This is a genomic window from Formosa undariae (assembly GCF_042427615.1).
Lineage (GTDB): Bacteria > Bacteroidota > Bacteroidia > Flavobacteriales > Flavobacteriaceae > Formosa > Formosa undariae.
Genome location: NZ_JBHMEZ010000012.1, coordinates 173014 through 866975, shown reverse-complemented (window position 1 = coordinate 866975; position 693962 = coordinate 173014). Strand labels below are relative to the sequence as shown.

General features: G+C 33.8%; 556 protein-coding genes, 4 tRNA genes, 1 rRNA gene and 1 pseudogene (1 of these 562 running past the window's edge). 330 read left to right on the top strand and 232 right to left on the bottom strand.

All coding sequences use genetic code 11. The annotated features are described in order from the left end of the window. Positions 1-219 precede the first annotated feature (219 nt). Positions 220-327, top strand: a 5S ribosomal RNA gene (gene rrf / locus ACFFVB_RS14600). A gap of 744 nt (positions 328-1071) precedes the next feature. Here the strand turns inward: rrf and ACFFVB_RS14595 are convergent. Further along, positions 1072-2532, bottom strand: coding sequence for a RagB/SusD family nutrient uptake outer membrane protein (locus tag ACFFVB_RS14595; RefSeq protein WP_382383859.1), 1461 nt, complete (start codon positions 2530-2532; stop codon positions 1072-1074). 33 nt (positions 2533-2565) lie between these two features. After that, positions 2566-5814: a SusC/RagA family TonB-linked outer membrane protein gene (locus tag ACFFVB_RS14590; RefSeq protein ID WP_382383857.1), complete on the bottom strand. Its 3249-nt coding sequence runs from the start codon at positions 5812-5814 to the stop codon at positions 2566-2568. A gap of 1316 nt (positions 5815-7130) precedes the next feature. On the opposite strand from ACFFVB_RS14590, the gene ACFFVB_RS14585 reads away from it, so the two are divergent. The 7 genes from ACFFVB_RS14585 to ACFFVB_RS14555 all read left to right on the top strand — a co-directional run bounded on the left by ACFFVB_RS14585 (position 7131) and on the right by ACFFVB_RS14555 (position 17424). Further along, on the top strand, positions 7131-8264 hold the full coding sequence (locus tag ACFFVB_RS14585; RefSeq protein ID WP_382383855.1) for an efflux RND transporter periplasmic adaptor subunit: 1134 nt from the start codon (positions 7131-7133) through the stop codon (positions 8262-8264). 3 nt (positions 8265-8267) lie between these two features. Next, a complete protein-coding gene (locus tag ACFFVB_RS14580) occupies positions 8268-11465 on the top strand; it encodes an efflux RND transporter permease subunit (RefSeq protein WP_382383853.1) in 3198 nt (1065 codons plus the stop codon). Next, positions 11455-12771 carry a TolC family protein gene (locus ACFFVB_RS14575; RefSeq protein ID WP_382383851.1) on the top strand — a complete coding sequence of 439 codons (1317 nt, stop codon included), beginning with the start codon at positions 11455-11457 and terminating at the stop codon, positions 12769-12771. Before ACFFVB_RS14580 ends, ACFFVB_RS14575 begins: the two co-directional genes overlap by 11 nt. A gap of 265 nt (positions 12772-13036) precedes the next feature. After that, positions 13037-15265 (top strand): NADP-dependent isocitrate dehydrogenase, encoded by a 2229-nt coding sequence (locus tag ACFFVB_RS14570; protein ID WP_382383849.1) that lies wholly within the window; start codon positions 13037-13039, stop codon positions 15263-15265. 98 nt (positions 15266-15363) lie between these two features. Next, positions 15364-16182, top strand: coding sequence for an N-acetylmuramic acid 6-phosphate etherase (gene murQ / locus ACFFVB_RS14565; protein ID WP_382383847.1), 819 nt, complete (start codon positions 15364-15366; stop codon positions 16180-16182). Next, a complete protein-coding gene (locus tag ACFFVB_RS14560; protein WP_382383845.1) occupies positions 16172-16402 on the top strand; it encodes a DUF6095 family protein in 231 nt (76 codons plus the stop codon). The genes murQ and ACFFVB_RS14560 overlap by 11 nt, the downstream gene beginning before the upstream one ends. Before the next feature lie 392 nt (positions 16403-16794). Further along, the gene (locus ACFFVB_RS14555) at positions 16795-17424 is read left to right on the top strand and encodes an outer membrane beta-barrel protein (protein WP_382383843.1); all 630 of its coding nucleotides are present in this window, start codon (positions 16795-16797) and stop codon (positions 17422-17424) included. A gap of 1245 nt (positions 17425-18669) precedes the next feature. On the opposite strand, the gene rplS is transcribed toward ACFFVB_RS14555, so the two are convergent. From rplS to ACFFVB_RS14535, 4 genes are all read right to left on the bottom strand, one after another. Then, positions 18670-19023: a 50S ribosomal protein L19 gene (gene rplS, locus ACFFVB_RS14550; protein WP_382383842.1), complete on the bottom strand. Its 354-nt coding sequence runs from the start codon at positions 19021-19023 to the stop codon at positions 18670-18672. A 124-nt stretch (positions 19024-19147) separates the two neighbouring features. Beyond that, on the bottom strand, positions 19148-19825 hold the full coding sequence (gene trmD, locus ACFFVB_RS14545) for a tRNA (guanosine(37)-N1)-methyltransferase TrmD (protein WP_382383840.1): 678 nt from the start codon (positions 19823-19825) through the stop codon (positions 19148-19150). Positions 19826-19968: 143 nt separating this feature from the next. Continuing rightward, a complete protein-coding gene (locus tag ACFFVB_RS14540; RefSeq protein ID WP_382383838.1) occupies positions 19969-20595 on the bottom strand; it encodes a tRNA (guanine-N1)-methyltransferase in 627 nt (208 codons plus the stop codon). 406 nt (positions 20596-21001) lie between these two features. Then, positions 21002-22408, bottom strand: a complete 1407-nt coding sequence (locus tag ACFFVB_RS14535; protein ID WP_382383837.1) for a trypsin-like peptidase domain-containing protein — start codon at positions 22406-22408, stop codon at positions 21002-21004. Positions 22409-22557: 149 nt separating this feature from the next. On the opposite strand from ACFFVB_RS14535, the gene dapF reads away from it, so the two are divergent. From dapF to ACFFVB_RS14515, 4 genes are all read left to right on the top strand, one after another. Then, positions 22558-23337 carry a diaminopimelate epimerase gene (gene dapF / locus ACFFVB_RS14530; RefSeq protein ID WP_382383835.1) on the top strand — a complete coding sequence of 260 codons (780 nt, stop codon included), beginning with the start codon at positions 22558-22560 and terminating at the stop codon, positions 23335-23337. Next, positions 23331-23855: a GNAT family N-acetyltransferase gene (locus ACFFVB_RS14525; RefSeq protein WP_382383833.1), complete on the top strand. Its 525-nt coding sequence runs from the start codon at positions 23331-23333 to the stop codon at positions 23853-23855. The genes dapF and ACFFVB_RS14525 overlap by 7 nt, the downstream gene beginning before the upstream one ends. Beyond that, positions 23855-24898, top strand: coding sequence for an endolytic transglycosylase MltG (gene mltG / locus ACFFVB_RS14520; RefSeq protein WP_382383832.1), 1044 nt, complete (start codon positions 23855-23857; stop codon positions 24896-24898). The genes ACFFVB_RS14525 and mltG overlap by 1 nt, the downstream gene beginning before the upstream one ends. Positions 24899-25122: 224 nt before the next feature. Further along, entirely contained in the window at positions 25123-25791 is a 669-nt protein-coding gene (locus ACFFVB_RS14515) for a peptidoglycan-binding protein LysM (RefSeq protein WP_382383830.1), read from the top strand. A 3-nt stretch (positions 25792-25794) separates the two neighbouring features. Here ACFFVB_RS14515 and ACFFVB_RS14510 read toward each other — a convergent pair whose 3' ends face one another. From ACFFVB_RS14510 to dnaA, 3 genes are read right to left on the bottom strand one after another with little or no spacing between them, the layout of a single operon-like run. Continuing rightward, a complete protein-coding gene (locus tag ACFFVB_RS14510) occupies positions 25795-26511 on the bottom strand; it encodes an SAM-dependent methyltransferase (protein ID WP_382383828.1) in 717 nt (238 codons plus the stop codon). A gap of 45 nt (positions 26512-26556) precedes the next feature. Beyond that, positions 26557-27009, bottom strand: a complete 453-nt coding sequence (locus ACFFVB_RS14505) for a low molecular weight protein-tyrosine-phosphatase (RefSeq protein ID WP_382383827.1) — start codon at positions 27007-27009, stop codon at positions 26557-26559. Positions 27010-27021: 12 nt separating this feature from the next. Continuing rightward, positions 27022-28449, bottom strand: a complete 1428-nt coding sequence (gene dnaA / locus ACFFVB_RS14500) for a chromosomal replication initiator protein DnaA (RefSeq protein WP_382383825.1) — start codon at positions 28447-28449, stop codon at positions 27022-27024. A 182-nt stretch (positions 28450-28631) separates the two neighbouring features. On the opposite strand from dnaA, the gene ACFFVB_RS14495 reads away from it, so the two are divergent. Next, positions 28632-29030 carry an acyl-CoA thioesterase gene (locus tag ACFFVB_RS14495; RefSeq protein WP_382383823.1) on the top strand — a complete coding sequence of 133 codons (399 nt, stop codon included), beginning with the start codon at positions 28632-28634 and terminating at the stop codon, positions 29028-29030. A 2-nt stretch (positions 29031-29032) separates the two neighbouring features. On the opposite strand, the gene ACFFVB_RS14490 is transcribed toward ACFFVB_RS14495, so the two are convergent. The 3 genes from ACFFVB_RS14490 to ribD are packed head-to-tail and all read right to left on the bottom strand — an operon-like array spanning position 29033 to position 31256. Continuing rightward, a complete protein-coding gene (locus tag ACFFVB_RS14490) occupies positions 29033-29641 on the bottom strand; it encodes an IMPACT family protein (protein ID WP_382383822.1) in 609 nt (202 codons plus the stop codon). Between the two features lie 3 nt (positions 29642-29644). Next, entirely contained in the window at positions 29645-30259 is a 615-nt protein-coding gene (locus ACFFVB_RS14485) for an HAD family hydrolase (RefSeq protein ID WP_382383820.1), read from the bottom strand. Further along, positions 30252-31256, bottom strand: a complete 1005-nt coding sequence (gene ribD, locus ACFFVB_RS14480) for a bifunctional diaminohydroxyphosphoribosylaminopyrimidine deaminase/5-amino-6-(5-phosphoribosylamino)uracil reductase RibD (RefSeq protein ID WP_382383818.1) — start codon at positions 31254-31256, stop codon at positions 30252-30254. The genes ACFFVB_RS14485 and ribD overlap by 8 nt, the downstream gene beginning before the upstream one ends. A 27-nt stretch (positions 31257-31283) precedes the next feature. Here ribD and ACFFVB_RS14475 point away from each other — a divergent pair, with 27 nt between their 5' ends. The 7 genes from ACFFVB_RS14475 to ACFFVB_RS14445 all read left to right on the top strand — a co-directional run bounded on the left by ACFFVB_RS14475 (position 31284) and on the right by ACFFVB_RS14445 (position 39100). Then, a complete protein-coding gene (locus ACFFVB_RS14475) occupies positions 31284-31766 on the top strand; it encodes a GNAT family N-acetyltransferase (protein ID WP_382383817.1) in 483 nt (160 codons plus the stop codon). Further along, entirely contained in the window at positions 31763-32635 is an 873-nt protein-coding gene (prmC, locus tag ACFFVB_RS14470; protein WP_382383816.1) for a peptide chain release factor N(5)-glutamine methyltransferase, read from the top strand. The genes ACFFVB_RS14475 and prmC overlap by 4 nt, the downstream gene beginning before the upstream one ends. Continuing rightward, positions 32632-33213: an LOG family protein gene (locus ACFFVB_RS14465; RefSeq protein ID WP_382383814.1), complete on the top strand. Its 582-nt coding sequence runs from the start codon at positions 32632-32634 to the stop codon at positions 33211-33213. Before prmC ends, ACFFVB_RS14465 begins: the two co-directional genes overlap by 4 nt. A gap of 2 nt (positions 33214-33215) precedes the next feature. Further along, positions 33216-35216, top strand: a complete 2001-nt coding sequence (gene ligA, locus ACFFVB_RS14460) for an NAD-dependent DNA ligase LigA (RefSeq protein WP_382383813.1) — start codon at positions 33216-33218, stop codon at positions 35214-35216. Between the two features lie 86 nt (positions 35217-35302). Then, positions 35303-36082, top strand: a complete 780-nt coding sequence (locus tag ACFFVB_RS14455; RefSeq protein ID WP_382383812.1) for a hypothetical protein — start codon at positions 35303-35305, stop codon at positions 36080-36082. A 430-nt stretch (positions 36083-36512) separates the two neighbouring features. After that, positions 36513-37292 (top strand): hypothetical protein, encoded by a 780-nt coding sequence (locus tag ACFFVB_RS14450; RefSeq protein WP_382383810.1) that lies wholly within the window; start codon positions 36513-36515, stop codon positions 37290-37292. 1025 nt (positions 37293-38317) lie between these two features. Next, positions 38318-39100, top strand: a complete 783-nt coding sequence (locus tag ACFFVB_RS14445) for a hypothetical protein (RefSeq protein WP_382383808.1) — start codon at positions 38318-38320, stop codon at positions 39098-39100. An 87-nt stretch (positions 39101-39187) separates the two neighbouring features. Here ACFFVB_RS14445 and ACFFVB_RS14440 read toward each other — a convergent pair whose 3' ends face one another. Both ACFFVB_RS14440 and ACFFVB_RS14435 read right to left on the bottom strand, forming a co-directional pair. Next, positions 39188-40102 (bottom strand): bifunctional metallophosphatase/5'-nucleotidase, encoded by a 915-nt coding sequence (locus ACFFVB_RS14440; RefSeq protein WP_382383806.1) that lies wholly within the window; start codon positions 40100-40102, stop codon positions 39188-39190. A gap of 10 nt (positions 40103-40112) precedes the next feature. Next, complete coding sequence (locus ACFFVB_RS14435) at positions 40113-40871, bottom strand: 5'-nucleotidase C-terminal domain-containing protein (protein ID WP_382383804.1); 759 nt, start codon at positions 40869-40871, stop codon at positions 40113-40115. A 69-nt stretch (positions 40872-40940) separates the two neighbouring features. Between ACFFVB_RS14435 and ACFFVB_RS14430 the strand changes: the two genes are divergently transcribed. From ACFFVB_RS14430 to ACFFVB_RS14365, 14 genes are all read left to right on the top strand, one after another. Further along, positions 40941-41459, top strand: a complete 519-nt coding sequence (locus ACFFVB_RS14430) for a DUF6913 domain-containing protein (protein WP_382383802.1) — start codon at positions 40941-40943, stop codon at positions 41457-41459. Between the two features lie 4 nt (positions 41460-41463). Then, on the top strand, positions 41464-42342 hold the full coding sequence (dapA, locus tag ACFFVB_RS14425) for a 4-hydroxy-tetrahydrodipicolinate synthase (protein ID WP_382383801.1): 879 nt from the start codon (positions 41464-41466) through the stop codon (positions 42340-42342). Positions 42343-42521: 179 nt separating this feature from the next. Further along, complete coding sequence (locus ACFFVB_RS14420) at positions 42522-43322, top strand: outer membrane protein assembly factor BamD (protein ID WP_382383799.1); 801 nt, start codon at positions 42522-42524, stop codon at positions 43320-43322. A 4-nt stretch (positions 43323-43326) separates the two neighbouring features. Further along, positions 43327-43653, top strand: a complete 327-nt coding sequence (locus ACFFVB_RS14415) for a DNA-directed RNA polymerase subunit omega (protein WP_038530833.1) — start codon at positions 43327-43329, stop codon at positions 43651-43653. A 10-nt stretch (positions 43654-43663) separates the two neighbouring features. Then, entirely contained in the window at positions 43664-44875 is a 1212-nt protein-coding gene (gene coaBC, locus ACFFVB_RS14410) for a bifunctional phosphopantothenoylcysteine decarboxylase/phosphopantothenate--cysteine ligase CoaBC (RefSeq protein WP_382383798.1), read from the top strand. Further along, the gene (gene porD / locus ACFFVB_RS14405; RefSeq protein WP_382383796.1) at positions 44868-45755 is read left to right on the top strand and encodes a type IX secretion system protein PorD; all 888 of its coding nucleotides are present in this window, start codon (positions 44868-44870) and stop codon (positions 45753-45755) included. Before coaBC ends, porD begins: the two co-directional genes overlap by 8 nt. Positions 45756-45816: 61 nt before the next feature. Beyond that, positions 45817-47469, top strand: coding sequence for a DNA repair protein RecN (gene recN, locus ACFFVB_RS14400; RefSeq protein WP_382383794.1), 1653 nt, complete (start codon positions 45817-45819; stop codon positions 47467-47469). A gap of 11 nt (positions 47470-47480) precedes the next feature. Beyond that, the gene (locus ACFFVB_RS14395) at positions 47481-47741 is read left to right on the top strand and encodes a hypothetical protein (RefSeq protein ID WP_382383792.1); all 261 of its coding nucleotides are present in this window, start codon (positions 47481-47483) and stop codon (positions 47739-47741) included. 69 nt (positions 47742-47810) lie between these two features. Then, positions 47811-48638, top strand: a complete 828-nt coding sequence (locus tag ACFFVB_RS14390; protein ID WP_382383790.1) for an enoyl-ACP reductase FabI — start codon at positions 47811-47813, stop codon at positions 48636-48638. A gap of 71 nt (positions 48639-48709) precedes the next feature. Next, a complete protein-coding gene (locus tag ACFFVB_RS14385; RefSeq protein WP_382383788.1) occupies positions 48710-49714 on the top strand; it encodes a glycosyltransferase family 2 protein in 1005 nt (334 codons plus the stop codon). 2 nt (positions 49715-49716) lie between these two features. Then, a complete protein-coding gene (locus tag ACFFVB_RS14380; protein WP_382383786.1) occupies positions 49717-50679 on the top strand; it encodes a CdaR family protein in 963 nt (320 codons plus the stop codon). Then, positions 50676-51266 (top strand): dephospho-CoA kinase, encoded by a 591-nt coding sequence (gene coaE, locus ACFFVB_RS14375; RefSeq protein ID WP_382383784.1) that lies wholly within the window; start codon positions 50676-50678, stop codon positions 51264-51266. Before ACFFVB_RS14380 ends, coaE begins: the two co-directional genes overlap by 4 nt. 77 nt (positions 51267-51343) lie before the next feature. Beyond that, positions 51344-52918: a sensor histidine kinase gene (locus tag ACFFVB_RS14370; RefSeq protein WP_382383783.1), complete on the top strand. Its 1575-nt coding sequence runs from the start codon at positions 51344-51346 to the stop codon at positions 52916-52918. A 5-nt stretch (positions 52919-52923) separates the two neighbouring features. Then, positions 52924-53637 (top strand): response regulator transcription factor, encoded by a 714-nt coding sequence (locus ACFFVB_RS14365; protein WP_382383781.1) that lies wholly within the window; start codon positions 52924-52926, stop codon positions 53635-53637. Between the two features lie 141 nt (positions 53638-53778). Here the strand turns inward: ACFFVB_RS14365 and ACFFVB_RS14360 are convergent, their stop codons facing one another. The 7 genes from ACFFVB_RS14360 to ACFFVB_RS14330 form a co-directional block, all read right to left on the bottom strand. After that, complete coding sequence (locus ACFFVB_RS14360; RefSeq protein WP_382383779.1) at positions 53779-55368, bottom strand: aspartate:alanine exchanger family transporter; 1590 nt, start codon at positions 55366-55368, stop codon at positions 53779-53781. 314 nt (positions 55369-55682) lie between these two features. Beyond that, positions 55683-56591 (bottom strand): tRNA (adenosine(37)-N6)-dimethylallyltransferase MiaA, encoded by a 909-nt coding sequence (gene miaA / locus ACFFVB_RS14355; RefSeq protein ID WP_382383777.1) that lies wholly within the window; start codon positions 56589-56591, stop codon positions 55683-55685. Between the two features lie 4 nt (positions 56592-56595). Beyond that, positions 56596-57468, bottom strand: a complete 873-nt coding sequence (locus ACFFVB_RS14350; protein ID WP_382383775.1) for an ion transporter — start codon at positions 57466-57468, stop codon at positions 56596-56598. A 67-nt stretch (positions 57469-57535) separates the two neighbouring features. Beyond that, positions 57536-58912, bottom strand: coding sequence for an exonuclease domain-containing protein (locus ACFFVB_RS14345; RefSeq protein ID WP_382383887.1), 1377 nt, complete (start codon positions 58910-58912; stop codon positions 57536-57538). Between the two features lie 17 nt (positions 58913-58929). After that, entirely contained in the window at positions 58930-59595 is a 666-nt protein-coding gene (locus ACFFVB_RS14340; protein ID WP_382383773.1) for a YggS family pyridoxal phosphate-dependent enzyme, read from the bottom strand. Positions 59596-59681: 86 nt separating this feature from the next. After that, positions 59682-60572, bottom strand: a complete 891-nt coding sequence (locus ACFFVB_RS14335) for a 3-hydroxybutyryl-CoA dehydrogenase (protein WP_382383771.1) — start codon at positions 60570-60572, stop codon at positions 59682-59684. Positions 60573-60629: 57 nt separating this feature from the next. Beyond that, on the bottom strand, positions 60630-61589 hold the full coding sequence (locus ACFFVB_RS14330; RefSeq protein WP_382383769.1) for a Gfo/Idh/MocA family protein: 960 nt from the start codon (positions 61587-61589) through the stop codon (positions 60630-60632). Positions 61590-61712: 123 nt separating this feature from the next. Here ACFFVB_RS14330 and ACFFVB_RS14325 point away from each other — a divergent pair, with 123 nt between their 5' ends. After that, positions 61713-62354, top strand: a complete 642-nt coding sequence (locus tag ACFFVB_RS14325; RefSeq protein WP_382383767.1) for a protein-L-isoaspartate(D-aspartate) O-methyltransferase — start codon at positions 61713-61715, stop codon at positions 62352-62354. Here the strand turns inward: ACFFVB_RS14325 and ACFFVB_RS14320 are convergent. The 3 genes from ACFFVB_RS14320 to smpB are packed head-to-tail and all read right to left on the bottom strand — an operon-like array spanning position 62351 to position 64946. Beyond that, positions 62351-62905, bottom strand: a complete 555-nt coding sequence (locus tag ACFFVB_RS14320; protein ID WP_382383765.1) for a hypothetical protein — start codon at positions 62903-62905, stop codon at positions 62351-62353. The two genes, ACFFVB_RS14325 and ACFFVB_RS14320, sit on opposite strands and share 4 nt — an antisense overlap. Positions 62906-62917: 12 nt before the next feature. Beyond that, complete coding sequence (locus ACFFVB_RS14315; protein WP_382383763.1) at positions 62918-64456, bottom strand: M61 family metallopeptidase; 1539 nt, start codon at positions 64454-64456, stop codon at positions 62918-62920. A gap of 31 nt (positions 64457-64487) precedes the next feature. Beyond that, positions 64488-64946, bottom strand: a complete 459-nt coding sequence (gene smpB / locus ACFFVB_RS14310) for an SsrA-binding protein SmpB (RefSeq protein WP_382383761.1) — start codon at positions 64944-64946, stop codon at positions 64488-64490. A 308-nt stretch (positions 64947-65254) separates the two neighbouring features. Between smpB and ACFFVB_RS14305 the strand changes: the two genes are divergently transcribed. Further along, complete coding sequence (locus ACFFVB_RS14305) at positions 65255-65683, top strand: hypothetical protein (RefSeq protein WP_382383759.1); 429 nt, start codon at positions 65255-65257, stop codon at positions 65681-65683. Positions 65684-65894: 211 nt separating this feature from the next. Here ACFFVB_RS14305 and clpB read toward each other — a convergent pair whose 3' ends face one another. Then, the gene (gene clpB, locus ACFFVB_RS14300; RefSeq protein ID WP_382383757.1) at positions 65895-68504 is read right to left on the bottom strand and encodes an ATP-dependent chaperone ClpB; all 2610 of its coding nucleotides are present in this window, start codon (positions 68502-68504) and stop codon (positions 65895-65897) included. A 111-nt stretch (positions 68505-68615) separates the two neighbouring features. On the opposite strand from clpB, the gene ytxJ reads away from it, so the two are divergent. Then, positions 68616-69026 (top strand): bacillithiol system redox-active protein YtxJ, encoded by a 411-nt coding sequence (gene ytxJ, locus ACFFVB_RS14295; protein ID WP_382383755.1) that lies wholly within the window; start codon positions 68616-68618, stop codon positions 69024-69026. A gap of 85 nt (positions 69027-69111) precedes the next feature. On the opposite strand, the gene ACFFVB_RS14290 is transcribed toward ytxJ, so the two are convergent. Next, positions 69112-70140 carry a TlpA family protein disulfide reductase gene (locus ACFFVB_RS14290; protein WP_382383753.1) on the bottom strand — a complete coding sequence of 343 codons (1029 nt, stop codon included), beginning with the start codon at positions 70138-70140 and terminating at the stop codon, positions 69112-69114. A gap of 303 nt (positions 70141-70443) precedes the next feature. Continuing rightward, complete coding sequence (locus ACFFVB_RS14285) at positions 70444-72990, bottom strand: ATP-dependent Clp protease ATP-binding subunit (protein ID WP_382383885.1); 2547 nt, start codon at positions 72988-72990, stop codon at positions 70444-70446. 259 nt (positions 72991-73249) lie between these two features. Between ACFFVB_RS14285 and gyrA the strand changes: the two genes are divergently transcribed. Together gyrA and ACFFVB_RS14275 are read left to right on the top strand one after the other, a co-directional pair. After that, complete coding sequence (gyrA, locus tag ACFFVB_RS14280; protein ID WP_382383751.1) at positions 73250-75820, top strand: DNA gyrase subunit A; 2571 nt, start codon at positions 73250-73252, stop codon at positions 75818-75820. 46 nt (positions 75821-75866) lie between these two features. Further along, positions 75867-77114: a tetratricopeptide repeat protein gene (locus tag ACFFVB_RS14275; RefSeq protein ID WP_382383749.1), complete on the top strand. Its 1248-nt coding sequence runs from the start codon at positions 75867-75869 to the stop codon at positions 77112-77114. A 662-nt stretch (positions 77115-77776) separates the two neighbouring features. Here the strand turns inward: ACFFVB_RS14275 and ACFFVB_RS14270 are convergent. The 3 genes from ACFFVB_RS14270 to ACFFVB_RS14260 are packed head-to-tail and all read right to left on the bottom strand — an operon-like array spanning position 77777 to position 88249. Next, positions 77777-79684 carry an OmpA family protein gene (locus tag ACFFVB_RS14270; RefSeq protein ID WP_382383748.1) on the bottom strand — a complete coding sequence of 636 codons (1908 nt, stop codon included), beginning with the start codon at positions 79682-79684 and terminating at the stop codon, positions 77777-77779. Between the two features lie 11 nt (positions 79685-79695). Next, a complete protein-coding gene (locus ACFFVB_RS14265; protein ID WP_382383747.1) occupies positions 79696-80661 on the bottom strand; it encodes a PorP/SprF family type IX secretion system membrane protein in 966 nt (321 codons plus the stop codon). A gap of 10 nt (positions 80662-80671) precedes the next feature. Next, positions 80672-88249: an HYR-like domain-containing protein gene (locus tag ACFFVB_RS14260; RefSeq protein ID WP_382383745.1), complete on the bottom strand. Its 7578-nt coding sequence runs from the start codon at positions 88247-88249 to the stop codon at positions 80672-80674. Positions 88250-89015: 766 nt separating this feature from the next. On the opposite strand from ACFFVB_RS14260, the gene ACFFVB_RS14255 reads away from it, so the two are divergent. From ACFFVB_RS14255 to ACFFVB_RS14240, 4 genes are all read left to right on the top strand, one after another. Continuing rightward, positions 89016-89507 carry a SixA phosphatase family protein gene (locus ACFFVB_RS14255; protein WP_382383743.1) on the top strand — a complete coding sequence of 164 codons (492 nt, stop codon included), beginning with the start codon at positions 89016-89018 and terminating at the stop codon, positions 89505-89507. Between the two features lie 100 nt (positions 89508-89607). Then, on the top strand, positions 89608-91671 hold the full coding sequence (ppk1, locus tag ACFFVB_RS14250; RefSeq protein WP_382383741.1) for a polyphosphate kinase 1: 2064 nt from the start codon (positions 89608-89610) through the stop codon (positions 91669-91671). 1 nt (position 91672) lies between these two features. Then, positions 91673-92581: a Ppx/GppA phosphatase family protein gene (locus ACFFVB_RS14245; protein ID WP_382383739.1), complete on the top strand. Its 909-nt coding sequence runs from the start codon at positions 91673-91675 to the stop codon at positions 92579-92581. Between the two features lie 98 nt (positions 92582-92679). Further along, positions 92680-93210, top strand: coding sequence for a porin family protein (locus tag ACFFVB_RS14240; RefSeq protein WP_382383738.1), 531 nt, complete (start codon positions 92680-92682; stop codon positions 93208-93210). A gap of 360 nt (positions 93211-93570) precedes the next feature. Here the strand turns inward: ACFFVB_RS14240 and ACFFVB_RS14235 are convergent, their stop codons facing one another. The 4 genes from ACFFVB_RS14235 to ACFFVB_RS14220 form a co-directional block, all read right to left on the bottom strand. Next, the gene (locus ACFFVB_RS14235; RefSeq protein WP_382383736.1) at positions 93571-94770 is read right to left on the bottom strand and encodes a glutamate-5-semialdehyde dehydrogenase; all 1200 of its coding nucleotides are present in this window, start codon (positions 94768-94770) and stop codon (positions 93571-93573) included. Between the two features lie 9 nt (positions 94771-94779). Beyond that, on the bottom strand, positions 94780-95508 hold the full coding sequence (proB, locus tag ACFFVB_RS14230; RefSeq protein ID WP_382383883.1) for a glutamate 5-kinase: 729 nt from the start codon (positions 95506-95508) through the stop codon (positions 94780-94782). A 43-nt stretch (positions 95509-95551) separates the two neighbouring features. Beyond that, the gene (gene proC, locus ACFFVB_RS14225) at positions 95552-96358 is read right to left on the bottom strand and encodes a pyrroline-5-carboxylate reductase (protein WP_382383735.1); all 807 of its coding nucleotides are present in this window, start codon (positions 96356-96358) and stop codon (positions 95552-95554) included. A gap of 354 nt (positions 96359-96712) precedes the next feature. Then, on the bottom strand, positions 96713-97054 hold the full coding sequence (locus ACFFVB_RS14220; RefSeq protein ID WP_382383733.1) for a hypothetical protein: 342 nt from the start codon (positions 97052-97054) through the stop codon (positions 96713-96715). Positions 97055-97395: 341 nt separating this feature from the next. Here ACFFVB_RS14220 and ACFFVB_RS14215 point away from each other — a divergent pair, with 341 nt between their 5' ends. From ACFFVB_RS14215 to ACFFVB_RS14170, 10 genes are all read left to right on the top strand, one after another. Then, positions 97396-97809: an HYC_CC_PP family protein gene (locus ACFFVB_RS14215; RefSeq protein ID WP_382383731.1), complete on the top strand. Its 414-nt coding sequence runs from the start codon at positions 97396-97398 to the stop codon at positions 97807-97809. Between the two features lie 109 nt (positions 97810-97918). Further along, positions 97919-101671, top strand: coding sequence for an efflux RND transporter permease subunit (locus ACFFVB_RS14210; protein WP_382383730.1), 3753 nt, complete (start codon positions 97919-97921; stop codon positions 101669-101671). After that, positions 101668-102906, top strand: a complete 1239-nt coding sequence (locus tag ACFFVB_RS14205; RefSeq protein ID WP_382383729.1) for a TolC family protein — start codon at positions 101668-101670, stop codon at positions 102904-102906. Before ACFFVB_RS14210 ends, ACFFVB_RS14205 begins: the two co-directional genes overlap by 4 nt. An 11-nt stretch (positions 102907-102917) precedes the next feature. Next, on the top strand, positions 102918-105215 hold the full coding sequence (locus ACFFVB_RS14200; RefSeq protein WP_382383727.1) for a multicopper oxidase domain-containing protein: 2298 nt from the start codon (positions 102918-102920) through the stop codon (positions 105213-105215). Between the two features lie 59 nt (positions 105216-105274). Next, a complete protein-coding gene (locus tag ACFFVB_RS14195) occupies positions 105275-105817 on the top strand; it encodes a DUF3347 domain-containing protein (protein WP_382383725.1) in 543 nt (180 codons plus the stop codon). 15 nt (positions 105818-105832) lie between these two features. After that, a complete protein-coding gene (locus ACFFVB_RS14190) occupies positions 105833-106417 on the top strand; it encodes a helix-turn-helix domain-containing protein (protein WP_382383723.1) in 585 nt (194 codons plus the stop codon). Between the two features lie 69 nt (positions 106418-106486). Continuing rightward, positions 106487-109282, top strand: a complete 2796-nt coding sequence (locus ACFFVB_RS14185; RefSeq protein ID WP_382383721.1) for a heavy metal translocating P-type ATPase — start codon at positions 106487-106489, stop codon at positions 109280-109282. A gap of 17 nt (positions 109283-109299) precedes the next feature. Beyond that, positions 109300-109782, top strand: a complete 483-nt coding sequence (locus ACFFVB_RS14180; RefSeq protein WP_382383720.1) for a DUF305 domain-containing protein — start codon at positions 109300-109302, stop codon at positions 109780-109782. A 3-nt stretch (positions 109783-109785) separates the two neighbouring features. After that, positions 109786-111540, top strand: a complete 1755-nt coding sequence (locus ACFFVB_RS14175) for an efflux RND transporter periplasmic adaptor subunit (RefSeq protein ID WP_382383718.1) — start codon at positions 109786-109788, stop codon at positions 111538-111540. A 157-nt stretch (positions 111541-111697) separates the two neighbouring features. Beyond that, on the top strand, positions 111698-111958 hold the full coding sequence (locus tag ACFFVB_RS14170) for a hypothetical protein (protein ID WP_382383716.1): 261 nt from the start codon (positions 111698-111700) through the stop codon (positions 111956-111958). A gap of 60 nt (positions 111959-112018) precedes the next feature. Here ACFFVB_RS14170 and ACFFVB_RS14165 read toward each other — a convergent pair whose 3' ends face one another. The 3 genes from ACFFVB_RS14165 to ACFFVB_RS14155 form a co-directional block, all read right to left on the bottom strand. Beyond that, positions 112019-112462: a DUF2541 family protein gene (locus tag ACFFVB_RS14165; protein ID WP_382383714.1), complete on the bottom strand. Its 444-nt coding sequence runs from the start codon at positions 112460-112462 to the stop codon at positions 112019-112021. An 84-nt stretch (positions 112463-112546) separates the two neighbouring features. Further along, the gene (locus tag ACFFVB_RS14160) at positions 112547-113296 is read right to left on the bottom strand and encodes a C40 family peptidase (RefSeq protein ID WP_382383712.1); all 750 of its coding nucleotides are present in this window, start codon (positions 113294-113296) and stop codon (positions 112547-112549) included. A gap of 65 nt (positions 113297-113361) precedes the next feature. Then, entirely contained in the window at positions 113362-114540 is a 1179-nt protein-coding gene (locus ACFFVB_RS14155; protein ID WP_382383710.1) for an acetyl-CoA C-acyltransferase, read from the bottom strand. A gap of 126 nt (positions 114541-114666) precedes the next feature. Here ACFFVB_RS14155 and ACFFVB_RS14150 point away from each other — a divergent pair, with 126 nt between their 5' ends. The 5 genes from ACFFVB_RS14150 (at position 114667) to ACFFVB_RS14130 (ending at position 120415) form a co-directional block, all read left to right on the top strand. Further along, the gene (locus ACFFVB_RS14150) at positions 114667-116718 is read left to right on the top strand and encodes an HD family phosphohydrolase (RefSeq protein WP_382383709.1); all 2052 of its coding nucleotides are present in this window, start codon (positions 114667-114669) and stop codon (positions 116716-116718) included. A gap of 91 nt (positions 116719-116809) precedes the next feature. Further along, positions 116810-116893, top strand: a tRNA-Ser gene (locus tag ACFFVB_RS14145). A gap of 53 nt (positions 116894-116946) precedes the next feature. Beyond that, positions 116947-117021, top strand: a tRNA-Pro gene (locus tag ACFFVB_RS14140). A 593-nt stretch (positions 117022-117614) separates the two neighbouring features. Continuing rightward, the gene (locus ACFFVB_RS14135; protein WP_382383707.1) at positions 117615-119039 is read left to right on the top strand and encodes a DUF1254 domain-containing protein; all 1425 of its coding nucleotides are present in this window, start codon (positions 117615-117617) and stop codon (positions 119037-119039) included. 533 nt (positions 119040-119572) lie between these two features. Next, the gene (locus tag ACFFVB_RS14130) at positions 119573-120415 is read left to right on the top strand and encodes a T9SS type A sorting domain-containing protein (RefSeq protein ID WP_382383706.1); all 843 of its coding nucleotides are present in this window, start codon (positions 119573-119575) and stop codon (positions 120413-120415) included. A gap of 284 nt (positions 120416-120699) precedes the next feature. Here the strand turns inward: ACFFVB_RS14130 and ACFFVB_RS14125 are convergent, their stop codons facing one another. Further along, positions 120700-124776 carry a hybrid sensor histidine kinase/response regulator transcription factor gene (locus ACFFVB_RS14125; protein WP_382383705.1) on the bottom strand — a complete coding sequence of 1359 codons (4077 nt, stop codon included), beginning with the start codon at positions 124774-124776 and terminating at the stop codon, positions 120700-120702. Positions 124777-124968: 192 nt separating this feature from the next. On the opposite strand from ACFFVB_RS14125, the gene ACFFVB_RS14120 reads away from it, so the two are divergent. From ACFFVB_RS14120 to ACFFVB_RS14055, 14 genes are all read left to right on the top strand, one after another. Then, positions 124969-126165 carry a glycoside hydrolase family 88 protein gene (locus tag ACFFVB_RS14120; protein WP_382383703.1) on the top strand — a complete coding sequence of 399 codons (1197 nt, stop codon included), beginning with the start codon at positions 124969-124971 and terminating at the stop codon, positions 126163-126165. A 16-nt stretch (positions 126166-126181) separates the two neighbouring features. Beyond that, positions 126182-129142 (top strand): SusC/RagA family TonB-linked outer membrane protein, encoded by a 2961-nt coding sequence (locus tag ACFFVB_RS14115; protein ID WP_382383701.1) that lies wholly within the window; start codon positions 126182-126184, stop codon positions 129140-129142. A gap of 30 nt (positions 129143-129172) precedes the next feature. Further along, positions 129173-130795, top strand: a complete 1623-nt coding sequence (locus ACFFVB_RS14110) for a RagB/SusD family nutrient uptake outer membrane protein (RefSeq protein ID WP_382383700.1) — start codon at positions 129173-129175, stop codon at positions 130793-130795. A gap of 61 nt (positions 130796-130856) precedes the next feature. Further along, the gene (locus tag ACFFVB_RS14105; RefSeq protein ID WP_382383699.1) at positions 130857-132299 is read left to right on the top strand and encodes a sulfatase family protein; all 1443 of its coding nucleotides are present in this window, start codon (positions 130857-130859) and stop codon (positions 132297-132299) included. A gap of 32 nt (positions 132300-132331) precedes the next feature. Beyond that, the gene (locus ACFFVB_RS14100) at positions 132332-133771 is read left to right on the top strand and encodes a hypothetical protein (protein WP_382383697.1); all 1440 of its coding nucleotides are present in this window, start codon (positions 132332-132334) and stop codon (positions 133769-133771) included. Then, positions 133761-134753 (top strand): glycoside hydrolase family protein, encoded by a 993-nt coding sequence (locus ACFFVB_RS14095; RefSeq protein ID WP_382383695.1) that lies wholly within the window; start codon positions 133761-133763, stop codon positions 134751-134753. The genes ACFFVB_RS14100 and ACFFVB_RS14095 overlap by 11 nt, the downstream gene beginning before the upstream one ends. 33 nt (positions 134754-134786) lie before the next feature. Continuing rightward, positions 134787-136370: a sulfatase gene (locus ACFFVB_RS14090; protein WP_382383693.1), complete on the top strand. Its 1584-nt coding sequence runs from the start codon at positions 134787-134789 to the stop codon at positions 136368-136370. A 44-nt stretch (positions 136371-136414) separates the two neighbouring features. Further along, positions 136415-137836 (top strand): sulfatase, encoded by a 1422-nt coding sequence (locus tag ACFFVB_RS14085; RefSeq protein ID WP_382383691.1) that lies wholly within the window; start codon positions 136415-136417, stop codon positions 137834-137836. Positions 137837-137916: 80 nt separating this feature from the next. Further along, a complete protein-coding gene (locus ACFFVB_RS14080; protein ID WP_382383689.1) occupies positions 137917-140172 on the top strand; it encodes a hypothetical protein in 2256 nt (751 codons plus the stop codon). Between the two features lie 52 nt (positions 140173-140224). Then, positions 140225-141001: a sialate O-acetylesterase gene (locus ACFFVB_RS14075; RefSeq protein WP_382383688.1), complete on the top strand. Its 777-nt coding sequence runs from the start codon at positions 140225-140227 to the stop codon at positions 140999-141001. A 3-nt stretch (positions 141002-141004) separates the two neighbouring features. Then, positions 141005-142639: a right-handed parallel beta-helix repeat-containing protein gene (locus ACFFVB_RS14070; protein WP_382383687.1), complete on the top strand. Its 1635-nt coding sequence runs from the start codon at positions 141005-141007 to the stop codon at positions 142637-142639. A 24-nt stretch (positions 142640-142663) separates the two neighbouring features. Beyond that, complete coding sequence (locus ACFFVB_RS14065; protein WP_382383686.1) at positions 142664-145366, top strand: glycoside hydrolase family 2 TIM barrel-domain containing protein; 2703 nt, start codon at positions 142664-142666, stop codon at positions 145364-145366. A 313-nt stretch (positions 145367-145679) separates the two neighbouring features. Beyond that, the gene (locus ACFFVB_RS14060) at positions 145680-149672 is read left to right on the top strand and encodes a CBM96 family carbohydrate-binding protein (protein WP_382383684.1); all 3993 of its coding nucleotides are present in this window, start codon (positions 145680-145682) and stop codon (positions 149670-149672) included. Positions 149673-149684: 12 nt separating this feature from the next. Beyond that, the gene (locus ACFFVB_RS14055; RefSeq protein ID WP_382383682.1) at positions 149685-151196 is read left to right on the top strand and encodes a sialate O-acetylesterase; all 1512 of its coding nucleotides are present in this window, start codon (positions 149685-149687) and stop codon (positions 151194-151196) included. A 172-nt stretch (positions 151197-151368) separates the two neighbouring features. Here ACFFVB_RS14055 and ACFFVB_RS14050 read toward each other — a convergent pair whose 3' ends face one another. From ACFFVB_RS14050 to ACFFVB_RS14040, 3 genes are read right to left on the bottom strand one after another with little or no spacing between them, the layout of a single operon-like run. Further along, entirely contained in the window at positions 151369-152274 is a 906-nt protein-coding gene (locus tag ACFFVB_RS14050; RefSeq protein WP_382383681.1) for a succinylglutamate desuccinylase/aspartoacylase domain-containing protein, read from the bottom strand. Between the two features lie 52 nt (positions 152275-152326). Next, positions 152327-153379, bottom strand: a complete 1053-nt coding sequence (locus ACFFVB_RS14045) for an ATP-grasp domain-containing protein (protein ID WP_382383680.1) — start codon at positions 153377-153379, stop codon at positions 152327-152329. A gap of 2 nt (positions 153380-153381) precedes the next feature. Continuing rightward, a complete protein-coding gene (locus ACFFVB_RS14040) occupies positions 153382-155232 on the bottom strand; it encodes a peptidase MATCAP family protein (protein WP_382383678.1) in 1851 nt (616 codons plus the stop codon). 338 nt (positions 155233-155570) lie between these two features. On the opposite strand from ACFFVB_RS14040, the gene ACFFVB_RS14035 reads away from it, so the two are divergent. The 6 genes from ACFFVB_RS14035 to ACFFVB_RS14010 all read left to right on the top strand — a co-directional run bounded on the left by ACFFVB_RS14035 (position 155571) and on the right by ACFFVB_RS14010 (position 164122). Next, on the top strand, positions 155571-156005 hold the full coding sequence (locus ACFFVB_RS14035) for a hypothetical protein (RefSeq protein ID WP_382383676.1): 435 nt from the start codon (positions 155571-155573) through the stop codon (positions 156003-156005). An 835-nt stretch (positions 156006-156840) separates the two neighbouring features. Continuing rightward, a complete protein-coding gene (locus ACFFVB_RS14030) occupies positions 156841-157905 on the top strand; it encodes a hypothetical protein (RefSeq protein WP_382383675.1) in 1065 nt (354 codons plus the stop codon). A gap of 49 nt (positions 157906-157954) precedes the next feature. Next, the gene (locus ACFFVB_RS14025) at positions 157955-159262 is read left to right on the top strand and encodes a sensor histidine kinase (RefSeq protein ID WP_382383674.1); all 1308 of its coding nucleotides are present in this window, start codon (positions 157955-157957) and stop codon (positions 159260-159262) included. Between the two features lie 10 nt (positions 159263-159272). After that, on the top strand, positions 159273-160019 hold the full coding sequence (locus tag ACFFVB_RS14020) for a LytR/AlgR family response regulator transcription factor (protein ID WP_382383672.1): 747 nt from the start codon (positions 159273-159275) through the stop codon (positions 160017-160019). A gap of 155 nt (positions 160020-160174) precedes the next feature. Beyond that, positions 160175-162937, top strand: a complete 2763-nt coding sequence (locus ACFFVB_RS14015; RefSeq protein ID WP_382383671.1) for an outer membrane beta-barrel protein — start codon at positions 160175-160177, stop codon at positions 162935-162937. Between the two features lie 189 nt (positions 162938-163126). Next, positions 163127-164122 (top strand): redoxin domain-containing protein, encoded by a 996-nt coding sequence (locus ACFFVB_RS14010; protein WP_382383669.1) that lies wholly within the window; start codon positions 163127-163129, stop codon positions 164120-164122. Between the two features lie 30 nt (positions 164123-164152). Here ACFFVB_RS14010 and ACFFVB_RS14005 read toward each other — a convergent pair whose 3' ends face one another. Further along, on the bottom strand, positions 164153-165529 hold the full coding sequence (locus tag ACFFVB_RS14005; RefSeq protein ID WP_382383667.1) for a DUF8696 domain-containing protein: 1377 nt from the start codon (positions 165527-165529) through the stop codon (positions 164153-164155). A 305-nt stretch (positions 165530-165834) separates the two neighbouring features. On the opposite strand from ACFFVB_RS14005, the gene ACFFVB_RS14000 reads away from it, so the two are divergent. After that, the gene (locus ACFFVB_RS14000; protein WP_382383666.1) at positions 165835-167031 is read left to right on the top strand and encodes a glucuronyl hydrolase; all 1197 of its coding nucleotides are present in this window, start codon (positions 165835-165837) and stop codon (positions 167029-167031) included. 103 nt (positions 167032-167134) lie between these two features. Here ACFFVB_RS14000 and ACFFVB_RS13995 read toward each other — a convergent pair whose 3' ends face one another. Then, the gene (locus tag ACFFVB_RS13995; protein ID WP_382383665.1) at positions 167135-168217 is read right to left on the bottom strand and encodes a substrate-binding domain-containing protein; all 1083 of its coding nucleotides are present in this window, start codon (positions 168215-168217) and stop codon (positions 167135-167137) included. 147 nt (positions 168218-168364) lie between these two features. Between ACFFVB_RS13995 and ACFFVB_RS13990 the strand changes: the two genes are divergently transcribed. The 11 genes from ACFFVB_RS13990 to ACFFVB_RS13940 all read left to right on the top strand — a co-directional run bounded on the left by ACFFVB_RS13990 (position 168365) and on the right by ACFFVB_RS13940 (position 183632). Then, complete coding sequence (locus ACFFVB_RS13990) at positions 168365-169192, top strand: SDR family oxidoreductase (protein ID WP_382383664.1); 828 nt, start codon at positions 168365-168367, stop codon at positions 169190-169192. Between the two features lie 21 nt (positions 169193-169213). Further along, positions 169214-170389 (top strand): mannonate dehydratase, encoded by a 1176-nt coding sequence (uxuA, locus tag ACFFVB_RS13985; RefSeq protein WP_382383662.1) that lies wholly within the window; start codon positions 169214-169216, stop codon positions 170387-170389. 1 nt (position 170390) lies between these two features. Continuing rightward, entirely contained in the window at positions 170391-171806 is a 1416-nt protein-coding gene (uxaC, locus tag ACFFVB_RS13980; protein WP_382383660.1) for a glucuronate isomerase, read from the top strand. 1 nt (position 171807) lies between these two features. Then, positions 171808-172785: a TRAP transporter substrate-binding protein gene (locus ACFFVB_RS13975; RefSeq protein ID WP_382383658.1), complete on the top strand. Its 978-nt coding sequence runs from the start codon at positions 171808-171810 to the stop codon at positions 172783-172785. 1 nt (position 172786) lies between these two features. Continuing rightward, positions 172787-173275 (top strand): TRAP transporter small permease, encoded by a 489-nt coding sequence (locus ACFFVB_RS13970; RefSeq protein WP_382383656.1) that lies wholly within the window; start codon positions 172787-172789, stop codon positions 173273-173275. A 2-nt stretch (positions 173276-173277) separates the two neighbouring features. Next, the gene (locus tag ACFFVB_RS13965; RefSeq protein ID WP_382383654.1) at positions 173278-174582 is read left to right on the top strand and encodes a TRAP transporter large permease; all 1305 of its coding nucleotides are present in this window, start codon (positions 173278-173280) and stop codon (positions 174580-174582) included. Positions 174583-175292: 710 nt separating this feature from the next. Then, positions 175293-178301: a SusC/RagA family TonB-linked outer membrane protein gene (locus ACFFVB_RS13960; protein WP_382383653.1), complete on the top strand. Its 3009-nt coding sequence runs from the start codon at positions 175293-175295 to the stop codon at positions 178299-178301. Between the two features lie 12 nt (positions 178302-178313). Then, positions 178314-179930, top strand: coding sequence for a RagB/SusD family nutrient uptake outer membrane protein (locus ACFFVB_RS13955; protein ID WP_382383651.1), 1617 nt, complete (start codon positions 178314-178316; stop codon positions 179928-179930). A 212-nt stretch (positions 179931-180142) separates the two neighbouring features. Beyond that, a complete protein-coding gene (locus tag ACFFVB_RS13950) occupies positions 180143-180850 on the top strand; it encodes a FadR/GntR family transcriptional regulator (RefSeq protein WP_382383650.1) in 708 nt (235 codons plus the stop codon). A gap of 331 nt (positions 180851-181181) precedes the next feature. Beyond that, entirely contained in the window at positions 181182-182444 is a 1263-nt protein-coding gene (locus ACFFVB_RS13945) for an NRAMP family divalent metal transporter (protein WP_382383648.1), read from the top strand. A 93-nt stretch (positions 182445-182537) separates the two neighbouring features. Then, positions 182538-183632 carry a type I phosphomannose isomerase catalytic subunit gene (locus ACFFVB_RS13940; RefSeq protein WP_382383647.1) on the top strand — a complete coding sequence of 365 codons (1095 nt, stop codon included), beginning with the start codon at positions 182538-182540 and terminating at the stop codon, positions 183630-183632. Between the two features lie 187 nt (positions 183633-183819). On the opposite strand, the gene ACFFVB_RS13935 is transcribed toward ACFFVB_RS13940, so the two are convergent. From ACFFVB_RS13935 to recF, 3 genes are read right to left on the bottom strand one after another with little or no spacing between them, the layout of a single operon-like run. Beyond that, positions 183820-184116 (bottom strand): DciA family protein, encoded by a 297-nt coding sequence (locus ACFFVB_RS13935; RefSeq protein WP_382383646.1) that lies wholly within the window; start codon positions 184114-184116, stop codon positions 183820-183822. A gap of 2 nt (positions 184117-184118) precedes the next feature. Beyond that, complete coding sequence (locus ACFFVB_RS13930; RefSeq protein WP_382383644.1) at positions 184119-184532, bottom strand: hypothetical protein; 414 nt, start codon at positions 184530-184532, stop codon at positions 184119-184121. Positions 184533-184543: 11 nt separating this feature from the next. Next, positions 184544-185629, bottom strand: coding sequence for a DNA replication/repair protein RecF (gene recF / locus ACFFVB_RS13925; RefSeq protein WP_382383643.1), 1086 nt, complete (start codon positions 185627-185629; stop codon positions 184544-184546). Positions 185630-185758: 129 nt separating this feature from the next. Here recF and ACFFVB_RS13920 point away from each other — a divergent pair, with 129 nt between their 5' ends. Beyond that, positions 185759-186547, top strand: coding sequence for a YfgM family protein (locus ACFFVB_RS13920; RefSeq protein ID WP_382383641.1), 789 nt, complete (start codon positions 185759-185761; stop codon positions 186545-186547). A 6-nt stretch (positions 186548-186553) separates the two neighbouring features. Next, complete coding sequence (ribH, locus tag ACFFVB_RS13915; protein ID WP_382383639.1) at positions 186554-187039, top strand: 6,7-dimethyl-8-ribityllumazine synthase; 486 nt, start codon at positions 186554-186556, stop codon at positions 187037-187039. A gap of 59 nt (positions 187040-187098) precedes the next feature. Here ribH and ACFFVB_RS13910 read toward each other — a convergent pair whose 3' ends face one another. Next, on the bottom strand, positions 187099-188442 hold the full coding sequence (locus ACFFVB_RS13910) for a serine hydrolase domain-containing protein (protein WP_382383638.1): 1344 nt from the start codon (positions 188440-188442) through the stop codon (positions 187099-187101). A gap of 198 nt (positions 188443-188640) precedes the next feature. Here ACFFVB_RS13910 and ACFFVB_RS13905 point away from each other — a divergent pair, with 198 nt between their 5' ends. The 3 genes from ACFFVB_RS13905 (at position 188641) to ACFFVB_RS13895 (ending at position 190015) form a co-directional block, all read left to right on the top strand. Beyond that, positions 188641-189195 carry a YeeE/YedE family protein gene (locus tag ACFFVB_RS13905; RefSeq protein ID WP_382383636.1) on the top strand — a complete coding sequence of 185 codons (555 nt, stop codon included), beginning with the start codon at positions 188641-188643 and terminating at the stop codon, positions 189193-189195. A gap of 4 nt (positions 189196-189199) precedes the next feature. Further along, positions 189200-189613 (top strand): YeeE/YedE family protein, encoded by a 414-nt coding sequence (locus ACFFVB_RS13900; protein ID WP_382383635.1) that lies wholly within the window; start codon positions 189200-189202, stop codon positions 189611-189613. A gap of 63 nt (positions 189614-189676) precedes the next feature. Next, entirely contained in the window at positions 189677-190015 is a 339-nt protein-coding gene (locus ACFFVB_RS13895) for a DUF4870 domain-containing protein (protein WP_382383633.1), read from the top strand. Between the two features lie 71 nt (positions 190016-190086). On the opposite strand, the gene ACFFVB_RS13890 is transcribed toward ACFFVB_RS13895, so the two are convergent. Further along, positions 190087-191220 carry a histidine decarboxylase gene (locus ACFFVB_RS13890; RefSeq protein WP_382383632.1) on the bottom strand — a complete coding sequence of 378 codons (1134 nt, stop codon included), beginning with the start codon at positions 191218-191220 and terminating at the stop codon, positions 190087-190089. A gap of 153 nt (positions 191221-191373) precedes the next feature. On the opposite strand from ACFFVB_RS13890, the gene ACFFVB_RS13885 reads away from it, so the two are divergent. Next, a complete protein-coding gene (locus ACFFVB_RS13885; RefSeq protein ID WP_382383631.1) occupies positions 191374-191832 on the top strand; it encodes an Lrp/AsnC family transcriptional regulator in 459 nt (152 codons plus the stop codon). A gap of 48 nt (positions 191833-191880) precedes the next feature. Here the strand turns inward: ACFFVB_RS13885 and dnaN are convergent, their stop codons facing one another. The 6 genes from dnaN to ACFFVB_RS13855 form a co-directional block, all read right to left on the bottom strand. After that, a complete protein-coding gene (gene dnaN / locus ACFFVB_RS13880; RefSeq protein WP_382383630.1) occupies positions 191881-192999 on the bottom strand; it encodes a DNA polymerase III subunit beta in 1119 nt (372 codons plus the stop codon). Between the two features lie 78 nt (positions 193000-193077). After that, positions 193078-194745 (bottom strand): gliding motility-associated ABC transporter substrate-binding protein GldG, encoded by a 1668-nt coding sequence (gene gldG, locus ACFFVB_RS13875; protein WP_382383629.1) that lies wholly within the window; start codon positions 194743-194745, stop codon positions 193078-193080. Beyond that, a complete protein-coding gene (locus ACFFVB_RS13870) occupies positions 194738-195226 on the bottom strand; it encodes a hypothetical protein (protein WP_382383627.1) in 489 nt (162 codons plus the stop codon). Before ACFFVB_RS13870 ends, gldG begins: the two co-directional genes overlap by 8 nt. Next, the gene (gene gldF, locus ACFFVB_RS13865) at positions 195223-195942 is read right to left on the bottom strand and encodes a gliding motility-associated ABC transporter permease subunit GldF (protein WP_382383625.1); all 720 of its coding nucleotides are present in this window, start codon (positions 195940-195942) and stop codon (positions 195223-195225) included. The genes ACFFVB_RS13870 and gldF overlap by 4 nt, the downstream gene beginning before the upstream one ends. 42 nt (positions 195943-195984) lie before the next feature. After that, on the bottom strand, positions 195985-196281 hold the full coding sequence (locus tag ACFFVB_RS13860; protein ID WP_382383623.1) for a putative quinol monooxygenase: 297 nt from the start codon (positions 196279-196281) through the stop codon (positions 195985-195987). 3 nt (positions 196282-196284) lie between these two features. After that, on the bottom strand, positions 196285-197121 hold the full coding sequence (locus ACFFVB_RS13855) for an SAM hydrolase/SAM-dependent halogenase family protein (RefSeq protein ID WP_382383622.1): 837 nt from the start codon (positions 197119-197121) through the stop codon (positions 196285-196287). Positions 197122-197232: 111 nt separating this feature from the next. Here ACFFVB_RS13855 and ACFFVB_RS13850 point away from each other — a divergent pair, with 111 nt between their 5' ends. From ACFFVB_RS13850 to ACFFVB_RS13840, 3 genes are all read left to right on the top strand, one after another. Continuing rightward, positions 197233-198186 carry a PhoH family protein gene (locus tag ACFFVB_RS13850; protein WP_382383621.1) on the top strand — a complete coding sequence of 318 codons (954 nt, stop codon included), beginning with the start codon at positions 197233-197235 and terminating at the stop codon, positions 198184-198186. Positions 198187-198587: 401 nt separating this feature from the next. Next, positions 198588-199043, top strand: coding sequence for a c-type cytochrome (locus ACFFVB_RS13845; protein WP_382383620.1), 456 nt, complete (start codon positions 198588-198590; stop codon positions 199041-199043). A 236-nt stretch (positions 199044-199279) separates the two neighbouring features. Next, entirely contained in the window at positions 199280-200227 is a 948-nt protein-coding gene (locus tag ACFFVB_RS13840; RefSeq protein ID WP_382383618.1) for a phosphoribosylaminoimidazolesuccinocarboxamide synthase, read from the top strand. Here the strand turns inward: ACFFVB_RS13840 and ACFFVB_RS13835 are convergent. Then, positions 200213-201334 carry a heparan-alpha-glucosaminide N-acetyltransferase domain-containing protein gene (locus tag ACFFVB_RS13835; RefSeq protein WP_382383616.1) on the bottom strand — a complete coding sequence of 374 codons (1122 nt, stop codon included), beginning with the start codon at positions 201332-201334 and terminating at the stop codon, positions 200213-200215. The genes ACFFVB_RS13840 and ACFFVB_RS13835 overlap by 15 nt on opposite strands. Positions 201335-201528: 194 nt before the next feature. Here ACFFVB_RS13835 and ACFFVB_RS13830 point away from each other — a divergent pair, with 194 nt between their 5' ends. After that, positions 201529-202902 (top strand): alanine/glycine:cation symporter family protein, encoded by a 1374-nt coding sequence (locus ACFFVB_RS13830; protein WP_382383615.1) that lies wholly within the window; start codon positions 201529-201531, stop codon positions 202900-202902. Between the two features lie 73 nt (positions 202903-202975). Here ACFFVB_RS13830 and ACFFVB_RS13825 read toward each other — a convergent pair whose 3' ends face one another. After that, positions 202976-203770 carry a gluconate 5-dehydrogenase gene (locus tag ACFFVB_RS13825; RefSeq protein ID WP_382383614.1) on the bottom strand — a complete coding sequence of 265 codons (795 nt, stop codon included), beginning with the start codon at positions 203768-203770 and terminating at the stop codon, positions 202976-202978. A gap of 389 nt (positions 203771-204159) precedes the next feature. Here ACFFVB_RS13825 and ACFFVB_RS13820 point away from each other — a divergent pair, with 389 nt between their 5' ends. Genes ACFFVB_RS13820 through ACFFVB_RS13805 form a run of 4 tightly spaced genes read left to right on the top strand, consistent with a single transcriptional unit; the run spans position 204160 to position 207342 of the window. After that, on the top strand, positions 204160-205221 hold the full coding sequence (locus ACFFVB_RS13820) for a YHYH protein (protein ID WP_382383612.1): 1062 nt from the start codon (positions 204160-204162) through the stop codon (positions 205219-205221). Further along, positions 205211-205861 carry a DUF6702 family protein gene (locus tag ACFFVB_RS13815; RefSeq protein ID WP_382383611.1) on the top strand — a complete coding sequence of 217 codons (651 nt, stop codon included), beginning with the start codon at positions 205211-205213 and terminating at the stop codon, positions 205859-205861. The genes ACFFVB_RS13820 and ACFFVB_RS13815 overlap by 11 nt, the downstream gene beginning before the upstream one ends. Next, positions 205848-206648 (top strand): YHYH protein, encoded by an 801-nt coding sequence (locus tag ACFFVB_RS13810; RefSeq protein WP_382383610.1) that lies wholly within the window; start codon positions 205848-205850, stop codon positions 206646-206648. The genes ACFFVB_RS13815 and ACFFVB_RS13810 overlap by 14 nt, the downstream gene beginning before the upstream one ends. Then, entirely contained in the window at positions 206620-207342 is a 723-nt protein-coding gene (locus ACFFVB_RS13805; RefSeq protein ID WP_382383609.1) for a toxin-antitoxin system YwqK family antitoxin, read from the top strand. Before ACFFVB_RS13810 ends, ACFFVB_RS13805 begins: the two co-directional genes overlap by 29 nt. A 74-nt stretch (positions 207343-207416) precedes the next feature. Here ACFFVB_RS13805 and ACFFVB_RS13800 read toward each other — a convergent pair whose 3' ends face one another. Continuing rightward, positions 207417-208454 carry a LacI family DNA-binding transcriptional regulator gene (locus tag ACFFVB_RS13800; RefSeq protein ID WP_382383881.1) on the bottom strand — a complete coding sequence of 346 codons (1038 nt, stop codon included), beginning with the start codon at positions 208452-208454 and terminating at the stop codon, positions 207417-207419. 230 nt (positions 208455-208684) lie between these two features. Between ACFFVB_RS13800 and ACFFVB_RS13795 the strand changes: the two genes are divergently transcribed. The 9 genes from ACFFVB_RS13795 (at position 208685) to ACFFVB_RS13755 (ending at position 222465) form a co-directional block, all read left to right on the top strand. After that, positions 208685-209731 (top strand): PfkB family carbohydrate kinase, encoded by a 1047-nt coding sequence (locus tag ACFFVB_RS13795; RefSeq protein ID WP_382383608.1) that lies wholly within the window; start codon positions 208685-208687, stop codon positions 209729-209731. Between the two features lie 43 nt (positions 209732-209774). Next, positions 209775-210992, top strand: coding sequence for a 6-phosphofructokinase (locus ACFFVB_RS13790; protein WP_382383607.1), 1218 nt, complete (start codon positions 209775-209777; stop codon positions 210990-210992). A gap of 18 nt (positions 210993-211010) precedes the next feature. Continuing rightward, positions 211011-211679 carry a bifunctional 4-hydroxy-2-oxoglutarate aldolase/2-dehydro-3-deoxy-phosphogluconate aldolase gene (locus tag ACFFVB_RS13785; protein ID WP_382383606.1) on the top strand — a complete coding sequence of 223 codons (669 nt, stop codon included), beginning with the start codon at positions 211011-211013 and terminating at the stop codon, positions 211677-211679. Between the two features lie 275 nt (positions 211680-211954). After that, positions 211955-212028: transfer RNA gene (locus ACFFVB_RS13780), tRNA-Arg, on the top strand. A 603-nt stretch (positions 212029-212631) separates the two neighbouring features. Beyond that, a complete protein-coding gene (locus tag ACFFVB_RS13775) occupies positions 212632-216111 on the top strand; it encodes a PPi-type phosphoenolpyruvate carboxykinase family protein (RefSeq protein WP_382383604.1) in 3480 nt (1159 codons plus the stop codon). Positions 216112-216501: 390 nt separating this feature from the next. Then, entirely contained in the window at positions 216502-219282 is a 2781-nt protein-coding gene (locus ACFFVB_RS13770; protein WP_382383602.1) for a hypothetical protein, read from the top strand. A 441-nt stretch (positions 219283-219723) separates the two neighbouring features. Next, positions 219724-220704, top strand: coding sequence for a TRAP transporter substrate-binding protein (locus tag ACFFVB_RS13765; protein ID WP_382383600.1), 981 nt, complete (start codon positions 219724-219726; stop codon positions 220702-220704). 1 nt (position 220705) lies between these two features. Beyond that, positions 220706-221170: a TRAP transporter small permease gene (locus ACFFVB_RS13760; RefSeq protein ID WP_382383599.1), complete on the top strand. Its 465-nt coding sequence runs from the start codon at positions 220706-220708 to the stop codon at positions 221168-221170. Further along, positions 221170-222465, top strand: coding sequence for a TRAP transporter large permease (locus ACFFVB_RS13755; RefSeq protein WP_382383597.1), 1296 nt, complete (start codon positions 221170-221172; stop codon positions 222463-222465). Before ACFFVB_RS13760 ends, ACFFVB_RS13755 begins: the two co-directional genes overlap by 1 nt. A gap of 197 nt (positions 222466-222662) precedes the next feature. Here ACFFVB_RS13755 and ACFFVB_RS13750 read toward each other — a convergent pair whose 3' ends face one another. The 9 genes from ACFFVB_RS13750 to ACFFVB_RS13710 form a co-directional block, all read right to left on the bottom strand. After that, positions 222663-223490 (bottom strand): hypothetical protein, encoded by an 828-nt coding sequence (locus ACFFVB_RS13750; protein WP_382383596.1) that lies wholly within the window; start codon positions 223488-223490, stop codon positions 222663-222665. Positions 223491-223572: 82 nt separating this feature from the next. Further along, entirely contained in the window at positions 223573-224802 is a 1230-nt protein-coding gene (locus ACFFVB_RS13745) for an aromatic amino acid transporter (RefSeq protein WP_382383594.1), read from the bottom strand. A 341-nt stretch (positions 224803-225143) separates the two neighbouring features. Next, positions 225144-225575 (bottom strand): DUF6789 family protein, encoded by a 432-nt coding sequence (locus tag ACFFVB_RS13740; protein ID WP_382383593.1) that lies wholly within the window; start codon positions 225573-225575, stop codon positions 225144-225146. A gap of 106 nt (positions 225576-225681) precedes the next feature. Then, entirely contained in the window at positions 225682-226221 is a 540-nt protein-coding gene (locus tag ACFFVB_RS13735) for an RNA polymerase sigma factor (RefSeq protein ID WP_382383591.1), read from the bottom strand. Between the two features lie 367 nt (positions 226222-226588). Further along, entirely contained in the window at positions 226589-227557 is a 969-nt protein-coding gene (locus tag ACFFVB_RS13730; protein WP_382383590.1) for an alpha/beta fold hydrolase, read from the bottom strand. A gap of 9 nt (positions 227558-227566) precedes the next feature. Beyond that, positions 227567-228547 carry an alpha/beta fold hydrolase gene (locus ACFFVB_RS13725; RefSeq protein WP_382383589.1) on the bottom strand — a complete coding sequence of 327 codons (981 nt, stop codon included), beginning with the start codon at positions 228545-228547 and terminating at the stop codon, positions 227567-227569. A 113-nt stretch (positions 228548-228660) separates the two neighbouring features. Next, positions 228661-229407, bottom strand: a complete 747-nt coding sequence (locus ACFFVB_RS13720) for an SDR family NAD(P)-dependent oxidoreductase (protein WP_382383587.1) — start codon at positions 229405-229407, stop codon at positions 228661-228663. Positions 229408-229470: 63 nt separating this feature from the next. Next, a complete protein-coding gene (locus tag ACFFVB_RS13715) occupies positions 229471-230034 on the bottom strand; it encodes a TetR/AcrR family transcriptional regulator (RefSeq protein ID WP_382383586.1) in 564 nt (187 codons plus the stop codon). 148 nt (positions 230035-230182) lie between these two features. Beyond that, positions 230183-231103 (bottom strand): AraC family transcriptional regulator, encoded by a 921-nt coding sequence (locus ACFFVB_RS13710; RefSeq protein WP_382383585.1) that lies wholly within the window; start codon positions 231101-231103, stop codon positions 230183-230185. A 1220-nt stretch (positions 231104-232323) separates the two neighbouring features. On the opposite strand from ACFFVB_RS13710, the gene ACFFVB_RS13705 reads away from it, so the two are divergent. Next, on the top strand, positions 232324-232896 hold the full coding sequence (locus ACFFVB_RS13705) for a DUF6515 family protein (protein WP_382383583.1): 573 nt from the start codon (positions 232324-232326) through the stop codon (positions 232894-232896). A gap of 246 nt (positions 232897-233142) precedes the next feature. Here ACFFVB_RS13705 and ACFFVB_RS13700 read toward each other — a convergent pair whose 3' ends face one another. The 7 genes from ACFFVB_RS13700 to ACFFVB_RS13670 form a co-directional block, all read right to left on the bottom strand. Further along, positions 233143-233808: an SMI1/KNR4 family protein gene (locus ACFFVB_RS13700; protein ID WP_382383582.1), complete on the bottom strand. Its 666-nt coding sequence runs from the start codon at positions 233806-233808 to the stop codon at positions 233143-233145. A gap of 314 nt (positions 233809-234122) precedes the next feature. Beyond that, positions 234123-234797 (bottom strand): hypothetical protein, encoded by a 675-nt coding sequence (locus tag ACFFVB_RS13695; protein ID WP_382383581.1) that lies wholly within the window; start codon positions 234795-234797, stop codon positions 234123-234125. An 18-nt stretch (positions 234798-234815) separates the two neighbouring features. Continuing rightward, positions 234816-235187, bottom strand: a complete 372-nt coding sequence (locus ACFFVB_RS13690) for a hypothetical protein (RefSeq protein ID WP_382383580.1) — start codon at positions 235185-235187, stop codon at positions 234816-234818. A gap of 106 nt (positions 235188-235293) precedes the next feature. After that, complete coding sequence (locus ACFFVB_RS13685) at positions 235294-236112, bottom strand: hypothetical protein (RefSeq protein WP_382383579.1); 819 nt, start codon at positions 236110-236112, stop codon at positions 235294-235296. A 145-nt stretch (positions 236113-236257) separates the two neighbouring features. Next, a complete protein-coding gene (locus ACFFVB_RS13680; protein ID WP_382383577.1) occupies positions 236258-236776 on the bottom strand; it encodes a GNAT family N-acetyltransferase in 519 nt (172 codons plus the stop codon). Between the two features lie 114 nt (positions 236777-236890). Beyond that, complete coding sequence (locus tag ACFFVB_RS13675) at positions 236891-238288, bottom strand: alpha/beta hydrolase family protein (RefSeq protein WP_382383576.1); 1398 nt, start codon at positions 238286-238288, stop codon at positions 236891-236893. 348 nt (positions 238289-238636) lie between these two features. After that, the gene (locus ACFFVB_RS13670) at positions 238637-240361 is read right to left on the bottom strand and encodes a hypothetical protein (protein WP_382383575.1); all 1725 of its coding nucleotides are present in this window, start codon (positions 240359-240361) and stop codon (positions 238637-238639) included. 676 nt (positions 240362-241037) lie between these two features. Between ACFFVB_RS13670 and ACFFVB_RS13665 the strand changes: the two genes are divergently transcribed. From ACFFVB_RS13665 to ACFFVB_RS13645, 5 genes are all read left to right on the top strand, one after another. Further along, entirely contained in the window at positions 241038-241919 is an 882-nt protein-coding gene (locus ACFFVB_RS13665) for an alpha/beta hydrolase (protein WP_382383573.1), read from the top strand. Positions 241920-241940: 21 nt separating this feature from the next. Then, positions 241941-244301 (top strand): right-handed parallel beta-helix repeat-containing protein, encoded by a 2361-nt coding sequence (locus ACFFVB_RS13660; RefSeq protein WP_382383571.1) that lies wholly within the window; start codon positions 241941-241943, stop codon positions 244299-244301. Positions 244302-244320: 19 nt separating this feature from the next. Beyond that, a complete protein-coding gene (locus ACFFVB_RS13655) occupies positions 244321-245346 on the top strand; it encodes a GDSL-type esterase/lipase family protein (RefSeq protein WP_382383570.1) in 1026 nt (341 codons plus the stop codon). Between the two features lie 381 nt (positions 245347-245727). Then, a complete protein-coding gene (locus ACFFVB_RS13650; protein WP_382383568.1) occupies positions 245728-245892 on the top strand; it encodes a hypothetical protein in 165 nt (54 codons plus the stop codon). 506 nt (positions 245893-246398) lie between these two features. Then, positions 246399-247637 carry an alpha-L-fucosidase gene (locus ACFFVB_RS13645; protein ID WP_382383566.1) on the top strand — a complete coding sequence of 413 codons (1239 nt, stop codon included), beginning with the start codon at positions 246399-246401 and terminating at the stop codon, positions 247635-247637. 210 nt (positions 247638-247847) lie between these two features. Here the strand turns inward: ACFFVB_RS13645 and ACFFVB_RS13640 are convergent, their stop codons facing one another. Further along, a complete protein-coding gene (locus ACFFVB_RS13640) occupies positions 247848-248891 on the bottom strand; it encodes a GntR family transcriptional regulator (RefSeq protein WP_382383879.1) in 1044 nt (347 codons plus the stop codon). Between the two features lie 382 nt (positions 248892-249273). Here ACFFVB_RS13640 and ACFFVB_RS13635 point away from each other — a divergent pair, with 382 nt between their 5' ends. The 10 genes from ACFFVB_RS13635 (at position 249274) to trxB (ending at position 260717) form a co-directional block, all read left to right on the top strand. Continuing rightward, on the top strand, positions 249274-250554 hold the full coding sequence (locus tag ACFFVB_RS13635) for a sugar isomerase (RefSeq protein WP_382383565.1): 1281 nt from the start codon (positions 249274-249276) through the stop codon (positions 250552-250554). Positions 250555-250559: 5 nt separating this feature from the next. Continuing rightward, the gene (locus ACFFVB_RS13630; RefSeq protein ID WP_382383563.1) at positions 250560-251933 is read left to right on the top strand and encodes an FGGY-family carbohydrate kinase; all 1374 of its coding nucleotides are present in this window, start codon (positions 250560-250562) and stop codon (positions 251931-251933) included. Positions 251934-251945: 12 nt separating this feature from the next. After that, positions 251946-253235 carry a class II aldolase/adducin family protein gene (locus ACFFVB_RS13625; RefSeq protein ID WP_382383562.1) on the top strand — a complete coding sequence of 430 codons (1290 nt, stop codon included), beginning with the start codon at positions 251946-251948 and terminating at the stop codon, positions 253233-253235. 204 nt (positions 253236-253439) lie between these two features. Next, a complete protein-coding gene (locus ACFFVB_RS13620) occupies positions 253440-254855 on the top strand; it encodes a purine-cytosine permease family protein (protein WP_382383561.1) in 1416 nt (471 codons plus the stop codon). A gap of 268 nt (positions 254856-255123) precedes the next feature. Continuing rightward, positions 255124-256098, top strand: a complete 975-nt coding sequence (locus ACFFVB_RS13615; RefSeq protein WP_382383559.1) for a Gfo/Idh/MocA family protein — start codon at positions 255124-255126, stop codon at positions 256096-256098. A gap of 306 nt (positions 256099-256404) precedes the next feature. Beyond that, complete coding sequence (locus tag ACFFVB_RS13610) at positions 256405-258216, top strand: hypothetical protein (RefSeq protein ID WP_382383557.1); 1812 nt, start codon at positions 256405-256407, stop codon at positions 258214-258216. A gap of 420 nt (positions 258217-258636) precedes the next feature. Next, positions 258637-258996 (top strand): YtxH domain-containing protein, encoded by a 360-nt coding sequence (locus ACFFVB_RS13605; RefSeq protein ID WP_382383555.1) that lies wholly within the window; start codon positions 258637-258639, stop codon positions 258994-258996. A gap of 3 nt (positions 258997-258999) precedes the next feature. Then, on the top strand, positions 259000-259347 hold the full coding sequence (locus ACFFVB_RS13600; protein ID WP_382383554.1) for a fatty acid desaturase family protein: 348 nt from the start codon (positions 259000-259002) through the stop codon (positions 259345-259347). Between the two features lie 3 nt (positions 259348-259350). After that, on the top strand, positions 259351-259554 hold the full coding sequence (locus tag ACFFVB_RS13595) for a hypothetical protein (protein WP_382383552.1): 204 nt from the start codon (positions 259351-259353) through the stop codon (positions 259552-259554). Between the two features lie 212 nt (positions 259555-259766). Beyond that, positions 259767-260717 carry a thioredoxin-disulfide reductase gene (gene trxB / locus ACFFVB_RS13590; RefSeq protein WP_382383550.1) on the top strand — a complete coding sequence of 317 codons (951 nt, stop codon included), beginning with the start codon at positions 259767-259769 and terminating at the stop codon, positions 260715-260717. 181 nt (positions 260718-260898) lie between these two features. Here the strand turns inward: trxB and ACFFVB_RS13585 are convergent, their stop codons facing one another. The 3 genes from ACFFVB_RS13585 to ACFFVB_RS13575 all read right to left on the bottom strand — a co-directional run bounded on the left by ACFFVB_RS13585 (position 260899) and on the right by ACFFVB_RS13575 (position 263583). Beyond that, positions 260899-262674, bottom strand: coding sequence for a PspC domain-containing protein (locus tag ACFFVB_RS13585; RefSeq protein ID WP_382383548.1), 1776 nt, complete (start codon positions 262672-262674; stop codon positions 260899-260901). After that, positions 262667-263011, bottom strand: a complete 345-nt coding sequence (locus ACFFVB_RS13580) for a PadR family transcriptional regulator (RefSeq protein WP_382383546.1) — start codon at positions 263009-263011, stop codon at positions 262667-262669. Before ACFFVB_RS13580 ends, ACFFVB_RS13585 begins: the two co-directional genes overlap by 8 nt. A gap of 125 nt (positions 263012-263136) precedes the next feature. After that, entirely contained in the window at positions 263137-263583 is a 447-nt protein-coding gene (locus ACFFVB_RS13575) for a DUF4870 domain-containing protein (protein ID WP_382383545.1), read from the bottom strand. Between the two features lie 141 nt (positions 263584-263724). Between ACFFVB_RS13575 and ACFFVB_RS13570 the strand changes: the two genes are divergently transcribed. After that, positions 263725-264180, top strand: coding sequence for a DUF4442 domain-containing protein (locus tag ACFFVB_RS13570; protein ID WP_382383543.1), 456 nt, complete (start codon positions 263725-263727; stop codon positions 264178-264180). 229 nt (positions 264181-264409) lie between these two features. After that, positions 264410-265300 (top strand): DUF6268 family outer membrane beta-barrel protein, encoded by an 891-nt coding sequence (locus ACFFVB_RS13565; RefSeq protein WP_382383542.1) that lies wholly within the window; start codon positions 264410-264412, stop codon positions 265298-265300. A 74-nt stretch (positions 265301-265374) separates the two neighbouring features. Here the strand turns inward: ACFFVB_RS13565 and ACFFVB_RS13560 are convergent, their stop codons facing one another. The 9 genes from ACFFVB_RS13560 to ACFFVB_RS13520 all read right to left on the bottom strand — a co-directional run bounded on the left by ACFFVB_RS13560 (position 265375) and on the right by ACFFVB_RS13520 (position 275326). Beyond that, positions 265375-266175, bottom strand: coding sequence for a hypothetical protein (locus ACFFVB_RS13560; protein WP_382383541.1), 801 nt, complete (start codon positions 266173-266175; stop codon positions 265375-265377). A 268-nt stretch (positions 266176-266443) separates the two neighbouring features. Further along, positions 266444-267607: a lycopene cyclase family protein gene (locus ACFFVB_RS13555; protein WP_382383540.1), complete on the bottom strand. Its 1164-nt coding sequence runs from the start codon at positions 267605-267607 to the stop codon at positions 266444-266446. Between the two features lie 342 nt (positions 267608-267949). Beyond that, positions 267950-269647, bottom strand: a complete 1698-nt coding sequence (locus ACFFVB_RS13550; RefSeq protein ID WP_382383539.1) for an amidohydrolase — start codon at positions 269645-269647, stop codon at positions 267950-267952. A 285-nt stretch (positions 269648-269932) separates the two neighbouring features. Further along, on the bottom strand, positions 269933-271033 hold the full coding sequence (locus ACFFVB_RS13545; protein ID WP_382383878.1) for a sulfatase-like hydrolase/transferase: 1101 nt from the start codon (positions 271031-271033) through the stop codon (positions 269933-269935). Beyond that, positions 271029-271220, bottom strand: a complete 192-nt coding sequence (locus tag ACFFVB_RS13540; RefSeq protein ID WP_382383538.1) for a hypothetical protein — start codon at positions 271218-271220, stop codon at positions 271029-271031. The genes ACFFVB_RS13545 and ACFFVB_RS13540 overlap by 5 nt, the downstream gene beginning before the upstream one ends. 218 nt (positions 271221-271438) lie before the next feature. Then, positions 271439-272014 carry a Crp/Fnr family transcriptional regulator gene (locus tag ACFFVB_RS13535; protein WP_382383536.1) on the bottom strand — a complete coding sequence of 192 codons (576 nt, stop codon included), beginning with the start codon at positions 272012-272014 and terminating at the stop codon, positions 271439-271441. Next, positions 272015-272677: a 3,4-dihydroxy-2-butanone-4-phosphate synthase gene (ribB, locus tag ACFFVB_RS13530; protein ID WP_382383535.1), complete on the bottom strand. Its 663-nt coding sequence runs from the start codon at positions 272675-272677 to the stop codon at positions 272015-272017. A gap of 235 nt (positions 272678-272912) precedes the next feature. Then, on the bottom strand, positions 272913-273551 hold the full coding sequence (locus ACFFVB_RS13525; RefSeq protein WP_382383534.1) for a hypothetical protein: 639 nt from the start codon (positions 273549-273551) through the stop codon (positions 272913-272915). Positions 273552-273790: 239 nt separating this feature from the next. Beyond that, positions 273791-275326: a DUF1214 domain-containing protein gene (locus ACFFVB_RS13520; protein WP_382383533.1), complete on the bottom strand. Its 1536-nt coding sequence runs from the start codon at positions 275324-275326 to the stop codon at positions 273791-273793. Between the two features lie 524 nt (positions 275327-275850). On the opposite strand from ACFFVB_RS13520, the gene gntA reads away from it, so the two are divergent. Together gntA and ACFFVB_RS13510 are read left to right on the top strand one after the other, a co-directional pair. Further along, a complete protein-coding gene (gntA, locus tag ACFFVB_RS13515) occupies positions 275851-276528 on the top strand; it encodes a guanitoxin biosynthesis heme-dependent pre-guanitoxin N-hydroxylase GntA (RefSeq protein ID WP_382383532.1) in 678 nt (225 codons plus the stop codon). A gap of 11 nt (positions 276529-276539) precedes the next feature. Further along, the gene (locus tag ACFFVB_RS13510) at positions 276540-277127 is read left to right on the top strand and encodes a DUF1989 domain-containing protein (protein WP_382383876.1); all 588 of its coding nucleotides are present in this window, start codon (positions 276540-276542) and stop codon (positions 277125-277127) included. A gap of 349 nt (positions 277128-277476) precedes the next feature. Here the strand turns inward: ACFFVB_RS13510 and ACFFVB_RS13505 are convergent, their stop codons facing one another. The 3 genes from ACFFVB_RS13505 to ACFFVB_RS13495 form a co-directional block, all read right to left on the bottom strand. Beyond that, on the bottom strand, positions 277477-277938 hold the full coding sequence (locus tag ACFFVB_RS13505) for a hypothetical protein (protein WP_382383531.1): 462 nt from the start codon (positions 277936-277938) through the stop codon (positions 277477-277479). Positions 277939-278325: 387 nt separating this feature from the next. Continuing rightward, positions 278326-278892, bottom strand: coding sequence for a menaquinone-dependent protoporphyrinogen IX dehydrogenase (gene hemG / locus ACFFVB_RS13500; protein WP_382383529.1), 567 nt, complete (start codon positions 278890-278892; stop codon positions 278326-278328). Positions 278893-279246: 354 nt separating this feature from the next. Further along, positions 279247-279375 carry an isochorismatase family protein gene (locus ACFFVB_RS13495; RefSeq protein ID WP_382383874.1) on the bottom strand — a complete coding sequence of 43 codons (129 nt, stop codon included), beginning with the start codon at positions 279373-279375 and terminating at the stop codon, positions 279247-279249. 72 nt (positions 279376-279447) lie between these two features. Here ACFFVB_RS13495 and ACFFVB_RS13490 point away from each other — a divergent pair, with 72 nt between their 5' ends. Continuing rightward, entirely contained in the window at positions 279448-280245 is a 798-nt protein-coding gene (locus ACFFVB_RS13490; protein ID WP_382383528.1) for a TIGR00266 family protein, read from the top strand. A gap of 132 nt (positions 280246-280377) precedes the next feature. Continuing rightward, positions 280378-280575 (top strand): hypothetical protein, encoded by a 198-nt coding sequence (locus tag ACFFVB_RS13485; protein ID WP_382383527.1) that lies wholly within the window; start codon positions 280378-280380, stop codon positions 280573-280575. Positions 280576-280635: 60 nt separating this feature from the next. On the opposite strand, the gene ACFFVB_RS13480 is transcribed toward ACFFVB_RS13485, so the two are convergent. Continuing rightward, positions 280636-281580: a LysR family transcriptional regulator gene (locus ACFFVB_RS13480; RefSeq protein WP_382383525.1), complete on the bottom strand. Its 945-nt coding sequence runs from the start codon at positions 281578-281580 to the stop codon at positions 280636-280638. Positions 281581-281681: 101 nt separating this feature from the next. Between ACFFVB_RS13480 and ACFFVB_RS13475 the strand changes: the two genes are divergently transcribed. The 3 genes from ACFFVB_RS13475 (at position 281682) to ACFFVB_RS13465 (ending at position 283668) form a co-directional block, all read left to right on the top strand. Beyond that, complete coding sequence (locus tag ACFFVB_RS13475; RefSeq protein WP_382383524.1) at positions 281682-282164, top strand: Dps family protein; 483 nt, start codon at positions 281682-281684, stop codon at positions 282162-282164. A 139-nt stretch (positions 282165-282303) separates the two neighbouring features. Further along, positions 282304-282930: a trimeric intracellular cation channel family protein gene (locus ACFFVB_RS13470; RefSeq protein ID WP_382383523.1), complete on the top strand. Its 627-nt coding sequence runs from the start codon at positions 282304-282306 to the stop codon at positions 282928-282930. 126 nt (positions 282931-283056) lie between these two features. After that, positions 283057-283668 (top strand): trimeric intracellular cation channel family protein, encoded by a 612-nt coding sequence (locus ACFFVB_RS13465; protein ID WP_382383521.1) that lies wholly within the window; start codon positions 283057-283059, stop codon positions 283666-283668. Here the strand turns inward: ACFFVB_RS13465 and ACFFVB_RS13460 are convergent. Next, a complete protein-coding gene (locus tag ACFFVB_RS13460; RefSeq protein WP_382383519.1) occupies positions 283661-284374 on the bottom strand; it encodes a peptidylprolyl isomerase in 714 nt (237 codons plus the stop codon). The two genes, ACFFVB_RS13465 and ACFFVB_RS13460, sit on opposite strands and share 8 nt — an antisense overlap. A gap of 2 nt (positions 284375-284376) precedes the next feature. On the opposite strand from ACFFVB_RS13460, the gene ACFFVB_RS13455 reads away from it, so the two are divergent. Both ACFFVB_RS13455 and ACFFVB_RS13450 read left to right on the top strand, forming a co-directional pair. Next, positions 284377-285024, top strand: coding sequence for an NUDIX hydrolase (locus ACFFVB_RS13455; RefSeq protein WP_382383517.1), 648 nt, complete (start codon positions 284377-284379; stop codon positions 285022-285024). Positions 285025-285066: 42 nt separating this feature from the next. Beyond that, complete coding sequence (locus ACFFVB_RS13450) at positions 285067-285870, top strand: lysophospholipid acyltransferase family protein (RefSeq protein WP_382383515.1); 804 nt, start codon at positions 285067-285069, stop codon at positions 285868-285870. Position 285871: 1 nt separating this feature from the next. On the opposite strand, the gene ACFFVB_RS13445 is transcribed toward ACFFVB_RS13450, so the two are convergent. Next, on the bottom strand, positions 285872-286516 hold the full coding sequence (locus ACFFVB_RS13445; RefSeq protein WP_382383513.1) for a DUF8845 family protein: 645 nt from the start codon (positions 286514-286516) through the stop codon (positions 285872-285874). A gap of 4 nt (positions 286517-286520) precedes the next feature. Further along, on the bottom strand, positions 286521-287015 hold the full coding sequence (locus ACFFVB_RS13440) for an RNA polymerase sigma factor (protein WP_382383511.1): 495 nt from the start codon (positions 287013-287015) through the stop codon (positions 286521-286523). 852 nt (positions 287016-287867) lie between these two features. Between ACFFVB_RS13440 and ACFFVB_RS13435 the strand changes: the two genes are divergently transcribed. The 5 genes from ACFFVB_RS13435 to ACFFVB_RS13415 all read left to right on the top strand — a co-directional run bounded on the left by ACFFVB_RS13435 (position 287868) and on the right by ACFFVB_RS13415 (position 293325). Beyond that, positions 287868-290030, top strand: a complete 2163-nt coding sequence (locus ACFFVB_RS13435; RefSeq protein ID WP_382383509.1) for a TonB-dependent receptor — start codon at positions 287868-287870, stop codon at positions 290028-290030. Between the two features lie 128 nt (positions 290031-290158). Then, on the top strand, positions 290159-290779 hold the full coding sequence (locus tag ACFFVB_RS13430; RefSeq protein WP_382383508.1) for a hypothetical protein: 621 nt from the start codon (positions 290159-290161) through the stop codon (positions 290777-290779). Positions 290780-290799: 20 nt separating this feature from the next. Continuing rightward, positions 290800-292134, top strand: coding sequence for a 2TM domain-containing protein (locus ACFFVB_RS13425; RefSeq protein WP_382383507.1), 1335 nt, complete (start codon positions 290800-290802; stop codon positions 292132-292134). Continuing rightward, positions 292134-292448 carry a 2TM domain-containing protein gene (locus ACFFVB_RS13420; RefSeq protein ID WP_382383505.1) on the top strand — a complete coding sequence of 105 codons (315 nt, stop codon included), beginning with the start codon at positions 292134-292136 and terminating at the stop codon, positions 292446-292448. Before ACFFVB_RS13425 ends, ACFFVB_RS13420 begins: the two co-directional genes overlap by 1 nt. A gap of 121 nt (positions 292449-292569) precedes the next feature. Continuing rightward, a complete protein-coding gene (locus ACFFVB_RS13415; RefSeq protein ID WP_382383504.1) occupies positions 292570-293325 on the top strand; it encodes a LytR/AlgR family response regulator transcription factor in 756 nt (251 codons plus the stop codon). Positions 293326-293335: 10 nt separating this feature from the next. Here the strand turns inward: ACFFVB_RS13415 and ACFFVB_RS13410 are convergent, their stop codons facing one another. Then, positions 293336-294577, bottom strand: a complete 1242-nt coding sequence (locus ACFFVB_RS13410; RefSeq protein WP_382383502.1) for an LETM1-related biofilm-associated protein — start codon at positions 294575-294577, stop codon at positions 293336-293338. Positions 294578-294665: 88 nt separating this feature from the next. Here ACFFVB_RS13410 and ACFFVB_RS13405 point away from each other — a divergent pair, with 88 nt between their 5' ends. The 3 genes from ACFFVB_RS13405 to ACFFVB_RS13395 all read left to right on the top strand — a co-directional run bounded on the left by ACFFVB_RS13405 (position 294666) and on the right by ACFFVB_RS13395 (position 297269). Next, positions 294666-295316 (top strand): DUF4331 family protein, encoded by a 651-nt coding sequence (locus tag ACFFVB_RS13405; RefSeq protein ID WP_382383500.1) that lies wholly within the window; start codon positions 294666-294668, stop codon positions 295314-295316. 22 nt (positions 295317-295338) lie between these two features. After that, positions 295339-295899 carry a DUF4331 family protein gene (locus tag ACFFVB_RS13400; RefSeq protein WP_382383499.1) on the top strand — a complete coding sequence of 187 codons (561 nt, stop codon included), beginning with the start codon at positions 295339-295341 and terminating at the stop codon, positions 295897-295899. 71 nt (positions 295900-295970) lie between these two features. After that, complete coding sequence (locus ACFFVB_RS13395; protein ID WP_382383497.1) at positions 295971-297269, top strand: tetratricopeptide repeat protein; 1299 nt, start codon at positions 295971-295973, stop codon at positions 297267-297269. Positions 297270-297984: 715 nt separating this feature from the next. Here ACFFVB_RS13395 and ACFFVB_RS13390 read toward each other — a convergent pair. The 11 genes from ACFFVB_RS13390 to ACFFVB_RS13340 form a co-directional block, all read right to left on the bottom strand. Next, positions 297985-298797: an anti-sigma factor gene (locus ACFFVB_RS13390; RefSeq protein WP_382383495.1), complete on the bottom strand. Its 813-nt coding sequence runs from the start codon at positions 298795-298797 to the stop codon at positions 297985-297987. A gap of 1 nt (position 298798) precedes the next feature. Further along, positions 298799-299329, bottom strand: a complete 531-nt coding sequence (locus ACFFVB_RS13385) for an RNA polymerase sigma factor (RefSeq protein ID WP_382383493.1) — start codon at positions 299327-299329, stop codon at positions 298799-298801. 91 nt (positions 299330-299420) lie between these two features. Further along, positions 299421-300047, bottom strand: coding sequence for a YceI family protein (locus ACFFVB_RS13380; RefSeq protein WP_382383491.1), 627 nt, complete (start codon positions 300045-300047; stop codon positions 299421-299423). A 363-nt stretch (positions 300048-300410) separates the two neighbouring features. Further along, a complete protein-coding gene (locus ACFFVB_RS13375; protein WP_382383489.1) occupies positions 300411-301115 on the bottom strand; it encodes a sulfite exporter TauE/SafE family protein in 705 nt (234 codons plus the stop codon). Beyond that, positions 301116-301562, bottom strand: coding sequence for a FixH family protein (locus tag ACFFVB_RS13370; RefSeq protein WP_382383488.1), 447 nt, complete (start codon positions 301560-301562; stop codon positions 301116-301118). Between the two features lie 19 nt (positions 301563-301581). Next, complete coding sequence (ccoG, locus tag ACFFVB_RS13365; protein WP_382383487.1) at positions 301582-303006, bottom strand: cytochrome c oxidase accessory protein CcoG; 1425 nt, start codon at positions 303004-303006, stop codon at positions 301582-301584. Positions 303007-303041: 35 nt separating this feature from the next. Continuing rightward, complete coding sequence (locus ACFFVB_RS13360; RefSeq protein ID WP_382383485.1) at positions 303042-303929, bottom strand: cbb3-type cytochrome c oxidase N-terminal domain-containing protein; 888 nt, start codon at positions 303927-303929, stop codon at positions 303042-303044. Continuing rightward, positions 303926-304120, bottom strand: coding sequence for a CcoQ/FixQ family Cbb3-type cytochrome c oxidase assembly chaperone (locus tag ACFFVB_RS13355; RefSeq protein WP_382383483.1), 195 nt, complete (start codon positions 304118-304120; stop codon positions 303926-303928). The genes ACFFVB_RS13360 and ACFFVB_RS13355 overlap by 4 nt, the downstream gene beginning before the upstream one ends. Before the next feature lie 16 nt (positions 304121-304136). Then, positions 304137-306317, bottom strand: a complete 2181-nt coding sequence (gene ccoN, locus ACFFVB_RS13350) for a cytochrome-c oxidase, cbb3-type subunit I (protein WP_382383482.1) — start codon at positions 306315-306317, stop codon at positions 304137-304139. 12 nt (positions 306318-306329) lie between these two features. Continuing rightward, positions 306330-306515, bottom strand: a complete 186-nt coding sequence (ccoS, locus tag ACFFVB_RS13345) for a cbb3-type cytochrome oxidase assembly protein CcoS (RefSeq protein ID WP_382383480.1) — start codon at positions 306513-306515, stop codon at positions 306330-306332. 76 nt (positions 306516-306591) lie between these two features. After that, positions 306592-308979 carry a heavy metal translocating P-type ATPase gene (locus ACFFVB_RS13340; protein ID WP_382383479.1) on the bottom strand — a complete coding sequence of 796 codons (2388 nt, stop codon included), beginning with the start codon at positions 308977-308979 and terminating at the stop codon, positions 306592-306594. Positions 308980-309072: 93 nt separating this feature from the next. Here ACFFVB_RS13340 and ACFFVB_RS13335 point away from each other — a divergent pair, with 93 nt between their 5' ends. From ACFFVB_RS13335 to ACFFVB_RS13325, 3 genes are all read left to right on the top strand, one after another. Further along, entirely contained in the window at positions 309073-309750 is a 678-nt protein-coding gene (locus tag ACFFVB_RS13335; protein ID WP_382383478.1) for a Crp/Fnr family transcriptional regulator, read from the top strand. 132 nt (positions 309751-309882) lie between these two features. Beyond that, positions 309883-311007, top strand: a complete 1125-nt coding sequence (locus ACFFVB_RS13330; RefSeq protein WP_382383477.1) for a vWA domain-containing protein — start codon at positions 309883-309885, stop codon at positions 311005-311007. Between the two features lie 81 nt (positions 311008-311088). Continuing rightward, positions 311089-312555, top strand: a complete 1467-nt coding sequence (locus ACFFVB_RS13325; protein WP_382383475.1) for a sigma 54-interacting transcriptional regulator — start codon at positions 311089-311091, stop codon at positions 312553-312555. A 78-nt stretch (positions 312556-312633) separates the two neighbouring features. Here the strand turns inward: ACFFVB_RS13325 and ACFFVB_RS13320 are convergent, their stop codons facing one another. From ACFFVB_RS13320 to ACFFVB_RS13310, 3 genes are all read right to left on the bottom strand, one after another. Continuing rightward, a complete protein-coding gene (locus ACFFVB_RS13320) occupies positions 312634-314271 on the bottom strand; it encodes a M1 family metallopeptidase (RefSeq protein WP_382383473.1) in 1638 nt (545 codons plus the stop codon). Between the two features lie 20 nt (positions 314272-314291). Continuing rightward, positions 314292-315587 carry a M28 family peptidase gene (locus ACFFVB_RS13315; RefSeq protein ID WP_382383471.1) on the bottom strand — a complete coding sequence of 432 codons (1296 nt, stop codon included), beginning with the start codon at positions 315585-315587 and terminating at the stop codon, positions 314292-314294. Positions 315588-315657: 70 nt separating this feature from the next. Then, the gene (locus ACFFVB_RS13310) at positions 315658-317862 is read right to left on the bottom strand and encodes a bifunctional alpha,alpha-trehalose-phosphate synthase (UDP-forming)/trehalose-phosphatase (RefSeq protein ID WP_382383469.1); all 2205 of its coding nucleotides are present in this window, start codon (positions 317860-317862) and stop codon (positions 315658-315660) included. An 81-nt stretch (positions 317863-317943) separates the two neighbouring features. On the opposite strand from ACFFVB_RS13310, the gene ACFFVB_RS13305 reads away from it, so the two are divergent. Beyond that, the gene (locus ACFFVB_RS13305) at positions 317944-319770 is read left to right on the top strand and encodes a glycoside hydrolase family 15 protein (RefSeq protein ID WP_382383468.1); all 1827 of its coding nucleotides are present in this window, start codon (positions 317944-317946) and stop codon (positions 319768-319770) included. Between the two features lie 99 nt (positions 319771-319869). Here ACFFVB_RS13305 and ACFFVB_RS13300 read toward each other — a convergent pair whose 3' ends face one another. The 9 genes from ACFFVB_RS13300 to ACFFVB_RS13260 all read right to left on the bottom strand — a co-directional run bounded on the left by ACFFVB_RS13300 (position 319870) and on the right by ACFFVB_RS13260 (position 332012). Then, on the bottom strand, positions 319870-321678 hold the full coding sequence (locus ACFFVB_RS13300; RefSeq protein WP_382383466.1) for an acyl-CoA dehydrogenase FadE: 1809 nt from the start codon (positions 321676-321678) through the stop codon (positions 319870-319872). A gap of 52 nt (positions 321679-321730) precedes the next feature. Next, positions 321731-322090 carry a four helix bundle protein gene (locus tag ACFFVB_RS13295; RefSeq protein WP_382383464.1) on the bottom strand — a complete coding sequence of 120 codons (360 nt, stop codon included), beginning with the start codon at positions 322088-322090 and terminating at the stop codon, positions 321731-321733. 45 nt (positions 322091-322135) lie between these two features. Next, positions 322136-323326, bottom strand: coding sequence for an acetyl-CoA C-acyltransferase (locus ACFFVB_RS13290; RefSeq protein ID WP_382383463.1), 1191 nt, complete (start codon positions 323324-323326; stop codon positions 322136-322138). Positions 323327-323460: 134 nt separating this feature from the next. Continuing rightward, positions 323461-325869 (bottom strand): 3-hydroxyacyl-CoA dehydrogenase/enoyl-CoA hydratase family protein, encoded by a 2409-nt coding sequence (locus ACFFVB_RS13285; protein ID WP_382383462.1) that lies wholly within the window; start codon positions 325867-325869, stop codon positions 323461-323463. Positions 325870-325888: 19 nt separating this feature from the next. After that, positions 325889-326320: a MarR family winged helix-turn-helix transcriptional regulator gene (locus ACFFVB_RS13280; protein ID WP_382383461.1), complete on the bottom strand. Its 432-nt coding sequence runs from the start codon at positions 326318-326320 to the stop codon at positions 325889-325891. A gap of 119 nt (positions 326321-326439) precedes the next feature. Continuing rightward, positions 326440-328209: an AMP-dependent synthetase/ligase gene (locus tag ACFFVB_RS13275; RefSeq protein ID WP_382383459.1), complete on the bottom strand. Its 1770-nt coding sequence runs from the start codon at positions 328207-328209 to the stop codon at positions 326440-326442. A 357-nt stretch (positions 328210-328566) separates the two neighbouring features. Further along, complete coding sequence (locus ACFFVB_RS13270; RefSeq protein ID WP_382383457.1) at positions 328567-329331, bottom strand: carboxypeptidase-like regulatory domain-containing protein; 765 nt, start codon at positions 329329-329331, stop codon at positions 328567-328569. Positions 329332-329417: 86 nt separating this feature from the next. Further along, positions 329418-331253 carry a DEAD/DEAH box helicase gene (locus tag ACFFVB_RS13265; protein WP_382383455.1) on the bottom strand — a complete coding sequence of 612 codons (1836 nt, stop codon included), beginning with the start codon at positions 331251-331253 and terminating at the stop codon, positions 329418-329420. Positions 331254-331430: 177 nt separating this feature from the next. After that, positions 331431-332012: a non-canonical purine NTP diphosphatase gene (locus ACFFVB_RS13260; protein ID WP_382383454.1), complete on the bottom strand. Its 582-nt coding sequence runs from the start codon at positions 332010-332012 to the stop codon at positions 331431-331433. Positions 332013-332266: 254 nt separating this feature from the next. Between ACFFVB_RS13260 and ACFFVB_RS13255 the strand changes: the two genes are divergently transcribed. Both ACFFVB_RS13255 and ACFFVB_RS13250 read left to right on the top strand, forming a co-directional pair. Continuing rightward, positions 332267-332566, top strand: coding sequence for an HPF/RaiA family ribosome-associated protein (locus ACFFVB_RS13255; RefSeq protein ID WP_382383453.1), 300 nt, complete (start codon positions 332267-332269; stop codon positions 332564-332566). Between the two features lie 183 nt (positions 332567-332749). Continuing rightward, positions 332750-333757 (top strand): DUF4421 family protein, encoded by a 1008-nt coding sequence (locus ACFFVB_RS13250; protein ID WP_382383451.1) that lies wholly within the window; start codon positions 332750-332752, stop codon positions 333755-333757. A gap of 16 nt (positions 333758-333773) precedes the next feature. On the opposite strand, the gene rlmH is transcribed toward ACFFVB_RS13250, so the two are convergent. The 6 genes from rlmH to ACFFVB_RS13220 form a co-directional block, all read right to left on the bottom strand. Then, positions 333774-334247 (bottom strand): 23S rRNA (pseudouridine(1915)-N(3))-methyltransferase RlmH, encoded by a 474-nt coding sequence (rlmH, locus tag ACFFVB_RS13245; RefSeq protein ID WP_382383450.1) that lies wholly within the window; start codon positions 334245-334247, stop codon positions 333774-333776. Positions 334248-334294: 47 nt separating this feature from the next. Further along, the gene (locus ACFFVB_RS13240) at positions 334295-336706 is read right to left on the bottom strand and encodes an alpha-ketoacid dehydrogenase subunit alpha/beta (protein ID WP_382383449.1); all 2412 of its coding nucleotides are present in this window, start codon (positions 336704-336706) and stop codon (positions 334295-334297) included. Between the two features lie 175 nt (positions 336707-336881). Next, a complete protein-coding gene (locus ACFFVB_RS13235) occupies positions 336882-339713 on the bottom strand; it encodes a M1 family aminopeptidase (RefSeq protein ID WP_382383447.1) in 2832 nt (943 codons plus the stop codon). 131 nt (positions 339714-339844) lie between these two features. After that, complete coding sequence (locus ACFFVB_RS13230) at positions 339845-340534, bottom strand: LOG family protein (RefSeq protein ID WP_382383445.1); 690 nt, start codon at positions 340532-340534, stop codon at positions 339845-339847. A gap of 13 nt (positions 340535-340547) precedes the next feature. Further along, positions 340548-343379 (bottom strand): excinuclease ABC subunit UvrA, encoded by a 2832-nt coding sequence (uvrA, locus tag ACFFVB_RS13225; RefSeq protein WP_382383444.1) that lies wholly within the window; start codon positions 343377-343379, stop codon positions 340548-340550. Positions 343380-343575: 196 nt separating this feature from the next. Beyond that, positions 343576-344235 carry a DUF937 domain-containing protein gene (locus ACFFVB_RS13220; protein ID WP_382383443.1) on the bottom strand — a complete coding sequence of 220 codons (660 nt, stop codon included), beginning with the start codon at positions 344233-344235 and terminating at the stop codon, positions 343576-343578. Positions 344236-344403: 168 nt separating this feature from the next. Here ACFFVB_RS13220 and ACFFVB_RS13215 point away from each other — a divergent pair, with 168 nt between their 5' ends. After that, positions 344404-344931: a DUF8685 domain-containing protein gene (locus tag ACFFVB_RS13215; protein WP_382383442.1), complete on the top strand. Its 528-nt coding sequence runs from the start codon at positions 344404-344406 to the stop codon at positions 344929-344931. Here the strand turns inward: ACFFVB_RS13215 and ACFFVB_RS13210 are convergent, their stop codons facing one another. Genes ACFFVB_RS13210 through ACFFVB_RS13200 form a run of 3 tightly spaced genes read right to left on the bottom strand, consistent with a single transcriptional unit; the run spans position 344932 to position 347975 of the window. Continuing rightward, on the bottom strand, positions 344932-345648 hold the full coding sequence (locus ACFFVB_RS13210) for a hypothetical protein (protein ID WP_382383441.1): 717 nt from the start codon (positions 345646-345648) through the stop codon (positions 344932-344934). Between the two features lie 30 nt (positions 345649-345678). Further along, the gene (gene ggt / locus ACFFVB_RS13205) at positions 345679-347376 is read right to left on the bottom strand and encodes a gamma-glutamyltransferase (protein WP_382383439.1); all 1698 of its coding nucleotides are present in this window, start codon (positions 347374-347376) and stop codon (positions 345679-345681) included. Then, the gene (locus ACFFVB_RS13200; RefSeq protein ID WP_382383438.1) at positions 347373-347975 is read right to left on the bottom strand and encodes an acyl carrier protein phosphodiesterase; all 603 of its coding nucleotides are present in this window, start codon (positions 347973-347975) and stop codon (positions 347373-347375) included. The genes ggt and ACFFVB_RS13200 overlap by 4 nt, the downstream gene beginning before the upstream one ends. Positions 347976-348049: 74 nt before the next feature. Here ACFFVB_RS13200 and glmM point away from each other — a divergent pair, with 74 nt between their 5' ends. Then, positions 348050-349438: a phosphoglucosamine mutase gene (gene glmM / locus ACFFVB_RS13195; RefSeq protein ID WP_382383437.1), complete on the top strand. Its 1389-nt coding sequence runs from the start codon at positions 348050-348052 to the stop codon at positions 349436-349438. A gap of 184 nt (positions 349439-349622) precedes the next feature. Here the strand turns inward: glmM and ACFFVB_RS13190 are convergent, their stop codons facing one another. Next, positions 349623-350513: a lysophospholipid acyltransferase family protein gene (locus tag ACFFVB_RS13190; protein WP_382383436.1), complete on the bottom strand. Its 891-nt coding sequence runs from the start codon at positions 350511-350513 to the stop codon at positions 349623-349625. 62 nt (positions 350514-350575) lie between these two features. On the opposite strand from ACFFVB_RS13190, the gene ACFFVB_RS13185 reads away from it, so the two are divergent. Beyond that, positions 350576-351229, top strand: a complete 654-nt coding sequence (locus ACFFVB_RS13185) for a rhomboid family intramembrane serine protease (RefSeq protein ID WP_382383434.1) — start codon at positions 350576-350578, stop codon at positions 351227-351229. 159 nt (positions 351230-351388) lie between these two features. Here ACFFVB_RS13185 and ACFFVB_RS13180 read toward each other — a convergent pair whose 3' ends face one another. After that, the gene (locus tag ACFFVB_RS13180) at positions 351389-352510 is read right to left on the bottom strand and encodes a redoxin domain-containing protein (RefSeq protein WP_382383432.1); all 1122 of its coding nucleotides are present in this window, start codon (positions 352508-352510) and stop codon (positions 351389-351391) included. A 116-nt stretch (positions 352511-352626) separates the two neighbouring features. Between ACFFVB_RS13180 and mnmE the strand changes: the two genes are divergently transcribed. Continuing rightward, complete coding sequence (gene mnmE, locus ACFFVB_RS13175; protein ID WP_382383430.1) at positions 352627-354021, top strand: tRNA uridine-5-carboxymethylaminomethyl(34) synthesis GTPase MnmE; 1395 nt, start codon at positions 352627-352629, stop codon at positions 354019-354021. Positions 354022-354270: 249 nt separating this feature from the next. Here the strand turns inward: mnmE and ACFFVB_RS13170 are convergent, their stop codons facing one another. Further along, entirely contained in the window at positions 354271-355710 is a 1440-nt protein-coding gene (locus tag ACFFVB_RS13170; RefSeq protein ID WP_382383429.1) for an amidohydrolase, read from the bottom strand. 488 nt (positions 355711-356198) lie between these two features. Between ACFFVB_RS13170 and ACFFVB_RS13165 the strand changes: the two genes are divergently transcribed. The 8 genes from ACFFVB_RS13165 (at position 356199) to ACFFVB_RS13130 (ending at position 368464) form a co-directional block, all read left to right on the top strand. Then, positions 356199-356888, top strand: coding sequence for an RNA polymerase sigma factor (locus ACFFVB_RS13165; protein WP_382383427.1), 690 nt, complete (start codon positions 356199-356201; stop codon positions 356886-356888). Positions 356889-356977: 89 nt separating this feature from the next. Next, complete coding sequence (locus tag ACFFVB_RS13160; RefSeq protein ID WP_382383425.1) at positions 356978-358036, top strand: FecR family protein; 1059 nt, start codon at positions 356978-356980, stop codon at positions 358034-358036. A gap of 127 nt (positions 358037-358163) precedes the next feature. Continuing rightward, a complete protein-coding gene (locus tag ACFFVB_RS13155; protein ID WP_382383423.1) occupies positions 358164-361469 on the top strand; it encodes a TonB-dependent receptor in 3306 nt (1101 codons plus the stop codon). 12 nt (positions 361470-361481) lie between these two features. Next, entirely contained in the window at positions 361482-362894 is a 1413-nt protein-coding gene (locus tag ACFFVB_RS13150; protein WP_382383422.1) for a RagB/SusD family nutrient uptake outer membrane protein, read from the top strand. Next, the gene (locus ACFFVB_RS13145; RefSeq protein WP_382383420.1) at positions 362895-363923 is read left to right on the top strand and encodes a dipeptide epimerase; all 1029 of its coding nucleotides are present in this window, start codon (positions 362895-362897) and stop codon (positions 363921-363923) included. 4 nt (positions 363924-363927) lie between these two features. Further along, positions 363928-365289 (top strand): serine hydrolase domain-containing protein, encoded by a 1362-nt coding sequence (locus tag ACFFVB_RS13140; protein WP_382383419.1) that lies wholly within the window; start codon positions 363928-363930, stop codon positions 365287-365289. Between the two features lie 65 nt (positions 365290-365354). Continuing rightward, positions 365355-366920: an N-acyl-D-amino-acid deacylase family protein gene (locus ACFFVB_RS13135; protein ID WP_382383418.1), complete on the top strand. Its 1566-nt coding sequence runs from the start codon at positions 365355-365357 to the stop codon at positions 366918-366920. Positions 366921-366925: 5 nt separating this feature from the next. Then, entirely contained in the window at positions 366926-368464 is a 1539-nt protein-coding gene (locus ACFFVB_RS13130; RefSeq protein ID WP_382383417.1) for a glutamate racemase, read from the top strand. Positions 368465-368901: 437 nt separating this feature from the next. On the opposite strand, the gene ACFFVB_RS13125 is transcribed toward ACFFVB_RS13130, so the two are convergent. Continuing rightward, positions 368902-370023, bottom strand: a complete 1122-nt coding sequence (locus ACFFVB_RS13125; RefSeq protein WP_382383416.1) for a fibrobacter succinogenes major paralogous domain-containing protein — start codon at positions 370021-370023, stop codon at positions 368902-368904. Between the two features lie 714 nt (positions 370024-370737). Here ACFFVB_RS13125 and ACFFVB_RS13120 point away from each other — a divergent pair. Both ACFFVB_RS13120 and ACFFVB_RS13115 read left to right on the top strand, forming a co-directional pair. Further along, positions 370738-372051, top strand: a complete 1314-nt coding sequence (locus ACFFVB_RS13120) for a sugar MFS transporter (RefSeq protein WP_382383415.1) — start codon at positions 370738-370740, stop codon at positions 372049-372051. Positions 372052-372437: 386 nt separating this feature from the next. Further along, on the top strand, positions 372438-375230 hold the full coding sequence (locus ACFFVB_RS13115) for a heparinase II/III domain-containing protein (protein ID WP_382383413.1): 2793 nt from the start codon (positions 372438-372440) through the stop codon (positions 375228-375230). 553 nt (positions 375231-375783) lie between these two features. Here ACFFVB_RS13115 and ACFFVB_RS13110 read toward each other — a convergent pair. The 4 genes from ACFFVB_RS13110 to ACFFVB_RS13095 all read right to left on the bottom strand — a co-directional run bounded on the left by ACFFVB_RS13110 (position 375784) and on the right by ACFFVB_RS13095 (position 381750). Continuing rightward, positions 375784-377619, bottom strand: coding sequence for a family 78 glycoside hydrolase catalytic domain (locus ACFFVB_RS13110; protein ID WP_382383411.1), 1836 nt, complete (start codon positions 377617-377619; stop codon positions 375784-375786). A 78-nt stretch (positions 377620-377697) separates the two neighbouring features. Then, on the bottom strand, positions 377698-378888 hold the full coding sequence (locus ACFFVB_RS13105) for a Gfo/Idh/MocA family protein (protein ID WP_382383409.1): 1191 nt from the start codon (positions 378886-378888) through the stop codon (positions 377698-377700). 117 nt (positions 378889-379005) lie between these two features. Next, the gene (locus tag ACFFVB_RS13100; RefSeq protein WP_382383408.1) at positions 379006-380355 is read right to left on the bottom strand and encodes a Gfo/Idh/MocA family protein; all 1350 of its coding nucleotides are present in this window, start codon (positions 380353-380355) and stop codon (positions 379006-379008) included. Positions 380356-380361: 6 nt separating this feature from the next. Further along, positions 380362-381750 (bottom strand): 3-keto-disaccharide hydrolase, encoded by a 1389-nt coding sequence (locus tag ACFFVB_RS13095; protein ID WP_382383407.1) that lies wholly within the window; start codon positions 381748-381750, stop codon positions 380362-380364. 300 nt (positions 381751-382050) lie between these two features. On the opposite strand from ACFFVB_RS13095, the gene ACFFVB_RS13090 reads away from it, so the two are divergent. The 14 genes from ACFFVB_RS13090 to ACFFVB_RS13025 all read left to right on the top strand — a co-directional run bounded on the left by ACFFVB_RS13090 (position 382051) and on the right by ACFFVB_RS13025 (position 412090). Then, complete coding sequence (locus tag ACFFVB_RS13090) at positions 382051-385113, top strand: SusC/RagA family TonB-linked outer membrane protein (RefSeq protein ID WP_382383405.1); 3063 nt, start codon at positions 382051-382053, stop codon at positions 385111-385113. A 19-nt stretch (positions 385114-385132) separates the two neighbouring features. Further along, positions 385133-386785 (top strand): RagB/SusD family nutrient uptake outer membrane protein, encoded by a 1653-nt coding sequence (locus ACFFVB_RS13085; RefSeq protein ID WP_382383404.1) that lies wholly within the window; start codon positions 385133-385135, stop codon positions 386783-386785. 110 nt (positions 386786-386895) lie between these two features. Then, entirely contained in the window at positions 386896-388956 is a 2061-nt protein-coding gene (locus tag ACFFVB_RS13080; protein ID WP_382383403.1) for a glycosyl hydrolase 115 family protein, read from the top strand. A gap of 11 nt (positions 388957-388967) precedes the next feature. Next, the gene (locus tag ACFFVB_RS13075) at positions 388968-391301 is read left to right on the top strand and encodes a GH92 family glycosyl hydrolase (RefSeq protein WP_382383402.1); all 2334 of its coding nucleotides are present in this window, start codon (positions 388968-388970) and stop codon (positions 391299-391301) included. Between the two features lie 5 nt (positions 391302-391306). Continuing rightward, entirely contained in the window at positions 391307-392608 is a 1302-nt protein-coding gene (locus ACFFVB_RS13070; RefSeq protein WP_382383400.1) for an alpha-L-fucosidase, read from the top strand. A gap of 35 nt (positions 392609-392643) precedes the next feature. Further along, entirely contained in the window at positions 392644-394062 is a 1419-nt protein-coding gene (locus ACFFVB_RS13065) for an alpha-L-fucosidase (protein WP_382383399.1), read from the top strand. Positions 394063-394090: 28 nt separating this feature from the next. Then, positions 394091-396649 (top strand): glycoside hydrolase family 3 protein, encoded by a 2559-nt coding sequence (locus ACFFVB_RS13060; protein WP_382383397.1) that lies wholly within the window; start codon positions 394091-394093, stop codon positions 396647-396649. Between the two features lie 90 nt (positions 396650-396739). Further along, positions 396740-398506 carry a Ca2+-dependent phosphoinositide-specific phospholipase C gene (locus ACFFVB_RS13055; protein WP_382383395.1) on the top strand — a complete coding sequence of 589 codons (1767 nt, stop codon included), beginning with the start codon at positions 396740-396742 and terminating at the stop codon, positions 398504-398506. 4 nt (positions 398507-398510) lie between these two features. Then, positions 398511-401483, top strand: a complete 2973-nt coding sequence (locus ACFFVB_RS13050; RefSeq protein ID WP_382383394.1) for a glycosyl hydrolase 115 family protein — start codon at positions 398511-398513, stop codon at positions 401481-401483. Between the two features lie 13 nt (positions 401484-401496). Beyond that, positions 401497-403335 carry a metallophosphoesterase gene (locus ACFFVB_RS13045; RefSeq protein ID WP_382383392.1) on the top strand — a complete coding sequence of 613 codons (1839 nt, stop codon included), beginning with the start codon at positions 401497-401499 and terminating at the stop codon, positions 403333-403335. 75 nt (positions 403336-403410) lie between these two features. Continuing rightward, positions 403411-407382 (top strand): hybrid sensor histidine kinase/response regulator transcription factor, encoded by a 3972-nt coding sequence (locus ACFFVB_RS13040; RefSeq protein WP_382383391.1) that lies wholly within the window; start codon positions 403411-403413, stop codon positions 407380-407382. Between the two features lie 121 nt (positions 407383-407503). After that, positions 407504-408382 carry an inositol oxygenase family protein gene (locus ACFFVB_RS13035; RefSeq protein ID WP_382383389.1) on the top strand — a complete coding sequence of 293 codons (879 nt, stop codon included), beginning with the start codon at positions 407504-407506 and terminating at the stop codon, positions 408380-408382. Between the two features lie 91 nt (positions 408383-408473). After that, positions 408474-410063, top strand: a complete 1590-nt coding sequence (locus ACFFVB_RS13030; RefSeq protein ID WP_382383388.1) for a solute:sodium symporter family transporter — start codon at positions 408474-408476, stop codon at positions 410061-410063. A gap of 1277 nt (positions 410064-411340) precedes the next feature. Continuing rightward, positions 411341-412090 carry a hypothetical protein gene (locus tag ACFFVB_RS13025; RefSeq protein ID WP_382383386.1) on the top strand — a complete coding sequence of 250 codons (750 nt, stop codon included), beginning with the start codon at positions 411341-411343 and terminating at the stop codon, positions 412088-412090. A 47-nt stretch (positions 412091-412137) separates the two neighbouring features. Here ACFFVB_RS13025 and ACFFVB_RS13020 read toward each other — a convergent pair whose 3' ends face one another. Then, on the bottom strand, positions 412138-412569 hold the full coding sequence (locus ACFFVB_RS13020) for a hypothetical protein (protein WP_382383385.1): 432 nt from the start codon (positions 412567-412569) through the stop codon (positions 412138-412140). A gap of 555 nt (positions 412570-413124) precedes the next feature. On the opposite strand from ACFFVB_RS13020, the gene ACFFVB_RS13015 reads away from it, so the two are divergent. From ACFFVB_RS13015 to ACFFVB_RS12980, 8 genes are all read left to right on the top strand, one after another. After that, positions 413125-413925 carry a hypothetical protein gene (locus ACFFVB_RS13015; RefSeq protein ID WP_382383383.1) on the top strand — a complete coding sequence of 267 codons (801 nt, stop codon included), beginning with the start codon at positions 413125-413127 and terminating at the stop codon, positions 413923-413925. A gap of 148 nt (positions 413926-414073) precedes the next feature. After that, on the top strand, positions 414074-414592 hold the full coding sequence (locus tag ACFFVB_RS13010; protein ID WP_382383381.1) for a hypothetical protein: 519 nt from the start codon (positions 414074-414076) through the stop codon (positions 414590-414592). Positions 414593-414922: 330 nt separating this feature from the next. Beyond that, positions 414923-418147, top strand: a complete 3225-nt coding sequence (gene hsdR, locus ACFFVB_RS13005; RefSeq protein WP_382383380.1) for a type I restriction-modification system endonuclease — start codon at positions 414923-414925, stop codon at positions 418145-418147. A 17-nt stretch (positions 418148-418164) separates the two neighbouring features. Further along, positions 418165-419448 (top strand): PDDEXK-like family protein, encoded by a 1284-nt coding sequence (locus ACFFVB_RS13000; protein WP_382383378.1) that lies wholly within the window; start codon positions 418165-418167, stop codon positions 419446-419448. Continuing rightward, entirely contained in the window at positions 419449-420852 is a 1404-nt protein-coding gene (locus ACFFVB_RS12995) for a class I SAM-dependent DNA methyltransferase (RefSeq protein WP_382383376.1), read from the top strand. Beyond that, positions 420853-422460 (top strand): restriction endonuclease subunit S, encoded by a 1608-nt coding sequence (locus ACFFVB_RS12990; RefSeq protein ID WP_382383374.1) that lies wholly within the window; start codon positions 420853-420855, stop codon positions 422458-422460. After that, positions 422457-424061 carry an AAA family ATPase gene (locus ACFFVB_RS12985; protein ID WP_382383372.1) on the top strand — a complete coding sequence of 535 codons (1605 nt, stop codon included), beginning with the start codon at positions 422457-422459 and terminating at the stop codon, positions 424059-424061. Before ACFFVB_RS12990 ends, ACFFVB_RS12985 begins: the two co-directional genes overlap by 4 nt. Then, entirely contained in the window at positions 424058-424879 is an 822-nt protein-coding gene (locus ACFFVB_RS12980; RefSeq protein ID WP_382383370.1) for an HNH endonuclease family protein, read from the top strand. Before ACFFVB_RS12985 ends, ACFFVB_RS12980 begins: the two co-directional genes overlap by 4 nt. A 972-nt stretch (positions 424880-425851) precedes the next feature. Here the strand turns inward: ACFFVB_RS12980 and ACFFVB_RS12975 are convergent. The 14 genes from ACFFVB_RS12975 to ACFFVB_RS12910 form a co-directional block, all read right to left on the bottom strand. Further along, positions 425852-427147 carry a ferredoxin reductase family protein gene (locus tag ACFFVB_RS12975; RefSeq protein WP_382383368.1) on the bottom strand — a complete coding sequence of 432 codons (1296 nt, stop codon included), beginning with the start codon at positions 427145-427147 and terminating at the stop codon, positions 425852-425854. A 348-nt stretch (positions 427148-427495) separates the two neighbouring features. Then, complete coding sequence (locus ACFFVB_RS12970; RefSeq protein ID WP_382383366.1) at positions 427496-427942, bottom strand: RidA family protein; 447 nt, start codon at positions 427940-427942, stop codon at positions 427496-427498. A 339-nt stretch (positions 427943-428281) separates the two neighbouring features. After that, positions 428282-428830, bottom strand: a complete 549-nt coding sequence (locus ACFFVB_RS12965; protein ID WP_382383364.1) for a carboxymuconolactone decarboxylase family protein — start codon at positions 428828-428830, stop codon at positions 428282-428284. 523 nt (positions 428831-429353) lie between these two features. After that, positions 429354-429662 carry a rhodanese-like domain-containing protein gene (locus ACFFVB_RS12960; protein ID WP_382383362.1) on the bottom strand — a complete coding sequence of 103 codons (309 nt, stop codon included), beginning with the start codon at positions 429660-429662 and terminating at the stop codon, positions 429354-429356. A gap of 104 nt (positions 429663-429766) precedes the next feature. Further along, a complete protein-coding gene (locus ACFFVB_RS12955; protein WP_382383360.1) occupies positions 429767-429970 on the bottom strand; it encodes a DUF6132 family protein in 204 nt (67 codons plus the stop codon). A gap of 162 nt (positions 429971-430132) precedes the next feature. Next, a complete protein-coding gene (locus ACFFVB_RS12950; protein ID WP_382383358.1) occupies positions 430133-430633 on the bottom strand; it encodes a YqiA/YcfP family alpha/beta fold hydrolase in 501 nt (166 codons plus the stop codon). 128 nt (positions 430634-430761) lie between these two features. Then, positions 430762-431673 carry a helix-turn-helix transcriptional regulator gene (locus tag ACFFVB_RS12945; RefSeq protein ID WP_382383357.1) on the bottom strand — a complete coding sequence of 304 codons (912 nt, stop codon included), beginning with the start codon at positions 431671-431673 and terminating at the stop codon, positions 430762-430764. A 555-nt stretch (positions 431674-432228) separates the two neighbouring features. After that, on the bottom strand, positions 432229-433086 hold the full coding sequence (locus ACFFVB_RS12940) for an endonuclease/exonuclease/phosphatase family protein (protein ID WP_382383356.1): 858 nt from the start codon (positions 433084-433086) through the stop codon (positions 432229-432231). Continuing rightward, on the bottom strand, positions 433086-434825 hold the full coding sequence (locus ACFFVB_RS12935) for a RagB/SusD family nutrient uptake outer membrane protein (RefSeq protein ID WP_382383354.1): 1740 nt from the start codon (positions 434823-434825) through the stop codon (positions 433086-433088). The genes ACFFVB_RS12940 and ACFFVB_RS12935 overlap by 1 nt, the downstream gene beginning before the upstream one ends. An 11-nt stretch (positions 434826-434836) precedes the next feature. Then, positions 434837-438148, bottom strand: a complete 3312-nt coding sequence (locus ACFFVB_RS12930) for a SusC/RagA family TonB-linked outer membrane protein (RefSeq protein WP_382383352.1) — start codon at positions 438146-438148, stop codon at positions 434837-434839. Positions 438149-438662: 514 nt separating this feature from the next. Continuing rightward, positions 438663-439028 (bottom strand): DUF6567 family protein, encoded by a 366-nt coding sequence (locus ACFFVB_RS12925; protein WP_382383351.1) that lies wholly within the window; start codon positions 439026-439028, stop codon positions 438663-438665. A 627-nt stretch (positions 439029-439655) separates the two neighbouring features. Then, positions 439656-440321 carry an SCO family protein gene (locus ACFFVB_RS12920; RefSeq protein WP_382383350.1) on the bottom strand — a complete coding sequence of 222 codons (666 nt, stop codon included), beginning with the start codon at positions 440319-440321 and terminating at the stop codon, positions 439656-439658. Further along, positions 440290-440808: a toxin-antitoxin system YwqK family antitoxin gene (locus ACFFVB_RS12915; RefSeq protein ID WP_382383349.1), complete on the bottom strand. Its 519-nt coding sequence runs from the start codon at positions 440806-440808 to the stop codon at positions 440290-440292. Before ACFFVB_RS12915 ends, ACFFVB_RS12920 begins: the two co-directional genes overlap by 32 nt. A gap of 65 nt (positions 440809-440873) precedes the next feature. After that, the gene (locus tag ACFFVB_RS12910; RefSeq protein ID WP_382383347.1) at positions 440874-441641 is read right to left on the bottom strand and encodes a YHYH protein; all 768 of its coding nucleotides are present in this window, start codon (positions 441639-441641) and stop codon (positions 440874-440876) included. Positions 441642-441927: 286 nt separating this feature from the next. Here ACFFVB_RS12910 and ACFFVB_RS12905 point away from each other — a divergent pair, with 286 nt between their 5' ends. From ACFFVB_RS12905 to ACFFVB_RS12875, 7 genes are all read left to right on the top strand, one after another. Continuing rightward, positions 441928-442824: a helix-turn-helix domain-containing protein gene (locus ACFFVB_RS12905; RefSeq protein ID WP_382383345.1), complete on the top strand. Its 897-nt coding sequence runs from the start codon at positions 441928-441930 to the stop codon at positions 442822-442824. A 90-nt stretch (positions 442825-442914) separates the two neighbouring features. Continuing rightward, positions 442915-443790 carry a nuclear transport factor 2 family protein gene (locus ACFFVB_RS12900; RefSeq protein ID WP_382383344.1) on the top strand — a complete coding sequence of 292 codons (876 nt, stop codon included), beginning with the start codon at positions 442915-442917 and terminating at the stop codon, positions 443788-443790. 24 nt (positions 443791-443814) lie between these two features. Next, the gene (locus ACFFVB_RS12895) at positions 443815-444264 is read left to right on the top strand and encodes a MoaF-related domain-containing protein (RefSeq protein ID WP_382383342.1); all 450 of its coding nucleotides are present in this window, start codon (positions 443815-443817) and stop codon (positions 444262-444264) included. A gap of 1 nt (position 444265) precedes the next feature. After that, a complete protein-coding gene (locus ACFFVB_RS12890) occupies positions 444266-444469 on the top strand; it encodes a hypothetical protein (RefSeq protein WP_382383341.1) in 204 nt (67 codons plus the stop codon). Between the two features lie 22 nt (positions 444470-444491). After that, positions 444492-445334: an SDR family oxidoreductase gene (locus tag ACFFVB_RS12885; protein WP_382383340.1), complete on the top strand. Its 843-nt coding sequence runs from the start codon at positions 444492-444494 to the stop codon at positions 445332-445334. 30 nt (positions 445335-445364) lie between these two features. After that, on the top strand, positions 445365-445763 hold the full coding sequence (locus tag ACFFVB_RS12880; protein WP_382383339.1) for an ACT domain-containing protein: 399 nt from the start codon (positions 445365-445367) through the stop codon (positions 445761-445763). A 348-nt stretch (positions 445764-446111) separates the two neighbouring features. Further along, positions 446112-447860 carry a Shedu anti-phage system protein SduA domain-containing protein gene (locus tag ACFFVB_RS12875; RefSeq protein WP_382383337.1) on the top strand — a complete coding sequence of 583 codons (1749 nt, stop codon included), beginning with the start codon at positions 446112-446114 and terminating at the stop codon, positions 447858-447860. Between the two features lie 71 nt (positions 447861-447931). Here the strand turns inward: ACFFVB_RS12875 and ACFFVB_RS12870 are convergent, their stop codons facing one another. Further along, positions 447932-448264 (bottom strand): winged helix-turn-helix transcriptional regulator, encoded by a 333-nt coding sequence (locus ACFFVB_RS12870; RefSeq protein ID WP_382383872.1) that lies wholly within the window; start codon positions 448262-448264, stop codon positions 447932-447934. A gap of 116 nt (positions 448265-448380) precedes the next feature. Between ACFFVB_RS12870 and ACFFVB_RS12865 the strand changes: the two genes are divergently transcribed. From ACFFVB_RS12865 to ACFFVB_RS12780, 18 genes are all read left to right on the top strand, one after another. After that, on the top strand, positions 448381-449055 hold the full coding sequence (locus ACFFVB_RS12865) for an NAD(P)H-dependent oxidoreductase (RefSeq protein WP_382383336.1): 675 nt from the start codon (positions 448381-448383) through the stop codon (positions 449053-449055). A 317-nt stretch (positions 449056-449372) separates the two neighbouring features. Further along, positions 449373-452183 carry a triple tyrosine motif-containing protein gene (locus ACFFVB_RS12860; RefSeq protein WP_382383335.1) on the top strand — a complete coding sequence of 937 codons (2811 nt, stop codon included), beginning with the start codon at positions 449373-449375 and terminating at the stop codon, positions 452181-452183. Positions 452184-452412: 229 nt separating this feature from the next. After that, complete coding sequence (locus tag ACFFVB_RS12855) at positions 452413-455430, top strand: SusC/RagA family TonB-linked outer membrane protein (RefSeq protein ID WP_382383334.1); 3018 nt, start codon at positions 452413-452415, stop codon at positions 455428-455430. An 11-nt stretch (positions 455431-455441) separates the two neighbouring features. Further along, on the top strand, positions 455442-456914 hold the full coding sequence (locus tag ACFFVB_RS12850) for a RagB/SusD family nutrient uptake outer membrane protein (RefSeq protein WP_382383333.1): 1473 nt from the start codon (positions 455442-455444) through the stop codon (positions 456912-456914). A gap of 12 nt (positions 456915-456926) precedes the next feature. Beyond that, positions 456927-459032, top strand: coding sequence for a hypothetical protein (locus tag ACFFVB_RS12845; RefSeq protein WP_382383332.1), 2106 nt, complete (start codon positions 456927-456929; stop codon positions 459030-459032). Positions 459033-459045: 13 nt separating this feature from the next. Next, a complete protein-coding gene (locus ACFFVB_RS12840; RefSeq protein ID WP_382383331.1) occupies positions 459046-460716 on the top strand; it encodes a glycoside hydrolase family 16 protein in 1671 nt (556 codons plus the stop codon). A gap of 203 nt (positions 460717-460919) precedes the next feature. Beyond that, the gene (locus ACFFVB_RS12835; RefSeq protein ID WP_382383871.1) at positions 460920-464366 is read left to right on the top strand and encodes a 1,3-beta-D-glucan phosphorylase, GH149 family; all 3447 of its coding nucleotides are present in this window, start codon (positions 460920-460922) and stop codon (positions 464364-464366) included. 6 nt (positions 464367-464372) lie between these two features. After that, positions 464373-465626, top strand: a complete 1254-nt coding sequence (locus ACFFVB_RS12830; RefSeq protein ID WP_382383330.1) for a glycosyl hydrolase family 17 protein — start codon at positions 464373-464375, stop codon at positions 465624-465626. Between the two features lie 5 nt (positions 465627-465631). Further along, positions 465632-466636, top strand: coding sequence for a glycoside hydrolase family 2 TIM barrel-domain containing protein (locus tag ACFFVB_RS12825; RefSeq protein WP_382383328.1), 1005 nt, complete (start codon positions 465632-465634; stop codon positions 466634-466636). Between the two features lie 99 nt (positions 466637-466735). Next, positions 466736-468151 carry a glycoside hydrolase family 30 protein gene (locus ACFFVB_RS12820; RefSeq protein ID WP_382383869.1) on the top strand — a complete coding sequence of 472 codons (1416 nt, stop codon included), beginning with the start codon at positions 466736-466738 and terminating at the stop codon, positions 468149-468151. A 47-nt stretch (positions 468152-468198) separates the two neighbouring features. Then, a complete protein-coding gene (locus ACFFVB_RS12815; protein WP_382383326.1) occupies positions 468199-469614 on the top strand; it encodes an MFS transporter in 1416 nt (471 codons plus the stop codon). Positions 469615-469626: 12 nt separating this feature from the next. Then, positions 469627-470550 carry a glycoside hydrolase family 17 protein gene (locus tag ACFFVB_RS12810; protein ID WP_382383325.1) on the top strand — a complete coding sequence of 308 codons (924 nt, stop codon included), beginning with the start codon at positions 469627-469629 and terminating at the stop codon, positions 470548-470550. 1012 nt (positions 470551-471562) lie between these two features. After that, positions 471563-473119 (top strand): T9SS type A sorting domain-containing protein, encoded by a 1557-nt coding sequence (locus ACFFVB_RS12805; RefSeq protein ID WP_382383324.1) that lies wholly within the window; start codon positions 471563-471565, stop codon positions 473117-473119. 547 nt (positions 473120-473666) lie between these two features. Then, the gene (locus ACFFVB_RS12800; RefSeq protein ID WP_382383322.1) at positions 473667-474170 is read left to right on the top strand and encodes a hypothetical protein; all 504 of its coding nucleotides are present in this window, start codon (positions 473667-473669) and stop codon (positions 474168-474170) included. 1089 nt (positions 474171-475259) lie between these two features. Then, positions 475260-476858 carry an apiosidase-like domain-containing protein gene (locus ACFFVB_RS12795; protein ID WP_382383320.1) on the top strand — a complete coding sequence of 533 codons (1599 nt, stop codon included), beginning with the start codon at positions 475260-475262 and terminating at the stop codon, positions 476856-476858. A 24-nt stretch (positions 476859-476882) separates the two neighbouring features. After that, positions 476883-477782: a 3-keto-disaccharide hydrolase gene (locus ACFFVB_RS12790; protein ID WP_382383318.1), complete on the top strand. Its 900-nt coding sequence runs from the start codon at positions 476883-476885 to the stop codon at positions 477780-477782. Between the two features lie 152 nt (positions 477783-477934). Beyond that, a complete protein-coding gene (locus tag ACFFVB_RS12785; protein ID WP_382383316.1) occupies positions 477935-479155 on the top strand; it encodes an NADH:flavin oxidoreductase/NADH oxidase family protein in 1221 nt (406 codons plus the stop codon). 901 nt (positions 479156-480056) lie between these two features. Further along, entirely contained in the window at positions 480057-480542 is a 486-nt protein-coding gene (locus ACFFVB_RS12780) for a hypothetical protein (RefSeq protein ID WP_382383314.1), read from the top strand. 1152 nt (positions 480543-481694) lie between these two features. On the opposite strand, the gene ACFFVB_RS12775 is transcribed toward ACFFVB_RS12780, so the two are convergent. The 3 genes from ACFFVB_RS12775 to ACFFVB_RS12765 form a co-directional block, all read right to left on the bottom strand. After that, complete coding sequence (locus ACFFVB_RS12775; protein ID WP_382383312.1) at positions 481695-482168, bottom strand: hypothetical protein; 474 nt, start codon at positions 482166-482168, stop codon at positions 481695-481697. Further along, on the bottom strand, positions 482165-482440 hold the full coding sequence (locus tag ACFFVB_RS12770; RefSeq protein ID WP_382383311.1) for a YodC family protein: 276 nt from the start codon (positions 482438-482440) through the stop codon (positions 482165-482167). The genes ACFFVB_RS12775 and ACFFVB_RS12770 overlap by 4 nt, the downstream gene beginning before the upstream one ends. Positions 482441-482547: 107 nt before the next feature. Further along, positions 482548-483024, bottom strand: a complete 477-nt coding sequence (locus ACFFVB_RS12765; RefSeq protein ID WP_382383310.1) for an Hsp20/alpha crystallin family protein — start codon at positions 483022-483024, stop codon at positions 482548-482550. Between the two features lie 807 nt (positions 483025-483831). Here ACFFVB_RS12765 and ACFFVB_RS12760 point away from each other — a divergent pair. The 12 genes from ACFFVB_RS12760 to ACFFVB_RS12705 all read left to right on the top strand — a co-directional run bounded on the left by ACFFVB_RS12760 (position 483832) and on the right by ACFFVB_RS12705 (position 499350). Beyond that, a complete protein-coding gene (locus ACFFVB_RS12760) occupies positions 483832-484587 on the top strand; it encodes a hypothetical protein (protein WP_382383308.1) in 756 nt (251 codons plus the stop codon). 574 nt (positions 484588-485161) lie between these two features. Further along, on the top strand, positions 485162-485539 hold the full coding sequence (locus ACFFVB_RS12755; protein ID WP_382383867.1) for a GreA/GreB family elongation factor: 378 nt from the start codon (positions 485162-485164) through the stop codon (positions 485537-485539). Positions 485540-485930: 391 nt separating this feature from the next. After that, positions 485931-486884, top strand: a complete 954-nt coding sequence (locus ACFFVB_RS12750) for a calcium/sodium antiporter (RefSeq protein ID WP_382383307.1) — start codon at positions 485931-485933, stop codon at positions 486882-486884. Between the two features lie 298 nt (positions 486885-487182). Continuing rightward, positions 487183-488232: a linear amide C-N hydrolase gene (locus ACFFVB_RS12745; RefSeq protein WP_382383305.1), complete on the top strand. Its 1050-nt coding sequence runs from the start codon at positions 487183-487185 to the stop codon at positions 488230-488232. Positions 488233-488774: 542 nt separating this feature from the next. Beyond that, positions 488775-489275 carry a hypothetical protein gene (locus tag ACFFVB_RS12740; protein WP_382383304.1) on the top strand — a complete coding sequence of 167 codons (501 nt, stop codon included), beginning with the start codon at positions 488775-488777 and terminating at the stop codon, positions 489273-489275. Positions 489276-489437: 162 nt separating this feature from the next. Continuing rightward, positions 489438-490754, top strand: coding sequence for a thioredoxin family protein (locus ACFFVB_RS12735; protein WP_382383302.1), 1317 nt, complete (start codon positions 489438-489440; stop codon positions 490752-490754). Positions 490755-491285: 531 nt separating this feature from the next. Further along, positions 491286-495737: a chemotaxis protein CheB gene (locus ACFFVB_RS12730; RefSeq protein WP_382383300.1), complete on the top strand. Its 4452-nt coding sequence runs from the start codon at positions 491286-491288 to the stop codon at positions 495735-495737. 167 nt (positions 495738-495904) lie between these two features. Next, positions 495905-496375 carry a hypothetical protein gene (locus ACFFVB_RS12725; RefSeq protein WP_382383299.1) on the top strand — a complete coding sequence of 157 codons (471 nt, stop codon included), beginning with the start codon at positions 495905-495907 and terminating at the stop codon, positions 496373-496375. A 200-nt stretch (positions 496376-496575) separates the two neighbouring features. Then, positions 496576-496698 carry a hypothetical protein gene (locus tag ACFFVB_RS12720; RefSeq protein WP_382383297.1) on the top strand — a complete coding sequence of 41 codons (123 nt, stop codon included), beginning with the start codon at positions 496576-496578 and terminating at the stop codon, positions 496696-496698. An 86-nt stretch (positions 496699-496784) separates the two neighbouring features. Continuing rightward, positions 496785-497024, top strand: coding sequence for a PLD nuclease N-terminal domain-containing protein (locus tag ACFFVB_RS12715; RefSeq protein WP_382383296.1), 240 nt, complete (start codon positions 496785-496787; stop codon positions 497022-497024). 239 nt (positions 497025-497263) lie between these two features. After that, positions 497264-498379, top strand: a complete 1116-nt coding sequence (locus ACFFVB_RS12710; protein WP_382383295.1) for a T9SS type A sorting domain-containing protein — start codon at positions 497264-497266, stop codon at positions 498377-498379. A 164-nt stretch (positions 498380-498543) separates the two neighbouring features. Further along, complete coding sequence (locus ACFFVB_RS12705) at positions 498544-499350, top strand: hypothetical protein (protein ID WP_382383294.1); 807 nt, start codon at positions 498544-498546, stop codon at positions 499348-499350. Positions 499351-499647: 297 nt separating this feature from the next. On the opposite strand, the gene ACFFVB_RS12700 is transcribed toward ACFFVB_RS12705, so the two are convergent. Next, on the bottom strand, positions 499648-500262 hold the full coding sequence (locus ACFFVB_RS12700) for an FMN-dependent NADH-azoreductase (protein WP_382383293.1): 615 nt from the start codon (positions 500260-500262) through the stop codon (positions 499648-499650). 145 nt (positions 500263-500407) lie between these two features. Between ACFFVB_RS12700 and ACFFVB_RS12695 the strand changes: the two genes are divergently transcribed. From ACFFVB_RS12695 to ACFFVB_RS12660, 8 genes are all read left to right on the top strand, one after another. Further along, a complete protein-coding gene (locus ACFFVB_RS12695) occupies positions 500408-500746 on the top strand; it encodes a winged helix-turn-helix transcriptional regulator (RefSeq protein WP_382383865.1) in 339 nt (112 codons plus the stop codon). Positions 500747-500955: 209 nt separating this feature from the next. Next, positions 500956-502173 carry a hypothetical protein gene (locus tag ACFFVB_RS12690; RefSeq protein WP_382383291.1) on the top strand — a complete coding sequence of 406 codons (1218 nt, stop codon included), beginning with the start codon at positions 500956-500958 and terminating at the stop codon, positions 502171-502173. 376 nt (positions 502174-502549) lie between these two features. Further along, entirely contained in the window at positions 502550-502999 is a 450-nt protein-coding gene (locus ACFFVB_RS12685) for a cytochrome c oxidase assembly factor Coa1 family protein (protein ID WP_382383289.1), read from the top strand. Positions 503000-503186: 187 nt separating this feature from the next. Further along, positions 503187-503963: a hypothetical protein gene (locus ACFFVB_RS12680; RefSeq protein ID WP_382383287.1), complete on the top strand. Its 777-nt coding sequence runs from the start codon at positions 503187-503189 to the stop codon at positions 503961-503963. Between the two features lie 211 nt (positions 503964-504174). Next, the gene (locus ACFFVB_RS12675; protein ID WP_382383285.1) at positions 504175-504990 is read left to right on the top strand and encodes a hypothetical protein; all 816 of its coding nucleotides are present in this window, start codon (positions 504175-504177) and stop codon (positions 504988-504990) included. 44 nt (positions 504991-505034) lie between these two features. After that, positions 505035-505205 carry a DUF6563 family protein gene (locus ACFFVB_RS12670; protein ID WP_382383283.1) on the top strand — a complete coding sequence of 57 codons (171 nt, stop codon included), beginning with the start codon at positions 505035-505037 and terminating at the stop codon, positions 505203-505205. A 34-nt stretch (positions 505206-505239) separates the two neighbouring features. Next, positions 505240-505533 carry a DUF6563 family protein gene (locus tag ACFFVB_RS12665; protein ID WP_382383281.1) on the top strand — a complete coding sequence of 98 codons (294 nt, stop codon included), beginning with the start codon at positions 505240-505242 and terminating at the stop codon, positions 505531-505533. A 29-nt stretch (positions 505534-505562) separates the two neighbouring features. Further along, positions 505563-505904, top strand: a complete 342-nt coding sequence (locus tag ACFFVB_RS12660; protein WP_382383279.1) for an avidin-fold protein — start codon at positions 505563-505565, stop codon at positions 505902-505904. A 353-nt stretch (positions 505905-506257) separates the two neighbouring features. On the opposite strand, the gene ACFFVB_RS12655 is transcribed toward ACFFVB_RS12660, so the two are convergent. After that, positions 506258-507460 (bottom strand): sensor histidine kinase, encoded by a 1203-nt coding sequence (locus tag ACFFVB_RS12655; protein WP_382383277.1) that lies wholly within the window; start codon positions 507458-507460, stop codon positions 506258-506260. Positions 507461-507806: 346 nt separating this feature from the next. Between ACFFVB_RS12655 and ACFFVB_RS12650 the strand changes: the two genes are divergently transcribed. The 12 genes from ACFFVB_RS12650 to ACFFVB_RS12595 all read left to right on the top strand — a co-directional run bounded on the left by ACFFVB_RS12650 (position 507807) and on the right by ACFFVB_RS12595 (position 521829). Then, positions 507807-508349, top strand: coding sequence for a DUF3575 domain-containing protein (locus ACFFVB_RS12650; protein ID WP_382383275.1), 543 nt, complete (start codon positions 507807-507809; stop codon positions 508347-508349). 259 nt (positions 508350-508608) lie between these two features. Further along, complete coding sequence (locus ACFFVB_RS12645) at positions 508609-509058, top strand: cytochrome c oxidase assembly factor Coa1 family protein (RefSeq protein WP_382383273.1); 450 nt, start codon at positions 508609-508611, stop codon at positions 509056-509058. Between the two features lie 191 nt (positions 509059-509249). Continuing rightward, positions 509250-509999, top strand: coding sequence for a hypothetical protein (locus ACFFVB_RS12640; protein WP_382383271.1), 750 nt, complete (start codon positions 509250-509252; stop codon positions 509997-509999). A 206-nt stretch (positions 510000-510205) separates the two neighbouring features. Continuing rightward, entirely contained in the window at positions 510206-510616 is a 411-nt protein-coding gene (locus ACFFVB_RS12635; protein WP_382383269.1) for a hypothetical protein, read from the top strand. A 198-nt stretch (positions 510617-510814) separates the two neighbouring features. After that, complete coding sequence (locus ACFFVB_RS12630) at positions 510815-511237, top strand: hypothetical protein (RefSeq protein ID WP_382383267.1); 423 nt, start codon at positions 510815-510817, stop codon at positions 511235-511237. A 107-nt stretch (positions 511238-511344) separates the two neighbouring features. Next, the gene (locus ACFFVB_RS12625; RefSeq protein ID WP_382383265.1) at positions 511345-512337 is read left to right on the top strand and encodes a phosphotransferase; all 993 of its coding nucleotides are present in this window, start codon (positions 511345-511347) and stop codon (positions 512335-512337) included. 209 nt (positions 512338-512546) lie between these two features. Further along, positions 512547-512798, top strand: a complete 252-nt coding sequence (locus tag ACFFVB_RS12620) for a hypothetical protein (protein WP_382383263.1) — start codon at positions 512547-512549, stop codon at positions 512796-512798. An 85-nt stretch (positions 512799-512883) separates the two neighbouring features. Next, positions 512884-513579: a hypothetical protein gene (locus tag ACFFVB_RS12615; RefSeq protein ID WP_382383261.1), complete on the top strand. Its 696-nt coding sequence runs from the start codon at positions 512884-512886 to the stop codon at positions 513577-513579. An 883-nt stretch (positions 513580-514462) separates the two neighbouring features. Beyond that, the gene (locus ACFFVB_RS12610; RefSeq protein WP_382383259.1) at positions 514463-516307 is read left to right on the top strand and encodes a hypothetical protein; all 1845 of its coding nucleotides are present in this window, start codon (positions 514463-514465) and stop codon (positions 516305-516307) included. A 417-nt stretch (positions 516308-516724) separates the two neighbouring features. Further along, positions 516725-518179, top strand: coding sequence for a sulfatase (locus ACFFVB_RS12605; protein ID WP_382383257.1), 1455 nt, complete (start codon positions 516725-516727; stop codon positions 518177-518179). A 38-nt stretch (positions 518180-518217) separates the two neighbouring features. Next, positions 518218-520563 carry a glycoside hydrolase family 95 protein gene (locus ACFFVB_RS12600; protein ID WP_382383255.1) on the top strand — a complete coding sequence of 782 codons (2346 nt, stop codon included), beginning with the start codon at positions 518218-518220 and terminating at the stop codon, positions 520561-520563. Between the two features lie 381 nt (positions 520564-520944). Beyond that, positions 520945-521829, top strand: coding sequence for an alpha/beta hydrolase (locus ACFFVB_RS12595; protein ID WP_382383254.1), 885 nt, complete (start codon positions 520945-520947; stop codon positions 521827-521829). A 90-nt stretch (positions 521830-521919) separates the two neighbouring features. On the opposite strand, the gene ACFFVB_RS12590 is transcribed toward ACFFVB_RS12595, so the two are convergent. Next, complete coding sequence (locus tag ACFFVB_RS12590) at positions 521920-522276, bottom strand: DUF6686 family protein (RefSeq protein WP_382383253.1); 357 nt, start codon at positions 522274-522276, stop codon at positions 521920-521922. A 130-nt stretch (positions 522277-522406) separates the two neighbouring features. On the opposite strand from ACFFVB_RS12590, the gene ACFFVB_RS12585 reads away from it, so the two are divergent. Further along, positions 522407-522745, top strand: coding sequence for a hypothetical protein (locus tag ACFFVB_RS12585; protein ID WP_382383252.1), 339 nt, complete (start codon positions 522407-522409; stop codon positions 522743-522745). 242 nt (positions 522746-522987) lie between these two features. Here ACFFVB_RS12585 and ACFFVB_RS12580 read toward each other — a convergent pair whose 3' ends face one another. Continuing rightward, positions 522988-523350 (bottom strand): hypothetical protein, encoded by a 363-nt coding sequence (locus ACFFVB_RS12580; RefSeq protein WP_382383250.1) that lies wholly within the window; start codon positions 523348-523350, stop codon positions 522988-522990. Positions 523351-523439: 89 nt separating this feature from the next. Between ACFFVB_RS12580 and ACFFVB_RS12575 the strand changes: the two genes are divergently transcribed. After that, positions 523440-523973, top strand: coding sequence for a flavodoxin (locus ACFFVB_RS12575; RefSeq protein ID WP_382383249.1), 534 nt, complete (start codon positions 523440-523442; stop codon positions 523971-523973). Positions 523974-524097: 124 nt separating this feature from the next. On the opposite strand, the gene ACFFVB_RS12570 is transcribed toward ACFFVB_RS12575, so the two are convergent. Both ACFFVB_RS12570 and ACFFVB_RS12565 read right to left on the bottom strand, forming a co-directional pair. After that, positions 524098-525588, bottom strand: a complete 1491-nt coding sequence (locus ACFFVB_RS12570) for an acyl-CoA dehydrogenase family protein (RefSeq protein ID WP_382383247.1) — start codon at positions 525586-525588, stop codon at positions 524098-524100. A gap of 304 nt (positions 525589-525892) precedes the next feature. Next, positions 525893-526513: an RNA polymerase sigma factor gene (locus ACFFVB_RS12565; RefSeq protein ID WP_382383246.1), complete on the bottom strand. Its 621-nt coding sequence runs from the start codon at positions 526511-526513 to the stop codon at positions 525893-525895. 256 nt (positions 526514-526769) lie between these two features. Here ACFFVB_RS12565 and ACFFVB_RS12560 point away from each other — a divergent pair, with 256 nt between their 5' ends. From ACFFVB_RS12560 to ACFFVB_RS12510, 11 genes are all read left to right on the top strand, one after another. Beyond that, positions 526770-527951: a FecR family protein gene (locus tag ACFFVB_RS12560; RefSeq protein WP_382383244.1), complete on the top strand. Its 1182-nt coding sequence runs from the start codon at positions 526770-526772 to the stop codon at positions 527949-527951. A gap of 164 nt (positions 527952-528115) precedes the next feature. Further along, the gene (locus tag ACFFVB_RS12555; RefSeq protein WP_382383243.1) at positions 528116-531403 is read left to right on the top strand and encodes a SusC/RagA family TonB-linked outer membrane protein; all 3288 of its coding nucleotides are present in this window, start codon (positions 528116-528118) and stop codon (positions 531401-531403) included. 24 nt (positions 531404-531427) lie between these two features. After that, positions 531428-532954 (top strand): RagB/SusD family nutrient uptake outer membrane protein, encoded by a 1527-nt coding sequence (locus ACFFVB_RS12550; protein WP_382383242.1) that lies wholly within the window; start codon positions 531428-531430, stop codon positions 532952-532954. A 145-nt stretch (positions 532955-533099) separates the two neighbouring features. After that, positions 533100-534770 (top strand): metallophosphoesterase, encoded by a 1671-nt coding sequence (locus tag ACFFVB_RS12545; protein ID WP_382383240.1) that lies wholly within the window; start codon positions 533100-533102, stop codon positions 534768-534770. A 91-nt stretch (positions 534771-534861) separates the two neighbouring features. Further along, a complete protein-coding gene (locus ACFFVB_RS12540; RefSeq protein WP_382383239.1) occupies positions 534862-535722 on the top strand; it encodes a tetratricopeptide repeat protein in 861 nt (286 codons plus the stop codon). A 44-nt stretch (positions 535723-535766) separates the two neighbouring features. Further along, on the top strand, positions 535767-537671 hold the full coding sequence (locus ACFFVB_RS12535) for a cytochrome-c peroxidase (protein ID WP_382383237.1): 1905 nt from the start codon (positions 535767-535769) through the stop codon (positions 537669-537671). An 89-nt stretch (positions 537672-537760) separates the two neighbouring features. Beyond that, positions 537761-538783 (top strand): DUF4198 domain-containing protein, encoded by a 1023-nt coding sequence (locus tag ACFFVB_RS12530; protein WP_382383236.1) that lies wholly within the window; start codon positions 537761-537763, stop codon positions 538781-538783. Further along, on the top strand, positions 538784-539467 hold the full coding sequence (locus ACFFVB_RS12525; protein ID WP_382383235.1) for a HupE/UreJ family protein: 684 nt from the start codon (positions 538784-538786) through the stop codon (positions 539465-539467). A 40-nt stretch (positions 539468-539507) separates the two neighbouring features. Then, on the top strand, positions 539508-539882 hold the full coding sequence (locus tag ACFFVB_RS12520; RefSeq protein WP_382383234.1) for a hypothetical protein: 375 nt from the start codon (positions 539508-539510) through the stop codon (positions 539880-539882). 188 nt (positions 539883-540070) lie between these two features. Then, positions 540071-543196 (top strand): SusC/RagA family TonB-linked outer membrane protein, encoded by a 3126-nt coding sequence (locus tag ACFFVB_RS12515; RefSeq protein ID WP_382383232.1) that lies wholly within the window; start codon positions 540071-540073, stop codon positions 543194-543196. 10 nt (positions 543197-543206) lie between these two features. Then, positions 543207-544664, top strand: coding sequence for a RagB/SusD family nutrient uptake outer membrane protein (locus ACFFVB_RS12510; protein WP_382383230.1), 1458 nt, complete (start codon positions 543207-543209; stop codon positions 544662-544664). An 87-nt stretch (positions 544665-544751) separates the two neighbouring features. Here ACFFVB_RS12510 and ACFFVB_RS12505 read toward each other — a convergent pair whose 3' ends face one another. Together ACFFVB_RS12505 and ACFFVB_RS12500 are read right to left on the bottom strand one after the other, a co-directional pair. Then, complete coding sequence (locus ACFFVB_RS12505) at positions 544752-545990, bottom strand: hypothetical protein (protein WP_382383228.1); 1239 nt, start codon at positions 545988-545990, stop codon at positions 544752-544754. A 9-nt stretch (positions 545991-545999) separates the two neighbouring features. Then, entirely contained in the window at positions 546000-546512 is a 513-nt protein-coding gene (locus tag ACFFVB_RS12500) for a TlpA family protein disulfide reductase (protein WP_382383226.1), read from the bottom strand. A gap of 228 nt (positions 546513-546740) precedes the next feature. On the opposite strand from ACFFVB_RS12500, the gene ACFFVB_RS12495 reads away from it, so the two are divergent. Together ACFFVB_RS12495 and ACFFVB_RS12490 are read left to right on the top strand one after the other, a co-directional pair. Then, positions 546741-547430, top strand: a complete 690-nt coding sequence (locus tag ACFFVB_RS12495; protein ID WP_382383225.1) for a hypothetical protein — start codon at positions 546741-546743, stop codon at positions 547428-547430. A 13-nt stretch (positions 547431-547443) separates the two neighbouring features. Further along, a complete protein-coding gene (locus ACFFVB_RS12490; protein ID WP_382383224.1) occupies positions 547444-547845 on the top strand; it encodes a hypothetical protein in 402 nt (133 codons plus the stop codon). A 168-nt stretch (positions 547846-548013) separates the two neighbouring features. On the opposite strand, the gene ACFFVB_RS12485 is transcribed toward ACFFVB_RS12490, so the two are convergent. After that, a complete protein-coding gene (locus ACFFVB_RS12485) occupies positions 548014-548409 on the bottom strand; it encodes a hypothetical protein (protein ID WP_382383223.1) in 396 nt (131 codons plus the stop codon). Between the two features lie 150 nt (positions 548410-548559). Here ACFFVB_RS12485 and ACFFVB_RS12480 point away from each other — a divergent pair, with 150 nt between their 5' ends. Beyond that, positions 548560-549552 carry a hypothetical protein gene (locus tag ACFFVB_RS12480; protein ID WP_382383222.1) on the top strand — a complete coding sequence of 331 codons (993 nt, stop codon included), beginning with the start codon at positions 548560-548562 and terminating at the stop codon, positions 549550-549552. A gap of 66 nt (positions 549553-549618) precedes the next feature. Here ACFFVB_RS12480 and ACFFVB_RS12475 read toward each other — a convergent pair whose 3' ends face one another. From ACFFVB_RS12475 to ACFFVB_RS12425, 11 genes are all read right to left on the bottom strand, one after another. Then, the gene (locus ACFFVB_RS12475) at positions 549619-550254 is read right to left on the bottom strand and encodes a response regulator (RefSeq protein WP_382383220.1); all 636 of its coding nucleotides are present in this window, start codon (positions 550252-550254) and stop codon (positions 549619-549621) included. 5 nt (positions 550255-550259) lie between these two features. Then, on the bottom strand, positions 550260-552227 hold the full coding sequence (locus ACFFVB_RS12470; RefSeq protein ID WP_382383219.1) for a tetratricopeptide repeat-containing sensor histidine kinase: 1968 nt from the start codon (positions 552225-552227) through the stop codon (positions 550260-550262). Positions 552228-552253: 26 nt separating this feature from the next. Next, entirely contained in the window at positions 552254-554503 is a 2250-nt protein-coding gene (locus ACFFVB_RS12465; RefSeq protein WP_382383218.1) for a tetratricopeptide repeat protein, read from the bottom strand. After that, positions 554500-555159, bottom strand: a complete 660-nt coding sequence (locus ACFFVB_RS12460) for a DUF1266 domain-containing protein (RefSeq protein ID WP_382383217.1) — start codon at positions 555157-555159, stop codon at positions 554500-554502. Before ACFFVB_RS12460 ends, ACFFVB_RS12465 begins: the two co-directional genes overlap by 4 nt. A 3-nt stretch (positions 555160-555162) precedes the next feature. After that, positions 555163-557667 (bottom strand): hypothetical protein, encoded by a 2505-nt coding sequence (locus ACFFVB_RS12455; protein WP_382383216.1) that lies wholly within the window; start codon positions 557665-557667, stop codon positions 555163-555165. Positions 557668-557692: 25 nt separating this feature from the next. Continuing rightward, positions 557693-558739 (bottom strand): SMI1/KNR4 family protein, encoded by a 1047-nt coding sequence (locus tag ACFFVB_RS12450; protein ID WP_382383214.1) that lies wholly within the window; start codon positions 558737-558739, stop codon positions 557693-557695. 92 nt (positions 558740-558831) lie between these two features. Continuing rightward, positions 558832-559242: a hypothetical protein gene (locus tag ACFFVB_RS12445; RefSeq protein ID WP_382383213.1), complete on the bottom strand. Its 411-nt coding sequence runs from the start codon at positions 559240-559242 to the stop codon at positions 558832-558834. Continuing rightward, entirely contained in the window at positions 559235-559525 is a 291-nt protein-coding gene (locus ACFFVB_RS12440; protein WP_382383211.1) for a hypothetical protein, read from the bottom strand. The genes ACFFVB_RS12445 and ACFFVB_RS12440 overlap by 8 nt, the downstream gene beginning before the upstream one ends. 26 nt (positions 559526-559551) lie before the next feature. Continuing rightward, on the bottom strand, positions 559552-560685 hold the full coding sequence (locus tag ACFFVB_RS12435; RefSeq protein ID WP_382383210.1) for an adenylosuccinate synthetase: 1134 nt from the start codon (positions 560683-560685) through the stop codon (positions 559552-559554). Then, a complete protein-coding gene (locus ACFFVB_RS12430) occupies positions 560686-561552 on the bottom strand; it encodes a hypothetical protein (RefSeq protein WP_382383209.1) in 867 nt (288 codons plus the stop codon). Between the two features lie 2 nt (positions 561553-561554). Continuing rightward, positions 561555-561905 (bottom strand): hypothetical protein, encoded by a 351-nt coding sequence (locus tag ACFFVB_RS12425; RefSeq protein WP_382383208.1) that lies wholly within the window; start codon positions 561903-561905, stop codon positions 561555-561557. Positions 561906-562067: 162 nt separating this feature from the next. Here ACFFVB_RS12425 and ACFFVB_RS12420 point away from each other — a divergent pair, with 162 nt between their 5' ends. The 15 genes from ACFFVB_RS12420 to ACFFVB_RS12350 all read left to right on the top strand — a co-directional run bounded on the left by ACFFVB_RS12420 (position 562068) and on the right by ACFFVB_RS12350 (position 574081). After that, positions 562068-562973 carry a DUF6892 domain-containing protein gene (locus tag ACFFVB_RS12420; protein ID WP_382383206.1) on the top strand — a complete coding sequence of 302 codons (906 nt, stop codon included), beginning with the start codon at positions 562068-562070 and terminating at the stop codon, positions 562971-562973. Between the two features lie 184 nt (positions 562974-563157). Further along, the gene (locus ACFFVB_RS12415; protein WP_382383205.1) at positions 563158-563799 is read left to right on the top strand and encodes a putative DNA-mimic protein; all 642 of its coding nucleotides are present in this window, start codon (positions 563158-563160) and stop codon (positions 563797-563799) included. Positions 563800-564011: 212 nt separating this feature from the next. Next, complete coding sequence (locus ACFFVB_RS12410; protein WP_382383203.1) at positions 564012-565175, top strand: hypothetical protein; 1164 nt, start codon at positions 564012-564014, stop codon at positions 565173-565175. A 93-nt stretch (positions 565176-565268) separates the two neighbouring features. Next, a complete protein-coding gene (locus tag ACFFVB_RS12405; RefSeq protein ID WP_382383201.1) occupies positions 565269-566018 on the top strand; it encodes a DUF1963 domain-containing protein in 750 nt (249 codons plus the stop codon). Positions 566019-566028: 10 nt separating this feature from the next. Beyond that, the gene (locus ACFFVB_RS12400; protein ID WP_382383200.1) at positions 566029-566454 is read left to right on the top strand and encodes a DUF2262 domain-containing protein; all 426 of its coding nucleotides are present in this window, start codon (positions 566029-566031) and stop codon (positions 566452-566454) included. Positions 566455-566465: 11 nt separating this feature from the next. Then, on the top strand, positions 566466-567173 hold the full coding sequence (locus ACFFVB_RS12395) for a DUF1963 domain-containing protein (protein ID WP_382383199.1): 708 nt from the start codon (positions 566466-566468) through the stop codon (positions 567171-567173). 68 nt (positions 567174-567241) lie between these two features. Beyond that, the gene (locus ACFFVB_RS12390) at positions 567242-567997 is read left to right on the top strand and encodes a DUF2314 domain-containing protein (RefSeq protein ID WP_382383198.1); all 756 of its coding nucleotides are present in this window, start codon (positions 567242-567244) and stop codon (positions 567995-567997) included. Between the two features lie 33 nt (positions 567998-568030). Continuing rightward, a complete protein-coding gene (locus ACFFVB_RS12385) occupies positions 568031-569035 on the top strand; it encodes a hypothetical protein (protein WP_382383197.1) in 1005 nt (334 codons plus the stop codon). 232 nt (positions 569036-569267) lie between these two features. Then, positions 569268-569879, top strand: a complete 612-nt coding sequence (locus ACFFVB_RS12380; protein WP_382383196.1) for an SMI1/KNR4 family protein — start codon at positions 569268-569270, stop codon at positions 569877-569879. Positions 569880-569970: 91 nt separating this feature from the next. Further along, positions 569971-570576 (top strand): SMI1/KNR4 family protein, encoded by a 606-nt coding sequence (locus ACFFVB_RS12375; RefSeq protein WP_382383194.1) that lies wholly within the window; start codon positions 569971-569973, stop codon positions 570574-570576. Between the two features lie 24 nt (positions 570577-570600). Further along, a complete protein-coding gene (locus ACFFVB_RS12370; protein ID WP_382383192.1) occupies positions 570601-571056 on the top strand; it encodes a hypothetical protein in 456 nt (151 codons plus the stop codon). Beyond that, positions 571056-572279 (top strand): hypothetical protein, encoded by a 1224-nt coding sequence (locus tag ACFFVB_RS12365; protein ID WP_382383191.1) that lies wholly within the window; start codon positions 571056-571058, stop codon positions 572277-572279. Before ACFFVB_RS12370 ends, ACFFVB_RS12365 begins: the two co-directional genes overlap by 1 nt. 17 nt (positions 572280-572296) lie before the next feature. Further along, the gene (locus ACFFVB_RS12360) at positions 572297-573085 is read left to right on the top strand and encodes an alpha-ketoglutarate-dependent dioxygenase AlkB (RefSeq protein ID WP_382383189.1); all 789 of its coding nucleotides are present in this window, start codon (positions 572297-572299) and stop codon (positions 573083-573085) included. 35 nt (positions 573086-573120) lie between these two features. Next, on the top strand, positions 573121-573630 hold the full coding sequence (locus ACFFVB_RS12355) for an endonuclease V (protein WP_382383187.1): 510 nt from the start codon (positions 573121-573123) through the stop codon (positions 573628-573630). 19 nt (positions 573631-573649) lie between these two features. Continuing rightward, positions 573650-574081: a hypothetical protein gene (locus tag ACFFVB_RS12350; RefSeq protein ID WP_382383186.1), complete on the top strand. Its 432-nt coding sequence runs from the start codon at positions 573650-573652 to the stop codon at positions 574079-574081. Between the two features lie 80 nt (positions 574082-574161). Here the strand turns inward: ACFFVB_RS12350 and ACFFVB_RS12345 are convergent, their stop codons facing one another. The 12 genes from ACFFVB_RS12345 to ACFFVB_RS12290 all read right to left on the bottom strand — a co-directional run bounded on the left by ACFFVB_RS12345 (position 574162) and on the right by ACFFVB_RS12290 (position 587005). Further along, positions 574162-574932, bottom strand: a complete 771-nt coding sequence (locus ACFFVB_RS12345) for a hypothetical protein (RefSeq protein ID WP_382383185.1) — start codon at positions 574930-574932, stop codon at positions 574162-574164. 53 nt (positions 574933-574985) lie between these two features. Next, entirely contained in the window at positions 574986-575360 is a 375-nt protein-coding gene (locus ACFFVB_RS12340; protein ID WP_382383183.1) for a hypothetical protein, read from the bottom strand. Between the two features lie 92 nt (positions 575361-575452). Continuing rightward, entirely contained in the window at positions 575453-576076 is a 624-nt protein-coding gene (locus ACFFVB_RS12335; RefSeq protein WP_382383181.1) for a hypothetical protein, read from the bottom strand. A 182-nt stretch (positions 576077-576258) separates the two neighbouring features. Beyond that, positions 576259-576894, bottom strand: a complete 636-nt coding sequence (locus ACFFVB_RS12330) for a DUF1444 family protein (RefSeq protein WP_382383180.1) — start codon at positions 576892-576894, stop codon at positions 576259-576261. A gap of 183 nt (positions 576895-577077) precedes the next feature. Continuing rightward, the gene (locus tag ACFFVB_RS12325; protein WP_382383179.1) at positions 577078-577692 is read right to left on the bottom strand and encodes a DUF1444 domain-containing protein; all 615 of its coding nucleotides are present in this window, start codon (positions 577690-577692) and stop codon (positions 577078-577080) included. A gap of 177 nt (positions 577693-577869) precedes the next feature. Continuing rightward, entirely contained in the window at positions 577870-578571 is a 702-nt protein-coding gene (locus tag ACFFVB_RS12320) for a hypothetical protein (protein ID WP_382383177.1), read from the bottom strand. An 87-nt stretch (positions 578572-578658) separates the two neighbouring features. Beyond that, positions 578659-579276, bottom strand: a complete 618-nt coding sequence (locus tag ACFFVB_RS12315) for a DUF1444 domain-containing protein (RefSeq protein ID WP_382383176.1) — start codon at positions 579274-579276, stop codon at positions 578659-578661. 191 nt (positions 579277-579467) lie between these two features. Beyond that, positions 579468-580199 carry an SIMPL domain-containing protein gene (locus ACFFVB_RS12310; protein WP_382383175.1) on the bottom strand — a complete coding sequence of 244 codons (732 nt, stop codon included), beginning with the start codon at positions 580197-580199 and terminating at the stop codon, positions 579468-579470. Between the two features lie 25 nt (positions 580200-580224). Continuing rightward, positions 580225-580569 carry a hypothetical protein gene (locus ACFFVB_RS12305; protein ID WP_382383174.1) on the bottom strand — a complete coding sequence of 115 codons (345 nt, stop codon included), beginning with the start codon at positions 580567-580569 and terminating at the stop codon, positions 580225-580227. Between the two features lie 7 nt (positions 580570-580576). Next, complete coding sequence (locus tag ACFFVB_RS12300) at positions 580577-580990, bottom strand: hypothetical protein (protein WP_382383173.1); 414 nt, start codon at positions 580988-580990, stop codon at positions 580577-580579. Between the two features lie 124 nt (positions 580991-581114). After that, positions 581115-586115, bottom strand: a complete 5001-nt coding sequence (locus ACFFVB_RS12295; RefSeq protein ID WP_382383172.1) for a DUF4132 domain-containing protein — start codon at positions 586113-586115, stop codon at positions 581115-581117. Between the two features lie 251 nt (positions 586116-586366). After that, on the bottom strand, positions 586367-587005 hold the full coding sequence (locus tag ACFFVB_RS12290) for a carboxypeptidase-like regulatory domain-containing protein (protein ID WP_382383170.1): 639 nt from the start codon (positions 587003-587005) through the stop codon (positions 586367-586369). 218 nt (positions 587006-587223) lie between these two features. On the opposite strand from ACFFVB_RS12290, the gene ACFFVB_RS12285 reads away from it, so the two are divergent. Beyond that, a complete protein-coding gene (locus tag ACFFVB_RS12285) occupies positions 587224-589737 on the top strand; it encodes a leucine-rich repeat domain-containing protein (RefSeq protein WP_382383169.1) in 2514 nt (837 codons plus the stop codon). 78 nt (positions 589738-589815) lie between these two features. Beyond that, positions 589816-592341 carry a leucine-rich repeat domain-containing protein gene (locus ACFFVB_RS12280; RefSeq protein ID WP_382383168.1) on the top strand — a complete coding sequence of 842 codons (2526 nt, stop codon included), beginning with the start codon at positions 589816-589818 and terminating at the stop codon, positions 592339-592341. Positions 592342-593199: 858 nt separating this feature from the next. Here the strand turns inward: ACFFVB_RS12280 and ACFFVB_RS12275 are convergent. Next, positions 593200-593272: transfer RNA gene (locus ACFFVB_RS12275), tRNA-Gly, on the bottom strand. Positions 593273-593556: 284 nt separating this feature from the next. Here ACFFVB_RS12275 and ACFFVB_RS12270 point away from each other — a divergent pair. The 8 genes from ACFFVB_RS12270 to ACFFVB_RS12235 all read left to right on the top strand — a co-directional run bounded on the left by ACFFVB_RS12270 (position 593557) and on the right by ACFFVB_RS12235 (position 601707). After that, complete coding sequence (locus ACFFVB_RS12270; protein WP_382383167.1) at positions 593557-593721, top strand: pyridoxamine 5'-phosphate oxidase family protein; 165 nt, start codon at positions 593557-593559, stop codon at positions 593719-593721. Further along, positions 593718-594056: a pyridoxamine 5'-phosphate oxidase family protein gene (locus tag ACFFVB_RS12265; protein WP_382383166.1), complete on the top strand. Its 339-nt coding sequence runs from the start codon at positions 593718-593720 to the stop codon at positions 594054-594056. Before ACFFVB_RS12270 ends, ACFFVB_RS12265 begins: the two co-directional genes overlap by 4 nt. A 194-nt stretch (positions 594057-594250) precedes the next feature. Further along, positions 594251-595276: a ligase-associated DNA damage response exonuclease gene (locus tag ACFFVB_RS12260; protein ID WP_382383165.1), complete on the top strand. Its 1026-nt coding sequence runs from the start codon at positions 594251-594253 to the stop codon at positions 595274-595276. After that, positions 595273-596865 (top strand): ATP-dependent DNA ligase, encoded by a 1593-nt coding sequence (locus ACFFVB_RS12255; RefSeq protein WP_382383164.1) that lies wholly within the window; start codon positions 595273-595275, stop codon positions 596863-596865. The genes ACFFVB_RS12260 and ACFFVB_RS12255 overlap by 4 nt, the downstream gene beginning before the upstream one ends. A 3-nt stretch (positions 596866-596868) precedes the next feature. Continuing rightward, positions 596869-599334 carry a ligase-associated DNA damage response DEXH box helicase gene (locus tag ACFFVB_RS12250; RefSeq protein ID WP_382383163.1) on the top strand — a complete coding sequence of 822 codons (2466 nt, stop codon included), beginning with the start codon at positions 596869-596871 and terminating at the stop codon, positions 599332-599334. Positions 599335-599345: 11 nt separating this feature from the next. Next, on the top strand, positions 599346-599993 hold the full coding sequence (gene pdeM / locus ACFFVB_RS12245; protein ID WP_382383162.1) for a ligase-associated DNA damage response endonuclease PdeM: 648 nt from the start codon (positions 599346-599348) through the stop codon (positions 599991-599993). Positions 599994-600130: 137 nt separating this feature from the next. After that, a complete protein-coding gene (locus tag ACFFVB_RS12240) occupies positions 600131-601114 on the top strand; it encodes a DNA topoisomerase IB (protein WP_382383161.1) in 984 nt (327 codons plus the stop codon). A 158-nt stretch (positions 601115-601272) separates the two neighbouring features. Then, positions 601273-601707 (top strand): BLUF domain-containing protein, encoded by a 435-nt coding sequence (locus ACFFVB_RS12235; RefSeq protein WP_382383159.1) that lies wholly within the window; start codon positions 601273-601275, stop codon positions 601705-601707. Positions 601708-601813: 106 nt separating this feature from the next. Here ACFFVB_RS12235 and ACFFVB_RS12230 read toward each other — a convergent pair whose 3' ends face one another. The 4 genes from ACFFVB_RS12230 to ACFFVB_RS12215 form a co-directional block, all read right to left on the bottom strand. Then, positions 601814-602074 (bottom strand): hypothetical protein, encoded by a 261-nt coding sequence (locus ACFFVB_RS12230; RefSeq protein ID WP_382383157.1) that lies wholly within the window; start codon positions 602072-602074, stop codon positions 601814-601816. 185 nt (positions 602075-602259) lie between these two features. Further along, positions 602260-604398, bottom strand: a complete 2139-nt coding sequence (locus tag ACFFVB_RS12225) for a catalase (RefSeq protein WP_382383156.1) — start codon at positions 604396-604398, stop codon at positions 602260-602262. A 168-nt stretch (positions 604399-604566) separates the two neighbouring features. Beyond that, positions 604567-606366, bottom strand: a complete 1800-nt coding sequence (locus ACFFVB_RS12220) for an FAD/NAD(P)-binding protein (protein ID WP_382383155.1) — start codon at positions 606364-606366, stop codon at positions 604567-604569. An 89-nt stretch (positions 606367-606455) separates the two neighbouring features. Then, complete coding sequence (locus ACFFVB_RS12215) at positions 606456-606908, bottom strand: ferritin-like domain-containing protein (RefSeq protein WP_382383154.1); 453 nt, start codon at positions 606906-606908, stop codon at positions 606456-606458. A gap of 351 nt (positions 606909-607259) precedes the next feature. On the opposite strand from ACFFVB_RS12215, the gene ACFFVB_RS12210 reads away from it, so the two are divergent. From ACFFVB_RS12210 to ACFFVB_RS12200, 3 genes are all read left to right on the top strand, one after another. Continuing rightward, the gene (locus ACFFVB_RS12210; RefSeq protein ID WP_382383153.1) at positions 607260-607778 is read left to right on the top strand and encodes a DUF421 domain-containing protein; all 519 of its coding nucleotides are present in this window, start codon (positions 607260-607262) and stop codon (positions 607776-607778) included. Beyond that, on the top strand, positions 607771-608337 hold the full coding sequence (locus ACFFVB_RS12205; RefSeq protein WP_382383151.1) for a hypothetical protein: 567 nt from the start codon (positions 607771-607773) through the stop codon (positions 608335-608337). The genes ACFFVB_RS12210 and ACFFVB_RS12205 overlap by 8 nt, the downstream gene beginning before the upstream one ends. An 862-nt stretch (positions 608338-609199) precedes the next feature. After that, positions 609200-609574, top strand: coding sequence for a cupin domain-containing protein (locus tag ACFFVB_RS12200; protein WP_382383150.1), 375 nt, complete (start codon positions 609200-609202; stop codon positions 609572-609574). A 322-nt stretch (positions 609575-609896) separates the two neighbouring features. Here ACFFVB_RS12200 and ACFFVB_RS12195 read toward each other — a convergent pair whose 3' ends face one another. The 3 genes from ACFFVB_RS12195 to ACFFVB_RS12185 are packed head-to-tail and all read right to left on the bottom strand — an operon-like array spanning position 609897 to position 613576. Then, a complete protein-coding gene (locus tag ACFFVB_RS12195; protein ID WP_382383149.1) occupies positions 609897-610376 on the bottom strand; it encodes a DUF4625 domain-containing protein in 480 nt (159 codons plus the stop codon). Between the two features lie 54 nt (positions 610377-610430). Continuing rightward, a complete protein-coding gene (locus tag ACFFVB_RS12190; RefSeq protein ID WP_382383148.1) occupies positions 610431-611222 on the bottom strand; it encodes a DUF4625 domain-containing protein in 792 nt (263 codons plus the stop codon). Between the two features lie 32 nt (positions 611223-611254). Beyond that, on the bottom strand, positions 611255-613576 hold the full coding sequence (locus tag ACFFVB_RS12185) for a TonB-dependent receptor (protein ID WP_382383147.1): 2322 nt from the start codon (positions 613574-613576) through the stop codon (positions 611255-611257). A gap of 829 nt (positions 613577-614405) precedes the next feature. Between ACFFVB_RS12185 and ACFFVB_RS12180 the strand changes: the two genes are divergently transcribed. The 5 genes from ACFFVB_RS12180 (at position 614406) to ACFFVB_RS12160 (ending at position 619221) form a co-directional block, all read left to right on the top strand. Further along, positions 614406-614906: a c-type cytochrome gene (locus ACFFVB_RS12180; RefSeq protein WP_382383146.1), complete on the top strand. Its 501-nt coding sequence runs from the start codon at positions 614406-614408 to the stop codon at positions 614904-614906. A 161-nt stretch (positions 614907-615067) separates the two neighbouring features. Next, on the top strand, positions 615068-615664 hold the full coding sequence (locus tag ACFFVB_RS12175) for a TetR/AcrR family transcriptional regulator (RefSeq protein ID WP_382383144.1): 597 nt from the start codon (positions 615068-615070) through the stop codon (positions 615662-615664). Between the two features lie 4 nt (positions 615665-615668). Next, positions 615669-617087 (top strand): TolC family protein, encoded by a 1419-nt coding sequence (locus ACFFVB_RS12170; protein WP_382383142.1) that lies wholly within the window; start codon positions 615669-615671, stop codon positions 617085-617087. Positions 617088-617091: 4 nt separating this feature from the next. Further along, positions 617092-618045, top strand: a complete 954-nt coding sequence (locus tag ACFFVB_RS12165) for an HlyD family secretion protein (RefSeq protein WP_382383140.1) — start codon at positions 617092-617094, stop codon at positions 618043-618045. 9 nt (positions 618046-618054) lie between these two features. Then, complete coding sequence (locus ACFFVB_RS12160; protein ID WP_382383139.1) at positions 618055-619221, top strand: ABC transporter permease; 1167 nt, start codon at positions 618055-618057, stop codon at positions 619219-619221. Between the two features lie 91 nt (positions 619222-619312). On the opposite strand, the gene ACFFVB_RS12155 is transcribed toward ACFFVB_RS12160, so the two are convergent. Together ACFFVB_RS12155 and ACFFVB_RS12150 are read right to left on the bottom strand one after the other, a co-directional pair. After that, entirely contained in the window at positions 619313-620026 is a 714-nt protein-coding gene (locus ACFFVB_RS12155) for a PRC-barrel domain-containing protein (RefSeq protein WP_382383138.1), read from the bottom strand. An 11-nt stretch (positions 620027-620037) separates the two neighbouring features. Next, entirely contained in the window at positions 620038-620694 is a 657-nt protein-coding gene (locus ACFFVB_RS12150; protein ID WP_382383137.1) for a hypothetical protein, read from the bottom strand. A 261-nt stretch (positions 620695-620955) separates the two neighbouring features. Between ACFFVB_RS12150 and ACFFVB_RS12145 the strand changes: the two genes are divergently transcribed. Next, complete coding sequence (locus ACFFVB_RS12145) at positions 620956-622041, top strand: endonuclease/exonuclease/phosphatase family protein (protein WP_382383136.1); 1086 nt, start codon at positions 620956-620958, stop codon at positions 622039-622041. 181 nt (positions 622042-622222) lie between these two features. Here the strand turns inward: ACFFVB_RS12145 and ACFFVB_RS12140 are convergent, their stop codons facing one another. Then, the gene (locus ACFFVB_RS12140; protein ID WP_382383135.1) at positions 622223-622372 is read right to left on the bottom strand and encodes a hypothetical protein; all 150 of its coding nucleotides are present in this window, start codon (positions 622370-622372) and stop codon (positions 622223-622225) included. Positions 622373-622608: 236 nt separating this feature from the next. After that, the gene (locus tag ACFFVB_RS12135) at positions 622609-624987 is read right to left on the bottom strand and encodes a S9 family peptidase (protein ID WP_382383133.1); all 2379 of its coding nucleotides are present in this window, start codon (positions 624985-624987) and stop codon (positions 622609-622611) included. A gap of 213 nt (positions 624988-625200) precedes the next feature. Here ACFFVB_RS12135 and ACFFVB_RS12130 point away from each other — a divergent pair, with 213 nt between their 5' ends. From ACFFVB_RS12130 to ACFFVB_RS12090, 9 genes are all read left to right on the top strand, one after another. Further along, positions 625201-626310: a sensor histidine kinase gene (locus ACFFVB_RS12130; RefSeq protein WP_382383131.1), complete on the top strand. Its 1110-nt coding sequence runs from the start codon at positions 625201-625203 to the stop codon at positions 626308-626310. Further along, a complete protein-coding gene (locus ACFFVB_RS12125; protein ID WP_382383130.1) occupies positions 626307-627023 on the top strand; it encodes a LytR/AlgR family response regulator transcription factor in 717 nt (238 codons plus the stop codon). The genes ACFFVB_RS12130 and ACFFVB_RS12125 overlap by 4 nt, the downstream gene beginning before the upstream one ends. Before the next feature lie 245 nt (positions 627024-627268). Next, positions 627269-628456: an Lcl C-terminal domain-containing protein gene (locus ACFFVB_RS12120; RefSeq protein WP_382383129.1), complete on the top strand. Its 1188-nt coding sequence runs from the start codon at positions 627269-627271 to the stop codon at positions 628454-628456. A gap of 142 nt (positions 628457-628598) precedes the next feature. Beyond that, on the top strand, positions 628599-629837 hold the full coding sequence (locus ACFFVB_RS12115; protein WP_382383127.1) for an Lcl C-terminal domain-containing protein: 1239 nt from the start codon (positions 628599-628601) through the stop codon (positions 629835-629837). A gap of 207 nt (positions 629838-630044) precedes the next feature. Further along, positions 630045-631079, top strand: a complete 1035-nt coding sequence (locus tag ACFFVB_RS12110) for an arylsulfotransferase family protein (RefSeq protein WP_382383126.1) — start codon at positions 630045-630047, stop codon at positions 631077-631079. A gap of 189 nt (positions 631080-631268) precedes the next feature. Then, positions 631269-633365 carry an AAA domain-containing protein gene (locus ACFFVB_RS12105; protein WP_382383125.1) on the top strand — a complete coding sequence of 699 codons (2097 nt, stop codon included), beginning with the start codon at positions 631269-631271 and terminating at the stop codon, positions 633363-633365. A 527-nt stretch (positions 633366-633892) separates the two neighbouring features. After that, complete coding sequence (gene egtB, locus ACFFVB_RS12100; protein WP_382383124.1) at positions 633893-635029, top strand: ergothioneine biosynthesis protein EgtB; 1137 nt, start codon at positions 633893-633895, stop codon at positions 635027-635029. Continuing rightward, positions 635030-636031 (top strand): L-histidine N(alpha)-methyltransferase, encoded by a 1002-nt coding sequence (locus ACFFVB_RS12095; RefSeq protein ID WP_382383123.1) that lies wholly within the window; start codon positions 635030-635032, stop codon positions 636029-636031. It begins immediately after the preceding gene. A 2-nt stretch (positions 636032-636033) separates the two neighbouring features. Beyond that, on the top strand, positions 636034-636699 hold the full coding sequence (locus ACFFVB_RS12090; protein WP_382383122.1) for an aspartate/glutamate racemase family protein: 666 nt from the start codon (positions 636034-636036) through the stop codon (positions 636697-636699). Positions 636700-636965: 266 nt separating this feature from the next. Here the strand turns inward: ACFFVB_RS12090 and ACFFVB_RS12085 are convergent, their stop codons facing one another. Together ACFFVB_RS12085 and ACFFVB_RS12080 are read right to left on the bottom strand one after the other, a co-directional pair. Continuing rightward, the gene (locus ACFFVB_RS12085; protein WP_382383121.1) at positions 636966-637481 is read right to left on the bottom strand and encodes a 2'-5' RNA ligase family protein; all 516 of its coding nucleotides are present in this window, start codon (positions 637479-637481) and stop codon (positions 636966-636968) included. Between the two features lie 176 nt (positions 637482-637657). Continuing rightward, entirely contained in the window at positions 637658-638041 is a 384-nt protein-coding gene (locus ACFFVB_RS12080) for a VOC family protein (protein WP_382383120.1), read from the bottom strand. A gap of 323 nt (positions 638042-638364) precedes the next feature. Between ACFFVB_RS12080 and ACFFVB_RS12075 the strand changes: the two genes are divergently transcribed. From ACFFVB_RS12075 to ACFFVB_RS12065, 3 genes are all read left to right on the top strand, one after another. Beyond that, positions 638365-638712: an ArsR/SmtB family transcription factor gene (locus ACFFVB_RS12075; protein WP_382383118.1), complete on the top strand. Its 348-nt coding sequence runs from the start codon at positions 638365-638367 to the stop codon at positions 638710-638712. 110 nt (positions 638713-638822) lie between these two features. Continuing rightward, positions 638823-639872, top strand: a complete 1050-nt coding sequence (locus ACFFVB_RS12070) for a permease (protein ID WP_382383116.1) — start codon at positions 638823-638825, stop codon at positions 639870-639872. 147 nt (positions 639873-640019) lie between these two features. Then, the gene (locus ACFFVB_RS12065) at positions 640020-640574 is read left to right on the top strand and encodes a DsrE family protein (protein ID WP_382383114.1); all 555 of its coding nucleotides are present in this window, start codon (positions 640020-640022) and stop codon (positions 640572-640574) included. A 61-nt stretch (positions 640575-640635) separates the two neighbouring features. Here the strand turns inward: ACFFVB_RS12065 and ACFFVB_RS12060 are convergent, their stop codons facing one another. The 6 genes from ACFFVB_RS12060 to ACFFVB_RS12035 all read right to left on the bottom strand — a co-directional run bounded on the left by ACFFVB_RS12060 (position 640636) and on the right by ACFFVB_RS12035 (position 646051). Next, positions 640636-641592 (bottom strand): YheT family hydrolase, encoded by a 957-nt coding sequence (locus ACFFVB_RS12060; RefSeq protein WP_382383112.1) that lies wholly within the window; start codon positions 641590-641592, stop codon positions 640636-640638. Positions 641593-641671: 79 nt separating this feature from the next. Beyond that, positions 641672-642133, bottom strand: a complete 462-nt coding sequence (locus ACFFVB_RS12055) for an SRPBCC family protein (protein ID WP_382383110.1) — start codon at positions 642131-642133, stop codon at positions 641672-641674. Between the two features lie 145 nt (positions 642134-642278). Further along, positions 642279-644504, bottom strand: coding sequence for a TonB-dependent receptor (locus ACFFVB_RS12050; RefSeq protein ID WP_382383108.1), 2226 nt, complete (start codon positions 644502-644504; stop codon positions 642279-642281). A 61-nt stretch (positions 644505-644565) separates the two neighbouring features. Further along, entirely contained in the window at positions 644566-644907 is a 342-nt protein-coding gene (locus ACFFVB_RS12045) for a hypothetical protein (protein WP_382383106.1), read from the bottom strand. A 76-nt stretch (positions 644908-644983) separates the two neighbouring features. Further along, positions 644984-645325 (bottom strand): hypothetical protein, encoded by a 342-nt coding sequence (locus ACFFVB_RS12040; RefSeq protein ID WP_382383104.1) that lies wholly within the window; start codon positions 645323-645325, stop codon positions 644984-644986. A 273-nt stretch (positions 645326-645598) separates the two neighbouring features. After that, a complete protein-coding gene (locus ACFFVB_RS12035; RefSeq protein WP_382383102.1) occupies positions 645599-646051 on the bottom strand; it encodes a hypothetical protein in 453 nt (150 codons plus the stop codon). Between the two features lie 206 nt (positions 646052-646257). Between ACFFVB_RS12035 and ACFFVB_RS12030 the strand changes: the two genes are divergently transcribed. Next, entirely contained in the window at positions 646258-647091 is an 834-nt protein-coding gene (locus ACFFVB_RS12030; RefSeq protein WP_382383100.1) for a DUF6503 family protein, read from the top strand. A 136-nt stretch (positions 647092-647227) separates the two neighbouring features. After that, the gene (locus tag ACFFVB_RS12025; protein ID WP_382383098.1) at positions 647228-647632 is read left to right on the top strand and encodes a DUF3592 domain-containing protein; all 405 of its coding nucleotides are present in this window, start codon (positions 647228-647230) and stop codon (positions 647630-647632) included. 32 nt (positions 647633-647664) lie between these two features. On the opposite strand, the gene ACFFVB_RS12020 is transcribed toward ACFFVB_RS12025, so the two are convergent. The 6 genes from ACFFVB_RS12020 to ACFFVB_RS11995 form a co-directional block, all read right to left on the bottom strand. Beyond that, complete coding sequence (locus ACFFVB_RS12020; protein WP_382383096.1) at positions 647665-648903, bottom strand: serine hydrolase domain-containing protein; 1239 nt, start codon at positions 648901-648903, stop codon at positions 647665-647667. 63 nt (positions 648904-648966) lie between these two features. Then, the gene (locus ACFFVB_RS12015) at positions 648967-649785 is read right to left on the bottom strand and encodes a sulfurtransferase (RefSeq protein WP_382383094.1); all 819 of its coding nucleotides are present in this window, start codon (positions 649783-649785) and stop codon (positions 648967-648969) included. A gap of 211 nt (positions 649786-649996) precedes the next feature. Continuing rightward, on the bottom strand, positions 649997-651493 hold the full coding sequence (locus tag ACFFVB_RS12010) for a S10 family peptidase (protein WP_382383092.1): 1497 nt from the start codon (positions 651491-651493) through the stop codon (positions 649997-649999). Positions 651494-651552: 59 nt separating this feature from the next. Continuing rightward, entirely contained in the window at positions 651553-652317 is a 765-nt protein-coding gene (locus tag ACFFVB_RS12005; protein ID WP_382383090.1) for a TIGR02757 family protein, read from the bottom strand. A 2-nt stretch (positions 652318-652319) separates the two neighbouring features. After that, positions 652320-652895: a CPBP family intramembrane glutamic endopeptidase gene (locus ACFFVB_RS12000; protein WP_382383088.1), complete on the bottom strand. Its 576-nt coding sequence runs from the start codon at positions 652893-652895 to the stop codon at positions 652320-652322. Beyond that, positions 652876-653538, bottom strand: a complete 663-nt coding sequence (locus ACFFVB_RS11995) for an ABC transporter ATP-binding protein (protein ID WP_382383086.1) — start codon at positions 653536-653538, stop codon at positions 652876-652878. Before ACFFVB_RS11995 ends, ACFFVB_RS12000 begins: the two co-directional genes overlap by 20 nt. Before the next feature lie 243 nt (positions 653539-653781). Between ACFFVB_RS11995 and folE the strand changes: the two genes are divergently transcribed. Together folE and ACFFVB_RS11985 are read left to right on the top strand one after the other, a co-directional pair. Continuing rightward, the gene (folE, locus tag ACFFVB_RS11990; protein WP_382383864.1) at positions 653782-654378 is read left to right on the top strand and encodes a GTP cyclohydrolase I FolE; all 597 of its coding nucleotides are present in this window, start codon (positions 653782-653784) and stop codon (positions 654376-654378) included. A gap of 56 nt (positions 654379-654434) precedes the next feature. Then, positions 654435-654746 (top strand): hypothetical protein, encoded by a 312-nt coding sequence (locus tag ACFFVB_RS11985; RefSeq protein WP_382383084.1) that lies wholly within the window; start codon positions 654435-654437, stop codon positions 654744-654746. Between the two features lie 39 nt (positions 654747-654785). On the opposite strand, the gene ACFFVB_RS11980 is transcribed toward ACFFVB_RS11985, so the two are convergent. The 5 genes from ACFFVB_RS11980 to ACFFVB_RS11960 form a co-directional block, all read right to left on the bottom strand. After that, positions 654786-657035 carry a TonB-dependent receptor gene (locus ACFFVB_RS11980; RefSeq protein ID WP_382383082.1) on the bottom strand — a complete coding sequence of 750 codons (2250 nt, stop codon included), beginning with the start codon at positions 657033-657035 and terminating at the stop codon, positions 654786-654788. Positions 657036-657093: 58 nt separating this feature from the next. Further along, positions 657094-657426 (bottom strand): hypothetical protein, encoded by a 333-nt coding sequence (locus ACFFVB_RS11975; RefSeq protein WP_382383080.1) that lies wholly within the window; start codon positions 657424-657426, stop codon positions 657094-657096. A gap of 1 nt (position 657427) precedes the next feature. Next, positions 657428-657922, bottom strand: coding sequence for a DUF6787 family protein (locus tag ACFFVB_RS11970; RefSeq protein ID WP_382383079.1), 495 nt, complete (start codon positions 657920-657922; stop codon positions 657428-657430). A gap of 25 nt (positions 657923-657947) precedes the next feature. Beyond that, on the bottom strand, positions 657948-658388 hold the full coding sequence (locus tag ACFFVB_RS11965; RefSeq protein WP_382383077.1) for a DUF6146 family protein: 441 nt from the start codon (positions 658386-658388) through the stop codon (positions 657948-657950). A gap of 117 nt (positions 658389-658505) precedes the next feature. Then, positions 658506-659150 carry a DUF937 domain-containing protein gene (locus ACFFVB_RS11960; RefSeq protein WP_382383075.1) on the bottom strand — a complete coding sequence of 215 codons (645 nt, stop codon included), beginning with the start codon at positions 659148-659150 and terminating at the stop codon, positions 658506-658508. A gap of 182 nt (positions 659151-659332) precedes the next feature. Here ACFFVB_RS11960 and kdsB point away from each other — a divergent pair, with 182 nt between their 5' ends. From kdsB to ACFFVB_RS11940, 4 genes are all read left to right on the top strand, one after another. Further along, on the top strand, positions 659333-660061 hold the full coding sequence (gene kdsB / locus ACFFVB_RS11955; protein ID WP_382383073.1) for a 3-deoxy-manno-octulosonate cytidylyltransferase: 729 nt from the start codon (positions 659333-659335) through the stop codon (positions 660059-660061). Further along, positions 660052-660756, top strand: coding sequence for an HAD family hydrolase (locus tag ACFFVB_RS11950; RefSeq protein WP_382383071.1), 705 nt, complete (start codon positions 660052-660054; stop codon positions 660754-660756). The genes kdsB and ACFFVB_RS11950 overlap by 10 nt, the downstream gene beginning before the upstream one ends. A gap of 29 nt (positions 660757-660785) precedes the next feature. Further along, entirely contained in the window at positions 660786-661868 is a 1083-nt protein-coding gene (locus ACFFVB_RS11945; RefSeq protein ID WP_382383069.1) for an iron-containing alcohol dehydrogenase family protein, read from the top strand. A 62-nt stretch (positions 661869-661930) separates the two neighbouring features. Next, positions 661931-662446, top strand: coding sequence for a 1-acyl-sn-glycerol-3-phosphate acyltransferase (locus ACFFVB_RS11940; protein ID WP_382383067.1), 516 nt, complete (start codon positions 661931-661933; stop codon positions 662444-662446). Here ACFFVB_RS11940 and ACFFVB_RS11935 read toward each other — a convergent pair. From ACFFVB_RS11935 to gcvT, 6 genes are all read right to left on the bottom strand, one after another. Further along, positions 662443-662769: a DMT family transporter gene (locus tag ACFFVB_RS11935; protein WP_382383066.1), complete on the bottom strand. Its 327-nt coding sequence runs from the start codon at positions 662767-662769 to the stop codon at positions 662443-662445. The two genes, ACFFVB_RS11940 and ACFFVB_RS11935, sit on opposite strands and share 4 nt — an antisense overlap. 44 nt (positions 662770-662813) lie before the next feature. Beyond that, positions 662814-663596 carry a DUF3050 domain-containing protein gene (locus tag ACFFVB_RS11930; protein WP_382383064.1) on the bottom strand — a complete coding sequence of 261 codons (783 nt, stop codon included), beginning with the start codon at positions 663594-663596 and terminating at the stop codon, positions 662814-662816. 168 nt (positions 663597-663764) lie between these two features. After that, positions 663765-664493, bottom strand: a complete 729-nt coding sequence (locus ACFFVB_RS11925; protein WP_382383062.1) for a YebC/PmpR family DNA-binding transcriptional regulator — start codon at positions 664491-664493, stop codon at positions 663765-663767. A gap of 70 nt (positions 664494-664563) precedes the next feature. Beyond that, entirely contained in the window at positions 664564-664857 is a 294-nt protein-coding gene (locus tag ACFFVB_RS11920) for a 4a-hydroxytetrahydrobiopterin dehydratase (RefSeq protein ID WP_382383060.1), read from the bottom strand. 54 nt (positions 664858-664911) lie between these two features. Further along, entirely contained in the window at positions 664912-665742 is an 831-nt protein-coding gene (locus ACFFVB_RS11915; RefSeq protein ID WP_382383059.1) for a sugar nucleotide-binding protein, read from the bottom strand. Between the two features lie 29 nt (positions 665743-665771). After that, positions 665772-666842, bottom strand: a complete 1071-nt coding sequence (gene gcvT, locus ACFFVB_RS11910) for a glycine cleavage system aminomethyltransferase GcvT (protein ID WP_382383058.1) — start codon at positions 666840-666842, stop codon at positions 665772-665774. A 171-nt stretch (positions 666843-667013) separates the two neighbouring features. On the opposite strand from gcvT, the gene ACFFVB_RS11905 reads away from it, so the two are divergent. Both ACFFVB_RS11905 and ACFFVB_RS11900 read left to right on the top strand, forming a co-directional pair. After that, on the top strand, positions 667014-667232 hold the full coding sequence (locus ACFFVB_RS11905) for a hypothetical protein (RefSeq protein ID WP_382383057.1): 219 nt from the start codon (positions 667014-667016) through the stop codon (positions 667230-667232). A gap of 98 nt (positions 667233-667330) precedes the next feature. Then, positions 667331-667492, top strand: a pseudogene (locus ACFFVB_RS11900) (carbohydrate porin); the annotation flags it as partial. Positions 667493-667618: 126 nt separating this feature from the next. On the opposite strand, the gene thrC reads toward ACFFVB_RS11900, so the two are convergent. Genes thrC through thrA form a run of 3 tightly spaced genes read right to left on the bottom strand, consistent with a single transcriptional unit; the run spans position 667619 to position 672389 of the window. Then, positions 667619-668917: a threonine synthase gene (gene thrC, locus ACFFVB_RS11895; RefSeq protein WP_382383056.1), complete on the bottom strand. Its 1299-nt coding sequence runs from the start codon at positions 668915-668917 to the stop codon at positions 667619-667621. A gap of 40 nt (positions 668918-668957) precedes the next feature. Next, positions 668958-669881 (bottom strand): homoserine kinase, encoded by a 924-nt coding sequence (locus ACFFVB_RS11890; protein WP_382383054.1) that lies wholly within the window; start codon positions 669879-669881, stop codon positions 668958-668960. 60 nt (positions 669882-669941) lie between these two features. Continuing rightward, a complete protein-coding gene (gene thrA / locus ACFFVB_RS11885) occupies positions 669942-672389 on the bottom strand; it encodes a bifunctional aspartate kinase/homoserine dehydrogenase I (RefSeq protein WP_382383052.1) in 2448 nt (815 codons plus the stop codon). A gap of 360 nt (positions 672390-672749) precedes the next feature. Here thrA and ACFFVB_RS11880 point away from each other — a divergent pair, with 360 nt between their 5' ends. Then, a complete protein-coding gene (locus tag ACFFVB_RS11880) occupies positions 672750-674315 on the top strand; it encodes an NAD(P)H-hydrate dehydratase (RefSeq protein ID WP_382383050.1) in 1566 nt (521 codons plus the stop codon). 109 nt (positions 674316-674424) lie between these two features. On the opposite strand, the gene fumC is transcribed toward ACFFVB_RS11880, so the two are convergent. After that, on the bottom strand, positions 674425-675822 hold the full coding sequence (gene fumC / locus ACFFVB_RS11875; protein WP_382383049.1) for a class II fumarate hydratase: 1398 nt from the start codon (positions 675820-675822) through the stop codon (positions 674425-674427). 172 nt (positions 675823-675994) lie between these two features. On the opposite strand from fumC, the gene ACFFVB_RS11870 reads away from it, so the two are divergent. Then, positions 675995-676636 carry a peroxiredoxin gene (locus ACFFVB_RS11870; protein WP_382383047.1) on the top strand — a complete coding sequence of 214 codons (642 nt, stop codon included), beginning with the start codon at positions 675995-675997 and terminating at the stop codon, positions 676634-676636. A gap of 96 nt (positions 676637-676732) precedes the next feature. Next, a complete protein-coding gene (locus tag ACFFVB_RS11865) occupies positions 676733-676909 on the top strand; it encodes an ATP synthase subunit B family protein (protein ID WP_382383046.1) in 177 nt (58 codons plus the stop codon). 74 nt (positions 676910-676983) lie between these two features. On the opposite strand, the gene ACFFVB_RS11860 is transcribed toward ACFFVB_RS11865, so the two are convergent. After that, entirely contained in the window at positions 676984-677307 is a 324-nt protein-coding gene (locus tag ACFFVB_RS11860; RefSeq protein ID WP_382383044.1) for a YbaB/EbfC family nucleoid-associated protein, read from the bottom strand. A gap of 83 nt (positions 677308-677390) precedes the next feature. Between ACFFVB_RS11860 and ACFFVB_RS11855 the strand changes: the two genes are divergently transcribed. The 3 genes from ACFFVB_RS11855 to capB all read left to right on the top strand — a co-directional run bounded on the left by ACFFVB_RS11855 (position 677391) and on the right by capB (position 681956). Further along, positions 677391-679448, top strand: coding sequence for a S9 family peptidase (locus tag ACFFVB_RS11855; RefSeq protein ID WP_382383042.1), 2058 nt, complete (start codon positions 677391-677393; stop codon positions 679446-679448). Between the two features lie 74 nt (positions 679449-679522). Next, a complete protein-coding gene (gene capA / locus ACFFVB_RS11850; RefSeq protein WP_382383040.1) occupies positions 679523-680563 on the top strand; it encodes a cysteate synthase in 1041 nt (346 codons plus the stop codon). A 136-nt stretch (positions 680564-680699) separates the two neighbouring features. Then, entirely contained in the window at positions 680700-681956 is a 1257-nt protein-coding gene (capB, locus tag ACFFVB_RS11845) for a cysteate-C-fatty acyltransferase (RefSeq protein ID WP_382383038.1), read from the top strand. A 68-nt stretch (positions 681957-682024) separates the two neighbouring features. Here the strand turns inward: capB and ACFFVB_RS11840 are convergent, their stop codons facing one another. Both ACFFVB_RS11840 and ACFFVB_RS11835 read right to left on the bottom strand, forming a co-directional pair. After that, positions 682025-683143, bottom strand: coding sequence for a GTP cyclohydrolase (locus tag ACFFVB_RS11840; protein ID WP_382383036.1), 1119 nt, complete (start codon positions 683141-683143; stop codon positions 682025-682027). 73 nt (positions 683144-683216) lie between these two features. After that, positions 683217-684227, bottom strand: a complete 1011-nt coding sequence (locus ACFFVB_RS11835; protein ID WP_382383034.1) for a transporter — start codon at positions 684225-684227, stop codon at positions 683217-683219. Between the two features lie 112 nt (positions 684228-684339). Here ACFFVB_RS11835 and ACFFVB_RS11830 point away from each other — a divergent pair, with 112 nt between their 5' ends. The 4 genes from ACFFVB_RS11830 to ACFFVB_RS11815 are packed head-to-tail and all read left to right on the top strand — an operon-like array spanning position 684340 to position 689816. Continuing rightward, a complete protein-coding gene (locus ACFFVB_RS11830) occupies positions 684340-684618 on the top strand; it encodes a DUF4834 family protein (protein ID WP_382383032.1) in 279 nt (92 codons plus the stop codon). Between the two features lie 29 nt (positions 684619-684647). After that, entirely contained in the window at positions 684648-687068 is a 2421-nt protein-coding gene (locus tag ACFFVB_RS11825; RefSeq protein WP_382383030.1) for a YfhO family protein, read from the top strand. A 16-nt stretch (positions 687069-687084) separates the two neighbouring features. After that, complete coding sequence (locus ACFFVB_RS11820; RefSeq protein ID WP_382383028.1) at positions 687085-688362, top strand: glycosyltransferase family 4 protein; 1278 nt, start codon at positions 687085-687087, stop codon at positions 688360-688362. Next, positions 688362-689816, top strand: coding sequence for an oligosaccharide flippase family protein (locus tag ACFFVB_RS11815; RefSeq protein ID WP_382383026.1), 1455 nt, complete (start codon positions 688362-688364; stop codon positions 689814-689816). The genes ACFFVB_RS11820 and ACFFVB_RS11815 overlap by 1 nt, the downstream gene beginning before the upstream one ends. A 69-nt stretch (positions 689817-689885) precedes the next feature. On the opposite strand, the gene ACFFVB_RS11810 is transcribed toward ACFFVB_RS11815, so the two are convergent. Together ACFFVB_RS11810 and ACFFVB_RS11805 are read right to left on the bottom strand one after the other, a co-directional pair. Continuing rightward, positions 689886-690938 carry a hypothetical protein gene (locus ACFFVB_RS11810; protein WP_382383024.1) on the bottom strand — a complete coding sequence of 351 codons (1053 nt, stop codon included), beginning with the start codon at positions 690936-690938 and terminating at the stop codon, positions 689886-689888. A 165-nt stretch (positions 690939-691103) separates the two neighbouring features. After that, positions 691104-691676 (bottom strand): NUDIX domain-containing protein, encoded by a 573-nt coding sequence (locus ACFFVB_RS11805; protein ID WP_382383022.1) that lies wholly within the window; start codon positions 691674-691676, stop codon positions 691104-691106. 90 nt (positions 691677-691766) lie between these two features. Here ACFFVB_RS11805 and ACFFVB_RS11800 point away from each other — a divergent pair, with 90 nt between their 5' ends. After that, a complete protein-coding gene (locus ACFFVB_RS11800; RefSeq protein ID WP_382383021.1) occupies positions 691767-692747 on the top strand; it encodes a DUF3667 domain-containing protein in 981 nt (326 codons plus the stop codon). A gap of 9 nt (positions 692748-692756) precedes the next feature. Here ACFFVB_RS11800 and uvrA (ACFFVB_RS11795) read toward each other — a convergent pair whose 3' ends face one another. Further along, on the bottom strand, positions 692757-693962 hold the 3' end of the coding sequence (gene uvrA / locus ACFFVB_RS11795; RefSeq protein ID WP_382383019.1) for an excinuclease ABC subunit UvrA. It continues 1578 nt past the right edge of the window; only the last 1206 of its 2784 coding nucleotides appear in the window; its start codon lies off the right edge, out of view; it ends in the stop codon at positions 692757-692759.

The following is a 693962-nucleotide window of genomic DNA, read 5'->3' as shown; positions in this document are numbered from 1 at the left end:
TTGTATAAAAGCCCCCTCTAACTTTATAGTAATATAGGGGACATGTACTTGCAAAAGTACCGAGGGGAGCATTGTTTTTTTATTAAGTTAAAAAGAGTTATTATAGAATTATAGTATTTATGTAGAAGACCATCAGGGTCCTTTTTCAATATGTTAAGATATTTGCGCAGTTGCGCGGTTGATTAGATTGTAAATAATTACATCTAACGATCAACAATTTAAGGTGATTATTGCGATAGGGCTCACCTCTTACCATTCCGAACAGAGAAGTTAAGCCTATTAGCGCCGATGGTACTGCATTTGTGGGAGAGTAGGACGTTGCCTTTTTTAAATCTAAATCCTCAATACTTTTGTATTGAGGATTTTTTTTGTTTATAACCAAATCAAAAAAAAAAATTAGAGTACTATTATTCCATTTTAATTGCTTTCTTACTAAATAGACTATACTCTCTTTTTTACTTCTCTTTTCACTTTACTTACTGTGATTCTATAGTTCGGATTGATATGTGGTTATAGATTACTTTTGGTGAGTTGTGGTATTCAATTTAGTTGGAAATACAAGTAATGTTAATCGTGAAGTTTTCTTGCGTAAAGCTGTTTGAGTATACTTGTAATTATTCTTTGTGAATCCATACTTTCTGTAAACCTTTATCCTATAGTTTTACTGTATAATATATATCTTATTCTATTGGATATGCTTTGTCTAAATCAGGATGTTGTTCAAATAGGATTTTAGATTTTATTTGCTTCTGGTTATTAAGAGCTTTATAAAGTTGATGTCGACTTCTAGAAATAAATTGTTACTTGTAGTCGGAGTTATTAAAATTCGAAGGATTATAACTTTTTTTATATTTTACAGTGCTTAATGATCTTGTTTCCATTTATTCTGATCTTCTAACATGTCTACAATCTCATATTTTTTTCTCTACGTATACTAATATAAATGGTCTTATTTGCTATTACTGCAAATAAGACCATTTATTCATAAAACTATATCTCAACTAATTTATAATATATATCTGTTACATTGGTTTTGCTATACGTTTGGATTATAATTCATTAATAATTAGCCTACTTATAAGAACCTTCTATAGGGTTCTGATCTATTTCGTTAATGAACGGATTAGTCGTTATTTCGTCTATAGGTATCTGCTGTATCCAACTCCAGTCATGTGCTGGCATTCCTGTATAGGCTCTTTGGGGTGCTGTTCTTATTACAGGTAGGTCGTTACGAATTAGGTCAAAATAACTATAGCCTTCTCCATAAAGTTCTTTGCTTCGTTCTAAAAGAATATTCTGAAGAGTGGCTTCTGTAGGAGTAGCTTCCCGTGTTATTTGTAATTCGTTTAGTACAGTAGTAGCACCTGATGGATCTCCACTTCTAAGAAGGCCTTCTGCTTCAATTAGATACATCTCTGCTCCTCGCATCCAGGACACGTCTCCCATCATATAATCTTCCTCACGATAACTTTCCCAAAATTTGTCAGTTGCAGTAAAGAATATTGTATCTGTATCATTAATTTCAAGAATCTGCTCTTTATAATCGTAAAACTGGTGTCTTACATCGGTTGGCTCAATCTTACTAGCTAAGTTCGCCGAAATAAAGAATCTTGGAGACCAAGTTTTATAGTTATTATCAATACCACCATATGTTCCCCAAAATTTTAGAAGTGTGGACCAATTCTGTCTTTGATCTTCCTGTTGTTTAATTACCCACATCCATTCTGGAAGGTTTTCATTATTTTGTCCCGATCTGAATTCTTCTCTGTTCATTAACGGGTAATTTTGCCGTGCCTGATTTGCCATATTTGCTGCTAGTGCCCACTCTTCATGAGTAAGATATGTATAAGCTAACATACCTTGTACAACCTCCTTATTAATATAATGCTTATCTGGGCGTTCGTAGCCTTCTAGTAGTCCGATTGCTGTATTAAAATCTTCGATAACCTTTGTATATACTTCTCCAACGGTTGAACGTGGTGCTCCTGAAATATCTACTGTTTCATATAATGGTACACCTAGTTCCGTATCTATAGGAGGAGCAAACATTCTTACAAGCCAAAAGTATGAGTAAGCTCTAATTGCAAGTGCTTGACCTGATATGTGGTCTTTTGTTATTTGTTCTCCATTTGCTGCCTCAATATTTTCAAGTATGGAATTACAGTTAGCAATTAACTTATAGAAATAATTCCAATTTAATTGAGGAACACTAGAAGTTGTATTTATTAAATCATAATTATAATCGTGGTCGCACCAATAATTAAAAGAATTTCCTATTCTAACTGTAGCCATCTCATCACCATAAACTGAAGTACAATGTCTCAAGGTTGTTAAAACACCTCCTCCAGTATTTGATGTGGCGTCTCGCATATCCCTGTATATACCGCTAAGTACAAACTGGGCCCCGGACACGTCTGTATACATCAAATCTGCTGAAATTTCGTCTGAAGAACTTGTCTCCAGATAATCTTCGCACCCAGTAGTACTAACCATAAGTGCCAATGCCATAAAAATTTTGATTATATTTTTCATATTTTTCAACTTTTTAAGTTATTCGATTTTAAATTAGAAAGTTACATTTAGGCCAAAATTTATAAATTTTCGCGTAGAGAAACTTTGATTACTTTCATTTCCGTTTTGTATTCTTCCCGAAAGCCCAACACTAGGATCTGTTCCTCTATCAACAGCATCTCCCCAAGTGAATAGATTATCCCCACTAACATAGACTCTGAAGTTTTCCATTTTTATTTTCCTAGTAAGTTCTTTTGGGAATGTATAACCAATAGTTAGATTTCTAAGTCGCATATAATTATTTTTGAACAGGTATTGTGTTGAATAATTCCCTGTATTTCCGTTCAAGTAATCTTCTTCAGAAACTCTAGGCATCAAACTATTAGGGTCATTTCCGTTGTAGTCCCAGCCGTATTTATCCCAATTATCTGTTACAGCGAAAAAGGGTCTCCATCTGGTACTTTCCATAAAATCAACATCATAAACATCTTGTCCTGCACTAAAAAATAACATTGCAGAAAGATCTATTCCCTTCCATGTTATTGAGTTGGTGATACTACCATATATAGTAGGAATAGCTGAGCCTACAAGTCTGCGTTGGTCAGTATTATTTACATCGCTATACTCTGTGGTTATTGTTTTATTTAATACATTTTTTTCTCCTTTGCTATTTCTTACAAATTCTCCATTAGCATCTGTTTCAAATTCAAATACATACCAAGTATTAGCTCCTTCCTCATTCAGTCCGGCCCATTCAGGCATATACCAGTCGTATAGTGAATTTCCGACTCCTCTGTAATAATTCCCTTGTATTTCATTCCAATTCTCTGGTAATTTTGTAATCTCATTCTTAATGCTTGTTACCATACCAGATATATTCCAGCGTAGGTTTCCTTCATTAATAATTGCATAACTCAGACTAGCTTCAATACCACTATTTCGTAGATTACCAATATTTTGATTGTAACCAGTAAAACCAGATGAAGGTGATAATGGAACTTCAAAAAGCAAATCTTTAGAATCCTTAATAAAATACTCGAAAGACCCACTAAGACGTTTAAATAGACTAAAATCCAGTCCAAAGTTAGTCTGTATATTTTGCTCCCATTTAAGATCTGGAGTAGCAAGCGTACTCATTAAATATCCTGTATTTGTTAAGTCAGGCCTAGAACTAAAAAGTCCTTCGTAAGCATAAAGCCCAACCTTGTCGTTTCCAACAGACCCGATACTCGCTTTAACTTTCAATTCATCTAACCAGGTAACATCATCAATAAAGTCTTCTTTTGATATTCTCCATGACATCGATCCTGACCAGAATGTTCCCCATCTCGTATCTGGATGAAAGCGCGAAGATCCATCGGTACGAATACTTGCTCCTAAGTAATATTTGTTATCATAATTATATTCTACGTTTGCAAAATAACTTTGTAATTTATATTCATCAAGGTATGATGAGGCCGCTGTAGGTTCTGTAGCAGCATTCAATTCATAGAGTCCATCAATTGGAAATCCTTGAGCTGATGCTGAAAGATAATTCCATTGCTGAGAAAATATTTCTTGACCTAACAGTAGGCTAATGTTATTATTCCCAAATGATTTATTATATGTTAAAAGGTTGTTATAGGTAAGTGAATAATTTTTTGATTCGGCTTCAGTCGCGTTTCCTGGACCACTAGGATTATCTGTTATACTAGTAAACCAAGTTCGACTTGAAAGATTCAAATTTAAAGACACCGAGGTTTTAAATTTAAGTCCCTCTATTAAGTCTAACTCAATATAGTTTGAAGTATTGAATGAATCGTTGAAAAGACCAGTATAGCTCCACCCGTAATCATTCATATATTCACCTTGTTTTTGCTGTACCCAGTGTGACCATGCAAGTCTGGTCTGATTTTGATCAGGATCCCATGCATCGTCAGGAACCTTATTCCCATAGCTATCGTAGAAATAATCGTTATTGGCATAATCCCATTCGTTCACGGCGTAAACAGATGGCATTGTGCGGTAAAACCTTGTATATGCATTTACATCGTTTTGAAAGGAGTGTGAATAGGAAAAGTTGTTCCCTATTTTAATCCAGTCCTTAACTTGTGCTGTTAGGTTCAGACGAGCGGTTGTTCTTTCAAACTCCTGTGTAGTATAAATACCACCATCATTCAGATGATTAATGGAGAAAAAATATTGCACTTTGTCTCCTGCTCGGCCACTAAAATCAAGGCTGTATTCTTCGTTAAATCCTGTGTCGAAAAGTGAATTGTACCAGTCAAAATTTTCTTCAGGCCACAGAAAGTTTGCATCACTTTTTATTTTACCATCAGTACCTACCGGTGTGTCAGTATCATAAGCGTTGTAATAAATTCTACCTGTAGCATTTCTTAACTCTTCATTAAACTGAGGAAAAAAGTGTGCAACAACATTATTACTAGCGTATTCTCTTGCTAGTGCGTCGGTATCTCCATTTTGTAGTGCACCCTGATAATATCCTTGCCAAGTATATTCAAAGGTTGTGCCGGGATCTTTTTGTCCTGGCATATCCACAGCAAAGTCGGTAAAACCCCATTTTGCTTTAAAATTTACTCTTCCCTCTTTAGACTTACCCTGTTTTGTTGTGATAACAATAACGCCTCCAGAAGCACGTGATCCATAAAGTGCGTTTGCAGCTGCATCTTTCAATACGGTCATCGATTCGATATCTGATGTTGAAATTTGATTAAGAGCTCCTTCGAATGCAGCACCATCAACAATATACAAAGGAGTATTTGAAGCATTAAAAGAAGTAATTCCTCGTACAAGAATAGTAGCTTCAGAACCTGGCCTGCCGTCGGTGTTAAGAACTTGTACACCAGAACTTAATCCTTCAAGAGATTTGGTAATACTAGAGTTGTTGATCTTTTCGAGGTCACCAGCCTTTATAACGGATGCAGAACCCGTAAGGGCCTCTTTATTTGTTGTACCATAGGCCATAACAATAACTTCATCCAAAGCTTGATTGTCGGCTTCCATAGTAATATTAATAGTTGTCTTTAATCCTACACTTACCTCTTGTTCTTTAAACCCCATATAACTAAAAACAAGAAGAGCATCTTGCGTTACATTAATGTTGTAATTTCCATCAAAATCAGTAGTAGTCCCGGTAACGGTACCTTTAAGTACAACTGAAACACCTGGTATTGGCATGCCTGTTTCGTCGTTTACCATTCCTGTGACGGGTGTGTTTTGAGCATAGGAGATGCCTGTAAATAATAATGCCATGCCTAATAAAGGCAATAGTTTCTTTAGAAATGTTAATCTGAAATTTTTCATAAATAATTAGTAAAGTTAGATTAATAAAAAGAAGTGTTTAAGTTAAATAATTACTATAAAATCATTTAATATGTATTTATGTTATTGATTTGTGGTAAAATTAAGTTAATTTAATGTTAAATATTTGTGGTAAGTTATCCTGTGTTGATACTATTTTACCATCCTATAAAACCAAAACACTGAGATTCTGATACATGGATTAGCTTGTTATAGTACAAGAGATATCTCAAAATAATTGAGTAAAATACTATAAGTTGTAGGGGCTATACAGCGGCCGTTGGGCACTTGGATTTGGGAAATAGAAATAGATATGTTTTTCTATAGAATTATCAAAGTATCTGTGTAATTGTTCTGCATTCTTCATATATAATGCATTTGTACCTTATAAACGCTTATAAATTAGTATAATAATATATATATAGGCTAAAATGATGGATACAAATTTCCGAGTTAAACTATAAATTTCGCCTTGAATTAGTCTAGAATCCCCTTCCTGTTTATTTCTAGTAAAAATAGTTCTCTGACGTAATTAGATCCAATAAGTATAAATATTAAGAGTGTAATAATGTATTGAAGTAATGGAGGGGGTTTTCGTTATTCTATTTTCTAATTTTGAGAATTGGAATTAGATATTGTTTATTCATACCGCTAACTAACCAACTAGCTACTTTTCTTTATAATATTAAAACATTGCATAATTGATCTAACAATTTATTGACATAGGTCTAAGCTCGGTACATAGATAGAGCATGTGTATTAGAGTTTAATTTATGGATTAATTCGTCCAAATTTCTTCTTCCTTCATCCATTTTCAATCAAATAAAATTATAATACATGTCTTTTAACATCTTTTCTACATGGCGTTAATTATAAGATTTAAACTTTTTCTACACCTTATATTTACGTACGAGATGTCCTGTTGTATGTAAAATAAAATTTATGTGCCTGTATATATAACTCCAATGTGGTGTTTAAATTAAAGTTTAAGGTAAGAGGTAAACTATTGAAGGAGTCTGACACTTTTAGGTTACTAGCTTTTTAGCTACTTGTGCTTTTCGTTATAGATCGCTTATTATGTAATAAAGAACAGAAGAAATTATATAACATTCTTGATTGTTTAAATTCATGAAATACTACAGGGCATTATACTGTGTAATTTACGCTACTATTTAGCTCATTATTATATATTATGTTACATTTAGTGTTAGTAATTAACTTACTGATAGTTAATTATGTATTTTATGATTTTTTTAAGACTTTTAAAATTAACTTAACGATAGTTTTACTGTCTTAAGACAAGTACTAAACTTAACTACATGCGAAAAATTTTACTTTCTATCATTGGGATACTTTTTGTTGTTTTCTCTTTTTTCTTAGCAAAACGATTGATTGATTCTAAAACCAAACCAAAACCAGTTACTGAAAAGATCATAAAAACAGTATTTACAGATACGGTTAAAAATAAAACAATTCCTATATTAATTCCAGCACATGGAAGCTTGCTTGCTAAACGTAGATTAGAATTATACTCTGAAGTTCAAGGTATTTTTAAACCTAGAAATATTTTGTTTAAACCTGGGCAAGTATATAGTAAGGGGCAAATTTTAATTGATATTGACGCTTCCGAATATTATGCAAGTGTACAATCTGCTAAAAGTAATTTATATAACGATATAGCGGCCATAATGCCGGATTTGCGTTTCGATTATCCAAAAATATATCAAAAATGGCAAGATTATTTGGTGAATTTTGACATGGAAAAGTCGACACCTAAGTTGCCAGAAATGCCTTCAGAAAAAGAAAATTATTTTATTACCGGTCGGGGAATTATTTCTAGTTATTACAATGTAAAAAACTTAGAACAACATTTAACTAAATATAGAATTGTAGCACCATTTAGTGGGATCTTAACTGAAGCATTGGCAACGGAAGGTTCGTTAATACGTAGTGGTCAGAAATTAGGAGAATTTATAGATCCAACGAGCTATGAAATGGAAGTGGCTTTGAGTAAATCTTATGCTACCTTACTAAAGGTTGGAGAACAAGTAGCGCTTAATAATTTAGAACATACAGAAACCTATACTGGTATTGTTTCCAGAGTTAATGGTAGTGTAGATACGGCTACTCAAACGATTACTGCTTTTATTGAAGTTACAAATAAAGACTTAAAAGAAGGCATGTATTTAGAAGCTAAACTAAACGCTAAGGAAGAAGAAAATTCAATTGAAATAGATAGAAGTTTAATGCTAGATGGAGCTAAAATATTTATTTTAAAAGAAAATACACTAGACATGATAGATGTTAACCCGGTGTTTTATTCTGAAACAACTGTCGTATTAAAAAGCATTCCTAATGGCACAGTCATTTTGGCAAAGCCAGTGCCAGGAGCATATGCAGGTATGTTAGTTAAACCGTTTTCCGATGTAACTGCTAAAGAAGATAATTTGTAAGTTATGAGAAAAATTATAGCTTATTTTATTAAGTACCACATTGCTGTTAATATATTTATAATCGCATTTATTGCCTTTGGTACACTAGGTATATTATCCTTAAAATCTTCTTTTTTTCCATTAACAGATTCTAAAATAATTAATGTAAATATTACTTATCCTGGAGCTTCTCCTCAAGAAATTGAAGAAGGTATCGTGTTACAAATTGAGGATAACCTTAAAGGATTAAAAGGTATCGATCGTGTTACTTCTACGTCTCAAGAGAATAGTGGTATTATCACTGTCGAGATCGAAAAGGACGAGAATATTGACTTTATGTTATTGGAGGTGAAAAATGCGGTAGATCGTGTACCTTCTTTTCCCACAGGTATGGAACCTTTAGTAGTTTCGAAACAAGAGGCTATTCGAGAAACCATTTCTTTTGCTTTGAATGGTAAAAATGTACCATTAGTAACATTAAAACAAATTGGACGTCAGGTCGAGAATGACTTACGCGCTATCGATGGTATTTCGCAAGTTACAGTAAGTGGATATCCTGAAGAGGAAATTGAAATAGCTGTAAACGAAGTAAGTTTACAAGCCTTTAATTTAACTTTTAGTGAAGTTGCCAATGCTGTGTCGTCTTCAAATATTTTAATTACAGGAGGTAATATTAAAACCAATACGGAAGAATATTTAATTCGTGCCAATAACAGGTCGTACTATGGAGACGAACTTTCTAATGTTATTGTTAGAGCTACGCAAGATGGTAAAATAATTAGGTTGAAGGATGTAGCTATAATTAGAGATCGTTTTTCTGAAACACCAAATGCGACTTTTTTCAATCAGGAATTAGCTGTTAATATTTCGGTTACGAGTACCAATAACGAAGATCTGATGTCTTCTGCAGATAATGTAAAAGCCTATATCGAAGATTATAATCTTAAGCATGATAATGTGCAGTTAGATATTGTAAGAGATCTTTCTGTAACATTAAAGCAACGTACCCAGCTTTTAACTGAAAATGCTATTGTGGGTATGTTATTGGTCTTATTGTTTCTATCATTATTTTTGAATACGCGTTTAGCATTTTGGGTTGCTTTTGGACTTCCAATTTCGTTTTTAGGGATGTTTATTTTCGCAAGTCAGTTTGACGTCACCATAAATGTATTTTCTCTTTTTGGGATGATTATTGTTATTGGTATTTTGGTGGATGATGGAATTGTAATTGCCGAAAACATTTATCAGCATTACGAAAAAGGAAAAACACCTGTTCAAGCGGCAATCGACGGAACTATGGAAGTTATCCCTCCAGTAGTTTCAGCTATAATAACGACGCTTTTAGCATTCTCATTATTTCAATTCTTAGATAGCAGAATTGGAGAGTTTTTTAGTGAAGTATCGGTTATTGTAATCTTAACTTTGGTGGTATCACTAATCGAAGCTTTAATTATTTTACCAGCGCACTTAGCACACTCTAAAGCTCTACGTAAAGAGGTTCCGAAGGAGAATCCTAGTAAATTCAATCAGTTTTTCTCTAAAATGCGAAATATAAATGCATTAGGAGATCGCGTGATGATTTTTTTAAGAGATAGAGTATACGCACCAACATTCGACTTTATCCTTAAATTCAAAATACTGTCTCTAGGTATTTTTGTAGGACTTTTAGTCTTGACATTTGGAGCTGTAGGCGGAGGCGTTATTGGAGTTACAATTTTCCCTTCAATCGCCAGTGATCGTGTCTCAATAGAACTTGATATGCCAAATGGTACGAATGTAAGAGTTACAGATTCGATTATTTCTATGATTGAAGAAAAGGCACTTATAGTTAATCAAGAATTTACTGAAAAATATTTAAAGGATACCGATAAGGAGCTTTTCGAAAACACAATTCTGTCTTTAAAAAGTAGTTCTAGTGCAGAATTAGTGATAAATATGTTACCTGGAGAAGATCGTCCAGATGTTATAAATGCATCTTTAGTAGCAAACAGACTTCGGGAATTAGTTGGCCCAGTAATAGGGACAGAACGTTTAATATTTGGTTCAGGAGGTAATTTCGGAGGTAGTCCAGTTTCAGTTGCATTATTAGGAAATAATATAGAAGAATTAAAAGCAGCTAAATTAGAATTAAAACAGATTTTAAGCGAGAATGCACTACTTAAGGATATAGAAGATAATGATCCAGCAGGTATAAAAGAGATTCGCCTAGAATTAAAAGAGACGGCCTATTTGCTAGGTTTAGATTTGTCTTCGGTGATGAGTCAAGTACGTTCAGGTTTTTTTGGAGCGCAAGCACAACGATTTCAAAGAGGACAAGATGAAATTAAAGTTTGGGTAAGATACGATAGAGAAAATAGAGAGTCTATAAACGATTTAGAGGATATGCGTATTTTTACACCTTCAGGAAGTCGCGTGAGTTTAAAAGATATTGCAACTTATAGTATTGTTCGTGGCGATGTAGCCATTAATCACTTAGAAGGGAAACGCGAGATTAGAGTATCTGCCGATTTAAAAAATCCAAGTACAAGTGCTACAGATATTTTGGACGATATTAAAAAAACAACGATTCCAGAATTACAATCTAAATACCCTACAATTTCTGCTTCTTTTGAAGGTCAAAATCGTGAGGCTCAAAAATTAACATCATCTTTAAGTAGTGCAGGAACGGTAATTCTATTACTAATCTATATTACAATCGCTTTTACATTTAGAAGTTATAGTCAGCCTTTATTATTGCTGTTATTAGTACCATTTAGCTTAACAGCTGTCGCTTGGGGACACTGGTTATTAGGATTCCCAGTAAACGTACTATCGCTTTTAGGAATTATCGCTTTATTAGGAATTATGGTTAACGATGGGCTGGTATTAATTGGTAAATTTAATAGTAATTTGAAGGAAGGGATGTCATTCGATATGGCTTTATCCGATGCAGGAAAATCAAGATTTAGAGCTATTTTTCTAACATCATTAACTACTATTGCGGGTTTAGCACCTTTATTATTAGAAAAAAGTAGGCAAGCACAATTCTTAAAACCAATGGCTATTTCTATTTCATTCGGTATCGGGTATGCCACTATTTTAACATTACTAGTACTACCACTTTTTCTTTCGTTTAGTAATAGTATAAAGACTAATGTTAAGTGGCTATCTACAGGTAAAAAAGTTACAAAAGAAGAAGTTGAACGTGCAATTAAAGAACAAAAAGAAGAGCATGAATTTTAAAACATATATTTTACTTACTTTAATCTTAGTGTCTATAACAGCTTCTGCACAACGTATTCTGACACCCGAAGAAGCCTTTACGTTAACTCTAGAGCATAATTACGGAATAAAGATTATTAACAACGATGTAAAAGTAGCGGAAAATAATGCAGCGATCCTAAACTCAGGATACTTACCTACATTATCGGGTGCTGCTGGTGCTAACTTTAATTTAGATAATACAGAAGCTCAATTTTCTAATGGAGAAACAACGACATTAAACGGGGCTGAAAGTTCTAGATATGATGCATCTGTAACCTTAAATTATTTACTTTTTGATGGGTTAGGGCGACAGTACAATTATCAGACGCTTAAGGAAACCTATAATTTAACTCAGTTAGAAGCTCGAGAGACTATCGAAAATGTAGTCTTACAATTATTCGCAGTGTATTATAGTTTAGCTAATATTTCTGAAAACAAAGCGTCTTTGGAGCAAACCATAAATATTTCTAAAGACAGACTTTTACGATCAGAATATCAATTTGAATATGGACAAAACACAAAGTTAGATGTTCTTAATGCTGAAGTAGATATTAATAATGATAGCATTAATTTAATTAATACAAAACAGAATTTAATTAATACCAAGCGCGATTTAAACGTTATTTTAGGAAATAAAATGGAGTCAGATTTCGAGGTTAAAACAGATTTTGATTTTCTATTACAACTAAATAAAACAGATTTGTTAGAGAAAACTAAGGCGAACAATATAAGCCTGTTACAAGCAAATAAAAACATACAATTAAGTGAAATAGGTATAAAGGCTAGAAAATCTCAATATCTACCAAGCTTAGGTTTAAATGGGTCTTACGGTTGGAATAAAAACAATAATAATGCTGCATCTTTCGTTTCGGAATCTACAAATACAGGGCTTTCTGGAGGCTTAAATTTATCATGGAACTTATTCGATGGTGGCGCAACAATTACTCAAGTTAAAAATTCTAAATTAACATTAGAAAATCAGGAATTGCAAAAAGAACAATTGCTTCTTGATATTGATCGTAATTTTAATAATGCCTGGGATAATTATCAGAACAAACTATCCATTTACCATGTGCAAGAAGGTAATATTAGAACGGCTCAAAATAACTTCGAACGTACGGAAGAAAAATTTAAATTAGGACAAACTACATCTATCGAATTTAGGCAAGCACAACTCAATTTAAGAAATGCTGAATTAAGTCGAAATCAAGCCAAATTTGATGCTAAATTAGCCGAGTTAGATGTACTACAAATTAGTGGCGAATTACTTAATATTGCCTTGTAGTAGTCAATTTACTATAAATTATAGGCGCAAACGTTATAAATCATTAATTTTTAAGAGTGGTAATTGCTGTTTTTAATACAAATTGTTATGAAAATTCTAAAAACAGTTATGTTTTTAAGTCGGAAAATGCATTTTTCGTAGAAAATAAGTATTTCTTATTTGAATACAGCATAAATAAATTTTACGTTTTTTGTATCTTTGCGATTCGTAAAAATAATGCTATATTTTTCGACCATAAAAAACTACAATAAAACAATCTAAAATAATGGCAATTAGCTCAAGAATTATTTACACAAAAACCGACGAAGCTCCGGCTTTGGCAACGTATTCTTTTTTACCTATTGTTCAAGCGTTCTTAAGTCCTTCAGGGATTAATGTTGAAACTAGAGATATTTCTTTAGCAGGACGAATTATTGCAAATTTTTCAGACTTTGTAACTAAAGAGCAGCAAGTACCAGATGCTTTAACTGAACTTGGAGAATTAGCTAAGAATCCAGATGCAAATATTATAAAATTACCTAATATTAGTGCTTCTCTTCCTCAGCTTAAATCGGCTATTAAAGAATTACAAGAAGATGGTTATAAATTACCTAATTATCCGGACGAACCTAAAACAGATGCTGAAAAAGAAATCAGGTCTAGATACGACAAGATTAAAGGTAGTGCTGTAAATCCTGTTTTACGTGAAGGGAATTCTGACCGTAGAGCTCCTAAAGCTGTGAAAAATTACGCTAAAAAATATCCACATTCAATGGGTGCTTGGAGTGCAGACTCTAAAACTCATGTTTCTACAATGACTGAAGGAGATTTCGCTAATAATGAAAAGTCTGTAACTCTTGATGAAGCTACATCTGTAAGCATTCAGTTTGAAGATAAAAATGGAAATACAACAGTATTAAAAGATAAATTAGACCTTTTAAAAGGTGAAATTATTGATGGTACTGTAATGAGTAAAAAAGCATTAATTGCCTTTTTAGAGGCTCAAATTAAAGATGCAAAAGATAAAAACGTACTATTTTCACTACATATGAAGGCAACTATGATGAAGGTTTCAGACCCTATCATCTTCGGTCATGCTGTACGTGTATTCTTTAAAAATGTTTTTGCTAAACACGCAGAAACTTTAGATAGCATTGGTGTAGACGTAAATAATGGTTTTGGAAACTTATTAAGTACAATTGAAGTTTTACCAGAAGATAAGCGTAATGAAATTCTTGCAGATATAGATGAAGCGTTTAAAAACGGGCCTTCTGTTGCAATGGTAGATTCTGCTAAAGGAATTACAAATTTACATGTCCCTAGTGATGTTATTATCGATGCTTCTATGCCAGCAATGATACGTACTTCAGGACAGATGTGGAATGCAGAAGGTAAACAAGAAGATACAAAAGCTGTTATTCCAGACAGTAGTTATGCGAGTATATACGACGCAACTATTAATTTCTGTAAAGAACATGGTGCTTTCGATCCTACTACAATGGGAACTGTTCCTAATGTAGGTCTTATGGCTCAAAAAGCTGAGGAATATGGTTCTCATGATAAAACTTTTGAAATCGCTGCAGATGGTGTTGTTCGTGTATTTGATGCTGACAATAATATATTAATTGAACATGCTGTTGAAGCTGGTGATATCTGGAGAATGTGTCAAGCAAAAGATGCACCTATCCAAGATTGGATTAAATTAGCGGTAAGCAGAGCAAGAGCAACAAACATACCTACAGTATTTTGGTTAGACAAAAACAGAGCTCATGATGTTGAGTTAATTAAAAAAGTAGAAAAATATTTACCAGATCATGATACTTCTGGATTAGATATTCAAATTTTATCTCCAGAAGAAGCGACTTACTTTACATTAGCTCGTATTAAAAAAGGAGAAGATGCTATTTCTGTTACAGGAAATGTATTGCGTGATTACTTAACAGATTTATTCCCTATCCTAGAATTAGGTACAAGTGCCAAAATGTTATCTATCGTTCCTTTAATGAATGGTGGTGGATTATTTGAAACTGGTGCTGGTGGATCTGCTCCAAAACACGTACAGCAATTATTAGAAGAAAACCATTTACGTTGGGATTCTTTAGGTGAATTTTTAGCATTGGCAGTGTCTTTAGAGCATATGTCTGAAAAGACTAAAAATGATAAAGCTTTAATTTTAGCTGATGCTTTAGATGAAGCTACAGGAAAATTATTAGACAATGGAAAATCGCCTTCTCGTAAGGTTAAGGAATTAGATAACCGTGGAAGTCATTTTTACTTAGCTTTATATTGGGCAGAAGCTCTAGTTAGTCAAACTAAAGACGCAAGTTTAAAAGCTACTTTTACAGATGTAGCTAAAGCATTAGCAGAAAATGAAGCTAAGATTGTAGAAGAACTTAACGCTGTTCAAGGTAACGCAGTCGATCTTAAGGGCTATTATTTGCCAAACGTAACATTAACATCTCAAGTGATGCGTCCAAGTGCAACTTTAAATTCTATTTTAGAAACTATTTCTTAAGAAATCAAACATAATATTTAATCAAAAAGGCTCCATAATTGGAGTCTTTTTTTGTTATAAGTTATATGGTAGCTTTTACAAATTTGTATCTTTACATCATGGATTTTATCAAAACTACCGAAGCCGATTCTAAATACAATAATTTAGAAAGTATGACTGTTTCAGATTTATTAGTTAACATTAATAATGAAGATAAGACAGTACCAGTTGCTATTGAAAAAGCACTTCCTTTTATCGAAGCAGTTATAGCGCAAACCGTTTTAAAACTGAAAGATGGCGGACGTATTTTTTACATGGGAGCAGGAACTAGTGGTAGACTAGGGGTTTTAGATGCTTCAGAATGCCCTCCAACTTTTGGAGTGCCTTCAAGTCTTGTTGTAGGAATTATTGCTGGTGGGGATAAAGCCATTCGAGATGCAGTAGAATTTGCAGAAGACTCGACCACTCAAGGATGGGACGATTTATTAGCACATAATATATCTACTAAAGATGTTGTTATTGGTATTGCCGCTTCAGGAACAACACCTTATGTAATCTCTGCGTTAGAAGCGTGTAATGCCAAAGGGATTATAACAGGATGTATCACTTGTAATCACAATAGTCCATTGTCACAAACCGCTCAATTTCCTATCGAAATTATTGTAGGTTCTGAATTTATAACTGGAAGTTCTCGGATGAAAGCAGGGACAGCTCAGAAATTGGTATTGAATATGATTTCTACAGCAACGATGATTCAATTAGGAAAAATTAAAGGAAATAAAATGATCGATATGCAACTGAGTAATGATAAATTGGTTGATCGTGGCGTGAAGATGATTATGACAGAATTAAATATTTCCTACCATGATGCCGAAATACTACTTCAGGAGTTTAAAAGTGTTAGAAACGTTTTAAAGCATGCGAATAATGGAAACTAAAAGAACAAATAAGAAGATTTTAGTCGATGGAATAAAAAAAATGGCAATCTCTCTGGGGTTAATGTTTCTAGGACCATCTTTAATCCATATTGCATTTACAAATACAGAAAAGCCACTCTACATTCCTCTTTTAATTTTAGGCATTGTAGTTTGCGGACTTGCTATTTTCTTTGCTTTTAGAGGATTAAAAACCATTATGGATAGTATGTTTAATGACTAATATATGTCAGTTTTATAACTGACTTTTATTGTTTTTAGTGTAAATATTTAACAATTCGTGCTTTCATCTACTGCTCCGTTTTTTCTTTAATATTCTTGTATTTCAAACCTTATATTTTGGGGCTCTTAATTAAATCCAAAGGGGAATTGTAACTTTTTAGCAAGTGTTTTCAACTCTCAAATTTAATATTCTAAAGTGTTTTCCATTGGTTAACTTAGCATATAGAGCGTTTTAATATTTAAGTATCAAAATTAAATATTAAAGCTTGCGTGTAATCTATTTTTTTATAAATTTGCCGTCGATTTTATTTTTTGGGAATTTTGAGTATTATAAATTAATAAAAAATGACTCTTAAATTCCTGAATGTGAATTAATTAAATAGATAAATAATTATGAAGACAAGAATTACTTTAACATTAGTCGCGTTATTTGCTTTTGGATTTGCACAGGCGCAAGATCAAGAAATTACTAAAACACAAATCACTTCTGAGATGAAAACAGCTAGAGGTGTTTCTTTTGAAGAAGGAGATATGTTCGTCGAAGGTGGTATTTCAATCACTACAGATGGAGATAATACAACTTACGGAATTAACCCAAAATTTGGATATTTCATCTCTGATAAAATTGCAGTTGGAGGGGATTTAGATTTCGGAGGAAGCGACACTGATGGTGGTAATGAAACTGATTTCTTCGGAATCGGAGCTTTTGCTAGATACTACTTCTTAGAATTAGATCAAAAACGTTTCAAAGCTTATGGAGATGTAGGTTTAGGATATGGTCATTCTCGTGTACAGGCTAATGGAATTGATAACACCAATAACGATATCAAAGCAAACATAACATTAGGATTAAACTATTTCTTTACAAAAAACTTCGCTGCAACTTTCGTTTTAGCTGATATTTTAACTTACAACAATGCAAATCCAGAAGATGGAGATTCTTCTAATAGTTTTGCATTAAACATCAACTTATTCAACAACATTTTTGCACAACCTCAATTTGGTTTATTGTATAAATTTTAAATAGTTCACGCTATTATAAATTAAAAAGGCAGTCTGTATAGACTGCTTTTTTTTTGTTATTACTCTTTTGAATAAAACACGGAAAGATTGTTTGTAGATTATTATGGGGGATTCTCGACTCCGCTCGAATGCCGTTTAAGTTCTAGATGTTTAATCTTTTAATATCTTATAGATTGCATGTAAAATAGTTAAAACACCTGTTTTTCTATGGTGTTCGAGCGTAGTCGAGAACATAAAAAGGTAGCGTTTTTCTTCGTCTATTAACTACATAAGTGTAAAAACACAGCAACAAGGAATAATCATTTTAAAGCTTTTAATACAATTGCCAATACTATTTCACTTAATTATAGGTCTGTTTTGAACTATTGTAATAATAGAAACACAAATGCTTCTGAATAATCTTGTATTGCAAAAATTAGAACTTTTGGAAGTCATTTTAGAGCTGTCAAAAATATAGAATTATTTCTTTTTCGATCAATCACAATATTTGCATAATCATAACCATTAGCTATGGTCTTAAATGGACTTTATAACTAGTACTAGTGGGATCGATATTTATATAATCGAAGACCTGCTTTTAGCTAGCTAGTTTAGGTGAGTGTACTATTCTTAACTTTCTGATCTTAAAACAAACTAAAATTAAGACAAAATAAAAGCCATATCAGTATAGTTAGACTATTTTGATATGGCTTTCTCTGAAATAGCATTTTAAATTTACTAGTCTTTGGACTAATTACGTTCGGAATTAAATCTTACTTGTTTTCATTAAATTGAACTATTTCAAAAATGAAACATTCATATTGTAACGTTCAAAATGTATTTACTAGCTACGAAATGTTTCGATGTAATTGTTTTTCTTTATGCTTTTACTACCATTTATATGAATACAAATACAGTATAAACATTGTTTTCAATCCTTGATTTAACTTTCGTTATTAGGACATTTTTGAAAACTTTCAGTTTTAATAGTTAATCTTGTCTAGCAATATTACTTTTTAAAACATCATGATTTATAAAGCAATTTCATGCGTTATAAAATCTAAAAAAACAATTTTAAAAGAACGTATAATACTTTAATTAAACTAGAGTATTAATTGTTTACTAAAGATAAGAAATATTTCTAGTTTTTCAATGTATTTTAACATTTTAGATATCAACAACTTATAAACTGGACTTATTAACTTTTGTTCATAAAAAAAGTCCCAACAATAAATGTTGAGACTTTTTAGTATGATAAGCGGAAAACTATTTGTTTCTTCTTTCTTTAATTCTTGCTTTTTTACCAGTAAGACCTCTAAAGTAGAAAATACGAGCTCTACGTACTTTACCTTTTTTGTTTATTTCTACTTTTTGTAAAGCAGGCATGTTAACAGGGAAGATACGTTCTACACCTACAGTACCAGACATTTTTCTGATAGTAAATGTTTCAGAAGCACCTGAACCTCTTTTTTGAATCACTACACCTCTAAAAAACTGAGTACGTACTTTTTCACCTTCTCTAATTTCGTAGTACACAGTAATTGTGTCTCCAGCTCCGAATGCTGGGAATTCTTTTTTTGTAACAAATTCGTCTTGTACAAATTTTATTAAAGATTCCATATCTTTATTTTTTTATAATAGTTAATCCAAAGCAACATTCACGATTTTCGCCAGAGGTTGGTTCGAAATTGGGTGCAAAAGTAGTGATTTATTTGTTACTTACAACCTTAAGGGAAATAAAAATTTAATCTTTTAATAGGTCTGGTCTGCGTTTCTTGGTGTGTTCAAAGGCTTGATCTTCACGCCATTTTTCTATTTCTGGAAAATTTCCGCTAAATAGTATTTCAGGTACTTTTAATCCTTTGTATTCTCTTGGTCGTGTATAAATTGGTGGTGCCAATAAATCGTCTTGAAAAGAATCTGTAAGTGCCGAAGTTTCATTTCCCAAAACACCAGGAATTAGCCTTATAATAGAATCACATAACACGGCAGCTCCTAATTCGCCTCCAGATAATACATAATCACCTATAGAAATTTCCTTAGTGATAAATAAATCGCGTACGCGTTGGTCCACACCTTTATAATGTCCGCAAAGAATAATAATGTTTTCTTTTAAGGATAAAGTGTTAGCTATACCTTGTTTTAAGGTTTCACCATCCGGTGTCATATAGATAACCTCGTCGTAATCACGTTCAGACTTTAATTTGGTAATGCATTTATCGATAGGCTCTATTAACATCACCATACCTGCGCCTCCACCAAACTGATAGTCGTCTATCGTTTTATAATTATCCGTGGTATATGTTCTTAAATTATGAAAGTGAACTTCAACTAAATTAGCATCTATAGCACGTTTTAAAATTGAAGCTTCAAACGGGCTTTTAAGTAATTCTGGTAAAACGGTTATAATATCTATGCGCATGGCTTTGTTTTAAATAACTTTTGCAAAGATGCGAAGAATCGAATTAAAATCCGAAGTTATTTATCTAGCAAAATAAGGAATTAAAAAAGTCCATACAGATTGCATGGACTTGGTTTTATTATAGGTTTCAATTCTTATTTTTTTTAAGAATTTGATTTGTGTTTATTTAACTCGTCTTGTAATTGTCTGCGTACTTTTTGCTCACGCTCTAAAGCAGTCTTACGGTGTTCGTCGAATTCTTCTTCTATTTCAGCAAGCATACGTTTTGCTTCTTTAGTTGTAGAATTACTGTTCTTAAATTTATAGATAAAGAATAACAGAAACACTAATAATGCAGCTATTATAGACCAAATAAAAGTATTATAAGTTGTTTTACTAAGCTGCATGCCTAAAAATTGCATGCTATCCTTTTCTTTATTTGTAAGATCTAACGTATTTTGAGTTTCTCCTAGATCTGTTTTTAGAGTCCCTATTTCACTAGCTTGTGAGTCTACTTTAGTTTGGGTTTCTACCAAATCTATTCGAATCGCTTTTAATGAATCTAAGGTGTGAGATTTTAATGTTTGTAACCATTCTTTTTTTACTACTTTATAATTTTGATAGTTGTTAGATTTTTGAATAACATATTCAAATTGATTATCTAGAGTTCCTTCATTTAAAGATAATTTGTTTTCTTCTTCAGTGTCTGTATCTGGTGTTGTTTGAGCAACTAATGATACAGTAAGAAGGCAAGCAAATAGAGTGGTAGTTAACGTTTTTATTACATTCATTATGGAAATCGTATTTGAGTTTTTTAAGATTGTGGCGAAATTAAAAAATAATGTCTAAGTTAGATATTTTAATTAACAAAAAACCTCACATGAGTGAGGTTTTATATATACGTTGTAAATTGACTTTTGGATGATTATTATTGATAATAACTAAAGACTTTTAGCTTATAAATTTATTTGGTAAGTCTAACTGCTTGATGACTATATCTATACTCCTCGGCATATCGATATATAAAATCAATTTTTTTTTAAAGAACTTCTAATCGTGTCTTTACTATCGAAAATACTAGAGACGGAATACCTTATTATATAGCTAGGCATAAGTACGTAATTATAGTTATGTAAAAATAAAACCCTTCAAAAGTATTGAAGGGCTTTATTAAAACGATTTAAAGTCGTTTATATTTTATCTAAAATTGTAACGCTCTTTTTCTCCTCTAGCATTAATCATTTCGATTTGTAACGGTTCATTAGGTGATTTAGCTTTTAAGATATTCTGAACATCTTCAATAGAGTTGACTTTCTGAGCGTTTATGGCCGTAATAATAGTACCTTCCATAATACCGTTTTGTTTCCAATATTGAGCATATTCATTATTTAATCTTACAATCTTAACTCCATTATCTAAATCGAATTTTTTCAAGTCCTTTTTTTCCGTGTTTTTAATAACCCCAACTAAAGGCATGGTGAACGTTTGATTTTTAATTAACGTCACAGGGAGTGTTTTTAAATCTCCATCTCTTAATATTGTAATGTTAACCACATCGTCTGGACGTTTTGTATTTAAATGCCCTCTTAAATCTGCGAATTTTGTAATCTTAACATGGTCTATTTTCTTTATAATATCGCCTTGTTGTATACCTGCAACTTCTGCACCAGAACCGTCTTCAACGTTATCTACGTAAAACCCTTCGGTATCTGCAATATTTAATTTTTCAGCAAACGAATTATTCAAAGCACCACCGGTGACACCTAGAATACCATTTTGTACATTTCCGTACTCCATAATATCTTCAATTACTTTTCTGGCAATATTACTAGGTACAGCGAAAGAATATCCTATATAAGAACCTGTTTGGGAGGATATAGCGGTGTTAATTCCTATTAAGTCACCATTTGTGTTCACTAAAGCTCCTCCTGAATTTCCTGGATTAACAGCGGCATCGGTTTGAATAAAAGACTGATTACTCTGTCCTGTTAAATCTCTAGATTTTGCACTAATAATACCTGCAGTAACGGTAGATGTTAGGTTAAACGGATTTCCAACAGCAAGAACCCATTCACCAAGTTTTGCTTGGTCGCTATCCCCAAAGGTCGTATATGGTAAATCTTCATCGGTTTCAATTTTTAATAAAGCGATATCTGTTTTATCATCGCTACCAATAATTTTAGCATCATATTCTCTATTGTCATTTAAAGTAACTGTTAATTCTTGAGAATTATTAATAACGTGATTGTTGGTTATAATGTAACCATCGGGTGAAATAATTACCCCAGAACCCGTACCTACTTGTGGTCGAGCAGAAGATCGTCCGTAGAATAAATCTTTATACGTCATTTGCCCAGATACAATAGATGTGTTTTTTACATGCACTACACTATGCACCGTGTTTTCTGCTGCCATCGTAAAATCGGGAGCATAGTTTACAGCGTTCAGGTTAGAAATATGAGATGTAGGTATAAAATTGGTTGGAGTAGATTCTGTTTTTGTGATAACTAATGCGTCATTGTTTTCTAGAAACATTTTATATGTTCCAAGAGTTAACATACCACCTAAAGCAGAAACGAAGACTAGAGTCAATATTTTTTTCATGTGTAATGTAATTTAGGTTAATAAAAAATAATTTTTAAAATTACCTCTTTATTGCTTTGTTCAGAATAGTTTAACGCTATTTAACTTAGCATTAAAGAGATTTTAACACTCGAAAGAATTGCTAAATATTCCTATATTTGTCGATAATTATGACACATACATTTTATAAATATCAAGGAACAGGGAATGATTTTGTGATGATAGATAATCGTCAGAATACATTCGACAAAACAGATATAGCACTTATTAACCGTTTATGCGATAGACGATTTGGAATTGGTGCCGATGGTTTAATCTTATTAGAAAAGCACCCGGAGGTCGATTTCACAATGGTGTATTACAATGCCGATGGAAACGAAAGTACCATGTGCGGAAATGGCGGACGATGCTTATCTCAATTCGCGAAGGATTTAAATATAATAAATAAAAAAGGATCTTTTGAAGCTATAGATGGGATGCATCATGTGGTTTTTGAAGGGGACTTGGTGCAATTGCAAATGCAAGATGTTACCAATGTGGAAGATCATGAATCTTATGTGTTTTTAAATACGGGATCTCCGCATCATGTTCAATTTGAGGATCATATTGAAACTTTCGACATAAAATTATTAGGAAGCACAATTAGAAATGGTACGCCTTACTATAAGGAAGGAACAAATGTAAATTTTGTAAAGAAATTATCGAGCAACCAATTCGAAGTAAGAACCTACGAAAGAGGCGTGGAGGATGAGACTTTATCTTGCGGGACAGGTGTAACAGCCGTTGCGATAGCGATGAATTATTTGGGAGAAACTCCAGATAGTACAGTGCATTTAAAAGTTCAAGGCGGAGAGTTAAAAGTATCGTTTACAAAAACGGAAGACGGTTATAAAGATGTCTGGTTAATTGGTCCTGCAAAGCAAGTCTTTAAAGGAGAAATTGAATGGTAACTCTAAAAGGAGAACATATTTTTTTAAGAGCCTTAGAGCCTGAAGATTTGGATTTTATTCACGAAGTCGAGAATAATGAGTCTATTTGGGAACTTAGCAATACGCAAACACCCTATTCTAAATATTTAATAAAACAGTATTTAGACGATTCTCATTTGGATATCTATGAGGTAAAACAACTGCGATTAGTTATTTCTGATTATGAGAATAACGTGATTGGATTGATAGATGTTTTCGATTTTGATTTTAGAAATAGAAAAGCGGGCATTGGAATTCTAATTACCGACGAAGCCAAACGAGCTAAAGGTTATGGTAGCGAAGCGTTATCTCTCTTAATTAATTACTGTTTTAATCAACTTCAACTGCATCAGGTGTACTGCAATATTTCTGAAGATAATGAAGCCAGTCTAAAATTATTTAAAAATCAAGAGTTTCAAATCATCGGATTAAAAAAAGATTGGAACCTTGTCAAAGGTGTTTATAAAAACGAATTCCTATTACAATTAATAAATAGCTAATGTATATTAAAAAAATTCTTATTGCCATTGTCCTTATAGGCCTTGTAGTGTCAGCTTTTTTCGCAAACTATGTGTATTCTGCCATGTTTAAACCAAATACGGCTTTTAATAATGAAACCGCATATATTTATATTCCAACACGAGCCACGTATCAAGATGTTCGTGAACAATTAAAACCCCTTTTAAAAGATATTGAAACCTTTGATGCCTTGGCAGAACGAAAGCAATATACAACTCATATTAAAGGCGGTAAGTTTAGCATTACTAAGGGGATGACTAATAACGATATTATTAACTCTATTCGTATAAATAGTCTTCCAATTCAAGTCGCGTTTAATAATCAAGAAAGTATCGAAAAATTAGCAGGTCGTATTGCTACGCAGATTGATGCCGATAGTTTGTCTCTTGTAGTTGCCATGAAGGATACTGCATTTATAAAGGAAAACGGATTTAACAAAGCGACTATGTTGGGGATGTATTTGCCGAATAGTTATGAGTTCTTTTGGAATACTTCAGGAGTAGAATTTAGAAATCGCATGCTAACCGAATACAAAAGATTCTGGAATAGTTCAAGACTAGCTAAAGCTAAAGAAATCGGTTTGTCTCCAAGTGAAGTGATTACCTTAGCGTCTATTGTTCATGAAGAATCTAAAGCTGCAGACGAGCAACCTAGAATTGCAGGTGTGTATTTAAATCGATTAAAGGTAGGTATGCCATTACAAGCAGACCCGACCTTAAAATTTGCAGCTTATCAGTTGCCAGAATACCAAGGCACAGTTATAAAACGTGTTTTAAATAAACACAAATCTATAGTTTCTCCGTATAACACATACCTAAATGCAGGCTTGCCTCCAGGATTAATTGCTATGCCAGACCTTACAGCTGTTAATGCTGTTTTAAATGCAGAAGATCATGGGTATTACTATTTCGCTGCAGATGCCAAACGTTTAGGGTATCATAATTTTGCAAAGAATTTAAGTCAGCATAACGCTAACGCAAGAGCGTACCAAAACTACCTAAATAGTCAAGGAATCACCAAATAGGGGTAATATCTAATGTTTTTAAAAAATATTTTGTAGTATTTTTCTTTCTTGATAAGTTGAGTTTTTTGTCAGAAAACCCGGTTAATGTCTACGTTTTTAGAGTGATATAGTGGCCTAATTTTAGTTAATTGATTAATTTTCAGATTAATAAAAAAAGTTGTATATTTGCCGACTGAAATTTTCAGGTAACTAGTTTTTATCTATCTGAAGAAATTAAACGTAATATGAAAAGTATTGGAAGTTATGTTATCGTAATTCTTGCAATATGTTCTTTGGCATTTTATTCATTTTCTACTGAAAAAATCAGTGTAGCCAAGAACTATAATTTATCGGAAGGCTTAGCCTTAAATTATCACGCGGTTAATGATAGTGTTGATCGTAATCATGCGAAAGCATTAAACACAGATATTGAAAGTACATTTTCTCCTAATTTAGGGAAAACGTATGTTGGTTTTAAAGAAGCTGTAGGTTTTAAAGAATCTAGAGGAAATTATTTTACAGTGAATACACTGGGGTATTTAGGAAAATACCAATTTGGAAAAGAAACATTAAAAATTATTGGGATTTATAATCCGGTTAAGTTTCTTAAAAATCCAGAATTACAGGAAAAAGCATTCTTAGCGAATACAGAACGGAATAAATGGATTTTACGCCGTGACATTAAAAATTATGTAGGTAAAAAAATAAATGGAGTTGTGGTAACAGAATCTGGTATTCTTGCGGCGGCACATTTAGCTGGGCCAGGTAACGTTAAAAAGTATTTAAGAAGTTATGGTGCAGTTGGTTTTAATGACGCTTACGGGACATCGGTAGCGCATTACATGAAGAAGTTTTCAGGTTATGATACGTCTTTTGTAAAACCAAATCAGAAAGCTAAGGTTAAAAAAGTTTAAGTTTTAACTTTTATGAATAATAAATATTGAAGGCCTCTTATGGAGGTCTTCAGTGTTTTTAAGCCATTCTGAAGCGGGCTTCGTTTTAATAAATTCGGTTGGTAATGTAATATCGCACGCCACGCACACCATAGTATTTTTACTTAAAATACTACAAATGTCTTCAAGCATTTTGTTATTTCTATACGGTGTTTCAATAAAAATTTGTGACTGATTATAATCGAAAGACAAGCGTTCTAAACGTTTTAATTCTTGTTTACGTTCACTTTTATCTATAGGTAAATAGCCATTAAAAGAAAAGCCTTGACCATTCATTCCAGAACTCATAAGGGCGAGTAGGATGGAAGAAGGTCCAACTAAAGGCACAACTTGTATGCCTTGCTGATGGGCAATATTTACAACATCAGATCCCGGATCGGCTACACTTGGGCACCCTGCTTCAGAAAGTAAGCCAACATTCGTTCCGTTTAAACACGGTTCTAAGAAGCTAGGTAAATCACTCTCCGAAGTAAATTTATTTAAATGAAAAAACTCCAAATCAGACTGTATCGTCTCAGGACAAATGCGTTTTATAAAACGTCGTGCTGTTTTTTCATTTTCAACAATGAAGGTCTTCGTGTTTTCAATGATGGTTTTTACCGAAATGGGTAATACTTCTAAAGGTTCGTTATCGCCTAAAGTGGTTGGAATAAGATAGAGTTTTCCTAAAGAAGTTTTCATAAGTATAAAAATGTATTCAGTTTTAAAATCGGAAACTGAAAGGTGTTATTTTAGTTTTTCGACTATTACATCGCAAGCTTCATCTAGCATTTTGTAGACGTTTTCGAAACCATGAGTCCCGCCATGATATGGGTCTGGGACATCGTAATTCTGATCGGGATAGACTTCGTTTAAAATCATTTTTACTTTAGCCTTGTCTTCATCTGTACGCGCTAAATGTAAAATATCTCGATAATTCGCAGAATCCATAGCATAGATCATATCAAAATCTTCAAAATCTCTAACAGAAAACTGTCGTCCCATTAATTTTGAAATATTGATACCGTATTTATTTCCTACAGTTATAGAACGATTATCCGGATGAGATCCGATATGGTAACTCGCCGTTCCTGCAGAATCTATTACAAAATCATCGTAAGATAATTTAGAGCGTAAAATACCTTCTGCCAAAGGAGATCGACAGATGTTTCCAAGGCAAACCATGAGTATTTTAGTCATTGTAATTGTGTTTTAAACTGACAACTTTTTTGTAATATCTTCAACGTACTTCTTAAATTGCTTGTCTGTAGTCGATAAATTATCGACAGTTTTACAAGCATGAAGTACAGTAGCATGGTCACGTTTTCCAATTTGTGAGCCAATACTTGCTAAAGAGGCTTTAGTGTATTTCTTAGCAAAAAACATAGCCAATTGTCTCGCTTGCACGATATGACGTTTTCTTGTTTTAGACTGAAGAGTATCTACATTCATTTGGAAGTAATCCGACACCACTTTCTGTATGTAATCAATAGACACTTCACGTTTCGTGTGCTTTACAAATTTTTCAACAATTTGCTTAGCAAGGTCTATAGTAATTTCTTTTTTATTGAAAGACGACTGTGCAATTAATGAGATAATGGCACCTTCTAATTCTCTAACGTTTGTTTTAATATGTTTCGCTACATATTCAACAATATCCATAGGCATATCTACACCGTCACGATATAATTTGTTGTTTAATATAGAAACACGCGTTTCGAAATCTGGGCTTTGCAATTCTGCAGAAAGTCCCCATTTAAAACGTGATAGTAAACGTTGCTCAATATCCTGCATATCGACAGGCGCTTTATCACTTGTTAAAATAACTTGTTTGCCATTTTGGTGTAAGTGATTAAAAATGTGGAAAAACACATCTTGCGTTCCTGTTTTACCAGATAAGAATTGAACGTCGTCAATAATTAAAACATCTATAATTTGATAGAAATGAATAAAGTCGTTTCTGTTGTTCTTCTTAACAGAGTCTATATATTGTTGCGTGAATTTTTCAGCAGAAATATATAAAACTGTTTTTTCAGGATACTTATCTTTAATTTCGACACCAATAGCGTGAGCTAAGTGTGTTTTACCTAGACCAACACCTCCAAAAATTAATAACGGATTAAAAGATGTTCCTCCGGGTTTCGCCGCTACAGCTAATCCTGCACTTCTTGCTAATCGGTTAGAATCTCCTTCTAAAAAGTTTTCGAAACTATAATTTGGATTTAATTGTGATTCGATCTTAACATTTCTAATTCCAGGAATAATAAACGGGTTACGTAATTCTGGGTTTTTATTGTTAAGCGGAATATCTACATCTTGAGCTTTAACAGCAGATCGGCTAGAACTAGGAATACGTTCTGTAAAAGGTTGTTTATTACCATACGTGTTTTCCATTTTAATAATGTAAACCAATTTGGCTTTTTCACCTAATTCTTTAGTCAAGGCTACTTTTAAAATTTTAACATAGTGCTCTTCTAGCCACTCGTAGAAAAATTTACTAGGTACTTGTATGCTTAGAGCATTGTCCGTTAATTTAACTGCGGCGATTGGCTCAAACCATGTTTTATAAGCTTGCGGTTGGATATTATCTTTTATAAATTCAAGACAGTTATTCCATACCGATTGCGCAGTTACACTCATTATAATTTAAAAGATTTCTTTGTTAATGTTAAAAGGATAATTGAAAATATCCCTCGTTTTTTGGTTTGACAAATATGTGAACAAATATCTTAAAAAAAAAATGCTCAGCTATTGAATTTTAAGATTTTTTTCCTCATGTTTAACCTGCTTTATAATGTACGAAAAAATAATCAAATTTTATTATGATAATTGACGAAATAGAAATAAGAGTGCGATATGGTGAAACGGATCAGATGGGAGTTGTACATCATGGTAATTATGCGTTATATCTAGAAATGGCGCGGACTGAGTGGTTACGCTCGTTAGGAGTGTCTTATAAAGAAATGGAGGACCAAGGTGTTATGTTACCTGTGATTTCAATGTCTTTAAACTACAAAAAATCAGCTTTTTATGATGAGGTAATTAAAGTAAAAACCATACTAAAAAAGAACCCTACTGTAAAGATCGATTTTGACTTCGAAATTACAAATCAAAAAGGCGAAATATTAGTTTTAGCGAACACTGTTTTGGCTTTTATTAATATGGAGACAAAGCGACCAATGAAATGTCCGAAATATATATTAGATCTTATACCTGAATAACCTTACAGTTCTTTAATTTCAACTTCATAAAGAATGCTGAAACTATTAAAAACAGTTTCAGCATCTTTTTTTCTAACAGAAATTGTAAGCTCACAATGGAGTTCTAATTTCTGATCTATAACATTTAAATTTTTCTCTTTAATCGTTCGCATTACCTTATTCATGTTTTTATAATCGAAAACAATAAGGTATTCTATATTAATGGTGCGTTCTACAATTTTTGAAGCCTCCAAACTTAATTGGGCAGAAGTTCTGTAAGCGCCAATCAATCCGCCAACGCCTAATTTAACGCCTCCGAAATAACGGACAACAATTATTAAAACGTTGGTGACATCGAAAGATTGAATTTGTCCATAAATAGGCATTCCCGCAGAATTGTTAGGTTCGCCATCGTCGTTTGCCCGATAAGCAATGGTTTCTGTTCCTATTTGATATGCATAACACCAATGCCTTGCAGAATGATGTTGCTTTTTTATGGTTTCCAGGTGCCCTTTTACGTCATCTTCTGTTTTAACAGGAAACGCATATCCAAAAAACTTACTGTTCTTTTCTTTGAACAGTGTTTCTTCAGATGGTTTTAAAATGGTTTTGTATGTGTCTAGTACTTCCAAATATTAGCTAAATAGTTCTTTCTTAGTTTCAAATAACGTAGTAACATCTTCTGTTTCTGGATCGATATTCCAAGTGTGGATGCCTAGTTTCTCTGCAGCAGAAGTGTTTTCGGTTAAGTCGTCCACAAATAACGTTTCAGAAGCTACTAGGTTGTTTTGCTTTAAAACAAATTCGTAGATATCAGCATTTGGTTTTCTTAGATTGATTTCGTGTGATAAGTAGAACACATCGAAGTAACTTTCAAATTCATTGAAAAACGGAACATAACTTTTTACAAACTCGATATGTAAATCGTTGGTGTTGCTTAATAGTATCAATTTGTATTTCTTGCTTTCAGAAAGTGATTTTAAAAATTCTAATCGATGATGTGGGAAATCTTTTAAGATAGAGTTCCATATTTCTAGAATTTTATCAGACTTTACATCTGGAAAAGACGATTCGTAAAACTCTACAAACTCAGAGGTATCCATCAGGCCCATTTCATATAGACTATTAATATGGGTTAAGTCTTCTGGAATGCTGTCTAGTTTAAAATTAAGTAAAGCATTTTCAAGAGCACCGACTTTATCTAAGTTGATAAATACATCGCCAAAATCGAATATTATTGTTTTAATCATTGGTGTAATATTTTAAAGTATCGTTTAATATTTTTGTTTCAGACAGTAAGCTTCCATTTATATAAGGTGCTTTTGTGCCTTCTAAAAACTGATTTGTGCCGTAAAAGACGCGAGCTTCATCCCAGAGATTTTCATCTATAAAAGTTTGAAGTGTTTTGCTTCCGCCTTCAATTATTACAGACGTTATATTGTATTCATGTAAACGTTCGCAAATTTGAGATGCTAGAGGTTGTGAGGTGTCTAGTTCTGCATCTGTCAACCGTATGGTTTTAGCCGTTGTGTTAAAAACGGCCAAATTATCAGGTAAATTATTATGTGTATCGATTACAATTCGTGTGGGGTGTAAACCGGTCCAGTCTCGAATGGTTAGACTTGGGTTGTCTTGTAAAACGGTATTGCCTCCAACTAAAATGGCTTGCTCTTCGGCGCGCCATTTATGTACCAATTGCCTAGAATACATATTTGTAATCCATACCGGTTTTTGCTCGTCTTTAGTTTTTGGAGATAGGAAGCCATCGGCAGATTCTGCCCATTTTAAAATAATATATGGCCTTTTTTTATTGTGAAACGTAAAGAAACGTTTGTGATGTGCTTTGCATTCAGCTTCCAAAATACCAACAGTAACGTCGCATCCCGAGTTTTTTAATTTTTTTATCCCTTGTCCAGCAACTAACGAATTATCGTCTATAGTACCAATTACCACTTTTGGAATATTATGTTTTATAATGAGGTCGCTACAAGGTGGCGTTTTTCCAAAATGAGAACACGGTTCTAAAGTAACATATAAAGTAGCTTGTTTTAAAAGCGATGTATCTGTAACCGATTGAATCGCATTTACTTCGGCATGAGGTCCGCCGTAAGGGCTTGTAAATCCTTCGCCAATAATGGTGTTGTTAACTACAATTACACAGCCTACCATTGGGTTTGGTCGTGTAGTTCCAAGTCCGTTTTTGGCAATTTCTATACAGCGATTTATGTATTTTTCATGTATCTTCACGGCACAAAAATAAGATTAAAAACGAGGATGACCCATTTCGTGATAAGAGAAATTCAAACAAAAGATAATCAGCAAGTCGCAGCGCTAATTCGTACCGTATTGATTGAGTTTGGTGTGCCTAAAGTTGGAACGGCCTACGAAGACAAGGCTTTAGATGATATGTCTGAAACCTACAATACTGAAAATTCTGAGTATTTTGTGGTCGATACTGATGAAAAAATTATTGGTGGAGCTGGAATTGGGCCTCTAAAAGGAGAAGATGATATTTGCGAATTGCAAAAAATGTACTTTTTAGAGGAAGCTAGAGGTCAAGGAGCAGGAAAAGCTATGATGGATACCTGTTTGCAAAAAGCTAGAGATTTAGGATTTAAACGGTGCTATATCGAAACACTACCTTATATGAAATCGGCGATGCGCTTATACGAGAAATCGGGATTTGAATATATCGACGGACCAATGGGCGATACAGGACATTATTCGTGTACGATTTGGATGATAAAAGATTTATGAGACTAAAAGATATTCAAAATACATTTCACGAGGCATTAGATGCTGACTATGAAAAACCAGAAGTAGACCATTTCTTTTTTATGATTTGCGATTATTATTTCAACTTCAAACGCATTACGCTTGCTTTGGAACCTGAATATCGTATTTCGGAAGCAGATGCGATTCCTGTTTTAGAGGCTTTAGAATCCTTAAAGAAACATGAACCTATTCAGTATGTATTAAAATCGACTGAGTTTTTTGGTTTGGAATTTCAGGTGAATAATGCAGTGTTAATTCCTAGACCAGAAACCGAAGAATTAGTGGCGTGGATTATAGAATCGGGATTAGATAAAATTAAAGAACCGTTACGTATTTTAGATATCGGGACGGGGAGTGGTTGCATTGCTATTGCGGTAGCAAAACACTTTGAAAACGCTAATGTTTTTGGAGTCGATATTTCTGAAGATGCCATAGGTGTTGCAAAACACAATGCGGAATTAAATAACGTAACAGTTAATTTTATTCAGGCCGACATTTTGAATGTCGATCCAACTTTAGTTTCAGATTTCTCGTTACCATTTGATATTATTATCTCTAATCCGCCGTATGTGCGTGAACAAGAAAAACTTCAAATGAAAGCGAATGTGCTAAATCATGAACCACATCAGGCTTTATTTGTAGAAGATCACGATCCGCTAAAATTCTATAAAGTAATTTCAGAATTTGCAAAAATTAATTTGGTAGAAGGCGGTCTGTTATTCTTCGAAATCAATGAGTTTTTAGGAGAAGAAATGGTGGCCTTATTAATAGAACATCATTTTAAGGCAGTGGAACTGAGAAAAGATATGTTTAAAAGAAATAGAATGATTAAAGGCATAAAAAAGATATGAAATCTATAGCTGTTTTTTGTGGTTCGAGCGAAGGAACCGATTCGAAAATTAAATCTGAAGCCTATCACTTAGGTAAAGGCTTGGCCGAGCGCGAAATTACTTTAGTTTATGGTGCCGCTAAAATCGGAATTATGGGCGAGGTAGCTCGTGGTGTTTTAGATTATGAAGGTGATGTGTTAGGGATTATTCCAGGGTTTTTAGAAACTAAGGAAATTGTACATCCTGAGCTATCGGAATTAATAGTAACCGATAATATGCACTCGCGAAAGGTAATCATGTATGAAAAATCTGATGGGTTTATGGTCCTTCCTGGAGGCTTTGGTACAATGGATGAGTTTTTTGAAATTGCGACTTGGGGACAATTAGGACTTCATATAAAACCTATAGGTATTTTAAATATTAATGGTTTTTTCGATCATTTAATAGCGTATTTTAAAACCATGGTGGAACGTGGGTTTTTGAAACAAGAGATTTTAGATGCCGTTGTAGTTGATGATACTGTAGTCGGATTGTTAGAAAAAATGAATAATTATAAGCCTTTACCAGCTCCTAAATGGTTAAATAAAGACAGATTGTAAGTATGACGATTGAAACACAGATTCAGCAATTAAGAGACCAATTAAACGATTATAATTATAAATATTACGTTTTAGACGAAAGTGATATTAGTGATTTTGAGTTCGATATGAAACTTAAAACACTTCAAGACCTAGAAGCTAAACACCCTGAGTTTTTTGATGTTAATTCGCCTACCCATCGAGTGGGAGGTACAATAACCAAAAACTTTAATACCGTAGTTCATGATTATCGTATGTATTCTTTAGATAATTCGTATTCCAAAGACGATTTATTGGCTTGGGAACAACGCGTTAAAAAAATGGTCGATGGCGATGTGTTTTATACTTGTGAATTAAAATACGATGGGGCTTCCATAAGTTTAACTTATGAAAATGGAAAACTGACTAAAGCAGTAACGCGTGGCGATGGTGTACAAGGGGATGAGGTGACAGCAAATATCAAGACTATAAAATCGGTACCATTACAATTAAAAGGTGATTTTCCTGAGAAATTCGATATTCGTGGAGAAATCGTGTTGCCTTTTGACGGTTTCAATAAAATGAACGAAGATCGGATTGAAATTGGCGAGGAGCCTTATCGAAATCCGAGAAATACAGCTTCAGGAAGTTTAAAATTACAAGACAGTAGTGAAGTTGCTAAGCGTCCGTTAGAATGTTTACTTTATAATATAATTGGCCGAAATTTAAATATTCAGTCACAAAAAGAAAGTTTAGATCAAGCGAGAAGCTGGGGGTTTAAAGTGCCAAATGTAGCTAAGCTAGTAGATTCTATAGATGGTGTTTTCGAATTTATAGAATATTGGGATGTACATAGACACGATTTACCTTACGAAACGGATGGTGTTGTAATAAAAGTGAACAGTTTTCAGCATCAAGACGAGCTGGGATATACCGCGAAAGCACCACGTTGGGCAATTGCTTATAAGTTTAAAGCCGAGCAAGTATCTACACGATTAAACGAAATTACATATCAAGTAGGGCGTACAGGAGCGATAACACCTGTAGCCAATTTAGAGCCTGTAGAATTAGCAGGAACCACGGTTAAACGTGCGTCTTTGCATAACGCCGATCAGATAGCGAAATTAGATATACGTGAAGGTGATGAGGTGTTTGTAGAAAAAGGAGGGGAAATTATCCCTAAAATTATTGCAGTCGATCTAACACAACGTCCAGCAGATTCTAAACCTACAGCCTATATTACGCATTGTCCAGAATGTCAAACAGAATTGGTGAGACAAGAAGGAGAAGCACAGCATTATTGTCCGAATTATAACGGATGTAAACCACAAATTATTGGTAGAATTCAGCACTTTATTTCAAGAAAAGCAATGGATATTGATGGTTTGGGAGGAGAAACGGTAGCATTATTGGTACATGCAGGATTAATTCATAATTATTCAGATTTATTCGAATTAAAAAAAGAAGATGTTTTGCCATTAGAACGTATGGCAGAGAAAAGTGCAGATAATTTAATTAAGGGTATTGAGCAGTCTAAACAAGTCCCTTTTGAGCGTGTCTTGTATGCATTGGGAATTCGATATGTTGGAGAAACGGTTGCTAAAAAACTTGTAAAGCATTTTAAATTCATCGATAAGATTGCAGAAGCTACAGAAGAAGTTTTAGTAAATGTTGATGAAATTGGAATAAAGATAGCAAAGAGTGTTGTGGAGTTTTTTCAATCAGAACAAAATCAAAATATTATTGATAGGTTAAAAGGTTTCGGTGTTACTTTAGAAATTTCGGAAGAAGCATTAGCTAATCAGTCTGACTCGTTAGCTGGAAAGATATTTGTGGTTTCGGGAGTCTTTACAACCGTGTCTCGTAATGATCTTAAAAAAATGATTGAAGACAATGGCGGAAAAGTAGGAAGTTCAATTTCTTCTAAAACAACTTTTGTTATTGCTGGAGACAAAATGGGACCAAGCAAACGTACGAAAGCAGAGGAGCTTGGTATTGAAATTTTATCGGAGAATGATTTTCTTTCACTATTAAAAGTTGTATAATTTACTAATAATTAGTTGAGTATTAGCTATACTTGCAAACAAAGAGACATGATGCTTATATTTGTAAAGTTGAAGTTAATGGATTTATGAGAAAAATACATTTTTTATTATTACTATTATTGTTATTAAGTGTGTTATATGTGGTTACGGAATATGCTTCTCTTTTTGCTTATTCTGAAGCGGTAGCGGCACTAACTATACCCGTTATTTCTGTCTTTTACCTGATTACTGGCGAAAATAAAATGCCTTATTTTACTAGCTTTTTAGTTTTGTATTCTCTGGCTCATCTTTTAATTTTTGTAGATATTAGTAGTGTGTATGAACATTTTCATTACTATTTGGGTAATATCCTGTATATATCAGCCTATATGTTTTTAATTTTTGAAGTATTAAAAGATATTCCTTTTAAAGGTGTTGTACCTCGCTTTAATCTTACAATTATTATACTATTGCTATTAAATTCTTATGTGCTATTTACATTATTAAATTGGGAAACTTCTAGAGATTATTTCTTTAGAGTAACCTCTGATACATTGGTCACTGTTAAAGAGGAAGCTAGTGTTCCTTTGGAAGAAAGTATAGTATCTATTATTTTAGAGTTTTCTTACAATTTGGTTATTTTAGTTCTATTAAATGTCTCTTTTATAAATTATTTATATAGAGAAAATAAGAAAGCTTCTCTTTTATTTATCGGCACACTATGTGTCGTGTTTTCAGAACTAATTCAATATGCTATCTATTATCCTTCAGATGTGGTTATATTAAATATCGTGTGCTATTTATTGATGCTTGTCGGATTTCTGTGCTTTTATCTTTTTGCAATTCAAAGCATCAAAATGGAAGATCAAACTTTTAAGGAGGTATAATATCTTTTTTTGGTTTAGGACTTATTGTTAATATCCAAGTCTGCGTTTTGTCTTCAGTATAAAATAATTTACGCTTCCTTTTATTATAATCAGAACATTTTATTTTAAGAAACCAATATGGACTTTAAGATTCTAAATAATTGAGATTCGCTATCTATACCCATAAATTCAAAGGTTAGGTTTTTATAAATCAATGCTTTGTCTGATAATTTAGGTTTGCGTATGTAAACTAAAAAGGAATTTATTGGTTCAATGCTATTTAATACTTGAAGAATTTTGGTGAAAATTGTTTGAGCGTTATGTGTTCTAAAATCATTGTGTCCTGAATAAAATGTATTCTTATTTAACAGGTTGCACTACATTTGTACATTATCACTATATATGTACAACGGCTGTTGTTTGTATTTGTGAGATAGAAGCTAGTAAATTTATGAGAAAAATACATTATTTATTAATACTATTATTTTTGTTAAGTGTATTATATGTGGTTGCAGAGTATGCGTCACTTTTTGAATATTCAGAAGCAGCAACAGCCCTAGTTGTACCTGTTATTTCTGTTTTTTACCTGATTACCTGTGAGCATAAAAGGCTCTATTTTACGAGCTTTTTAGTCCTGTACTCTCTTGCTTATCTTTTAGTCTTTGTAGATACTAAGGATATACATCAAGACCTAAATTATTATTTAAGTAACGTCTTCTATATAATAGCGTATGTGTTTTTGATTTTTGGAGTTTTAAAAGGCATTCCTTATAGAGGCGTTGTGCCTAGATTTAGTTTTACAATTATTATACTATTGCTATTAAATTCTTATGTGTTATATGCTTTATTTAGCGATGATTTTTCTAGAGATTATTTTTTTAGGGTAACATCTGATGCTTTAGAAACTGTTAAAGAGCAAGATGTTGCTCCTTCTCAACAAAGTATAATATCTCTTATTTTAGAGTTCTCATACAATTTGGTTATTTTAATTCTATTGAATGTATCTTTTATAAATTATTTATATAGAGAAAATAAGAGGGCTTCCCTTTTATTTATCGGTACATTATGCGTCGTGTTTTCAGAGGTCATTCAATATGCTATCTATTATCCTTCAGAAGTGGTTGAATTAAATATTATCTGTTATCTCTTAATTCTTGCAGGATTTCTTTGCTTTTATCTTTTTGCAATTAATAGGAGCACAGTAGAAAAGCAAACTTTTAAAGGCGTATAACATCTTTTTTGGTTTAGGATTTATAGGTGAAATCCAAGCCTGCGTTTGGTCTTTAGTCTTTTTAGAGTGGTCATTATCCGTTGTAGATTTAGGTCATATTATATTTCTATTAAAGTGAAATTTATTGCTGAATTGAATTATAGTTATTGCTGTTATTTTGTATAGTATTCTGGTTTTAAAACCCTCAAAAGGTTTGGTGTAATTCCTAAGAATCGTGAACTGATCACAAAGTTGTGAGAATAATGTTTTAATTCTTTTTCTAGACTTTCTTAAATCACACGGTTGCTTATTATCATTTTGTTGATTTTCTCATTGGAATATCCATTTTAATAGTGCTATGCGTGAATAAATCAAGTTGATATTTAAAAGATAAATATTCTTTAAATTATGAGTGTCCTTAACGAAAGTTTTATGAAAATCAAAGTGTTTTAGGACTCTATTTACCAACCAAACAACATACCCTTTATAACTAAAATATAGCATAGACTGGCTAGCAAAATAGTCTATTAGGACTGTCTTTAGCTGATTCTCTGCAGATCTACTTCGAGAAGACCTTGATGACTTACAGCCATCCCAAGGCATACGATTTCTAGTAAAATAGTCTTCAAATTCATAAAAATGAGCGACATCTTTTTACAAATTGAGTCTGGAGTATAAAATAATTTACGCTTTCTTTTATTACAAACAGAACATTTTATTTTAAGAAACCAATAAGGACTTTAAGATTCTAAATAATTGAGGGTCACTATCTGGATTTGTATATTTAGAGGTTATGTATTTGTAAATCAGTTTTTTGATTGATGGTTTAAGTTTGCGTATTTGAACTAAAAAGGAATTTATTGGTTCAGTGTTATTTGAAACTTGAAGAATTTTGGTGAAAATTCTTTGAAGGTTGTGTGTTTTAAAATTCTTGTGTCAAGAATATAATTTATTCTTATTTAACAAGTTATACTACATTTGTACATTATTATTCTAAATGTAAAACGGATGTTGTTTATAATTGTGAGATAGAAGCTAGTGAATTTATGAGAAAAACACATTATTTATTAATCTTATTATTTTTGTTAAGTGTGCTATATGTGGTTGCAGAATATGCATCACTTTTTGAATATTCAGAAGCAGCAATGGCTCTAGTTGTACCTGTTATTTCTGTTTTTTATCTGATAACTTGCAAGCGAAAAACACCTTATTTTACAACTTTTTTAGTTTTGTATTCCCTTGCTTATCTTTTTGTTTTAGGAGGTGTTAGTGGTATACATAAATATTTAAATTACTATGTCTCGAATCTTCTATTTATAACCGCGTATGTTTTTTTAATTTATGGGGTTTCAAAAAAAATCCCTTTTAAGGGGGTTGTGCCTAGATTTAATCTTACCATTATAATTTTAGTTCTATTAAATTCTTATGTGTTGTATAACTTGTGGAGTAATGATTTTTCTAGCGAATATTTTTTTAGAGAGACTTCTAATATTATAGAAAAATTTCCTACCGAGGATGATCCGCTTTTAAGAGAAACAATGATGTCAATGTTACTTGAGTTTGTATACAATTTGGTTGTTTTAATTCTATTAAATGTGTCTTTTATAAATTACCTATATAGAGAAAACAAGAGGGCAATGCTTTTATTTGTAGGGAGTTTATGTGTAGTGTTTTCAGAGGTTATTCAATATGCTATCTTTTACCCTTCAGATGTTGTTATTTTAAACGTTATATGTTTTCTACTTATTCTTGTAGGTTTCTTGTGTTTTTATCTTTTTGCAATTTACCCTGTTAAAAAGGAAGCCCTCACATTTAAAGCCATTCAATAGGGGGATTAAAGTGCGATTAAATTGAATAGCGTAAAAAAAAGAGCGCTATAAATGCGCTCTTATAATTTTAATATTGAAAAGGTCTTGTTAAACCACAATAGACACGCCTTCTGCGGCTTTGTTTTTGTTGCTGTCAAAGTAGAAATCTATTTTCCCTAGATTAATTCCGTAACAACCTACCTGATTTACAAGAGTCGTTTTATCTTCAAGATTCTTTACCAATGTTGGCTTTGCTAAAAAGGTATGTGTATGTCCGCCAATAATTAAATCGATATCTTTTGTAATAGCAGCAAGTTTTAGATCACTAATTTTCCCTTCAATATTATATTGATATCCCATATGGGATAAACAAATAATTAAATCACAGTGTTCTTGCTCTTTTAGAATACGTGTCATTTCCTGTGCGCTTTCTACAGGATCTAAATACTTTGTTTCTTTGTACATAGCAGGATCTACAAGTCCGTCTAATTCTATACCTAAACCAAACACACCTATTTTAATTCCGTCTTTTATAAAGACCTTGTAGGGCTTGGTATGCGTATCCATTACGGTGTTCGAGAAGTCGTAGTTAGAAATTAAAAACGGAAACTCTGCATGTGGTAATTGTGCATATAACCCAGCGACACCATTGTCGAAATCGTGATTTCCAATAGTAGCAGCATCGTATTTTAGTTTACTCATTAATTTAAATTCCAATTCACCGCCATAAAAATTAAAATAAGGTGTGCCTTGAAAAATATCTCCAGCATCTAAAAGTAATGTGTTTGGGTTTTCTATACGAAATTTATCTATTAAACTTGCGCGTCTTGCAACACCACCTTTATTTGCTCTATCTCCTTCGTTAGGACCGAATGGATCTATGTGGCTGTGGACATCGTTAGTGTGTAAAATGGTGATTTTTTTAGTTGTAGGTGCTGTTGTAAAAGAGGATAAGCTTAATCCTCCTAAGGCAACTAAAGAGGTTGCAACTGTAGATTGTTGTATAAAATCTCTACGTTTCATATCACTTTATTTATTTTAATTGGATAAATCTATCGTCTATCACCGGTTTAATCGTGTCTACTTTTGTAAAATAATCGATAAGCGCATTTCTCCATTTATAATTCAAAACGTAAAGACTGTCATTGGGTTGAAAAAATGTCATATGGTCGCCTCCATTATATAAATAATCATTGGTCGCCACGTAATAGGTTTTGTTTTCGTCTATAGTTTCACCTTTTACTTTAGCTTCAGTAATATCGAAATCGGAATTTATAACCAATTTTAATTGAGAAACAGGATGAGGTCGCTTAGCTTGACTTAAATACTGCATCGCTTCATTTACATTTTTTCCTTTTATACTGGCTACAACAATGCTGTTTTCAAAGGGCATGACTTCATAAGCGGTTTTAAGTGTAATATCACCTTTAGATATTGGGGCGCGAATACCACCGTGATTAAGAATTACAAAATCTATATCGTAACCAGAACGGGATTTAAAAATGGGATTGCATTGCTCGTAAACAATATCGGCCATTAAGTTTCCAATTGCAGTATTGTACGTTCCATTTGTTTTTAAGTAAGACTCTGGAGCGTAGGCCAACACACTATCTAATGTTTTAACCACGTGATCATGGTACGGTTTAATAAAGTCAGTTATTGTGGGATCTGGAATTATTTCTTCGGAAACAGGAATTTGTTTGCCTTCAATTTTTGCCAAGTTTAAAGTGTTTGTTTTGCAACTTGCCAAAAACATGAGAGATAAGGCAATAATTAATTGTTTAAAAATCATAATTAAACTTATAAATTTTACTAAGTATGGGTATAGTTTTTCTACATTTGCACGAAAGTTTAAATATAAATGATTTTAAAAGGTTTTAAGGAAAAATCTAATAAAAAGTATTTTAATAAATTGTTAGTAAATCGTACGGTTTCCAACGTTTCAAAACCTATTGAAAGTTTGGGAGTTATCGTAAATATTGATGAATTTACTAACCTCGAAGCCTTAAAGTCTATATCTAAACTTTTAAATATTAACCCTAGTAAATTTCAATTAATCACCTTTACAACGGCGAATCTTATTAAAGAACGTGAAGATTATTCTTGTTTTTCTGCAATGGATATCGGTTGGAGAGGGAAGATTAAGAATAGCGAATTAGAAGCGTTCTTAAATACGAGTTTTGATGCTTTGATTAGTTATTATTTTACAGATAATTTAGATCTTAAAATGCTTACAGCAGTATCGAAAGCCGATTTTAAGATAGGGGTTTTACAAGAAGAACAACGGTTGAACGATTTAATTATTAATGTAAATCTGGATGCGATAGAGGTATTTAAAGCAGAGCTTTTAAAGTACTTAAGTTTATTAAAAAGAATTTAAAAAGATGAATAGTAAATTAATGGGTACTGGAGTTGCTCTAGTTACACCTTTTAAGGCAGATCTTAGTATAGATCACGAAGCACTAACAAATATTGTTAATTTTAATATTGAAAACGGTACCGATTATTTGGTTATAATGGGAACTACCGGAGAAAGTGTAACAGTTACTAAAGAAGAAAAACAAGCTGTAATTAAAACCATTTCTAAAGCAAACAACGGACGATTACCATTAGTTTTAGGAATTGGAGGAAATAATACTGCTGCTGTTATAGAAGAAATTAAGTCTACAGATTTAAGTGGGATTGAAGCGATTTTATCGGTATCACCTTATTATAGTAAGCCAACGCAAGAAGGCGTTTATCAGCATTTTAAAGCAATTTCAGAAGCTTGTCCTGTTTCTGTCATTTTATATAATGTACCAGGAAGGACAGCGTCTAATATGTTGCCGGAAACAACCATTAGATTAGCTAACGATTTTAAAAATATAGTTGCAGTTAAAGAAGCTGGTAATAATATTGGTCAATATTTAAAGCTTTTAAAAGATAAACCCGAAGATTTTTTAATCATTTCTGGAGACGACGATTTAGTTTTAGGAGTGCTTTTAGCTGGAGGTTCTGGTGTCATTTCTGTAATTGGTCAAGCATTCCCTGCTCAGTTTTCTAAAATGATTAAGTTAGGATTAGAAGGTAAAGCCAAGGAAGCTTATGCGATTCATTTTAAATTAATGGATGTGATTGGTTATATCTTTGAAGAAAATAATCCATCAGGAATAAAAGCGGTTTACGAAGCTTTAGGCTTATGTCGTGCAGACGTGAGATTGCCTTTGGTAGAAGCAACTCCAGCGTTAAAAGATAAAATTAAAGCGTTTGTAGAAACACTTTAATACGATATTACTTTGCGTGTGTTTACTTAGTGAGCGCACGCTTGTTTTTTAAGGTAGCGTCTAAAAGTTAAAATATACTTAAAGCTAATTGTAACCTAATTACAACCTTTATTTTAGCTAAAAAATAATATTTTTAAAATCAATTAGAATAGCTTAATTTTGCATTCTGTTTAAAAACTATGAAGAAATATTTATACATTTTATTCGCGTTTATTGTTTTAAGCTCATGTAGTGAATATCAACAAACACTAAAAGCAACAGACATTGGACCAAAATTTAAATTAGGGGAACAACTTTATAACGAAGGTGAGTTCTCTAAAGCAAATAGATTGTTTTCTCAAATTGTACCAAGTTACCGCGGTAAGCCTCAGGCAGAGAAATTAATGTTTATGTATGCACAAACACAATACGGTATGAGAGACTATTTTGCGTCTTCTTATCAGTTTGAGCGTTTTGCAGATTCGTATCCTAAAAGTGAGAAGCTAGAAGAAGCTTCATTTTTAAGTGCAAAGAGTTATTATATGAGATCTCCTGTTTTTAGTAAAGACCAGACGGAGACAAAAGTAGCTATAGAAAAATTACAGTTATTTATAAACTTATTTCCAAAGTCTGAATACTTAGCTGAAGCGAGCAGTTTCATTCAAGAATTAGACGGGAAATTAGAACGCAAAGCATTCGAAATAGCAAAACAATACAATACGATATCAGATTATAAAGCATCAATCAAATCGTTTGATAATTTTTTGTTTCAATTCCCAGGGTCTTCTTTAAGAGAAGATGCTATGTATTATAGATTCGATTCATCTTTTAATTTAGCAATTAGAAGTATCGAACGTAAAAAAGAAGAACGTTTGGAATCTGCAGACAGATATTATAAAGATTTAATGACTGGGTTTTCAGAAACCCAATATTTAGATCGCGCAGGTAAAATGCACGAAGAGATAGTAGAAGAATTAAAAAATTACAGCACTAAAAGTTAATATAATGGATTTAAAAAAAATCAATGCTCCTGTTAATACAATAACGTATAACAGAAACAAAGTTGACGAACCGACAGGGAATATATATGAAGCAATTTCTATTATTTCTAGACGTGCAGATCAGATTAACACTGAGATTAAAAAAGAACTAATTGAAAAATTAGAGGAGTTTGCAACGTATAACGATAGTTTAGAAGAGATTTTTGAAAATAAAGAACAAATTGAAGTTTCAAAATTCTACGAAAAATTACCTAAGCCACACGCTTTAGCAGTTCAAGAGTGGTTAGACAACAAAGTATATTACAGAAACACTGACGAAGACGTTCAGTAAATCATAAGCTATGTCAATATTAAGCGGCAAAAACATACTGTTAGGCATTAGTGCAGGTATAGCTGCTTACAAGACAGCTTCATTAGTAAGGTTGTTTATAAAAGCAGGTGCTAACGTTAAAGTCGTTATGACACCTGCTTCTATTGATTTTGTAACTCCCTTAACCTTATCTACCTTATCTAAACATCCTGTGGTGTCTTCGTTTTATAATGAAGACGATGAGAATGCGGTATGGAATAGTCATGTCGATTTAGGCCTATGGGCAGATATCTTCGTTATTGCTCCTGCTACTGCAAATACCATGTCTAAAATGGCCAATGGCACTAGCGATAATTTATTGTTAGCAACTTATTTGTCGGCTAAATGTCCTGTGTATTTTGCTCCCGCGATGGATTTAGATATGTTTAAACATCCCTCTACAACACAGTCTTTCGAAACACTACAAGGTTTTGGAAACATTATGATACCTGCAACTTCTGGTGAATTAGCTAGTGGTTTAGTCGGGGAAGGTCGTATGGCCGAACCTGAAGATATCGTATCGTTTATCGAGAATCATATTCTTGGAAATTTACCCTTATATGGTAAAAAAGTAATGATTACTGCTGGGCCAACTTACGAAGCTATAGATCCTGTTCGATTTATTGGAAATCATTCTAGTGGTAAAATGGGGTTTGAGTTAGCAAAAACAGCCGCTAATCTTGGTGCTGAGGTTATTTTAATTTCAGGTCCTACCAATCAATTACTTCAACACAGTGCAGTTAATATTAATCATGTAATTAGTGCACAGGACATGTACGAGCAAGCGCATACACATTTTAAAGATGTCAATATTGCTATTTGTGCGGCAGCTGTAGCAGATTATAGACCAAAAGAAGTTGCACTTCAGAAAATAAAAAAGGACGATAATACGTTAAACATAGAACTAGAGAAAACTAAAGATATTTTGGCTTCCTTGGGAGCTATAAAAACGGATCAGTTTTTAGTTGGTTTTGCTTTAGAAACGAATAATGAACTTGAGCATGCTAAAGGGAAATTAAAGCGTAAAAATTTAAACCTAATTGTTCTGAATTCATTAAATGATAAAGGCGCAGGTTTTAAATCGGATACCAATAAAGTAACGCTTATTAATGCTGATGAAAACATTACTGAATTTGTTTTAAAATCGAAGGCAGACGTTGCTCAAGATATATTTAACGAAATATTAAATCGACTACATGCGTAATATATTATTTGTATTGTTTTTATGTATTTCTCTTAGCTTAACCGCTCAGGAGTTAAACTGTAAGGTTGTGGTTAATGCACAGCAAACAGGAAATGAAAATGTTCAAGTATTTCAAACATTAGAGAAGCAACTTAACGAATTTGTTAATAATACACAGTGGACCACAAGAGGTTTTAAAGTGACCGAACGTATTAACTGTAGTATGGTTATTATTATAAATGAATATGCTAGCGATGTCTTTAAAGCCAGCATACAAGTACAATCTTCTAGACCGGTTTATGGCTCTTCGTATAGCTCTCCTGTCTATAATTTTAACGATCAGAATTTTACATTTAATTATGTCGAATTTCAGAATCTTAATTTTAGTCCAACACAATACGAGTCTAATTTAGTATCTGTTTTAGCTTATCATGTGTATATGATTCTTGGTCAAGATGCAGACAGCTTTAAATTAAAAGGTGGCGATGAATATTTAAACCAAGCACAAACTATTGTAAATTATTCGCAGCAAGAAGGATATAAAGGCTGGAAGTTAGCAGACGGTTTACAAACGAGATATAATTTAATCGATAATATGTTATCGCCAACGTATAAGGAATATCGCGAGGTTATGTATACGTATCATAGAGATGGTTTAGATGCTATGAGTACCGATGTGAAGTCGGGAAAACAAAATATAGCATCTGCTGTAGAACTATTTCAGACCATGAATAATCGCAGGCCAAACTCGTTTTTGTTACGTGTGTTTTTCGATGCAAAAAGCGATGAAATAGCAGAGATCTATTCCGACGGACCTAGTGTAAATGTTTCCGATATGGTTAGCGTATTAAATAATGTAGCTCCTACATATTCTAGTAAATGGAGAAATATTAAGTTTTAATTTGATTACGACTTAAATCTAAATTACCTTTGATTTACAAATCTAAAGCACCTCAATCACATTGCTTACATCCCTATCTATAAAAAACTATGCCTTAATCGACGATTTACAGGCAGATTTTAATTCTGGTTTTACCATTATCACTGGAGAAACCGGTGCAGGTAAATCTATTTTACTTGGTGCATTATCGTTAATTCTAGGTAAACGCGCAGATTTATCGTCTTTAAAAGACGATACTCAGAAGTGTATTATTGAAGCTGTTTTCGATGTTTCAAACTACAATTTAGAGGCTGTTTACGAACAGGAAGATTTAGATTTTGAACCACAAACTATCATTCGTCGCGAAATTTTACCTTCGGGTAAATCTCGTGCATTTGTAAACGATTCTCCAGTTACTGTGAGTAGTTTACAAGCATTAGGCGAGCGTTTAATCGATATTCATTCGCAACATCAAACCATGCAGCTTACAGACGATGCATTTCAATTTCAGGTTATTGATGCTTTAGCAAAGGTTGAAGAACCTTTAGTTGATTATAAAAGTCAGTTAAAAAGCTATAAATCTCTTCAGAAAGAATTAAAAAAACTGTTAGATTTTCAAACAGAAGCGAATAAGGAACATGAATACAATTCGTTTTTATTACAGGAATTGATTGATGCTAAATTGGTTGTTGGCGAGTTTGAATCTTTAGAAGAAGAATACGAAACGCTTGATAATATTGAAGCGATTAAAGAAAAGATTGGCGCTTCTCATCAGTTATTAAGTGACGAGCAAATAGGAGGGTTAGCCATTCTTACCGAAATAAAAACAAACTTTAGTAAGATTGCATCATTCTCTCAGAAGTATAAAGATTTATACGATAGAATAGATAGTAATTTTATCGAATTATACGATATTTTTACAGAAATAGAAGCTTCGGAAGATGCTCTAGAAGCAGATCCGAGTCGTTTAGAAGTTGTGAATTCAAGATTACAACTGCTTCATAATTTGAAGAAAAAACACTTGGTTTCAGAAATTTCAGAATTACTAGAGATTCAGAACGCTTTAGATGAAAAAGTAGGCGTGACTGAAAATCTAGATAAAAACATTCAGAAATTAAAAACTGAAATTGCTAAGATTGAAAAGGCTTTAAATGCATTAGCGAAAACAATTCATACCAAACGTAATGGAGTTATTCCAACTTTAAAATCGCAATTAGAAACATTATTAGCCGATTTAGGAATGCCAAATGCCCAGTTTGAAATCACTTTAAAAGAGGCTTCAGAGTTTCATTCCAATGGGAAAGACGATTTACAGTTTCTGTTTTCAGCTAATAAAGGTGGGGCTTTTAAAGCATTAAATAAAGCCGCGTCGGGTGGAGAATTGTCCCGAATTATGTTGGCTATAAAATCGGTGTTATCCAAATATATGCAATTACCAACTATAATGTTCGACGAGATTGATACTGGAGTTTCTGGTGAAATATCGAATAAAATGGGAGTAATTATGAAGCAAATGAGTAACAGTATGCAGGTGTTTGCAATTACACATTTACCTCAAGTAGCAGCAAAAGGAGATACACATTTAAAAGTCTATAAAGAAGATGTAAACCAGATTACGACTACAAATCTAATCGTAATAAAAGGTGAAGATCGTATTGTAGAAATAGCACAAATGTTAGGCGGATTAGAATTGTCAAGTTCTGCTATAGCACATGCCAAGCAATTATTAAACTAACACGATTTAAGATGAAAGAGTCCTTCATGCTACTGTTTGTTTTTGGGTTATTTTTAACCTTTAGTAGTTGTGATGGCGATGATGAAGGCACTTGTAGTGGTATTTATTCTGAGGGAGAATGTATTCCTGATTTTGTATTCCCTCCGATAGATAGCGCCATAGAAGGGCAGAAGCTTTATCATAATACATATGGTATACTTGTTTATAGCAATGGGAATTGGGTTAGAGAAGACGCTACAATTATTACTAAAAATGAATTATTAATAGAATAAAAAGTTTTATTAACTTTGTTGATTCTAGGATTTAGTCCTAGGCAAAGTTAAATTTAGAATAAAAAAAATATGTCATACAATTTATTAAAGGGAAAAAGAGGAATCATTTTTGGAGCATTAGATGCAAATTCAATCGCTTGGAAAACTGCAGAACGTGTTCATGAAGAAGGAGGAACATTTGTTTTAACCAATGCACCTGTAGCAATGCGAATGGGGCAAATAAATGAATTGGCTGAAAAAACAGGATCTCAAATTATTCCTGCAGACGCGACTTCTGTAGAAGATTTACAAAATTTAGTTGAAAAATCTATGGAGATTTTAGGCGGAAAAATTGATTTCGTTTTACATTCAATCGGAATGTCAATTAACGTAAGAAAAGGAAACCACTATACAGATCAAAATTACGAATTCACAAAAAAAGGAACAGATGTTTCTGCAATGTCTTTTCATAAAGTAATGCAAACGCTTTACAAGGCAGATGCTATGAACGAATGGGGAAGTATTGTTGGTTTAACTTATATGGCAGCACAACGTGTGTTTCCAGATTATAACGACATGGCCGATAATAAAGCATATTTAGAAAGTGTTGCTCGTAGTTTTGGATATTTCTTCGGAAAAGATAAAAAAGTTAGAGTAAATACAATTTCTCAATCTCCAACGCCTACAACTGCAGGTAGTGGTGTTAAAGGGTTTGATGGTTTTATTGCTTATGCAGATAAAATGTCGCCACTTGGTAATGCTACAGCTTTAGATTGTGCTAATTACACGGTTACATTATTTAGTGATTTAACTAAACGTGTTACGTTGCAAAACTTGTATAATGATGGTGGATTTAGTAATATGGGAGTAAGTAACGAAGTTATGGAAGCCTTTGTAGAATCTGAAACTAAAGAATAACAGACTTCATAAAGTCTTTTAAAAGCCGCCTAAAAAGGTGGCTTTTTTTATGCATTTAATTACATTTGTGTATGCCATTACAGTATTCCTTTATTATTCCTGTATATAATCGTCCTGAGGAAACTGAGGAACTATTGCTGAGTTTTGTTAATCTAAAAACCACCTTAGATTTCGAAATTGTAATCATCGAAGATGGCTCCACCGAGACTTCAGAAATGGTTGTCGATGCCTTTAAAGACAGGTTAAATATTGCTTATTTTTTTAAAGAAAATTCAGGCCCTGGAGATTCTCGAAACTTCGGAATGACGCATGCTAAAGGTAATTATTTTATTATTTTAGATTCCGATTGTGTATTACCTTCAAATTATTTAAGTGAAGTAGATTTAAGTTTAAATGCAGTATACGTAGATTGTTTTGGTGGTCCAGATGCTGCAGATGCCTCATTTACTAAGTTACAGAAAGCAATCAATTTTTCGATGACGTCTTTTATTACTACCGGTGGTATTCGTGGAAGTAAAAATCAGATTGGAAAATTTCAGCCCAGAAGTTTTAATATGGGATTGTCTAAAGTTGCTTTCGAAGCGTCTCAAGGGTTTGGAACGATTCATCCTGGAGAAGATCCCGACTTATCGATAAGACTTTGGGCTTTAGGATTTAAAACCAAATTAATTGCAGATGCTTTTGTGTATCATAAGCGTCGTATTTCATGGTCTAAATTTTATAAACAGGTTTATAAATTTGGAATGGTTCGTCCTATTTTAAATTCATGGCATCCACACACAGCTAAAATTACATATTGGTTTCCAACACTATTTACTCTAGGCTTGGTAGTTTCCATTGTCGCTTATATATTTCAGTTTAAATGGTTTTTATTATGCTATCTTATGTATTTTATTTTGGCATTCTTTTTTGCATTAATACAATCTAAAAGTTTAGTAGTGGCTGTACTCGCGATACCAGCAATATTAATTCAGTTTGAAGGTTATGGTTATGGCTTCTTAAAATCGTTTGTCACTATTCAACTATTAAAAAAAGATGCAAAACTTGTGTTTCCAGAATTATTCTTTAAATTATAGAAATGAAAGATATTAAATCAAGGTTTTTAAGATTTGTTAGTAGTAAGAAAATAAATGTTTTTGCTCTATTTCTTGCATTGTCGTTTACTATTTTAATCCTAAATAAACTGTCTAGAACATTTACAAATACCATTACATTTTCTGTAACTATAGTAAATATTCCAGAAACGTTTGTGGTTTTAAATGATAGTAGTCAACAATTAAACGTGACTCTAAAGACATATGGTTTTAAGTTTTTAAGATACTATTTATCTAATCCTAGGTTAACTGTAGATTATGAGGATAAATTAAATCTAACCGATTCTACATTTTCATGGAATCAACAGCGATCGTATTCTAAAATTAACGATCAATTCGATAAAGATGTTGAGCTTATTAGTATTTCTCCGGATGTTTTGGAGTTTAAATACGATGAGAATGCAACGAAGGATATTCCTGTAGTTTTGAATAAAAGGATTCAATTTAGTCCAGGATACGATGTCTTAGACGGATTCACTATAACACCAGATACGATTCATGTTGTTGGCCCCGAAAAAATACTAAATGCATTAACCCAAATCGAAACGGTCCCTCTGGAGTTAACAGATGTGCATTTAAATATAAATCAATTTCTTAAATTAGAATTGCCTAAAAATAAGGATCATATTCAGTTTTCTCATAAAAGTGTGCGTTTAACGGCCAAAGTAGAAACGTTTACCGAAGGCGTATTTAATATTCCGGTGACTATAAAAAATGTCCCAAAAAACCTATCTTTAAAATATTATCCAAAATCAGTCTCTGTTTCTTATTATACAAATTTAAGTGGATTTAAAGACGTTCTGGAAAAGGACTTTAAAGTCGAATGCGATTACGAAAAGCATTTAGACAATCAGTCGTATTTAGTACCGGAACTTGTTGCAAAACCAGGGACAGTTAAAAGTGCGAAAATTATTCAGCAAAAAATAGAATTTATAATTACAGAATGATAGTTGTTGGTATCACTGGGGGTATTGGTAGCGGTAAATCTACCGTAGCAAGAGCGTTTCATAAAACGTACGGGATTCCCATGTACATTTCGGATGACGAAGCCAAATTACTTATGGTGCAATCTCCAGAGATAAAATCGGAATTAATTTCATTGTTTGGAGAAGACACGTATAAAGAGGGTGTTTTAAATAAACCGTTTATTTCGGATGCTATTTTTAACGATAAAGAACTGTTGGAAAAGATGAATGCGATAGTACACCCCAGAGTAGCTTCACATTTTAAAACTTGGGTTAGCCAACAGAATTCTGCGTATATTTTAAAAGAATCTGCGATTTTGTTTGAAAGCCGTGCCGATACGTCTTGCGATTTTATTATTACGGTGACTTTAGATAAAGCGACTAAGATCGAGCGTATCTTAAAACGCGATAATACCACTGTCGAAAAGATAGAATCTATAATGAATAAGCAGTGGGACGATGCTAAAAGAATATCAAAATCTGACTTCGTTATTGTGAATGATACGATGTCCCATATGCAAGACCAAGTAGATGAAATTCACAACACAATACTTAATAAAATTAAATAAAAGAGCAATTTTAACAAATTTGTTAATGTAAGGTTAAATGTTAAAAAAGCTAAATGTTAAAATGTTAATTTTGAACGATGAGTAAAAAATTGTTTATATTGTTAGTGATACTAATGAGCCTATCGCTAATAGGTATCATCTTTGTACAAGCACGATATATTAAAAATGCGGTTGAGAACGAAGAGAAACAATTTACGTTTAATGTAAAGAAGGCATTAAGCTATGTGTCTGAAGATATTGAACAACGCGAATTAAATACATATTATAAAAAGTATCAACGATATATAAATCAAAAAAAAGAACCAGATAGTGTCTCAATTACGGAACTTTTATTTAGTATACAAAACGAAAGTACAGATGAAACTTTAATTTACAGAAGTGGAATTTTAGAAGAGAACTATAAGTTGTCGTCTTCGATCTTTGACATAGGTTTAGATAGCATTAATATTACTCGGTTAATAGGTAAGGCTGAAACTAAAATTTATAGTAATAAAAGTATTATAGAAAACAATGTTAATGTAACCCCGGTTTTAAGTATTTCTAAAATGGGACGATTTAATGAAGCTGAAAAGCAAATTTTTGAAGAAACATTTAAAGTTTCAAGTAGTAGAACACCAATTTATAAGCGTGTTAAAAAGGAAGAAATAAAAAGGTTGTTAACCAAGAAACTTCATGAAGATAATATAGATATCGATTATGAATTTGCTATATATAGTAACGATTTAGCGACTAAAGTGCAAAGTGATGCCTTTGAATTGAAAGATGATAAAACTTTTAGTGTTCCTATTTTTCCAAATGAAAATAGCCAGAACAACTTTAGATTATTGGTCAATTTCCCAGAAGGAAAGAAGTTTATCATGTCGTCTATAGTGGTTATGACATTGTTATCTTTCTTATTTACTTCTATTATAATTATTGCATATACGAGTGCTTTATATCAATTGGTAAAACAACGTAAGATTTCAGAAATTAAGAATGATTTCATTAATAATATGACGCATGAGTTTAAAACACCTATTGCAACTATTAATTTGGCATTGGATGCGATAAAGAATCCGAAGATAATAGATGATAAGGAAAAGGTGATGCGTTATCTTAAGATGATAAAAGAGGAGAATAAACGTATGCATGCACACGTTGAAAATGTATTAAGAATATCTAAGCTAGAAAAAAATGAGCTAAATATTAGTAAGGATAGTGCAGATTTACACGACTTAGTACATGATGCAATTACGCACATCGAATTAATAGTAGAAGATAGACAAGGCTTTATACATTTACATTTAGATGCCGAAAAATCTTCAGTATTAGCGAGTGAGACTCACTTTACAAATGTTATAGTTAATATGTTAGATAATGCTATAAAATACTCTCCAGAGGCACCAAAAATAGATGTGTACACAGAGACGGTAGGAAATAGTATATTATTAAAAATAAAAGACCAAGGTAGCGGAATGAGCAAAGCCGCACAAAAACGAGTTTTTGAAAAGTTTTATAGAGAACACACAGGAAACATACATAATGTGAAAGGTCATGGTCTAGGCCTTGCATATGTAAAACGAATAGTAGATGATCATCAAGGTCATATTTCGGTGGAAAGTGAAAAAGGAAAAGGAAGTACATTTATTGTTAAACTTCCATTAATATCTTAAAAGTTATGAGCGAGCAACATAAGAAAATATTATTAGTAGAGGATGATCCAAATTTTGGAACCGTACTTAAAGATTATTTAATGATGAACGATTACGAGGTAACCCATGCTAAAAATGGTATGGAAGGTTTCGAAAAGTTTAAAAAGGACGATTTCGATTTATGTATCCTAGATGTAATGATGCCTTATAAGGATGGGTTTACTCTAGCTAAAGAAATCAGAGAAAAAAACACAGAAGTGCCTATTATTTTTTTAACAGCGAAAGCGATGAAAGAAGATGTATTAAGAGGTTATAAAGTTGGTGCAGACGACTATTTAAACAAGCCTTTTGATAGTGAAGTACTATTAATGAAGATTCATGCTATTATACAGCGTAAAGCTTCGGAAACAGTTACGGATAGTAAGCAATTCGAATTTAAGATTGGTAATTTCGATTTAAATTCGAAACTAAGATTCTTAAAATTAAATGGTGAGGATCCTATAAAATTATCTCCTAAAGAAAACGAATTATTACGTTTGTTAGCTTTACATGAGAATGATTTAATGCCTAGAGAATTGGCGTTGACTAAGATTTGGAGAGATGATAACTATTTTACATCTAGAAGTATGGATGTGTACATTGCCAAATTAAGAAAGTATTTAAAAGGTGATGAAAATGTAGAAATATTAAACATTCACGGTGAAGGTTTCCGTTTGGTAGTAAACAGTCAAAATGGATAATCTGTATTAAATATAACAAAAAAATCCAGCTATTAGCTGGATTTTTTTATGCGTAAAAGTTATGTGTTTTACATTTTTGAAACTATAATGCTATTGCTCTTTTTAAGACGTTAATAGGACATTCTAAAAGTTCGATTTAACCTATAATAACAATCCTAAGATTTGTGCACAGATAATTAAAAGGACCATGGCAATAGGATACACTGTGGCGTAAGCAACCGAAGGTGCATCTGTTTTAGTCATAGTGTCTACTGCTGCTAATCCAGGCGTACTAGTCATTGAGCCTGTTAAGGTTCCTAATAATGTTAATGTATTTATTTTAAAGAATATGCGTGCTATTATTGTGGCGACAAGCATCGGAACAAATGTAATAAGCCCCCCAATTAAGAATAATTTAATACCATACAGCATATACGTTTCTACAAGCGTTGCTCCAGCTTTAGTACCTACAACAGCTAAGAATAACATTAAACCAAATTGTCGTAATAACTGGTTTGAATTTCCACTCATTACCCAAAGAATATTTCCTGTTTTCCCTATTCTACCTAAAACCATCGCTACAATTAGAATACCTCCAGTTAATCCTAAATTAAAGGTAAAAGCATCCCCAAAAGAAATCGATACGCCTCCCACAAGAATACCTATAACAATACCTAAAGCAAGTGGGAAAAAGTCTGTGTCTGAAAGTTTACTTTTATTATCGCCAATAAGATTGGATATTTGCGACACACCGCTCTTCTGACTAGAAATCATTAGTTTATCACCAATTTGAAGTCTTAAAGTGCTGTTTGGAGATAAATCTATACCACTTCTTCTAATTCTAGTAATCGTGGCATTAAAATTATCTTTTAGATTTAATTCTCCTAAGGTTTTATTAACTAAAGACGTTTTAGTCATTAAATACGATTGTACAACAAAATCTTCTCCTAAAGATATTTCTACATCAGCTCTAGGGCCAATAAGTAACTCTACGCGTTTTAAAGCTTCTTCTGTACCAACTACGCGTATATAATCACCTTTATGTAATATAGAATCTTTTCGAGGAACAAAAGCCTTGTTGTTGTGTTTTATTCTAGAAACAACACCTTTGGTCATAGATCTAATTTGAAGCTCTTCTATCGTTTTACCAATAGCACCTATATTATCTACTTTAAATGTACTTCTAACAATTGTATCGAAGTGACCATGTGCCTTTGCTTCGTAACTATCTTCTTCTTTTGTTAAATTAATTCTGAATATTTTTGGGTATAATTTTACAAATAAAATAACGCCAATAACTCCAAACGGATAAGCGATACCGTAACCAATAGATGCTAAAGGCGATTGTGTAACATCAATAGCTGTAGCTAAACCAGGTGTACTTGTTAAAGCGCCTGCCATTAAACCAATAGCAATAGACTTATCGATACCCATAAATTGAATAGATAAGAAAGTAATAAATGCTGCAGTAAATACAACTAAAGCCGATATAATAACAAGATTCTTACCGTTCTCTCTAAACGATTCGAAGAAACCAGGACCTGCCTGCAGACCAATGGTGTAAATAAATAAAATTAATCCGATTTTTTGTAAAATATCCGGTAGCTCAACTCCTAAATGTCCAAAAAGTAAGGCGACAAAAATAATAGCAGAGACGTCTAACGAAATCCCTTTTATTTTTATATTACCGATTATAAAACCGATACAAATAATTAAAAAAAGAGCTAAATAGGTGGCGTTTAAAAATTCCATTGGTTTAATTTAAATAAGGTGCAAAATTAGTTATTATAAAAAATATAGTACATGACTTTTATCATTATCTATTAGATAAAACAGGCAATATAAAATTTAAGGATTGAGATTTATAAAAGCGTATATTTTTATATGAATCGAAAATATAATGTGATATATATCTAAATCAGTGCTAATTTAAGTCTTTTTATCCGTCCTTTAAATTAATGAAAGCGTATATCTTTATAATTGGTGAATGTTTAGTAAACGTCGGTTATTTAAGAGAAAACACATTATTTTGAAGCTCGAAGTACACTAATTTTAAATTTATAGGTTTAAAACTTTTTTTCTAGATCTTGAATTATGGTTTCGATTGATGTTTCGTAATCAAACCATAACGTCTCTTCATTCCTTTTAAACCAAGTGAGTTGGCGCTTTGCAAAACGTCTTGAGTTTTTCTTAATTTCTGAAATTGCAAAATCTAGTGTATATTCTCCGTTTAAGTAATTGAAAAGCTCCTTATAGCCAACGGTATTTAAAGCGTTTAAATGCTGCTTGTTTTCAAGTTGTTTTACCTCTTCTAGAAGACCTTGTGCCATCATGATATCGACACGTCTATTTATACGGTCGTAAATAATCTCACGATCTGCTTTTAGTCCAATAGTAATGGTCTTAAACGGACGGTTGTCTTTGTTTTTATTTAAAAAAGAAGAATAGGGTTGCCCTGTACCGATACATATTTCTAAGGCTCTAATTACACGATGTGGATTATCTATAGCAATAGTCTCAAAAGACTTTGGGTCCAGTTGCTTTAATTGATCTTGCAAGGCTTGTAAACCATCTGCATCTAATTGCGCATTTAAAGCTGTTCTTATATTATAATCAACTTTTGGGAAATCGTCTAAACCGCGAGTTACTGCATCTACATATAATCCAGAACCACCTACCATGATTGCTGTATTGTGTGATTCAAATAAACGATCTAAAGATTGAATGGCCTCTTTTTCGAAAGTCCCAACATTATAAACGTCTTCAATAGATTTGTTGTGAATAAAATGATGAGGAGCTTGGGCTAATTCATCAGTTGTTGGAGCCGCGGTACCAATTTGCATTTCTTTGAAAAACTGCCTTGAATCTGCAGAAATTATTTCGGTATTAAAATGCTTTGCAAGTTTAATACTTAGTGCTGTTTTACCAATTGCTGTTGGTCCAACTATAGATATAAGGTAGTGATTTTTATCCAAAATTTTAATTATTATGAAGTGGTTCGCCGCAATTATAACAATTTTGTGCGCCATCTCTATGATCGCTTTTTAGGCAATTAGAACACGATTGAGAATTTAAACGTACTTTTTTTGTTTCAGGTTGTTCCGATGTCGAATTTTTGTTGCTATTTCCCTGACTAGAATATTCGGCAGAAACAATTCCTGTAGGTACTGCAATAATGCCATAACCTAAAATCATTATTATCGATGCGATAAATTGTCCAAAAGGTGTTTGTGGTGCAATATCTCCAAAACCAACAGTGGTAAGGGTTACGATACACCAATATACACTTTTAGGAATGTTGGCAAATCCTTCATTTTTATCCCCTTCAATTAAATACATAATGGTTCCTAAAATGACAGCTAAAATGACAACAGCAAACAGAAAAACCGAAATTTTTGCACGGCTAGCTTTTAGTGCAGTCGTTAAATTGTTAGAAGCTCCTAAAAATCGAGCTAATTTTAAAATTCTAAAAACACGCAGTAATCGCAATGCTCTTAAGGCTACTAAAGCGTGTGTTCCAACAAAAATTATAGACAGATACTTTGGAGCTGTAGATAGTAAATCGATAACCCCATAAAAGCTAAATATATATTTAAACGGTTTTTTTACAGTAATAATTCGGGCAATATATTCTAGGGTAAAAAGCACCGTTATAGTCCATTCTGAAATATTTAAAAAACTATGATATTTTACATCTATGGATTCGACACTTTCTAGCATAACCAAAAGTATACTGGCAATAATAGCTATAAGTAATATGATATCGAATAACTTTCCTGCCGGCGTATCCGCTTCATAAATAATTTCATGCAACTGCGTTTTCCAGTTTTTATCTCGTTTTGGTTCAATCATAAGATCAAAAGTAAGAAAAGTAAGTTTGTTTTTCTTAAATAAATGGAGTTAGCCTAAAATATAGATTTTAAGCAGGAAGCTGAATAATTTTGAGTTTTTTATGACTCCGTAAATAACTCTGAATAATATGTTGGGAATCTCTATTGTTTTCCATCTTGGTAATAATAGATTCTAACACTTTAATATTATTAATTTGATAGTTAAGATTGAAGAATCCTAAACCTTCAAATTGTCCATCTTTAATGTAAATCGCACTGCGCTCTTCAATTTCTCGACCACGATCTACAATAATCATATTTTTATGAGCATAACTGTTTTTCTCTATAAGTTCTTGAACACGCAAGTTGTATTCTTCTGGAGATTCTTCAGTTATACATGCACCATGACATGTTCTTAAGCCGTAATTAAAACAAGGCTTCTCTGCATTTACAGTAGATAATCCTGTTAATTGTAAGCATAGATTATAAGCTTCAACATTATGCTCTATAAAATGATGTGCACTTTGTTTATTGCTAAATGTTGTAATGGATTTCTTGCGTCCATCGGCAACATCAATCTTTAAATTTATATAACCATTTTTATCCTTAAAAGCATAAAGCGCATGGGTGTAATGTGTGCGTTTTCTGGCTCTATTATAAATTGGTTTTAGACGCTTTATTTCTTCATTTTCTTTAAGCAGGGCCACCAATTCACTTCCAGTTTCTTCGTAAGTCACTGCGGTAACATGAAGTTGTATTTTCTTAGATTTAGAATTTGGAGCTGTGAAATGCTGATTAACGCGACGTTTTATATTTCTGCTTTTTCCAATATAAATAATGTCTCCACCTTCTTTATGCATATAATACACACCTGTAATAGCAGGAAGTTCTTCGACAATATCTATTAGCTTTCTATCTAATTTTTTTGGATTATGACCTTCCTTTATAGAGGATTGAATGATTTGTTTGGTCGTATCTTTTGTTTGCAGTAATTTGAATAATTTCACCGTTGCCAAAGCATCTCCGTTTGCACGATGTCTATCGGTTACAGGAATACCAAGGGATCTGACTAATTTTCCTAGGCTGTATGATGGCTGATCAGGAATTAAATCTTTTGATAATTCTACAGTACAAAGTGTATTGCGTTTATAATCGTAACCTAAACGGTTAAATTCTGTACGCAGAATACGGTAATCAAATTCCGAGTTGTGTGCAACAATTATACAGTCTTTGGTAATTTCAATAATGCGTTTTGCAACCTCGTAAAACTTCGGTGCATTTTTTAGCATATTGTTATTGATTCCTGTAAGTTTAACTACAAACGGTTGAATATTTCGTTCTGGGTTTACTAAAGTAATAAATTGATCTACAACGGTGTGACCGTCGTATTTATGAATAGCAATTTCGGTAATGCCTTCTTCATTAAATTTACCACCTGTGGTCTCTATGTCTAAAATTGCGTAAATAATATACTCTTAAAAAATTAATAATTACGTACTCCAAAAATACTACTTCCAATACGCACCATCGTGCTTCCGCAACCTATGGCTAATTGATAATCACCACTCATACCCATCGAAATGGTTTTAAATTGAGCAGGATTAGTATGCAGTACTTTTAAGGTATTAAAGGTAGTTTTTAATTGGGTAAATTCAGATTTTATTTGTGATTCATTCTCGGTGAATGTTGCCATGCCCATAATACCCACTATATTAACATGTGCTAATTCTGAAAACGCGTCAGATTTTAGGATTTCAATCGCTTCAGCTTCATGCATTCCAAATTTGGATTCTTCATCTGCAATTTTAATCTGAAGCAAACAATCTATAATGCGATCGTGTTTCTTGGCTTGCTTGTTTATTTCATTCAATAATTTTTCATTTTCAACACCATGAATCAAGTTTACAAACGATGCCATGTATTTGACTTTATTTCGCTGTACATGACCAATCATGTGCCACTCAATATCTTTTGGTAATAGCTCATGTTTTTCGGCCATTTCCTGAATTTTGTTTTCACCAAAAATACGTTGACCAGCATCGTAAGCCTCTTGCAAATCGCTAACAGGTTTAGTTTTAGAAACAGCTACAAGAGTTACATTTTCAGGTAGTGTTTCTTTAATATGTTTTAAATTTTGTTGAATTGACATAGTGAGTAATTATGCGTTTAAAATGTGTAAATGAATGGCTTCTTGATCTCGTATTTAATTGACGTTTCTTAAAACAGAAATAATTTCTATTTTAAAAATTGACTGGAGATAACGTCTGCTTTTCTACTCGTTGCATAGTTGTAAAAACCTTCACCAGATTTTAGACCCAGTTTTCCGGCTCTCACCATATTTACAAGTAGAGGAGAAGGTGCGTATTTCGGATTTTTAAATCCGTCGTACATCACATTTAAAATAGATAAGCAAACATCTAAACCTATAAAATCTGCTAATTGTAATGGTCCCATCGGGTGTGCCATTCCTAATTTCATAACCGTGTCTATTTCTTTTACACCGGCCACTCCATTGTACAAGGTCTCAATCGATTCGTTAAGCATGGGCATTAAAATGCGATTAGCAACAAAGCCAGGATAATCGTTAACTTCTACAGGATTTTTGCCTAATGTTTTTGAGACGTCCATTATTATTTTGGTAACTGCATCACTCGTATTATAGCCACGAATAATTTCTACCAATTTCATAATCGGAACAGGATTCATAAAATGCATGCCGATAACCATTTCCGGGCGATTTGTAACCGCCGCAATTTGTGTAATAGAAATGGAAGATGTATTTGTTGCTAGTATCGTTTTAGCGTTGCATATATCGCTTAACTGTTTGAATATGCTAAGTTTTAAATCTAAATTTTCTGAAGCAGCTTCAATAACCAGATCAGCCTCTTTAATACCTAATTTAATATCTGTATAGATCGAAATCCGACTTAGAGTATCGCTCTTTTGAGTTTCAGAAATAACAGCTTTAGAAACTAATCGATCTAAATTTTTAGAAATTGTAGCTAAACTTTTGTTTAAAGACGCATCATTAATGTCTATTAAGGAAACATAAAATCCACTCTGAGCAAAGGTGTGTGCTATGCCATTTCCCATGGTTCCTGCTCCTATAACTGCAATGTTTTTCATGATTGTAAACTATTAATAGACGTTATTAAAAGGGTTTAAAATGAATTCGAACTGTTCTTAAAACTGATCTATAATCATATTAGCGACACGTAAAGCTTCGGTCCCGTCGTGTAGGGTTACAACAGGTTTTGTGTCATTATTTATAGCATCTGCAAACGTCTCTAATTCGTCTAAAATGGCATTGTTATTCGCCACATCAGGATTTGCAAAATAGATTTGTTTCTTGATTCCTTCAGCATTTTGAAGGATCATATCAAAATCTCCAGGCTCCTTAGGCGCATCTTTCATCTTAACTACTTCACATTTCTTTTCAAGAAAATCGACAGAAATATAAGCATCACGCTGAAAAAAACGTGTTTTACGCATGCTTTTTAATGAAATTCTACTGGCCGTAAGGTTCGCAACACAACCATTTACAAATTCAATTCTGGCGTTTGCAATATCTGGAGTCTCACTAATTACCGAAACACCACTGGCGCTTATATGTTTTACTTTAGATTGAACAACACTTAAAATAATGTCGATATCATGAATCATTAAATCTAAAACAACAGGAACATCAGTTCCTCTAGGATTAAATTCTGCTAAGCGATGTGCTTCGATAAACATAGGTTTATCTAGTAAATCTTTTATTGCAGTAAAAGCGGGATTAAAACGCTCTACATGTCCAACTTGTCCTTTAACTTTATATTCGGCAACTAAAGTTCTTAAGGCTTCAGCTTCTTCAACAGTATTGGTTATTGGTTTTTCAACAAATATATTTTTGCCTTTAGATATTGCTAATTTTGCACAATCGTAGTGAGAAAGAGTAGGAGTTACAATGTCTACAACAGCCACAGCATCTATTAAATCTTCTACAGTTTCAAAAAATTTATAACCAAATTCGGCTTCAACTTTCTTAGCGTTTTCTTTATCTGCATCATGAAAACCGACTAGGTCGTATTTATCTGATTGATTTAGAAGTCTTAAATGAATTTTTCCGAGGTGACCAGCACCAAGAACTCCAACTTTTAGCATGTTAATAGGGTTTTAAACAAAAATAAGATTTTTTATGAGTTTTAAATGCTAATAAAATTTTAAAAAAAGATTTACTTTTGCAAAACTTAAAATTCTTCAAAACTCATAATAAAACAGACCCTCTTGAAAGATACTTTTAAACATCAAGGATTACGACAACAATTGGTAAATACACTAAAAAACAAAGGCATTACAGATGTAAATGTGCTTAAAACTATTGGGAATATACCAAGGCATTTGTTTATGGATTCTAGCTTTTTAGATCATGCGTATCAAGACAAAGCATTTCCTATTGCGGCAGATCAGACAATATCTCAGCCATATACAGTGGCCTTTCAAACCGAGTTATTAAAGATTAAACGCGAAGCTAAAATTTTAGAAATTGGAACTGGAAGTGGTTATCAAACAGCTGTTTTATGCGAATTAGGAGTTAAGGTATATAGCATTGAACGCCAATTAGAGTTGTTTAAAAAAACCAGTAAGTTTTTGCCTAAATTGGGATATCGTCCTAAACAATTAATTTTTGGTGATGGCTATAAAGGAATGCCTGAAGAAGCTCCTTTCGATGGGATTATCGTAACAGCGGGTGCACCATTTGTGCCGACTCCTTTATTAAGTCAGTTAAAAATAGGTGGTCGTTTAGTAATTCCTGTAGGGGATAATGTACAAACTATGACCCTTTTTGTAAGAAAGGGCCCTAAAGAATTTGAAAAACACGAGTTTGGTGAGTTTCGTTTTGTACCGCTATTGGAGGATAAAAATTAATATTCGTCCTTTTGTAAGAATTCGGCAGGAATTGGTTTGGTTTCCGTTTCGTTTGTCCATAACAGATTGATAATCCACCAACGATTCCCGTCGAACATTAATTGGATACTATTAATTCCTTTTGCAAAAGGTTCTTTGTCGTTTTCTGAATGATAGGCTTCAAAAGTGCTAAAAACTTGTGTGATATCTCCAAAGGTATGCACGATTCTGTGAATCTCTTTTTCATGAAACCCGTTTTTTAACATCCAAGATTTAGATGCTTTAACGTAATCGGCAGGCGCCATGTATTTAGCTTGTAGCTTGCCTTCGTAATCGACTCCCGTGGTAATTAATTTGGCATCTTCTTTAAATAAAAATTTAAATAAATCCCAATCGCGTTTTTCTTTTTTATCTCCGGAAAGAGAAAGATATAACGTTCCTAAAGTAGTCTCTAAAGATTTTACTAGAGGCATATAGTCGGTTTTTTGTATTACTACTTCTTTCTTTTTTTGTGCAATTGCAGGAGAAATTAGAAAAATACTTAACCCAAATATGAATAATAATTTTTTCATTTTAACGAATTTTTACAAACGAATTGGAGTCATCCATTTTGTTCTTAATTTTAGTTGTTCCGCTGTAGGCGTTGTGTTTATAGAGAATGCATTTTCTGTCTCGTTATAATCTACACCTATTTTATTGTAAAAAGCCTTAATCGGTAATGGCTTTGTGTTAATAATAAAATCGTCTATAAAGTACTGAATTTCAGGATATGTTTCTGTTACAAAAGTGGAGAAAAAAGTGGCATCGTCGAAGGGTGTATTCGGACCATATTTTTTAGCTAAATCATTAATAACATCTATGTAACCTCGCTTTCCGTTCGATAATTTTAATAGTTTTATATCTAAGAGTCCAGCAACTATCGCACCTCTCATATAAATATTTCCATATTGTTTTTGACCTGCCGGTGTGTAAGAGGTAAGCGATAATTGTTCCAAGCTTAATTCGGGATCGAAATATTTCGAAGCGATCATTATTTTTTTAGAAAGGGTATTAAAATAATCATCGGTCGATTTTAAGTTCGAACGAAATAACATCATATGTGCAGCCCATTCTGTAGTGCCTTCGTACAACCACAGGTGTCTAGAAGCTACAGGTGTAATAAAGTTAAACTGATCTACAATTTCACTGTGAATATTTAAAGGCGTAACGACATGGAAGAATTCGTGTGCAGCTATTTCAACGACTTGCGCCTCTAAATTTTCCCATTTATCCTCTTTATAAATATATTCTGAACTGTAGGAATGTTCCCAAGCACCATTGGTAATGTCTTCAAAATGGAATAAAAAGGTGTAGTTTTTTACAGGTAATCCTTTAAGAAATCCGCTAGCAGAGACTAACATGTTTTTCATAGATTCTAAAATCTGATTAGAGGTTACCAAGCCCGTTTTAGAATAGGTGTAAATGTCTACATTTGTACCTTCAACATTCATGTTTGCTTTAGTTAGGTTACCTAAAAGAATAGGAGAATCTACAACTTTATCATAATCTTCTGCAATGTATAGACCGTCACTGTTTTTACTTAAGGCAGTACCAACAGTCCATGTTTTAGGGTAGTCTAATTTAATGGTAATCGGACTATCTTGTTTGTCTTTGAAATAACCAAAAACGGCTTGCCCATTTATTAATGTATGATCGTTTTCAATCGAGGTTCCGCACATTAAATAGATATTATTCTCGGAAACGGGAGTGTCCCAAGTTTCTGAAATTTCATATTCTATTTTTGATATTTTTTCTGGTGAAGTTAACTGAAATTGATTTGTTGAAATTTGATTCGTGGTTAACTCCTTTCCGTTAGCATCTAAAGCTTTAAAATGTTTTACATAGCGTCCAATATCCATAATTTGATAAGTCCCTGGTGCAGTAGAAGCAAACTGATAAATAGAATTTTCTGCTGTAAGCGTTGGAGGGGTTACGGTAACTTTATACGTGTCGTCTGACCGGTCTAAAAGGTTGACTTCAAACTTTACATTGTCTACAGTTTTTGTAGCCGTATTTTTAGATCCTCCGCAGGAGTATAGAGCGAACGTAAACGCGAATAGAGTAATTCGAAAACTTAATTTCATAGAATCTTAGAAGTGTATATATAGAGGTGTGTTATTTGTAAATTTTCTTTACACGATCTAAATTACGTTTGTTATCACGATCTTTAATAGACTCACGTTTATCGAACAATTTTTTACCTTTAGCTAAAGCAATATCTAATTTCGCGAAACCTTTATCGTTAATAAAAAGTTTTAAAGGGATTATAGTTAATCCGCTATTTTTAACTTCTTTTTCAAGTTTTTTAAGTTCGCGTTTATTTAATAGTAATTTACGTTCTGCTTTTGGACGGTGATTATAATAATTACCAAAAGCATATTCTTCAACGTTCATGTTTATTACAAATAATTCACCTTTTTCGTTGAATTCGCAAAAGCTTTCGGCAATAGACGCTTTACTACTTCTAATGGATTTAATTTCTGTACCGGAAAGCACTATCCCAGCAGTATATTTATCTAAGATCTCGTATAAAAAGCGAGCCTTCTTATTTTGGATGTTTATCTTTTTTTGCATAGTTGTCAAAGATAAATAATTAAATATAACTTTTAATGCCCTTAAGCTTCAATAACTTCAATTGTAAAATGAAAATTATCGTTTTAGAGACTTAGAGATTGCTTTAATACATTATTGGATAGGTGAGTTAGTAATTTGTTTTTGTGATGATTATGTGCCTATGGATTTATAATATGTAATCAATTCATTTTTAAGATATAGGTGATTATTGGACTAAATGAGGTATTATTATTGCGAATACAGTTAATCATTGGGTGGAAATGTTTTAAATTTGTATTTTTAAGAGTCAAACTATTTAAACAAACATTATGAAAAAAACGACATTATTATTTGCTTTTGCGTTAATGCTAAGTGCTGCAAGCGTATTTGGACAGGCTAGAAAAGAATTAAACTTCGGGTTGATAGGTGTTAACTACGAAATTCCTGTACATGAAAACATTACTATTGCTCCAGGAATTGGGACTGATTTCAATTTGGATTGGGTTAATATAGGTGTTAAAGGAAATTACTATTTCGATGAGCTTTTTGGAATTACAGATGATGCTTGGGATGTTTATGGAGGAGCAAATTTAGGTTACGCTATTTACTCTGGAGATAATGATTATGACGCTGATGAATTAAGTGTAGGTTTGCAAGTTGGTGGACGTTGGTTCTGGAATGATAAATGGGGTATTTATGCTGAACTATCGGGAGGAACAATTTTTGTACCTGCAATAGGTGTTACAATGAAATTATAATAACGATTTTATTATATTTAAAAAGCCTTAAGAATTTATTCTTAAGGCTTTTTTTTATGCTTTAATTTTAGGTAAAGGGAGATGTGAAAAGCATAAAAGCAATGTTATCTGTAAACAGACTCACATTGCTTTTATTTATCAACCAACCTATACCTTTTAACGGAGGTTATAGTGTTATATTATCTCGTATTTTCGCTTTAACAAAACTTTATTATTCTTCGTGTACTAAAGCTGTTTCTTGGTTTCTAAAAACCAATTCATTATCGAAATTGTCAAGTAAAATAATACTGTCTGTAGTCACTTTTCCAGAAAGGATGTCTTTACTTAAGGCATTTAATACTTCTTTCTGAATGACACGTTTTACCGGTCTTGCTCCGTATTCAGGATTATATCCTTTTTCTGCTAAATAATTTACAGCTTCAGGAGTAGCGTCGAAAGTGATTCCTTGTTGCGCAATCATTTTTGAAATCCCTTTTAATTGTAATCCTACAATTTCTTTAATATTGTCCTTGTTTAGAGGCGTGAACATAATAGTGTCGTCGATCCGGTTTAAAAATTCAGGTCTAACCGTTTGTTTTAATAAAGCCAAGACTTCTATTCGTGCTAATTCAATCGCGCTGTCAATATCTTTTGTAGCTTCAAAACGATCTTGAATAATCTGACTTCCCATATTGGACGTCATGATAATTATAGTATTCTTGAAATCAGCTACACGACCCTTGTTATCTGTTAAACGTCCTTCATCTAAAACTTGTAAAAGAATGTTGAAAGTGTCTGGATGTGCTTTTTCAATTTCATCTAACAAGACTACAGAATAAGGTTTACGTCTTACAGCCTCTGTTAATTGTCCACCTTCATCGTATCCTACGTATCCCGGAGGCGCTCCAACCAATCTACTTACCGAATGACGTTCTTGATATTCACTCATATCAATACGTGTCATGGCATTTTCATCGTCGAATAAATATTCGGCTAATGCTTTTGCAAGCTCTGTTTTACCAACTCCTGTGGTTCCAAGGAATAAAAAGGTTCCTATAGGTTTTTTTGGATTTTGTAAACCTGCACGGCTACGTCTAACAGCATCACTTACAGCTTCTATGGCTTCTTCTTGTCCAACAACACGTTTATGTAATTCGTCTTCTAAGTGTAATAATTTTTCACGTTCGCTTTGTATCATTTTAGTGACAGGAATTCCTGTCCATTTTGCTACAACTTCGGCAATATCGTCGTAAGTCACTTCTTCTTTAATTAAAGAGTTTTCAGATTTATTTTCATTTAAATCTTTTTGAAGTTGATCTAAATGTTCTTGAGCATCTTTAATTTTTCCGTAACGGATTTCTGCAACTTTACCATAATCACCTTCGCGTTCTGCGCGTTCGGCTTCAAGCTTATAGTTTTCTATATCTAACTTTGCAGTCTGTATATTATCGACAACTTCTTTTTCGCTTTTCCACTTCGCATTTATTTCATTACGATCTTCTTTTAAATTGGCTAAATCAGCTTTAAGACTTTTTAGTTTTACTTCGTCTTTTTCACGTTTTATAGCTTCGATTTCAATTTCTAACTGCATGATCTTTCTGTCTAAAACATCAAGTTCTTCTGGTTTAGAATTAATTTCCATACGCAGTTTTGAAGCTGCTTCGTCCATTAAGTCAATCGCTTTATCTGGTAAAAAACGGTTTGTAATATAACGTTCAGATAATTCTACAGCACCAATAATAGCTTCGTCTTTGATTCGTACTTTATGGTGTGTTTCGTACTTCTCTTTAATACCACGTAAAATAGAAATGGCACTCTCTGTATCTGGTTCGTTAACCATTACTTTTTGGAAACGACGTTCTAGTGCTTTATCTTTTTCAAAGTATTTTTGATACTCGTCTAAAGTGGTTGCTCCAATCGAGCGTAGTTCTCCACGAGCTAAAGCGGGTTTTAAAATGTTCGCAGCATCCATAGCGCCTTGTCCACCACCTGCACCAACAAGCGTATGAATTTCATCTATAAATAATACGATATCACCTTCGCTATCAGTTACTTCTTTAATAACAGCTTTTAAACGTTCTTCAAATTCACCTTTGTATTTTGCACCTGCAATAAGTGCTCCCATATCTAAGGCGAAAATTTGCTTGTCTTTTAAGTTGTCAGGAACATCTCCGTCTACTATTCTGTGCGCTAAACCTTCGGCAATAGCGGTTTTACCAGTTCCAGGTTCTCCTACTAAAATAGGATTGTTTTTTGTACGTCTTGTTAAAATTTGAAGAATTCGTCTGATCTCTTCATCACGCCCAATAACAGGATCTAATTTTCCGTTTTTTGCTAATTCATTTAAGTTTTTAGCATATTTATTTAACGAATTGTATGTTTCCTCTTGGTTTTGAGAGGTTACTCGGTCTCCTTTTCGTAATTCCTCGATAGCGGCTGTAAGTGCTTTTTCTGTGACACCTTGATCTTTCAGCATTTGAGCAATTTTACTCTTTGATTTAAAAATAGCAATGATTAAATGTTCGATAGAGACATATTCATCATTCATTTTTTTAGCAATAATAGAGGCCTCATTTAATGCGGTACCTAAGTCACGAGACACCATGATTTCTCCACCAGAAACTTTAGGGAAATTTTCAATTTGTTTGCCTAGAGCTTGCTCTAATATATTGATATTAACATTCAGTTTTTTTAGAATAAACGGTAACACATTTTCATCTACTTCCGAAATTGCTTTAAAGACGTGTTCGTTTTCTAAACTTTGCTGGCCATTTTCTTGCGCAATTTGTTGTGCTCGTTGTAAGGCTTCTTGAGATTTTATTGTATAATTGTTAAAGTTCATTGTAATGTGTTTTTCAATGTATAGTCAATTTTCTTACCAAGTTTAAAACTGAGACAAAATGTCTGTTTGATGTGTTTTTAATCTGACGAATTGTCTCTTGGTTAAAATGAAGTGAGATATAAATTTAATGAAATTATGGGATTTTTTGATAAAATATTTAGTGGTAATTCTTCTGAAGAAAAAGAAGAAAGTGCAATCGTTTGGCAGGCTTTAGTGAATGAGGATCAGTTAAATACTATTGTAGATGCGTCTAATGAAAAAGCGCAAGCGATTTTTAAACATTCTACACGCTGTGGAATTAGTAGAATGGTGTTAAGTCAGTTTGAAAAATCTTTTAAAGCAGAAACTGAAATTGATATGTATATGTTAGACTTATTGCAGCATCGTGATATTTCGAGTGCGATTGCAAGTAAGTTTGGTGTACATCATGAGTCGCCACAACTTTTAATTATTAAAGATGGAGAAGTTGTGAGAACGGCGTCTCATGGAGATATTAATTCGGTAGATCTTTTAGCTTTTTAAATGAGGATAATGGCATAGATTCAAACATAAAAAATCCGCTTAAATCATCTGTTTAAGCGGATTTTTTAAAATTATCATTAAGCTATTAGATGCTTAATGATGTAAATAATTCTTTTAATTTCTCGTCTGAAGGTCTAGGAGCAGAAGGGTCTACAATTATTCCGGTAGGATCGATTAAGATAAATCTAGGAATACCATTAATTTTGTAATCTCTTACAAATTGCGATTTCCAACCTTCTGGAGCCATAACCTGAACACCGCTTAATTCTTTGTCTGCAACCATTGCTAACCAGTCTTCTTTAGCTTTGTCCCAAGAACCACCGTGCGTTCTATCGTCGTCTACAGAAAGACTTACAAATGTTATGTTTTTATCGTGATATTCTTTTTCTAATGCCTTTAATGCAGGGATTTCAGCTTTACAAGGTGCGCACCAAGTTGCCCAAACATCAATATACACGTATTTTCCTCTTAAGCTTTCTAGAGATGTTTTAGAGCCGTCAACATTTACATAGTCAACAAAAAGTGGAGATGGTTTTCCAGTCATGTCTTGTTTAAGCATAATGTTTCCAGCGTAGTAGTTTTTAGTACCTTCTAACATTGGTTTTAAATTTTTCGATGCCATATTTGTAACCATGGTATCAAGACCTTGTTTCGAGTTATAAAATGTCGTTAACTCGGCCTCTATTTCTACAAATTTAGCATCTAATGTTTCTAAGTCCATCGATGAAAAATCCTTATCCATTAAGGCTTCTTCTTTTAATGATTTTTCTGCTAAGAAATTACTGTTTTCAGAACCTTCACCAGTATATTTAATCGTTTCATCAAATGCTTTAGTGTCTAAAGCGATGTCTAAATCGTAACCGTTTTTTAAGAATATAGTTGAAGATTCTCCGCCATCATAAAAATTATAAAGTCCAGATTCAACTTTTAAAGTATCACTAAATGTACCGTCAGCATTTACTTTAATAGTTTTTGTGTAGCTGCGGCTTCTAATTAAAAGCGAATCGCTATTCTGATCAATTATTTTCCCTGAAAGTGTTACGTAGTCCTTTTTTGGAGCGTCTTGACATGCAAATATAGTTAGGGCACTCATTGCAATAAATATTTTTTTCATAAGATATTTTTAGTATCCCAAAAATAAGTGAATAGTATGATATATCATTAATTTATTCTATTTGTTTCTTTCTTTTGGGGAGTATGATGCGCTTTTAAATGAATTTAATTGCTAGTTATGGGAAGTTTTTAATTTGTGCTTTTAAAAATGTCAATTGACATTGCTCAGATTAAAATTATTTTAAATGATTTGAAAATGCGATTTAGTACATTGTTGAATGTACTGCTGTGTTTCGGTGAAAATATAAAAACAAAAAGCCCTGATATTTTAAATATCAGGGCTTTTTTATAAAGTATTGTAATCTTAAGATTCGGTAGGGTTTTCTTGTTTTTCGATAGTGATAACAAGTTCCTGATTCGTTTCGTCTAAATCCATAAGAATAACATCGCCTTCGTGAATTTTAGATGTTATAATCTTTTCAGCTAGAGCGTCTTCAACATATTTCTGAATTGCTCTTTTTAAAGGACGTGCTCCGTATTGTTTATCAAAACCTTTTTCTGCAATAAAGCTTGTTGCTTTTTCTGTAAGTTTTAATTCGTAACCTAAATCTTTAATTCGTAATAATAATTTATCAAGTTCGATTTTAATAATACTATTTAAATCTTCTTTTTCTAAAGTATTAAATACGATAACATCGTCGATTCTGTTTAAGAATTCAGGTGCAAAAGCTTTCTTTAAAGCACTTTCTATAACACCTTTGGTGTTTGAAGCTTCTTGTGCTTTTTGAGATGCCGTTCCAAATCCAACTCCCGTTCCGAAATCTTTCAATTTACGAGCACCAATGTTAGATGTCATAATAATGATTGTATTTCTAAAATCGATTTTACGACCTAAACTATCTGTTAAATACCCATCATCTAGAACCTGAAGCATCATGTTAAAAACGTCTGGATGCGCTTTTTCAATTTCATCTAAAAGGACAACAGCATAAGGTTTGCGACGAATTTTTTCGGTTAATTGTCCACCTTCTTCGTATCCTACGTATCCCGGAGGTGCTCCAACTAATCTAGAGATTGCGAATTTTTCCATGTATTCGCTCATGTCAATTCTAACAAGGGCATCTTCACTATCGAATAGTTGCTTTGCAAGTACTTTTGCTAATTGTGTTTTTCCAACTCCTGTTTGACCTAAAAAGATAAATGAACCAATTGGTTTGTTAGGGTCTTTAAGTCCTGCACGATTACGTTGAATTGCTTTTACAACTTTAGAAACAGCTTCATCCTGACCAATAACCTTACCTTTAATAAGTTCTGGTAAAAGGAATAATTTGTTGCTTTCGGTTTGTGCGATTCTGTTAACAGGAATTCCTGTCATCATAGAAACTACATCTGCAACGTTGTCTTCTGTTACAACTTCACGATGTTGTTTGGTTTCTTCTTCCCATTTTTCTTGAGCAATTTCCAATTCCTTTTCAAGACGTTTTTCGTCGTCTCTCAATTTGGCAGCCTCTTCGTATTTTTGTTTTTTAACAACAGATGTTTTAGATTCTCTAACGATTTCTAATTCATTCTCTAGTTGTAATATTTGTTTCGGTACATTAATATTTATAATATGTACCCGAGATCCTGCTTCGTCCAAAGCGTCAATTGCTTTATCTGGTAAAAAACGGTCTGTCATGTAACGATTCGTTAATTTTACACAAGCTTCAATAGCTTCTGGTGTGTAATTTACGTTGTGATGACTCTCATATTTATCTTTAATATTGTTTAAGATTTCTATGGTTTCTTCAACCGTAGTTGGCTCTACAATAACCTTTTGGAAACGACGTTCTAAGGCGCCATCTTTTTCAATATACTGTCTATATTCGTCTAAAGTTGTTGCACCAACACATTGGATTTCTCCACGTGCTAAAGCGGGTTTAAACATGTTAGAAGCGTCTAAACTTCCAGTAGCTCCACCAGCACCAACTATGGTGTGAATTTCATCAATAAAAAGAATAATATCGTCATTCTTTTCAAGTTCATTCATTACGGCTTTCATGCGCTCTTCAAACTGTCCGCGGTATTTTGTTCCAGCAACTAAACTTGCTAAATCTAAAGTGACAACACGTTTATTAAAAAGTATTCTAGACACTTTACGTTTTGTAATACGAATGGCTAAACCTTCGGCAATGGCAGATTTACCAACACCAGGCTCACCAATTAAAAGTGGGTTATTTTTCTTACGTCGACTTAAAATTTGAGAGACACGTTCGATTTCTTTATCACGCCCTACAACAGGATCTAGTTTTCCTTCTTCTGCCATCGCTGTTAAGTCACGCCCAAAATTATCTAGAACAGGAGTTTTAGATTTTTTGTTGGTCTTACCCGTTGGAGAATTGAACAAGTTATCTTTTGTAGTGTCGTCATCACTAGGACTGTCGTCTTGGAACGATTCAGCTTTTGGTTCTATATAATTATCATTGTTTGTAATCATAAATTTAAATTGTTCTTTAACGTTATCATAATCTACCTTCAGCTTATTTAAAAGCTTTGTGGTAGGATCGTTTTCGTTCCTTAGAATACATAACAATAAATGTGCTGTATTAATGGAATTACTCTGAAATAATTTGGCTTCTAAAAACGTGGTTTTTAAAGCGCGTTCTGCTTGCCTAGTGAGATGCAAATTCTTCTTCTCGTTCGAAACTGCTGTTAACGTCGGATTGGCAGGGCTTAAAATTTCAACTTTTCTCCTTAAATGATTTAAATCTATATCTAGGGCGTTTAAAATATTAATTGCTTTTCCGTTTCCATCTCTTAAAAGTCCAAGCATAAGATGTTCTGTACCTATAAAATCGTGCCCTAAACGAAGCGCCTCTTCCTTACTATAGGCAATTACATCCTTTACTCTTGGTGAAAAATTGTCATCCATATATAAAATCCTTTCTGCATTAAAATTACTAAAACATATTGCCATAGACAAAAAGTATACCTAAATAATATGATTCATGCTAATAGAAAAAAAAACTTTATTAAATCAAAATATTTGGGGGCTTACTTATTAACTAATCATTAAGTCTTAATTGTTAATAAAAACTGTTAAAAACCGCTTTAAAACGCCTGTAATGACCAGCGAAATGGTTATCTTAGCGCGATTTGAAACACACAAGATAACTAAATTATTTTTATAGATGGCAGAAGGAGAAAAGCTTATTCCAATTAATATAGAAGACGAAATGAAAACGGCTTACATTGATTACTCAATGTCAGTGATCGTGTCACGTGCTTTACCAGATGTTAGAGATGGTTTAAAGCCAGTACACAGACGTGTTTTGTTCGGTATGCACGAATTGGGAATTAGAGCAACTGGAGCGCATAAAAAATCAGCAAGAATTGTTGGTGAAGTTTTAGGAAAGTATCACCCACACGGAGATACTTCGGTTTACGATGCAATGGTTCGTATGGCTCAGGAATGGAGTTTACGTTATATGCTAGTAGACGGACAAGGTAACTTTGGTTCTGTCGATGGTGATAGCCCTGCAGCAATGCGTTATACAGAAGCGCGTATGCGTAAGATTTCTGAAGACATGTTGGCAGATATTGACAAAGAAACTGTCGACCATAAATTAAACTTCGATGATACCTTAAAAGAACCAACGGTTTTACCAACGCGTATTCCTGGTTTGTTAATTAACGGTGCATCTGGAATTGCGGTAGGTATGGCTACGAATATGCCTCCTCACAATTTAAGTGAAGTTGTAGATGGTATTGTCGCATTTATTGATAATAAAGATATTACAATAGACGAACTTATTCAGCATGTAAAAGCTCCTGATTTTCCTACCGGAGGAACTATTTTTGGTTACGACGGTGTTAAAGAAGCTTTTCATACAGGTCGTGGACGTATTATAATGCGTGCTAAGGCGAATATAGAAGAGGTTCAAGGTCGTGAATGTGTTATTGTAACAGAAATTCCGTACCAAGTGAACAAGGCTGAAATGATTAAGAAAACAGCCGATTTAGTTAACGATAAGAAATTAGATGGTATTTCTACAATAAGAGATGAGTCTGATAGAAATGGTATGCGTATCGTTTACGTGTTAAAACGTGATGCGATTCCTAATATCGTTTTAAATAAATTATATAAGTATACGCAATTACAAACGTCTTTTAGTGTAAACAATATCGCACTAGTAAACGGACGTCCGGAAATGCTAAACTTAAAGGATTTAATTTATCATTTTGTTGAGCACAGACATGAGGTTGTTGTAAGACGTACGACTTACGAATTACGTAAAGCAGAAGAGCGCGCTCACATTTTAGAGGGATTAATTATTGCTTCAGATAATATAGATGAAGTAATTGCAATTATTAAAGGATCTAATAATGCAGATGAAGCACGTGCAAATTTAGTAGAACGTTTTCAACTTTCAGAAATTCAGGCTAAGGCAATTGTAGAAATGCGATTACGTCAGTTAACAGGTCTGGAACAAGATAAATTACGTTCTGAATACGATGAAATCAAAATTACTATAGACGATTTAAAAGATATTTTAGCGAGTAAAGAACGTCGTATGAATATTATTAAGGACGAACTTCAAGTCGTAAAAGACAAATACGGAGATGAGCGTCGTTCTGTAATCGAATATGCTGGAGGAGACTTAAGTATTGAAGATATGATTCCGGATGAGCAAGTGGTGATTACTATTTCTCATGCAGGTTATATTAAACGTACTTCACTTAACGAATATAAAACTCAGCATAGAGGAGGTGTTGGGCAAAAAGCGACAACTACGCGTAACGAAGATTTCTTAGAACATTTATTTGTGGGAACCAACCACCAATATATGTTATTCTTTACTCAAAAAGGAAAATGTTTCTGGATGCGTGTGTACGAAATTCCTGAAGGAAGTAAAACGTCTAAAGGTAGAGCGATACAAAATTTAATAAATATAGAGCAAGACGACAAAGTAATGGCGTTTATATGTACTCAAGATCTTAAGGATGAAGAATACATTAATAGTCATTACGTAATTATGGCTACCAAAAATGGTCAAGTTAAGAAAACGTCGTTAGAGCAATATTCTCGTCCGAGAACAAATGGGATTAATGCCATTACAATTAAGGAAGACGATGTGCTTATGGAAGCTAAATTAACTACAGGTACAAGCCAAGTGATGTTAGCCTTGAAATCTGGTAAAGCGATTCGTTTCGAAGAAGCGAAAACGAGACCAATGGGTAGGGGAGCATCTGGAGTTCGTGGAATTACATTATCGGATAAAGACGATGAGGTCATTGGAATGATTACTGTTGAAAATCCACAAGAAGAATCTGTATTAGTAGTTTCTGAGAATGGATATGGTAAACGTACTTACATTGACGATCCAGAAGATGGAGAACCCGTTTACAGAATTACAAACCGTGGTGGAAAAGGGGTGAAAACCATTTCTATTACTGAAAAGACGGGTAAATTGGTGTCTATTAAAACCGTATCAGATTCAGACGATCTTATGATTATCAATAAATCTGGTATTGCTATTAGAATAGCAGTTAAAGATTTAAGAGTTATGGGCCGTGCTACGCAAGGTGTTAAACTTATTAATTTAAAAGGAAATGATTCTATTGCGGCAGTAGCGAAAGTGATGCACGAGGAAGAAGTTATCGAAGAAATAGAGGGCGTTGAAGTCGTTGAAGGTGTTGAGAGTATTGAAGAAGAAGAAACTTCAAACGATGCAACGGACGATTCTACAACAGAAGAATAACAATTTAGAAAACAATTAATAAATATTTTAACTTAATTTGATTACAATGAAAAAACAGGTTATAGTTGCTTTAGCTTTATCGGTTAGTGCATTTTCTTTTGCACAAAAAAAAGAATTAAAGACTGCAGAGAAAGCTATTAAGAGTAACAATTACGCAGAAGCGAAAGCTGCTTTAAATCAGGTAACACCTATGTTATCTACTATAGATGACAAGTATAAATCAAAGTATTATTTCTTACAGGCAGAAGCATTATATGCTAATGGTGCGGGATCTACTGAAGATGTAAATAAAGCAATCGAAAGTTTAGGTATGGTTGATGATTCTTCTTTAAAAGGAGATGTTGATGCATTTACTACTAATATGCAAAACTCATATCTAACAAAAGCGAATGACAACTTTACAGGTCAGAATTATACCGCTGCTAGTGTAGAATTTGAGCAACTGTATAATATGGTACCTAGAGATACTACGTATTTGTATTATGCTGCTGTGAGTGCAGTACAAGATAAAGATTACGAAACTGCTTTAAAACATTATGAAAAATTAGATGGTTTAGGGTATACAGGTATTACAACTGAATATTTTGCTACAGAGATCGCTACAAGTGAAGAACAAGTAATGACTAAGGCAAATAGAGATTTATATGTGAAAGCAAAAAGTCATATCAAGCCAGGAGAACGTAAATCAGAATCTAAACGTGCTGAAATCACTAAAAACATAGCGTTAATTTATGTGTCTTTAGGTAAAAATGATGAAGCCTTAGCTGCTGTTAAAAAAGCAAGATTACAAGATCCTGAAAATTTAGATTTAATTTTATCTGAAGCTAACCTTTATTTACAGTTAGACGATTCTGATAAGTTTAGTGAGTTGATGGAAGAAGCTATTAAAAAGCAACCGGACAATCCAGATTTACATTATAATATTGGTGTTATTGCTTTAAAAAATAAAGAATATGAGAAAGCTAGAACAGCGTTTGAAAAGACTTTACAATTAAAACCAGATTACGCTACAGCAGCTTTAAATGAGTCTACAACTTATATCGAAGAAGGGAATTCTTTTATTGAAGAAATGAATAGTCTAGGTACAAGTAAAGCAGATAATGCAAGGTACGATGAATTACAAGCTATGAAATCAGAATTTTTCAATAAGGGAGCTACTGTTTTAGAGAATTTCATTAAAAATAATCCTAATCCAGAGCCAAATATCTACCAACAATTAATTAGTATTTATAATGCTATTGGAGCAAGTGATAAAGCTAAAGCTGTACAAGTAAAATTAGATGCAGCTCAATAAATAGCATCGTATTTTATATTATTTAAAAACCTGTGAAGTTTATACTTCACAGGTTTTTTTATGCCTTTAAATTAAGTCCATAGATAGAGTAGGAGGTTAATTAGTAACATTATAATTAATGTGTTGGTGTGGTTTAGCATAGAGGCCTAAGAGAGACCTTAAGTTGCTTTATGATTAATACCAATGGTTTATGAATAACCACATTCTGCTTTAACCAAAGTATCTTGAGAAGGTGAATTTAAACCTAATGAGTTGTTAGACATCTGGAGTTAATATACAACCTGTGGTAATCGGTTTGTACTTGCACGAATTAAACAATTATAAAATTTAGAATAGGGAATAGATAGCATAGCTGTGGTTAATTACAAAACTGAAATACGTTCAATTTAAGCCCAAAATAGATCGAATTAGCTTGTTTATCTTTAGGAAGTATATATGCGTGTCAGATTCAGTTTTAGATAGCTATACAAGTTGAATTTATAAGGTTAAGTTGGCTTTTTAATCTAATCTCCCAATTGTAGATATCACCTTTTAACCGTACTTATACATATATTATTTACGTATATCCAGCTTCCATATAATTGATTAAGCATAAAAACAAGTAATAAAAAAAGCCGCTGAATAGCGGCTTTTTAGTTTATAAAGTAATAATATGAAGATTATTATTTTAAATCATGTTTAAATACAGAACGTCTGTTGGCTTGATGCTGTTCTTTAGTACATTTAACACCATTAGAACACTTGTTAATTAACTGCGTTTCTCCGTAACCTATAGCGCTTTTAATTCTTGAAGCATCTATACCTCTAGAGATAATATAGTCTCTTGTAGATTTAGCACGTTTGTCAGATAAGGTTAAGTTGTAGTTATCAGGACCTCTACTATCTGTATGAGATTCAATATCAATATTCATCTCAGGATGTTTTCTCATTACACCTACAATGTTTTCTAACTCGTAAGCGGCTTCTGTTCTAATATCCCATTTGTCAAAATCAAAGAAAATTGGGTCTAATTTAATTAGACTTCCGTCGAAAAGAGGAGTTAAATTAAGATCTACCATTAACTCAGAACCATTAGCTAAAGTTGTATTAACTACTTGTAAATCGTCTTTGTAATCGTCTTTACTTCCTAATACATTAACAGTGGCATTACATCTAACACGGAACGCGTACATACCGTCTTCACCCACCATAGTTTCTTCTATAACTTTACCTGTTTCATCTATTAACTGAACAGTAGATAAAGCTAAAGGTAAAGCTGTTTTGCTGTCTCTAACTGTCCCTTTAATAAGTTGGTAACAGATTTCGAAAGAATAAATATCGTCGCTTCCCATACCGCCTTCACGATTAGAAGATAAATATCCTCTTCCTTTTTCTGCATTTATATTAAAAGCAAAATCGTCGTAACCACTATTAAATGGTGCACCTAAGTTTTCTACAGTTGTACCTCCTTTTAAGATATTAGATTTAAAAATGTCTAAAAACCCTAAGTTAATATAGCTGTCTGAAGAGAAATATAATGTTTCCTCTTCATCTACAAATGGAAACATTTCCTTCCCAGAAGTATTTACAGCAGCACCTAAATTAACAGGAAATCCGTAATTGTCGTCTCCTAAAATAGCAACTTTCCAAATATCTGTTTGTCCAAAACCACCTTCTCTATCCGAAGCAAAGTATAGTGTTTTGTTATCTGGACTTAATGCAGGATGACCTGTAGAAAATACACGATCGTTAATAGATAATTCTTTAACATCTTGCCAAGTACTATCGACTAAAGTCGCTTTGTATATTTTTAAGTGTGCAGTCCCTTTTTTATCAGCTTTTAATTTTTTGTTGTTACTTACGTTGTCTCTAGTGAAATACATCGTTTTCCCATCTTTAGTAATAGCTACGCTAGCTTCATGATATTTTGTATTTATATCTTCTGCTTTAATATAATTTGGGTAACTATAATCTGTCACACCTTCATTATCTGAAGATTCAGATATTTGAGATTGATAGATGTCTAAGTAAGGTTCGTTGTTCCATGCATATAAATCCTCTCTGTTCTTTTTAGACGTCGATGCGAAATAGAATGTCCCTTCATTTTCGAAACCTCCAAAGTCTGAGTTTTTAGTGTTAATAGGTAGGTTTAATAAATCTACATAAACACCCTCGGTACTTTTTAATTTTTCGTATAATGCAACATTTGTAAAATCTGTTCCATCGATACGATCTTCGTTAGATTGAACGGCATTAAATTTCTCTAAATAGACAACAGCATCTTCATACTGACCTAAACTACGCAATGATTGTGCATATTTATAAAAGTAAATAGGATCTACATCGTCATATTTTTTAATAGCTTCTCCATACCAAATTGAAGCTTTTTCTGAATTGGAGTTGTTATAATAACAATCTCCAAGCCTTGTTAATACATGAGCACTACTGTCTCCTTTTTTAACAGCTTCTTCGTATAAATCACTTGCTTTAACATAAGCGTAATTTTTAAAGAATTTGTCGGCTACCTTTTTTTGTGCAAAGATAAAAGTACTTGAAAGTGCTAGTATAGCGAATATAATATTTTTCTTCATAGTGGTAGTCTTTAGAAATATCTAGGGGATTTAATACGTCTTTCTTTAAATAATTCGAACATTAACATGATCTCGTGTGTTCCGCTTTGATAGTGTTTGATTTCAGAGTTAATTGGAGATTCATAAGTATAACCAATTCTAATTTGTTTAGATACTTGAAAATCGATCATCCCACCAATGGCGTTAGTCCCTTTAAACTGATAATCTGCAACACCATTAGTTTGGTTTCCATTAACACCAGAATTGTGTCTAAAACCAGCACCAATCCAGAACTTATCGTAAAACAAGAAATTTGCACTTAAATCGTAAGAAAGCGGTGCACCGTTAGTACCTTTTACTAAGAATGAAGGTTTTAATTTTGTATAGCTTCCAAGGTTGAAAACATATCCTCCAGTTAAGTAATAACTAACACGTTCTAATGCTTCGTATTCGTTTGTTGCATGATCATTATTCAAGATTCTAGGTGTCGATAGACCTAAGTACCATCTTGTAGAGTGCCAGTATAAACCAGCACCTATGTTAGGATCCCAACGGTCTTCGATACCATAAATAATGGGATCGTTAGGGTTTTGTAATCTAAAGTCTTGGTCTAAGCTGTACTGAGTAAATCCAGCATTAATACCAAAAGCTAATTTAGAATTTTCACCTGTTTTAATGGTATAAGAAAAACTTCCATACAAATAATTGAAGTTTTCTGCTCCAAGTTCATCATGGATAAATGAACCTCCAATTGCCATTTTCTCGTTGCTAAGCGGAGAATGTACAGACAATGTTTGTGTGGTAGGCGCTCCATCTATTCCAACCCATTGGCTTCTATGAAGACCAACTACGCTTAATGTTTCTCTACTCCCTGTATATGCAGGGTTAATAGAAATAGTGTTATACATGTATTGCGTAAACTGTGGCAACTGTTGTGCCATCCCGACCGTGCAACTCAATAATGCAATAGCTACTATGTGATACTTTAAAATTTTCATAGGTTATTTTTTATTTGGTTCCTAAGTAAATTGGACCAGTAAGTGGTTTCAATCCGCTATTTTTTAATGTTACAATGTAATAGTATGTTCCAGTTGGTAAAATATCTGAACTTCCAAATCCACCTTTACCATTACGACCATTCCAGTTATTTTGGTAATCTTGTGCTTTGAATACTAATGATCCCCAACGGTTGTAGATTTCGACATCTATAACAAATCCACATCTGTCTAATCCTGTTACCGTAAAGTACTCGTTCCACTGGTCACCGTTTGGTGTTACCGATGAAGATATAATAGGTTCACAAGTTGGAGCCACACAATCTTCGTTAACATCAATAGTAACTGTTGTTTGATTTTGACAAGTATCTGCTTCCGTAAAAGTGAATACGTAAGCGCCAACTGCCGCATCGATAGGATTGAAAATACTACCATTTACAGTCGCATTTCCAGAATCAACAGTCCAAGTACCATCCGTATCAGGATCTACTAAGTAGCTATCTAAATCTACAGAACCACCTTCAGTACATCTTGTGTCTGCTTCTATAATTGTTTCTTGTTGCACATTAACATTGATTGTTTGCGTGAACATAGCAGTATTACCACATGAATCTGAAACCGTCCAATCTCTTATTACTTGGTAGTTCTCGTAAGCCGCACCAGTAGATGTATTTTCTTCTGTGTATACCACGTCTACAGTTGCCGAACAATTGTCTGTAAAATCTAATTCAGGTTTCTCTGGAATAGCTATACAATTCACAGTAATATCTGTTTCTAAATTGCTTACTAGAATAGGAGCAGTAACATCTGCAACAGTAATAATTTGAGAAACGTTAGCTGTGTTTCCACATGCATCTGTGAAAGACCATGTTCTTGTAATTATACTACTACAAGAGTCAATGTCGTTAACAGTATCAACTCCAGTAGAAGTGATTGTATCTCCACAATTGTCTGTTGCTATTAAATCAATCATAGCAGGGATATCGTCTGTACATTCTACAGTAACATCTGCAGGAGCTGTCGCTGTTGGAGCAACATCATCAATAACAGTTATAACCTGAGTTACTGTAGTTGAATTGTTACTAGCATCTGTAAACATCCATGTACGTGTAATAATTACATTACAAGCATCTGCATCGTTAATAGTTTCAGTTCCGTTATCTGTAATCTCACCGACACAATTATCTGTTGCTGTTAATGGTGCTAATTCAGGCACATCATCAATACAAGCATATGTTGCATCGCTTGGAGCGTTGTCTACTACTGGTGCAGTAGAATCTCCTACTGTAATGGTTTGAGACACTTCAGTTGTGTTTCCACAAGCATCAGCGAATGACCATGTACGTGTAATTACAGTTTGTAAAGGATTAGAATCATCTATAACTTCTGTACCCTCTGCAGTAATCTCTCCAGCACAATTATCTGTTGCTGTTAATGGACCCATAGGAGGAACATCGGTACCATCTGTACACTCAACAACAAGGTCTTGTGGTGCGTTATTTACAACTGGGGCATTAGTATCGTTTACAGTTATAATCTGTGATACGTCTGTCGTGTTACCACTAGCATCAGCGAATGACCATGTACGTGTAATAATTACATTACAAGCATCTGTATCGTTAATAGTTTCTGTACCATTAGATGTAATTACACCAGCACAATTGTCTGTTGCAGTTAAAGGCTCCATTGCAGGAACATCAGCAATACATTCTAAAGTCACATCGGCAGGAACAGTCCCATCTAAAACAGGTGCAGATAGATCTTGAACTGTAATTATTTGACTTACATCTGAAGTGTTTCCACAAGCATCTGTAAATGTCCAAGTTCTTGTAATAATAATGTTATTTGGATCTGTATTGTCTTCAGTATCTATACCAGTAACAGTTATATCACTAGAGCAGTTATCTGTAGCAGTTAGATTAACCGTTGCAGGAACATCATCGTAACATTTTACAGCAACATCTGCAGGTACATTGGTTGGAACTATCGGAGCAGTTTCATCCATTACCGTTATTGTAGATGTTGTAGTTGTTACGTTTCCACAGAAATCTGTAGCACTAAATGTAACTGTAGTTGAATTATCTGGACCACAAGCTACTAATAAGTCTATTGTTGATGCATCGAAATCGTTAGACCATGTTACATCAGAACAGAAGTCTGTCGCAACAGCACCTCCATTAGAATTTAACCAATCACTTATTGCAGAGTCTGAATCTTCACTACATTCAAAAACTAAATCTTGAGGAGCTGTTTGGATAAATGGTCCAGTCTCATCTTTTATTGTATATGTTGCAGATGTTGAAACCGAGTTTCCACAATCATCTGTAGCAGTAAAAATAACTTCTACGTCTTCATTACAACTTTCGTAGTCAGGATCGTAATTACTAGTCCATGTTACATTCGATATAGCATCTTCAGCTAAAGCAAAACCATGTAACTCAACCCAAGCATCGATGGTTACATTTCTTTGCTCACCATCACATTCGTAAACGATGTCTTGCGCTTCAGAAATTAATTCTGGAGGAGTCATATCTGAAATTGTTATTATTTGACTTCCTGTACTTAAGTTTCCACAAGCATCTTCGAAAGACCAAGTACGTGTAATTACAGTAGTACAAGCATCTATTACTTCTGTAGCATCTACTGGTGTAGCAATTACATCTGCACCACAATTATCTGTTGCAGTTAAGTCTACCATAGGAGGTAAGTCTGCTGGAGAATCTACAGTAACATCAGCTGGAAGTGTTGGTACAACTGGTGCTATAGTATCAATAACCGTTATAATTTGTGTTGCTTCACTTGTGTTTCCACTAGCATCTGTAAATGTCCAAATACGAGTAATAATTACATTACAAGTATCTGTATCATCTATAGATTCAACACCATTCGAAGTAATAGTTCCGCTACAATTATCAGTAGCTGTTAAAGCTTCCATTGCAGGGACATCGTCAATACATTCTACAGTAATATCTGCAGGTGCATTATCTACTACAGGAGCAGTTTCATCTAAATTGAATGATATGATTTGTGACACTTCACTAGTATTACCACAAGTATCGGTGAAAGACCACGTACGTGTTATAATAGTTTGTAAAGGATTTGTAGTGTCAATTACTTCTGTACCCGCTGAAGTAATAGTTCCAGCACAATTGTCGGTAGCAGTTAAAGCTTCCATTGTAGGCACATTAGCGTTACAATCTAAAGTCATATCTGCAGGAACATTATCTGCTACAGGAGCAGTTTCATCTCTTACAGTTATAATTTGAGATACTTCTGAAGTATTACCACTATTATCAGAGAATGACCAAGTGCGAGTAATAATCACATTACAGTCGTCTGTATCATTTATAGATTCTGTACCAGTTGAAGTAATCGTTCCAACACAATCATCGATAGCTGTTAAAGCTTCCATTGCAGGAACATCATCAATACACTCATAAGTAATATCTGCAGGTGCATTATCTACTACTGGAGCAGTATTGTCTATAATGAATGTTATAATTTGTGACGCTTCACTCGTATTACCACAAGTATCGGTGAAAGACCACGTACGTGTTATAATAGTTTGCGAAGGATCTGTATTGTCAACTACTTCTGTACCTGCCGAAGTAATAGTTCCGGCACAATTATCGGTAGCAGTTAAAGCTTCCATTGCAGGAATAATAGCGTTACAATCTAAAGTTACATCTGCAGGAACGTTATTTGCTACAGGAGCAGTTTCATCTTTTACAGTTATAATTTGAGATACTTCTGAAGTATTACCACTATTATCAGAGAACGACCAAGTACGTGTAATAATTACATTACACTCATCTGTATCGTTTATAGTTTCTGCACCAAGAGAAGTAATTGGTCCAGCACAATTATCAATAGCAGTTAATGCTTCCATTGTAGGTACATCGTCAATACACTGTACAGTTTCATTTGCAGGTGCTGCAGGGGCAACAGGGGCAACAGAATCTGTTATTATAATAGAAGAAGTCGTTGTACTTGCATTTCCACATTCGTCTGTAGCTGTAAATGTTACAGTAACATCAGATCCACCATCTAATAAAGTAGAATCGTAATCGTTAGTCCATGTTGTTTCAGAACAAATATCCTGAGCAATTGCACCACCATTAGTCGCTAACCAATTTATAAGATCAGGGTCGTTAGCATCTCCACAAACAATAGAGATATCTTGAGAATTATTTACAATGTCCGGTCCAGTAGTATCTAGAACAGTATACGTTGCAGATCTAGTTGTAGCATTTCCACAAGCATCTGTTGCGGTGAACGCTACAGTAACAGCACCGTTACAACCTAATGTTGTTGCATCGTAATCACTAGTCCAAGTTACATCAGAACAATTATCATTTGCTAAACCAAATCCATTTAATTCAACCCAAGCATCAATTTGCGGAATTTTTTGTTCTCCGTCACATTGATAAACAATGTCTTGTGGTTCGTTTGTAATTATAGGAGCAATATCGTCTACAATATTAACTGTTTGAGTGGTTACACTTGTGTTTCCACAATCATCAGTAAATGACCAAGTTCTTAAAATTGAAGCATTACAACTTTCTGTAGGCAATGCACTATCTGTTACTATTCCTGATATAATACCACTACAATTATCTATTGCAGTTAATACTGCAGGTGCTGGAATATCGTCTATACAAGATACAGTGATGTCCGCTAAGTTAGCTGGAGCAATTGGAGCAGTTTCATCTACAATCGTTATGATTTGAGATGTTGAAGATGTGTTTCCACAAGCATCAGTAAATGTCCAAGTACGCGTAGTAATAACTCTACATGCATCAGTACTATCTGTAGTATCAATACCTGTAACTGTTATTGCTGGATTAGAGCCACAATTATCTATTGCTGTTAAATCTACCATAGGAGGTAAAGCATCTGAACATTCTAACGTGATATCTACAGGAGCTGTAGGTACTGTAGGAGCTACTGTATCTTCTATTGTAATTGTTTGTGTTGCAGATACAGAATTATTACAGTTGTTAGTTGCTGTAAATGTTCTTGTAACGACAGTAGGACATGTTCCTAAAACAACATCCGTATACGTTAGAGTCAAGAATTCATCAGCTGTACCACCAGCAGTTTGTAATTGATCTATCGTTAAAGTTAGAGGCGTAGTGCTTACTGGTAAATCTGTAATAGCACTTACATCACAACCTTCTAAAGTATATGCAGGAGGGGCAGTTAATGTAGGAGTAGAAACATCTTCAAGAACAGTTATATTATCCAAGATTGTTTCACATCCAAAATCTGCATCTGTTACTGTAACACTATATACACCAGGAACTAATCCTGTGATATCTTCTGTTGTAGCAGTAGTACTCCATAAGTATGTGTAGTTTCCAGAACCACCAGTTACCGTAATATCTATAGAACCATCACTTCCTACCGCACAAGATGCGTTAGTAATATCTGTTTGAATATCTAAAAGTGCATTTACAGTTACAGTTATTGCAGCTTTATCTCCAATACATTCAGGACTACTAGTAGGACCTTCAGCAACATAATATGTTGTTGTGCCAGCTACATCCGTATTTGGTGTAATTGAAGTAAAGGCTTGAGCAGACTCTGTGTTATCATTATAGTAATAAAGCGTGTATGACGGGTTACTAGCAGTAGCTGTTAAAGGCACTGCAGTTTCATCTAAGCAATATACTATAGGATCTGTAGGTATAACAGGTAAAGTCGATATTGGACTTATATCAATAATAAATTCGAAAGAACAATCTTCTGAATTCGCAGGAACAGCGTAATAAGAAATAGCGCCATTTGTTGTAGGGAATGCATTAGAACTTGTATACTCTGTACTATTTGATGTCACTGGATATTCGTTATAAAATCGAGTACCTTGAGGGTAAGTCGAACTAATATCTGTAAATGGTACTGGAGGCGCACAATATTCGAAAGTTTGTACTAACGGTGTGTTTGCGCAATTTGCATTTACAATAGAGGTATAAATAGGAGCAGGAATAGGTGTTCCTAAACAACCTGCAGCTGTTTCGTAACCTGTAATTAACGATTTGTCAAAACTAGTTCCTGACACACTTCCTGTTCCAGAAATAGCTCCGTTTAAAGAAATTGAATTCGCACAGTCTACAACCAATAACGTACAATCTGTAGTTGTTGTCACTGTAAAAGTAACCGTTGCAACAATATTATCTGTATTTGTTTGTTGCGGTATGTTCCCCAATGACCAATCAATGGTATTCGTTGAACTATTATAAGTTGGTGTTCCGTTTCCGTTTGATGATACAATGTTACTAAACGTTGTATTAAAAGGAACTGGAATAGATAACATGTTATTTGTAGTACCTTCTGTTCCGAAGTTTTTAATATCTACAGTATAAGTTATGTCTTGTCCTGGTTCTACAGTAGTCGTTTCAGAATTATTAGGTGTACCATTAATATTAGTAATGGCTACTTCAGCTTCTATTCCTGGATCAGGTGCTTCAAAAGATAACGTTAAGTTATAAATAACAAATTTATCTAGAACTGAAATGTATTCAAAAGATAAATCATTTTGATTAGGAACAACACTCGCTGTAGGAAGGTCGAATTTACTTAGGTCTAACCCATAAGTAGCTCCACTAGGGTTACGTGGCGAACCTCCAACTTCTATAGTTGAATTAAAAAAGTTAAATTCAGAGTTTCCTGGATGCGTTAAACGTTCTCTGTAAGTTCCTGTTCCTCCCCATTGTGTACTTAAAAGATCACCTGATAAATCATCATCACCTTCTCCTGCCATTACACCTAATTGGGCATTTACATAATCACCTACGTTTAAATTACTAATGTCAAGGTCTATATGACTACGTGTTTCGTAACCTATGTCTCCAGGAACACCTTTAAATGAATACCCATCGAATACACCAATGTTACGCATTTTCATAGTAGAGTTCTCGTAAACAATAACCATACTCCAACCACCGTAATAGCCAACACCTATATTTGTTACTGTAGGATTTTCTTGGCCTTCAACTAAAGCGATATCGGCAACAGAATAATCCCCTGCACCGTTTTGTTGAACGTAACTAGTTACATCGGCATAAGCGATATACATATTTGCATATTCACTTTCAGGATAGTAAATGTCACTAGCATTTGCAGTTATATTAGTATACCCACTAGAAGCAGGACCACTAATAGAAACCACAGATTTATTTAATGTTTTAGGAATTCCGTTGTTACCAGGGACAGTAAAGCTCTGGTCGGGACCTGGACGACCTGTCCAATATAATCCTGCATAAACAATGTTAGCACAGTCATCTGCGACTATTCCATTGTCATCTTTAAGTTGCATGGTTGCAATAGATGAGTTAACTGTGTTAACATCATTATCTACATCCACAAAAAACATGTCACCTGTATCATTGCCAATATTATTTGCTGGCGCAAGGTTTGTGTTTCCAATAATAGTAAAATCTCCTTTAACAGAATAATTAGCTCGGGAGCTAAAAGGCACTTCTGACTGGCCATAGCTATAAAAACCGAAAGCCATTAGCACTACTGCTAACAGCGAATACTGTTTAATGTTTTTATAAGCTTTAAATTTCTTAGCGTAATTTTTTTTCATTTCATGATTCGATTAAGTTATCCTAATACTGCTGATGATGCATTAATAACTTTATAATAATTTAGTTATTTTTGGGTCTATAATAAAATTTAGCCACTCAGTTTGGTATTGACTAGCTAAAGATGATTTTTATTTGTTTCTTACAAAAGAAAAGTTTTCTAAGTTTTATATTGTTTCCTTAAGGTTAAATTCTTTAATAGTAGAAACATTACTTAGGTTCATATCCAAACATGTATTTTTTTCAAAAGCCTCAAACAGGTTTGACCTGTTATTGGTTTCAAAGTAAATACCATTTAAATTCCTAATAAGTGTTGGTGGTGATGAAGTGTAGTTTGATATCATAAGCAATTTATTGATTTTCGTGATTTTCTAAAAAGTGAAAAAATGATCTCGTAAATTTCAAATGCAATTACTTTGGGAGGAAAGCAATATTACTTGGTCGCAATAAAGTTTTCTATATTGTGCTCTTAAATGCCGAGCAATAGACTTTAGATTTTAATGTTAGATTTGGGATCATAGCTTTTAATGGTTAATTATATACAAAAAACGGTACTATCACGCAGAAAAACAAAAATTAATGTTAAAATCGTTCAGAAATTAGACAAAATAATAAAAATGTGTTTTTAATCGTTTAATTTTGCTTTTAATCGGTAAACTGATTTAGTTTTAGGTTTGTTAATTGTAATTGTGTAAGTGAAAGATTGTTAAATAGTGTTAATGTGTTAAAATTTAATTAATTAGTTATAAAAAAAAGATTTCTTTTTATATGAAAACAGTCGTGCTCATAAGACATGGTAAATCGTCTTGGAAATACAACGTTAACGATCGTGAGAGACCTCTTAAAAAAGTGGGTATACAAAACACTATAAAAGTGTGTAATCAGTTTAAAATCAATTCGGAAATACAATTACAAAATGTGTTTTCTAGTCCGGCAAAACGAGCTCGAGATACGTGTGATCTATTCATTCAAACTTACAACGCGACACAAGAATTTAATGTTGAAATTAATGAAGATTTATACGATTTTGACGGTGCAAGTTTAAAGCATTTTATTAAATCTTTGGATAATGATTTAGATACTGTTTTTATTTTTGGACATAATAATGCATTCAATAATTTTGTAAATACTTTTGGCGATGTTTATATTGAAAATGTGCCTACAAGCGGATTGGTAAATTTAGAATTCGATATTAACAATTGGTCGGATTTAAAACCTGGTGTTTTAAAATTAAAATTGTTTCCAAAAGCACTGTATTAAGCGTATTTTTTTTAATTTTAGTACCTACAATATAACATTTAAGAAACAGAATTAATTTTTAAATGCAATAAATTTGTAGAAGGTTAAAAAAAAATGCTAAATGATAAAAACTGAAAAAACTAATAACACTTATATTAATAGAGAAATTAGTTGGCTTCAATTTAATGCGCGAGTATTACAGGAAGCAGAAGATAAAAATGTACCATTAATTGAACGTTTACGTTTTTTAGGTATATTTTCTAATAATTTAGACGAATTTTTTAAAGTGCGTTATGCTACAGTTAAGCGTATCGCCATGGCAGGTAAAGCTGGTAAAAGTGAACTTGGCGGAATTAAATCGAGTCAGCTTTTAGAAATTATTACCCAAATTGTAATCGAACAGCAGGCCGAAAGTTTAAAAATTTTAAGTGATATTCAGAATAAATTAAAAAAGGAGAATATTTTTATTATTAATGAAACGCAAATATCTCCTTCCCAACATATCTTTATTAAGCAGTATTTTCTTCAGAAAATAAGCCCGGCATTGGTAACTATCGTTTTGAACGATTTAGTAAAATTACCGCTTCTAAAAGATAGCGCCGCGTATTTAGCTGTTAGAATGGTGCTCACTTCTGGAGATAATCAATATGCATTAATAGAAATCTCTAAAAATATGGATCGTTTTGTTGTGCTTCCGATGGAAGGCAATAAAGATTATATTATTATGCTAGACGATTTGTTGCGCTACTGCTTAAAAGATATTTTCAATATATTCGATTTTCAATCTATTTCCGCTCATATGATTAAAATCACCAGAGATGGTGAATTAGATTTTGAAAGTGATTTAAGTAAAAGTTTTATCGATAAATTATCCGACAGTGTAAAGCATCGGCAAATTGGTGAACCTGTAAGATTTGTTTACGATCAAGAAATTGAAGAAGAAACCCTTCAGTATTTATTGAAAAAGATGAATATTGAAGAATCCGATAGTATTATACCTGGAGGACGTTACCATAATAGAAGAGATTATATGGGGTTTCCTAGCTTGGGGAGAACCGATTTATTATACGATAAGATTGAACCATTACCTGTAAAAGGGTTGACTCTAGAACAAAGTATATTTACTGTTATAGCCGAAAAAGATTATTTGTTGTATGCCCCTTATCATACGTTTTCTTACGTTGTTAAGTTTTTAAGGGAAGCAGCATTAGATCCGAAAGTAAAAACCATAAAAATTACGATTTATAGGTTAGCACAAATCTCGCATATTGCAAGTTCATTAATTAACGCTGCTAAAAACGGAAAAGGCGTAACGGTTTCAATAGAATTGCAAGCGCGTTTCGACGAGCAGGCAAATATTGCTTATGCCGAGCAAATGGAATTGGAAGGCATCAATTTAATCTTTGGAGTTCAAGGGCTTAAAGTGCACAGTAAAATGTGTGTCATTGAAAGAGAAGAAGGTAAAAAAATAAAAAGATATGGTTTTGTAAGTACTGGAAATTTCAACGAATCTACAGCAAAGATTTATACCGATTACACGCTGTTTACTGCCAACCAAAAGATTTTAAAGGATATAAATAAAGTGTTTAGTTTCTTCGAGACTAATTATTTAATTTATACTTATAAGCATATTATTACTTCGCCGCATTATACACAAAAAGCGTTCTTTAAATTAATAGATACTGAAATTATTAATGTTAAATTAGGGAAGCCTGCCGGAATTAGGCTAAAAATGAATAGTATTTCTAGCTATAAAATGGTAGATAAGCTTTACGAAGCAAGTAGAGCTGGGGTTAAAATTCAGATGGTGGTTCGTGGCCTTTGTTGTTTGGTGCCAGGCATTAAGGGGATGAGCGAAAATATTGAAGTGATAAGTATTGTCGATAAGTTTTTGGAGCATACTAGACTATATATGTTCGAAAACGGAGGGAATCCAAAAGTGTTTATTTCTTCTGCAGATTGGATGACAAGGAATATTGAAAACAGAGTAGAAGTAACGTGTCCAATTTACGATGAAGAGATTAAGAAAGAACTTACAGATACTTTCGATATTTGTTGGAGTGATAATGTGAAAGCAAGAGTTATAAATTTAAATCAGACAAACGAGTATAAAAAAGATAACAAACCTAAAGTAAGATCGCAGTTTGCTACCTACGAATATTACTATAATAAGTTAAAAGAGTAATATGCTTACAATAAAGAAATATGCAGCAATAGATATCGGTTCCAATGCCGTAAGATTATTAATTGCAAATATTATAGAGGAAAAAGGAAAGCCTACAAAGTTTAAAAAAAGTTCCTTGGTTCGTGTGCCTATTCGTTTAGGGGCAGATGTGTTTTTAGAAGGTAGAATATCTAAAAAAAACACCGAGCGCATGGTAGATACGATGCTTGCTTTTAAATTACTTATGAAATCTCATAATGTAGACAAATATAAAGCATGTGCAACATCGGCGATGCGTGAGGCTAAAAACGGACCCGCGGTAGTGCAGCAAATATTAAAACAATCTGATATAAATATTGATATTATCGAAGGCGATGAAGAAGCAGCAATTATCGCGGCGACCGATTTAAATGCCTACATTAATCCTGATAAAACGTATTTATATGTAGATGTTGGGGGAGGAAGTACCGAGTTTACGGTTATAGATCATGGCAAAACAGTAATTTCAAGATCTTTTAAAATAGGAACGGTTCGATTGCTAAACGATATGGTTAAACGTGAAACGTGGACCGAACTGGAAAATTGGATTAAACAACATACCATAGAATACGATAAAATCGATTTAATTGGGTCAGGAGGGAATATTAATAAAATATTTAAGGTGTCTGGAAAAGCCATTGGAAAGCCTTTAACATTCTTTTACCTAACCTCGTATTATCATATGCTTCAATCGTATTCTTACGACGAACGTATAACGGAATTAGACTTAAATCAAGATCGTGCCGATGTAATTATACCTGCATCTAGAATTTATTTATCGGCTATGAAATGGAGTGGAGCAAAAGATATTTATGTGCCTAAAATAGGTTTAAGTGACGGTATTATTAAGAGCTTGTATTATGAAACAGTATCTAGTAAGCGTTTAGCCTAAAGATAAAATAGACCGAAGTCTTTTTTTTTCTGACAATTGTCTAATATTGTATTAAAATAATTTTAATAATTTTTAACTTAGCACCAAAATCTATCAATATGAAAAAAATTACCTTTCTTATTTTAACTATTCTTGCGACAACAACGAGTTTTGCTCAATTCGATTTGTTTGGAGTTCGATCTGGAGTTAATATCTCTAATTTAGATTATGAAGATAATGTGCCTTCTGGTAACACGCACAGAAACGGATTTGTAGTTGGGTTTACGGCTCAATATGGTATTACTGAAAAATTTTCTATAGCACCAGAAATTCAGTTTTCTGCCGAGGGCGCTAAAGATGAGTCTTTAAGATTAGATTATCTTAATCTTCCTATTTTTGCAAAATATACAATGTGGGAACGTGTTTCTATTGGAGTTGGACCACAAATGGGACTTAAAATTCATGAATTCGAAGATGGTTATAGAGATCTAGTATTTTCAGGAGTAGTTGGTGCAGAATATGTGTTCTGTGAAGACTTTTATGTAGATGTAAGATATGCTTATGGTTTTACAAATGTATATGACAGCGATCAACCTTTAGAGGCTACAAATCACAACATACAAATAGGTGTTGGAATAAAAATATTCTAATACACTACATAACTTTTTCTAAAAAGGTTCATATCTCAATCATTGAGTTATGAACCTTTTTTTGTTTTTGATTTTTTTGTACTGACTTTTAGCGATTTTAGGATTGAGATACGAGAACAAAGAATTAATAGCCAAGATCATACTCCTTCTTAGTCGGAATGCTAGTACAATGTAGCCTTTTTTAATGTCATAATGTTACCATGGTTCACTTAAAAGAGGGGGTGAGACGCTATAATAACATACACATTACGTTTTAATGAGCTGTTAAGCTGCTCTTGTTGGTGCCTCTATTTGCCTCCAAAACAACAAAGGCTACCAAACGGCAGCCTTTATTTTATATAGAAAATATTCTACTTCAGATTATTCACGGATATGTCCGTCTCCAAAAATATAATATTTATTGGTAACCAATTCTTTAAGTCCTAATGGACCTCTGTGGTGTAATTTATCGGTACTAATGGCAAGTTCTGCACCAACTCCCATAGATCCTCCATCGGTGAATCGGGTAGATGCATTCTGATACACAGCGGCACAATCTACATTTTCCATAAATTGAATGGCTTTATCCTTGCTATTCGTCATAATTGTTGCCGAGTGTCCTCCAGAATAGGTGTTAATTTTTTCGATGGCTTCATCTAAATTATCAACAGTTCCTATGCAACATTTTAAAGCGAGAAACTCTTCGTGCCAAACGTCGTCATTCGGAATTAAAGGCTCGTCTTTAAGAATTTTTTGAGTTTCAGAATCAACTAAAATCGAAACATTTTTCTCTTTTAAAATGGCTTCTAAATCTTTTAATTTGGCTTCGTAGTCTGGGACATCTTTCTGAATTAGAATTTTATCCAAGGCATTGCAGGCCGAAATTTTTGCAGTTTTAGCGTTTAAAATTACGGTTTTGGTTTTCTCCCAATCCGCAGTTTTATCTACAAAAAGAAAGTTGTTCCCACGTCCGCTTACCAAAACAGCACAACGTGCATGTTCTTTTACAAACTGAATTAAACGCTCGCCACCACGTGGTACGATTAAGTCTAATTTCTCTGATGGGTTTTTAAGGAAATCTTGAGTTTCCTGTCGGTTTAAAGTTAATAACTGAATATAGCTATTGTCTAAACCGTTTTCATTTAAGGCTCTATGCCAAAAATCGACTAATATTTTATTACTGTGAATCGCTTCTTTTCCACCTTTTAAGAATATCTTATTGTTGGCTTTAAAAGCTAGTACAGCCGCTTCTATAGTAACATCTGGACGCGATTCGTAAATAATCATAATCGTTCCAAAGGGTGCTGTTTTATTGGTTATCTCTAATCCGTCGTCTATTACACGATGCGAAATAGTTTGGCCAATAGGATCTTCTTGTTGCATAACTTCTCTAACAGAGGTAATCATGCTATCTATCTTTTTGTCATCTACGATTAATCGATCGTACATGGCTTGGTCGTCTTTACTAAATGCTTCTAAATCTTTCTTGTTCGCGCTTAAAAGTTCTGCTCTATTTGTGTCCATTAAATTAATCATGGATTGTAAAACATTATTTTTTAAGTCGGTCTTTAATAATTTCATCTGTGTTTTTTAAATTTCTACTTTTGTTCCTACAGCTTTACCGTCAATAATATCGATGATGGTATTTTCGCTTTTTCCGTTGGCAATAATCGTAGGAATATTTTTTCTAGCGGATTGTTTGGCATAGTTTAATTTTGATAACATCCCACCTCGTCCTTGAGCTTCACCTTTTTTCGTGTCGCTTATAAAATGATTTATATTCTCGTTAATACCTACTTCTTCAACTAGAGAAGAATCGTCTGCATCCGGATGTCCATCATATAATCCATCAATATCTGTTAAGATGATTAATTTATCTGCATCAATCATTTCAGCAATTAAACAAGCTAACTCGTCGTTGTCCGAAAACATAGCATGTGATAAGGATACGGTATCATCTTCATTCGCAATTGGAATAACACCTTCAGATAAAAGATTTTCGTAACAGTTTTTCATATTACGACGGTGTTCTCCAGGATCGAAATCATTTTTAGTTGGTAAAACCTGAGCACATTTCATACCATAATCATGAAAAATATTATAGTATAAACGCATCATTCTTGGTTGTCCAATAGCAGAATAGACTTGTCTTCTAGAGGCCTTATCCTTAATGTCTGTATGTCCTAAAACTTCCATTCCTGCAATTACAGAACCGGAAGATACAAGTACAGTGATAATATCACGTTCATAAAGTTCTGCGATTTGCTTCACTAAACGATCTAGTACAGGTCTTACAATTCTGTTATCTCTATTTGTCATTACGTTGGTTCCAACCTTAATGACAATACGCTGTTTGTATTTCTTATTTGTCTTTTCCAAGTTCTATAGCTCTATTAAAGGCGGCAAATGCAGCCTCTTTTATTAATTCACTTACATTATTGTCGTCCATGCTATCTAAGGCGGCACGTGTTGTTCCTCCTTTAGATGCTACAAGTTCCATCCATTTGTTTGGAGAGATGTCGTCTTGATTAAACAAGTCTACTGCACCAGTAAAAGTCTGACTTACTAATACTTTAGATACGTTTTCTGAGAAGCCCATTTGTAAGGCTGCCTCCATCATACTTTGCATAAAGTAGAAAACGTAAGCTGGTCCACTTCCAGAAATTCCTGTAGAGGCATCGATAAAGTTTTCATTTTTTACTTGAATCGATTTCCCTGTTGTGTTTAATAAGTTTTCAATTGTTAAAAGCTCAATTCTTGACACTTCCTCAGAGGCTGTGTAAGATGTTAATCCTTTACCTACTTTAGCAGGTAAATTTGGCATTGTACGCACAACTTTAGCTAAATTTAAAGCATCTTGAATGTGCTTTATAGTAACTCCTGCCATTAAAGAGATTACAATCTGACCTTTAGTGACAATAGGTGCCATTTTGCTGAATAAATCATCAGCGTGATACGGTTTTACTGCTAAAAAAATTAAGTCTGCTTGAGGGACGCAGTCTTTTGGGTCTTTGAAGACGTCGAAATGTGAGATTTTATTTAAACTCTCGATTTTCTCGTCGGAGCTGTCTAAAATCATAATATTTCTTTTCTTAAGAAGTTTCGATTTAGACATCGCTTCGGCATAGGTTAACCCCATATTTCCCGCTCCAATTACTAATAGTTTCATTACGTTATTTTTATTATTAAATTAATGATAGGTACAAACTAATAAATTATATGGAATAGCAAAATCTGACCAGTTTAAAGCCTTTTTTAGGGCGTTTTTTATGTTATTTATGGTGTTTTGGTGGTTTTGTTGTGAATTTTGTAATAGCCTATGGTTATAGTAGATATAGGTAAACTCTATTTTGGAAGTTGAAAATTGAGTTAAAATTGAGTCACTTTTTACTCTAAAAAAAGAGCAATAAATGCCAAGTTTAGGTATGAAATTTATGAATTTACAATTCGAATTGTAGAAGTTTTATATGGCGATAATCTAAGTGAGAATTAGATACAATGTATTTAAGGGTATATATTAACTTCAATATTGAGATACTTTAACGACCATATCATTTTCAAAATAGATATCTAGCACATTAGGATCGATATTTAAAAGTTTAGGAGGATAACCGAGATAATAAGAGATATGATTATCGTTATACGTGTTAAAATCGTCGCCGAGCAACACCGTGATTTCTGCCTTGGTTTTTCCGATTAGCATATGGCTTGTAATTATATCTGAAGACATGGTGTACCGTTCTTCAATATTAGTTTTCCAATGATATGTGCTGAAGTCATGTTTGGGATAATACATCGATGAAGCCACCCATATATAGGCAATTGCTATAAATAAAAACGGAGCTGCAATTAAAGTGGGGAACATAGCCACATATTTCCTGTTTTCAATCGTGCCGATATCTAACTTTATCAGTAACCATCGGAAGAAAAAATATGTAGGAATGGACAGAAGGATAATAAATATAAAAGTCATGTATTTATAAGTGTATTTTACAGATTGCCTATTTTATTTCTGTCATTTAAAAATAGGTATAATTTTTAATGTGATTCTAATCATGCACCAGAAAACTCTAATTAATACTAAGTAAACGGTTTGTAAAGCCATTTATTTCTGGCGTGTATAAATAGTGCTTTATCGGTGTTTGAAATTTATAAATTCTTGTTAATTAAATGTATTGTAATTATAAATGAGTAGTTTTGCTTTCGATGAAAAACGTTTTCCGCAGCATATTATCCGTTTCTATGGCCATTGTAGTCCTTTTGTCTACAGTGTCTTTTAGCGTAGATATGCACTATTGTGGAGATACTTTGGTAGATGTGGCTTTAAATACCAAAGCTACAACTTGTGGTATGGAAAGTATGCAAAACTTGTCTTCGGAATCATCGATTACAAAAAACGGATGTTGTACGGACCATAAAGTGGTGGTAGACGGGCAAGACGAATTAAATTCCTCTCCGAGTCAACTAACTTTAGATAATCAATTATTCTTATCATCATTTGTTTACGTTTACAATTCTTTATTCGAAACGTTACCAAAACAAGTCACTCCGTTTCAGGATTATCATCCACCTACACTCGTTTCCGATATTCAAGTGGATTACGAGACTTTCTTAATCTGATTTTTTAAAATATAAACAGCAACGTCCTTTGGTTACTCTTAACCATCAAGGGCTTTTATGCGTTTTAGTGTTTTTACACTTTTGTTTCATTATTTTAAAAATCAACTTCATGCTAAATAAAAGCATAAAATTTTTAATTGAAAATAAGCTAGTAGCAGTATTAATGCTCGCCTTATTTATAGGTTGGGGAATCGTAAACTCCCCTTTTGGTTGGGATACTGGTTTCTTGCCTAGTGATCCTGTGTCGGTCGATGCCATTCCCGATATTGGAGAAAATCAGCAAATTGTATATACCAAATGGGATGGGCGTTCACCTCAAGATATTGAAGACCAAATTACGTATCCGCTTACCACAACCTTATTGGGGATTCCTGGTGTTAAAACCATCAGAAGTTCGTCTATGTTTGGTGTGTCTAGTATTTATATCATTTTTGAAGAAGACATCGAATTTTATTGGAGTCGAAGTCGTATTCTTGAAAAACTGAATGCCTTACCAAGCAACTTATTACCCGCAGAAGTTAAACCAGCTTTGGGTCCAGATGCAACAGGTTTAGGGCAGATATTTTGGTATACTTTAGAAGGTCGCGACTCTAACGGAAACGTCACTGGTGGTTGGGATTTACATGAATTACGAAGCATTCAAGACTATTTTGTAAAGTATGGATTGTCTTCAGCAGGTGGTGTGTCTGAAGTGGCATCTATTGGTGGTTATGTTCAGGAATATCAAATTGATGTGAATCCTGAACTGATGAAGCAATACAATATTTCACTTCAAAATGTGGTGAAAGCTGTAAAAAGCACCAATCAGGATATTGGAGCACAAACCTTAGAAATTAATCAAGCCGAGTATTTAGTGCGTGGCTTGGGATATGTAAAATCGATTTCAGATATTGAAAATGCAGTAGTGTCGTCTACAGATTTTAAATCCATTCGCATAAAAGATATCGCGCATGTTGGTTTAGGTCCAGAAGCGAGACGTGGCATACTCGATAAAGAAGGTGCCGAAGTTGTTGGAGGTGTGGTGGTCGCTAGATATGGCGCTAATCCGATGGAAGTGATTACTAATGTGAAGCAGAAAATGGCTGATATGCGTAATGGTTTGCCTTCAAAAGTATTGGCAGATGGAACCGTTTCACAACTTACAATTGTACCGTTTTACGACAGAACAGTTCTTATTAAAGAAACATTAAATACCCTTGACGAAGCCTTAACTCTAGAGGTCCTAATCACCATTTTAGTGATTGTGGTAATGGTTTTCAATTTAAGAGCTTCTATCTTAATTTCAGGATTATTACCAGTTGCTGTTTTAATGGTGTTTATCGCTATGAAATTCTTTGATGTTAGTGCGAATATTGTGGCGCTATCTGGTATTGCGATAGCAATTGGTACCATGGTAGATGTCGGTGTTATTCTAGCAGAAAATATTATTCGGCACCTCGATGAAAGTGAAGACGATGCACCTATAAACGAAGTCGTTTATAATGCTACTGCCGAAGTTTCGGGAGCGATACTTACAGCTGTTACAACCACGATTATTAGCTTTATTCCTGTGTTTACCATGGTGGGTGCCGAAGGAAAACTATTCACACCTTTAGCCTTTACAAAAACAATAGCTTTAGTGGCGTCTGTTATTGTCGCTTTATTTTTAATTCCTCCATTTGCGTCGTTTTTATTCCGAAAAAGAAGCGTTAAAACACCATTCTTAATGGCTATAAATAGCATTCTAATTGGACTCGGTTTATGGACTGTTTTTAGTGGCTATTTTGTAGGGCTGTTACTTGTCGCTTTTGGAATTGTTGGGTTTTTAAAACAGAAATATAGCTGGTCGGAAACACGAATAAATCTTATTAATAGTAGTGTTGTTGCCGTTGCTATTGTCTTTTTATTAGCCGAATATTGGAGGCCTTTGGGTGTTTCGAAGAATATCGGTGTCAACTTAATTTTTGTGGCTGTAATTTGCTTTGGATTACTCGGTTTTTTCTCTGTTTTTAAGCGCTATTACACGCAAATATTACGCTGGGCTTTAGCTCATAAAATATTGTTTTTAACGATTCCAACTACAATTATGATACTTGGATTTTTAATCATGAAGCAAACGAGTAAAGAGTTTATGCCGTCTTTAAATGAAGGTTCTTTTTTACTTATGCCAACCTCTATGCCACATGCTGGCGTGTCCGAAAATAAACGTGTGCTTCAGCAATTAGATATGGCCGTGGCGAGTATTCCAGAAATAGAAACGGTGGTTGGAAAGGCTGGTCGTACAGAATCTGCTTTAGATCCCGCGCCTTTATCTATGTATGAAAACATCATTCAGTATAAGTCTGAATATATGCTGAATACCGACGGAAAACGACAACGTTATAAAGTTAATGACGATGGGTTTTTTGTAATGAAAGATGGCCGTTTGGTTTTTAATGTAAACGATTCAGAAAAAAGTAATAGCGCTTCAAAAGGAATTTTGTCGATAGACATTAAAATGAATTCAGATGATTTAACAGCGGATGATGATGGAGAATTCTATAGAAACTGGCGACCAGAAATTAAATCGGCAGACGATATATGGAATAAGATTATTGCAAAAACCAATTTGCCTGGGGTGACTTCTGCGCCGAAATTACAACCTATAGAAACGCGTCTAATCATGTTGCAAACAGGAATGCGTGCACCTATGGGCATCAAGATAAAAGGTCAAGATTTAAATCAGATTGAAGCCTTTGGTAAAAAATTAGAACCTATTCTTAAACGTGCTGAAGGGGTGAAACAGGAAGCTGTGTTTGCCGATAGGATTGTTGGGAAACCGTATTTGCTTATCGATATAGATAGAGAAAAATTAGCCCGTTATGGCGTATCTATAGAAACGGTTCAAGACGAGTTAAAAGTTGCTGTTGGAGGTATGGTTTTAACGCAAACTATTGAAGGGCGAGAACGGTATGGTGTGCGAGTGCGTTATCCAAGAGAACTGCGTTCTAGTCCAGACGATTTAAATGATATTTATATTCCTGTTGCCCAAGGAAGCCCAGTGCCTTTAAGTGAGTTGGCAACGATTCGTTACGAGCAAGGTCCGCAAGTTATTAAAAGTGAAGATACGTTTTTGGTGGGGTATGTTTTGTTCGATAAACTAGATGGTTTTGCAGAAGTTAATGTCGTTGAAACAGCTCAACAATTAATTAAAGATGAAATTGATAATGGCGAATTGGTGGTTCCAAAAGGAATTACGTATCAGTTCACAGGGACTTACGAAAATCAGTTGCGGGCAGAAAAAACACTGAGTGTTGTAGTGCCTTTGGCCTTGGTTATAATATTTCTAATTTTATATTTTCAGTTTAAATCGGTGTCCACATCTTTAATGGTGTTTACAGGGATTTCGGTGGCATTCGCCGGTGGATTTATCATGATGTGGTTATACGGACAAGATTGGTTCTTAAACTTTAATGTGTTTGGTGAGAATTTGCGGGACCTATTTCAAATGCATCCTATTCATTTAAGCGTGGCCGTTTGGGTTGGTTTTATTGCGCTGTTTGGTATTGCGACCGACGACGGCGTGGTCATGGCAACTTATTTAACCCAAACCTTCGAAAAACGTAAGCCACAAGGTATTAAGCGTATTCGAGAGGCTGTAGTATTTAGTGCTGAGAAACGTATTCGTCCGTGTTTAATGACAACAGCGACGACTATTTTAGCGCTTTTACCCGTGTTAACATCTACGGGGCGAGGGAGTGATATTATGATTCCGATGTCTATTCCTGTCTTTGGAGGGATGATTATTGATATCACTTCATATTTTATCGTACCTGTACTGTATAGTTGGAAACAAGAGTTTATGTTGAAGAGAAATCAAACTAAATTAACTAAAAACGTATGAGTAAGTATTTAACACAAACCAGGAGATTTAGTATGCTTTGTCTATGCTTTTTAGGTGTGATTTTTAGACTGCAGGCTCAGGATTTACAGGGCTTAATTCAGTTGGGATTAGCGCAAAATACAAGTGTGGAACAAGCCGATTTACAATATAAATTAGCTGTCGAAAAGGTGAATGAAGCTCAAGATATTCCCAATACTGAATTTGGCTTGGGATATTTTGTAATTGAGCCAGAAACTAGAACTGGCCCCCAAGTTTTTAAAGCGTCTATAAGTCAGATGCTACCATGGTTTGGATCTATTACAGCTCGCGAAAATTATGCGAGTTCACTTGCCGATGCTCAGTATGAAAGTATAGCGATTGCACACCGAAAATTGGTGATGTCAATATCTCAGAATTATTACGAACTTTGGAGTAATGCATCCGAACAACGAGTATTACAAGAACAATTAGGGATTTTGGAGAGGTATCAAACTTTGGCGTTAACGAGTATTGAGGTCGGTCAGGCATCGGCAGTAGATGTTTTGAAGTTACAAATGCGCGAAAACGAAATTTTAGAAAAAATTGAAATTTTAAAACAAGATTATCTGGCAGTGCAAACGCTAATTAATATGGATTTAAATCGTGAGAAGTTAATTGCCATAACCGTCACTTCAGATTTAGAAATGCCAGCAGAAACAAGTTTAGAATTAGATGAAATTACTAATTTGCATCCAGAACTTTTACAATACGACAAATTGTATGAATCTGTAGAACAATCCGACCAATTATTAGCTAAAGAGCGTGCGCCAATGATAGGTTTTGGTTTAGATTATATTGCTATAGAAAAACGCCAGGAATATGTCCCTGATAACGGAAAAGATATTTTAATGCCTATGGTTACTGTTTCTATTCCCATTTTTAATTCGAAATATAAATCTAAAAGTGTTCAAAATCGAATTCAAAAAGAAACCTATAAAATTCAGAAAGCGGATAAGAAGAACAACTTGATTTCAATTCTAGATGCGGCTGAGAAAAGTAGAGCATCTGCTAGAATTAGTTACAAAACACAAACCGATAATTTAGAACAAGCAAAATACGCTCAGGATATTTTATTAAAGAGTTACGAAACGGGATTAATCGATTTTAATGATGTTTTAGATATTCAAGAGCTTCAATTAAAATATGAGATTTCGCGTATAGAAGCGATACGATCCTATTATAAGCAACAAACAATAATTAATTATTTAACAAATTAACACTGTAAATTATGAAACATTTTATAACTGTTTTAGTTTTTGCACTTAGTTTGCAAACAGCTTTTTCGCAATCTCTGGAGGGTAATATTGATAATCTTCCCGTGAAGGAATATACTATTAATGTAAAAGAAATTACGGTAAATAAAGTAGGGAAATCTGTGAAGGCGATGTCCATTGATGGCACCATTCCTGGGACAACCTTAGAATTTAATGAAGGTGAATATGCCGTTATTTATGTAAAGAATGAGATGGAAGTAGAAACATCTATGCATTGGCACGGTCTTCTATTGCCTAATTTTTATGATGGTGTTCCGTACTTAACAACACCACCAATTCGTCCAGGAGAAACACTTAAATACGAATTTCCTATAAAACAAGCGGGAACATATTGGTATCATTCACACACGATGTTGCAAGAGCAACGTGGTGTTTTTGGAGCATTTATTATTCATCCTAAAAAGAAAGAATCTTTTGAATATGACAAGGAATTGGTGCTAATGCTTTCCGATTGGACCAACGAAAACCCTATGAATGTTTTACGAAATTTAAAACGTGGCAACGAATGGTATGGTATTAAAAAAGGAACATCTACACCTTTAAATCGTGTAATCGCTCAAGGAGGTTTTGGCGCTCAGTTAAACTTCTGGAAGCAGCGTATGGAAGGTGCGGATATAGCCGATATTTATTATCCGACTTTTCTTATTAACGGCGAAAACAATGTAGAATATCCAGAATTTAAGCCAGGAGAAAAGGTAAGAATACGGATTGTAAACGGATCGGCATCTACTTCTTTTTGGATGACTTTTGGTGGTGAAATGCCTACTTTAGTTTCAGCCGACGGACTTAATGTTGTGCCTATAAAGAAGAATAAAACATTTATAGCCATTGCAGAAGCTTACGATTATATTGTAACGATTCCTGAAGAAGGCAAGGTGGAATTTAAAATTGTAGCCCAAGATGGTTCCGGAGGAACTTCCGCGTATTTAGGAACAGGGAATGTTCTGCACGCCGAAGAAATAACTAGACCAGACAAAATTGCTATGATGAAATCGATGGCAAAAATGGATATGAAAATGGGAGCTCCAGCCCTGAAATATCGACCAAATAAGGATGAGCGTTTTGAAATGAGGGCAAAATACGGAATGAAAATGAATGCGGATATGGATCATTCGGATATGAAAATGGAGGATCAAAATATGAGCCATTCAGAGATGGATCATTCTACAATGAATGCTTCAGAAATGTCAGCTATGGATAGCGAACCAAAAGATGAGATGTCTAATACAAAAGGGATGTCATCGAATGCCGATTACAATTATGATTATTTAAAATCTAAGGAGAAAACAGCTTTTTCAAAAGACATTCCAGTGACTGAAATATTACTAAATCTTACAGGAAATATGCAGCGTTACATTTGGAGTATGAATGGCGTTCCACTTTCAGAGTCAGATAATATTAATATTAAAGGAGATCAGGTTACAAGAATCACTTTAAATAATTTAACAATGATGCATCATCCTATGCATTTACACGGTCATTTTTTTAGAGTTCTTAATAAAAACGGAGCGTATTCACCTTTAAAGCATACCGTAAATGTGCCGCCTATGGAATCTGTGACTTTAGAGTTTTATGGTGATGAATATGGAGATTGGATTTTTCATTGTCACGTGTTGTATCATATGATGGGGGGAATGGCAAGCGTTTTAAGTTATGGAACGCCAAGGGATCCTAGAATGAAGGATTTTCCGGTTTCTAATATTATAGAAGAAACTAATAAATTTTACACTTGGGGGACTTTGGATGTAGCTTCTCATAAGTCTGAATTGAATCTTGTAGCATCAGATTTTAGAAATCAGTTTAATGTGTCTGCAGAATATGGATGGAATAAAAACCTAGAAGCAGAATTTACTTATGAGCGCTATTTATTCGATTTTCTTCGTGTTTTTGGAGGTGTAAATGTTGAAAATGAAATAGATGAAAGTTTAGATGAGATAGAAACTACAGCGGTTTTAGGAGTCCGGTATCTAACGCCTTTTCTTTTTAATTTAGATGTACGTATGGATAGTAATTTACGTCCGCAAATAGGAATTAGTCGAGAAATCATGATTTTTCCGAGAACAGTTTTGTTTGGAGAATATGAATATCAAGCCGATTTTGGATGGGTTACAGATTTTAGTGCAGACGAAAACTATAGATCAGAAACCGTTTGGAATGTAGGTTTAGAATATTTTTTATCAAGAGATTTTTCGCTTACGGCGAGTTACGATAACCGATTTGGAACTGGTGGTGGTGTCTCATTTCGATTTTAAATAGAACCAAATAATTAAATAGAAAACAGAATTATAATCAACAATAAAAATTTTATATTATGAAAAACGCAAAACAAATTTTAGGAATAGCAGTGTTAGGATTAGCACTTTCAGGATTTACATCTTGTAAAAATGACAAGGGAACAACCGAAAATACTGCACCGACAGTAGCTCCAACTGTGGAACATAAAGAAATGGCAATGGAGCAGTCTCAGCCTAAATTTAAAGATGAATTGGTAGGGGCTACGTTTCAACACTATATTCATTTAAAATCGGCTTTGGTGAAATCTGATAATGCAGAAGCGAAAAGCGGCGCAAAAATGATGGCAGAAACAACGACCGATGAGTCTTTAAAAGTTTTGGCTGTGAAAATTTCAGAAGAAAATGAGATTAAAATTCAACGTGAATTGTTTTCAGATTTAACAACAGCTTTAAAACCTATTATAGCAGGAAATATTATTTCGGGTGAGATTTACGAGCAAAATTGTCCGATGGCATTAAAAGGTGGGGCGAATTGGTTTGCTGTAGAAAAGCAGATTAATAATCCGTATTATGGAGATAAAATGTTGCATTGCGGACTAGTTCAAGAGACATTAAAATAATATATAATTTAAGACATGTCTACACAGGATAAACAGATAAAACAGCATCTCTATATAAAAAATATGGTTTGCGATCGTTGTAAAGCATCGGTTAAACAATTGCTAGATGCGTTGCAAATACCTGTTTATGCATTGCATTTAGGCGATGTGGTTGTGGGGCCTATAGCGACAGAAACGTATACGGTTTTAAAAGAAAAATTGCAGGATTATGGTTTTGAATTAATAACCAGTGAGGACGATGTGCTTATAGAACAAATTAAAACAGTACTTATTGAAACCTTAGACGTTTCTGAAAATCAAAATATGAAAATTTCAGAATTATTAACTCAAAAAATCCCAAAAGATTATTCTGTGTTAAGTAAATTCTTTAGTAAACGAATGGGGATTACCATTGAGAAATATGTCATTCAATTAAAAATTGAAAAGGTGAAAGAGTTGCTTCAATTGGGGCAATTGCAATTCGCAGAAATCGCTGATAGTTTGGGCTATACCAGTAGTAGTCATTTAGCCAATCAGTTTAAAACGATTACAGGAATGTCTATGAGCGATTATAAATCATCGCAGCAATGGGATCGAAAAACTATAGACAAAATTATATAAGTATAGTCCATAATAATACAATTGAAGTTAGTGGTTAAGTGGTAATTTTATACTCTAGATTATACACAAATGAAACATACATATAAAATATCAGGAATGACGTGTAACGGTTGTCGTGGTCACGTTGAAAGCACACTTTCTAAAGTTGAGGGTGTAATTCATGCCACTGTAGATCTGGCTAAAGCTGAAGCGACTATCGAAATGGAGAAACACATTCCTTTAGAAGTATTTCAGAAGGCTTTGCAAGATGATGGTGGACGCTATGAAATAATGGCGCACTCAGCCGCACCGAAGGAGAGTAGCCAAACTCTGGAGAATAATTTTGAACATTCAGAAGTTAAAACCGAAACAGAGCCACCAAAACTTATGACGCATACGTATCATATTCACGGGATGACGTGTAATGGTTGCCGTGGCCATGTTGAAACTATTTTAAATACAGTAGAAGGTGTTAGTAAAGCGACAGTAGATTTAGAACAGGCTGAAGCGAAAATAGAAATGGAACATCATATTCCAATTGAAACATTTCAAGAGGCGTTGAAAGCTGATGGAGATACGTATACAATTCATCCAGAAGGCACACATAAACATGAAATGCCTGCTAAAAAATCGAAACCCAAAGACACTGGTGAAGGTACATATTATTGTCCGATGCATTGTGAAGGCGAAAAAACTTACGATGCGCCTGGCGATTGCCCGGTTTGTGGTATGGATTTAGTAAAAGAGCAAAGTTTAAAAGCGTCAAAAACACAATATACTTGTCCGATGCACCCTGAAGTCATCTCAGATAAACCTGGAGATTGTCCTACTTGTGGTATGGATTTGGTTCCTGTGAAAGCAGATGTTTCAGCAGAAGATAAGACGTATAAAAAGCTACTTAATAAGCTTAAGATTGCTACGGTATTTACACTTCCGATTTTTATTATCGCCATGTCAGAGATGATTCCTAACAATCCATTATACGATATCATGTCGTTAAAATCATGGAATTGGGTACAGTTTGCTTTATCTATTCCTGTGGTGTTTTATGCCACTTGGATGTTCTTTGAACGTGCTTATAAAAGCATAAAAACATGGAATTTAAACATGTTTACGTTAATCGGAATTGGCGCAAGTGTCGCGTGGTTATTTAGTGTGTTTGGTTTGTTGTTTCCTAGTGTTATTCCAGATCAATTTAAAACCGGTTCGGGAACAGTACATGTGTATTTCGAAGCCGCTAGTGTTATATTAACTTTGGTATTAATGGGGCAGGTTTTAGAAGCTAGAGCACATAGTAAAACAAACAATGCGATAAAAGAATTATTAAAATTTGCGCCTAATGAAGCGATTCGTGTAACAGACGGGAAAGAGGAAACTATAGCTATAGACGATATTAATTTAGGGGATTTTTTACGAGTAAAACCAGGTGGTAAAATTCCTGTAGACGGTTCGGTTCATGAAGGTGAAAGCAGTGTAGATGAATCTATGATTACTGGAGAACCTATTCCTGTAAGTAAATCTGAAGGCGATAAAGTGAGTTCCGGAACCATTAATGGGAAACAGTCTTTTGTTATGACTGCCGAAAAAGTTGGAGGAGATACGTTACTTTCTCAAATTATCGAGATGGTAAATACCGCAAGCCGAAGTCAGGCGCCGATTCAAAAACTAGCAGATAAAATTTCAGGATATTTTGTACCTGTTGTTGTGGGGATTTCAATTTTGACGTTTATCCTTTGGGTTATATTCGGTCCGGAGCCTAAATACGCATTCGCTTTTGTAAATGCCATTGCCGTGTTAATAATTGCGTGTCCGTGTGCTTTGGGGTTAGCGACTCCGATGTCTGTTATGGTTGGTGTGGGTAAAGGTGCTCAAAATGGAGTACTGATTAAAAATGCTGAAGCCTTGGAGAAAATGGATAAGATAGATGTGCTAATTATTGATAAAACAGGAACCATTACAGAGGGAAAACCGTCAGTAGAAAAAGTTGTTTCAGTATCGGATAGTATCGACCAAAATACGGTGATTCAATATATCGCTTCAATAAACACGATGAGTGAGCATCCGTTAGCTGAAGCCACTGTAAAATATGCAAAAGAACAAAAGCTAAGTTTCTTAAAAGCAACGGACTTTAATTCGGTGTCAGGAAAAGGGGTTACAGCTGTTATAGATGGAAAACAAATAGCTGTTGGGAATGCTAAGATGATGGAAGAAGCTAAGATATCTGTGTCTTCCGATTTAGAAAAAGCCGTCTCTAGTGAGCAAAAGAAAGGGAAAACAGTGTCATTTTTATCTGTTAATAAAGAAGCAGTTGGCTTTATCGTTATTTCAGATAAAATAAAACCGACCAGTAAAGCGGCTATAAAAGAATTGCAAGACTCAGGTGTAGATGTGGTGATGCTTTCTGGTGATAATCATGAAACGGCTACAGCGGTTGCAGAAGAGTTAGGTCTGAAACACTTTAAAGGAGGAATGTTACCTCAAGATAAATTAAGTGAAGTAGAACGCTACCAAAATGAAGGTAAAAAAGTAGCCATGGCTGGAGATGGTGTAAATGATGCGCCAGCCTTAGCAAAAAGTGATGTTGGTATTGCCATGGGAACAGGAACCGATGTGGCGATAGAAAGTGCTGCAATTACTTTGGTAAAAGGTGATTTGCACGGCATTGTAAAAGCACGAAAATTAAGCGAAAATGTGATGAAAAATATTAAGCAGAATTTGTTTTTCGCTTTGATATATAATTCTGTTGGTGTACCGATTGCGGCAGGTGTGTTATATCCGTTTTTCGGAATATTACTATCGCCTATGATTGCGGCTTTGGCAATGAGTTTTAGCTCGGTTTCGGTAATAGCAAATGCATTACGATTGAAATCTGCGAAGATAGATTAATCAAAAAAACAACGATTATGGAACATTCAAAAGACCATTCAAAAAAGAATAATTACACACGATTTGTTATAATGCTTGGCGCTTCATTTTTAGCGATGTATGTCACCATGTATTTAAACACCTACGCCATCGATCATGTGTATTTTAGTTTAACACGGTTTTACATGACGTGTTTAGGAATTTCAACCATGGCTATTATCATGTTTGTGGCGATGCGAAACATGTATAGGAACAAAAAGAAGAATATGGCCATAATCGTTGGAAGTATTGTTCTGTTTTTTGGAGCACTCGGGTTAGTGCGTACTCAAGCTCCAATTGTGGGAGATGTGTTATGGTTGAAAGCGATGATTCCGCATCATTCTATTGCCATTTTGACTAGTGAACGTGCAGATATAAAAGACCCAGAGGTTAAGCAATTAGCAGAAGATATTATAGAAGCACAAAGGAAAGAAATTGAAGAGATGAAAGCCATGATTAAACGCTTAGAAGAAAACAAATAAGTCATGAAACGTAATTATATATATGTCGCATTAGCTCTAGTTTTAGGAGTAATGCTTGGGTTTTTTATGTTTGGAAAAACAGAATCCGTAACCTTGGAAAAACACGATCATGACCATGAAGTTGGACTGAAATCTAATGAAATGTGGACCTGCTCTATGCATCCACAAATCATGAAAACAGAGGCAGGGGATTGTCCGATTTGTGGTATGGATTTAATTCCTGTAACCACAGATGATAGCGGATTGACTGCTCAGCAATTCAAATTAAGCAAAAATGCGACGGCTTTGGCAAATATAGAAACCACTGTTATCGGCGAAAGTGCTCACGGTGATAAAGGTTTAAATTTATCTGGGACGATTACAGTTAACGATGATAAAGTGTTCGTACAGCCAGCACATTTTAATGGAAGAATAGATAAGCTATATGTTACGTCGGTAGGGCAGAAGGTGATTAAAGGACAGCTTGTTGCGACCGTATATTCTCCGGATTTAATCCGTGCTCAACAAGAATTAATTACCGCTTATAAAATGAAAGAATCGCAACCAGAATTGTATAGTGCTGTGCGTACTAAGTTTAAAAACTGGATGATTCATGACGGACAATTAAATGAAATTGAGAAGTCTGGAAATGTTGTAAATCAATTTCGAATATATGCACATGTTTCAGGAACAGTTTCTGAAATTTCCGCAAAGGAAGGAGATCATGTTATGGATGGTAAGGCTATCTTTAAAGTGTCTAATTTAAGTACGGTTTGGGCAGAATTTGATGCTTATGAAAATCAGATTCGTACATTAAAGGTTGGGCAGTCTATTGAAATTGTCGCAAAGGCATATCCGAACAAAAAGATAGCCTCTAAAATTACATTTATAGATCCGATTTTAAAGGCGTCGACGCGAACAGTAACGGTGCGAGCTGTTTTAGATAATAAAGACGGATTGTTTAAGCCGGGCATGTTTGTAGAAGGTGTTTTTTCAAATATAAAAGATAGTAAAGCTGAGGTGTTAACGATACCTGTTACATCTGTAATGTGGACTGGAAAGCGTTCTGTAGTTTATCTGAAGGTGAGTTTAAACGAACCTGTTTTCGAGATGCGAGAAATTACGTTAGGTTCGAAATTAGGAGATACGTATGAGGTGATAGATGGTATTACTCAGGGAGATATTATTGTTACAAACGGTACCTTTACTGTAGACGCTGCGGCTCAATTAAAAGGAAAATCCTCTATGATGAATCAAAATAATATATCAAATGAAGATGCTAATATTTTAGAAAGTCACTTAATTTCAGAAGAAGAAGTTAAAGATGCTCCTGAAATTTTCCAAAAACAGTTAGAAACAGTGTTACTTGCTTATGTTAAATTAAAAGATGAGTTGGTGGCTAGTGATTTTGAATCTGCAAAAGTACAAGCAAGACAGCTCCTGAAAATTGTAAATGAAGTCGATACAAAATCTATTTCGGAAGATGCTAAAATGATGTCGCTATGGGGTACCCAATCAACTAAAATAAAAAATAATCTAACTGAAATTCAAACTGTTAATGATATTTTGTCCTTTAGAAATACGTTCTCAAAAGTGTCTTTAGATGTGAAACATATGATTGAATTATACGGTGTTTCTGTTAAAGTTTATGTGCAATTTTGTCCGATGTCCAATCAGAATAAAGGTGGTTATTGGTTAAGTTTAGAAGAAAAAATTAAGAATCCGTATTATGGGGAAGTGATGCTAGAGTGTGGAGAAAATGACAAAATCTTAGAGTAAAACTAGGCGTGTATTTGTCTTCTGTTAATGAAATCACTCTTTTAGTAGGAATACTATAATGTTTTAACACAAAAAATTTCAGTCTATTTGGGAGTATTTCATAATTAAATGTTAATTTGCAAGTGCATTAATAATTTAATTAATCAAAAATCAATACATGGAAATCTTATTAGATAATGTAATCCCCGAGGAACACCCTAGAACCTTTACAACGAATGCTTGTGAGCATAAAGATGTCATTAAGGTTAAACAGGCTGTACTGGCTATTGATGGTGTAGAATCTATAGAGTTTTTGGATGTCATTTTTCCTAAACAATTTAAAGTTAAGGTTTCAAAAATGATTGAAGTGCGCTTTGTAGAAGAAGCTGTTAACGATGTTGGATTTAACGCTCTACCAAGAGAGTATTTATCCTTTTAAATATAAAAAAAGCTAGTAATTAAATTACTAGCTTTTTTTATTTAGAGTTATTAACCGATGCTATTTCATACCGTAAACGGTAACATCTGCTTTACCATTTAAGATCCCTTTAGTATCGTACCAAAATTCTATACTCCTTAATTTGCGTTTTCCTCCTCTTAAATCAATCACGCGGCTTTCCCCATTTTTTGGAATATCAAATCGAGTATTAATCTTTTCTGGAGCTCCTCCGTCATAAGTTACAATCATACGTTGGATATTAACAGGAGCATCTCTTACTTTAAATTTAATTTTTCTATAATAATCGAAAGGTCCAGGTATATTTATTTTATCGTGATCTGCAGTATGGTTAGCGTGCGTTGTTCCTAAATTTACCCAGTGTCCCATTCTACTGTTATTATTATGAGCTACAGGTGCTCTTATAATTCGTTGTGCAGAGACAAATTGAATGCTAAATACACATACAACAAATGCTGTAAGGATTGTTTTAGTGTAAGTTTTCATGAATTGATACGTATTTATTTTGCTAATTTAAATATACATAAAAATCGTAAGAATCATTTTAGAGTAATAAAATGCAACAGCTTTTTATATGATTTTTTTTATGACACGAAGTTTATGTGTGTGCATATTTTTATCGACATTATAAATTCCAGAATGATCTAAACGGTCGATTCTTATTTTACCATGAGCATGGATAATATAGTTATCATTCATAATAATTCCCACATGCGTAATTTGACCCTCATTATTGTCGAAAAAAGCCAAATCTCCGGCCTCACTTTCTTCAATAAAACTTAACGGTTCGCCTTGAGTGGCTTGTTGAGAAGCATCTCTTAAAATTTTATAACCATTTAATTTGTAAACCATTTGTGTAAACCCAGAACAATCAATCCCAAAAGGTGTTTTTCCTCCCCATAAATACGGTGCATTTAAATACATAAATGCGGTTTGTATTAGGTTGCTTTTAGGCGAAATTTCACTTGTGAGATCTCCATCGTGAGTGTGATTTAAAATAGATAAACTATTTAAGGTCGAACCTAATGGAATGGGGTAGAGTTGCTCGTTTATATCCGTGACAAATTCAACTAAATTTGTTGATAATTTAGGAGCTTCAGCATCCAAATTCATATAAATAGCTTCCGAAATTTCAACATATTGCTTGTTGTCTATCCAACCTTCATATGTATCGAAAGCCAAACGGATTTTACTCCACTTTTTTCGTTGTTCTAAAACTTTAAAATGTTCCCCATAGAGTACCTGAGATATAAGTTCCGAAGCATCAGAGGGTTCAATTCTTAAAGGGACAATGCTTAAATTACAAACGCCGTATTGCATTAATTAACTGTTGAATTTTGGTCTAAATATAGAATTTAATGAGTTTTTAAAAAAGATATTTCCAATTAAAGACGTTCTAGCACCATTGCCGAAGCACCACCACCTCCATTACAAATTGCTGCAGCACCTAGTTTAGCATTATTTTGTTCAAGTACGTTTAATAACGTAATAACAATTCTAACCCCAGAACACCCCAATGGGTGACCTAAAGAAACCGCACCACCATTAACATTAACGTTTGAATCTGTCAATCCTAACAATTTCATATTGGCCAATCCAACAACAGAAAAAGCTTCATTCAATTCAAAGAAATCTATATCTTCAAGTTTTATGCCTGCTTTGTCTAATGCTTTTGGTAAGGCTTTCGCTGGACTTGTTGTAAACCATTCAGAAGCCTGAGAGGCGTCGGCATAACTTTTTATAACAGCGAGAGGTTTTAGACCTAGTGATATCGCTTTGTCTTTACTCATTAAAATGACTGCACCAGCCCCATCGTTAATGGTAGATGAATTGGCGGCTGTAACTGTGCCGTCCTTTGTAAATGCAGGACGAAGGATGGAGATTTTATCTATTTTTACATTTGTGAATTCTTCATCTCTGCTAAAAATTAAGGCTTCGCCACGTCGCTGAGGTATTTCAACAGAAACAATTTCATTGTCAAATTTTCCGGTTTCCCAAGCTTTAGCAGATCGTGAATACGATTGTATGGAGTAAGCGTCCTGTTCTTCGCGGGAAAATTTATGTTCTACAGCACAAGCATCTGCACAAACTCCCATTGCATTCTGGTTATAAGCATCGAGTAATCCATCTTGTTGAAGTCCGTCGGTTACTGTCGCTGGTCCAAATTTAGTACCGGTTCTGGCATGCATATAATGCGGAACCATACTCATGTTTTCCATTCCTCCTGCAACAACAATTTCGGCATCGCCTAAAGCAATGGTTTGTGCAGCTAGCATAATGGCTTTCATTCCAGATGCACAAACTTTGTTTACTGTTGTGCAAGGCACGGTATCGGGTATGCCTGCATAAATTGCGGCTTGCTTGGCAGGCGCTTGACCGGCACCAGCTTGTAGTACTTGTCCCATAAAAACTTCTTCTACTAAATGTGCGTCTAAACTAATCTTATCTAGTGCACCTTTAATCGCAATAGCACCTAATTTTGGAGCAGGAATAGTAGATAGAGACCCTAGAAAACTTCCGATAGGAGTACGGATGGCTGATACAATAACGACTTCTTTGCTCATATTTATGTATTTGTGAATGTTTGTTACGAATTTAATAAAATAAATATGATTTATAAAGGATTCCTTATTTATAAACGGGTCGAAACGCCTTAATTTTTATTACATTTGATGTACTTAACTCTATTCATGAAAGACTTTGTAAATACCTTATACAGGAACCATACTTTGTTATATAAAATACTACTTTTTATATGTACTACGTTTCTAATTGTATACTTGTTTCCTAAAAGTGGCCGGTTTAAATATGATTTTGAAAAAGGTAAACCTTGGCAGTCCGAAAATTTATATGCACCATTTAATTTTGCGATTAAAAAAAGCAATGAAGAAATCTCGACTGAGCAGCAGGCTGTAAAAGCAAGTGCTATTCGTTATTTCGATATTGATAGCGGTATTAAAGAACAGGTGTTTAAAGATTATAAAATCACCTTTAATGAGAGTATTTCAGATTCAATCCCACGATCGGATTATAGAGCGCTTTTTAATGAAGGAACAAAAATCCTGAATGATTTCTATAATTATGGTGTGCTACATGAAGAGAATGGTTTCAATGCAAAAAGTACAGTTGTTTTATTAGAAAATCGAGTTGAAAAGGTCAGTGCAGAATATTCAAATTTGGTCAAGCAAGAGAATATTAAACCTTTAATTATTAAGACCCTTTCTGATCATAATTTGAGTGCTTATGAAAAGCAATTTCTTTCTGTATATTACGATGTTATTCAGCCAAATTTAACTTATAATAAGGAATTTACAGAGCGTGCTTTAGACGAAGAACTTAATAAAATATCCTATACACGCGGAAGTATAGAAAAAGAAACGCTTCTAATTTCGAAGGGTGAAGTCGTAGAAGGTGATAAGTTTCAAGTTCTAAAATCTTTGGAATCAGAATACGAATCTCAGGTTTGGAATGCCTCTAACTATAACTGGATTGTCTTTGCTTATACGGTTTTAGTATCTCTAGCCTTATTAATGTTACTGTTGTTTTTAAGAAAATACAGACGGGATGTTTTCGAGAATAATAATAAAGTCACCTTTATTTTCTTTAACGTCTTATTTATGGTGTTTATAACCTCGTTGGTTGTTAATTATAATGCGCATTACATTTATGTGGTGCCTATTTGTATTCTTCCTTTGGTTTTAAAGGCCTTTTTCGATGCCCGATTAGGACTTTTTACGCATGTGGTTACAATGTTGTTATTAGGATCTATTGTTCCGAATAGTTACGAGTATATGTTCCTTCAAATTATTGCGGGGATTGTAACGATTTTAACAGTTTCAGAATTATATAAACGTGCGAATTTATTTATTTCGGTAGGGCAAATTACAATTGTATATATCATCGCTTATTTTGCGTTTTTCGTGATTCACGAAGGAAGTATCGATAATTTAAAATGGGAAACATTTTTAATGTTTATTCTATGTGGTTTGGCAACCTTATTTGTGCAGCCTTTAATTTATGCCTACGAGAAAATGTTCGGATTAGTATCAGACGTCTCCTTGTTAGAGCTTACAGATACCAACACCAAGTTATTAAAAGAATTAGCTGAAAAGGCACCCGGAACATTTCATCATTCCTTAAACGTAGCCAATTTAGCTGAAGCTTGTGCGAATGAAATTGGAGCGAATAGTATGTTGATGCGTGTTGGTGCTTTGTACCATGATATTGGTAAAATGAAGAACCCTACGTATTTCACAGAAAATCAATCGACCGGAATAAATGCACACGACGAATTAGCGCCTAAGGAAAGTGCTAAAATTATCGTAGACCATGTTTTAAATGGTATTGAAATTGGAAAGAAAAATAACTTGCCAGATCGTGTTATCGATTTTATAAGAACGCATCATGGGACGAGTGTCGTTTACTATTTTTATATGATGGAGAAAAAATCGAATCCAGATGAGGTTAATATGGACGATTTTAGATATTTAGGTCCGAAGCCATTTAGTAAAGAAACTGCGATTTTAATGATGTGTGATAGTGTAGAAGCGGCTTCTAAAAGTCTAAAAGAGCCAACATCAACAAAAATTGATGCTTTTGTAGAGAATATTATCGATAAGCAGATGGACGAGGGGCAATTTCTAAATTCTAATATCACATTTAAAGAAATTCAATCCATTAAAAAAGTGCTAAAACTCAAGCTAGCAAACATTTACCATTTAAGAATAGAATACCCTGAATAATTTTTATAAAAAAAGTTCAAAAAAGGTTGTAATATTTAATAACAAGTCCTATTTTTGCACTCGCAAAATTATTGCAACGTTCATAAGTTTAGGAGAGGTGCCAGAGTGGTAATGGAGCAGATTGCTAATCTGTCGACGCGTAAGTGTCGCCAGGGTTCGAGTCCCTGTCTCTCCGCGAATTAAAGTCTTTAAATATTAATATCGGGAATTTAAAGATAACATACACCTCGGGGTGTAGCGTAGCCCGGTTATCGCGCCACGTTTGGGACGTGGAGGCCGCAGGTTCGAATCCTGCCACCCCGACGAAAAAAAAGCTTTACAGTTACTGTAAGGCTTTTTTTAGTTTTAGGCTATTTATTTAAATTGATTTCCTATCAATCTAATCGGTCAACAGTATATTTTAATCCTATAACTATAAAATAGTGTGTAGAAATAGTTGATTTGACTTTCGTTTTAAAGACGATACAATCATTACACATCTTCAGGGCCTTGTTCTAGATAATTGTCTTTCGGGTAAAATAATCTAGCAACTATTTATTCAACAATAACCTTAATTGGAAAAGAGCTAGTATTAGTTTAAGGCCAAAGCTTCTATAGGCTAATTGGGACTTAAAAACTGAGGTTTCTGTAAGCAATTACGAATGATTACATTTTACTTTCATGAATAGAGTTTCGTAATACAGGGATCACCTTTTCTTTGTCTCTTTTCGTATTTAAAAATTATTATAGCAAACAAAAATAAATTAAGTTTCTCCGTCAAAAATGAATGCATGATTTTCATATCTTGACTTAATTGAATATATTTAAAGTATATGATATTAGAGACTTAATTTAATATGCACCTGTGTGTAACAGTGCTAAATAAGTTCTGATATATTAAAACTAACAATTGAATTATGAAAAAAGCCTACACTTTACTATTTACCGTGTTGATTATGTTTTCTTGTAATCAAAGCAAAGACAAAAAAGAAACTGTGGAATCTTCTGAGTTGCCATTAGATTCAATAACAGCAATAACCAAAGAAGCATACATTTACGGTTTCCCTATGGTGGATAATTATCGTATTCAATACGATTATTATGAAGATAGCACTAGTTCAGAATTTAAAGCATCATGGAATCATTTGGGGAATATAGCCCGTGTATTTACACCTAAAGATATTGCGGTACAGACACCAAATTCCGATACACCCTATTCGTGGTCTGGTTTAGATCTGCGAGCAGAACCTATTGTACTCACATTTCCTGAGATTGAATCAAATCGCTACTATAGCGTGCAGTTTATTGATGCTTATACTTTTAATTTCGATTATTTAGGTACGCGTACTTCTGGAAACAAAGCAGGTAGTTATCTTATTACTGGTCCCGACTGGAACGGAGAAATTCCCGAAGGTATAGATAGAGTTGTTAAATCTGAAACCAATTTGATTTCTGCCGTTTATCGCACGCAACTTTTTGATCCTGAAGATATCGAAAAGGTCAAAGAAATTCAGGCAACCTACAAAATGGAACCTTTATCGTCTTTTATAAATTCGCAATCTCCAACAGACATTTCGAAGATAGATTTTATAAATCCGCTATCTCCCGAAGAACAAAAAACGTCATTAGACTTCTTTCGTATTATGAATTTTGCTTTGCAGTATTGTCCCGTAAACCCAACAGAAAAAGCTTTAATGGAGCGTTTTGCAAAAATTGGAATTGGTACAGGCTTGGAATTTGATGTTCAAAAACTAAGTCCGGAAGTGCAGAAAGCTATGCAAAAAGGAATGCACGACGCTTGGGCGGTGGATTTTGCAGAAATAAAAAAGAAAATAGACGGTGGAGAAATTACATCAGGTGATTTATTTGGAACTAGAGCATATTTAAAAAACGACTATTTAAAACGAATGGCAGCCGCTGTTTTAGGTATTTATGGTAATTCCAAGGAAGAAGCAATGTATCCTTTTTATGCTGTAGATTCTGATGGAAATAAACTAGATGCGACTACAAATAAGTATACTTTGCATTTTGCAGAAGGTGAATTACCTCCTGTAAATGCATTTTGGTCTTTAACCATGTATAAATTGCCAGAGAGTTTATTAGTAGAAAATCCTATTAATCGGTATTTATTGAATTCTCCTATGTTACCTAGTTTCGTAAAAGATAAGGATGGAGGGATAACGCTATATATCCAGAATGAATCTCCTGGCAAAGCAAAAGAATCTAATTGGCTACCAGCTCCAAAAGGGCCATTTGTAACAATTATGAGACTGTACTGGGCAAAAGAGGCTGCATTAGATGGTAGTTGGAAACGACCAGCATTAAATCTTCTTAAAAATTAACTAACTCTTTTTTATTTAAATTAATAGATATAAAATATCAAGCTTACAAAATCAAGGAATTGAGGCTGTAAGCTTTTTTTTATATTAACATCTTTGGGGAGTAGAAAGTAGTATAATATTATATGGTCTAGTTTCCTCCTTTAATCTGTACGATAGTGTTTTTAATGGCATTGCAACATTACACTTCCCATTAAAAAAATAAAGTGGTAGCTGAAATCTATACTTTAAGAGTGAACAGTATTTCGAATTAAGATAAGATTATTGTTAATGGTGAAATAGGTAAATGATGTCTATTTAGTCGTATAAAAGGCTTGTGTTTTTAAATAAATTAGAGATATAATTCTCCCGTTTTTTCTTATGCCGAACCTAAGACTAATTTTTAATTAGCACATATGTTGTTTTATGATACATATGTTCCTCTATAAATTACAATTGCTAATGATGTGGAACAGTTGTGCTAGATGTTTTTAAATCAACGTAATAACTTTGGTTTATTACTTGTTTAAAATAATTAATCTTAAAATTTATTTATTATGAAAAAAAATTACTTTAAAAAAATTCAATTACTTTCTTTGTTATTAATTACCTGTGTAGGGTATTCTCAAACAGATATTACCGTGTCAGAAGATAGTTATGTGAGAGGAGGCGGTAATGGAGATATCAATTATAATGGTAAAATTATAGAAGTAAAAGAGAGCTCAAGCGGAAATCTAGACTTTTCTAGACATGCCTTTTTAAAGTTCGACCTTAGTACTTTTAACGCTATAACTTCAGCTGTATTACATGTGCATGGGAATCAGTCCTTCGGAGGATCGTTTGATGTGTCTGTATTTGAAGTTGCCGACGATGCATGGACGGAGTCTACTTTAACATGGAATAATGCTCCTGCAATATCTACAGTTATTGGAACTTTTGCAACACCTGGTGATGTTGATGATTTATATCAAGATTTTGAAATAGATATTACTAGTTATATTAAAGCACAACTAGCAGGAGACAAAATAGTTTCCTTAGTGTTAACCGATGCCTCTGCAACGAATGACACTTTTAGATTTTTGGATAAAGAAAATACCGAAAATGGTCCTGCGGCATATATAACTATAGTAGGAACTACTTTAGGTGTTGAAGATGAAATTAAATCAAGGTTTACAATGTTTCCTAATCCAACTCAAGATTCTTTTGTTATCCATAGTCCTAACGCTAGTATAAGTAATGTGGAAATATTTTCTATTAGTGGGAGTATGATTTTTAATAATAACAACGTTAGTTCCAATAAATTGAGAATTGATACGTCTTCGTTTCAATCAGGTATATATATTGTAAATGTTGAAAATGAACAAGGAAAATTAAGTGTTAAGAAATTGATTAAACTATAATTTTATAGCATATAATATCACTTTATAATTGATTTTAGATCGTGTCTTTACCTATGCAATTAATTAATGGGTATAGGTTCTTGTTGGATTGAAGTTATTTAAAAAGGCTTGGGATTAATTATATCCTAAGCCTTTTTTAGTCGTCATTACTCAAATAATAAAGTATTGTTTTATAGCTTAATTTAACCAGATGATTTCTTTACTATGATATTAACGCTATTATATCTTTATTATCTTTTCAAGGTATTATAGTCGATTTAAAGAGGCCAATAGTCATGTTCAATTTAACTATTTTGTTTTGGACATGCGTCATCAAAATTTTCCTTAATAAACTCAGATGGTGTTTTTCCATATTGCTTTTTAAAGGATTTTGAAAAGTAATTATGTGAGTTAAAGCCAACAGCATAACCAATTTCATTCACTAAGTATTTTCCTTGTTTCATAAGTTCAACAGCATGTTTTAAGCGAATACTTCTAATAAATTCGGTAGCCGATTGATCTGTTAACGAAGTCAGTTTTCTGTGTAAATGTGTCCTGCTTAAATGTAGTTTTTCAGCTAAATCTTCTACTGTAAAATCAGGATTGCTCATGTTTTTTTCCACAGCACTGATTGCACTTATTAGTAATTTTTTATCTAAATCTAAAACCTCAATATTATTTTCCCAAACATCTTGTTGCGACGTGAACAGTGATCTAAGTGCTTTTCTTGAATTTAATAAATTATGAATTTGAGCGACCAAAACATCTTCGTTAAAAGGTTTAGAAATGTAAATGTCTGCTCCAGAATTAATACCCGTAATTCTGTCTTTAATGGTATCTAAAGCCGTTAATAAAATAACAGGTGTATGACTGATTCTAATATCGTTTTTAATTTTGGCACATAATTCTACACCATCCATTTCTGGCATCATAATATCGGATATAACTAAATCAGGGAATAAGGAATGGGTTTGTTGGTAAGCTTCTTTTCCGTTTTTAGCGGTTGCAATTCTAAAATGATTTTGTAAACTACTGGATAAAAAGTCCAGTAATTCTGGGTTGTCCTCGGTAATGAGTATTAAAGCATCCTGATTGTTAGAAGGCTCTTCGGTATTAACATCTGTTTTAATACTGTGAGATGCTTCAAACGTAAAACTGCTGTTTTCATCATTTTTTAAACTATAAGCGCTGTTTTTTATAGTGTTTTCTTGATGTTTAGGGATACAAATGCAAAACACAGAACCTTTGCCTTCTAAGGTGCTTACAATTAATTGGCCATTATGCATATCAATATAATTGGTCGATAAGGAAAGACCAATACCTGTGCCTTTGTTATAATTATTTTCAGTCTGAAAAAAGCGTTCAAATATTTGAGGGAGTATTTTTTCTGGAATTCCATAGCCAGAATCCGAAATACTTATAGAAACAAAGTCGTCATTAATGGCTTCTCCTACAGTGTAGATATTCCAATCTGGGTTAAAAATAGGCTTGTCGTTATTTTTGATAGATACTGTAATAGTACCATTATTTGGAGCGTATTTAAAAGCATTAGAGAGCAGGTTTACCAAAACTTTATCTAATTTATCGGTGTCAAAATCTATTTCTAAATTTGGATTATCCGATATAAATTGAAAGTGGAACCCATTTTGGATGGCATATTCTTCAAAGCAATAGTATACATTTTTACAGAAAGAGACAACATCTGCATTCACTGGAAGAAGTTTTAATTTTCCAGAATCCGCTCTCCTAAAATCTAGAAATTGATTAATTAAGCGTAATAATCTATCTGTGTTGTTTTTAATTAGCAGTAGTTGCTTGTTAGCCGGCTCATTGTCTAATGGTGTTTTTAATAATCTATTTACAGGACCTTGTATTAACGTTAATGGGGTTCTAAATTCATGAGAAATATTTGTGAAAAACTGAAGCTTCATTTGGTGTAATTGCTCCTCATTCTCACGATGTATTTTTTCCATTTTAATTTCAGACCTCAGCTTTTGTCTATTTATAATTTGTTTTCTAAAAAAATAGACAGACGAAAGAATTACTATGCCATATGCTAAATAAGCATACCACCGTTGCCAAATTGGAGGGGTTATGTTTATGGCTATTTTTGTGGGGATTTCATTCCAAACACCATCGTTGTTAGCTGTTTTAACTTCTAGTATATAGTTGTTAGGAGGTATGTTTGTAAAATTGGCTTTTCCATTATAATCAGTTTCTATCCATTGGTCATTAAAGCCTAAAAGTCTGTATTTAAATACGTTTTTTTCAGGATTTATATAGTTGTTTGAAGTAAACTGAAAACCAATAAAATTTTGAGTATGATGAAGTTTTAAAGGTTCATTTTTATGTGAACTAAGCTCTGTGTTATTGACATGAATTTTAGTGATTGTCGCTTTTGGTAGCTTAGGGTTTTTTTTAATTCTTGATGGAGAAAAACGGATCATTCCATTTGAGCCACCAAAAAACAGATCATCATTTTGAGATTTTAATGCCGAAATTGGATAAAATAAGTCATTTTCTAGGCTATTGTTTGTGAGGTAAGATTGGGCAATATTAGTTTGCTTATCAAACTGACACAAGCCATTCTCGGTGGTTAACCATAGGTTTTTATTACTGTCTTCTAATATTGAAAAAACTTCGTTTCCAGATAACCCATTTTTGGTAGTATAGTTTTCAAAATCACCAGTTGTAGGGTCAAATTTATATAGACCGGTACCATTTGTTCCTAGCCATAAAAATCCATCACTATCTTCATGAATACAATACACACTATTGTTGGAATTGCCTTTTGAGTTGTTTTTGTTATGAAAGTAATGGATAAACTCCGAAGTGCCTTTTTTTAATAGATTGAGACCGTTTTCTGTGGCAAACCAAATATCTTCATTTTTATCCTCGATAATATGATGTACATTATTATTAGATATAGAATTTATATCTAGCGGTGTGTGCTGAAAAGGAGTAATTTCTTTCGATTTAAAATCATAAAAAAATACACCTAACGGGTAATTACTTACCCAAATCCCATCATGAGTGGTTAATATATCCAAAAATTGAAATCCTGTAGCGAAAGGGGTATTTAGGCGTTCAAAATTAGTCTTATTCTTTTTTTTATATAAAAGCCCTTCTCCATATGTCCCAACCCATAACGTTTCATCTTTATCGTATGCGAGAGATTTCATGTTTTCCATGACTTTACCATTAAAACTAACAGGTACTGTACGAAATGTATTGGTTAGAGAATTGAAGCTACTCAAACCACCATCGTCAAGGCTTAATAGAATTTCATTTTTATTTGGGGTTTCTGTGAAGCAACTAATAATGTTCCCTTTTAAATCTCCTTTGGTAGTCGATTGGTTATAGCGAATAAATGAGTTGTTATAGTCACTGTGAAAAGCCAAACCACCCATCCAGGAACCAATCCAGATGTTTTTTTGAGAATCCTTATATAAAGACCAAATAGAATGGTTGGGTAAATCTGCATATTCTTGTTGATTAATAAGGTCTGTAACTTTAAAATCATTTATTAAAGCAATACCGTGGTATGTGGCTACCCATATTCTGTTTTTTTCATCTTTTAAAAGACTTCTAACCTGATTACTTGGTAATTTTAAATCTTTAGCTTGATTATCTGAGTTAAAATGGTGTAATATTTCACCATTTAGCATGTTAATACAAAGTAATCCTTTTTCTACATAACCAATCCAGATATGATTATCATCAATTAAAACGGATCTCACCAGATTTTTCATTCCAATCGTTAAAAACTGAAAGCTATTAGATCCCTTTGCTAAATAATAAATATCACCATTATTATAAAAGACCCAAATGGTACCATTATCATCAATGCTAAGACAGCTAACACGATCTGTTTTAGCATCAATAGTTTTATAAAATGCACGATTTTTATCTGGATTTATAGTACCGAAACCATTCTCGTCTGAAAACCAAAAGGTATTATCTTGATCTTGTAGTAGTGAAGAGATATCTTTACCAATACTGTTTTCGTATTGATCTTTAATAGTATGTCTATTAAAATTATCCAACTCTTCATTGTAGCTGCAAAGGCCGTTTTCTGTAGCTACCCAAAGATGGCCTGCATTATCTTTGTAAAGTTTATTTATCCTATTTGTAGATAATGTAGATTCATTATTTTGTGAATGACTATACCTTTTTATTCCTATAGAATTATACGAAAACACACCGTTATTTGTGCTAAACCAAATTAGACCTTTATCGTCTTCGACTATAGATGTGACCTGAGAATATGCCACACCACCATCAGGGGTTACCTTTGAAATGGAAATATATGGATCGTTATTACCAGATAGTAATATCGTAGATAAACTAAATAATATGATGTAAAAATTACATGCTCTCATGAGGTCGTTTTAAAAAACCAAAATACAAATAATATATACAAAGACCTTGTGCACATTTAGTAATAGATAGTACATATGTTGTAATCTGGTACATATGTTAGCATATGAGTCATAATTAATAGTAATAAGGAACAATAGTCTTAATAATAGCAAAAACCATTTATTAGTTTTGATCATCTAAAATTCTAATTTATGAAACAAATTGCTATTCTACTTTTAAGTGTTGTTTTGCTCACAGGTTGCGACTCAAAACAAAAAAAGAGTAATGACTCAGATCAACTGATTGAAAAGATATCTCAGCAATTAGAATATTTTCCAACCTTAGAGGATACTATCGATTTAGGTCCTCGTAAATTATTTTTTCCAAGAACTTTAACAAAATCAGGAAATCTTAAATTAGTGAGTAAACGCGATTGGACAAGCGGTTTTTATCCAGGTGTATTATGGTATATGTACCGCTTAACAGAAAAGGACCAATGGAAGGAAAAAGCAGAACTTTATACCAGTTTATTAGAAAGTGAAAAATTCAATGATTCAAATCATGATCTAGGTTTTAAAATGATGCCGAGTTTTGGTCTAGGGTATGAGATGACTAAAAATGAATCTTACAAAAAGGTGCTAGTTCAATCGGCAAGAACGCTAATTACAAGATTCAATGCAAAAGTAGGTAGCATACGTTCTTGGGACCACAATACAGATAAATGGGAATTCCCTGTAATTATTGATAATTTAATGAATCTCGAATTGTTGTTTTGGGCATCTAAAGAAACAGGAGATCCGGTGTTTTATAATATAGCTGTTACACATGCTAAAACCACCATGAAAAATCATTTTAGAAATGATTATAGTTCCTACCATGTTGTTGGTTACAATCCAGAAACAGGCGAAGTTATTTCCAAAAATACGCATCAAGGTTATGCAGATGAATCGTCATGGGCACGCGGGCAGGCATGGGCACTTTATGGATATACAATGATTTATAGAGAAACTAAAGATCCTGTATTTTTAAAGCAAGCAGAGCATGTTGCTAATTATATTTTAAACATTGAAAAATTACCAGAAGATTTTGTGCCTCTGTGGGATTTCGATTTAAAAGATTTTAATTCAGAACCACGAGATGCTTCGGCCTCGGCTGTTATTGCTTCAGCTTTACTTGAGTTAAGCACTTTTACAGAAACCGAAGAAGAAGTATATATAGATGTTGCTAATAAAATAATTACTTCATTGTCTTCAAAAAAATATTTTAGTGAAATAGGCACTAATAAAGGGTTTTTATTAAAGCATTCAACGGGATCGAAACCTAAGGATTCCGAGATAGATGTACCATTGATATATGCAGATTATTATTACCTAGAAGCATTGTCAAGAAAAAAGGAGATTAACAATTAACTAAAACTTAGAATTTATGAAGAAAAAACTATTATTATTTAAACTAACATGTCTGTTTTTTGTTCTGTTTAGCGCTATTAGCTTTGCTCAAAACAAAAAAATAAATGGAATAGTTACCGATGACGCCAATATACCTTTACCGGGAGTAAATGTTGTCATTGAAGGTACTCAGAAAGGTACCGTAACCGATTTTGATGGTAATTATACGATATCTGCAGATATAGGACAAACTTTAATTTTTACTTATATAGGTTTTAAACCTAAACATATAGTTGTAGGAAATTCGAATAATTATGCAGTGAACATGCAAAGCGATAATGCAGAACTAGATGAGGTTGTCATTGTTGGATATGGTACACAAAAGAAAAGTGATATAACAGGATCAGTTGCTTCGCTTGCAGAAGAAAGACTAGAAATAGTTCCAAATACTAACGTAGCACAAGCTTTACAAGGAGGGATTCCCGGGGTAGTCGTTACTAACCAAGGAAGTAGTGCGTCTGGAAGTGATGTCTCAATAGTTATTAGAGGAAGAAACTCATTAAAGGCAAGTACAACTCCATTAATAGTTTTAGATGGTATTCCATATAGTGGAAGTTTATCAGACATCACTCCTACAGATATTTTATCTATGGAGGTTTTAAAAGATGTTTCTGCAACCGCTATTTACGGATCTAGAGGATCTAATGGGGTTATTTTAATAACATCTAAAAAAGGTAAACAGGGAAAAGTAAAACTAACATACGATGGATATTACGGTGTTTTAAGACCAACAAATTTACCAAATGTCTTATCTGCATCAGAGTTTTACGACTTTAAATTAACTAGAGATCCGTCTTCGATTACAGATTCTGAACAAAGTATATATGATAGTGGTGAAGGTGTAGATTGGCTCGATTTGTCTTTAAGACAGGGACAAACAATACAGCATAACTTATCCGCTTCAGGAGGTTCAGACGATTTTAAATACTATATTTCTGGTAGTTATTTGGATGTTGAAGGGATACGCGTAAATGATAATTATGAACGTTCAACACTTAGATTTAATTTAGATGCTAACGTTACTAAATGGCTTAAAGTAGGAACAAATACACAGTTGAGTTTCACAGATCAGAGCGGATTAGGACCTTCTTTTAGTGAATCCTATTATATGAATCCTTTAACAAAAAGTCATGACGAAAATGGAGATCTTACCCTTTATCCTTGGACAGAAGATGTGTCATTTACTAATCCACTAGAAAACACCTTAGCTCAAAACGAGGATAAAAGATACAAGGTAATTTCTAACCTTTATCTCGATTTTGATTTGGGCTTTATCCCAGGATTATCTTATAGATTAAATACGGGAGTTGAGGTCACAAATACGAGACAAGAAAGTTTTTGGGGATTAAATACGGTTAGAGGAATTACTAGACAAGGTGATGCTAGTGTTATTAACGATTTTAGATCTAATGTTCTTATCGAGAATATTCTTAATTATAAAAAAGAATTTGGAAAGAGTAATCTTTTCGTAACAGGGTTATATAGTTACCAAAATGATGTTACAGATAATCAAGACTTAGACTCTAGTGGTTTCCCAACAGAAGCCCTTACATGGAGACAAGCCAATGTCGCTAGACTTATAGAGCCAGGATATCAATACGATAAAAGAACTACGCTTTCTTCAATGTTGCGTATTAACTATGGTTATGACGATAGGTATATGCTAACATTAACAGGAAGAAGAGATGGTTATTCTGCATTTGGAGATAATAATAAGTATGTAAGTTTCTTTTCTGTAGGTTCGGCTTGGAACATCCATAATGAAAAATTCATGGAAGAATCTATATTAAGTACGTTAAAATTAAGAGCATCTTATGGTGAAAATGGAAACCAAGCGATAGACCCATATGAATCTTTAACATTCTTAAATGAACGTTCTTATGTCACTAGCGATGGTGTGCAGTTGCCAGGTTATATTCCTGAAAATGAATTGGGTAATTCTTCTTTGACTTGGGAAACTTCAGTTGCTGTAAATTTTGGATTAGACTATGCTTTACTTAATAATAGAATTAGAGGTAGTGTAGACCTGTATAGAGCAACAACTAATGATTTGTTAGCAGATCAATTAATCTCTCCTTTTCATGGTGCCACAGAGATTAGCACAAATATTGGTAGCGTTCGAAATGAAGGATTAGAATTTGCTTTAGGAGGTCAAGCTATAGGGACAAAAGATTTTAGTCTGAATTTAGATGGAAATATTGCATTTAACAGAAATGAAATATTAAACATTAATGGCTCTGAAACATTAGACGATGTTGGTAATGGATGGTTTATTGGGCAACCAATTAGCGTATACTATGCTCTTGAATACGATGGTGTATGGCAAGAAAGTGATGATATCGCTAATTCTCATCAGCCAAATGCAGAGCCAGGTTATGCTAAAATTAAAGACCAATTAACAGTAGACACTAATGGAGACGGAGTTCCAGATGAAGCGGATGGTGTTTTAAACACGGATTCTGATAGAGTTATTATTGGGCAAAGAGATCCTAAAACGGTAGCTTCTTTTAGTATAGATATGAAATATAAAGGATTCGGATTATATGTTATGTCTCAAGGTGCATTTGGACACGTTAAACAAAATGGTTTAAAGAGTGATGATGTATGGACTGAAGTAAGAAGAAATACAACTTTAAAAGATTGGTGGACACCAGAAAACCCAACAAATAACTACTACGCAAATGATGAAAATGCGAATACATATGGCGTTAATTTTTATGAAAGTGGCGATTACTGGAGAATTAAAGATATTACTGTCTCTTACGATTTAGACCAAGATGTACTTGATAAAATTGGTATAGATAAATTTAAAATATATCTAGCTGGGCGTAACTTATTCACATTCACAAATTATGGTGGATTAGATCCTGAGTTATCAGGAACACGCGATGTGCCGTTACAAAAAACATATACGCTAGGTTTTACAGTTAACTTTTAGATCTAACCAGAAAAAAATAAATTTAAAAATATGAAAGCACAAAAATATAGTTTACTACTGCTAATCTTTGTTACGGCATTTATAAGCTGTTCGGATGATTACTTAGTAGAAGATCCTCGTACCGATATAACAGCGAATAATTTATTCGAATCTAAGTCTGGTTTCGAAGTTGGGTTAAATGGTTTATATACTCATTTTAGAAGAGAAAGAGGAGGAGATAATTATAACAGTACAAACGATTTATTGATAGATCCTGCTGTAACAGGGACAGATAATATGTTTGGTAACGAACGCTCTGGCTGGGCTAGAGGAGGTAACGAACTTAACGATAGGAATACACCTATATCTAATGAGCCTCGTCGCCTTATGCAATGGTTGTATGAATTAAACAATGCAACGAATACAATAATAGATAGAGCCGAAAACCCTAGTATTGATTGGACCGAAGCTGAAAAGAATGCCATAGTAGCAGAAGCGCGATTATTTAGAGCTTGGGGTTATAGACACCTTACTTATCTGTTCGGAGATGTACCATTACACCTTGAAGAATCAAGTGGAGCTAATATTATTACAGGTTGGGAAAGAACTCCTGTAGCAGAAATTAGAGAAGTTATGGAAGCAGATTTATTATTTGCAGAAGCATATTTACCAGAAACACAAAACGATGGAGGTAAAGTTGTAAAAGGTGTTGCGACTCATTATTTAGCAGAATTGTATTTAGCAATGGGGAGAGACGAAGATGCTTTGGCTAAGGCAAAAGACTTGATAGATAATGGTCCATTTAGCTTAATAACTTCTAGATACGGAGTTAAAGCAGGTGAGCCAGGTACACCCTTTACAGACATGTTTATCGATGGAAACTCAAATAAATCCGAAGGTAATACAGAAGCACTTTGGGTAATGCAACACGAATTAGAAGTTATTGGTGGTGGTAGAAATATTATGAGACGTTGGCACAGAGGAAGATCTCAAGATATTGTAGTCGACGGAGTTTCGGGTACTATTATTTTGGATGCAGAAAATGGAGGAAGAGGCTTAGAACGTGTTAGTCCAACGAGATATGCCTTAGAATTATATGAGTCTTCAGATGATAGAGGTGGACGTTTCGCATGGAGAGATTATGAAGTTTTAAATAATCCAAAGAAAATACCATCTGGACGCGCTATTGGAGATACTATATTTTTCGATTGGAGAGGTAAAGATGAAGTTGAACAAAATAACTATTGGCCGAGTACGAGAAAATGGGATTATTTTAACCCATTAGACGAAGCTGGTTCTGAAAGCAATAATGATCAAGTTTATCTTCGATTAGGAGAAACGTATTTAATTTTAGCAGAAGCGCAAATGAAAACAGGGGATTTAGCTGGCGCAGCAGCATCTATTAATGCATTAAGATCTAGAGCAAATGCTAGTTTAATAACAGGAGCAGATGTAGATATTGATTTTATTCTAGATGAGCGTTCTAGAGAATTGTATTCTGAAGAGCATAGAAAATATACGTTAGTGAGATTAGGAAAATGGTATGAGAGATTCCAACTATATAATAAAGTTGGAGCACCAAATGGAGACGAGAGACATACTTTATTACCGATCCCTCAAGAAGCAATCGATGCAAATTCAATACCGATGGAACAAAATCCTGGATATAATTAATATGTAATTAGTGTTTAACCAAACTGCCCGTAAAACAGGTGGTTTGGTTTTTTAACAAATCATGAATAGGAAAATCTCAGGTTATAATATGGAATTTAGATGTTTTAAAAAGAGAGCTGCTTTACTGGTTTTTATTTTCTCTTTTCTTGGATCTTATGCGCAAAACGTAAATGGTAAGCCTAATGTAATTCTCATTATGGCTGACGATTTAGGTTATGGAGATGTAGGTTTTAATGGAAATGAAAAAATAATAACGCCTTATTTAGATGCAATGGCTAAAGAAGGCGTGAAGTTTACAAATTTCTATGCCGCTGCGCCACTATGTTCACCAACACGTGCCAGTGTGCTAACAGGTAGAAGTCCGTATAGACAAGGCATTTTTGCTGCACATACAGGAGGAATGAGACCCGCAGAAAAAACAATTCCAGAACTATTAAAAAACAAAGGATATAAAACTGGATTTTTTGGAAAATGGCATTTAGGCTGGATAGAGCCAAATAAAGTAGAGTCGAGAGGAGTGTATTCTCCGCCGTGGTTTCATGGATACGAGGAAACATTTGCTACAAAAAGTGCGGTTCCAACATGGGACCCTACTAAAACTCCATCATTTTGGAATGGATTTGGATCTGAAGACGATGGGTCTTGGGGCGGATCAATTTATTTAGAAAATGGTGTGCCTGTAACAGATAATCTAGAAGGAGACGATAGTAGAATTATAATGGATAGAGCTATTCCTTTTATGGAAAAGGCTATAGCTGGAAATGAACCTTTTTTTACAACCATTTGGTTTCATACACCTCACGAACCTGTTGTTGCTGGTCCAGAATATTTAGCTAAATATCCCGATTTACCAATAGAACAAAGGCATTTATATGGTGCTATAACAGCTATGGACGACCAAATAGGACGTTTAAGAGCCTTCTTAAAAGTAAATAATATTGAAGACAATACCATTATATTTTTCTGTAGTGACAATGGGCCTTCAGGCGGATTAGTTAAAAAAGGAATTGCTTCGGCGGGACCATTTAGAGGGCATAAACACGACATGTGGGAAGGTGGGTTACGTGTGCCTTCATTAGCGTTATGGCCAAATCATTTTAAGTCCGGATTAGTGACCGATTATCAATCTTCAACAGTAGATTATTTACCTACTATTTTAGATATTTTAAATATGTCGCCTAGTAAAAAGATTCCATTAGATGGGGTGAGTTTAAAATCAGTAGTTATGGGAGAGAGTACAAGTCAACGTACTGTACCTATTGCTTCCGGTTTTCAACGTCTATATAAAGATATCGATCTATATGCTTTTATAGATGGACAATACAAAATATGTATTCCAAATCCAGGCGACGAAATGATGCTTTTCGATATTAAAAATGATCCAGGAGAAACAAAAAATTTAGCTTCAGAACAACCAGAATTATTAAAAAAGATGGAAGCTGGGCTGGAAAAAGTTAAAGAATCCTGGAGGTTAAGCAGAGAAGGAAAAGATTACCAATGGTAAAAAAAAATAAAAAGAGAAATAACATATTATATATGAAAAACGTCTTATTTATACTATTAATATTTATTGCTACCGGATGTAAAAAAGCTGAAAAAAGCGAAGAAAATCCTGTGGCAAAAAATTATGTTATGGTAGATGCTAAGGTAAAAATCTATCATAAAGATGGTAGTCGTAGTTATAAAGATTACCAACCTTTTAAAACACGTACTTTAGATTTACTTCCCGGGTTTGAGCCACTTAAAACATCTCCTGAATTAAGTGAATATGGAGGAGATTTAAGTCAGAAGACTGAGTATGAAACAGGCTTTTTTCATGTTAAAAAAATCGGCGATCGTTGGTGGGGTATTGATCCGTTAGGCTATAAATACTTCAATATTGCTTTAAATAGTATTAACCTAGGGAAGTCTAAAACAAATAAGGAAGCGTTAGTAGCTAAATTTGGTTCTAAATCTAATTGGATTAGTGAAACCGTAACCATGTTAGAAGACAACGGTTTTAACTGTGCTGGCTCTTGGTCCGATGCAGAAGCTATTGTCGCGCTAAATAAAACAATTGATAAGCCATTTGCTTACACTATCAATTGGAATTTTATGAGCGCTTACGGTCGTAAACGTGGTGGTACCTTTCAACAACCCGGGCACACTGGATATCCTAACGATGCCATTTTTGTGTTCGATCCAGATTTTGAGACCTTCTGCGATGAACATGCTAAACAACTCGTAGCTTATAAGGACGATCCGAATTTATTTGGATATTTCTCTGATAATGAGATGCCATTTAAATTTAATGCTTTAGATAATTATTTAGGATTACCCGAAAATGATTATGGCTATATAGCAGCTAAAGCTTGGATGGACGAGCGTGGCGTTACCAAAGAAAATATTACAGATGAACATCGTGAATTATTCATGGCTTTTGTAGGCGATAAGTACTTTTCTATAGTGTCTAAAGCCATTAAAAAGTACGATCCAAACCATATGTATATTGGTGCCCGTTTTTATAGCGATGAAAAAAATCATGCCGAATTTATGAAAACGGCAGGGAAGTATTTAGATGTTATTTCTAATAATTATTATAACCATTGGACTCCCAATCAAGAAGATGTAGTGAATTGGGAAGCGTGGACAGGCAAACCTTTTATCGTTACAGAATATTATACTAAGGGAGAAGATTCTGGAATGGGTAATACAAGTGGGGCAGGTTGGATTGTTCGTACTCAAGAAGACCGAGGTTTGTTTTACCAGAATTACAATTTAGCCTTATTAGAATCTAAAAACTGTGTGGGTTGGCATTATTTTAAATATCAAGATAACGATCCTACGGCTAAAGGTGTAGATCCTTCAAATATAGATGCCAATAAAGGCATTGTAAATGCTACATATGATGTTTGGAATCCTATGATGGATAAAATGAAGGCGCTTAATAAAAATGTATATAACGTAATTGATTACTTCGATAATAATGAAAAGTAAATCTGTTTTTCTTCTAAATTTATCTGTAATCGGGAGTTTTTTTTTGCTCCTCTTTGCAACAGGATGTGCATCTACTTCTAACATAAATACATGGAATGAAGGTGAGTTTGTACGTCTAAACGATGGTCCGGTAATTTATCCGGAAATGTTAGGTCTTGAAGGCAAATTAGGAGAAAATATAAATGGCCCCTCTGTTATAAAAGTCCCTAATTGGGTTGAAAATCCGTTGGGGAAATACTATATGTATTTTGCGCATCATCATGGCAAGTTTATTCGTTTGGCTTATGCCAACTCACCAATTGGGCCGTGGACTATCTACAAACCGGGTGTGTTAGATTTGGAAAATACTGCAGCAGTCGGACACATAGCTTCGCCAGATGTTATAATCGATGAAAAAACAAAAAGCATTAAAATGTATTTTCATGGAAAATTGCCTAACAGTAAATTGCAAAAATCCTTTGTAAGTACATCTAAAAACGGATTGGAATTTTTGGCATCCGATACCATTTTAGGTCCGTCGTATTTCCGTGTATTCGACTATAAAAATGCTGCTTATGCGTTATCATTTGGCACCTTCTTTAAACAAGAACATGCAGATAAAATTTATAAACAAGGCAGTACTATTTTACCTAATGCCAGACATACTGCAGTAGCCTTGGTCGGAGATCAGTTAGTGGTTTATTATTCTCAAAAAGGTGATGCTCCAGAACGTATATTAAAAACAGTTGTAAAGCTTTCCGATGGTGATTATACAAGTTGGAAAGTTGGTCCTGTAACCGAAGTTTTAAAGCCAGAAACAAATTATGAGGGTGTAGAACTGCCAATACAAAAATCGGTTAATGGTTTTGCCAGAAATCGTGTGCATGAGTTAAGAGATCCAGCGCTTTTAATTGATGGCAAGGATATCTATTTATATTATTCTGTAGCTGGCGAAGCTGGTATTGCAGTCGCTAAACTGAAAAACACCAAGAGCTCGAATTAATAAAAACAATTATTCTAAAACAAGATATTCAATATGAAATATATATTCACACTTCTTAGCTTATTCTTGGTAACAGGATACGCTTCGGCTCAAGCAAAAGAACAACCTAATGTACTTTTTATTTCGGTAGATGATTTAAACGATTGGGAAGGTGCATTACTTGGTCATCCACAGGCTATAACGCCTAACATGGATAAGCTTTTTGCAGAGGGTGTTTTATTTACTAATGCACATGCGTCTCAGCCTGTTTGTACAGCATCTAGAAATTCTTTGCTAAGTGGTATTCATCCAACAACATCAGGTTGGTATAGTTCGACAGCCAACATGAAAAAAAATTACGACACCGTAATGGCAAATCATAAAATGCTTCCAGAACATTTTAAAAACAATGGGTATAATACCTATGCCGCGGGAAAAGTATTTCACAGTGGCGAGTCTGATTATAAAGATAAAACAGATGATTTCTGGACCGCATATTCTCCTCATTTTTGGAATAATATGGAACCCCACATAAAGGAAAATGGTTTTGGATATAGAGGAACCATGTTTTATCCGTTTCCAAAAGGTGGCGGACAATTTGTCCAATTATATGGAGAAGATAATATAAATGAAAATTACAGAGAGACCAACAGGTTTTATTCGTTGTGTGGTGGTCCTTTAGAAGACGAAGATATACCAGAAGATGGGATGTATGATGAACAAATAGCAAATTGGGCTATTGACAAACTTAATAAAAAACAAGACAAACCATTCTTTATGGCCGTTGGTTTTATTAGACCTCATGTGCCATATACCGCTCCAAAAAAATATTTCGATTTGTATCCTATTGAAGATATCATAGTACCCGAAGTACCTAATAACGAATTTGAAGATATTCCTATTATGGGGAAAGCGATAGCTTATGGCTATACACCAAAAGGCGGGTGGGGTGATGTAACGACCAAGAAAGAAATATTACCAGAATTAGTACAATCGTATTTGGCTTGTGTCACTTTTGTAGACGAACAAATAGGAAAGGTTATAGATGCCTTAGAAAAAAGTCCGAATGGTAAAAACACCATCATTGTGTTATGGTCAGATCACGGGCAACATTTAGGAGAAAAAAGACACTTTAGAAAGCAAGCGCTTTGGGAAGAATCTACAAAAGTACCTTTATATTTTAAAATACCAGGTAATAAAAGTAACGGACAAAAAAGTAGTCAGGTTGTGAGTCTTTTAGATATTTATCCAACCCTAACAGACCTTTGTAATCTTCCATCATTACCAAAGCTTGAAGGAGAGAGTTTATTGCCTTTAATACAATCACCAGATATAAAATTAGATAGATCTGTTTTAACCACGTGGTACTACAAAAATCATGCGGTAAGAAGTAACGATTGGCGTTATATACGTTACCGTGATGGTGGAGAAGAATTATACAACCACATCACAGATCCTGGCGAGCATACCAACCTAGCAAATAATCCGAAATATGCTGAGATTATTAAAGCACATAAAAAATGGTTACCAAACTATGATGCTATTCCGGCAGGATCGACAGCATGGAAAGGGGATAATTTGGATAAACTAGTCGATAAATGGAAGACTAACGATTCTATTCCTGTGTGGTTACGCTAATAAAGCAAAAACAATTTTTCATTATTTATTAAGACATATACACTATGAAATTAATTTTTATTCTTCTCATCACCTCGGTATGTTTTACGAGTTGTTCTTCGTCTAAAAAAGTAAAGGTCGAAGAAAAACCTAATGTGCTTTTTATTGCAGTCGATGACTTAAACGACTGGGCAGGTTATATGGGAAATAACCAAACCAAGACCCCGAAAATGGATGTGCTTGCTTCACAAGGTACATTTTTTAATTCGGCTCATTGTCAATACGCTGTTTGTGGTCCTTCACGAGCGAGTGTTATGTCAGGAATGTATTACCACAGTTTAGGCTTTGGGGTAGAAGGTGGTATACAGCGAGAAGATGAAGAAATCGTCAACGCCGTTAAAAAGAAAGGCTCTTCATTAATTTATGAATATTTTTCAGATTATGGTTACAAGACCATGGCGGGAGGAAAACTTCTTCATCACCATGTTCCTGAAGAAACGGTAGACGTATCAAATGGTCGGGGTTCATGGGATTTCAATTTAGATGAAAATGGGAAGAAAAAGAGATTAAACTGGTTTGGCTCTAAAGGACTTCTAGACTGGGGACCTATAAGTAAGCCAGAACATGAAATGAGTGATTATAAAACGGCGGAATGGGCAGTAGATCAACTGTCACAAAAACATGATAAACCATTTTTTCTAATGACTGGTTTCTTACGTCCGCATACACCTTTGTATGTTCAGCAAAAGTATTTAGATATGTATCCCCTTGATGAAATTGAGCTTCCTCCTTACAAAGAAGACGATTATAATGATATCCCTAAAGCGGCTGAAGCGGTTTGGAATTCTTATCCAGATGTGCCTTGGGCTATTAAGAATAACCAGTGGCGAAAAATGGTTCAGGCTTATATGGCTTGCATCACCTTTACCGATACTCAGGTTGGTAAAATATTAGATGCCTTAGAAAAAAGCCCGTATAGAGATAATACCATAGTGGTTTTATGGTCTGATCACGGTTTCCATATGGGAGAAAAAAGCAGATTTCAAAAACATACGGCCTGGGACCGTTCTACTAAAGTGCCACTTATTATTAAGGATCCAAGATTTGGTTCAACAAAACCAATAGAGGCAAACGTTCAGCTTATAGATCTTTACCCAACACTACTCGATTTGTGTGGCCTTCCTGAAAACAAAAAAGTTGAAGGTCGTAGTCTAGTGCCACTTCTTAAAAATCCAGATGTTACTTGGGATTATCCTGCTTACACTTTTAGAAGAGAGGTGTATGCAACAGTAAAATACGACACGTATAGATTTACAGAATACTATGATGGTTCACAGGAACTTTACAATCATGAGAATGATCCAAATGAATGGGACAACCTGGTACTATCTACTACAGATAAATACAAAGATATCATAGATCATATGCATGGTTTACTCGAGAAATCTGACGTGATTTTGGGGTATGATGAATCTAAACAGAGATGATAATCTAATCTTAAATGTTTGGTTAAGGTTAAGATTAAATTTTTTTAAAAACGCATTATAAATTATATAAAAGGAACAATATGAAAATAACTAATAGTCAACCCAAATTAGTTTTAATAGTACTTTTTTGTTTCGTATTAATACCTCTTAAAGGTATTTCTGGAAACATTATAGATACTACAGATTATTCGTATTGGAGAACGCTTGCAAAAACATCTAAGATGTTTGGTGCCATGAAAATGAGTGCTATTGCTATCGCAAATAAGGGTGATGGTGAAACGAGGGATGTTATGGGAGCTAATGCACTCGCTTATATTCTTGACCCTGCTAATAAGGATAAATATATTAATGGTATTAAAAATAAATTTGAAACCAGAATCCGAACTATGGAAATTGGTAACGGTGCCGCTTCATCTTCTGTGCGCTCACACGAATTGTTTTATGCGCTTTTGGCACTCGATGTTATTCGGTATGATCTGGATGCAACTGTACGTTCTGAATATGAAAGTTGGCTAGAAGCTAAAAGTATGGCATTAGTAATAGGTAAATGGGATCCTCATGGTTGGGCAATGAGAATGTTGTATTACAAATACATTGGAGATGCCGTCAAATTTCAAGAGGCTAAAAAAGAATTCGATATCGGATTATCTGAGCATTATATGCCTAACGATGGCGTGTCGCCAGCAGGAAATGGTTATAGTGTACAGCGTTGGAATTCTATTGAACGAACTGTTAAAAATACCACTCCAGATATTATGGAATATATGGGGTATAACGATTATTATACAAATCCAGGACTTGTTGGACTAAAAGAATTTATGTATGGCTATGGCGTAGCTCCTTTTGGAAGGATTTTATTATATGGCGATTCTCGCGATACAGAAGCGCAAAAACCATGGGATATAGAGGATGGCAACATCATACTATCTCCTCAGATTGTTTCGGCGGCCCGATATTCTATAGATGCTTACAATTATGCCATGTGGGTGCTACGCGAAGGGGCTGAGGTTTCTAAGGGGATGTTAAAAGGGCACTTGTCCAATTACTTAATTATGGCCGGAACTGCGGCAAAAAATAATCCGATAACGTTTAGTACAAAAGATGCCGTATTGGCTCCGAGTCGTTTATTTGAAAATTATGCAGCTTTAATTTCGAACGAGCAATCTAAAGATGCACTGTATATGAGTGTGCAGAATTTAAAAGGAAATACAGAGTATCATACGGGCTATGAAACCAATGCTATAGCCATGGCTGGATACGGCGAGATTTTATTACGTAACTCAGGTTACGACGGACCAGGTAACGATGTCACTATAGATGGAGTAACCGCTACTTTTGATTTTATACATTCAAATTCGGAATCTTCCAATACCTTAATGATAGGCGGGAAAAAACATACATCCAAAGTGGGTGATGGCATTATTGAAGGCTTGGTTGGACAAGATATAGAATATTTTAGAGGCTCTAGTTCGGAAGCAATAGCAGGAACTCATTTTAGAGATATTGTTTTTGTACAACCTTCGCATGGTGTTAACGGCTATTATGTGGTAATGGATCATGTAACTTCAGATACAGCAGAAGATCATGTTAATGTGATTTGGCACCCTAATTCTGCGGTGTTGAATACAATGGAAAGCGATACCAAGTACTTTTCCGAAATAAAAATAGAAGAGGGTAAAACAGGACCGCGATTATTTTCTAAAAACGAAGTTACCCTAACAACGTTCTTAGGTACACCTCCAGCTTCTGTAGAACTAAAGAAGACTGCAAATCAGGCTAGATCAGGATATGGTTTTGCATCGGATTATATGTATGCTAATTATAATACAACCAATAAGCAAGCAAGTATACTTACTGTTTTGTTTCCAGGTGATAAAACTCATAAAGTAGGAGATTTAACACGAATTGCTACTGGAAATTATACAGGAAGCGAAATCACCCAAGAACAGATTGTAGATGTGGCTTTGACCTCTAATGGAAGTTCTACCGAACACTATGGTTTGGAAATATTTAATGGAGAAAATATTTTTTATAGAAAAAACTCAGAGCAATTGGTTTCATATTTCGTAAAGGGTAATTTATTTAAATCAGGACAAGCCATTCAATCAGGTTTTAAGTCTGATGCTCCAATTGCATTATATATGAAAACGGGAAATGAAAGTAAGATGTTTAGCGGAAAGATTATTTCTCCAGGTACTCAAGTTACATTCTATGCGCCAGATGTTTCATCCATAACATTAGACGGGAAACATATCCCAATTGGTAGTTCAGGATCAAATTGGGTTAGTGTTACTATTCCAGAGGGCACTTATCAACTTGAGGTATTAGGACTTTAAAGTAAATAATTAAAACAGATTTTATAATCATACAGTAAAAAATACAATTAAAATGAAACGCATCCATATTCTAATTTTCTTAATCGCAGTAAGCAGTTTAGTAGGTTGTAAAGCAAAGCAAGTTACCGATACTAGGCAACAGCCTATGGAACTTTATCTCTGTATTGGTCAGTCCAATATGGCAGGAAGAGCAACAGTTGAGGCTCAAGATAAAGATAGCCTAGACAACGTATTTCTATATACAGGAAACGAAGATAAACCTTGGGAAAAAGCCGCTAATCCTTTAAATAAGTACTCTACGGTAAGAAAAAGCATGAAGATGCAAAAGTTAAGTCCTAGTTCTGGTTTTGCGAAAGAAATGGCAAAGATATCTTCAGGTACGCAAATCGGACTAATTGTAAATGCTAAAGGCGGTACCTCTATTGAAGAGTGGGAGCCAGGGGATACCCTTTATAATGAGGCGGTAAACCAAGCAAAAAAAGCAATGAAATATGGCGTTTTAAAAGGAGTAATATGGCATCAAGGTGAAGCAAATGTGGGTAAATACGATAAATATATGCCAAAAATAAAAGCGTTAATAGAAGCATTACGATCAGATTTAAATGCTCCTAATTTACCGTTTGTTGCGGGTCAATTATCGGCAGATAAACCACAACGAGTAAATTTTAATACCATGATTTTAGAGCTGCCAAACCAAGTTGAAAATACAGGGGTAGTTACTACTGAAAACACAAAAACGATTGATAAAACCCATTTTGATAGTAAAAGTCAGCGTGTTTTAGGAAAGAGATATGCCGAAGAAATGGTTAAGCTAATTTCAAAAAATTAAGAAATGACATTTAAAGCAATAAAAATATGTGCTGTGTTGCTCCTGTTGAGCGTTCAATATGGCTTGGCTCAAAACGCTTATTATGTAGATGATGTTGTAGGAAATGACGCTAATAATGGGACAAGCAAAACTACGCCTTTTAAAAGTATTGAGCGAGTTAATCAAATAGGTTTAAAACCTAACGATTCTATTCTTTTTAGAAGAGGAGGACAATGGATTGGCAATTTTGTTCCAAAGGGAAGTGGTTCTAAAAATAAACGCATAGTTATTGGGGCTTACGGTTCTGGTCCTGCGCCTGTTTTAGATGCTCAAGGTGCAATTTCTAATAACGAAGAATTGTCTTATACCATTCGTTTGTTTAATCAAGAATATATTGAAATTCGAGATTTAAAAATTAAAAATCATGCGCTTTCAGAAAAGCCTAGAGAATATCCTTTAAAAAACAATGTAACTTATGTATATGCTCCTAAAATGGGTATTTATATTGAAGGAAGGGATATCGGAACGCTACATGATATTCAATTAATCAATTTAGAAATTTGTCATGTTAACGGAGATATGAGCACCAAAGATAACGGAGGTGTTTTTGTAGATATAACAAGGGATAAAGACGTTTCTAAACAGATGAAATCAAATTTTAACGGTCTATATGTTGAAGGGTGTTACATTCATAATGTAGATAGAACAGGTTGGTCTAATCGATCTGTTTGGGACCGAAGATCGTTAACAAGTAGTTGGGGCGATAAATTAGAAAACGGACGAATTCATAACTGGTATCCTAGCGAAAATGTAGTTTTTAGAAATAATAAATTTGAGAGAGCAGGAGCCAACGCTTTAATAGTGCGAGTAGCCAATGCGCCTTTGGTCGAACATTGTGTCTTTACACATAACGGTATAAAAGGTAGTGGTAATGCATCTTTCCCATTTAATTGCGACGATGCTTTATTTCAATACAACGAAGCGTCTTACACATATTACAATACCGAAGCCGATAGTTGGGACCATAAACCCGATGTAGATGCGGGTGGTTTTGATAGCGATTGGAATTGCAAAAACACCATTATTCAATATAATTACAGTCATAATAATGGACATGGCGGTATACTTATTTGTTGCGATGGCGGGAGCAAAACAAGTTTTAACGATGGTACCATTATTAGATATAACATCTTCGAAAATAACAACCACCATATCGTTAGAAATTCGGGAACGACAACAAATACACATATTTATAATAATGTTTTTTTTGCTGGCGAAGAACAGGATACTGTACAACTAGTGTATCATAAAAGTTGGGGCGGTTTTCCCGACTCTACCACATACACAAACAATGTGTTTTACTCTTTAGGAGCAGATAATTGGTTCGATTTAGGAAAAAGTACCAACACTATTTTTAAGGCAAATACTTTTTACGGAGATATTAAAGAAGAACCAAAGGATTCTGAAAAAAGTAAAAAGAACCCGCTGTTTAAAAGTGATCTGCCTTCCAAATCTAACTGGAAATCGTATTTGAGATTTTTACTAAAAGATGAATCTCCAGAAATAGATAAAGGAATAAAAATAGAAGGTCACCCCATGAAGGACTTTTTAGGAAACCCAATTCAGGGAAATCCAGACAGAGGAGCGTTTGAAAATTAAGGATTAACATGTCAATATTAAAAAATGAAAAAGCAAATTTATATTACACTTTTCACACTATTAATTGCATTTAGTGTGTCATCTCAATCAAGGCAAACTTTTACTATTAATAATGGATGGAAGTTTTATAAAGGCGATTTAGAAGCTTCTAAAAATGCAAATTCAGAAAAGGTTCCAGGGCTAAATGATGCCGATTGGGAAACTGTTAATATTCCTCATACTTGGAATAATATAGATGTTACCGACGATACACCAGGCTATTATAGAGGTGTAGGGTGGTACCAGAAAAATGTTTTTATAGAAGAAGAACAAAACGAGTTCAAAACTTTGATTTATTTTGAAGGTGTTAATCAAGTGGCCGATGTGTATGTTAATAGTCAGTGGGTTGGGCAACACAAGGGTGGTTATACCAGATTTCATTTCGATATTACGTCATTTTTAAAATACGATCAAGAAAATACAATTGCAGTAAAAGTCGATAATTCACATAACGTAGCCATTGCTCCTTTATCGGCAGATTTTACATTCTTCGGAGGTATTTATCGCGATGTATTTCTTGTTAAACTTAACACGGTGCATTTTTCAATGGACGATTATAGTTCGTCAGGGGTTTATATCAATACTCCAGAAGTTTCTAAAGACGAAGCAAAAATTGACATTGAGTATGTCTTAAATAACGATGCCAATCAGAATAAAACCGTTCATGTTGTAAGTAGAATAGTAAACAAGAAAGGTGAAACTATTTTAACCGCGAATAACAAAGTTAAGCTTAGTAAAAAGGAAAAAAACAAAGTATTTAAAGAATCGTTTTCTATTAAAAAACCTGAGTTATGGTCGCCAGGTTCTCCATATTTATATAGCGTTATTTCTCAAATTAAAGATGTTAAAACGGGAAGTGTTATTGACGAATCTATAGAGCCTTTAGGACTGCGCTGGTATAAATTCGATCCGGATAAAGGATTCTTCCTTAATGGAGAGTATCTAAAATTAATAGGGACCAATAGACATCAAGATTATTTAAAAAAGGGAAATGCATTATCCGACGAGATGCATGTTAGCGATGTGCGTTTGTTAAAAGAAATGGGTGGTAATTTTTTACGTATTTCTCATTATCCACAAGATCCAACCGTTTTAGAAATGTGTGATCGCTTAGGTATTTTAACCTCTATAGAAATCCCTATTGTAAATGCCATAACCGAGTCCAATGCCTTTACCAATAATAGTCTTTATATGGCGGAGGAAATGGTGAAACAAAATTATAATCATCCGTCACTTATTATTTGGGCGTATATGAATGAGGTGCTTTTAAGATTACCTTTTAATCAGAAAACTGAAAAAGAACGCTACGAGGTTTATGCGAAAAATGTCACAGAACTTGCGTCTAAAATAGAAACTAAAATAAGAGCATTAGATTCTAATCGATACACTATGATTGTAAATCATGGTGCTATAGATCGATATAAAGATTCAGGGATAACAAGTGTACCTATGCTACTTGGTTGGAATTTATACCAAGGCTGGTACGGCGGAAGTTTAGCTAGTTTTGATTCAACTCTGGACGAATTACATCAATTATTTCCAAAACAAGGATTGCTTATCACAGAATATGGAGCAGATGTGCACCCGCGATTACATTCTTTTAATCCAGAACGCTTCGATTATACTGTTGAATATGGAAATATGTTTCATGAACATTATTTAGAAGCTTTAAAATCGCGCTCATTTATTGCTGGGGCAACCATATGGAATTTAAACGATTTTTATTCGGAGTCTAGAGGTTACGCTTTACCAAGAACAAATTTAAAAGGTATAACCACTTTAGATCGTGAGAAAAAAGATACTTGGTGGTTGTATAAAACGTTTCTTACTAAAGATCCAATAATTAAATTTGGTCAGAATGAATGGAAAATACGTGGTGGTGTAGCCGATGCAGGAACAAATGCAAGCACACAGCCTGTAACAGTTTATAGTAATGGAGACCAAGTTAAATTAGTTCATAACGATATGGTTTACGACGCTAAAGTGGAGAATAATATTGCAAGATTTTCTGTGCCTTTTACCAACGGAAAAAATATCTTTTTAGCCACTACAGTTATTAATTCTAAAACGTACACTGATATGTTGGAGGTTGATTTTAGATTAACACCAAACCAATTTTCAGATTTTAAATCGGAGGTTTATAATTTAAATGTGCTTTTAGGATCTAACCGTATTTACGAGGATAAAGTGAAGGACCAAGTGTGGATTCCAGAGCAAGAATATAAAAAAGGAAGTTGGGGTTACATTGGTGGAACTCCATTTAGACCAAAAACTAAATATGGTAGTTTACCAAGTTCAGATTTAGATATTATTGATTCTGAAGACGATCCTATTTATCAAACCCAGCGTGTAGCTATTACCTCTTTTAAATTAGATGTGCCTGACGGAAAATACATAGTGTCTTTAGGCTGGGCAGAACTCATATCGGATAAAGAGCATGAAAAATTAGTGTATAATTTAGGAAACGACAAAGTTTCAGAAAATGTATCCGACCGTGTGTTTAGTGTACTAATTAATGGTGATTATGTCGAAAAACACCTGAATCTTACAGCTGAGTATGGGGCAGAACGTGCCGTTTCAAAAAAATATGAAATCATGGTTTCTAAAGGAACAGGGATTAGTATAGACTTTGAGAAAATTAAAGGTAGTCCTGTGTTAAACACCATCCAACTACGAAAAATTTTATAGCATAATAAAGCTTATAAAGAATCAATCACTGCTTTTAAGGAAGTAGTAAATCATATTACTGACAGTTCGTTATTGAGAAATTCTCATGTACAACATGCTATAGTTTCCTAACTCAAAGCAGAGAAAGGAATAGGGGAATTATATGCTTATGGTACCGAATTTAAGTAAGAATAATTGTTTTTCAAATGCATGATGATCTGAATGTTAGGTCATGATTAATTGAAAAAAACTAAAAAAAATAGAATCAGATCAAATAAAAAACCTGTTCTATTGTGTTTTCAAAAGCGTACAAATAAACTAATTAAAACCAAAAATGATGAAATTTTACACCTTTCTATTGTTCTTAGTAACAATGGGCACTGGACTATTTGCCCAAAACATTCAAACTTTGAGTCCGACGGACGATACCTATGCCGATGGCGGAAAGTCTTCGGAAATATTAAATAATACGGAACCCGAACAAATGTGGATTAAAACAGGATCTACAAGTGCTTTTACACGATCTGGATTCATAAAATTCGATATTTCTAATCTTAGTTTGGCCGATGTTGGAACTGCAAAATTAAGATTGTATTGTTATAACACACAGAGCACAGATATGGAGATTAGCGTGTTCAATGCTGATGAAGACTGGAGTGAAAACACGTTGACTTGGGATAATCAGCCAGCTGCAGAATTACAAGCTATTCGAAGTCAAAAAGTAACTTTAGATGCGTATGTCGAATGGCAAATTACCAAAGTTGTTCAGGATGCTATCGCAAACGGAAAAACTAGCGTGTCATTAAGTCTATCTGATGCCAATGGAGATAATAAATTAGCACGTTTTTATACAAAGGAATCTTCAAATACCAACAAGCCACAATTATATATTAGTAGTGAAATAGAAAATTATCAGGCTTTAGTGGCTATCGATGATGCTATGGTAATTGGAGGTACAAATGCTGATACTAATTACGGGCCAGATACAGATATCCAAGTAAAAGGAGGTTCTTCTAATAATAGTTATGTGAAGAAAGGATTATTAAAATTTGATTTAAATCAGATAGATCCCAATGAAATCAGTTCTGTAGGTACGGCAAGACTAAAATTATATGTTGTGGGTACAAATAATGATACTCCAGATATAAATGTATCTGTATTAGCCGTAGAAAATAGTTGGGATGAAGCCACCGTTACTTGGAGTACGTACCCTACAATTACAAATACGAGTCCTTTAAGAACAACCAAAGTTTTACCCAGTGACTTAGATAAATATTACGAATGGGACATTTCTTCTCATGTTATTTCAAAATTAGAAGAACAAGGAACCGATGGGATTTTATCTTTAAGTGTTTTAGATCTTGATGGCGCGAATAATGGTATTACTTTTAATTCTAAAGATAATATCGAATTTCATCCTGTATTAGAATTACTAGAAGAGCCAACCAATATTCCAGATGAAAATACGCCTGTTAGTGGCGTGTTTTATGTAGACCATATTGACGGTAGCGATACTAATAATGGAAATAGTACGGATACAGCATGGAAAAGTTTAGAAAAGATAAATGAGCTAACCTTTGGGGCTGGAACACGAATTTTATTTAAAAAAGGACAATCTTGGACAGGAACTTTAAAGTTAAATGGCTCTGGAGAATCGGGTAGCCCAATTATTGTGGCTAGTTATGGGGCAGGTAGTAAGCCTGTTATTAATGGTGCAGGAGCCTCGGAAACTATTCATTTAAACGGTAATGAATATGTTGAGTTGAGAAACTTAGAAATAACTAATTATAATACATCGGAAGAAGGCGGGATTTCTATGGAAGCATGGGAAGCTAAAAATATTACAGACTGGTACGATCACCCATTACCAGGGTACGATGAAACACCTAATACAAATAAGGTAGGGATTCGAATTAATGCTCAAGATCAGGGAGAAGTTAATCATATTCATTTGGTTAATTTAGATATTCATGGAATCAATGGGAATAACGACGATAAGAACAATGGTGGAATTTATATGGAAATAACCGGGACTTTAGTGCCAACGTATTACAATGATTTTTTAGTTGAAGGATGTCATATTTACGACGTAGATAGAACTGGAATGTCTAACGTTAGTACTTGGGACGACAGAACTTTTACAGATCCAGGAAACTGGACACCGACTTTAAATTTTGTGGTTAGAAATAATGTTTTTGAAAGATCGGGTGCTAATGCATTGATTTTAAGAAATGCCAAAGATCCATTGATCGAACATAATTTATTTTACCAATCTGCAATAAAAGGTTCTGGAAATGCAGCCTTTAATTTTAATACAGATGGAGCCGTATTTCAGTATAATGAGGCTAGTTTTACTAAAGGAAATATTGAAGATGAAGATGCAGGAGGATTAGATAGTGATTTTAGAACTAAAAATACAATTCTACAATATAACTACGTGCACGACAATGCCTATGGTATGTTAGCTACGGGAGGAGGATTTGAAGGTTCGTTTAACGATAATACTATTTTTAGATATAATGTTATAGAACGTGATGGTTTAGTAGCTCGTGAAAACGGAGAGAAATTTGTGTTCAAGCTATCTGGCGAAATCACAAACACTACATTTCATAATAATGTTATTTATTTATCTGCAGAACAAGAAGGCGTTGATTTAATGTTTCATAAACAATGGAGACGAAAACCAGCGACTACAAATTATTACAATAATATTTATTACTTAGAGGGGAATAATCATAGTTATAACGTAAGTGCAAGTACAGGAAATACGTTCTCTAATAATTTATTTTATAAAGTAGGTTCTGGGATAACAGTGCCTAATGGAGATAATACCTTATCTATAGATCCTTTATTTGTAGCGGTTAATGCAGGACCAGAAGGCTATAAGCTAAAATCAAACTCGCCTGCAATTGGTTCAGGAATGGAAATACCAGGAAATGTTTCAGTAGATTATTTTGGAAATACAATACCTGCTTCTGGAGCTATCGCTATGGGGGTACAGCAATTTAGTAATGAAAGTAGTGCGAACACGCCCGGCGGATTTTCTAAAGATGAATTTGATGTTTACCTACTAATTGGGCAATCAAATATGGCAGGTCGTGGCGAAATTGGAGCCTTAGACGAAGTGCCTTTAGAGAATGCTTACTTATTTGATGGTACAGCGTGGGAAAATGCAAAAGCACCTTTAAATAAATATTCAACAGTTAGAAAAGATATTGAATATCAGAAGTTAAATCCAGGATATACGTTTGCTAGAAAATTAGCGGCTTATACCAATAGAGGTATAGGACTGGTTGTAAACGCAAGAGGCGGAACAAAAATTGAATTGTGGGAGAAAGGCTATAGTGGAGCAGACGATTTAGATTTATATGAAGAGGCTGTAGCACGTTTATTAGAAGCTAAGAAAGATGGTATGTTTAAGGGAATTATTTGGCATCAAGGAGAATCTAACCAGAATTCTAGTAGTACTTATATGCAGAAACTGAAACAATTGGTTGCTGACTTAAGAGCAGATTTGGGAGAGAATGCATTTTTTGTAGCAGGAGAAATTAACAAATGGAGAGCCGCTTCGGTGCCTCTTAATACTATAATTAGCACTGTTTCTAACGATATTAACCAGGCAAGTTTTGTTAAATCAGACGATTTAGCTCCAATAAACGGAGATTTAGAAGACCCGCATTTCGATACTTTTAGTCAGCGTATTTTAGGTGGATTATATGCCGATGAAATATTAGAAAACGTTTATAAAATTAGCTCTGGTGTAGCTTCAGTATATTCTCAATGTGATTTTGAAGGTTATAAAGTTAGTTTAAACACAGGAATTTATACTTTACAAGATTTAGAACAACGAGGTATTTATGATAATGCAATTCGTTCATTACAATTGGAAGAAGGTTACGAAGCTTTACTGTTTACAGAGCAAGAAGATGGACAATCGAAATTAATTAGTAACTCAACCATGTGTTTGTCAGATACTGCCGTTTCAGATAGTGTTTCTTTTGTTATTATAGGTGAAACAGGTACAACAGGTAATTTGCTTTCTATAGACGATATTTTGGAAAAAACAGGAGATGTAATTATAAGTCCGAATCCAGCAAAAAATAGTGTGAAATTAACTTTTCCTACTCATTTAACTATATCTAGCTCAACGTCTGTTCAGATTATAGATCTACAAGGAAGAGTTATTAGCTTAAATATAGCAGACAGTATAAAAACCGCAAATTCTATGGAGTTTGATTTACAAAGTTTAAATTTAACTGTAGGACTGTATGTCGTAAGGTTCGTTTCAAACAATCAAATTTTTAATAAAAAATTAATTATCAAATAAACTATTCGGAATATGAAGTTTAAAGCATTCTTTTGTCTTAGTTTTTTGTTTTTTGTGACCTCTGTTGTGAGTGCACAATTAAAATTACCTGCAATATTTTCAGATCATATGGTTTTGCAACAGCAAACTCAAGTGCCGATTTGGGGATGGGCAGAGCCCGGAGAAACGATTACGATATCTAACTCTTGGGCTAAAGAAAAAGTCAGCGTAAAAACAGGTCACGATAGTATTTGGAAAGTAGAAATTTTAACGGATAAGGCTGGAGGGCCTTATTCGTTAAAAATAAAATCATCGCGTAAAACAATCCAAATAAAGGATGTCTTATTAGGCGAAGTTTGGGTGTGTTCCGGACAATCTAATATGGTGTTTAGTTTAGGATCTAGCTTAAATGGTAAAGAAGCAGTGGCGAAAGCTAATTATCCTAATATTCGGTATTTAGATGTAAAACGTCAGGTTAGTGATACACCATTGTTAGATATTCCGGGTTCCAAGTGGACGGCAGTTAGTCCTGATAATGCAGAAAAATATACTGCAATTGGAATCTATTTTGCATCCAAACTACAAAAGGAGATGAATGTGCCAGTAGGTATTATTGAAGTCGCTTGGGGAGGTACGGCAGCAGATAATTGGACGCCACACGACGTGCTTAAAAAGGATCCTAAATTAGATATTGCCTTAGAGCGCTATAAGGAATGGGAATCTAATTTTACTGTAGATTCTATTGGTTATTATGCGCAGTTGGATGCTAAGAAGCAGGGGATTATTTCAAACAAACCAGAAATGCCTAAATCTTTATTTATAAAAGCTAGACCTCACAGGGCACCGAGTGGATTATACAACGGCCTTATACATCCGTTAACAAAGTTTGCGGTTAAAGGTGTGCTTTGGTACCAGGGGGAAACCAATAGAAAATGGCATGACGAGTATGCGTATTTATTTAAATCTATGATTAGTAGCTGGAGAACAGCTTGGGATAAGGATTTACCCTTTTATTTTGTTCAGATAGCGCCTTTTAAAGGTAGCATCGAAGAGGTTTCAAACATTATGGAAGCTCAACTACAAGTGTTTAAGGAAGTCGATAATACAGGAATGGTAGTAACTATGGATGTTGGTAATATGGATGATATTCACCCAACCAATAAAAAACCTGTTGGGGAACGTTTAGCAAATTGGGCTCTAGCTAAAAGCTATAACTTTAACAATATAATAGTTTCAGGACCTTTGTTTAAGGACACCCGAATTGAAGGCGATTCCTTATATGTGAATTTTGATTTCGCCGAATCTGGATTATACACAAAAGGCACTCTTAAAGGATTTGAGATTGTTGATTTTGAACCTAACGGAAGCCATAAAGCCCCTTATGCCATTATACCCGTAATTGAAAAAGACAGCTTAGTTTTTAATATTAAAAATCTTCAAAAACCATTCATTTTACGTTATAGTTGGGCAGAGCAAATGGAATATGCCAATTTGTTTAATAAAGCAGATTTACCAGCATCTGCATTTAGAGTACTGATAAAGTAATTTTAAAGCAATGCTTCTGTTGGTCTCTGTAAAATTTTAGATTAATTAGATAGTATAATACAAATATTCACATTTCATATAAAATATGATTCCGATGGATAATAAAACCTTGTAAATCTTAATATTTACAAGGTTTTAATGTTTTAGGCTATTCATTTAAATTGATTTCCTATCAATATAATCTGTCAACAGTATATTTTATTACAAAAAAGCCATCATTTCCTTTAGCTTGATATAAAGGCATAAAGATAAATGCATCCCAAGTGCTATGAATTTCTGAACCATTTAAGGTTGCTAAATGTTGTCCTTTATGAATCGGCTGAAAATTCTCAAAGCCAGCCTGTATCTTAAAATCGTCCTTTGGGTTTAGTCCAAAGCGATGAATAATTTTAAATGTGCGTTGCTTGTCGGTACTTTTAACTGTAGTCTCAATCGCTGGAGGAATTGGCTTTAAATCATTTACTTGTAAATTGCACGCTTTTTCAAGTAGCATCCAAATCATCCCTTCGTGGTATATCTTACTAGTATCACTGTCGTGTTGACCAGCCTCTAAGGTAAAACCTGTGATTCCTTCACTACTAAAATAACCATCGATAGTGCCTTCTACAATATCCGAAAACCCTTTAATAATATGAAGCGGAAAGTGTTGTGACCATTCTAAATTTTGTCCTACATCTTGAACAGACATATATGGCAAACTATCTGAAGAGGTGGTATGGCAATCCATAAAATACTGATCTGTAAATTCTGTTTCACTCAGAGACTCTAAAACTTCTATAAGCTGAAACATTTCTTGTTTCTCACTCGTATCGGTAATTTTATGTTTTAAATTTTTGTCTGTCCATGTTCGATTAAGATCTTCGTCTATAAATCTAACTCCGCGTTTTAAAGCATTTGTATTGGCTAGAATACCCACAAACGCACCATTAATTATAGGTTTTTCGTTCTGTAATTTTTTAAATACAGCTTCTAGAGCTTGTACTCCGCTAGGTTCATTTCCGTGTACCCCAGCCGTTACAATAAGTAACGGTCCTTTTTTATGACTTGTGTATTGTCCTATAATTCTATTGTTCTCCATACTTGCTTGATTAAATTAAAGTAAACTTTTATTTGTTCGTTTTACTACAGACTTAGTCCATGGTGGCAAGAATTTTATTGGAAATATTATTTTTATAGAGTTTCTTGTATTCAACTTTACGTTCAATCGCTTCAATAACGGTGGTGGTAAAGGCTGGCAATCCAATGTCTTCGCAATGATCTAATCCTCCTGGACTCAGAACATTTATTTCTATTAGCTTATCATCAACTATATCTAAGCCCACAAAAAACAACCCATCTTTAATTAATTTAGGTGCAGTGACTTCTACAATATGTTGCATTTTCTTGGTGTACTTTGCTTTCTTGGCTGTGGCACCTAATGACAAATTACTCCTAAATTCATCCTTATCTTTGTTAAGACGACGGATTACGGCTTTTTCTCCATCTTCTTCTAAAACCTTTCCATTCATAAGAATTACGCGAACATCGCCTTTAGATACTTCTGGTAAAAATTCTTGAGCGATAACGTATCCTTGACTGATTAGAGTTTCGAAAATCTGATGTATATTTTTCTTATCTTCTCCAATCAGGTATACATTCTGTCCGCCTGACCCTTCTAAAGGTTTTAAAACCATCTGTTTTCCTACAGATTCCCAAAACTGAAGCAGATCGTTTATATCTCGAGTAATTAAGCTGTTGGGTTTAATTTCTGATGGTAATTCTTCAAAATACAGTTTATCTATATAGGCATGCGACATGGCAAATGCATCGTTTAAAACCAATACATCTTCTTGTTGAAGCATACGAGCAAAAGCAATGGCACTATGTTCTGCCCATCTTCGGTCGTCTGTTTCTTCTGTTGGATTATTTCTTAAAAATAATACGTCTAGGTCCTGACTGGTAATTACTGTTTTTTTATTGGCGTCTTCCTGTACTTGTGTCCAAAACTCTTCTACAGTTTTGTACTTTAAATTTTTTCTAACTAGTGTACATCGCAGACTCATTGGAGCGTCTTGTTTAAATATAAAATCGCCAACACCCATAACATATAAGGCATGTCCTCTCTCGTACGCTTTTTTCATAATAACAACCGAAGTCCCAATGGCTTCAGTTTCTATAGCACTAATAACAAAACAAATTTTCATAATTATATCATTTTAGAGATGGGCAAGCCCTTCTTGAGTTTATCTATTTTAAGGTTGAAATCTTCATTGTTTAAATATCTAGGGGTTATTTTAGGAGGTAAAACGAGACCACGATCTCTAAGATCCTGAATTAAATCGATGTGATGTAATGCAAATTTTCCGCTTAACAGAGGCACTAATTCGCCACCTTCCTTTAGGAAATTACGAAGACGTACTAAGCCTTCTAGATAAATAATATCTTTAAGAAAGCCACCGCCTTGAAACATTCTTGAGGTAATATTAAAGGCACGCTCTTTTGTAAAATCGTATTGAGAATACAGTTTGAAAAACATTTCGTGAAATTCGGCTCCATTTATTAAAGCCGCACCAGCCACTACACGCCCAGCTAAAATCCGTAATCGATTTCCAGACAATCCGCCGGATAAATATTCACTTAACACAGCTATTCCTTCCTGCAAGGCATCGTAATTAGCAAGGCCGGAAGCCATTTGTGTTAACGGTTGTTGCGTTCCGTTATAGTAGGTTAGGGCATGGGTTCCGATTTCGTGCTGAATAAGTGCTTTAGCATCGTTTTTACTCATGGTATAATCTGAAGGCAAATACAATTCACCCTTAGATACCATCATGATATTTACATCGTCTCGAATATGAATTTTAGAGTTAAAGTGAGAGTCTTGCTCTTTAAAATAATCAAACTCTAGTTTTGCTAAATCTCCAAATTCGGACGTATCAATTACCGCACGTTGACTTTCCTCATGATTTTCGGGTATGTTCTGAAGGATTAATTCGGCTTCTGCAATTAATGCTTTATCCAATCCGTTATACAGGCGAATACTGCTGTAAAAAAAGTTTTTTGCGCCACGTTCTTTAAGCATGGTTAATTCTTGATCTATTTCTGCCCGTTTTTCATCGAATAAAAATGAAATTGCAGGATCGTCTATTTCATCGATGCGTAAGTCATATAATTTTCGTTTTAAAATATCTGGATCTACAGGAAGTAGTCGATAATGATACCGGTCTAATTTTTTAAAATGAGAATCGAAAAACTGTTGACGTAGCACTTGGATATTAACTGGTGCCACCAATAATAAAAATTGGTAACTATTTTCTATCTCGGTAAGCTGTTTATCTATTTTAAACACCTCTTCATGAATAGAACGTTTCCCTAGCGCATGATAATTGGTAAGAGTAGAAGTGGTTTGTACTCTGACAAATTCGAATACAGCACGTTGTATGGCTTTAATAAATTGTTCTTGAAAATCTCTAAAGTATAACGGATACACGTGCCCTTGTTCGTCACGAAATACAGGAGGCACTTCTAGACCTATAAGTGTGGCTCCGCGTTGTTTAATATGAGAAATCTCGAGTAACGGCTTTTCGCTTACAATTTGACGCGTTTTTGTTTGCTCGACACATACATCTAAATTTACATTATACTGTCTGGATTTAATTTTAAGTAATTCATCTTTTAAAACCTGTAATGATACGGGTAATTTATGCGATGGTCCTCTTACTTTAAACGTTTGGCTTCCCGCTGCTCCTGAAAATATTTCCAATAAGATAAACGAGCCAAAATTATCCGACATTAATTTAGTCAGATCTTCTATAAAAGTTTTGTAGTACTGAAAAGATTCTGTGCCCACAACAAGGTAAGATGCTCCAGCTCGTATTAATCTATCGGTACCAGAATCGTTTTCTTTTTTCCGATAGATAAGTAATGAGGGTACATCGTGTTCCAAAAACAGAAAGCCACCGTAGGGTAATCTCGTGACGGTTTTTGCACCACATTCTAATTTTGGAATGAGTTGTTTTACTGTTGGCATGCTATCTGGAGACACCTCTGTGTTGGCCATAATATTCTGTGCTTATAATTGATTCTACATTTCAAAATTTTACTCATAAAGTTCTTAACCTATCTCACTGTAATACGTATAATTTAACTGCGTGTTACTCTTTATATACATATAATGATTACGCTTAAATGAGCTCGACTAAATTACAGTCTATCCATATCTCACTTTAGCCTAAAGCAAACATTTATTAACTCTAAAGATTTGAATTTCACAGATTTTTTAAATGTTAAAAAACTATAAAACAATTGATTACGATAATTAAATTTGCATTTGAAATCGTGATTTATGCTGATTAACTTTAAATTCAGTGATTGGAATTAAACTAAAAATCAGGGGTTATGACTATATTAAAATTCATGTTAATTAATACCGTAGCTGTCGCGCTTATGACTGGATTTTCGTACGTGGTCTCGCTCGCTTTTAGAACTAATTTTAGCGAACCTAAACGCTTAAAACAATTGGTGAATCGTGCACGTATAGTAAGAAAATCTAATTTTGGTATTTGGATTGGATGGTGTTTGCACTTTGTTATTGGCTTGGTGTTTTTGTCAGGGTATTTTCTGTTTAGAAACATTTTTCCTGTCGGTCCTGAATTGTTATATGCTTTAATCTTTGGTTTTTCAGCAGGATTGGTTGGAGCAGTAGGGTGGAAACTTATGTTTGTTTTACACAACAATCCGCCACAATTTCCTAAATTCCCATTTTATGTTCAGCTTATTGCGGCGCATATTGTATTTAGTGTAGCGGTAGCTGGGATGTTGTATTTGTTTTAAGCAAAATAGTCCAAAGTTAAGCGCTATCATAGAATGTTATTTGACTCCTAAATAAAATTCATGCAATTTAGTCTCGTAGGAAATCATCTGACGTATTTAAACCATATTGATTATATAATGTAGCATGAAACTAAAAGGTTCATGATAATAACGATATATGAAAAGGGGCCTGTAAATCTGTTAGGAAGAACATAATACGACCATCATTAAAAAAGAATATTAGCAGTAAAAATCGGAATTTACTCTTTTCGGCCCCGATAGCAGAAGAGCAATCTTAATATAAAAGTATTCACTTTACCTGTTAGTGTCATTTCAAAAAAGGAAATAGAAATAAATGGTTTAGACCTAAGTCATTTAAAATTGTTTAACAGCAATTGGAGTAAAGATATAGTTGGAAAAATAATAAATGAGTTACATGGTTTTATAATCTAGTATTTTTTACAAATGGTATAAAATAATACTTTTATCTTATATAAAGTAAAGTTGCTTATTTAGGCCTTTTAAAAGGAGAAAAAGCAGCTACTTTGGTTATTGTTAGAAATTATAGCGTGTTTTAGTTCATATAAAATAGGAATAACTAACCAAGTGGTAACGAAATATTTTCAATGCACTAATAAGTGCTTATTCATGCCTCTTATCGAAAATCAAAAGTCTATTCGGTTTACTTTCTATCCATACCTGTTTTAGAGTAACAAGCCGTAATCCATTTTTATTAATAATTGCTTTAAAGATATTCTATAGTATTAAGGCCAATTTCTCATTTGTAAGCGCCAAATTCTAAATAAGGCAGAATTTATGACGTAAAGGTGCTAAATTTGTATTAGATCAATTTGTTATGAAAAATCCCCTTTTTATTCTAGTACTGCTGTTGTTTTTTCAAAACAGTGCGGCTCAAAAAGTTATTTATTTTCCCGTGCACGACGGGATCAGTTTTCCTGCAACTTTAACAAAAATTGAATTAACAGATTCTGAAACCATACTATATTTCAAGATGCAAGCTGGTACCGCTTTTATTATTCCAGATAACACACATATTATAGATGCTTTAAACCAAAGTCAAAAATTATTCGTGACTAAGGCGGTAGGCTTAAATATTACAGATAATAATTTTGTAAATAACAGCACAGGCATGTTATATAAATTATATTTTCCGCCAGTATCTCATGAGGTTACCCACATTAATTATGGAGAAAGAGGATCTGGAGAATCTAACTGGGCCATTAAAAATATCGACATTTCTAATAGCGATAACTATATTTTTAAAAACTATGCTGCTCGTCCTAATACCGATGAGCAAATAATAGGCTATCCTAAAACAATGGAAAATTTTAGTGATATTAAAATACCCGAGCGTCAAGAGATAGGCCTTTCCGATTTACCGAAGTCCGTTTTTGGGAATTGGCAAGATAAATACGACACCTTAATCACCTGTATAACACCTGAGTTTATCTTATTTAATTTTAAAATTTATAGGTATCAAAAACTATATAAAACAGGAGGAAATACGTTTCTTATTGTTACTTCCGGAGGAGACTTTGAAATTTTAAGTCAGACTTCAGATGTATTAACACTAAAGCATAAAAAGATATTAAATTTAAAACGAGACGATAGAACGCTTAAGGTGCCTGAAGACTTAAAAGGGAATTGGCTTCATTATGCTGGGGTGAAAAAAATAAAGATTACCGATACTTATTTTTACAACGATGATACCGGTATTCCGAATGTAAATGAGATTGAAAACAACAAAATTATTTCTATAGGAAGTTCTTCTGAAGGTGAACTTTGGTTCCTTTTGAATAATGGGGAAAACTATAATGCTTTTCAGGCTAAGAAAATAGGACAGAACTATGTTATTACGCCTGCTGGTTTCCCAAATGCAATTTATAGAAAAGTAGAATAATAAATATAAAATTAAGAGCCTTGAAAAGTCACATATTTTTAACATGTTTATGGATTTTAGCACCTGTAATACTTATAGGTTGTTGCCATCGCAGTTGCCAGATGCTCTCTACGGAACCTGGACAGGTAATCAGTCTCAGAATAGCTTGATTATAACTTCAGATTATCTTGTCCTGCACAATGAATTATTTTATTATGAAGATATCATCCAACAACCAAATGAAATACATATTAGTTGTTGGTATCAAGACAATAAAAAAGACATTGTTATTTCTGGTCTTACTAATGGTAATCTATTTCTAGATGAAGGCACTAAAATTTTAACCTTAACGAAATCGTATACTGAAAATTTAAATCGCATACCCCAATCACTTACAGATGTTTGGTATGATAAAACGAGTAGAATTACACTTAAAGCAGAAGAAGTACAGTTTGCTGAAGCTATTTATCCTGTAGATTATGTGGCAACCTCAGACAACCTAAACTACATTATAGTCATTTATAGAAAAGGAAATTATGTAGTGTTATACAATACGATTGCAGATACAGATCAGTATTTAAATGTCGGTTTTTTGGAACCACTAGTATTTAAAAAAGCCACGTTTTTTCAGAAAAACAAGAATGGTTTAATCATCTTAGGTGTACTGCTTTTAATGTTGCTTAGTTACTTTTTAATTAAGTGGCAAATTGCCGTGGCTCGAAAGAAAGAATATTCAAAACGTTTATTTACAGAAATGCAGTTGAAGAGTTTTCGGTCGCAAATGAATCCGCACTTTTTATTTAATGCGCTTAGCGCCATTCAATATTTAATCAATCAAGGCGATAATGTAAAAGCAAATCATTATTTAACCGAGTTTTCTCAATTAATGCGTTTGACGCTTGATAAAACAGAAAGCGGACTAGTATCCTTATCCGATGAAATTGAATCGATAAGAAAATACTTAGAGATCGAAAAATTACGACTCGAATTTGAGTATCAGATTTCTATTGACGATACTATAAATCAAGATGAATTGGAAATTCCTGCGATGTTAGTACAACCGTTTGTAGAAAATGCAATTATTCATGGTTTAAAAGAAATAGATGTTAACAGAATACTTAGGGTCGCGTTTCATACAGATACTCAAAACCTTATTTGTATCGTAACAGATAATGGTATTGGTGTTAATGCTTCGAAAATTCAAAACCAAACCGAATTAGATCGAAATAAGTACGGATTAAAATTGGCCGAAGATCGCATCCGACTTATTAATGAAACGTATAAAACTAATGCTAAAATTAGTATTAAAGATCGCTCTGAAGAAGTGGAAGGTGAAACAGGAACAGAGGTGAAAATAATAATGCCATTACGGTACTAATACAATCTAGATGAAACTTAAAAGTATAATTATAGATGACGAGTTGCATAACCAAAAAAACCTAAAACTGTTATTGGAAATGCATTGTCCCGAGGTTTTAGTTTTAGCTATGGCATCTTCGGCCGACGAAGGACTTTCGCTTATTACCGAGCATCAGCCAGACTTGGTATTTCTCGATATAGAAATGCCTAGAAAAAATGGTTTCAGTATGCTGGAAGATCTTCAGGAGGTAGACTTCGAAGTCATTTTTGTAACTGCCTATAATAAATATGTTCTAAAAGCGATACGTTCCTGTGCTCTAGATTATTTAATGAAACCGGTGGTGATTTCCGAATTGCAACAGGCGGTTCAAAATGTTTTAAAAGTAGTAGAACATAAAAAAGAAAACCATAAACTGAAAACCTTAGTTGAAAATTTAAAAAACAATCAAGGTCCTAAAAAAATAGCTTTATCAACCGCCGATGAATTATTTTTTGTTGCAGTAGATGACATTATTAGATGTAAAGGCGAGAATAATTATACCATGTTTTTTCTTACCGACAAACGGTCTATTTTAGTGTCTCGTACTTTGAAAGAATGGGACGAATTATTATCGGCTTATGGGTTTATTAGAACGCATCAATCGCATTTGGTAAATAAAAAACACGTAAAATCTTACGTTAAAAGAGACGGCGGATATATTTTAATGGAAGATGGCAGTACGGTTAGTGTTTCTAAATACAAAAAGGAGGAAACCCTTCGCGAATTGGCTTCGTGATAAATACGGACTATTCAGATGTGAATTCTAATAGTATGCATCCGAATACTAATTGAATCCTGCCAAGAACTCATTTACAACTAATAATTCCGTTGATGTGGAGTATTTTAGATTGGTATTATAATCCATAATAACAATTAACGAATTACTATCGCATGAAAAAAATACTACTTCTATTAATCTTCTGTTTTGTAAGTGTAACTTATGCGCAACAGCAAGCCTTCGAAATCTCCGGAATATTAACTTCCGAAGCCGATAACATGCCGCTAGAAGCTGCTACCGTGTACTTGCAGCGCGAAAAAGATAGCTCTTTAATAACGTATACCATTTCGAACAATAAAGGGGCCTTTACCTTAGAAAATAAAACAAGTGATAAGCAGGTCGATTTGTATATTTCCTTTATTGGCTATAAAACTTATAAGACAAAAATTAAGTTAGATAAGCCTGAAATAGCTCTAGGAACCATTAAACTTTACGAAAACACAGCAACACTGGAGGAAGTTTTAATAAAATCTCAAGCGCCTGTAACCATAAAACAGGATACCTTAGAGTTTAATGTGAAGTCTTTTAAAACTAAAAAAGATGCAAATATAGAAGACTTACTAAAGGAATTACCTGGTGTAGAAGTCGATCCCGATGGTAAGATAAAAATTAATGGGAAATCGGTTAATCAAGTTTTAGTAAACGGGAAACCCTTTTTTGGCGACGATCCTACAATTGCAACGCGTAATTTAAGTAAAGAGATTATTGAAAAAATTCAGGTTTCGGATACCAAAACAGACGATGAAGCCTTTACAGGAGAAGCGGGAGATAGCGAAAATAAAACCGTAAACTTAGTTATTAAAAAGGAAAATAACAAAGGTGTTTTTGGGCGTTTAGCAGCCGGAGGAGGTACAGATGAGCGTTACCAACTAGCTGGGATGTACAATAAATTTAACGACGATTTGCGAATAAGTGCTTTAGTGGGAACTAATAATATTAACGAACCTGGTTTTAGTTATGGAGAAATAAATAAAATGTTTGGAGGTAGAGCGTCGTACGATAATAGTAGTCAGATTTTTAATTATGGAGTCGATGGCATTATAACATCTAGAAATTATGGATTTAATTATGTCGATGATTGGGGAGAAGTAGCAGAAGCTTCAGCCAGTTATTTTGGTTCTAATACAGATAATGAAAATGAAACGTTTTCGGAACGTGAGAATATTTTACCGGATAGCAGGTTTTTTACAAGTAAGTATTCAAAATCGGTACAAAATGCCGATCAACATGGTATCGATTCTAATATTAAATTTAAAATAGATTCGACTTTATTAATAACCTTTAAGCCACAAGTAAGAAAAATAAAGCGCACCAATGGGTATCAAGAGAATCAAAACTCGTATAGCGAATTTGGTGAACTTATTAATAATTCTTCTAGCCAGTCGTTCACTGAAAGTAATGAGTCCGAATTTCAGAACAATACAAATATTACTAAGCTATTAGGGAAAAAAGGGTCGTTTTTAAAGCTAGATGTGTTTTATAGAACCATTCAAACCGATGATGAAAATAAGTTAGAGAATGAGGTGAATATACTAGGAGATTCGCCTGAAACTACCGAGCTTAATCAGTTGCGAGAAACCGATAATTCAAACAAAACCTTTATTGCTGCTGTGGCTTACCGATTACCGTTAATGGATAAAGCATTATTTTTAGATTTGGGGTACGGTTACCGAGATAATACCTTATTAAACACAAGGATGTCTTTCGATTTTAACGAGGATACCCTAGATTATAAGCCTACCACAAATACGGCGTTTAATTCAGATTATGAGTATTCTAATATTACCAGTACGCCAACTGCAGCCTTGAAGTATAAAAAGGAAAAATGGAACACGTCTTTAAAAACAGATTTTATATTTAGAACACTCGAAAATAAAGATGCTTTACGTCCAGAATTCGATTTAAAACGTAAATTTAATGCAATAGCATTAAATTATAACTTAAGGTATAACGGTCCTAAAACTCGATTAGACTTGCGTTACGATTTGAGAAACGAAGCGCCATCACTTAAACAATTACAAACTTTTGTAGACGTTACAGATCCCTTAGATATTGTAGTTGGTAACCCCGATTTAAGTCCGACAGATAGTCATAATTTCAATATCTACTTTAATAAAAATAATTTTCAAAAAGGAATTGGTTTTAATTTATATACCTACACAAGTATTATAAACGATGCGGTAATTTCTAAAACAAGTATTAATGAAAATTTAGAAAAGGTAACTACGTACGAAAATGTAGATGGAAATTATAGGTTTTACATAGACGCAGGTTTTAATAAGAAGGTTAAAATAGATAGTTTAATAACGCTTAATTTAAATGTAGGTGTAGGGAATTCAATAAACAGATACATAAACTTTACTAATGATGTGCAATATGCATCGTTAAGAAAATCTATAAGGCCAAATTTAGGTTTAAGATTTTTATGGAAAGAGGTTGCGGAATTGAGCGCCTATTATAATATACTTTTTACCCATAATACCTTTGATACAAATGTATTTAATACACAAGAATACACAGAACATCGATTGTATCTTAATTCTAGGAATTATATCGGTAAAAAATTAGAATGGAGCAATGTTATAAATTACAATTATAATCCCAATATAGCAGATGGTTTCGAAAAAAGTGCCTGGTTTTGGAATTCTACCTTATCTTATTCTGTCTTAAAAGATCAGGGATCTGTAACGCTAAAAGCTTACGATTTGTTGAATCAAAATAATAATTCTAGACGTCTAATTAACGAAAATTATGTAGAGGATAGTCAGAGTACTGTATTGCAACAATATTTTATGATAGGCTTTAGTTGGAAGTTTAATACCCTTGGAAAAGCAGGAGAGTCTAGGGGCGGGAATAACATAATTATTGGACGATAATTAAATTATAGAGCGCGATAGCGAATTGCTTATTTTTAATTGAATCAATAATAAAAATGTTAGGCTGAGCGCAATCGAAGCTAAGTTTTAAAAGGACGCTTTTACTTTTAGAAAATGCTGATGAATCTAGAGCAGGAAATAATATAATGATTAGATAATAGTGTCGTAGAATCCTTAAGAACGGAACCCATGAAAGTCATTACATTTTTTATCTTAATAATGTTTACATCTTGTAATCAAGAACCAAAGCCTGAATTCTCATTAAAAGGAACGACTAATGCCCTGAAAAACGGAACCGTTTTGTACCTAATAGATGCTGCTACAGAAAACGTAATAGATTCTGTGAACGTTCAGGATAATCAATTTTATTTCAATTCTCGATTAACTAATTTCCCATTTCTAGGTGTTTTAAAAAGCCCGGATAAAGCTCTGTTTAATGATTTTTGGATAGAAAATAAATCCATGATATTTAATGCTTCAGACGTGAATTTTGGAGATGCAGAAATTCTTGGCTCCGATTCTGAAACAACATATACGAAGCTATATAAAGCAGTGGACACGCTTACAAGAGAGGAAGGTAAAAACATACTTACGGATTTTGTAAAAAGTAATTCTGATCATATTTTAGGCGCATACGTGCTATCAGAATGGTATATCTCTTGGGAAAAAGAACATACCGAAGCATTATATAATCCGTTTTCAGACAACATTAAAAACTCCATCTACGGTGAAGAAATCCGTAAATATATTGCCTCTTATCAAAATCCGAAAATTGGCGAACACTATGTGGATTTTGAAAGTACCGATCGGTATGGTCAAAAGAAAAAACTTTCAGAACTTAAAGGAAAATTAATCCTTTTAGAATTTTGGGCAAGTTGGTGTGGACCGTGTAGAACCGATAATAAAAATCTGGTTAACTATTACGATGAATTTAATGCCTTGGGATTCGAGATTTTTCAGGTGTCTCTAGATCAGGATAAAGCACATTGGTTAGAAGCCATAGAAGAAGACAATCTTCATTATACCAATGTAAGTGATTTGAAATCATGGAAAAACGAAGGCGCAATGATTTATGGCATAAACGTACTTCCTAGTAATTATTTAATCGACCAACATGGTACTTTAATTAGCCGAGATTTAAGGGGAGAAGCATTAGAACAGAAAATTAAAGAAATACTAGAGTAAGCCTTAAACGTGTATTTAAAGTTAGAAAGATTATTCATTTTTAACCTTAACAGTTTTTGTTGTATATCGCCTTTTTATGGAATTGTAGCCGTGAACAGATTTATAATATATGGTCTCGTCCACAATAGTAATACCGTTTACGTTGCCTTGTTTCGTGATTTCTTCTCCTGTTTGTACAAACTTACCAACGGCGCTAACATACCATATTTTCTTGGTAATAATTTTAAGTCCGTTTTTTACAATAATTATGGTTTTGTAAGTATTAACAGGGCGTCCAGTGCTTGGTGATTTTTTTATGGTTATTTGTTTTTGTGCTGCTAGAGGTTTTGCGATAGTTAAGGCTATGAGTTTGGGGTCTTGTTCTTTTTTTACTTTGGATTGCGGTTTTCTGTTGATTTTAAGTTTTTTAATTGGCGTTTTAGAAGCTACAATTTTGACTTCAAAATATTCAGAATTCGAGTGGCATAGTGAGTTTAGTAGGTTATTTGCTGTTTCTGCAACTTTTACTCTATAATAACTTGTTTTATGTATAGGTGCGGTGTTATAAGTTTGGTTTGTTTCATCCTGAATATCTATCCAATTAATCGTATCTGTACTGTATTGCCATTGATATGCATGTGATGAAAATACCGAATAATCTGGTTTCGCAGAGAGCTTTGTTGTGTAAGGTAAATCAGTGTTAGGTAATGCAATACTTTGTTGTTTAGATGGGTTTTCTATAATTACAAGATCTCCGCAAGGTTTAAATACAATGTCGTCTAAAGCTAAGTCGTTTCCGCAGCCACCAACACCATTATTTCTAATTTTTAATATGACTGAGGTTTGCCCTGGTCTTGTTTTAAATAGTAGTGCATATTGCTCCCAATTGGGTTTAGAAGATCCGTAAATATTTCCTGTATTTCCACTTTTAATTTTGATCTTATTATTACTATCCCAAATTTCGAAACTTACATTTATGGGTTTTGGTCCCGCCCCATAACCACAATCTGAATAGCTAGCGGGCAACAAATTAATTAGCCAAGACGAAAATTCATAGTTCGTATTTTCACAAAGTCCAGAAACAGATATTTTAAAAAACTCTCCCGGCGATCTTCCCGCATTTACAATTAACATTCTGCCATCCGTATCGTTTGGTGTATGATCTGCAATATTAAACCAATTAAACCAACCGTAAATTGATGAAGAAATAGTGTAATCTCCATTTTGAGGTTGTCCGTAAATATGATTGTAATTACTGCTACTGCCAACAGGGAAATTACCAAAATTGCTACCTGTTCCAAAAGTTTCATTAAAAATAGGGTCTCCAGAGTTTCCTGTGCAAAATCCTAATTGCGCATGAGCGTTTTTAAGGCAACTAAGGCAAAGTAAAAGGATGATCTTATTTAAAAGGCATAATGTAAATTTCATAATTATAATTAGCTCATATTAAAGACTAAATTACAACCATACCTGGTTTTTTATCTCGATGAAAGAGTATTTGGAACAGCTAAATTAGGAGTTGTTCGTTTTCAATTAGAATTTGGATGTACTAAATTGAAGTGCTTTCATAAAATGACTCCATGCATATTTATATCCCAATAAAAAGTGCTATAATTTCTAGTTAGAAAATTATTTTAATATCTTGATTTTTGTAATTCGTCTAAACCTTATTTATATTAGTTAAATAATCAAAGATATAACCTCATAATCCAGGTTACTAAATTCAATAGTTTATGAATAAATTATGTTGTTTCTTTTTAGTCTTAACGCTTGCTTTCCTAAACACGGGGTGCAAGTCTGATGCTAAAAGCAGTGAAGAAAAAGTTGAGGTTAGATTTAATTCGGCTTTAGAGAATAGGTTTCAAAAACTAGTAGATTATCCCGTAGTGGCCGATAATTTTCCTAAAGGCATGTCGCTTAATCCAGAAGAGGTTCGTACCGAGCCCTCAAGAGATTGGACCAGTGGTTTTTTTGCAGGTAACTTGTGGTTAATCCATAAGCTTACCGGAGATAGTACTTATAAAACGAAGGCTGAAGCTTGGACGGTTTTAGTGGAGGACCAAAAGGAGAATGACAGAACTCACGATATGGGGTTTAAAATATATTGCAGTTTTGGAGAAGGTTTAAAACAAGATCCCAATAATCAATATTACAAAGATGTTATTGTAGAAAGTGCTAAGACATTAATTACGCGCTATAATGATTCCGTGAAATCTATTCGTTCTTGGGATTTTAAAAAAGATGTTTGGGATTTTCCAGTTATTATCGACAACATGATGAATTTAGAATTGTTATTTGAAGCGACGAAAATTTCGGGCGATAGTATATATCATAACATTGCGGTACAACATGCTAATACAACCTTAAAACATCAATTTAGAGCAGATCACAGTGTGTTTCATGTTGTTAATTACGATACGATTTCTGGTGTTGTGAAAACGAAAGACACGCATCAGGGTTTTAATCGAAACTCTACTTGGGCACGTGGACAGGCATGGGCTATTTATGGCTATACTATGAGTTATAGATACACTAAAGATCCGAAATATTTAGCGCAGGTAGAAGCAACTACAAAGTTTTATATGGAACATGAAAACCTTCCCAAAGATGGTGTGCCGTATTGGGATTTTAACGATCCAGAGATTCCAAATGCGGCACGAGATGCTTCTGCAGCAGCTATAGTTACATCGGCTTTGTTCGAATTATATACCTATACGCATAACAAGACGTATCTGGATTTTGCAACGATTGTTTTAGATACATTAAATTCTGAAGCCTATCTTTTAAAAGAGACAGTGAACGGACCATTTATTTTAGATCATAGCACAGGAAATTGGCCTAAAAATGATGAAATAGATGAACCTATTGTGTATGCAGATTATTACTTTTTAGAAGCTTTAACGAGAAAACGAAATCTAGATTTAAAATAGAACGTAACTCGTGATTTTTAATAAAATGTTAGAAAATAATAAAATGACTTACGATGTGAAAATCGTTTGTTGTCTGATTATTTTTTTGAAGTAAATTTAAAAATTAAGACTCAGAAATCGCATTCTCAAACATCAACTGATTCATGTCGTTATACACTACATTTTCTTTAATCAGAATATCTATAGGCAGATAAACTTTATCATTTGGTACTTTCGATTTTAGTAAATAATCGGACATTACTCGGATGGATTCGTAGCCTTGTTCAAAGGGCTTCTGAGATATTAAAAAGGACATATCATCATTCTTAAGACAGTCTACATTTTGCGGTGTATTATCGAAACCAATAATTTTAAATCCCTTATAATCAGTTTGATTTAAGCAGTCTACTATAACAGAAGTTCTACTAGAAGGAATAAAGATGCCTGTAATTAATTCATGTGAATCTAAACACGTTTTAATATTTTGTTGGGTTTTTGAGATATCGTTTAAATTTTCAATCTTCAAATTTACAGGTGTAGTATCCGGAGTATGGTCTTTAAAAAAATCGTTAAAACCATGTATACGTTTAGAAATCGCATTATTGTCGCCAGAGTTTTCTCGCGATTGAATAATTAATATTTTAGAATCTTTTTCCATTCCCAAATGCATCAACTTTCCTGCAATATATCCAGAGGTATAAGAATCCTGACCGATGTAAGTTAGGTTGTTAAAACCTTCAATATCGATATTTAGAAATAGATATGGTATATCAACAGCTTCTAATTGTTTCGCTATTTTTTGTGTTTCGTTTAGAAACGTGGGAGCGAAAATTACTGCTGTGGGTTGGGTTTTTAAAAGTGCTTCAAAAGATTCAAGATAGGAGGTGGGGGCGTATTGGTTAAACTTGAAATAATTTACCTGTATTCCAATGTTCTTAACTTCATCACTCGCTTTTAAAACACCCAAATAAGGGGATTTCCAAAAGGAATCTGTTTCATTATATTCCGGAATTAAAACCGCAATATTGTGTTTGTTTTTCATTGCTAAAGCACTCGCAACAGGATTAATACTGTAATTTCTGCGTTCTAAAATCTTACGTATTTTGGCTTCCGTTTTAGATGAAACACCACCTCGGTTGTGTAAAACACGGTCTACTGTGCCTTCAGAAACATTAGCTTCTTTTGCAATATCCTTTATTCTAATCATGCCTTTTTGTTGGTGTTCATTAATTTGAAAATACAAATTAAAGCATTTTATTATAAATAATTGGTGTTTTTCGTGGGCGCACACTAAAAATTATTTATATTTGCGTGTGCGAACACGAAAATTAATTTAAATAAATAAAATCCATATATGAGTAAAGTAGTCGTTTTAACAGGAGCCGGAGGTGTTTTATGTAGTACACTCGCAAAAGCATTGGCAGAACAAGGGCATAAAATTGCTGTATTAGATTTAAAAATAGAAGCAGCAGAACAAGTTGCTAAAGAGATTGAAGCAGCGGGAGGAACAGCGATGGGTGTTGTTGCGAATGTTTTAGAAAAAGCATCTTTGGAAGACGCTAAATCTAAAATTAATGCGGCTTACGGAAGTGTCGATATTTTAGTAAATGGAGCCGGAGGAAACCATCCGCTTGGTACAACTTCTAATCCGTTTTTAGAGGAAGAAGATTTAAAAAATACAACAGAAGGATTTAAAACATTTTTCGATCTAGATACTAAAGGCATTGAGTTTGTTTTTAACTTGAACTTTATTGGAACATTATTACCAACCCAAGTCTTTGCAAAAGATATGATTGGTAAAAAGGGGTGTAGTGTTTTAAATATTTCTTCAATGAATGCCTTTACACCATTAACAAAAATACCTGCGTATAGTGGCGCCAAAGCAGCGGTTTCAAACTTCACACAATGGCTTTCAGTTCATTTTTCTAAAGTTGGAATCCGTGTAAATGCACTTGCTCCAGGATTTTTCCTAACCGATCAAAATAGAACCTTATTAACAAATACCGATGGTAGTTTAACGCAACGCGGACAACAAATTATAGACCAAACGCCAATGGGACGTTATGGTGTGCCAGAAGATTTAATTAGTACAACATTATATTTATGCGATGATGCGTCTTCGTTTGTAACAGGTGTTGTTATTCCAATCGATGGTGGATTTAGTGCATATAGTGGTGTTTAAAAATTAATATTTAGTAATAGTATGGAACAAACATGGAGATGGTACGGACCAAAAGATCCGGTAACCTTAGCAGATATAAAACAAGCAGGTGCAACAGGAATTGTATCGGCATTGCATCACATTCCTAACGGTACCGTTTGGAATACAGCAGATATTTTAGAACGTAAAAAAACTATTGAACAGGCAGGATTAACATGGAGTGTGGTAGAAAGTATTCCTGTTCATGAAACGATAAAAACCCGTTCTGGAGAATTTCAGAACTATATTGAAAATTATAAGCAGAGTATTCAAAATTTAGCAGCTTGTGGCATCCACATCGTATGTTATAATTTTATGCCTGTATTAGATTGGACGCGTACCGATTTAAGTTACGAAGTAGCCGATGGCTCTCGTGCCTTACGTTTTGATGCGGCTGCTTTTGCTGCGTTCGAATTGTTTTTATTGAAACGTCCAGGTGCAGAATCTACATATACTGAAACAGAGAAAGACACAGCAAAACGTTATTTTGAAGCCATGACGGAAGCCGACAAAACACAGTTGGTAAACAATATTATTGCAGGATTACCAGGTGCAGAAGAAGGCTATACGTTAGAGCAGTTCCAAACGGTTTTAGATACGTATGCAGATGTCGATGCCCATGCATTAAAGGCAAATTTAGTGGCTTTTTTAAAGGAAATTATTCCTATTGCTTCACAAAATGAAGTGCTTATGTGTATCCATCCAGACGATCCACCATTTCCGATTTTAGGACTTCCACGTGTGGTAAGTACCGAAGCAGATTATGCCTATTTGTTCGAGCAAGTTCCAAATAGAGCTAACGGAATTACATTTTGTACCGGTTCATTAGGTGTTATTGCATCTAACGATTTGGTTCAGATTTTTAAACGTTTTGCAGACCGAGCTCATTTTATTCATTTAAGAAGTACCGAGCGTGATGCTGCTGGAAATTTCCATGAAGCCAATCATTTAGAAGGCGATGTACCCATGTATGATGTGGTAAAAGCCATTGTTTTAGAAGAACGTAGACGTAAAGCTGAAGGCAAAAAGGACTGGAACATTCCAATGCGTCCTGATCATGGTCACCAGATGTTAGATGATTTAAATAAGAAAACAAATCCAGGCTATTCAGGAATTGGACGTTTAAGAGGGCTTGCGGAATTACGTGGACTAGAATTTGGAATCTCTAAAAGTATTTAAAATGAAGCCAATTGATTCTGAAGGATTTATTAAAGATAATTTTTTACTGAACTCTAAAGCAGCCGAGGTATTATATCACGACTATGCTAAAGATATGCCGATTATTGATTATCACAATCATTTATCGGCTAAACAAATTACTGAAGATAAACCTATTGAAAACCTTACCGATGCTTGGTTGCAAGGCGACCATTACAAATGGCGCGGTATGCGAGCAAATGGTATCGATGAGGATTTTATTACAGGATCAGCTTCAAAAGCAGATAAGTTTAAAAAATGGGCAGAAACGGTGCCTTATACCTTAAGGAACCCGTTGTTTCATTGGACACATCTAGAATTAAAACGCTATTTCGATATCGATTTGGTGTTGCAACCTAGTACTGCTGAAACCATTTACGAGCAAGCAAATAAAATTCTAGTAGATAAAACACCGGCTCAACTTTTAGAGCAAATGAATGTGGAGGTAGTGTGTACAACAGACGATCCTACAGACGATTTAGCGTATCATAAACAAATTGCTAAAGCCGATTTTTTTACGAAAGTCTACCCGACGTTTAGAGCAGATGAATTATTCTTTATTGGTCAGGATAAGTTTTCTGGATATTTGAAAAAGTTAGAAATAGCTTCAAAAACGGAGATCACTAATTTTTCGGAATTTATTGCAGCGATTGATTCCAGACTAACGTATTTCAATGAAAATGGTTGCCGATTATCAGATTTTGGTGTTGGTGAAGCTTTGTCTATAGAAGATTGTACGTTAGAAGACGCATCAGTCATTTTTAAAAAACGATTAGATTCAGAATCACTTTCAGCTTTAGAAATCAATAAATACAGATCGTTTTTATTCATTTATTTAGCAAAACAATATCATAAGTTAGATTGGGCTCAGCAATATCATTTAGGACCCATTCGAAACAATAATAGTCGTTTAGTGGAGCAAGTGGGCTTAGATGCGGGTTGCGATTCTATAGGCGATTTTCCGATGGCAGAATTTATGTCGAAGTTATTTAATACCTTAAATACAACCGATCAATTAGCTAAGACCATTACTTATAATTTAAATCCGTCGCAAAACGAAGTATTCGCTACTATGATGGGAAATTTTCAAACTGGAGGGACACCAGGCAAAATGCAATGGGGTTCTGGTTGGTGGTTCTTAGACCAAAAAGATGGGATGGAAAAGCAGTTAAATACGCTTTCTAATATGGGACTACTAAGTCGTTTTGTTGGGATGTTAACAGATAGTAGAAGCTTCTTGTCGTTTCCTAGACATGAATATTTTAGACGCATTTTATGCGATATTCTTGCAGAGGATTTAAATAAAGGCTTAGTGCCAAACGATATAGAATTTTTGGGAACTATGGTTCAAAATATTTGTTACCATAATGCCGTAAACTATTTTAATTTCAAAAAATAATATGAAACTAAAATTATTAATATGCATTTTAAGCGTAGTTTGTTTGCAATCTTGTAGACAAAAAAGCGAGGTAAAAACCTTCTTTATATCGCATAATGCACAGCAGTCTCACCCAGTGCATCAGGGTATAGAGAAACTTCAAGAAGTGTTAGAAGAAAAATCTAATGGGAAATTAGTTGTTAAGATTTTTCCAGATGCCCAATTGGGATCGGAACGAGAAGTTTTAGAATTACTTCAAATTGGAAGTGTTGCTATTGCTAAAGTTAGCGCAGCAACTTTATCTAATTTTGTACCCGAGTATAATGTTTTAGCCGTTCCCTATGTTTTTAGAGACAAGGCACATAAGTTTAGTGTGTTAGAAGGTCCTGTGGGAAAAGAAATCCTTGAAAAAGGAAGTGATTTTTGGTTGCGAGGCTTGTGTTATTACGATGCGGGAAGTAGAAGTTTTTATACTAAAACAAAAGCAATTAGAACACCAGATGACTTAAAAGGATTAAAAATCCGTGTTATGAACGACCAGATGTCTATAAACATGGTCAATGCTTTAGGCGGTTCGGCAACACCAATGGCGTATGGCGAATTATACACAGCCATTCAGCAAGGCGTTGTAGATGGTGCAGAAAATAATGCGCCATCGTTTGTGTCTTCTAATCATTACGAAGTGAGTAAATACTACACTTTAGATGAACATTCATCCATTCCAGATGTGTTGGTTATAAGCACCAAATGGTGGGATACTTTAACGGCAGAAGAGCAACAATGGTTGCAAGAAGCGGCAGATGCATCAGCTGAAGCACAAAAAGAATATTGGAGACTGTCGGTTTTAGAATCTATGAAAATTGCGAAAGAATCTGGTGTTGAAATTATCATTCCAGACAAGTCGTTATTTGCAGATAAAACAGAATCTGTTATGGAAACTTTCGAAGCCGATTACCCAGAATTATCACCTCTTGTAAACCGAATAAAAGCCGTTGAATAATATGAAAATAGATACCCTTTTTACACGGATAGAAAATGCTATGGCAAAAATTCTTGTCGTTATTTTCGGATTATTAGTTTTAGATGTGCTTTGGCAAGTGTTTTCACGCTATGTTTTAAAAATGTCTTTTTCGTTTACAGAAGAATTCGCAAGATTTTCATTAATATGGTTATCCATTTTAGGAGCAGCGTATTTAAATGCAAAACGCGAACATTTATCAATGGACTTTTTATACAGAAAATGGTCTGCTGAAACTCAGAAAAAAGCATCAGTAGCCATAGAGGTTCTGGTCTTCTTATTTGCAGGAATAGTGATGGTAATTGGAGGTTTTAATTTAGTATACATCACCCTTCATTTAAATCAGTTATCAGGAACATTAAGAATTCCGCTAGGATACATTTATATGATTTTACCAATTAGTGGTTTAATTATTATGATGTTTTCTGTGTACCACATTTCAGGATTATTAACCAATAAAATTCGCGATTAATTATGAGTATAGAACTAATTAGTATTCTCGTTTTATTTATAACTTTTTTCGCTTTATTAATGTTAAAAGTGCCAGTCGCGTATAGCATTGGTATTTCGACAACTTTAAGTTTACTTTTAAATATTGATAGATTACCAGGTATTACAACCATTGCCCAACGTATGATTACGGGGATAGATAGTTTTGCATTACTAGCGATTCCGTTTTTTGTGCTCGCCGGAGAAATTATGAAGCGTGGAGGTATAGCTAACAGATTGATAAATTTTGCAAAGTCTATTGTTGCAAGTTTGCCGGGAGGTTTGGCCTATGTAAATGTATTGGCATCCATGTTATTTGGTGCCATTTCAGGATCTGCTATTGCTGCAACCTCTGCAATTGGAAGTATTATGACAGATCGTATGGAAGAAGAAGGGTACCCGAGGTCGTTTAGTGCGTCGGTAAATATTACGTCTTCAACTACAGGATTATTAATTCCGCCAAGTAATATTTTAATTGTTTATGCCTTGGCAAGTGGAGGATCGGCTTCTGTTGCAGCTTTATTTATCGCAGGATATGTTCCTGGTATTTTATTAGGGTTAGCTATAATGGGGTATGTTGCTTATGTGGCTATTAAAAAAGATTTTTTAAGAGGAGAACGTGCTCCAATTAGCGAAATTTGGGGCTATTTTAAAAAGGCGTTTTTTAGCTTACTTTTATTAGTAGTTGTGGTTGGTGGAATTGTTGCTGGTATTTTTACAGCTACAGAAGCTTCTGTAATTGCCGTATTATACGCAGCCATTTTAGCTTTAGTTTATAAGGATATTAATGTAAAAGATTTTCCAGATGTTTTACTAACAAGTGCAAAAACAACAGCAGTTGTTATGTTTTTAATTTGCACATCTATGGCGATGTCTTGGTTGTTTTCTTTTGAAAGCATTCCTGCTCTAATGAGCGATTTTTTACTGAATCAGTTTAGTAATCCATTTGTTATTTTCTTTATTATAAATATCATTCTACTAATTGTAGGAACGTTTATGGACATCACGCCAGCAGTATTAATATTCACGCCTATTTTCTTACCAGTGGTAACAGAATTGGGTATGGATCCTGTTCATTTTGGAATTGTAATGGTGCTTAATTTATGTATTGGTTTATGTACACCGCCTGTAGGAACTATTTTGTTTGTAGGTAGTGGAGTCGCCAACATATCGGTATCTGAAGTGATAAAACCTTTAATACCATTTTTAATCATCATGATTATTGTATTAATGATGGTGTGTTATATTCCAGAAATATCAATGTTTTTACCACGATTATTTGATTTATAATAATATTTAAAGCGAAGACGTTATATCCCCTAATTATTTTAACGTCTTCAAATTTTATAAAGTCTGCTCAATCCACCTCTTATATTTACTAAATATTAGAGGTGGATTTATTATTTAAAATATATATCCCAATTCGAATACTTTAAATATTAAAAAAGAAACGTCTTGTTGGTGTATTACACCGCTCTATCCGAACTAAAAATTAGCACAATATCAAGTTATTTATGGATTTAAGTGTTGAAATTATGTATTCCCAAATCCGTGTTAAATGTTAACAAAAAAGGCCCAAATCTTTAATGTATAGAAGTATAAGGAGTGATGATTTATTTTTTTAAACAAAAAAGAATAGGCCCCTTTTTGTCCAAAAATAGGGGGTAGTTTGCTGTAATACGAAGGGAATTTATCCTAATTTTACTTATAATTACGTATGCTTTTTTTGCTCGAAAACGTTTGATTTGTTGGGTTTCTTAATGTTTATGGCAACACACTACGTAGTGTACTTGTCCTATAATGTGTATAATAGTAATTATTAAGGTGTATAATTATTGATTATTTTTTTTTCAGGTCAAATTTTATTATTTCTACAATTTTTTGTGCATTTAACATTTTAATAACATATATTAGCACTATCAAACTGGTAAACCAGTGTAAACAGCCAGTTTGGTAAACCAAAAATTAATAATTCATTTATTAACCAAAACAAATTACAAATGAAATTAAGAACTAAACTAATTTTAATGTTAGGATTGATTTTCAATCTATCATTATTTGCACAGGATGGATATCAGTTATCCGGTACTGTAACTGATTCTGGCAACATGCCCGTCCCGGGTGTAAATGTAGTGATCGACAAAACGACTACAGGAGCTGCTACGGATTTCGATGGAAATTTCCAATTGAATGTAAAACGTGGTGATGTTTTACATTTTTCTTATTTAGGTTATGTTAAACAATCTATTACAATTACAGATCAAACAAATCTTAATGTAGTATTGCAGGAAGATGCAAGTGAACTTGATGAAGTAGTTGTAGTTGGATATGGTACTCGTAAAAAGAGTGATATTACTGGAGCTGTATCTTCTGTTAAAACAGACGAGTTAACAGCGTATCCAACATCAAATGCAGAACAAGCGCTTCAAGGACGTGCGGCAGGTGTTGTTGTACAGTCTAATAACGGAGGTGAGCCAGGAGCTCCTATAGCTATTAAAGTAAGGGGTAATTCTTCTATTGGAGCAAGTAGTGATCCACTTATAGTAGTAGACGGATTTGTTGGGGCATCTATGCCACAAGCAGACGATATCGCTTCTATGGAAGTTTTAAAGGATGCATCTGCAACAGCTATCTACGGATCTAGAGGATCTGGAGGGGTTATTTTAGTAACAACTAAAAAAGGTAAATCTGGAAGATTAAGTGTAGAAATTAATACAACGTACTCTATTCAGAATACATCTAATAGATTAGACTTGTTAGATGCAAATCAATTTGCAGAATATCAGCAGTCTTTTAACCCTGGATATGTTCAAGGTACTGAGAATACAGATTGGCAAGATGAGATTTATACAACTGGTAATATCTCTAACAATCAAGCTTCATTTTCTGGAGGTAGCGATAAAATAAACTTTTATTCTTCAATTAACTATTTCACTCAAGATGGTATTGTTGTAAATTCTGGATTTGAAAAATTCACATTTTTAAACAATGTTGATGCTCAAATAACTGACAAGTTAACTTTAGGTATGAACCTTTTTGGAAGTAGAAGTACTAAAGATGGGATCTCTACACAATCTTCAGGAGAAGATGCTATTGCTAGTGTAAATGGAGGTGGAGACGACGTTGTGTCTCTTGCAATGAGATTTACTCCAGATAGAGGGATATACGATTCTAACGGTAATTTTACACAAAACTCTGTAGGGGATGGTATTGAAAACCCTTACGCAGTTGCAAATGAAATCGTAAACGAAACGAAGTCTGATGCTTTTAGATCTAACTTATATGCAAGTTACGATATCTTAGAAAATTTAAATTTCAAAACTACTTTTGGTTTTAGTACAACAAACGAAAATGTTGGATATTTTAAACCTCAAACGTTCCAATTATCTACTGGAGGAGCAAGTATTGCAACTTTAAAAAGAACTAACATATTAAGTGAGAATTATTTATCTTATAATCTTGAAATTGGAAAAGGACAATTATCTGCTTTAGCAGGATATTCTTACCAAAAAGTAACTAACGAAAGATTCGCAGCAAGTACACAAGATTTATTATCAGATGATTTCCTTTGGTATAATTTAGGTGCAGGTACGATCCAAAATAGAAAAATTACTTCTTCATGGTCAGAATCTGAAATTCAATCACAATTTGGTAGATTAAATTACGATTGGGACGATAAGTATTTAATTACTGGTACAGTAAGACGTGATGGAGCTTCTAACTTTGCTGAAAATAATAAATATGCTATTTTCCCTTCTGGAGCATTAGGTTGGAAAATTTCTAACGAAGACTTCTTAAAAGATAGCAACTCAATTTCTAGTCTTAAATTAAGAGCGAGTTACGGTTTAACTGGTAACCAAGCAATTTCTCCTTACCAATCTTTAGCTTTATTAGCTATTACAGAGGGTACAGAAGTAGATGCAGCGCCTTCTTTCTCAGTTTCTCAAGAAGCTAATCCTGATTTAGTATGGGAAACTTCTTACCAAACAAACATTGGTGTAGATTTAGGGATGTATAATAATAGAATTAACTTTTCATTCGACTATTATAATATAGACACTAAAGATCTTTTATTAGAAGTATCAACTATTCCTTCTTACACAGGAGCAACAAACTTAAGAGTTTTCCAAAATGTTGGAGAAATTAACAATAAAGGTTTTGAAGTTGTATTAAGTACAAGAAATATTGTTACAGATGACTTTACATGGAGTACAGATTTTAACTGGTCTTCTAACAAGACAGAAGTTGTAAGCTTATTTAACGGTGCAGATATTATTGATGGTGCAGCTCCTGGATATTTCTCAGGAAAAGATACATATATCTTAAGAGAAGGTGAGCCTGTTGGAATGTTCTGGGGACATGAATACACTGGTGTTTATCAAGGAGGAGATGTACCTGAAGGTTCTGCTTTAAAAGGTTCTTACAGAGAAGCTGGAGATCCATTATTCCAAGATGTTAACGGAGACGGTACTATCGATACTAATGATGAGCAAATAATTGGAGATCCTAATCCAGACTGGAACTTCGGACTTACAAACACGTTTAGATATAAAAATATCGATTTAAATATTTTCTTCCAAGGTTCTTATGGTGGTGAAATATTAAACCTTACAAATGTGCAGTTGTATAATGGAGATTCTAACGCTTTAACAGATGTGTTAAATGCATGGACTCCAGAAAATTCAACATCTAATTTACCATCTAACAAAACTAGAGATAGAGAAATTTCTTCTCGTTTTGTTGAAGACGGAAGTTATGTAAGATTAAAAAACTTATCTATAGGGTATACATTCCCCCAAGATATTGTTGAAAAAATTGGGATGGATAACTTAAGATTAGCTTTTAGTGGTCAAAACTTATTAACCTTCACAAAATACTCTGGTTTAGATCCAGAAGCAAGTTATTTTGGAGGTAGTACTACTGCTACAACTAATGCTGTTCAAGGTCATGACTTTGGTAATTACCCAACGATTAGATCTTTTAGTTTAAGTCTTAATTTAAAATTTTAAAAAAAAACAAATATGAAAACATATAAGTTTATAGTAGCCTTATTAGGGCTATCAATATTAGGATGTTCCGATTTAGAGGAAACTCCAATTACAGAATTGCAGCCTGATGAATTTTTATCTAATCCAACATTATCTCAGGTAGAAGGATTTGTTTCTGGAGCTTACACTCATATGCACCATAGAAACTTTTTATCAAGAGAGATGGCACAAGCACTTGAATTTAGAAGTGATATGACTGCTATTGGTAGAACAGGAAATGCTGAAAGAACAGATATGGATAACTTTACCGTATCTTCTAACAACGCTTTAATTATGGGTAACAATGGTTTCTGGCCAAAAGTGTACCAAATTATTCGTTCTGCAAATGATGGAATTAAATATGGTTCTGGTTTAACAGAAACAGATGAAAGCACAAAAAACGAAGTAATTGCTAGAGCGCGTTTTGCAAGAGGTTTAGCTTATTATCATTTAGTAAGACAATTTGGAGATATTCCTTTTATAGATGAAAATACAGCTACAATTGACGCTGTTAGTGCTCCTAGAACTCCTGCTTCAGAAGTTTATGAAAGTATAATAGCAGATTTTGAGTATGCTAAAGAATGGTTGCCAAACACACAACCTACAAGAGCTTTACCTGCTAAATCGGCAGCAAGTGCTTACTTAGCTTCAGTACATTTAACTTTAGAGAATTGGCAATTAGCTTACGACGAAGCTAAAGATGTTATCAATAAAAAAGGAACTTATAATTTGGATCTAGAACCAGATTTTCAAGATTTATACGATGCTGTTAAAATTGATAATTCTTTAGAACCAATATTTGTATTAGATTTTACAGGAATTACAAATGGTGACCAAGGTAGAAATTACCAAGAACCAATGACGGGTAGTAGATCAGATTCGCAATACTTACCAGAAATCTCTGAAGCAGGTTGGTCTGTTCAGGTTCCTGCACTTAAAGTATATACGACTTGGGATGAGAATGATTACAGAAGAGCAGTTTCTTTTGATGATACAATGGTTCTGAATGCTAACCCTGATGGAACAGGAGGAACTCGTATTCCTTATACAAATTATGTAGAATCAGGTGCATCTTTAAGTGTTAACCGTCCGCATATTGCTAAGTATACACGTATGGCAAGTAAGGCACCAGTTTCTGAAACTAATGGTAGAGGAGCGAAGTCTAACTATTGTTTAATGCGTTATGCTGAAGTATTATTAATTGCTGCTGAAGCTGGTAATGAAATTGGACAAACAACTGAAGCAGAAGGGTATTTAAACCAAGTAAGAGAAAGAGCAAGAAGAGGTGGAGTTACTAATGGATTTGTTGCTAGTGCGTCTCCTGCAGATGTTTCTGGAACGTCTCAATCAGATTTCAGATTTATCGTTTTAGAAGAGCGTAGATTAGAACTTGCTTTCGAATTTAAAAGATGGTACGACATTACAAGAAGAGAAATGTGGAATGCGCCTTACGACGTATTTGGATCTAACGGATTAGAATCTGAAGTATCTACAGAATCTGGAGTTGGACCTGGGCCTAAATCATTTGACGCTAGTCGTGATGCTTTAATGCCAATACCTTTCGATGAGATTATAATAAACCCAAATTTAGTTCAGAACCCTGGGTACTAATTATATCAAATATTAGACATAGAATTTAAACATTAGATATAATTTAAATTAGTTTTATTAAATACTGGTCTAAGGTTTTAGGCCAGTATTTTTTTTAGAACTACATTATCTAAGACTATGGATTAAGAGGTTTTTCTGCCTCCGAAATATATTTTATCAAACAAACTAATCTAAAACCATGATTAAATATTTAATTAGTCAGACTCATTATAATGAAATATGAAACAACTAAAATAAAAGACAACCCAGAAATTCAAAATATTATAATATCTCAAATTAAAGATTTCATCAACTTAAAAAATCTGGAATTAGGAGATAAATTACCTTCACAGCGTGTATTATCAGAAAAATTTAATGTAAGTAGACGACATGTTGGAGAAGCTATAGAAAAATTAGAATTTTATGGCGTTCTAAAATCAGTTCCACAGTCTGGAACATTTGTAGAAAATATTGGTATAACAGCCTTAAATGGTATTATTGAAGATATTATAGCATTAGATAAGCAAGATTTTAAATCTCTAGTAGAAACGCGTTTAATGTTAGAAACTAAAACAGCGTGTTTAGCAACCATTCGAAGAACGGAAGAAGATTTAGAGAATATAGAAACAGCTCTAAATAATTACAAAGTTAAAGTTTTAAATAGAGAAGATGCTTTAGAAGAAGATTTACTGTTCCATTTGGCAATAGCCAAAGCAAGTGGAAATAGTACAATTAATGCCTTAATGCTTCAAATTACACCTAAGATTATTTCTGTTTTAGAAGATACACGTGTTTGTGGTGTAGAAGAACGACTCAAAGAACTTCAAAATCATGAAGCTATTTATAGTGCTATTTTAAATCAGGATACAGAGCTCGCGGTGAAAGTAATGAAAGTTCATTTTGAAATGCTTATTGCATTCTGTGATAATTTTGAAAAATAATTAAAAAGGGAAACTTAATCTTATAAGTTTTCCTTTTTTTATGTACGATTCTAATCTATTACTATTTTTAATTAACCAGTAATTAATCCGCTATTTTATGATGTCTTTAGCATATTCTATAGCCTCTTTTTGTGATTTATTTCCTAAATTTGAGAGGTTCAATACGACTTCATTATGCTAAATTAAGAGTCAAAAGATCGTTTAATAATTGTCCTAAATATTCTGAATAGTCAGGAGTTTTAAATTTAGGAGATATGCTTTTGATATTTAGACAAATAGTGTTTAAAAATTGCTCCAATCAAACATTCTAAATTTAAAATAACCGAATTATATGTCATCAGAAAAATTATCACGTTTAGGTAAGTTTCAAAAAGGATTAAAAGATTTTGGACCGGCCTTTTTTATTATAGGTTATGTTGTGGGAACCGGAAGTGTGACTTCCATGGTCGTTTCCGGAGCAAATTACGGACTAAGCCTGTCTTGGGCCTTACTGCTTTCTTGTTTTTTTACCTATTTTCTTCTTATATCGATTAGTAAATTAACCATCGTTTCAGGAAATACCTTAATGTATAATTTTAAAAAAGCATTTGGGAAACCTGTAACTATTTTTATAATAACCGCTTTAGTGGTTTCCATTGTGTCTTCTGTTATTGGAGTTATGGGCGTAGTTGCAGAAGTAGCTATGGAATGGATCTCGGTAAGAACATCGATATCGTTTCTTAATGCTCCAATTGTAGCAATTTTCTTTACCTGTCTTTTAGTCGCTCTGTTTTGGACAGGAAAGCATGAGAATTTTATAAAAGCCATGAGTGCGATGGTTGGTTTTATGGCTCTTTCTTTTATAGCTACCAGTATTATGGTGGTTAAAGAAACAGGAACTAATTTAGGCGATTTTTTCCCTGAATTACCTCAAGGTGATAATTCGGGTCTTGTAATTGCAGGAATTGTTGGAACTACAATGGCGGGTGTGTGTTTGGCATCTCGAAGTATTTTGGTACAAGAACAAAAATGGGGAATCGAACATTTAAAAACTGAAAATAGAGATGCAATGTCGTCTATGGTTCTTACATTTTTAATAAGTCTAGCTATAATGATTAGTGCGACTGGAACCTTATACTTTCAAGGGATTAAAGTTGTAGATGCCACGGATATGATGAGTGCATTAGGACCTTGGGCTGGAGATTTCGCTTTAACATTATTTACTTTAGGAATTATCGGAGCTGGACTATCGTCAATATTTCCGAACCTTTTATTATTTCCTTGGTTAATTGCAGATTATACCAATACGAAGCGTGATATGAAAAAACCACTATTTAAATTTTTGGTGGTTTTAGTTGCTTTAACTGGAATAATCGTACCATTTTTTGGAGGAAAACCAGTTTGGATTTTAATCGCATCTCAAGCTTTAAGTCCGTTTATTATGCCTTTAATCACATTATTTTTAATTATTTTATTGAATAGAACAGACGTTATGAAAACTTATAAAACGAGTTTATGGATGAACATCGCTTTAGGGGCAACATTAATTTTTAACTTCTATATGTTGTATGTCGCACTTAATGGGTTTTTAGGTTTTATAAAAACAGGAATTTAATATCATATAAATTTTATAAAGGGGACAGTAATTATTTTTAGTCTTGGATAGCCTTTTATATGACAACTTTACGAATAAGAAAATCACGAGAACATGAATAAAGATTTAGAAAAATACGCACATATTCCTTTAAAACAACTTAACAATAGAGTTTGGAGAACGTATGAAGGTGGTGCTTTGATTGATAGATGGAAAAAAACGTCTCCTGAAATTGATGGCGCTATGCCTGAAGAATGGATTATGTCTACCGTTACAGCACGTGGAAATAACAGACCTGAAGATGAAGGTTTGTCGTTAATAGAAACTGAAGACGGAACCTTAGCTCTAAAAGAGTTAATTAATTCTAATGTAGAATTATATTTAGGTAAGGCATTAGCCGATAAATTTGGAACGACAGGAGTGCTAATTAAAATGTTAGACTCCAAAGAGCGTTTAACAGTACAAGTGCACCCAGATAAAGAATATGCTAAAACTGTATTTAATTCTGAATTTGGTAAAACAGAATCTTGGTACGTTTTAAATACTCGTGAGATAGATGGCGAAAAGCCTGTTGTTTATATGGGATTTAAAAAACATGTAACAAGAGCAGAATGGCGATTGCATTTCGAGAATCAGAATATTCAAGGGATGTTAGATTGTCTTCATAAAATTGAAGTAAAACCAGGAGATGCCTTTATGATTTATGGAGGTGTACCACATGCTATTGGTAGTGGTTGCTTTTTAATGGAAGTTCAAGAGCCTACAGATTATACGATGCGCGTCGAGAAAACAACCCCAAATGGTTTAACCATCGGACCAGAACTAATTCATCAAGGTGTAGGTGAAGAAAAAATGTTAGAATGTTTTCATTACGATAATTATACACTAGATGAAGCATTAGAAGCTTGGAAAATAACTCCTGAAGTACTTGAGAGTTCGAGTGAATTTACCTTAAGAACGTTGTTTAATAAGAAACATACCAATTGTTTCGGTTTAAGTGAATTGTTATTAGATGGTACGCATACCATTAAAGGAAATTCATGCTTTTATGCAGCCGTTATATACTCTGGAGAGGGGACAATGATTTGCAATAACAAAGAATACACGTTTAGTCAAGGTGATGAAATATTTATTTCGGCCGCGATCTCAGAAATCACGTTTGTGTCTAAAGAACCTTCAAAAATATTACTGTGTTATCCTCCAAATTAGTCAAACACCGAGTATAAAACGATATTGGAATAATATATTTAAATCAAAAAAAACACTGTTAATCGCTAGATTAACAGTGTTTTTTTTGATTAACAGAATTAAATTACAAGATGTTAAGTTGTTGTTTCATAGGATTTTAACTGTTTTGTTAAAGAAATAAAGACCTAGAGTATGAGTTCTATTAATCTTATCTCAATATTAATTTCTTAACGACATCTTTACCTAATTCTTCATTAATCATCGTTATTATTTTCTCTTTTCCGTAGCTTAATTCTTCGCGCAATACGCTCGAACTTAATTGTACATACAAGGTGTCGCGTTCCAAACTTATTTCCGTGGTGTAGTTATTAACGCCATTTCCCATAAGAGATGTCCAAGCATCACGCACGTTTACTTTGTCTAAACCTTTTTCTAATCTATTGGTTTCTACAAACTCTTTTAAAACGTCTGATATACTTAAATTTTCGTTGTTTCTTTTTGCCATAATTATAAGTTTAAAGGAATATATCGTTTGTAAATATATACGTTTTGATGCTGATTAACGACTTTAAAACGATCGTTATTTAATTCAATTATGGTTTCTTTCCAATCAGAAAAAGAGGTGTGATATTGGACTTTTATACTGTCGTTTTCGGTGATAATTTTTATCTGTTCCTTGGTGGTTACAGGCGTGTAATTGTTATCTGCATCTGTCTTCATTTTTTGTCGGTATCCCACAAGACTATCTGTCAATGTTATAAAATCTATGGTTTCATTTATTTTATAAACATGAGAGGTACCGTCGGCTAGAATAACTTCTTCAATTTCCCAATAGCCGTTTAAATTAGAAAGCTCTATTTCGGGTTTGCTTGCACAGCTACTTAAAAGTATAAAGCTAAAAATGACAATAAGTTGTTTCATAAGATTTGAATTTATGTTCCGATATTAAAAATTTGATACGATTGATGTACTTGTTTTACGGCATTTTCGGTGCGGTCTGCATGAGTGTCGCTTATAAATAACTGACCAAAATTAGAGTCGTCTACTAACTTAATAATTTGTCCAACCCGTTGTTCGTCTAACTTGTCAAAAATATCATCCAATAATAAAATTGGATTTACGCCACTTTGTGCTTTAATAAAGTCGAATTGTGCTAATTTTAAAGCGATTAAAAATGATTTTTGTTGCCCTTGGCTTCCGAATTTTTTAATCGGATGACCATCAATTTCAAATAATAAATCATCTTTATGTATTCCAGTCGAGGTGTATTGTACAGCTCTATCTTTAGCTAAATTCTGCTCCAAAAGTTGTTTTAAATCACCATCAAATAAATCACTTTTATAATTTAATTCTACGGGTTCCTGATTATTACTAATCACTTTATGTCGTGATTTAAAAATCGGAACAAAAACATCTAAAAATGCTTTTCGCTTTTCAAAGATAATTGCGCCTAAATCGTTTAATTGTTCATTGTAAACCTCTAAAGTGTCTTTATTAAATGTGTGATTTAATGCGAAATATTTTAATAAGGCATTACGTTGGGAAACCGTTTTATTATAATTAATAAGGTCGTTTAAATAGTTTTTATCACTTTGAGAAATCACACTGTCTAAAAACTTCCGCCGCGTTTCACTTCCTTCAATAATTAAATCACGATCTGCAGGCGAAATAATAACCAAAGGGATAAAACCAATGTGGTCGCTAAATTTCTCGTATGCTTTTGCGTTGCGTTTAATTACCTTTTTTTGTCCGCTTTTTAAACTCACCACAATTTTTTCAATAGTGTCATGTTTTTCAAAATCACCATGAACCACAAAAAAATCTTCATTATGTCTAATATTTTGCGATGCAATGGGGTTGAAATAACTTTTTCCGAAGGATAAATGATAAATTGCGTCTAAAATGTTGGTTTTTCCCACTCCATTCTGTCCAACAAAACAATTTATTTTGTCGTCGAATTCAAAAGATTCACTTTCAAAATTTTTGTAATTAATTAGAGATAAGGATTTTAGAATCATAAAAGGGATAATGTGCGTTTATTTGAAATCTGCTATTAGAAGGACTCGCAAATTATTGAAAAATAACAAATAAATAACCTTTTATTTCTGCAGAAATATTTTATTTTTGCGCGGAATAATATAGAATTTATGGCAACTTATAAAAAGAGAGGTTACAAACCAACCGAAAAATCAGAAGTAGACAACGATATTGAAAATTTTGACAACGTTGAAGAAAGCTCAACAACCGCAGAAGTTTTTAATACGTTAGACGAAACCGCTTCTAAAACTGAGGATTGGGTAGCTAACAATCAAAAATATATTTTTGTAATAATAGGTGTAGTTGCGGCACTTGTTTTAGGATATTTAGGATATAACGAATTTGTTGCGCAACCAAAAGAGAGCGAAGCAATGAACGATATGTCTCAAGCTAAAATTTATTTTAACGAGGCTGTAAACGGGACCGATAAAGATTCTCTTTATACTTTGGCTTTAAATGGAGGTGAAGGTAAATACGGTATGTTAGATATTATTGAGAACCATGGTGGTACTCCTGCTGCTAATATTGCAGAATATTATGCAGGTATGGCTTACTTAAACTTAAAAGATTATAGTAAAGCAATTGAATATTTAGGAGATTTTTCTAGTGAAGATGAAGCTTTAGCACCTTTAGCAAAAGGAGCAATAGGAGATGCATTTGTACAATTAAATCAATTGGATGATGCTTTAGATTACTACAAGCAAGCTGCTGATATCCGTACGAATGAATTTACGACTCCAATGTATTTAAATAAAGCAGGTTTAATTGCTTTAGAATTAGGAAAACCTTCTGATGCTTTAAAGTACTTTAAAACAATCAAAAATGAATATCCTTCTTCAACAGAGGCAACAACTATAGATGTATTTATAGGTAAAGCTGAAGTTTTAGCAAGCAAATAAAATAAGATGGCAACAGCTAATCATAATTTATCAGAATACGATAAAACAGCAATCCCAGACGCGAGTAATTTTCGGTTTGGGATTGTTGTTTCCGAATGGAACGATACCATTACCGAAGGCCTTTACAAAGGTGCTTACGATGCGCTAATTGAAAACGGTGTAGACGAACATAATATTAAGCGTTGGAATGTACCTGGAAGTTTTGAATTGATTTACGGAAGTAAAAAGATGCAAGAACAAATGGTGGATGCCGTTATTGCTATTGGTTGTGTGATTCAAGGAGAAACAAAACATTTCGATTTTGTTTGCGAAGGGGTCACTCAAGGTATTAAAGACTTAAACGTAATTAACGATGTTCCTGTTATTTTCTGTGTATTAACCGATAATAACCAACAACAATCTATAGATCGTTCTGGTGGTATTCACGGTAATAAAGGTACAGAAGCGGCTGTGGCGGCCATTAAAATGGCAGACCTACGTAACAATTCGTAACCATAATATAATTATACGTTTTAAAATATATAAAACTCTCTACTTCGGTAGGGAGTTTTTTAGTTTATAGCGTTAAGGATTTCCGATAAAAAGGTGTTGTAGCTAAACAGTGGGTCTTCTATCAGTCCAAAGCGCACTATTACGATGTCCTTAGAAGGAATAATACTCACTTGCTGACCTTGGTATCCATTACAAGAAAATAAGTCTTTAGGAACATCTGGATAACGTCCGCCTGCATTTAACCAAAATTGAGCGCCATAAATCCCGTCGGAAGTGTTGGTAGGTGTTTTGGTGTAATCTACCCAGTCTTTTGTTAAAATTTGTTCGCCATTCCAATTACCATTATGTAAGTATAATAATCCGAATTTGCTCCAATCTCTTGCGGTGGCCCAACCGTAGGAAGATCCTACAAAATGACCTTTTAAATCGGTTTCTATCGTCATAGAATGCATTCCAATTTTATCGATTAATTCGGTATACCAAAAATCTAAATACTCTTGATCTGTTTTAAATTGATTTCTGATGAACCCAGAGATTAAATTTGTGGTTCCAGACGAATAATTCCAGCTGTGGCCAGGGACGCCTTCTAATTTCTTTTCTCGAGGTATTTTAGGCATATCTTCTTTTAAAAAAAGCATTTTTGTCACATCGGAAATGTTATTATAATCTTCTTCCCAAGCCAAGCCACTATTCATTTGTAGGAGATTATTTAAGGTGATGTTTGCACGATCGTCATTTTCCCATTCTGGAAACAAATGGGATTGACTTTTACTTACACGACCTTGTTTTTCTAAAATCCCAATCACAGCACTTGTGATGCTTTTAGTCATAGACCATCCTAAGATTTTAGAATCTTTATTAAAATCGTCAGCATATTTTTCGGCAATAATTTGGTCTTTGTAAACCACGACTACGGCTCTTGTCCGTTTTAATTTTTCATCGTCAATATCGAATGCGTTGGTTATGGCTTCATCTAAAATAGTATAATCAATATTAGAGAAAACAGTATCTTTCTGAGGCAAATTGCCATAAGGGAATGGTAGGTTTTTAGGTGTTTTATTTCTATTAGGTTGCTCTAATAAAGTCGTGTGGTCTGAGCCTTCAGGTACTAAAACACATCCTAAACCTTCTTTGTAAACTGCGGTTCTGGCTTTTAATCCAAATACTGTGGAGGTAACCGATTTATTCTCGAAATTGATGGTGTTAGTCGCTAAGTCGATCGGAGAGAAGTCATTGTCTTGAGCTTCTATAGAGGCTAACGATCTATCGGCTAAAAAGGTGCAAGAACATACGCTTTTTGAAGCAAACCCGGTGATAAAATTTAACTTCGGGTAATTTAAGTAGATTACGCCGACTAACCCCATTAGAATTAATAGGCTGAGAATTTTAATAAATTTTTTCATGCAGGTCTATATGTTTGCGAGTTAGCAATTTAATAGATTTATTGCTTTTTCACGATATGGATAATGGAAATAATTTTTTTATTCAATTAATAAAGGTGTAACCTATGTTACAATTGAAACTTTATGTTACGCCTATATTTGTTAACTCGTAACAAGATTACTTAAATCTATTGCGGTTTAATCACTAAATATTTAAATATGGATTTTATTTTTCACCCGTGGCATTGGTTTATTTCGGGATTTTTAATTGCACTTTTTATGCTAGTACTCTTGCTTTTGGGTAAAGGTTTTGGAATGTCGTCTAACCTTCGTGCCTTTTGTAGCATTTGTGGTGGTGGTAAATACAGTTCTTTTTTTAACTACAATTGGAAAAAAGACAGTTGGAATTTATTTATAGTTATCGGTGCTATGTTGGGAGGATATGTCGCTTCTCATTATCTATCTAATGGCGAAATGCCTGAGATTAGCGAATCTACTAGATTGGCGCTTCAAGATTTAAATTTTTCTAGTGTGAATAGTTATTTGCCAAACGAAATTTATTCTATTGAAGCATTATCGGATGTGAAAACTTGGCTGATTTTAATTTCCGGCGGACTCTTAATTGGGTTTGGAGCGCGGTATGCGGGAGGTTGTACTTCTGGTCATGCGATTTCCGGATTAAGTAATTTACAGCTACCGTCTTTAATTGCGGTTATAGGCTTCTTTATTGGAGGTTTATTTATGGTTCATGTATTATTCCCTTTTATATTTTAAGAAGATGAAAAAAGTATTATATATCCTTTTAGGATTAGTTTTTGGTGTGGTTATGTATAAATCTGAAGCCGCCTCGTGGTTTCGTATTTACGAAATGTTTAGGTTCGAATCGTTCCATATGTATGGTATAATCGGTACGGCTTTAGTATTCGGAATTATATTTATTCAGGGTATAAAACGGTTTAAGATTAAGACGTTTAGTGGAGAGCCTATTATTATAGCAGATAAAGAAAAGTCGATTTCTAGATATTTAATTGGCGGAATTATTTTTGGTTTAGGTTGGGCGCTTGCTGGTGCTTGTCCAGGACCCATTTTTGTATTGGTAGGTGCAGGGTATATTCCGGTAATTATTGTTTTAATATCAGCTGTTTTAGGTACGTTTATTTATGGTTTATTGAGAGATAAGTTGCCTCATTAAAAAGGAGTTGTAACAAATCATGTTGTTTGTCGTCTTATTAGTATGAACGAAATTAGAAACATAATGAGAGAAGACAAACAGCTTTTAATTCTTACGCATTTAAGTCAGTTAGCAACCCTTGCTTTGGGGTTTGGGAGTTTATTAATTCCTTTAGTTTTATGGCTTATGCAAAAAGATAAAGTGGTTGGAATGGATGCAGAAGGTAAAAAGATTATAAACTTTCAAATTAGTTTAGTGATTTACTTTATTATCTGTATACCGTTAATCTTATTACTCGGACTTGGTTTTTTAGGCTTTCTCTTTTTAGGTATTATAAGTGTTATTTTTCCTATTTTAAATGCCATTAAAGTGAGTAACGGAGAACCGTCGACATATCCTTTATCTTTGCATTTTATTAGTTAAAAATTTTTAAAGATAAAAACGGAAAACGCCCATGAGAATGGGCGTTTTTTTAAGTTTATATATTTTTGAAATTAGGCCAATACAGCTTCTGTTTCAGTAGGAATATCGTGTAGTTCTGTTTTTAAATCCGCTAAGAACGCATCAATCTGTCCAAAAGTTATTCCCGGAATACAGATTATGTGAGCGATATCTTCCTGAGATGCTAACTGATATTTTTTACAAATACGGGTGCTAGGTGTAGGGAAAACAACCGTTAAGCCTTCGTTATTTCGCCATGCTGGAACGCCTAATAAATTCAGTTTATGTTCTGTGTAAGCGGCAACATCTTGACACGCTTTAACACGTTCTCTTAATCCTTTATGGTCGTGTTTTTTTATGAAATCCCATATAAATAATGGTGTTAATCCATTTCTAGATCCTGTAATTGTGGTGTCCATAGTACCAACGTAAGATACCGAATGTGCGATACGATCTCTGTGTTGTCGTTTTACTAAAACAGCTCCACAAGGAATCGGGCTTCCAATAAATTTATGTCCTGAAATTGAAATACTATCAATACCCTCTGCAAAATCGAATTTTGGTTTCGCATCTATATAAGGTGCAATAGTTCCTAAAAAAGCAGCATCACAATGGATGTAATAATCCTTAATCGCATATTTTTTAATAATACGTTTTATTTCATCTATTTTATCAACGGCCTCAGTCATTGTTGTACCGATATTCAAAAAGAAAATGGCTGGTTTATCACGACGATAAGAAATCGTTTGTTCTAAATCTTCATAGTCCATTTCTCCATTCTCTTGAGAACGAATCACGATGTTAGGAATATTCAATAAGTGTAAGTTCTTTTTAACACTGTAATGTGTGCTTTCGCTATAATACACCATGGCATTAGGGAAACTTTCTCTAGCCACATATAATCCATATAAATTACCTTCTGTACCACCATTAGTAATATAACCCCAAACATCTTTGTTGTTGCTAGAAAGCATCTCTGCAAAGAATGAAATACACTTACGCTCGATGTCTTTAGTATCGATTGCAAATGTTGAAGGGCTTTCTGGGTCGCCAACATTATTAATGCAGATATCAAGGAATGGAGCATAGTCGCTATAAGAGAAGTCTTTAGCTACAGGATACCCTAAAAAAGATTCAGAATGTGCTTTAATTCTATCGTAAACGGCTTGTGTTTCTGGTGTGTTCATATCTTAAATATTTCTACTACAAAGATATTATTTAATATATTTGTTTTATTAAATATCAATTATTTGAAAAATTATGCTTCTAAAGTGTGTTTGTGTAGAAATTATTTCTTCTTATGATTGTGATTTATTAACCTTTTAGAAATTCTTACCAATATGAAGTTAGACGACATAGATTATATGCTTATTGAAGCGCTACAAAAAGACAGTAAACAGTCGATAAAACAACTTGCCGAGGGTGTTAACCTATCGATAACACCGGTACACGAACGTATAAAAAAGTTAGAAGCCTCTGGAATTATAAACGGTTATACGGCAATTATAGATTATAGTAAATTAGGAAAAACCTTGGTTGTGTATTGCCAAGTGACATTAACCACACATCAAGACGAGCCGTTCCGTAATTTTGAAGCATATGTTAATACGTTAGACGATGTTATTGAAGCCAATTATATCGCAGGAACCTACGATGTATTATTGAAAATTTTACTGAATGATATGAACGAATATCAGGAGTTTATTTTAAAACGATTTTCTAAAATGACGATCGTATCTCACATTCAAAGTTCGTTTGTAATTAAGAATATAAAGGATGGAAAAAACAAAGTCATGTAAATTCTAGGAATCTACATGACTTGAATATATTTTAATATAAATAGTGTATTAACTGTTTAGCATCACTGGCATAACAAGCATAGTAACTTGTTCGCCTTCGTCTAAGCCATCTATTGGTGTTAAAATACCAGCACGATTAGGTAAACTCATTTCTAGTTGTACATCGTCGGCATTTAAGTTGTTTAACATTTCAGTTAAAAAACGAGAGTTGAAACCAATTTGCATATCGTCTCCTTGGTAATCACAAGTTAAACGCTCTTCGGCTTTGTTGCTGTAATCTATATCTTCGGCAGAGATGTTTAATTCTGCTCCTGCAATTTTTAATCGGATTTGGTGCGTTGTTTTGTTCGAGAAAATACTAACACGCTTTACAGAGCTTAAAAACTGACTTCTTGCAATGGTCAATTTGTTCGGATTTTCTTTAGGAATAACGGCTTCGTAATTCGGATATTTTCCATCGATTAAACGACAGATTAACTCCACATTATCAAACGTGAATTTTGCATTCGAGTCGTTATATTCTACAATAACATCATCTTCGCTTCCTGCTAAAATTCCTTTTAATAAATTTAAAGGTTTTTTAGGCATGATGAATTCTGCAACTTCAGAAGCAGAAACATCTTCACGTGTATATTTTACTAATTTATGAGCATCTGTAGCGACAAAGGTTAAGCCTTCTGTAGAGAATTGAAAAAACACACCACTCATTACTGGGCGTAAATCGTCGTTTCCTGCAGCGAAAATCGTTTTGCTAATTGCCGTTGCTAAAATATCTCCAACAATAGTCGTTGTACTTGGCTTATCTAAAGATACAGCTTTAGGGAATTCATTTCCGTTAGCGTATGCAAGTGCATATTTACCATGGTTAGAACTGATTTCAATAGTGTTATTGTCTTCAATAATAAACGTTAAAGGTTGCTCAGGGAACGTTTTTAAAGTATCTAAAAGTAAACGCGCTGGAATAGCCACACTACCTTCACTTTCGCTTTCTACTTCTAAAGTCGAAGACATAGTCGTTTCTAAATCACTAGCAGAAACAATAAGTTGCGAACTGCTTAATTCAAAAAGAAAATTATCTAAAATAGGTAAAGTGTTCGAACTGTTAATTACGCCTCCTAGAACTTGTAATTGCTTTAATAAATAGGTGCTTGATACTATAAATTTCATCTGTATCTAAATAAGATTATTTTAATAATTACAAATATATCTTTAATAGGGGGAACTAGGAAACAAACTTATTAACATTTAGGCACTGTACTTTTTTTTACGTAAGTAATTAAAAATAAATCCAAAAATAGCTAATAACCCTAATGGTACCAGTGTGTTAAGTAATTGCCAGCTTAATTTAGATTCTGAGATTTTTTCGTGATCTAAAAAAGGAACTGTAATTTCCTTAGAACGAATGTTTATAAGTCCATTATCGTCTAAGAGGTAATTTACCGAATTTAATAGGAATTCCTTATTTCCGAAAAGTTGTCCCGTCCATCTGTCGAAACCTAATTCTTGCGGTATATTCTTGATGACATCGTTCTTAATTAGATCACCATCTGCAATAACAATCATCTTAGTGGTGACACCTTCATCTTTATTCGAATCTAATTTAAAAGGCTTAATTCTATTTTTATAGGCCGATGTAAATTCGCCTTCAATTAAAACCGCTAATGGCTGACTCCCTTTATTAAATTGTTTGGGATCTGGTTCCTGAGTAACCACGTCTAAACTAATCTCTTTTGGCGTACCCTCTAACTTAGTCAGTTTGGCACTTTCTAAAAGAATCGTCTTTTTAAGGTTGTTTTTTAAGGTATCTATCGGATTCGAAAAATCGAATTTTATAATATTTACATTGTTTACAATCGCATGGGTATTGGTGGTATTTACTAAAGGTGAATACGGCCAACGCACATTCTGAAATTGCGAATCGCTACCTTCACCCATAGCTAAAGTAATAGGAGCAGAGTAAGGTGTGGCAACCAAATACGGATTAATACGAACCCCGTATTTAAAGAATAAATCTGTAAGGTTTAAATCTAGTGGTAAGGCAATAGAACGTCCGCTTTCGTTATATAGACTATCTTTTTCCATAGCCACAGCGTCGATAAGCCATAAACTTTTTCCGCCATTCATGGTGTATTGGTCTAGAACTAATTTTTCGTTTTCTGAAAAGGCTTCTGTAGGTTTTGCAGCAATAATTAAATCGTAATCATTTAATTTGTCGAGCGTGTTTTTAGGTTGCGTTGCTACACTGTCTAGTGTAAAGGGAGCAATATAATAATAGTCCTTAAGTGTCGTTAAGAAATCGGCTAGGTATTGATCTTCTAATTCTCCGTTACCTTTTAAAATAGCAATCTTCTTTGTTTTTCCATGTACTAATTTTCCGATACCATCTGCAAACGCATATTCCAAATGTTGTACAGAATTGGTCACTAATTCCTGTTGAGAGGATCCTAATTTGTTTTTTACTAATGGAATTTTAACAGTCACATCGTTATAACTTGCCAAGGCCCACGGAAAAATAATTTCCTGACTACTTTTTCCGTTCTCTTGAACCGTCAGTTGCATTGGGGTTAATCCGCGATTATTTAATTGCTGAATAATTTGATCGCGATTGGTTTCATCCTCTAACGGATTTATAAAATTAAAGTGAATATTGCTATTCTGTGCATAAAATTCTTCTAACAGTTGTTTAGTTTCCGATTGGAGTCTTCTAAACTCCGAAGGAAATCCTTCGCCTTCTAAAAACACATCAATAATAATAGGAGATTCTATATCTGCTACAATGTCTTGTGTGGCTTCACTTAGCGTATAGCGTTGATCTTGGGTTAAATCGAAACGTTTATAGAATGTATTCCCAATACCATTTAAAACTAAAATACCGACAACAATTAGTATACTATTTTTAAGATTTTTACTCATTATCTTTTTTTTCTAATTGATAGTGTTCTAATAGTTTGGCTTTATTTCCTTCAAAGGTAATCTCTAAACATTCCTGTGATGTATTAAAAGCGCCAGGCTTAAGTCCTAAGTTGTAATTCCAATAATTAGAATCGTTTGCTTTTATGGCGTCATTCCAACTAAACCATCCCGGTTTGCCTAAGATATCTTTGATTTCTGATTTTGTTTTACCAATTAAGACATCCGACTGTTCTAAATCGTTAGCCATTTCGTAGCGATATGCAGGCTTTTCTTTCCAAACTTCTGTTTCAAAATGTTTTTCGTGATGATAGGTGCTAAATATATTTATTAACGGGTATAATAAATAGAAATACACAATGGGCGTAAGGACTAAACTAATAAGTAAAGACACCCAAATTCGCTTATCTATGGATCGTGAAAATATAAATAATACTACAAAAAGCAGGACGAGTATAATTGCAAAAGGTACTGTTAAAATCATGCTTGCTTTTTATTAATGTTAAACTGCGTTAATGCTAAAAATAATCCAGAAACACTTATAAAATAAATAATATCTCGGGTATCTAAAACGCCGCGACTCATACTTTTAAAATGAAAACTCATCCCTAAACCATCGATAAAATTGTTAGATAATGCATCTGCAATGCCTTCAAAACCGATATAAAAAAAGAAGCATAAAAATACTGCGATTATAAAGGTTACAATCTGGTTCTCGGAAAGTGTCGAAGCGAATATTCCCATTGCGGTGTATGCTGCAACTAAGAATAACAAACCAAAATACGAACCAAGAGTACTTCCTAAATCTAAATTACCTTCGGGGCTTCCTAGTTTGTAAACGGTAAACACATATAATAGAGTAGGTAGTAAGGCGATTATGATTAAGATAAAAGCGCCAAAATATTTTCCTAAAACAATTTGAAATTTGGAAACGGGTTTTGTTAATAGTAATTCTAGTGTGCCTTGTTTTTTCTCGTCGGCAAAACTACGCATGGTGACTGCAGGTATTAGAAAGACTAGAATCCAAGGTGCTAATAGAAAGAAGCTAGAAAGATCGGCAAAACCATTATCTATAATATTAAACTCTCCTTTAAAAAACCATAAAAACAATCCGTTTAGGAGTAAAAATATGGCAATAACCAAATAGCCAATTGGCGAAGCAAAAAACGAATTTATTTCTTTTTTTAATATGGCGAACATCTGTTATATAAATATGATTTGAATTTGAAGTGAGCGACTACTTTACGGTAAACGTTCTAGTTTGTCCACACTCCAAGCTTCGGGTTTATCGTTGAATAATTGTTTTGTTTCTGACCAAACCGAAATAAATAAATCGGAATGTCTGTAATTGTGCAAGGCTTGTTCGTTGTCCCAATAACTATACGTGAAAAATATGTTTTGGTGTTTTTTATCTCTGTACAACTCTAAAAAGGTGCAGCCTTCAAAATTACGAATATCCTCTTTTTTAGAGTTGAAAAGACTTAGAAAGATATCTACTTTAGAAGGTTCAAAACTCAATTTTACAATACGAACAAACATAAATTAATCTTTATAAAAGTTAACCGTTATGGTGTCCATTAATTTTAATCCCATTAATGTAGATGCCCCTCCAACGGTCGTTGTATTACTCTTATAAATGGCAATTTCTAAATAGTTAGACGAATTAAAAACCACTAAACCTTTTCCTTCAGTATGTCTGTCTGCTGCGGGTTTAGTAAAATCTACAATGTCACTATATTTGTTGTATATTTTATTAAACGAATGATTCCGAGCAGATATTTTATAAGCACGTCCTTTTTGTATGTTTTCAAAAAAATTGCGCTTAATATTGGTAATGACATTGCCGTAATTGTCAACGTAAATAATACTACCAATAATCTGCATCTGATCGTCGTTAATATAAGGTTTTAAGTTTTGTATCGGTTTTATATCTTGAATACGTTTTCCAATAACATCTAAGGTTCCGCCACGTGCAATATGGCAAGCGACTTTTACAAAGACATCTAAAACAGGAAAACTACTTTGTACTTTTTCGTGAATATTAATTTCTACGATGCGTTCCGGATTAATTTCTGTACAAATCATACTCATTATACCATTGTTGGCACAGATAAAATAATGGCCATCTAAGAGTACCGCAATATGTTTATTTTCGGGATTTAATTCGGCATCAATTCCGATAATATGAATGGTGCCTTTGGGAAAACTGGTATACGCGTTCTGGATGATATAGGCCGCCTCAGAGATGCTAAATGGTGATACATTATGCGAGATATCAACAATTCTAACATCGCTTAATTCACTATATATAGCGCCCTTAATCGCCCCAGCGAAGTGATCTTTTTCACCAAAATCAGAAGTTAAAGTTATTATAGCCATATGTGAATTGTTGATATGTTTTTCACATATCTGAACTAAAATTGATTAGATTTGTTAGAGGCACAAAACTAATAAAACTTAACTGAAAAATTTAATTAAATCGACTAGCTTTTGAACGAAATAATTATTGAACTGGAAGAGATTACTCCAAAAGAATTTTTTGGAGCACAAAATGTAAATATTGAACTTCTAAAAAAATATTTCCCCAAATTAAAAATTGTTGCTCGCGGAAATAAAATCAAAGCTTTTGGAGACGAAGATCTCTTAGAAGAGTTTGATCGCCGGTTAACCATGTTGCTTAATCATTTCGCGAAATATAATAAATTAGACGAAAACACTATCGAACGTGTACTAACGAGCGATAGTAGCGAAGATTACGCTACGTCTAAGAAAAGTGGAGAGGTTATTGTGCATGGCGCAAGCGGAAAACTAATTCGTGCACAAACAGCAAATCAACGTAAGTTAGTAGAAAGTATGCGTAATAACGATATGGTTTTTGCGATTGGTCCTGCGGGAACGGGTAAAACATATACCGGCGTTGCATTAGCTGTACAGGCGTTAAAAAATAAAGAAGTTAAACGTATTATTTTAACACGTCCTGCCGTAGAAGCAGGAGAGAATTTAGGATTTCTTCCTGGCGATTTAAAGGAAAAATTAGATCCGTATATGCAACCACTTTACGATGCATTACGAGATATGATCGCGCCTGAAAAGTTAAATATGTATATCGAAAATGGAACCATACAAATTGCGCCTTTGGCCTTTATGCGTGGTCGTACATTAGATAATGCCTTTGTTATTTTAGATGAAGGACAGAATACTACACACGCCCAGATGAAGATGTTCTTGACACGTATGGGGAAAAATGCTAAATTTTTATTGACTGGAGATCCCGGTCAAGTAGATTTACCAAGACGTACGACTTCAGGGCTAAAAGAGGCTTTATTGGTTTTAAAAAACGTAGAAGGTGTAGGTATGGTTTATCTTGATGAAAAAGATGTTATTAGACACCAACTGGTTAAGAAAGTTATTGAAGCATATAAAAGTATTGAAAATAGAGAGTAGGCGTTAGTCTACTCTTTTTTTTTATCTCACTCTTAAGGGGGAAGGATTTGGTATAGTAATAATTATTTTTGAAATTACCANTACCACTATACCACTATACCACTATACCACTATACCACTATACCACTATACCACTATACCACTATACCACTATACCACTATACCACTATACCACTATACCACTATTAAATACGTACCTCATTTAATTAAGATAGAGTTGCACATTTTCTACTGCTAAATTTTTATAATGAAGTTATCTCACTTCGAAAAGTAAAATGCGTATATTTAGGAGACAGGAAACGAAATAAGTTAAATTGAAAATATTCTATTAGTTTATGAAAATAAATCATGTGTTGCCTTTTTGCGTGGTATTACTAATTTTTATGTGTTTAACAAGTTGTATGGATGGGATTAAAAAAAAGGAACCTGTAATATTTGTTCATCCAGATTTAAACACCCTCCCAATTAATAAAATAAAATCGAAAGGTGTTGGGAAGACTTTAACCGTTAAATTATCCGATTCGATAGAGCCATCTCTAGCCGCAAAAGGTCAATTTATTTTTGAAAACAGATGTGCTTCTTGTCATAAATTAACCGACCAAAGACTTGTTGGACCAGGTTGGGAAGAGATAACAACTTCGAGACGTCCAGAATGGATACTAAATATGATTACGAATACTAACGAAATGTTAGAAAAAGATAGCGAGGCTAAAGTATTACTTGAAGATTGTTTAACAAGAATGCCTAATCAAAATGTAACCTTAGAAGAAGCACGTGCAATACTTGAATTTATGAGAAAAAACGATCTAGAGCGTTTACGCGATAAAGATGAAACGTTCTATCAATTCCATAAATAAATCGCATTATAATTTAATGTGGTTTTAATTTGAGTATTTTGGATTACTTGTTCTTTAGATAGTGTACTTCAAAGTTTGATGTAAAAAGCCGGCATCATTATAAAATTAATGGAAAATAATTTATCATTTTAGAAACTTCGATAAAAATATTTTGTGATTAATTCCTTACTTTTACCCTTTCATTTTTATTAATACTTAAAGCATCTCAACAGGGTTTAGATGCAATTATAAAGATCATGACAATTACAGATACTAATTTCAATTTTCCAGGACAAAAAAGTTTGTATAAAGGAAAAGTTAGAGCAGTTTACAATATTAACGACGATTTATTGGTAATGGTTGCCACAGATAGATTAAGTGCATTCGATGTTGTAATGCCAAAAGGAATTCCTTTTAAAGGTCAGATTTTAAATCAGATTGCTACTAAATTTATGGCACAGACTGAAGATATAGTTCCGAATTGGTTAATGGCTACACCAGATCCTAATGTTGCCGTTGGTCATTTATGTGAACCTTTTAAAGTTGAAATGGTAATTCGTGGTTATATGTCGGGACATGCGGCACGTGAATATAAATTAGGTAAACGTGCACTTTGTGGTGTTGCTATGCCAGAAGGAATGACCGAGAATGATAAGTTTCCGGAGCCAATTATTACGCCTGCTACAAAAGCCGAAATGGGAGATCATGATGAAGATATCTCGAGAGAAGACATTATTAGTAAAGGGATTGTTTCTGAAGCAGATTATGTAGTGCTAGAAGATTATACGCGTAAATTATTTCAACGCGGTACAGAAATCGCAGCAGAAAGAGGATTGATTTTAGTAGATACTAAATATGAATTTGGTAAAACTAAAGATGGTAAAATCGTGCTTATAGACGAAATTCACACCCCAGATTCTTCACGTTATTTTTATGCTGATGGTTATGAAACACGTCAGGAGAATGGTGAAGTGCAAAAACAGTTATCTAAAGAGTTTGTGCGTCAGTGGTTAATTACTAACGGATTTCAAGGATTAGAAGGGCAGAAGTTACCAGAAATGAGTGATGAATACATCGAAACTGTAAGCGAACGTTACATCGAATTATACGAGAATATTATGGGAGAACCATTTGTTAAGTCAGATGTAACAAACATTGAAGCGCGTATTAAAAATAATGTAGAAAATTATTTAGCTTCTATGTAATCTTATACGATATATAGATTTTAATTTTATAAAATTCCAAGCCTTTCTAATATTTATATTTAGGAAGGCTTTTATTTTGTCTTCATAAACAACAATTAAACACACCAAACTAATAAAAGCCAAGGCACCTAAAACTGCAGACCAAGGTTCTAAACTATTACGTCCGTAACGAAAGAGTCCGAAACCGGTATAGCTTCCGTAAAGTATTATAAAATGAACCACATAAATAGAAAGTGTGCTGTTTCCTAATTTTAGTATTAACGGGTGCTTTAAGTAAGATTCTAAAGCGTAAAAAATACCGAATATAAAGAGCACATTACCTAGCCGAATGAAAAGATAATTATAGAAAGCGACACTTTGAAAAAGTTCGATTTGCGTGATATTATAGATCAGGGATAAAACTTCCGAAGATGCAATACTTAAACACAACCCTCCAATTAAAAAGCTTGATATGGCAATCGTTTTAAAGTGTGTTTTAGATTGAAATTTGTGAAAAATAATTCCTAATACAGCTCCATAGGTCACAAACCCAAACCAAGGTAAAAGAGTAAAAAGGGAACCATTTTCTGTAGTTATGTAATTAACGATAACATCAGGAACTTGAGGTAGTGCTAAATTTCGGTATAGTGGTTCGGAAACAAATATAAATGTTCCAATAGCCGTTAAAAGTAAGGTTAACAGTTTGGTTTGCGTTTTTAATACAGCGTAAAATCCGTTTAACAGGATTACCGAGATTCCTATGATTTGCAATACGTCTATCACTAGGAAATAACTATCAAAATGGCCCAATAGCCATGAGAAAACGGGGATTCTTAACGAATATCCAATTAAAATTAGAGATGCACCGCGTTTAAAGCCTTTCTTAATTCTAAGATTTTGATTGCCTTTAGTTTCTGCTTTTTTTAATAAAAATAGAATAACTAATCCTGTAACTGTAAAAAATAGAGGTGCAGTATTGCCTCTCAAGCCATTCCAGATATTAAATGCTGTATATTCTGAAGACTTATAAGACGCGTGTAATAAGCCATCTATAAAATGACCTTGAAGCATCATTAAAATGGCAAAGCACCTAACGGCGTCTAAAAAATATAATCTGTTTTCTTTCAAGAGTACGTGTCTAATAAGATTGCGAAAATACATCAAATTTTAAATCAAAATACATTCTTTGTCTTTATTGAATTAACTGCAATATTACATCAATAATAGCTGTAAAAGATAAGGAATTGTGTTGGTTTTTAGTGTATTTGTTAAAGTTTTGAAGCTAAAAAAGAATATATTTATCAAAATATAGCTTCCCATAGATGACCACCTTAGATGATATAATTAAAGAATTCGCCTCCTTAGTTTGGGGATTGCCATTATTAATTCTGTTAACAGGGGGTGGACTATTCTTGTTAATTTATTCTCGATTCTTACCATTTCGTTTTATTGGTCATGCGTTTCAAGTTTTACGTGGTAAATACGATAATCCAAATGATCCTGGAGAGATAACACATTTTCAAGCGCTAACAACCGCTTTGTCTGCCACCGTGGGGATGGGAAATATCGCTGGTGTCGCTGTGGCTATTGCTATTGGTGGGCCAGGAGCGGTTTTCTGGATGTGGGTGAGTGCGATTATTGGTATGGCTACAAAATTTTTCACGTCTACGCTTGCTGTTTTATATCGCGGTAAAGATAGTGAAGGGCAGTTGCAGGGAGGTCCGATGTATTTTATAGTAGAAGGTTTAGGACAGAAATGGAAACCTTTGGCTGTTATGTTTAGTATTTGTGGTTTGGTTGGAGCTCTTCCTGTTTTTAATGTAAACCAATTAACACAAGCGATTAACGATATTTTATTGGTGCCAAATCATATTGAAGTTGGATTTACGTCGCGCTTAATCATCGGACTTATTTTAGTTGCTATTACGAGTATTGTTATTTTAGGAGGTTTGGATCGTATTAGTAAAACAGCTTCAAAATTGGTTCCTGCGATGGTCGGCTTATATTTTATTTTGGTTCTATTTATTCTTGCTGTAAATATTCAGGAGATTCCGAAATACTTTGGAATGATTTTTTCGAATGCATTTACGGCTCAAAATTTTAAAGGAGATAATTTCCTAGGCGGTGCTGTAGGTGGATTAATCCTTTTGGGGATTCGTAGAGCTGCATTTTCTAATGAAGCGGGAATAGGTACGGCACCTATGGCTCATGGTGCAGCAAAAACAGCAGAGCCTATACGGGAAGGTTTAGTTGCCATGTTAGGGCCTGCGATAGATACATTATTGGTCTGTACCCTAACGGCTTTGGCTATTTTAGTTACTGGAGTATGGCAAACGTCCGATGCCAACGGTGTGAGTTTAACAGCTTCGGCTTTTGCCCATGCTATGCCAGGAGTGGGGAAATATTTATTACTGATTTGTATTTTTGTATTTAGTATATCCTCACTATTTTCTTATGCTTATTATGGCTCAAAATGTATGTCTTTTCTTTTCGGAGCCGATAAGAAACATTATTACAATTACTTTTATATAGCCAGTATCATTTTAGGAGCTACCACATCTTTAAGTATGATGATTAATTTAATTGATGGCTTTTTTGCTTTAATGGCAATCCCTACAATGATTGCAACCATAATTATGGCGCCTCGAGTTTTGGCACGTGTTAAGGTATATGTTACCACATTAAAGAACGTATGAGTTTTACACTAGCGCTGGTATAAGCCAAAATAAAAGACCGTTTAAATATTACAGTTTAAACGGTCTTTTTATATTAGTTTTCGTTAGCAGGTTTTCCGATAGTTGCTAAAATACCACCATCTACATATAGAACATGTCCATTAACAAAATCACTAGCTTTAGACGATAAAAAGATCGCTGCACCTTGTAAATCTTCTGGGTCCCCCCATTTCGCAGCAGGTGTTCTGTTAATAATAAATTCATTAAAAGGGTGACCTTCAACACGAATAGGAGCGGTTTGAGTGGTTGCAAAATATCCTGGTCCGATACCGTTAACCTGGATGTTATGTTTTGCCCATTCTGTTGCCATATTTTGAGTTAACATTTTTAATCCGCCTTTAGCCGCAGCATAAGCACCAACATTATTTCTTCCCAATTCACTCATCATAGAGCAAATATTAATTACTTTCCCTTTGTTACGTTTCACCATATTTTTTACCACATATTTTGAAACGATAAACGGACTCACTAAATCAATATCAATAACAGTTCTAAAATCTTCTACTTCCATCTCTAGAAGTGGTGTGCGTTTTATAATTCCCGCATTATTAATCAATATATCTATAGGGCCAACCTCTTGTTCGATTTTTGAAATGGCAGAGATTACTTCTTCTTCTATAGCTACGTTAAATTTATATCCAAAAGCTTTAATACCTTCTTTTTCGTATTCGGAAATAGCAATATCAATTTTTTCTTGTGAAGAATTTCCATTAACAATAATTGTTGCTCCAGCAAGGCCTAATCCTCGTGCCATTGCCATGCCTAATCCATGTGTGCTTCCCGTAACTAAAGCGATTTTGCCTTTTATGTCGAATAAATCTAAACTCATATAATCATTTTTGAAATTAAAAGGGTGTGACGTTTTTTAGAAATAGTATTAATCCTTAAAACACCCTCATCTATTTTTTTTATAAATGTAAAGTAAAAATAAATTCTACTGAAATGTATTAGGACTGAATAAAGTATGGCCTCATTTTTTTAATGAAATCACATGGGTTTAGATTAAGAATTGCAGTGCTTTTAATTCATTCTAAATTCAAAATAATAAAGCAGATGTGATTTATAAAATTCTCTTTAATAGAAATCAATTAAACATAGAATTGGGTTTAACGGATTAAAACAGTTGTTTACTTAAAGGATTGTTCCATTCACTGAAAACCTGAAATTACCACTAAAATATTCCTCAGATTTGATGATATATACAAAACAACAGGGGGAATGAAATTAAAAAATATAAGATCAACGGTTTTTACAAGTGCTTTATTATTTATGGGGATTCTAAGTCTAGAATCTTGCTCGAGTAGTGGGAGCGATAGTGATGCCGAGAACGACGATTTAGATAATAGTGTGTCTGTAGATGTAGAACCTTCATATTTTTACACCGAAGGCCAAACCATTACAATAACTAAAGTACCATGTACGTTATCTGATGGTTCGAGTTCCGACTGTTATCAAATTGTGACTACAAGTATACCTGCAGACCATAACATGGGGCCATGGTGTCCAAGCAATATAGAAGATGGTGCAGATGCTGGAGGAATCTGGCTTCAAGACGGAGAGGTGTATGATGTAGATGGTGCTTTTATAAAGAATATGGCTACATTTTATAATGATGACAATTGGATGATGTACGATGATAATGGAGATGTTTATATTACCGATTCTGAAGAAGATTGTATAAATGCTGCGAATCCAGATGTAGGAACTGAATACGAAAATTTCTGTGTCGAATGTATTCCTTCTTATATCACCAATATTTCTCAAACGTGGTTAATTCCTGTAACACCTGTATATCAAACCGATGCTATTTATTTTGTTACTGATGGCGGAGGAGCACCAGAAGCGGGAGACGCACAAGGTCCTGGCCCGGGAGACGGCGCAGGTCCTGAATTAGATAGTAGTATTCCGTCTACACGCGGAATTGCTTTAAACGGTATCGAATTCTCTGCACCAGCACCTACTAATAATATTTTAAGTGCATATACATTGGCTCCGTTTGATGATGCTGGTGGTCATATTAATGTACACCAAGGATATCACTACCACGCCGCGACAGGGTATAGTATTAAAGTAGAACAGGAAGATGGACATGCGGCATTAATTGGTTACGCTTTAGATGGCTATGGTATATATGAGTTATTAGACGAGAGTGGTGTTATGGCCACAGATTTAGATGATTTAAGAGGGCATTCAGACGAGACACGCGGGTATCATTATCATGTTGACGAAGCGGGAAACAATAACTTTATTAACGGTTTAAGAGGGGCTTATGTATTATAGAATAGGAACAAATATGCGTGTTACACTAGTTTTATTGTGGTTTTTAATACCTATGGTGGTTTTAGCACATTCGACATCGCAATCTAGTACGGTTCTAGTAGAAGCTAAGAATGGTCAGTGGACCGTTCAGGTTAGGGCGGCACTTTCAGCTTTCGAAAGTGTAGTGCATCAAGAATATACTGCAAATGGATATACAACACCAGAGGAGTTTGAAGACTTGGTGTTTAACCTAATGGCGAAGAATCTAACACTTAAAATTAACGGTCAGGACATTTTACTTAAAGACCCGAAAATTAAATTGGGGCATGAAACCTTAGTCGTTTATCTTATAGATGTGCCAGATGATTTTAAAACAGTTAGTCTGAATAATACTATGTTTCAAAACATTTTTAAAAGTAAAAACACCTTCATGATTTTGAAAAATGGAGTGAACAGAAATGTGTTTGCTTTAGAGAAATCTAATGCATTCGCTACTAAGGTGAAATTGGAGGAAAATGAATTCGTGTTAGTCGAAGCGGATAAAAGTTTGGCAGATAGTACGACGAATTGGTATGTGTTTAATTTTTTATTTATTCTAGCAGGTGCTGGGTTAATTGCCAGATTAACTATGAAAAAAACCGAAGTTGATGAAAATGTATAATAAGAAAAATATGTTAATTAATCTATACTTAGTTTGTGGTGTCGCTTTAGTTATGCTACTATCATGTAATAGTAGCAATAATACCGATTCTAGTACACCAACAGATATATTACAAGGCACCGTTGATGTTACTTCTGTGGTACAAGCTAATTTTATAAATGAGTATACAGAAGGTGTTAATGTAGCAGTTAATGGAGATTATATTTCAATAAGTAGCTCTGGATTGCCAGATCATAAAACACCGTATTGGGGCGAAGGTCACGAAATGTTCGAGGATTTCTTAGGTGTAAATCATGCAAATATGAATACAACCATGATTGCTTTTAATTATGTCATGACGATTCCTACCTATCCAAAAGAAGCAAGTGTTAAAGAGCAAACCGATTTAGGTGCTGTAGGTATGGCATTAAATGGAGTGCCGCTTTATAATGACTACGAAGGAGGTGGGGTATTAGAGGAAAATGCTTGGAGCACTTTTGATGCTTCTGGAGCACATCCAGGCCCAAATGAAGATTATCATTATCATTGTGAAGGGACCTATTTAACAGTAGACGATTCTAATCTTATCGGGTTTTTAAGAGATGGATTTCCTGTATATGGTCGTAAAGATATGGACGGATCTTATCCCGAAAATCTAGATGAAAATGGCGGACATGTGGGGGTGACGAGTCATTTTTCTGATGTCATTTATCATTATCATGTAAGTAACGATGTGTATTCTACTTCTGGATTATATGTTATAAAATCTGGTGCATTTCATGGCACAAAAGGAACATTTACACAGTAAGCATATTTCAGTTCGAATAATGAAATGTTTTGTTTTTAAATTTGTTTTTATCCTAGCATCATTATGTGCATTTTTAAGTTGTGTAGATGGTGATGCTTCATTGTCTAAAATGGTTGAAGACACAAAACTTGAAAACACTTCGAATTACGCTATAGATACGCGTGCCATTCCCAATGATACTATTGCCTTTTCAAATCCGAGTGTCACTTACGTTAACGGAAAATATCTATTGCATAATAAACCATATTTAGGTATCGTTTTTAAGGTGTTAAAAGGGTATCATGTAAAAACCTATAGTTCTGTTTTGGATGGAAAGCTTCATGGAACTTATAGAAGTTTTTATGCAAATGGAAACCGATATGAAGTTCGAACATACAATTATGGCCAGTCTACAGGAGTTCATTATGGCTATTGGGAAAGTAATGGAAAGTTGAAATTTGAATACCACTACATAAATCAGAAAAAAGAAGGCACTTATAAAAATTGGTTCGAAAATGGAGATTTAGCAAATAACTATAATTATAAAGACGATCGATTATACGGATTGCAACGCGCTTGGCGGTTAAATGGAAGTCTGTATCGGAATTTTGTAGTTAAAAATGGCGTGAGATACGGACTTCAGAAAGCAAAAAGTTGTTTCGAACTTAGTAATGAAAAAGTGATAAGACAAGCCGGTAAAGCAGATGTGAATTAATAGCTTTTAGAGTCGAATTATGGCATCATTTTAAATATTTGTAGTTCATGACGATTGGTCAAGGAAAACAAAATCTACGCCTTCTTGGAGTCAAGTACTCTAGAAGAATCTCTTATAATTAACTCCGGTTCTAAAATTAATTTATGAAGCACAGGCTTGTAGTTTTCGTCGTTTATACGAAGCAATACTTGTTGTGCAACTAATTTTCCAATTTCTTTGTTATGCTGATATATAGAGGTAATGGGCGGTGTGACTAGAGATGTGAAGGGTTCGTTGCTAAAACCGACTAATGCTATTTGCTCAGGGACTTTAATATTATGTTCTTGCATAACTTGTAAAGCACCTAGCGCCGCATAATCTCCAGCCGCATAAACAGCATCCGGTAATTCTGGGAGTTTTAAAAGCTCTGTCATTTTAGCTCTTCCATCTTCAATAGTTAAACTACTTTCTAATAAAAGGGCATCGTCTTCCGGCAATTTATGTTTTCTTAGGGCATCTTTATAACCACGAATTCTGTTTTGGTAAATTCGTGTGTGGCCATAACCTGCAATATGAGCAATGCGTTTACAACCTTGTTCAACCAAATGATTTACTATAATATTACTGCTAGCATAATCGTCAATTCCAATATAATCTACACCGATATCATTTTCACCACGATCAAATAAAACTAAAGGAATACCATTTTGCTTAATTTTCTGATAATAATCAAAATTAACCGTTTCGTTGGCTAAGGATGCTATAATACCATCGACTTGTGTTTGAAGAAGCGCATCTATATTTCGACATTCTTTTTCGTAAGATTCGTTAGATTGGGTGATAATAAGGTTATACCCCTCTTTATTCAATTCTTTTTCGATGCTTTCCATTACAGAAGAAAAGAAGTAACTGTTCGTTTTCGCAACAATAATACCTATCAATTTACTTTTACCACTTCTTAGAGCAGACGCTAAATGATTTGGTTGATATTCTAATTCTCTAGCCACTTTTTTTACTGCGGCCTTAGTTTTGTCACTAATTCTAGGATGATTATGTAGTGCCCTAGAAACAGCAGATGGTGTAATGTTTAAAACATTAGCAATATCCTTAATGGTGGTTTTCTTTTTCAAAATGTAACGAGATTGAAGTCAATCGTTTGAGCAAAGATATTATTTTTGACCTAATATGTTAAGGTAAATGAAATCAATTCATTCAATATGAATATTAAGAGAACTTTTAAAAGATTTGGACAAACGTTTGCATAGGTGAAAATATTTTAATAATTTTACTCTTACAAAGTGAAAAAGAGGAATTTAAGGTCTTCTTGATAAAATTAAACTTAATTAATATAAATTTAAAAATAATGAGTAAAGTAGTAACGTTTGGAGAAATCATGTTAAGATTAGCTCCTCAAGGATTTTTAAGATTTTCTCAAGCTAACAATTTTGATGTTGTTTATGGTGGTGGAGAATCTAACGTAGCAGTATCATTAGCTAACTATGGTATTTCTTGTGATTTTGTAACGCGTTTACCTAAGAATGATATCGGTGAGTGTGCGATGATGGAAATGCGCAAAAGAGGCGTTGGTGTTGATAAAATTGTTTGGGGTGGTGAACGTTTAGGAATCTATTTCTTAGAAACTGGTGCTGTGTCTAGAGGAAGTAAAGTGGTTTACGATAGAGCTTATTCTTCTATGTCTACTATTGAGTCTGGAATGATTGACTGGGATGCTGTTTTTGATGGTGTTGAGTGGTTTCACTGGACTGGTATTACTCCTGCTATTTCTCAAAGTTCTGCAGATGTATGTTTAGAAGCTGTTAAAGCTGCAAGTGCTAAAGGAATTACTATTTCTACAGATTTAAACTATCGTGCTAAATTATGGAACTACTGTGACGATGCGCATAGAGAAGCTGTAATGACAGAATTAACGTCTTACTGTGATGTTGTTTTAGGAAACGAAGAAGATGCTGAAATGCACTTCGGAATTAAGCCTGATGGCGCTGCTGTTCAAACTGCAGGTCACGATGTTAAAGCAGAAGCTTTCTTATCTGTTTGTAAGCAAATGATGGCTAAATTCCCGAAAGCTAAAAAAGTAATTACTACCTTAAGAGGATCTATCTCTGCATCTCACAACACGTGGGCTGGAGTATTATACGATGGAACTAAAATGTTAGAAACACGTCAATACCAAATTACAGATATCGTAGATAGAGTAGGTGGTGGAGATTCTTTTATGGGAGGTTTAATCTACGGATTATTAACATACCCAGATAACGATCAAAATGCATTAGACTTCGCAGTTGCTGCGTCTTGTTTAAAACACACAATTAAAGGTGATGCTAACTTAGCTACTGTTGCTGAAGTTAACAAACTTATGGGTGGAGACGCTTCTGGTCGTGTTGCTAGATAATAACTGAATCCTTAAAATCATTACAAAAAAACGCGATTAGTACATGGAAAAATCAATAGCAATTATTTGTGGAGGCGGACCTGCACCTGGAATAAATACTGTAATTAGTACAGTAGCCAAAACTTTTATGAAGGATGGTTACAAGGTTATAGGCGTGCATCACGGATATCAAGGATTGCTTTCTGAAGAGCCTGAAGTAAAGGTTTTCGACTTTCACCATGCCGATCGTATTTTTAGTCGTGGCGGTTCTACTTTAATTATGAGTCGATTTAAACCAAAAGACAGTGATTTTAAATCAGATTTTTTTAAGAAAAATAATGTAAAATTATTAGTTACTATTGGCGGCGACGATACTGCGTCTACCGCCAATAGATTAACTAAATTTCTTCAATCAGAACAATTAGATGTAAAGCACGTACATGTACCAAAAACTATAGATAACGATTTGCCTTTACCTGATAGAAATCCAACGTTTGGTTTTCATACAGCTAAAGACGAAGGCGTTAGAATTGGGAATACGGTGTATGAAGATGCGAGAACGAGTGAAAACTGGTTCGTTATGTCTGCTATGGGACGTTCTGCTGGGCATTTAGCCTTTGGAATTGCTTCGGCTTGTCATTTTCAAATGATGATTATTCCAGAAATGTTTAACAAAACCAAGATTACTTTCGAGAAGCTTATTAATATGATAGTGTCTTCGATCGTGAAATGTAAACTTGAGGGTGTTGAGTATGGTGTCGCTTTAGTTAGTGAAGGCGTGTTCCACTTTATGGATGAAGAAGAAATTATAAATTCCGGTATTAACTTTACTTACGACGACCACGGTCATCCAGAATTAGGAAATGTAAGTAAATCTCATATTTTTAATTATCTGTTACAGATTAAATTAAAAGAAATCGGTTTAGTCGTTAAATCAAGACCCGTAGAACTTGGTTATGAATTAAGATGTTGTAATCCTATAGCATTCGATTTAACACTGTGCTCTTTGTTGGGAATAGGCGTTAAAAAATTATTCGATCAAGGTATTTCAGGGTGTATAGTTAGTGCAAACTCAAAGGGTGATATTACGCCTTTATATTTAAAGGACTTTGAAGATGAAAACGGAAAAATACCACCAAGATTAGTCGATATCAATTCAGATATGGCACAGCTTTTTATAGACAATCTATTCTACATTAAAGAGAAAGATTACGAAAGAGCAAAACAATATTTACCAAATCCAGAAGCATACGATTTCAAAAAAATCTTAAACTGGAATTAAAACTTTAAACAAAACAAAATGGCACAATTTTCAAGATTAGAAGTGGCTCAAGCAATGAAAGATACAGGGATGATTCCTTTATTTTTTAGTAATGACCTTGACTTAAGTAAAAATGTATTAAAAGCTTGTTACGATGGTGGAGCAAGATTAATGGAATTCACAGCTCGTGGAGATTTCGCTCACGAAGTTTTTGGTGAATTAACAAAATACGCTATTAAAGAATTACCAGGTATGATTATGGGTGTTGGTTCTGTTACAGACGGTGCTGCAGCTTCTTTATACATGGCATTAGGTGCAAACTTTATTGTAACTCCAGTTTTAAGAGAAGATATCGCAATTGCATGTAACCGTAAAAAAGTATTATGGTCTCCTGGATGTGGTACATTAACAGAAATTACTAGAGCAGAAGAATTAGGATGTGAAATCGTAAAATTATTCCCTGGTGATATCTACGGACCTCAGTTTGTAAAAGGAATTAAAGGCCCACAACCATGGACAAGTGTTATGCCAACTGGTGGTGTTTCTCCAACAGAGGAAAACTTAAAAGGATGGTTTGATGCAGGTGTAACTTGTGTTGGAATGGGATCTCAATTAATCTCTAAAGATATTATCGCTAATAAAGATTACGCGAAATTAGAGCAAGATGTAAAGAAAGCTTTAGCTATCGTAAAAGCGGTTAGAAAATAATTAGTTTTTAAAATACTATTTTAAAAAGGACTGTCTGTAAAGACGGTCCTTTTTTTGTTGTAACACATTTTTTATAGCGTGTAACTCCTAGAAATTAAATAGATAATGACGTGAAATAATTGAATAACAATATGTTAATAAAAAGATTGTTATTTTTTTAAAATTTATCACATTTTAAGTTGCGTAGTTTCCTAAAGCTACTTATATTTGCACAGCTTTTTAGGGATTATATATTTCGAAAAAAGCACTTTTCAGAACACGTGTTGTTCGTGAATGGTGGCATAGCTCAGTTGGATAGAGCACCTGCCTTCTAAGCAGGCGGTCGAAGGTTCGAATCCTTCTGCCATCACAAAAAAGCTTTCGAGAAATCGGAAGCTTTTTTTGTTTTATATACTTTCTGTTTTGTCTAATTCTTGACTAAAACATCTAGAATTAACCTTCCTTTTAAAATTTTACAATCACAGTATTTTTTTGAGTTTATTATTAAGCGAATTCCATGTGTAATTAAGACTTTTTTGAATGTTTAATTTAATATAAAGTTCATGTTTAAATGAGGTGAGTTTTCGCTGTATTTTTGTATTTTATGGCGAAAACGTTTGAAAGATTTTTATATGATTATTTCTTATTTAGAATGATTCTTTTTAACTGTAGTTGGTTGTATTTAGCCGTCTTACAAGAGATTATTACCCAAACTTATTAGTTTTTTTCTTCGGTATTAACTAAATTTACGTAGAATAAAAACAATAGTTTTTTACAAAAGGATCATTTAAAAATGTATACTATAAATGACTCCGAAAAGGCTATTTAGAAATTCCATTTAACTTTAATATAAATATGATATTCATCACAATAATTTAGCCACATTTAGTATCTAAAAAACACCGCTAAAATATATTGTGACGTGAGTCTTTGTGTATTAAAAAGTATTATCGATTTTAAATTTACATATAACATGAGTAGAGAGACAAATGCGAATAATGAGGCTGTAATTCGAAGTAGAAAAGACACTATACGATACATCAACCTACAGTTGGCGGCTTTAGGACAACCTATTTATCACGACGACGAAAATGCAGAAATAGCGTTTAGTAATCCAAATTTTCAAAAATTAACAAATGGGTTAATTAAAAGTTTCCGTGAAAAATCTAGAATATTATCAGACCATTTAGCCCCTGTAGATCATAGAATTCAATCTTTTATTGAAGATTATCTAAAAGACATTACTTTTGAAAAGCCTTTAAAAATTCCTAACGACACCTTAGTCTTAAATCAAGCTGGACATGCCCGTGAGGTAAGTTTACCTCCAAATGGAGATACGTTTGTTAGTGAGGATGTTACCTCTTACAGAGTAAGACAAGGAGTTTTAAATAATCCTATTCATGATAAAAGAACAACAAAAGGAACATTTCATATTGTAGAAGGCCCGTTACCTGTGCCTTTAGATAAATTTGAAGTGCCTAAAATCACTTTCGCTCATTTATTAGAAGAAGCACTTAAGCCGTCTTCAGAATTAAAAACGCTACCATTTACGTCTAAGCAAGTAGAAAAAGCCGAAGTTATGGTGTCTATGCTAATGCGACCAATGGTTTGCCCAGAGGTAAAAGGTGTGGTTTCTAAGAAAAGTTTAGAAGTCCGTTTTTTCGCTCCTGGTAGTTTAGTAAGTAACTTAGATTTCGTTGAAGCTATTTTTGGTAATGCAGGAGATCCTTCACTTGTACAAAACGATGCGGCTTTAGATACAGAACATTGGACTGGACATACAGGTTGTATTATTCTTGCGCCTCAATTAAAATTACTTAAGAAAAAAGATGTTGGTTTACCACACTACGACGATGCAACAGAACGTCAAAGAACAGATGGTATGTGCTGGAAAGATGCAGATGATCTGTACAACGATGGTGGAGCCTTTAAATTGACATGTAGAGACGATAGAGGTGTGGTGGTTACACTTATCGCCGATAACTATTTTGGTTACTCTAAAAAGGAGATAAAAACTCAGATTAGTTATTCTGCAAACTTATTTGGTTTGGTAGAAGAAGAGCATTCTGGAGGGGCAGTTGCCTATCCTAGAGGTGTTATGGGAGATATCGTTAATGGTAATGGATTTTCTGATAAATATGGAAATATTTACAGCTTCGAAGGTGTTAAAGAATATTTAGGAGATAGAATCGATGTCCAAGACGGAAACTATGCGATAGATAAGAAATATCCAAACATTGTTTACGTTCCTGAAAACGCATATATAAATACAAATACAAACGATATTACGTGGACGTATAATGGTACAGAGCAACGTATCCTTTTAAATCCTAATAAATCATATGTTCACCCATCAGGACATAAATTTAAATTAGAAAAACACGATGCTGTTGCACTTTGGAGAATTGTAGCTACAGCGCCAGAAGGTGTATTCTGTCATAAACCTTGTACGGTTTCTGGAGGAGGAAAGTCAGAGATTTCTAAATCAATGAAAAATGCCATTACTTATAGCGCTTTTAATATTATTGATATTGAAGCTGACTTTAAGAAAGCCGATGAAATTATCGAATACGACTACTCTAAGAGATGGAGAGATTACGATCCTACATTACCACCTTCACACACCTTTTTAAGTTCTAATAGAACGTTAGGGTCTGCAGTAAGATTATTACAGCCTTTAGATGTGTTTACAGACGAGTATAATGAGTTTGTTTCTAACATTCCAGTACATATTAGATCTTTAGTATTATTTATTAAACGTTTGTATCGTCAAGATCACGGGGCTTTAAATTGGAAAGATTGTGTGTCTGTAGATATTGTTAACGGACAAAAAGGTACGGGGCTTAAATATTTCGATAATCCAGTTGTTGGTAGTTATGTACGTATTGGTTTTAATCAAGATGGGAATTGGTTATTAAACAAATTAAGATCTGATTTCTCTGCGAGTTTAAAAATTCAAATGGAAGACGATATTTCAGCATCTATTACTTTACCAAGAAGTAGTTTTAAGCACTTAAATCCTCAATACACTAATAAAAGTTTAAAAGTAGTAGCGAATTGTGAAGGACATTTATTCCAAAGACCTGATGAAGCTATTATTCGAGGATACGATAAAGGAGCAGAGCGTGATATTGTAGGCGAGAATGTGTTCCTTACAAATTACGAAATGCTGACTAAAAAAGACGCTATAGAAATTTACGAAGACACCATTAACTTCGATAAATACACACAACCAGTAAAAGATTTAATCGAGAGTGTTGTAAATAGTCCTAAAGACGAAGAGTATTTCGCGTTACCATCGCATACAAGAATTGTAGACGGTGAGCCAACTAAGAATCCGCGTTATTTAGAGAAAAACATTTTCTTAGAAGAATCTGAAGCTAGTTATTTAGCAGAAGTTGGTATGCGATTATTCAGAAAAGTAGAATCTGAAGATGCAATTATCGATGTTGTAAATGCAGTATTACCAGGAAGACGTAATAATCCAGCAGACACAAAAGCAGGAATTAGACCGTTAGCCGTTTATAACCCAATTCATTATCAAGAAACTCCAGAAATGTTTATGGACTTTATTTGTAGTCTTACAGGTAAATCACCATCTACAACAGGAGCAGGATCTGAAGGCGCCCTAACAAAAGGACCTTTCAATATGTTAACGCCTACAACAGATTTAAACAATGCCTTATTATCGCACATCCTTACAGAGTCTAATGCGTTTAGTACAGCTGCAGGTTATGTTGGAGGAGAAAATAAAGTAGATCACGATATTAGTATTTTAATACCAGAAATCTGGGCACGTTTAGAGCCTCAAGATAGAGATCCTAATTTCTTAATTAAAGATGGTGCACTTGAAAAAATAGATGATTTCGAACACAACGGAAAGAAAATTTTAGCAAGTAGATTGGGATACCGTATTACAAAACAATTCTCTTTAAGATGTTTAAACCGTATTTTCGATGAACCTAATGCTGTGTTTAACGAAAAAATGCTTAAACCAGAATTACAAGGATTGGAAGATTATGTAGACGGAATAAATAACATCGTTGAAGCACAACAAAAAGTTGCTTTAAGATATTTTGAAGATGGTAGTATTGAAGCTGCAGTACCACCATTAAAAATTCTTTTACATATGATGGCTTACGGAAATTACGAAGGTAAAGAAATGAGCGATCCTGAACTAAGAGGTTATTTCACTAGAGATTATATAATTAATAGCGATTGGTATAAAGATAGATTGAAATTGAAACAACAAAAAGACATCTCTTTCTATACAAAACAAATTAATTATTTAGAAACATTTATATCTAACCCAGGCAATACACAGCAGGTAATAGAAATGGATTTAAACGCACGTTTACAAACCGTTAAAGATTTGTATAACGAAGCAAATACAGAAGCATACTTAAAAGGATTAGAAGGAACAATTGGTGCAGACCCATTGTATTATAAATAATTCCTAATTACATTATACCGTAATTACGGTCTATAAAATTAAAGCTTGAGGTTCGCCTCAAGCTTTTTTTATGTCTAACCTTTTTTAGATCTTCCCTTTAATACTTGTGTTTTAAAAAAAATTATGGCTAGAATATAATCGGGAATCTAAGTGGCTTCTTCTTTTTAGTATGGGTTTTGTTTTAGAACGATATGGTGAAGTATATGCAATTAACCTACTCTGCGTTATGGTCTTAATATCCTGTATGCCTATACAGCTAAATTATTTGTATATTCAACAAGCTACTTTGTAACCTGCTCATAACGTATAAAAATGGCATGTTTTAGCCTAACTAAAATTGTTGCACATGTTTATTTATGCAAAAAAAATAAACGTTAGTGATTTAGAATAATGAAAAGAAACGAACCGCATAAAAAAGATGATAATCCATTAAAAGTATTTGGTTCAAAACTCATTCTAGTTGTGGCATTTCTTACTTTATTCTTATGCCTATTACCGGCATGTGTCAGTGCTCAAAACAACAACGAAGTACTCTCTAATGCGGTTTTGGCAGAGAAAGTGTATCTCCAACTAGACAGAGACGTTTACACAACCGATAATACCATTTGGTTTAAATCTATTATTCTAAATGCCTACAGCCATGCGCCATCTACTTTTAGTGGTGTGTTGTATGTAGAGCTAATAAGTCCAGAAGAAACGATACGCGATAAAAAACTGATTAAAATAAAACACGGCATCGGACAAGGATTTTTTAATCTAGATAGTACCTTTAAAGAAGGCGTGTATCTTATTAGAGCATACACAGAATGGAATAAGAATTTTGAAACAGATTTCCTTTTCGAAGACTATATTCAAGTATTTAACACAGAACAAGATGATAATAAAGAAATACCAATACGTAACGTTACCCTAATAAAAGACCAGGCAAATAAAAATCGATTAAAAGCAAGTTTTAATCCGCTTGCTATAGACAGCGCACACAAAAATAAACTCACCGTTATTGTTACTCTAGGTGATAAAAAAGATACACTACTCGTAAAAAAAGGACAAGATAAAAAATATTGGATAGATTATCCGATACCCACCGAAAATCAGTTTGTAACCCTACAAATGCAAACAGAAAACAAACACAAGAAATCCAAAACCATTGTTTTAAACGAAGATTATTTAGATTTTCAATGCTTTCCAGAGAGTGGAGAATTAGTACACGGATTACCGAGTAAAATGGGATTTAAGACTTTAGATGCAAATGGACAAGGAAAAGAGGTGCAAGGCGATATTATAGACGAAATGGATGCTATTGTAACGACTTTTAAAAGTAATGCTCTAGGCATGGGAAGCTTTCTTATAGCTAAAGCCGATAGTACCAAAACATATTTTGCCCGATTAATGCCTCAGGCTTTAGAAAACGAAACCACATTATATCCTTTACCAGATGTCGCTTCTAGGGGGCATGTGTTGTCGGTGGAAAAGCATGGAAATAATATGCTTATAACAGCCTTGTCTAATTATAATAAAAATGACAGTATTTTCATTGGCCTTTCCTTTAGAGGGATGCATGTGTATAATATTAAGGTGAAATTAAAGGATGGTATTTTTAAGCTTTTGTTTCCCGCTACTAATTTACCCGAAGGTATAATTGCTTGTGTAATGAAGGATAATGTCATGCAACCTATTGCCGAAAGATTGTATTATAATGAAAACCCTAAAAACAGAATAAACATTGCGCTTTCAACCCATGAAAAGCGATATTCAAAACGGGAATTAACGCATTTAGAGATTACAACTACCAATTCTAACGGGGATAATATAAAAGCTAATACTTCTGTTCTTGTAATAAATAAGGAGCAAATGGGGCAGATGCAGTCTAAGCGTCAGAATATTTTATCTTGGTTTTTGCTTAACTCAGAATTAAAAGGACACATAGAAAATCCTGGGTTCTATTTTAATAAAAACATAAGTATGCATAGCCATTTAGATGCACTAATGTTAACACAAGGATGGAGAAAGTACCATTACGCAAAACTGTATAAAGCACTCCCCTTTAAGCCTGAAGCCAATCTCTCTGTTTCTGGGCAGGTGAGTAGTGTTTTTTCTAAGAAAAGGAAAAAAGAAGCAAAAATGACGATGATTACATTTGGCGAAAACAAGTCGTTTTATAATCAGACAGCCGACAGTTTGGGCCTGTTCAAATTCAATTTAAATGATGAATACGGAGAGCAGATGAAGCTATTGATTCAAAGTTCGAATGCGTCAGGAAAAAAGAAGGATTTCAATGTTTTGTTAGATGAAAAGAAATCTTATCCTGTGCATTTTAATCCTGTAAAAACGGTAGTGAAATTAGATAGTATCATCTATAAATTTGTCGAAAAGAATAGACAGCGAAAAGAAATAAACGATGAATTTTTTGTGCCATCCGACAATGTCCTTTTAGAAGAAGTGGAATTAACAGGATACAATCTTACTCCAGAACGAAAAAAAATAATGGAAAGATTTGGGGAGCCTGATGAGGTCATTAATGGTGATGATATCCGTGAAAAAGAAGAAAAATGGTCCTACGGACTCTATAGCGTGCTGCAATCTCGTTTTTCTGATAAAATTAATATACTTAGAGGTCCTGATGGAGCATTACGTGCCATTGTAAATACCACAAAAGAGCCTACTTTGGTAGTTATCGATGGTATTCCTGTTATGTATTACGATTACACGCACATAGCAGATATCCCTCCGAGTGAAGTTAGTAGTTTTGAAATTATTGAACATGCAAAGAACTTTGTTAGTCTCTTTCTTGAAGTCTACCCTGGAACAAAATTTCCGCCTACTTACGGAAATGTGATTGCCATATATACTTACGGTAAAAAAGGACTTTATGGCACAACGCGACCAGTAGGTATCATGCAATCTTCTATTCCTGTGTTTTCTGAACCTCTCGAGTTTTATGCCCCAAAATATGAAACTATCAAGTCTAGTGATTGGAATACACCAGATTTAAGAGCTTTAGTTCATTGGGAACCGATAGTTAAGACCGATAATGATGGAAAGGCGTCTACATCCTTTTATAATGCAGATAATGAAGGAGAAATGATGATTGTGGTAGAAGCCGTTTCCGAGAAAGGAGAAATTGGTTATCAGATAATCGACTATGAACTTACGGCTGCTAAAAATAAATGATTATAAAAAGGCTTCAGTTTTTGCAACTCCTTTGATGTTGAAGATTAGAAAACAGAAGGCGTGAAATAAGATTATGGTATTAAAAAGCACGCAACGAAAGTCAAACCATACAGCCATTAACTAAAAAATGGCCCAACATATAGAGGTCTAAATCTAGAGATAAATTTATGATTATTTAGACTCTAAAACTTAAAACTACTAAACCGTATAACTAAGCAGAGTAGTAAAACGGTTTACGCTCGGAATTACTTTAATATCGGTCATAATCGATAGTAAATGGGCTATAATTTATATCACTTCAAGTTAAATATTTATAGTATTGCTAGCACTTAAGGCATTTTGCTTTTCTGCTTGTAAAAGGTATCGAAGCACTTAAAAATTAAATTTTAGTGCTTTATAAGCTCAGTTGTGAAATTATAAAATCTGTAAGCATACAAATAGATGAAACAATTTTTTACTATAATATGGACGTGTTTGCTCTCTTCTTTTTTGGTAGGGTGTGGACAAATTTCTGAAACGCGTGTTGTAAAATTAGCACATGGATTAGATGTTAAACATGCGGTGCATTTATCCATGTTAAAAATGGGAGAAGATCTGAAAGAAATTTCAGGAGGGAAAATGGTATTGGAGATTTACCCAAATCAGCAACTAGGAACCGAACGGGAATGCCTAGAACTTATTCAGATTGGGAGTTTAGATATGACCAAAGTATCTTCCGGAGTAATGGAAAATTTTTCACCTAAAATGAAAGTATTCGGATTACCATTTTTATTCCGAGATCGCGAACATATTTTTAATGTTTTGGATGGTCCTATAGGAAAGCAATTACTAGACGGTGGAACAAAATACTGGCTTAAAGGTCTTGGGTATTATGATGCGGGAAGTCGTAGTTTTTACACCAAAGAGAATCCGATAAATAAACCAGAAGATTTAGCAGGTTTAAAAATTAGAGTGATGGAAAGTGTCACGGCTATCGAGATGGTAAAAAGTTTAGGAGGTTCTCCAACACCAATTTCTTGGGGAGAACTATACACTTCGCTTCAACAAGGTGTCGTGGATGGTGCAGAAAATAATCCACCTAGTTTTTATTTATCAAGGCATTACGAAGTTTGTAAATATTTTGCACTAGACGAGCATACATCTTTACCAGATGTTATTGTTGTAGGTACACATTTATGGGATAAACTATCTGAAGACGAGCGTGGTTGGATGCAAGAAGCAGTAGATAAATCTGTGGTATATCAAAGAATATTATGGGCTGCTGCAGAAAAAGAAGCATTAGAAGAAGTACAAAAAGCAGGGGTCACAATTATTCGTCCAGATAAAACGTTATTTTCAGAGCAAGTACAAGACGTTTACGAGCAATATAAGGATAACCCAGAAATGTATAGCTTAATTCAGAATATTAAAGAAACCAAATAATATGGCATTTAGAAACACAATAGATTCCATTTTAGGAAAAGTGCTAGTCGCTATAATGGGCATTATGGTCATTAATGTATTATGGCAAGTATTTACAAGATTTATTATAGGAACACCAAGCTCGTTTACCGACGAATTGTCGAGATATTTAATGGTATGGTTAGGGATTTTAGGAGCAGCTTATGTGTCTGGAAAAAATATGCATGTGGCCATAGACGTGTTACCGCAACGTTTTAGTGAAAGCATACAAAAACGATTACATCTGTTTGTATATGCTTTAATTATTGCTTTTGCCTTTGCAGCTATGGTTGTCGGTGGTTTTAGACTGGTGTATATTACCTATGTTTTAGAGCAACGTTCACCTTCGTTACAAATTCCTCTTGCAGCCGTTTATGCTGTAATACCACTTAGTGGAATACTTATTATTTTTTATAAAATTTCTGATATTATTAAATCTAAATCATAATGGAATATTTACCTGTAATCGTTCTAATTATAAGTTTTATAGCCTTGCTGTCTATTGGTACGCCTGTGGCATGGAGCATTGCTATATCTTCTGTATTAACTATGTTGGTTAGTATTCCTGCTTTACCTGCTTTTACTACTGTTTCTCAGCGTATGGGAACCGGATTAGATAGTTTTGCTTTACTGGCTATACCCTTTTTTGTGCTCTCTGGGCAACTCATGAACAAAGGAGGAATTGCACATCGGCTTATCGCTTTTGCTAAAACCTTGGTGGGTTCACTGCCAGGCGGATTAGCTTTAATAAATGTTATTGGTGCCATGCTAATGGGAGCAATTGCGGGTTCTGCAATGGCTTCAGCTTCGGCAATGGGAAGTATTCTAGGTCCAGAAATGGAGAAAGAGGGGTATTCGCGAGAGTTTGGTGCTGCTGTAAATATAACATCGTCAACGACAGGTTTAATTATTCCTCCGAGTAATGTGCTTATTGTGTATTCTCTAGCTAGTGGAGGTGTGTCTATTGCAGCTTTATTTTTAGCGGGATATATTCCTGGAATTTTAACGGGCTTGTTACTTATGGTAGTCGCGTCCTTATATGCTAAAAAGAAAAAGTATAAGTTAGGAGAGCGTAGTTCTTTAAGACAAGTGTTTAAAACGTTTATAGATGCCGTACCAAGTTTGTTTTTGTTGGTTGTGGTTATCGGGGGGATTGTTTCGGGTATTTTTACCGCTACAGAAGCTTCTGCTATTGCCGTGTTATATACCATGGTTTTAGGCTTTATTTATAAAGAAATTAATTTTAAAAATCTACCTGAAATATTATTAGAATCTAGTGTAACTACAGCAATTGTAATGTTACTTATTGGAGCTTCTATGAGTATGTCTTGGGTGATGTCTTACGAGAATATTCCTCAAGATATTAGCTCGGCCTTATTAAGTGCAAGTGATAATAAAATTGTTATTTTATTAATTATAAACTTACTGTTATTATTTGTTGGGATATTTATGGATATGACACCAGCAGTATTAATCTTTACGCCTATTTTCTTACCAGTGGTAACTAAATTAGGAATGGATCCGATTCAGTTTGGAATTATTATGGTATTAAATCTGTGTATCGGACTGTGTACACCGCCTGTGGGCTCCGTCTTGTTTGTCGGGGTGGGAGTCGCCAAAACGACCATTCAGAAAGTGATAAGGCCATTATTACCCTTGTTTTTAGCGATGATTTTTGCTTTGTTTTTAGTGACATTTTTCCCAGAATTAACACTGTGGTTACCAAGATTATTTGATTTATAAAAGTTTACTAATAGCTATTGATTTTGTTTTAAGTCTTCTCTTTGTAATGAAGATTGCAGGCTTTATGCGATCATTAATTTAATGATGAAAAGAATATAAATCAATAGCTATATGCTTTTAAAGTAATCGAAGTGCGCTTTTAAAATATAGGATTATAGCCGAAAGTAAATAAGAAAAGTAGGCGGACGTCTGTCCGATTAACGGACATATTTCTTATATCTTATTCGATAGGTTCGCAAAGCGGTCTCTAAATTTTTCGGACTCATATTAAAGTCGTCCAGGAGTAGTTTCTCAGAACCATTATTGTAGGTGTAAATCAAGTAGAAACTGATGGTTTTTCCTGAACCTTCCATGATGACTTCCTCATGTTTAATTTCTGCCCAACTTTTAAAGGTTGCCGTTGTGGTCTCAATACCTTTATTATCGATAATTAATTGAGGGGTGTTATTTAGAACTTGCTTCAGTTCTTTATATGCTAAATATGCACCAACCAAACTTAATAATGTTCCTACGATGTAACTATCAGATTTTAGTAGTAAAAAAAGTCCTGCGCTAAGGCCGATCAGCATAAGTATTAAATCGTAAGTATTCTTAAATTTTGAGAAATACACTCGTGTTCTAATAGGCAAGGAACGATCTTCAAAATACTCATCTTCTTTTTCAAATTTTTTAAGTAATACTTTCCATTTTGATTTGTCTGCTGCCGATTTTATTTCCGTTTTATTAAACCATTTGGTATCCGCCCAAATCAACCCATTTTCAATAGCACTTTTTTTTAATTCGTGAACATTTCTTACGTTTTCAAAAGCCCATAAACGCCATTTTGTAATAGCAAAACTCCAATACGTCCAAGCGAGTGCAAAGCCGAGTAAAAAGCTTATTCCAATGCTCCAATTCGGAATAGATTTTTCAGAAAATAGATATAAGGTAACTCCAGGAATTCCAAACATAATAAGCATCACAGGAAGATTAATAACTAAATGTCCTCTAGTGATTGCTTTATCTACAGATAGGTGTGTTTTCATTTTGGTATCTGCATTTAATTACGACTAACGCGTTGTTTTTAACTCCTTTCAGTTTTATTCATTTTTGAATTTAAAAGATAATCTACCATTTTGGTAAGTAATCTAACATCGATAAAATTTGACACACACCCACAAACACACTTGATGCTATAAAAAACAGTAAAAGACCATAGCCTCCGCGAACTTTGTAAATAGTTACCGTATTGGAACGTCTTAATTTTTTGACCACAAAAAAAGGTGCTATAAAGAAACCAAAAGTGACAACCAATCCCGCAAATCCTATGGCTGCTATAAATCCGTTAGGGATAAAGAAACTTATAATTCCTGGCGGTATAAACGTAATACAAGCCGATTTAAAACGTCCCTTTGCACTGTCTGTAAATGAGAATTTATCTGCTATATAATCGAACAGTGCCAAGCCAACACCCATAAATGAGGTGATAATCGCAAAGTTTGAAAATAGGTTTAATACAAAACTAATCATGTGAGTACTTTCGTCTTTTCCAAACGCACTAATTAAGTGACCAATATTTCCACCTGCTACGTTAATCGCAATAAATTCATGTCGAGAAATATTTCCGAAAGTCACAGTAAGAAATAAGACATACACAAAAAAGGTAATTAATGATCCCCAAAGCAAACTCCTCTTTATTATTACAGGATTTTTTCCGTAGAATTTATAGAGACTTGGAACAACCGTTGCTAAACCAAAAGATGTCATAAAATAGGGAAGTGCAGCCCATAGATAAGGGAGATATGCGGATTTTTCACCTGTAATATCGAATAACTTAGCCGTTTCTATTTGAATGGCAAAGCCCGCCATTGAAATGCTAAATGAAATAATCATCCCAAAAACTAAAATGGTAGAAATGCGTCCAACCATAGCGGTGCTTAACCAAACGATAAGTGCTAATAGGCTACCTAGCGCCAAGCTCATTACACCTTGCGTCCATGAATTCGATTTAAAAATATCCCATCCTAGACTTTCCATAACGATGTTACCAAAAGCACTAAAATAGGCATATAGCAATATATACATGAGGAATGCAATCGACAAACCAATTAAGATACTCCAGTTTTTACCTAATATTTTTTTAGAAATTGTATCAAAGCTTGCGCCTGGTGAAAACAGGAGATTAGCTTCCAATATATATAATGCAGATAGGTAATTTAAGAACCATAAAAATAATAGGCATACTAAACTAAGTACAAACCACATGCCTGATGAAACCACTGGTAAAGAGAATATTCCAGCACCTATAGTGGTTCCTGCTGTTATCATAATGCCCGTTAAGGCGGATTGATTTTTCATTAAAATCTTTTAAAGTATGAGGGATGAAATGTTTCCAAGTTCATACCTGAATTAATAACCTTTAAGTCAGTTTGATATTCCTTTTGTGAGTAACGACTAAAAACCGTCATAGTCTCGGTCTCTAAATGCTCAAAAAAAGATTCTTCAAATGTAACAAAACACAATTCATTATTCACTGTGAATTATAGTGCTTTTAAGGAGTAAAGTGTATAAAAAACAAAAACCGCCTTAAAAGACGGTTTTAAATTATGGATCTGTATTTTATTTAAGATTTGTACAACAACTACGAGTGTTGTACGCTGTCCTAATTTTTATTTTATACTGTTTTCGTTTTACAAGAATTATTTTGAATTATAAGATTCTCCAATAGTTTTTGCAACTGCTATTCCGAAAATAATATGTCCCATTAAACTACCAACTGCCATTAAAATCATTGGCCCTTCCATTTTTGGCATTGGCATTATAGTGCCCATTACTTTCATCATTATTTGAGCAAAAACAAATGCAATTATTCCAAATAGGGCTCCTTTTAAATATATATTCTCAACTTTTATTTTCGATGCCACCAAATAGGTGTAAATCACAGCAAAACCAATTCCTATCATGAAGTGCATTAGCCAACCGACAAAAACTGGCATTCCTAACATTCCTGCAAGCATGGTTGGTGGAGACATTTTTGGCATCCCCATTATTGGTGCTACCATCATTACTAAAGTCATTATAACTGTACCTATAATTCCTGCTAAAACTGATTTTTGAATTTTGTTGTTCATGATTTTTATATTTTAATAAATTAGAGTTGTCTTTAGTGACTAACTATATCTTTATACCAATACGTTGTAAAAATCACCCACGAAAAGAAAATATTTTTAATTTATTTTAAAAATTATCTTCTTCTTTTACTTTTTTTATCTGTTCTACACATTTATACTTCTGATTTTGAGCATTGTGCTTGGTTGAATAACCATATTCTTTTTGAATGTCTTCAATAGCTTTTTCTTTAAAAAACATATCGTGTATTAAGCCTTGACAATGTTTCGTTATTTTATGAATGTAAGTTTGAAGTTTGTCGACGTACGTTTTTTCGTTTTCGATGGCAAGGTTTATTTCTTCATAAAAGGTGTTGTCCATCAGGTCTGTATACTCCGTTTCTCGATTAGCCGTTCTTAACCGTTTAAGCCACATGTTTTTAGAAATGGCCATGATGTAGGTTTTTATGGAAGCCGTTAACTGAAAATCGTCTTGACGTAGTTTTCCCAGAAGTACAATCATAGTGTCTTGAAAAATATCTTCAGCATCGTCTGTTCGTCCGTTATTGTTTATTACAAAACGGTTTACCATTCCAAAATATGCTTTGTAGAGCTGTCCAAAAGCGTTGTTGTTTTCTCCCTTTAAGTCGTCTATTATTTCTGTTGTCATTTAACTGTCTGTTCGTTATCCACACCCGGTTGCTTAAAACCTGTCTTAACCATATTTAGATTGCCTTAAGTTCTCTTGAGAATACTCAAGAAATTCGAAGGAGCACTTCACTTTCAATTTTAATCAATATGGTTTCTAGTGATGTCGCATAGCCAAACGCTTACAATTTGGCAACTTAGTAAAGATACACAAAACTTCGAAGTTAGATTTAAGCTTGTTTTTATTCTAACTTACATAACTGTTAGATCCTTTAAAAATGATGTGTCAAGATCATATAGAACACGAAAACGCTTCTAAAAAACCGGTTGTTATTTATGGTCGTATTTAATATTCTAAGCTTACTCCAAGATTACAACAGAGATCTTTATTATTCGATGTTGTTCTTCGCTAAAAATTCTAAAATGAGTTTAGCAATATCTCTTGTTTTTTCTTCCGCTGCAAAATGGCCAGCATCCAACAAGTGTAATTCAGCATTTGGTAAGTCTTTTAAATAGGCTTCGGCACCTTTATGGTTGAATTTTAAGTCCTTTTTTCCCCAAGCAATTAATGTTTTCGGCTGATTTTCTCTCAACATGTGTTGCCATTTCGGGTAGCGTATTAAATTGGTGTTGTAATCTTGAAAAAGCTGCACCTGAATTTCTCTGTCTTTTTTGGAGGTTAGAAAAGCCAAATCGTGAGTCCACGCATCTGGACTTTGTGTATTGATGTTTGTCGAATCTAAATCAAATAAATATTGTTTATTAATTATAGCGTCTTCTCCGGTTAAATGATATAAGAAATCATGTTTGGCTTGAGATGTATCTGTTTGAGCCGTTCTAAAAAAATCTTGTCTTTTCGGTGTTAACCCTTCTAAGTAAGCATTCGCATTCTGAACAATTAAAGCCTGAGTGCGTTTCGGGTTGTTCATCATCATACGATAACCTACAGGCGCACCAAAATCTTGCATATACATAACATAGTGCCCTATTTGAAGCGTATCGATTAACTGCTCTGTATAAGCTGCTAATAAATCAAAGGTATAGTTTGTCGTTTTAGGATCTAAATGTGTACTGTAACCAGACCCTAAATGATCTGGTGCAATTACATGATAATGTGTCGCCAACATAGGAATTAGGTTTCTATACGAATGTGAGGACGATGGGTAACCATGTAACAAAACTATTGTCGGATTATTTTTATCTCCTGCTTCTCTATAAAACAGTTTAACACTATCAATTTCTGCATAATTATAGGTGGTCGCTGGTGGTAAAAAGAACGCTGTTTTATGCTGTTCTGATTTACTATTGCATCCAAATAAGGCTAGCGATACCAATAAGATTATTCCAAATTGTTTCATTTTGATAGCTTATTCGTTTAGTTTTCTCATGAAATTTCTAATATTTTCAATAATAGCATCACCATCTTCCTCTAAAGCAAAATGACCAGTATCATAAATATGATAATCTATGTTTTTTACGTCTTTTTTAAACGCTTTGGCACCACTTTCAGGAAAAAACGCATCATTTTTACCCCAAACGATTAATAATGGCGGTTGGTTGTCTCTTAAATACTGTTGCCATTTTGGATATAGTTTCACGTTATTTTGGTAATCGTAAAACAAATCTATATTTACAGCATGAGCGTTTGGTCTAGAGAGCCTTAAGAAATCTAAATTATAACTGTCTGGATCTACGGTTTCAATATCTCGAACACCATGTGTGTATTGCCATTTTAAACCTTCTAAAGAAAAAGCAGGTAAAAGTGCATCTTCGGTTTCTTTAGTTCTGTTTTTCCATAGTGCTCTAATGCCTTCCCATGCTTCACCTAAACCTTCTTCGTAGGCATTTCCATTTTGATTTATAATAGCTGTAATGCGTCCGGGATGAGCTGTCGCCAATCTAAAACCAATAGGCGCACCATAATCTTGAATCATAATAGCATAAGAATTGATGTTTTTTTGCTCTAAAAATGAATCCATAGTTGCTGCAATATTATCAAACGTATACGTAAACGTTTCAGCATCGGGAAAGTCACTATTACCAAAACCAGGGTAATCGGGCGCAATTAAATGATATTCGTTAGATAGTTGCGCTAATACTTTTCGATATTGATACGATGATGCCGGAAATCCGTGGAGTAAAACAATAGTCGGATGTTCAGGATTACCAGCTTCTCTGTAAGCGATATTTATACCGTTTACAGCTAGTGTTTTATACTTTAATGTTGATTGTTTACTGGTGTTTTGGGATGCTGTCGTTTTAGAAATATGATCTGTTTCTTGGGTTACTTTGGCCTTACAAGAGGTGAATATTAAAACGATACTGACTATTAGTACTAAGTTTTTCATGGTATAAATTTGAATTTAAGACTCGATGTTTTTTTAGAGTCTTGCAAAATAGAAAAGTCATAACCCATATCCCATATCGGTATAGGTTATGACTCCGTAAATGTTTTGTGTTTTTAATTTCTACCAGCCATAACACCACCATCGGTATCCCAAATAGCACCTGTTACCCAAGCCGCTTTATCCGATAATAAAAAGATGATACTATTGGCAATATCTTCAGACTCACCAAAACGACCTATGGGATGGAATCCGTTAAAGCCAACCAAAGCTTCCTTTGCAGCATTTTCACCACCAAAAACACCGTGATATACAGGCGTATTTACTAGGGCAGGAGAGACTGCATTTACACGAATATTATCGTCTGCTAATTCCATTGCTAAGTGTTGTGTTAGCGAATGTAAACCTGCTTTTTGCATAGAATAAGCAGAAGATGGTGTTGCTTTTATAGCTTGTTTTGCCCACATAGACCCAACATTTACAATAGCTCCACCTTGAGTCGCTTTCATTTTTTTAGCAACACTTTGGGTGATAAAAAAGAAACCTCTGTTTAAATCTTGGTAAGAGTTATAGTCTTCCATGGTATGGTCTAAAAAGGGTTTAGGACCAAAAATACCAGATGCATTTACTAAATAATCTAAGCTATCTAATCCATCAATTTTAGCAATTAGAGCATCCACATCTGTTGTGTTAGATATGTTTGCCGTGTGTTTAATCAAGTTGGGCGCATCGGCAATTTTATCTGTGTTTCTACCCACAACGTGTACTGTTGCTCCTCCTTCTAATAAGGCGGTAGTTGTGGCATAACCAATACCGCTTGTTCCTCCAATTACTATGGCTACTTTGTTTTCAAATTCTTTCATTTTTCTATGTATTTAATTATTAATTATAGACAGACAGGTCTGTCTATTTGGGTTCAAATTTTTTTAGATGATTATTTTTTTACATAAATTTTTAGACTCCAAAATAGGCCAGTCTTCTTGGTGTAAGTGGCTTTCTCCAACAGCACTTTCATAGAGTAGGTAAATTTGTCTGGCAAGAGAATTTACTTGTTCATCTTTAACTTGCTCTAAGTTGTTGGTAATAAGTTTAGCGATAATGGCAATAAAATCGTTTTTTTGGGATTGAATTTCATGTCTAATCAGCTCATTGTCTTTTGGTATTTCTGAAACGGTTTTAATACACCAACATCCATTAAAATCTTTATCCTGATAAAACAGTTGAAGGAAATCGAATATCGCCAGAATCTGCTCTTTACCTTTAGGTTTTGAGGTTGTGAAATTTTCAAAATCTTCAAGAAAACTGATGTTTTTAAATTGAAGATACGCCAGGCAAATCTCTTCTTTAGATTTAAAATGATTGTAAAGTGTAGCCTTAGCAATACCAGCTTCGGCAATAATTTGATTTATACCTGTAGAATTATACCCATTCTTATAAAATAAAAATGAGGCAGTTTCGATAATTCTATGTTTTACTTCGGCATGTTTCATGGGGCAAATATATAAAAAATAATTAAAAACAGACAGGTCTGTCTATTTATTTTTGGTTTTCCTTATAAAGTGTAATCCTTTGGATTTGGTAGATTATGTTTTAAGAGCTTTTTTGCGGACTAAAATCAGTATGACTTATTTGCCTGTTTTACGAAATAGGTATATATAAATCCACTATAAATTTATTCTCAGGATGTGTTCTGTAATCGTTCTGATAAATTTCAAAAGGATTTTTAGAGTTCTTTTTATATCCATTTTCATTCATCCATAAAAAGAGGCTCGTCCATGCTTTCTCAAAATGATGTGGTGTGATTTCGAAACGTCCCACGATACATTTGCCTTCTTCAATAGTCAGTTTACTAATCTCGCCTGCAACATCGAAAGGTTCATGCGTTGTGAGAAAGATACTCATACGCACTTGATCTGGTGCTGTTACTTTAAAACTGTCGTAGAATAGTCTACCCATTTTAGCATCGGGATGGTTTAGTAAACCTTTTGGGATGGCCCATTTTGTAAGGGTTTCGAACGCGTTTTCTATGCCGTTAATGCCAACGTGAGTTACGGAAGCAAGAGTCCGTTTAGGAGTGTCTTTAATTTTAATTTTTGCATTCATTTCTATCCATTTTTTTAGATTATTGAGGATACAAATGTATTTCTCATGATCCGGATAGTCTTGTCCGTTCTTGCTTTTAAGTTGACGAATCTTGCTATGTCTGTTTGGATTTTCTTTTATAAACCCGGTTGGACTGATGCCATAATATTTTTTAAAAGTTCTGGAATAAGACGAATTATCACTAAATCCGTATTGGTGTGCTATTTCGGTTGTGGTTATGTTTTTATGTAACAAATCTGAAGCCGATTTCTCAATCCGTCGTCGTGTTACATATTCATTTAGTGTTTCTCGGGTAATAAATTTGAAAACTCTGTGGAAGTGAAACGGTGAGAAAAAAGCGATTTCAGCAATAGTGTTTAAAGATAAATCCGATTCCAAGTTCGAATCAATATATTCGAAAACGCGGTTAATCCGATTTTTGTAGTCGCTTTCTATCTCTATATCTAATGGTTTCATTTGTGTTGTAAAGTCTCGGTTTTAAAGGGTTGTGATTTTGTTTTCTATAAAGTGTTACTGTCTTTCAAAATTAATACAAACAGTTGGAGCAGAAACACAGCTTGTAAAAAGACGCTATGTTTTCGATTTAACATAGCGCCGAATTTTTATGTTCTGTGCGCTGTCAATCCTTTTTATGTTCTTGTTCCGTATGAATTTGATTTCCATTAATCATTTTATTTTCATCATACATCGCATTGGACATTCCAAGCATAACTGCCGTAATTATTAATATGATTTTTCTTTTTACTCCATTAATGATCTGTTTGGATCGCTCCAAAGGTTTTTTATTCTTGTGTTTATACATTTTAGTAATGATAAATGATTAGACATTTTTTTATCATTTTATGCCGTGAAGCATAGTTGCATAGAAAGAAAATCTATTCTAGGCGATATATAAACGTGTATAGTGATGGCTAGATGCGAATCTTTTATCTAAGAATACGTGTCGTGCTATTTTGGAACGTATGGCTAGATACCGTTCGATTTGGATATTAAAAAGACTTGTAATTTTAGCACTATATAAATCTCGAAGGTTGAGAGTTCTAATTAGCGTAACATCTGTTTTTTCTGAAAGAAGCTGTTTGCCATACACATATACTTCCGAATCCTTATAGCTGAATTCATTTCGGGTAGTAATGTTTGAGACTTGGTAATACTGGGATGCATTACTTTGAGAATATAAAGAACACTCGGTAACCGTCAGACCAAAAATCAGAAGGAAGGAGATGAGATATTTTATATGCTTTTTCAACGTATTAGTGCAAATAGAAAATGTTGTTGTGTGTCATTTAGCGTTCTAAAATAAGAAAAATAGGGCAATTGTAAAGGCTGATTTTAATATAAATGCTAAAAATAACAATGGAAGTATTATTCCTAAAGGCAATAACGGGGTGAATAGGGACATCGATTAAAATGGCTTTTGGGTTACATAATTGCGGCGATTTTACCTGAAATATATTATGTGATATGCGAGGCCGTTTTGGGGAGATTTTAAAGGTTGTAAAGAAATTATTACCTATAGTTAAGTCAAAAAAATGATTATTTACAGCGTTTCGGGATAAGGATTTGAGGATCAGGTATTTCTTTATTTTTTGGTTTATAGCGCTTAATTCTTTTCTGTTAGGGTTAAACTATTCAAAAATTTAGAGGTCTTAAGGATAACATTAAAAATTGTTTTTATGAAAAATATTATTAAGCTTTTAGTGCTATTCATTTTGCTTTTTTTCCATACGGGGAGTGAAACGATGTTTGCACAGAATTCGAAAAAATCTAAAAATACAGTCATCGTTAAAAAAAATAACGGTCGTGTTTCTAGTAAAGCTGTCGTCTATAAAAAACAAAAAAAGAAAGTCGTAGCGGTTAGAACTCTACCCAATAGATCGACCGTAAAACATAACGGAATTAACTATTACTATTCTAATAATAGATTTTATACGTACTCAGGAGGACGTTATATTTTAATAGCTCCAAAAAGTGGTTTTAGAATTAACACTTTACCAGCAGGTTACATCAAAATAAAACATGCAAATAGAAATTACTTTTGGTCTAGTGGTGTTTTTTATGACCATGTTGATGATGGATATGAAGTGGTTGAACCTGAAATTGGAACTGTAATTTACGAACTTTACGAAGATTATGAGCGCGTGGAAATAGAGGGGAATTCATATTATGAGTTTGACAATGTTCTTTATGAAAAAATCCAAATAGATGGCACTAGAGCTTATGAAGTGGTAGGCTTTATTGAACAGTAAGGACGTATTAAACGGAACAGTCTAACGCCAGAATGCTAACAAAATATATAAAGCTTCTCTGGACGGTTACAGATAAAAATTTAATTTACCCTGCTAAATGATGAATCATGTATGGTATTTAGTAAGGAAATCAAGATGATTAAATAATGAATTTATAGAAGTACTTTGGCGAAAACGTAATGTATTTGACTCGTTTTTGTTGGAGTACTTTTTTTTATAAACTTCTATGTCAGATAAAATTATCAATTATCCAGAACCTAATTCATCATCAAAATCTAATTCTCTAATGACTTCTCCCTTAGAATTTATTAATATTTGTAGCCATTCAGTGAAGTTTTGTACTTTATAATTTAGTTTTTTGTTACTTAAACTATAGTAAGCTAAAGGCCATTCGCCATCTTTAGTGTCTTCTGTAGTCAACCAACACCATGCGCCTCCATTGGAATCTTCAGGCATTAAGCATAGTAACGAGTCTACTTTTATTTTTTTATTGTCTAATTCTATTTTCTCATCTAATTCATTCCTGTAATCTGATAGGAATGACCTATCACGGATACTGCCAATTGAATTTGCGTAAATCCAATTTCCACCATATCCAAAATATTTCAAAAACAACTTATATGATAGAGGTAAAGTTAAATCTAGTTGCTTTTCTATTTTAACTAATTCTGTTTCAGTAAGGACCGGTTGAACATCATTATGCAATTGAAATTCTTCTAGCAATGTAATAAGTAGTTTAGATATTTTATGCTTATTATATGTGGATTGATTAATTGCATTTATTCTTTTGGTTATGTTAATCCTGTCCTGCATTTTCTTTTTTAAAACATCAGATTTCTTTTTGTTTTCAAGATTTAAAAATCCAATAATTAACGAAGCTAGAAATACAATAGCTAAAAGTCCAATTTTCATTTATCTAATATAAATTTTGTGTTATACGTCTTATTTGGTTATACTTTGTCCCTAAAGTATGGCTATAGTTTAAAGCTAGATTCACGCTGCTAATTGATCTACCATATTTGGTGGTTTATATTCTAAAGATAAATGTAATCGTTTTTCGCAGGAAAATCTGGATTACAATGCCTGGATTTTATTAAAGTATTTTGTTCTACAGCGTTAGTATTCCATAATCTTTATCGCATCTATTTTGTCTATTCATTGAGATCTTATACTAATATCATTGGATTTCTTATGTTATTTCCTTCTTGCCAACGATGCTTTTATCCTTATTTCTCTAAAATCATTAATTTTAACGCGTTTTCAGAATCTTCCAACACTAAAAATTTATAATTTTTCCATGCTATCACCAGTTCATTTTTAACAGAGGTATCTAAAGACGTAAACGAAATGGTTTCTTGATTGTTTTCATCGCATAGTGACACGGAGTAGGTATTAAACGCAGCGACCTGATTCCCGTTTAAATCTTCCGACCATTCTCCTATACACGTCTCAAACAGAACTGTAATGTTTTTTATAACCGCTGTTTGACCAAGGTCGATAAAAAAGGGCGTTCCATAGTTTAATTTTTCGACCACCAACGCAACATCTTCTTTGTTAATTGTAAGACTAAAAACGTAATCGTTAAATGCTTTTGGATAGTTTGTTTTTGGGCTATCCGGAGCGTCAGTATTATGCCAAAGAAAGGTTGTGTGTTCGGTGTTGTTTTCTGTTATTTTTAACTCCAACTGAATAGGAGAAACATGTTTGTTTTTCGCTTCCAATGGCTTGAATAAGTTTACAGGTTCTATCTTTAATGTTTGGAAGTGAATGCTCGGGTTTTCTCCAATTTTTAGTGGTATGCTAATAGAATTATGTGTCATATCCTGTTCCGATTGCGCATACCCTGGAATTTCAAAGACTATGCAAAGTAAAAGTAATATATGTATTATCGTTAGCTTCATTTTAAGTTGTTGTTTGTATTAAAAAAGACGATCCATTTTAAATGTAAACATAAAAATGATCATGCCTGCTGAAACTAATAAATGAAACCAAAACCCCATATAGTTTATCACTTTTACATAAGCTTTATTGCGAAAACCGATGACTGCTACCACAGCAAATATTAAAATACATACTTCTACTCCTAAGGCCAATACTTCTGTGATTTGAAATGGATGTCGGTTTGTCTTTAGAGTGTTGATAGCGAAAAAAACAAGTAACCCTAGCGCAAAAATCGCATTTAAGTAAGACATGGATTTTATTACTTCTTTTGTTTTATACCCTATGATAATGGTGGCTAAATGACAACTTAAGATAATAATAAGTAGTGTACTTACAGTGGTATCATTCATAATGATGAATTGGGTTTTTTATTGCAATTTGTGGTTTTGTGAGCCAAAATCGTTGTGAGTAGGCTAGAATTTAAACATTAATGACACCCTTTGGCGACAACAGTTTTTAGTTTTCGTAATATTCTTTTAAGATAATATTTTTGTTTTTCGTCAATTTTTTTAATTCACTCAAAATATAATATCTATGCATAAAACCACAGAGTACAACAATTTTTTTTCCTTGATTCTGTTTGGAAATGCCCATTATATTTTTAGCCATGGTTTGATTTCTCAAATCCCAAAAATCACCAGCAAGCTTGAATCCATCGCGATAACTTATTTTTTCTCCATTAGGTTTGGTATGAAAACGAGTTTCAAATTCAGGTCTGTTATTCGTTATTTTTGTCAACATTTTATATTGATAATATTGTCTTTCTGCGCAAATACTATCCGTTGTGGGATTGTTGAAATGTTCTGGAGATTTGGAAGCCAATACTATTAACGGCTCTAAAAGCGTTTTGTATTTCTTATAAATCTTAACTTCCGAAGCAGATAGTAAATCCGCTTCATTTAAACTGTCTATAAGCTTTGTTGTAAATCCGTCTGTAGGGCGTGAGCCTGTATTTATTCTGTATTCATTTCGACCTTCAAATTCATAAGGTCTTAAATGAGTCATGGGATATTTCTGAGCATATTTTTCAGACGCTATACCTTCATTGCTAGTCGTACTATTTTTGTATTTAAAATCTGAAGTAAAAAATGAAGAATCCAGTTCGCACAAAACAAAATCAGGTTTTTCATCTTCTAAAATATTAAAAAGGATTTCCGAATTAAAATTAGGTACAGGTTTGTGTAACGTTCCGATAACAATTATTTCAGTGGCTGCTTCTTTATTACAAGATAGAATTGTTATTAAAATCAGTGTTATTAGTGCTGTTTTATTCATTTTTTAAGTGTTATCAATGAGGTTAATGTCAAGTCCAGTGATTGAAAGCACGCACTTTTCGAAAAGGAAAATTTGATATAATTAAAGAGATCTAACTGTGTTTAAGTTCTAATTGAGTCATTGTTTTTAGGAGTTCTGTGGCATGTTATTCGTATTTCAGAAACATTATATGATTCGGATTTGATCGTGTTTCCGATATTTTGAAATTATATTTTCCCACAATCTTAAAACCTGATTTTGTATAAAAACGGATAGCTCTTTGATTTTCTACCCAAACAGCCAGCCAAATACCATTCTGGTTTTTCTCTTGAGATAACTGAATATTAAAATCAAACAGTTTCGCCCCTAATTGTTGTCCTAAATAGGCTTTTAAAAGATACAGTCTATCAAGTTTAGTTATGTTTAAATCTTTTATGTCTTTGTGAGGTGTGTTTAATTCAATTTTTGAAAATCCAGCAGCACTATCATTGAAATAGATAATATGATATTGAACTTTAATGTTTTCGAACTCTTTAGATATATGCGCCGTAGTGTAAGTTTTGGAAATAAAACTCTTAAGGTCTTCAGGAGATGCGCTATCTCCGTGAGATTCTAGAAACGCTTTTTTTCCAATTTCAGCAATCAGTTCAGAATCTTCAATACTTGCTTTTACTATTTTAATCATTGATTTAAACTTTCATAATTATTTAATCCCATTTTCTATAATTACTGTTTTTAAATGGTTTTGTAATTGTGTGCCAGGTATTTTGGAAGGGGAATTATATGTTAGCAAAAGTTTTTATTCCGTTTGTGTTTTTATCCACGTTGTTATTTCTTCTAATACAATTGGTGAAAATGTCTGTTCAATAGTAGCATATTCATTTGGTGATCCCGTTTCACACTCTTGAAATAAATGATTCAGATTTGGAAATTCTTTTGTTGTTACATTTAAATTCCCTCCTTTTGTCAGTGCTTTTTTTATTGCAGATAAATTCTCTTTGGAAGGTACTTGTAAATCTTTTTCTCCATTTACAGCTAATATAGGACAGGTTACTTGCTCTAGTATTGTAGACGGATTAAATTTCATAAAATATACCATCCAAGGACTTGAAATTTGATTTACTTGCATTGAAATAAATGCTTCTTTTTTCATTCCTCCTGGTATTTCTGTACTTGGTGTGTTTTTAAGTAATTCATTTAATTTATCAGTTAAATCTGCTTTTAACTTTGAATTATCATCGGACTTAACAACCATTTCAAATAGTTTTGAGTTTGTTTGAATTGATTCGTTTATATCCGTTTGCGGGACTCCATTAGCTTTTGCGATTAGTGCTTGTTGGAGTAATAATAATTTATCTCCTTGAATCCCTGTGCCTGCTAATAATACAATAAAATTAACATCTTTCGATTTTGATGCGACCATAGGCGCAATTAAACCACCCTCACTATGTCCAACTAGACCAATTTTATTTTTGTTAATCTCTTTTCTTGTTTTTAGGTATGTCATAGCACTTTCTACATCGGTTGCAAAGTCTGCAGAAGTTGCCGTTTCAAAATCTCCTGTCGATTGACCGATTCCTCTGTCGTCATAACGTAAAACTGCAATTCCATTTTTAGTCAAATAGTCTGAAATTATTAAAAAGGGTTTATGTCCTAATAGTTCTTCATCTCTGTTTTGTGGTCCGCTTCCTGTAATTAAAATGACTACTGGAAAAATGCCGTCTTTTTTTGGTAAAGTCAGTGTTCCTGCTAATGAAATATTAGCTTTCGTGTTTTTAAATGACACATCTTCCGAATAATACGGATAAGGTTTTAGAGGTTCTTGTGGTCGTTTTATAACGTCTTTCTCGATTGCGTTTTTTGATAAATTCATTGGAAATTCTTGTCCACCTTGTTTAAAAGTTCCAATAATTTCATTGCCACTTAGCTGCCCTTCATATTCAATTCTCGCATTAGTCACTTCGAATTTAATTTTTGGGTTTTCAAAAGTTGTATTTGTAACGGGAATATCTTTTGCACCTTGGTCTGGACTATCCATTGTAGAGCTAAAACCATTTTCAGTTTTAGTAACATTAAATACAAGTCTTAATTGTGTTCCTTGGACTTTTAAGATACCGTTCCATTGACCAGTGATATCTTGTGCAATTGACGGAAGTGTAGTTAGTAGTGTAACCAACAAGATTATAAAATTTTTCATATTATTCTCTTTGTTATTTGTAGCCTTTACTGATAGTTTTGATAAAAGAAGTTGTGTGTTTGTAGGTACAGATATTCCGAAGGAAAATAAGAAGCAAGCAAACAAAGCAACTAACATTGAATTACCTAAAACTAGCAATTATTTTTATACCTCTTAATACAAACTTTATAAAAAAGCAAAATCGGGATTAAATAATCCCGATTCTTAGAGGTGCTTTGCTAAAAGATGAGATCGGGTTCACAGTTGTATTACCAAAATTAGTCGATCTGTTTATAATTAATTTTAGAATCTGAAATCAAATTCCTATGTGGACAACCTGCGGTCTACGTTTTAGGATACCATATTTTCCTATTTTGTCTCTAGTCTATTAATTTCTGGAAAATCGGGTAACTTTTCTGTAGATAGTTGTTGGTGGATGCAAATTGGCACATATCCGACTTCTAATCCTTTTGGAGGTGTTACCAATAAATTTTTATCAAGTGATATTTTTTCCTGTTTTGGGTCTGGGAAATATTGGTCGTCGCTATGCCAGTTTGTATGAATAAGCTCTATTCTTTTTTGAATAAGTGCGCGTTCTGCTTCGTCCATATCAGAATTTAATATAGATGGTTGTTCATTAAATTTATACCAGTAATAAACAGCTGTGCTTCCGTCTTCTAATTTAGCGTAGTAGGGACCAGCGGTAGGTCCTGGGGTTTTCCAAGCATCTACAACTTTATCGCTGTATGTATATTCTGGGAGCATAGGCGTATAAATAGCTTCTCGATTATAGTTATCAAATTCCCAATCGTTTTCATAATCTGCTCTAGAGTCTAACGCCTTTAAACCACTTTCTTCAGGTACCTCAGATGCAGCGATTGCTTTCGGTGATTTGGATCCTTTCAATAGCACATAATATTCTGGTAATTTAACGAGGTTACGTCCTTCGACTTTTTCAATTAAATCACCTTTCCATTTAAATGCCGCCGCAGAGGGATCGTTAGGATCACTAACTCTAGTTACAAAGTCTGCCGAAGCGATATATTTTGTTTTGTCTAATCTATAAGACGCTTTAAAATTGGTGTTTGTTCTAATATGCACAGCACCTTCCTTCGCATTGAAGTTTGTTGAAGCTACAGGTCCGCCGTTAAACCAATTGCTTACTGCATTCCACATAGTGTCATCCATATTCATAGGCATGGTTCCAATACGTCCTATACCATCGGCATCCATTGGCATAAGCGCGGGAGAAATTTTATAATACGTATCTCCATTAGAATTCACCCATTTTTTTGCAGGGAGATTATTGGTTTCTCTTTGAAAACGAGGAGAGCGTTTTAATAAGCTATTATCTAGGTTTCTTCCAATGGTGCTTTCTTGAGTTAAAGAGCGCTTAGACCAGTGGTAAGGTGTGTGAAATGCCACCGGGCCACTAAAGTTTTCGGTATTAAAGAACAATGTCCAAGATCGATTTCCTGTCGGTTTGTTTTGCCCTGCCGTGGTGCTTTTTGGTTCTGTTAAAGGAAGTGCATAATACCCGTAACCGAACATCTTGTTATTTTCTCCTTCTTCAAATCCGATACCATCTAATGGAAAAAGTAGATTATTACTGATTACTGCCGCGCCATAACGTCCAGTATTATCTTCCCAACGTAGAGTAGGCGATTTTCTTGAGTTTTTAAAACCTGGAGATCCTTGGCCTGGGCCATTACTAAAAGCTCCGAAACCACCAGCAACACCACCCATTGTAAATTTTTGTGGTGTTTTGTAATTGTGAAAGCTGTTCGCGGGCTTATATCCAGCGCCACCTTCTATAGAATGGTAACCATACGCATCTCTGTGGTAATCGGGGAGGTCGTATATTTTTGCCGGTCTATACCACGTATGCATCATGCCACTTTGGTAAAAACTACCAACCCATTCGTCTGGTACGGTATTGTGAATATTAGTATAGTGCATGGCGCCATATATGTGTGTGTCTGGAATGTCATCAGAATACGACATAAATAAATAAGGTTTAAAAGTCGCCTTCTCCACCTGAGCCGAAATGGATAAACTGATTAAAAAGGTAAATAAAAAATAATAGTGTTTCATAGTTAGAGGGTAATAATTAGTAAAATAGAGGTTAAAAAATAGCGTTAATTCTATAGGTCTATACCTGTTTTTAAATCTCACACAAGGTCAAATATATAAAATGAAGTCCACTAATGCCTTAATAAGTCTCAGTTTTTCACTGAAATAGATTTTCGGTTTGGTATTTTATTTTTGAGAGGTGTTAAATGATAAAAAAATAATTTGTTGACTATTTTTAAAATATACCGGCTTTCGATTTATACGAAGTAATTTTAAATGCGATAATCTGAATTCTTAATACTATGAATTATTTTTATTAAAGTAAACAGTTTTTTAACGCTATATAATGTTATATATTTGGAATAATGTTGACTTTTTAAAATGAGTTTATTAAGTTGTAAGTGGGAGCTAATCAGTAGTTGGTGAAAATGATGTATACGATTGAAAAATAGGCAAATTGTAAAGCTATTCACAGATAAGGAATTCTAAAAAGGTAAACCGAGTCACGATAATTTTTATTCTAATTAAGAATAGATGCTCTAGTTTATAAATGTAGATTTTAAATTTGATCAAAAAAAAATGATGCTAAATGTCTGGAGAACCTCATAAATTCAAGGTGTTTCAGAATAAGTTCAACCATTTGTTTTATTACTAGGTTTCATATAAAATGAATAATAGAGTTTTAAAAAATATAATAATGATGAATAAGTATGTCGTTCTAATTTTCCTTTTTTTATTGACAATTATTTCGGTACAAGGAAAAAATAAGAGCTTAAAAGAAATAGATTTCGATACCGTTCCTAAACGCGTGGTGTATAAAATTATAGATGGAGATACATTAACCATGGATATTTATAAACCGAAGGGTTTTAGAAAACATAAAAAATATGCAACACTTGTTTTGTTTTTTGGCGGCGGTTGGAAAAGCGGGAAATTGTCGCAATTAGAACCGCAAGCGAAGTATTTTGCGTCTCGAGGTATGGTTACGGTTTTGGTAGATTATAGAGTAGAAACTCGTCAGAACACAACCCCTTTTGAAGCTGTTAGTGATGCTAAATCTGCGATACGATTTTTAAGATCAGGAGCGAAGACTTATAATATTAATCCTAAGAAGATTGCGATAATGGGAGCCTCTGCAGGTGGACATATTGCTGCGGCGACAGCTATGATTCCCGGTTTAGACGAACCTAATGAAGATACCTCGGTAAGTGCGGCAGCCAATGCTTTGGTACTTTTAAATCCGGTGATAGATAATGGGCCTGGTGGCTATGGTTACGACAGAATAGGAGAACGTTATATGGAAATATCGCCTTTGCATAATATTAAAAAAGATGCACCACCAACAATTATGTTTTTCGGAACAAAAGACCAGCATGTTCCTGTAAGTGCAATCAAAAAATTTGAAGTAGATATGAAAGCTGCGGGAAATCGCTGTGATCTTCATTTATATGATGGTCAGCCTCACGGTTTTTTCAATAAAGGCAGGCAAAACGATGATAAATATTATATAGAAACGGTTCATGAATCCGACTTGTTTTTAGAATCTATAGGCTATTTAAAAGGTAAACCAACAATTTAAAATATTAAAATCACAGTAGTTATGAAGCATGTTTCATTCATTTTAATCTGTGCACTTACATTCTTTTCGTGTGGGACTTCTCAAGACGAAGTTACAACGTTGTATGTCTCGGTAGAAAAAACAGATCAAGCTAACGGAAGGAAATCACAGCCCTTTTCGAGTTTAGAAGACGCCATTCAAAATGCGTCAGAGTTAAAACAAGGCAATCCAGATTTAGATATTGACATAAGGATACTTGCAGGTGAATATAATTTAGAAAAAGCGATAAAAATTACCCCTGAGTTGAGTGGGATTTCAATAATTGGATCAGATGCTTCGGATGTAACCTTAAAAGGATCTAAGACTTTAGCGCTTAAGTGGGAAAGCTATAACGACCATATATTTATGGCAGATGTAGATGAAGATTTAGATTTTGATCAGCTTGTGATTAATGGGGAATCACAAATTCTAGCACGTTATCCTAATTATGACGAAGCTTCTCAATATTGGCAAGGTTCTGCTCCAGACGCGATTTCAAAAGAACGTATTGCGTCATGGAAAAACCCTGAAGGCACTTATTTCCATGCCTTACATGGTGGAAAATGGGGTGGGTTTCATTTTGTAATTACTGGAGTAAACGAAGATGGTACAGCGATTTTAGAAGGCGGACATCAAAATAACCGTAGTTCTAAGCCGCATAAGGAGTTTCGAATGGTAGAAAATGTATTCGAAGAATTAGACAGTCCGGGAGAATGGTACTTGGATACAGATACACATAAATTATACTATTGGCCTACGCAAAATCAGAATTTAGAAACATCGACTGTTGAAGTTGCAGTGCTTAAAGATTTAATTCAAGTTGTTGGGACTTTAGAAAATCCGGTAAAAGATGTCACTATAAGTGGTATCACATTTAAATATACCAAGCGCACATTCATGGAAAATTACGAGCAGTTATTAAGAAGTGATTGGTCTATTTACAGAGGTGGTGTTTTGTTTTTTGAAGGGACAGAAAATTGTGAGGTAACCGATAGCGAATTTACCAATTTGGGAGGAAACGTGATTATGGTGAGCAAATACAATTCCGGATTACAAGTAAAGGGTAACCATATTCATGAAAATGGAGCGAGTGCGGTGTCTTTTGTCGGGGATCCTTCGGCGGTGCGTTCTCCGTCATTTAATTATGGCGAATTTGTAGACATCAAAGATATGGATACCATTTCAGGTCCTAAAAACGAATTGTACCCTAGAAACTCTGTGGTAGAAAATAATTTAATTTATAGAATTGGAAGGATCGAAAAACAAACAGCAGGAGTAGAAATTGCTATGGCGATGGATATTACCGTTAGTCATAATAGTATTTACGACGTGCCAAGAGCAGGAATTAATATTGGGGATGGTACTTGGGGTGGCCATATTTTAGAGTATAACGATGTGTTTAATACCGTTTTAGAAACTAGCGATCATGGGTCGTTTAATTCTTGGGGACGAGATCGTTTTTGGCATCCAAAACGTGATGTTATGGATAGTCTTACTACAGAAATTCCAGATATGTACACATGGGATGCCGTGAAAACTACAATTATAAGAAATAATCGTTTTCGTTGTGATCATGGTTGGGATATCGATTTAGACGATGGTTCTTCAAATTACCATATTTACAATAATTTAATGCTTAATAACGGCCTTAAATTACGAGAAGGCTTTAATCGTGTTGTAGAAAATAATATTATGGTAAACAATTCATTTCATATGCATGTTTGGTTTGGAAATAGTGAAGATGTTTTTAAGAAAAATATTGTGGGTGATGTGTATAAATTTGGAACTTTTAGACCAGCAAAAGAGTTGGATTATAACTTGTTTCCAAATGAAGTTTCAATGATGATTCCTCAAATGTATGGTAGTGATATGCATAGTGCCTATGGCGATCCGCTATATAAAGATCCTGCACATTTAGATTTTAGTGTTACGTCAAATTCACCAGCATTAAAATTAGGTTTCAAAAATTTTCCAATGGATCAGTTTGGAGTTCAAAAAGAAGATTTAAATAAAATTGCTAAAACCCCTGAAATTCCTGTAATAAAAGGAGCGTCTGGAGATACAAGTAGTCAAGAAGTGGTTTGGTTACGAAATACTATAAAAAATGTAGATTCAGAACAAGAACAATCGGTTTACGGATTGTTTACAGCGGAAGGTGTAATAATAATACGTGCAAGAAATCTAAGTCCTGCAGTACAAAATAACGGTATTAAAACGGGCGATGTTATTCTTCAGGTAGATGGAAAATCGGTGAAAAATATTCAGGATTTTTTCAAAATAAATGTTGAAAATAAGACCGATGAAATGGAGCTTTTAATTATGAGAAACCAAGCTGAAAAGCGCATTAAAATAAGAACAAATTAATTTAGATAAAACTTATAAAATGAAATTACTAAACCGTTCTATAATACTTGCGTGCATTGCTATAGCTTATATGCATATTGGTTTTGCTCAGGAAACAACGCTTTCTAATAATACGCAGATTACAGAACAAGCTATTTGGAATAAAGCAAATGCAGAAGCTTTTTTTGACACTTCAAAGAGTGGCTTTAAAAAACCAAATTGGGGGAACTACACGCAGAAGGACGATGTGCTTTATGCTCATGTTTTAGATTGGCCAAAAGATGGAAAACTTATTATCGATAGAGAAATTAATGTAGAAACGGCCTATTTAAATTACGGCGAGAAACGATTGAGAACAAAATTAGTGGATGGTAGTTTAACTATTTTTGTACCTGAAATACCCCCAAGTGATTTTGCTACAGTTATAAAAATTCAATTAACACCTACAGAAGACTGGGCCAATTTAGAACGTTATAGAAAGGAGAATGCGGAATTAAAAGCGCCTGCTAAAAAAGAAAATAGAGTGGTGTTTATTGGTAATTCAATTACCGATTTTTGGACAAGAAATCATGGTGTCTTTTTTGAAGAAAATCCATCTTTTGTCAATAGAGGGATTAGCGGACAAACAAGCTCGCAAATGTTGTTGCGATTTAGATCGGATGTCATTGCGTTGCAACCTAAAGTTGTCATTATTTCTGCAGGAACAAACGATATTGCAGGAAATAGAGGAGCTATTAGTCTTGAAGGTATTGCAGCAAATATATTTTCTATGGCAGAGTTGGCAAAAGCAAATGATGTAAAAGTAATCTTGGCTTCTGTATTGCCCGCATCTAGTTATTCTTGGAGTCCATCGGCAGACCCCGGAGATAAAATTATTGCTTTAAATATGCGTCTTGAGACTTATGCTAAAGATCATAAAATGGTTTATCTAGATTATTATACACCCATGGTAAATGAAGAAAAAGGGTTGAAAAAGGAATTGGGTAAAGATACTGTTCATCCAAATGCAGATGGCTATCTTATTATGGAACCTTTAGTATTACAAGCGATTAAAAAAGCATTGTAGTAGATTACTAAAACGTGCTGTTTTATTAATGCAATTATAAGACGAAGTCAAGATCTACTGAAGGCCGTTTCAGTGCACCTTAACTTTTTTTTTCTAAATTTTAAAATAGATGATGACTAAATTTATTCAATTTGAAATCTTTCAATGTTACTCATTTTAGCTAATATAGGTGTTAATAGAAATACTAATTTCAGACTTATTTGATGCCATAATATGATGAGTTTTTAGTTATGTAAAATCATTAATTTCAACAACCTCAGAAATTAAAACAAGAAGAAAGCCCTTCTTAAATGATGTTTTTTAAAGGAAAACCTATTTTAGTCGTAGAAAATATATAACATAAACATTATTAAAATATCACGCACCGAACCTGTGAATACTATGACTTTTGCCTTAGTTAAAGCAACTCAATTCAAAGCAACTCAATTCAAAGCAAGCAATTCAGAGTTCGAATTAATGATTCATATATTGTTTGGAGAATACCATTTGTCAGAGAGTATCAAAATCATCGCACTTTTAATTTACATGAAGAATACCGTATGGTAAGAAATGTGTTGGAGGAATTGGATCGTGCAGGTGAGTGCTTCTTGGATGAAATACCCCATAATCGTATTATTGGCCCGAGTATGATATTGCCATTAAAAAATGCGAAAATTATAGTTTAGGTGTTGAAAGATTCAATTCAGGTGGTTGGTATATTAGAGAATTCGGTAAAATATGTTACCATTTCCCGTATTACATTTGCACGAAATAAAACTATTAAAAATTTTAAAATACAGGGATAGATGATTAATAAAATTATTTTTATATGTTTAGTTTTCTTTTCGTTACATCTTGTTTTGGCGCAAAGGAATCAGATTAATTTTTTACATCTTGAAAGTTTTTTATAGAAGTTGACGGGCAATTTTCAAAATTAGATTTTATAAAAAAAATAGTACTCATTTTATTAACATGTCTATTATGTATAAACGTTATGGCGCAAGATAAAAAGATATGGAACGAAACAAGAGAAAAAAGAGCGTTTAGCATGGTGGACAAACGATCGTTTTGGTATGTTTATTCATTGGGGAATGTATTCTTTAGCGGCTAGACATGAAAAGGTTAAGAAAAACGAGAAAATGTCTGATGCTATGTATCAAAAATACTTCGATAATTTTAACCCAGATTTATATAGTCCACAGGAATGGGCAAAATTAGCAAAATCGGCTGGTATGAAATATGCTGTCATAACAACAAAACATCATGACGGGTTTACGTTATTCGATTCCGAGTTTACAGAATATAAAGTTACAAATACACCTTATGGCAAGGATGCGCTAAAGGAATGGGTAGATGCATTCCGGGCAGAAGGCCTCAAAATCGGATTTTATTATTCTGTTATAGATTGGCATCATCCCGACTATACCATAGATAGAATTCATCCGCAAGCACCAAAAGATGAGGACGAATATAAAATTTTGAACAAAGGACGTGACATGGATAAATATCATAACTATTTAAAAGATCAGATTACAGAGCTTTTAACCAATTACGGAAAGGTAGATATGTTATGGATGGATTTTTCATTTCCAGGAAAACATGGAAAAGGCTATGAAGATTGGGATGCGGTAGAATTAATGAAATTAGTAAGAAAACTACAACCAGAAATCATCGTTAACGACCGCTTGGATATTAAAGAATATGCTGGTGGATGGGATTTTACAACCCCAGAACAATTTAAAGTTAACGAATGGCCAACTTACGAAGGTGAAAAAATACCATGGGAAACATGTCAGACTTTTAGCGGGTCGTGGGGATATTATAGAGATGAATTGACTTGGAAAAATAACAAACAATTACTCGTATTATTAATCGAATCGGTAAGTAAAGGTGGCAATGTATTATTAAATGTGGGACCAACAGGTCGAGGAGAAATCGATTATAGAGCAGAAGGTGCTTTGGAAGATATAGGAGATTGGATGAAATATAACTCGAGATCTATTTATGGTTGTACTCAAGCTCCAGACGGTTTTGAAACCCCAGAAAATGCAATTTTAACTTATAACCCAACAACACATAGGCTTTATGTTCATTTAATAGATTATCCTTTAGAAAATTTCACAATTAAAGGTCTGAAAGGAAAAGTAAAATATGTTCAGTTTTTACATGATATGTCAGAAATTAAAATCACAAAACCTAGTGGGTTTGGTCCTGGAGCCGGAGGTGGGTTAGGCGAAAATGATATAAATCTAAGATTGCCTGTTGTGAAACCAAATGTGGAAATACCTGTGATTGAGATTATATTAAAATAGTATAAGATATTAAAGCAATTGGTATGATGTTATACTAGGAATATTTATTCTTTAACTTATAAAGTGATTAAGTATTGATTTAATACTGCATTCAAAATTCTCCTATAAACACAAAAAACGCTTTGCAATAACTGCAAAGCGTTTTTTAGGTTTATATACTTATAACATGGTAAAGGTGTTCTATAACACTTCACTTTTTATAGCAATGGGTTACAGTGAATTCCTGTCTATAAAATTAAATTTATTTTTAATTTTACCTTTTTGTTTATTCAAAATCATTTGAGACGCCGTTTCTCCCATGGCTTTAAAATCTGTTGAAATTACTGTGATCCCCAAAAGTTCTTTTAAAGGCGTGTCGTTGTATGAAATAACACCAATATTTTTTCCCAATTCAAAATTATATTCGCGTATACCTTTAACTAAATTCACTAAATCAGATTCTTCAATAGTAATAAAAAGGTCACCTTCCTTCAGGATAATATCTTCATAAAGTTCATCTATAACTTCAAAATTCATGTTGTAATTGACACAGAATTTTTTAAAACCGTGTAAAATACGTCTGGGATAAGGGTAGACCGATTTATCTGGATATATTAAAAAAATGGTTTTGTAGGTTTTAATTTTATCGTAACCTTCTACTAAGGCATTGTAAATGTCATTTTCAAAATCCTGATACACTTCAATATCAGCGTCGATATTTACTAGATTATTGTTGTTGTCCATAATAATCAATTTCTCTGATGGAATTTGATTTATGGCGCGTGTAATTTTATCCGTAATACTAATATGCTTTAAATGGTCGGTTTTAAAATGGGGCATAATAATATAGTAATCGTAAGCACCTATATTTTTATCTATTAAATTCAGGAACAATGATTCGTCGCAATGGTATATAAATAAATCGGTATGCGAGTTCGCTCCCATACTTTCTACAAACGAATTATGAATTCGCAGTTTGTAAGAGCTCAATTTATTAATTATGAATAGAATATTAATTTTCGAAATTAATTTGGTTCTCGTAATGTAATAGCCTTTACCGCGTATAGACGTTATTATTTTACGAGATTTTAATACACTATATGCCTTTTCAACGGTATCTCTAGATAAATAATACTCCTCACTAAACTTATTAATAGAAGGGATTTTGTCGTCTACTTTTAAATTCCCATTAGAAATATTATCAATAATAGCATCTACTATTTGTTTGTATTTTGGTTTTCTGGAGTGCTCATCAATTTTAATGTAATCTAGCATCATATAAATCTCGATCCTTTTATTTTAATGCAATATAAAGATTAATAAAAGGATTAATATAAAATTAGGTCGCCTACTTATCTAGATTAACATGTATTTACAAATACCGCACAGTACAGGATAGATATAATATTCTTATCCATTATTTTTATACATGAAAATATAATGCTTGTAAATTGCTATTGCCACGTTTTATTAAATTTCTTGATAAATAAAACGTCTAGAGTTTTTTTATGGTTACAGAAAAATGGTAAGCGCTTTTGTAATATCAGGAATTATATTGCCATACTTATTAATTAATTTGTTTTTTAGAATTGTTTTAAAGCCTTTCATGAGTTGAAATATATTAATGAAAGGTTTTTTTTGAAAAAAATTAAATGACATGAAATTATACGAATCTCACATTTCAGAATTCAACGAAAAATCTATAAAAGAACATCAAAATCAATTTGATTTTTTAGGTGATACTTTAGATAAAAAAAATATAAATACGCTAAATGTAGTCGATGCTCTAGCTAAATTTCAAGTCGCTATTCCGAGTTGGGCTTTAGGTGCTGGAGGAACACGCTTCGGACGATTTTCTTATTTTGGAGAGCCTTCAAATTTAACGCAGAAGTTAGACGATGTTGGACTTTTACATGCGCTTACACAAACTGCAGGAGCGATCTCTTTACATATTCCTTGGGATGTGCCAGAAGATTATAATGCCATTAAAGAGCAAGCGAAATCTTTAAATTTAAAGTTCGATGCGGTGAATTCTAATACTTTTCAAGATCAGGCTAATGCCAAGGAGAGTTATAAATTCGGATCTTTATGTAATACCGATGAAGCCATAAGAGCACAAGCCATTGCGCATAACCAAGACGTTATTAAAATTGGTGAAAAATTAGGATCTAAAAGCTTAACCGTTTGGTTGGCAGATGGTGCTAATTTTCCTGGTCAGAATAATTTTCAAACCGTACTTTCAAATACAGAAAATAGTTTAAAATCTATATATAAAACACTTCCAGACGACTGGAAAATGTTTATTGAATACAAGCCTTACGAACCTAATTTTTATAGTACTGTTATTCAAGATTGGGGAACATCGTTTATGCTCGCAAATGCTTGTGGAGACAAGGCTTATACACTTGTAGATTTGGGGCATCATTTACCAAATACAAATATCGAACAAATCGTTTCAACCTTAATGCTGAAAGGTAAATTAGGCGGATTTCATTTTAATGATAGTAAATATGGTGACGACGATGTTACTGTAGGAAGCGTAAAACCTTATGCTTTATTCTTGATTTTTAATGAATTGGTTTATGGTATGCAAAACAATCCGCAAAACCCAGATTTATCATGGATGATAGATGCGAGTCATAATATTAAAGATCCGTTAGAAGACTTAATGCAATCTTTAGAAGCCATTCAAGAAGCCTATGCTAAAGCATTGTTAGTCGATCAATCTGCATTAAAACAAGCACAATCGGTTCATGATGTTGTGGCATGTCAAGAAATTTTACAGCGTGCATATCGTACAGATGTAAGACCTTTATTGGCACAAGCTAGATTGCAATCTGGTGGTGCTTTAGATCCGTTAGCACTATATAGAGGATTAGATGTTAGACAAACTTTGATAGAGGAACGCGGGAAACACACAATTGCTTCAGGATTATAATGGTTATGAAACAAAATGTAACAGCTGTATTTGATATTGGAAAAACCAACAAGAAGTTTTTTCTGTTTAATGATGATTTTAAAGAAGTCTACAAAGAATATGCGCGTTTTGACGAAATAGAAGATGAAGATGGTCATCCGACAGAAAATCTAGAAGCACTTCAAAATTGGTTAAAATCGTTATTTAATCGCATTTTAGAAGCTGAAGAATTTAATATTAAAGCGATTAATTTTTCAACTTATGGCGCGAGTTTCGTGCATATCGATGAGAATGGAAATCCGTTAACACCTTTATATAATTACACAAAGCCATTAGATCAGGATATTATTGATTCTTTTTTTGAAACTCATGGTCCGAAAGACGCATTTTTAAAAACAACAGGTTGTACAGATTTAAGTATGCTTAATTCTGGATTACAGTTGTATTGGCTAAAAAAGAAGCAACCAGAGGTTTTTAAAAAAATAAAATATGCATTGCATTTACCTCAATATCTAAGTTACATTTTTACAGGTATCCCTTTAAGCGAATACACCAGTATTGGCTGTCATACAGGGCTTTGGAACTATCAAGAAAAAGATTATCACGAGTGGGTTTATAAGGAAGAACTACACAAAATATTACCTCCAATTGTATCGACTGAAACCAGTTTAAATATGAATTACAATGGGAAGCGTATTAAAATTGGAGTAGGGATTCATGACAGTTCTTCGGCGCTGTTGCCTTATGTGAGAAGCATCAACAAAAAATTTGTTTTAGTGTCTACAGGAACATGGAGCATTGTTTTTAATCCGTTTACAGAGCATCCTATCACAAAAGAATCCGATGGAACAGATGTAATAAATTACATGCGAATTAACGGAAAACCAGTTAAGGCCACACGACTTTTCTTAGGAAATGAATATAAATTACAAGTCGAAAAATTAGATGCTTTTTTTGAAGTGGATGATAATTTTCACCGTGCTGTAAAGTTTGATTACGATACGTATATAGAACTAAACAAAGACTTTAAACATCGGTTTAGATGGGGAAGTATAATAGACGAAACGATGCCTGATAAAACAGAAATCGTTTACGATACCTATGAAAAAGCATACCATCAATTAATGATGGAGCTCGTTCTTTTACAGGTAAAAAGTATAAATAAAGCAATTGGGACCGACGATGTAACTCGTATTTATGTAGATGGTGGTTTTACCGATAACGAGGTGTATATTAAGTTGCTGGCACATCACTTTAAGGGTAAAAAGTTAAGAACCACAAATGCATCAATGGGATCGGCTTTAGGTTCTGCAATATCCATTTCAGACAGTAAATTAAATTCAAAATTTCTCAAAAAAAATTATGCCTTAAAAAAGCATACCCCTTTTATAATAGGTTAAATATTAAAAAAAATGAACAAGAAAATCAAATTAATTCATCCTCGCGATCAAATAACCACAATTTTAAGTCGGATTTACAAACGAGGAATGACAACCACTTCTGGTGGAAATATATCCATTATGGACGAGAATGGCGATATCTGGGTAACGCCTTCTGCAGTAGATAAAGGGACTTTAATTGCGTCGGATATAATATGTGTACAGAAAGACGGTACCATTATCGGAAAACATAAACCGTCTTCAGAATTTCCTTTTCACAAAGCAATTTATGAGTCTAGACCAGATATAAAATCTGTAATTCATGCGCATCCACCTGCATTGGTGGCTTTTAGTATTGTTCGACAAATTCCGAATACAAATGTTATTTCTCAGGCAAAACATGTTTGCGGACCAATTGGTTATGCAGAATACGAACTGCCAGGAAGTGAAATGTTAGGCGGTGTTATTGGTGAAGAATTTAAAAAAGGATACAAAGCAATAATCATGGAGAATCACGGAACTGTTTTAGGCGGAAGTGATTTAACAGATGCTTTCGAGCGTTTTGAAGCTTTAGAGTTTTGCGCAAGCACTATTTTATATGGATCACAAATAGGAACTCCTAATTATTTAACAGATACTCAAATTGATGCATTCGAAGCTCAGGCCACTGCTGTGTTGCCAGAACAAGAGGTTGTTGCATATGCTTCCGATGAGGTTGAAAAACGATTGGAAATCAAAAAGATTGTAGAGCGCTCTTGCCAGCAAGGCTTAATGATTAGTTCTTACGGAACGGTATCTGCCCGTTGGAAAGGCAATGATTTTTTAATTACACCTACAGGAATTAACCGCTGGGATTTAGATCTTGATGATATTGTTCAGATAAAAGATGGTAAGCGCGAATCAGGGAAAAATCCTAGTCGTGCGTCATGGATTCATCAAGAAATTTATAAAAATAATCCTAAAATCAATTCTATTATCACAACGCAGTCTCCATATTTAATGGCGTTTGGTATTACTAGTACCTATTTAAATGTGCGTACTATCCCGGAGAGTTGGATCTTTTTACAAGATATAAGAACCATAAAGTACGGCGATCATTTTAAAGGAAACGATAATTCTGATTTGGTTAAAGCGTGTACAACGGCAATGATTATAGAAAATGATTCTGTAATTATTACAGGAGATAAATTACTTGAAACTTTCGATTATTTAGAGGTTGCCGAATTTAGTGCAAAATCTATAGTGTTGGGAAGTTCGCTTGGGAAAATGGTACCAATAAATGATGAACAAGTTGAAGACTTAAGAAAAAAGTTTTTAGCATAAAATAATAAAATCGCTTTTGAAGTCTAGTGTACTTCAAGAGTAGATTTTATAAGAAAAGCACAAGAGCGTAATCTAAATATTGGCTTAACGTGCGGTAGTATTAATTAATAGCATTGGATGACTAAGAATAAATTATAACCGAATTTATAGTCGTTCAAAATACCTGAAAACACACAAGAGTAAACAAACAAACTAACTAAAATAATGACACAATACAGTATTAACGAAGACGCTATTGCGGAGTCTTCTGGCGGCGAATTTGAAAGAGAGCCTGTCCCACAATCGAAACTTAAAAGTTGGAAATGTTTTATTGGCATGTATGCTGGCGAACATGCAGCTGGAACAGAATTTATGATTGGACCACTGTTTTTAACGGCAGGTGTAAGCGCGTTCGATTTAATAGTTGGTTTATTAATCGGAAACTTATTAGCCGTTTTAAGCTGGCGGTTTTTAACTGCAGAAATAGCTGTAAAAAACAGGTTGACGTTATATTTTCAGTTAGAAAAAATTTGTGGTAAGAAGTTAGTGACAGGTTATAATTTAGCGAACGGTATTCTCTTTTGCTTTTTAGCAGGAGCCATGATAACGGTTTCTGCAACGGCGGTCGGAATCCCTTTCGATATGCCTATGCCTAAGTTAACAGATACGATGCCTAATGGGGCGACGTGGATTATTATTGTGGTTCTTATCGGAGCAGTGATATCTATTATTGCGGCTCGTGGATATGAGACTGTGAGTAAAGCAGCAGATTGGATGTCTCCATTTATTGTATTGGCTTTTTTAGCTTGTGGAATCGTGGCTTTAAGTCAGTTGGGTGTTACTAGTTTTTCAGATTTTTGGAACATTTGGGGAGAAGGTAGTGATCCATTTCCTGGTCAGATTAAATTTACATTTTGGCATGTTGTAATCTGGTCATGGTTTGCTAATGGAGCAATGCATGTTGGAATGTCTGATTTATCTGTATTCCGTTTTGCAAAACGCGCACGCGTAGGCTGGGTTACCGCTGCAGGGATGTATGTTGGTCATTATATGGCGTGGATTGCAGCAGCATTATTATATGCAGTATATTTAAAATCGCCAGAAGCACAAGCGTTCTTAAGTCTTGGAGAAGCACCACCAGTTGCGCCAGGACCTATGGCACATAATGCTATTGGTGTGTTTGGAATTATTGCTGTAGTCTTAGCGGGTTGGACAACTGCAAACCCAACTATTTACAGAGCTGGATTGGCTTTTCAAGCAATTTTACCAAAATTATCTACGGCTAAAGTGACTATTCTGGCAGGATCGTTAGCAACAATTGCAGGTTTATTTCCCGCATTTGCAATGAAACTTTTAGATTTTGTAGCGCTTTACGGATTTATTTTAGCACCATTTGGAGCTGTTATAGTGTTCGAACATTTCTTTCATAAAAAAGCAGGTATCATTAAGAATTATGCAGAATCAGCTAAGCTTTCATTTAATAAATCTGTGTTTTGGGCTTGGGCGATAAGTTTTGGATTATTCTATTTTATATCTGTGCAATTCGATGTATTCTTATCTTTTGTAACCTTTCCAGCATGGATATTATGTGGGGTGCTATTTCTTGTATTTAGTAAACTTTTTCAGAAACAAGTACAGTAAGTTGAAATGTGTTTAAATCATTTTAATAATTGATTTTAATCACATTTTACCATTGAATTTATACAGCAGTACCGACTATAATTTTTATCGCTTAATATATGTTTAATTATTGATTTTAGTAAAAAAACCGTGCTCTACAATAAGCACGGTTTTTTGTTTTTTTTCATTTCGTAACGCTGGCTTCTCCTTTAATTTTGGTTGTGTGTGGTTTGATTTGAAAGTATTAAATTTGAAATGCAATAGATGTAAAACAAGTAAAGCGTTTAATATGGATAAGATTATTTGGGGAATTATTGGTTGTGGAGATGTCGCTGAAGTTAAAAGTGGACCAGCCTTTTATAAATTAGAACAATCGGAATTAAAATCTGTAATGCGAAGAGATCTATCTAAAGCTGAAGATTTCGCTAAGCGCCATACGATTAAACATTGGTACAATAATGCGTCTTCTATATTGGAAGATCCTGAAATAGACGCTGTTTATATTGCGACACCTCCTGCATCTCATTTACAATATACTTTAGATGCTATTAAGGCTGGAAAACACGTGTATTTAGAAAAACCAATGGCTTTAAACGCAGATGAGGCAGAACAGATTAAAACGGCTCTAAACGGGGCTAAAACTAAATTAACTGTGGCTCATTACAGACGTCATTTACCTGCATTTATGAAAGTGCGAGAGCTGTTAAATAATAACGAAATAGGAGAGGTGCTTTTTGCCGATATTCAGATATTGCAAGCACGAAAATCTCATTTAATAGCTAAGTCAGATAAGCCTTGGCGTTTGAATCCTAAAGTATCTGGTGGCGGATTATTTCATGATTTAGCGCCTCATCAATTGGATTTAATGTGTCTGTATTTTGGAGAATATAACAGCGCTAAAGGATTTTCAATTAGTAAAAATAAAAAAGAAGCCGACGAGATTGTTAATGGTATAATCGATTTTAAAAATGGAATTCAGTGTCGTGGTATTTGGAGTTTTAATGTCGCAGAAGCCGACCAAAAAGACGAATGTGTAATTTATGGCACCGAAGGCAGGATAATCTTTTCCTTTTTTGGAGAGGTTGTGACTTGTATTAAAAAAGGGGAGGAGCATATTTATAAATTTACAAATCCGAAACATGTGCAACAGCCAATGATTTCTGCTGTTAATAATTATTTTTTAGGAAAAGGAGAAAATCCGTGTGCAGCAGAAGATGCGTTAATAGTCACTAAAATTATGGATGCATTTACATCGAATTATTAGCGGAAATTTAAGTTTTAATATAGCGACTATGGCATGCCAAATGTATTATTAACACTAATCTAAACGTGGTTAAATAAATACGGTTTTGGTTTGCGAAATTACATTTTAAAAGGAAAATATATAACAAAAGACAGTCTGTAAAGGGTGTCTTTTTTAGGTTGTAAATGAGTGTATTTGATTAATTATCAATAAATTAATAGTTGTGTAGTTGTTTTTAAATATGATAAATGTCATGATTTATGCAAAAAAAATATCAGACTTTTGTCAATCTTTTTGCCTAGAAAAGAGTAACTAAAAACAATTAAAATGAAAAAATTACATTCCTTTCACATCCCCGTTATGGGAATTGGGTTTACCGCAGATACGCCACTTAAGGTGTCTCATTTAGGAATTGATTCCGCCATATCTTTAGTAGATGATATTTTACTTGAAAAGCTACGTAAAATGTACTGTAAGATGTTTGATTTGCCTTATAACGAAATAGATAACTCAGAACCAGACTATAGAGCAAAACGTATTACGTCTTATTTAGATATGATACATGAGGTTACCGAAGAGAAATTCAATCAACTTAAAGACCTTAATAAGTCGTGTACAGAAGAGTTAAAGCATTATTTGAATTTGCTACCTAGCACTTCAGAAATGAAAGCGCAGTTTGTAAACGCTATTTCTGGAACGATTAATTTAGATAAAGCCAAGAAATTCTTATCAGATAATCTAGTTAAAGGTAGTATAGATGTTAATATCATGACTAAAGTCGATAAAGACAACTATAAGGATAAAGTTAAATTACCAGTAGAGTATAACGATGCACATGCGGCTTTAAGAGGCTATGCAAATTCTAATTTAAGCTCGTCTTTAATTTTATCGGCAGGAATGAATCCGCATCTATTTAGTTATATAGAAAACTTTAAAGATTTTTATCCAGATGCTACAGGTTACATTAAAAAGAAAATCATTCTAAAAGTAAGCGATTACAGATCCGCTTTAATTCAAGGTAAGATCTTAGCGAAAAAAGGAATTTGGATTTCAGAATTTAGAATTGAATCTGGACTAAACTGTGGTGGACACGCATTTGCAACAAACGGATTACTAATGGGGCCCATATTAAATGAGTTTACAATAAATAGGCAAGTCCTAATAAACGAGCTTCATGAATTACTTACCAAAGCTTTAACTGCAAAATCGTATTGTGTTCCAGAAATGCCTTTACCTGTTAAAATTACCGCGCAAGGTGGTGTAGGAACAGCCGAAGAACATGAATTTTTATTAAGTAAATACAATTTAGATTCTATAGGTTGGGGAACACCATTTTTATTAGTTCCCGAAGCGACTACTGTAGATAATGAGACTCTAGATCAGTTGGTGAAAGCCAAGGAAGACGATCTGTATTTAAGTGATATTTCACCATTAGGTGTGCCTTTTAATAGTTTGAAAGGAAATACTAAAGACATAGAAAAGAGTAGAAACATTGATAAAAATAGACCAGGAAGTGCGTGCCCAAAAAAGTTTATCGCTTTAGATAAAGAATTTTCTGAAGAAGGTTTGTGTACTGCCTCTAGACAATATCAGCATTTAAAGATTAAGCAATTAGATGAACAAGGATTAGACGAATCTTTATATAATAAAGCATTAAATAAAATTACGGTAAAGTCATGTGCATGTGTAGGCTTAGGCACATCTGCTTTGTTAAAGTATAATTTGGATACAAAAACAGAAGGTAAAGGTGTTTCTGTTTGCCCAGGTCCGAACATGGCTTATTTTTCTAAAGTAATGAGTCTAAAAGAAATGACGGCTCACATTTATGGAGAAATTAAGAGTGTTGTTTCAGCACATCGCCCAAACATTTTTGTTAAAGAGCTTTCGATTTATGTAGATTATATTACTGAAAAGTTTAACGACTCTCCCGCTATAACTAATAAGAGAGAAGAAAAATACTTTATAACTTTTATTGAAAACTTAAAAGAAGGTGTGAAGTATTACGAAAATTTGTTAGAAGAGACTAAAGCATCTTTTGAGACAACTAAAAATACCATTTACGAAGGTTTAGAAATTGAATTAAATAGATTAAAAGCACTTAGAGCTAAAGTAGATGAAGCGATTTTAATGACCTCATAATTAAAATTTTCACGATTTAGATTGTAGAAAAAAGCCTTGCATTGCAGGGCTTTTTTTATGCGATCTATGGATTTAAATGAGCAATGCCATTCTTTTTACGGATGCAATCATTTCTAATATACATCAGTTTTTATAATAAGGGAATAAGAAAACGTACTTTGGATACCTCTGCTTATTAACGTTAAAAAAATATGCGATACTGTTAATTAGCTGTGGTAAATAGTGCTAGTTTTGGAGTGTCCTTAGTGTGATTTCGGGGCACAAACATCAAAAAAAAATAGAAATAATTTTTTAAGTTAAATATATATAGTTTAACTTAAAATTGTACAAGAGAATACTATAAAGATCTTAATATTTTGTAGATTTGATAGAGATTCAGTAGAAATTAAATAGTAGTTTAAACCATTAAAAAACAATATTATGAGTAAAAGTGGAAATACCGTATTAGGTCTTTTAGCAGGAACAGCTATAGGTGCATTATTTGGAATTCTTTATGCTCCAGACCAAGGAAGTAAAACGAGAAAGCGTTTGGCTGATGAAGCTTTGGCTACTCGTGATAAAATGAATAGCGAAGCTAAGGATTTAAAAGAGAAAATGAGTAGTAGTGCTCAAGATATAAGAAGTAAGGTTAATAGCTCTATGGCTTCTAGAGGGACTTTAGACGAGCAAATAGAATCTATTGTTACAGATGCTAGTCATAAAGCAGATGATGTTATTTCAAGTCTTGAAAAAAAATTAGCACATTTAAAAGAGCAGAATAAGAAATTTCAAAAATCATAATGTATGAGTGTTTTTGAATCCTTAAATGAGACTTCAAATAAAGCTAAAGATATTGGTGAGCGGTATGTAGATACTTCTCACCAGTATTTAAAGTTGAAAATATTTCAGCAATTAACTGGAGGGATGAGCCTTTTTGGTAAAATGTTGCTGATAGGTTCTTTTTTATTTATTGCTTTCATTTTCTTAGCAATTTCTGCAGCTATAGCCATTGGATATTGGTTAGAAAATTATGCATTAGGCGCTTTAATTATAGGAGGATTATTTTTATGCCTAGCCATTCTTGTCTATTTGTTCAGACATCGTATAGATCAGAAATTTATAGAAACCATGTCAGATTTATTCTTTGATTAATTTATGAAAACGGATTTTAAAAATTTTAAAGAAATTAAGACGGAGCTGAAGCGTTTAGATTTAGAACGCCAAATTGCTACAGAAGAATTTAAAGCTTTAAAAGGAGATATACAAAACGACTTAAGACCTTTGAACTGGGTGCAAACAGTAGTGGAGTACACAGGTAAAATTGGATCTTTAGTCCTTATGAAAAAAATGTTTAAGTAAATAAGCCTTCATTTTATGGTCTAAAAATACGATACAATATATTTACAAAAGCCTAATAGCGTAAGGATAACACTTCGCTATTAGGCTTTCTTGTCTGTTATATTCTTACAACTATCAAGAGAATCTATTATTTTATAATAACTTTTAATAACTTAAACTGTAAGGATTGCTTCAAAAATTCTACTTTTGTCCATATAAAAAGATAAGAAATTATGTCTGAAACTATTGAGAAAGTAAAGTGCCTTATAGTGGGGTCTGGTCCTGCAGGATATACTGCAGCTATTTATGCTGCCAGAGCTAATATGTCTCCTGTGTTATACCAAGGAATGCAACCTGGTGGTCAATTAACTACAACTAACGAAGTAGAAAATTTTCCTGGATACCCTGAAGGAATTACAGGTCCAGATATGATGATTCAATTACAAGAACAAGCAAAACGTTTTGGTACAGATATCCGTGATGGTTGGGTAACTAAAGTAGATTTCTCTGAAGAGGTGCATAAAATTTGGGTTAACGAAACTCAAGAAATTCATGCAGAAACAGTTATTATCTCTACAGGAGCTTCTGCTAAATATTTAGGTTTACCTTCAGAACAAAAATACCTTCAATTAGGAGGTGGTGTGTCGGCTTGTGCTGTTTGTGACGGATTCTTCTACAGAAATCAAGAAGTTGTTCTTGTTGGAGCTGGAGATTCTGCCTGCGAAGAAGCACATTATTTATCTAAGTTATGTAAAAAAGTAACGATGTTAGTAAGACGTGACGAGTTTAGAGCGTCTAAAATTATGGCTAATCGTGTTAAAAACACAGAAAATATAGAGATCCTTTTTAATTCTGAAACAGAAGAAGTTTTAGGAGACGGACAAGTGGTAACTGGGGTTATGGTTAAAAATAACCAAACAAATACACTTACAGAAGTGCCTGCAACAGGATTTTTTGTAGCTATTGGTCATAAACCAAATACCGACATTTTTAAAGACTTTTTGAAATTAGATGAAACGGGGTATATTATTAATACTCCAGGAAGTTCTAAAACAAATATCGATGGTGTATTTGTCTCAGGAGATGCTGCCGACCACGTATACAGACAAGCTATTACAGCTGCTGGAACAGGTTGTATGGCTGCCTTGGATGCAGAACGTTATTTAGCGTCTAAAGATGTTTAAATAGAAGCATATTTAAAATGATGTATTATAAAAACACCCGAACTTATTTAAGTTCGGGTGTTTTGTTTTTTAACTTGATGTTTAACAAAAAATATCAAGTATTACTGTGGTGATAAACGTGATTAAGGTTTCCATGGTGGTTGGTTGTTTTTGATTGATGTTATAATGATTTCTGAGTATACTAGTCTGATGTTATATTGATGCCGTCTTCACCGATATCTACATTAACATCGTTGCTTTTTGCTTTTACGCCTTCGCTGCCAATCTGGATGTCTACATTATCATTCTTAATCTTAACACCCTGACTGTTTATTTTTAAAGAGCCATTTTCATTATTAATATTTAAGTCAATCACTTTGTCATCATCATCATCATCATTCTTATCGCGATCATTAAAGCAATCTGTACACTCAAGATCATCATGCAATACTTTCATAATATGATTTGTTTTACCATATTTCATAATATTATAAGGCGGGCTATAATGATTAAAAAAGGTAAGTGTATTTCTATTAAAATCGGCATGGGTGCCTTCAGGGATAAATAATATAATTTTCACCTTTTGTTCTCTGTATTTATTTTCAAAATCCGTTAACAAATAGCTGTTTAGTGATAACTCCTTATTTGCTAAATCGTAGCTGTAGAAAATATTTTCTGCACGCGTTTCTGCATCTAAATAATCTTGACCTTTAGATATCTTTTCTATATGAATGGATCCGATACTATCTTTAGTAGATCGTACCATAATACTAATATCTCTTGTGAAGATTACTTTTTCATCATTATCATTATATACAATTTGAAAATCAGTACTTTTTCTATTAGAACGATTAAACTTGGTATTAGTTACCATTTTAATACGCAATGTATCTTGTTTATGTATAGGTAAAGTATTTTCCTGAGTAACTGCAGTATGCAACGCTTGGTTTGAAGCTTGTTTGACTCCAAACATAATCACTCCTATTATTGAAATTAACCAAACACCTAAAAGTGTGAATTTTGCCACTTTACCAATAGAATTCAGGTTGTTAATCAGAATTTTCAATCCTAAATATAGTAGAAAAAATAATGGAATCCCAATAGCGAAAAATACCAATAATGAACCTAACCAAATAGGTAACCCCGTTGTGTTTAATGCATCTGGATAATCCATCCACCAGGGATGAAAAAATGAAGAGGTCCCTAAAGATATCAAGCTAATTAGTAATCCTAAAATAGTAACGGCTCCAAAAATGATTAATATAATACCTATAAACTTGGCAAATAACCTTAGAATAAACATAATAATATCTCCGATGGTATCAAAAAAAGACTTAGATGTAGATTTTACTTTACTGCCATATTTCTCATAATCTACACTTTTAACGGTGTCTGAAACATCTTCAAAACCTTTTTTTATTTTTTTTTCGATGTTGCTAATGTTAACAGGTTCGCCTGTCATGGTTAGCTTTTCGGCTGTAGTTGTAGCTTCTGGAACTAAAATCCAAAATAGAATGTAGATGCTAATAAAAGCTCCAAAGGATACAAATGTAAAAAGTACCCATATTAGTCGTACCCAAACAGCATCGATCCCTAAATAGTGAGATAATCCTGACGCGACACCTCCAATATACGAGTTGCTTGTGTCTCTATATAATTTTTTGTTTGGCTTAAAACGAGTCTGAGGTTGTGGCTCATCTTCAAAAATTTCGTCATCCACAAGGTAATCTTCAGGTTGCCCCATAATTGAAATCACGTCTTCGACCTCTTTAGAGCTTATAACTTGTTTATCGTGAGTTACGCGTTCATGAAACAGTTCGGCAATACGCGCTTCAATATCTGCAAGAATTTCAGAACGGCCTTGAGAATCTGTAAACGAGCGTTTTATAGCTTCAAGATAGCGTTGTAATTTTAGGTAAGCATCTTCATCGATATGAAAAAATGTACCGGCTAAATTTATGTTGACTGTCTTATTCATTGGTGTTATTTTTTTGGCTGGTTACTAGGTTTACTGCGTTTTGTAGTTCACTCCAAGTGGTGTTTAATTCACTAAGAAAAAGCTTTCCGGTTTCTGTTAATCCGTAATATTTACGTGGTGGTCCGGAAGTCGATTCTTCCCAACGGTAGCTAAGAAGTCCTGCGTTTTTAAGCCGTGTTAGCAGCGGGTAAATGGTGCCTTCTACAACTAACATCTTCGCGTCTTTTAAAGTCTGTAGAATTTCTGCAACATAAGCATCATCATCTTTCAATACAGATAAGATGCAATATTCCAAAACACCTTTGCGCATTTGAGCTTTTGTGTTTTCTATTTTCATCTGTTTGTATATTTAAAGGTGTTTGTTAGATACTTAGATTGACTACTTGTATGCGATATTTTTTGAGTCATGTTTTAGTGCGTTTTAAATTTAAACTGTTCATTTTTTGATTGATTGTTGATGATTTATTTGATGAAATGTATGGTTAATGGATATTGAAATTCTTTACCTTCTTTGGCTTTTAAACTCGCTAAAAGGATTAAAGTAAGTTCAATTACAAAAGCAATAATGGCAAGTCCGATTAAAACACTGCCTAAAAAAACTAAAGAAAAGATTTCATTAAAACTAAATTGAAAACTTTCTACCATATGGAAATCGATAAATTCGAAACCACTAAATAAGTTATAAAAGAAAAACGGTATGGTAATTATTCCTAAAATGACCGTGTACAAGAATATACTGATTTGAAAGTTAATAACTTCTTTACCGTGTTTATCAATAAACATCGATTTGTCTTTAGTCATAGTCCATAATATAATAGGCGCTATAAGGTTTCCGAAAGGAAAAATAAATCCACAGAAAGTAGATAAATGTAAAAAAGCGGCAATATTTCGTTGGCTTGTGTTTGGCATTTTAAAAGTATATAATAGTTGTCTATGCAAATATATGTTTTTAAAAAGGTATTATGCAAAACACAGTAGTGTAATTTAACATAATATTAACAAATTGAGATGTGGATTATTTTCGATATTTTTACTAAAACAATCAAACGTATGACACTTACACCTTCCAAAATAAATAGCTTTTTAATCTTTAAACTTCCATCTGCTTATTTGTGTGGGGTGCGTACTAAAGTTTTAAATAAGGATACATGTGTGGTTAAGGTACGACACAGGTGGATTAATCAAAATCCATTTAAATCTATGTTCTGGGCAGTGCAGGGGATGGCGGCAGAATTATCGACAGGCGCATTAGTTATGTTGAAAATAGCCGAAAGCGGAAAAAAAATTTCCATGTTAGTCTTAGGTAATCAATCAAGTTTTACCAAAAAAGCAACTGGAAAAATAGTGTTTACTTGTCACGATGGTCATGTTATTCAGGAGGCCATAGATAAAACCATTGCTACGGGCGAAGGACAAACATTTTGGATGACGTCCGTTGGTGTAAACGAAGACGGTGTAGAAGTGTCTTCGTTTAAATTTGAGTGGAGCGTTCGCGTAAAGAATTGATCTTGTTTCTGTTCTCATATTCAATCTGAAAAGGGAATCTAAATATCTGCGTTAATAGACATAGCAAGTCCTAAGAGGTGCTATTTTGTTTGGTAGATAAAATACCTCTGTTGTTCTAGACACTATTCATTCTTGTCTAATAGTTTTTATTTTACTTTAAATTTTATGGATTTTTGCCTGTAGAATGGATGAATCTGTTCTTAAAATTATTATTAAAGTAAATTATTTTATGAAAAATCTATGGATTCTATTGGTGTTAATTGCGGCTAAAGTTGGGTATGCTCAAGATGTAGACGCTGTGTATTTAAACGCAGAATTATTTCCAGGTACAGATGTTAGTGATGTTACTAAACTAGAAGCTGGAATTGATTTTCCAATAATAAATACAAGTAAAGAAAAGCTGACCATAGGAGGGAAATTCCAAAAAACAAGCTATATGTATGTGGATAAAGATGTTCCTTTTGAAACAGATGAAATTGAAGACTTTAATGCTTTTAGTTTTAAATTAGGATACCAACGTCGTTTAAGCGATAGTTGGTCTTTACAGGTAATGGGAGAATCTCAAGTCTCATCAAATTTTAGTGAGAAAGAAATAAAATCGGAAGATATTTTCTTTAATGCCATGGCCACTTTAGAAAAATATAATGAGAGCAAAAACGCCATGTGGACGTTTGGAGCGGCTTACGATATTAAGTATGGCTTATATTATCCAATACCGGTAATTTCATATACTAAAAGAATAAACGACGCTTGGGCTTATAAAATTGGCTTTCCAGATGCACGAGTGAAATGGTCCATATCAGAGCATCATAATTTTGAAGGCTTTGCAACTCTAACGGGATTTACAGGGAATATTAACGATGAGGTAGAAGTCTATAAAGAAGATTATAGTGGTACGTTACGACAAACGAGTTATATCGTTGGTTTGGGATATAATTTTAGTTTTTTCAAGACTTTCCAAGCAAGCCTTAACGGCGGATATTCTATGTATAACAGTATGGAAATTCAGGATTATAGTAATAATGAGGTTTATGATTTTGATTCCTCGAATAGTTTTTATTTAAATTTAGGAGTAAAATATAAGTTTAAAAACAACACAAAGATTAAGTCTTTATACTAACGGACTTTTAATAAAAAACCTCAAGAAACGGTTTGCCGCTCTCTTGAGGTTTTTTTACGTAACAGATTTTGTATTTATCTTTTTAAAAATCCTTTTTTTAGGATGTCTTTAGAAACTAGATCTTCTGGTTTTACTATCGTTGTTTCTGTATTAGAAAGCGGTTTTAAAACAGAAATCTCTCCATCTTCATCTATTACGAGTGAGTTGGACGTTAATTCTGTAATATATGCAAGACCATCTGTGTTATCTCCTTGGTCCCAATTATAATAAATTTGTGTTTGTGCACTATTATTCCAAGACCAAATTGCTAAACCACCACTATTATCACTTAAAGGACTAGTGTTGGTTACAAAATAGGTGCCTGCTCTAGAGAATAAAACGGTTAATTCTTCAGAGGTTCCAATAACATCATTTCCATTAAAACTGACCAATTGCCATGTTTGACAAAGTAAATCGGTGTTTGTCGATTTTTCAATCTCTGTTTGTTTAGCTGCTTCAATCTGAATTAAATTTTCAGGATTACTAGTTAAAGCAATAGAGAAATTTATCGAACTGTTATCGATATCAGATATGAATAACGTCCCGAAATCTGAAAGCACAACAGTCTCATCGTCAACTAGACTATACGTTCCAAAAAGGATGTTTGGTTCTTCGGTCGTTCTATCGGCTTCCGAAGATTTTAATATAATATAATTTCCACTTTCATTAAATTCAAAAGACTCATAAGCACTGGAGTTACTCACTACCCATTTTGCGTTTATGGTTGTGTCTTCTGGCGTTTCTGTGAATTCATTCTCTCCGTTATCACTACTATCACAACTCAAGATTAAAGTAAATACAAACAGGGTTAATAGAATCTGACTAATTTTTTTCATTTTATAATATTTCAGTTAATTGTTTTATAAATAAGCTTATAAAAAAGTGATAAGCTTATTTTATATAGTTAAAAATTAAGATGTAAATCTAGAAAAAATAAACCTTGTAGTTCAATAGAAAAGTGAATCTTTAAAAGCATTTATAAGTGTGCTTTCATAAGAAGAAAAACAAAAAGGTGTAAGTGGTTTATTTTGAGTGTGTTTTAGTTTTAAAAAGATAATAATTTGTAAAATGATAAAAAATAAGAAGACTATCTTGCGGTTTAGTTTATAGCAAACGTTTAATTCCAGCGATTAGAAAAGGTGTTTTTGGTAAACTATTCATAATCTTAATATCGTCTATAAGTTTACTCTCATTGCCAAGAAATTTTAATATGTCTTCTGGAGGCAGATTTTTAAACATTATCGAGAATATATCTTTTCCTGTCATTCTTTTAGAAATTATCACTTCTAAGACTGTGCGGTCGTACCACTGAAACATTTTTTCCCGAAAGGTCATTTTTGGATTCGGATATTTACCGTGTAGTAAATTTTTGGTGATTTGTTTTGTATTTTTTTGAATAAACTGAAACGTATAACCGCTACTTGCTTTTGTGAATCCGCCAGCTGTCCCAATGTTAATGATGCGTTCTTCAGATTTGGGGCGTCTCGAAAATTTTGCTAAAGACATGGGTATTACTCCGAATTCTTTATGCACTATTTCGTATTCTTCAATTTTTAAATCGTCTTTTATATACTGTTCTAATGCGATCTTGTACTGTGCTTTATCTAATATTTTTTCACTAAAAAGGGTGTATTCAATAAGTGCTTCATTAGCACTAGTTGGTAGGACGTACATAAAGGTGTCACCGTGATCTTGATTTAATCTAAAATCCATTAAAGTGCCAACACTATCATTAAAAGTTGGCTTATCTGTCTTAATAACCCAACCTTCAAAATGCTGTAAAAGTGCGTTCTCTGTGTTTATTGTGGGGTTGAACAAATTTGTAGAATTAAAAATATAGTCCGCTGAATAGTTAGCATTTTCAGTTTTTACGATTGCATTATTCTGTTCCGATAGGATGTCTTCTATAGTCTCAAACTTGAAGGTTACATTTTTAAATGTTTTAGCACATGATAAAACATGGTTGTAAAAATCAAGACCTTTGATCATTTTGTAACTATAGTGCTCTAAATTTAACCGTTGCGTAAATTCGGAAGTTCGGAATTCTAGCGTTTTCCATGCATGAGTGACTATACTATCAAAAAGTCCGTTTTCAGTTTCCCAATAACACCATGTTTTGTCGTTTGAATCCTTTTTAACGCTGTCAAGGACTAAAATGTTTTTTTTATTTAAAGTGGGTTCTTTTAAAATGCGGTATAATAAACTTAAACCCGCACAGCCTGAACCTGCAATGATATAATCGTATTTTATCTGTTCGTGTTGTGGCATTTTTTTTTCAGCAGTCTTGTCCTAAAATATTGCTATGCGTTGAAATTGCTTTTAGGCTAATAATTGATTTCTCTAATTTGGTATTTTATTAGCTAAAGATAAAAGTTATGGTATTTCGTTGTATAAATTAACAGCATTTTTTAGTACGCTTTTAACTTATTAGTGAAAAAAATGCACGTCCGTATATTTAATACTTTACATCTGGATATACGTTTTTTAGAAATGAAGTACATATTTAGGGCAATGATTGATATGCCAAACCTGTTGTTTTTTTACATTTGAGAGTAGAAAAGATTTGAATAATTGAAACAACCACATCTTTACATTCAATATGGTTAACCGTTATCTTTCAAAAACGGTGTGTCCTTCTTTAATGGTTTCAACTACTTGAATCTCTTTTATGGTATCTGGAGCAACTTTCAACGGATTTTTATCTAAAATCACCAAATCGGCTAATTTTCCTGCTTCTAAAGTTCCCTTGTTATTTTCTTCAAAATGCTGATAGGCCGACCAAATGGTAATCGCCTTTAAAGCTTCAAAAGGTGTTAATCGTTCCTCTTCTCCAATAACTTGTCCAGATCGCGATGTGCGTTGTACAGCAGTCCAAACCACACGCATTAAGTTGGGCAATGCTACCGGTGCATCTGTATGAATCGTGATGTTAAGGCCTTTATTAAGTGCAGTTCTTACAGGACTGATTCTATTTCCTAGTGAGTCTCCTATAATTTCTTTATGCCAATCGCCCCAATAAAAGGTATGTAGCGGAAACAACGACGTAATAACATCTAATTCTTTAAAAGCATCCAATTGATCGTCTCTAACATATTGCCCATGAATTAAGACATTTCTACGATCATTATTCCCATATTTTTCAGCTAAAGGCTTCATGGTTCGTAGCATCTGATCCATAGCAGCATCGCCATTAGCATGCGTTAAAATTTGGTAATTATTTGCAAAGGCCTTCTCGTAAATAGCCGTAACTTCTTCATCATTTGTAAATGCAGGATATCCCAAGTAATCTTTATCTGCACCAGCAGGCGGCAATAAATAAGGTATGGTTCTCCACGCTGTTCGTCCTTGCGGAGAACCGTCTAAAGTGATTTTCATACCGCCAATGCGATAATGCTTGTTGTAGTCTTTGGAGTACCATTTAGATTCTAAAGGTTTGGTAAACATATAATCCATATAAGACACCACGTCTAGTTTGAAAAAATCATTTTCTGCAAATTCAGCTAATAACTCGTGTTGTTCCATAGCACGTCCTTCTTGAGCAGTGGTATAACCATAAGATAAGGCCATCTCTTGCCCTGCGGTCATAAACAACATTAGTGCTTCTTTTGTTACAGGGCTTAAGGCTTTAGCATATAACGGAATGGCTGCTAATTCTTCTAAAACACCATTAGGTTCTTTAGAGTTTGGCATTCTCCTAATAATACCGCCCTCTGGGTTTTTCGTCTCTGCTGTTATGTCTAATAGTTCAAGTGCTTTAGTGTTTAAGGAGGCAAAATGACCAGAAATATGAATAATCATGATAGGTGTTTCTGTGCTCACTTGGTCTAGATCTTCCTTAGTAGGAAAACGTTTTTCAGCAAGAACAGAGTCATCGAAGCCCATTCCAAATATCCAACCTGTAAGCGCTCTGTTTTCAGGTGTATCCCAAGCTTTTAAAATCTCAATTAATTTAGGAATATTGTCTGCTTCGGCATCCGGAGATGGTAATATTTGGGCACCAATCGCTTGGGCCGAAAAGCTTCCAAAATGTGCATGCCCATCGATAAAACCTGGCAATAAAGTTTTGCCGTTTAGGTTAATCATTTTATGTCCCTTACCAGCAATCTCCATCGCTTTACTTGACTCACCAGCAAATTCTATTTTGCCATCTCTAACAACTAAAGCATCTACATAAATAGGAGAATCACTTGCCATAGTGATAATGTCTCCTCCATAATAAACGGAAGCCGCGTTTTCTTCGCTTTTTTTCTCGTTTTCATTACAAGAGAAAAGAATAATTGCTAAAATTAATAGTAAGTTGTTTTTCATCTTTAAAGATTTTTATGGTGGTCTCGTCTCGAACTCTGTCTGTGGTTACAAATAACTTTTAATCAGTTGGTTGAACAGGTGTAATTCGTGTTTTATAATCTAAAGATAAATGTAATTTCAGTGCATTGTATAAATTAATTACGTTTTTTACTCCACTTTTAGCATGTTTGAAAGGAAAAAGTGTAATGATATTTATGAGTAGTGTCGTTCGTGTAAAACGTTGAGACTTAAAGTTGTGTGTAATCGTTACAAGCTTTTATATTAAGTAATCACTGAAAATAGTTATTATCCTAAATTTCTTATTTTTTTTAACTCAGCTTCTAATTCTAATTTCGCCTGTTTATCTGTATTGCCTAGAGCTGATTTTAAGAGGTTGTTTTTTTCGTAAGGGTCTGTCCTTAAATTGAACATTTCTTCATTTTCATTTCCAAAAACAATCAATTTGTAAGTACCATTACTAATGGTCCAAGCATCTTTTTTATCATTTTTCATTTCAGAATATTGATACATTCTAATGCTATCTTTTTCAGTTAAAAGCGATTTAAAGCTTTTACTATCGTTTATTTCTTTAACATTTATACCTGCGATATCAGCAATAGTGGCAAATATATCTGTGCTCGTAATTAGGTTGTTATCGGTTCCGGTTCTGGTTACGCCTTTACCCGAAATATATAAAGGCATATTTATACCGCCTTGGTAAAGACTTCTTTTAACTTGATTTTCGGTGTATGTTGCTTGTGTAACTGCGGGTTCTGTACCATTGTCGCCAATACAAATGATAAGGGTGTGCTGTCTTTCACGTTCTGAAAGTGAATTTAAAAGTTTTCCTATTTGAAAATCCATGGCTTCAATAGATGCCATAAAGTAGGGCATGGGATCTGCACCTTTTGTATAAGGTGGTAAATTACCTTGGCCATGCATGTCGGCAGGAGGTACGTGAAACGGAGTGTGTGGCGCATTATAGGCAAGCCACATAAACCAAGGTTTGTCTTGCTCCTGAATCCAATTTGTCGCTAAATCTGTGAGTTTTTCAGTAGTATATTCCGTAGATGTTGTACTCTCACCATTTTCTAATAATGGCCAATTGTAGTAATCTTTAACAGAACCAGTAAATATGCCTGCATAATAATCAATTCCAAATGATTCTGGGTTTATAGTCGTGTCGTAACCCGATATGTGCCATTTACCAACCACTGCAGTGGCATACGTATCATTAGTATTTTTGCTAATGTAATTCTGTAGTAAAACTTCGTTTTCATTAAGTTTTTGATTGGCCCACCTCACATCGGTAAGGTATCCATATTTTCCTGTTAACATGGATGCTCGGGTTGGCGAACATGTTGGATAAGTCCAAAAGCGACTGAAGTTTAATCCAGATTCTCTAATCGCATCTATATGTGGTGTGTGGTTTTATGTGGCCTTCAGTAAATCCTGTCAAGGCCTCTTTTCCCATATCGTCTGCTATTATAAATAGAATGTTTGGTGTCTCTTTAATGAAATTTGTAGTGGATTTGTTTTCGTTTTTACAACCTAATACTAAAAATACTATTAGGATGATTCGTGTATTTTTCATTAATGAGTTTGACATTTATTGTAAGATCCTGAAATATAATTACCGATTGAGATTGCTTTGAAGCGACTAATTGAAATACGATATGTTGTATTTTAAAACCTAAAGATAAATGTATAGGTACGTCTTTGTGCCGATTAATTGAATTTTTAGTGCATCTTGTTCACTGCATGTATTGATGTACGTTGGGTCTTTGTGGATTTGCTTTTCTGTTTTAAAAATCAGATTTTAGATTTTATCCTACTCAATGTTTCTTGTGATATATTAATGTAAGAAGCCACTATTTTATTTGGCAGACGTTTAACAATGTTTGGGTTGATTTTAAATAATTGTTTATAGCGTTCGGAGGCATCTAGAGTTGTAAACGAGATTAATCTTTTAGAATTATTCACATACGCCTTTTCTAAATAGATGCTATAAAAATCTTTCCATTTGGGAACAATCGTCATCAGATGTCTAAAGTCGTCGTGAGTGATGAATAACAGTTCACTATTTTCGACGACTTGTATGGTTTCTTGTGCTGGTTCATTTGTAATAAAACTTACAAGTTCTGTTGCAAACTGATTTTCGAAAGCAATATAACGCGTCACGTCTTTCCCTTCTTCGTTTATGTAAAACAGCCTTAAACACCCTTTTTTTACGAAATAACTCGCCTGACTATTTTTTCCATTTGAAAGTAAAATGTCATTTTTACTTTTCTTTATGGTCTTAAAATAAGACAAGACAATTTTTAAATCTTCGTCTTCAATATTAATATTCTTCTTTATAAAATTAGTGAGTTCGATATTATTTGCCATCTATTTGTAGTCTCTTACAAATTTACGATAATGAATAATATCCTGTATAGATAGGACCATCAAATTGTGCTCATTTGCAAATTCTATAATCGTGTCTGTTTTTGCCATTGTGCCATCGTCGTTCATTAATTCGCACAATACGGCTTCAGGTTTTAATCCTGCTAACTTCATTAAATCTACGCTACCTTCGGTATGACCTTTTCTTTCCAAAACACCATTGTTTTTAGCGCGCAACGGAAATATATGTCCAGGTTTTGCTAAATCTTTGCTTGTCGCATATTCGTGGGAAGCCACTTGAATGGTTGTTAGTCTATCTTTAGCCGAAACGCCTGTAGTTACGCCTTGTTTTGCTTCTATTGAAATGGTAAAAGGGGTTTGGAAACTACTGGTGTTTTCCTGAACCATATAAGGTAAATTAAGTAAATCTGCTTTTTTATTTGTCAGACAAAGACACACAATACCACTACATCTTCTAATCATAAGCGCCATTTGCGTATTCGTCATGTGGTGCGCCGAGAATACTAAATCGCCTTCATTTTCTCTGTCTTCATCATCCATTAAAATGATTCCGTTTCCATTCTGAAGATGAATTAATGCTTTTTCTAAGCGTTCTTGACTGTCTTTATTAATCGTTTGTAATGTATCTAACTCTGTAAGTACCATTCTAAAATATTATTAATATTGGGTAGCAAAATTAGTGTTGTCTCAGGTCAAACCATTTGATGTAGGTCAATAAATTAATGTATTTAAAATGATTACTCAATTTTACGTTTAAGTCTAATTTAAGAGCGAGAAGAGTTACAGATTTGTGTAATGCATTTTGGAGATAACGAACTGTGGTAAGTAGTTGATTGGTTGTGATTTAGAGACGTATTCCATGGTGTTTAGGTAAGGTTATCTATCGTTTTATTTTCACTTTTCTTTTCCAATATATGATATAAAAAGTACCGAGAACTGTCGGTAGTATCCAAGAAATCAAGGAGCCTATGCCTAAACCCGCAATAATAAATGCAGTTATAGATGCAATTAAAGCGCCAATCATTTTCCCAAGGTGAGATATTAACCAAGCATTTTTCGTGTGCTTTGAATTGTTGTAAAATTTGAAATCTTTAATAGTTAACAATAGTCCAAATGCTCCAAAAAACACATATAATATACTTAAAGACTTGTTGTTTAAGAATCCATAAACGCCAAGGCTAATCATGATGATCGAAAATAAAAACATGACTCCGGAAACAACTTTGTCTATCAAATCGGCTTCTGTTTTGTTTTTAAAAGTTAAAGCTCTATTTCCTGCCAATACTAGATATATGGTAAATAAACCAATTAAAAAGAGAAATAGATTTTCGTGTTTTGGCATCCAAGATATTGGAATAGAAATTAACGAACTGCTTATCATTCCAATGGAGAATAGGTTGCCCATTTGTTTGTGTAGCGCACTTCCTTTCTTAACGATTATACTTCCGATTCCGGTAATTAATCCAATGCCACCACAGAATGCATGAATGTAAATCAAAATTTTAATGGTCTCTTCCATATGTTTTAGCTGAATTTAACGATTTAAAATTAGGATTATAATGTTGTGTTGAGAGATTTAATATTCTGAATTGTAGATTTTTAGTGACGAGTTGTTATATATACTCTATAATAGTATGTCGTATAAAAAGTGCCAGATTACGTTATGTTTTCTGGCACTCCTATATGTGTTTTGATCGACTATATAAATTGATATAACTTGATTTTTACTATGTTATTTATCTTTGGTGTTATATAATGTTACTTTAGTAATTCAAAATCTCCGGGTCTCCATGTTTTTTCAAAAAGCGCTTCTTCTGTACCATAGGTCCTTATTAGCGGAAACCAACCTTCGCTTACATTAGTTTGTAACCAGTTACTTTCTTTGCCTTCAGGCGCTTTAGGTCCAATATAAAGGTCTACACTTCCATCTGGATTAATTACTAAGTTTTTATCTCTAGAATCGACGCTTGTTGCTCTTAATTTATCAGTTGCATTTTTGTTATCAATAAAACAACGCGTGTTTTCGCTATATAAAGTAAAAGCCCAGAAGTTAGAAGCTGGGATTCCAGCCGGTAAATGGATTTTGTATGTATTCGAGCCAAGTAAAAAATTCCCGTCTTTATCTTCCTTTGTGGTTAAATAACTTGTAGTTCCCGGGCTAGGTGTATTTGATTGCATGCCTGCAGTTACTGTTACCGCTTCATAATAATATTGGTTACTTTCATCCAAAAAGTAGTTGGTACTACTCGTTTTAGTTAATGGAAAATTCGATAATAACCTGTACCAACTGCTATTGTCATAATAAACTTCATCATGCCTTGGCTTCATCTGATTAGATCGACTCATAAGCTCACCCAAATTAGCTCCTTGAGTTAAAATTGTTTTTATTTTTTCTGAAGGACTAAAGGCTTTACCATTTTCGATACCTAAGTACTTTAAATAAGTGTAGAAAATTTTATCTTCTTCTTTTTGAGGCTCATTTTGAATAAATTGATTTACCAATTCAAAGTATTTTAAACCCCTAGATGGTGTTCCCTGAAAACGTTTGTTTGTATTAGAAATGAATTTTGCTGGCTTCAAGTTCTCTCCATATTTACCGATTAGAAATGTTTCTTTCATCTTTTTGATTTCCGCTATATCAGTCGATAAAAATCGAGTGCCAATCATAATTTTATTGGTCGTACTATTAATTACGAAATACCCTTTTGTATTGAGTTTTGAATCATCATATCCGTTTGGAATGACAAGGTATTTACCGCCTTTTCCTTTATCAGCTCCCATTAAACCTAAATCTCCCAAAGAAAGTTGATAAAAGTCTATAACTCCTCCGGCAGAAGCTCCTGCAGGATAATCTATAACCAAAGGGCCAGTTTCGGATAGATCTGCCCAGCTAATCACATATGGCGTAGTCGCATTGGCAGTAAGAATACCAACCTTCTCGTTAAATGAACTATATTCTACAAAATCCATGTCTGCTCCTCCATATACTTCGGAATGTGCATTATACCACATTTGAAAAGTGGTAACAGGTAGTGCCCATTGATACACTTCAATGGCTCTTTGAAGGCTCAATTGCTCATTTAGTTTTTTTATAGATGTCTCAGTCAAGTAACTTTCATTTAATTGTATATCTCCAAAATTGGTTCGAATCAATTCATCACCTTGCAAGGTGGCTTCAGCAAGTGACGTTGTAGCAATATCTTCAGCGACTTGTTTGGATGGTGACTGATTGCAAGCAGAGATTGATATAATAGTTGCGAGTAGTAGCGGTGCTTTTAGTTTTAATAATTTCATTTCGAATAATTTATGTTTTTAATTATAAACAAGGTTAAGGTTAGTTGTCTTTCCCTAAAATAGGGCTACAGCTTAAAACTAATTTTAAGCTAATAATTGATATGTCATATTTGGTGTTTTGTAGTTTAAAGATAAATATAATGATATTTCGGCGTAAAATTTAATTACAATTTCTGAAGCAGTTTTAGTATATGATGATTTTGTAAAGATCTGATATAGACAAAATTAATATATAATTACTTTTTCTGTATATGTATAAAACTGCTTTTTCTGTCGTATTACTTTTTTTTCTAAATATAAAAGCTGTTCCATTTTTAATGGTTCTAGACAGTGTCTTGAATTCTAATTTAGACTTTTAAATCCGCGTTATATAGTATTTGTTTTACGCTAATTTATTATCCGATTGAGTTTATTGTTGTTTTACCAAAGCCATAATTTAGCCGAACTAATTTTTAGTAAAACCCACAGAAATGCATGTTTACAGCATGCTAATTAGAGTGTGTTCTAAAGTAAATATTAGCATTATGGAATCTAAAATTAATAATACGTTATATAAAACAGAAGCTGTTGAAGCCGATTTTAAGGATTTTATTCTGAAGCAAAAACATCCTTGTGTTATGGCTAAAACCGTGTTTTTAATGGATAAATACCATCTGAAAGCGTACGACAGTATAAATTCTAAAGATAGCGCTAAGGCTGTTTTAAAAGATTTAGAGGATTACATAAATCAGTATGATTTCGATTCTAATGAGTTTGAATCTTTTATAGCAGTTTTTCCTGATGATACATTTGAAACCGAAATAGAGTTTGAAAATAAGCTTTGGAAATTCCTTCAGCAATTACATGAATTGGACGATAAGGCATGGGATCCTTCAGTAAGCAATAATCCAGAGGATTCTAATTTTAGCTTCAGCCTAAAAGGTAAGGCATTTTACATCGTGGGATTACATCCTAATAGCTCCAGAATCGCAAGGCAAAGTCCACAACCCACTATTGTATTTAATCTGCATTGGCAGTTCGAAAAACTAAGGGAAATGGGGACGTATAAGCGTGTTAAAAAACGCATTAGAAAACGAGATAAAAAACGACAAGGAACTATAAACCCTGTGTTAAAGGATTTTGGAAACGATACCGAAACCAAGCAATATAGTGGGAGAGAAGTAGAACGTGATTGGGCTTGTCCCTTTCATTCAAAAAAATAATGTGCATGACAATGTTATATATAATTGAAGAACAAAGCGGGAAGGCCGTGAGGTTAAAAAAAGGAGATATAATTACGGTAATCGATCCTCAGGGGAAACAAGTGAGCGATATGGTGCTTTTTAATGCTCATGATTTGAAAGAGAAAATATCTTCCGGAAAAACGCTCGATTTCGAAGAATCTATTTTACTATCTACAGGTCATTTTTTATGGAGTAATAGGTCCAATAAAATGATGAGAATTCTAGAAGATACCAATGGAAGAAACGATTTTTTATTAGCGCCATGCAGTGCGGAAACGTTTCGTATTATGTACAACAATCCAGAATATCATCCGAGTTGTTTAGAAAACTTAACTAAGAATCTAGAGCCTTATGGTATCTCGCAAGATGATATACCAACGGCCTTCAATATTTTCATGAATGTACAGTTTGATGAGAAAGGAAAGCTTTCAGTATTACCGCCAACATCTAAAGCTGGAGATTATGTGAAATTTGAAGCTCAAATGGATTTGCTAGTTTGCTTAACGGCATGTTCGGCAGAAGACAGTAATGGAGGATCGTTTAAACCCATTCATTTTGAGGTAAGTTCTTCGAACTAATTCGGTTTGATAGGTTAGTAGACTATGATTTTTCCCGATGCATTACAGATTTATAATCCGTAATACGTTTTAAGATGCTAAAAGGTCAAAATATTTGTCCATTTTAAAATAAACATAATTAGTACTGTAATACCGGTACTGCCATATATTAAGCCTTCCCAATAAAAGGTTCTCTTGCCGTAAAGTTTTCTCATTTTTTCACTATATGCGCTCTTGTAAGGTCCAACAGTTAACTTCCAATAAATAAAAAGGACTATTAAAAAAATTAATACTGTTAGCCCTATTAACCAACTTTTGTCCATGTGTCGAAGTTTTAGTTTGTGTTTTTATAGTGTAATACGTTGTTTTTTTATTTTAAAATTAGAGGTGTCAATTTTGACTTTAATTTATCATAATCTGCCTGACTTATTACGTCTAATTCTAATAATTCTTTAGCTTCTTTTAACTTGGAAATAGCTTCTTCCTTCGTTAATTTTTTATTCTGGTTTTTAATTTCTCCAAGCTCAACTGCCGTATCATAATCAATTAAAACAGGAATAAGTCCATAACCCTTAAAAAGCGCATATACTTTGTAGCCATTTTTTTTAGTTCCGTAAGTTTTTAATTTATCCACTATCACTTTTTTATCAGTTAATGTGTTTGAAACTCTTTGTCCTCCTTGAGAAATATAAGTAAAACCTAAATCAGATGTCGGAATGCCAATAATCAAAGTGTCTCCAATTTTCAAAGTATCTCCAATTCTGCTCAAGTAAATTTTATATTCAGATTTCTCCGTTAATCTTCCATATTCGGCTGTTTGAGAATAGCTCATCGAAAAACTAAATATGAGTATAATAGTAAATATTCTCATTTTTGATCAAAATTATACACATTGTGTTTATTTATGCTGCGTAGCTTGGAAAAAGATACTAAATTTCGGTTAAACACCGAGCATAATTTTTATACTTTGTCTTTACTTTTTCTCTTTTTTGAATTCCAATGTCATAATCTAGAACAAATCGATAATTAAACGCTACATGTGGGGAAATTTTAGATCTATCATTCCCGATTATTATCCCACATTCAGTCTTTCTAAAATTGAATTTACATAGATAATTATTACACTATATTGGTGTTTTTTTCTTCTAAATAGCACTGCAATGGTATGTCTCGATTTAGGTTGATTATATTTTGTCTAGGCTTTTAGCGTGTGCTACATTTACAGAGGTGTTAAAACACTACGTTTTTTAGTTCTTTTGTAATCTTCGCATATTTTTAAACCAAAATCATTTACTCTTTTCCAGTCTGTAAACTCTATTGGTTTGTCTGATTTTGTTGGTCCATTTGTTAGTCTCATAATCAATCTAATCATAATTTTATCCATCCACGGATAAGATTTATAATCTAACTTTCCCGCAAAAACGTCTAAGAAATCAGGCTTCCATTGCGTTTTATTTATAAATTTAATGAGATAAGGATTTGTAGTCGCTGAATTTTTATTTCCTTTTCTTGCAACAAGATTAACCGAGAAAAAAGCAGTCTTTATTTTCTTTAAATAGTCTTTGTTTTTTAATACGAATTCATAAATACGCTCATTATGTTTACCATATCTAATACTAGCTCCGATAATTAAGGTATGAAATTTAGATAAATCAACATTACAATCCTCAATCGAACATAGTTTTGTTTTAATATGGTTCTCGTTAAAATTAGCGCTTAACTTTTCACAAATCTTTTTAGTTTGCCCATCTACAGAAGAATAAATTATTCCGATATGTTGTTCCATAATATAAATTTCACAGCTACGTTTTTTACGTATGTCTTGATCTAAATAGGGCTACAATTTAAAATTGAATTGACTCAGTTTTTTGATATTCCCCTTTTGTTATTCTATAATCTAAAGATAACGAAAATGGAGTTTTGAAGCATAGATTAATTGTGTTTTTACTTGGTTTTCGTGTGCTTTATGTAGTTAGTGTACATTAATCTGTAATAGATTCCTCCGCCTTAATGACATCAGAATAGAAGTAATTTAAATCAGAAAGAAAAGATATTTGAACTTCATTTTACTCCATTTATTTTATGATGCTTTGTCGCGTAGGCATCTCCATTTACAATCGAATCCGAAATCGTTAGAAGCTCATGTCGTAGCATCTAAATGCATATGCGTCATCATTCCACAAATAACTAATCTTTCAATTTCTAATTCTTTAAGTGTTTTTAATAAATCCGTGTCTCTAAAATTATTAAGGAAATGTTTAACTACTATTTTTATATTATAATTTGTAACAATTACTAGTTTACATCAACTTATATAGTATAACCTCTAATTTGAAATATAATGGAAGCACACGAAATAGATTATCATATTTATGGTGAAGAAATGCAATATGTAGAAATTGAACTGGACCAAAATGAAGGCGTCGTTGCCGAAGCGGGAAGTTTTATGATGATGCATGAAGGCATTAAAATGGAAACCATCTTTGGAGATGGTTCTACCGAAAATGCTAGTTTTTTAGATTCTATTTTCGGAGCAGGAAAACGATTATTAACAGGTGAGAGTTTATTTATGACGGCCTTTTATAATACGTATCTAGGTAAACGTTCTGTCTCTTTTGCTTCGCCATATCCTGGTAAAATATTAGCTATAGATCTGTCTCAGTTTGGAGGAAAAGTGATTTGCCAGAAAGATGCCTTTCTATGTGCTGCAAAAGGAGTAAGTGTAGGTATAGAGTTTTCTAAACGACTAGGACGTGGTTTGTTTGGAGGCGAAGGTTTTATCATGCAAAAGTTAGAAGGCGATGGGATGGCTTTTGTACACGCAGGAGGAACGCTAGCAACCAAACATTTAAAAGCTGGAGAAAAACTACGCGTAGATACAGGTTGTATTGTGGGCTTTACTAAAGATGTAGATTACGATATCGAATTTATAGGAGGCATTAAGAATACTGTTTTTGGAGGCGAAGGCTTGTTTTTTGCGACGCTTACCGGTCCAGGGACGGTTTATGTACAGTCTTTACCATTTAGTCGTTTGGCGGGCCGTGTGCTATCTGCTTTACCTAGAGGTAATAATAAAAAAGGAGAAGGTAGTGTGTTAGGGGGGCTTGGCGATTTACTAAATGGAGATAACAGATTTTAACAATTTTATTTTTGTTTTAAGATAATATTAAGATATTAATATCTAATTTTAGTGAAAATTGAAAACGTTGTAGTTGCTTGTTTAAGAGTCTATATGTGTTTTTAAGAATAAACTAAACTAAATTATAAACCTATGGCTAGAGCAATGTTCGAGTATACCAAAACTATACTTAGTAAAGTTAGTTTTGATACTGTGTTGTTTTGCAAAGAAGTACAAAAGGCTCTTCAACGCTTATTACCTTATGAGATTGAAGAATTAAAGATTTTTATAGAATCGATGATACAGCAAAACCCGGAATTAAATAAATGCCTTGTGTATTTAAAAGCATAATAAAAAAAGCAACTATTTCTAGTTGCTTTTTTTATGCGTTTTAGTGTATGTACTCTCTTGTTATTTCTTTTTGGTTAAAGGACTAACTATTTTTACGTTTTGAAACGCTATAGCGCCGCGAATTACACCAGAAATTATAGATTGTAAAGCTTCAATAATATGAATCTTTAATTCACTTTTATGATAAATTAAACTCACTTCTCTTGCTGGAGAGGGTTCGTTAAAGAATTTTAAGTTTTTCTGAGCGTTCTCACTTAAGTCTAACGTATGTAAATATGGCAATAGCGTCATACCTAAACCTTCATTAGAGAGTTTTATAAGGGTTTCAATACTACCACTTTCTATCTGGAAATCATCATCGGTATGTTGCTTAAATGCCTTACAAACGTTTAAAATATTGTTTCTAAAACAGTGTCCATCTTCCAACAATAGCATATCGTCAATATCAAGATCATTTGCATTTAATTTAGTCGCATGTCCCAATCTATGTTTCTCAGGAACGTAAGCTACAAAAGGCTCAAAATATAAAATACGTTCTTTAATATTCTCAGATTCTAGAGGCGTAGCGGCAATGGCAGCGTCTAAATGGCCTTCGTTTAACCTAGAGATAATTTCTTCTGTGGTTAACTCTTCAATAATAAGCTTAACTTTTGGATGCTTTTTTAAGAAACTGTTTAAAAACATCGGTAAAAGTGTAGGCATTACAGTCGGGATAATCCCTAACTTAAATTCACCACCAATAAATCCTTTTTGCTGATCGACAATATCTTGGATTCGATTCGATTCGTTGACAATATTTTTTGCCTGATTTACAATTTTAGCACCAACCTCAGTCAGTTCAATCGGTTTTTTACCACGGTCAAAAATAAGAACATCCAATTCGTCTTCTAATTTTTGAATCTGCATACTTAACGTTGGCTGGGTTACAAAACATTTCTCCGCCGCTTTGGTAAAGTTTTGATTTTCAGCAACCGCTAGTACATAATATAATTGAGTAATAGTCATGGTATAAATTTAGACTATAAAATTATAAAATCAATCAATGTAATAGATTATTAGTTGTGTTAATAATTGGCTAAATTTGAATAAATTAAAATACATACATTATGGGACTTAATATATTAGGATTAGATTCAGAAAAAACTAAAGATTTAGCTTCAGATTTAAATAGTTTATTAGCTAATTTTCAAACTTATTATCAGAATTTAAGAGGTATTCACTGGAATATTAAAGGAAAACAATTCTTTGAATTGCACGTTAAATTTGAAGAGTTATACACCGATGCTAATGTAAAAGTAGATGAAATTGCAGAGCGTGTTTTAACTTTAGGAGAAACACCATTACATACTTTTGTAGATTATTCAGAAGTGGCCAAAGTACCAGTAGGAAAAAATGTTTCAGGAGATGAAAAAGCAGTGGAGTTAATTGTAAATTCATTATCTGTATTATTAAAAATTGAAAGAGATATTTTAGATAAATCTGGTAATGCAGGCGATGAAGGAACAAACTCTATGATGAGTGACTTTATTACTGAACAAGAGAAAACCATCTGGATGATGAAAGCTTGGTTGGGTGAAACTACCGTATAATATTCACAAATTATTACGTGTTAAACCGCCTTTTTTTTGGATAAAACCAAAAGAAGGCGGTTTTTTTGTTTTTTATCCAAAAACATACCCTAAAATTCTAAAATGAAATAGTATATTCGCGGCCGCTAATAAATATGTTATGTTACACGCTATTGATTTGTTAGGAGTTATAGCCTTTTCTATATCAGGGGTTTTGGTGGCCTTAAGTAAGCGCATGGATCTATTTGGAATATTAATTATTGCTTTTGTAACCGCTACAGGAGGTGGTACAATGCGAGATATTTTAATAGGAGCAACACCAGTTTTCTGGATGATTAATCCGGAGTATGTGTATCTAATTTTGATAGGTACAATTTTTGCTACTTTTTTTAGAAAAAAAATCGATTATTTACGAACTTCACTTTTTTTATTTGATACGATAGGAATTGGGTTGTATACAATTATCGGAATAGAAAAAGGACTTTCGGCAGGATTATCTACACCTATCTGTATTGCGCTAGGGACTATAACAGCTTGTTTTGGGGGGGTGATTCGTGATATTTTATGTAACGAAATTCCTGTTATTTTTAGAAGAGAAATTTATGCAACCGCTTGCATTATGGGAGGGATTGCTTTCTTTGTGCTAAAATCATTGCCAATAGACGAGGACTATGTGTTATTAGGTTCTGGGATTTTAGTAATTGTAATTCGTTTAATAGCAGTGCGATTCACTATTAGCTTGCCTAGCTTGTATCGAAATGAAGACGACGATGAACTGAACTTATAATATAGTAATAGTAAAAAAACCACCCTTTAGAATTCTATTTTAAAGGGTTTTTTTTGTCTTATATTTTGTAATTTAATTTTTAATGCTAACCTTGTATTAAGACCAAATACTTAATCTGATTATTTTATGTTTTTTATTATTGATATTTTAGGAACTATTGCCTTTGCAATCTCAGGCGTATTAGTGGCACTAAATAAGCGTATGGACGCTTTTGGAATTTTAATTATTGCCTTTGTAACGGCGATTGGGGGAGGAACCTTACGAGATTTACTTATAGGAAACACGCCTGTGTCCTGGATGCTAAACATGACGTATGTGTATGTTGTTATTGGATCTACGGTGATCGCTATTGTGTTAAGAAGTAAAATAGATTACTTAAGAACACATCTGTTCTTATTCGATACCATTGGAATTGGACTATACACGCTTATCGGGATCGATAAAGGTCTTGGTGCAGGGTTACATCCCATAATTTGTATTGCTTTGGGTACCATGACCGCGTGTTTTGGAGGTGTAATACGCGATATTTTATGTAACGAAATTCCTGTGGTATTTAGAAAAGAAATTTACGCTACGGCTTGTATTATGGGAGGAGTTTCGTATTTCTTATTACGAAAATTACCCATTCAAGAGGACTATGTGTTTCTAGGCTCGGGATTAATAGTGATTGTACTGCGGTTATTGGCAGTACGCTTCAAGATTAGTTTACCTAGTTTTTACAGAGACGAGGTTAGTTAATAATTTCAACTTTTTCTATATATACGTTTTGAAGTGGCCATTCTCTATTGTCGGTTTCGACCTCAGAAATGGCATCCACTACGTCCATACCACGTGTTACTTTTCCGAAAATGGTGTAACTCCCATCTAAATGGTGGGCACCGTGAGGGGCTTGGACAATAAAAAACTCGTATGGCGAAGCTAATTTATGAGGGTTTTCAATTTCGCTACTTGGCATAGAAATCACGCCTCTTTCATGTGTAAATCCACGATTTTGATCTGTAGGCAATAAGTACTTACCAATTTTGATACGTCGCTTCGCGATACCTTCATCGTCACTACTACCACCTTGAATGATAAAGTTTTTAACCACTCTATAAAATTGGGTATTTGTGAAATAGTTTTGCTTGGTTAGGAAAATGAAATTAGCACGATGGAATTTCGTTTCATTAAAAAGTAAAATTTCTATAACACCTTTATTTGTGGTCACTCTAACCTTATTCTCTTTGTGCTCTTTTTCATAATGAAGAAAAAACTCCATAGCATTATCGTCTGTTAAAACAGGGAATTCACGTTCGTCTTTAACAGGAGCTTTATTGCTATCTGTTTTTGACTTATTTTTTGTGGTTTTTTCGACAGGAGGTTTTGTTGCATTATTTTTTTTAGAATTTGTATCTTCACAATTAAATAGAAAAAGAAATAAACAACAGTATACTAAGAATCTCATAAATGAATTTTGATGATTTTATAAAGTTAAGACCAAAAATAGAAAATATACCGCTTCCAGCCGAAGCATCTCAGGTTAAAATGTCTCCATCTTTTAGAGCGAACCTGAGTGCGGATCGAAAAATAGAGATAAAAACGGCTAGAAAAGCAGCAGTAATGGCTCTGTTTTATCCGAATAAGGCACATGAGACTATGTTGGTATTAATTCTAAGAAACACGTATAAAGGTGTGCATTCTGCTCAGATTGGTTTTCCTGGAGGCAAGTTAGAGCCCGAAGACGATTCACTAAAAACAGCAGCTATTCGAGAAACATTCGAAGAAGTCGGTGTGCCGGAAAAGCATATAGAAGTATGGCGAGAAATTACAGATATTTATATTGAACCTAGTCATTTTATTGTGCAACCATTTATAGGAATCGCAGGAAAAACGCCAAAATTCATAAAACAAGATGCAGAGGTTGATGCTATTATTGAAGTGCCTCTAACCGAATTTTTAAATGAAAAATGTGTTGTGACTAAAACAGTAACAACCTCTTACACAACAAAAATGGATGTTCCTGCTTTTATTTTTCAAGGTTATGTGGTGTGGGGGGCCACAGCTATGATGCTAAGTGAAGTAAAAGACATTTTAAAAGAAGTGTGTTATCCTTGACTTTTTCCTACATTTGCCTAATTATAAAAAACACAAAACATCATGGGATTGTTCAAACGAAATCCTTTCGGACATATACTTTTATTCAAAAAATGGATTATTAGATTCCTAGGAATCATAACGCACAGACGATTTAGAGGATTCAATGAGCTTCAAATAGAAGGTTCTGAAATCATTAAAAATCTGCCACATAACAACGTGCTATTTATTTCTAACCACCAAACGTATTTCGCAGATGTGGTTGCTATGTTTCATGTCTTTAACGCGAGTTTAAGTGGGCGAGATGATTCTATTAAGAATGTTGGATACATATGGCATCCTAAACTTAACTTATACTATGTTGCCGCTAAAGAGACTATGAAATCAGGTTTATTACCTAAAATTTTTGCTTATGCCGGCTCAATTAGTATCGAGCGTACGTGGCGAGCAGAAGGTAAGGATGTGAACAGACAAGTTAAAATGAGCGATATTTCGAGTATTGCTACAGCTTTAAAAGATGGTTGGGTTATTACGTTTCCTCAAGGTACAACAACGCCTTTTAAGCCCATTAGAAAGGGTACAGCGCATATTATTAAAAGATATGAGCCCATAGTAGTTCCTGTGGTAATAGATGGTTTTAGACGTTCTTTCGATAAAAAAGGACTGCGCATCAAGAAAAAGAATATCCTTCAATCTATAGAGATTAAAGCGCCTTTAGAAATCGATTATAAAAATGATACTATCGATAGTATTGTTGAAAAAATTGAATATTCTATAGAACAACATCCGTCATTTCTAAAAGTGCTGACTAAAAAGCAAATTGAAGAAATGGAAGAATTGAATAAAAAACGAAAATATAACGTATAAGTTATAAATCGATCTTCTTTAACTCGTTGTAGTTGCTATTTAAGCGTTTTAAAAGAATCCCGTAGATCAGATAATAAAAGCCTAGTAATAACCCAATGGTTATTGCTAGAATTGCGCATGTGCCTAGTATAATTTTAGTGTATAATAGGAAAACTTCCCCGTTGGCAGTTGCTATATTTATTTTTGAGATTAAAACTTGGTCTTGTTGAAATTCTATTATAAGTACAGTGATCGTGGATATTACAATAAATACAAGGTTAAATAACACATAGAGTCTAACCGTACGCCTTGTTTTTAATATGTTTTCCATCAGTATTTTAGCGTTGTCCGTAGTCGATATCTTTTTATAGTTCGTATAGAACAGGTAAAAGAAATAAAATAAGATCGCATAACTCAATACCATCAGTACGTTTAGAGCTGTTCCTGCTCCCGTTTCCTTAATTCTAATCATATCTTCGGTATCCTTAATACCAAAGGAGATAATCGTCCAAAAAGAGAACTCTAATAGGCTTATAATAAAAATCCATTTCACAATAGAAGAGGATTTCTTCAAAATCATTTTGTAAATATCGTTATAGGATAGTTTAGGAAAATTCTGATTTTCCTTCTTATTCCAATCTTTCTTTAAAATATCTAATGCATCCATTGGCTTACGGATTTAAAATGGTTCTTAACTTCGTTTTCACACGATTCATCTTCACTCTAGCATTCACTTCGCTAATTCCCATAGTTTCACTAATCTCTTTGTAATTTTTGTCTTCTAAATACAAGAAAACAAGTGCCTTTTCAATGTCGTTTAATTGTTTTACGGCACTGTAAAGTAGTTTTAATTGCTCTTCTTCAGTGTCGTCGTATTCTTCAGCTTTTATTCTAAACTGGACGGTATCGAAATCTTGTGTTTCAACTCTTCTTTTCGATTTTCTATATAATGTAATGGCTGTATTTAATCCTATTCGATACATCCAAGTGCTGAATTTTGCATCGCCACGAAACTTAGGGTAGGCTTTCCAAAGTTGAATGGTAATCTCCTGAAATAAATCGTTGTGAGCATCGTAATCGTTCGTGTATAATCTGCACACTTTATGGACGATGTTTTGATGCTCTTCAAGCAGTTTAATAAAGTTATGTTCTTGCTCTTTATTCAAGTCGAAAGGTTAGTTAAACTATTAGTGTCTACTGTATCTGATTTGTTACAAGTGTAATGAAAATTGATTGTAATTATAGTGAATACTTGTATAAATATCTTCATCTAAAATTAGGCATTTCGCAGTAGGTATTGCACCGGATTGAAGTTGTGAGTGGTGTCGATATGGTTTGTGTTGCTTATGTTTGGTGTTAAACTATGTATTTAATATAGGTGTGTTATTGTTTTGGACTTTAGTTATTTGTTTTTGTATATAGATATTATCTATGATTGATTTGTAATGACTAAAAATGGAGCAGATTCTACAGGGCTGTATTCTAGTTTAGTCTTGGTGTTTTTTTAATTGAACGATGATTTAAATTCTAATGACTACCATTAAATCTCTAGATATTTTAAACCGTGGCTCCTGAAATGGTTTGATGTAATGAGGCGTTTTGAATGTTGTTTTCTGTATAAAACTATACGATTTTATATCTTAAAATGATGTAAATATAAGTGTCCTGGTAGCACTATATTCATGTGAAATTTAAGTGAGAAACGTATGTGAAATAATCTACGGAATGTGTTATTTAAAAGTAAAAGATAACTTTTTATCAATCTAATTAGAGCTGTTAAAAATAGATTTTTTACGGAATATGTGAAACTAAAAGGATGCTGAAACTTTGAAATTGAACCGTAAAATGAAAAGGTGTTATGGTGAAAAAAGGAAATATAGGTCAGAAATATGGCCTTCTAATAGGGAAATGTGAGCTTGATTTCAATTCATCCTTGAAATATAACAGTTGGGTTTTCTTTAATTTTAAAATGGTGGCTTCTGTTTCATTTTTGCATGGCTAATCAAAACCAATACAAAATGAAATCCTTTCCATATTTACTGAATCTAATTTGCTTACTGTATGTAAGTGTCGCGTTGTCTCAGATCCAAATTTCAGGTCGCGTTACAGATGCTAAAAATATCCCAATTACAGGTGCTAATGTGTATTTAGAAGGGTCCTACGATGGTGGAACGAGCGATGAAACTGGAGCATTTCATTTTAAAACCACCAAAACCGGTATTCAAGTGCTGATTGTATCATTTCTAAGTTTCGAAACCTATCGTAAAGCAGGAGATGTTTCCAATTTTCAAGATATTGTAATAAAACTGCGAGAAGATGTGAATGCTTTGGATGCTGTGGTGCTTTCGGCAGGAACATTTTCTGCTGGAGATAATAGTAAGGTAAATGCTTTGTCGACTTTAGACGTGGTAACCACGGCCAGTGCTTTAGGTGATTTTGTCGGTGCTTTGCAGACATTACCAGGGACAACAACGGTCGCAGAAGACGGACGGTTATTTGTGAGAGGTGGCGAAGCAAATGAAACACAGATTTTTATAGATGGTATTCGCGTGTTTACGCCATACACACCAACCGCTAACAATGTCCCGACACGTGGGAGGTATTCTCCATTTTTGTTCGATGGTATTACTTTTTCGACAGGTGGGTATTCTGCAGAATATGGTCAGGCGCTGTCTAGTGTGTTGCTTTTAAATACGATTGACGAACCTGATCAAAGTAAAACGGAAATAGGTGTAATGACGGTTGGTGGCGCACTGGGGCATACCGAGAAGTGGGATAAAAGTGCTTTAAGTGTAAATACGTCTTATATGAATTTAGCGCCTTATATCTCGTTATTTCCTGATAGAAACGATTGGGCAAAGCCTTATCAGAGTTTTTCTGGAGAAGCTGTATTTCGTAAAAAACTAAATAAGGGAATGTTTAAATTGTATTCGGCTTACGAGTTTAGTCAGTTTGAGTTGACTCAGGAGCATATCGATTATGAAGATGGAGTCGATTATGAATTAAACAATAAAAATCTATATGTAAACACGTCGTATCAAGGTAAATTGAATACCAATTGGTCTGTATTTGCAGGCGGGAGTTATACCAGTAATAATTCAGATATTCATATTGAAGAAGATGAGGTTGGTAACTTAGAACATTCAATACATGCGAAAGTTGCCATGAAATATCGCTTCAATAATCGGTTTAAACTGAACTTTGGAACCGAGTATTTTTTGACCAATTTCAGCGAATCGTTTAAAGCTTTTGATGCCGATTCTGAATCGTATGGATTCGATACTTCTATCGCGGCATCGTTTGTAGAAGCCGATATGATCTTCACCAAAAAGTTAGCTTTAAAAGCAGGGTTACGTGCAGAATATAATGCGCTTTTTAAAGCGTTTGAAGTTTCTCCTCGCGTGTCTCTCGCATATAAAACTTCAGCGAAAAGTCAGGTGTCTTTTGCTTATGGTTCATTTTATCAGAATCCAAACAATGATATTTTAAAATTTAATCAAAATATTGATTCAGAAGAAACTAGTCATTATGTGTTGAATTATCAGTTGAATAGTGAAGGGCGTTTATTTCGAGCCGAAGGTTACGTTAAAGACTATCATAATTTGGTTAAATACGATACAGAATATGCGAGTTATAATAGTGTGTTTAATACTACTGGTTCTGGTTATGCAAAGGGTTTCGATTTGTTTTTTAGAGATAGTAAAACCTTAAAAAATTTCGACTATTGGGCGAGTTATTCGTTCTTAGATACGGAACGTGATTATAAGAATTATCCAACCGCTTCACAGCCAAATTTTGCAAATACGCATAACCTTTCAGTGGTAGGAAAGTATTGGGTCGACGATTGGAGAAGTCAGATTGGTTTTAGTTACAGTTTGGCCTCTGGACGCACCTACACGAATCCGAATGAAATAGGGTTCTTGAATAACAAAACGAAAGCGTATAACAACTTAAGTTTGAATTGGGCGTATTTAATTAGTCCGCAAAAGATTCTATATCTCTCAGTAAATAATGTCCTTAATTTTAAGAATGTAAATGGGTATCAGTACGCCAGTGCACCAAATAGTAAGGGTGTTTACAATAGAAGAGCGTTAACACCGGCTAGCGATCAGTTCTTTTTTATAGGCTTCTTTTGGACGATTAGTAAGGATGGAACCGATAATCAATTAGATAATTTATAGCCTTTTTAAGTCAAAACGAATGGATCTTACGGTTCATCATATTAAAACTACAGTTCAGTACTTCGATTTTTAGAAACCTAGACTTTACATAGATATTTGCCTTATAATAATTAATCAACCAAAACAATATGAAACATTTAATTCTTCTTTCAGTGCTTTTAGTGAGTTTAGTAACTAATGCACAATCCAATTTTGAAACCGGTATGAAAAGCGCCTTTAAGTTATGGCAAGAAAATAATACCGCCGAAGCCGAGCAACTTTTTGAACGTATTGCAACTGCCGAGACAGATCAATGGTTACCCAATTACTATGTGGCTCAATTAAACAGCTTAAAAAGTTGGGGAGAGCAAGATGCTGCGGTACTAAAAGCTAACTTAGATAAGGCTCAGGAGTATTTAAACACGGCAAAAGGTATGAGTTCTAATAATGCTGATATTATGGTGCTACAGGCTCAGATTTACACCAATTGGGTCGCCTTCGATGGGATGACGTATGGGATGAAATACTCTGCTAAGATTACAGAATTGTATAATAAAGCGTATGCTATTGCTCCAGAAAATCCAATGGTAGTTTTAGGTAAAGCTGAATGGGGTATGGGAAGTGCAAAGTATTTCGGACAAGACACGGCGCCGTTTTGTAAGGATATAGCGCATGCATTAGAACTTTTTATTAACTTTAAACCTGAAACACCGTTTCATCCGCAATGGGGAGAAGATCGCGCTAAAAAAGTATTAGCATCTTGTAAATAATTAGAATTAGGACCTTGAATATGATTAAATCTGTAAAAAGTATAGCAATTTCATTTGGATTAGGTTGTGTGGTGTACCTAATCGGGAATATGTGGTTTGGCGGATTTAATTATAATTCGGTTAACGATTTCTTTATCGATTTTATATTCTACCAGCTATACGCTTTTGTGTTAGGATATTCTAATATGGCTTATTTCGATATTTTATCGAAACGACAGTGGAAGGCTAATCAGCATCTATTAAGACTTTTAGTTGGCTTTATTGGCGCATCTTTAATTACAATTAGTGGTCTATTTATAATTCATGGTTTTACCAAAATGGTATATCAAGGCCAATCGTTCAGTGAGTTTGTGGCTACCGAAAGGGGGTCAGATTATGTTTTCGGCTTTTGGATTACGATTAGCATCGTTATCGTATTTCATTTGGTATATTATTACAATGCCTATCAACAAAACAAACTTAAAGAGCAAAAGGTTATTGCGGGAACGGCAAGTGCGCAATTCGAGAGTTTAAAAAATCAGATCGATCCACATTTTTTATTCAATAGTCTAAACGTGTTAACGTCTTTAATTGAAGAAAATCCACACAGTGCACAGCGTTTTACAGTGTCTTTGTCTAAAATTTACCGCTATGTATTAGAGCAAAAAGATAAAGAACTAGTGACTGTAGAGGAGGAGTTGAAATTTGCAAAAACCTATATGAATCTGCTTAAAATGAGATTCGAGAATAGTATCGTATTCAATTTGCCGGAAGACTACGATAATCCAGAAGCTAAGGTGGTGCCCTTATCGTTACAATTATTGTTAGAGAACACTATAAAACACAACACGGTAAGCGAGAAAAAGCCTCTAGAAATCACCATAACAATAGAAGATAATGTCTTGGTTGTGAAGAATAATTTACAAAAAAAAGAGGTTTTACAAACCAGAAAAGGAGTAGGGTTACAGAATATAGTAAATCGCTACGGCATATTAACTAAAAGAAAAGTATTGATAGATGAAACCGAAACGTATTTCGCCGTTAAATTACCAATACTTACAAAACGCATTACAACAATGGAACTAATAAAAGATAATTATAACGAACAAGACGCGTATTATCGTGCAAAGAAAAGAGTAGAAGAAATAAAAGGGTTTTACGGGAACTTAGTATCATACTGTGTTGTTATTCCGTTTTTAATATTTATTAATTACCAAACATTTTGGGGACATCAATGGTTTTGGTATCCGATGTTAGGCTGGGGAATGGGGCTTATAATTCACGGATTTTCTGTTTTTGGCTATGGAAAATCTTGGGAAGAGCGTAAGATAGAATCCATTTTAAAGGAAGAAAAACAACAAAAAAACTGGAACTAATGGAAAATTCACACTTCGAACGAGAACGCTACGATCGCGCAAAAAAACGAGTAAGACGCGTAAGCGGTTTTTACAGACACGCTTTAATATATGTAGTCGTTAATTTAGTGCTTGTATTTATAAATATTAATAATTTAGAACCGGGAGAAAGCTACTTTCAATGGCGAAATTTTATAACCTTAGGCTCTTGGGGTATCGGTTTACTGGCCCATGCTGTATCAGTGTTTTTGCCAACTTTGGTTATTGGTAAGCATTGGGAAGACGAAAAAATTAAAGAGATTATGGATAAAGAGAAAAACCATAAATGGGAATAATTTGGGCGTGTTTTCCCGCAAAGCTCCAAAACCGCGCTTTCCGCGCTACACGGTAGCTTGCTCCAATCCCTCACGCAGCACCAATTAGCATACAGTTTAATATTAGAAGTTTTAACCACTTATGAAAGTTATTATTATAGAAGACGAAAAACCATCTGCAAGACGTTTGCAACGTATGGTAAATCAGTTAGGTTTAGAAGTAGATGTGCTGTTACATTCTGTAGAAGAATCGGTACAGTGGTTTAAGGCGAATCCGCATCCAGATTTAATCTTTTTAGATATCCAGTTAAGCGACGGCTTATCGTTCGAAATCTTTGAAAGTGTCAAAATAGAATCGGCTATAATTTTCACTACGGCTTACGACGAATATGCACTTAAAGCCTTTAAATTAAATAGTATAGACTATCTGCTTAAACCTATAGATGAAGATGATTTAGAGCTGGCAGTCGAAAAATTTAAAACCCGAATCCCAAGACAAGAACAAGTGGTTTTAGATTTTAACGAAATAAAAAACCTATTGGTAAACCCGTTAGAGCGTCAGTTTAAGAAACGGTTTTCGGTTCAAGTTGGTCAGCATTTAAAACTGATAAATAGTGACGATATCGAGTGTTTCTACAGTGAAAATAAAGGAACTTATTTGCATACTAATTCAGGAAGAAACTATCTTTTAAATTCAACTTTAGACCAATTAGAACAAGAATTAGAGCCCGATTCGTTTTTTAGAATAAACAGAAAATTTATTGTAAACATTAATGCTATTCACGATATGGTAAACTATACCAATTCAAGATTAGAGATTAAGTTAAACTCGTACAAAGACGAGCAGGTTATAGTTGCTAGAGAACGTGTTAAAACGTTTAAAGATTGGTTAGAATAGGTTATAACATTTAATCTTCGTCGTCATCTTCTATACGGTTATCATCAAAAGCCGATGGTAACAGTTTAGGAATAAACTTAATCACGATAGGCAATAAAATAGCGCCACCAGGAAGCAAAAATATAGCTAAACTCGGAATAGATTTAAAAATATCTAAAAGTTGCTCGTTTACCTTCTTGTGCTCTTTAGGCGTTAAATCTCTCACTGTAGATTTAGACAATAAAATCATTAATTCTTTACTGTCACGTAATTCCCTCAATAACCGATGACTATTTCTAGTAATAAGTTTACTTACAATTTGTGAAGATCGGTTATAAAAACTTTTTACTACATTTTTAGCACTCAATAATGGGATTTTATCTCGATTCGCATTAAAGAACAGATTAATAGAGTTTAAGGATTCGTTACGTTCTTCGTCATTAATTTGAAGAGCAATACTCAGGTTTTCTAGAAATTCGGCTTCGGCAGCTTCTATCCAAGAATCGCTCCAAGCCGCCATACATGCGATATCTAAATAATATAAATTATAACTCAGTTTTTTGGCGTGTTCTATAGCTTCTGCATAGGTAAGTTGGTCAATCTGTTCGTATCGTAAAGACGATTGAAACAATTCGATTAAACTCTTGTCGTAATTGCTCTTTTCAGACTTTAAACTTAACGCCTCGATAACGATCGTAATTATAGTTGCTTCTAATGTTTCCAAATACGATTTTGTTATCGTTTTTGTTTCTAAGAAGTGATCGTAGGCTATAATATCAATGTACAGTAAGACATTGGTAATATAATGATTAAAGTTTTTACTAATAATATTTTCATGAATCTGAATCCGCTTTTGCATGATCTTTTCCACTAAAATTTCTGCAGAATCACGTCCCAAAAGATCTTCAAGGAACGTAGATTTATTTTCGTTTATAGCCGTATAAAAATCAATAATACTTTCAAATAAATTGGTGTCTGATCCGCTCGTTTTGTGTGTGTTTATAAAAGCAATACACAAGTTAACCTTACACAATTCCTCTTCAGTAAGGTCTGGATTAATAATATAGTCATTTACAACCTTAATGTTATAGCCGTAGATAAATCCCGAATTCCGGAAAGCTTTATAAAATTGGTAATCTGTTGGATTGTCTAGTAGGGTTTGGTTAGATAACTCTTTAATTAGTTTTTTTATCCAGCCGTTAGCCGATGGGTTCATACGGTATTGTATTATAAATGTAGTTTTCAGAAGTAAAAATATACATTTTTTTAGCATTAACATAGTTTTAACAAAACCACCTACATCTTTTTTTCGTAGGTAGTATGAGAGTGAAATAAATCATTAACTAAAAATCTCAATTATTATGAAAACAATGAAAATTATTTTAGGAATCGGAGCTTTATCTATAGCAGGTTTCTTTATGGTAGCAGCCGATCATATCGATGCTCCAGCAGTAAAAGGTGGTACAAGCGATATTACCGATTTTTATGCCTTTCAAGGTGAAGATACCAGCAACCTGGTGTTTGTAGCAAATGTGCAAGGGTTATTAAGTCCGTCGGCTTCAGGCGATGCGATGTTTGACGAGAGTACTTTGATAGAAATTAACATCGACACGAACGACGATAAAATTGAAGACTGGGTAATTCAAGCCATTCCTCGTGATGGTAAAATGTATTTCTTCGGACCAGTAAAACCAGCGACTACAGGATTAAATAGTGCGATTGAAACTACAGGAACGACAGGGATGGTAGATATTACGCCGTACGGAAGTGCTGCTATTATTGGAAATAGTAACGGGATGAAGTTTTTTGCAGGTCCTAGAGACGATCCGTTTTTTATGGATTTCGCACAGTACACAGAAATTATTGCAGGAAACGCTTCTAGTTTCAATAGTCCAGGAAGCGATACGTTTGCAGGAACAAATGTAATGTCTGTAGTGGTTGAATTGCCAAAGTCTATGCTTGGTGGTTCTGGAACTATCAATACTTGGGTAGAATCGAAAACAAAACAATAATTAATTTATAAAATACACACATATGAAAACTTTAAAATACATGCTAGTTGCAGTAGGCGTTTCAATACTATCTTTTAACTGCTCGAACGACGATGATAATAATATGACTATAGATCCAACTGGACCAGATTTTTCTGGAACCTATACGCAAGCGGATCAAATGGGGAGACCTGCAGTAAACACGGTGTTTGTATCGCCTTCTGCTAAAGATCAGTTTAATGTCACAATTCCTTCAAGTCAAGGTGCTGCATTTCAACCTATGTTTCAAGCAAATTTAGAAGCGTTAAGTCCTGCTTATAATGAGGAAGGAGATACTAATGCATTAGGATTAGATGCTGCGACATTCACGGGGCTTTTGGCTACCGATGTTTTAACGGTGTCTTTAGATGGAGAAACAACTTTTTACGATGGTACAAATGTCTTAACCGGTAGAAAATTAACAGACGATGTAATTACTGTCGAGTTATTATTAATTTTTGGAGGTGAAGATTTTACTGAAAATGGAGCACTTTCTAATGATAACGTAGATATGAACGATAAGGAATTCTTAAGTTCTTTTCCTTACCTGGCTTCTGCTTGGTAGACTAATAAAATTACTCAATAGGGCAGATTTAGTTTTGCCCTATTGATTTCAATAACAAAACACCACACACCATGAAAACATTACAAGTCATAAACCTAATGGTATTAGCGCTAATTTGCTTTAGTTGTAATACGAAGTTAGAAGAAGAAAACATAGCTCAAATAAGCGATTATAATTCTTATGTAGAAACAGAAGATCAGGACATGTTACTTACTTTAGAAGGGGATTATAAGTTTTGGGATAATAAATTAAAGGCTCAACCAAATCAGTTTCCGTATTTAGTAAAAAAAGCATCTGCTTTATCGTCTAAATTTAAAATTACAGGAAATATTGATTATTTAATTGAAGCAGAACAGGATTTAGTTGCCGCAAATAAAAGAACACATTATAATAACTCTGGCTATTTAAGAGCGTTGGCAAGAAATTATATTTCTCAACATCGTTTTAAGGAATCTTTAGAACTTTTGAAAAAAGCAGAGGTTATAGGGGAACATTTAAAAGGAACTCATAATATGTTATTCGATGTGTATTTAGAATTAGGGAATACCAACGAGGCCACAAAATATTTAGTGGAAATTCAAGATTTTAGTGATTTCGACTACTTAATTCGTTTGTCTAAATGGCAAGATCATGAAGGGAATTTAGATGGCGCAATTAAATATATGGAGAAGGCATTAAAGCTAGCCGAATCTTCGAATAACCCAAATACAAAACAATGGGTGTATACAAATATTGCCGATTATTATGGCCATGACGGGCAGATTAAAAAATCATATGCATATTATTTGAAGGCTTTGGCATTAGATCCTTCAGATGCATATTCTAAAAAAGGAATTGCATGGATTGTATATTCTCATGATAATAATCCAGAAGAAGCAATGCGTATTTTAAACAAAGTAACGCAGACGCATAAAACACCAGATTACGAGTTGTTAAAAGCTGAAATTTCTGATTTCATGGGAGATAGTTTATCTAAATCTAAACATCTTAATGCGTATTTGAAAGCTGTCGAAAATGAAAAATATGGCGATATGTATAATGCATATAACACTATTGTATTTACAGACGAATTACAAATTTTTGATTCGGCTTTAAAATTAGCCAAGAAAGAAGTGGAAAATAGACCAACACCACATTCTTACGATCTATTAGCTTGGAGTTATTACAAAGGAGGTGAATCTGAAAAAGCATTAGATATCGTTGAAACCTATGTGAAAAATAAAAGTTTTGAGCCTTCAATTCTGAGTCATATGGCGCATATTTATAAAGCTAATGGTAAAATAGCTGAAGCCAATGGCTTAAAAAAAGAATTACTAGAGGCTTCTTACGAGTTAGGTCCTGTGGCAACGCAGCACAATAAAAATATTTAAAAATTTGATATAGTTTTTTGTTGGTGGTTTTTTGTTAGAAAAGGGTTTGTTATGAAAATAACGAACCCTTTTTATGTGTTTAATTTAGAGTTTTAAAGATTGTATTGTTCTGATCATATTAATGTCGAGCATCAATCGGGAAAATGAATCCTTAATACCGTTAATTTTTGCATCAAAGATCCTTCAGAAGCATTTGTGATTCAATTTAATAAGTAGTTCAAAATAGCCCCATAATTAAGTGTAATAGTATGCGCTATTGTATGGAAAGCTTTAAAATAAGATATTCCTACCTTTTTATGTTCTTGACTCCGCTCGAATGCCTTATAATTAGGAGGTTTCACCGTTTTAGATACAATCTAGGGGAGCGGTTAAAAGATTAAACTTCGATATATAAACGGTATTCGAGCATAGCCCATAATAATATACAAATCAGCAAACAATCTTCCTGTGCTTTGATTTATAGTGTGATTCGTGATTGTAAAATATTCTATAAGTAAGTCTGTTAGCAACAGATTAAGAAGGGTTTATGCTGAATTCAAGGCCTTTCTTTTTTACAAAGATCAAACTATATTTCAATCTCACACACAACTTTCTAGATTAAGCCATTTATATAAGAAGTCTGATCCCCTTATAAAAAAAGCCCAGAATCAAGTGTGTTAATCTTGGTTCTGGGCTGTATATAAGATCTCTTATTTCTATTTAGAGAGTTATTCTGTTAAGATACCGATGCTACGGTTCCTAAGGCATATAATTGTTCTAGAGTAGGAGAGTCACTTCCTCCAGCTGGCTCTAATGTTATACCAAAGGCTTCAGAAGCATTTGCGTTTTCAATAGTAAATATTTTATTGTTGTCTGTTACAAAATCATCTAACGTTCCTAAACTGGTAGGAGTTAACGGATTTAAAGTTAAAGACCACACCTGGTAAACTTTTCCTTCTGGAGGTTCCGGTAAACCTTGTGCATCTAAATACATGCTATTAGATTCTTTATCCCAATACACCTTTGCATACGCTTCCGGGTAAACTGCTTGTCCGCCAAGCGGAATGGCTAACATATTTCTATCTCGTAAAATGGAGATTAAACTTTTAGCTTCTTTTAAATCGGAATCTGCAATTTCAATTTGCTGTTCAAGGAAATCTTTATCTGTTTCTGAAAGACTAATTTTAGATTGCAATTCAGAATTTTCTTGTATCGACCAGAATAATCCGACACCCAAAATAACAGCAGCTGCCCAACCTGTAACAGATAGCCAACTTGTTCTAAGCCTTTCGGCTTTCATGTTTATTACTTTAGATTCAGTGTTTGATTTACTGATTTTTTCAGCAATAGGACTAAAATCTAAGACTGCATTTTTAGGAGCAGTAGCTTCCGTAAGTTTTAAAATCGCAGCTTCAATTTGCAAGACTTCATTTAAAACTTCAGGATGTTTCTGCATCATCGCGTATACCTCCTTGTTTTCTTCATCAGAAAGCGCACCCGCAACATACAGTTCTAAAATACCAGAATTTATGTAGTTATTTATATCCATGTTAGTTTAATACTATAGCGCGTAACTCGTTAATACAATTTCTATTCCTTGTTTTAATAGTGCCAATAGGCATGTCTAAAGTTTCGGATGCTTCTTTTTGGGTATATCCTTTAAAATATAGCAACTCAATAACTTCAATACATTTTTTAGCAAGTTTGTTTACAAATTTCCCGATACCTATAGCATCAGTTTTAGTATCTAAGTTGTCGCCGTGTTCTAATATATCTACGAAAAATTGAGCATCAAGGTTTTGCTTTTTGTTCTTAAAAGATTTAGATCGGGTTTTGTCTATGGCTGCATTACGAGCAATATTTAAAATCCAAGTAAAAAAACGGCCCTTGTCGGCAGAATAGCTTTCGGCCTTATGCCACGCTTTTATAAAAACGTCTTGCATAATTTCTTCTGCAATGTCCTGATCTCGGACTATATTATAAATGACGCCATGAATGTTTTTGGCGTACATATTATATAACGCTTCAAAGGCTTTTTCATCTTTTTGTTGAAATCTTTCAATAAGTGGTTCTAACTGCATATAGTAGTTTCTGAAAGTGGAAAAGTAGTTAATTAAAGTCATAAAAAAAAGCTGCATTACGCAGCTTTTTATTTATAATAAAATTAAGAATTTAGTTTGCTCTTAAATAGGTATCAATATTTATAGCGACTTCATCCCACGTTTTGCTAACACCATCTGCTCCTGTATGTAACACCTCGCACGCTTCGTGTAAAGTAGCTAAAGCATCAAGTGCATTCCAGTCCTTTAATAACATAACACCTGTAAGCGAAACGCGTCTGTCTTCAGTTACGGTATAGGTTAAAGGTAAATCGTTAGTTTCGCCATTCATTGTTATCGTTGCGATAGCTTCTGTAGCAGAAGTTGTCTTTAAAGTCCCTTTTAATAGGTCTGTATCTGCCATAACATTAAAGAAGAACTTTTGTAATTTTCCATCGCGAATAGAATCTTTAGAGAAAATACTGCTTACTGGGATTGAAAACGTTACGCCGTTTAATGCTTCTTGCGCTGAATCTCCTGTGTGAGGTTCGAAATCTAATGTCGTGAATACACCAGAAACAGGCGTTTTAGCAGTGGTTTTATAAGCTGTCCAGTTAACAGTTGTACCTGCTGGCTTTAAAACGAATTGCTCTGTTTTTTCTGTAGGCGTTTCAGTAGTTGTTGATTCTTTTTTGTCAGATTTACAGCTTGTTGCAAATACAAGCGCAAATGCAGCCATTAAGATTGTTACTTTTTTCATATTTAGACTATTTTTTGTTTTTTATTGCAGCTCGAAATTACTGAATATTTAATCCAATTCAAATTTTAGTCTATTCTATTTATAACGGACTTGATTTGTTGTTAAAATTTTAAGTAAAACAGGGGAAATGGAGCTTATGTTTAGAAAGCTTTAACACAGGCTGTTAAATAAACGGTAAAGTTGAATGTCAAGTTTGTTCACCTCCAATTAAGAGCTTAAATTTGAAGTATAAATAGTTAGTTAGTTTTTTTCAATAAGAATTCTATTATAATTTTGGTTGGTTATAAAATAGAATTAAAAGTTTGTTAGTTAATTTTTAGTTTAAAAAAGCAGTTTCTTTACATGTTAAAGTAACTGCTTTTTTTATTCTATACATTCCATAGTACTTTCTACAGAGTTTGGATTTATTTTAGGCGACATATATGGAATGCCAAGCCCAAGTCCTCTTATAATAAATAGTATACCAATAATAATAACAAAAACTGGTATTAATTTTTGAATACGTTTCTTCGCTAAACTACTTAACAAATTTCCAAAATAGATTGCCGTTGTCATTAACGGAATCGTTCCTAATCCGAATAAAAACATGTATAAAGCCCCTTTAAAAGGCTCCGCTGTTGCTATAGACGATAATACGGCCATATAAACCAAGCCACACGGGAGAAATCCATTTAGAAATCCTATGGTTAAAAACGTATCTGCTGTTTTTTTTTGAAGCGCAGCACCCATACCTTTTTTTACTTTTGAAATGATCTTAAATACAGGTTTTGAAAAATTGTATTTGTTGAATGTTTTATAGGGTAGGAGCACGATAACAATTAATAGTACACCAACTATAATGGATAGTTTTTGTTGAAGCCCAAAAATGTATAAACCTTTACCTAGAAACCCAAAAACCAATCCAATGATGCTATAGGCCAAAAGCCGTCCGAAATGATAAATGAATATCTGACTTATTTTTTTAACCGGATTACTTCGGTCTACGGGTAACATAAAGGCAATTGGACCGCACATACCAATACAATGAAAGCTTCCTAAAAGTCCAAATATAAAGGCAGAAATAAACATTTAGTACGTTAAAGATTGCTTGTATAAGTAACTAGAAGAGTTGTTTTTCCAATCTACTTTTAAGTCCCAACGCCCATCTACTAAATTAGCTTCTGGGATTAATAATGTATGGTTAGTTAAAGTAATAGGAACTTCGAAATCCAATAACTTATTAGATGGTCTGTATAATGAAACCGTTCCCGAAATTTGATTTTCGTTTATGTTTTCAGGAAATTGAATAAGAATGCCTTCATTGGTTTGTTTCCAAGACAAATTCTCAGTCAATAATTGCGCATTTTTCTCTTTATTAATTTCGTCTTGTAAGCCTAATTCTTGTTTATAATAATCTTCTACAACCAATTCGTAATTAAAACGATCTCCAATCATCATATTCACAACAAAGTATAATATGAATGCTATAAAAGATACAAAAGCAATAATAATTCCTGTTCCCCAATTTATTCTCATAATAATAAGCCTTTAGTAATTATTTGTAGCTTCTTGGACCTAAGAAACTAACTGTGGTGGTTTCAATTAACTCATCGTGGCTGTAAACTTCCAATGTTAGTTCATTTTTGTCACCTTTTAAATCTGATTGTTTAATTTCGATAAACAGTGTGCCTTCAGCTAAACCTTGACCAGGGACTAAAAATGTATCTGTTGTAGATACTAATTTTATTTCACCAGGATATCCCACTAACTTAAATGAAACATCGTCAATTTCGTCGTTCGTCTTATTTATCAATTTATAAGTAAACACATTACTAATAACGTTGTTTTCTTTATGCTGGTATAATTGACCTGGTAATCTTAAAACGGTGGCCTCAAGTGCATTTCTAGAAAAGAGCATACCTCCCCAAACGATTAATAATATAAGTAAAACAGCAGAGTAACCTTTAAGACGCGCGTTGAATTTAAATTTTTCTTTCTTCTCTATTTCGTCTTCACTAGCATATCTAATAAGTCCTCTTGGATAGCCTATGCTATCCATAATGGTATCACATTCGTCTATACAAGCCGTACAGTTTACACATTCTAATTGTGTACCGTTTCTAATATCTATACCAGTAGGGCAGACATGTACACATTGGAAGCAATCTATACAATCTCCATGTCCCAGTGCTTCGCGGTCTTCATTTTTGCGATATTTTTTTCGTCCATTTTCTCCTTCACCACGTTTGTGGTCGTAGGCGACGATAATAGATTTATCATCTAATAATACACCTTGCAATCGACCGTAAGGACAAGCGATAATACAAACTTGCTCTCTAAACCATGTAAATACAAAGTAGAATACAGCTGTAAAAATTAATAATGAAATTAAAGTGCTAAGATGGTCCGCAGGACCTTCTATTATATAGGTTAATACTTCGTCTCCTCCAATTAAGTAAGCCAGGAAAACATTAGCAATAAAGAATGAAACAACAAGAAATAAAAACCATTTTAAGAGGCGTTTTCTTATTTTTTCACCATTCCAAGGCTGACGGTCTAAACGCATTTGTTTACCTCGGTCTCCGTCAATCCAATATTCAATTCTACGAAACACCATTTCCATAAAAATGGTTTGTGGACAAATCCATCCACAGAAAATACGACCAAATGCCACTGTAAAAAGTGCAAGAAACACAACGCCTATAAGCATAGACATTACAAACAGTTTGAAATCTTGTGGCCAGAATGGAAATCCGAAAATATTAAAGCGTCGCTCTAATACGTTAAACATTAAAAATTGATTGCCGTTTATTTTAATAAACGGCGACACAATTAATAGGATTAATAAGATGTAACTAACTATTTTACGTTTGTCGTAAAACCTCCCTTTTGGTTTTTTAGGAAATACCCAAGCTCTTTCTCCGTCTTCGGTTAGTGTACCTATGGAATCTCGAAATCCTTCGTGTTCTGGTGTTTCCATAATTTAGGGCGTTTTAACGTATCTAATTTTTAAAATTATTCAGCAGCTTCTGCTACCCAAATATCACCTTCAGCTTCTTTAGGTTTAGCAGGAGTAGTTCCTTGTAAACTTAAAACGTAACTAGCTACTTGAGCAATTTGTGCGGGTTTTAAACTTTGTTTCCAGGCAATCATACCTTTACCATCACGGCCTCCTTCACTGATCGTGTGGAATACATTTTTAATTCCACCTCCTAAAATCCAATGATCATCTGTTAGGTTTGGTCCAATTCCACCTCCACCATCTGCCATATGGCAAGCCACACAGTTGGTTTCGAATGCAGCTTTACCTGCACTTAAATCCGAGGCATCGGTTAATAAGGTTACAGAGTTGGCATCAACTAAATCTTTAGCCGTTTTCTTATATTCTTCAATTGAAATTTTAGCCTCGGCTAATTCTGTTTGGTATTCATCAATTTGTGATTCTCCACCGAAAACTTCATATTTCAACATATAAGCGAAAGCAAAAATAATAGATATAATAAATGCGTATTTCCACCATGGTGGAAGTGAGTTATCTAATTCACGAATTCCATCGTAATTATGGTCTAATACGATTTCACTTTCCTGAGCGATAGGTTTTTGACCTAGTAACTTAATATAAGTGTCCTTTGCCCATTGTATAAATTTAGGCGTTTTAGCATCATTAGCTAAATATCTCGCCTTCCCAGCAGCATCTAAACTTTGAAAAAGCACATTGTCTAGGGCTGCAACAATACCTTCGATAGAAAGAATAACGACTAAAACCAAAAGTAAGAATACCAACACGATTGGAAACTTTATAAAAGCAGGTTCGTTACCGGAGTCTACAAAATATTCAATTAATCCCGCTATTGCAAAGAATAGAACGGGCACTCTTATATACGATGGTATGTATTTTCTCATAATGTGGTTTCGTTTTGGTGGTTATCTTTTTCAAAAGGAATTTGGCTTACGGTATCGATATAATCTTTTTTAGCGGTTAATACCCACCAAAATAAGATTACAAAAAAACCGAAAAATATTAATAATGATAGTATTGGGTATATTGCTATCCCATCCATACTATCCATATAGTTTTTTACGAAGCTAAACATGGTTAATAGTTTTAAATTATTCTAAGTCGCTTACTTTAATATCTGTTCCTAATCGTTGTAAATAGGCAATAACTGCCACGATTTCACGATTTCTCATTTCAATAAAATCTTCACCATTTTCGGCAGCAGATTTTTTATCATTTTCATAATTTTCAGCAAAATCAGGATCGCTATATAAGTTCTTTTCAATAGCTGTTCCTTGCTCTAACATACTTTCTTGTGCATTTGCTATTTCTTCGTCAGTATAAGGTACTCCTAAAGTTACCATTGCTTCCATTTTAGATTCTGTATCAGATTTATCTAATTCATCTCTAACAATCCACTGGTAAGCAGGCATAATAGAACCACTCGATGTACTTTGTGGATCGTACATATGATTTAAGTGCCAGTTATCTGAGTATTTACCTCCAATACGATGTAAGTCTGGACCGGTACGTTTACTTCCCCATAGGAATGGGTGATCGTAAACATATTCACCCGCTTTAGAGTATTCCCCGTAACGTTCAACCTCACTTCTAAACGGTCTAATCATTTGTGAGTGACAACCCACACAACCTTCACGAATATAAATATCACGACCTTCAAGTTCTAGTGGCGAATACGGTTTTACACTACTAATGGTAGGTATGTTAGATTTAACCATTATAGTAGGTACAATTTGAATGATACCTCCAATTAATATGGCGATAGTCGCTAAAATTGTTAATTGAATAGGCTTGCGCTCTAACCAAGTATGGAATCCTTCTCCAGCAAGACGGCTTTTAGACACGCGCTCTAAAGCAGGTGCTTCGGCTAATTCGTCTGACACTACAGATCCACGTTTTATAGTTACAAATACGTTGTAAACCAATACAAGTGTTCCTACTAAGTATAATGTTCCTCCAACGGCACGCATGGCGTACATTGGAATAATTTCAGTTACAGTTTCAAGGAAGTTACCATAAACTAAAGTCCCATCAGGATTAAATTGACTCCACATACTTGCTTGTAAAAATCCAGCGACATATAAAGGAAGCGCATACATTAATATACCTAAAGTCCCTATCCAGAAGTGTAGGTTTGCAAGTTTAGTAGAATATAATTTTGTTTTAAATAATCTTGGTACTAACCAATAAATCATACCGAAGGCAAAGAAACCGTTCCATGCTAAGGCACCAACGTGCACATGCGCAATAATCCAGTCTGTGTAATGACCCACAGCATTTACATTTTTTAAAGACAGAAGGGGGCCTTCAAATGTTGCCATACCGTAACCTGTAATCGCAACTACGAAGAATTTTAAAACAGGGTCTGTTCTAACTTTATCCCAAGCACCTCTTAACGTTAATAATCCGTTAATCATACCTCCCCAAGACGGCATTAATAACATCACTGAAAATGCTACACCTAAATTTTGTGCCCATTCAGGTAATGCTGTATATAATAAGTGGTGAGGTCCTGCCCAGATGTAAATAAAGATTAAAGACCAAAAGTGAACGATAGATAATTTATAAGAATATACAGGTCTGTTCGCAGCTTTAGGAACAAAATAGTACATTAAACCTAAGAATGGTGTTGTTAAAAAGAATGCTACGGCATTATGTCCATACCACCACTGTACTAAGGCATCCTGAACACCAGCGTATACCGAATAACTTTTCATTGCACTTACAGGTAATTCTAAACTGTTAAAGATGTGTAATACAGCTACAGTTACAAATGTTGCTAAGTAAAACCAAATGGCTACATATAGGTGACGTTGTCTACGTTTTAAAATGGTAGCAATTAAGTTCCATCCAAATACAACCCAAACTACAGCAATAGCAATATCTATAGGCCATTCTAATTCTGCATATTCTTTAGACGATGTAAAACCTAGCGGAAGTGAAATTGCAGCAGCAACAATAATAAGTTGCCAACCCCAAAAATTAATATTACTTAAAACATCGCTTGCCATTCTTGCTTTAAGAAGACGTTGCGAAGAATAATACACCCCTGCAAATATGGCATTACCAACAAATGCAAAAATTACAGCATTGGTATGTAAAGGTCTTAGTCGACCAAAACTTAACCAAGAAATACCGTCGGTAAGATTGGGAAATATAAATAAGAATGCAAGTAATAAACCGACAACCATCCCAATTACACCCCAAAAAATGGTTGCATAAATGAATTTTTTAACGATTTTATTATCGTAGTAGAATTGTTGTATTTCCATAGTGATGTTTAATTATTCTTTTTTAGTTAGTATGGTTTTGTTAGGTTTTTTTGTGACTAATTCGTCTTCGAATAGCATGCGTACAGAAGGCGTATAGCTATCATCGTACTGCCCGTTTTTTACCGCGAAAATAAATGCGACAAAAAAGATCAGTGCTACAATAACACTTACTCCTAATAAAATATAAATTACGCTCATTTTTTGCTTAATTAATCGGTAAAAGTAATAGGCTCATTTTATTCAAAATATGACATTTGTCATGTTTTGAATATGGTTAAACTAATTTTCTTCCAGCCCAGTTAGAAGCTATTGTTGTAAATACAACAATACTAATAGAACTTAGGGGCATTAGAATGGCTGCTATAACAGGTGCAAGCTGCCCAGTTATAGCAAAATAGAGACCTATGCAATTATATACTAAAGATAATAAAAAACTCCATTTTACAATTTTAATAGCCGTTTTAGCCGCTATTAAGAATTGTTCTAATTTGTAAAAAACGGAGGCATCCATAATACCATCGCAGGCAGGAGAAAAAATATTAATATTTTCAGAAAGTGCTATTCCAACTTCACTTTGTGCTAAAGCTCCAGAATCGTTAAGGCCATCTCCAACCATTAGCACTTTGGCGCCTTCGGATTGGTGATATTTAATGTATTCTAACTTATCGGCAGGTTTCTGATTGAATAATAATTTGGTTTTTGTGGGTAATAGTTTTTTTAAATTTTCCTGTTCTCCTTCATTATCTCCAGAGAGAATGGCTAAATTATATCGTTGTTTCAAATTATTAAATAATTTTGAAAGTCCTGTTCTGTAACTATTATAAAAGGTGTACTTTCCTTTGTAGTTTTCGTTACTACTAATATACACACTTGTGCTTAATGATTTTTGAAGCTCTTTCTTGCCTACAAAATTAGCGGAACCTACTTTTATCACATTATTTTTTAACGATGCCTGAACGCCTTGTCCAATATGTTCTTCAAACGTATCTAGCGTAACAATATCGTTTGCTTTTAAAATATCGTAAAGTGTTCTGCTTAAGGGGTGGTTAGAACCACGTAAGGTGTTTTTTAATAAACGCTCTTCGTCTGGAGTTAATGGCACACCATCGTAAGTTGCTGTACTTTTTTTATTGGAGGTAATGGTTCCTGTTTTATCGAAAATAATAGTATTTATAGCTGCTAATTGCTCGATAACACTAGCATTTTTTAAATACAATTTATGTTTTCCGAAGATGCGTAGTATGTTCCCAAAGGTAAATGGCGCGGCTAAAGCTAAAGCACACGGACATGCAATAATAAGAACTGCAGTAAATACATTCATCGCTTTACTAGCGTCGTAAAACAACCAAAATACGGTGGAAATTACAGCAATACTTAAAATTGAAATAGTAAATCGTTTACTTATAGTGTTCGTTAAGTTAACAAAGGCGTCTTCTTTATTTTTGTTGAAAATATCATGACTCCAAAGTTGTGTCAAGTAACTTTGTTTTACGGCTTTTACAGCTTCCATTTCAATACTTCCAGAGGTTTGTTTTCCGCCAGCAAATAATTTGTCTCCAGAGATTTTACTAATGGTTTCCGATTCACCTGTTACAAAGCTATAATCAATCGACGCTTTTCCTTTTATTAAAATCCCATCAACAGGAATTAATTCTTCATTTCGGATCAATAAACGGTCACCTTTTTTTATGTCGTAAATCTGAATTGGAATTTCTTCAGTTTCAGAAACAATTTTAGTCACGGCAATGGGGAAGTACGATTTGTAGTCTCGTTCGAACGATAAGAAAGAATAGGTTTTCTGTTGAAAAAACTTTCCTAATAATAAGAAGAACACCAGTCCTGTTAAACTATCGAAAAAGCCCTGTCCAAGGTCGAAGATAATTTCAACAGTACTTCGTAGAAATAACACCAAAATACCAATTGCAATAGGTACATCTATATTTAAAAGTCCAGCTCGCAATCCTTTATATGCGGAAATAAAATAATCACGTCCAGCATAAAACACTACAGGGAGCGAAAAGGCAAACATCATCCATCTAAAAATGGGTTTGTACTGGTCTAACCAAAACTCATTCACCTCGAAATATTCAGGAAACGATAGAAACATCACATTTCCAAAAGCAAATCCAGCAATTCCCAACTTATATATTATCGAACGATTAATATGTTTTTTGCCGTCGCTATAATCATCTAAACTAATATAAGGTTCGTAACCAATTGTGCTTAAAAGTAAGACAACATCTTTAAGGGAAGTCGTTTTGGACAAATAGGTAATCCGAACTGTTTTTTTATTAAAATTTACCTGAGAACTTGTGATTTCAGGTTTTAGCTGATGCAGATTTTCTAAAATCCAAATGCAAGAACTACAATGAATATGCGGAATATATAAGGTGGCTATCTGGATAGAATCGTCGTTAAATTCTAGAAGCTTTTCTAAAATCTGTGGATCTTTTAGAAAATCGAATTTTCCTTCATTTATTTTTGGGATTGCTCCTGGCGATTTCTGCATTTCGTAATATGCAGTAAGATTACTTTCCGAGAAAATTTCATAAACAGTTTTACACCCGTTACAGCAGAATGATTTCTCGTCGAAATTAATTTCAACAGTATCACAGCTATTACCGCAATGGAAACATGTTTTTTCTTGGGATTTCTCGACCATACTTTTTTAATCAAAGGTTTAAAATAGGAGCCTGTAAAAATATGATATTTGTCATGATTTCACTACTTTTGAATATAATTTAATAATCATTAAATGGGAGATTGCGAACAATGCATGGTGAGAAAGCTAAGTGCTTTAAAAATGTTGAAGGGGGAAGAAATAAAAGCTATATCATGTGCTAAAATAACAAAGCATATTAAAAAAGGCGAAATTATTTTTAAAGAGGACGAGATGCTTAACGGCGTGTATTGTATAAGCTCGGGAGTATGCAAATTAACCAAGTTAACAGAAAAAGGAAAAGAGCAGGTCGTAAGGTTAGTTGTTAAAGGAGAACTTTTAGGACAACGTTCGGTAATAATAAATGAAGTAGCAAATTTAACGGCTACGGCATTGAATGATATGGAAGTATGTTATATTCCGAAACAAGAAATCATTCAAGACTTAATGAAAAATAATGATTTTTCTTTGAGTATGTTAAGACGAATGGCCGAAGATTTAAAAGATGCAGAAACGGCTATTATTAACATGGCACAAAAATCGGTTAGAAAACGATTGGCAGAAATTATTCTGTATTTATGCGATAATTTTGGTGTCGATGAAAGTGGTTATTTAAAAGTTACATTATCTCGTGATGATTTTGCAAGTATTGTTGGGACGGCTACAGAGTCGGTAATAAGAACATTATCTCAGTTTAAAAAAGAAGATTTATTAAAAACAACAGGAAAGAAAATCCGAATTATAAATCGTGAAGAATTAGAAATGATGGAATAAATTCCGTTTTTATTCTGATTTTAATAAAATATAAAGTTGATTTGCCGTAAAAGGTAACTCAACTTTTTTTAGTTATAATATTATGTGAAAGCCATTCGTTTTATGTCAGTAAATTAGTATTTTTATAATGCTATGAAAAAAACAATTCACAAAAAAGGGTTTGTATTTCAAGTTTACGAAGCGGAAAATCAATCGCCATTCGATACACTTTTTGAAATATTTAAAGAACTCATTACGCATACCTCTGGCGATTTCGACGAAGCCATAAATTGGTTGCGTGACCTAGATAAAGAATATAAACTTACCACCGCAGAATATACTATTGATGATTTTATAGAAGACCTTAAGAAAAGAGGGTATATAAAAGACGATATAGACGATAAAGGTAACGGCGGGACAAAAATTACTGCAAAAACAGAGCGGGCTATTAGGCAACAGGCGTTAAACAATATCTTTGGAAAACTAAAACGCAATGGTTCTGGAAACCATAAAAGTAAATCTCCTGGAACAGGAGACGAGCATACTGGAGAATTTAGAAGTTACCAATTTGGAGATGCTTTAGATAAAGTGTCTATTACCGAAAGTCTGAAAAACGCACAAATTAATCACGGTATCGGAAGTTTTAATTTAACCGAAGACGATTTGGTAGTCGAAGAAACGCTTCATAAATCGCAAATGAGTACGGTACTAATGATTGATATTAGTCATAGTATGATTCTCTATGGCGAAGATCGGATTACGCCCGCTAAAAAAGTTGCGATGGCATTGGCCGAATTAATCACGACGCGTTACCCAAAAGATACTTTAGATATATTGGTTTTTGGTAATGATGCTTGGTTAATTAAAATTAAGGATTTACCGTATTTAACCGTTGGGCCATATCACACTAATACGGTTGCAGGGTTACAATTAGCGATGGATGTATTACGTAGAAAACGACATACCAACAAGCAAATTTTTATGATTACCGACGGTAAACCGAGTTGTTTACGAATGCCCGACGGACAGTATTACAAGAACAGTATGGGATTAGACGATTTTATTGTGAATAAATGTTACGATTCTGCACAACAGGCGAGGAGATTACATATTCCAATTACCACATTTATGATTGCAAAAGATCCATATTTAACACAGTTTGTTCAAGAGTTTACAAAGGCAAATCAAGGGAAAGCATTTTACACGGGATTAAAAGGACTTGGTGAAATGATTTTTGAAGATTACGAAACCAACCGTAAAAAGAGAATTAAAGGATAAAAGAATCTAGATAAAACCATAAAGAATTTTAAACTTTAGAGTAACCCCAATAATACAGGGCTAATACTAAAATAGATAAGAATGAAAATTGAAAATATAAAAACACTAGGAGCTTTAAAGGCTTCAGGATATAAGAGTAAATCGATTAAAGATGAATTACGTGATAATTTAATTAAAAAATTAAAGAATGATGACGTTGTTTTTGAAGGGGTTCACGGTTACGAAAACACCGTTGTTCCAGAATTAGAACGTGCCATTTTATCGCGACATAACATCAATTTATTAGGATTACGCGGACAAGCAAAAACGCGTTTAGCACGATTGATGGTGAATTTATTAGACGATTATATTCCTGTCGTTGCAGGTTCGGAAATTAATGACGATCCATTACGGCCAATCTCTAGGTTTGCAACAGAATTAATTGAAGAAAAAGGAGATGATACACCCATTACTTGGTTGCCAAGAAGTGAACGTTTTGCAGAAAAATTAGCAACACCCGATGTAACGGTGGCCGATTTAATAGGAGATGTAGATCCTATAAAAGCAGCACATTTAAAACTGAGCTATGCAGACGATCGCGTAATACATTACGGAATGATTCCTAGAGCTAATCGCTGTATTTTCGTGATTAACGAAATACCCGATTTACAAGCTAGAATTCAGGTGGCTTTATTTAATATTCTTCAAGAAGGAGATATTCAAATCCGCGGATTTAAATTGCGGTTACCTTTAGATCTTCAGTTTGTGTTTACTGCAAACCCAGAAGACTATACCAATCGTGGAAGTATCGTGACACCTTTAAAAGATAGAATTGGTTCTCAGATTATCACGCATTATCCGGTAGACTTAGCAACGGCTAAAAAGATAACCCAGCAAGAGGCTAAATTAAACGCGCATCAAACCGAGATGATTGCTATTCCTGAATTGGCGAAAGATATCTTGGAACAAATTGTTTTCGAAGCTCGCGATAATGAATTTATAGATGCAAAAAGTGGAGTGAGTGCACGTTTAGGAATTACAGCTTTAGAAAATTTAGTGAGTACAGCCGAGCGTAGAGCACTTATTTCTGGCGATGATAAAACGACAATTCGTTTAGGTGATTTTGTGGGAATAATTCCTGCAATTACAGGTAAAGTAGAACTGGTTTACGAAGGAGAACAGGAAGGTGCTTCTGTGGTTGCCTTCAATTTAATTGGTGATGCTATTCAGACGTTGTTTCCAAAATATTTTCCGAAGATTGAAAAATTAGAAAAGCAAGAAGACGAATTGCCTTACGACGATCTTGTATCTTGGTTTTTTAATAGTGAAGACGGTTTTGAGTTGTTAGACGACTTGACCGAAAAGAAGTATAAAGAAACTTTAGATGCTATAGGACCATTAAACGCATTAATGACGAAATATCAGCCCGACTTAAAGGAGAGTGAACGCTATTTTGTAATGGAGTTTGTGCTTTGGGGATTGGTGCAGTTTAATAAATTAAGTAAATTTAGATATACTGAAGGGATTCAATTTAAAGATCCTTATGGAAGTTTTATAAAAGGCCTTTAAAAATATATAAACCAAAAAAACGCCATCTTTACGGATGGCGTTTTTTTATGGTTTAATATGAAATAATTAAGTTGTAATTTATAACATTTCAGAATTGACATAAAAGTCAATATCTACTTCTAACGTTTTATTTTTAATAGGCATAGATTTCCACGCTTCTGTTGGCGTAATCCATTGCGATTTACCATCAATAGTCACTTGAATAGGCATATCGAAACCGCTAACTATATTAGTCCAATGGTAATTTAAGGCATCATTTTTAAATTCATATTCTAAAGTAGGAATACGAATATCTCTTAAATACTGATTGAAAAATGCAGTTAAATCGATATCAGATTCTTGACTAAGATAATCTTCTATTTGCTTGGTACTTACCGTTTGGTGATAGAACGTTTTGTTAAGTCCGCGTAAAATTTGTCTCCATTTCTCATCATCATCGACTAATTGTCTCAGTGTATGAAGCATATTGGCTCCTTTGGTATACATATCTCCAGAACCTTCACTATTTACGTTATAGACTCCAATAATAGGTTTGGTGTTTTTAATCGATTTACGTGTTCCAATTACATATTCTGCAGAGGCTTCTTTACCGTAATGATAGTCTACAAACAGATTTTCAGAATAGGCTGTAAAGCTTTCATGAATCCACATGTCTGCAATATCTTTATACGTAATATTATTGGCAAACCATTCGTGACCTGATTCATGAATGATTATAAAATCGAATTTTAATCCCCAACCAGAACCTGAGACATCGCGCCCGTAGTATCCGTTTTCGTATTTATTTCCATAAGTCACAGAACTTTGGTGTTCCATACCTGGGTAAGGTACTTCTACCAATTTAAATCCGTCTTCGTAAAATGGGTATGGTCCAAACCAGTGTTCGAAAGCCTTCATCATTTTTGGGGCATCTTTAAATTGCTTTTTAGCTTTTTCAAGATTATCTCTTAATACATAATAATCCATATCTAAAGGGCCTTTTTCGCCAGGAAAAACTTCGGAAAAATGAACGTAGTCCGCAATGTTTACATTTACACCGTAATTATTTATAGGATTTTTAACCGACCATGTAAAAATCTTTCTTCCATCGTCTAAAGTTTTTGTATCCGTTAGTTTTCCGTTAGAAACATCCATGTAACCTTTTGGAGTGGTCACGCTAATATCCATACTATCTACTTCGTCGTACATGTGATCTTTACAAGGCCACCATACACTAGCACCCAAACCTTGATTAGATGTGGCTATAAAATCCTTTCCGTTGTCCTCTTTTTTCCAAGAAAATCCGCCATCCCAAGGCGCTTTTACTGCTTCTTTCGGATGTCCTTCGTAATAGACATCAATACTATTTGTTGCTCCTTTTGTTTGTGTTTTTGTTAGTGTTATAAAATGTGCATTTCCTTCAGTAATCACGTTTAAAGATTTACCATCTTGGGTGGCTTTTGTGATTTTTAAAGGCACTTGTAAATCGATTTGTAGCACATTCGCAGGTTCTAAAACGGTATATTGAATCGTGTTTTTTCCTGTAATATATTTGGTTTCAGGTAGGACCTCGATATTTAAGTGATAATAAGTTAAATCCCACCAAGCACGTTCGGGAGTTATGCTTCCACGAAGGGTGTCCTGATGTGTGAAAACGGTTTTATTAGACAACATTTGGCTATATGCCGAAGTTGCTAAACATAAAAAAGTAAGAAATAGTAAGTTGAATTTTTTCAAAGTTTAAAATTTTAAATAATTTAATTTTTTATAATGCTATTTGGGAAAACGACAGGGCTTTCAAATCCGTTTTTATTGATAGATGCCACACCAAAATAATAATTATCAATAACGATACCTTCTAATGTGAAAGCTGTAATGTTGCCCACAGTTCTGCTATGATCCCAAGTTGGAGACGTGGTGTCTCTCCAGTAAATTTTATAACCAACAGCACCTTGAACCGTATTCCATTTTAATTTAGCCGATGCTTGAACAATACCTCCAATGGCTACGGTAGATGGAGCAGGAGCGGCAGACGCCAAAGACGCTAAATTAATGGCGTTTACTGCTGTTAATTTCTTAGCATAATCAAAGTTTACGTGTTCAAAAGTATCTCCATATTCAATACCATTTTCGGTACGAACGTCTTGATGTTGTTGCGTATAATTTTCGTGAGCTTCCATGATACGGACTCCCGCATAGCCTAAATCGTTAAAGGGACGGTGGTGACCACCTCTTCCAAAGCGATCTAATCTGTAAATCATCATAGGATTCATTTCTGGCATATACGTTTGTGTGGTTTTATGAATATATCGTGCTAATTGACGAGAAATACCATCGACTTCACCTCCATAAAAACGACGAGATTTTCGCTCTTTTTCTGTTTCAGTTTGCGGTACAGGTTCTGAAAATATTCGGAAAGATCTGTTATCGATCACTCCATCTACACCTTCAATATTACCAATCATATCATTATTAAAGACTCCAATAATATCCCAGTTATTCGCTTTGACATAGGCTGCAAATCCAGCACCTCCAAATAACCCTTGTTCTTCACCAGATAAACCTAAATATACAATACTGTTTTCAAATTTATACTTAGATAATACACGAGCGGCTTCGATAGTACCAGACATTCCTGATGCATTATCATTTGCTCCGGGGGCATCGGTTTTAAAATCCAAAGTATTGCTAGCTCTAGAATCGATATCTCCCGTCATAATTATATAACGGTTTGGGTAAGTTGTACCTTTTTGAACGGCTACAACATTCACCACCCAAGTGTCATGGGGTACTCTTGCGTTACTTTTTTTGGTTACAAAATCTTTCTGATAAAATACATTTAGGCAAGAATTGCAAGTGCTGGAAATCGAATCAAATTCATTCTTAATCCAACGTCTTGCAGCGCCTATCCCTTGTGTATTAGATATGGTATCACTAAACGTATTACGTGTACCAAATTCTGTAAGTGTTTTAACGTCTTCTTTAATGCGGTCTGCAGAAACCGAATCAATAATACTGTATATTAATTGATGGTTTTGAGCAGATAATAACATGCTACTACAACAAAATAGTAAGCATAAATATAAACGACACGTCATAGTAGTTCTCAAATAAAATTTAATGTTAAACAAAAGTCTTTAATAGTTCACGAACTTCATCTGTGTTTTTAATGTGGTATTTCGCACTTGTTTTCTTGAAACCTACTTTTACTGTATAAGCTGAGTCAGGCAATTCTTCAAACATATATTCGTCTGTCCAATCGTCTCCAATAGCAAACATAAAATCGAAATTATCTTGAGTAAGTAAACGTGCGGCTGCTCGCCCCTTATTGACATTACTGCTTTTTATTTCGGTGACTTTATTTCCTTTTAAAACGGTAAGACCATGGTTCTCAATTAAACTATTAAGTACTGTGTTTAACTCTGTCGTTCTTACTTGCGCTAATTCAGGATCTGTTTTTCTGTAATGCCATGCTAAAGAATATTTCTTCTTTTCTATAAAAGTTCCAGGCGTTCTATCTACAAACGTTTCTAAAACGGGAAGAATATTTTCCATCCAATCATTTTTAAGACGCTCTAGCATAGTCCATTCTTGATCTTTTTCTTTTAGCCAGACACCGTGGTCGGTAACTAAAGTATAATCTTTTCCTGCGAACCAATCTTCAAAAGTTTCTCGATCTCTACCACTAATAATTACAAGCTTTACACCCTCATTAGCGTTTATTTTATCTAATAATTCAAATAATTCAGCGTCAGGTCTACAGTCTTTTGGATTGTCTTTAAATCCGACTAAAGTGCCATCGAAATCCAATAATAAGAGTTTTTTCTTTGCATTTTTGAATGCTTTTGAAATATCCTGCTTTAATTCAGGGTTTAATCGTTTAGAAATAAAAATTTCATCTTGATCTTTAGTAGAATCTAATGCTTTTAAAAATTCTTCGGCCCATTTTTCGACACTATAACGTTCTAATCTATTTTGAAGAATTTTAATTCTATTTTGCTGTTCTTCAATAGGCATTTCTATAGCTTGCTTAATGGTATCTGCTATTTGATCGAAATTATTAGGGTTTATAAGTAGCGCTTCGTTCATCTCTTTTGAAGCTCCCGTCATTTCACTTAATATAAGGACACCGTCTTGATTGGTACGTGTAGCCACATATTCTTTAGCTACTAAATTCATTCCATCTCGTATAGGCGTAATTAAAGCAATATCTGATGTGGTGTATAAATCGATTAAATTTTCAAATGGCATAGAACGATAAAAATACCAAACAGGAGTCCAACTTACGGTAGAGAATTTTCCGTTAATCCGTCCTACTAATTCGTCTGTTTCACGTTTTAGTTTCTGGTATTGAGGGACGTTAGAACGCGAAGGCACAGCGAGTAAAATTAGTCTTACTTTTTCCTTATATTCAGGATATTTAGTTAAAAAATATTCGAAAGCTCGTAATCGTTTCGGGATCCCTTTAGTATAATCCAGTCTGTCTATAGACAGTATAATTTTAGCATCGGAATCAGATTTTATGTGTTCATCTAAACGGCGTTGTAGTTCCGTACGTTCCTTTTTTTGCTGCGTATTGTTAACTAAAGCCGCATTATAAAATTTATTGTAATCGATTCCCATTGGGAAAGAATCTACTTTTATGGTGCGGTCGTGATAATCGATATTATTAAAATTCACTTCTAATCTTAAAATACGTTTTATAGAACTTAAGAAATGACGTTCGTAATCGTAAGTATGGAAACCAAGTAAATCGGCACCAAGCATACCTTCTAATAATTCTTCACGCCAAGGGAATGTTCTAAAGATTTCGAAAGATGGAAATGGAATATGTAAAAAGAAACCGATAGAAATGTTCGGTTTTTTGTCTCGAATTAATTTAGGAAGCAATAATAATTGATAATCATGTACCCAAACGGTATCTCCGTCATTAACATTTTCGAGAACAACATCTGCGAATTTTTGATTTACGGCTTTGTAAGATTCCCATTCTGCATGTTCAAAAGACGTATATTCCATGAAATAATGAAATAAAGGCCAAAGTGTTTTATTACTGAAACCGAGGTAAAAATTATCGACATCTTCAGTAGTTAGAGGAACAGTGACACATTTTTCTTTTGTGACCTCTTTTTTTATTTCTTCTTTTAATTTTGGAGTAAGTTCTTCTTCAGTTAATCCTGACCAACCTATCCAAATGCCATTGCCTTCGGCATGTACAGATTTCATTCCTGTCGCCAAACCACCAATACTTGGTTTGATTTCGAGCTTAGAATCTTCTAATTTTACTTGTAAAGGGAGTCTATTTGAGACTATAATAGTCTTATTCATGGGGTTGAATTTTGATTAGCAATAAGTTTTTCGTTAATTTAAAGAAAAATAGGTTGCTAACCATATAAAATATAAAATTTAATGAATAATTTAGATTATGGAATTATAGGAAATTGCAGAAGTGCTGCACTCATTTCGAAAACAGGATCTATTGATTGGTGTTGTTTACCAGAATTTGATTCAAGTTCTGTTTTTGCTAAGCTTTTAGATGAAAATATTGGAGGGCAATTCGGATTTTCCGTAGACGACAGCTACACTATTACACAAAAATATCTTAACAATACAGCTATTTTGGTCACTTCATTTAGTAATGGAGTCGATGCTTTCGATATTTTGGATTTTATGCCGAGATATCATAAAACTTCAGGAGGTTACCAATCGCCTCCAGAAATTATCCGATTTTTAAAATATAAATCAGGACGCCCAAAATTCACTGTAGATTATGCTCCAAAATTGGAATATGCTTTAGGTGAAACAAATACTTATATAAAGGATGACTTTATTGTAAGTTTGACCGATAAGGAAAAATTTGATACCTTATTTTTATATACAGATTTAGATAAGGATGCTGTGATAAATGCTAAAGAAATTGAACTGACAGAAGATGCTTACTTCTTAATAGGTTATAACGAGAAAATATTTAAGCCAGATGTTCAAAAGGCATATATCGAGTTTGAACGTACCAAAGTGTATTGGTTAAACTGGATGGATAAAACGCCTGCTTACGAAGGATATACTAAAGAAATTAACCGAAGTGCAATTACTTTAAAACTGTTGACTTACGATAAGTCAGGAGCTGTTTTAGCTGCGGCCACAACGTCTTTACCAGAAACAATAGGAGAGGTTCGTAATTGGGATTATCGTTTTTGTTGGATTCGAGATGCATCGATGGTGGTGAAAGTGGTATCACATTTAGGTCATAAAAATATTGCAAAGCGTTATCTAAAATTCATTATTGATTTAATTCCAGATAAAGATGAAAAGCTTCAGATTATGTATGGGATTAACAAAGAGAAAAAGTTAACCGAAGAAACCTTAGATCATTTAAGCGGTTATAAAGGGTCTAAACCAGTACGTGTTGGAAATGCAGCTTACGAGCAAAGACAGAACGATATTTACGGTATTTTAATGGATGTTATTCACCAACAATTAGTTAATTTTAAAACTGATATTGAAAACGGTGAAGAAATTTGGACCATTACAAAAGGAATCGTTTGGGTGGTTAACAAGCACTGGAAAGAAGCAGATAAGGGTATCTGGGAATTTAGAACAGAAGAACGTCATTTCACCTTTTCTAAAGTATTGTGTTGGGTTGCTATAGATAAAGCGATTAAAGTTGCTGAAATTTTAGGAAAAACAGCTAAGTTGAAAAAATGGATTCCTTTAGAACAGGAAATTAAAGCAGATATCATGAAGAATGCTTGGAACGAAAAGGTACAAGCATTTACACAATCTTATGGTTCAGACGATTTAGATGCTTCTGTTTTATTAATGGAACCTTACGGATTTATAGATGCTAAAGATCCTAAGTATGTGAGTACTGTAAAAGGTATTGAGCGGGATTTAAGCAACGACGGATTACTGTATCGTTATAAAAATAAAGATGATTTTGGATTACCATCTTCATCGTTTACAATTTGTACATTCTGGTTTATTAATAGTTTATATAAGATAGGAGAGGAGCAAAAGGCGAAAGCCCTTTTCGATCAGTTATTATCGTATAGTAATCACTTAGGTTTATTTAGTGAAGACATAGATTTTGAGACCAAAAGATTGTTGGGTAACTTCCCACAAGCATATTCTCACTTAGCATTAATTGAAACTGCAATTAACTTATCGAAAGTCACAGACGAAGAAAAAGTTAAAGTGTGTATGAGAGATAATGTCGATGAAAATGACAAATTATAAAATGTGATTTAAATTATCATACATAAAAATAAGAGGCCAATTCTAGTATAGAATTGGCCTCTTTAATTAAAAGTAATTTGAATTAGTCATGCATTATTTTTAGAAACAATATTTGTTTTCTGATTTTACTTTTTCTGCGATTTCGTTTCTTAAATCTACAATATCTGGGTAATTTACATATTTTGTAAAACGTTTAAGTCCCATTAACATCATGCGTTGTTCGTCTCCTTCAGCAAAAGAAATAATACTCTCTTTTCCTTTTTTCTCAACAATGTCTACAGCTTGATATAAATATAATTTAGACATTGCGATTTGCTCTTTCTGAGAATCTTCTCCAAAACGCTTAGCATTCTTTTCGGTTCTTAAAATAGCCGATTCCGCCATGTAAATTTCGATTAATATATCTGAAGCAGCCATTAGCAATTGTTGGTGCTCTTCTAGAGCAGGTCCGAATTTTTGAACGGCAGCACCGGCAACCATTAAAAATACTTTTTTCAATTTAGCCACCATTGCTTTTTCTTCCGAAAGTAATGCAGAGTAATCAGGAGTGTCGAAAGACGGAATTCCCATAAGATCTTCTTGAACCTTCATGGCTGGACCTAATAAATCCACATGACCTTTCATTGCTTTTTTTACTAACATTCCTACGCAAAGCATACGGTTAATCTCGTTAGTTCCTTCGTAAATTCTAGCGATACGCGCATCTCTCCAAGCTGCTTCCATAGGCGTGTCTTCAGAGAACCCCATTCCTCCAAAAATCTGAATACCTTCATCTGCACAATGTTGTACATCTTCTGAGACGGCTACCTTTAAAATAGAACATTCTATAGCGTATTCTTCAACACCTTTTAATTCTGCTTCTTGATGTGTGTTTCCGGAAGCCTGACGCATGGCGATACGGTCTTCAATATTTTTTGCCGCTCTATAAGATGCAGATTCACCAACATAAGCATTCGTTGCCATTTCAGCTAGTTTTACTTTTATCGCTCCAAAATCTGAAATAGGCGTTTTAAATTGTTTACGTTCATTAGCGTATTTAACTGCGGTTGTTGTTATACGACGCTCAGAGTCTAAACAGGCAGCAGCGAGCTTAATACGACCAATATTTAAAGCATTCATCGCGATTTTAAAACCTTCACCACGACCTGCTAACATATTTTCTGCAGGCACGACGGTATCGTTAAAAAAGACTTGTCTTGTCGAAGAAGCGCGAATACCTAATTTGTGTTCTTCTTCTCCTAAAGTGATACCATTTGGACTGTTTTTATCAAATTCTACGATGAAACCTGTAATGTTTTTATCGTCTTCGATACGTGCAAAAACAATCATTAAACTACAAAACCCTGCGTTCGAAATCCACATTTTTTGTCCGTTAATCACATACGATTTCCCATCGTCTGAAAGTTTCGCAGTTGTTTTACCTGAATTGGCATCACTACCAGCGCCCGGTTCTGTTAAAGCATAAGCTCCAAACCATTCGCCTGTTGCTAATTTAGGTACGTATTTTTGTTTTTGTTCTTCGGTTCCATAAAGTGTAATTGGCATGGTTCCAATTCCTGTATGCGCACCAAAAGCGGTACTAAAAGATCCCGTTCCACTAGAGATATAGTCGCAAGTTAACATGGTCGATACAAACCCCATTCCGAGTCCGCCATATTCTTCGGGTACAGAAACTCCCAGAAAACCAAGTTCTGCAGCTTTACGCATCACTTCTTCTGTAAGCGCGTAATCTTTCGCTTCGAACCTTGCTTTATGCGGAATTATTTCACGGTCGTTAAATTCAATAACGGCTTCTTTCATCATTTTTTGCTCCTCAGAAAAATCCTCAGGAGTAAATATATCATCACAAAGGGTTTCTTTTACAAGAAATTGCCCGCCTCTAATTATATCTTTTTGTTTAGTTTCCATGTTTTTAGTTGTTTGTATTTGAGAAAATAGATAATAGAATAAAGAGCATAGATTATTGACTTAAGCTATTTTGAAAACTCATTGTCATTCTCTGAAATTCTTCTAATTTATTTTCTAATTGTTTTAATGTTTCTTGGTTTATATATTGTCTGTGATGTCCTATTAATAATTGCGTTCCTAATTCAAAAGAAGAGCCTAAAGAAATGTTTAAAAAATGACTAAAAGATTTGTTTGTTCTAGACGAACCTTCTGCAATGTTGCTTGGTATTGATACAGAACACCTGCTTAATTGAGAACTTAAATCGTACATTTCATGTTTTGGAAAATTTAACAATAAATCAGAAGTATCATTAGCAATTTCCAATCCTAGCTTCCAAATTTTTAAATTCTTATAATTATGACGTGTACTCATCTTTAGCGTCCCTTTTCTCTCTTCTATGCTCTATTATCTTACATCTTAATTTAGGAACTCAAAAATCCCACAAGCACCTTGTCCTGTACCTACGCACATGGTTACTGCACCATATTTCCCTTTCATGTTTTGTTTACGCATTTCGTCAAACAGTTGTACAGATAATTTAGCTCCTGTGCATCCTAGTGGGTGACCTAAAGCTATAGCACCTCCGTTTACGTTTACAATATCTGAGTTTAAATCCAACTCACGAATGACGGCTATAGATTGAGACGCAAAAGCCTCGTTTAATTCTATTAAGCTTAAATCCTCTTGTTTCAATCCTGCTTGTTTAAGTGCTTTCGGAATCGCTTTTACCGGACCAATTCCCATGATACGAGGCTCGACACCTGCGGCTGCATAATTTACTAAGCGCGCTATAGGTTCTAGTCCTAATTCTTTCACCATATCTTCGCTCATAACCATAACAAATGCAGCACCATCACTAGTTTGAGATGAGTTACCAGCTGTTACACTTCCGCCTGCAGCGAATACGGCTCTCAGTTTAGATAATGCCTCTATAGTTGTTCCTGCTCTTGGACCTTCATCTTTGGTTATTGAATATGATTTTGTTGCTTTTTTTCCGTTAGTATCAATATAGGTTTCATCGATATTAATTGGCACAATCTGATCTTGAAAGCGGTTTTCGGCTTGTGCTTTTAACGCTTTCATATGCGAATTGTAGGCAAACTCATCTTGATCTTCACGAGATACTTTAAACTGAGTTGCTACAGCTTCAGCAGTATTTCCCATACCCCAATAATAGTCTTCATGTCCAGATTTTACGATGTCGTAATTCAGTTCTGGTTTATACCCTGTCATCGGAACAGAACTCATGCTTTCGGCACCACCAGCGATAATACAATCGGCCATACCAGATCGTATTTTTGCTGTAGCCATTCCGATTGTTTCAATTCCAGAAGAACAAAAACGATTGACGGTTACGCCAGGAACATCTACAATATCTAATCCCATAAGTGAAATTAAACGCGCCATATTAAGTCCCTGTGAGCCTTCTGGCATCGCGTTACCAACAATAACATCGTCGATACGTTTTGGATCTAAACCAGGCAATTCCTTCATCATATGTTTGATGGTTTCGGCAGCTAATTCATCCGTTCTTTTAAATCGGAATACACCTTTATGTGCTTTTCCAACTGCTGTTCTATATGCTTTTACTATATATGCTTGTTTCATATTAGCCCCCTAGCCCCCGAGGGGGAATGCCTATTAGGGGTAAATAGGATTTTATGTGTTATTTCTTATATTTTACTAGGTTCAAATAGTATTGAACTCATTTTAATTTTCCCCCATTGGGGGTTAGGGGGCCACTAGTTTCTTAAAGGTTTTCCTGTTTTCAACATATGCTGAATACGTTCTAAAGTTTTACGCTCTGTACATAGACTTAAAAAAGCTTCGCGTTCTAAATCTAATAAGTATTGTTCGTTGACTAAAGTCGGCTCAGATAAATCTCCACCTGCCATAACGTAAGCTAGTTTATTCGCTATTTTCTGATCGTGCGGACTAATAAAACGGCTGGCTTCCATAGAATCTGTTCCTACTAAGAACATTCCTAAAGCTTGTTTTCCTAACACTTTAATGTCGGTACGTTTTATAGGTTGCGTATATCCAGATTCAGCCATTAATTTAGCATGTGCTTTAGCAGTTGCAATTTGTCTGTCTCTATTTACGACCACAACATCTTTACCGTGTTGAAGTAAACCTAAATCGAAAGCTTCGTATGCTGAGGTTGATACTTTTGCCATACCAATGGTTAAGAAATACTCTTGGAGCGTATTCAATTCTACATCTCCTTTTTTGAAAGTGTCTTGCGCTCTTAACGTCATTTCTTTAGAGCCACCACCACCAGGGATTACACCAACACCAAATTCTACAAGTCCCATATATGTTTCTGCAGCAGCAACTACTTTATCGGCGTGAAGCGATAATTCGCAACCACCACCAAGTGCCATACCGTGAGGTGCAGAAATGGTAGGAATAGAAGAGTAGCGCATGCGCATCATAGTATCTTGAAAATACTTAATGGCCATGTTTAATTCGTCGTACTCTTGTTCTGCAGCCATCATAAAAATCATTCCAATGTTTGCTCCAACAGAGAAGTTTGCACCTTGATTTCCGACGACTAAACCTTGAAAATCTTTTTCAGCTAAATCAATCGCCTTATTAATTCCAGCTAAAACATCACCACCAATGGTGTTCATTTTAGATTGGAATTCGCAATTCAAAATACCATCACCTAAATCTTCAATAACAACACCTGAATTCTTAAAGACTTCATTTGATTTTCTTATGTTATTCAGAATGATGAATGCATCTTGACCAGGAACTTTTTCTTGTTTTTTGGATGGAATATCATAAAAGTATGATGCACCTTGTTTTACCGCATAGAAAGATGAAATCCCAGAAGCTAACATATCGGTAACCCATGCTGCTGGTTTAAAACCTTCGGCCTCCATGATTTTAATTCCTTTTTCGACACCAATAGCATCCCAAATTTGGAAAGGTCCATGTTCCCAACCGAAACCCGCTTTCATGGCATCATCAATCTTATATAATTCGTTTGAGATTTCAGGAATTCTATTCGAAGCATAAGCGAATAAGGCAGCAAAGTTCTTTCTATAAAAATCTCCTGCTTTATCTTTTCCTGCAACTAGTACTTTAAAACGATCGACAACCTTATCAATCGATTTCGTTAATTCTAAAGTCGCAAAATTTGCTTTTTTGTTTGGACGATATTCTAACGTATTTAGGTCAAGTGACAAAATATCTTTAGTTCCATCTTTATGACGTTCTAGTTTATAGAATCCTTGTTTTGTTTTACTTCCTAGCCATTTATTTTCCATCATTTTACTAATGAAATCTGGCAATTTAAATAGGTCATGACGTTCATCTTTGGGAACGTTATCATACAACCCATTAGCAACATGAACTAAGGTGTCTAAACCTACAACATCTACCGTACGGAAGGTTGCCGATTTCGGTCGACCAATTACGGGACCGGTAAGTTTATCGACTTCTTCGATCGTTAAATCCATGTCTTTTACTGCATGGAATAAACTCATTATGCTGAAAATCCCAACACGGTTTCCTATAAATGCAGGTGTGTCTTTAGCAACAACAGATGTTTTTCCTAAAAACTGTTCACCATATCCATTTAAGAAATCTAGAACTTCGGGAGAAGTTTGTGGTCCTGGAATAATTTCGAATAATTTTAAGTAACGTGCAGGATTGAAAAAGTGAGTTCCGCAGAAATGTTTCTGAAAATCTTCTGAACGACCTTCACTCATAAAGTGAATTGGAATTCCAGAGGTATTAGAGGTTATTAAAGTACCTGGTGTTCTATGTTTTTCAAGATTTTCGAACACTTGTTTTTTAATGTCTAAACGTTCGACAACAACCTCAATAATCCAATCGACATCTTTCACCTTAGCAATATCATCTTCTAAGTTACCTGTCGCAATACGACTTGCAAATTTTTGATGATATATAGGAGAGGGTTTGGATTTTAAAGCAGCAGAAAGCGAATCGTTGACCATTCTATTTCTAACTACGTCGTCTTGTAACGTTAATCCTTTTGCTTGTTCGATAGCATTAAGTTCTCTTGGAACGATGTCTAGTAAAAGTACATCTACGCCAATATTGGCAAAATGACAAGCGATACCGCTTCCCATAATTCCAGATCCAATTACTGCTACTTTTTTTATTCTACGTGTGCTCATTTTATTAAATAGGCTTTCGTTAATATATTTTTTTGTTTGAAATTAAATCGTTGATCACTTCTGCAACTTCGTAAAAATGGTTAATTTTCTCTACTGAAATATTTTCTCTTACAGCTTCGTTGAAAAGGAGAACATGATCTCTTGAGATTTCTCGTTTTTGTTTTCCGAAATCGGTTAAGTAAATTAATACACCACGGCCATCCTTAGGATTTGGTTTTCGTTCTATAAGCCCTTGTTTTTCTAGATTCTTTATAATTCTAGATAAGCTTGTCGCTTCCATGCCCATTTTTGGGCCTAAAGAGGTTGACGGTGTTCCTTTTTCGGGATCTATACTTAGTAAAGCGAATCCGGTGGCCATTGTACTATCAAATTTAGCACCTTGTTCGTTATACATTTTGTTAACAGCTAACCATGTGGTTCTTAGTACATAGTCGATTGTTTTATCTTTCATTTTCTTTTTTTGTCTAAACCAAATATAGTAAAAAATATTATGCATGCATAATAAAAACAAAATTTTAACGAAAGATATAGACAAAAAAAACTCCTTATTTTTATAAGGAGTTTAATAATTTAAGGACGATATATAGATTCTATCAAAGGTTTGTATATTTCTTTGATGTTTTTTCGTTTTAGCTTTAAGGTCGGAGTGAGGTGCCCTAATTCTATCGACCAAGTTTCTGGAGTAATTTTAAAAACTTTAATTTGTTCCCAATTACCAAATTTTTTGTTTGCGAAATCTATTTCTCTTTGAACACGATTTAAGAATTGTTCATTGTTTAAGATTGCGGACATATCGCTAGTATCCAACTTATGACGTTTTGCCCATTCTTTTATAAAATCGAAATTTGGCTGAATTAAAGCAGCTGGCATTTTTTCGCCTTCACCAATAACCATAACCTGTTCTATAAAACGGGATTGTTTTAATCTGTTTTCTAAAACGGCAGGGGCAACATATTTACCACCACTTGTTTTAAAAATTTCTTTTTTACGATCGGTAATTTTTAAAAAACCTTCCGTATCAATTTCTCCTATATCACCAGTATGGAAAAAATCTCCAGTCATTACGGAAGCTGTTTTTACAGGATCTTTGTAATAGCCTAACATAACATTTGGACCTTTTACAAGGATTTCTCCGTCTTCAGCTATTTTTACTTCAACCTTATCGATTAGTTTTCCAACCGTTCCAACTTTGAAACCAAAATTTCTTTCGTCGTTAACAGAGATAACAGGAGAGGTTTCGGTTAAACCATAGCCTTCCATTATTGGTATGCCTGCTGCTGCAAATGTTCGTGTTAATCTAGATTGTAATGGCGCACTACCAGATACCATTAATTGTATATCCCCACCTAAGCCTTCTTTCCATTTACTAAAAATTAATTTTCTAGCTATGCTTAATTGTTTTTCGTACCACCAGCCATTTTTTCCATAAGGTTCATACTTAAGGCCTAAGTCTAGAGCCCAAAAGAATAATGCTTTTTTAATGCCTGTTAATTCACCTCCTTTAGCAACAATTTTGTCATATACTTTTTCGTATAATCTAGGAACAGCCGTCATAACATGCGGGTGGACTTCCTTTAAATTATCACTCATTTTATCGATGGATTCGGCAAAATAAATCTCTACACCACAATATTGGTATAGATAGAGTAGCATGCGCTCAAAAACATGGCAAATAGGTAAGAAGCTTAACGCACGGGAAGCTCCCTTATCGAAAGGTACTCTGCTTTCACTGGCTAAAACATTGCTTACTATGTTCTCATGAGATAACATAACACCTTTAGGTGTACCTGTAGTCCCAGACGTATAGATTAAGGTCGCTAAATCGTTAGGCTTAACGTTTGCTTTGTGCGCTTCCACTTCTAGTTGGTTAGATTTATTCTTTCCTAGTTCTAAAAGATCTTTCCAGCTATTTTCATTCGGAATGTCATCAAAAGTATACACGCCTTTTAATTGGGTGTTGCCTTTAATTTTGTTCAATTTATCTAAAACGCCTGTATCTGAAACAAAACAGTATGTAGCTTCAGAATGATTTAAGATATATTCGTAATCTGTTTCAGAAATTGTTGGATATATAGGTACATTTTGAGCACCTATTTGTAAAATACCAATATCCATTACATTCCACTCCGTTCTATTATTCGTAGAAATTACAGCTATTTTATCGTTTGGTTTTATGCCAAGACGAAGTAAGCCTCTGCTAATAGCATTGGCTTGATCTATATAGTCTTGTGTGGATAGAGATACCCACTTATCTCCGTATTTTGTTGTTAAAGACTTATTTAAATTATACTTCTCTAACTGATAATACGGGAAATCAAATAATCGTGTTATGTTTATCATGAATCGAAAATGTGAATCAGTATTGTAAATTATATTATTGTCTAAGACATTACAAATTTACAAATATTAAATTATAATTAATATGAATGCTAATTAGTTATTAATCTTGTTTTATATGTTGTAATATAGTAAGAATTTAATAACTGAAGAGTTTTTTTTAGCAACTTTAATTGGCTGGAGTAATAGATTTAGCATTATTTTAAGAGTTATATGCCGTATTCTGTGATTTTATTCAAGAAAAATAATTAAAGTTTTAAATGTTTTTTATCAAATCTTATCCCAGTATAGTAATAAAAAGCTTAAAATAAAAAAGACTGTCTTTTTGCAAAGACAGTCTTATAATATGAGTTGTTTTATTTACTTGCGACCCCGGCTTAGCACCTTGTATTCTTCGTAACATCCACTAATGGCGTCAAGAATCTGAAGGTCTGTAGCTGTGTTTATAAAATCTTTAGAGTAATTACATTGTCTAACAATTTCATCTAAATCTACACGATCTACTTGCAAAAGAACGGTTAACATTTCTCGGTCGAAACGTGAGGATAGTAAATTCCTAATCTCATCGTTTTGTTTCATTTGCTTCAGTTTTTTCATTTCCTGAGCTTTTTTTCCGAAGGTATTGTATAAGAAATCGGCGGGATTAAATATAGAACTTAATATCTTATTTACGCCATTACCTTTTCCTGCCTCGTACCCGTATTGTAATCCCGAAATACTATATTGGTAATTCGTGTTAATTGGAACTTGCGCGATATCTACTTCTAAATAACCCGTAAGTCTAAACTGGTTTACAATAACTTCTTCTAATGCTAATGCTAATTCTGTTAAAGCAATCGTTGAACTTCCGAATTTTATCCAGTCGTTTGTAACTTTTACTTTTATAGATTTAAAACCTAAATAAGATAGATGAAGCGTGTCGTTAGCTTTCGCTACGATTTCAAACTCACCTTTCCCATTTGTTGTGCTACCTGTAACTTGATTAATATTTACAATATTCACGCCTTCTAGAGGTTCGTCGTTAGAACCATTAATAATTACCCCAATTACATTTGTGTTACCCTCTTGGGCAAATACAATTGAAGATGTAAAAATCAGAGCTAAAAGGAAAAAAATATATTTCATTATAATTTTGTTAGGCATAAAAGTAGCAAACTAAATAACAATTTAGAAGAAGATTTATTTCTTTTGACTAAATATTAACAGATTGCTTAGCGTCTAGAACGTCTTGGTCTAGATGAAGACGAAGAATCGCTTCTTCTGTCTGAACCAGAGTCAGAATTTGAACGTCTTGGTTTAGAGTCAGAATCAGAATTTCTTCTTCTTCCATCTCCGCTTGGTTTAGAACGTCTTTCTCCTCTAAATCCACCTTCTTTTCTATCTCTACTACGACCACCGCCGCCACCGCCACGACTTCTGTTACCACCGCGACTACCGCCACCTTTGTTTTCTGTTTCTTCAACATTAACAAAACGTCCGTCGTGTTTATAATCAGTAAAGAATTCTAATATTTTTCCTTTAATTTCTTTTTCAGTATTAAAGAAAGAGAAGCTCTCTTTAACATCCACTTTAAAGACATCGTCACGACCTAATTCTAAAACTTCTTTTAAGAAATCTTTTAATTTCATCCAGTCGAAACCATCACGAGTACCAACATTAATAAAGAAACGAGCAGAATCGTCGTTGCTTACATGTTCTCTAGTTTCTCTATCTCTAGAGTTTTCAGCGACGTTTAAATCTTTAGATTTTTGGTAGTAATTAAAGAAACGTGTGAATTCTACAGAGAAAAATTTCTGAATTAATTCGTCTTTAGTTGTATCAGCAAATAATGTATTAATACTATCTAAATGCTTATCAATTTCAGGGTTAATTTCTGTACCGTGTATTTTATTTGCTAGAGACATTAGTTGAACTTCACAAATTTCCATTCCATCTGGAATTTCTTTTTTGATAAATTCTTTTTTAATGATACGCTCTATACTTTTAATCTTTCTAACTTCACTTTTAGAAACAATTACCATAGAGATACCTGTTTTACCAGCACGTCCAGTACGACCAGAACGGTGATTGTAGGTTTCGATTTCGTCAGGTAATTGGTAGTTAATTACGTGAGTAATATCGTCTACATCAATTCCACGAGCAGCAACATCTGTTGCAACTAACATTTGGATTTGTTGGTTTCTAAACGATTTCATTACTAAATCACGTTGGTTTTGGCTTAAATCACCGTGAAGTGCTCCAGCGTTATAACCATCTTCAATAAGTTGTTCTGCTACTTTTTGAGTATCACGTTTTGTTCTACAGAAAATAACAGAGAAAATATCTGGATTAGCATCTGCTAAACGTTTTAATGCTTGGTAACGGTCTCTAGAGTTTACTAAATAGTACTCGTGAGATACTTGCGTACTACCTTCGTTTTTATTTCCTACAGTAATTTCGGTAGGATTATGCATGAATTTTTTAGCAATAGTTGCAACTTCTTTTGGCATAGTTGCAGAAAATAACCACGTGTTTTTATCTGCAGGTGTGTGCGATAAAATATCTGTAATATCTTCTTTGAAACCCATGTTAAGCATTTCATCTGCTTCATCAAGTACACTATAAGTAATCTTAGAAATATCAACCATGTTACGGCTAATCATATCTTTCATACGTCCTGGAGTTGCAACAATAATTTGAGCACCACGTTTTACGTCTCTTGCTTGGTCTTGGATACTAGATCCACCGTAAATAGCAACAACGTTTAAACCTTTACAATATTTACCGTAAGCTTTAATTTCGTTTGTAATTTGTAAACAAAGTTCACGAGTAGGAGATAAGATTAACCCTTGAGTTGTTCTACTGCTTATATCAATTTTTTGAAGCATTGGGAAACCAAACGCAGCAGTTTTACCTGTTCCTGTTTGTGCTAATGCAACTAAATCTATTTCACTTTCTAATAATAATGGGATGGCTTTGTCTTGGACTTCACTAGGGGTTTCAAAGCCCATATCGGTAATAGCGCGCAATAAGTCTTCATTAAGACCTAAATCTTGGAATGTGTTCATTCTTGTAATAAGTATTCGATTAAAGTATGTAAGTGTTAAACTAGAAGGGAATCGACATACTTAACCTTAAACTTCCAAGTAACACATCCTCTCTCTGAGGAATTTAAAGCTGCAAAGGTAGTGTTTTATTCCGAATAAACTAATTATGATTAATTTATTGTAAATCAGTGTTTTAATTTATGATTCTAAACTGTTTAAATATTTAACCAATAAAGAAACCGCTTTACCACGATGACCAATAGTGTTTTTTTGACTTAGAGGCATTTCTGCGAAGGTTTGTTGTAAACCTTTTGGCCTAAAAATAGGGTCGTAGCCAAATCCATCTGTACCGTGTTGCGTTTTCGTGATATCTCCCTCACAAATGCCTGTAAATGTTTCCATTTTATTTTGAAGTGATAAGGCGATAACTGTTTTAAAATTAGCGTCTCTGTTCGAAGACTGTTCTAAATCTGTTAGGAGCTTTTTCATGTTATCTAGAGCATCTCGTTGCGGACCTGCAAAACGTGCAGAATAGACACCTGGAGCACCATTTAAAGCATCTACTTCTAAACCTGTATCGTCTGCAAAACAATCGAAACCATAATTATCTTTTACGTATTCTGCTTTTTGAATTGCATTGCCTTCAATCGTAGGTTGAGTCTCTGGAATGTCCTCAAAACACTCAATATCGGCTAAACTTAAAAGCGTGATATGACTTGGGATTAAGGATTGAACTTCCTTTATTTTATTGTTATTGTTGGTAGCGAATACGAGTTTCATACTTTAGTTTGGAGCTTTATATGGCTAAATTAATATTTTAAAATGATTTTGAATTGAAAATCCATAAAATAGACATTTAGCATATAATTTGTTTTTGGAATGAAATTGATTAAAAACATGATTTTAAGTTAAATACATTTTAATACCGAATCTGTAACGCTTAAAACTGATTATTTCACAATTATTTATGATGAATATCATATGAAAACACACTGTTTATTATTAACTTTATGGGAGAACATAAAATACGATCTATGACTATAAACATTCAATACATTCATATGGCGACTAGTGAAGCTATGAATGCGCACGTAACCGAAAAACTGAATAAATTAGCTTTAAAATACGATTGGATTATTTCTGCAGAAGTCGTTTTCGATACGATCCAGAAGGAAAAGGAAGATGGTAAAATTTGTAAAATTGAATTGAGCGCTCCTGGGCCTCGAATTTTTGCATCTTCACAAGAAAGAACGTACGAAATAGCAGTTAAAAATACGATTGCAGATTTAGAAACTCAACTTAAAAAACGAAAACATATATTGGTAAATTCATGATTTACAAGGCTTACAAAGTAACGGATGATAAGATTTATTTTTTATCATCCGTTTTTTTGTGCTCTAGTTTTAAATCTTAGAAGTTTCAATGAAAACAGGAATTGCTAGTTGTTGGAATTAATGTATTTTTATGCACTCTTCCAAAGTAGATAAATAGAATTGATAAGTTTGGCAGATCGATATATGATTAAAAGAATTGTCATTTTACTACTATTGCTGTCGACTTCCTTTACGGTGCAATCTCAAGTTATAAAGAATTTAGATTCTTTAGATGTTTGGAAGTTAATAGATAAAGTCTTTATAGATCATAATCTAGATAACTACTCGTTGCGTCTTTTTAGTAATTATAAGGTTAAGCAATTTCGGATTAAAAATGAAGATGGCTTTAAATCACGTTATGTTCCTAACAATAAATTTGGTTTAGGTTTTGGTTTTGCAAGCAGTAAACTGTTAATCGATATTGCTTTTAATCTGAAAACGAATAAAGAAAATATTACCAAACGGTTCGATATGCAAGGAACAACCATCTTAGGTAAGAAGAATTATGTTAATTTTTATGTCCAAACGTATCGTGGTTTTAATGTGAGAAACAATTTTGATGAACCTTTTGTGTTTCGTGACGATATTAAATCGGTTACTGTAGGATTTAATGTATTACATACCATCCCTGATATTGAATTTTCTTATTCTATGCTTAAAGCTGGAGTAGATAATTTGGATCGGAAAGTATATATAACCGGTGGTTTTGGAGCTTTTGGTTTTTACGATTACTTTTCTGCTGGCGGAAATATTTTAGAAGATCCGAATGACGATTATTTTAACGAATCTGCACATATAAAGCGTTATAATAGTAGTGCTATTGGTGTTTTAGCAGGTGTGATGTCTGTTTTTAAATTGCCTTATAATCTTACAGCATCATGTAATATTATGCCAGGGATTGGTATTATGCACAAACATGTTACTTTGGAACATGGTACTTATAGGCCTTCTAAACCTATGATTTATAAAATGGATTATACCTTTGCTATGGGGTATAATACAAAGCGGTATTACTTGAGTTTAATTTATGGTGGAGGTGTGTATTCTACAGATCTTGGATATCAAAACAATTATAAATTTAATCTAACTAAGGCTAAACTTGCAATTGGATACAAAATAGGTTCAGGTAAACGTACGGTGTATTATAAATAAGATTATTTGCTGAATCTTATCTATGATGATACGGTTCATTTTTAAGTATAGTGAACGCTCTATACGTTTGTTCTATGATAAATAAACGAATCATTTGATGTGAGAATGTCATTTTAGAAAGTGATATCTTTCCTAGTGCTTTGGTGTAAACATCTGCTGAAAAACCATAAGGTCCACCAATTACAAATACCAATTGCTTAATCCCAGAATTCATATGTTTCTGAAGGTAGTTAGAAAACCCAACGGAATCCATTTGTTTCCCATTTTCATCTAAAAGAATTAGAACATCCGTGGCATTTAACTTCCCTAAGATTAGTTCGCCTTCCTTTTGCTTTTGTTGATCTTCACTCAGATTTTTAACCTTTTTTAAATCGGGAATAATCTCAAATTCAAATTTGATATAGAATCCTAGACGTTTCTGATAATCGTCAATTAAACCTTGTAAAAGTTTATTGTCGGTTTTTCCGATGGCCAATAATTTAATGGTCATAATGCTTTAAAAAAAGGAATTAATATGAATGTTAAAACGGATAAACTCTATCTTAATTTAGCGTATTTACTAGGATTAGTTTCATGCATAATCTGATAAATGGTTTCAAATATATCTTCTAAAGATGGTTTAGAGAAATAATCCCCATCGGTACCATAAGCAGGACGGTGTGGTTTTGCGGCTAATGTTCTCGGCTTACTATCTAAATATTGGTAACCATTTTGAGTATTTAAAACTTCATTTAATATATATGCAGAAGCTCCTCCAGGAACATCTTCATCTATAATTAATAAACGATTGGTTTTTTCAACACTTTTTACAATATCATGATTCACGTCAAAAGGTAAAAGGGATTGTACATCGATTACTTCTGCATCAATACCAACTTCCATCAAGTCTTTAGCAGCTTGCTCTACAATGCGTAAGGTAGAACCATAAGAGACTAATGTAATATCCGATCCTTCGCGAACTGTTTCAACAACGCCGATAGGTGTTTTAAACAAACCAAAATTTGCAGGTTTCTTTTCTTTTAATCGGTAACCGTTTAAACATTCAATAATTAATGCAGGCTCGTCAGATTCTAACAACGTATTGTAAAAACCAGCGGCTTTAGTCATATTTCTAGGAACCAAAACATGAATACCACGTACTAAATTAATGATTCCACCCATTTGAGAGCCTGAATGCCAAATTCCTTCTAAACGGTGTCCACGGGTACGTATAATTAAAGGTGCTTTTTGGCGTCCTTTTGTTCTGTATTGTAATGTCGCTAAATCGTCACTAATAATTTGAATCGCATACATTAAGTAATCTAAATATTGAATTTCTGCAATCGGACGTAAACCACGCATAGCCATTCCTATACCTTGACCAATAATTGTGGATTCACGGATTCCAACATCTGCAACTCGTAATTCGCCATATTTCTCTTGCATCCCTTCAAGACCTTGGTTAACGTCTCCGATAGTTCCAGAATCTTCTCCAAAGATTAGACTTTCAGGGTATTTGCTAAATATGGCATCAAAATTATCTCTAATAATTAAACGTCCATCTACATTCTCGGCATTTTCCGCATAAATAGGTTTAACCTCTGCTATATATTTTACAGACTTATTGCCTTCACTATATAAATGAGAGCTATAATCGGGCTGCACTTTTTCGAAATATTTATCGATCCAAAGTAAAAGTCTATCTTTTTCAGGGGTGTTTTCGTCGATAATGTAGCGTAATGTTTTACGAGCAGCTACAATAATATCACGTTTAACAGGCTCGTCTATAGTTTCGAGGTCCTTAACGAGTTTTAATATAAATACTTTATTTACACTTTTATTAGCAACTAGTTTTAAGATGTTTAAGATATCGGCTTTATCTTTATTTATAGGCTCAACAAATTGAGACCAAGACGTTTTTTTACCAACTCTAACTGCTTTCTTAACTGCTTTTTCTAAATCTGTTAATTCCTCTTCTGTTGCAAAACCGTTAGTAATAATCCATTTTCGCATTTTGGTATTACAGTCGTTTGCAATTTCCCATGCTAAACGGTCACTACTCTTATAACGTTCGTGAGATCCAGATGTTGAGTGCCCTTGAGGCTGAGTAAGTTCATTAACATGAATTAATACAGGTACATGTTGTTCTCTAGAAATTTTACTTGCTTTTTGATATGTTTCAATTAGAGTAGGGTAGTCCCAACCTTGAACACGTAAAATTTCGTAACCATTACTACCTTCTTCACGCTGAAATCCTTTTAGAATTTCAGAAATATTTTCTTTTGTTGTTTGGTGTTTTGCATGAACAGAAATACCGTATTCATCATCCCAAACACTTATAATCATTGGTACTTGTAATACACCAGCAGCATTTATAGTTTCGAAAAACACACCTTCACTAGTACTTGCGTTACCGATAGTTCCCCAAGCGACTTCGTTTCCGTTATCCGAAAAGTTTTTAGTATAAATACCTTTTACATGTCTATAAATTTTAGAAGCTTGCGCTAATCCTAAAAGACGTGGCATTTGTCCTGCTGTAGGCGAGATGTCTGCACTGGAGTTTTTTTGTTTTGTAAGATTTTTCCAATTCCCATTTTTATCTAAACTGTGCGTAGCAAAATGGCCTCCCATTTGTCTACCAGCAGACATAGGTTCTACCTCGATGTTTGTATTGGCATAAAGTCCAGAGAAGAATTGCTCTACTGTAAGCTCACCAATAGCCATCATAAAGGTTTGGTCACGATAGTAACCAGAACGGAAATCTCCGTCTTTAAATGCTTTAGCCATGGCTAATTGAGCGACTTCTTTTCCGTCTCCAAATATTCCGAATTTTGCTTTGCCTGTAAGTACTTCTCTACGACCAAGTAAACTACACTCTCGAGAGGTAACTGCAATTTTGTAATCTTTTAAAACTTCGGCTTTAAAATCTTCAAAAGAAAGTCCTTTCATAGTTTCGGGTTCTATTTGCATGGGGATTTTTGGATTGAATTCACAACAAATTTATGGAAATAAAATGGTTATTACAATGTAAATGGTACTTAATGGAATATAGAATTTCTAGTAAAACCTGTGATTCTGATAGCTTAAATATAGAATTATTAGAATACACTAAATTTATTGCTAATCTACTAAACAATTTTAGTGTTTAATACCATCGTCTCGTGAATAATCCTAATAATGTTTTTGGAGATAAGGTTACAATAAACCTAATTTTTTCGGCGTATTGGGGCTGTGACACTTCCCATCCTAAATTGGAGTAAACCGGGAAATATAATTCGAAGTAATCGGTAATTAAATTTAAGCGGAATCCTGTATCGTAAACAAACTTAGGAGATTGTCCGTGATTTTTTACTAAACCAGCATCTCCATATACTTCAAGATATTTCCAAAGTGTTGTTCCTGCGTTTAGGGTGGTCATCCACTGATTTGCAAAAGCAGGATCTAATTTTGATTTAAATCCACCTTCTGCCAAAACTAATTCTTGACTTAAAAGTCCGTTTTCTTCCGAACGTCCTAAATAGTTGTAGTCGAAAAGATAATCTGTTGGTCTATCCAAAGCAAAACTAAAATAGTCGGTGGTGCCGTACGTGTTATTGTATAAAAAAGTTCCTGCAAAAAAACGAAGATTGTAATTTCTGTTGTTTTCAGTAAGTTTTCTGTATTCAAAATTCACAGCGATTTTACCAAAATTTTTGGCTAACTGCAAGTCTGTAAATCCTGTAATGTGGTTTTTTAAATTCGGATCGATATTTCCGTATCGCATATTAACAACATCGTAATCTGGCTGTCCTTCTTTATCGAATTGATTTGTGGGGTCGTCTTCTCTAGAGATACTAATGTATCTAAGAGATAAATATTGATGCTTATTATCTCTAAAATCGTCATTGTTTCTAAAGCGAAACTGAACGAAGGGCGCGTATGAGGTATAAGATAGGTCTGGGGCGTAATTAGAATATTCACCAGAAAAACCATACCGAATAAAATACAGATTTTTATCTTCTAATCGATGGGTGTAACTCAGACTTACGTTTCCGATAAGCTGTTTACTTTTAATCGCGTATCGTGGTCGGATGCTGTACAAAAATTCTTTTGGAAGCGCTGTTTTATTATATAAACGGATACCCGGAGCAAATCCATCGTAATAGTTATAGGTGAAATCAGGCATAAAAAACACTTGATTGTAATAAGGGTCTTCGATATCTTTAAACAACCTAAATTGTAATGGTTTATTGTTGAAACTGAATCCTTTTAAAGACTTCCAATCATCTCTTAAATTAAATTCAGGAACAGCCATATCGTAATTTAAAACCAGCCTATCGATACTGTCCTTTGGGATACTTATTTTTTCTGTATCTGTAATGTTATTAATCCAAGTTTTATATACGATACTATCGTTTTGCAGACCGAATAAAGAGATAGGCATGCTGTTTTTTCTTTTGTTTTTAATGGTGATTTCTAATGAATCTCCAACCACATCATAACCTTTAATTTTATAATCTATTTTATTTCGAGTACTTATATAGTCTGTGAAAAACCAATCGATATCCTTGTCTGTGTTGCAGCGTAAAAGGGTTTCAAAATCCTTTGTAGAAGTTTGTTTTTGCTTGTGTAAAGAGATGTAACTGTCTATGGTGTTCTGAACAACATCGTCGTTTAAGTAGTCTTCTAAATATTTTAACCCTAAGCCGGCCTTATATTTGTTCGCTATATTTGAGTTGAATTTTATTAATGAATCTTTAGGCATAGATAATGGCTGATCTAAATTAGAACGCGCCATATGCATATATAAAAAGGTATACTGATTATTAAACTGAAGCTGAGAAGCATGAAAAGAACGTAAGCCCCAAACATTTGAAAGTGTCCCCAAAAGCTTCATATTCGGATAATATTCGTCGACATATTTCATTAAATAATACACTTGCAAACCATCGTTAAGCCAATAATCCGTTCTCGGATTTATAAGCAACATGTTTTCAAAATAATTGTTTAATGCGGTTTTAATTAGTTTTAATTCATATTGAAAATGATTAGGAAAAGGTCGAATAAAGTTGGGTAATTGATTTAGACCATAAATCGGATTTTTTTTATAATCAATTTCAGTAAGCAGTAATTTGTCATTCGGATAATTACCAAAATTATCGGTTATAAACGTTATAATTTTATCTGTGATTATAATCCGTTCTAGGTCATTTAATTTTTCTTCGTTAATATTTGTAACTATTGAAAAAGAATCATTTCCGGTGGTGTTAAAATCTGACGTTTTGGTTAGAAACAACTTCGAGTCTACGCTGTTTTTACCCGTTAACGAAAGTATAGTGTTGCCTTCTTCTATTCTAGTATTCGTTGTTTTTAGCTCGGAAATTAAAGTGTAATAACTCGGAAATTCAATTTCTAAATTGATGTCGGAAGCAGGAATATAAAGATCGTCTAAATCTTTATTACTATAATAATTCCATGAACCATCGTAAACCGCCGGTGTGATATACCAATATCTTAAATTAAAATCGTTTGTACTCGTCCAACCGTAACGTGTAAAATTATCGTTAGGTACTTGTACAATATAGTTTAAGTGGATGTTGTATGTTTCTCCTCCTTGGAGTGGCGTTGGGAGTTTAATTTTTAAAACATCCGGATGATCTTTAATATGAGTAAAGTCTAGATTAGTGTTGTTTTTAGTAATGCTAGTTATTACGGTGTAGCCGCGATCTTGACTTTTTGCAAAATGAAAATTCGTTTTATACTCTTCTGTAAACCGCTTTGCTAAAGGTGTTGTTTTTGTAGAATAACTATTAGGCCAATCGTTTAAATAAATGGCATGAAGCGTATCTTGAGTGGTGTTTTTATATTGAATAGTTTGAGAAATACTAATTTGTTTAGTCGCGACATCGAAGGTGGCTTTTACGTCAATTTTATTCTGACCATAAACAACCATATTTATTAAAATAAAAATAATGAAGCAAGTATGTTGTAATCTCAATGTAGGGTTTTAAATTTTGAATTGTACAATTTAATAGCGTTCAAACGCTATTGCTTTATATCGTAATGCCAATATAATGTGATAGCGTTTGAAAGATAGATTTTTAAACTAATTTATGCACTTTAATTGTGTTAAAAATTTAAGCTAAAATTAGACTCGTCGTAGAATTCGTTAAGTATTTCAACCACTTCATCTTCAGTGTCTACTAGGTGAATTAAATCTAAGTCTTTTGGGCTAATGGTTTTGTGTTTGTCTCGCATAGTCGCTTTAATCCAATCGATTAAACCTTCCCAGTATTCTTTCCCAACTAAAATAATAGGGAATTGTTCTATTTTTCCAGTCTGAATTAATGTGATAGATTCAAACAATTCGTCTAACGTTCCGAAACCTCCAGGAAGCACTACGAAGCCTTGAGAATATTTTACGAACATTAATTTTCTAACAAAAAAGTAATCGAAATCTAAGCTTTTATCAGCATCGATATACGGATTGTCATGCTGCTCGAAAGGCAGTTCTATATTTAGTCCAACAGAAGTCCCGCCACCTAAATGAGCGCCTTTATTTCCCGCTTCCATAATTCCTGGTCCGCCACCAGTAATTACACCGTAACCTGCATCTACAATTTTATTGGCAACGCGTTCTGCTAATAAGTAATATTTATCTTCTGGTTTAGTTCTTGCCGACCCAAAAATGGAAACGCAAGGCCCAACGGTACTCATTTTTTCAAATCCGCTTACAAACTCACCCATGATTTTAAAAATCGCCCATGAATCGTTTGTTTTTATTTCATTCCAACCTTTTGGATGTTGTTTTTTAGTCATAATAATATAATTTTTATTCTAATTCCTTTTTAAGGAATTTCGCTGTGTAACTTTTTTTGTGTTTTGCGACTTCTTCAGGCGTACCTTCTACAATCACTTTTCCACCACCTTTTCCACCTTCGTAACCGATATCGATAATGTGATCTACAGTTTTTATAACATCTAGATTATGTTCAATGATTAGAACAGTATTTCCTTTATCTGCGAGTTTGTTTAGCACAATCATTAGGACACGAATATCTTCAAAATGAAGCCCTGTAGTAGGTTCATCTAATATGTAGAACGTATTTCCGGTATCTCGTTTACTTAATTCTGTAGCTAATTTTATACGTTGTGCTTCTCCTCCCGAAAGGGTCGTGCTTTGTTGCCCAAGTGTGATATATCCCAATCCCACATCTTGGATGGTTTTTACCTTTTTATGAATTTTAGGAATGTTCTCGAAAAACGGAACGGCATCATTAATTGTCATGTTTAGCACATCGCTAATCGATTTTCCTTTATATCTAATTTCTAAAGTTTCTCTATTGAAACGTTTCCCTTGGCAAGTTTCGCATTCTACATAAACGTCTGGTAAAAAGTTCATTTCAATTACGCGTAAACCTCCTCCTTGACACGTTTCACAACGTCCGCCTTTAACATTAAAACTGAAACGTCCCGGTTTATAACCTCGAATCATGGCTTCTGGAATCTTAGCAAATAAGCTTCTAATTTCACCAAAGACACCAGTGTAAGTTGCCGGATTACTTCGTGGTGTTCTTCCAATAGGCGATTGATTAATATCGATAACTTTGTCTAAATGCTCTAAACCTTTTATGCTTTTATAAGGCATTGGTTTTTTAACACCATTAAAATAATAGGCATTTAAAATAGGGTAGAGGGTTTCGTTAATTAAAGTCGATTTTCCACTTCCTGAAACACCTGTAACACCTATCATTTTTCCTAATGGAATTGAAATGCTAACATTCTTTAAATTATTTCCTGTACAGCCTTTTAGAGTTAAAAACTCACCGTTACCTTCTCGACGTTTTTTAGGAATTTCAATTTTCTTAGTGCCATTTAAGTAATCTGCTGTTAAGGTATGTTGCTTTAATAATTCGGCAGGCGTACCCTCACTAATTATTTCACCACCATAACGTCCCGCTTTTGGTCCGATATCAATTACGTAATCGGCACGTTCTATCATGTCTTTATCGTGTTCTACCACAATAACAGAATTCCCAACATCACGAAGGGCGACTAACGAATTAATTAATTTTTCGTTATCTCGCTGATGTAAACCAATACTAGGTTCATCTAAAATATAAAGTACACCAACGAGTTGGGACCCAATTTGCGTTGCCAATCGGATACGTTGTGCTTCTCCTCCAGAAAGTGATTTAGAGCCTCGGTTTAACGACAAATAATCTAAACCAACATCTAATAAAAACTGAAGACGTGTGGTGATTTCTTTTATAATCTCTTCACCAATCTGAAGTTGCTTATTCGATAATTCTGTATTTATATTTTTAAACCAAACCGATAAATCGCTAATATCTTTATTTGCTAATTCGGCAATATTTAAACCGTTAACTTTAAAGTATAAAGATTCTTTTCTTAGACGTGTTCCACCACATTCTCCGCAGTCTACTTTGTCCATGTAATCTTTAGCCCAACGTTTTAAAGTGGTCGTCTGTGCATTTTCAAACTGACTTTCAATAAAATTAGCAACACCTTCAAAATCTATTTTATAGTCGCGCGTAATGCCTAAAGTTTTGCTTTCTACAGAAAACTTTTCTTTACCACCATATAAAATCATCTGCTTAGCAGCCTCTGGAATATCTTTATAAGCATCGGTCATATTAAAATCGAAATGCTGTGCAATAAGTTGTAATTGTTTAAAAATCCAACTATTTTTTTCTGGTCCATGTGGAGCCAAAGCACCTGCTTTAATCGATAATTTTGGATCCGGAATTATTTTAGATTCATTTACCTGATATAATTGCCCAATACCATTACATTTCGGACAAGCCCCTTTAGGAGAGTTGAACGAAAAATTATTAGGTTCAGGATTCGGATATGAAATTCCTGTAGACGGACACATAAGTAAACGGCTAAAATAACGGGCTTCTTGAGTATCTTGATCGATAACCATTAATACATCGTCCCCATGATACATAGCTGTATTTATAGTTTCAGAAAGACGCTTGTCATTATCTGCAGTGTCATCAATTTTTAAACGATCGATAACTATTTCAATATCATGTACTTTATAACGGTCTAATTTCATGCCTTTTACAAGGTCACGAATTTCTCCATCTGCTCTTACTTTTACAAAACCTTGTTTAGCGATTTGTTCGAATAATTCACGATAATGTCCTTTTCGAGATCGAATAACAGGAGCGAGTATATTTATTCGTTTCCCCTGATAGTCCTTTATAATTAATTCTTTGATTTGCTCGTCGCTATAACTCACCATTTGTTCGCCGGTGTTATAACTATAGGCATCACTAGCTCTCGCATAAAGGAGACGTAAAAAATCGTAAATCTCTGTGATGGTTCCAACGGTAGATCGTGGCGATTTACTCGTTGTTTTTTGTTCTATAGCGATTACAGGCGAAAGTCCATCAATTTTATCGACATCAGGACGTTCTAATCCACCTAAAAATTGACGGGCATAGGCAGAAAATGTTTCGATATAGCGGCGTTGGCCTTCGGCATAAATAGTGTCGAAAGCTAAAGACGATTTCCCACTTCCCGATAAACCAGTAATTACCACCAGCTTGTCTCTAGGAATAGAAACGTCTATATTTTTTAAGTTGTGCACTCTGGCACCTTTAACTTCAATAAATTCTTCGAAATTGCTCATAGAAATGCAAAGCTTCAAATATACAGAATTTCAGATGAAAAAGGAAGTCTGTTCTGTCTTAGTATAGTGTTAAATATATGATGCTCATTTAACTTAAAACAAAGGAATCAATCTGGGTAACTTTTTAAATTAGTCAAAAAATAAAAGCTGATGCATTACGCATCAGCTTTTTGATTATTATCTGGTTTTGTTTAAATTAACTCATAATGTATAAAATTAATAATGAAGCTATAAAAATTAAAAAAGGTAAAATCCATTTGGTTTTAGGCGCTTCTTTTTTCTTTTTTTTATTTGTTCTTACCCTTGCCTTTTTTTCAGGTTTCACATATTGCCCTTGTTTAAGAAACCCTGGTAACTCGGCAGGTACATTTTTTATAATCTCGTCTTCTTGAAAAAGAAGTGCTATTTTCAAGGTGTCTAAAGTATATCCTGATTTTCGTATATAAGCAAGAATCATAGGGCCTGTCATGAGCATAATGCGTGATACGGAAGTCTTTTTTACTCCCGAAGCACCTCCTAAAATATCAAATAAACCTGATTGTTTGTTTCCAAAAAGTAGATTAAGCATGGTTGTTCCTGCTTCTACTGTAGATTTTTTTCTGTCGCTTGAAAGCGATCTAGGTAAATCTAAAAGTACTCCGGATGTGTCGAGGTCGTTGCTGTTTACAAGACTCATAATCATATCCATTGTTGTGATGTCTTTACATTTGTTAAGAAGTCCAATTAAGAGGGTTGGAATAGCACTAGACATCGTTTTGTATACATTAGATTCGGTTTCTCCTAAAGTGTCTGATGCTTGTGTAATTAAGTCTGGAGTAATGTAATTATTCAAGGATTTTAATAAATCGTTATCCATGTCAATTCGGTTAGTTATTTGATCAAAATTAGTAAATTTAATCTTCTGAAATTGAATTTTGACTGTGTTTTTGAATAAGAGTGTACGATTACTCTTTTATTGGAATGATAAATACAGCATATATTCCTAGAAGTTTTTAATGATAAATTTACTATTCTTGCTTAAAATATGAACATTTTAGCCACCGGATCGAGAATAGATCATTCTGAATTTGGAAAAGGAGTCGTTACGAATGTAACATCTACGGAATATTGGGTGACTTTTATTGAAAACGGATTAGAAACCATAGCACATGATGCCGGATTTGATATTATTGAAGCAACTGATTCTCAAGATTTAGATACAGTTAGTTTTTATGATATTGAACGCAGTTTAAAGCATATTTTGAAGACATATAGCGATGTGAGTGAAATTGTTCCTATTGCCGATAAATGGAAAGGGGGAACTTTAGTGTTAACGCCTGGAGATGCGAATCTTCAAGAAAAAGTAATTCCTATAGAGTCATTCTTTAGTAAAATAATCATGGTTAGAGATCGCATACGTGTGATGGAACAAAAAGTAAATTCAAGTAAACTGGATCCACAAGAAAAAGTAGATCTACAGCAATACATTACTCTAATTTATGGAAGCTTAACAACTTTTAATGTGTTGTTTAAGTCAAAAGATCAGCAGTTTGTTGTACAGAAAAGTAAATAGTTACATGGCTGTTTTAATACCTGTAATTTCTAAACCTAAAAACAATAATTTATGAAACTCAGGAAGCTGAGCTCCTGTTTCTGTAGTCGTCCAATTGCTCCAAGATGCTTCTAAACCTTCGATAGGTAAAATAGAAACCCACATTTTAAAAGCGGTAGGTTTATTGTCTTTATCTAATAACCACATATACGAATCGCCAGGTGTACTTCCTCCAGATGTATAAGAAATTAAAAGGCCTTTTTTGTTGTTTTCTAGAGGTACTAAACTTCGGGTTGTGCCTGCGTCGAAAACCTTGTAGGGCGCAACAATCCAGAAGGAGTCGTTGTTGAAATATTCGACAGCTTTTTCAATGTATTCCTTAGAATCGGCTGTATTTAATGTGTCTTTACTAACTAAAACAGTACTTGAATTTGGAGCGTTTATGTTTAAGTCTACTTTAATATCTTTCCAATACACTTCACAGAAGTCTTCATTCTTTTTCCATTTATAATGATGACGATTATTAAATGTCCATTCAATATAGTTGGTGTTTTTGTAGGCATCGTAATCTAAGGTATCTAGCATTTTTTGTGCTACAACATCGGCAGCCTCGCTAGGTGTAACTTCAGGTAAATCTTCGTTATGTTTAAAATATAAATACCCAAAAAACAAGAGACTAGGTAAGGTGAAGAATATTATAATTCCGGCAACGATTTTAACGATTTTCTTTGGAGACATATAGATGATTTATAACTGCAAAATTACGATTTATAATCCGATTGCGGTATCATCTCCACGATAATCTGCTCCGGCTTCTAAGGTGCCATTTTTCAATTTTAAAATACCATCTACACGACCAATTATAGGAGCGTCTTCTTCGTTAATATGATATCCTTTTGCTTCCAGTTCTGAAATGCTTTTTCGATTGAATTTATTTGGTTCCATTAAAATCTCATCAGGTAGCCATTGATGATGAAAACGCGGAGCATTCACCGCTTCCTGCATGCCCATATTAAACTCGTGTACGTTTAAAATGGTTTGTAATACACAGGTAATTATGGTTGAGCCTCCAGGCGTTCCAACCGACATGTAAAACTCACCATCTTTTTCTACTATGGTAGGCGTCATAGAGCTTAACATTCGTTTTTGAGGAGCTATACTATTGGCTTCGGCTCCAATTAATCCGAACATGTTTGGCTCGCCAGGTTTGCTGCTAAAATCGTCCATTTCATTGTTTAAAAAGAAGCCCAATTCCGAACAATATAATTTAGAACCATACGCCCCATTTAAAGTCGTTGTTACCGCAATAGCATTTCCAAATTGGTCGACGATCGAATAATGTGTGGTTTCATCACTTTCAATACCTTCTATATTTCCATGTGATAAGGATGAGGAAAGTGTTGCTTTTTCAAAAGAGACATTAGACATGCGATCTTTAAGATAAGCGTCACTTAATAAGGTTTCTGTCGGAATGTCTACAAAATCCGGGTCGCCTAAATAGAAACTTCTATCGGCATATGCACGACGTTCGGCTTCTGTAATAATCTGAATAGCCTTTGTGCTGTTATGGCCATATTCACTTAAATCGTAAGGTTCTATCATGTTCATTATCTGTCCTAAACAAATACCTCCGCTAGAAGGTGGCGACATGGAAATAATTTTTAAATCATCGTAATTAAAGACAACGGGCGTTCTCCATTTGGCTTCATAATTAGTTAAATCAGCTTCCGTAATAATACCTCCATTATCTTGAATAAAGCGCGCTAATGTTTTTGCGACTTCACCTTTATAAAACCCATCTTTACCCATTTTCATGATACGCTCTAAAGTCCCTGATAAAGCGGAATATTTAATCGTATCGTTGACTTTCCAGTCAGCATCAAAAATAATGGTATCTTTATTTACCTCTTGAAATAACGCGCGTTTATCTTGAATGCGTTTTGCTTGTTTCTCGGTAACTACAACACCTTTTTTTGCTAAATTTATTACGGGTTCTAGAATTGTAGCTAGTGGTAATGTTCCGAATTTTTTATGAGCGGCAAATACACCGGCAACAGTTCCTGGAACACCAATAGCCATACTTCCTAGTGTGCTTTTATCGGGTATTACCTCTCCATTTTTATCTAAATACATAGATTTGGTTGCTGCCATTGGTGCTTTTTCACGATAGTCTAAAGCGCCAATATCGCCATTGTTTAAGCGGTAAACCATAAATCCACCGCCACCTAAATTTCCAGCATAGGGATAACTTACGGCAAGTGCTAACTCTGTGGCCATCATGGCATCGAACGCATTTCCACCTTGTTTTAAAATTGAAGTACCTATTATAGAAGCTTCTTTTCTAGCAGAAACGACTATGGCTTTTTCCGAAGTAACGCCTACAACTTTTTCCTTAGAATTGGGTGTAGATTCTTTGCAGGTTAATAATAACAAAAAGCATATAAAAAGGTAGTAAATAGACTTCATATGGTCTCTAAAATGGTTTTTAATTTTGTGTGTGAAAATGCGCATAACTCATTAAAAAACGAGGTGAATTCAGCCTCAAATTCGTCGTAATGTGTTTGCAATTCATTAATAGATAAATGCATTTTTGATAGGTTTTTAGTGCGTTTATCCATCCCCATAAGCACTTTTTCTATCCCATCGATAGTGGCGTAACTTACAAGCCAATTGGCTTTTTTCATATACGGTAAAAGATATTGGGTTCGTTCTGGCAATTCCTCATAATTACTTTGTAGCAAGGTGTAAAAATTTTGAGCATAATCTGCTAAAGGTATATCAGAATATTTACTCCAATTTTTTGCCAAAAAATGATCGTAAAAAATGTCTACTATAATTCCAGAATAGTGACCGTAATTTTTATGTAAACGCTTTTTGCTTTGTTTTACGGTAAGATGCGCATCTGTAAAGGTGTCAATCTGCCGATGCAGTAAAATGCCAACTTGAATGGCTTTTGGAAATTTTTGATACGATTTTCCGGTAATACCATTTCCATCGGCAATAAAATTTCCGATAGTTACTTGGTCATGGTTTTCAGAAAGATAAATATGAGCTAAATAATTCATTTGGGGAATTTACAAATTCAAAATATAAGATTACCATAATGAAATATTATATTTGTTGAAACTTAAACTATTTTATGACACTTATTAAATCAATTTCAGGAATACGAGGTACCATTGGTGGTGCTGTGGGAGATAATTTAACTCCAATTGATGCCGTTAAATTTGCTGCGGCTTATGGGACATGGATCAAGAAGCAACGTAATAAAGAAGACTACCGTGTAGTTGTAGGTCGTGATGCTCGAATTTCAGGAGAAATGATTCAGAGTTTAGTTATGAATACGTTAGTGGGTATGGGTATTCATGTTATCGATTTAGGTCTGTCTACCACACCAACTGTGGAAATTGCTGTACCAATGGAGCATGCCGATGGAGGTATAATCTTAACTGCGAGTCATAATCCGAAACAATGGAATGCATTAAAATTATTAGATGCTAAAGGAGAATTTTTAAACGCTGAAGAAGGCGCTAAAATATTAGAATATGCAGAAGCCGATACGGTTCAGTTTGCAGATGTAGACCATTTAGGAGAAATATCTATAAACGATGCGTATATCGATATCCATATCGACGAAGTTTTAGATTTACCATTAGTAAATGTAGACGCGATAAAGGATGCGAAATTTAAAGTAGTTGTCGATGGTGTGAATTCTACTGGAGGCTTAGCTATTCCGTTACTTTTAGAGCGTTTGGGAGTTGAAGCTGTAAAGTTATTCTGTGAGCCAAACGGACAGTTTCCTCATAATCCAGAGCCTTTAAAAGAACATTTAACCGATTTATCTGAAGCTGTTGTTAAAGAGCATGCCGATTTTGGTATTGTAGTAGATCCGGATGTAGACCGACTAGCCTTTATGGACGAGACAGGCGAGATGTTTGGAGAAGAATACACGCTTGTGGCTTGTGCCGATTATGTTTTAAGTAAAAATCCAGGGAATACTGTAAGTAATATGAGCTCGACACGTGCACTTCGAGATGTTACTGAAAAACATGGCGGAACTTACGAAGCTAGTGCTGTAGGAGAGGTGAATGTGGTGACTTTAATGAAAAAGAATAATGTGGTTATTGGAGGAGAAGGTAATGGCGGAATTATATATCCAGCTTCGCATTACGGACGTGACGCCTTTGTTGGTGTTGCATTATTTTTAAGTTTATTAGCAGAGAAAAAGATGTCGGTTAGTGCGTTAAAAGCATCATACCCGCAGTATTATATGAGCAAAAAGAAAATTGCTTTAACACCTCAATTAGATGTTGACGGTATTTTAAAAGCGATGGAAGAGCAATATGCTTCGGAACAAATTACAACTATAGATGGTGTGAAAATTGATTTCCCAACCAACTGGGTACACTTGCGTAAAAGTAATACAGAGCCTATAATTCGTATTTATACAGAAGCAGGTTCGCAAACAGAAGCCGATGCTTTAGCAGATCGCTTTATAGCTGAAATCTCTGAAATTGCAGGTTTGTAATTTTTTGAATAACAGCTAATAAGAAAGACCTCACAAGTTTCTAAAACTAGTGAGGTCTTTTTATTTCACATGGGTGTCATTCTAAATATATTTCAGAATCACATTACAATGATAATCAATCACCATGAAAACCTGAATCCAGTTCAGTTTGACAAATATCTGATTTTTTAATGCTCCTTTATTGCTATTGAAATTCTGCAGGCACTTTGTCCATATGTTTCCAACGTTTGTGAGTCCATAAATAATATTCTGGAGCTTCTTCAATTTGTTTTTCGACCTTTCTTAAGAATAAATCGGTAATCTCGTAGTTTTTGTAATCTTTAGCATTTTCTGCTAATAACTCGAACGTTGTTTCGTAATACCCACGTTTTAAACGCTTCACTCTAAAGAATACTGCAGACATATCTATACGTTTCGATAGCATTTCTGCTCCGGTGTACACGGGTACTTTTATACCCATAAATTCGGTCCAATAATGGGCGCTATGTAATTTAGGAGATTGGTCTGATACAAATCCGCAGATCGTTAAATCCCCGTTCACTTTTGCACGCATAAGTGTCGGTACGGTTTCTTTAGTGGTGATTAAATAGCTATTATATTTTGCGCGTATTTTTTTTACTAATTTATCGAAGTAAGGATTTCCTAATTTTTTATATACGGCATAACCTTTAACATCGAAATAAGATTGAAGTACAAAAATCCATTCCCAGCTTCCGTAGTGGGCACACATTAAAGCAACACTTTTGTTTTTATCTATTAAATCTTGGATAACATCTAAGCCTTGAAACTTGAACCGTTTTTTCATTTCAGCATCAGAAATGGTTAACGATTTCATAGCTTCAACAGTCATGTCGCATAAATGATGATAAAACGCTTTGGTAATACGTTCTTTTTCTGCTTCAGATTTATTAGGAAAAACCAAATCTAAATTCATTTTTACTGTTTTTCTTCGGTACCCAATAACGCGATATAATAGTATATACAAAAAATCGGAGAATGCGTATAACATCCTAAATGGGAGTATAGATATTAGCCAAATAAATGGATAAACAAGAATATAGGCGAGGAATTGCATTATTTAGTTTTAGTTTTGCAGTAACAAATATATAGTATATTTGAATGATAAGATTATAGTTTATGGGTAATTTAAGTTTAGTAACTATTGTAATTATTGTAGCCAATGTAATTATCTCGATGAAGGGCTTCAATGATTTTTCGTTTTTTGAAAAATATAAATTTAATGTAGGTGCCATAAATCGTGGTGAAAAAATTAGAATTTTTAGTTCTGGTTTTTTACATGTCGATACGTCGCACTTGTTTTTTAATATGTTTACGCTTTATTTTTTTGCAGATGTCGTGGTATCCTTTTTGGGTAATTTTAACTTTATAGTGGTGTATTTAGTAAGTTTGGTTTTAGGGAGCTTATTGTCTTTGTATTTCCATAAAAACGAATATCAATACAGTGCAGTAGGAGCGAGTGGTGCGGTAACAGGAATTTTATATTCTGCGATCTTACTACAGCCGAATATGAGTTTGTATATGTTTTTTATTCCCATACCTATTCCGGCGTATGTGTTTGGAATTGGATATTTATTATATTCTATTTATGGGATGAAAAACCGTGTTGGAAATATTGGTCATGATGCCCATTTTGGTGGTGCCATTGGAGGATATATTACCACACTAATATTACTTCCCGTGTTATTTAAAACCGACTTATTAATGATAGGTTTATTGGCTATTCCGATTATTATTCTGTTTGCAATGCATAAAACCGGAAAGTTGAATTAAAGTTATTTGTAATAATTTAGAAGAAAGTGCTTGGAGTCTGCTCATAATACTTTTGTGATTTTATTGCTGTCGAATAATTCTAAAGATTTTTTTTAAGTATAAAAAAGCCTTCATATTTTAATTAATATGAAGGCTTTTTATTGTACTAGAATTATAAATTTAGTTTAATAATTCAGCAATTTTATTTTCTAAATCTTGTCCTCTTAAACCAGAAGCAACAATCTTACCTTTTGCATCAATAATGTACGTTGCAGGAATTGCACGGATATTAAATTGTTTTGCAATCGGGTCGTTAAAGTAGTCTAAGTTAGACATTTGGTGCCATGCTAAACCATCTTTTTCGATAGCCGCAATCCATTCTGCTTTTGCATCTTGTTGTCTTGGCGTTCCGTCTAAAGACACACCTAAGATTTCTAAACCTTTTTCGTGATATTTATTGTAAACATTCACTAAGTTCGGGTTTTCTTTTCTACAAGGTCCGCACCAAGCAGCCCAAAAATCGATGATAGTAACTTTCCCTTTAATTTCGTTTAAAGAGATGGTTTTACCTTCTGGATTAGGAGCAGAGAAGTCTTTAACAACGCTTCCTATTGTAGTAGCAGATTCAGCTTCAATAGCCATACCTACAGTTTTACCAGGACGTGTGTTTTTTAAATCTTCAGTAAAATTATTATAGATTTCTTGTTTTTGTTCAGCCGTAACTTTAGGGTTTCCTAAATGACGTTCTAAAATTAAAGCAGACACAAGTGCATCGTTATTTTCTTTCATAAATTCTAAGTCGTGAGCTAAATTCTCATCAACCATAGCCATATAACGTGCTTGAATATCTGCAACTAAAGCAGAATCTTGACTTTGTTGCGCGTTTCTAAAGTCGGCACTTAATAATTGATTCTTTTTTTGAAGACCTACCATATACTCTTGGTAAGTATTAAAAGCATCATTTTCCTTACTTCCTTTTACGCGTGTATTAAAAATACTATCACTATTTATTGAAACTGTCATTTCTTCATTTTCAATAATTAAAGGAATAGTCCCTCTAACTTCGTCAATTTGGATAAAATAAATGTCTGGAGATTCTACAGATCCTACAAAAACTGCTTTTCCATTTGTAACTGTAACAGAGTCAATAACTTCTTGTTTTTGACCTTCTACTTTTAATAATTTTACAGACTTACCATTTACAGCATCGTTAAATGAGGCATTAAGAGCAAATCCATCTTTTTCTTTAGCACAAGAAAAGGCTAAAGCTACTACACCTAGTAGAGCAATCTTTTTAAACATATTAAGTTGTTTTTTATTATTTACCACAAATATAACAGAATTATGATGGAAAATCTGTTAAGATTTAGATAACTCTATACCCTTATATTATTAATGAATATGATTACTTTTGCAGTATGAATTATAACGATACAATTATTGCTTTAGCAACACCTTCTGGTGCGGGTGCTATTGCTGTTATCCGATTGTCTGGTAAAGATGCTATACGTTTAGCGAGTGATGCTTTTAAATCGGTGAGTGGAAAAACATTGGGAGATCAAGCGACTCATACTATTCATTTAGGACATGTTTTGGATGGACCGCGTGTAATTGATGAGGTTTTGGTATCTATTTTTAAGAATCCGAAATCGTATACAGGTGAAGATGTAATCGAAATATCTTGTCATGGTTCGCAATATATTCAGCAAGAAATTATTCAGTTATTTCTTCGAAAAGGGTGCCGTATGGCTGATGCGGGTGAATTTACCTTAAGAGCATTTTTAAATGGAAAATTAGATTTAAGTCAGGCGGAAGCTGTAGCCGATTTAATTTCGAGTGATAATGAAGCGAGTCACCAAATTGCGATGCAACAAATGCGTGGTGGATTTTCTTCGGAAATAGCGAAACTTCGCGAAGAGCTTCTAAACTTTGCATCGTTAATAGAATTAGAATTAGATTTTGCTGAAGAAGATGTCGCTTTTGCCGATCGTACTCAATTCCGTGAACTAATAACACGAATTACGTTTGTGTTGAAACGATTAATTGATTCGTTTGCGGTTGGAAATGTGATTAAAAACGGAATTCCTGTAGCTATCGTAGGAGAACCAAATGTTGGAAAATCTACTTTATTGAATGCCCTTTTAAATGAAGAACGTGCCATTGTAAGTGAAATTGCAGGGACAACTCGAGATACAATTGAAGACGAATTAAGTATTGGTGGTATCGGATTTCGTTTTATAGATACTGCTGGAATTCGTGAAACTACAGATATTGTTGAAGGTTTAGGTATCAAGAAAACTTTCGAAAAGATTGAGCAGTCTCAAGTTGTTGTGTTTTTAGCCGACGGAACGAAATTAGATTCCGAAACAAAAATTCATGTCTTTAAGATTGAAATTGAAAAAGTAAAAAATAAGTACCCTTTAAAACCGATGGTTATTATCGTGAATAAAGTGGATCAATTAACTGAAGCTTCTATTTCTCATTTAAAAGAAGAACTTCCTGATTTACATTTATTATCTGCAAAAACAGGATTAGGAGTAGAGGAATTAAAAATGAAACTTTTAGATTTTGTAAATACAGGTGCTTTAAGAAATAACGAAACGATCGTAACAAACACGAGACATTATGATGCATTACTAAAAGCATTTGAAGAAATTCAGAAAGTCCAATACGGATTAGACACCGATTTATCTAGTGATTTAATGGCGATAGATATTCGAGAAGCACTTTATCATTTTGGAGTCATTACTGGTCAAGTTACGAATGATGAGTTGTTAGGGAATATATTTGCTAATTTTTGTATCGGGAAATAAATACACTCTACAATTATAACTTCTTTGTATTGTAAATCAAGGTTTTATGTTGTGTGGTGTTTCGATTGGGATTCGTAATATATAGTATGCTTGTTACGGTAATTGTACAACTTTAGATCATTTTAAATGTAAATGACCTAGAGTTGTAAAATTAATTTAGAAACAGAATTATATTAGGGATAGGGTGGAATATAAGTAGGGAAGTATTATAAAGTACGACCTGTTTTAAGTCCGTTTTGATAAATTTAATTAATCCCTGTAATTTAATGCTGGTGCTCTATCGCCAAGCAATGACTTGTATTTATAATCTCCTTTAGATTGTATAAATTCTTCTTTTGCTTTTTGTATTAATTCTGGGTTGGTAAATAAATCAATGGCTGTAAATGCTAATGTTTTAGAAGCGACCATCATACCTTTTATACCTATTTCTGTACCGCCAGAAGCTACCGCTTGCCAGCTATGTGCACTTGTGCCTGCTACCCAAGTTGCAGCTCTTAATCCTACGGTTGGAATTGCGTAACTTACATCTCCTACATCTGTCGAGCCAAGTGTTTTTGCAGTGCTTAAAGGTTTTACTATTTCTACAGAATTTATAGCGTCTAATTTATTTGTGAAGGTTGATTGCATTTTTTGTGCAAAAATGATTTCAGTATCTGTATAGGTTACGCCTCCAACTTTTTCTAAGTTATTTTGCATGTTTTCGGCTAATGTTTTATTAATTAGCAGGTCGTGTACACCTCCAATTATTTCATAGTCCATTGTTGTTTCTGTACCCAAGGCAGCGCCTTCAGCGGCTTTTTTAATTCTTTCGAAAGTAGATACAACCTCGGTTTTTTCAGGGTGTCTTGCATAATAATATACTTCGGCAAATTCAGGAACTACATTTGGGGCTTTACCACCATTTGTAATTACATAATGAATTCGAGTTTCTTGTGGTACATGTTCCCTCATCATATTCACCATATTATTCATTGCCTCTACAGCATCTAGTGCAGAACGCCCTTTTTCTGGTGACCCAGCAGCATGCGAGGCCTTACCATAAAACCGAAACTTAGCAGATATATTAGCCAATGAACTTGAGTTAGTCACCAAATTGTCGTCGCTTGGGTGCCAATGTAATACAGCATCTACGTTATTAAATAGGCCTTCTCTTACCATATACACTTTTCCGCTACCTCCTTCTTCTGCAGGACATCCAAATACTTTTATTGTTCCTTTTAGTTTTCCGGACTCTAATAATTCTTTTACTGCAATTCCAGCAGCAACAGACCCCGTGCCAAATAAATGATGTCCACAAGCATGTCCATTTATTGAATTTGCATTTGGTGTTTTTATAGGTGAATTGTCTTGCGAAAGGCCTGGTAAGGCATCATATTCTGCCAAAATCCCGATTACAGGCAAGCCACTACCATAGGTTGCGACAAAGGCGGTAGGCATTCCTGCGACTCCTGATTCTACCGTAAAACCATTGTTTTTTAATGTGGTTTGTAACAATGTGGAACTTTTTTCTTCTTTAAATCCCAATTCAGCATAATCCCAAATAGTCATCGCCATTTCGTTATACGCATCGTAGTTCGATTGTATTGTTGTCGCTGTTTCTGTTTTTAACGCATTAATAGCTTTTTTGCTTTGACCCAAGCAACTTAATCCAATAGTCAGTGAAAAAATACAGGTAATAATTAATTTCATAGTGTTTATTTTAATGAAGATTTTTCTTTAAATAATTCGATATTGAATAAACTGTATCGTCCTGAACAGGAAATACAGTTAGAAATTGTTTTTAGTCTGATAATTTATTAAATATATAGTGTTCAATTTTTTAACGATATATAATCTCATCTTTTTAAATAGCAATTACGCCTTGAGTCATGTTATATTGGTAACTATGGTTTCTCTGTCATAGCAAGTATCCATCTGTTTTCTTTTTAGTATTTCTATATACACATTGCTATTGTGAGTGTTATCTGCATATCCAATCATATATGGTTTTAATTTATTATTTAACAATTATCCTATATTATTTTTAATAAAACATCATGATTGCTTAATTATATTCTTAAAACGATCTTTTTTAATAATAATATTGAAATGTTGTCTATATATATGTTATGATTTGCTTAATTTATTGAGACATTGCAGGATCGTAACTACAATTATAAAAATTTAAAGCAAAATTTATGCGAGAATATGGAGAATCAGCAGCAACTACGACCCTAAATATAGGTAGCTCTGCTGTAAAACAAATACCAGTATCTAGTGCATCGCATATTTTGCCTGTAAAGATGTCTGATGCTTTAATTTGGAAAAAATTAAGAGAAGGGGATAAATTGGCACTAGGAGAACTTTATGATAGATATGTAGATGTTTTATTCTCTTATGGCATGTATTATTCTAAAGATAGAGGATATGTAATGGATTGTATACATGATTTATATGTCGATTTATATAAATATAGAAGTAATCTTTCTAAAACAGATAACGTGAAATATTACCTTTTTAAATCTCTAAAACGGAAGATTAATAAAAAATATAATAAGAAAAATAATTCAGTGTCTATAGATGATTATGACTACGAGATAGAAGCTTTAAATAAAAATCATACAGATTCTTTTGAAAAAAGTATAATTATTAAAGAGCACACTTCGGAAAGAAATAGAAGGTTAAAAAAGGCAATAAATACGTTAAGTGAAAAACAGAGAGAAATATTGCTTTTAAGATTTGAAGAAGAAAAAACTTATGAAGAAATCTCTGAGGCCATTGGTGTAACTGTGCAATCTGCCAGAACCTCTATATATAGAGCAATAAAAGCGTTGAGAAAGTTAAATTTCATTTATATGCTTCTTACTATAATTTCTTTTTTAAAGTAAAAATTGAATTTAACGTCTATATAGAAATTATTTAGTGCTATTAATATATGTAGTGCTTCTAATACTAACAATACAGTTTATAATACATAATGAAAGAAAATTTAAAAAATAAAGTGAAAATTTTACCAATTACTAGATTGGAAAAAACTGCTTTAAAAAATAAAATTTTTAATTCCTTGGATAGGAATAACCCTAGAAAAAGATATAAGTTTTTGGCGATTGCAGCAATGGTTTCTGTTGTTTTTTGTGCAACGTTCTATTTAATGTTTTTTAATAATTATTCTTCATCTTCTTCGATTACTGAATTTGTTAATTCTACTGAAGAAATAGATTTTAGTAAAGCAGGCGAAATCGTTCTTATTCTAGGAAATGGTGAGAATCTAGAAATTGAAGAAGATAAAAGTAATATTCAGTATTCTAACTCTGGTAAGACCATAACTATTGGTGGTCAAAAAGAGATTAAGCAAGAGATATCTAGAAATAATAAAAAAGCGTTTAACACGATTATGATTCCATATGGAAAGAGATCTAAAATAATGCTTTCAGATGGTACAACTGTATGGCTTAATTCTGGGTCAAAATTAGTATATCCTGTTGCTTTTAATAGTGATAGAAGAGAGGTTTATCTAGAAGGAGAAGCCATATTTGATGTTTCTCACGATAAAAATCATCCATTTATAGTCTTGTCAAGTGATCAAGAAATCGAAGTTTTAGGAACTGTTTTTGGAGTTACAAATTATACAGATGAGCGTGCTATTAAAACTGTTTTAAAAAGCGGTAGTGTTCAGATAAGTTATCATAATGATCCTTCTCATTTATATACAGATAAAATAAAAATTACACCAGGAACTAAAGCAACTTATAATAAATCGACTAAAAGTATTGTGTCAGAGAAAGTTAATGTCGATAATTATTTTTCATGGAGAGAAGGCGTTTTAGTTTTTCAAAACAATGACTTAGAGTATGTTATTAATAGAATTTCAAAATTTTATAATATGGATGTTGAGATCCAAAATAAAGAATTATTGAAGGAAAGGTTTTCAGGTTCTCTAGATTTAAATGAATCAATACATAAGGTTATCGAGAATATAGCTTTAAGTACTAATTTAAATTACATCATCAAAGACGATAAGGTAATCATTAATTAAAAGAGTTAAAGGTATGAAATGAATAGTATTGGAATTAGTCAAAATACCAGAAGATGCGCCAACATCTTCTGGCTTATTTTAATCTCATTGCTGTAAGGAATAGCAATTAATAATCAACAACAAAAATATGAAAAAAAAAACAACCATAGGATTTAAGATACTTATGAGAATATTTCTACTATTTATTAGTCTAAGTCTTAGTACTGTTTATGGAAACACTGCAATAGGTCAATCAAAAATTAATATTGATGTAAATAGTGTGTCGATAGCAGATTTATTTAAGGAGATTCAAAGCTCGAGTGATTATATCTTTTTTTATAAAGATGATGTTCTAAGTATAAATAAAAAGATATCATTAAAACTAAAAGATGTGAATATTGAAGATGTATTAGATAAAGCATTTTCGAATACCGATTTAAGTTATAAAATTAATGATAGACAAGTCGTTATTAAGAAGCAAAGTAATTTGCAAAAGACTGGAGCATTAGGAAGTAATCAAGTAATGCAAAATCATGTCATTTCAGGAAGTATTGTCGATAAATCAGGGATGCCGCTACCAGGAGCTTCTGTTCTAGAAAAGAATACAGGTAATGGTGTTACTTCAGATTTCGACGGTAATTTTAAAATTACCGTTAAAAATACTGATGCTGTTCTAGTGGTAAGTTTTTTAGGCTACATAAAACAAGAGATTACGGTTCGCGACACAACGATTCAGGTTGTATTACAAGAAAGTACTGAGAATTTAGACGAGGTACTTGTCGTGGCATATGGCGAGCAGAGTCAGAAATCTTTCACAGGTTCGGCAGTAGGCTTAGACCTTGCTAAGGTTGAGGAAATGCCAACATCTTCTTTTCAGGAGAATTTACAAGGAAACGTATCGGGAGTACAAATGTCTTCAGCAAGTGGGCAACCAGGATATTCGCAAGATATTTTAATTAGAGGTGTAGGGTCTATAAATGCCGATTCTAATCCATTATATGTGGTAGACGGAATTCCTGTTGTTTCAGGAGATATCTCTACGCTAGCTACTAGTTCTAATACAATTGCAGGAATTAATTCAAAAGATATTGAAACAATTACGGTGTTAAAAGATGCCTCTGCAACATCTATCTACGGATCTAGAGGAGCAAATGGAGTTATTTTAATTACCACTAAAAAAGGAAAATCTGGTAAAACTAAATTTGATTTTAGTACGCAATATGGAGTCAGTGAAATGATTTTTTCTGACCGAAATAAATTATTAACCACTCCGGAAAGTTTGGAATTACTAATAGAAAGCCGTGTAAATAATGGTGAAAGTTTTGAAGATGCAGAGAAGTATATTTACGATAATGTAGACGAAAATGTAAATACAGACTGGAAAGATGTAATTACAAGAACGGGGCAGTATAAACAATATGGATTTAGTGCAAGTGGAGGAAGTGACAAAACTGTGTTTTACTCTTCTGTAGGGATTTACGAACAAGAGTCGGTTATCATTGGTGTTGACTATAAAAAGTTGAATGCAAAATTGAATGTAAATCATCAAGCAAATGATAAATTATCTATGAGTTTTGGCGTATCGGCAAGTAATCAAATATTACATACTATAAGCGACGCGGGAAGTGCATATAACCCAGTTAGAGCCATGTATAGAGAAGTGCCATGGCAACCTGTTTATAATGAAGATGGATCTTATAATACCGATATTTTACTGACATATAACCCTGTAGGATTAGTCGAAGAAAACGAGAGAGAATCTAAGTTATATGGTATTTTAGGAAATGTTGGTTTGAATTACGATTTCACAGAGAATTTGTCTTTTGAAACTAAAGCTAATATTGACTTTAATTTAGCTGATGAATTTCAGTATGATAATCCGTATTTTGGAGCAGGTAGAAATGATGGTGGTCGTGGTCGATCTTCAAATAACATTGTTTTAAACTGGAATGTAACGAACTTACTGAAGTATAAATTAGATCTAAATGAAGACAATACTTTTAACTTCTTATTAGGTCAGGAAGCACAAAAAATAACAAGTAATTCGGTGTATGCTTATGCGAGTAATTATGGGGCAGAAGGGCTAACTACTCTAGATAATGCTTCTGTGTATCAGGACGCATCTAGTACAGAAACAGCATCTTCATTATCTTCTTTATTCTTTAATATCAGTTATTCGTTTAAAGATAAATACTATTTAAACGTAACGGCAAGACGAGATGGTTCTTCAAGATTTGGATCGGATGTTAGATATGCCAATTTCGGATCTGTTGGAGCAGGTTGGAATATTGATCAAGAAGCGTTTATGGAAGATGCTTCATTTATTAGTAAATTAAGATTAAGATCTAGTTATGGTGTAAATGGAAATCAAGAAATTGGAGATTTTGCTTCAAGAGGTTTATATAGCACTGGAGACGATTATAATGGTGAACCAGGATATTCTTACAGTCAGCAGTCCAATCCGGCTTTAACATGGGAAAAGAATAAACCCTTTAATGTGGGTTTAGATTTCGGACTTTTTCATCGTTTGACAGGTACAGTCGAATATTATACTAGAAAAACATCTAATTTACTATTTGAAGTACCAATATCTTCAACCAACGGTCTTACTAGTTATCTAGATAATGTAGGTGAAATGAAAAATAGTGGAGTAGAGCTATCTTTATCTGCAAGAATTATCGATAATCCTAATGGGTTTTCATGGAAATCAGATTTTAATATTACCACAAATACAAATGAAATCACAAAACTAACGAATGACGAATCTATAGTTGGCGATAATTATATTCGTGAAGTAGGTAGCGATTTTTATACGTTTTATATGCCAGGTTATGCTGGAGTAGATAGTGCTAATGGAAATGCATTATGGTATACAGATGGAACAGAAACAGCAACTACAAGTAGCTATAGTGAAGCAGAATCTTACGAGCAAGGGAGTGCTTTGCCTAACTTTTATGCAGGATTTACAAATTCTTTCAGCTACAAAAACTTTAGTTTGTCGGTTATGCTTTTCTTAAACGAAGGAAATAAAGTATACGATACTTGGGGAAGATATGTGGCAAGTGACGGAAGTGCACAATTAAACGATCGTGGAAACTTAACACGAAAAATTTATGAAAATAGATGGCAAGAACCAGGAGATATTACCGATGTCCCAAAAGTAGTTTGGGGAAACACACAATCTGGTTTATCTAATCAGCATTCAACACGATTTTTATATGATGGGACATATGTTAGATTAAGAGATATTACACTAGCATATCAATTTCCGAGTGAATTGGTTAAAAAATTGAAAGTCAGTAATGTTAGGTTTTATGTTAAAGGAACCAATACGTTAACATGGGTAAAAGACAAGGGATTAGAAATAGATCCAGAAGTCGGTATTGATGGTACAGCTAACTTAAGAATCCCAATTTCTAAACAATTCTTAATGGGATTAGATTTTTCATTTTAAAAACAAAAACACATGATCGTAAAATTTAAACATATATTAATTCTTGCTACTACGGTATTTACCGTTTCATGTAGTGAATCTTTTTTAGATATAGATCCGGAACAAAGTATTGCAGCAGAAAATGCTGTTGTAGATCTTTCTAGCTTACAAACCTCTATATACGGCGTATATAGTAAATTACAGAGTAATGATTATTATGGAAGAACCATGTATGTCGTTCCTGAATTAATGGCAGACGATTTGTATCTGAGTTCTAGAAATACAGGGCGTTATTTAGAATTTGAAAACTTTGTAGTTTCAGAAAGGAATACAGAGGTAGAAGGGTTATGGGATGCAAGCTACGAAGTTATTGTAAATGCCAACCGTGCTATAGATGGTGGAGAAAAAATAGAGACTTCCAATACTTTAGAGCAAAATGCTATTAACCAATTAGTGGGAGAAGCTTATGCGATTAGAGCATTAACCTATTTTGATTTAGTAAGAATGTTTGCTCAACCTTACAATTATACTGCAGATGCTAGTCATCTGGCAGTTCCTGTTATTACAGAAGTCAATATCGATGTAACCTCTCCATCACGAAACACAGTAAACGAGGTATACACGCAAGTTAAAGCCGACCTTATGTCTGCTCTTAATTTATTACAAGATGAAAAAGGAGAAGGTCGCTTTTCTAAAGGTGCAGTAAACGGATTAATGGCTAGAGTCGCTTTATACGAAGAAGATAATATCAATGCTATCACATACAGTTCTGAAGTCATCGATAACGGAGGATATGCTTTAATTTCTAATACAGATTACAGCACACTTTGGAGTACAGACTTTAATACAGAAACACTTTTCGAAATTGTAAATACAGTCTCAGATAACGAGGGAAGTAATAGTCTTGGACATTTTTTTAGTGTCAAAGGGTATGCAGATGCTTTAGTAACTACAGATTTATATAATCTTTACGACGCTCAAGATGTTAGAGTACAGGCAGTGCTTTCAGGAGAAAAACCAAGTGCAGAAACAAATGCGCTTTTTGTGAATAAATTCCCTAATGAAACTACTGGCGATGATAATATTAAAATCTTGCGCTTAGCAGAACAATATTTAATAAGAGCAGAGGCTTATGCAAAAGGAGGAGAAACAACTTTAGCTCAAGCAGATTTAAATGCTGTTATAAAAAGAGCGAATCCAGATGCTTCAGACATCACGGAAACAGGTACGGCATTATTAAGTCGTATTCTTGAAGAGCGAAGAAAGGAACTGGCTTTTGAAGGCCATAGATTGTTTGATTTAAACAGAAATAAAATGGATATTAAAATAATTCAATCAGATAAAGAATTAGTTATTAGCTATCCAAACGATAAATTTATTCTTCCTATTCCATTATCAGAAATTAATTCAAATCCCAATATAGAACCACAAAATACTGGCTATTAAATGATCTCAGTAGAAGTTAAACCGTACCTATTACTTAAAAAGCACGTGTTTAGAATTGCAGGAGGTTCTAGAACGAGCACTCCTGTAGTATTAGTCAGATTAAAATATAATGAATTTGAAGGCTATGGGGAGGCATCTATGCCTCCCCTATATGGCGAAACTATAGCGTCGGCGCAAACTTTTATTAAAACGTTAGATTTTAGTAAGACTTCTTATCCGTTTGATCTAGAAAATATATCAGCATATTTAGACCGTCATGCAAAAGGAAATACAGCCGCTAAGGCAGCCATAGATATGGCGTTACATGATCTAATCGGGAAAATAGAACAGGTGCCTTTATATCAGTATTTTAATTTGCCTAAAGTAGCTCTTAAAACCAGTAAAACAATTGGAATAGATAGTGCTAAAATTATTGAAGAACGGGTGGCCGAAGCTGACGAATTTCAGTTTCTAAAAATCAAATTAGGTAGCGATAACGATGCCGAAATAATACAAGCCGTAAGGAATGTTACCGATAAACCTTTGTTTGTAGATGCCAATCAAGGCTGGACAAATAAGGAAGAAGCTCTAGATAAAATTGAATGGTTAAAGGAACAAAACATAGTCTTTATTGAGCAACCTATGCCTAAAAAAGCCTTTTCGGATATGGAATGGTTGGTCGCTAGAAGTCCTTTGCCTTTAATAGGAGATGAAGGGATACAACGTTTAGACGATGTAAAAACGGCTAGTCATTTTTATCATGGCATTAATATCAAATTAATGAAATCTACGGGGTTGCATGAAGCTTATAAAATGGCTAAAATGGCCAAATCGTTAAACCTGAAAATCATGTTGGGATGTATGTCCGAAACTTCATGTGCTATAGGCGCTGCAGTGCATTTGGGAGCTATGGCAGATTGGGTCGATTTAGATGGTAATTTGGGCGTTACTAATGATCCTTATCAAGGACACGACGTTAAAAATGGAATTATTCACCTTAATGATACTAACGGAATTGGATTAATTAATCCCAATTGGGACAAGATTTAAATTTATGTGTAAACGACATCAGATTGCTATCCTTTTATTCTTAACGCTTATACTTAGTAATTGTAAAGAAGAAAAAAAGAAGGTTGTAAAAATTATTGACACTGTACAAAATGATACTTTAGATCGCTATTTTTCAAAATTATATGAAGCTAAAATGTTTAACGGGGCAGTAGCCGTAAAACGAAAAGGCAAATTAATTTTTAAAAAAGGATATGGTATTGCAAACTTAGAACAGCAAACTCCCTTTTTACCAAATACGTCCTTAGAAATCGCTTCGGTTTCTAAACAATTTACTGCAACCGCAATTTTATTATTACAACAGGATGATAAACTAAAAGTAACCGATTTTGCTTATAAATATTTAGGTGAAGACTTTCCTTATAAAGATATTACAATTTCACAGCTGTTGTCTCACACTTCAGGATTAGCAGATTATTCTGCTTATTTTAAGGCAAATTGGGACGCAACTAAAATTGCTTATAATAAAGATATTCTTCAATATTTTAAAACAAATACACCTGAGCTTTTAAGCTCGCCAGGAGAAAAATATAAATATTCAAATACGGGTTATATCTTTTTAGCAGAAATCGTTAACGCGGCAAGTGGAATGACGCTAGCCGATTATTTATCTGAGAAAGTGTTTACTCCAATGCAAATGGAAGATACTTTTTTTGTAGGCAGAGATAGCATTTGGGATAAAGATAATTATGCGCCAGGTTATATGTTTAATATCGTGAATTGTGAGCATGTAATACCGGAAACACTGCCAAATAAGGCGTATTATCGTTTTTTAAGCGGACGTTTAGGATCAGGAAGATTATCATCTAGTATAGACGATTTAATAAAATGGGATCAGTTTTTATACAGTGATTCTATTTTTAATAAAGCGTCAAAAGTATTGGCTTTTACACCGCATCCGCCAACAAAAGAAGCTTCAGATTACGGATATGGGTGGCATATTAAGGAAGATAGTTTAAGTGGTAAAGTTGTGTTTCATACAGGAAGCTGGGCAGGAAACTTAACGTATATCAGTCGGTCTATAGATACAGAAGATCTTATCATTATTGTAAATAACACTTATAATCGAGTTTACTTAAAAGAAATAAGAGCTAGCGTCAATGGATTTCTAAATAACGAACCGTTGCAATTGCCAAAAGTGAAAGCAAGTGAATTGTTTAAATTAAATTCCTGTGACTTGTCTGCAGAGATACTAGACCAATGGTACAAAGAGCATAAAGACATAAATTGGGATCTGGAAAATTTATTAAAACTTCAAGATGACTACTTAAAAGTTGAGGCAACAGATAAAAGTGACCTATTAAGCGTGCTCATTAAAATTATTCAAGCAGATAAAAATTTTCATTAGTCATTTTATCAAATGAATCTATCCATTGCTTTTCGCTCATAATCAAATAAAGACTAATTGATTCTATGAAAAATTTAAATATACTAGTTACTGCTTGCTTTCTGATTTTTATAAGTTGTAAAGATGATAAACCTGTAAAAAGAGATGTTCGTGTCGATATACTTATACAAAATGGTATTGTTTACAATGGAATTAACGTCGAACCAAGTCATATTTCAATAGGAATAAAAGAGGATAAAATTTATTATATCGGTGATGAAAGCACTTTTAATATAATCGCTTCGAAGGTTATTGATGCTAGCGGATTAATAGTTTCACCAGGTTTTATAGATCCGCATACACATGCAGACAAAGACTTGAATGATATAAGCACTTCACAAAATCTTCCATTTTTAATGCAAGGCGTGACTACGGTTGTTATTGGTAACGATGGTAGGAGTTTTTACCCTATATCTAAGTATAAAAAATTATACGAGCAAAATGGTATCGGAACAAATGCGGTCTTATTAGTGGGACATGGTACGGTTAGAAATGAAGTTGTTGGTAATAGTAATAGAGAGGCGAATAAAGACGAAATTCTAGGGATGCAAACTATTATTCAGAAAGAAATGGATGCAGGAGCGTTCGGCATATCAACAGGTCTTTTTTATGCTCCAGGAAGTTACGCGAGTACAGATGAGGTAATCTCTCTGGCAAAAATTGTTGCTCAAAATGATGGGATTTATGATACGCATTTAAGAGATGAAAGTGCGTATTCTATAGGTTTAATTCCTGCAATTGAAGAAGCTATTGAAATTGGTCGTCAATCAAAACTACCCATTCATATATCACATATTAAATGCTTAGGAGTAGATTCTTGGCACAAAAGTGACTCTATTATAAATATAATAAATACTGCAAGAAGAGAAGGCATTGATGTAACCGCTAATCAATATCCCTATGATGCTTCTGCAACTAGTTTAAAAGCCTCTGTAGTGCCGCGTTGGGCAGAAAGTGGAGGTATAGATTCTTTGTTTTTTAGATATGAAACACCTAGCCTAAAGCATCAGATTTTAGAGGAAACCAAGACAAATATCGCTAGAAGAGGAGGTGCAGATAAATTGTTAATTGTAAAAGCTGAAGAATCTTCTTTTGTGGGCAAAAATTTATTAGAAATCTCCAAACAATTAAATAAGACCCCCGAAGAAGCTGTGTTTAATATAATAAAATTAGGAGCAGTGAAGGTCGCTTCTTTTAATATGATTCCTGAGGATATACATAATTTTATGAAACAAAAATGGGTCGTAACTGGATCTGATGGAGGATCTGGACATCCAAGAAAATATGGATCATTTCCAAGGAAATATAACAAATATGTAAAAGAAGAACAGCAAATTACTATAAGTCAGTTTATAAATAATAGTACATCCAAAACAGCCGAAATTTTAAAAATTAAAAATAGAGGAGTGTTGAAAATTGGGAATTATGCCGATGTTATCATTTTCGATCCAGAGACATTCAAGGATTTGGCAGATTATACAGATGCATTTCAATTTGCACAAGGTTTGGAATACAGTATAATTAATGGTAAAATATCAGTCGAAACGGGCAAAGCAACAAAATTGTTAAATGGTAAAGTTTTAAAAAAATAACAGCTATGACAAAACATAATTATATTATTTATGTGATACTATTAGTGTCCGTTTTCAATTGTAAAGAAAAAGAAAAAACAATAGTATCGACTAGTGATAAAGAGATTGGTGATATTATTAATACCGTTATAAACGATAAAGAGAGTTTTTATTTTATAGATTTTCTTAATTATCCACACAAAGATAATAACCTTCCCATTGGTGTGTTTGATTCAGGAATAGGAGGGTTAACGGTTTTAAAAGCTATAGTCGATTACGATCAAAATCAAAATGGAACTAAAACCCCTGGAAGTGATGGTGTTTTGGATTTTACTAATGAAAGTTTTATTTATTTAGCAGATCAAGCCAATATGCCATACGGTAATTATTCTGAAGTTAATAAAGTAGACCTACTTAAGGAGCATATAATTAAAGACACACAGTTTTTAATGGGGAACAAGTATTATTCTAATCAAGAAGATTCCACATTTAACACAGACAAAAAACCTGTAAAAGTTATCGTTATTGCTTGTAATACAGCCACAGCTTATGGTAAAGATCATATCGAAGAATTTATAAAAAAAGCAGATTCTGATATTAAGATAATTGGGGTGATTGATGCAGGTGTTCGAGGTGTCTTAGAAACGATGCAAAAAGATGATGATGGTATAATTGGGGTAATGGCAACGGCCGGTACAGTGGGATCCAAAGGCTACGAAACAACTATATTAAGTTTGAAGGATCAATTAGGATTTACTGGAAATATAGAGGTGTTCTCACAAGGTGGTATTGGAATTGCAGAGGCCGTTGATGAGGATACAGATTACTTTAATAAAAATCTTAGCAAACCCAGGCAAGAGTATAAGGGACCTAGTTTAAACAGTGATATTAAAATAGATAAAACCTTATTTGATATTTATAATTTCGATTTTCAGAATAGTAAAATGCTATGTGATACCGATAAAGCAGATGATTGCTCAATTTTACAAATTAATGATCCTGAAAACTATGTGCGTTACCATGTTGTTACGTTGTTAGAAAATATTAGAAAATCAGAAACTAAAAACCAATTGAAATCAATTATTTTAGGCTGTACGCATTATCCTTTTTTAATAGATGAAATAAAGTTAGTGTTGAATGAATTATATAATTATAAAGGAAATGATGGACAGTATGTGTATCGGAAATTCATGGTTGAAGATATTAAACTAGTTGACCCTGCTATAAATACCGCTAAAGAATTATACGCATATTTAAATCAAAAATCCCTATTTAATGCTAATGGGAATATAAAAGATAGTGAGTTTTATATTAGTGTCGCCAATCAGGATAACAGGAGTATTAAAATTGATGCTGAAGGACGGTTTCCTTACGAATATAAATACGGAAGAAATGTAGGTCAAATTCAAGAATATATAAAAAATGTACCTTTTAGTAGAGCTAATATTTCTGAAGATATACTAAACAGACTTGAAACGCAGATTCCTAATGTTTACCAATTAATTCATGAGTTTAATAACTCTAATAATAAGGTTGATTTTTTAGAAAACAAGGATAAAATCTAGGTGTTTACTTAATATGATTGAAAAACTGTAATGCTTATTACTGTTTTTTGAATCACGATCCTATTATAAAAAGTATGTAAGTTTAGAGTTTATCTTAAACGAGTTACGTTGTGCGATCAAGTAACAAAATAAGGTAACTTTTAACGAGATACACATCCCGTAAATTATATTTTGTGTCTCAAAACAGCAAAATGAATTGGTTAATTAGTGTATAAATTTATTATACGGTGAAAAATATTTTTATTATCAATTCTATGTGCTTCACGTCTCTAAAATTCCTTAATATATGAATTCTTTATATCGTGTGTCGAGTAAATGGATTAAAAAATAAAAAGCAATTTGAATAAACAAAACTTTTTTGATTATTATACTCCTAGAACAACTAAAGCGCTGCACCTAGCTTCTAAAGAGTAGATCACAAAATTTTAAATGACAATCTAATTTACATTTTGAACGAAACGGATATGTCCACCTCTTATTTCATTTATAAGTCCGTCGTCGTAAGCTACAGGTCCATAAACCACACCACCAGATTCATATATTTTCAGAGCTAATAATACTCCAGATTCATTCTTTGATGAAGTTAAATAAAAAGCACGATCTCCCACGTTGTTAAATGGATATACAGTTGTTCCCGAAAAATTTAAAGACATGCCATATGTATTCACTCCATTAAATTCCCATATTAAATGATTTCCTCTAGTGAGTGAAGTGTTTGAATTTCTATTTAGTAGTACCTCCCATTCTTCAACCGAAGGTAAATGCCATCCATCGGGAATTTGTTGCAAAAGTTCTTCCCATAGAACTATTTCACCATCATAACTCAATGTCTTTCCATTATTTGTATTGCTTTTGGGTGGTTCTTCATCAAATAAAACAACCTTAGCTTTATTATTAACTAAATAATCTGTTGTTGTCCACCTTTGGTTATCAATTTCAACCCAAGAATATTCAGTATCAAAAGTTTCATTTGTAACTTTACCAACCTTAAACACGTCTTCTTGTGGGTTCACCTGATACATTATCATATTTAAATCGATTGATGTTTTATCTTCTATGTAATAATTTAGTTTATTAATTTCATGGTTTGAGGAAAACCATAAAACGACTTCAGATTCAGTATTGCTTTTAATAAATAGTTGCTTTTTTTGCATTTTGGAATAAATCTCTGTCCACAATAATTGCGTATAATTGCTCGCTAATACTTTATCCATTTTAAAACTGTCATCAAATCTGCTTTCTCCAGATAAAGATTTAGCAATACCATATTCAACATCATTTAAATCAAATTGTAATCCGATTATCGAACTCAAATATTTCTCGGAACTTGTTTTTAAGCTGACCCTATAGAGGTATGTTGCTGTTAATAAATTATTAATTTGCTTCTCTTGAATGTCATCTTTGTAAATCGTATTTAATAAACTATTGTAACTAAGAACAGACGATTCAATGGTTTTAGTGTGTTCAAAATCGACCGTATTTGGGTCAATATCATCTCCTTCAGAACAAGAAATAGTTAAAAGTATAAGAACACAAATACTACTAATACATGATTTCATAAGTTTATTAATTTTTATAACGTTACATGTTTGTATAGTTGCGATTTTGTATGCTGAGATTTTATGAAAAAAAATTAGCAGCTAACAAAAGAGCAACTCCTTATGTTAGGTCTAAAAATAAGGAATGTTTTTTACACCGTCTTATATACAGTGTGTTATTTTTTGCAGTTATAGAAAGTGATTTATGCGCCTTACTTTATGGGTATTTCTAAGGTCTAACATTTTAGAGTATCGATTACGCGTAGAAAATGTGTGCGCCGAAACAGTTGTATATGTCAAAGTCGGAAATAGGTAGAGAGAATTACATCATTACGTTTTGTATTTAAGTCTTTTAATAGGCTTATTTTTTCTAATAATTGTATGTTATTAGCTGGTATAAAAACCAACAATAGGTAATAACCGACCATTAATAAAACACTAACTACAAAATTAACATTCAGCCATTCTTAATTATGAAAGATGTGTGTTTAGGCTAGGCGCCTTTTAATTTATAGAATTGGAAATAGATTTTACTTGAGCTACCGTTTACTTTGTTCTTTTTTTTCTTGATGTAAGAGTAACCTGATAAAAAATAGTTACTCTAAGAAATTCAAATCACGATTACATTGCCAGAATAGTAAATTACACTGCACTTTTTTATTAGAAAAATTTTTTACAGGTATTTTAATGTATAATTTATAAAATAGCTATATATTTTGTGAAAATTTAAAAATAATGACAACCCAGAAATCCTATCGCTCAGCATTTATTCTATTAACATTATTATTTTTTCTCTGGGGATTTATTACAGTACTTGTAGATTCCTTAATTCCGAGATTACGTGAGTTATTTACGTTAACTTATTTCCAGGCAGGATTAGTGCAATTTGCTTTTTTTGGAGCTTATTTTTTATTGTCAATTCCTGCCAGTTATATACTTTCCAAGATTGGATATAAACGAGGTATTATTTTAGGTTTACTAACTATGGCTTTAGGGTGTTTGTTGTTTTATCCAGCCGCATCTTATCGCATTTTTGGTGTGTTTATGTTGGCTTATTTTGTTTTGGCCGCCGGGATGACGGTGTTGCAAGTTGCAGCCAATCCTTTTGTGTCTGTATTGGGGCCAGAAGAAAGTGCTTCCAGCCGATTAAATCTTTCTCAAGCTTTTAATTCTTTGGGAACAGCTATTGCACCTGCAGTTGGGGCGCTATTTATTTTAAGTGATGTGGTTAAAACCAAAACGGAGATTGCCCAACTTGAAGGTACAGCAAAAGAAGCCTATTTAACAGCCGAAGCTTCTGCTGTACAAACACCGTTTATAGGTTTAGCTATATTTATCAGTTTAATTGCTGTGGTCTTCTTATTCGCAAAATTACCTGAAATGATAAGTGAAAAATCTACTGGAACCTACGCTGCAGTATTCAAGAATAAAAAGGTAATGCAAGGTGTTTTGGGAATCTTTTTTTATGTAGGTGCAGAAGTCGCTATTGGAAGTTACCTCGTGAATTATTTTTTAGATATGAACCTCGTTTCCGTAATTAAGGAAAGTGGATTTATGGTTTTTATAGCAGAATCAATTTTAAATTCAGGATTAGCAGATAACGATAATAAGGCCATTGTTGGTGTGTTTGTAACCTTCTATTGGTCTGGTGCCATGATTGGTAGGTTTGTTGGTGCTTATCTTACTAAAATTATGAAACCAGGAATTGTTTTGGTCATTTTTGCGACTATAGCTATTAGCTTAATTTTAATTTCCATTAACACGGTTGGATTATTAAGTATGTGGAGTATTCTGGCTGTGGGTTTATTCAATTCAATAATGTTTCCAACAATCTTTACTTTAGCTATAGACGGTATAGGCGAGTTAAAACCAAAAGCTTCAGGTTTATTATGTACAGCCATTGTTGGAGGTGCGATTATTCCTCCTGCATTCGGATTTCTAACCGATCAAATAGCTTTTAAACGCGCTTTATTATTAGTCATATTTTGTTATGCTTATATTGTTTGGTTTGGTTTCAAAAACGGAAAATCTAAACTGCTAACCGCTTAAATTATATCAATTAACCTGTAACAGATGGATGCTTATTTTCTTCAATTTAATACTATCAAACTTAGACGTATTTGTCCTTAGAAACAATATTGGGATTATGTAAAAAGAGAGTTTATCTGTCCTGACATACAAAGTGTCTCCAACTTTTTATTGGGATATATCCGTTTCATTAAAGGGAGCGGAAAATCGAATGACTTTAAACCTTGTGAAACATTGATCTCACAAGGTTTTTAGTTTTTAACCAAAATTGATTTTTAGTAGAATTGTCCATACTATAGGCTGAAATATCCACACTAATTTCTTATTAAGACTCTATTTTTATACACTATTAGATAGACCGTTTTTTTAAAGGTCATAAAAATTATCATTCTAAATTGAAGCTAAAAATGAAATTAAAGTATCACGTTTTTATAGTGTTTTGTTTCGTCTTGTGTTCAGAATTCTTATTTGCACAAGATTCTCAACATCCTAGAATTTATATTACCAATGAAGCAAAATCTGATTTTCTACAAAGTATAGAGCAAGTAGATTGGAAAAAGGAATTAGTAGAAGAGAAAAAGGCGAATTTAGAAAAGTACTTCGGTTTTTGTGAAAAAGATCCGAATTGGTTGGTGTCTCGATTACAAATGAATTGGAATACAAAGCATGATAAAGTCTATTTAAAAGGAGGTGATTTTTCACATTCAGAAGGATCTGCACCTGTGCCAACCGTGCGATATTCAGGAACACGAGATTGGGCAACCGATTATATGAGCCCGAAATTAGAAGAGGTTCAACCTTATTTAGATGATCCAAAAGGATTGTATTTAGAGCATAAAACGACACATAAGAAAGAATGGATTCATCCGTCTAAAGCAGGCTTTACCATTGAAAAAATAAATGAGCAAATAATGAGAATTGCCGAAGATGCGTCCTTTTTGTATTGGCTCACCGGTGAAAAGGAATACGCAGAATTAGCGGCTCCTATATTTCTGACTTATATGGACGGTATGTTTTACAGAGACGCTCCAATTGATTTAAACAATACAATACAACAAAAAGTTTCTGGTCTCGCTACTTTTGAAGTTATTCATGAAGGGATCGTTGTTTCTCTTGTAACGACTTACGATTTTTTATTCGATTATTTTAAGTCAAACCATACCAGTTTAGATCGTACTGTAGCCGTATTTCAAAAGTGGGGAGATCAAATTATAACGAATGGTATTCCAGATAATAACTGGAATCTTTTTCAAGCTCGATTTTTAACCTATATAGGTTTGGTGTTAGACACTAATACTACGTACAAAAACGGGAAAGGGAAGGAGTACTTTTTAGATCATACATTTACAACATCTACAGATCGACAATTGGCTATAAAAGAATCACTTTTAGTCTATGATTATGATACAGGTATTTGGCCCGAATCACCATCTTATTCCGTTCATGTTATTACGACGTTATTACGCATTTTTACCTTATTAGATCATGCTACAAATAATAACGAATTTCTAAATTATCCTATTATAGAAAAGGCAGCTTTAGCCTCATTTCAGTATTTATTTCCTAATGGGTATACGATTGGTTTCGGTGATGCCGATCATAATATATTGCCACCAGAGAATTTTGAATTACTCATTTCTAATTATCAAAAATACAATGAGACGGAAAAAGAAGCTTTAATTTCTGGATTGCTTTCTAATATGATTTCGGATGACTTATATACTAGAAAAGCAAAGGACTTTTTTCAATTGTTTTTTTATGTAGATGAATTAAAAACAGATCATAATATCGCTGAAGCTAGTTTAGAAAGTTTAACCTCGCCCACATTTTATGCGCCGAATGTTAGTTTGTTTAACCAGCGTATGGGAATAGGAGATGACGCGATGATGGTGTCTACGGTCGGGTCTTACGGAAATCATGCACATTCCAATGGTATATCAATCGAGTTGTATGCAAATAATTATGTGTTGGGTCCAGATTCGGGGAAAGGCCCAAGTTATTGGCATCCGACATTTAGAAATTATTACGCCCGCATGCCTGCGCATAATACTGTAATTGTCGACGGGAAATCCAATTATAATAATATGAGAACCTATCATCCATTTCAACTGGATCATAGTTTTCCTAAGTCTGGTGAGACTTCAAATTTCAATACAGTAACCTATTCTAAAGTGTCTTTTGTAGAACCAGAGACAGGTTCAGATCAGCAACGGTTTTCAGCACTTATTAAATCGAATGCAGGTAAAAGTTATATGGTTGATGTATTTAGATCTAGAAAACAAGAAGAAGGGGAGCAGAAGCATGAATATATTTATCATAATATTGGTCAAACGCTAGATGTTTTTGATGGAAATAACCAGGCTTTAAAATTTCAAACTACCGAAGAATTAAGTTCTAAACAAGGGGATTTAGTGGGGTATGATTTTTTTACCGATAAATTAAAAACTAAAACCTCTGGTGATGCGCGTGCAATATTTAGTGTGAAACGTGAAGGAAAACCTACTCAGTTCACAAAGTTATGGGTAAAAGGGAGTAAAGATCAAGTTATTTATAAGGTGAAATCACCAAAGTCGAATGCACTTTCCGAAGGTACAGCACCTGCCGAGCTATTAGATCAGCCGCTTCCTACTTTAATTTTAAAACGTCAAGCAGCAGCATGGGTAAATCCGTTTGCAGTGGTTTTTAATCCGTATGTTGAAGGTGAAATTAATCCTATCGCGCAGGTAACTTATACTCGTTTTAAAGGAAGTCCGAACACGCAAGTTATAGATGTTGTATTAAACGATAAATCAACAGATCGTATTGTGGTAAATGCGAGTACAAACGATATCGCGACCCATAATGAATTTTATCAAAAAGGGTTGCTATCCATTATTCGTGAATCGGAAAAAAGTTTAGATTTTATGTTGTTATCCGGGATGACTAAATTTGAAAAAGATGGATGGAATATTATAGCATCGGCTAAACCATTTACAATGTCTGTAGAGCGCACAGCAGAAGGTTATGTCTTACAAAATAATGAACCATTAACGATAAATATGCCGTATGTTAAAGGGAAAACCTCGGCTGAATTGAGGTTGTATAAAGACGGGGAAATTGTAGACAAAAGGATGGGAACTAAAAACAGGAATAATGATAATCAATTGGTTTTTAAATTAGAAAAAGCCTACGATAAAGTTGTGATTTACCTGATGGATTAAACTGTTAAAGAAGAAAAGTTATGAAAATTGTTTTTTTAACTTTTCTTCTTCTTTAAATTTTAATCCTTAAAAGTTCTAAAAAATTAAAGGCCAAGTATCGACGTGTCGCTGCAAATCGGTTTGATCAATTCTGCCAATAACCCACAAGTATTTATCATCCAGAACGTCCTAATAAATTAAGACACCGTCGCCGAATTGGAGCTGTGATTTAAGTGTTCTAAATTGGCTTTTAAAGTTATAAAGTATAGTTGAGAATTGGATAATAAACGGGAAACCGTAATCTCCTTTATAATGTAAACTCCAAGAAGCGCAACAGTTCAAAATAATAGATTGATTTTTTATTAGATTACAAACCTCATCCACGTCTTGTTTTACCGATACATGAGACTTTTAGAATACACGTTTTAGCCTCCGTATTATGCATTCTACACCAGATTTATGTGTGGTTTCAATGGAATGAAACCCATAATCAAAATCAAGGTAACATTTTTAGATTTCTTCAAAATCTCGAAAACAAATAGGGTTTATTTTTCTGAAATATATTTAAAGACGTTTATTGATCTATTTCAATTTTATGACTACCACTTGAAAGTGTAATCGCTCCACTATTCTGTTTTATGATGTCCGTATTTAACGCGATTTTTGTGGTATTATTTGGCAATATAAATTCTGCCGTCATACCTTCAGGAATATTTATAATGTATGAAATGTGTTTACCTGTTGTTTTATGCTCAGCATAAATAAAGCCATTTATAGTCGGCACTTTTATTTTAGAATAGTCTAAGTCTACTAATTGCGGATTAATCTCAGCAACCTTAAATCCAGGTGTTTTTGGCTTGATACCCCACATATAACGTGTAATTGCATTTAGTGGTGCCGTACCCCAAGCATGATTCCAATCGGAGTTGGGTTTGTATTTCATATCCCAAGCTTCCATTGCCATAGTAGAGCCTACCTTAATCATATTCCACCAATTTCGGTCACCTTCAGTTTCTACAATTAATGATGTCGCGTACTTTGCTTCATTATTTTTATATAAACCTTCCAATAAATATTGTGCTCCATACACACTGCACGCCATTCCTCTAGATTTTACAAATTCGGCTACAGTTTTTACATGCGCTTTAGGAACTAAATCGAAGGCAAGCGGAAGCATATTAGCGTGTAAAGAAGAGTGCGTCGAATTCTCACCATCTAAATAATACCCTTTCGAGTGGTTAAATAATTTAGTATTTATCGTTTCTTTTACTTTAGCTGCCTTGTCTCTAAATAACTTAGCGTCGTCAGTTTTATTAAGTGCGGTTGCAATATCCGTCATTAACTTTAAATTGTAATAGTAGAAGGCATTAACAACCGTATTTACGGGTACAATATCATAACCATCACGTTCGCCTTCTGGAGTTGCTAATTTCCAACCTGTGTCTTTTTGTGCTCCCGGCCAATCTATAATATCCCTTATGTTTGTATTTGCTTTTTTAAAACCTAATTCTAAAATAAGTGCTTCATTAAGATTTGTCGATTTCGAACTTATTAAACCATCCGCTCGCTCCAAATCCATAAGTGTTTTTAGTTTCAGATTTTCATAGTGATCTTTTAAAGGTTGAATATCGCCCGTATACATATAATCGGCATGAAACATTAAAACCGTATGCAGCAACCATTCGGTTGGCCACGTCGGGTGCTTTATAAAATAGGCATTTGTTCTTCTTGCTATTGTGTACTCATTGTCTACACTATAATGACTCAGCTGGTTAATGTATGCGTCTGCTTCATAAGGAATACGTTCTCTGTCTCCATCTACATAATAGCCCATAAAACTAGTGGCTTTTATAGTGTGCTTGCACATTTGCCATATAGAATCCATTATTTTATTGGAAGAAGAAAAGTAACTCGCATCATCATTGAATTTATAGTGAGTGGCTTTTTGTGAAATGTGAAGGTCTTCAATAGGGATTTTTAAATTCTCAATCTCCAAATATCTAAACGGCATAATTACCCCAACATCTTCGGGCAATGTAATGGCAGCAGGACCTGTATTTCTTTTGTCTGGAGTCAGTTTTAGTGTCGTCTTTTGGTTTGCCACCAATTGGTTTAAAGCTGTGCGTTGGTAACGAATAGTTCCTCCAGGATTTCGGTCTATTTTATTTTGAGTCTCTAATTTTTCACCTAAATGAAAAAAGATAGAGTCATGTTGTGTTTCTTTTGAAGTGATTTCTACTGTTCCAAAGAAGGCTTTTCCAAAATCGATAAAATAATGTCCGTTACCTATTTTTATGATCTCTTGTGGACGTATTAGCGACGACTCGATGTCTAGTTTATCGGTTTTATGTTGTGACTTCGCTTGAAAACATACGAATGCTAATGAAAATAGAAGAATGAATTTTTTCATTTCATATTGAATTTTAAACAAACAAAACAACTCCGTGTTTAAGTTATCTTATTTGTTGTGATTTTAAATCTGGTGTTTTTAATAAAAATCTGGACTACTAATAATTTTGTTAGTATACATGGCATCTAATCCCATCTGAATACAAATTGCAGTATTTGCCCCCGTAACGACATCTGAAATCGGCTTTTTATTTAAGAGGATACTGTCTTTAAAATCGATTAAAGTCTGCTCACTAGGTTCTGTGTGTTCTACGTTTATAGGAATACCAAAGCCTTTTTTCCAAGTGACTGTAGCTCCCGAAACGCCATCTACTATGCCTAACTCTTTATCTTTATTTTCGATACCTTCTGGGTAAAACCATGCATGTGAATAATCTAAAATAATGGTGCCTTTATCTCCCATAACCTTAATTTGATAACCATCTTTAGCATTACTAGTCAGGCACGTAAATTTTGCCTTTACACCACTAGGATAGCTGTAAATTAAGTGAATATTATCGAAGGTTTCTCGGCCATCTTTCCAATAGTCAACACCTCCTGCACCCATAACTTGGCTAGGCTTTTCATCTAAAACCCAATTTGCAAAATCTATTTGATGCGAACACAATTCTGCAACTAATCCTCCTGAATATTCTCTGTACATCCTCCAGTTAATTTGCTTTTCTAATTCAGGACTAGGCACTGGGCGTCTCCAATTCCCTTGTCGGTTCCATTGGCATTCGATTGCTGCTACTTTTCCTAGTTTGCCATCTTTTATTAAATCGACTACATGTGTGTAAAGTCTAGAGCTATGATATTGATGCCCCGTTTGAAACATGGTTTTAGACTGATTCACTTTATCAACTAAATGCTGTATCCCTGGATAACCTTTGGCCATTGTTTTTTCACAAAAGACGTGTTTACCTGCATCGAGAGCATCTATAGCTACTTGAGAATGCAGATGAAAGGGGACAGACACCAAAACCGCATCAATATCTTTGTTGTCTAATAATTTTCGGTAATCGCTATAGCCTTTCGCTTTCCCTTGTGCCGATTTTAATCCGTTTTCTAATCTAAAGGGTAAAATATCGGCACAACCAATAACATTGAAATTTTTAATTTTATTGATATTGGAAATCATTCCAGTACCTCGATCTCCGGTTCCAATTACGCCAATGTTTAAGGTGTCGTTTGCATGATTAAAATCAAGATAATTCCCTAAAGCTACTGCCGACGATGTTAGTGCTACCGTGGCAACAGAACTTTTGATAATAAAATCTCTTCTTTTCATGTGATGTAAATGTTGATTTTTATAGGTCTTCTCCAATTGTAATTTTGGAAGAGAAGGCGTAACAATGCTTGTTTAATGACTTTAAATTTAATAAAAATAGAGCGCGAGCTTACATTCTTAAACAGGCTTAATTTCCCATCCTGGCTCGTATGTTCTAGACCATAATTTCATGGCTTCTCTGTTGTAAATTCTTCCAGTGGTTTCATCGACTTCAAAAGAGTCGTCTATTCTAGAGGCAATATTTGCGTAGTGGGTTAGCATTTGGCTAATCGCACCTTCATCAATAGGAGATGTTAGTGCTGCTTTTCCTCTAATGGCATCAAAGAAATTAACAGTATGTGCTGCAGAAAGTTGTCCGCCGCCACCAAGAGCATTCCCGTCTTCAATTCCAGGAACCATATTTTCTTTAATTAATTCTCCTTTAAGATTATACAATTTATAACCATCTCTGTTAATCATAGTCGAACCTTCAGACCCATAAATAAGAGTTCCTCTTCCTGCGCCATATTTATCAAAACCATTTCTACTACGTCCGTCCCAGTGAATGGTTTTATTGTCTGCAAATCTAAAAGTAGCATCCATAGTGTCGTACATTTCCCATCCATCATCTTTATATTGGAATTTTCCGGCATTTACATTTACGTGTTCTGGATATTTTACACCTAAAGCCCATCGCGCGATATCTAATTCATGAGTCGCATTGTTACCCATTTCGGCAGTACCATAATCCCAACCATACCAATGCCAGTTGTAATCCCATGTATTATCGGTGTAGTCTCTTCTTGGTGCTGGACCTTGAAAAAGTTCCCAGTCTAATCCTTCCGGTGGCGCCGTTTTTGTTTGATGTGGAACAGGCCCACGCTTACTGGTATAAAACGCGATGGCATTGTAAACATCTCCAATAACACCAGCATGTATGTCTTTTATAATTTCTTGCGACTGTAAGGAAGAACGCTGTTGGTTCCCCATTTGCACCACTTTATTGTACTTTTTTTGATAAGCAACGAGTAACTCGCCTTCTTGCGGATTGTGACTACATGGTTTTTCTAGAAACACATGTTTTCCTGCCTGCATGGCCATACACGCACCAGGTGCATGCCAATGATCGGGAGTCGCCATAAATATAGCGTCCACTTGTTTATCGTTTATAACCTTTCGGATGTCGTTTTCTAGCTTTGGTTTGTTACTGAGTTTGGTGGATAAATTAACAGCTGCTTTATCACGCTGACTTTTCATAACATCGCATAAGTACAGTAATTCTATATTGTTTTTTTTGTCGGCTATTGGCGGAATATATGCACCGTAACGTCTACCTAAACCTTGAATAGCAATATGAATCCTATCGTTAGCTCCAATTATTTTTGAATAACTTTTAGCAGACATTGCGTTTGCTGAAACGGAGCCTAATGTAACTCCTACGGCACTTATTGCTGCTTTTTTTATAAAATCTCTTCTATTTGAACTCATAATTGTTTAGTCTTTAGTTGTGTTAATTGGGCGGATTTTCACGTTTTTGAATGATACCAAATCACCATGATCTTGTAATAATATTTGCCCTTTTTCCAATTCACCAAAATTTGGCCATTTAGCGTATTTACTTTCTGAAACTAGTCTCTTGAAATCATCACTCTTTCTTTCATATTCTAAGACTTTCGCACCGTTTAACCAATGTTCTACATGGTTGTTTTTAGAGCTAATGTAAGCGGTGTTCCACTCGCCAACGGGGTGGATGGGTTTGTTAACATCTGCCTGTATTAAATCGTATAAAGAACTAACGGTTCTACTTCCTTCGTGATTACCTAGTTTAGCATCTGGATGTAAATCGTCGTCCAAAATTTGATATTCTAAACCAATAGAAGAACCTGCTCCTTTATTAATGTTTGTATCTACATAATATTTTATACCACTATTTCCTCCTGCATTGACTTGGAAATCTACTGTTAATTCAAAATCGCTGTATAATTCAGAAGTTACAATATCTCCACCTGCAGTAGATTCTGCACCGCCAGATGCTAAAACGCTAAGAATGCCGTCTTCAATTTTCCAACCCGTTTCAGGAAACGCTTCAAGTTTAGCGCCTTTCCATCCGTTAGTAGTTTCTCCATCCCATAATAATTTCCATCCATTTTTCTTTTCATCAATAGTTAAATTGTTTTTTGTAATGATTGGTTTTACTGGAGATTTCTGACTGTATTTAGACAGACTGTCTGTAAGAATTTTAATGTTTTTCCAGATAATCTCGGTACCTTCTTTTTTATCAGCTTTTATACTGTGAACTTGTAAGCAAATAAATCCGCTTTTCGTTTTTTCGTCTATTAAGTGTGCTGCTGCAACGCCGTTAACCCACGTTTTTATAGTATCTCCAATAGCTTCAATGCGGTAATGATTCCAGTCATTTTGTTTGAAAGCTTTTTGTGCTTCTGGATTGTTATCTAGCGTATTTAACCAGCCTCGTCTTGATTCATCGTAAATACCTCCACTCCAAGCACGCTCCGAGGGATCTATTTCAACTTGATAGCCGTGAACACGACCATCTCTATATTGAGGAAGACTGTTACTGCGTATTTGAATTCCCGAATTCATAGTCGAGTCTACCTTGTAATCTAATTCTAAAATAAAATCATCATACATTTTATCTGAAGTTAAAAAAGAGTTGGTTGTGTTATGAACGGTTGTGCCAACAATAGTCCCTTCTTTAACAGTATAGGTTGCATCTCCTCCTTTTTGATGCCATCCATTTAATGTCGATCCATCAAATAAATCAACCCATGGCGTTGTGTCTTTAGGTTTTTCTGAACAACTATAGAATAGAGAAACACTAACAAGTAATATAGCGCTATAAAATAAAGTAGATTTTTTCATCTTAAATTTTGGTTTGTTAATAATGTACTAAACTAGGGTAAATAGTAATAAATTACATGGATAAATAGGTTCAAATTATGGATTTTATAAACAAATGATTGATAAAGTCGGAACGATTTGTTTGTATATAGATCTTCAGAGTAGCAGGTTTTAAGAGTTCAAAATATTAAAACAGTCAAGTTTTAGAAATTGTAGATGTTTTTTGATTAGTTAAAATGTCCATATTTCAGATTAAAATATCCATTTGTTAACAACTCCTTAACACTATCTTAGCTCTCAGTATAACTAAACAAATTAAACATGGAAAAAATGAAATCGTTATTGATTGCCTTACTAATAGGTGTTACTGCGACCTCTTGGGCACAGAGTAAAGTAAGTGGAGTTGTGTCCGACAGTCAGAATATTCCTATTCCGGGGGTCAATGTTATTATTAAAGGAACCTCGAATGGTGCGGCTACAGATTTTGATGGAAATTTTCAATTAACCGCAAAAAAAGGAGATGTATTTGTGTTTTCTTTCTTGGGTTTTGAAACTAAGGAACTGACGTATAATGGTCAGCCTACAATGCGAGTTCGTCTAGAAGACGATGCTGCAGAACTAGATGAAGTTGTCGTTATCGGTTATGGTTCTGTTAAGAAAAGTGATTTAACAGGAGCAGTTGCTTCTATGGACACTGAAGATTTAACCGAACAAAAGAAAACCGATGTTGGTAAAGCAATTCAGGGTAGAATAGCAGGTGTAGACGTTAGATCTTTGAGCAATAAACCAGGTGCTCCAATTTCTATCGATATTAGAGGTAATACCGTAATTAAAAATAACGACGCAGGTACTGACGGTATAAGCGATAGTGCTGCATCAGATCTTTCTAAACCTTTATATGTTGTTGATGGGGTGTTTTTTGAAGATATAAATATCTTAAATCCTTCAGATATTCAACAAATGGATGTTTTAAAAGATGCTTCTGCAACTGCTATTTATGGTGCTAGAGGAGCTAACGGGGTTGTTATTATTACGACCAAGAATGGAATAGAAGGTAAAACAGTATTTACTTTCGAATCTACTTTAGGTTTAAGTACTGCAACCAACAGGCCTGATTTCTATAGTGGTGATGAATATGTAGATTTTGTAGATAAAGTATTAAGAAGTACAGCGTGGAAAGGATTATTTCAAGATGGATATGTAGGTACGGTAAGTGACTATAATAATATAGAAGTCGATATTTCAAGAGAAATTAAGACCACTAATGAAGAAGCCGATAACGTAGCAAACCGACGTTATACAGATTGGGCTGGCGATTATATTCACTCAGGTGTGCAAACTAGCCAAAATATTGGTATGTCTGGAGGAAGCAATGGTCTAGTGTATAGCGGATCTATTGGATATTTAAGTGATGAAGGTATTATGGGGATTGAAGGTTATGAGCGTTATAACTTAAGTACGTCTTTAACTAAAAAAGTGTCAGATAAATTCACTGTAGGTTTAAAAGCATATTTAGCCCTTTCAGAAAGAGAAGAAGGAAGTAGAGAATTATTTAGAAGTACATTGCGTTTAGCGCCAACAGTAAATTCTTATGATACTGATGGGAATGTCATATTATTTCCAGACGATCAGGACGGACGTTTTACAAATCCATATTACGAGGCGAATGGTGCTTGGACAACAAATACAAGATCTTTAGATGTTATTGCAAATGTATTTTTACAATATGCACCAACGGATTGGATAAGTTTTAAAACACAGTTTGCGCCAAATTTAAATAGCACAAGGTTTGGAGAATTTAGAGGTTTATATACAAAATCATCTAGAAATGACCCTACGAGAGTGCAATCCATTTATGACTCTTCTTTTAAGACAGCATATACTTGGGATAATATTTTAGATTTTAATTTTGATATTACAGAAGCACAAAATTTAAAAGCAACTTTAATTTCTTCAGTATATTATAACCAAGCTGAAGGAGGTAATATTGAAACAAAAGATTTTGATACAGATTCTTACTCGTTCTATAATACAGGAGCAGGTTTAGATGTTAGAGATTACGGTACATATTATAGAAAAGAAACATTGTCTTCATTTGCAGGACGTTTAAACTATAGCATTCTAGATAGGTATTTATTTACGTTTACAGGTCGATATGATGGATCTTCAAAATTAGCTGTAAATAATAAATGGGCATTTTTTCCTTCAGCAGCCTTTGCTTGGAAAGCTAGTGAAGAAGCATTTTTACAAGATACAGATTGGTTAAGTAATTTAAAATTGCGTTTAAGTTATGGGGAATCAGGAAACGATAGTCCAGTAAGTGCTTATAGCTCACTTGCATTTTTAGGTGGGTCAGATTATTTATATGGAAATACACATACAAATGGAGTACGCGTAGGTGGATTACCTAACTACGATTTAACATGGGAACGTTCTAAAGAATTTAACATTGGTTTAGACATGGGAGTTTTTAATAATAGAGTACGTTTCGGATTAGAGCTTTATAGAAAAAAGACCGTAGATGCTATTCTTAATAAAACCTTATCTAACATAACAGGGTATGGCTCTGCGATTGGTAATTATGGTTCTGTAGAAAATAAAGGTATTGAGATTACATTAAATACGGTAAATATTCAAACCAATAATTTTAGATGGACTACCAATATAAACTTCGCTAAAAACAAAAATCAAATCTTAGAATTAGATGGCGATTTAGATAAAGAAACTTATGGTACGCATGGTGTGTTACAAGTAGGTAAACCTGTAGATGCCATTTACAGTTACGAACATGATGGTATTTGGCAAATAGACGAAACAGCGGAAGCTGCCGTTTATGGTGCTTTTCCTGGACAATACAAGATCGTAGATCAGGATAATAGTGGTACTTATGGAGCTGAAGATAAAGTCGTTTTAGGTCAAGTATCTCCAGATTGGATAGGAGGTATGACAAATACATTCAGCTACAAAAATCTAGATTTCTCAGTTCAAATTTATACTAGACAAGGCTCTTTCGGTCACTCAGAGTTTTATTCGCATTTTACACCGTATAACGGAGATGATGCTAAATTTAACAGTCTTGATTTAGATTTCTGGACGCCTAATAATCCAAATGCCAAGTATCCTGCTCCAGAATATGGAAATTCAGGTTGGTATTATGAAGACTTAAGTTTTGTTAAAGTTGGGAATATTGGTATCGGATATCAGTTACCAAGAGATGTCTTAGAAAGCTTACAACTAAAAAGCTTAAGGTTGTCTTTAGACGTGCAAAACCCATTTACGTTTACGGGCTACGAAGGGCCTGATCCAGAAACGGCATTGCAAAATTCTTATAATGCGGGTTATCAAACAAAAACAGTGTTGTTTGGTCTTAGTGTATCATTCTAATTTTAAAACTTAATCAAAGATGAAAAATATAAAAAACATAAAGAATATAAATAAAGTAGTAGTCTTACTGGGGTTAATACTATCGTTTAGTGCTTGTGACGAATATCTAGATGAAGATATTTACAGTCAAATTACAAGTGAGAATTTTATTGATGAAAGCACAGCAGATCAATTGGTTGTCGGAGTATATTCAGCCATTAGAGGTGTGTTTAAGAGCACCGATTATAAATTCTCAGGAACAGACTTATTTACAACGCAATTAGAACTCTATGCTGTATCGAGCAGTAATGATTATGTAGGCTTTAATGCACCACAAACAAATGGAGTATGGAGTGGAAATTATACCGTAATATCTAGAGCAAATACTGCAATTAATAGATATGAGAATGAGGTAAATTGGAGTTCAGGTAACTTAGGAGAAAAAGCTTATGGTATAGCTCAATTACGAGCATTAAGAGCCGTTTCATTTTTCAATTTAGTACAGCAGTACGGCGGTGTGGTTCTCGATTTAGAGGAGCCTCAAAGTATTCGTAATAATTATACCAGATCTACAGAAGAAGAAACGTTTACTTTAATTATTTCAGAATTAGAAGCGTCTATTCCTGATTTAAAAGAAGATCCAGAAACAGGAAGATTCTCAAAACGTGCAGCACAACATGTTCTTGCAGAAGTATATTTAACAAGAGCTTACACGAGTTTTGGGGAAAGTTCAGATTTTCAAACAGCAGCCAATCTAGCAGAAGAAGCAATAGATGGGTATGATATTAGATCGCAATCTTTTGCTGAGGTTTTTGCTTATGACAATCAAGTAAATGATGAAATTCTGTTTGCAGGACAATGGGGAGATACAGGGTTCTCTGAAGATAGAGGAAACGATAAGCATGCTTTTATTATGTATCAAATTTTTAATTTACCTGGAGTAAGTAGAAAAAATCCATACGGACTTAAAACGAGTAATACGATGCTTACGCCATACTTTTATTCTTTGTTTGAGGATAATGATACGAGAGAAGATGTCACTATTCATAGAGCGATTATAGCAGATGAAGAAAGTGGTTTAGGGAATGATGTGATCAAGCCAGGAGATACTTTAGTTTACTATCCTAAATATGCTTTAGGTGAAGCCGAATTAAAAGACAGATTAGACCGTTACTGGGTATATCAACCAGACCAATATTTATTTGGAAGACCAGCAGATGTCGATGGTGTTAATTATAAATATTCTTTAAATCCTGAATTTATTAGTTTTCCTATATTGAAAAAATTCGATGACGAAATATTTGAAGAAGGCGGAAGTGGAGCTAGAGATAGTTTTATATATAGAATCGCGGAAACACATTTAATTGCTTCTGAAGCTCATTTAGGTGCAGGAAACACTAGTCAAGCCTTATTTCATTTAAATAGAGTTAGAGAAAGAGCAACAGGAGTTGCAAATCATTATAGTACAATTGATTTAGATGAAATCTTAGTTGAACGTGCTCTTGAATTAATTGGTGAAGGTAACAGATGGGCCGTATTAAAACGCATGGGGAAATTAGAAGAAAGACTAAAATATAACCCTCATTATGTAGATCATGGTACTTTCGATTCTTCAAAACACTTATTACGTCCTATTCCAATTAAAGAAATAGAGATATCTCCAGAAACCATGACTCAAAACCCTAATTACTAAAACGGGTTAAAATTATTTTTTTCGTTAGTTTTTATGTTTGTAAAACGGGTAGGTAGAGCTATCTACCCGTTTTATTAAGCATATAAGACCTCTCTATAAATATATATGATATGCTGAGCCTACTAAAAAAACACTTGCCATTAGCTTTTCTTTTTGTTTTTTCCTTTACCCTTTTATCTGCTTCTAAATTTCCTGCTGAAAACATATACCTTATTAAAGGTAAATTGGCAACACCAGTGGAGTTAAGTACAATAGAAGATTTAAAACAAGATTTAAATAAAGTACTAGGTACAAAAATCCAAATTATATCAGAGTTAGATGCCCAAAAACTTAAAGAAAAAGGGGTTTTCTATATTCTAGGTACACCGGAAACAAATTCATTAATACAACAACTAGCACTAAATAAAACGATCAATCTGTCCAGCGAATTTCCTGGATCTAGAGGCGGTATTTGGGCTAAAACAACATTGCCTAATGGTGAAAAATCTATAGTTATTGCAGGGTCTGATGTAGAAGGACTTCAATATGCGATTTACGATTATTCAAAAGAAATATTAGGCGTAGATCCTTTAGAATATTGGACAGGTAAGCTGCCAATAAAAAAACACAATGAAGACTTGTTTCGTTTTTCTTCAAAAACAATAGCACCTCCAAAAGTACCAGAGCTTTCTTATTTTGAAAATGATGTAGATGAACTTGCTAACTACAGAGGTAAATTACTAGAATACGATTGGGAATCTTATACCCAATTAATAAACTCCTTAGTCCGACTGCGTTACAATTCAATTCAATTGTTCGACATGTTAGGGCGACCAGAGTTTTTTATCAGACCAGAATATAAAGCACTAAAGCCGGACTATCAAATAGATATTGAATATGTAGATAAGATGATTGATTATGCTCACGAAAAAGGGATGAAGATCGCTATCGATTTTGCATTGGGATATCAAATTCATCCAATGTCTGCAGATAAAGCAGATTGCTGGGCAACATATAAAGACGATTGGATAAAAGCTTGGCGCTATTATTTAGAAGAAACACCATTGTCTAAGACCGATATTTTCATACTAAGACCTCGTCATCAAGTTTGGGACTGGGAATATAAAAGCAGTTGTGGCGAAAGTAAAATAGACGTTTTTACAGAAGTTTATGTTGCTTTTGGCGAATTAGTAGACGCGTATAAACCGGAAGCTCAGAAAGTTTTGGTCTGTTACTCGGACGGGATGCAAATGTGGAATGATGGATTTAGACCTCCGAGCGATTGGACAGTACTGTGGTCTGATCATGGTTTTGGTGAATTCGATCACTTACCAAATACTACCGATGGATACGATTTTGGGACCTACATGCACGCCGGGTATTGGTTAAATCATACGGTGCATAATCCGTATCCAAACCGTGTTGAATCGGTTATGAACGAGATGTTCAATTCGTACAACGCAGATAAATTTTGTTTAGTTAATGGACAAAATTTCAGACCATTCTTACTGAATTTAGAAGCGTATAGTGCGTTTTGTTATGACCCCGAAACATTTGATGGTGATCGATTTTATGAATCTTGGACAGCGCGTTATTTTAATAAAGAAGAAGCAAAACATGCCGTGTCTTCAATGAAATTGTTACATGAAGCACAAGAAGGTAGAAAAGGGTATGTAGAGCATTTATGGGAAATTCGTGAAGCCGTTTCTTACCTCTCAAACGCTCCAATAAGACGGCCTGGTAAAACACCTATCCCTTTCGATTATAAGCGCGTAGAAGGCGATTTGGAAAATACAGCACGGACTAAGACTTTCGTACTTAAAGCGAGGGAAGAAGCAAAAAAAGGATATGTAAAAAGGGAAGATAAAAGCCATTTCTATCATTCATATATACTGTTGCCAACCATTATATATTCAGATTTAATCGCATTTGAAACGGTACTCCACACTATGGCAGTATTAAAAAAAGAATTTGAGGACACTAAAAATCTACAAGCGCTAGAAGGAGCAAGACGTTTACTTCCAGAAGCAAAGCAGAAATTAGAAATTATATATAAAAATAGAGCGTCAGGCGATTTAGATGAAAAATGGAAAGGTTGGTATGCTATAGAAAACAGGAGACAAAATAATGGATTTCCAACTGTAGAGATGTTGGAAGAAATAGAAGCCAATTTAAATAAAATGGCACTTTAAAAAGAAAAATAATGAAGCTAAGTCAACGTATTAAAAGCCGAGTTGTAGGATTAGGAATCGCGTTATTTTTAACAGTCTCTTGTAATACACAGGATAAGAGCATTGCAGAAAATATACATGTAGCTCCTATAGATTATAGCGCAAAAGTATATCCTCAACTCGATACTGAAAATTCAAGATGGTTTTTCTTTTCATCTGCAAGTAGACCTTTTGGGATGGTAAATTTAAGTCCCGATACACAAATAGGTGGTTCTTGGGGAAGTGGCTATCGTTACAAAACGGATACGATTAAAGGATTTAGCCATATTCATGCTTGGCAAATGTCTGGCGTGTCTGTGATGCCTGTTACTGTGTCTGAGGAAAATAGCAAAACGATATTCACCGATTTTTATTCAAAATTCAGTCACAAAAAAGAAAAAATAGCTCCTGGATATCATTACGTAGAATTAGATAGATATCACATAACATCAGAATTAACAAGTACAAAACGGGTAGGGTTTCATCAGTATTCGTTTCCTGAAAACGAAAAAGCAGCTGTGCTTTTTAACCTAAATACGCTATTAGGACCTTGTGAAAATACTAATGGATTTTTAGAACAAAATAACAAGAACGAGCTTTCAGGGAAGTTGGTTATGGAACCAACGCATAGAAGACCTAAACCAGTAACGGTTTACTTTAAAGCGATATTTAATTCAGATATTTCTGAAATAGAACACGATGAAAACACAGGGAATTATCTTGTCAATCTTAATAGTGATAACGGTAAAGTTTTAATGAAATTAGGGATTTCATATACCTCAGTAGAGAATGCTTCTAATAACATAACACAAGAATTACCACATTGGAATTTTAACGAAGTAATCTCGGATTCTAAAACAGAATGGAATGGATTACTAGGGCGAATCGCTATAAAAGGCGGAACAGAAACCGATCAGAAAAGGTTTTACACAGACTTATGGCATGCATTACAAGGCAGACGTACTATTAACGATGCTAATGGTGCTTATCCCGATAATACTGGAGAGCAATTTAGAATAGGTCAGTTGCCTCTAGATGAGAACGGAAAGCCTAAATTTAATCATTTTAATTCCGATTCTTTTTGGGGCGCACAATGGACTATCAACACGCTTTGGGGATTAGTGTATCCCGACATTATGGAAGATTTTGTGCATTCTTTATTACAATATTATAAAGACGGAGGTTTAATTCCTCGCGGACCTTCTGGAGGAAATTATACATATGTCATGACGGGTGCATCTTCGACTCCTTTTATAGTGAGTGCTATTCAAAAGGGAATAATCACAGAAGATTTAGAATCGATTTACCAAGCTTTAAAAAAGAATCATATGCCTAATGGTATTATGGGGAAATCGGGTTACGAACACACCACAAATCTTGGAGGTGGCTTAAAGCATTATATAGAAAAAGGGTATGTACCGTATCCTATTCCTGAAGGTAATTTTGGATCGCATGAAGACGGTGCCAGTTTAACTTTGGAATATGCCTATCAAGATTGGACCCTAGCACAATTGTCTAAAAAATTAAATCATCAAGACGATTATGATTACTTCATGAATCGTTCAACGCATTATAAAAATGTATTTGATTCCGAAATTGTGTGGATGCGTCCTAAAAATATTGAAGGCATTTGGAAATCAGATTACGATCCTTATCAATCAGAAAACGGATTTATAGAATCCAATGGTGCACAATCTACTTGGTTTGTTCCTCACGATTTAGAAGGTTTGGCAGATTTAATGGGTGGAAAAGATAAAGCGATTGAGAAATTAAATGAACAATTTAAAACAGCAGAAAAAATTAATTTTACTGCAGGAAATTCTCATGCCCAAGAATTGCATCCAGAATATAGCAGGATTCCTGTAAATTATGGAAACCAACCTTCTGTGCAAATGGCCTTTATTTTTAATGAATTGGGACGAAGCGATCTGTCTCAATATTGGTCTCGCGCTGTCGTAAATAAGGCTTTTTCGGGTTTGTCCCCGTCCACAGGATTTAATGGAGATGAAGATCAAGGATTAATGGGGAGTCTTTCTGTACTTATGAAAATTGGGTTGTTTCAAATGAATGGAGGTACAGAGACTAATCCAAGATATACCATAGGAAGCCCTTTATTTGATGAGGTTCGTATTAAGTTAAATCAAGATCACTTTCCAAATAAAACATTCACTATAAAAGCGCTTAATAATAGTGCCTCTAATGTTTATATAAATAAGGCGAGTTTTAATGATAAAGCTATTTATGATTTTAATATTTCTCATCAAGACCTTATAAATGGAGGTGAGTTAATTTTAGAAATGGCTAATCGTACCCACGCGAAACATTAATAATTATGAAATTAAAACTTTCAATAGTACTTATTCTTCTAACGACGTTTTCAGTCTTTTCTCAACTTAAAAACAAGCCAGAGTTAGATGAAAATTTCATGGATATGGGGTTTGGGATATTTGTCCATTGGAGTCTCGATTCTCAACTAGGAAGTGTAATTAGTCATTCCTTGGTTGGGGCTTCAGAGGATTATGTAAATAAATATTTTGAAGAGCTTCCTAAGACATTTTATCCCGATAAATTTGATGCAGATGAATGGGCACGATTATTTAAAGTCGCAGGAGCGGAGTATGTCGTTTTTACAGCGAAACACCATAATGGTTTCTGTATGTGGGATACTAAAACAACCGATTTCAATATCATGAATACACCTTACGGAAAGGATATTGTTGGAGAGTTAGTACAGGCTTTACGGAAACAAAATTTAAAAGTAGGAATCTATTTTTCTCCAGAAGATTTTAGCTTTATCCATAAGCAAGGGCATTTAATTTCTAGAAAAGGCCCAATGACGCAAGTAACGGCTAACAAAGCACTTTTTGAATACGATAAAACTCAAGTTAAAGAGCTTATTGATAAATACGGACCAATAGATGTTATGTTTTTTGATGCCTTTCAGGCTAAGCCTATGGCACAGTATGTTCATAAAATTGCACCCGATATTGTAGTGACCAGAGGTGAAATGAAAACGCCAGAGCAGAAAATTCCTGATGGGGCTTTACCAGGGCCTTGGGAAACGTGTATGACTATGGGGACGCAGTGGCAGTATAAACCTACAAATGAAGACTATAAAGGAGGCTCCGAACTCATAGAAAAACTGATTGAAATCCGTGCAAAAGGCGGGAATTTTCTAATGAATATTGGTCCGAAACCAAATGGTGAAATTCCTGTAGAACAAGAAGAGCGTTTGCGCGAAATTGCGTTATGGATGTATGTTAACGGGGAAGGTGTTAAAAATGTAAGAACCGTGCCAACCATAGTTAAAGATGGAAAAATGTGGTTTACAAAAGGTAAAGACGATAATACGGCTTATGTGTTTATTACAAAGCAGGAAGATTGGTTCAAAGGGTTTAGAAGAAATTTTCTGTTGAAAAACATGCGGTCGACTAAAAACACTACAATTTCGGTACTTGGACAAAACGATTTAGTCGTAGAATACTGGCCAGAAAACACACCAACGTCTCGATTTATTCAGCATGAAGATTTACTTGAAATATCTATAAGTAGAGCGCAACGACTTTACAATGATAAAATTTGGCCAAACCCTGTGGTGGTGAAATTAACGAACATAGAATTTATTACAAAGTAATAGTTAGTATCGCAAACTTTTCAAAATAGTATAAAATGAAGTACAACAGATCCCGAAGACATTTTTATTGCAGTTTAGGCTTTCTACTTATTTTTATGAGCAATGCTTTCGCGCAATCATCAGATAAAATGGAGTGGTGGAAAGATGCCAAATTTGGTATGTTTATGCATTGGGGCCTATATTCTCAAACTGCTGGATATTGGGATGGGCACGTGGCAAAAGGGAATGAGCATTTCATGATTCATGAAAAAATATCTTTAAAAGAGTATGCTACTATTGCCGACGATTTTAATCCGGTTAATTACGATGCCGAAAAATGGGTGCTTACTGCTAAAGCGGCAGGGATGAAATATATCATCATCACCTCCAAACATCACGATGGTTTTGCCATGTTCGATTCACCATCCAACGATTATAATATTAAAACCAGAACGCCTTACGCCAAAGATCCCATGACGGAATTGGTTGCAGCTTGCCATAAACACGATATGAAATTCGGGTTTTATTACTCTTTAGGTCGCGATTGGGAAGATCCAGATGTGGCTACAAATTGGCCCCATAAAGGTGGACGAAGTAATTTGGTAGATTATCCAGATGAAGATATAAAAGTGTTTAGTCGCTATTTTGAAAGAAAGGTGAAACCACAAATAAAAGAGTTACTTACCCAATATGGTAAAATTGATGTGATTTGGTTCGATACACCAGAATTAATTAGTCCAGAAGAAAGTAAAGAATTAAGAGAGTTGATACTTGGCATTCAGCCAGATTGTATCATCAATAGTCGTATTAAACATGGTTTTGGCGATTATAAGGTTACAGAGCAAGAAATTGTTGAAGGTCTAGAGGTTGAACCTTGGGAAGCATGCATTACCATGGGGAAAAACTGGGGGTATATTGAGTATGATACCATTTATAAATCGTCAGAATTAATGACGCGTCAGTTATTAGAAATAGTAAGTAAAGGTGGGAATTTATTATTGAATAATGGGCCAACTGCAAAAGGAGAAATTACAGATTTAGCTCAAGAACGCTTGGCAGAAATGGGCGTGTGGATTAAGCAAAATTCTGAAGGTATTTACGGTTCTAAACCTTGGACTGTTCAAGGAGAACGCTTAGTAGAAGGTTCTAAAAGCAATCAAAAAAAGAATACTTCAAAGGAAGAGAACACCATGAAGGATAACCTAAAAGACGAAACCTCTAAAGAGATATTTCCTGAGGTTCGATTCACGATTAAAGATGGATTTATATACGCGTATGTATGTAGTCCTACAGAAAACAATGTTCTAATAAAAGCATTGTCAGCTCAAAAAGAAACAGTAATTAAATCGATAAGCCGATTGAATTCGTCAGAAGAAGTAACATGGAAACAAAATAAAGACGGCTTAAAGCTAGAACTACCTGTGTATAATACTACAGAACTACCAATTACAGGATTTAAAATTGAATTAGAATAATCAACATTAATATAATTTCATATATCAAATGGTGTTAAGAAAAGTTATCATATTTGCGTTGTTAGTCATGCCTATTTTAGGTTTCTCGCAAACCAAATATACGTTTCAAAATCAAGAATTGCCCATTGAAACGCGTGTTCAAGATTTGTTAGAGCGGTTAACGGTTGAAGAAAAAGTATCAATGCTTGTGTCTACCGCAGAAGCAATTCCGCGTTTAGAGGTCGAAAAATATTACCATGGTAACGAAGCTTTACATGGTGTTGTAAAAGGTGGACGCTTCACCGTGTTTCCACAGGCTGTAGCTTTAGCGGCGACTTGGAATCCCGATTTAATTTATAAGGTGTCTTCGGCTATTTCAGATGAAGCGCGAGCAAAATGGAACTTTTATAACCAAGGTAAAGATCAAAAAAATGTGTACAGCGATTTGCTAACCTTTTGGTCGCCTACGATTAATATGGCTAGAGATCCGCGTTGGGGAAGAACACCAGAAACGTATGGTGAAGATCCTTATTTAACCAGTAAAATAGGTGTTTCTTTTGTGAAAGGTTTACAAGGGAATGACGAGAACTATTTAAAAGTAGTGTCTACGCCCAAACATTTTGTGGCTAATAATCAAGAGGATAATCGGTTTGCTTATAATGCTAATATTTCAGAAAGCGCATTACGAGAATATTATTTTCCAGCCTACAAAGCAACCGTTCAAGACGGTAATGCACAATCTATAATGAGTGCTTACAACGCTATTAATGGTGTGCCGAGCACGGCAAATAATTGGTTGTTAAATACGGTTCTAAGAGACGAGTGGGGTTTTAAAGGCTATGTGGTAAGCGATTGTGGAGCGCCAACATATTTAGTGAAATCGCATAAATATGTAGATACCAAAGAGCAAGCTGCAAAAGCAGCATTAGAAGCTGGTTTGGACTTAGAATGTGGGAATGATATTTATGCAAATCATCTACTTGCGGCTTATAAAAAAGGTTTAGTCTCTAAAGAAAATATAGATAAAGCAACGGCGAGAGTGTTAACCGCACGTTTTAAATTAGGGATTTTCGATAGCACAGAAAACAATCCATATACGAAAATTTCACCAGATGTTATAGGTTCAAAAAAGCATCAAGATTTAGCGTTAGAGGCTTCAAGAGAATCCATTGTGCTTCTTAAAAATAAAAATAATATTTTGCCTTTAGATGTAAATACGATTAAAAAAATAGCAGTGGTTGGTTTTAATGCCAATCAGGTTGTTTTTGGAGATTACAGCGGATTGCCGGTTATTAAACCCATCTCGCCGTTGGAAGGGATTAAGGAAAAAGTTGGTGATAAAGCTGAAGTCACTTATGTGAAATGGAAAACGGCCGCGAGAAATTTAAACCTCATTGAAGCCGAAAATTTACGTAACGATCATAATGATGAAACCGGCTTATACGGAGAATATTTTGATGATAAATTCCTAGAAGGTATGCCGCAAACACGTGTAGATAAGGTGGTGAATTTCGATCCTGTAAACAACCCGCCAGATCCGTACACCAATTACAGACATAAATCTATAAGATGGACGGGCTACATTACGCCTAATTTTTCGGGAGCTTACAAAATTGGGGTTAATTCGGATGATGGGGTTCGGTTGTGGTTAAATAACGAACTAGTTGTAGATGCATGGCATAATCGCGGAATGACGACCGATCAAGTTGAAATAGCGATGGAAGCTGGTAAAAAATACGCTATTAAATTAGAGTATTTTGATAATGGTGGCGATGCTATTTGCCAGTTATTATGGGAAGTGCCAACGTTAACAAATGATTTATATGCGGAAGATAAAGCGGTTGCCCGGGCAAGTGATTATGTGATTGCCGTTATGGGCATTAATAAGTCTATTGAGAAAGAAGGTCGAGATCGGACAGATTTAGAATTACCTGAAGATCAAGTTCATTATTTGAAAGAGATTTATGCCGAAAACAAGAATGTTATAGTTGTTTTGGTCGCAGGAAGTTCATTGGCTATTAACTGGATGGATAGTCATATTCCTGCGATTGTAGACGCTTGGTATCCTGGGGAATCTGGAGGTAAAGCCATTGCCGATGTCCTATTTGGGGACTACAATCCAGCAGGAAGATTACCGTTTACTTTTTATAAATCAATATCCGATTTACCTCCCATGGACGATTACGAGGTTTCGAACGGTAGAACCTATATGTATTTTGAAGGAGAAGCACTTTATCCGTTTGGTTATGGTTTAAGTTATTCTGAATTTGAGTATAAAGGCATGAAAATAAAAGAGGAAGGTGATGTTTTAATCGTCTCGACAACCGTTGAAAATATTGGAAATTATGATGGAGATGAAGTGGCTCAGTTATATTTTAAAGCTCCTAATTCATCAATTAAAAGACCTTTGAAAAAGTTAGTCGGTTTTAAAAGAGAATTTTTACCTAAAGGAGAATCAGTTAAGGTGGAATTTGAAGTTTCAAAAAAAGATTTACAATTTTGGGATGTAGATACTAAAGAATGGGCTTTTGCGAATGGCGAGTATCAATTTATGATTGGTGCATCGTCTCAAGATATCAAGCAGCAAAAAAGTATACATTTAAAATAACCCTGATCTAATTTTATTATGAAGTTCACTTTATTGATTATCAGTTTTCTTTTTACATGTTCTCTTTCGGCACAAACTAGAGATACTCTCATGTTATGGCCGGATAAAGTTCCAAACCAAACAGGGCCAAAACATGCTGCCGAGCAATCAGAGAATACCAGTGGTAATGTGATTAGATTAACAAACGTTACTAATCCTATGTTAACGGTATTCAAACCTGAAAAACCTAACCGTTCTAAAGCCGGAATTATAGTGTGTCCAGGTGGTGCTTATAATATATTAGCGTTTGATAAGGAAGGAACAGAGGTTGCCGAATGGCTAAATAGTTTGGGCTATACGGCTTTTGTATTAGAATATCGTGTACCAAATAATAGAGCAGGGGCTTTGCAAGATGCACAAAGAGCGATGCGTTTGGTACGTAGCAAAGCGACCGATTATAATTTAGATCCGCGAAAAGTTGGGGTGATGGGCTTTTCTGCTGGCGGACATTTGTCTGCTAATATTACCACTAACTATCAGAAAATATCTTATGCTTACGTAGATGGAGCCGATGAGGTTTCTAGTCGTCCAGATTTCACTATGCTTATTTATCCCGCTTATTTGGATAAAGGCGACCATAAAAGTTTAAGTCCAGAATTAAAATTAAATACAAACACACCTCCATTTTTTATTTTTGGAACAACCGATGATAATTATGGAAATAGTAGTGTCGTGATGGCTCAAGCGTTACGAGATAATAATACGGCTGTAGAATATCATATGTTGCCAGAAGGCGGACATGGTTACGGATTGCGAAAAGGAAATATAGCGGCCGAAACATGGCCAGGACTTGCGGAAATATGGCTTGAAAAAACTTTAAATCCAAAAAAGTTAAATGATATTCAGGTGATTGGAAGTCATAATTCATATAAAATTGCCATAGAACCACCGTTATGGAACATTATAAATGTAATGGATTCAAAGACGGCCCAAAGTTTACAATATGAACATATCTCTCTGAAAGATCAATTAAATTTAGGTTTACGTAATTTAGAATTGGATGTGTTTTACGACCCTAAAGGCGGTCATTTTTCAAAACCACAAGGTTTAAGTTGGGTGAAATTAAAACTTAAAACCCCTTTGCCTTACGATGAAGAGAATAAATTACAAACTCCAGGATTAAAGCTTTTTCATGTTCAAGATGTCGATTTTAGAAGTCATCATTTACTGTTTAAGGACGGTTTACAGGCCATGAAAGCGTGGTCGGATAAAAATACAAACCATCTTCCTGTTATTATCCTTATAAACTCCAAAGATCAAAAAGTGAAAAACACACGGGATCCACTGCCTTTTACAACAGAGGCTTTAAATGAAATTGATAAAGAAATTAGATCCGTTTTTAGTGAAGATAAATTGATTACTCCGGATTTAGTTCGTGGTGAATATGAAACTTTGGAAGACGCCATTTTAACCAAAGGATGGCCAGATTTAGATACGGTAAAAGGTCATTTTTTATTTGTTCTAGATGAAAAAGAGGATAAGATAAATCGTTATTTAGAAGATCATCCATCATTAAAAAACCGCGTTTTATTTGTGAATAGCACAGAAGGAAATCCTGAATCGGCATTTAGAATTGTGAACGATCCGATTAAAAATTTCGATTACATACACGATTTGGTCTCAAAAGGCTATATGGTAAGAACCCGAGCCGATGCAGGGACTAAAGAGGCGCGCACAAATTCTTATGAACGGTTTGAAAAGGCGGAGGCATCCGGTGCTCAAGTGATTTCAACCGATTATTATATTCCATCTACTTTATTTGAATCTCAATTTAAAGTGATTTTTGAAGATGGTACTTACGAAAAAATAAAAAAATAGCATTATGCTTAAAAAAATACTTTTACTAGTAATCTGTTCTCAGGTTATAGTCTTAAACGCTCAAAAATCTACTATCTCAGAATTTATAATTGTGGATGGAGATGTGTCGACTTCTATTTTAATAGATAAGAACGATGCGAAAGTCGTGCAGATTGCTGCGGAAATTTTCACGAAAGATGTCTTCAATATTTCAAATAAAAAGATTTCAGTCAACACCAAAAAAACGAATGATTCTCAAATTATTCTAGCAGGAACGATTGGTGGAAACAGTTGGATTGATGCCTTAATTTCCAAAGGTAAAATTGATGTTTCGCAGTTTAAAGATCAGTGGGAGCGCTATGCCATTCAGGTGGTAGAGAATCCTATAAAAGGCGTTGATAAAGCTTTAGTTGTGGTTGGAAGTGATAGAAGAGGAACTGCATATGGGATTTTAGAACTTTCTAGAATGATGGGCGTTTCGCCATGGGAATGGTGGGCAGATGTCACGCCAGATAAACGTGAAAGCATAAAAATTGCTGTTGAAAATAAGGTGTCTAAAAGTCCATCGGTGAAATATCGCGGTGTATTTTTAAATGATGAAGATTGGGGATTACAACGTTGGGCAGCTTTAAATTTCGAGCCAGAAACAGGTGATATTGGTCCAAAAACGTATGCCAAAGTATTTGAATTGCTATTGCGATTACGCGCCAATACTATTTGGCCCGCGATGCACTCAAGCACTAAACCCTTTTATTCGTATCCAAATAACAAATTGGTAGCCGATGATTATGCCATTGTGGTTGGAACTTCGCATGCAGAACCGATGCTGAGTAATTTCAACACCGAATGGAAACATGCTACGATGGGAGAATATCGATACGATACGAATGCTGAAACTATTAAGAATTTCTTCAAAAAGCGTGTAAAAGAGACGGCTGATTTTGAAGGGATTTATACTACAGGTATGCGTGGAGAACACGATTCGCCTATGATAGTTGGTGAAGACGATACCGATTCTCAAGTACAACTTTTAGAGCAAGTAATTACCGACCAACGTAGTATTCTAAAATCGGAAACCAAAAAGAATCCGAATACTATTCCGCAGGCCTTTGTGCCTTATAAAGAAGTGCTGAAATATTACCAAAGCGGATTGAAATTACCAGAAGATATAACATTAGTTTGGACGGACGATAATTATGGGTATATCCGTCAATTAAGTAATCCCGAAGAGCAAAAACGCGCAGGTGGCGCCGGCGTGTATTATCATACATCGTATTGGGGAAGACCTCACGATTACTTGTGGTTAAATTCTACAAATCCCGTATTAATGTGGGAAGAAATGTCGAAAGCCTACACGTTTCAATCTAAAGATATTTGGATTTTGAATTGTGGAGATATCAAACCACACGAATACAATATTGAGTTGTTTTTAGATATGGCTTGGGATATGAGTGATTTCGATAAAAGTACAGCCGTAAAAAATCATATGATGGATTGGTCTGCACGAGAATTTGGAGCTACTTCAGCTAAAGACATCACCGCGCTGATGTTCGAAAATAATCGTTTGGCATATATTAGAAGACCTGAGTTTATGGCTTGGAGTCAAGTGGAACCCGTAACCAAAGAAGGCGAAACAGAATTAACGCAGTTTCATTATAACGATGAGGTTTCGACTCGGATTAACAGTTACCAAAGCTTAGTTGAAACGACTGAGGATTTATATAATGCCATACCTGAAAATAGAAAGGATGCGTTTTATCAACTGGTGTATTATCCAGTTATTGGCGCTTCAAAATTAAATCAAAAGTGGTTGTATAGTTTTAAGAATAAATTTACGGCTAAGCAGAATCGGGAAAGTGCTAATTATTTCGGAAAGCTTTCAAAAGAATCTTACTTAAGAATAGAAAAAGAAACCGATTATTACAATACGACGTTAAAAAACGGAAAATGGAATCATATCATGACCATGTCGCCACGTTTTTTACCTGTGTTCGCACAACCATCGTTAGCATATGTAAATACCGAAAATAAGGCGAGTTTAGGCTTGGCATTAGAAGGGTATCAAATGGAGGTGAATCAAGATGTGATTAATAGTTATGCCGATGTATTGCCTGTTTTTAATAGCTACACCAATAGCAGCTATTTTATCGATGTGTTTGTAAATGGAGAAGGCATGGTGAATTGGGAAGCAAAACCTAAAGCCGAATGGATAAAATTATCAGAAAGTAAAGGAATACTGAATACTAGCTCGGGAAAAGGAGAAAAACGAATTTGGGTCACCATAGATTGGGATAAAGTTCCGAAAGGTGAAAATAAGAAAGAAGCACCTTTAGGTCACGATTTTCAGTTGATTCCGCCAAGTTATAAAGTAAATAGTGGTATCGATTTTATGTCGGATGGCAAAACAACAACTATCGGAATATCTGTTTTTAATCCTAAATTAGAAGCTTTAAAAGGCTATAAAGGTTTTGTCGAAGATAAAGGATTTGTATCCATTAATGCAGAACATTATACACGTAAAAAAGAGGGGCTAGAAGCACATTGGGAGATTTTTGAAGGCATGGGGTATACCAATAAGGTGATTACTGCCTTGCCGAGAAATGCCACTCCAATTTTAAAAGCAGATGAAATAAAAACCAAGAGTCCTGTTTTAGAATACGATTTTTATACCTTTAATTTTGGAGAAGTTGCCGTAAATTTACAAGCAGTGCCAACCCATGCACCACATGCCGGAATAGGAGTGCGCTGTGCCGTTGCTATTGATGATGCAGAACCGGTAATTGTTGATTTTCAAACTTCTGGACGCAGTGAAGCCTGGAAAGAAAATGTACTTAAAAATGCTTCTGTACAGTCTGTAAACCAAATCGTGAATAAAGCCGGGAAACATACTTTGAAAATTTGGATGGTAGATCCAGGTGTTATATTAGACCAAGTTTTAATAGATTTGGGTGGGTGGAAACAGAGTTATAGTTTCCCGAAACAAACTTTAAAAGAATAATGAGCATTACCCTATGAGATTTCAAAACCAATTTATACTGCTATGCGTTCTGCTTACAATGGTCTCTTGTGCCAAGAAACTACAACCAGAATTTAAGACCGTAGAGATTGCTTTTATTGCCGATGCCCATTTTCAGGATATTTATGCCCATTTTGAAGATGCGGATTACAAAGGAATAAAAAACCCTGAAACCGGCACATTTGTGAATATCCGAACCATGCAGGCGCAATTAACATCTACACGACTTTTTAATGAGAATTACTTTGCGTTTTTAGCGGCCCTAGATGATATCGCAGCCAGAGGCATAAAATATGTTGCGCTTCCGGGCGATTTTAGTGACGATGGTCAACCAATACATGTAAAAGGGCTGCGTAAAATATTAGATGCGTATACGGCTAAATATGGCATTTTATTTTTTGCGACCACAGGAAATCATGACCCTGTAAGACCGTTTGTTCAAGAAGCGGGTAAAACCGATTTTTTAGGTGAAGGTGGTCAAGAACAAATCATTGTCAGTTCATCAGAAAATTTAAAAGCTGAGGTCAGTGGCCAATTGAAGCCCATTATAACTTCAGAAATTAAAAAATGGGGATACGATGAGATTTTAAATGAAATGTCTGCGTTTGGTTTCTATCCACAGAAGAAATACCTGTATTGGGAAACCCCTTTTTCAACCTATAATTATAACAATTATTCCTTAGAAAAAGCTCAGGAACAATCGGAGTTAAGTAAAAGGGTGTATCCGGTTGGTGCGCATAATTTTCATCCCGATGCGAGTTATTTAGTAGAGCCTACAGACGGCGTTTGGTTATTGGCTATCGATGCGAATGTATATGTTCCGAATACAGAATTATCTGAAACTTCAAATAATCCGAAAGATTTTTCTGGAGCAAGTATCGGGTATAATAATGTGCTTTTACAGAAAAGTCATTTAATCGCTTGGGTAAAAAACGTAGCAGCACAAGCAAAGCAAAACGGGAAAATATTGATTGCTTTTAGTCATTATCCGATGGTCGATTTTAACGATGATGCTTCCGAAGATATGAAGCACTTCTTTGGAGCCGATAAAATGCAATTACATCGTGTGCCTAAGGAAGACGTTGCCGAAACCTTTGCAGATGCAGGGATTCAAATTCATTTTGGAGGGCACATGCATATAAACGATACAGGAGTTAGAACGAGTACAAAAGGGCATGCATTATTTAATATTCAAAGTCCGTCTTTAGCGGCTTATATGCCTGCCTATAAAATTCTATCGATTAAAAATAATACTGAATTTGAAGTTGAAACGGTGGTTATTGATGCTGTTCCAGAATTCAATAGTTTGTTTTCATTATACCAACAAGAGTATGATTATTTAAAGGAACAGGAATCTGCTTCAATTTGGAACAAGGATATTTTAAAGGCTAAAGATTATAAAGCGTTTTCTGCATGGCATTTAAAAGAATTGGTACGCCTAAGATTTCTACCAAAAGATTGGCCGAAATCAGTCTCTGAATCCTTGATTAATTCTTCGGGAAAAGATTTATTATTAATAAATGAGTTTAATCAAGACGAGATATCTAAAGAATTAATTTCAGAAGAATTATCTTTAAAAGATTTTGAATCTTGGACTGGTTTTGATATGATTTATGATTTTTATAGATTGCATAGTGCAGATGCATTGGCGATAACAGATATTGGTGAAAATCGCTTAAAACAATACGAGTTCGTTTGCAATCAATTAATAAACTCAGAAGACCCGTTCTATCAATTATGGTCTAAGATTTTTAGAAAGACAAGGCATGGAAAGCCTTCAGATCATTTTAAAATAAATCTAAGCACCAATACCATAGAAACAATAAAATCATAATTGTATTTAATGAGACTACATTTTAGTATTACCATCTTATTCTTCATGACTTTTTTTTGCGCTCAATCCCAGAGTGTGAAATTTGAGCATTACAATGATAATGGCGGGTTGTCTCATAATTCAATACGTCACATTGTACAAGATAAACATGGTTTTTTATGGATAGGAACCTTTTCAGGGCTTAATCGGTTTGATGGCTATGAATTTAAAACCTATTCTAGCGATCAAGAAGGCGGGAGTAAAATTCAGCATGACGATATTACGGCTTTAGAGTTTGATGAAGAATCTAATAATCTTTGGATAGGTACAAGAAAAGGACTGACGTTATATAAAACAGATACGCATGAGTTTACCACGTTTCTGCCAAACCCAGAAGATGGGAATAGTTTGCAGGATGAGGAAATTAGGTCAGTATTTATAGATAAAAACAAACGCGTTTGGGTGGGAACTAAAACGGCTGGACTTTATTTATTCTTTTTAGAAGAAGAAAGATTCGAAAAAATAAATATCGAAGGTTTTAGCTATGTCAAAGAGATTTTTGAAGATAAAAATGGGTCCATTTGGATTGGTAGTTACGATAGCGCGTCTGTTGCTAGAATCTCATTAAATCAGAAAGGAGATGTTGATCAAGTGTATACCTATACGCTAGATATACCCCATTCTAAAGATAAAAACCCATACCTGAATTTTATATATCAAGATGGCAAGTCCGATATTTTTGCGGGTACTAGAGAAGGCCTTTACAAACTAAATAAAACATTAAACCGTTTTGAAAATCTCTACATCGAAAATAACGAGACTAGAGGGAATTTAGGGCCATACTTTTTATCGATTGCACAAGCGCCGGATGGTAAATATTGGTTGGGGACTTTGGGCGGTCTTATTGTTTGCGATCAGTTAGAGGATATTCAACACGGCGATTTTAAATGGTATTATTCGGTTTTATCTGATGATACTTCAATAGTAGATAATCTAGTTTCCGCTTTATATTTTGATAATTCAGGGGTGCTTTGGATTGGTACAGAAGACGGTTTAGATAAATACGATCCGTACGGAAATCAATTCAATATTAATAAAGATATTTCTCGTTCTATAGGGAATCAAGTGCCAAGAATTAGAGGGTTTTCTAAAACCTATAATCAGGAAACTATTGTTGCTACAAGGCATAACGGTTTGTTTATTTCAGATGGTGATCGGTTTTTACCGCTTTATAATAACCAAAGCGATATAGCGAGTATTTATTCTATAGACGGTAACGTTTTTTATTGCGGGTTGTGGAATGGGGAATTAATGATTTACGATTACTTAAAAAACACCTCTCAAGTTATAGATGTAGGTTTCGAGAAATCGCCGGTATTCGCCTTCGAAAACATGGGCGAAGATCACATCATGTTAGGGTCTTTTGGGGAAGGTGCAACCGCATTAAATACGCGTACTTTGGAGTTAAATACCACAACAGGCACATTATTAAAAGGGTATGAAATAAACGAAATTTTAAAGGAGACGAATAATATATTTTGGTTTGCTACAGAAACAGGTGTAATACAGTACAAAATAGATTCGAAATCTATGGTGGTTTATAAAACCTCTACCTTAACAAAGACGGGGCTGCCACATAATAATGTGAGTGATATTACATTTGACCATGAAGGGAAACTTTGGGCTGCCACCCGAAATGGAATTGCCTTTTTTGATACCAATACTAATAATTTTGTAGCGGTTAAAGAACCCAAAGCGCTTGCTGGAAAATGGGTCACAGATATGGTTACGGATACTAATGGAGATTTGTGGCTAAATATGAATAATAATAGTATTGCAAGGCTTAGAAAGAATTTGAAAGACTACAATGTGTATCATGTTAACAGCGGAAACCGATTAGATGTTTTTAGCTCAAGTGGTTTCTATGTTTTTGAAAATTCTAATATATATCTGGGAGGTAAAAATGGTGTGATTCATTTTTCACCTTATAACATTAAGGAAAATAGTATAGCGCCAGAGCCTATTATTACCGAGTTTAAAATTCAGAATGAAGAAATAACACCAGGGTTAGAGATTAATGACGAAGTGCCTTTACGAGTAGATTTTAACGAATCTAAGAACGTCGAGCTTAATTATAAAAACAGGAATTTCTCGTTGCAGTTCTCGTCCCCATCTTATGCAAACGAAAAGTTAAACAAGTTTGAATATAAGCTAGAAGGCTTCGATGAAAATTGGGTAGCTACAAGCAGTAATTCTAGAAATGTACAGTATACCAATTTGTTTCCTGGCGATTATGTGTTCAGAATAAAATCTAGTAATAGCGACGGACTTTGGAGCGACGAGGTGGCTTATGCTATAAAAGTAAATCCGCCATTTTGGTTAACGTATCAAGCACTGGGTTTATTCGTATTATTGCTGTTTTTAGTGTCTTATATTTTAAGAAATGAAATTAAAAACCGTATTCGTTTAAAACAAGAGTTGGTCACAGAAAAAGTAAACAGAGAGCGAGATATTAAGTTAAACAATGAGAAGCTTCGTTTTTTTACAAACATATCTCATGAACTAAGAACACCTTTAACGCTTATATTAGGTCCTGTAAAGCAACTTATGGAAGAAGGTGAGCATAGCAGTACAGAATACCAAAGAAGCAAATACAATCTGATACATAAAAATGCAAGTAGACTTCTAAATCTAGTCAATCAAGTGTTAGATTTCAGAAAAGCGCAAACCGGAGAATTGAAGCTAAAAGTGTCTAAAACAGACGTTATTTTATATACGAGAAACACATTTGACTCCTTTAAAGAGTTCGCCTATAATAAACAAATTCAATTAAATTTTAATACCGAAGATGAAGCATTATCCGGGTGGATAGACAGGGATAAATACGATAAAATTTTATACAATTTATTGTCTAATGCCATTAAGTTTACAAACAAATATGGGCATGTGGAGTTGTATGTAAAGCTGAAAGAAGGCAAGGAAGATTATTTAATTATAGAGGTTAGCGACGATGGTATTGGAATTCCTTTAAGAAGTCAAGAAAAAATATTTACCAGATTCTACCAAGCCACAAATAGTAAAGAAAATAACACCGGTTCTGGTATCGGATTATCTTTGGTAAAAGCTTTAGTCGAGTTGCATAAAGGAACTATTAGTGTGTATAGTGAGCCTGGAAAGGGGAGTGTGTTTACTGTAGAGATTCCTGTAATTAGAGACCTTTACGATAAAGATGAGGTTTTTGAAATCGAAACATCGAGTGACGACGCACAAGAAATACCAGATTATAAAGCCGTAAAAAAGATTACAACTAATACCGATATAAAAGAGAAGATATTAGTTATTGAGGATAATTTAGAGCTTAGAAAGTATTTAATAGAGTATTTATCTGATTTCTATAAAGTGTACGAAGCCGAAAATGGAGAAGAAGGACTTCAGATTTGTCGTCAAATAAAACCCATTCTATGTGTGGCAGATGTTATGATGCCTATTATGAGCGGACTCGAATTTTGTAACGAGTTAAAGAACGATGAATTTATAAGTCATATTCCTGTGATTTTACTTACTGCACTATCTGAAAATGAAGATAAAGTAAAAGGCTACGATTTAGGCGCAGATGGGTATTTGGTAAAACCTTTTGATCCATCATTACTAAAAACGGTGATTGCAAATGTTATAAAAACCCGCTTAGATCTAAAAGCTAAGTTTTCTGGAGAAGTCGAGAGTGAGGTGAGTTTGTTGACGCATTCTCCTATCGATAAAGATTTAATGGAAAACATCACTAGACTTATAGAAGACAATCTAAATAATGTGGACTTAACCACAAGTTTTCTGTGTAGTGAGTTAGGCATGAGTTCTTCAAAATTATATAGAAAAGTAAAGGAGTTAACCGATTTGGCGCCAAACGAATTTATAAGAACCATGCGTTTAAAGAAGTCCGCTGTACTTTTAAAAACGAAAAGGCACAATGTATCGGAGGTCACCAGTCTCGTTGGTTTTAACGATCCGTTATATTTTAGTAGATGCTTTAAGAAACAATTTGGTTTTCCGCCAAGTAAATTGTTAAAATAGTCCGTATTCCTTAGTGAGACATGGGGATGTCTGTTTTCTCCATGTTTTTGATTTAAAAATCCATTTAGTTGCATCGCGCAAACTATAGTTTAGTTGTTCGTATTTAGATAAACTAAAAGAGATGAAAGAATCATTAGATAAACATCAGCAAAATCCAATGGATAATGTCGATGATTGGGAAGATAATTTATTAGAACGGTATCCAGATCCCACAGAAGATAAAAAGGAAAAAGAAGCCTTTAGAAACTATGTCGACTCAGAACGCTTAGACACGGTTAAAGAATTCTATCGCATAAATCACTTATACCAAACTTATGATTTTGTTTGTGAAAAAGAAGCTGATTTCTTAAAGTTTGATAGAAAAGAAATGTCTATTTGGGAAGCTGTCGATTTCTTAAACACCTTGGTAGACGATAGCGATCCAGATATCGATTTAGATCAATTACAGCACCTTTTACAAACCTCGGAAGCGATAAGAGCCGATGGTCATCCCGATTGGTTTGTCCTTACTGGATTTATTCACGATTTAGGAAAAGTGTTATGCTTATTTGGTGAACCCCAATGGGCTGTAGTAGGAGATACGTTTCCTGTAGGCTGCGCCTATTCCGATACCATAGTGTATTCAGAATTCTTTAAAGAAAACCCCGATTATACCAACGCGCGGTTTAATACGAAATATGGAATATACGAGCCAAACTGTGGTTTAGATCAGGTGAAAATGAGTTGGGGGCACGACGAATATTTATATCAAATCATGAAAGATTATTTGCCAGAACCTGCATTGTACATGATTCGTTACCATTCCTTTTACGCGCAACACAGAGAAAATGATTATCGCCATTTAATGAATGATAAAGATGTCGAGATGTTTAAGTGGGTACAAGCATTTAATCCATACGACTTGTATTCCAAAGCACCCGTAGCACCAAATGTAGAAGAACTATTACCTTACTACAAAGGTTTAGTTGCGAAATATTTACCTGAAAAATTAAAGTTTTAAACTCATTTAATCTAAACTAATTTAACCTGTAGGAAAGGTGTGAAATCGTTTCTACAGGTTTTTTATTGCCTATAAAAATCATAAAAACACTATGTATACTGTTCTAACTTTTTTTGCTTTTATTGCCTTTGTCGCTTTTTATTCTTGGTATAAATTAAGGAATGAAAATTTGAATTCAAAAGACGGTTATTTTCTAGGAGGAAGAAGTCTTACGGGTGTTGTGATTGCCGGTTCTATGTTGCTAACAAACATTTCGACAGAGCATTTAATTGGTATGAATGGGTCTTCGTATAAAAACGGATTCATCATTATTGCATGGGAAGTGACTTCGGCATTAGCCTTAGTTATTGCAGCCATTTATTTTGTTCCAAAATATTTAAAGATGGGATTAACTACCATCCCTCAATTTCTTGAAGAACGATTCGACAGCACAACAAGAACCTTAGTAGCCTTGTTTTTAATGGTGTCTTTTGTGGTTACGTTATTGCCTATAGTCTTGTATACAGGTGCCATTAATTTAGAAAGTATTTTTAATGTGTCGGAGGTTTTAGAGGTCTCAAAAGATAGAGGACTTTGGATTACAGTGGTGGTGGTTGGATTATTAGGATCGGTATATGCCATATTTGGAGGACTGAAAGCCGTAGCAGTATCCGATACAATAAACGGTTATGGATTATTAATAGGAGGACTTGCCATTCCTTTAATTGCATTGGTGAGCATAGGCGATGGAAATCCTTTATCGGGGTTGATAAAAGTGTATAACCATGCACCAGAAAAGTTTAATGTTATAGGCGCCAAAGATTCTGTTTTGCCTTTTGAAGTGTTGTTTACAGGCTTAATCATTAATCAATTATATTTTTGGTGTATGAACCAAACGATTATTCAACGGGCACTTGGAGCAAAAAACTTAGTTGAAGCTCAGAAAGGGTTACTGTTTACAGGCGTTTTAAAAATAGTGGTACCCATTATTATCATACTCCCTGGAGTGATTGCGTTTTATTATTATGGCGATTCACTTTATGAAAATCAAGACATGATTTATCCCGAATTGATTAAAAAAGTATTGCCAGTTGGGCTAGTAGGGATTTTTGCTGCAATAGTCATGGGCGCTGTATTGAGTACCTTTAATAGCGTTTTAAATAGTGCAGCTACCATATTTACTATCGATATTTACAAAAGACATTTTGGGAAACGTAGCGGTGATTCTAAGTTGGTGAGGGTTGGTAAATTGACATCTACTATTTTAGCCCTTTTTGCCATCATGGTTGCTCCGATGGTCGCTAATGCTCCCGACGGATTATATCAATTATTACAACAATTAAACGGCATCTTTTTTATTCCAATAGCGTCTATTATGTTAGCAGGATTCTTTTTAAAGAACGTATCTGCCACAGGTGCAAAAGCGGCGTTAATTGTTGGCCTGACGTTTTATATTTTATGCACATTTGTTTTTAAAGTTGATATTCACTTCGTACATATTTGGGGTATCGAATTTCTATTAAACCTTGCAGTCATGCTTATTGTTTCGCATTTCTATCCTGCGAATAAAGCATTTGAAATTAAAGACTTACAAATTCTTGAAATGAAACCCTGGCGATATGCCAAAGCGATGTCCATTTTATTATGTGTGGTTACGGTATTGATTTATATATGGCTCGGGTGGATCGGGCAACCACAATAAATTATCTGTTTAAGATATAATTGCGTACCGTAAAACTTTAAGTATCATTTGTTAAAGGTCAGGTTATAATTTGAAACAAAACAAAGTGACTGCTTCGTCTTTAAAGCTGTTTAACGGAATGCGGTGTTCTAAATCGTTTCGCAAGTGTATGGTGTATTCCTGTTATATTTTTATAAAAGCGTGAAGGTTCTTGGTGATTTATTTTGGTTAATGTATGCTTCTCGATAAACTGCGTTTGCTTGCTTCGTCAGAATCTTATTATTCTTCCTCACTAATGTTCGAAGACCGATTCCTATAAGCTTACTAGCCGAGAATAATAAAACGTCATATGTATCAGGGTGTTCGAGCGGAGTCGAGAACTTAGATATATGATATAATATTTCCTGCATTTTAAAAAGAACATGCAATTTACGTAACAATTATTGGGTTCCAATTTACTAAGTGCTTCTCAACAAACTGCGTTTGCTAGCTTCGTCAGAATCTTACTATGCTTCTTCATTAATGCTTGAAGACCGATATAAAGACGGAATATTTATTAGGGTGTTCGAGCGGAGTCGAGAACTAAAATGTATGATATTATGTCTCCTGCATTTTAAAAGGAACATGTAATTTACGTAACAATTTTGGAGTTCCAATTAACTAAGTGCTTCTCGACAAGCTGCGTTTGCTAGTTTCGTCAGAATCTTACTATGCTTCTTCATTAATGCTTGAAGACCGATATAAAGACGGAATATTTATTAGGGTGTTCGAGCGGAGTCGAGAACTAAAATGTATGATATTATGTCTCCTGTATTTTAAAAGGAACATGTATTTTACGTAACAATTTTGGAGTTCCAATTAACTATACACTTCTCGACACCACTCATAGACCGATTAATGTTCAAAACCAACAGTACCAAAAAACAAAGCTACTTCTGTTTCAAAAATGTTTATCGGAATGCGATGCTCTAGATCGTTTAGCAGGTGTATGGTGTATTCGGAGTGTTTTTTATAAAAAAGCGTGAAGGTTCATGGTGATTTATCTTCGTTGTTTTGTGTTAATTCGCAGTGTGTTAGTGTGTTGTGAAATGTTGGGTTTTATTTAACTATGGCGTTTTTGTGACTGCTTTTACCAAATATAAGTCATTAATATGTATCTTTATGTATATATGTTCCATACTATAAGCATGTTATAAACACGGTATAAGCACGCTATACCCCCTAAGTTACTCCCAAGTTGCTATAGGTAGAATTGTAGTTGTCATGCCACATGGTGCGGACTCTAAAACACGATTGTTATGGCAAAGCAAAAAGGTATTATTCCGATAGTAGGTACGCTTGGCGGGTTTAATTTTTATTATTTAAAAGGGAAGCCCATTGTGCGTGTTGCTGGAGGTGGTTTTAATGGTAAAGCGATTAAAACAAAAGCCAGTATGCAACGGGTGCGGGAAAATGGGAGTGAGTTCGGACACTGTTCCCGAGTGAATAAAATATTTCGGCAGGCTTTACAACCGTTTTATGCCGGGTATACCTTTTCGCACTTCCATAGCAGGTTAATGACGTTGTTCACCCGTTTAAAAACGCTAGATACCACAAGTGTCCGTGGAGCACGTCGTGTTGGGATTGGAGTAGACACCGCCATTGGCGTCCGCGAATTATGCGATTTTGAATACACGCCAGATTGCAGACCGCATACCGTATTACCCTTTCCGTTTTCTATGAATTGGGGAACTTATACACTTTCGATATCCGATGTTGTTGTGACTCAAATTCCTTTTATTTCGGGAGCGACACATCTGGTCGTGCAATTTGGGGTATTAGATTTCGATTTTGAAACGCTTAACTATCATTTACACCTGGCCGATGCTGTATCTATTTCTAAAACCTTTAGTGCTACGCTTATTAGCATGACGCCTAATACCGTTCCTAGCGGTGCAGGAATGGTGTTGGCGGTTTGTGGCGTACGGTATTATCAAGAGGTCGCAGGGGAGTTGTATGAGTTAAACCGTTCTGAGGCGGTTGGTTTTGGGGTGGTTGGGGTTTTCTAAAATGTATTTTTTAGGTCTTTAACTTCTGTTTTGGCTACGAATGCATCCTATGTTAATAGGTTTGAGGTGTAAATTCTCCTGAATCCCATTTTAATATGATCTCGGCAACATTGGGGTTCTATCACTTTGAACTTCAAACTCGTCTTTAAGATTTGGATGTCGAATTCATAATTAGGGATTATATTATAGCCAATGTGGTAGTCTCCCGATTCGTCTATAGGTAAAATAAACTGGGACGTATGTAGTGGTAGACTTTTTAAATATCTCATCTGATGGACATGGGTTTTAATAATAATACGTGTTTTATGCGCATCGTTAATACGCACACCTAAAATGTCCTGAAAGCGTTCTAAGTCCTCGGTATATTCTTTTTTATCGAGAGTAAAGGGTTCGCCCGTTTTTATGTCAGACAGCCGATCAAAACCAAAGGCTTCAAATTCCCTATACTCTTTAAGTTGTGCCATCATGAAACTGTACATAAGATTTCAGTTTATGCTCTTGGTTAAACCCATCAGAAAACACTTCAGTAAGCGTAATGTATTCTATGATTTTAAAAAAGGATGACACATTCGTGCTTTCGTCTTCAACAAAATAATAGCCTTGGTGCTTTTATTGTATTTGATTACGATACCAAAATCTATTCCCAGTTTTTCGATCTCACGGGTTTGGGTGCGCCTAGAGATCTCTTGATCCAGATGGTCTTTAATATAGTTTAAAACCGCTTTGGGCGATGGATAGTTGCGTGTACTCACAAACTGAAAAATAGTATTGGTGCATTTTGTTATCGATGGACTCTTCATGGTGCTGCCAATTGTTACAGGCCAAAGATAATTTATCGGAGGGACAGCATTTGGCCATTAGGTGTTTTTTATGCTATAAATCCAATTTATGTACTAGTTGTAAATATACCCAATAATGGGTATTTGGGGGCTTTGTTTAGTATTTTATCTTCGTTATGTGAAATAAAATTACATTGAATTACAAAAGATAGGTGTTCTCTTTTATATGAAAGAAACTAATTTAAACCAACTAATATGAAAAACTTACCTGTATTACTAGTTTTTGTTTTAATATCAATTACATCTTTTTCTCAAACGGAAATTAGAGAAAATCGACACGTTTTTATATTTGATATTTCATTGAATCAATGCCAATTTGATGGTTGCAAAATAACTCCAGTAATTTCTAGGGTTATTGAGAGAGGTTGGAAATTTAGGGTAAGAAACGTTGTTGATGACGGAAAGAATTATGTGATTCAAATTTCTGAATTTACCTCAAAAACTCCTGAAACTAAAATTCAAAATGCTCTAACTTTTAAAAATAGTAATTTTGAAAATATATACTTTAAATTAAGTGAAATTGAATATAAAGCATTTGCTGAAGAATTAAAAAGGAGAGGAAGTTTTGTTGTGGGAGCATCAACTACTTTAGTTAAAATTCGTCCAGGAAATGGAAGTGATAATGAAGATGATGTGATTTATTCAGAGTTCGGGAATGATTTTAATATTGGTCTTACAGCAGGTTGGAGGATAACTGATTATGAGGAAAGTAAATCAGTGTCTGTAGTTGGGGGAATTAGTTTGTCATCTATTAAAGTTACGCCACAAACTACAAGAAATTTTATTGATTCTGAAGCAACTCAAAGTGCTATTACATTCAGTGGTGGACTTATCTTTGAAATAGAAAAATTTCAGTTAAGTACTTTTGTCGGAATTGATACCATGTCGGGAGAAATAGGTAAAAATTGGATTTATAGAAATAGGCCCTGGATTGGTTTAGGTTTCGGTTATGAGATTTTTAAACCAAAAGGTAAAGATGATAATAAAGAGCCATAATAATAATAATAATAATAATAAAGATAGCCAAACCGGAAAACATATTTTAATGGTGACTAATAAGATGTATAAAACTCTTTAAGAATAAATTCCTTCTTCAAATGTTAGGGGAATTTACATGATATTTATAACAATAAACAAGAATTATATGAGAACGAAAATTGTAATAAAAAATCTATATAAATTTAAAAAAGCTTGGCAAATCGGCAAAGCAAGAAGAGTTTCGGCTTTAATGAATCAAGTAATAAATTCTAATGAATTTAAGAATGAAGTATTAGAATGGAAATTTTCAGATAGAAGATATCGGCATTCTTCTAATGAAGACTATCAGGAAATTAGTGACAATAATAAAATTTTAGAAATTTTAATGAAGGGATATGAGCAAAACTCAAATGAAGGGGAAGACTACACTTGGGTGCTGAATATTAAACTTGGTAGACTATTACGGCAAGTTGGAAGAAGAGAAGGTGATCTCATAATCACTCAAAATTGGTTTTTTAAAAAGCCTGATAATGAAATTGAAATTGCTGCTCATTGGTTTCACGAATATTCACATATACTTGGTTTTCATCATGACTATGATAGCACAGAAAGAAGGCCGGATTCTGTACCATATGCATTAGGGACTATTGTTAAAAAAGTATTAGAAAATTCTAATATTATGTAAAAAAAAGAAGAACTATTATCTTTACGTAAATTAATGATCTAAAACTAAAATTATAACCGCCGCTCTCAGGTAGTTTTAATTTTAAATAAAACTAGTCAGATTAAATTTTTTCCATTTAGTTATTAAGGATGTTACTTAATCCTAATACTAAAAACACAATAAATATTATCTAGCTTAAAAGATTTTAAAGTGAGATATATTAATTGTTAAATTAATATGACCTAATTACGGGAAACCGCTTTTTTTACTCGATTTATATAGATATTTTTAAGCTTTAATACGTATTGGTTTACTTTATTAGTGTTCTAAGCTTAAAAATCAACCACCATAATGGCCTCAAGTTTTTCGTTTTTGCAAGATGATTACCCGGAATTATATACTATTTGTGAAATCGCAGAGGAATTAATTCAAATAGATCCCAGTTCAGTACTCACTAAAACCCGTTTATTGTCAGAAAAGATAACAGGCTTAATTTGGGAATTTGAAGATTTAGAACCCTTTTATGGTAATCCAGTAGATCGGATCAATCAATTGTATTATAAAAATATACTCCCTGAGATTATTAAAGGTTTATTGCACACGGTAAGAAAATCAGGGAATAAAGCCTCTCATGATGGAACAGGTTCCAAAGAGGAAGCTTTATTTATATTGAAAAAATGCTTTCAACTAACGAAGTGGTTTTACGAAACTTACAATAACGATTATGTTGAAGCACATACTTACACCTTACCAGAACAACCACAATATAATATTGATGCGCTAAATGCGCAACTCGAGATACTATCTAAACAGGTAGTAGATTATCAGTCTAAGATAGAAAGTCTTAATTCAGATCAGCAAGCAACAGAGGCTCGTAAGCGCAGAGGAGCTATTAATGCAAAAAATATATCTCTAAACGAAAAAGACACGCGTCTGTTATTAATAGATCCCAAATTAAGAACCGCAGGTTGGGAATGCGATACTGAAACGCTGAACTATAAAACACATAAAACACGTCCAGAAAAAGAACGAATGATGGCTATCGCAGAATGGCCATGCAAAGGGAAATGGGCAGATTATGCCTTATTTATAGGGAAAACCTTATACGGTATTGTCGAAGCTAAAAAATATGCTAGCGATATTTCTACAAATCTAAGACAATCTAAAGTGTATGCTGCATGTATAGAACCTGTTCAGGATATTGAATTATTACAGTGTTGGAATGGTTACAAAGTACCTTTTTTATTTTCTACAAATGGTAGACAATACCTAGAACAATATAAAACCGCGTCAGGAATTTGGTTTTGGGACGCAAGAAATTCACATAATTTATCACGTTCGTTATCGGATTGGTTCTCACCCAGAGATCTTATCGAAAAATTAAACTACGATGAAAAGGAAGGTGTAGATAAACTTAAAAATACAGGATATGAACTGTTATCTGATCCGAGTGGATTAGGACTAAGGGACTATCAAATTAATGCCATAAAAGCAGTAGAGGATAAGATTTTAAATAACCTTGAAGATCGACGCGCCTTATTAGCCATGGCTACTGGTACAGGAAAAACACGAACCATGATTGGTATGTGCTACCGTTTAATTGCATCCGGAAGATTTAGAAGAATTTTATTTTTGGTAGACCGACGTATGTTGGGGAAACAAGCTTCAGATGCGTTTAAGGAAGTGCACATAGAAAATCTGCAAACCTTTGCTCAGATTTACGATTTACAAGATTTAGAGGATAAAATAGCACAATTAGATACTAAAATTCATTTTGCTACTGTGCAAGGTATGGTACAACGCATTGTATATTCCGAGCAACCGCCAAGTGTAGGAGATTACGATTGTATCGTAGTTGATGAAGCGCACAGAGGTTATACACTAGATCGAGAAATGGACGAGGAAGAAGTCTTTTTAAGAGATCAGATCGATTTCCAAGGGAAGTACCGCATGGTATTAGATTATTTTGATGCATACCGTATTGGTTTAACCGCAACGCCAGCAATACATACTAAAGATATTTTTGGAGATCCTGTTTTTATGTACTCTTATCGTCAAGCCGTAGTTGAAGGGTATTTAATAGATTTTGAACCGCCCTATGTGTTTCAAACCAAATTATCGCAAGATGGTATTGTTTGGGAACAAGGCGATGAAGTCAAAATTTACGATCCCGAAGCCAATGAAATTGTAAGCACAGGCATTACAGAAGATGAAATAAAAGTAGAAATTACAGGTTTTAATCGCAGGGTAATTACAGAAAGTTTTAACCGCGTGGTATTACATGAATTAGTTGCTACTTATGGTATTCTTCCAGAAAACAGAGCTAAAACCTTAATATTTGCAGCTACAAATACACATGCAGATACTATTGTAAAGTTATTGTACGAGGTGTATACCGATTTGGGTGAACCTGTAGATAACGATGCCATTGTAAAAATTACAGGTAATGTTTACGATAGGGAAGACCTGTTACGCAAGTTTAAAAATGATCAGTACCCTAGTATTGTCGTTACGGTAGATTTATTAACCACGGGGATTGATGTACCTAGTATTTCTAATTTAGTATTCTTACGTCGTGTAAATTCTCGTATTCTTTACGATCAGATGGTGGGGCGTGCTACTAGACGTTGTGATGATATTGGTAAAGATGTTTTTAAAATATACGATTGCGTTGGAGTAACGGAAATCATGGCTAAAGAAGATGTTATGAAACCAGTGGCGCCATTGGTAAACAAGACGTTTGTTAACTTGGTGGAAGAACTTAGTATTATTGAAGATGATTATAGTAAAGAAGCAAAATTAGATCGTGTAATCGCAAAATTACAGCGTAAATTTTCTAATTTTAACGACTACCAAAAAGAACAATTTACCACTTTATCGGGAGCACCTTTGGTTAGAGATTTTGCAAAGCAGTTAAAGTCTATTGATTTAGAAAACCTTAATAAAGCGATGCAAGATTACAGCCATTTATGGGAGTTCTTGGATAGAGAGAAAGGAAAAGCGTATGGACTGGGCACGTTGTTTAGTGACCATGTAGATAGTTTACAGGAAGTCTCTCGGGCTTACGAAAAAAACTTAAAGCCTAAAGATTATTTAGAGTCATTTGCCACGTTTATTCAGAATAACAGAAATAAAATATCTGCTCTTAATATTGTCTGTACAAAGCCTAATAGTTTAACGCGTAAAGATTTAAAAGAGCTTAGACTCATTTTAGATACAGAAGGGTATAACAGGACTAAATTAAATACAGCTTATAGAGAAGTCACCAATACAGATATCGTAGCCGATATTATTGCACATATACGCACCTCTGCTTTAGGCGAAAATTTAGTGAATCATCAAGAGCGTATTGCCAATGCTGTAGCTAAATTAAAGGTATCGCATAACTGGAATCAAATTCAATTAAAGTGGCTCGATAAAATAGAAGCACAACTGCAAAAAGAATCCATAATCACCTTAGAAGATTTAAACAAACCACCGTTTAGTGTAGATGGAGGTTTAAAACGTTTGGACAAAGTGTTTAAAAACGAAGCGGCTCAGATAATAAACGAGTTAAACAACTATTTATACGCATAAATAGTAAAATTAATACCATGAAAAGCTTATTAAAACGGATTGCTCAAATTTCGAAGACATACGAGCAATTAAAAAAAGTATCAGGAGATGCTTTTAATGTATTTGAAGTTATTAACGTAACTACAGATGAAGTACGGTTGCACTCAAAGTTTATAGCAGAATTATTAAATCCTAAAGGTTCACATGGCCAAGGTGATTTGTTTTTAAGGCACTTTGCAGACCTATTTAAAATTCAAATAGATACCAAATCGGCAGAGGTATCTATTGAGAAGTATATCGGACCTGTAAAAGAAATAACCGGAGGACTAATAGATATATTTATATCCGATAATAAGGGGGCTTCAATTACTATAGAAAATAAAATATATGCTAGCGATCAGGATAATCAATTGTTACGGTATTATAACTATTCTAAACATAATATTTTTTATCTAACACTGTTTGGAACTGAGCCTTCAGAAGGTAGTTATATAAACACTGTAGTAGACCTGACACAAGTAGAAGGCAAAACAGCACTAAACCCTGAAACAGATTTTAAATTACTATCCTACAAGTACGATATAAAAGATTGGCTAATAGTTTGTAGGAAAGACGCTGTAGAATTGCCTTTATTACGAGAAGGTATTACGCATTACATAAACCTTATAAATACTTTAACAGGACAATCTGGAAATAATAAAATGAACAAAGAAATAACGGAATACATTACGGCAACCGAAGATAATTTAAAGCATGCTGTTTTAATAGAAGAAAGTCTGACGGCTTCTAAAATTAAAATACAAAGCAAATTTTGGGAACGATTAAAAGAAAAGTTAGAAGAAAAATCTTTTATTATTAATAAGGAACTTAGCGTTACCGCAGACAATATTAAAAATTATTATACGAAGAGTAAAAATAGAGATGTAGAATACGGATTAGTAATCGATTTATATCAAAAAGAACCTTTAAAAATTCAATTTAAAGTAGAATTACATCATCATGTTTACTATGGTTTTCAACTTTTTAAAAACGATAAGCTAATAAGTCAAAATGTAGAAGATTGTAGTAAGTACTCAGGTATACTGGAAAATTCAGAGTGGAAATACGAAAATACAGAAAGGTGGTTAGGTTGGAGATTTACCGATGAGAAACTAAATTTTAGAGCTTTCAATTCAAAAGCTATTTTTGAATTAGCAAACCCAACAAAACTAGATGAAAAAACAACTATTATTGCAAATACAATTAAAGCAGAAATAGATGCATTTCAAGAGGCTTTAAAAGTATTAGACCAAGAACAATTAAAAGATACACAAAACATATAAATGGCATTATCTACTCAAGAAATAGTAAATAAACTTTGGAACCTTTGTAACGTACTTCGTGACGATGGGATTACCTATCACCAATACCTAAACGAACTGACGTTTATTCTGTTTCTTAAAATGGCAGAAGAAACCGATTATAACGATAAACTTCCACAAGGCTACCGTTGGGCAGACCTTAAACAAAAAGAAGGTATTGAGTTGTCTACATTCTACCGTCAGTTATTATTAAAATTAGGAACGGAAAGTACAGGTAGCATTCAGAAAATATACAACAACGCACAAACCAGTATTCAAGAACCTGCTAACCTGCGTAAAATTATAAAACACATCGACGAGCTCGATTGGTTTGAAGCCAAAGACGAAGGTTTAGGTGAAATGTACGAAGGCTTGCTAGAGAAGAATGCGAGCGAGAAAAAATCGGGAGCAGGACAATACTTTACACCACGACCATTAATTAACGTGATGGTGCGTTTAATGGACCCTAAAGTGGGCGAACGCCTTAACGATCCTGCATGCGGAACCTATGGATTTATGATTGCAGCTCATCATTATATTTTAAAACATAATGATCTATATAAATTAAGTGAAGCTCAAAATAACCACTTACAAAACGAGCAATATTCTGGTTGCGAGTTGGTAGGCGACACACACCGTTTGGCCATGATGAATTCCTTTTTACACGGTATGGGTGGAAACATTGCCTTAGGCGATTCTTTAAGTAGTTATGGAGAAAGCATAAAGAACATGGACTTAGTCTTAGCAAACCCACCATTTGGAACTAAAAAAGGAGGAGACCGACCAACTAGAACCGATTTGGTATATCCTACTAGTAACAAGCAATTAAACTTTTTACAAGGTATTTACCGTAGTTTACATACTAGAGGAGACGCAAGAGCAGCCGTAGTATTACCAGATAATGTGTTGTTTGAAGATGGCGACGGACAAAACGTACGTAAAGACCTCATGGAAAAATGTAATCTACATACCATTTTACGTTTGCCAACAGGTATTTTTTACGCAGCAGGCGTAAAAACAAATGTGTTGTTTTTTGAGCGTGGTACCACAGACAAAGCCAACACCAAAAATGTGTGGTTTTACGATATGCGTACCAATATGCCCAATTTTGGAAAACGCACACCATTTACCGAAAGCTATTTTACAGACTTTGAGAAAGCCTACACAGCAAAAGACCGAAACAAAATTAAAGACGAACGTTTTAGCTGTATTACCAGAGAAACGATTACTAAAAAGAACGATTCGCTAGATTTAGGCTTAATTGCAGACGATAGCATTACCAAAGCCGAAGATGTTGGAGAACCTATAGACATTGCCAACCAAGCGTTAACCGAATTAACTAGCATTACCAAAGAGTTGAATGCCTTAATTAAAGCATTAAACTAGATGAAAAATATGTTGCCAAAAAATTGGGTAGAAACAGATTTAGATACAGTTGTTTTGAGAATGACTAATGGTTCTAGCTTGAAACAAGAAGAAGAACCATTTGAAGGTTCATTACCTATTTCAAGAATTGAAACAATATGGAATGAAACAATTGATTTAGATCGTGTAAAATATGTTGATGCCTCTGAAGAAGATATTAAAAAATACGGATTACTAAAAGGGGATGTGTTATTTAGTCATATTAATAGTGATAAACATTTAGGGAAAACAGCAGTATTTAATTTAGATCAAACTATTATTCATGGAATAAATTTACTGTTACTTAGGGCGATGCCTCAATTTGATGGTGATTTGCTAAATTATATTTTAAGGCATTATAGATTTTCAGGTAAGTTTATAGAGGTTGCACAACGGTCTGTAAATCAATCTTCCATTAATCAAAAGAAATTAAAATCGTTTGCAGTTCCACTTCCACCACTAGCAGAACAACAACGCATTGTGGCCAAGTTAGACGAATTATTTGGACATCTAGACACTCTTAAGACACGTTTAAACAATATACCACAAATCCTTAAAAACTTTAGAGAAGCGGTGTTAACCCAAGCGGTAATAGGTAAACTTACTGAGGAATGGCGTGTTGGGAAGGAGTTGGGGAATGAATATCGTTCAATTCAAAGTGAAGATTTTAGAGAGATAAATACCGATGTTCCTGATGAATGGGTTGTTTTGGCATTTTCATCAGTCGCTAGTATAAATTCAAATTTAGTAAACCCTGATTTATATTTAGAATTACCATATGTAACACCTGATTGTATAGAAAAAGAAAGTGGGCAATTAATAAAAGAACAATTAGTTGAAGATATAAAACCTGTTAGCGATAAACATTTATTTGAAGCCAATTCAATTATATATTCTAAGATTCGACCTTACTTATCAAAATTAACCATAGCAAATTATCGAGGTTTATGTAGTGCTGATATGTATCCAATAAAAACAGAACTTATACTAGAGTATCTATTTTACTATATGCTATCTAGTCAGTTTTTGAGTTATGCAAATACTGCTGGTACAAGGAGTGTTTTACCTAAAATAAATCAAAAAGGTCTGTCAAAAATACCTGTTTTAGTTCCATCAAAAGAAGAGCAAACCGAAATAGTAAAACGAGTAGAACATTTATTTGCCAAAGCAGATAAAATAGAAGCCCAATACCAAACCCTAAAAACAAAAATAGACAGTTTACCACAAGCTATTTTAGCCAAAGCCTTTAAAGGCGAGTTGGTGGCGCAGTTGGATACAGATGGTGATGCTAAAGAATTGTTGGAGGAGATACAGAGGTTGAAGGCAGAGGAAAAAAAGAAAGCAAGAAAAAAATCAACGAAGAAAAGCAATATTAAGATTTCAAAAAAGGAAATAATAAAACCAAATCCTGAATTTCCTCTTTATTCAGTTTTGTTAAATTATTCAAAAGGGTTATCAGAAAAAGAATTGTATAAACTTTCTGGTTTGTCCCAACATTTATTTTTAACTCAATTTGATAAGGAACTTGAATCGGGTATGATTAAATATGATGTTGAAAACAAAATGTTGGTTAAGGTGGTGAGTAAATGAGAATAAATAAATTATATATTCATAAATATAAAAATCTAAAAGAATTCAAAATAGATTTTTCTAACTCTTATTACATAAGTGTATTACTTGGTAAAAACGGAACTGGAAAATCTAATTTTTTTGAGTTCCTAACTATTGTTTTTAAATGTTTGGATTTAGCTGATAGCCCAGCTGCATTTAAAGAGTTTTTTAAAAATGAACTTCAATCTATGAGTGAGGTTTATACCGATTTTAGTTTGGATTATACTATTAATAGTAATAAAATTAGAATAGTACTAGAGGGTAATGATTTAAAAATTAGAGATGTAATACGTACTTCTAGCATACCATTTTCACAATTTTCATCAAAAAAAGAACAACTATTTCCTTCTCATGTGATAGGGTATTATTCTGGAAGAAACGGAAGGTTTGAAGGATTATTTGATAAACATATTGTGGATGCAGAACAAGCTATTATAGATGTTAAAAATGCACAGGATAAAAAAGATGATCAGGAACTTAAAGCTTATCAGGAAGAAATTATAATTCCTGAAAAAGATAAAGTGATAATACCAGAGGAGATTTTTAGAAACTTGTTTTTTGCAAAACATCAATACTCACAACTATTGTTATTAACTCTATTTGCGTTTAAAAATAAAAATAGTGCGATTGATGTTTTGCTAAAAGAATATCTGAAAATTGATGGATTTCAGCAGTTCTCGTTGACTTTAAAAAGCCCAAAATTTAATTCCAAAATTTCATATGATGATGGTGTTGAAAAATTTTGGGGAGCAGCAGGTTCTGCATTAGATAGTGCTTCTTTTTTATATCGTATTTCTAAAAGATACTTAATACTTCCAATTGAGCAGGTAAATGCTATGAACATTAAAAGCTCAAAAAAAGAAGCAATTACTTTTTTAGTAAATGCAGAAAAATTTATTGAAGAAGTTACAGCAGAGTACAAGCATGATATGGCTGAAACATTCCGTCACTTGGAGAGTTTGTATCTATCGGATTTATTACAAGAAATTGTTCTTGATGTAAAACGAGGTGAAGATATTATATCATTTTCTAATTTAAGTGAGGGAGAGCAGCAAATGATAGCAACATTAGGGTTGATGATTATTACAGGTACAAAAAATAGTTTGTATTTACTTGATGAACCAGATACGCATCTTAACCCTAAATGGCAAAGAGAATACATAAACATTATTAAACAAATGGCTAAAGAAGATGACAATAGCCATATTATGATAGGTACACATAGCCCTTTTATTCCTCAGTCAGTAGTAGCTTCTGATTTAATCTTATTTAAAAAAATAGATCAAAAAACAGAAGTACGAAAATTAGATAATATGCATACTTGGAAGATTGATCAGATTTTAACTAGCGAGATTTATGAACTTGAAACAACTAGAGCTTCAGATATAGAATATGCTATCACTAGAAGAGATCAATTAAGATCTTTAGTAAGAGAATTAAAAGGCAATGAACTAGAAGAACTTAGAGAGATTGAAAGCACAATAGAAGATCTTGGTGTAGGCAGAACATCCTATGAAGTGAAACTGAATGAAAGAATGAAAAAATTATCTGAAATATTTAGTAAAGTAGATAAATCATGATAAAGATCCATAAGTCAGATATAGTTCCAAATCGTCTTGCTACAGCAGGATTAGAAGAGAAAGTTAAGGACATGCTCGATTTTGTGTGTGACTCTAGACCTTACACAAACACTGCTAGAGGCAGTGATATAAAGGGTTTTAAAAATAGTATTTATGGAGATACCACGGTAAAAGAACAATTAAAATCGGACCAACACAATAAGTGCTGTTATTGTGAAAGCAAATTTACTACTAATAGTCCAGGTGATGTTGAGCATTTTAGACCCAAGGGACGTTATAAAATACCAGGAGTGCCAGGTTATAAAAAACCAGGCTATTATTGGTTAGTATATGACTGGAATAATTTGTTTTTTTCTTGTGAAGTATGTAACAGGGAGTATAAGAAAGAAAATTTTCCGCTTAATGATAATTGTGATAGAGCTATACCGCATTTAAAAAATCACTTAATTAAATCAGAAAAACCAATTTTAATATGTCCAACTGAAAAACCAGAGAATCATCTAGAATTTAAAGAAGATACATTAATAGCTAAAGATTTACGTGGTGAGATGTCGATTAAATATTATGGTTTAAAACGTAAAGGACTATTGGATGATAGGTTATCTTCATTCAATAGATTAAAAGGTATTGGACCTTTAAAAGGTGATTTGAATAAAGTAACTCAAGAAATAGTAAATTTCATAAATGAAAATTTGAATGAAAATTATACTGTAGATAGTCTTAGGGAAATTTTTAAATTAAATAATGATTTAATCAATGAGTCAATTATTGATGCTGGTGAATTTTCTTTAATGGCTAGAACTAGTTTTAGTATTTAATTTTTTGTCTTAAATTTGAATTTTGATAATTATCTAACCCTAAACATATTTAAATGTATACAAATATTTGAGATTTATTAAAAAAGTTAAAAAATGAATAATTCTGTAAAATAAGATCGAAAGTTTAAATAATATTGATTTTAATAAACTTCAAATTTAATTATAGTAAGTTTATATAAAGTATTTGAAATTAGTTTAGTAAAGCTGAAATCTAACTCTATAGTTACTTTTTTATAACTTACAGTTAAATTATGATGCAATGGTTTAAAGGTTTGTTAACTTTATTCTATCAGATAGTAAATAAAACAAGAATCCAACAAGTCTTTTAAATAGTTTTTAAAATTTATCTTTATATAAGTCAAAGAGGATTCATAAAGCATACTAAACAAACCACATAACCCTACTTTAACTTAAAGATCCACGGCCACCATCCCAATTCCCCAAGACCAAATAAACATATCCCAACATTTTAAACACTATAATCCATGTTCCTGTATTTGTTTCATGTCATAGCGGGTTCCTTCGGGAGTGCTTCAATAATCCTTCGAGGATGCTTCGTAAAAAGCCCTGTTTTAGGGAGCTGACTCGAACAATCCTCGAAGAAGTGTTGAACAAAGCTCCCAAAAGGATGAAAATTAGTGTTTGAAGGTGACAAAAAAAGCGATACATATCTATATCATGAGGTGAAATTTGTGAACGTTTTAGGGAATAATGAGGTAATATAGGGTGTAGTATTCTAGACGGTATTAGCTTTTAAAAGTAACGCGTTGCAACCTATGTGTTTGATGTGTAGTAGTATTTTTGGTATGCGTGCTTGGGTAAAATTGACAAGTCGGTGGTGTGCGAACCGCATAGGATATCATCCCATTCCCGATTTTGGTAAAACAGCGGGAGTCAGCTATATCAAAAGCATCCTCATCATTCTTGTTTTTGGTGCATCTTTATGGCTAGTATAAGGCGTTACTTTTTACATCAGATAAAATCAAAATCCTCATAGATGATGTTTGCTTTCGGCACATTCAGGGTGTCAAACCCTTTTAGTAAGGCTGTTCTTAGATTTTTCGGACTGCAAATAAACAGGGTTTTGTCGTGTGGCCCTTCAATAGCACTGCTTTGTATATGTCCTGAGATATTGGAACAGTGTATGTGCACATGAAAATGAGGCATACGCGCTGCTAGGGTTTCAAAAGCTTTCCTATGAAAGGCCTCTGAACTTTGGTGCACACAGTAGTATAAATCCACTTCAAGCTCAGGCCATGGGTGACGTTCTAAATCGTGACACCAGCTGACAAACGGGGCGATGCCCACGCCTCCCGCAATCCATATTTGTTTGGATGTTCCTGATTTATAATCGAAGCACCCATAAGGTCCTTCGGCCAAGACTACCGTATGTGGCGTTAAGGTGTTGTACAGCGTGGTGGTATAATCGCCTAAGGATTTTACCAGTATATGTATTTCATGCTGTTTAGGGGAACCACAGATGGTAAAGGGATGCGATTCCATGCTGAGGTCTGGGTGTTTAAACTGAAAGAAACAAAATTGCCCTGGTACATACTTAAAATTGAAGTTTGCATCAAACAACGTAATGTCCATAACCGTGGCGTTTAATTTATCAATGGCTACCACCTCGAAGGTTTGCTTTTTTGCTAACCATTTATAAAACACAGATTTATATAAAAAGGCCAATACAGCTAGTGAGCCCAGCACCATAAAATACAAAGCGAGATAGGTGTTGTGTTGATAAAAATGCTGAACCCCAAACACATGAATAAGCACTAAGATTAAGCCAAGGCCCATAAATTTATGAGTGATTTTCCAGCTGTTATACGGCAATTTAATGACGAGCGTCAATAGAATTAGTACAATTAATAGGAGTAAAGCCCAACTGCCCGCATTGATTTCTAACTTTCTGTGCAGAGGCAATATGTACCAAAATGCTTTTTTGATATCGTCTGGAATCCATCGGAGTAATAAGAATATTGGATGTGCTAAAATCATGAAAAATGCCCATTTTCCGACGGTAATGTGTTTCTGATACAGTTTATCGAGTCCGCCAAAATAGGTTTCTATAATTTTAAGCCGTGTGGTTAAAATAAAAGACATGGCAAATAAAGAAAAACCAATGATACTAAACCACTGACTTCCATATACAAAAAAGGGAATCGCATCGTGTTTTATGGTGGTGTTAGGAAAAGTGAGTAACCAAAGCCCAGAGGGGATGATTACGGTAAGAAGTATGATTAATACATAGCGATGTTGCGTTTTCATAATACAAAGTGTTTACCCTAAATGTGTAGGAGGAAATGAAACCGAACAGTGTGGTGTGCCATACATTAAACCTGTGATTTAATAATGACCGTGCGCATTGTGCAAGGATAAATGTACATGAGATTTATAAGAAGAACTATGACTTAAGGCATGTTTCGCTTATTTTTTTGATAAGCAAAGAAGCTATGGGGTGCTATGAGGAGGTGTTGAAAGATATGCAGGGGCTTATTGGCACCATCCGGCTTTGTGCTTATAAAACCGCCTGTGTTTGTACTTTTATTCTGATTTGTGGACTTCCAATTCCATTTCGATCATGAATTTTGGTACGGCAAGTTCGGTAACCCCTAACTAGGAGCCGGTTGGAAAGTGTTTGGTGTAAATGGTGCTTCGGAAAGCCGCGTGTTCCAGAAATAAAGCCATATGGGTTGTAAATACATTTTCGACTATAACATTGTCGAACGTACAGCCGTAATGTTTTAGTATTTTATCCAGATTGGCATAACAATTCTTCATCTGTTGTCCGAAATCGCCTATGGCTGTGGGCTGGCCAGTATCGTCCATGCTTGCAGCTCCCGAAATTTTAATCGCGTTTCCTGTTTTTACCGCATGTGCATAGCCGTATGCCTTTTCGACTTCAGGACGCAATAAAAAGTATTCCGGTGTTTCATGTGCTTTTACGACCTCTTTTTCTATGGGTTGTGGCGTTTCTTTTTGCTGTTGGTCACAATTAAGTACTGAAACGATAAGCGCTAAGGCCAACATGATTCGCATGGCTTGGTGTGTTGGTGTTTGCATAATAGTGATTGTTTAGTGCCAATTGTATTCGGTTTTTGGCTATTCCGTTTATATACAAAGTGGTATTACAGCTGGTCATGCTATATGGAAGAGATGGGGCAATCCTATAATGATGCGATATAAAGATCTTAATTTTATATCACTTTATGTATACCCAATATTGGGCATATTTAGTGGATATAGAGCGGTTTTTGGCGTGAGTTTTAAACGCTCCACGGGTGTAGGTTTGGGAGCGTTCTTTTGGGGATATATATACTTTTCTATAAACTAAAAAACCTTCCGCAACTGCGGAAGGTTTAGTCTTATGAATTTATTGTAATGCTTAAAAGGTATTACGCCTTATTTAGACCAAGCAAAAGGTTTAAATGCCGCATCTACAGGTGTATTTGCAATATGATTTGTGTAATTACTAATCACTTTTTGAGATAATCCTAAGATGATTTCTAGCACTTGAGGTTCGCCGTATCCCGCAGCATAAAATGCATCTAGATCTGCTTGAGAAACGTGTCCGCGATTTCTAACAATCGTTAAGGTCATGGTCCTTAATGCTTCTAATTTAGCATCTGCTAAAGGTGTTTCGTTACGTAACGCTTCTGTAATATCGTCATTTACTTTCATCATTTTAGCGATACCTGTATGCGCTGGCACACAGTAATGACAGGCATGCTCTACGTTAATGGCTTGCCATACTACAGTTAATTCTTCTTCGTTAAAAGAGGTTTGTGTAAATAACTCGTGTAGGGTTTGGTAAGCTTCTAATATCTTTGGAGCACCTGCTAATACACCGTGTAATCCAGGAATCATCCCGTAAGCTTTTTGAGAGTTTTCTAATAATGCTTTGCTTTCTTCTGGTGCACTTTCAATGCTGTGTACTTTTAATGTTGTCATAATTTTAAGTCTTATCTAATTATTAATTCTTAACTAAACGTTCGTTTAGAAATGTTGTAAAAAAAATGTGCTTGAACATTTGTGACGATGCTATCTATACAATCTTCTATTTCTTTTTTTGCATTTACGCGTTTTTATTATCGCTATGCTATGTTTTACCAACACTGAATAGTTGATTGCTACGCATCGTACGCTCTTATGGTCGACATTAAAGTTGGAACTTACAAAAATGTAAAAAAAGTTTACGCCTTGTTTCTGTATTAAGGCTCTTTTTAAATTTAGAAGGCCTACTTGGAACTTTTTTGTATACTATTTTAGAATCTTAGTGTGTTGATTATAAAATGATTAAATCATTGTTTGCGCAATACACCTTTTAAGTTTCATAGTACTATTGACGGTTATCGGTTGAATATGGTTATTATTAAGAAATAGAGGTCATTGTAACGATATAGCCAGTGGCAAGTATCATTTTACACGACCTATGCTATTGCTTTTTTTTACAGCATGTCGTTTTTAGTTCCTTCTAAATCTTCCCCTGTAAACTGCTCCAACCTCCACCATTAACGGCGGTGAACCCATTGGCAGTAAGTACTTTTTTTGCTTGTGCACTTCTCATTCCGCTTGCACAACAGGTGATGATTGTTTTGGTTTTACTTAGTTTAGAAGCTTCTGTAGAAAGATTATTTAATGGCATATTTTGAGCTCCTTTAATATGACCTTGCTGAAATTCTCCTTTTGTGCGGACGTCGAGTATGATAGCGCCTTCTTTTACTAATTGAGCATAATCTAATTTTGGTCCGAATCCGAAAAGTTGTTTAAGTGTATTGAACATATATTTAATGTGTTTGTGATTGATAATAATTAACATTGAGCCAAGAGCTGCTATTACAACATGCACGACCTTGTTTTTCTTGGATTAGCTGTGCGGCGCTCACTTTATTCGGTTTTAGATTTTTCTTTATGAAACATATTACATACTAATCCTCCTAACAGTGCACCATACAACGTACTGTTTAGTGGTCTTGACGTCATGGCACAAGTATCAGTCATACAACCCACAAAATGATAATACAAATAGCCTACAATGGCGCCTATTAATACCCCGATTAGAGTGTGTTTGTGTTTTAATATATGTGTCATGTATGACTGTGTTTGATGTTACAAAGATGCGATATTGATTTCGCTTTGGCTGTCACATTTGTTACACTGGTTATTTTGATTGTCAACCTTTTAAGATCTCCGATTTTAGATTAAATTTACAACCGTAAATAAGTGTACTAATAGCTTTGTTTTTAGATCGGATTATTTAAGCTGATTGTACTTACTAAAAAACAAATCCACCTCTTCTTTAAAAATGTCTAACGGAATGCGATGCTCTAAATCATTTCGAAGATGGATGTTGTATTCTGGGTGAAGTGCTATGGTTTCACTTAGAAATTGAAGTGTTTCTGTTGGATTCACCACTGTATCTGCTGTGCCTAAAATAATATGTTTTAAAATGCTTTTTTGATGTGTGAATTCAGGAATATTTTGCTGTACCGAGCGTCGCGCTAAAGCAGGGTTAAATAGTAATGCCGGACATTGAAATTGATTAGACACATAATAGCCCGCAAAGCCACCCATACTGCTACCTATAACCACATGCATGTTGGACGTTTGATAGGTAGTAATAAGTTGGGCAATAGCATCTGCGTTATTTTCATAATCGATAGACGGCGCGTATACGGTGCCATAGTGTTCTAAAACAGATCGTTTTTCGGCGCTTAAACTGCTGTTGAGTCCGTGGATGTATAAAATGTTCATATGTGATGTATTTTACGGTTAACTATTAAAAGGTAGACACAAATATGGACATAGACACTGACAAAACATGTCAGTCTTAAAATTATTTTGGTAAAAGTGAATAGGATTATTTGTTACCGAACTGGTAATTAGGCTTTATATTTTTTATAGATAGCTTCTATTTTTGACTTTATATGTTCGCGATACCACATGGGCTCTAGGACTTCGACTTCGGAACTCATTTTTAAGATTTGAGTGTCAAATTCGTAATTCGGTCTAATCTCATAGCTAATTTTAATGTCCTCTGGGTTTTTGTCATCTAAAATCACTTGAGAGTGGTGTAGGGGAAGGCTTTTTAAGTAGCGCATATGTTTTTCGTCCGTTTGAATAACTATGCGTGCTTTAGGCGTTTCATTTATGCGGACCCCCACAATATCTTTAAATTTATCTAATTCCTGTTGGAAGTTTTTCTTTTGTACGGTAGTGAGTTCGCCTTGCTGGATTTCAGAAAGTCTATCTATTCCAAAAATACGCAGGTCTTCGGTTGCTTCTATAATACCAATTACATACCAGCGGTTTAAGTACTCTTTAACCATTAAGGGCGAAATGGTGTAGGCTTTTACGGTGTCTTTATAATAGTTATAATGGGTAAACGATAGCTTACAACCTTGTTTTATGGCTATTAAAATAGGCTGTAAATTTTCGATACCTTTCAACTCTGGTGTGTTTTCAAAATGCACATATTCCATTAGTTTTTTGTCGCCTCTTAACCCATCAGAAAACAGTTCGGCTAGGCTAACCAGTTCTAAAAACCTAAAAAAGGAGGGAATATCTATACTCTCTTCTTTATTAATAAAATAGCCGTTATATACTCTGTTGTAGGTGATTTCGATACCAAAATCGGTTCTTAGTTTTTTTAAATCTCGGTGAAACGTTCGGTAGGACACTACGAGATCGTATGTTTTTAGATAGTCGAAAATCTGATTTATGGAAGGGTAGTACTTGTCTTTTATGAATTGCAGAATTTTAAGCGTGCGTTTGGATAAATGTGGATTATTCATTTGTACGTCAGTTATAAAGTTGATTGTAATTCACCCTCTTAAAAGTATAAATAAGATTTTAATCCGACAAGTATTGTTTGTGAAAGACACAGACTCAGTTTTTTACAATCGAAACCTTGGAAAGCAAGAAAAGACTAATGCCGATGAATGATAACACCTACAGTTAATTTTTAAATAAATTTTATCAAAGCGATTTATAATGTATTGGATCATGTTTAAGTGTATGAGATGATGTGAAACAAAATAATAAAATGTTTTAAAACCTTTGGTATAACGTGATCTAAATATATGTGGGTTTCAATATACTTTTAGGATAAAATGTGAAGTATGAAGTTTTGAAGTGGATTTGAAATGAGCACCTATAGTATCTTAAATCATTGAAATGTATTAGATTATATGTCTTATCCGTTAGGTATTAGAGCGTCAATTAAAGTAGGTGTTTTTATATAAAAACAGGGTTAAAGTATATACCTTAACCCTGAATTCTACACATTTAAATAGCATGTTCCTGTTGCTTACAATTTAGATATGCTATATGTGTTCTGATATAATAAGTTATTTAGAACCTATATTCAGTTTTGCAATTATAGGAAAATGGTCTGAAATGAATTTATCACCACGTTGTCCGTCTAATATTTGTAAACTTAATGGCTTGATATTGCCTTTATAATAAATGTAATCTATTCTGTTTTCAGATGTTTTGTTGGCTACATTCCATCCGTTAGAACTGTATTCTGGACCATAAACCTGATCTTTGTCTAGTGTAAGATAAGGGTCTTTAAATCCGTTATTTAATAAGATTTCAGTAGGTTCGCTATCTGGAGCACTATTAAAATCGCCAGTAACTATTACAGGTTCGTTTTTAGCAATAGTATTTATTTTTTTACTTATTAATTTAGCACTCTCTAAACGTGCTTCCTTGCCTTTATGATCGAAATGGGTATTAAACAGATAAAAGGTTTTGCCACTTATTTTATCTTTAAATAAGGCCCAAGTAACAATACGGGGCAGATTAGCATCCCAACCTTTAGAAGCAACTTGAGTAGGGGTTTTAGATAACCAAAATGTTTCATGTTTAATGATTTCAAATCTATCTTTTCTGTAAAATATTGGTGAAAATTCGCCTTCATTCCCACCATTTCTACCGATACCAATATGTTCATAGTTTGGTAAAAGCTTTTGCATGTCTAGAAGTTGAGAGTAGGTAACCTCTTGCCCACCTATAAGATCTGCTTTTATAAAACGCATGCTGTGCGTAAGCCATTCTTTTCTGTTATCCCATATGTTTATTCCGTCTTGATCGCTATTATATCTTACATTGAAAGATACGACTGTTAATTCTTGATTTTGAGCTTGAGAAAAAACACTACTACCTAGTAGTAGTGCAAGTATTAGTATTGAAAGGTGTTTCATTAGTTCCAATTTGGGTTTTGTTCAAGGTTAGGATTGAGTTGTAATTCTAGACGAGGTATAGGATATAAGTAATCTTTATTTTCATTAAATTGCCTGCTGTTGTAATCTGGATGCGGATCGACTAATCCATTAGCATCTAATGAGATATCTGAACCTAATTTATAGTATTGTACACCACTTATTGTGTTGTCGGGTCTATCTCCCTCGTAGATAACTACGTTTGTTTCACTGTTTCCAGTAAGATCGTAAGATCCTGGTCCAGGAAAGTATAAACCACGAATTGGTTGCGTTAATGTTTGGCCTGCTTTCCAGCGTACAACATCGTCCCATCTAAAATCTTCCATATACAATTCGATTCTTCTTTCTCTCCTTATTTCTAAAATAACGCCTTTATTTCCACCAGTAACATTTGTGTACTGATTTGCCATAAAAGTATCTGGAGTAGTATTTGATTTATCTAGATTTAGATTTGGCATATTAATACGTTTACGCAGAAGATTAATAGATTTATCTAAATCTATTTGTGTTAAAGTACCTAATTCTGCCTTAGCTTCAGCATAATTAAGGACGACTTCCCCTAAGCGATAAATAGGTAAGTCGGTTATGGATTGGTTATTGGTATCATATACCGGTTCTGTAACATATTTTATAATTTGGTAACCGGTTACTGTAGCCCCTAAATTTGGTGCTAGGGGAATACTTTGACCTTTTCTTGTATAACCAGGAGTTCGGATGGTTTGCGACAAACGAGGGTCTCTGTTTTTTACCTCCTCAATAAATGGTGTTTTATCGTAATTTGGTGCGTCTGTGAAGCGTGAACCATCACTGTTTAAATAGCTATTTACTAAATCTTTTGTCATACCTGGACGACCATAAGAACTTGTTGTGGTATAGTAGTTTACATTATGACCTATACTTAAATCTTTAGAATATGCACGCGCAAGAATAATTTCTGTTTCATTTGCATTATGAGCATTAAAAAGTTCTAAATAATCCATATTAGGCGTACCTGTTGTGTAAATCTGATAAGGAGAATTGTCTATTAACTCTAAGGAAGCTGATACGGAAGCCTCTAAATATGTTTCGTAACCACTATTTTCTCTGTATTTTTGAAACGTACCCTCATAAAGACCTACTCTAGATTTTAGAGCTAAAGCTGTATACTTATTAACTTCGTAAGTGTTTTTTTCTGACTTTAAGTTTGCTATAGCCCAATCCAAATCTTCAAGAATTTTTGCTACGATGAATGCTCTAGAATCTCTAGGTTTTGTTAGTGCCTCTATATCGTCTGGAGAAATAGGTTTGTCATACCATGGTAGAGCACCAAATCTTTGAAGTTTATCGAAATAAAATCTCGCTCTGAAAAAATGAGCAACACCTCCATAATGCGCTTTAGCGGCTTCGTCCTCACATTTCTCGTATTCTTGAAGGAAAAAATTTATATCTTTAAGATATTCCCAATCCCAGCCACCACCAGTAGATGGTACTAGCCGTGTACCTCTAATTTCATCACTTAATTCCGTTTGAATAATATTATCTGTGATAGCGTCTCCATTATAAATAGAAGTGCTTGGCCACATGCGATAAAATCCGTTGGTATATAGTTGTAAATCGCTAGAGGTATTAAAAAATGTTTCTGCAGTAATTTCAGACAATGGTTGTGTATCTAATAAATCGTCACTGCATGAATACAAGCAAAATGCTGTAATTAAACTGTAAATTATATTTTTAAAATTCATGATTATTAGGTTTAAAATTTTAGAGACATACCTATCGAGTATGTTTTAGAAAAAGGAGTAGTTTGCGCTGTACTTCTGTTAGATGAAGCAGACGGACTGTTTAGGTTAACAGAATTACTTGCGGCTTCTGGGTCGATGTAATCTGTTAATGAAGAGAGTGTTAGCAGGTTTTCTCCACTAAAGTAAAAACGAAGTCTTGTTGTAGGCGATTTAAATATAGCTTTAGCAGGTAAAGTATAACCGAAAGTTATATTTTTCATTCTAAGATAAGCTACACTTTGTAAATATCTATCATTCACTTTTTCTAGTGAACCACCTAAGGCAATGTATCCGTAATTTCTAGGGAAATATGCATCTGTGTTTTCAGGTGTCCAAATATTATCTGCTAGATCTTTTCTGATATATGAGTTGTAAGGTCTGTTGTATGGTCCCCAGAATAATCTAGAATCAGAATTAGGATACCAATCTTGTTTTCCTACTCCTTGAAAGAATACGGATATATCGAACCCTTTCCAGTCAGCATTTGCAAGAAAGCTGTAAAGGTATTGAGGAGCGGAATTACCAATAATTTCCCTGTCTCCAGAATTGTTTACAGTATTTTCGCCTTCTCCAATATATCCATCACCGTCTAAGTCGATGTATTTTACATCGCCTGGTTGCAAGCCACCACCAGATGTTATACGGTTTGAGACAAAACTCTGATCGGCGTGATTCGCGATTTCACTTTCGGATTGAAAAAGCCCATCAATTCTGTATCCCCATAGCTCGCCAATAGTCATGCCTTCATAAAAATCGACTAGACTCAAATTTGGATTTTCGAAGTTTGTTATTTTTGTTTTTGAATTAGATAAGTTACCTGTTACAGAAAAAGAAAACGGATCGCCAGATAGATTAAAAGAGTCGGCATAGCTTGCAGATAATTCAAATCCTTTAGTTCTTAAATCTGCTGCATTTTCTAAAGGAGAACTTGTACCTAAAACACTTGGTAAAGTTGCTCCAGGCGATAACATACCATCAGTGTCTCTCATAAACCAATCGAAAGTTAACGATAGGCGGTTTTTTAACAAATTAATATCTACACCAAAATCTAGAGTACTTACTTTTTCCCATGTAATTTCCGTTGGGTTTAATGTTGGAGATTCTATATAGTTTAATTGACTATCGTTTAAAACATAATTATATAAACCGTTTGGCATTGTTGGAAAGTAGGCATAATCATCAATGTTTTGATTTCCTAAAGATCCGTAAGATGCTCTAATTTTAAAAAGATCAAATGTGTTGCCTGTAATGTTTTTGAAAAACCCTTCCTTATTTAATAGCCAACCTGCAGAAGCAGAAGGGAAAAATCCCCATCTGTAATCAGATGGAAATCTCGAAGTTCCATCATATCTTCCGTTAAATTCAAACACATATTTGTCTTTGTAATCGTAAGTTAAACGGTAAAATAAACCTTGAATCGCCCATTCTGAAGCACTTCCAGAAGCATTAGGATTAGTAGTTGCTAGACCGAGTGAAATTAAATCATCCGAGATTAAATTCTGTTTAGAAGCCGATATACTTTTTGTAAGGAACGTTTCTTGATTAAATCCAACTGTAGCTTTTAAGGAATGATTTCCAAAGTTTCCTTTGTAATCCCCATAAATGTTAAAAGCATTATATTCACTTTCGGTGCGAAATTCATTCAGGTAATCGTTCCCCATAAGATCTATTTGTTCTGGATAAATTGAATAGGGAATCTTGGTAGAGCGTTGGTATCTGCTATAGTTATTTCTTCTAATAGCATAGCTTGCATTTAATTTAACATTACGTAAAGGTGTTATTTCTACAGAAGCAATGTTTGAAAACTCGTTATCTGTCGTTTCCTGTTTCGATGTGCCTTGTAACAAAGCGGCATAGAGTCCATCCCCGATAGTATAATTATTTAATTCGGTACGCCAAAGTGCTCCTCCGTTTGGATTTATAGGTACATAAGAGGGTAGTGCGTGTACCCACATATTACTTTTCCAGACATTACTGTAACTTCCATATTGACTTCCCCCATGTTCTAAATCTTCAGAACTATTGTATTGCATATTGTTTGTAAATGTTAACCAATCTGCAGCTATAATATCTGTTTTACTTCTCAAGTTATATTTATCGTATGTGTCTTCTTGAACCTTTAATATTCCTTCAGATTTGTAGTTTCTATAAGAAAAATATGTTTTTATTTTATCAGTTCCTCCGGAAATAGAAGCTGAATATATCTGTGTAGGATAACTCTTTTTGAAAAATGTATTCCACCAGTCTGTTGCCCCATAATGTACATATTGATCCTTACCATTTCGTTGGTCTATTACAACCCTTGCAAGAGATGGGTCTTGAGATACCTCGTAAAGAGCTTGCATATCCTCTTCAGTATAACCAGTATAAGAAGCTCCACTATTATTTCTAAAGGATTCGTCGACAATAGATACCGCTTTAAAAGGATCTTTAAGGAAATCTGTATTCATAGTAGGAGAATTCATTGCAGTTGTAACATCTACATTTACTTGTATGTTCCCATTAGATGCATTTTTAGTTTTCACTAATAAGACTCCAAAAGAACCTCTTGCACCATAGATGGCGGCAGCACCAGCATCTTTAAGCACACTTATTGACTCTACGTCGTTAGGGTTTAACGTGCTTAGGTCACCTTCTATACCGTCGATTAAAATTAATGGCGTACCTCCATTAATAGAAGTAAATCCTCTTATGTTAATGATTGGCTCGGAACCTACTTTTCCTGTGCTTTGAGTGACATTTAAACCCGGGCTAACCCCTTGTAGACTTCCACCGACATCGGCTATTGGTCTTTGTTCTATAAATTTAGTGTCGACCGTATTTACTGCAGTGGATATTTTTTCTCGACTTGTTTCTCCGTATCCTACAATAACGACTTCGTCCAGCGCATTTTGGTCGATCTCCATTTGAATATTTAAGGGATTCAGATTATTAATCGTGATTTCTTGAGATTTATAACCGATATACGATACTTTAATAACTGCGGGTAATTTTGATATGGCAAGAGAAAATTTTCCGTCGAAATCTGTCGAACTTCCATTTTTACTTGATATATCTACGACTGAAGCGCCAGGTAGTGGTATTCCATTTTCGTCTAAGATTGTACCATTAATATTTTGTTGTTGTAGAATGTAATTTGTAATTGTTTTTTTATGATTCTCATTTTTTGTGTAAAAATTGGTTTTAGCTATTACCGCTGAATAATTAAAAAACAAAAGAACGGCGACCAAATAAAAGACCGTATTATTTTTATTTTTATTAGAATTTATTAAATTGTATTGCATTAGAATTTAATTATGGAGTTTTTACTGTAATTTAATTTTTAGTATCCCGTTTCTGTTAGAGCAGAAGCGGGTTTTAAATTTTGGATTAATTCAAGGCGTTTATTCTTATAAGCTTAGGTTTTTAAGGAGGTGATGAAATTTTTTACAAATAAATGAAATTGTTATTTCCTATATCTACTTATAACTTTAACTAAGGATTAACTAAATATTAATTGTGATATGTTTTCTGTGGAAAGATTAACTTAAAGTTTACTTTGCGCTTAAGATGAAATAGAATTTTTGGTTAAATGTAGACTCTTGTAGAAAGGAGGATGTATTTTGAAAGAGTTATTTAATAAAGCAATTTATAGTGATTTGTTTTTTGGATAGAGTTTATTTTTAGTTAACTATTTAAGTAAAATATAGCACTACTTCTTTAAAATTAAAAAAGGTAACAAAACGGATTACGCTCTATTACCTTTTTTGGAGATAAATTATGTGAATTTATCTTGTACACTAAATGATATTTAAACTTCTAGTTTGTAAACTCAACTATATAAGCAGATACTATAACTTTTTTACTTCCGAAGAATGGAAAAAAGGAATTTTTATATTCAACAGTTTCGTTTATTATGGCTTTCGAGCTTCCTAGAATATCAGCATTCTCTAACATATTCGCTTTAGCCTCAGCAATTAATCCATTTCTAGAAAGACCTCCAAAACCTAAGATATATCTTGCTTCAGATTCACCTTGTACTCTTTCAAGGATTTTGTAGTTGTTTTTAGCTAAGACAACTTCTGTTGTATTGTTGTTTAAGTTACTAGTCATCCCTTCATGGACGGCGCAACTTGATAAAAACATAGAGCAAAAAATAGCTGCTACTACTGTGATTTTTTTCATTATAAATCTATTTTTAATATTTTGCCGTACTTTTTTTAAAGGAGTGTTCCGGTCGAATTCTTGTCCCAACGATAATTCTAAACATGAAGTACATTTAGTTCTTTTTTTATTAAAATTATCATTTAGGCACGAATGTAAATATTTAATAAAATTATATGTTACGGTAAACCGTAGTCTGAAAGCGTTTTATTTCTATTTATTTTAGTCGAGAAGTAACATGCTGTTATGTTGTGTGTAGTGAGGTTTCGTTTTAATTGTATTTCAAAAAAACAGCAAAATAGATAGTTATTCAATTTAAGTATCCAGATGGGTTACGTGCACTACATTCCCAGATCTAACTTTTAAAATCAAATTTAGTTCCTCATCATCTTCCTGTAAAGACAAAACAACTTCAGGTTTATTAGTAATTGATAGGTGGTGGTTGACATAAACTATCCGAAGCATAAAATTATCGACCTTTGAAACCGACATAGAACATCTTAAACATTATTAAGCGTGATGTCGGGTAAAATACAAATAGTAAGATAAATTGTTCACTTTAGAAATTTGTGTGATATTTAAATCTGTCATATATTATTTAAAAAAATATATTCTAACTGACTTTCCTTCAGCTTACTACCAAACCCATTATCTTTCTTTCTGCAAAGTACGGATATCATTAATGAGTGCGGTCATGTCTAAAGCGACAGTGCCATTATAAATACCACGAATCCTTTTGGTTTTATCGACTAAAATTAAATGTTCTGTGTGTAGAAATTCTGTACTGTCTCTGCTGAAACCTATATCTTCTTCGGCGTAATACGACTGTCGGGCTAGTGTATAAATATCACTTTTTTTACCTGTTAGAAATTGCCAGTTGGTATTAGTTATACCCTGGTTTTTCTTGTATGCGTTTAATACGCTAGGCGTATCGATCCATGGCGTAACGGAATAGGATAAAAATACAATACTGTTATCTTTTTGCAAGCTATCACTAACGATTTTTAGATGATCCGTCATGACAGGGCAAATACTACCACAACTCGTAAAAATAAAATTGGCGACGTGTATTTTACTCTCAATAATATCTTGATTCACTAAAACACTGTCTTGATTTAAGAATTCAAAATCACCAATAGTATGTGTGATTTCGTTTTCAACGCGAGAGGTATCCTGAATAAAAACCGGAGTAAACGTTGGGTCGTTATAGTAGGGCAACGCTAATGCCTCCTTTATGTTAGGTTCTTGTTTTTTGCTGTGATTACAGCTTATAATTAAAAAACTACTTAGCAATAAAAATACTATCCGATACATTTACACAATTTTTAGTTCCTAATAATCCATATCTTTTACCTTCAACAATCACGTAATTGGCCCTGATTTTTCCGTTATCATACCATAATTTTTGCGCACCGTCTTCTTGTCCGTTTTTATAGTTTGCCAAATGAAATAAAAATCCGTCGCTATTCCATTCTTTCAATTCGCCTTCATACCCATCATTTTTAGCAGAATATTCGAACCGTTTATTTCCGTTTTCCCAATAGGCAACTTGCTTTCCGTTTTTTTGTCCTGAAGCAAAATAACGCAGCTCCATCATCTCATTTCCTGCATACCATTTTTTTGAAACGCCTTCTTTTAATCCGTTATAATATCCTACTATTAACAGGGTATCTGCGGTTTCAGGGTAGAGTTCGTAAACAAAACCGGAATAGGTGTTATCATCTACGTAAAGCAAGTTGCGTTTTGTGGTTGTTTCAGATTTTAAAACGAATGACGTTGGGACTATTTTATCAATAATCACGTCGTTCGTTTTGCTTTTGCACGAACAGAAGTAAATACACAAGAATATTAAATAGCTATATTTCATTATTGTGTTACAGTTCCAGGTGTTCCATAATAACCATTTCCGTTTATATATGGGTCCGTATTCGTAATGTGATAATGGTAAATCCCATCAGGATAATCTTCTGTAGCGTGCGAATGACCATGATAAGCGTCTAAGCCAGTAACATCTTCTCCATCTTCTTCAGGACCATAAACAGGGAAACCATCTAGTAGAAAACCTAATAAAGCGGACTTGCTAGCAGTTACGGTTGTTAAATATAATGGTTCAATATGATAATGAAACGTTCCATTTCCTGTTGGGTGTCCCCAATATTGATCAAAACTTTTAAACTCGTCTGTAAGTGGCTGATTTGGGCCTGCATACTGATTAAATAAAGGCACGCCGTTTAACGAAACCCCTATAGCACCAAGTGGTGTTGCGGCATGGTTGGTCGCTACTGTTGGGTTTAAAGGGATTTTAAAAGTATAATCGAACGTAGCAATAGTATTCGGGTTTTTTACAAATGAATACCCCTCAAAAGTGGTCCCGCTAAAGTCCTCGTATAAATCGCTTGACGTCGGATAATACACACTTTTATGGTCTGGCGTTCCATCCGTTTTAATGAAAATATACGTGCCATCACTTGTAATACTCGTTGCGCCGTAAATTTTTGAATATACTTCAGGAACCTCTATAGTTTCTGTGGTTGTTTCCTCATCAGTATCTATGTTTTCATCATTTTCACTGCAGCTAACAAGGTTTAATAGAATGAGTATTAAGGCACAATTTTTAAGACTATTTAATTTCATATTGTTTTTTGAATTACGTTTAATTAGTGTTTCATTATAGTGTAGTCAAATGTAGTTCCTAGAGGTGTTAAAAAAAAATAGCATCAATAGAATGGCTAATTACATCAACGAAATCCTAGAAGCTAAGCCTTAGTCGTTCCTTAAAAACAATATAACGAGCAGAAGTTAGTGTTTTAAACCGACCAGAGATGAATATTATTTAGCGTATTTTTATCTGAATAGAAAGTAATATATTTAATGGTTTAAAATTTGATTGTGCATTCTTTATAAAGGGAATCTAGGTACTATGACAAAAGACATTCCATCTGTTACATTTAATCCTGAAAAACTCGATTCTGAAATCTCTAAAAATTTCGGTTTTGAAATTGTGCCTATTGAAAAAATTGCAAAATTTAAAAATAAGGGGAGTCATAATCCAGAATTACCACATCAGCTTAAGTTTTACAATCTCATTTTTTTTACAGAAGGATCTGGAAGACATTTTATCGATTTTAGTTGGTTTCCAGTACAACAAAATAGTTTAGTGTATTTAACCAAAGAACAAGTTAATGCCTTCGAGTTTTCAGAAACGCTGAAAGGGTTTTGTATCATTTTTACCGAAGCTTATTTTGTGGATTGTTTTTCTAATTTGTCTAAAGATTTTGTGTTCAGATTATTTAATCCGCAACTCTTTTCTCCCATATCACAGATTCCTAAAGCTTCAGATTTTATAGATTATTTTAATCTTTTACAGAAAGAATACAACACGTCTGATTCATTCAATCAGAAAAATATTATCAATGCGTTGTTTACTATTTTAATATCTAAAGCTGAAGATATTAAGCAACACCAAACCTTTCATATTAAGGATGCTTCAAAAGTTAACCTATTTCATAAATTCACTTCGCTAATAGAAATAAACCTTTCAAAAAGTAGAAATGCTAGTTTTTACGCCAAAGAATTGGCCATCTCATATAAGCATTTAAATGCCGTTTGTAGAGAGCTGGTTAATAAAACGGCAAAACATGTGATTGATGATTATATTATTCTTCAAGCGAAAAGAAATCTAATCAATTCTAGCATGAAAAGTTCAGAATTGGCCTATCGTTTAGGGTTTGATGATCCCACCAACTTCATTAAATATTTCAAGAAAAACACAGGATTAACCCCAAAAGAGTTTGTAAATTCACTTATAAAACAGTAATGGTTCAACTTTAACCATTTTAACACCGGTTTTCATCTTTTCTACACGCTGTAGTTGTTTCATCTTTGTACCATAATTAAACCCAAGAACATGAAACACATAATTACAACGGTTGCTGTTGTGCTTTTAACAACCACTAGCCATGCACAAAGTCAACAGCAAATCAATAACAACTTAGAAAAAATGGAAACTACCTCAGTAAAATCAAATAAAGACAAAGCGACAGCATTAATTACAAGTTTAGAAACTGGCGATAAATCGACTATTGCCTATATTAATCCAACGCACTACACCCAACACAATCTTGCCGTTGCCGATGGATTGAAAGGTTTTGGAGACGTCTTACATCATGCTCCAGAAAGCGGATTTAAAGCCAATGTAGTACGCGCTTTTCAAGATGGGGATTATGCGATTACGCATACCGAATACGACTTTTTTGGACCGAAAGTAGGGTTCGACATCTTTAAGTTTGAAAACGGTCAGATTATAGAACATTGGGATAATTTTTCAGATTTAGCGACTACAAATCCAAGTGGAAGAACACAAACGGACGGTGTTACAGCGGTTACAGATTTAGATAAAACAGCGGAAAATAAGGCTTTGGTAAAAGACTTTGTAAATACTGTTTTAATTGATGGGGAGTTCGATAAAATGTACAACTATTTTGATGGCGACAACTATATACAGCATAATACAAGGATTGGCGATGGAGTTTCTGGTTTGGGGAAAGCGCTAGAAGACATGGCAAAACAAGGCATTACTATGGTGATTAACAAAAATCATATGGTATTGGGTGAAGGTAATTTTGTGTTAACTGTTAGTGAAGGTACTTTTGCAGGTATACCAACATCTTTTTATGATTTGTTCCGCGTAGAAAACGGAAAAATCGCAGAGCATTGGGATGCCATTGAAGCCATCTTGCCAGAATCTGAACGAAAAAACAACAACGGAAAATTTAATTTTTAATTATAACTTTTAAATCAGAATAAAATGAAATCAAAATTAGTCACATTAATTTGTCTTCTTGTCATTGGTATCGGACAAGGTTTTGCGCAAACAAAAACAACAGAAGATGCTAAATTTCAGTTTAATACTCCGGAACATTATATGGATGGCTATTCGTTAAATTTTCAGTACCAAGATGGGAAAGCCATACATATGGAATTTGATAATGGTAAGGCCCAATATGAATGGATTAGCGGACCAGGAACAGGGAAAGGGAATTCAGATATTCCGTACCGTTCTCGTAAAATTGGAGAAAATCTCTATCTCGTAAATTGGCACGAAACGGGACTTAAAGATTATTTAACTATTGTGTTTGATTTTGAAAAGATGATCATTCATAGTTCTGTAATTATTGGATACGAAAATCAGCCTGATAGACCATTAAAAACGGTTTTTTTAACAGGAGTTATCGATCATTTAAAAAAAGCTGAATAATATGAGTACAGTAGCAAATTGCCCAACATGTGGTGGCAAATCAGTGATAAAAGAAGCAAACGGAGAAACCACTTATGATGCTTTACAAGACGATGAACTTATAAAAAAAGTGGGTCAGCTTAAGAAAGCGATGCAAAAATTTAAAGCTAAAGCCGAGGATTTAGAGCAGGAGTTGGAAGATTTGAAAGCTTCTAAAAACGGTTGAAAATAATATTAAAACATAGATTATGACTATAGCAGTAACATCGGCAAGTGGTAAATTGGGATCTTCAATTATAGATAAATTACGTACCCATATAGGAGCAGACCATATAATAGGCCTTGCCCGAACACCAGAAAAAGCAAAATATTTAGGTATTGAAATACGCAAAGGCGATTATAATAATCCGGAAGATTTAAAGGAATCCTTGAAAGGGATAGATGTGGTCATGCTATTGTCTGGCATGGACGAACCTCAAAAAAGAATCCAACAGCATCGCAATGTTATCGAAGCTGCTAAAGCAAATGGCGTTAAAAAAATAGTGTATACCAGTATTATTGGCGACGAAGAACACAATGCGTTTAGTCCGATTGTGCAATCCAATAGGCAAACCGAATTAGATGTAAAAAGCGCTGGATTGGACTGGGTAATTGGTAGAAACGGTATTTATATAGAACCCGATTTAGAGTATATAGACACCTATGTAAAAGACGGTGAAATTAAAAATTGTGCGGCTGACGGATTATGTACCTACACGAGTCGAGACGAACTGGCAACGGCTTATGCCCATATGTTACTAGAGGATAAACATAACGGGCAGACTTACAATCTTGTAGGCGATCCCATCACACAATCGCAATTAGCGCAGTATATTAATGACGTTTATAATACAAATTTGGCATATCATTCTGTTTCGGTCGATGCTTATTTGGAAGAACGAAAGGAAGAATTAGGTGACTTTTTAGGAACTGTCATCGCAGGTATTTACGAAGGTATTAGAAATGGAGCGAATGATGTGCCGTCCGATTTTGAAAAAGCAGCGGGAAGACCACATCAATCGACTTTAGAGATTATAAGAGCCTTTCAATAGGAAGTTGAAAAATTAAAACACCAGAATTAAATGGCAGGAGTAACAAATTTATCTGAATTATTAAAAGGCATGACCCCAAAACTGAATCCCGGTGAATACGTGTTTACAACTGTGAGGGATTTAGATGAAATTAGCAGAAAGGATACGGTTTGCGAATTTAAAGAAGCGGAGGGCACCACGATTGTTATCGCACAAAGTAAAGCAGACGAGCTTAATTTGAACTACGACTATATTGCGTCTTGGATTACACTCACCATTCATTCATCGCTGGATGCTGTGGGATTGACGGCTATATTTTCAACCGAACTAGCAACACATAATATTAGTTGCAATGTGATTGCGGTCTATTATCACGATCATATTTTTGTAGATAAAAAAGATGCGGACAAAGCCATGAAGGTGTTGTTGGATTTATCCGAAAAGCATTGAATTTGTAAATGAACCTTCTAGATTGAATGTAAAATAGTGAAAATCCATGTTTTTGTATGGTGTTCGAGCGGAGTCGAGAACTTAAAGAAGCAATAATTTTTTTTCTTGGACTTACTACATTAATGTAAAAACACAACAAATAGAAATAGCCATTATATTAAGCTCAAAATATCAAGTGATTGATGTTTTGAGCTTTTTTTTATGTTAAGATTTTACGGTAACATAGCAGATTTTATTTTACGACATATATTATGAAGTATTACAAATTATACATCTGTTTAAAGGCAAGATATTCATATATTTAGGCTTGAAAAAAGAAGTAACCACAATTAAAAAACTGCAAACCGGATGACAAAAAACGCATTTTTTAAGATAGACACAAAACTTGCAGAGTTATTAGGCGAAACATATCGTTCTGCTGAATATGCAATCAAAGAATTAATAGACAATGCTTATGATGCCGATTCGGAAAAGATAATTATTACATTTCCTGAACCATTAATTCCAAATCCTAAAATCATTATTGAAGACAATGGTTCTGGAATGAAAGAAAATGAAGTAAGGACTGAATATTTGAATGTAGCTAATAGTAGAATTGTTAGAAAAGGAGCTTTGTCTATAAGTAAAAAAAGAAAAGTAAAAGGTCGCAAAGGAATTGGGAAATTTGCAGGTTTAATGGTTGCAACTAAAATGCAATTAGAAACTTATGCGAATGGAGTAAAAACAACTTTATTAATTGATAAAGAAGAATTAGCGAAAGGTAATTATGATTTAGAAAAGGTTCCTTTACCTATATCCACAGAAAGTTGTGAAAAAAGTAAAAACGGAACTACAATTACATTAAGTAATCTTAATCAAAACTTGGAATTTCCAAACCCAGAAAAAATGAAACAAATATTAGTTTGGGAATATGGAAGAGATACAGATTTTGAAATAATAATTAATGGAGGTAAAATTGACGTTTTAGATTTACAAGGAAAATCTTTCACAGAGGAAATTGAATTTGAAGGAAAAAAAGCAATTTTAAAATATACAATTACACCTAAACCAATTAAAAATTGTGGTATTGTAACCAAAATTGGAGATAAAGTAATCGGAAGACCTCAAAATCTATTAGCAAATGAAGAAATCATTCCAAAGAAACTTCAAAATAGAATTTATGGAGAAATAATCTGTGACGATTTAGAAGCTGATGTAACTGCCGATTGGGGAGCAATAATAGAAAACAGCAAATTATATACTTCGATAAAAGAAACAACTAAAAAGCACCTTAAAAATTCTGTTGAAGATGTTTTTGCCACAGATATGAAAATGGCAAAAGCTAGATTTCAACGTACGATAAATAAGGAGTTAGAAAAACTTCCTGAATTTAAACAACCTTTCGCAAAAAAAGCACTTTACAAGACTTTGGAAAAGTTTTATGGGGAATCTGAAGAAAGAATTAGCACAGTAATTTCTGTTATGATATCTGCAATGGAAAAAGACCATTATTGGGGAATAATAAATAATATTGAAGATTGCCGAGAATCTGATGTTGAAAAATTTGCAAATGCATTATCTGAATTTGGTATGTTAGAGATGAGCATAATTACAAGTCAAACAATTAATAGATTACGATTTTTAGACGAGTTAAGTATTTTAATTGCTAATCCAAAAGCACTTGAAAAAGATATTCACCAAGCACTTGAAAAAAACACTTGGGTATTAGGAGATGATTATTCTGTATTGTTTTCTGACGTAAACTTAAAACGAGCAATTAAAGAAATGCTTGATAAGGATTACACAGGTGAAAATGTATTAAATCGACCAGATTTATTTTTAAGTAAATCGAAAAGTAGAAATTTAGTCTTAATAGAATTTAAAAGACCTTTTTTTACATTATCAAGAGACACTGAAAATCAAGCTGTGAAATACAGGGATGAATTAAGTTCTTATTTTGGAAATCAACCAATAGAAATTATTCTATTAGGTGGAAAAATTAAGCAAAATATTATGGACGTTCCAAGAGGAATAAAGTATTTAACATATTTAGATATTATTAGTACAGCAAAGAACAACCTTGAATGGATGATAGATGAATTGAAAATAGAAAAATAATATTTCGAACACATTGTAAAAATTAATTACATAGACATACAAACTCCTCTACCTACACTCCAAAACCCAACTCAAGCATACTTCTCAACCACCAAATCGCCCCATTCGGCTATCGAATTAATTAGCGGAATCAATGTTTTTCCGAAATCGGTTAGTGAATATTCCACCTTTAAAGGCGGTTTAGACGTGTATACTTTTCGTTTTATTAGTCCGTCTTCTTCTAACGCTTTCAGTTGTAAACTTAGCGTTCTTTCGGTTACCGTGGGCATCGATTTTCTTAATTCATTATAGCGTAAAGTGTCCTGTGTTAAATGATATAAGATCACTGTTTTCCATTTTCCGCCAATCAGTCCCATGGTTAAACTTGCACAGCATGGATATTTTTTGCCTTTAAAACTAATCATTGTAGTGTCTTCTGTTTTCATAAATGTATACTATCCTTTTTAACCGTTATTGCAAAGATAGTTTACTATACTTACATTTGCAACTATAAAAAGTATAGTTATATAAAACCATAAATATGAACACACCTAATATTTCAAAAAAAGACATTATCGAAGCATTTCAATTTAGACATGCAACCAAAGAATTCGATGCCACTAAAAAGTTATCGGACGACGATATTCATTTCATTTTAGAGACTGCGCATTTATCTCCGAGTTCATTCGGATTCGAACCTTGGCATTTTGTTGTGGTTCAAGACAAAGAACTACGCGAATTACTAAAACCTGTAGCGTGGGGCGCACCGGCTAAATTAGATACGGCAAGTCATTTTATTTTAGGATTAAGCATGAAAGCCCCCATGATAAAACACGATGCAGATTATATCATGCACATGATGAAAGATGTAAAGCAACTTCCAGCAGAAGCTATCGAAATGTATTCTAAGTTTTATAGAGAATTTCAGGAGCGCGATTTCGATTTAGATACCGATAAAAAACTTTTTGATTGGTCTTCGAAACAGACGTACATCGCACTAGGAAACATGATGACTGCTGCGGCATTAATCGGAGTAGATAGCTGTCCGATAGAAGGGTTTCATCAAGAAAAAGCGGAAGCATTATTAAGAGATAAATTTGATATAGATACCGATAAATATGGACTGTCTTTTATGGCCGCTTTCGGTACTAGAAAGGAAGATCCTGCGCATCCAAAATCAAGACGTGATTTTAACGATATTGTCACTTGGAAATAAGAGTACTCTTGGTTTTTTAAGTTGTATTTAGATAGAAATAGGGGTGAAGCAAATTGATTTCTTCAATAGCATTACAATTCAAATATATTAAGCTTACTACGTCAAGACATTGATGTTGTAAGCTTTTTTTTGTTCATGTTTGTAGGAGTGCCTCGAGATCATAAAAAACAAACTAAAGTAAGGCGATTGATTCGCGTTTAGGGCTATTGTATTCTAAACAAAAAGTTATACGTTTTCATGCATATTGACAGCCGTAACATGTTGTTGATTGTCTATGTTTTTACTATATTACATTCGAAACAACTAACATCTAACCATTGAAATTATTTAATCTTTCAGTTTTATTTCTGCTCTTAATTGTCGCTATAAAAACTCAAGCTCAGGAGCACCCACCTATACAAGTATATTCTCCGGTAGATTATGGTGCAGATAATCAGAATTGGTCCATCTCTCAGTCCGATACTAAAAATATTTATGTTGCAAATAATAAGGGATTACTAGAATTTAATGGTGCGAGTTGGGATGTATATCCGTCTCCAAATAATACAATTATTAGATCGGTTAGTGTCGATGGGAAAAAGGTTTATACTGGCTGTTATAAAGAGTTTGGGTATTGGGAACGTAATGAGTTTGGAAAATTAGAGTATGTATCGTTATCGGATACATTAAAAATTTCGTTCTTAGAAGATGAAGATATTTGGAACATTATTGCTATTGATGATTGGGTCTTATTTCAATCTTTAAATCGGATTTATATTTATAACAAGAAGGATGCTACAGTTTCTATGTTAAACTCAGAAACTACAATCTATAAAATGATTAAAGTAAATAATAGTGTTTACTTTCAGAAGGTTAATGATGGGGTCTACGAAATTGTAAATGGAAACTCAAAATTAATATCAAATCACTCTGTTTTAAAGCAAAATTTATTGGTTAATATTTTTAATCAGAATGGCGATATTTTATTTCAGACAGAAGATAACGGTTTCTTTAAGTTAGAAGACAATAGTAATTTAGTGAAATGGGATATTCCTTCAGATTCTACGTTGTCTAATATCCGGATCTACCGAAGCTTAAAGTTAAAGGATAACAGTTTTTTATTAGGAAGTATTTCAAACGGAATTTTTCATTTAAATGAAGCGGGCGAGATTATTCAACATTTAAATCAGAATAATGGTTTAAGCAATAACACCATACTTTCTATTTTTGAAGATGCCGATTCTAATATTTGGTTAGGTTTAGAAAACGGAATAAACTGCGTTAATATCGATTCGCCATTTACTGTATATAATGATACCAACGGAAAATTAGGATCTGTAAATACTTCTATTTTATATGATGGCTTTTTATATTTAGGAACAAATCAAGGGTTGTTTTATAAGGAATTAGGTGTCGATGATGTGTATCGTTTTATCGACGGTACTCAAGGGGCTGTTTGGTGTTTAACTAAAATCGGAGAGACTTTATTTTGCGGACATGACTCTGGGACTTTCGTGGTGGAAAAGAATACAGCAGATCGTGTTGCCGATATTATTGGAACGTGGATTATAAAACCTATTAACGAGAATTTACTATTACAAGGGAATTATTCAGGTCTATACGTATTAGAAAAACAAAATGATCGTTGGCAATTAAGAAATAAAATAGAAGGTTTTAATGTGTCTAGTCGCTATTTAGAATTTTTAAATCCCAATCAGATTCTTATGAATCATGAGTATAAAGGTGTCTTTAAAATTACGCTGGATTCGGATTTAACGAAGGCCACGGAAGTCGTGAAAGATCAATCTGTAGAGCAAGATTTGAATACAAGTCTGACTAAATATAATGACAAATTGTTATTTGCCAATAAGCATGGCGTATTTACTTATAATGATAAGCTTCAGGAATTTGAAAAAGATACGGTGTTAAGTGTCTTTTTTACTAAAGATGAATATTCTTCAGGCAAATTAATAGTCGATCAAGAAAACCAAAGGTTATGGTCGTTTTCAAAATTAGGGTTAACATATATTGCGCCAGGTAAGCTGAGTAACGTGCCTATGGTAGATAAGATTGCCCTTCCAAGCTTTGTTAGAAATGATATTCCGGGTTACGAAAATTTGACTTATTTATTTGAAAGTAAATATTTATATGGCAACTCGCATGGCTACATTATTTTAGACTTAGATAAATTAGAGCACGAACCGTTTAAAATACATCTGAATTCAATTTCAAATACGACCTCAAAGAATAATGATACGATTCAGCTTTACAATAAGAACACAGCGGTCAATTTTAAGAATAAAGAAAATAATATTGAGTTTAATTACAACATCCCAGAATATAAAAAATATTTGGTACCCGAATTTCAGTATAAATTAGATGGCATATACGACCAGTGGAGTCCTTGGTTTAAAACGTCTTCGGTCTTGTTTGAAAATTTACCTTTTGGCGACTATAAGTTTCAGGTTCGAGCGCGCATAGGGAATACGGTTTCAGAAAATACAGAAACATATAGTTTCTCTATAAGCAGACCGTGGTATTTAACTAATGTAATGATTGTGTTTTATATCATACTTACGTTTCTCTTCTCTTTATTGATGCATAATTTATATAAGCGTCATTACAAAAAGCAACGGGAAGAATTATTGGTTAATAATCAGCGTAAATTGGTGTTAATAGAATTAGAGAACAAACAGCAGTTAATGCGTTTTAATCATGATAAATTACTTCAGGATATTGAAAATAAAAATAGGGAGTTAGGCTTGTCTACAATGGCTTTAATAAAAAAGAATGAATTATTAAATAGTCTAAAGAACGAATTATTAAAAGTAGAAGATACCAAGCATATAAAACCAATTATTAAAATTATAGATAGTAATATTAATAACACAGACGATTGGCAGGTTTTCGAAGAAGCATTTAATAATGCTGATAAAGACTTTCTAAAGAAAATTAAATCTATACATCCCGAACTCACTTCAAACGATTTAAGACTCTGTGCATATTTACGATTAAATCTGGCTTCTAAAGAAATTGCACCTCTATTAAATATCTCACCACGAAGTGTTGAGGTGAAACGGTATCGTTTGCGTAAAAAAATGAATTTACCTCACGAATCCAACTTAACAGATTACATTTTAGAGATGTAATAACCAATACAGCTATTAAAATCACCTATACATTACCACAACATTTGGTATAATACACTACTTTTTAGAAGATTGTAAGGCTTTAACAAAACCTTGGGAAAACGCTGTGAAATTGGTTTTTTGTTAAATAACGATGTCTTTTTTTATCATGTATGTTTTTTGTTGCGGTATTATTTATGAATACCTTAATCATAAAAGCTAGTTTTACTTTAAACAAAAACTAATTTTTATGAGACACACACTATTCAAAATTTTAACCTTATTCTTTATAACGTTTTCTAGTGCACAAAATATAGATGTGTTTGGAACTGTTCAAGATGAAACTGCGTTCCCTATTCCAGGTGCAAACATCATTATTAAGAATACAAGTAAAGGGACTACCACAGACTTTAATGGTGGCTTTACTTTAAGCGAGGTTGAAACGGGTTCGACAATTTCAGTGAGTTATATAGGATATATAACTAAGGAAGTAGTGATTTCTAGTAGCGGCGAATTAACCATTCAGTTGCAAGAAGATTTAGCACAGCTAGATGAGGTTATTGTAGTGGGTTACGGAACACAAAAGAGGAAAGACGTAACAGGAGCTGTAGCCATAGTGAATTCAGAAACTATTGAAGCATTAAGACCAGTTGATGCCGCTCAGGCTTTACAAGGAACTTCGGCAGGGGTTTCGGTGACTGCTCCTTCGGGTTCTCCGGGTGGAGGATTTAATATTTTAATTCGTGGTGTAAGTTCTAATGGAGACAATGGGCCTTTAGTTATTATAGATGGTTATAAAGGGGATTTAAATTCTATAAACCCTAGCGATATCGAAACCTTTTCAATATTAAAAGATGCGCAAGCTGCCATATATGGTATTGAAGGTGCGAATGGTGTTGTGTTAGTCACTACAAAATCGGGTAAGCGCAATACGAAAGCAAGAATTAATTACGATGTGTATTCAGGTTTTCAAGACACGACTCGTGAATTACCTTATTTAAATGCCACAGAATATGCGTTAATTTTAAACGAAAGTTATGCGGCTAATGGGCAAGCCTTACCGTTCTCAAATGTTAGTGATTTAGGTACGGGTGTAGATTGGCAAGATCAAATATTTAATTCGGCTCCAATTACAAGTCATAATTTATCTGCTGCAGGTGGTGGCGAAAAAAGCACCTATTATTTCGGAGGTTCTATTTTAGAGCAGGATGGTATTGTCGCTAGCGATAAGTCAAATTACACAAGAGCAAATGCGAAAATTAAATTAGCGTTCGATGTGTTCGATAAACTTAAAGTCACCACTTCGGCCAACTACTTTAATAATAATAGAAAAACCATTGGCGAGAATGCTTTGGGAACACCATTGTTTAATGCGTTAAACTATGCACCAACCTATAGCATAGACCAACAAGATACGTCAGGGTTTTTAGGAAATGAAGTGGTAAATCCCCTTTCTCAAATTGCAAATACATATAATAAATATTCAGGAAACTCTATAGAAGGAACATTTCAGTTAGAATATAAACCTATTGATGGATTAACCATAACGTCTCGTATTGGTGTGAAATCTTATAACGATAACGCCAAGGTATTTTCGCCTATAGTTAATTACGGATCAGGTAAAGTATTTAATACCGATAGAAGTACGGTCACTCAGACTAAAAACACAAACAACTCCTATACTTGGGATACGTTTGCAAATTATGAAAACACCTTTGGAGAAAACCATAATACATCATTTACATTAGGTACCACGGCGCAACGTGCATGGGGAGATAATTTAAATGCCACAGGTTTTGATGTGCCAAATAACTCTTGGGAGTTTGCAGATATTTCTTTAGCGAACGGATTAAGTGAAGCCAAGTCGACTAGCTCTTACATTTACGATTCTAGATTGTCGTCTTATTTTGCAAGAGTACAATACGATTTTAAAAGCAAGTATTTAATTTCAGGGATGATTCGTCGTGATGGGGCTTCAGATTTTTCTACAGACAATAGAATCGACTACTTCTCTTCGGCAACGGCAGGTTGGAAAGTTTCGGATGAAGATTTCTTAAAAGATTCCAATACCATTAACTTCTTAAAATTAAGAGCGAGTTATGGTGTGCTTGGTAATAATAACAACGGACAAGATTTATACAGATCGTTATTAACCGGTGAAGCGACTTATGTGTTCGACGGATCTTTAGTAACAGGAACAGCAAACGGAAGAATTCCAAATCCAGATGCGACTTGGGAAACAGCCGAGAAATTAGATATTGGTTTGGATATTAATTTATTTAATAACAAACTAGAAGTTGTAGCCGATTATTTTATTGAAGACCGAAACGATTTACTTATCCAAGACTTTCCAGTATCTGGTATTTTAGGAGGAGGTGCTCCAGGTGCAGGTTTACCAACAGTAAATGCAGGAACATCTAGAAATAAAGGAATCGAACTCTTCTTAAATTATAAGCAGGTTGTTAACGATAATTTTTCTTTTGGTGTAAGTTATAATGTGACGCATATTAATAATGAAGTTATAGCTGTAAGTAACGGTGTTGTTTCCGAAGGTGGCTCTTTTGGTGTCGGACAACCTTTTATTTCTAGAATGGAAGAGGGACAGCCTTTAGGGTATTTCTACGGACTTAAAACAGATGGAATTTTTCAAAACCAAGTAGAAGTTAATGCACATCCTTCGCAATCTGGTTTAGGCGCAACTGCCGCCCCAGGCGATATTCGTTTTGTAGATGTTAACGGAGATGGCGAAATTACTCTAGATGATAGAACGTATTTAGGTAAACCTCAACCAGATTATATCATGGGATTAAATTTAAATTTTGAATATAGAAACTTCGATTTTAGTAGTTATATGTATGCCGAATTAGGTAAAGAAACAGTTCGTAATTACGAGCGTGACCAACCTAATGTAAACAGACTGAATTTATATTTAGACAGATGGACCGGAGAAGGGACTAGTAATTCAGTACCAAGAGCAACAACAGGAGCGACTTCAAACAAATTATTCTCTGACTTTTATGTTGAAGATTCTGCGTTCTTAAGAATTCAGAATATACAATTAGGATATTCCCTATCAGACCAAGTGATTGATAAATTAGGGATTAGTAAATTCAGATTATATGTTTCTGTAAACAATGCGTTTACACTTACAAAATATAACGGATATGACCCCGCTGCAACTAATGGTGATGCCATTGGTGGCGGAGTAGACTATGGTTTCTACCCAATTTCTAGACAATTCTTATTAGGCTTAAACCTATCCATCTAAAAAAAAGCAATATGAAAAAATATATAAACAAAATATCAGCAGGATTAGTTGCATGTCTATGTGTCTTTGCAATCCATTCTTGTAGCGATAATTACTTAGAAGAAGTCGATCGCTATAGTATCGATTCAGAAAGTTATTTCAATTCTGAAGACGATTATTATAATGCCTTAGTTGGTGCTTACGACTTATTACAATCTACTTACTTAAACGTCATCTTAGGTGAAATCGCCTCAGATAATACCGTTGCAGGAGGAGAAAGTGCGACCGATGTTGTGTCTTGGCAACAAGTAGATAAAATGATACATACACCCGTAAATAGTGAATTAAAAAATCTATGGGATTGGATGTATGCAGGTGTAAATAGAGCTAATTTTATTTTAGAATTTCAAGATAAAACCGACTTCGACGGTAAAGAAATTATTCTTGGAGAAACACGCTTTTTACGAGCGTATTACTATTTCGAGCTTGTAAAATGGTTCGGACCAGTGCCTTTAAAAGAAACAAGATTCGAATTCGGAGACGAAACGGTTTTACCACGTGCGCCAATTACAGAAGTATATGCTTTAATTGAAGCCGATTTAAATTATGCTATAGAACATTTAAACTATACAGCTCCAGAAACAGGAAGAGTAACTAAAGGATCTGCTCAGGCACTTTTAGGAAAAGCACTTTTATATCAAGAGAAATTCTCTGATGCGACTACCGTTTTAGATAATCTTATCGCAAACGGACCTTATCAATTAGTAAGTGATTACGATACCATTTTTGAAACAGACGGCGAAAATAATAGTGAATCTGTTTTCGAGGTGCAATATTCAGATGCCGAAGGTGCAGGATTTGAATGTTTAGTATGTAGTGAAGGAAATGTTGCTGTTGGTTTCAACGGAATTAGAAATTATACAGGACCTGTATTCGATTCTGGATTCAGTTTTAATTTACCAACGCAAGAAGTTGTAGACGAATTTGAAGACGGTGACTTACGTAAAGATGTTGCTGTTTTAGATATCGTAGCATGGGCAGCTGCAAACGATGCGACTTACGGAGAAGGTAATGAGCATACCGGATATTACAATAGAAAATACATTGCTAGAAAAGGAGATTTAAATACAGGAGATCAAAACCTAACCAATCCAAATAACTACAGAGCAATTCGCTTTGCAGATGTTTTATTAATGGCTGCCGAAGCTTATAACCGTGGTGGTATTAGCGATGGAAAAGCGCAAGAATATTTAAATAGAGTTAGGGCAAGAGCTTTTGGAACAGCAAACGATGTTACAGCTACAGGAACAACACTTACTGCTGCTATTGCACACGAAAGACGTGTAGAACTTGTTGGTGAAGGTCATCGTTTTTTCGATTTAGTAAGAACGGGTAGAGGTTCAGAAATAGACGGATTTACAGCAGGTAAGAACGAGGTCTTTCCAATTCCAATCGAGGAAATTCAATTTTCAAATGGAAACTGGGAGCAAAATGCAAACTATTAAAACTAAGAAACTATGATGAAATTTATAAAATACGCATTCAGTTTAGCGGTTATTGCGCTTATCGCAATTGGTTGTTCTGAAGACGATAATACCGATTATGTTAATGCGATTGCAGCGCCTACAAATGTATCGGCCTCTGTTCGTGTGACTCAAGATAATACAGGTTTGGTAACCATAACGCCATTAGCAGAAGGTGCCGTGAGTTACGATGTGAGTTTTGGAGATGGCTCCGAAAAGGAAGTCAATATTACTCCTGGGAAAGGAGCAATGCACGTGTATGCAGAAGGTACTTACGAAGCGACCATAACAGCTATATCGTTAAACGGTTTAACAACCGAAGCGAGTCAAAGTGTCGTGGTGTCGTTTAAAACGCCTGAAAATTTAGTTGTCACTATCGAAAATGATCCAGCGATTTCTAAACAAGTCAATATATCTGCAACTGCAGATTTCGCTACAGGTTTTGAGGTGTATTTTGGAGAAGATGATGCAGCAGATCCTATGCCATTAAATGTAGATGAAACGATTTCATACCAATATGAAGACGCAGGAACGTATACTATTAAAGTGGTTGCCATGAGTGCGGCGGCAGAAACTACAGAATATTCAGAAGCGTTTGTGGTGACTGCAATTCTTCAGCCATTAGAAGCGGCTCCAGTGCCAATTAGAGCGCAAGCCGATGTGATTTCAATATACAGTGATTCATATACAAATCCAGAGTCTATAGATTATAATCCAAATTGGGGACAATCGACTACATATACAGAAATTCAAGTTGGAGGGAATAACACCATTCAATATGGAGATATTACCTATCAAGGTATCGATTTTAGCGGCGCTCCGGTTAATGCTTCAGCAATGGAATTTGTCCACATCGATGTATGGACAGCCGAAGCCGATTTTAATGCTTTACTTTTTCCTATTACTGCAGCAGCAGATGGGGCAACAAGTGAAACGTCTTACGAACTTGAATTAAAACAAGACGAATGGACATCTTTCGAAATTCCGTTATCAGTGTTTACAGCTGCAAATGGATCATTAGATTTTTCAAATACAATTCAGTTTAAATTAGAGGGGTTGCCTTCTGGAAGTGGTACAATATTTATCGACAACCTATTCTTTTATAAAGTGCCTTCAGGAATTGATACTGGTTTAGTTGGAACATGGAAATTGTCTTCAGCCGCAGGTTCACTTGGTGTTGGTCCAGCAGTAGGAGATATTACATGGTGGAATTGTGATGCAGATTGTGTTACAGATCGTGCATGTTATTACGACGATACCTATGTGTTTAGCGCAGACGGTACATTTAAAAATGTAATGGGTGATGCCACTTGGGTAGAATCTTGGCAAGGCGGATCTGATAGTTGTGGCGTACCAGTTGCACCGCACGACGGATCTAACGCAGCAACTTATGTCTATAATGAAGATATAAATTCTATTACACTTAATGGAAAAGGTGCTTTTATAGGACTGTCAAAAGGAACAAATTCAGGAGAATTAACAAGTCCTGCAGACGCTCCAGATTCAATTACATATAGCGCAGCATTCTCAGATCCAAATACAATACAAGTAAGTATTGAAACCGGAACAGGTTCAGGTACATTCTGGCAGTTTACTTTGGTTAGAGAAGGTGTCGTGAGCTCGCCATTAACAGGAACTTGGCAAATGTCTCAAGACGCAGGTTCGTTAGGTGTTGGTCCAAGTGTAGGCGATGTGTCTTGGTGGAATTGCGACGATGCTTGTGTTACAGAACGTGCATGTTATTACGATGATGCTTATGTATTTGGAGCAGATGGTACTTTTAAAAATGAATTTGGCGGATCGACTTGGTTAGAATCTTGGTTAGGTGGAACCGATGGATGCGGTACACCAATAGCGCCATTCGACGGGTCTATTGCGGCGACCTACACGTATAGTGGCGGTGTATTAACCATTAATGGTAAAGGATCATTTATAGGACTAGCAAAAGCAAATAATGAAGGGGAACTTTCTAATGCTGCAGATGCACCAGATGCTATAACCTACAATGTCACATTTATAGATAATAATACTATTAGTGTCGCTGTCGAAACAGGAACAGGTTCAGGTACATTCTGGCAATATAAATTGGTAAGAATCTAAAAAACTAAAAATTATGAAGAACATAAAATATTATATAGGACTTTTTCTTTCGTTTACCTTTTTGCTTACAAGCTGCCAGGAAGACGATGTGTCCATAGGTGAAATTATTGCGCCATCTGCAGTGACTATATCTGCAGAAATAATGGGAGTAGATACCGATAATCCTTACGGTGATGGAAGTGGAATTGTAGTTTTTACATCTACAGCCAATAACGAAATTACATATCAATTTGATTTTGGCGATGGAAAAACGGGGGTTGCGCCGTCTGGGGTAACCGAACACCGATTTACTAATACCGGTATTAATACCTATACCGTAGTCGTTAATGCGGTTGGTACAGGTGGTGTTAAATCGAGTACAGCTATGGATGTAGAAGTGTTTAGCTCATTCTCTGATGTTGATGCAGAAAACTTAATGGCAGGAGAACTTGTTGGAGATTCTAAAACGTGGTATTGGGCAGCGAATATACCTTTACATGTTGGTTTAGGACCTATTGAAGAAGATTATGGTAATGGAGAATTTGCTTACGAAGCGTGGTGGAATGCTATTCAAGCTTGGGATGAAGAAAAGTATTGTATGTATACCAATGAGTTTGTGTTTACACGTACTACAGAAGGATTAACGTTTGAACAAACCGTTGGACCCGCTTTTGTTCCTGGTGCTTATGCAGATGAACTTGGAATATCTGGAGATACGTGTTACGATGAAACAGTAGCGACCGGAATGTTTGGAGTTAAAAAGGTTTCTTTTTTACCATCAACTTCAAAAGCAGCTGTAGAAGGAAGTTATAACGACGAACCTTATAGAGGAACGGCTTTTGAAATTTCTGATGACGGATTTATGGGATGGTATGTAGGTGCGAGTTCTTACGATATTATTTCAGTAACAGAGAATACATTACACGTAAGAATCATTCAACCTGGATTTGGGGCTTGGTACCAAGTATTTACTTCTAGTAAGCCTGTTGAAGGTGAAGTTGATTTTGAATCAGAATTTAATGACTTAGTATGGTCAGATGAATTTGATACCGATGGTGCACCAGATGCTACAAACTGGACCTACGATTTAGGTGCAGGCGGATGGGGAAACCAAGAAGTCCAAACCTATACAGACGATGCTAGTAATGTTATCGTTGCAGATGGAATACTTAAAATCACAGCCAGAAAGGACGGAAGTACTTATACGTCTTCAAGACTAAAATCTGAAGGATTAAAGTCGTTTAAATACGGGCGTATCGAAGCCAAAGCAAAATTACCAGGTGTTCAAGGCACATGGCCGGCGATTTGGATGTTAGGTTCTAATTTTGAAACCGTGGGATGGCCATTATGTGGAGAAATAGATATCATGGAACAAACAGGTGGGGACAAAAACACTTCTTTAGGTACGTTCCATTGGTTTGAAACTTCTACCAATGCCAAAGCGAGTTATGGTGAAACTTTAGAGGTCACTAATATGGCATCAGAATTTCATTTATATACACTAGAATGGACAGAAGAACATTTAATCATTTTAGTCGATAATATTCAAGTGGTCAAACTAGATAATAGTGAAGCATTACCATTCTATGATAAAGAATTCTTTATGATTTTAAACGTGGCCATGGGCGGAAGTTTAGGAGGTGATATTGACCCTGATTTTACTAGCGATTCAATGGAAATTGATTACGTAAGAGTTTACCAATAATATTGTTTGTAGTTTGTTTTTAGGGGCAGTTATGTTAGATAAACTGCCCTTATAGAAACAAAACAATTATACCAAAACAAAATTTTAACCAAAGTAAGCAGTCTTTAAATAAACAACAGAACACGGTGGTTTGATTTATAGCGCTAAATGGTGTTTAAATTTTTAAAGAGTACCAATATAATTTAAGATTAATGAAAAATACGATGCATAAAGAATCACAAAAATACAACAGCTCAAATACTAATAGTTCAGACACGAAATTAGTAACTCTTAATGGCGAAACATATTATAAAATTTCGAATAGCGATAGCATGCGTCCATTTTTTATGAGCATTGTTAGCGATTCTAACCATTGGATGTTTATTTCTAGTAATGGCGGATTAACAGCAGGGCGAAAAAATGCAGAATCGTCGTTGTTTCCGTATTATACCGATGACAAAATTACCGAGTTAGCCGACATCACAGGAAGTAAAACCATTCTTCAAATTCATATAAAAGGACAATCTATTATTTGGGAACCGTTTTCCGAAAGACAGACGGGATTATATAATACCACAAGAAATCTATACAAGAATAGCTACGGAAATAAAGTTGTTTTCGAAGAGATTAATCACGATTTAAAACTCACGTTTAGATATCAATGGAATTCTAGTAATCAGTTTGGATTTGTTAAAGAATCTACAGTAGAAAATCATTCAAAGAACACAATTAATGTTACCGTATTAGATGGGTTACAAAATATTTTACCTTCTGGAGTGACTTCAGAATTACAAAATAGTAGAAGTAATTTGGTTGATGCGTATAAGAAAAGTGAACTGCAAACCGAAGTTGGTTTAGGGATTTACGCCTTAAGTGCAGTCATTGTAGATAAAGCCGAGCCTAGTGAAGCTTTAAAAGCAAATATAGTATGGTCTTCAGGATTAGATAATCCAACACATTTATTGTCTTCAAGGCAACTAGATGCCTTCAGAAAACATGAAGTTATTACACAAGAAGTTGATGTGAAAGCAGAAAAAGGGGCATACTTTATTGTTTCAGATTTAAAGTTAGAACCAAAAATAGAAGCGCGTTGGATGTTTGTAGCCAATGTAAATCAATCTATTTCAGATGTAGTTAAAATTTCTGAACGTCTTAAAAATGAGGCAGACATGGCAAATGTCATTCAAAAAGATATTGATGCCGGAACAAAACGCTTAATAGAATTGTCTGGCGCCGCAGATGGATTACAAGTGACTGCAGACCCACTTACCAACATGAGACATTTTTCTAACACCTTATTTAATATCATGCGTGGTGGGATTTTCGACGATAATTATCAGATAGAGAAAGACGATTTCGTTACATATCTATCAAAAGCAAATACAATTGTTTTCAGACAGAATGAAAACATTATAAAAAAATTACCAGCAATATTCTTGTTGGACGACATAAAACAGCTAGCAGAATCTAGCGAGGATCGTGATTTTAAACGCCTATGCTTAGAATATTTACCACTTAAATTTAGTAGAAGACATGGCGATCCAAGTAGACCTTGGAACCGTTTTTCTATTAATACGCAGAGTGAAGTAGACGGATCTAAAATTTTAGATTACGAAGGAAATTGGCGTGATATTTTCCAAAATTGGGAAGCCTTATCGCATGCTTATCCCGAGTTTCTGGAAGGAATGATTCATAAATTCTTAAACGCGACCACTTTCGAAGGATATAATCCATACCGCGTGACTAAAGATGGTTTCGATTGGGAAGTGATCGAAGAAAACGATCCGTGGTCTTACATTGGGTATTGGGGAGATCATCAGATTATTTACTTATTAAAATTCTTAGAATGTATCGAAGATTATTATCCGGGAACATTAGCAAAACGCTTCAATCAAGACGTGTTTGTATATGCTAACGTGCCTTATAAAATCAAGAGCTATTCAGATATTTTAGAAAATCCGAAAGACACTATAGATTTCGATCATAAACTCAATGCAACTATAGATGAAAAACGAGCTGAATTAGGAGCAGACGGTGCTTTGTTAACTGATAAAAATGCCAATATTTACCGTGTTAATTTAATAGAAAAGTTGCTTGCTACAGTGTTGGCTAAGGTGTCTAATTTTATTCCTGAAGGTGGTATATGGTTAAATACACAACGTCCAGAATGGAACGATGCCAACAATGCTTTGGTAGGAAATGGTGTGTCTATGGTTACGTTGTATTATTTAAGACGTTTCTTAGGGTTTTTTAAAGATTTGGTTGAGAAATCGGACGTAGAGCAAACAGATATTTCGGAAGAGTTAGTGATGTTCTTCAGTTCAGTAGTTTCAACTTTAGAAGAAAACAAAGGTATTCTTAAAGCCGGTGTAACAGATCAAAATAGAAAAACCGTTTTAGACGGTTTAGGGACAGCGGGAAGTATGTTTAGAGAAACCATTTATGACTCAAGTTTTTCTAGTCAGAAATCCTCTATAAGTAAATCAGAATTATTAGATTTTATTTCAATTACCACCACATATTTAGAGCATAGTATCGATGCCAATAAACGCGAAGATAATATGTATCATGCCTACAATTTAATGACTATTGAAAATGACGCTGAGGTGTCTATTTCATATTTGTCAGAAATGCTAGAAGGTCAAGTTGCTGTATTGAGTTCAGGATATCTTTCGGCAACACAAGCTTTGAGTTTACTCGATAGTTTAAAGCACAGTGCACTGTTTAGAGAAGATCAATACAGTTATATCTTGTATCCGAATAAGGACTTAGCGCGATTTGATCAGAAAAATAATATTCCTTCAGAAAAGGTAGAGCAATCTAAATTATTAAAAATGCTGGTTCACGATGGAAATAGACAGGTTATTGAACAAGACTTTTTAGGGAACTATCACTTTAATAGTAATTTCAATAATGCAAAAAGTTTAAATGCCGCATTAGCCGATTTAGGTGAAAACTATAAAGTATTAGTCGATGAAGACAAAACAGAAGTTTTACAGATATTCGAAGATATTTTCGATCATAAATCCTTCACTGGGCGTTCAGGAACCTTCTTTGGTTACGAAGGTTTAGGCTCTATTTATTGGCATATGGTTTCTAAACTATTATTAGCGGTTCAAGAGACATGTTTATTGGCGATAGAACATAAAGAATCTGATGCTGTTATCGGACGTTTATTAGATCATTATTACGAAATCAATGCTGGAATTGGAGTACATAAATCACCAGAATTATATGGCGCATTTCCAACAGATCCATATTCGCATACTCCAGCTACCAAAGGCGCACAACAACCAGGAATGACAGGGCAAGTTAAGGAAGATGTGTTGAGTAGAAGCGGAGAATTAGGAGTGTACGTTGAAGCTGGGAAAATTGTGTTTAATCCACGATTATTACAAACCAAAGAGTTTTTACAGGTTCCTGCAACATTTCGTTTTACCAACATTCAGAAAGACAATCAGGTTTTAGAACTTCAAGCAGGTGAATTAGGTTTTACCCATTGTCAAGTTCCTGTGATTTATAAACGCGCAAAGACAACAGATATCGAAGTTGTTTTTAACGACAATACAAAGCTTTCATATGAAGGAAATACTTTAGACGAAATAGTTTCTAAATCTATTTTTGAACGTAACGGACATGTCAATCATATCATAGTTTTTGTAAACAAGTAATAGCGCATGGTTAAACTAAAAACCTATATAACACTTTTTATAGTATTTATGATGTTAGGATGTAACGATAAATCTCAGAATGCAAAAGAAAAAACAGCAGCAGATATTTTAGGAAATCCAAAATACCTAGCTATTTCTTACGGCGGTTATCGTGAAAACACGCGAGATATTCAACCTACTATTCCCGAATTAAAGGATGATATGAGGATTCTTTCGGCTATGGGAATAAAAGTATTACGAACCTATAATGTGCATTTAGATCAGGCGGCTAATCTTTTAAAAGCGATTAGTGAATTAAAAACAGCAGACCCAAGCTTTGAAATGTATGTGATGCTTGGCGCTTGGATTGATTGTAAAAATGCATTTAATTCCTCCAACGGAGAACCGGATCATAATCTAGAAAGTGAGCGTAATGCTGTTGAGATAGAAACGGCTGTTCGGTTAACAAAAACGTATCCAGATATCGTGAAAATTATTGCTGTGGGTAATGAAGCTATGGTAAAATGGGCGACGAGTTATTATGTACAACCAGGTGTGATTCTAAAATGGGTGAATCATTTACAGGACTTGAAACAGTCGGGTGAATTGCCAAAAGATGTATGGATTACAAGCTCAGACAATTTTGCATCTTGGGGTGGAGGCGATGCCGAATATCATACCGAAGATTTAAACCAATTGATTAAAGCCGTCGATTATATTTCCATGCATACCTATCCGATGCACGATACACATTATCATCCTGTGTTTTGGGGTGTTGAAGAAAATGAAGCTGATTTAGATGATGTAGAAAAGATTGATGCGGCTATGGTACGCGCAAAAACCTATGCTATTTCTCAATACGATAGTGTATACAATTACATGACCAGTTTAGGCGTAAAAAAACCAATTCATATTGGTGAAACAGGGTGGGCTAGTCAGTCTAACGCATTGTATGGTGATACTGGTTCTAAGGCCACAGACGAATATAAAGAAGGGGTGTACTATAAATCTATGCGAGAGTGGACCAACGAAAACGGAATGTCTTGTTTCTTTTTTGAAGCTTTCGACGAGCAGTGGAAAGATGCCAATAATCTGTTAGGGTCTGAAAATCATTTCGGACTTATAAACTTACAGGGCGAAGCAAAATATGCCTTGTGGGACTTAGTAGATCAAGGCGCTTTTAAAGGGTTAACTAGACATGGTAAGCCTATCACAAAAACTTTCGGAGGAAATAAAGACGTTTTAATGAAAACCGTAGTTGTACCACCAATTAAAAACTAAAAGTTATGAAATATATCATCGTTTTATTACTAATTATCGTCTCTGTTGTGTCTTGTGAAAGCACAACGACAGCGGATTTGGTTTCTGTTTCTGGAGCACATATTTATGTGAATGATTCAAAATATACCATTAAAGGCATTTGTTATCATCCGGTACCACAAGGCTCAGAACAAAGAGATTTTAAGACCTTAAGTCAGGATTTAGCTTTAATGCAGGATGCTGGAATAAACACGATTCGGACGTATGCACCTATAGATGATAAAGCCGTTTTAGATGCCATTGCCGAGGCAGGTATTAAAGTCATTATTGGTTTTGGCTACGATCAAAAAGGGTTTTTCGATGTGTATTCAGGGAGTTTTATAGACTATGTAAATACCTATAAAAATCATCCTGCCATCCTCATGTGGGAATTGGGTAATGAATATAATTATCACCCAGAATGGTTTGATGGCGATGTGAAAAACTGGTACATAGACATGAATGCTGCAGCAGATTTAATTCATAAAAACGATAAAAATCACCCTGTGGCAACGGCTCATGGCGAATTACCAGACGATACCGCACTTTCACTATCACCTAATATAGATGTTTGGGGGATGAATGTGTACCGATGGGATAATCCAGAGGAAATATTTGCGCAATGGGCAGCAAAAAGTGACAAGCCCATGTATATCTCTGAAGCAGGAGGCGATAGTTATATGACTATTGAAAGCGACGGATTTCAGCAAGGAGAAAATGAGTCAGCACAAGCACAAGCAAATGCTATGATTCTAGATAAAATCATTGCAAATATTGATCAGTGTGCAGGTGTTACTCTGTTTTCGTTTACCGATGGTTGGTGGAAGGCAGGGAATCCCGAAAAACAAGATATTGGTGGATGGGCACCAAAAAGTAGTGGTGTGCCTTACGATGGTTCTCCCAATGAAGAATATTGGGGAATAGTAGATATCAACAGAAATAAAAAAGAAACTTTTAATGTTGTTAAAACCAAATACAATCAGATAAAATAATTAGATATGAGCAAACGAAACTACGTCGCAATTTTTTTAATGATGATCGCATTAACGAGTTGTAAAACCGAACAAACCAAAAGAAAAACCGCAAATAGCATGACATTTGAAGTCTATGAAACCTCTGAAAAAGGTAATAGTTTAACAAAGTTAGAGTCATTTGTTGCTGCTAAAGATTCTGTTACAATTAAACTATCTCCTGACCAAACATTTCAAACAATCACTGGGTTTGGTGGTGCATTCACAGAGTCTTCAGCTTACTTGTTAAATAAATTAAGTAAAGCGAATCGAGATACAATTTTACAAGCTTATTTCGCTAAAGATGGCGCGAATTATTCGTTAACGAGAACGCATATGAATTCATGTGATTTTTCTCTTACTAACTATTCATATTCTCCAGTAGAAGGCGATAAAGATTTAGAGCATTTCACTATTGAAGAAGATATGGATGATTTAATTCCGATGATAAAAGATGCTTTGGATGTATCTGAAGACGGATTTAAAATATTCGCATCGCCATGGACTGCTGCACCTTGGATGAAAGACAATACCAAATGGGTTGGTGGTAAATTGCTTCCTGAATACTATGATACATGGTCTTTATTCTTCTCCAAATATTTAGATGCGTATAAAGCTGAAGGTATTGATATTTGGGGATTCACAGTAGAAAATGAACCTCATGGCAATGGTAATAATTGGGAAAGTATGCATTTCTCGCCTAAAGAAATGACAGATTTTGTGGAGTTTCATTTAGGTCCGAAATTAGAGAAAGACGGATATGGTGATAAAATTATTTTAGGTTACGATCAGAATAGAGCAGGTTTAGATGAATGGGTAGACGAAATGTATCGAAGCGAATCCTCGTCTAAATATTTTGACGGGACAGCGATTCATTGGTACGAAAGTACTTATGAAGTTTTCCCTGAAGCCTTGCAATATGCGCATAACAAAGCGCCAAATAAACTTTTAATTGAAACGGAAGGGTGTATAGATTCTCAAGTTCCTGTTTGGCAAGATGATGCTTGGTATTGGAAAAAAGAAGCTACAGATTGGGGATATGATTGGGCTGCACCAGAAGACAAACATTTACATCCAAAATATGCACCTGTAAATAGATACGCAAGAGATATTATTGGTTGCCTAAATAATTGGGTAGACGGTTGGGTAGATTGGAACATGGTTTTAGACCGTCAGGGCGGACCAAATTGGTTTGAAAATTGGTGCGTAGCTCCAGTTATTGTAGATCCGGATGCGGACGAAGTTTATTTTACTCCGTTGTATTATACCATGGCACATTTTAGTAAATATATGCGTCCAGGAGCAGCGGTTATCGGTGTCGAAAATTCAGACGACTCATTAATGGTGTCATCTGTAAAAAATCCTGATGGTTCTATTGCTGTAGTCCTGTTTAATGAAACAAAAACTCCAAAAAATATCAGCTTAACATTACATGAAAATACAGTAGAATTTTCAATTGATGCACAAGCCATTCAAACAGTAATGATTACTGAGTAATATTAAAGGTTCAGTAAGTATTTAACTAATTAAAATAAACCAGCAAAATGTCTAATATAAATAAAGTTCCATTCGGTCAAAAAGTAGCATTCGGAATTGGTATGCTCGCGAATCAAATGTTTCCAGCTGCAATGGGAATTTTTATGGTTGTATTGGTACAAGATTTAGGATTTCCAGGATGGATGTGGGGTGTGATTTTCTTTTTGCCTCGAATTTTCGATTCGATTACAGATCCAATTATGGGGTTTATTTCAGATAACACGAAATCTAAATGGGGACGTCGTAGACAGTATGTTTTTATTGGAGCAATTATAATGGGAATCTCATTTTCAATCTTATGGCAATTGCATAGAGAAGATGGTATTGATTATAATTTTATGTATTTCATGATTTGGTCTTTTATATTTTATTTAGGACTTACAATTTTTAGCGTGCCTTATGTGGCCATGGGGTATGAGATGAGCGACGATTTCCATGAGCGTACAAATATTATGGCCGTTGCGCAATGGATCGGACAATGGGCTTGGGTTATTGCACCTTGGTTTTGGGTGATTATGTACGATCAAGGTTGGTTTGAGTCCGCAGATATTGCTACACGAAGTATAGCCGTTTGGGTAGGTGTAATCTGTATGGTTTTCGCTATGATTCCAGCCATTTTTATTAAAAGTAAATCTACAGTGAATGAAGATTATGCGCCCTTAAATATGAAAAATATAGGGAATAGTTTTAATGGTATTATCGACGGATTTAAAGAAGCTTTTAAAAATAAGCCGTTTAGAAAATTATGCGTAGCTACGTTTTTAGTGTTTAATGCTTTTAATACTGTAGCGGCGTTTACGTTTTTTATAGTCGTTTATTATCTATTTAATGGAGATGCTAGTGCTGCAGGAATATGGCCTACGCTTTTTGGTAGTTTAGGTGCTTTGGCAACCACATTTTTGGTGATTCCAATTGTAACACGAATGTCTAAAGTCATGGGGAAGAAGAATGCATTTTTAGTATCTCAAAGTATTTCAATCTTAGGGTATATTTTACTTTGGTTTCTATTTATACCTGGAAAACCCTATATGTTTATCATGGCCTTGCCATTCTTTGCCTTTGGAATAGGGAGTTTATTTACACTTATGATGTCCATGACAGCCGATGTAATTGATCTAGATGAATTGAATACAGGATTACGTCGGGAAGGTGTTTTTGGCGCAATATATTGGTGGATGGTAAAGTTCGGATTTGCTATTGCGGGCTTATTGAGTGGATTAATACTATCGATGATAGGATTCGATGCAGATGCCAGTTCTCAGTCTGAAAACGCCATATTTGGATTACGGTTTTTCTTCTCAGGATTACCAGTGTTGGGAACACTAATTGCGATTTTAGTCATGCGTAAATATGATCTTACCGAAGGCAAAGCAAATGAAATTAGAACAGCGTTAGAATTACGTAAAACCGAGATTAAAAAGTAAACATACGATAATATGTCTTATAGAAAAGAGAATGTTTTATCGCTTTCTGGTGGTAATAATGATAAGAAAACCACGAAAGGTTTAGAAAATACATTCCGTCGTCTTTTAAAAGAAGGTATGCATGGTGTGTGCTTTAGTGCCTATGAAGAAGGTCAGAAAGCAGGTGATAAAATTAGTGAAGCTCAAATAAGAAGACGTCTAAATATTTTAAAACCCTACACCAATTGGGTCCGTACATTTTCGTGTACCGATGGTAATGAGTTAATACCTGAAATTGCTAAAGAACTGGGTATGAAAACACTTGTCGGTGCGTGGTTAGGGAAAGATAAGAGTATTAATAAAAATGAAATATCAGGACTAATTAAACTTGCCAAAAATGACTGTGTGGATATTGCTGCCGTAGGTAATGAAGTGTTGTATCGAAAAGATTTAACGGAATCGGATCTTTTAGTGTATTTGAAACAGGTGAAAATGGCCATTCCAGAAATTCCTATGGGATATGTCGATGCCTATTACGAATTTGGAAACCATCCGAAAATCACGGAAGCTTGCGATGTTATCCTAGCGAATTGTTATCCGTATTGGGAAGGTTGCGCTCAAGAGTATGCTTTAATTTATATGAAAGACATGTTTAATAGAGCAAAAAAAGCAGCTCAAGGTAAGAACGTTATCATCACAGAAACCGGTTGGCCAAGTCAAGGATTAGGGTTTCATGGTGCTAAACCTTCATATGAAAATGCAATTAAATATTTTATAAACATACAAGAATGGTCTAGAGCAGACGATATAGATTTGTTTTATTTCTCGTCTTTTGATGAATCTTGGAAAGTGGGAACAGAAGGCGATGTTGGTGCATATTGGGGATTATGGGATAAAAATGAAAAACCAAAATACTATAGTAGATTGCCTTTTATCCGTCAAAAAAGAAAGTTTTAATAACTCCGTATATTTCTTATTAATGTACTGCTTGTATTCTCATTTTATAATATCCTCTTTTCTTCAGAGTCATTTACCAATGCATAAAATCAAGATGACGTTATATCTAAAATAGCCATTTGTGTATGTCTTTAAATCTATTATTACTTTTTAGGATTTTGTATTTGCTCTAATCTTGATTCCTTTTTTTGCAATCTCTTTTTCCTTATTAGATAAATATCCTTTCTTAAATTCTATAACGCTATTTGTTTACCAACAAATAAGGTTCAGAGGGCTTGAATTTTCTACCAAACTCAATATCTACCCAATATTTTTATCGTTTTATTCACTTTATAGCATCTAAAAAAGGTTGTAATACTTAGTGGTCTTTACTAGTCCATAGAAAGGCTAAAGTCTACCATATGTTTTCTGTTTTTGGTAATCACTCTTTTATATCGATTAGTAAAATTGACCTCAAACGTAATTGTACTGGATTTTGGGGTATTCGAAATTATAGCATTAGGCTTCACTTATACATAAACCGAATCATTGTAAATCTTAAAATATAATGAATACTGGTGCTATTAGTTGGAAAAAAGGACAATTATCGACTCCTTTTTCCGTGTAAAGAGTATTAAATCAGAGTCTTAAAGAGGTGGTGGATTCCCGTATATATCAAGTGTATTACACGATAATATTTAATTACTAGTCGCTAATGTGTTACTAATTTGCGTGCTGTGTTTAAAACCTTCATTTTAAAATTGATACAATCCACTACAAGTTAAATGACTACCACAACATCACCCATACAACACTCTTAATACGCTAAATACGGGGCGAAATTACCTGTTGTGCGAACACCTTATAAAGCCATGTAAACACGGTTAATATCATGAATATGTCAAAAAAAAGTCGTTTTTATTGAGTTGTATGTTTTTTGTAGTGCTTAATTATGAGAATTTATAAATGTGCCAGCGCTACATTGTAATAAGAGAAAATTGATTTCTTAAACGATTAACTAAAACCATGTATTATGAGAAAAATTACTTTATTATTAGCCATGCTAACCTTGTCTTTAGGCTATGCACAATCGCCTTCAGCCGGCGCACCAACACCGCCAGATAGAAATGCTGTCGATGTTATTTCTATTTATAGCGATGCTTACACAGCTGTCGCAGGTGTTAATATAAATCCAGGTTGGGGGCAAGCAACAGTTACTACCGAAGTTTCTATTGCGGGAAACAACACACTTAGTTATGCGAACTTTAATTACCAAGGGACAGATTTTGCAACACAAAATATTTCAGAAATGGAATATCTGCATGTAGATATTTGGACGAACGACCAATCTCCTAATGTATTTGTTATAAGTTCTGGAGATGAAATGGCTCATGCTATTTCGTCAAGTGCAGGAGCGTGGAAATCTATTGATATTCCGGTTGCTAATATCACAGGTGATTTAAATGTGGCGCGCCAGTTTAAATTCGATAATGGAAATGGAGGCACTATATATTTAGACAACTTATATTTCTGGAAAACAGCAGCAGATCCTTTAAAAGATGCATCTTTAATAGATTTAAAAGTAGATGGCGCAACGGTTAATGGATTTTCTTCTGGTAAGACAAATTACATTTATAACATTCAAATTGGAGCAACAGTAATTCCTCAAATAACAGAAGCCATTACAGGTAATAGTGAAGCGAATGCTGTAATAACGCAAGCTCCTACCGTTCCAGGAGCGGCTATGGTAACCGTAACATCGTCTGATGGCACAACAACTAAAGTATATACTGTTATGTTTGCGACTACGTTACCAAGTCATGCGCCAACGCCAACAACTTCAGATAGTGAAGTGTTAAGTATTTATGGAGATACTGGTGATTTTACTAATAAGTGGGCAAAAGATTATGAGTTTGGAAGCTATGTAGATACGCCAGATTTGGATTCTGGAACAGGAGTAGATAAAGCTATAAAAATGGATTTTTCTATCGCAGGTTACGGAGAAGGTACAGAAGCGACTTCAGATGTTTCAGCATATAACTGGGTACATTTCGATTATTTTGCTGAAGTTGGCGATGCAGGTGTTAGCGGACATCAAGTTCGATTTATTCTGATTGGTGGTGGAGAATTTAATTATGAATTGACACCTAGCGGAAATGATAGTACACTGGTTTTCGGATCTTGGCAAACGGTAAATGTGCCATTATCTTTCTTTGAAGGTAAAGGGTTTAATAAAACCAATTTTTTACAATTCAAATTAGGAACAGATTCAGATTTAAATACAAAGGTTGTCTATTTTGATAATATCTACTTTTCGGTAAATGAAGGTACTGTTTTAGGAACAGAGAATTTTGAACACGTAAGCTTTAAGATGTATCCGAATCCAACTCAGGACAATTGGACGGTGGTAACGCAAAATATAAATATAGAAGGCATAAACGTATTTGATATTTCTGGTAAAAAGGTGTTAAGTTCAGCTCCAAATGCTACTGAAGCACGTATTAATGGATCGCATTTACAATCAGGGATTTATTTCGCTCAAATAAAAACTTCGAATGGCATTAATACTCTGAAATTAATAAAAAACTAACAATGCATTAATTTTGCTGTAACTCAGCATTAATTTAGGATGAGGCTGTCTAATAATATACAATTATTATATTGTGTGTTTTTAGATAGCTTCTTTTTTGTGCCTGTTTTAAAGGCAATAGAATCTAGATAAAACAGTGTTGTATTGTATTTACAAAAAGAGTTTACTGTTCTAATGTGTACCCTTAATGACTCTTACTTGAGTTTTTTTAATTAGATTTTATTATTAAAAGAAAGTAATATATTTAATGCCTTAAATTAACGGACTTTTTTTTGCTGAATACTAGTATCTGGTTTTGATTAAAGGTGCTTGTAGTCATTAGATTTAAATGGAGGTAGAAACTGAAATCGTTCAATTTAAATATAATTTACTTGTATATCGAAAAAAACAGCAATAACCATAAATCATTTTTTATTGAATTATATTTGGGGTTATATGTGATTCCAATTCGAATTATATTGTTGTTTAGAGAAATTCCTAGTTCATTAATCCTAACGTTTCTTATTAATAAATATAATATTCAACGTGATAATCGCAAGTGAATAAAATGAAAATAAGTTTAAATATTTTACATTACTGTCTGTATTTAATTCAAGTGAAATTACATTTACTTTTCAATAAAATAAATCCTGTGTTGTTGCTTTTCAAAATTCCATCTGTTAAGAAACGAATGAAAGAAAGTGATGGTATTGAAAGTCCGACGGAATGGTATAATAATTTCTGGAATGACAAGAAAAATGGATTTGGTACACGATTTATTGGAGGTTCGCTAATAGGAATTATTTCTTTTGCTTTTATAGGTTTAGGTATTATTTTAGTTAAAATTATATCCCCTGAATTAGTTTTAAATTCCTTTTTCTTTATTTCGATGGGTATTATTTCTTATTTGATTTGTTACTTTTTAGTGTTTAAAAACGATCAATATTTAGAATACTTTAATGAATTTGAAGATTGGACAATAAAGCAAAAAAGAAAATATGTTTTTGGGAGTATTAGCTTTATTTTATTAATAATAGTATTGTTTTTTTTTAGTCTATTAGGTTTCAATTAAAGTTGGTTTTAACAATAATCCAAGCTAAAAACAACTCATTCTTGAAAATGAGTTCCTGAAATTTAGGTGTTGAACGATAGATTTAGATAAGGTTTCGTCAGCCTAGATGTTTCTTGTCCTGAGCGGAGTCGAAGGGTTGGTTCGTTTTTTCATCGATGGAAAAAATGAACATCATTTATTCTAGAATCTCTTCATGGTAATAGCCAGCCTTTATGAGAACCTGAATCAAGTTCAGGTTGACGACACTCCAATTAGAATGTAATATATTTTAATTTAATAATACACTATGATGGTTTTTCAAAAATCGTGAATTCCCCGGCCTATCGAAAGTTTATCGTAAAATTTGAAGTGAAGTCACCGTAAAATTTCAGGCTGTTTGAGCGAAACGTATGTAGTCATAAAAGTTGAATGAATTCGCGAGTTCCTGAAATTTAGGTGTCGAACAATAGATTTAGATCAGGTTTCGTCAGCCTAGATGTTTCTTGTCCTGAGCGGAGTCGAAGGGTGGGTTCGTTTTTTCATCAATGGAAAAAATGAACATTACTTATTTCAGAATCTCATTACGCTAAAATCCAACCCTTATGAGAACCTGAATCAAGTTCAGGTTGACGAACCTTTAAGGTTCCAGGTCATCTATTCTGGTTTAGTAATAGCTTCATAATTTTAAAAGAAAACGTAATTCCCCGGCCTATCGAAAGTTTATCGTAAAATCTGAAGTGAAGTCACCGTAAAATTTCAGGCTGTTTGAGCGAAACGTATGTAGTCATTAAAGTTGAATGAATTCGCGAGTTCCTGAAATTTAGGTGTCGAACAATAGATTTAGATCAGGTTTCGTCAGCCTAGATGTTTCTTGTCCTGAGCGGAGTCGAAGGGTGGGGGCGTTTTTTTATCAATGGAAAAAATGAACATTATTAATATATCACCAAACATCTAAAAAAACCAAACGCTTTTTAATATTTTCATTTCTCTAAAGTCTATAAAATGAATATATTTAGAGATGCATAATTTGCTCCTAAAAACCTTGAATACGAACCAACGTTCTATTCTAAAAACAGCAGCATAAATTCAGTCAAAAACAAACTAAACCACATGAACAAATTTTTACTATTCGCATGCCTATTGCTCACAATAGCGTCTCAATCTTATGCCCAAAAAACAATTCAAGGCCACAAATGGGAAACGGTCGATATTACGTTTACCGCAAAAGGACATATAGAAAAGCCTTTTCAAGTCGACTTATCTGCGACATTTAAAGCACCAGATGGTTCTCAAATAACCGTGCCTGGCTTTTACAACGACCATAACGCATGGGTGGTGCGTTTCAATCCGAATCAGGAAGGGACGTGGACTTCTGTAAGTAATTCTTCTCTTAAAAAACTAAACGGAATTAAACACCGTATTGAGGTGTCTCCCGCAAAAGCAGGTATTCATGGCGGAATAAAAGTGAGTGATACGGATGCTCAGAAATTAATATACGAAGACGGTTCGCCATATAATTTGGTTGCGAATGAGGTGGACTGGTTGTTCGCTCTAGATTATGGCAACCCCGATCTTACCAAAACAAAAACCTTAGTAGACGCCATTGCTGATAATGGTTTTAACCAAATTATTATGAATGTTTACGCCTACGATTTAGATTGGAAACAGAGCGAAAACATCGATCCCAAATGGGATTTCGGATCTAAAAAAGAGATTTTTCCTTTTTTAGGCGATAACGAAAACCCAGATTACTCCGCCTTAAATGTGGAGTTCTTTAAACATTACGATCGCGTGATCGACTTACTAGAAGAGAAGGGCATTGTGGCGCATATTATGATTTACGTATGGAATAAAATGGTAAACTGGCCGGAAGCGAATTCCGAGGCCGATAATATGTATTTCGACTATGTGGTGAAACGCTATCAGGCGAAAAGCAACGTGATTTGGGATATCTCTAAAGAAGCCCTGCGCTATGGTTACGACGACCCCAATTACATTACCGAACGTATAGACCGACTAAAGAAATTAGATGCTTACGACCGCTTGGTTACGGTTCACGATTTCGATTATTGCGAGGCGAATCCGGAGAAAGTGGATATCATTTCAGCGCAATTTTGGCATTCAGATATCTATAGTAAAATGCTTAATTTAAAAGCCGAATACCCAAATAAACCCATTATTAATTTGGAAAATGGTGCTTACGAAGCGTGTGAATACGACATTTTTCTAGACAGTAATTATAGCGATCCCATTTCTGGCGTAGAGCGTAATTATCAATGTGCTTTTGCGGGTACGTATACCAGTTATTATTGGCAAGGGATGGCGTGGAATGTGGTTATTTACGATCCGTTTGCCGAGGAGGTCACTGTGCAACCAAAATTTGAATATTATAAATACTTCCAAGCGTTTCTAGATAAAGTTAACTTTCAGAAACTTCAACCCACCGATCGCTACAGTTCTAGTGGCTATTGCCTGGCGAATACCGAGGACGGCGAATTTGTATACTACATGCCTAAAGCGAATAGTGCAATCGCTATAAAAGGACTGCCTAAAGCTGAAAAGTTAGAAATACAATGGTTTAATCCGCTTACCGGAATTTATACCGAGCCTCACGAAATCGACTTTAAAAGTTGGCTGATATTGAACCCTGAATTCGAAGGGATAGACAACGTCATTATCGTGAAACTAATCAACAGAAAGACATTATAAACTCATCATTACAAACAGATATTTATGAAAACTATTTTAAAACCAACCCTTTTGGCTACTGCCGTAATTTTAATTTGCCTTTCCATGACGTCTTGGCGTTCAGACGAACCCACTAAAGACAAATGGGAACACCTCCTAGATTTAGAACTGAGCAAGTGGGACGAGTTTGTTGGAGCTCCGCATCACACCGTAGCTATTGAAGGGTACGAAAAAGGAAATGGTATGGACGAAGGCACGCCGTTAGGATTAAATAACGATCCGTTAAACGTATTTACCACAGTTGAAATGGATGGAGAACCGGTGCTGAAAGTTTCTGGAGAAATATACGGGGCAGTAACCACCAAAAAAGAATACGAAAACTATCATTTAAGTTTGATGTTTAAGTGGGGCGAAAAGAAATACGAACCGCGTTTAGACAAACCGATGGATAGCGGTGTGTTGTATCATGCCATCGGCGAACAAGGCGCATTTTGGAACTGCTGGATGCAGTCTCAAGAATTTCAGATTCAAGAAGAAGATTGTGGAGATTACTACACCATTGCGGGTTCTGGTGCCGATATAAGAGCGATAAAGAAAGAAAATCCTAACTCAGATTGGGATATTTTTATCTACAATCCAGACAGCGATTATAAGCAGTTTAAAACAGGAGAGGACGGACGTTGCAGAAAAAGTGTGAACTACGGAAAATTAGAAGGCTGGAATCAGATTGATTTGGTGTGCTTGGGCGATAAGGCCTATCATATTGTTAATGGAAAAGTAGTATTGGTGTTGGAAAACTCGGTGACTTATGGAACAGACGATGTGGCTAAGGCGCTAACCAAAGGGAAAATTCAACTGCAGAGTGAAGGTGCAGAGGTTTATTATAAAGATATTAAAATTAGATCGGTTAGTGCATTGCCAGCTGAATTTTCCAAGCAACTGTAATTATAGCGTTTAAATCACTCTTTTTAGATTTAGACACCAACACTTACTTAATCATATACTTTTCATAAATAAAAACAGGAGATGCAAGCCATGGTTGAATTAGATTTACCTTTGAATAATTATTACACCAACTACAATAAAGCATCACGTCCATGAATATATTAGAGCAAGAAATGATTTTACCAAATGGGGCTGTCCTAAGTAATAGGATTGCTAAATCTGCAATGAGTGAAAATTTATCGAACAAACATCAGGAGCCCACTGCGGTTCTTATAGATGCTTATAAAGTATGGGCTCAAGGTGGCGCTGGATTGCTAATTACCGGTAACATTATGATTGATCCTAACGCCGTTGGAGAACCTCGAAATGTGGTGGTTCAAGACCGTAAAAACATGGATATGCTTACACGATGGGCAGAAAGTGTAAAAGGGACTAAAACACAATTATGGGCACAATTAAATCATCCAGGCCGTCAAGCCATGGAGCAAATTAATAGTGTTTTAAAAGCACCTTCTGCAGTCGCTTTAAAAACGAGAGGTCGAAAAGATGCCACTAAAAAAATACCTGAAGCGTTAACCGAAAAAGAAATCCTTGACATTATTGAGGGCTTTGCGAATACATCTGCTATTTTAAAAGATGCGGGATTCTCTGGCGTTCAGATTCATGGCGCACATGGGTATTTAGTGAGTCAGTTTTTATCGCCACAAGCGAATGTAAGAACCGACAAATGGGGAGGAAGTTTGGAGAATAGAGCTCGATTTGTGGTCGAAGTCTATAGAACCATAAGAGCACGTGTAGGGAAAGATTTTCCTATCGGAATTAAATTAAACTCAACCGATTTTCAGAAGGGTGGATTCTCAGAAGAAGAATCTATGGAAGTGGTTAAAATCTTGTCGAACGAAGGCATGGATTTAATTGAAATTTCTGGAGGAACTTACGAAGCACCAGCGATGATGGGAAAACAAAAAGATAGTACCATAAAACGGGAAGCTTACTTTATGGATTACATCGAAAAGGTAAGACAAGTTACTACAACGCCTTTAATGCTAACAGGAGGATTCCGTACAACGTCGGTAATGCAAGATGCTGTAGCCTCTAATCAATTAGATATTATTGGTGTGGCGCGTCCGTTTGCTGTGTTCCCAAACATGGGAAATGAAATCATTAACAACAGTCGACCTAATTTCAATACAGACATTAAAAAGACAGGTGTAAAAGGCATCGATGGGTCTATGAATATCATTTGGTACGAAACCCAAATTAAGCGCCTCGGACAAGGGAAACAACCCAATCCAAATTTAAGTGCTTGGTCTGTGTTTCTTAATTATGCCTGGTTAATTATAGAGCAAAAACTAAAAAGCAAAACAAAATAGATTATAGAAAGAAGGGAAGTAAATCTGTTTTTTCTTCAAAGCTATTAGATCGTACTATATCAAGCATACAACGTCAGGTTATTGATGTTGTATGCTTTTTTTATGTTTTAAAGACATGATTAAACACGTTATACGGCCTTATCCAAATAGTTTCGTAAAAGATGAAGCTGTTTGCGAAGTATTAGTGTCCGTCATTCTGAATTTATTTCAGAATCTCATCAAAGTGCTAACCAATCGTTATGAGAACCTGAATCCAGTTCAGGTTGACAAAACCCTTGCGTTTTAAACAATCTAATATGGTTTAACATTATAAATCAATATCAAAAGGTTGATCCTGGTGTCTGGCTCTTTTGTTTCTACTGCTTCTAAAATTTCTGCTATGCTTAGTTAAGTAACTTACCAAAGTCATCGCAACAGAAATTAAAATGATGGCAATCAAGATTTCGTTTACTTCGCTTGGAATATTCATACAAGTAATATACAAAAAAAACTCTCTATTCAGAAATAAAACTACCGTTTCTACCAAAAACACAAAGGTTAATTATTTGAATAACAATATTATAGTGTGCGAAGAGCAAACCAGATAAAATGACTAATACAAACAAATTTTAGAGCTAAAAATCATATCTTAACTTCAAAACTAATAGAGACTAATTACGATGTCAAGTATACAACGTTTAGAAATTGATTTTGTGTGTTTTTTTATGTTGGTATCTTTAAGTGATAACAAACCTGTTAAATTATTACACATCTTCTAAAAACAGAGCGGATTATTGTTTTAAGGCCTTTCAGCTAGAATAAAAATAATATATTTAATTTTTAATAGGTCCTATCCCTTTATGTGAGCTAATAGGACATGCTATAAAAGAAGAAACACCTATAAAAATCTGAAAGCATAGTTATGAGTACGTTAAAAACAGTAATAGCACTTATTTTTTTATCCATTATGGCTACAGGCTGTAGTACAGACGACGATTCAACTACTGGGTCGTATTACACCCTAGACGATTTAGAGATTTTGCATAACAACAGCTCTAAAACATGGCGATTAGAAGCCTACTACAGAAATTATGACACGAATTTAAGTGAGCAAAATGACTGTTTAGTTGATGATACCTATACATTTAAAACAGCAGGTGAAATAGAGGTGGTAAGCGGAACAGAGAGTTGTTATTATGGCGGTGAAGAAATTGCAGAAGCACAGTATACTTTTTACGAAGAAGAAGGTAGCGTTTATGTAACCATGATTCGAGGAAAAATAACAGAGGATATTGCGAGTTCTACTTCCTTTTCTTTACAATTAACAGACTTAAGAACAAATCGGATGGTGTTTTCTGTATCCAATAGCATAGATAATTCTAAAGCTTTAGTTTTTGTAACGGACTAAATAAAATTATTTATTCTAAAAATAAATAGTAAGCATATAACGTCTAGAAAATGATGTTGTATGCTTTTTTTATGACAATCATTTTGGGAAACTAAGACATAATTAAACACGTTTTACGGCCTATTACGATAGATTTAGATAAGGTTTCGTCAGCCTAGATTATTCTTGTCCTGAGCGGAGTCGAAGGGTGGGTTCGTTTTTTCATCAATGGAAAAAATGAACATTACTTATTTCAGAATCTCATTATACTTTTCTAAAAACGCCCTTTCCTGGCCTATCGAAAGTTTATCGTAAAATCTGAAGTGAAAACACCGTAAAATTTCAGGCTGTTTGAGCACGACATATTTTTTATTATCTATAATTTTTATTGCGAGTTCTTGAAATTTAGGTGTCAAACGATAGATTTAGATAAGGTTTCGTCAGCCTAGATTTTTTTGGTTCGTTTTTTCATCGATGGAAAAAATGAACATCATTTATTCTAGAATCTTATCAAATTGCTAACCAATCGTTATGAGAACCTGAATCAAGTTCAGGTTGACGACACTCCAATCAGAATGTAATTTATTTTAATTTAATAATACACTATGATGGTTTTTCATAAATCGTGAATTCCCCGGCCTATCGAAAGATTATCGTAAAATCTGAAGTGAAGTCACCGTAAAATTTCAGGCTGTTTGAGCGAAACGTTTGTCGTCATTACATTTAAATTAATTCGCGAGTTCCTGAAATTTAGGTGTCGAACGATAGATTTAGATAAGGTTACGTCAGCCTAGATTATTCTTGTCTTGAGCGGAGTCGAAGGGTTGATTCGTTTTTTCATCAATGGAAAAAATGAACATCATTTATTCTAGAATCTTATCAAATTGCTAACCAATCGTTATGAGAACCTGAATCAAGTTCAGGTTGACGACACTCCAATTAGAATGTAATTTATTTTAATTTAATAATACACTATGATGGTTTTTCATAAATCGTGAATTCCCCGGCCTATCGAAAGTTTATCGTAAAATCTGAAGTGAAAACACTGTAAAATTTTAGGCTGTTTGCGAAGTATTAGTGTCCGTCATTCTGAATTCATTTCAGAATCTTATCTTATCACTAACCAAAAGCCAACAACAACCAACCTCTCTAAAACAAAAAAGACGAAAACTCTTAGTCTTCGTCCTCTGGTTTAATAATCGCATCATTATATTTCTCTAAAAACGCTCTTTGTCTCGCCATCATATGTTGTCTAATCTTGTCGATGTCCATAAAGTCGTTTCCAAAATCACTACCAAAAAAATCGTCATTAAAGTAATGCTTACTAAAAATCGAATCTTCGGTAAATACATCTTCAAAACCTTCGTTTTCAAAGCCCGAAAAGTTTGTAAAGAATCTAGATTTAAAATGATGGAGCAAACTATCCCGATCTACCTCCGAAAGATTGTCTAATTTATCGTGCGACGACCAAGAATAAATACTATCGTACCTAATTAAATTCCCGTCGGCATCGAATTCTTTGTTCACGTTCCAAGAGCCTTTAGGTTGTTCAACAACAGTGTTGTCGTGTTTTTGTGTTTTAGGTTCTTGTCCGTTGCAACTCATGGTAAGTAAGCCCATCATGGCTAATAAAACATATGCTTTCATGTCTTTAAGTTTTTGGTTAAACTTCGTTTTCGCGGTCTAGGAAAGGTGTTGTATAAACCACCTGTTTCCAAGGTTCTAATCAATTTATTTTGATGAAAAACCGCTACTTTACGTTCCCCGTGTTTATACCAGACGCACTCCAAATAATTATCGTGGTCTATACTGCCCAGGAAGCCGTCTTTTTTAGGGACATATTTTAAAACTTGCATTTTTTGGATGGTCCGTGATCCTTTAACTTTAACCCAATCCCCAGATTTAAATTTTCTTGGCATAACATTAATTTTTAAAGGTTTAACAACTGTTATTATATAGCGGAGACCGCATACACACACGGCCTCCAACTATACATCACACTTTAACTCATACATTCGCGCATCACTTACGAAATGCTAATACTTCTCGCAGGCTTTTGTTTCGCCTCTTCTTTTTTAGGTAGTAGTACCCTTAAAATACCTTCGGAATAGGAGGCATTTATCTTTTCGTCGTTTACACTTTCTGGAAGCGTAAAAGTTCTTTTAAAAGACGAATACCCAAACTCTCTGCGTGTATAATTATCTTCTTTGTGTTCGTTTTCCTCCTTGATTTCTGTAGAAATAGAAAGCAACTGATTGTCGATATCGATATGGAAATCCGATTTTTTAAGACCGGGAACAGCCATCTCAACAACAAAAGCATCGGCAGTTTCTTTAATATTTACTTTTGGTAAGGTGATGCCTGTATTAAAGTTCGATGTAAATACCGATGGCAGATCGCGATTAAAGATATCGTCTAACCAATTTGATAAGGTTGGGACGTTTTGATTTGAATTTCTGTCTGATAAAGTTCCATTTTTAGGAACACTAATTAAATTGCTCATAATTACAAAATTTTAAATTAAACATGTTTTCAAATTAGAAATCACTATCGATTTCGATGACTATAAAACAAAAAAAATACCAAACTGAAAAGACATTCATAGTCTCTAAAATTTTTCTTAAAAAAGAGGTGTTTTGGTGTCAAATTTTCAGAATGCTTGTCATTTTTTCATTTTTAAAAATGTCAATCTGACATTTGGTAGCACTGTAGCTCGCTGTTCTTTAAAAGCCGATTTATAGGTGACTAAAGCGTTTAAAAATGAGAGTCTATTAACCCTCTTTTTTATGTGCATTTTAAATCTGATGAAACCGCCTAAAAAACCACGCCAAATCTGACTATTTATAAGAAAAGGACTCATTTTTTAGCGCATATCTTGTAGGTGGTTTCTGATAGCTGTGACACATGGTGACACAAATTGAACGGTTCTGAACTCGGTTGACCGCTCTTGACACAACGTTGTAATTTTTAGGGGGTTTTGTTCGAGTCTCCTTCGAGTCTTGTTCGGTAGCGCTTCGGATGTATTTCCTAAAAATGGACCGTTTTCCGAATTAAGTACGAATGAGATCTAAATGACACGTGAATAGTTGCTTTTTTTTAGGGTGGAAATTAAGTTGGCGAGGAAGTGTGATTTTGGAGGTTTTGATGTTGAGGTGTTGCAGTATTTAGAGTATGAACATGAAAAGTTGATTAAATGTATAAGTGTCAGTAAATTATATGGGAGATTTTATTAAGATAGTTTATATTTGAGATATAAAGAACATATGTGCTATATACTAACGTTGTGCCACATTAAACCGAACGTAGATTAATGAAAGAAATCTTGATTTTAGATTGTGAAAATTATGACACTATTCTATCATCTTTAAAGGAAATTTTTTCCACTTCCGAAAATGATATTTCGTCTTTTTTAAAGTCACTTGATTTAAATGAAATCTGGGAGAACAGTCAAAAAGAGAAATACGCTGATGAATATTTATTTGAGGAATTTCTTAAAGGATTTAAATTAGATAAATCTAAAATAATCAGAGCTCATTGGTTTCATAACACAAGAGTTTTAAAAGGTTCTGGATTTAAAGAAGGAATTTTACCATCAACGCTTGCAATAAAAAGATTAGAAACATTAATAGATGAGATAGTGAAAAAATTAAAAATAAGAAAAAATGAAAATTCATTAAGAGAATGCTCTGTAATTCAAAATAAATTAACTTCCAAAACAAATCAAGGACCTTGGGCATTTCTAATACGAGAATTTGCATTTGAAAAAACTGTCGGAATACACGATTATTTAAAAAGTCCTGAACTAATTGAAGATATTATACATTTCAAATATCCTGAAAATTACGATTTAATATTTCGCGAATTTCAGAACTCTACAATTAAATGTATAATTAAGTTTAAAACAGAATTTGAATTTCATCCAAAAAGACTCTTATACGTTATAAACTACCTCTATAATAAAGTAAATGATGAAAAAATGGATTGGAGGTCTAACGCAAACTTTAGCAATAATGGTAAGATTATAAGTCCTAAAATGATTTTAAAAATTGAATATTTAGAAAAATAACTACCCACAATAACCAAGTATTCCGCTCGCCGATAGGGCAGAGCTGAATATTGTGTGGACGAGCCTGCAAAAGATATCTTATAGGTAAATCAAAAATATTATTAAAAGCACACGCTGAAAAGCATCAAATTAATAAGCAAAATCACATCAAGCTTACAAATTCAACTACCTTAAAATGTAAGCTTTTTTTAGTCCACAACTCCTAACGCTTTAATATAGTTATTCGCATAACCATTGTTAATCTTAATTATAATGATTAGCTTCGTAACTCGTTAATTTTAATACAAATGGCAGCAGTTACTTTTTTATATACAGTAAAAAAAACGTTAAGGATAGCGCTGTCGTTATATTACCGTCACGACGATATTTTTTTAAAACATTCCAAAGAGTTTATAAATTAATCCCTGTTACGACTCAGAACAGGGCTACTCTCGATTACTCTTAAATTTTAAACTTATTTCTGCTTTACACTACTAGAATCATTCGACACTGGAAGCGCGTTATGTTGCGCACTATTTTGAATGATTGAGTCTACACTACATAGTATACAGTTGGGAATGCAATAAAAAATATGATGTCAGACAAAAATGTAATCTTAACAACCGGAATATACAATATGATTAAAGATCATATCCGAAGAAAAAAAGTAACCAAACAAGAAGAGGAACTTCTACTTTTAGAATTAAAACATGCCAATCAGGTCTATAGACGGGATTTACCAGAGGATGTGGTTACGGTAAACCGACGTGTGAAAATTAAAGATCATACCGAAAACAAAGAAAAAGAATTTATGTTTGTGGCCACTACTAAAACAAACAATAAAAAAGGAAAACTGTCTATTTTATGCGATGTTGCCGTGGCTACCATTGGCAGACAAGTAGGCGATGTTATTAATTGGCCTTTTAAGGATGGCGAAAGAAAACTAGAAATTTTACAGGTTGAAACCATTTAATCTTTAAAAAGAAATAAAGAGTCTTTGTGTTACTAACGCAAAGGCTCTTTTTTATTTCACTAAACCAAGAAGCACTGAGTCTCATGGAGAGCATTTTGTGAAGTGCTAAAATTATAAGGCATCGTTGTAAAAAAACACGTAGTTCGGAACGCTATATTGGGAGAATTTATGCTGCCGTAAATGGATATTCTAAAACCTGATGTTGTAAGCTTTTTTCATGCTATATTTCTTAATGCGTTAATCTATACTATTATACCGTGTCTTTAAGCTGTGTTAAATATTTTTTGTTCTACTGTATTATATACTAGTTATTTAGAGCAGATATCTTATATTTGATAGCGATGTGCCACCTCTAATTATGGTGCATTTAAGTTAAATATCGGGATACAATATGGTATTATCTTCACTATTAATTATTGCGGGCTTTATAAGCCTAATATATGGTGCAAATTGGCTGGTTGACGGTGCTACGTCTTTAGCAAAAAAAAACAATGTTTCCGATTTAGTGATCGGGTTAACCATTGTAGCCTTCGGAACTTCGGCACCAGAATTGGTTGTTAATTCGGTCGCTTCGTTTAACGGCCTGTCGGATATTGTATTCGGAAATATTATTGGGAGTAATAATTTTAACCTGTTTATAATTCTGGGTATAGCCGGTTTAATTTATCCGATTACAGTGCAATCTTCTACAGCCTGGAAAGAAATTCCGATTTCGTTACTTGTAACTCTACTACTATTTGTATTGGCAAACGATTTTTATAGGAGTCAGACGCCTGAGATTTCGAGAGTGGATGGCGCTATATTATTAGTCGGCTTTATTTGTTTTATATACTATGTGTTTAGTCAGTTAAAACAAGACAAAACCGAAGTCGTTACGTACAAGGAAAAATCGAATTACAAGATTTGGGGATTGGTACTTGTTGGTATTTCTGGACTTGTAATAGGCGGGAAGCTGGTGGTAGATCATAGCATAGATGTCGCGACTGAATTAGGTGTGAGTCAGAAAATAATTGGTTTAACCATAATTGCAGCGGGGACCTCACTTCCGGAATTTGTGACTTCTATTGTTGCGGCTTTTAAAAAGAATAGCGATATCGCGATTGGAAACGTAATTGGTTCTAATATTTTTAATGTGCTGTTAATACTATCGGTAAGTGCGTTTGTTGGTCCTATAAAGTATAATCCAAATTTTAACCAAGATCTGTTCATCTTAATGGGGGGTACCGTGTTTTTAATCATCGCCATGTTTACTGGAAAAAGAAAAAAATTGGATAGGTGGGAAGCCTTAATTTTGTTGAGTTTTTATTTAGTTTACACCACGTATTTAGTAGCGAAGGAAATATAAAAATGAGTATCACAACGCAACGCGGTATCTACAAGTAAAAGATTAATAGCCTGTTATGACGTGATTTTGAAGTGTTATTATATTTTTAATGGCTTTAATTAAACGAAAGTAGTGTGTTATATAATCTCGAATAGCGCACTAAATTTGTAAGAGAGAATGTACATAATATCTTATATTTGAAATATGTACGATATGTTAATGTTCTGGTTATGCTGAAGAAAAACTATAATAACCCAGAAGATAATTAAAGCAAATGGCATAATAAACTGAAAAAAACCAAATCTAAAACACACCTACTATGAGAAAAATAATTAGCGTTACTCTAGCATTATTAATGACTATTATTGGTTACGTACCCGAATCCAGAGCCTGTACACGAGTCGTGTATAAAGGTCCGAATAATACCGTGTTAACAGGAAGAACCATGGATTTCTCTATGGAAATTCCAGCAAACCAATGGATTTTTCCTCGAGGTATAAAACGAAATGGTGAAGTCGGAAAAAATGCGCTAGAATGGATCTCTAAATATGGGAGTTTAGCCGTGAGTTCTTGGGATATATCCACTACCGATGGGATGAACGAAAAGGGATTGGTCGCCAATATGCTATGGTTGGTGGAGTCTGAATATCCAAAATTCGAGAAGAACGGAAATAAAAAAGGAATCGCTATTTCGTTATGGGCGCAGTATGTTTTAGATAATTTTGCTACAGTTTCTGAAGCTGTTAAAGCGTTAGAAAAAGAAACCTTTGCTGTGGTTTCAGATTTTATACCAGGTACCGATAAATTTACAACGGTACACTTATCAATTTCCGATGCTACGGGAGATAGCGCGATATTAGAATACATTAAAGGTAAATTGGTAATTCATCATGACGCTGCATATAACGTGATGACAAACGATCCGACTTTCGAAGCGCAATTGGCTATTTCTAAGTATTGGGAAAATATTCCTGGAAAGACCTTTTTACCGGGGTCGGTAACTTCGGCAGATCGTTTTGCTAGAGCGTCCTTTTTTATAGATGCTATTCCACAAACCGACAATACACGTGTGGCCGTTGCCAGTGTATTTAGTGTGATAAGAAACGTGTCTGTGCCATACGGATTTGAAATAGAAGGTTATCCTAATTTATCTACTACGCGTTGGAGAGCCGTAGCAGATCAGAAAAACTTAGTTTATTATTTTGAAACAGCCTTAACGCCGAATGCATTTTGGGTGGACTTAAAAAAGGTGGATTTTAGTGATAAAGGATACGTGAGAAAATTGGATTTATCTAATAATAAAACCTATTCGGGAGAGACTTCGAGTGCTTTTGTGAATACGAAACCATTTAAATTCATCGGACTATAATACAAACCGTGTGGGCGTTCTAGTAACTAAATTAGAAGTCGCAGTTCCGTACTAATATAAAAAAGCTTACATAACCAGTAATGGATTGTGTACGCTTTTTTTATGCGGTATGTTTTCGTTATTCGACTATAAACGGGTCCATTTATTCTATAGTCACTTATAAAATTAGGTATCTATTTGCTAATAAACACACATAAATAAATTTACAAAACTGATTTATATCTAAAAAAAACTTGAGATGGGTGGGGCGTGCTTCAACTACTTATAGCTGAGTGTTGTATGCTGTATTCATCATTTTTTTTATGCTAAATATGGTGAGACCACATGAAAACCTCGCTGGTTTATTATCACATAAACGCGTTATATATTATATTTGAAACCTTGTATTAAAACGACTAGATTTAAATGTGTCCTAAATAGTTAAGGTACAATTAATTCTTGTAAAACCTAATGCAGAGCCTAACCTAAGAGGTTTACAAATGGCTTTTGATGCTACAACCTTTCAGATCGCATTAATGAAATAATTGATAAATACTACACGAATGAAAATCCGCTTACACTTACTATTTTTTATGTTTACTTTTCTGGTATCCCACACGGGGTTTACTCAAGAAGACTATAAGGATACAAAATTAGTGAGCACCATATTTAAAGCCCTAAAGAAGCAAGACGAAAAGAAGGTATTAAAGGCTTTGCCAACATTAGCCGACATTAAGCATCTTATTCCTATTGTAAGCGCTGCACAACCCGATTATAAGTTTCCGGAAGCAGATGCTATACTTGCCGAATTTAAAATGAGAACTATCGAAGATTTCAAAAAAGCGAGTAAAAAAGGAACCGCTTTTGGGGTGGTGTGGGAAGATATCGAATTAAAAGACGTGCGATACACGTCTAACCCAGATCCTAATGTAGCTATAGAGCGTGGCGACTTTGTTATGGAGTGTATAAGTCACGATACCTCGTTTTTAATTACAATGAAAAAGTCTTCTAAAATACGTGGCACTTGGAGATTAATGAATACTTTAAAGTTTACGTTATTGTAAACTGGAGGCAGAAAAAGCTCAGCGCATTTAATTAAAGATGTATTGCGCGTTTTTTATATTCCATCTAAAAAGTTCTGATATTCAGAAACTTAGCTGGATTATGGTTTATATTTGTTATTGTGTAACGCGTTGTAGGTTATTTTAACTGAACCCATTTCAATTATGAATAGAATCTATTTAATAATTTTATGCTGTTTCCTTGCGACAAATCTTTATTCGCAAATCGACACGGGAATTAAATTCTCCTCAGAATCTTTAGAAAAAGCCATTGAAACCTCTAAAAAACTTAATAGGCCAATATTTATAGATTTTTCTACATCTTGGTGTGGACCATGTAAAAAAATGGTGAACTTGGTTTTTACAGATTCCATAATTGGAGACTTTTACAACAAGAATTTTATTTGTCTTAAATATGACGCTGAAAGAGGAGAAGGTATAACGCTGGCAAATACGTTTGAAATTAAAGCTTACCCCACATTATTATTTTTATCTCCTGAATTAGAAATCGAACGTAAGCATGTTGGATATAAAGGACCTACGGCGTTTTTAGAATTAGGTTATACGGTTGTAAATGAAGAATTTTCATATAATATGATTCCGAATTCTTTATCTGACTATGCATTAAACATACAAGACATTACTGAATTTAGTTCCTTTGTTAATTATTTAAGTCCAATTGAAAAGGACTCACTTCTATTTGAATATTTTCAGGACATTCCTCAGGATAAATGGTATATGCCACAATACTTTCACCTCATTGAGAATGATTCTTATTCAATTTTCTCTCCTTTAAGCCAATTTGTTGTTGTAAACCGCAATACATATTCAGAATTGTATGGTAAAGAACGAATCGATAAATTTATTAGTGTACTGATGTCATTTGCTATTGAGACTCCAAAAGACTTATATGGTAAATCTTACAACACCCTTTCTGATGATGAAATACTTACAGTGTTATTTAATGAATTAACGAAAATTGACTCTGGTTTTGCAAATAAGAATAAACTAGATCATGAGATAATGTTATTATGTACGGACGTCAAAGAAAATTATAATGATTCCGAAATCTGGAATTCACTATATACTAAAGTCGAATATTATAATAAGCAGTATTCACATTTTGATGAAGCATGGCATAACTTCCCAAATAATTGGTATTATAGAGCATTAAGTATAATCCCAAATAATTTAGAGATAGCGGGATATAATGAAACAGTGCTGAAACGCGCAAAATCTAGACTGACTGAAAGTGATTATAATGACTTTGCAGAAGGCTTATGTATGGGAACAGTTCAGAAATTTGCATTTGCTGAGAAGCAAAGTGAAAATAGTAAGAAAGAATTAACTAATGCTTTAAAAATACTAGCAAAATCATATGCCGTTTCTAAAGTCTGGGCAAATGATTTTTTATCGGGTATTCATGTATCGGACAACGCTATTATTAATTATAAGGAAGAGATCCTAAAAAACGCCATATAATAAAATGCTTCTATAGGTATCATTTTATATCAAACTTGTCTTAATTACTGATGTAACTATAGCGTGAACATTCAGCAGTAAAACGCTAAAATCATTTGTAAGAACCACTAACATCAGTGCTATTTTGATTGTAATTCCTCGTCTGCTTTTTAAGTGCGTTAATGCATTTTTGAGAACTTTTATAACTTATAATACACGCTAAGAGAGGCTTAAAAATAGTTAGTTTATACTACGACATCCCATTGCATTTCTATACATTATAACAGACTACATCTGTATCGATCTCAAAAGCTGATAAACGTTTTATTTTAGAAACATCGTTTTCTATTGATTACAAGGAGTAAAGAAGGAAAAGGCCTACTTATGGATGGGATACTTATAAATGTTAACATAAAAAATATTGTTTAAAAAAATAGATCCATAGTGTTGATTATCAGTGTTTTAATGTTGATGGTTTTTTAACTGGTTTCAATTCAGAACTTTACAAAATAAAAAATTAGTACTTTAGAAATGTAATTTCAATTAATAGCTATGGAAAATAAAAAATCCAATTTTTATGTCGTTGGTATTGGTGCGTCTGCCGGCGGATTAGATGCTATACAAACCCTGTTTGATAACATCCCCAATAATACCGGCATGGCATTTATTATTATTCAGCATCTTTCTCCCGATTTTAAAAGTTTAATGCCAGAATTGTTAAGTAAGCATACTAGTATGCCGATTTATACAGCAGAAGATAAGCAGACTATAAAGCCCAATTGTATTTACTTAAATCAGAGCAGTAAAAAATTACACGTTAAGGGCTCGAAACTCCATGTATTAGATAAGGAACCTAAACCTAATTTAAGCCACCCAATAGATATCTTTTTTCACAGTTTAGGCGAAGCGTATAAAGAAAAATCTATAGGTGTTATTTTATCTGGAACAGGTTCTGATGGATCCAGAGGAATAAAAACGATAAAAGAAGGTGGCGGTACTATTATTGTGCAAGATCCGGTAACGGCTCAGTTTGATGGTATGCCGAATTCGGCTATTTCTACCAATAGTGTAGATTACATTTTAAATCCTCAAAAAATAGCAGAAATTTTTTATAAAAAGCCCATCAATAGTGGGTTACTTACCGTGAAATTAAAGGAAAACACGTCAAACGAAACTTTAGTCAACGATATTCTTACCATTATTTATGAATATTCGGGTATTGATTTTAGAGAATATAAAAACAACACACTGTTAAGACGATTAGAAAAACGGATGGACATCAATAATATTGAAAATCTGTTAGATTATAAGACGTTTTTATCAAGTGACACAGCAGAACAAAAGGCTTTAAAAGAAGATTTTTTAATTGGTGTAACGCGTTTTTTTAGAGATAGTGAGGCGTTTGATCAGTTAAAAAAAGAGGTTATACCTAGTATTTGTAAAAACAAAAGTAGTAACGAAACCATACGTGTTTGGGTTGCAGGCTGTTCTACGGGTGAGGAAGTGTATACGCTAGCTATTTTACTTGACGATTATATTCGCACCCATCAACTTAATATAGATTTTAAAGTATTTGCAACCGACATAGATTCTAGAGCACTAACTATTGCGGGACATGGTATGTATCACGTAAATATTATAAAAGATATAGAAAAAGAATATTTAGATACTTATTTTATGAAAATTGGAGATAAATTCCAAATCATAAAACGCATTCGTGAAAACATAGTGTTTTCAAATCATAACCTAATAAAAGACCCGCCTTTTATAAGAATGGATTTAATTTCTTGTCGAAATTTATTGATTTATTTTGACAATAAAATCCAAAAGAAAGTGATGTTTAACTTTCAATTTGCTTTAAATCAGTTTTCATATTTATTTTTAGGTACTAGTGAATCTTTAGGAGAAGTATCGGATTGTTTTAAGACTATTGATGTGAAGTGGAAAATTTTCCAAAATGTATCCGAGTCCAAGCAAATCCCATCCCATTCTAATAATGGCGGACGTATGTCTACCATGGCTCATAAATATCCGTCTGTAGCGACGCCCAGAATTGAGCCTCTGTATAAAACCAAAGGGAGTCCGGAATTATATTTTCACAAATTCTTAAGTAAAAAGTTTAGTCCGGCCTCTATTTTTATCGATAAACATTTTAATATTCTGTTTATAAAAGGAGATGCAGGAAAGCGATTAACACATAATGAAGGTGTCTTTGAGTATAACTTATTAAAAACCGTAAATCCGGATATCGCTTCTATTATAAGAAGTGGTATTAGACGCCTTGAAAGTGAAAAACAAGACATTGTAATTAAGGATGTTGTAAATAAAAAGGACGATCGTGATTTTTTATTCGATTTATACTTCCATAAAGCAACTATCGATGATCACATGGATAGTTGTTACTTAATAGAGTTTAGTAACGATAAGGAAGTGGTCGCACCCCAACCTTTAGAGGTTACAAACTCAAATCTAGACCATGTTTCAAGTCAGCATTTAGAAGATTTAGAAAACGAGTTAAAAATTGCGAAAACAGAGTTACAGAATGCTATAGAGGAGTTGGAAACAAGTAATGAAGAATTACAATCTACCAATGAAGAACTAATGGCATCTAATGAAGAGCTTCAAAGTGCTAATGAAGAATTACAGTCTGTTAACGAAGAATTGTATACGGTAAATATCGAAATGCAAGAAAAAAACAAAGAGCTAACCAATTTAAGTAACGATGTCTCGAATTTATTAGACAATACGGGTATAGCCACGCTGTTTTTAGATAGAGATTTACGTATTCGAAAATTTACACCTGGTCTTAAAGAGGTCTTTAATTTACATGAAACAGATTACGGACGCCCGCTGTCTAGTTTTACCTCAAATTTTAACGAAGAAACCAGGGATTTAATTATTAAAGATTCTAAACTTGTTTTAGATAAGCTTACCGTTATAGAAAAGCAAGTAAAGGATATTAATAACAACTATTATTTAAAAAGAATTAGTCCTTTTATTACAGAAAATAAGACGGTAAATGGTGTTGTTATTACGTTGTATAATATTAATGAACTTAAGCATACTGAAGAGGAATTAGCGGCTACAGGTTTAAAGTATCATAGACTTTTTGAAAATTTAAACGAAGGCTTTCTACATGCTAAGATTATAACCGATATTAAAGGCGTGCCTATTGGTTGGAAGTATTTAGATGTAAATCCGAAATACGAAGAACTGTTAGGTGTAGATAAAAAAATATTAATTGGTAATGAGCTTAATGAGGTTATTCATTATTTAAAACACGATCCTACAGAGTGGATTTCAACTTTTGGAAAAACAGCTTTAACAGGAGAAGAGCAAGCCATAGAAGAATATAGAACCTTAGATGGTAAGTGCTTTTATGTTCATTTATTTTCTCCGGTTAAAGGCGAGTTTGGTGCTACGTTTACCGATATAACTGAATTACTTCTTAAAAAAGAAGCACTTAAAAAAAGTGAAAAAGAACTGTTTAGAGTTCAAGAAATAACACATGTAGGTAGCTGGTATTTAGATTTAGCAACCGATAATGTGACATGGACTTCGGAGCTTTATAAAATGTATGATTTAGATCCAAATAAATCTGTTCCTGAATATACAGAACATAAAAAACTCTTTAAAGAAGAGAGTTGGGATAGATTAACCAAGGCGATAGAGAACACCAAACTTACAGGTGAACCTTATCAATTAGAATTAGAAATAATTCGAAATAATAAAGAGCTTGGCTGGATGTGGACACGAGGAGAAATTGTAAAAGATGAAACTGGTACCGCTATTGGCTTGCGTGGTGCCGCTCGAAATATCACCCTACAAAAGCGTAATGAAGAAGAGTTGATAAACGCAAAACAAATAGCCGAAAATGCAAATCTTCATAAAAACTATTTTTTAGCAAATATGAGTCATGAAATCCGAACACCAATGAGTGGGATTTTAGGATTTTCTGAATTGTTGAAAGATGATGATTTACCGCAACCGGAGCGTATTAAGTATCTGGACATTATAGATAGTAATTCTAAGCAACTTTTAAATTTAATTGATGACATTATAGATATCGCTAAAATAGAATCTAATGAAATTAAAATTATTGAAAAACCTTGCCATATTCCTGATTTAATTAAGAACCTTGAAATCACCTACAATCAATTAAAAATAGTAAGACATAAACAAAATATAACGTTTAGAACACACATCCCAGAAGTGTGTCAGGATTTAGTATTGCTCACAGATGAACATCGATTGCAACAAGTGATTTCTAACTTATTAAATAATGCTTTAAAATTTTCTGAACAAGGTGAAATATTTTTTGGTTTTGAAGTAGAAGGAGATTATTTAAAGTTTTTTGTAAAAGATCAAGGTATAGGTATTGAAAAGCATAAACAAGCTGAAATATTTGAACGCTTTAAACAGTTAAACTACGAGAGTAGTGAAAAGTATGGTGGAGGTACAGGTTTAGGACTTTCTATTTGTAAAGGTATAGTTAACCTATTGGGCGGAGATATTATGGTGAATTCAGTATTTAGAGCCGGTTCTTTGTTCGAATTTACAATTCCGTTAAAGATAGAAAAGCGCAAGGACGAAAACAGCAAAAAATTTAATATTCGAAACATTGACTTTCTTAAAGAGAAAACTATTTTAATAGTAGAAGATGGGAAATTGTTTCAGAAACTTTATATGTTAATCCTAAAAAATACGGGTGCACACATTTTATTTGCCAGTAACGGGAGAGAAGCTATAGACGTTTACCAGAATACACCAGGAATAGATGTTGTTTTATTAGATATACGTATGCCAGAAATGAGTGGAATAGAAGCTTTAGGTGAAATTTTGATTCTAAATCCGGATGCAAAAATTATAATGCAAACCGCTAATGTTATGGTGGATGAAAAAGAGAAATGCTTTGAAATTGGGTGTGTAGACTTTTTGGTAAAGCCAGTTGTACAGGAAGACTTGTTTAAAACATTACATAAATGGTTAGAGCCTAATGTATAGATTTTAAAAATTCTGGATGCACCTTTTGAGGCTGGATCTCAGGTTGCACAGAACTGTTTGAAATACTAGTAGAAAAGAGAGGGAATGGTTATAATGTACGAGATTGCAGTCTCACGATACAAAATAACTTTTATTCTAGCTTTTGTGCGTTCTGATAAAATACGTAATTGATCACTTTATTTAATAAAGCACATTTTAGTTATACAAATGCAAAGCAAATCCCAAAAAAAAAGATGAATCAAGACCGTTTCTCTGAATTAATTAAATCATTTTTGATTGAAAACTTTCCGGAATTTATCAAAACCATAAGTTATAAAGAAGATAAATCTTTTGATTGTGCCTTAAGAAATCCGACAGACGAATTCTCTATTTGGGTGGCTACCTATGATGCTGAAATCACAATAGGACTGGAAGATCCTAGTGGAAAAACAGAAATTCATACTCATATTTCTTGTGATGAGGACGCGGATATTAATGAGGCACTGAGTGAATTATCAACTCTAATTAATGACATTAAGACAGGTCACGTGGTTTTATATTATAGCGACAAAACAGGCTTCCAATGGACTGACAACATAAATTTGATTTTAGAAAGAAAAAATACATTAGAAAATATACAGGTGTATCACTGGAAGTAGATAAAAACGTTGTTAAACAACAGTTGAAAACAATGACTGCAATGTGTTTAATAAAAGGGTGTTACGTTTTGTTTATTCTGATTCTTCTTCCTAAGATACGCACACAATCCCGTTATTATCATGTGTAAACGGTAGTGGAATTAAAACTTGTTGTTTCAAATCTAGGATTGGAAATACAAGAAATTTACATTAATGAAAAAATGGAATTTATAAAAGTAAAAATGGGCGTAGCGGAGTGTTTTCTCGGAGAAGGTGTCATTACAAGAAAGCAAAACAGTTTTAGACGTATGGGAAACGGCTTTAAAAAAATAAACAACAACTAACAAGGTACATGAAAAAGTGCTATTTTTAGGCTTAAAGATTAGCTTTAATACGGAATAAATTTCTAATAAAATTAAAACGATAAATTATGAACGGTTTCTTAATGCTTGGCGTTTTTCAAATAATTATAATATTAACTGTTATGTTTCTTGGTATTATACCAACACTTATTGCACTTATCGATATTGTTAGGAATGAGTTTTCTGGAAACAATAAAATTGTATGGATTTTAGTCGTTTTATTTGCGAACTTTTTTGGAGCGTTTTTATATTTTAGTATAGGTCGGAAACAGAAGTTGTCAGTCACAAATACAACACGTTTAACATAGACATGTTAAGTGCGACTTTTAATTAAATTCTGCAATCCGATTTAGGCAAAGGAAATCTAGTTTTATGCTTCCTATTTTCCTGCAGAAGATCCATGCACCATGCTTAGGCATAAATATTGCTATATAACATTTGTCTCCCCAAACGACAAGAGTACACCTCGGAATAATTCAAATCAAATACCCACGTTATATGACGTGTAGCATTTTTTAAACCCTATTCTGTAAAAGAATACCTACTTATGAAAAAAATAATTATAATATCATCATTTATTTTAAGCACATTTAATGTCATAGCTCAAATAGAGAATGTTGAAGAAAAGTTTAATTTACCAATAGAACTGAGTGAATCATCTGGAGCTATATTTTTTAATGATAAACTTATTATCCATAATGATTCGGGTAATGAAAATAAACTTTACGAGCTAGATACCATTTCTGGGCTAGTAACTAGAGCAGTAACTATTACCAACGCTAAAAATGTAGATTGGGAAGATATTGCACAAGATGACACCTCCATTTATATAGGCGATATAGGGAACAATAGTGGAGATAGAACCGATTTAAAAATTTACACAATAAGTAAAAGTGATTATCTAAGTTCCGATGCGGTAACCGCAGAAATTATAAACTTTAGCTATTCAGACCAAGAAGATTTTACCTCCAAACCTAATGCTACAGAATGGGATTCGGAAGCACTAATTTCTTTTGCTGGAAATAACCTGATATTGTTCTCTAAAAATTGGGTCGATGGCACAACAAAAGCTTACACAATCCCAAAAAACAGCGGAACATTTTCGGTAGATGCATTAACAACAACGTTATCTAGCGGCGGATTAATAACTGGAGCGACTTACAATCCATCTACAGAAAAAGTATATTTAATAGGCTATAACACGGTATTACAACCTTTTGTTTGGCTTAGTGAAAACTTTACAAATAATGATATTTTTTCAGGTACTAACACGCAAACATTACTTTCCAGCTTAGCATTTGAACAAGCAGAAGCGATAACCTATATTGACGCTAATAGGTATTTTATTACATCCGAATCGTTTAATATCGGTCCCATATCCGATAATGCCAAATTAGTTTCATTTACCACAAACGACAACGTATTATCTCTTATAGAGCAGCCAACTAGTCCTGTTAGGTTATATCCAAATCCTGTCAAAGATGAGCTTTATATCGATGGGGTAGAATTTTACTCAATCGAAATTTACGATACTAAGGCCGTACGTGTTTATCAAGGAAACAACGAAAAAATAAATGTTTCGGCACTCAATAACGGACTGTATTTGGTTAAGATTATTTTAAAAGATCATACGTATATTACTAAGAAAATAATTAAGAATTAATAACAAGTTGTTTTAAATGATTTTAAATCTTGATTAGTCGAATTAATTAAAGCTGAATTTAGCTTTTTTTAAGGAAGCACTAAAAAGTTCTGATATCCGGAAGTGCGATATGATTATCGGTTATATTTGTTTTTATAAAAGACGTTCTCTATAATTAAAAACTAATGGCTAATCACGATAACATACCTGTTTGGGAAGTAGATATTTCTGTAATTGGACCTATTTCTATTAGAAATAGAATAAGAATTAATACACGGAAAGAACTTAAACATTCTGAGCCTTTTTATAGCGATATATCTATCACTAATAATGAAAATGGTTTTCAAGCTACCGTAACAGCTTTTGCTCCAACTTCTGAATTAGCTGAAAAAGCAGCTATTCTCTTTTTTGGTAGAATGTTAGATGTCCTTTCTATTAACTTAAATTTATCATTACAGCTTGATGTATCTAATAATGTTATCATTCAAAAAACAAACGAAAATGTAAAAAGAATAGTTGACCAAAATGACTTTATTATTGCTTTTCAAGACTCTCGATTTTTAAGCCTAACAGAAACAACTTTTTTAAGAGGACTAAGTTGGTTTAGGAAAGGTAAATATTCTCAAGATCCTTATGATAAATTTTTAGCTTTTTGGAACTCAATAGAAACTGTTACCAGTAAATACAATCCCAATAAAATTTCGTGTAAAAGCAAAGGTTCTAAATGTCATATGTGGGAATGTTTTAAAAAGATTTGGGGAGAATGTGAAAACTGGGAATTTATTGGAGGTCAAAATAAATGGATAGACGAAGGATATTCAATTAGAAAAGATATTGCTCACGGAATAATTCCGATTGAGATTGATCATATCGAAAAAATTGTAACAAAACTTCCGGAAATTGAAAATGTCTCACATAAATTTTTAATAGACTGGATGAAAAATGAACTCAAAACAGATGTGAGTGTAGATGTGTTTAAAAAACTGAAATAAAACTCTAAAAAACACTATATATAGCTAATAGGGCGGTTTATTGTTTGTTCAAAAAGTCAGGGTTTATTTGCTGTGTCGCCTAATCTTTTGATTTGATATTAAAAAAGAAAAATTAAAACAAAATAAAAAGATTTGGCTTGTGGTTAAACCGAAAATAATCGCTTATTTTCTGCCCAACTTGCCAGATATTTAACGTTAGGCATAATTTCCCTTATCAGAACTAAATTAAATGCTTAGACCAAAAAGGGAAAGACTTAATTAAATTACTACTATGAACGTAACTAAAGTTAATCCGCATTAATACCATTTATCACTTACTCTTTTTATATCTTCTTTAGCTTCCTCTATCATTTGTTCAGATGTGTCGGCATACTGTATCATCCCAAACTTATTGATGGCTTCAGCGGGAATCCCCAGAAAATCAAAAGCAGTTATTAAAAAAGGAGTTGCAAAATTTACACTTTTATAAGGTTCCATTCCAAAATCACTTCCACTTGTCATTAATATCAAAGCTTTTGTATCTTCACATAAGCCTTTAATACCCGTTTCAGTATATCCAAAAGTCTTTCCGGCCTGTATAACAGCATCAAACCAAGCTTTTACTGTTGCAGGTATTGAAAAATTATACATAGGACTGGCCAAGACAACAAAATCTGTATCTAATAATTGTTGTGTCATTTTATCATTTTTAGCTAAAATTTTCTGTTGTTCATCAGTAAGTTCTGCGCCACCAAAATTTCTATTTACATAAAGATTCAAATTTTCTTTTAATAACAAATCTGGAGCTTCCTCTGCTAAATCAACAAATGTGATTGCTGTTTTTTCTTGATTATTTTCTATAAAAAAATCAAGCATTTTTTTTGTATTTGAATTTTCTCTTGGAGTGTAGCTTAGAATTAATGTTTTTTTCATTTGAATTTTCTTTTATTATTATGAACAAATTTATACTAAATTTGCTATACAAAATATAGCACTATACTAAAGTATATCGGTATCCTTTAGTATAGTGTATTGTTAAAGTGAATCTGAAAATGAACAAAAAAAGAGTGAAACGAGTATTTATACACCCACAGAATGTAAAAAATTTATTCTTCCTGTTCGAGATGTTATAGACATAATTGGAGGGAAATGGAAATTGCCTATTATTATAGCGCTTTCTTTTAAAATTCATAGGTTTAAAGAATTAGAACGACAAATTGAAGGCATAACCCCAAGAATGTTATCCAAGGAATTAAAGGAGTTAGAAATAAATGGATTAATAAACAGGGAAGTATTTAACACTATGCCTGTTGCTGTTGAATATAGCCTTACGGATTATGGAAAATCATTAGATAAAGTAATTGAGACCATGAGAGATTGGGGATTAGCTCATAGAAACAAAATAAGGAATGAATAAAAAACAAGTAAAACTACATTGATTTTTTACTAAAGCACTTCTGTGAACATCATCATATTATAACCCCCTTTTAAAACAATACGGTGGTTTACGGTTTTCAGTAATAGGAAGTAGTAGAATTGTGGTATTTTTAGAGGTATTAACTTTAATAGACTTCTGTGCAGGGATAAACCAATGTTTATTTTGTTTAATGGGAGTTAGCAATAATTATGACTAAAAGCTTTTATTTACTCATATTGATATTATTAATAGTTTCTTGTCAACAAGTTAAAAAGGACTATGAAGAAATTGATTTCGTTAATAATTATAAATTAAAATCGGAATTGGAAAGTAGTATTAAGTCGGATACTGTAGAACCAGATTTTCAGTCAATAGCAACAGATTTTTCACTGAATGGTGAACATAAAATCGCTCTCGAATATTGGGACTTAGCCTTCAAACCTAAACTAATAGAATATACCCAAACGCAATTCGATTCTATCAATAATCTGTATCAAGTTATTGATGCTGAAGATTTTATTATCGATAAATCAAAAGACAACGAGATTGTTATAATTAATGAATCGCATCATAATGCTTCTCACAGGGTATTTACTGAATCATTGCTGAAAAAATTATTTGAAAATGGTTACACCAATTTATTCCTTGAAGCACTATCCAATGGAAAAAAGAAAGACACACTGCTAAAATCAAGGAAATATCCAATCGTTAAATCTGGATATTATACTAAAAACCCGCAGTTCGGAAATTTGATAAGAACAGCATTGGATATTGGTTACACAATTTATCCTTATGAAACAACTGGTAGAGTTGGAGGAGCTCAGAGGGAAATAGACCAAGCCAACAATATCTTTGAAATAATCAGTGAAAATCCTAATAAAAAGAATTTAATTCATTGTGGCTCTGGGCATGCACTTGAAGGAAATGTTGATTTCTTTGGAGGTTTATCTCTAGCTGGAAGATTACATAAATTAACAGGTATTGACCCTTTAACAATTGACCAAGTTTTTTACTCTGAAAAAAGCACAATTGAAAAGAGTAATATATATGTAAATACTTTTGATTTTAATAAACCTTCAGTTTTAATTGATGCAGATTCAAATCCATTTTCTTATGAGAATAATGAAAGATGGATAGATATAGTTATTTTTCACCCAATGACAAAATATATTAATAAAAGGCCAAATTGGTTATTTGAAAATGGAAATCAAAATACCAAAATTAATATAAGTGATTTAGAAATTGAGTTTCCAATATTTGTATTAGCATATAAAAACGGTGAAGATATAAATACTGCAGTTCCAATTGATATTGTCGAAGTAAAGACTAAAGCCAACAATTGCCATTTAGCTCTTAAAAAAGGAATTTATACTATTGTTGCTACAAATGGAAAAAAATCAATCAAATTTGAAAAAGAGGCTAAATAACTATTGCCAACAAAGTACTGTAATGAAAAAAAAATGAAACTACATTAATTTTTTACTAAAGCACTTGTACGAGCATCATCATATATTAAACCAGATTTTGTGATAGCAAAACAGGGTTTAAGAAGCTTATTTCCCATGGCTATAAATGCTACTTTCTTGCTTTTCTTTTTGTTTAATATACGCTCATAAAGTTTTCGTCAGCTTTTTTTTTTTACATATAGCAAAAGGCTATAAAAAAGGCAATTAATCTATACAGGGACATACCAATTCATTTATCTTTAGATTATAAAACACCATATATGGTATATGAATTATCCGTGTAAACGCAATTTTAACCTGTAGCCATATTTCAGGACTAGATATTTAAACAGACAGAATGAATAATGATTTAATTGAGCAAAAAAGCTGGTGGAAACTGAATTGGAAATGGTTTATTCCTGTGGTTGGAATGCTTCTGTTTTTTATGTTTTCATTATATTCCTCTGGCTTAGGCGGAAATTTAGGCGACTATTCAAAAGCCTATGCAGACCCAAAACTATATGATGTTGCATTAGAAAAAGTTAAACTGAATGAACGTGTGAAAGCTGTTTTAGGAGCAGTCGAGCCAATTAACAACATGACGATACTTAATGGTTCTGTGCATTATTCTGATGACAATAAATTAGTCAATTCAACAATAAAAATTACTTTCGAAAACGGAAAAGCCATGCTAGATATTTCTGCAGATCGGATTAATAACACGTGGAATTATAAAAAAATTAACGTTAGAATAAAAAATCCACCTGAAAAGAAAGAGACTATCGAAATAATAAAACCGATTGAATAAAAAGCGAAAGATAACGCTTTGTGAAAAAACATTAAATACTTTTAGATCTAAGGCAATACATCAAAATAATGGTGTTTTGAGCTTTTTTATATAACAATTAAAAAGTTCTGATATCCGGAAGTGAGAAACGATTATCGGTTATATTTGTTTTTATAAAAGAAGTTGGCAATAATTAAAACAAAAATAATTGGAAGACAAAATAAAAGATTGGTTGCTAAAAGGTGGATTTCCACTTGAAATGAAGTTTGTCAATTCATTATTAAAAGAAAATTTTGAAGTTGCACAATCTGTATATTATCAAGATTTTGAGACGGAAAAATTCCGTGAAACTGATATTATTGCGAGTAAGTTTGAAAAAATAAACGGTACTTGGACATATATTACATTTGTCATTGAATGTAAAAAATCATATGATAAACCTTGGATTGTTTTAAAGAACGATAAACTTTTAAACCATATTGGAGATGAGCTACCTGTCTATTTTACTAAAAATGGAAATGATTTTATTAAAACTATAAATCGACAAAATAATTATAAATCAGACCTTTTTTTTAAAAACAATAGAAGTATTGGATATTCACTTCAAACAGCATTTCACAAAGGCGTCGATAAATCTTTTGAGGCAGTTCAATCTGTAACGAAAGCTTGTGAATATTTTTCTCAAAAAATTAATGAGCGTAAAAATACGTGCGCCTTTTATTTTCCAATTGTACTCATTGAGGGCAGATTATTTGAAGGAAAGCTCGCAAATGATGAAATTGAAATTGAAGAAGTTCAAAATTCGGAAGTTTTAATTACAAGGTCATTTCATAAATATGGAAATTCTCATTTATTGATTTTCGAAAGTTCCGACCTTGATGCAGTTACTGACAGATTAAAGAAATTAACTGAAAAGTTTTTTGAAGAATACAAGGAATCGCTTAAAGAAACAATATCGCCAAAGTTAGATACTCGATTTGGATAAAAGGAATAACTATTGCTAACACCGTATGTAGCTCATATCTAATTAGATGCTTAATCTAAGCTAAGATATATTTGCTAGTCCGCCAAATTTTTTAATTTGTCTAATTGATAAAAAGGGTAATAAAAAAATTAAAAAATTCGGCTCGTGCTCAACCGAATAGTTGTCGTTAATTTGCATGCTACGAGCTATATACAAATCTGTTACCCAACATTTGAAAGAAACTGTTTTCATATTAAGTTTTGTTTTTAGCACATTAATTTTTGCTCAAAATCCCGAATCATCAACTCTATTTGAAAAAGAGTATTATGACTTAATGAATTACATTCCGAAAAATCTCAACTTTGATTCTGTTTACAAACCCGATAGCAGATTACTAAAGACTGACTTAAACACTATCGGAAGTTTGAAAGGATATAATTCACTCAAAGATGATTTTCAATTTTCAGATAAAGATATAAAATGGCTAGAAGAGCGAATTGACCAAATTGCAACTGAATTGTTTAATGATGGAAAAAGAATTTTAATTAGTGGTGTTGGAGGTTATTCAGGTTGTCCTGATAAAATGATTGATACTATTAAATTAAATAATATTGAGATAACTAATTTAAAATTTTGTCATAGTTGTACTGATTCATATCGAGACGAAAACTTCATCAAAGTATTTAATGACAGAATGTATTCTTTGTTGGGAATTCAACCACCGAATATAAAAACAAAATCATTCTACGGAAAATTCGAAGGTCGTGATAAAGGCAAATTCGAAATGAAATTAGTCCTAAAAGGCGACAGAACATTCAAATTTTGGTTAAATAAAGGACACGGTTCAGATTTTACAGAAGGTTTGTGGAAAAACGAAAGTGATACGCTAATTCTGAATTCTCGATCATTAAATAAAACCGATAATATAAGTATTGCTTTATCAAGTGGAAGATGGATTGAATTTAATAATCTAAAACTTCGATTAAAGAAAGGTAAACTAATTGAACTGAATGAAGAAAAACTAAAATTTAAAAAAGTAATCGAATAAAAAACGCACTACAATTATATTAATGTTTCACTAAAGGCGCATACATGAGCTTTAATGAAATTTTAAACCGGACTCGATCTCGTCAGTTGGATTTGAAACTCCTCAGAAGAACCCAGGGAGATATTAAGAAGAATGGCGGGAATGATTTCAAACTTGAGTCAGAAGATAATTCAATGTCCAAAAAAACGATAAAGAAATATGGGCGTATTCATTAGGAGACACGCTGTATGCTAACTGTAAAAAGTCAAGATGCAAATCTGGTATGCACCTTTGATTTCGGATGGTGAATATTTGGTTATTAAAGCAGGTGTATCGAATGACATAAAAGAACAAAAAAATCAAAGAAAAATGGGATATACTTTTGCTGCAATGGGGGGAGGAATTCGAGGTGCCCAGCTTGCCGCCTTGAGGTTTTTATACGTGATTGATGAAAGTATGCCAGGCATCCTTAAAACCAGAGAAGATCTACTACAAGCGTTTAATAAGGAAACGGAAATGACCCAAGATGTTTACATCCGGTATCTAAAGAGATTAAATGGATAAATTTAGCATTAACAGAATAAAATACAAATTTGAAAATAAATTACGACAACAGGAAATTTAGACCCATACAGAACTCTGAAAACGGAGAAACGACAAAAGAAACCATTTTTGAATACAAACAAAATGGCAAAATTCTGACTTCGGAATATTGCGGTGGACAAATTAAAAAAGGACATTTAATTGGATTAGTAGACGAAAATGGACGTATTGAAATGCGTTATCATCAAGTCAATAAAAAAGATGAATTAATGACAGGGATTTGTGTTTCTGAACCCGAAATTTTAGAAAATGGAAAAATCCGACTTCACGAAACTTGGAAATGGACTTCTGGTGACCAATCAAAAGGAAAATCGATTATAGAAGAAATATAAAGAAACACTTTGCACATCACAGTATATAAAAATTGTCGTTTGTAGCTTAATCAAAACGGCGTTCAATATGTATTACACTTTATGTTCCTGAGGAAAAATGGTTGCACATAAAATTGTAGATTATTAAATAAATATGACCTGCCAAATGATATATTTCTATTTTTTGAGGTCTAAATAATCTTCTTTTTATCTGCCTAGTCCTAACCTAATCCTAAAGAAACGAAACAACCATAGTACATAGATGTCGCTCACGTTACATTTAGAATACGGCAGGCTTTAAAACCTGATCGGTTATAATATAGGGTAGGGAATTACTGTTTTAATAATTGAAATAATGGATGCAAATTGCCAGTTTATTTTTTTGAAATGGTAAATAAAAATGTACTACCTACGCCCAATGTAGATGTCACCTTTATGTCTCCACCAAGATTATCTATAATTTTTTTTACCGAAGCTAAGCCAATACCAGTACCAATATTTCCGTACTTATCTTCTCTACCAACAACAGTAAAAAGATTAAAGATTTTATCGATAAATTCTTCAGGAATACCATCTCCATTATCTTGGACCGAAAAGGCATAATCAGATTCATTTTCCGAAATAGTAATAGTAATTTCTGTTTTTGGTTTACTGTTATATTTTATAGAATTTGAGACCAAATTAATTAAAACATGCATTAAAGCCGATTTATTTGCTTCAAGTGCTGTCGCATTGCCTTCAAGATGAAAAACAACACTTTTCTCTGGATTGGTCACTTTTTTTAATTCATCAAAAAGATCTTGAACTACTATGTCTTCTACGGTATGATTGGATAATTCATCACTTTTATAGTACTTTAGTAGGCCGTCGACATAATTTTTTAAAGAATAAGAAGACGATTTAAGATATTCTAAATAGTGCTGAGATTCTTCATTTAGATTTCCTTGGTTTTCATCTTCAAGCAATTCCGTTAAAGAAATAATATTGGCTAAAGGCGATTTAAGATCGTGAGACACCACCCTTACAAATTTCTCTAAATCTTCATTTCTTTGTTTTAATTTGTCTTGTAACTCATTAAGCAAAATATTTTGATATCGCTGTTCCATGAGCATAGTGACTTGTTTTGCCATGGCAAGTAATGCCTTTTTTTGCTCCTCCGATAATGTTCTTGGTTTGGTATCGTAAACACAAAGCATTCCTAATTTATAACCTTCAGGATTTACTAAAGCCGCTCCTGCATAAAAAACAATATTATTTTCGAGTACCAAAGGGTTGTCATGGAACCGTTCGTCTAGTCTCGAATCCTCGATAACAGTAAGTAAATCATCAGAATTAATGGCATGTCCACAAAAGGAAAGATCCCTAGTCGTTTCATTGAAAGGTATGCCGTAATGTGATTTCAAAAAATTACGATCTCGGTCCAATAACGTTACTAACGATATCGGTACATCGCAAATGTAGGCCATCAAATCTGTAATATTATCATAACTTTCCTCTGGTAAAGTATCTATTAGCTGGTATTTATTTACTGCTAATTGTCTATTACATTCATTCTCAGGAAGCTCAGGTCTTATCATAAAAAATTAAAATTTACTATGAAAATAACCTATATATTTCTGATAACCTAAATTATACCCAGCGCATTATTTGTGTATGAAATAGGACTGAGAACACATCGTTTAGAAATAACAGTTTCTAAATTTATCTTTAGACTATAACATCCCAAATTGGCATATCAATTAAGGGTCTAATTATATAGTTAACCTGTAATCCTTTTTTAGGATAGACCTTTGGGAGGTCTGCCAAATCTAGTAATTGAGATGTATTTGTTTTGTGTTTAATTTAACTTTTGCTATTGATTTTGTTAACAGTATTGAAAATCAAATTGGTATAAGTTTAACGAGAACAATTAATCCTATTTTTATGAAAAAAAATTACGTAGTCATTGTATTACTATTGTCCTGTTTTGCTATGAATGCTCAAATGGATACTACAGTAAGTCTAATCGAAAAAAAGAATGAAATAAAGCTGAATGCAGCAACACTTTTATTTGGAACTTTTGAAATGACTTATGAAAGAATTTTAAACCAAAAATCGGCTTTGGGAATTTCTGCTTTAACGGTGTATTCTAAGGATAATAACGAGGATACAAATTTTACCATTTCACCATATTACAGAAGATATTTTGGAAAAAAATATGCCTCGGGTTTTTTTCTCGAAGGTTTTACCATGTTAAATTCGACCGATGGAAAACAAATAACCGACATAAACGGAAATTTGACGCCTAATGAAGAACCCGATGTAATCGATATGTCTCTGGGAATAGGTTTCGGAAGTAAATGGGTGACTAAAAGTGGTTTTATTTTTGAAGCAAATTTGGGATGGGGGAAACTTTTATTTAATGCCGACAAAACAGACCATAATCAGGTTGCAAAGTTAGGATTAAGTGCTGGTTATAGATTTTAACACAGCTATAAAAAGTGTTGAAACATAGCCGCCACGAAATGGGGTTCTGGAATTCTAAACGATGAATTTTACCTGAACCAGATCTTTACTGACGTCTAACACGCTAAAAGGGCTATAAAAAATGCAATTAATCTATACGGGGACATACCAATTCATTTATCTTTAGATTATAAAACACCAAATATGGTATATCAATTATCTGCCTAAAAGCAATTTTAACTGTAGCTATATTTCAGGACAAGACATTTAAACAGACAGAATGAATAATGATTTAATTGAGCAAAAAAGCTGGTGGCAACTGAATTGGAAATGGTTTGTTCCTGTGGTTGGAATGCTTCTGTTTTTTATATTTTTATTATTTTCCTCTGGCTTAGGCGGAAATTTAGGCGACTATTCAAAAGCCTATGCAGACCCAAAACTTTATGATGTTGCATTAGAAAAAGTTAAACTGAATGAACATGTGAAAGCAGTTTTAGGAGCAGTCGAGCCGATTAACAACATGACGATACTTAATGGTTCTGTTCATTATTCTGATGACAATAAATCAGTCAATTCAACAATAAAAATTACTTTCGAAAGTGGAAAAGCCATGCTAGACATTTCTGCAGATCGAAGTAATGACACGTGGAATTATAAAAAAATTAACGTTAGAATAAAAAATCCACCTGAAAAGAAAGAAACTATCGAAATAATAAAACCGATTGAATAAAAAGCGAAGCATAACGCTTAGTAAAAAAAACATTAAATATTTTTAGATCTAAGGCAATACATCAAAATAATGGTGTTTTTAGCTTTTTTATATAATAACTAAAAAGTTCTGATATCCGGAAGTGCGACATGATTATCGGTTATATTTGTGTTTATAAAAGATGTTAGGTGCAATATTAAAAACTGATTCAAATGAAGACTATATGTGATACCAATATTTGGAGAGGTTTAATGGAAAAAGAAATTACAGAATTCGAATTATCATCTTTAAATTCTCCTTTGACATTATCATTCATCAACATTGATGAAATAGCAAAATCTAATCTGATTTTAAGTGATATTGGAAAATCAAGGGTTGTTATCCAACGAATGATGCAGATGTCAGCGATGAAGATATATGACCCACCACTTATATATTTAAAAAAGATGGATACTGATGATTTTCAATATAATTCTCCCGAAAAGCATATAGATATGTTACACATAACAAATGCTATTGCAAACGGACAAGGAATAAACGAAAGTAACTTTAAATCTTATAAAAAAAGACGTGAAACAGTATTTGTTGATTTATGTAACATAATAAATAAGGAATCAGAAAAAATTCGAAAAAGCACTACTCATACCTATGAAAAGTTAGATTCTAAAGTTATTAATAGAGATTTTATTTCATTCATAGTAAAATCACAGACAGGAATAAATCTTTCAAATGAGTTTGATTGGTCACAAATAGAATTATTCGAAGGTGTTCTAAGTTTATTTTTTAAAGAATTAGAAACTACCAAGGCTAAAATTAAGCCTAATGACATATATGACTTATTTATATTAATTTACGTTCAGCCAAATGATGAATTTTGGTCTGTAGATATAAAAAAAGGGCCTCTAAAATATGTGAATAAAATTGCTGATGGAAAATACTTGTACGGAAATAACATTGCCTAATACTATATATAGCAAATTGGGCGATTAGTGCTTAATTCAAAAGCAGTTGTCTATTTGCAAAGTCGCCAAATCTTTTGATGGTATTAAAAAAGAAAAATTAATACAAAATACAAAAGATTTGGCTTATGGCTAAACTGAAAGTAATCTCTTATTTTCTGTCCAACTTGCCTTATATTTAACGTTGTACTAAATGTCATAAACCGACAATGAAAGAACTAAAAAGTAAAATAAAGGAATTAATAATCGGATTTGAAAACGGAAAGGAATCCGCTCAAAAAACTCTTGAAAAAATTAATAAACTATCTTCATTAAAGATAGACGAAGACTTTTTACGAAACTATTGGAGAAGTACCAATTTGAAAAATTTTATTGAATTATTAACTACACCTGAAATCGAAAATTGGGCGGAAATTGATGATGAATATGCGGACAAATTAATTACGGAAATTTTGAATAACTTGAGCAACGATGCTTGGATAAACAGAAATACCACTGCATTAGAAAAACGATATAAAAAATCAACTGGAACAATATCAAATTGGATTTTTTACGATGATATTGTTGATCGAAATAAGATATTAGGATTATTAAAAACAAACACAACTATTCAATTATAGAATTGACCGAATAAGAGTTAAAAACTAAACGGAATAAAAAAAAACACTAACCAGAACACGGTATCAAAAAATGCTAGTTTTAGCTAAACCAAAGTTAATTGCTTGTTTGCTAACGTCTGATTTTCCTTCCAAAAACCCTCGCAAACAAACCCCAATTATTGTATGCCTAAACATATGGCGATCAACTTAAAACACATTATGTCAATTAAAAAAGTTATACTATTTCATGGGATTGTAATGGCCTTATTAATGCTTTCGTCTTGTTCAGGCAATGATAATTCAGAAGCACAAACCGATATCATTATCGGAAAATGGAGAGCGATAGAAAAGTATGAATCCAACATACAAGTCGATTTACCAATATGCCTACCCCATTTGTACACAGAATATACAGCCGATAAATCTATTCAAGGCGACAAAATAATTACAGCTGATTTTCCTGAAGAATGTGGAATTATCCTTTTTGAACTGGGATGGCATTGGAGTAATCTTGGAAATAATCAATATCGGATTCGGTACCTAGAGGAACACGGACAGATATTTACGTTTTATAAAGATGGGGAAAATTTGGTGGAAGAAAACTCTGATGGAATAACCAAAACAATATTTGAGCCGTACTAAATAGGGGTTGCAATAGCGTGACTAATTAATGTCTGTTTTTAATTCCATACATTCGTCGCTAATACATACAACAAACCAATCCTAATAACGTAGCTACCATTACAACAATGAAAGTATTTCCTGTACTAGCCTCTACAATTTCAGAAAAAGAGTTGGGCACATTTGCAAAAGAACAATACGGATTTCATGACAATTACGACTGTAAATTGTTCCGGACAGGAATGAACCACACGTATATGCTTTCGGACAACGAAACAAAATACGTGTTGCGGGTGTATAGTCATAATTGGAGGTCAAAATCTGAAATTAATGAAGAGGTCGCACTTTTAAATCTTTTGCATAACAATAATTTAAGTGTTTCTTTTCCTATTCCAGATAAAAATGGAGCATACATTCAGGAGATTCAAGCTCCTGAAGGGATTAGGTATGTCGTGCTGTTTTCGTTTGCTGAAGGCGATAAAATTAGATTTATCGACCAAGACACATGTTTTTTAATTGGTGAGTTAATGGCTAAGATTCATAAACTGACTGCTAATTCAAAGATCGCCCGCATATCTTACGACAAAAAATCACTTATAGAATACGCTTACGAACATTTGAAACCCTTCTTTTCAGAGACCTTGCCAGCCATGGAATTTATAAAAGGGATTCGTGATTTCTATCAGACATCCGATTTTGAGGATACGCAAACCGGCGTGGTTCATATGGATATTTGGTACGATAATATGGCGATTACACAGGAAAAAGACGTTACCATTTATGACTTTGATTTTTGTGGAAATGGGGCACAAGTTTTAGATATCGGATATTTCTGTAAACAATTATTTCATATTGAAGCCGACAAGACTATATATGAACTGAAAAAGAAACACTTTTTAGACGGTTACCAAAGTATTAAAATTTTATCTGATAGCACATTGAAATTAATTCCTAAAGCTGGGTTGGCAGTTCATGTGTTTTATCTTGGGATTCAGGCACAACGCTTTGATTGGTCGAACATCTTTTTATCTAAGAATTATCTCGAGATGTTTTACGTGGCCAGATTAAAATCTTGGATTAGCTATAATGCTATGGAAAAGAATACTGAGGCTAATAGATAATAGAGTAGGGAATACGTACGTTCTATTAAAATATTACACTTGTTTTATGGAAAAATAAGAACAGCATTTTTAGTTTTTATATAAAAACTAAAAAGCGCTAATATCTAGAAACACTACTGGATTATCGTTTATATTTGTTTTGTGTAACACCTTACCCACACTAAAATTAAAAAAGCACATAGTTTTATTTATTACTGAATACTATTTACATGTTTATAGATCAAGATCAAAAATTTAAAGAAGTACTTTCTAAAATAGAAGGCATAGTTAGCGAACAAAGTTTTTTTAATATGTTCTTAGAATTGTATCCGGAAGTTTGGAAAAAGCATAAAGCGAACTATTCAAAATTCACAAGAAGCAAGCAATTCGGACAAACCATTCCGTTGCCAAAACCTGAAGTGTCTTTGCGAAAGGAAATTAGGTTGTGGCTTCAAAAAAACTATTATAAACCTCAGGATTAAAGGCTTATATACATGGGATTAAGATAGGTTAATTTGGTTAACGTTACTCTAATTCCATTTCACTACACCACATTAAGACCACAAAATGAAGCCTCTACTAATCTTTCTAGCTTTAACAGTATTACTCACATCTTGTGTGCGAAAAGAGAAAACGGAACCGGAATTTTATACCGAACATGGTGCTTCGTTTTCTGCTTTAAGACACGGCGATTGGACAAAAAACACATGGATAAGAAAGCCTGCGAATTTAAAAATGATTCATGAATCTTTTAAAAAATTAGGTTATAATAAACTAGAAAACCTGATTTCTAAAAGCGATAATGCATTTTTAATTGAAGGCGTTTATATCAAACGAAATTTTAAAGCGGTTATGGATAGTTTAGAACTAACCTACAACAAGCCCGACTTACAGAGTAAATATTATACCGAATTTTGGAAGCGTAGAAAAGTAGAAAAGAATGATGCTATGGTATATGTCATACTCAAAGAATTTAACGCTTTACAAGCAGATAAAATACAACCCATTTCTGAAAATGAGTTTGTAAACGACACTCTAGTGCATCTTCTAGCCATTGAATTTGATAACGAAAATCTGAATTCTGAAAAGGCAAAAAAAGATTTCGATGTATTAAAAACGTACGGATTTCATCAATCAGCTTATAATCTTCTTTTTGAACGTTTCGAATATTCGGAATTAGAATTAGATCGCGAGCGATTAAAACAGGAGTTGACTAAAGCAAAAGAATTTAAACACCCTTGGTTAAGCGATAATCAAAAATAAGAGAAGTTTAAGACTACCAAAACGAATTTAAAAACAGGTCCGCTCTTCAAGATAAAGAGTAGTATACTATTAAGCTTATAGCGTCAAGGGATTGATGCTATGGGCTTTTTTTATGCAACAAAGTAGGCTAATATTTACACGGTTCTCGACCAGAAATGAATTTTTTATAGCAGTCTATGATAAACAAGTAACCGTTGTAGATGATAATATTTTAATCTAAATGACTTTTTAGTTTTTCAATTTTAGAAGGCCCACTTACTTGCTTTTTAATTATTTGTCCGCTACTATCCATTAAGATATGCTAAGGAATCGCTAATGTTTCTGCGGCTCGTCTTATTTGTTTATAAATGCTACAATTTCAGAAATTTCGGGTGCTATAAATGGCGTATATTACTCTCGGGATAATCTATTTTAAATTGATAGAATTCGGAGATCAGTTCCTTTTCGTAATTTTTATCAATAGCTGTATAATACAGGTATGCGGCATAATAATACGCTAAGCCCGTATTAGAAAGATGTTTTTTATTTTATTAATGGTTTTGTTTTCATATTTATTCAGGAGCACGTTAATACTTAGGAACTCTGGTAATGGTTTATTAATCCTAAGTTGTCATCAAGATATATGTTTTCCACAAAGCATTCGGGATAAATCAGAAGAATGAACTTGTGATTCCTTTGTAAACGCATTGATTTTTAGTTTTTTATAAGTTGATTTAGCGAATTTAAATAGTATTTAAACGAAATTAAACCCTAATTACGGGAAACCTCTTTTTTTGTCTACATTAAAGGAATATCTTATACCCTAATTGTAATATGATTCTTTTTTGTTTAAAAACCAATCATTAACCACTAACTAGAAACCAGTCACTTAAACTTAAGCTTTATGAAATTAGAAAAGATATTAGATAAATTAGGATCAATTGAAAAAAATTCCTTTATCAAAATAATAGATAATATCATATCTAAAAATCCCAGAAATATTAAGGAGATAAATAAAATTTTAAGCTCAACAGATAAAGGGTTAAAATCAGTCGATAATCAAAATATATCTACCATATTTGAGTTAACTGAAAAAGAATTTCAAGAGCAAATTAATTGTGAATTTCAAGAAATTACATCTCAATTGGATTTATTAATTGATATTATCATTAGAGATGGAAACTGTATAATGAAACAAGATTGGTTTTCTCGTTTATATGAAAATGAGATCAAGCATTTAAAAACTAAAATTAAAAATCTAAATGCCGATTTTGATAAAGATACATCAGAATTAAGTGCATCAAGGGTTAGAGATTATAAAATTTATAAGGCTTGTTTACAAACCGCTTATTACAATGATGTCGATAATAATAGGGAAGCTAAAATAACTTCAGATGAGTTATCTATTATACTTACTCTAGCTCATCAGCTGGATCTTTCTCAAGAAGAGGAAAAGTTAATTAATTATTCAATTTTACCGGTTAAAAAACTCGAAATACAAGAGGTTATCAAGAGTTTAAAAAATATAGGTGTAATTTTTTATTCTAACAAGGAAAATACTATTTACGTGGCAGACGAGATGGTAAGGATGTTGAGAAAAGTAAGACAGCAGGAAGTTGCTGAGAAATTTTATCGTAGAACGCTTAAACTATTAAGAGAACCTATAATAAATCAAATTTGTAAGGACCATAACATAGATAGAAAGTTATCATACTCTGTTAAAATCGAAGAAATAATAAAAGAAGGAGTTTCTTTTACTAATCTACTTTTAGAAGATATCTATAAAGTAGGAGGTAATTTAACCGACAAGAAAAAAACATTAAATGAGCTTTGTGAGAAAGGCTTAGGTATAAGTAATTTAAAAGGAAGTGTGCTTGAAGACAAAATAAGTAGTTTAATTGAACACTTCGAAAATGTAGAACGAGATGAGAAAGTGGGGATTTCTATTGATGGTTTTGATAAATTATTAACAGAGCTAAATCTGTCTTTACCAAAATTAAATAAGCAAATTAAAGATCAATTTGAATTACAAGATGAATATGTTTTAAAGGCCGATTTTCTGTTAGATTACAACATAAAGCCAAGAGATATTTTAGATTTAATCGAGAAGGAAAATTTAACCAAATTTATTAAAGATAATGGAGTTAAACAAAGAGGAGATGATATTTTAAATATCTTGGAACATTATAAAGATGTTGAAAATTTATACTTAGAAAATTATGAAAATGTTGCTTATCGTAATTTGAATTTATTAAAAGAAAATGGAATTATAGTAAAGGAAAGTGAGTTAGGCTTGAAGTTTGAAGAATTAACTTCATTCATATTTCAAAGTTTAGGTTTTAATGTTGATGAAGTATTTAAAAATGAATTAAATACAAAAAAGGACATGATTGATATACTCTTAAATTTAGGCAATGATGAAGTTATTATTGTTGAATGTAAAACAAGTAAAGAAAGAGGTTATAATAAATTTAGTACGGTGTCAAGACAGTTAAAGTCCTATCAAAATGTTGCACTTAAAAACAACCTTCGCATCGTTAAGATATTACTAGTCGCACCAGAGTTTAGTGATGATTTTGTTACAGATTGCGAAATGGACACTGAAATGAATTTATCATTAATTACAGCCTCCACACTCTTAAATATTTCTGATGCTTTTAAATTATCGAAATATAAAGAATTTCCTCATGTGTTATTTAGAGATATAGTTATTAATGAAGATCGAATTATAAAAGCTTTAAGTAAATAAAACAACTAGAAAAAGAATTACAATTCTATAATACAAAAATATAAAACTAAGCGTTTTTTGAAAAACACGATTTACTCTTAGTCCGAGCTTACAAAATTCAAAATAAGGATTTTGTAAGCTTTTTTATATATAAAAAGATAAGCTTTTTAATCAAAAACTGCAACACTTCAAAATTGGTGTCGCACCTATTTTGTAAGAAAACTATATAAATTGGTTAGATATAAACATCATTTTTTGTTTTTTTTGATAAATATCCTCTGTTAAGGCGTTTAGTGAATAAAATTAAAAGAGATTATATATCTTTAAAATTCAAACACTAGCCATATTTCATATACTGTCAGCGTATAACCTATGCTAAGCAGTAATCTAATGGGCAAATTTCAGTGTAAAGACCTTAAAAAATTTTAAAGAAGTTTCATGAAAATATTCGACATTAAATCCAATACATATGGTATTCTAGGGCTGTTTTTTTTAACTGTGTTTACTTTATTTTCATGTGCTGAAGACGCACCTTTAACTCCTAATATTCTATTTATTTCGGCAGACGATTTAAATATAGATATTGGATGTTATGGAAGCGATCTGGTACAAACACCAAATATAGACCGACTTGCTAAAATGGGAGTTCGTTTTAATAAGGCCTATGCGCAACAAGCACTTTGTGGACCGAGTAGAGCTAGTGTTATGAGCGGATTAAGACCCAATACAACAGGCTTTGTAAATTTGCGAGACGACTTGCGAAAGCTAACGCCAGATGTGGTAACACTCGGACAGTTTTTCAAAAATAAGGGCTATTATTCAGGAAGAGTTGGAAAGATATTTCATCATGGAAACCCAGGAGATATAGGTACCGATGGACACGATGATCCGCTGACTTGGGATGAGAAATTTAATCCAGCCGGTATAGATAAAATTCATGAAGACAGTATTATTCGTTTTCCAGGTGGTATAACCGGTAAAAAAGGACGATTAGGCATCTCTATGGCCTATTGGGATCCTGTTAGCGAAGATAATGAGCATACAGATGGGATGGTTGCCGATAGAGCCGTGGAAATGATTCAGAGAAATAAAGACAAACCCTTTTTTATTGCGGCCGGGTTTTTTAATCCGCATTGTCCTTACGTAGCACCTAAAAAATACTTCGACTTATATCCTATAGAAGACATAACAATGCCCGATTTGGAGGAAGCCAAGCGCGACCTTGAAGATGTGCCGGCGATGGCGATACAACGCGATACCCTTGGATGGCCTTTTTATTATGATGTCACGGTAGACGAAGCTAGAAAATGTAAACAAGCTTATTATGCAAGTATATCTTTTGTAGATGCACAAGTGGGAAAACTACTGGATGCGCTAGAAGAAAATGACTTGCTTGAAAATACTATAGTCGTATTTTGGTCAGATCACGGCTACTTTCTAGGAGAAAAAGGGTTGTGGTATAAACGTAAAAACTTTGAACGTTCGGTAAGAGTGCCTTTAATACTAGCCGGATACGGCGTGAATGAACATAATAAGGTTGTAGACGCCCCAGTAGAATTATTGGATTTATACCCCACTTTAGTAGATGTGACAGGAAACAAAGTCCCAGCAGAATTAGACGGGAAAAGTTTAGTGCCTTTCTTAAAAGAATCCGACTATAAATGGGATAAGCCAGCGATATCACAGGTGTATCATGGTCCAAATGCACAAGGATATACGATTCGTACTAAAAGATGGCGCTATATAGAGTGGAACGCAGGAGCCGCTGGTTCTGAATTATACGATCATGAAAATGATCCAGACGAAATAGTCAATCTTGCCAATAATCCAGACTATTTAAGTACTGTAAAGAAATTAAGCGCAGAACTTAAGCCGTTTACAAAATATAACTAACTATAAAAGATTAATCCAACATCTAAACTAATAAACCAATGAAAGTAACAACTTTTCTTTTTATCACCTTAATTGTATTTTGCTCGTGTTCTAAGCTCGAAAAAGAACCCGGTTTTGAATACAGTTTATGGTACAATCAGCCAGCTGTAGAGTGGGAGGATGCCTTACCTGTAGGAAATGGACGTTTGGGAGCCATGATATTTGGGAACCCCGAAACCGAGCGTATTCAGTTTAACGAAGAAAGCCTGTGGGCAGGAAGTAAAGTCGATAATAATAATCCAGAATCGTTAGAACATCTTGGAGAAATTAGACAACTAATATTTGATGGTGATTTTAAAAAAGCGGGAAAAATGGCTGCGGATCATATGGTGGGAACGCCTCCTAAGGTCCGTTCTTATCAGACGTTTGGAGATTTGATGTTAGATTACCATTGGAAAAGTAAAGCAAAGCATTATAAAAGAGAGCTAAATTTACATTCAGGGATCGCTACGACTACATATGAAATTGAAGATAACCTTGTAAAGCAAGAAGTTTTTGCATCGGCACCAGACAATGTTATTGTGGTTCGTATCTCGGCAACTAAGCCTTTTAATGTCGATATCGCTTTAAAGCGTGAACGCGATGTAGAGATAAAATCAGAAGCGAATGGAACTATAAAAATGATAGGGCAAATTATAGATACATTAAATCCAAAAGCAGGTCCGGCAGGAGCCCATATGAAATTCGCTGCTATGGCTAAAGTGAAAAATGAAGGGGGAAAACTAGAAAATATAAATGAAGGCATAGCGTGTAATGAGGTGAAAACCGTAACCATATACCTTTCTGCAACGACAAACTATGATTTTGATAACCTTGATCTTGCTGAAGGCGTTAATCCGAGTCTAACATCTGAAAAGATTTTAAATAATATAGGCGATAAATCGTTTGCAGATTTAAAACAGGAACATATTAAAGATCATCGTGGCATGTTCGACCGTGTATCATTTACATTAGGACAAGATTCTTTAGCAACATTGCCTACAGACGAGAGATTAAACCGTGTTAAAGACGGCGCAATGGATAATGGTCTTATGGCTACGTACTTTCAATATGGAAGATATCTTTTAATGGGATCTTCACGTAAACCAGGGAAATTGCCAGCCAACCTTCAAGGGGTTTGGAATAAACATTATAATGCACCATGGAATGCCGATTTTCATACCAATATTAATCTGCAAATGAACTACTGGCCTGCAGAGGTTTGTAATCTTCCAGAAACGAGCTTACTTCTTGCTAATTTTATGGAGAAACTTACCGTTCCGGGTGGTGTTACGACTCAGAAAATGTATGGCACTAAAGGGTGGACTTTACATCATTTAACAGATGCTTTTGGCCGTACCGGAGTTGCAGATGGCGTTTGGGGTGTATCTCCGCTTGCTGGTCCTTGGATGACGTTTCCTCTTTATAGACATTATGAATTTACTAAAGACAAAGAATACCTACGTAACATCTACCCTGTATTAAAAGGATCTGCAGAATTTATAGTTGATTTTTTAGTTGAATCACCGGAAGGTTACCTGGTAACTAATCCATCTCATTCGCCAGAAAATGCTTTCTTTATTCCTGGAAGCGATAAAAAAGAACGATCTGTTTTAACCTATGGTTCTACCATTGATATTCAGATTATCAATGAATTATTTGATATCATTACCGAGTCTTCAGAAATATTGGATATCGATCATCAATTCTCAGAAAAGATTGAAGCCATCAGAAAGAAATTACCAGAAGTACAAATTGGGGAAAATGGGACTATTCAGGAATGGATAAAAGATTTCGAAGAAGTTAATGTAGGTCACAGACACATGTCTCATTTACTTGGATTGTATCCGTTAGCACAGATTACAGCAGATACTCCTGAACTTTTTGAGGCCGCTCAAAAAACCATTCAACGAAGATTAGGAAACGGTGGTGCACATACCGGTTGGAGTCGCGCTTGGATTATTAATTTCTACGCACGTTTACAAAATGGAGAAAAGGCACATGAAAATATTCAAGCACTTTTAGCAAAATCAACGCTGACGAATTTGTTTGATAGTCATCCGCCATTCCAGATTGACGGAAATTTTGGAGGGACATCGGGAATGGCAGAAATGTTATTACAATCTCACAATGAAACCATTCGTTTGTTACCAGCGTTACCAAAAGCATGGAGCGAAGGAAGTATTACAGGTCTTAAAGCGAGAGGTGATATTGAATGTGATATCACTTGGAATGATGGAAAATTGACAAAAGCTGTCTTCTATTCAGAAGAAGGAGGTTCAGAAAAAGTGGTTTACGGATCAGAGAATTTTACAATCGATCTTAAACCCGGAGAAGCCTATGTTTTTGAAGTTAATAAACAATAAAGGCGTTTACTAACAATCATTTTAAGGTAGACAAAATCGAAATGCTATACGTTATTAAAACCGTCTTTTAAGGCGGTTTTTTTGTTTTATATACGCGTGAATTTTAAAAATTACTCAGATGATTTTTAAAGATGTTTTGTTTTTTTTAATGTTTTCTGTCTTTATTTATTTGACTGGTTTTAATCACGTGATAAAAGACGTATTTATAAAAATGTACTTAAATTAGTAGTGTTGCGCTACATCTAAAAAACAGTCTGTAGTATACGCAGAAAGAAAATAATTCCAGGGAGTATGGGATAACCGTTAAAACAGGATCATATGATATTAAAAAACTACAGTAACGTACAGACCAATTGTTTCTTTTTTTTCTTAAGTTTAACCATGTCAATATCATTATATAGTCAAAAGATTGAAACGATTCCGCTTTGGGAATCAGAAATTCCATATGCTATTAGTAATTCGAATTATACAGAACTACCAACTTATGAGGGTGATTTACTAGTAAGAATATCTAAAGTATCTATACCAACACTAACTGTTTTTACGCCAAAAAAAAGCACTGCTAATGGTACGGCCGTTGTTATTTATCCAGGTGGTGGTTATCAGCATTTGGCGATGCATAAGGAAGGAACTAAAGTTGGAGCATGGTTAAGCAGTCTTGGAATTACGGCCTTTGTTTTAAAATACCGTTTACCTAGCGATGCGATAATGACTCAAAAAACCATCGGTCCCTTACAGGATGCACAAGAAGCGATGCGTTATATTAGGAGGCATGCTGCAGATTATAAATTGGATGTTAACAAAATAGGAGTTTTAGGGTTTTCGGCTGGTGGACATTTAGCAGCGACGCTGTCTACACATTATAAAGATCGTGTTTATGAGTCTGACAATACGAGTGCAAAACCTGATTTTTCTATCTTAATTTATCCTGTGATTTCAATGAAAAATGAGCTGACACATAACGGGTCAAGAGTACATCTATTAGGAGAAAATCCGTCAGAAGAAAACATTTTATATTACTCTAATGAATTGCAAGTAGATGACAATACACCTCCAACATTTTTAGTGCATGCCACAAACGATAAGTCGGTGCCTGTAGAAAATAGTGTCCACTATTATTTGGCCTTAAAAAAACATAAGATTGATACAGAAATGCATCTGTTTGAAAAGGGAGGTCATGGTTTTGGTTTAAGTAAAGACGATATCCATTTACATTGGAAAGACAATTGCGAAAATTGGTTAAAAGCGCACGACTTAATTCCATGACGTTATAGCTTATCTACTTTTTTATATTCCAGTATTAAATACGATTCATAATTCCCGTGAGAACGTTTTATATCACTCAAGGAAACGCTTTTAATTCTTAATATAATCGTAATCAACTTCTTCAACGCCAATTAAATGAAAAGGGTCTACCGGTTCTTTATAAAATACAAGGCGCTTTAATTCTTCCAACTCTGTGCGATTCAGCATTAAGAACAGATTGGGTTGCTCTGTAGGAATCGGGATTTTCCGTTTTATCTGTGTATCGCAGTAAGGGTTTTCCCAATGATTTGCATCAATTTTATCAATAAAAGCACCAAAATAGGCAAATTCCATTTCTGTGAGTTCGAGGTAAAAATGACCAAAAGTTAAATGATACACCATACAGGTTTCGCATGATACAAGATACCCGTTTTTGGTCTGGTTCAAGACCTTTGCTTTATGGCACATACTTTTAAAATTATCTTTTAGCACTATTTTACTTCTTTATAAATGAAGCTATTTCTGAGTCAAAAATAACAAAACTTATTTAGACTTAATAAAAATAATAAGTATATTTGAAATATAAATAAAGAAACATATGGATTTAATCTACACGAATACTTATGGAGCATGTTACACTGTAGATCATGAACCGGACTCTAATAAGGTACTTCAACTAGTAATAGATACGGTTGGGATATTTATGACTAAAGAGGATCTAAATCACATGTTAAACATGATTTTAGAAGAACCATTACCATGTGAGTGTAACGATTGTGGAGGAGAAATGTGCAACAAAATTTGGTGTTCGGGTCCATTACTAGATATTTGCCTGAAAGTTGATTTTCAAATACTAAAATTATTGGAAGATTTAATACGTGGCACTTTGTTTATGTTAGAAATGGACAAAACCTTAGACGAACATCGTATAAATTAAGGAGTCATTTTACATTTGATTTATAAGTGTAAGCGACACAGTAAAAAGTCAAAAACTTGTGAATAAAGAATAAAAACCCATATTCACTTTATACAGCTTTGTAATCTGTCATTCGCTCTGTTCATAGGTTTTTTTTATTCATCCTTTTTATGGTTTAATTTAACCTTTTTAGCAGCCTGAAATCCGATGATTAACAACTTTATTATAAACTGACAACCCTGAGTTTTTAGTTCAAATTAGATTTATAAAGGAATATTATTAAGGTGCAGAATTGAACTAAGTTCTAGTTCGAAGAGTGTTCCTTTTATAAGGTCTTGCAATGCCACGAGATTAGTCTTATTAGATTTAAAATGTACTGTGCTGTAAGCCGATTTAAATATAAGGGATTTGGTATCGTGGTTTTCATTGCACTCCTTGCAAGAACACCCTTTTTTAGCCGAGGCTATGGTCTTTAATAGTTGTACCAATTCGTTTTCATCTAATAGCATCGCGATATCACCTAATAGCAGTTGTATTTTTTCTGAGCCTGTTAGCGCATCTAAATCCGTTTTTATCAAATAAGTAGTGCCAATGGTGTTGTTATAAATGGGAATATAGAAATACATTATGAGTTTTTTTTAAATATAATAAATTATTCTTATTTAGATTAATTAAAAATAATGTAATTTCGTAGAACATTATTAAACTGTTTACAATGGAAGAGATAGGCTTGTTTTATGGATCTGATACTGGGATCACCGACGATATAACCAAAGACCTCGTAGCTTTTTGGGAAGAGAATAATTTGAATGTCATTGAAATCGGAGATGCGAATGTCTCCGATTTTAATAAGTACGAACAGCTTATTTTGGGATTGCCCACATGGTACGATGGCGATTTACAAAGTGATTGGGAAGACTTTTTCGATGATTTTAAAACCATAGATTTCACTAATAAAACAGTGGCTATTTATGGGCTTGGCGATCAAATAGGATATGGGGAGTTTTTTGTAGATGGTATCGGGATACTCGCTAAAGTAGTCATTGAAAATGGTGGTAAAGTTATTGGCTATTGGCCTACAGAAGGCTATACCTATACAGAGTCTGTTGCAACTATTGAAGATAACGAGGCCTTGTTTTATGGCTTGGCATTAGATCATGATAACGAATCTCAACTCACAGATGAACGCTTGAAAACGTGGATCGCGCAAATAAAATCAGAATTCAAACAGATGAAGATAGCAAGCTAATATTCACTTTCTAAGTGATATTGATTTTTCAAATGAATTAAAAATGAACAAGCGTATAATATTAATCTTCTAAATTAATGCTATACGCTTGCTCAAACAATGCTATGCTTCTAATAGTTCTCTACTAGATAAAGTTATACCACTCACTATTTTCGTTATAATCTTCAATCTGTATCACTGTGTTTTTAGAATTAAATGAGTTGATTAGATTTGATACATCTAGCTTTAGTAATTCGACACAGTTAGCTGTTAAATCCTGTCTAAATCCTTTTTCCTGCATTTCTAACACAAAATTAAGAGATATGATTCTAGAAAAAACTTTCCCTAAATCAATCATCTTTCTTTGTTTTAAATCTGTTTCTACTTTAAAATTCAAATACTCTTTAAAATATGAAATAGATTTTGTGGTCAGCTCATAGTCCTTTAAGAAACTATAAATATTAAACTCTTTCTTACGTTTCATGAGTTTAAAAAACATCTCTGTAATTTGAGTGTAAAGCATTTCGTTAGAGCCTTCAAAGATTTGAAACGCTCTACTGTCCATAATACCTCTTCCTCCAATGTTTTCCATTTTAAAACCTTTGGATCCTGATAATTGCGTTAAAGTTTGTGCCGCTTCTTGCATCAGGTCTGTTACATAAGCTTTCATGGTATTCGCTTCTATACCGCTATTCGCTAAATCATTTTCAATGCCACTATTCGTACTACTTCTAAAGCACATGGCAGAGGCTATAGTGTAAGCACTTTGTATGGTCGAAATCTGATATTTAACTTGGTCTAATTCTAATAATTTTTTTCCGCCAACAATACGTGAATTACAGTATTTAATAGATTCGTCTAACATTCTTTGAATAAAACCTAAAGCCATCCCCGGAAACTGCATTCTGCTTCTGTGTAAAATATCTAACATCATTTTAACACCAGAACTATGTGGTTCTAATTTGTACTGAGAAGGGATTTGAACATCTACTTTATTTCTTCCATAAGGAATCATATAAAGACCTAAGTTGTCGTAATATTCTTCGACTACTATTTGCTGATTTGGTTCATTAACATCACAAATAAAGAAATCTATATCTCTATTTAAATTTCCATTTGCGTTTTTCCCACGAGACGTAATAAGCCAATAATCGGCCATTCCCGTTAGTCCTTGCCAGTGCTTTGTTCCTTTAACATGATATTGATCGCCTACTTTTTCGTTATAGGTTTGCATACCAAGAGCATCACTACCAAAATCGGGTTCAGTAATCATTAAACCACCCATGTTTTGTTTTTCTAGAAAGCGTTTAAATATATTTTCCTTTATATCAGGATTAGCATATTTAGCTACGGGTTCTAAAAATAAAGCGATATTAATACCAAAGGTTAATGATAAAGGGAGAGATTCGTATGACGCCGCAGATAACATTCTAAGGCATTCATTTACTTTTACACCTCTTCCACCATGATTTTCTGGGATAGCTACAGATAAAGGAGATTTAGCCATGATATCTCTTAAAGCCACAGGAGGTAATCCGCGTTCCTTGCTAAATTGATGTATGTCATACCGTTGATGAAACACATCTTTTAAAGTCTCTTTAAAGTCTTTAATATATTCTGAAAAATCTTTTTGCATTGTAATTGTTTATTTTAAGTACTTATAAATTCATGTGTTTTAAATGTCTATGAAAATAAACTATAAATTTATGTAATAATAATTAGAATTATTCTAGATAATATAATTATGATGCTTTTTTTGGATAATTCGACTAGCAAATCAGAGTTATATGCCGTTTAAGATGCCATTTCATGGTTAAGAGATGGATTGCGTTAGTTTTATACTGAAATAGATTTGTAGTATTTAGACGGGATAAACATCTGAAAAATCATTCTAAATTACAAAAATGTCCGAGAAGAAACGCCTTAAGATTAAGAACACTTTATTTTATTAATCCAACAAGGATGAGAATTTCTAGGAAAATTTTAAAAGATTTGGAGCTTATCCCTATAAATGCTTTTGTTTGAACTTGAACTAAGCTGAGTACTTTTTTATAATGTGTTCTTACCACTTTTTCACTTACACCATATGCGATGGAGGTCTCTTTTACCGAGCAATTATGTTCCCAGATATTTCTAAAAATATCTTGAGTTAGTATCGGGAAGTTAATTAAGACGCGATCTATCATGTCTAACATGTCTTTTACCTGGATGTCTTCAATAATGTGTAAGTAACTCTCTTCATTTTCTACAGTATCTAAAGCAAATTCGTGACCTGAAAATTTAGAAGCAGATGTACGGAGATAATCCAGCATGCGATATGTGAAATAATGAATTAGATAGGTTCTGGCTACTCCAAATTCATCTGTCTTAATGGTATGCGATTTAGACCAAAAAATAACCCAGAAATTTTGTACAATATCTTCGGCAAGATCTCTATTTCCAGTACGTTTCGTAGCCCAGTTTAATAATAATTTGGCATATCTATTATAAAAGACTTTAAACGCGTTTTCGTCTTTATTATCATAAATGGCTTTAAGTAAATCCTGATCTGAACGATGCATTTTGTTGGGAGTGCTTTATAGTTGCAAACATAATATGTTTTTGATTCTGAAAATTTGATAGTGAGATTACTAAAATGTTATCAAAGTGCATGTGAAATCCTCGTTTTCTAGTTTTTTTATGGAATTTATTTTTTCAACAACTTGATTATTAGTCATTTGATTTAGTTAACGTTTTGTTAATGACTTTGGAGGGAAAAAAAAGTGTCCTCGAAACGATATATAGATGAATGCCTAAAAGCACTGAACTCTTATATACATGAAGAACACTAATAAAAGAAAATGGTTAGAATTAATTTGGGTAACCAAATTATTACAACGCTATTTTAATGACAGTGCTACCGAAAAAGAAAAGGAAGTGGTCGATAGTTGGACCCTAGAAGACATGGGAGTTACCTTAACAGAAAGTTGTGAAACTGATGAAACCACAGAAAGGTTATGGCAAAATATTGTGACCGAACTTAATTTAAAGACGCAGGCTTCAAAAAAGAAAATAATTCAATTAAACTACTATGCTGTAGCGGCCTCAATAGTATTGCTTATTTCAGTAACCTTTATGCTTACTCAGCAGAAGGATTCATCAGAAATATATGAGCCTTTAGAAATAATAGTAGATTCAAAATCTATCCCTGCAGGTACAGATAAGGCGGTTTTAACTTTAGAAGACGGTACCGAAGTCGTGTTAACAGATAACACAAATTATAAAACAAATTGTTTAGAAAGTAATGGTGAAAAAATTGTTTACAATACGTCACCAATTAATGATACTATAGCTAGTTCAGAAATTAAATATAACGTCTTAACTGTTCCAAGAGGAGGTCAGTATTTTGTGAAATTAGCAGACGGATCTCAAGTGTGGTTAAATTCAGAATCTCAGTTAAAATTCCCAACAGCATTTATTGAAGGAGAAACACGAGAAGTGGAACTGGTTTATGGTGAAGCATATTTTGATATTTCTCCGAGTAGCAAACATGCAGGAGCTAAGTTTAAAGTCAATAATCAGAATCAAAGTGTTCAAGTTATTGGTACCGAATTTAATATAAAAGCCTACAAAGACGAATCTAAAATTTACACCACACTCGTTGAGGGTAAGGTGGTGGTCGATTCTAAAGACCATCGCAAAGATTTAACTCCCAATCAAAAATTAACCCTAGACGTATTAAATAATAATATCACAATAAATAATGTAGATGTCCAATCTGAAATATCATGGCGAGATGGCATCTTTAGTTTTAAAGGAGATGCTTTAAAAGATATTATGAAAATTATATCAAGATGGTACGATGTCGATGTTCAGTTTGAGAATAAAAACTTGGAAGATATCAAGTTTAAAGGCGTTTTAGTAAAGAATCAAAACCTCACACAAATATTAGAAACAATTAAAAACCTAAGTATAATTAAAAGCTACCATTTACATGACAAAACCCTCATTTTAAAATAAGAAAAAAGTAAAGGGAATTAAGTTAAGACCGTGCAAAGTAGAAACTGTATTCCCTTTTTAATCACTAATCAATTAAAAATTATAATCAATTAATTAACAAATTTATGAAAATTAAATTAAACAGTAATCTCTTTTGTTTTGTAAAGGGATTTATGCTAAACATTATGAGAACGTTACTTTTTTTATATGTTTCAGTCATTTTTGGATTTACTCCAATTAATGTGCTATCTCAAAATCCAGAAATCTATATTGAAGCCGAAAGTGCATTAACGGTAGATGAAGTCTTTGAGCTAATTATGAAGCAGACGGATTACAAGTTCATCTATCAAGAAAGTCTATTTAAAGATTTTCCAAAAGTTAATGTTAAAAAGGGGAAACAAGCTGCAAACGACTTGTTAAACAGAAGCCTATCTAACGGTGATTTCGAAATTAAATTAGGAGAAAATAATACGGTAGTTGTTAAAAAGAACACCCCGAAAAGAAGACAACAGCAAGTTATTATTTCAGGAGAAGTTTTAGACGAAACCAATATGCCTTTACCAGGAGCAAGTGTTGTTGAAAAAGGAACCAGCAATGGTGTAACTACAGATATTGATGGAAAATTCACATTTAGTGTGAGTAGTGATACCAGTACACTATTAGTTTCCTATTTAGGCTATTCTACAAAAGAAATAGCATTAAGTGGAGACACTAACCTGTCTATTAAATTAGACGTCGATGCAGCAGGCTTAGACGAAATTGTTGTGGTTGGCTATGGTCGAAAAAAGAAATCAGAATTGTCTTCTTCAGTTTCAATTATCTCAGAAGAAGAAATACAAAGTTCGGTAAGCTCGACAAGTATACAAGATGTATTACAAGGACGTGTTCCTGGAATGCAAGTATCTGGTAGTAGTGGAGATCCTGGTGAAAGTGCCTCTATGGTTATACAAGGAATGGGGTCATTAGAAGCAAGTAGTGCTCCGCTAACTGTTGTAGACGGTATTATTGGAGGGCAATACGACCCTAAAGATGTAAAATCTATTTCTATTTTAAGAGATGCTGCCGCAACTGGACTATATGGTTCTCGTGCTGCTAACGGGGTTATTGTTATTACCACTAAAGATGGTAAAGCGGGCGAATTTAAAGTGTCTGTTAACAGTACATTTGGTCCTACCTCTAACTGGGACGACAGAGTAGACGTATACGATGCCAAAGGTTTATATAACCAATGGAGTACGGGAATGGAAAACCTTTACAATTTAAGAGTGTCTGAAGGTAATCCGGATTTTACAAGCAAAACGTTCGAAGAATATAGAAATAGCGTTGTTCCAGAAAGTGCATTAGATTACACATCCGATTGGACTGATTTATTATTAAGAACAGGATTCTTAAATCAAACTCAGGTTTCCATGTCAGGAGGATCGGATAGAACGACATTTTATTTTAGTGGTTCTTTTAATGAAGAAGAAGGGGTCGCATTAGACACCTATAATAATCAGTATAATTTTAGAGGAAACTTAAGTCATAAAATTTCAGATAAACTAAAAACGAATATCAGAATGACTGCGCAATATGGCGAGAAGTCAGAGTTTAATTGGCCGAGTTCTTATATCCAAGCTTATCAAAATGTGCCTTTAGATGCCGCATATATGCCTGATGGCGTAACACCAACACCTGCAATGGATTTAGAACAAGTTCCGGTTTGGTATCGTGGTACAGGAGTTAACTATATGATGGAAAGAGAGGAATCTGAAAATAGTAAAAAATATTGGGGAGCAACCTTAATGTTCGAATTGGATTACGAAATCACAGATTGGGCGAGGTTTAATACCTCTAATAGAGTAGAATTAAATGGTTCAGACCATTCAAAATCATATTCTAATATGACGTGGGTTGGATATAATTACGATGGATACATGGAATGGATTTATTCTTATGGTCTTGGTGTAATAACGTCTAACACATTACACCTAAATAAAAGTTTTGGAAATCATAATCTAAATGCCATTTTAGGTCAAGAATACAACTACGATCAATCACGATTTGTGAATGCAGTAGGAACAGGTATTGTTGGAGATATGACTGCTTTAAGTTCGGTAGGAAGCGCGAGATCTGTAGGTGGTGACTTAGACGAAACAGGTTTTCTTTCGTATTTCGCTCAGCTGGATTACGATTATAAAAATAAATATTATTTAGTAGGGTCTTTTCGTAGAGATGCATCTTCTGTATTTGGAGAAAAAGACCGTTGGGGTACATTCTATTCTATTGGAGGAAGTTGGATGATTAATAAAGAGCGTTTTTTAAGTGATTCTAAATCGTGGTTAGATCTTTTAAAACTTAGATTAAGTTATGGTACAACAGGAAATGCGAATATCGAATCTTATTTATCCATGGGAACGTATTCTTTCACATCGTCATCTAGTTATAATGGAGGTGCTGGTGCGTGGCCATCTCGACTTCCCAATCCAGATTTAACTTGGGAAACGGCGCGTAAATTAAATTTAGGTATCGATGTTAGTGTGTTTGATCGTGTGTCTTTAGAAGTGAACCTTTATAATCGTATAAATGATGACTTATTACAATCTGTACCTTTAGAGGCAACAACAGGATTTACAAGTCAGGTTCGTAATATTGGATCTATTCAGAATCAGGGAATTGATTTGTCTTTAACAACAACTAATATTGAAGGTGAATTCTCTTGGAGATCTAATTTCAATTTTAATATTAATAGAAATGAAGTCTTAGAATTAGACGGCGGAGAAGATATTATCGATAATGGGATGATTATTAGAGAAGGTCATTCGTTAAGAAGTTTTTACCTTCCAGAATATCAAGGTGTCGATACTCAAACCGGAGCTCCTATTTATACAAGATGGGAAGATGCCGAAGGAAACAAAATTAATGGAAACGACACAGATTCTCCAGCAGTAGTGACCACTACCAATTATCAATCGGAGGCGAGTTATATTACAACATCTTCTGCTTATCCTAAAATGACAGGTGGTTTTGCCAATTATTTCAAATACAAAAATTTTCATTTAAACATTCTAACAAATTTTGCAATCGGACAAACAGTGTACAATTATGTCGATTGGAATGCGAGTGATTTTAATACAAACAGATTTGAACTTACCAAATGGCAAGATTTAACACGATGGGAAAACCCAGGCGATAATGCAGATATACCACAATTAATGTATGGTGATATTTATAATTTTAGCGGGACTTCTTCATTCTACTTAGAAGATGCTAGTTATTTAAAAATTCAGAAAGTAAGTATAGGATATACGTTTCCAAAAACATTTTTAGGTGTGTTTAAAGACTTCACAATTAATGCTTCTGTAGAGAATTTAGCGATTATTACGGGATACACTTTTGGAGATTCGGATGTTAATTTTGAAAACCCTTATACCGATTCAAGCAGATTTAGACCAACAAGAAAATTTTTACTTAATCTGAACTTTAGTTTCTAATACAACATAATAAAAAATAGTATCATGAGAATTTTAAAAATATTTATAATCAGTGTATTTGCTACGTTTTTAGGTGCGTGTTCGGAGAACGACATAGATTTTAGCCCTATTAATCAAATTACAACAGAACAGGTTACGAGTTCTTTAGAACTGCTTGAAAATGCCGTGGTAGGTAATTATGCGTTTTTAAGTTTAGCAGACGGTAAATATGGTTACGATAGAACACGCTATGATGTTACAGAATATATGAGCGACGATGTAATACTAAACCAATGGAGTGGTAACCATTTCTCGTATTCTTTAACCTATCAGCCAACTTCAGCATCAGATAGATCTCAAGATTTCTGGCAGTATTCTTACCGTGCTATCTATTCTATAAATGTTGCAAATGAAGGGCTTGATAATTTAATAGATTTATCATCAGAAGATGAAGTAAAAAGAGATCAGCTAAAAGGAGAAAATATGTTTCTTCGTGCTATGTTTTATTTTGATCTGGTTCGTGTTTACGGAAGACCGTATTCTCACGATAGTCCTGAAACAAATTTAGGCGTGATATTGTGCGAAACATCTACTGGTAACGAAGGGCTTTCTCGATCATCTGTTAAAGAAACGTATGAGTTTATAGAACGTGATTTATTAGAATCGGCAAGCCTTTTAGTCGAGCAAAAAGGAAATGTTTATGTCTCTAGAGAAGTCGTTTTAGCGGCACTTTCTAGATTGTACTTGTTTATGGAAGACAATACTAAAGCCATTGAATATGCCGATAGTGTGATAAATTCAGGGCGGTACCAATTATTAAATTCTTCTGTATATCCAGGATCTAATCGTTTAGAACCGCAATCTAATTCTGAAACTATTTTCGCAGTGAGACGATTAGAAACTGAAAATGTAGGAAGATATATGATGGGCGGTATGATGCATGGAGATGGTGGATATGGCCAAATAATGGTGTCGTCTTCATTCATGGATTTATTGTTTAAAAATCCTAACGATTTGAGAGTTAACTTTATTGATCCTCAATTTCAATTAGATGCAGACGGTAATAAAATTCCTGATCCTGAGAATAAATACTACGGTTATAAGGTTGTAGAGAGTTCTAGTATCCCTCAATATTGGACTCAAAAACTAACGTATCAAAATGATGTGCCTATGTTGCACTCTCCAATTTATTTTAGACTGGCAGAAATGTATTTAATAAAGGCAGAAGCGTATGCAAAAACAGGTGAAGACGCTATGGCTTTAGATATGGTAAATATAATTAGAGCGCGTGCAGGGCTAGAAGGAGACCAGTTATTTAGTACAGCTAATCTTCAGAATTACGATTCTGTTTTAGATATCGTTTTAGACGAGGCGCGTTTAGAGTTTGCTCACGAGGCGCACCGTACGCACGATGTATTTAGAAATAAGAAAACAATGGACAGAAGTTATATGTCATGGCAAGGTTGGTCTGGTCCAAGTGCTATTCCTTTTACTTCTAACCGTATACTACATCAGATTCCTGAAGTAGAAATGCTGAAAAATGATAACCTAGTACAAAATCCATCATTCTAAGAGTGAAGTCTTTTGAATAATAAATTTGCACGTATTTTTTATTAGAGAAAAATACGTGCAAATAATTATACGTATTCATGCCTATTAATAGCGAAATAAATTACAGAATTAACAGAATTTAAAGCGCAAATACCAACTAGAAATTATGATTAAAAAAAGTGTTTTTATATTAATAATGCTGTTTTATGCCTATTCATTTTCACAAACTTCGGAAGCAGATATTTCAACAGCTAGTGCTTCTAATGAATTGGATAAAATAAGTGCTACAGAAAATTCAACCTCTACTGGTATCGTTAGAGGGCCGTACATTCAAAAAGGTACGCCAACTAGTGTAATAATAAAATGGAGAACTGATAAAGCCACGGAATCTGTTGTACATTATGGTAGAACTCTAGATTTGTTGTCTGAAAACGTAACACAAACCGATTTAAAAACCGAACATGAAATTACGTTAACAGGATTAGAACCTATGACCAAATATTATTTTAATATTGGTGATAAAAATGAAGTCTTATCTGAAAGTCTTGTCGGAGATATGTATGTTGTTACTTCGCCTATCGCAGGAACAAGTCAATTTGTTCGCGCATGGATTATAGGTGATCCCGGAACTGCAAATGATAATCAAAGAAAAGTAAGAGATGCATATTATAATTATGTTGAACAGGATACTGTGCATGAAGATAAAACGGATCTGTTATTGTTTTTAGGAGATAATGCTTACAATACAGGAACGGATTTAGAATATCAAAATGCATTTTTTAATGTATATAACGATATATTTAAAAAAGTGGTTTCATGGTCTTGTTTAGGAAACCACGATGGTGAATCTTCTGATTCTAAAACGCAATCCGGACCTTATTTTGATATATTTAGTTTTCCAACTCAAGGGGAAGCAGGAGGAACTGCTTCGGGAACAGAAGCGTATTACTCGTTTGATTATGCCAATATTCATTTTATCATTTTAGACTCTCATCATTCTAGTCGAGAAGTAGGAGGTAGCCAATACAATTGGGCTGAAACAGATATTCAGAATACCACGCAAGATTGGATTGTTACCTTATTTCATCATCCCGCTTATTCCAAAGGCTCTCATGATTCTGATTACGAAGGACGACTTATCGATATGCGAGAAAACATAATGCCAATGTTAGAAGCCAATGGTGTAGATCTTGTTTTAAATGGGCATAGTCACTCTTACGAGCGTTCTTATTTTTTAAATGGTCATCATGGATCTTCCAATACATTTAATAGAGATGAAATTAATAATGGAGGACATACCGTTGGAAATACAGGACATGGAGATGGTAAAGCAAATGGAGACGGAGTATACACAAAAGCCATCGATGCTGCCGAAGGTACCGTTTATATTACCACCGGTTCTGCGGGACAAGTGTCTGGTGGAGACTTGAACCATCAAGCGATGTTTGTGTCTTTAAACGAATTGGGGTCGTGTGTTATGGAAATTGAAGACGATGGTAAAGGCGGACAAAATTTGAACCTAAAATTTTTAAGAGAAACCGGTGAGATAGATGATTATTTTACCATAAACAAAACAGATATACTGCTTGAACAAAATAATAAATCAACAGTACAAAAAAACACAAAGTCTATTCTTATACCTGTAAATGATATTATAAATCTTAAAATTAAGAGCAATGAGCGCCTTAAAAAAGTTGAGTTTTATAATAATGTAGGAAACATGGTGAAAAAGAGTAAAAAGGAAAGGATTAATGTAAGTGGTCTGGCTAAAGGCATTTATGTAATTAAAATTAAAACGAATAAAGAAACAGTTTACAAATCTGTTGTGATAGAATAAACATTTTACACGTTGTTCTTAGTACGATTTCATGTTAGTCGAAATATACATTCAAAAAAATAAATCCAAATACATTATAAAACATAGAGCTATGAACTGTAATGAAAAAGAGTCTTCAGATTTCCTTTTTAAAATACTACTAGTGCTAATTACATGTTTGCTATATTCTTTACAAGCCTTTGCTCATGGCGATTTATCGGTGCGGATAGAACATAAAACACAACAGATTTTAAAAACTCCTGATAATTTTAAACTGTACTACGAACGTGGCATGTTATACCAACAACACATAGAATTCGCTAAGGCTTTAGAAGATTATTTGAAATCTGAGTCTTTAGGAAATACACAAAAAGTCTTAAAGTATCATATGGCTGAAGTGTATTATCTAACCGAAAATTATAGTGAAGCTTTAATACATATAACGGCTTGTTTGGAAAAGGAAAGTACCGACGTAAAATCTAAAAAGCTTGAGGCTCAAATATTATTTAATTTAAAGGCATACAAGCAATCATTATCCGCTTACCAATATGTTATAAATACTATGGTAGATTTTCGTCCAGAAGACATCATTGAATACACCCATATTATTCTTGCCGAAAATAATGAAAATTATGATGAAGCTTTAAATGTTATTGAGATCGGACTAAATCAGTTAGGCGGAAACACATTGTCGCTTCAGCTAAAAAAGTTAGATTATTTAAAAGCCTCTAATGCTTTAGAACAAGCTATGCAACAGTATGATTATTTCATTCTTGAATATAATAGAAAAGAATTTTGGTATTTTAAAAAAGCTCAATATTTAATGGAGAATAATAAACACAATGAAGCCATGGTTTCATTACAATTAGCGACGTTGTCCATTGAGCAATTAGATTCCAAATTTAAAAATATGGAGTCCATATTGGAGTTAAAATCAGATATAAAAACATTAGAAAAATCACTTAATTTATAGGACGTATAATTAAGAATATAAGGTTTTAATGCAGGCAATTGTAAATGAAAAAATTGAAATTTATTATCGTAGCAGTTTTTGTTTGTTTTCTTATCGTATCAGGTAAAGGGATAAATAAGTCTTACCAAGCAGATACTATTCCAAAAAACGTAGAAGCATTATATACTTCCAATTTTTATAAATTCCAAGATGAGGTTAACAGCTTAGTTATTCTGACCGAACATTCAAAATCACCAACAGAATTTATAGCATTACAAAAGCAAGTCGAAAAAACGAGATTAGTTTATAAAAGCATTGAGTTTATTTTTGATTACTACTTAACGGCTTACAATGGCACATATATTAATGGCGCACCCTTACCTAAAGTCAGTGCGTATTATGAACGTGGAAATGTTATTGAACCGAGCGGATTACAAGCTTTAGACGAGGCTGTTTTTAAAGCACCTACTAAGGAAAATATGGAGCACATTAAAGCATTAGCAAATGGACTTAAAGAACGGGTAGATTTTGTTGAAAACACACATTTACCAATCCATTTAAAAACGAGTCAGATAATTGAATGCATGCGTTCGGGTATGGTTAGGGTGTTTACATTAGGTGTTACAGGCTTCGATACTCCGGGTTCTGTAAATGGTTTGGAAGAGAGTTATGCGAGTTTAAAAAGTATGAAAACGACGTTCTTGCTTTTTGAAGCGGGATTATATCCAGAGGCAAAACCTAAATTTAAAGCGATTAATCTACTTTTTAAAAAGGGAGAAGAGTTACTAAATGCTAATGTCAGTTTTAATGATTTTGATCGTATGGTATTTTTAAATGAGGTGATTAATCCTCTGTATTCAGAATTGTTAGCATTTCAAAAAATAAATAACATCAAACTGGAACCTTATAAAAAACATGCACAAAACTATCAAGCAGAAAATGTTTTCGATATCAATTTTTTAGATGCTAATTTTTACTCAGAATTGGTGTACTTACCTCTAGATAATGCTAAAACGATAGCGTTGGGAGAAATGCTGTTTAAAGATCCTCAGCTTTCAAACGGTAGTAAAATGTCCTGTTTAAGTTGTCATGATCCCAATAAAGCATTCACAGATGGTTTGCCTAAAAGTAAATCGAATATGGAGGGCATTTATACTGCAAGAAATTCACCTTCTTTAATAAACGCAGGATATTCTACGCGCTATTTTTTGGACATGCGAGCGTTTAATCTCGAAAAACAAGTGGCTCATGTTATTGATAATGATTTGGAATTTAATACAGATTTTGAAACGATTATAAGTAAACTAAATACGAATTCTGAATACTTAAAATTATTTAAGGATTGTTACAATGGTATTAGTAAACAAGATATTAATGAAAGGTCTATTAGTAATGCGATTGCGGCGTATGTAAATGCATTAAAATCATTCAACAGTCCATTCGATAAATATGTACGATTCGAAACAGAAGAATATCCAGAGCATGCAAAACGAGGCTTTAATTTATTTATGGGAAAAGCAGCTTGTGGTACTTGCCATTTTGCCCCTGTATTTAATGGATCTGTTCCTCCTTTTTATATGGAATCCGAATCGGAAGTCTTAGGTGTTACGCAAGGATTCGATTCTATTAATCCAAAATTAGATGAAGATTTAGGACGTTTTAACAACGATTTATTTATTGATAAACAACGCTATTTTAAAAATGCGTTTAAAACAGTTTCTGTTAGGAATATAGAACTAACGGCACCGTATATGCATAACGGTTCGTTTGAAACTTTAGAAGATGTTTTAGCTTTTTATAATTTAGGAGGTGGTGTAGGGATGGGATTAGATATTGAAAATCAAACCTTGTCTGAAGAGCCATTACATTTGACAAAACAAGAAATTAAGGATATTATTGCTTTTATGAACACCCTAACGGATACTTCAGGATTTATAGCTGATAAAAAAGGATCATTTATTTCGCACTAAATCTGCTTTTTTGTTTTTTAGAAGCTTAGGTTTTATCTATATTTGAAGTCGTTTCATTCAATCTATATCCGAAAAATTTAATTTAGCTTATGAAAAAAATATTCATGTATTTAACCTTTATCGTGCTATTATGTAGTCATGATATGTATCTTAAATTTGATTCTTATTTTTTAAAACCAAATACAAATGTATCTGTTAAATTATTCAACGGAACGTTTGATAAAAGTGAAAACGTAATCGATCGCGACCGAATGACAGATGTTAGTTTGGTGGGAAATGGTGTTCGTAGTCATGTTGGTGAAGCGCAATGGAGAGAAAAAGACAGTGTAACCATTTTAGATTTTAAAACGGGTGAATCTGGTACTTGGTTAGCAGGCCTGTCTACAGCACCCCGAGTGATTGATATGTCTGCAGAAGATTTTAATGGTTATCTGGAGCATGATGGTGTGGTAGATATGTTAGCGTGGCGTCATGAACATGATTCTCTTGGTGCAGATGCCTCAGAAAAGTATTCTAAATATGTAAAAGCTATTTTTCAGGTTGGTGAAGAAAAATCAGACGATTGGAATACCGTTTTAGGATATCCACTTGAATTTATTCCATTAAGCAATCCATATGATTTAAATACCGGAGACGAACTTCAAGTTAAATTACTTTCTAAAGGACAACCTTTAGTAAACCAATTGGTATACGTAAATTATGCTGCGAGTAAAGACGGACATAGTCACGATGGTAGCGAAACACATACCCATGATCAAACTAATGATAGTATAGATGAACTTGCACATAGTCATGCTGAAGGCGCAGAGCCGCATCAACATACTTCCGGAGATCAATTGCGTACAGATAAAGACGGAATTATAACGGTAACCCTTGCTGCAGATGGTATATGGTATTTACGTACTATTAATCTGGTGCATTCTCAAGAACCGGGATTAACACATGAATCTAATTGGTCTACATTAACTTTTGAAGTGGTACACGGACATGACGGCGTAGAACACGCGCACCTTGATCATCATGAAGAAGGAATTCCTTCATACGTGTTTTGGATCGGTAGTTTTGTCGTTCTATTTGGTTTATTCTTCTACTTTAATAAGAAGAAAAATTAGATGGGTAGAGTTACGTTTAAATTTCTAGTGAGTTTAGTCTTTTTGTTTTTTCCTGTATTCCTTTTCGCTCATGGTGTAAGTGATTCCGATCAGGCCATTTTAAACAACGGAGGCCTACTGTCTTATATTTTTGTAGGTGCCAAGCACATGGTTACTGGTTACGATCACTTGTTGTTTTTAGCAGGTGTAATATTCTATTTAAAGAATTTTAAAGATATAGTTCGGTTTATAACTGTATTTACAATCGGACATAGTATAACGTTAATTGGTGCAACTTATTTAGGGATAACTGCAAACGAACATTTAATCGATGCTGTAATCGCGTTAAGTGTGTTGTATAAAGGTTTTGAAAACTTGGGTGGTTTCGAGAAACTATTTAAGATAAAGTCTCCAAATTTATTATTAATGGTTCTTATCTTTGGATTGATTCATGGTTTCGGATTATCGACGCGGTTGCAATCTTTCGAAGTTGGAGATCATCAGTTTTTAGCCAAGATTATTTGCTTTAATATTGGTGTAGAATTGGGTCAGATTTTAGCATTAATTCCAATTGTGTTTTTAATTACAAGATGGAAAAAAATGAAAAGCTACACCGCCTTTTATAACGCGGCAAACACCTATCTAATTATAGCTGGAGTTGGGCTATTTATTTACCAAATATATGGCTACATTTATGGGCATTAGATATTATTTAAAAAGGCAATTTTAAGAAAGAAAGATACTAATGAAACCGTTTATTTTTATACTTGTTTTATTTATACTCTTTAAGCCCGTGTGGCTACTGGTGGAATACGTTGCCAACTACGACTATATCGTAGAAAAATTATGTGAAAATAGGGATCAACCTGCACTTCAATGTAACGGAAAGTGTTATTTAGCAAAACGAATTTCTGGTACTACCGAAGAAGGAGAAAAGTCACCACTTTGGAGTGCCCTTTCAAAGTTTGATCTTGAAATGATTAATCTTAAAGATACACATGTCTTTCCGATAGGATATTTTGAATCTCCTAAAAAAATATATAAGTGGCATGCGCCATTTGTTGGTGGATTGTTCACTTTAGATATTTTACAACCGCCTCAATTTCTTCTAAAAAAATAGTTTATAGCCTCTTGAATGATACACTTTATTCAAAAGGCTAACGATAAACACATCCTTTTCAATTAACACATACTAAGATTTTTTACGCAGGCTCTATCTCTAATTAATACTAAGAGATAGATGTGGTTAGTGTATTAATAATCTTAGTCCTTTCAACTTATAATTATATGAATATATTTCGCATGTTCATGGGACGGAAATTCCATATGACATCCTATTTAAAAAGCAGTGTATTGGTATTACTGCTTTGTTTTTCAGTGTTAAACGCAAAAGCAAATACGTTTACGGCGAGCACCGCATTAATTCAACAAAATACAATATCCGGAAAAGTACTAAGCAAGATTGGAGCATCGTTGCCAGGTGCTAATATTGTCGAAAAAGGAACTTCAAACGGAACCTTAACAGATTTCGATGGATATTTTAAACTTACAGTGGGTGCTAATGCCACTTTGGTCGTTTCTTACATCGGTTTTGTAACTCAAGAGATTGTTGTTGGAACTAAAGGAGATCTAACAATTACATTATTGGAAGATCCGACGGGTTTAGATGAAGTGGTAGTAACCGCTTATGGAAGTTCTAATAAACGAAGTTTTACAGGTTCGGCAACAAAGGTTGCGAACGAGATATTAACACGAACAGCTTCGGCAAGTTTCGAAACAGCATTACAGGGTAATGTTTCAGGGGTTAACGTGTTTACAACTGGGCAACCGGGAGGGAGTTCGAGTATGCAAATTCGGGGAGTGGGATCGATTAACGGACTTACACAACCTTTATATGTTTTAGACGGCGTGGTTATTAATTCGGATAATAATTCTAGAATAGGCGGTAGTGGTGCTGTTAATAATGTGAATCCACTGTCTACCATGAATTCAGAAGATATTGAAAGTATAACGGTGCTAAAAGATGCCGCCGCAGCATCCTTGTATGGTTCTAGAGCTGCTAATGGCGTAATTGTTATTACGACCAAAAAAGGTAAAAATGGAGAAACGGAATTAACCTTTAATACCGAATTTGGTATATCCCGAAATTTAACGCAAGAAGAAACCATCTCTAACGATCAGTTTAAATCACTGTGGCAGGAAGGTCAGTTAAATCAATATATTCAGAATAATGAAAATGGGGAATTCAATAGAGTGTATGCCGATAGTGATTTATATGCTAATTATCAGAATATAGCAAAAAGTGATTACGAGTCTATTTATGGTACGACTAATGCAAATTCAGATTGGTTGGATGCGATTTACCAAACGGGATCAATTCAAAAATATGGTCTATCTGCGCGAGGAGGTAACGAAAAAACCAAGTTTTACATCTCTGGAGATTATTTAGACCAAGAAGGAACGATTATAAAGTCTGATTTTAAGCGTTATTCTGGGAGAATCAATTTAGAAAATAAGGCTAAAGATTGGCTGAAAATAGGCGTTAACTTATCTGTTTCTAAAACAGAACGTAACACCGGACAATATGATGGTACGTATGCTGGCGGTTTAAATCCATTGTATATGGCGCGTGTTTTACCTCAAGCAGCACCTATTTATGATGCGAATGGTTACGAAGGTTATGCCGATTTGCCAAACGATATTGAAAAGAATGCAAATCCAATTGGAGTTATAGAAGTTGGACAATACTTAAATAATGAATTTAGAGTGCGAGGAGATGCTTTTGCAGAAATTCAAATCCTTAAAAATTTAAAGTTTAAATCCACTTTCGGAATCGACCATCAATCCTTAGAAGAATCACTTTACGATAATAAAGAATTTGGTGCCGGTGGAGGTGTCTGGAATGGTGTTTTATATGTGTCTCAAGGGGAAGTGTTTCAGCATACCATTTCCAATTTACTTACCTATAATAAACAAGTTAATAAACATGGTTTTGATGGTTTAGTTGGGTTTGAATCACAAGTGTCTAAAATGAAATCTATCAGGAATTCAGGATACGATATTTTAGATAGCGAACTGTTATCTTCGAGTAGTATTGGCTCTCTGTGGTCTTGGACGGGGTATTCAGAAAATTACGCATTACTCTCTTACTTTTCTAGATTTAACTATAATTTCGATCAGAAGTACTTTGTCGATGCAAGTTTTCGTCGTGATGGTTCGTCACGCTTCGGAAAAGATACCCGTTGGGGCGATTTCTGGTCCGTGTCTGGAGGTTGGATTCTTACAGAGGAAGATTTTATGGATATAGAATCTTTAAATTATCTAAAACTGAGAAGTAGTTACGGTACCAACGGAAATTTACCATCAGAATACTATGCCTCTTTAGCTTTTTTCAATACCGATGGAAAAGGATATGGTGGCGAATCTGGCTTGTCTTACGGCCAATTAGCGAACCCCGATTTGTCTTGGGAGTTAAGTCATAATTTTAATATAGGAGTCGATGCGGTGCTATTAAATAGATTGAATATTACGGTAGAATACTTTTCAAAACATACCAAAGATCTTTTAATGAATATTCCTGTGACATCTACAACTGGATTTAGTAATCAATTACAGAATTTTGGTGAAATGAAGAATTCAGGTTGGGAATTAGATTTTGGGTATACGCCAATTTCAAATGCTTCTTTTTCTTGGAATACCAAATTAAATCTTACGATGTTAACTAATGAAGTAACCGATTTAAAAGCAGATTTAATACCGAGTTACGATTCAAGCTATGGTCAAGATCCTACCATAATTAAGGTTGGCGAAAGTTTGAATTCATTTTATTTAAGAGACTATGCAGGAGTTAATGGTACAAATGGGATGGCCGAATATTATGTGTTAGAAGATGGGATGCGTACAGGCGCATTAACGACCAATGCAGAAGAAGCTGGATTTGGTATTTTTGGTAGTGCATTTCAAGATGTACAAGGTGGTTTTTACAATCAGTTCGTCTACAAAAATATAAGTTTAGATTTCCTTTTCACATTTGGAGTAGGCGGTAAAGCTTACGATCGTACGGCTTTTAAAAGAGATGATGACGGGTTTTCTCCACAGTTTACCAATACAACAGCGCAATTAAATCCTTGGAATCCTAATAATACAGATGCTAATGTGCCGATTAGAATCAACGGAAATACTAGTTTTTCTAACGATGTTTCTACAAGACATTTATACGATTCCGATTATTTGAAATTGAGAAATATTAAGTTAAGTTATAATTTTTCAAAAAGTAGACTGCTTCAAGGTGGATCGATTTATATACAAGGTGATAATTTATTCTTGTTAACAGAATTAAATGATTACGATCCAGAAGCTATAGTTAATGGTGTTAACTTTTTTCAAACTCCAACAGCGTCTAGTTTAGTTTTAGGGTTACAAATAAAAATTTAAAACAGATAAAATGAAATACTTAAATGATATAAAAGTAATGGTTTTGGTTGTCGCGATGTGCGTGCTACAAAGTTGTAGTGAAGATGTGCTTACGCAGACTCCAGATCATGTGATTTCAGAAGATTTGGTAGTGAATTCTGTCGAAAAGTTACAGAGTCTACTTAACGGATCTTATAACGAAATTTCAGATGGTTCTTATTTAGGACGTATTCTGTATAAGCGTGCCGCAGTAAAAAGTCCGAATTTTAGATTTGTAAAAACGATTTATAACCCTAGAGATTATGAACAAACCGAATACAAATACGAAGAAAGCAGTAACAATAATGGAAGTGCAGAAGATCTTTGGCTGCAGTGTTTTAAAGCGATAGGAAATCTAAATTTGATTTTGGATAATATAGAAACCGCAGAAGGAGACGATACAGAAAGAGTCCAAATTAAAGCACAAGCACTAGCGCTTAGAGGAATGATATATTTTGATTTGGCAAGAACATTTTCGTATCCTTGGATTAAAGACGGCGGTGAGGCACAAGGGATGCCTTTAAAATTAACGTCTAAAGATATTGTAATTGAGCGCAGTAGTATGGAAGCGACCTACGCACAGATTATTACAGATTTAAATTTAAGTTTGGGATATATTACAGAAGATACATGGAGTGTAGGAAGTACAAAATACATCACCAAAACGGGGATACATGCTTTATTAGCACGGATATATTTGTATAAACAAGATTGGGAAAATGCATTACAGTTTGCCGATAACGTTTTAGCTATTAAAGGCGAAGCCGATCTTATGGATGTAAATTCTTACGTGTTTAACGATTATACGAGTGAATCCCTTTTTGAAATAAGTATTGATAACGAAAACTCTGTAGGTAGTAACGGACTGGGTGCTCAGTTTGATTATCGGGATGGCGGACAAGGAGATGTTATTGCGACACAAACATTTATCGATCTTTTAAATGTTTATGAAGGTGATCCAAGAGCAGCGCTTTTAACCGAAGACAAAGAAGGTACAACGTCAGCTTTTGTAAAATACATTAATAGAGACGGAGGCTCAGGACTTAGTATACATAATGTGCCCGTCATTAGACTTTCTGAAATATACTTAATTGCGGCAGAGGCTTGTGCTAATGGTGCTTCAGGGGGAGAGACTCAAGCGTTAGTCTACCTTAATACATTGATAAATAAAAGAACTACTAATTTTGAAAGTGCTAAAGCTTCGGAATCGGGGAGTGCCCTTAAAGTCCGAATTTTTGAAGAGCGTAGTCGCGAATTAGCTTTGGAAGGACATGGCGTTTACGATTATATTAGAACAGGAACCGATATCACGAGATTAGAAAGTGATCATGTAAATACTGGTTTAAATTCGAATAATTTAAATATATCGGCTACTTCTCCAAAAACCATTTATCCTATTCCAGCTAGTGAAATTGAAGCTTCTGGCATGGAACAAACCATTGGTTACTAATACCATATTTCAAAATGATTTAAATCAGAAACGGCAGAGTTTAACTCTGCCGTTTTTTTTGTTTACTATTAAAATATTTGAGTTGAATTAAAACGCCTCTAAAGGCACAAACACAGTTTTAATAGTCGATATGTCGTTCGCAATCGCTGTCCATGCAAAATACATATTGTCATTTATATATTGCATTTGTGGAAATCCTGTTTTCCTAGAATCGTTAAGTGTGCTAATTATAAGAGGGGTATATTTTTTTCCAGATGAATTCACTTTCATGGCTTTGAGATAGGTTGTTTCGTCTGCTGTTTCCATCCAACTTACAATGGCATTATCACTGTCTATGAGTTCAATATCTACTCGTCCTAATACTTCGGAATTACTAATTATAATAGGTTCCGAAAAATCTTCACCACCATTTTTTGAAAATATAAGTTTAACTAAAGGCGTGTCGTTGGCAGCGGTAAACCACGTTACGGCGACGTTGTTTTCTAAAGCGGCAACTTTGGGACCGTTAACCGGACATCCATTTATTTTCCAACCATCGTTGTAGATAAATTTGGGTTCAGTCCATTTACCATCTATATACCTTGTAATCGCAATATCTCTTATTTCTTCATCTGTTCGATCTCTATAAAGCACAATCGGACCATTTTTTGTAATGGCTGCGGTGGTTTGACAACAACTACATGTTTTTCCGTCTAGCAGGGTTTTATTACTAATTAAACCATCTTTAGAGACTTCTGCAGCTCTAATAGACATACTCCCATTATGACTCATATGCTCGCCTGCATGGTCCATAGACATACCTCTTCCATCCAACCATGTTACAAAAAAAGCATTTTCTTTGAAAGGCAATACGGTTACAAAACCATGTTCTGTTTTAGTGCCATCTGTATGTAAAGGTAATGCTGTTTCCCACTCTGATTCACCTTCAGGAAGTACGTTCAATTTAATATCGTAAGAAAATGTTTCGTTTGAAGATTTCTTTAAAAAATGACTTAATAAATTCCCGTTATTTTCTGTGATAGATGGGTAATCTGCCCAATTTACAAACCAATTAGTTCCTGTGATAATCGGTTTTGGGGCTTCCCATTTCTGATTAATTAGTGTAGAATAATTAAACTGTGTTGTACTATCGTTTAAACGTGTAACCCAAGAAAGCATTGCGTTTCCAGTGTTAGTGGTAAGATGAGGTAATTCACTTTTTTCATCGCCAGGAAAAGAAATAGAATGCACAATCGTTTCATGCTTTTCTTCCAAAATAGGCTTCTTTTTATTGGAATTACAAGATAAAAATAGGGTGACTAAAATAAGGAGATTAAGCGATTTCATTTGTTTTGTTTATTTGAATTCTTTTAGTTTTTCAATCGTATTGGAGGTATCCCACTTGTATTTACCTTCTAGCTTTCCTGCTTTTTCACCCATTTCATTAAAGATAAAGGTGGTAGGTAATGCATATATATTTAAGTCTGCCAGGTTTCCTTTATATCTTATATAATCTAATTTGAAATTGGTTTTGGACTTAAAATCTTCTATTTCTTTTATGGATTCATTAGATACCAGGATAACCGAGTAATTGTTTTTTTCTAAAAGGGATTTGGCGTGTTCTAGGTCATACATTTCTTCGACACAAGGTTTACATCGTGTAGACCAAAAGTTAAGAAGTAGTTTTTTTCCTTTGTAATCATTTAAGAAGACGGGATTACCATTTAAGTCTTCATAATTGGTTGTATGTAATTCAGAGCTTAAAGATGCTTCTATTTCAGTAGACGGTTTTAAAGCTTTCTTTTTAGGCGAGTGACATGAGTACAAAAACAAAATTGATACAAATAGTACTCCCGATAACCTTTTCATATTATTGATAGTTGAATGAGTAAAACTAATAAAATTAAGTGGCTATAGAATAAAAATGTTTTAGTCTTCTGTAAAGTAGTCGATAAATTGCTTTACAAAATCAAAGTAAACCATAAAATCAGCTGTTATATTTCTTTTTTAGATAAGTCATTTGTAAATATCACTGAAAACGGTTAGAAAAAACTAAAGGTATTGGTTCAACTTTGTATGAAACTAAAATATGCAATTATGGATTTTAAAACAATGTTACAATTACCTGTATTAGGCACTAATGAGGTTATAAATATACTTCAAGAAATAGCAGATATAGAAAGAAAAGAAGACCGACCTCGTATGCCTAAAGTGACTATTTGTACACATGGAGATAGTGCTTCTGGTTTTTTTGTAAACTATGATTCTGAAAAAAAGGTGGTTTTATTATGTGACATTTACGATCGCGATGCGCAGTTTCAATATATCGAAGTGCATGCTATCTCTTCCATATCTTTTAGCAATGTAAATAAATATGGCTATCTATTATCTGATGGGAAAATTCTTTTTACACCAGATCCTAGTGAAATACCTACCGTACTTCAACTTAAAAAAGATATTAATGCTTTAGAGTTAGAAGTTAAAGCGGCTTTGGATAAAGAAATAGCTATAGGTTATAAATTCGATGGAACTCCAGAAGATCTTGATAAATTTTATGCTTCAAAAATAATAGTATTATTAAAAGAAACGCTTTCTAATATAGCAGCAGATAATTTAGCAAAAGCAGCATTTTCAGAATCTATTTCAAAAATTGAATTTTCTTTAGGTACCGAAAATAAATCTAGTCTAGAAAAAGGTGTGGTTTCCCTTACTATCGATACTTCAAAAGGTTTAAAAAGCTTCCCGAAGGCGAAAGGATTACAAGCACAAATAGAAAAGCAATTATAAAAACAAGAATGATATGAAAGAATTAAATGTAATTCAGCGTATAGAATTAAGAATTAAAAAAGACGAGCACACAGAAGAGCTATTTAAGCTTTCGCAATGTGATTATAGCTTTTCTTCAACATACTATCCAAACGAAGAACAAGAAAGAGGATTGGATGTAAATTTATCTGGAGCTATGAGAAACGAGATGAGTAGGCTGTTTTTAGAATGGTTATCTCATAAACCAGGTGACTGGTCTGGGAGTTTGAAAATTTATTATCAAAATCAAGATCAACCTGTTGTTAGTTTTGTATTTGATAATGCTATTATTCATAATTACAGTCAGTCATTTTCAGAGAACAATGTGCAGTCTCAAGACTATTACTTTAATGCGATATTAACAGGTGTCGTTTTAAATGATGTAAAACTAAATTAAGCTCACAATATATTATAATAGAAAAAGCCTTTAAGAGTCGTCTCTTAAAGACTTTTTTTATGTCAGTTTTTAGAATGGTTTTAAAACTATTCAAGCATACAAAAAGGGAAAGCGTATTCGGCTTTCCCTTTTTGTATTGATATTATAAGTACTTATAAATGCGTAATTCTATAAATTGTTTTCTAAATATTCACGGATGGTTAAATCTATAAAATAACCGCTGTGGTGACCGCCCCAACATGCTGTTAAAGAAAATACACCATCTTCTAATTTTAATTCTTTTTTAGCTTCAGCACCATCATTTGGAATGCAGTATACTTCAATAGAGTTTACGCTTTCTGCCATAGCCTCTTTTCCCATTTCGTCTTTACAAACCAATTTAATTCCATCTGTAAGACGTTGTAAACATACACTTGGTACAAATTTTATAAAGTCCATTTCAAAAGTGTCCCAGTTAATGTTAATTGGTAATTCTTTACCAACAATCTCATTGATTTCTTTTTGGTACGCTCCTAAATATTGATCTTCTATAGATTTTGCAGCTCTTTTTTCTTGTAATCCCATGATTTGAGGTTTTTAGTTTTATTAATAATTCAAAGGTATTATATGAGTATGAAGAAAAAACACCGTCTTTAAGGGAATGTTTAAACTCACGGAATTCAGTGAGGGCATAGGTTGTATATTGCGCTACATTTATGTTATATACTTAGCATTATGAAAATTACCATTTTATCAGTTATTTGCATTTTAATCGTAATGCTTATTGTCGCAGGGTGTGCCAATTATATCGGGATTCCTAAAAAAAAAGCAGCACGTAATTTAGAAGAATATTTGCAAAAAAAATATCAAGGGAAACTTGCGTTTAGCGATTTAAGTCTGTTTTTTAATGCTGCAACCATGGACCCTAATATGTATGGGGTGCTTATTTATGATAAGGCCATTCCTGAAATAGCATTTTACACGCACCTTAATCTGAAACATATATTAGAAAATGACACCTTGCCAATGTATCCTGTTTCAGATCTAATGACGTTTGATGATTTATACAACGATGCCGTAGAACAATACGAAACGAGACAGGCTGTAATAGCCGATTTTAAAAATGAAATTCCTGAAATAACGTTTTCTACAGAAGACATACATTTAAATTTTAAGAGAGATATAGAACCCATAGAACTAGAAGATGTTGTGACCCGTTTTATAGATCGGTTAAATCAATCTTTTGAAGCCTTAAACACAGGGTATCAATTTCGTTTACTCATTAAAACGGCTAGTCATCCCGAGGGTTTTATTATAATTCCGTTAGATATTGATGATAGTAAAAGAATTCAGAACCCTATGGTGCTATCCGAAAAGGCAGAAGGATTTGAAAGCTTAAAAACCATGATCCTAGAACATATACAAGCCAAATTAGAAACACCGTATCCGTATTTTAAAACGACTGAAAACAGCAAAATTTACATGGATAAATCGACTTTATCTAGAGGTGCTTGGGTACAGTATTTAGAAGATAAGCGTATAGAAAATAACGGAAAGGGCAAATGGAGAAATCCACAAACAGGACTTTATGTGGTGTATTTTGATTTGGATACCAAATTTATTTATCGTGGTGAGTTATTAACCGATGAGAACGATACTACGTCGTACCGTGAAGAATTAAAGCAAATTATAAGCACTATAGAAGCCGAGGGAATTAGAACGAAATAAAGCGTTTTAGGCATTGGTTTAAATAAATAAAAGGTCTTGAATTTTAAAATTCAAGACCTTTTATTGTTAGTCGAACAAACCAGATTCTATGGCGTATTTTACGGCTCCGGTTGTCGTTTTAGAGCCTGTTTTTAAAAGAATATTTTTTCGATGTGTCTCTACAGTGTTTACCGAAATAAATAATTTTTCTGAAATTTCTTTAGAGGTGAGTTCGTCTCCTAAAAGCGCTAAAACTTCTTTTTCACGAGGCGACAATTCTATGTTTTTATATTTTTTGCGTTCAAAAACACTTTCCATATAGCGTTGTTTAATCACTTCGGAGAAATACTGTTCATTGCCTAAAACCGTGCGTACTGCTTTTTGTAATTCTTCTTTACTGGTAAATTTAGGAACAAATCCTTCCGCACCTTTTTGAATCACTTTATGTACCGTTCTATGATTATCGAGCATACTCAACATTATTATTTTAACGTGACTATGCTTCTTTTTAATTTCGGTAAGCAATTCAATACCATCCATTTTTGGCATGCTAATATCACTTATTATTAAACCAATTTCAAACTGATTTAATAAGCGAATCACTTGATTTCCTTCGGTGGCCAAGTGGACTTCCCCAATTTCTTCCATGTCACTTAAAATGGTATTTATACCCTCAAGAAACATTAAATGGTCGTCTGCTATTATGATGTTTATTTTCTTCATAATTGTTATTTTATGGGAATATCTATGGTGATAGATGTTCCGTGTCCAGGACTACTATCTATATCTAAAGAACCTTGTACTTTTTGTAGTCGTTCTTTAATATTACGGAGTCCTATTCCTTGTTTTTTATTTTTTTGAAACCCTTTACCGTTATCATTAATTACAATGTTTAAATGATCGGTATGTCTTGTAAGTTGCACATCTACTTTATCGGCTTCAGCATGCTTCAGGATATTATTTATTAATTCTTGTACAATGCGGTAAGCATCTGCTAGTAAATCTTGTGGTAATTGATCGATCTCTTCCTCAGGAAAGAAATACGTCTTAATGTCAATATCTGCTTTCTGAGTAATCTGATCAATAAAATCACTTAAAAAACTCGTGAATCCAATTTTTGAAAAAGGTAAAGGATGTAGTTGATGTGACAAACTACGCACATCGATACACGCATTATTTATGGCATTTGCAATACGTTTAGACTGTGATTCGTCATCGTGACGTTCGGCATAATGCTCAAAAGCAATGCGTATTCCGGCCAAATCACTTCCAATACCATCGTGAATCTCTCTTGCAAAGCGCTCGCGCTCTTCGTCCTGACCTTCTTGATAACGCTCGATAACAGATAATTTATGATCATTCATCATCTGACTAATCTTCTGCTTGGCGTTTTCTTCTTGCTGAATACTCAATTCTTTTTGTACACGTAATCGCTGTATGTATAATAATCTCAGGACAATTAATGTCAGTAACACCAATATAAATCCAATGATAAATACATTTCTAATGAGGCGTTGGCGCTTCACTTTAAGCTCTGCTTTTTGCAATTCGGCATCACTTAATTTCTGTTCTTTTTCAAGCAGTTGTATACGGGCTTCTTTTAATTGGGTTTCGTAACGTTCTTGGATTTTAACGACATATTTCTCTTTATCTAAGGAATTCTGATCTGCTACAGTAGTGACTCCTTTTTTGTAAAATTCTAAGGCTTTTTTATAATTTCCATCGTTTTGATACAGCTGAGCAAGGTTTTTATAAATATCGGAATTGTATCTAATTAAAGACTGTTCTTCTCCGATAGATAAGGCTTGCTGAAAATAACGTATTGCCGATTTTGTATGTCCTAATTTGGATTCGCAAAGTCCCAAATCGTTTAAGACAATAGTGATATCAGAATTGAAATTTAGTTCTTCTAAAAGGACTAAGGTTTTCTTTAAAGCCATTACAGCCTCTTCGCAACGCCCCTCTTCTACAAGCATTTGCGAAAGATTAATATTTACGTAAGCGACAACTGCTTTATTGCCTTCTTTCTCTCTATAGCCTAAAACCGTTTGGTAATGGGTTCGTGCTTGGTCGAATTTACCTTCTTCCTTTAAAATATTTGCAAAATTAAATAAGGTGGTAAGTACACCATCATCATCTCCAATTGTGCGATAGAGTTCCGCAGCGCGATCTAGGCTCTCTGCCGATTTTTTATACTCTTTCTGAAGTAGATATAGTGTTGCAATATTTTGATACGCATTGGCTTCCTGGACTTGATTACTCGTCTTTTTTGAATAACTTAAACATTGCATAAAATTATCAATGGCTTTGGGATATTCCCCTAAGTTTTTATAAGCTAATGCCATTATATTGTAACAAGCCGCTAAACCTTTTTCAATTTTAAGGTCATGGAGTAGAGCGATAGTCTGAGTGGTATACTTAATCGTGTTTTTATAATCTCCGGTAGTATTACTCAGGTTTCCTAAGGCATAAAGGGCTTGAACCTCTTGAAGTTTTATTTCTAGTTTTCTACTCTCTTCTAGCCATTCTTTAGCTGCTTTTTCTGCTAGTTGCGGATTAGAATTTAAGTTTTTTTGATATTCTAGAGCCAAAGAATCCAGACGAGGCGTATTATTCGCTGTTTGTGAAATAGCACCATGAATTACTCCTAAGAATACCAATACTATTAAAATATGATGTTTTATAAGTCGCTTCATTTAATAAATAGGTAAACTTAATACCTTTAAGTGAAATAAGTGTTTCTTATTCTAGATTTGATTTCTTTTAACGTTTCTTGTTCATTATTTTCAAATTCGATATCCAGTTTACAAACGCGTTCTAGTAAATTATGTCGTAAAAATAAGTCGTCATTACATGTTGAATTCGCAATCTCTAAATGTTCTAATATGGCAGTCTGGGCCGGTTGATCTTTACTTAAAAACATCGCGTTGTATTTGGTGTAATCTTCGACATGTCTTACGCCTTTAACAGCCTCTTTTAAAACTTTTAATAATACATGATATTCGTCTTTTTCGAATTGAAAAAAGGAATAATCTGGATAGTTTTGCAGGAGCTTTTCAAAGGCCACATAACTTTCGTAGTATCGTTGTTCTTTATGTAGCAAATTTGCATAATCAAAACCTAATTTCCAATCTTGCGCTCGAGGCACTTCCTTTTGAATGGTTTCACAGAGTGTAATAGCTGGATCATTATCACCAAAGCCTTCGTTTGCACACGACAATGCTAATTTTAAATAATATGCTTTGTTTGTGGCTAGGGTAGATGCCATTTGTAAAGCAGTAGATGCGGCAGTGTTATCTCTTAACATCCAATGAATAAACCCATTGTTTCTGTATTCTAGGAATGTCGTGGGATGGTCTATTAAATCATCTGCTGTTACTGGAGGTAAATCGTCCGGTTTTGCTAAATAATCGTAAAAACAAATCCACTGAAATACAATATATAATTCGGGAGCTAATTGTTCCTGCTCGTAATTATAAATCGCATATTTGTGCGCTTCTTTGTAATCGCCCATTTCTATAAGGGCTTCGATACACATATTCATGGTGCTACAATAGTCCGAATCTCCAATCTCATAAAAATTAATTTCGGAGTACATATCTTCAAAAAACGCTGTGAAATTCTGATGGCGTTTATGGATAATCATACGCAAATTATACAGCCAAGGCGCATAAGAATGTTGCGGTAACGGAAAATCGTTAAGGGCTTCATTAATCACTTCATGAGCTTCATCAAACCGTTCCAATTTGACTAATGCACGGGCTTGAAAAAATAAGGTTTTAAGCGTTGGCGTTTTTCGTCTATGAAATTGTACGACTATATCTAATATACCTTGCCAGCTTTCTATACGGCTATTCACTTCTAATAAGTAAAACAAATATTCACTCATTCGGAGTCCGTTTCTATAGGCTTCGTGATAGGCTTGCCCGGTCTCGTTATAATTTAAGCTGAAGAAAAAGGACTTTGCTTTTAAGACCAGTAATACTGGGTTTTTAGGGTTTAAAGCAAGGCCACGTTCGACACAAATTTCTATTGTTTTTTTGTTTTTTGAAAAATAGTAGGACGAATTTCCTATCAATACATATTGATGCTGTGCCAATTGCCAACCCGAGTTTGCTAAGGCTTGCATATAGGCTTGATAATCCTCGAAATTACTATATGCTTCTTCGGGGAATTTTGGTTCGTCTGGTGCGCTTAAAATTTGCGATACCATATCGTACTTCATAAAAGATTTTGCATAATCTGCTAATAAAATACGCGTAGTAAGATTTAATTCTAGAAGTCGCCATTCCGAAACCCATTGCTTTTGATTTTCTGAAGCTTTACGTTCCCATAAATCCACTTGAATACGTGCTAAATTCTGACTAGATTGGTCTAAACGTTCATCTAATTGTAACCCTTTTAAAACGGTTTTATTATGTGTAGCTGATGCTAAATCTAACAGCTCGTAACAATCGGCTTCCTCTGTAGATGTGCATAAGTGTTCTAATTGAGCCGATTCGATATTCCAAAGTAACAGACGTGCTTCTGTTAACCCAGGGTAACATTCTAAAACATATTTCAGAATAAGAATAGCTTCATTAAAACGGTTTTCAAATTGTAATTTTAAAGCATAATGCAGGTGCAACGTTTCGTTATACGGATATAACATGAGTGCTTTTTGAGATACCGATTCGTCACATTGTTTATAGTGGCTACACACATATTCGTAATCTGAGGCTTCAACGTGATTCATGTTTTCTAAACCGACCAAATAAGATTGTAAAACCTCTATATTCATCTCTTCATAAGCACCTAGATACAGCATGTAAATGCGATAATATCTTGAAAGATCTGCATGCCTATCTTCTATAGTTTCAATATTTTCTTGAATAGCAGTGATATGGGGTTGCAAATGCATATAAAGATTGGCTTTGTAAAGTTCTTCTGCGCGCTCAATATGTGCTATAACCTCTTGTCTTGATAACCTCATTTTTTCCATGTTTTAAACCAATCGGCGTGTTCTATATGTAAACGTTGGTAGCATTCCCAAAGGGTTCCTGTTCCTGGAAATTTACTCATGTCTTGTTCTGTTGCTCCTAATACGTATTCGTCTCCCAAACATACATTTCGGTGAAAATCGCCCCAACTAGAAAAAGTCGATTTTATAGTATCATTCGCTTCTTCTAGACGTAAAATCATTTCGTCTGTGTTAATAAAACCTAAGACGTGACCCAAACGCATTTGAAAAATATAATATGCCATTTCGTAGCCAATAAGTTTTTCTTTTTTTAGACTAAAACGGTATTTCCATACCATTTTATAAATGCCTTTAGTACTTTGGTTTTCTTCGGCATTGTATTTAGCGTCAAAGTCTGTTGTGGTGCTCATACGAAATTCTATTGCTAGTTTTTCGAAGTTGTGTGAGACCATTTGTCCGCTTTCATAACGTTGTAAACTATTACGTAAATGCAGCCCAGATTTTATACCGTACACCTTTAAAAGACGTTTGGCTTGTTTGACTTGCATGTCGTTTTCTAAGTCAAAACCAGACCAACTTGTTAAGTCGGCATGTTTATGATTTTTCTTTAAAATTAAAGCCGATAAATTTAATTGGTCTTGAATTTCGGGTGTGATATCTTGTGTCATGTTTTAAGCTTTTAACTGGTCAACAACGTCTAATAAAGCCGTTTTTAGGTGTTCTGAATAGGCTCCAGAATTCGCCATCGCTTGTAATCCCATGGCGTACGAAGGTGCCATTTTAGTTCCTCTTACCAAATGCACAAATAAACGTCTGCAAAGATTTCCGTAGGTTTCTGATGCTGTGCCAGGCGCTAAATTGGAGTCTAGTAACGTCATGTAAAGTGCTTGGGTAAATTTGGCTTCTATTCCTGTTTTATCATCCGTTAACCAAGTTTTAAATTCTTCTATTTTTTCATCTAGAGGCTGTAAAAGTGCCGTATCACAATTACCGGATGTTCTGTAATTTTCTAGATTATGAAGTACTGCATCGACATATTTTTGGTTGATGTCAACAACTTCCATCTCTATTTTAACCGATGGCACAGGTTCGAGAGTTGTATTGGATTCTGCAATTGGTTCTTGTTTAAAGTGAATGCCATAAAACCCTTCAATAGTAACTAATAATTCTGTTAGATTACTGAAACCTGCTTCGTCACCTTTACTGTATTCATTCAGATATTTTGCAGTATTTGCATTGAGTTTATCTTTTTCTAATGCACCTAGAAAGTCGGTTAAATAGATTTCAATTTGTGTTGCGATGGCCCCTAACAGGAGGTTGTCATCTTGTTTCAATTCGCATTTTCTATGAAAGGTGATGATACGATTTATGGCCCGGTCTAAAAAGAAACTGACATCGTCTTCCATAGCATTGAAATAGGTTGCAGTGCGCACACCTTGCGTATTTAAAACATCGGAAATCCAAACGGCTTCTTGTTGGGAACTGTAATAAAAATCGCCCAGATAATTAAACCAAGCTTGAATAATACTGAGGTTAAGCGGGCGGTTTTCATTAATGTAATGTCCGCGAGCAAAGTCGTTACAAAGGTCTTCAACGCAAGCGTCAATATTTTTTAGTGCCGAAATCTCGTTAACTCGTGTAAAATTCCCTGGGTCTACACATAAGGTCGCGAGTGTCTTAACTATAAATGGTAAATGTTGTGTTCTAATAGCATTATTAGTGTCTCTTGCAGAATAGGCTAATGCTATTAAATATGCCTGTAAAATCTCTTGCTGTTCTGTAGTGTATAACTCCGCTAACCCCTCGCGCGCATCAAAAAATGTGCGGACTAAAAACTGATTTAAGGGATTTTTAAGACCTGCTTTTTTGAAATCGTCAAGCCAAACTTTAAAGTTGTCTTGCGTTTGAAACACATTCTGAATTAAAAACGTACCAGTCGCTTGAAAATCTTTATGTTGAAAACGCATTGTAGGAAGTACGTCTTTACAATCTTCAATTAATAATTTTGAAAATACGGTGTTATACGTTTCCGTTTGATTTGCAATTCCTGTTTTTGGATGGCAGGTGTTAAACCAAAACGGAATGCATTGCAATGGCAGAGCTTCGGCAGAATTCTCGCTTAAAATATGTTTCCCGTAATCTTTAAAAGCTTCTGTATAAAAATGACTTCCGCTATCGGCAGTTAACCAATGTATGAATCGCATATAACAACCATCTAATTGTAGTATTGGAATATTTTTATCACGATTATTGAATAATAACACATCGCCAGTATCCCAAACTTTAGATTCTAAACCGATTATTATGGGGTAATTATTTTCAGTGGTTTTTATATTGAGTAACTCAAGACTTTTCACTTCACCAAAAATCAGACGTTCTTTTAAAGCCTTATGAAGTTCTAAGGTTTGTTCTAAATGGTCTTTGTAAAATAGTGCTAATTCTTCGCTAAACCATGGCAACATCAAATCGTAAGCTCCTGGCATATAAACACGTCCTACAGGTAATATGTAGTGAAATTTACTGATGAATTTTAACCAATCATTTTCAAAGAAATATTCTATAAAATGCTTGTCTATTTTAAACGGAAACGTACTGATGGTTTTATCGGAATGCACTACCGAATAGGTTTCATTTAAAATTGCATGTTGAAGACATTGCTGAATTAGAAAATCGGAATTCAGTACATCTCGAATATCAAAAATTTGATGCACCAAAAAACGAGCAACAGGCAAGGACGCTTCAGATTCACTTAGAACTATATGTTTTAAAACCTGAAACACTTGGGTTTTTTTATTTTCAGAAACGGCTTCAGAGTTTAAATAACTCAGACTAAACTGTAAAAATTCTACGAGTTTATTTGTGCTTTTTTCATCAGGATAAAACCCTTTTTCTAACAACGGCAACCAAGAGGCAATAAAGTTTAAGCCTTGCTCTTCATTAGCGTACAACTTTGGATGAAAATAAATATGTTGCGCTACATTTTCAGTAAAAATAGCCGTTACATGTTCTAAATCAGTATTGTTTTTTAGAGTGTAATAGGCATCATAATCTGTGGCATTTAAAGCTTCTAAAGATTGAATTATGGCTTTTACTTCAGCCGGTTCAAAAGATGCTGTGCTTAATTGAGGTAATATGTGTTCTTTATAAATCGCAGACATATGCTGGGGATTATTCAAAATTTAAATACTGTTTTTAATATCCTTATTTGGCGGTATAAAACCATTCGTTGTCTTCAATTTCGCTTTCTGGTCTTCTTAAACTTTCAAAAAAGGAAACGAGGTCATCGGCTTCGATATATCCAATTTCTTGGTCGGCACCAAAACGGATAATTTGTCCGGCTGTTCCTTTGGTATTGGGTGCAAAATCGAAGGCTAGGAAATTCCCGTTTTCTAAATCGAAAAACGGAATCCAATAGGGGGTGGTGTACATTAATAAGGCTTTTCCTTCGTTGGTAGAGTATGTATCCAATAAGTCTTCTTGCGTCCAATCGTCATAAATATCTTTCCACTGTTTCCATTCGTTATAAATGTCTTCTGCACCCATAATGGCACAACGGTCAATACCGTTATGCAAGCTTAAATAGTCTTTTATTAGTTGCGGAAACGGATAACCTGCTTCTTCTTCAAATTCTGTATAGATGGCATCATTATGAGTTGGAGGCTGTAAGGTTAATCCTTTCTCTGAAATTAAACCGACAAAGGATTCTACCAAGGCTTTCATATCTATACGAGCTTCCATCTGAATAAAGGGCGCTAGAAAATCGGCTTTTTCTTTTGCCAATTGTTCGGCTATAAACTGATTGGGAATGAAATGATCTATAAAAGCGCCTGTGTGTTCTTGAAACGTAATGTGCTTTAAATTAGAAGTGGGTTGTGAACTATACATGTTTTTATTAAAGTTGTAAACTGTAGCACTTTTGTGATGTTCATCATGAATAACGGTAAACCATGCTTTAAATTTTGGAGTATGTTCTATTTCAACAGTAAAAACAGTTTTGTCTTCTAAATAGCCAATACCATAGAATTTATGAATGGTTTCATAATCGGGTGTAATAAATATGAGCTTTAATAATGTCTTTCCGGACGCTTGTTCTACAGCCTCTAAAAGTGCATCTCTAAACGTAAAAGAGTTACTATGATGTTTTGGATATTTAAGATCGGGTAGTGTATCTATTATAAGAGGTTTAAAATGAAATGCTTCCCAATTCATTTGTTTTACACGATCCGAATATGCTGTAATATGACCCATTTATTCCTGTTTTTTTGATACCGCTAAGGTAGTTTGGAGCGTTTGAGTTTTTATCACTGAAACTAGTGATTTTGAAAAAGTAGGACATTAGTTTAATTACTAATCTTACTTTTTAAAGTGTTTTCGAATAATGAAAATTGTGTAGGTTCAATTTGACTGATTGGGAGTCTGATCTTTTTCTCTTTTTTATTCGGATTCTGATACGTAATTACGATATTCTTTTTCACAACTTCATAAGATTTTAAGGCACTATAAGGCACATTTGTTTTCCCTAATATACCCACTTGAAAAACGAAATGCTTTTCTGAAAATTTAAAAACTTTAAGGTTTTTATTGAAGACATAAAGCGTAATAAATAATATTGCCAGTCCCATAGGCATTCCTGGTAGTGTTGATGTGGCCTGTATCGCTATTATACTTATTGCTCCCATAAACAGCGCAAAATACAAGGGTTTGTTTTTTGCTTTAGAACTTAATTCAATTTCTGTTTCTGTTTTATTCATAATGTGCTTTATAAAATTCTTCGTCTTCTATGTTTTGTACCGTTTTTCTAACACCTATAATGCCAACAAGACCAATAGGGATAAATACCGCACTACCAATACAAAATATAATACTTCCAATTTTAGCTTGGTTAAATTGCATGACGATGAAGCCTATATAGCAGATAACTAAAGCTATTATCATAATAATATCTAAGCCTTTATAATCTTCGGTGAAATAAATAAAAGCAGTAATTAACGTGTTAATTATAATGCCCAGAATGGTTAACCGATGTGTTTTCATTTTTTTTGAATTCTATGTTTATCAAATCATTCTGAAATGGTCTTGATACATTCGCGTTTAGGGCCGTAACTTCCATAAACAGTATGGAATGTTGTATCTAATTTCTGAAGTAGAGTGCCGTAAGAAAAACGAGGCAATTGGTCTAAACAGGTTAGCATGAAGTGCTTGTTAATATTTAAATCTTGATGATGAATGGCATCGCAACTCAAGGCATAATTTAGTAATTCAGGGTTTAAAGCTTGTGTTCTAAACTCCCCTTGAAATTCGTTTGTCACATTCGCTTCATTTTCATTATTTTGAAGCGTTACAGCTTCTGTTTCAGCCATAGGACCATTGCCATGACGTGTTTGATAACAACGCGACACATAGTAGACATCGATTTCTGAAATGGTTTTTAAATGATTTTTAATAAGCTGAATCGCATTTCTAGACGTGGTATAACTCCAGGTGGTATGCGGGTGAAAGCCGTGTTGGGTGTCGAGTAAAATGCCCTGACTGCCTTCAAAAATAAAATGCTCGAAGGTTGTAGATAAGACTGAAAGTGTAGCTACACTATAAAATTTCTGAATAGCTAAACAACTGTCTATAAAATAGTCGTCTTTGTAATCTTTTAGTTCGTTGTTGTAATACGTTTGAACAGATTTCGATTGACTTTTCAACTTATTATCGTAATAGGTTTTGATGCTCTCTAAACGTTGTTTTAAAACCCATTTAAATTGTAAATCGTTGGAATAGAGATGTACGTCTTCTTTATTTCTCGCGATAGTAGTTCCAAAACCCAAACCACAAGAACCGTGATTTTGTTGCTTTTCTAGCGCTCTATTATAAGCAATATCGTAGATAGTTGTAATCATCGTTAGCGGATGCACATACAATTTAGGCTGATAGGTTTTTAAAAACTCACCTTCGTCTAAAATGGCAGGCGGAAATAGGGTAGTGTGTTCAGAATAATACGTCGGAACACCTAATAAGGTTCCTGAACCAAAATTACTAAACGTATGGGTTAGCTTTTCCATACTAACGGTATGTCCAATTTGGTGTCCGCCAGAAAATCGTACCACCAGACTTTTATCAGGATGTTGCGATGCCAGAAAATCGGTCGTTAACCCTTTTCCAGCATCACCAAATCCTAAATCTATAACGAGACTACATCTTGACATTTATAACATGTTTTCTACATCAACATCTGTACTGTTAGATGTTGTATGTGTTGCAGTTGCGGTACTCGGTTTATGATTTTGAATCACTACGTCTGCAATGCGTTTTGCTACCGTTTTATAATCTGGAATTTCTATATAATTATCGCCTAAAAGCGCTTTCCAATCTCCTTTTCGACGTATTTGTTTTGCCCATTCGTTATGCTCTAAATGCATATGAAACACATTGTAGGTTTCTTGTGCTTCTTTAATAATGGCTTCGGTAGTAATCGTTTCCGCTTCATCTGTACAGGTATATCTTTTAATGATTTCTGCAGGAATGGTAGGAAACACAGGTTCGTCTCCAATGGTGAATAAAAAGCCTTTTTGTTGTCTTTTTTCCCAACAATCAATCGATGTATGACGAGCAGCAAACAAATGAGCCAAATTATACCCTTCTTGATTGTTTCCGCCACCGCCACCTTCTAAGTATACGCGGGTTAACCAACGGTCTAATAATTCTGCCGACGATTCAAATTGACCAACTTGTAACGGTGCACTATCGTAAATAAAATCGCCAATACCTAAAAATAGGACTTGCGGATCTTCAATTCCAGCTTCCATTAAAGAGCCAATTAAATCAGGTAACGCTTCTTTTACAATATGTTCGGGTACAAATCCCATACTTCCGGTGACATCTAATGCCACAATAATAGATACCGTTTCTGGATGTTCTTCAGAATCTCGAGATTCTCTAACAAGTGCTTTTGTAGGATCCATTTCTGGATCTATATGTCTGGATGTAAATATTTCTTCTCTAGACTTATTACTATAGTCTTTTGTTCTTCGTAATCGCTTATAAGCGTCGTTACTAAATCTTCCTCCTCCCATAATTACAGTTCGTTTATTTTGCCACCAAATAAGTGTGTGTAACGCTTTTTGGCTAATTCTAATTTAATTTCTAAGTTTCTAATTTTTACAGACATGTCTAAGTCCTTGGCTACGTAATCTTTGGCATCAAAATCTGAAGCCAAAACCAAACTATTTGCATCTGTTGGACTCATATCTAGCATATTTTCTTGTTCGCGTTTTAAACGTTTTAACGACAAGGCTAAATCTTCGGTTTCGCGTTTGTACATCAATTGTGCATCTTCTGCAATAGCACTTGCGCGATCGTCTCTTATTTTTTCGTTGTTACGTTTTAGTGATTCCAAAAACGCAGCACTTTTAACTTGATCTTCCATAAAATAGGTTTTCAGCAAAGTTCGGTTTAGTCGTTCGGTTTTTTATCCCTGAAAATAGGGATATTGTATTTTAGGTAAAAACATCATTTTAAAAATATCACTGAAATCAGTCAGCGCATATATTTACTTAGTGATTATCTTTGACATTCTTAAAAAAGACTTATGACAACATTATATTTATCTTCATCAGGATTTAAAATTAATAACAGTACTATAGAATTTCCGGTGTCTATAGATGCTTTAAAAAATAGTTTAGATGCTAATTACAGAACATTTAAAGCGAAAAACAACACCATTTTTACGTGGGATGCTTTGGGGATTCTAGGGTATTCAGAAGACGGAGAACAGATTGATTCTCTAACTTTAGAGTTAGAACCTGATGGGTACGATTTTAGTCCTAAAAGTAAATTTTCCGGAACGTTTCATTTTAACGATGAAGAGATTATCACATATTATAAAACCCATAAAACAGAACGTGTAGAACTTTTTGAGGGTGACGATTGTGGAGCTTTGGTACAAAATAATATAAGTGCATGGTTTGATGTTAACGATACGGTTATTAGTGCTATTGAAATAAGTAATTATGAATCTTATGAGCGTTGGCAAGGTATACCAGAAGATAAATACATTATTAAACCACTCAATGAAGAAGCACTGACTTTTGTTGATTTTGGATTTAAACTATCCGTTATTGAAGAATTGATGTATGTTAAAGGATTATTGGAACCTATGTTTGATATACATGAATTTTCAAGATGGTATAAAGGACGGGATATAGATATTAATGAAGAAGGCTACGAACCTATAGCAGAAGTAGAACAATACTTTAAAGATTTACCAATTCCTAAACGTTTGGCTCTAGAATTAACTGAAATTTATCAAGATGGCGGCAATGATATTTACATGAATTTATCACCGTTTTCAGGAGGCGCTGTAGACTATTGGGATATTGAAACATGCGTAGATGCCAAACAATTTCCCAATTTAAAAAAAGTGACACTGTGCTATGCTACAGAGTCCGCTTATGAAGAATTTATAGCTTTAGGTAAAGATGCTGAATGGTTGTAATGTATTAAAAATATCATGCTGAAATATATAAAAGCACGCTCATTATGGCGTGCTTTTGTGGTAGTTATCATTACCCGAAAACTCGAAACCTAAAATTTAGTATTTATAAGTATCATTAATTTCAGTGATAGAGCACAGGGGCTTACATTCTAATTTTGTCTTGTAGAATTAAAACAATAAGAAAATGGGATTAGGAATTACAAGTGGCATATTAGTAGACTTTATAGAGAATGAACCAGAAGGTTATGAAGCGTATAAAGCCATTTTTGACAATATAAATGTGATATTAGAAAAAAATAATTTAGAACCACACCAAGAGCCAGATGTTTTAGATCGGGCACCTTTATTCTCTGGTGGTTTTCCGTATGATTTTTTACATCACTTAAGACGATTTGCAGCCCATACTTGGGAGAATGAATATGAGGAAAATTGGGTGCCAACGCCTTTCTCGCCAGAAGAAGAACCACAGGGCGACGAGATTCTAGAAGAGCATTATTCCTATATGTCTAGTCATCTTTTAACGCATTCCGATACCGAAGGATTTTATATTCCTGTAGAATTGCCAGAAATTCTTTTCGATACCGATGAAGCACCTGTTCCTGGGGCAATGATTGGATCGTCTTACGATTTACTAAAAGAATTAAAAACGCTTACAAAACCTTTGGGCATTACATTAAACGAAAATGATAGTGTTACAAACTTAACCGAACTCAATAAAAGGATACACGATAAAGAAGATTTTTGGGTAGAGACTTTAGTTTGTGCTACACTTTTAGATGCCGCCAAATTTAGTATCACTAATAAGACTGCTATCGTTTTTAATTAGAGAAAAATATAAATTCTATTGTATTAGTTACTATTGCTTTACCGTAGTATTTAGTAAAAAAAGCACGCTGCTTAAAAGCGTGCTTTTTTTGTTTATTTATTACGGTTACAATAAAGATACCTGAATTCAGTATGTATCAATTTCACTATTTACAGGGATAAAATTCAGAGGCATTACTTCTAGTTTTGAACTGTAAAACAAACACATTCAAAATGAAAAATACTCTACTTTATTTCGTACTTATATTAGTCTCATTTTCTTCTTGTAGCAAAAAAAGCTATACAGCATTGTATCGTGAAGATGCACTTTTGGGACAAAATGAAATCAAGTATAATTTATCTAAAAACCTGTTGAAATTAGAGATTATATATACTTTAAATGAACCTAGAGTTTTTAAAAATGGAATAGATCAGGCGTTAACTTCAAGTGCAACTAAAATTACGATTGAAGACCCTTTAAAAATTTCGAAGCTATTAGTAGCAGATCAATCTAAAACCTTTGTCCTTAAAGGCAATCAAGTGTCGGAAGATTATTTTTTAAATCCAGATGAATTTGAGAATATGGCAAATACAGAAACGGTTTCCGATGTTTTTGGCGAAAATATATGCAAGACGACTTCGGTTTCAAAATCATCTTATACTGATTCCCGTAAAGAAGCTGAAGCTTACGGCGCAGTAATAGAAATTTTAGATAATTTATCTAAAATAAAGACTAAGGTCGATGCCGATTATACCTTGGATCTTGTGTCACTTTATAAAAGTCAGATTACCACAGTAAACGAAGATTTTAAGCCGTACATAAAGAAATCTAAAGTGAAATATACGGTAATTATTGATCCATCTGATATCGATTCGACAGAAGGAAAATGGTCTACAGTAAATAACGAGAACATACTACATACCATTTATCCAAGTCATATTTTTAAAGATAACACCATGTTAATGGATACGGTTACTATGGTTACTCCAAATTTGGAAAATTACAAACTATCGTTTTTAGAACATAAGGACGCTGTAGAAGGACTTGTATATCGCAGTCCGTCGTCTGAAACCTTCGATGTTAAAGTGAATAATCATTTACTTCAAGGTGATGCTTTGCAATTGTCACAATTTGGAACGATGAAAGTCATTTCTGTAGACGAGTTGAAAGGGGATATAGACTCTGATGTCATTTTATTCAGAGCCAAGGAAACACAGCATGCATTGGTTCAAAACGAAAGTGTTTCTAGTCTTAATGATACCGTAGAGCTATTAGATTTCGATTCGAATGAAACTGTAGAATCTTCGCAAATAGCAATTAGAAATGAATATAAAGAGAAATTAGAAAAAATAGATCTATTAATAAATAAACTTAAAGAACGTAAAAAAGAGCTTTAAAAGAGGGGATTAGAATTCAATATCACTGAAATCCGTTACTAAAAAACCTGTGTAAAGTTTGACCTTTGTATACATCAGGAAAAAAAATACGTTATGAATAGCGCCAAATTTGAAGAGATAGTTAAAATTGAAAAATACGATTTATATAAAAAAGAAACGTATCTAAGATCTATGAGTTTACCTTCTATTAAAATAAAAGGAGAAAACCGCAGTAAAGAAAATGTAGGTTTAAGTAAACAAGGAGGCTATCCAGAAGTACCTGAAGATTTTGAATGGCCTAAACACGAGTTTGGTGATTATCGTTTTGCATTACAAATTAATTTAAGTGAAATTAAATTTGAAACGCCACTACCAAAAACAGGAATGTTAAGCTTTTTTATTGCCAATGATGATGATAAAAATGTGTTTTATGGCGCAAAAGATTATGCGAAAGTCTATCATTTTGAAGAAGGAACGCCGTTAAAAACCTATGTAAACCCTAATTTAAATTACTACTATGTAGATCATTGTATACGCATTGATTTGGAAGAGAATGTAGATCTTCCTTATAGAGAAGAGTTATATAAAGACAAGGGATTAAATAAAAAGCAACTCGATTACGTATGCAGTAAAGTACCAGATATGGTAAGTAAAAAAACGTTTAGTTATTTATTTGGATACCCATATTACAATACGCTAGCTTATGATCCTCGTAAAACCGATGAATGGACGTCTTTACTTACTTTGCGATGGAATAATGTTTTTTCTTGGGACTGGGATATGGATGAATTTTTAATGTTTTTTATTGAAAAAGATAAACTTGCCAAAGGTGACTTCTCTAACATTAGAACTGATTTAGGGTAATATTACAAGTATGAATATAACGAAAGATCAACTCAAAAAAGATCCAAGAACCGACGATTGTTATAGAACAACCATTTTATCTGGACAGAATACAATTGATATCAGCCTAAATTTAGATGAAATCACTTTAGATAAAATGATTGCTTTAGGGAATTCATTTTTAGAAGATTTTGAAGATAAAGAGAAAAATGCAACCGATGAAATAGTAAGTGCGTTTCACGAAAACTACAATGAAAACTGGGCAGATGAAGAAAATGGTTATCCAGAATTAAGCGAGCAAGATTTTAGACAGAAGTTAACAATAACAGCTATTGATTTTTACGCAAAAGACTTGATAGACGTCGTTTATAATGAAGATGGAATGTTCGGGAATCATTATTTAATCGCACAATCTTATGACGGTAAAACTTTTGATGACACCACGATGTTTGGATAAAAAATACAAGTATGACAGTAGAAGACCTAAAAAATAAAATTTCTAAACCGGTTACTAAATTTAGTACAGGCGGCTTTAGACCCAAGAATACCATTGAAGAAAGTTGGATAGGTAAAGTCTTTGCTTATAATGAAGATGAAGACATTCCGTTAGATAAAAACGGTAATGCGATGTTGCCTTTGGCACAATTTCACCTTCCCAACTTACCTTACGTACACCCTAATCTTAAAGATACAAAACTAATTACGGTTTTTATATCGGCAGAACTTCCAGAATGTTTTGAAGAAATGGGAGAGCGTTGGCTAATTAGAGAATATGATAACCTAGAAAATATTCAGATTAAAAATCTAGAAAATCCTAATTCATTTTTAAACGCCTTTCCGCTACAAGCAGAATTAGACGACAATGATTTCCCATTATGGGATGGTGGCGGTTTGTCTATGAAAGATGAAGCTGAAGTTTTAAAATTAGAAAACGAAGGGATTATTGATGATTATTTTGATATCACAGATCATATATACGACCATAAAATAGGCGGTTATCCTTCTTTTTGTCAATCTGGAATTGGAGATGCAGAGGGCTTTGGAGAAGGTTTTCAGTTCGTGTTTCAGATTTCATCAGATGAAAAAGTAAATTTCAATGTGGTAGATGGTGGGAGCTTAATGTTCGCCAAAAATAGCGAGACCAAACAATGGCGTTTGTATTACGATTTTTATTAAAAAGTACTACTTATCTAGGGTGGAAATCTAAACCTAAAAATATAACTAACATATAACATTAGTAAAGAATGAGTCAAGACAACAATATCATTTTTGCAGAGCAAAACCAAAAAATGAAAGTGGCTTACCTAAAAGCACAAGAAACGTTTAACTATTTCTGGCGTGAAATGTATTGGGACAGCAAAAGAGTTGTTCCTGCTCATGATTTAGCCTTAGTAAAAATTCCTTTTCAACAAGTAATTGAAGGTAGAGCGGAACCTATAGTAGAGCATATGTGGATTAGCGACATTGATTTTGATGGAGAACTCATTACAGGTGTTTTACAAAACGCACCAAATAAATTAACTAATGTTGCAGAAGGTGATACGGTTACTAGAAAGATCTCAGAAATATCAGATTGGATGCTATCTATAGATCGCAAAACCTATGGCGGTTATACCATTCAGGTACTACGTTCTGGTATGACGGAAGATGCTAGAACAAAGCATGATCAGGCTTGGGGATTAGATTTTGGGGACTATAATACTATTCTCGTGGCACACTTACAAGAAGAAGAACAAGAAAATCTTATTGAACATCCTATGAGTAAAGTGATGGAACAACCTGCAAGAGATTACTTTACAGCAAATCTAGATGTGGTTAAAGCCGTAGATAAAAATGGCGTAACCAGATTACACACAGAAACCATTGCAGGAAACAAAACAGCAGTAGATATTTTATTGGAATTAGGCGCGGATAAAACGGCTAAAACCAATACAGGAAAAACCGCTTTAGACTTTGCTATCGCTTTAAATTGGTCGCATTTGGTGTCCGTTTTAGAATAATTTATTATAAAATTGGTATCCACTATTTTTAAAATGAAAATTAAATTCACATACTTTTTTATAGGAATCTTATACATTATTGTACTCTCTTGGTTTTTTGTGAACTATCAGGAAGATGCGCGTATGAATTTAGTTTTTGATGAAATAATTGAAGATGGAGACATTATTTTTCGTAGTACAAGCTCTGAGAAATCTGAATTAAATGACTTTAAGGAATTTGGCATTGTTAAAAAATCTTTATGGGGATATTATGTTTGGGACAATAAGAGTACTATGAAAAGAAGCCTTTCTAAATGGGCCGAAAAAGGCGTGTATCTTAAAGTGTATAGAATAAAACCTTCTGGCGACGCTATGGTTAATTTCGAACTACATCATGGTACATACAATCATTTATTGAATTCTGAGGCATTGGAATTTATAACGGAAAAACGGAATCCAATTCCAAAACAAATTAGTGAGCTTAAAGAACATCGTGATGTAAAACCAAACCATATATCCAATTTTATCCCGGAAGGCTATGAAATTGTTTATTTCGAAAATGTACCAAATAGCGTAAAAGCAGATTTAAATAAAGATGGTATTTCCGATTATGTTGTGTTATTGTCCAATGGCAGTAGAGATATAGAATATTTAGATGCTTCAAGTGTTAAAATAGCCGTGTTAGAAGGACAAAAAGATGGTTCTTTTAAATTAAAAGGTGAAACGGGTAATCTAACATATGCTTTCTTATATAGAAATTTAAATCAAAAAATTAAAGTTTCTAGCACCAATGTTATTAATGTTAAACACCAATCCATGCGTCATGATTACGAGTTAAAATTCCGATATCAGAAAGGGAGTCAAGATTATATGTTAATTGGTACGGAATACAATAATTACGGAAATGCCATACAAAAGGGTGCTGGAAATACAAGTATAAACTTTATTTCAGGAAAAAGAATGTCTACAATTGGCGGAAATAAAACGTCGATTTTAGACGATAAATTTATACGAATTTCAGAGGTTGACGATAATAGTATTTACGAATTAATTAATTAGAAGTGCGTTTAGCTCAGGCCATCATACAAATTGAAAATTTCCAAGTCCATGATGACATGGAAGATTATGAAATTGGTGAGTTTTTCGAGTCGATTTTAAAGTTTATAGAATAAAATATTAAAACTTCAGTATTAATAAAACGGAACTTAAAACGGCAGTTATAACTACACAATGAATTCTGAAGCATTAGAGTTTGTAACTGAGAGTAAGTAAGAAATTTAAAAACTTTAAAATGGATACAATAGCAAATAAATACATCTCAAGACTTAAAAACGCCTATTACAAAGCAAAAGGCAAAGACATTTGGGATCATTTTGAAAACATAAAACATGGAGCTACATCCAAAGATTTAGATCAGATTAAAGATATATTTCCAGAAGTTCCAGAAGTTCCTGAAGCACTATTGCATTTATTACAATTTGTAGATGGTACCTATTGGAGAACTTATGGTGATGACGATATTACTTTATTCTTTTTCGGTTCAGATATGGCTGAATATCCGTATTATTTATTGTCTTCAGCACAGATTATTGAAAACAAAAATGTAGCTGCAAGTTATTATTCAGATTATATAGAAAGAGCTTATGAGGGTGTGCCTATTGATGAAAAAATCACCAATAAATCGAAAAATCTTAAGTGGCTTCATTTTTCAGATTGTATGAATAATGGAGGAACTTCTCAATTGTTTATAGATTTTAGTCCTTCAGAAAAAGGTACAAAAGGACAAATTGTACGGTTTCTTCACGATCCAGACGAGTTTAAAGTAATAGCAGATAGCTTTGAAACTTACTTACAAATGCTGATGGATAAGGAAATGGATTTTATTAATGAGGATAATTTATAATAAATTCAATTTTTGAATCCATTTTAAAACGGCAGTTATAACTACACAATGAATTCTGATACTTTAGAATTTATAACTGAAAAACGAATGCATGAACAACATCGCAGCTACATACATTTCAGGACTTAAAAGCGCCTATTATAATGCTAAAGGCAAAGACATTTGGGATCATTTTGAAAATATAAAACACGGTGCATCTCAAGATAATATTGATGAACTTAAAGCCGATTGTCCTGCTATTCCTAAGGCGTTAATTAATTTATTACAATATGTAGATGGCACGTATTGGAGAACCTATGGCGATGAAGACATTGCGTTTACACTATTGGGTTCTGATTTATCTAAACGTCAATATTACTTATTATCGTCTCAACAAATCTTAGAAAATAAAGAGGATGCCCCATATAATTATCAAGACTATTTAGATGGAGAATATAATGGCGTAGACATAGATGAAAAAATATTAAAACATGCAAAAGATCTTCATTGGCTTCATTTTGCAGATTGTACAAATAACGGCGGAACTTCTCAACTTTATATAGATTATAGTCCTTCAGAGAAAGGAATAAAAGGACAGATAGTAAGATTTCTTCACGATCCCAATGAATTTGAAGTGATTGCAGATAGTTTTGAAGCCTATTTACAAATGCTGATTGCTAATGAATTTTCTTTTATAAGAGAAGGCTATTTAGAATAGAATAATTTTTAAGTAAGTCATAAAATGAATTTAGAAAACACCATTACACTAATTAAAAACTTCAACGTCAATGACGATATGGAGGATTATGAAGTTAGTGAATTTTTTGATGCTATTGGCGATGAATTAGAAGATGTAAATAGTTTTACAGATTCACAAAAGCAACAACTTATTCAAACACTTTTTAATTTCTTAAAACGTCAAGATTCTGAATTAGAAGAAGATTTTTCATTTATCCATTTTATAGAAGCTATTGATCAACCCGATTACAATATTTATAATGCTGAATTACTGAAGTTTAATACCGGAAATGGAACCATTACCTCTACATTGTTATTGAATAGATTCATCAATGCTTTAGAAGGAGAAGAACATAAAAAATACATCGGTTTATTAAAATCGATTTCTGAGAGTAGGAATTATACCGATTTAGTGAGAGCTGAAGCATTAAGTTATTATGAACATCAAAGGGAAAAATAATGAATACAGAAAACGCACTCTCAAAAACTAAAAATATTTTACTTAATTTAAGTACTTCAGAGACTAAATCAGAAGCATTAGATTACTTGTTAGCCAACTTTAACGGATGTGTAGTAAAACGTTTTTCTGATATTGAAAACACAGAAAAATCAATCCGAATTTTTGCTCTAGGAGATATAAGTTTGTTAGACGCTAAATCTGAAGACGTTTTCATTATCAAAGAATTTTCTTCTAATTACGAAAATCTTACAACGCCAAACTTAAAAGTGATTACTGAAGGGCAAGTTCCTGTAAATATACAAAATGCAGGTGTGTTTTATCGTCAGTTTTTTGAAGACGAGAATTACTTTTCTAAAATAGAGACAGAGCATCAATTTCAACATTTAACTGAATCGACCAAACAATCTGTAGCTTTAAGAAAAGGCATTTATTTAAGTGAAATTACCAAGGAAAAATCAAAAAAAAATGAAGAGCAACTTCATTTTAAATTATTAAGATGTTCTACCAACTTAACAGGGCCAACAGATAATTTTAGAGCCACAGATACGTATATAGTCAACAAAATTAATGAAGCGGTAAAATTTGATTTTGAAAAAGAGACCGAATTAAACCACGTATTAGCTCAGATTTACGAGAATAAAAAGAAAGATAAAGACCATCCTAAAGATGTAAAAGCCAAAATAAAAGCACATTCAGATAAAACCAAGGATATGCCAAAAGAAGGTTTAATTGCCTTCTGTACGTTTTATGATACAACTAATTTTGATAAATTGAGTCCTTCTAAAACGAATAAGTTTGATAGAGTTTATGGCAAATCTAGCGGATTAAGTCGCTTACTTTTCAAACTTAAATCGTCTGTAAACGATGCTACTTTAGTTAAAGAATTTTCGGTGACTTTATATCCAAATTCGGTGTTTATTATTCCGTTATCGACCAATCGTTTGTACACGCACGAGATAAGACCATCGGTTTTAGATATCGATTTAATTCCGATTAGAATGGGGTATGTCATACGCTGTTCTAATCTAGAAGCTACTTATACAAACGGCCAAACTTATATTAATAATGAAGACGAACGTATTAAGTTAGAACCAATGGTTACCGAAAATCTAGAAGATTTAAGAACGTCTTATTACGAAGAAAACAAGACCGTAAAACGTGTAGATTATGGTAAAGTTCATTTTAGTATGAATACTGGAGATTATAAAAAACCAATCTATTAATTTGAAAGTATAATCTTATGAGTAATCATCCATTTTATAAAACGACACTTCTTTTAGAAACCAATTTTTTTGAATCTTTATCAAAAGAAATTGTCTTTGAAACTTTAGGAAAAGGACGTTTTGGGAATACTATAATAAAGTGCTTAGATAAAGGTATTCCTGTAGTAAGAACAACAACGAAGTTTAGTATTCCTGCTCATTATTTTACTGTACCTCATCTTAATATTTTAAACCATATTAATAAGACTTTAGAACAAGAAAATCAACCAAAAACAGCTTTTAACTGTGGTCTTATTGAGATATATGACGAGAATTACACAAAAATGGGTTACCATTCAGATTTAAGTTTAGATCTAAAAACGGACTCTTATATTGGTCTGTTTTCGTGTTATAAACATCCTGAAACGCTTACGGATACAAGTATTCGTATTCTCAGAATTAAAGATAAATCTACCGAAGAAGAATTTGATATCGCATTAACACACAATTCTTTTGTTTTATTTTCTGTGGAAATGAATGCTAAATATTCGCATAAAATCATTTTAGAAAACCCAAACCGTGAAGCGTTAAAATTAGCCGATAATAAATGGCTTGGTATCACTTTTAGAACCTCTAAAACCTTCGTGAAATTCAATAATGATATCCCATCTTTTAAAGATGGTACGTTTATCGAATTAGCTAATGAAGTACAAGAAATAGCCTTTTACAAATTGCGAGGTGAAGAAAATAGAAGTTTAAACTTTACATATCCAGAAATAAAATATACGCTTAGTAAAGCAGATTTTATCGTTCCTAAATTAAATTAGAACGATACATACAATAACAAAAAAACACAACAATTATGATACTTGCTTTTGATACTTATTATTACGACGGAAAAGCCAAAACAATTGCGGTAAGCTTTAATGATTGGGAAGATGAAGCACCAACGCAAATTTACACCGATATTATAGAGGGTGTTGCCGAATACGAACCTGGTTCGTTTTACAAACGCGAATTACCGTGTGTTTTGAGTTTACTAAAACAAGTGAATTTAGATGAGGTAGAATTAATTATTGTAGATGGATATGTGATTCTAGAAGAAAAACACTTGGGTTTAGGTGGCTATTTGTACCAAGCTTTAGACCATGAAATTCCGATTGTTGGTATCGCAAAATCTGAGTTTGTGTCTAAAACAGCTGTGTTTAAAGAAGTGTTTCGTGGCGAAAGTAAAAAACCATTGTATGTCACCTCTATTGGTACGGATAGAGATGAAGTTTGTAACGCCATACAGCGTATGCACGGTAAATACCGAATGCCAACATTACTACAGATTGTGGATACTAAAACAAAAGAAAATACTAAGAACTAATACTTTAAAAATTGCAACTATGAATGACCATTTAATTATAACATCTGTAGATGAACTAAAACCGATGTTTAGAAAAAATTACAGAGAATTTATTGCAGAAAAACCAAGGACTGTTGTTTTTGAGGAAGAGGAATTTAAGTTATATAATTTTGAAAAGATGATGGAGCTTACCAACATAGATGGAATGGAAGTCAGTAAGATTCACGCATTAAATCCGTATGTTAAAACGTTAAGTGAATTTATGAATCCGTCATTTAAAGATTTAGATGGGTACAAGTGGAGTTTAGAAAAATTAGCTTTAGGTAAAGCTATTGGTGCTAATTCTGAAGGTGATTTATTGTTTTTTGGTTGCTATGATAATACTAAAGTACATTTATTTCGTCACGATGATGGCAGTATAAAGAGAACTAAATTAACCTTGTTTGAAATTATTAAACAATTTTCTGAGTAAATTTCAGGTATTCATCGTAAATAATAAAAAAGCCCAATTATAAATGTATAATTGGGCTTTTAGTTTTTTTATGACTGAAATTATTCGGTGTATCTTAAAAATAAATGGTTTTTATTTTTAATGATGTCTGCTAATTTTTCAAATTCTGATGTTGTTGTATTATACAGTTTTGCCAAATCAGTAATCAATGCTTTTACTTTATTGTCTTCTAATTTTTCATTTTTAATAAATCCTAAAAAGGAAGCGCCAATTCCAAAAAGTTCAAAATTATAGGTTTCAAATAAGTACTTCGATAGCGCGTAATTTTCAAAAGGACTTAAGTCGGCATCAAAATATCCATTCGGAAATCCTGTAAGTCCTTCGTATGGCTTTTCAACGGGAAGAATTTTCAGTATAATTTGTTGGTCTAAAAAGGCTAATGGAGATTCATTAATGTTTTCTAAATCTAAAACTTCGTCTTCAGAAATGCTTAAGTCTTTTTCACAAACCGTTTTAAAATCAATGCCTTTTGTGTGTTTTAAAAAGTTTTTTCTGATTATGAAATATTCAGATGGTGTAGAGAGATGCCCCAAATGTTCATTATCTTCATCATAACAAGCTTTATCAAGTCCAGTTAAATCATAGCCATCTGTATCCAAAATAAAATTGGAATCACAAGCGTGCCCACTAGTATATTCGGCTTGACCTAAATCATCAAGGGTTAAAATTATAGTCTTGTCAGGATGATTTTGTTTATAGGTTTGATAAACGTCCATAAGTTCTTCATACGACCTTATATTTTCGATTAAGTAACTATCAAACAACATTTCGTGGTAAGGCGAACGATTATTAGTTAATTTTTCTATTTTCATAAGTTTTGTTTTAGGCTATCGGTATTTAGGAGGTCTAAAAATATAATGAGCTATTAAGCCGACATACAGTTAATTGCTTCCATACGTTTTAAAATAATAGGTACATACAAAGCAAACTTAGCATTAAACTCTTCCTGAGTTTTTGCTGTATTTAAGTTTTCACCCATCGATACCCAAGTCACATACAAAGCGTCTTCAATATTAGATTCATCAGTATCTATATTTAAAGCTTTAATAAGATTAAAATTTTCATCTTGACTGTAAAAACCAGACGCTCTAACGATTTCAAAAATGAGTTCAAAGATGCTTCTAGTATCTAAAAGTTCACTGATTTTAACTTCTGCTTCTTTTGAGGCACTTATAGCATCAAAAACATCAACCATTAAATTTTGTACTCTTCCGTTTATACTAAAGTCTAGATTTTTCAATTTTTATTTTTTTAAGTTTTTAAAATAGCTTTACCGTTAGCGCTTGAGAACTAACGGTAAAGAAATATATCAGTTTCAGTGATTTTATAGATTTATAAAGGAATATGTCCTACAATGTCACAGTTTTTTACAGAATATACCAGGTCTGCTATACGCTCGTTAGGGTTCTCGTCATCATTCCAATTGTACTTATGTAGGTAAGCAAACTTATCTTTAGTTTCTTTATCTGCGTGTTGTGAAATAATCATTAACTCGCCATATTTTGAGGTCGACACAAATAAATCTTCTGACTCTAGCATAGCGTGTGCTTTTTGCATTTCTACTTTACTAAAAACACGTTCACTCGCAAAATAAGAATCTACAGAAATAAGGGCTTTATTATTTAAGGCTTCAGCATATTCTAAGGTCGATTCTAAATCGTCTAAGTTTTGATACGCATCATTAAGCAGTGTTGTTCCATCATAAATATCTAAATCCGACATCGTTAAGTACACGTAACCCTCTGGTGTGTCTACACCGTAAACAGCAACTATTTTAGAAGGATCGTTTTCATTATCGCCTTTTATCGCGGTGGTCTGTAGAATTTCACCATCTAAACCGTCCCAAGTTCCTGCTTTTACAATAGGATATACTTTGTATTCGCCTTGGCTTGCTTTTGTTACAATAGCCTGAATTTCTGCTAAATTATCTGTTCTATTAAGTGGATTGACTTTCATCTTATTTGTTTTATTGTTTACCACAAAATTAAGGATGCACATAACGATTTTTATCACTGTATTCAGCCATTTGAGGATTTAGTGGTTTATGTAATGAAGCTAATTTCTTTCAGTTTAATGCATAAAAAAAGGTGTTTACGATTTTGTAAACACCTTTTTTAATAGAGGTGAGTCGTTATGTTTTATTCGTCTTCAGACAAATTATCCAAGGCGATATGTCCCGTAATACGGCCTGCTTTCATGGTAAAAAGAATATTAGCTATAGGCGCGTTTCCGTAGCTATCGTCTTCCCAAGCATCCTTGTGTAAGTTTAAAAAGGTTCCGAGTAAAGCTTCGTCTGAGTCTCTTGAAATCACCATCATACACGAGCGTCTCGGTACAGAAACAAATAATTCGTCGGCTTCTAACATGGCATGAGCTTTTAACATATGTGCTTCATTGAGAATGCGTTCACTAGAAAAATCGTTTCCACTAGAAGTCAGAACCTTATTTTGTAATGCTTCAGAATAGGTGAATTCTGTTTCATAATGTCTTAAGTTTCTAAACGCTTCATTTGTAATTTCATTAGCATCCATGGTTTCTAAATGCTGTTGTGTAAGAAATACAAAATTATCTGGTGTATCCATTCCATAAGCAATAACGACTTTTGGCCCAGCTTCTGTTTGTATTAAATTAGAATTTAATGCTCCAGCTCTTAAACCCACCCAATTTCCTGGTTTTAAAATAGGATAGATTTTTTGATCACTATTTTTAGTCTGTTCAACTATTTTGTCTATTTCTTCTGGAGATTTTTCTTTTCCGTAAAGTGTACCGCTCATAATCTTGTATGTTTATTGATTCGTACAAAATTAGAGAAGCAATTGTTGTTTTTTATCACGGTATTCAGCTATTTCTAAGTGTAATGCATTAGTTATAACATTTAATTATATAGCATTGAAACCATAAAAAAGGCATTCTTAATTTTAAGAATGCCTTTTTTTATCTGTGTTTTTTAAATTGAATTATAATGGAATATGTCCAACAATACTACCATCTTTTACAATAAAAAATGAATTTGTAATAGGTGCATTACCAAAACTATCATCCTCCCAAGTATGGTTATGTAAAAATGCGAATTTATTAATCGTGTCTTCATCTGCTTGTCTTGAAATAATAGTCATACAAGTTCTTCTAGGGATAGATACTAATAATTCTTCCGCGTCTAACATGGCATGTGCTTTTAACATATGTGTTCTAGAAAGAATGGTTTCACTAGAAAAATCGGTTCCGTTAGCACCAACTGCTTTATTATCTAAAGCTTCAACAAATTCTAATCCCGTATCACAGTTTGCTAAATTTTCAAATGCTTCTTGTGTAATTTGTTTAGCATCCATAGTTTCTAAATGTTTTTTAGTTAAAAACACAAAGTTATCTGGCGTATCCATACCATAACCAATCACGACTTCAGCGCCATCTTCGGACGGAATTAAAGTAGAACTCAAAGCGCCTGCTTTTAATCCAACCCAATTACCTGGTTTTAAAATAGGATAGATCTTTTGATCACTATTTTTAGTTTGCTCTATTATTTTTTCTATTTCTTCTTGAGATTTTTCTTTACCGTGAAGTGTACCGCTCATAATGTTGATTTTTTTATTATTTATTACAAAATTAAAGAAGCATCTCAGTTTTTTTATCACGGTTTTCAGCCATTTCTGCATGTCATGGTTTATCTAATTCATCAAAAAAAAGGTGTTCTTATAAATAAGAACACCTTGGTTATTGTTGACAATTAGCGTGTTTTAGACAGAATTTATTTATGGACAGTCTAATGACGCTATTAAAAACTGGCCGTCTTTATTTTCAATAATTGCGATACTACGTGTGATGCCTATGCCTTTAAAAATGTATTGGTTGTCTTTTTTTTCTATAAACTCAGGCATTAAAATAAAATTTCCTTTTGAAGTGATATCAATATTAGGATCATGAACAGGCAATTGATGATAGACTTCATGTAATGTCATATACTTATATAGGTAAGTATTCTCAAAACAATCATTAAAATCTGTATAAGTATGAATGATATGACTATAGGTGGTTATATCTTCCTCAATTTCAAATGGCTTATCGTTACATGTTTCAATTCTCTTATCTGTAGTTTTATTTATCATTTTTCCTTTAAAATCAGGAATAACGACACCATTGTAAATAGGCTCTAATTGAGGTCTAAATGTTGTCAAGTCTGAACTATGAATAAATCCAGAACAGACTTGATTTTTTACTTTAATAAAATTCCCCTGAAGTTGAAAGCCTTCACCAATGTGCAAGGATTGTTTTGTTTCAATAATTTTCTCTGCAACAATTTTCTCTCCAACAGAAATGCGCTTTATTAATTTTGAATCTAACGCAGGTTTTTCATAAAGTTTAGCACCAAAAATATTGATGACAAAGAACGTGTTTTGGGCACTTTTTTCTTTTGAAGAATTACCCGTTGTAGTTTTAAGACCTGCGCTTTTCATTGTTTCAGTGTTTTGAATTGAAGCCTTTTTTATAATTATTTTTTATGAATAAAAGACGTTACTAAATTTACAACATAGCGTTTAGATTTATAGATATACGATACCTTCTCTATTACCACTTTTTACGTATAAAAGTATATTAGCGATATGCGTATTGTCGTTAGTTTTATCGTTCCAATTATGTCTATGCACGTATAAAAACATATCTAAGAGCTCTTTGTCAGAATCTTTAGGAATAATAAGTATATTACCACGTCTAGGTATAGATACAAATAATTCTTCTGACTCTAAAAAATCATGAGCCATACGCATCTGTGTATAACTAAGAGCTCTTTCACTAGAAAATCGAGTTCCATTTGAACTCAACACTTTATTATCAAATTCTTTTTCAAAATTAAATGCTTGTTCAAGCTCGTCTAAGTTGTCGCTAGCTTCTTGATATAAGTTTCTATTTCCAAAGAATTCTTTATGTTTCTTTCCTAGATACACTAAGCCATCTGGCGTTTCTACGGCATAAGATTTAACAACTAAAGGAATATGATCATCATTGTCTTCATAAACTTCTACATTATAGAGCGCACCATTTTTAACACCAGGCCAACTTGCTGGTTGTAGTACAGGATAAAGTTTATATTCTCCATCTACAGCTTTTTGTACGACTTCGTCTATTTCTGCTAAATATTGTTTTTTTTCTTCAGGTGTCATAATTATAATTTTGATGTTTTATTTTAGTCAAATTTACATGGTGATTGTAGGTCATTTATCACCGTATTCAGCCATTTTTAGGTATAATGGATTATGTAGGGAAATGTGATTTTAAAGCATAAAAAAAGGTATTCACAATACGCGAATACCTTTTGGTAGGTGTTGAATAGGAGCGAGGTCCTATAAAATGATTAGTCTACTTTATAAACCAACTTCATGGTGATTGAAGCTGTTTTTTCTCTATTTGCTGTGTTAAAGGTTCCTCCCCAAGAATAATCTTCTCCAGAATTTTGACCTGTAATTTGAAAGATTCCCATTTTAGCCGATTCTAAATCACTTAACTCTCCACCAGAAAATTTAGCGATATTTTCGGCACGTAATCTCGCATCTTCTGTAGCTTTAGAAATCATTTCAATTTTAAGATCCGCAAGTTTTGTGTAATAATATCGCGGTGCTTGTGAATAAAACTGAACCCCTTGATTTAATAATTCGGTAATTTCTCTAGAGACTTTTTCTATTTTATCCACGTCTTTAGATTCTATTTCTATAGACTGCGTAAGTTCGTAACCTACAAATTCTTCACCTGCATAATCACCCGTATAAGAGTATAATTGTTTGGTTTTCTGATGTGTTGAAACCGCGCTGTAAACCAATTCTTCTGGCTTAATACCTTTCTTTGTTAAGTAATTATTTATAGTCGATTTCTTTTGTTCTAAAGAGATGTAAGCTTGCTGTAAATCTATATTTACGGAACTAAAACTTCCTTCCCAAACAATTAAATCTGATGAGAAATCTGTTTTTCCTAGACCAGTCACTTCAATTTCTCCATCGACTTTATTTCTGTCTGTATATGCTTTTCCTAAGAAAATTGAAGATGCAACGATTGCAATTCCAAAAATAATGGCACTTGTGTAATGTTTCATGATTTGTGTTTTTTAATAGTTTGTTTTATTTATTGTGTTTGGAAAAATCTTTATTTAAAATTAATGTTTTAATTTCTATCGTTTTATGATTACTAATTTGAAAGGTGCCTTGTCCGGAAACTAGTTTAGAAAACATGGTATTATCGTCTCCAAACGACAGACCTACTTCCACATCAAATTCGAAATTAGCGTGTTGAAATGTAAATGTTTCATCATCGCGATTTACTGTAATGTCTTCCGGTTTCAAGGTCACGTTCCATAAGCTTGAGGCATAATTCCCGTAATTCGTATTTGCCAATAAGTTTGACCATACGGCATGTTGTTCGGTAATACAATCTGCTAATTGCGTTTGTAGGTTTTCGAGTTTCATATTATTACTACCAATACGTGCCCACTAAAAACGTCATTCTTATAAAGGCAATGACACTTTCTGACGTTAAATCTAAAGGCGCTTTTAAATCGGTGATTTCTTCATCGTTTACAAAAACTACGAAAAGACCATCTTTAAAAGCGAGTAAAACATTGTCTATGGCTTTTTGCAGATTGGCTAAATCGGTGTTATTGATGTCTCCAAAATCGACTTTACCACTTTGGGCTTGTTCTTCTATTTCGGCAGGGCTTAAAAATCCGATTACATTAACTTCTGTTCGTTTTTTATTAAAGGCTTCGACTTGATTTTTTACACAACCGATTAATAATTCTTCTAAATTCTTCGGATGTTCTTCTAGTGTAAACGGGACTTCTTTTACTTTTTTCTTCCCGAGTCTTTTTAGTTGTAATGTCAGTTCCATGTTATGCTGAATCTTTTTTTCTGCGTTAGGGATTGTCGTGGAAAGCCCACAGTGCGCTAGCACGAGGACTTGCAACAGAAAGCCCGACCTCGCCTAAGCGAGGTAACGCCCTAATAATTTAATGTTAACTGTTTATCTGTGCTAATATTGTTGGATCTTGGATTTTATTATCTTCTGAAAGTAATTTCATTTTAGAAATAATTTCTGCCGATTTTGGGTCCTCGTCTACGAAAGGCAAGAACATACGTCCGCGATGCTGACTATGCACTGGAATGATGGATAACGAGAGTCCGTTTTTACTCACCTGACCACTTCCTAAATGAATGCTATACTCGCCTAAAGTCCCTTTTATAAAGATATGACGCTCTTTTACCGTGATGTTTTTAAGTTTGAATAACAGGGCAGACGCTTCGGCCAATGCACCACGCATTTCCATGGTACTGTGACTCGCTTCCGGATCGACACCACCAACGTGAGCAACACTTACCACAAGGTCGATATCGCGCATGATTTCGCTAAATACTACTGGCGGAATCTCTGTAAGCGGAATTCTTTTATACGTATCTATGGCATGGAAACAGATATCTTCTAGCGTTGGCGCTTCGGCTTCAGACGGCGAATACCAATCTGCCATGGCGTACATGGTGGCTATAAATCCGCGTTTATGATACACTTTCTGTAAACCGTCTTCCATGCTCACCGTCCAACCACGACCGCGTAAAAGTGCTACGGTTTTTTTAGGCTGAATTTGGTGCCCTTGGTAACGTTCGGAACGGTTGCTGTGTTCGCGCTCGTCATTAGTGATTAAATATAACTCTCTAAATACTTGTTTAAATGGTTGCGTAATGCGCTCTGCAAATACATGTTTTTGGTACAGATCCCATTCTACCGCTTGGTATAAATGTGAAGCATGTGCAATACGTAACACATCGTCTTCGGATAATGGATGCGTTTTTCCTGAAGCATCTGTTAATGTTCCTTCGTTATAAAACCCTGTAATTTCTCTTTCTGGAACGTACATTACTAACTTGCTCAACATCACTTTTACAATAGGATGTTGCATCATATTATGAATTTCTTTTGCCGTAAATTCATCTTCGTTAACCATCGCATTTTCTAGCGAAACACGCGTTCTGCTGTATTGTCTAGACAAGTACGTTTTGTGCTCTTTTAAAGCGATAACTTGTTTGTCTTTACTCAGTTTGGCAGGAATATTTTTTAGTGATTTCCCTGCTTTGGTAACTTTAATATCTGTTTTACCAAGATCGTTAATCACGAGTTCAATTTCTGTTTCTTCTATGTTAATGACGGCTTGCTCCATAATGGCCTGTGTGGCTTTGGCTTCCATAGCCCAACTGAAACGTACACGGTCTTGATAGCCCGCATTTCGTGATAAATTATCTAACGCAATACCTACTGCAATGGCTTCACTTTCTTGACGTTGTTGTCCGAATTGCTTGCTCTCTTTTAAGAAATCTTGCAAGAGGTTGTAACGTTTTAGAACATCTTTTTCGGGTATGGTTTTACTTAACGGAATTAATCCTAAGGCACGCACATAATCCTTATCGCGTTTGTCTTTAATTTTCTTCAGCGTTTCAGTGATTTTCACTTCACCCAACATGACGCTAGAATACAATTTGACTTGGCGATGTCCGTTTCCATCGGTGATGTATTTGGCGGCGTCGTGTAGTAATTTCCAATTTGATTTCCCTATAGTTTTATACACTTTATTAAACCAATCGATATCTATGGCACCAATGGCAAAATCACTTTTCGAAATGTTAGAATAACGCGAAATAATAGTTTCTTTTTCGCTATTCATATAGTCTGAAGCATGCGCTTGAAACCACCAAACGGCAGCGTCTAAATTTTCTAAACCTAAATATTCACCAACAAAGGCCGTCCATTGTGTCGCATAACAGGCGAGTTCTATAAGTCGTTTTTTTGTAACATTAGAAGCATCAGCACGCGCGGCGAAATCGGCATAACTTTCGGTCTCATTAAAAGTTGTTTTCTTTAAAATGCCGCTAAAAATTGTTTTTTTACTATCGCCGTAATAACTGTAGCCACGTTCAAAATTATCTTTTCCTAAACGTTCTAAAATTCGAAACACATAATCGATACCTTCTACTTTGTGAATAGCACTGATATATTCCGTCGCAGGCGTCGCTAAATCGCCACGTTCTAATTCTGTTTCTAATAAATTAGTTTTTAATGTCGCAAACACATGCTTAGGTACGGAGTCTCTTTTTATGAATTTAAAATTCATTCTGTAATTAAAACCACCATCAATAATGGTCATTAATTGTTTGTCGCATAACGCTTGAAAACGTAAATCGTCATCGTTAATTAACCCTGCTTGGTAAAGTCTTAAATTAAGCCCAACACTAGGGAATGGAACAATTCCTGGTCTACTGAATTGTTTTGTCATCACTTTTACATCGGTCTCTACATCGGGGTGTGAAATATCTTGAGCGACTAAATACATAAACAGTCCCCAATAGCGCTGAATTTCGTCATCTGACAGATAGGATAAGTTACTATGACTTAAGCTTGGAGCCAGTGGTAAAATGATGTTTGCCCAATTATAAGTGACGGTTTCGTAACGATATCGTGAGGATTGAAATTGAAGTAACTTGAGTTTTTCAGGGAAATTGGCAATCATATCTTCTAAAATATCTAATTTAAAAGCTGCAATTGTTTTTTCTTCAGAATAGACTTTAAATAAACGACTTAAAATAGTTACATACTCATTTGATGTACTGTAATAGGCTTGTTTTTCGCCTAAGTTTAATCCGTTTAAATCGGGATAATAGTGTCTGCCAAAAGGCTCTAGTTCTTTATACTCGCCAAATGGAGCATCGCGATTATTAATGTATCGAATGGCGGCATACATTTCGAAATCATTTAATTCACTTTTTTCATACCAAGCAATCCAAACGGTTGCTAACGGGATATTATGTAAAAGTGCTTCTGCAGTAGCATCGTCTCCTAATTTTTTAATATCACGAATGCCTTTTTCTATGTAAGTGGTTGCGATTTCACCACCATAAACTTCTGATTGGTATTCATAGTGTTTATTTTCGGCAACAAGTGCAATTAATTGATTGACTTGCGTGATGATTTTCTTGGCATCAATAAAATCCTTGAATTTAAATTTTGAAGATTCCGACATGGAAATCCCTAATTTATCAAAGAAATTCGTCTTGGTTTCAAAACGTGTTTTTGGGATGTATAATGGCGTTAAATTTTCGTAATCGATAGCACCAAAACCATTACTAAAGTTGAATTCTTCTGCACTATCCGAAAATTTATCTAAATAAACTTGTTCGTTTTTAGTGATTTTAGGACGCTTGTTATAGTCACGAATATGCGCTTCAATAAAATCAGGTTGTCTGTTGGCATCGTGTAACAGGGTTAATACTTCTAAACCTGCTAAACGCTGGTCAATATTTTTGGCAGTCACTAAATTTGTGGTACGCGTTCGTAGTCGGTCTAACGGTAATTCGACCAATAACTGAATTAATGAGGTACGTAAATCTTTATGTTTTCGTCTTAATAAATCTTCTGCAATGTCTAAATCGGCTTCATAAAGATGCATCTTATTAAACAAATTCAATCCCGTTGCCATAACAAGCTCATTCCGGTTGTAAATGGCTTTTCTTGCTAAAGCTCTTTTCCAAGAGTATTGGTCGTAATTTAACTGTTCTTTTTTCTTTGCATTTTGCTGGTAATTATAAAGCGAATAACTGTAATCTTTAGGGAATACTTTACGGATGTAACTTTCTCTAAATTCGGTTGGCAAGGCTTCTAAATCGTTAGCCATCAACTCTAATTGTTGTTCTGTGGCGCCATTTATTAAAAACTGATAGAAGTAATAAGACGATGGTGTAAAACTCCACCAAGAGAATATTTTACTCTCGAAAGTTTTTCCTTTTTCATCGGCCGATTTTGCTACGGAAAATAAGCGTTCAAACGTTTCATTATCTAATGTAGTAGGCGGTAAGTTTACAGCCATCCAATGGTCTAATGCATAATCTTTACCTAGTTCTTTTTTGAAATAATCGACCAGTCCATCGTTTGTTCTTTCGGTAAGATGTACAAAGTATAAAGCTAAAATCTTCTTGTTTCTATCTTCGGAATTGTACACTAAATCTAAGGCTGTAATGTTGGCTTTATCGACATCTAAAATTGCGATAGACCATAAGGCAACTAAAACCTCCAAATTATCTTTGCTTTGAAGCAGTGTTTGGACGTCTTTTAAATTCAGAATTAAAGATTGTGCCAATTCTAGCACGCGGTTAATCACCGATTTTTTAGGCGTTTCCCATTTTAAGCCAAACCACGTACTCACTGCGCGCGTCACACTACTAAAACGGGTCAGGTCGTTTTCTAAAACGACGTTAATCATATATTTTAAAGCACCAAGACCAGCTTCGTCTAAAGACTCTAAAATGGTTTGACGTAAACCTTCTTGACGTTGGGCCGCGAGTAATAATTTGGCAACCATCTCCCAATGTTTTTCGTCTTCAGAGAGTAATAAGGCTTTGATAATATCTGCACTTACACCACCAATTTCATCTTCAGCTTGCAGAATGTCGTCTAATAATTCATCAAACATCCCACCGCCATTATGTAATAAAGTGGCTAAGAAATAGCTATTCGCATTCGGGTAATACGTACTGTATTGAAACTGTTCTTGGAGCGTTAATTCGCCGTATCCCATACGACTGTAATGTAAAAATCGGGTAAAGAAATTTAATTTATTAATTAAAATATCTTCGGTTGGTGTCGACCTAAATGCTTTCCTATCATAATCTTTTTGATACGGTACTGTGTTTATAAAATCCCACATATCTGCTAAATATGGCGCCTGTATAATACCGTATAATTGCATGCCCAAACGCATTCCTTCTTCGGTTCTCCACGGATTTACGGTAATGGCGTCTTCAAACACGTTCATAAAGTCAGTTGCATTATAATATACGCGTCGGTCTTTTTCTACAGCACCTAAAATCTTTCCTAAGACGCGATAAGGTTCCGAAAATAAACGAAATTCAAAACGATCTACTTGTGGTTTTTTATGTTGTTGGACGTATTTCTGGGCGTCTTCTATAGGAATCATATCTTGTAATTCTTTTTGTCAGTTATAAATAGAAATCCATCTCATTCTTAAAAAAAATGAGGCAATAATGGGTTGCAAGATAAAAGTAAGATATCGATTTTAACTCACGGTATTTGGGGATATTATTTGGCAAGTGTTTAACGTTTAAATCGCATGGCAATAAGAAGACTATAAAAATTTAAAAAATAAGCTAGAGTATAAAGCTTAAGACGATGTAGCAATTAATTTTAAGTAGGATATTTTAAAAGGTATTATCTAAACAGATTACCTATACGTCTAAATATATTTAGCTTTTTTACAACAACAACTTCTCCTAATAAGGTTTCATCTAAAATCATTTTAATTTGACTTAGATCCGTATTGTTTTTATCTAACTGTATGTCCTGAGATTCAAATCCAAGATATGAAAATGATAGTATGGGTTTTTTTTGAATTTCAGTAGCATTAATCGGTATTGAGAATTTCCCATCAAAGTCCGTTAAAACACCATAACGAGTACCTTTTAAAAGAATATTAACTCCAGGAAGGGGCGTTGTTCCATCTGTTACTACGCCAGAAACGATTATGGAATCTTTACTTTTATAATTTGTGTTTTGTTCTTTGTAATTAGAGGAAGCAGAATCTAGATGAATGGGGTCTGGTTGTTGTTGGCTTAAAACAGGAGATGAAAATAAAAGCAAAGATGATATTCCAAGAAATACAGGTGCTTTTGAAACCCGTTCGTTTCTAAATGAAGAAATATCTGTATTTAATTGATTTGGTCTAAACTTACCACAAATAGTACCTTTCTGATCCAATATTTTAGCCAATTGATATTTTGAGGCATGTGTATAATCTGTTACTTCTTTTTTGCATTTAGAACAAAAAGCACCACGTTCAGTTGGAGTCATGGAATTCCAATTTTCAGAGCAAGGTTTAGGTATGTGTAGTTGGTATTTCACTGTATTGAATAGAGTTATATAAATGTAAATAAAATACAGGAGAAAGGCATATTAAAATATAAGGTTTAAGCGCTATTGGTTAAGTCTGTTTTTTAATATCACAGAATACAGTGACAAATAATACCGTGTTTTAAAATAGGTTTGTAACACAAAAAATAAACACTCTTATGATATTAAGTAAACACGAATTTGGTTTTAACTTTTATGAAGACGAAACATCTTTTGAAAAAATTAAAGGATGTGAAAATTATCCTGAAGATTTTTATTACGAGATTTTTGTACTCGCAAAATCTACTAAAAACAAGCAGATTAGAACCGAATGTACCAATATCATAAAAAAACAGGCACCAGAAGCTTTACAATTAGCTTTAAAGAGTCGAAAAAAAATAACGCTGATAGAAGATTCTTCTTCTTTTAAAAAGAAGCTGATTACTATATTAGAGTACGGCGTACTCTCAGAAGACTTAGACCTTTTTAAACTATACACACTAGTTTGTAAGCGTTTAACGCTTTCGCTTGAATATGCAAAAAAAGAAGTCATTGAACTTTTCATAGAAACCCCACGTCTTTTAAGTCAGTTTAATGGTATTAAAGAATTAACAATTAGCACTTCTAGACAGGAAGAAGGTTTTAGTAACGTTGTAAACAACATAACGCAACTTACCTCATTAGAAAAACTTGAGCTTGAAATTGATTATAAATACATACCAGAAGAACTAGAACGATTAGTTAACTTAAAAGAGTTTATTCTAACAGCACCTAACTTGGTATGGATTCCCGTAGGAATAACCAAGTTAAAAGCACTTAAAAAGTTGGAGTTTAGGGGGAGTTTTCCTTATGGTGAAGACGAGCCTAACCCTAACATAGTTAACTTTACTTGGCTTAAAGAATTGACAAGTTTAAAGAAATTAAAAATAGGTTCTTTTACGGTACAAGATCTCTCTGCTGTAGAGCTTCCGACAAGTTTAAAAGAATTAGAGTTTTTTAGGTTTGAGAATTTAACCGCTTTACCAGAAACACTTGGTCACTTGCCCAAATTGAAAAAATTAAGGCTAAGTGGTATGAGGGAGCTAGAACAATTTCCTGCATCTGTTAGTGAATTTAAAACCTTAGAGGTTTTTGAATCTATTCATTTATCAAAATTAAAAAAAGTTCCTGCATCTTTTATTTTTGGACCAAATATTAAACGTTTACTAGGTTTGTATACAGAGTTTATGCCTTATGGTGTAACACCTGTAACTAAGCTAAAAAGAATCGTTTTTACCCATCCAGAGCTTCTTAGTTTTGTATTGGATAATGCCTTGTCATTTACTAATCTAAAAGAGATAGAAATTACTTGTGATGCACCAAAAAGAAGAAGTACACATACGTTTTCTGCATTTAAAAAACTTAAAAACCTTAAGTATAAGTTAGCACATCATTTAGAATGGGTTTTAGAGGATATTCACGAATGTAAAAAGCTAGAAGACGTTTTTATTTCTGGTATATATAATGGAGCTGATGCTGAAATAACGAACGCTGACGTTACTAATTTCCCTCAAGCATTTTCTAGAGTAAAGCATTTACAAACCTTACGTGTACACAGTGCAAAAGCACTAGTTTTAAATACAGATTATTTACCTATAAAGACAGACAGTCTTACCATTACAGATATAAAAGTTATTGAGCCAGGTGTGGAAGATTTTGAGGTAAATCATATAAAAGTAACAGGTACACCTATTACCGCATTGCAAAAATTTTATTCGGTAATGCGTGCTAAAAAAATTACGTTAGACGATGTAAACAGTGTTAAAAATGAGACTTTAGATTTCAATAATTTTAAAGACCCTGAAAGCTATAAAGATTTTATATTTAATAGTAATGTAAAAGACTTAGATAAGGCATTAAAAACACTTTGTAATTTACAATCACTAACCATTGATTTTAATAAAGATAATGCCGAACAAAACAATGGTTTAACCGCTTATACACACCATAATTTAAAAAACTTAACCATTAAAAATTTTAATGGTGACACTAATGTTATTAAGTTATTATTAGAGCATACGCCTCATCTAGAATTTTTAGAAATTTACGAATGTGTAGGACTTGCAGACTTACCTAAAGTTACTTTAAACAAACTAAAAACACTGAAATTATTTTATAGCGATGATATACAGTCTATAGAAAACTTAACAGTGCCCAACATAGAACTTTTTAAAGTTTTATCGTGTGACAATTTTGGTTACGATGCTATGGTTACCGCATCGCATTGGAAAACGCTTAAATTTCTTTGGTTAGAAAGCATTAGTAGAGATCTTGAAACCTACCCAGAGACCATTGCAGACTTAAATCTAGACACCTTTTTTATTGATGGATTTTTAACCAAAAGACAAATACCAAAATGGATAGGCAGAATGAAATCCTTACGAGTTCTAGGAATAGAGCAGTTTTATTATTGTCCATTACCAGAAGAATTAGCCGAATTAACCCAATTAAAAATAATGAGTATTAGAGGCTGTGATTTTACAGAACAAGTGTCTGATAAATTTAAGAATTTGAATTTAGAGGAATTAATTTACAGGTATTCAAAATTTAATGGAAACAATATGAAATCGTCTAAATTTTACGCATTAGCTGGAAATAAAATATTAAAAGAGGATTTTGATAACAGATATGAAAAATACAATCTCTACTGCTAAAGAAATTTAAGCACAACGTACCGCAATCTAAAACCCTTTTTTTAAAAGAAATTTATACCCAAAAAATTAACGATTACTATGACAAAACCAGCAGAAACACCTGTTTTCAAGTTTTATACAATGGATGAGTATTATGAAGACATTAAAAAGTGTAAAAACTTTCCAGAGGATTTTTATTATGAAATTTTTGTGATTGCAAAAGCAACATCTAATAAAAAAAATAGAACAGAGTGTGCTAACATCATAAAAAAACAAGCCCCAGAAGCTTTACAAATAGCTTTTAAAAGTCGAAAAAAAATAACACAAAAAGGAAAGCGTGTAGCCAGAATGATTTCTATTTTAGAATATGGATTGCTATCTGAAGACTTAGACCTTCTTAAATTATATAACCTAATTGGTGGAGCCTCAGAACTATGGCTTTTTCATTCTTCGACAGATTTTTTAGATCGCTTGTTAGAACATCCACATATATTAAGACGATTTAACGGCGTAAAAAGTTTAGAAATCCATTTAAAAGATTTTGGTAATAAATATGATAGTATTCTTAATGAGATATCAAAATTAACGTCTTTAGAAGAAATAGATCTAGAAGGTGATTATGAACAACTACCAGAGGATTTTGGTAATTTATCAAATTTAAAACAACTAAAGCTTGTTGCGCCTTGTTTAAAAAGGTTTCCTAGTACAATGTCTCAGTTAACAGCCTTAAAAAAAATACGTATTGAAGGTGATTATTGGATTGGAAGAATTATTCCTAATATGAATCTAACCGATTTTAATTGGCTTACAAAACTTACGAAACTAAAAGTGTTTAAACTACGTTATGTAGGCGTGCAAGACCTGTCTCAAGTCGTGTTTCCCGCCTCTTTAAAACGTATAGAATTGTTTTACTTAAATGAATTAACAGCATTACCTAAAGATGTTAGCCATTTAAAGCAACTAAAAAAGTTTCAGATTTTATCTAAAAGCATAGATAACTTATCAAGTGGTTTTGAGGATTTACCAAAATTAGAACTTTTTGAACTTCATGCGCCTAAGATAGATTCCATATCATCTACCTTGTTTTTTGGAGATGCGTCTAGATGTTTTGAAGAAATGCCTAGACCTAAATTAGAAACAAAAATTACATATAGCGAAGAAACTAATATATCACCAATGACAGAAGTAAGTCTGCGAGAATCTATAGAAATAGATTCTCCCAAACTACTTCATTTTATGTTAGATAATGCGTCGTTTTTTCCTAATTTAAAGACGATAACAGTGGATTGTATAGCGCCTGAAATTCCACATAAAATATCGTTAGCAGTATTTAAAAATCTAACAACGCTTAACTACAAACTAGAACATAAATTAGATTGGCTTTTTGAAGGGATTGAGCAATGTGTAAATCTTAAAAATATTGAGTTATACAGATTTCAAGAGTGGCATACTAAAGATATAAAATTAGCGGTTAGAGTTTTCCCAAATGTATTTTCAAAAATAGCTCAGTTAGATAGCCTGACCATTAAAAATGCGAGTGCCTTAGTTGTAAATACCGATTGTTTGCCAAAGAAGATTACCAATTTAACTATTTCTGAAATTAAAGGCATAAAAGCAGGAACAGAACCGTTGGATGTGTTTAATCTGGAAATTAAAGCCACACCAATTCTTAATTTACAGGAATTTTATGCAGTAATTAGCGCGGCTAAATTTAATCTTGGACATAGAAATGATGATGTCAGTAATGTTTTAAATTTTGAAACCTTTAGACATCCAGAAAAAATTGAATCGTTTGATTTTACCAGTGATGTGAGTCAGTTAGATAGCTTGCTTAAAAACTTCGTTAATTTAAAGGCGCTTACCATTACATTTAAAAAAGCCAATCCAGAACATAACAATGCATTAACGGCCTTTAAACACCCGAATCTAAAAGTACTAAGAATTGATGATTATAACGGAACCACCGAAGCTTTAGAACGTTTATTAACACATACACCAAACCTTGAGTTTTTAGGAATATTTGAAGCTAAAGGTTTTGATGATTTTCCTGCGGTAACCTTGCCTCAGCTTAAAAAATTAAGAATGCAGAGTGTCGCGATTAAATCCATAGACAACCTAAATGTTGAAACTATTGAAGCTGTAAAACTGATACATTGTGATAACATCAGTGATGAAAGTATTGAAGTAATATCGCGTTGGAGTTCTCTAAAACATCTTTGGTTAGAAGGCTTAGATGAAAATGGAAGCTCCTATCCAAAATCAATTTCTGAGTTGAATTTAGAAACGTTTTTTATCAGTGCACATAACAGAGAAGAAAAAATACCAACTTGGATTGCGAATCTACAAAATCTACATGTTTTAGGAATAAACAATTTTAAACAAGTTGTATTACCGGTAGAACTTGCATCATTAAAACAGCTGGAAGTATTAAGTATTAGCGGTTGTGAATTTTCTGAAAAAGTATCAGAAGAATTTAGAAATCTTAACCTAAAAAAAATGGTGTACTGGACCTCTAAATTTAATGGTAGTAATATGAAATCTGAACTCTACGAGCCATTGGAAAATAAATTGGTATCTCAACGTAATTTTGATGATGAAGATAGCGAAGTACCTTTTAGGGTGTAATGGGGATTCTAAAAAGTTGTTTGTGAATTGATAAATAGTTTAATTGTTGTAAAATAGAAACGTATTGAATTTATACTGAGGTGCTCTTAAGCTATTGCTATAAGAATTACTTGTAGAATATTTTCAATCACACTATTAAACTGAGCAAAGGTAAATTGTTTTTGATTCTCATGAAGGATTCTCGACTCCGCTCGAATTCCGTTTAAATCCTCAATGTTTAACCTTTTAGTGTCTCTTCTAGATGGCATGTAGAATAATGAAACCTCATGTTTTTCTATCGTGTTCGAGCGGAGTCGAGAACGAAATAATGTAGATTATTTTACCATCACGAATCGTACTCTTAATCAAAGTAATGGAAAATTATTTGTTGATTTTTAGATTATCATTGGTATTCTCGACTCCGCTCGAATATCGTTTAAATTCTCAATATTTAACCTTTTAGTGTCTCTTCTAGATGGCATGTAGAATAGTGAAAACCCCATGTTTTTCTATGGTGTTCGAGCGGAGTCGAGAACGAAAAAATGTAGATTATTTTACCATCACGAATCGTACTCTTAATCAAGGTAATGGAAAATTATTTGTTGATTTTTAGATTATCATTGGGATTCTCGACTTCGCTCGAATTCCGTTTAAATCCTCAATGTTTAACCTTTTAGTGTCTCTTCTAGATGGCATGTAGAATAATGAAAACCCATGTTTTTTTATGGTGTTCGAGCGGAGTCGAGAACGTAAAAATTTAGATTTTTTTCTTATTCAATAAACTACATAATGTAAAACATAACAAGTGCGCTCGAACAAAATTAATAGCGCACCATTTATCACAAAAAAAAGAGCTTCATATTTCTATGAAGCTCTTTGAGCGAGAGACCGGGTTCGAACCGGCGACATTCAGCTTGGAAGGCTGACGCTCTACCAACTGAGCTACTCTCGCAGTATTGGTAAGCGGTGGCAAATTTACATGTATTTCACTCTATTTTCCAAATAAAATACCTCCAAATTTTAAAGTATTTTTTACTTTTTTTAAACCTTAAAATTAAATGGCTTATTGATAGGTGATTATGCGTTTTCGATATATTACCAATTTATAATTTTTAAAATTTAAATAGACTTCAAGAGTGTTTTTCTGAGTTAATATTTCATCGCATTGCATCATTTCAAAACATCTATGTTCAGTAAACTTGTTATCAGTTTAATAATCAGAAATAAGATGGCATTATGAGTAATGAAAATTTATATAAGGACGAAGCAAAATTGAAAATTAAAGATATGGCGGAAGACATCGACTTTACCATGATGGCTACCAATTTAAAGGAGTTGCCTTTGCACATGATTCCGATGAGTACTAAAAAAGTAGATGAAGATGGATCATTTGGTTCTTGAGCAATAAAAACAGCACACACAATCAGAATATAATTAAAGACCCCAACGTACACTTAGTATATGCAGATAAAGGAGATATGCAGTTTTTAAATGTATACGGGAAAGCCAAAATTTCAACAGATAAATTCATAATTGATGCGTTATATTCTAAAGCAGATAGTATGTGGTTTGAAGGTAAAGACGATCCGAACATAACGGCTATAGGGATTACTCCTAAAGAAGCTTATTATTGGGATCCAAAAAATAATAAGTTGGTCACTTTGGTGAAACTTGGTGTGAGTGCCTTATCGGGTGAAGCACCGGATACCATGGATTATGGTAAACTAAAACTGTAAAATATTTAGATCGGGTTTCTGCCCGATTTTTAATGTCTTTTTTTAAAAAGGAATTTAAAATTCTTCTAAAAACACAAATAATATCAGGCGTATATCACATTCAGAATGTGCTCATATAATGTAAAGATTAACGCTATAGGATTTGGTCTAAATCAGTTTCGTTAGATAGTTATATCTTTAATTAAAAGAGCGACATGAAGACACCTTTATTAGTATTTAACGATAACGGCATATACTGTAAAGTTGCCAATGTGTACTTAGATCCTTGGAAACCTGTAGATTTTGCGATTATATCTCATGGTCATGCGGATCATAGTCGTTATGGTCATAAAAAATATATTACTCATCATACTAATGTCCCAATTATCAAACATCGACTAGGCGATATTCAGGTAAGTGGGGTTAATTACAATGAATCTTTTGTTATTAATAATGTGAAATTTTCATTACATCCTGCTGGGCATATTATTGGTAGTTCACAAATACGTGTTGAATATCGTGGAGAGGTTTGGGTGTTTTCTGGCGATTATAAACTGGAAGACGACGGTGTTTCTGTACCTTTTGAACCCGTAAAATGTCATGCCTTTATAACCGAATGCACGTTTGGTTTACCGGCCTTTAGATGGACACGACAAGCCGAAGTTTTTAGCGATATAAATTCATGGTGGGCAACAAATAGGGACGCTAAACAAACCTCTATATTGTTTGGGTATTCTCTAGGAAAAGCACAACGTTTATTAAAACATTTGGATACCGATATTGGTAAAATTTACACCCATGGTGCTATAGAAAATATGACGGAGGTGATTCGTCCCATGATTGATTTTCCGGAAACTACACGCATAACACGAGAAACCACTAAGAAAGAGTTACTGGGAAACATTGTATTGGCACCACCAAGTGCGCATGGTTCTGCATGGATTAGAAAAATGGTGCCTTATGTTACAGCATCTGCCAGTGGTTGGATGGCGTTTAGAGGTGCTAGAAGGCGTCGCGCAGTCGACCGAGGTTTTGTGATGTCCGATCATTGCGATTGGCAAGAGCTCTTAAAAGCGGTGGAAGCTACAGGTGCAGAAAAAGTAATTTGTACGCACGGTTACACCGATATTTTTTCAAAATATTTACGAACTCTAGGATTAGATGCACGTACCGAAAACACGCAGTTTGAGGGCGAATTAAACGAGTCGGATACTAAACTTGAAAAAGAGGTAGAAGTATGAGGAATTTCGCAGAATTAGTAAGAACCTTAGACAGTACAAATAAAACCACCTTGAAAGTCAATGCGCTTTCAGAATATTTTAAAAAAGCAAGTGATGCCGATCGGGTGTGGACCATTGCTATTCTATCTCATAGAAGGCCGCCTAGACCAATAAATACAACACTACTTAGAACCTGGGCTTCAGAATTAGCCAATATACAGTTGTGGTTATTCGAAGAATCTTATCATATTGTTGGGGATTTGGCAGAAACCATTGCACTCATATTACCTCCAAATAAAAATACTAGTGATAAGTCTTTAACGCAATTCTTAAATGAAATGATCACGTTAAAGAAAGAGCAAGATGAAATTAAGAAACTGTATATTACAAAAAATTGGAACACTTTAAACTATTACGAACGTTTTGTATTTACTAAATTAATTACAGGAGGTTTTAGAATAGGAGTGAGTCAGAAATTAATGACACGTGCTTTGTCTATGGCCACAGGAGTAGATGAAGATGTTTTAGCCTATAAATTAATGGGGAAATGGGATCCGAGTACCATCTCTTTTGAAGATTTGGTGTTAAAAGAAAAGGCATCAGATTTTATTTCTAAACCGTATCCGTTTTACTTGGCTTATGGCTTAGAAGGCCCTGTTTCTGATCTTGGTAATATAGAGGATTGGAGTTTCGAACATAAATGGGATGGCATTAGATCGCAAACGATTATTCGGGATAATGAGTTGTTTATTTGGAGTCGAGGTGAGGAATTAGTTACAGATAAATACCCCGAGTTTCATGTCTTTAAAGAAGAACTCCCTAACGGGACAGTATTAGATGGTGAGATTTTACCCTTCCCGAATAACGATATCGGAACCTTTCAAGATTTACAAACGCGTATAGGAAGAAAAACAGTAAGTAAAGCGCTTCTAGAAAAAACGCCAGTCATTTTAAAAGTATACGATATACTAGAATGGGAAGGTAAAGACTTAAGGTCACAACCATTTTCGGAGAGACGACTTATATTAGAGGATTTAATACAGCATTTAAATACCGATAATTTACCTCTTCAGCTTTCAGAAACGGTGGATTGCGATTCGTGGGAAGCAGTTGCCAAAGAGCGTGATCGTGCTAGAGAAATGCGAAGCGAAGGACTAATGATTAAACGAAAGGATTCTAAATATTTAGTCGGTCGTAAAAAAGGAGATTGGTGGAAATGGAAAACAGATCCATTAACCATAGACGCTGTTTTAACATACGCCATGCGGGGTCACGGAAGGCGAACAAATTTATTTACAGACTATACGTTTGGCTTATGGGATAAAGATGATAAACTCGTCACCTTTGCAAAAGCCTATTCCGGACTAACAGATGCTGAATTTAGGAAAGTGGATAATTGGATTAAAAGAAACACCTTAGAACGTTTCGGACCGGTGCGAAGTGTAACACCAGAATTGGTTTTCGAAATTGCTTTTGAAGGGATTGCACCTTCAAGCCGGCATAAAAGTGGTTATGCCACACGTTTTCCACGAATTTTAAGGTGGAGACAGGATAAAAAAATTGAGGATGCAAATAAATTAGAAGATTTAGAATCGTTAATGCTAAGTTGAAATATGAATAGAAAGCAGCTAGAGCGCATAGCACACGATTGGTTTAAGCAACACGATTGGGAACCGTTTCCGTTTCAAAAACAAACATGGACAGCCTTTTTACAGGGAAAAAATGGACTCTTAAACGCGCCTACAGGAAGTGGGAAAACTTATGCATTATGGGTTCCTATCGTTTTAGAATATATGAAGAGGAATCCAAATTATAAGTCTAAACCGCAAAAAGGACTTTTGGCTATTTGGGTTACGCCGTTAAGAGCGCTATCGGTAGAAATTAAACAGGCCGCCGAACGTTTTGTTAAAGATTTGGATGTGCCTTTAACTGTGGGCATACGGTCTGGAGATACCTCTACTAAAGAACGTGCTGCACAGAAACGAAATATGCCAAGTTTATTAATTACCACACCAGAAAGTTTGCAATTATTACTAGCCACTAAAGGCTACGATAAAATTTTTAAAAATGTAATTGGTGTTGTGGTAGACGAGTGGCACGAACTTGTTGCTAATAAACGTGGCGTGCAGATGACATTGGCTTTATCTCGGTTAAATGCTATTTCGCCTAGTATGCAAACTTGGGGAGTGTCTGCAACCATAGGGAATTTAGAGCAAGCTCGTGAAGTGTTGCTAGGCGTGAACAAAGAACGTGTATCTAACTCCGTGTTGATAAAAGCCAATATTAAAAAGAAAATTAACGTATTATCCATCATCCCTAAAAAGATAGAGAAATTCCCTTGGCGTGGGCATTTGGGATTACATCTATTAGAAGATATCATTCCTGTATTAGAAGAAAGTCAGTCGACCTTGATTTTTACAAACACGCGATCCCAGTGTGAAATTTGGTTTCAAAATATTTTAGAAAAGCATCCCGAATTTGCAGGCGATATAGCGATGCATCATGGGAGTATGAGTCGTGACACACGGCTTTGGGTAGAACAGGCATTAAGAGACGGGAACCTTAAAATTGTTGTGTGTACGTCAAGTTTAGATTTGGGAGTAGATTTTGCTCCTGTAGATACTATTATTCAGGTTGGAGGGCCTAAAGGTGTTTCCCGGTTTATGCAACGTGCGGGACGAAGCGGACATCAGCCAGGGAAAACAAGTGTCATTTATTTTTTACCAACACACGCTTTAGAATTAATAGAGGCTTCCGCTTTAATAAAAGCGGTTTCTAATACGGTTGTAGAAGACCGTGTGCCGTATCTGAATAGTTTTGATGTGCTTGTGCAGTATCTGGTGACTTTAGCGGTTTCCGATGGATTTTATCCAGAAACTATTTATCCAGAAGTTAAAAGTACATTTTGTTTTCAGACGTTAACGCCAGAACAATTTCAATGGATTCTAAATTTTATAACGCTTGGCGGCCAAAGTTTACAAGCTTACGACGAATATAAACGCGTAGACATAGAATCTGATGGGAAATTTAAAGTAAATAGTAGGGCAGTAGCCATGCGTCATCGATTGCAAATAGGAACTATAGTTAGTGATTCTGTCTTAAATGTAAAGTTTTTAAAAGGTGGTTATATTGGTACTATCGAGGAAAGTTTTATTTCAAAATTAAGACCAGGCGATGTATTTACGTTTGCAGGACGGCAATTGGAGTTATTTAGAATTAGAAACATGCAGGTGCTCGTTAAAAAATCCAAACAAAAGAATGCTAAAATTCCGAATTGGATGGGAGGACGAATGAGTTTTTCTTCAGAAATGAGTCATTTGATTCGTGAAGAACTCTATCTTTTAAATTCTAGCGATGCAGATAAATCAAAAGAATTGAAAGCATTAGAGCCGATTTTGATTCGGCAGAATCGGGAAAGTATGGTTCCAAATACAGACGAATTTTTAATCGAAACTTTTAAAACCCGAGAAGGGTATCATGCCGTTTTTTATCCGTTTGAAGGCTATTTTGTTCATGAAGCCATGGGGAGTTTGTTGGCGTATCGTTTAAGTTTGCTACACCCCATTTCATTTACCATTGCATTTAACGATTATGGTTTCGAGTTATTATCAGATCAACCCATAGACATACAAGCTATTTTAGATAATAATTTATTCTCGTCAGAGTATCTAAGAAGTGATTTAGAAAAAAGTATCAATGCTTCCGAGATGGCGAAGCGAAAGTTTCGAGATATAGCGGTAATTTCGGGATTAGTCTTTACAGGGTTTCCAAGCAAATTGGTTAAAAGCAAACACTTGCAAGCCAGTTCCCAGCTTTTGTTTGGGGTGTTTGAAGATTATGAGCCAGACAACCTATTATTTCAGCAGGCGTTTACAGAAACCTTCGAGCATCAATTAGAAGAAGGGCGATTACAACTAGCTTTAATGCGGATTAATACCCAAAATATCATTTGGAAATCGTGTTTAAAACCAACACCTTTTTCTTTTCCGATAATTACAGACCGATTGCGCGCCAAATTATCTTCAGAGAAATTAGCAGATCGCATTAGACGTATGACTATTCAATTGGAAAGATCGTAACGTATATATTTATGAAAACACTTCGGATAAACTGTGATAATCAAAATTTTATTTTGCATCCTGCAGGCGTGGCTTACTGGGAACGTAAACGCATGTTGTTAATTGCAGATGTCCACTTGGGAAAAATTACGCATTTTAGAAAACATGGTAGTGCCATTCCGCAAGCTTCATTGCATCATAATTTTAATCAGTTAAAATCGGTGGCTTCTAATTTCGATAGCGATACAATTTGTTTTCTAGGCGATTTATTCCATAGTTATATTAATAATGAATGGTTATTATTTAAATCATGGATAGAGACTTTAAATTGTAAAGTCGTTTTAATTTCTGGAAATCATGATATTATTGATGAAGAACGTTACACTCAGTTAGGTGTTGCAGTGTTGCAAGAGTGGGAACTCGATGGTTTCCTATTAACGCATCACCCGGAAGAGCGTGACGGATTTTATAATTTCTCTGGTCACATTCATCCTGGTGTAGAATTACGAGGCTTAGGGAGACAAAATTTAAAATTGAGTTGTTTTTATTGGAAAGAAAATCAGATGATATTTCCCGCTTTTGGGGTGTTTACAGGGAATTATATCATTAAACCGAAATCTGGTGAACGCATTTTTGTAAATACTGAAGATGAGGTATTAGAGATCGCTCTTAATGTGTAAAAAGGTGAAATTCGTTTATGTAATATGAGCAAATTATTTTATAGCTTCATTTTTTAATGGATTAAATTTACTGTCTTTAGAGCTAATACATGTGGCGAAAATCAGCTTATTTTATATGAGTTAATTGAAAAGATATCATGTACTACAGAAAAAAACATGGCAAAGGCTTTCGTTATGTCGATGCTTCCAACATAACGGTAAAAGATAAAGAATTAAAGTCGTGGTTTAAATCTTTGGTTATTCCTCCCGCATGGAGAGAAGTCGAGATTGATTCGAAGAAAAATGCCAAAATTTTAGTAACTGGGCGCGACGATAAAGAACGTAAACAGTACATTTATAATCCTAAGTTTAGAGAAAAACAAAATCAGGAAAAGTTTGATCGTATTTTAAAGTTTGCAGATAAACTAGAACACATGCGACGTGTTACAGGTCAGCATTTACGTAAACGTAAACTAGCAAAAGAAAAAGTGTTGGCGTGTATGGTCAGACTTTTAGAGGCCGCTTATTTTAGACCTGGTAGCGATCGGTATTCTAAAGAAAACCATAGTTATGGTTTAACGACTATGAGGAGTAAGCACTTGCAAATAGAAGGCGATGAATTGATATTTAGCTATATAGGTAAGTCTGGGAAAGAACAAGAACGGCATATAGTCGATAAAAGATTAGCTAAAATTGTTCAGGATATAGACGACTTGCCAGGGTATGAGATATTTAAGTTTATAGATGAAGACGGGACAAAGCAAGATGTGAAAAGTGATCACCTTAACGCGTATATCCGAGAGGTTATGGGAGAAGAATTTTCTGCCAAAGATTTTAGAACGTGGGCAGGAACCGTTATTGCTGCCATTGCTTTAGATGAAATAGGATACTCCCAAAAAAGAGATCAGAAAGAACTTGATAAGAATATCCGAGAAGCCGTGATTAAGGTTAGTGAACGCTTAGGAAATACGCCTTCTGTTGCCCGTAGTTCGTATATTGATCCACGTGTTATTGATGAATATATTGATGGTAAAACCATTAATTATTTTCAAAAGGAAATTTCTAGACTTCTTAAATTAAATGAAAATTTATCTCGGGAGGAAATTGGCGTGTTGTGTCTGTTAAATAAAAAATTAAAATAAGATACAGAGAATTTGAAGTGCGATTTGATCTTTTGAATTGGTTTCATCTAAAAAAAAACAATTCTTTTATTATCAATTATTGGTTAAAAAAATATATCTTGATTGCGTCAAGGCGAGTATTACATATGAATTTTGGCATTTCAAATACCATATTATTCATGTATCAATTAAATTATTATTCTAAATCTTCCCCAGAACTCGAACTCAGTCAATTAGAAAATATATTAGAGACTTCAAATCTTACCAATACTAACAAGGATGTTTCAGGTTGTCTTATTTATCACAACCATAGTTTTGTCCAGATTTTAGAAGGGAATAAGAAAGATGTTCTCGAAATTTTTGAAAAAATTAAAACGGATAAGCGACACCATTCCATAAACTTACTATGGGAAAATTATGTAGATAAAAGACATTTTAATAAATGGAGTATGGCGTTTCACAGACCACAAGACCAATTTTCTACACAATTTGTAGATAACTTACTTCTGCTTTCTTCCTTTTCGGAAAAAACTTCGGGATCTTTAAGAAGTTTTTGGGGACATGTTCGCAGAGTATTAGAATCGGATCCCAAACAAGAACTTGAGGTTTTTTAGTATTTGGTCTTAAGATTTAAATCAATAGAAGTTTTGATGACTTTGACGCATAAAAAAAGCTTCATTTGGTTAAGATGAAGCTCTCTATTTATGTTTAAATTTTTAATTATTCCCAATCATTAATTTCCTTTTGAACGTCTTTGCGGGATCGATTGGTGCGTTTTGCTAAACGATCGGTCATGGAATTAAATTCTCCGGAACGATAATCTACATCTTCCGAGGTTAATGACGGATATTGTTTTCTATATTCCTTCTGAATTTCGTTCCATTTCTTTTGCAAATCATTTAAATCAAGATGTCCATTTTGCTCTCGATATTCGCGTTCTTGCTCACGATTATTATTGTGTTCATTATCTGTGTCTTCCATAGTTTTGTTTGTTTAAAAATCTAAAGATTAAATTACTAATCTAATACTAATTGAATTGCTTCAAAAAAATAAATTATTAATCGTATTCGTTTCAGAATTGTAAAATTTAAAAACTAATTATGGAAGATCTTTAACGATTTACACGGTAAAAAGTTTTAGATCCTCCATAATATTAGAGCTTATGCTTAGGCCGGAACATTATCTGTTACAGGTAGACGATTCCAATTTCGATGTTGTGCAATAGCATCCCTAAAAGCTTTAGTACTACCATTTATAAATACGGCTTCATCGTCTTTATAATCTGTAACGTAAGTCATCTCTAAAAGAGATTCTGCTTCGTCTTCTACAGCAATGGCTTTACAGTGTTTAAAAGCTTCATTAATAAATTTCACATACTTTTTCATTTTTTGTATCCATTTTACAGATGCTTTTCCGCCCGGAATATAAACCGCGTCGTAAAGTACACTTTCGGTAGTTATGATAGATTCGTGAACTTTATAATCCTGTCCTGCATCTCCTTTTATGCTTCCGCCATGAGGTGCAATAATTTTTAATTGTGCGCCTTCTTTTTCAAAAGCATCTGCAAGTTTTTTGTACTGCTTTTCATTAAACCCATCTGCTGCCAATACGGCAATTTGACGTGTAGCTATAGTGTTGTATTTTGATTTTGTCTGACTTAAAGCAGGAGATTCATCTAGATAATTTTTTTTATTAGAAGGCTCATGTTTGTTAGGGTCTGCATCTGCCCCAATGGCTTGATTGATTGGTTTTTCAATATGTTTAGGGACTTTAAGTCCTAAATTATCGGCGACCTTTTCTGCTAATTTATAGTCTATCTGATTTATAATATACAGCATACGTTCCTGTATATCTTGTTGCTTACATTTTCCAAGTTCGAAACTATAGGCTTCCATAATATGTTGCTGTTCCCAAGGTTTTAAACTTCTATAAAATAGTGCAGGCTGTGAAAAATGATCGCTAAAACTTTCGCTTCGCGTTCTAATTTTCTTGGCATCGATACGCTCCTCATAAGACGTGAAACCACCTTCTGCCATTTTAGCCAAATGCGGACATCCGCCTCCTAAAGAATTTGGGAAATACGCCGTTTGTCCTTTAGGAATCTCTGTTTGCATTAAGCCATCTCGCTGATTATTGTGCGTGTCTACAAGGGGTTTGTTAATTGGTATTTGATTAAAATTTGGTCCACCTAAACGCGATAATTGCGTATCTCTATAAGAAAATAAACGGCCTTGCAATAACGGATCGTTTGTAAAGTCTATTCCAGGAACAATGTGTCCAGGTAAAAAGGCGACTTGTTCTGTTTCTGCAAAGAAATTTTCAGGATTCTTATTTAATGTCATTTTTCCTACAATTTTTACTGGCACCATTTCTTCTGGTACCAACTTTGTAGGATCTAATAAATCGAAATCATATTTATGTTCGTCTGCTTCAGGAATAATTTGTAATCCTAATTCCCATTCAGGAAATTGTCCAGCTTCAATAGCTTCCCATAAGTCTCTTCTGTGAAAGTCAGAATCTGCGCCACTAATTTTAACGGCTTCATCCCATGTTACAGAGTGCACGCCTAAAACAGGTTTCCAATGGAATTTTACGAAATGAGATTTTCCTTCTTTATTTATTAATCTAAAGGTGTGAATTCCGAAGCCTTCCATCATTCTTAAACTTCTTGGAATGGCACGATCACTCATTACCCAAATCTGATTGTGAAGGGTTTCTGTGGTTCGCGAAATAAAATCGTAAAACGTGTCGTGAGCAGATGCCGCTTGCGGAATTTCGTTATTAGGTTCTGGTTTTACAGCATGAATAAGATCTGGAAACTTCATGGCATCTTGGATAAAAAATATAGGCATATTATTACCAACCAAATCCCAAGTTCCTTCTTGCGTATAAAATTTCACAGCAAAACCACGTACGTCTCTTGCCAAATCTGTAGATCCTTTAGACCCTGCAACTGTAGAGAAACGAACAAAAACAGGTGTTTTTCTCTTGGTGTCTGTAAAAATACCAGCTTTAGTAAATTCCTCTAAATTTTCATATAACTCAAAATGACCATGAGCACCACTTCCTCGGGCGTGTACAATACGTTCTGGAATACGTTCATGATCGAAATTTGTAATCTTTTCGCGGAGTAAGAAGTCTTCTAGAAGAGTGGAACCCCGTTCGCCAGATTTTAAGGAATTATTTGTGTCGTTAACTTTTAATCCCTGATTTGTTGTGAGTACTTTGCCTAAACTATCTTTTTCGAAAGCTTTTAATTGCTCTATTTTTTCACTTTGACTTTCTGAATTTTTTTCTTTTGCCATGGTCGTTGAGTTGAGATATTAGAATTTGTTTTTGCATTTAAATTAGAAATCTAAATTCTTAATTTTCAACTATTATCATTAACACGAATGATATTTTTAATTGCTGTATTGATTTTTAAAATACTAATTATGAGTAAATAAGAAGCTGAGGTTTAGAACCAAAAAATATTATAATTCGGTATTAGACTCGTAAATATCTGTTATTTGTCTCGTAGAAATTTTTGAATGTTCGGGTGTATAATGTGATAGCCATGATGCTATAACGAGTGCACTTGTAGCATTACAAGCTTGTAATCCATAAGAATAAGGTCGGCAACCATAAATATGAGGGAACGAAATATCGTAAATATTGGGAGATACTTTGTGGTCTTTTCCAATTACACGGTATGCACTATCTACAGCAATCCCACCAGTAAGTAAATAGGTTTCCTGCTGTTCTGAATACGTTTTATGTTTTAGTTGTAAGTCTGGAATTATATGTTTTTTATCTTCAAACTTTGCTGAAGCTTTGCTTAAAACCTTATGTTCCACTAACGATTTAAATGGATAGTCTTCTAGTTCTACTGTATCATGTCCGGCACAGTTTATAAACATATTGTACGTCTTGGAGGTGATGGTATTATCTTGATTTTTAATTTTTATTGCGGTGCCTTCATTTTCCTTTGTATTATCAATGGTGACCTTTCCTGCAACTAAATTTAAAACCTTGGCATCATGTAATGCTAATAATATGTGAGCAGAATCTAAAGGAAGTGCGGCTATGACACTCATTAAAAAAGGTTTCACAATCGTGTTAAAAAATAAATGACCTTCGGCAGATAAAAGTTCAGCGTGAAAATTTAAACAATACATTAAATCGTCTAAAGTCTCCATCCAATGTATAGGTTTATTGTGATAAATAGAATCTTTGGCTTGTGGTAATTCTTTCTTCATACCATCAAAACAATCTATATAATCATGAGATGCTGACATGTCTTCTATAAAATCCTTGAAGCTAAATTGAACGTTTTCTAATGCCATTGCCATAGCTTTGTTTTTGTCTTTTTTAAACGCTTTTATAAGCGCAGGTCGGCAGATTTTGTCAAAATAGTCTTCAATTTTTATAATTCCATTTGGTGTACGAAGATTTAAAATAGCATCTCTTGTGGTATGTCTATAAATTTCTCGAAACGGCTCCTTCTGTTCGTATTGTAAATGCGGCAACCAACCTTCGGCGGCATGCAAAGTGATTTTAAAATCTTTGGCTTTAGGATTAAGAGTGAATGTTAATTGATTGTTTTCTTTATGAAATTTACCATGTCTGTGCGTTAAAGATGATACGACATCGAAAGCACTTAAAGAAGCTCCTAAAATGCCGATTTCGAAATTGTAATAAGTCGATTCTTTGGGTATTATTTTTTTAATGGGCCAAGGCGATTCGTAATATCCTATATTCGGTTTATCATTTTTAGAAACATTATGCCCTGTAGAAATTATAATTCGGTTAACACTATATTCCGATTGATTCGCGATAATTTTAAAAGTGTTTTCTGAAATAGGAACGATATCTTCAACCTTATGATTCACAAATTCTTCAACTTTAAATCCGGATAATTTCAGCTTTTTAATTAAAATATTAAACTGATTATGAAAGTAATGTCCTAATGAAATTCGACTGTAAATTTTATAATCTTCAATAGGAAAATTATTTACGTTTAAAGCATCCAGAAAAACGTTGTCTTGAGATCTTAACCAATCTGAAAATGTTTGGGGTAGGGCAGGGATTTCTTCAGATGAAATATTAGATAAATTGAATTTGTCTGTAAGCGCTGGGTTATATGGCATACCAAAACCCATATGCTTGTTTTTATCGAAGATAGAAATATGTTGAAACTGTTTTAGAAGCACCTCTGCATGATTTGAGATGTGTTGCAAACAATAAATAGCTGATGCCCCGGAACCAATAATCGCAAGTTTTAACTGTTTCATCTTTTACAAATTTTATTAAAAAAAGAGTTTAGACTGCGTATTATACAGTCTAAACTCCTTGTCATTAATCGTTATGTTTTAACATCTATTTAGTGAATGTGCTCTAGATAATCTGCCTTATTACTACTCAATTCAATAGCATTTTTTTGCTTTAAAAGTACATTCTTCACAGCAGGGTTCAGTTCGTAATTATTAATAACGTCCTCGTAATCTTTCACAGCTGCTTTTTCACCAGTTCTTACTTCTTCTAACATGGATTCGTCGTTATCTATAGAGAAAAACGCTTTGGTATCTATCCAAGCACGGTGTAAAGACCCCGCTACACTTCCGTCGTCTTCAGTAACATTCATACCTTGAGCACGAAGTGTACTTGTTAATTCGTTAATATATCCGCTTCTTTCTAAAGCCTTCTCGTTAAAAAATGTTTTTAATCTCGGATTGTCTACGTGTGCAGCAACTTTTTTAAATCCTTTCTCTGCGTCGTATGCTTTTTCTACAAGATCGTTTAACTTGTTTTCTGTATTTTCATTAAATGGTTTCATAATTTTTATTTTTTAGATTAAGTGTTTGATGTGGGTTAAACATCTGTTTGTTTTTGTAAAATTAGTGAGGGATTTGAAATTGGAATGATGCAAACGATATTGTTGTGTGCTGTATTGAATTTAGCACTAGAAGTAATATATAGTGTTAGTGTTTGTTGGTTAACAGTGTGTTAACACTGTTTGTGGTTTAGGAAGATTACGGGATACATTTTATAAAATGAATCATTATCTATATAAGGTATGACAGGTTTTACAGATTATTACAAGACCTTAATTGAGTTAAAAATTTTTATTTTTTGAATCAATAGAAATGGTTTCTGAATCCTAATTTTAGTGTTAAATAAAATCACTATGACACTTTCAGAAACGCTTTTACTCATCTTATCGGTACTTGGAATATTCACTACTATAATTATTATTACGCGCGTCTTTGGACTCCGGACTTTTGCAAAAATGTCTAGTTTCGATTTCGCATCTACTGTCGCTATTGGTTCTGTATTAGCATCTGTAATTTTAAATAGTGACTATTCTATTTTAAAAGGTGGCATTGCCTTAGCAACAATAATTGGTTTTCAAACCGTATTTGCATTTCTGGTTCGGAAAAGTGATTTCTTCAAAAAAATATTCACTAATAAACCTCAAATAATTATGTGGAATGGTAAAATTCTTCATGAAAAACTTAAATCATGTAATGTGAGTGAAGACGATCTTATTGCAAAATTAAGAGAAGCAAATGTTCATGATTTTAATGATGTAAAAGCAGTGACTTTCGAAAGTACAGGGGATATTTCAGTTATTCATAACAGCAAACAAAAAGCAGTAGATTATAGGATGTTTACTGATGTAAATACAGATCACTTGCATGTTTAAATTTATAAGTAATAACAAGAATGCCATATATGGTGGCTTGTTAGCATCGGTATTTACGGGAGTAGGAATCTTCTTTTTGGGAAATGTTTCAGGTTACGAAGCCAAGCATCTTTTAAAAGTTTCATTAAATAGTTTAAACATGCTTTGTAATACCATTGTGTTGGCTTCTGCAACTATTTTGGCGCTTTTATTAACGTTGTTAAGTGTTAGTGATGGCTCTAAGAATACTTTGAAAAAGAGACATTATCAACAGGTATTAAGTATTGCGAAATTTGATGTTGTGTTATTTATTTCAGCATTGATTCTATTTCAGTTTTTTAATATTCCGATAGCCGAATCAGAAAATGTGCCCACCTCTTGGTTTAAGATTATTTATTGGACAACGTTATCGTCTACATCCATAATTAGTGGTATGATGATTACTGTAATTTTAATGCTCTACAATGCGGTAACCAATTTAATTGCGATTATTGGTCTTGGAGACGAAGAACACCCGTTATTATCTAAAGAAAATGCTGCTGAAAAAATAGAAGAGAAGAAAGAGAAGATGAAAACCTAGTAGGTTCGGCCAAATATTATTGAGGTCTTAATAGTAACAATATTGCGTACAGCTTGAAACAGGTTCCTTTAAACGACATTATCGAAATCGTAATTAGAATCTAATTGGAAAACGCATTATTATTGCGTTTAACTAGGTATTATAATAAGGATGCTACAACTACAATTTAGACTTGGAGATTATTAATCTTCTTTCTTTTTGGTTAGTTTGTAAATTAGCCAAATAAAGCCAACAATAAAATGAAGTATTACAATGCCGGCAATAATATAAATCGTAGTATTCGAATCACTTCTCATTTTAGACTGGTTTTAAAGTATCCCATGTAAAAGTAAACGTTAAAAAGAATATGGAATGTAATGAATGTTACAAAAAATGATCACTCCGAGTTTCTTTGATTATAAATTAAAGACGACCTCCATAGCTATTACATAGGTTGGATTTCAAAACTGCTTATTTTACTAAGAAATATATAGTTGACTATAATATTTTTAATTCGACTTTTAAAGGTTCAAATAGGGAGTCTATTTCTTCTGTTTGTGATTCTCAATTGTCCGCAAAATGTAAGAAGTCACAATTTATGCTTAACATAAAATACGATCTATGTCCATTTATAATGTGGCGTTTCGGACATCAAACATTTTTCTTCAGGCCTCACGGTAACTGATAAAAGTCATAGGTTTACGATAAAAATGTAAATCAAATCGGAATTATTCGTTTTAAGCTGCTTGAAGTTAAAAAGAAGACTATATATGCGCTTTAAAGTCTTAAAATTTTCAGTTCTTACTTCTCTAATTATTAGAAATTAATTATCTTGCTTCAATCATTACAATAAAACAATTAATAAAGCAAAATATTAAAAAAAATGAAAAGATTTAGCGAAAAGTACGTGATCACAAAAGACATGGAATGGGAAGTTCTTGGTGGAGGAGTGTCAAGAAAATTCTTAGGGTACGATAACCAAATCATGATGGTAAGCGTGAAATTTGATAAAGGCGCATTAGGAGCACCACATCAACATTTCCATACGCAAGCTACCTTTGTTGTTTCAGGTAAATTTGAATTTGAAATAGATGGAGTAAAGCAAATTGTTGAAGCTGGAGATGGTGTATATATCGAACCAAATTTATTACATAGTGCAGTTTGTTTAGAAGAAGGACAATTAATTGATACATTTAGCCCAGTAAGAGAAGATTTCTTAACAGGTGAAGGACCATCTTATTTTGCAGATAAAGACTAATACAAAACATAGCTGCTAGCTGATTAATTTTTTAAAAATAATAGCATTTTCGTAATGTGTTGATTTTATAAAATACGAAATCAGAATTATAAACGAGCAGGAAATAATGCATAGTTATCCATAAATCCCTTTAGTAGGTTTTGGAAGCTATGCATTTTTTTGTTTACGTCTTTTTAACAAAATCCTGATATAGGTGTTTTTCAAACTAAATAAGGATTTATAGTATCTAAAAACCTTTATTCTTATTTGAACTTTTACAATTTAAGTTTATTACTTTTTATTCTGAATCTCCAAGTTTAGAATTATCAAATTAAAATTAATTTTAGTTTATAATTTTAATATCGACAGAGGTTCTTGCTTGCCATCCTGTTTCGTCGGTTACGGAGTAGGCACAATGGTAATCTCCGGTGTCGATATCGTTAGGTATAGTTATACTTAGTTCTATTTCGTAAGCGGTTGGCGCGTCTTCAATAGTGTGATTTTCAATAAATATAAACGGATTAACAGCTGTTTTAAGTGCTTCTAATTCGCAAGGCTCTTCTTGATCGTCGTGTGTATGATGGTCGAAATTGTGATGTACATTTATACTATAGGATGCCAAAGCTTTATTATCTGTAATCATAGCTTTAAACGTATACGTTTGTCCTCGGGAAAGCTGAGTACAAGCTACCGGAAAACCATCATCGTAGTTAATAGTTATCGTCGGTTTTTCTTCATCTTTATCTATACTGTCACTATTGGAACATGAGGCTAAAAATAGAAGAAGCAGTAAAATGTAAGTGTGTTTTATTATGGATTTCATTGTGATAAGATTTAAAACCGCATAGCCTTAAAAACTATGCGGTGTTTATAAATGTTAAGCGGTAATATCGATATGAGTTTCGTATTCTTCTATATTTCCATTTTCGTCTTCTATAGTAAATAATACATGATATTCTCCTACAGGAGCCGTTGCAGGAACATCAATATGTTTATGAAATTCGGCCTCTGTTAAGTCATGAAATTCATCTTGATATTCGGCTTCGTAATCCCATTCTACTTCACCTACACCAACTTCAAGATCGTGCGCATGAATATCTACGCTTATTGTATGAATACCACTAACAGCAGTTACAAAAAATTCGGCATGTATATCTTCTCCGCGTTTCGCTGTAGCATCTATGTCAATATCACTCAAAGTAATCGGATCTAAAATTTGAATATGACCTTCTATTTCAGTGCTATTCCCTAGTTCATCTACAACAGTAAGCTCTACATGATATTCACCAGAAGGGATATTTGTAGGCACGTCTACATGTTCATGAAACGTAGGATTAATTACTAAATAATCGGCATCTGTATATACATTTTCATAATCCCAATCTACCTCATTGTCTCCAAGAGTTAAATCGTGTGCATGAATAGAAAGTGTAATACTGCTAACTACTCCTTCGGCATAAATTGATGCTTCTAAATGAATATCTGAGCCTTTATAAGCGAAAAATTCGGTAGAATGACTACTGCCTTCTCCATATTCGAAGTCGGTAATTACTGGCGCACTCGACACGGGGGTATTGTCGTCGTCGCTACTACAAGATTGTAAAAAGAGTCCTAGAGAAAGGATAATGGCTAAAAATTTAAAATTTGTTTTCATAATTTTTGTTTTCATTGTTGTTAATTTTAATGGATTATTATTCATATTTAAAAGGGTAATGTTATTGATAAGGATAGGTTTCTACCGGCTTCCGGAACATCTATTAAACGATAGAAACTGGTATGATCAAAATATTTTACGTTGAATACATTATTGATTTTCAGGCGCATTTCTACAGGTGAATTGTTTTTAAAAAGATGTAATTGTGATAAAAAAGACATGTTTAATACCTGATAGCCATCTGTAATTTCTTCAGGAGGAACAATTTCATTTTGAGACGCTGTAATTCTATAATCGGCGATAAGTTGTGGACTATTAAAAAACAGTACATCTTTAAACTTGTAACGTGCCGAAAATAAACTTGATAATGGCGGTGAGAATGGAATGGTAAAACCTTCCTTAGGTCCACTTGTTTGTCTAGAATACACATACTCTAAAGAAGCATCTAATTGCAGGTTGCTAAAAAGGGTAGTGCTAGCAGTTAGTTCGCCACCAAACCTGAATACTTTACTTTGGGTATATTCATAAATCTGTAAGGTTTCATAATAACTAGATGTCGGGTTTAGGTAAATAAAGTTCTCAAAGACATTTACAAACGGACTCATTCCAATACTAAAATTAGTAGTGGTGTGGGCAATCTCAATATCTAATTGGTAAGAGGATTCTGGATCTAAATCTAGATTACCTTTTTCGTAACGATACATGTGATAATTAACGCCGTCTGAAGCCAATTCGTTCGCTAACGGCATTCTAAAACTCTTCCCAATATTAACTTTGTAGGTGGTATTGTGATGTATATAACTCAATCCTGCAGAGGCACTAACACTTCCAAAATCTAAAGTTTTTTGTTGTGCCCTTTGTAAATATATATTAGAAGTCGATCCGTCGTCATTATTTACTGTGGTTGGGTACCAGTCGTTATAGGCTTTGGTATTGATAAGACCAAAATCGTATCGAATTCCCGCCAATACGTGCAAATTGGGTGAAATTTCGAACGTATCGAAAGCAAATGCTCCAGCTGTAAACCGGTTGTATTCCGGTATTAAAAAGCCCCATCCACCGATAGTATTATCCTGATATTCTAAGTTTACACCTAAAACCATATCGTGTTGTGCGTTGAGTTTAAAGGTATCTCTAAGATTTAAAGCATAGGTGTTTTTATTAAATTCACGCTCTAAAGTGTTTGGAGGTGTGGGCATATAACCATGCGGAACGGGTTCTGAATGTTCTTCTCTAATATTGTTTTGAAACCCCAAATCGAAAAGAAATGTATGATCGCCACGGACTATAGATGTATTATTTGTTATTTTAAAGTGGTTCACCGTATGGTAAGGCAAGTCGATATCTCTACTAGAACGATCGTAATCAATGTCGGAGGTTCTCACTTCTAATCCGTGTGCATTAGCAAAAAAACCGTTTTTAGCATTCACATTACTAATCGTTGTTTCCGATTGTATGGCGTCGGAAATGTATCCGACACTAAAACTTCCATTGGCTTCTCTTCCGGCAGTATTCCTTAAATTAGTATCGTGTAAATCGAAAATGTAATTGTCGTAACTAATTTTATCCGTTGGTACTTTATAATCGGCATAATCTCTATAGGTAAGCCGTGCTCTGTAAAACCAATTATCTTTTCTGGTTTCTAAACCTGCGGATATACTTATTAAATCGTTATTTGTTTCACCCAAAAGATTTACTTCGCCATTAAAAGAATGCGGAGTAGGAATTGCGTTGGGTTGAATGTCTACAACACCAGAAATGGCATCAGATCCATACACTAATGAAGCTGGTCCTTTTATAATCTGAATGTTTTCAATGCCGTATTGATCAATCTCTAAACCATGATCGTTTCCCCATTGCTGTGCTTCGTGCTTAATACCGTTTTGTACCACCGAAACTCTATTAAAACCCAAACCTCTAATTACTGGTTTAGACTGTCCCGACCCAATACTAATTGTACTTACGCCAGGAATTTTACTTAAGGTCTGCATCAGACTGTTTTCTCTGTTTTGCTCTAAAAATTCTTGGGATACGTTATAGGAAACTACAGGCGTTTCCATAACTTTTCGTTTTTTAGACTTCCCACGGACTTCTACTTCATCCAGACTAGTGGTAGATTCTTCTAGGTATACGATCAGATCTTTTAGTTCCGTATTTACATGGAGCATACGAACTTTAGTAGCATATCCCATACTAGTAATAGTCAGGGTATAATCTCCTTTTTTTACTTTTTCTAGGGTGAAATCACCGGTACTAGACGTAACAGCAAATAGATGATTACCACTAATTGAAGCGCCTTCAATAGGGTGTAATGTGTTAGCATTTAACACCGTTCCTTTTATTAGAAAAGACTCTTGTGCAAACGCCATAGTGCATAGGCTAAAACATAGCCATACACCAAGTGCTTTTTGAAACATATTGGAATACTATAAGATTTGAAAATTGTTCTCGAGATAAGAACCAATGATTCATCCTATACATATAAAGCTTATAGAGCGTGCTAGATTATAGCGATAGCCTTTATGGATTAGCGAAAGCATATACGTTTATAACTAAACAGATAATCTCAAAATTAAGAATATCGGAATCTAAAACATAGCAACGGCTAATTCCAAAACTAGATAAAACGGATTAGTGGAACTCTAAAATAAAATGTACAGGGAAATTTATAGTAAAGAAGGAGGGGGTCTACAAAAGAGCTCGTTGCTCGTAATTGTATTCGAATGAATGTAATTGTAATATTTTCTTAAGTCTTGAGTGAAAACATACTCCTTAACTTCAAAAGAAAATTCTTGTGGTTCTGGAGTAAGAGCAGGAGTAAGATTAATAGCGGTTGCATGATCACAAATTACACAATGTAAAGCGTGGTCGCTGTCATCTAAATCATGAGCATGAGAAAGGGCATGAAGCCCAACCAATTTCATTGAGAGAAAAAGGATGAGGAACAAATACGTGATGCTATTTTTTAATCCGCTTGATTTCATTCGACCGTAAAACTATTGAATAAATTTAAATTTAAACAATTTAAATGTGTTAAAAACTAAAGTCTCTTTGTAATGTGTATGAAGTCAGGTTTTTAAGATTTTATTTTTGAAATTAAAGATGCATAAAATGGTATATATTAAAGTTTAGCTTGTGTGACATTGGTCATTTTTTTTGTAAAATATAGATTGTAATTTCATTTAAAATTATTTTGTGATGAAAAATTTTATAGTATTAGTTGTGCTAGCCATGACATTGGTGGCTTGTAATGAAACTAAGAAAAATAATACGGATTATGCAGATACGAAACCAATAGAAACAAGCGCTCATCCAGGTAAAAAACTAATGGAAACATTATGCTATTCCTGTCATGGTTTATCGGATAGTGAACTTAATAGGATTGCTCCGCCTATGATTGCTATAAAAAGAAGATACATGATGGGAAACATCTCGAAAGAAGAATTTACTCAATCCATGCAGACATGGATTAAAATTCCGAATGAAAAAAATGTAAAAATGTATGGTGCCGTAAATCAGTTTGGAATAATGCCTAAACTGGCTTTTCCTGAAGCATCTATTGCGCAAATCGCGGAGTATATGTACGATTTTGATATTGAACAACCAGCTTGGTTTGAAGCACATTATCAGCAACAAAGCGGACAAAGAAATGGGCGAAATATAAAGGCGGGACAGGCTAAAGGCAAGAATAACTTTTAGGCATAAAAAATCACTGTAAATCTTCTAATAAACATATATTTAATAGTACTTTGTGTCGTCTAATTATATTGATGCTCAATGAATTAATGTTTTCTTTTTTGTGAGATAAAATATTTTATTAATTTGAATGAACGTTCATTCAAATTAATTATCTTTGCACTATGGAAAACGAAATAATATCTTCTCGAAAGGCAAAAATGGCAGAGAAACATCGTGCTATTTTACAAGCTGCTCTTGAGCAAATAACAATGTATGGTTTTCATGGAACAAGTATAAAAATGATTGCCGCTTCTGCGCAAGTGTCGGCAGGTAGTATTTATAATCACTTTGAAAACAAGGAGGAAGTTATAAAGGAACTGTACTTGCATATTGGGGCAGAAATCAATGCGCTCATAAAATCTACACATGACAGTACGATATCTTTTGAAGCAGACTTTTTAAATATTTGGAAAGCCATTTTACACTTATACGTTAACGATCCGCACAAGCCAGAATTTATTACACAGTTTACGTATTCACCTTATATTATTTCACAATCCGAGAATCAATCAGATGTGTTGTTAGCGCCTATTTTGGAAATATTTACAAAAGCTAAAGCATCGGGCGTCATAAAAAATATTCCGAACGGCGCATTAGTAGCATTGTCTCACAGTCCAATTACGTCATTAGTAAGAATGGCAAATTACGGTCGTTTAACTATTACAGATGCAGAAATTGAAGCCTATGCGCAGGCTTGTTGGGATGCCATTAAATTATAATATGATGAAAAATAAAATACATGCGTTATTGCTTTGGAGTATGTTTGGGGTGCCTATACTGGCGAGCTCACAAACGGTAAGCGATTCGTTGAGTTTGCAATCCTTAGTCTATAAGGCTATGACTAAAAATGTAGGGTTAAAAAATGCGCAACTCGAAATTGAGAAAAGCGAGAAAACAAGAGCGCAAATAAAAAATACGTTTTTACCCACCTTAGAAGCCGATGGAAAATACGCCTACACCGCAGGGAAGTTTAATATAGATACCCAAGCGGCAGATCTGGAGTTTCCTGGTATTTCGCTTCCAACCACCAATGCTGCAATACCCGTATTTACTATCCCAGCATTTCCAGTGACTGTTCCCGCTATAGATCAAACATTAGATTTTGATGGCAACCTGTGGATCGCTGGGCTAACAGTTAAGTGGACTATTTTTACAGGATTTAAAGCCACAAATCTTTCTAAGGCCATGTCTCATAAAATTGAGGCACAGAAATATATGTTTACGCAGGAGGAAGCCGATCTTATTAGTGAAATCGCAGCACTTTACGACAAAACAGCATTGTTAGCACAAACACAAAAAGTGTTAAATATTCAGTCTAAACGTCTAGAAAAGGAAAGTGAAACGGCTACTAAAGCATTAGGATTAGGGTTAATTACAAAGCATGAATTTCAGAAAATAGAAATAGCACAATTAACTATAGACTCCAAAATACTAGAATTTGAAGGTGCTAAGGAGTTATTGTATTTAAAGCTTCACCAACTTACAGGTGTAGACGTCTCCGAATTAAAAACGATCGAAGTGGATATTGAAATGCGTTTAGAAAGTGAAGTGGCAGGCAAAACCTTTTTAGATCGACCGGAATTACTGGCTCTCGATGAGTCTGTATTAGCTAGCGAGTACAAATATAAATCTGAAATTAATGGATATCTACCAAAAGTTCAAGCTTTTGCTTCTCATCAATACATAGGTCTAACCAATGGGGAAACCGCAGGATTAGGTTTTAATGAAATTAGTGGGTATCCGCTAAATATGGTAGGTGTAGGAATGAAGTGGGAAATTTTTGATGGTTTTCATACGCGCGACGAGCGTCAGAAAATTAAGATGGAAGTGGAACAAACCAAGAATCGAAAGGAAGAGGTTGCGGAGTTGTTAGAGTTGAATTATCGAAATTGTGTATCTCAATATTCTAATCTTTCAGCGCAAACAAAACTGAAAGAAAAACAATTGCAAATGTCCAAAGAATCTTTAGAGATTAGTTATAAAGAATATAAAAATGGAATTGTAGATGTATCTGATTATTTAGAATCACAATCGGATTATACCACTACAACTTTAGAATATTATACCGCCGTTTGCGATCAAAGAAATAGCGCATTGGAATTACTTAAAGCTACGGGTAGCTTACATATTGACAAACTTTAATCTTATGAAATCAAGAAACATCATTATTGCAGGCCTTGCCATCGTTTCGTTAGCCGCTTGTAATTCGTCTACCAAAATGGAAGGCGTAAAAGGTAAAGCAAAACGTAACGCACTTACGGTGGTAAGTAAATATCCAGGACGGATTTTAGAACATTATATCGAGGAAGGTGCGCAAGTAAATAAAGGCGATACTTTAGCATTATTAGATGTACCCGAAGTAGAGGCAAAGCGCCAACAAGCACAAGGGGCTTTGGATGCTGCAAGAGCACAATATGACTTAGCTTTAAACGGTGCATCTTCAGATCAATTGGCACAAATTAGTGCAAAGCTAGATGCTGTGACGGAACAATATGAATTTGCCGAAAAATCATATAACCGGGTAAACGCAATGTATCAAGATAGTTTGGTATCTGACCAAAGTCACGATGAAATTTACATGAAATATCAAGGTGCTAAAGCACAATATGTGGGTGTGAAAGCGAAGTACGACGAGGTTAAAAAAGGGGTTAGAAATGAAAAAATAAAAATGGCTCTAGGAAGTTATGAGCGCGCTCAAGGTGCATTGCAGGAAGCCAATGTAGCCTATAAGGAACGTTATATTATTGCGCCTCAAAATATGACTATAGAAACCATAGCACTTAAGGATGGCGAGTTAGCACTACCTGGTTATGGTATCTTTACAGGGTATCAAATTAATAGTACTTTCTTTAGGTTTACTGTGCCAGAAAGTAAAATAAATAACTATAAAATAGGAGAGACCTTTACCGTTTCATCACCATTTACAGAAACATCGTATCAAGGGAAATTAGTTTCTATTAAGCAATTAACACATTACGCCGATATTACTTCTGCGTTTCCAGATTACGAATTAGGCGAAGCGACTTACGAACTTAAAATAGTTCCTGAAGGCACAACAGCTAACGACTTATACGCTAACATTACTGTATTATTACCGTAAAAAATAGATATGAAAAATTGGATTTCATTACTTAAAAGAGAGTTCCGTTTGTTTTCGAGCAACTCGGTAATTATGGCCATATTTCTAGGTGCACCATTAGCATACGGATTATTATTTGGTGCCGTTTACAAAAAAGGGAAAGTCGATAATTTACCCATTTTGGTAATTGATTTAGACAACACACCTATGAGTCATAATTTGATTGATATGTTGGACGATAATGAAGTGGTGACTCCATATGTGGTCTATAATCAGAATAATATCCGTCATTTAATTATCGAAACGGAATACAGCTCTATAATTACAGTACCCGAAAATTTTGAAGCCGATATCATTCAAAAACGTCATCCAGAAGTTCAAGTAGAAGTAAATACTGCCAATATTCTTACCGCTAATTATGCGTCTAAAGCGATTCAAATTGTATTAGGGACACTCAATGCTGGTATTGAAATAGAAGGTATAAAAAAGCAGGGTGTGCCAGCAATTACTGCAAATAGTCTCTACGAATCTTTTGGTGTGAGTTACGTAAAATTCTTTAATGCATCGGCTAATTATATGGAGTTTTTGTGGCCTGGGATGATAGGTGTCATCGTGCAACAAGTATTTATGTTGGCCTTAGCCCTTAGTTTTGCTCGTGAATTTGAAGAGCATACGTTTTTTACAGAATTTATGCCAAAAGCTAAAAATATTGTGAATGCCATGTTTTTAAAAACCATTCCGTTTTGGATTATGGGTGTTGTTATTTTAGCACTTATTCGTGGTATGTTTACGCTATTCCGAATACCATTTGATATTAACCCAATAGCGGCTGTGGCGTTAATAACGGCCTTGGTCGTTTCCGTAAGTTTTTTAGGTGTACTGTTTAGTGTCGCTATTCCTAGTCAGTTAAAAGCTACCGAAGTATTAATGGTTATCGCAACGCCTAGTTTTGTGGTCAGCGGATTTACGTGGCCACTTAGCCAAATGCCAGGTTATGTCGTGGCCTTTGCTAAAACAATTCCGTTAACACACTTTTTAGAAGGCTTAAGAAAGCTGATGTTATACCATGCGAACCTTACCGATTTAATGCCGCAAATAAAAGCAATGATGATTCTTGCCGCTGTGTTTGCTGGTTTATCGTTTATTTTATTGGAAATAAAAATACGAAGACATAAGAAGAGAGTGGCATTACAATAATATTTGATTATAGATTTTAAGCCATTTAAAACATATTAAAAAAGCTCATTCTAATTTTAGAATGAGCTTTTTTTTGTAATAATATTTAAGATTATCTTTTAGAACCTCTGCTCTTAAACGGATTGTTTTCAAATTCGTGTCTATTGTAAAAACTTTCTCCGTCGTACGGATTGTTTTCAAAAGTTTGCGAATCTAAATCGGTGTCATTTTCTTTAACTTTTGAGAAATAAGACGTTCCTATATTATGAAAATTTCTAATTTCTTCACGAACAATTTCTCTAATACGAGCTTCTTCAACGACAGTCGTATCTTCTAAAATTTCTGTGCTTTTAGGCATCAATTCATCTTTTAAATTTTGACGTACGAGATTGCGTTCGTAAGAATCTAAAACTTGAACTTCGTAAGCTCTATCTATATTTTCTCCTTTACGATAACGTTTCGTACTAGAGAAGGTTCTGTGATTAACCGTATGCGTATACACATGTTTAACTTCAGAATTTATATCTATTAATCCTATTGGAATTATAATATGATTTTCTCCATCTTTGTTAATAAATTCTCTTAAGTCTTTATTTGATGAAGTGCTATATGGATCGTGACTAGAATCGATAATAGATTGATCTACATCCACATCTATATAAACCACGCGTTGAGCGTCTTTATTTACTAAAAGATTATCTACTTTTCCAATAACGCGATTATCAATGTCTAAAACATCCCAACCTCTAATATCGGCATAACCTTCAGAGATTTTATAATCGGATAATTCGTTTAAATCGTATAAGTGCTTTTCGTCTGTTTTCATAATTTGTGTTTTTAAGATTGAATATTGATAAGTATATCATGGGCTTGCCTAAAATATGCTTCAATATTTTTTTGTTGTTTAGACCATGGCATGCTAGAGCTTAATGCGTTTGATGTTTTCTTTAATTTAGACATTTCATCTATTAGTTCAGGCGCATGATTCTTTTGAATGTCTTCTATAACAGTCGTTATTTCCGAACTCATGGTTTTAAAATCTAATTGTGTAGTTGCCGCCATATCCATATGAGACGTGCCAGTTGAAGATTGTTTCTCTAGATGAGATTCTATATTCTTTAAAGCTTCCGAATCGTAAACGTTAGACTCTTCTGCTTTCGACGCTGTAGCGTAGGCTAAATTATATAATGCCTTACTAGTTTGTATAGAATCTGTTCCAATTGCTGTAGAATCATCTAAGTTTTCTTGTAACTGTACTAAGTAAGTAGAACTAGACTCGTAATTAACCACGGAGTCGTTTACCGATGTTACAGGATACGCGGACTCTTGGTTTGGGGTAATTGTATCTGTGTTTTTATACGTATTGGTATCATCAGGATACATGTTTTCATTAGTGGGCGTGTATACTACATACATTATTATTCCCAAAATAATTAGGATGACTAAGATCCATGGCCATATTGGCTTTTTCTTTTCTATTTTAATTTCTGCCATTTTTATTGTTTTTGCTGTATTGTGGATTTTTAAATTATTCCTTTATACATGGTTATAGGATAAAATTACTTCCGAATAGTGGTATCCGATTGCTCAATCCATATTATAGTTAACCTTAAAAATTTTTGCACTTTTGTTTTTAATATTATTCCGATTGTATTTATTAATTTAGTCACGAATAGATTGCCTTACATTATAATAGAATAGTATATTTTATGTTTAGGCCTTAGATTTTAATTAAAACCACAACGAACTCCATCCATGATGTTAGCCTTTTATATTTTCTCAGGAATATGTATTCTTACCTCTTTACTGCCATTACTACCTAATCAGCATTGGGTGTTTCGGGTGTGGGAATTTGGGAGAATACAATTAATGATTATTCAGTTGTTAACGCTTATTGCTGGAACACTACTTGTTTCGGAGAAAAGCACCTTGTTTTTAATTACAGCACTGTTACTTGTATCAGTTATAATTCATAATCTAATCGTCTTGATTCCGTATACATCGCTATATGGGAAAAAACAAAAAAGTGATATACCTAAGGCGTCTCAATCTGTATCGATTATATCGGTTAATGTGTATCAGTTTAATAAAAAGTACGATAAATTATTGCAACTAGTTAAAGAGGTAAAGCCCGATATTTTATTGACAATGGAATCTAATCAGGCGTGGGAAGATGCATTATCGGCTATTGAAAGTGACTATCCGAACTACAAGAAAGTGGCCTTGGAGAATACATATGGAATGCATTTTTATACTAAATTACCCGTAAAATCATTGAAGCTCCATCATTTTATTTCTGATGATTTACCAAGTATTGAGGCGCGTATATGTTTAGAGAATGATATGCGGTTTACTTTTTTTGGAATTCATCCACCGCCACCAAGTCCTACTGAAGAAGATACCTCCAGAGAGCGCGATGGTGAATTACTGGCATTAGGTAAAAAGATTTTAGATACAGAAGGTCCTGTTATTGTGCTAGGTGATTTTAATAATGTCGCTTGGGCAAAATCCTCAATCCTGTTTCGAAAAACATCAAAATTAATTGATCCTAGAATTGGTCGCGGATTCGTGTCTACCTATCATGCGAAATATAAATTACTTCGATTTCCTATAGATTTATGCTTTCATTCCCCGCATATCGTGATTCAAGATTTTAAAACGTTAAGATATGTTGGTAGTGACCATTTACCGCTTTATTGCAATTTTTATATAAGTGAAAAGGACGATGTGCTTAAAGAAGACTTAGATTCTCTTGATAAAGAAGAAGAGGAAGAAGTGGAAGACATGATTGAAAAAGGCGAAGCAGAGAAAGGTAGTCGTCCAGAAGTTGCTTCAGAATAATGATGTATGTTTACCTGATATACTTATTATCGATTACAAATTATAGATTTATATAAAAGCGATATATTAATGTTAAACCTCATGAAATACTAATTAATATTTTCAGTAGTCTCAAAAAATAAGGGTGTTATATGTAAAATATAACACCCTTTTAATATAAAGTTTAAAACTGCTGAAGCGATTATTGTACTAGATCTTCTACGTTTTGTTCTGGTTTATCTTTAATATAAGTATATGCCAAATAGCCTAGCTGTATGGCTACAAATACCATTTTCGCCTTTCGACTCCTCATTAACGCACTACCTATTCCTAATAATGTTGTCGGTTTCATAAATTCTGATTTTTAGTGTTAGATAGAAAACTGTTATAATTATGTACTTATAAATACATATATAATAGAGTATTCTATTTTTGTTCTTAACGCTAAAGTATCTGAATTATAAGAGTCTGGTTGACTGAAAACATTTCATTTTTAGCTCAATAAAATATAGTATTATTCGAGATTGTATTTTTTTAGTTGAGAGGTGAGGCTAGCAAATACACTTACTTTTATGTTGAGCATGCGCTTTAATCTTTTATTTGAAGTAAACTTTTATTAAATAATTTAAATATTCTATTATACTCGTCTGTCCAACTACTAGGTTCTACAAAACCATGTCTCTCTACTGGATAAACGGCCATTTCCCAATTTGTTTTACCCAATTCAATGAGACGCTGCGATACACGTACCATGTCTTGAAAATGCACATTATCGTCTACCATCCCATGAAGTATTAATAAATCACCTTTCAATCCGTCGGCAAAGTAAATAGGCGAACTTTTGCGGTAAGCCAGACTATCTGTTACAGGTGTATTTAAAATGCGAGCCGTATAACCATGATTGTATGCGGCCCAATCTCCTACAGAGCGAATGGCTGCTCCTGCAGCAAAAGTTTCAGGTTCGTTAAACATACCCATTAATGTTATAAATCCGCCATAAGAGCCACCGTAAATACCGACTTTCTCTTTGTCAATTCCTAATTCTTTAACTAAATAGGCAGCACCATCGACTTGGTCACTCAGATCTTTTCCTCCCATATGGCGGTAAATTCCTGTGCGCCATGCACTACCGTAACCTGCGCTACCGCGATAATCGATATCTAAAACTGTATACCCATTATCTACTAATAAATTATGAAACATATATTCGCGGTAGTACACGCTCCACCATTGATGCGCATTTTGAAGGTATCCCGCACCATGTACAAAAATAACAGCAGCTTTGTTTTTTACCTTGGCATCCGGATTGTAAAGTCGGGCGTGCACTTCTGCACCATCGGCAGCAGTAAACGTAATCATTTCTGGCGCCCGCCATGGATAAGCATTAAAGTCCTCGGTCGTAGAGTTTGTAATTTGCGTGGCTTTTGTGTCTGTTTTACTAAATAACGGATTAGCCTTTAGAAATAATTCTGTGGGTTTGTTAGAATAGGAGTACAGGATTGCCATTTGTGTTTCATCTGGAGATAGTGTAACAGCGTTTCCTCCAGCTATATAGGTAAGTTGTTTTAATTTTCCACCATTAATTGGCATACTGTAAAACTGACGGTCCCCAGGATGATTTTTATTGGCTGTAAAATACCAATGCTTTTTATCGTTTGAAATAAACGGATCGTAAATTTCGAAATCGCCAGAAGTCAGTGCTTTTGCCTTTTTAGAGGAAATGTTTAAAGAATATAAATGAGAATATCCAGTAGCTTCCGATTGAAACCAAATGCTTTTCTGGTCTGGCATCCAACCCAATTCACCACTACCGTATCCGCCTATTCCAGGACCTGCAATCCAAGCTTCATTATGTTGATTATTTAAATTTGTAATTGTTCCATCTTCAGCATTTAATAACACTATCCAACGGTCTTTATAATCGTTTGCATTAATGTTTAAAATAGCTTTGCTACCATCTGTATTCCAAATCGGACCGCTTATATATCCAATTCTATTGTCGTTTATATAGTCTTTATCTGGATATTCTTTTGTGTATTCAGGAATGTAATCTAAGCCTTCCAGATTATCTAAAATTACAGGATACGTTTTTCTGTTCGCAATATCGTACACCTGTAACTCATAAGTATCTGGTGTGTCTCCAACTTTAGAACGTGTATTCTGATCTTCGGTATAACCAGATTCCGTTACATAATGTGGGGTAATGGTACCTTTGTTTTTTTTTCTTTTTACAGTTAAATACGTCACGTATTTTCCATTCGGACTTATTTGCAAATTAGAAATAGATTTGCCGTCTGTGTAAATAGGAAGCGGCTTTTTTAGATCTGCTTTGTCATTTAAAAGGTCCTGTTGGTCTTGCTTCGCTTTACGTGTTTTTAAGACATCAAATAGATCAAGTTGATCTTGATATAACCATTCATCCTTTTCACTGCGTTTATCTTCTTTATCCTTTTTAGAGGTGAAGTTGGTAATTTGCTCGGTTACACCAGAATCAATATCCCAAGTATATAAATTGTTATTCTGGATATAAGCGATTTGTTTTTCGTTGGAGGTGAAATGAGGTTGACTTTCGTACGCTTGTGTATTGGTAATTTGTGTGATTTTTTCTGAAGGAATATCCATTAAAAATACATCGCCATGCTTACTGTATATTTTCTTAGATTTATTACTGTTAAACGTTCCTCGAGAGGAAGGCAATTCTAAAGTGGCATCAAAAGACACCTTTTTAATATCTTTGGTATTCGTATTGAATGCATATAGAGAATCACTAAATGCATGATTCGGATTCCAATCAAAATAAATTGTGTTGCCATGTTCTGCCCAGTGTACATTAGAGGGTAAATGACCAATAAAATTATCGCCTTGCATAATTTGTTTTATATTAAGTGCAGATGCATTATTGTCTTGTGCTTTAGTCACGAAAAAGCTGGTTATTAATAATAAGCTTAAGAGTATTTTTTTAGGCATGTAAGTGGATTGTGTTTAGTGAGAATCCAAATATAACGATTTGTAGTAATGATAAGGGATCGGACATAAAAATATGCGAACTCTTAGTTTTAATTGGTATTTTTCGATTTTTCATTGATTCAAACCCACTTTCTATTGATAATATTTGAATACTATAAATAGAAATAGCACCTTTGGTTTATTACCAATTGGCTTTAGCTTAAACGTATCTAAATGAATAAAACTGTATTAAATACACAAGGTTCTCGATTTTTTGAGTCTACTTTTATCTTTCTATTTTGGATATTATTGTTTGTTTTACCGGTGTTTTATCAATGGATAAATAGTCATACTGTACGTTGGAACGTCATCTTTAGTGTTTGGACTGATTACTTACCTTTATTAATTATCTTCTGTGTAAATCGGTTCATCTTAACACCTTTTCTACTCTTTAAGAATAAGAAAATCGCATACATAGCCTCCGTAATAGTTGTTATTGGACTGACAGTAATGGGATCAATTTCTCTTAGAAACGACATGCCTTCTCAGAATAGAAATCAGATACAAAAACACGTCGGACTTCAATTTCCAAATTCAAATAAAGCAGGGAATCCACAGGACGGTTTAGAACGACAAGGAGGAGCAGGAACGTATCCGCCGTATGTAAATTTAATTTTGTTATCTATCTTATTGGTTGGTTTTGATACGGGAATGAAACTCTCTGTAAAATGGGCAGAAAGCCAACAGCAAAAAGCAGAAGTCGAGAAAGAAAGTATTAAAAACGAATTAGCCTTTTTACGCAATCAAGTCAGTCCTCATTTTTTAATGAATACGCTTAATAATATTCACGCTTTAATTGATTTTGATACCAAGGAAGCGAAAAGTTCCATTGCAAAATTATCTGTTTTAATGCGTTATTTGTTATATGAATCTAACGATAAACCAATACCATTAACCAAAGAAATTAAGTTTATAGCGAGTTACGTGGAACTTATGAAATTGCGCTTTCATGAAGATGTGAAGATTCAACTGAATCTACCTGAAAATCCGCCTAATATTTCTATTCCACCTTTATTATTTACTAATATTCTAGAAAATGCCTTTAAATATGGCATTAGCTACGAGCAGAAATCGTTTGTGTATATCAATCTATTAATTCATGAAAATGAACTTGAATGTACAATTCAGAATAGTGTGCACGAGAAATTTAAGACCTCAGAATCCTCAGGAATAGGCATTCAAAATACAGAAAAACGTTTAAAGTTATTATATAATAATAACTTTACGTTTACATATTCCGAAATTGAAAACGTGTATAATTCAACCATAAAAATACCGATATGATAACGTGCATCGCTGTAGACGACGAACCCTTGGCACTTAGACAAATAGTGTCTTATATAGAACAAACGCCTTTTCTTGAACTTAAAGGAAAATTTACAAATGCATTAGGTGTTAGTGATTTTCTTAAGGAAAATCCTGTGGACTTACTCTTTCTAGATATTCATATGGCCGATTTAAACGGATTGGAATTAGCGAAAACTTTAGAACATCCGCCTCGCATTATTTTTACCACGGCGTATAGCGAATATGCAATTGAAGGCTATAAAGTAAACGCAATAGATTATTTATTGAAACCGATAGAATATGTAGATTTTTTAATGGCTTCTAATAAAGCATCAGAAACCATAACTAAGGAGCGACAGTTTGTAACCGAAGTGAAAAAGAATGACGAGTTTTTGTTTATAAAATCGGGTCAGCAACATATTCGAATCAATTTTAATGACATTAAATATATTGAAGCTCAGAAAGAATATGTGTCTATAAACTTAATAAACGGCGAACCAGTTAAGACTTTACTTCGTCTTAAAAATATAGAAGATGTTTTACCTAAAGAACATTTTATGCGCATTCACCGTTCTTTTATAGTTAACCTAAATCATATCGTGACTGTAGAGCGAAATAGAATTATTTACAGCACAAAAGAGTTTATTGTGGTTAGTGATACGTATCAGGACGCATTTAAAACCTTCCTGAATAATAATTTTTTTAGTTAAAATTTCAATTGACTAACATATTCATTAGACCTTAATGCCGTCATGCTGAATTCATTTTAGCACCACATTATTGTGTAAACTAATTAAGTTATATGTGAGACCTTGAAGCTTATTCAGGGTGACGATTATAATATAGTCTTGTATTCATGAATTCCGTTGAATGAAACCCGCCTTCTATTGATTCTCTTCGTTTTCAAATAGTTAAAAGTAGACCTTTACATAAGTTAAATTTTAAGTTTATAATTATGGAAAAAAGGATAAAAAATACATTAGTTACGTTAGGCATGTGTATTACGGTATGGTATTCGGCAGTAGGACAAATAACATATCCGATAGTAGATACTGGAGTAACTGAATTTTATAGTAATGATAATGTCATTTCTGCACCGCATGGTGGCGACGATTTCTATGGTCAAGATGCTACTTATACAGGAAATAAACCGTCGTATACAGATAATGGCGATGGTACAATTACCGATAATATAACAGGTTTAATGTGGGAGAAAGATATGGGCGAAAAAATGTCTTATGAAGCTTCCTTTTCTAAAGCCCAAGAATCTAATTTGGGTGGACATTCAGACTGGCGAGTGCCAACAATTAAAGAGCTTTATTCTCTAATGCTATTTACTGGTCAGGTAAAAGGCGCTAAGTCTGGGAAATTATTTATAGATACTGATTATTTCAATCAGTTATTAGGAGATACCACTATTGGAGAACGTGAAATAGATGCGCAAACGTGGTCGTCTACGGAATATGTAGGTCTGACAATGAACGGCGATAAAACCATTTTCGGAGTTAATTTTATTGACGGGCGTATAAAAGGCTATCCGAAATTTAATAAACGAAAAAATAGTGAGAATACCATGTATTTTAGAATGGTTAGAGGAAACACGGACTACGGAAAAAACAACTTTATAGATAATGGAGATGGTACCGTGAGTGATTACGCAACAGGCTTAATGTGGCAAAAAGCAGATGATGGTAAAGGTCGTGATTGGGAAACGTCTTTAGCTTATTCTGAAGATTTAGAACTTGCTGGTCATACCGATTGGCGTTTGCCAAATGCCAAAGAATTGCAAAGTATAGTAGATTATTCTAGATCGCCACAAACCACAAATTCACCAGCTATAAATCCTATATTTTCAACTTCAGAAATTAAAGACCCAGAAGGGAACTCTGGACAATATCCGTTTTTTTGGACCAGTACCACGCATTTAGATGGTGTAAATCCAACTTCTAGTGCTGTGTATATTGCCTTTGGTGAAGGTCAAGGGAAAATGAGAAATCAGCTTATGGATGTACATGGTGCGGGATGTCAAAGAAGTGATCCAAAAAGCGGTAATAAAAATAAATATCCAACGTATTTCGGACCTCAAGGCGATGTGCGCTACGTCTATAATTACGTGAGAAGCGTACGTACAATCGAGATGTAAATGTCGCTAACGCTTATCTAAGATGAAGCGGGTTAGTCTGATGCTTTTTTCATTGATTAAATGCACGATTCCATTGATAGCTTTTTTATTAAACACAGTTATTATTGACCTTTGAATTATCAATAACATAATACAAAACAAAATGAATTTCAAATATTTAAAAACAACAATAAGCCTAATTACTATTTTTTCCATGATATCTTGTGGAGACGATACTATCGATACCACTGATGATGGTGAAGTAGATGGCGGAGATATCGAATTTACAGGATTGAGTTACGAGATTGTAGATACAGGTGTCTTAGATTTTTATGATAACGATGCCATAATATCTGCACCTAGTGCTGGCGATGCCTTTTATGGCCAAGATGCTACGTATACGGGGAATGAGCCATCGTATACCGATAACGGCGATGGAACAGTGACCGATAATGTTACGGGATTAATGTGGCAACAAAATATGGGCGATAAAATGTCGTATGCCGATGCTGTTGCATTAGTTGAAACGTTCAATTTAGGAGAATATTCAGATTGGAGAATACCTACAATAAAAGAATTGTATTCGTTATCTAATTTTACTGGGCGTTGTTTCGGGGATGACGCTGTAGATATGTTTATCGATATAAATTATTTCGACCAACCTATTGGTGATGAGTCTATAGGAGAACGAGAAATCGACGGACAAACATGGTCAATCACAGAATATGTTGGACGCGTAATGAATGGAGATGAAGCCGTTTTTGGGTATAACTTTGTCGACGGACGTTTGAAAGGCTATCCTAAATACAGCCCAGCTACCGGCGCTCCAAACACCATGTACTTTAGAATGGTAAGAGGAAACACAGCTTATGGTGAAAACGATTTTACCGATAATGGAGACGGAACAATTACAGACCACGCTACAGGATTAATGTGGCAACAAGTAGATAATGGTGAAAACTACGACTGGGAAAATGCCTTAGAGTATGCAGAATCATTAACTCTTGGAGATCATAGCGACTGGAGAATGCCAAATGCAAAAGAACTACAAAGTATAGTGGATTACACACGATCGCCACAAACTACAAATTCTCCTGCGATCGATCCTTTATTTACGTGTACTTCAATTTTAGATTACAATGGTAATCCTGGACAATTTGGTTATTATTGGTCTAGCTCACCATTACAGGATGGACCAACACCTTATACAGATGCGGTGTATTTTTGTTTCGGGGAAGCCGAAGGTCTAATGAATGGTCAGTTATTAGATGTGCATGGAGCGGGAGCACAGCGTAACGATCCTAAAGCGGGTAGTACAGATGATTTTCCAGATACATTTGGTCCGCAAGGCGATATTCGTAAGGTGTATAACTTTATAAGATGTGTGAGAGACGTTAATTAATAAGATGTTACTTGTAGATTCAATTGATTTTTTGATTCGTTTTTCATCAAGAAAAAATGAATACCTGAAGAAGGAAAATGAAGATGAAATTTTCAAAGTTCAGTTTATACTGAACTAGATTCAGCTCCAGAGTACATTAGAGTGTGATTCAGGAATATATTTGACATCAACAGGACTTAATACTAAAACATTTTAAAAAAGATACCAATGAAAATCAACTGCTTTAATATATCATTATTACTTGTATTGCTGTTTTCAGTGAGCGCCTGCGAATCGGATGAGGTAGGACCTACTGAAACCGATACTGATACGGAATCATCATCGAGTATAATGGACGGTTATGTGCTGTATTCCTATATTGGAGACAGTACAACGCATCTTATCGATTCTTTGGGAGTAGATGTAAAAACGTGGTCGTCAGATTACACTGCTTCGGGAGGTAGTTATTTGTCGGAAAACAAGACTTTATTACGTTTAGGGAAATCCCCACTTGTAAATAATGGTTCATTTGCTACAGGAGGTTTAGTTGCCGGCAGGATAGAAGAATTAGACGACGACAGTCAAGTGGTTTGGTCGATAGAAAAAGCTAGCGACGAAGCAACGTTTCATCATGATTTTAAACAAATAGATGATACTACTATCATTGCACTAACTTGGCAACTTCGCGAATATAATGAGTCTGATTACTGGAACGAAGTTGTGGTTATAATTGATAAAACTGATAACGCTATTCTTTGGGAATGGAGTGCAATGGATGACGGAAATATTTTTCCCGTAAACAATAACAAAGCAGACTATTTACATTTTAATTCGGTTGACTATAAAGACGGGAACATTCTTATAAGTTCAAGAGGTCAGAATACACTGTATGTTGTTAATAAAGACAGTAAAAGCATTACGCAAACTATTACGGCTTCTGGTGCTTTATCAGGACAACATGATGCGACCTTTTTGGATAATGGAAACCTCCTTGTTTTTAATAATGAAGCAGATACAAATACATCTGCTGTTTTAGAAATCACACTGACGGATGAAGTGGTTTGGTCGTATTCAAATACCTTTTATTCCGATCATATTTCAGGAGCACAACGATTGGAGTCTGGGAATACCTTAATTTGTTCTGGAGTAGAAGGACGTTTTATTGAGGTTACAGATATCGGAGATGAGGTTTGGGATTTTACGCCAGAAACGACAAATAAAAAGTCTGAAATTTTTAAAGTGCGGAAATATGCTAACTATTAAAAAAGAGCTCACGTTCTGTTAAAAAAAATCATTCAAATTAATACGCCTTTACGTTATAACTATTATCTGTTATAAAACCATTATTTTATTAGCTTTTTATATATTTAAACGCTCTCAGTTTAGGACTTAAAAAGTAAAAATAAGATTAGATTTTAAACCGAATAGTTGAGATGTAAAGGCGTATTTGTAATGGAAGTAGTTTTTGAGAAAATAGTAAAGAAGTGGTATGAAAAAGATCATCAACAACATGCGTATAATGAAAAGCAACTTGTAAATGTTTTGTACAAGCATAATTTTGAAGTAGAGCTTGTTGAAAACGCATTAGAAGAATACAGTGTCTATTTTGATCGTGTACGACGGTATTTATTTCTTCCAAAATGGGATAAAATCTTGAGAGATTTTCCGTCGTGGTTTGGTTTAGTAAACCATAATGCTCAAGAGGTTTTAAAAGCCTTTACCGATGAAGAATACGCTATTGAAGACGATCATGCAAAGTTATGGATTATTGCTAAAGTTAATAAGAGCATATCAAATTCAAATTTCGGATTTTTATACGAAGCCCAAATATCGTTACCCGATGGTGTGGCTACTCCTAGTCAAGAAGGGGTTCCTATAAATTTATGGTGGAAAGATGTTTCTCAGTCTCATAATATCCAAGGTGTCTTTTTAGCGTATTACAGAAAGAACTCTTCTATGATTTTTAGAGTCTCGTATGAATTGTCTGCGGAACACTTAAATTCAAAATTCCAATTTAAACCAAAGCCTATAAATTTTTTAAAGGATATTAAAAGACGGTTTAATATTGCGAATACAGACGAGACAAGTCTAACACATAAGCTATTTTATAGGAAAGATTTTCTGCGCCATAGTATTCACAAAACAGATAGTCATTATCCTGGTTTAAACACATCTCAAAAAGAGGCTGTAGAACGTGTGTTTTCTCAAAACGTAACCTTTATTTGGGGACCTCCAGGTACAGGTAAAACCTACACCTTATCAAAAATAATTACTAAAGCATGTTGCTTAGGACTTCGTGTTTTAGCCGTTGGTATATCTAATGTGTCTATAGACATTCTTGGTCAAGATATTATAAAAGAATTTGATACCTATAATAGTATTTCCAAAACCTTAATCAATAATAAAAAAATATTAAGATTTGGATATCCTGTTTTGCCCGAAATAGTTAATGATAATCGGTTATATCCAGATAAAGATTTAGTCGATAATCTTCGTGAAGAATATGGTAATGTGCTTAAACTTTTAAGAGCACAAAAGAACCAAGACTTAGAAGAAAAAGCACTGCTTAGAAATAGACAAGTGCTTTTAAAAAATGAGATTAAACAGAGCAATCAAAAGCGGATTGGCGAATCTCAATTGGTATTTACAACAGCCGCTCAATGTTTTATCGGAGATAGTTTCGAAAATGAAAAATTTGATCTTGTTGTTGTCGATGAGGTTGGTATGATGCCATTAGTACAGACGTTAAGCATGGCAAGTTTTACAAAAGATAAATTTGTAGTTGCAGGCGATTTTAAACAACTCGGCCCCATAAGTATTGGGAAAACAGAGGCTGTTAATAATTGGTTTAATAAGGATGTTTTTGATTATTTTAAGGATGAAAACAACTATGAAGAGGATATACAGGTAATGTTAACCGAGCAAAGACGGATGCATCCTGAGATTTGTGAATTTATAAATGATCGCTTTTATAACGGAAAACTAACCACTCATTATACTCCAGAATTTGAACATTTAAAACTGCTTAATCAAACAATCAGTTCTCCATATTATTTTATACCTGTAGCGCCTAGACAAGGTTCGGTTGTGAAATCTACCGCAGGAAGATCGCGAGTAAATGCCAAAACAGGACAACTTATAGCCAAATTGGTTACGGAAATTATTAGTGGAAACAGCATAATAAATGTTGGCGTCATTACGCCTTATAATGGTCAAGTTACTTACATAAAACGGCTATTGATTGATTTGTTATCGGATGAGCAATTAGATCGTGTTAAAATAGGAACCATCCATTCTTTTCAAGGTTCGGGTTTTGATATGATTATTTATGATATTGTAGATAATAGTGAAAAAAATATTGGCCGACTTTATAAAGGAATTCAGGGAGAACGTCTATTAAATGTAGCTTTATCTCGAGCCAAACATAAATTAATTATTGTAGGAGATCCCAAAGTGTTTTCTATGACAGATGAGCTTCAGGAAGTGTCCAAAAAATTAAGATCTTTTATGGTCGAGTTAAGATTATCCAAATATCAATTAGAAGTCTAATAGAGAGTTAAATCTATTGAAAATAAAAGAGTTACGTTCTTGTGTTTCGATTTTTTTTGTATCCTATTTAGACGTGTCCTAACCAATATACCTAAAGAAATTAACTAGTAATTTGAAGCCTCTAAATACTTTTTAGATGCTATCCGTTACGCATTCAATACCCAAATCATACGGCTATAATTTTATATTTTATTTATTAATTAAATAAGGATTCAAGTCATAGCGCGACCAATATGTGGTAGTAAACCAAAATGGCAAAGACTCTTCAGGTTTTTAATTTATAAAAAAACTGTTCAAGATGACTGATCTTGTAAAAGGTCAGTCAGACAGAAAGCTATGGAAAAGGTTGAACAAAATCAGAAGGGTTAGAAAAAGAATGGATTGCGTTAATGCTCGCTTAATAATATTTTAATTTTGCTTAGGTTAAAATTTTATAACTTTAGGAAAGTATATTTAGCATGAGCCCATTTGATTTTAGAATCTTTAACTAATTAAATAAAAATGTATTAGCAGATATGACTGTATTGATGAATTATAAACTAGTTAGAGAACAAACGCTCAAATTTTGCAATCATTTACATATAGAAGATTATGCTATTCAGGTCGTGCAATTCGCAAGTCCTCCAAAATGGCATTTAGCCCATACAACTTGGTTTTTTGAAACATTTATTCTTAAAGCCTATGTACACAATTACACCGAATTTAATTCCCATTTTAACTTCCTTTTTAATAGTTATTATAACAATGCAGGCGATAGGGTTTTGCAATCTAATAGAGGAAATATGTCTCGTCCTAGCACCGATGAAATTTTAGAATACAGAACATATGTAGATGCTAAAATGCATGAGTTGCTATTAGATGTATCAGACAAAAAACTGATAGAATTAGTAATGCTTGGATTAAATCATGAACAACAGCATCAGGAATTACTAGTTACTGATGTCAAATATATGTTTGGTCATAATCCCATTTTCCCGGTTTTTAATACCGAATACAATTTGGTTAAAGACCACAATTTAAATACCGAAAGTGTAAAAATACAAGCTGGTGTTTATGAAGTTGGTTATCAAGGAACCGAATTTTGTTACGATAATGAGTTAGGTGTTCACAAGGTTTATATTAACGATTTTGAGATTCAAAACCAATTAGTTACCAACGGTGAGTATATAGAATTTATAGCGTCTGGTGCATATTCCGACTTTAATTTGTGGTTAGACGAAGGTTGGACTTGGGTAAATACCCATAAGATTAACGCGCCTATGTATTGGCATAAAATGGATGATGAATGGCATTACTACACCCTTTCTGGTTTACAAAAAGTAGATAAGAATGCGATTTTAAGTCATATTAATTATTACGAAGCCCAGGCATTTGCCGAATGGAAAGGCATGCGTTTACCCACAGAATTTGAATGGGAAGTCGCGTCTAAAGCCTTGAACTGGGGAACACGATGGGAGTGGACTAATAGTGCATATTTACCATATCCTAATTTTCAAAAAGAGAATGGTGCACTTGGTGAATACAACGGGAAATTTATGAGTAATAAGATGGTACTTAGAGGTGCTTCTGTTGCCACGTCTCCAAACCATAGCCGCGATACTTATCGTAATTTTTTTAACCCTACCGAAAGATGGCAATTTACGGGAATAAGATTAGCAAAATAGATGATAGAAATAGTTAAAAATAAGGAAGTAGCACAGGAGAACGTAATCTGTGATGATTTAGAACAGTTTAAGACGGATATCGAAAACGGACTCCAAGAAAATCCCAAAACAATACCTTCGATGTATTTTTATGATAAAAAGGGAGATGCTCTGTTTCAAGAAATCATGAATTTGCCAGAATATTATTTAACGCGTAGTGAGTTGGATATTTTTAAGAATAAAACAGACCAATTAATTAAAGCGATGGATTTGCAAGCAGATTCTTATTTTGAATTAATTGAACTCGGTGCAGGGGATGGTTTAAAAACAAAAGAATTACTAAAGTCTTTAGATACAAATAATTTTAAATTTGATTATTTTCCAATAGATATTTCTTCTAATGCCTTAGATCTGCTCGAGAAAGACCTTAATGAAGTCTTGCCAAATGTATCGGTAAAAACAAAACAAGGTGATTATTTCAAAGTATTGGATGCTTTAAAAATGAGTAAGAAACCTAAAATCATATTGTTTTTAGGGTCTAATATTGGTAATATGACAGATGATTTGGCATCCGCATTTATTTCTAAATTAGGCGCAAATTTAGCGCCAGGAGATAAACTTTTATTAGGTGTAGATTTAATAAAATCTAAAGATATTGTATTGCCAGCTTACGACGATAGCAAAGGCGTAACGGCAGCATTTAATATTAATGTCTTAGAAAGAATAAATACGCAATTGGATGCTAATTTTGATTTAAGTCAGTTTAAACATTCTCCAGAATATAATGAAAAAGAAGGTATTGCCATTAGTTTTATTGAAAGTAAAAGTGATCAAACAGTAGCGGTTAAAGCCATTGGCAAATCGTTTCATTTTGAAAAAGGTGAAAAAATACAAACCGAAGTTTCTAGGAAATATAATGATGTACTTATATCTAAAATTATCTTGAATACCGATTTTAAGTTAGATACTAAAATCATGGATAATAAAGCATATTTCGCAGATTATATACTAACGAGATATTAATTATGATTAACAATAATCTAGTACTTTTAGGTCTCGGAAGCCGAACGACTACATATTATCTAAGTGTATTAAATGATTTATATAATAAAGAAAATGGTGAGTATAGTACCTGTCCGTTAGTCGTATTTAATGTAGATTTTAATGATGTAAATTCATTACTACCTAATACTTCAGAGACATTAGATCGTCTAGTAGAGGGATATTTAAGAGACATGGAATCATTTAAACCCAATGCTATAATTATTCCTAATATTACGCTTCATGAAACGGTAGACCGATTGCATAATGATTCCGAAGTCCTTCATCCACTTCATTTAACGGTCTCTAAATTAAAACAAAATAATTGGGGTAAAATCGTATTGTTTGGTTCGCTGTATTCTATGAGATCCGATTATATTAGCTCTTATTTCAAAGCCAATACTATAGAAGTTATTTCACTATCAGAAGACGATATGGCTTTTATAGATACTGTAAGAAAAGAGGTTTATAAGGGAACAGAAACAGCTACACTGGTCGAGAAATTCCATAAGCTTATCGCTCGATATGCTGCCAAATATCCTGTGGTTCTAGGGTGTACAGAATTATCTGTATTGAATCCAAAAAATAATGAACACATAATGGATATGGCTCAAGTACAAATGGAAACCGCCATTGGGAGTATGCGTTAACTTACAATGAAGACATCTCTGATTGATATTTCGTAGTAATTATAATACAAGTATAAATTCAGTTAACCAATTTTTTTTAAATTTTGCGTAAATATAATCCTAAGAAGAAAATATAGTATTTTCCTATATGGCATTGCATTTGAGTAGGAGGGAAGTAAATCAGACTTGTAGTTATAGCTAAGATGATGTATTTACTTTAAATTGGAGTATGAATTTAAAGTAAACGTCCGTGTTTTTTTAATAATTGATACTCAAAATTAGGTGTGCTAATCTTTGGTAAGGTTATTATTTACGATAGCATATTCATCTACCACCTTCCATTTTCCATTATTTATTTGTTCAATTAAACTTATTTTATTGAAAAACAATTCAGTGGGTAAATCTTGTTTTTTAATTTCTGTAAAAATGGCTTCGGTACAGGTCGAATTTCTAGGATGCATGAGTGTGACGTGAGGTTGTTGCTCACGTATTAAAGGTATTCCTAAAATGCGTTCTCTTAATGCCTTAAACTCTGTGTTTTTATTGGTTGTAGGTAAAAAAACACCGCGTCCATTTGCAAATCGTTCTGGTCCGTTTAATGCAATGCGGAGTGGTTTTTCTAGATTTATAGAGGTAATACGTTCAATTATTTTGGAAATAGGCTCTATTTCGTTCTCACGACAAAGGGTAATATGACAAGGAATTAAATGAAATTGTTCGGGATTATAGGTTGCTCTGATTTTTTCAATATTCTCACTTGATTTTTCAATAAATAAAGTCAGTCGCTTTCTAATGGTGTTCATTTTTTATCAAATATTGGTTCTAACTTATTTATGAGCTACATGCAGTTTGTTGAAACCATATTTTTAATAGTAAAACCCGTATTATAAGGTGATAAATTTACATTTGTATTTTGTGAGGAAACATTTTATGTTAGGTGTTCAGAGTATTAAGAAAACCGATTAACAAAATTAATTTATTAGATATCATCATTTATCTCAATCCAATACCCATCAGGGTCTTGAAAGTAAACTTGCCTAATCCCATCTTTTCGTATGTAATCTTTGTTTGGTGTATCACGCCAATCTGAATAATCAATATTTAATTCTTTTAGATACTTTACAAAAGAATTCATATCGGATGTGGTTAAAGCAAAATGAACGGCTTTATTTGTTTTTATTTCAGAATCTGGCCGTGGAATGAGATGAAGTTGCTTCCCTTCATTAAGTGACAGCCATCTTGTTTTGGAGTCTGAAGCCGTATTCTTAATTTCGTCAAGTTGAAGTACCTTTTGATAAAATGCAATAGATGTGTTAACATCTTTTACAGAAAGTGCGATATGATTGAATGAGAAAGCAGCCATTTAATTGAGATTCATTTTTTGAGTATACTAATTTAAAAAAATAATTGGAAATTGAAGATTACTTTTTAGTAACTCAATGTACGTTCTTTTTAATATACGAGTATTTATTCACCCGTCTTAAAAATTAATGGGCTATATCTGATGTTCTCTTAATCCTGTTTCCAATAAGGGATACAGATTTCAGTCATTTTTTAAAAATCAAAAACTCCTTAGATCTCTTTTTATTTAATAAAAATTTGCTTTTATAATGGAAAAAATTACATTTGCATTATATATGCGTAAATTAGCATATGTTTTAAAACTTTGACTCAATTAAAACAGTAATGAAGCCCAACTTGCAAAACAGTTTAAATACTTTTAAAGCGTTATCCGAAGTTACACGTCTTAAAATTATCTGGTTATTAATTAATATGGATTCTAAAATCTGTGTTTCAGAAATAATAGAAGTCTTAAACGAACCACAATATAATGTGTCTCGCCATTTAAGAATATTAAAAAAAGCAGATATAATCGACGAAAGTAAAGAGGGGAAATGGGTGTATTATTTTATCAAATCTACAGATAGTGAATTTATGTCGCATATAAAAAATGCAGTAAGTACCATCTCCGAAAAAGACATGACTATAGAGATAGAGCGTTGTAAGCAACGACTTCTAGAGCGTGACTCTTAACTTATAATCTACATTTAAAAACCAATGCCGTATTGGTTTTTTTTACAACCTAACATATGCTAAATTTAGCATATGTTAATGTTTAATCATTAATTATAATTCATTTTAAAATGTCAGAAAATTTAAAAATTGCACTAGACGAGTTTATCCATGTAAGTGTTGCATTGTTCTTTATTATTGCCTTTGTATCTGTTTTAACTGGTTTTATACGGGCGTACATACCACAAGAAAAATTACAGAAACGATTAAGTAAAACGGGGAAATATAGTGGTGTAATGGGAGCGATTCTGGGGATACCAACACCTTTTTGTAGTGCTTCTATGGTACCTGTTTCTATGGGAATGCTCGAAATGGGAGCGCCTCTATCTATGGTGTTTTCTTTCTTATTGTCGGCGCCTTTAGCAAATTTTGTTGTGGTCGCTTTTGTCTTTGCGGTGTTTGGTTTTAAGGTGGCGGCAGTCTATTTTATTATCGTTTTTATTGGTGCTATAGTCTTTGGAACTATTGTAGGTAATACATCTCTGGTAAATCATGTAAAAATTATGGGGACTAAGCCAAAAGTTAATCCTTGTACAGCAGAACCTTCAACCATGCAAAGTTGTTCAGGAGGGGTTCAAGAAAAACGTACGGAACCTGTGATTTTGATTTCCGATTGTTCGGCTATTCCAGTGTCTGAAATGTCGTGTTCTGGTCAAACTCAAGCTTCAAGTTGTGAATCAAATTCAAAATCTATATTTATTAAAGTAAAAAATGAAAAGGTAAGAGGGGCGCTAGATTTTGCTTGGTCACTTTTCAAACGTATTATGCCGTATGTCTTAATAGGTGCTGTAATTAGTGCAGTTTCGGTGGTTTTTGTGCCTGATGCCTTTGTAGAAAAGTACTTGGGTAACGATAATCCGTTAGCTATATTTTTGGCAGCAGGAATTGGTGTGCCTTTATATCTTAGAATTGAAATGGCTATTCCATTATTAAGTGTATTAATCGGAAAAGGAATGAGTATGGGAGCAGCCATGGCTTTATTAATTGGTGGTACGGGTGCTAGTTTGCCAGAAATCGCTATAGTGTCTTCAATGCTAAAACCTAAGGCTGTAGTTGCTTTTGTGGCTTCTATTCTTGCTATAGCTATTATAGGTGGATTTATATTCTACTACTTATTTTAAACGGGTATTCGCGATATTAAGTCGGTCTCTATTTTTTAATCTCTTTTATAACCAAACAGTCTCGGGCTAAAATAATTGCCATTTTAGTCCAAGACTGTTTTATAGGTTTTCTCTTGTGTGATACGCGATTTCTTATTATAATTACAAATGCAAAATAAATTTCAGTACCTCTTTTTCCTAGTCTTGTTTTTAACTCAAGTGCATATTTCTTTCGGACAAAAAGTTAAAGCCACGACAGGGCCAGTTTTCGATGCGGTTGGTGCCGTGTTTACTGTAAACGATTTAGATTTTGTGCCGGATGCTTCTCAGGAGCTAAAAGCTATTTTCGATATCGATAATAAACAAGTAGATGCAAGTATTCCTAACAGGGTTATTTCTAGTATGCACCGTTATTATAATATGCATGTGAGGGCTGGTATTCCAGAAGAACAGATTCATCTTGCGCTTGTTTTACATGGTGGTGCGGTAAAAGATGCCTTATCTTCAGCGGTTTATAAAGAAAAATATAATGTAGATAATCCGAATATAGAATTAATTAAATCTCTTTCTGCTATTGGTGTCGATGTGTTTCTTTGTGGACAGTCTATGACGTCTAATGGGTATAACAAAGCGGATTTGTTACCAGAAGTAAAAGTGGGGTTATCTGCGATGAGTGTACTTACTGTTTACCAAATGAATACTTATGCATTAATTAAATTTTAGCGTATTTCCTTTAATTTCTGCTTCACTACAGAACGCCACAGAATTAAATTTTACAACAGATTTATATACTGCTGAAAAATTCTAGAGCTCGGATTTCTGCATACGATTGAGAAGAATTCTTTAATGGAAAAGCACAATGTCCGCCATATTTAGGCATTTCTAAATAGACATAATCACTCTCTTTTGCTTGCGATATGGGATAGCAACGGTCGCCTAAAAACGGATCATCCAACGCATTAAAAATAAGTACGGGAGTCGAAATGTTTTGTAATACAAACTCTGGAGAGACGCGGTCGTAATAATCATCTTTATCAATAAAACCGTGCATTGGCGCTGTAAAATAATCATCTATTTCATCGAAACTATGTAAAGCGTTTATTTTATCGATATTCGCTAATTCAGGAAATTGAATCACTTTTTGCTTCAGCTTATTTATTATTTCCTTTTTAAAATTATTTAAATACACTTTATTGAAACCCATTTTTAAGGTTTCTGAACATGTTTTTATATGCGTAGGAGCAGACACGGCAACAGCGGCTTTTATTCGCGGATCTGTTTCACCTTTTCCTAAATAATTTAAAACTTGTGCACCACCCATAGAATATCCAATCAGGTAAACGGACTTCATACCTTGACTAAAAGCAAATTGTACAACGGCATCCAAATCGTCTATAGAACCATGATGATACATTTTTGGTAAGCGGTTCATCCGTCCGCCACAGGTTCTATTATTCCAAGCAAATACAGAAAAATCCTGTGCAGCAAAATAATTCGCACAGCTATTGTTATAGGTTCTTCTAGAATCGCCTTCTAAACCATGACATAAAATAAGGGCTTTGTCCTGTCCTTTTATAATATAGTCGATATTAAGAAAATCGCCATCACTTAATTCTAAAGTTTCAGTGTTATAATCTGGAGGGGAAACTTGCTTTATTTTAGCAGCATAAATAGTAGAAAAATGTGGGTTTCTATGTATTAATGACGGTGTATTATATTCGGATTTCTCGATTATTGGCATTATTGTGGACGCTATTAAATGGTGCTAATTTATAAATATCTAAATGTGATAATCGTTTTAAATACAGATAGTAAACGGATTACTTTCCGAATAATTCGTTTAAAATCGTGTTACGATATTTAAAAATTTCTTCGAGTTTGTTTTTAATCATGAAGCTGTTTGCGATATTTCCTAAAAATCCAAAAGGAGGCTGATAGGTTACAATGTCCTTCATTAAAGTTCCGCCTTCTGTTGCTTCTAAAAAATGCTGATGATGCCATAATTTATAAGGTCCTACGCGCTGTTCGTCTACAAAATACTGCTTATGTTTTACGTGTGTTATTTCTGTGACCCAGGTGGTTTTTATTCCCAAAACAGGAGAAACCTTGTAGTTAATAATCATCCCTTCGTACATGGCGTCGGGTAAATTTTTAGTAGTGATGTCAAACCCCATATAATCTGGCGTGATGGTTTTTAGATTTTTAGGATTCGAGATAAATTCCCATAAAACATCTACGGGTTGATTAAAAAATTGTTCGCGTTGAAATTGATAAACTCCCATTGATTTGATTTTGTGTTAAGTGCATGACGGTTACAATATACCATTATGAAGCGGATATATATGTAAAAGAACAGCTGAAAATTAATGAATCTTCAGCTATTCCAATGATGTTTTAACACTGATTTAAGTGTTCTGATTGTTAATTTTATTTACTCGGAATTTTATAGCGCACACCTAAATAAAATTCTCTTCCACGTGTTGGGCCCCAAACCGAACTGGTATCAAAATATTCACCAAACGGATCCTGCCAACTTAAAATAGGCTGTTCTTGTCTAAAATTGAAAATATTTTCGCAACCGGTATACAGTTCAACGCGATTTAAATTATAGGTAAATTGAGCATTTAAAATGGAATAGTCTTCAGAAAAATCTGGGCGTCTATAAATTTCGGGATTACTTTGTGTATTGGGTAAACGTTGCTCGCCATACCAATGAAAGTTCACATCTATTCTAAATCTATTGGACAGTGGTTTGTATCCTAAATTTGTCACTATTTTATGTTTCGGATTGAAAGGTAAAAGTTCTTTTTTGCCCTCTATTTCACGATAGACATCTATAAAACTGTATCCCGTTTTAAATTCGAATTGTTCATATAAATTTAGCGATACTTCTGCCTGAAATACGTTACTTATACTTTTTCCTCTAAAATTTTCGATAATTGCTTTTGTCGGATCGGTGTCGTAATCAGGAAAGATCTGGTTTTTAAAATTCGTATGATAGAAGTCTGCACTAAAGAAACCATTCACATTTTCGGTGTCAAATTTCTGAGTGATATTTATTCCGGTATTCAATGCGTGTTCTGGTTCTAAGGCTTCCTTAAAAACGATATCTCTAGAACTTACCAATAAACCAATATTTTCACTAAATAAATTTACAGTACGCCAACCTGTACCTACATTGGCACGGATAATTGTTTTTGGCGTAATATCGTATTTTAAAAGTGTACGTGGTGTTACTTTGGTTCCAAATTCATTATGGTTATCGATACGAATACCGGCAATCCACGTTAATTTATCGTCTAAAAATGTCATGGTATTTTCAGCAAATGCACCGATTATATTTTCATTTCTAAAATAATCGCCGTCATAAGTTCTGTTTAAAGCATTGTATGTAAATGCAACATCCTCATCGCTATTTAAATGCTTAAAACTGATACCTGATTTTAAAACATGCGTGTCATAATTAAATTCATGTTGCATGTTCGCAAAGAAATTAGTCTGTTCGGCATTATATTTTACCGTTCCGAAATACGAGTTCTGATTCTGATAAAAACTAGAAGCATACAGCACAAAATTATGTTGGTCGTTCATTCTAAACCCTGTTTTACTCCATACTTCAGGCTGATTAATATTAACCGTCTGCCCATAAATTTCATGACTGCCTTTGTCTGTATCTGCATTAAAATTAGTCTGTCCGCCAATACGCTGTTCGTTTACAAAACGTATTCCCAATTCACTATTCCAACCCCAATGCGCTTCGTTACCATACTTTAAGGTATTAAAAACCATATAGCGGGTTAGTTTTGGTAAATCTAAGAAGGTATCATCGTCTTTGTCAAATGCATTAGCCGGTTGCACCGTAGAAACTGCAGTAAGATTGCTCCATTTTCCTTTTGTAAACGCGTAGTTGGCATTTAAATGTGTTTCTGAAAAACTATTGATATAGGCATTCAGTAAAAGCATTTCTGCATTTTTAGGGTCTTTGGTTTCCACGTTTATTTGTCCGCTAATACTTTCAAAACCTTGAAGGACACTATTTGCACCTTTAGAGATATAAATATTATCGACTAAAGTGCCAGGAATACTACTAATACCATAAGTATAGCTTAAACCTTGAATCATAGGAAAACCATTAATTAACACCTGATTGTAAACACCTGAAAGCCCAAGAATACGTAGCTCTTTAGAATTTGTAATCACATTTGTGGTTTGAGCTTGGACTGTAGTTTGTGTTTCAAAACACCCCGCCAAATCACAACACGCCGCTTTTGTCAATTCGGTTTGAGTTAGCAGCTCTGTTTTTATCGGACTTAAACTAGAGATAATAACACCATCGCGCTGACTCTTAATAACGACTTCATCTAAAGATTCCGATTCTTTTAAAATGACATTTATTTCGGATTGATCGCTAATTTCTAGTACTTGAGAAACATGCCCAACATAACTCACAATTAGTGTGTTTTTAGATATGTCTTTAGCGGTCAATTTATAGTGACCATTAATATCTGTTGTGATGCCAATAGCTGTGTTTTTCCAATGCAGACTTGCACCCGCTAATGGTTCGTTATTACTGTTGGTCACTTTTCCTGAAATGTATTGTGCCGACAAAACATAGGGAAACAGTAAACCAACAATGAATATGAATATTTTCATTGATTGAATTTTAAAGTGAAACAAGCAAAGTGTAATTAATTTACACCTTGACTAAAGGTATTTACTGTTTTACTTTGTAAGGTCTGTCGTTTGGATCTTCACAACCTGCTGTGTTTTTAATCGCAGTAAAGATATCTTGTTCGGATACTAAAGTTGGATTAAATGCAATTTCGAATTGTGTTGTGGGCCCTGTTTTTCCTGCCACACAGGCATTCACGCCTTCCAATTTTTGGACATTGGCAGAAATAGTTTTTAAATCACTAGAGCATGTAATCCCCTTAACTTTTGGTGAAATGGTTTTGGTGGATGCTGTGATTTCTGTTTTTTCTTCTGAAGATTGTGCGAAAGTTGCTGTTGTTGAGGCTAATGTAATTGCTAATGCGAAAATATGTGATAATTTCATGTGTTCTGATATTTTGATTTGTTTAAAATGAGTTTTGAATCGAACGTGCGATTCGGTATGACTACTAAAATTGGTCTTAAACAAATTGTGGCGGTTGCCAAAAATCAGAAATAAATTGTGAAGCTAAATACGATTGATATCCGAAAAATTGCTCAGTCGAAATTGCAATATAAGGTTCTAGTGAAAAAGGATAATTAAAACTTACTAATAGGCAAGAACAACACGCTTTAAACGGATTACAATTGTCTGTACTGCCTTTAGATTTTTGATGTTCTGTGTTTTCAGTTTCAGAAACAGGAGCAGAAGAAATTGCACAACATGGTTTTTGAACCTCAGAAGTTAGTAACAACTCGTCATTCCCAGATTTAACCGAGAGCGACAAGACCATAAAGGCTAATATGTATGCTAAAAATTTCATTACACATCAAATATAAATAAATTCTGAAGAAGAATTAATAAGGCTTAAAGCAATTGTTCTATTTTTACGGTACACTAATTAGAAATACTAAAATACGCTATGGACATAGATAATGAAATTGAAAAACTTAAAAAAGAAAACAAGACGTTAAAACAGACAAATATGATTTTAACCATTTTTGTAACAGCAACCGTCGTTATTATGATTTATAATAATTTTATAGCCTGATTGATTTCAATTATATTACGTTATTGAAAAAGAAGGGATTTAATACTATCTTTTTTCCGCATATTTATACTTCTCAAACTTTGGTGGCAGTTGGTTCGTGACTTCTAGTTTATTAGAAGTTACAGTCGGTTTAATCATAATCACTTTTGTGTTTTTATCAATTTCAACGGTATGTTCACTTTTCATGTTTACAAAATCGATATGAAGTAATTTAAACTGATAAGCCTTAGGTTTAAAGTTTAGAATAGCATATTCACTTGGTCTAATTTGTCCTAATGGGATATTATCAATCCAAACATTTAATCTCGCCGTATTATCTACCGTATGTAATATATTAGCGCCACTATAAATAAGGACGTTTCCATCTCCTAATTCATCTATATTTACATGGTCTATATCTGTTTTAACAAAGGTATATTCTGAAGAAATAGGTTTTAAACCGCAAGAATTAAATAAAGGTAATACTACTAATAAAAGTAAAAGTTTTAGTGTTTTCATAATAGATGTCTATAAGAAGGAGGTTTCGCTAGTATTTTAATTTCTAATACAAACATATGCAATTGTCTGTTTAGTTTTTTTAGTAATTATTTAAAAATATGAATTTGATTTTGAAGGTTAGAAATTGATTTATAAATAGATGTAAGGAAATAGTTTGTAAAGCCACTAATCCCATTAATTTTGTACTAACAATAGAAAAAAACAACATGAGAAAAATTTTAGCAATTGGTATGATTTCCATTTTTACTTTAACTTCCTGTAAAAATGAAAAGAAAGAAGTGAAACAAGAGATCCCTACTCAAGAAGTTAATAAGACGGCTCCAGAGTTTATGAATAAAGGACATGAGTTGGTTTACAGAATGACCAAGGAAGTAGGGGATTACAGTAAACTAATGAATAGAAAAGATGTTGTTTACACCTATACTTACCAAACTCCAGATGGTAAAACCGATGTGACTACAGAAAAATATATGTTTAATGGAGAGTTATCTTACGGCAAGTATATAAAACACGAAAGATCGCTTGCAAATTTAGAAGGTACTATCGAACAAGGTTACGATGGTAGCGAATATTGGTTAAAGCATGAAGGTAAAGTATTAACAGATTCTATGTACTTAAAACGTGTCGCTTTTAATAGACCAACTAATTTTTATTGGTTTACAATGATGCCCAAATTATTAGATCCAGGTGTGATTTACGAATATGTAAAAGAACAAACTGTAGGTGATTTGGAATACGATGTTGTAAAAGTAACGTTCGAATCTCCCGATGGGAAGCCAAAAGATATTTACCAATTATATATTAATAAAGAGACAAAATTGGTGGATCAGTTTCTATTTACGGTAATGGATTTCGGAAAATCAGATCCGTTATTAATGGAATTACAATACGAAAATATCGATGGTATATTATTGCCAACAAAACGTAAATACAAAGCGTCGAATTGGGATGCCGAAGTTACAGATGAACCTTGGATTTTAGTAAATTGGACAGACATTTCATTTAATAACGGCTTAACTAAAGCTGATTTTACAAAATAGATATGTTGTTATAATGGAGCGTTTCAAGACATAACCTCCGTTAAAAATAGATTAGATAAAAGGGAGCAGCATTACATATAAATGCTGTTCCCTTTTTGTATTTTTGATGCTCTGTTTTAATTTAAATAACATGAAAATGATTGAGTATGTATACAGTGGAATGTTAAGTGTTTCTATTATCCTAATATTTTTTGCACTTAAGAGCTATAATGCAACCAAAACGTTACAGTCTGATGGCATTAGTACTAAAGCAATAGTTATAGACTTAATAAGAAATCGTGGAGATAACGGCTATACATATAAACCTGTTTTTGAATATACAGATCGTGATAATGAATCGGTAGTGTTTAATAGTCAAATAAGTACTAATCCTTCACCATATCAAGTGGGCGATTCTGTAATGATCATTTACGCCAAAAACGGTGACCAAAGAAAAGTTGTGTCTTTTTGGGGATTATATAGATGGACCATTATCCTTTTAGCCATTGCATCTCCTCTTTTAGTTATTGGAGGCGGTTATTTTTTATATTCTAGAGGATAAATTATAAGGATTAAATAACCCCAGTTATATTTTTATTTCTGAAGGTTTAAATTCGTTTCAAAATCTGATAATGCCGTCCAAATAGATTCTACTTCTGGCCAAACGTCATCTTTATAATCGGTTTCTGTGTTTATAATCATTATTTTTCCTAATGCCGTATTGGGGTCAAAGTACATTGCGGTCATAACTCCAGGGTCAGAACCATTATGGCCAATTAAATCACCTTTATTCTTAAAGAATCCATCTCTAAACTCTAGAAATACACCATAGGATTCTAAGTTTTCTTCGGAGGTATAGTATTGTTTTTTAAATAAGGTTGCGTAGCTATCTTTATGCAGTATCGTTCCGTTGCCTTGATAGGCTTTTATAAATTCGGATAATAATAAACCGAGGTCCTTACTAGAAGTTATAAATCCGCCATCGGCAAAAGTGATTAAAGAATAATCGGCAACTGTCATGGTTTTGTCTAAAAATAATTTTGAACGGTTTGTACTATCAATGTCGGTATTTGACCATCCGGAATCATTCATTTTCAGCGGTTTCAAAATATAATCTTTGGTAAATTCTCGATAGTCTTTCCCCGTTGCATTTGCGATAATTTGAGCACAAAGTGCGGCTGCAATATTTGAGTATGCTCTTTGATCTCCTGGTTTAGATTTTAAAAACGTGTCTTCAGTATACCAAGATCCATCTTTAGATAAGCCATTCTGAAAGAATTGTAAGGCTGAAATCCTGGTGTTTGGTAGATTAAAATAGTTAAAAACACCTTCATGTTCTTCATGCTCAGATTTCGTTAAGATATAGGATTTATCATAGATATCTTCTAAATCGGTTATGGAAGACGTATGATAAGCTAAGTGTTTAATTAAAATTGGAGTTTCTGGATAATGCGGATTTACAACTTTAAACGGTAAATATTTATTTATAGGATCGTCGATCTGTAACGCTCCTAATTCTTGAGCTTTGAGTAACGAAATTCCAATTAGTGTTTTAGATATTGAAGCAATATTTTGAGTTGTAGACGACGTATAATTAAGCTTTTGCTTAAGATCTGTATGACCGAAACCGTTGTCGTATATCAGTCCGTTTTTATCGACTATAGCCACCGAAAATCCCATAATAGCATCTTGCTTATAGGCTGTATTTAAATGTTTCGTTAAAGTGTCTTGTAACGCAATGGTGTTTAACTTAGTTACTTCCTGATCCTTGTTTTGTTGCTTACAAGACAACAGGAATACGCAAAACGCAAAGAGTATTATACTATGTTTCATTTGGTGGTTTTTGGTATCGGTCGAAATAAATAGATGTTTTAGTTTACGAACTTAGAAATAACACTACGCTTTTACTTTGTCTCCCCATTCTGTCCATGAGCCATCATACACCGCTTTTTTGTTTTTTAATATGCCTTCGGAAGCTAAATACATAACACATGCTGTTATGCCAGATCCACAACTAAAAATGACAGGTCGCTCTTCGTTTTCTAAGGGTTTAAAAAGGTGTTTCAGGTGTTCTTCGCTTTCAAATTTTCCATTATTAAGCACTTTTGTATACGGTATATTGATTGAATGATCAATTTGTCCGCTTCTAAGTCCTTCGCGAGGTTCTTTAACTAATCCGTTAAATCGATTTTCAGAGCGCACATCGATAACGAGTTCGTCTTGAGTGGCTAGATTATCGCATACAGCATCAAATTTCCGAACGATTTCAGGATTCAATTTAGCTTGAAAATTTCCCTTTGGATATGGTGTTGCCTCCTTTATTTCTGTAGGAAAATCATTTCTTATCCATTCTGGTAAACCGCCATCTAAAACATAAACCTCCTGGTGTCCCATCGATTTAAATAACCACCACACACGCGGACTAGAATAAATGCCATTTGCATCGTAAACTACAATGGTACTATTTGTATTTATACCTAAGTGTTGTGCCTCAATTTCAAATTGAGATGGAGAAGGATATGCTGTAGGAAACGGGTCGCTTAAATCGCTAAACTTAAATTTAAGGTCGAAATATCTCGCATCTTTAATCTGAATATTTTGAATCTCTAAAGGCTGTTTTAAAAGCTGATTCTGCAGTGTGCAATCCAAAATAATTAGATTTTCAGTATTTAATTTTTCGTTAAGCCATTCAGCTGATATTATATATGGATTCATTTTGTGTGTATTTATTTATCGCTAATTAAAGAGCTATCTTATGCTTAAATATAATAATAATTTAAATTATTTTAATCCGATGATTGAGTAGTCTTATGCAATTAGAGTTGAGTAAAATGTTAAGACAAAGCGCTTGCAGGCTGTTTAAATAAATAAGCTCCGTATTTTAACAACGGAGCTTATTTGTACTTTATAATGTCTAGAATACGTCTTAATCTCTAGTATATTTAGCAGCTTTTCCTTTGCTTGAAGCGTGTTCTATAAATTCACGGATATCATCATTAGCAGAAATTAAATCATCTTTTCTAAGATACATCATATGTCCGCTTCTATACCCTTTAAAGGTAAAACGGTCTTTTAATTTTCCACTTGGGTCTATTTGTCCCATGGTGTATTTGGCCGCAAAATAAGTAGTTGCGCCATCGTAATATCCAGATTGAATAAGTACTTTTAAATATGGGTTTTCTGCCATAGCTTGTCTTAAATCATCTCTAACATTATCGTTTTTTTTATCCCAGGGGTGCACATTGCCAAACATATTATATTTAATATCTGTTTTAAAATTTAAATGTTCCCTGATGTAGTAGTTAATCGCAGGAGTAAAAGAATGCGACCAAGAGCTAATTTCTGCATTGTAATCTGGAGATGTTCCTGAGTCTGTTTTATCAATTCCTAAATATCTAGAATCTAAACGTCCGATTGTTTGGCCTGATTTATCTCGTAATAAGGCTTTCCAAAAATATGATGTCGGCACTTCTAAATTATATTGTAATACCTCCTTTTCCGTTAATCCAGAAAAGTGAGCTACCTTTTTAGCGACTTCTTGCTTTTCGGTTTCAGAAATAAAACCGCCTTTTGCTATAGCTGGCATCAGATTATTAATGGCATAACTTTCGACTTCAGGAAGTAATTCTAATAAATCTTTCTGCTGTAATTCTAGAGGTAATACTTTATGATACCAAGCTGTTGCGGCAAAATACGGTAAGTTTAAAGCTGAATATACGGGCTGTCCTGTACTGTACAATTTATAATCTGCTGGCGATACCATAATCACACCATTTAAATACATCCATTGGCTAGATTGTAATTCCTTTGCTAATCCCATAACTCGTGTACCTCCATAGCTCTCTCCAATAATATATTTAGGAGATTCCCAACGGTTTTTTCGTGTGACAAAGGTGTTTACCCATTCGGCCAAATATTTAATATCGGCATTTATTCCGAAAAAGTTATCACGCTCAGGAAGCTTACCTTCTTTATCCGCAATCATTCTGGAATACCCTGTATTTACAGGATTAACATACACTATATCTGCAATATCTAAAATAGAATTTGGATTGTCTTTTACACCATAAGGCTGAACTGGGTAGCCTTCGTCGTCAAGATTTAAAACTTTAGGACCAGTGTAAGCAATATGCATCCAAACAGAGGCAGAACCAGGTCCGCCGTTAAATGAAATAAGCAGAGGTCGGCTGGCTTTATCTTTAACATTGGTGCGTTCGTAATATGTATAATAAAGGGTCGCCATAGGATCACCTTTTTTGTCCCAAACAGGTTGTGTTCCCGTAGTTGCAGTGTATGTAATACTTTTATTTTTAATGGATGTAGTATGTGTGGTTACAACCATCGTATCAATGGGGATTTTTCGAGATTGCGAAAAAGCACATAGTGTAAATAGCATTAAAAAAAGGGAGTAAACGTGTTTCATGAAAAATATTTTTTGAAGTTGAATAATAATATAAGCTTATAAATATAATAAAATGAAGGTTAAAACCCTTCGAACACTCCAAGTCCAAATAAGGCAAAATCGTATTTTACAGGATCTGTTTTGTCGAGTTTACGTAAGGCAAGATCTAATTCGTTTAGCGCTTTCCCATCGTTTTGTTTTCTAGATAATAATTTTAATTTCCGGGCTACATTTCCAGAATGCACATCTAACGGACAAGATAACTGGGCAGGAGAGAGGGTGTTCCAAATACCAAAATCTACGCCAGTAGTATCGTTTCTAATCATCCATCTTAGGAACATATTAATACGCTTCGCGGCAGAATTTTTCATCGGGTCGCTAATGTGTTTTTGTGTGCGAGGTAAATGCTCTGCTTCAAAAAACATCTTTTTAAACTGATGGATAGCGGGTTGTAAAGAATCTGGTTCTGCGTGTTTGGCAAAGAGTAGTTCTAATCCGTTATGTTGGGAATAAATGTGTTTTATACTTGTAATAAATTGCGCAAAATCAGAGCCATTAAACGTCCGATGAACAAAAGCACTTAGGGTTTCTAAATCTGCTTCAGAATGATTCATTACAAAATCATATGGCGCATTGTCAAGTAGCTCCATCATATGATTAGCATTTTTAATAATGCTTTTTCGATTTCCCCAAGAGATGGTTGCTGTTAAAAAACCAGAGATTTCAATATCTTCTTTTATACTAAATTGATGCGGAATTTGTATCGGGTCGCTTTCAATAAATTTAGGATTATTGTACTCTATTACTTTGGAGTCTAGAAATTCTTTTAATTCAGTTTTAGTCATAATTATGTCATAAATAAAACGGCTGGAATAATTAAAATACCGTTGTAAATGGCATGGAATAATATGGAGTAGATTAGGCCGTATTGTATTCTAATCACCCCTAAAAGTAATCCGATTACAATTTGTGGCCCCACTAAAATAGGGGCTAAAATTAATACGTTTCTAGTGATTTCGAAGTTTGTGATATGTATGAGGCCGAATGTTATTGCAAAAAAATAAAAGACATAAATAAATCGTTTCGTTTTAAATAAGGTAATTGGGCCTCTAAAAATAAGTTCTTCCATAATTGGAGCCACAAAAACACCAAGTAAAACAATAATATAGGGCGGATAATCTTCGAAGAGCTTTGTAGATGCGTGATCTTCAAAACTGACATACCCCATAGTTTCAATTATTGAAAAAATGATGGTGAAACAAAAATTAAGAATGAAGGCTATAATAAGTGCCGATACAAATATTTTCACTTTAGAAAATCCAACAAATAGGTTCTTGTCTTCTAAATTTGGCGCTTTAAGAAACGTGATAAAACGCTGAATTATACTTGCGAATTTTTCTATTTTAGATTGTAATATTTCCATCTACCATTACTAATTTTCTGTCGGCTAAATTGGCTAATTCTTCATTATGAGTAACTATAACAAAAGTTTGCCCGAATTGTTCGCGTAATTTAAGAAATAAGCTGTGTAATTGTTCTGCAGACTCACTATCTAAATTCCCTGAAGGTTCGTCGGCAAAGATTAAACTCGGGTTGTTAATTAGTGCACGAGCTACGGCAACACGCTGTTGCTCTCCGCCGGAAAGTTCGTTAGGTTTATGATTTTGACGATGAGATAACCCTAAAAAGTCTAATAATTCTTTAGCTCTAGGTTCTGCCTCACTAGGATTAATTCCTTTAATATAAGCCGGAATACAGACGTTTTCTAAAGCAGTAAACTCTGGTAGTAATTGATGGAATTGAAATATAAAACCAATATGTTCATTTCTAAATTTAGCGAGTCCTTTTTCTGATAAATCTTGAATGTTAACACCGTTGATTACGAGTTCGCAAGCGTCTTTTTTTGAAGGAGAATCTAATGTTCCCAAAATTTGAATTAAGGTTGTCTTTCCTGCTCCGGATGCACCGACTATAGATACGATTTCTCCTTTTTTAATATGAAGATTTACACCTTTTAGAACATGAAAATCGTCGTAATATTTATGAATGTTTTTTGCTTGAATCATGCATTATAATTAAGCTGATTAAAGTAATACTTTAAAAACGATCTCACAAAATTAAATAGATTTTGATTACAGGAGATTTTTAGTCGTATTATATATTGTTTTTACAGGCTTTAATACCACTCATGTTTACTTTATGATCTGATTTTATATTCATATTTAGTTATTTTTATTTTTGGTAAATGGCTTAATTTAAAACTGTAAAGATTAAAATCTTTACCTTTGATGTCTCAAAATAAAACAGCGATGCCATATAAACATTACGAAGAGTATAATTTAGAAACGACAGATCGTATAAAAACACAATACGAGAATATTATTCAAGATATTGGCGAAGACACCTCTCGTGAAGGTTTACAAAAAACGCCCGAACGTGCTTCTAAAGCGATGCAGTTTTTAACTCAAGGATATGATTTAGATGCCGCTGAAATTTTAAAAAGTGCCATGTTTAAGGAATCGTATAATGAAATGGTAATTGTGAAAAATATTGAATTATATTCTCTTTGCGAACACCACATGTTGCCATTTTTTGGAAAAGCACACATTGCGTACATTCCAAATGGCCATATTGTAGGATTAAGTAAATTACCAAGAATTGTAGATGTATTTGCAAGACGCTTGCAAGTGCAAGAACGCCTAACTAAACAAATTTTAGATTGTATAAACGATACGTTAAAACCACAAGGAGTTGCTGTTGTTATTGAAGCGAGCCATATGTGTATGATGATGCGTGGTGTGCAAAAACAAAATTCGGTAACCACAACTTCAGGGTTTCGTGGACAGTTTGAAAAAATTGAAACTAGAAATGAGTTCTTAAAGTTGATAAGTGCAGATTTGTCATAAAAATTATTTGGTATATTTCTTGCAATTAGAGTGTTATATAACACTAAACTATAAATATGCCTAATACTAAAAATTATAAAAAATTAGCCTTGTCTCTACTTCTAGATTCAGTGGGATTTTTAAGTTTTATTATTCCTGGAATAGGGGAGTTTTCTGATATTATTTGGGCGCCCATTTCAGCTTATATTATGACCAAATTATATAAAGGACAATCAGGAAAAATAGCTGCCGGGATCTCGTTTTTAGAAGAAGCCATGCCCGGATTAGACATTATACCAACATTTACATTAATGTGGTTTTACACTTATGTGTTTAGCTCCAGTACAGACAAGACCAAAGTATTAAGATCAAAAAAGTCCCTAGTTTAAGGGACTTTTTTGATGATTAAATGAATTGAGATTCCTACTTTATATTTTATACGTTAAGCCTACACTAAAGTTTCTTCCTATATTATAAATACCGTCAGACTTTAATCTAGATAAATGGTTAATATATTGTTTATCGGTTAAATTACTTCCTGTAATACTTACATTTAAAGTGTTTTTAAATACTTGAAAATCTCCTCCAATACCTGTACTTAAAAGATTATATCCATTGGTATTGGTTTCAAAGGCACTCACATGCTTTTGTGATAAAGTGGAACTTAATTTTACAAAAGCAAACCCTTTTTGAATCCAATTGTTTTCAAACTCTACACGAATTGTGTTTTTAAAATTATTAGCTGGAATTAAAGGTAAATAGTCTCCCGCATCTTGTTTCCCTGTAACCGTTTCAAAACTACTTTGCAAATGTAACCAATGTATTGGGTGCGGGTGGTAATGAATTCCAACTTCACCTCCATATAAAGCGGCATCATCTTGAAGGTATAAATATACTGGATCGTCATTTATCAATTCTCCATTAGGAGATAGATAGATGTAATTATTTACTTTGTTGTAAAATCCGTTTACATACACTTCAATATGTCTGTTTTTATATTCTAAAGCTAAATCTGTTTGAATATTCTGTTCGGTTTCCAAATTGGAATCACCGATTTCGAAACGATTTGTCCCTTCATGAGCACCGTAAGAGGTTAATTCCGCAAGGTTTGGAGCTCTAAAACCAGTAGCTACATTTAAACGTAAAGCGGTGTTTTTTGCGATATCGGTTTTTAGACCTGCAGCACCATTAAAACTATTAAACGTTTTATCTAAATTGTCTTCAGTAGCAATTGTTCTGTTGTCAAAACGAGCCCCTAATTGTATATCCATGTTATCGAAATGAATGTGAGACATGGCTAAAACACCAAAATCGTTAGTGGTTGCATTAGGAATTAAAGTTTCTTCTCCGTAGTTGGTGTTCGTTTGGTGCATGCCTTGAGCGCCAACGATGGTTTCAAACTTTCCTAATACTGGCATATGATATTTTACATCGTAGTTAAACGTTTTTAACTTCATATGAAGTGCAGGATCTAATTCATCATGATCATCAATAGCATCATCTGTATCGTGATCATGGTCATCATGATCGTCTTCACCTTCATGATCGTCGTGATCATGTTCTTCTTCAAATTCTTTTCTATCGTTATATAAATAACCTAAAGTGACATCTAAACTAGAATCTTTAAAAAAGATATTAGACTTAGAACTAAAGATATGATTCGTAATTTTTTGGTAAGGTAACAGCGGTGTTTTGTTTGTCGATTGCGCACCGACACCTTCTGGAATTCCTATTTTAGAATCGTTTAAATTGTATCTCACTTCGGTTTTAAAGTGTGTATCTTGATATCCGAAACCTGCTTTTAAATCCTTTTCTTTAAATCGCGTATTGGTTACACGGTAATCTTTAGTGTCGTAATCGGCATGTTCTGCCATACTACCACGAATTAAAAATTTAAATCCGTTACCAGACGTTTTATACCCTAAGTTAGAACTCAGTCCTTGCGTATTGCCATAATACGTGACTCCAAAATCACCGTGGGTTTCATCTTGTGCAGCAAAACGCTCAGGATTTAAATACAATACACCACCTAAAGCATCACTACCATAGAGTAGGGACGCAGGGCCTTTAATAACTTCGACACTTTCAATTCCGGCATCGTTTAAACCTAGACCATGTTCGTCTCCAAATTGCTGATTTTCTAAACGTACACCTTGGGTGTAAACCAAAACACGGTTAGAGCTAAGTCCTCTAATTACAGGTTTTCCAATACTCATCCCTGTGGTAATACTTTCTACTCCAGGAATATTTGTAATCCCTTCAGCAAGGGTTACCGCACCACTAGCTTTTAAATCGGAAATTTTAGCCTGCTCTACTTTCATCACGTTGTCGCGCTGTAATTTATGAAATGGTGTAGAAACTATAACTTCTTCCATTTCTGTGACCGAAGTTTTTAATGTAATTAATAAATCTCCAGTATAGGGTATTGTAATGTTTTTAGAATAAGTTTCGTATCCCATAGACGAACATACCAATTTATAGGTTCCCGACGGGAGGTTCTTTATTTTGAAGTTTCCATTTTCGTCTGTTACACCACCTTTTTCAAGTTGTGGAAAATAAACGTCTATATATGGTATAGGAGTTGTTGTCGCGTCTTCAGTAACTCGACCTTGTATTATGTTTTGTGCAACGACAGGCGATGCTATAAAACATAATAACATAATTAAGAATAATCTCATTGTTGTTATATTTAAAATAAGTTAAAATGCTGATAATAATCAGCTTATTAGTCTAGTTTTAAATGTAAAGGGGAGGTCCTCTTAAGGAAAAGTGACGCAATTGAAACGTACTTAGGAAGTTATATTGAGATGATATTAATTCATGGTTTTCTTCAACAAAAGGAATATCTGCAATGAAAACAGGAATTGTAAAATGATGATTTAATTGAAATTTATAGAATTCACAATCGATATCTGCAGTATGTAAATGTGTTTGGTTTTCGCCATGGCACACTTCGCGTTTATGATGTTCGAATACATGCGAAAACTTTACAAAAGCTGGAGTTAACAAAGCGATAACTAAAACAACTGTGAAAATTTTAAAAACGATATGTTTTTTTAATTCATGCATATTAATCTACAAAACGTTTTAACCCGAAACGTCGTAGCATTTTCTTTTCAAACTTCCAGAAAAATTCAAACTGACCGAAAAGCCATCCGTAGAAGACTAATAGTATTTGGTAAAAAATGATACCTACAAGAATGTATAATGTCCAGTATAAAAACGGACTCAAATTATCTTTAGTAATACCAATCCACTTAATAATTGGACGTCCGATAAATAGGGACGAAGATCCGGTAACTGCAAAAACCATGAACACACGAATCATTTCCCATTTATAATCTAAAACCCATTTGTTTTCTAATTTTTTAAAAAGAAATAAAAAGAATTTTAAAAACACAAACGTTAATACTGCTGTGCATATAGCAAGTAGAATATTATTATCGTTCCCAAAAATTAAACGGGAAATTTTAAAGGCACTGTATATAAGAATCAGGAATCCAGTAATTGGAAAGATGAATTGCCAATTGTTTTTGATTTCCCAATGTTGTTTGAATTTTTCCATAAATAATTTCAGCTGCAAATATATATTAAATTCTAGGAAAAGCGCCAGACAATTTCTGATTGTATTTTATCTGAAAATAAATGAAATAATTATACATTTTGTAATTCACTTCGTAGCCGTAATCTATATCTGGTCTGTAATCGATGGTTAATTCGTATAAATTTGGATCGAAACGGGAAGGCATTCGAACTCTGTTGTTCCATTCTACAACATAAATGTAATTTTTAGTTTCTAAATACTGCTGCGAATAATAACCTTCAGGTTTAGCGGTACTTAATAACCAACTATTAAATCCGGGTTCTATAATAAGAACTTCGTATTCTAGGCTGTCGTTTTCAATTCTTATGGTATCATTTTCTGAACTATTTACTTCCGAATTAATTTGAGAAATAGTCCTATTTGGTTTAGTCGCATTACAAGCAATACAACATAGACTAATTACAATAACGAACAATAGAGTTTTCATATTTACATGCATTTTATTAAAAATACAATTTTTAGTTCACACTTTTATAAACGTTATGTTAAGACATAAAAAAGCCAAGCAATGTGTGCTTGGCTTTATATATATAAATTGATTTTTTTATTTAAGTAGATTACCTAACATGCCACCGATACCACTATTTTTATCCGTATTTGTTTTTCCGTCTAAGAACATACCAGCAACATCGTCTATAACACTACCGTCACCATCGGCATCTAAAATAGACTCTAAGAAACCTTGTTCTTGTTGCGGAGAATTTCCTTGAACCAATCCACCTAGCATGCTTCCTAGATCGCTTGAATTAGTGACGTTATTTTTATTTTTTTGTTGAGCTAAATATCCCATAATAAGTGGCGTTGCCATTTTTAGAATTTGAGATACAGTCCCGGAATCTATTCCAGATTTCAGACTTAAAGCATTTTCTACATTAGACTGTTTTGCGCCTAATACACTGTGTAATACATTGCTTCCTTCGGCAATTTCACTTTCGTCTACACCACCATTAAAATAACCCTCTAAGTTATCTAGAATGCTGCCATCGTGTTTATCATTTAAAGCATTTAAGATACTGTCAGCTCCTTCTGGAGAGGCTGTCGCGTTTCTATTCATTGCTTGCATAAGCACAGGTAGTGCCATAGTAAGTAAATCTCCTGTTTTGTTGGTGTCCTGACCTGTTTGACCAGCAAGGTTGCTAACAAGACCTTTTCCTAAGTCACTATTTAATAAATCTAATATCCCAGACATGAATTTGTTTTTTTAATTAAAATTTTAAGGAAGATACAAAAAATGGGCATAATTAATGTGTGCCATTATATATTATTTAAAAGAACGTAGTTTAGAATGCAGTCTTATAAAAAGTTTAGGAGGAAGCACACCAATTTTGTTCTATAAATGTCCTATTTTTGAAACTGATTTAGTTTTATTATATGAAGATAATTTCAATGATTCCTGCGCGATATAGCGCGTCTCGATTTCCTGGGAAGTTAATGCAAGATTTAGGTGGAAAAACAGTTATTCTGCGGACTTACGAAGCGACTGTTGCTACTAATTTATTCGATGATGTTATTGTAGTTACAGACAGCGCTATTATTTATAAAGAAATTATAGATAATGGAGGTAAAGCTATAATGAGTATTAAAGAACACGAATGTGGTAGTGATCGTATTGCTGAAGCTGTAGCAGATTTAGATATAGATATTGTTGTTAATGTTCAAGGCGACGAGCCTTTTACAGATGTGGAATCGTTACGTAAATTAATAGAAGTCTTTAAAGATGATGCAGAAAAGCAAATTGATTTAGCTTCTTTAATGGTTCATATTACAGAGCAGGACGAAATTAATAATCCGAATACCGTAAAGGTAATTGTCGATAATTTCAATTTCGCTTTGTATTTTTCTAGAAGTCCAATTCCTTATCCACGTGATAAAGAAGTTGGTGTAAAATATTTTAAGCATAAAGGAGTTTATGCCTTTAGAAAAGATGCGATTTTAGATTTTTATAAATTACCAATGATGCCTTTAGAAGCTTCAGAGAAAATTGAATGTATTCGTTATTTAGAATATGGAAAGCGCATTAAAATGGTGGAAACAGATGTTCAAGGTGTAGAAATTGATACGCCTGAAGATTTAGAACGTGCTAAAAAATTATGGAAATAGATTACAGTAACATTAAAGTTATTGGTTTTGACGCCGATGATACACTTTGGGTTAACGAAACTTATTTTAGAGATGCCGAGGAAGCATTTGGTAAGTTGTTATCGAAGTTTGAAACCAAAAATCAAATCGATCAAGAGTTATTCAAAATGGAACTTAAAAACCTACCAATTTATGGATATGGTATAAAAGGTTTTGTGCTATCTATGGTCGAATTAGCTCTAGAATTATCTAATAATACTGTTTCTAATACCACGATAAAAGCAATTTTGGATATTGGAAAAGACATGATTAATAAGCCTGTCGAATTGTTAGATGGCGTAGAATCTGTTCTAAAAACACTATCAGTATCGTATCGTTTAATAGTGATTACAAAAGGCGATTTATTAGATCAAGAACGTAAGTTAAAGCAATCTGGATTACTAGATTATTTTCATCATATAGAAGTCGTAAGTGATAAAAAGGAGGAAAATTATTCAAATTTATTGAATCATTTAAATATCGATCCAGCGACGTTTCTAATGGTAGGGAATTCCTTAAAATCGGATATCCTACCATTAATAAATATCAGAGCACAGGCCGTTCATGTACCATTTCATACGACATGGATTCATGAGCAGGTAACAGAACAAGAAACAAACGGTAAGGCCTATAAAACGGTGCAGCAATTATCGGATTTGTTACCGTTTTTAAAATAAGATAAACATACATTATTACGCAATATATAATGAATTTTAAAAATTTTCCAATGGTGTCCAATGTCGTTTTTGGACGAGGTAGTTTTAATCAATTAGAAGAAATTTTACTTCTGAAACGTTTAAATGTAAACGCACCATTTATCTTTTTAGTAGATGACGTATTTCAGGGTAACGATAAGTTGACCTCAAGAATACCGTTGTCTTACGAAGATGAAATTATTTTTATTTCGGCCGAAGAAGAACCTAAAACATCGCAAGTAGATGCCTTAGTTGAACATATTATATTAAAGTTTAAAGATCGACCTTCCGGAATTATAGGAATAGGAGGTGGTACGCTTTTAGATTTAGCAAAAGCGGTGGCTATTATGTTAACTAATGAAGGTGAAACGCACGAATATCAGGGCTGGGATTTAGTTAGAAGACCAGCGATTTATCATGTGGGGATTCCTACAATTTCGGGTACCGGGGCAGAAGTGTCTCGTACAACTGTATTAACAGGTCCAGAAAAGAAATTAGGAATTAACTCAGATTTTACGCCCTTTAATCAGGTGCTTTTAGATCCAGAACTAATTGGCGATGTGCCTAAACAGCAGTGGTTTTATACAGGTATGGATTGCTATATTCATTGTATTGAATCGTTAACAGGTACCTATCTTAATGCATTCAGTCAGAGTTATGGAGAGAAAGCATTAGAGTTATGTAAAGAGATTTTCTTGGGAGACGATTTGTCGAAAAAAGATGCTCAAGATAAATTAATGATGGCATCTTGGCACGGAGGAATGAGCATTGCATATTCTCAAGTGGGTATTGCACATGCTATGAGCTATGGTTTGTCTTATTTATTAGGAACAAAACACGGTGTTGGAAATTGTATCGTTTTCGATCAGTTAGAAGAGTTTTATCCTGAAGGCGTGGCGCTTTTTAAAGCCATGAAATCCAAACATAATATTGAATTACCACAAGACATTTGTAAGAATTTAAGTGATTCTGATTTTAATATAATGATTGATGTGGCTTTAGGATTAGTACCGCTTTGGGAAAATGCACTTGGATCGAATTGGCAAAAAACAATAACTAGAGAGAAGTTGCGCACGATGTACGAGCAGATGTAGCTATACTTTTAAAGTAAAAAGATATGATGAAATCGCTTTATACATTTATTTATTATAAAATCATGAAATGGAAAGTCGTAGGAGATTTTCCTGCTGATTTAAAAAAGTATATGATAATTGCTGTGCCGCACACCAGTTGGCACGACTTTTATATTGGTTTATTACTTCGAAGAATAAAAGATACACCTATAAATTTTATAGGAAAAAAAGAGCTTTTTAAAGGTGTGTTAGGGTGGTACCTTAAACAAGTTGGAGGTGTAGCATTAGATAGAACTCCTGGGCAAAATAAAGTGCAATCTATCGCTAAAATGTTTGAAACACATAACGAGCTTCGACTAAGTTTAGCGCCTGAAGGCACACGAAAAAAAGTAACAGAATGGAAATCTGGATTTTATTATATTGCTAAAGAAGCACATGTGCCTATCGTTATGGTGACATTTGATTTTGGTAAAAAGCAAAATAAAATTTCAGAGCCCTTTTATCCAACCGACAATATGGAAGCCGATTTTATATATATGAAAAACTTCTTTAGAGGTGTAAAAGGTAAAGTTCCAGAATACAGTTTCGACGTCGATTAATGCGACACGTATTTTAGTCCTAAAATTGAAAGAATTAAAGTTGAAATAAAGAATACACGCCAAAAATCTGCTGGTTCTTTAAATATAAAAATACCGACTAAAACTGTTCCTACAGCACCAATTCCTGTCCAAACCGCATAAGCCGTTCCGATTGGTAAGGTTTCGGTTGCTTTAACTAAAAGAGTCATACTTATGGTTAAGCATATTAAAAAACCAATATACCAATAAGTCGCTACACTGCCTTCTGCATATTTTGCTTTTCCTAAACAAGTTGCAAAACCGACTTCGAATAGGCCAGCGATTACTAGTAAAATCCAATTCATAGCTTAAAACGGTTATAAAAGATGTGAAATAGAGGAGCGTCGGGTTATGCTAACTCTTCTTTTTGTGTTTTTAAGATGTTGTAAATATTATCCCAAAGTATCATTCTGTGTTCTAATGCTTCTTTAGCAACGGTTAAAACCTCTTCCCATTTTACCATATCTGTACCACAAAGTTCATGAAGCATTTTATAGGCTACCGCACGATGATTTTCCTGTTTTAAAAACAAGTATCGGTTTAATAAAAAGGTAAGTTTTGTACACGGAGTTTCTTCGGTTTCAATAGTGCTAACCACATTTAAAACTTTTTCTGAGTTTATATCTTCTCTTCCAAAAATAAATACAGCAGCCATAACATGAGGTTTCTCTTTTTCAATAATATTAAAAGTAAACTCAATAAAGTTCTTGATAAAATCAGGAATATATACCAATTTAGCAGCTTTAGAAACAGGTATTTTATTCTCGATAAGTTCTGTAAAAGTCGTTATAAGCGTCGTGTTGGCACCAATTTGTGTCATACCGTCTAGATACATTTCAAAATGACTTTTGGTCTGACCCAACTCGTTAACATCACTTTCTTCGGCGGCAACGATTTCATTTATGAACTTGAAAATCTCAGGATTTTGATTTGGTACCCATGGTAGTTTAAAAGAAGTATACTGCAATTGTAATGTCTTTACTAACGACATAAAATCCCATGTCGTGTAGACGTGGTGCTCCATGAACAATTTTACATCCTCCGTAGTCTGAAGGACGTCGTATAATTTATGATGACGAATTTCGTGTTGTAATTGCGATAATTCTGATTCTATGCGCTTAATGTAAGACATATATTAATATAAGTAAATGTTTTTAAGGATTCCAAATTTACAAAACCCTAATCAGTTATTTATAGGTTTTAAAATTTTATTCATATTGATTATATATCAAGATTTGAGTAAAAAAAAAGAGGACGTGTTCATTGCCCTCTTTAATACCTTTTTTATGTTAAGAAAATTCTATTCTTCCTCATCGGTAGATTCCTGCATCGTGTGGTACACGTTTTGCACGTCATCATCTTCTTCAATTTTCTCTAAAAGTTTGTCAACATCAGCTGCGTCTTCTTTAGATAATTCTTTTGTAACTTGAGGGATACGCTCAAAACCAGAAGATAGAATTTCTAGTTTTCTAGATTCTAATTCTGCTTGAATTGCTCCAAAGCTTTCAAAAGGGGCATATATCATAATACCATCGTCGTCGGCGAAAATTTCTTCCGCACCAAAATCAATTAATTCTAATTCTAATTCTTCAGGATCTAAGCCTTCACCATTAATTCTAAAATTACAAGTATGGTCGAACATAAATACTACAGAACCCGAAGTTCCTAAGCTTCCGTCGCACTTATTAAAATAACTACGTACATTAGCTACAGTTCTTGTATTATTATCGGTAGCTGTTTCTACTAAAATAGCAATTCCATGAGGAGCATAGCCTTCAAAAAGAACTTCTTTAAAATCACCTAAACTCTTGTCGCTTGCACGTTTTATGGCACGTTCTACATTGTCTTTAGGCATGTTAATGGACTTCGCATTCTGGATAACCGCCCTTAAACGAGAGTTACTATCCGGATCAGGACCACCTTCTTTAACAGCCATTACAATGTCTTTTCCAATACGAGTAAATGCTTTACTCATGGCAGACCAACGTTTCATTTTGCGTGCTTTACGAAATTCAAAAGCTCTTCCCATTTCTTATGTATTTTAATTTTGTATTAAGTCGGTTGCAAATTTAAAGAAAATAATACCAACTGTGTTAAATTTAATCGTCTTCTGGTTCAACAATAGCTTCTATAGCTTCTGCTAATTTGAAATCTTTGTCTGTAACTCCATTTTCGCTGTGTGTCGTTAATGTTATAGTAAGTACATTATACACATTAGTCCATTCTGGATGATGATTTAATGCTTCACAATCGAAAGCTATTCTGCTCATGGCACTAAAACAGTCTTTAAAGTTATCAAATTCAAATTCGGCATGTATGGCGTCTTCATAATATTCCCATTCCGGAAATTGTAATAAACGTTTTTCAATATCGTCTTCTGATAATTTACTCATAATTAATTTCTTTTTTGTGCGCTTAAAAATAGTGCTTTTTAAGCTTAAAATCAATCAGACTTCTAGTTCTGTTAATATTTGTTTGCTTAAAACATGTAAGTGTTTGGGTAATAGATTTTCTTTTGGTAAAACAGCTAAATAACGATCGTTATTTGTGGTGTAAACTTGTTTTAAAATCGGGTTAAATAATCCGATAGATGAAATAATTTCGGCAATAAAATCATCGTGATGTACTAAATCTGAACTTCCCAAATGAAAAATCCCGTATTCGTTTCTGTTGATTAAATAATGAATCTGTTGCGTGATTTTAGAATCTGTAGTCACATTCATTATTAAATTCGGGAAAATCTCAATTGGTGTTTTTTCGTGTAAATGCTGTTTAATTTCCTTTATTCTTGGAGAATGTGCTCCAAAAACCATAGGTAATCTTAATATAGCCACTTGTTCTACGGGTAATCGCATGAGCATATTTTCAATTTTAATTTTGAAATGCCCGTATACACTTTGACTTAACGTTTTGTCTAATTCGTAACTAGGAAACTGACTGTAAGCATCGAAAACATTGGCAGAAGATATAAAAAAGAGTCTTGTATTTGTGGCTACAATATATTCGGCCATATGATTATGTGCAATAACCTGTGCTGAAAAATCGCCTCGCAATGCTGAAATAATAATAGTAGGTCGTACAGCTTCAAGAATTTCAAAAACATCATCTTCTTCAACATTATATTGAAAAAAGTGCTTGTTATCTTCAAACTCTTTTCTATTGGTATTGTACGTCCCAAAAGTATTAAAATAGGAGCAAAGCTCTTTATAAATGGCATTGCCAATAAAGCCGCTTGCTCCTAAAATTAATATTCTATGTTTACTTCTGTTCTCCTTCATGTATCGTCTTCCTGAGAAGTGACTCTATTTTATCCTTTGTAAAATGGTAATTTTACAACAGTAGCAGGAATTGCTTTTTTACGAATTTGAATGTTTATTTTACCATCTACTACAGCAAAATCTTTAGGAACATAACCTAAACCAATCCCAATTCCTAAAGAAGGAGACATGGTTCCTGAAGTTACAACTCCAATTTTGTTTCCATCATTATCTACGATATCGTAATCGTGACGAGGAATACCACGTTCGTCTAATGTAAAAGCAACTAATTTATTTTTAACACCTTCCGTTTTCTGCGCTAATAAAGCTTCAGAATTTGTAAATTCTTTAGTGAATTTTGTCACCCATCCTAAGCCTGCTTCTAAAGGAGACGTTGTGTCGTTTATATCATTTCCATATAAGCAATAGCCCATTTCTAAACGTAATGTATCACGTGCCGCAAGTCCGATTGGTTTTGCGCCAGCTTCAACAACTTTATCCCAAATTTGTTTCGCTTCGCTATTTTTACAGTAAATTTCGAAACCACCACTTCCTGTGTATCCAGTAGCAGAAATGATTACGTTCTCTATACCTGCAAAATCTCCAACTTCAAAATTATAAAATTTAATTCCCGATAAATCACGACTCGTAAGCGGTTGCATTGCTTCGATAGCTTTTGGCCCTTGAATGGCTAAAAGAGAATAGTCTGCACTTAAATCACGCATCTCTGCACCTACATTATTTTTAGAAGAAATCCAATTCCAATCCTTTTCAATATTACTCGCATTAACAACTAAAAGGTATGTTTCCTCCTTTAGCTTATAAATTAGTAAATCGTCTACAACACCACCATCGTCGTTAGGTAAATAACTATATTGTGCTTTTCCAATAGTTAGTTTTGTAGCATCGTTACTACTTACTTTCTGAATTAAAGCTAAAGCGTTTGGGCCTTCAATTAAGAATTCTCCCATATGACTTACATCAAAGATACCAACCGATTTTCTAACCGTTTCGTGCTCTATATTTACACCATCATATTGAACTGGCATATTGTATCCCGCAAAAGGAACCATTTTCGCTCCTAGAGCTTCGTGTGTAGCTGTTAATGCTGTATTTTTCATTTACTTTAAATTGATTGTTGCACAAAAGTATTGAAATTTATCTGTTTTAAAGGGGCTCAGAATATAAAATACAGTTAAATATAAAGGCTTGGATAGCAATCGTTGGTGGTTATTGTAGAGACTTCAATAAGATGAAGACGGACTCTTTTGACTTTATCTTACAATACGAAAATGGAAGTATCAGTAGAGACGATAGATGTTTGTAAATCGAGACGGACGTATGTTGCGCCAAATGAGTCTTTAAACTTTAAAAGTGCGTATTCTTTGGCGCTTGTTAATGATACGGTATTAAATGTTATAGACAGATATGTTTTTAATGGATTTAGTATTTTAAGGATAAGATTGGTTGGAGCTCATGTAATTAATCTATTTTGGAAAACAAACGTATAATCGTAAAAATCGATTTTACTGTAGGTTCTCGAAATGAATTTTTTGTTATAGACTATTTTTATTTATTAGTCTAACTTTACTATTCTCAAAGAAAAGATGGCGAGAACCCCTTTGCTAGTATGACTAAATTAAGTATATCTTCTGTTTTAGTGCCTACTGGCGGTGGAGATATTTGGGCAAGACCTCATTTACGATTTGTAACTTCTGTTGCCCGATATAATGATTATGAAATGGACAGTTTATACTCTCCGTATTTATAATTTATGGGAGAAAAACGATGGAGATATTAATTTAGGTTTAAAGCAGAGTGGTGGTTGTGGAAATAAAAAATGGCCATAACATCATCTCTGGTTATGGCCATTTTTTTTAAATTGAATAGGTTTTTCTTAGCGATTCAAAAGATATTGTTTTAATTCGGTATACGTGCTAACTTTTATAGATTTTTTCTTTTTGTCCATTACCGCTAAAATTTGAGCAGGAAGGGCGATGTTTTCTGGAATTACTTCACCTACTACATCTAAAAATTTTGTTGGATGTGCTGTTTCTAAACAAACACAATGCACTTCTGGATGTGAAGCAACATAATTTTTAGCACCCAAATAACCAACTGCACCATGTGGATCTGCAACGTAACTGTAGTCGTTGTAAATTTCTTTCATCGCGACTTTAGTTTCTTCATCTGTGAAACTGTAAGACGATAAATTTTCTTTTAAAAGACTAAAATCGTTTTTATAGATTTCTTGAATTCTTACAAAATTACTAGGGTTTCCAACATCCATAGCGTTAGAAATGGTCTGTACCGATGGTTTTACATCATAATTTTCTGATTCTAAATATCTTGTCACCACGTTATTTTCGTTGTTCGATGCGATATAATGCTTGATAGGTAAACCTAATTGTTGCGCCATCATACCTGCACATACATTTCCGAAGTTTCCGCTAGGGATAGAAAATACTAAATTGTCGTGTTTTTTATGAAGTGCTTTATAAGCAAACATAAAGTAAAATAATTGAGGCAACCAACGCGCTACGTTAATTGAATTCGCTGATGTTAATTTCATATGGTCCGTTAATTCAGCATCTAAAAATGCTTGTTTAACCATATCCTGACAATCGTCGAACGTTCCATCAACTTCTAAAGCAGTAATGTTTTTCTTTAAAGTTGTTAATTGCTTTTCTTGAATATCACTCACCTTCCCACTTGGGTAAAGAATAACAACCTTTACGCCTTCAACGCCTAAAAATCCATGAGCTACAGCACCTCCAGTATCACCTGAGGTAGCTACTAAAACCGTAACATCTTGTTTTGCATCATCTTTAGAAAAATGACTTAAACAACGTGCCATAAAACGCGCACCTACATCTTTAAAAGCCATGGTTGGACCATGAAATAACTCTAAAAATGAAATGTTTTTATTTAGTTCTACAATCGGAAAATCGAAAGATAAAGTGTCTTCAACAATCTTTTTTAAATCGGCTTCCGGAATTTCAGGAGACACGAATTGTTTTATTGCTTCGAAAGCAATTTCTGAATGTGAAAGGTTATCGATGTTCTTAAAAAAGGATTCCGGTAACGGTGTTATTGTTTCAGGAAAATATAACCCTCTATCTGGGGCAAGTCCTTTAATTACAGCATCCTTGAACGTTGTATTTGGAGCTGTTTTGTTTAAACTAAAATAATTCATAGCGTTTGTTTTGGTTTTTTTCTTAGCTTTTTTGTTTGTGTTAATTTAGTATTTTCATGCCTTCAGCATTAATTTTAGATACATAGGTATCGAATTCAATTTCGCTGTTGGCATATACTTTACGTATGGCTTGCTCTACTTTTTTAGCGGCATCAATTCCTTCGCAAAGCGAGAATATAGATGGGCCTGAACCTGAAATTCCGCTACCTAAAGCACCTGCGGTTTTTGCTGCAATTTTCACCTCATTGTATAAGGGAATGAGTTTGCTTCTGTGTGGTTCTACAATAGAGTCATGTAGCGAACGTTCGATTAATCCGTAGTTGCTAGTATGCAATCCGTGGATTAAACTCCCTACATTTGCCCATTGCGAAATGGCATCTTTTAAAGCCACTTCTTTTGGTAATATTGCACGCGCTTCAGATGTTTTAATTTCTATTTGCGGGTGAATAATTGTCGCATATAAATTATCTGGTGTAGGGATTTCTAAGATCTCTAAAGGCGATACACTTTTTACTAAAGTGAAACCTCCAAATAGGGCAGGAGCAATATTATCGGCATGTTCACTTTGACTTGCTAAAGCTTCACCTTTCATCGCGAAGTAAGATAATTCTGTATTATTATAAGGTTTCCCTAATAATTCATTCATACCGTAAACACTACCTGCGGCGCTAGCAGAACTACTACCAACGCCACTTCCAGGTTTAATGTTTTTATATATTTCTATTTCGAAACCAAAATCTGGTTTAGCATCTTCGTACATAGCTAGAGCAGATACTCCAGCAACGTTTTTTTCTGCTTCAAACGGTAAATCGTAACCTTCAATTTTAGTGATAAAGATTCCTTTTTTATCGGTTTTTCTAATCACCATCTCATCGCCAATACTATCTAAGCAAAAGCCTAGAACATCGAAACCGCAAGAGACGTTTGCTACAGTGGCAGGCGAAAATATTCTTATTTCATTCATAAGTTCTAAAGCGACAACTTCATTTATATCTGTAGATAAAAATTGTCTTTTGATATTAAATTAGTTGTTTCCTATACGTATTATGTCGGCAAATAATCCAGAAGCAGTAACATCTGCTCCAGCACCAGCACCTTTAATAATCATAGGCTGCTCTGGATAACGTTGTGTGTAAAACATAACGATATTGTCTTTTCCTTCTAAATTATAGAACGGGTGACCTTCAGGAATTTCTTTTAATCCTACTTTAGCTTCACCGTTATTAAACTCGGCTACATATTTTAGCTGACTGTTATTTGCTTTCGCTGAAGCGTATAACTTTTGATAATGTGCTTCGTCCGCAATTAATGTTTGGTAGAAATCGTCTACAGTATCACTCTTTTCACCAGCTTCAGATAAAAATGAAGTGTTTTCTATGTCTTCTAAATCCATTTCGGTACCACTTTCACGAGCAAGAATTAATATTTTTCTAGCGACATCTACACCACTTAAATCAATACGTGGATCTGGTTCTGTGTAACCTTCGGCAGCTGCTTGTTTTACAACATCATAAAATTTAGTCGTATCGTTAAAGTTATTAAACACAAAGTTTAGACTTCCTGATAATACGGCTTGGATAGAGGTTACTTTATCTCCTGAAGCGATTAAGTTATTTAAAGTATCAATTACAGGTAAACCTGCACCAACATTCGTTTCAAATAAATACGGTGCATTGTATTTATAAGATAATTGCTTTAATTCTTTATACTTTTCTAATTTACTAGAACATGCGATTTTATTACACGCAACCACAGCTATGCTTTCTTTTAGGTATTTTGCGTATAAGTCGGCAACATCTTTGTTCGCAGTAACATCTACAAATACACTATTACGTAAGTTTAGATTTTTAATAGACTCGTAAAAACCTTCTAACGTTGCATCTTCACCTTCGTTAGCTAATTGTTCTTTCCAGTTTTTTAATGATAAACCTTCATCATTAAAAATCATTTTTCTAGAGTTCGATAATCCGACAACACGAAGATTGATTTTTAAATTTTCTTTTAAATATTTACGTTGTTGTTTAATTTGTTCAACCAAACGTTCTCCAACATTTCCAACTCCTGTGATAAACACATTAAGTTGTTTAGTGTTACCTTCAAAGAAGACTTCGTGTAAAATATTTAAAGCTTTCTTAATATCTTTTTGTGCGATAATTGCAGAGATATTACGCTCTGATGCCCCTTGAGCGATAGCTCTAATATTAATGTTGTTTTTTCCTAAAGCACTAAACATTTTTCCGCTAATACCTTGATGACTTTTCATACTATCACCAATAAGCGCGATAATAGATAAATTACTTTCTACAAGAATAGGATCTATTTTGTTTAGAGAAATTTCGTTTTCAAATTCAGTATCTATTGCAGATTTAGCCGAAATAGCATCTTTTTCATCAATTCCAAAACAGATAGAATGTTCTGAAGACGCTTGAGTAATTAAAATGACATTTATTTTTTCTTGAGCTAAGGTTTGGAACAAACGTCTAGAGAATCCTGGGATTCCAACCATTCCGTTTCCTTGAAGCGTAAGTAAAGCTACATTACTAATATTAGTAATTCCTTTAGCGGCATTGTTTACATTACTTCCATCTTTAGAAATAATAGTTCCAACAGCATCCGGTTCTAAGGTGTTTTTTATATGAATAGGAATTTGTAGACTTAATACAGGTTGAACCGTTGGAGGATATAATACTTTCGCACCAAAATGAGACAATTCCATTGCTTCTTGATAAGATAATTTATCTATAGGCAGTGCTTGTTTCACCATTTTAGGGTTTGCTGTATACATACCACTAACATCTGTCCAAATTTCTAATTGATCTACTTTTAAAGCCGCCGCAACAATAGCCGCAGTAAAGTCTGAACCACCACGACCTAATGTTGTGATTTCTCCAGTTATCGATTTAGAAATAAATCCAGGTAAGATTGTAATATCGAACGTACTATCTTTAAAATAGTCTTGAACGTTTTTATTTGTAATGCTGTAGTTTACTTCTGCTTTTGTAAAGTTGGAATTGGTAGTAACTAATTCCTGACTGTTTTTACGTTCGGCATTTGCACCCTTACTTTTTAAAGTCTCAGCGATAATGAAAGATGATAATAATTCACCATAACTCACTAATTTATCCGAAGTTTTAGGCGATAATTCGTTTATTAAGAAAATACCGTCTAATAGGTTTTTTAAAGCTCCTAATCGTGTTTCAACCTCTTCTAAAACGGCGTCATTATTAGTCGGAATTAATTCCTTAATAATATTTAAATGAATGGTTCTTATGTTTGAAAAAGCGTCTGCATACGCACTGTTTTTAGACTGTGCTAATTGTCCGGCTTCTAATAATTTATCGGTAACGCCGCCAACAGCAGAAACCACACAAATAACCTTATCTGTTTTGGCATAATTGGTTAAGATAGATACGACGTTGGTTATGTTTTTTGAGGACCCTACAGATGTTCCTCCGAATTTTAATACTTTCATTTTAAAGTAGATTGTATAAATTTAATAGCTTATTGTTTGAGTATTGTAACATAAAATTACAACTTGTATGGACGGAAGATATATAATTAATTACCCCAAGGGGTAATAATGTTTGTAACAGAAATAATAATCATAGCAATGCTACCAACGATTGTTGGTCTAGAAATTAATTGAATTGTATATTCTGTATTTTGCATTTTCTACTACTAAACTTCTCAAATGTATTACTTTTACTGTTATAAAAAAATGTATTATAATTTTTTGCAGATTATTTACTGTTACGCTTAAATCGTTTGTTTAAAACCATTTTAATTCTGTTTAACTGAATAATCTATAATGATTTTTATAAAATAATTAACGATGAAAATATTTTCTAAAGAACAAATCTATGAAGGTGATAGATTAACTATTAAAAAACAAAATATAAGCTCTGCAGATCTCATGGAGCGTGCAGGAATTAGCCTGTTTAATTGGTTAGATGCTCGTCTTCAGGGTGCTCCTGTGCCTATTCTAGTTTTTTGTGGTATAGGAAATAACGGAGGAAATGGATTGGTTTTAGCTAGGCATTTAATTACGCACGGCTATAATGTTAAAACATTTATTGTTGATTTTAGTGATAAGCGGTCTCAGGACTTTCTAATAAATTACGAGCGTTTAAAAGGAACTACGAAAGATTGGCCTATATCTATTCATGATGGCGATGATCTTCCTCTAATTTCTGATCAAGATATAATTGTCGATGCTATTTTTGGAGTAGGATTAAATCGTCCAATAAGTAACTGGGTAGTTAATTTATTTAAACATTTTAAAGCATCGAAAGCATTAACAGTTTCAGTAGATATTCCTTCGGGATTATTTACGGACCGTGTGCCCAAACATGAAGATGCAGTGGTGTTTTCCAGTCTTATTTTAAGTTTTCAAACGCCTAAATTAGCTTTTTTCTTACCAGAAACTTCCAAATATGTAGATCAATGGGAGGCTCTTGATATAGGAATTGATACACAGTATTTGCAGGATACAGAAACCGAAGCGCATATTTTAGGTAAATTGGATGTTTTACCCATGTATAAACAACGTGGTAAATTTTCTCATAAAGGTGAATTTGGTCACGCCTTAATTATTGGTGGGAGTTACGGAAAAATAGGAGCGGTTCAATTAGCTAGTCGCGCAGTTTTGGCATCGGGAGCAGGATTGGTAACTGCATTTACACCTAAATGTGGATATATACCTTTACAGGCGGCATTTCCTGAAGCTATGGTTATTACCGATTTAGATGAAGAAAAGATTACAAATATTGATTTTAATATTAAACCAACCAGTATTGGAATAGGGGTTGGTTTAGGTACAGACGAAAAGACTTTAGATGCTTTTGAAACATTCTTAAAATCGAATACAGTGCCGTTGGTTATTGATGCTGATGGATTAAATAGCCTCTCTAAAAACAATAAATTACTGAAATATTTAAAGGAAGATAGCATACTAACACCGCATCCTAAAGAATTAGAACGCTTAATAGGGGCGTGGGAAGATGATTTCGATAAGCTGAAGAAAACAAAAGCTTTTGCAAAGAAATATAAAGTATTAGTTCTTATAAAGGGAGCGAATTCTATAGCTGTTTATCAGGATAAATTATATATAAATTCGACTGGAAACCCTGGGTTAGCAACTGCTGGTTCAGGAGATGTGCTAACAGGTGTAATAACAGGCTTGCTGGCGCAAGGTTATACGGCTTTAGAGGCCACATGTTTTGGAATGTATTTACATGGAAAATCGGCAGACATAGCTATCGAATTTAAAGGCTATCAAAGTCTGATTGCCTCAGATGTTATCTCGTATTTGGGTCAAGCCTACCTTGATTTATTCGAATTGGCTGAAAAACCATCAGCAGCACCAAAACAGGAACCTAAATCTAAAAACGAAAAGTAAGACACTATTCTAAGTGAGATTCAGAAAATATAAATTTCTGAGATTTTGAAATCAAAAAAATCCCATATCATTGAATGATATGGGATTTTTAATTTCAGTTATAATGGGGTTATGATAAACTTCCAATCATGTCTTCTGGTTTTACCCAAGCGTCATATTCTTCAGCAGTAACATATCCTAAATTTACAGCCTCTTCTTTAAGAGTTGTACCATTTTTATGAGCTGTATTTGCAATTTCAGCAGATTTATAATAGCCTATTTTTGTATTTAAAGCGGTAACAAGCATTAAAGAACTGTTTAATAATTCTTTAATTTTTGGATAATTTGGCTCAATACCAGCAGCACAATGAATATCGAAACTTACACAAGCATCTCCAATAAGTTGAGCAGATTGTAAGAAGTTAACAGACATAATAGGCTTAAACACATTAAGTTCGTAATGTCCTTGAGCTCCAGCCATAGAAATAGCCACATCGTTACCAATTACTTGAGCACAAACCATAGTTAAAGCTTCACATTGCGTAGGATTAACTTTACCAGGCATAATAGAACTTCCAGGTTCGTTAGCTGGGATAATAATTTCTCCAATTCCACTTCGTGGTCCAGAAGCCATCATTCTAACATCGTTAGCGATTTTGTTTAAAGACACAGCCAATTGCTTTAATGCCCCATGAGATTCTACAATAGCATCGTGAGCAGCTAAAGCTTCAAATTTGTTTTCTGCAGTAATAAAAGGAAGACCTGTAAATTCTGCGATATATCCGGCTACGTTTTCAGAATATCCTTTTGGAGTATTTAAACCTGTACCCACAGCAGTTCCTCCTAAAGCCAATTCGCTTAAGTGAGGTAGTGTATTGTTTAATGCTTTTAACCCGTAACTTAATTGAGCTGCATATCCTGAAAACTCTTGACCTAATGTAAGCGGTGTTGCATCCATTAAGTGTGTACGTCCAATTTTAACAACGCTTTTAAATTCTTCAGATTTTTTTAGAAGCGTATCGCGAAGTTGAGTAACGCCAGGAATTGTGTTTTCTACAATTTTCTTGTACGCAGCAATATGCATTCCGGTAGGGAACGTATCGTTAGACGACTGAGATTTATTAACATCATCGTTAGGCTGAATGGTTTTTTCACCCTCTCCAATAACTTTTCCTGCAAGTTGGTGTGCTCTGTTAGCAATTACCTCGTTAGCGTTCATGTTACTTTGTGTACCAGAACCCGTTTGCCAAACCACTAAAGGAAATTGATCGTCATGTTGTCCTTCTAATATTTCATCGCAAACTTGTCCTATTAAATCACGTTTTTCTTCTGAAAGCACACCTAATTCACAATTTGAATAAGCCGCAGCTTTTTTCAAATATGCAAACCCGTAAACAATTTCTAAAGGCATCGAAGCCGATGGGCCTATTTTGAAGTTGTTACGAGAACGTTCTGTTTGTGCTCCCCAAAGTTTATCCGCAGGCACTTTAACCTCGCCCATGGTGTCTTTTTCTATACGATAGTCCATTTTATTATAATTTAATGAGTAACAAATTTAACAATTTTCAACTTCTTTTTATTCTTAATAGGTATATTTTTAATAACTAAAATTTATGATAAACTTAAGATTAGTTAGTTGAATATCTTCTATAAACCTATTAAATTAGTAGACATTTATTAATCACTAAATTTAAATAATTATGTCAACAATACGATTAGGAGACATTACTCCAAATTTTACAGCAAAATCTACCGAAGGCGATATTAATTTTCATGAATGGTTAGGGGATAGTTGGGGAATTTTATTTTCACACCCAGCAGATTACACGCCAGTTTGCACAACCGAATTAGGTACCGTTGCAAAATATAAAGGCGAATTTGATAAACGTAATGTAAAGGTTGTGGCTTTAAGTGTCGACGGATTAGAGTCTCACAAAGGTTGGGTTAAGGACATTAATGAAACGCAAAACACTACTGTTAATTTTCCAATTATTGCCGACGAAGATCATAAGGTATCTGAGTTATATGATATGATTCACCCAAATGCAAATAATAAATTAACGGTGCGATCTGTATTTGTAATCGATCCAGATAAAAAAGTAAAACTTATAATTACCTATCCAGCGTCCACGGGACGTAATTTCGACGAACTATTACGTGTTATCGATTCATTGCAATTAACAGCGTATCATCAAGTTGCCACACCAGCAAACTGGAAGAATGGAGACGATTGCGTCGTGTCACCAAGTATAGAAACAAAAGATATTCCAGGTATTTTTCCAAAAGGGTTTAAAGAAATTAAGCCATATTTAAGAATGACACCGCAGCCGGATTCAAAATAATTTAAAAACTTTTAAGATTTATTTTAAATGCTATTGTATAAAAAAAGCATTTAATCTATATTTGCGACAACTATAATTTAGAAACACACACCGATTATGTTCGAATTCGACCAATATTTAGGCTTTTTAGCATTTTTAACTATTTTAACCATGGGCTTTTGGTTGATGGTATTTTTATTAACATTTGTTGTTCCTTATTGGATTGGTGGAGCTTTATTAGAACGTTTGCAAGAAATAAAAGAAGAAAAGAAAGCAAAGCGAGAAGCGCTTTAATTTCAAATTCAATATATAATAAAAAAAGGAAGCTAAAATTTAGCTTCCTTTTTTTTGTCTTTTATTCAAGTAAATTATTTAAACATATCCATTCCAGGAATATCAGGCATACCGTCTTTCGCAACGGCAGCTAATTCTGCGTCATTAATAGCAGATGCTTTTTCAATAGCTTTATTTAAGGTTAAAATTAAATAATCTTCAAGTTCTTCTTTATCTTGAAGTAAAGATTCAGCTACATCAATAGATTTAATTTCTCTATTCGCAGTTAATGTGATTTTTAATTTCCCGTCGTTACTTTGTTCGTCAATTAAAACAGAGTTTAATCGCTTTTTCGTGTCTTCAACTTTTTGTTGGGTTTCTTTTAGTTTTCCCATCATACCCATTAGGTCTCCAAACATATTTTTAATATTTTAAAATTCAATACAAAATTATTTAATTTTTATACTTTTGACAGTTAAAATCAAGAATAAATTATAATCATTTGAAAAAAGATATTCAACCACCAATAGCGAAAAAAAGTCCAAAAGAGTTAATTGCTCATAACGATGTCAGAATCGATAATTATTTTTGGTTAAACGAAAGGGAAGATGAAGACGTTATTGCGTATTTGAATGCTGAGAATGAGTATACCAAGCAAAAAATGGCTCATACCGAACAATTTCAGAAAGATTTGTTTGAAGAAATGAAGTCGAAAATTAAGGAAGACGATGAGTCTGTTCCTTATAAGCTAAATGGGTATTGGTATATAACACGTTACGAAATAGGTAAAGACTATCCCATATACACGCGAAAGAAAGACATTTTAGAAGCAGACGAAGAGATTTTATTCGACTGTAATGAGATGGCTAAAGATTTTTCCTATTTTAAATTAGGAGGAATTTCTATTAGTGAAGATAATACTTTAGTCGCGTTTTCTACAGATACGGTGAGTAGACGACAATATACACTCCAAGTTAAAAACTTAGTAACAGGTGAAGTTTATGAAGACAAAATTCTAAATACAACTGGAAGTGCGACTTGGGCAAACGATAATAAAACCATTTTTTACACACGTAAAGATGAAGTTACGTTACGTTCGGACAAAGTATACAAGCATAAATTACATGAAAATATCGATGATGTAGAGGTGTTTCATGAAGACGATGAAACATATAACACTTTTGTTTACAAAACAAAATCGGATAAATTTATTGTAATTGGCTCTGCTAGTACATTAACATCAGAATATAGATTTGTAAATGCGGATACTCCAGACGAAGAGTTTAAAATATTTCAAGAACGTATTCGTGAACTCGATTATGCAATTGCACATTATAAAGATAGTTTTTACGTGATTACCAATGCCGATGGTGCAACTAATTTTAAGCTTTTAAAAACCAACGAAATCCAAACTGAGAAAGCGTATTGGGAAGAAGTTTTACCACACCGTAAAGATGTGCTTTTAGAAGATATTGAAATTTTTAAAGACTATTTGGTTGTTAGCGAGCGCGAAAACGGATTAAACAATATTCGTATAATAAGCTGGGATGGTACCGAAGATTATTATTTACCTTTCGACAGTGAGACTTATACGGCAAATACCGGAAGTAATCCTGATTTTGACAGTGATGTATTGCGTTATAGTTACAATTCTTTAACCACACCAAGTTCTGTTATCGATTATAATTTCAAAACAAAAGCTAAAGAGGTTAAGAAAGAACAGCAGGTTTTAGGAGGAACATTTGATAAAGATAATTATACCTCCGAGCGTGTTTGGGCCACTGCACGCGATGGCGTAAAAGTACCTGTTACATTGGTGCATAAAAAAGGATTAGAAATGAATGGAGAGAATCCGTTGTTACTATATGCGTACGGTTCTTATGGTTCTACAATTGATCCTTATTTTTCTGCGATCCGATTAAGTTTATTAGATCGCGGATTTATTTATGCGATCGCACATATTCGAGGCGGGGAATATTTGGGTAGAGATTGGTACGAAAACGGTAAATTATTAACCAAGCTAAATACGTTTCATGACTTTATAGATTGTACAAAGCATTTAATTAGTGAAAATTATACGTCCGTTAGACATATGTATGCCTATGGTGGCTCTGCTGGAGGTTTATTAATGGGAGCAATTGTTAATATGAATCCAGAATTGTATCACGGTGTTTTGGCAGCCGTTCCTTTTGTAGATGTGGTAACGACGATGTTAGATGACACCATTCCGTTAACGACTGGAGAATATGACGAGTGGGGAAATCCAAATGAAGAAGACTATTATAATTATATGAAATCGTATTCGCCTTACGATAATGTAAAAGCACAAGCCTATCCAAACATGTTAGTCACCACAGGATTGCACGATTCTCAAGTACAATATTGGGAACCTGCAAAATGGGTAGCTAAGTTAAGAGACGTTAAAACAGATGCTAATTTATTGCTGTTTCAAACAGATATGGAAGCAGGGCATGGAGGGGCTTCAGGCCGATTCGAAAGTTTAAAAGAAGTGGCGTTAGAATATGTGTTTCTGTTGGAATTGGAAGGGATTACCTCATAAGTAAAAAAAAATGCTTATTTTTGTCAGGTTTTAGTTATTTTATTCAATTAGAAAGTAGCTTTTAAATAGTATATATGGAACATAAAAATCAAGTTTTTGATAACGTATTGGATTTAGTTGGAAATACTCCTTTAATCAAACTAAATAAAATTACGTCTCAAATTAATGGTGATTTTTATGCAAAAGTAGAAGCTTTTAATCCGGGTCATTCTTCTAAAGATAGAATTGCACTTTATATTATAGAGCAAGCCGAAAAGCAAGGTTTATTAAAACCTGGTGACACCATTATAGAAACAACTTCAGGTAATACAGGATTTAGTATTGCTATGGTTAGTATTATTAAAGGATATGATTGTATTTTAGCAGTGAGTTCTAAATCTTCGGCAGATAAGATTGATATGCTAAAAACAATGGGAGCTAAAGTTTATGTTTGCCCAGCAAATGTAAGTGCAGACGACCCAAGATCGTATTACGAGGTTGCTAAACGATTGCATGAGGAAATTAAAGGATCTGTTTACATAAATCAGTATTTTAATCAATTAAATATTGATGCACATTATTTATCAACCGGACCCGAAATTTGGAAACAAACCGAAGGAAAGATTACGCATTTAGTGGCTTGTAGTGGTACAGGAGGAACCATTTCGGGAACAGCAAAGTATTTAAAAGAACAGAATCCAAATATAAAAATTGTAGGTGTAGATGCTTTTGGATCGGTATTGAAAAAATTTCATGAAACAAAAGTGTTCGATGAAAAGGAAATTTATCCGTATCGTATCGAAGGTTTGGGGAAAAACTTAATACCAACAGCAACGGATTTTGATATTATTGATGAGTTTGTAAAAGTAACAGACGAAGAAAGCGCACATACAGCAAGACAAATTGCTAAGAGCGAAGGCTTGTTTGTAGGATATACATCCGGAGCAGCGATGCAAGCGATATTACAATTAGGTAAAGTTAAAAAATTCTCTAAAAACGATGTTGTAGTCGTGATTTTTCCTGATCACGGTTCGCGTTATATGAGTAAAATTTACAGTGATAAATGGATGAATGAACAAGGCTTTTTTGATAGTGTTAATGTCGAGTCGGTTCAGGGAATTCAATATATAAAATAATGATAGCCAAGCACAGTATTTTCAATTAAAGAAACACTGTGCTTTGTTATTAAGTTTGTTAACAACAGAGTTTAAAATTATTATGCCATAATGTCAAAAATGGCTAATTTTGCATAACATAATATTAGTAGCTTAAATGAAAGATTTATTTGAAAAAATATATAAGGATAAAGGACCTTTAGGAAAATGGGCATCTCAAGCAGAAGGTTATTTCGTTTTTCCTAAAATTGAAGGAGAAATATCTAACAGAATGAAGTTCCAAGGTAAGGATGTAATTACATGGAGTATAAATGATTACTTAGGGTTGGCAAATCATCCAGAAGTAAGAAAAGCAGATGCGGAGGCAGGAATCGCTTATGGTTCGGCTTATCCAATGGGAGCAAGGATGATGTCTGGACACACAGATCTTCATGAAAAGTTACAAAATGAGTTGGCTGAATTTGTAAGTAAAGAGTCTGCTTATTTGTTAAACTTTGGTTACCAAGGGATGTTGTCTACTATTGATGCTTTAGTATCTAAAGACGACATTATTGTTTACGATGTAGATGCACATGCCTGTATTATTGATGGTGTTCGTTTACATATGGGGAAACGTTTTACTTATAAACACAATGACATTGAAAGTCTAGAAAAAAATCTAGATCGTGCTACGAAAATGGCTGAACATACTGGAGGAGGAATTTTAGTGATTTCTGAAGGTGTATTTGGAATGCGTGGAGAACAAGGTCGTTTAAAAGAAATTGTTGCTTTAAAAGAAAAGTATGACTTCAGATTTTTAGTCGATGATGCTCATGGTTTTGGTACATTAGGTAAAACTGGTGCTGGAGCAGGTGAGGAGCAAGGTGTACAAGATGGAATTGATGTCTATTTTGCAACTTTTGCTAAATCTTTAGCAAGTACAGGAGCGTTTATTGCTGCTGATAAAGAAATTATAGATTATTTAAAATATAATTTACGTTCTCAAATGTTTGCTAAATCGTTGCAAATGCAATTGGTAGCAGGTGCTTTAAAACGTTTAGATATGCTTAGAACCATGCCTGAACTTAAAGCTAAACTTTGGGAAAATACAAATGCTTTACAGTCAGGATTAAAATCTCGTGGTTTCGATATTGGTACGACGCAAAGTTGTGTAACTCCAGTATATTTAAAAGGTAGTATTCCTGAAGCTATGGCTCTAGTGAAAGACTTACGTGAAAATTACGGAATTTTCTGTTCAATAGTAGTTTATCCTGTAATTCCAAAAGGATTAATCTTATTAAGACTAATCCCTACTGCGACTCATAATATTCAAGATGTGAATGAAACGTTAGACGCTTTTGAAGCTATTCGTTCACGATTAGAAAATGGAACGTACAAACGTTTATCAGCCTCTGTTGCAGCTGCAATGGAATAGATATTTGTTTATTACATGATAAAAAAAATCCGAAACTTTAAAAGTTTCGGATTTTTTTTGTCTTATGACTAAACTAAGTCTTTGCGAAATGTTTTTCTTCGCTTATAGGTTGTGGATTCAAAATGTTTCCAAATTTGATGTGAAGCGAAATTTTCTTCCAACTCTGGTGTTCTAATACAATTTTCAATACCCATAGGTTTTAATGTTTCGTAGTATTCATTAAATATAATGGCTGTAACTCCTTTGTTTTTGTATTTGGGATCTACGCCAATTAAATAGAAGGAAACAGTCTTACATTCTTTCTTTGCTTTCAATAAATGATAAAACCCAAGCGGGAACAGTTTGCCGTTTGCTTTTTGAAGTGCTTCTGCAAATGAAGGCATCACAACGGCAAAGGCCACCATATTATCATCTTCATCCATAACGAATTTTATAAACTCAGGATTTATAAAGGAGATGAATTTTTTCTTAAAATAGGCTTTCTGTACTTCTGTAATTTCAACAAATGAAGACAATTCTGAATAACTTTTGTTGAAAAGGTCGAACATCTGATCGACGTAAGGCAACATGTCTTTTGTTTTAGTGAAATTTAACGGACGTAAACCATAACGTTTTTTAACCAAGTTATTTATGCGATAAAAGAACTCTGGTTTTACATTAGCAAAAGGAAATTTGTTCTCCTGATATTCTTTCTCCTGAACCATCCCTAAATTTAGTAAATGCTCGACATAATACGGATAATTATACCAAGTTATCATCGAACCCATTTGGTCGTAACCTTCGGTTAATGCACCAACTTTATCAAGGTTAGAAAAACCAATAGGCCCTTCCATATATTCTAAATTATTTTTTTTTCCAATAGCGTTAACCTTTTCTAGTAATGCTCTACTAACTTCAACATCGTCAATCGTATCAAACCAACCAAAACGGACTTTGTTATTAGATTGTTTAAGGTCTAGTTTATTTATTATTACAGCGATCCTACCCACTATTTTATTGTTTTTAAGGGCTACAAACAGGTTTGCATCGGCATCCATAAAAACGGGATTGGTTTCCTTATTAAAAACTTCCATTTCTTGCGAAATAATTGGCGGTACCCAATACGGAGATCCTTTGTAAATTTCGAATGGGAATTTTACAAAAGCCTTAAGTTCTTTTTTTGTTATTACTTCTTTTAGTGTAATCATTTAATGATTTCTAGAATTCAATTAATTTTTACTGAGTGAAATTTTATCGGTAAGAGTAAAACAATTACAATTTTTAATTATCCATTTTATATTCTGTAGGCGCGGTATCTTCGTCTTCTCCAAATTTATAATATTCGCCTTCAGATTTTTTATTTTTCTTCGCCTTATTATTTGTCGGAAATGCGTCATTTTCTTGAGTCTCTTTGTCCTTATGAAAGTCAATTCTGTAAGACGCTCCAAAATTAACACTGAAAACTGTAGGGGTATCTTTTATATTGAATGTAGCAGCTGTATCCAATTGTAGGTTTTTGCTGACTAAATAAGCACCCCCTAAACGAAATAAATCATCTGCATAAAAATTACTTTTTATACCTTGATACTCTCCAAAGGCCACCCATTTTTTACCGAAACTATGAGTTAATGTAAAAATATACTGAAGGTCTGAAGCATCCTGGTCATTGGCGTCTTTCATTCCTATTCTGTTTTTAGATAAATTCATTATTAATACCCAACCGCTTACAAAGTTATTTTGAGTCATTATCTCTACTTTAGGGCTAAAACCTTCAATACCCTGTGGTGTATATGGATTGAGATCGGTGTCGTAATTTGCACCAGCATACACAGATACTGCAGGAATTAATCGGCTCCATTTAAAACTATTGTTTGCCTTCCAACTGTAAAGATTAGGTTTATCTAGATGTGCGTTTTTGTAAGGATCGTAAAGTAAATATTTAGCACCAACAGATAAAGTTTTAAAATTAGAACGCGAGTATTCATCTTCAATTAATGAACGGCTATCACTATAGGTGTCTCCTTGAAAGGTTCCATCTACAATAATTTCTAACGGTTCCCAAATTAATCCATAACGGGCAGCAAAATCTACACCACCACCACTAATTTCATAGTCTAAAGGGACATGGTTTTCTTTTATATAATAAGGACCAGCTTCAAATTGTATTACGTTTACTCCTACGGAATATGCACTTTTAGAGGCTCCAGGTCTATTGGAATTGATAACATCTGTATATTGTCCGAAAACAAATGCAGGGATGGCACATATAATTATGGCTAAATAAGTTTTCATGGATAAAGTAGTTTGTGATCTAGCCTCCAAATATAGAGATTTTATATTTTTTTTATCAATTTACAATTCATTTTAAAATATAAGAATTGTATTTTTGCCTAAAATACTAACTATGCTTCAATATGCCTCGGCAACAGGTTTAATGAGAACAATATTAATAATACTACTGATTTGGTTTGGGGGAAAGATCCTTTTGAGATTATTCGCTCCTGTTATTATGCAATTTTTCGTAAAAAAGGCAGAACAAAAATTCGGTTCACAATTTAATGCTAATCAGCAAAAGCGTCAACAAGCTCCACCAGAGGGGGAAGTTGTCATAGATAAAATACCAAAACAAGAAACTTCAAATAAAAATGTAGGTGAATATGTAGATTACGAAGAAATTGATTAATTTTCGGAATCTAAGTTTAACACATTTTCATGTCATTTTCAGTTAAAAAATTTCTACCACATTTATTAGTATTTTTAGGTTTTGTAATTATTTCATTAGCCTATTTTAGTCCCGTTTTAAAAGGAAAAGAAATTTTTCAGAGCGACATCATGCATTATATTGGGATGTCTAAACAACAAAAGGACTTTAAAGCCCAAACCGGAGAAGAAACGTATTGGACCAATAGTGCTTTTGGTGGAATGCCAACCTATCAGCTTGGTGCAAAATATCCGCATAATTACATTAAAAAATTAGATTTAACGATTCGGTTCTTACCAAGACCAGCCGACTATCTATTTCTATATCTTATAGGATTTTATATCCTTCTACTGACATTAAAAGTCAATTTTAAACTCGCCGCTTTGGGGGCTTTGGCATTTGGTTTTTCTACCTATTTAATTATTATACTTGGAGTAGGGCATAATAGTAAAGCCCATGCTATTGCATATATGCCGTTAGTTTTAAGCGGTATTTTACTCACTTTTCAACGAAAATATATTGCTGGATTTCTGCTCACTACTGTGGCCATGGGATTAGAATTGGTGGCTAACCATTATCAAATGACTTATTATTTAATGCTTCTGGTATTGATTTTAGGCGTGTCTTATTTAGTAGATGCCTATCAGAAAAAAGAACTGCCTGAGTTTTTTAAAGCAGTAGGGATACTAGTGGTAGCTGTAATCTTATCTATAGGCCTAAATGCTACAAATATTTTAGCGACTCAGGAATATGTAAAAGAAAGTACGCGAGGTCAAAGTGAACTGACTATTAATGCCGATGGTTCTCCAAAAGCCGTTTCTACGGGGTTAGATAAAGCATACATTACAGAATATAGTTATGGAAAACTAGAAGCATTAAACCTTTTTATTCCTCGAATTTTTGGAGGAGGAAGTCATGAAGATGTAGGTGTCGATTCTGAATATTATCAGTTTAATTTAAAACGTGGAGCTACACCGGTTCAGGCTAGGGAAATTGTAAAACAAACGCCAACGTATTGGGGAATTCAACCTATAGTAGAGGCTCCAGCATATGTAGGTGCTGTAATTTTGTTCTTATTCTTCCTGGGTTTATTTCTAGTAAAAGGGCGTTTAAAATGGTGGTTAGTTGGTGGAACTGTGTTTTCATTATTATTATCTTTTGGAAAAAATTTCGGAATATTAACAGATTTATTTATCGATTATGTACCGATGTATAATAAGTTTAGAGCGGTAAGTTCTATTCAAGTACTATTGGAATTATGTATCCCAATTTTAGGAATCTTTGGATTAGTAGAGCTTTTTAAACCTACAGTTTCTAATGAAGAGAAACTTAAGAGCTTTAAATATACTGTAGGTATAACGGCTGGTTTGGCCGTGCTTTTATTATTAGTAAAATCGACATTATTTGATTTTGTTGGAGGAAACGATGGATATTATGCTCAGAATTACGGACCTGAATTTATTGATGCTATTCGTGCAGATCGTGCTACTATGTTTACTAATGATACATTAAGAACATTGATTTTTGTATTGCTGTCTGGAGGAGTCGTGTTTCTGTTTTTAAAGAAAAAGATGTCTGAAACTCTAGTTGTAGTTTGCTTTGCGGCTTTAATTCTTTTTGATTTAATAGGCGTTGATAAGCGTTATGTAAATAACGACGATTTTAAATCGGCTTCTCAAATAAATAAACCGTTTCAAGCGAATGGTGCCGATTTACAAATTTTAAAAGACACTACCCATTTTAGAGTATTCGATGTGACTTCTGGCGCGGCAAGAGCGTCGTATTTTCACAATTCTCTAAATGGCTATCATGCGGCTAAACTTGGTCGATATAATGAAGTATTCGATTTCTATATTTCTAAAAATAATATTAATGTGTTAAACATGTTAAACACAAAGTATATTATTGCTCAGGATGATAAAGGCGCGTATTTTCCGTACGAAAACACAGATGCTAATGGTAATGCTTGGTTTGTAAATCGTGTAGAAACTTTAGAATCTGCAAATCAGGAAATACAAAAATTAGATAGTTTAAACACAAGACATGTTGCGGTTTCTACTTCAAAAACTATAAAATATACTAAAAATGTTATAGACTCTACAGCTTCAATTCAGGCTGTAAATTATAAACCTAATTACATTAAATATAAATCTAGTAACACTCAGAATGGTTTTGCTGTATTTTCAGAAATTTATTATTCCGAAGGATGGAATGCGTATATTGATAATGCTTTAGTGCCTCATGAGCGTGTGAATTATATATTGAGAGGTTTAGATATACCAGCAGGAAATCATACTATAGAATTTAAATTTGAACCAGCAGTGGTTAAAAAAGGAAGCACAATCGCACTTGCAAGTTCAGTTGTATTAGGTATTCTAATTTTATTAGGATTGTTTTTCGGATTTAAAAATAGGTCTACCAAAGTAGATTAAGTTTTAGAGTTATACCATGAAAAAGAATGTGCTTATCGTAACCTATTATTGGCCACCTGCGGGAGGCCCTGGTGTTCAGCGATGGCTAAAATTTGTAAAATACTTACCTGAATTTAATATAAATCCCATAGTTTTTATTCCCGATAATGCAAATTATCCGTTGGTTGATGAGAGCTTAGTTGAAGACGTTTCAGAAGATTTAACGATTCTAAAGTCACCAATTAGCGAACCTTATAAGTTTGCAAAGTTATTGTCTGGTAAAAAGGCAACGACGATTAGTAAAGGGATTATTTCTGAACAGACTAAGCAGAGTAGGATAGAGCGTTTGATGCTTTATATTCGCGGTAATTTTTTTATTCCAGATGCAAGAAAGTCATGGGTAAAACCTTCTGTGGCCTTATTAAACAATTATATCTCGAAGAATAACATAGACACTATAATTACTACAGGTCCACCACATAGTGTACATTTAATAGGTTTAAAATTAAAAGAGCGGATTGGTCTGAAATGGATTGCAGATTTTCGTGATCCGTGGACCACTATAGGCTATCATAAAGAACTAAAATTGACGGTTGCTTCAGAGGCGAAACATAAGCGATTGGAATCTCAGGTTTTAAATGCTGCAGATCATATTATTGTAACAAGTAATCCCACTAAAGTAGAGTTTGAAGCGATAACAACTAAACCTATTCATGTAATTACAAATGGTTATGATGACATGAAAAGAATAGATTTTTTATTAGATAAAAAGTTTACTTTATCACATATTGGGTCTTTGCTTTCTAAACGTAATCCTAAAATATTATGGCAAGTTTTAAGTGAATTAGAAAAAGAAATTTCAACTTTTTCTAATGATTTTCAGCTTAATATTATAGGAAGTATTGGTATGGATGTTTTACAGTCTATACATGATTGGGGTTTAGGTAATTATTTTAATAATGTTGGTTATGTGTCGCATTCAGAAGCTATTAAATATCAGAAACAATCACAATTATTATTGCTTATTGAAATAGATTCTGAAGATACTAAATGTATTATTCCGGGGAAGTTATTTGAATATATGGTGTCCAATAGACCAATAATTGCTCTGGGACCAGAGGAGTCTGATGTTGAGGATATCTTAAAATCAACCAATACAGGGCAATACTTTTTGTATGAAGATTATACACGCTTAAAACAAACGATTTTACAGCACTATGAGGCTTTTAAAAAGGGAGAATTAAAATCTCATCCCATCGGTTTACAGAAATATAGCAGGCGCTCACTTACCGAATCACTTTCAAAAATAGTATAATGGGAGTTGTTATAAATCAATCTATTAAAAACACGATCGTAACCTATTTGGGCTTCGGGTTGGGAGCTATAAATACGTTGTTTTTATTTACACGTTTCTTAAGTGACGAATATTTTGGATTAATAACTTTTATTCTGTCTACAGCAAATATTTTAATGCCGTTAATGGCTTTTGGTGTAAACAACACGATTATAAAATTCTTTTCCACGTTTAAAACACGTCAGTCTCAAAATAGTTTTTTAACCTTAATTCTGTTTTTACCTTTAGTAATCATTATTCCATTTGGTACCATTGGGTATTTCGCGTTTGACACCATTAGTACCTGGATTGCAAACGATAATGAGTTGGTAAAAGATTATGTGTGGCTTATTTATATTTCGGCTATCGTTTTTGCCTATTTCGAAGTCTTCTATTCTTGGGCGAAAGTGCAAATGCAATCTGTTTTCGGAAATTTTATGAAAGAAGTCTTTCATAGGTTAGGGACCATGGTTTTATTGTTTGTGTTGTATTTGGATATAATTACGGTAGATCAACTCATTATTTATATCGTACTGGTATATGTGATACGTACGTTTGTTATGATGATTTATGCATTTAGTATTAAGCGTCCAGTAATTAAATTATCTAAACCTGCGAATCTTATAAATATTTTAAAATACACAACTTTAATAATAATAGCAGGATCTGTAGCTAATGTTATTTTAGAAATTGATAAATTCATGATTGGTTTCTATAATATACTCGAAAATGTAGCGTATTATAGTGTCGCGATTTATATTGCTTCTGTTGTTGGTGTGCCTTTACGGTCTATGCATCAAATTACCAATCCGTTGACTGCTAAATTTTTGAATGAGAAGAATAAGGAGGGGTTGAAGGATTTGTATAAGAAATCGTCTTTAAATTTATTAATCGTAAGTGGCTTTATTTACCTTTTAATTATTCTTAATATTAATGAATTGTACCGGTTGATACCTGAACAATTTGGTAGCGGTATTTTGGTTGTTTTTCTAATTGGCTTGGCGAAGTTATTTGATAGTCTTTTAGGTAATAATAATTCCATTTTATTTAATAGTGATTACTATAGAACCGTCTTAATACAAGGTGTGTTTTTGGCTGCTATTTCCGTATTACTTAATATCCTTTTTATACCTCTTTATGGTTTAAATGGTGCGGCGTATGCTACGTTTATTTCGGTATTTTTATATAACGTAATCAAGGTTTTGTTTGTGTATAAGAAATTTGGAATACTGCCATTTTCAGAAAATACGTTTAAAGTATTTCTTTTAATTCTGGCGACTGCTTTTGTGTTTTATTTCTGGGATTTCTCATTCCACCCGATTATAAATATTGGTTTAAAGTCTGCTATTATTGGATTAGTATATGGTGGGATTTGTTATTTCTTAAACCTTTCTGCCGATATCACAAAACTGTTAAATACCATCTTTAAAAGATAAAAAAAATCTTGTAAGACGTTTTTTGAAAACAATCTTACAAGATCTTAGTAATAATTCTATGTTATAAAATTAACTTCTTTGTTTAGACGTATTAGATGTTCTAGAACTAGAATTTGCACTTATAGTTCTCGAGTTACTATCAGATGATGTTCTTTCTGTACTCGTGTTACGTGTGTTTGATGTCTTTGATTTCGCCGTACGTGACGAATTAGAATTTGTACTTCGTGAATTTTGAGTTGCACGAGGTTGATTTTTTACAACTTGAGTTTTATTAGCCTCTTGTGTACGCGTACTTGTAGATCTTGACGAATTATCTGAAACTCTATTATTTGAATTTGATGTAGTCGCTCTAGTAGAATTATTGGATCTCGAATTACTATTCACAGTATTCCCTCTAGTCGATTTACTTGTTCTAGAATTTACCGATACTGTGTTTGGTCTTGTATCTGTTCTTGATCTACTATTTGATCTTGTACTATTATAATTGTTGTTAGAGTATCTGTTTGTCGCAGGCCTTGTATTATTTTGGTAAGGTTTCGAATAAGTACGTCTTACAGGACGGTAGTTTTGTCTGTATGGCGTATTATAAACTACACAATAGCTTGGTGCAGGTACGCGATAATAACTATGCCAAGGTTTATATACATAACCCATATTTCGAGGATTTATATAGCCCGAATAATGAGTATATACATAATTGTTATAGTAAATATTCATATTACCAATATGCGAGACTAACCCATAGTTGTTGTAATTTATATCCACATTTCCTGCTCTGGCAATTCGTCCAAAATTGTCATAATAAATAGGAACACTTTGTATTTGAATTATTGCTCCATATTGATCGTACTGCACATACGGATTGTAATTATAACCTGTGTTAAAACTAAATTGAATATCAGCAGAATTAAATGCAAAATTCACATTGTCGTTAACACCTTGCATATAAAAGTCGAATTGACCATCTTGGAAGATTGAGAACTCAACACCACCTTCATTAAAAATAAATGTTTTTGGAGTGTTGTAATTAGCAATCTTTGTTTCAGCATTCGTATATGTATTTGCTTGTACCGTAGGAACAGCAAAAAGGACTAAACTAAGTAAAGTAAAAAATGATTTCATAGTTATCAATTTTTGGTTCGTACTGTAAGAAAAGCAAACAACGTGCCAAGATTGAGATAGCTTTTGAATTAAAATCAGTAAAATGTTAATTTTGGTAATAATAATGTATAAAAATCACACACTTCACTGGTTTTTAACAACAAAACATGTATTTACTAGATGATATTATTTATTTAAAAGTAACCATTGTAAAGCAATAATGGTTTTCGCATCTTTAAAAGTATGGTTGTTAAGTTTGCCTTTTATTTCTGAAATAGGGAGTTTTATTAGCTGAATATCCTCTTGTTCGGAATCTAAACCGCCTCCTTTAAAAATTTTATCTGTCGAATTAACTTCTGCATAATATGCATTTACTTTTTCTGAAGTACCCCCTGGTGAAGCAAAATAATCACCAATAAATTCCATCTCTTTAACGTTGTATCCAATTTCTTCTTCAACCTCACGTCTTGCACATTCCATTGGATCTTCACCAATCTCCATACAGCCCGCAACAATTTCTAAAAGCCACCCATCAAAATTCCGATGCATAATGGTAGGGTATCTAAATTGATTAATTAGTAAGATGGAATCGGTATCTTTTTCGACTAAAACAATAGCAATAGCACTACCACGGTCTAAACATTCTCTAACAACTTCAATTTGCTCATCTCCTTTAAAGGAGTCGTGAGTAATTGTTGCTTTTTTTACAGTAAAAAAATCTTTGTAAACGATGTCTTCTTTAACAATGCTATATTTCATAGTTATTTCTTATAAGGGACTAAGGTAATTAATTCTAAGATGTTTTAAAAAGTTACTTATCTTCACTTTTTAGATTTTTTAATATTGTTTATGAGCAAAACCTGTAAAAACTGCGATTTTAGTTTTGATAAAAATTTTAAATTTTGTCCCAATTGTGGTCAAAATTATCATGAAGAATTAACGGTTAAAGATGTTTTTAAAAACACCATTAACAACTATTTTTCTGTAGATGCTCGTTTTTTTAAGAGTTTTCTTCCTTTACTCTTTAAGCCTGGATTTTTGCCATTACAATTTGTTGAAGGAAAACGCTTAAAATATTTAAATCCAGCTCAGTTTTACTTGTTTGCCAGTGTCGTATTTTTCTTTTTGTTTTCTTTTCAAGTCAGTAAACAAGAAAAAAGAATAGATAATGAAGTTCTTCAAAGTTTTAAAACAATAGATTCCCTTAAAGTAAGTGAATTTTTGCAGGAAAATAAGGAAAGAAAGGAAGGAATAGATAATCTTGAATTGCAAATAAATAATGGTAAAAAAACAAAATTTAATCGCGTTACCTTAGATTCTTTAATACAAGTAGGAGCCTCTGGAGATCAAGTTTTAGAAGGTTTGGGAATCGATTCAAATGCGAGTACGTTCGAGAAAAAGCTTTATTCGCAAGTTTTTAAGTTTTATAAACAAAGAAGTAGCTCCCCAATTATTGACACCTTTTATAATTATGTTCCGATTTCATTATTTGTGTTACTTCCTATATTTGCTTTCTTTTTATATCTGATGCATTACAAAAAAAAGGGTTTTGCACAACACTTGGTGTTTAGTTTGTACTATTTTGCTTTTCTATTTATAATGTTTAGCTTTTTTACAGTCATTCATCTTATGGTTGAATTACCTCCCATATTTCACCTACTTTTATTAGTATTAAGTTTTGTGTACTTATATTTTGCAATACGCAAATTTTATAAATCCAGAAAAAGAACGAGTTTTGTAAAAGCGACATTAATTTCTGTCGTATTTATGGCTTTAATTGTACCTGTAGCCATAGCTATTATAGGGACAGCAGCGTTTCTATTCTATTAAATACTAGTTTTAAATTTTATCTTTTAAGTATTTTGCAGTTACACTGTTCTTATTTTTAACCAATTCTTCGGGTGTACCAAAAGCAACGATTTCACCGCCATATTCACCTCCACCAGGACCTAGATCGATAATGTGATCCGCGCATTTTATTAATTCTAAATTATGTTCTACAACAATAATAGAATGTCCTTTTTCTATTAAGGCTCTAAAGGATTTTAATAACTTCTGAATATCATGAAAATGAAGTCCAGTAGTGGGCTCATCAAAGATAAAGAGTGTTTTTTCTTTAGTATTTCCTTTTCCTAAAAACGTTGCCAATTTAATACGTTGCGCTTCACCACCAGAAAGGGTCGAAGAGCTCTGTCCTAAAGTAACATACCCTAATCCAACATCTTGAAGGGGTTGCAATTTGTTTTTTATTTTGGTGACTTTATGTAACTCGAAAAATGAAATAGCATCATCGATAGTCATATTTAAAATATCGTCTATAGATTTGTCTTCAAACGTAACTTCTAGAACTTCTTTTTTGAAACGTTTTCCATGGCAAGTTTCACATTGTAAATGCACGTCGGCCATAAACTGCATTTCTATAGTAACTTCACCTTCACCTTTACAGGTTTCGCAGCGTCCGCCATCGACATTAAAAGAGAAATGTTTGGCTTTATAATCACGGATTTTACTTAATTTCTGATTGGCATATAAATTTCGAATATCGTCGTAAGCCTTAACATAGGTAACGGGATTAGAACGCGAAGAACGTCCAATAGGGTTTTGATCGATAAATTCGATGTTTTTAATCGTACTATAATTCCCTTTTAATTCTGAAAATTGTCCAGGTTTATCTCCAAATCCTGTCAGCTCCTTTTGAATTGCAGGGTATAAAATCTTTTTGACCAATGTACTTTTTCCACTTCCTGAAACACCCGTAACTACAGTCAACATATTTAGCGGAAACGTTACATTTACATTCTTTAAATTATGCTCGCGAGCACCAAGAATCTCAATATAATATTTTGAAGAAATACGTTTTTCAGGTACTTTAATCTCCATCTCGCCATTTAAATACTTGGCCGTTAAAGAGTCTGATTTAAGTATATCTTCGTAAGTTCCGGTCGCAACAACTTCACCCCCAAAGGTTCCAGCTTCAGGGCCAATATCGATAATTTCGTCGGAAGCTTGCATGATATCTTCGTCGTGTTCTACTACTATAACCGT

Excerpts from the sequence above, each read along its gene's own strand:
- ACFFVB_RS14595 (WP_382383859.1), bottom strand. The coding sequence starts at position 2,532 with ATGAAAAATATAATCAAAATTTTTATGGCATTGGCACTTATGGTTAGT.
- ACFFVB_RS14590 (WP_382383857.1), bottom strand. The coding sequence starts at position 5,814 with ATGAAAAATTTCAGATTAACATTTCTAAAGAAACTATTGCCTTTATTA.
- ACFFVB_RS14585 (WP_382383855.1), top strand. The coding sequence starts at position 7,131 with ATGCGAAAAATTTTACTTTCTATCATTGGGATACTTTTTGTTGTTTTC.
- ACFFVB_RS14580 (WP_382383853.1), top strand. The coding sequence starts at position 8,268 with ATGAGAAAAATTATAGCTTATTTTATTAAGTACCACATTGCTGTTAAT.
- ACFFVB_RS14575 (WP_382383851.1), top strand. The coding sequence starts at position 11,455 with ATGAATTTTAAAACATATATTTTACTTACTTTAATCTTAGTGTCTATA.
- ACFFVB_RS14570 (WP_382383849.1), top strand. The coding sequence starts at position 13,037 with ATGGCAATTAGCTCAAGAATTATTTACACAAAAACCGACGAAGCTCCG.
- murQ (WP_382383847.1), top strand. The coding sequence starts at position 15,364 with ATGGATTTTATCAAAACTACCGAAGCCGATTCTAAATACAATAATTTA.
- ACFFVB_RS14560 (WP_382383845.1), top strand. The coding sequence starts at position 16,172 with ATGGAAACTAAAAGAACAAATAAGAAGATTTTAGTCGATGGAATAAAA.
- ACFFVB_RS14555 (WP_382383843.1), top strand. The coding sequence starts at position 16,795 with ATGAAGACAAGAATTACTTTAACATTAGTCGCGTTATTTGCTTTTGGA.
- rplS (WP_382383842.1), bottom strand. The coding sequence starts at position 19,023 with ATGGAATCTTTAATAAAATTTGTACAAGACGAATTTGTTACAAAAAAA.
- trmD (WP_382383840.1), bottom strand. The coding sequence starts at position 19,825 with ATGCGCATAGATATTATAACCGTTTTACCAGAATTACTTAAAAGCCCG.
- ACFFVB_RS14540 (WP_382383838.1), bottom strand. The coding sequence starts at position 20,595 with ATGAATGTAATAAAAACGTTAACTACCACTCTATTTGCTTGCCTTCTT.
- ACFFVB_RS14535 (WP_382383837.1), bottom strand. The coding sequence starts at position 22,408 with ATGAAAAAAATATTGACTCTAGTCTTCGTTTCTGCTTTAGGTGGTATG.
- dapF (WP_382383835.1), top strand. The coding sequence starts at position 22,558 with ATGACACATACATTTTATAAATATCAAGGAACAGGGAATGATTTTGTG.
- ACFFVB_RS14525 (WP_382383833.1), top strand. The coding sequence starts at position 23,331 with ATGGTAACTCTAAAAGGAGAACATATTTTTTTAAGAGCCTTAGAGCCT.
- mltG (WP_382383832.1), top strand. The coding sequence starts at position 23,855 with ATGTATATTAAAAAAATTCTTATTGCCATTGTCCTTATAGGCCTTGTA.
- ACFFVB_RS14515 (WP_382383830.1), top strand. The coding sequence starts at position 25,123 with ATGAAAAGTATTGGAAGTTATGTTATCGTAATTCTTGCAATATGTTCT.
- ACFFVB_RS14510 (WP_382383828.1), bottom strand. The coding sequence starts at position 26,511 with ATGAAAACTTCTTTAGGAAAACTCTATCTTATTCCAACCACTTTAGGC.
- ACFFVB_RS14505 (WP_382383827.1), bottom strand. The coding sequence starts at position 27,009 with ATGACTAAAATACTCATGGTTTGCCTTGGAAACATCTGTCGATCTCCT.
- dnaA (WP_382383825.1), bottom strand. The coding sequence starts at position 28,449 with ATGAGTGTAACTGCGCAATCGGTATGGAATAACTGTCTTGAATTTATA.
- ACFFVB_RS14495 (WP_382383823.1), top strand. The coding sequence starts at position 28,632 with ATGATAATTGACGAAATAGAAATAAGAGTGCGATATGGTGAAACGGAT.
- ACFFVB_RS14485 (WP_382383820.1), bottom strand. The coding sequence starts at position 30,259 with ATGATTAAAACAATAATATTCGATTTTGGCGATGTATTTATCAACTTA.
- ACFFVB_RS14475 (WP_382383817.1), top strand. The coding sequence starts at position 31,284 with ATGACCCATTTCGTGATAAGAGAAATTCAAACAAAAGATAATCAGCAA.
- prmC (WP_382383816.1), top strand. The coding sequence starts at position 31,763 with ATGAGACTAAAAGATATTCAAAATACATTTCACGAGGCATTAGATGCT.
- ACFFVB_RS14465 (WP_382383814.1), top strand. The coding sequence starts at position 32,632 with ATGAAATCTATAGCTGTTTTTTGTGGTTCGAGCGAAGGAACCGATTCG.
- ligA (WP_382383813.1), top strand. The coding sequence starts at position 33,216 with ATGACGATTGAAACACAGATTCAGCAATTAAGAGACCAATTAAACGAT.
- ACFFVB_RS14455 (WP_382383812.1), top strand. The coding sequence starts at position 35,303 with ATGAGAAAAATACATTTTTTATTATTACTATTATTGTTATTAAGTGTG.
- ACFFVB_RS14450 (WP_382383810.1), top strand. The coding sequence starts at position 36,513 with ATGAGAAAAATACATTATTTATTAATACTATTATTTTTGTTAAGTGTA.
- ACFFVB_RS14445 (WP_382383808.1), top strand. The coding sequence starts at position 38,318 with ATGAGAAAAACACATTATTTATTAATCTTATTATTTTTGTTAAGTGTG.
- ACFFVB_RS14440 (WP_382383806.1), bottom strand. The coding sequence starts at position 40,102 with ATGAAACGTAGAGATTTTATACAACAATCTACAGTTGCAACCTCTTTA.
- ACFFVB_RS14435 (WP_382383804.1), bottom strand. The coding sequence starts at position 40,871 with ATGATTTTTAAACAATTAATTATTGCCTTATCTCTCATGTTTTTGGCA.
- ACFFVB_RS14430 (WP_382383802.1), top strand. The coding sequence starts at position 40,941 with ATGATTTTAAAAGGTTTTAAGGAAAAATCTAATAAAAAGTATTTTAAT.
- dapA (WP_382383801.1), top strand. The coding sequence starts at position 41,464 with ATGAATAGTAAATTAATGGGTACTGGAGTTGCTCTAGTTACACCTTTT.
- ACFFVB_RS14420 (WP_382383799.1), top strand. The coding sequence starts at position 42,522 with ATGAAGAAATATTTATACATTTTATTCGCGTTTATTGTTTTAAGCTCA.
- ACFFVB_RS14415 (WP_038530833.1), top strand. The coding sequence starts at position 43,327 with ATGGATTTAAAAAAAATCAATGCTCCTGTTAATACAATAACGTATAAC.
- coaBC (WP_382383798.1), top strand. The coding sequence starts at position 43,664 with ATGTCAATATTAAGCGGCAAAAACATACTGTTAGGCATTAGTGCAGGT.
- porD (WP_382383796.1), top strand. The coding sequence starts at position 44,868 with ATGCGTAATATATTATTTGTATTGTTTTTATGTATTTCTCTTAGCTTA.
- ACFFVB_RS14395 (WP_382383792.1), top strand. The coding sequence starts at position 47,481 with ATGAAAGAGTCCTTCATGCTACTGTTTGTTTTTGGGTTATTTTTAACC.
- ACFFVB_RS14390 (WP_382383790.1), top strand. The coding sequence starts at position 47,811 with ATGTCATACAATTTATTAAAGGGAAAAAGAGGAATCATTTTTGGAGCA.
- ACFFVB_RS14385 (WP_382383788.1), top strand. The coding sequence starts at position 48,710 with ATGCCATTACAGTATTCCTTTATTATTCCTGTATATAATCGTCCTGAG.
- ACFFVB_RS14380 (WP_382383786.1), top strand. The coding sequence starts at position 49,717 with ATGAAAGATATTAAATCAAGGTTTTTAAGATTTGTTAGTAGTAAGAAA.
- coaE (WP_382383784.1), top strand. The coding sequence starts at position 50,676 with ATGATAGTTGTTGGTATCACTGGGGGTATTGGTAGCGGTAAATCTACC.
- ACFFVB_RS14370 (WP_382383783.1), top strand. The coding sequence starts at position 51,344 with ATGAGTAAAAAATTGTTTATATTGTTAGTGATACTAATGAGCCTATCG.
- ACFFVB_RS14365 (WP_382383781.1), top strand. The coding sequence starts at position 52,924 with ATGAGCGAGCAACATAAGAAAATATTATTAGTAGAGGATGATCCAAAT.
- ACFFVB_RS14360 (WP_382383779.1), bottom strand. The coding sequence starts at position 55,368 with ATGGAATTTTTAAACGCCACCTATTTAGCTCTTTTTTTAATTATTTGT.
- ACFFVB_RS14350 (WP_382383775.1), bottom strand. The coding sequence starts at position 57,468 with ATGATTGAACCAAAACGAGATAAAAACTGGAAAACGCAGTTGCATGAA.
- ACFFVB_RS14340 (WP_382383773.1), bottom strand. The coding sequence starts at position 59,595 with ATGTCAATTCAACAAAATTTAAAACATATTAAAGAAACACTACCTGAA.
- ACFFVB_RS14335 (WP_382383771.1), bottom strand. The coding sequence starts at position 60,572 with ATGAAAAACATTGCAGTTATAGGAGCAGGAACCATGGGAAATGGCATA.
- ACFFVB_RS14330 (WP_382383769.1), bottom strand. The coding sequence starts at position 61,589 with ATGCTAAAAGTTGGAGTTCTTGGTGCTGGTCACCTCGGAAAAATTCAT.
- ACFFVB_RS14320 (WP_382383765.1), bottom strand. The coding sequence starts at position 62,905 with ATGAAAAAATTATTATTCATATTTGGGTTAAGTATTTTTCTAATTTCT.
- ACFFVB_RS14315 (WP_382383763.1), bottom strand. The coding sequence starts at position 64,456 with ATGAAATTAAGTTTTCGAATTACTCTATTCGCGTTTACGTTCGCTCTA.
- smpB (WP_382383761.1), bottom strand. The coding sequence starts at position 64,946 with ATGCAAAAAAAGATAAACATCCAAAATAAGAAGGCTCGCTTTTTATAC.
- ACFFVB_RS14305 (WP_382383759.1), top strand. The coding sequence starts at position 65,255 with ATGAAAAAAACGACATTATTATTTGCTTTTGCGTTAATGCTAAGTGCT.
- clpB (WP_382383757.1), bottom strand. The coding sequence starts at position 68,504 with ATGAACTTTAACAATTATACAATAAAATCTCAAGAAGCCTTACAACGA.
- ACFFVB_RS14290 (WP_382383753.1), bottom strand. The coding sequence starts at position 70,140 with ATGAAAAAAATATTTATTGCAATGAGTGCCCTAACTATATTTGCATGT.
- ACFFVB_RS14285 (WP_382383885.1), bottom strand. The coding sequence starts at position 72,990 with ATGGATGACAATTTTTCACCAAGAGTAAAGGATGTAATTGCCTATAGT.
- gyrA (WP_382383751.1), top strand. The coding sequence starts at position 73,250 with ATGGCAGAAGGAGAAAAGCTTATTCCAATTAATATAGAAGACGAAATG.
- ACFFVB_RS14275 (WP_382383749.1), top strand. The coding sequence starts at position 75,867 with ATGAAAAAACAGGTTATAGTTGCTTTAGCTTTATCGGTTAGTGCATTT.
- ACFFVB_RS14270 (WP_382383748.1), bottom strand. The coding sequence starts at position 79,684 with ATGAAGAAAAATATTATATTCGCTATACTAGCACTTTCAAGTACTTTT.
- ACFFVB_RS14265 (WP_382383747.1), bottom strand. The coding sequence starts at position 80,661 with ATGAAAATTTTAAAGTATCACATAGTAGCTATTGCATTATTGAGTTGC.
- ACFFVB_RS14260 (WP_382383745.1), bottom strand. The coding sequence starts at position 88,249 with ATGAAAAAAAATTACGCTAAGAAATTTAAAGCTTATAAAAACATTAAA.
- ACFFVB_RS14255 (WP_382383743.1), top strand. The coding sequence starts at position 89,016 with ATGAAAACAGTCGTGCTCATAAGACATGGTAAATCGTCTTGGAAATAC.
- ppk1 (WP_382383741.1), top strand. The coding sequence starts at position 89,608 with ATGATAAAAACTGAAAAAACTAATAACACTTATATTAATAGAGAAATT.
- ACFFVB_RS14245 (WP_382383739.1), top strand. The coding sequence starts at position 91,673 with ATGCTTACAATAAAGAAATATGCAGCAATAGATATCGGTTCCAATGCC.
- ACFFVB_RS14240 (WP_382383738.1), top strand. The coding sequence starts at position 92,680 with ATGAAAAAAATTACCTTTCTTATTTTAACTATTCTTGCGACAACAACG.
- ACFFVB_RS14235 (WP_382383736.1), bottom strand. The coding sequence starts at position 94,770 with ATGAAATTATTAAAGACCGACTTAAAAAATAATGTTTTACAATCCATG.
- proB (WP_382383883.1), bottom strand. The coding sequence starts at position 95,508 with ATGACAAATAGAGATAACAGAATTGTAAGACCTGTACTAGATCGTTTA.
- proC (WP_382383735.1), bottom strand. The coding sequence starts at position 96,358 with ATGAAACTATTAGTAATTGGAGCGGGAAATATGGGGTTAACCTATGCC.
- ACFFVB_RS14220 (WP_382383733.1), bottom strand. The coding sequence starts at position 97,054 with ATGTTCCCCACTTTAATTGCAGCTCCGTTTTTATTTATAGCAATTGCC.
- ACFFVB_RS14215 (WP_382383731.1), top strand. The coding sequence starts at position 97,396 with ATGAAAAACGTTTTCCGCAGCATATTATCCGTTTCTATGGCCATTGTA.
- ACFFVB_RS14210 (WP_382383730.1), top strand. The coding sequence starts at position 97,919 with ATGCTAAATAAAAGCATAAAATTTTTAATTGAAAATAAGCTAGTAGCA.
- ACFFVB_RS14205 (WP_382383729.1), top strand. The coding sequence starts at position 101,668 with ATGAGTAAGTATTTAACACAAACCAGGAGATTTAGTATGCTTTGTCTA.
- ACFFVB_RS14200 (WP_382383727.1), top strand. The coding sequence starts at position 102,918 with ATGAAACATTTTATAACTGTTTTAGTTTTTGCACTTAGTTTGCAAACA.
- ACFFVB_RS14195 (WP_382383725.1), top strand. The coding sequence starts at position 105,275 with ATGAAAAACGCAAAACAAATTTTAGGAATAGCAGTGTTAGGATTAGCA.
- ACFFVB_RS14190 (WP_382383723.1), top strand. The coding sequence starts at position 105,833 with ATGTCTACACAGGATAAACAGATAAAACAGCATCTCTATATAAAAAAT.
- ACFFVB_RS14185 (WP_382383721.1), top strand. The coding sequence starts at position 106,487 with ATGAAACATACATATAAAATATCAGGAATGACGTGTAACGGTTGTCGT.
- ACFFVB_RS14180 (WP_382383720.1), top strand. The coding sequence starts at position 109,300 with ATGGAACATTCAAAAGACCATTCAAAAAAGAATAATTACACACGATTT.
- ACFFVB_RS14175 (WP_382383718.1), top strand. The coding sequence starts at position 109,786 with ATGAAACGTAATTATATATATGTCGCATTAGCTCTAGTTTTAGGAGTA.
- ACFFVB_RS14170 (WP_382383716.1), top strand. The coding sequence starts at position 111,698 with ATGGAAATCTTATTAGATAATGTAATCCCCGAGGAACACCCTAGAACC.
- ACFFVB_RS14165 (WP_382383714.1), bottom strand. The coding sequence starts at position 112,462 with ATGAAAACTTACACTAAAACAATCCTTACAGCATTTGTTGTATGTGTA.
- ACFFVB_RS14160 (WP_382383712.1), bottom strand. The coding sequence starts at position 113,296 with ATGCAATACGGCGTTTGTAATTTAAGCATTGTCCCTTTAAGAATTGAA.
- ACFFVB_RS14155 (WP_382383710.1), bottom strand. The coding sequence starts at position 114,540 with ATGAGCAAAGAAGTCGTTATTGTATCAGCCATCCGTACTCCTATCGGA.
- ACFFVB_RS14150 (WP_382383709.1), top strand. The coding sequence starts at position 114,667 with ATGAAAGACTTTGTAAATACCTTATACAGGAACCATACTTTGTTATAT.
- ACFFVB_RS14135 (WP_382383707.1), top strand. The coding sequence starts at position 117,615 with ATGAAAAAAGCCTACACTTTACTATTTACCGTGTTGATTATGTTTTCT.
- ACFFVB_RS14130 (WP_382383706.1), top strand. The coding sequence starts at position 119,573 with ATGAAAAAAAATTACTTTAAAAAAATTCAATTACTTTCTTTGTTATTA.
- ACFFVB_RS14125 (WP_382383705.1), bottom strand. The coding sequence starts at position 124,776 with ATGAGAGCATGTAATTTTTACATCATATTATTTAGTTTATCTACGATA.
- ACFFVB_RS14120 (WP_382383703.1), top strand. The coding sequence starts at position 124,969 with ATGAAACAAATTGCTATTCTACTTTTAAGTGTTGTTTTGCTCACAGGT.
- ACFFVB_RS14115 (WP_382383701.1), top strand. The coding sequence starts at position 126,182 with ATGAAGAAAAAACTATTATTATTTAAACTAACATGTCTGTTTTTTGTT.
- ACFFVB_RS14110 (WP_382383700.1), top strand. The coding sequence starts at position 129,173 with ATGAAAGCACAAAAATATAGTTTACTACTGCTAATCTTTGTTACGGCA.
- ACFFVB_RS14105 (WP_382383699.1), top strand. The coding sequence starts at position 130,857 with ATGAATAGGAAAATCTCAGGTTATAATATGGAATTTAGATGTTTTAAA.
- ACFFVB_RS14100 (WP_382383697.1), top strand. The coding sequence starts at position 132,332 with ATGAAAAACGTCTTATTTATACTATTAATATTTATTGCTACCGGATGT.
- ACFFVB_RS14095 (WP_382383695.1), top strand. The coding sequence starts at position 133,761 with ATGAAAAGTAAATCTGTTTTTCTTCTAAATTTATCTGTAATCGGGAGT.
- ACFFVB_RS14090 (WP_382383693.1), top strand. The coding sequence starts at position 134,787 with ATGAAATATATATTCACACTTCTTAGCTTATTCTTGGTAACAGGATAC.
- ACFFVB_RS14085 (WP_382383691.1), top strand. The coding sequence starts at position 136,415 with ATGAAATTAATTTTTATTCTTCTCATCACCTCGGTATGTTTTACGAGT.
- ACFFVB_RS14080 (WP_382383689.1), top strand. The coding sequence starts at position 137,917 with ATGAAAATAACTAATAGTCAACCCAAATTAGTTTTAATAGTACTTTTT.
- ACFFVB_RS14075 (WP_382383688.1), top strand. The coding sequence starts at position 140,225 with ATGAAACGCATCCATATTCTAATTTTCTTAATCGCAGTAAGCAGTTTA.
- ACFFVB_RS14070 (WP_382383687.1), top strand. The coding sequence starts at position 141,005 with ATGACATTTAAAGCAATAAAAATATGTGCTGTGTTGCTCCTGTTGAGC.
- ACFFVB_RS14065 (WP_382383686.1), top strand. The coding sequence starts at position 142,664 with ATGAAAAAGCAAATTTATATTACACTTTTCACACTATTAATTGCATTT.
- ACFFVB_RS14060 (WP_382383684.1), top strand. The coding sequence starts at position 145,680 with ATGATGAAATTTTACACCTTTCTATTGTTCTTAGTAACAATGGGCACT.
- ACFFVB_RS14055 (WP_382383682.1), top strand. The coding sequence starts at position 149,685 with ATGAAGTTTAAAGCATTCTTTTGTCTTAGTTTTTTGTTTTTTGTGACC.
- ACFFVB_RS14050 (WP_382383681.1), bottom strand. The coding sequence starts at position 152,274 with ATGGAGAACAATAGAATTATAGGACAATACACAAGTCATAAAAAAGGA.
- ACFFVB_RS14045 (WP_382383680.1), bottom strand. The coding sequence starts at position 153,379 with ATGAAAATTTGTTTTGTTATTAGTGCTATAGAAACTGAAGCCATTGGG.
- ACFFVB_RS14040 (WP_382383678.1), bottom strand. The coding sequence starts at position 155,232 with ATGGCCAACACAGAGGTGTCTCCAGATAGCATGCCAACAGTAAAACAA.
- ACFFVB_RS14035 (WP_382383676.1), top strand. The coding sequence starts at position 155,571 with ATGACTATATTAAAATTCATGTTAATTAATACCGTAGCTGTCGCGCTT.
- ACFFVB_RS14030 (WP_382383675.1), top strand. The coding sequence starts at position 156,841 with ATGAAAAATCCCCTTTTTATTCTAGTACTGCTGTTGTTTTTTCAAAAC.
- ACFFVB_RS14025 (WP_382383674.1), top strand. The coding sequence starts at position 157,955 with ATGGATTTTAGCACCTGTAATACTTATAGGTTGTTGCCATCGCAGTTG.
- ACFFVB_RS14020 (WP_382383672.1), top strand. The coding sequence starts at position 159,273 with ATGAAACTTAAAAGTATAATTATAGATGACGAGTTGCATAACCAAAAA.
- ACFFVB_RS14015 (WP_382383671.1), top strand. The coding sequence starts at position 160,175 with ATGAAAAAAATACTACTTCTATTAATCTTCTGTTTTGTAAGTGTAACT.
- ACFFVB_RS14010 (WP_382383669.1), top strand. The coding sequence starts at position 163,127 with ATGAAAGTCATTACATTTTTTATCTTAATAATGTTTACATCTTGTAAT.
- ACFFVB_RS14005 (WP_382383667.1), bottom strand. The coding sequence starts at position 165,529 with ATGAAATTTACATTATGCCTTTTAAATAAGATCATCCTTTTACTTTGC.
- ACFFVB_RS14000 (WP_382383666.1), top strand. The coding sequence starts at position 165,835 with ATGAATAAATTATGTTGTTTCTTTTTAGTCTTAACGCTTGCTTTCCTA.
- ACFFVB_RS13995 (WP_382383665.1), bottom strand. The coding sequence starts at position 168,217 with ATGATTAGAATAAAGGATATTGCAAAAGAAGCTAATGTTTCTGAAGGC.
- ACFFVB_RS13990 (WP_382383664.1), top strand. The coding sequence starts at position 168,365 with ATGAGTAAAGTAGTCGTTTTAACAGGAGCCGGAGGTGTTTTATGTAGT.
- uxuA (WP_382383662.1), top strand. The coding sequence starts at position 169,214 with ATGGAACAAACATGGAGATGGTACGGACCAAAAGATCCGGTAACCTTA.
- uxaC (WP_382383660.1), top strand. The coding sequence starts at position 170,391 with ATGAAGCCAATTGATTCTGAAGGATTTATTAAAGATAATTTTTTACTG.
- ACFFVB_RS13975 (WP_382383658.1), top strand. The coding sequence starts at position 171,808 with ATGAAACTAAAATTATTAATATGCATTTTAAGCGTAGTTTGTTTGCAA.
- ACFFVB_RS13970 (WP_382383656.1), top strand. The coding sequence starts at position 172,787 with ATGAAAATAGATACCCTTTTTACACGGATAGAAAATGCTATGGCAAAA.
- ACFFVB_RS13965 (WP_382383654.1), top strand. The coding sequence starts at position 173,278 with ATGAGTATAGAACTAATTAGTATTCTCGTTTTATTTATAACTTTTTTC.
- ACFFVB_RS13960 (WP_382383653.1), top strand. The coding sequence starts at position 175,293 with ATGAAATTAAGAACTAAACTAATTTTAATGTTAGGATTGATTTTCAAT.
- ACFFVB_RS13955 (WP_382383651.1), top strand. The coding sequence starts at position 178,314 with ATGAAAACATATAAGTTTATAGTAGCCTTATTAGGGCTATCAATATTA.
- ACFFVB_RS13950 (WP_382383650.1), top strand. The coding sequence starts at position 180,143 with ATGAAATATGAAACAACTAAAATAAAAGACAACCCAGAAATTCAAAAT.
- ACFFVB_RS13945 (WP_382383648.1), top strand. The coding sequence starts at position 181,182 with ATGTCATCAGAAAAATTATCACGTTTAGGTAAGTTTCAAAAAGGATTA.
- ACFFVB_RS13940 (WP_382383647.1), top strand. The coding sequence starts at position 182,538 with ATGAATAAAGATTTAGAAAAATACGCACATATTCCTTTAAAACAACTT.
- ACFFVB_RS13935 (WP_382383646.1), bottom strand. The coding sequence starts at position 184,116 with ATGGCAAAAAGAAACAACGAAAATTTAAGTATATCAGACGTTTTAAAA.
- ACFFVB_RS13930 (WP_382383644.1), bottom strand. The coding sequence starts at position 184,532 with ATGAAACAACTTATTGTCATTTTTAGCTTTATACTTTTAAGTAGCTGT.
- recF (WP_382383643.1), bottom strand. The coding sequence starts at position 185,629 with ATGATTCTAAAATCCTTATCTCTAATTAATTACAAAAATTTTGAAAGT.
- ACFFVB_RS13920 (WP_382383641.1), top strand. The coding sequence starts at position 185,759 with ATGGCAACTTATAAAAAGAGAGGTTACAAACCAACCGAAAAATCAGAA.
- ribH (WP_382383639.1), top strand. The coding sequence starts at position 186,554 with ATGGCAACAGCTAATCATAATTTATCAGAATACGATAAAACAGCAATC.
- ACFFVB_RS13910 (WP_382383638.1), bottom strand. The coding sequence starts at position 188,442 with ATGAAAAAATTTATTAAAATTCTCAGCCTATTAATTCTAATGGGGTTA.
- ACFFVB_RS13905 (WP_382383636.1), top strand. The coding sequence starts at position 188,641 with ATGGATTTTATTTTTCACCCGTGGCATTGGTTTATTTCGGGATTTTTA.
- ACFFVB_RS13900 (WP_382383635.1), top strand. The coding sequence starts at position 189,200 with ATGAAAAAAGTATTATATATCCTTTTAGGATTAGTTTTTGGTGTGGTT.
- ACFFVB_RS13895 (WP_382383633.1), top strand. The coding sequence starts at position 189,677 with ATGAGAGAAGACAAACAGCTTTTAATTCTTACGCATTTAAGTCAGTTA.
- ACFFVB_RS13890 (WP_382383632.1), bottom strand. The coding sequence starts at position 191,220 with ATGAACACACCAGAAACACAAGCCGTTTACGATAGAATTAAAGCACAT.
- ACFFVB_RS13885 (WP_382383631.1), top strand. The coding sequence starts at position 191,374 with ATGAAGTTAGACGACATAGATTATATGCTTATTGAAGCGCTACAAAAA.
- dnaN (WP_382383630.1), bottom strand. The coding sequence starts at position 192,999 with ATGAAATTTATAGTATCAAGCACCTATTTATTAAAGCAATTACAAGTT.
- gldG (WP_382383629.1), bottom strand. The coding sequence starts at position 194,745 with ATGAGTAAAAATCTTAAAAATAGTATACTAATTGTTGTCGGTATTTTA.
- ACFFVB_RS13870 (WP_382383627.1), bottom strand. The coding sequence starts at position 195,226 with ATGATTTTAACAGTACCTTTTGCAATTATACTCGTCCTGCTTTTTGTA.
- gldF (WP_382383625.1), bottom strand. The coding sequence starts at position 195,942 with ATGTTCGCCATATTAAAAAAAGAAATAAATTCGTTTTTTGCTTCGCCA.
- ACFFVB_RS13860 (WP_382383623.1), bottom strand. The coding sequence starts at position 196,281 with ATGTTTGTTCGTATTGTAAAATTGAGTTTTGAACCTTCTAAAGTAGAT.
- ACFFVB_RS13855 (WP_382383622.1), bottom strand. The coding sequence starts at position 197,121 with ATGGCTATAATAACTTTAACTTCTGATTTTGGTGAAAAAGATCACTTC.
- ACFFVB_RS13845 (WP_382383620.1), top strand. The coding sequence starts at position 198,588 with ATGGATGGGATTAAAAAAAAGGAACCTGTAATATTTGTTCATCCAGAT.
- ACFFVB_RS13840 (WP_382383618.1), top strand. The coding sequence starts at position 199,280 with ATGACAATTACAGATACTAATTTCAATTTTCCAGGACAAAAAAGTTTG.
- ACFFVB_RS13830 (WP_382383615.1), top strand. The coding sequence starts at position 201,529 with ATGACCACCTTAGATGATATAATTAAAGAATTCGCCTCCTTAGTTTGG.
- ACFFVB_RS13825 (WP_382383614.1), bottom strand. The coding sequence starts at position 203,770 with ATGAGTTTAGATTTATTCGACATAAAAGGCAAAATCGCTTTAGTTACG.
- ACFFVB_RS13820 (WP_382383612.1), top strand. The coding sequence starts at position 204,160 with ATGAAATTAAAAAATATAAGATCAACGGTTTTTACAAGTGCTTTATTA.
- ACFFVB_RS13815 (WP_382383611.1), top strand. The coding sequence starts at position 205,211 with ATGTATTATAGAATAGGAACAAATATGCGTGTTACACTAGTTTTATTG.
- ACFFVB_RS13810 (WP_382383610.1), top strand. The coding sequence starts at position 205,848 with ATGAAAATGTATAATAAGAAAAATATGTTAATTAATCTATACTTAGTT.
- ACFFVB_RS13805 (WP_382383609.1), top strand. The coding sequence starts at position 206,620 with ATGGCACAAAAGGAACATTTACACAGTAAGCATATTTCAGTTCGAATA.
- ACFFVB_RS13795 (WP_382383608.1), top strand. The coding sequence starts at position 208,685 with ATGAGTAAAGTAGTAACGTTTGGAGAAATCATGTTAAGATTAGCTCCT.
- ACFFVB_RS13790 (WP_382383607.1), top strand. The coding sequence starts at position 209,775 with ATGGAAAAATCAATAGCAATTATTTGTGGAGGCGGACCTGCACCTGGA.
- ACFFVB_RS13785 (WP_382383606.1), top strand. The coding sequence starts at position 211,011 with ATGGCACAATTTTCAAGATTAGAAGTGGCTCAAGCAATGAAAGATACA.
- ACFFVB_RS13775 (WP_382383604.1), top strand. The coding sequence starts at position 212,632 with ATGAGTAGAGAGACAAATGCGAATAATGAGGCTGTAATTCGAAGTAGA.
- ACFFVB_RS13770 (WP_382383602.1), top strand. The coding sequence starts at position 216,502 with ATGAAAAGAAACGAACCGCATAAAAAAGATGATAATCCATTAAAAGTA.
- ACFFVB_RS13765 (WP_382383600.1), top strand. The coding sequence starts at position 219,724 with ATGAAACAATTTTTTACTATAATATGGACGTGTTTGCTCTCTTCTTTT.
- ACFFVB_RS13760 (WP_382383599.1), top strand. The coding sequence starts at position 220,706 with ATGGCATTTAGAAACACAATAGATTCCATTTTAGGAAAAGTGCTAGTC.
- ACFFVB_RS13755 (WP_382383597.1), top strand. The coding sequence starts at position 221,170 with ATGGAATATTTACCTGTAATCGTTCTAATTATAAGTTTTATAGCCTTG.
- ACFFVB_RS13750 (WP_382383596.1), bottom strand. The coding sequence starts at position 223,490 with ATGAAAACACACCTATCTGTAGATAAAGCAATCACTAGAGGACATTTA.
- ACFFVB_RS13745 (WP_382383594.1), bottom strand. The coding sequence starts at position 224,802 with ATGAAAAATCAATCCGCCTTAACGGGCATTATGATAACAGCAGGAACC.
- ACFFVB_RS13740 (WP_382383593.1), bottom strand. The coding sequence starts at position 225,575 with ATGAACAACAAAATTCAAAAATCAGTTTTAGCAGGAATTATAGGTACA.
- ACFFVB_RS13735 (WP_382383591.1), bottom strand. The coding sequence starts at position 226,221 with ATGACAACAGAAATAATAGACGACTTAAAGGGAGAAAACAACAACGCT.
- ACFFVB_RS13730 (WP_382383590.1), bottom strand. The coding sequence starts at position 227,557 with ATGAAACAATTTGGAATAATCTTATTGGTATCGCTAGCCTTATTTGGA.
- ACFFVB_RS13725 (WP_382383589.1), bottom strand. The coding sequence starts at position 228,547 with ATGAAAAACTTAGTACTAATAGTCAGTATCGTTTTAATATTCACCTCT.
- ACFFVB_RS13720 (WP_382383587.1), bottom strand. The coding sequence starts at position 229,407 with ATGAAAGAATTTGAAAACAAAGTAGCCATAGTAATTGGAGGAACAAGC.
- ACFFVB_RS13715 (WP_382383586.1), bottom strand. The coding sequence starts at position 230,034 with ATGAAACATGCCGAAGTAAAACATAGAATTATCGAAACTGCCTCATTT.
- ACFFVB_RS13710 (WP_382383585.1), bottom strand. The coding sequence starts at position 231,103 with ATGAAACCATTAGATATAGAGATAGAAAGCGACTACAAAAATCGGATT.
- ACFFVB_RS13705 (WP_382383583.1), top strand. The coding sequence starts at position 232,324 with ATGAAAAATATTATTAAGCTTTTAGTGCTATTCATTTTGCTTTTTTTC.
- ACFFVB_RS13700 (WP_382383582.1), bottom strand. The coding sequence starts at position 233,808 with ATGAAAATTGGACTTTTAGCTATTGTATTTCTAGCTTCGTTAATTATT.
- ACFFVB_RS13695 (WP_382383581.1), bottom strand. The coding sequence starts at position 234,797 with ATGAAGCTAACGATAATACATATATTACTTTTACTTTGCATAGTCTTT.
- ACFFVB_RS13690 (WP_382383580.1), bottom strand. The coding sequence starts at position 235,187 with ATGAATGATACCACTGTAAGTACACTACTTATTATTATCTTAAGTTGT.
- ACFFVB_RS13685 (WP_382383579.1), bottom strand. The coding sequence starts at position 236,112 with ATGAATAAAACAGCACTAATAACACTGATTTTAATAACAATTCTATCT.
- ACFFVB_RS13680 (WP_382383577.1), bottom strand. The coding sequence starts at position 236,776 with ATGATTAAAATAGTAAAAGCAAGTATTGAAGATTCTGAACTGATTGCT.
- ACFFVB_RS13675 (WP_382383576.1), bottom strand. The coding sequence starts at position 238,288 with ATGAAAAATTTTATAATCTTGTTGGTTACACTACTAACTACACTTCCG.
- ACFFVB_RS13670 (WP_382383575.1), bottom strand. The coding sequence starts at position 240,361 with ATGAAACACTATTATTTTTTATTTACCTTTTTAATCAGTTTATCCATT.
- ACFFVB_RS13665 (WP_382383573.1), top strand. The coding sequence starts at position 241,038 with ATGATGAATAAGTATGTCGTTCTAATTTTCCTTTTTTTATTGACAATT.
- ACFFVB_RS13660 (WP_382383571.1), top strand. The coding sequence starts at position 241,941 with ATGAAGCATGTTTCATTCATTTTAATCTGTGCACTTACATTCTTTTCG.
- ACFFVB_RS13655 (WP_382383570.1), top strand. The coding sequence starts at position 244,321 with ATGAAATTACTAAACCGTTCTATAATACTTGCGTGCATTGCTATAGCT.
- ACFFVB_RS13650 (WP_382383568.1), top strand. The coding sequence starts at position 245,728 with ATGACTTTTGCCTTAGTTAAAGCAACTCAATTCAAAGCAACTCAATTC.
- ACFFVB_RS13645 (WP_382383566.1), top strand. The coding sequence starts at position 246,399 with ATGTTTATTCATTGGGGAATGTATTCTTTAGCGGCTAGACATGAAAAG.
- ACFFVB_RS13640 (WP_382383879.1), bottom strand. The coding sequence starts at position 248,891 with ATGCTAGATTACATTAAAATTGATGAGCACTCCAGAAAACCAAAATAC.
- ACFFVB_RS13635 (WP_382383565.1), top strand. The coding sequence starts at position 249,274 with ATGAAATTATACGAATCTCACATTTCAGAATTCAACGAAAAATCTATA.
- ACFFVB_RS13630 (WP_382383563.1), top strand. The coding sequence starts at position 250,560 with ATGAAACAAAATGTAACAGCTGTATTTGATATTGGAAAAACCAACAAG.
- ACFFVB_RS13625 (WP_382383562.1), top strand. The coding sequence starts at position 251,946 with ATGAACAAGAAAATCAAATTAATTCATCCTCGCGATCAAATAACCACA.
- ACFFVB_RS13620 (WP_382383561.1), top strand. The coding sequence starts at position 253,440 with ATGACACAATACAGTATTAACGAAGACGCTATTGCGGAGTCTTCTGGC.
- ACFFVB_RS13615 (WP_382383559.1), top strand. The coding sequence starts at position 255,124 with ATGGATAAGATTATTTGGGGAATTATTGGTTGTGGAGATGTCGCTGAA.
- ACFFVB_RS13610 (WP_382383557.1), top strand. The coding sequence starts at position 256,405 with ATGAAAAAATTACATTCCTTTCACATCCCCGTTATGGGAATTGGGTTT.
- ACFFVB_RS13605 (WP_382383555.1), top strand. The coding sequence starts at position 258,637 with ATGAGTAAAAGTGGAAATACCGTATTAGGTCTTTTAGCAGGAACAGCT.
- ACFFVB_RS13600 (WP_382383554.1), top strand. The coding sequence starts at position 259,000 with ATGAGTGTTTTTGAATCCTTAAATGAGACTTCAAATAAAGCTAAAGAT.
- ACFFVB_RS13595 (WP_382383552.1), top strand. The coding sequence starts at position 259,351 with ATGAAAACGGATTTTAAAAATTTTAAAGAAATTAAGACGGAGCTGAAG.
- trxB (WP_382383550.1), top strand. The coding sequence starts at position 259,767 with ATGTCTGAAACTATTGAGAAAGTAAAGTGCCTTATAGTGGGGTCTGGT.
- ACFFVB_RS13585 (WP_382383548.1), bottom strand. The coding sequence starts at position 262,674 with ATGAATAAGACAGTCAACATAAATTTAGCCGGTACATTTTTTCATATC.
- ACFFVB_RS13580 (WP_382383546.1), bottom strand. The coding sequence starts at position 263,011 with ATGAAAATAGAAAACACAAAAGCTCAAATGCGCAAAGGTGTTTTGGAA.
- ACFFVB_RS13575 (WP_382383545.1), bottom strand. The coding sequence starts at position 263,583 with ATGCCAAACACAAGCCAACGAAATATTGCCGCTTTTTTACATTTATCT.
- ACFFVB_RS13570 (WP_382383543.1), top strand. The coding sequence starts at position 263,725 with ATGACACTTACACCTTCCAAAATAAATAGCTTTTTAATCTTTAAACTT.
- ACFFVB_RS13565 (WP_382383542.1), top strand. The coding sequence starts at position 264,410 with ATGAAAAATCTATGGATTCTATTGGTGTTAATTGCGGCTAAAGTTGGG.
- ACFFVB_RS13560 (WP_382383541.1), bottom strand. The coding sequence starts at position 266,175 with ATGAAAAAAATTAGTCAGATTCTATTAACCCTGTTTGTATTTACTTTA.
- ACFFVB_RS13555 (WP_382383540.1), bottom strand. The coding sequence starts at position 267,607 with ATGCCACAACACGAACAGATAAAATACGATTATATCATTGCAGGTTCA.
- ACFFVB_RS13550 (WP_382383539.1), bottom strand. The coding sequence starts at position 269,647 with ATGAAAAACAACTTACTATTAATTTTAGCAATTATTCTTTTCTCTTGT.
- ACFFVB_RS13540 (WP_382383538.1), bottom strand. The coding sequence starts at position 271,220 with ATGAAAAATACACGAATCATCCTAATAGTATTTTTAGTATTAGGTTGT.
- ACFFVB_RS13535 (WP_382383536.1), bottom strand. The coding sequence starts at position 272,014 with ATGGCAAATAATATCGAACTCACTAATTTTATAAAGAAGAATATTAAT.
- ribB (WP_382383535.1), bottom strand. The coding sequence starts at position 272,677 with ATGGTACTTACAGAGTTAGATACATTACAAACGATTAATAAAGACAGT.
- ACFFVB_RS13525 (WP_382383534.1), bottom strand. The coding sequence starts at position 273,551 with ATGGAAGAGACCATTAAAATTTTGATTTACATTCATGCATTCTGTGGT.
- ACFFVB_RS13520 (WP_382383533.1), bottom strand. The coding sequence starts at position 275,326 with ATGAAATTATTAAAACTAAAAGCACCGCTACTACTCGCAACTATTATA.
- gntA (WP_382383532.1), top strand. The coding sequence starts at position 275,851 with ATGGAATCTAAAATTAATAATACGTTATATAAAACAGAAGCTGTTGAA.
- ACFFVB_RS13510 (WP_382383876.1), top strand. The coding sequence starts at position 276,540 with ATGTTATATATAATTGAAGAACAAAGCGGGAAGGCCGTGAGGTTAAAA.
- ACFFVB_RS13505 (WP_382383531.1), bottom strand. The coding sequence starts at position 277,938 with ATGAGCTATTCTCAAACAGCCGAATATGGAAGATTAACGGAGAAATCT.
- hemG (WP_382383529.1), bottom strand. The coding sequence starts at position 278,892 with ATGGAACAACATATCGGAATAATTTATTCTTCTGTAGATGGGCAAACT.
- ACFFVB_RS13490 (WP_382383528.1), top strand. The coding sequence starts at position 279,448 with ATGGAAGCACACGAAATAGATTATCATATTTATGGTGAAGAAATGCAA.
- ACFFVB_RS13485 (WP_382383527.1), top strand. The coding sequence starts at position 280,378 with ATGGCTAGAGCAATGTTCGAGTATACCAAAACTATACTTAGTAAAGTT.
- ACFFVB_RS13480 (WP_382383525.1), bottom strand. The coding sequence starts at position 281,580 with ATGACTATTACTCAATTATATTATGTACTAGCGGTTGCTGAAAATCAA.
- ACFFVB_RS13475 (WP_382383524.1), top strand. The coding sequence starts at position 281,682 with ATGGGACTTAATATATTAGGATTAGATTCAGAAAAAACTAAAGATTTA.
- ACFFVB_RS13470 (WP_382383523.1), top strand. The coding sequence starts at position 282,304 with ATGTTACACGCTATTGATTTGTTAGGAGTTATAGCCTTTTCTATATCA.
- ACFFVB_RS13465 (WP_382383521.1), top strand. The coding sequence starts at position 283,057 with ATGTTTTTTATTATTGATATTTTAGGAACTATTGCCTTTGCAATCTCA.
- ACFFVB_RS13460 (WP_382383519.1), bottom strand. The coding sequence starts at position 284,374 with ATGAGATTCTTAGTATACTGTTGTTTATTTCTTTTTCTATTTAATTGT.
- ACFFVB_RS13455 (WP_382383517.1), top strand. The coding sequence starts at position 284,377 with ATGAATTTTGATGATTTTATAAAGTTAAGACCAAAAATAGAAAATATA.
- ACFFVB_RS13450 (WP_382383515.1), top strand. The coding sequence starts at position 285,067 with ATGGGATTGTTCAAACGAAATCCTTTCGGACATATACTTTTATTCAAA.
- ACFFVB_RS13445 (WP_382383513.1), bottom strand. The coding sequence starts at position 286,516 with ATGGATGCATTAGATATTTTAAAGAAAGATTGGAATAAGAAGGAAAAT.
- ACFFVB_RS13435 (WP_382383509.1), top strand. The coding sequence starts at position 287,868 with ATGAAATCCTTTCCATATTTACTGAATCTAATTTGCTTACTGTATGTA.
- ACFFVB_RS13430 (WP_382383508.1), top strand. The coding sequence starts at position 290,159 with ATGAAACATTTAATTCTTCTTTCAGTGCTTTTAGTGAGTTTAGTAACT.
- ACFFVB_RS13425 (WP_382383507.1), top strand. The coding sequence starts at position 290,800 with ATGATTAAATCTGTAAAAAGTATAGCAATTTCATTTGGATTAGGTTGT.
- ACFFVB_RS13420 (WP_382383505.1), top strand. The coding sequence starts at position 292,134 with ATGGAAAATTCACACTTCGAACGAGAACGCTACGATCGCGCAAAAAAA.
- ACFFVB_RS13415 (WP_382383504.1), top strand. The coding sequence starts at position 292,570 with ATGAAAGTTATTATTATAGAAGACGAAAAACCATCTGCAAGACGTTTG.
- ACFFVB_RS13410 (WP_382383502.1), bottom strand. The coding sequence starts at position 294,577 with ATGCTAAAAAAATGTATATTTTTACTTCTGAAAACTACATTTATAATA.
- ACFFVB_RS13405 (WP_382383500.1), top strand. The coding sequence starts at position 294,666 with ATGAAAACAATGAAAATTATTTTAGGAATCGGAGCTTTATCTATAGCA.
- ACFFVB_RS13400 (WP_382383499.1), top strand. The coding sequence starts at position 295,339 with ATGAAAACTTTAAAATACATGCTAGTTGCAGTAGGCGTTTCAATACTA.
- ACFFVB_RS13395 (WP_382383497.1), top strand. The coding sequence starts at position 295,971 with ATGAAAACATTACAAGTCATAAACCTAATGGTATTAGCGCTAATTTGC.
- ACFFVB_RS13390 (WP_382383495.1), bottom strand. The coding sequence starts at position 298,797 with ATGGATATAAATAACTACATAAATTCTGGTATTTTAGAACTGTATGTT.
- ACFFVB_RS13385 (WP_382383493.1), bottom strand. The coding sequence starts at position 299,329 with ATGCAGTTAGAACCACTTATTGAAAGATTTCAACAAAAAGATGAAAAA.
- ACFFVB_RS13380 (WP_382383491.1), bottom strand. The coding sequence starts at position 300,047 with ATGAAAAAAGTAACAATCTTAATGGCTGCATTTGCGCTTGTATTTGCA.
- ACFFVB_RS13375 (WP_382383489.1), bottom strand. The coding sequence starts at position 301,115 with ATGTTTATTTCTGCCTTTATATTTGGACTTTTAGGAAGCTTTCATTGT.
- ACFFVB_RS13370 (WP_382383488.1), bottom strand. The coding sequence starts at position 301,562 with ATGAGAATAAATTGGGGAACAGGAATTATTATTGCTTTTGTATCTTTT.
- ccoG (WP_382383487.1), bottom strand. The coding sequence starts at position 303,006 with ATGGAAACACCAGAACACGAAGGATTTCGAGATTCCATAGGTACACTA.
- ACFFVB_RS13360 (WP_382383485.1), bottom strand. The coding sequence starts at position 303,929 with ATGAGAAAATACATACCATCGTATATAAGAGTGCCCGTTCTATTCTTT.
- ACFFVB_RS13355 (WP_382383483.1), bottom strand. The coding sequence starts at position 304,120 with ATGTTTAGCTTCGTAAAAAACTATATGGATAGTATGGATGGGATAGCA.
- ccoN (WP_382383482.1), bottom strand. The coding sequence starts at position 306,317 with ATGGAAATACAACAATTCTACTACGATAATAAAATCGTTAAAAAATTC.
- ccoS (WP_382383480.1), bottom strand. The coding sequence starts at position 306,515 with ATGAGCGTAATTTATATTTTATTAGGAGTAAGTGTTATTGTAGCACTG.
- ACFFVB_RS13340 (WP_382383479.1), bottom strand. The coding sequence starts at position 308,979 with ATGGTCGAGAAATCCCAAGAAAAAACATGTTTCCATTGCGGTAATAGC.
- ACFFVB_RS13335 (WP_382383478.1), top strand. The coding sequence starts at position 309,073 with ATGGGAGATTGCGAACAATGCATGGTGAGAAAGCTAAGTGCTTTAAAA.
- ACFFVB_RS13330 (WP_382383477.1), top strand. The coding sequence starts at position 309,883 with ATGAAAAAAACAATTCACAAAAAAGGGTTTGTATTTCAAGTTTACGAA.
- ACFFVB_RS13325 (WP_382383475.1), top strand. The coding sequence starts at position 311,089 with ATGAAAATTGAAAATATAAAAACACTAGGAGCTTTAAAGGCTTCAGGA.
- ACFFVB_RS13315 (WP_382383471.1), bottom strand. The coding sequence starts at position 315,587 with ATGTTATTATCTGCTCAAAACCATCAATTAATATACAGTATTATTGAT.
- ACFFVB_RS13310 (WP_382383469.1), bottom strand. The coding sequence starts at position 317,862 with ATGAATAAGACTATTATAGTCTCAAATAGACTCCCTTTACAAGTAAAA.
- ACFFVB_RS13305 (WP_382383468.1), top strand. The coding sequence starts at position 317,944 with ATGAATAATTTAGATTATGGAATTATAGGAAATTGCAGAAGTGCTGCA.
- ACFFVB_RS13300 (WP_382383466.1), bottom strand. The coding sequence starts at position 321,678 with ATGGAAACTAAACAAAAAGATATAATTAGAGGCGGGCAATTTCTTGTA.
- ACFFVB_RS13295 (WP_382383464.1), bottom strand. The coding sequence starts at position 322,090 with ATGAGTACACGTCATAATTATAAGAATTTAAAAATTTGGAAGCTAGGA.
- ACFFVB_RS13290 (WP_382383463.1), bottom strand. The coding sequence starts at position 323,326 with ATGAAACAAGCATATATAGTAAAAGCATATAGAACAGCAGTTGGAAAA.
- ACFFVB_RS13285 (WP_382383462.1), bottom strand. The coding sequence starts at position 325,869 with ATGAGCACACGTAGAATAAAAAAAGTAGCAGTAATTGGATCTGGAATT.
- ACFFVB_RS13280 (WP_382383461.1), bottom strand. The coding sequence starts at position 326,320 with ATGAAAGATAAAACAATCGACTATGTACTAAGAACCACATGGTTAGCT.
- ACFFVB_RS13275 (WP_382383459.1), bottom strand. The coding sequence starts at position 328,209 with ATGATAAACATAACACGATTATTTGATTTCCCGTATTATCAGTTAGAG.
- ACFFVB_RS13270 (WP_382383457.1), bottom strand. The coding sequence starts at position 329,331 with ATGAAATATATTTTTTTCCTTTTAGCTCTGATTTTTACATCTTCAATT.
- ACFFVB_RS13265 (WP_382383455.1), bottom strand. The coding sequence starts at position 331,253 with ATGAACACATTCCAAGATTTAGGTCTTAATGAAGACTTATTGCGCGCT.
- ACFFVB_RS13260 (WP_382383454.1), bottom strand. The coding sequence starts at position 332,012 with ATGAAACTCGTATTCGCTACCAACAATAACAATAAAATAAAGGAAGTT.
- ACFFVB_RS13255 (WP_382383453.1), top strand. The coding sequence starts at position 332,267 with ATGACTATAAACATTCAATACATTCATATGGCGACTAGTGAAGCTATG.
- ACFFVB_RS13250 (WP_382383451.1), top strand. The coding sequence starts at position 332,750 with ATGATTAAAAGAATTGTCATTTTACTACTATTGCTGTCGACTTCCTTT.
- rlmH (WP_382383450.1), bottom strand. The coding sequence starts at position 334,247 with ATGACCATTAAATTATTGGCCATCGGAAAAACCGACAATAAACTTTTA.
- ACFFVB_RS13240 (WP_382383449.1), bottom strand. The coding sequence starts at position 336,706 with ATGCAAATAGAACCCGAAACTATGAAAGGACTTTCTTTTGAAGATTTT.
- ACFFVB_RS13230 (WP_382383445.1), bottom strand. The coding sequence starts at position 340,534 with ATGACTAAAAAACAACATCCAAAAGGTTGGAATGAAATAAAAACAAAC.
- uvrA (WP_382383444.1), bottom strand. The coding sequence starts at position 343,379 with ATGAGCAATTTCGAAGAATTTATTGAAGTTAAAGGTGCCAGAGTGCAC.
- ACFFVB_RS13220 (WP_382383443.1), bottom strand. The coding sequence starts at position 344,235 with ATGGATAACGATTTATTAAAATCCTTGAATAATTACATTACTCCAGAC.
- ACFFVB_RS13215 (WP_382383442.1), top strand. The coding sequence starts at position 344,404 with ATGAACATTTTAGCCACCGGATCGAGAATAGATCATTCTGAATTTGGA.
- ACFFVB_RS13210 (WP_382383441.1), bottom strand. The coding sequence starts at position 345,648 with ATGTCTCCAAAGAAAATCGTTAAAATCGTTGCCGGAATTATAATATTC.
- ggt (WP_382383439.1), bottom strand. The coding sequence starts at position 347,376 with ATGAAGTCTATTTACTACCTTTTTATATGCTTTTTGTTATTATTAACC.
- ACFFVB_RS13200 (WP_382383438.1), bottom strand. The coding sequence starts at position 347,975 with ATGAATTATTTAGCTCATATTTATCTTTCTGAAAACCATGACCAAGTA.
- glmM (WP_382383437.1), top strand. The coding sequence starts at position 348,050 with ATGACACTTATTAAATCAATTTCAGGAATACGAGGTACCATTGGTGGT.
- ACFFVB_RS13190 (WP_382383436.1), bottom strand. The coding sequence starts at position 350,513 with ATGCAATTCCTCGCCTATATTCTTGTTTATCCATTTATTTGGCTAATA.
- ACFFVB_RS13185 (WP_382383434.1), top strand. The coding sequence starts at position 350,576 with ATGGGTAATTTAAGTTTAGTAACTATTGTAATTATTGTAGCCAATGTA.
- ACFFVB_RS13180 (WP_382383432.1), bottom strand. The coding sequence starts at position 352,510 with ATGTTTAAAAAGATTGCTCTACTAGGTGTAGTAGCTTTAGCCTTTTCT.
- mnmE (WP_382383430.1), top strand. The coding sequence starts at position 352,627 with ATGAATTATAACGATACAATTATTGCTTTAGCAACACCTTCTGGTGCG.
- ACFFVB_RS13170 (WP_382383429.1), bottom strand. The coding sequence starts at position 355,710 with ATGAAATTAATTATTACCTGTATTTTTTCACTGACTATTGGATTAAGT.
- ACFFVB_RS13165 (WP_382383427.1), top strand. The coding sequence starts at position 356,199 with ATGCGAGAATATGGAGAATCAGCAGCAACTACGACCCTAAATATAGGT.
- ACFFVB_RS13160 (WP_382383425.1), top strand. The coding sequence starts at position 356,978 with ATGAAAGAAAATTTAAAAAATAAAGTGAAAATTTTACCAATTACTAGA.
- ACFFVB_RS13155 (WP_382383423.1), top strand. The coding sequence starts at position 358,164 with ATGAAAAAAAAAACAACCATAGGATTTAAGATACTTATGAGAATATTT.
- ACFFVB_RS13150 (WP_382383422.1), top strand. The coding sequence starts at position 361,482 with ATGATCGTAAAATTTAAACATATATTAATTCTTGCTACTACGGTATTT.
- ACFFVB_RS13145 (WP_382383420.1), top strand. The coding sequence starts at position 362,895 with ATGATCTCAGTAGAAGTTAAACCGTACCTATTACTTAAAAAGCACGTG.
- ACFFVB_RS13140 (WP_382383419.1), top strand. The coding sequence starts at position 363,928 with ATGTGTAAACGACATCAGATTGCTATCCTTTTATTCTTAACGCTTATA.
- ACFFVB_RS13135 (WP_382383418.1), top strand. The coding sequence starts at position 365,355 with ATGAAAAATTTAAATATACTAGTTACTGCTTGCTTTCTGATTTTTATA.
- ACFFVB_RS13130 (WP_382383417.1), top strand. The coding sequence starts at position 366,926 with ATGACAAAACATAATTATATTATTTATGTGATACTATTAGTGTCCGTT.
- ACFFVB_RS13125 (WP_382383416.1), bottom strand. The coding sequence starts at position 370,023 with ATGAAATCATGTATTAGTAGTATTTGTGTTCTTATACTTTTAACTATT.
- ACFFVB_RS13120 (WP_382383415.1), top strand. The coding sequence starts at position 370,738 with ATGACAACCCAGAAATCCTATCGCTCAGCATTTATTCTATTAACATTA.
- ACFFVB_RS13115 (WP_382383413.1), top strand. The coding sequence starts at position 372,438 with ATGAAATTAAAGTATCACGTTTTTATAGTGTTTTGTTTCGTCTTGTGT.
- ACFFVB_RS13110 (WP_382383411.1), bottom strand. The coding sequence starts at position 377,619 with ATGAAAAAATTCATTCTTCTATTTTCATTAGCATTCGTATGTTTTCAA.
- ACFFVB_RS13105 (WP_382383409.1), bottom strand. The coding sequence starts at position 378,888 with ATGAAAAGAAGAGATTTTATTATCAAAAGTTCTGTTGCCACGGTAGCA.
- ACFFVB_RS13100 (WP_382383408.1), bottom strand. The coding sequence starts at position 380,355 with ATGAGTTCAAATAGAAGAGATTTTATAAAAAAAGCAGCAATAAGTGCC.
- ACFFVB_RS13095 (WP_382383407.1), bottom strand. The coding sequence starts at position 381,750 with ATGAAAAAATCTACTTTATTTTATAGCGCTATATTACTTGTTAGTGTT.
- ACFFVB_RS13090 (WP_382383405.1), top strand. The coding sequence starts at position 382,051 with ATGGAAAAAATGAAATCGTTATTGATTGCCTTACTAATAGGTGTTACT.
- ACFFVB_RS13085 (WP_382383404.1), top strand. The coding sequence starts at position 385,133 with ATGAAAAATATAAAAAACATAAAGAATATAAATAAAGTAGTAGTCTTA.
- ACFFVB_RS13080 (WP_382383403.1), top strand. The coding sequence starts at position 386,896 with ATGCTGAGCCTACTAAAAAAACACTTGCCATTAGCTTTTCTTTTTGTT.
- ACFFVB_RS13075 (WP_382383402.1), top strand. The coding sequence starts at position 388,968 with ATGAAGCTAAGTCAACGTATTAAAAGCCGAGTTGTAGGATTAGGAATC.
- ACFFVB_RS13070 (WP_382383400.1), top strand. The coding sequence starts at position 391,307 with ATGAAATTAAAACTTTCAATAGTACTTATTCTTCTAACGACGTTTTCA.
- ACFFVB_RS13065 (WP_382383399.1), top strand. The coding sequence starts at position 392,644 with ATGAAGTACAACAGATCCCGAAGACATTTTTATTGCAGTTTAGGCTTT.
- ACFFVB_RS13060 (WP_382383397.1), top strand. The coding sequence starts at position 394,091 with ATGGTGTTAAGAAAAGTTATCATATTTGCGTTGTTAGTCATGCCTATT.
- ACFFVB_RS13055 (WP_382383395.1), top strand. The coding sequence starts at position 396,740 with ATGTTATGGCCGGATAAAGTTCCAAACCAAACAGGGCCAAAACATGCT.
- ACFFVB_RS13050 (WP_382383394.1), top strand. The coding sequence starts at position 398,511 with ATGCTTAAAAAAATACTTTTACTAGTAATCTGTTCTCAGGTTATAGTC.
- ACFFVB_RS13045 (WP_382383392.1), top strand. The coding sequence starts at position 401,497 with ATGAGATTTCAAAACCAATTTATACTGCTATGCGTTCTGCTTACAATG.
- ACFFVB_RS13035 (WP_382383389.1), top strand. The coding sequence starts at position 407,504 with ATGAAAGAATCATTAGATAAACATCAGCAAAATCCAATGGATAATGTC.
- ACFFVB_RS13030 (WP_382383388.1), top strand. The coding sequence starts at position 408,474 with ATGTATACTGTTCTAACTTTTTTTGCTTTTATTGCCTTTGTCGCTTTT.
- ACFFVB_RS13025 (WP_382383386.1), top strand. The coding sequence starts at position 411,341 with ATGGCAAAGCAAAAAGGTATTATTCCGATAGTAGGTACGCTTGGCGGG.
- ACFFVB_RS13020 (WP_382383385.1), bottom strand. The coding sequence starts at position 412,569 with ATGTACAGTTTCATGATGGCACAACTTAAAGAGTATAGGGAATTTGAA.
- ACFFVB_RS13015 (WP_382383383.1), top strand. The coding sequence starts at position 413,125 with ATGAAAAACTTACCTGTATTACTAGTTTTTGTTTTAATATCAATTACA.
- ACFFVB_RS13010 (WP_382383381.1), top strand. The coding sequence starts at position 414,074 with ATGAGAACGAAAATTGTAATAAAAAATCTATATAAATTTAAAAAAGCT.
- hsdR (WP_382383380.1), top strand. The coding sequence starts at position 414,923 with ATGGCCTCAAGTTTTTCGTTTTTGCAAGATGATTACCCGGAATTATAT.
- ACFFVB_RS13000 (WP_382383378.1), top strand. The coding sequence starts at position 418,165 with ATGAAAAGCTTATTAAAACGGATTGCTCAAATTTCGAAGACATACGAG.
- ACFFVB_RS12995 (WP_382383376.1), top strand. The coding sequence starts at position 419,449 with ATGGCATTATCTACTCAAGAAATAGTAAATAAACTTTGGAACCTTTGT.
- ACFFVB_RS12990 (WP_382383374.1), top strand. The coding sequence starts at position 420,853 with ATGAAAAATATGTTGCCAAAAAATTGGGTAGAAACAGATTTAGATACA.
- ACFFVB_RS12985 (WP_382383372.1), top strand. The coding sequence starts at position 422,457 with ATGAGAATAAATAAATTATATATTCATAAATATAAAAATCTAAAAGAA.
- ACFFVB_RS12980 (WP_382383370.1), top strand. The coding sequence starts at position 424,058 with ATGATAAAGATCCATAAGTCAGATATAGTTCCAAATCGTCTTGCTACA.
- ACFFVB_RS12975 (WP_382383368.1), bottom strand. The coding sequence starts at position 427,147 with ATGAAAACGCAACATCGCTATGTATTAATCATACTTCTTACCGTAATC.
- ACFFVB_RS12970 (WP_382383366.1), bottom strand. The coding sequence starts at position 427,942 with ATGCAAACACCAACACACCAAGCCATGCGAATCATGTTGGCCTTAGCG.
- ACFFVB_RS12965 (WP_382383364.1), bottom strand. The coding sequence starts at position 428,830 with ATGACAACATTAAAAGTACACAGCATTGAAAGTGCACCAGAAGAAAGC.
- ACFFVB_RS12960 (WP_382383362.1), bottom strand. The coding sequence starts at position 429,662 with ATGTTCAATACACTTAAACAACTTTTCGGATTCGGACCAAAATTAGAT.
- ACFFVB_RS12955 (WP_382383360.1), bottom strand. The coding sequence starts at position 429,970 with ATGACACATATATTAAAACACAAACACACTCTAATCGGGGTATTAATA.
- ACFFVB_RS12950 (WP_382383358.1), bottom strand. The coding sequence starts at position 430,633 with ATGAACATTTTATACATCCACGGACTCAACAGCAGTTTAAGCGCCGAA.
- ACFFVB_RS12945 (WP_382383357.1), bottom strand. The coding sequence starts at position 431,673 with ATGAATAATCCACATTTATCCAAACGCACGCTTAAAATTCTGCAATTC.
- ACFFVB_RS12940 (WP_382383356.1), bottom strand. The coding sequence starts at position 433,086 with ATGAAACACCTTTCAATACTAATACTTGCACTACTACTAGGTAGTAGT.
- ACFFVB_RS12935 (WP_382383354.1), bottom strand. The coding sequence starts at position 434,825 with ATGAATTTTAAAAATATAATTTACAGTTTAATTACAGCATTTTGCTTG.
- ACFFVB_RS12930 (WP_382383352.1), bottom strand. The coding sequence starts at position 438,148 with ATGCAATACAATTTAATAAATTCTAATAAAAATAAAAATAATACGGTC.
- ACFFVB_RS12925 (WP_382383351.1), bottom strand. The coding sequence starts at position 439,028 with ATGAAAAAAATCACAGTAGTAGCAGCTATTTTTTGCTCTATGTTTTTA.
- ACFFVB_RS12920 (WP_382383350.1), bottom strand. The coding sequence starts at position 440,321 with ATGTATCGGATAGTATTTTTATTGCTAAGTAGTTTTTTAATTATAAGC.
- ACFFVB_RS12910 (WP_382383347.1), bottom strand. The coding sequence starts at position 441,641 with ATGAAATTAAATAGTCTTAAAAATTGTGCCTTAATACTCATTCTATTA.
- ACFFVB_RS12905 (WP_382383345.1), top strand. The coding sequence starts at position 441,928 with ATGACAAAAGACATTCCATCTGTTACATTTAATCCTGAAAAACTCGAT.
- ACFFVB_RS12900 (WP_382383344.1), top strand. The coding sequence starts at position 442,915 with ATGAAACACATAATTACAACGGTTGCTGTTGTGCTTTTAACAACCACT.
- ACFFVB_RS12895 (WP_382383342.1), top strand. The coding sequence starts at position 443,815 with ATGAAATCAAAATTAGTCACATTAATTTGTCTTCTTGTCATTGGTATC.
- ACFFVB_RS12890 (WP_382383341.1), top strand. The coding sequence starts at position 444,266 with ATGAGTACAGTAGCAAATTGCCCAACATGTGGTGGCAAATCAGTGATA.
- ACFFVB_RS12885 (WP_382383340.1), top strand. The coding sequence starts at position 444,492 with ATGACTATAGCAGTAACATCGGCAAGTGGTAAATTGGGATCTTCAATT.
- ACFFVB_RS12880 (WP_382383339.1), top strand. The coding sequence starts at position 445,365 with ATGGCAGGAGTAACAAATTTATCTGAATTATTAAAAGGCATGACCCCA.
- ACFFVB_RS12875 (WP_382383337.1), top strand. The coding sequence starts at position 446,112 with ATGACAAAAAACGCATTTTTTAAGATAGACACAAAACTTGCAGAGTTA.
- ACFFVB_RS12870 (WP_382383872.1), bottom strand. The coding sequence starts at position 448,264 with ATGATTAGTTTTAAAGGCAAAAAATATCCATGCTGTGCAAGTTTAACC.
- ACFFVB_RS12865 (WP_382383336.1), top strand. The coding sequence starts at position 448,381 with ATGAACACACCTAATATTTCAAAAAAAGACATTATCGAAGCATTTCAA.
- ACFFVB_RS12855 (WP_382383334.1), top strand. The coding sequence starts at position 452,413 with ATGAGACACACACTATTCAAAATTTTAACCTTATTCTTTATAACGTTT.
- ACFFVB_RS12850 (WP_382383333.1), top strand. The coding sequence starts at position 455,442 with ATGAAAAAATATATAAACAAAATATCAGCAGGATTAGTTGCATGTCTA.
- ACFFVB_RS12845 (WP_382383332.1), top strand. The coding sequence starts at position 456,927 with ATGATGAAATTTATAAAATACGCATTCAGTTTAGCGGTTATTGCGCTT.
- ACFFVB_RS12840 (WP_382383331.1), top strand. The coding sequence starts at position 459,046 with ATGAAGAACATAAAATATTATATAGGACTTTTTCTTTCGTTTACCTTT.
- ACFFVB_RS12835 (WP_382383871.1), top strand. The coding sequence starts at position 460,920 with ATGCATAAAGAATCACAAAAATACAACAGCTCAAATACTAATAGTTCA.
- ACFFVB_RS12830 (WP_382383330.1), top strand. The coding sequence starts at position 464,373 with ATGGTTAAACTAAAAACCTATATAACACTTTTTATAGTATTTATGATG.
- ACFFVB_RS12825 (WP_382383328.1), top strand. The coding sequence starts at position 465,632 with ATGAAATATATCATCGTTTTATTACTAATTATCGTCTCTGTTGTGTCT.
- ACFFVB_RS12820 (WP_382383869.1), top strand. The coding sequence starts at position 466,736 with ATGACATTTGAAGTCTATGAAACCTCTGAAAAAGGTAATAGTTTAACA.
- ACFFVB_RS12815 (WP_382383326.1), top strand. The coding sequence starts at position 468,199 with ATGTCTAATATAAATAAAGTTCCATTCGGTCAAAAAGTAGCATTCGGA.
- ACFFVB_RS12810 (WP_382383325.1), top strand. The coding sequence starts at position 469,627 with ATGTCTTATAGAAAAGAGAATGTTTTATCGCTTTCTGGTGGTAATAAT.
- ACFFVB_RS12805 (WP_382383324.1), top strand. The coding sequence starts at position 471,563 with ATGAGAAAAATTACTTTATTATTAGCCATGCTAACCTTGTCTTTAGGC.
- ACFFVB_RS12800 (WP_382383322.1), top strand. The coding sequence starts at position 473,667 with ATGAAAATAAGTTTAAATATTTTACATTACTGTCTGTATTTAATTCAA.
- ACFFVB_RS12795 (WP_382383320.1), top strand. The coding sequence starts at position 475,260 with ATGAACAAATTTTTACTATTCGCATGCCTATTGCTCACAATAGCGTCT.
- ACFFVB_RS12790 (WP_382383318.1), top strand. The coding sequence starts at position 476,883 with ATGAAAACTATTTTAAAACCAACCCTTTTGGCTACTGCCGTAATTTTA.
- ACFFVB_RS12785 (WP_382383316.1), top strand. The coding sequence starts at position 477,935 with ATGAATATATTAGAGCAAGAAATGATTTTACCAAATGGGGCTGTCCTA.
- ACFFVB_RS12780 (WP_382383314.1), top strand. The coding sequence starts at position 480,057 with ATGAGTACGTTAAAAACAGTAATAGCACTTATTTTTTTATCCATTATG.
- ACFFVB_RS12775 (WP_382383312.1), bottom strand. The coding sequence starts at position 482,168 with ATGAAAGCATATGTTTTATTAGCCATGATGGGCTTACTTACCATGAGT.
- ACFFVB_RS12770 (WP_382383311.1), bottom strand. The coding sequence starts at position 482,440 with ATGCCAAGAAAATTTAAATCTGGGGATTGGGTTAAAGTTAAAGGATCA.
- ACFFVB_RS12765 (WP_382383310.1), bottom strand. The coding sequence starts at position 483,024 with ATGAGCAATTTAATTAGTGTTCCTAAAAATGGAACTTTATCAGACAGA.
- ACFFVB_RS12760 (WP_382383308.1), top strand. The coding sequence starts at position 483,832 with ATGAAAGAAATCTTGATTTTAGATTGTGAAAATTATGACACTATTCTA.
- ACFFVB_RS12755 (WP_382383867.1), top strand. The coding sequence starts at position 485,162 with ATGTCAGACAAAAATGTAATCTTAACAACCGGAATATACAATATGATT.
- ACFFVB_RS12750 (WP_382383307.1), top strand. The coding sequence starts at position 485,931 with ATGGTATTATCTTCACTATTAATTATTGCGGGCTTTATAAGCCTAATA.
- ACFFVB_RS12745 (WP_382383305.1), top strand. The coding sequence starts at position 487,183 with ATGAGAAAAATAATTAGCGTTACTCTAGCATTATTAATGACTATTATT.
- ACFFVB_RS12740 (WP_382383304.1), top strand. The coding sequence starts at position 488,775 with ATGAAAATCCGCTTACACTTACTATTTTTTATGTTTACTTTTCTGGTA.
- ACFFVB_RS12735 (WP_382383302.1), top strand. The coding sequence starts at position 489,438 with ATGAATAGAATCTATTTAATAATTTTATGCTGTTTCCTTGCGACAAAT.
- ACFFVB_RS12730 (WP_382383300.1), top strand. The coding sequence starts at position 491,286 with ATGGAAAATAAAAAATCCAATTTTTATGTCGTTGGTATTGGTGCGTCT.
- ACFFVB_RS12720 (WP_382383297.1), top strand. The coding sequence starts at position 496,576 with ATGGAATTTATAAAAGTAAAAATGGGCGTAGCGGAGTGTTTTCTCGGA.
- ACFFVB_RS12715 (WP_382383296.1), top strand. The coding sequence starts at position 496,785 with ATGAACGGTTTCTTAATGCTTGGCGTTTTTCAAATAATTATAATATTA.
- ACFFVB_RS12710 (WP_382383295.1), top strand. The coding sequence starts at position 497,264 with ATGAAAAAAATAATTATAATATCATCATTTATTTTAAGCACATTTAAT.
- ACFFVB_RS12705 (WP_382383294.1), top strand. The coding sequence starts at position 498,544 with ATGGCTAATCACGATAACATACCTGTTTGGGAAGTAGATATTTCTGTA.
- ACFFVB_RS12700 (WP_382383293.1), bottom strand. The coding sequence starts at position 500,262 with ATGAAAAAAACATTAATTCTAAGCTACACTCCAAGAGAAAATTCAAAT.
- ACFFVB_RS12690 (WP_382383291.1), top strand. The coding sequence starts at position 500,956 with ATGACTAAAAGCTTTTATTTACTCATATTGATATTATTAATAGTTTCT.
- ACFFVB_RS12685 (WP_382383289.1), top strand. The coding sequence starts at position 502,550 with ATGAATAATGATTTAATTGAGCAAAAAAGCTGGTGGAAACTGAATTGG.
- ACFFVB_RS12670 (WP_382383283.1), top strand. The coding sequence starts at position 505,035 with ATGAGCTTTAATGAAATTTTAAACCGGACTCGATCTCGTCAGTTGGAT.
- ACFFVB_RS12665 (WP_382383281.1), top strand. The coding sequence starts at position 505,240 with ATGCAAATCTGGTATGCACCTTTGATTTCGGATGGTGAATATTTGGTT.
- ACFFVB_RS12655 (WP_382383277.1), bottom strand. The coding sequence starts at position 507,460 with ATGATAAGACCTGAGCTTCCTGAGAATGAATGTAATAGACAATTAGCA.
- ACFFVB_RS12650 (WP_382383275.1), top strand. The coding sequence starts at position 507,807 with ATGAAAAAAAATTACGTAGTCATTGTATTACTATTGTCCTGTTTTGCT.
- ACFFVB_RS12645 (WP_382383273.1), top strand. The coding sequence starts at position 508,609 with ATGAATAATGATTTAATTGAGCAAAAAAGCTGGTGGCAACTGAATTGG.
- ACFFVB_RS12640 (WP_382383271.1), top strand. The coding sequence starts at position 509,250 with ATGAAGACTATATGTGATACCAATATTTGGAGAGGTTTAATGGAAAAA.
- ACFFVB_RS12635 (WP_382383269.1), top strand. The coding sequence starts at position 510,206 with ATGAAAGAACTAAAAAGTAAAATAAAGGAATTAATAATCGGATTTGAA.
- ACFFVB_RS12630 (WP_382383267.1), top strand. The coding sequence starts at position 510,815 with ATGTCAATTAAAAAAGTTATACTATTTCATGGGATTGTAATGGCCTTA.
- ACFFVB_RS12625 (WP_382383265.1), top strand. The coding sequence starts at position 511,345 with ATGAAAGTATTTCCTGTACTAGCCTCTACAATTTCAGAAAAAGAGTTG.
- ACFFVB_RS12620 (WP_382383263.1), top strand. The coding sequence starts at position 512,547 with ATGTTTATAGATCAAGATCAAAAATTTAAAGAAGTACTTTCTAAAATA.
- ACFFVB_RS12615 (WP_382383261.1), top strand. The coding sequence starts at position 512,884 with ATGAAGCCTCTACTAATCTTTCTAGCTTTAACAGTATTACTCACATCT.
- ACFFVB_RS12610 (WP_382383259.1), top strand. The coding sequence starts at position 514,463 with ATGAAATTAGAAAAGATATTAGATAAATTAGGATCAATTGAAAAAAAT.
- ACFFVB_RS12605 (WP_382383257.1), top strand. The coding sequence starts at position 516,725 with ATGAAAATATTCGACATTAAATCCAATACATATGGTATTCTAGGGCTG.
- ACFFVB_RS12600 (WP_382383255.1), top strand. The coding sequence starts at position 518,218 with ATGAAAGTAACAACTTTTCTTTTTATCACCTTAATTGTATTTTGCTCG.
- ACFFVB_RS12595 (WP_382383254.1), top strand. The coding sequence starts at position 520,945 with ATGTCAATATCATTATATAGTCAAAAGATTGAAACGATTCCGCTTTGG.
- ACFFVB_RS12590 (WP_382383253.1), bottom strand. The coding sequence starts at position 522,276 with ATGTGCCATAAAGCAAAGGTCTTGAACCAGACCAAAAACGGGTATCTT.
- ACFFVB_RS12585 (WP_382383252.1), top strand. The coding sequence starts at position 522,407 with ATGGATTTAATCTACACGAATACTTATGGAGCATGTTACACTGTAGAT.
- ACFFVB_RS12580 (WP_382383250.1), bottom strand. The coding sequence starts at position 523,350 with ATGTATTTCTATATTCCCATTTATAACAACACCATTGGCACTACTTAT.
- ACFFVB_RS12575 (WP_382383249.1), top strand. The coding sequence starts at position 523,440 with ATGGAAGAGATAGGCTTGTTTTATGGATCTGATACTGGGATCACCGAC.
- ACFFVB_RS12570 (WP_382383247.1), bottom strand. The coding sequence starts at position 525,588 with ATGCAAAAAGATTTTTCAGAATATATTAAAGACTTTAAAGAGACTTTA.
- ACFFVB_RS12565 (WP_382383246.1), bottom strand. The coding sequence starts at position 526,513 with ATGCATCGTTCAGATCAGGATTTACTTAAAGCCATTTATGATAATAAA.
- ACFFVB_RS12560 (WP_382383244.1), top strand. The coding sequence starts at position 526,770 with ATGAAGAACACTAATAAAAGAAAATGGTTAGAATTAATTTGGGTAACC.
- ACFFVB_RS12555 (WP_382383243.1), top strand. The coding sequence starts at position 528,116 with ATGAGAACGTTACTTTTTTTATATGTTTCAGTCATTTTTGGATTTACT.
- ACFFVB_RS12550 (WP_382383242.1), top strand. The coding sequence starts at position 531,428 with ATGAGAATTTTAAAAATATTTATAATCAGTGTATTTGCTACGTTTTTA.
- ACFFVB_RS12545 (WP_382383240.1), top strand. The coding sequence starts at position 533,100 with ATGATTAAAAAAAGTGTTTTTATATTAATAATGCTGTTTTATGCCTAT.
- ACFFVB_RS12540 (WP_382383239.1), top strand. The coding sequence starts at position 534,862 with ATGAACTGTAATGAAAAAGAGTCTTCAGATTTCCTTTTTAAAATACTA.
- ACFFVB_RS12535 (WP_382383237.1), top strand. The coding sequence starts at position 535,767 with ATGAAAAAATTGAAATTTATTATCGTAGCAGTTTTTGTTTGTTTTCTT.
- ACFFVB_RS12530 (WP_382383236.1), top strand. The coding sequence starts at position 537,761 with ATGAAAAAAATATTCATGTATTTAACCTTTATCGTGCTATTATGTAGT.
- ACFFVB_RS12525 (WP_382383235.1), top strand. The coding sequence starts at position 538,784 with ATGGGTAGAGTTACGTTTAAATTTCTAGTGAGTTTAGTCTTTTTGTTT.
- ACFFVB_RS12520 (WP_382383234.1), top strand. The coding sequence starts at position 539,508 with ATGAAACCGTTTATTTTTATACTTGTTTTATTTATACTCTTTAAGCCC.
- ACFFVB_RS12515 (WP_382383232.1), top strand. The coding sequence starts at position 540,071 with ATGGGACGGAAATTCCATATGACATCCTATTTAAAAAGCAGTGTATTG.
- ACFFVB_RS12510 (WP_382383230.1), top strand. The coding sequence starts at position 543,207 with ATGAAATACTTAAATGATATAAAAGTAATGGTTTTGGTTGTCGCGATG.
- ACFFVB_RS12505 (WP_382383228.1), bottom strand. The coding sequence starts at position 545,990 with ATGAAATCGCTTAATCTCCTTATTTTAGTCACCCTATTTTTATCTTGT.
- ACFFVB_RS12500 (WP_382383226.1), bottom strand. The coding sequence starts at position 546,512 with ATGAAAAGGTTATCGGGAGTACTATTTGTATCAATTTTGTTTTTGTAC.
- ACFFVB_RS12495 (WP_382383225.1), top strand. The coding sequence starts at position 546,741 with ATGGATTTTAAAACAATGTTACAATTACCTGTATTAGGCACTAATGAG.
- ACFFVB_RS12490 (WP_382383224.1), top strand. The coding sequence starts at position 547,444 with ATGAAAGAATTAAATGTAATTCAGCGTATAGAATTAAGAATTAAAAAA.
- ACFFVB_RS12485 (WP_382383223.1), bottom strand. The coding sequence starts at position 548,409 with ATGGGATTACAAGAAAAAAGAGCTGCAAAATCTATAGAAGATCAATAT.
- ACFFVB_RS12480 (WP_382383222.1), top strand. The coding sequence starts at position 548,560 with ATGAAAATTACCATTTTATCAGTTATTTGCATTTTAATCGTAATGCTT.
- ACFFVB_RS12475 (WP_382383220.1), bottom strand. The coding sequence starts at position 550,254 with ATGAAGAAAATAAACATCATAATAGCAGACGACCATTTAATGTTTCTT.
- ACFFVB_RS12470 (WP_382383219.1), bottom strand. The coding sequence starts at position 552,227 with ATGAAGCGACTTATAAAACATCATATTTTAATAGTATTGGTATTCTTA.
- ACFFVB_RS12465 (WP_382383218.1), bottom strand. The coding sequence starts at position 554,503 with ATGAGGTTATCAAGACAAGAGGTTATAGCACATATTGAGCGCGCAGAA.
- ACFFVB_RS12460 (WP_382383217.1), bottom strand. The coding sequence starts at position 555,159 with ATGACACAAGATATCACACCCGAAATTCAAGACCAATTAAATTTATCG.
- ACFFVB_RS12450 (WP_382383214.1), bottom strand. The coding sequence starts at position 558,739 with ATGGGTCATATTACAGCATATTCGGATCGTGTAAAACAAATGAATTGG.
- ACFFVB_RS12445 (WP_382383213.1), bottom strand. The coding sequence starts at position 559,242 with ATGAATAAAACAGAAACAGAAATTGAATTAAGTTCTAAAGCAAAAAAC.
- ACFFVB_RS12440 (WP_382383211.1), bottom strand. The coding sequence starts at position 559,525 with ATGAAAACACATCGGTTAACCATTCTGGGCATTATAATTAACACGTTA.
- ACFFVB_RS12435 (WP_382383210.1), bottom strand. The coding sequence starts at position 560,685 with ATGTCAAGATGTAGTCTCGTTATAGATTTAGGATTTGGTGATGCTGGA.
- ACFFVB_RS12430 (WP_382383209.1), bottom strand. The coding sequence starts at position 561,552 with ATGGGAGGAGGAAGATTTAGTAACGACGCTTATAAGCGATTACGAAGA.
- ACFFVB_RS12425 (WP_382383208.1), bottom strand. The coding sequence starts at position 561,905 with ATGGAAGATCAAGTTAAAAGTGCTGCGTTTTTGGAATCACTAAAACGT.
- ACFFVB_RS12420 (WP_382383206.1), top strand. The coding sequence starts at position 562,068 with ATGACAACATTATATTTATCTTCATCAGGATTTAAAATTAATAACAGT.
- ACFFVB_RS12415 (WP_382383205.1), top strand. The coding sequence starts at position 563,158 with ATGGGATTAGGAATTACAAGTGGCATATTAGTAGACTTTATAGAGAAT.
- ACFFVB_RS12410 (WP_382383203.1), top strand. The coding sequence starts at position 564,012 with ATGAAAAATACTCTACTTTATTTCGTACTTATATTAGTCTCATTTTCT.
- ACFFVB_RS12405 (WP_382383201.1), top strand. The coding sequence starts at position 565,269 with ATGAATAGCGCCAAATTTGAAGAGATAGTTAAAATTGAAAAATACGAT.
- ACFFVB_RS12400 (WP_382383200.1), top strand. The coding sequence starts at position 566,029 with ATGAATATAACGAAAGATCAACTCAAAAAAGATCCAAGAACCGACGAT.
- ACFFVB_RS12395 (WP_382383199.1), top strand. The coding sequence starts at position 566,466 with ATGACAGTAGAAGACCTAAAAAATAAAATTTCTAAACCGGTTACTAAA.
- ACFFVB_RS12390 (WP_382383198.1), top strand. The coding sequence starts at position 567,242 with ATGAGTCAAGACAACAATATCATTTTTGCAGAGCAAAACCAAAAAATG.
- ACFFVB_RS12385 (WP_382383197.1), top strand. The coding sequence starts at position 568,031 with ATGAAAATTAAATTCACATACTTTTTTATAGGAATCTTATACATTATT.
- ACFFVB_RS12380 (WP_382383196.1), top strand. The coding sequence starts at position 569,268 with ATGGATACAATAGCAAATAAATACATCTCAAGACTTAAAAACGCCTAT.
- ACFFVB_RS12375 (WP_382383194.1), top strand. The coding sequence starts at position 569,971 with ATGAACAACATCGCAGCTACATACATTTCAGGACTTAAAAGCGCCTAT.
- ACFFVB_RS12370 (WP_382383192.1), top strand. The coding sequence starts at position 570,601 with ATGAATTTAGAAAACACCATTACACTAATTAAAAACTTCAACGTCAAT.
- ACFFVB_RS12365 (WP_382383191.1), top strand. The coding sequence starts at position 571,056 with ATGAATACAGAAAACGCACTCTCAAAAACTAAAAATATTTTACTTAAT.
- ACFFVB_RS12360 (WP_382383189.1), top strand. The coding sequence starts at position 572,297 with ATGAGTAATCATCCATTTTATAAAACGACACTTCTTTTAGAAACCAAT.
- ACFFVB_RS12355 (WP_382383187.1), top strand. The coding sequence starts at position 573,121 with ATGATACTTGCTTTTGATACTTATTATTACGACGGAAAAGCCAAAACA.
- ACFFVB_RS12350 (WP_382383186.1), top strand. The coding sequence starts at position 573,650 with ATGAATGACCATTTAATTATAACATCTGTAGATGAACTAAAACCGATG.
- ACFFVB_RS12345 (WP_382383185.1), bottom strand. The coding sequence starts at position 574,932 with ATGAAAATAGAAAAATTAACTAATAATCGTTCGCCTTACCACGAAATG.
- ACFFVB_RS12335 (WP_382383181.1), bottom strand. The coding sequence starts at position 576,076 with ATGAAAGTCAATCCACTTAATAGAACAGATAATTTAGCAGAAATTCAG.
- ACFFVB_RS12330 (WP_382383180.1), bottom strand. The coding sequence starts at position 576,894 with ATGAGCGGTACACTTTACGGAAAAGAAAAATCTCCAGAAGAAATAGAC.
- ACFFVB_RS12325 (WP_382383179.1), bottom strand. The coding sequence starts at position 577,692 with ATGAGCGGTACACTTCACGGTAAAGAAAAATCTCAAGAAGAAATAGAA.
- ACFFVB_RS12320 (WP_382383177.1), bottom strand. The coding sequence starts at position 578,571 with ATGAAAAGCGCAGGTCTTAAAACTACAACGGGTAATTCTTCAAAAGAA.
- ACFFVB_RS12315 (WP_382383176.1), bottom strand. The coding sequence starts at position 579,276 with ATGACACCTGAAGAAAAAAAACAATATTTAGCAGAAATAGACGAAGTC.
- ACFFVB_RS12310 (WP_382383175.1), bottom strand. The coding sequence starts at position 580,199 with ATGAAACATTACACAAGTGCCATTATTTTTGGAATTGCAATCGTTGCA.
- ACFFVB_RS12305 (WP_382383174.1), bottom strand. The coding sequence starts at position 580,569 with ATGAAACTCGAAAACCTACAAACGCAATTAGCAGATTGTATTACCGAA.
- ACFFVB_RS12300 (WP_382383173.1), bottom strand. The coding sequence starts at position 580,990 with ATGGAACTGACATTACAACTAAAAAGACTCGGGAAGAAAAAAGTAAAA.
- ACFFVB_RS12295 (WP_382383172.1), bottom strand. The coding sequence starts at position 586,115 with ATGATTCCTATAGAAGACGCCCAGAAATACGTCCAACAACATAAAAAA.
- ACFFVB_RS12290 (WP_382383170.1), bottom strand. The coding sequence starts at position 587,005 with ATGACTCCAACTGAACGTGGTGCTTTTTGTTCTAAATGCAAAAAAGAA.
- ACFFVB_RS12285 (WP_382383169.1), top strand. The coding sequence starts at position 587,224 with ATGATATTAAGTAAACACGAATTTGGTTTTAACTTTTATGAAGACGAA.
- ACFFVB_RS12280 (WP_382383168.1), top strand. The coding sequence starts at position 589,816 with ATGACAAAACCAGCAGAAACACCTGTTTTCAAGTTTTATACAATGGAT.
- ACFFVB_RS12270 (WP_382383167.1), top strand. The coding sequence starts at position 593,557 with ATGAGTAATGAAAATTTATATAAGGACGAAGCAAAATTGAAAATTAAA.
- ACFFVB_RS12260 (WP_382383165.1), top strand. The coding sequence starts at position 594,251 with ATGAAGACACCTTTATTAGTATTTAACGATAACGGCATATACTGTAAA.
- ACFFVB_RS12255 (WP_382383164.1), top strand. The coding sequence starts at position 595,273 with ATGAGGAATTTCGCAGAATTAGTAAGAACCTTAGACAGTACAAATAAA.
- ACFFVB_RS12250 (WP_382383163.1), top strand. The coding sequence starts at position 596,869 with ATGAATAGAAAGCAGCTAGAGCGCATAGCACACGATTGGTTTAAGCAA.
- pdeM (WP_382383162.1), top strand. The coding sequence starts at position 599,346 with ATGAAAACACTTCGGATAAACTGTGATAATCAAAATTTTATTTTGCAT.
- ACFFVB_RS12240 (WP_382383161.1), top strand. The coding sequence starts at position 600,131 with ATGTACTACAGAAAAAAACATGGCAAAGGCTTTCGTTATGTCGATGCT.
- ACFFVB_RS12235 (WP_382383159.1), top strand. The coding sequence starts at position 601,273 with ATGTATCAATTAAATTATTATTCTAAATCTTCCCCAGAACTCGAACTC.
- ACFFVB_RS12230 (WP_382383157.1), bottom strand. The coding sequence starts at position 602,074 with ATGGAAGACACAGATAATGAACACAATAATAATCGTGAGCAAGAACGC.
- ACFFVB_RS12225 (WP_382383156.1), bottom strand. The coding sequence starts at position 604,398 with ATGGCAAAAGAAAAAAATTCAGAAAGTCAAAGTGAAAAAATAGAGCAA.
- ACFFVB_RS12220 (WP_382383155.1), bottom strand. The coding sequence starts at position 606,366 with ATGAAACAGTTAAAACTTGCGATTATTGGTTCCGGGGCATCAGCTATT.
- ACFFVB_RS12215 (WP_382383154.1), bottom strand. The coding sequence starts at position 606,908 with ATGAAACCATTTAATGAAAATACAGAAAACAAGTTAAACGATCTTGTA.
- ACFFVB_RS12210 (WP_382383153.1), top strand. The coding sequence starts at position 607,260 with ATGACACTTTCAGAAACGCTTTTACTCATCTTATCGGTACTTGGAATA.
- ACFFVB_RS12205 (WP_382383151.1), top strand. The coding sequence starts at position 607,771 with ATGTTTAAATTTATAAGTAATAACAAGAATGCCATATATGGTGGCTTG.
- ACFFVB_RS12200 (WP_382383150.1), top strand. The coding sequence starts at position 609,200 with ATGAAAAGATTTAGCGAAAAGTACGTGATCACAAAAGACATGGAATGG.
- ACFFVB_RS12195 (WP_382383149.1), bottom strand. The coding sequence starts at position 610,376 with ATGAAATCCATAATAAAACACACTTACATTTTACTGCTTCTTCTATTT.
- ACFFVB_RS12190 (WP_382383148.1), bottom strand. The coding sequence starts at position 611,222 with ATGAAAACAAAAATTATGAAAACAAATTTTAAATTTTTAGCCATTATC.
- ACFFVB_RS12185 (WP_382383147.1), bottom strand. The coding sequence starts at position 613,576 with ATGGCGTTTGCACAAGAGTCTTTTCTAATAAAAGGAACGGTGTTAAAT.
- ACFFVB_RS12180 (WP_382383146.1), top strand. The coding sequence starts at position 614,406 with ATGAAAAATTTTATAGTATTAGTTGTGCTAGCCATGACATTGGTGGCT.
- ACFFVB_RS12175 (WP_382383144.1), top strand. The coding sequence starts at position 615,068 with ATGGAAAACGAAATAATATCTTCTCGAAAGGCAAAAATGGCAGAGAAA.
- ACFFVB_RS12170 (WP_382383142.1), top strand. The coding sequence starts at position 615,669 with ATGAAAAATAAAATACATGCGTTATTGCTTTGGAGTATGTTTGGGGTG.
- ACFFVB_RS12165 (WP_382383140.1), top strand. The coding sequence starts at position 617,092 with ATGAAATCAAGAAACATCATTATTGCAGGCCTTGCCATCGTTTCGTTA.
- ACFFVB_RS12160 (WP_382383139.1), top strand. The coding sequence starts at position 618,055 with ATGAAAAATTGGATTTCATTACTTAAAAGAGAGTTCCGTTTGTTTTCG.
- ACFFVB_RS12155 (WP_382383138.1), bottom strand. The coding sequence starts at position 620,026 with ATGAAAACAGACGAAAAGCACTTATACGATTTAAACGAATTATCCGAT.
- ACFFVB_RS12150 (WP_382383137.1), bottom strand. The coding sequence starts at position 620,694 with ATGGCAGAAATTAAAATAGAAAAGAAAAAGCCAATATGGCCATGGATC.
- ACFFVB_RS12145 (WP_382383136.1), top strand. The coding sequence starts at position 620,956 with ATGATGTTAGCCTTTTATATTTTCTCAGGAATATGTATTCTTACCTCT.
- ACFFVB_RS12140 (WP_382383135.1), bottom strand. The coding sequence starts at position 622,372 with ATGAAACCGACAACATTATTAGGAATAGGTAGTGCGTTAATGAGGAGT.
- ACFFVB_RS12135 (WP_382383133.1), bottom strand. The coding sequence starts at position 624,987 with ATGCCTAAAAAAATACTCTTAAGCTTATTATTAATAACCAGCTTTTTC.
- ACFFVB_RS12130 (WP_382383131.1), top strand. The coding sequence starts at position 625,201 with ATGAATAAAACTGTATTAAATACACAAGGTTCTCGATTTTTTGAGTCT.
- ACFFVB_RS12125 (WP_382383130.1), top strand. The coding sequence starts at position 626,307 with ATGATAACGTGCATCGCTGTAGACGACGAACCCTTGGCACTTAGACAA.
- ACFFVB_RS12120 (WP_382383129.1), top strand. The coding sequence starts at position 627,269 with ATGGAAAAAAGGATAAAAAATACATTAGTTACGTTAGGCATGTGTATT.
- ACFFVB_RS12115 (WP_382383127.1), top strand. The coding sequence starts at position 628,599 with ATGAATTTCAAATATTTAAAAACAACAATAAGCCTAATTACTATTTTT.
- ACFFVB_RS12110 (WP_382383126.1), top strand. The coding sequence starts at position 630,045 with ATGAAAATCAACTGCTTTAATATATCATTATTACTTGTATTGCTGTTT.
- ACFFVB_RS12105 (WP_382383125.1), top strand. The coding sequence starts at position 631,269 with ATGGAAGTAGTTTTTGAGAAAATAGTAAAGAAGTGGTATGAAAAAGAT.
- egtB (WP_382383124.1), top strand. The coding sequence starts at position 633,893 with ATGAATTATAAACTAGTTAGAGAACAAACGCTCAAATTTTGCAATCAT.
- ACFFVB_RS12095 (WP_382383123.1), top strand. The coding sequence starts at position 635,030 with ATGATAGAAATAGTTAAAAATAAGGAAGTAGCACAGGAGAACGTAATC.
- ACFFVB_RS12090 (WP_382383122.1), top strand. The coding sequence starts at position 636,034 with ATGATTAACAATAATCTAGTACTTTTAGGTCTCGGAAGCCGAACGACT.
- ACFFVB_RS12085 (WP_382383121.1), bottom strand. The coding sequence starts at position 637,481 with ATGAACACCATTAGAAAGCGACTGACTTTATTTATTGAAAAATCAAGT.
- ACFFVB_RS12080 (WP_382383120.1), bottom strand. The coding sequence starts at position 638,041 with ATGGCTGCTTTCTCATTCAATCATATCGCACTTTCTGTAAAAGATGTT.
- ACFFVB_RS12075 (WP_382383118.1), top strand. The coding sequence starts at position 638,365 with ATGAAGCCCAACTTGCAAAACAGTTTAAATACTTTTAAAGCGTTATCC.
- ACFFVB_RS12070 (WP_382383116.1), top strand. The coding sequence starts at position 638,823 with ATGTCAGAAAATTTAAAAATTGCACTAGACGAGTTTATCCATGTAAGT.
- ACFFVB_RS12065 (WP_382383114.1), top strand. The coding sequence starts at position 640,020 with ATGCAAAATAAATTTCAGTACCTCTTTTTCCTAGTCTTGTTTTTAACT.
- ACFFVB_RS12060 (WP_382383112.1), bottom strand. The coding sequence starts at position 641,592 with ATGCCAATAATCGAGAAATCCGAATATAATACACCGTCATTAATACAT.
- ACFFVB_RS12055 (WP_382383110.1), bottom strand. The coding sequence starts at position 642,133 with ATGGGAGTTTATCAATTTCAACGCGAACAATTTTTTAATCAACCCGTA.
- ACFFVB_RS12050 (WP_382383108.1), bottom strand. The coding sequence starts at position 644,504 with ATGAAAATATTCATATTCATTGTTGGTTTACTGTTTCCCTATGTTTTG.
- ACFFVB_RS12045 (WP_382383106.1), bottom strand. The coding sequence starts at position 644,907 with ATGAAATTATCACATATTTTCGCATTAGCAATTACATTAGCCTCAACA.
- ACFFVB_RS12040 (WP_382383104.1), bottom strand. The coding sequence starts at position 645,325 with ATGAAATTTTTAGCATACATATTAGCCTTTATGGTCTTGTCGCTCTCG.
- ACFFVB_RS12035 (WP_382383102.1), bottom strand. The coding sequence starts at position 646,051 with ATGAAAACACTAAAACTTTTACTTTTATTAGTAGTATTACCTTTATTT.
- ACFFVB_RS12030 (WP_382383100.1), top strand. The coding sequence starts at position 646,258 with ATGAGAAAAATTTTAGCAATTGGTATGATTTCCATTTTTACTTTAACT.
- ACFFVB_RS12025 (WP_382383098.1), top strand. The coding sequence starts at position 647,228 with ATGATTGAGTATGTATACAGTGGAATGTTAAGTGTTTCTATTATCCTA.
- ACFFVB_RS12020 (WP_382383096.1), bottom strand. The coding sequence starts at position 648,903 with ATGAAACATAGTATAATACTCTTTGCGTTTTGCGTATTCCTGTTGTCT.
- ACFFVB_RS12015 (WP_382383094.1), bottom strand. The coding sequence starts at position 649,785 with ATGAATCCATATATAATATCAGCTGAATGGCTTAACGAAAAATTAAAT.
- ACFFVB_RS12010 (WP_382383092.1), bottom strand. The coding sequence starts at position 651,493 with ATGAAACACGTTTACTCCCTTTTTTTAATGCTATTTACACTATGTGCT.
- ACFFVB_RS12005 (WP_382383090.1), bottom strand. The coding sequence starts at position 652,317 with ATGACTAAAACTGAATTAAAAGAATTTCTAGACTCCAAAGTAATAGAG.
- ACFFVB_RS12000 (WP_382383088.1), bottom strand. The coding sequence starts at position 652,895 with ATGGAAATATTACAATCTAAAATAGAAAAATTCGCAAGTATAATTCAG.
- ACFFVB_RS11995 (WP_382383086.1), bottom strand. The coding sequence starts at position 653,538 with ATGATTCAAGCAAAAAACATTCATAAATATTACGACGATTTTCATGTT.
- folE (WP_382383864.1), top strand. The coding sequence starts at position 653,782 with ATGCCATATAAACATTACGAAGAGTATAATTTAGAAACGACAGATCGT.
- ACFFVB_RS11985 (WP_382383084.1), top strand. The coding sequence starts at position 654,435 with ATGCCTAATACTAAAAATTATAAAAAATTAGCCTTGTCTCTACTTCTA.
- ACFFVB_RS11980 (WP_382383082.1), bottom strand. The coding sequence starts at position 657,035 with ATGAGATTATTCTTAATTATGTTATTATGTTTTATAGCATCGCCTGTC.
- ACFFVB_RS11975 (WP_382383080.1), bottom strand. The coding sequence starts at position 657,426 with ATGCATGAATTAAAAAAACATATCGTTTTTAAAATTTTCACAGTTGTT.
- ACFFVB_RS11970 (WP_382383079.1), bottom strand. The coding sequence starts at position 657,922 with ATGGAAAAATTCAAACAACATTGGGAAATCAAAAACAATTGGCAATTC.
- ACFFVB_RS11965 (WP_382383077.1), bottom strand. The coding sequence starts at position 658,388 with ATGAAAACTCTATTGTTCGTTATTGTAATTAGTCTATGTTGTATTGCT.
- ACFFVB_RS11960 (WP_382383075.1), bottom strand. The coding sequence starts at position 659,150 with ATGTCTGGGATATTAGATTTATTAAATAGTGACTTAGGAAAAGGTCTT.
- kdsB (WP_382383073.1), top strand. The coding sequence starts at position 659,333 with ATGAAGATAATTTCAATGATTCCTGCGCGATATAGCGCGTCTCGATTT.
- ACFFVB_RS11950 (WP_382383071.1), top strand. The coding sequence starts at position 660,052 with ATGGAAATAGATTACAGTAACATTAAAGTTATTGGTTTTGACGCCGAT.
- ACFFVB_RS11945 (WP_382383069.1), top strand. The coding sequence starts at position 660,786 with ATGAATTTTAAAAATTTTCCAATGGTGTCCAATGTCGTTTTTGGACGA.
- ACFFVB_RS11940 (WP_382383067.1), top strand. The coding sequence starts at position 661,931 with ATGAAATGGAAAGTCGTAGGAGATTTTCCTGCTGATTTAAAAAAGTAT.
- ACFFVB_RS11935 (WP_382383066.1), bottom strand. The coding sequence starts at position 662,769 with ATGAATTGGATTTTACTAGTAATCGCTGGCCTATTCGAAGTCGGTTTT.
- ACFFVB_RS11930 (WP_382383064.1), bottom strand. The coding sequence starts at position 663,596 with ATGTCTTACATTAAGCGCATAGAATCAGAATTATCGCAATTACAACAC.
- ACFFVB_RS11925 (WP_382383062.1), bottom strand. The coding sequence starts at position 664,493 with ATGGGAAGAGCTTTTGAATTTCGTAAAGCACGCAAAATGAAACGTTGG.
- ACFFVB_RS11920 (WP_382383060.1), bottom strand. The coding sequence starts at position 664,857 with ATGAGTAAATTATCAGAAGACGATATTGAAAAACGTTTATTACAATTT.
- ACFFVB_RS11915 (WP_382383059.1), bottom strand. The coding sequence starts at position 665,742 with ATGAAGGAGAACAGAAGTAAACATAGAATATTAATTTTAGGAGCAAGC.
- gcvT (WP_382383058.1), bottom strand. The coding sequence starts at position 666,842 with ATGAAAAATACAGCATTAACAGCTACACACGAAGCTCTAGGAGCGAAA.
- ACFFVB_RS11905 (WP_382383057.1), top strand. The coding sequence starts at position 667,014 with ATGGAAGTATCAGTAGAGACGATAGATGTTTGTAAATCGAGACGGACG.
- thrC (WP_382383056.1), bottom strand. The coding sequence starts at position 668,917 with ATGAATTATTTTAGTTTAAACAAAACAGCTCCAAATACAACGTTCAAG.
- ACFFVB_RS11890 (WP_382383054.1), bottom strand. The coding sequence starts at position 669,881 with ATGAATGAAATAAGAATATTTTCGCCTGCCACTGTAGCAAACGTCTCT.
- thrA (WP_382383052.1), bottom strand. The coding sequence starts at position 672,389 with ATGAAAGTATTAAAATTCGGAGGAACATCTGTAGGGTCCTCAAAAAAC.
- ACFFVB_RS11880 (WP_382383050.1), top strand. The coding sequence starts at position 672,750 with ATGAAAATATTTTCTAAAGAACAAATCTATGAAGGTGATAGATTAACT.
- fumC (WP_382383049.1), bottom strand. The coding sequence starts at position 675,822 with ATGGACTATCGTATAGAAAAAGACACCATGGGCGAGGTTAAAGTGCCT.
- ACFFVB_RS11870 (WP_382383047.1), top strand. The coding sequence starts at position 675,995 with ATGTCAACAATACGATTAGGAGACATTACTCCAAATTTTACAGCAAAA.
- ACFFVB_RS11865 (WP_382383046.1), top strand. The coding sequence starts at position 676,733 with ATGTTCGAATTCGACCAATATTTAGGCTTTTTAGCATTTTTAACTATT.
- ACFFVB_RS11860 (WP_382383044.1), bottom strand. The coding sequence starts at position 677,307 with ATGTTTGGAGACCTAATGGGTATGATGGGAAAACTAAAAGAAACCCAA.
- capA (WP_382383040.1), top strand. The coding sequence starts at position 679,523 with ATGGAACATAAAAATCAAGTTTTTGATAACGTATTGGATTTAGTTGGA.
- capB (WP_382383038.1), top strand. The coding sequence starts at position 680,700 with ATGAAAGATTTATTTGAAAAAATATATAAGGATAAAGGACCTTTAGGA.
- ACFFVB_RS11840 (WP_382383036.1), bottom strand. The coding sequence starts at position 683,143 with ATGATTACACTAAAAGAAGTAATAACAAAAAAAGAACTTAAGGCTTTT.
- ACFFVB_RS11835 (WP_382383034.1), bottom strand. The coding sequence starts at position 684,227 with ATGAAAACTTATTTAGCCATAATTATATGTGCCATCCCTGCATTTGTT.
- ACFFVB_RS11830 (WP_382383032.1), top strand. The coding sequence starts at position 684,340 with ATGCTTCAATATGCCTCGGCAACAGGTTTAATGAGAACAATATTAATA.
- ACFFVB_RS11825 (WP_382383030.1), top strand. The coding sequence starts at position 684,648 with ATGTCATTTTCAGTTAAAAAATTTCTACCACATTTATTAGTATTTTTA.
- ACFFVB_RS11820 (WP_382383028.1), top strand. The coding sequence starts at position 687,085 with ATGAAAAAGAATGTGCTTATCGTAACCTATTATTGGCCACCTGCGGGA.
- ACFFVB_RS11815 (WP_382383026.1), top strand. The coding sequence starts at position 688,362 with ATGGGAGTTGTTATAAATCAATCTATTAAAAACACGATCGTAACCTAT.
- ACFFVB_RS11810 (WP_382383024.1), bottom strand. The coding sequence starts at position 690,938 with ATGAAATCATTTTTTACTTTACTTAGTTTAGTCCTTTTTGCTGTTCCT.
- ACFFVB_RS11805 (WP_382383022.1), bottom strand. The coding sequence starts at position 691,676 with ATGAAATATAGCATTGTTAAAGAAGACATCGTTTACAAAGATTTTTTT.
- ACFFVB_RS11800 (WP_382383021.1), top strand. The coding sequence starts at position 691,767 with ATGAGCAAAACCTGTAAAAACTGCGATTTTAGTTTTGATAAAAATTTT.